A 922,746-nucleotide genomic window follows, 5' to 3' on the forward strand; every position below is an offset into this window, starting at 1 on the left:
TCCGGCCGCCTAGGTCGACGAGTTCGCACCTCGCTGACCTGCGGAAACTCGCACTCTGCATGAATGGAGATCCATGGGAAGGCTACCAGTCCGGGGTAAGTGGCCCGGGGCGCCAGTGAAAGACCGCTTCAAGGCGACGGATGTAGCTGCCTGGCCGCTCTTCAGCGTGGCGCAATGCGGGCGGTATCTCCTCTTGGGTGCGCGCACGCAGGGCGGCCGGTGTGACCGGGGGGTCGGGCGGGGGCGATGCGGGTGACGCAGTCCACGTGTGCATCCAGCTCCCTTGCATCACCGCCATCCCCTGGCACTTCGCCTTCGGCAGGTGGAGGCCAGGTCTCGTTCAGAACGATCTTTTGGACGGTGGTTGGCTTCACCGCAGCGTTCTGGCTGGCGTACGTAGTGCTCGTTGTTACGAGCCCTCACGGCGAACAAGTGAAGACCGCCATCGAGACCATGAAGGGCGCTGGCCTCTCTGGGCTTGGCACGATCTTCGGCCTTGCCGGCAGAGCCTTGACTGGTAGTCCCGGGAACGAGCAGAGCTAGGCATGTTGCACCCGCGACCCACCAGGTGTGGCCGTCCCACCGACAGTCGCCATGGGGAGCTTGTGGGGTCGTCTAGTTGGGCACGCCAAAAACCCCAGCTCAACTGAGCTTTCGTACAGAGACTGTAAATCTGCCGGCTCAGCCTTCCCAGGTTCGAATCCTGGCGCCGCCACACGGAGGGAAACCCCCTCTGATCAGGTTACTTACCTGATCAGAGGGGGTTTTTCGTTGTAGGAGTCCGTTCGATTCGCCGTGGACGAAGTGCGGCCGCGTCTCACCTCGTACCGCCCGTATCCCGACGTCAGTCACTGCGTGTCCCCCAGGTGTCCCCCGGGGGAGGGCATGTTCACTCGGGCTCGTGCCATTCCCGGAGGGCTGCGTCGATCCGGCTGTTCGCCCGCTCTCGGGGGTCTGGTCAAGGACCTTGGCGTACACCTTGTGCAGCACTGCGATGCTGTGGCCGGCGCGGCGGGCGCACTCCATGGCGTCCACTTCGGAGCTGAGCCAGAACGACACCCCAGCGTGCCGCAGGTCGTAGGGACGCCGGGCCAGCAGTGAGGCTGTCTCCGCCTCGCTCAGCACATCCCGGCGGGCCTTAGCCCATACGCGGACCTGAGAGCCCGCCTGCTTGGTGCAGGGCGCTGCTGCTCGCAGAGGCACCCTCTGAGGGGGCGTCTGTGAGCAAGCACCACGCTCAGGCCAAGCCGGTTAAGGGGCGTAGGCCCCTGGAGACGCCGACTTGTCGTCGAATTACGGTTCGATGCGGTTCTCGATCTTGCGGCCCTTGTTCCAGGCGTTCACCACGAGGCGGGTCGCCGTGGCCACCCTGGAGCCCGTGCCGCTGTTGTTGAAGCCGCCGCGTGAGGACTGGCTGAGGATCTCGGAGCGCCACTTGGCCGCCGTGCCCATGTTCAGGATCTTGCGGGCCAACTCCGTGTCGTCGACGAGGTCGCCCCATCGGCCGAGGAAGGCCCCGATGCCGCCCAGAAGCATGCCGTCCCAGGTCTCCGCGGCGCGTCCCCACGCCTCCTCGGCGACGGTGAGCGTGCGGTCGAAGACAGCGGCGCCGTAGCGGTCCACGATCTGCAGCACGCCGGACACGGCGCCGACACCGTTGGTCGATGACGAGCCGAGGGTCAGCCCGTGCTTGTCCAAGATCCTGTCCGTGTCGACGAACAGGGGGACACCGCCCGTGAGTCCGACCTGATACTCGTCGATGGGACGGGGCTTGTGGGACTCCCTGTTCTTGATCAGGAACAGAATCGCCTCCTGCGCCTGCTCCAGCCCGTGATGGACTTCAGCTCTGATCGTGGGGATGCCCGCCAGTGCGCAGGCGCGCCACCGGTGCTGTCCGTCGACGATGTAGAGGTCACCGTCGGAGCGCTCCGACACGATGATGGAGCCGATGGCTTCGCGCACCAAGTTTTTCGCGATGGTCTGCGCGCGCCGCTCGTTGAGAGTCCGCTGTGCCTGCGGGTCGATGTTGAGCTTCGTAATGGGAAGCTCAACCCCATAGTCCACGTCGTGCTCAGGAAGATCGAACGAGTACCGAGCCTTAGGCATGGTTGTGCCCTTCAGCGCTGCGTTAGGGGGAAGTTGTCGGCTATGCCGGGGATTTTGGGAGACAGCGCGTTTAATAATCTAATCACACGTCAGAAGGTGCGTACAAGTCCTCACGGTCCGGGAGACGTTGCCGGTTCAGGAAGGCTCGGGGCCGGAGGTGGGAAGTGGTCACCGAGGGCGGGAGTGATTCATGTAGAGGTCGACAGGCATGGAGTTACCTGACTCAAGGCGCAGGCATCTGGTTGCAGTTCTGGTCTCGCTTCACCTGCACGTTCTGGGCGTCCACCAGTGACCGACTTCGAGAGTCTGTCTGACGAGGGGTTAGGCCGGCCTGGCGAGTCCTCGTCGGCACGGACGACCGCGAGGAAGGCGTGGGCGAGGTGACCTAGCGTGACCAGAAGGTGAAGCGGCGGACCTGGCGCTCGTCCGGAAGATCCTCAGCGTCCGTTACCGCGGATCGCTAACGGTCTTCCCCCGGAGCTTGGAGAATGTCACCCAACTCGAGCTCTACTTTTTGGATAGCCCTCCGGACCACCGGACGGGAACAGGGAGGGACACGTGGATCGACACGAGAAGAGGCGGCTCCGCGACTCCATCGGCGAGCATCTGGACGTGTCCAGCACGCGCCTGACGGACGACGAGGCGACATTCCTGGGCAACTTCATCGACGCGTACGACAAGACCTACAGGGGGCACACGGAGACCCGCACCAGGAGTGGTGCCGGCTGGAGCTCCGACGGGAAATACACATATCGCGAGACGTTCACCGACACCTTCACCGACGACGTCGGCATCCGCCAGGACTATGAGTACCAGGACGACGACGGGGAGAGGAGGACGTCCACGAACGTGATCACGGATGCCCGAGGGGTCCTGAACTGGTTTAGAGACCGTACCTAAGTGGTGGTGGGGCCATGTGGGGTTGGTGCCCCCAGAGTGGGAAAGGCCCAGCTCAAGCTGATTGCGTCGCGCAGACTGTAAACGGGACGGCTCCTAGTCGTTCCGTGGCCATCAGTGCGTAGGTCTACGCTGCGGTGCATGGATGATCTCTTGGGGGGCTAGTGAGTGTGACCAAGCGTACGAGGACGCTTGTCACGCCTGGCGATCTTCACTGGCGACTCTGCTAGGGGATACCTCACTGCTGGCGCGATGGCAGGAGCGCCGGTATCAGTTCGCTCACCGAGTCGGAGCCCTACTGACCGAGATGCACTGCGACAGCTCTGGTACTGCGGGCCCGGTGCTCTACGGAGTGTTTGCATCAGGTGCAGGGCTTTGCTACGTAGGGCAAACGCAGGAGGCCGAACGTCGCCTGCGCGACCTTCCAGTGGGCGAGAGCCATCACCTAGCCAACACGGTGCCACCCGAAGTCTGGGAGAGGGTGGTGGTGATCCGCTGGCCGCTGCTGCTCTGCGAGGCGCCACGGTCCGAATAGTTGGAGGTTGAAGCCATGGGCTCCGCGGTCTGCGGACTTGCGCTGGAGCACGCCCTTCAACTGGCAACGGCCCCTCCCTTGAACAGCCGCCGGCGGCGCACTTCCGGTGATTGGCAGCCTCGCAACCTTTCGCGTAGCCGTTCCCGCGGTGCCCTCCATTCGCAGCGGATACCGGAACTCAGTCGACTGACCCTCGCCGCCTGGAACGCCCTGTCAGAGGCGGAGGTCCCGAGAGGGGCAGCGGTAGTTGCCACTGAGGTCGGCCGAGTGGTGTTCCCGTCGGCACTGTACGAACTGCCTGGCGGTAGGTCAGGACCGGGACGCGGCAGTCCTGACCGGGAGAAAGCGCAGGTGGAAAGGCCCCCCTCGCGCGGACTATAAAGCTGCCTCCTAGCTGCAAGAGTCGCAGACGCCAGTTGCCGGGAGTTGGACGAAGCAGCCCCGGCATATCGCTTCACCGCCGCTCAGTCCTACTTCAGTGCGACCCCGTCGCCCGCCGCAGTCGCCGAGCCGGTCGTTCCCGTTCCCGCGAAGTGCCAGCGCCAGGTGCCGGAGGCGTTCGCCGTGGTCGTCGTCCTCAGCTTGCCGGCGCTGTCGGTGGTCACCGTCTTGACGGTGGTGTAGGTCGAGGAACCGGACTTCCTGAACTGGAGGGCGACCTTCTGGGCGGCGAAGCCGGTGTAGGCGTTCGTGTTCCAGTCGGCCCGGGTCAGGGCGCCGGTCACCGTCAGGGTCCTGCCCTTGACGACCGGTTCGGGCGTCGCCTGGGTCGTCGCCAGCCTGGCGTGGCGCTTGACCTTCACCTTGGCGCTGCTGTCGAGGGTGTAGAAGTCGCCGTCGTAGGCGGCGGCTTCCACGTCGAGGTGCCAGGTGCCGGCCGAACTGTTGCGCAGGTCGGCGTAGTCGGTGCGGTCGGCCTCCAGGCTGTACGACCAGGAGCACTTCATGGTCTTCGACGTGGGACGCGTGCACGTCGGTGACTTCGCGTACTGGATGCGGTCGTCGGAGCTCACCAGCTTGAGGCCGACCATGCTCCTGATGCCCGAGTCGTCCTTGGCGGTGGCCGTCACGGCCAGCTTCTGCGGCGCGCTGACGCCCACGTCGACCGTGGACTTGCTGAAGGTCACCGAGGTGAAGACGATGTCGCCCTTGTGTTCGTCCGCCTGTGCGAGGGGCGCGACGAGGGTGAGCAGCATGAGGCTGCCGACGGTGGCGGCCGCGGCCGTACGGATGTGCATGGCTCTCCTGGAACGGGGGACCGGATTTCCGCTCGTGGAGTCCGGGTGTGCAGGAGACCGTCCACCTGGGGCATTGGTTGTACGTCCACCTGGAGTTTCCGCGGTGCAGGCGTCATGGCCGTGCCAAGTAGGCTGCCGCTTCCTGTGACAACGGCTCTCTGACGAGGTGTGAATGAAGACAGGCAGACGAACCGCGGCGGCGGCCGCGTTCGTGGGGGCACTGGGGCTCTCGGCGCTGAACGCGCCGACGGCTCAGGCGGCGGACACCGGTATCACCGTGTCGGACATCGTCATCAACGACGGCAAGCCGGTCGTCGTCGGTACGACGAAGGAGGTGAAGCCGCCCATCAGTTTCGACATCGCGCTGCCTGCCGGGTACAGCACCGATGACCCTTCCCGCTACGACGCCTTCCCCTTCCTGTACCGCGGCAGCATGGAGACGGCGGCCGACACGGGGGAGAACTTCATCGGGCCCGGTGGCTACACCTGCTTCGAGAGGGACACCAAGCACGCCCACTGCGAGGGCGAACTCCACATCGACCCCGACCCGAGCCGCGACGAGGTCGACTCCAACAGTGACGCCACGACCTGGAAGGTCGGTGTCTCCTTGCGGCTGTTCAAGGCCGACGGCGGCCTCAAGGCGGCCGAACGGGAGCCGCGCTCCCTGACCGTTCGGCTCAAGCGGGCTGCCAGGGCGACCACCGACGCCTCGCCGGAGCCGGTCACCAAGGGCAGGCCGATCACCGTGACGGGCAAGGTGACCCGGGCGAACTGGGGCACGAAGAAGTACGACGCCTACGGCGGCCGTACGGTCAGCCTCCAGTTCCGCGCCAAGGGCGCCGCCGCCTTCAAGACGGTCAAGAAGGCCACCACCGGCAGCGCCGGGACGCTGAAGGCGACGGTCACCGCCTCGCTCGACGGCTCCTACCGCTGGGTGTACTTCGGCAACTCGACCACCGGCGTCGCCACCAGCGCGGCCGACTACGTCGACGTGCGCTGACGCCCTGCGGCGGCCGGAGTCCGGACGGCCCCGGCCCCGTCGGGTGCTGTGCCGCGCTCAGTCGTCCGCCGCAGGCCCCGCCGGGGCGTCCGGAGTGGACTCGGGCTTGGTGTGGAGGATCTCGCGGGCCTGGTCCGCGGCGCGGGCGAGGCTCTCGGAGACGAAGTCGAGGAAGCGGGCGGTGTTCTCCAGGCGGGTGGCGGCCGGGGTGCCCGCGCCGAGGACGCCCACGCCCTGCCGTGCGGTCTCGGCGACCTGGGCGGTGGACCGGGCGCTCGCCATCATCGCCTGGTACATGACCTCGTCGTCGACGACGTAGCGGTCGCGGCGGCGCTCGTCGCGCTCCCGGCGGACGAGGTCCTGGCTCTCGAGGAACGCGACGGCCTTGGAGACGGACGCCGGACTGACCTGGAGGCGCTGGACGAGTTCGGACGCGGTGAGGCTGCCGGTGTCGCTGATGGTCAGGCACGCCATCACCCGCGCCATCATCTGCGGCGTGCCCGACTGCATGAAGACGGTGGTGAGCGTCTCCTCGTACGCGCGCACGGCCTCGGGATCGCGCCCGTGGGCCTGCGCAGGAGCCGCCGGCCCGCGGGACGCGGCCTGCTTGCGGCGGTGGGCGCGGTGTTCGGTGGCGCGGTGGGCGACTTCGGCGCGGTAGGCGGTCGGGCCGCCGTTGCGCATGACCTCGCGGGTGACGGTCGAGGTCGGGCGTTCCAGGCGCCTGGCGATCTCCGCGTAGGCGAGGCCCTCGGCCAGCCCCAGCGCGATCCGCTGACGTTCCTGCTGGGTGAGCCTGCCTCCCGGCATCGCGGCCTCCTCCGTGTTTCTGCGTGTTTCTGCGTGCTGCTCCGTGTTGCTTGCGTCGTGCCGCTGCGCGGCGGTGCCAGCATAGCGTTCACCTTCTGCTCATTGCAACGATCGCACTCAGGTGGCGTTGCGTTAGATCCCATGCCGTTGCAACGATTTCCCTGCACTGGCCTGCAGTTGAGCCACTCAAGCGCCGCAAGTGCGTTGCCAGTACTGTGAATGCAACGTAGCGTTTCTCATATCGGAAACAGCGGGCCGCATCGGCTCGCACCGCATACCAAGGAGAAACACCATGCAGAGGTTCGCCACCACCGCCCCCGTCGTCGCGGTCCTGGACATCCCCGCCGGCCGCGTCCAGCTCATCGCCGCCGACCGCGACGACACCACCGTCGAGGTCCGCCCCGCCGACGCCACCAGGAACCGCGACCTGAAGGCCGCCAAGGAGGTCGAGGTCAGCTACCACGACGGCGTCCTGCGCATCGGCACCCCGGAGGCGAAGCACCGCCTCCTCGGCCACTCCGGCTCCGTCGAGATCACCGTCCAGCTCCCCGCCGGCTCCCGCGTCCAGGCCAAGGCCGCCGACACCGACCTGCGCGGCGTCGGACGCCTCGGCGAAGTCACCCTCGAAGCCGCCCAGGCCACCGTGAAGCTCGACGAGGCCGACAGCGCCGACCTCACCCTCCAGGCCGGACCCGTCACCATCGGCCGCCTCACCGGCTCCGCCGAGATCAGCACCCTCAAGGGCGACCTGCACATCACCGAAGCCGTCCGCGGCACCCTCACCCTGCGCACCGAGTACGGACAGATCACCGTCGGCGCCGCCCGCGGCACCTCCGCCACCCTCGACGCCGGCACCACCTACGGCCGCATCGACAACACCCTGCGGAACACCGAGGGCGCCACCGCCGCGCTCACCGTCCACGCCACCACCGCCTACGGCGACATCACCGCCCGCAGCCTGTGACCGCAGCCGTTCCAAGAGGGGGCACTTCACATGACCGACCTGGCCATCGCGGCGTACGGGCTGCGCAAGTCCTACGGCGACAAGACCGTCCTCGACGGCGTCGACCTGGCCGTACCGCAGGGAACGGTCTTCTCCCTGCTGGGCCCGAACGGCGCCGGCAAGACGACCGTCGTCAAGATCCTCTCCACGCTCGTCGCGCCGGACCCCGGCACCGGCCCGATCCACATCGGCGGCCACGACCTCGCCGCCGATCCGCGGTCCGTGCGGGCCGCGATCGGTGTCACCGGGCAGTTCTCCGCCGTCGACGGCCTGATCACCGGGGAGGAGAACATGCTCCTCATGGCGGACCTGCACCACCTCGGCAAGCGCGAGCGGCGCCGGGTCAGCACCGAACTGCTGGAGCGGTTCGACCTCACCGAGGCCGCGAAGAAGCCCGCCTCCACCTACTCCGGCGGCATGAAGCGCCGCCTCGACATCGCCATGACGCTGGTCGGCAACCCGCGGATCATCTTCCTCGACGAGCCGACCACCGGCCTCGACCCGCGCTCCCGGCACACCATGTGGCGGATCATCCGCGAGCTGGTCGCGGAGGGCGCCACCGTCTTCCTCACCACCCAGTACCTGGAGGAGGCCGACGAACTCGCCGACCGTATCGCCGTGCTCCACGACGGCCGGATCGCCGCCCAGGGCACCGCCGAGGAGCTGAAGCGGATCGTCCCGGGCGGGCACGTCCGGCTCCGCTTCACCGACCCGGCCGCCTACCGGAGCGCCCTGGCCGCCCTGCGCGACGCCGCCCGGGACGACGAGGCCCTCGCGCTCCAGCTCCCGAGCGACGGCAGCCAGCGCGAACTGCGCGCCGTGCTCGACCGGTTGGACTCGGCGGGCATCGAGGCCGACGAGCTGACCGTGCACACCCCCGACCTCGACGACGTCTTCTTCGCCCTGACCGACGCCACGACCGCCACGAGCGCCACCACCGCCACCACCGCCACCCACCAGACCGAGGAGACCGCCCGATGAGCACACCCCCGGCTCCCGCCCGCGCGACCCGGTTCCCGCTCGCCGTGCGCGACTGCTCCACGATGCTGCGCCGCAACCTCCTGCACGCCCGGCGCTACCCGTCCCTCACCCTGAACCTGCTGCTCACGCCGATCATGCTGTTGCTGCTCTTCGTCTACATCTTCGGCGACACCATGAGCGCGGGCATCGGCGGCGGCGGTCCCGACAGATCCGCGTACATCGCCTACGTCGTACCGGGCCTGCTGCTGATGACCATCGGCAGCACCGTGGTCGGCACCGCGGTCTCGGTGTCCAACGACATGACGGAGGGCATCATCGCCCGCTTCCGGACGATGGCGATCCACCGCGGCTCCGTGATCGTCGGGCACGTCGTCGGCAGCGTGCTCCAGTCCGTCGTCAGCGTGATCCTCGTCGGTGCCGTCGCCGTGGCCATCGGCTTCCGTTCCGCCGACGCCACCGTGCTGGAGTGGCTCGCGGCCTTCGGTCTGCTGGTGCTCTTCGCCACGGCGCTCACCTGGATCGCGGTCGGCATGGGTCTGGTCAGCCCGAACGCCGAGGCCGCCGGCAACAACGCGATGCCCCTGATCCTGCTGCCGCTGCTGTCCAGCACCTTCGTCCCCCTCGACGCGATGCCGGGCTGGTTCCGGCCGGTCGCCGAGTACCAGCCGTTCACGCCCGCCATCGAGACCCTGCGGGGCCTGCTGCTCGGCACCCCGATCGGCCACAACGGATGGCTGGCCGTCGCCTGGTGCGTGGGTCTCGCGGTGCTCGGCTACTTCTGGTCGGCCGCCAAGTTCGACCGCGCCGCGGAGTAGCCGCGACCACCGAGCGGGCCTCGGCCCGCGCCTCGCCCCACGGCCCGCGCGCCTCGCCTCCCGTCCTCTGCCTCCGCCCACCGCCCGCGCCTCGCCTCCCGTCCTCTGCCTCCGCCCACGACCCACGACTCGTCCCGCCCGGGGGCGGCGTGCACCGGCGATCCGCCGGAGCGCGCCGCCCCCTTCGGCGTACGCGGACAGCAGGCGCAGGGCAGGGGACGGCGACCTCAGCCGTGGCGGGCGGGCAGGTAGGCGGTCAGGCCGGTGCCCGGCAGCCGGTGGGGGGTCCAGGTGCGGGCGTAGTGGGGCGGTCCCGAGCGGGTCCGGGCGAGGGCGGCGCTGGGCTCACGGGCGGCGCGGCGCAGCAGGGCGGGCACGCTGGTGTCGCGGTTGTTGCCGCTGACGTTGGCCGAGGCGCAGCCGGTGTAGTACCCGATGGGCGGGGCGTGTTCGCCGCTGACCAGGCAGGGCGCGGCGAGGCCGAGGCGGTGCAGGTCGTTCGCGGCGGTGCGGTACTGGCCGGCGGTGGCGCGGGCGTCGGCCACGTTCCGGCCGAGGACCACGGCCTGTGTGCCGAGGTGCAGGACCAGCGCTACGACCGCCAGCGCGACGGCCACGGCCCGCTGCCGGGGCCGGCCGACCGCCCGTACGCCGTCCGCGGCCAGTGTGGCGAGCGGTACGGCGAGCAGGGCGTAGGCGGGGAGCAGGAAGCGCGGGGCGGAGTAGTCGATGAGCAGGAGGTACGGGACGCTCAGCGCGGCGGCGCAGGCCACGGGCAGCACGGTGACCGCGACGCGCCGGGTGCGCCAGGCCACGGCACAGGCGGCGAGGGCGAGGACGGGCAACGCGGGCCACCACAGGGCGAGTCCGGGGTGGTCGAGTCGCGCGTGGCAGGGCCGGCAGAGCAGGGGACCGTCGACGCTGCGCCAGGCCAGGCCGGCCGCCCAGTGCAGGCCCATGCCGCCCTCGGTGGCGCTGGAGACGTGCAGCCGGGCGCCGACGCCGCCCCAGCGGACGTACGCCTCCGCGATCCACTCGGCGCTGCCCGCGACGAGTCCGGCCACCACGCCGAGCGCCGGCGCGAGGCGCCGCCGGGCCGGGACGAGCGCGCAGGCGGCCAGCAGGGGCAGCGCCAGCCAGACGCCGTCGGAGAAGCGGAACGACGTGGCGGTGGCGACCATGACGCCCAGACCGAGCAGGGGCACCCGCCGCCGTTCCCGGAGCCGTACGGCGCGCAGGAACCAGCCGGCCGCCGCCACCGAGGACAGGGCCACCCACAGGTTGGGCATGGCCTGCGGGCCGTACAGCAGGGTGGTCCACAGGCCGGCGAACAGCAGGGAGGCCAGGGCGGTGCGCCGGGTTCCGAGCAGCGGCCGCCAGACGCGGTAGGCCGCGTACAGGGCCCCGGCGGACAGCAGGGCCAGGACGACCCGCAGCACGGTGGTGGAGCCGGTGGCCGCGAGGACGGGGGCGGCCAGGAAGCTGATGCCGCGTGAGCGCGGGGCGCTGAACCAGGCGGCCGGGCGGTGCGGGTCGACCTGGGAGACGTACACCGTCTCGTCCCAGCCCAGCCCCAGGTGCGGGACGACGAGGGCGAGTTGGGCCACCGCGTAGGCGACGGCCACCAGCGCCGCCCACGGGACGGCGCGGGCCGGCCGGTACCGGGTGGCGAGGCGCGGCACGCCGTCCAGGCCCGTGGCGGTGGTCATGCGCTGAGCACTCCGCTCGTGAGCAGGCCGAACAGCAGGACGCCGACGGCGATCCGGTAGGTGACGAAGGCGTTGAAGGAGTGCCGGGCCACGAACTTCAGCAGCCAGGCGATGGAGGCGTAGGCGACCACGAACGAGACCGCGGTTCCGACGACGAGCGGCGCACCGCCGACCCCGGCGCCCATGGCGTCCTTGAGTTCGTACAGCCCCGCGCCGGTGAGCGCCGGGATGCCGAGGAAGAACGACAGACGGGTGGCAGCGACCCGGTCCAGGTCCAGGACGAGCGCGGTGGACATCGTGGCGCCCGAACGGGAGAAGCCCGGGAAGAGCAGCGCGAGGATCTGTGAACAGCCCACCAGCATCGCGTCCTTGAGGCCGGCGTCGTCCTCACCGCGTTTGTGCCGCCCCATCTGGTCGGCCGCCCACATGGCGCCGGACCCGACGACGAGCGATCCGGCCACCACCCAGAGGGAGGCGAGGGGGCCCTCGATGAAGGGCTTGGCGACGAGGCCGACCACGACGACCGGCAGGGTGGCGTAGACGACCCACCAGGCGAACTTGTAGTCGCGGTGGTAGCGCTCCTCGCGGTGGACGAGGCCGCGGCCCCAGGCGGAGACGATCCGCACGATGTCCTTGAAGAAGTACACCAGCACCGCGGCGATCGCCCCGACCTGGATCACGGCGGTGAAACCGACCACCGAGGTGTCGTCGACCGGGATGCCCATCAGCCCCTCGGTGATCTTCAAGTGGCCCGTGGACGACACCGGGAGAAACTCGGTGACCCCTTCCACGACGCCGAGGACGACCGCCTGGCCGACGCTGATCACGCTCATCTGGATCCGTTTCTGTGGTGGACGCGGGCACCGGCGACGCGGACGCCGGACGGGCGTGTGGCCGGGCTGCCGGCGGGGGATGGAGGGCGGGGGCGGGGCGTGTGGCCGGAGCCGGGGCAGAGGCACTGCCGGTGGGGCGGGAGTGGTGACCGGGTCAGGGGCGCACCCGGCGCGGGGGGCGGCCCGCCCGGCCGCGCCGGCGGGGCCTGCGGCGCGTCCGGGCGCGGCCGCGCCGGGTGGCGTCGAGGCGGGCGAACAGGTCCTCGTAGGCGTGGGCGACGTGCGCCGGGTCGAACCGGGTGGCGGCGAAGCGGGCGGGCTCGCCCGTACGGCGGCGGGCGGGTGGACCCCCGCGCCGGTCCCGTGCCGGCCGGGGCGGGCGGACGGTGGCGGGCGTTGCGGGCGACGGGGACAGCCGGCGGGGCGGGGGCAGGGGCACCGCGGGTCCTTTCCGCCCGTGCGCCGTCCGGGCCAGGGGTGTCCTCGGGTACGGGCGCATGACACACTCGGAAGGCAGCAGCTTTTACACCGCTGTAGAAGTTCTACACGACTGTAGAAGATGCGGGAAGGAACGCCAAACCCCATGGGCGCGCACACGCAGGGACAGGGCCCCCGGCGGGCCAACGGCGAACGCGAGGCCGAGATTCTCGGGGTGCTCCAGCGGGCCGACGGCGCGCTGACCCCCGGAGAGGTCGCCGAGCGCCTCGGCGGCGAACTCACCTACAGCAGCGTGGTGACGATCCTGACCCGCATGCACACCAAGCAGCTGCTGACCCGCACCCCGCGCGGCCGCGCCTACGCCTACACCCCGGTGACCGACGACCCCGGCTTCGCGGCCCGCCGCATGCGGTCCGTCCTGGAGGAGCGGTCCGACCGGCAGGCCGTCCTGGCCCGCTTCGCCGACGGCCTGTCCGCCGACGACGCGGAGCTGCTGCGCCAGCTGCTCGGCCCCGACCAGTAGAAGAAGAGGCCGCCGGATGCGCATAGCCGTCTACCTCCCCCTGCTGCTGTCCCTGATCGCCCCCTTCGGAGCGCGCCCGCTGGCGGAGCGGTGCGAGCCCCGCCTGGCCACCTGGCTGCTCACCACGTCGGCGCTCGTGCTGGGCACGGCGAGCACCGTCTCCCTGGGCCTGCTGGCCGTCACCGGACTGATCCGCGTCCCCCTGCTGGCCACTCTCGGCCACTGGTCGGCCCACACCGCGCAACGCTCCGACCCCACCGAACTGTCCGTCTCGCTGGTCGCCGGACTGCTCCTCGGCGGCGCCGTCCTCATGGCCGCCCGCATGCTCTGGAGGCGTGCCCGGACCCTCGCCGCGGCCGCCGTCGAAGCGGCCTGCATGCCCGCGGAGGACGGCCTGGTCGTGGTCGAGGACGAGGCCCCCGACGCCTTCGCGCTCCCCGGCCTGCCCGGCCGCGTCGTCGTCTCCACCGGCATGCTGCGCACCCTGAACGAGAGCGAGCACGCCATCCTGCTCGCCCATGAACGCGCCCACCTGAAGGCCCATCACTACGCCTTCGTCGCCCTCGCCCAACTCGGAGCGGCGGCCAACCCGCTGCTGCGCCCGCTGGCCGCCGGGGTCACCTACACCATCGAGCGCTGGGCCGACGAGAACGCCGCCACCGCCACGGGCGACCGCACCCGCGTGGCCCGCGCCGTCGGCAAGGCCGCCCTCGCCGGCCACCGCGCGCCCGCCCGCACCCGCATGAGCGCGGCCCTGGGCATCCGCGGCGCCAAGGACGCGCTGGCCGGCGCGGGACCCGTACCCCGCCGCGTCGCCGCCCTCCTCGCACCGCCCCTCGGCCGCCACCCGGTCCTCGCCGCGGCGACCGCGGCCGTCGTGGGCGCCGCGGCCATGTCCACCGCCGAAGCCGCCCACGACCTCCACGTCCTGCTGATGACCGTCGGCGCGTGGTAGCCGGACGGCGCGCGGCAGCCGGACGGGCGGCCCGCCACGGCGGAACACCGCCCGGCGGCACCGCCGTCCGGGACGGCGGCGGGCACACTGGCGGCATGTCCTCCCGCCGCAGAACCTGTCCCGTGTGCCGCCGCGAGATCGCCGTCGTGGCCGGGCGCTTCGCACGTCACGACCCGCCCGGAGCACGGGAGAACGGGGAACTCCTCTCCTGCTCCGGGTCACGGACACAGGCTCAGCTCGGAGCGGCCCAGCCGACGTTGGACGGGTACGCCGTGCCGGACTTCCCCGGGCAGCTGCCGCTCTTCTGACGGATGAACGGCCGGCGGTGCCGCCTCAGTTCCCGGCGACCGACTTCACCGCGACCGACACCGGCGTCGACCCGGCGATCAGCTCCAGCGTCAGACCGGCCGTCGCCGAGGTGTCCACCAACTCCGCCAGTACGGCCGCCACGTCGTCCCGGGGGACCGGACCGCGCCCGGTGCGGGCCTCCAGCCGGACCAGCCCGGTGCCCGCGTCGTTCGTCAGCGCACCCGGGCGCAGGATCGTCCAGTCCAGCGCGTCCTGGCGGGCGACGTACGCGTCGGCCTCGCCCTTGGCGCGCAGATACACGTCGAACACCTCGTCGCCCTCGTGCGCGGGGTCCGCGCCCATCGCGGAGACGACCACGAAACGGCGCACGCGCGCGCGGACCGCCGCGTCCGCGAACAGCACGGCCGCGCCCCTGTCCACCGTGTCCTTGCGGGCGGTGCCGCTGCCCGGGCCCGCACCCGCGGCGAAGACCGCCGCGTCCGCGCCCTGCAGATGCGCCGCCACCTCCTCCACCGAGGCGGACTCCAGGTCCAGCAGGACCGGTTCGGCACCGGCCCGCCGCAGATCGTCACCCTGCTCCGCCTTGCGGATGATCCCCGCCACCTCGTCCCCGCGCGCGGAGAGCAGCTGCTCGAGCCGCAGCGCGATCTGACCATGACCCCCAGCGATGACTGTGCGCATGAGACCGACCGTACGCCCCGGGAGGCGCACGTGCCGCACGGGCCGACACGGGGCGGGCGCCGGGTTCCGGCGCCCGCGAGCGGAGCTGACGCCAAGCCGGCACGGGGGCGCCTCTGCCCACGGCCCCTCAGGACAGCTCCTTCCGCCCCTGCCGGGGCAGCCCCGGTTCCGCCGCCGAGGCCGAGCTGCAGTACTCGCGGACCGCACTCGTGCGGGCCACCACGCGGCCGCGGTGGACCACCAGCCGGCTGTAGGCGAGGGACAGGGCGCCGGACAGGCCGTCGCCGCGGACGGCCAGCAGCTCGGCGGGGAAACCCGCCTCCACCCGGACCTCGCGCAGACCCAGGACCGCGCGTGCCGAGCCGCTCACCGCCTCGTAGGCGTCCTCCGGGCGCAGGCCGTGGGCGGAGGCGAGGAGGAACGCGGCCTCCAGCGGGTCGCCGCGGCCGACCGGGTTCGACACGTCCCGCAGGGCGCCGCTGCCCGCCGCCACCCGCACCCCGGCCGCGCGCAGCAGCCGTACCGGAGCCGCGCCCCGCCGCTCCGCGCCGCCGCACCCGCCCTGCGGCAGGCACACCACCGCGACCCCGGCCGCCGCGAGCTGGTCGGCCAGCCGGGCGGCGACCTCGGCCGGCAGGCGCGACAGGCCGGCGCACGGGCCGAGGGTCACGCCGGGGCGCAGGCCGCCCGCCATGGCCGCGAGCCGGGACAGCCGGGCCGGATCGGCGGCGTCCGTGTGCAGGTCCACCGGGCAGCCGTGCTCCGAGGCCACCTCCAGCACGGCCTCCGTGTAGCCCGTGGGGTCCGGGTCGAGGTCGGGGGAGCCGCCCACCACGGAGGCGCCCATCTTCACCGCGTCCCGGAGCATCGCGAGCCCGTCGGCCCCGGCCACCCCGGTCAGCAGGCGCGGCATCGCCACCGTGGTCAGTTCCGCGAGGCCCCGCAGCGAGCGCCGCGCCTGGAGGACGGCGCCGAGCGCGCCCAGCCCCTGGACGTCGCCCACGCGCACGTGCGCGCGCAGCGCCGTCGCCCCGTGGCCGAGCTGGAGCAGCGCGGCCTCCGTGGCCCGGCGCTGGACGTCCTCCGGGGTGTACGAGGCCGGCCCCGGGCGCTCGGCGGACAGCGCGGTGTCGCTGTGGGCGTGCGGTTCGGCCGGGGCCGGCAGCAGGAGGTAGCCGTCGAGGTCCACCCGGGCCACGCCCCTGCGGCCCGGGCCCGGGGTCAGGCTGCCGGCGGTGCCGACCGCCTCGATGCGCCCGCCGCCCAGCCGTACGTCCACGGTCCTGCCGTCGGTGAGCCGCGCCCCGCACAGCAGCAGGGCGGCCGGGTCGGGCTGTCCGGAGGAACCGGACGGGTTCGACGACGAGGGCGGCTGCGGCTGGCTGTCGGGCATCGGACTCCAGGGTTCGGGAGCGGGGGTTCGGGCCGGGGACTCGGACTGGGCCGCGTCAGGAGCACGGGGCCCCGGCGGACCCAAGATCACGCAGAGTGAGTCGAGCCTAGGGTGGGGAACCGGGCAGGGCGCGGAGGAGCGCAATAGTCGTACCGGCGTGGCCGACCCCGTCGGCACGCGCGCGCGGGGGCGCCGTACGTGCTGCTCGGGGCCCACGGGAGGCCCGTGACGAGGGGAGCGAGGGGCGGCCGGATATGGATTTGGGCGAACGGCGGCGGACCGTGTAATGTCTTCATCGCTCGCCCCAATAGCTCAGTCGGCAGAGCGTCTCCATGGTAAGGAGAAGGTCAACGGTTCGATTCCGTTTTGGGGCTCTGGTGTGAGAGGTTCCCGTCGCAAGGCGGGTTCCGATCTCATCAAAGCGGTGTAGCTCAGTCGGTAGAGCAAGCGGCTCATAATCGCTGTGTCACCGGTTCAAGTCCGGTCACCGCTACTGACGGTAGCCGATTGCGGGGTCGGTCCTTCGATCGGCTACTCTTTCTTGCGTTAAACCCATCCGTTCGTCCTAGGAGCACTCACGTGGCTGCCACCGACGTCCGCCCGAAGATCACGCTGGCCTGCGTGGAGTGCAAGGAGCGGAACTACATCACCAAGAAGAACCGGCGTAACAACCCGGACCGTCTTGAGATGAAGAAGCACTGCCCGCGTTGCAACGCGCACACCGCGCACCGCGAAACGCGATAATTCAGGCTCGTACGTGAGGCCGCCCCCGCAGTTCGGGGGGCGGCCTCACGTCGTTTCACACGCTGTCCGAAGCAGACACGCCGCCGAGACCAGGAGGTGCCGGGCCATGGCGCTCGACCAATCCTTCGTGGGACGGACCTATCCGCCCACCGAGCCCTACGAGGTGGGCCGGGAGAAGATCCGCGAGTTCGCCGAGGCGGTCGGGGAGAGCAACCCCGCGTACACGGACCCGGACGCCGCCAAGGCGTTCGGTCACTCCGACGTGATCGCCCCGCCCACCTTCGTGTTCTCCATCACCTTCCGGGCCGCCGGACAGGTCATCGAGGACCCGCAGCTCGGTCTCGACTACAGCCGCGTGGTGCACGGCGACCAGAAGTTCGCGTACGTCCGCCCGGTGCGCGCCGGTGACCGGCTCTCGGTCACCTCCACCATCGAGGGGATCAAGTCGCTCGCGGGCAACGACGTGCTGGACATCCGCGGCGAGGTGCACGACGAGGCGGGCGAGCTCGTGGTGACCGCCTGGACCAAGCTCGTGGCCCGCGCGGCCGAGGAGGCGTGAGGTACCGATGACGGCGAAGATCGCTTACGACGACGTCGAGGTCGGCACCGAACTGCCGGCCCAGAGCTTCCCCGTGACCCGCGCCACGCTGGTGCGGTACGCGGGTGCCTCCGGCGACTTCAACCCGATCCACTGGAACGAGAAGTTCGCCAAGGAGGTGGGCCTGCCGGACGTCATCGCGCACGGCATGTTCACCATGGCCGAGGCGATCCGCGTGGTCACCGACTGGACCGGCGACCCGGGCGCGGTCGTGGACTACGGCGTCCGCTTCACCAAGCCCGTCGTGGTGCCCAACGACGACGAGGGCGCGGTGATCGAGGTCAGCGCCAAGGTCGCGGCCAAGCTCGACGACAGCACCGTGCGGGTGGACCTGACCGCGACCAGCGGCGGCCAGAAGGTCCTGGGCATGTCCCGGGCGGTCGTCCGCCTGGCCTGACGGCACCCGGCACCACGACCAGCCGCACACCCGTTCGTCGAGTGAGGGGCGTCCGCCACCAGCGGACGCCCCTCACCCATGTGCGCCCCTTGTTCACGTGCTTGACGTCCATGTGCCCGACGGGACTGGTTGACGCGGTTAGTGATTGAGTACTAACTTGCGGACATGGTCAGGATGAGTGCGGAGGAGCGGCGCGAGAGCGTCATCCGCGCGGCGGTCACGGAGTTCGCCCGCACGGGTTACTACGGCACCTCCACGGAGGCGATCGCCCGGCGGGTGGGTGTCTCGCAGCCCTACCTCTTCCGCCTCTTCCCGGGCAAGAAGGCGATCTTCGCCGCCGCCTCGCTGCGGTGCGTGGAGGACGTCCGCCGGGTCTTCGCGGACGCGTCCGAGGGGCTGGAGGGCGAGGAGGCCCTGCATGCCATGGCCAACGCCTATGTGCACCTGATCACGGAGCGCCCCGAGACGCTCCAGATGCAGATGCAGACGTACCTCACGGTCTCGGCCGCCGAGGCGGAGGGCGACCACGAGTTCGGCGAGGTCGTGCGGGCCGGCTGGATGGAGCTCTGGGACACCGTGCACCTTCCGCTGGGCGCCGACGACGGCGAGACCACGACCTTCCTGGCCTACGGGATGCTCGTCAACACCCTCGCGGCCATGGGGTTCCCCCCCGAGCACCGGGTCTGGCAGGGGATGTACCCCTCCGCCCGGCTCACCGGGCGACTGGAGAAGTAGCACCGAGCACCGAGCAGGTCCGAACGGCACCGGGAGCGGCGCCCGGAGGGCGGGAACCTCCGCCGCTTCATGGGCGCAGAAGTTAGTCAGTAATAACTAATCAACTGCGGTGGTCACCACCGATCACCTCTGGGGGAGCGATGTCAGAGCAGACCGCACGTCGCGGGGGAGCCGTCTGGGCCCTCGTCATCACCAGCGTCGCCGGATTCATGGCGGCCCTCGACAACCTCGTCGTCACCACCGCCCTGCCCTCCATCCGCGAGGACCTCGGCGGCGCGCTGGACGACCTGGAGTGGACCGTGAGCGCCTACACGCTCACCTTCGCCGTGCTGCTGATGTTCGGCGCCGCCCTCGGCGACCGCTTCGGCCGCCGCCGCCTCTTCATCGCCGGACTCGCGGTCTTCACCGCCGCCTCGGCGGCCGCGGCCATGGCCCCCGGCATCGGCTCCCTCATCGCCGCCCGCGCGGTCCAGGGCGTCGGCGCCGCCGTCATGATGCCGCTCACCCTCACCCTGCTGACCGCCGCCGTGCCCGCCGCCCGGCGCGGTACGGCCTACGGCATCTGGGGTGCCGTCAACGGCCTCGCCGTCGCCTCCGGACCGCTGATCGGCGGCAGCCTCACCGAGCACATCTCCTGGCACTGGATCTTCTGGCTGAACGTGCCGCTGGGCGTGGCCCTGCTGCCGCTGGCCCGGCTGCGCCTCGCCGAATCCCGCGGCACCGGCGCCCGGCTCGACCTCCCCGGCACCCTGCTCGCCAGCGGCGGGCTCTTCGGCATCGTGTACGGGCTGGTCCGCGGGCCCGCCGACGGCTGGACCGACTCCCTGGTGCTGACCGCCCTGTTCGCCGGGGGCGCCCTGCTGGTGGGCTTCGTCCTCTACAGCACCCGCGCCAAGAACCCCATGCTGCCCATGCGCCTGTTCCGCTCCCGGGCCTTCTCCGGGATCAACGCGGCCAGCCTGCTGATGTTCGTGGGCATGTTCGGCTCGATCTTCCTGCTCAGCCAGTACATGCAGGGTGTGCTCGGCTACTCGCCCACCGAGGCCGGCCTGCGCATGCTGCCCTGGACCGGCATGCCCATGCTCGTCGCGCCGGTCGCCGGCATCCTCTCCGACCGCGTCGGCGGCCGCCCGGTCGTCGCCACCGGCCTGTTCCTCCAGGCCGTGGGGCTCGGCTACATGGCCTGGGTGGTGTCGGCCGACGTCTCCTACACCGCCCAGCTGCCCGGCCTGATCGTCAGCGGCATCGGCATGGCCCTGTACTTCGCCCCGGCCGCCAACCTGGTCATGTCCAGCGTCCGCCCGCAGGAGCAGGGCATCGCCTCCGGCGCCAACAACGCCCTGCGCGAGGTCGGCGGCGCGCTCGGCATCGCGGTCATGTCGTCGATCTTCTCCGCCCAGGGTGGCTACGAGAGCGCCCAGTCCTTCGTGGACGGACTGCGGCCCGCCCTCGTCACCGGCTCCGGCGTGGTCGCCCTGGCCGCGGTCGCCGCCCTGCTCATCCCGGCCCGGCGACCCGCCCGGGACGGCGTTCCGGCCGCCGGGCAGACGCCCGGCCCCGCCGTCGAGGCCCTGTCCTCCTGATCACGGCCGGACGGTCCGCGTCCTCCTGATCACGGCCGGACGGTCCGCCCGGCGAGGACGGCCGGGGCGGACGGCACGGCCGGGACGGACCGGCGCCACCGGAGGACCACGCCACCGGAGGACCACGCCACCGGACGACCAGGCCACCGGAGGACCGCACCACCGGAGGACCGCACCACCGGACGCCCGCACCGGCCGGTGCTGCTGCGGGCGCCGTGGTCGGGCCTTCCGCCGGCTGGGCTGAAGCGACCCGCCTCCGGTCCCCGCCGCACCACAGCCTCCACGCGCGCGTGGACCTCTTTCACGGTCCACGCGCGCGTGCCGTGGAACCGCCGCGCGCCGGTGTCAGCGCGCCGTCAGCGGCCGCTGCCACAGTGATGCACGTGAACGGCACGGGAGACCGGGCCGGGAAGGGAGAGGTGCCCGGAGTGGTTGATCGGGGACCGGCGAGTCCGCTCGAGGTCGGGCCCATGCGGCCCACGCAGGTTCGAATCCTGCCCTCTCCGCTCGGGACGGCACCGGGACGGCGGCCGTGGCGGGGACGGCGCCGCCCCGGCCGTCGCGGAGCCGCCGGCGCCGTCTCGTAGTCTTGGGCCCGTGCAGGTACTCCACGACGCCCCCCTGGCCCCGCTGACCACCTTCCGCCTGGGCGGCCCCGCCGCCCGGCTGGTCACCGCCTCCACCGACGCCGAGGTGATCGCCGCAGTCCGCGAGGCCGACGACAGCGGCACCCCGCTGCTGGTCATCGGCGGCGGCTCCAACCTGGTCATCGGCGACAAGGGCTTCGACGGCACCGCCCTGCGCATCGCCACGCGGGGCGTCGAACTGCGCGGCACCACCCTGGAGCTGGCGGCCGGCGAGGTGTGGACGGACGCCGTCGCCCGGACCGTCGAGGCCGGACTGGCCGGCGTCGAGTGCCTGGCCGGCATCCCCGGCTCGGCCGGCGCCACCCCGATCCAGAACGTGGGCGCCTACGGCCAGGAGGTCTCCTCGACGATCACCGAGGTGATCGCCTACGACCGCCGGGCCGGCGAGACCGTCACGCTGACGAACGAGGAGTGCGCCTTCTCGTACCGCCACAGCCGCTTCAAGGCCGACCCCGAGCGCTACGTCGTCCTGCGCGTCCGCTTCGAACTGGAGGCCGCGGACGGTCTGTCCGCGCCGGTCAAGTACGCGGAGGCGGCCCGCGCGCTCGGCGTCGAGCCCGGCGACCGGGTGCCGCTCGCCGACGCCCGCGCGACCGTCCTGAAGCTGCGCGCCGGCAAGGGCATGGTCCTCGACGCAGAGGACCACGACACCTGGTCCGCCGGGTCCTTCTTCACCAACCCGATCCTCACCGAGGAGCAGTTCGCCGCCTTCCGCGCGCGCGTGCGGGAGCGGCTGGGCCAGGACGCCGAGCCGCCCGCCTACCCGGCGGGGGAGGGCCGTACGAAGACGTCGGCGGCCTGGCTGATCGACAAGGCCGGCTTCACCAAGGGCTACGGCACCGGACCCGCCCGCATCTCCACCAAGCACACCCTCGCCCTGACCAACCGGGGCGGCGCCACCACCGAGGACCTGCTCGCCCTGGCCCGCGAGGTCGTCGCCGGGGTCCGCGAGGCGTTCGGCGTCACTCTGGTCAACGAGCCGGTGACGGTGGGCGTCGGCCTCTAGAGGCTCCCCCTCGTACCGGGCCGCGCGCCCCGGGCGGCCGCCGGCACGGAAAACCCCGTTGCCGACCGCCCCGCCCGGCCGCGACCCTGGAGGCATGAGGGCACCCGGATGCGGCTGAGACTGCGCGAGTTCCGTCCCCGGACGGGACCCCACGAACACCGGGTCGTCCAGCCGTGGCAGCCCCTGCGCCACACCTCGCTGCGCGCCCCGGAGCCGATCGGCCTGCTGCTCGGCGACCACGACGGACTGAACCGCCTCGCCGGCCTGTTCTCCTTCGCCGCCTACTCCCGCCGCACCGTCGTCCACGTACCGCTGCGCGGCGGGGTCCCGCCGGACGAGGGTGTCGGGGAACTGGTCGACCTCCTCCTGGTCCACCACACGTACGGACTGCGGCCCAGCGCCTGGCCCGGGCTGCGCCGCTCACTGGGGCCCGGCGCCCCGCTCTCCGTGCGCACCGACGAGGCCCGCACGGCACGGGACGCGGCCGCCTGGCGCGCCCGTCAGCGGTGGAGCGGCCGCCAGGAGCGCCCCGACCGGCGGGACGAACTGCGGCACACCACGCACGCCCGCACCCTGTTCCTCTTCGGCAGCCGGGACGTCTTCGCCGAGACGGCCACCTCCCTCGCCCACGCGGCCGGCTGGGGACCGCGCGAGAAGGGCGTCGGGAAGGGGCACATGCGCCTGATGACCGTCCTGCCGCTGGTCGAGCCGCCCGGCGGGGGCGGCGGGCACCCCGACGAGGTCATGGTGTGCTTCAAGCCCTACCCGCCCTACGCCCACTTCAGGCGGCCGGGCTGACCAGCCAGTCGTCCACGCCGGCCAGCAGCCGCGCCTTGACGTCCTCGGGCGCCGCCGAGCCCCGGACCGACTGCCGGGCCAGCTCGGCGAGCTGCGCGTCCGTGAAGTCGTGGTGGACGCGGGCGATCTCGTACTGGGCGGCCAGCCGGGAACCGAAGAGCAGCGGGTCGTCGGCGCCCAGGGCCATCGGGACACCCGCCTCGAAGAACGTGCGCAGCGGCACGTCCTCGGGCTTCTCGTAGACGCCGAGCGCCACGTTCGAGGCCGGGCACACCTCGCAGGTCACGCCCCGGTCGGCGAGCCGCTTCAGCAGCCGCGGGTCCTCGGCCGCCCGCACCCCGTGCCCGATCCGCGAGGCGCTCAGGTCGTCCAGGCAGTCGCGCACCGACGCCGGTCCGGTCAGCTCGCCGCCGTGCGGGGCCGCGAGCAGCCCGCCGTCGCGGGCGATGGCGAAGGCGCGGTCGAAGTCGCGCGCCATGCCCCGGCGTTCGTCGTTGGACAGCCCGAAGCCCACCACACCGCGGTCGGCGTAGCGCACCGCGAGCCGGGCCAGCGTGCGCGCGTCCAGAGGGTGCTTCATGCGGTTGGCGGCGACCAGCACCCGCATGCCGAGGCCGGTGTCGCGCGCGGTCGTCTCCACCGCGTCCAGGATGATCTCCAGCGCCGGGATGAGACCGCCCAGGCGCGGGGCGTACGAGGTCGGGTCGACCTGGATCTCCAGCCAGCCCGAGCCGTCCCGCAGATCCTCCTCCGCCGCCTCCCGGACCAGCCGCTGGATGTCCTCCGGCTGCCTGAGGCAGGAGCGCGCCGCGTCGTACAGCCGCTGGAAGCGGAACCAGCCCCGCTCGTCGGTGGCCCGCAGCTTCGGCGGTTCGCCGCTGGTCAGCGCCTCCGTCAGGGCATCGGGCAGACGCACGCCGTACTTGTCGGCCAGTTCCAGGACGGTCCCCGGCCGCATCGAGCCGGTGAAGTGCAGGTGCAGATGGGCTTTCGGCAGCTCAGAGACATCACGTACACGCTCCATCCCAGGATCCTGCCGCACGTCACCGCCGCCCCGGTAGCTCTTTCCCCGAACGTGGTCTTGCTCGCACACGCGGACGGGCCGCCTCCCCGCAGGGAGACGGCCCGCACGCGCGCGTGAGGCGCCGAAGCGGCCGGGGGTCTTCCCGGCCGGTCAGTCCCGGGCCTCGGCCAGCAGCTTCTGGATCCGGCTGACGCCCTCGACGAGGTCCTCGTCGCCGAGCGCGTACGACAGCCGCAGGTAGCCCGGCGTGCCGAAAGCCTCGCCCGGGACGACCGCGACCTCGGCCTCCTCCAGGATCAGCGCGGCCAGCTCGACGGTGTCCTGCGGGCGCTTGCCGCGGATCTCCTTGCCGAGCAGGCCCTTGACCGACGGGTAGGCGTAGAAGGCGCCCTCGGGCTCGGGGCAGAGCACGCCGTCGATCTCGTTGAGCATCCGCACGATGGTCCTGCGGCGGCGGTCGAAGGCCTCGCGCATCCTCGCCACGGCGTCCAGGTCGCCGGAGACGGCGGCCAGCGCGGCCACCTGGGCCACGTTCGAGACGTTCGAGGTGGCGTGCGACTGGAGGTTGGTCGCGGCCTTGACGACGTCCTTCGGGCCGATGACCCAGCCCACGCGCCAGCCGGTCATGGCGTACGTCTTCGCGACGCCGTTGACCACGATGCACTTGTCCCGCAGCTCGGGCAGGAGCGCGGGCAGGGACACGGAGACCGCGTCGCCGTAGACGAGGTGCTCGTAGATCTCGTCGGTCAGCACCCACAGGCCGTGCTCGACGGCCCAGCGGCCGATCGCCTCGGTCTCGGCCTCGGAGTAGACCGCGCCGGTCGGGTTGGACGGGGAGACGAAGAGGACGACCTTCGTCTTCTCCGTGCGGGCGGCCTCCAGCTGCTCGACCGAGACCCGGTAGCCGGTCGTCTCGTCGGCGACGACCTCCACCGGGACACCGCCGGCCAGCCGGATCGACTCCGGGTACGTCGTCCAGTACGGGGCCGGGACGATGACCTCGTCGCCCGGGTCGAGGATCGCGGCGAACGCCTCGTAGATGGCCTGCTTGCCGCCGTTGGTCACCAGGATCTGCGAGACGTCGGGCTCCCAGCCGGAGTCGCGCAGCGTCTTCGCGGCGATCGCGGCCTTCAGCTCGGGCAGGCCGCCGGCCGGCGTGTACCGGTGGTACTTCGGGTTCTTGCAGGCCTCGACGGCCGCCTCGACGATGTAGTCCGGGGTCGGGAAGTCGGGCTCGCCGGCGCCGAAGCCGATCACCGGACGCCCGGCGGCCTTCAGGGCCTTGGCCTTGGCGTCCACGGCGAGGGTGGCGGACTCGGAGATCGCGCCGACTCGGGCGGAGACCCGGCGCTCGGTGGGAGGGGTTGCAGCGCTCATGGGGTCCATCGTTCCAGACCGGAAATGCCCCCGGCACACGGGTTTCACGGACTGAACAGCAAGGGGTCGAGGCGTGAACAGGGGTACGAATCGCGCCCGCGGCCAGGACGATCTTCGGCCGGGGCGTCCTGGGCGGGCACTTTCTGTTCGACGCAAGCCCGCCGACCACGTACACTCTCACCTCGTTGGCCTTCAGCGGCCGTTCCGGGGCCGGTGCACACCGAGCACCCGGTCGGATGCGGTACGTTGGGGGACACCAAAGGGTCGTAGCTCAATTGGTAGAGCACCGGTCTCCAAAACCGGCGGTTGGGGGTTCAAGTCCCTCCGGCCCTGCTACACACACCGCCAGGATGTGTGCGCTTGTACGTACAGCAATGCACCGCCGTGCGGCTCAGAAACCGGGCGCGGCACGGCCACGACCCGGGATCAGGTGAGGACGAATGACGGACGCCGTGGGCTCCATCGACACGCCTGACGCCGATGAGGTGCCCGAGTCCAAGAAGAAGGCCCGCAAGGGCGGCAAGCGCGCCAAGAAGGGCCCGCTGAAGCGTCTCGCCATCTTCTACCGCCAGATCGTCGCGGAGCTCCGCAAGGTCGTCTGGCCGACTCGCAACCAGCTGACGTCGTACACCACAGTGGTGATCTTCTTCGTTGCCATCATGATCGCCTTGGTGACCGTGATTGACTATGGGCTCAACCACGCGGCCAAGTACGTCTTCGGCTGAGCCAAGAGCGAAGGGCGCCGTGGTACCGGCGCCCGTTTTCGCATGTTCCACCCCTATGTATCCAGGAAGAAGCAGCCATCGTGTCTGACCCGAACCTGAACGACGCCATCGAGCCTCGCGGGAATGCCGCCGAGTCGGTGGACGACGAGCTCGACATCGTCGAAGGCGCGGACGAGCAGGACGAGTTCGAGGCTGCCGAGGCCGAACTGGGGGAGCCGGCCGAGGAGGCCGCGCTGCACGTCGAGGACGAGGACGCCGAAGAGGCCGAGGACGTCGACGCCGCTGACGAGAGCGACGAGCTCGCCGCCGGCGACGAGACGGCCGAGGCCGTCACGGAGGAGCCCGCGGAGCCCGTCGACCCGATCGAGGCCCTGCGTCAGGAGCTGCGCCTCCTGCCCGGCGAGTGGTACGTCATCCACACCTACGCCGGCTACGAGAACCGCGTGAAGACCAACCTGGAGCAGCGCGCCGTCTCGCTGAACGTCGAGGACTACATCTTCCAGGCCGAGGTGCCGCAGGAAGAGGTCGTCCAGATCAAGAACGGCGACCGCAAGACGATCAAGCAGAACAAGCTGCCGGGTTACGTCCTGGTCCGCATGGACCTGACCAACGAGTCGTGGGGCGTCGTCCGCAACACCCCGGGTGTGACCGGCTTCGTCGGCAACGCCTACGACCCGTACCCGCTGACCCTGGACGAGATCGTCAAGATGCTCGCCCCGGAGGCCGAGGAGAAGGCCGCCCGCGAGGCCGCCGAGGCCGAGGGCAAGCCCGCCCCGCAGCGCAAGGTCGAGGTCCAGGTGCTGGACTTCGAGGTCGGCGACTCGGTCACCGTCACCGACGGCCCGTTCGCCACGCTGCAGGCGACCATCAACGAGATCAACCCCGACTCGAAGAAGGTCAAGGGCCTGGTGGAGATCTTCGGGCGTGAGACGCCGGTCGAGCTCTCCTTCGACCAGATCCAGAAGAACTAGTTCTTTTCTGGACCTCTTGCTTCCGTGCAGGTCAGACAGGCTGCTTCAGCCCGTCTGACCTGCACGGTTTTTGGCCGCGCATCTATACCCGTTATCGTTGTGCGGTATGCCTGCGTCCGGGTGGTCCCCGGATGCCGGCAGGACCCGAATCGAAAGGACCCGGAGAGCTATGCCTCCCAAGAAGAAGAAGGTCACGGGGCTCATCAAGCTCCAGATCAACGCCGGTGCGGCGAACCCCGCCCCGCCGGTCGGCCCCGCGCTCGGTCAGCACGGCGTCAACATCATGGAGTTCTGCAAGGCCTACAACGCCGCGACCGAGTCGCAGCGTGGCTGGGTCATCCCGGTGGAGATCACGGTCTACGAGGACCGCTCCTTCACCTTCGTCACCAAGACGCCGCCGGCCGCGAAGATGATCCTCAAGGCCGCGGGTGTCGAGAAGGGCTCCGGCGAGCCGCACAAGACCAAGGTCGCCAAGATCACCGAGGCCCAGGTCCGCGAGATCGCCGAGACCAAGATGCCCGACCTCAACGCGAACGACCTGGACGCCGCGTCGAAGATCATCGCCGGCACCGCCCGCTCCATGGGCATCACGGTCGAGGGCTGACCCCACCCCCAGTAGTCCATGCGGCCGTAGCCGGTCGCACGTGGCAGGGCCTGCTCGGCCCGGATACCACGACTCCTTTCAGAACACACAGGAGCAAGTTGTGAGCAAGCGCAGCAAGGCTCTCCGCGCTGCGGACGCCAAGATCGACCGGGAGAAGCTGTACGCCCCGCTCGAGGCCGTCCGTCTCGCCAAGGAGACCTCCACGACCAAGTTCGACGGCACCGTCGAGGTCGCCTTCCGCCTGGGTGTCGACCCGCGCAAGGCCGACCAGATGGTCCGTGGCACCGTGAACCTGCCGCACGGCACCGGCAAGACTGCCCGGGTCCTGGTCTTCGCGACCGGTGACCGTGCTGCGGCCGCGGAGGCCGCGGGCGCCGACATCGTCGGCTCCGACGAACTGATCGACGAGGTGGCGAAGGGCCGTCTGGACTTCGACGCCGTCGTCGCCACCCCGGACCTCATGGGCAAGGTCGGCCGCCTCGGCCGCGTCCTCGGCCCGCGTGGTCTGATGCCGAACCCGAAGACCGGCACCGTCACCCCCGACGTGGCCAAGGCCGTCACGGACATCAAGGGCGGCAAGATCGAGTTCCGCGTCGACAAGCACTCGAACCTGCACTTCATCATCGGCAAGGCGTCCTTCGACGACGACAAGCTGGTGGAGAACTACGGCGCCGCGCTGGAGGAGATCCTCCGTCTGAAGCCGTCCGCCGCCAAGGGTCGCTACATCAAGAAGGCCGCCATCACCACCACGATGGGCCCCGGCATTCCGGTCGACCCCAACCGCACCCGCAACCTCCTCGTCGAGGAGGACCCGGCCGCCGTCTGAGCCCCCGGCTCCACCGGCAGCCGCGTCAGCGACGCGTGAGCGAGGGCGGGCCCCGCACCTGGAACCTTCCGGGTGCGGGGCCCGTCCTTTCTGTGTGCGACCTTTCGCACGACTGTCATTGGCCTGGCCCAGCGTGCAGGCACAGGACTCTCGCATAGGGGTGGGACGACATGAACAGCAGGACCGTACGCCGGGTGAGCCTTTCCGTCGCGGTGGTGGCCGCGCTGACGGGACTGGCCGCCTGCGGCTCGGACAAGGGCGACAAGGCCGTCGGCAAGACCGTCACGGACATGAGCCCGCTCGCCGCCCTGCGCTCCGCCGAGCAGTCCACCGACAAGGCCGAGTCCGCCAAGGTCCGCTCCAGCACCTCCCTCGGCGACACCATGTCGATGACCGCCGACGGCGCCCTCGCCTGGGGCGGCGGTCTCAAGGGCAACCTCACCATCACGTACACCGGCGGCAAGATGGCCGACGCCATGCGCCAGGCCGGCTCCACGTCGATGCAGGCCCGCTACCTGCCGGACGCCTACTACGCGAAGATGAGCGACAAGTTCGCCCAGCAGTTCGGCAAGCACTGGATCAGGTACGCCTACGACGACCTCGCCAAGTTCGGCGGCGGCTCCGGCGCGTACATCAAGGACCAGATGCAGAACACCACGCCGAACCAGTCGGTGAAGCTGCTGCTGGCCTCGGGCGACGTGAAGAAGGTCGGCAAGGAGAAGGTCTCCGGCACGGACGCCACGCACTACGCGGGCACGGTCCAGGTCGCCGACCTCGCCGGCAAGAACAGCAACCTCACCGCCGAGCAGCTGGCCGGCCTGAAGAAGCAGCTCAGCCAGGCGGGCGTCACCACCGAGACCGTCGACATCTGGGTCAACGACCAGAGCCTGCTGGTCAAGAAGATCGAGAAGGCGACCACCGCGAACGGCGTCATGACCAGCACGGCCTACTACACCGACTACGGCGTGAAGGTCTCCGCCGAGGCGCCCCCGGCCGGCGACACCAAGGACTTCAAGGACCTCATGAAGTCCGGCGGCGTCACGGGCGGCACCGGCTCCGGCACCGTCTCCTGACCCGCCGCGCGCCGGCCGCGGGCCGGCGCGCGTGCCCGCGGGGCGGCCCGTCCGGGCGCCCCGCGGGACGGCCGCGGCGGCGCCCCCGGAGCCCGATTTGCTCGACGGCGCCCCGGTCCCGTACTCTCCTACCGAAGCCAAAGACCGCTGGTCGTTGCCGTGCGCTCCCCCGAGGGTGCGGTGGCCGAAGGATCCGCTGAAGAGTGGACGACCCGCGCAGGTGACTGTGGAAGAACTCCCGGAGTACACGCCCTGAGTGTGTGCGGCCGGTCGAGTCCGCCCCGAGCGCCTGCGCCGGGGCGTTTCGTTTTCCCCAGTCCTCCTTCGGGTCCGCGCGGTCCGAATCACCCGGAAGGAGGCCGAGGCTCTATGGCGAGGCCCGACAAGGCTGCCGCGGTTGCGGAGCTGACGGACAAGTTCCGCAGCTCCAACGCCGCCGTGCTGACCGAGTACCGCGGTCTCACCGTGGCGCAGCTCAAGACGCTGCGCCGGTCGCTCGGTGAGAACGCCCAGTACGCCGTGGTGAAGAACACGCTGACCAAGATTGCGGCCAACGAGGCCGGGATCACGCTGGACGACCAGCTCTTCGCTGGTCCGACGGCCGTCGCCTTCGTCACCGGTGACCCGGTGGAGTCGGCGAAGGGTCTCCGTGACTTCGCCAAGGACAACCCGAATCTCATCATCAAGGGCGGTGTCCTTGACGGCAAGGCGCTGTCCGCCGATGAGATCAAGAAGCTTGCGGACCTCGAGTCCCGCGAGGTTCTGCTCTCCAAGCTGGCCGGTGCGTTCAAGGGCAAGCAGTCCCAGGCTGCCTCTGTCTTCCAGGCGCTCCCGTCGAAGCTCGTCCGCACCGTGGACGCGCTTCGGGCCAAGCAGGACGAGCAGGGCGGTGCCGAGTAACTCGGCTCGCTTTCTGACTCTGGCCGCCTGACGCGGCGAGGGTCGCAGCGGGCCGACGTACGCCCGCCACACCCAGTACATCCGGCACCCGCCGAATTAGTGGAAGGATCGCCCATCATGGCGAAGCTCAGCCAGGAAGACCTGCTCGCGCAGTTCGAGGAGATGACCCTCATCGAGCTCTCCGAGTTCGTGAAGGCCTTCGAGGAGAAGTTCGACGTCACCGCCGCCGCCGCCGCGCCGGTCGTCGTGGCCGGTGGCGCCGGTGCCGGTGCCGCCGAGGCCGAGGAGGAGAAGGACGAGTTCGACGTCATCCTCACCGGTGCCGGCGACAAGAAGATCCAGGTCATCAAGGTCGTGCGTGAGCTGACCTCCCTGGGTCTGAAGGAGGCCAAGGACCTCGTGGACGGCGCCCCGAAGCCCGTTCTCGAGAAGGTCGCCAAGGACGCCGCCGAGAAGGCCGCCGAGTCCCTCAAGGGCGCCGGCGCCTCCGTCGAGGTCAAGTAAGACCTTCCGGGGTTCCTCGAACCTCAGCACGCTGATTGCGGCCTCCTGAGGCTGTAACGCGAACGCACCGAAGAGCGATCATCCATCCGGGTGGTCGCTCTTCGGCGTATCCGGAGGTCGGCTTCGGTTGCCTTGCACTCGTGACGGCGAGGGGTATGGTGATCTTCGTTGTGTCTCCGGCCAGTCTCGTTTGGGCAGGGGGGCCTTGACGAACCGCACGCAGCGCGCAATTCTCAGGACGCGTCGTCACAAGGATCCGTATCCGAGGCATGGATCGACGGCGAAGAGGGCAGTATGAACGTGCGTTGAGGGCAAGCATGCCGAGGGCGTTGACGAGGGCGTTGAGCACTACGAGGGTCTACAAAAACCCGCGCTGGACATCAGTGTGCCAAGTGGCTACACTGACCCTTTGCGCTGCCTGTTAGTTGTCCCCTGCCCGTCACCAGGGGTCTGCCCTCACTCGAGCACCGTAGACCGAATCTCCTCTGACCTGGGGTTTCCGTCTCCGTGCACGTCGAGGGACCGGCACGCGCGTAGTGAGTCCGAGCCCTCGGAAGGACCCCCTCTTGGCCGCCTCGCGCAACGCCTCGACCGCGAATACGAACAACGGCGCCAGCACCGCCCCGCTGCGCATCTCCTTTGCAAAGATCAAGGAGCCTCTCGAGGTTCCGAACCTGCTCGCGCTGCAGACCGAGAGCTTTGACTGGCTGCTCGGCAACACCGCCTGGCAGAGTCGGGTCGAGGAGGCTCTTGAGAACGGTCAGGACGTCCCCACCAAGTCCGGTCTGGAGGAGATCTTCGAGGAGATCTCCCCGATCGAGGACTTCTCCGGGTCGATGTCCCTGACCTTCCGGGACCACCGCTTCGAGCCGCCGAAGAACTCCATCGACGAGTGCAAGGACCGCGACTTCACGTACGCCGCCCCGCTCTTCGTCACCGCCGAGTTCACCAACAACGAGACCGGTGAGATCAAGTCCCAGACGGTCTTCATGGGCGACTTCCCGCTCATGACGAACAAGGGCACCTTCGTCATCAACGGCACCGAGCGTGTCGTGGTGTCTCAGCTGGTCCGTTCCCCCGGTGTCTACTTCGATTCCTCGATCGACAAGACGTCCGACAAGGACATCTTCTCCGCCAAGATCATCCCGTCCCGGGGTGCCTGGCTGGAGATGGAGATCGACAAGCGTGACATGGTCGGTGTCCGCATCGACCGCAAGCGCAAGCAGTCGGTCACCGTGCTGCTGAAGGCGCTCGGCTGGACGACCGAGCAGATCCTCGAGGAGTTCGGCGACTACGAGTCGATGCGCGCCACCCTGGAGAAGGACCACACCCAGGGCCAGGACGACGCGCTGCTCGACATCTACCGCAAGCTGCGTCCGGGCGAGCCCCCCACGCGCGAGGCCGCGCAGACGCTGCTCGAGAACCTGTACTTCAACCCCAAGCGCTACGACCTGGCCAAGGTCGGCCGTTACAAGGTCAACAAGAAGCTGGGCGCGGACGCTCCGCTCGACGCGGGCATCCTGACCGTCGAGGACATCATCTCGACGATCAAGTACCTGGTGCAGCTGCACGCCGGCGAGACCGAGACCACCGGCGACAACGGCGGCTCCATCGTTGTCGAGACGGACGACATCGACCACTTCGGCAACCGGCGCCTGCGCAGCGTCGGCGAGCTGATCCAGAACCAGGTCCGTACGGGTCTCGCCCGTATGGAGCGTGTCGTGCGCGAGCGCATGACGACCCAGGACGTCGAGGCGATCACGCCGCAGACCCTGATCAACATCCGGCCGGTCGTCGCCTCCATCAAGGAGTTCTTCGGCACCAGCCAGCTGTCGCAGTTCATGGACCAGAACAACCCGCTGTCGGGTCTCACCCACAAGCGCCGCCTGTCGGCCCTTGGCCCGGGTGGTCTCTCCCGTGAGCGGGCCGGCTTCGAGGTCCGTGACGTGCACCCCTCGCACTACGGCCGCATGTGCCCGATCGAGACGCCCGAAGGCCCGAACATCGGTCTGATCGGCTCGCTCGCCTCCTACGGCCGCGTCAACGCGTTCGGTTTCGTCGAGACGCCGTACCGCAAGGTCAACGACGGCCAGGTCACCGACGAGGTCGACTACCTGACCGCCGACGAGGAGGACCGCTTCGTCATCGCGCAGGCCAACGCCACGCTCAACGACGAACTGCGGTTCGCCGAGGCGCGTGTCCTGGTCCGCCGCCGCGGCGGTGAGGTCGACTACGTCAGCCCCGAGGACGTCGACTACATGGACGTCTCGCCGCGCCAGATGGTGTCGGTCGCGACCGCCATGATCCCGTTCCTCGAGCACGACGACGCCAACCGTGCCCTCATGGGCGCGAACATGATGCGCCAGGCCGTGCCGCTCATCAAGTCCGAGGCGCCGCTCGTCGGCACCGGCATGGAGTACCGCTCCGCGGTCGACGCCGGCGACGTGGTCAAGGCCGAGAAGGACGGTGTGGTCCAGGAGGTCTCCGCGGACTACATCACCACGGCCAACGACGACGGCACGTACATCACGTACCGCCTGCACAAGTTCTCCCGGTCCAACCAGGGCACCTCGGTCAACCAGAAGGTCGTCGTCGACGAGGGCGACCGGATCGTCACGGGCCAGGTGCTCGCGGACGGCCCGGCCACCGAGAACGGCGAGATGGCCCTGGGCAAGAACCTGCTCGTGGCGTTCATGCCGTGGGAGGGTCACAACTACGAGGACGCGATCATCCTGTCGCAGCGCCTCGTGCAGGACGACGTCCTCTCCTCGATCCACATCGAGGAGCACGAGGTCGACGCCCGTGACACCAAGCTCGGCCCCGAGGAGATCACCCGGGACATCCCGAACGTCTCCGAGGAGGTCCTCGCCGACCTCGACGAGCGCGGCATCATCCGTATCGGTGCGGAGGTCGTCGCCGGTGACATCCTCGTCGGCAAGGTGACCCCGAAGGGTGAGACCGAGCTGACCCCCGAGGAGCGCCTGCTGCGCGCGATCTTCGGTGAGAAGGCCCGTGAGGTCCGTGACACCTCGCTGAAGGTGCCGCACGGCGAGATCGGCAAGGTCATCGGTGTGCGCGTCTTCGACCGCGAGGAGGGCGACGAGCTGCCGCCGGGCGTGAACCAGCTGGTCCGCGTCTACGTCGCGCAGAAGCGCAAGATCACCGACGGTGACAAGCTCGCCGGCCGTCACGGCAACAAGGGTGTCATCTCCAAGATCCTGCCGATCGAGGACATGCCGTTCCTGGAGGACGGCACCCCGGTCGACATCATCCTCAACCCGCTGGGTGTGCCGTCCCGAATGAACCCGGGACAGGTCCTGGAGATCCACCTCGGCTGGCTCGCCAGCCGCGGCTGGGACGTCTCCGGCCTCGCGGAGGAGTGGGCCCAGCGCCTCCAGGCGATCGGCGCCGACTCCGTCGCTCCCGGCACCAACGTCGCCACCCCGGTGTTCGACGGTGCCCGTGAGGACGAGCTGGCGGGTCTGCTGCAGCACACCATCCCGAACCGCGACGGCGAGCGCATGGTGCTCCCGACCGGTAAGGCGCGGCTGTTCGACGGCCGCAGCGGTGAGCCGTTCCCGGACCCGATCTCGGTCGGCTACATGTACATCCTGAAGCTGCACCACCTGGTCGACGACAAGCTGCACGCCCGCTCGACCGGTCCGTACTCGATGATCACCCAGCAGCCGCTGGGTGGTAAGGCGCAGTTCGGTGGCCAGCGGTTCGGCGAGATGGAGGTGTGGGCCCTCGAGGCCTACGGCGCCGCCTACGCGCTCCAGGAGCTGCTGACGATCAAGTCCGACGACGTGACCGGCCGCGTGAAGGTCTACGAGGCCATCGTCAAGGGCGAGAACATCCCCGAGCCCGGCATCCCCGAGTCCTTCAAGGTGCTCATCAAGGAGATGCAGTCGCTCTGCCTGAACGTGGAGGTGCTGTCCAGCGACGGTATGTCCATCGAGATGCGCGACACCGACGAGGACGTCTTCCGCGCTGCGGAGGAGCTCGGTATCGACCTGTCCCGGCGCGAGCCGAGCAGCGTCGAAGAGGTCTGACGGGAGTCCGGTAGGGGCCTCGCCACCGTGTGAGGCCCCCGCCGACCCCCAGGCCCCCGTTTCAGACCACAGACTTACGACCCTGAGAGGGATTGACGCATAGTGCTCGACGTCAACTTCTTCGACGAGCTCCGGATCGGCCTGGCCACCGCTGACGACATCCGTCAGTGGAGCCACGGCGAGGTCAAGAAGCCCGAGACCATCAACTACCGCACCCTGAAGCCCGAGAAGGACGGACTCTTCTGCGAGAAGATCTTCGGTCCGACCCGGGACTGGGAGTGCTACTGCGGCAAGTACAAGCGTGTCCGCTTCAAGGGCATCATCTGCGAGCGCTGTGGCGTCGAGGTCACGCGCGCCAAGGTGCGCCGTGAGCGGATGGGCCACATCGAGCTGGCGGCTCCCGTCACGCACATCTGGTACTTCAAGGGTGTCCCCTCGCGCCTCGGCTACCTGCTGGACCTGGCGCCGAAGGACCTCGAGAAGGTCATCTACTTCGCGGCGTACATGATCACGTACGTCGACGAGGAGCGCCGGACCCGCGACCTGCCCTCCCTGGAGGCGCACGTCTCCGTGGAGCGCCAGCAGATCGAGAACCGCCGCGACGCCGACCTCGAGGCCCGCGCCAAGAAGCTCGAGACCGACCTGGCCGAGCTGGAGGCCGAGGGCGCCAAGGCCGACGTGCGCCGCAAGGTGCGCGAGGGCGCGGAGCGCGAGATGAAGCAGCTGCGCGACCGCGCGCAGCGCGAGATCGACCGCCTCGACGAGGTGTGGACCCGGTTCAAGAACCTCAAGGTCCAGGACCTCGAGGGCGACGAGCTGCTCTACCGCGAGCTGCGTGACCGCTTCGGCACGTACTTCGACGGCTCGATGGGTGCCGCGGCGCTGCAGAAGCGCCTGGAGTCCTTCGACCTCGACGAGGAGGCCGAGAAGCTCCGCGAGATCATCCGCACCGGCAAGGGCCAGAAGAAGACCCGCGCCCTGAAGCGGCTGAAGGTCGTCTCCGCGTTCCTGCAGACGTCCAACAGCCCCAAGGGCATGGTCCTGGACTGCGTCCCGGTCATCCCGCCGGACCTGCGTCCGATGGTGCAGCTCGACGGTGGCCGCTTCGCGACCTCCGACCTGAACGACCTGTACCGCCGTGTCATCAACCGCAACAACCGCCTGAAGCGGCTTCTCGACCTCGGCGCGCCCGAGATCATCGTGAACAACGAGAAGCGCATGCTCCAGGAGGCCGTGGACGCCCTCTTCGACAACGGTCGTCGCGGCCGGCCGGTCACCGGTCCCGGCAACCGCCCGCTGAAGTCCCTCAGCGACATGCTGAAGGGCAAGCAGGGTCGATTCCGTCAGAACCTGCTCGGCAAGCGTGTGGACTACTCCGCGCGTTCCGTGATCGTCGTCGGTCCGCAGCTGAAGCTGCACCAGTGCGGTCTGCCCAAGGCGATGGCGCTGGAGCTCTTCAAGCCGTTCGTGATGAAGCGCCTGGTCGACCTGAACCACGCGCAGAACATCAAGAGCGCCAAGCGCATGGTGGAGCGCGGCCGCACGGTCGTGTACGACGTCCTCGAAGAGGTCATCGCCGAGCACCCGGTGCTGCTGAACCGTGCTCCCACCCTGCACCGCCTCGGCATCCAGGCCTTCGAGCCGCAGCTGGTCGAGGGCAAGGCCATCCAGATCCACCCGCTCGTCTGCACCGCGTTCAACGCGGACTTCGACGGTGACCAGATGGCCGTGCACCTGCCGCTGTCCGCGGAGGCGCAGGCCGAGGCCCGCATCCTGATGCTGTCCTCGAACAACATCCTCAAGCCGGCCGACGGCCGCCCGGTGACGATGCCGACCCAGGACATGGTCCTCGGTCTGTTCTTCCTCACCACCGACGGCGAGCTGCGTGACACCAAGGGCGAGGGCCGCGCGTTCGGCTCCACGGCCGAGGCGATCATGGCGTTCGACGCCGGCGAGCTGGCGCTGCAGTCGCAGATCGACATCCGCTTCCCGGTGGGCACCATCCCGCCGCGCGGCTGGACCCCGCCGGCCCGCGAGGAGGGCGAGCCCGAGTGGCAGCAGGGTGACTCGTTCCGCCTGCGCACCACGCTGGGCCGCGCGCTCTTCAACGAGCTGCTGCCCGAGGACTACCCGTTCGTCGACTACTCGGTGGGCAAGAAGCAGCTCTCCGAGATCGTCAACGACCTGGCCGAGCGCTACCCCAAGGTCATCGTGGCGGCGACGCTCGACAACCTGAAGGCGGCCGGCTTCTTCTGGGCGACCCGTTCCGGTGTCACCGTGGCCATCTCCGACGTCGTCGTTCCCGAGGCGAAGAAGGAGATCGTCCGCGGGTACGAGGCGCAGGACGAGAAGGTCCAGAAGCAGTACGAGCGCGGTCTGATCACCAAGGAAGAGCGCACGCAGGAGCTCATCGCGATCTGGACCAAGGCGACCAACGAGGTCGCCGAGGCGATGAACGAGAACTTCCCCAAGACGAACCCCATCTTCATGATGGTTGACTCGGGTGCCCGAGGAAACATGATGCAGATGCGGCAGATCGCCGGTATGCGTGGTCTGGTGTCGAACGCGAAGAACGAGACCATCCCGCGTCCGATCAAGGCGTCCTTCCGTGAGGGCCTGTCCGTGCTGGAGTACTTCATCTCCACGCACGGTGCCCGTAAGGGTCTGGCGGACACCGCCCTGCGTACCGCCGACTCGGGTTACCTGACCCGTCGTCTGGTGGACGTCTCGCAGGACGTCATCATCCGCGAGGAGGACTGCGGCACCGAGCGCGGTCTGAAGCTGCGGATCGCCGACCGCGGCGCGGACGGCGTGCTGCGCAAGACGGACGACGTCGAGACGTCCGTGTACGCGCGCTGCCTCGCCGAGGACATCGTGGTCGACGGTCAGGTCCTGGCCCCGGCCGGCACCGACCTGGGCGACGTCCTCATCGAGGAGCTCGTCGGCCGTGGCGTCGAGGAGGTCAAGACCCGCTCGGTCCTGACCTGCGAGTCCGCCGTCGGTACCTGCGCGATGTGCTACGGCCGTTCGCTGGCCACCGGCAAGCTGGTCGACATCGGTGAGGCGGTCGGCATCATCGCCGCCCAGTCCATCGGTGAGCCCGGTACCCAGCTGACGATGCGTACCTTCCACACCGGTGGTGTGGCCGGTGACGACATCACCCAGGGTCTGCCCCGTGTCGTCGAGCTCTTCGAGGCCCGTACCCCGAAGGGTGTCGCCCCGATCTCCGAGGCCTCCGGCCGCGTGCGGATCGAGGAGACCGAGAAGACCAAGAAGCTCGTCGTCACCCCGGACGACGGCAGCGACGAGACGGCGTTCCCGATCTCGAAGCGTGCCAAGGTCCTGGTCCGCGAGGGCGATCACGTCGAGGTGGGCCAGCAGCTCACCGTGGGTGCCACCAACCCGCACGACGTGCTGCGCATCCTGGGTCAGCGTGCCGTCCAGGTCCACCTGGTCGGCGAGGTCCAGAAGGTCTACAACTCGCAGGGTGTGTCGATCCACGACAAGCACATCGAGATCATCATCCGGCAGATGCTGCGCCGTGTGACGATCATCGAGTCCGGCGACGCGGAGCTGCTGCCGGGCGAGCTGGTCGAGCGTTCGAAGTTCGAGACCGAGAACCGTCGTGTGGTCCAGGAGGGCGGTCACCCGGCCTCCGGTCGTCCGCAGCTGATGGGTATCACCAAGGCCTCGCTGGCGACGGAGTCCTGGCTGTCGGCCGCCTCCTTCCAGGAGACGACCCGAGTTCTGACGGACGCGGCGATCAACGCCAAGTCCGACAGCCTCATCGGCCTCAAGGAGAACGTCATCATCGGTAAGCTCATCCCGGCCGGTACGGGTCTGTCCCGCTACCGCAACATCCGGGTCGAGCCGACCGAGGAGGCCAAGGCCGCGATGTACTCGGCCGTCGGCTACGACGACATCGACTACTCGCCGTTCGGCACCGGCTCCGGCCAGGCCGTTCCGCTGGAGGACTACGACTACGGTCCGTACAACCAGTAAGCGGGCAGCTTGAACCGAAGGGCGGTCACCCCGTGGGGTGGCCGCCCTTCGGCGTTGTGGGGCCCCGCGTCCGGGCGTGGGTGGTCCGGGGCGGCGACGGGGTGCGCGGCCGTCTGAGGCTGCTCAGGGGCCCCTGGAGCGGTCGCCGGCCGGTGCGCGGAGCCTGTCCGGAGTCCGCTTCGAAGATCGCGGAGGGTAAGCCCGACCGCCCGGATGCGCACGCCGGGAGCGCCGGAAGGGCGCTGGACTCCATTTGTTTTGACCACAGCGAATGAGGTAGGTACGCTCAGACCTTGTGCCTGGGGTGTGCCCTGGCTCTCGTGCGTGCCTTCAACCGCACAGCGAGCCGTCACCGGCCACCGTAATCTGCGCCCTCTTCGCCTGGCGGCGAAGGTCTGCGGGATTCGACACACCCGACCGCGTGGGTCGGAGTAGTTCCAGGTTAGCTTTACTCGGCACACAGAAACCGGAGAAGTAGTGCCTACGATCCAGCAGCTGGTCCGCAAGGGCCGGCAGGACAAGGTCGAGAAGAACAAGACGCCCGCACTCGAGGGTTCCCCTCAGCGTCGCGGCGTCTGCACGCGCGTGTTCACGACCACCCCGAAGAAGCCGAACTCGGCCCTGCGTAAGGTCGCGCGTGTGCGTCTGACCAGCGGGATCGAGGTCACCGCTTACATTCCGGGTGAGGGACACAACCTGCAGGAGCACTCCATCGTGCTCGTGCGCGGCGGCCGTGTGAAGGACCTGCCCGGTGTTCGTTACAAGATCATCCGCGGTTCGCTCGACACCCAGGGTGTCAAGAACCGCAAGCAGGCCCGCAGCCGCTACGGCGCCAAGAAGGAGAAGTAAGAATGCCTCGTAAGGGCCCCGCCCCGAAGCGCCCGGTCATCATCGACCCGGTCTACGGTTCTCCTCTGGTGACCTCCCTCATCAACAAGGTGCTGCTGAACGGCAAGCGCTCCACCGCCGAGCGCATCGTGTACGGCGCCATGGAGGGCCTGCGCGAGAAGACCAGCAACGACCCGGTCATCACGCTGAAGCGCGCGCTGGAGAACATCAAGCCGACCCTCGAGGTCAAGTCCCGCCGTGTCGGTGGTGCGACGTACCAGGTTCCGATCGAGGTCAAGCCCGGTCGTGCCAACACGCTCGCGCTGCGCTGGCTGGTCGGTTACTCCCGCGCCCGTCGCGAGAAGACCATGACCGAGCGTCTGCTCAACGAGCTTCTCGACGCCTCCAACGGCCTCGGTGCCGCTGTGAAGAAGCGCGAGGACACGCACAAGATGGCCGAGTCCAACAAGGCCTTCGCGCACTACCGCTGGTAGTCGCTACCCACATCGAGACCGAGAGAAGACTGAAGCCTTATGGCTACCACTTCACTTGACCTGGCCAAGGTCCGCAACATTGGGATCATGGCCCACATCGACGCGGGCAAGACGACCACCACCGAGCGGATCCTGTTCTACACCGGTGTGTCTTACAAGATCGGTGAGGTCCACGACGGCGCTGCCACCATGGACTGGATGGAGCAGGAGCAGGAGCGTGGCATCACGATCACCTCTGCTGCCACCACCTGTCACTGGCCGCTCGAAGACGTCGACCACACCATCAACATCATCGACACGCCGGGCCACGTCGACTTCACCGTCGAGGTGGAGCGTTCCCTGCGCGTGCTCGACGGTGCCGTGACGGTGTTCGACGGCGTCGCCGGCGTCGAGCCCCAGTCCGAGACCGTGTGGCGTCAGGCGGACCGCTACGGCGTCCCGCGCATCTGCTTCGTCAACAAGCTCGACCGGACCGGTGCGGAGTTCCACCGCTGCGTCGACATGATCTCTGACCGCCTCGGCGCTCAGCCGATCGTGATGCAGCTCCCGATCGGTGCCGAGGCCGACTTCAAGGGCGTCGTCGACCTCGTGACGATGAAGGCCCTGGTCTGGTCCGCCGAGGCCACCAAGGGCGAGATGTACGACGTCGTCGACATCCCGGACACGCACACCGAGGCTGCCGAGGAGTACCGCGGCAAGCTGCTCGAGGCCGTGGCCGAGAACGACGAAGAGATCATGGAGCTGTACCTGGAGGGCACCGAGCCCTCCGTGGAGCAGCTGTACGCCGCGATCCGTCGCATCACCATCGCGTCCGGCAAGTCCAAGGACACCACGGTCACCCCGGTGTTCTGCGGCACCGCGTTCAAGAACAAGGGCGTCCAGCCCCTGCTCGACGCGGTCGTGCGCTACCTCCCCTCCCCCCTGGACGTCGAGGCCATCGAGGGCCACGACGTGAAGGACCCGGAGACGGTCGTCAAGCGCAAGCCGTCCGACGAGGAGCCCCTGTCGGCTCTGGCCTTCAAGATCATGAGCGACCCGCACCTGGGCAAGCTCACCTTCGTCCGGGTCTACTCGGGCCGCCTGGAGTCCGGCACCTCGGTGCTGAACTCCGTCAAGGGCAAGAAGGAGCGCATCGGCAAGATCTACCGCATGCACGCGAACAAGCGTGAGGAGATCGACTCGGTGGGCGCCGGCGACATCATCGCCGTCATGGGTCTGAAGCAGACCACGACCGGTGAGACGCTGTGTGACGACAAGGCCCCGGTCATCCTGGAGTCCATGGACTTCCCGGCGCCGGTCATCCAGGTCGCCATCGAGCCCAAGTCCAAGGGCGACCAGGAGAAGCTGGGCGTCGCGATCCAGCGCCTGGCCGAGGAGGACCCGTCCTTCCAGGTCCACTCGGACGAGGAGACCGGCCAGACCATCATCGGTGGCATGGGCGAGCTGCACCTCGAGGTGCTGGTCGACCGTATGCGCCGTGAGTTCAAGGTCGAGGCCAACGTCGGCAAGCCGCAGGTCGCGTACCGCGAGACGATCCGCAAGGCCGTCGAGCGCGTCGACTACACGCACAAGAAGCAGACTGGTGGTACCGGCCAGTTCGCCAAGGTGCAGATCGCGATCGAGCCGATCGAGGGCGGCGACGCCTCGTACGAGTTCGTGAACAAGGTCACCGGTGGCCGTATCCCGAAGGAGTACATCCCTTCGGTGGACGCCGGCGCGCAGGAGGCCATGCAGTTCGGCATCCTCGCGGGCTACGAGATGACCGGCGTGCGCGTCACGCTGATCGACGGTGGCTACCACGAGGTCGACTCCTCCGAGCTCGCCTTCAAGATCGCCGGCTCGCAGGCCTTCAAGGAGGCCGCGCGCAAGGCCAGCCCTGTGCTGCTCGAGCCGATGATGGCCGTCGAGGTCACCACGCCCGAGGACTACATGGGTGAGGTCATCGGCGACATCAACTCCCGCCGTGGCCAGATCCAGGCCATGGAGGAGCGGGCCGGTGCCCGCGTCGTGAAGGGTCTCGTGCCCCTCTCGGAGATGTTCGGTTACGTCGGCGACCTGCGCAGCAAGACGTCCGGCCGGGCCAGCTACTCCATGCAGTTCGACTCCTACGCCGAGGTTCCGCGGAACGTCGCCGAGGAGATCATCGCGAAGGCCAAGGGCGAGTAACGCACCGCGTTCACACGCTTTAGGCTTGACTCCGGAGCCTCGTGGGGCAAACAACCGCAAACACGGGTGTTTGCCCCGGGTTCCGGGCTTTCCAGCAAAGATCACCTGGCGCCGATGAAGTAAGGCGTACAGAACCACTCCACAGGAGGACCCCAGTGGCGAAGGCGAAGTTCGAGCGGACTAAGCCGCACGTCAACATCGGCACCATCGGTCACATCGACCACGGTAAGACGACCCTCACGGCCGCCATTACCAAGGTGCTGCACGACGCGTTCCCGGACCTGAACGAGGCCTCGGCGTTCGACCAGATCGACAAGGCTCCTGAGGAGCGCCAGCGCGGTATCACCATCTCGATCGCGCACGTCGAGTACCAGACGGAGACCCGTCACTACGCCCACGTCGACTGCCCCGGTCACGCGGACTACATCAAGAACATGATCACGGGTGCGGCCCAGATGGACGGCGCCATCCTCGTGGTCGCCGCCACCGACGGCCCGATGCCGCAGACCAAGGAGCACGTGCTCCTGGCCCGCCAGGTCGGCGTTCCGTACATCGTCGTCGCCCTGAACAAGGCCGACATGGTGGACGACGAGGAGATCCTGGAGCTCGTCGAGCTCGAGGTCCGTGAGCTCCTCTCCGAGTACGAGTTCCCGGGCGACGACCTGCCGGTCGTCCGCGTCTCCGCGCTCAAGGCCCTCGAGGGCGACAAGGAGTGGGGCCAGTCCGTCCTCAACCTGATGCAGGCTGTGGACGAGAACATCCCCGAGCCCGAGCGTGACGTCGACAAGCCGTTCCTGATGCCGATCGAGGACGTCTTCACGATCACCGGTCGTGGCACCGTCGTCACCGGTCGTATCGAGCGTGGTGTCCTCAAGGTCAACGAGACCGTCGACATCATCGGCATCAAGACCGAGAAGACCACCACCACGGTCACCGGCATCGAGATGTTCCGCAAGCTGCTCGACGAGGGCCAGGCCGGTGAGAACGTCGGTCTGCTGCTCCGCGGCATCAAGCGCGAGGACGTCGAGCGCGGCCAGGTCATCATCAAGCCGGGCTCGGTCACCCCGCACACCGAGTTCGAGGCGCAGGCCTACATCCTGTCCAAGGACGAGGGTGGCCGCCACACGCCGTTCTTCAACAACTACCGTCCGCAGTTCTACTTCCGTACGACGGACGTGACCGGCGTCGTGACCCTCCCCGAGGGCACCGAGATGGTCATGCCGGGTGACAACACCGAGATGAAGGTGGAGCTCATCCAGCCCGTCGCCATGGAGGAGGGCCTGAAGTTCGCCATCCGTGAGGGTGGCCGGACCGTGGGCGCCGGCCAGGTCACCAAGATCAACAAGTGATCTTGAGCTGATCCGGCCCGGGTCTTCGACCTGGTAGCTGTCGGAGGGGCCCGTACGACTTTGGTCGTGCGGGCCCCTTCGCGCGTCCCCGGCGACGCGCGGGACAGCAGGGCCGGACAGCAGGAGGCCCGGGTGCGCCGTGCTGCGCACCCGGGCCGTCCCGCCCCCCGTCAGGTGGTGGTCAGTGGGTCACACGCGTTGCCACAGGGCCGGGACGTTCGGGGGCTCCCACCCGGGCTGGGCCTGGTGGCCCTGGAGGCAGCGGTAGTCGGCGCCGCCGTACGTCACCGTGTCGCCGGCCTGGTAGACGGTGCCCGCCGACCAGGTGCCGCCCGGGTTGCCGGGGTCCCCGGGGTCGCCGGGGCCGCTCGCCGTGGTCTTCAGGGTGAGCCCGTAGGACTGCAGGATCGGGTTGACGGGCTGGAAGAACGTCGTCCCGCCGCTCGTGCAGTCGCCCGAGCCGCCCGACGTGACGCCCTGCGCCTGGCTGCCGGAGATGAAGGAGCCGCCCGAGTCGCCGGGCTCGGCGCACACCGACGTACGGGTGACACCGCTGACCGTGCCCTCCTGGTAGGTCACGCTCGAGTTCAGCTGCTGGACGGTGCCGCAGTGCCAGCCGGTGGTCGATCCCGAGCGGCACACCGACGCGCCCACCGTGGCCTGCGTGGAACCGGTGACCTGGGCGCTGGAGCCGTTGACGTACGGGGTCGCCGTCCAGTTGCCGTTGGCGGCCACCCACGACATGTCGTTGCCGGGGAACACCGACGCCTGGAAGGTGCCCTGCGCCACCCGGTTGGACCCGGTGGTGGTGCTGCCCGCCCGGCCGCAGTGCCCCGCCGAGGCGAACCCCTGCTGGGTGCCCCGGGTGACCGGGAAGCCGATCGAGCACCGGGTGCTGCTGTCGATGTAGTAGGCGTCCCCGCCCCGCAGGTCGTACAGCGGCCGCGGCCGCTCGGCGGACTTCACGCTCCGGACCAGGGCCGGGTCGACGCCCGCCGCGGCGAGCAGCGGCCGTACGGCGGCGGGGCGCACCGCCTGAACCACGAGGGCGTTCGTGCGGACGTCCACGTACCAGACCGGGGTGTCGGTGGTCGCGTGCCGGCCCGCGGCCCGGTCGAGCCGTCCCTTGGCCGCGTCCAGCGACGCCAGGGAGTGCCGCACGACCACCGCACGGGCGCCGCGCGCCCGGATCGCCGCCGCGTCCCGCGCGTCGGTCGTCGCCACGGTGAGGGTGCCCGACTCCGCGCCCCGGACCCAGGCGCCGGCGAAGCGCGCGCCGAGGGCCACGCGCAGCCGGCCCGCGGTGGCGCCCGCCTCGGCCTCGTTCACCAGCCGGTGCCGTGCCTGGGGCGCGGTCAGGCCGAGGTCCCGCCGCATCGCGCGCAGCAGGGCGGGCGGGGCGTCGGCGGTGCGCATCGTCTGCGCGGCGCCGGGAGCGGTGGGCGGGACGGGGCGGACACCGGCGCTCGCGGAGCCGCTGAGCCCGGCCACGAGCAGGGCGCCCGCCGCCGCCACGGCGGCACCGGCGGCCCGGGCATGTCTGTGGAGCATGGGGGATCTCCTCGGTTTCGGTGGGGTGCCGAAACCGTAGGGAGAGCCGATCGGCCCGCATAAGACCCAGCCGACCCCCTGCCCCGGTGTTATGGAACGCGCTTGCGGGCCAGGCCGGTTGAGGCCCGTTCAGGGGGCTGGGGGCCGGTCGTTGCCGGCGAGCCAGTGCGCGTAGCTGTCGCTGCGCGCCGCCGTCCCGGCGTGCGCGCTGCGCGCCTCGGCCAGGACGGTCGCGGCGGTGTCCGGCGCCTGCGTCTCCGGGTGCCAGCCGAGCACGTGCCGCCAGACCAGGGGAGTGCCGGCCAGCGGCCGGGTGGCGATGCCGGGTGTCGTCGGGAACGTGGCCCGGCACAGCCCCACCGCCCGGCCGACCTGGACCAGGTGCACACAGGACGCGGTGTCCGTCTCGTACATCCGGCGCGGGGCGAACCCGGTCCGCGCGCACGCCGCGGTGAAGCAGTCCGCGAAGCAGCCGTCACCGGGCACGCAGGCCCAGTCCTCGCCGGCCAGCGCGGCGAGTCCCACCTCGTCGGCCGCGGCCAGCCGGTGCCCGGCGGGGAGCATCACGAACACCGGGTCCACCGCGATCTCCCGCCACACGAGCTGGGTCGCGTCGGGCGGAGCGGCCGAGCCGCAGGTGCCGGCCAGCGCGAAGTCCAGCCGTCCCTCCGCCAGCAGTCCGGCCAGCTCGCGCTCGGACCAGGAGGCGCGGGTGGTCACGGTGGCGTCGGGCACGGCCTCGGCCAGCCGGTCCACCAGCGCGCCCAGCAGCGGGCCGTGCGTGCCGCCCAGCCGAAGCCGCTCCGGCTCGCGCCGGGCCCGGGCGAACCGGGCCGCCTCCTGCTGGAGTCCGCTCACCGCGGGCAGCACGATCCGGGCGCGCTCCAGTACCAGTTCGCCCAGCGCGGTGGCTCGCACACCGTGCCGCCCCCGCTCGAACAGCGCCCCGCCGAGGGCCCGTTCGATCCGCCGGAGCTGCGCGCTCAAGGCGGGCTGCGCGAGCCCGAGCAGGGTGGCGGCCCGCGTCAGACTCCCCGCCTCCGCGATCGTCCGGATGGTCCTCAGATGCCGCAACTCCAGCTCCATGAAGGGAGCTTGCGACGCGGGGGAGGAGGGGGCAAGGGGTTGGTACGGACCGATGGGGCCCCGGGGCGCACCGCCGCCGGGGCGATTGCCGCCGGTGGACGGCTGTGGGATCGTGACCCCGCCTCGATTGGTCTGTACCTTTTCTGGGGAGGATCATGCGCAGCACCACCGTCCCGCCCGGCACACCCTGCCTCGCCCCGCGCGCCGGGGAGCCGCCCCTGCACCGGCTGGAGACCGCCGGTCCGCACGCGCCCCCGTTCGCGGCGGGCTCCTTCGACGAGGTCGGCCCGCTGTCCCGGGCCGACCGGCCGCACCGCCACACGTTCTACGAGATCGTCCACATCACCGCCGGTTCGGCCACCCATGTCGTCGACCTCGCCCGGTGGCCGGTGCGGCCCGCGCAACTGGTCGTGATCCTGCCGGGGCAGATCCACTGCTGGGAGGACCAGCGGGGGCTCGACGGCACGCTCGCGCTCTTCACCGAGGACTTCCTGGTGGACCACCCCGAGGACCTGCGGCTGCTGCGGCGGCTCGCCGGGGCCTGCGGGCTGGACCTGAGCGCCGAGGACGACCTGCGCACCGGCCGTCTGATGGCCGAGCTGGCGGCGGAGCACCGGCAGCGGACCGCCGGGTACGAGACCGTGCTGCGCGCCCTGCTGCACGTCCTCGTGGTCCGCACGGCCCGGCTGACCGCTCCCGGGTCCGGCCCGGGACCGGTGCCGGACCCGCGCAGGGCCCCTGCGCCGGGGGAGCCCGTCCCGGGGAGGACGCCCGCGCCGGCGAAGGCGCCCGCCTCGGGGGCGGTGGCCGTCCCGGGGGAGGCGTCCGCGCTGGCCGAGGCGTTCGCCCGGCTCACCGCACGGCCGGAGACGGCGGCATGGTCGGTGCGGGAGTGCGCGGAGAGGCTCGGCGTGACGGCGGGCCACCTCACCCAGGCGGTGCGCGCGGCCACCGGCCGCAGTCCCGGCCGGCTGCTGATCGAGGCCCGCGTATACCGGGCCCAGCGCCTGCTGGCCCACACCGACCTGCCCGTACGGCAGGTCGCCGCCCGCGTCGGGATCACCGATCCCGCCTACTTCTGCCGCTTCTTCCGGCGGGAGACCGGCAGCAGCCCCGGTGACTGGCGAAAGCACCACAGTCGCCACCACCAGTCCATCGAAGCCCCGGGGACCCGCGCCTAGGTTCGTTGCCGATCCGACGCCCCCCACAAGGAGCAGGCATGGACAACGCAGGCATGAACGACGCGGGTACGGACGACGCGGGTGTGCGCGACGCGGGCATGGGCCACGCCGGTACGGCGGGCACGCCCGAGCCGAGGCCGAACGGCCGTGTCGCCCGCAAGACCGTCTTACGCGCCGCGCTGGCGGCCACCGCGGCGATACCCGTCGCGCTCGCCGGCGGCCCGGCCCTGGCCCGCACCCTCACCACCACCGGCACGGCCGTGCCCCTCACCCCGCCCTGCGACGACGGCGACCACCCCACGCCCGAGCAGATCGAGGGCCCGTACTTCAAGCCCGACTCGCCCCAGCGCACCAGCCTGCTGGAACCGGGACTGCCCGGCACCCGGCTGACCCTGACCGGCTACGTCTTCGGCCGCGCCTGCCTCCCGGTCACCGGCGCCCTGCTGGACTTCTGGCAGGCCGACACCAACGGCGCCTACGACAACACCGGGTTCCGGCTGCGCGGACACCAGTACACCGACTCGCGCGGCTCCTTCGCGCTGACGACGATCGTCCCCGGCCTCTACCCCGGCCGCACCCGGCACATCCACGTGAAGGTGCAGGCCCCGGGACGGCCCGTCCTGACCACCCAGCTGTACTTCCCGAACGAACCGCGCAACAACACGGACTCGCTCTACGACGCACGGCTGCTGATGACCGTGCGCGACGGCAACGGCGGCCGTGAGGCGGCCTTCGACTTCGTCCTGGACGTCCCCCAGGAACCCGGCCCCGGACCCACCCCGACCGGCACCCCGCCGTCGGACGGCACCTGGGCGGCGGGCACCGCCTACCGGGCCGGCGACCGGGTCACCTACGCGGGCCGCGGCTACGTCTGCCTCCAGGCCCACACGGCCCAGCCCGGCTGGGAACCGCCGTCGGTCCCGGCGCTGTGGCGGGCCGCCTGACACCGGCGCCCCACCTCCCGTGCCACCTCGTACGACGTCAACGCGGACGACGTCAACGCGGACGACGTCAACGCGGCGGCCGGGAAACTCCCCGTGACGAAGATCGGCGCCCACCGGTTGAAGTACCGGCGGTGGACGTCGATACGGCGAGGGGCGAGCGGTGGACGGTCCGGCAGGAAACCACGGCGGGTACGGTCACGGCGGTCACCGCCACGGCGGGTACGGCCAGGGCGCGGGGAGACTGGCGTCCACCCCGGCCGAGAAGCGGGCGGCCGCCAAGGCGCTGCACGACCACATCGAGCCGGACACCCGCCGGGCCGGCGCGTGGGCGGACGACGAGACCGGCGCGGCGGTGAAGGAGTTCGGCGCACGCGACGGACACGGCTGGCTCACCGCCCCGGCGCTGCGCGCGGCCCACGCGGCCTGGGGCGACCAGGTGCGGAACCTGCTGGACCGGCTGGGCGCCGAGAAGGACGCGCTGAACCGGACGAACGTGGTGCTGACCGGCGCGGACCTCGCGGTCGGCGGCGACCTGCGGCGCACCTCCGCGCTCGACCTGTACTGACGGGGACGGCCGGGACATGCCGACGTACCACGAGATCATGAGCACCGACCTGGCCGCGCTGACCGGCGCCGCCGAGCGCTGGGACGGCATGGCGGCGGAGATCGCCAAACAGGAGACGGCGTACCGCCGGGACGTCCACGGCATCACGGCGGGCCCGTCCTGGAGCGGGATGAGCGCGGAGGCGGCCCACGGCCGGTTCGGCGTCACCCTCACGGAACTGCGGTACGCCCAGACGGAGGCCAAGGCGATCGCCTCCCTGCTGCGCGACGCGCACGCACGCTTCACGGAGCTGAAGGGGAGACTCACGGCGGCGCTCGCGGAGGCCCGCGCGGCCGGGCTGCGGGTGTCGGACCGCGGCCTGGTCAGCGCCGACCCCACGCACGCCAAGGAGCCGGACGAGGCGACCGTACGGTCCTGGCAGGACCGCGTCGACGCGGCCGTCCGGGCCGTGACCGACGCGGACGCGGGCGTCGAGACCGCCCTCGCGGCCGTGGTCGTCGACGCGGACCCCCTGGCCGGCAGCCGCGGCTTCAACGGGCGGGCGCTGGGGGACGTCGAGACGTACGAGGCGCTGGCCGCGGAGGACGCGCTGGGCCGGCTCGGCCGGGGCGGCCACCTGTCGCGGCACGACCTCGCCGAACTCGAGCGCACGTTCCGCGACAACTCCGGTGACGAGGCGTTCTCCCGGACCCTGCTGGACGACCTGGGCGCGGCGGGCACGATCACGCTGACCAACGAGCTGAACGACCTGGTCCACGTACGGGGCGGGGCGTCGGCGGGGGCGTACGCGACGATCGAGTCGGGACTCGCGAACACGCTCGCCACGGCGACGAGGGACACCCGCTCGCCCTGGTACCGGCACTGGCGGGCCGCCGTGCGGCGCGCCGGCGTCCGGCACTACGCCACGGACGCGCAGGGGGAGCGGCTGGACAGGGCGGTGGGTTACCAGTCGCTGGTGACCCTGATGTCCCGGGGGCACGGGTACGCGCCGCGCATGCTGGAGGACCTCACCGACGACATGATCGCGGCGGAGCGGCGGGAACCGGGGATCTGGCGGCTGAAGGACACGTACAGCGGCGGGCACGGCGGCTGGTTCGCCAACGACCCGGTGGACGGGGCACTGGCCCTGATGAGCCGGGACCCGCACACGGCCGCGGACTACCTCGGCTCCGACGACCGTATGCGGTACCTGGTGGAAGAGCGGGACTGGAAGGTGGTGCTGCACGAGCACGCGGGCGCGAAGACGGGGACCTATGCGGCCGGGCTGGACGGGGACGACCGGGCGGGGTTCGGGGCGGCGCTGCAGGCGGCGGCGACGGGGATCGACCCGGCGGACCGGCACGCGCACTACGTGCCCCACACGGGGCCGAACGAGGCGGTCTTCAGTTCAGCCCTGAAGCACCTCTCGAACCAGGGCGACGACTTCCCGCCGTCCCTGCGCCGGCCGATGGCGAACGTGCTGGTCAACCACGGCGCGACGGTGCACGCGGCGATGAGCGAGATCGACATCGGCCACTCCCCCCTGCAACAGGACCGACTCTTCGAGGTAACCAAACAGGTGTCCAAGAACGAGCATGCCTACGGGACATTGAACGGGGGGTTGAACCAGGCGATGGTGGCCAGCATCCACTCCGACCAGGCCAGGTCAGCGGAGTCCCTCACCCGGGCCGGCCGGACGGTCGGCTTCCTGGAGGAGGCCCGGATCCAGGCGGCGGGGTCCCCCGAGACCGCCGAGTTCGAGAGCAAGCCGCTGTTCGACAAGGCGATCAGTTACATCCCGGTGGTCAGCGAAGACGTACAGGCCGGGTTCGACTATGTGACGGACCAGTGGCTCGCGGATGAGCAGGAGAGGCTCGACGGACAGCAGGCGCAAGACAACATCAAGACCTACTCCAGGCGGAACGGGCAGCTGATGGCACTCGCGGGCGAGTGGGCGAAGACCCACGACCCGGGCGAGCCGTATTACGACCCCAAAGAGGAGATCACCAGATCTGCTCAGGTGGGCATCTCCCATGCGGCTGGCATGTCCGGGGAGCGGCCCTCGTGAGCGCCGTTCGCACTGTGCTGGTTTCGCTGGCGTTCGCTGCTTGCGCTTCCTGTGCCGTTCCGGCTCCGCAGGAGATGCCCGGAGCCGTCTGCGGGACACAGATCGATCCCGGACTGACACGGCTGCTCGTCAAGTCCACGGACGACCTGCATGAGTACAACCGTGTCGATCGACCCGAGACGATCACGGGCCCCTGCGTGCTCCTGGCCGGGCATGACCCCGTACTCGAGTTCCGCTTTTCGTGGGACCACAGCGCCACTGATCTGATGTACCTGGCCACCGGCAGCGGATCCACCTCGCAGATCACCAATCCGCGCATTAGCGAGGCCACGGCAAAAACCCTCATCGGCACAGACGGAGCCATCTCCCAAGCCCCCTGCAGGACCAAGGGTGGCAACTACTTCACGCTCACCCTCCAGCTCCCCAAGATCAAGCCGGGTGACCGTGCCCACCGGGGGGACATCGAGAGGTTCATGCGGGCCTACTTCCCGGCGACGCTTCGTACCCTGGGGTGTGGGTGACGCGCCGCGTTTGACGTACGTCACTCTCGGGGTAATCTCTTCCGCCCGATTGGCCAGGGACCCGGCCCATATGGCAGACTGTCGGAGTTGCTCGGTCGAGTGTTGATGCTGCGCGCCTCCCGCCGGGAGGACCGGAAGCGAGTCCCACAGTACTCGTCGCCCTAACTGCCTGATGGCAGCACTGGGGCGGACGTACGGGAATCTTCCGGGAAGCGTGGGCGCGGCACCGGCCAGGCGCCCGGTGGGTCTTCGCCCCCGGTCTGCGGTTCCGGAAGGGCCGTGTGCATTCCCGCAGGGATGTTCGAACAAGGGGCATCTGTGTCAGCGGGAGCGCGACACGCCCGACCGCGTGGGTCGGAGACGAGAGAGCGGAACCACCGGGTTCCGGAGCGTAAGAAGAGACAGGACTACTGAGTAGCCATGGCGGGACAGAAGATCCGCATCCGGCTCAAGGCCTACGACCACGAGGTCATCGACTCCTCGGCGAAGAAGATCGTCGAGACGGTGACCCGCACTGGTGCGTCGGTCGCGGGCCCGGTGCCGCTGCCCACTGAGAAGAACGTGTACTGCGTCATCAAGTCGCCGCACAAGTACAAGGACTCGCGCGAGCACTTCGAGATGCGCACGCACAAGCGCCTGATCGACATTCTCGACCCCACCCCCAAGACCGTTGACTCTCTGATGCGACTCGACCTCCCGGCCGGTGTCGACATCGAGATCAAGCTCTGAGGGTCGGTGAGCTGAGAATGGCTAAGCAGATCAAGGGCATCCTGGGCGAGAAGCTCGGCATGACGCAGGTGTGGGACGAGAACAACCGTGTTGTTCCGGTCACCGTCGTCAAGGCCGGCCCCAACGTCGTCACCCAGGTCCGTACGAACGATGTCGACGGCTACGAGTCCGTCCAGATCGCTTTCGGCGAGATCGACCCGCGCAAGGTGAACAAGCCCCTCAAGGGTCACTTCGCCAAGGCCGACGTCACCCCCCGCCGCCACCTCGTCGAGATCCGCACCGCGGACGCCTCCGAGTACACGCTGGGCCAGGAGATCTCCGCTGAGGTCTTCGAGGCCGGCGTCAAGGTGGACGTGACCGGCAAGAGCAAGGGCAAGGGCTTCGCCGGTGTCATGAAGCGTCACAACTTCAAGGGCCTCGGCGCCGGACACGGCACCCAGCGCAAGCACCGCTCTCCCGGTTCCATCGGTGGCTGCGCCACCCCGGGCCGCGTGTTCAAGGGCCTCCGCATGGCGGGTCGCATGGGCAACGAGCGGGTCACCACCCAGAACCTGACCGTCCACGCCGTTGACGCGGAGAAGGGTCTGCTGCTCATCAAGGGCGCGGTTCCCGGTCCGAACGGCGGCCTCGTCCTGGTCCGCACCGCGGCCAAGGGGGCCTGAGGTAACCGATGAGCACTGTTGACATCCTTTCGCCTGCGGGCGACAAGGCCGGTTCCGTCGAGCTCCCCGCGGAGATCTTCGACGTGGAGAAGATCAGCATTCCGCTGATCCACCAGGTCGTCGTCGCGCAGCTGGCCGCTGCCCGCCAGGGCACGCACAAGACCAAGACCCGTGGCGAGGTCCGTGGTGGCGGCAAGAAGCCGTACCGCCAGAAGGGCACCGGCCGCGCCCGTCAGGGCTCGACCCGCGCGCCGCAGTTCGCCGGTGGTGGCGTCGTGCACGGTCCTGTGCCGCGTGACTACTCGCAGCGCACCCCGAAGAAGATGAAGGCCGCGGCCCTGCGCCACGCCCTCACCGACCGGGCGCGTCACAACCGCATCCACGTCGTCTCCGGCGTGGTCGAGGGTGCGAACCCGTCCACCAAGGCCGCGAAGAGCCTGTTCGGCAAGATCTCGGAGCGCAAGAACCTGCTCCTGGTCGTCGAGCGCGCCGACGAGGCCGCGTGGCTGTCCGCCCGCAACCTGCCCCAGGTCCACATCCTGGAGCCGGGCCAGCTGAACACGTACGACGTTCTCGTCTCGGACGACGTGGTCTTCACCCAGGCCGCTTTCGAGTCCTTCGTGTCTGGCCCCAAGGCCGCTGACACCGAAGGGAGCGAAGCCTGATGGCTACGCGTCACCCGAGCATTGCCTCGAAGGCCGCCAAGGCCGCCAAGGCCGCGCGCGTCGCCAAGGCGCGTCGCCACGCCGCCGAGGGCAAGAACACCGTCGAGACCCCGCTGAGCAAGTCCTTCACGGACCCCCGTGACGTGCTGCTCAAGCCGGTCGTCTCGGAGAAGAGCTACGCGCTCCTCGACGAGAACAAGTACACGTTCGTCGTCGCCCCCGGCGCCAACAAGACCCAGATCAAGCAGGCCGTCCAGGCGGTCTTCGAGGTCAAGGTCACCGGGGTCAACACGATCAACCGTCAGGGCAAGCGCAAGCGCACGAAGACCGGCTTCGGTCAGCGTGCCGCCACCAAGCGCGCGATCGTGACCCTCGCCGAGGGCGACCGTATCGACATCTTCGGCGGTCCGACCGCCTAAGGGCGGTCCGGATCGTCCGATATCGGACGAGGACTGAGAAATGGGAATCCGCAAGTACAAGCCGACTACGCCGGGCCGTCGTGGCGCCAGCGTCGCCGACTTCGTCGAGGTCACGCGGTCCACGCCGGAGAAGTCGCTGGTCCGCCCCCTGCACAGCAAGGGCGGCCGTAACAACGCCGGTCGTGTGACCGTTCGCCACCAGGGTGGCGGACACAAGCGCGCCTACCGCGTGATCGACTTCCGTCGTCACGACAAGGACGGCGTGCCGGCGAAGGTCGCGCACATCGAGTACGACCCCAACCGCACCGCGCGCATCGCGCTGCTGCACTACGCGGACGGCGAGAAGCGCTACATCCTCGCCCCGCGCAACCTGCAGCAGGGTGACCGCGTCGAGAACGGTCCCGGGGCCGACATCAAGCCGGGCAACAACCTGGCCCTCCGCAACATCCCGGTCGGTACCACGATCCACGCGATCGAGCTCCGTCCCGGTGGCGGTGCCAAGTTCGCCCGCTCCGCCGGTGCCTCCGTGCAGCTGCTCGCGAAGGAGGGCGCCTACGCCCACCTGCGCATGCCGTCCGGTGAGATCCGCCTGGTCGACGTCCGCTGCCGCGCCACCATCGGCGAGGTCGGCAACGCCGAGCAGAGCAACATCAACTGGGGCAAGGCAGGCCGCAAGCGGTGGCTGGGCGTTCGCCCGACCGTCCGTGGTGTCGTCATGAACCCGGTCGACCACCCGCACGGTGGTGGTGAGGGCCGGACCTCCGGTGGCCGCCACCCCGTGTCCCCGTGGGGCAAGAAGGAAGGCCGTACTCGTTCGCCCAAGAAGGCGTCGAACAAGTACATCGTCCGCCGCCGCAAGACGAACAAGAAGCGCTAAGGACGGGTTGAGATGCCTCGTAGCCTGAAGAAGGGGCCCTTCGTCGACGACCACCTGATCAAGAAGGTGGACGCCCAGAACGAAGCCGGCACCAAGAACGTCATCAAGACCTGGTCCCGTCGCTCCATGATCGTCCCGGCCATGCTCGGCCACACGCTCGCGGTGCACAACGGCAAGACCCACATCCCGGTGTTCGTCACCGAGTCGATGGTCGGTCACAAGCTCGGCGAGTTCTCGCCGACCCGCACCTTCCGGGGCCACGTCAAGGACGACCGGAAGTCGAAGCGCCGCTAGTAGCGGATCGCATTCAGACACGTAAGTAACTGAGAGGGACAACCATGGAAGCCAGGGCCCAGGCGCGGTACATCCGCGTTACGCCCATGAAGGCCCGCCGCGTGGTGGACCTTATCCGTGGCATGGATGCCACGGAGGCTCAGGCTGTTCTGCGATTCGCTCCGCAGGCAGCCTCCGTGCCGGTCGGCAAGGTGCTCGACAGCGCCATCGCCAACGCCGCGCACAACTACGACCACACCGACGCCGACAGCCTCTTCATTTCCGAGGCGTACGTCGACGAGGGCCCGACCCTGAAGCGGTTCCGGCCGCGCGCCCAGGGCCGTGCCTACCGGATCCGCAAGCGGACCAGCCACATCACCGTGGTCGTCAGCAGCAAGGAAGGAACCCGGTAATGGGCCAGAAGGTTAACCCGCATGGGTTCCGGCTCGGTGTCACGACCGACTTCAAGTCGCGTTGGTACGCCGACAAGCTGTACAAGGACTACGTCAAGGAAGACGTCGCCATCCGTCGGATGATGACGTCCGGCATGGAGCGCGCCGGCATCTCGAAGGTTGAGATCGAGCGCACCCGTGACCGCGTGCGGGTGGACATCCACACCGCTCGTCCGGGCATCGTCATCGGCCGCCGTGGCGCCGAGGCCGACCGCATCCGCGGCGACCTCGAGAAGCTCACGGGCAAGCAGGTCCAGCTGAACATCCTCGAGGTCAAGAACCCCGAGACGGACGCTCAGCTCGTGGCCCAGGCCGTTGCCGAGCAGCTCTCCTCCCGCGTCTCCTTCCGCCGCGCCATGCGTAAGAGCATGCAGTCGGCGATGAAGGCCGGCGCCAAGGGCATCAAGATCCAGTGCGGCGGCCGCCTCGGTGGCGCCGAGATGTCCCGCTCGGAGTTCTACCGCGAGGGCCGCGTGCCCCTGCACACGCTCCGTGCGAACGTGGACTACGGCTTCTTCGAGGCCAAGACGACCTTCGGCCGCATCGGCGTGAAGGTCTGGATCTACAAGGGCGACGTGAAGAACATCGCCGAGGTCCGCGCCGAGAACGCTGCGGCCCGTGCGGGTAACCGCCCGGCCCGTGGCGGTGCAGACCGCCCGGCCCGTGGTGGCCGTGGTGGCGAGCGGCGCGGTCGCAAGCCGCAGCAGGCTGCCGGCGCCGAGGCCCCCAAGGCCGAGGCTCCCGCGTCCGCTCCGGCTGAGAGCACCGGAACGGAGGCCTGACCGAAATGCTGATCCCCCGTAGGGTCAAGCACCGCAAGCAGCACCACCCGAAGCGCAACGGTATGTCCAAGGGTGGAACGCAGGTTGCGTTCGGCGAGTACGGCATCCAGGCGCTGACCCCGGCCTACGTGACGAACCGCCAGATCGAGGCGGCCCGTATCGCGATGACCCGCCACATCAAGCGTGGCGGCAAGGTCTGGATCAACATCTACCCGGACCGTCCGCTCACCAAGAAGCCCGCCGAGACCCGCATGGGTTCCGGTAAGGGTTCTCCGGAGTGGTGGATCGCCAACGTCAAGCCCGGACGTGTGATGTTCGAGCTGTCGTACCCCAACGAGAAGATCGCCCGTGAGGCGCTGACCCGTGCGGCCCACAAGCTGCCGATGAAGTGCCGGATCGTCAAGCGCGAGGCAGGTGAAGCGTGATGTCGGCCGGTACCAAGGCGTCCGAGCTGCGCGAGCTGGGCAACGAGGAGCTTCTGGGCAAGCTCCGCGAGGCCAAGGAAGAGCTGTTCAACCTCCGCTTCCAGGCGGCGACGGGTCAGCTCGAGAACCACGGCCGGCTGAAGGCCGTCCGTAAGGACATCGCGCGGATCTACACCCTGATGCGCGAGCGCGAGCTGGGCATCGAAACGGTGGAGAACGCATGAGCGAGAACAACGTGACTGAGCAGAACACCGAGGCGCGCGGCTTCCGCAAGACCCGCGAGGGTCTCGTCGTCAGCGACAAGATGGACAAGACCGTCGTCGTCGCCGTCGAGGACCGCGTCAAGCACGCGCTGTACGGCAAGGTCATCCGCCGTACGAACAAGCTCAAGGCGCACGACGAGCAGAACGCCGCGGGCGTCGGCGACCGTGTCCTCCTCATGGAGACCCGGCCGCTGTCCGCCACGAAGCGCTGGCGCGTCGTCGAGATCCTCGAGAAGGCCAAGTAGGTAGTTCCCGCAAGGGAATTCCCGTAAGTACGCCTGCGGGCAAACCCGCAGGACGGTTCCGCCAGGCTCGGCAGGGGTCCTCGATCTGAGGCCCCTGCCGGGAACCGGCAGACAAACAGGAGATAGACGTGATCCAGCAGGAGTCGCGACTGCGCGTCGCCGACAACACTGGTGCGAAGGAAATCCTTTGCATCCGTGTGCTCGGTGGCTCCGGTCGCCGCTACGCGGGCATCGGTGACGTCATCGTCGCCACCGTCAAGGACGCGATCCCCGGTGGCAACGTGAAGAAGGGTGACGTCGTCAAGGCGGTCATCGTTCGCACCGTCAAGGAGCGCCGTCGTCCGGACGGCTCGTACATCCGCTTCGACGAGAACGCCGCCGTCATTCTGAAGAACGACGGCGACCCTCGCGGCACCCGTATCTTCGGCCCGGTCGGCCGTGAGCTGCGCGAGAAGAAGTTCATGAAGATCATCTCGCTCGCGCCGGAGGTGCTGTAAGCATGAAGATCAAGAAGGGCGACCTGGTCCAGGTCATCACCGGTAAGGACAAGGGCAAGCAGGGCAAGGTCATCGCGGCCTTCCCCCGCGAGGACCGCGTCCTGGTCGAGGGTGTCAACCGGGTCAAGAAGCACACCAAGGCCGGTCCGACCGCCAGCGGTTCGCAGGCCGGCGGCATCGTCACGACCGAGGCGCCGATCCACGTCTCCAACGTCCAGCTGGTCGTTGAGAAGGACGGCCAGAAGGTCGTCACGCGTGTCGGTTACCGCTTCGACGATGAGGGCAACAAGATCCGCGTTGCCAAGCGGACGGGTGAGGACATCTGATGGCTACCACCACCACTCCGCGCCTCAAGCAGAAGTACCGTGAGGAGATCACGGGCAAGCTGCGTGACGAGTTCAAGTACGAGAACGTCATGCAGATCCCCGGTCTCGTCAAGATCGTGGTCAACATGGGTGTGGGCGACGCCGCCCGCGACTCCAAGCTGATCGACGGCGCCATTCGCGACCTCACCACGATCACCGGCCAGAAGCCGCAGGTCACCAAGGCCCGCAAGTCCATCGCGCAGTTCAAGCTGCGTGAGGGTCAGCCGATCGGTGCCCACGTCACGCTTCGTGGCGACCGCATGTGGGAGTTCCTGGACCGCACCCTGTCGCTCGCGCTGCCGCGCATCCGCGACTTCCGTGGTCTGTCCCCCAAGCAGTTCGACGGCCGTGGCAACTACACCTTCGGTCTCACGGAGCAGGTCATGTTCCACGAGATCGACCAGGACAAGATCGACCGTACCCGGGGCATGGACATCACCGTGGTGACCACGGCGACCAACGACGCTGAGGGCCGCGCGCTCCTTCGTCACCTCGGCTTCCCGTTCAAGGAGGCGTGAGCGAGATGGCGAAGAAGGCTCTGATTGCCAAGGCTGCTCGCAAGCCCAAGTTCGGTGTGCGTGGCTACACGCGCTGCCAGCGCTGCGGCCGTCCGCACTCCGTGTACCGCAAGTTCGGCCTCTGCCGCGTGTGCCTTCGTGAGATGGCTCACCGTGGCGAGCTGCCGGGCGTGACCAAGAGCTCCTGGTAATCCCGCTTTTTAGGGATTCCTGAAGCTCTCGGTAAGCATCTGGGTCGGCAGGGGCCCTTCTCCACATGCCGTAGGCTAGTGGGGTTGGGCGTCTGCCGCGCCCGTACGACTTACTACGCCGTAGGTCCACCGCGCCGCACCCGTCCCGTCTCGGATCGGGGAGAGGGATGGCGCACCAGGAAACCCCGGCGAGAGAGGCCGAAGGCCAATTCATGACCATGACTGATCCGATCGCAGACATGCTTACGCGTCTGCGGAACGCGAACTCGGCATACCACGACTCCGTGACGATGCCGGCATCGAAGATCAAGTCGCACATCGCGGAGATCCTCCAGCAGGAGGGCTTCATCACGGGCTGGAAGGTCGAGGACGCCGAGGTCGGTAAGAACCTCGTTCTCGAGCTGAAGTTCGGCCCGAACCGTGAGCGCTCCATCGCGGGCATCAAGCGGATCTCCAAGCCCGGTCTCCGGGTGTACGCGAAGTCCACCAACCTGCCGAAGGTGCTGGGCGGCCTCGGCGTGGCGATCATCTCCACGTCGCACGGGCTCCTCACCGACAAGCAGGCCGGCAAGAAGGGCGTGGGTGGGGAAGTCCTCGCCTACGTCTGGTAACGGAAGGGAACGGAGGAAACAGCTATGTCGCGTATTGGCAAGCTCCCCATCACGGTTCCCGCCGGCGTGGACGTCACCATCGACGGCCGTACGGTCTCGGTCAAGGGCCCCAAGGGCACGCTGACCCACACCGTCGTCGCGCCGATCGACATCGTCAAGGGTGAGGACGGCGTGCTCAACGTCACCCGTCCGAACGACGAGCGTCAGAACAAGGCCCTCCACGGCCTGTCCCGCACGCTGGTGGCGAACATGATCACCGGCGTGACCCAGGGTTACGTGAAGAAGCTCGAGATCAGCGGTGTCGGTTACCGCGTGACGGCCAAGGGCTCGAACCTCGAGTTCGCGCTCGGCTACAGCCACCCGATCACCGTCGAGGCGCCCGAGGGAATCACCTTCAAGGTGGAGACCCCGACCCGCTTCCAGGTCGAGGGCATCGACAAGCAGAAGGTCGGCGAGGTTGCGGCCAACATCCGCAAGCTGCGCAAGCCCGACCCGTACAAGGCCAAGGGCGTCAAGTACGAGGGCGAAGTCATCCGCCGCAAGGTCGGAAAGGCGGGTAAGTAAGCCATGGCATACGGGCAGAAGATCCTCAAGGGCGACGCCTACAAGCGCGCCGCGATCAAGCGCCGTCACATCCGGATCCGTAAGAACATTTCCGGTACGGCGGAGCGCCCCCGTCTGGTCGTGACCCGCTCCAACCGCCACATCGTGGCGCAGGTGATCGACGACCTGAAGGGCCACACCCTGGCTTCCGCGTCCACCCTGGACGCGTCGGTCCGTGGTGGCGAGGGCGACAAGTCCGCGCAGGCCAAGCAGGTCGGCGCCCTGGTCGCCGAGCGTGCCAAGGCCGCCGGTGTCGAGGCTGTCGTGTTCGACCGTGGTGGCAACCAGTACGCCGGGCGCATCGCCGCCCTGGCGGACGCCGCCCGCGAAGCCGGGCTCAAGTTCTGAGCCTGCCGTAGCTAGCGGAAACAGAGAGAGGTAATTCCAATGGCTGGACCCCAGCGCCGCGGTGGCGGTGCCGGTGGCGGCGAGCGGCGGGACCGGAAGGGCCGTGACGGCGGCGCTGCTGCCGCCGAGAAGACCGCGTACGTTGAGCGTGTCGTCGCGATCAACCGTGTCGCCAAGGTTGTGAAGGGTGGTCGTCGCTTCAGCTTCACCGCGCTGGTCGTGGTGGGCGACGGTGACGGCACCGTGGGTGTCGGTTACGGCAAGGCCAAGGAGGTGCCGGCCGCCATCGCCAAGGGCGTTGAGGAGGCCAAGAAGCACTTCTTCAAGGTCCCGCGTATCCAGGGCACCATCCCGCACCCGATCCAGGGTGAGAAGGCTGCCGGCGTCGTGCTGCTCAAGCCCGCGTCCCCGGGTACCGGCGTTATCGCCGGTGGTCCGGTGCGTGCCGTGCTCGAGTGCGCCGGTATCCACGACATCCTGTCGAAGTCGCTCGGCTCCGACAACGCGATCAACATCGTGCACGCGACCGTGGCGGCCCTGAAGGGCCTGCAGCGTCCGGAGGAGGTCGCGGCCCGCCGTGGTCTGCCTCTCGAGGACGTCGCCCCCGCGGCTCTTCTCCGTGCGCGGGCCGGGGCGGGTGCGTGATGGCTCAGCTCAAGATCACGCAGGTCAAGTCCTACATCGGCAGCAAGCAGAACCACCGTGACACCCTGCGCTCCCTTGGTCTCAAGGGCATCAACACGCAGGTCGTCAAGGAGGACCGCCCCGAGTTCCGCGGCATGGTGCACACCGTCCGCCACCTCGTGACGGTCGAGGAGGTCGACTGATCATGGCGGAGAACAACCCGCTCAAGATCCACAACCTCCGTCCCGCCCCGGGCGCCAAGACCGCCAAGACCCGTGTGGGTCGTGGTGAGGCGTCGAAGGGTAAGACGGCCGGTCGTGGTACCAAGGGCACGAAGGCCCGTTACCAGGTTCCGGAGCGCTTCGAGGGTGGGCAGATGCCCCTCCACATGCGCCTCCCGAAGCTGAAGGGCTTCAAGAACCCCTTCAAGGTCGAGTTCCAGGTCGTGAACCTCGACAAGCTGGCCGCGCTGTACCCCGAGGGTGGCGAGGTCACCGTCGAGGGCCTGGTGGCCAAGGGTGCCGTTCGCAAGAACAGCCTCGTCAAGGTCCTCGGCCAGGGCGAGATCACCGTGGCGCTGCAGGTGACGGTGGACGCCGTCTCCGGCTCCGCCAAGGAGAAGATCACCGCCGCCGGCGGTACGGTCACCGAGCTCGTCTGAGTCTCTCGGACGCCTCGATGACGTGAACGATCCCGACCGGGGATACCCCACAAAAGGGGTATCCCCGGTTGGTCGTTCCTAGGGCAGCGGTCCCGCAGGTAAGGTGGCCTGCACTGCCCACTTTCACAGGATGCCCCCATGGGGCACTCTGAGCGGCAGTTGGCCGTTAGTCATTCGTCGAACCTCAAGACCGTCACCCTTGACGCAGTTGCGCGGGGGTCGCAGGAGGCACCGTGCTCACCGCGTTCGCCCGGGCGTTCAGGACGCCCGACCTGCGTAAGAAGCTGCTCTTCACGCTGGCCATCATCGTGGTGTACCGGGTCGGTACCCACGTCCCGATCCCCGGCGTGGACTACAAGGCAGTCCAGCAGTGCATGGACGAGGCGTCCGCCAACCAGGGCCTCTTCGGACTGGTCAACATGTTCAGCGGTGGCGCGCTTCTGCAGATCACGATTTTCGCGCTCGGCATCATGCCGTACATCACGGCCAGCATCATCCTTCAGCTGCTGACCGTGGTCATCCCGCGCCTGGAAGCCCTCAAGAAGGAGGGCCAGGCGGGTACCGCGAAGATCACGCAGTACACCCGTTACCTGACGGTGGCGCTGGCCATCCTCCAGGGAACCGGCCTGGTGGCCACCGCGCGCAGCGGCGCGCTGTTCAGCGGCTGCCCCGTCGCCGGCCAGATCGTCCCCGACCAGGCGATCTTCACCACCATCACCATGGTCATCTGCATGACCGCCGGTACGGCCGTCGTCATGTGGCTCGGTGAGCTGATCACCGACCGCGGCATCGGCAACGGCATGTCGATCCTGATGTTCATCTCGATCGCCGCCACCTTCCCGTCCGCCCTGTGGGCCATCAAGAAGCAGGGCACGCTGGCCGGCGGCTGGATCGAGTTCGGCACCGTGATCCTGGTCGGCCTGGTCATGGTCGCGCTCGTGGTCTTCGTCGAGCAGGCCCAGCGCCGCATCCCGGTGCAGTACGCGAAGCGCATGATCGGCCGCCGTTCCTACGGCGGTACGTCCACGTACATCCCGCTCAAGGTGAACCAGGCGGGTGTGATTCCCGTCATTTTCGCCTCGTCGCTGCTCTACATTCCGGCGCTCGTCGCGCAGTTCGCCGGGGGCAAGTCGGGCTGGAAGACCTGGGTCGAGCAGAACCTGACCAAGGGCGATCACCCGATTTACATCACGATGTACTTCTTGCTCATCGTGTTCTTCGCGTTCTTCTACGTGGCGATCTCCTTCAACCCCGAGGAAGTCGCCGACAACATGAAGAAGTATGGTGGCTTCATCCCGGGCATCCGGGCTGGCCGACCGACCGCTGAGTACCTCAGCTACGTGCTCAACCGGATCACCTGGCCGGGTTCGCTGTATCTGGGTCTGATCGCTCTCGTACCGACAATGGCGTTGGTCGGCTTCGGGGCAAGCCAGAACTTCCCCTTCGGCGGGACCAGCATCCTCATCATCGTGGGTGTCGGCCTGGAGACGGTGAAGCAGATCGAGAGCCAGCTCCAGCAGCGCAATTACGAAGGGTTCCTCCGCTGATGCGTATCGTCCTCGTCGGGCCGCCGGGTGCTGGTAAGGGAACGCAAGCCGTACGGCTCGCAGAGAAGCTGTCGGTCCCGCACATCTCCACGGGCGACCTGTTCCGGGCCAACATCAGCCAGCAGACCGAGCTGGGCAAGCTCGCGAAGTCCTACATGGACGCCGGCAACCTCGTTCCCGACGAGGTGACCATCGCGATGGCCAAGGACCGCATGGAGCAGCCGGACGCCGTGGGCGGCTTCCTGCTCGACGGGTTCCCGCGCAACGTCTCGCAGGCCGAGGCGCTGGACCAGCTGCTGCAGACCGAGGGCATCACGCTGGACGCCGTCCTGGACCTGGAGGTCCCGGAGGCCGAGGTCGTCAAGCGGATCGCCGGCCGGCGCATCTGCCGCAACGACTCCTCCCACGTGTTCCACGTGACGTACAGCCCCCCGAAGCAGGAAGGCGTCTGCGACGTCTGCGGCGGCGAGCTGTACCAGCGCGACGACGACTCCGAGGAGACCGTCCGCAAGCGCCTGGAGGTCTACCACACGCAGACCGAGCCGATCATCGACTACTACAAGTCGCAGGGCCTGGTCCGCACGATCTCCGCGCTCGGCCCGGTCGACGAGGTCACCGAGCGGGCGCTGGACGCCCTCAAGCGCGAGAAGGCCGAGAACAAGTAGATCGCGGTCCCTCCGGCCGCGGCCCCCTTCCCCGGACATCCGTTCTGGGGGACTCCCGGGGTGCCGCGGCCGTAGTGTTGTGTACGTAAACCCAGCCGACGTGTGACGGAGAGCGCAGGACCCCCATGGTGCAGATCAAGACCCCCGAGCAGATCGCCAAGATGCGTGCGGCGGGATTGGTCGTCGCCGCGATCCACGCGGCCACCCGGGAGGCGGCCGTGCCGGGCGCCAGCACCAGGGACCTGGACGAGGTGGCCCGCAAGGTGCTCGCCGAGAACGGCGCCAAGTCGAACTTCCTCGGCTACGGCGGCTTCCCCGCCACCATCTGCACCTCGGTCAACGACGTGGTCGTCCACGGCATCCCCTCGGAGGACGTCGTCCTGAAGGACGGCGACATCATCTCCATCGACTGCGGCGCCATCGTCGACGGCTGGCACGGCGACGCGGCCTACACCGCGTTCGTGGGCTCCGGTCACGCCCCGGAGCTGGTCGAGCTCTCCCGGGTGACGGAGGAGTCGATGTGGGCCGGTATCGCGGCCATGAAGCAGGGCAACCGCCTGGTGGACATCTCCCGGGCGATCGAGACCTACATCCGCCGCCAGCCCAAGCCCGGCGGCGGCAAGTACGGGATCATCGAGGACTACGGCGGCCACGGCATCGGCACCGAGATGCACATGGACCCGCACCTGCTGAACTACGTGGACCGCCGGCGCGGCAAGGGCCCCAAGCTGGTCCCCGGCCTCTGCCTCGCCATCGAGCCGATGGTCTCCCTCGGCACCCCGCGCACCGAGGTCCTCGAGGACGACTGGACGGTCATCACCACCGACGGCACCTGGTCCTCGCACTGGGAGCACTCGGTCGCGCTCACCGAGGCGGGCCCCCTGGTCCTGACGTCCCCCGACGGCGGCAGGGCGAAGCTCGCCGAGTACGGCGTCACGGCCGCTCCGGACCCGCTGGCGTGAGGTCGGGCCCAGGCCGGGTCCGCCGGTCGGAGGCCGGCGCAGCCGCTCGAAGCCTGTGAGGCGCCCCGGCGCCGATCCCGCGAGAGGGGCGTGGAAGATCGGTCGACCGGACGGTCATCACCACCGACGGCACCTGGTCCTCGCACTGGGAGCACTCGGTCGCGCTCACCGAGGCGGGCCCCCTGGTCCTGACGTCCCCCGACGGCGGCAGGGCGAAGCTCGCCGAGTACGGCGTCACGGCCGCTCCCGACCCGCTGGCATGAGGATCTCCCTCACGGGGCAGACTTCCCCGATTCGTTTTTCCGAGTGCCCTGACGTAGACTGACTCGTCGGCTCTCGTGCACCCGCATGTCCGCATGCGCTCGCACCCGCCCCTCGGGGCGGGTCAGAGAGTCGATCAAGGTAGTCGATTCGAAGGGCGAAGCGTGGCCAAGAAGCAAGGTGCCATCGAGATCGAGGGCACTGTCGTCGAGTCTCTGCCGAACGCCATGTTCAAGGTCGAGCTCCAGAACGGCCACCAGGTCCTGGCACACATCAGCGGCAAGATGCGTATGCACTACATCCGCATCCTCCCTGACGACCGGGTCGTGGTGGAGCTGTCTCCTTACGACCTGACGCGTGGCCGGATCGTCTACCGCTACAAGTAGATCTTGCCCGCGCCCCGGGCCTCCCGGAGCGATGGCACTGACCCGGAGAACCTCACCAATGAAGGTCAAGCCGAGCGTCAAGAAGATCTGCGACAAGTGCAGGGTGATCCGCCGTCACGGTCGGGTCATGGTCATCTGCGAGAACCCGCGCCACAAGCAGCGCCAGGGCTGACGCACGACCGATCCCTCTGCACTCCTCGCAGAGTTTCGCGCGACGCAAGCTGAATTTGTTCATACGCAGAACCCGAGCCCCTGGGCTCGACACCCCCGGTTCGGAGGCCGGGGACCCGGTTCGTACCTGGTACGGCGGCCGGGAACCGGTTCTGTGGAAGACCTCCGAAGATTCACCAGGAGCCATTGAATGGCACGCGTTTCCGGTGTTGACATCCCGCGCGAAAAGCGCGTGGAGGTCGCCCTCACCTACGTGTTCGGCATCGGCCGGACGCTCTCCCAGCTGACGCTGGCCGAGACCGGTATCGACCCGAACACCCGCGTCCGTGATCTGACCGAAGAGCAGCTGGTCGCGATCCGCGAGTACGTCGACAACAACATCAAGACCGAGGGTGACCTCCGTCGCGAGATCCAGGCCGACATCCGCCGCAAGGTCGAGATCGGCTGCTACCAGGGTCTCCGTCACCGTCGCGGTCTGCCCGTCCGCGGTCAGCGCACCAGCACGAACGCCCGCACCCGCAAGGGCCCGCGTCGCGCCATCGCCGGCAAGAAGAAGCCGGGCAAGAAGTAGTCCTCAGCGGACAACGCTTCATCAGCGGTCTTCGCTGTAGGACCGACCACCTCCCCGTAGGAGTTTGTAGATGCCCCCCAAGGGTCGTCAGGGCGCTGCCAAGAAGGTGCGCCGCAAGGAAAAGAAGAACGTCGCTCACGGCCACGCGCACATCAAGAGCACGTTCAACAACACGATCGTCTCGATCACGGACCCGTCCGGCAACGTGATCTCCTGGGCCTCCGCCGGCCACGTCGGCTTCAAGGGCTCCCGGAAGTCCACGCCGTTCGCCGCGCAGATGGCCGCCGAGTCGGCTGCCCGCCGCGCCCAGGAGCACGGCATGCGCAAGGTCGACGTGTTCGTGAAGGGCCCGGGTTCCGGTCGTGAGACCGCGATCCGCTCCCTGCAGGCCACGGGTCTCGAGGTCGGCTCCATCCAGGACGTCACCCCGACCCCGCACAACGGCTGCCGCCCGCCGAAGCGCCGTCGCGTCTGACGCGTCGCCTTCGCGGCCTCGGTGTTCGGGCGGTACGGCTCCTTCGGGTCGTGCCGCCCGTACCCTTGCAGTACCCGCACTTCTCATGGGTGCGGATTCCGTCGGGCGTCAAATAGCGGGCGTCCACGAATGAAGGATCTGATCCACACATGCTGATCGCTCAGCGTCCCTCGTTGACCGAAGAGGTCGTCGACGAGTTCCGCTCCCGGTTCGTGATCGAGCCGCTGGAGCCGGGCTTCGGCTACACCCTCGGCAACTCCCTCCGCCGTACCCTCCTCTCCTCGATCCCCGGTGCCGCTGTCACCAGCATCCGGATCGACGGCGTGCTGCACGAGTTCACCACCGTGCCGGGCGTCAAGGAGGACGTCACCGACCTGATCCTCAACATCAAGCAGCTGGTCGTCTCCTCGGAGCACGACGAGCCGGTCGTGATGTACCTGCGCAAGCAGGGCCCGGGTCTGGTCACCGCCGCCGACATCGCGCCCCCGGCCGGTGTCGAGGTCCACAACCCCGACCTGGTCCTCGCCACGCTCAACGGCAAGGGCAAGCTGGAGATGGAGCTGACCGTCGAGCGCGGTCGCGGCTACGTCTCCGCCGTGCAGAACAAGCAGGTGGGCCAGGAGATCGGCCGTATCCCGGTCGACTCCATCTACAGCCCGGTGCTCAAGGTCACGTACAAGGTCGAGGCCACCCGTGTCGAGCAGCGCACCGACTTCGACAAGCTGATCGTCGACGTCGAGACGAAGCAGGCCATGCGTCCCCGTGACGCCATGGCGTCGGCCGGCAAGACCCTGGTCGAGCTGTTCGGTCTCGCCCGCGAGCTGAACATCGACGCCGAGGGCATCGACATGGGCCCGTCCCCGACGGACGCCGCCCTGGCCGCTGACCTGGCGCTGCCGATCGAGGAGCTGGAGCTCACCGTTCGGTCGTACAACTGCCTCAAGCGCGAGGGCATCCACTCCGTGGGTGAGCTCGTCGCCCGCTCCGAGGCCGACCTGCTCGACATCCGCAACTTCGGTGCGAAGTCGATCGACGAGGTCAAGGCGAAGCTGGCCGGCATGGGCCTGGCCCTCAAGGACAGCCCGCCCGGATTCGACCCGACCGCCGCGGCGGACGCCTTCGGCGCCGACGACGACGCGGACGCCGGTTTCGTCGAGACCGAGCAGTACTGAGCGCTCCGCGAGGAGAGGTAGTACTGCGGCTGCGCGCCGGCTGTGGCCGGTCGCGCAGTTCCCCGCGCCCCTTCGGGGGCGCGGACCCTCCGGGATCGAACGTGAACCCCGGATCTCCGACGAGCAACCGCTCGCTCGGATACTGACCTCGGTACCTGACACGGCCGGGGCAGACACACAGGAGAAGAACCATGCCGAAGCCCACCAAGGGTGCCCGTCTGGGCGGCAGCGCCGCGCACGAGAAGCTGCTCCTCGCGAACCTCGCGAAGTCGCTCTTCGAGCACGGCCGCATCACCACCACCGAGGCGAAGGCCCGCCGCCTGCGCCCGTACGCCGAGCGTCTGGTCACCAAGGCGAAGAAGGGCGACCTTCACAACCGCCGTCAGGTGCTCCAGGTCATCACGGACAAGAGCATCGTCCACACGCTCTTCACCGAGATCGGCCCGCGGTACGAGAACCGTCCCGGTGGCTACACCCGCATCACCAAGATCGGTAACCGCCGTGGCGACAACGCGCCCATGGCCGTCATCGAGCTGGTCGAGGCGCTGACGGTGCAGCAGAAGGCCGTGGGTGAGGCCGAGGCCGCCACCAAGCGCGCGGTCAAGGAGGCGGACGAGACCAAGGTCGAGGAGACCAAGGCCGAGGACGCCGCCGAGGCTCCGGCCGAGGAGTCCAAGGACGCCTGAGGCTCTGCCTGACGCTGGAAAGCGGGCTCGCCCTTCGGGGCGGGCCCGCTTTCGCGTACTGAGAGGATCCGATCTGTGAGTGAAGTACAGCCCGGTCATGTCCGCGTCCGCCTCGACCTGTCCTACGACGGCTCGGGCTTCCACGGCTGGGCCAAGCAGGCCGGCGGCAAGCGGACCGTGCAGGGCGACATCGAGGACGCCCTGCGCACGGTGACGCGGTCCAAGGAGACGTACGAGCTGACCGTGGCCGGGCGGACCGACGCCGGTGTGCACGCGCGCGGCCAGGTGGCGCACGTCGACCTGCCCGCCGAGCTGTGGGCCGAGCACCGCGAGAAGCTGCTCAAGCGGCTGGCCGGGCGGCTCGCCAAGGACGTGCGGGTGTGGCGGCTGAGCGAGGCGCCGGACGGCTTCAACGCGCGTTTCTCGGCGATCTGGCGGCGCTACGCCTACCGGGTCACCGACAACCCCGGCGGTGTGGACCCGCTGCTGCGCGGCCATGTGCTGTGGCACGACTGGCCGCTCGACGTGGACGCCATGAACGAGGCCGCGCGGGCGCTGCTGGGGGAGCACGACTTCGCCGCGTACTGCAAGCGGCGCGAGGGCGCGACGACGATCCGCACGCTCCAGGAGCTGAGCCTGGTGCGCGGCGGCGACGGCGTGGTCACCGCCACGGTCCGGGCGGACGCGTTCTGCCACAACATGGTGCGCTCGCTGATCGGCGCGCTGCTGTTCGTGGGGGACGGGCACCGCGGGCCCGAGTGGCCCGGGAAGGTGCTGGCCGCGGGGGTGCGGGACTCCGCCGTGCACGTCGTGCGCCCGCACGGGCTGACCCTGGAGGAGGTCGGCTACCCCGCCGACGACCTGCTGGCCGCCCGGAACAGGGAGGCCAGGAACAAGCGGTCGCTGCCGTCGGCGGGCTGCTGCTGAGCGCTACCGGTTCGCCGCCGTGGAGGCCTGGGCCTGGCCGCGGCGGTAGATCTGGTTCGCGGTGAACTGCTGGAGGTCGTCGCCGGTGCGGAAGACGTCGGTGTCCTTCTTGGTGACGTTCTTGCCGTTGGTGAAGCCGCTGATCGTGAAGTAGGCGTAGCGGCCGTAGGCGTTGCGCGTGGAGCGGCAGATCGCGGCGTTGCAGAAGGGCTTGACGCCCTTGCCGGCCAGCGAGAGCACCATGCTCCGGCCGTCGGTCTGGCCCTTGGCCTTCTCCGCCTGGGCCGCCGTGTCGAAGACCGCGACACCGACGGTGACGGCGATCCCGTCCTTCACGTAGCTGGCCCGGATCAGCCGGGTGCAGCCGTTGGCGGTGAGGATCTTGGGCAGGGTGCCGTCGGCGCCGGTGGAGCAGTTCTTCGCGTCCGACGTGGCGCCCTTCTTGTACACCGTGTCGCCCATGGTGAGCTGGGTGCCCGGGAAGAGCGTCTCGGGGCTCAGCGGCGCGGTGTCCTTCTTGGCGCTGGATATGAAGTCCTTCGGGTCCAGCGGCGGCGGGGCGCTGGTCGGCGCGAAGGACGGCGCCGTGGCGGAGCCGCTGGGCAGCGAGGCGGTGGCCGGCAGGTTGGTGGGCTTGCCGGAGGCGTCGTTGCCCCCGTTCGCGGACACGACGGCCATCGCCACGGCGGTCCCGACGCCGATCGTGGCGAGCGCACCGCCGCCGATGAAGAGCAGCCTGCGGCGCTTGTTCCGCGTCTCCGAAGCCTCGGCGAGCGCGGCCCAGTCCGGAGTCCCGTCGTCGCCACCGCTGCTCCACGGCTGCTGGGAATTAGGTTTCCAGGGATCCCACTGAGACTGGGGTCCCCCCTGCCCGTAACTCATGGGGCGCATCTTAGACGTGGGTTCCCGGGTGCAGGAGCGCGTCGGCCGTCATGCCGCGTTTGTCCGGCGACATGAGGGGGAAGGGCCTCGTTTTGACCCGTCCGGGCCCGTGCAGGTAACCTGCTTCTTCGTTGTGTATTGGCTTGCTCATTCTCACGGGACGGGCCCTTACACCGGTCCACCGGGCCGATGACCAGCGACCAGCACGCGGTTTGCGTCAACCGTGGTGCGGTCAGGGCTGTCGTGATCGTTTCGGTGACCTGTTCAGGACCATTCACTCGAAGCGAAGGCTACGAACCGTGCGTACGTACAGCCCCAAGCCCGGCGATGTGACGCGCCAGTGGCACGTCATCGACGCTCAGGACGTCGTCCTGGGTCGTCTCGCCACGACCGCCGCGTCCCTTCTGCGGGGCAAGCACAAGCCGATCTACGCCCCCCACGTCGACACCGGTGACTTCGTCATCATCATCAACGCCGACAAGGTGCACCTGTCCGGCAACAAGCGGACGCAGAAGATGGCCTACCGCCACTCCGGCTACCCGGGTGGTCTGCGCTCCGTCCGTTACGACGAGCTGCTCGACAAGAACCCCGAGAAGGCCATCGAGAAGGCCGTCAAGGGCATGCTCCCCAAGAACACGCTGGGCCGTCAGATGCTCTCGAAGCTGAAGGTCTACAAGGGTGACGTGCACCCGCACGCTGCGCAGCAGCCGGTGCCGTTCGAGATCACCCAGGTCGCGCAGTAAGTCCGGCCACCCCCTAAGACTGAACAGAATCTGAGGAGAATCGTGGCCGAGACCACTGCCGAGCAGCCGCTCGAAGAGCTTGACATCGACAGCTACACCACGGAGTCGGACGTCCCCGTCGAGGGCGAGTACACCTCCGAGTCCCTCGCGTCCCGCTTCGGTGAGCCCCAGCCGGCCGCCGGCCTGGGCCGCCGCAAGAACGCCATCGCCCGCGTCCGGATCGTCCCGGGCACCGGCAAGTGGAAGATCAACGGTCGCACCCTCGAGGACTACTTCCCGAACAAGGTGCACCAGCAGGAAGTCAACGAGCCCTTCAAGGTGCTCGAGCTCGAGGGCCGTTACGACGTCATCGCCCGCATCGCGGGTGGCGGTGTCTCCGGTCAGGCCGGTGCGCTCCGTCTCGGTGTCGCCCGTGCGCTGAACGAGGCCGACGTCGACAACAACCGCGGCCCGCTGAAGAAGGCCGGCTTCCTCAAGCGCGACGACCGTGCGGTCGAGCGCAAGAAGGCCGGTCTGAAGAAGGCCCGCAAGGCCCCGCAGTACAGCAAGCGCTAAACAGCAGCTGCCTGCTCGTACTCCGAACGCCCCGGCGGCACGCCACGTGTGCCGCCGGGGCGTTCGTTTATCCCAGCCAAGGGCGTATAACGACACAAGACGCTCAAAGGCTTGTGTGATCGGATCGCATGGCGTCTGCCATCATTCCGGCAGCAAGGACGCTTCCTCAGGAGGACAAGTGGGACGACTCTTCGGCACGGACGGCGTGCGCGGTGTAGCCAACGCGGACCTGACCGCCGAGATGGCGCTCGGCCTGTCCGTCGCGGCGGCGCACGTGCTGGCCGAGGCGGGCACCTTCGAGGGCCACCGGCCGAAGGCCGTGGTCGGACGGGACCCGCGCGCGTCCGGGGAGTTCCTGGAGGCCGCCGTGGTGGCCGGCCTGGCGAGCGCCGGGGTGGACGTGCTGACCGTCGGCGTGCTGCCGACGCCCGCGGTCGCGTACCTGACCGGCGCGCTCGGCGCCGACCTCGGTGTGATGCTCTCCGCCAGCCACAACGCCATGCCGGACAACGGCATCAAGTTCTTCGCGCGCGGCGGCCACAAGCTCGCCGACGAGCTCGAGGACCGCATCGAGGGCGTCTACGAGTCCCACCGCCACGGCGAGCCCTGGGAGCGGCCCACCGGCTCCGGCGTGGGGCGCGTGCGGGCCTACGACGAGGGCTTCGAGCAGTACGTCGGCCATCTGCTGTCGGTGCTGCCGAACCGCCTCGACGGTCTGAGGATCGTGCTCGACGAGGCGCACGGCGCGGCCGCCGGGGTCTCGCCGGAGGCGTTCACGCGGGCCGGCGCGCAGATCGTCACCATCGGTGCCGAGCCGGACGGTCTCAACATCAACGACGGCTGCGGCTCCACCCACCTGGGCAAGCTGAAGGCCGCGGTCGTCGAGCACGGCGCGGACTTCGGCATCGCCCACGACGGGGACGCCGACCGCTGCCTGGCCGTGGACCACACCGGCGAGGAGATCGACGGCGACCAGATCCTGGCCGTGCTGGCGCTGGCGCTGCGCGAGCGCTCGGAGCTGCGCTCCGACACCGTCGTCGCCACGGTCATGTCCAACCTGGGCTTCAAGCTGGCCATGGAGCGGGCGGGCATCCGGCTGGTGCAGACGGCCGTGGGCGACCGCTACGTGCTGGAGGAGATGAAGAGCCACGGCTTCGCGCTCGGCGGCGAGCAGTCCGGGCACGTGATCATCCTCGACCACGCGACGACCGGTGACGGCACGCTGACCGGTCTGCTGCTGGCGGCGCGGGTGGCCGAGACCGGCCGCACGCTGCGGGAGCTGGCGTCCGTGATGGAGCGGCTGCCGCAGGTCCTGATCAACGTGCCGGACGTGGACAGGTCCCGGGTGAAGACCTCGGGCGACCTCGCCGCCGCCGTCGCCGACGCGGAGCGCGAGCTGGGGGAGACCGGCCGGGTGCTGCTGCGCCCCTCCGGCACCGAGCCGCTGGTGCGGGTCATGGTGGAGGCCGCCGACATCGACCAGGCCCGGTCGGTCGCGGGGCGGCTGGCGGACGCGGTGAAGTCGGCGCTGGGCTAGTCCTCATCGAGGGGTGCCGCGCGGGGCAGGGGACGACCCGCCCCGCGGTCACCCGGGGAACGGCCCGGTCCTACAGCTTGCGCAGCCGCAGCCGCTGGACCTTGTGGTCCGGGCCCTTGCGCAGGATCAGGGTGGCGCGGCCGCGGGTGGGGGCGATGTTCTCCACCAGGTTGGGCTTGTTGATCGTGCGCCACAGGGTGCGGGCGTAGTCCAGGGCCTCCTCCTCGGAGACCTGGGTGTACTTGCGGAAGTACGAGTCCGACTTCTGGAAGGCCGTCTGGCGCAGCTTCTTGAAGCGGCTGAGGTACCAGTGCTCGATGTCGTCGGCGGCGGCGTCGACGTACACGCTGAAGTCGAAGAAGTCCGCGAGGCCGACCCGGGTGCGGCCGTCCTTGCCGGGCAGTGCGGGCTGGAGCACGTTGAGCCCCTCGACGATCAGGATGTCCGGGCGCCGCACGGTCAGCCGACGGTCCGCCACGATGTCGTAGATCAGGTGCGAGTAGACAGGGGCGGTGACCTCGTCCTTGCCGGCCTTGATGTCGGCGACGAAGCGGGTCAGGGCCCGGCGGTCGTAGGACTCGGGGAAACCTTTCCGCGACATCAGGCCGCGGGCCTCCAGCTCCTTGGTGGGCAGCAGGAAGCCGTCGGTGGTGACCAGCTCCACGCGGGGGTGTTCCGGCCAGCGGGAGAGCAGCGCCTGGAGCAGCCGGGCCACGGTGGACTTGCCCACCGCGACCGACCCGGCGACGCCTATGACGAACGGCGTGCCGGACTGGGAGCCCTTCTCCCCGAGGAACGTGTTCAGCGCGCCCCTCAGCCCGTCGGTGGCGCCGACGTACAGGTTGAGCAGCCGGGAGAGCGGGAGGTAGATGTCCCGCACCTCGTCCAGGTCGATCACGTCCCCCAGACCGCGCAGCTTCTCCACCTCCTCGGCGGTGAGCGGCAGCGGCGTCTTGTCGCGCAGCGCGCTCCACTCCGCCCGCGTGAGGTCGACGTAGGGAGTCGCCTCCGGCCTGGGCCGGTGGGCGCTCCGGGGCATCGAGGAGACCGGTGAGATCACAGTCCATTGTTAACGGAGTTTGAACGGGGCGGTGAGGTGGGGTACGTCACGCAGCCCTCCGGGCGCCCCCCGGAACGAGCTCATCACATCCCTCGGGCTCCCTCGGGAATTTCCGATTTCGGGCACGCTGTGCGTCGTTCGGGAGGTGTGGGGGTCGTAGGCTGCCGCGCATGTGCGGAATCGTGGGATACGTGGGGTCGCAGTCGGCGCTCGATGTCGTGATGGCCGGGCTGAAGCGGCTGGAGTACCGGGGGTACGACTCGGCCGGGGTCGCCGTGCTGGCGGACGGTGGGCTCGCCGCGGCGAAGAAGGCCGGGAAGCTGGTCAACCTGGAGAAGGAGCTCGTCGACCGGCCGCTGCCGGCGGGGTCGACGGGGATCGGCCACACCCGGTGGGCCACCCACGGCGGTCCCACGGACGCGAACGCCCATCCGCACCTGGACAACGCGGGCCGCGTCGCGGTCGTCCACAACGGCATCATCGAGAACTTCGCGCTGCTGCGCGCCGAACTCGCCGAGCGGGGCCATGAGCTGACCTCCGAGACGGACACCGAGGTCGTCGCCCACCTCCTCGCCGAGGAGTTCTCCTCCTGCGCCGACCTGGCGGAGGCCATGCGGCTGGTGTGCCGGCGTCTGGAGGGCGCGTTCACGCTGGTCGCCGTGCACGCGGACGCGCCGGACGTCGTGGTGGGCGCGCGCCGCAACTCCCCGCTCGTGGTGGGGGTCGGAGAGGGCGAGGCGTTCCTCGCCTCCGACGTCGCCGCGTTCATCGAGCACACCCGCTCGGCCGTCGAACTGGGCCAGGACCAGGTGGTGGAGCTGCGCCGGGACGGTGTCACCGTCACCGGCTTCGACGGCCGCGAGGCGGACGTGCGTTCGTACCACGTGGACTGGGACGCCTCGGCCGCCGAGAAGGGCGGCTACGACTACTTCATGCTCAAGGAGATCGCCGAGCAGCCGAAGGCGGTCGCCGACACCCTGCTGGGCCGGATCGACGCGGCCGGTTCGCTGACCCTCGACGAGGTGCGGATCTCCCCCTCCGAGCTGCGCGAGGTGGACAAGGTCGTCATCGTCGCCTGCGGCACGGCCTTCCACGCCGGGATGATCGCCAAGTACGCCATCGAGCACTGGACCCGCATCCCGTGCGAGGTGGAGCTCGCGAGCGAGTTCCGCTACCGGGACCCGATCCTGGACGGCCGCTCGCTGGTCATCGCCATCTCCCAGTCCGGCGAGACCATGGACACCCTGATGGCGCTGCGCCACGCCCGCGAGCAGGGCTCCAAGGTGCTGGCCATCTGCAACACCAACGGCTCGACGATCCCGCGCGAGTCGGACGCCGTGCTGTACACGCACGCCGGTCCCGAGGTGGCCGTCGCCTCCACCAAGGCGTTCCTGACCCAGCTCGTGGCCTGCTACCTGGTGGCGCTGTACCTCGGCCAGGTGCGGGGCACCAAGTGGGGCGACGAGATCCGTGCCGTCATCCGGGACCTGTCCCAGATCTCGGGCGAGGTCGAGCGGGTGCTGGAGACCATGGAGCCGGTGCGGTCGCTCGCGCGCTCCCTGGCCACCAAGAACACGGTGCTGTTCCTGGGCCGGCACGTCGGCTATCCGGTCGCCCTCGAAGGCGCCCTGAAGCTGAAGGAACTCGCCTACATGCACGCCGAGGGCTTCGCGGCGGGCGAGCTGAAGCACGGCCCGATCGCGCTGATCGAGGAGGACCTGCCGGTCGTCGTGGTGGTGCCCTCACCGCGCGGACGGTCCGTGATCCACGACAAGATCGTCTCCAACATCCAGGAGATCCGGGCCCGTGGGGCGCGCACGATCGTCATCGCGGAGGAGGGTGACGAGGCGGTGGTCCCGTACGCCGACCACCTGATCCGGATCCCGGCCACCCCCACCCTGCTCCAGCCGCTGGTGGCCAGCGTTCCCCTCCAGGTCTTCGCCTGCGAACTCGCCACCGCCCGCGGCAACGAGGTGGACCAGCCGCGCAACCTGGCCAAGTCCGTGACGGTCGAGTGAGGGCCGCCGGGCCTACCCTGTCGCCCATGACCGCGACCGAGCCGTACCGAGTGGATCCCGGCGTCGAGGTACCCGTCCCCGCGCCGGGCGAACTGTGGGCCGTGGGTGCCGTCATCCTCGGCCCCGGCGGCGCCTTCGCGCAGAAGCGGAGTGCGCGCCGGAGGCTGTTCCCCGACAGCTGGGACATCGTGGGCGGTCACGTCGAGCCGGGGGAGACGCTCCTGGACGCTCTGGCGCGGGAGGTCGAGGAGGAGACGGGGTGGCGCCTGCGCCGGGTGCGCCGCCACCTCGGCACCACCACCTGGCACGGCGACGACGGCCTCGGACTGCGGCACGAGGCGGACTACCTCGTGGACGTCGAGGGCGACCTGGACCACCCGGCCCTCGAACGGTCCAAGCACTCCGCTCACGACTGGTTCGGTCCCGGCGACCTCGAACGCCTCAAGGAGAACCGCCGCCCCGGGGAGTACCTGATCCACGATCTGGTCGCCCGGGCGCTGGGCCAGGAGACCTAGCCGGCGGACCGGCCGGCAAGGCCGGTGGCACGGCGGTCCGTCGGTCCGTCGATCCGTCAGTCCGTCGGTCCCTGGGCGCCGGCCGCCGTAGGCTGCCCCGCATGAGCATCATCGGGGTCGGAATCGACGTCGCCGAGATCGACCGGTTCCGGGCGTCGCTTGACCGGACGCCTGGGCTGGCCGATCGGCTGTTCGTCAAGAGCGAGTTGCTGCTGCCCAGCGGCGAGCGGCGCGGCATCGCGTCCCTCGCGGCGCGGTTCGCGGCCAAGGAGGCACTGGCCAAGGCGCTGGGTGCCCCGCCGGGGCTGCACTGGACCGACGCCGAGGTGTACGTCGAGGACAGCGGACGGCCGCGGCTGCGGGTCAGCGGGACGGTGGCGGCGCGGGCTGCCGAACTCGGCGTGCGGTCCTGGCACGTGTCGCTCAGTCATGACGCGGGGGTCGCCTCGGCGGTGGTGGTCGCGGAGGGGTAGCGCGCACCGCCCTCCGGGCCGGTCCGGGTGTGGGTGACCGTCTTTCCGGGGCAGACTCGATGCCATGCGTACTGCGTACAGCGTGGAGACGGTAAGGGCGGCCGAACGGGCGCTGATGGCGCGGCTGCCCGAGGGAGCGCTGATGCAGCGGGCCGCCGCCGGGCTGGCCGCCGCCTGCGCCGATCTGCTCGGGCGGGTGTACGGCAGCCGGGTGGTGCTGCTGGCGGGCAGCGGGGACAACGGCGGCGACGCGCTGTACGCGGGCGCGCGGCTGGCCCGGCGGGGCGCGGGGGTCACGGCCGTACTGCTCGCGCCCGGGCGCACCCACTCCGGCGGGCTCGCCGCACTGCGCCGGGCCGGCGGCTCCGTCGCGGCGCCGGGTGACGAGGAACGGCTGATCGAGCGGGCGGACCTCGTCCTGGACGGCATCGTCGGCATCGGGGGCAAGGGCGGCCTGCGCCCGGACGCGGAGGCGCTGGCCGCGGTGGTGGAGCGGTCGCGGGCGGCGGTCGTGGCGGTGGACCTGCCGAGCGGGGTCGAGGCGGACACCGGCGAGGTGCGCGGGGCCGCGATCCGGGCCGATCTCACCGTCACCTTCGGCACGCACAAGCCGGGGCTCCTCGTCGACCCGGCCCGGGAGTACGCCGGTTCGGTCCGGCTGGTCGGCATCGGGCTCGAACTGCCGCCGGGGGCCGAGCTGGAGGCGTTGCAGCACGCCGACGTGGCACGGCTGCTGCCGTCCCCGGCGGCGGAGAGCGACAAGTACCGGCGGGGCGTCGTCGGGATCGCCGCGGGCTCGGCGAGGTACCCGGGGGCCGCCGTGCTCGCCGTGTCCGGGGCGCTGCGCGGTGGCGCCGGGGCCGTGCGGTACGTCGGGCCCGCAGGGGACGCCGTCATCGCCCGGTTCCCGGAGACCCTGGTGTCGGACGGGGGTCCGGCCAAGGCGGGCCGGGTGCAGGCGTGGGTGGTCGGGCCCGGCGCCGGGGACGACGCGGCGACCGTGGCGGAGATGCTGGCAGCCGAGGTGCCGGTGCTGGTCGACGCCGACGGGCTGCGGCTGGCGGAGCGGGACACGGTGCGCGCGCGTACGGCACCGACGTTGATGACCCCGCACGCGGGCGAGGCGGCCGCGCTGCTCGGGGTGCGGCGCGAGGAGGTCGAGGCGGCCCGGCTGGCCTCGGCACGGGAACTGGCGGCCGTCTACCGGGCCACCGTGCTGCTGAAGGGGTCCACGACGCTGGTCGCCGACCCCGGCGGCGGTGCCGTACGGGTGAACCCGACCGGGACCGGCTGGCTGGCCACGGCCGGAAGCGGGGACGTGCTGTCCGGCCTCGCGGGCTCGCTGCTGGCGGCCGGTCTCCCGCCGCTGGACGCGGGCAGTGTGGCGGCGTACCTGCACGGGCTCGCGGGGCGGTTCGCGGCCCGGGGCGCGCCGGTGGGGGCGCACGACGTCGCCGCACGGATCCCGGAGGCGTGGCGGGACGTGCGGGACCAGGGAAGGCGCGGCTGAGGCCGCGCGGGTCCGCTGTGCGGTCCCCGGTGCCGCCCCCGCTGCCCCCTCCGTCTCCGCCGGCCGGACCACCACGCCGCTCCCGCAAGCCGTAGCCGGCCGAGTCCTCGCGCACGGCAGGCGGCTCCGGCCAGGCCGACCGTCCCGGGGGCACGGCGTCATCCCCGGTCCGGGTGGGGGAGGTTGGGCGGCGCGTGGGCGGGGGGGCGGACACCGGGCCGGGGCCCGCGTGGCCCTCTGAGAGACTGGGGGCGCCATGAGTGAGACTTCAGCTGTGCCGACCGCGCCCCTGCGCGCCCGGGCCGAGATCGATCTGGCCGCCCTGCGCGCCAATGTGCGGGCCCTGCGTGCCCGGGCCCAGGGCGCGGCCCTGATGGCCGTCGTCAAGTCCGACGCCTACGGCCACGGGGCGCTGCCCTGCGCCCGCGCGGCCGTCGAGGCGGGCGCCACCTGGCTCGGCACCGCCACGCCGGAGGAGGCCCTCGCGCTGCGCGCCGCGGGTCTGGAGACCCGCGTGCTGTGCTGGCTGTGGGTACCCGGCGGGCCCTGGCGGCGGGCGATCGAGGCGGACATCGACGTCTCGCTCAGCGGCCTGTGGGCCCTGCGCGAGGTGACGGAGGCGGCCCGGGAGGCCGGCCGGCCCGCGCGGGTGCAGCTGAAGGCCGACACCGGGCTCGGCCGCAACGGCTGCCAGCCCGCCGACTGGCCCGAACTCGTCGCCGAGGCACTGCGGGCCGAGCGCGAGGGGCTGGTCCGCGTCACCGGCCTGTGGTCGCACTTCGCGTGCGCCGACGAACCGGGGCACCCGTCCATCGCCGCCCAGCTCGCCCGGTTCCGGGAGATGCTGGCGTACGCGGAGGAGCAGGGCGTGCGTCCGGAGGTCCGGCACATCGCCAACTCCCCGGCCACGCTGACCCTCCCGGAGACCCACTTCGACCTCGTCCGGCCGGGCATCGCCATGTACGGCGTCTCGCCCAGCCCGGAGATCGGCAGCCCGGCCGACTTCGGGCTGCGGCCGGTGATGACGCTGAGCGCGTCGCTCGCGCTGGTCAAGCACGTACCGGGCGGGCACGGCGTCAGCTACGGCCACCACTACGTCACCCCGGGCCCCACCACCCTCGGCCTCGTCCCCGTCGGCTACGCGGACGGTGTGCCCCGGCACGCCTCCGGCAGCGGTCCGGTGCTGGTCGACGGCAAGTGGCGGACGGTCGCCGGACGGGTGGCCATGGACCAGTTCGTGGTCGACCTCGGCGGCGACGAGCCCCCGGTCGGCGCCCGGGCCGTGCTGTTCGGGCCCGGTGACCGCGGTGAGCCGACCGCCGAGGACTGGGCCCAGGCCTGCGGCACGATCGCGTACGAGATCGTCACACGCATCGGAACGCGCGTTCCCCGCGTCTATGTGGACGGGGAGCGAGAGGGGTAGCCCTTTTCCGGGGCGAGCCGCGGCGCACCTCGGTTACTCCGCTGCCCGTCGGCAACACGAACAGCACCGACGACACCAACGGTACGGACGAGCACGGACGAGCACGGGCCGGCACGGGCGGTGCGCACCGCGGCGGCACCGCACCGGCACGGCAGCGGCACCACCTGTTTCATCACCCGGCGAACTGCAGTACGGCGAAGAGGAGCGGTACGTGAGCGAGAGCAGTGCGGAGGCCGTGGCGGACGTCGTCGCCTCGGCGGCCGTCGCCACCGCCGCCGCGGGGGCGGGCGGGAGCTGGCGCAGGGCGACGGGTATCGCCGGTGCCGCGATAGGCGTCCTCGCCGCGGGCGCGGCCGCGGGCGTGGCCGTCGAGCGGATGACGGTGGGGCGCGGGATGCGCCGCAAGGCCCGTCTCGCGCTGGACTCGACGGGCCCCTACGGCACCCTGCGCGGCACCCCCGGCAAGGCGTACGCCGACGACGGCACCGAGCTGTACTACGAGGTCGACGACGTCGAGCCCGACCCCGGCCCCGGCGTCTCCCCGCGCCGCCGCAGGCTGTTCGGACGCAAGGCGCCCGCCCCGGTCACCGTCGTCTTCTGCCACGGCTACTGCCTCAGCCAGGACTCCTGGCACTTCCAGCGCGCGGCCCTGCGCGGCGTCGTACGGACCGTGTACTGGGACCAGCGCAGCCACGGCCGCTCCGGGCGGGGCGTGGCCCAGTCCCGGGAGGACGAGCCGCTCACCATCGACCAGCTCGGCCGGGATCTGAAGGCGGTCATAGACGCGGCCGCGCCCGACGGCCCGCTCGTGCTGGTCGGCCACTCCATGGGCGGGATGACGACGATGGCGCTGGCCGCCCAGTACCCGGAGCTGATCCGGGACCGGGTGGTGGCCACCGCGTTCGTCGGCACCTCGTCCGGGCGGCTCGGCGAGGTCAACTTCGGGCTGCCGGTCGCCGGCGTCAACGCGGTGCGCCGGATCCTCCCCGGGGTGCTCAAGGCGCTCGGGCAGCAGGCGGAACTGGTGGAGAAGGGGCGCCGGGCCACCGCCGACCTCTTCGCCGGGATCATCAAGCGGTACTCGTTCGCGGGGCGGGACGTCGACCCGGCCATCGCGCGCTTCGCGGAGCGGATGATCGAGTCCACACCGATCGACGTGGTCGCCGAGTTCTACCCGGCCTTCACCGACCACGACAAGACCGAGGCCCTCGGCTGCTTCCGGGACGCCCCCGTGCTCGTGCTGGCCGGGGTGCAGGACCTGGTCACGCCCAGCGAGCACAGCGAGGCCATCGCGGACCTGCTGCCGGACGCCGAGCTGGTGCTCGTGCCGGACGCCGGGCACCTGGTCATGCTGGAGCACCCGGAAGTGGTCACCGACCGCCTCGCCGACCTGCTGACCCGCGCGGGCGCCGTGCCCGCAGGGGCTACCGTAAGTGGCTATGGAACAAGCAGCAGCTCCGGCAGCACCGCACGACCCCGTTGAGACCCGGCTGACCGTCACGTCCCCCGAGCAGATGCGGGAACTGGGCCGCCGGCTGGCCAAGCTGCTGCGCGCGGGCGACCTGGTGATGCTCACCGGGGAGCTGGGTGCGGGCAAGACCACGCTGACCCGCGGGCTCGGCGAGGGGATGGGCGTGCGCGGCGCGGTCACCTCGCCCACGTTCGTGATCGCCCGGGTGCACCCCTCGCTCGGCGACGGCCCGCCGCTCGTCCACGTGGACGCCTACCGGCTCTCCGGCGGGCTCGACGAGATGGAGGACCTCGACCTGGACGTCTCCCTGCCCGACTCGGTGATCGTCGTGGAGTGGGGCGAGGGCAAGGTCGAGGAGCTGACCGAGGAGCGGCTGCAGGTCGTCATCCACCGGGCCGTCGGGGACACCACGGACGAGGTACGGCACGTCACCCTGACCGGACTCGGCGACCGGTGGTCGGACGCGGCCCTGGAGACGCTCACGGCCTGAGCGGCCTTGCGGCCGCGGACCCGCCGTGCGCGGGTGCGCCTTGCCGACACCCTTTCCGACAGGCCGTCGGGAAATCATTGCGCAGGACGTACCGGGCGTGGTCACATGGTGTCCAGGCCGTGGTTAGGCGTGCCTAACCACGTACCGCCCCGCACGTCAGGAGGCGTCCATGCCCGCTTCTCGACCCACGGCGCGACCGGCCGGGCCGCCCGTGCTCCCCGGGGTGTCCATGCGCGACCTGCTGGCGTCGTGCGCGGCCGCCGAACTGATCTCCCGGCCGCCGAGCGCCCCCGAGCCGGCCCGGACGGAGCCACCGGCCGGCGAGCACCCCGAAGCCGCGTAGCGGGAACGCTCAGCGGATCACCACGACCGGAACGCCGATGGTGGCGAACCGCCACATCGCGTCACCGTCCTCCCGCCGCTCCCGGATGCCGCCCGTCTTCACGTCCATGGTGGTGTCCGCGCCGGCGCCCACCGCCGCGCTGAACCCGATGGCCACCCCGTCCACGCTGGTGAAGCGGACGACGTGCTCGACCGGGACGCCGTCCGTCCCGGTGGCGGTGTGGGAGCGGGACGTCACCCAGTAGAGGCCGACCGGCGGGTCCACGGAGCCCGGGCGCACGCCGAAGCCGCGCTGCACGCGGTTGTGGTCGTCGACCAGCCAGACGCGGTCGTCGTCCACCGAGTACACGACCCGTTCACCCTTGCCCGACCCGGTCGGCAGGGCCCCCGGATGGCCCCGGTCGCGCGGCGCCCTGCTGACGACCGCCGAGGGCGACGCGCTCGCCCCGGACTTCCCGCCGAGACCCGGCGGCACGTTCGCCGACGCCTGGTAGGCGAGGAATCCGACGGTTCCGACGGCCGCGGCGGTCAGGCCGGCCACGATCCCGGAGCTGGTCCCTGCCACGCGCGCCCACCTCTGCTTCGTGCCATATGTCGTACTTCGTACGAACCGTAGCAGTCGGTGACCGTCAGCCCCGGACGGCCATGCACGAGCGTCGGGCGCCGTAGGCTGTTCGCGTGCTCTTGCTCGCTCTGGATACCGCCACCCCCGCCGTCACCGTCGCGCTGCACGACGGCACGCACGTCATCGCCTCGTCGAGCCAGGTGGACGCGCGCCGGCACGGAGAGCTGCTGCTGCCGGCCGTCGACCGCGTCCTCGCCGAGGCGGGCCTCAAGCTGGAGGCCGTCACCGGGATCGCCGTCGGCGTCGGCCCCGGCCCCTACACCGGCCTGCGCGTCGGCCTGATGACCGCTGAGACCTTCGGCCTCGCGCTCGGCGTCCCCGTGTACGGCCTGTGCACGCTCGACGCCCTCGCCTACGCCGCGGACATCGAGAAGGGCCCCTTCGTCGTGGCGACCGACGCCCGGCGCAAGGAGGTCTACTGGGCCACGTACGCCGACTCGCGCACCCGGCTGACCGAGCCGGCCGTCGACCGTCCCGCCGACATCGCCGAGCGGGTCGCGGGACTCCCCGCGGTCGGCGCGGGCGCGCTGCTCTACCCCGACACGTTCCCGAGCGCCCACGAGCCCGAGCACGTGTCGGCCGCCGCCCTCGCCGCGCTGGCCGCCGAGCGTCTCGCGGCCGGCGACGAGCCGCCCGCCCCCCGCCCGCTGTACCTGCGCCGCCCCGACGCCCAGGTCCCCAAGAACTACAAGGTGGTCACCCCCAAGTGACGGAACCGGCAACCCCGCGCCTGCGCGAGATGCGCTGGTGGGACATCGACCCGGTCCTGGAGCTGGAGAGGGACCTGTTCCCCGAGGACGCCTGGTCCCGGGGCATGTTCTGGTCCGAGCTGGCCCACGCCCGGGGCCCCGAGGCGACCCGGCGGTACGTGGTGGCCGTGGACGACGGCGGCCGGATCGTCGGGTACGCGGGCCTCACCGCCTCCGGCGACCTCGGCGACGTCCAGACCATCGCGGTCGCCCGCGCCCAGCAGGGCACCGGCCTCGGCGGCCGGCTGCTCACCGAGCTGCTGAGGGCGGCCACCGCCTTCGAGTGCGCCGAGGTCATGCTGGAGTGCCGGGTCGACAACGTGCGTGCCCAGAAGCTCTACGAGCGCTTCGGCTTCGTGCCCATCGGCGTCCGGCGCGGCTACTACCAGCCGGGCAACGTGGACGCCCTGGTGATGCGCCTGACCACCGCCCCCGACAGCGGCTCCGCCGCGGACTCCTCCCCAGTGCAAGGAACCGAGATCAATGGCTGACGAACCACTCGTCCTCGGCATCGAGACCTCCTGCGACGAGACCGGCGTCGGCATCGTCCGCGGCACCACCCTGCTGGCGGACGCCATCGCCTCCAGCGTCGACGAGCACGCCCGCTTCGGCGGCGTCGTGCCCGAGGTGGCCTCCCGCGCCCACCTGGAGGCGATGGTCCCGACGATCGACCGCGCGCTGAAGGAGGCCGGCGTCTCCGCCAGGGACCTCGACGGCATCGCGGTCACGGCCGGCCCCGGCCTCGCCGGCGCCCTGCTGGTCGGCGTCTCGGCCGCCAAGGCCTACGCCTACGCGCTCGGCAAGCCGCTGTACGGCGTCAACCACCTCGCCTCGCACATCTGCGTGGACCAGCTGGAGCACGGCCCGCTGCCCGAGCCGACCATGGCCCTGCTGGTCTCCGGCGGCCACTCCTCCCTGCTGCTGTCCGAGGACATCACCTCCGACGTCCGCCCGATGGGCGCCACCATCGACGACGCGGCCGGCGAGGCCTTCGACAAGATCGCCCGCGTGCTGAACCTGGGCTTCCCCGGTGGTCCGGTCATCGACCGGTACGCCAAGGAGGGCGACCCGGAGGCGATCACCTTCCCGCGCGGTCTGACCGGCCCGCGCGACCCCGCGTACGACTTCTCCTTCTCCGGTCTGAAGACGGCCGTGGCCCGTTGGATCGAGGCCAGGCGCGCGGCCGGCGAGGAGGTCCCGGTGCGGGACGTCGCCGCCTCCTTCCAGGAGGCCGTGGTGGACGTGCTCACCCGCAAGGCCGTGCGCGCCTGCAAGGACGAGGGCGTCGACCACCTGATGATCGGCGGCGGTGTCGCTGCCAACTCCCGGCTGCGCGTCCTCGCCCAGGAGCGCTGCGAGGCGGCCGGCATCCGGCTGCGCGTCCCGCGCCCCAAGCTGTGCACGGACAACGGCGCGATGGTCGCGGCCCTCGGCGCCGAGATGGTCGCCCGCAACCGGGCCGCCTCCGGCTGGGACCTGTCGGCGGACTCCTCGCTGCCGGTGACCGACCCGCACGTCCCGGGCCACGACCACGTGCACGAGGTCAGCAAGGAGAACCTGTACTCGTGACCGTCGCCCTGATGTGGGAGGCCCGGGCGGCCGAGGGCAGGGGCGGGGAACTGCTCGACTGGGCCCGCGCGCAGCGGCTCGGCACACCGCCGCTGCGCCGCGAGACCCTCCGCGCGCCGGGGGACCGGGTGCTGGTCATCACCTGGTGGGACGCGCCGTACGACGCCGAACTCCCGGAACTGCCCGAACCCGACGGGGAGTTGGTGACGCGGGCGGTGCACCGGTGGCGGTTCGAGTCGGTGGACGGGGAACAGCCGGACCACTGAGTTGATGCGCGGGCCCGTCACCCGCTATGATCATCACACGCGAACGGCCGGAACACCGGCCCGGACGCAGTGCGTTGGTGGTCCAAGGAAAGACGCCCCGCTTCCTGCGGGGAAATGCAGGTGCAAGGCCTGCCCGGCGCTCCATCGAACACCCCGCCCCCGGTCTCCCGGGGGCGGGGTGTTCTCGTTTCCGTCAGACCCGCCCGGCGTCGTGCGGCCGGACCGCGTCCGCCTCGGGGCCCTCGCCCTCCAGGCCGACGGCGGGAGCCGTCCGCCGCTCCTGCACCTGCGCGTACGCCATCAGGCCGAACAGCACCGCGAGCAGCACCGCCGAGGAACCCGCCGTACCGAGGTCGAGACCGCCCTTGGCGACCGGCTTGGTGAGGAAGTCACCGGCCGTGGCGCCCAGCGGGCGGGTCAGCACGAAGGCGAACCAGAAGAGCAGGACGTTCGGCACCGCCGGGACCCGCATCAGCGCCACCAGGACCAGCAGCACACCGGCCACCAGCGCCGCGCCGCCCAGGTAGCCGAGCCCGGAGCTGTCGGAGAGGAAGTCGCCCATCGAGGTGCCGAGGGTGTTGGAGACGAGGATCGCCGACCAGAACAGGGCCTCGCCGCGGAAGCTGACGATCTCGGTGATCTGGAACGTCATCCCGCTCAGCTTCCAGCCGAGGAAGATCAGCAGCAGCAGCGAGACCAGGATCGCCGCGCCCTCCGGGTAGCCGAGTCCGAGGCCCTGCGGCCCCCAGCCCAGCTTGGTGGCGCCGTTGGAGAGGTACTTGGCGCTGGCGTCCCGGTTCATGAAGTCGGACATGGTGGTGCCGGCCATGGAGGTCGACAGGATCACCAGCCAGTAGCAGAACGGGTTGTAGCGCGACGAGCTCAGCTGGATCACCAGCGTCACCACGAAGACGAGGAACAGGGCGATGGTGGTGAGGAAGTAGCCGAGCTTCAGCGTCTGCGAGAACAGGTCACCGGCCGTCTCGCCCAGGGTGGTGGCGGCGATCTTCATGATCCAGAAGGCCAGAGTCACCTCGGGCAGCTTCTTCATCACGGACTTGGTCGTCGTCAAGGGTGCTCCTGTCGGTCTGGGGGAACCGTGGTCGAAACGAGACCCTGGCAGCGCCAACCTGAACGCATCCTGAACACGTGCGTCCCGGGGTCTTGCGGAAGCGGCCTTTCTGTGGTTCCGCCCGGCTCAGTCGGCGGACCCGTCCACGGCGCCGTTCGTCGCCCCGTCCGGTGCCTCGGCCACGGCCTCGCACACCACCTCGCACCGCAGCATCCGGTCCGCGCCCACGGTGCGTACCGGGCCCGTCAGCCGCAGCCGGGCCGTATGCCTGACCTCGGCGCTCGACGGCCCCAACCGCAGTTCCAGTGCCCCCGGTTCGACCACCCGGGTGCCCGAGCGGTCGGTGAAGGCGGACAGGTCGGCGTGGAAGCGGAAGGTCAGCCGCCGGGACTCGCCGGGGGCCAGCTCCAGCCGCCGGTAGCCGATCAGCCGTACGTCGGGGCGGGTCACCGACGCCACCGGGTCGTGCAGGTAGAGCTGCACGACCTCGGCGCCCGCGCGCTCGCCGGTGTTGCGCACGGTGACGGGCAGGTCGTACGAGCCGTCCGTGCCCAGCTCGGTGACCCCGGTGCCGCCCTCCCCCTCCCAGGCGAACTCGGTGTACGAACGGCCGTGGCCGAAGGGGTACAGCGGGGTCGGGTCCAGGCTGCTGACCTCGCCGGCCAGGCCGAGCGGCGGCTGGAGGTAGGTCCAGGGCTGGCCGCCCGGCCCCCGCGGGACGCTCACCGGGAGCCGGCCGGAGGGGTTCACCCGGCCCGACAGGACCCCGGCGACCGCCGGGCCGCCCTCCTCGCCGGGGAAGAACGCCTGCACGACCGCGCCCAGCCGGCCGGCCCAGCGGCCCAGGGCGTACGGACGGCCGGTCAGCAGGACCAGGACGACCGGCACGCCCGTGGCGACCAGCGCGTCCAGCAGCTCGCCCTGCGCTCCCGGCAGGCGCAGGTCGGCCACGTCGCAGCCCTCGCCCGAGGTGCCCCGGCCGAACAGCCCGGCCCGGTCCCCGAGGACCGCCACGCACACGTCCGCCTCCGCCGCCCGGGCCACCGCCTCGGCGAAGCCCGCGGTGTCCGGGTCCGTGACCTCGCAGCCGGGCGCGAACGTCACCTCGGTGTCCGGCAGTTCGGCGCGCAGGGCCTCAAGGACGGTCGGGATCGTGACGCCCGCCGGGACCCCCGGGTGGTGGGGGAGCACATGGCAGGGGAAGGAGTAGCAGCCGAGCATCGCCAGCGGGTCCGCCGCGCGCGGGCCCACCACCGCGACCCGGGCGCCGGGGGCCAGCGGGAGCAGCCCGCCGGGGTTGTCCAGCAGCACCACCGACTCCTCGGCCAGCCGGCGGGCCAGGGCACGGTTGCCCGCCGAGTCGAGGTCGACGGGCCCCTGCGGTTCGGGCCGCCAGTCCTCGTCCAGCAGGCCCAGTTCGCACTTCTGGCGCAGCACCCGGCGGGCCGCCCGGTCCACCAGCGCCTCCGGGACCCGGCCTTCGCGCACGGCGGTCACCAGCGGTGCGCCGTAGCAGCGCAGGGTCGGCAGCTCGACGTCGACGCCCGCGGCGAGCGCCAGGTGTGCCGCCCCCGCGTCGTCCTCGGCGACCCGGTGCTGGGTGCGCAGGAAGCCGATGCCGTAGTAGTCGGCGACCACCGTGCCGGTGAAGCCCCACTCGTCGCGCAGGAGTTCGGTGAGCAGGCGCGGATCGGCGGAGACCGGCACGCCGTCGGTCTCGGTGTACGAGGCCATCACCGAGCGCGCGCCGCCCTCCCGCAGCGCCATCTCGAACGGCGGCAGCGTCACGTCGGCGAACTCGCGCACGCCCGCCCGCACAGGAGCGAGGTTGCGGGCGCCCGCCGAGGACGCGTACCCGGCGAAGTGCTTGAGCGTGGCGACGACCCCGGCCGACTCCAGGCCCCGTACGTAGGCGGCGCCGACGGTGCCGACCAGGTAGGGGTCCTCGCCGATCGTCTCCTCCACCCGGCCCCAGCGCGGGTCGCGGACCACGTCCAGGAGGGGGGCGAGGCCCTGGTGGACGCCGACCGAGCGCAGGTCGTGGCCGATCCGCCGGCCCAGCTCCGCCACCAGACCGGGATCGAAGGCCGCGCCCCAGGCCAGCGGCACCGGGTACGCCGTCGCGCCCCAGGCCGTGAAGCCCGCCAGGCACTCCTCGTGGGCGACCGCCGGGATGCCGAAGCGGCCCGCGGCGGCGATCCGGCGCTGGGCGGCCGCGAGGGCCCGGACGCCCACGGCCGGGTCGACCGGCGCGGTGCCGAAGGAGCGGGTCAGCTGGCCGAGGCCGAGACCGATCAGCTCGTCCCAGTCCTGCTCGGCCGCCATCTCGCGCTGCAGCGGCGCGACCCCCTCGCCGTCCGTGGCCGCCCCTACCCAGACGCCGTAGAGCTGGGCGGTCTTCTCCTCCAGCGTCATCCGGGAGAGCAGGTCCTCGACCCGGGCGGCGGCGGGCAGGGCGGGGTCGCGCCAAGGAGAGCTGGTCATGGAACTCCCGTCGGAGGGGTCGGGGCGCCGACCGTCGGCCCTGCTGGGTTCGAATGTTTCGCTGATAACTCCGAATGTTCCGGAAAGCTATGGCGCAGGCGCACCGCCGTCAAGAGGGGCCGCAGGGATACGATCGCGCCCATGAAGCCTTCGAAGCCCGCAGAACCGCAGACGGCGACCCTCGCCGAGATCGCCAGGGAAGCCGGGGTCTCCGCTCCGACTGTTTCGAAGGTCCTCAACGGCCGCGCCGACGTCGCCCCGGCGACCCGCGGCCGCGTCGAGGAACTGCTGCGCGCCCACGGCTACCGGCGCCGGCGTGCCGAGGCCACCCGCTCGCCGCTGATCGACCTGGTCTTCCACGAGCTGGAGAGCGCCTGGGCGATGGAGGTCATCCGGGGCGTGGAGAACGTGGCCCGGGACACCGGGCTCAGCGTCGTGCTGTCGGAGTCCGCCGGGCGGCTCACCCCCGGGCGGACCTGGGCCGACCAGGTCGCCGCCCGCCGCCCGCACGGCGTGGTCCTGGTGCTGTCCGGGCTCGACGAGTCCCAGCGGGCGCTGCTGACCAGCCGGTCCATCCCGTTCGTGGTGATGGACCCGGCGGGCGACCCCGGCCCGGACGTCCCCTCCATCGGCGCCACCAACTGGCAGGGCGGCCTCGCCGCCACCCGCCACCTGGTGGAACTCGGCCACACCCGGATCGGCGCCATCAGCGGGCCGTCCCGGATGATGTGCAGCCGCGCCCGGGTGGACGGCTACCGGGCCGCCCTGGAGACCGCGGGCCTCCCGGTCGACCCGTCGCTGATCAGGAACGGCGACTTCCACCACGACTCCGGCTACCGCCTGGGCCTCGACCTGCTGCGCGGCCCCGGCCGGCCCACCGCCGTCTTCGCGGGCAACGACCTCCAGGCGCTCGGGCTGTACGAGGCGGCGCGGGAGCTCGGGCTGCGCATCCCGGAGGACCTGAGCGTGGTCGGCTTCGACGACCTGCCGATCGCCCGCTGGGTGGGGCCGCCGCTGACCACCGTGCGGCAGCCGCTGACCGAGATGGCCGAGGCCGCCGCCCGGCTGGTGCTCGACCTCGGGCGCGCCGAGGGCGAGCGGGCGGCGACCCGGGTGGAACTGGCGACGAGTCTGGTGGTGCGCTCCAGCACGGGAGTGCCTCCGGTCGCGTAGGGGGGCGGATGAGTGGGGTGCGCGGGTTGACGGGTGCCGGGGCCGATCCCACCCTCTCCGAAGCAAGTCGGTTGTCAGACCGAAACTTGCGGCGGCATTCCCCCCGTGCGACCTCTGAGAACAGGCTTATCCCTCGCCGGCTCTCCTCACGCGCGAACGCCTCGTACAACGGGGCCGTGTCGGAGGGCGGTTGTGTGACGTTCGGGTGCAACGCCTCGTGGAGCGGGAGCAATCCGGTGCCCAGGGTGACCCTGGGATGAGAATTTCACGAGAAAACCGTCCTTGACGGCCCTTGCTAACAGTCCGCTAATAATTCGGACTTACGTTCCTGCCCGTGACGCGAAAAGACGAGCGAGGCGAAGCGGGCAGACGGACGGGCCGGCGGTCGCGCGTGCTGAAGGCCGCCGGTCTCGTCCTGGCGGGCGCCCTGGTGCTGGGCACGGCCGCCGCCGGATACGCGTACTGGCACCTGGACCACAACATCACAGGCGTCGACATCGACAGCGCGCTCGGCGGCGACCGCCCGGCCAGGGCGGTGGCCACCCCCTCCGCGAGCGCCTCGGCCCCCGCCGCTCCGCTGCCCACCGGGGCCCTGAACATCCTGGTTCTCGGCTCCGACTCGCGCAGCGGCAAGGCCAACAAGAAACTCGGCGGGGGCGACAGCACCGGCGCCCGCTCCGACACGGCGATGGTCGTGCACATCGACGCCGGGCGGACCTCGGCGACGGTCGTCAGCATCCCGCGCGACACGCTGGTCACCCGCCCCTCCTGCCCGCTGTCCTCCGGCGGCTCCACCGCGATCGCCCACCAGGTCATGTTCAACACCGCCTACGAACTGGGCGGCCCGGTGTGCGCGGTGAAGACCGTCGAGTCGGTCACCGGCGTCCGCATGGACCATTACATGGAGGTCGACTTCTCGGGCTTCGCCAAGCTGGTGGACGCGCTCGGCGGGGTCGACGTCACCACCGCCCAGGACATCGACGACGACAAGAGCCGGCTGCACCTCGAGGCCGGCACCCACCACCTGGACGGCACCCGCGCGCTCGCCCTCGCCCGCACCCGCTACAGCCTGGGCGACGGCAGCGACCTCGGCCGCATAGGACTCCAGCAGAAACTGGTCAAAGCCCTGCTCGCGCAGATGGCGCGGACCAGCCTGCTCACCGATCCCGCCCGGCTCTACAGGGTCGCCGACGCCGCCACCGCCGGCCTCACCACGGACACCGGCCTGGACTCCCTGGGCGAACTGGCCGGCCTCGGGCGGAGCCTGAAGGGCTTGACGGCCGACCGGGTGCGCACGGTGGTGATGCCATGGCTGACGGCACCCTCCGACCCCAACCGGGTGGTGCCGAGGGAACCGGCGGCCGGCCGGTTGTGGGCGTCGTTGCGCTGACGTCTACAACCAAAGTCCCTGCCACGGAGTCTCGTTCCGTGTTCGAGCCACGGCAGTCCGGGGCGGGCTACGTCGCCGTCATGTACGGCGGTCCGCACGGGCTGCCCACGCGCCACCGCACGATCATCAGCAGGGCCACGGCCGGGATTCCCGGCAGCCCGGCCAAGAATCAGAAGTTCGGCCTGCAGATGTCCAAGGGCGACCTCAACGGCGACGGCCGCACCGACCTGGCCCTGACCTCCTACTGCGGCGACGGCAGCCACTGCGTCCAGCTCTACGTCAGCGGCCCCTCCGGGCTCACCCGGGTCACCGACTTCCCCGGTGGCAACGGCCCGGCCGCGATCGGCGACCTCGACGGCGACGGCTACGACGACCTGGTCACCGCCTCCTCGGAGGACGAGCGGATCTCGGTGGCGTACGGCTCGCCCTCCGGGCTGGGTGGCAGGGACACCTGGCGGACGTACACGCAGGACACGCCCGGTGTCCCCGGTGCGACGGAGGAGGACGACAGGTTCGGCGCCTCGGTCGCCGTCGGTGACGTCACCGGTGACGGCATCGCCGACGTGGCGGTCGGCGCGCCGGGCGAGAACACGTCCGAGGGCGTCGTCGACGTGCTGCGCGGCAGCAGTTCCGGGCTGACCGGCACCGGTGCCCAGGCCTTCACCCAGAACACCGCGGGGTTCCCGGCAGCGCCGAGCCGTACGACGGTTTCGGGTCGAAGTAGGCGGCCGGCGGCGCGCGGGACAACGGTGTGCGCGACCCCGGAAAAAACTTCCGGGATTTTCCCGGGGGACGTGTCGATCCGGGTGTCTCCCGTTCGACGCATGGGTGAGCGGCGGGGACAGGACCCCGCCGCCCCGACCGGAGGAGCCACCATGCCCCGCTACCTGTCCCTCGTCCGCATCGACGAGAACTCCACCCCCGCCGAGGGCCCCAGCGAGGAGCTGATGCGCAAGATGGGCGAGCTGATCGAGGAGATCACCAAGGCCGGCGTCATGCTCGACACCGCCGGCCTCACCCCCACGGCGCAGGGCACCCGCGTGCACTGGGAGGGCGGCCGGATCTCGGTCACCGACGGGCCCTTCACCGAGTCCAAGGAGGTCGTCGGCGGCTACGCGCTCATGCAGTGCAAGGACAAGGCCGAGGCCCTGGAGTGGACCAAGCGGTTCCTGCAGGTCCACGAGGAGTTCTGGACCGTCACCTGCGAGGTCCGGGAGATCGCGGAGGGCTGAGGTCTCCCTGGCGCACGGCCGCCCGGGGGTGTTGCATGGTGGGCTGTGGAACCACAGCCCACCGCGGCGCACGCGATCGAGACCGTCTTCCGTCTGGAGTCCCCGCGGATCGTCGCCGGCGTCGCCCGCGTCGTGCGGGACGTCGGCATCGCCGAGGAACTGGCGCAGGACGCGCTCGTCGCGGCGATGGAACAGTGGCCCCGGGACGGCGTGCCCGGCAACCCCGGCGCCTGGCTCATGGCCACCGCCCGGCACCGCGCCGTCGACCTCGTCCGGCGCCGCGAGACGTACGCCCGCAAGCTCGCCGAGATCGGCCGGGACCTGGAGACCACCGCCCCGTTCGAGGAGCCCGCCGACCCCGAGGACATCGACGACGACCTGCTGCGGCTCGTCTTCACCACCTGCCACCCGGTGCTGTCCCCGCAGGCCCGCACCGCGCTCACGCTGCGACTGCTCGGCGGCCTCACCACGGCCGAGATCGCCCGTGCCTTCCTCGTACCGGAGCCCACGGTCGCCCAGCGCGTCGTCCGCGCCAAGCGCACCCTCGCGACCAGGAACGTCGCCTTCGAGGTCCCCTACGGCCCCGACCGCGAGGCCCGCCTCGGGTCCGTCCTCGACGTCATCTACCTGATCTTCAACGAGGGGTACGCGGCCACCGAGGGCGACGACCTGCTGCGGCCCGGGCTGTGCGAGGACGCGCTGCGCCTGGCCCGGGTGCTGTCCGCGCTGATGCCCAAGGAGCCGGAGGTGCACGGGCTGACCGCGCTGCTGGAGTTCCAGGCCTCCCGCGCCGCGGCCCGCACCGGCCCCGACGGCGCACCGGTGCTGCTGAAGGACCAGAACCGGCGCCGCTGGAACCGCATGCTCGTCGCCCGCGGCGTCCAGGCCCTCGCCCGCGCCGACGCCACCGGCACCGGCGCTCCCGGCCCCTACGGCCTCCAGGCCGCCATCGCCGCCTGCCACGCGCACGCGTACACCTACGAGGAGACCGACTGGCGGACCATCGCCACCCTGTACGGGCTGCTCGCGGCCCGCTCCCCGTCCCCGGTCGTCGAGCTGAACCGGGCCGTCGCCGTGTCGATGGCCGACGGTCCCGCCGAGGGCCTGCGGCTGGTGGACGCGCTCGCGGCGGAACCCGCCCTGCGCGACTACCACCTGCTCCCCAGCGTGCGCGGCGACCTGCTGAGTCGGCTGGGCCGCACGGCGGAGGCCCGCGCGGAGTTCGCCCGCGCGGCGTCCCTGACCCGCAACGCACGCGAACGCGCGCTCCTGCTGGGCCGGGCCGCCGGGGACGGCTGAGCGGGCGCGTCGGTCAGCGGGCCGGGTGGCCGAGCAGCATGGTGGGCGCGCCCGCGACACGGGTGAGGAAGACCGTGGCGGAGTGCGGGCCCTGGGGCTTGACCTTCCTGCGCAGTTCCTCCGGCTCGACCGCCGAGCCCCGCTTCTTCACGGTCAGGACGCCCACCTCGCGCTCCCGCAGCAGGGCCTTGAGCCGCTTCACGTTGAACGGGAGCCGGTCCGTGATCTCGTAGGCGGTGGCGTACGGCGTCGGGCGCAGCGCGTCGGCGGTGACGTACGCGATCGTCGCGTCGAGGAGGCCGCCGCCGACCTCCTCGGCCACCTCGGCGACCAGGTGGGCGCGGATGACGGCGCCGTCGGGCTCGTACAGGTACCGCCCCACCGGCCGCACCTCCGGGTCGGGCAGGCCGCGTCCCGGCAGGGTGCGCGGGCCCGGCAGCAGCGTGGCCCGCACGGTGCCCGGCGCGCCGGTCCCGAACCACAGCACGGCCTCCTTCACGTCCCCGCCGTCCGAGATCCACTCGGCCTCCGCCTCGGCCGGGACCGCCTCGTGCGGGATGCCGGGCGCGATCTTCAGCGCGGCCCGGGGTGCGCCGAGCGCCGTCTGAACCGCCCACGACAGGGGCGGTGAGTAGGCCTCGGGGTCGAAGATCCGGCCCCGGCCGCCGCGCCGCGCGGGGTCCACGAACACGGCGTCGTACCCCTGGGTGCTCACCTCCGTGACGTCCGCCTCGCGCACCTCGATGAGTTCCGCGAGCCCCAGCGCCTCCGCGTTCGCCCGCGCCGCGGCCGCCGTCAGCGGGTCCCGGTCCACGGCCAGCACCCGGATGCCGGCCCGGGCCAGCGCGATCGCGTCGCCGCCGATCCCGCAGCACAGGTCGGCGACCGAGGTGACGCCCAGGTCCTTCATCCGGGCCGCCCGGTAGGCCGCCACGCTCGCCCGGGTCGACTGCTCGACCCCGTTCGGCGTGAAGAACATCCGCCCCGCGTCCCCGGCCCCGAACTTCGCGGCCGCCCGCTGCCGCAGCCGGGCCTGTCCGAGCGCCGCCGACACCAGGTCGGCCGGGTGCTCGCGGCGCAGCCGGGTGGCGACGGCCAGTTCCCGCGCGGGGTCGGTGTCGCGCACCTCGTCGAGGAGGGCGCGGCCTTCGGGGGTGAGGAGGAGGGCGAGGTCGTTCACCGGGTCATTGTGGGCCAGTCGGTGGACGGTGCGCTTCCGGGCGGCGGTGTCGGCCCGGGTTCGGTGCCGGGGCCTGCGAGGATCCGGCACCATGCGAGTCGTAGTACAAAATGACAAATTTCGGGCACGACTCCAGCGAGTCGCCCTCCGCAGCGGACTGGCCGCCCTGGCCTGCGCCGCCGTCGTCTCCGGCTGCTCCGCCCCGGGCACGGACCCCGGCTCCGGGGGCGCCCCCGGCCGGCAACCCGGCCGGGGCGGCCCCGACCGCCCCACGGACCCCCGGGCGCGCCTCGCCGCCGAGCACGAGCGCCTGGTCGCCGCCACCCGGCGCTGGGACCTGGACCAGGTACCGCTCACACCCCCGGCCCCGCCGGCCGTCAAGCCGAGGATCACCCCCCGCGACGGCTTCGAGGTGGACGGCCAGCGCGAGGAGAACCTCCCCCCGGTCTTCACCACCGTCCCGACCCGGCAGAAGGTCGTGTTCCTCACCATCGACGACGGTGACAACAAGGACCCGGACTTCCTGCGCATGATGAGCGACCTGAAGGTCCCCTACTCGGCCTTCCTCAGCAACTACCTCGTCAAGAACGACTACGGCTACTTCCGCAGGATGCAGTCCGAGGGCCACACCCTCAACAACCACACCCTCACCCACCCCTACCTGCCCGGTCTCTCCTACGAGGAGCAGAAGGACGAGATCTGCGGCATGCAGGCCGTCATGAAGAAGCAGTTCGGCAAGGCGCCGACGGTCTTCCGGCCGCCGTACGGCGACTACAACGGCGACACCCTGCGCGCCGCGAAGTCCTGCGGGATCAGGTACGCGCCCATCTGGGACGAGGAGGTCTTCGTCGACCACTGGGAGTACCGCGACGACGACCGCAGCCTGCACCCCGGCGACATCGTGCTCACCCACTTCCGCGGCCGCAACGACTGGAACGGCACGATGGTCGACGACATGCGCCGCTTCCTCAACAAGGTCACGCGCGACGGGTACGCCGTGGCACGCCTGGAGGACTACCTGTGAGGCGCGGGGGGCCGACGGGGGGTCACGGACCGACCCCGCGGGCCCCGCGGGGTCGGCGGCACCGGCGTACGGGGACCGGGACGCCGGGGGCGGGGCCGGCGCCTGCGCCCGCCCCTGGGCCTGCGCCCGCCCCCGGGCCGGGGCGGGAGTCCGGCGCTGAGCGCGGCGGTGGGCGTGGTGGTGCGCCGGCCCGGCGCGCTCTCGGACGTGCCGGTGCGCGGGCCCGGCGGTCCAGGACCGGCGCGTCGGCGGCCGGTCCGGCGGCCGTGCTGGGTGCCGTCCTCGCCGCGGTCCTCCTGCTCGCCGGCTGCGCCCAGTCCGTCGACCCCATCGAACGCCTGGGCAAGCGCGCCGCCCAGGGGGTACGGGCGTCGAGCCCCGCCGGTGACCAGGTCTACCGCCGCTGGGGCCTGGCCGCCCCGCTCGCCGCGCCGCCCAGCCACCCGGCCCGGCCGCTCACCGCCCAGCGCCCGGGCACCTCGCCGCTCCGGGTGGTGCGGAGCGTCCCCACCTCCGACAAGGTCGTCTTCCTCACCTACGACGACGGCGCCGAGCGGGACCCGCGCTTCGTCGACATGGTCCGCGACCTGCGGCTGCCGGTCAGCTTCTTCCTCACCGACAGCGTCGTGGGCCCGGGCTACGGCCACTTCGCCCGGCTGCGCGCGGTGGGCGCCGGCATCGAGAACCACACCCTGGACCACCCGGCGATGGCCGGGCTGCCGTACGCCGGACAGCGCGCCGAGATCTGCGGCCAGCAGGAGAAGCTGAGGTCCCGCTTCGGCCTGCGCCCCCGCCTCTTCCGCCCGCCCTACGGCACGTACGACACCACGACCCTGCGCGCCGCCGCCGACTGCGGCGTCTCCGCGCTCGTGCTGTGGCGCGCCGCGATGACCTCCGACGGCATCTCCTACGCCGCGGGCGCCCACCGTCTGGTCCCCGGCGACATCGTCCTCGTCGGCCCCGACGAGGCCACGGGCCCCGACCTCAAGGAGCGCACGCGCCGGCTGCTGCGCGAGGCGCAGGCCCAGGGCCTGACCGTGGGACGCCTCGAGGACTACCTGTAGGAGACCCGGCGATCGCCGTGGAGCACCCGGCGCTCCGGGGCCGGCCGGGGGCCGATGATCCACGACGCGCCGCCGTAATTGGCACTCCGCTTGACCGAGTGCTAACCCCGGTCATAGTCTCGGCTCTGGCACTCCCCCCTGGAGAGTGCCAAATACGCGACGGGCAGGTCCGGCACCCGCGACGACGGATCCACCTGGTCGCCACCTCAGACAGTTAACCCCGTGAGATCTCCGAAGGGGGAGGTCGGATCGTGACGACCACCAGCTCCAAGGTTGCCATCAAGCCGCTCGAGGACCGCATCGTGGTCCAGCCGCTCGACGCCGAGCAGACCACCGCCTCTGGCCTGGTCATCCCGGACACCGCGAAGGAGAAGCCCCAGGAGGGCGCCGTCCTCGCCGTGGGTCCGGGCCGTTTCGAGAACGGCGAGCGCCTGCCGCTCGACGTCAAGGTCGGCGACGTCGTGCTGTACAGCAAGTACGGCGGCACCGAGGTGAAGTACAACGGCGAGGAGTACCTCGTCCTCTCGGCTCGCGACGTCCTCGCGATCATCGAGAAGTAGTCACCTCGAGCACTTTTTGCTCTTGACCTGCGCCCCTGGCCCCCGCGACCGATAACGAAGCCGGGCGCCCGGGGCGCAGTCGTCTTTACACCCACAGATTTCCGAGAGGGCTTCCGCTGTCATGGCGAAGATTCTGAAGTTCGACGAGGACGCCCGTCGCGCCCTTGAGCGCGGCGTCAACAAGCTGGCCGACACGGTGAAGGTGACGATCGGCCCCAAGGGCCGCAACGTCGTCATCGACAAGAAGTTCGGCGCCCCCACCATCACCAACGACGGTGTCACGATCGCCCGCGAGGTCGAGATCGAGGACCCGTACGAGAACCTCGGCGCGCAGCTGGTGAAGGAGGTGGCGACCAAGACCAACGACATCGCTGGTGACGGCACCACCACCGCCACGGTGCTCGCCCAGGCGCTGGTACGCGAGGGCCTGAAGAACGTCGCCGCCGGCGCCTCCCCGGCCGCCCTCAAGAAGGGCATCGACGCCGCGGTCAAGGCCGTCTCCGACGAGCTGCTCGCCTCGGCCCGCCCGATCGACGAGAAGTCCGACATCGCCGCCGTGGCCGCGCTGTCCGCCCAGGACCAGCAGGTCGGCGAGCTGATCGCCGAGGCGATGGACAAGGTCGGCAAGGACGGTGTCATCACCGTCGAGGAGTCCAACACCTTCGGTCTGGAGCTGGACTTCACCGAGGGCATGGCCTTCGACAAGGGCTACCTGTCGCCGTACTTCGTCACGGACCAGGAGCGCATGGAGGCCGTCCTCGACGACCCCTACATCCTCATCAACCAGGGCAAGGTCAGCTCCATCCAGGACCTGCTGCCGCTGCTGGAGAAGGTCATCCAGGCCGGCGCCTCCAAGCCGCTGCTGATCATCGCCGAGGACGTCGAGGGCGAGGCCCTGTCGACCCTGGTCGTCAACAAGATCCGTGGCACCTTCAACGCCGTCGCGGTGAAGGCCCCGGGCTTCGGTGACCGCCGCAAGGCCATGCTGCAGGACATCGCCACCCTCACCGGCGGCACCGTCATCTCCGAGGAGGTCGGCCTCAAGCTCGACCAGGTCGGTCTCGACGTGCTGGGCTCCGCCCGCCGCGTGACCGTCACCAAGGACGACACCACGATCGTCGACGGCGGCGGCGACTCCGCCGACGTCGCGGGCCGCGTCAACCAGATCAAGGCCGAGATCGAGAACACCGACTCCGACTGGGACCGCGAGAAGCTCCAGGAGCGCCTCGCGAAGCTGGCCGGCGGCGTGTGCGTGATCAAGGTCGGCGCCGCCACCGAGGTGGAGCTGAAGGAGAAGAAGCACCGTCTGGAGGACGCCATCTCCGCGACCCGCGCCGCGGTCGAGGAGGGCATCGTCTCCGGTGGTGGCTCCGCGCTGGTCCACGCCGTCAAGGTGCTCGACGGCAACCTCGACAAGACCGGCGACGAGGCCACGGGTGTCGCGGTCGTCCGCCGCGCCGCCGTCGAGCCGCTGCGCTGGATCGCCGAGAACGCCGGCCTCGAGGGCTACGTGATCGTCTCCAAGGTGGCCGAGCTCGACAAGGGCAACGGCTACAACGCCGCCACCGGCGAGTACGGCGACCTGGTCAAGGCCGGCGTCATCGACCCGGTCAAGGTCACCCGCTCCGCCCTGGAGAACGCCGCCTCCATCGCCTCCCTCCTCCTGACGACCGAGACCCTGGTCGTCGAGAAGAAGGAAGAGGAGCCGGCCGAGGCGGGCCACGGCCACGGCCACGGCCACTCCCACTAGTCTCGCGCTGACCTCAGCCGACCAGCCGGTGCCCGGCACCCCCACGGGGGTGCCGGGCACCGGCCGTCGGGTCCCGCCCTACCGCTCCAGCGCGTCCAGTGCACCCAGTTGCTGCATCAGCCCCAGATGGTCGTCCTGCCACCAGATTTCGGTGATCTTGCCGTGGGGACCGAAGCGGAAGAGGGTCATGCCGGTCATGGTGACCTGGCGGCCGGTCGCCGGGATGCCCAGGAAGTCGCCCTTGTGGGTCGCGTGCCAGGTCCAGCGGGCGCAGGCCTGGTCACCCTGGGCCAGCACGTCGTCGACGACGAAGGCGAAGTCGAAGGCGGCGCGCCACATCCGGTACTCCGCGCGTACGCCGTCCAGTCCGATGGTGTCCTGCGGGTTCACCGGGTCGTGGCTGTGGATGTCCTCGTCCAGCAGATCGTTGAGCGGCGGCAGTTCGCCCTCACTCTCCAGGGCCGCGAAGAGCCGCCGTACGGCATCGAGGCCCAGCTGCTCGTCCCTGACGACGTCCAGGTCGGTGAACGTCGGCGTCTCGTCGCACAGCGCGACCATGTCCTGGAAGATCTTGCCGGTCTCCGGCAGGTTCGAGTTCCGCATCGCCTCCTCGTACGACGGGAACTCCACCACCTCGACGATGTGCGACGCGTCCGAGCGGTCCTTGCCGACGACCGCGTGCGTCGCCGTACGCCGTCCCTTGCTCTGCGTGACCCAGTCGTCCAGGAGCCGGTTCATCTCGTCCAGCCGGCTCGTCCTGCACTCGATGAGCTGTACGAAGGTCATGTCCCACCGCCTCCGGCCCCCCTGGTCCGGTACCGACGCGACCATCTTCCCACCGGAGCGGCGGCACCACCCGTCCTACTGGGGCCCGTACTTGCGCCCCGTCCGCGAGCTGATGCCGCCCATGAGCGCGCGCGGGGTGACCTTCACCAGACCCATCAGCGCCTTGTAGCGCGGGTCCGGGATGGACAGCGACTTCCCGCGCGCGAGGTCCGCGAGCGCCGCCGCGACCAGCTTGTCCGCGTCCAGCCACATCCAGCCCGGGATGTTGTCCGTGCCCATCCCGGCCCGCTGGTGGAACTCGGTGCGCACGAAGCCCGGGCACAGCGCCATCAGGCGCACGCCCGAACCGGCCAGGTCCTTGGCCGCGCCCTGGGTGAACTGCACGACCCACGCCTTCGACGCGCCGTAGGTGCCCCGCGGCACGAAGGCCGCCACCGAGGCGACGTTCACCACCCCGCCGCGCCCGCGCTCGCGCATCGCCGCGGACGCCGCCGACGTCAGCCGCAGCACCGCCTCGCAGTGCACCTTGAGCATCCGCAGCTCGTCGGTCATGGAGACGTCCAGGTAGCGGCCCTTGTTGCCGAAGCCGGCGTTGTTGATCAGCAGGTCGACCGGCTTCCTGCGGTCCCCGAGCCGGTCGGCCACCGTCTCGATGCCCTTGTCCTCGGCGAGGTCGGCGGTCAGCACCTCCACCTCGACGCCGTGCCGGTCGTGCAGCTCGGTCGCCTGCTCGCGCAGCCGTGTGGTGTCCCGGGCGACCAGGACGAGGTCATGCCCGTCAGCCGCCAGCCGCCGCGCGAACGCGGCACCGATTCCCGCGGTCGATCCCGTAATCAGAGCCGTTGTCATGGCCCAAGGGTAGTGACCCGGACCGACAGCGTCCGCTGCGTCGTGACGGCTTCTCAGCGGGCCTGGGCGGCCATGTACTTGCGGGCCGCGGCCAGCGTCTCGGTGTGCAGGGCGTCGCCCGCCACGAGCAGCCCCGGCAGCAGGTCCCGCTCGGTGGTGACCGCGCGGAACTGCAGCGCCGCCGTCACCGCGTGGTCCGGCCGGTGCACGATCTCGATCGGATCGCCCGCCCGTATCTCACCCGGTTCGATCACCCGCAGGTAGGCACCGGTCACGCCCTTCCGGGTGAACCTCTTCACCCAGCCCCGCTCGCCCAGATGGCCCTGGAACGTACGGCACGGGATCCGCCCCGAGGTGACCTCGAGAACCAGCCCGGAACCGATCCTCCAGCGCTCGCCGATCAGCGCCCCGGAGACGTCCAGGCCCTCGGTCGTGAGGTTCTCGCCGAAGCAGCCGCTGGGCAGCGGCCGGCCCAGTTCGCGCTCCCACGCGTCGAGGTCCTCGCGCGCGTAGGCGTAGACGGCCTGGTCGTCGCCGCCGTGATGACGTGTGTCGCACACCGCGTCCCCGGCGACCCCGCTCGCGCCCGCGCCCTTGGGGCCGGGCGCCGCCACCCGCACCGGCCGGTCGACCGGCTGCTTGTCGATGCCCGTCACGCCCTCGGGCTGGTCCGTGTACGGCACCGGCCGCGGGCGGCCGACGTTGAGCGAGAGAAGCTTCATGCCCGAACGGTACGGGACCGTGCCCCAAAGCGTCGACGCAATATTGGCTGCCGGACCCAAGCCGGGCTTATGCTTGACGGGTGATCGAGGCCCGTCATCTCCGCGTCCTGCGCGCCGTCGCCGCCACCGGCTCCTTCTCCGCCGCTGGACGGGAACTGGGCTGCACCCAGCCGGCCGTCAGCCAGCAGATGAAGGCCCTGGAGACCTCCGTGGGGACGCCGCTGCTGGTGCGCAGCGGCCGCGAGATGCGCCTCACCCAGGCCGGCGAGGCCCTGGTCAGACACGCCTCCGGAATCCTCGCCGGGCTCACCGCCGCCGAGGAGGAGGTCGCCGCCATCGCCGGTCTGCGGGCCGGCCGGGTCCGTCTGGTCTCCTTCCCGAGCGGCAGCTCCACCCTGGTCCCCACCGCCCTGGCCGCCCTGCGCGCGGCCCACCCCGGCACCCGGGTCTCCCTGGAGGAGGCCGAACCCCCCAAGTCCGTCGCGCTGCTGCGCGAGGGCGACTGCGACCTGGCCCTCGCCTTCCGCTACGAGGGCGCCGCGGTGGCCGAGGACTGGGACGACCTCGTCGTACGGCCCCTGCTGGTGGACCGTCTCGTGGCCCTCGTGCCGGAGCGGCACCGGCTCGCGCGCGCGGAGTCCGTCGCCATCGGCGAGCTGGCCCGGGAGCCGTGGATCGCGGGCTGCCCGCGCTGCCGCGGCCAGCTCGTGGAGGTGTGCGAGGGCGCCGGCTTCACGCCCCGCATCGACTTCGCCACGGACGACTACCCGGCCGTCGTCGGCCTGGTCGGCGCCGGTCTCGGGGTGGCCGTCCTGCCGCAGCTCGCGGTGGACTCGGTGCGGCCGAGGGGAGTGCGCACGGTGGCGCTGGAGCCGGTCGTGCGCCGTCAGATCGTCGCCCTCACCCTGCCCGACCTGGCACAGGTACCGGCCGTGGCGGCGACGCTGGAACAGCTGGCCCGGGCGGCGGGTCGCGCCGCCTGAAGCGCGCCCCGGGGGCGGGGCCGCGGGCAGGGTCTTGGGCACGCGCGTGGCGTGCCCAATGGCGGTAGGGAAGCAGCACCCGGCGGGCCGTGGGTGCAGAAACGTTTCCTTCAGTGATGCGAGGCGGTGCCCCCGCCGGTGGAAGAAGCCGCCACCAGACGGTTGCGCGCCCGCCCCATCAACTCCTCACGCTCGTCCTCGGTCAGGCCGCCCCAGACCCCGTACGGCTCGCGCACCGCCAGGGCATGTGCCGCGCACTCCGCGCGGACCGGGCACCTCATGCAGACCTCCTTGGCCGAGTTCTCGCGAGCGCTCCGAGCCGCCCCGCGCTCGCCCTCAGGGTGAAAGAAGAGCGAGCTGTCCACGCCGCGGCAGGCAGCCAGCAGCTGCCAGTCCCACAGGTCCGCGTTCGGTCCGGGAAGGCGGGAGAAATCTGCCATTACGTGACCCCTTGTAGCCGTTCTGGGCGGATACGGTGCCAACGACCGTACATCTCCGGTCTAAGGAGATGAAAATATGACTCATTGCGAATCTAGCTCCAGACACCGAGAAACGGGACCAAAAACGGCTAAATGGGGCACGGGTTGTGATGAAAAGTTGAGGGTCGGACGGCCATGTCTCCACCGTGTCGGCTCCCTCACGTAGAGTGCCGAAGACGGCAGGTGGCCCCGTAACTCTTTCGAGTGACCGTCGTTGAGAGTGCGGAGGCGGTTGAAAACACAAGTGCTCGGGCAGGCGTCCGAGACGTTCGACCGCACAGGTGACGATTCCGTACCAGCCTGGAGGCTCAAGGTGACGCGCATCAGCTGCGGAGGGCGGTCATGACATCCGTCCTCGTCTGCGACGACTCCCCGCTTGCCCGAGAGGCGCTCCGCCGCGCGGTGGCGACCGTGCCCGGCGTCGAGCGTGTGACGACGGCGGCCAACGGCGAGGAAGTCCTCCGCCGCTGGGGCGCCGACCGCTCCGACCTCATTCTGATGGATGTACGCATGCCCGGCCTGGGCGGCGTCGAGACCGTGCGCCGGCTGCTGTCCGCCGACCCCGGCGCGCGCATCATCATGCTCACGGTGGCCGAGGACCTGGACGGCGTGGCCCTCGCGGTCGCCGCCGGCGCCCGGGGCTACCTGCACAAGGACGCCTCGCGCGCGGAGCTGCGGGCCACCGTGACCCAGGCCCTGGCCGACCCGACCTGGCGGCTGGCCCCGCGCCGTCTCCGCTCGGCCGAGATGGGCGCGGCGCCCACGCTCACCGCGCGTGAGATCCAGGTGCTCGAGGGCATGAGCCACGGCCGCTCCAACGCCGAGATCGGCCGCGAGCTGTTCCTCTCCGAGGACACCGTCAAGACGCACGCGCGCCGCCTGTTCAAGAAGCTCGGCGCCTCGGACCGGGCGCACGCGGTGGCCCTCGGCTTCCGCTGGGGCCTGGTCCGCTAGGAAGGATGCGTCCCGCCGGGCAGGCGGGGCGATCCGGCACCGGCCGCACGGCCGGGAGCCGGAAGCCGGTCCGCCTCCTCCCGCCGGAGCGGGGCGGTCACCCGGCGTCCAGGGCGCTCACGGGGCACGCGCGCGGCAGGCCCCACCCGAGGCGCGGCATGCCTCGGCCGGGGCGTCCGGGTCCGGCCGCCGGGCCGGACACCGCGCGACGCCACAGGGACGGACGGGCCCGCGGGGCCGAGTGGACCACTCGTCCCGGGGCGTCCCTCCCGGTCACCCCGCGTACCGCCGTGCGGCGACGTGTGTGCAGCGCGGACCTCCGGGAGCCGTCCCGGTCGTCCGCGCACGTGGATGTGAGGCGCTTTCGCGGACCGGCCCCGGCCACTCCGCGGATGCCTGAGACGCGCCGCTCGCCGGCCTTCCGGCCCGGGCGGGAACGGAGGGTGCCCCGTGCCGGTGCCACGACCCGCTTCCGGGGCGGGCCCGACCCGTCCCCCGGCGAAGTCCGGACAACTTCCGGGCGCACGCACGCGCCCGAGGCGGTGCGGAGTCGCCGACGCGAGGCGTCGCACGGCGACCCGCGTGACGACCTGTGCGACGAGCCGGCCGCGGCTTCATGGGATGCGTCACCCGGCGACCCGCACGGGCCGGGTGCCCGGGCACGCGACGGCGCGCGGACGGGCCCGACGGCCGCTCCCCGCGGTGCCCGCGCCGGTGCGCGGTGACCGGCCGGAACAGCGCTGTCCGGGGTCGTGGGACGGCGCGGCGACGGGGTGCGCGCGGGCCGGACGCACGGCGACGCCGGACCCGGTGGCGCGGCCCGCGCACGACTGTCCGCCGGACACCCCGTGCTCGTTTCGCCGCGGATGCCGCATCCTTGAGATGTGGAGTCTCTCGGGGACGAGTCGGTCGAGCGGAAGGGGAGGGCGCAGGGAATGAGTGCCGGCGCACCTGCTCATAACGCTTCGGTGCACAACCACGAGCACGATGCGACGGGCCGCACGGCCGCAGGGCACCATGGACCGATGCGCGACGACGAGGCGGGCACGGCCCAGGGGGCGATCGGTGCGCTCGTGCACCGAGCCGTCGACGGGGACGCGCAGGCCACGCACGACCTGCTCGCGCACGTCCACCCGCTCGCGCTGCGCTACTGCCGCACCCGGCTGTCCCGGCTCCCGGGCGACGCGCGCCACTTCGTCGAGGACCTCGCCCAGGAGGTCTGCGTCGCGGTCCTGCTCGCCCTGCCGCGCTACCGCGACACCGGCCGCCCCTTCGAGGCCTTCGTCTTCGCCATCGCCTCGCACAAGGTCGCCGACCTGCAACGCGCCGCGATGCGCCACCCCGGCTCCACGGTCGTCCCCTCGGACGAGATGCCGGAGCGCCCCGACGACTCCCTCGGCCCCGAGGAGCGCGCCCTGCTCAGCAGCGACGCCGAGTGGGCCAAGAAACTGCTGGCCAACCTCCCGGAGAACCAGCGCGAACTGCTCCTGCTGCGCATCGCCGTGGGCTTGACCGCGGAGGAGACGGGGCAGATGTTGGGAATGTCACCCGGCGCCGTACGGGTGGCCCAGCACCGCGCGCTGAGCCGCCTGCGCGCGCTCGCCGAGCAGTGACACCCCGGGGACGAGCCCCCCGGCCCCTCTCCTGAACGGGCGCGCTCCTGCTTCCGTACGAACATACGAAGCCTGAAGCGACCCCGTACCGTGGAATTTGCTGACGACGCTTCCCGTTAGCATGGACATCCGCACCGATCAAGGCCATTTGGGGAAGGTGTCATGACTGCAAACGTCGACGGAGTGCCCGGAAAATTCGCGACACTCGGGCTGACCTACGACGACGTGCTGCTGCTGCCGGGCGCATCCGAGGTGCTCCCCAACGCGGTCGACACCTCGTCCCGCATCTCCCGCAATGTCCGGGTCAACATCCCGCTGCTGTCCGCGGCGATGGACAAGGTGACCGAGTCCCGCATGGCCATCGCCATGGCCCGGCTCGGTGGCGTCGGCGTACTGCACCGCAACCTGTCCGTCGAGGACCAGGTCAACCAGGTCGACCTGGTGAAGCGGTCCGAGTCCGGCATGGTCACCGACCCGATCACGGTGCACCCGGAGGCCACGCTCGCCGAGGCGGACGCGCTCTGCGCCAAGTTCCGCATCAGCGGCGTCCCGGTCACCGACCCGGCCGGCAAGCTGCTGGGCATCGTGACCAACCGCGACATGGCCTTCGAGAGCGACCGCACGCGCCAGGTGCGCGAGGTCATGACCCCCATGCCGCTGGTCACCGGCAAGGTCGGCATCTCCGGGCCCGAGGCCATGGAGCTGCTGCGCAAGCACAAGATCGAGAAGCTTCCGCTGGTCGACGACGCGGGTGTCCTCAAGGGCCTGATCACGGTCAAGGACTTCGTCAAGGCGGAGAAGTACCCGAACGCCGCCAAGGACGCCGAGGGCCGGCTGCTCGTCGGTGCCGCCGTCGGCGCCAGCCCCGAGGCGCTGGAGCGTGCCCAGGCGCTGGCAGCGGCCGGTGTGGACTTCCTGGTCGTCGACACCTCGCACGGCCACAACAGCAACGCGCTCAGCTGGATGGCGAAGATCAAGTCGGCCGTGGACGTCGACGTGATCGGCGGCAACGTCGCCACCCGCGACGGCGCCCAGGCGCTCATCGACGCCGGTGTCGACGGCATCAAGGTCGGCGTCGGCCCCGGCTCGATCTGCACCACCCGCGTGGTCGCCGGCATCGGTGTCCCGCAGGTCACCGCCATCTACGAGGCATCGCTCGCGGCGCGCGCCGCGGGCATCCCGCTGATCGGCGACGGCGGCCTGCAGTACTCCGGCGACATCGGCAAGGCGCTCGCCGCCGGCGCCGACACCGTCATGCTGGGCAGCCTCCTCGCCGGCTGCGAGGAGTCGCCGGGCGAGCTGCTGTTCATCAACGGCAAGCAGTTCAAGTCGTACCGCGGCATGGGCTCGCTGGGCGCCATGCAGTCCCGCGGCCAGGGCCGGTCGTACTCGAAGGACCGCTACTTCCAGGCCGAGGTCGCCTCCGACGACAAGCTCGTGCCCGAGGGCGTCGAGGGCCAGGTGCCCTACCGCGGCCCGCTCTCCAACGTGCTGCACCAGCTCGTCGGCGGTCTGCGCCAGACCATGGGCTACGTGGGCGCCGCCACCATCGAGGAGATGGAGTCCAAGGGCCGCTTCGTGCGGATCACCTCGGCGGGCCTGAAGGAGAGCCACCCGCACGACATCCAGATGACGGTCGAGGCGCCGAACTACAGCCGGAAGTGACACGCGCGGCGACGCACGCGCACGCGTGACGGCGGCATGACGACGGCGCGAGGGCGGTCCCGGGGCATCCGGGGCCGCCCTCGCCGTCCCTGTCGGCGATACTGGAAGGCGCTGCAACGCATAGGGAAAGGCCACCAACGTGACTGAGATCGAGATCGGGCGCGGCAAGCGCGGCCGCCGGGCGTACGCCTTCGACGACATCGCCGTCGTCCCCAGCCGCCGTACGCGGGACCCGAAGGAGGTCTCGATCGCCTGGCAGATCGACGCCTACCGCTTCGAGCTGCCCTTCCTGGCCGCCCCCATGGACTCGGTCGTCTCCCCGGCCACCGCGATCCGCATCGGCGAGCTGGGCGGCCTCGGCGTGCTCAACCTCGAGGGCCTGTGGACGCGGCACGAGGACCCCCAGCCGCTGCTCGACGAGATCGCCGGGCTGGACGCCGAGACGGCCACCCGCCGGCTCCAGGAGATCTACGCGGCGCCGATCAAGGAGGAGCTGATCGGGGCGCGCATCAAGGAGGTGCGCGACTCCGGCGTGGTCACCGCCGCCGCGCTCTCCCCGCAGCGCACCGCCCAGTTCTCCAAGGCGGTCGTGGACGCGGGCGTGGACATCTTCGTCATCCGCGGTACGACGGTCTCGGCGGAGCACGTGTCGTCCTCGCACGAGCCGCTGAACCTGAAGCAGTTCATCTACGAGCTGGACGTCCCGGTGATCGTCGGCGGCTGCGCCACCTACACCGCCGCCCTGCACCTGATGCGCACCGGCGCGGCCGGCGTCCTGGTCGGCTTCGGCGGCGGCGCCGCGCACACCACGCGCAACGTGCTGGGCATCCAGGTCCCGATGGCCACCGCCGTCGCCGACGTGGCCGCGGCCCGCCGCGACTACATGGACGAGTCCGGCGGCCGGTACGTGCACGTGATCGCCGACGGCGGCGTCGGCTGGTCCGGCGACCTCCCGAAGGCGATCGCCTGCGGCGCCGACTCCGTGATGATGGGCTCCCCGCTGGCCCGGGGCACGGACGCGCCCGGCAAGGGCCACCACTGGGGCATGGAGGCGGTCAACGAGGAGCTGCCCCGCGGCAAGAAGGTCGACCTCGGCACGGTCGGCACCATCGAGGAGATCCTCACCGGCCCGTCCCACACCCCGGACGGCTCGATGAACTTCTTCGGCGCCCTGCGCCGCGCCATGGCCACCACCGGCTACAGCGAGCTGAAGGAGTTCCAGCGCGTCGAGGTCACGGTGGCGGACTCCCAGCACCGCCGCTGACCCGCACGACCCCGACGGGGCCGGTCACCTACGGGATGACCGGCCCCTTCCGCATGCCCGGGCGGGCCTGGGGGGAGTGTGGGGCGGGGTGGGGGCGCGCGGTTGCCTTCGGGTGAACTCGGGCCGTTGAGCGCGGTGGGCTCCACCTGTTTCCGTAAGGTATCCGCGCCGATCCCCGTGTGCCACAGGACGTGGGGCGCGCCCCACCTACGCGCCCCCCGCTCACAACCGGTGCGCCGCCCCCGTGGGTGTGGCCCCCCGGGTGTCCAGCAGGAGCTGGGCCTTCACCGACAGGCCCTGGAGGTCGTACGTGCGGTGCTGCTGGAGCAGGATCGTCAGGTCGGCGTCGGCGGCCGCCTCGTACAGGGAGTCGGCGCGCGGGACCGGGCGGTCCAGGACGTTCCACGCGGGCACGTAGGGGTCGTGGTAGCTCACCGAGGCGCCGAACTCCATCAGCCGGACGGCGATCTCCCGGGCGGGCGTGCCCTGCAGGTCGGCGAGGTCGGGCTTGTAGGTGACGCCGAGCAGCAGCACCCGCGCCCCGCGCGCGGACTTGCCGTGCTCGTTGAGGAGGGCCGCGGCGCGCTGGACGACGTACCGGGGCATGCGGTGGTTGACCTGCTGCGCCAGCTCCACCATGCGCAGGGTGCGGGTCGCGTGCCCGGTCAGGTCGTGCGGGACGGCGTGGCCGCCGACGCCCGGACCCGGTCGGAACGCCTGGAAGCCGAAGGGCTTCGTCTCCGCGCAGCGGATGACGTCCCACAGGTCGACGCCCAGTTCGTGGCAGAGCACGGCCATCTCGTTGACGAGCGCGATGTTGACGTGCCGGTAGTTGGTCTCCAGCAGTTGCACGGCCTCCGCCTCGCGCAGCCCGCGCGCGCGGACGACCTTGTCGGTGAGCCGGCCGTAGAACGCGGCGGCCGACTCCGTGCAGGCGGGCGTGAGGCCGCCGATGACCCTGGGCGTGCCGGCCGGGATGCGGTCGCGGTTGCCGGGGTCGACCCGGCTGGGCGAGTAGGCCAGGTGGAAGTCGCGGCCCGCGCGCAGGCCCGAGCCCCGCTCCAGCAGCGACCGCAGGAAGTCGCCCGTCGTCCCGGGCAGCACGGGCGACTCCAGGATGACCGTGGTGTGCGGCCGCAGCCGTTCGGCGAGGGTGCGGGCGGCCGACTCCACCTGGCCGAGGTCGATTCCGCCGTCGGCGCCGCGCGGGGTGGGCGCGCAGATCACCGCGGTGCGCACCCGCCCGAGCTGGGCCGGGTCGGTGACCGGCCGGAAGCCCGCCGCGCGCATCCGGCGCAGCTCGGCGGCGCTGAGTGAGCCCGCCTCGGGCCCGGTGGCGTACCCGATGGTCGGGATGCCGGCGGAGACGGCGGCCTGGGCGAGCGGCAGGCCGTGGGAACCGAGTCCGATCACGGCGAGGTCTGCGGGCATGGCGGGAGCCGTCCTTCCCAATAACCGAAGCGGGACAGATGCGCAACCGCTGTGGACAGGATGCGCGGGAGCACTGTCACACTAGGAGTAAATATGACCGTTATGTGGGATTGTGTTCGTGTGTCTTCCGGGGGTTGTGCGCGCGTTGTCCACAGGGGGGAAGCGCGTGGTGGCCGAAGCCGGGCATCCCCGTCAGAATTTGGGCATGAGGAGGGGGTGAACCGGGCTTCGCCCTCCGGGTGCGGCCGACGCGAGCGAGTTCTTCGACAGCGGGAGGCAGCGGTGAGGACAGCGACTCTGGGCCCGGCACAGCGCGCCGAGGCACTGGCGGCCATGGCGGAGCGCGAACTGGACGTGCTGGTGGTCGGCGGCGGAGTGGTCGGCGCCGGTACCGCGCTGGACGCCGTCACCCGTGGCCTGTCCACCGGGATCGTCGAGGCGCGCGACTGGGCCTCCGGCACCTCCAGCAGGTCCAGCAAGCTCATCCACGGTGGTCTGCGCTATCTGGAGATGCTCGACTTCGCGCTGGTCCGCGAGGCGTTGAAGGAGCGCGGCCTGCTCCTGGAGCGGCTCGCCCCGCACCTGGTGAAACCCGTGCCGTTCCTCTACCCGCTCCAGCACAAGGGCTGGGAGCGGTGGTACGCGGGTTCGGGCGTGGCCCTGTACGACGCCATGTCCATGGCCCGCGGGCACGGCCGTGGCCTGCCCGTGCACCGGCACCTGACCCGGCGTCACGCCCTCAGCGTGGCACCGTGCCTGAAGAAGGACGCCCTGGTCGGCGCCCTGCAGTACTACGACGCGCAGATGGACGACGCCCGGTACGTGGCGACCCTGGTGCGCACCGCGGTGTCGTACGGCGCCCACGCGGCCAACCGCGCCCGGGTGACCGGGTTCCTGCGCGAGGGCGAGCGCGTCGTCGGCGCCCGGGTGCAGGACGTCGAGGGCGGCGGGGAGTACGAGATCCGGGCCAAGCAGATAGTCAACGCCACCGGCGTGTGGACCGACGACACGCAGGCCATGGTGGGGGAGCGCGGCCAGTTCCACGTCCGCGCCTCCAAGGGCATCCACCTGGTCGTGCCCAAGGACCGCATCCACTCCACCACCGGCCTGATCCTGCGCACCGAGAAGTCGGTCCTCTTCGTCATCCCCTGGGGACGGCACTGGATCGTCGGCACCACCGACACCGAATGGGACCTCGACAAGGCCCATCCGGCCGCCTCCAGCGCCGACATCGACTACCTGCTGGAGCACGTGAACTCGGTGCTCGCCGTCCCGCTCAGCCGAGACGACGTACAGGGCGTTTACGCGGGCCTGCGCCCGCTGCTGGCCGGCGAGTCCGACGCCACCAGCAAACTGTCCCGCGAGCACACCGTGGCGCATCCGGTGCCGGGCCTCGTGGTGGTGGCGGGCGGCAAGTACACGACGTACCGGGTGATGGCGAAGGACGCCGTGGACGAGGCGGTGCACGGGCTCGACATGCGCGTCGCCGACTGCGTCACCGAGGACATCCCGCTGCTCGGCGCGGAGGGGTACCAGGCGATGTGGAACGCGCGGGCGCGGACGGCCGCCCGCACCGGACTGCACGTGGTGCGCGTGGAACATCTGCTGAACCGATACGGCTCCATGGCCGAGGAGGTCCTGGACCTCATCACCGCCGACCCGGCCCTCGGCGAACCGCTGCACGCCGCCGACGACTACCTGCGCGCCGAGGTCGTGTACGCGGCCTCGCACGAGGGCGCGCGGCACCTGGACGACGTCCTCACCCGCCGCACCCGCATCTCCATCGAGACCTTCGACCGGGGCACCCGCAGTGCCCGCGAGGCCGCCGAGCTGATGGCGCCCGTCCTCGGCTGGGACAAGGACCAGATCGAGCGCGAGGTGGAGCACTACGAGAAGCGGGTCGAGGCGGAGCGTGAGTCCCAGCGCCAGCCGGACGACCTGACGGCCGACGCGGCCCGGCTGGGCGCGCCGGACATCGTGCCGCTTCAGTGAGGGCTGGGGTAGCGCCGCGGTGAGGGCTTCGGCGACGGCTGTGGCGCCGCTGCGGTGACGGCTGCGGTGACGTTCCCGCCGGCACCGCCGGCACCCCCGGCTTCGTCGACACCGGCCGGCCACGGCGGATATCACTCGAACGGGTGGCGGCGGCCGGGATCTCCGGTCGGGTGCCGTCCGTTCCACCGGGTGCGGGGACAGAACCCGGCAGCGAGCAGGCGCGGTTCGAGGCCGGGGTCGGAGATCTCCGTCGTGTCGACGCGGAAGATGAGGGCAGGACGACGACGATGCCGAGCAGGACGTAGCCGGTGTTGGAGCAGGAGTAGTGGCCCGGTCGGGCCGGAGGGAGGGTGAGGGCGATGCGTACGGCCTGAAACGGGGTCAGCGGCACGGCGCCGCAGGTGGCCCGGGTGAAGTCGGCGAGGCCGCTGGTGTGCGTGAGCAGGGCGCTCAGGGTGATGCGCCGCCCGTCGGTGCCGGGTCCGCGGAGCAGCCCCGGCAGGTACCGCTCGACGGTGTCGGACAGGGACAGCCGGTGTTCGTCGGCCAGTTGCAGCACGACGGTGGCGACGCAGGACTTGGTGACGCTGCCGGCGCGGAAGTGGTCGGCCCGTGCGATGCCCCGGCCGGCGGGCGCGTAGCGCGTGCGGTCACTGTCCCGGGCCAGCAGGGCCGCGGCGGGTGCCCCGCCCTCGACCAGCAGCGGGAGAACCGGATCCGTCACGCCGCTCGCGTGGCCCGTGGCGGTGGCGGGCGTGAGCAGCAGGGCCAGGAGCAGCGAGAGGGACAGGAGTGCCCGAAGCGTCGGCATCCGGGCTCTTTTCCTCTCCGGCTTCTCCGGCTCTCACCGGATCTCACCCGATCTCCGCGTGTCTGCGCGGTTCTGCGCGGTTCTGCGCCGGAATGCTCGGACCCATCATCCCGGTGGGGTGGAGGCCCACTTCAGCGGGTACCCGGGCGCGCGGTGGGCGGGGCGGCCTCAGGGGCACCCTGGGCGTCGGCCACTTGTCGGGTGAGAGACAATGGAGGCTCTGTCAGGGCGGGTTGCATGAGGGGACGCATGTCGGAGGCGGAGCGGGCGGGGACATCTCGTCAGGAGACTCGTCAGGACAAGAGCGAGCGTCGTCTCCTCGCCGGGCGGTACCGGCTGGGAGACGTACTGGGCCGCGGCGGCATGGGCACGGTGTGGCGCGCCGAGGACGAGACCCTGGGCCGGACGGTCGCCGTCAAGGAACTGCGGTTCCCGTCGAACATCGACGACGAGGAGAAGCGGCGTCTGATCACGCGCACCCTGCGTGAGGCCAAGGCGATCGCCCGGATCCGCAACAACAGCGCGGTGACGGTCTTCGACGTGGTCGACGAGGACGACCGGCCCTGGATCGTCATGGAGTTGGTGGAGGGCAAGTCCCTCGCCGAGGTCATCCGCGAGGACGGCCTGTTGAAGCCCAGGCGCGCGGCCGAGGTCGGCCTCGCCGTCCTCGACGTGCTGCGCTCCGCGCACCGCGAGGGCATCCTGCACCGTGACGTGAAGCCGTCCAACGTGCTGATCGCCGAGGACGGCCGGGTCGTGCTCACCGACTTCGGCATCGCGCAGGTGGAGGGTGACCCGTCCATCACCTCCACCGGCATGCTCGTCGGCGCCCCCTCCTACATCTCCCCGGAGCGCGCCCGGGGGCACAAGCCGGGCCCCGCCGCCGACCTGTGGTCGCTGGGCGGCCTGCTGTACGCGTCGGTCGAGGGACTGCCGCCGTACGACAAGGGGTCGGCGATCGCCACGCTGACCGCGGTGATGACCGAGCCCCTGGAGGAGCCCAAGAACGCCGGTCCGCTCCGGGACGTCATCTACGGCCTGCTCAACAAGGACCCGGCGCAGCGGCTCGACGACGCCCGTGCCCGGGTCATGCTCAACCAGGTGATCCACGCGCCCGAGCCCGAGGCCATGGACGCCACGCGGGTGGTGCCGCTGCCGGCACAGCCCGACGGTCCCGACGGCAAGCGCGGCGAAGAGGCCGGGGAGAAGCTGCGCGGGGCGCTGCGCTCGGTCCGCAAGGCGGCCGGCGCGGCCGGTGCGGCGGCGACCGCGCGGACGACGAAGAACGGTGCCGGCAAGGCGGCGACCGGTGCCGCTGCCGGCGGTGCGGCGGTGGAGAGCGGTTCCGGCGCCTCGGGAGTGTCCGGTGCCCCCGGCGCGACCGGTGCCGGCGCGCAGACACCGGGCCAGCCGGCCGGTCCGGCCCAGAGCTCCTCGTCCACGGCCAACTCGTCGTCCACCAAGCCGAGTTCCGGGTGGCCCGTGATGCCGCCGCCGGACCTGGACCTGCCGCCGCGGCCGGTGCCGAGGGCGCCGCTCACCGACGTGGTGCCCAGGCGCACGCTGGTGATCATCGCCGTGGTGGTCGCCCTCGCCGTGGTCGGCACCATCCTGGCCGTCGTCTTCAACGGCGGCGACAAGGGCGGCGACACGAACGGCAGCGGTGCCCGGACCTCGGCGAGCGCGACCGCCTCCACCAAGGAGGACAAGGGCAGGAGCGGCGGGAAGACCACCGGAAGCGGCACCCGGACGGACGGCGACACCTCGGCGTCGGCCTCCAGCGGATCCACCGCCTCCACCAGCGACGACGCGGCGAGCCCCGACCCGTCCGGCGGCGCGGACGACCACGGGTCGGACGGCTCGAAGGGCGGCGGGGCGCCCGTGGAGTCGACCCACAAGGGCGGCCAGGGCTACTCGATCGGTCTGCCGAAGGGCTGGAACTTCCAGGCCACCAGCGCGGCCGGCGACCGCTACACCGGTCCCGACGGGCAGAAGCTGCTCGTCGCCTGGACCAGCACGCCCAAGGGCGACCCGGTGGCGGACTGGCAGAGCCAGTCGCGGTACATGGTGCGTTCCCAGTACCACAAGATCCGTATAGAGAAGGTGGACTACCGCGGCTGGAACACCGCGGACTGGGAGTTCACCTACGTCGACGGCGGCACCCGGTACCGCACGATCGACCGGGGGTTCGTGGTCAACAGCCATCAGGGGTATGCGCTGATGTACACCGCGAAGGCCGCGAAGTGGGACAGCGGGCTGCGCAAGGCCACCTGGAAGACGCTGGCGGGGTCCTTCGAGCCCAAGTCGTGATGTGACCGAGCCCGGTTCGGGGCCGTGAGAATCCGTCAACCCCTCAATGCGGGTTGCCTCTGGCACGTATCGTGAATGGTTGCGGACGGTACGCAGCCGAATGTGGATGCGGAACGGTCCGTCAGGGAACGGATGTGAACGACCAGGCGGCCGGGGGAGGCAACGTGGACGACTATGCGGGCCGGGTGCTCGCCGACCGTTACCGCCTGCCGCTGCCGCCCTCCGACGAGTACGAGCTGACCGAGACCCGGGCCTTCGACACCTACAGCGGTCAGGAGGTGCTGGTCCGTCAGGTGCCGCTGCCGGAGGTCGTCGAGGCCGAGGTGCTCGACGCCGAAGGGCTGCCCGAGGGGTTCACCGCCCGTGAGCGCGGCGCCCGCCGCGCCCCCGCGGCCCGGACCGCCACCCGCCGCCCCTCGGACCCGGCCGTGCGGCGCGCCGTGGAGGCCGCGCAGGCGGCGGCCCGGGTGCCCGACCATCCGCGTCTCGACCAGGTCTTCGACGTGTTCGCCGAGGGCGGCTCGCTGTGGATCGTCAGCGAGTGGGTGGCGGCGCGCCCGCTGTCCGCGCTGCTGGCCGAGGAGCCGCTGACGCCGTACCGGGCGGCCGAGGTCGCCTCCGACGTCCTGATGGCTCTGCGGGTGCTGCACGCCCACGGCTGGGTGCACCGCAACATCACCGCCCGCACGGTCCTCGTCTGCGACGACGGCCGGGTCATGCTCACCGGCCTCGCGGTCGGCGCGGCGGAGGAGGCGCTGTGCGGGTACGACCCGGTGCCGGGGCAGGACGGCGACGACGGAGCAGCGCTGGAAGGCCGGGAGGGCCAGGGCGGGGGGCCGGGACAGGACGACCCGGCCGGGGCCCTGGGGCCAGGGCCTGCGCCCGGTGGCGCCCCCGGCGGACCGGACTTCGGCGCAGGACAGGACTTCGGCGGCCCCGACCTCGGGGGGCCCGGCGGGCGGGGGCCGACGGGCGGGGGCGTACCGGTCCCGCCCGCGGGCACCGGCGCCTCCGGCACGGATCCCGAGGCCGCTCGGCGGGCGGCGATCCAGGCGCGGGCGGCCGGCGGGCTGCCGGTGCCGGGCGCGAACGGCGTCTCCGGCGGTCCCACGGTCCCCGGACCGGCCGGACGGCGGGCCCTGGAGAGCGGTGACGACATCCGCGCCGCGCGGGCCGGTGCCATCGCCGCCTACCGTGCGGGAGCCCGGGCCGCCGCCCGGGTCCAGGAGGCCCAGCAGGGCGGCCGCCCCGCGCTGCCGGGAGCCCGGCCGCCCGCCGAGGTCGAGGCCGGCGGGGACGGAACCGGAGGCGGCCCACCGCCCGGCCGCATCGCCGACCCCTACGGGGTGCGTGGCGCCCCCTGGCACGGCGCCACACCGCGCCCCGGGGCCGGTGACCCCGCGGCGGCGCCGGACACCGACCGCCGGCCCCTCGGACTGCCCGCCGCCGCTCCCGCCCGGCTGCCGCTGCCCGGCCGGACGTCCGCCGGCCATCCCGACGGCCCCGGCCACGACGGAACCGGCCACGACGGAACCGGCCACGGCAGCCCCGGCCACGGCGGCTCAGGGCAGGGCGGCCTCGGGCAGGGCGGCCCCGGCCACGGCGGCTCAGGGCATGGCGTGACCGTCCCCGGTCAGGCACCCGGCCCCGCCGCGGACGCGGGTCCCGCCGGTTCCCGCTGGGACGAACCGGGGACCGCGGCCCGCCGCGGTCCCGGCACCGCGCTCGCCGCCGAACGGGCCCGCCAGGTGCGGATGACCGTGGTGGGACCGGTGACCGAGCGCTGGGCGCCGGAGCAGGCCGGCCCCGTGCACGAGAACTGGCAGCTCGCGGCGCCGATCGGGCCCGCGACCGACCTGTGGGCCCTCGGCGCGCTGCTCTTCCGGGCCGTCCAGGGACACGCGCCCTACCCCGAGGAGTCCACGGCCGAGCTGGTCCAGATGGTGTGCGCGGAACCGCCCGCCTTCGCCGAGGAGTGCGGGCCGCTGCGCCCGGTCGTGGAGTCGCTGCTGCGTCAGGACCCCACCGACCGGCTGGACTTCGAGGAGCTCGGCGGCTGGCTGCGCTCGCTGGTGCGGTCCGCGCCCGAGCCGGACGCCGGGGTCCACGTGGTCCCCGTCCCGCCCCCCGACCCGAGCCGCCTGCCCATCGTCCGGCGCCGCGGCGAGCTGGTGCGGCGCCGGCGTGCCGGGGTGCCGGCCACCCATCCGCACGGACGGCACAAGCGGGCCCGGGAGGAGGCGGGTTCGCCACGCAGCCTCGGCCGGACGCTGCTCCTGCTGATCCTGCTCCTGCTGGCCGGCGCGGTGGCGTACGCGATGCTGTTCATGCCGAAGCAGGGGGACAGCGGGGCGGCGAGCGGCGAGCACACCGGCAGTGCCGGGCAGCCGAGTTCCGCGCCCTCCCACGTCCGGCAGCCGTCCGGCGGCCAGCCGTCGGGCAACACCCCCGACGCGTCCGCGTCCGCGCCCGCCACCGAGACCCAGACCGGCGGGGATCCCTCGGTCGCCGACGGCTTCACCCTGCGCAAGGACCAGGACGGCTTCCAGGTCGCCGTCGCCAAGGGCTGGGACCGCACGCCCAGGAACGGCGCCGGTCAGGTGGTCTACTCGCACGGGAACTTCGAACTGCTCGTCGTACCGGGCCGGGACGGCAGCTCGTCCAACGGCAGCGACCCGATGGTCTACCAGCGGGACAAGGAGCGCGAACTCCAGCCGTACCGCTCCTCGAGCTGGGCCACCGCCACCGGGCTGCGGACCATCGAGGTGGGCGGCCGCACCATGGCCGAGGGCCAGTTCACCTGGACCGACGGGCAGGGGCGCGACCTGTACGTGCGCAACATGGCGATCCTGCTGAACGGCCGCTACCACATCGTCCAGGTCCGCGGCCCGGAGGCGGAGCGGGACGAGGTGACACGGCTGTACGACCAGGCGGTCGCGACGTACCGCTACACGGGATGAGCGCCCCGTATACCGCCTGGGAGAAGGGGACTTCGGCTCCCGGTGGCGGGGCGTGGCGACAACCGTCACAGGACTGTCACCTTGGTACCCCGCTTGTTCCCTGAGGACAGGCCGGTCCTTAGTCTGACCCTGTCAAGAGCATTGCGGGGCAACGTGAATCAGATGCAGGGCCTGCTCATAGCGGGCCGCTACCGGCTCGCCGATTCCATCGGCAGCGGCGGCATGGGCCGGGTGTGGCGCGCCCACGACGAGGTGCTGCACCGGAAGGTCGCCGTCAAGGAGCTGACCGCCGCGCTCTACGTCTCCGAGAGCGAGCAGGCCGTGCTGCTCGCCCGCACCCGGGCCGAGGCCCGTGCCGCGGCGCGCATCAACCACTCCGCCGTCGTCACCGTTCATGACGTGCTCGAACACGACGGCCGCCCGTGGATCGTGATGGAACTGGTCGAGGGCCACTCGCTGGCCGACGCGGTCAAGGAGCGCGGGCGCATCGACCCGCGGGAGACCGCGCGGATCGGCCTGTGGGTGCTGCGGGCGCTGCGCGCCGCGCACACCGCCGGTGTGCTGCACCGGGACGTCAAGCCCGGCAACGTGCTGCTCGGCCGGGACGGCCGGGTCCTGCTCACCGACTTCGGCATCGCGCAGATCGAGGGCGACACCACCATCACCCGTACCGGAGAGGTCGTCGGTTCGGTCGACTACCTCGCCCCCGAGCGGGTGCGCGGCCACGACCCCGGCCCGTCCTCCGACCTGTGGGCGCTGGGCGCCACGCTGTACACGGCGGTGGAGGGCCGCTCGCCGTTCCGCCGTACCTCGCCGCTGACCACCATGCAGGCGGTCGTCGAGGAGGAGGCGTCCGAGCTGCGGTACGCCGGTCCGCTCGGCCCCGTCATCACCGCCCTGCTGCAGAAGGACCCGGCGCGGCGGCCCGGCACGGACGAGACGGAGCAGCTGCTCGCCGAGGCGGCGGAGGGCCGGCGGCCGAGCGCGGCGCAGGTGTACGTGCCCACACGGTCCGGCCTCCGGCCGGAGCCGCCGACGGGCCCGACGCACGCCGGCGCGGAGCGGGCCACGGGGACGCCGTACCCGCCGGCGACCGGGCCGACGCGGGTCGCAGGCCCGTACGGCACGGCGTCCGGGCAGCACACGCCGGTCCCGCAGGGGCAGCCGGTACAGCAGCCACAGCCGGCACGGCAGCCCAGGCGTCGCAGACTGCGCACGCTCGCCCTGGTGGTGGCCCTCGCCGCGATCGTCGGCGGGGGAGTCGCGGTCGCACTGCAGCAGTTCGGCACGAGCCACCACGGCGGCTCCGCCCCCCGGACGTCGAGCCCCGGTCCCAGCGGCAGTGGCAGCGCCAGTCCGAGCGGCGGTGGCGGCGAGGGGACGGTCCCGGCCGGCTGGGAGCGGATCAAGGACCCGGTGGGCTTCAGCATCTCCCTGCCCAAGGGGTGGAGGCGGACCGTCTCCATCGACCAGGACGGCCTGCGGCAGGTCGACTACTCGCCCGACAAGGGCAAGCACCTGGTGCGGGTCGCCGTCGACACCGCGCCGGACTTCGCCTCCTCGTACGAGCACATGACCAAACTGAACCAGAAGGTCTCAGGGCGGCTGGTGGCCTACAAGCAGCTCGTCTTCAAGCAGGAGCTCTTCCGCGACCAGCCGGGCAGCCGCTGGGAGTACACGTGGGACGCGCTGGCCAAGGACCCGCCGCACTACTTCCCCGGGCCCTACCACGCGATCGACGTGGGGTACATGACCGAAGCCGGCACCGAGTACGCCCTCTACTCGGCCTCTCCGGCCGACGACTGGGCCACCACCAGGAAGCAGTTCGACTGGATCCTGCGCAGCTTCCAGGAGGGCTGACCCCGGCGGACGGCACACTTGGCCGATCGCCGTCCCGGAAGGCGCCCGTCCGATGCGGCATGATGGGGCGCATGGGGACCGAGGGGGACGTCTTCCGTGTGATCGCGGGCCGTTACCGCCTGGAGGCGTTGATCGGCCGCGGGGGCATGGGCGTCGTGTGGCGGGCGACCGACCAGTTGCTCGGCCGGCGGGTCGCGGTGAAGGAACTGCCGCTGGAGGAGACGCCTTCCGCCGCGGACGCCCTGCGCCGGCGTGACCGCACGCTGCGCGAGGCCCGCGCGGTCGCCCAGTTGCGCCATCCGCACATCATCGTCGTGCACGACGTCGTCGAGGACGGCGAACGGCCCTACATCGTCATGGAGCTGATCGACGGGGGTTCGCTCGCCGACCGGATCGCGGCGCGCGGCCCGGTCGACGCCGCCGAGGCCGCCCGGATCGGCATCGACCTGCTGAGCGCACTGCGCACCGCCCACGAGGCCGGCATCCTGCACCGCGACATCAAGCCCGCGAACGTGCTCGTCGAGTCCGGCACCGAGCGTGTCGTCCTCACCGACTTCGGGATCGCGCGGATCGCGGGCGCGACGACGCTCACCGAGACCGGCTCCTTCGTGGGCTCGCCCGAGTACACCGCGCCCGAGCGGATGTCCGGGGCGCGCACCGGGTCCGAGTCCGACCTGTGGTCCCTGGGCGCGCTGCTGTGCACCGTGCTCAGCGGCGAGTCGCCGTTCCGCCGCGACTCCCTCGGCGGCATCCTGCACGCCGTCGTCTCCGCCGACATCCACCCGCCCGCGCAGGCCGAGCCGTTGCTGCCGGTCGTACGGGGCCTGCTGGAGCGCGATCCGGACCGGCGGCTGGACGCGGCGGACGCGGAGCGCATGCTGCGGACGTTCCTGGAGACGGGCCGCACCCCGGCGGCGCCGGGCGCCGCCGCCACCGGCGGCACGCCCGGGACGGTCGACCACGGCGGCCGTACCACCGGGGCGCCCTACACGCCGACCCAGCACGACGTGCCGCACCGGCCGGTGTCCGCCGCGGCGTCCACCGCCGAACGGCCGCCGCCCGTACGGCAGTCGCCGCGCGGGGTGCTGGTCGCCGCGCTGCTCGTCGCCGCGGTCGCCGGGGCCGGTGTGTCCGCGGTGGCGCTGCTGTTCAACCAGGGCGGCGACGGACCCGGCGGCACTCCGGGCACCACCGCCACCGGCCCCACCACCGGACCGGCACCGACGAGCGGCCACCCGTCCCGTACCACCGCGAGCGACTCCCCGCCCGGGACCACCACCGGCGCCTCGCCGTCCTCGACGCCGACCTCGAGCAGCGCGCCCGCGGCCTCCCGCGGCCACACCGCCCCCTCCGGCTACCGCACGGCCCGGGACCCGGCCGGCTTCTCCCTCGCCGTACCCCAGGACTTCACCCGCGACCGGCAGGGCGAGCGGATCTTCTACCTGTCGTCCGGGCAGACGTTCCGCCTCGGCATCAGGGTCGCCGCGCCCGAGGCGGGCGGACCCGCCGCGGTGATGAACCGCGCCGCTGCCGACGGGCCGAGCACCAACCCCGGCTACCACGACGGCCGGGTCACCGGGACCTCGCACGCCGGAGGGCCCGCCGCCCTCTGGGAGTTCACCTGGGACGGCTTCAGCGCCGCCGAGGGCTCGCGCCACACCTACGACCTGTGCTGGGAACAGGACGGCCGGATGTACGACGTGTGGGTGTCGGCGCCGGTCGGCAAGGTCCGCGAGGCCCGGGAGTACTTCGACGTGGCCGTGGACACCTTCTCCGTCACGGCTCGGTGACCGGTTCGGCCGCTCTGTGGCTCCGGGCGCGCGTGGCGCGATATGGATGACACATGAGCAGTGACGGGGGAGTCGGCCGCACCGCCGACGACACGACGAGTTTTGTTCTGCAACCGCCGACCCCGCTCCCCGGGGCGCGGCCGCACCCGCAGCCGGACCCACGACCGGCCCCGGCACCGGCGTCACATCCGGCCCCGGCCCCGGCACCGGTACCGGTACCGGCGTCGCATCCTGCCCCGGGCCCGGCGTCACATCCGGCACCGGCACCGGCCCCGGCGTCACGACCGGCACCGGAGCAGGGGGCCGGGCGGCTGGTCGCCGGGCGGTACCGGCTGCTCGCCAGGCTGGGGCACGGCGGGATGGGCACCGTGTGGCGGGCCAAGGACGAGATGGTCGACCGCGAGGTCGCCGTCAAGGAGCCCCGGGTGCCGGACTCGCTTCCCGAGCGGGAACGCGCCAACGCCTACGAGCGGATGCGCCGGGAGGCACGCGCGGCGGCCCGGCTCGACCATCCCTCGGTGGTCGGCGTGCACGACGTCGCGGTCGTCGACGGCCGGCCGGCCGCCGCCAACACCGTCGCCTTCACCACGGACGACAGCCAGGACCCGCGTCCGCGCGAGATCGAGATCTTCTACTACCGCACCGGGTCCGGCGACCTGTACCGGCTCTTCGTCGGCTACCCGGGCAGGGGCGACTTCACCGCCCGCGGCCGCGAGGTGGCGAGGACGGCCATCGCGAACCTGAAGATCGGCACGCCCTGACGGGCCGTGAGGCCGGGTGGCGGGTTCACCCCGCGCCGCGGGGCCGCACGAGCCCGCGGCTTCGACAACGGCGTGGTGCGCACGGTACTCATGTGACATGACTGGAGACGGCGAACTCCCGCCCGGCGTACGTGTGATCGGCGGGCGCTATCGGCTCCTCGCACCCCTCGGCGCCGGGCCGTCCGGCACGGTCTGGCGGGCGCGCGACGAGTCGGCGTCGCGGGACGTCGCCGTCAAGGAGCCCGTGCTGCCCGGCGATCCGGTGGACGACGAGGAGAGCCGGCGCGCGGCGCACCGGCTCTACCGCGAGGCCAGGACCGCCGCCCGGGTGCGGCATCCCTCGGCCGTCACCCTGCACGACGTCGTCACCGAGGACGGGCTCCCGTGGATCGTCATGGAGCTGGTCGAGGGCGAGTCGCTGCGGGAGGCCGTCCGGCGCGGGCCGCTGCGCCCCGCCGAGGCCGCGCGGATCGGGCTCGCGGTCCTCGGCGCGCTCAGGGCCGCGCACGCCGTCGGGATCGTGCACCGGGACATCAAGCCCGCCAACGTCCTGATCGAGGCGGGCACCGGGCGGGTCGTCGTCACCGACTTCGGCATAGGGGACCGCCACGCCCAGGAGGCGCCCGCCGGGTTCGTCGCCCCCGAGCGCGCGTCCGGCCCCGGCGCCGGGCCCGCCTCCGACCTGTGGTCCCTCGGCGCGCTGCTGGCCGCCGCCGTCGAGGGCGGGGACGCGGGAGCGCTGGAGCCGCTGCTGACCCGGCTGCACGCACCGGACCCGGCGGAGCGGCCGGACGCGGCGGAGGTCGCGGCGGCCCTGGAGGCGTGCGCGGGGACGACGCCCGCAGCGGCCCCGACCGGGCCGGCCCCGGCGCACGACCCCGAACCGGCCCCGGCGCACGAACCCGAACCGGCTGCCGTGCACGAACCGGCCGCCGCCCACGACCCCGAACCGGTTGCGAACTCCCAGGCCCCCGCGACCGTGCCCGGCACCGCCCCCGGCACCGACCCCCGTCCCGGCCCGCGCGCCGACCCTCCCGCCGACCCGCCCCGCCGCACGCCCTTCGCCGCCCTCGGTCTGCTGCTGGCGAGAAAACCCGGTGCCGAGTGATCGTCACCCGACAACGCCCTGATCAGCGCATTCGCTGCCAGTGATCGCTGGCGTCGTGTGAGCACTCGGTGAATCCCCGTTACCGACGGGTACCCAAAGCCCCCGCCGCGGCATACCCTGCGGCTCATGACGGACTCGCAGGCCCCGGACCTCACCGGTACCAACCCGCTCGCGCCCGCCCCCGAGGGCGTCCGCACCGCCGCCGACGTGGTCACGCCCGAGCTGGTGGCCCAGCTGACCAAGGGCGTCGTCGGCTCCGGCCGTACCGCCAACCACACCCCGTTCACCGGCGACAAGCTGGCGGACCTGCCCGAGTCCGGCCCCGAGGACGTGCGCAGGGCCTTCGAGGCCGCGCGGGCCGCGCAGGCCGTCTGGGAGCGGACCCCGGTCAGGCAGCGCGCCGCCGTGCTGCTCCGCTTCCACGACCTGCTGCTGGAACGGCAGGGCGAGGTCCTGGACCTGGTGCAGCTGGAGACCGGCAAGGCCCGGCTGCACGCCCACGAGGAGGTGCAGGCCGTCGCCGTGGCGGCCCGCCACTACGGCCGCAAGGCCCCCGGCTACCTGCGCCCCAAGCGCCACACCGGCGCCGTCCCCACCCTCACGAAGGTCTCCGAGCTGCGCCACCCGCGCGGTGTCGTCGGCCAGATCGCCCCCTGGAACTACCCCCTGGAGCTGTCGGTCGGCGACGCGCTGCCCGCCTTCGTCGCCGGCAACGCGGTCGTGATGAAGCCGGACACCGAGACCTGCCTCACCGCTCTGTGGGCGCGGGACCTGCTCATCGAGGCCGGGCTGCCCGCCGACGTGTTCCAGGTCGTGCTCGGCGAGGGCCCGGTCGTCGGCCCCGAGCTGGTGCGGCACGCCGACTACGTCTCCTTCACCGGCTCCACCCGCACCGGCCGCGAGGTCGCCCAGGGCGCCGCGGCCCGTCTGGTCGGCGTCTCCCTCGAACTCGGCGGCAAGAACGCCATGCTGGTGCTGGACGACGCCGACATCGAGAAGGCGGCCGCGGGCGCCGTGCGCGCCTGCTTCTCCTCGGCCGGTCAACTGTGCATCTCCATCGAGCGGTTGTACGTCCACGAGTCCATCGCCGACACCTTCCTGGAGCGCTTCGCGGCGCGTACCCGGGCGATGCGGCTCGGCAACTCCCTCGCCTACGGTGCCGAGATGGGCTCGCTGGCCGGGGAGCGGCAGCTCAAGGCGGTCGAGCGGCACGTGGAGGACGCCGTCGCCAAGGGGGCGAAGGTGGTCGCCGGCGGCGTGGCCCGCCCGGACATCGGCCCGTACTTCTTCGAGCCGACCATCCTCGACGGCGTCGAGGACTCCATGGCCGTCTGCGACGAGGAGACCTTCGGACCGGTCGTCTCCGTCTACCGGTTCGGCACCGACGACGAGGCGGTCGAGCGCGCCAACGCCACGCCGTACGGCCTGAACGCCTCGGTGTGGACGACGAGTGCCCGCCGCGGTCTGGACGTCGCCTCCCGGCTGCGCACCGGCACGGTCAACGTCAACGAGGGCTACGCGCCGGCCTACGGCAGCGTGCAGTCCCCGATGGGCGGCATGAAGGACTCCGGCCTCGGCCGCCGCCACGGCTCCGAGGGCATCCTCAAATACACCGAGGCCCAGACGGTGGCCCGGCAGCGGCTGCTGCCGATGGCGCCGTCGCTGGGCATGGACGACGAGAGGTACGCCCAGTTCATGAGCCGCAGCCTGCGGCTCATGAAGGCGTTCCGGTTCCGGTAACCCGCCCGCGGGCGCGGGGCCGCACCGGTGTGTGCGGCCCCCGCGCGAGCGCGACCGGCCACAGAGCACCCGCACGCGAACCCGACGAGGAGAACCCCGTGCCCCAGGACGCTTACGACTACGACGTCCTAGTCATCGGCTCCGGCTTCGGCGGATCGGTGTCCGCCCTGCGCCTGACGGAGAAGGGCTACTCGGTCGGCGTGCTGGAGGCGGGCCGGCGCTTCACCCGCGACAGCCTCCCCAAGAACTCCTGGGACCTGAAGAACTACCTCTGGGCCCCCAGGCTCGGCATGTACGGCCTCCAGCGCATCCACCTGCTGGGCAACGTCATGGTGCTGGCGGGCGCCGGAGTCGGCGGCGGCTCGCTGAACTACGCCAACACCCTGTACGTGCCGCCGAAGGCGTTCTTCGACGACCCCCAGTGGCGGGACATCACCGACTGGCAGGAGGAGCTGCGGCCGTACTACGACCAGGCGCGGCGCATGCTCGGGGTGCGGCTCAACCCCACCATGACCCCCTCCGACGTGCACCTGAAGGCGGCGGCGCAGCGGATGGGCGTCGGTGACACCTTCCACCTCGCGCCGGTCGGCGTCTTCTTCGGCGACGGCGAGGACGCCGACGGCACGGCGAAGGCGAAGCCGGGCGGGGAGGTCGCGGACCCGTACTTCGGCGGCGCCGGCCCGTCCCGCAGGGCCTGCACCGAGTGCGGCGAGTGCATGACGGGCTGCCGGCACGGCGCGAAGAACACCCTGAACGAGAACTACCTGTACCTCGCCGAGAAGGCGGGCGCGGTGGTCCATCCCATGACGACGGTCGTGTCCGTCACGGACGACTCACGGGGCGGGTACGCGGTGACGACGCTGCCGACGGACCGGAAGAAGAAGGGCAGGGGCCGGGTCTTCACCGCGCGGAAGGTCGTCGTCGCGGCCGGCACCTACGGCACCCAGACCCTGCTGCACCGCATGCGGGCCGGCGGTCAGCTGCCGTACCTGTCCGCCCGGCTCGGCGACCTGACCCGCACCAACTCCGAGGCTCTGGTGGGCGCGCAGACCGATGACCGGCGCTACCGCAAGGCCACCGGTGAGGCGCGGGCCGACTTCACGCGCGGTGTCGCCATCACGTCCTCGGTCCACCCGGACGACAACACCCACATCGAGCCGGTGCGCTACGGCAAGGGGTCCAACTCGATGGGCGGCCTGTCGATCCTCCAGGTGCCCTACGCCGAGGGCTCCTCGCGGGTCCTGGCCTGGCTGGCTAACGCGGCCCGCCACCCGGTGCTGGTCGCCCGCTCGCTGTCCAACCGGCGCTGGTCGGAGCGGACGATCATCGGCCTGGTGATGCAGTCCCTGGACAACTCGCTGACGACCTACCTGAAGCCCGGCGGCGTCGGGAAGGGCCTGCTGACCGCCCGGCAGGGGCACGGCGCCCCCAACCCCAAGCAGATCAGAGCCGCCTCGGAGGCCGCGACCGCGCTCGCGGCCGAGATCAACGGCTTCCCCGGCAGCAACGTCGGCGAGCTGATGGGCACCCCGCTGACCGCGCACTTCCTCGGCGGCTGCCCCGTCGGCGACTCCCCGAAGACCGGGGTGATCGACCCGTACCACCGGCTCTACGGTCACCCCGGCATCTCCGTGGTGGACGGGGCCGCCGTCTCGGCGAACCTCGGCGTCAACCCGTCGCTGACGATCACCGCGCAGGCCGAGCGGGCCATGTCGTACTGGCCGAACAAGGGCGAGGAGGACCCGCGCCCCGCCCAGGGCGCGGTGTACGAGCGGCTGAAGCCGGTGGAGCCGCGGCACGCGGCGGTGCCCGCGGACGCGTTCGGCGCGCTGAAGCTGCCGTTCCTGGGTATGCCCGCGGTGCCGCCGAGGGAGCGGCCCGCGCGGTAGCCGGAGGCCGGCGCAGGCCGCCCGAGGCAGGGACCTGCGTCCCCCTCCGAACGCAGGTCCCTCGCTCTTGCCGTCTTCTTGATCCGGCAGCAGGTTTGATCAGCGGGGACCCCGAACGGTTGCGCCGCCGCGCCGGCTTTCCGAGTGGCGTGCGTCACAGTGTCGTCGGGGGGCATGGCGAAGGGCCCCGCGGGACTTGAGCCGCGGGGCCCTTCCTCGTCAGCACCGACGTCAGGGCAGCGCCGGTGCCTGGCGGCGCCGGGGGGTTGCGCCGCCTGGGGTGTGGTCTCGACCCCGGCGGACGGGTCTGATCGGCCAAGTGCCATGGCCCGCGCGGGGACTTGGGGCTTGTACGCATCGTGCTGGATGAGCGAGGCATCCGCAACCGTTTGGCCCGGCACTGGTGCATATTTGCAGTTTTCCGCCGGTCGGCCCCGGGCGTCCCCGGAGCCGACCGTTCTCTTGGGTGACCGGGCTGCTGTCCCCTGCCGTCCGGCCACTTCCCTGGGGCGAGGTCCCACGGCGCACGGCACGACCCGTACGCCTCATCGCCCCAGCGAGCCACGCGTGGTTCTCTCGGGCCCGCCCCTGGCTGGCACGGACACCGGGATCAACGAAGCGGTGCGCGGGCCGGTCACGCGCCGTACGGGTGAGTCCGCGACCGAACTCAGATGCGACCCCGGCACAGCTCCAGCAGGGTCATCGCGAGGGAGGTGCCGGGCTTGCCCAGAGCCTCGCTGTAACGGCCCAGGATCTCCATCTCGCGGGAGAGGTGCACGCGCCGGCCGCCGGAGGCGATCCGGGTCCGCTGCACGACGGTGGACACGGCCATCCGCTCCTGGATGAGGCCGATGATCCGGTCGTCGAGGGCGTCGATGCGCGCACGCGCGTCGGCGATGGTCTGTTCCGGGGTCTGCTCGGGGGTGACGGTCGTCATGTCGGGGCTCCTCGGTGGCGGTGAGGGCGCCGGAACGGCAGGACCCGGAAACGACAGGTGCCCCGGGCCTTGTCGGCCCGGGGCACCTGGTAAGTCGCTCGATTCGCTCAAGCAGGACGACCATGGCAGCCGGCGGGCCGGGTGCCATAGGTAAACAGGAAGGTCGTCTGCGCGAGCATGAGGTCAGTATGCCACGCTCCGGCGCAGGGGAAGCGTGGCCACCCACCCCCGTTAGACTCGGTAGCACAGACCCCCGCCCGACCACCAGAAGGCACCCCGTGTCATCAGCGACTTCCACTGCCGCCAGTCCCGACACCGTCCTGGTCGTGGACTTCGGTGCGCAGTACGCCCAGCTCATCGCCCGTCGTGTCCGCGAGGCGCGGGTCTACAGCGAGATCGTGCCGAGCACCATGCCGGTCCAGGAGATGCTCGCCAGGAACCCCGCGGCGATCATCCTCTCCGGCGGCCCCTCGTCCGTGTACGAGGAGGGTGCCCCCCGCCTCGACGGCGCGCTGTTCGAGGCGGGTGTCCCCGTCTTCGGCATGTGCTACGGCTTCCAGCTGATGGCACAGGTGCTCGGCGGCACCGTCGACAACACCGGCGCCCGCGAGTACGGCCGCACCGACCTGCACGTCTCCCGGTCCGGTTCCACCCTCTTCGAGGGCACCCCCGACGAGCAGCACGTGTGGATGTCGCACGGCGACGCCTGCTCCGCCGCCCCCGAGGGCTTCTCGGTCACCGCGTCCACGGACGTCGTCCCGGTCGCCGCCTTCGAGAACGACGAGAAGCGGCTCTACGGCGTCCAGTACCACCCCGAGGTCATGCACTCCACGCACGGCCAGCAGGTGCTGGAGCACTTCCTGTACCGCGGCGCGGGCCTGAAGCCCGACTGGACCACCGGCAACGTCATCGACGAGCAGGTGGCCGCCATCCGCGAGCAGGTCGGCGACAAGCGGGCGATCTGCGGTCTGTCCGGCGGCGTGGACTCCGCGGTCGCCGCCGCCCTCGTGGCGCGCGCCATCGGTGACCAGCTCACCTGCGTGTACGTCGACCACGGCCTGATGCGCAAGGGCGAGACCGAGCAGGTCGAGAAGGACTTCGTGGCCGCGACCGGCGTCAAGCTGGTCGTCGTGGACGCCGAGGAGCGGTTCCTCGCCGCGCTCAAGGGCGTCAGCGACCCCGAGGAGAAGCGCAAGATCATCGGCCGTGAGTTCATCCGCGTCTTCGAGCAGGCGCAGGCCGAGATCATCGCCGACCAGGGCCCGGCCGTCGAGTTCCTGGTCCAGGGCACCCTGTACCCGGACGTGGTCGAGTCCGGCGGCGGCACCGGCACCGCCAACATCAAGTCGCACCACAACGTCGGCGGCCTGCCCGAGGACCTGGAGTTCCAGCTCATCGAGCCGCTGCGCAAGCTGTTCAAGGACGAGGTCCGCATGGTCGGCCAGGAGCTCGGCCTGCCGGAGGAGATCGTCCAGCGCCAGCCCTTCCCGGGCCCCGGCCTCGGCATCCGCATCGTCGGCGAGGTCACCAAGGAGCGCCTGGACCTGCTGCGCGACGCGGACGCCATCGCCCGCGAGGAGCTGACCGCGGCCGGCCTCGACCGGGACATCTGGCAGTGCCCGGTGGTGCTGCTCGCGGACGTCCGCTCCGTCGGCGTCCAGGGCGACGGCCGCACCTACGGCCACCCGATCGTGCTGCGCCCGGTCTCCTCCGAGGACGCCATGACGGCCGACTGGTCCCGCCTGCCGTACGACGTCCTCGCCCGCATCTCGACCCGGATCACCAACGAGGTCCGGGACGTCAACCGGGTCGTCCTCGACGTGACCTCGAAGCCGCCGGGCACCATCGAGTGGGAGTAGTCCTCCCGCGGGTGAAGGTCAGGTCCGCCTGAGGGCACGCACCGGCTCTCCGGGCCTCCACACCTGGGTGACCAGGTACGTCTCGTCCTCGACGTAGGTCCGTACGACCTCCGTCAACTCGGTGCGGAAGAGGTGGAACGGCTGCGGCGGTTCCACCTCTTCGACGTACGCCCCCTTCAGCGCCGGGTCGACGACCTCGAACGCCCGGCCGCCGATCCGGACGTCGCCGCCGTCCACGTCGGCGCCCGGGTTGGCCTGGAGCGCGAAGCGAGGGTCGCGGAGCAGGTCGAGCGCCTTGCGGGAGCCCGGCATCATGCCGAGCCACAGGTCGCCGCGCAGGAAGCGGACCTCCAGGCCGCTGGTGCGCGGCGAACCGTCCCTGCGCAGGGTGGCGAGGACGTGGTGCCGGTACGCGCCGAAGCGCTCCTCGGCGAGTGCCGCCAGATCGGGTGCGGCGGTGGTGAGGTCTGCCCAGTTCATACCTGTCAGCCTGGCGGCCAATCCCGACACCTTCTGTCGGGTATCCGTCGCGGATGTCATCGTTACCCCCCAGCACTGCCCTTTTACGCCGACCGGCGGTAACTTCCGGCCCGTACCGCAAACCCCCACGCTGGAGGACCTATGCACGGGCCGACGCCGCCCCTGCCGCTGCCCACCGACCAGCTCCAGTTCGCCATGCCGCCGATGCACGAATCGGTCGAGGACGAACGCCGGCACCGCAAGGAGCGGCTGGCGGGAGCCCTGCGGATCTTCGGCCGCGCCGGCTTCGAGGACGGAGTGTCCGGGCACATCACGGCACGCGACCCCGAGTTCACCGACTGCTTCTGGGTCAACCCGTTCGGGATGCCCTTCCGGCACGTCACCGTCGGCGACCTCGTCCTCGCCAACCGGGACGGGCAGGTGGTCGAGGGCCGCTACCACGTCAACCAGGCCGCGTTCACCGTGCACGCCCAGGTCCACGCCGCCCGCCCGGACGTCGTCGCCGTCGCGCACTGCCACTCCGTGCACGGCCGCGCCGTCGCCGCGCTCGGCGACCTCATCGACCCCATCACCCAGGAGAGCTGCGCCTTCTACGAGGACGTGGCGCTCTACGACGCCTACACCGGCGTCGCCGTCGACGCCGAGGAGGGCCGCCGCATCGCCTCCGCGCTCGGCTCCCGCAAGGCCCTCGTGCTGCGCAACCACGGACTGCTGACCGTCGGGGACTCGGTGGACGCGGCGGCCTGGTGGTTCCTGTCGATGGAGCGGTCCTGCCAGGTGCAGCTGATGGCGAAGGCGGCCGGCCGGCCGGTGCTCATCGACCACCGACTGGCCGTCGCCACCCGTGAACAGCTCGGCGGCGACCTGGTGGCCTGGATCAACTACCAGCCGCTGTGGCGGGACATCAGCCGCCGCGAACCGGACCTGCTCAGCTGAACCCCCGGAGCACCGCCGCCTTGGTCACCGCGAACTCCTCGTCCGTGAGCACCCCGGCGCGGTGCAGCTCGCCCAGCTCCCGCAGCCGGCGCAGCAGGACGTCGTGGTGGTCCGCCGCCCGCCACGGCACCGGGGACGGCCCCTCCCGGCCCGGGTACCCTCCGCCGACACGGGCGGAGGGGTGCGGCAGCCGGGCGGTGACGGCCGCCGCGACCAGCGCGGTCAGCAGGTCGCGGCGCGGGCTGCCCCACAGGTCGAGCGTGTAGGGGTCCCGCTCCGGCGGCAGCTTGGAGAACGCCGTCTCCCGGGTGACGAACCGCAGGAAGCCGTCCTCGAACCCGCGGTTGGGCAGCCACTCCACCTGGACCAGGTCGCCCAGGCCGATGATCCGCGGACCGGTCGCGCGCTTGACCCGGTCGGAGCTGTCGGCCCAGTCGATGCGCACCTCGGTGCCGTCGAAGGAGACCGTGCCGTCCGAGGAGCGCACCGAGACCGGCACCGGCGGCCCCGGCAGCAGATAGGCCGGGGCGGGCTCCCCGGGCAGCTGGTCGAGCAGCAGCGCGTGCCGGATCTCCTCGGCGACGAACTCGGCCACCCCGCCGCGGTCCGCGTCCACCGCCAGCCGGTACGGATCGGCGTTCTCCGGCAGCCGGCCGCCCGTGGCCTGGAGCAGCGGGTCGGCGCCCTCGCGCAGCCGCATCCGCAGCCGGCCCCGTCTGCGCTCGGGTTCGAAGGCGACACCGGACACCGCCGCCAGCGGTACGGCGATCTCCCCGTACGTCTGCCGGAACAGCGGCACGCAACGGTGGAGACGGGGGTGATCCGGATCGTGCTGCCGTCGAACGCCCAGGTGCCGTCCCGCTGGATGATCTCGGCCATACGCCGATTCTCGCAGCCGGGTCAACACGCGGGCCCCGACTTCACCCGCCGTGACCCCGCCCGGCGGCCCCCGGCAGCCTTGCGTAGGGCACAATTCGCTGTCGGCACAGGGGAGTTGCACGGCGGCGGAGCGGCCCGCGTACGGGCCGCCGGCCGTGTCTCGGGCATTGGGGAAGGCAGGCGTCGGACGTGGCGGTGCAGGAGGCGAGACAGGGCGCGGCGACGGCCGCAGACGGAGCCCACGGGGGCGGCTGCACCTGCGGCGACTGCCCGCACGGGGCCCGGGAGGGGCATCGGCGGGCCGTCGCCGCGTTCCTGCGCGCACGGGACGAGTTCGCGGCCGGGCAGGGCCTGCCGACGGCCGTGGCGCACTCGGCGTCCGCCTCCCGCCAGTGGGTCTCCGAGGAACTGACCCAGCGGGCGGAGGCCGTCGCGGAACGGGGCCGGGCCGAGGGCGAGGCGTGGCTGTCCCGGCTGTGGGTGCGCACGGCCTGCACGGTCTGGGGCGCGGTCCTCGCCCTGCTGCTCGCCGAGTCGCTCACCGCGGTCGGCGCCGGCTGGACCGGCGCCCGCACCGCCGCCCTGCTCGCCGCGCTCGTCGTCGCGGGAGCACTGACCGCCGCCTCCTGGTTCCACCGGGCGCGCGGCGGGGCACTGGCCCCGGTGATCGGTGAGGACAACCGGATGTCCACCTCGCGCGCGGTGGCGGCGGCCTGGGTCCTGCTCGTCGCCTACGCGGTCCTGCTGCTGGCCGGCCGGCTGGCCGTCGCCTCCGACCCCGCCGAGCGCGACGCGCTGCTCGCCGGGCTCGACCTTTCGCGCGGGGCGGGCGTGGTGACCGTCCTCGCCGTGGTGTGCGGCATCGCCGTGCTGGTCCGCAGGGTGGTGGGCCTGCGCGTCCTCGGGCTGCGGCTGCAGAAGGTGCCTGCCCACCGGCCGCGCGCCGCCGACCTGCTGACCGACGACTCCGGCCGGGGCGCCTTCGCCGACCTCCAGTACGTCGTCATCAGCGCCGTCGCCGTGCTGTTCGCCGCCGTACGGCTGGCCCGCCGCCCCGACCGGCTGCCCGACCTGCCCTGGGGGCTCGCGGTCGTCGTGCTGATCTCGGCGGCGACCTACCTCGCCGGGAAGTACGCCGAGGGCGGCCGCCCCGTGATCCTTTCCGTGGTCAGGGCCCGTGAGCCCGGCGACCTGGACGGGCCGATCCGCACCGGCGACGACATCGAGATCCGCGGCGCGGGCTTCGTCCCGCCCGGCGCCCGCGGCGCCGACCGGCTCTCCCGGATGGTCGTGCGCATCGGCGCGGTCGACGTGCACGTCCCGCTGGTCCCCGTCGCCGGCGGCTTCCGCAACCCCACGGACACCGTCCTGACCGTGCCGGTACCGGTCGAGGTCGAGCCCGGTTCGGTGGAGGTGCAGGTGGTGACCGCGGCCGGGGTGGCGACCAACCGGTGCGTCGTCGAGGTGACCGACTGAGGGACGGCCGGGCGGCCGGGGGGCCGGGCGGCGGGGCGGCGGGGGAGGCGCGACGGCGGTCTCGCCCTGGGCCCGAGACCGGGAAAAGGACCCGCGGGAGGATTGAACCCGGCGCGCCCGGCGTGCGTATCGTCGAACAAGGGCTCCGCACGGCGGGCGAGAGGCGGCTGCAGCGATGACTCACGGCATTCGGACGGACACGGAGACGGCACGTCTGAACGGCGGCGGCGGTCTGCGGGACACCGCCACCCGATACGCCCTCCTTCCACTCCGTGTCTTCCTCGGGGTCACCTTCGTCTATGCGGGCCTGAACAAGCTCACCGACAGCGCCTTCCTGAAAGCCGGCGGCGCCGGCTCGATCGGCGAGACCATGCGTTCGGCCCGCGCCGCCTCGGCCGTCCCCGCCCTGATCGACCTGGCCCTGAAGAACCCGGTCGGTTTCGGCTACGCCATCGCCCTCGGCGAGCTGGCCGTGGGCCTCGGCACCCTGCTCGGGCTGTTCGGCCGGCTGGCCGCCCTCGGCGGAGCGCTGATCTCCCTCAGCCTGTGGCTCACCGTCAGCTGGGCCACGACGCCCTACTACTACGGCAACGACCTCGCCTTCCTGATGGCCTGGCTGCCCCTCGTCCTCGCCGGGGCGCCCTACCTCTCGGTGGACGCGCTCCTGCGCGCGCGGCGACAACGCGGCCGGCGCTACTGACCCTCGCTCCCGCGCCGGCTGCGCATGCCCCGGGCCACGGCCGACGTGACACCACCCAGGACCAGGCCGCCCGCGACCAGCGGGATCATGACGAACCACGGGGTCCGCCACCACCCCGCCGCGTCACCGGCGAAGACCGCGCCCGCGGCGGTGAGGGAGAGACCGACGACCAGCCTGCCGGGCCGGAACTCATGACGCAGCACGGGTCACCACCACGTTCCCGACGGCGACCTGGAGGTCCAGGTCCAGCGTGCCCGCGTCCTTGCCGTCGCCCTTGACCGGGCTCAGCGTCGTCTCGGTGTGTCTGCCCGGCCGCACGTCCACGTCCTTCCTGTCGTCACCGGGCAGGCGGATGTCGCCCACCCCCACGTCGATGCTCATCCGCACGGCCGTGTCCGCAGGCACGATCACCTTCAGCCGGCCCGCGCCCACGTGGGCGTCCGTGCCGACCCTCTGTCGCTTCGCCAGCTTCAGGCCGGAGAGGTCCAGGGTGCCCTCGCCGGTGCCGAGGTCGTAGGCGGGGCGCACGTCCGCGACCGTGGCCGGCCGCCACGACGTCCGGTGCCAGTGGGTCGTGATGTCCCCGGGCAGGGCCGTCACCCCCGCGAGCAGCGCCGCCGTGACGAGCGCCAGGAACACCGATCCCGCCCCCGTCCGCCCGAGGAAGGCGCTGAGCGCGATGCCCAGGCCGAAGACCGCGAGCGCACACGCCAGGCCGGTCTGCAGACTGGTGCCCAGCGGGTGCGTGTCCCAGGTCAGGCCGGTGCCGAGCCCCCCGGCGAGCAGGGCCAGCAGGAAGACCCAGCCGCCGATCCAGCGCGGTCCGCGCGGTGCCACCGGCGCGGTGCGCGTCGGCTGCACGGAGCCGTGGTGGGTCCAGGGCATGGTGACGCCGACGTCGACCGCCGAGGCGGGGTCGTGGGCACGGGCCTCCGGCGGGCCCCACAGATAGCCGGTGCCGCCGACGTGCGTGCCGTCCTTGACGATCGGGTCCCGCCACCAGGACGGGTAGGCGGTGGCGACCGGCGGCGCCTGGGCCTCCGGCGGGGCGTCGGCGGCGGCCTGGGCGGCGAGCGGGTCGGGGTCGGCCGCGTCGCGCCGCCGCGACCAGTACCCGGCGCCGGCCAGCAGCAGGGAGAGCACCACCGCGAAGGTCAGCACCCCGCCGTTCTTCAGCATGGTCAGGAAGATCCCGCAGCCGACCAGGGCGAACAGCACGGCGGCCAGCGCCTGGCCGTCCACCCGACCGGTCAGCAGCTTGCGGACCTCGTTCTCCTCCTCCTCGTCGAACGGAACGAGGAGCCAGGCGAAGCCGTAGAAGATCAGGCCGATGCCGCCCGTCGCGGCCAGCACGGCCAGGGTGATGCGGAAGATCACCGGGTCCATGTCCGTCTGGCGCCCGAGTCCGGCGCACACGCCCGCGATCGTCTTGTGCCCGCGGTCGCGCCGAAAGCGGTGGGGCGGTCCGTCGGCGCCCTGCTCCGGCCCCGTGCCCTCGGGCCCCTCCGCCCCCTCGGTCCTTTCCCTGCCTCCGGTCCCCTCCGTCCGTCGTCCCCGTCCCGTCGCGGCGGGCTCGGCATCCGTCGGCCCGGTGCCCGGAGCCGGGCGCGGGCCGGTGCCGGGTCCCGGACCCGTCGCGGCGTGCTCGTGATCCGTCATGCGTCCATGGTGACGGGCCGTCCGCCGCGGCGGGAGCCGGGATGACCCTGGGCGAACCCTGAGATCCGCCCCGAGACGGCACGGGGAGGTGTTCGGGGCGCGGCTCAGGGCCGTCGGGTGCCGGTCGCGGGCCGATTCCGGTGCCTCGCCCGAAGATCAGGGGCCTCTAGGGGGCCGACCCTGATGCTCCGTACACCTGCGCGTGTGACCATCGTTGGCATGCCGGAAGCCGCAAGCCTGCCCCTCGACGACCCGCGGCCCCCGCGCAAGCTCTACCGCAGCAGCGACGGCCGCTGGCTCGGCGGAGTGGCGCGGGGACTCGCGGGCCATCTCGGGCTGCCCGTGGTCTGGGTCCGGCTCGCCTTCGTCGGCCTGTTCATGGCCGACGGGCTCGGAGCGCTGCTGTACGCCGCGTTCTGGTTCTTCGTGCCGCTCGGCGTCGGCGGCGTCGGCGACCAGCGGCCGCAGTCCCTGGTCGGCACCGAGACCTCGCCGGACGGCCGCCGCAGACTGGTCGCCCGCAAGCCCGACAAGGGCCAGATCGTCGCGCTGCTCCTCATGGTCATCGTGTCCATGGTGTTCGTGGGCAGCGTCAACCTGACCGGCGGCGCCAAGGCGTACCTGCTGCCCGCCGTCCTCGTCGCGGCGGGTGTCGCCCTCGTCTGGCGCCAGGCGGACAACGCCCGCCGGGCCCGCTGGGTCGAGGTGGGCAGCCGGCGGCGCACCCTCACCCTGCTACGCGCGGGCGTCGGCGTCCTGCTGGTCACCGCCGGTGTCTCGGCCATCTTCGTCATGCAGGGCTCGGCCGCCCACCTCGGCGCGGTCCTCCAGGCCGCGCTCGCCGTCCTGGTCGGCATCACGCTGCTCGCCGGTCCCTACCTCGTCCGCATGACCCAGGACCTGTCCGAGGAACGCCTCATGCGCATCCGCGCCCAGGAGCGTGCCGAGGTCGCCGCCCACGTCCACGACTCCGTGCTGCACACCCTCACCCTGATCCAGCGCAACGCCGACAACGCGGGCGAGGTGCGCCGCCTGGCCCGTGCCCAGGAACGGGACCTGCGCACCTGGCTGTACAAGCCGGAGGGCACCGGCAAGGACGAGGCCGACGAGCCGGACACGGTCGCCGAGGCGGTGCGGCGCAACGCGGCCGAGGTCGAGGACAAGCACGGCGTGCCCATCGAGGTGGTCGTGGTCGGCGACTGCCCGCTCGACGAGAGGACCGCCGCACAGATGCAGGCCGCGCGCGAGGCGATGGTGAACGCCGCCAAGTACGGTGGCGAGGGCGGCGCCGTGCAGGTCTACGCCGAGGTCGAGGGGAAGACGGTCTTCGTGTCCGTCCGCGACCGCGGCCCGGGCTTCGATCTCGACTCGATACCCGCCGACCGCATGGGCGTCAGAGAATCGATCATCGGCCGTATGGAACGCAACGGCGGCACGGCCCGGCTGCGGGCGGTGCCGGACGGCGGCACGGAGGTCGAGCTGGAGATGGAGAGGGCGGAGAGGACGTCATGAGCGACGCGACCGAGGCGAACGGTACGACGGGGGCGGCGGAGCGGGCCGGGGCCGGCGCGGGGGAGCGGCACGTGCGCGTGGTGCTCGTGGACGACCACCGGATGTTCCGCACCGGCGTCCAGGCCGAGATCGGGCAGACCGCCCAGACCGGTGTGGAGGTCGTCGGCGAGGCCGCGGACGTCGACCAGGCGGTCACGGTCATCACGGCGACCCGGCCCGAGGTGGTCCTCCTCGACGTCCACCTGCCGGGCGGCGGCGGGGTCGAAGTGCTGCGCCGGTGCGCGGCGTTGCTGTCGGCCGCCGAGGCGCCCGTCCGCTTCCTCGCGCTGTCCGTGTCGGACGCCGCCGAGGACGTGATCGGGGTGATCCGCGGCGGCGCCCGCGGCTATGTCACCAAGACCATCACGGGCACCGACCTGATCGACTCCATCTTCCGGGTGCAGGAGGGCGACGCGGTCTTCTCGCCGCGCCTGGCCGGGTTCGTCCTGGACGCCTTCGCCTCCACGGACGCCCCGCCGGTCGACGAGGACCTGGACCGCCTCACCCAGCGCGAACGGGAGGTGCTGCGCCTGATCGCCCGCGGCTACGCGTACAAGGAGATCGCCAAGCAGCTGTTCATCTCGGTGAAGACGGTCGAGTCCCACGTCTCCGCGGTCCTGCGCAAGCTCCAGCTGTCCAACCGGCACGAGCTGACCCGCTGGGCCACCGCCCGCCGCCTGGTCTGAACCCCCGGACCGGTCGGCCCGGCCGGCCTCACGCCACCCGGGTCGCCCCGGCGAACGGCATCTGGTCGATGGGGGCCAGACGGACCGGCGCCGAGGGGTTCGGGGCGTGGATCATCTGCCCGTTGCCGACGTAGATGCCGACGTGGCTGATGCCGGAGTAGAAGAACACCAGGTCGCCCGGCCGCAGTTCGGACCGGGAGACGCGCCGGCCGGCGTTGATCTGGGCGTAGGTGGTGCGGGGGAGCGAGACCCCGGCCGAGCGGTAGGCGGCCAGGGCGAGACCGGAGCAGTCGAAGGCGTCCGGGCCGGTCGCGCCCCACACGTACGGGCTGCCGAGCTTCTGGTAGGCGTAGGCGACGGCCGCCGCGGCGCGGGAGTCCGGGGCGGAGGGGGCCGATCCCGGTTCGTCCAGCGGCGGCCGGGTGTCCGGGGCGGACCGGGTGGCGTGCCCCGGCGCACCGTCGTCCCCGGTGACCCGCGCCCGCTCCCGCGGAGTGAGCCGTGCCAGCAGCCGGCGCGCCTGCGCCAGCTTGCCCGTGATGGTCCGCTTCTGCCGCCGCAGTTCCGCCTGCCGCGACCGTAGGTCCGTCAGCTCGGCGCGGGCGGCTCCGTGCAACTGCTCGATCTCCCGCAGCTGCTCGCGAACCCGGGCCACCGCACCGGCCCGCCGCTCGCCGGCCCGCTCGGCGAACGCGGCGCCGTCCAGGTACCGGTCGGGGTCGCTGGACAGGGCGAGCTGCCAGGAGGGGTCGATGCCGCCCTCGCGGTACTGCGCGGCGGCGAAGGTCCCCAGCGCGTCGCGGGCGGAGTTGAGCTTCTGCTGCTTGCGCGCGGTCTCGTCCCGCAGCGCGTTCAGCCGCCGCTGGGCCGCCCCGGCCTTCTCCCTGGCCCCGTCGTAGGTCTCGGTGGCGGTCCCCGCCTGCTGGTACAGCTTGTCCACCTTGGCCTTCACCTGCGCCACGGTCGGCTCCGGGGCCGCGCTGCCGGTGCCGTCGAAGACCGTGGCGGTGGCCGCGCCCGCGAGGGCGAGGGTGACGGCCGTACGGGCGGTGCTGCCGCCGAGCGAGCGCTGTCGGGGCTTGCGGTGCGCTGCCACCTGGACCGTCACGACCTTTCGTGGGACTGCTGCGTCTGGGCGATCGAGGCGACCGGCGATGGTCCGCACAGGGGGAGCGGGCCACCGCCGGGCCTTTCTCGGCGCGGTGACCGGCGGCCGCCCCTGGCCCGGGCGGCGGTGGGGTGCCGGTCACCTGGGGGAGGACGCTAGGCCCGCCTGTGACGGGTTGGTAACGCGGAGTGCGGAACTGGCGTCGGTGGATCGAAACGTGACCGTAAGTGACCGCAATTCCGGGCCAGAGTCGACGCCTTCACGCAGCGTGGTGATCGATGCGCGGATTGCGGGACATCAGGGAGCGCTGTGGTGCTATGGGGCGCATATATGCAAGATCCGTCCGTGGGCACGCACGGGCCCGGTGACGGCGGGTCCAGGGCCCCTCATTAGGCTCCGGGCTCATGGACGTACTCATCCATCTCCTCGTCGGCCTGCACATCATCGGCATCGCCGCGCTGCTCGGCGGTTTCCTCACCCAGATGAAGGCGATGGGCCGCGGCACGGCCCGCTTCGTCCCCGGGATGCTGCACGGCGCCTTCACCATGCTGGTCACCGGTGTGGCCCTGGTCGGGCTCAACGAGGCCGACGGCCACCACGTCAACACCGTCAAGATCGGCGTGAAGCTGGCCCTGCTGATCGTCATCCTCAGTCTGGTCTACGTGCAGCGCGACGAGGAGAAGGTGGACAAGCGCGTCTTCGGCCTGGTCGGCCTGCTGACCACGGCGAACATCTTCATCGCCGTGCTGTGGACGTGAGGCGTCCCCGCCGAGCCGGGGGCGCGGCGCTCAGCGCCGGGCCCTGATCCCGGCCACCGCCACTCACACCAGTCGTCGTTCCACAGGTAAAAAAGAGGACGTCCGTGCGTCCGCGCGTCCGGGGTGTCCGGACGCGCGGCGGCGCGTCAGGCGGGGCGGACCACGCTGTGGACGACCGAGTCGCCGACGTGGCGGACGGACTCCTCGCGGACGTACGCGCCGGGCCCCGGCGCGTGGATCATCGTCCCGTCCCCCGTGCACAGACCCACATGGCTCAGGTCGTCGCGGAAGAAGACCAGGTCACCGGGGCGCGCGTCGGCGAGCGGGACCGTCGTGCCCACGGCGGCCTGGGCACGGGCGGTGCGCGGCAGGGTGACGCCGGCGGCCTTCCAGGCGGCCCGGGTGAGACCGGCGCAGTCGTAGGAGCCGGGCCCGCTGGCCCCGTTCACGTACGGCTTGCCGATCTGGCCGCGGGCGAAGGTGATCGCCAGATCGGCCCGGGTCGCCCGCACGCCGGGCGGACTCGGGACCGCGTCCGGAGCCGCCGGGGCCGGGTCCTGCGGAGCGGTCAGCCGGGACATCAGCTCACGGGAGGCGGCGAGCTTGCGCTGGACGGCGGCCTTGGCGGTCTTCGGGTCGTACGCCGACACGGCGGCCGTGGCGGCCTCATGCCGCTGGACGCCGGCTCGGGCGTGCTCGGGGGCGTGCGCCGGGGCGTCCGGGGCCTCGGCGCCCGTGTCGGTGCTCCTCGCGGTCTCCCGCCGCTTCTTCACCGTCGACGCCAGCCGGTCCATCAGCCGGGTCTGGTCGAAGTAGTCCGGCGGGCGCCGGTCGTGCTCCGGCTCCTGCGGACCGTCGCCGAACGCCACCTTCCCGCGCAGGGAGTCGAGGCGGCCCCGCTGCCGTGCGGTCCGTTCCGGGGTGTCCACGGACGGTTCGGCCGGGGACTCGGCCCGCCGGTAGAACTCGTCGATCTTCTTCTCGATCTCCTCCACGCTCGGCCCGCCGTCGTCGGCGGGGGCCGCCTCGGCCGTCTGGGACAGGACGGCCACGGAGGTGAGCGCTGCGGTGGCGAGAGCGGGGGTGCGCAGACCCGGTCCACTTCCGCCGGGTCGCGGCTTGCGGTGCGACGCCAAGGGTGGCGACTCCTTCCAACGTGCCGCCTACCGGGTTAGCTGTCGGGTTCGGGCGGGTGGTTCGGAAGGGTTGCCCTACGGTGTCGTCCCGGTCGGGAGTCGGCCGATTCACCCCAGGATCGGTGGGTCCCCGGCTCCGGCCGCGCGAAGGCGTACCGGACTCGGCGGAGGCCGCGACGCCCGGCGACGTTCGCCGGAAGGGGTGCGTGCGGCCTGACGGCAACTTAGCCAACTCGTGTGACTCCTGTGAAGGTTGGTGTGCCTTATGTCCGATACATTTCCGTGACCTGGCGCCGGTTTCACACCGGTGTGACAGGGCGCTCTCGCAGCGTGAGGGCCATGTCGGCGTCCTCGGCGCGACGGCCGGGCGCGGTGCGCCGTGTCCGGTTGCGGCCCCCGCGCGGGCCGGGTTTCCGGGGCGGGATCCGGTTGTCGGTGCGGCGCCCTAAACTCGTAGAGCGATGAGCAGCCTCTTTGACGACAGCTTCCTGGCGGACCTCCAGGCCCCTCGCGGGCACGAGGAGGAGCACCCGCCGCCGCCCGAGGACGATCACGCGCCGGAGCCCGTTCCGGACGATCTGTTCGGCGGGAAGTTCGACGTGCCGCCGGACCGTGACGCCCACTACCGCGACGGAGCCCCCCGCCCCGCGCTCGACGCGGCCGCCCTCCTCGACGGGCTGAACGAGAACCAGCGCGCGGCCGTCGTCCACGCCGGCTCACCGCTGCTCATCGTCGCCGGCGCGGGCTCGGGCAAGACCCGGGTGCTCACCCACCGCATCGCCCACCTGCTCGCCGAGCGGCACGTGCACCCCGGCCAGATCCTCGCGATCACCTTCACGAACAAGGCCGCGGGCGAGATGAAGGAGCGCGTGGAGCAGCTCGTCGGCCCGCGCGCGAACGCGATGTGGGTCATGACCTTCCACAGCGCGTGCGTGCGGATCCTGCGGCGCGAGTCGAAGAGGCTGGGCTTCACCTCGTCCTTCTCGATCTACGACGCCGCCGACAGCAAGCGCCTGATGGCCCTGGTCTGCCGGGACCTCGACCTCGACCCCAAGCGGTTCCCGCCCAAGTCCTTCAGCGCCAAGATCAGCAACCTCAAGAACGAGCTGATCGACGAGGAGGACTTCGCCGCCCAGGCCACCGACGGCTTCGAGAAGACCCTCGCGCAGGCCTACGCGCTCTACCAGTCGCGGCTGCGCGAGGCCAACGCGCTCGACTTCGACGACCTGATCATGACGACGGTCAACCTGCTGCGCGCCTTCCCGGACGTCGCCGAGCACTACCGCCGCCGCTTCCGGCACGTCCTGGTCGACGAGTACCAGGACACCAACCACGCCCAGTACGCGCTGGTGCGCGAACTCGTCGGCACCGCCGAGCACCCGGTGGACGTGCCGCCGGGCGAGGCCGACCTGCCGCCCGCCGAACTCTGCGTGGTCGGTGACGCGGACCAGTCGATCTACGCCTTCCGCGGCGCGACCATCCGCAACATCCTCCAGTTCGAGGAGGACTACCCGGACGCCACGACGATCCTGCTGGAGCAGAACTACCGCTCCACCCAGACGATCCTCTCGGCGGCCAACGCGGTCATCGAGCGCAACGAGTCCCGCCGTCCGAAGAACCTGTGGACCAACGCCGGCCAGGGCGCGCGGATCACCGGCTACGTGGCGGACACCGAGCACGACGAGGCCCAGTTCGTCGCCGACGAGATAGACCGCCTCACCGACGCGGGCGAGGCGAAGGCCGGGGACGTCGCCGTCTTCTACCGCACCAACGCCCAGTCCCGTGTCTTCGAAGAGGTCTTCATCCGTGTCGGCCTGCCCTACAAGGTCGTCGGCGGTGTGCGCTTCTACGAGCGCAAGGAGGTCCGCGACGTCCTGGCCTACCTGCGGGTCCTCGCCAACCCCGAGGACTCGGTGCCGCTGCGCCGCATCCTCAACGTCCCCAAGCGGGGCATCGGCGACCGCGCGGAGGCGATGATCGACGCCCTCGCCCAGCGCGAGAAGATCAGCTTCCCGCAGGCGCTGAAGCGGGTGGACGAGGCGTACGGCATGGCCGCGCGGTCGACGAACGCCGTCAGGCGGTTCAACGTGCTGATGGAGGACCTCCGCACGATCGTGGAGTCCGGCGCCGGACCGGCCACGGTCCTGGAGGCGATACTGGAACGCACCGGCTACCTGGCCGAGTTGCAGGCGTCCACCGACCCGCAGGACGAGACCCGCATCGAGAACCTCCAGGAACTCGCGGCCGTGGCCCTGGAGTTCGAGCAGGAGCGCGGCGAGGGCGAGACCGGCACGCTGGCCGACTTCCTGGAGCAGGTCGCGCTGGTCGCCGACTCCGACCAGATCCCGGACGAGGAGGACGGCGCCGGCGTCATCACCCTGATGACCCTCCACACCGCCAAGGGGCTGGAGTTCCCGGTCGTCTTCCTGACCGGCATGGAGGACGGCGTCTTCCCGCACATGCGCGCCCTCGGCCAGACCAAGGAGCTGGAGGAGGAGCGGCGCCTGGCCTACGTCGGCATCACGCGCGCCCGTGAGCGGCTCTACCTCACGCGTTCGGCGATGCGCAGCGCCTGGGGGCAGCCCTCGTACAACCCGCCCTCCCGCTTCCTCGAGGAGATCCCGACCGCCCACCTGGAGTGGAAGCGGACGGGCGCTCCGGCGCCGCGGTCCGCCGCGCCGGTCTCCGGGATCGCGGCCTCGCTCTCCTCGTCCCGGTCCCGCTCCTCGGCGGCCGGCGCGTCCGGGTTCGCCACCCGGCGGGCCGCCGAGAAGCCGGCCGTGTCCCTCGCCGTCGGCGACCGGGTCACCCACGACCAGTTCGGGCTCGGCACAGTCGTCGCGGTCTCGGGCGTGGAGGACAAGGCCCAGGCGACGATCGACTTCGGGGACGGCAAGCCGAAGCGGCTGCTGCTGCGGTACGCGCCGGTGGAGAAGCTGTAGACACCTCGAGCCCCGCCGGACCGGCGGGGCTCGAAGGTCAGGTCGATTCAGGCCGGACCACGTCGGATCGGCCCGGATCAGGTTCGGATCAGGTCGGGTCGAGACCGTGGCTGCGCAGCCACGGCAGGGGGTCTATGGCCGCCCCGCCCGCGGGCCGGACCTCGAAGTGCAGGTGCGGGCCGGTGGAGTTGCCCGAGTTGCCCGAGAAGGCGATCGGCTGGCCGGCCTTGACGCTCGTGCCGGAGGCGACGCGGTAGCTGGAGAGGTGGCAGTACCAGGTCTCCGTGCCGTCCTTCGCCGTCACGATCATCATGTTGCCGTAGGCGCTGTTCCACTTCGTGGAGACGACGCCGTCGACGGCGGACATGACGGTGGTGCCGTACGAGACCGGGAAGTCGATGCCCGTGTGCACGGACATCCAGTTCACACCGGCCTGGCCGAAGTAGGCGCTGAGCCCGCGCTGCGCGACCGGCAGCGCGAACTTGGGGCGCAGCCGCTCCTTGAGCGCGGCCTGGGCGGCCGCCTTCTTCTGCTGGAGTTCCTGCTGCGCCTTAAGGTCGATGCGGTCCTGCGTACGGCTGGCCCGGTCGGCGAAGTCGTCGGCCCCGGCGGAGAGCGTGCGGAGCTGGGCGTCCAGCTTGCTGTTGGCGACGGACGGTTTCACCGCGTGCGCGTCCAGGGCGGTGGTGGTGGTGTTGCTGCCGCCGTCGCCCGTCAGACCGCCGACGGAGGCGGCCGCGATCCCGGCCACCCCCATCACACAGGCCGAGGGCACGGCGATGGTCAGCAGCGCGGAGCGCTTGGGGGGCGTACGGCGCCGGGAGCGCGCGGCGCCGCGCGAGCCCGCGCGGGACGCCGGGGCCGGAGTCGTCTCCTCCTGGTCGTCGAGCAGGTCGGACACGGCGGGCAGTTCGCCCGTGGAGCCCGGCTCGTCGTCCTCGGTGGCCGTGTCGTCCGGTGTGCCGAGGTGGCCGGCTTCGCCGTAGGCGGTGTCCTCGTAGGACGCATGCTCGAAGGCGGTGGTCGCCTGCGCTTCGCCGACCTGCTCGAACGTGGCCGTGGCCTGCTGGTCGAACGGTTCGGCAAGCTGCTCGTGCGCCGCGGCCGTGCCGTCGGAGTTCCACTGCGTGGCGTCGTAGGCACCCGTGTCGAACGCCTGGGCGTTCCAGTCCCACTGCTGGGTGGGCTCGGCGACGGCGGACCGGCCGTCGTGGCCCGGCTGTCCGGCCTGCGCCCAGGCGCCGGCGTCCCACTGGCCGCTGACGTCGTGCCCGGTGGCCTGTGCGGGAACCGTCCAGGCGGTGCTGTCGTAGGTGCCGGAGTCGTAGGCCGTGTGGTGCTGGGCCGGGTACGAGTCGTAGCCCGGGGTGTGGCCGGTGCCGGTGCCCCACTGGGTGGCGGCGTAGGTGTGCTGGTCGCCGTCCGGGAGGCTGCCGAAGAGCGGGTCGCCCGCGAAGGTTCCGGTGCCGGTGGAACCGGCCGTGAAACCGGTGGCGTCGTGTCCGCCGTACGTGGTGAAGTCGCCGTAGTGGGCTTCCTGGGTCCCGTACGGCGCGTAGTGCGTGGCGGAGGCGTCGGAAGCCGGGGCCGGGGTGGTCGTACTCCCCGACGGGTGACGGTCGTTCACCAACTTCTCTTTCGCCTCGACAACAGGGGCTGCCAGAGCAGTGCGGCGACTGTACCCGGCGGTATGCGGGCGCGACAATCTTCGGCTGGTTTCGCGTTGGCCGGAAACGGGCAATCGCCCGTGTTTCGGGGGACGGCGGACGCGAGTTTGGCTTTGTGTTCGAAATGCGTTCGATGATGGGTGACGGTGGGTCACCTGTGGGACGGCTGTGTCGCCTGCCGTGAGGTCCGGCGAACCACCCGTTCGCCCGTCCGGGCGCCCGGCCGGAGCCGCTCCCGGGGTGCCGTCAGGCCACCGTCAGGCCGCCCGCGACCGTCTCCTCGGCCCGCGCGGCCTCCAGGGCCTCGCGTATCCCGGCCGCGACGGCCGGGTGCACCGGCAGGGCCAGGTGCCCGATCCCGGTCACGCGCACGTTCAGCGCGTCCAGGTCGGGATGGTCGACGCAGGCGGCCTCCAGCGGATCCATCACGGAGTCCAGGTCGCTCCAGAAGCTGACGAAGCGGGTGCGGCAGCCGGGCGCGGGCCGGGCCAGCTCCTCGATCACCTCGGAGCCCGGACGCATCTGCCGCACGATCGGATGCGCGCTGGCCAGCGGCACGGCCCGGGTGCCGGAGTGCGGGGTGCCCAGCGTGACCAACGTGCGCACCCTCAGGTCACCGCCCAGACACTGCACGTAATAACGCGCGATCAGACCGCCGAGGCTGTGGCCCACGATGTCCACGCGGTCACTGCCCGTGCGGGCGCAGATCTCCTCGATGTGCCGGCCCAGCAGTTCGGCGGCGGTCCGGATGTCGCAGGTCAGCGGGGAGTAGTTCAGCGACTCGACGCGCTGCCCGCCGTTGCGGACCAGACTGCGGCGCAGCAGGACGAAGACGGAGCGGTTGTCGATGAACCCGTGCAGCAGCACCACCGGCGGGCCCGGGCGGGCGGGCAGTCGCGTCGTGCCCTCCCCGGCGGCCAGCGGGGCGCAGCGGCGTTCCTGGACCAGGCCGGTCGGATACAGCAGCAGGTGGCCGGCCAGGATCGCGGCCTCCAGCGCGGTCGCCTTGAACAGTGTCATGGAGAGGTCGACCAGTCTGCCGGGCCACAGGCGCCGGTAGAACGGGAGGAAGAGCGGAAGTACCCCGGTGACCTTCATTGGCCGACCTCCTGTCGGCACCCGGGGGACGGCTCGGTCCCCCGTGTGCCCTCATGTCCCACCGTGTGATTTCCCCCTCTGTCCGCACCGTAAAACCGCCGGTTGCGCGATGCTGGAGATAACGTTCGTTCACTTGCCCACGGGTGGCGGAACGTGCCAGATATGCGGTACTTGTCGGTACGAGCGGAAGCGGTCGCTTCCGTGGTCGCTTGATGGAGGCAGTGATGGGTGTGGCAGCCGGTCCGATCCGCGTGGTGGTGGCGAAGCCGGGGCTCGACGGCCACGATCGCGGGGCCAAGGTCATCGCGCGGGCGCTGCGCGACGGAGGTATGGAGGTCATCTACACCGGCCTGCACCAGACGCCGGAGCAGATCGTCGACACCGCCATCCAGGAGGACGCCGACGCGATCGGCCTGTCCATCCTCTCCGGTGCCCACAACACCCTCTTCGCCGCCGTCATCGACCTCCTCAAGGAGCGCGACGCCGCGGACATCCTCGTCTTCGGCGGCGGCATCATCCCGGAGGAGGACATCCCGCCGCTGAAGGAGAAGGGTGTCGCGGCGATCTTCACTCCCGGTGCGACCACCACCGAGATCGTGGACTGGGTGCGCGGCAACGTCCGGCAGCCCGCCTAGCCGCCGTACCCCTGAAGCGGCCCGGACGGCAGCGGTGACCCGGGGCGGCTCGGCGTCTCCGGCCGCAGTTCCGCGGCCATCGCCGCCCGCAGCCGCAGCGTGGCGGTGAGCCGCTGGAACGCCTCGGCCCAGTAGCCCCCGGCGCCCGGCGACGCGTCCTCCCGCTCGTCGGGCAGCGTGAGCAGGCCCTCCAGGCGGGTGGCCTCCGCCGGGTCCAGGCAGCGCTCGGCCAGTCCCATCACCCCGCTGAAACTCCAGGGGTAACTGCCCGCGTCCCGTGCGATGTCCAGGGCGTCCACCACGGACCGGCCGAGCGGGGCGGCCCATGGGACCGCGCACACCCCGAGCAGCTGGAACGCCTCCGACAGGCCGTGCGTCGCGATGAACCCGGCCACCCACACGGCCCGCTCCTCCGGCTCCAGCGCGCCCAGCAGCTTCGCCCGCTCCGCCAGCGACACCGCTCCCGGCCCGCCGGCCTCCGGGGCCGACGGCGTGCCGAGCAGTGCCCTCGACCACACGGCGTCGCCCTGGCGCACCGCCGCCCGGCACCAGGCCGCGTGCAGCTCCGCCTGCCAGTCGTCCGCCACCGGCAGCCCCACGATCTGCTCCGGAGTACGTCCGCCGAGCCGGCCCGCCCAGATGCCGAGCGGTGCCGCCTCCACCAGCTGACCCAGCCACCACGACCGTTCTCCTCTGCCCGTGGGAGGCTTCGCCGCCACACCGTCACGCTCCATGCCCGGATCGCACTCGGGTGGCGCCTCCACGACGACCGTCGGCGAGTTCCCCGTCCGGTCCAGGGCCACACATGCCGCCGCCCGGACCGCCATCCGCGCGGCGAGCGCCGACCCCGGCAGCGTGGACAGCAGCTCCGCCGCCGTCGACCTGACGTTGCGGCTGCGGTCACCGAGCGCCTGTTCGAGGAACGGCTCGTCCTCCAGGGACAGGCCCGTGCGCAGCGAGTCGAGGAACATCAGCCGGTCCTCGGCCCGCTCCGTCGGCCAGGTCGACGCCAGCAGCTCCCGGGCGGGCGCGGGCGTACGGGCGCGCAGCGCGGCCAGCAGCGCCACCCGCTCGGCGAACAGGCCCTCCTCCCACAGCCGCCGCACCGCTTCCCCGTCCGCCGGGTCGGGCAGGGTCGCACCGCCGCCCGGCGCCGAGCGCAGCGCGAAGCGCCAGTCCGGGTTCAGCCGGGCCAGCCACAGCGCCCGGGGCCCGGCGAACGCCAGCGCCGCCGGCCGCAGGTCCGTCCGGCCGCGGGCTGCGTCCAGCAGCGCGGGCAGCGCCTGCGGGGGTGCCGCGTACCCGTGGGCGCCGGCCGCGGCGAGCCACTGCGGGAGCAGCTCGATGAGGTCCGGGGAGCTGCCGCGCCGGCCGCCGCCCCCGCCTCCGGGGCGGTCGGCCAGCAGGATCGCGAGCCTGCGCGACGCGGCCGCGGGCAGCGCGGGCCGGGGGTCGCGCGGAGCGGGCTCCGGGCGGGGCGCGGCCCGCCCGGGCCGCAGTCCCGCCCGCCGCCGCACGGTGGCCACGGCGGCGGCGTCCAGCAGCGCCGCCGGGGCCTGCCCGCCGGGCGCCACCGCCGGGGGCCGTCGGTCGGTGCCGAGGAGGGCCGTGGTGACGAGATCCTCCCAGGGGCTCGCGGCTGCCGGGGCGCCCCCGGCGGCCGGGCTGCCGTTCATGCCGTCTTCTTCCGCCACGCCCTCTCCTCCCTCACGCCGTTTGCGTCATGCCGTCGCTCTCCTCGTGCCGCTCCCGTCGCGTCCCTCCGCGCGGCGCGCCCGTCCGCCGCCCTCTCGGGCTGCGGCCGTCCCGTTGCCGTCAGCACAGCGTCACCGGCTCGCCCGGCCCCTGCGGCCAGGCCGTCAGCGGGGTGAAGCCGCGGTGGCCGCACTCGCCGAAGACCTTGACGGGGGCGCCGCCCGAAAGGGCGACCAGCCGCCACAGACCCGCTCGGGACGGTGCGGCGGCGACGACCGGGAGCGCCGAGTCCTCCTCCGCGTCGGCCAGTTGCCAGGAACCCGGTTCGGGGCCCGGTGCCGGGACGACGCGGTCCAGGGTGACCGGGACCGAGTCCAGCCAGGGGTCCGCGCACAGCGCCTCGCCGTAGCGGGCCGCGGCCTCGGCCGTGGTCACACCGGGCGGGCGCAGGCCGGTGGGTGCGGGCGGGGCGTACCGCTCGCCCAGCGCCGCCCGGGCCTGTCCGGCGCCAGGGAACCCGGTCAGGTCGGCCTCCACCGCCAGACCGACCGGCAGCGACAGCTCGGGGGCCCGGCCCGCCGCGCCGTAGGACAGGAGCAGCCGGGTGTGGCCCGACTCGGCGCCGTGCAGCCAGATCCGGCGTGTCGTCAGTTTCGGGTCCACCGTGTCGTACTGCGCGAGGACCAGCCAGCGGTCGCGCACCGGCGGGCCGTCCGCCGGCGCGGGCAGACCGAGCCGGGAGCGGACGGTGGCCGCGAGCTCGTCCGGCAGCCGGTCGCGCCGCAGCCAGCCCCGGTCCAGCAGGTGCAGCAGGGCGCACTCCTCCAGCAGCCGGGCCGGCCAGCCGGGTCCGGAACCGGGTATCGCCCCCAACTCCCTCACTCTGGCGGCCAGTCCGGGCGCCTGCGCGTCGACCATGCGGGCCGCCGTCTCGTCCCACAGGCCGTACCCCGCCTGCTCGGCCGAGGCCAGACCGGCGCGCAACAGGTCGGACAGGCGCTGCTCCAGCTCGGTCGCGCCCGCCGTCACCCGCTCGGCCCGGCGCTCCGCCCGCCGCCGCGCCGCCTCCGGGTCGGCGGACCCGGTGGCGGAACTCCCGCCGCTCTCAGCCCGTTCGCCCTCCGCGCGCCCGCGTCTGCCCGACAGCCACTGCTCGGCCCACTCCGGCGGCTCGGCCACCGGGGCGACCTCGCCCCCCGGTTCCGCCCACAGCAGCAGCAGTCCCAGCGCGTGCTTGCACGGGAACTTCCGGCTCGGGCAACTGCACTTGTAGGCGGGCCCCGCGGTGCCCGCGAGGTCCACCACCGTCTGGTACGGCTTGCTGCCACTGCCCTTGCACAGCCCCCACACCGTCCCCTCTCCGCTGCCGGCCCCGGACCACGGCCCGGCCGTGCCCAGCTTGCTCCCCGCTTTGCGTGACGCGGCGTCAGGCGCCAGTGCCAGCACCTGCTCAGCGGTCCAGCGCACCCCCTGCTCAGTCATGCCACCGACGGTAGGTCCCGCCACTGACAATCGGCCCTGACAGGGCGTTTGCACAGGTCAGGGCGATTGTCAGTGGCGTGGTGCACGGTGGATGCCAGATGACCACCGGCCGAGCTGGAGGGGGCCTCAGCCATGACTGTGTCCATGGAATCCGTGGAACCGGACTCCGTCGAAAACAGCGGGAGCACGGCCGCTCAGGCGCTGCGCCCGCACGCCGAGCACGCCTTCGCGGCCGAACTCGCCGCGCTGGCCGCCCAGGACGACCGCCCGCGCCCGGCCCGCTGGAGACTGTCGCCGTGGGCGGTGGCGACGTACCTGCTCGGCGGCACCCTGCCGGACGGCACCGTGATCACCCCGAAGTACGTGGGCCCGCGCCGCATCGTGGAGGTCGCCGTCACCACCCTCGCCACCGACCGCGCCCTGCTCCTGCTCGGTGTGCCCGGCACGGCCAAGACCTGGGTGTCCGAGCACCTGGCGGCCGCGGTCAGCGGCGACTCGACCCTGCTGGTCCAGGGCACCGCGGGCACCCCGGAGGAGGCGATCCGGTACGGCTGGAACTACGCGCAGCTGCTCGCGCACGGACCCAGCCGCGACGCCCTGGTGCCCAGCCCCGTCATGCGGGCCATGTCCGAGGGCATGACGGCCCGGGTGGAGGAGCTGACCCGCATCCCGGCCGACGTGCAGGACACGCTGATCACCATCCTGTCCGAGAAGACCCTGCCCATCCCGGAACTGGGCCAGGAGGTGCAGGCGGTCCGCGGGTTCAACCTCATCGCCACCGCCAACGACCGCGACCGCGGGGTCAACGACCTCTCCAGCGCGCTGCGCCGCCGCTTCAACACCGTGGTGCTGCCGCTGCCGGAGAGCCCCGACGCCGAGGTGGACATCGTCACCCGGCGCGTCGAGCAGCTCGGCCGGTCCCTGGACCTGCCGGCCGTGCCGGAGGGCATCGACGAGATCCGCCGGGTGGTGACCGTCTTCCGGGAGCTGCGCGACGGCACCACCGCCGACGGCCGGACGAAGGTGAAGTCACCGAGCGGCACGCTGTCCACCGCCGAGGCGATCTCCGTCGTCACCAACGGCCTCGCCCTGGCCGCCCACTTCGGCGACGGCGTCCTGCGCCCGGCGGACGTGGCCGCCGGCATCCTCGGCGCGGTGGTCCGGGACCCGGCGGCCGACCGCGTGATCTGGCAGGAGTACCTGGAGACCGTCGTGCGCGAGCGCGACGGCTGGAAGGACTTCTACCGGGCCTGCCGCGAGGTGAGCCGATGAGCGACGACTCCACCTGGGGAAGGGCGTACGCCCACGGGCCGGCCGAGCCGGCGAGCGACGACTCCACCTGGGGGAAGGCGCACGCACCAGGGCCGGCCGAGCCGGCGAGCGACGACGACTCCACCTGGGGCAAGGTGTACGCCCGCGGGCCGCTGCTGCTCGGGGTACGGCACCACGGGCCGGGCTCCGCGCGCGCCGTACGGGCCGCCCTGGAAGCCGCCCGGCCCGAGGTGGTGCTGATCGAGGGGCCTCCGGAGGCAGACCCGCTGATCCCGCTGGCCGCCGACCCGGAGATGCGGCCTCCGGTGGCGCTGCTCGCCCATGCCGTGGACGAGCCCGGCCGCTCCGCCTTCTGGCCGCTGGCCGAGTTCAGCCCCGAGTGGGTGGCGATCCGCTGGGCCCTCGAACAGGGCGTCCCGGCCCGCTTCGTCGACCTGCCCGCCACCCACACCCTGGCGTGGGACACCGAGTCCGACGCACCGCAGGGCACCGACGCCGGCGGCGACACGCCCGCCGGAACCGGGGACCAGGACGAGCCTGGCGCCGAGGAGGGGTCCGGTCCCGGGGAGGAGGCCGGCCCCGGGCGGGACCTGCGCGTCGACCCGCTCGCCGTGCTCGCCGAGACCGCGGGGCACGACGACCCCGAGCGCTGGTGGGAGGACGTCGTCGAGCACCGCGGCTCGGGCCTGGGGGACCCGTTCGCGCCGTTCACCGCGCTGGAGGAGGCCATGACGGCGCTGCGGGAGCGGTACGGCGCCGCAGGCCGGCCCCGCGACCTGGTGCGCGAGGCCCACATGCGGCTCAAGGTGCGGGCCGCGCGCAAGGAGTTCGGGGACGCGGTGGCCGTGGTGTGCGGGGCGTGGCACGTACCCGCGCTGCGCGAGAGGACCACCGTCACCGCGGACCGGGCGCTGCTGAAGGGCCTGCCCAAGGTCAGGACCGACCTGACCTGGGTGCCGTGGACCCACCGCAGGCTCGCCCGGGCGAGCGGGTACGGCGCGGGGATCGACTCGCCGGGCTGGTACGGGCACCTGTTCCGGGCCAGGGACAGGCCGGTCGAGAGATGGCTGACGAAGGTGGCGGGGCTGCTGCGCGAGGAGGACCGCGTCGTCTCCTCCGCGCACGTCATCGAGGCGGTGCGGCTCGCGGAGACGCTGGCCGCCATGCGCGGCCGGCCGCTGCCCGGTCTGAGCGAGACCACCGAAGCGGTGCGGGCGGTGATGTGCGACGGCTCGGACGTCCCGCTGGCGCTGGTGCACGACCGGCTGGTCGTCGGTGACGTGCTGGGGGAGGTGCCACAGGCGGCGCCCGCGGTGCCGTTGCAGCGCGACCTGGCCCGCGAGCAGCGCCGGCTGCGGCTGCGGCCGGAGGCCCTGGAGCGCGAGCTGGAACTCGACCTGCGGGGCGGGACCGACGCCGGCCGCAGCAGACTGCTGCACCGGCTGCGGCTGCTCGGCGTCGACTGGGGCGAGCCGGCCCGGTCGCGGGGGAGCACCGGCACCTTCCGGGAGACCTGGCGGCTGCGCTGGGAGCCGGAGCTCTCGGTGCGGGTCGCCGAGGCCGGCGTGTGGGGGACGACCGTGCTCGCGGCGGCCACGGCCCGGGCCGAGGCGGAGGCGACGGCGGCCCGGGCCCTCGCCGACGTCACCACGCTCGCCGAGCACTGCCTGCTCGCCGGGCTGCCGGACGCGCTGCCCGTGGTGATGCGGGTACTCGCCGACCGCGCCGCCCTGGACACGGACGTCGGTCACCTGGCCCAGGCGCTGCCCGCCCTGGTCCGCTCCCTGCGCTACGGCGACGTGCGCGGCACCGACACCGGAGCCCTGGCGGGCGTCGCGGCGGGCCTGGCCGAGCGGATCTTCGTCGGCCTCCCGCCCGCCTGCGCCGCCCTGGACACGGACGCGGCGGAGGAGATGCGCAGCCATGTCGACGCCGTGCACGGCGCCGTGGGCCTCCTGGCCGAGACGCCGACCGGTACGCCGGGCACCGGACACGCGGACCTGCGCGCCCGCTGGCGCTCGGTGCTGCGGACGCTGGCCCTGCGGGACACGGTGCCAGGTGTGGTCAGGGGACGGGCCGTACGCCTGCTGCTCGACGACGGCGAGCTGGGGCCGGGGGAGGCGGCCCGGCTGATGGGACTGGTGCTGTCGCCCGGGACCCCGCCGGCCGACGCGGCCGCGTGGATCGAGGGCTTCGTCGGGGGCGGGGGCGGCATGCTGCTGGTCCACGACGACCGGCTGCTCACGCTGGTCGACAGCTGGCTGACGGGGGTGTCCGCCGAGGCGTTCACGGACGTGCTCCCCCTGCTGCGGCGCACGTTCTCCGCTTACGAGCCCGCCGTGCGCAGAACCCTCGGCGAACTCGTGCGGCGCGGCCCGGGCGGGCCCGCCGTCCCGGCCTCCCGTGCGGTCGGCACACCGGGCTTCGCCGCCGAACCTGACGCCGAGCGGGCCGACGCCGTCCTGCCGGTCCTGCGGCTGCTCCTCGGCCCGGACCCGGAGGAGGCGGCGGAACACGGGCGGACGCAGCGGACGGCCGAAGCCGTAGGTCTTGTGGGGGTGGGCGGATGACGACCGGAGCGACGACGCCGGACGCGGCGGCGGGGGTGGCGGCCGGGGCGCCCGACGGCGACCCGGCGGGTGAGCGGCTGCGCCGTTGGCGGCTGGTGCTCGGCGGCGACCAGGCCGACGGCACCGGATGCGCGCTGTCGGGCCGCGACGCGGCGATGGACGGCACCCTCGCCGCGCTCTACGGCAAGGGCGACAAGCCGCAGCCGGGCCGGGAACGCGCGGCGGGCCTGGGCGCCTCGGCGCCGTCCGTGGCGCGCTGGCTCGGGGACATCCGCACCTACTTCCCCTCCTCCGTCGTCCAGGTCATGCAGCGCGACGCCATCGACCGGCTCGGCCTCGCCTCGCTGCTGCTGGAGCCGGAGATGCTGGAGGCGGTCGAGGCCGACGTGCACCTGGTGGGCACGCTGCTCTCGCTGAACAAGGCGATGCCGGAGACGACGAAGGAGACGGCGCGGGCGGTGGTGCGCAAGGTGGTCGAGGACCTGGAGAAGCGGCTGGCCGGCCGCACCCGCGCCACCCTCGACGGCGCCCTGGACCGCAGCGCGCGCGTCAGCAGGCCCCGCCACCACGACATCGACTGGAACCGCACCGTCGCGGCCAACCTCAAGCACTATCTGCCCGAGTACCGCACGGTCGTGCCGGAACGGCTCATCGGGTACGGGCGGGCCGCCCGGTCGGTGAAGAAGGAGGTCGTCCTCTGCATCGACCAGTCCGGGTCGATGGCGGCGTCCGTGGTCCACGCGTCGGTGTTCGGGGCGGTGCTCGCCTCCATGCGGTCGATCAGCACCCGGCTGGTCGTCTTCGACACGGCGGTGGTGGACCTCACCGACCAGCTCGACGACCCGGTCGACGTCCTCTTCGGCACCCAGCTCGGCGGCGGTACGGACATCAACCGCGCCCTCGCCTACTGCCAGTCGCAGATCACCCGGCCCGCCGAGACGGTGGTCGTGCTGATCAGCGACCTGTACGAGGGGGGCATCCGCGACGAGATGCTGAAGCGGGTCGCGGCGATGAAGGCGTCCGGAGTGCAGTTCGTCGCCCTGCTCGCGCTGTCGGACGAGGGCGCGCCCGCCTACGACCGCGACCACGCGGCGGCGCTTGCTGCGCTCGGCGCACCGGCGTTCGCCTGCACCCCCGATCTGTTCCCGGAGGTGATGGCGGCGGCGATCGAGAAGCGGCCCCTGCCGATACCGGACACCGCGTGACGCCCGGCCGTAAAAGGGACATGACTACCCATCGGTAACACAGGGCTTGCGCTACCTCGGGCGGAACGTGCGAGGATCGACGCCGCTTTGCCGTGCCGATCCGAGGAAGCGTCCGCCTCTTGACCCTGCCAGCCGCTCCGTTCGGTACCGCCGTGCGCGTGCTGCGTACGGCGGCCGGCCGCCGCGCGCTGCAACTGGTGCTCGTCGTGGGCGGGTTGTTCGTGCTCGGCTTCCTCTGCGGGGAGCAGGCCCACGCGGCCGAGGGAGCGCCGACGGCGGTCACCGGTCAAGTCACCATCCCGGTGCGGGACGTGGCGCGCACGGCCTCCGGGGCCCTGGAGGGGGCGCAGGCCGAGGTGTCGGCCCTGCCCGCCGTTCCCCCGGTGCACCTGCCGACTCTCCCGCCCGCGCCGACCGTGCATCCGCCGACCGTGCCGCATCTGCCGGGCACGCAGCTGCCGGCGCTGCCGCATCTCCCGGCCCTGCCGGGCCCGCAGTTGCCGGAGCTGCCGGGCACGCCTGAGCCGGCTTCCGGTCCGCCGTCCCCGCCCCTGCCGCAGGACCGCGGGGGTTCCGAGCCTCCGGCGCGACCGGCACGACCGGCGCGACCGGCGCCGGAAGCTCCGACGGCTTCCGCGTCCCGGCCCGTCCGGAACGGCGGCACGGCAGCGGCGGCCGGCCCGGCGCACCGGGTGCGCGGCGAGGCCCGTACCGCCGCCTCGGGCGCGCGCCCGTCGGCCACCGCCTACGGGCCGCACGCGACCAGCGCCGCCGCCCACGTTTCCGCGGCGCCCGCGCGGGCCTCCGCCCGTCCCGGCGCGGCTCCCGTCGCGCTGCCCGCCGGCGCACCGGCGCCGTCGCGTCCCCCCGGGGACCCGGACGGCGTGCTGGCCAAGCAGGTGGCCGACGCCCCCGCGCCCCGCCACGGTGACGGCCGCGCCGTCGCGCCCGACGCCGGGGCGCCGCCGCGGCTCGCGCCGGCCGGCACGGTCGCCCGTGCCGACGCGCCACGGACCCGGGAACGGCACCGCGACGTGCTGGTCACCCCCGGCTAGGTCTCCGGGCCGGACCGCGCCTCGCGGCCCTCCCTCCCGGCTCTCCCTCCCGGCTCTCTCCCCGCGACCCTCGCGCGGACGGTGGGCGCGGGCGGGCGTCTCGTCGACGGGGCCGGGCGGAGCGCCGGTGCCGTCCCTTCTGGCCGTGTTCACGACACGGCTCGCCCACACGGCGTGCAGCGCGTGCGGCAGGGCATCAGCTACCTGGGCTGACGCCCCCATGAACTCCGCGGGGCCGTCGGCACCCGGACGGCCGAACGCCGTCGGACCGTCCGGCCGGCCCCCCGCGAGAAGGAGCGGGTGGTCCCCATTGGGGTGGGGATCACCCGCTCAGGGCCCCTCCGGGCCCGGCCAGGGGCCTCACCGGGTCAACCCCAGCCCGGTGAGGCCTCGCACTTCCCCGCGAGGTCGGCACCGCGTGTCAGGAAACCCGGCATCATGTGACAGGTATCACCGCTCAGGTGTGACCCTCGATTTAGGGCGCTCCGGGTAGCGGCGATAACCTGCGAGACGGACATGCCGCGCGCTCGGACACCGTGTGCGCTCCCCTAGTGACAAGCGGACGTCACGTTGCCCTTCGCGGCACGCCCACGCATCCAACGAACCGCGAGATCACTGATAGGGACGGAAGCGCGTGGACCTGTTCGAGTACCAGGCGAGGGACCTCTTCGCCAAGCACGATGTACCGGTGCTGGCCGGTGAAGTCATCGACACGCCTGAGGCGGCGCGCGCGATCACCGAGCGGCTCGGCGGCAAGTCCGTCGTCAAGGCGCAGGTGAAGGTCGGTGGCCGCGGCAAGGCCGGTGGCGTCAAGCTGGCCGCCTCCGCGGACGAGGCCGTCGCCCGTGCGACGGACATCCTCGGCATGGACATCAAGGGCCACACGGTCCACAAGGTCATGATTGCCGAGACCGCCCCGGAGATCGTCGAGGAGTACTACGTCTCCTACCTCCTCGACCGTGCGAACCGCACCTTCCTCTCCATCGCCTCCGTCGAGGGCGGCATGGAGATCGAGGAGGTGGCGGCCACCCGTCCGGAGGCCGTCGCCAAGACGCCGATCGACCCGATCGACGGTGTGGACGAGGCCAAGGCCCGCGAGATCGTCGAGGCCGCCAAGTTCCCGGCCGAGGTCGCGGACAAGGTCGTGAACGTCCTCGTCAAGCTGTGGGACACCTTCATCAAGTCGGACGCCCTCCTCGTCGAGGTCAACCCGCTCGCGAAGGTCGCCTCCGGTGAGGTCATCGCCCTCGACGGCAAGGTGTCGCTCGACGAGAACGCCGAGTTCCGCCACCCCGAGTACGCGGAGCTCCACGACAAGGACGCCGCCAACCCGCTCGAGGCGGCCGCCAAGGAGAAGAACCTCAACTACGTCAAGCTCGACGGTGAGGTCGGCATCATCGGCAACGGCGCGGGTCTCGTCATGAGCACCCTGGACGTCGTCGCCTACGCCGGTGAGAACCACGGCGGCGTCAAGCCCGCCAACTTCCTGGACATCGGCGGTGGCGCCTCCGCCCAGGTCATGGCGAACGGCCTGGAGATCATCCTGGGCGACCCGGACGTCAAGTCCGTCTTCGTGAACGTCTTCGGTGGCATCACCGCCTGTGACGAGGTCGCCAACGGCATCGTCCAGGCGCTGAAGCTCCTGGAGGACCGCGGCGAGAACGTCTCCAAGCCGCTCGTCGTCCGCCTCGACGGCAACAACGCCGAGCTGGGCCGGCAGATCCTCACGGACGCCAACCACCCGCTGGTGCAGCGCGTCGACACCATGGACGGCGCGGCCGACAAGGCCGCCGAGCTGGCCCACGCCGCCAAGTAAGCACTCAGGACGAGGACACAACACACCATGGCTATCTGGCTCAACAAGGACAGCAAGGTCATCGTCCAGGGCATGACCGGCGCCACCGGCATGAAGCACACCAAGCTCATGCTCGGTGACGGCACCCAGGTCGTGGGCGGCGTGAACCCGCGCAAGGCGGGTCAGACCGTGGACTTCGACGGCACCGAGGTACCCGTCTTCGGGACCGTCAAGGAGGCCATCGACAAGACCGGCGCCAACGTCTCCGTCATCTTCGTGCCGGAGAAGTTCACCAAGGACGCGGTCGTCGAGGCCATCGACGCCGAGATCCCGCTGGCCGTCGTGATCACCGAGGGCATCGCCGTGCACGACACGGCCGCCTTCTGGGCGTACGCCGGCAAGAAGGGCAACAAGACCCGCATCATCGGCCCGAACTGCCCCGGCATCATCACCCCGGGCCAGTCGAACGTCGGCATCATCCCGGGCGACATCACGAAGCCGGGCCGCATCGGCCTGGTCTCGAAGTCCGGCACGCTGACGTACCAGATGATGTACGAGCTGCGTGACATCGGCTTCTCGACCGCCGTCGGCATCGGTGGCGACCCGATCATCGGCACCACGCACATCGACGCCCTGGCCGCGTTCCAGGACGACCCCGAGACCGAGCTCATCGTGATGATCGGTGAGATCGGTGGCGACGCCGAGGAGCGCGCGGCCGCGTTCATCAAGGAGAACGTGACCAAGCCGGTCGTCGGCTACGTCGCGGGCTTCACCGCACCCGAGGGCAAGACGATGGGCCACGCCGGTGCCATCGTCTCCGGTTCGTCCGGCACCGCCCAGGCGAAGAAGGAGGCCCTCGAGGCCGCCGGCGTCAAGGTCGGCAAGACCCCGACCGAGACCGCGAAGCTGGCCCGGGAGATCCTGAGCGCCTGAGTTCGCCGCACGCCCGCAGGCCCGTCCCGTCACCGGGGCGGGCCTGCGGGCGTTCTGGTGCCCGCGGGCGGGTCCGGCCGCCCGCGGGCACGGTCAGCGGGCCGCCGGGGCGATGCGGTCCGGGCCGTTGTCCTCCGCGCGCCGGAGCTTCGCGCGCAGCGCCTGCTGCTCCGGGGAGAGCGGGCCCAGGGCCGGGGGAGGCGGCACGCCCTGGACGGCCTGGGCCGGGGCGATGGGCGGTTCGTAGTGGGTGGGCGCGGAGCGCAGGGTCAGTGCCGTCGCCCCGATGATCGTGACCGTGAAGGCGATCGCCGCCCGGGTCCAGAACACGTTGCGGCGCTCGCCGCAGGTGCGCACCGTGGTGGGACCGGTCGCGAGCAGCCGCTCCGAGGAGGCCAGTTCGGCCAGGCGCCGGTGCAGCACCCCGGGGTCGGCCAGCGCCGGGATCTGCTCGGCGACGACCTCACGGGCCCGGGTCAGCCGGCCGGCGGCGGCCGGGGTGCTCGCCTCCGTCTCCGCCGCCGTCTCCGGCAGGTCGAGGCCGACGCCGTCGTACAGGACGAGCGTGCGCCGGTAGGAGGGCGGGAGCCGCAGCAGGGCGGTGAGCAGGGCGCGGTCGGCCGGGTCGGCGGGCGGGGGCTCGGGGGAGCGGTAGCGGGGGCGGAAGCGGTGCCAGGGGGAGAGGGCGCACTCGTAGGCGATCGCGCGCACCCAGCCCGCCGGGTCCCGGTCGCGGGCCACCTCGGGCCAGCGCTGCCAGGCGAACTGGAAGGCCCGCTCCACGGACTCCCTGGCCAGCTCGCGGCGCCCGCAGAGCAGGTAGGTCTGCCGTACGAGGGCGGGAGCGCAGAACGCGTACAGCGCGTCGAACGCCTGATCGGGCGTCAGGGCCGCGGGCACACCGGCGTTTTCGGGCGGTCGCTCACCCGGGACCGTAGGGCTTTCCGTCACTGGACACCACCCCTTCGTACGAAAAAGTACATAAACATATATTGGGCGACACATCGGAGGTTCTCCTGTTACGACGGGAAAGCGCGTGTCGTTGGGAGCATGGCGGGGTGACCTTGATGACCGCTCGCCGACCGTCGTTGTCGCCCCTGCTCCAGCGGCTGCGGGACCGATCGCCCGGCCTGGGCGCCGGCCTGCTGGGCGGCGCGGTCGCCGCCGGGCTCGGCCTCGGCTCGCTCGCCGTCCTCGTGCTCGCCCTGTGGATCAGCTCGCCGTACCCCGACAGCGGGCCGGGCGGCGCGCTGCACGTCGCCGCCGCCCTCTGGCTGCTCGCGCACGGGGTCGAACTGGTCCGCACCGACACGCTCTCCGGCGCTCCCCTGCCCGTGGGCGTCACCCCGTTGCTGCTGCTCGCGCTGCCCGTGTGGCTGCTGCACCGGGCCGCACGGGACGCGACGGAGGTGCCCGCCGAACCCGACGGCCCCCCGCCCGTCCCGGCGCGCACCGCGTGGACCGGGGTGGTCCTCGGCTACCTCGCCGTCGGCGGGGCGGCCGCGCTGTACTGCTCCGGCAGCGAACTCCGCCCCTCCTGGGTGTGGGTGACGGTGTGTCTGCCGGTGGTCGCGGCGGGGGCGGCGGCGAGCGGGGTCTGGGCGGCCCACGGCTGCCCGCGCGAACCGGTGCTCCGCCTGCTGCTGGTGCTGCCCGACCGGCTGCGGCTGCTGCTGTTCGGGTCCGACGCCGGACCACGCCTCGGCGCCGCCGTACGGGCGGCGGGAGCCGGTACCGCCGTCCTGTCCGGGGGCGGGGCGCTGCTGCTCGCCGGGTCCCTGGTGCTGCACGGACCGGCGGCACGGGCGTCCTTCCTCCAGCTCACGGAGGGCTGGACCGGGCGCTTCGCCGTCCTGCTGCTCGGCGTCGCGCTGATCCCCAACGCGGCGGTGTGGTCGGCGTCCTACTCCCTCGGCCCCGGCTTCGCCCTCGGCGCCGGGCACCTGGTGCACCCGCTCGCCTCCGACCCGGCGCCCCTGCTGCCCCCCTTCCCGCTGCTCGCGGCGGTACCGGACGCTGGCCCCGGCACGCGGCTCACCTGGGCGGTGGGAGTGGTGCCGGTGGTGGCCGGGGTGACGGTCGCCTGGTTCGTGGCGCGGGCCGCCGTGCGGCTCGGGGAGCGGGACGAGCAGGGCAGGCGGGCGCCCGCCCCCGTGTCACCGGCGCCCTGGCCGGCGGCGCGCACGGCCGGGGTCCTCGTGCTGTCCGCGCTGGTCTGCGCCGGCTTCCTCGCCCTCCTCGCCGCGCTGTCCGGCGGCCCCCTGGGTACGGCGGCACTGTCCCGGTTCGGGCCGGTCTGGTGGCAGAGCGGCGGAGCGACCGCCGGCTGGATCACGGTGACCGGACTGCCGGTGGTGCTGACGGTACGAGGGTGGCGGCTGTGGCGCCGCGGGGTGCACGCCAGGGCCGTACCGGGGTCGGGGCAGGGGGCAGGCACGGGCCGGGGAACCGGCGCGGGGAGGACGGCGGCGCGGTCGGTGGCCGGGGTGGCCGGCGGGAACGCGAAGGGGGCCGCGAGGACCGCGGCCCAGGAGTCGCCCATGGGCACGGCGGGGAAGGCGGCGAAGGGCGCGGGCCGTGCCGCGGCGCCGTCCACCGGGCCGGGCGAGGACGAGCTGTACGACTTCGTGCCCGCGCAGGACCCGTTCCCCCCGGCCTGGCAGCACGACGACCTCGCGCGTACCTCGCGCTGGGCGGCCCTCCGCGAGGCCTCGGCGCCGCCGGAGGCCGCCGGCCGGCCCGCGGAGAAGGGGTCCGCCCCCACCGGGGGCCCGGCGGACGGGACCGGCACGCACGGAGTGCCCGGCACGGACGGAGTGCCCGGCACGGACGAGGCGACCGGCACGGTGGGGAAGGGCGGCACGGCGGATCCGGCGGGCGCGGCACACCAGAATCTCCCGGCAGGCCCGGCAGGCCCGGCAGGCCCGGCAGGCCCGGCAGGCCCGGCAGGCCCGGCAGGCCCGGCAGGCCCGGCAGGCCCGGCAGGCCCGGCCGGCCCGGCCGGAGAGGCGGACCATGCGGCCGGCTCGACCGGCCCGGCCGCCGACTCGGCCGCCGCACCCGACGAGTCCGGCCCCGAGGGCCGCGAGGGCGGTGCCCCCTAGGGCGTCAGCTGTTGTCGACCCCGAGCACCCCGCGCAGCTCCTTGGGCAGGAGCTGGTCGCAGGACTGCTTGGCCTCGTGGGTGAGGGCGTCGGTGACGCAGGTGTAGTAGTCGCGGTAGACCAGCTGCACGGTGAACGTCGTGCCCACCAGTGCCAGTGCCAGGCACGCGGTGACCACGCCGCCGATCGCCGCCGTGGTGTGCGGGCGGCCGCCCGGGGCCGGGGCCGGGGGAGCGGCCGGAGCAGGGGTGTCCGGGTTCCGGTCCGGGGTGCGGGGCTTGGCGCGCAGGGCGCTGATGCCCCAGTACAGGGCCAGCGCGCCCAGCAGCAGCGACACGTAGGGCCAGCTGAACAGGGCGAAGAAGACGGACCACATGCCGCACAGCAGCGCGTAGCGCGCGCGGCGCTGGGCCGGGTCCGTCGGGTCCCAGCGCAGGTTGGGCCCGCCCGGGCCGCCGGGGCCCTCGGGGCCGCCGCCGGGCCGCTGGCCGAAGCCGCCGGGGGAGCGGCCGGGCTGGTGGTCGCTCCACTGGCCGCCCCAGCCGGGGCCGTGCCCTGAGCCCTTGGACCCCTCGGGGTGACGGGGCTGCCAGGGCCGGTCCGGGCTGCCCTCGGGCGGCGGCGCGAACGGGTTGTCGTCCTGCTGCTCGCCGCCGCGTCCGTCGCCGTCCCCGCCGTTCTGGGGCGCCTCGGGCGGCGAGGCCGGCCTCTCCCGCAGCAGCACGGCGCCCCGCTCGCCCTCCTGGGCCGGGTGCGGCGGGAACGTGAGGAGTCGCAGGCTGCGGTCGGGCATCAAAAGAGCGTCTTCCCCTAGATGAGTACGGCTGTGCGACATGAGCTTCCACCCCGTCAACGCACCGCACGACGACCGCGTTCCCGGGGCAGCTCCTGGTTGATCCCCCCGAACGCTACCTTCCGGCCACACACCCGTCCCCCGGGGGCCTTCGACGGTGCCGGTATCGTTGCTGACGGTCGGCCGCTTCGTAGACTTCCCCGTATCCCGGGGCGCGAAGCATTCGTACGACTGTACAAACCGCCGGCCGGACACATCGCTCCCCCGAGAAAGGGCCCCACCGTGGCCGCCACCACCGCTGGCCAAGCGGTCAAGCGCCTCGTCGTGCTGGTCTCCGGATCCGGCACCAACCTGCAGGCGCTCCTGGACGAGATCGAGCGCACCGGAGCCGAGTCGTACGGCGCGCGGATCGTCGCCGTCGGGGCCGACCGCGACGGCATCGAGGGCCTCGCCCGCGCCGAGCGGGCCGGGCTGCCCACCTTCGTGTGCCGGGTGAAGGACTTCGCCGGCCGGGAGGAGTGGGACGCGGCCCTCGCCCGTGCCGTGGCCGACCACGAGCCCGACCTCGTGGTCTCCGCCGGGTTCATGAAGATCGTGGGCAAGGAATTCCTCGCGCGGTTCGGCGGCCGGTTCGTCAACACGCACCCCGCCCTGCTGCCCAGTTTTCCCGGGGCCCACGGCGTGCGCGACGCGCTCGCGTACGGCGCCCGGGTCACCGGCTGCACCGTCCACTTCGTCGACGACGGCGTCGACACCGGCCCGATCATCGCCCAGGGCGTGGTCGAGGTCCGGGACGAGGACGACGAGAGCGCGCTGCACGAGCGCATCAAGGAAGTCGAGCGAAGGCTGCTCGTCGAGGTCGTGGGGCGGCTCGCCCGCAACGGCTATCGCATTGAGGGACGAAAGGTAGTTATCCAGTGACCGCCACCGCCGAGAGCACCAAGCGGCCCATCCGCCGGGCGCTCGTCAGCGTCTACGACAAGACCGGCCTCGAAGACCTCGCGCGCGGGCTGCACGAGGCCGGGGTCGAGCTGGTCTCGACCGGGTCCACGGCCGGCCGGATCGCCGCCGCCGGTGTCCCCGTCACCAAGGTCGAGGAGCTCACCGGCTTCCCCGAGTGCCTGGACGGCCGGGTCAAGACCCTGCACCCGCGGGTGCACGCGGGCATCCTCGCCGACCTGCGTCTGGACAGCCACCGCGAGCAGCTCGCCGAGCTGGGCGTCGAGCCGTTCGACCTGGTCGTCGTCAACCTCTACCCGTTCCGGGAGACCGTCGCCTCCGGCGCCTCGCCCGACGAGTGCGTGGAGCAGATCGACATCGGCGGCCCCTCGATGGTCCGCGCCGCCGCCAAGAACCACCCCTCGGTCGCCGTGGTCACCAGCCCCGAGCGGTACGCCGACGTGCTGGCCGCCGCGCAGTCCGGCGGCTTCGACCTCGTCACCCGCAAGCGGCTCGCCGCCGAGGCCTTCCAGCACACGGCCGCCTACGACGTGGCCGTCGCCTCCTGGTTCGCCTCCTCCTACGCGCCCGTGGACGAGTCGCCGTTCCCCGACTTCCTCGGTGCCACCTGGGAGCGGGCGCACACCCTGCGCTACGGCGAGAACCCGCACCAGCCGGCGGCGCTGTACGTCGACGCCGGCGGCGCCGGCCTGGCCCAGGCCGAGCAGCTGCACGGCAAGGAGATGTCGTACAACAACTACACGGACACGGACGCCGCCCGCCGTGCCGCGTACGACCACGACGAGCCGTGCGTCGCGATCATCAAGCACGCCAACCCCTGCGGCATCGCGGTCGGCGCCGACGTGGCCGAGGCGCACCGCAAGGCGCACGCCTGCGACCCGCTGTCCGCGTTCGGCGGGGTCATCGCCGTGAACCGGCCGGTCAGCAAGGAGATGGCCGAACAGGTCGCGGAGATCTTCACCGAGGTCATCGTCGCGCCCGGCTACGAGGACGGGGCCCTGGAGGCCCTGACCAAGAAGAAGAACATCCGGGTTCTGCGGGCCCCGAACGGCCCGGCCAACCCCGTCGAGGTCAAGCCCGTCGACGGCGGTGTGCTGCTGCAGGAGACCGACCGGCTCCAGGCCGACGGCGACGACCCGGCCAACTGGACGCTGGCGACCGGCGAGGCGCTCTCCGCCGAGGAGCTGAAGGAGCTGGCCTTCGCCTGGAAGGCGTGCCGTGCGGTGAAGTCCAACGCGATCCTGCTCGCCAAGGACGGCGCCTCGGTCGGCGTCGGCATGGGCCAGGTCAACCGCGTCGACTCCTGCAAGCTGGCCGTCGAGCGGGCGGGCGAGGAGCGGGCCCGCGGCGCCTACGCGGCCTCGGACGCCTTCTTCCCCTTCCCGGACGGTCCCGAGATCCTCATCGGCGCGGGCGTGCGGGCGATCGTCCAGCCGGGCGGCTCGATCCGCGACGAGCTGGTCGTGGAGGCCGCCAAGAAGGCCGGCGTGACCATGTACTTCACCGGCACGCGCCACTTCTTCCACTGAGCCCGCCGGGCCCACCGGCCCCCGGGTTCGCACGGAAGCGGCCTCCGGCCCCCTGTGAAGGCGGGGGCCGGAGGCCGCTTCCGTGTTCAGGCGCTCAGGGCGCTGAAGGCGCCGGAGGCGCTCAGCTCACTGGGTCTTGATGACGATCGAGCCGCAGACCTTGTCGGCGAACGTCTGGCGCTTGGAGTCCCACGCCGGCCACAGCCAGCCCAGGTAGCAGGCGAGGCTGTCCAGGAAGTGGGCGAGACGGCGGACGAAGGCCATGCCGACGCCGAGCGGCTGGCCGGTCTCCTCCTTCACCAGGCGGATGCCCAGCGCCTTCTTGCCGATCGTCTGGCCGGTGCGGCCCTCCTGGATCAGCTGCCAGATCGCGACCGCGATGATGGCGAGCCCGCCGATCGCCGACAGCGCGGCGTTGTTGCGTCCCACGATCACGAGGATGTACGGCACCAGGAAGACCAGGCCGTCGACGAGGGTGCCCAGAAAGCGCTGTCCCCAGTTCGCGTACGGCGGCTGGACGCCGTAGCCGTAACCGCCCTGCTGCGGGTAGCCCGGGTAACCCGGCTGCTGCGGGTAGCCGTAACCCTGCTGCGGCGGGACGCCCTGCGGTGCCTGCGGGTAGCCGGGCTGCTGCTGCGGGTACCCGTAGGGCTGCTGCGGGTCCTGCGGCTGGCCGTAGGGGTTGTTGGGCGAGCCGAAACTCATGGCGGGTTTCCTCCGTTGACACTGCGGGGACGACGCGGAAGGAACGGAGGATCGTCAAGATCTGAGCGGTTTGCCCCCCAACCGGACCGCGGTACTGCGCCGTTCATCGTCGGGGGAGAGGCCGATTCTTGTCCAGCCGGATTCGCGAGGTGTTGTGCAAGTGCAACATCGTCGATCAAGGACGGCCGACCCGGCGGCGGGTGGGACCCGGCCGGAGGGCACCCGGATTGGAACCAGGGGCCGGTCATCCGCGAGGATGGGGGCATGACCGCCCAGATTCTCGATGGCAAGGCCACCGCAGCCGCGATCAAGTCCGATCTGACCGCCCGCGTGGCGGCGCTGAAGGAGAAGGGCGTCACGCCCGGCCTCGGCACGATCCTGGTCGGGGAGGACCCCGGCAGCCAGAAGTACGTCGCAGGCAAGCACCGCGACTGCGCGCAGGTCGGCCTCGCCTCCATCCAGCGTGAGCTGCCGGCGACGGCCACCCAGGAGGAGATCGAGGCGGTCGTCCGCGAGCTGAACGAGGACCCCGCCTGCACCGGCTACATCGTCCAACTCCCGCTGCCCAAGGGCATCGACGAGAACCGCATCCTGGAACTGATGGACCCGGCCAAGGACGCCGACGGCCTGCACCCGATGAACCTCGGGCGGCTGGTCCTGAACGAGCCGGCCCCGCTGCCCTGCACCCCGAACGGCATCCTCACCCTGCTGCGCCGCCACGGCGTGGAGATCAAGGGCGCCGAGGTCGTGGTCGTCGGCCGTGGCGTGACCATCGGCCGCCCGATGCCGCTGTTGCTCACCCGGCGCAGCGAGAACGCCACCGTGACCCAGTGCCACACCGGCACCCGTGACCTGTCCGCCCACCTCAAGCGGGCCGACATCATCATCGCGGCGGCCGGCGTCCCGCACCTGATCCGTCCCGAGGACGTCAAGCCCGGCGCGGCCGTGCTGGACGTCGGTGTGTCCCGCAACTCCGAGGGTAAGATCGTCGGTGACGTCCACCCGGGCGTGACCGAGGTGGCCGGCTGGATCTCCCCCAACCCCGGCGGTGTGGGCCCGATGACCCGGGCGCAGCTGCTGGTCAACGTGGTCGAGGCGGCGGAGCGCAGTGCCGGCTGAGGACACCCACGGCACGGAGCCGACCGTGCGCGACGCGATCAGCGCTCCCGACGCCGAGGGGCGTCCGCGGCGTGTCACGCGCCGCTTCCCGCTGTTCACCAGGGACACCGCCCGGCCCGAGGGCGGTGGCCGGGCCGCGGCGGGCGACGCCCCGGCGCCCGCCCGGCAGTGGCCGATGCTGCTCGTGCTGTCGACGGTCGCCCTCGGCCTGCTGCTGACCGCGCTCGACCTGTTCCGGCTGGGCACCCTGCTGATCGGCGGGGCCCTGCTGGCGGGCGCGGTCCTGCGGTGGACACTCCCGGGCGTCGGCATGCTCGCCGTCCGCTCCCGCTTCACGGACATCGCCACCTACGGGGTGCTGGGCCTCGCCATCGCCCTGCTGGCGATGACCGCCCAGCCCAAGCCGTGGCTGGAGATCCCGTTCCTGAAGGACACCTTGCACTTCACGCTCACCAAGTAGCGCCGCCCGCGCGGCGCCGAGGTGCCCGGCAGCGGCGGCCCGTCCCCTCCCCCGAGCAAGACGGACCGCCGCCGGGACACAGCCTTCCCTGCCGTGAACGCCCTGTTCAACGGCTGTCCGTCCGCTGTGGCACGGAAGTGACGGTTCCGCTACGGTGTCCGCGCACTGCCACATGTGCCCCGGCCGTGGCGGAACCCCGGCGAATCGGGGATACGTTACGAAGACCGTGTGGTGGTCGGCGCATCCCCATGGGTAGCCAGAACGGGCGCCGCACCAGGGGCAGGACCGGAGCGGACCCGGCCCGGCGGGTGCCCGCGGGGACGGCGCGGGGGGCGGCGCGCGGAACCGGCCGCACCGGCCGGGGGACAGAGGGGGGAACCGATGCCTCGATGGAAGACCTTGCCGGACGAGCTGGATCCGCAGATCAAGGAGTTCACCGGCCAGTTGCGGCGGCTCGTGGACCGCAGTGGTCTGAGCATCGCGGTGCTGGCCGACCGGACCGGCTACAGCAAGACCTCCTGGGAGCGCTACCTGGGCGGGCGGCTGCTCGCGCCCAAGGGCGCGGTCATCGCGCTCGCCGAGGTCACCGGCGCCAGCCCCGTCCATCTCACCACCCTGTGGGAGCTGGCCGAACGTGCCTGGAGCCGGGCGGAGATGCGGCACGACCCCACCATGGAGCAGAGACGTATCAGCCAGGCACGCGCCGCCCTCGGTGAGTTCGGGGCGGCCGAGGCGGGCGGCGGCGCCACGACGGCCCGCGGGGGCACCGGCACCACCGCGGCCCCCGGGTCCGCGGGCCCGGCGGACGCCGTTCCGTCGATCCCGCCGCAGCCGACGCCGTCCGACGCCGACGCACGCCGGCACGCCGACGGGCGGCCGGCCACGGACGGGCACCAGGACGGTGCCGGCGGCTCGGGCGCCGAGGTCAACTCCTGGCGGATCGCGGGCTATCAGGGACCCTCCCCGGCGAGCGGCCGCCCCGGCGGCGCCGCAGGGGCGCGGCCCCAGCCCGCGCCGGACGGCCCGGGCCGTCCGCCGGGCAACCCGAATCCGTACCGCGGTCAGCCGCCGGCGTCACAGGCGCCGGCCGCGTCACAGGCGCCACAGGCACCGCGGCCCGCCGCGGGCGCCACCGGCACGGGCGGCAAGCGGCGGCTGACGATGTTCCTCGCGGGGGTCGTCGGCGTCCTCGTCGTCGTCGCCGCGGTCTTCTTCCTCACCCGGCCGGACGTGGGCCGCAAGGAGGCGAACGCCACCAAGTCGCCCTCCCCGGGCGCCAGCGGCGACCCCACCCCGCCCCCCGGAGTCAAGTGCGGCGGCTCCTCCTGCACCGGCAAGGACGCCGAGTCCATGGGGTGCAGCGGCGACCTGGTGACCACCGCGAAGACGGCCGCCCTCGGCACCGTCACCCTGGAGGTCCGCTACAGCAGGACCTGCGGCACGGCCTGGGGGCGGATCACCGGCGGCAGCAAGGGGGACCGGGTCCAGGTCTCCGTGGGCAAGACCCGGCAGAGCGGTGACATCACCGAGGTCGGCGACACCATCGCCTACACCCCCATGGTCGCCGTGAAGGACGCGGCCGAGGCCAAGGCATGCGCGACCCTCGCCTCCGGGCGTACCGGCTGCACGAAGTAGACGGCCCGGACGACGTGGACGGCACCGCACGCTCGTAGAGCGGTGAGCGGTGAGCGGTGAGCGGTGAGCGGTCGAACGGCGGACGCCGCCGGTGGTCACCGTTCCGGGTGGAATTCGTGAGGCGGACGCATGGCCCGGCGGATCCCGGGAACGCGAACCGTACCCCCATGGGAGTCCGGCAATCCGGTACCCCCCCCGGCGGCCGTCCTCGTCCCTCCTCTCCCGGACGGGCGGCCGCCTTCTGCCGACCGGGCACCCGGCTTGTGGGCTGGGCCACAGGGCCCCGGACGTCTCGCATGCCGGATGCGCGATAGCCTGACCGCTGGATCTCTCTTGACGCCAAGAGATCGATCATCCGCACGGGGCAGCGAAGCCCCACCGCCAGCTGTCATACGGAGAACGCCATGACCCGCACTCCCGTGAACGTCACCGTCACCGGCGCGGCCGGCCAGATCGGTTACGCCCTGCTCTTCCGCATCGCCTCCGGCCAGCTGCTCGGCGCGGACGTGCCGGTCAAGCTGCGCCTCCTGGAGATCACCCCGGCGCTCAAGGCCGCCGAGGGCACCGCCATGGAGCTGGACGACTGCGCGTTCCCGCTGCTCCAGGGCATCGACATCACGGACGACCCGAACGTGGCCTTCGACGGCGCCAACGTGGCCCTCCTCGTCGGCGCCCGCCCCCGCACCAAGGGCATGGAGCGCGGTGACCTGCTGGAGGCCAACGGCGGCATCTTCAAGCCGCAGGGCAAGGCCATCAACGACCACGCCGCCGACGACATCAAGGTCCTCGTGGTCGGCAACCCGGCCAACACCAACGCGCTCATCGCGCAGGCCGCCGCGCCGGACGTGCCGGCCGAGCGCTTCACCGCGATGACCCGTCTGGACCACAACCGCGCGCTGACCCAGCTCGCGAAGAAGACCGGCTCGACGGTCGCGGACATCAAGCGCCTGACCATCTGGGGCAACCACTCCGCCACCCAGTACCCGGACATCTTCCACGCCACGGTCGCCGGCAAGAACGCCGCCGAGGTCGTGAACGACGAGAAGTGGCTGGCCGAGGACTTCATCCCGACCGTCGCCAAGCGCGGTGCCGCGATCATCGAGGCCCGTGGCGCCTCCTCCGCGGCCTCCGCCGCCAACGCCGCCATCGACCACGTGCACACCTGGGTCAACGGCACCGCCGAGGGCGACTGGACCTCCATGGGCATCCCGTCGGACGGCTCCTACGGCGTCCCGGAGGGCCTGATCTCCTCCTTCCCGGTCACCACCAAGGACGGCAAGTACGAGATCGTCCAGGGCCTGGACATCAACGAGTTCTCCCGCGCCCGCATCGACGCCTCCGTCCAGGAGCTCGCCGAGGAGCGCGAGGCGGTCCGTTCCCTGGGCCTCATCTGAGCCCGACTCGGGCGGTTTCGCCACGAGTGTGCGCGGGCCCTGTTCCGGTTTCGTCCGGAGCGGGGCCCGCGCCCCTTTTCGCCGCTACTGTCGACAGCAGTACAGGGCGGGCGTTTCGGGGGGTTCGTGATGAGCGGATGGAACGGTTGGACGGGCGGGGAGGGGCACGACCCGGGTCCCGAGCGTGAGCCGGGTGCCGACAGAGGCCGGCCGGCCTGGTCGTCCGGGCCGGTCACCCCGCCCGCGTGGGCGTCCGAGGAGACCCGCACCGCGCCCCTGACCCCGGCCGCGGCCCCCGCCGACACCCCGGCACCGCCGCCCTGGGCCACCGCCCCCACGCAGGCGGGCGTCCCGTCCGCACCGGTACCGGACGTGCCGCCGTCCCACCCGCAGGCGTACTCGCCGCCGTACCCGTCGTACGGGCCCGCGCCCGCCCCCCGTTCCGCGCGCGGCGGCCGGATGGTCGCCCTGGTCCTGGCGATGGTGCTGGTCGGAGCCGGGGCCGGCTTCGGGGTCTGGTACCTCGGCCGGGACCGCGGCGGCACCGGTACCCCGGCGGCGTCCGCGCCCGCGACCGGCGTCTCCGCCTCCGCCTCGGAGGCATCGGACGCCTCGGACGACTCCGCCGGCGGCGACCCGTCCGCCGGCTCCGGCTCGTCCCCCGATTCCGGTTCCGGCTCCGGCACGAGTTCCGGCACCTCCTCCGACCCGGCGGCCGCCGACCCGGGCCCGACGGCACCGGCGGGCTACCGCCTCGTCCACGACCCCGTCGGCTACGCCGTCTCCGTACCCTCGGGCTGGACCCGGCGCGAGAAGCGGGGCGAGAAGGCGGCCGTGGTGTTCTACGACTCCCCGTCCGACGGCCGCCAGCTGCAGATCTTCGAGCTGTCCGAGGCCACCGTCACCGAGTCGCTGGACCTCGCCGAGAACGACCCGGGCTACGGCTACGCCCGCGAGCCCGGCTACCAGGCCCTCGACCGCGCCACCGGAGACACCTGGGTGGAGCTGTCCTACCGCTACGACGACCCCGCCAAGGGCGCTCGCCGCGTCGTCGATCACCGCTTCCGTGCGGCCGACGGCACCCTGTACGCCATCCGCGCCAGCGGACCGGAGCGGCTGTCCGACGCTCTGGTGCGGGCACCGCTCACCACGGCCCTGGCCTCGTTCTGCCCGACGGGCGCGGCCTGCGCGTAGTGGTTCAGGAGCGGGGCAGTGCCGCTTCCCGGCCTTCCTGGCCTTCCTGGCCTTCCCGGCCGGCTGTGACCGCGCGGTCGGTGGCGCGGCCGCCGTAGCCGGCGGTCACCAGGGCCGTCGCCGCCAGGACCACCACGGCGACCGTGCGCAGGGCCGGGCCCATGCCGTGGGCGAGGTCGGGGTGGGCGGAGAGGACGGTCCCGGTGACCGCGACGCCGAGGGCGGCGCCGGTCTCGCGGGCGGTGGTGCCCAGGCCGGAGCCGAGGCCCGCCTGGTGCGCGGGGAGCGAGGTGACCACCCCGAGGGTCAGGGCGGGCATCGACAGACCGGTGCCGGCCGAGACGACCAGCAGCCAGCCGGCGTAGGCCCCGTAGGAGGTTCCCGCGTCGACCGTGGAGACGCCGAGCAGACCGAGGCCGATGAGGGCGAGCCCGGTGCCGATGACCGCGCGCGGCCGGTCCGCCCAGCGCGCGGCCAGCCGCTGCGCGAGTGCCATGCCCACGGGCAGCGGCAGGATCGCGACGCCGGTGAGAGCCGCTCCGTAGCCCTTCACCTCCTGCAGGTACTGCGAGTTGACGAAGAACAGGGCGAACAGGCCGAAGAACCCGGTGGCGGTGCCGAGGGAGGCGGCGCGCAGCCGGGAGGAGGCGAAGACGCGCGGGTCGAACAGCGGGGCGGCCGAGCGCAGGGCGTGCACGGTGAACACGGTGAGCAGCAGGGCGCCCGCGGCGAAGGCGCCGAGGATGCGGGCGGAGGCCCAGCCGTAGTCCGGGCCCTCGATGATGCCGAACAGGACCGCGACCAGCCCGGCGGTGAGCAGCAGGGTGCCCACCGGGTCCGGGTGGGCGAGGCGGGAGCGCTCGGTGCGTGGGGTCGTGACGGCGACCGCGGCGGCGAGCAGCGCGGCGAGCGGGACCATGACCGCGAACAGGGCCCGCCAGGACAGGAACTGCCCGGCCAGGCCGCCGCCCAGGTTGCCGGCGGCGCCGCCCAGGCCGAGCGACAGGGTCCAGGCGGCCATCGAGCGGGTCCGGTGCTCGGGCGCGGACAGCCGCATGAGGATCGACAGGGTGGCCGGGGTGATCAGGGCCGCTCCGGCGCCGGACAGGCCACGGCCCGCGATCAGCGCGGCCGGGCCGGTGGCCAGCGCGCTGGTGGTGGCACCCGCCGCGAACAGGCCGAGCCCGGTGAGCAGCGCGCCCTTGTGGCCGAACCGGTCGCCGAGCGCGCCCGCCGGGACGAGGAGCCCGGCGAAGACGATGACGTACGCGTCGACCGTCCACATGATCTCGCTGTGCGCGGGGTGCAGCGAGGACGCGGCGAGCTGCGGGATCAGCAGGTTGACGGCGGCGACCATGCTCTGGGCGACCAGGACGCAGGCGCACAGCGCGAGCAGGGTGGGGCGTTTCAGGGCGTGCACGGGCACGGCTCCTCCCGGGAGCTGAGCGGTTGGTGTGGGATGCCCCGTCACCGTAGGCTCGCCGGTGACCTGCTTTCCAGTGCAACCTTTGCAAGGAACAGTTGCGCATGACGCAATCCACCGGCTCACCCCCCGGCGTCGACCTCAATCTGCTGCTCGCGCTGGACGTGCTCCTGGAGGAGCAGAGCGTCCAGGGCGCCGCGCGCCGCCTGCACCTGTCGGAGCCGGCCATGAGCCGCACGCTGGGCCGCATCCGCAAGGCGCTCGGCGACCCGGTGCTGGTGCGCGCCGGACGGCGGATGGTGCCGACCCCGCACGCGCTGGCCGTGCGCGCCGAGGTCGGCGCGGTCGTGGAGCGGGCCCGGGCCCTGTTCGCGCCGGACCGGGACACCGACCTGCGCACCGTCAGCCGCACCTTCACGATCCTCGGCCACGACACGATCGCCGCCACCCACGGCGCCGCCCTGTTCGCGCGGGCCGCCCGCGAGGCGCCCGGCGTCCGTCTGCGCTTCCTGTCCGAGAGCCACGTGGACGGCCCGTTCCTGCGCCAGGGCACCGCCGATCTGGAGGTCGGCGTGATCGACACCGTCGACCCCGAGGTGCACGTGGAGACCGTGCACGAGGAGCGCATGCTGGGCGTCGTACGGGCCGGGCACCCGCTGCTCGCGGGTGAGCTGACGGCCGCACGGTTCGCGGCGGAGGCCGGCCACCTCATCGTCTCGCGGCGGGGCCGGCAGCACGGGCCGGTCGACGACGCGCTGGCGGCTCTCGGTCTGGAGCGGCGGGTGGTGGGCACCGTCGGCACCTATCCGGCGTCACTCTTCGTGTTGCGCGACACCGACCTGATCGGGCTGATCGGCCACTGGGGCCGCCCGCTGGCCACCACCCTGGGCCTGGTCGCCTTCGAGGTGCCGCTCGAACTCCCCGCGCTCAAGGTCGGGTTCGCCTGGCACCCGCGCCACGACGCCGACCCCGCCCACGCCTGGCTGCGCGACTGCGTACGCGAGGTGCTGCGAAGCGAGCCGCCCGGCCCGTGACCCAGCGTGCCCGCCCGGTCGGCGCCGGGTCGGCTATGTCCGGTTTATCCCCGCCGTTCAGTGACCCCGCTTACTTTCCCCGTCGATCGCGCATGCGGACGACGGGCCCTGGGCAGGCGGTGGCGGTCCCCGAGCGTGACACGACTGTGACACAGGGGCGCGGAACAGGAACGGAAGGCAATACCGATCATGGCGGACAGAACGGAACGACAGGCCCGGGCGACGATCCACGCGGGCGGCGAGTGGCTGGAGGCGGTCTCCGGCGCCACGCGCGACATCCTCGACCCCGCGGACGCCCGGCCGTTCGCCGTGGTCGCCGAGGGCGACGAGAAGGACGCGGAGCGGGCGGTGGCCGCCGCCCGCCAGGCGTTCGACCACGGCCCCTGGCCCGGCACCCCCGTCGCCGAGCGCGCCGCCCTGCTGCGCCGGGTCGCCGGCCTGCTCGTGCGCGACCGCGAGCGGCTCGGCCTGCTGGAGAGCCGCGACGCGGGCAAGACCGCCGAGGAGGGCCGCGTCGACATCGACTGCGTCGCCGACGCCTTCCGCTACTTCGCCGACCTCGTCGCGGCCGAGGCCCCCGGCCGGGTCGTCGACGCGGGCTCACCCGACGTCCACAGCGTCGTCGTGCACGAGCCGGTCGGCGTCTGCGCGCTGATCACCCCCTGGAACTACCCGCTGCTCCAGGCCAGTTGGAAGATCGCTCCGGCGCTCGCCGCCGGCAACACCTTCGTGATCAAGCCCAGCGAGATCACCCCCATGACGACGATCGCGCTGCTCGAACTGCTCACCGAGGCCGGCCTGCCCGACGGCGTGGCCAACCTCGTCACCGGACCCGGCCACACCGTCGGCGCCCGGCTCGCCGAGCACCCCGGCGTCGACCTGGTCTCCTTCACCGGCGGCCTGGCCAGCGGCACCAAGGTCGCCCAGGCGGCCGCCCCGACCGTGAAGAAGGTCGCCCTCGAACTCGGCGGAAAGAATCCCAACGTCGTCTTCGCCGACGCCTGCGCCACCGAGGAGGGCTTCGACACCGCCGTCGACCAGGCCCTCAACGCCGCCTTCATCCACAGCGGCCAGGTCTGCTCGGCCGGCGGCCGGCTCATCGTCGAGGAGTCCGTCCGGGACCGCTTCGTCGCCGAACTCGCCCGCCGCGCCCAGCGGATCCGGCTCGGCCGGGGCACCGAGGACGGCGTCGAGTGCGGCCCCCTCGTCTCCGAGCAGCAACGGGCCAAGGTCGAGGCGTACGTCGCCTCCGCACTCGCCGAGGGCGCGGTGCTGCGCTGCGGCGGCCGGCGTCCCGAACCGGCCCCCGAACGCCCGGAGAGCGGCTACTTCTACGAGCCGACCGTCCTCGACGCCTGCCACCGCGAGATGAAGGTCGTGCGCGAGGAGGTCTTCGGCCCGGTGCTCACGGTGGAGACCTTCCGTACCGAGGAGGAGGCCGTGTTCCTGGCCAACGACACCGAGTACGGCCTCGCCGGCGCCGTGTGGACCGCCGACGCCGGCCGGGCCCGCAGGGTCGCGGGCCGGCTGCGCCACGGCACCGTCTGGATCAACGACTTCCACCCCTACCTGCCGCAGGCGGAGTGGGGCGGCTTCGGCCGCAGCGGCACGGGCCGCGAACTGGGCCCCGCCGGGCTCGCCGAGTACCGCGAGACCAAGCACGTCTACCAGAACCTCGCACCGAAGCCGGTGCGCTGGTTCGCCGGCTGACCCACCCCTCCCGGCCGGCGTCGTGAGCCCGCGGCGCACGAGTCCGGGAGCAGGGCCCCACACTTCCCCGCTCCCGGACTCCGCCTGTCCTCCCACCCCCCAGGAGTAACCACCTCATGCCCGATCGCACCCACGAGTTCGACTACGTCGTCATCGGCGGCGGAACCGCCGGTTCCGTCATCGCCTCGCGGCTGACCGAGGACCCCGACGTCACCGTCGCCGTCATCGAGGGCGGCCCCAGCGACGTCGGCCGCGACGACGTGCTGACCCTGCGCCGCTGGATGGGCCTGCTCGGCGGCGACCTCGACTACGACTACCCGACCACCGAGCAGCCGCGCGGCAACTCGCACATCCGGCACAGCCGCGCCCGGGTCCTGGGCGGCTGCTCCTCCCACAACACCCTGATCTCCTTCAAGCCGCTCCCGTCCGACTGGGACGAGTGGGAGGCGGCCGGCGCCAAGGGCTGGGGCGCCGTCCCCATGGAGGCCTACTTCGCCCGGCTGAAGAACAACATCGTCCCGGTCGACGAGAACGACCGGAATGCCATCGCCCGCGACTTCGTCGACGCCGCCCAGGCGGCGCTCGGCGTGCCCCGCGTCGAGGGTTTCAACCGCAAGCCGTTCACCGAGGGCGTCGGCTTCTTCGACCTCGCCTACCACCCGGAGGACAACAAGCGCTCCTCGGCCTCGGTGGCGTACCTGCACCCGGTGATGGACGAGCGCCCCAACCTCACGCTCTTCCTGGAGACCTGGGCGCACCGCCTGGAGCTGAACGGCACCCGCGCCGAGGGCGTCCACGTGCGCACCAAGGACGGCGAGGAACTGCTGGTCCGGGCCCGCAACGAGGTGCTGCTGTGCGCGGGCGCGGTCGACTCGCCCCGGTTGCTGCTGCACTCGGGCATCGGCCCCCGCGCCGATCTGGAGGCGCTCGGCATCCCCGTCGCGCACGACCTGCCGGGCGTCGGCGAGAACCTGCTCGACCACCCCGAGTCGGTCATCGTCTGGGAGACCCACGGGCCGATCCCGGAGAACTCGGCGATGGACTCCGACGCGGGCCTGTTCGTGCGCCGCGACCCCGAACACCCGGGCCCTGACCTGATGTTCCACTTCTACCAGATCCCGTTCACCGACAACCCCGAGCGCCTCGGCTACGAACGGCCGGAGTTCGGCGTCTCGATGACCCCGAACATCCCCAAGCCCCGCAGCCGCGGCCGCCTGTACCTGACCAGCGCCGACCCGTCGGTCAAGCCCGCCCTGGACTTCCGGTACTTCACCGACGACGAGGACTACGACGCCCGCACCCTCGTCGACGGCATCCGCATCGCCCGCGAGATCGCGAGCAGCGAGCCGCTGGCCGGCTGGCTCAAGCGCGAGGTCTGCCCCGGCCCGGACGTCACGGACGACGCCGAGCTGAGCGAGTACGCCCGCAAGGTCGCGCATACCGTCTACCACCCGGCCGGCACCTGCAGGATGGGCGCCGCCGACGACGAACTCGCCGTGGTCGATCCCGACCTGAGGATCCGCGGCCTCGACGGAATTCGCATCGCCGACGCGTCCGTCTTCCCGACCATGACCGCCGTCAACCCGATGATCGGGGTGCTCATGGTCGGGGAGAAGGCCGTCGACCTGATCGGAGGTGACGTCCGATGACGCTCACGGTACCCACCCGCAAGCCCCCCACCGGGGACGCTCCCGTCTTCTCCGTCGAGGGACTCTGGAAGGTCTTCGGGCCGAAGGCCGACCGCGTCCCCGACGACCCGGACCTCAGCGCGCTCGACCCCGCCGAGCTGCGCACCCGCACCGGCTGCACCGCCGCCGTCCGCGACGTCTCCTTCGACGTGCGCAAGGGCGAGGTGTTCGTGGTGATGGGCCTGTCCGGATCCGGCAAGTCCACCCTCGTGCGCTGCCTGACCCGGCTGATCGAGCCGACGGCGGGCACCATCGCCATCGACGGCGAGGACGTCCGCGCCATGGACCGGACCCGGCTGCGCGAACTGCGCCGCCACCGCGCCGCGATGGTCTTCCAGCACTTCGGCCTACTGCCGCACCGCACGGTCCTGGACAACGTGGCCTACGGCCTGGAGATCCAGGGCGTCGGCAAGTCCGAACGGCGCGAGCGGGCCGCCGAGTTCGTCGAGAAGGTCGGCCTCGCGGGCATGGAGAAACGCCGCCCCGCGCAGCTCTCCGGCGGCCAGCGCCAGCGCGTCGGCCTCGCCCGCGCGCTCGCGGTCGACCCCGAGGTCCTGCTCTTCGACGAGCCGTTCAGCGCCCTCGACCCGCTGATCCGGCGCGACATGCAGGACGAGGTGGCCCGCCTGCACCGCGAGGAGGGCCGCACCATGGTCTTCATCACGCACGACCTGTCCGAGGCCCTGAAGCTCGGCGACCGCATCGCCCTGATGCGCGACGGCCGCGTGGTCCAGCTCGGCACCCCGGAGGAGATCGTCGGCTCCCCGGCCGACGACTACGTCCGCGAGTTCGTCCGCGACGTGCCGCGCGAGCAGGTCATGACGGCCCGTACGGCCATGCGCCCGGCCGCCCTGGAGGAGGCGGGCTCCGGCCCCGCCATCGGCCCGGACGCCACGGTCGCCGAGGCCATCGAGGCGGTGGCCCGCGCCGGCAGCCCGGCCCGCGTGATGGACGACGGCAGGTGCCTGGGCGTGGTGGACCAGGACCGCCTGCTCGGGGTCGTGGCCGGCGTCGACACCGACGTCCCGGCCACCGAGGGCGCGGCCGCCGGGACCACGGCCACCGGCACCGAGGGCCCGGACGCCGACGCCGGGGCCCCGGACCCGCTCCCCGGCCCACCGGCCCCCCGCACCAGTCCGGAGGTCGTCTGATGGCCACGATCGCCGCCCCGGCCTCCCGCCCGGCCCTGCCCGGCCCGCTCAGAAACCGCGCCGCGGCCAAGCTGCTCGTGCTGGCCGTCGTCGCCGCCGTCGCCGTACCCCTGCTGCACAGCCGCTGGGGGAGCGGCGCCTGGCCGCACGCGCTCACCGTCGACCTGTCCAAGCCGCTCACCGGCGCCAGCAACTGGGTCATCGACAACCGCGACAGCCACCCGCTGTTCCTCTACTTCTTCGGCTACATCAGCAACGCGGTCGTGCTCTCCGTGCGCGGCGTCTACCTGACCCTGCTCGCCGCCGGCTGGATGGGCGTCACCGCCTTCACCGCCCTGGTCGCCTGGCGGGTCGCCGGGGTCCGCCTGGCCGCCGGCACCGCCGTCGCCTTCCTGGCCTGCGGAGCGCTCGGCATGTGGGTGCCCACCATGCAGACGCTCGCGCTGATGGTCGTCGCCGTGCTCGTCTCCGTGGCCGTCGGCGCCCTGCTCGGCCTGGCCGCCGGCCTCTCCGACCGCCTGGACCGCGCCCTGCGCCCGGTGCTGGACACCATGCAGGTGCTGCCGGCGTTCGCGTACCTCCTCCCCGTCGTCCTGGTCTTCGGCATCGGCGTCCCCGCGGCCGTGCTCGCCACCGTCGTGTACGCCGCCCCGCCGATGGCCCGCCTGACGGCGCTCGGTCTGCGCGGAGCCGACCCCGAAGTCCTGGAGGCGGTGGAGTCGCTCGGCGCCACCGCCCCGCAGCGGCTGCTCACCGCCCGCATCCCGCTGGCCCGCAAGGAACTCCTGCTCGGCCTCAACCAGACCATCATGATGGCGCTGTCCATGGCCGTCATCGCCTCGGTGATCGGCGCCGGCGGCCTCGGTGACCGCGTCTACCAGGCGCTCGCCTCCGTCGACGTGGGCGCGGCCCTCGCGGCCGGCATCCCGATCGTGCTGCTCGCCGTCGTCCTGGACCGCGTCACCGCGGCGGCCGGCGACGGCACCACCCGCTCGCGCACCATCGGCCTGCCCTACGCGCTCGCCGTCACCGTGGCCGTCGCCGTGGGCGGCCGGCTGCTCGGCCGCCTGGACTGGCCGTCCTCCTGGACCCTGGCCATCGCCGAGCCCGTCAACCGTGCCGTCGACTGGATGACCGCCCACCTCTACTCCGGCGTCCCCGTCGTCGGCGGCACCGCGGACTGGGCCGGCCACTTCACCACCTGGATCCTGGACCCGGTCCGGGCCGGCCTGCAGTGGCTGCCCTGGTGGGCGGTGCTGCTGCTGGTCGCCGCCGCGGCCTGGCTGATCGGCACCTGGCGCACCGCCCTGACCGCCGTGCTCGCCATGGCCGCGATCGGTGTCCTGGGCGTGTGGCAGCCCTCCCTCGACACGCTCTCGCAGGTGCTCGCGGCCGTCGCCGTCACGCTCGTCCTCGGCTTCGCGACCGGCATCGCCGCCGCCCGCAGCGACCGCGTCGAACGGGTCCTGCGCCCGGTGCTGGACGTCTTCCAGACCATGCCGCAGTTCGTGTACCTGATCCCGGTCGTCGCCCTGTTCGGCGTCGGCCGCGCCCCCGCCGTCGCCGCGGCCGTCGTCTACGCCCTCCCGGCCGTCGTGCGGATCACCACCCAGGGCCTGCGCCAGGTCGACGCCGCCGCCCTGGAGTCCGCGCGCTCGCTCGGCGCCACCGGCCGCCAGCAGCTCTGGCAGGTGCAACTGCCGCTCGCCCGGCGGTCGCTGCTGCTCGCCCTCAACCAGGGCGTGGTCCTGGTCCTCGCCGTCGTCATCATCGGCGGCCTGGTCGGCGGCGGCGCCCTCGGCTACGACGTGGCCTTCGGCCTCGCCCAGGGCGACCTGGCGACCGGCCTGGTCGCCGGAGCCGCCATCGTCTGCCTCGGCCTGATGCTCGACCGGGTGACCCAGCCGACCGGACGCCGGCCGACGAAGGGAGCCTGACATGCGATTCCGTACGACCCTCACGGTGACTGCGGGCACGTCCGCGCTCGCGCTGCTCACCGGCTGCGGCGCCGCCGACATGACCAAGCAGGCCTCGCCGTTCGCGAACGCCCGGGGCGCGAAGTCCGTGACCCTGTCCGTGCAGTCGTGGGTGGGCGCCCAGTCCAACGTGGCCGTCGCCCAGTACCTGCTCGAACACAAGCTGGGCTACCGCGTCGACACCGTCCAGGTGGACGAGGTGCCCGCCTGGGACGCGCTCAGCCAGGGCCGCGTCGACGCGATCCTGGAGGACTGGGGCCACCCGGACCAGGAGAAGCGGTACGTCACCGACAAGCGGACCATCACGCGCGGCGGCGACCTCGGCGTCACCGGGCACATCGGCTGGTTCGTGCCGACGTACCTCGTCAAGCAGCACCCCGACATCACCGACTGGAAGAACCTCGACAAGTACGCCTCGCTGTTCCGCACCGCGGAGAGCGGCGGCAAGGGCCAGCTCATGGACGGCTCGCCGTCCTACGTCACCAACGACAAGGCGCTGGTGAAGAACCTGAAGCTGGACTACCAGGTCGTCTTCGCCGGCTCCGAGGCGGCGCAGATCACCCAGATGAAGCAGTTCGCCAAGGAGAAGAAGCCCTTCCTGACCTACTGGTACTCGCCCCAGTGGCTGTTCAGGAAGGTGCCCATGACGGAGGTGAAGCTGCCGCCGTACAAGGAGGGCTGCGACGCGGACGCGGCCAAGGTGGCCTGCGCCTACCCGCACACCCCGCTGCAGAAGTACCTCAACGCCGGGTTCGCGAAGTCCGGCGGCAGCGCGGCCGCGTTCCTCAAGAAGTTCAAGTGGACGACGGAGGACCAGAACGAGGTCTCCCTGATGATCGCCGACCAGAAGCTGTCGCCCCAGGAGGCGGCACGCAAGTGGGTGGACGGCCACCCCTCGGTGTGGAAGCGGTGGCTGTCCTGAGCCGGCTCAGCGCAGTGCGGCGGCGATCTCGCGCAGCGCGGCCGCCGACCGCCGCTGGAGTCCCGGCCCGAACGTGACGCGGGTGGCCCCGAGTTCGCCGAGCACGGCGGGCGAGGGGCCCTCGCCGTCCGCCCGGGCCAGCATGTTGAGCGGGCCGGCGATGCCGGACCGCAGCAGGGGCAGCACGTCGGCCGGGGCGAGGATCGGGTACACGCAGTCCGCGCCCGCCGCCACGTAGGCCGCGGCCCGCTCGATGGCCCGTTCGGGATCGCCGTCGCCGTGCACGAAGGTGTCGACGCGGGCGTTGACGAAGAGCCGGTCGGCGGCGGCCGCGCGCACTTCGGCGAGGTAGTCGGCGTGCCGGCGCATGTCCCGCAGGACGCCCCCGGGCCCGGAGTCCTCCAGGTTGCAGCCGACGGCGCCGGCCTCCAGCAGCCGCTCCACCAGTTCCTTCGGCGCGAGCCCGTAGCCGCCCTCGACGTCCGCCGACACCGGTACGTCCACGGCCCGGGCGATCCGGGCGACGGCGGCGAACATCTCGTCGGCGGGGGTCGCGCCGTCCTCGTACCCGAGACAGGCGGCGACCCCGGCGCTGGGCGTGGCCAGCGCCGGGAACCCGGCCTCGGCGAACACCCGGGCGCTCGCCGCGTCCCAGGGGCCGGGCAGCACCAGCGGGTCGCCGTGCGGGCGCCCGCGGTGCAGCGTGCGGAACAGGTCCGTCTTGTCCGTGGCCGGTGCGCTCATGGCCGGTACCCTCCCGGTGGGACGCGGCGGCTGACCATCAGGCGGTTCCAGCCGTTGATGACGGTGATCAGCCCGATGAGGTGGGCCAGTTCACCCTGGTCGAAATGCTCGGCGGCGAAGTCGTACACCTCGTCGGGCACGAACCCGTCCGTCAGCACGGTGACCGCCTCGGTCAGCGCCAGGGCGGCCCGTTCCCGCTCGCTGTAGCGGTCCCCGGCCTCCTCCCAGGCGTCGAGCAGCGCGATCCGCTCCTCGGAGCCGCCGTGCTCCCCGGCCAGCCTGAGGTGCATGTCCAGGCAGAAGGCGCAGTGGTTGAGCTGTGAGGCGCGGATCATGACCAGCTCGGCCAGGGCCGGATCGCCGAAGCCCCGCTTCGCGGCCGCGCTCAGCGCCGACATGGCCCGGCCGACCTCGCGGTCGAGCGTCTGTGTCCGGTGTGTCCGGCTCACTGGTGACCCGGCTCGTAGTGGCCCGGCACCATCCGGGTGGCCACCCCGAACCGGTTCCACGCGTTGATCACCGCGATCGCGGCGATCAGCTGCGCCAGCTCGGCCTCCTCGAAGTGCCCGGCGGCCCGCTCGTACACCTCGTCCGGCACGAAGCCGTCGGTGAGCACGGTGACGGCCTCGGTCAGTTCGAGCGCGGCCAGCTCCTTCTCCGTGTAGAAGTGCCGCGACTCCTCCCACGCGCTGAGCTGCACGATCCGCTCCACGCTCTCGCCGGCCGCGAGCGCGTCCTTGGTGTGCATGTCGAGGCAGAAGGCGCAGTGGTTGAGCTGCGAGGCGCGGATCTTCACCAGCTCGTACAGCGTGGGGTCCAGGCCCCGCCTGGCGGCCGCGTCCAGGCGGATCATCGCCTTGTAGACCTCGGGCGCGTGCTCGGCCCAGGCCAGCCGGGGGGCGTGTTCGGTGGCGTACTCGACGGTTTCCTGTGCGGTGCTCATGACTCGACCCTAGGAGCCGGGAAGCCCAGGAGTATGGTCCATTTCCATGGCGGATTCATGGGCCACTCTGGGGGTCGACCTCCACCTGGAACCGGCCGGCTCCCACGGGCTGCGCAAGGGTCTCACCGACGCGCTGCGGGACGCGGTGCGCACCGGACGCCTCGCCCCCGGCACCCGGCTGCCGTCCTCCCGCGGCCTCGCCGCCGACCTGGGCCTGGCCCGCAACACCGTCGCCGAGGCCTACGCCGACCTGGTCGCCGAGGGCTGGCTCACCGCCCGGCAGGGCTCCGGTACCAGCGTCGCCACAGGGGTGCCCGGCACGCCCTCCGGCCCACGGGACAGGGCGGTCCCGCCGTCGGCGCGGGGTGTGCCGCGCCGGCGCCGCGAGCCCGGCCGGCCCGTCCACAACCTCGTCCCCGGCACCCCCGACCTCGCCGCCTTCCCGCGCGCCGAGTGGCTCAGGGCCGCCCGCCGCGCCCTGGCCACCGCACCCTTCGACGCCCTCGGCTACGGCGATCCGCGCGGCCGGCCCGAACTGCGCACCGCCCTCGCCGGCTACCTCGCCCGCGTCCGGGGCGTGCGCACCGACCCCGGGGCCGTCGTGATCACCGCGGGCTTCTCGCACGCGCTGCGCCTCCTCGGCACCGTGCTGCGGGCGCGCGGGGCGCGGACGGTGGCGGTGGAGTCGTACGGCCTCGACGCCCACTGGGGGCTGCTGCGGGACGCGGGCCTGACGGCCCGCGCACTGCCGTACGACGGACTCGGCACCGACACGGGCGCGTTGGGCGACGAGGGTGCGGTCCTGGTCACGCCCGCCCACCAGTTCCCGATGGGCACCCCGCTGCACCCCGACCGGCGGGCCGCCGTCGTGGAGTGGGCGCGCCGGACCGGCGGGCCGGTCCTGGAGGACGACTACGACGGCGAGTTCCGCTACGACCGCCAGCCCGTCGGGGCCCTCCAGGGCCTCGCCCCCGACCGGGTCGTGTACCTCGGCACCGCCAGCAAGTCCCTCGCCCCCGGCCTGCGCCTCGGCTGGATGGTGCTGCCCCCGTCCCTGCTGGAGGAGGTGACCGCCGCGAAGGGGTCCATCGACACCTGCGGGGTGCTGGACCAGCTGACCCTGGCCGAGTTCATCACCTCCGGCGCCTACGACCGCCATGTGCGCTCCGCCCGGCTGCGCTACCGGCGCCGCCGCGACGCCCTCGCCGCCGCCGTCGCGGACCGCGCGCCCGAGGTCCGGGTCACCGGCATCGCGGCCGGCCTGCACGCCGTGCTGCGCCTGCCGCCCGGCACCGAGCAGTCGGTCGTCCAGGCCGCCACCTGGCAGGGCCTGGCCCTGCACGGCCTGTCCTTCCACCGCCACCCCACGGCGGTGGCCGAGCCGTTGGACGCCCTGGTGGTGGGCTACGCGACCCCACCGGACAGCGCGTGGACGGGAGCACTGGAGGCGCTGTGCCGGGTGCTGCCGTGAGGGGCGCGTCCGCGGTGGGCGCTGCCGTGAGGGGCGTGTCCGCGGTGGGCGCTGGTGTGAGAGGCGGGGCGTCCGCGGCGGGCGCTGGTGTGACGGCCCGGTGGTGGCCGGGGCGGGGCCGGCCGTGCGGGCGGTCCAGTCCGCGCGTCGGGTGCGCCCGCACGGGCCGGTGACGCTTGCGTCGGGTTCGGTCGCGCGGGGCGGGCGGCTCCTGCGGCGGGTTCGGTGGTGAGGGGCGGAGATGCCCATGCGTATGGTCCGGCCGCGCGGGGCGCGTGGCTCGCGCGTCGGGTCCGGAGGCGACGACCGGTGGTGTCCATGCGCCGGGTTCGGTCGCGCCGGGGCGGTGATGGCAGGCGGGTGCTGCCGGCAGCGGCGGCGGCGTCCGCGCTTGCTCGGGTCGTGCGGGCGGTGAAGCCCGCGCGTCCGGTGCGGCCGTGCGGGTTGACGCCTGCTCAGGCCCGGCGGCGAAGGTCGGGGACGGCGGGCGTCAGCGCCGTGGGTGGCGATGCGTCTGCGCATCAGGCCCCGCCGCGCAGAGCCCGTGACCGTTGCGGCGGTTCGGTGCTGAGGGGCGGTGGCGGCGGCCGACGTCCGCGGCAGGCCCCGCCAACGGCGGCCGATGGCTGGTGGCCTTCGCCGTAGCCGTCGGCGGTACGGCCGGTGGTGGTCGCGTGGGTCCGTGGGTGGCGGTGGTCGATCAGTGGGCGGACGCGTTCTCGGGTTCGGTCCGGTCCACCGGGGGTGGTGCCTCGCCGAAGCGGGCCAGGGCCAGGGCGCCTGCCACGGCCACCGCGAAGCCCAGGACCGCCAGCCAGGCCAGGCCCTCGCGGGTGCGGTCGCCGAGCCAGACGACGCCCACCGCGGCCGGGCCGATCGTCTCGCCGATCACCATGCCGGCCGTGGCCGTCGTCACCGAGCCGCGCTGGAGGGCCGAGGTCAGCAGGATGAACGCGGCGGCGCCGCCGGTGAGCAGGGCGTAGACCGCAGGGTCGGCGACCAGGTCGGCCGGCCGCAGCGAGTCGATCAGGCGGACCGACACCTCCACCACCCCGAACCCGAAGCCCGCACCCAGCCCCAGCACCAGGGCCCGCAGCCGCCCGGAGAGCCGCCCGCCCAGCAGCGCGAGCACCAGCATGCCCACGGCCGTCGCGAGCATCGCCCACTCCAGCGCGGCCGACCCCTGCTCCCCGCCCTCCGGCCCGGACGCCAGCCCCAGCATCGCCAGACCGGCGCAGACCACGCCCACCGCGCCCCACTCCGTGCGGCTCAGCCGCACCCGCAGCAGCCGTGCCGCGACCACCGCCGTGACCGCGAGACTCGACGCGAGGGCCGCGCTGACCGCGTAGATCGGCAGGGACCGCAGGGCCGCGATCTGGAACAGGAACCCCAGCCCGTCCAGTGCCAGCCCGGCCAGGTACCGCCACTGCCGCAGCGCCCGCAGCAGCAGGGCCGCCTCGCCGCCCCCACCCGTCCCGGCGTCCCGCGCGGCGATCGCCTGCAGCACGGTCGCCGTGCCGAAACAGAGAGCCGCGGCCAGGGCGCACACCATTCCAAAGAGCACGAAGCGACTCTAGGCGAGGACGCGACCCGTACCCCCGCCCGGGCCCCGGCTCACACCGGTCTCTAGGCTGACCGCCGCACACAGGCAGCGAACGGGGGAGACACCACCATGGCGCACACCCGCCCCGAGATCCGCGGACAGCTCCGCTCGACCACGGTCGTCCTCGGCGGAATGGGCCTGCTCGCCGCCGCCCTGACCGCCTGCTCGTCCGAACCCGACAAGCGCTGCGTCGACCGCGACAGCTACCAGATGGCCAAGGGCTACAAGGTCGTCTCGGACCGGAACTGCAAGACCGCCAAGTCGTCCGTGCACGCAGGCTGGTACTACGGCGGCGAGAAAAAGGGCTCCTGGGTCGGCGACGGCTCCTTCACCAAACCCGGCAAGGGCTCGGGCGGCTCCTCCGGCGGCGGCGGCGTCCACCGCGGCGGCTTCGGCGGCGGCCACGGCGGCTCCGGCGGCTGAGCGGCACCCGCGCCATGGAACGCCGTACCACCACGCCCCGCCCCGGGTGGCAGCAGACCGTCGAGGCACAGGGAGTCGTCTACCCCCTGACCCGCCATCCCGACGGCTCGCTGCGCCCCTACTGGGACGAGAGCGCCTACTACGTCTTCGGCCTGGAGGAGGTCGAGGCGCTGGAGGAGACCGTCGCGGAACTGCACCGCATGTGCCTCGCGGCCGCCGCGCACCTCGTGGCCGAAGACCGCCTGGCCGACCTCGGCATCACCGATCCGCGGGTCGCCGGGGCCGTCACCGAGTCCTGGCGGCGCCGCGCCGAACTCCCCGCCGTCTACGGCCGCTTCGACCTGCGCTACGACGGGACCGGCCCGGCGAAGCTGCTGGAGTACAACGCCGACACGCCCACCTCCCTGGTCGAGGCCGCCTCACCGCAGTGGTTCTGGATGGAGGAGCGCTTCCCCGGCGCCGACCAGTGGAACTCCCTGCACGAACGGCTCGTCGACGCCTGGCGCGAGCAGGCCGCGCTGCTCCCGCCGGGCAGTCCGCTGCACTTCGCGCACTCCAGCGCCGACGAGCTGGGCGAGGACCTGATGACGGTCGCCTACCTCAAGGAGACCGCCGAGCAGGCCGGGCTCGCCACCGACTGGATCTCCATGGAGGAGATCGGCTGGGACACCCTCTCCGGCCGCTTCGTGGACAACGGGCTCCGCTTCATCCGCAGCGTCTTCAAGCTCTACCCCTGGGAGTGGCTCACCACCGACCTCTTCGCCGGCCACGTCCTGGACACCCTGGACAACGGCGGCGGCACGGGCAGCACCCTGTGGATCGAACCCGCCTGGAAGATGCTCCTGAGCAACAAGGCCCTGCTGGCGATCCTCTGGGAGCTGTACCCCGGCCACCCGAACCTGCTCCCGGCCTACCTGGACGGGCCCCGCGAACTGGCCGCGTCGACCGGCTGGGTCGCCAAGCCCCTGCTGGGCCGCGAGGGCGCGGGCGTCACCGTGCACGAGCCGGGCACCGCGGCCGCCGCCCGCGAGGAGGCCTGCTGCTATCAGGGTCTCGCCCCGCTGCCCGCCTTCGACGGCAACCACGTCGTCCTCGGCGCCTGGGTCGTCCGGGACGAGCCGGCCGGCCTCGGCATCCGCGAGTCCTCGGGGCTGATCACCGACGAGTACGCGCGCTTCGTACCCCACGTGATCCTCTAGCCGGAGCCTTCGGCGGGGTACTCCCCGGGAGCCCGGGCCCCGGAGCCCGTCACCGGTGGCACCCTTCCCGTTCGCCGTTCCCGTTCGCCGTTCCCGCCGTCGCTCGCATGGTGGACGCGGGACCTCCCCGTTCCGGCGTGCCCGGTAGGCTGATCAGCGGGCCGTGACTGGCGCGCTGGGATGGGACGGACCATCGGGGAGCGGCCCGAGCGGGAATTCAGTGCCGTGCGCCTGGGCCGAACGTGAACGCCGAAACGCACGCCGTCCGGAGGTCCCCATGCCAGAGCAGCAGCCCCTCTCCACCGAGTCCACCGCCTTCCGCGCGGCCCTCGACGTCATCCGCGCGGTGGAACCGGCGGTCGCCGACGCCATCGGCCAGGAAGTGGCCGACCAGCGCGAGATGCTCAAGCTGATCGCCTCGGAGAACTACGCCTCCCCGGCGACCCTGCTGACCATGGGCAACTGGTTCAGCGACAAGTACGCCGAGGGCACCGTCGGGCGCCGCTTCTACGCCGGCTGCCGCAACGTCGACACGGTCGAGTCGCTGGCCGCCGAGCACGCCAAGGCGCTGTTCGGCGCCCGCCACGCCTACGTCCAGCCGCATTCCGGCATCGACGCCAACCTGGTCGCCTTCTGGGCCGTCCTCGCCGACCGCGTCGAGGTCCCGTTCCTGGAGAAGACCGGCGCCCGCCAGGTCAACGACCTGACCGAGGCCGACTGGGCCGAGCTGCGCCGGGCCTTCGGCAACCAGCGGATGCTCGGCATGTCCCTGGACGCGGGCGGCCACCTCACCCACGGCTTCCGCCCGAACATCTCGGGCAAGATGTTCGACCAGCGCTCCTACGGCACGGACCCGGCCACCGGCCTCATCGACTACGAGGCGCTGCGGGCCCAGGCCCGCGAGTTCAAGCCGCTGATCATCGTCGCCGGCTACTCCGCGTACCCGCGCCTGGTGAACTTCCGGATCATGCGCGAGATCGCCGACGAGGTCGGCGCGACCCTCATGGTCGACATGGCGCACTTCGCGGGCCTGGTCGCGGGCAAGGTGCTCACCGGCGACTTCGACCCGGTCCCGCACGCCCAGATCGTCACCACCACCACCCACAAGTCGCTGCGCGGCCCGCGCGGCGGCATGGTGCTGTGCGACGACTCCCTGAAGGACCAGGTCGACCGCGGCTGCCCGATGGTGCTCGGCGGCCCGCTCCCGCACGTGATGGCCGCCAAGGCCGTCGCCCTCGCCGAGGCCCGCCAGCCCGGCTTCCAGGACTACGCCCGGCGCATCGTGGACAACTCCCGCGCGCTCGCCGAGGGCCTCATGCGCCGCGGCGCCACCCTGGTCACCGGCGGCACGGACAACCACCTCAACCTGATCGACGTGGCGAGCTCCTACGGCCTCACCGGCCGCCAGGCCGAGGCCGCCCTGCTGGACTCGGGCATCGTGACCAACCGCAACGCGATCCCGGCCGACCCGAACGGCGCCTGGTACACCTCCGGCATCCGCGTCGGCACGCCCGCGCTCACCACCCGGGGCCTGGGCACCGCGGAGATGGACGAGGTGGCGGGCCTGATCGACCGCGTCCTGACCACCACGGAGGCGGGCACCACCAAGTCGGGCGCCCCGTCCAAGGCCGCCCACGTGCTGGACGCGAAGGTGTCCGAGGAGATCGCCCAGCGGGCGACCGACCTGGTGGCCGGCTTCCCGCTGTACCCGGAGGTCGACCTGGGCTGAGAGGCCCCGTGAGGGGCGCGGGGAACCGCGCGGCCGTCCACGGACGGTCCGCGGGCCCCGCGCACCGAAACCCCTCCCGCCTCAGGTGCCGATGCCGCCCCCGGCCGATGAGAGAATGGGCGACATGGCCTCTGCAGACCGACCCCGCGTGCTCTCCGGAATCCAGCCCACGGCAGGCTCGTTCCACCTCGGCAACTACCTGGGCGCCGTCCGCCAGTGGGTGGCCCTCCAGGAGTCCCACGACGCGTTCTACATGGTCGTCGACCTGCACGCGATCACGATCCCGCAGGACCCGGCCGACCTGCGGGCCAACACCCGCCTGGCCGCCGCGCAGCTGCTGGCCGCCGGTCTCGACCCCGACCGCTGCACCCTCTTCGTCCAGAGCCATGTGCCCGAGCACGCCCAGCTCGCCTGGATCATGAACTGCCTCACCGGCTTCGGCGAGGCCAGCCGGATGACCCAGTTCAAGGACAAGTCCGCCAAGCAGGGCGCCGACCGCGCCTCCGTCGGCCTCTTCACGTACCCGATCCTCCAGGTCGCCGACATCCTGCTGTACCAGGCCAACGAGGTGCCGGTCGGCGAGGACCAGCGCCAGCACGTCGAGCTGACCCGCGACCTCGCGGTGCGCTTCAACGGCCGCTACGGGGACACCTTCACGATCCCGAAGCCGTACATCCTCAAGGAGACGGCGAAGATCTACGACCTCCAGGACCCGTCGGTCAAGATGAGCAAGTCGGCGTCCACGCCGAAGGGCCTGATCAACCTGCTCGACGAGCCGAAGACCACCGCCAAGAAGGTCAAGAGCGCCGTCACCGACACCGACACCGTGATCCGCTACGACGTGGAGAACAAGCCGGGCGTGTCGAACCTGCTCACCATCTACTCCACGCTCACCGGCCGGTCGGTCGAGGAGCTGGAGGCGGACTACGAGGGCAAGATGTACGGCGCCCTCAAGACCGACCTCGCCGACGTCATGGTCGACTTCGTCTCGCCGTTCCGGGAGCGCACCCAGCAGTACCTGGACGACCCCGAGACGCTCGACTCGGTGCTGGCCAAGGGCGCGGAGAAGGCGCGTGCCGTGGCCGCGGAGACGCTCGCGCAGACCTACGAGCGCGTCGGCTTCCTCCCGGCGAAGCACTGAGGGGCACGGACCGGCGCCGGGGCGCACGACCGTTCGCACGCCCGGCCGGGCAGAGCGCTGCACATCACTTCCGCTGCGCCTGCCGACAGGACACCCGTGGTCGTACAGTCGATATCCGACGGCCCGCACGACGACGGCCGGCAGACAGCACACGACGACAGGAGACGACGTGGGGACCGTAACGATCGGCGTCTCGATCGCGGTCCCGGAGCCTCACGGCAGCCTGCTCCAGGAGCGGCGCGCGGGCTTCGGCGACGCCGCGGCTCACGGCATCCCCACGCACGTCACGCTGCTGCCGCCGACCGAGGTGGACGCGGCTGACCTGCCGGCGGTGGACGCCCACCTCACCGGGGTCGCCGAGGCCGGCCGCCCGTTCCCGATGCGGCTGTCCGGGACCGGGACCTTCCGGCCCCTGTCGCCGGTCGTCTACGTCCGCGTCGTCGAGGGCGCCGAGTCCTGCGCCTGGCTCCAGCAGCGGGTCCGGGACTCCTCCGGGCCCATGGCACGCGAGCTGCTGTTCCCGTACCACCCGCACGTCACGGTCGCCCACGGCATCGACGAGGCGGCGATGGACCGCGCCTTCGCTGAGCTGGCCGGCTTCGAGGCCGAGTGGCCGTGCACCGGGTTCGCGCTCTACGAGCAGGGCCCCGACGCCGTCTGGCGCAAGCTGCGCGAGTACACCTTCGGCGGGCCCGTGGTGCCGCCGCAGGCGCTGCGCGGCGTGGGCCGCAGCCCGGTGAGCTGAGCGCGGGGGCCGGTCGGTCCGGCCTAGAGCGGCAGGCGCCGGAACAGGGCCCGCGGCGCGTGCCGCAGCGCGGACATCACCACCCTCAGCGATCCCGGCACCCACACCACCTCCGAGCCCCTGCGCAGGCCCAGCTCGATCGCCGTGGCCACCGCCCCCGGGGTCGTCGTGAGCGGCCCCCCGGCGCGCAGCGGTCCGGGGCGTACGACCATCACGCGCACGCCGGTGCCGTACAGGGCGTCGCCCAGGCCCTGGGCGAAGGCGTCCAGGCCCGCCTTGCTGGAGCCGTAGATGAAGTCGGCGCGGCGCGCCCGTTCCCCGGCGACCGAGGAGAGCACGACCAGCGAGCCGTGACCCTGGGTCTGCAGGGCGCGGCCGGCGACCAGGCCGGCCGAGACGGCGCCGGTGTAGTTGGTCTGCGCGACCCGGACCGCGCGCAGGTGGTCGCGTTCGTCGTGGGCCTGGTCGCCGAGGACGCCGAAGGCGAGCAGCACCATGTCGATGCGTCCCTCGGCGAACACCTTGTCGAGGACGGGCTCGTGGGACTCGGGGTCGAGGGCGTCGAAGGCCACGGTGCGGACGTCGGCGCCCAGGGCGCGCAGCCGGCCGGCGGACTCCTCCAGGGCGGGCGAGGGGCGGCCGGCCAGCCAGACGGTACGGGTGCGGCGGGCGATCAGACGGCGCGCGGTGGCCAGCGCGATCTCCGACGTGCCGCCGAGGACGAGCAGGGACTGGGGCAGCTCGGTCGCTTCCTTCATGACAGCCGACCGTATCGCCCTCATATGTCCGTCTTGCTGAAGAAACGCGGTGTTCACGCACACGCACAGTGGGCAGAGACCGATCATGGACTGGCTGAAGCGGCTTCCCGGCATCGGGCCGATCGTCACGCGGCTCGCGCTCACGCACGCCTGGCGTTCGTTCGAACGGCTGGACCGGGTGAAGTGGACGCGGCTGGCCGCCGCCATGACCTTCGTCAGCTTCGTGGCCCTGTTCCCGCTGCTGACCCTGGGCGGCGCGATCGCCGCGGCCACCCTCAGCGAGTCGCAGCAGAAGAACGTGCAGACGAGGATCGCCCAGCAGATCCCCGGTCTCGCCGACCAGCTGGACGTCAACTCCCTGGTGCAGAACGCCGGTACGGTCGGTGTCATCGCGGGTGCCGTGCTGCTGTTCACCGGCGTCAACTGGGTCGGCCAGGTGCGCGACTGCCTGCGCGTGGTGTGGGACCTGCCCGACGACGAGCGGAACCCGTTCGTGGCCTGGCTCAAGGACGCGGGCATCCTGCTCGGTCTGGGCGGTGCCGTCGTCGCCACGCTCGCTATCTCCACCGTGGCCTCCGCCCTGGTGGGCTGGATCACCGACCAGCTCGGCATCGACCGGATGAGCTGGGGCAGCGTGCTGCTGCGCGTCGTGGCGTTCGCCGTCGCCGTGCTCGCCGACTTCCTGCTGCTGCTCTACGTCCTGACCCTGCTGCCCGGCGCCGAACCCCCGCGCCGCCGCCTCGTGGTGGCCGCGCTCACCGGCGCGGTCGGCTTCGAACTGCTGAAGCTGCTGCTCAGCGGCTACATCCAGGGAGTCGCCGCGAAGAGCATGTACGGCGCGTTCGGCGTTCCCGTGGCCCTGCTGCTGTGGATCAACTTCACCGCGAAACTGGTCCTGTTCTGCGCCGCCTGGACGGCGACGCAGAGCAAGGAGGTGGAGGTGGAGGGCGTCACGGCCGGGTCCGGCGGCGCATCAGATCCGGCAGTGGCCAACGGCGGTTGACCAGGAACACCGCACCGCCGAGCAGCACCAGCAGCCCGCCCGCGACGGCCAGGGCGGTGCCGACGCCGCCGGAGCGGTTCCCGGCGGTGGCGCTCGCCACCGGCTTCGCGCCGGAGCCGCCGGTGCCCTGCGCCTGCCCGGCCGCGGCGGTCGCGGCCGGCCGGCCGGACGGCTCCGCGCTGGGCTCGGCGGCGCTCTTCGGCGGGACCAGGACGCCCACCGGCCGCACCTTGTCGGCCGCCTGGAAACCCCAGTCGAACAGCTTCGCGGTCTCCTTGTAGACCTCGTTGTGCTCGCGCTTCTGCGGGTTCATCACCGTGACCAGCAGCACCTTGCCGTTCCGCTCGGCGACCCCGGTGAAGGTGGCGCCCGCGTGGGTGGTGTTGCCGTTCTTCACCCCGGCGATGCCCTGGTAGACGGGCACGTCGGTGTCGCCGCTCAGCAGCCGGTTGGTGTTGCGGATCTCGGCCGAGCCGAACGTCGCGCTCACCGTCGAGCAGTAGTCGCGGAAGTCCTTCTTCTGCAGCCCGGAGCGGGCGAACAGCGACAGGTCGTACGCGGAGGACACCTGCGCCGGCTCGTCGTAGCCGTCCGGGCTGACCACGTGCGTGTCCAGGGCCTGGAGCTCGTCGGCGTGGTCCTGCATGTCCCGGACGGTGCGCCGGACACCGCCGTTCATCGCCGCCAGCACGTGCACGGCGTCGTTGCCCGAGCGCAGGAACACCCCGAGCCACAGGTCGTGGACGGTGTAGCTGCGGCCCGCCTTCATCCCGACCACGCTGGAGCCGGCGCCCATGCCCGCCAGGTCGGACGGCACCACCTTGTGCTCGGTCGTCTTCGGGAACCTCGGCAGCACGGTGTCCGCGAACAGCATCTTCAGGGTGCTCGCCGGGGGCAGCCGCCAGTGCGCGTTGTGCGCGGCCAGCACCTCGCCGGACTCGGCGTCGGAGACGATCCAGGAACGGGCGGTGAGGTCCTTGGGCAGCACCGGCGCACCGGCGGCGAGGTCGACCTGGGTCCCGGGCTGTCCCAGCCGGGCGCCGCCGACCTGCGACATCTGCGCCGGGGGTGTGGCCGTCGGGCCGGTCGAGGGGGTCGGGGCGGCGAAGGCGGCCGGGGTGGTGACGGAGAGGGAGAGCAGCGCGGCGGTGGTGACCGGCAGGGCTCGCCTGACGGCCTTCTCGGTTGCGGGCACGGTCGGAAACGTACCGGTCACCGGCCGCGAAGTCCCGCCTCGCACCCCACCCCGGACACGGAACCGGACCGCGGACGGCGATACTGTCCGTATGAAGCTCAGCCGCCCGGTCTCCTGGTTCCTGCTCGCCTTCGGGGTGTGGAGCTGGGTCATCTGGGTCACTTTCGTCAAGAACCTGGTCAAGGACGGCAGCGGACTCGCCTTCCACGACGGTCACCCGACCGCCTACTTCTGGGTGCATCTGCTGCTGGCCGTCGTCTCCTTCGTATGGGGGACGGTCATCGGGGTCATCGGGTTGCGCGGTCTGCGCGCACTGCGCCGCACCTCATAGCGGAGGACACACCGGCGTGATCGTCGTCTTCGTCCTCGCCGCGGCGGCCGCGCTCGCCGTCCTGGTGCTGGGGCACTGGTACGTGTGGCGGCGCCTGGTGCGCGACACCACCCGCGGCCCGGGCCCGGCCCGCCGCGCCGGGACCGCGGTCTTCGTCACGGGACCGCTGCTGATGGTCACGGCGCTGGTGGCCGAGCGCTCCGGCGCACCCTTCTGGCTCCAGCGCACCCTCGCCTGGCCCGGCTTCCTGTGGATGGCGCTGGCGCTGTACCTGCTGCTCGCGGTGGTGGCCGGAGAGGCCCTGCGGCCCCTGCTGCGGCGGTTCCTCGCCCGTCGGCCGGCCCCCGGGGCGACAGCCGTGCCCGCACCGCGGACCGTGCCGGCCCAAGGGCCCCCACCGCCCCCACCGGGCACGCCCGAACCCCCGCGCGAGCCGGGGCGGGCGCGCGAGCCGGAGGGGACCGCCGGTCCCGGGCGGACGGCGCCCGCGCCCTCCCGGCGGCTGTTCGTCTCCCGGGTGGTCGGCGGGGCCGCCGCGGCCGCCGCCGTCGGGACCGTCGGCCAGGGCACCTACGGGGTGCTGCGCGGGCCACGGGTCAAGCGCGTCACCGTACCGCTGGCCAGACTCCCGCGCGCCGCGCACGGCTTCCGCATCGCCGTCGTCAGCGACATCCACCTGGGCCCGGTCCTCGGGCGCTCCTTCGCACAGCGGGTCGTCGACACGGTCAACGCCACCCAGCCGGACCTGATCGCCGTCGTCGGCGACCTGGTGGACGGCAGCGTGAAGGACCTCGGCCCGGCCGCCGCGCCCCTGGCCGGGCTGACCGCCCGGCACGGCGCCTACTTCGTCACCGGCAACCACGAGTACTTCTCCGGCGCCGAGCAGTGGGTGGCCGAGGTGCGCACCCTCGGCCTGCACCCGCTGCAGAACGCCCGCACCGAGCTGCCCCACTTCGACCTGGCCGGGGTCAACGACCTGCAAGGGGAGAGCGAGGGGCAGGGGCCCGACTTCGGCCGGGCGCTGGGCGACCGGGACCGGGCACGCGCGTGCGTGCTCCTCGCGCACCAGCCGGTGCAGATCCACGAGGCCGTCCGGTACGGCGTCGACCTCCAGCTCTCCGGTCACACCCACGGCGGCCAGCTCTGGCCCGGGAACCTCGTCGCGGCCGCCGCCAACCCCACCGTGGCCGGCCTCGCACGCTACGGCGACACCCAGCTCTACGTCAGCAGGGGCGCCGGAGCCTGGGGGCCGCCCACGCGCGTCGGGGCGCCCTCGGACGTGACGGTCGTCGAGCTGGCCTCGACGCACGCCTGAGACCCGTGCGAAGCCTGGGGAACCCGGGGCGAACAACGCCTCGGTAAGTTCTTTCACATACCGCCGGATTGCTCTTCCCCCGCGTGAAACACGTGTGATTAGGTGAGCCGCGCCACTATGGGGAGTGGCCATTTTTGTGCTGTGCCAGGGGTAGGGCCTTGGCGTGGCCTGGGGAGGGCACCACCATGCGATCTGTTCGCATGCGCATTCTCTTGGCAGTGCTGGTCCTGGCCGTCGTGGGAATCGGCGCCTGGCAGCTTCTGCCGTCGCAGGATGACAACAACAAGACCATCACCGTCGGCACGACCGACGCGGTCACGTCACTGGACCCGGCCGGCGCCTACGACGCCGGATCCTGGGCCCTGTTCAGCAATGTCTTCCAGACGCTGCTGACCTTCGAGCCGGGTGGCGTCGAGCCGGTCCCGGACGCGGCGAAGAGCTGTGTCTTCGAGGGCGGCGGGCTCAAGTCGTACCAGTGCCGGCTGCGGGACGACATCACCTTCCCGAGCGGACGCAAGATGACCGCCGAGGACGTGAAGTACTCCTTCGAGCGGGTGAAGAGGATCAACTCGGACGTCGGTCCCGCGTCCCTGTTCTCCACCCTCGCTTCGGTCACCGCCGACGACGCGACCACCGTGACCTTCCACCTGCGCACGCCGGACGCCACGTTCCCGCTGAAGGTGGCCACCGGAGCCGGTTCCATCGTCGACAAGGAGGCGTACCCGGCCCGTTCGCTGCGCACCGGCGACGGCGTGGACGGCACCGGCCCGTACACGCTGACCGCCTACACGGTGAACCGGAAGGCCGACCTCGCGCCGTACAGGAACTACAAGGGCTACCTGAGCGGGACCGGCCGGCCGATCGAGCTGCGCTACTACGGCGACTCCCGGAAGCTCAGCAGCGCCTGGGCGGCCAAGCAGGTCGACGTCGCCACCCGGACGCTGCCCCCGGGCGTGCTCTCCGAGCTGAACCCGAGCGATCCCAAGCAGCGCGTCACGGTCTCGGACAGCTCCGAGACCCGCAACCTCTACCTCAACACCCGCGCGAACTCGCCGCTGAACGACGTGCGCGTGCGCCGGGCGATGGCCTGGCTCGTCAACCGTGAGCAGCTGGCCGTGAAGGTGTACAAGGGCACGGTCGACCCGCTGTACTCGCTGATCCCGACCGGCATCACCGGCCACACCACGTCCTTCTTCGACACGTACCCGACGCAGAGCGCCAAGAAGGCGCGGGAGCTGCTGCTCCAGGCCGGCGTGAGCGTGCCGGTGCGCTTCACCCTCGGCTACGGCCGCAACCGCGGCGCCGGCGCGGAGGAGGCCGCGGAGCTGAAGCAGCAGCTGGAGGCGAGCGGACTGTTCAAGGTGGACGTCCGGGGCTACGAGTGGACCGACTTCCAGAAACGCTGGGCCGCCGGGAAGATGGACGCGTGGGCCGTGGGCTGGGTGGCCGACTACCCCGACGCGGACACCTTCGGCTCCCCGCTGGTCGGGACCGGTTCCACGATGAGCACCGGCTACAGCAGCAAGGCCGTCGACCACCTCATCCGGGACAGCCAGCAGTACCCCGACCGCGCGCGGGCCGCGAGCGACTTCCGCGGCATCCAGGCGGACGTGGCCACCGACGTGCCGCTGATCCCGCTGTGGCAGCGCAAGGAGTACGTGGTCAGCACCGAGGACGTCGGCGGCGGCCAGTACCTCTCGGACGGCACGGGCGTGTTCCGTCTGTGGCGCTTGAACTGGATCTGACGTCCCGCGGGTGGGGGCTCAGCCCTCGCCCGCGCCCCCGCGCCCGGCCCTGGCCGCCGGGTCCGGCAGCGCCCTCGTCATGCCCGGCAGGAAGTCCGTGAACAGCTCGTGGACTTCGAGCACCAGGGGGCGCAGCACCCGGAACCGGGCCAGGGCCACGCCGCGCGCGGTCAGCCGGGCCCCGCGGCGCGCCAGCCGGTAGCTGCGCTCGCGGCCCTCGGTCCGGTCGAAGATCCAGTACAGCACGAGGCCCATCTGGGACAGCCACATCAGTTCCGGCAGCACGTCCCGCAGTTCGGGTGCCACCTTGGACTTCGACCCGGCCAGCAGCTCCCGGTGGACGCTGAGGGCCTGCTCCCGCGCGTGCTCGCTCTCCGGGGAGAACGGGCTGAGCGGGCTGTCGGGGTCGGCGGCGTTCTTGAAGAACTGGACCGCGAACTCGTGGTACGGCTCGGCGATCTCCAGCCACGCGGTCAGCACGCCCGCGAGCCGCGCCTCCAGATCGGTCTCCCGGTCCAGGATCTCCCGGACCGCCACCTGGTGTTCGGCGGCGATCCGGTCGTAGAAGCCCTGGATCAGGTGTTCCTTGCCCTCGAAGTAGTAGTAGGCGTTGCCGACGGAGACGCCGGCCTCCTTGGCGATGGCCCGCATGGTCGTCTTGTCGTAGCCGCGCTCCTGGAAGAGCCGCATCGCGGTCTCCAGGATCAGCGCGCGGGTCTGCTCGGACTTGGTCTGGGGGCCGGCCGCTTCGGGGCCTTCGTTCTTCGCGGGCACGGCACGAGCCTAACCAGTGGGGCAGGAACCGCCGTCACAGGTCGGCGGCTGGTGGGTCCAGCCGGTGTGCCGGTCGAACGACCAGCCGTCGGTCCGGCGGTAGGACCGCCCGCCCCACTGCGCGCCCCGCCACTTCGCCGCCGCCAGCACCGCCCCGCGGGCCAGCCGTGCCCCGGCCGGGGTGCTCAGCCGGTGGGCGAGCGGGCGGTGTTCGCGCAGCGCCCACAGGACGACGATCCAGGCGCGGGAGCCCTGGTAGACCTGCCCGGCGTCGCCGATCACGGTGACCTCGTCGAGGGTGGCCGCCGGGTCGAGCCCCGGGAAGCGCCGGCGGGCCTCGGCCGACCCGGCCGGCACCAGGTCCAGGGGCACGAGCTGCGACTGCCGTACCAGCCAGTCGCGCAGGTGGGCGCAGAGGCCGCACTCGGCGTCGTACAGGACGGTGAGCCCGAGGACCGGGGCGCCCGCGGCGCCCCGGTCCCGCGCTTCGGTCACGGCGCTCACGCGCCGGCCGTCGGCGGGAGCCAGCCCTGCGGGCCGACCGGGGGCCGCTGCTCGCGCTCCAGGACCCCGCGGCGCCGGATCTTGTTCAGCACGTACACGTTGCCCAGGTGCATCGCGCCGAGCACCAGCAGCACCACCCCGAGCTTGGCCGACAGGGCCTCGAAGATGCCGCGGGTGTCGTCGATGTCCCCGCTGCCGTGCAGGTAGAGCGCCACGAAGCCGAGATTGACGAGATAGAAGCCGACCACCAGCAGGTGGTTGACGGCGTCGGCGAGCTTCTCGTCGCCGCGCAGCACGTCGGCCAGGAAGATCCGGCCGTTGCGGCTGAGCGTGCGGGCCACCCAGACGGTCAGCCCGATGCTGACGGCCAGGTAGATCACGTAGGCGATGACGGTGCGGTCCATGCCCCACCCCTTCTTGAACGCGTTCAAAACGCTGACAGGCATGACTGTAGACCTGCTTTTGAACATGTTCAACTCAAGGGCGCGAAGGTCCGCGTGACCCGCGTCTCAGCCCCGGCGGCCCAGCGCCGGACGCTTGCTGTAGTCCGTGAACCCCAGGACGTTGCCCCAGGGATCGGCGATCTCCACCGTCCAGCCGGTGGCCACGGAGAACACCTCGTCCAGCGGCGCGATCCCGGCGGCGGCCAGCTCCCGTGCGGCCGCCCGCGCGTCCGGCACCTCCAGCCACAGGCGCGCGGCGGGCCACGGCGGCGGCCGGTGCCCCAGCCCCTCCTCGACGCGCAGCAGGATGCCGGGCGTCTCGCCGCCCACCTTCAGCTGGGCGATCCCGCCCTCGTCGAACCGGAACCCGACGGTGAACCCGGCCCGCTCGTAGAACCCGACGGCCTCCGCGAGGTCCCCCACGGGCAGCAGGGCGTTGTCGAACCCGAGCAGCTCGTACGACTCTTCGTCTGACATGTCGTCACATTAAGGGGGAAACTCACCCCTATGCGAGGAACCCCACCGGAACGTGTCCGGTGGGGCTCCTGAAGGCGCTCCGCAGAGCTGTGCCGCGAGGGATCAGTAGCGACGCGTGATCAGCGCGCGCTTGACTTCCTGGATCGCCTTGGTGACCTCGATACCGCGCGGGCAGGCGTCCGTGCAGTTGAAGGTCGTGCGGCAGCGCCACACGCCGTCGCGGTCGTTGAGGATCTCCAGGCGCTGCTCGCCCGCCTCGTCACGGCTGTCGAAGATGAAGCGGTGGGCGTTCACGATCGCGGCCGGACCGAAGTACTGGCCGTCGTTCCAGAACACCGGGCAGGACGACGTGCACGCGGCGCACAGGATGCACTTGGTGGTGTCGTCGAAGCGCTCGCGGTCCTCGGCGGACTGCAGCCGCTCGCGGGTCGGCTCGTTCGTCTCCTTGGTGACCAGGAACGGCATGACGTCCCGGTACGCCTGGAAGAACGGCTCCATGTCCACGACCAGGTCCTTCAGGACCGTCAGGCCCTTGATGGGCTCGACCGTGATCGGCTTCTCGGGGTTGATGTCCTTGATCAGCGTCTTGCAGGCAAGACGGTTCTTGCCGTTGATCCGCATCGCGTCCGAGCCGCAGATGCCGTGCGCGCACGACCGGCGGAAGGTGAGGGTGCCGTCGACGTCCCACTTGATCTTGTGGAGGCCGTCGAGGACGCGCTCCTTCGGGTCGATCTCCAGCTGGAAGTCTTCCCAGGTCGCCTCGGCGGAGACCTCGGGGTTGAACCGGCGGACCCGGAAGGTGACGGTGATGTAGGGGGAGTCGGCGAAGCCGGGCTCGGGCTGGCCGGCCGCGTCCGCCTTGTCCAGAACAGGGGTAGCCATCAGTACTTACGCTCCATCGGCTGGTAGCGGGTCTGGACGACCGGCTTGTAGTCGAGACGGACGGATTCCGAGCCGTCGGCGCCGACCTCGCGGTACGCCATGGTGTGGCGCATGAAGTTGACGTCGTCGCGGTTCGGGTAGTCCTCGCGGTAGTGACCGCCGCGGGACTCCTTGCGGGCCAGGGCCGACACCGCCATGACCTCGGCCAGCTCGAGCAGGTTGCCCAGCTCGATCGCCTCCAGGAGGTCCGTGTTGAACCGCTTGCCCTTGTCCTGGATCGCCACGTTCCGGTAGCGCTCGCGCAGCTCGGCGATCTTCTCGACGGCCGTCTTGATCGTCTGCTCGGTGCGGAACACCATGACGTTGGCGTCCATGGTCTCCTGCAGCTCGCGGCGGATCGTGGCGACCCGCTCGTTGCCGGTGGAGTTGCGCAGCCGCTCGATCTGCTCGACGACGAGCGACTCCGGGTTCTCCGGCAGCTCGACGAAGTCGGCCTTCTGGGAGTACTCGGCGGCGGCGATGCCCGCACGGCGGCCGAAGACGTTGATGTCCAGCAGCGAGTTGGTGCCGAGGCGGTTGGCGCCGTGCACGGAGACACAGGCGACCTCGCCGGCCGCGTACAGACCCGGGACGACGGTGGTGTTGTCCGCCAGGACCTCACCCTCGACGTTGGTCGGGATGCCGCCCATCGCGTAGTGCGCGGTCGGCTGGATCGGGATCGGGTCCGTGTAGGGCTCGATGCCGAGGTAGGTGCGCGCGAACTCCGTGATGTCCGGGAGCTTGGCGTCGAGCTGCTCCGGCGGGAGATGCGTGAGGTCCAGGTAGACGTGGTCGCCCTCGGGCCCGCAGCCGCGGCCCTCGCGGATCTCCGTGTAGATGGAGCGGGAGACGACGTCACGGGACGCGAGGTCCTTCATGACCGGCGCGTACTTCTCCATGAAGCGCTCGCCGTCCTTGTTGCGGAGGATGCCGCCCTCACCACGGGCGCCCTCCGTCAGCAGGATGCCCATGCGCCAGATGCCGGTCGGGTGGAACTGGAAGAACTCCATGTCCTCCAGCGGCAGCCCGCGGCGGTAGACGGCGGCCTGGCCGTCACCGGTCAGCGTGTGCGCGTTCGACGTCACCTTGAAGAACTTGCCGGTGCCGCCGGAGGCGTAGATCACGGCCTTCGCCTGGAAGATGTGGATCTCGCCGGTGGCCAGCTCGTACGCCACCACGCCGGCCGACTTCTTGACGCCGTCGACCTCGGTGATCAGCTGGTCCAGGACGTAGAACTCGTTGAAGAACTCCACGCCCTCCTTGACGCAGTTCTGGTACAGCGTCTGGAGGATCATGTGGCCGGTGCGGTCCGCGGCGTAGCAGGACCGGCGGACCGGCGCCTCGCCGTGGTTGCGGGAGTGACCGCCGAAGCGGCGCTGGTCGATCGTCCCGTCGGGCGTCCGGTTGAACGGCAGGCCCATCTTCTCCAGGTCGAGGACGGCGTCGATGGCCTCCTTCGCCAGGATCTCGGCGGCGTCCTGGTCGACCAGGTAGTCACCGCCCTTGACCGTGTCGAAGGTGTGCCACTCCCAGTTGTCCTCCTCCACGTTCGCCAGCGCGGCGGCCATGCCGCCCTGCGCGGCGCCCGTGTGGGAGCGGGTGGGGTAGAGCTTGGTCAGCACGGCGGTGCGGCTGCGCTTCGTCGACTCGATGGCGGCGCGCATACCGGCGCCACCGGCGCCGACGATGACGGTGTCGTACTTGTGGATCTTCATGATTCTCGCAGCCCCGTGCCTAGCGGATGTTCGGGTCGAAGGTGAAGATCACCAGCGTGCCCAGCAGGATGGTCCACACCGTGGCGGTGTACAGCAGGGCCTTCAGCCACATGCGGGAGGCAGGCCGCTCGGCGTAGTCGTTGATGACCGTGCGCAGGCCGTTGGCGCCGTGCAGCATCGCCAGCCACAGCATCAGCAGGTCCCAGACCTGCCACCAGGGCGAGGCCCAGCGGCCGGCCACGAAGGCGAAGCCGATCTTGGAGACACCGCCGTCGAGCACCAGCTGGATCAGCAGGTGGCCGATGACGAGGACGACCAGCACGACGCCGGACAGGCGCATGAACAGCCAGGCGGCCAGCTCGAAGTTGCCCCGCGTGGACTTGGGGGACTTCTTGGTCCGCTTGCGCGGCGCCTCGATCAGCGGGGCCGGGTTGTCCACCGAGTGGACGGGCGCGCCCTCGACGGGGCCGACGCCGGACGCGGGGGTTTCAGTCGTGGACATCGGCGTCAGCTCCCAAAGAGGACACGGGCGGCGTGGCCGAGGACCGGGTAGATCGCGCCGGCCATCAGGACGACCCAGATGCCCATCACGGTCCAGAACATCTGCTTCTGGTAGCGCGGGCCCTTCGACCAGAAGTCGACGGCGATGACGCGCAGACCGTTGAGCGCGTGGAAGAGGATGGCGGCGACGAGGCCGTACTCCAGCAGCGCGACGATCGGCGTCTTGTACGTGGCTACGACCTTGTCGTAGTCCTCGGGGGAGACACGCACGAGAGCGGTGTCCAGCACGTGAACGAACAGGAAGAAGAAGATGAGGACGCCGGTGACTCGGTGAGCCACCCAGGACCACATTCCTTCCCGGCCGCGGTACAGCGTTCCAGCCGGCACGGAAGAACCCTCCGGGAGCGGGGACTAGGGCCGCGCCGGCTTCACTGTCGGTCGGGCCCGGCCGGGTACGGTCCACCGGCCCCCAGCATCGTATCCGTGCGCCGCCGTGCGGCTTACGGGGGGCCTACTTGTGTGATCAAAGTGGCACGCGGTTGGGCTAGCGATGTCGCCTGCTGGGGTGGCGTGTACCGCTATGTGCCGGGTGTGGACGCGTTCGGGCTGCTCACGCCCCGCGCCGGGCCCGCGGGCGCGCAGGCCCCCGCACCCCTGAGGAGGTCCGTCAGCCGGCCCCGCGCGAGGCGGCGCAGTTCCTCCGCCGCCATCACCCGCTCCTCCTCGGGATCGTTCGCCAATCGTGACCGAATCCCCGCGAGAATGTGATCCAGGCTCTCCTCCGGGGGCACGTCGCCCGGAAAGATGACGAACGTGTGCCCGAACCTCGCCTCGTAGGCCGCGTTCGCCGCGCTCAGGGCCATGTGGGCGGCCGAGTAGGTGTCCTCCGGCAGCTCCGGCAGCGACTCTCCCGCCAGCGCCTCGGCCAGATCGGCCGGCGACAGGTCGTACGCCGCCTCGTCCGCCGCCGCCAGGAGGGAACCCAGGTCCGGGTAGGGGCGGTGGTCGGCGATGCGGCGGGCCCAGCGCAGGCTGCGCAGACAGTGCTGGAGCAGGGCGCAGGCCTCGTCGGCATGGGCGGCGTTGAAGGCGTCCAGCGGCTTGGGCAGGTACGGCGGGCGGTGCGCAGGCAGCGTGGGTCCTCGCGTCACAGGTGGTGTGGCAGGGGATGTCGTGAAGACTGTGTCGTCACGTTATCGAGAGTGGTCACTCTGTGTCCGACGGATGCCCGAATTTCACTCGAACGGGAGAGTTTCAGAACGGCTCGATGACGGGTGTCCGGTCGATCGGTCGTACGTTGGCTGAGTGACCCAGCACAGGCGCCGGGCGTCGGCGCAGCAGGTGAGGCGGAGGCGGGCGGTCGTGGCCGCCGCCTTCGCGGGGACCGTCGCGCTCGGCGTGGGCGTCGGCGTGTGGGCCTCGGCGGACGGTGGCGCGAGACCCGGCGCCGACGTCGCGCGGACCTCCCCGGCCTCCAGAGCCACCGGCCGCGCCGCCGCGCCGAGCAGTCCCACGCCCACCCGCACCTATCCGCTCTCCCAGGCGCCGCGGACCATACCCGCGGTGCGCTCGCACACCGCCGCGCGCGGCCCCGGCTGGCAGCCGCGGCACGGCGAGCGGGTGGTGGTGAGCGACCCGCGGCTGGCCGACGAGGGGCGGCTGATAGCCGGCGAGCTGGGCCTGTCGTACGCGGGACGGAAGAACGACGCGAAGGCCGGTGACCTCCGGCTCGCGCTGGGCGGCGGCGGCGACCAGGAGTCGTACTCCATGACCGTCAAGGGCGGCCGGGTCGACATCAGCGGGCCGGGCGACGCGGGCGTCTTCTACGGCACCCGCACCCTCAAGCAGGAGGTCCACGGCGGCGGCACCGCCCCGGAGGGCGTGGTCCGCGACGCACCCGCCAAGCCGGTGCGCGGCTTCATGCTGGACATCGCGCGCAAGCCGTACTCCGCGTCCTGGATAGAGGACCGGGTCCGCGAGCTGGGGGACCTGAAGTTCAACGAACTGGGACTGCACTTCTCCGACGACCAGGCCTTCCGGATCGAGTCCAGCAGCCACCCGGAGATCGTCTCCAAGGACCACCTGACCAAGGCGCAGGTCAAACAGATCGTCGACCTCGCCGCCGCCCGGCACATCACCGTCGTGCCCGAGATCGACTCGCCCGGCCACCTGGGCGCGGTCATCGCCGCCCACCCCGACCTGCAGCTGCGCAACGTGAACGGGGTCGCGACGCGGGGCGCGATCGACATCTCCAAGGCCGGCTCCGCGAAGATCGTCGACGACCTGCTGAACGAGTACGCCGGGGTCTTCCCCGGCGGCAAGTGGCACCTCGGCGGCGACGAGTACCAGGCGCTGACGGTCTCCGACCCGCAGGCGTCCTTCCCGCAGCTCGCCGCGGCCGCCCGGCGGAAGTACGGCTCCGGCGCGACGGTCTCCGACCTCGCCGCCGGCTGGCTGAACGACCGCGCCGCCACCGTGCGCGCCCACCACCGCACCATGCGGGCCTGGAACGACGGCTTCTTCCGGAACACCTCCGTGCAGCCCGCCAGGGACCTCCAGGTCGCCTACTGGACCGGCAAGGAGATCGGCGCCCGGCAGCCGCTCGAGTACCTGAGCGCCGGCCGCAAGGTGATCAACTACAACGACGAGTTCCTGTACTACGTCCTGGGGCAGCCGCAGACCTTCGTCTACCCGACCGGGCAGCGCATCTACGAGCAGTGGACCCCCCGGGTGCTGCGCGGCACGACCCCCGTTCCGGCCCGCTACGACCCGCAGATCCTCGGCGGGGTGTTCGCGGTCTGGTCCGACTTCCCCAACGCCCAGACCGAGGCGCAGGTCGCCGCCGGGATCCGGATGCCGCTCAGGGCCACCGTGCAGAAGCTGTGGGACCCGGGCGCGCCCGCGCTGTCCTGGACGCAGTTCAAGGCGCTGGCGGACCGGCTGGGCTGAGTCCCGCGGCCGGGTCCCGCGGGCCCGTGGTGGACGCGCGGGCGTGACGGGCCGTATCTTCCGCGTGCCGCACACACGGGAACACGGGGGGTCACCATCATGTCCGTCGCACGTCTGCGCTCACCGCTGGGGCTGGGCCAGGCCACGGTCACGCTGCTCGGTCTGGTCGTGCTCGGCGACGCGTGCGCCGTCGGGGCCGGTCTCGAGGTCCGCCGGAGGGCGGACGGCCTCGCGGCGGGTGCCCCGCTCATCGGGACGGGGGCGCCGTCCGGGGCCGCGCACCGCGCGGACACCCTGTACGTGCTGTCCGGGGTCGCGCAGACGCTGCTGTGGCTGGCCTGCGGGGTGGTGTTCCTGTGCTGGCTGTACCGGCTGCGGGTGAACGCCGAGGTGTTCAGCCCCCACGGGCACAGCAAGGCGCGCGCGTGGGTGATAGCGGGCTGGATCGTCCCCCTGGCGAACCTCTGGTACCCGCGCCGGGTCGTCCTGGACATCTGGGACGCCAGCCGGCCGGGCGAGGGGCCGGCCCGGCACGGTCTCGTCAACGCCTGGTGGGCGCTGTGGCTGGTGTCGACCACGGCCCAGGTGCTCATCTCGGACGACTACGACTCCGCGCACACCGCGGCGCAGTTCCGGACCGCCGCGGTCGAGTCGATGGCCGTCGACACCGCCGACCTGGCGGCCGCCGTGCTCGCCCTGCTCCTCGTGCTGCGGCTGACCCGCATGCAGCACCGCAAGGCGCTCTCCCCGCAGATCCTTGTCCCGGCTCTTGGCTGAAAACGCTCTGCTGTGACAGTCTCTCGCCGTCGCACGCAGTAAGGGGAAGTGCGGGCTCCGTAAAGGCGGCGCCCTGGCGAGGGAGGCTTTCATGAGCCTGATTGAACTGATCGCGCAGGCCGACGAGCGCGGCCTGGCCGCGAGCGGGCTGGCTTGTTTGGATCGGTGCGTGCCTTTGCTGGGCGGTGACGACGAAGTGCTGCGCCCGCTCTGGGCGAGCCTCGCCGACGGCTCCGCGTGGGCCGGCGGCCTGGAGAAGGCCCGGGGCGCGCTCGGCCCGGACGGGGCCGGCGAGGACGAGGCGGCGGCGCTCGCCCGCCGCATGCTGGACGCGGCCCCGGCCGAACGCACCGCCGAGGCGGTAAGGGACTGGGCCGACGCCTGCTCCGTCGCCTCCCTGCACATCCACCGGCTCCTTGATCCCGCTCCCGGCGAGACCCCGTCGCCCGAGGCGCTGGAGGCCGGCCGGGCGGGCGGCACCGAGGACACCTCCCCGCTGGTCGCCGCCGAGCTGCGGCGCCAGGTCGCCGTCCTCGAACTGCTCGCCGAACACGGCACGAACGGCCTGCGCGGCGCGCTGGACGTCTCCGTCGAGGGCCGCCGCGTGCTCCGCGCGGTGGTCTCCCGCCGCGCCCGAAGCCGCGGCTGACCCCGGCGGGGCCTCAGCAGCACTCACGCACGTCTCGCTTGCGGATCGGTCGCCGGGTGCCCGGCCCCCTTCGCGGGTGATCGCCGTCCTCCGGGCGGCGGGCCGACCCCGGCCGGCAGCGCTCAGGACGTCCCGGTCGCGGGGCGGTTGCCGGGTGCCGCCGGGTGCCCCGGCCCCCTTCGCGGGTGATCGCCGGCCCCTTGGCGGCGGGCTGTCCCCGGCCTGCACCGCTCGCGGACGTCTGGTCGCGGAGCGGTCGGCGGGTGCCGCCCGGTCCCGGACCGCACCGGTCGCGGGTGCCCCCGGCCCCGTCCCGTTCGTGCCGGGCCCCCGGTCCCGGCCCCTCACCGGTTGGCGGCCGACCCCGCCCTCGGGGCTGTTCGCGGGTGTGCCTCACTCCCGGGCCTGCCCGCTGCTTGTCTGCCGCGCCTGGACCTCGTACGCCGCCGGCCCCGGCTCCGCGCCGTTCGCGGCGGCGGCCCGGCGTCCGACCCGTTCGCGGAAGTGCCCCGGCGACCCCCCCGTTCGCGGGAGTGTCCCGGTCCAAACCCCGCTCGCGGGGGAGTCCTGTGCCTGTCGTGCGGGGGTGGTGGGGCGGTCCTGCGCCGGTTGGCGGGACGGGGCGGATGCGGGTGACGGATGGGCGGTTCCGGCCGCTCTTTCCTATGTGACAGCGCAGTATGTGACAGCACACCAGGAGACCAGGCCGCACGCCGCGGCGAAGCCCGTGCGGTGGGCGGCGGACGCGGTGGCCACCATGCGCGAGGGTGCCCGGCTGCGCCTCGACTACTCGGCGCAGAGTCTGTGGCGGGTGGACCGGCTGATCGAGGAGATAAGCCGCGAGGGACCGCCCTACGCGGCCGTCGAGAGCGTGCTGCGCGGCTTCGCCGCCTACGCCGGCGAGGTCGTGGTCCGCCAGACCGGCGCCGAGTGGTGGGCGAGCGGCGGCGACCACTGGCTGCGCACGCCCGACGGCAGGCTCTGGGACCCCTTCGACGAGGCCCGCCGGTGCTACGCCGGCCAGGGTTCGCTGCGCCTGCTGTGCCGGGACGCGTCCGCCTCCGGCTGACACCCGTCCGGCCGGGCCCCCTCGCGCGAGAACGGGCCCCGGCCGGACGGATCAGCGCGCGGTCACGGTGTCAGGGCCGTGCCCAGCGCCGCGGCGGCCGGTGTCCCGAGCGTCTTCCCGCTCAGCACCGACGTCTGGGCGTAGCCGAGCCCCGTGCTGGTGCTCGGCAGGTACATCAGGATGCCGTCGCCGCCGTCCTCGCCCGCGACACCGAACGTCAGATCGGCGCGCCCGTAGCCGGACAGGTCGGTCAGCGACACCGAGGAACCGAACGTGTCGCCGGACTCGGTGGCGCCGGGCACACCGGAGGTGTCCTGCGAGACGGCGATCGCGCCGGAACCGGTCAGACCGCCGGCGCCGCCCTTGACCAGCAGCGCGGAGCCCGCGTTCGAGCGGTTCGCGCCGGACCGGGTGATGTCCTCGCCGGGCAGGCCCGCGAGCACGTCGGGATACCCGTCGCCGTCGTAGTCGCCGAGCGAGACGGAGGCGCCGAGCGCGTCGCCGGACTCGTCGGCGCCGGGGACGCCCGCGGTGTCCTGGTGGACGGTGGTCATGCCGGTCGTGGTGAAGCCGGTCGCCGAGCCGCGCACCAGGGTGACCTGGCCGCCCGGCCGGCCGCCGGACTCGCTCGCGTACGGCTGCCCGATGACGATGTCGTCGTAGCCGTCGGCGTCCACGTCGCCCGCGGCGACGGCGCGGCCGCCCTTGACCGAGATGACGCCCACCTTGGCCAGACCGCTCGCCGAGCCCGCGAACCTGACCACACGTCCGGTACCGCCCGCGTCCCGGTAGTCGAGCGCCACGTCGGCGTAGCCGTCGCGGTTGAAGTCGCCGGTCGCCGCGTCCAGGTGGGCGACCGCGCCGGTGGCCGTGGTCAGTGTGCCGGCGGCGGTGGCACCGCCGGTGAGCCGGGCGTTCCAGTTGCCGCCCTTGCCGGTGCCGGCCGCGAACACGTCCGCCTTGCCGTCCCCGTCGAAGTCGCCGACCGCGACGGTCGAGCCGAGCCCGGCGCCGGTCGAGGTGACACCCCCGGAGGTGGTGTAGGAGTAGCCGGAGTTCAGCGCCGGCCCGTAGAGCACGGTCACCGCGCCCCGGTCGGCGTGGCCGCTGGTGTCGTCCTCGCCGGGCGCGCCGACCACGAGGTCGGCGTAGCCGTCGCCGTTGACGTCGCCCCAGGCGGTCGCGGCGCCGAAACCGTCACCGGTCTCGGAGGTGCCGGGCACGCCCGGGCTGCTCTGGGTGAGCGTGACCTTCCGGGAGACGGCCGGTCCGGCGGTGCCGCCCGGCACGACCGTCACCGAGTTCGCCTTCGGGGTGCCGGCCACCAGGTCGGGCAGGCCGTCCCGGTCGACGTCCGAGGTGGGCAGCGCGTGCGAGACGCCCGGCGTCCTCGCGAGCGTGGCGATCAGCGGCAGCTTCTTGTAGAGGTTGTCGCCGGGGCAGGCCGTGGCGTTGGTGTCGCGGTGCCCGAAGACCCGGGGCAGGGTGATCTGCCGGCCCTTGTCGACCAGGTTGCCGTCCTGGCCCTGGGGGCTGCCGGAGGTCAGCGTGACCTTGCCGGCCGGGTCGACGCCGTACATCCCGAACTTCCAGGCCACGACCCGGGCGATCGAGTCGAGGGCGGCCCGCGACGGCCGCGCGCTCATGTAGTTGCCGATGTAGGAGATGCCGACCGTGTCGGTGTTGAACCCGATGTCGTGCGCGCCGACCACCGGCAGGTCCATGCCGCCGCTGCGGCCCTCGAAGATCTGCCCGCAGCGGTCGACGACGAAGTTGTAGCCGATGTCGTAGTAGCCGCGGGAGAAGTGCTCCTGCTGGATGGTCCGCATCCGGGCCCGCGAGTCGGCGCACGACAGCGTGTTGTCGCTGTCGACGCCGGTGTGGTGGATGACGGCCGCCTTGATCGTGGTGCCGTAGCTCGGCGTGCCGTCGTAGTCGGTGGAGGCGCCCCATTCGGCCTGCGTGATGATCGGCGGCTTGGCGACCGTGGACGGGACGGGGGCCGGGACCGTGCTGGACGGGGACGGTGAGACGGAGCCGGACACCGAGGGGGAGGCGGACACCGACTCCGGGGCCGACTCCGTGTCGGTGGGCTCGGGCGACCCGGAGGGCGCGGAGTCCGTCGGCGCGGGTGTGTCCGACGCCGGGGAGCCGGCCGGCCCGGGTGTGGTCGTCTCCGCCACGAACGCGGCCGGCCGCGGGCCGCTCGCCGGGTCCGTGCCCGGGTCCAGCAGCTTGACGTCCATGCCGGACGGCTGGCCGCCCGCCTCGGTGCCGTCGGCCTTCACCACGCGCACCTGGACGCCGTCGGAGTCGCCGGTCCACAGCGAGGCCGTACCGCCGCGCACGGCGGTCCCGGCCCGCGCGGCCTCCGCGCCGTCGGCCTGGTACGGGTCGTCCGGCAGCTTCCGCCAGCCGGACCATGTGCCGCTCTCCCGGTCCCGGGTGCGCACCTCCGGCGTGCCCTCGGCCTCGGCGTCGGCGTCGTTCCAGGTCAGCAGGACGGCGCTGAACCGGGCGGTGCCCTTCTGCCCGAGGCCCCGGCGGCCCGAGCCCCGGTTCTCCAGCTTCAGCGTGTGGACCGCCGGCGCCCGGCCCTGTCCGCCGCCGGACCGCGCCCCCGGGTCCGCCATCGCGTACGTGACGATGCCGGCTCCGCTCAGCACGACCGCACCGGCGGTCAGCCACGCCCGTCTCCTCAGACCGATCGGCCTGTACGCACGGGACCTGCGAGGACTCAACTACCCCACCCCTAGACAAGAATCACGACGGCACCAGAAGTCACGGGCGCCACTTGGACAGCGCACGCACCTGACCGAACGTCACCCGGCGGTCCGCCGTCACGGCTCCGGAGCCGTCCGCGGCGGGGAGCGGTTCACGCGCACCGCTAAGGTCGCTCAGCCACAGCCACAGCCAGGGATCGGCGGACGACATGACGAGCATCGAAGCGCTGGAGGCCGCGCTTCCGGCGATGACACGGTGGCGTGTGCCCGGCGGGCGCGACGTGGACTGGGCCGTCCTCGAAGCGGCGCTCGGGACGGCGCTGCCCTCCGACTTCCGCGCTCTGGCGGAGGCCTATCCGGTCCTGGTCGTCGACGACTTCCTCGTGGTGTCCGCCCCGGCGCCGGGTGCCGAGGCGTCGTGGGGAGCCGCGTGCCGGGAGGACGAGATCCTCCAGGACCTGTACGAGATGGGCGACACCGAGGACTACGTGCCCTATCCCCGGCCGGGCGGCCTGATCTCCTGGGCGGAGTCCAACGCGGGGGACGCCTTCTACTGGCGGACCGGCCCCACGGACCCGGACGCGTGGCCGGTGGTCGTCCGCACGGACAACGCCGAATGGTTCGAGTTCCCGGTCGGCGCCGTAGCGTTCCTGGCCGGCGTGTACGGGCGCACCATCGACGTCCCGGGCATGCCCGGGAACTTCCCCGGCGACGACCCGCGGGTGCTGGGCCTGAGCGACTGAGCCGCACGCCGCCCGGCCGCCCTTCGGGCGACGAGGCCACTTTCGCGACAGGCCCTAGTCCGCCGTGACCCCCCAGTACCCGATGTGCGTCGGCTCGCCGTCCGTGTACAGGACCGTGCACCTGCCCCGAGCGCGGCCGGGTGCTCCGTGCTTGTCGGCCGGTGCGGGGCAGCGTAGGAGGCGGCACTGACAGCGGCAGCGGCAGCGGCACGGGCAGCCGTGTGCCCGCGGCTGTGACACATCCGTGCGTCCCGGCGCTGATCAGCGTGGGGCATGCGACACGGACGGCCGTGTCACACCATGCCGAGTCGACGTGGGCACGGGCCCGGGCCCGTGCCGCCGGTACGGACGAGGACGGTTCTTGGGCCAGGGACGAGAGCCCCGTCGCCAGCAGGCGCGCGACGGGGAGCTGGGCGCGGCCGTCGCGCGGGCCCAGGACGGGGACGAGAGCGCTTTCGCGGTGGCCTACCGGATCGTGCAGCCGGGCCTGCTCGGCTATCTGCGCGGGCTCGTCGGCGAGGACGCGGAGGACGTGGCCTCCGACGCCTGGCTGGAGATAGCCCGCGACCTCGGCCGGTTCAAGGGCGACGGCGCCGGCTTCCGCGGCTGGACCGCGACCATCGCCCGCCACCGGGCCCTGGACCACCTGCGCCGGCAGCGGGTACGGCCCCGGGGCACGGCGCTCGAACAGGACGTACTGGAACTGCCCGGCCCGCACAGCACGTACGAGCAGGCGCTGGAGTCCCTGTCGACCGAGCGCGCCCTGGCCCTGCTGCGCGGGCTGCCCCGCGACCAGGCCGAGGCGGTCCTGCTGCGGGTGGTGGTCGGCCTCGACGGCCCCGCCGTCGCCCGGGTCCTCGGCAAGCGTCCCGGCGCGGTGCGCACGGCCGCCTACCGAGGGCTGAAACGGCTCGCCCGGCAGCTGGGCGCGCAGGACGCCGCGGACGCGGGTGTGACGGATGACGGCCCCCGGACGCTGGGGGAGTCGAAATGAACGGCGACGGCCACCGGCCGTATACCTCCACGGGAACCGGTGGAGCGAGGCGCCCGGCGGATCCGGGCGGCCGGGCCGGACGGACCAGGAACGGGAACGGACATGGGTGAACGGCACAGCGGCGACGGGCCGCCCCGGCGCCGGCACGCGCACCCGGCCGGCCTCGTCGACGGACCTCTCCCGCCCGGCGGCGGGGCCGCCGGCGCCGACTTCGAGGCCCGGTTCGCCGCCGCGCTGCGCCCCGACGCCTGCGACGCGGGGGCCGAGGAGCGTGCCGTCGCCGCGTTCCGCACCGCCCGGGACTCCGGCGCGCTCGGCTCCAGGACCCGGCGCCGGGACGACTGGCGGCCCCGGACGCGGTGGTTCGGACGGCTCTCGCCGAAGGCCGCGCTCTCCGTGCTCGTCGCGAGCCTGACGATGGGCGGCGTCGCCTTCGCGGCGATCGGCTCCGCCGGGTCCGGCGAGCAGGGCGGCGACCGGCACCCGGCCCGTCCGTCGGCCGGCGCGCCGCAGCGGCCCGGCGCGGCGCCGCACGCGTCCGCGTCGGGAACCCCGTCGGCACGCCGGGACCACCCGGCCACCGCCAAGGACACCCTGGCGCACTGCCGCGCCTACGAGCACGTGAAGGGCCACGGCAAGGCGCTCGCCTCGACGGCACGGCAGCGGCTGGTCACGGCAGCCGGTGGCGAGGCGAACGTCCCGGCCTACTGCGCCGGACTGCTCGCGCGGGCGGCCACGCCCGGAGCGGGCAAGGGCAACGCCACGCACAGCGGCGGCAACAGCGGAAACAGCGGTCACGCCGGAAACAGCGGCAACGGCAGCACCGGCGACAGCGGCCACGGCAGGAGCTCCGGCGGCGACAACGCCAAGAGCGGCGGGAACGGCAGGGCCGGCGCGAAGAAGTGAACCCGGGCACTCACCCCCGCCGGGGGTCGGCGGATTCCGGGCGAATCGGGGCCGTGGTCCTGGGACCGGGGCAACGGCCGGGGCCGCCACCCCCCACAGGAGAGGCCCCGGCCGTCGCGCTCGCGGACCGCTCGGCGGCCCGTACTTCCTACAGCGCCATGAGTGCGTTTTCTGTCACACCCTGTCCTCCCGCACTGAGTCACGAGTTAGTTGCATCTTCTACAGACATGGACGAAGAGCGGTTTCACGCCGTAACGTGCCTTTCGCGCCGGACCGAACACAGGCGTAAAGGGAGTGCGGTGCTGGGGGACGACGCGGAGCTGACCGCCGCGGTGCGTGCGGCACAGGGCGGGGACGAGACCGCGTTCCGTACGGTGTACCGCGCGGTGCACCCGAGGCTGCTCGGATACGTGCGCACGCTGGTCGGCGACCCGGACGCCGAGGACGTGGCCTCCGAGGCGTGGCTCCAGATAGCCCGGGACCTCGAACGGTTCAGCGGCGACGCGGACCGGTTCCGCGGCTGGGCCGCCCGGATCGCCCGCAACCGGGCCCTCGACCACATACGGATGCGCGGCCGCCGCCCCGCGATAGGCGGCGACGAGACGGAGCTGACCGGCCGGGCCGCCGAGTCCGACACGGCCGGCGAGGCCATCGAGGCCCTGACCACCGACAGCACCCTGTCGCTCATCGCGCGGCTCCCGCAGGACCAGGCCGAGGCGGTCGTGCTCCGCGTGGTCGTGGGCCTCGACGCCAAGTCCGCCGCCGAGACGCTCGGCAAGCGCGCGGGAGCCGTGCGCACCGCGGCACACCGTGGCCTGAAGCGGCTGGCAGAGCTGCTCGGCGACGATCCGGAATCGGGAAGCGGCCTCGACGCCCTCCCGCCCCAGCGAGAACCGCGCCGTCGCGCGGTGACGTCCGCCACTGTGACGCATACACGTGCGCGGACGCAGAAGGACATGTGATGGCCGACGAGCAGGACAAGTGGCTTACCGGTGACATGGCGGAACGTCTGCTGCGCGGTGAGTCGCTGGAAGCCGTCGACAGCTCCGCCCCTGACCAGGCCCGCAAGCTCGCCGAGGCACTGGCCGCGCTCTCCGCCGGCGCGGCCCCCGCGACCGGTGAACTCCCCGGTGAGCAGGGTGCGCTGGCCGCGTTCCGCAAGGTCCGCGAGGAGGCAGAGGCCGAGCGGGCCGCCGCCGCCTTCGGCACCGCGGGCACCGGCGCGGGCTCCGGTGCGGACGCGCGCGACGCGGACAGCGGGCTGGTCCGGATCGGCCGCCCGGCCCGTAGCGGAACCCGCTCCCGGCGCCCGGCCTGGGCCCGTCCGGTGCGCTTCGCGCTCGCCGCCGTGGTGGCCGCGGGCACCCTCGGCGGGGTCGCGATGGCCGCGGGCGGCGGCGTGCTGCCCAATCCGTTCCGCGACGAACACCCGAAACCGGTCACCTCCGTCTCCACCGCGCAGTCCTCGGACCGCCCGACCGACACCTCCTCGCCGCGGCCCCCGCTGGGCCTCGTGCCGGGCACCCCCGACGGCAGCCTCGCCCCGTCCTCCGGCGGCAGCCCCTCGGGCACGGCCGCCGGACCCGGCCGGGACGCCGGCGGGCAGGTGACGCCCGGGTCCGGCGACCCGTCCGCCGCCGGCACCTGGCGGCGGGAGGCCGCCGCGGCCTGCCGCGACCTGCGCGACGGCAAGGAGCTGGGCGGCGACCGCAGGCGGGCCCTGGAGAGCCTGGCGGGCGGCCCCGTACGGGTCACCCGGTACTGCCGGGCCGTCCTCGCCGAGCAGAACGGCTCCGCCGGTCAGGACAAGGGCCAGGGCGGCGACACCGGCAACGGGAACGGGAACGGGAACGGCAAAGGGGGCGGGAACGGCAAAGGGAACGGGAACGGCAAAGGAGACGGCGAGGGGGGAGGCAACGGCGACGGCAACGGACAGGGCGACGACGACGCTCACCCGGGCCGGGGCCACGGCCGCGACCAGGGCGGTCACGGCGGCCGTCACCGCGGGAGCGTCGTCTCTCCCGCCCCCTCCGCCTTCGCGCCCGTGACCCCCGGCCGCCGGCCGGGCACGCCCGCCGCCTCACCGAGCCCGTCCTACAGCGCGCTCTGACCCTTCGTCCGCCGCGCCCGCCCGGACCTCGAATCACGCCGCTGACCTGTGCTTCTGTCCGACCCGGAAACTTTTTTCCCGGAGGGTGTGACGTTTCCGGGGACCGCGACGCAGTAATGAGTGAGCCGACTGGTCATCGGCCGTCGCACTGAGCCGGGGTTCCCCCCGTACCCACGGCTCGTGCACCTGGCGCGGGCGGGACACGTTCCCCCGGTCCCGCCCGCGCCCCAAATCCCTCACCTCTGCGCGTTCCTCGCGTCCCTCACCAGTGGACGACGACCTTGTCGCCCACCCTCACCTGGGCGAACAGCTCCGAGATCGCCGCCTCGTCGCGCACGTTGACGCATCCGTGCGAACCGCCCGCGTACCCGCGTGCCGCGAAGTCGTAGGAGTAGTGCACCGCCTGGCCCCCACTGAAGAACATCGCGTACGGCATGGGGGAGTGGTAGAGCGTCGACACGTGGTGCCGTGACTTCCAGTACACGCGGAACACCCCCTCGCGGGTCGGGCTGTACTGGGCGCCGAAGCGGACGGACATCGTCTCGACCGTGCGCCCGTCGACCATCCAGCGCAGCGTCCGGCTGGTCTTGCTGATGCACAGCACCCGCCCGGTCAGGCAGCGCGGGTCGGGCGGGTCGGCCGGCTGACCGCCCATCAGGTACAGCTCCCACCGGCCCGGCCGGTGCGTCATGGCCAGCAGCCGCCGCCAGGTGGCCGTGTCCAGCTCGCCCGTACGGGGCAGCCCGCGCTTGCCCTGGAAGCCGGCGACGGCCCGCTCGGTCAGGTCGTCGTAACTGCCCGTCGGACCGTCGAACAGCCAGTCGACCTGGCGCAGCCGGGCCTGCAGCTCGCGCACCCCCATGCCGCTGTCCCCGCGCGACCACAGGACCGGGCCCGAGGGCCGGGCGGGCTGTGCGGCCGGCCGGTGCGCCCGCGTCCCGGCGGGGGCCGGGGCCGTGCCGGAGGGCAGCAGGACGCGCACCGGCGAGCGCTGCTTGCCGTCCCCGTCCGGGGGCTGCACGGTGCAGCCGCTGAGCGCGGCGAGGGCGGCGACCGAGACGAGTACGGCGGCGGGTCTGACCGGGAGCCTCATGCCGGGGATGCTTCCCCGCGTGACCGCCGCCGAACTACGGGGCATGGTGAGGAGGTGACAAACCGTACTTCCGGAGGCATCCATGACGCGTGAGTCGGAGTCGGGGCTGCCGGTCGAGCCGGTCTACGGGCCGGGCGACCTGACCGGCTGGGACCCGGAAGGCAAGCTCGGCGAGCCGGGCGCGTACCCGTACACCCGCGGGGTGTACCCGACGATGTACACCGGCCGCCCCTGGACCATGCGCCAGTACGCCGGCTTCGGCACCGCCGCGGAGTCCAACGCCCGCTACCGGCAGCTCATCGCGCACGGCACCACCGGCCTGTCCGTCGCCTTCGACCTGCCCACCCAGATGGGCCACGACTCCGACGCGCCCCTCGCGCACGGCGAGGTCGGCAAGGTGGGTGTGGCGATCGACTCGATCGAGGACATGCGGGTGCTGTTCGACGGCATCCCGCTCGACCGGGTCTCCACCTCGATGACGATCAACGCCCCGGCCGCGCTGCTGCTCCTGCTCTACCAGCTCGTGGCGGAGGAACAGGGCGTACCGGCGGACCGGCTGACCGGAACCGTCCAGAACGACGTCCTCAAGGAGTACATCGCGCGGGGCACGTACATCTTCCCGCCGGGGCCCTCCCTGCGGCTCACCGCCGACATCTTCAAGTACTGCACCGCCGAGATCCCGAAGTGGAACACCATCTCGATCTCCGGGTACCACATGGCGGAGGCGGGCGCGTCCCCCGTGCAGGAGATCGCCTTCACGCTCGCCGACGGCATCGAGTACGTCCGTACGGCGGTGGCGGCGGGCATGGACGTGGACGCCTTCGCCCCCCGCCTGTCCTTCTTCTTCGTGGCGCGCACCACGCTGCTGGAGGAGGTCGCCAAGTTCCGCGCGGCGCGCAGGATCTGGGCGCGCGTGATGCGGGAGGAGTTCGGCGCGAAGAACCCCAAGTCGTGGATGCTGCGGTTCCACACCCAGACGGCGGGCGTGCAGCTGACCGCCCAGCAGCCGGAGGTGAACCTCGTCCGGGTCGCCGTCCAGGCGCTCGCCGCCGTGCTCGGCGGCACTCAGTCCCTGCACACCAACTCCTTCGACGAGGCCATCGCGCTGCCGACGGACAAGAGCGCGCGGCTCGCGCTGCGCACCCAGCAGGTGCTGGCGTACGAGACGGACGTGCCGGCGACGGTGGACCCGTTCGCGGGTTCCTACGCGGTGGAGCGGATGACGGACGACGTCGAGGCGGCCGCCCTGGAGCTGATGGGCAAGGTCGAGGACCTCGGCGGCGCGGAGGCGGCGATCGAGCGCGGTTTCCAGAAGGCGGAGATCGAGCGGAACGCGTACCGCATCGCGCTGGAGACGGACGCGGCCGAGCGGGTGGTCGTCGGCGTCAACCGGTTCGAACTGGCGGAGGAGGAGCCCTACGAGCCGCTGCGGGTCGACCCCGCGATCGAGGCCCGGCAGGCGGAGCGGCTCGCCCGGCTGCGGGCCGAACGGGACCAGGGGGCGGTGGACACCGCGCTGGACGCCCTGAAGAAGGCGGCCGAGGGGGAGGACAACGTCCTCTATCCGATGAAGGAGGCGCTGCGGGCGCGCGCGACCGTGGGGGAGGTGTGCGGGGCGCTGCGCGAGGTGTGGGGGGCGTACGTACCGTCCGACGCGTTCTGAGCACCTGCGCCGTAGGCGCTGTCGGCCCCCCGTGCGACACTCCTTGCCATGTTCGGCGTCATCGATCTCCCCACCTATCTGGCCGGTCTCGTCCTGATCGTCCTGCTGCCCGGTCCCAACTCCCTCTACGTGCTGTCGGTGGCCGCCCGGCGCGGGGTCCGGGCCGGCTACACGGCCGCTGCCGGCGTCTGGTGCGGCGACACCGTGCTGATGACGCTGTCCGCCGCCGGGGTCGCCTCGCTGCTCCAGGCCAACGCCGTGCTGTTCGGCATCGTGAAGTACGCCGGTGCCGGCTATCTGACCTGGCTGGCGATCGGGATGCTGCGGGCCGCCCGGGAGATGTGGCGGACGCGGCGGGAGCGGGTGCTGGAGAACGCGGCGAGCGAGGAGGACACGGCGGCCGCCGTCGAGCGGCCGCTGCGCCGGGCCTTCGTCGTCAGCCTCTTCAACCCCAAGGCCATCCTGTTCTTCGTGGCCTTCTTCGTGCAGTTCGTGGACCCGGGCTACGCCTATCCGGCGCTGTCCTTCGTCGTCCTCGGCGCCTTCGCGCAGCTCGCCAGCGTCCTGTACCTGAGCGCCCTGATATTCGGCGGCACCCGCCTCGCCGCCGCCTTCCGCCGCCGCAAGCGCCTGTCGGCGACGGCCACCTCGGCGGCGGGCGCCCTGTTCCTCGGCTTCGCGGTGAAGCTCTCGCTGGCCAGTACGTGACACCCGGTCCGCTGCCCGGCCGCCGGCTGACCGCCGCTGCGGCGCCCGTCGTTCGACGCCTCAGCGGAGCCCGACCCGGGTGAGGTACGCGTCCAGGCCCGTCTCCGTGTCGCCCGCCCAGCCGACGTAGCCGTCCGGGCGGATCAGGAACAGCCCGGGGCCGTACGAGGCGGGGGCGGCCGGGAGTGAGCGCACCCCCGGGGCGGTCGTCGTCGCGCCCAGCAGCGTCCAGTGCGGACCACGGAAGGCGTCGAACAGCCGGACGCCGGCCACCACGCCGTCCGGCGCCCGGCCGCCGGCCCGTACCCCGGCCGGAGCGGCGCGCCGCTCCTCGCTCAGCGACGACTCCGGATACCCCAGTGCGAGCTGCACCGTCGCCGCGCCCCGCCGCACCTGCCCGCGGTGCACGCCCGTCGACAGGCCCAGCACGGCCGCCGCGTTCGGGCGGCGCTCCTCCTCGTAGGTGTCCAGCAGCGCGCCGGACGCCCCGTCGCGCAGCACCGCGCCCAGCTTCCAGCCCAGGTTGTAGGCGTCCTGGACGCTGGTGTTCAGCCCCTGGCCGCCCGCCGGCGAGTGCACGTGCGCCGCGTCGCCCGCGAGGAGGACCCGGCCCACCCGGAAGCGGTCGGCTAGCGCGGCGCGCGGCCGGAAGTCCGACGCCCAGCGCAGCTCGGTGACGTCGTCCGCGTCGAGGTGCGTGTACGCCGCGACCAGCCTGCGCACGCCGTCGAGGGTCGGTTCGGGCTCGGTGCCCTCCGGCAGCTTCCCGGCGAGCTGGAACTCCTCGGTGCCGGCGAGCGGGCAGAGCATGAGGCCGGTGCCGTCGGCCCCCGGGAAGGCGTGCCAGTGCTCCCGGTCCAGGCCCCGCACCCGGACGTCCGCCACCACGAACGGGCTGGGGTCGACGCTCTCCCCGGTCATGCCGACGCCCACCGCACGCCGCACCACCGAGCGGCCGCCGTCCGCCGCCACCACGTACCGCGCCCGGACCGCCGTGCCGTCGGCGAACCGCACCTCGACGCCCTCGGGGTCCTGCTCCAGAGCGGTCACCTCGCGTCCGAAGGCGACCCGTCCGCCCAGTTCCACGAGTCGCGCGTGCAGGATCTCCTGGGTCCGCCACTGCGGCACCAGCAGCGGCTCGGTGTACGGCGCGCCCTCGTCGGCCGGCACGGGGTCGAACATCGGCTGCTCCCCGACGCGTTCGCCGTCCTTCCAGACCATCCGCACCGGGTAGGGGCCGCCGGCCGCGCGGAGCGCGTCCAGCACGCCCAGGTCGTCGAAGACCTCCTGGGTGCGCGGCTGGATCCCCTTGCCGCGTGAGCCCGGGAACAGCTCCGCCGCCCGCTCCACGACCAGGGCGTCCACCCCGCGCCTGGCCAGGTCGACGCCGAGGGCCAGGCCGGTGGGACCGGCTCCCACGATCAGGACATCACGCATGATTTCCCCTTAACGTTGTTAAGTGCCGTCGCCCGCAAGGCTGCCCTTAACGCTGTTAAGCTGTCAAGCGTGAGTACGGAACGACGCACCCCGCTGGACCGCGGACGGGTCGCGGACACGGCCCTGCGGCTGCTGAACGAGGTCGGCCTGGACGGCCTGACCCTGCGCGCCATCGCCAGGGAGCTGGACGTCAAGGCGCCCGCGCTGTACTGGCACTTCAAGGACAAGCAGGCGCTGCTCGACGAGATGGCGACGCTGATGTACCGGCGGATGGTCGCGGGGACGGCGCTCGATCCCGCGGACACCTGGGAGGAGCGGCTGCTCGCGGTCAACCGCGGGCTGCGCGCCGCCCTGCTCGGCTACCGCGACGGCGCCAGGGTCTTCAGCGGCTCACGCTTCACGGGCACGGACCACGGGCGCGAGATGGAGGCGCACCTGCGCGTCCTGACGGCGGCCGGGCTCACCCTGCCCCAGGCGGTCAACGCCGCCCGCACCGCCACCCTGTTCACCCTCGGGTTCGTCACCGAGGAGCAGGGCGTGCGGCCCCTCCCGGGGGAGCGCCGGGAGGGGTACGGCATCGAGGAGCGCGCCCGGCGGTTCGCGGAGTTCCCGCTCGCGGCCGAAGCGGGAAAGGTGCTTTTCGACGACTACGACGGGCAGTTCGAGGAGGGCCTCGCGCTGGTGGTCGCCGGTGTCCGGGCGCGCTACGGAATCACCTGACTCAGTCGTTCCGCTTTCCGTCTTTCGTCAGGGTGATTTCGCCTGTACGCCCGGTGTGCGGGGATTCTTCAGTGCCTTCCTCAGGCGCGGGCCGAATGGTTTCTCCACGAACCGGTGCATCAGATACGCGAGCAGCAGCATGCCCAGCACCGTCGCCCCGAGCGTCGGCCACGCGGGCAGGCCCAGGCCCCGGTGCAGCACCCTGATGGCGAACCAGCCCAGGTGCTCGTGGACCAGGTAGAACGGGTAGGTCAGCGCGCCGGCCGTGGCCAGCCAGGGCCAGTTCATCCGGCCGGTCCAGCCCAGCGCCACGGCCGCCACGGCGGCGAAGGCCAGCGTGACGACCAGCAGGATGACCAGCGGGTCGCGGACGAGGTCCCCGTGCGCGCCCGGGTGCCACAGCCCGCGCGTGGCGGTGCTCTGGCCGAGCAGCCAGGAAGCGGCCACGATGCCCCACAGCAGCAGGTCGCCGCCGAAGCGGTGGATCAGGTAGAGGGCGAGCCCGCCGACGAAGAACGGGGCGTACTCCGGCATCACGAGCTGGTCCGTCAGCTCGTTGCCCGAGGTGCGGCACACCGCCGCGGCCAGCGTCCACGCGCAGGCGAACAGCACCACCCGGCGGTAGGTGACCCCACGTGCGACGACGAACACGGCGAACAGCGCGTAGAAGCGGACCTCCGCCCACAGCGTCCAGCACACGCCCAGCACGCGCGGCGCGCCCATGGGCTGCTGGAGCATCGTCAGGTTGACCAGGAACTCGTCGGGGCGGACCGCGTGCACGACGGCGGGCAGGGCGAGCGCGGCGCCGGTGACCAGCACCAGCGCGACCCAGTAGGCGGGATAGAGGCGGGCGACCCGGGAGCGGGCGAAGTCGCCGAGCGTACGGCCCCAGCCGCTCATGCAGATCACGAAACCGCTGATGACGAAGAAGAACTGGACGCCCAGACAGCCGTACACGGCCACCTGGGACAGGCCCGGGAAGAGGTGCGCGGGCGACTGGTGCCAGGACGCCGACACCGTGCCGCCGCGCCCGGCGTAGTGGTAGAGGCAGACCATCAGGGCGGCCAGGAGTCGCAGGCCGTCCAGGGCGAGCAGCCGGCCCCGGGCCGGGCCGGGAGCGGCCGGGCCGGGCTCGCAGGCGTGGGCGGCGGGAGCGGCGGCCGTGTCCGGCGCGGCGGACGCCGGACCGGTGGCGAGGGCGGGAGAGGAAGCAGACATGGTGCCCGGCCCCTACCCGGGAAAAAGACGTACGGGTGAACGAAATCGGACGGCGTGGCGAAGGGTTGGACCGTCGACCAGTCCGCTTCCCGAAGACGGCGTACTTCCTCCGGGGCACCGAGCGTCGTGGCAGGTCACCCAGGAGGACGCCGCCCGGATCCGGACGGTGCTGTGCCGGTGCACGCCGCGGAGAGCGGGCCCCTGCCGGGGCCGCCCTCCGCAGCGGTGAGGAAGAGGTGACATCAGCGGCGCACGACCCGGCGCAGACCGCGCGCCTTGCGGGCCATCCGGCGGACCGTGGCGTTGCGCGGGATGAAGGAGAGCTGCGCGGGGATCCCGCCCGGCAGCGCGAGCGAGGTCAGGCGCTTGCGCTTGAAGTAGCGCAGGGTCCGCTGGTCGTGGTTGCCCGCGAGGTACCGCTCGGTCTCCGCGCGCAGCCCGGGCAGGATCTTGGGCTGCATCGCGAAGCCGACGGCACGCACCAGCGCGCCGAGCGCCTCGACGTCCGTGCCCCGGCGCTGCGCGGTGACCGCGGCCTCGTCGCCCAGCTCCGGCAGCAGCGCGTCCACCACGGTGACCGGGATCCGGTTGCTGTTCTCGAACGGCGTCAGCCGCTCGAGAAGCAGGTCGGTGCCGACCCGGGCGACGGGCAGGCCGTACAGGGCGGAGGCGGTGAGCAGGGCGGTGGAGAAGCAGCCGACGACCAGCGCCGGACGCATCCGCTGGTACAGCACCTCGGCGAGGACCGGGGTGTCCAGCACGGTCAGGTCCACCCCGAGCTTCTCGGCCTCCTGCTCCAGGGTGCGGGTGAAGCGGGCCGGCGCGGTGGGATGCGGCTTGAACACGACCGTACGGTGCCCGAGCCGGACGGCCCCCTCGAGCATCCGGACGTGCAGGTCCTCCTCCTGCTCGGCGGTGAGGATGTCCAGCGCGGACAGGTACTGGCCGAGCAGCAGCGCCGGCTCCTCCGCCTCGGGCAGGCCGTCGCCGAGGGGGGCGAGTTCGGCCAGCACCTTGGTGAAGGCCGCGGTGGGCACGATCTCCCCCGGGACGCCGAACTCGGTGAGCAGCAGCGGTTCGAGGCCCGGCACCAGGTCGAGGTGGAGCACCCGGTCCACCCGGGTGCCGACCAGCGGGTCGATCTTGTTCCGGGTGGGCCCGTAGCTCATCAGGCCGTCGGCGTAGACGGTGACCGGGGCGCCGGTGAAGATCTGGGCGAGCGCGAGCGAGGGGTTGACCTGGATCGATTCGACGGCCATCTCGACGTCGTCGTCGCCGAGGCGCCACTCGTGCCGCAAGTACCGCTCCCACAGCGGCAGGTCGTCCGGCCGGGGCGCCCAGCCGCCGGGGTGGAAGGGGAAGATCGCCTCGTTGTACGACAGCACGTCGTCGAACCGGTCGCGCAGCCGCTCGAAGCCGGGCATCACCTCCAGGCCCGGCGTGGTCTCCGGGGTGGCCGCGTTGTTGCAGACCAGCAGGATCCGGCGGTCGGCGGGACGGAAGCAGCCGGAGTCCAGGGCGGCGGCGAGCGTGGCCGTGCCGTACAGCGTCGACGCCTGGAAGATCTGGGTGGTCACGCGGCGACCCCCGCGGGGGCGGGCCGGCGGCGCAGCCGGCGCAGCCGGGTGGCGCGCTGGAGGTCCATGGAGTCCAGCGCCTCGTCCAGCACGTCCTGCGGCATGCGCCGCAGGGCCGCGGCGCTCAGGGATTTCAGCTTCTTCGCCACCGCCGGCTCGAACCTTTCGATGGATCCCAGGTGATGGGAAATGATGGCGCAATACGTGCGCACGGCCTTCGGCAGAAGAGCCCCGGCTTCCGGGTCCCCGGCGGTTTCCGCGACCACCTGGTCGAACGCGCGAATGAAATCGAGTTGCCGGACATCGCCGATCTGGGTGAGGGAGGAGGCGACTCCGCGCCGGTAGAACACACCGAGCAGGCTCACCGCGGCGAAGGATTCCGCCTCCCGGTGCAGTTTCCAGATCCACGGCCGGTCCTCGGCCGTGCGCAGCCCGTCCGTGAAGTGCAGCAGGCCCCGGTCCACCAGGCGGCGGTGGTAGATCCCCGCCCAGGCGTAGGCGTAGTCCACGGAGGTCGACCGGTCGGCGGGCAGGATCGCCGCGCGCGGGTCCAGCACCGTCTCGCGCCGGCCGACCGGCACCCGGTGCACGGTCCTGGCCCGTGCCGTGCACTGCACGTGGTCCGTGCGCAGGAAGTCGCAGCCCAGCTCGTCCATGGCCGCGACCAGCCGCGGGTAGTAGCCGGCGGCGAGCCAGTCGTCGCCGTCCAGGAACGTCAGGTACTGGCCCCGTGCCCGGTCGATACCGGTGTTCCGGGCCGTCGCCAGCCCCCCGTTCCGCTCGTGGCGGACGAGGACGGCGCCCGGCAGCTCGCGCTCCGCGCGCGCGAGGATCTCTGGTGTCCCGTCGCGCGAACAGTCGTCGACGAGAATGAATTCGAAGTCCTCACGCGCGTTCGCAGCGAGGCTCCTCAGGGTGTCGGGCGCGTATTGCCGCACGTTGTAGAACGGCACGATGACGGAGAGCTTGACCACGTCAGGGACGTTAGGGGGAAGCCCGTCATGTGTCTTGACGCTCTCCTTGATGCAAAGTGAACGACGCATGGCGAAGCTGTGAACCAGGTCTTTTTCCGGCGCGTTCCCGAGCCGATTCGCCATTCGGCGGTGTGCTGTTAACCGTTTGTTGCATTCGGGTTGGGCGGAACCTCGGAATGCCTTCCTAGCGTCTTCGGCGTGCCAGTCAGTGCAACGAAGTCCCTGCGGGTCGCCGTCCTCGCGGATTCCGACACCCGGTGGAAGTGGGGCGCGCTCACCGCGCAGCGCGTCACTCCCACGGGCGACGGTCTCCGGCTCGACGGCTACCTCCTGCGGGGCCGAGCCACCCCCACCGCCCGCCAGCTGACCGAAGTCGGCGTCCAGCCGGACTCGCTCCGCGAGGTCACCGGCGCCGAGTTCCTGCGCGTCATGGCCGAGGAGTCCTACGACGTCCTCGTCCTCGCCCTGGTCGGCGGCGGGGTGCAGGCGATGCTGCACGGGCTGCGGAACGCGTGGGGCGGCTCCGGCCGGCGTCCCGTCGTCGTCACCGGCTACGTCGGCGTCGTCTACGAGAAGCTCGCCGACGGACTGCTGCTGCGGCACGGCGCCGACCTCGTCCTCGCCAACTCCCGGGCCGACGCGGAGCGTTTCCGCGCCGTGTACGAGGGAGTGGGCGCCGACGCCACGGCCGTCACCGAGGTCGCGCTGCCCTTCCTCGGCGGACAGCCGTACACCGGCGAACACGACCCCTACACCGTGGTGTTCGCCGCCCAGCCCTCCGTCCCGGACAGCCGCAAGGACCGCACCTACCTGCTGGACCGGCTGATCCAGCACGCCCGCAGGCACCCCGAGCGCGAGGTGCTGCTGAAACTGCGCTCCCGGCCCGGCGAGCACACCACGCACATCGAGGAACTGCCCTACCAGAAGCTGGTCCAGGGCAAGGACCTGCCCGCCAACCTCCGCCTGGTGTACGGCCACATGGGCGAGGTGCTGGACCGCACCGACCTGCTGGTCACGGTCAGCTCCACGGCCGCCCTCGAAGCCCTGCACCGCCGCATCCCGACGGTCGTCCTGACCGACCTGGGGGTGCGCGAGGTGCTCGGCAACCACCACTTCACCGGCTCCGGGTGCCTCGCCTCCTGGGACCAGCTCGACGCCGGGCACCGCCCCGCGCCGGACGCGACCTGGGTGGCCCGGCAGGGCGTCGCGCCCGGCGGGGAGGGCTCGTACGCCACCGCCTTCGACGCGGCCCGCGAGCGCATCGCCCGGCTGCTGGACCGGCCGGGCGGCCTGCCGCCCCTGAACCCCTACTACACACCCGAGACCGCGCCCGGCTATCTGCCCGGCATCCTCGCCCGCCACCACCTCGGCCCCGACGGCGCCCCGCTGCCCGGCGCACCCGCCGCCGACAAGCAGCCAGGACCCGTCCGCCAGATCGTGCGCCGGGCCGCGCGCGGCGCCTACCGCCACGGCGTGCAGCGCGTGGCCCCCGTGATCCGACGAATGGGAGAGCTGTGAGCGACCGGATCCCCCGGCAAGGAGTGGACCACATGACCGACGCCGACCACGACGCCCCCGCGGTGCGCCGCGTGCTCGCGGTGATCCCGGCACGCGGCGGCTCCAAGGGCGTCCCCGCCAAGAACCTCGCCCCCGTCGGCGGTGTCCCGCTGGTGGCCCGCGCGGTCCGCGAGTGCCGCGCCGCCCGGCTGGTGACCGACGTGGTCGTCTCCACCGACGACCCGGCCATCGCCGCCGCCGCCCGGCAGGCCGGCGCCGAGGTCGTGCTGCGCCCCGCCGCCATCGCCGGCGACACCGCCACCTCCGAGGCCGCCGTCCTGCACGCCATGGACGTCCACGAGGCCCTGCACGGCACGGCCGTCCACGCGGTGCTGCTGGTGCAGTGCACCAGCCCGTTCCTCCTGGGCGAGGACATAGACGGGGTCGCCTCCGCGGTGGTCGAGCACGGCGCGGACACCGCGCTCACGGTCGCGCCGTTCCACGGCTTCGTCTGGCGGGACGCGGCCGACGAGCTCCCGACGCGTCCCGCGGCGGACGCGGCCCGCCCGGTGAGCGCCTCCGGCACCCGAGCGGTGGTCGCGGCGGCGGACGGCCCCGCGGCCGCGCCCGCCGGCGGCGGCTACGGCGTCAACCACGACAAGTCCTTCCGCCCCCGCCGCCAGGACCGCCCGCAGGACCTGCTGGAGACCGGTGCCGCCTACGCGATGGACGCGGCCGGCTTCCGCGAGCACCGGCACCGCTTCTTCGGCCGCACCGAGCCGGTCCGCACCGACCCGGCCCGGGTGCTGGAGATCGACGACCCGCACGACCTGGCACGGGCGCGGGCCCTCGCGCCCCTCTTCGACGCGGACCGGCCCGGTTCGCTTCTCCCCGCCCACGACGACATCGACGCCGTGGTCCTCGACTTCGACGGCACCCAGACCGACGACCGGGTGCTGATCGACTCCGACGGACGGGAGTTCGTCTCCGTGCACCGCGGGGACGGACTCGGCATCGCGGCCCTCCGCCGGAGCGGCCTGAAGATGCTGATCCTGTCCACGGAACAGAACCCGGTGGTCGCCGCCCGCGCCCGGAAGCTGAAGCTCCCGGTGCTGCACGGCATCGACCGCAAGGACCTCGCCCTCAAGCAGTGGTGCGAGGAGCAGGGCATCGCGCCGGAGCGCGTGCTCTACGTCGGCAACGACGTCAACGACCTCCCGTGCTTCGCCCTCGTCGGCTGGCCCGTGGCGGTCGCGAGCGCCCACGACGTCGTACGCGGCGCCGCACGCGCGGTCACCACCCTCCCCGGCGGTGACGGCGCGATCCGAGAGATCGCCAGCTGGATCCTCGGCCCCTCTCTCGATTCCCTCCCCAAGTAAGGACATCCCCTGATGAGCACCAACTCCCGTCTGCGTACGTTCGGTTCGCGCGAGGTCGGCCCCGGCCGCCCCGTCTACATCTGCGGCGAGATCGGCATCAACCACAACGGTGAGCTGGAGAACGCGTTCAAGCTGATCGACGTGGCCGCCGACGCCGGCTGCGACGCCGTGAAGTTCCAGAAGCGCACCCCGGAGATCTGCACCCCGCGCGACCAGTGGGACATCGAGCGCGACACCCCCTGGGGCCGGATGACCTACATCGACTACCGCCACCGGGTGGAGTTCGGCGAGGACGAGTACCGCCAGATCGACGCGTACTGCAAGGAGAAGGGGATCGACTGGTTCGCCTCCCCGTGGGACACCGAGGCCGTCGCCTTCCTGGAGAAGTTCGACGTCCCCGCCCACAAGGTGGCCTCCGCCTCCCTGACCGACGACGAGCTGCTGCGCGCCCTGCGTGCCACCGGCCGCTCGGTCATCCTCTCCACCGGCATGTCCACCCCGAAGCAGATCCGCCACGCGGTCGAGGTCCTCGGCTCGGACAACATCCTCATGTGCCACGCCACCTCGACCTACCCGGCCAAGGCCGAGGAGCTGAACCTCCGCGTGATCAACACGCTGGAGAAGGAGTTCCCGAACGTCCCGATCGGCTACTCCGGCCACGAGACCGGCCTGCAGACCACGCTCGCCGCGGTCGCCCTCGGCGCCACCTTCGTCGAGCGCCACATCACCCTCGACCGCGCCATGTGGGGCTCCGACCAGGCCGCCTCCGTGGAGCCGCAGGGCCTCACCCGCCTGGTGCGCGACATCCGCACGATCGAGGCCTCCCTCGGCGACGGCGTCAAGAAGGTCTACGACTCCGAGCTCGGCCCGATGAAGAAGCTGCGCCGCGTCAGCGGTGTCGTCGCCGAGGCGGAGATCGCCGCGGCCGCGGGCGAGCCGGTCGCGGTCTGAGCGCCCTGATCGCCTGACGGATGCCCTTACGACGGGACGGTCGCACGCCGATGAGCCCCCGCGCCGGTCACGCCGGCCACCCCGCCCGCACGCTCGCCTTCGTGGAGAGCCCGGTACAGCTGCTGAACGTACTGGAGTGGGCCCACCTGCACGGCCTGCGCGGCGCGGACCCGGCCGGGCCGCCCGCTCACGCGGTTCCCTCCGGGGCCTGGGGTGCGGCTCCGGCTGTCCGGCCCGACGCGGCTCCGGCTGTCCGGCCCGACGCGGCTCCGGCTGTCCGGCCCGACGCGGCTCCGGCTGTCCGGCCCGACGCGGCTCCGGCCGTCCGGCCCGACGCGGCGGAGTCGTCCCGTGTCGGGGGTGCGGTTCCGGAGGTCTCGTCCGATGCCGCGGGCGCGGTTCCGGCCGCCTCGTCCGGGTCCCGGGGTGAGGGGCCGGCGGAGGTGTCCGGTGGCGGGGATGCGGTTCCGGAGGTCTCGTCCGATGCCGCGGGCGCGGTTCCGGCCGCCTCGTCCGGGTCCCGGGGTGAGGGGCCGGCGGAGGTGTCCGGTGGCGGGGGTGCGGCCTCGGCTGTCGCGTCCGTGCCGCCGCAGGTCCGGCGCGCGGTGGTCGGGGCCGGGCTGCCGGGGGACGACGCGGAGCTGACCGTCGTCGTGCTGGCGCCGACCGATCCCATGACCCGGGGTCAGCTGCGCCGGATGGCCGACCTGGCCCGGGACGAGGGGTACCGGGTGCGCTGGGAGGAGGCGCGGGGCGGCACGACCGCGCCCTTCCACACCATCGGCGGCCTGGCCGGCCCGCTGCGCCGCGCCGACCGGATCGTCATGGGCGACCCCTTCTCCCGCTACGTGCAGCTCCTGCTCACCATCACCCGCGCCCGCGACCTGGTGGTCGTGGACGACGGCACCGCGACCATGGAGTTCGTCGCCCAGCTCGCCCGCGGCGAGCGGCTGGTGCGCTGGCACCGCAAGGGCGGCCGCCCCGGCCCCCGCGACCTGCTCTTCGCCCCCGTCTCCTCCTCGGCCCGCCGCCGCCTCACCCCGAGCGGCCGCCGCCGGGTCGAGGTCTTCTCCTCCATGCCGGTGACGGAGACCCCCGAAGGGGTCACGGTCACCGTCAACGACTTCGCCTGGACCCGGGCCCGCTTCGGCCCGCCCCGCATCACCCGGGGCGCCGACATGGTCGGCACCTCCCTGGTGGAGACCGGGGTGGTGGACGGCGACCGCTATCTGGAGGCCGTCCGCGACCTGGCCAAGGCGCACGGCGCCACCCGCTACTTCGCGCACCGCCGGGAGAACACCGCCAAACTGCACCGGCTGGCCGCCGAGACCGGCCTGGAGATCGTCCGCCCGGACCTCCCGCTGGAGCTGATCGCCCGCCGCGGCCCCATCGGCCGCACGATCCTCAGCTTCCCCTCCACCGTCGTGCACACCCTGCCCCTCGCCCTGGCCGGCACCGGCGTCCGCGTCGCGGTCTGCGACATCGACCCGGGCTGGCTGACCCAGAACGCCTCTCCACGCGCCCAGGGCTTCCTGTCGGGCGTCACGGACACGGCACGGGACGTCCACCGCCTGGCGGCGGTGGCACTGGCCTGACCTCACCCGGCCTGACCTCACCCGGCCGGGCCTCAGGAAGCCGGGTCCGGACGGTGGACACGCCGAGCGGGAACCTGGGTAGGCATGGTATGCGTGGAAGAGGAAACAGTGGTTTTACCCATCGAAGTTCGCCGCCATGCGCCCAACGGTCAGATTTTCTTCCCCTAACAGATTGAACTTTTGTTGATCGAGGGTCAGTTGACCGCCCGGGCGTCCTACCCTTCAGAGGGTGAACCAAGTGATGTCCCGAGAGTCCGAGGCCGATGTCCCCGGGGACGTGCTCCCCGGCGTGCTCAGCGAGTCCCTGCACGCCGAACTGGTCGCCTTCCGGCGCGACTTGCACATGCACCCCGAGCTGGGAAACCAGGAGTTCCGCACCACCGCCGCGATCAAGGAGCGGCTGGAGCAGGCCGGGCTGCGCCCCCGCGTCCTGGCCACCGGAACCGGCCTCCTCTGTGACATCGGGGTCCCGGAGGGCACCCGGCCCTCCGTGCCGATGCTCGCCCTGCGGGCCGACATCGACGCCCTGCCCATCCCGGACACCAAGGCGGACTGCCCGTACCGGTCCACCGTGCCCGACCGCGCCCACGCCTGCGGCCACGACGTGCACACCACGGTGGTGCTCGGCGCCGGGCTCGTCCTCGCCGACCTGCACGCCAAGGGCCTGCTGCCGCGCCCGGTGCGGCTGGTCTTCCAGCCCGCCGAGGAGGTGCTGCCCGGCGGCGCGCTCGGCGCCATCGGGGACGGCGCGCTCGACGACGTGGGCCGGATCCTCGCCGTGCACTGCGACCCCAAGGTCGACGCCGGCCGGATCGGTCTGCGGCACGGGCCGATCACCAGTGCCTGCGACCGCCTGGAGGTCGCGCTCGACGGCCCCGGCGGCCACACCGCGCGTCCGCACCTCACCACCGACCTGGTCACCGCGGCCGCCCGGGTCGCCGTGGACGTGCCCGCGATCGTCGCCCGGCGCGTCGACACGCGGGCCGGCCTCGCCCTGACCTGGGGGCGGATCGAGTCCGGCCACGCCCCGAACGTGGTCCCGCAGCACGCCGAGCTGTCCGGCACCGTCCGCTGCCTGGACCTCGACGCGTGGCGCGAGGCCCCCGACATCGTGCACGCGGCCATCGACGAGGTCGCCACCCTGCACCGGGCCAAGTCGGAGATCAACTACGTCCGTGGTGTGCCGCCGGTGGTCAACGACCGGGAGTCCACCGAGGTGCTGCGCCGGGCCATGGTCGCCCGGCGTGGTGTGCGCTCGGTGGAGAGCACCGCGCAGAGCCTGGGCGGCGAGGACTTCTCCTGGTACCTGGAGAACGTGCCCGGCGCCATGGCCCGCCTCGGCGTCCGCACCCCCGGCGACCGCGTGGGACGCGATCTGCACCAGGGCGACTTCGACGCCGACGAGCACGCGATCACGGTCGGGGTGGAGATGTTCACCGCGGCGGCCCTGCTCGACGCTCTCTAGGCCGGACGGGGCCTGCGGGTGCCTGCGGCGCCTGTGCGGGTGGGTGGGGGTTGCGGTAGCGCCCGGTGTGGTTTTCGTGTCGGGGGTGGGGCGGGGGGTGTCCGTCCTCGGAACGGCGCGGAATCGGTCGGTTGAGAGGGCTCCCGACGTTGACGCGCCAACCGCTGCGGGCGGACACCCCCCGCCCCACCCCCTTCCCGCCGTGGGCGACTGCGGCATCCGTCCGGCTCACCGTCGATACGGGGGTGGCGGGTGACTGCCGCGGCCCGGCCTCGAATCTGGCGCCCCGGCAGCCCACCCAGGGGCGCGGCCTCGGCTCTGATTGGGCGGCCCCGGCAGCTGTCCCAGGGGCGCGGGGAACTGCGCGACCGGCCACGACGGCGGGACGGATGCCTACGGTCTCGGCCCTCGGGGCGCTGTCGTGCCTCGGCGTTGGTCGGGCGGCCCCGGCAGCTGTCCCAGGGGCGCGGGGAACTGCGCGACCGGCCACGACGGCGGGACGGATGCCCACGGTCTCGGCCCCCGGGGCGCTGTCGTGCCTCGACTTCGGTCGGACGCTACGGCAGCTGTCCCAGGGGCACGGGGAACTGCGCGACCGGCCACGACGGCGGGACGCATGCCCACGGCCCCGGCCGCCCCGGGCGCCATAGGGGCTGGACCTGGCCCCGGCGGCACGGCAGCCCACCCAGGGGCGCGGGGAACTGCGCGATCGGCCACGACGGCGGGACGCATGACCGCGGAGTCCGATCCATACCCCTTCGTCCATCTGTGTCACCCCGGTGTAACCGGAGACGCCCGGAGGCGGCACGAAACGATAACGGCCATGAGAAACCCCGTTCCCCTCCCCTTCTACGCGCGTTACTGTGCGCCGAATCGCCACCACTGGCGGCACATTGGGGACAGCGGCCCGTGACGGCGCCGTGGGGATGAAGGAGTGCTTGCTGTGCGTCTGCTCTCTCGGAAGATGTCCCGGAGAACGAGGTTCTCCCAAGCTGCGGTGGCCGTCACGGTCGTCGCCCTCGCGGCCGCAGGGTGCGGCAAGTCCAGCACCGACTCCGCCACCTCGTCCTCCAAGGACGGCAAGTACTCCGGCAAGGGCATCGGCCTCGCCTACGACATCGGCGGCAAGGGCGACCAGTCCTTCAACGACGCCGCGTACGCCGGCTTCAAGAAGGCCCAGGACGAGTTCAAGATCGGCGGCCGGGACATCGAGCCGCAGGCCAACGAATCCGACGCGGACAAGATCCAGCGTCTGGAGACCCTGGCCAAGGCCGGCTACAACCCCGTCATCGGCGTCGGCTTCGCCTACGCGCCGGCCGTCAAGCAGGTCGCCTCGAAGTACCCGAAGGTCACCTTCGGCATCATCGACGACAACACCATCCAGGCGAAGAACGTCGCCGACATGGTCTTCCACGAGGAGCAGGCCTCGTACCTCGCGGGCGTGGCCGCGGCCAAGGCCACGAAGAAGCACCACATCGGCTTCATCGGCGGCGTGGACATCCCGCTGATCCACAAGTTCGAGGCCGGCTTCGACCAGGGCGCCAAGTCGGTCGACCCGAAGATCAAGATCGAGTCGCAGTACCTGACCCAGACCCCGGCCGAGGGCGGCTTCTCCAGCCCGGACAAGGGCGAGAACGCGGCCAACGGCCAGATCGACGCGGGCGCCGACGTGATCTACCACGCGGCCGGCCTCTCCGGCCAGGGCGTGATCAAGTCCGCCGCAGAGCACAAGGTGTGGGCCGTCGGCGTCGACTCCGACCAGTACCAGCAGAGCGCGCTGGCCAAGTACAAGGACTACATCCTCGGCTCGGCCCTGAAGAACGTCGGCGGCGCGGTCTACGACCTGGCCAAGTCGGTCTACGACGGCAAGCCGCTCAGCGGCGAGGTCCGCGGCGACCTGAAGTCCGGCGGGGTGGGCTTCGCCGACTCCAACCCGAAGTACAAGGCGCTGCCCGGTGTGGCCGCGGCCGTGGACAAGGCCAAGCAGGACATCATCAGCGGCAAGATCACCGTCAACACCAAGTGATCTGACCCCGCCCGGCACCGTTCCTCGGTTACGCCCCTTGCCTGCCGCAAGGGGCGTACTGCTGTCCGTAACCTTGGGCAGTGACTGTGGCCACAGCTCGATAACGGACCGGACATTGGGGGTTTTCCGCCAGGTCTACGCGCGTTACGCTGCGGCGGAACCAGCGCCTGGTTTGGGCGCTTGCACAAAGGAGTCTCGTTCCATGCGCCGGGTGTCCCGTATCACGATTGCAGGCGTTGCGACCGCAGCGCTGGCCGTCACCGTCTCTGCCTGTGGCAGCAGCTCTTCCTCCTCGTCCTCCGCCGAAGGCAAGTCCAAGGGCATCGGCCTGGCGTACGACGTCGGCGGCAAGGGTGACCAGTCCTTCAACGACGCCGCCTACGCGGGCCTGCAGAAGGCCGAGAAGGACTTCGGTGTCGGCGCCCGGGACGTCGAGCCCCAGGACAACGAGACCGACGCGGACAAGACCCAGCGTCTGGAGACCCTGGCCAAGGCCGGCTACAACCCGGTCATCGGTGTCGGCTTCGCCTACGCGGGCGCCGTGAAGGAGGCCGCGACGAAGTTCCCGAAGGTCACCTTCGGCATCATCGACGACAACCAGACCCAGGCGAAGAACGTCGCCGACATGGTCTTCCACGAGGAGCAGTCCTCGTACCTCGCGGGTGTCGCGGCCGCCAAGGCCACCAAGAAGAACCACATCGGCTTCATCGGCGGCGTGGACGTCCCGCTGATCCACAAGTTCGAGGCCGGCTACGTCCAGGGTGCCAAGTCGGTCAACCCGAAGATCAAGGTCGAGTCGCAGTACCTGACCCAGACCGCCCAGGAGGGTGGCTTCTCCAGCCCGGACAAGGGTGAGAACGCCGCCAACGGCCAGATCGACGCGGGCGCCGACGTGCTGTACGCCGCCGCCGGCCTCTCCGGCCAGGGCGTCATCAAGTCCGCCGCCGAGCACAAGGTGTGGGCGATCGGCGTCGACTCCGACCAGTACAACCAGCAGGCGCTGGGCAAGTACAAGGACTACATCCTGACCTCGGCCCTGAAGAACGTCGAGGGCGCGGTCTACGACCTGTCCAAGTCCGTCATCAAGGACAAGAAGCCGCTCGCCGGCGAGATCCGCGGCTCCCTGGACAACGGCGGTGTCGGCCTGGCCGACTCCAACCCGACCTTCAAGAACAACGCCGCCATGCAGGCCGCGATCAAGAAGGCCGAGGCCGGCATCAAGGACGGCAGCATCAAGGTGAAGACCTCCTGACGATCTAGGTCAGAAGCCTTGGCCAACAGAGCGCTGTAATGACAGCGTTACGGCCACGGAACGGGGTGCGGAGAGGATGACCTGCCCGCACCCCGTTCGCGCGGCAGAATGCTCGGAACGGATCGGGTACTTGCGCGGGACGACTGTCCCTGATCAAGGCCGATCAGATCCGGGCACTATTTAAAGCAGGGGCGCTACGCGCGTAGAGCGGCCCCTTTCCCGAGGAGAGTGCGCCATCGACGCGTCCAGCAGCCCTCCGCTCACCGCTCAGTCGACAGTCGCGGTAGAGCTCGCGGGCATCACCAAGCGATTCCCCGGTGTGGTGGCCAACCACGACATCCACCTGACGGTCCGCAAGGGCACCGTGCACGCCCTCGTCGGCGAGAACGGCGCCGGCAAGTCGACCCTGATGAAGATCCTCTACGGCATGCAGAAGCCGGACGAGGGCACCATCGCCATCGACGGCGAGCAGGTGAGCTTCTCCAGCCCGGCCGACGCCATCGCCCGCGGCATCGGCATGGTCCACCAGCACTTCATGCTGGCCGACAACCTGACCGTGCTGGAGAACGTGGTGCTCGGCAGCGAGAAGCTGTTCGGCATCGGCGGCGGCGCCCGCAAGAAGATCAAGGAGATCTCCGACCGCTACGGCCTCGGCATCCGTCCGGACGCCCTGGTCGAGGACCTCGGCGTGGCCGACCGCCAGCGCGTGGAGATCCTCAAGGTCCTCTTCCGCGGTGCGCGCACCCTGATCCTCGACGAGCCGACCGCCGTGCTCGTCCCGCAGGAGGTCGACGCGCTCTTCGACAACCTGCGCGAGCTGAAGGCCGAGGGCCTCTCGGTCATCTTCATCTCCCACAAGCTGGGCGAGGTGCTGTCCGTCGCCGACGACATCACCGTCATCCGGCGCGGCACGACCGTCGGGACCGCCGTCCCGGCCGAGACCACCCCGCGCCAGCTCGCCGAGCTGATGGTCGGCAGCGAGCTGCCCACCCCGGAGACCGCCGAGTCCACGGTCACCGACCGCGCGGTGCTGGAGGTCAGGAACCTCACCGTGCACGCCCGCGGCGCCGTCTCCATGGGCACGGAGGAGGAGCCCGCGGCCGGGGGCCTCACCGAGTTCGCGCCCGCAGGCGCGGTCAAGAAGGTCCTCGACGACGTCACCTTCACCATCCACGCCGGCGAGGTCATGGGCATCGCCGGTGTCGAGGGCAACGGCCAGACCGAGCTGATCGACGCGCTGATCGGCACCAAGCACGCCGACTCCGGGCAGATCGTCTTCCTCGGCGAGGACATCACCCCCTGGGCCACCCGCAAGCGCCGCGAGTCCGGCGTCGGCTACATCCCCGAGGACCGCCACCGCCAGGGCCTGCTGCTGGAGTCCCCGCTGTGGGAGAACCGCATCCTCGGCCACGTCACCGAGAAGCCCAACGCCAAGGGCTTCTGGCTGAACCCCAAGGGCGCCCAGGCCGACACCCGCCGGATCGTCGAGGAGTACGACGTCCGCACCCCCGGCATCGACGTCACCGCCGCCTCCCTGTCCGGCGGCAACCAGCAGAAGCTGATCGTCGGCCGCGAGATGAGCCACGACCCCAAGTTCCTGATCGCCGCCCACCCCACCCGCGGTGTGGACGTCGGCGCCCAGGCGCAGATCTGGGACCGCATCCGCGAGGCCCGCCGCGAGGGCCTGGCCGTGCTGCTGATCTCCGCCGACCTCGACGAGCTGATCGGCCTGTCGGACACCCTGCGCGTCATCTACGACGGCAGGCTGGTCGCCGACGCCGACCCGGCCACCATCACGCCGGAGGAGCTCGGCACGGCCATGACGGGTGCCGCGTCCGGTCACCTGGAGCACGAAGAGACCGCCCCCGAGGGCGCCGACAACGCCGGTCCGGAGGACGAGACCCGATGAAGAAGTTCGACAAGGAGCGGGCGCTCGTCGCGGTGGCCGGACCGGTCATCGCGATCGTCCTGGCGATCGTGCTGACCTCGGTGGTCCTGCTCGCCTCGGGCAAGAACCCGATCGAGCCCTACGTCCTGATGCTGCAGCAGTTGCCGTACTCGGACATCCAGGTGCTGATCATCAATCAGGCGTCGCTGTACTACATCGCCGCCATCGCGGTCGCCCTCGGCTTCCGCATGAACCTGTTCAACATCGGTGTCGACGGCCAGTACCGCCTCGCCGCGGTGATGACCGCCGTCGTCGGCGCGCACGTGGCCCTGCCCGGCGTCCTGCAGATCCCGTTGCTGCTGATCGTCGCCATGGCCACCGGCGCCTTCTGGGCCGGCATCGCCGGTGTCCTGAAGGTCACCCGGGGCGTCAGCGAGGTCGTCGCGACGATCATGCTGAACTCGATCGCCACCGCCGTCATCGGCTACGTCACCCTCACCGACGTGTGGGGCGTGCAGATCGGCGACAACGTGACGACCGGCGTGATGAAGAAGTCCGGCTGGTTCCCGGGCATCAACCTCGGCTCGGACGTCGGCGAGATCTACGGCCTGGTCTTCCTCGCCGTCGTCCTCGGCATCGGCTACTGGGTGGTGCTCAACCGCACCCGCTTCGGCTTCGACCTGCGCGCCACCGGCGCCTCGGAGACCGCCGCCGCGGCCTCCGGTGTCGACGCCAAGCGCATGGTGCTGGTCTCCATGCTGATCTCCGGCGCCATCGCGGGCCTGGCCGGTCTGCCGCTGCTGCTCGGCGACACCCACACCTACAGCCTGAGCTTCCCCGCCGGCCTCGGCTTCACCGCCATCGGCATCGCCCTGCTCGGCCGCAACAACCCCGGCGGCATCGCGCTCGCCGCCCTGCTGTGGGCCTTCCTCGACAAGGCCTCGCCCGCCCTGGACTACGCGACCCCGGTGGCGTACGACAAGGAGATCGCCACGATCATGCAGGGCCTGATCGTCTTCGCGGTCGTCATCTCGTACGAGGCCGTACGGCAGTGGGGCCTGCGCCGCCAGCAGAAGCGGGTCGGCGCGGAGCTGGCCGCGGCCGCCGCTCAGAACACCAAGAAGGAGGTGGCGGCCTGATGTCCACCGCGACCATCGCCAAGCCGCAGGCGAAGCAGCCCGGCAAGGGCGGCCGCCGAATGTCGCTCCCGGTACTCCTGCTGGTCATCGCGGGCGTGCTGGTGCTGACCTCGATCGTCCGCCTGATCACCGGTGCGGACGGCATCACCTCGGTCGGGCAGATGTCCACCGCGCTGCAGCTCGCCGTGCCGATCGGCCTCGCCGGCCTCGGCGGCCTGTGGGCCGAGCGCGCGGGCGTCGTCAACATCGGCCTCGAGGGCATGATGATCCTCGGCACCTGGTTCGGCGCCTGGGCCGGCTACCAGTGGGGCCCGTGGGCCGGCATCGCCTTCGGCATCATCGGCGGCGCGCTCGGCGCCGTCCTGCACGCCGTCGCCACCGTCACGTTCAACGTCAACCACATCGTCTCCGGTGTGGCGCTGAACATCCTGGCCCTCGGCGTCACCCGCTACCTGTCGAAGTTCACCTTCGCCGACGCCCCGCAGGGCTCCACCAAGCAGTCCCCGCCGATCGACTCGCTCGGCGAGTTCAGCATCCCGGGGCTGTCGGACTGGCTGAACACGCTGAACGGCAAGCACTGGTTCCTGGTCTCCGACATCGCCGGCCTGCTCGGCGGCCTGGTCACCGACCTGTCGCCGCTGACCGTCATCGCCGTCGCGCTCGTCCCGCTGACCTGGTGGGTGCTGTGGCGCACCGCGTTCGGCCTGCGCCTGCGCTCCTGCGGCGAGAACCCGGTGGCGGCCGAGTCCCTCGGCGTCAACGTGTACAAGTACAAGTACATCGCGGTGATCATCTCCGGCGGCTTCGCCGGCCTCGGCGGCGCCTTCCTGTCGATCGTGGCGTCCAACGTGTACCTCGACGGCCAGACGGCCGGCCGCGGCTACATCGGTCTCGCCGCGATGATCTTCGGCAACTGGATGCCGGGCGGCCTCGCCCTCGGCGCCGGCCTGTTCGGCTACACCGACAGCCTCAACCTGCGCGGCGGCACCACCAACGTGCACGCGCTGATCCTGCTGGTGGCGATCCTGCTGGTGATCGGCGCCGCCTACCTGGCCTGGCGCAAGAAGTACGTCCCGGCCGTCGTCACGGTCGTCGTCGCGGCCCTGATGTTCCTCTGGTACACCTCCACCAACGAGGTCCCGCGGCAGCTCGTGACGGCCACCCCGTACATCGTCACGCTGCTCGTCCTGTCGCTGTCCGCGCAGAAGCTGCGCATGCCGAAGGCGGACGGCCTGCCGTACCGCAAGGGGCAGGGCAAGTGACCGCCCCGGCCGACGTCGACTGGGAGGCGCTGCGGGCCGAGGCGCGGGAGGCCATGTCCCACGCCTACGCCCCCTACTCGGGCTACCCGGTCGGCGTGGCCGCCCTGGTCGACGACGGGCGCACGGTCACCGGCTGCAACGTGGAGAACGCCTCCTACGGGCTGGGCCTGTGCGCCGAGTGCGGGCTGGTCTCGCAGCTCCAGCGCACGGGCGGCGGCCGCCTCACGCACTTCACCTGCGTGGACGGCGAGGGCGCGCTGCTCGTCCCGTGCGGCCGCTGCCGCCAGCTCCTGTACGAGTTCGGCGGGCCCGAGCTGCTGCTCGACACCCCGGCGGGCGTCCTCGCGCTCTCCGAGATGCTGCCCCAGGCCTTCGGCCCGGGCCATCTCACCAAGTAACTCCCGTACGGCCCCCCTGACCTGTTCAGGGGGGCCGTGCACTTCGCACCTCCCGGAAGGAAAGTCATGGCCATGGACGCCATCTCCGTCATCCGCAGCAAGCGGGACCGCGGTGAGCTGACCGACGAGCAGATCGACTGGGTCATCGACGCGTACACCCGCGGCGAGGTCGCCGACTACCAGATGGCCGCGCTCAACATGGCGATCCTGCTCAACGGCATGAACCGCCGCGAGATCTCCCGCTGGACCGCGGCCATGATCGCCTCCGGCGAGCGCATGGACTTCTCCTCGCTCTCCCGCCCCACGGCGGACAAGCACTCCACCGGCGGCGTCGGCGACAAGATCACCCTCCCGCTCGCCCCGCTCGTCGCGGCCTGCGGCGCGGCCGTCCCGCAGCTCTCGGGCCGCGGCCTCGGCCACACCGGCGGCACCCTGGACAAGCTGGAGTCCATCCCCGGCTGGCGGGCCCTGCTCTCCAACGAGGAGATGCTGCACGTCCTGGACACCACGGGCGCGGTGATCTGCGCCGCGGGCGACGGCCTCGCCCCGGCCGACAAGAAGCTGTACGCCCTGCGCGACGTCACCGGCACGGTCGAGGCGATCCCGCTGATCGCCTCCTCGATCATGTCGAAGAAGATCGCCGAGGGCACCGGCTCGCTGGTCCTGGACGTGAAGGTCGGCAGCGGCGCCTTCATGAAGACGATCGAGGACGCGCGGGAGCTCGCCGCGACGATGGTCGGCCTCGGCACCGACCACGGCGTGAAGACGGTCGCGCTCCTCACGGACATGGCCACCCCCCTCGGCCTGACCGCGGGCAACGCCCTCGAGGTCCGCGAGTCGGTCGAGGTCCTGGCCGGCGGCGGTCCCGCGGACGTCGTGGAGCTGACGGTCGCGCTGGCCCGCGAGATGCTGGACGCGGCCGGGGTCAAGGACGCCGACCCGGCGAAGGCGCTGGCCGACGGCTCCGCGATGGACGTCTGGCGGCGGATGATCGCCGCCCAGGGCGGCGACCCGGACGCCGAGCTGCCCACGTCGAAGGAGCAGCACGTCGTCAAGGCGCCGTCCTCCGGTGTGCTGACCCGCCTGGACGCCTACGACATCGGCGTCGCCGCCTGGCGCCTCGGCGCGGGCCGGGCCCGCAAGGAGGACCCGGTGCAGGCCGGCGCGGGCGTCGAGATGCACGCCAAGCCGGGCGACACGGTGACCGCGGGCCAGCCCCTGCTGACCCTGCACACCGACACCCCGGAGCGCTTCGACTACGCCCTCCAGGCGGTCGAGGGCTCCTACGACATCGCGGCCCCGGGCACCGACTTCACGGCGTCGCCGGTCGTGCTGGAACGTATCGCCTGATCAGGGGTTTTCCCGTTCGGGTGAAGGGGATCGGTGGACCTGCACCGGTCCCCTTCGGCATGCTGGGATCGGTGACGCACCGATTGGAGACCGCCGTGAGCGCACTCACCGTCAGCCAGGACCCCGACCAGAACTGGGACGACCTCGTCCGGTACTGGGAGGAGATGGAGTGGCCCGAGGGCAGCAAGGTGGAGATCATCGAGGGGATCATCACCGTGTCACCTGCTCCCGCGTTCCGCCACAACGTGATCGCGGCACGCATTCAGCGTCGCCTCTACTCAGTGATCCCCGAGGACTGGGAGATCTTCCAGACTTTGGCGATCGCCGTGCCCTCCCGCCTCGGCATGCTCATCCCGGACTTGGTGGTGACTCCGGTGCCGGAGCGCCTCGGGGCGGAGTCGCACATTCCGGCCGCCCTCGCCGAACTCGTCGTCGAGGTGACATCCAGGTCCAACGCTGGGCACGACCGCGTCAGCAAGCCCGCCGCCTACGCGACCGCGGGCATTCCGCTCTACCTCCTCGTCGACCCCTGGGCGCCCGGCGGTCCCACGGCGACGCTGTACGGGGAGCCCAAGGGCGAGGTCTACCGGACTCTGAGCGCCGTGAAGTTCGGCGATCCCGTCAAGTTGCCGGAGCCGTTCGACCTCACGATCGACACGGGCGAGTTCCCCGTCGACTGACCCTCACCCCAGCACCGCCGCCACCCCCACCAGCACCGGTACCGACACCACCGTCGACAGCAGGATCGACTCCCGCGCCAGGGACTCGGCCACCCGGTAGCGGCTGGCGTAGGTGAACAGGTTCTGGGCGGCCGGGAGGGCCGAGGTGACCACCACGTCCAGCAGGGTGGCGCCGTGCAGGGCGAAGACGCCCTCCGCCAGCAGCCACGCCACCAGCGGCTGGCCCACCGACTTCAGCGCCACGGACAGCAGGACCGGGCGGCGGTCCCGGCCCCGGCCGGGGAGCGCGTTGCCGTGCAGGGACATGCCGAAGGCCAGCAGGGCCGCCGGGACGGACATGTTGCCGATCAGTGTCAGCGGGCTCATCAGGGGGCCCGGCAGCCGCCACCCCGCCGCCGAGACCAGGACCCCGGACAGCGAGCCCACCGCGATCGGATTGCGCAGCGGGGTCAGCAGGCGCCGCCACACCGTGCCCTTGCGGCCCGTGCCGGACAGGTCGAGGACGGTGAGGGCGACCGGGGTGACCAGGACGACCTGGAAGAGCAGGACCGGGGCCACCAGCGACGCGTCGCCCAGGACGTACGCCGCGATCGGGATGCCCAGGTTGCCGGAGTTCACGTAGCCCGAGCACAGGGCGCCGACGGTGGTGCGGCCCACGCCCCAGCGCCCGAGCGCGCCGACCGCCGCGAACAGCCCGCAGACCACCGCCGTGCTCAGGGCCGTGACGAGCAGCCGCGCCGAGAAGAGGACCGACAGATCGGCCTTCGCCAGCGTGGTGAACAGCAGTGCCGGACCCGCCACCGTGAACGCCAGCCCGGTCAGCACCGCGGCGCCCTGGTCGCCGAGCGTCCCGCGCCGCCCGAGCACATAGCCCACCCCGATGACGACCGCGATCACCGCGAACCCGCTCAGCACCCCCTGCACGGGGCACCACCCTCGGGCGCGGGGGACCACCGGGTCAATGTGATCTTCGTCGGCCGCCCGTGACCCACGGCTCGCGATGAGTTACGGCCCGCCCGCCGGTCTACCGCACGTGGATGCCAAGACACCCCCCGTGCTCATGCTCGCCGGCCCGGTCACCCGCGTGGAGGTGCCGGGCTGGTGCGACGAGGTGCGGTCGCTGCTGTGCGGGACCGGCGCGCGGGTCGTCGTGTGCGACACCGGCGGGCTCGGGCCGCCGGGCCTCGGCGCCGTCGACCTGCTGGCCCGGCTGGAGCTGGCCGCCCGCCGGGCCGGCGGGCGGATACGACTGCGCGATCCCGACCCGGCGCTACTCGGCCTGCTGGACCTCGTCGGGCTCCGCTTCCAGGTGGAGGGGGAGTCCGAACAGGGGGAACCACCGCTGGGTGTCGAGGAAGCAGTGGAACCCCGTGATCCGGCCGTCTGAGATCTCCAGCACCTGCACCGCCCAGGGGGTGAAACCGCCCTTCTCCTCGTCCGGCTTGTAGTGCGCGAAGCCGGGCAGCCCGTTGGCCTGGACCGGCAGCAGCCGGGAGCCGGCGCAGGAGGCGCCCAGGGTGGTCATGAAGCCGGTGATGTCGGCGGGGCCGCGCAGCCACAGGTCGAACGGCGGCATCGTCATGACGGCGTCCTCGTGGAGCAGCGCCGTGAGCGCCGTCATGTCGTAGCCCTCGAAGGCCTTCACGTAGCGCTCGAGGAGTTTTCGCTGCTCCTCGTCCAGCGGGTCGGAGACCGAGCCCTCGGCGCCCGTCTCCGCGCGCTCGGCGAGCGTGGCCCGGGCCCGCTGCAGCGCGCTGTTGACCGAGGCGACCGAGGTGTCCAGCAGTTCGGCGACCTCGCTCGCCCGCCAGGCCAGCACCTCGCGCAGGATCAGCACCGCCCGCTGCTTGGGCGGCAGTTGCTGCAGCGCCGCCATGAACGCCAGCCGGATCGACTCCTTGGCGACGGCCGCCTCCGCCGGGTCGTCCTCCGTGGGCAGCACGCGCGCGTCGGGCATCGGCTCCAGCCAGGTGTGGTCGGGGCGCGGGGCGAGGGCGGCCCGGGCGAGCGGGGTCGCCTCGGTCAGGTCCATCGGACGGGCCCGCTTGTTCCCGGCCGTCAGCATGTCCAGGCAGACGTTGGTCGCGATCCGGTAGAGCCACGAGCGCAGACTGGAACGCCCCTCGAACTTGTCGTGACTCCGCCAGGCGCGCACCAGGGTGTCCTGCACCGCGTCCTCGGCCTCGAAGGAGGAGCCGAGCATGCGGTAGCAGTACCCGGTCAGTTCGGTCCGGTGCTTCTCCAGCGCGACCTCGAGGTCCGCCGTCGCCGTGCCGTCGCCCATCGTCCACCCACCCCTGTGGCCGTCCTGTCGGCGCGCCTTCGCGCCCCAGCACTCCGGAAGCTACCGCAGCCCACTGACAACGGCCCCCCGAGTACGGAAATGCCCAGCTCGGACCGGTTGCTTCCGGGGCTGACCGGCGTGGGTCAGTGCGCCGCCACCGGCTCCCGGCGGGTCGCGAACCGGGCCGCCCGGGACCCCAGCACGGTGATCGTCACCACGCCCAGGACGGCGCACAGGCCCACCGTGACCGTGCCGCCCCAGCCGCCCGCGTGGAAGGCCATGGCGCCCACCGTGCTGCCGACGCTGGAGCCGATGTAGTACGCCGACTGGTAGAGGGCCGAGGCCTGGGCGCGGCCGTGGGAGGCCGTCCGGCTCACCGCCGAGGAGGCGACCGCGTGCCCGGCGAAGAAGCCCGCCGTGACGAGGACCAGGCCCAGCAGCACCAGGGGCAGCGAGGGCGCCAGCGACACCAGCAGGCCCGCCGCCGTCGTACCGCCCGCCAGGTAGAGCGCGCCCCGGCGGCCGAGGCGGCCCACCAGCCGGCCCGCCGTCGACGCCGACACCGTGCCCACCAGGTAGACCAGGAAGATCGAGCCGACGATGCCCTGCGGCAGCGAGAAGGGCGCCTCCGTCAGGCGGTAGCCGATCACCGTGTAGACGCCGCCGAACACCGTCATGAACAACGCGCCGATCGCGTACAGGCGCCGCAGCAGCGGGTCGGAGAGATGGTCGCGGACCGTGCCGAGCAGCACCCGGGGCCGCAGCGAGCCGGGCGTGAAGTGGCGCGGGGCCGGCAGCAGCAGCCGGAACGCCACCGCGCAGACCACCGCGACCCCGCCGATCACACCGACGGCCGCGCGCCAGCCGCACTCCTGCGCCACCCAGCCGGTGATCACCCGGCCGCTCATCCCGCCGACGCTGTTGCCCGCGACGAACAGGCCGATCGCCGTGACCAGGGCCTTGGGCCTGACCTCCTCCGCCAGATAGGCCGTAGCGGAGGCGGGCAGGCCGGCCAGCGCCGCGCCCTGCACCGCCCGCAGCACCACGAGGGCGCCGAGGGAGGGGGCGAAGGGCACCAGCAGACCGACGCCCACCGCGACCGCCAGCGAGGCCGTCATCACCGTACGGCGGCCGAAGCGCTCCGACAGCGCGCTCATCGGCAGCACGAACAGCGCCAGCCCGCCGGTCGCGGCCGCGACCGTCCAGCTCGCCTCGCTCGCGGGGACCCCGAACTCACCGGAGATCAGCGGCAGCAGGGCCTGGGTGGAGTAGAGGAGGGCGAAGGTCGCGACCCCGGCGAGGAAGAGGGCGAAGCTCATCCGGCGGTAGCCGGGGCCACCCGGGGCCAGGCGGGAATCGGCGGAACGGACGGACACGGCGGCGCCCACGACGGTGGACGCCCCGGTACTGGCGGGAGACATGCCTCGAAACTACGGACGGCCTCACTCATCCGTCCAATGCATGGATTCGCCATAATCGTTCCCATGGCGCATCAGCAGAGCTCACAGGCTCGGCTGTCACCGTCCGGTGACACAGAAGACATCACGGCGACGGCGCTGCTGCTCGCGCCCCGGCTCGCGTACTTCGCCGGTGTCGCCCGCACGGAGCACGTGACCAGGGCCGCCCTGGAGATGAACGTCCCGCAGTCGACCCTCTCCCGCGCGATGGCCCGGCTCGAACAGGACCTCGGCGTCGACCTGTTCGCCCGGCACGGCCGCACGGTCTCCCTCACCCCGGCCGGCCGCACCTTCCTCGCCTCCGTCGAGCGCGCCCTCGCCGAGGTGGAGCGCGCCGCCGAGGAGGTACGCGCCGACGCCGACCCGGCCACCGGCAAGGTCGCCTTCGGCTTCCTGCACACCATGGGCGCCGAGACCGTCCCCGGCCTGCTGCACGCCTTCCGCGCCGACCACCCGCGCATCCGGTTCAGCCTGGTCCAGAACTACGGCGAGGCCATGCTGGAGCGGCTGCGGGCGGGCGAGCTCGACCTGTGCCTGACCTCGCCGGTGCCCGACGCCCCCGACCTGGTGGCGCGCCGCCTGGACGAGCAGAAGCTGCGGCTCGTCGTCCCCGCCGACCACCGGCTCGCCGGGCGCCGCCGGATCCGCCTGGCCGAGGCGTCCGACGAGACGTTCGTGACCCTGGAGCCGGGCTACGGCCTGCGGCGGATCACCGACGACCTCTGCCGCGAGGCCGGCTTCAAACCCCGCATCGCCTTCGAGGGCGAGGAGGCGGAGACCCTGCGGGGCCTGGTGGCGGCGGGTCTCGGGGTGGCCCTGCTGCCGCCGCCCACCGTGCCCAGGCCGGGGGTCGTGGAGCTGACGGTCACCGCGCCCCGGGCGGCCCGGGAGATCGGCGTCGCCTGGCTGGCGGACCGCCCGGACACCCCGCCGGTGGCCGCCTTCAAGAAGTTCCTGCTGTCCCGGAGGGGGAGCCTGCTTCCCTGAGGGGGACCCTGGGCCGTGTCCGTGAAGTCCCGCCTGCCCCACGACGCCCGGCACGCACTCTCGCCGCACCGGGCGAAGCCCCGAGTACATCCGGTACAAGGGACTCCGCCCGGCACCCCGAGAGCACGCACCGGACGCCGCGAGGCCCGCCCTCCGGGCGGACGACGGGACTTCACGGACACGACCTAGTGCGTCCGGCCCAGCATCTCCCGCAGCCGCCGTACGTCCCGCAGCCGCCGCTCGTACGTCGCGCCGACGGCGAGCAGCAGCAGTCCGGCGGAGGCGAAGGGCACCCAGCGGGGGAGGGCGTCGGCGACCTGGACCAGGTAGGGCGCCAGCTCGTGCACCGTGTCCAGCACGAGCACCCCGCCGCCCAGCAGCAGCGGCGCCCGCAGCCGGTGCCGGGCGCCCAGCAGGGTGACCACCAGCGCCGCCGCGCCCACCAGCCACGGCCGGGTGGGGTGGGCGTCGGTCCAGGCGGCCGCCAGGCTCGGCACGAGCGTGGCGGCGAGCCCCGGACCGTACGCCGCCCAGGAGGACGCCTGCGGATCCCGGCGCCGGCGCAGGGCGCCGATCACGAGCGCCGGGACGGACACCGGCACCGTGTACGCCTCCGGTGCCGTGACGTCCCAGGCCGCGAGGCGCACCCAGGCGGCCAGGGCGAACAGCGCGGTGGCCGCGTAGGCGGCGGGGCGGCGGTCGGCGCGCACGGCCGTCGCGGCGACGATCACCGCGGACAGGGACAGCGCCAGGGAGAGCATCGCGGGATCGGTGCCCGTCAGCCCGACGGCCAGGAGCCCGGCGGCCGCACCCGTCGCCTCCACCGCCACGGTCGTGCGCACGTCCGTGGCCCGGGCGGCGAGCAGCGCCGCCACGGCCGGCACCACGAGCACGAGCAGCGCGGCGTGCTGCGGCGCCCAGCCCGCCGCCGCGCCCACCGCACAGGCCAGCGCGGTGCCGAACACCAGCGCGGCCGGGACCGTGACCGCGGCGAGGCGCCGCCCGGCCGACGCCGCCGCGAAGAGCGCCGTCAGGGCGGCGAGCACCCCCAGGGTCGCGGAGCGCGTCGGCAGCGCGAGGAACGCGAGCGAGACGGACGTGACGAGGGCGAGCGCCGGCGCCGGGACCGCGTGGCCGCTCTTGACCGTACGGGACCGCGTCGCCACCGCGAGCAGGACCGCCGCCTCGACTCCCTCGACCACGAGGGCCGCCGGATAGGGCAGGTCCAGCACCACCGGTACGACCGTCAGCGCCGCCCAGCCGAGCAGCAGTGCGCCCTGCAGCGCCCGGGACCGCCATGCCGTGGCGCGGACCACGAGCACGAGGACACCGGCCACGGCGGCCAGGACCAGCGGCGCCGTCCGGAGCTGCGGCAGCCACGGCGCGCCGACCGACACGGCCTGCCGGGCACCGTCCGGTGCGCCCGACCAGACCCGCTCCGCCGCGCCGGCCGGCCCCAGCACCGTCAGCAGGAGCAGGGGAAGCGCCCACAGCACCGCCAGACCCTGCACGGCGGCGGAGGCGAGGGCGAGGCCCCGCCGCACCGGCTCCGGCAGCCGGTGCGCCCGCACCGCCCCCGACAGGGCGATGCCCACGGCGAGATGCGCGGGCACCGTCCAGGCGGCCGGCAGCACGGGGCGGACGATGCCGCCGAGCGCGGTGACGACGAGCAGACCGGCCGCGACGCACAGGCCGACGGCATGCCCCTCGGCGCGGTCCCGCACAGCCGCCGCCAGCGCCACACCGGCCGCGAACAGCAGCAGCGTGGCCGCCTCGGCCGCGGCGCCCGGACCGACGGCCGTCCACGACAGCCAGGCCGCGCCCAGTACGCCCCACGCCCCCGTGGCGTACGCGCCGACCGTGGCGACGATCCGGACCGGCCCGGCCGGCGCACGCGACGCCACCACCGTGTCGCACGCGGCCGTCACGAGCAGCGCGGCCGTGATGCCGTACCGCCCCGCTCCGGACGCCACCGCCCAGAGCAGCAGCGGCAGTTGTGCCGTGGCCAGCGCGACCGGGAGCGGCAGCCGCAGCCCCGCCGGGCCCGGCAGCAGCCCGTACCCCGCCCACACGGCGGCCAGCACCGCCGACGCCCCGGCCGTGTACGCCGTGCCGTCCACGCCGGTGAGGGCGACCGCGTGCAGCGCATAGGCGTCGAGCGCCGTGAGCGCGCACGCGAGTCCCGCCACCGCTTCGGCCGTCGAGCGCAGTCCGCGTCCCACCAGTGGCACGGGAGCGGCCAGGGCGGCCACCGTGACCGCGCCCAGCACCGACGCGCGTCCGGTGATCCCCAGGTGGCCCCAGCTGACCAGCGTGAACGCGATCGCGGCGATCGTCAGGAGCAGGCCGCCCAGGAGCAGCAGCAGGTTCTGCACGCGCGGCGCGGTGGCCTCAGGGCGGGGCGCCGCGGTCGGCAGTGGCCGGTGCTGTGCAGTCGCGGACAGATGCGCGACCAGCCAGGCGCGGCGCGCGAGCAACTGCGAGCTGCGGGCGTGCAGGTGCCACAGCTCGGCGTCGATGAGCCGCAGCTCCTCGGCCGGTGGCGGAACAGGTGTCATGGCACGGAGTGTGGGCCGCGCCACGGCGTACGGCATGAGCGCGCGTACTCACCGGGTACTCAGGTCCCGGGAAGGCGTCGGCCGACGGCTCACCGGACCCGCGATCCGGTGAGCCGAACGAATCGTCCTAGCGCCGCAGCGACCTGCCGAACCCGGCGGCCAGCGGCATCCGCAGCCCTATGGGCGGCGGGGCCGCCAGCGCGTCCTCCACCGGCCGGGACACCTGCGACCCGAACAGCGCGCCCATCGCGAAGTCCACGGCCAGGCTGAGCACCTCGTCCCGGTGCTGGTGCAACGCGTGGCCGTCGGAGTGCACTTCGAACCGGCACACGTCCCGGTTCGCCTTCTTCGCCCGCTCCGCCAGCCGGAACGACAGCTCCGGATCGGTCCGCTCGTCGTTCGTGCCGTGCACGATCAGCACGCGCCGCCCCACCAGCTGCTTGACCGGCTCGGCGGGCGCGGCCACGTCCGCGTCGGGCAGCCAGGGGGCCAGCGCCACCACGGAGTTCACGGCCTCGTGGCGGCCGGCCCGCAGCGCGGCCCGGCCGCCCATGTCGAGTCCCGCCAGGCACACCGGCACGTCCCCGTAGCGCCGGACCACCTCGTCGGCGGCCCACTCGGCGTCGGCGGCCAGGTGCGCCTGGCTGCCGTTCCAGCCCCGGTAGCGGTAGTGGACGGTGTGGACGGCCAGGCCCTCCGCCCGGCCCGCGCGGGCGAACCTGCGGCCCAGCGAGCGGACCAGCGCCGGTGACCGGACCAGGGACGGCCGACGGCCGGACACCTCCTCGCCGCCGGGGAGCAGCAGCACCGCCCCGCTCACCGACCTCGGCTCCGGACCGACTGCCCTGCCCAGCCCGGCCGTTCGGACCGGCGACGCTTGCTGTCCCATGACAGAACAGTGTCAGAAGCCGCGGTGTACGAAACCCGTCCGTGCGGTCACCGTTACATATCGACGGAAAAGTAAAGGCGTCCCGGGCGCCCTCTACGCGCGTAGGCGTTAGAGTGCGGAAATGACGAGCCAGACTCCACCGACTGGGACCGTCCCGACGCACGTGCCGACACCGGACCAGATCCGCCGGGCGCCCAAGGTTCTGCTGCACGATCACCTCGACGGCGGGCTCCGGCCCGGGACCGTCGTCGAACTGGCCCGGGCGACCGGGTACTCCCAGCTCCCGGAGACCGATTCCGACAAACTCGGGATCTGGTTCCGCGAGGCCGCCGACTCCGGCTCGCTGGAGCGCTATCTGGAGACCTTCTCCCACACCGTCGGCGTGATGCAGACCCGCGAGGCGCTGGTCCGGGTGGCCCGGGAGTGCGCCCAGGACCTCGCCGAGGACGGGGTCGTCTACGCGGAGGTGCGGTACGCGCCCGAGCAGCACCTGGCGGGCGGGCTGAGCCTCGAAGAGGTCGTCGAGGCGGTCGACGAGGGGTTCCGGGAGGGCGAGCGGCTCGCCCGGGAGAACGGCCGGCGCATCCGGATCGGCGCCCTGCTCACCGCGATGCGGCACGCGGCCCGCGCCCTGGAGATCGCCGAACTCGCCAACGGCTACCGGGACCGCGGCGTGGTCGGCTTCGACATCGCCGGCGCCGAGGCCGGCTACCCGCCCACCCGGCACCTGGACGCCTTCGAGTACCTGAAGCGGGAGAACAACCACTTCACCATCCATGCCGGCGAGGCGTTCGGGCTGCCGTCCATCTGGCAGGCGCTGCAGTGGTGCGGTGCCGACCGGCTCGGGCACGGGGTGCGGATCATCGACGACATCGAGGTCCGCGACGACGGTTCGGTGCGGCTCGGGCGGCTGGCGTCCTACGTCCGGGACAAGCGCGTCCCGCTGGAGCTGTGCCCCAGCTCCAACCTCCAGACCGGCGCCGCAGCCTCCTACGCCGAGCACCCGATCGGGCTGCTGCGGCGCCTGCACTTCCGGGCGACCGTCAACACCGACAACAGGCTGATGTCGAACACCAGCATGAGCCGGGAATTCGAGCATCTCGTCGACGCCTTCGCCTATACGCTCGACGACCTTCAATGGTTCTCCGTCAATGCGATGAAATCAGCGTTCATTCCTTTCGATGAACGCCTCGCGATGATCAATGACGTGATCAAGCCCGGATACGCGGAACTCAAGTCCGAATGGCTGTTCCAGCAGACCGCCTCCACCAGCGGTTCTTCCGGTCCGGTCGGTTAGCCCGGGTCCAGTGGGCGGCACGGAATGCGGACGGTCTTTCATCAGCCGTCCGCATTCCGGTGTTTGCGGCGGGCGGCTCGGCATGTTTACGGTCGTGGACCGCTCAGATCGTTTGTGATCACCCGTCTCCGCATTCAAGGACGCATTCACCATGAAGCAGTCTGCCGCCAAGACCCTCGGTGTCGCCGCCCTCGGTGCCGCTTTCGCCGCCGTAGGCGCGGGCGCGGCCTCCGCGGCCCCGGCCGTTCCGGACGCGACGCAGGCCACCCACGCCCTGGACTCCGTGACCGGGGCGCTGCCGGCCGGGAACGTCGGCAAGGCGCTGCCGGGTGCCGGCCAGGCGCTCACCCAGGGGCAGGGTGCCGTCGGCACCGGGGTCGCCGCCGCGCAGCCGGCCGTCCAGAAGGTCCTCACCGGGGGACCGACCGCGCCGGTCGCCGGACTGCTCGGCGGGCTGCCGCTGAAGGGCCTGCCCACGCACGGCGCCCCGGTGAACGGCCTGCCGCTCGGCTGACCGCTCCCCGTACGCACGACGCCGCCGGTGCGCCCCGGACCTGTCCGTGGTGCACCGGCGGCGTTCGCCTGCGGTGCGCCCCGGACCTGTCCGTGGTGCACCGGCGGCGTTCGCCTGCGCGTGACTCACCAGGCGGTGGTCCCGGCCCGGTCCTCGGAGGGCAGCAGGATCCAGAGCGCTATGTAGAGCAGGAACTGCGGTCCCGGCAGCAGGCAGGACAGCACGAAGACGATCCGCATCGTCGTGGCGGAGGTGCCGAAGCGCCGTGCCAGCGCGGCGCACACTCCGCCGATCATGCGGCCGTGGGTGGGGCGGGCGAGGCTGGACATCCGCGGCTCCTTCGTGAGCGTGGACGAGGCATCCCGGTCGGTTGCCTCAACTGCCCTCCACGGTACGGAACCGATGGGGACGAAGCGTCGCTCTACGGGGCGATCCCGACCCTGGGAATCGTCGGGGTCCGCCCCTGAGACAGCTCCTCCTGGACGGTGACCGTGCCGGCCGCGCGGTGGCCGTGCCCGTCCCGGCGCCGCAGCCGGGCCCGGGCCGCCGGCACCACGGCCAGGTGCGCCAGGGCCACCCCCGCGGTGTTCAGCAGCAGCGAGTCGACGTCGACGACCCGGCCGGGCACACCGGTCTGGAGCAGGGCGATCCCCAGCGAGAGCAGGGCACCCGCGGCCGCCGTGCGCACCAGGGAGGAGAGCGGGGAGACGATGAGCCTGCCGTGGGCCATCGGCAGCAGCACACCCATCGGCGCGAGCAGCGCGAGCCCCTCGCCGAGGCGTCTGGCGGCCTCGGGCCAGCCCAGCGCCAGGTCGGCGCGGATGCCGGCCAGCGGACGCAGATTGGCGGGCATCACCCACGGGACGTCCAGGGGCCGCAGCATCAGCCAGGCGACGAGGCCGAGATGGGCGACGAGGAGGACACCTCCCGTCACCCGGATGCGGATCGCGGCGCTGCCGCCGATGGAGCCTTGACGCTGCACGACCCCCTAGACGCGCCCCCGTGCACGATCGGTTCCGCATCCCGCACGCCGATGCGCGTGCCGCGCGGGCCGCGCAGGGCGCTCAGCCCGCGTCGACCGCGCCCGTCGGCGGCTGGACCGAGCCGGGGCGGCCGCGGACGTCGTCGGTGCACTCGTAGCGGCGCAGCGGGCCGGGGCGCGGACCGCCCAGGATCACCGAGCCGTCGCCCTCGGTCGCCGCCGAGTCGGACAGCGTGCACACGAGCTGGCCCAGGGCGTAGGAGGTGAGCCGGTCCGGCGCGGTGCTCAGCCGCAGCGCGTCCTCCGGGTCCTTCGGGCCCGGCCCGGCCACGCTCACCCCGCCCGGCACGTACGTCGTGTAGCCGGCCGACTTCTCCGCGGCCGACGGGGACGAGGCGAGCTGGTCCAGCAGGGCCTGTGCCACGATCACCCGGCGCCGCGCGTCCGGCGTGCCGTCCGGGACCCGCACCGACCGGTCGACGGCGACCAGGGACGAGCCGCAGAGCAGGAACACCTGGACGGGCACCCCGTGTGCGGACTGGGTGGCGGCGTCGGGCCCGGCCAGCGAGCACGGCACCCGGGAGGGCGCGGCGCCGAAGTCGGTGGGCACCTCGGTGGGTTGGATCCCGCACCCCGCGAGCAGCGCGGCCAGCAGGGGGGCGGCCAGCAGGAGTCGTGTCGTCCCCGCTCTCATGCCCCCTCCTTCCCGAGGTCCGCCGGGCCGTGGGCGCCGCCGTTCGCGACCGCGTCGCCGTTCTCGCCGTTCTCCTCCGTCAGCCGCGACGCGTCCCGCGGCAGCCGCAGGGTGAACACCGCGCCGCCGTCGGGGGAGTTCGCGGCGGTGATCTCACCGCCGTGGATGTGGGCGTTCTCCAGGGCGATGGACAGGCCGAGACCGCTGCCCTCCGAACGCGGCCGGGAGGCGCTGGCCTTGTAGAAGCGGTCGAAGACGTGCGGCAGGACGTCCTCGGGGATGCCGGGCCCGTGGTCGCGCACCGCGATGACCAGGTCCTCCCCGTCGATCCGCACCGACACCCGCACCGGCGAACCGCCGTGCTTGAGCGCGTTGCCGATCAGGTTCGCGAGTATGACGTCCAGACGGCGCGGGTCGAGCCGGGCGTGGGCGCCGCGCTCGGCGTCCAGTTCGACGGCGTCCAGCCAGGCACGCGCGTCGATGCAGGCGGTGATCTGGTCGGCGATGTCGACGTCGTCCAGGACCAGCCGGGCGGTGCCCGCGTCGAAGCGGGTCACCTCCATCAGGTTCTCCACCAGGTCGTTCAGCCGCCGTGTCTCGCTGACCACCAGCCGCACGGCGGGCTCGACCATCGGGTCGATGCCGCCGGCCTCGGACTCCAGCTCCTCCTCCAGCACCTCCGTGACGGCGGTGATGGCGGTCAGCGGGGTGCGCAGCTCGTGCGACATGTCGGCGACGAACCGGCGCGACGCCTCGTCCCGGGCGGCCATGTCCGCCACCCGTTTCTCCAGCGCCTCGGCCGCGTTGTTGAACGTGCGTGACAGGTCCGCGAGTTCGTCCGTCCCCGACACCCTCAGACGGGTGTCGAGCCGTCCCTCGCCGAGCCGCCGGGCGGCCACCCCGAGCCGGTGCACCGGCTTCAGCACGGTCGTGGCGGCGGCCTGCGCGAGCAGGGCCGAACCGATCAGCGCCAGACCGGTGGCGATCCCCAGTGACCAGGCCAGCGAGTTGAGGTCCTTCGCCTCCGGCTCCAGCGACTTCGCCATGTAGCCCGTCGGCCCGCCGCCGACCAGCTTCGTTCCGGCCACCAGGTACGGCGTGCCGTGCTGGTCCACCCGCTGCCAGTACAGGTGGTACGGCGACTTGTTGCCGTCCGCCACCTTCTGCCGCTTGTTCACCGCGGCCCGCAGCGACTTGGGCACGTCCTCCAGCGAGAACCCGTTGATGCCGCCCGAGTTGCCGTAGACCGTCTTGCCGTCGGTGTCCTGGGCGACCAGCAGCACACTGAACCGCTGGCTGCTGCCGGCCATCTGGCCCGCCGCCCGCTGCAGTTCGTCCTGCGTGGGGTGCACCGGCAGCGCGCCGGTGCGGTTCTGCATCTCCTGCTGGAAGTCGCGCAGCACCGCGTCCTGCGCCCGGGTGAGCACGGCCTCCCGGTTCAGCCAGTAGGCGATGCCCGACGCCGACACCGCGGCGGTGAGCGCGACCAGGCCGAACACCACGACCAGCCGCAGCCGCAGGCTGGTGAACCGCAGGCGCGACAGACTTCCCCCACGCCGCGCGGCCCAGCCGCGCAGCCCCCCTTGCGTGTCGGTCACTGAGGGACGTCCAGGCGGTAGCCGACACCACGGACGGTACGGATCAGGGTCGGGGACGAGGGCACGTCCTCCACCTTGGCGCGCAGCCGCTGCACACACGCGTCCACCAGGCGGGAGTCGCCCAGGTAGTCGTGCTCCCACACCAGGCGCAGCAACTGCTGCCGGGACAGGGCCTGGCCGGGCCGCCGGCTCAGCTCCAGCAGCAGCCGCAGCTCGGTCGGGGTGAGCTGCAGGTCCTCGCCGTTCTTGGTCACGGTCATCGCCGACCGGTCGATCACGACGCTGCCGAACGTGGCGGAGTCGCTCGACTCGCGCTCCCCGCGCCGCAGCACGGCCCGGATGCGGGCGTCCAGCACCCGGCCCTGCACGGGCTTGACCACGTAGTCGTCGGCGCCGGACTCCAGCCCGACGACCACGTCGATGTCGTCACTCCGCGCGGTCAGCAGGATGATCGGCAGCTGGTCGGTGCGCCGGATGCGCCGGCACACCTCGAACCCGTCGATGCCGGGCAGCATCACGTCCAGCACGATCAGGTCCGGCCGCTGCTCGCGCAGCAGTTTCAGACCGTCCTCACCGCTGGCAGCGGTGGCCACCCGGTGTCCCTGGCGCGTCAGGGAGAGCTCCAGGGCCGTGCGGATGGCGTCGTCGTCCTCGATCAGCAACAGGGAAGGCACGGGCTCATTCTGGCCCATGGACGGGCTCTCGTACGACCTGCCGGCACCATGACGTCTCCAGCGCCACCGGCTGTGCGCGCTCTGTGACGGTTCTGTGAGGGACCCCTGTGACAGGTCTGTGACAGTCGGCTGACACGTCCATGAAGGTCGCTCGGCAAGCTTCTCGGCACAGGCAAGGAAGCAACACCAGCAAGCCGGACACCGGAAGTCCACGACGGGGGAGCGCGAGATGAACACGCTGCACGGGATGAGCACCAGCGCAGTGGTCACGCGTCTGCACGACGTGCACCGGGGTTCGGAGAAGTCCGGTGTTGTGAGCGGGCGGGGGTGCGCTCGCGGCACCGGGCGTCAGCACACCGGTTACATGACGGTGGTTGACGCCCACACGGGGGAGACGCACGGGGGATCCGCGTACGGGGAGGACTCGGGGGAGCGTCGTTCGCTGACGGAGGCGGAGTTCACCGCCTACGTCCAGGAGCGCCGCGCCTCCCTGTACGCCACCGCCTACCACCTGACCGGCGACCGCTTCGAGGCCGAGGACCTGCTGCAGAGCGCGCTGTTCTCGACCTACCGGGCGTGGGAGCGGATCAGCGACAAGGCGGCGGTCGGCGGCTACCTGCGCCGCACCATGACCAACCTGCACATCAGCGCCTGGCGGCGCCGCAAGCTCAACGAGTACCCGACCGAGGAACTGCCGGAGACGCCCGGCGACACGGACGCGATGCGCGGCACCGAGCTGCGCGCGGTCCTGTGGCAGGCGCTGGCCCGGCTGCCCGAACTCCAGCGCACCATGCTGGTCCTGCGCTACTACGAGGGCCGCACGGACCCGGAGATCGCGGAGATCCTCGACATCAGTGTCGGCACGGTCAAGTCCAGCATCTGGCGGTCGCTCCGCCGGCTGCGCGACGACGAGGTCCTCAGCTTCGGCCGTGACGAGGAGGACGCCTTCGGCGAGTTGGTCGCCTGAAGGTTCGGGGGAAACAACGGGGGACCACCGGGGGGTGGGTCCCGCGGGACCACTGGGGGGTGGGCCCGCGGGGCGGGCACGGGGGAAGCAAGGGGAACACGGGGGAAAAAGGGGGAGCACGAGGAGCGGGACTGGTGGACCGGGGGGTCCGTCCAGTCCCGTTTCGCGTTACCCGGCCGGTCCGCCCCGGCCGGCTCCCGCACGCCGGGTCAGGCCACGGTCCGCTGCGGGGTCTGCCGGCCCGCGGCTGCCGCCGCCAGCCGGCCCAGGGCCTCGTCGCGGTCGCAGGGATGGGCGCCCAGGGAGACCTGGCGCGCCACGATCGTGCGCTCGGCGCGCATCAGCCGCCAGCCGCGCCGCAGCAGGAACGGCACCGACTTGCGGCCCTCCCGCAGATCGCGCAGGAAACGCCGGCGGAAGGTGGTGAACGGGCCGCGGCTCAGGCACAGCGCGTCGGCCAGCAGGCCCCGTTCACGGCAGCGCTCCACGATCTCCGCGGCGAAGATGCCCTCCGCGATGAACAGCGGGGTGCGCCCGATGCGCAGCGTGTCCTCGCCGGTGCGGGCGCTGCGCGAGATGTCGTACACCGGGACCGGTGTCGCACCCGTGGCGCACAGCCGGGCGATGGCCTCGACGGCGACCTCGGCGTCCCACGACTGCGGGTGGTCCCAGTCGATGTCCGAACTCCCCTGCACCAGGGGCAGAGTCGGGTCGCCGGCTTCCTTGTAGAAGTCGTCCAGGCGCAGCACGGGGAGCCCGGAACGGGCGGCGACGAGGGACTTGCCCGAACCCGAGGGGCCGCACAGCAGCACGACACGGGCGGGGGCCGGGAGATGAATGCTCACGGAACACCAGTTTGAGGCATGGTGAGCGCCCTGCCGACCCCGCGGGTCGGCTTTTGAGCGTGAGTCTCACCTCAACTACCCTTCGTGTCGACAGCCTTACCCTGCGCACCCAGAAGGTGGCACCAGAGATGGCCCGACACTCTTCCTCCCCGCACCCCGTGGCGCAGCGCGCCCTGATCGCCCTGGCCACCGCCACGGCGGCCCTGGGGGCGGGCGCGGCCACGGCGCACGCGGACGCGTCCGGTCAGCCCCTTCAGGTGCCCTGGCGGCCCACCTCGCTCGGCCACATCGACCCGCAGGCGGGGCTGTCGGCGCTCACCGGCACGGTCGGCTACGTCACCGGGCCGGTCACGGGGCTCAAGCCCAACCCGCTCGCCGGGACCGGAGTCGACCCGCTGGACAACGGGGTCGGCACCCGGATCGCCGACTTCAAGCCGCTCTCCTCACAGGCCCTGACCCGGCCGGTGGCCGAGGCCGAGTCGCTCGGCGCGCTGCCGGTGGTGGGACAGGTGACCGGGCTGCTCGGCGGTGGCGCGGGCGCGCCGCTCGGCTGACGGGCGACGTACGAGAGAGCCGCGCCGCCCCCGGACGGAGGGGTGGCGCGGCTCTCGTCCGTGGAGACCGCGGCTCAGTAGGAGGAACCGGAGGCGCCCAGCGACCCCGTGGGGTGCCAGACCGTCTTGGTCTCCAGGAACGCCGTGAGGCGCTCGGTGCCGGGCGTCTCGAAGTAGTCCACAGGCTGTGGACGCAGGACGCGCTTGAGGTTGTCCGCCGCCGCGATCTCCAGCTCCTTCGCCAGCACCTCGTCGGCGCCCGCGAGGTCGATCGCGTTGACGTCCTGGTGCGCGGCCAGCGGGGCCGCGATCTCCGCCGTACGGCCGGACAGGACGTTGACGACACCGCCGGGGACGTCCGAGGTGGCCAGCACCTCGCCCAGCGACAGGGCGGGCAGCGCGGCCTTCTCGGAGGCGACGACGACCGCCGTGTTGCCGGTGGCGATCACCGGGGCGAGCACCGAGACCAGGCCCAGGAAGGACGACTCCTGCGGGGCCACCACGGCGACCACGCCGGTCGGCTCCGGGGAGGACAGGTTGAAGTACGGGCCCGCGACCGGGTTGGCGCCGCCGACCACCTGGGCGATCTTGTCCGTCCAGCCCGCGTACCAGACCCAGCGGTCGACCGTGGCGTCCACGACCGCGGCCGCCTTCGACTTCGACAGGCCCTCGGCGTCCGCGACCTCCCGGACGAACTGGTCCCGGCGGCCCTCCAGCATCTCCGCGACGCGGTACAGGACCTGGCCGCGGTTGTAGGCGGTCGCGCCGGACCAGCCGCCGAACGCCTTGCGCGCGGCCACGACCGCGTCACGGGCGTCCTTGCGGGAGGACTGGGGGGCGTTGGCCAGCCACTTGCCCTTCGAGTCCGTCACCTCGTACACCCGGCCGCTCTCGGAACGCGGGAACTTCCCGCCGACGTACAGCTTGTAGGTCTTGAAGACAGAAAGTCGCTCAGACATCGAGGTACGCCTCCAGGCCGTGGCGGCCGCCCTCGCGGCCGAAGCCCGACTCCTTGTAACCGCCGAACGGCGAGGTCGGGTCGAACTTGTTGAACGTGTTGGACCAGACGACACCGGCGCGCAGCTTGTTCGCGACGGCCAGGATCCGGGAGCCCTTCTCGGTCCAGATGCCCGCCGACAGGCCGTACTGCGTGTTGTTCGCCTTGGCGACGGCCTCGTCCGGGGTGCGGAAGGTGAGGACCGAGAGCACCGGGCCGAAGATCTCGTCGCGGGCGATGGTGTGCGCCTGGGTGACGTTGGTGAACAGCGTCGGGGCGAACCAGTAGCCGGCCGAGGGGAGTTCGCACGCCGGGGACCAGCGCTCGGCGCCCTCGGCCTCGCCGCGCTCGGCGAGCGTGGTGATCCGGGCCAGCTGCTCGGCGGAGTTGATCGCGCCGATGTCGGTGTTCTTGTCCAGCGGGTCGCCGAGGCGCAGCGTGGACAGCCGGCGCTTGAGGGCGTCCAGCAGCTCGTCCTGGACCGACTCCTGGACCAGCAGGCGGCTGCCCGCGCAGCAGACCTGGCCCTGGTTGAAGAAGATGCCGGTCACGATGCCCTCGACGGCCTGGTCGATGGGCGCGTCGTCGAAGACGATGTTGGCGCCCTTGCCGCCCAGCTCCAGGGTGAGCTTCTTGCTCGTGCCCGCGACCGTGCGGGCGATCTCCTTGCCGACGGCCGTGGAGCCGGTGAAGGCCACCTTGTTCACGTCCGGGTGCGCGGTGAGCGCGGCACCGGCGTCGCCATAGCCCGGAAGGATGTTGACGACACCCTTGGGGAGGCCGGCCTGGCGGCAGATGTCCGCGAAGAACAGCGCGGACAGCGGGGTGGTCTCGGCGGGCTTGAGGACGACCGTGTTGCCGGTCGCGAGGGCCGGGGCGATCTTCCACGCCAGCATGAGCAGCGGGAAGTTCCACGGGATGACCTGGCCGGCCACACCGAGCGGCCGCGGGTCCGCGCCGAAGCCGGCGTGGTCCAGCTTGTCGGCCCAGCCCGCGTAGTAGAAGAAGTGCGCGGCGACCAGCGGGAGGTCCGCGTCGCGGGTCTCCCTGATCGGCTTGCCGTTGTCCAGCGTCTCCAGGACCGCCAGCTCACGGCTGCGCTCCTGGACGATGCGGGCGATGCGGAACAGGTACTTCGCGCGCTCGGAGCCCGGCAGCGCCGACCACTTCTCGAACGCCTTGCGGGCGGCCCGGACGGCACGGTCCACGTCCTCGGCGCCGGCCTGCGCGACCTCCGACAGCACCTCCTCGGTGCTCGGCGAGACGGTCTTGAAGACCTTGCCTTCGGCCGCCTCCACGAACTCGCCGTCGATGAACAGGCCGTAGGAGGGGGCGATGTCGACGACCGAGCGGGACTCGGGTGCCGGTGCGTACTCGAATGCGGATGCCATGTTGATCAGTCCACCGTCACGTAGTCGGGGCCGGAGTAGCGGCCGGTGGCCAGCTTCTGACGCTGCATGAGCAGGTCGTTCAGCAGCGAGGAGGCGCCGAAGCGGAACCAGTGGTTGTCCAGCCAGTCCTCGCCCGCGGTCTCGTTGACCAGGACCAGGAACTTGATGGCGTCCTTGGTGGTGCGGATGCCGCCGGCGGGCTTGACGCCGACCTGGACGCCGGTCTGCGCGCGGTAGTCGCGCACCGCCTCCAGCATCAGCAGGGTGTTGGCGGGGGTGGCGTTGACCGCGACCTTGCCGGTGGAGGTCTTGATGAAGTCCGCGCCCGCCAGCATGCCCAGCCAGCTCGCCCGGCGGATGTTGTCGTACGTCGACAGCTCGCCGGTCTCGAAGATGACCTTCAGCCGGGCGGCCGTCCCGCAGGCCTCCTTCACGGCGACGATCTCGTCGTACACCTTCAGGTACTTGCCCGCGAGGAACGCGCCGCGGTCGATGACCATGTCGATCTCGTCGGCGCCCGCGGCGACGGCGTCGCGCACGTCGGCCAGCTTCACGTCGAGCGCGGCACGGCCGGCCGGGAAGGCGGTGGCGACCGAGGCGACCTTCACGCCCGAGCCGGCGACGGCCTCCTTGGCGGTGGCCACCATGTCGGGGTACACGCAGACGGCCGCCGTGGCCGGGGTCGTCCGGTCCGTCGGGTCGGGGTGGACCGCCTTGGCGCCGAGCGCCCGGACCTTGCCCGGGGTGTCCGCGCCTTCCAGCGTCGTCAGGTCGACCATCGAGATGGCGAGGTCGATGGCGTACGCCTTCGCGGTGGTCTTGATGGAACGGGTGCCGAGAGACGCGGCGCGCGCCTCCAGGCCGACCGCGTCGACGCCGGGCAGCCCGTGGAGGAAGCGGCGCAGCGTGCCGTCGGACGCGGTGACGTCAGCGAGAGCATGAGCTGTGGGTGCAGAGGTGGGCATGGTCACCAGACGAGCATATCTACGCGCGTAGCGGATGTATACCCCGGGGAACCGGAAAGAAGGTTCCGGGCGGCGCGCGGGGCGCTCCGGCCCCCACGCCCGGGCGGGTCGGCCGCGGTCCGGGGGCGTGGGGCAGAATCGGGAGCATGACGACCCCGGACCACCAGTCACCCGCGCCGCGGCCCCCGGCGTCCACCGCCGCCAGCCTGGTCTACCGCTCACCCCTGGGGCTGGTGGCCGGTGTGCTGCTGCTCGCGCTCATCGGCTGGCTGGGCATCGACGCGCTGATCGCCGGACACGGGCGCACCCCCTGGTTCGCGCTCGCGTGGCTGATCCTCCTCGTCCCGCTCGTGACCGCCTTCACGCTGCGCCCCGCCGTCTTCTCCGGCGAGGACCGGCTGCGGGTGCGCAACCCGTTCCGGTCGGTCAGCCTGCCCTGGGGTGAGATCGCCTCCGTGCGCTCCGGCTACACCAACGAGGTCGTCACCGACTCCGGCGCCAAGTACCAGCTCTGGGCCATCCCCGTCTCGATGCGCGACCGCAAGAAGGCGGCGCGCCGGCAGAGCGGGGCGGGCCGCCCCGGCCGGTCCGGCGGCTTCGGGATGTTCGGCGGCGCCGGCGCCGCTGCCGCCGACCACGACGGCCCGGCCCGCGCCGAGTCCGACCGGATCGTCGCGGACCTCCGCACCACCCTGGACCGACGCGGCACGGCCGAGACCGCCCAGGGCGAGGTCAGTGCCCGCTGGGCGTACGAGGTGATCGCCCCCGCGATCGCCGGAGCGGTCCTGCTGCTGATCCTCCTGGCGACGGGCTGACCCCCCGCCGGGGCCGCGGCTCCGGTCCGGCCCTGCGGCGGGCTGCCCCCGACCGAGGCCCGGGACGACCGGGCCGGTGGCGCGGTGGCGCGGAGGGGCGGAGGGGCGGAGGGGCGTGCGGGGCCGCGCGGCGTGCGTCGTGGCTGGTCGCGCAGTTCCCCGCGCCCCTGGGTGGGCTGCCGTGCCGTCGGGGTCTGGTTCGGCCCCTGTGGGGTCTGGGGTGGCCAAGGCTGTGGGTGTCTGTCCGGCGGTCGTGGCCGGTCGCGCAGTTCCCCGCGCCCCTGGGTGGGCTGCCGTGCCGTCGGGGTCCGGTTCGGCCCCTGTGGGGTCTGGGGTGGCCTGTCCGGCGGTCGTGGCTGGGCGCGCAGTTGCCCGCGTCCCTGGGTGGGCTGCCGTGCCGTCGGGGTCCGGTTCGGCCCCTGAGCGTGAAGGGGGCGTCCCGGAGAGCCGGGGCGCCCCCTTCGGGCGGGTGCCTCAGATGCCGGCCGCTGCCGACAGGTCGCGCTTGACCGCCGTGAGGAGCTCGGTCGCTCGGGTGTGCGCGGACGGGAGGCCGGCGTGGCCGGCCACCGGGACGACCACCTCCAGGTAGCACTTCAGCTTGGGCTCGGTGCCGCTGGGGCGGACGATGATCCGGGCGCCGTCCAGGGTGTAGCGCAGGCCGTCGGTGGGCGGCAGGCTCTCCGTGCCCTGGGTGAGGTCCTCGGCCCGGGTGATCGCCAGGCCCGCCAGCTCGGTCGGCGGCTGCTCGCGCAGGCGGCGCATCGCGTCCGAGATGACGGAGAGGTCCTCGACGCGCACCGAGAGCTGGTCGGTGGCGTGCAGGCCGTGCTCCACCGCCAGGTCGTCGAGCAGGTCGAGCAGCGTGCGGCCCTGCTCCTTGAGCACCGACGCCAGCTCGGTGATCAGCAGCGCCGCGGTGATGCCGTCCTTGTCCCGGACGCCCTCGGGGTCCACGCAGTAGCCGAGGGCCTCCTCGTAGCCGTAGCGCAGACCGTCCACGCGGGCGATCCACTTGAAGCCGGTCAGGGTCTCCTCGTACGGCAGCCCCGCCTTGCCGGCGATCCGGCCGAGCAGCGAGGAGGACACGATCGACTCCGCGAAGGTGCCGGTGGCGCCGCGCCGGACCAGGTGGGCGGCGAGGAGCGCGCCGACCTCGTCGCCGCGCAGCATGCGCCAGTCGCCGCCGTCCCTGACGGCCACCGCGCAGCGGTCGGCGTCGGGGTCGTTGGCGATGACGAGGTCCGGGTCGGTGGCGCGGGCCCGCGCGAACGCCAGGTCCATCGCGCCCGGCTCCTCGGGGTTCGGGAAGGCGACCGTCGGGAAGTCCGGGTCCGGCTCGGCCTGCTCGGCGACCAGCACCGGCTCGGGGAAGCCGGCCCGGGCGAAGGCCGCCACCAGGACGTCCCGGCCGACGCCGTGCATCGCCGTGTAGACCGTGCGGGCGGTGCGCGGGGAACCGGCCGCCAGTACGGCGTCGGTACGGGCCAGATAGGCGTCGAGGACCGCGTCGTCCAGGGTCTCCCAGCCGGACTCCGGGCGGGGCACGTCGTGCAGCGAGGCGATCGCGTCGATCTCGGCCGCGATCCCCGCGTCCGCCGGCGGGACGATCTGGGAGCCGTCGCCGAGGTACACCTTGTAGCCGTTGTCCCGGGGCGGGTTGTGGCTGGCGGTGACCTCGACGCCGGCCACCGCGCCCAGGTGCCGGATGGCGAAGGCCAGTACGGGGGTGGGGAGCGGGCGGGGGAGCACGGCGGCGCGCAGGCCGGCGCCGGTCATGACGGCGGCGGTGTCCCGGGCGAAGTCCGCGGACTTGTGCCGGGCGTCGTAGCCGATGACGACGAGCCCGGCGTCCGCGCCCCCGTGCGGGGTGCCGTTCTTCTTCAGGTACGCGGCCAGACCGGCGGCGGCGCGGATGACGACGCCCCGGTTCATGCGCATCGGGCCCGCGCCCAGCTCGCCCCGCAGACCGGCGGTGCCGAACTGGAGCGTGTCCGCGAACCGGGCGGCCAGCTCCGCCGTGTCACCGGCGGAGATCAGCTTGGCCAGTTCCTCGCGGGTCTCCGGGTCGGGGTCCTCGGCGAGCCAGGTCTCGGCCCTGCTGATGAGATCGTCGTGCACCTTGGGATCAACCTCTCCTAGTCTCCGCTGAGGGCTCCGCCCCCAGACCGCCGTCGTTCGCCCGCCGGTCCACGAGCCGGGCGGGCGGACACAGCCGCCTACAGCTTGCCCAGCACCTGGCCCAGCAGCTCGCCCATGCGCGCCGCCGAGTCGCGGCCCGCCTGGAGGACCTCCTCGTGGTTGAGGGGCTCGCCGGTCATGCCCGCCGCGAGGTTGGTCACCAGGGAGATGCCCAGCACCTCGGCGCCGGCCTCGCGGGCGGCGATCGCCTCCAGCACCGTGGACATGCCGACCAGGTCGGCGCCGATGACACGGGCCATGCGGATCTCGGCCGGGGTCTCGTAGTGCGGGCCGGGGAACTGCGCGTAGACGCCCTCCTCCAGGGAGGGGTCGATCTCCTTGCACAGCGCGCGCAGGCGCGGCGAGTACAGGTCCGTCAGGTCGACGAAGTTGGCGCCGACGATCGGCGAGGTCGCCGTCAGGTTGATGTGGTCGCTGATCAGCACCGGCTGGCCGGGGCGCATGCCCTGGCGCAGACCGCCGCAGCCGTTGGTCAGCACGATCGTCTTGCAGCCGGCCGCCACGGCGGTGCGGACGCCGTGCGCGACGGCGGCGACGCCCCGGCCCTCGTAGTAGTGCGTGCGGCCCAGGAAGACCAGGGCGCGCTTGTCACCGAAGGAGTACGAGCGGACCTTGCCGCCGTGCCCCTCGACCACCGGCGGCGGGAAGCCGGGCAGCTCGGTGACCTGGAACTCGGCGTCGGGTGCGCCCAGGGCGTCGACGGCCGGAGCCCAGCCGGAGCCCATCACGAGGGCGACGTCGTGGGTCTCGGCGCCGGTCAGTTCGCGCAGGCGCGCGGCGGCGGCGTCGGCGGCGGCGTACGGGTCGCCCTGGATGTCGTCCGGAAGAAGAGATGCGTTCACGCCGACGAGGGTAGCCGGTCTTCGCCTACGCGCGTAGACCCCAGAGCGCACGGGTTGGCGATCGTTGTCTTGTCGTTTCCGACGAGCGACCCGGGCGGCGCTCCTCAGCAGGGCCGCTTGCGCAGCTCCATCACGTAGTCGTGGGGCGCCCCGGCGGACTCGGCGGCGTCCGCGACCTCGCCCAGGTAACGGGCCGAGGGCAGGCCGCCCTCGTAGGCGTTGAGGACGTACGTCCAGGCCGGCTCCTCGCCGTCCAGGGTGTGCACCCGCACCCGAGCGCGCCGGTAGATGCCGAGGCCGACGCCCTCCCACCGGTCCAGGGACTCCTCGTCCATGGGCGCGATGTCGTACAGGCCGACGAAGACCTGCTCGCCGGGCGCCTCGACGATCGTCGCCAGCGCGCCCTCCCAGCCGAGCTGCTCGCCGCCGAAGGTCAGCCGCCAGCCGTTCAGCCAGCCGATGGCGCGCAGCGGCGAGTGCGGGGCGCGGCGGGACATCAGGCGCGCGTCGAGGTTGCCGGCGTACGCGGCATAGAGCGACATGGGGAGAGGGTACGGCAGCGGCGGCGGGCGTCCCCCGGGCGCCGGCGCCCGCCCGCCGCCGCCCCCGGGCAGTGGCACCTTGAAGCGTGCGGGACAATGGGGTACGTGACTCGGATCGTGATCATCGGTGGCGGACCCGGCGGATACGAGGCGGCCCTGGTGGCCGCCCAGCTCGGCGCGGAGGTGACCGTCGTCGACTGCGACGGTCTGGGCGGAGCGTCGGTGCTGACCGACTGCGTGCCGTCGAAGACCCTTATCGCTACGGCCGAGGTGATGACCACCTTCGACTCCTCGTACGAGGAGCTGGGGATCATCGTCGCGGACGACACCCCGCCGCTGGAGCAGGCGGCCCGGGTGGTCGGCGTGGACCTGGGCAAGGTCAACCGACGGGTGAAGCGGCTCGCGCTCGCGCAGTCGCACGACATCACCGCCTCGGTCACCCGCGCGGGCGCCCGCGTCATGCGCGGCCGCGGCCGGCTCGACGGCATGCAGGCCCTCGACGGCTCCCGCAAGGTCGTCGTCACCGCGGCCGACGGCAGCGAGGAGACCCTCACCGCCGACGCCGTCCTCCTCGCCACCGGCGGCCACCCGCGTGAGCTGCCCGACGCCCAGCCCGACGGCGAGCGCATCCTCAACTGGACCCAGGTCTACGACCTCACCGAGCTGCCGGAGGAGCTGATCGTGGTCGGCTCCGGCGTCACCGGTGCCGAGTTCGCCGGCGCCTACCAGGCGCTGGGCTCCAAGGTCACCCTCGTCTCCTCCCGCGACCGGGTGCTGCCGGGCGAGGACCCGGACGCCGCCGCCGTGCTGGAGGACGTCTTCCGGCGCCGCGGCATGAACGTCATGGCCCGCTCCCGCGCGCAGTCCGCCAAGCGCGTCGGCGACCGGGTCGAGGTGACGCTGGCCGACGGGCGCGTCATCACCGGCTCGCACTGCCTCATGGCCGTCGGCGCCATCCCGAACAGCGCCGGGCTCGGCCTGGAGGAGGCCGGCGTCAAGGTGCGCGAGTCCGGGCACATCTGGACCGACAAGGTGTCCCGGACCACCGCTCCGGGCGTGTACGCGGCCGGCGACGTCACCGGCGTCTTCGCCCTGGCCTCGGTGGCGGCGATGCAGGGACGTATCGCCATGTACCACTTCCTCGGCGACGCGGTGGCCCCGCTGAACCTGAAGACCGTCTCCTCCAACGTCTTCACCGACCCCGAGATCGCCACCGTCGGCTACAGCCAGGCGGACGTCGACGCGGGCAAGATCGACGCCCGGGTGGTGAAGCTGCCCCTGCTCCGCAACCCGCGCGCCAAGATGCAGGGCATCCGGGACGGCTTCGTGAAGATCTTCTGCCGGCCGGGTACGGGCATCGTCGTGGGCGGTGTGGTGGTCGCGCCGCGCGCCTCGGAACTCATCCACCCGATCTCGATCGCCGTCGACAACAATCTGACGGTCGAGCAGATCGCGAACGCCTTCACGGTGTACCCGTCCCTGTCGGGGTCGATCGCCGAGGTGGCACGGCAGTTGCACACGCGCAAGGCCGGCGCCGAGGCCTGATCCCCGAAAGCCCGACTTCCCGCTGGTCACAGGGAGTTGTCGAGCATGCGTGCGGCATAGGCGGGGAGACTAGGCCCTATACCACTCCCCGCCCTGCCCTGCGAACAACTTCTGTTATTCGGCGCAAACTGCTGAAACCAGACGGTCGTTGGGGTTACTGTCAGTTTCGTGTTCGCTGCAGAACGTCGCCAATTGATCCTCGAAATGGTGCGAGCGAACGGGGCCGTGTCGCTCCGTGAACTCGCCCGCGTCGTCCAGACCTCCGAAGTGACCGTACGGCGGGACGTGCGCGCACTGGAGGCAGAAGGACTCCTCGACCGCCGGCACGGCGGTGCGGTACTGCCGGGCGGGTTCACGCGGGAGTCCGGCTTTCCGCAGAAATCCCATCTCGCGACCGCCGAGAAGACGGCCATCGCCGACCTCGCCGCGAGCCTCGTCGAAGAGGGCGAGGCCATCGTGGTCGGGGCGGGCACCACCACGCAGGAGCTGGCCCGCCGGCTCGCGCGGGTGCCCGGGCTGACCGTCGTCACCAACTCCCTGCTGGTGGCCCAGGCGCTGGCCCACGCCAACCGGGTGGAGGTCGTGATGACCGGCGGCACCCTGCGCGGCTCCAACTACGCCCTGGTCGGCTCCGGCGCCGAACAGTCCCTGCAGGGGCTGAGAGTGTCCAAGGCCTTCCTGTCGGGCAGCGGCCTGACCGCGGAGCGGGGCCTGTCCACGTCCAACATGCTCTCGGCGTCCGTCGACCGCGCCCTGGTGCAGGCCGCCGCCGAGGTGGTGGTCCTCGCCGACCACACCAAGCTGGGCACGGACACGATGTTCCAGACGGTGCCGACCGACGTCATCACCCGACTGGTCACCGACGAGCCGCCCCCGCACGACGACCGCGCCGGCACCGAGCTCCAGGCGCTCGCGGACCAGGGGGTGCAGATCGTCGTGGCCGGGGCGAGCAGCGCTCCGGGGGGTGAGCAGGTCCCGGCACGGCGTCCGCTGCCGGGGCCGCGACGGGGCCAGGGCGGACTGCGCGGGATGCTGGGCGAGCAGCCGGCCGGGGTCGAGCGGGGACGCGTCGCCGATCTGCGACGGCGCTAGCCGGACGCCCGACGGGCTTCTGCGGGCTGTCGGCGGGCTCCCGGGGCGCCTGACGCCGTACGGGCCGGATGCCCCGGCGGCAGCGGGCTCCCGGTGATGGCCCGCGCGGTTCCCCGCTTCCGCTTCCGCTACGACGGCTGCCGTACCGGGCCGCGCAAGGCGAACGCCCGGCAGACGATGGTCCACCGGGCGTCGCGGGAGTGTCTCGCGGTCAGTCCTTGATCTCGCAGATCGCCGCGCCCGACGTGACCGACGCGCCGACCTCGAAGTTGAGGCCCTTGATGGTGCCCGCCTTGTGGGCGTTGAGGGGCTGCTCCATCTTCATGGCCTCCAGGACGACGACCAGGTCGCCCTCCTTGACCTCCTGGCCCTCCTCCACGGCGACCTTCACGATGGTGCCCTGCATCGGGGACGCCAGGGTGTCACCGGAGGCCACCGGGCCGGACTTCTTGGCCGCGCGCCGCTTCGGCTTGGCGCCGGCGGCCAGGCCGGTACGGGCCAGGGACATGCCGAGCGAGGACGGGAGGGAGACCTCCAGGCGCTTGCCGCCGACCTCGACGACGACCGTCTCGCGGCCCGTCTCCTCCTCCGCCTCGGCGTCGGCCGGGGCGGTGAAGGGCTTGATCTCGTTGACGAACTCGGTCTCGATCCACCGGGTGTGGACCTTGAACGGCTCGGCGGAGCCGGTCAGCTCCGGGGCGAACGCCGGGTCCCTGACCACCACGCGGTGGAACGGGATCGCGGTGGCCATGCCCTCGACCTGGAACTCCTCCAGGGCGCGGGAGGCCCGCTCCAGGGCCTCCTTGCGGGTGCGGCCGGTGACGACGAGCTTGGCGAGCAGCGAGTCCCAGGCGGGGCCGATGACGCTGCCGGACTCCACGCCCGCGTCCAGGCGGACGCCCGGACCCGACGGCGGCTCGAAGGTGGTGACCGTGCCGGGAGCCGGGAGGAAGTTGCGCCCCGGGTCCTCGCCGTTGATCCGGAACTCGAACGAGTGTCCGCGCAGCTCCGGGTCGCCGTACCCCAGCTCCTCGCCGTCGGCGATGCGGAACATCTCGCGGACCAGGTCGATGCCGGCGACCTCCTCGGTCACCGGGTGCTCCACCTGGAGGCGGGTGTTCACCTCCAGGAAGGAGATCGTGCCGTCCTGGCCGACCAGGAACTCACAGGTGCCGGCGCCCTCGTAGCGGGCCTCCTTGAGGATGGCCTTGGAGGCGCGGTACAGCTCGGCGACCTGCTCGTCGGAGAGGAACGGCGCGGGGGCCTCCTCGACCAGCTTCTGGTGGCGGCGCTGCAGCGAGCAGTCACGGGTGGAGACCACGACCACGTTGCCGTGCTTGTCGGCGAGGCACTGGGTCTCCACGTGACGCGGACGGTCCAGGTAGCGCTCGACGAAGCACTCGCCGCGACCGAAGGCGGCGACCGCCTCGCGCACCGCGGAGTCGTACAGCTCCGGAACCTCTTCGAGGGTCCGGGCGACCTTCAGGCCGCGGCCACCACCACCGAAGGCGGCCTTGATGGCGATCGGCAGGCCGTGCTCCTCGGCGAAGGCGACGACCTCCTCGGCACCGCTCACCGGGTCGGGCGTACCCGCCACCAGCGGGGCGCCGGCCCGCTGCGCGATGTGCCGGGCGGCGACCTTGTCACCCAGGTCGCGGATGGCCTGCGGCGGCGGGCCGATCCAGTTCAGGCCCGCGTCCAGGACCGCCTGGGCGAACTCGGCGTTCTCCGAGAGGAAGCCGTAGCCCGGGTGGATGGCGTCCGCGCCCGACTCACGGGCGGCGTTCAGCACCTTCTCGATGTCCAGATAGCTGGTCGCCGGAGTGTCACCGCCCAGGGCGAACGCCTCATCCGCGGCGCGGACATGCAGAGCGTCCCGGTCCGGGTCGGCGTATACGGCCACGCTCGCGATCCCGGCGTCCCGGCAGGCCCGGGCCACGCGGACAGCGATTTCGCCACGGTTGGCGATGAGCACCTTGCGCACGATTGAGGCTCCCTCCTTGAAACAAGCCGAGTTTAGGGACTGCCGACACGGCACTACGACCCGTCCCCAATGGTGAGCTTCCCCACACGGAGCGTGATGCGGGGCTCGCCAGACCCGCGAAATCCCTTGTGCCGGCTCGGTACGCAGGACTCCTGCGGAAAACCCTATCCCCGTCGTGTGGTCAAGGTCTCTGTGAGAGCGTGCCGCGGGCCACTCCGTTTCTTTGTCGAGTCCCTACGAATGGCCCAATGATTCTTTGCCGCGGCCCGAACCCTTGTCCCCAGGTTTACCCGTTAGTAGCGTTCGCGATGACTCGAACGTACTTCAGGTAACAGCAGCTCGGTCGAGCTGCGGTCGAAGGTGGGTGGGGGCCGGTGGTGCGCAGACCGGTGGCATGGGTCGTGGCGGTCGTGCTCCTGACGGAGGCGTTCGTGATCGCCGCGCTGAACTGGTTCCTCGGAGTGGTCGTGGACCGCCAGAAGATGTCCCTGGCCGGTCTCGACCCGGACGTCATGTCGACGTCGTCGAAGATCGGCGGCCTCGTCTTCGGCCTGTACTTCGCGCTGTGCGCCCTCGTGGCCCTGCTCGTCGCGATACGCAACCGGCCCCCCGCCGGCTTCGGCCGCATCCTGCTGATCAGCGTCGCGGTCGTGCACGGCCTGCTGGGCGCCTTCGCCTGGGGCCTGGTGGGCTGGACCGCCTTCGTGTTCATGGTGGTCGTGCTCGGCCTCGTCGTGCTGCTCCTGATGACGTACGACCGCGACGGCGGCCGGGAGTCGCAGGCCCCCGGCGGCGGGGCCGGGGACCAGGGCGGAGAGCCGCGGGCCGAGGCCGGGCCGGCCGCGGAGCCGGCCGGCCCGGCGCGGTCGCACGGCGGTGCGGACGAACCGCGGGACGGGGACGAGGGGCCGCAGGACTCCGTCCCCGCCCAGGTCACTCGGCCGGCGCCCACAACTCCGTGATGCCCACGCCCAGTTGGGCCAGCAGCCGGCGCACCAGGGGCAGGCTGATGCCGATCACGTTGCCGTGGTCGCCGTCGATGCCCTCGATGAACGGCGCCGAACGGCCGTCCAGGGTGAACGCTCCCGCCACGTAGAGGGGTTCGCCGGAGGCCACGTACGCGGCGATCTCCTCGTCGCTGGGCTCGCCGAACCGGACGACGGTGGAGGCGGTCGCGGAGACGTACCGCTCGGCGACCGTGTCCCAGACGCAGTGCCCCGTCTGGAGCACTCCGGTGCGCCCGCGCATCGCCTTCCAGCGGGCGGTGGCCTCCTCGGCATCGGCGGGCTTGCCCAGCGCCCGCCCGTCCAGCTCCAGCACCGAGTCGCAGCCGATCACCAGGGCGCCCTGCACCTCCGGCTTCGCCGCCACCACGGAGGCCTTGGCCTCGGCGAGGGCGAGCGCCAGTTCGGCCGGGGTGGGCGCGCTCACGGCGTCCTCGTCGACCCCGCTGACGATCACCTCGGGGGCGAGGCCCGCCTGGCGGAGCAGGCCGAGACGGGCGGGGGACTGGGAGGCGAGCACGAGGCGCCTGCGGGGCTTGGCAGTCATGCGGCCAGGTTAGTCACGCGGCGCCGCCCCACTCACCTCAGACCGATCACGATCATCCCCAGCACCATCGCGAGGGCCAGGACGAGACCGAGCCGCCGCAGCATCTCCTGCATGTCGCGCAGTTCGTCGGGCGGCTCGTTCTCGGGGTCTGACCACAGCATGTCACCAGCGTGCGGCCTCGGCCGGGCGGGGCGCCTGAGTACCGGTACTCAGAAACTCGCGCCCCGCGCGGCGCGCCGCCGTGCGTCAGCTCGGCCAGTAGGTGCGGGTCCACGACGCCGGGCCGGGGCGCGGGACACGGTGCCCCGCGATCCGGGACGGGTCCGACCAGGAGTCCCGGGGGCCGGGCGCGCCGGGCGGCGTCATGGCCGCCGCCGCGGCGCGGGCGCGGACCACCGCCAGAGCGGCGGCCAGCTCCTCCGGGGTCGGGTTGCCACGTACGACCTTGATGTTCATGAGCGCTCCAGGGTCCGCGGGCCTACAGGGGGATGTTGCCGTGCTTCTTCGGAGGCAGGGATTCCCGCTTGGTGCGCAGCTGACGCAGGCCGCGGACGATGTGGGCCCGGGTGTCGGACGGCATGATCACCGCGTCGACGTACCCGCGCTCGGCCGCCACGTAGGGGTTGAGCAGGGCGTCCTCGTACTCCTGGATCAGCCGAGCGCGCACGGCCTCCAGGTCCTCGCCGTTCGCCTCGGCCTCCGCCAGGGTGCGGCGGTGCAGGATGTTGACCGCGCCCTGGGCGCCCATCACGGCGATCTGGGCGGTCGGCCAGGCCAGGTTCAGGTCGGCGCCCAGGTGCTTGGAGCCCATGACGTCGTAGGCACCGCCGAAGGCCTTGCGGGTGATCACCGTGATCAGCGGGACCGTGGCCTCCGCGTACGCGAAGATCAGCTTGGCGCCGCGGCGGATGATGCCGGTGTGCTCCTGGTCGACGCCCGGCAGGAAGCCCGGCACGTCCACGAAGGTGAGCACCGGGACGTTGAAGGCGTCGCAGGTGCGCACGAAGCGGGCCGCCTTCTCCGACGCGTCGATGTCCAGGCAGCCGGCGAACTGCATCGGCTGATTGGCGACAATGCCCACCGGGTGGCCCTCGACCCGGCCGAAACCGGTCACGATGTTCGGCGCGAAAAGAGCCTGTGTCTCGAAGAACTCGGCGTCATCCAGGACGTGTTCGACCACCGTGCGGATGTCGTACGGCTGGTTCGCGCTGTCCGGCACGAGCGTGTCCAGCTCGCGGTCCTCGTCGGTGAGGGCGAGGTCCGCCTCCTCCGCGAAGACCGGGGGCTCGGAGAGGTTGTTCGACGGCAGGTACGACAGCAGCTGCTTGACGTACTCGATCGCGTCCTTCTCGTCGCCCGACATGTGGTGGGCCACGCCGGAGGTCGCGTTGTGCGTGCGGGCGCCGCCCAGCTCCTCGAAGCCGACGTCCTCGCCGGTGACGGTCTTGATGACGTCCGGGCCGGTGATGAACATGTGCGAGGTCTGGTCCACCATCACCGTGAAGTCGGTGATGGCCGGCGAGTAGACCGCGCCGCCCGCGCAGGGGCCGACGACCAGGCTGATCTGCGGGATGACGCCCGAGGCGTGCGTGTTGCGGCGGAAGATCTCGCCGTAGGCGCCCAGGGAGGCCACGCCTTCCTGGATGCGGGCGCCGCCGGAGTCGTTGATGCCGATGACCGGGCAGCCGGTCTTCAGCGCGAAGTCCATGACCTTGACGATCTTCTGGCCGTAGACCTCGCCGAGGGCACCGCCGAAGACGGTGAAGTCCTGCGAGAAGACCGCGACCGGACGGCCGTCGACCGTGCCGTAGCCGGTCACCACGCCGTCGCCGTACGGGCGGTTCTTCTCCAGGCCGAAGTTGGTGGAGCGGTGCTGGGCGAACTCGTCCAGCTCGACGAAGGAGTCCTCGTCGAGGAGGAGCTCGATCCGCTCACGGGCCGTCAGTTTGCCCTTGGCGTGCTGCTTCTCGACGGCGCGCTCCGAGCCGGCATGCGTCGCCTCATGGATGCGGCGCTGCAGATCCGCGAGTTTGCCCGCGGTCGTGTGAATGTCGATCTCGTGGCGCTCTTCCGGCTCGGACATCGGGATCGCGGCTCCCTGCCTGCTCAAAAGGGGGGACGGTTACTCATCCGTAGCGTAGTGGTGCGCCTCCGTGTCGGCAGTGCGGCGTTTCCCACACCTAGGGTGACTTGCATGACGCCGCACAATGCATCAGACGACAGCCGCTGGTCCGACCTCGACCGTCCGCCCCTGAACGCCACGGCGCTGCGGCGCGGGCTGGTCCGGGAGGGGGGACTGTGGTCCGGGGTCGAGCTGGTCCAGCGCACCGGGTCCACCAACTCCGACCTGGTCGCCCAGGCCGTGGCCGGCACGGTGGGCGAGGGGGCGGTGCTGGTCGCCGAGGAGCAGACGGCCGGGCGGGGGCGGCTGGACCGGCAGTGGACCGCGCCGGCGCGCTCCGGTCTGTTCTTCTCCGTGCTGCTGCGGCCCGTGGAGGTGCCGGTGGACCGGTGGGGGTGGCTGCCGCTGCTCACCGGTGTGGCGGTGGCGACCGGGCTGTCCCGGGCCGCGGGCGTGGACACGGCCCTCAAATGGCCCAACGACCTGCTGGTGAAGGTCGGGGGTGAGGAGCGCAAGGCCGGGGGGATCCTCGCGGAGCGAGCCGGGGAGGGTGGGGTGGTCGTCGGGGTGGGGCTCAACGTGTCGCTGCGGGCGTCGGAGCTGCCGGTGCCGACGGCGGGGTCGCTGGCGCTGGCCGGGGCGGTGACCACGGACCGGGATCCGCTGCTGCGGGCCGTGCTGCGGTCGCTGGAGGAGTGGTACGGGCGGTGGCGGGACGCGGGGGGTGATCCCGCGCGCAGCGGGCTGCAGGAGACGTACGCGGCCGGGTGCGCGACGCTGGGGCGTTCTGTGCGGGCGGAGCTGCCGGGGGAGCGGTCGATCGTCGGCGAGGCGGTGGCGGTGGACGGGGACGGGCGGTTGGTCATCGCGACGGGGGAGGGCGTGCAGGAGCCCGTGGGGGCGGGAGACATCGTGCACCTGCGACCTGCTTGAGCGCCTGCTTGCGGGGCGTAGGTGGCTTGTGTGTGAGGGGGTGTGCCTGCGGCGCCTGTGCGGGTGGTGGGGGCGGGCGTCGCGCCCGGTGTGGTTTTCGGGTCGGGGGTGGGGCGGGGGGTGTCCGTCCTCGGAACGGCGCGGAATCGGCCGGCTGAGAGGGCACCCGACGTTGACGCGCCAACCGCTGCGGGCGGACACCCCCCGCCCCACCCCCTTCCGGCCGTGGGCGACTGCGGCATCCGTCCGGCTCACCGTCGATGCGGGGGGTGGCGGGTGACTGCCGGGGCCCGGCCTCGGCTCTGAGTGGGCGGCCCCGGCAGCCCACCCAGGGCGCGGCCTCGGCTCTGATTGGGCGGCCTCGGCAGCTGTCCCAGGGGCGCGGGGAACTGCGCGATCGGCCACGACGGCGGGGCGGATGCCTACGGTCTCGGCGCCCGGGGTCGCTGTCGTGCCTCGGCGTTGGTCGGGCGGTCCCGGCAGTTGTCCCAGGGGCGCGGGGAACTGCGCGACCGGCCACGACGGCGGGACGGATGCCCACGGTCGTGGCCCCTGGGGTCGCTGCCTTGGCTCTGATTGGGCGGCACCGGCAGCTGTCCCAGGGGCGCGGGGAACTGCGCGACCGGCCACGACGGCGGGACGCACACCCACGGCCTCGGCCCCCGGGGGGGCCGGGGGTGGGGCGTAGTCCCACGGGCGGGTGGGGGGAGGGTGGGGCAAGGTGGGGCTTGAGGGAAGTGGGACGGGTAAGCCCACGGAGTGAGCTGGCGCACACCTGCCGTAGAGTTGAGGCCGGTCGGTACCTGACCGTGGCAGATCGGAAGGGCAGCACGCGTGACCGTCGACGACACGGGCTCCGGCGCGGACGCGGACGGCCGGGAGGACCCCTACGCCGCCGACTCCGGCGAGGATCCGCTTGCCCTGCGTCTCGAGCAGCTCATCCTGGGCGCCGAGCGGCGCTACACGCCTTTCCAGGCGGCCCGTAGCGCGGGTGTCTCCATGGAGCTGGCGTCACGGTTCTGGCGGGCCATGGGCTTCGCCGACATCGGGCAGGCCAGGGCGCTCACCGAGGCCGACGTGCTGGCGCTGCGCCGACTGGCCGGTCTGGTCGAGGCCGGGCTGCTGAGCGAGGCCATGGCGGTGCAGGTGGCCCGGTCCACCGGGCAGACCACCGCCCGGTTGGCGGAGTGGCAGATCGATTCCTTCCTGGAGGGCCTGACCGAGCCGCCCGAGCCGGGCATGACGCGCACCGAGGTCACGTACCCGATCGTCGAACTGCTGCTGCCCGAGCTGGAGGAGTTCCTGGTCTACGTCTGGCGCCGGCAGCTCGCCGCCTCGGCGGGACGGGTGGTGCAGACCGCCGACGACGAGGAGATGGTCGACCGGCGGCTCGCGGTCGGCTTCGCCGATCTGGTGGGGTTCACCCGGCTGACCCGCCGGATGGAGGAGGAGGAGCTCGGCGAGCTGGTCGAGGCCTTCGAGACCACCGCCGCCGACCTGGTCGCGGCGCGCGGCGGCCGGCTCATCAAGACCCTCGGCGACGAGGTGCTGTACGCCGCCGACGACGCGGGCACGGCCGCGGACATCGCGCTGCGGCTCGTCGAGACGATGTCCAACGACGAGACCATGCCGGAGCTGCGGGTGGGCATGGCCTTCGGCACCGTGACCACCCGGATGGGCGATGTCTTCGGCACCACGGTCAACCTCGCCTCCCGGCTGACCTCCATAGCCCCGCGCGACGCCGTGCTGGTGGACAGCGCCTTCGCCGAGGAGCTGATCCGCACCGGTGAGGCTCCCGCCTCGGAGGCGGAGGCCGCCGAGGCCGCCGCCGCGGCGGAGAAGGAGGGCGAGGAGCCGCCGGTGTACCGCTTCGCGCTCCAGCCGATGTGGCAGCGGCCGGTCCGTGGGCTCGGTGTCGTCGAGCCCTGGCTGCTCAGCCGCCGCGACAGCCGGCCCTGACTCATCGCCGGGGCAGATCCGGCAGGTCCACGCACAGGCCGATCACCGGCACGCACGCCTCGCCGCCGCCCGGCGAGGAGGAGCGGGTCGCGGTGGGGCTCGGGGTCGGGAGCGGGGCGGGCGGTGCCGGGGTGTGGGTCGGCGCCGGGGTGTGGGCCGGTGGCGCCGCGGTGGCCGTGGGGCGCGGGGCGAACGTGCGGGCCGGGGTCGGCGCGCCGGTGCCGCCGGGCAGCGTGGTGGGGGTCGCGGCGGGCGTGGCGGGCGTGGGGGTGAGTGCGCCGGAGGGCGTCGGGCCCGCGCGCAGGACCGACGGGTCCGAGGACGGTGTCGTGGGGCGCGCGTGGTGGTCGGCCGGTGTCGCGAGCGCCGTCGTGGCGGCGGTCGGGTCCAGGCGGGGCTCCGCCTCCGCGGTGCCCGGGGCCCCGACCCCGGAGTCCGGGGCGGCGCGGACCAGGCTGAGGACGCCCGCGGCGATCGCCAGGCCGCCGGCGGCCAGCAGCACCTTGCGCGGGTGGGGCTTGCGGTGCCGGCCCCGGGCGGGGGCGTGCGGTCCCTGGTGCCGGTCCGACTGTGCGCGTATCGGTCTCATGACGTTTCCTCCCCGCCGTGGCGGAGCGCACGCTATGCGCTCCTGTGGGCGGTGTGAGGTGAGACGGCCGGGATGTCACTCGAACGGGTGTAGGACCGTGAGCGGGGCCGGCTCTTTCCCGAGGCGGGGTACGGCTGCGATGATCGGGCCGTCAGTGAGTTAACCCGCGTTAACCGGAGGGTGTCATGAGCGAGGAGCGGTTCGGGGAGTTCGTGCTGGTGCGGCGGCACGGGCACGTGGCGGAGCTGGTGCTGGACCGGCCCAAGGCCATGAACGCCGTCTCCACGGAGATGGCCCGCTCCGTCGCGGCCGCCTGTGCGGCGCTCGGCGCCGACCGGGACGCGCGCGTGGTCGTCCTGACCTCCTCCCACGAGCGGGCGTTCTGCGTGGGCGCCGACCTGAAGGAGCGGAACTCGTTCAGCGACGCGGACCTGGTGCGGCAGCGGCCGGTGGCCCGCGGGGCGTACACCGGGGTGCTGGAGCTGCCCATGCCGACGATCGCGGCCGTGCACGGCTTCGCCCTGGGCGGCGGCTTCGAGCTGGCCCTGTCCTGCGACCTGATCGTGGCGGACCGTACGGCGGTGGTCGGGCTGCCTGAGGTGTCCGTCGGCGTGATCCCCGGCGGCGGCGGCACCCAGCTGCTGCCGCGGCGGGTCGGGGCGGCCCGCGCGGCCGAGCTGATCTTCTCGGCGCGGCGCCTGGAGGCGGCCGAGGCCGCTGAGCTCGGCCTGGTGGACCAGCTGGTCGAGGAGGGCCGGGACCGCGAGGAGGCGCTGGCGCTCGCGGCACGGATCGCCGGGAACTCGCCGGTCGGCCTGCGGGCCGCGAAGCGGGCGCTGCGGCTCGGGCACGGGCTCGATCTGCGGGCCGGTCTCGAGGTCGAGGACGCGGCGTGGCGCTCGGTGGCGTTCTCCGGGGACCGGGCGGAGGGCGTGGCGGCGTTCAACGAGAAGCGCCGGCCCGAGTGGCCCGGTGAGTGACCCTCGGTCACCGCGGACGAAACTCCGGCCGGGCGACTCCACCTGATCGCCCCATTGACATACCGAATGTCCTCGTTTCTTCCTAACCTGGGGTGATGGGTGAGGACAAGCGGCTCGCCGCCGTGGTGGCGCTGGCTCAGGGGATGGCGGCTGCGCACACTCCGCACGAGTCGTGGCGGGCCGCCGCCCTCGGCGCGTGCCGGGCGCTGGACGGCAGCTTCGCCGCGCTGTCGGTGTGGGAGCGGGAGCTGGGCCGGCTGCGGGTGCTCGTGAACGTCGGGGAGCGCCGCCCGGACGAGGAGGAGTTCCCGGAGGCCGAGTCCTATCCGGTGCACCAGTTCCCGGAGATCACCGAGTTCCTGCACGAGCGGTGGGCGGGTGGCGGCGGGCCGAACGCGTGGGTGGAGACCGCCGAGGGCACGGCGGCCGGCACCCCCGGCTACTTCCACCGGCGGGTCGCCGCACTGCGCCGCAGGGGCCGCGGCTGCTGTGTCGTCGCCCCGGTCGTGCTGCACGGCCGGGCGTGGGGCGAGCTGTACGTGGCCCGCGCGGTCGCGGTGCCGGTGTTCGGGCGGCCGGACGCCGACTTCGCCACCGTCCTGGCCGCCGTCGTCGCGGCCGGGCTCGCGCAGACCGAGCGGCTGGAGGAGGCCCACCGGCTCGCCTTCACGGACGCCCTCACCGGACTGGCCAACCGCCGCGCGGTGGACGTGCGCCTGGAGGAGGCCGTCGAGCGGCACCGCACGGACGGCGTGGTCGTCAGTCTCGTCGTCTGCGACCTCAACGGTCTCAAGCGGGTCAACGACACCCTCGGGCACGCGGTCGGCGACCGGCTGCTGGAGCGGTTCGGCTCCGTGCTGTCGCTGTGCGGGGCGATGGTGCCGGGCGCGCTGGTGGCCCGGCTCGGCGGTGACGAGTTCTGCCTGCTGGCCGTGGGGCCGCCCGCCGACGACGTGGTCAAGGCGGCCGACGAGCTGTGCCGGCGGGCGGCGGAGCTGGAACTGGGCGAGGGAGTGGCCTGCGGGCTGGCCTCGACCGAGGACGCGGTCGGGACCGTGCGCTCCGCGCGCCGGCTGTTCCGGCTGGCCGACGCCGCGCAGTACCGGGCCAAGGCGATGCGCGCCGACCGGCCGGTGGTGGCCGGCCGCGAGGGACCGGACGACCCCGTCGTACGCCTCGCCGACGAACCGCCGGGCGGCCGGGACGAGCCGGGCGAGCGGCGGCGCTTCCGCGGGCGCCGGCCATGAGCGCGCCCCGGGCGCGGCCGTGACGTGAAGCACAGGGATCGGTAAGGGTCACTCCGGTTCCCCACTAGTGACATCAACGCATTCAATGCGTACGCTCCTGAATATGGATATGCACACTGTGGTGGTGGGGACGTCCGGGGTCACGGCGTCCGACGTTCTCGCCGTGGCGCGCGGCGGTGCCCGCATCGAGCTGTCGGCACAGGCGGTGGAGGCCCTGGCGGCGGCGCGGGAGATCGTGGACGCCCTGGCGGCCAAGCCGGACCCGGTCTACGGCGTCTCCACCGGCTTCGGCGCCCTCGCGACCCGGCACATCAGCCAGGAACTGCGCGCCCAGCTGCAGCGCAACATCGTCCGCTCGCACGCCGCCGGCATGGGCCCGCGGGTCGAGCGGGAGGTCGTACGGGCCCTGATGTTCCTGCGCCTGAAGACCGTCTGCTCCGGCCACACCGGCGTCCGGCCCGAGGTCGCGCAGACCATGGCCGACGTCCTCAACGCCGGGATCACCCCGGTCGTGCACGAGTACGGCTCCCTCGGCTGCTCCGGCGACCTGGCCCCGCTCTCCCACTGCGCCCTCACGCTCATGGGCGAGGGGGACGCCGAAGGCCCCGACGGCGTCGTGCGGCCCGCCGGCGAACTGCTCGCCGAGCACGGCATCCAGCCCGTCGAGCTGCGCGAGAAGGAGGGCCTGGCCCTGCTGAACGGCACCGACGGCATGCTCGGCATGCTCGTCATGGCCCTCGCCGACCTCGACACCCTCTACAAGTCCGCCGACGTGACCGCCGCCCTCAGCATGGAGGCGCTGCTCGGCACGGACAAGGTGCTCGCGCCCGAGCTGCACGCCATCCGGCCGCACCCGGGCCAGGGCGCCTCCGCCGCCAACATGCTGGCCGTGCTGGAGGGTTCGCAGCTCACCGGCCACCACCAGGACGACGCCCCGCGCGTGCAGGACGCCTACTCGGTGCGCTGCGCCCCGCAGGTCGCCGGCGCCGGGCGCGACACCATGGCGCACGCCCGTCTGGTCGCCGAGCGCGAGCTGGCCTCCGCGGTCGACAACCCCGTCGTGCTGCCCGACGGCCGGGTCGAGTCCAACGGCAACTTCCACGGCGCTCCCGTCGCCTACGTGCTGGACTTCCTCGCCATCGCCGCCGCCGACCTCGGCTCCATCGCCGAGCGCCGCACCGACCGGCTGCTGGACAAGAACCGCAGCCACGGCCTGCCGCCGTTCCTCGCCGACGACGCCGGCGTGGACTCCGGCCTGATGATCGCCCAGTACACGCAGGCCGCCCTGGTCGGCGAGATGAAGCGGCTCGCCGTGCCGGCCTCCGCCGACTCCATCCCGTCCTCCGCGATGCAGGAGGACCACGTGTCCATGGGCTGGTCGGCCGCGCGCAAGCTGCGCACCGCGATCGACAACCTCACCCGGATCGTCGCCGTCGAGCTGTACGCCGCCACCCGCGGCATCGAGCTGCGCGAGGGCCTGACCCCGGCGCCCGCCTCGCGGGCCGTGATCGAGGCCGTGCGCGCCGCGGGTGTGCAGGGCCCGGGCCCGGACCGGTTCCTGGCGCCCGACCTGGCCGCCGCCGACGCCTTCGTGCGCGGGGGCCACCTGGTCACCGCCGTGGAGGCGGTCACCGGACCGCTGCGCTGACCGCGGGACGCGACGCACGACGCACACGAAGGGCCCCGCCGGCTTCCCGGCGGGGCCCTTCGCCGCGTCACTTCAGCTTGGCCGCCTGCGCCTTGACGACCGGAGCCGGCACCGTGTAGGCCTTCTTGCTCATCATCGCGCCGATGTTGATCGTGGTGTACGTGGCGAGGGTGCTCCCGTGCCGCACGACCTCGGCGTGCAGCGGCATGGCGCCTTCCTTGCCCGAGTCGTTGGTCGCGGTGAACGCCACCGACTCCTCACCCGTGCCGGAGGACTTCTCCTCGGTCACCTTGGTGAACTCGCCCTTCTCGCCGTCCTGCACGCCGGAGAAGCCGCCCGCGCAGGCCTTGACGGCGTCGGAGACCGACTTCAGGGCCGCCGCGGCCCCGCCACCGTCGTACGAGGCCAGGGTGACCACGGTGACGTCCAGGTCCATGGACTTGCCGATCGCGTCCTCGAACTTGCCGTCGGCCAGGTCGTCCAGGGACGTGGCGTCGTCGGTGGGGTCCTTCTTCTTCTCCGTCGCCATGCGGCTGGTGTGCGCCGCCGGCTCACCGGGGGCGACGCCGGTCAGCGCCCGGAGCACCGGCTCGCACCGGGAGTCCCCGGCCGTGACCTTGTCCTTGGAGGGGATGCCGCCCTGGACGGAGCCCACCTCGTAGCCGGGCACCTCGCCCTTGGCGATGATGCGCTGCTTCAGTTCCGCGGCGCTCAGCGCCTTCGCGGCCGGTTTCCCGTCCTTGCCGCCCGTGCCGTCCCCGGAGTCCTTGCCACCTCCGTCGGAACAACCGGTGATGAGGGCGAGCGACAGCGCTCCCACAGCAGCGGTGGCGCACAGCCGCACACCCGATGATCTCTTCATGGGCGGACTATGCGTTCTCTGTCAACAGATCGTCAAGCGAGATTAAAAACCGAGACGTTCGCGCCGCACCGAATACACCACGAACCCGGCGCCGACGGCGAGGAAGGCGCTCCCGCCGATGACGTACGGGGTGGTGTCGAAGCTGCCGGTGTCCGCGAGCCGGGTGCCGTCGCCGGCGGCGTCCGTGCCGTCGGCACTGTCCGTGCCGCTGACCGACGCCGCCTCGGATATCGCCTTCGCCTGCTGTGTGACCTGCGACGTCGTGCTCGTGACCGTCGTCGCTCTCACCGTGCCGTCCTGGGACGCCTTGGCGGACGGGACGAACCACAGGGCGCACAGCAGGGTCCCCGCGGCGGTGGCGGTCAGCAACGGACGGCGAGCGGATGACACGGAATATCGATCCCCTTGTGACGCTGGCGAATTGGCCGTGTGGGGCGATGTTAGTGAAAGGCGCGGGTCACGGGAAAGTCACGGGAGGTTTCAGCCGTACGCTCCCGTCATGAACACGGAAGAGACATCACGGTTTGTACGGCTTCGCGTCGAACTCGTCCTGGAGGTGCAGGCCGAGGACGAGCTGACCAAGGCCGCGCTGCGCCGGCTGGCCGCCGACCCGGAACTGCCCCAGGAGGAGCGGACGCACGCCGAGAGCGCTGTGACGGAAGACACCGCCGAGGCCCTCGCCTATCTCGTGGACCCGTTCGACCTGGTCAGCGAGGTGCCCGGAGTCGAGCTCCAGCAGGCCTCGTGGTCCAGCGAGCGGGTCGAGTACGACCCCGACTCGCCCGACTGGGACATGGACGAGGATGATGGGGAGGACGACGAAGAAGAGGACGGCATCGGCTGAGCGTCCCGGGGCACCCAAGACCCCGGACGGCGACCGCCGTCCGGGGTTTCGTCGTCCCAGGGGGACGCACGGACGACTTCCGTACCACCCGCCGCCGGCGGACGTGGTAGGGCGCACACCTGCCCGCCATGTGGCAAGGGACGGAGCGCTCGTAGCGTTGGGGTTCGGAACGGGGACTCGGGTTTTCCGCGATTTCAGCGACGATGGAGAAGCGTGTGATGACGGACAGTAAGCGGCGCAAGGGCCTGACGGTCGCGTCCGCACTGCTCGGCGGTGTGCTGGCACTCACCGGATGTTCGGGCGGCGGCGACGCCAAGGCCACGGACGGCGGTGACACCTCACAGGCCAAGGCCGACGAGGCGGCGGCCGAGAAGTCCTCCGAGGCCCAGATCACGATCACGCCCAAGGACGGCTCCGACAACGCCTCCATCAACAACTCGGCCGCCGTCCGCGTCGCCAAGGGCACGCTCACCGGTGTGACGATGACCACGGCCGACGGCAAGGCCGTCCCGGGGGCGCTCTCCGCCGACCGCAAGAGCTGGAAGCCGACCGGGCAGCTGGAGCGCTCGACCACCTACAAGGTCGCCGCGGAGGCCAAGGACTCCGCCGGCCGGGTCGCGCACGAGAACGGCTCCTTCACGACCGTCTCCCCGGCCAACAGCTTCATAGGCAACTTCACGCCGGAGAACGGTTCCACCGTCGGCGTGGGCATGCCCGTGTCGATCAACTTCGACAAGGCGATCACCAACAAGGCCGCCGTCCAGAAGGGCATCACGGTCACCTCCAGCAGCGGCCAGGAGGTCGTCGGCCACTGGTTCAACGCCAACCGGATCGACTTCCGCCCGCAGGCGTACTGGAAGGAGAACTCCACCGTCACGCTGAAGCTGGACCTCGACGGCGTCCAGGGCGCCGCCGGTGTCTACGGCGTGCAGCAGAAGACGGTCACCTTCCACATCGGCCGCAACCAGGTCTCCTACGTCGACGCCAAGACCAAGCAGATGAAGGTCACGCAGGACGGCAAGGTCGTCAAGACCATACCGATCTCCGCGGGCTCGCCGGAGAACAAGACGTACCAGGGCGTCATGGTGATGTCCGAGAAGTTCAAGGAGACGCGCATGAACGGCGCGACCGTGGGCTTCACCGACGACGACGGCAAGGGCGAGTACGACATCAAGGACGTGCCGCACGCCATCCGCCTGACCAACTCCGGCACGTTCCTGCACGGCAACTACTGGGGCGCGAAGTCCATCTTCGGCAGTGTCAACACCAGCCACGGCTGCGTGGGCCTGTCCGACGCCAAGGGCGCGAAGGACCCCAGCACGCCCGGCGCGTGGATGTACGACCACTCCCTGGTGGGTGACGTGGTGGTCATCAAGAACACCGGTGACAAGACCGTCGCCCCCGACAACGGCCTGAACGGCTGGAACCTGGACTGGGCGCAGTGGAAGGCCGGTTCGGCCGTCTGACGACCCGTCCGCGAACGCTCGCGGACGAGCCGACCGGCAACCTCGACGAGGGGACGCGGGACGAGATCATGGACGTGCTCGAACGCCTGGGGAAGGAGCACGGCCTGACGTTCGTCATGGTCACCCACGACTCGGCGATCGCGAAGAAGGCCCCGCGCGTGGCCATCATCCGCAAGGGGAAGATCACCGTGCGCGAGAACGCGGGCGCCTGACGTCGTATAACACCGTTCGGGCGGGCGGGACTTCGCGATTCTGTAACGGTGTCTGCCCCGACGCGTAACAGTTGTGGGCAGCGCTTTCACACCCTCCTCTCAACCCTTGAGCCGTCTGATCACCCCCCGGCATACTTCGTCGTCCGGGGGGTTGGCGTACAGGTGTACGAGATCTCCCTCGGTCGGGTGAACGGGGAATTCGCCCGATACCTCGTCTCCAGGGGGAGATCTTGCGCAGACAAGTGAAAAGAGCAGCTGCGGCCACCGTGGCCACCGCCGCAGCCGTCGCCCTCGCAGCGGGTATGACCAGCCCGGCGTCGGCGAAGCCCGCGCAGCCCGTTCAGGCCGCCGGCTCCTCACTCACCGCCAAGCACCACGTCACCCTGATCACCGGGGACCGGGTCGACCTCGACGCCAAGGGCCGCGTCGTCGGCCTGCGGCGCGCCAAGGGCCGGGAGAACATTCCCGTCCAGGTCCGCAAGACCCACGGCCACACGCTGGTCGTCCCGGCCGACGCGGCCCGCCTCGTCGCCTCCGGCAAGCTGGACCAGCGCCTGTTCGACATCACCGAGCTGAACAGGGCCGCCACCCGCAAGGCCCAGAAGAACGGCCTGAAGGTCATCGTCGGCTACAGCGGCGCCGCCGCGGCCACCAGGACCGACGTCCGGGACGCGGGCACCCTGCGCCGCAGCCTCAAGGCGCTGAACGCGGACGCCGTGCAGACCCCGGTCAAGGACACCGCCGAGCTGTGGCACGCCGTCACCGACGGGGACAGGGCCGCCTCCGGCATCGCCCACGTCTGGCTCGACGGCGTCCGCAAGGCCGCCCTCGACACGTCCGTGCCCCAGATCGGCGCCCCCGTCGCATGGGCCGCCGGCTACACGGGCAAGGGCGTCAAGGTCGCCGTCCTGGACACCGGTGTGGACACCACCCACCCGGACCTCAAGAGCCAGGTGGTCGCGTCCAAGAACTTCACGTCGGCCGCCGACGCCACCGACCACTTCGGGCACGGCACGCACGTGGCCTCCATCGTGGCGGGCACCGGCGCCAAGTCGGGCGGCAAGTACAAGGGTGTCGCCCCCGACGCCCAGCTCCTCAACGGCAAGGTCCTGGACGACACCGGCTCCGGTGACGACTCCGGCATCCTCGCCGGCATGGAGTGGGCGGCCGCGCAGGGCGCCTCCGTCATCAACCTCAGCCTCGGCGGCTACGACACACCCGAGATCGACCCGCTCGAGGCCGAGGTCAACAAGCTCTCCGCCGAGAAGGGCGTCCTGTTCGCGATCGCCGCGGGCAACGAGGGCCCCCAGTCGATCGGTTCGCCGGGCAGCGCGGACGCCGCGCTCACCGTCGGCGCCGTCGACAAGAAGGACAAGCTGGCGGACTTCTCCTCCACCGGCCCGCGGGTCGGCGACGGCGCCATCAAGCCGGACGTCACCGCGCCCGGCGTGGACATCACCGCCGCCGCGGCCAAGGGCAGCGTCATCGACAAGGAGGTCGGCGAGAAGCCCGAGGGCTACCTGACCATCTCCGGCACCTCGATGGCCACCCCGCACGTCGCGGGCGCCGCCGCCATCCTCAAGCAGGAGCACCCCGACTGGGGCTACGCCGAGCTGAAGGGCGCGCTCACCGGCTCCGCCAAGGGCGGCGACTACACGCCGTTCCAGCAGGGCTCGGGCCGGATCGCGGTCGACAAGGCCATCAAGCAGTCCGTGATCGCCGAGCCGGTCTCGGTCAGCTTCGGTGTGCAGCAGTGGCCGCACACCGACGACAAGCCGGTCACCAAGCAGCTGACGTACCGCAACCTCGGCGACAAGGACGTCACGCTCAAGCTGACGAGCACCGCCACCGACCCCAAGGGCCACGCGGCCCCGGCCGGCTTCTTCAAGCTGGCCGCGACCTCGGTGACCGTCCCGGCGCACGGCAAGGCGGCGGTCGGCTTCACGGTCGACACCAAGCTGGGCGGCACGGTCGACGGCGCCTACTCGTCGTACGTGACCGCGACCGGCGGCGGGCAGACCGTCCGCACGGCCGCCGCGGTGCAGCGCGAGGTGGAGTCCTACGACGTCACGCTGAAGTTCATCGGCCGTGACGGCAAGCCGGCGCCGGACTACAGCGCCGACCTGGCCGGTGTGGCCGGTCTGGCCAACGGCCAGTGGCTGAACCCGTACGACAAGTCGGGCACGGTGAAGGTGCGCGCGCCCAAGGGCACGTACATCCTCAACACCGCCGTCTTCGGGGACCCGCAGGACGCGAGCAAGGGCATCGACTCGATCGCCCAGCCGAAGCTGACGGTCGCCAAGAAGCAGACGATCACGATCGACGCGCGCAAGGCCAAGCCGGTGGACATCACCGTCCCGGCCCCGGGTGCCAAGTCCGTGTTCGCCTCACCCGAGTGGGACGTCACGGTCGGCGACGGCCAGTACGGCTTCGGCTGGTTCCTCGACACGTACAAGAACTTCCGCACCGCCCACCTGGGCCCGCAGCTGCCGGCCGGCACGCTGACCCAGCAGTGGGACGGCCACTGGACCAAGGGTGCCACCGAGCAGTACGACGTCACCTCCGGCGGCCCGGTCAGGCAGCTCGCCACCGGCTACACCAAGCACTACAAGGCGAGCGACCTGGCCACGGTGAAGGCGCGGCTCGGCGCCTCCGTGAGCGGCAAGAAGGGCTCCGTCGCCGCCCTCGGCTGGCTGCCCGGCAGCTCCGGTGCCTCCTCCGTCTCCATCCCGCAGAAGCTGCCCGGCACCCGCACCCTGCACCTGGCCGCCAAGGGCGGCGTGAAGTGGCAGCTGGAGTTCGAGCAGGACGGCGGCCTCGACCAGGACGGCTTCCCCATCGGCGAGGCCCACTACAGCCTGGGCGCCCAGTCCTTCACGGCCGGCAAGTCGTACACGAAGACCTTCAACACCGCGGTCTTCGGCCCGCACCTGAACGCCGACTTCGGTGTCTACCGCGACGGCAACCAGATCTACGGCATGCTGCCGCTGTTCGCCGACGGGGCCGAGCACGCCGGCTCCTCGCTCTTCACCTCGGTGAACACCAGCCTGTACCGCAACGGCAGCAAGGTCGGCTCCAACCACGACCCGCTGTTCGGCGAGCCCTTCCAGGTCCCGTCCGCCGACGCCGCGTACAAGCTGACCACCTCGGTCAAGCGCGCGTCGAAGGTCGCCGCGGTCTCCTCGCGGATCGACGCGACCTGGACGTTCCGCTCCAGGAAGCCCTCGGGCGGCTCCGCCAAGCTCCCCGTCTCCGCCCTGCACTTCGGCGCCACGACCGGCCTGGACAGCCGCGTCGACGCCGGCAAGAAGGTCACCTTCCCGGTGACCGTCGAGGGCGCGGCCGCGAGCGGCAACCTGAAGTCCCTGTCGGTGTACGTCTCCTACGACGGCAAGACCTTCACGAAGGTCACCGTCCGCGGCGGCAAGATCACCGTGAAGAACCCGGCGAAGAACAAGGGCATCTCGTTCCGCGCCAAGATCACCGACAAGAAGGGCAACACGTCGGCGATCACCATCTACAACGCCTACCTCGGCAAGTGACACGCCGGTAGGCCGATGCCGGACGGCCCGCGGGAAGCACCGCTTCCCGCGGGCCGTTCGCGTACGCCGTCCCGGACGGCCGCCACCCGCGCGCCGGCCGGGCGCGCCTCAGACCGCGGGCACCGCCCGGGTCGCGTCCGTGCCCCAGCTGGCCAGCAGGCGCAGGGACTGGGCCGAGACCGACTCCGGCTCGGCGTGGTAGGTGATCAGCGCCTGATCGGTGTCGCCCGCCACCCGGAACGTCTCGAAGCGCAGCGAGAGGTCACCGACCAGCGGGTGGTGCAGCCGCTTCACGCCGTGGCTCTTCTCCTTGACGTCGTGCGTCGCCCACAGCCGCCGGAACTCCTCGCTCTTCACCGACAGCTCACCGACCAGCGTGGACAGCCGGGGATCGTCGGGGAAGCAGCCCGCGTCCATGCGCAGCGCGCAGACGATGTCGATCGCCTTCTGCTCCCAGTCGACGAACAGCTCCCGGTACTCGGGCCGCAGGAACACCAGCCGGGCCCAGTTGCGGTCACCCGCCGGCAACCGCCCCCAGTCACCGAACAGCGCGGCCGCCATCCGGTTCCAGGCCAGGATCTCCGCGCGCCGCCCGACGACGTACGCGGGCACGCCGTCCATGGTGTCCAGCAGCTGGCACAGGGCAGCCCGCACCTGCTGCTGGCGCGCCGCGGGCCGCTTCTTGTGCGCCTTCGGCTTGGCCAGGTGGGTGAGGTGCGCGTGCTCGGCGTCGGACAGGCGCAGGGCCCGGGCGATCGAGTCCAGCACCTCGGCCGAGACGTTGCGTCCGTTGCCCTGTTCCAGCCGCGTGTAGTAGGCCACCGAGACGCCGGCCAGCTGGGCCAGCTCCTCCCGGCGCAGCCCTGGCACCCGGCGGTGCCGGCCGAAGTCCGGCAGCCCCACGTCCTCCGGCTTCAGCCGGGCCCGCCGGCTGCGCAGGAACTCGCTCAGCTCGGCCCGCCGGTCCAGGGCCCGGCCGGCGCCGGCTTCCGGCTGTTCGTCCATGCGCCCAGTATTCACGGTCGTACGCACACGAGCCTGACCCCGCCAGTGGTAGGCACAGCGGTCGTACGAAGAGGCGTGGACTGGGTGGTCCGCCGGACCCGGGGCACGCTGGAAGACGTACCCGGCCGGAGGGCGGCCGGGCACGGACCACTGCTAGGAGAACCCCGGCATGACCACTGTTGCTGCTTACGCCGCACCCGCCCCGAAGGCCCCGCTGGAGCGGACCACCATCGAGCGGCGCGCGGTCGGTGAGTTCGACGTCCTGATCGACATCGAGTTCGCCGGTATCTGCCACTCGGACATCCACCAGGCCCAGGACGGCTGGCGCCCCGGCATCTTCCCGATGGTCCCCGGCCACGAGATAGCCGGCGTCGTCTCCGAGGTGGGCTCCGGCGTCACCAGGTTCGCCGTCGGCGACCGGGTCGGCGTCGGCTGCATGGTCGACTCCTGCCGCGAGTGCGACAACTGCCGGGCCGGCCTGGAGCAGTACTGCACCAAGGGCGGCCCCACCTGGACCTACAACGACACCGGCAAGGACGGCGAGCCCACCTACGGCGGCTACGCGCAGAAGATCGTCGTCGACGAGAACTTCGTCGTCCGCGTCCCCGAGGGCCTGTCGCTGGACGTGGCCGCGCCGCTGCTGTGCGCGGGCATCACCACGTACTCCCCGCTGCGGCACTGGAACGCCGGCCCCGGCAAGAAGGTCGCGGTGGTCGGCCTCGGCGGCCTCGGCCACATGGGCGTCAAGATCGCGCACGCGATGGGCGCCGAGGTCACCGTGCTGTCGCAGTCCCTGCGCAAGAAGGACGACGGCCTCCGGCTCGGTGCCGACCACTACTACGCCACCGGCGACCCGGACACCTTCGAGGAGCTCGCGGGCACCTTCGACATCATCCTGAACACCGTCTCGGCGCCGCTCGACTTCGCCGCCTACCTGTCCCTGCTGCGCACGGACGGCACGATGGTGAACGTCGGCCTCCCCGAGGAGCCGGTGCAGATCGTCCTGCAGTCGCTGTTCGGCAACCGCCGCAGCATCAGCAGCTCCGGCATCGGCGGCATCGCCGAGACCCAGGAGATGCTGGACTTCTGCGCGCAGCACGGCCTCGGCGCCGAGATCGAGCTGATCAGCGCCGCCGAGATCAACGAGGCGTACGAACGGGTCCAGGCGAGCGACGTCCGCTACCGCTTCGTCATCGACACGGCCACGATCTGACGCGACCCGGCCTGCCCGGCACCCCTCGGGGCGCCGGGCGGGACGTCGCGGACACGGCCTAGGACAGCCCGAAGACCTGGCCGGTGCCGTACGAGCGGACCAGGGTGCCGCCGTCCGCCGCGGGGTGTACGACGTGGGCGCGGCCGAGGCCCGCCACCCGGGCGGTGCCGTCGGCCACCTCCACCACGGTGTTCTCGTCCACGGCGACGCCGTACGGCACCGCCCCCCGGCCCACCGCCGCGACCAGCCGGGCCAGCGTCCCCCACTGGGCCGCGTGCACGTCGACCGCGCACGGCACCAGGCCCAGACCGTCCCGCACGGCCACCTCTTCGAGGTCCTCCGCGGTGTCCTCGTGGCACACCGGGACCCCGTCCAGGAGCCATCCGCCGACCACCGCCCGCCGCGCGGCGAGGGCCGCGCCCGCGGAGAACCCGGCGTACGGCGTCCCGCGCTCCGCGAGCAGCCGGGGCAGCCGCTCCAGACAGCCGGCGAAGGCCTCCTGGTAGGCGGGCGTCAGTCCACCGCACACCAGTAGCCCGTCGAGCCCGTCCAGCGTGCCCGCCGGCTCGAACCGCCCGCCGAGCGGCACGAGCAGCGGCACGGGCACACAGGTGGTGCCGGCCCTGCCCAGCGCCTGCGCGTACCGCTCGAACTGCTGCTCGCCGTCCCCCTCGTCGACGATCACGCACCCGATCCGCGGCACCTCCGCCCCACGCGCCGCCGCCCGCAGGAACGGCTCGTACACCTGCGCGGTATCCCATCCGCCACCGATCAGAAACGTCCGAGCACCCATCCGGCCCCCTCACCTTGCACGACTGTCGCGAGGCGCGAGAGTACGGGGCGACGGCGGATCCGTCTCGCGAATTCGGGCAGCGCCGGCCGCTCGGCGGGGACCGCCGAGCGACGAGCTACGGGAGCCGACCGCCCGACGGCCTCGCGTCAGGCCGGTTCACAGGCGGCTGTACGTGTCGATGTCCTCGGTGAACTCCTCCAGCGCGCGGGCGGTGAGCGTCGGGCGGGTGTCGGCGATGGCCGTCATGAAGTCCTCCGTGCCGGGCGGCCGGTCGCCACGCTCGGTGAGCTCGCGCTCGAACGCCGCCTGCGCCCCCTTGCGCGCGGCGAACTCGATGTCGGCCGGGGTGAACAGTTCGCTCGCCGCGACCAGGCGCGCGATGTCCACCGCGTCGCCGGCCGCCCTGAGGTAACGGGCCCAGATCGCCGCGCGGGCCGTCGGGTCCGGCGGGCCGATGGGGATGACGTAGTCGAACCGGCCGGGCCTGAGGAACGCCGCGTCGAGGGAGCGCACCGAGTTCGTGGCGCACACCAGCATCCGGGCGTCGTGCTCACGGAACCCAGGAATGATCTTGAGCAGCTCGTTGGTCACCCCGTGCCCGGGATCGACCGCCTTGCCGGACCGCGCCCCGGCGATCTCCTCCACCTCGTCGATGAACAGCAGCACCGAGTCCAGCTCGGCCAGCTCCGTGAACGCCTCCCGCAACGCCGCCGCCAGGCCCTCGCGGGTGTCGGCGGCGAGCCTGGACGGGAACAGCTCCACGAACGGCCAGCCGAGCCGGGAGGCCACCGCCTTGGCGAAGCTGGTCTTCCCGGTGCCGGGCGGCCCGAAGAGGATGACCGCCTTGGGCGGGGCCACCCCGTAGCGGTCGGCCAGCGCCGGCTCGGTCAGCGGCAGCACGACACGGCGCTCGACTACCTGCTTCTCCCGCTCCATGCCGGCCATGGCGTCCCAGAGCCCGCCGGGCAGCACGCGCCCGCCGAGCGCCGCGAGCACGTCGGCGTTGTCGGCGCCGGGTGGTTCGAGCTTCTCGTAGTAGGTCAGTCCCTCGCGGAGCCGGTAGCCGGAGTTCTCCAGGGCCTTGGTGCCGGCCGCGCCCGCGGGCAGCAGCGCGCTGACGTGCCGCACCCCCAGGGCACGCAGCCGGCGCTCCAGCTCGGCCAGGAGCGCGCTGCCGATCCCGCGCTCACGCCAGCGGGAGGCCAGCGCCAGCAGGACGACCCACGCCCGTCTGCCGTCCGCCTGGGCCACGGCCATGCCCACCAGTTCGTCGCCGACCAGGGCGACCACCGCCGGCTGACCGGCCTTGGCCGCGGCCATCACCTCCGAGACCGGGAACACCGACTCCGCCTCGGCCTGGCGGCTCTGGTCCCAGATCTGGATGGCCTGGTCGAGATCGTCGTCGTGATAGTCGCGCAGATGCCAGGGGGGCATCGCCACCACCTCACCTGGACCGGGAGTCCCATTCTCCTCCGGAGCCCCGCGGGCGTGCTCGGCGGACGCCGCGCCACCAATCCCGATCGGTTCCGCCGACGTACAGAGACTAGGGCGCGAGCCCTCAAGACACGCGCGAGACGACGGATAGGGAGGTGCATCCACCATGCGAGCACAACGCGCGGTGCGTCTCGCCGCGGCGTCGGCGGCGAGCATCCTGATGGCCGGCGGGGCCGCGATCGGCGCAGCGGGCACGGCCACGGCGGCCGCCCCCGCCGTGCACACCGGCACGGTCACGGACAACTGCTCCTACAGCGGTGACTGGCGCTGCCTCGCCCGTGGCGGGTCCTGCTTCGACGGGCGCGGGTTCTGCTTCGGCAACGGCTTCGACAACCGATTCGGCAACCGATTCGGCGACCGGTTCGACAACGGCTTCGACAACGGATTCGGCAACGGCTTCCACAGCCGGTTCGACCACCGCTTCGACCACCGCTTCGACCACCGGTTCGACCACGGTTTCGGCAACGGGACCGTGGTGATCGTCATCGGCTGACGCGGTACGGCGCTCCCGGTGCGCGGGTGGCATCGGAGCGCGGCGGCGGGCCGGACTCCCGCCCGGCCCGCCGCACCTCGCTCAACTCACCCCGGGGGGCGCCTCACTCGTCCCGTCACTGCGTGGGCGCGCCGGGCCGGGCGGGCGGGGTGCCGGCCACGGCCGCGTCGTACAGCCGCTGGACGTCGGAACCGAAGTTCGGGCTGTAGGAGACGTCGGCGGTGGGCCCGCCGGTCTTCCAGCCGCCGATGCTGCCGACCACGTCACCCCTGCCGGTGCGCGCGTCGAAGTTCGCCAGGAAGGGGCTGCCGCTGGTGCCCGACCGGTAGTCGTTGCACGCGATCTTGAGGTAGGAGCCGGGCGCACCGTCGGTCGGCGTGAAGCGGGTCGTGGAGTTGTTGCAGGTCAGCGGCTGGTGGTCGGTGTTCGGGTAGCCGACCAGCCGGATCCGGGGGAAGGCGTAACCGCGCCCGGTGGCCAGCGTGTTGCCGCCCACGACGTCCTGGGCCTGCTTGCCGTCGGAGCGCGCCCCGAGCTGGGCGAACGCCACGTCCCACGACGCGCCCTTGGTGTGCCCGCGGTCGTAGTAGCGCTGGTCGATCCAGACCTGGCTGAGCCCCCGGGAGTCGGTGGCGACCGGGAAGATCCCGTGCGGTCGCGGCGTGGCCGCGGTCCACTGCGGCACGAACGCCAGCGACCCGGAACCGGCCCGGGCGTCCAGGCAGTGACCCGCGGTCAGCACGACGTTGCGGTGCCGGCTGTTGATCACGCTCGCGGTGCAGAAGTAGGAGCCGCTGCCCCGCTGCACGTACATCCGTCCGATCATCGGCAGTCCGCCGAAGTGCGAGCTGCCGGGGCCCGTCCTGGCCCGCCGGACCGGGGACCCGGCCGGGTCCGTGGCCGGGGTGCGGATGCCGGTCCGGGCGGAGGGCCGGTCCTCGGGCAGCGGCTTCGCCGCGGCCATGCGCCGGTCGGTCCAGAAGTGGCGTGCGGCCGCCGCGGTCCAGCGCGGCCCGGCCTTCTCGGAGGCGTCGGCGGCGGTCGCCGGTCCGGCCCCGCCCGACACCGTGACCAGACCGGCCACCATTCCTGCGGCCATGAGAAAGGCACCACGCCCGCGTGCGCGATGCCTTTGTGATCCGGGTCTCTCTATATGGCTTTTCACCGGGTCGAGAATAAGTGGCTGCCGCAGGGAAGTCCAATCATTTACTTTTGCCTTTTCTTTGCGCCGGTGAGGCAACCTTTCCCGCGGGATTTAATCGTCAACCTGCACGTCCGGCGAGGTGGGTGCTCGTCCGCACCAGCCCCTGGAGCGCGCCCGGTTGAGGTGCGCGCCCGGGTGTCCGGACGGAATTCGAAGAATCTCCGATTCCGCTTTTTTTGCTCCCCGAATAACTCCTCCGACCCGCATTCGACCCCAGGTCTCGATGGCCACCGACCATTCGGGCACACGGGAAAAACGCATCTTTCCGGGGGATTTCCATGCCTGGATTGCGCACCAGGTTCCCGAGGAGCCCGCGGCTACTCCGTCGGCCGGCGCCCCTACCGGGGGACCCTCGCTATCGACAGCCTCTGCCCCGGCACCGCTGGACCGACCTGGACCGGCTCACGGGAACGCCCGCCGCCGGTCCCCGGTCCCCGGCCCGGGTCAGCCCGGCAGGTTCGCCGGGCTGCCTCCGTTCGCCTCGAATCCCGCCACCGCCAGCGCGCGGTAGACGGCGAAGTCGGCCGCGGGATCGGCGGAGAGGGTCCAGGGCAGCGCGCCGACGTGGCCGTCGACGTGCAGCAGCTGGTCGAGCGCCTCGGCCCAGCGCTCGGCCCGTACCAGGAAGAACACCAGCAGATGGCGGACGTGCGCGAGCACCGGGTCGTCGGGGTCGGCCGCGCGCACCGCGTGCAGCGCCCCCTGCATCGCCTTGGTGACGACCTCGCTCTGGTAGAAGCTCGCCACCAGGTTCACCTCCGGGAGGTGCTCGAAGACGGCGAACAGCGGCAGCCCGGCGAGCAGCGAGCCTTCGGGGGCGCGGGCCGCCGCGGCCTCGGCGAACGCGTACGCCTGTTCGCGCGAGCCGTGCCACTTCTCGCACCAGTAGTGCAGCGCGGCCAGGTGCGCGCCCATGTGGTGGGGCGCGCGGTCCAGGATGTTCATCCAGAGCTTCTCGTACTCCGGCTGCGGATAGGCGAGCCCCCGGCCGATCGACAGCTCGGTGATGTACGGCACCGGGTCGCCGGGGGCCAGCAGGGCCGCCTGGCCGCAGGCGTTCCTGGCCTCCTCCATGATGATCCGGAACTCGTCCGTGCCCGGCGTCGACGTCCGCCACGCCTGCTGCACCAGGAACTCGGCGTGCACCGCCGCGCCGCCCGCGTCCTTGGGCAGCTCGGCCCGCCACACCCGCAGCCACTGACCGCCCGGCGTCTCGTGCACCCCGCCCGGCCGCTGCTGCAGCTCCAGCGACGCCGCGCCCGCGAAGGCCTGCACCCGCTGCCAGCGCAGCTCGCCCTCGGCCTCCGTACCGGCCAGGAGCTGCTGCGCCGCCCGGTAGTCCCCGGTGCGCTCCACCAGGTCGAGGACGTTCAGCAGATCCTCGTCCGGACCGGGCATCCGCACGTCCAGCTCCTCCTGGCGCACGAAGCCGTAGGCCGCCGGGTCGGCGCCGTCGGGGTGGCCCGCGGGGACCAGCCCGACCGGTCCGCGCTTGCGACGCAGGTACGGGAGAACCACGAAGCTCATCAGCAGCAGCGCCGCGAGCAGCCAGAGAATCGCCATGCGTCAAGCGAACCAGACGCCGCCGACAAATGGCGAACCCTGCCGGCCGGCCTGTGGAAAACTCCGCCGGACCCGTCCCGGCCCCGTGCCGGACCCCGGTGAGGCGCCACCACCGCGCCGGGCGCACTACGCTCGGTGCACATGAGCGACAGGCACATCAGTCAGCACTTCGAGACCCTCGCGATCCACGCGGGCAACACCGCGGATCCCCTCACCGGCGCGGTCGTCCCGCCGATCTACCAGGTCTCGACCTACAAGCAGGACGGCGTCGGCGGCCTGCGCGGCGGCTACGAGTACAGCCGCAGCGCCAACCCGACCAGGACCGCCCTCGAGGAGAACCTCGCGGCGCTGGAGGGCGGCCGCCGCGGTCTCGCGTTCGCGTCCGGCCTCGCGGCCGAGGACACCCTGCTGCGTACGCTGCTCACCCCCGGCGACCACGTGGTGATCCCGAACGACGCCTACGGCGGCACGTTCCGCCTCTTCGCCAAGGTCGCCACCCGGTGGGGCGTGGAGTGGTCCGTCGCCGACACCAGCGACCCGGCCGCCGTCCGCGCGGCGATCACCCCGAACACCAAGGCCGTCTGGGTGGAGACCCCCTCCAACCCGCTGCTCGGCATCACCGACATCGCCGCCGTCGCCCAGGTCGCCCACGACGCGGGCGCGCGGCTCGTCGTCGACAACACCTTCGCCACGCCCTACCTCCAGCAGCCGCTGTCGCTCGGCGCCGACGTCGTCGTGCACTCCCTCACCAAGTACATGGGCGGCCACTCGGACGTCGTCGGCGGTGCGCTGATCGTCTCCGACCAGACCCTCGGCGAGGAGCTGGCCTACCACCAGAACGCGATGGGCGCCGTCGCCGGCCCCTTCGACTCCTGGCTGGTGCTGCGCGGCACCAAGACCCTCGCGGTCCGCATGGACCGGCACAGCGAGAACGCCACCAGGATCGCCGACATGCTGACCCGCCACGCGCGCGTGAGCAGCGTCCTGTACCCGGGCCTGCCCGAGCACCCCGGGCACGAGGTGGCCGCCAAGCAGATGCGGGCGTTCGGCGGCATGGTGTCCTTCCGCGTCGAGGGCGGCGAGGAGGCCGCCGTCGAGGTGTGCAACCGCGCCAAGGTGTTCACGCTCGGCGAGTCCCTCGGCGGTGTCGAGTCGCTCATCGAGCACCCCGGCCGGATGACGCACGCGTCCGCGGCCGGCTCCGCCCTGGAGGTCCCCGCCGACCTGGTGCGCCTGTCCGTGGGCATCGAGAACGTCGACGACCTGCTGGAGGACCTGCAGCAGGCCCTGGGCTGACCGCCCCCGTCACCAGCCGGTGACCGGTGGAGTCGTCTGCGACGGCGGCTCCACCCAGGGGTGGGCCCCGGCCGCCCACACGCCGAACGCCACCGCGGCCGTGCACAGCAGCAGCCACAGCACCCGGCGGACGAGCCGGCGCCGCCGCAGCAGGCGCTCGCCCCGGCGGACGGCGTCGCCGTGCAGGTCCGGGGGCACGGGCGCCGGGGTGTGCTCCAGGATCCGCCGCACGGCGGCCTCTCTCTGGGGACGGTTCACCGCGGCCTCCCCCGCGACCGCCGCCTCATGACGGCGCCACCTCGGCGCCCACCGCGCGCGGGGCCGCGGAGCGCGGTGGATGCAGCACGGTGGCCGCCGCCCGGTCGCAGATCGCGTGGACGCGCTCGACGGGCAGCCCCAGCAGGGCCGCCGTCTGCTCCTCGGCGACCCCCTCGTACATCCGCAGCACCAGGATCAGCCGCTCCTGCGCCGTCAGGACGGCGAGCGGGCTGCCCGGATGCGGGCGGGTGCGGCCGAGCAGCACGCGCTCGTGCCAGGTGCCGTGCGCGAAGCGCGTGGCGAGGTACTGGCGGGCGCACTCGTAGGGGTCCTCGCCGCGCAGCCGGTCCCAGCAGGCGTAGGTGTGGGCGAGCGCCAGGGTCAGCAGGCGCCGCGCGCGCGGGTTGGCACCCGGCGCCTCCGCCGTGAACAGCGTGGCGGTGTGCTGCAGCCGCCCTGCCGCACCCGCGACGAACGCCTCGAACTCCCGGGCCCGGCGGGCATCGCGGGACACCTGCCGATCACGCACCGCGCCTCCCCCCTGAGGGGGCCCCGTCCGGTACGGGACGGTCACCCCGTACGCCGCAGGGCCCGATCTCATATGAGGCCAGCCGCGGCCCCGGGGTCAAGACTCGGGACCGTCCCGGTGCCCGTGCCGGTCAGGAGGCGGGCGGCTGCTCCGTGGCCGGCACGCCCTGCACCGTCGTCCGGGCGGAGAGCGCGGTGTTGAAGCGCGTGAGGAGCGTGCAGAACTGCTCGCGCTCCTCCGGCGCCCAGTCGTGCGTCAGTTCCGCCATCAACTGACGCCGGGAAAGACGCACTTCGTCGAGCCGGGCGACCCCGCGCGGGGACAGCTGGAGCACCACCGCACGCCCGTCCTCGGGGTGCGAGGTGCGCTTGACGAGTCCGGTGTCGACCAGGGGGGCGACCTGCCGGGTGACCGTGGAGGAGTCGATCCCCATGCTCGCGGCGAGCGCCTTGACGCCCATGGGGCCCTCCTTGTCCAGGCGGTTGAGCAGCAGGTACGCGGCTCGGTCCATGGTGTTGCGCACCTGCCCGACGCCACCGAGCCGGGTCTGTTCGGCACGGCGGGCGAACACCGCCACCTCGTGCTGGAGGGTGTCGAGGAGACCGGGGTCACCGACGGTCGTCATGTCCATCGACATTTCAGGTGTTGTGGGCATGGCCGGAGGCTCGCTTCATGAAGGGCTGCTGGGTTGGGGGACAGGGTACGCGGCCGGGGCGCAGACCGTACCGGCGCTGCGCAATCCGGTCTCGGAGGTTGGTCACACCCGTCGTGCCCGACCGTGAACTGCGAGACTCGGAGGCATGAGCTACGGCACGGCCGGCTCCTTGCGCTCCGTCACCCTCGACGACGTGCGCGGAGCCCAGAAGATGCTCTCGGGCGTGGCCCGCACGACCGCCATGGAAGGCAGCCGGCACCTGTCCCAGCTGGTCGGCACGCCGGTCCACCTCAAGTGCGAGAACCTGCAGCGGACCGGGTCCTTCAAGCTGCGCGGCGCCTACGTCCGGATCGCCGGGCTGCTGCCGGAGGAGCGGGCCGCCGGTGTCGTGGCCGCCAGCGCCGGCAACCACGCGCAGGGCGTGGCGCTCGCCTCCTCGCTGCTCGGTGTCCACGCCACCGTGTTCATGCCCCGGGGCGCCCCGCTGCCGAAGATCAGCGCGACCCGGGAGTACGGCGCCGAGGTGCGCCTGCACGGCCAGGTGGTCGACGAGACGCTGGCCGCGGCCGAGGAGTACGCGGCCGAGACCGGGGCGGTCCTCATCCACCCCTTCGACCACCCCGACGTCATCGCCGGACAGGGCACGGTCGGTCTGGAGATCCTGGAGCAGTGCCCCGAGGTGGGCACGATCGTCGTCGGGATGGGCGGCGGCGGCCTCGCGGCGGGCATCGCGGTCGCCGTGAAGGCGCTCCGCCCCGACGTGCGGATCGTCGGGGTCCAGGCGGAGGGCGCCGCCTGCTACCCGCCCTCGCTCGCCGCCGGCCGCCCGGTGTCGGTGGAGCACCCGGCCACGATGGCCGACGGCATCAGGGTGGGGCGGCCGGGCGTGGTGCCGTTCGGCATCGTCGACGAGCTGGTGGACGAGGTGCGCACGGTCGGCGAGGACCAGCTGTCGGCCGCGCTGCTGCTGTGCCTGGAGCGGGCCAAGCTGGTCGTGGAACCGGCCGGGGCGAGCCCGGTCGCGGCGCTGCTCGGCGGGCCCGGCGCGTTCCCCGGTCCGGTCGTCGCCGTGCTGTCCGGCGGCAACGTGGATCCGGTGCTGATGCAGCGGGTGCTGCGGCACGGCATGGCCGCGCAGGGGCGATACCTGGCCGTACGGCTGCGGCTGACGGACCGGCCGGGTGCCCTCGCCACGCTCCTCGGGGTGTTGTCGGTGGTCGACGCCAACGTCCTCGACGTGAGCCACGTACGCACCGACCCCCGGCTCGGGCTCACGGAGGCGGAGGTGGAGCTGCACCTCGAGACGAAGGGGCCGGCGCACTGCGCCGAGGTCGGCCACGCCCTGCGCGAGGCGGGCTACACGGTCATCGGCTGAGGCCGGGCCGGGGCGCGGGACGGCGGTGTCCCACGTTCGGGTAAATCTATTGAGAGACGCGATACATCGCGTTAGTGTGTGCGTCGTCGCGCGGAAGCCGCAGGTGGAAAAACACCGGCGCCGCCGGACGCGCGAAACCTGGCCTTCCTCTCCGAAGGACCCGGAAGAACCCGACGAATCCCCGACGACGTGGAGACCACATGCCAGGCGCCATCTATGCCGAAGGTCTGGTGAAGACCTTCGGCGACGTGAGAGCACTGGACGGCGTCGACCTCGATGTCCCCGAGGGCACCGTCCTCGGCCTGCTCGGCCCGAACGGCGCCGGCAAGACGACGACGGTCCGCTGCCTGACCACCCTGCTCCGCCCCGACAGCGGCCGGGCCGTCGTCGCCGGGGTGGACGTGCTCGAGCACCCCGACGCGGTGCGCCGCTCCATCGGCCTGTCCGGCCAGTTCGCGGCGGTCGACGAATACCTCACCGGCCGGGAGAACCTCCAGATGGTCGGGCAGCTCTACCAGATGCGGGCCAGGGCGGCCAAGCAGCGGGCGGCCGAACTGCTGGAGCAGTTCCACCTCGCGGACGCCGCCGACCGCCCCGCCAAGACCTACTCCGGGGGCATGCGCCGCCGGCTCGACCTCGCCGCCGCGCTCGTGGTCTCACCGCCCGTGATGTTCATGGACGAACCCACCACCGGGCTCGACCCCCGCAACCGCCAGCAGCTCTGGGAGGTCATCAAGCAGCTCGTCTCCGGCGGCACGACCCTGCTGCTCACCACCCAGTACCTGGAGGAGGCCGACCACCTCGCGCACGACATCGCGGTCGTCGACCACGGCCGGGTGATCGCCCAGGGCACCTCCGACCAGCTCAAGGCCCGCACCGGCGGCGAGCGCGTCGAGGTCGTGGTGCACGAGCGCGAGCACATCGCCTCCGCCGCCGAGGTGCTGCGCGGCTTCGGCAAGGGGGACACCAAGGTCGAGGAGCACACCCGCAAGCTCACCGTCCCCGTCACCGGCGGCGCCAAGCTGCTCGCCGAGGTCATCCGCGAGCTGGACAGCCGGGGCATCGAGATAGACGACGTCGGACTGCGCCGCCCCACCCTCGACGACGTCTTCCTGTCCCTGACGGGCCACGTGGCCGAGACCGCCGCGAGCGACGAGAGCAACGGCAAGGAGGCCGTCAAATGAGTGCCGCCAGCGAAGCCACGCCCCTCGCGGCCCCCGGCAACCCGGTCGGCCGGTCCGTCCGCGACTCCCTGATCGTCGCCAAGCGGAACCTGATCCGCATGGGCCGGATCCCCGAGATGCTGATCTTCGGACTGATCCAGCCCATCATGTTCGTCGTCCTGTTCACCTATGTGTTCGGCGGATCCATCCAGGTCGGAGGGTCCGACTCCACGCAGGCCTACCGCGAGTTCCTGATGGCCGGCATCTTCGCCCAGACCGTCACGTTCGCCACCGCGGGCGCCGGCGCGGGCATCGCCGACGACATGCACAAGGGGCTCATCGACCGCTTCCGCTCCCTGCCCATGGCGCGTGGCGCGGTCCTGACCGGCCGCACCCTCGCCGACCTGGTCCAGACGGCACTGACCCTGCTGGTCCTGGCGATCGTCGCCCTGATCGTCGGCTGGCGCACGCACGAGAACCTCGGCAAGGTGCTCGTCGGCTTCGGTCTGCTCCTCCTGCTGGGCTACGCCTTCTCCTGGATCGGCGCGCTCATCGGCCTGTCCGTGCGCACTCCGGAAGCGGCGACCTCGGGCGGCCTGATCTGGCTCTTTCCGCTGACGTTCATCTCGAACGCGTTCGTCGACGCGAACCAGATGCCGACCTTCCTGCGCCACATCGCGGAGTGGAACCCGTTCAGCGCCACCGTCCAGGCGTGCCGTGAGCTGTTCGGCAACCTGCCCCCGGGCTTCCACACGCCCGACGCCTGGCCCATGCAGCACCCGGTCTGGGCCTCGCTGATCTGGTCGGTCGCGATCACCCTGTTCTTCCGCACCCTGGCGGTCCGCAAGTACCGCTCGGCCACCGCCTGACCGAACGGCGACGCCCCCGGCGTCACACGGACGCCGGGGGCGCGGTGCCGGCCCGGGGCCGGGGCGTGCCGGGGGTCAGCCCGAGTACGGCTCGGCCTTCAGGATGCGCACCGAGGCCTTCTTCCCGTTCGGGAGCTCGTACTCCGCGTCCTCGCCGACCTTGTGGCCGGTGACGCCGGAGCCGAGCGGGGACTGCGGCGAGTACGTCTCGATGTCGGAGCTCGCGTACTCACGGGACGCGAGCAGGAACGTCAGCGTGTCGTCCTCGTCACCGTCGAAGGCGATCGTGACGACCATGCCGGGCGCGACGGTGCCGTCCGCCGAGACCGGAGCCTCGCCCACCTGGGCGTTCTCCAGAAGCTGGGTCAGCTGGCGCACACGCAGCTCCTGCTTGCCCTGCTCCTCCTTGGCGGCGTGGTACCCGCCGTTCTCGCGCAGGTCGCCCTCCTCGCGCGCGGCCGCGATCTTGGCGGCGATCTCCGTGCGCGCAGGACCAGTAAGGTACGCAAGCTCGTCCTTGAGCTTGTTGTACGCCTCCTGGGTCAGCCAGGTGACGTTCTCGCTGGTCTGGGTCACAGGGTGCTCCTCGTCGGTACAGGGAATACAAAGCATCGCCCTACCCAGAAGAATGTTCCCTCATGGATGGGCGAAACCACGAGCCTAACAATTCAATGGCGAAAGGGGGAGGACATAAGCCACCAGATTTACATCAACGCAGGTCAGTGCCTACGCATTCCGGGTGACGCGGCTGCCGGGTCGGCCGGATCAGCCTGTGTGGCAGCCCAGCAGCTCGGCGGTCGTGCCCTTGGCCGTCGTACGCAGTGTGACGACCCTGTCGATCCGGGTCGCCGCACCGGAGAACCGGAAGTCCGCCCGGCCCACCTCGGCCCCGTCGGCGGACTGGGAGCGCAGGGTGCAGTAGCCGTTCGCGCCGGCGTCCTTGTGGACCTCCAGATGCACCTTGACCGCGTCCCGCGAGGCGTCGAAGGTGATCACCTGGGCGCTGATCCCGTTCTGCGCGATGTAGTGGTAGGCGAAGTATCCGACCAGGGCCAGCAGGAGCGCGCCCAGCACCGTGCCGGCGACCTTGAGCCTGCGGTCGGCGCGCTCGTCCGAGGAGCGGCCGTAGCGGCCCTCGGGCAGCCGCGCGTGCGCCGTGCTCATGATCGTCCTCTCCGCGGAATTATTCGCCCCCCGATTCGGTCACTATAGAAGCCGCGATCGCACCCCAAGACGCGGGGGCGCCGACTTACGAGGATTGAGTCTTGACTGACCAGCTGCGACTGATGGCCGTTCACGCGCACCCCGACGACGAGTCGAGCAAGGGCGCGGCCACCATGGCGAAGTACGTGTCCGAGGGGGTGGACGTGCTGGTGGTGACGTGCACCGGCGGGGAGCGCGGGTCCATCCTCAATCCGAAGCTCCAGGGCGACACGTACATCGAGGAGCACATCCACGAGGTGCGCAAGAAGGAGATGGACGAGGCCCGGGAGATCCTCGGCGTCCGGCAGGAGTGGCTGGGCTTCGTCGACTCCGGCCTGCCCGAGGGCGACCCGCTGCCCCCGCTGCCCGAGGGCTGCTTCGCCCTGGAGGACGTCGACAAGGCGGCCGGTGAGCTGGTCAAGCAGATCCGCTCCTTCCGCCCGCAGGTGATCACCACCTACGACGAGAACGGCGGCTACCCCCACCCCGACCACATCATGACCCACAAGATCACGATGGTGGCGTTCGAGGGCGCGGCGGACACCGAGAAGTACCCCGAGAGCGAGTACGGCACCGCCCACCAGCCGGCGAAGCTCTACTACAACCAGGGCTTCAACCGCCCCCGCACCGAGGCCCTGCACCAGGCCATGCTCGACCGCGGCCTGGAGTCCCCCTACGGCGAGTGGCTCAAGCGCTGGAAGGAGTTCGAGCGCAAGGAGCGGACGCTGACCACGCACGTGCCGTGCGCGGACTTCTTCGAGATCCGCGACAAGGCGCTGATCGCGCACGCCACCCAGATCGACCCCGACGGCGGCTGGTTCCGGGTGCCCATGGAGCTCCAGAAGGAGGTCTGGCCGACGGAGGAGTACGAGCTCGCCAAGTCCCTCGTCGACACCTCCCTCCCCGAGGACGACCTCTTCGCGGGCATCCGCGACAATGCATGACATGAGCGCAAGCGTGAGCCTGGCAGTGACGCACCTCGTCCCCCTCGCCAAGGAGGTCGACGAGAACAAGGTCACCCCCGGCGTCCTCGGCTTCATCGTGTTCGCGGTGCTGGCCCTGGCCGTGTGGGGCCTGATGAAGTCGATGAACAAGCACATGCAGAGGGTCGCCTTCAAGGAGGCCCCGGACCACGAGGACCGGGCCGGCACGGACGTCACGGCCGGACGGGACTGACCCCGGCGTCAGCGACCCGCCGGAACCGCCACCCCCATCACCTCACGGGCGTGGCGGTCCGGCGTCATGCGCAGACGCCACGCCTGCCACCCCGCCTCCAGACTCACCCCCCGCTCCAGCAGCAGGGCATAGGCCGCCACCCACTCGTCCAGCTTCTCGTCCCGCAGCGGATGGGCGGACCGGCCGAGCTGGGCCAGCTCCTCCTGGGCCACCGCGGTGCCCACCTCGACGCCGCCCGGAGCCGCGTACGGCAGCAGGGTGCAGCGCAGGAAGCGGGCCCAGTCCTCGCCCCGCCGGTCGCCGTAGGACGTGAACAGGGTCAGCGCCTCGTCGCACAGGCCCAGCGCCTGCTGGATCCGGGCGTTGCCCGCGTCCACCACCGCCAGCTCCAGGCAGGTCCACGCCTCCCCGTGCGCCACGCCGATGCGCTGGAAGTCGGCGCGCGCGTCCACCAGGAGCTGGCGGGCGAAGCCCGAGTTGCGCAGCGAGCCGGTCTGCGCCGCCCGCTGGTCCCGGGTGACCCGCGCCGAATGGTGCCGGGCGCAGGCCAGGCCGTAGACGTCCCGCATCCGCGAGAACATCTGCCGCGAGCGCTCCAGGTCGCGCACCGACCGGTCCAGCTCTCCCGTCTCCTCCAGCGCCTGACCGAGGTAGTACAGCGACCACGCCTCACCGCGCGCGTCCTCGTTCTCCCGGTGCCGGGCCGCCGCCCGGCGCAGCTCCTCCACCGCCGGCGAGGGGTCGCCGCCGACCAGCCGGGCCCGGGCCAGCTGGGTCAGCGCCCACGCCTCGCCCCGGGCGTCGTGCGTACGGCCGTAGCGCTCCAGGGCCGCCCGCAGCTCCGTCCCGGCACGCGGGACGTCACCCATGCGCAGGGCCACCTGCCCGAGCTGGAAGTGCGCCCACGCCTCCCCGTGCACCGAGCCGCCCTCGCGGTGCAGCACCAGCGAGCGGGTGAGCAGGTCCAGGGCCTCCGCGAGCCGGCCCCGGTCGCGCTGCACCGCGGCCAGCGCGTGCATGGTCCAGGCGCGGTCGGTCGCCAGCTCCGGGGCGGCCTGGAGGTCCAGTGACTCCTGGAGCCGCTCGGCGGCCTCCGTGAGCTGGCCCTGGTGGTGCAGGGTGATGCCGAGGGACGTCAGGGCGCGGGCGGCGCCCGCGTCGTGGTGGGCCTCCCGGTAGAGGTCGACCACCGAGGCGAGGGTGGCACGCGCCTTGTCCAGCTCACCGAGCTGCCGGGCCGCGATACCGGTGCGCCACTGCACCGAGCGCATCAGCAGCCCCTCGTCCACCGCCTGGGCCAGCTCGCTGATCTCGCCGAGCCGGTAGAGGTCGCCGCGCAGCAGGCAGTAGTCGCACAGCGCGCCCAGCAGGTTCAGCACCGCCGCCTGGTCCACGCCCTCCGCGTGCCGCAGCGTCGCCGTGATGAAGCTGGACTCGTCGTCCAGCCAGCGCAGCGCCTCGTCCAGCGAGGTGAAGCCGTGCGAGCCGAACCGGTCCGAACGCGTCGACATGTTGCCGTCGACCAGCCGCAGCACCGAGTCCGCCAGCTCCGCGTAGTTCACGATCAGCCGTTCCTGCGCCGCCGTGCGCTCGGCCGGATCCTCCTCGTCCAGCAGCCGGGCCTGCGCGAAGGCGCGCACCAGGTCGTGCAGCCGGTAGCGGCTGCCGCGCACATGGTCGATCAGGCCGGCCCCGGCCAGCTCCTCCAGCCGGCGCGCGGCCTCCGGCTCGTCCGTGCCCAGCAGCGCCGCTGCCGCCGCCGCGCCGAGCGAGGCCCGGCCGGCCAGCGCCAGCCTCCGCAGCAGCCGGCGGCCCTCGTCCCGCTGGTCGGTGTAGCGCAGCCACAGCACCCGCTCCACCGGCTCCACCGGCCCGTAGGCGCCGAGATCGGAGGCCAGCTGCCGGGGCGAGCGCGGACCCAGCGACGAGCCCGCGACCCGCAGCGCCAGCGGCAGCCCGCCGCACAGCCGGTGGATCAGGTCGGTGGACTCCGCGTCGTACGGACCCGACGCGTCCTGCGCCGCCGCGCCCAGCAGCTCCTCGGCGCCCGCCGCGTCCAGCGCCTCGACCGGCAGGTGGTGCACCCACGCCGGAAGGTCGGCGGGCAGGTCGAGCGGGGTCCGGGCGGTGACCAGGACCAGGCTGTCGGAGCGCTCGGGCACCAGGGCCCGCACCTGCTCCGCGTCCGGGGCGTCGTCCAGCACGATCGTCACCGGCAGGCCGGTCAGATGCCGGTGGTACAGCTCGCCGAGCCGCTTGACCTGCTGGTCGGGGGAGGACCGCTCACGGAACAGCAGCTGCTCCCGGGGCGCGCCGAGCCGGTTGAGGAGGTGCAGCAGCGCGTCCCGGGTGGTCAGCGGCGGCTCCTCGCGGCTCTCGCCGCGCAGGTCCACCACCACCGCGCCGCGGAAGTGGTCCCTCAGGTCGTGCGCCGCGCGCACGGCCAGCGTCGTGCGGCCCGAGCCGGGCTCGCCGTGCAGCACCACCAGCGTCGGCCGGGTCTCGGTGGCCGCCCGGGCCGCCTGCGCCCACTGCCTGATCCGCGCCAGCTCCTGGCGGCGTCCCGCGAACGGCCCGTCGGGCTCCGGGAGCTGACCGAACGACTGCTCCAGCACCGTGCGCCGGCGGGCCGCCGCGCTCTTGTCCGCCCCGCGCAGCGCCGGGCCGCTCGCCTTCTTCTTCGGACCGGTGGAGGCGGCCAGCACCCGCTGCTGGTCCAGGAAGGGGCGGATGCCGCGCACCTCCAGCGCCGTCAGCCACTGGAGCCTCAACTGCTCGGCTCCTCCGGGCTGTCCGGCCGCGCCCGCCCGGTGATGGGCGGCGGGCAGATGGGAGCCGGCCACCTTCAGCACGGTGGCGGCGGCTCCCGCCACCCCCGCGGCGGCGCCCGCTCCGACGGCCGTGCCCGCGCCGGTGCCGAGGGACAGGTCGGCGACGGCGGCGGCCACCGCCGCGACGGCGGCCACGAGCAACGCGGTGCCGGCGCCCTCGCGCGCGTAGCGCTGGCCGAAGGTGAGACGGTCGGCCTCGGACGCGTCGAGCGCGGCCGTGTACGCCTCGTACTCCTCGGCGGCCGTCCGTGCCAGTGAGTCCAGCGCGCCGCGCGCCCGCGTCAGCAGCGCCTGCCCGTCGGTGCGCCCGCCCGAGCGGCGCACCTCCTCCTCCACGGCCCGCACCAGCAACCGCTCGGCCTCCGCCCGATGGCCGTCCCGCATGTCCGTCCCCCTCCGGCCGCAACTCCCTTTCCCCCGAGTGTCCTTCGGGGACGGCGGGAGCGCGAGGGGGCGAGGATCAAGGGGTGGGTGAGGATGTGGTGGTGGCCTCCTCGCGCGCGACCGCCGTCCGCGCGCCCCGGAGGGTGCGCCCCTCGGACAGGGCGAGGAACGCGCAGACCGCCGCCAGCGAGGCCTCCGCCACCGCGCACGCGGCCGCCTCGGCGAGCTGGGCACCGGCCGACGCCGTGGTGAGGTCGAACCACGCGTCGAGCACCGCCACCGCCGCCGTGGCGGAGGCGGTGAGACGGGCTCGGGGGTCCTCGCGCAGTCCGAGCGTCGCGGTGGCGGCGCACCCGGCGGCCAGCAGCACGTCGAGGCCGATCCAGGCCAGCGACCAGTGCCGCACCTGGGTGCTGCCCGGCAGGGTCAGGGCGAGCACCACCATCCACGGCACGAGCAGGACGGCCCCCGTCCCGAGCAGGAGCAACGCCCACCTCAACTCCGCTTTCATCACAGCCCCTTCGGTCGTCTTCCCGTCCCGTGCGCTCCACAGTAGACCGCAGAGAAAATTCTGCAAAGAAAAATCGGCACACATCGGGGACGACTCAGGGGTCCCCAGGGTTACGGTGACCCACATGAGCGACGGCATGCCCGAGATGACCAGCCTTGAGCGCACGGCGCTGTACAAGTCCCTCGGCAACCCCCTGCGCCGCCGGATCCTCGACTACCTCGGCCGGCACGGCGAGGCGAACTCCACCGTGCTCGCCCGCGAACTCGGCGAGAGCTCCGGCACCACCAGCTACCACCTGCGCAAACTCGCCGAGCAGCGGCTCATCGAGGAGATCCCGGAGAAGTCCGGCGGCCGCGAACGCTGGTGGCGCGCCCTCCCCTTCCGCCACACCACCCCGGACCCGGCGGCGATGACCCCCGAGGAGTACGCCGCCGCCGAACAGCTCGCCCACCTCAAGATCGAGGTCGACACCGCCCTCTTCCGCCGCGCCCACCAGGAGTACCGCGGCCCCGACGGCTGGGCCCAGGTCCAGCGCAACGGCACCTGGATGACCAGGGAGGACCTGCTCGCCTTCCTGCGTGACTACCACGCGCTGGTCGAGCGCCACGGCCACACCCGGGAGGAGGCCCCGGAGGGGGCGCGCCCGGTGTCGATGCGTTTCTACGCGGTGCCGGAGCGCGTGGGAGAGTGGAACGGTGAACCGACTGGCCCATGAGACGTCCCCGTACCTGCTCCAGCACGCCGACAACCCCGTCGCCTGGTGGCCGTGGTCGGCCGCCGCGTTCGACGAGGCCCGCAAGGCGAACAAGCCGGTTCTGCTGAGCGTCGGCTACTCGAGCTGCCACTGGTGCCATGTCATGGCCGGCGAATCCTTCGAGGACGAAGCCACCGCCGCCTACCTGAACGAGCACTTCGTCAGCGTCAAGGTCGACCGCGAGGAGCGGCCCGACGTCGACGCCGTCTACATGGAGGCCGTGCAGGCGGCCACCGGGCAGGGCGGCTGGCCCATGACCGTGTTCCTCACGCCGGACGCGGAGCCGTTCTACTTCGGAACGTACTTCCCGCCCGAGCCCCGGCACGGCATGCCCTCGTTCCGGCAGGTGCTCGAAGGGGTCCGGCACGCCTGGGACGAGCGGCGGGACGAGGTCGGCGAGGTGGCCGGGAAGATCGTGCGCGACCTCGCCCAGCGGGAGATCGCCTACCAGACCGCCCGGGTGCCGGGCGAGCAGGAGACCGCGCAGGCGCTCCTCGGGCTCACCCGCGAGTACGACCAGCAGCGCGGCGGATTCGGCGGCGCGCCGAAGTTCCCGCCGTCCATGGTGCTGGAGTTCCTGCTGCGCCACCACGCGCGGACCGGCGCCGAGGGCGCGCTGCAGATGGCCGCGGACACCTGTGAGCGGATGGCCCGGGGCGGCATCTACGACCAGCTCGGCGGCGGGTTCGCCCGGTACTCCGTCGACCGCGACTGGGTCGTGCCGCACTTCGAGAAGATGCTGTACGACAACGCCCTGCTGTGCCGGGTGTACGCGCACCTGTGGCGGGCCACCGGGTCCGACCTGGCCCGGCGGGTCGCGCTGGAGACCGCCGACTTCATGGTGCGCGAACTGCGCACCGGCGAGGGCGGGTTCGCCTCGGCGCTCGACGCCGACAGCGACGACGGCGAGGGGCGGCACGTCGAGGGCGCGTACTACGTGTGGACCCCCGAGGAGCTGCGCCGGGCCCTCGGAGAGGAGGACGCCGAACTCGCCGTGCGGTACTTCGGGGTGACGGAGGAGGGCACGTTCGAGCACGGCCGGTCGGTGCTCCAGCTCCCGCAGGGGGAAACCCTGTTCGACGCCGGCCGGGTCGCGTCGGTCAGGGAGCGGCTGCTGGCGGCGCGGGCGGAGCGGCCCGCGCCCGGCCGGGACGACAAGGTCGTGGCCGCCTGGAACGGGCTCGCGGTCGCCGCGCTCGCCGAGACCGGCGCGTACTTCGGCCGGCCCGACCTGGTCGACGCCGCGGTGGCCGCCGCCGACCTCCTCGTGCGGGTGCACCTCGACGAGCACGCGCGGCTCGCGCGGACCAGCCGGGACGGCCGGGTGGGACCCAACGCCGGTGTGCTGGAGGACTACGCCGACGTCGCCGAGGGCTTCCTCGCGCTCGCGTCCGTGACCGGCGAGGGTGTCTGGCTGGACTTCGCGGGGCTGCTCCTGGACCAGGTGACGACCCGGTTCACCGATCCGGAGAGCGGCGCCCTGTACGACACGGCCGCCGACGCCGAGCGGCTCATCCGCCGGCCCCAGGACCCGACCGACAACGCCACCCCCTCGGGCTGGACCGCGGCGGCCGGCGCGCTGCTGGGCTACGCGGCCCACACCGGTTCCGAGGCCCACCGGACCGCCGCGGAGCGGGCGCTGGGCGTCGTCAAGGCGCTCGGGCCGCGCGTGCCGCGGTTCATCGGGTGGGGGCTGGCCGTCGCCGAGGCGCTGCTGGACGGGCCGAAGGAGGTCGCCGTCGTCGGGCCGTCGGTCGACGAGCGGACGGCCGCCCTGCACCGCACGGCGCTCCTGGGCACCGCCCCGGGGGCGGTGGTGGCCGTAGGGACTGCGGAGAGTGACGAGTTCCCCCTGCTCGCCGGCCGTCCGCTGGTGGGCGGTGAGCCGACGGCGTACGTCTGCCGCAACTTCACCTGTGACGCCCCTACGACGGACCCGGAACGGCTGGGCGGGGCGCTGGGCCGGTCCTGACCGGCGAAGACGCGTGCGGACAGGAAAGCGAACTGTCCGTATGTGAGCAGGTGTTCGGATAGATCCCGCTACCCGACCGCCGTTCCGAAACACACTATTTATCGGAACGGCTGCCCTGTTTCACATTCCCCCCTTAGTCTCTGCACAGCGACGTCACGAGTGTGACGCACCGTCGCGTCGCTGGGGGTATCAAAGATCTGGGGGGATCTTGCTGACGTCTGTCTTCATCGCTGCTGTTTCGCTTGCCCTGTTCTGGATGGCCGCCTTCACCCTGTGGTGGCAGATGCACGCGTGGCGTACGCCCGAGGTGCTGGCCTCCACCCGGTTCAGCGCTCCGGACGGGGGCGAGCACCTGTCGTTCTCGCTGCTCCTGCCCGCGCGGCACGAGCAAGCCGTACTGGACCACACCATCCAGCGCCTGCTGGAGTCCTCACACACCGACTTCGAGATCATCGTGATCGTCGGACACGACGATCCCGGGACCACGGCGGTGGCCGAACGGGCCGCCGAGCGCGACCCGCGCGTCCGTGTCGTCGTCGACACCCACGAGAAGAAGAACAAGCCGAAGGCCATGAACACGGCGCTGCCGCACTGCCGCGGCGACGTCGTCGGGGTCTTCGACGCGGAGGACCAGGTCCATCCGGAGCTGCTGGCCCACGTCGACCACGCGTTCCGGACCACCGGCGCCGACGTGGTCCAGGGCGGGGTCCAGCTCATCAACTTCCATTCGAGCTGGTACAGCCTGCGCAACTGCCTGGAGTACTTCTTCTGGTTCCGTTCGCGGCTGCACCTGCACGCGCAGAAGGGATTCATCCCGCTCGGCGGGAACACCGTCTTCGTCCGCACGGACGTCCTCAGGGAGGCGGACGGCTGGGACCCCGACTGCCTGGCCGAGGACTGCGACCTGGGCGTGCGCCTGTCCAGCGTCGGCAAGAAGGTCGTCGTCGCCTACGACTCCGACATGGTCACCCGTGAGGAGACCCCGGGCTCGCTGATGTCGCTGCTGAAGCAGCGCACCCGCTGGAACCAGGGCTTCCTCCAGGTGTACCGGAAGAAGGACTGGAAGCAGCTGCCGGGCTTCGGGCAGCGGCTGCTCGCCCGGTACACGCTGATGACGCCGTTCCTGCAGGCGTTCTCCGGCGTGGTCATCCCGCTGAACACGGCCGTCGCGCTCTTCCTCGACGTGCCCGTCGGGATCGCCTTCCTGACCTTCCTGCCGCTGGTGACGGCCGCCGTCACCTTCGTCTTCGAGGTGGTCGGGCTGCACGACTTCGGCCGGCAGTACGGGCTCAGGGTCCGCTTCGTCCACTACGCCAAGCTCATCATGGGCGGCCCGTTCTACCAGGTCCTCCTGGCCGGGGCCGCGATCCGCGCCGTCTGGCGCGAGCAGCGCGGCCGCAACGACTGGGAGCTGACCACGCACGTCGGCGCGCACCTCGCCGCGGCCGAACCGATTCGAGAGGACGTTCCCGCGTGACCTCGATCCTTCCCGCGGTGACCGCTCCCGAGGTCCCCGCGCAGCGCACGGCCGTGCCCGCGGACCGTCCGGGCGGGCTGCCGCGGCCGCCGGAGCGGCTCCGCTCCTCCCGTTCCGACCTCCTGCTGTGCGGTCTGCTGCTCGTGGCGATCCTGGTGGTGCAGGCCTGGAACATCGCCGACTACCCGACCCTCAGCGACGACGAGGGCACCTACCTCGCCCAGGCCTGGGCCGTCCAGCAGGGCAGGGGCCTGGCCCACTACACCTACTGGTACGACCATCCCCCGCTGGGCTGGGTGCAGATCGCCCTGCTGAGCTGGATCCCGTCGGCGGTGAGCCCCGGTTCGATGAACGTGGGCAGCATGCGGGCCGTCATGCTCGTGGTCAGCGGCGTCAGCGCGGTGCTGGTGTACGTGCTGGGGCGCCGGCTCTCGCTGCCCCGCTGGGCGGCCGGGCTCGGCATGGTCCTGTTCGGGCTGTCCCCGCTGGCGGTCGTCCTCCAGCGGGAGATCTTCCTCGACAACATCGCGGTGATGTGGCTGCTGCTGGCGTTCTGCCTGGCGGCCTCGCCCAGCCGGCACCTGTGGCACCACTTCGGCGCGGGTCTCGCCGCCGCCGCGGCCGTGCTCACCAAGGAGACGATGCTCGTCGTCCTGCCCGCGCTGTTCGTCACGATGTGGCGGCACAGCCACCGCGACACCCGGAAGTTCGCCCTCACCGGGGCGGTCACCGCGTGCGTCCTGATCGGCTTCTCGTACCCGCTGTTCGCCCTGCTGAAGGGCGAGCTGCTGCCGGGCGCCGGGCACGTGTCGCTGTGGGACGGCATCAAGTACCAGATGTCCCGGCCCGGTTCGGGCTTCATCCTGAACACCTCCTCCGGTTCGTACGGGGTGCTGCACTCCTGGCTCTACTACGACCGGGTGCTGCCGCTGGGCGGCCTGGCCGGGGCCCTGCTGCTGATCGTCACCTGGCGCTGGTCGGTCACCGCGCGCGCCCTGGCCGGGCCGGCGCTGGCCGTGGCGATCCTCGCCGCGGTGGCGCTGCGCCCCAACGGCTACCTGCCCGCCATGTACGTCATCGGCGCCCTGCCGTTCCTGGCCCTGGTGCTGGCCGGCGGCACCGCCTCGGTCGCGCACGCGGTGCTGCGCCGCCGCCGGGCCACGGGCGAGAGGCGCCACGTCACCGGTCTCCGGTACGCCCTGGCGGCCGCGCTGGCCCTGGTGGCGGGCGCCTACGTCGTGCCGCACTGGTACGACGGCGACCGCACGGCCCTGACCGCCGACGCCAACCGGCCCTACCGGCAGGCGTCCGCCTGGCTCGGCACCCGGGTCGAGGACCCGGCGCACACCCGGGTCCTCGTCGACGACGCCCTCTGGCTGGACCTGGTGCACGCCGGGTACCGGCCCGGGCTCGGCGCCATCTGGTTCTACAAGGCCGACCTCGACCCGGCCGTCACCAAGACCATGCCGCACGGCTGGCGGGACATCGACTACGTCGTCGCCTCGCCCACCGTCCGCCGCGACGCCCGGGACCTGCCCAACGTCAAGGCGGCCATCCGGCACTCCGAACCGGTCGCCGTCTTCGGCACCGGAGCGGACCGCATCGAGATCCGGCAGGTCCGGACGGCAGCCGCGGGAGGCGCGCGATGAGCGGCCACGAGTACACCGTCCCGGCCCCCGGCCTGGACGCCGCCGAGGTCGCCGAGCCCGGCGCCGTCACCATCGTCGTCCCGACGTTCAACGAGTCCGCGAACGTCGGGCAGTTGCTGCGGCAGATCACCGAGTCGGTGCCCGCGCGGCTGCCCTGCGAGGTCGTCTTCGTCGACGACTCCACCGACGACACCCCCGAGGTGATCCGGCGGGCCGCGCAGGACTGCCCGTTCCCGGTGGCCGTGCTGCACCGGGAGGAACCGGTCGGCGGGCTCGGCGGGGCGGTGGTCGAGGGGCTGCGGGCGGCGGCCTCGGAGTGGATCGTGGTGATGGACGGCGACTGCCAGCACCCGCCGTCCCTGGTGCCCGAGCTGGTGGCCACCGGCGAGCGGGCCAACGCCGGTCTCGTCGTCGCCTCCCGGTACATCGAGGGCGGCAGCCGGGCCGGTCTCGCCGGCAGCTACCGGGTGGCCGTCTCACGCGGCGCGACCTGGCTGACCAAGGCCCTCTTCCCGCGCCGGCTGCACGGCATCAGCGACCCCATGAGCGGCTTCTTCGCCATCCGGCGCAGCGCCGTCACGGCGGACGTGCTCAAGCCGCTCGGCTACAAGATCCTGCTGGAGCTGGCTGTGCGCAGCCGGCCCCGGCAGGTCGCCGAGGTGCCGTTCGTCTTCCAGGACCGGTTCGCGGGGGAGTCCAAGTCGACCGCGAAGGAGGGCCTGCGCTTCCTGCACCACCTGGCCGGGCTGCGCACCGCCTCGCCGCTCGCGCGCATGGTCGGCTTCGGGCTGATCGGCGCGAGCGGGTTCGTGCCGAACCTCGTCGGCCTGTGGGCGCTGACCGTCCTCGGAATGCACTACGTGCCCGCCGAGATCGTCGCCAACCAGTTCGGTGTCGCCTGGAACTTCCTGCTCATCGAGCAGCTGCTGTTCCGCGACCGGCGCGCGCACCGCCGCTGGTGGGACCGGCTGGGCCGGTTCGCGCTGCTCGCCAACGCCGATCTGGTGCTGCGCATCCCCCTGATCGCGCTGCTGGTGGACCGGTTCCGTATGGGCGCGCTCCCCGCCACCGCGCTCGCGCTGGTGCTGACGTTCGTCCTGCGCTTCGTGGGGACCGAAGCGCTGGTGTACCTCCCGCGCCGCCGCCGCGGGGCTCGTACGACCGCTAGGAGAGCCGTGTGAACAAACGCCGCAGACGGACCGCGCTGGTCGGGGTGGGTGCCCTGACCGCGGGTCTGCTTCTGAGCTCGCCGGAGCACGCCGTTGCCGCCAACCTCGTGCAGAATCCCGGCTTCGAGACCGCCGGTACGGACGACATGCCGTACTGCTGGGAGAAGTCGGGGTGGGGCGACAACGACTTCAGCTTCCAGACCGTCGCCGACGCGCACTCCGGCGCCAAGGCGATGAAGGTGACGCTGACCCGGCGCACCGCGGGCGACCGCAAGGCGCTGATCACCGAGTCCGCCGCGTGCGCCCCGGCGGTCAGCGTCGGCAAGCAGTACGATCTCGGGCTCTGGTACAAGACGACCACCCCGGACGCCAACATCACCGTCTTCCGGCACGACGCGACGGCCGGCTGGCAGTACTGGACCGACCTCAAGACGCTGGACATGGCGTCGGCCTGGACGAAGGCCACCGTGCGCACGCCCGAGGTGCCGGCCGGCACCGACCGGATCACCTGGGGCGTCTCCGTCTACGGCACCGGGTCGGCGACCACCGACGACTACACCATGGACCAGGTGCCGGACGTGGTGCCGCCCGCCTCGTGCACCGGCACCAGCACCCAGTGCGCCGACGGCAGCTGGTCGGTGCTGCCGACGCAGAACCCGGTGCGCTCCATGCACTCCGTCGTGCTCAACAACGGCAAGGTGCTGCTGATCGCCGGTTCCGGCAACAGCGAGGAGAACTTCAACGCGGGGACGTTCACCTCCGCGGTGTACGACCCGGCGAACGGCACGTACAAGGTCATCCCGACCCCGAAGGACATGTTCTGCGCCGGGCACGTGCAGCTCCAGGACGGGCGGGTCCTCGTCATGAGCGGCAACAAGGCCTATCCGGTGCCGGGCGGCCACGGCTACGAGGGCTTCAAGGACTCGTACGTCTTCGACCCGAAGACGGAGACCTACAGCAAGACGAACGACCTCAACGACGGGCACTGGTACCCCTCGGCCACCGAGCTGGGCAACGGTGACGTCATCTCCTTCGGCGGGCTGCGCGAGGACTCCACCGGGTCGGTGACCGCCGAGCTGTGGTCCGACAAGGACAAGCAGTGGCAGCCGCTGTGGAAGGTCAACCAGACCTGGTCGTACTGGGGTCTGTACCCGGCGATGGTCCTGATGCAGGACGGCCGCCTCTTCTACACGGGCAGCCACGTCTTCGGCAACAACATCCCCGGCACCGGTTCGGCGATCTACGACTACGGCGCCAACACCGTCACGCAGATCCCGGGGCTGCAGAACAAGGACCAGCGGGACCAGTCGGCGAGCGTGCTGCTGCCCCCGGCGCAGGACCAGAAGGTCCTCACCATCGGCGGCGGCAACATCGACTCCAACCCGGACGCGAACCGCCTGACCGACGTGATCGACCTCAAGCAGGCGAACCCGTCGTACATCGCCGGGCCGCAGATCCCGCAGGGCAAGGTGGACCTCGGCAACGGCAAGATCGCCGAGACCGGCGCCCAGGGCAAGATGTACGTCTCCGCGGTGCTGCTGCCCGACGGCAAGGTGCTGGAGACGGGGGGCGGGCTGCACAACCGCGCCGACCCGGTGTACGAGTCCTCGATCTACGACCCGGGCAGCAACACCTTCGACCCGGTGGCCGCCGACCCCGAGTCGCGCGGTTACCACTCCTCGGCGTTCCTGCTGCCCGACGGCCGGGTGATGGCCACCGGCGACAACCCGGGCAACGGCACCTGGAACCACAACGTGTCGATCTACACCCCGCCCTACCTGTACAAGGGCACCCGGCCCGCGATCACCTCGGTGATCAACCAGGAGTGGAAGTACGGCGACACCCAGCGGATCACCGTCGACCGGCCGATCGCCAAGGCGGAGCTGATCCGTCCGGCCGCGGTCACCCACTCCTCCGACCCCAACCAGCGTTTCGTCGACCTGCCGCTGTCGGTGAGCGGCAACAACGTCGACCTGAACGTGACGAACAACCCCAACCTGGCGCCTCCCGGCTGGTACATGCTGTTCGCGGTGGACGCGGGCGGGGTGCCGTCGGTGGCCAAGTGGGTGCACCTGACGGGGCCGGCGGCGCTGAGCGCCACGGCGGCCGCGCCGCACGTCCACTCCTTCGCCGACTCCCTGTCCGGGAAGGTCTCCGGACCCGGCGAGAAGCGGACGTCGCAGCCGGTGAGCCCGACCATCTCCGGCTGCGACCGGCACTACGGCACGGTCAACGTGTGCGTGCCGACGGCCTTCCCGCGCCAGGTGGGGAAGACGGCCGCGGCCCGCTGCGCCTGGCTGGCGCGGAACCACTACGGCCGGCTGAAGGTCAACGGCGGTGACGACCCGCTCGGCCTCGACCGGAACCGGGACGGTGTGGCCTGTGGAAAGGCGGACGTGCGCAGGGGCTAGTCCCGCCCGCTGAACTCCGCGAGGGCGCGCTCCACGACGGCTTCCAGCTGGTCGTGGTGCGCGCCCTTCCAGTAGGCGCGGCCGCAGTCGGCGCACTGGGCGAACACGTCGTACGACCGCCGGGTGCCGCCCTTGAGCTGTGCGGCGACCTCCTCCTTGGTGGCCTGCCGCAGCAGGCCGTTGCAGGCGGTGCAGCGGGTCCAGGGGCGCAGCTCGGGCGCGAAGCGGTCGAGGACGTCGCGCAGTTGGTCCTCGGGGCTGGTGCTGTACACGTACGCCCCGGCCCACAGCTCGCGGCGGCGCAGCAGCCCCCGGTCGCGGCTGAGCAGGACCCGCTGCTCCGCCGCGGAGCGGGCGGCCAGGGCCGGGTCGCCGATGTCGGTCGACTCGTACGCGGCGTCCACGCCGAGCAGGCGCAGCCGGCGGGCGAGCGTGCCGAGGTGGACGTCGAGGAGGAAGCGCAGCGGGGCGCCGGGGACCTGCTGGGGGCGGCGGACCGGGCGCACCTCGACCGTCTCGCCGGCCTCGGGGACGTGCGAGACGGGCATCTCCCGGCCGTCGACGACCAGGGTGCCGACCTCGGTGAGCGGCACGCCCAGGGACTCGATGACGTGCCCGAGCGTCGAGACGCCGTCGGTGCCGAGCGGTGTGGCGCCGGCCCGCCGGGCGGCCGGTACGAACAGGTGCAGTTCGGGGGCGACTTCGACGTGGATCTCGGGTCCGTTCACGGTGTCAGGATCGCACGCGGGGCGGGAGCGTGGCCTCAGGGTTTCCGGCTGGGCAGCCCGTGTTCCAGGACGTCGAGGGTGCGGTCGATCAGCGCCGTCAGGTCGTCCCGGCAGCCGTTCTCCGCCCAGTACATGGACGTCTCCATCAGGCCGCCGATCAGCGACATGGCGTAGACCCGGACCTCCAGGCCGTCCGGGTCGCGGCCGGTGCGCTCGGCGACGGCCGCGCAGAGCATGCGGCCGGTGGCGGACATGCTCTCCCTCATCCGGGAGCGCACCGCGGGGACCTGGACCGTGAGGCGGGCGCGCAGCCGGGCGACCTCCGGGTCCTCGCATGCGCCGAGCCGGACGGCCCGGCGCATGACGTACCGGAGGGTGTCCGGCCAGGGCTCCTCGGCGGGCCGCTGCCTGATCTCCTCCAGGACGACCGGGTCGAACTCGTCCGTGAGGACGATGTCCTCCTTGGTGGGGAAGTACCGGAAGACGGTCGACGGTGACACCTCGGCGCGCTCGGCGATCTGGTCGATCGTCGTGGCGTCGTAGCCGTGTTCCCTGACCAGCGCGTAGGTGGCGGTGCGGATCGCCTCGCGGGTCCTGATCTTCTTGCGTTCGCGCAGCCCCGGCTGCGGCCGGTCGGCGGAGGGGAGGGGGGAACGTGCGGCCGTCATGCGGTCATTGTCCGGCATCCGCCGCGGCGCTGGTCATCTCCGGATCGACCCGCGCCTCGCTTCGCACGGCCATGAAACGGCAGTAGCTGTCAAAAGCGTGTAACTGTCGATACACCGAGCTCGCGCACGAAGAACGGCCACGGCGGGGGCCGTGGCCGGGAGGGAAGGGGCGGGTGCTCACGCGTGCCGGTAGGCCACCAGTGAGATGCCGACGTAGTGGACGACGAACGCGGCGAGCGTGAGGGAGTGGAAGACCTCGTGGAAGCCGAACCAGCGCGGTGAGGGGTTCGGGCGCTTGATGCCGTAGACGACGCCCCCGGCGCTGTAGAGCAGACCGCCGACGATCACCAGGACCAGGACGGCGATGCCCCCGGCGCGCAGGAAGTCGGGCAGGAAGAAGACGGCCGCCCAGCCCATCGCGAGGTAGCAGGGGGTGTAGAGCCAGCGGGGGGCGCCGACCCAGAACACGCGGAAGACGATGCCCGCGGCGGCCGCGGCCCAGATGCCCCACAGCAGCCACTGCCCCTTGGCGTGCGGCAGCAGCAGCATCGTCAGCGGGGTGTAGGTGCCCGCGATGATCAGGAAGATGTTGGCGTGGTCGAGGCGGCGCAGCACCCCGTCCATCCGCGGGCTCCAGTTGCCCCGGTGGTACAGCGCGCTGACGCCGAAGAGCAGGCACGCCGTGAGGACGTAGATACCGCAGGCGATTCGGCCGCGGGGGGAGTCCGCGAGGGCGGTGAGCACCAGCCCCGCGATGAGCACGGCCGGGAACATCCCGAGGTGCAGCCAGCCGCGGAGCCTGGGCTTCACCGGATGCGGCAGGGAGAGCGCGACGGGACCGCGGCCGTCGGCCGGCGTGTCCCTGGGCGCGTCGGATGCGGACGCAGTCATGGGGGGCATGGTATCTACGCCCCCGTAAGTCGCGCGACAGCGCGCCCTGGTGAGCGGCCGTAACGCAAAAAGTCCTTCTGTTGAACTCCACGCGTACGCAAAGAATCACGGAAACCGTGGGATTCCTCACGTCGCTCACCTGTGATGCCCTCTGGACATATGGGCACTAGAATCGGATGATCAAATGAGTGCGGTCGGCACCGGATGAGCGCCCAAGGTCAACACCCTGAAGCATCCGGGTCGCGGCCCCCACGGGGCGACAAGACAAAAAATCCCTCTTTTAGGAGCAATCGTGGCGCGCGACATCGCGGCTCCCACCGGCATCCCCACCCAGCACCAGGAACTGATCTCGTGGGTCAACGAGATCGCCGAACTGACCCAGCCGGACAGCGTGGTCTGGTGTGACGGATCCGAGGCCGAGTACGAGCGACTGTGCGAAGAGCTCGTGGCCAAGGGGACCTTCAAGAAGCTGGACCCGATCAAGCGCCCGCACTCCTACTACGCCGCCTCCGACCCGACCGACGTCGCCCGCGTCGAGGACCGGACCTTCATCTGCTCCGAGAAGGAGGCGGACGCCGGCCCGACCAACCACTGGAAGGCCCCCGCCGAGATGCGGGAGATCTTCTCCGGTGACAAGGGCCTGTTCCGCGGCTCGATGCGGGGCCGCACGATGTACGTCGTGCCCTTCTGCATGGGCCCGCTCGGCTCCCCGCTGTCCGCGATCGGCGTGGAGATCACCGACTCCGCCTACGTCGCCGTCTCCATGCGCACGATGACGCGCATGGGCCAGGCCGTCCTGGACGAGCTGGGCGACGAGGGCTTCTTCGTCAAGGCCGTGCACACCCTCGGCGCCCCGCTGGAGCAGGGCGAGCAGGACGTCCCGTGGCCGTGCAACTCCACCAAGTACATCTCGCACTTCCCCGAGGACCGCGAGATCTGGTCCTTCGGCTCCGGCTACGGCGGCAACGCCCTGCTCGGCAAGAAGTGCTACGCGCTGCGCATCGCCTCCGTGATGGCCCGCGACGAGGGCTGGCTCGCCGAGCACATGCTCATCCTCAAGCTCACCCCGCCGCACGGCGAGTCCAAGTACGTCGCCGCGGCCTTCCCGAGCGCCTGCGGCAAGACCAACCTCGCCATGCTGGAGCCCACGATCTCCGGCTGGACCGTGGAGACCATCGGCGACGACATCGCCTGGATGCGGTTCGGCGAGGACGGCCGCCTGTACGCGATCAACCCCGAGGCCGGCTTCTTCGGCGTCGCGCCCGGCACCGGTGAGCACACCAACGCCAACGCGATGAAGACCCTGTGGGGCAACTCCGTCTTCACCAACGTCGCCCTCACCGACGACGGCGACGTGTGGTGGGAGGGCATGACGGAGGAGACCCCGGCCCATCTGACGGACTGGAAGGGCCGCGACTGGACCCCGGACTCCGCCGAGCCCGCCGCGCACCCCAACGCCCGCTTCACCACCCCCGCCTCGCAGTGCCCGATCATCGCGCCGGAGTGGGAGGACCCCAAGGGCGTGCCGATCTCGGCGATCCTCTTCGGCGGCCGCCGCGCCAGCGCCGTGCCGCTGGTGACCGAGTCCTTCGACTGGAACCACGGCGTCTTCCTCGGCGCCAACGTGGCCTCCGAGAAGACCGCCGCCGCCGAGGGCAAGGTCGGCGAGCTGCGCCGCGACCCGTTCGCGATGCTGCCCTTCTGCGGCTACAACATGGGCGACTACATGGCCCACTGGGTCGACGTCGCCAAGGACAAGGACCAGTCCAAGCTGCCGCGGATCTACTACGTCAACTGGTTCCGCAAGAACGACGAGGGCAAGTTCGTCTGGCCTGGCTTCGGCGAGAACAGCCGCGTCCTGAAGTGGATCGTGGAGCGCCTCGACGGCAAGGCCGAGGGCGTCGAGACCCCCATCGGCGTCCTGCCGACCAAGGAGTCCCTGGACACCGACGGTCTCGAACTGTCCGCGTCCGACCTGGACTTCCTGCTCACGGTCGACAAGGAGGTCTGGCGCGAGGAGGCCGCCCTGGTCCCCGAGCACCTCGACACCTTCGGCGACCACACCCCGAAGGAGCTGTGGGACCAGTACCGCGCGCTCGTGGAGCGCCTCGGCTGATCCCGCCGCACGGACTCCACGGCCGGTTGGGATGCCCTGACCAGCGATCGTCACGGCCGGCCGTGGTGACACCCCGAAGGCCCCGCACAACGGCGTGCGGGGCCTTCGACATGTGCCGCGTGGTGTGTGGCGCCCGGTCCGCGCGTCGCTGCGGATGCGCGCGGACCGGGGCCGTTCAGGGGGACCCGGGCGGGTCAGTGAGCCGTGCTCAGCTCCTTCGGGCCGGTCAGCGCGGCCGTGTGCGCGTCCATCCGCTCGGCCGCGAGGATCGCCGCCGCGGTGTCGGCCCGGGAGGCCGCCACCACGAGCGCGCGGCCGGCCAGGGCGTGCGCGCGCCGGTGGAGGACGGCGGGGTCGCCGGACGCGCCGGGCGCCGCGCGCAACGGCGTCCGCCCGCCCCGCAGGCGGCAGATTTCGCGGGCGAGCCGCTCGGCGGCGGTGTCCAGCTCCGCGGACGCGGTCAGGGCGCGCAGGTCGTCGGTGACGGCGAGCAGCGCGCCGAGGTGCCCGGCGAGCTGGATGTCCAGCTCCTCCTCGCGCGAGCGGTGCGGGAAGTCGGACGGCGGGCCGGCCGGCGTGCTGTGGACCGACTTGGTGCGGATCGGTTCGTACATGGGCGGCCTCCTGTGCGCTGACAGGAAACCATCCTAGCTTGGAATTCGTCTAAAGTTGAGTCGTGTCACGGAACGCGGTCCGGCGGCCCCGGTGCGCTACGGCTGGCCGTAACCGTCCAGGAAGTTCGCGATCCGGCCGACCGCGTCCCGGAGGTCGCCGGCGTTGGGCAGGGTCACCACACGGAAGTGGTCGGGCTCGGGCCAGTTGAAACCGGTGCCCTGGACGACCATGATCTTCTCCTGGCGCAGCAGGTCGAGGACCATCTGCCGGTCGTCCCGGATCTTGAAGACCTTGGGGTCCAGGCGCGGGAACAGGTACAGCGCGCCCTTGGGGCGAACGCAGCTCACGCCCGGGATCTGGGTGAGCAGGTCGTAGGCGACGTCCCGCTGCTCCAGCAGCCGGCCGCCCGGCAGCACCAGGTCGTCGATCGTCTGGCGGCCGCTGAGCGCGGCGACCACGCCGTGCTGCCCCGGCATGTTGGCGCACAGGCGCATGTTCGCCAGGATCGTCAGGCCCTCGATGTAGGAGTCGGCGTGCGCGCGCGGGCCGGAGATCGACATCCAGCCCACGCGGTAGCCGGCCACCCGGTAGGCCTTGGACATGCCGTTGAAGGTGAGGGTCAGCAGGTCGGGGGCGATCCTGGCGGTCGGGGTGTGCGTGGCACCGTCGTAGAGGATCTTGTCGTAGATCTCGTCGGAGCAGACCAGCAGGTTGTGGCGGCGGGCGATGTCGGTCAGGCCCTTGAGCACCGCCTCGTCGTAGACCGCGCCCGTGGGGTTGTTCGGGTTGATGATCACGATCGCCTTGGTGCGGTCGGTGACCTTGCGCTCCACGTCGGCGAGGTCGGGCATCCAGTCGGACTGCTCGTCGCAGCGGTAGTGGACGGCGGTGCCTCCGGAGAGGGAGACGGCGGCGGTCCACAGCGGGTAGTCCGGAGCCGGTACGAGCACCTCGTCGCCGTCGTCCAGCAGGCCCTGCATCGCCATCACGATCAGCTCGGAGACGCCGTTGCCGATGAAGACGTGCTCGACGTCCGTCTCGACGCCGAGGGTCTGGTTGTGCATGACGACCGCGCGGCGGGCGGCCAGCAGGCCCTTGGCGTCGCCGTAGCCGTGCGCCGTGGAGACGTTGCGGAGGATGTCCTCCAGGATCTCCGGCGGGCACTCGAAGCCGAAGGCGGCGGGGTTGCCGGTGTTCAGCTTCAGGATGCGGTGACCGGCCGCCTCCAGCCGCATCGCCTCCTCGAGGACCGGCCCCCGGATCTCGTAACAGACGTTGGCGAGCTTCGTCGACTGGATCACCTGCATGACCGTGAGCTTACGGCCCGGTAACGCCTCATGGGCCGTGTTATCCGCCACGTGAGACAAGGAGTTTTGCGCCGTTATCGCCGGTAGCTGTCACAGGCGTCCCTCACGTCTCTAGAATTCGCGCCCATGTCCACCGAACGCGACCAAGGGGCGGGGGCGTCCGGAGCGCACGGAGCGGGTGGCGAACCGGGGGGCGCACCGAACGTGTACCACCCGCGCAACGCGCCGGCCCCGTCGTACGACGAGTACGCCGACCCGGCCACCGCCCATGGCTGGCAGAACGCCTACGACGAGACCCGCGAGCTGCCGCCGGTCCGGATACCCGTGGCGGAGCCCGGGCCCGGGCCCGCGCCGGTGTCCCCGGCGCCGGCGCCGCACGAGCCCGCCGGCGGGCCGGGCCGCGCCGATCTGCGGCGGCGGCGCCGGCGGGGCGGGCGCCGCCGGGTCGCCGTCGTCGCCGGGGTGCTCGGCACGGCCGGCGCCGTCGCGGTGATCGCCGCGCTGACCGGTTCCGGCTCCCCGGGCGGCCGGCAGCACCCGGCGAGCGAGGGCCGGGTCTCGCCCGACGCCGCGTCCGCGCGGCCGAAGAGCGGCTCGCCGGCCGCCACCGCCACCAGCGGCGCGCCCGGCGCCGTCTCCGCGCCGCCCGCCGCGCCCACGCGCACGGCCGACTCGGCGCCCGCTTCCACCACCGCGCCGGCCGGCGGGCCGACGCACGCGCCCACGACACCGCCCGGCACGCCCTCCGGATCGCCGTCCGCCTCGCCCGAACCGACCCTCACCAGCACGCCGACGGCCTCCTGGACCTCCGGGCACCCGGGCCACGGCCACGGCCACGGCGGCGGCAAAAGGCCCGGGAGCGGACTGAACTGACGGGCCGTCGGGCAAACCGATCGCCTACGCCTCCTTGCCCAGGCATGCCCCTCTCGTGAGAATGCTCATGACAAGACAGCGGGCGGCCGGAAGATCTCCGGTCGCTCACGTCTGCAGAGGGGACCCCCACATGAACAAGCCTCTCCTGGCCGCACTCTCCTCCCTGGCGATCGCCGGGGTCGGTGCGGCTCCCGCGGTCGCCGCTCCCCAGGCCAAGGCGGCAGCGGCGGTGACCGTCAACTTCGCCGGGACCGTCTCGCTCAGCAACTGCTCCGGCTCGGTCATCCGCTTCCCGAACTCCGCGGACACCGACCCGGCGCTGGTGCTGACCAACGGCCACTGCCTGGAGACCGGTTTCCCGGCACCCGGCCAGGTCATCACCGGCCAGTCCTCCAGCCGCAGCTTCGGCCTGCTGAACGCCTCCGGCAGCCGGGTCGGCACGCTCCGCGCCAACCAGGTCGTCTACTCGACCATGACGGACACGGACGTCACGATCTACCGCACCACCACCACCTACGCGGCGATCAGGAGCACCTACGGGATCAGCCCGCTCACCGTGCAGGACACGCACCCGACCGCCGGCACCGCCATCAAGGTCGTCTCCGGCTACTGGAAGCGCACCTACAGCTGCAACATCGACGGGTTCGTGTACCGGCTGAAGGAGGGCGACTGGACCTGGAAGGACTCCGTCCGCTACACCTCCGCCTGCAACACCATCGGCGGCACCTCGGGCTCGCCCGTGATCGACACGAACACCGGCAAGGTGGTCGCCGTCAACAACACGGGCAACGAGGACGGCCAGCGCTGCACCGAGAACAACCCCTGCGAGGTCGACGCCAGCGGCAACGTGACCGTCCGTCAGGGCATCAACTACGCCGAGGAGACCTACCTCATCCCGGCGTGCTTCACCACGGGCAACAGGCTCGACCTGAGCGCGGCCGGCTGCGTCCTGCCCAAGCCGTAGGCCGGACACGACCTGGCGCCGGGCCGGGCGGTCACACCGGTGTCCGGCGGACCGCCCGGCCCGTGAGCACGTCCGTGCGGCGGCCGTCCTCGATGACGAAGCGGCCGTCGACCAGGACGTGCGGGATCCCGGTCGGGAGCGTCCGGGGCTCGGCGAAGGTCGCGCCGGGCCCCACCGTCGCGGGATCGAAGAGCACCAGGTCGGCCCGGTGGCCCTCGCGCACCAGCCCGCGGTCCGGCAGCCGCAGCCGGGCCGCCGGGCGCCCGGTGAGGTGCGCGACGCACTCCTCCAGCGTCAGCACCCCGAGCTCCCGCACGTAGTGCCCGAGATAGCGCGGGAAGGTGCCGTAGGCCCGCGGGTGGGGCTTGGCGCCCCGCAGGATGCCGTCCGAGCCGCCGGTGTGGGCGCGGTGCCGCATGATGGCGCGGACGTTCTCCTCGTGCCCGACGTGCTGGAGGACCGTCGTGCCGAGCCGGTCCTCGACGAGCAGCCGGCGCGCGGTCGCCCAGGGGCTCTCGCCGCGCCGCTCCGCCGACTCCCGCACGGTGCGCCCGACATGGTCCGCGAGCGCCGGGTCGGCCACTCCGGAGATCTCGATCGTCTCCCACTCCACGGGCACGCCGTGGCAGCCGTCCGAGCCGGTCGTCTCCAGGTCGTGCCGGATCCGCTCGGCCGCCGCCGGGTCGGTGAGCCGGGCCAGGACCTCCTCCGGGCCGCCCTCGCTCGCCCAGCTGGGCAGCAATGCGGCCAGCGTGGTGCAGCCGGGGGTGTAGGGATAGGTGTCCAGGGTGATGTCGGCGCCCGCGTCCAGCGCCTCGTCGAGCAGGGCCAGCAGCTCGGGCGCCCGGCCCCGGTTCACGCCGAAGTTCATCGTCGCGTGGGCCAGATGCAGCGGGCAGCCCGCCTCCCGGGTCAGCGCCACCATCTCGGCGTACGCCTCCAGCGCGCCGGCGCCGTAGGAGCGGTGGTGCGGGCAGTAGTAGCCGCCGTAGCGCGCCACCACCCGGCACAGCTCGGTCAGTTCGGCGTCCCCGGCGTACATGCCGGGCGTGTACGTGAGCCCGGAGGACAGGCCGACCGCGCCCTGCTCCAGGCCCTCCGCCACCAGCCGCCGCATCCGGTCCAGCTCCGCCGGGGTGGCCGCGCGGTCCTCCCAGCCGACCACGAGGGCGCGGACCGTGCCCTGCGGGACCAGGTAGGCGGCGTTCACGGCGATCCCGCGGTCGAGCCGGTCCAGGTACTCGCCCACCGAGCGCCAGTCGGGATCGACGTCCTCGCCGTAGCCGTTCCAGCCGGTGATCGCCCGGCGGACCTCCTCCAGCGTGCGGTCGTCCACCGGGGCGTACGACAGCCCGTCCTGGCCGAGCACCTCCAGCGTGACCCCCTGCGCGGCCTTGGCGCTGTGGTCGGGGTCGCGCAGCAGGGCGAGGTCGGAGTGCGCGTGCATGTCGATGAAGCCGGGGGAGAGGACCAGCCCCTCCGCGTCCAGCTCCCGCCGGGCGTGGGGCCGCTGGCAGCCGGCCGCCGCCGCTTCCTTGACGATGGCCACGATCCGGCCGTCGTCGACCACCACGTCGGCGCGGTAGGAGCCGGCGCCGCTGCCGTCGACGACGTCGGCGTCCCGGATGACCAGGTCCTCCATGACACTCCCTCGAAGGACGTACGGGCTAGAAGAACGTGCGGATGTAGTCCACGACCGTGCCGTCCGCCTCGGCCACCGGGATGAGCTGCCACTTGTCGAAGGACGTGCAGGGGTGCGAGAGGCCGAAGCCGACCCAGTCGCCCACCTCCAGGTCCGCCTCCGCCTCCGTGCGCAGCCAGGCGTGCTGGTCGGACAGGCCGGTCACGCTCACCCCGGAGGCCGGCCGCTCGGTGCCGTCCCGGCGGACCACCTGGGCCTCGGGCAGGTCCAGGTCGTGGGCCGCGTCCCGCTTGCCCGCGTTGGCGAAGGCCTGCTCGGGAGAGGGGCGGGAGACGACCTGCGCCCACAGCCGGAAGGCCGGCTCCAGGGCGCCCTCCCCGGGGACCCGGGCGAACGGGGTGAGCCTGCGGTAGTGCCCGTCGTCGTGCGAGACGTACGCGCCCGACCGCAGCAGCCTCAGGACCGGCAGGGACAGCGCGGGCAGCTCGGCGAAGACCTCGGCGACGGCGTCGAACCAGGCGCTGCCGCCCGCGCTCACCACGATCTCCTCCGCGCCGGCGAAGCGTCCGTCCTTGTCCAGGCCGGCGGCGAGCGCCGTCAGCCGCCGCAGATAGGCCGTCACCCGCTCGTGGTCGGCGCGCGGCACCTCGCCCTCGTACCCCGCGACCCCGACCAGCCGCAGCGTCGCCGTGGCGGCCACGGCGTCGGCGACGGCGGCGCACTCCGCCTCGGTGCGCACGCCGGTACGGGCGCCCTCGCCCGCGGCCAGCTCCACCACGACGTCCACCGGGCGGGCGGCGCCGCACAGCGCCGCGTCCATCAGCTCCACCCCGCGCACGGAGTCGACGTAGCAGACGAAGCGGAAGTCCGGGTCGGCCGCCAGGTCGTCGGCGATCCGGCGCAGGGCGGCCGGGTCGACCAGCTCGTTGGCCAGGAAGATCCGCTCGATCCCGAACGCCCGGGCCACCCACACCTGGTGCGGCACCGCCAGCGTGATGCCCCAGGCGCCGTGCTCGATCTGCCGGTGGAAGAGCTGCGGGGCCATCGAGGTCTTGCCGTGCGGGGCGAAGGCCAGGCCGTGCCGGGCCGCGTACGTCTCCATGAGCGCGAGGTTGTGTGCGAGGCGCTCGGCGGACAGGGCGAGCACGGGGGTGGTGAAGCCGTCGGTGAAGAGGTTGCGGCGCTGGCCGGCCAGCTCGGCGACGGTCAGGCCCACGGCGTCCGGCGGGAGGCCCTTGAAGCGGTGGTCGACCCGGTCCTCGGCGAGGTGGGTGAGCGCTTCGGTGCCGGTGTCGCGGGCCATCCAAGCCTCCTGATCTGGTGCGTTGCGTTATATGCAACGTCCGTTGCGTATGTCGCTCAGTGCTGTCTAACATCTCGGCCGACACGGGGTCAACGAATCCGCCGCCACCCGGCGACCGGCGACCACCGCCCCACGACCGACGAGGAGCCTCTCCCATCGTGACCGCCGACGGCCACCTCAGCGCCACACCCGACGTCACGGACGTCGTCGACGTCGTCGACGTCGTCGACGTCGTCGCGCTCGGCGAGTCCATGGTCACCTTCCTGCCCACCCGCCCCGGCCGCCTCGCCGACGTGCCCTCCTTCGACCGGGGCATCGGCGGAGCGGAGTCCAACGTGGCCTGCGCGCTCGGCGCGTTCGGCCACTCGGCCCGGTGGGTGAGCCGGGTGGGCGCCGACGGGTTCGGGCAGCACCTGGTGGAGACGGTCGGGCGGTACGGGGTCGACGTCTCCCACGTGGGACGGGACACCGCCCGGCCGACCGGCGTGTACTTCCGCACCGCCGGGGACCGCGGGACGGACGGCCACGAGGTGGCGTACTACCGGGCGGGCTCGGCGGCCTCCGCGATGAGCCCCGGCACCGTGGACCTGGCCGCGGTCCGCGCCGGGCGCGTGCTGCACCTGTCCGGCATCACGGCAGCGCTGTCCGGGGACTGCCTCGACCTGCTGCGCGTCCTCACCGCGCCCGCCGCAGGCCGCCCCCTGGTCTCCTTCGACGTCAACCACCGCCCCGGCCTGTGGCCCGACCCCGCCGCGGCCCGGGTGCTGCTCGGCCTCGCCCGCCGCGCCGACCTGGTGTTCGTCGGCGAGGACGAGGCCGAGCAGGCGTGGGGGACCGGCGGCGGACCCGGGGCGGTCCGGGCGGCACTGCCCGAGCCGCGCCTGCTGGTGGTGAAACAGGGGAGCGGCGGCGCGACCGTGTTCGCGCGCGGGGACGGCGACCTCGACGGCACCCGGCCCGTCTTCCAGCCCGCCCCGGCCGTGGACGTCGTGGCCACCGTCGGCGCGGGGGACGCCTTCGCCGCCGGTTTCCTCTCCGGCACCCTGCGCGGGCTGCCGCTGCGCGACCGGCTCCGGCACGGCCACCTCATGGCGGCCGCCACCCTCACCGTCCCCGGCGACCTCGCCGCCCCGCCCACCCGGAGCCACGCCGACCGGCTGGCCGCCCTGGACGACGGGGCATGGGGGAGACTTCGACTCGGCCCCGGCTGGACCGACGCCGCACGGGCCCCGGAGGAGGCGAACACCCCATGAGTCAGACCGTCGACCGCGCCCTGAGCATCCTGCCGCTGCTCGCCGAGGGCCCCGCGGACCTCGGCCAGGTCGCCGACCGGCTCGGCGTCCACAAGTCCACGGCCCTGCGCCTCCTGCGGACGCTGCACGAACACGGCCTGGTCTACCGCCAGTCCGACCAGCGCTACCGCCTCGGCGCCCGCCTCTTCGGGCTCGCCCAGGAGGCGATGGAGAACCTCGACATCCGCGAGATCGCCCACCCCCACCTGGTCCGCCTCAACGAGCAGGTCGGCCACACCGTGCACCTCGCGGTGCACGAGGAGAACGAGGTCCTCTACATCGACAAGGTCGACAGCCGCTACCCGGTCCGCATGTACTCGCGGATCGGCAAGCCCGTCGCCATCACCGTCGCCGCGGTCGCCAAGCTGCTCCTGGCCGACCTGCCCGAGGCCGAGCGCCGCGCCCTCGCGGAGAAGCTCGACTATCCCCTGTACACGGCCCGTTCCACCCCCGACGCCACCGCGTTCCTGCGGGAGTTGGAGCAGGTGCGCGAACAGGGCTGGGCCACCGACCTCGGTGGTCACGAGGAGTCCATCAACTGCGTCGCGGCCCCCGTCCGGGGCGCCGACGGCCGGGTGGTCGCCGCGATGTCGGTCTCCGCGCCGAACGTCGTCGTCACCGCCGAGGAACTCCTCTCCCTCCTCCCGCAGGTGCGCCGTACGGCGGACGCGATCAGCGGCGAGTACTCCGGAAGAACCCCAGTGAAGGACCGCACCGTATGACCGACAAGATCGCGCTCACCCCGAAGACCCACACCACTCCGCCCGCGAAGTTCTCCCACGGGGTGCGCAAGGGCAACATCCTCCAGGTCGCCGGCCAGGTCGGCTTCCTGCCCGCCGAGGAGGGCAAGCCCCCCACGCCGGCCGGCCCCACCCTGCGCGAGCAGACCCTGCAGACCCTCGCCAACGTCAAGGCGATCCTGGAAGAGGGCGGCGCGAGCTGGGACGACGTCATGATGATCCGCGTCTACCTGACGGACGTGGCCCACTTCCCGGAGATGAACGAGATCTACAACGCGTACTTCGGGGAGCAGAACCTCACCCAGCCGCCCGCGGCCCGCACCACGGTCTACGTCGGTCTCCCGGCCGGTCTCCTCGTCGAGATCGACGCCCTCGCCGTCCTGAGCTGACGGCCCCCTCCGGCGCGCGTCCGGCCGAGTCCGCCGACCCCCGCCGATCCCGCACCTCCCGCACCTCCCGCACGGCACGGCACCCCCTCCGGGTGCCGTGCCGCGCCGCCCCCTGCCCGAAAGCACGATGCACTTACCCAGAGGACCCCCGTATGCCCGTTCCGCTCGCCGCCCCCGCCCCCGCCCCCGCCGCTCCACCCCACACCGGAGGACTGCTCCTCCTCGTCGACGGCACCGCCGGACTCCTCACGGTCGCCGCCGTCGGCATAGCCCTGCTGCTCTTTTTGATCATCAAGGTCCGGCTGCAGCCGTTCGTCGCCCTGCTCGCCGTCTCCATAGCCGTCGGCCTGCTGGCCGGCCTCTCGGTCACGGAACTCTTCGGCACCGTCCAGCGCTCCGACGCCGTCTCCACCATCGAGTCCGGCATGGGCGGCATCCTCGGCCACGTCGCCGTCATCATCGGCCTGGGCACCATGCTCGGCGCGATCCTGGAGGTCAGCGGCGGCGCCGAGGTGCTGGCCTCCCGGCTGCTGGGCCTCTTCGGCGAGCGGCGCGCTCCCCTCGCCATGGGCCTGACCGGCCTGATCTTCGGCATCCCGGTCTTCTTCGACGTCGGCATCTTCGTGCTCGCGCCGCTCGTCTACGCGGCCGCCCAGCGCGGCGGCAAGTCGATCCTGCTCTACTGCCTGCCGCTCCTCGCGGGCCTGTCCATGACCCACGCCTTCCTGCCGCCGCACCCCGGCCCGGTCGCCGCCGCCGGACTGCTGCACGTCCAGCTCGGCTGGGTCATCCTCATGGGCGCCGTCTGCGGCGTCCCGGCCGTCCTGGCGGCCTGGGCCTACTCCGCCTGGATCGGCAGGCGGATCTTCGTCGCCGTACCGCAGGACATGGTCGAGGCGGCTCAGGAGGCCAGGCGGGCCGTCCTCGCCGAGCAGCGGGCCCAGGGCGTGGAGCCGCGGGAGACGCCCGTGCCGCTCGGCACGGTCCTCGCCATCATCGGCACGCCCCTGGTCCTGATCCTCGCCGCCACCTTCTCCTCCATCGCCCTGGACCCGTCACCGGGCCGTTCGGTGCTGGAGTTCTTCGGCCACCCCTTCGTGGCGCTCACCATCGCGCTGCTGCTCGCCTACTACCTGCTCGGCATCCGGCGCGGCTGGTCCCGTAAGTCCCTGGAGTCCGTGTCGACCTCGTCCCTCAAGCCGGTCGGCAACATCCTGCTGGTGGTCGGCGCGGGCGGCGTCTTCGGCGCCGTGCTGAAGGCGAGCGGGGTCGCGCAGGCCCTGTCCGACACCTTCGACGGCGTCGGCCTGCCGGTGATCGTGCTGGCGTACCTGATCTCGCTCGTGCTGCGGGTCGCCCAGGGCTCGGCGACGGTCGCCATCGTCACGACGGCCGGCATCGTCGCGCCGCTGCTGGCCGAGGGTCACCACTCCCAGGCCTTCGTCGCCCTCGTCATCATGGCCATCTCCGCGGGCTCCATCTTCGCCTCGCACGTCAACGACGGCGGCTTCTGGATGGTCGCCAAGTACTTCGGCATCAGCGAACGCGACACCCTGCGCACCTGGACCGTCCTGGAGTCGGTGCTCTCCGTGGCGGGGTTCGCGGTGGCGGCGGCGGTGAGCGTGTTCGTGTAGGCAGTATGGGCGGGTGACCTCCCTTCCGGACCACTCCGCCGCGCAGGCCGACCCGTTCGGCGACCTCACCGCCGAACGGGACGCCGTCTACGACCGGTTGGCGGGACTGTCCGCCGACGACCCGGAGGCACCCGGCCTGTGCGGGTACGCCGGCGAGCTGAGCCACCGGCTGTACCTGCTCCGCGACGCCGGCCGCGACGAGGAACTCGACCTGGCCGCCGAGGCGTTCGAGCACGCCTTCCGCACCCCCGGCGACGGCCCGCGGTGGGCGTCCTGGCGGATCAGGTTCGGGCACCTGCGGGGCGTGCAGTACGAGAACGGCGGCGCCGCCGACGGCGGCGACCGGCACCTGATCGAGGAATCCTGGCGGTTGCTGTCCGAGGGGGTGGCCGCCCTGCCCACCGGCGACCCCGGCTCCGCCTGGGAGCGGACCTGGGGGCGGTACATGCTCGCCCTGTGCGCCAAGCTCCGCGTCCTCGCCGAACCCGACTCCGCGCCGCTGCTGGACGAGGCCCTGCACCGGCACACCGACGCCCTCGCCCACGCCGAACCCGGCGGTGAGGAGGAGACGGTGCTGCGGACCGGGGCGGCCCACCTGCACCTGCACCGCGCCCTGCACCTCGGCGACGCCGACGCCGCCGGCGAGGCGGCACGCCTCTTCCGCGCCCTGCTCACCACCGCCCCGCCCGACGACATCCCCCCGCTGCGCCACGACCTGGGCCTCGCCGAGCTCGTGCACGGCCGCGCCCGGGCCGACCGCGCCCGCCTCGAGTCCGCCCTCGACTCCTTCGACACCGCCCTGACCGAGATCCGCCGGGCGGGCGGCCCCGAGCCCGACTGGGCCTTCGACGCGGAGGTCAACGCCCTCTTCGTCCGCGCCATGATCTGGTCCACCTGGAAGGACCTCGGCCAGAGCCTCGCCGCCGAGATCGAGCTGCGCCGGCTGCTGGAACGGCCCGGCGCCGAGGACCGGATGCTGCCGCAGTACCTCGACCTGTTCGGCCGGCTGCTCTACGAGCGCGCGGCGGCCCGCGACGACGCCCCGGGCCGCGACCGCGGCATCGCCCTGGTACGCCGGGCCGTCGACCGGTGGGAGCCCGCCCGCGACGGCGACGTCACCGCCGCCGCGCTCTTCCTCGCCCTCTTCCAGCAGGCCCGCCACCACGACGACCCCGACCCCGCCCGCGCCCAGGACGTGCTGCGCGCCGCCACCCTGGTCCTGGAGGCCGAACACGACGTCCACGACCTCGCCCAGACCGCCCGCATGCTGGAGGGCTGGGCCCGCTTCACCCTCGCCGACCACGGCGTCCTGCCCGAGACCGACGGACGCCCGGAGGGACTCGACACCGACCAGCTGCGCCGGTCCGTCGCCACCCTCCTGGACGACTTCCGCGAGGGCCGGGCCTTCGTCGACTTCGGCGAGGAGGAGTTCATGCGCGGCATGAGCCGGGACGTGGCCGGACAGCAGCGCCGCGTCCAGGGCTTCGAACAGGCCCTCGCCCAGCTGCGCTCCCTCGACCCGGACACACCGGGCCGGGCCGAACTCGCCGCCCTGATGCTGTGCAACCTCACCGTCGTCGACCCCGAGGGCACCTACATCACCGCCGCGCACCGCCGGGAACTGACCGAGGCGGTGCTCCGGCGCGCGGAGCACGACCCGGCCTGGCGGGGCAGAGCGCACGCCGTCACCGGCGTCGCCCGCCTGCACGAGGAGATGAGCGCCGGCTCCGGCGCCGGCCTCGACCGGGTGCTGGCCGACTTCGACCTCGCGGAGGCCGGCGGCGGCCTCGGCGGCGACGAACACGCCTACGGCCTCACCCTCGCCCGGTTCGTGGCCCAGACCCAGCGCGGCCAGACCGGCGGCGCCGACGACGACATGGAGGCCGGCGCCGCGACCTGGCGGCGGCTGCGCTCCGACCCCGCCCTGCCCGGCCACGTGCGCCGCCTGATGGACCTCCAGCAGGCCGGCTTCGAGGCGCACGCCGCCGTCCGGCGCGGCGACCTCGCCGCCGCCGACCGGCACATCGCCCTGCTCACCGACGGCCACGCCACGCTCGGCGACGAGGACCCCACCCGCATCGAGATCCTCACCCTCCTGGAGAACGCCCGGGCCGGCCGCGACAACCTCGCCCGGCACCTCGGCGTCCCCCCGCTGCCCCCGCTCGCGGCCCGCCCCACCCCTGCCGAACTGCGCCGCCAGGCACGCCGGCTGCCCCGCGACCACCGGGCCTGGGTGCTCGGCGACACCGGCATGACCCGCTTCGTGCGCGCCCTCTCCCAGCAGGACGGGCCGGGCCTCGTCGCCGCCATCGGCCTGCTCCGCGAGGCCCACGAGCTGTGCGAGCCGGGCAGCGACAGCCGCCTGCGCTACGCCAACGGCCTCGGCATCGCCCACTGCGCGCTGTCCGAGCTGGAGATCGACCGGGTGCGCCGACGGGAGCGGCTGGCCAAGGGCATCGCCCTGCTGGAGGGCGCCTTCGAGGAGACCGGCGGCCCCGAGCACCGGCTGTACGCCGACACCGGCCTCGCGCTCGCCCGTGCCCACCGCACCCGCGACGACCTGCACCGCCGCGACCGCTCCAGCGCCCGCTCCCTCGGCCTGAAGTCGCTGCGCGGCCACGCCTGGGCGGCACTGCTGCAGTCCGGCACCGACCACGCGACGGTCGCCGCCGCCCAGGCCACCGGCGCCGCGCTGGAGGTGGCCGGCTGGTGCCTGAAGGACGACCGCCCCGAGGAGGCCCTCCAGGCCCTGGACGCCTGCCGGGGCCTGGTCCTGCACGCGGCCCTCACCTCGGCGACCGTCCCCGACCTGCTGACCGCCACCGGGCACGCCGACCTGGCCCGGGAGTGGGGCGCCGCGGGGGCGGAGGAACCCGCCGACCCGGTCACCGCCGTCAAGGCACCGCAGGCCGTCCCCAGCGCCCTGCGCCGCCGCGTCCTGGCCGCCCTCACCGGCACCGACGCCCCCCACCAGGCCCGCCTCCTCGACCCGCCCGCCCCCGAGGAGGTCGCCGAGGCCCTGCGCGCCCTCACCAAGGACGCCCTGGTCTACCTGGTGCCGGCCACCGAGGACACCCCCGGCACCGCCCTGGTCGTCACCTCCCGGGGCACGGCGCACGCGGTGCCCCTGCCCACCCTGAGCGAGGAAGCGGCCCCCCTGAAGGAGTACCGGCCGGGGGAGGAGGCGGCCCGCGACGCCGGCCCGGTGCCCGACCGGAACTCCCGCGTCCTCGGCCCGGTCCCCGGCTACCGGCCCACCGCCCCGCCCACCCTGCGCGCCCAGCTCGACCGGCTCTGCGGCTGGGCCTGGTACGCGGCGATGCGGCCCCTGCTGGAAGCGTTCGAGATGCCCGCCGGACGGCAGCCCCGGCTGGTCCTCGTCCCCATGGGCCGGCTCGGACTCGTGCCCTGGCACGCGGCCTGGGAACCGGGCGGCCCGCGCGGCCGGCAGTACGCGCTCCAGGCCGCCGAGATCTCCTACGCCGCCTCCGCCCGCCTGCTGTGCCAGGTGGCCGCCCGCCCCGCCGCCGAGCACACCGGAGCCGCCCTGATCGTCGGCGACCCCACCGGCGACCTGCGCCACGCCGGCGAGGAGGCCGACGCCGTGCAGCGCGCCTTCTACCCGGACGCCCGCTTCCTCGGCCGCCGGACCACCGGCGCCTCGGACGGTCCCGGCACCCCCGGCGAGGTGCTGGGCTGGCTGCGCGAGACACCCGGCGACGGCGCGGTGCTGCATCTCGCCTGCCACGCGTCCGTCGCCGAGAACGCCCGCCGCAGCGCCTACCTCGCCCTGCACGACGGGCAGCTCGCGGCGGAGGACATCACCGGTGCCGGCGGCGACCGGCTCGCCCTCGTCCTGCTGGCCGCCTGCCGCAGCCATGTCTCGGGACGCGGCCACAACGAGGCCTACAGCCTCGCCACCGCCTTCCTCGCGGCGGGCGCCCGCTCGGTCGTCGGCTCGCTGTGGCCGGTCCCGGACGAGGCGACCTCGGTGCTGATGTTCCTCACCCACCACTTCCTGCGCACCCACGGCGAACCCCCCGGCCGGGCGCTGCGCCGGGCCCAGCTGTGGATGCTCAACCCCGGCCGTGAACTGCCCGCCGGGCTGCCCGCCTTCCTCGCCGAGCGGGCCGCCCGCATCGACCCGCACGACCTGAGCGCCTGGGCCGGCTTCACACACCTCGGCCGGTGACGGGTCCCGGCACCAGCGTGCGCAGCGGCACGGTCACCGCCGTCCAGCGGCCCGACGTGCCCAGCACCGGGCCGAGAACGCGGCCCACGCCGGCCGCGCCCAGGGCGGGCAGCTGGAACGGCAGCGTGCTCAACTCCCGGTCCGCGACCACCAGTTTCAGCCAGTCACGGGCCTCCGCCCCCGGTACCACCGGCCGGGAGACGGGCAGCGACAGATGCACCGGATCGCCGTCCAGCGCGTGGCCCGTGTGCCCCGGGCCGATGAAGTGCCCCGGATAGAGAACCGTGTTGGCAGAGTAGTCGTCGGCCAGATCGAGCAGGACGCACCACAGGGTGCGGTCCCGGGAGCGGTTGTGCAGCCGGATCGACACCCAGGGCGCGCGCAGGTCGTCGCCGTACGCGCAGACGATGTCACCGGAGGCGTCCGGCCGCAGCGGCTCCTCCGAGCCCCACCGGGTGATCTCCAGCTCCACCAGACCGTCCAGCAGCGAGCGCCGCGGGGCGAGGTCGCGCAGCCGGTGCCAGCGGGTGAGGTGGGCCAGGCAGTCCGCGACCCGCGGCGCGTCCGCCGGTCCCGCGTACGGCAGCGGGCCGGTGAACTCCGTGCCGTCCCGGCGCAGGACGCGCGCAGCACCGCCACCCACCCGCACCCGGAAGTGCAGCCCGCGCGCCGCCTCGGGCCCGTCCACCGCCCGCACCAGCGGCCCGAGCGCCCCGCGCACGTCGCGCACCGCGTCCACCGGGCCGTCCACCGTCACGCTGGCCGGGGGCAGCGCCACCGACGACAGCGCCACCGGGTACACCCGCTGCGGGTCCGGCTCCCAGTCCACCGGCGCGACCAGCGTCCGCGCCGCCGACACCTCCAGCGCCCGTACGACACCCCGGCCGGGCCCCTCGTCGAGCGCGGCGAACGTGGTGCCGCCCGCCTCGGCGCCGTCCTCCCGCAGCCCGTGCGCGGCACCGCAGTCCACCTCCCAGCCGTCCGCCCCGCACCGCAGGAGCAGGTGCGCGCCGGACACGTCCCCGCCGAGCAGCGGGCGGTCCGCCGCACCGCCCGGCAGGTCGGGCCAGAGCACCGGGTGCTGGGTGCTGCCCGCCCGCTGCACCCGCGCGGCGGCCGCCGACAGCAGCTCACGGCAGGTCGCGGCCGGACCGGCCGCCCGTACCGCGCCCACCAGGGCATGCGTGAACGCCCCGTGCGGGCGCCCGTCGAACCAGCCCTCGTACGACGGCTCGTTCAGCCGGCTCGCCGCCAGCAGCACGTGCCGGGCCGGGCCGCGGGCCGCCTCCGCGCCCAGGTCCCAGCCGGGCCGCGGCGGCGCGTACCGCACGCCGAGTTCCGTCTCCCGGGTCGCGCCCCCCGAGTGGCAGCAGTCCAGGACGGCCACCACCCGGGCCCCGCCCGCCGCGGCCCGGTCCAGCAGCGCGCCGAGGCGCTTGTCGGGCAGCGGTCCGTCCACGCACACCAGCGCCTGGTTCCGGCCCGTGGCCTCGATCAGCAGATCGTCCCCGGTGGCCGTCTCCTGGGTGCCGTGCCCGGAGAACCACAGCAGCGCGGTGTCCCCGGGACCGGCCGAGCCCAGGTGCTCCAGCACCGCGTCCGACACCGCCGCCACCGTCGCCCCGGCGTCGGCCAGGACCCGCACGTCGGCCCGCCCCCCGGCGAGGTCCGCCAGCAGCCGGCCGGCCTCGGCGATGTCGTTGGCACAGCCGCCCAGCGGCCTCGCCACGTCGGCGGGATAGTCGTCGATGCCCACCAGCAGGGCCTTGATCGTCGCCATGACCGGCAGTCTGCCAGCGTCGTGCCGGTGCCGATCGGTCAGTAACGGATGCGGTCTTGACGCAACGTCACTAATCTTCTATCTCCGTGCATCGCACAACCGCTCACCACCCATGACTCTCGGGGGACACATGGGGTACACCGAACGGCCACGCCGTCTCGTGCGGCCGGCGGTACCGGGCCCGGGCGCCCGGCCGGCCACCGCACCCGCGCGCCCGGCACCCGGCACGGTCCGCGGCGAGCTGTACCGGCCGCGGCCCGGACAGTTGCTGGAGGCGGTCGCCCGGCTCGACGCCGGCCTCGACGAACAGGCCTGCCGGTCGCTGGCCGAGTGGATCCGCGAGCGGTACACGACGGAGTACGGCTCGGTCCCGCTCGGCCTCGTCGCCCGCTGCCACCTGGGGCCGCCCTACGTGGACCACCGGCTCGACCTGTTCCACGTCATCCTGCGGCACTTCGCCCCCGCCGAGCCGATGCCCGAGCCGTTCTCCGGCGCCCGCATGCTCGCCCGCTCCGGCGGCTACGCCCACGTCGAGGTCTACGAGGACGGCACGGTCCTGCCCGTCCTGGACGACGGCACCGTCGTCCGCCCCTGACCCCCGCCCGCTCACCCCGCAGCACCCGAACGGAGCACCGCATGCCCGAGGTCGACTACACGCTGCGCCGCCAGGTGCAGGAGGTCAGCAACCTCGTCGTCAGACTCAGCGAGAGGGTCGGCTCCGTGTCCGGCCAGGTCTCCGCCGTCGAGGCCAACCAGCAGCAGACCCGCAGCGAACTCCAGCAGCTGCGCGACGAGTTCCTCGCCTTCGCCCAGCGGGCGCAGGCCATCGCGAACGTGCAGCGGGCCGAGACCCGGATCGGCGCCATCGAGGACCGGATCGACCACGAGTTCGGCCACCACAAGACGGTCCGCCGCACCGCGGTCGGCATGCTCCAGGCCTTCGACGTCGGCCTGGTGGCGGAGGAGAACGTCCGCCTGGTCGGCGACCAGCTGATGCTCCAGACCCCCCGCTACTGGCTCGCCCCCGCCCTGGTCGCCCTCGCCTCCTGGTCCGCCGACGACCGCACCCTGTGCGACCGGGCGGTCGACGAGGCGTTCCGCCGCTCGCCCGACCGCACCTCGCTCTTCTTCGCGCTCGTCCTGCGCCGCCAGGGCCGCTCCGAGGCCGCCGTGCGCTGGCTGCGGCACTACCTCCTGGCCCAGGACCCGGCCGCGCTCGGCCGCGAGTTCGCCATCATCCTGGAGGCCATCGCCCAGGGCGCCTTCGGGCCCGTCGGCCGGGAGCTGCTGGACCGCACCCTCGCCGAGTGGCGCTCCCAGCTCATGGACAACGCCGACGCGCAGGCCCGGCAGGTCCGGCGCTGGCGCGATGAGCTGGAGTCCCTGCGGGGACCGTCCCAGGCGGCGGAGTTCCCGCGCCTTGCCGCCGTCTCCCCGCAGTGGGTCACCCTCGACGGCGTCCTGTCCTCCGCGCGCGGCCAGCAGCCGGTGCTGGACAAGTACACGGCCGTCATGGACCGCGAGTTCCGGCCGTCGGAGCGCATCGAGGACGCCGTCGACGACATCCTCGACCGGCTGGTCTCCGAGTACGACAACGAGGAGCTGCCGCTCCGCCGCGACCTCGCCTTCAACCAGGCGGTGGTCGACCACGACGGCGACCTGAACACCGCCCGCAGGACCGCCGACGCGGACGCCGCCTCGTACGAGGAGACCCTCGACTACCTCACCGTGCAGACCACCGCGGCGCTCAACCCCGGTGCCATCGGCACCTCGCCGGCCACCCAGCGGCTCTCCGTCGCGGCCTGCCACGAGTGGTTCCAGCAGGCGCACGCCGCCCACACCCGCGACTACCGGGCCGCCGTGCCGCAGGACGTCCAGGCCCAGTTCGCCACCAGCCACTCCGTGGGCTCGCGCCTCTTCCAGCTGCCCGCCTGGGTCGGGTCCTTCACCCAGCCGCTGGCCGCCCTGGAGAAGTCGCTCGGCGACCACTGGGACCACCACACCGGCCCGTTCGTGGACGCGCTCGCCTTCCCGTGGGTGAAGAAGGTGGCCCCGGCGGCTGCCGTGGTCGCGGTGATCCTCCTCGTCCTGGCCGGCAACTGGCCCCTCTTCGCGGTCACCGCCGCCGCGGTCGTCGGCCTCGTCTGGGGCCTGGTCCTGCGCGGCCAGGCCCAGACCGCGGCCCGCGCCCAGGCGGCGGCCCGCGACCTGCTGGAGCGGGCCAAGACGGAGTCCCTGCACCAGCTCCGCGCCGCATCCGCCGAACTGACGGACTGGTACGACAAGTTCACGACCGCCGACAAGACCGAGGCGAAGGTGCGGTCCCTGATCGCCACCCTGCCCACGGCGGGCGGCGCCCCCTCCCCGTTCGAGGGCCGCACGGTCCCCAAGGCCCCTGCTCCGGCACCGGACGCCGGGTCCCCGCGGGGCGGTGAAACGGCGTCGGCGTCGTCCGGCGAGCCCGCGCCCACGCCGGACGACGACCAGGCCGGCCGGGCCACTTCGGCCGGGTCCAGGCGGGGCGGGGATCCCGTGTCGGCGGAGCCGGGGTCGGGCACCGGGGCGGGGTCGTCGTCGGGTGACCCGGAGTCGCCTTGGGCTGCTTCGTCCGGGTCGCGGCGGGGCGGGGATTCCGTGTCGGAGGCGTCGGGCGAGGCGGAGCCGGGGTCGGGCACCGGGGCGGGGTCGTCGTCGGGTGATCCGGAGTCGCCTTGGGCTGCTTCGTCCGGGTCGCGGCGGGGCGGGGATTCCGTGTCGGAGGCGTCGGGCGAGGCGGAGCCGGGGTCGGGCACCGGGGCGGGGTCGTCGTCGGGTGATCCGGAGTCGCCTTGGGCCGCTTCGGCCGGGTCGCGGCGGGGCGGCGAGCCCGCGTCGGAGCCGTCGGACGCCAAGCCGACGCCGGGCGCCGAGTCGCCCCGGGCCGCTTCCGCCAAGCCCCGCCCGGGCGGCGAGCCGGCGTCCGGGGCGTCCGGTGGCGACGCCGGGCCCGCGGCGGACGCCGAGGCCCACGAGAAGGCATTCCCCGAACCCCGGACCGGCGAGGAGGCCTCGGCCGACGAGGAGTCCGTGCCCGAGCACAAGGAGGACAGCGTCCGATGAGCACGCCCCCGCAGCCCGGCCCGCAGGGCCAGGACCTGGCCGCCCCGCAGTCCCCGTGGGCGTCCGCGCCCCAGCCCGCCGCCCAGCAGCCCCTCGGTCCCGCCGACACCGGGCAGCAGCCCGCCGCGCCCGGGACCGCCCAGCAGCCAACCGCCTCCCCGTGGGCCGCCGCGCCCGGCACCGCCCAGCAACCCGCCCCGTCCCCCTGGGCCGCCGCCCCCGGCACGCCCGCCCCGGGCCCCGGGCAGCAGTCCGCCCCCTGGGCCGCCGCCCCCAGCCCCACCCCCGCTCCAGGCACCGCCCAGCCGTTCGCCTCGGCCCCCGGCCAGCCGACCGCCTCCGACCCAGGTCAGCCGTTCGCCTCGGCCCCCGGCCAGCCGTTCGCCCCCGCCCCCGGCCAGCCAACCGCCTCCGCCCCCGGCCAGCCGTTCGCCCCCGCCCAACCCCCCGCCCCCGAAGCCGCGCAGCGCCCCTCCTCGCCGTGGGCCGCTTCCGCCGACGCCGGGCGGGTGCAGGCGTCGCCCTGGGCCGCGCAGCGCGGGCCGCAGCGGGAGCGGGTGACCAGCAGGCTGCGGCGGGTCGTGGAGGGGCTGCCGGACTGGGAGCCGCTGCCGCCCGGCGAGACCCTCGTGCGCCGGCCGGGCAGCGGCGCGTGAGCGGCCTGTGGGGCGACGGCGGCCCCTACCAGGCGTGGGTCGGCTTCCTGGGCCGCTGGGCCGCCCTGGAGCCGGCCGACCCCGCCGGGCTGCCCGCGCTCGCCGAGGAGCAGTACGACAGCGACACCTGGGCGCGGCTGACCCAGCACCTCACCAGCGCCCTGAACACCCGTCTGGTCACCTGGGCGGAGCACCTCGTGCGGGCCCTCGGCGAGGCCCGGGACGAGTTCAGCTTCGGCCGCGAACTCGCCCAGGCCCGCACCGGACTGCACACCATCCGCGCGCTGGCCGCCCACCCCGGCCTCCCGGAGTCCCTGCGCACCCGGCTGACCGAACTGGTCGACAACGAGATCACCGAGGTGCAGGCCCAACTGGAGCGGAACCTCGACGCCGAGACCCGACGCGGTACCGACCCGCGCCTGGTCGAGCGCCGCCGCCGCACCCTGCGGGACAACGCGCTGACCGCCACCTTCACGGTGAGCCGGGGCCCGGACGCCTGGTCGTACGACCCCGCGGCCCCGCCCAGGCGCCGCATCCTGCCCGGCTGACGCCCGCCCGGCTGAGGAACCCGCACCGCCGCCCCCGTCCCTTCCGAGAAGGCCCGAATGTCGAACTACGCCGAGAGCCTCAGCCATCTCGACAGCTACATCTCCGCCCGCGTCCCGGTCATCGCGATGCGCACCATCGAGCAGCAGCGCGCCCTGCGCCTGCTGCGCGAGGCGGCCACCCAGTCCCGGCGCAGCAGCATGCCGTTCTGGATCTACACCCGGGCCACCGGCCTGCGGGACCTGCGCACCAACGCCTCCGTGCAGGACGACCGCTCGCTGGCCGGCGCGATGGACTTCGCGGCCGCCCAGTTCGGCAGCCGCGCCAACGCCACCGTCGTCTTCGTCGACCCCGACGAACTCGAGTCGGACACCCCGGTCACCCGCCACTTCGCGGAACTGGCCCGCCTGGCCGACAGCAACATGGGCAGCATCGTGCTGATCACCGACACCCCCATCTGGAGCGGTCTGCAGCGCCTCGGCATGAGCCTGCGCCTGGACCTGCCCGACGCCGAGGAGATGTACGGCATCCTCAGCGGCTTCCTCGGCGACCACCACGGCCACATCCCCATCGAGTGGACGGAGGAGGACGCCCGCCGCGCCGCCGAGTTCCTCAACGGTGTCACCGAGGCGGAGTGCGTCAACCTGATGGCGACGATCGCCGCGAAGGGCTCCATCCGCCAGGCCGACGTCCTCGGCCTCGCCCAGGCCAAGGACCGCATCTTCAGCGACCTCACCGGCCTGGAGCGCGTCCACCTCAAGCAGGGCGACTACGCCATCGGCGGCCTGAGCGGCCTGCGTACCTGGCTGGAGCGCAAGCACGACATGATCTCCCGGGACCTGCGCCACACCGCCCTGCGCCCGCCGCGCGGGGTCCTCCTGGTCGGCGTCCCCGGCTGCGGCAAGTCACTGTCGGCCAAGGCCATCGCCCACGACTGGCAACTGCCGCTCTACCGGCTCGACATGGCGTCGATCCACGGCAAGTACCTCGGTGAGTCGGAGGGCCGCTTCCGGGAGGCCCTCGCGATGGCCGACCGGGTGGCCCCCTGCGTCCTGTGGATCGACGAGATCGAGAAGGGCCTCGCGGGCCGGGACGACATGTCCGGCGTCCCGCAGCGCATCATCGGCCAGTTCCTGTACTGGCTCCAGGAGTCCCAGTCCCGCGCCTTCGTCGTCGCGACGGCGAACGACATCCGCAGCCTGCCCCCGGAACTGCTGCGCAAGGGCCGCTTCGACGAGCTCTTCTTCGTCGACCTGCCCGACGCCCAGGACCGCAAGGACATCATCCGCATCTACCACCACCGCTACCTCCAGGCCCACCCCGAGCCCGAGCAGCTCGACCGCCTGGTCGACCTCTCCGAGGGCTTCGCGGGCTCCGACATCGAGGCGGCCCTGCACGACGTCGGCGAGGAGGCCGTCCGCCGCGGCGGCATCGGCCAGTTGAAGGACTCCTACGTCATGGACACCTTCGCCCAGGTGCGCCCGCTCAGCGTCAGCAACCCCGAGCAGATCGAGGAGATCCGGGCCTGGGGCCGCGAGCGCGCGGTGCCGGCGGGCCGGGCGGCGGTGACACCCGTGCCCGGGGACGGCGGGCGGACACGCCGGATCGTCTTCATGGACGAGTGACCAGTGCGAACGCAAGTGAAGGGCGGGCTGACTGGTTCCGGCACGGGTATGTCGTCCATACTGCCGCCGTGGACCAGCGCATAGGATCGAGCAGCCAGCCCCTGAAGGGCGAGCCCGTCAAGGGCGCCGGTTTCGACCCGGCCTTCATCCCCGGCATCACCGCGCAGGCGGCGGGACCGGAGGCGGAGCACGCGAAGCCGACGGAGGAGGCGGGGCGCCCGGTGCCGGAGCCCGCCGGGGAGCCGGAACCCGGCGCGGCGGCGCGCACGGCCGAGGCGCCGGCGGAGCCGGAGGACGCGTCGGGCGAGGCCGCGGAGCCGGAGTCCGGGCCGGAGGAGGAGTCCGGGGCCGTCGAGGACGGCCCGGTCTTCGAAGTCTCCGACCGCAGAGCCCGGTTCGCCGCGGACCACCGCGGGGTCAGGCTCGCCCTGGACGAGGAGAACTGCGAGTTCCGCTGGGACGAGATCGCGGCGGTCGAGACGGAGTCCCCCCGCTTCGGCAAGCGGTTCACCATCACGGTGCACACGCCCGACCGCCGCTGGTACCCGATCGAGATCGAGGCGGCGGCCCGGGCGCGCTTCAAGGAGTGGGAGTCGGAACTGGACGCGGTCCTTGACGCCTACTTCGAGGAGGCCTGACCGCAGTACTGGGCGGCCTTGCCGATCGCCCGGTACATGCAGTCGGCGTTCTCGAGCAGTTGCAGCACCGCGTCCCTGTTACGGGAGGTCTCCCGCTCGATCACCTCGTCGGGCGGGTAGAACCCCCCGTCCGCGCTGGACGTCGGGTACATCTCGAAGGTGTAGTCGAAGATCTTCTGCGTGCCCCACAGGTAGTCGTCGATCGACCCGTCCGTGATGTAGAGGTCGCTCGACTGCTCGGGCGTGTACCCGTTGCTGGCCGCCATCTTGCGGCCGACGGCCTGGAAAGCGGCGGCGTCGTCGGCCGTCATCCCGGTGGCCGTGTCCGCGTAGGTGTATCCGAACGGCCACAGCACCAGTTCGCTGTAGGTGTGGAAGTCGATGCCGGCCTTGATCTGCTGCCTGCCCCCGACGACCCGGCTGCGCACGAAGTCGGCGACGACCTTCACCTCGGGCGCGGACTCGGCGGCGGAGCCGCGGTAGGTCTCGGAGGACCTGGACCCGGACGAGCCGCCGCAGCAGCCCCACTTGTAGTCCCAGTTCCGGTTGAGGTCCGTCCCGACGTAGGAGGAGCCGGAGTTGGGCTGCCGGTTCTTGCGCCAGGACCGGTAGGACCCGGTGGCGATGTCGTACTCGCCGCCGTCGGGGTTGAGGTCCGGCACGATCCAGATCTCCCGGCTGTTCACGAGGTTCGTGATCCGGGAGTCGGACCCGTACCCGTCGCCCAGTTCGCGCAGCAGGTACAGCGCCATCTCCACGGTCAGGTGCTCACGCGCGTGCTGGTGGAAGGTGAACAGCACCTCGGGCTCGTCCTCGTCCGTCGCCACGTTGTCGCTGACCTTGATGGCGACGATGTCCCGGCCCTCGTACGACTTGCCGATCACCCGCCTGCTCATGATGTCCGGGTGGGCGGCGAGCCGCTGGGCGATCTCGGCGTTCGCCTCGGCGTAGTTGTGGTACCGCGAGTCGGCGGTGGGGAAGTCGTACAGCCGCGTCCCGGACCGCCGGGGCGCGGCGCCCACCGGGGTCACCTCGTACCCGAGCCGGCGCAGCGCGCGGATCTGGTCCGCCCGGCCGGAGACGACGACGGTCTCCTCGCCGGCCTCGTCGACCGTGACGCCGGCCGACTGGATGGCCGTACGGGTCACGGGGTTCGTGCGCTGCTGGATCTCGTACTGCCGGACGTCGTCGCCGGCGGCCGGGGCCTTCCGGGCGCCGTCGGCGGCGGCGTGCGGGGCGGTGGCCGAGACGGGTGCGGCCAGGGCGATGACGAGCAGTGCGCCCAGGGCGGCGGTACGTCTGCCGCCGCGCGCGCCGGAGCCGCGAACACGGAGTCGCATGAAATCTCCTTGGTTCTCCAGGAATTCCGGGGTCACCGGACATGGGGAGTGGAGCTGGGGGGTGCTTCAGTGCGACGTGCGGGTGTGGCGCTCATGGTGAAGCTTTGGCATGGTCAGGTCAATAGCGTGTCAAAGGTGAACCACCGGACCACGACGGGCGCAGCGCGCCACTCCCCGGGGGAGTGACGCGCTGCGCGAGGTGCGGTGCGGGTCAGTGGTGACGGCCGCCCCAGCCGCCGCCGTCGCGGTGACCGCGGTGGTCGTAACCCCACGAGACGGAGTCGACGAAGCGGCCGTCGTCGTTGCGCAGGGTCGCGGTGTCGCTGCGGGTGTCCCACACCGACCGGCGGCGGTCCTGGAAGAGGTCCGTCCGGCTGTCCCGCCCGAAGCCGGTGTGGACGCGGACGGTCGCGCGGCCGTCCAGCCGGTAGTGGTGGAAGGTGTAGGTGTGGCCGTCCTCGTCCGACAGCGTCCACCCGTCCAGGTTCACGCTCCGCCGGCTCGCGTTGGTGACCTCGACCCACTCCTGGTTCAGGTTGCGGTCGTAGCGGCTCGACGCGGGGTGCTGCACGCCGCCGATGGCCACCCGGGTGTGGTGGTGCCAGCCGTCGTGGCCGTGGTCGGCGGCCGAGGCGGGCAGGGCCACGGCACCTACGACGGCGGCCGCGGCGACGGCCGTTGCGGCGATACGGCGGGCGGTAACAGAAACGGACACGGGGTCCCCCTTTGAAGGGTCGTGCACACCTCGCCGCCCGCGGCCGGAGCCGCGGACAGGAGGTGCGGTGTGCTGGTGGCGACCGGTCGGCCGCACACCCACACCTTGCAGCCGGCCGCGGAGCCGGCCGGGCGAAACCTGGCTGCTGTTACGGTTCGCGCATATTCCTGTGACTCACGGCTGCAATGTCCATTTACGGACTGAATGAAGGTTTTCCCGCCAACTGAAGCGCCTCTGCCCGGCTACGTCCGAGGCCGCCTCCACGAAAGGGTGTAACAGCCAACCACGGCTCTGGCCAGGGCTTTCGTCAACGGCGGACGCCCGGTCCCTCGTAAGGGGCCGGGCGTCCGCGGGGGTGGGGCTCAGATCACGGCATGCTGTGGACGTGTGCCCCCACCGCGCTGGACCACGCGTTGCCGGAGCTCGCGTCCCAGTTGGTCGACCAGGTCATCGCGCCCCGCAGGTCGGGGTAGGTCCTGGCGGGCTTGAAGGAGCCGCAGCCGGTGCCCTGGGCGAGGCAGTCCAGGGCGTTGTTCACCACCGTGGGGGAGACGTAGCCGCTGCCCGCCCCGCTGGTGGACGCCGGGACGCCGAGGCCCACCTGGGACGGCGACAGGCCGCCCTGCAGCTGGATGCAGGCGAGCGCGGTGAGGAAGTCGACCGAGCCCTGCGCGTACACCTTGCCGTCGCAGCCCAGCATGGAACCGCTGTTGTAGTACTGCATGTTGACGACCGTGAGGATGTCCTTGATGTTCAGGGCCGTCTGGAAGTAGGAGTTCGAGGTCGACTGCATGTCGATCGTCTGCGGGGCCATCGTGATGATCAGCGAGGAGCCCGCCTTCGAGGACAGGGAGCGCAGCGCCTGCGTCATGTACGTCGCGTTCAGGCCGTTCTCCAGGTCGATGTCGACGCCGTCGAAGCCGTACGTCTGCATCAGGGAGTAGACGGAGTTCGCGAAGTTCGCCGCCGAGGTCGCGTCGTTGATCGACACCGTGCCGTTCTGGCCGCCGATGGAGACGACGACCTTCTTGCCGGCCGCCTGCTTGGCCTTGATGTCGGCCTTGAACTGGTCGACCGTGTAGCCGCCGAGGCCGGCCGAGTCCAGGTTGAAGGAGACCGCGCCCGGCGTGCCGGCCGCGTCCGCGAAGGCGACGGCGATGATGTCGTAGGCGGCCGGGACGTCCGACAGCTTCTGGACCTTCGCGCCGTTGTTGAAGTTCTGCCAGTAGCCGGTCACCGCGTGCTTGGGCAGCGTGCCGCCGCCTCCGCCCCCGCCCCCGGTGGCGGCCGTCGTCCCGCTCACGGCCGCCGACTTCGCGGACTCGCCCGCCGAGTTGGTCGCCGTGACCTGGAAGGAGTACGAGGTCGAGGCCGACAGCCCGGTCACGGTCGCCGAGGTCCCCGTCACCGCTGTCACCTTCGTGCCGTCGCGGTAGACGTTGTAGCCCGTCGCGCCCGGCACCGCGGACCAGGACAGGGACACCGACGACGAGGTCGTGCCGGAGACCGAGAGGCCGCCCGGCGCGGCCGGGACCGTGGGGGCCGGGTCGCCGCCACCGCCGCCGTCGGGGCCGTAGACCGAGACGTCGTCGGCGTAGTAGGCCGCCTGGCCGTACCAGCCGTGGGTGTAGACGGTGACGGAGGACGTGGAGGCGCCCGTCGTGAACGTCGTCGACAGCTGCTTCCAGGACGAGGAGTCCGGCGTCCAGGTCGAGACGTCCGTCGTGCCCGTGCCCGTCACGCCCAGGTAGGAGTAGCCGCCCTGCACCCAGGCGCTCAGCGTGTACGTCGAGTTCGGCTTGACCGCGACGGACTGGGTGCACTGGGCGTTGTCCTGCCCGGCCGGGGTCGCCTTCAGCGCGGCGGAGCCGGAGTGGACGGGCGAGGAGACGGTCGTGCCGCTGCCCGCCGTACAGGTCCAGTTGCCGAGGCCCGACTCGAAGCCGGCGTTCCTGACGTTGTTGACGTCCGCGGCCGACGCGGGGGCGGCGGCGAGGCCCGCGACCGAGAGGGCGAGGGCGGTGGCGGCGGACCACGTGGCGATCCGTCGTCTGCGGGGTCCGGGTATGCCTGATGCGCGGTCCACTGGTGCCTCCGGTGGGGGAGTCGGCGGGGAAGGGGAGGTGCTGGGGAGTCACGGGCGGTGGCCACCGCTGGCGTACAAGTTGGTCCAGACCAATTCGGCTGTCAAGAGGTCCAGACCAAAACCGCCCTCACTGTTCCGCTCAACCTGTCCGGATTTGGCGGTAGTTGTGACCGATGAGTTGCACACGAGCTACACAAACGCTGTTCTCCGGTCATTGGGCCGTGGTTACAGTGCTCAGGTAGTCACGCAACGAAGTCGTCCTGGCGCATTGGAGTCACACCGGTGGGCCGAAGGGTGTGAGGAGCGGGGAGCGGAGCGTGCCAACTGCCATTGCCGTGACCAGTGCCGACATGGCGCTGCCGGTGCAGGACGAACGGACCATGCCCGCCGTCGTGCTGCGCGACCTCGACCAGCGCCCCCTGGAGCACACCCTCACCGAACTGCACACGCTCGTCGAGCAGTACGGCTACGTCATCGTGCTGTGCTCACAGGCGACGCCGGAGCCGGTCGTGCGGCGGCTGTACACCCTGCGGTCCCTGCTGGAGAGCGACCGCGTCGCCCTCTTCCGGCCCGCACTGCCGCCGCTCGGCGTCGCCGTCCTCGCCCGGCAGCTGCGCCAGCTCGCCTCCTGCGACCTGAGCCCCGGCGTGCTCGCCTCCGCCGGACGCCTGCTCACCCACTACGTCCACGCCGGCGCCGTCCTCGGCTCGGTCGCCCGGCTCGACCGGGTCCCGGTGGGGCTCAAGGCACACGCCAAGTCCTGGGTGCCCGGCAGCCAGTTCGCCGTCGTCGCCCACCCCGAACCCCAGCTCGTCAAGGTGGCGCCCGGCGCCACCCTCAAGGGGCCCGAGTTCAGCACCTGGATGCTCGTCGCCAAGGGCCAGCTCCAGACCGACTGGCTCACCGGCCTCGCCAAGGAGTGGACCTCCCACGGGCTGCGCGAGACCCCGCTGCCCGCGGAGTCCGCCCGCTGGTGGGGAACCGGCCGCGTCGTCGAGTTCTGCAGCTACCTCGCCGACCTCTCGGTGCTGTACCAACTGGTCGCCTCCGTGCGGCAGTCCACCTGCCACTGGTGCGGCCTCGACGTCATCGGCGACCTCTGCGTCTTCTGCTCCGCCACGCCGCCCGCGCACGAGCCCGCCGCCCCCCGCGCGCTGGAACAGCGCACGCCCGCCTGACCCGCACCAAGGTGACCCACTTCCCGATCGACCGATTCCCCCAATGAGGTTGCACGGTTCATGAACTCCCGTCAGCGCCGCGGCGTGATACTCCTGATCCTGTCGGTCCTGTGCGCTCTCGGCGCGTTCGCCGGCGTGCTCTCCGTCGTCCACGACGTGCAGTCCAAGGTCGGACCCGAGGTCAGCGCCTACCGGGTCAGGTCCGACGTGAAGCCGTACACCGCGCTGAGCACCGGCCAGTTCGAGAAGATCAAGATGCCCGAACGCTGGCTGTCCGGGAACGCCGTCACCGACCTGAGGCAGATCCAGGGCAAGATCGCCGTGACCACCCTGCGCGCCGGATCACTGCTCCAGACCGACATGATCGTCGACCAGCCCGCCCTCCAGCCGGGCCAGCAGGAGGTCGCCATCATGATCGACGCGGCCACGGGCGTCGCGGGCAAGATCACGCCGGGCTCCCGCGTCAACGTCTACGCCACCTTCGAGGGGAAGAAGGACGGCGACCCCGACCAGTCGAAGATCATCGTCACCAACGCGCGCGTCCTCGACGTCGGCCACATCACCGCCCTCGACCCCGACCGCAGCAAGGACCAGCAGCAGCCCACCGAGGCCGTCCCCATCACCTTCGCGCTCTCCACCCTCGACGCCCAGCGCATCACCTACGCCGAGTCCTTCGCCCAGCGCGTCCGGCTCGCGCTGGTGGCACCCGGCGGCCAGACCAGCGTCCCGGACAAGGACCGCACCTACGAACTCGTGACGGACAAGTGAGAGGCGGCCATGCCCACCAGGATCCTCCCGGCCGGCGCGGACCCGGACGCCGTCCGCTCCCTCACCACCCTGCTCAGCCAGCTGCCCGACGCCGAACCGCAGCCGCCCGTAGGTGACTCCACCCAGCTCGTCGACACCCTCGCCCGGTCCGCCGCCGAGTCGGTGGACGAACTGCCCGAGGTGGTCGTCGTGCACGAGCGGATCGGCCCGGTCCCGGCGCTGGAGCTGATCCGCGAGGTCGCGCTGCGCTTCCCGGCCGTCGGCGTCATCCTCGTCACCACCGACGCGAGCCCCGGCCTGTTCGCCGCCGCCATGGACTCCGGCGCCCGCGGCCTGGTCTCGCTCCCGCTGTCGTACGAGGAACTCGCCAGCCGGGTCCAGGCGGTCGCCCAGTGGTCCACCGGCGTACGGCGCCACCTCGGGCACGGCGCCGACGTGCTCGGCGGGGCCGGCGGCACGGTCGTCACGGTCAGCGGCGCCAAGGGCGGCGTCGGCGCCACCGTCACGGCCGTCCAGCTCGCGCTCGCCGCCCAGGCCTCCGGCCGCGCCACCGCCCTGGTCGACCTCGACCTCCAGACCGGCGACGTCGCCTCCTACCTGGACGTCCAGTTCCGCCGCTCGGTCGTCGACCTCGCCACCATCACCGACATCTCGCACCGGGTCCTCGCCGACGCCGTCTTCCGGCACGACACCGGCCTCACCCTGCTCCTCGCCCCCGCCGAGGGCGAGCGCGGCGAGGAGGTCACCGACCGCGCCGCCCGCCAGGTCGTCAGCGCCCTGCGCTCGCGGTACGAGGTGGTCGTGGTCGACTGCGGCGCCCAGCTCGGCGGTGCGAGCGCGGCGGCCGTCGAGATGGCCGACACCGCCCTGCTGGTGACCACCCCGGACGTGGTCGCCGTACGCGCCGCCAAACGGACCGTGCGCATGTGGGACCGGCTGCAGATCCGCAAGGCCGAGGAGACGACGGTGATCGTCAACCGCCACTCCCGCGCCACCGAGATCCAGCCGGCGCTGGTGCAGCGGATCACCGGCACCGCGGTGGCCCGCACCGCCGTGCCCGCCAACTTCAAGGAACTCCAGGGCGTCGTCGACGCGGGACGGCTGCACGAACTGGACAGCCGGAGCACGGTGAAACAGGCCCTGTGGGCGCTGGCCGGCGAGCTGGGGCTGGTCAAGGCGGCCGAGGGCGCGCACCGGAGCGGGGGCCGCGGCGCGGTCGGCTTCCGGCGGCGGAAGGAGTAGCGGCCGATGAGACGCCCGCGCGGGGACGACCGGGGGCAGGTCAGCATCGAACTCCTCGGGATGACACCCCTGATCGTGCTGACCCTGGTGCTCATGTGGCAGTGCGTGCTGGTGGGGTACGCCTACACGCTCGCGGGGAATGCTGCGGACGAGGGCGCACGGGCGGGGACGGCCGCGCCCCGCGGCGGCGCACGGCAGGCCGCGTGCGAGGCGGCCGCGCTCAAGCACCTGTCGGGGGCGTGGAAGGGGGGAGCGAAGGTGAAGTGCAGCCCTAGCGGCTATGTGACGGCCGACGTCGGCCTCAAGGTACCCGTCCTGTTCCCCGGCTCGATCGACTTCCCCGTCACGGTGCACGGCCACGCCGGCACCGTGGAGGAGGTGAAGGAGTGAGGCCGCGCGAGACACCGGCCGGGACACCGATCGGAACCCCGGCCGGGAAGTCGGCCGAGAGGCCGACCGGCGAGGTGCCCGCGACGCCGGCCGGGAAGCCGTACCGGCGCGCGCGACGCGACGCGGGCCAGGTCGCCATCGAGTACCTCGGGTTCATCCCGGTCCTGCTGATCGTCGGACTGGCCGGCTTCCAGATCGGGGCCGTCGCCTACGCGGCCGAGCAGGCCGGCACGGCGGCCCGGGCCGGAGCGCGCGCGGCCTCCCTGGGGCAGTCCCCCCAGGGGGCGTGCGCGCAGGCCGTCAGCGGGGGGCTCCACGTGACGTGCGGCCCGAGCGGGGGAGGGGACGACTCGGTCACCGTCACCGCCACCGTCTCCGTGCCCCAGATCGTCCCCGGCTGGTCCTTCGACCCGGTCCGGAAACAAGCCACCATGCCCCGTGACCACGGAGGAGCAGCGAACCCATGAGCCTGCGGGCACGCATCAGCACCCCCGAGGACCACGGCAGCCGGGGCGAGGACGGGCATCTGGTCGCCTCCTACCGGGCCAAGCTGCTGGAGGAGATCGACCTCGCCGAGATGAGCTCCCTGGCCGCCGCCGAGCGCCGCGCGCGCCTGGAGCGGGTCCTCGGGCACATCATCAGCCGCGAGGGCCCGGTGCTCTCCACCGTCGAACGCTCCCAGCTCATCCGCCGCGTGGTGGACGAGGCCCTGGGCCTCGGCATCCTGGAACCGCTGCTCGAGGACGCCTCGATCACCGAGATCATGGTCAACGGACCCGACGCGATCTTCGTCGAACGCGGTGGCCGCGTCGAGCAGTTGCCGCTGCGTTTCGTCTCCGCCGACCAGCTCATGCAGACCATCGAGCGGATCGTGTCGACCGTCAACCGGCGCGTCGACGAGTCGAACCCGATGGTCGACGCCCGCCTGCCCTCCGGCGAGCGCGTCAACGTCATCATCCCGCCGCTGTCACTGACCGGCCCCACCCTCACCATCCGCCGCTTCCCGCGCTCCTTCACCCTCCAGGAGCTGATCGGCTTCGGCTCGCTCGACGAGCGGATGGTGTTCCTGCTGGCCGGTCTCGTGCAGGCCAAGTTCAACATCATCGTCTCGGGGGCCACCGGCACCGGCAAGACGACCCTGCTCAACGCGCTCTCCGGGCTCATCCCCGCGCACGAGCGCATCATCACCATCGAGGACTCCGCCGAACTCCAGCTCCAGCAGACCCACGTGGTCCGGCTGGAGTCACGGCCGCCCAACGTGGAGGGCAAGGGCCAGGTCACCATCCGCGACCTGGTGCGCAACTCGCTGCGCATGCGGCCCGACCGCATCGTGGTCGGCGAGGTCCGCGGCGGCGAGTCCCTCGACATGCTGCAGGCCATGTCCACGGGCCACGACGGCTCGCTCGCCACCGTCCACGCCAACAGCGCCGAGGACGCCCTCACCCGGCTCCAGACCCTGGCCTCCATGTCCGACGTCGAGGTGCCCTTCGTCGCCCTGCACGACCAGATCAACAGCGCCGTCGACGTCCTCGTGCAGCTCACCCGGTTCGCCGACGGCGCCCGCCGGATCACCGAGATCGCCGTGCTCGACAGCCACGGCGGGGAGCCGTACCGGCTGGTGACGGTGGCCCGCTTCCTCGCCCAGCCGCTGACCCACGACGGCCGGGTGTACGGCACCTTCGAGTACTTCCCGCTCCCACGCCGGACCGCCGACCGCCTGTACATGGCGGGGCAGCCCGTCCCGCAGGCGTTCGGTGTCGCCCGCACCGCGGACCAGCTCGCCACCCGAGAAGCCAGGTAGGCCACCCCATGGAACTCCACGACCTCGTCCGGCTGACCACCGGTGTCGCGCTGCTGACCTGCGTCCTGGCGGTCGTCGGTGTGCACGTCTACGCCTCGGGCCGGGCCCAGCGGGCCGCGCTGATCGACCGCCTCTCGCACACCGGCACCGTCCCGGGCGGCGGCCGCCGGCGCCGCTTCAGCGACCTGGACCGCCGGCTGCGCCGTACGGCGCTCGGCCGGAAGCTGGAACTGCGACTGGCGGCCACCGGCCTTGACGTCACCCCGGGCGAGTTCTTCGTCTACATGCTCGCCGCGGTGGCCGCGCTGTGGCTGATCGGCCAGGCCACCCTGGCCCCCTTCTTCGGCCCGCTCGCCGGCCTGCTCGGCATCTGGGCGTCCGTCCAGTTCCTCAACTGGCAGCGGCAGAAACGCATCGAGCGCTTCATCAACCAACTCCCCGAACTGGCCCGCATCCTGGCCAACGCCACCCAGGCCGGCCTGGCCCTGCGCACCGCGATCGGCATGGCGGCCGAGGAGCTGGAGGCACCCGCCGGCGAGGAACTGGCCAAGGTCGCCGACCAGCTCGCCATCGGCCACTCCATGGACGACGCGCTCGGCGAACTCGCGGAACGGCTGCCGTCCCGCGAACTCGTCGTGCTCGTCACCACCCTGGTCCTCTCCAACCGGGCCGGCGGCCAGGTGGTCGGCGCGCTCCGCAACCTCACCGAGACCCTGGAGGAGCGCAAGGAGACCCGGCGTGAGGTCCGCACCCAGCTGTCCCAGGTGACCATGACGTCGTACGCCGTGCCCGTCCTCGGCATCGGCGCCCTGTTCCTCATGAACGGGGTCAAGGACGGCGCCCTGGAACGCATGACCGGCTCACCCGTCGGCCAGGCCTGCGTGGTCATCGCGTTCGCCCTGTACGCCGTCGGCTTCGTGCTCATCCGCCGGATGAGCCGGATCGACGTGTGAGGAGGCTGCACCGATGGCATTCCTGCTCGCCCTGCTGACGGGCCTCGGCGTCTGGGGCGCCTTCGCCGGCGTCCGGATGTACCGCGCGGACGCGAAACTCCCCGGCGACCTGGCGATCGCCCTCGAGGTCGGCGCCACCCGCACCGGCGCCGTGGACTCGGTGATCGACCGCATGGGCATGCGGTACGCCCCCGCCGTGCTGCGGCTGATGGGCCCGCGCCTCGTGGCCAGGTACCGGCGCCGGATCGACCTCGCGGGCAACCCCGGCGGCCTGACCATCGACCGGTACGCGGCCCGGCGCGCGGTGTACGGGGCGCTCGGCGGCGTCGGCTTCCTCGTCTTCCTGCTGCGCGGCCAGTGGTTCGTGGCCCTGCTGCTGCTCCTGTTCGGGGCGTTCTGGACGGAGGTCGGCATCTGGTCGGCGATCCGCGTCCGCAAGGACGTGATCGAACGGACCCTGCCCGACTTCCTCGACGTGCTCGCGGTGGTGGTCAGCGCGGGACTCGGCTTCCGCCAGGCCCTGGACCGGGTCGCCACGCGCTACGAGGGCCCCTGGGCCGACGAACTGCGCATCACCCTGCGCCAGATGGACCTCGGCATGAGCCGCCGCCAGGCCTTCGCGGAACTGCGCCGGCGCAACGACTCCGAGCAGGTGGCGATGTTCGTGACGGCGCTGCAGCAGGGGGAGGAGCTCGGCGCCCCCATCGTGGACACCCTGGTCGCGCTGGCCAAGGACATGCGCCGCACGGACGCCCAGAACGCCCGCCGCAAGGCCGCCCGCGCGGTCCCCAAGGCCACCTTGATGATCACCACGTTCATGGTCCCCGGCACGATGCTCCTGCTGGGCGCCGGTCTGCTGCTGGGCTCCGGCGTGGACTTCGGCTCGCTCACGGGGAAGTGAGCGCCCGATGACGACGATGGGAGCGACCGGACCGGGCCGGCGGCTGTCCCTCCGGGTCCCCCTGCGGGACGCGGCGCGGGCCGCGTGGCGCGCGTCGGCCGCCCACCTGCGCGGGTCACGGGCGGCCTTACCGGGACGGGGCCGCGGACAGGCGGAACGGCCGGGGGAGCGGCCGGGGCGGGGGGAGCGGCGGGCACCGGGGCCGGACGGGACGGCCGGGTCCGTCCCGCCGGTGACGGAGGCGGCCGCCGGAGTGCTCCCCGAGCCCTCCGAGAAGCTCCAGCTCCGCGCCCTGCAGGCGATGTGCCGTCAGGTCTTCGGCTTCCGGCTCGCGATGATCGTCCTCGCGGCCCCCGCCGCGCTGCTCAACGCCGCCCCCGGACTGGGCGTCCGTCTGGTCGGCGGCGCGGTCGTCGTCACCTTCATGGTGTCCTACGTCCTGTTCCGCGACTGGGAACGCTTCGGGCCCCTCCTCCTGCGCCACCCCACCCTGCTCGCGGCCGACACCCTCGTCGCCTCGCTGCTGCTGGTCTCGGCGGGCCCGGACACCACCCTCGCCTACGTCAGCGTCTGCACCCCGCTGCTGGCGGGCCTGGTCTACAGCTGGCGGGGCGCGGCCTGCTTCGCCTCGCTGCAGTCCCTGATCCTGCTCCTGGTGCACACCACCCTGAAGCCGGACGGCCGGCCCGGCGTGGCGGAGTCCCTGCTCCTGCCCGGCCTGTGCGTCATCGCCGGAGCCATGGGCTCGACCCTGCGCGGCCTGATGCTCCGCTTCGGTGCGGCCACCCAGGCGCTGACGGCCGTCCAGGCCCGGCTGGCGGCGACCGAGGCGGTGCACGCCGAACGGGCTCGCCTGGCCCGGGAGATGCACGACTCGGTGGCCAAGACCCTGTACGGGGTCGCCCTCGCCGCCGACGGCCTGGCCACGACCGCGTCCGCCGAGGCCCCCGACCCGGCCCGGGTCCGGCAGCAGGCCGACCTGGTGTCCCGCTCGGCCCGCAGGGCCGCGGCCGAGTCCCGCGCCCTGCTGGAGGACCTGCGGCGGGAGGAGGACCCGGCCCGCCCGGTGGACGTCTGGACCGAACTGACCGCACGGGCGGACGACTTCTCCGCGCGCACCGGACTGCCGGCCGTCTGCCGCCGCACCGGCGACGCACACCTGCCGCTCGTCGCCCCCGCCCCGGCCCGCCATCTGCTGGCCATCGCCGCCGAGGCACTGGAGAACGTCTCCCGGCACGCCCGGGCGACCCGTGTCGAGCTGACCGCCGGGGTCCACGGCGACCAGCTCTGCCTGACCGTCCACGACGACGGCGACGGCCTGCCCCCGGACACCACCCTGGAACGGCTGCGCCACGGGGGTCACTTCGGCCTGCTGGGCATGGTCGAGCGGGCCGCCTCGGCCGGGGCGCGCATCCGCGTCGGCCGGGGGGAGCACGAGCGGGGCACGGAGGTCCGCGTGGACCTGCCCCTGCGGGTGGCGGCACCCGGCACCCCGGCCGGCCCGGCCGGCCCGACCGTCCTGTCCAGGTCCGCGGACTCCCGAGAGGAGAACCCTGATGCGGCAACCCCGTGAGACGGACCCCGGCTTCCCGGGCGGTCCGGACAGCCCGGACCGCCCGGACTCCGACGGCTACGGCTTCCCGCCACCGGCCGCCACGGCCCCGCTGCGCCTGGTGGTGGCCGACGACAACCCCGTCGTCCGCGCGGGCCTGACGGCCCTGCTGTCCGGCCGTGCCGACACCACGGTGGTCGCCGAGGCGGCGGACGGCCGGGAGGCGTACGAGGCCGCGCTGCTCCACCGGCCCGACGTCGTCCTGCTCGACGTCCGCATGCCCGGCGTCGACGGAATCTCGGCATTGCCGCACCTGGTCCGGCTGGCCCCGGTCATGATGCTCACCTACAGCCACGAGACGGAGACGGTGCGGGAGGCGCTGCGACGGGGGGCGGGGGGCTATCTGGTGCACGGCGAGTTCACGGCGGAGCAGCTGGTGAGGGCGGTGCACGACGTCCGGGAGGGCCGGCCGCACGTGACGCCGGGTGCGGCGAAGGCGTTGATCCCGCAGATCCAGGCGAGTGCATCTGCACATGGCAGTGGTGAACTCTCCGGTAGTTTAGGCGGAATTCCACCCCAAAACCTTTCGCAACTGCAATCCGATGTGGGACAGTCGTTCCGGTCACGGTTCCAACTGAGCAGCAGAGAGGCGGAGATCATGGACCTCATCGCGTCCGGCATGACCAACCAGCAGATCGCCGCCACCTGCTTCATCAGCGAGAAGACGGTCAAGAACCACATCAACCGCATCTTCGCCAAGCTCCAGAGCACCACCAGGTCCCAGGCGGCCGCGAAATGGCTGGGGGTGGCCTGAGATGCCGGACAGGGGGAGGCGTTGGGTCCGGGAATGGGTCCTGGGGCCCTCTGGGGGGTGGGGGACCGGGTCCTACGGTTCCGGGGTCGGAAGCGAAGTCGGAGGGGAGCACCGTGAGCGATCTGTGGCTGAGGATGCTGGTTGCCATGCAGCGTCGGGTCAACGACAAGGGCCAGACGGCCGTCGAGTATCTGGGCATCATCGCTGTGGTGGTGGCGATCGTGCTGGCGATCACGGGTACGGACATCGGTCAGACGATCCTCGACAAGATCCAGGCGAAGATCCAAGAGATCACCTGATTCCTAGCCGTCGGTTCGGCGACGCAGGGCAGGCCTTCCCCATCTACATCACGGTGGTGGCGGGTCTGCTCTTTCTTGCGTTCGCCTACCTGGCTGTCGGGCAGGCCGCGGTGAATCGGAGTGGAGCGCAGACGGCAGCGGACGCGGCGGCGCTCGCGGCGGCCCAGAAAACGCGGGACCGGCTCGCTGACCAGTGGCTCGCCGACCTGCTCGACCCCACCAAGTGGCAGGACATCTTCGAGGGCAAGGACAGCGGCGACGACTGTGCCCGGGCGGCGCAACTGGCCACGGAGAACGACGCGGATCTGCGGTCCTGCAAGCCTGGTCCACTGCAGTACGAGGTGACAGTCCGGACCAACAAGTCAGTCGGTGACTCAGTCGTGCCGGGGACGGAAAGCATCCAGTCCACCGAGTCCGCAAAAGCCGTGATCGAGCCGCTGTGCGAGCCCCCGAGCGAAGACGCCGGGAAAGGCGCGCTGCCCCAACTCATCTGCAAGGACAGGAACTGGGACCTGAACCCGGACGACAGAGCCAGTCTGCCGGGCCCGGATGACCTTTTCGACGTCCACTTGGCCACGAACGACGAAGGATGAAGGAAGCGGAGCGATGAGCATTCAGTTCACTGCGAAGGCCCGCAGGGGGATGGTCGCATTGACCGCTGCGGCCTGCCTGGCCGTCGGAGTAGCTGGCTGTGGCGGTGGCGGCGACGACGGGAAGAAGCCGGAGGGGTCAGCCTCCGCGACGAAAAGCCACGGGTCCAAGCCCAGCGCTCAAGAAGGTCAGTCCGACGAGCCGTTGGCCGAGCTGAAGGGACCCAGCGGCCTACTTCTCTCGATCACTTCGGCTCAGCGAGACGCGGGCGGGTTCGTCACCGTGAACGGCGCGCTGAAGAACGACAGCGGGAGCGCCGCGATCATCCCGTCGAGCGTGCGGGGAAACGAGACCGAGATCATCAGGAACGGCAGTTCTCTGGGCGGCGCCACTCTCGTCGACTCCAAGGGGAAGAAGCGCTACTACGTCCTGCGTGACACAGATGGACGACCACTCACAACAACCGGACTGACGTCGCTGAAGCCCGGTGAGGAGACCCAGGTCTTCATGCAGTTCCCCGCCCCGCCCGCCGCCACGACCGAAGTCGACTTCCAGCTGCCCGGCTTCCCCACTGCCTCCATCCAGATCTCCGGGTGAGGCCGAAGTGACCACCACTCCCCGTCTCACCCTCACCCTCGCCACCGCGACCCTCCTCGTCCTCACCAACCTCTCGCTCGCCCGGGCCGACGGCGGACCCAGTGAGCCCCCGGGCACGGAGCCCTCCGCCACCGCGCCCGTGAAGATCGACCCCACCGACCCCGACCTCAAGCTGCCCGAGGGCGCCACCCTCGCGCAGCCCAAGGTGCTGGACATCAAGTCGGTCGTGGAGGACCAGAGCGGGGACGAGCGCCGGGAGGACACCAACGCGGACGTGACCTTCGCCCTCCAGGCCGAGGTGCTGTTCGGCAAGGACAGCGCCAAGCTCGGCGCCGAGGCGAAGGCGCGCATCGCGACGATCGCCGAGGAGATCAAGAAGCAGAACGCGACCCAGGTCCGCGTCTTCGGCTTCACCGACAACCTCGGCTCCTCCGCCCACGGCGACGTCCTGTCCAGGCAGCGCGCCAACGCCGTCCAGGCCGTCCTCGACCAGGACCTGAACGACCCCGACGTCACCTTCGAGGTACGGGGCTACGGCGAGCAGTACCCGATCGCCGACAACTCGACGGAAGAGGGCCGGAAGAAGAACCGACGGGTGGAGGTCAGCTTCCCGCGCACCGGTCAGTGAGCCGCGGGATCGCAGCGCCGGTCAGCCCGGCTCCACCGTCACCCGGACCCCCGCCCGCATCCCCCATCCCGCCATCGCCCCGGCGGTCGCCTCCAGCACGTGGCGGGAGCGGAGCCGGGGCAGGCCCAGGCGGCCGGGCGGCATCGTGCGCACGGCGATGACGGTCAGCCGGCGGTCGAGGTAGGCCACGTCGACGGGGATGCGCATGCCGAAGGTGTGCACGCTGCCCGCGGGGGAGAGCAGCAGCGCCCCCTCGACCTCGTCGCGGCCCAACAGGCCCCGGGTGCGCGCCCGGTAGGAGGCCGCGATCTCCAGGGGCACGGTGAGCGGGGCCCCGCCGTCGTCCGGATGGATCAGCAGACTCCCGTGACCGTCCCGCCATCGCGCCATGATTCCGGCACCTCCGCGAGGACCGTACCCACGGCACGCCGGGTGTAAAGGAGCGGGCGCCCGGGGGCCGTTGTCAGTGGCCGCTGCCACACTGCACGGCATGAGCGACGAGCGCCCCGACGTCGGCCTGCGGGTCGTCACGGAAGACGACCTGCCCGTCTTCCTCGGCCAGGAGCACGACCCCGAGGCGGTCCGGCGGTCGCGGTTCGCGCCCCGGCCGCGGGAGGCGTTCCTGCGGCACTGGCGGGAGCGGGTGCTCGGCGATCCCGACTGCCTGGTGCGGACCGTCGTCGCGGACGGGCGGACGGCCGGGCACGTCGTCTCGTGGACGCAGGGCGAGCGGCGGTTCGTCGGCTACTGGCTGGGGCGGCCGTACTGGGGCCGGGGCGTCGGCGGCCGGGCGCTCGGCCTCTTCCTGGAGCTGGACCGGGTACGGCCGCTGTACGCCGACCCGTTCGCCGGCAACACGGCCTCCGTGCGCCTGCTGGAGAAGCACGGCTTCGAGCGGGCGGGCACGGTCGGGCACGGCGCGGACGAGCACGTCCTGCTCGTCCTCGCGGGCTCCGAGGCCGGACCGGTCAGTCCGTAGCCCGGTCCGTGACCTGGTCCACGGCCGGACGGTGGTCGCCGGTCGCGCCGTCGATCAGCTCGCGCAGGATGTCCATGTGGCCGGTGTGCCGCGCGGTCTCCTCGATCATGTGGACCAGCGTCCAGCGCAGCGACACGGAACGGTCCTGCCAGGCCGGCCGGCCCCGCGCGTCCAGGGGCAGTTCGGTGATCGTGCGGTCGGCGGCGGCGCGGGCGCGGCCGTAGAAGGCGAGGATCCGCTCCGTGCTCTCGCCGGGGGCGATCCGCGTGTCCTCGCCCTGGTACGGGTCGAACCACAGGGGTTCCGCCTCGCGTCCGAAGGTCTCCACGAACCAGCCGTACTCGACCGAGCCCAGGTGCTTGACCAGGCCGAGCAGGGTGGTGCCGCTCGGCGTCATCGGCCGGCGCAGCTGCTCGTCGTCGAGTCCCTCCAGCTTCCAGAGCACGGCGTCCCGGTGCCGGTCCAGACTCGTGTGCAGGATGTGCTTCTCGTCAGGGGTGTCACCAGCGGCGCCGTCGGCGGCAGGGGTCGTCATGCGGCGGAAATTAGCAGGACCCGGTGACAGCGGGCTGCGACCATGGGGGACATGGCAGAGCAGCGTTCCTTCACGGACCTCGTCGCCGAGGGGGCCGCGGTGCCCACCGAGGGATGGGACTTCTCCTGGTTCGAGGGGCGGGCCACCGAGGCGCGGCCGTCGTGGGGGTACGCCCGGTCGGCGGGGGAGCGGCTGGCCCGCGCCGAGGCCGCGCTCGACGTCCAGACCGGGGGCGGCGAGGTGCTGGACTTCGCCCTGGGCCGGGCCGAGCCGGACCGGCCGGCGCTGGTCGCGGCCACGGAGGGCTGGCCGCCGAACGTGGCGAAGGCCACCGCCCTGCTGCGGCCGCGCGGTGTGGTGGTCGTCGCCGCGACCGACGACGAACCGCTGCCGTTCGCCGACGCGGCCTTCGACCTGGTCCTCAGCCGGCACCCGGTGCGCCCCCACTGGGACGAGATCGCCCGGGTGCTGCGGCCCGGCGGCACCTACTTCGCCCAGCACGTCGGGCCCGCCAGTGTGTTCGAGCTGGTCGAGTTCTTCCTGGGACCCCAGCCCGCGCAGGTGCGTGGCGCCCGCGACCCGGAGGACGAGCGGGCCGCGGCTCAGGCGGCCGGTCTGCGGGTGGTGGACCTGAGGGCGGAGCGGCTGCGGATGGAGTTCCGCGACATCGCCGCCGTCGTGCACTTCCTGCGCAAGGTGGTCTGGATGGTCCCCGGATTCACGGTTGAGGCGTACGCGCCGCGGCTGCGCGCGCTGCACGAGCGGATCGAGCGGGAGGGCCCCTTCGTGGCGCACAGCGCCCGGCATCTCCTCGACGTCCGGAAACCGACCCGCTGACGGGCCGCCAGGACGCCGGGACGGGCGCCGCCCGGTTCACCCGGGGTTCACCCGAAGTCTCCTCAGGGTATCCACATCGTTATCGGCGACGATGCACAGGCGCCTCACCTGTCACGTAGGTTCAGGCCAAGGTAATTCGCGCCAGCAAAACCGCGCGGGCGGCACCGCGCAGTGGAGGGGGCTGCGCGGTGCCGCGACGTCCCCGGAGCCGGTGGCGGAACCGTCAAGTCACCGTTCGCTCACCGGGTAGCCCGTCGGAGGGACCCCGGGACAACTCGCCGAGGCGTCCCCAAGACGGACCAAACCCTCTTGATCGTTCGCTATGGGGCCGGATCGCCTGGGAATCCGCTGTGAATCAGCCATGAGACACCCCTGAATGCACCATTCCGTGCACATCCCGGCGTCGCCGACCGATTCCGGAGAGTAGTTGTGGCACGCCGATGCACGCGCCGGCCCTCACGAAGGGTTATGGTGGAAACCCCCCCTCGGGCCGGTCCGTCTCCCCCCCACGGACCGGCCCGTTTTTTCTTCCTGGTCGCACCCTGCGAAGGCCCCGGAGCCTCGCCGGAGTAACCTCAAGCCCTGCGGGGACCACAACCGCGCCGTCTGGAGGGGCTCACCGTGAACCTGCGCGACAAGCTGCGCGGCCTGCTCGTCAGGCTCTACGCACGCCGGGTGGAAGGTCACCTGGACCACGCTCAGGTGCCCAAGCACATCGGCGTGATCATGGACGGCAACCGCCGCTGGGCCAAGGCCGCCGGCTCCACCACGGTCCACGGCCACCGGGCCGGCGCCGAGAAGATCGAGGAGTTCCTCGGCTGGTGCAGCGAGACCGACGTCGAGGTCGTCACCCTGTGGCTGCTGTCCACCGACAACTTCGACCGCCCGCAGGAGGAACTGGGCCCCCTGCTCGGCATCATCGAGGACGTCGTACGCACCCTCGCCGCCGACGGCCGCTGGCGGGTGCACCACGTCGGCACCCCCGACCTGCTGCCCGCGGGGATGCAGCGCACCCTCAAGGAGGCCGAGGAGGCCACCGCCCACGTCGACGGAATAATGGTCAACGTGGCCATCGGCTACGGCGGCCGCCAGGAGATCGCCGACGCCGTGCGCTCCATGCTCCTGGACGCCCGGGACAAGGGCGTCTCCCTGGACGACCTCGCCGACTCCGTCGACGTCGACATGATCGGCCGTCACCTCTACACCGGCGCCCAGCCCGACCCGGACCTGGTCATCCGCACCAGCGGCGAGCAGCGGCTGTCCGGATTCATGCTCTGGCAGACGGCCCACTCCGAGTACTACTTCTGCGAGGTCTTCTGGCCGGCCTTCCGCAAGGTGGACTTCCTGCGCGCGCTGCGCGACTACGCCGCCCGCCACCGCCGTTACGGCGGCTGAGCCGCACCCGGACACACCGGACGCCCCGTCGCCGACCGTGCGGCGGGGCGTGCCGTATACCCCGGTTGGGGCGGAAGTAACGACGAGTTCACCGTCGCGCTGTTGGCTGCTTCTGCATGGTGGCGCATGTTCGAGGGCATAAGCCAAGCAGGTCGACACCCGAACCACGGGTGTCGGATCTCAGCGGGCGGCACGGGGCCGTCCCGCCCGGGAGGCCCTTTGCACCAGCCCGACCGTGCGCTCACCGCACGGAAGCAGCCGCGGAGGCCCGGTGTCCGGCCCGCCTCGCGCGGGAGCCGGGTACCGGTCGCGATGCTCCCGCTCTCCCGGCCCGGCTTCCGTCTCGTCGCTCCCCGACCTCATCCGAGGGGGTACGTCCTTCCGTGGTGACCAGCGCAAAGCGCCGCATGCCAGACCGGCGCACCTATGTTCTCGACACCAGCGTCCTGCTGGCCGACCCGAACGCCCTGACCCGCTTCGACGAGCACGAGGTCGTGCTCCCCATCGTCGTGGTCACGGAACTGGAGGCCAAGCGGCACCATCCCGAACTCGGCTACTTCGCCCGCCAGGCCCTGCGCCTGCTGGACGACTACCGGGTGCGGAACGGCCGCCTCGACGCCCCCATCCCGATCGGGGAGCTGGGCGGGACCGTCCGGGTCGAGCTCAACCACTCGGACCCCAGCGTGCTGCCCAGCGGCTACCGCCTGGGGGACAACGACTCCCGCATCCTCGCGGTGGCCCGCAACCTGCAGGCGGAGGGGTTCGACGTCACCGTCGTCTCGAAGGACCTGCCCCTGCGGATCAAGGCGTCCTCCGTCGGCCTGCTGGCCGAGGAGTACCGCGCCGAACTCGCCATCACGGAGAACTCCGGCTGGACCGGAATGTCCGAACTGACGCTCCCCGGCGAGCAGGTGGACATCCTCTTCGAAGAGGGGCGCGTGCACGTCCCGGAGGCCTCGGACCTCCCCGTGCACACCGGCCTGACCATCCAGTCCGAACGCGGCAAGGCGCTCGGCCGGGTCACCGCCGACGGCAGCGTCCGCCTGGTGCGCGGCGACCGGGAGGCGTTCGGCATCAAGGGCCGCAGCGCCGAGCAGCGCATCGCGCTCGACCTGCTGCTCGACCCGGACGTCGGCATCGTCTCGATGGGCGGCCGGGCCGGCACCGGCAAGTCGGCGCTCGCGCTCTGCGCGGGCCTGGAGGCGGTCCTGGAGCGCCGCCAGCACCAGAAGGTGATGGTCTTCCGGCCGCTGTACGCGGTGGGCGGGCAGGAACTGGGCTATCTGCCGGGTTCCGAGGCGGAGAAGATGAGCCCCTGGGCGCAGGCCGTCTTCGACACGCTGTCCGCGGTCACCAGCCGCGAGGTCATCGAGGAGGTCACCGCGCGCGGCATGCTGGAGGTCCTGCCGCTGACCCACATCCGGGGCCGCTCCCTGCACGACGCGTTCGTCATCGTCGACGAGGCCCAGTCGCTGGAACGCAACGTCCTGCTGACCGTTCTGTCCCGGATCGGGGCGAACTCCCGTGTCGTCCTCACCCATGACGTGGCACAGCGGGACAATCTGCGGGTGGGGCGCTACGACGGGGTGGTCGCGGTCGTGGAGAAGCTGAAGGGGCACCCCCTCTTCGCGCACGTCACGCTGACGCGTTCCGAGAGGTCCCAGATTGCGGCGCTTGTGACCGAAATGCTGGAGGACGGACACATCTGACACGCCGGTGACACCCATCTGACCTACGGGTGACGTCCGTTGGCGCCGTCCGGCAAAGGCCAAGAGCCTAGCCGGGCGGCGCCTTCGCGTGTGGTGGTTTCCAGAAATCCCTGGCGGCAAACGAGGTGTGAGCTTTCACACGCAACACAGAATTGCCACCCGGCGTCGGATTACGGCAGAGTCTCATTCCTGTCAGGCCCCGCATACGACACACCTGTACCCCCAGCGGTACGGCACCACCGAGGCACCGCCTTCAACTCCATAGCGTCGTCGTATGCCGCCCGAGCACCATGCGGCGCTCCCCACTGGGGAGTTGCCCACCGGGCCCGCGCCTCCCGTGACCCCGCAGTTGGGAGGCCAGTGTCAGGGGGCACGATTGCGTCCGCCAGGGTCACCGAAGCGGGCGATGCTGGAAGGAAACCGTGTGAGCCGGATTTCGGTCCGGGGACTGGCAGTGGCCTCGGCCACCGCGGTCACCGCTGTCGGAAGCGTCGTCGGTGTTGCCTCGGGCAGCACCGCGCAGCCCAACGACGCCGAGGCGACGGCAGCCGACACCACGCTCCTCGCGGACATACCCGTAGGTGAGCAGGCGCAGGTCCAGACCGCGTCCCTGACGCAGCAGGCCGACGCGCAGGCCATCGCCGCGGACGCGAGCGCCAAGAAGGATGCCGAGGCCGCCGCCCGCAAGGCAGCCGCCGAAACCGCCATCGCCAAGAAGGAGGCCGCACAGAAGGCCGCCAAGGAGGCGAAGGAGCGCGCCGCGGCGAAGGCCACGGCAACCACCCGCTCCACCCGTGACACCTCCAGCTTCCCCGTGCAGGGCAGCTACACCGTCGCGCAGATCCAGGCGATGGCCAGCCAGATGGTGGGCGCCGGCCAGTTCCAGTGCTTCAGCAACATCGTGGACCACGAGTCCAGCTGGAACTACCGTGCCGTCAACGCCTCCTCCGGCGCCTACGGACTCTTCCAGGCCCTGCCGGGCTCCAAGATGTCCTCCGTCGGTGCCGACTGGCAGACCAACCCGGCCACGCAGATCAAGTGGGGCCTCAACTACATGAACAGCCGGTACGGCAGCCCTTGCCAGGCCTGGTCGTTCTGGCAGGCCAACCACTGGTACTAGGCCGCCCGGTCGCAACCCGACCTCGCGAAGCCCCTCCCCGTCCCAAGGGGAGGGGCTTTCGCGTTGTACGGTCGTATGCGAACGACTCCCGGGGCAGGAGTGGCGTACACCCGGGACGCGGGGGAAGAGGACGAAGCATGTCGCGAGTGCCAGGGTGGCTCGGCCGGCTCGGTGCCGGTCTGACGGAGATGAGCGAGCGCCTTGACGAGCGCCGCGCCGAGGTGGACCAGGACGAGGGGCCGGCACCGGCCCCCGCCCGCCGGACCGCCGATCCGGTGGTGCCCGCACCCCGGCCGGCCGCGCCGGCCGGCCCCCGCCCCGACCCCGCCCAGGCGGTGCCCTGGGGTGTGCGGGTCGCCGCCGAGGCCGGCTGGCGGCTGCTGGTCCTGGCCGGCACCGTGTGGGTCCTCATGCGGGTCATCAGCGCCGTGCAGCTGGTGGTCTTCGCCTTCGTCATCGCCCTGCTGGTCACCGCGCTGCTCCAGCCGACGGTCGCCCGGCTCACCCGGCGCGGGGTGCCGCGCGGTCCGGCCACCGCGCTGACCGCCATCCTCGGCTTCGTCGTCATCGGCCTGATGGGCTGGTTCGTGACCTGGCAGGTCATGGAGAACATCGACACGCTCTCCAACCAGATCCAGAACGGCATCGACGACCTGCGCAACTGGCTGCTGAAGAGCCCCTTCCACGTCACCGACAAGCAGATCAACCAGATCGCCAAGAACCTGCGCGAGGCCATCGGCGCCAACACCGACCAGATAACGTCGGCGGGTCTCGAGGGAGTCCAGGTCGTCGTCGAGGCGCTGACCGGCATCCTGCTGGTGTTCTTCTCGACGCTGTTCCTGCTCTACGACGGCGAGCGCATCTGGCAGTGGTTCCTGAAGCTGGTGCCCTCGGCGGCCCGGCCGGGCGTGGCCGGGGCGGGCCCGCGCGCCTGGCGGACCCTGACGGCCTACGTCCGGGGCACGGTCCTGGTCGCCCTGATCGACGCCGTCTTCATCGGCATCGGCATCTACTTCCTCGACGTGCCGATGGCCGTCCCGCTGGCCGTCTTCATCTTCCTGTTCTCCTTCATCCCCCTGGTCGGCGCGGTCGCCTCCGGTGCGCTGGCGGTGATCGTGGCGCTGGTGACCCAGGGTGTCTTCACGGCCGTGATGACGCTCGTCGTGGTCCTCGCCGTCCAGCAGATCGAGGGCCATGTGCTGCAGCCGTTCATCCTCGGCCGCGCGGTCCGCGTCCACCCGCTGGCCGTGGTCCTCACGGTGGCGGCCGGCGGCATGGTGGCCGGCATCGGCGGCGCGGTGGTGGCGGTACCGCTGGTGGCGGTGACGAACACGGTGGTGGGCTATCTGCGGCAGTACTCGCTGGAGGCCCAGCAGCCGCAGTCACCGCCCGAGCCGGCCGACGAGGTGGTCCCCGTCGCCGTCGCGGAGGAGAACGCGCAGGACCCCGCCCACGAGGTGTGAGCGGGGTCCCGGGGAACCACGGCCGTAGTACTACTCGGCGAGGACGGCCTCGGCGTCCAGGGTGACGCCGACCGCCTGGACCACGGAAGCGATCTTGAACGCCTCCTGGACCACCTCGCGCTCGACGCCGGCCTTGCGCAGCACCTGCTCGTGCGAGTCGAGGCACATGCCGCAGCCGTTGATCGCGGAGACCGCGAAGGACCACAGCTCGAAGTCGACCTTCTCGACACCGGGGTTGCCGATGACGTTCATCCGCAGGCCCGCGCGCAGGGTGCCGTACTCATGGTCCGACAGCAGGTGGCGGGTGCGGTAGAAGACGTTGTTCATCGCCATGACGGCGGCCGCGGCCTTGGCGGCGGTGTAGGCCTCGGGCGACAGGTTCGCCTTGGCCTCCGGCTCCAGCTCACGCAGCACGATCGGGGAGCGGGAGGCGATGGCGGTCGCCAGCACCGTGCCCCACAGCTGCTGCGCCGGCAGGTCGGAGTTGCCGATGACCGAGCCCAGGTTGAGCTTCAGGTCCTTGGCGTAGTCCGGGACGAGGGACTTCAGCGAGTCGAGCGACATGGGTCACTCACCGGCCAGCAGCGCGACCGGGTCGAGGGTCTCGTCGCCCTTGCTCCAGTTGCACGGGCAGAGCTCGTCGGTCTGCAGGGCGTCCAGGACCCGCAGGACCTCCTTGGGGTTACGGCCGACGGAGCCGGCGGTCACCATGGTGAACTGGATCTCGTTGTTCTGGTCGACGATGAAGACGGCGCGCTTGGCGAAGCCGTCCTCGCCCTCGATGCCCAGGTCGCGCATCAGCTCGTGCTTGGAGTCGGCCATCATCGGGAAGGGCAGGTCACGCAGGTCGTCGTGGTCCTTGCGCCAGGCGTGGTGGACGAACTCGGAGTCACCGGAGAAGCCGAGGACCTGGGCGTCGCGGTCGGCGAACTCGTCGTTCAGCTTGCCGAACGCGGCGATCTCGGTCGGGCACACGAAGGTGAAGTCCTTGGGCCAGGCGAACACGATCTTCCACTTGCCCTCGTAGGTCTTGTGGTTGATCGTCTCGAACTCCTTGCCCTTCTCCAGCGAGACGCAGGCGGTCAGTTCGAACTCGGGGAACTTGTCACCGACAGTGAGCACTTGCTCTCCTTGCAGCGAGGAAACGCCCTTTTTGGGGGATTTTTCCATTGGGTTGGACGCTGTCGATGTTGGCACAGGGTGCATTGATTAGTGAAATAGCTACACTCGGTCGAGTTGATCGGAGGTACCTATCAGTGACCATCAGTAGCGCAAAGCGGAGGCAGCCGAGCCTCGCGCAGCTGCGCGCCTTCGCCGCCGTGGCCGAGCACCTGCACTTCCGGGACGCGGCCGCCGCGATCGGCATGAGCCAGCCCGCGCTCTCCGGCGCGGTCTCCGCGCTGGAGGAGACCCTGGGTGTGACCCTCCTCGAGCGTACGACGCGCAAGGTACTGCTCTCGCCCGCCGGCGAGCGGCTCGCGGTGCGGGCCAAGGCCGTGCTGGACGAGGTCGGGGCGCTGCTGGAGGAGGCCGAGGCGGTCCGCGCGCCGTTCACCGGTGCGCTGCGGCTCGGGGTGATCCCGACCGTCGCGCCCTACCTGCTGCCCACCGTGCTGCGGCTGGTGCACGAACGCTATCCGCACCTCGACCTCCAGGTGCACGAGGAGCAGACCGCGAGCCTCGTCGAGGGCCTGAACTCCGGCCGCCTCGACCTGCTGCTGCTCGCCGTCCCGCTCGGTGTCCCCGGTGTCACCGAACTCCCGCTTTTTGACGAGGACTTCGTGCTCGTCACCCCGCTGGACCACTGGCTCGGCGGCCGTGAGGGCATCCCGCGCGAAGCCCTGAAGGAGCTGAACCTGCTGCTCCTGGACGAGGGTCACTGCCTGCGCGACCAGGCGCTGGACATCTGCCGCGAGGCCGGGCGGGAGGACGCCCCGGTCACCACCACCGCCGCCGGGCTCTCCACCCTGGTGCAGCTGGTGGCGGGCGGCCTCGGCTGCACCCTGCTCCCGCGCACCGCCGTCAAGGTGGAGACCACCCGCAGCAGCCAGCTGCTCACCGGGTACTTCGCCGAACCCGCCCCGAGCCGCCGGATCGCCCTCGCCATGCGCACCGGCGCCGCCCGCGGCGCGGAGTACGGGCAGCTCGCCGAGGCGCTGCGCGAGGCCATGCGCCCGCTGCCGGTCCGGCTCCTCGGCACCGGCGCCTGAGAACCGGGTTCACGGCGGCGGCCGCAGCGACGACGGCCGGACGGGCCCCTCCCGCCGGGAGGGGCCCGTCCGGCTGTTCGGCGGGGGCGGGGCTACTCGGTGCGCAGGCCCTCCGGGCGCATCAGGCGCAGCAACGGAGGCATGCTGAGCAGGGTGACCGCGAGGACGACCGCCGCGCCGATGCCGGTCATCGTCAGCACCCCCGGCCAGTCGACGCTCACCGTCGCGCCCACCATCTTCAGCAGCACCGCGCCGAGCGTCAGTCCCACGACCCCCGCGAGCAGCAGGCCGAGCGCGATCGGGATGGCGGTCTGCCACAGCACCGACAGGCTCAGCGTGCGCCGGCGGGTGCCGAAGGCGACCAGCGCCGACAGCAGCTTCCTGCGCTCGCGCAACTGCTCCAGCTGGGAGACCAGCAGGCTCGCGCCGATCAGCGCCAGCACACAGGTGGCACCCACGAGCAGACCGGTGCGGATGGAGGTGAACTTGTCCGACTGCTCGGTGGCCGACCAGTCCATCGCGTCCGCCAGCGGGTCCACCCGGGCCGCCGTGTTGCGGACGTACTCGTGCGCGTCGGTCACCGACTCGTCGAGTGTCAGGTACGCCCGGGTGCTCATCGCACCGGTCAGCCGTCCGGGCATGGCGGCCGGGGTCAGCAGCAGGCCACTCGCGATGTTTCCGATCGGGCCGTCGACCGCGCGTGCCTGCTTCAGGCCGCCCGGCACCGTCCACAGCAGGTCCCGTCCCGGGGTCAGGCCGTTGCCCGTCTCGACGTGGAGCCTGCGGCCCGTCACCGCGAGCTTCTTGGTGTCGGCGTCCATCTGCCTGTCGCCGCCCGTGGCCACGAAGACGTCGCCGTCGTGGCAGGAGGGCAGCTTCGCCACCTCGCGCAGCGCGGCGCAGTCGCCGACGGTCGCGCTCGACGAGGTGTGCGGCCCGGCCCCGGTGGTCCAGGTGCTGTCGGCGATCTGGAGGTTGCCCAGCGCGGTGGCCTTGCGCACGCCCCGGGTAGCGGTGAAGTCCCGGCCGACCGGGGCGAGTGCGGTGCCCCGGGGGAGCTGGACCTCCATCTGGATGCGGTCGACGTCCTGTCCGGTGACCTTGGTGTAGTCGCCCTCGACGCCCGCGAACAGCATCTGCAGGGCGATCGCGCCGGCCACCGCCACCGCGATGCCGTTCACCAGGCGGGCCGCCGTGCCACTGCTCAACTGGAGCCTGCGCACCGCGAGCTGCCAGGCGACTCCGCCCTTGCCGAGCCGGCCCACCACGGCCTCGACGACCCACGGCAGCAGCGCGGTGACGCCGACGAGCAGCAGCAGCACGCCGCCGATCACCAGGTACTGGTTGAAGTCGCCGTTCGACCGGCCCTGGCCGATCATCGGGGCGAGCATGGCCAGTCCGCCGACCGGCAGCAGCAGCCGCCACCACAGCCGGCGCTTCGCGGGCTTGGCCGTACGGACCACGCCGAGCGGTTCGATGACCACTCCGCGCAGGGCGAGCAGGGTGACCAGCACCGCGGCCGCCGGGACCGTGACCGCGACCAGCGCGGCCAGCGCGGGTGTCGGGTTGAGGTAGCTCGGGAAGACGCTGACGCCGAGGATCTCCGCCGAGCCGGCGAGCTGCCGGCCGATCAGGAAGAAGACGGTGCCGAAGACCAGTCCGACCAGCGATCCGGCGAGGGCCTCGCCCGCCGCGATCCGACGGGTCATCCGGCTGTCGGAGCCGACCAGCCGCAGCGCCGCCAGCCTGCGGTCGCGCCGCTCGCCGCCGAACCGTACGGCCGCGGCGATGAACACGGCGACCGGCATCAGCAGCACCACGAACACGACGAGCACCAGCAGGATCAGCACCGGGTCGGTCTGCGAGGGCACCGCGTTCGGGTTGCCGAACTCGGTGATCCGGGCGGTCTGCCAGCCGTTGATGCGCGACGCCAGGTTCTTCGCGCCGGCGTAGTAGGCCAGTTCGTGCGAGCCGATGAGCCCGGGCTCGGCGATGGTGCCGACCACCCGGTAGGGCAGCCGGTCGCGCAGCAGTTTGCCGTCGGACGAGTCGAGCAGCCGCTTCAGGGCGGGGGAGACGACCATGTCGCCCGGCGCCGGGTAGCGGGTCAGGCCCGGGGCGAGCGGCGCGCGCGGTCCCTCGGGTTCCACCAGGCGGCCGCGGACGTCGGCGCCGCGGTAGGTCGAGTTGGCGTCCGCGATCACCAGGGTGTCGTCGCCCTTGGCCGTGTGCTCCCGGCTGTAGGTGTAGTCCAGGCGGGCCTGGTCGCGGTCGTGCCGGACGGCGAGGGCGCTGGGCAGGGCGGTCGTCAGCAGCAGCAGTGCGACGCCGAGTCCGACGCCGATCGCCGTGAGCAGCACCCGGGCCCAGCCCTCGCGGCCGCCGGTGAAGGCGAACCGGGCCCCCAGGGCCAGGTCCCTGGACCACTGGCGGACCTTCATATGGCCCGCTCCATGTCCCGGGACCTGCCGTCGCGTACGACGATCTCGCGGTCGGAGTAGGCCGCGACCCGTGCCTCGTGCGTGACGAGGACGACGGCGGCGTCGGTGGAGCGGGCCGCGTCGGTGAGCAGTTCCATGACCCGCTCGCCGTTGAGGGAGTCCAGCGCGCCGGTGGGCTCGTCGGCGAACAGCACCCGGGGCCCGGTGACCAGGCTGCGGGCCACCGCGACCCGCTGTCCCTGGCCGCCGGAGACCTCGCCGGGCCGCTTGCCCTTCAGGTCGTCGACCTCCAGGCGCTCCATCCAGCCCAGCGCCGCCTTCTCGGCGGCCTTGCGGGAGGTGCCGTTCAGCCGCAGCGGGAGCGCCACGTTCTCCACGCAGGTCAGCTCGGGGACGAGCTGGCCGAACTGGAAGACGAAGCCGAAGTCGCTGCGCCGCAGGGCGCTGCGCTCGGCGTCGCTCATGGTGGCCAGCTCGCGGCCGGCGTAGGTGATCGAGCCCGAGTCGGGCTGGACGATCCCGGCGAGGCAGTGCAGCAGCGTCGACTTGCCGGACCCGGAGGGGCCCATGACCGCGACGACCTCGCCGGGGTGGATGGAGAACCCGGCGCCGTCCAGGGCGAGCGTGGGGCCGTAGGCCTTGCGCAGGTCCTCGGCGACGAGCAGGGAACCGGGGGGAGGGGTCATCGGGCCACCTCCGCACGGAGCCTGTCCAGCCGGGCGGCGGTCAGTTCCAGCCAGCGCAGGTCGGCCTCCAGGTGGAACAGGGCGTGGTCGCAGACGAGCTGGTCCGCGAGGTCGCCCTTGCGCTTGCGGTCCGTCAGGATGCGCATGCTGCGCAGGTGCTCGGCGCGCTGGGTGTCGAGGATGTCGGCCGCGTCCCGGTGGGTGAGCAGCGCGAGGACGACCTTGGTGTACAGGGTCGACTGGAGGTACTCCTCCGGCTTCTCCGGGGTCGCGAGCCAGCGCGCCACGTCGGTGACGCCGGCGTCCGTGATGGCGTACCGCTTGCGGTCGGGGCCGCCACCGGCCTCGATCCCGTCGACCTCGACGAGCCCGTTCTTCAGCAGCCGGGACATCGTCGAGTAGACCTGGCCGTAGTGCAGGGGCCGGTCGTGACCGAACTTCTCGTCAAAGGCGCGCTTCAGGTCGTAACCGTGTCGCGGGCCGGACTCAAGGAGTCCCAGGAGGGTGTGACCGATGGACATGGCAGCACTCTACACACGGTGTATACGCACCATGTATACGCGGAGTGTGTAGCCCGTCGCGGCTGGTACGCGCCGCGGGTGCGGCCGGTACGACGGTGCAGGTGGGGGGCGATTGTCACGGTTCTGCGACAGGCGGCCGGCCCCGCCGCGGCAGCGGGCCGGTGTCCTTCGGCAGCCGCCCCGCGTCGGCCAGCGCCTTGCGCAGCAGGAACTCGATCTGGGCGTTGGCCGACCGCAGCTCGTCCCCGGCCCAGCGCGCCAGGGCCTCGTACACCTGCGGGTCGAGCCTCAGCAGCACCTGCTTGCGCTGCTGGGGCCGGCGCCGCCGGGCCGGGTCCGCGGGCGTGCCCTCGGCCGGGCCCTCGGGGGGAGTCGTCACTGGTAGAGCGTTCCGGTGTTCAGCACGGGCTGCGGGGCCCGGTCGCCGCACAGCACCACCATCAGGTTGGACACCATCGCCGCCTTCCGTTCGTCGTCCAGCTCCACGATGTCGCGCTCCGCGATCCGGGTGAGCGCGGCCTCCACCATGCCGACCGCGCCGTCCACGATCTGCCGCCGGGCCGCGACGACGGCGCCGGCCTGCTGGCGCTGGAGCATCGCCGAGGCGATCTCGGGAGCGTACGCGAGATGGGTGAACCGCGACTCGATGACACTCACCCCGGCCGCCTCCACGCGCGCCTGGAGCTCCACGGCCAGCTTCTCGGTGATCTCCTCGGCGTTGCCGCGCAGCGAGAGGCCGTCCTCCTCGTGGGCGTCGTAGGGGTACTCGATGGCGATGTGCCGGACCGCCGTCTCGGTCTGGGTGGCGACGAACTCGGCGAAGTCGTCCACCTCGAAGGTGGCCTGCGCGGTGTCCTGGACCTTCCACACCACGACCGCGGCCAGCTCGATCGGGTTGCCGTAGGCGTCGTTGACCTTCAGTACCGCGGTCTCGTGGTTGCGCACGCGGGTGGAGACGCGGGTGCGCGAGGTGAAGGGGTTCACCCAGCGCAGGCCGTCCTGCCGGATCGTGCCCCGGTAGCGGCCGAACAGCTGGACCACCCGGGCCTCGCCGGGGGCGACCGTGTTCAGGCCGCGCATCGCGATCACCGCGGCGAGGAAGACCAGGAAGCCGCCCGCGACGAACCCGCCCTCGGCACCCCCGGAGCCGGCCGCGGCGCCGGCGGCGAACAGGGCGGCGGCGACGCCGAGCCCCAGCAGGCCGAGCAGCAGGGCGAGCCCGCCGCCGATGCTGTGCGCCGGGAACTCCCGCACGCGGGGTGCGGGCATCTCGGGTACGTCGGCGGTCGCGGACGCGTCGTGTGCGGACATGGTGGGTCCCCCCGTTCTCGGAACATCTATCGTGCTTCTAGCTAAGTGATATCACTTTCGCTTGTCAAGCAACCCCGAACCCTCCCCAGCCGTCGGTTCCCTTGGGGTCGGGTGCTGATTGTCACGTCCGTAAAAGAGCGGATCGGACGCCCTTTGTCATATAGACGGGTGTTAGCTTTCGGAGCTGACCTCACGACGGAAGCGGAGCGTAGGGACCCATGGGACGAGCGGAAGAGAGACGAGCGCGGCAGCGCGGAGGCCACCGCGCGGCACCCAGGCGTTCCCCGTCCGCAGCCGCGGCGCCCGCGGCCGGCGCCAAGCCCGCCAAGGGCCGCATACGCAGGCTGTTCACCTGGAAGAAGATGCTCGGCACGTTCCTCGGACTGTGCCTGCTCGGCATCGGCGGCTTCGTCGTCCTGTACATGCTCGTCGACGTGCCCAAGGGCAACGCCGCCGCCCGCCAGCAGAGCAACATCTACAAGTACAGCGACGGCTCCGTCCTGGCCCGCGTCGGCACGGTCAACCGCGAGAGCGTCGACCTCGCCAAGGTGCCCAAGCCCGTCCAGCACACCTTCGTCGCGGCGGAGAACAAGACCTTCTACCACGACTCCGGGATCGACGTGAGGGGCCTGGCCCGCGGCCTGTTCAACACGGTCAGCGGCCACGGCACCCAGGGCGGCTCGACCATCACCCAGCAGTACGTGAAGAACTACTACCTGAACCAGGACCAGACGGTCACCCGCAAGCTCAAGGAGATGGTCATCTCCCTGAAGGTGGACCGCCGCCTGACCAAGGAGCAGATCCTCGCGGGCTACATCAACACCAGCTACTACGGCCGCAACGCCTACGGCATCCAGGCCGCCGCGCAGGCCTACTACCGCACCGACGCGAGCAAGCTCAGCGTCCAGCAGGGCGCCTACCTCGCCGCCCTGCTCCAGGCACCCAGCCAGTACGACTGGGCCGTCGCCGGACCCGTGGGCAAACGCCTGGTGCAGGAACGCTGGAACTACGTCCTGGACAACATGGTCAAGCAGAAGTGGCTGGACCCCACCGAGCGCCAGAACATGCAGTTCAAGGACGCCATCCCCGAGGACCCCAAGGGGACGCCCGGTGAGGAGGGCCAGAAGGGCTACCTGGTCCAGCTCGCCAACCAGCAGCTCGAACAGCAGCTGATGAGCGACGAGGGCATGTCCCGCTCCCAGGCGGAGTCCGCCGTGGTGGACCGCGGCTGGACCATCACCCTGAACATCGACAAGAAGCGGCAGAAGGCGCTGGAGCAGGCGGTCAAGTCACAGCTCACCAGCAAGCTGAACCCGAAGAAGCGCAAGGTCGACGGCAACGTCCAGGCCGGCGCCGTGTCCGTCGACCCCAAGACGGGCCGTGTCGTCGCCCTCTACGGCGGCCAGGACTACTTCAAGCACTACTTCAACAACGCCACCCGCCGCGACTACCAGCCCGCCTCCACGTTCAAGCCGGTCATCCTCGCCGCCGCGCTGGAGCACAACGCCACCACGCAGACCGGCAAGCCGATCAACGCCGGCACCCTCTACGACGGCACCAGCGGCCGCCAGGTCCTCGACCACGGCAGCAAGGTCGGCTTCGCCCCGCCCAACGAGGACCACGTCGACTACGGCCCCATCACCGTCCAGCGGGCCATGGACGAGTCCGTCAACTCCGTCTTCGCGCAGATGGGCGTCGACGTCGGCATGACCAAGGTCATGGACACCGCCAAGCAGCTCGGCATGGACACCGAGGGCATGCAGGCGGTGCCCGCCCAGACACTCGGCTCGATGGGCGCCAGCCCGCTGGAGATGGCCGGGATCTACGCCACGTTCGACAACCACGGCCACAAGGTCACCCCGTCCATCGTGAAGACGGCCGAGCAGAAGGACCGCTCGGTCCACATGCCCGACCCGATCGGCGACCAGGTGATCAGCCGGACCGCCGCCGACACGGTGACCTCCGTACTGACCGGCGTGGTCGACGACGGCACGGCCAAGACCTCCGTCGCGGCCAACCCGCTGCGCAACGGCCAGCAGGTGGCCGGCAAGACCGGCACCTCCGACGAGAACAAGTCCGCCTGGTTCACCGGCTACACCCCCGACCTGGTCACCTCCGTCGGCCTGTTCGGCGAGGACGGCAAGACCAGGTCCCACGTGAGCATGATGGGCGCCACCGGCCTGCTGCCCTACCCCGGCCGCGTCAACGGCGGCAGCTACCCGGCCCGGATCTGGGCCGAGTACACCTTCGGCGTCACCGAGCGGGCCAGGTTCGACCTGGACACCACCCAGGGCGCCGCGGTCGAGCCGACCGACACCCCGACGCTCAGCCGGACACCGTCCCAGAGCCCCTCGGACACCCCGAGCAGCAAGCCGCCGACGTCCACGTCCGCGTCCCCGTCCGGCACACCGTCCCGGACGCCGACCCGGACCCCGACGCAGACACCCAGCCAGACCCCGACCTCGCCATCCCCGACCACCGGGCAGCCGACGGACGGCGTCACCCAGGACCCGCTCAATCCCGGCAACACGGACAACCTCGGCCGCCAGTAGGCCACACACGAGAGGGGCCGCCCGAGGGAAACCCCCGGGCGGCCCCTCCCGCGCGCTCAGCCCCGGTTCAGCTCGAACCAGACCACCTTGCCGGTGCTCAGCCGGGTCGCACCCCAGCGCCGCGCCAGCCGGTTGACCAGGTACAGCCCGCGGCCGCCCTCGTCCGTGGCCCGCGCCTGCCGCAGCCGCGGCAGCTGCGGCACGTCGTCACCGACCTCGCAGCGCAACACATCGGTCCGCAGCAGCCGGAGCGTGACCGGCCGCGACGTGTACCGCACGGCGTTCGTCACCACCTCACTGACCAGCAACTCCACCGAGTCCGTCAGCTCCTCCATGCCCCAGCGGGCCAGCGCGCGCCGCGCCAGCCGACGGGCCTGCCCCGGAGCCGACACCTCCGGCTCCAGGGTCCAGTACGCCACATCGCTCGGCGCGATCCCGTGGAAACGGGCCGCGAGCAGCGCGATGTCGTCGTCCCGGTCACCCGGGCCGAGCATGTCCAGCACCTCGTCGCACAGCGCCTCCAGCGGCGGCGGGTGATCCGGGCCGGTCAACTGCGCCGTGGCCGCCAGCCGTTCGCGCAGCTGCTCTATCCCGGTCCACACGTCCCGCAGCCGGGACTCCACCAGACCGTCGGTGTACAGCAGCAGCGTCGCCCCGGCCGGCGCGTCCAGCTCCACCGCCTCGAAGTCGACCCCGCCCACCCCGATCGGCGCACCCGGCGGCACCCGCAGCACCTCGGCCCGGCCGCCCAGATGCAGCAGGACCGGCGGCGGATGACCCGCGTTGGCGATCGTGATGCGGTGCGTGACCGGGTCGTACACCGCGTACAGACAGGTCGCCATACGGTCGGTGCCCAGCCGCTGCGCCTGCTCGTCGAGGTGGTGCAGCACCTCCTGCGGCGGCAGGTCGAGGCCGGCGAGCGTCTGGGCCGTCGTACGCAACTGGCCCATGATCGCCGCCGACGTCATGGAGTGCCCCATGACGTCACCGACCACCAGCGCGACCCGGCTGCCGGGCAGCGGGATCGCGTCGTACCAGTCGCCGCCCACCCGCGCGGTCTCCGCCGCCGGCAGATAACGCGAGGCCAGCCGTACACCGGTCGGCCGGGGCAGGGTCTCGGGCAGCATCGTGCGCTGCAGCTCGTCGGCGATGTAGGCCTCCCGGCCGTACAGCACCGCCTTGTCGATGCCGAGCGCGCTGTGCGTGGCGAGCTGGGCGGCCACCAGCAGGTCGTCCGCCTCGAACGCGAGCCGCTCCGGACGGCGCAGGAACAGCGCCGCGCCGATCACCCGGCGCCGGCCGCGCAGCGGCGCGAGGATCGCGTGCTGCCCGCCCGGCACCACCGCCTCGCCGCCCTCACCGAGCAGCTCGGGCAGCGCGGCCCGCGCCGCGGGCGCGTCGGCGAACACCGGCCGCACCCCGCGCAGCACCTCGTTCAGCGCACCGCCCGGCCGCACCTCGCACAGCTCCGTCGTCAGCGACGACAGCTCCGACAGCCCCGAGGAGTCCGGCTCCGGCTCCGGGAACGGGGGCAGCGACAGGCCCTCGGTGTCCCGCTCGTCCGGTATCCGGTCGGTCCGGCGCAGCCGCAGCACCACCGGACCGGTGGGCCGCTCGTCACCCACCGGCAGCGGGTCGCGCAGATAGACCAGGATCGCGTCCGAGAACGTCGGCACCGTGGCCCGGCACAGACCCATCACGATCTCGTCCAGGTCTATGCCGCGGGCGATCCGCCGGGTGGCCGCGCCCACGAACCTGAGCCGGTCCCCGTCGCGCCGCATCGGCATCGGCCGCCCGGGCGGCAGACCCCGCCCGGTACGGCGTTCCTGACCGCCCGGCGTCCGCTCCTGCTCGGAGGCGGGCTGCGCCGGGATGGCCTCCGGCACGGGACGAGGACGGTGTTCCCCCACGCTCGAACTCGCGCGCGCGGGAGCCGTGCCCATCGTCTCGGCGGTGGCGGGCTGGGAGTGCTCCGGGCCGTTGACTGGGGGCTCCTTCCCCTTGTTCCCCTTGCCGCAGGGGGCGCTCGTCCCCGGACCGGCGGGTGTGCCGTCCGCGCGGGCCGCCTGGGCGGGTAAGGCCGGGTTGCCGAGCGATGCCGGGGCACGCAGCAGCGCCCCGCGGGCTTCCGCGGGGTCCGCGCCCGGCTGAGGGCGCTCGTAGGAGGAGGTGGGCTGCTCCGTCACGCGTGTCGAATCCGTCCGTCCGGGGCTGCGCGCCGGGCGCGCAGATGGTCCCGCCGAAATGCCGATACCCGGAATACGTGCCCCAGGAACGGAATTCCCGCGCGGTCAGAGGTCGTGCCTGTGCCACCGGCGGTCCCGTGCGGTCCCGCGGTGGTGTTGCCCTCGTACCCCTCGCTCACGTCCTGCCGCCCCTCGGTGACGTACGGTCAGACCCGGCAGATGCTCCGGGAGTTGCTTGGAAGCGCCCTTGCGGAGGACGATCCTACGGTTGTGGACCGGGGGCGCATCAAGGGTCTCATGAGGACACCTGCGCGGGTGTACGGTCCCAGTCCTCGGGGAGTGACGGTACTCCCCAGGAGGGGTCCGGGCGCCAGTCCTCCCAGCCGTCCGCGAACGGTGCGCCCCACGCCTCGATCACCTCCACCGCGTCCCGGCCCGCCGCCCGCACCCGCCCGGCGGTCCGCTCGTCCATCAGCCCGTCCCGCCGGGCCTGCGCGAACTCGTCCTCGTCCAGCCAGCGCCAACCGCGGTCCGGCTCGACCGCGATGTCCAGGAAGTAGTCCTCGGAGTCCACACCACCCTCCCAACGGGACAACGGCTGCTCAAGGTTGACGTACCAGTTCCTGAACCGCCAGCCCGGGTCCCAGAACAACCACACCGACCAGGGCCGGCCCGGTCTGGCCAGTTTCAGCACCCCCGTGCCGAACCACCGGTCCCGCTGCACCGTGCGCGGCGCGGTGTAGCGGGTCTCCAGCGGCTCCAGGTGCACGGCCCTGCCGTCGGCCAGCACCGGCTTCACGCACTCGGTGCCCGGCGCCATCCACACCGCGAGCAGTTCCGCGTCGTCCCGTACGACGGTGACGGGACGGGCGATGTGGAAGCGCGCCGAGGCGTTCTCCCGGTACCGCCACAGGATCCGCGTCCCGGGGGCCCAGTACGCCGGGGGTCCCGGTTCCGGTGCCGGGGCCGGCACCGCTCGTCTCGTCGCTCCGTCGTCCGCCATGGACAGATATTAGGTGCCGTACGCACACGACGCTGCGGCACCCGTCACGAACCGCGCCCGGGCCGCCGTCACGGGCGGGTCATCCGCAGGACGTCCAGCGCCTCGTCGAGCTGCTCCAGGGTGAGGTCGCCGCGCTCCACGTACCCGCCCTCCAGAACCACGTCACGGATCGTCCTGCGCTCGGCCAGCGACTTCTTGGCGACCTTCGCGGCCTCCTCGTAGCCGATGTACTTGTTCAGCGGCGTCACCACCGAGGGCGACGACTCGGCGTACTCACGGGCCCGTTCGCGGTCGGCGGTGATGCCGTCGACGGTCCGGTCCGCCAGCAGCCGGGAGACGGACGCGAGCAGCCGGACGGACTCCAGCACGTTCTTGGCGATGACCGGGAGCATGACGTTCAGCTCGAAGTTCCCGGAGGCGCCGGCGGTGGCGATGGTGGCGTCGTTGCCGATCACCTGGGCGGCCACCATGAGCACCGCCTCGGGGATCACCGGGTTGACCTTGCCCGGCATGATGGACGAGCCCGGCTGCAGATCGGGCAGCCGGATCTCGGCCAGCCCGGTGCGCGGCCCGGACGCCATCCACCGCAGGTCGTTGGCGATCTTCGTCAGGCCCACCGCGATGGTCCTGAGCTGCCCGCTGGTCTCCACGATGCCGTCCCGGGCACCCTGGGCCTCGAAGTGGTCCCTGGCCTCGGTGAGCGGCAGCCCGGTCGTCCGCGCGACCTCCCGGATCACCGCGGCCGAGAACCCGGGCGGCGTGTTGATCCCGGTTCCCACGGCCGTCCCGCCCAGCGGCAGCTCGGCCAGCCGGGGCAGCGAGGCGCGCAGCCGCTCCACGCCGTGCCGCACCTGGGCCGCGTACCCGCCGAACTCCTGCCCCAGCGTCACCGGGGTGGCGTCCATCAGGTGCGTCCGCCCGGACTTCACCACGTCCGCGAACTCCTCCGCCTTGCGGCCGAGGGCGGCGGCGAGGTGCTCCAGCGCCGGGATCAGGTCGTGGGTGACGGCGGCGGTCGCGGCGATGTGGATGGACGAGGGGAAGACGTCGTTGGACGACTGGGAGGCGTTGACGTGGTCGTTGGGGTGCACGTCACGGCCGAGCCGCTCACCGGCGAGGGTCGCGACGACCTCGTTGGTGTTCATGTTGGACGAGGTCCCGGACCCGGTCTGGAACACGTCCACCGGGAAGTGCTCGTCCCACCTGCCCTCGGCGACCTCCCCGGCCGCCTCCTGGATCGCCTCGGCGACGTCCTTGTCCAGCACGCCCAGCTCGGCGTTCACCTTCGCGGCGGCCGCCTTGATCCGGGCCAGGGCCTCGATGTGGGCCCGCTCCAGCCGCTGCCCGGACACCGGGAAGTTCTCGACGGCACGCTGCGTCTGCGCCCGCCACTTGGCATGGGCGGGCACCCGCACCTCACCCATGGAGTCGTGCTCGATCCGGTACCCGGCGCCGGTCTGGTCGTCTGTCATCTGCGACACCTCCCTGAAGGACAGCATCGCCGAGGCCCCGGCTGTTCCCACGACAGGCGGACGCGCGAGTCGGACGGTGGGAAGTCCTGACGTGCAGTCACCTCGACGGCGCTTCGGGGCGGTTCGACGGCCCCTGGGGTGGCGCGGCGGTGCCTCCGGGCCGCTCGACGGCCGCTCAGGGTGGCTCGGCGGTGCCTTACGACGGCTCGACGGCCGTTCAGGACGCTTCGGGGCGGTGGGCGAGGAAGAACGCCTGCCGGCCCTGCCGCGGCCGCTCGTGCGCGTCGGGCTCGCGGACCAGCCGCGCGTCCGCGACGAGGGTGGCCTCGCCCATCAGTCCCGCGACCAGCTCGGGGGGGGGCGTCCAGTAGACGTCGAGCGAGCCCCTCGTGACCGTACGCCCGCTCCAGGTGCCGGTGCCGTTCCCCGGCCTTGAAGGCGAGGAGCAGGTGACCGCCCGCGGCCAGCACCCGGCGGCACTCGGCGAATACGGTCGGCAACGACTCCGGCGGGGTGTGCACGGTCGAGTACCAGGCGACGATCCCGCCGAGCGTCCCGCTCTCCAGGCCGAGGGCGGTCATCGACCCCACGCCGAACCGGAGACCCGGGTGCGTCCGGCGGGCCACCGCGATTATCTCGGGGGAGAGGTCGACGCCGAACACGTCCACCCCGAGCGCGTGCAGGTGTGACGCGCCCAGGACCGCACCCGAGGTCGGCGACCGGGCCGCCACCCGGTGCCCGCACGAGCTTCTCGTAGGCGACGGCGACGGTGTCGTAGGCGGCACGGACCGCACGCAGACGGTCGGCTTCGGTCATGGACGAGGGCCCTGGTCCCGGTCTGTTCCATTCGGGGCGCGGACCGGGATCGACGTGAAGGTCGTTCGAGAAGTGAGGTTTCGAAAAGATTCAATCGACTTATTCAGCGCGCGGGAATCATTCGTACCCTGCAGGCATGATCAAGCACCCGAGGGTTCTGGGCACCGTCCGGCTCTCGATCCTCAAGGACGACACCACCAGTCCCGAGAAACAGAGGCACGCTGTCGAGCACTGGGCCTCAGGGCCGGCTGTCGACGGACGTATGGTCGGCTTCGCGGAGGACCTGGACGTGTCCGGTGCCCTGCACCCCTTCAAGCGGCCCGGTCTCGGGCCGTGGTTCTTGGAGCGGGCGGACGACTGGGATGTGCTGGCGGTATGGAAGCTGGACCGGCTCAGCCGAAAGGCCGGCCACTTCGCCGAGGTCCTCGAGTGGTGCCAGAAGCGCGGAAAGACCATCGTGTCCGTGACCGAGGGGATCGACATGGGCACCCCCATGGGCAAGATGTTCGCGCAGATCATCGCTGCCTTCGCCGAGGGCGAGCTGGACACCATCCGGGCGCGTGCGCTCTCGGGCTCTCGGGCTCGCAAGGCAAAGGGAGTGTGGATCGGAGGAGTCGAGCCGTTCGGGTACCGCTTCGAGCGGCAGGAGTGCGGCGGGAAGAAGCTCGCCCAAGACCCCGACTACGGGGCTCTGTTCCAGGAGATCGTCGAACGTCTGAAGGGCGACTGGTCGAGCTACAAGATCGCGGTCGATCTGAACAAGCGGGGTGTGCCGACCTGGAGGGACCACCTGCGCATCGTGAAGGGCGAGAAGCCGCGGGGTATCGAGTGGACGAGCAACGCCGTGCGAGTCGTCGTCATGAACCCGACGGTGGCCGGGATCTACACGTACAAGGGTGAGAACGTCGTCGACGAGAACGGCGAGCATGTCAGCATCACGGACCAGCCACTCATGGATTATGCCGAGTGGGCGGGTTTGGTCGCATCGCTCAAGAGCGACCGACCTGTTCGGCGGGCCACACCGTCGCGCTCGATGCTCGGGGGTGTCGCCGTGTGCCTGGAATGCGGCTCTCGCATGTCGTCCAACAAGAAAACGAAGCCGGACGGCCGAGTGCACCATTACTACGGGTGCAACGCGGTCAACACGGGAACATGCGACAAGCCTGGACGCATCCGCAGGGACGACCTGGACCAAGCAGTGGGCGTCTTCGTGGAGACCGTACTCGGCCCGTTGCCCGTCATGGAACGCGTGGGGAACGCGATCTCCCAGACCAAGGTAGAACTCGCTGAGGCCGAAGAGGTCCTCGACCGCTTGGAAGCCGACTACCTGGCCGGCCGCTTCAAGACGGATGTCCAGGTCGAGCGGTACTGGGGGCAGCACGAGTTCCAGTCCGCGAAGGTCGAGAGACTGCGGGCAGAGATCAAGGCCGCCGAGGACGCCCCCGGGTGGATCACCACGGGGCGCACCAACGCCGAGGAATGGGCCGCGAAGGATGACGAGCAGAAGCGAGTCTTCCTGCGGCGTCACGGGATCACGGTCCACGTCGGCCCGACGGAGGACGGTAACCGCAGGGTGGTTGTGAAGATGCCCGAAGTGGCAGAGATCCCCGAAGCGGTCGGTCTGCACGCTCCCGAGGGGTACCGGCGGGTGGAGCGGGAAGCGGAATACATTCTCCCTCGTCAGAGGGCTTACAAGCGGAAGTAGCCACCGTCGAAAACGGAGCTCGCCCCTGTCGGTCGGACCGGCAGGGGCGAGGGAAGCGCTCAGAGGCTCAGGTCACGCCTGGCGCACCGGGATGCTCGTGAACGTCGGCTGAGAGAGCCCCTCAGGGCTGAAGAAGTCGTTTCCCTTGTCGTCCACGACGATGAACGCCGGGAAGTCCTCGACCTCGATCTTCCAGACCGCCTCCATGCCGAGCTCCTCGTACTCGACGACCTCGACCTTCTTGATGCAGTCCTGGGCGAGGCGGGCGGCCGGGCCGCCGATGGAGCCGAGGTAGAAGCCGCCGTGCGCGTCGCACGCGTCGGTGACCTGCTTGGAGCGGTTGCCCTTGGCGAGCATCACCTTGGAGCCGCCCGCCGCCTGGAACTGCTCCACGTAGGAGTCCATGCGGCCGGCCGTCGTCGGGCCGAAGGAGCCGGAGGCGTAGCCCTCGGGGGTCTTCGCCGGGCCCGCGTAGTACACCGGGTGGTCCTTCAGGTACTGCGGCATCTCCTCGCCCGCGTCCAGCCGCTCCTTGATCTTGGCGTGCGCGATGTCGCGGGCCACGACCAGCGGGCCGGTCAGCGACAGGCGGGTCTTGACCGGGTACTTCGTCAGCTCGGCCAGGATCGTGTCCATCGGCTGGTTCAGGTCGATCCTCACCACGTCGGACGACTCGTCCAGGTGCTCGTCCGTGGTCTCCGGCAGGAACCGCGCCGGGTCCTTCTCCAGCTGCTCCAGGAAGACGCCCTCGGCCGTGATCTTCGCGACGGCCTGGCGGTCGGCCGAGCAGGAGACGGCGATGGCGACCGGGCAGGAGGCGCCGTGCCGGGGCAGGCGGACCACGCGCACGTCGTGGCAGAAGTACTTGCCGCCGAACTGGGCGCCGATGCCGATCTTCTGGGTCAGCTCGAAGACCTTCTCCTCCAGCTCCTTGTCCCGGAAGCCGTGGCCGAGCTCCGAGCCCTCGGCCGGGATCTCGTCCAGGTAGTGGGCGGAGGCGTACTTCGCGGTCTTCAGCGCGAACTCGGCGCTCGTGCCGCCGACGACGATCGCCAGGTGGTACGGCGGGCAGGCGGCCGTGCCGAGCGAACGGATCTTCTCCTCCAGGAACTTCATCATGGAGGCCTCGTTCAGGACGGCCTTCGTCTCCTGGTACAGGAAGGACTTGTTGGCCGAGCCGCCGCCCTTGGCCATGAACAGGAACTTGTAGGCGCCGCCGTCGGTGGCGTACAGCTCGATCTGGGCCGGCAGGTTGGAGCCGGTGTTCTTCTCCTCCCACATGGTGAGCGGAGCCATCTGCGAGTAGCGCAGGTTGAGGTTCAGGTACGCGTCGTAGATGCCGCGGCTCAGCGCCGCCTCGTCGCCGCCCTCGGTCAGCACGTTCTGGCCGCGCTTGCCCATGACGATGGCGGTGCCGGTGTCCTGGCACATGGGGAGCACGCCGGCGGCCGCGATGTTCGCGTTCTTCAGCAGGTCGAGCGCGACGAACTTGTCGTTGGGCGACGCCTCCGGGTCGTCGATGATCCGGCGGAGCTGGGCGAGGTGGGCGGGCCGCAGGTAGTGCTGGATGTCGTGGATCGCCTCTTCGGCCAGCTTGCGCAGCGCCTCCGGCTCCACCTTGAGGAACGTCCGGCCGTCCGGTCCCTCGACGGTGGACACGCCCTCCGAGGTCACCAGCCGGTACGGGGTGGTGTCCTCGCCCTGGGGAAGCAGATCGGTGTACGCGAACTCAGGCATCTCAGCCCATTCCTCACTCTGACGGACGGCTGCCCGTCGACGTCGGCGGGCCTCACCAGCCTAGAACCTGCCGTCGGCGCGGAACCTGTGAGGTAAGGCTCAGTTCCGGACGCATCGGGAACCGGGGGCGGGAAGGGGTGGGCCGGGGCGCGGGCCGGGGCGGCGGTGCGTGGCGGAAACGCGTGGTGGGGACACGCGGGTCGGCCGGACCCCTAGTCGCGATCTATCGCGTTTCGGTAAGCTGCCGTCGTGGACCTTCACAAGCACGCCCCAGCCCAGGACACGGCACCGCGTCTCGCCGAGCTGCGCGCCTCCGACGCCGACCGCGACCGCGTCGCCGACATCCTCCGCGAGGCCCTGGCCGAGGGCCGGCTGACCGCCGACGAGCACGCCGAGCGGATCGAGGCGGTGCTGCACGCCAAGACGGTCGGCGAGCTGGAGGTCTTCATCCGCGACCTGCCCGCGGCCCACCAGCGGGCCGCCGCCCCCGCGTACACCCCGGTGCCGCCCCGGCCCACGCCCGGCGCCGTCCCGGCCGAGGCCGACGCGAACGTGGTGGCCGTGCTCAGCGCGGCCTCGCGCCGGGGCCGCTGGCGCGCGGGGCGCCGGCTGCACGCCTACGCGGTGTTCGGCAGCGTCGAGATCGACCTCAGCGAGGCGATCTTCGAGTACCAGCAGGTGGTGATCAAGGCGGTCTCGGTCTTCGGGGACGTGCAGATCCGGGTCCCGGAGAACGTGTCGCTGCGCGGCACCGGCGGCGGGGTGCTGGGCAACTTCGAGGTGGACACGCTGGACTCGGTCGAGTCCGACGCGCCGGTGGTCTACGTCGACGGGTGGGCCGTGCTGGGCAACGTCGAGGCGCGTCCCCGGCGCGGCACGCGGGTGGCGGACATCCTCGACCGGGTCCAGGACAAGGTCGACCGGAAGCTGCGCAAACACCTGGGACGTTGACGGTCGCGAATCGGCCGGTGGCCGTGCGGGCCGCGCCCGGCGGTCGCGAGCGAGCGGGGGCGTGAACAAGCCGCCGCGCGCCTGCGGTTGGGAACGCAGTGCATAGGCGCGCGCACAGCGGGTAGGCCTTGCTGCATCGTCGCTCACTCGCGAAGCCGTCGTCAGGAGTAGACCGTGCTGCAACCGCCGCATTCGTCCCTGCAGGTCGCTGCCGTTCCGGCCCAGCGGGTGCCAGCGCGCGGCCGTGACCAAGACGCGCCCTGGCACACCGAGGCGGTGTGCCGGCGTGACGAGGCCGGCCTGTTCTTCGCTCCGTCGAAGGAACCGACGGCGGCCCGGCTGTCGCGCGAGGAGGCGGCCAAGCGCGTGTGCGCGCGCTGCCCCGTGATGGTGGAGTGCCGCGAGCACGCCCTGCTGCAGCCCGAGCCCTACGGGGTCTGGGGCGGTCTGACGGCGGCGGAGCGCCGGGTGGTCCTGGCGCGGCGGCGCAGGCGCGAGGTGGAGCTGAAGAAGGCGGCGCGGGCGACGGCGAACCGCATAGCCGGCTGAACACGACGAGGGGCGCCCTCCCCGCACGGAGGGCGCCCCTCGGTCCTGCCGGGCCCGGCCCGGGGTCGGGTCCGGGTCCGGGGCGCTACTTGGCCCGGTCGAAGTCGATCGCGCTGTAGGCCCGCAGCTTGCTCAGGCGGTGCTCGGAGTCGATCCGCCGTACCGTGCCGGACTTCGAGCGCATCACGATCGAGTCGGTGGTGGCGGTCTCGGACCGGTAGCGGACCCCGCGCATCAGCTCGCCGTCCGTGATGCCGGTGGCGACGAAGAACACGTTCTCGCCGGTGACCAGGTCCTCCGTGGTCAGGACCTTGTCCAGGTCGTGACCGGCGTCGACGGCGCGGGCGCGCTCCTCCTCGTCCTTCGGCCAGAGCTTGCCCTGGATGGTGCCGCCGAGGCACTTGACCGCGCAGGCCGAGATGATGCCCTCGGGGGTGCCGCCGACGCCGAGCAGCAGGTCGATGCCGGTGCCCTCGCGCAGCGCCAGGATGGAGCCGGCGACGTCGCCGTCGGAGATCAGTTTGATGCGGGCGCCGGTCTCCCGGATCTCCTTGATGATGCCCTCGTGGCGGGGGCGGTCGAGGATGACGACCGTGACGTCCTCGGGCGTGCGGCGCTTGGCCTTGGCGACCCGGCGGATGTTGACCGACACCGGGGCGTTGATGTCGACGAAGTCCGCGGCCTCGGGGCCGGTGACCAGCTTGTCCATGTAGAACACGGCGGACGGGTCGAACATGGCGCCGCGCTCGGCGGCGGCCAGGACGGCGATGGCGTTGGGCATGCCCTTGGCGGTCAGGGTGGTGCCGTCGATCGGGTCGACGGCGATGTCCACCTCGGGACCGGTGCCGTCGCCCACCTGCTCTCCGTTGAAGAGCATCGGGGCCTCGTCCTTCTCGCCCTCGCCGATGACGACGACGCCGTTCATCGAGACGGTGGAGACGAGGGTCCGCATGGCGCGCACGGCGGCGCCGTCGGCGCCGTTCTTGTCGCCGCGGCCGACCCAGCGGCCCGCGGCCATCGCCGCGGCTTCGGTCACCCGGACGAGTTCCAGAGCGAGGTTGCGATCGGGGGCCTCGGAGGGGACGTCAAGCTCGGACGGCAAGTGATGATGCTCGGTCATCGGAGCGCACCTTTCTGATACGACGACGGCCGGATGAGGGTGTTGAGGCCGACTCTATCGCTGGGCAGGCAAAATGAGCAGGGGACCCCACGGATGAGCGCTCCGTGCACCTGCGACCATAGAGGGCGTGGCAGGTTCGAACGGCAGGCAGAAGACGGTCCGGGACATGATCCTTTCCCTGGCCCTCATCGGGTTGGCGGCGGGGTTCATCTATCTCCTCGTCCCGCACGACGATCACGCTCCCGACATCAAGCGGGTCGACTACCGGGTCGAGCTGCTCACGGCACGGCGTGCCGCGAGTTATCCGGTGGTGGCACCGGAAGGTCTGCCGAGTACCTGGAAGGCGACCTCCGTACGCTTCCAGGGCGAGGAGTCCGACCGCTGGCACCTGGGCTTCCAGGATCCCGAGGGGCAGTACGTGCAGGTCGAGCAGTCCGCTCAGAAGCGGTCCGACTTCATCGACCAGGCCAGCCAGGGCGGCTCGGGCACCGGGCGGACCGAGCGGATCGGCGGCCGCACCTGGACGCGCTACACCGGCGGCCGGTACGACGCGCTGGTGCTGGAGGGCACCAAGGGTTCCACGACGGTGGTGGCGGGGACCGCCTCCTTCGACCGGCTGACGCAGATGGCGGCCGCGCTGAAGACGGGCTGACGCCCGCGGACGACGTGAAGAGGCCCCCGGCGATGCCGGGGGCCTCTTCACGTGCGTGGGGCGGCTCAGACGGTCGTGACGACGTCGTCGTAGGCCAGGCGCGGGGAGCGCGGGTGCCAGGCGTCCGGGCCCGGGCGGCCGATGTTGACGACCATCAGCGGGGTGTGGTCGTCGTCCAGGAACTCCTTCTGGACGCCGGCGAAGTCGAGACCGGTCATGGGGCCCGCGGCGAGGCCGGCGGCGCGGACGCCGATGATGAAGTACGCGGCCTGGAGGGCGGCGTTCATGCCGGCGGCGCTCTCCCGGACCGGGCGCTCGGAGAAGAAGAGGTCCTTGGCGGCCGGGAAGTGCGGGAGCAGGGTGGGCAGCTCCTCGTGGAACTCGTTGTCCGCGGAGAGGATCGCGACCAGCGGGGCGGTGGCGGTCTTGGGCCGGTTGCCCTCGGCCATGTGCCGCACCAGGCGCTCGCGGGCCTCGGGGGAGCGGACCAGGGTGATGCGCAGCGGCGACTGGTTGAAGGCGGTCGGGCCGTACTTGACCAGGTCGTAGATCGCCTGGACCTGCTCGTCGGTCACCGGCTCGTCGGTGAAGGTGTTCGCGGTGCGGGCCTCGCGGAACAGCAGGTCCTGGGCGGTGGGGTCAAGAACGAGAGACATGCGGGGACTTCCTCGTACGCACGGTGGGTCCGGGCAGCGCCGGACCGGCTTACGGCGACGACCTTACGGGAAAGATGTTCAACCTTCAACAAATGCCCTTCCGTGGCGGCGCACTCCCCGCTCCCGCTCCCGTGCTCACTCCCCCTTCTCGCCGGACTCCTCCTCGGCGAGAGCCGCGTCGAGGCGGGCCCGGGCACCCTCCAGCCACCGCCGGCACACCTTGGCGAGCTCCTCGCCGCGCTCCCACAGCGCCAGGGACTCCTCCAGCGTCGTACCGCCGGCCTCGAGGCGCCGCACGACCTCGATCAGCTCGTCCCGCGCCTGCTCGTACGAGAGCGCCTCATCCACCTTGCTGGTCATTCGTCCCACCCTAGACATCGACGTCGTCGACGGTATCGACACGGACAGTGAACTCGCCCTCGGCGACCCGCGCGCGCAGCGTCTCGCCGGCCGCCACCCCGGCCGGGTCGCGCACCACGTGCCCGTCCGCCCGCTGGAGCACCGCGTAGCCGCGCCGCAGCGTGGCGGCGGGCGACAGGGCCACCACGCGCGCGTGCGTGTGCGTCAGCTCCGAGTCGGCGCGGTCCAGCAGGTGCCCCAGGGTGCGCCGGCCACGGTCCAGCAGGGACGCCACGTGGTCCGCGCGCTCGTCGAGCATCCGGTGCGGGTCCTCCATGGACGGCCGCGCCAGCGCGTGCGCCAGACCCCGCTCCTCCCGCTCCACGGCCGCGTGCACACACCGCCGGGCCCGGTCCCGGAGCATCCGCACCCGCTCGAGCTCCTCGCCGACGTCCGGCACCACCTTCTTGGCCGCGTCGGTCGGCGTGGAGGCGCGCAGGTCGGCGACATGATCGAGCAGCGGGTTGTCCGGCTCGTGCCCGATGGCCGAGACCACCGGCGTACGGCACTCGGCCACGGCCCGCACGAGCTGCTCGTCGGAGAAGGGCAGCAGGTCCTCCACGCTGCCGCCGCCCCGGGCGACGACGATGACGTCCACGTCCTCCCGTGCGTCCAGCTCCTTGACGGCCTGGACCACCTGCGGGACGGCGTGCACGCCCTGCACGGCCACGTTGCGCACCTCGAAGCGGACGGCGGGCCAGCGGTGCCGGGCGTTCTCCAGCACGTCACGCTCGGCCGCGGAGGCACGGCCGCACACCAGCCCGATGAGCTGCGGCAGGAACGGCAGCGGCTTCTTGCGCTCCGGCGCGAACAGCCCCTCGGCCGCCAGCGCCTTCTTGAGCTGCTCCAGGCGGGCCAGCAGCTCACCGACACCCACCGGCCGTATCTCCGCGGCCCGCAGGGAGAGCTGCCCGCGCGGCGCGTACCACTCCGGTTTCGCCAGCACCACGACCCGGGCACCCTCGCCGACGACGTCGGCGACGGCGTCGAACACCTGGCGGTAGCAGGTCACGCCGACGGAGATGTCGTGCGACGGGTCCCGCAGGGTCAGGAACACCACCCCCGCGCCCGGCCGCCGCGACAACTGCGTGATCTGCCCCTCGACCCACACCGCGCCGAGCCGGTCGATCCAGCCCCCGATCATCCGGGAGACCTCACCGACGGGCAGCGGTGTGTCGGGCGACGTGTTCACAGCCATGCCGCGAGCGTAGTGGGCGGTACCGACAAACGCCGCCGTCCTCAGCCGTCGGACGGGGCCGGGCGCCCGCGCCGTCCCACCGGCACCAGCGGCCCGGCGGCCGGCCACCGCCCGCGCCGGCCGCGCGGCCCGGACGCCGCCACCACCACCGCCGCCGTGACCACCGCGCCCGCCACCGGCATCAGCAGTTCCGCCGCCAGCCGACCGGCCCCCGCACGCCCCACAGGTCCAGCGCGGTCGTGACGGCCACGGACGGTGTACGCCGTCCACCCCCGGTCCACCCCCACCGCGGCCCCGCGAGGACCCGGGGGCGACGGCGTACACCGGGGCCACCGTGCCGTGCGACCGGGCGTCCAGGGCGCCGTACACGCCCACCGGCGCCACGGGCGCGATGCACGGCAGCGCGTGGACCACCCGGTCCCGGAAGCGGGGCCGCGGCGCAGCCGGTGCCGCTCGTCGGCCCGGAGCGCCCGCGTGCCGGTGCCGGACCCGCGCACCGGTCGCCCCACCCGCGCGGGGGGCACGCGATCCGGAGGCCGCGCACGCACCCTTACGATGGGTGGCATGACCGCTTCGTCTGGCCGCCGTGTCCTGCTCGCCGCCCCCCGGGGCTACTGCGCCGGTGTGGACCGCGCCGTGATCGCCGTCGAGAAGGCCCTGGAGCAGTACGGGGCCCCGATCTACGTCCGGCACGAGATCGTCCACAACAAGTACGTCGTGCAGACCCTGGAGAAGAAGGGCGCCGTCTTCGTCGAGCGGACGGAGGAGGTGCCGCCGGGGAACATCGTGATGTTCTCCGCGCACGGCGTCGCGCCCGTGGTGCACGAGGAGGCCCGCCAGGGCCGGCTCGCCACCATCGACGCCACCTGCCCGCTGGTCACCAAGGTCCACAAGGAAGCCGTCCGGTACGCCAACGACGACTACGACATCCTGCTGATCGGGCACGAGGGCCACGAGGAGGTCATCGGCACCTCCGGCGAGGCCCCCGACCACATCCAGCTCGTGGACGGCCCCGAGGACGTCGCCAAGGTCGAGGTGCGCGACCCCTCGAAGGTCGTCTGGCTGTCCCAGACCACCCTCTCCGTGGACGAGACCATGGAGACCGTCGACGCCCTGAAGACGAAGTTCCCCGGTCTCGTCTCGCCGCCCAGCGACGACATCTGCTACGCCACCCAGAACCGCCAGCTCGCCGTGAAGCAGATGGGCGCCGAGGCCGAGCTGGTCATCGTGGTCGGCTCGCGCAACTCCTCCAACTCCAAGCGGCTGGTCGAGGTCGCCAAGCTCGCCGGTGCCCGCGCGGCCTACCTGGTGGACTTCGCCGACGAGATCGACGAGGCATGGCTGGAGGGCGTCACCACGGTCGGTGTCACCTCCGGCGCCTCCGTCCCCGAGGTCCTGGTCGAGCAGGTCCTGGAGTGGCTCACCGAGCGCGGCTACGGCGACGTCGAGATCGTCAAGGCGGCCGCGGAGTCCATCACCTTCTCGCTGCCCAAGGAGCTCCGCCGCGACCTGCGCGACGAGGCCACCGCCCTGGTCGCCGAGCGCGGCGGTTCGGGCGCCCGGGACACCGCCGCCGGGTGACCCGCGGGCGCCCGGGCTCCGCCGGGCCGTAGTGACCGTCAGTCGTCCGTCGTAACGTGGGGCCATGCAGATCTTCGGCGTGGACATCGGTGGATCCGGGATCAAGGGCGCCCCTGTGGACCTGGACAAGGGCGACCTGGCCCAGGAGCGGTGCAAGGTGCTCACCCCGCACCCGGCGACGCCCGACGGCGTGGCCGACGGCGTGAAGCAGGTCGTGGACCATTTCGGCTGGTCGGGCCCGGTGGGCCTGACCTTCCCCGGCGTGGTCACCGGCGGCTCCACGGTCCGTACGGCGGCCAACGTCGACAAGAGCTGGATCGACACCGACGCGGGGGCCCTGTTCAGCGGCCGGCTGGGCGGCCTGCCGGTGACCGTGGTCAACGACGCGGACGCGGCGGGCGTCGCCGAGATGGAGTTCGGCGCCGGGCGCGGCCGCCGGGGCACGGTCGTCCTGCTCACCTTCGGCACCGGCATCGGCAGCGCCGTCTTCGTGGACGGCGTCCTGGTGCCCAACACGGAGCTGGGCCACCTGGAGCTGGAGGGGCACGACGCCGAGAAGCGCGCCTCCAGCAAGGCCAAGGAGGACCACGACCTGAGCTGGGAGCGCTGGGCCCGCCGGGTCCAGAAGTACCTCGCCCACGTCGAGATGCTCTTCTCGCCCGAGCTGTTCATCGTCGGCGGCGGGGTCAGCCGCAAGGCGGACAAGTTCCTCCACCTCGTCGACGGCGTCCGGGCCGAGATCGTCCCGGCCCAGCTCCAGAACAACGCCGGGATCGTCGGAGCGGCGATGCGGGCGGCACAGACCCGCCACGGCTAGCGGCCCCCCGGTTCAGGTGCGGCGCCGGGCGCGGACCCACCGCACCCGGCGCCCGAGCACGATCACCCCCGCGACCAGCGTCCCCCCGTAGAGCCAGCCCGCCTGGGTGGCGAGCCCGGTCACCAGCCCCATCATCCGTCCGCTCAGGCCGCCCCGGCCGTCGGCGACGGGGAAGAGGCCCGCCAGGAAGGCGATCGGCACGACGACGGGTGCGGTGAGCAGGTCGCCGCCGCGCACCCACAGGGCGGTCAGCACGCACACCGGCAGGAACAGCACGCCGTACAGCGTCAGGGACGCGCCGAACAGGAGCTGGTCCACGAAGCCGAGCAGCAGCATCGCGGCCGCGCAGAACAGCCCGCCGCCGAGCCCGGTCAGCCGGGGCCCCGGCACTCCGTCCCCGGGGGCGGGCCGGGTGCCGGGCACCGGCCGCGCGCTGCCGCCGGCGTCTCTGGTGTACCTGCCCTCGCCCGCCCGCCACCGGGCCTGCGCCGGCAGCGACGCCGACCGGTCGCGGCGTCGCCGTGCGTCGTGCGGGGGTCGCCTCCTGTGTTGCTCCATTGGGCCAACTTAGGTCTGTTTATGTGTCGAATCGGCCCTCAGACACGCCGGTGAACGCGGCTCGGCCGGCCGTTCGACGCTCCCGGGAGCCGGTCGCCGCGGACGCCGTAGACTGGTGGATCGGCCAGTGTCTCTGGCCCCTGGCAGCCCCTGGCCCACTCATCTACGGGAAGTCGCAACGTGTCGCTCACGATCGGAATCGTCGGCCTGCCGAATGTCGGCAAGTCGACCCTGTTCAACGCCCTGACCAAGAACGACGTGCTGGCGGCCAACTACCCGTTCGCCACGATCGAGCCGAACGTCGGCGTGGTCGGCGTCCCCGACGGCCGGCTGGCCAAGCTGGCGTCGATCTTCAGCTCCGAGCGCATCCTCCCGGCCACGGTGGACTTCGTGGACATCGCCGGCATCGTGCGCGGCGCGTCCGAGGGCGAGGGCCTGGGCAACAAGTTCCTCGCGAACATCCGTGAGTCCGACGCGATCTGCCAGGTCATCCGGGCCTTCAAGGACGAGAACGTCGTCCACGTCGACGGCAAGGTCTCGCCGAAGGACGACATCGAGACGATCAACACCGAGCTGATCCTCGCCGACCTCCAGACCATCGAGAAGGTCCTGCCGCGCCTCCAGAAGGAGTCGCGCATCAAGAAGGACATCGCGCCCAAGGTCAAGGCCGTCGAGGAGGCCAAGGAGATCCTGGAGAAGGGCGACACGCTCTTCGCGCACGGCATCGTCCAGGGCACCGAGCGCAACGAGCTGCTGCACGACCTGCACCTGCTCACCACCAAGCCCTTCCTCTACGTCTTCAACGTCGACGAGGACGAGCTGGTCGACGAGGACTTCAAGAACGAGCAGCGCGCCCTGGTCGCCCCGGCCGAGGCGATCTTCCTCAACGCCAAGCTGGAGCAGGACCTCGCCGAGCTGGACGAGGAGGAGGCCCTGGAGCTGCTGGAGTCCGTCGGGCAGCACGAGCCGGGCCTCGCCACGCTGGCCCGCGTCGGCTTCGACACCCTGGGCCTGCAGACCTACCTGACGGCGGGCCCCAAGGAGTCCCGCGCCTGGACGATCAAGAAGGGCGCCACGGCCCCCGAGGCGGCCGGTGTGATCCACACCGACTTCCAGAAGGGCTTCATCAAGGCCGAGGTCATCTCCTTCGGCGACCTCGTCGAGACCGGCTCGGTCACCGAGGCCCGCGCCAAGGGCAAGGCCCGCATGGAGGGCAAGGACTACGTGATGCAGGACGGCGACGTGGTGGAGTTCCGCTTCAACGTGTAATCACACTCTTACTGCACGTGATGTGATTCGTCAAGTGTGCAGCTCAGAAGGGGTCGGACTCTGACGAGTCCGACCCCTTCGTCGTCACCGTGCGACCCAGACCACCAGCTCGCCGTTGTCGATCGTGTAGACGACGCGGTAGTCGCCGACGCGAAGACGGCGTCGTTCGGGCTGTGACACGAGTGCGGTGGTGTTGAAGCCGAGAGGGTCGGTCTCCAACACGGTCAGCTTGGCCAGGATGCGCAGCGCCATGTCGCGGGGGATCTTCCGAAGCTCGGCCTGCGCCTCGGGGCGGAAGACGGTTCGGTACTCACTCACCGCGCGCCAGCGTCTCCCTCATGATGTCCTCGATCGGGATGCCGGGTGCGGGGTTGGCCATGCGCTCGTCGATGATCCGATTGATCTCGCGCTCTTCCCACTCCTGATACTTGCGCAGAACCTCAATGGAGACGACGGCCGCGACTTCCTTGCCTCGGCGTGTGATCACCGTGGGTACATCGTCGCGGTCTGCGCGCTCCACGACCTCCGCCAGGTGTGCTCGCACGTCGCGAATGGACTCTATGGGCAGTGGCTGCGTCACGTGCTCAAGCGTACCGAGTGTTCCATGTGTACACAATGTCTTCGGTGGGCGGCCTGCCTTCGCGGCGGACGCGCATGCTGGATGTGCTGGATGAGTGGGCGGGGTTAAGCCGCTGCTGCGCGGCGGGACGAGCCTGCCGAGGTCGAGGTCGATCTCGAAGGGCACCGGCCGTCGCAGGGCGCCCCGGAAGATGCCGGCGGGGGCGTAGGCGCCAGTCGGTTCGCGGGATGCCGGCTTCCGCGTACTTGCGGAGCTTGACCGTGCGGTCCCGGTGTGCGGACTCGGGTGAGGCGACCTCGACGACGAGCCGGACCTCTTCCGGCCTGAAGCAGGTGCGGTCGGGGTCGTAGGGGGCCGTCGTGACGAGCAGAGCCGGCTCCGGGCGGTTGCGGTCGTCCAAACGGATCGTCATCTCCCGCTCGACCTCGAGACCGGCGGGCGCGACGGCCATGAGTTCGGTGGTGAGGGCGGTGACCAGGCGGCCGTGCCAGGCCCGCTGGGGCGACATCATGAAGACGAGAGCTCCGTCGATCAGCTCGGTATGGCGGGGCGCCTCGGGAAGGCGGTCCAGGTCCTCCGCGAACCAGCCTTCCTCGCGCGGAGGGCGCATCCAGTCGGGTAGCGCGGTCATGGCGCCACCGTAGCGACCGGGCCCGTCCGACGGGACGGCCCAGGCACTCCGTGCCGAACTGCTGTGCGGCCGTGAACGTCTGTGCGACATCCCGCGGTCGGCCGGGTGGTGACTCGGGGGAACTTGTGAGCGGGGTACGCACGTTCTGACAATGCGAGCCGAGTGGGGCGGGCGGAATCGAAACCGGGGGAGGCAAGGACATGCGAATTCGCATCCCAGAAATCGCTGCTCAGTGCACATAAAAGGGGAATCGCGGATTTCGCAATGGGTGCCCTCACGTAAAGGCGCGCCCGTCGGAAATCCGTGGGGGGCAAGTTGGCTTTCTCGGGTATTGTCATCCGTTGAGCCACCTGGCGGGACGTAGGGATGGAAGTTCTGGGGGAACATCCGTGGGCGAGCGGCTCAGGTTCGAGGTACTCGGGCCCGTGACGGTGACGTCGCAGGGCCGAAGTCTTCCGGTCGGCGGTGCGCGTCAGCGAACGGTGCTCGCTCTGCTGCTGCTCAACTCGGCCCGGATCGTCCCGGTCGACACCCTCGTCGACGCCGTGTGGAACGACCGGCCGCCGGCCACCGCGCGCACCCAGATCGCCATCGTGATCGCCGCGCTGCGCAAGACGTTCAAGAGCCAGGGCGCGGCCGAGGACATCATCCTCACCGCCCACCCCGGCTATGTGCTGAGACCCGACGGCCACTCGGTGGACGTGCTGGAGTTCACCCGCCTGGTGAAGACCGCCGAGACCGCCGTGCAGCAGGCCCGGCTCCCCGAGGCGGCCGCGGCCTACACCCAGGCCCTCGCGCTGTGGCGGGGTCCTGCCTTCGCCGGGATCTCCAGCGCCCTGGTCGAGGACGAGGCCGCCCGTCTCGAGGGCCACCGGCTCAACGCCTACGACGACGCCACCGCCGTCCAGCTGGAACTGGGCAACCACCACGACCTGGTGCCCGAACTCGTCTCCGTGGTCCGCGAGCACCCGCTGCGGGAGCGCACCCGGCACCATCTGATGCTCGCCCAGTACCGGTCGGGCCGGCGGGCCGAGGCGATGGCCACCTTCCGCGAGGCCCGCACCCAGTTCATCGAGGAACTGGGCATGGAGCCGGGCCCGGACCTGCAAGGGCTGCACGACGCGATCCTGCGCGACGACCCCTCGCTGGCCCCCGCCCCGGCGGTGCCGGCCACCGACGCCTCGCGCGCGGACACCCTCGTCGTCCCCTCCGAACTCCCGCCGGACGTACCCGGGTTCACCGGCCGCGCGCCGGAGTTCGCGTTACTGGACACGCTGGTCGCGAGCCGCGACCGGCAGCACGGGCCCGCCATCGGGCTGATCACCGGGATCGCCGGGGTCGGCAAGACCGGTCTCGCGGTGCGCTGGTCGCACCGGGCCGCCCAGCACTTCCCGGACGGCCGCCTCTTCGCCGACCTGCGCGGCTACGACGAGCACCACGAGCCCACCCCGGCCTGGGAGGCGATGAGCAGGTTCCTGCGCTCGCTCGGGGTCTCCAGCGACCAGATCCCCACCCAGACCGAGGACCTGGTCGCGCTCTACCGCAGCGTGCTCGCGGAACGGCGGGTGCTGCTGGTCCTCGACAACGTTCGCTCCTTCGCCCAGATCCACCCCCTGCTGCCCGGCAGCGGCGGCTGCGCCGTGCTGGTCACCAGCCGGGAGCAGCTGGAGGAGCTGGTCACCTGGCCGCAGGACGCCCGGGTGCACCTCGGGGTGCTGCCCGGCGCCGACGCCGTGGAGCTGCTCGGGCGGATCGTCGGCGAGGAGCGCGTCGACTCCGCCCGCGCCGACACCCGCCGGCTCGCCGACCTGTGCGACCGGCTGCCGCTGGCGCTGCGGATCGCCGCCGCCCGGCTCGCCTCCAAGCCGCACTGGACGGTGCGGCACCTGGTGACCCGGCTGGGCGACGAGCGGCGCCGGCTGGACGAGCTGAGCCAGGGCGCCGCCCAGGTGCGGGCCAGCTTCGAGCTGTCGTACCGCTATCTGCCGGACGACGCGGCCCGGCTCTACCGGCGCCTGGGTCTGCTGGACGCGCCGGACTTCGCCGCCTGGGTGGGCGGCGCGCTGCTCGACGTCGACGTGCTGGACGCCGAGCGGCTCATGGAGGACCTCGTCGACGCGCAGTTCCTCGAGGTCGTCGGCGTCGACGCGACCGGCCGGCTGCGCTACCGGCTGCAGAACCTCATGCGGCTCTACGCCCGTGAGCGCGCCCAGGCCGAGGAGCCCGAGCCGGACCAGCGGGCCGCCCGGGAGCGGGCCCTGCGGACCTGGCTGTCCCTCGCCGAGGAGGCGCACCGGCGGGAGTACGGCGGTCACTTCAGCGTGGTGCACAGCCCCGCCCCCCGCCGCCCCCTGGACCGCATCCACACCGACGAGCTGCTCTCCTCGCCGCTGGAGTGGCTGGAGGCGGAGCGGCTGTCGCTGGTGGCGGCCGTGGGACAGGCGGCCGGACTGGGCCTGGACGACCTCGCGTGGGACCTGACGGTGTCCGCGGCCGTGCTCTTCGAGACCCGGCACTACCTGGAGGACTGGCGCGAGTGCGCCGAGGTCGCCCTCGAATCGGCCCGGACCAGCGGCAACCTGCGCGGCCAGGCGGCCATGCTGCACCAGCTCGGCGGGATCGCCCAGGCCTACCAGCGGCTGCCGGAGGCGCACGCCCGCTACAGCGAGGCGATGGAGCTGTTCGAGCGGGCCGGTGAGCCGCACGGACTGGCCCTGAACCTGCGCAACCTGTCCATCCTGGAGCGGTTCAGCGGCGACCTGGACCTCGCCATGACCCGGCTGGAGCGGGCGGGCGAGATCTTCCGCACCGTGGGCGACGTCTCCTCCGAGGCGCACGCGCTGGACAACATGGCCCAGATCGAGCTGGAGCGGGGCAACACCGAGCTGGCGATGAAGCTGGGCGTCGAGGCCGTGCAGGTCATGGAGTCGATCGACCGCGGGAGCAAGCGGGGCGTCGCGCAGACCATCCACCGGCTGGGCCGGGTGCACCTGGCCCGGTCCGACTTCCCGAAGGCGGAGGAAGCGTTTCTGCAGGTGATCGACCTGGTCCAGGCCAAGTCCGATCTGGTCGGGCTCGCCTACGCGCTGCTGGGCCTGGGGGAGGCCCGGCTCGGCGCCGGTGACGTGGACGCCGCCGAGGCCACCCTGTCGGAGGCCCTGGACGTCGTCGAGCGCATCGACAGCCCCCTGGTCGACGGCCAGATCAACCTCGTCCTCGGCGAGGCCCGCAGCCGCCAGGGCCGGCTCGACTCCGCCCGCGAACGGGCGAACGCGGCCCACGCGGTCTTCCTGCGGACCGGCTCGCCCCGGTGGCGCGCGCAGGCCGAGGGCCTGCTGTCCCGGCTCGACGAGCGGCCGGCCCCGGGCACCGACGCCTCCGGCTGACCGCCGCCCCCACCCGGCACCTCCCGCACGCCCTGCACCGCGCACGCCCCGCACCGCGCACGGCCCCGCACCGCGCACGCCCGCATGTCGCACGACTCGCTCCGCGCACGGCTCGCTCAACGGCTCGTTCCGCGCACGGCTCGCACACCGCACGCCCGTACGCCGCACCGCTTGCACCACGCACGCCGCACGGCTCGTTCCGCGCACGCCCGCACACTGCACGCCCGCACCGCGCACGGCTCGCACAACGCATGCCCGCACAATGCATGCCCGCACGATGCACGACTCGCTCCGCGCACGGCTCGCACGGCCCGCACCGCGCACGGCCCGTACCGCAGCACGCGATGTAGACGCCCAATACCCGGCCGATAAGGCAGCTGCCTACTTTCGGCTGGGACAAACGTCAGCCCGAAGTGTGGAGTACAAGATGCCGCCCGTTCCCAAGGCGCCTTCCTTTGCGGTGATTTCCGGGGCTCAGGTCCACCGGGTGCTCGACGGCCGGCACCGGGAGGTGGTGGACCTCATCGAGCGGGCGTACCGCGTCCACGGCGCCGGCGACACGGTCAACCCGCCGTCCTACTTCCTGCGCTTCCCCGACCGTCCCTCCTCCCGCATCATCGCGCTGCCCGCGTCCGCCGGCGGCGACATCCGGGTCGACGGCCTGAAGTGGATCTCCAGCTTCCCCGAGAACGTGGCCGCCGGACTGCCGCGCGCCTCCGCCGTGCTGATCCTCAACGACCACGACACCGGCTATCCGCTGGCCTGCCTGGAGAGCTCCATCATCAGCGCGGCCCGCACGGCGGCCTCGGCGGCGCTGGCCGCGGACACGCTGAGCCGGCGACGGGGTGAACGGCCCCGCCGGATCGGGTTCGTCGGCACCGGGCTCATCGCCCGCTACGTCCACCAGTACCTGGCCGGGACCGGTTGGGAGTTCGACGAGACCGGCGTGCACGACCTGTCCGCCGAGCACGCGGCCGGGTTCGCCGGCTACCTGGAGCGGGCGGGCGGCGGCGGGCGCGTCACCGTGCACGAGAAGGCCGAGGACCTGGTCCGCGGCAGCGACCTGGTCGTCTTCGCCACCATCGCCGGCACCCCGCACGTCACCGACCCCGGCTGGTTCGCGCACCACCCGCTGGTGCTGCACGTCTCGCTGCGCGACCTGGCGCCCGAGGTGATCCTCACCGGCGCCAACTTCGTCGACGACGTCGAGCACTGCCTGAAGGCCGACACCTCCCCGCACCTGGCCGAACAGCTCACCGGCGGCCGGGACTTCATCGACGGCACGCTGTACGACGTGCTCACCGGCGCCCGCGCGGTGCCCGCCGACCGGCCCGTGTTCTTCTCCCCGTTCGGCCTCGGCGTCCTGGACCTCGCGCTCGGCAAGCACGTGTACGACGCCCTCGGCGCCTCCGGTGAACTCGCCGTCCAGCCCGACTTCTTCCACGAGCTGCGCCGCTACGGCTGAGCGCACACCCGACCGGTCCACCCCGAGGAAGGGGCCCCACCCGTGACCACCCTGCTCGACCCACCGCCCCCAGCGGCCGGCGCCCCGCGCCGGCCCGTTTCCGTCCGCGTCGACGAGACCCCGCTGCCCCCGCACGACCCGCTCGCCCTCTACGACGCCCTGCGCCGGCGCCTCGGCGACGCGGAGGTGTTCCTCCTGGAGAGCCTGGAGGCGCCCGAGCACGAGGGCGGCGACTCCCTCGTCGGCCACGGCCGGCTCGCCGAACTCCAGGTGCACGCCGACCGGGTCACCGTCGAGGGCATCGCGCCGGTGGCGGCCGCGCTGCACACCGCCGCCGACGCCCTGGGCCTGGCGGCGCTGCCGGACGGGGCGCGCGCGCTCACCTCCGGCGACCAGGTGTGGGAGCTGCTGCGCGCCGCGCAGCGGGCGTTCTCCGTGGAGACCGAGGTGCCCGCGGACACCTACGCCTTCGGGTTCCTGGCGACCGTCGGCTACGGCGCCGCCTGGCACATGGAGCGGCTGCCGCGGCGCACCGCCGACGGCGGCCCCGACCTGGTGCTCGGACTGTTCCGGGAGGTCGTCCACTACGACGGCGCCGGCGGCACGGTCCGGCTGCGCACCGCGCGCAGCGCGGACTTCCCGCCCGCCGACTTCGGGACCGTCCCGGCGGCCGTGGCCCGGTTGCGCCCGTCGTCCGGCGCCGTGCCCGAGGCGCCGGTGCCGCGCGCGGTGCACGACAACACCGACGAGGAAACGTTTCTGGGACACGTCGGGCGCTGCCTCGGGCACATCGGGGTCGGCGACATCTACCAGATCCAGATCGGCCACCGCATCGACGTCACGACGGACCTCGCCCCGCTCGACGTCTACCGCCGGCTGCGGCACCGCAACCCCTCGCCGCACATGTACCTCGTGCCGCGCGCCGGGACCACGCTGATCGGCGCCAGCCCCGAGGTGCTGTTCGCCGCCCACGGGGACCGGATCGTGATGCGGCCCATCGCCGGCACCACCCCGAGGAGCGGGGACGCGGCCGTCGACGGCCCCCGGATCGCGGCACTGCGCGCCAGCGAGAAGGAGCGCGCCGAGCACGTGATGCTGGTCGACCTGTGCCGCAACGACATCGGCCGGGTGTGCCGCCCCGGCACGCTGGCCGTCGAGCGGCTGATGACCGTGGAGACGTACTCGCACGTCTTCCACCTGGTCTCGGCTGTCGAGGGGCGGCTCGCGGCCGGCGAGGACACCTGGTCCGCGCTGCGCGCCACCTTCCCGGCGGGCACCGTCACCGGCGCGCCGAAGATCCGCGCCATGGAGATCATCGAGGAGCTGGAGAGCGAACCGCGCCGGATGTACGCCGGTGCCGTCGGCCTGGTGGACGTGCGCGGCTGGTCCCGGCTCGCGTTGTGCATCCGCACCGTCTCCCACGACGGGACGACGTACTCCACCCAGGCGTGCGCGGGCATCGTCGCCGACTCCGACCCGCGCGCCGAGTGGCGCGAGACGCTGCACAAGATGGGCGCCGCCTACTGGGCGCTGACCGGTGAGGAGCTGCTGCCGTGAACGTCCTGCTCGTCGACGCCTACGACAGTTTCACCCACATCATCGACCAGTACCTGCGCACCCTCGGGGCGCGCACCGAGGTGGTGCGCTCGGGCACCCGGACCGCCGGGCAGCTGCTGGCCGGGAAGCCGGACGCGGTGGTGCTCGGCCCCGGACCCGGGCACCCGGCCGACTCCGGGCACGTGGAGCTGGTACACGCCTTCGCCGGGCGCGTGCCGCTGCTCGGCATCTGCCTGGGCCACCAGGCCATCGGGCTCGCCTACGGGGCCGAGGTGGCCGTCGCCGGGCGGCTCAAGCACGGCAAGACCAGCCCGGTCTCGCACGACGGGACCGGGGTGTTCGCCGGGCTCGGCACCGAGGTGGTGGCCACCCGCTACCACTCGCTGATCGTCGCCGAACCGCTGCCCGCGGAGCTGGCGGTGACCGCGCGCGCGGTGGACGACGGCTACGTCATGGGACTCAGGCACCGCGAACTGGCGGTGGAGGGCGTCCAGTTCCATCCGGAGTCGGTGACCACGGCCGGCGGCATGCGGCTGCTGGAGAACTTTCTGACGGGCGCGGCGGCGATGGAGCGGGTCGCTTGAGGAGCGGAATTGGTGGCACCGGGTGCGGAATTAACCGTACCGGTGCCGATTCGCCTCCCGGGGATATCGGAATTCATTGGTCCATATCCTCGAAAACACCCTCTGACCTGCAAGTATATCGTCGTTATCGTGACTGGGTGCAGGGCGAAGCTGGAGCGATAATAAAGCGAAGCGGCACTTCCATAGATTTCTTGCTGTCGGAACGGAACGCAGCAACGAAAAGCCAACGGGAGACGAAAATGCAGCTCGTCAGCTCCGCTCGCCGCACCAAGGTCCAGGCCCTCGTCCTCGCCGCCCTGACCGCGGGCGCCGTGTTCACCGCCGTGGCCGGTGCCGACCACGCCGAGGCGCAGCCGCGGCCGGCCGCGGTGGCCGACGGGCCCGTCCAGGCCGGTGCCGTGGTCTCCGGCGACGGAGTGACCGTGACGCTGGGCACCGACGGTGTCGACCCCTGGAGCTAGGCCGCGCCGCGGCCGGCCACGGACCGAAGGAGAGCACCTGTGAAGACAGGCACCGAACGGGAGCGTACGGAGCGCTCCTGGCCCGTACTGCTCGGCTCCGTACTGAACGGCCGTGACCTCTCCGGTGCGGACACCGCGTGGGTCATGGACCAGGTGATGCGGGGCAACGCCCCGGACGCCCTGATCGCCGGCTTCCTGGTCGCCCTGCGCGCCAAGGGGGAGACCGTCGGCGAACTGGAGGGGCTGGTCAGGGGAATGATGGCGCACGCCGTGCGCATCGACGTGCCGGGGAGGACCGTCGATGTGGTGGGCACCGGAGGAGACGGGGCCGACACGGTCAACATCTCCACCATGGCCGCCGTCGTGGCGGCGGGCGCCGGAGCGCGGGTCGTCAAGCACGGCAACCGCGCGGCGAGTTCGGCCTCGGGCTCGGCCGACGTGCTGGAGCGGCTCGGGGTGAACCTCAGGATCCCGCCGGCACAGGTCGCCGCGGTGGCCGAGGAGGCCGGCATCACCTTCTGCTTCGCCCCTGACTTCCACCCGGCGATGCGGCACGCGGCGGGGGCGCGCCGAGCACTGGGTATCCCGACCGTCTTCAACGCCCTGGGGCCGCTGACCAATCCGGCGGCGCCCTCGGCGCACGCGGTCGGTGTCTCCGACCCGCGGCTGCTGCCGCTGGTCGCCGGGGTACTGGCGCGGCGGGGGGCCACCGCGCTGGTGTTCCGGGGCGACGACGGGCTGGACGAGCTGACCGTGACGACCACGTCCACCGTCTTCGCGGTGGCCGGGGGCCAGCTCCGCCAGGAGACCTTCGACCCGCGGGACGTCGGGGTCGCCCTCGCGCCCGTCGAGGCGCTGCGCGGCGGCGACGCCGGGCACAACGCGGACGTCGCGCGCCGGGTGTTCGACGGCGAGCGGGGCCCGGTGCGCGACGCGGTGCTGCTGTCGGCGGCGGCGGCCCTGGCCGCCGAGGGCGCCGGCGGCCGCACGGTCACCGAGCGCATCGGCGCCGCGCTGGGCCGGGCCGCCGAGGCCGTCGACTCGGGAGCGGCCCGGGCGACGCTGGAGCGGTGGGTGGAGGTGACCACGGAGCGGGCACTGGCACCGGCCGCGTGACCGAGCGGGCCCCCGGGGTGGAGGTGATCCGCCCCGGGGGCCGCGCCCCGTACTCGCCGCCGGCCCCGCGCGGGCCCCGGCCTCACACGCCGGACGGGCTGGGTTCGGTGGACCGCCGGACGGCGTCCGCCGTCTCCTGCGGGGGTTCGGCAAGGGCCGGGGACGCGGGCAGCGGCTCCCGGCGGAACCAGGTGAGGGCGGGGGAGGTGACGGCGGTCGTGACGAGGGCCATGAGGACCAGGATGGTGAACAGCGACGGGCCGATCACCCCGAGCTGGAGGCCGAGGTTGAGGACGACCAGCTCGGTCAGGCCGCGGCAGTTCATCAGCGCGCCGATGGACATCGCCTCCCGCCAGGGCTCGCCGGCCAGGCGGGCCACCGCCGTGCTGCCGCCCCACTTGCCGAAGGCGGCCACCACCAGCACCGCGCCCGCCCACAGCCACTGCGTCGGGTCGCCGCCCAGCAGCCCGATGTCGGTCTTCAGGCCCGTGCTGACGAAGAACAGGGGCAGCAGCACCGGCAGGGTGAACGCCCGCAGGCGGGCCGCGGAGATCTCGACCGCGCGGGAGCCGCGCGGGGTCATCACGCCGAACAGGAACGCGCCGAACAGCGCGTGGATGCCGATCCGGTCGGTCACGAAGGCCGACAGGCACAGACCGCAGAAGAGGGCCACCAGGATGGTGGACTCCACCGCTCGCCCCGCCCGTTGGGCGGCCCGGGCGAGCAGCGGCCGCACCACCCACAGCATCACCGCGAGGAACACCGCCGACCACAGCGCCGTGAACGCCGCGTCCTGCAGCGAGCCGCTCGCGCCGACCGCCGCGACCACCGCGAGCAGGCACCAGGCGGTCACGTCGTCGACGGCCGCGCAGGCCATCGCCAGCGAGCCGAGACGGGTGGTGTACATGCCGCGGTCGGTGAGGATGCGGGCCAGCACCGGGAACGCGGTGATGCTCATGGACACCGCGATGAACAGGACGAACGGCAGCCGGCCCACGCCCTCGGGGGCGAACGTGCCGTACATGCCGACCGCCAGCAGCGAGCCGAGCACCAGCGGCAGGGCGATGCTCACCTGAGAGACGGCCACCGCGGTGCGGCTGTGCCCGCGCAGCGCCGACAGGTCCAGTTCGAGGCCGACCAGGAACATGAACGCCAGCAGCCCCAGGTTGCCCAGCGCGCCGATGTACGGCAGCACCTCGGGCGGGAAGAGCCAGTGCTGGAGCGAGGGCGAGACCCAGCCGAGCAGGGACGGGCCGAGCAGGATGCCCAGGGTCATCTCGCCGATCACGGGCGGCTGGCCCATCCGCCGGAACAGGCCGGCGCCCGCGCGGCAGGCGGCGATCACCACCGGCACCGCGATCAGCAGGTCGGGCAGCGGGTCAAAGGCGGGAGCCGACACGCGTGTCTCCTTCGAGTGCGGTGGACAGGGGCACCTCGGCGGCGGCCTCGGCCGGCGGGCTGGTCGCCACCGACCAGCGGGCGTAGCGCCTGCGGCCGTACAGCAGGGGCTCCCCCGCGTCGGCCAGCGTGACGCCGGTGACCCGGCCGAAGACGGCCGTGTGGTCGCCGACCTCGACCGCCTGAGTGACCTCGCAGTCCGCCACGGCCAGCGCCGCCCCGGTGAGGTGGGGGCCGCCGGCGCCCAGCGGGAGCCGCCACTCGGCGCGCTCGAAGCGGTCGGTGGCGCCGGAGGCGAACAGGTCGGAGACGGCGCGGGCCCGCTCGTCCAGCAGGTTGACGGCGAACCGGCCACTGTCCAGGGCCGCCCGCAGGGTGGGTCCCGCGGTGCGCAGGCAGACCACCAGGGTGGCCGGGTCGAGGGCCACGCTCGCCAGGGAGCTGCAGGTCATCCCGCGCGGCGCGGAGTCGGCGCCGAGTGCGGTCACGACGGAGACCCCGGACGGGAAGCAGGACATCAGCGGGCGTATGTCGGTGTTGTCGGACGACGTGCTCAGGGATGTGCTCATGCAGGAGGACTCCTGTCGGTGAGAGGCCGGCGGTGCCGCGCCGCGGAAAGCGGCGGGCACCGCCGTGCGGTGCTGTGCCGAGGGCCTACTTGCCGTGCAGCCGGCGCAGGTAGTCGTGGGCGCTGGGCAGCGTCTGCAGCAGGTGCTCCTGCTGCTGGCGCACCTGCTCGAAGAGCGGCTGGGCACCCGCCACGGACTCCGGCTTGTGGGCGAGCGCGGGCAGCGGGGCGTCCGGTTCCAGCCCGAGGCCGGCGAAGATGCAGTAGTAGCTGCCGTTGGTCCAGAAGTTGCGGAACTCCGCCTCGAAGTTGCCGTAGTACGTCGACTCGTCGGCGATCGGCGAATTGATCGGCAGGCCCGCCTTGTAGGCCTCGATCTTCTTCTGGATGTTCTCCGGGAGAACCAGTTCCTTCTGGGCCCGCCAGAACGGGCTGTCGTTCCGCGGCGCGTAGTAGAAGTGGGCCTGGATGAAGTCGCGGGTGTCGTCGAACATCTCCTCGATCTCGTGGTTGAAGCTGTCGACGAGCGCCGGGTTGAAAGAGCGGTCCGGGAAATGCTTCGCGAGCTGGTAGATGGCGGCCGTGATGAAGTAGATGCCGGTCGACTCCAGCGGTTCGAGGAAGCAGGAGGCGAGGCCGATGCTCACCACGTTGTTGACCCAGGCGCGGCGGTTGCGGCCGACCCGGAAACGCACGTGGTTGAACTGGGTCTCGTTCGGGTCGAGGCCCCACATCTCGCAGAATTCCGCGGTGGCCTCCTCCTGCGTGGTGAATTTGCTGGAGTAGACGTATCCGGAGCCGAAGCGGCCCAGCATCGGGATCTTCCAGCTCCAGCCGGACGACATCGCGATCGCCGAGGTGTACGGCTCCACGCCGTTCGCCTCGTCGTCGTGCGGGACGGCGGTGGCGACCGCGCGGTCGCACATGAGGTGGTCGCTCATGTCCAGGAACGGCTCACCCAGCGCCTGGTTGATGAGCAGCCCGCGGAAGCCCGAGCAGTCCACGAACAGGTCGGCGTCCATGACCCGGCCGGACTTGCAGTGCAGCGCGGTCACGTGGCCGCGCTCGTCCTGCTCGACCCGCACCATCTCGTCCTGGACGTGCTCCACACCCTGCTTCTCGACGGCGAACCGGCGCAGGAAGTCGGCGACCAGCGCGGCGTCGAAGTGCCAGGCGTAGCGGGTCGAGGGGGTGCCGTCGAGCCACTTCGGGGAGAGCTTGGCGTCCATCACCGGCGGCTCGCGGAAGACCGCGTAGTCGAACGGCTGGTCGGTGCTGCCCTCGTACTTGTTCTTGAACCAGTAGTGCGACAGCGGGGTGTTGTCGTGGTCGGGCAGGATGCCGAACGGGTGGTAGAAGTGGTCCGGCCGGCCGTCCTCCAGCGTGCGGGCCCCGGCCTCGCCGCGGCCGGGCGTGCGCCAGTTGACGAACCGCACCGCCATCTTGAAACTGGCGTTGCACTCGCGCATCCACTCCTCCTCGGGTATCCCGAGGTAGTCGAAGAGCACGCGGTGCAGGTTCGGCACGGTCGCCTCGCCGACGCCGATTCTCGGAATGGCGGGGGCCTCCAGCACCTGGATGTCCACGGTGCCCTGAAGAGCCTTGCCGAGGTAGGCGGCGGTCATCCAGCCGGCCGTACCGCCGCCGAGAATGACTACCTTGCGGATACGCGAGTCGTTGTCGGTCATGTGCGGGGCTCTCTCTTCTGGTCGGGTGGTCGGGAGCACATTCGCCCCGATGCTGTCGAGCGATTCCACGCCAGATTCGGAGGGCCGGCTATGCCGTTTCTATAGATGGCTGGAATCTCGGCTTGAGCAGCCTTGTATGGGTGAGGTATAGGCGGCCCGGCGATTGTCGGGGCGCATGGAAAACCGCCCCGCAACTCCCAGCAGAGGATGGCTGCATCAGATGCCGTACGAAGACGGGAATGCCGTTGTCCAGGGGCCGGGCGGACTCCCCGGAACTCCGCCGGCCGGACTCAAGGGAATCCTTTCCACGGTGGGGGGAACCCCGCTGATCGAGCTGGAACGGCTCGTGCCGGGATTCCCCGGCAGGCTGCTGGCCAAGGCCGAACGGTTCAACCCCGGCGGCAGTGTCAAGGACCGCTCCGCGCTCGGCATGGTGCTGGGCCGGATCCGTTCCGGTGAGCTCGTGCCCGGCCGCTCCACGGTGATCGAGTCCAGCTCCGGCAACCTCGCCATCGGACTCGCCCAGATCTGCGGGTACTTCGGACTGCGTCTCGTCTGCGTGGTCGACGCCCGCACCACCCAGCAGAACATCGCGATCCTGCGCGCCTACGGCGCCGAGGTCGAGGTGGTCCGCGAACCGGACCCGGTCACCGGCGAACTGCTGCCCGCGCGGCTGCGCCGGGTGGCCGAGCTGCTGGCCGCGACACCCGACTCGTACTGGCCCGACCAGTACGCCAACCCGCTCAACCGGCAGGCCCATCTGACCACCATGCGGGAGATCGCCGAGGAGCTCGACGGCCGGGTGGACCACCTGGTGCTGGCCGCCGGCACCGGCGGCACCCTCGGGGGCTGCGCCGAGTACATCCGGCAGGCCGGCCTGAACACCACCGTGCACGCCGTCGACGCCGTCGGCAGCGTGCTGTTCGGCCCGACCGCGAGCTGCAAGCGGCTGGTGCCCGGGCACGGCGCCTCGGTACGGCCGAAACTGCTGCGCCCCGCGGACGCCGCGCACGTCGTCCACGTCACCGACCTGGACTGCGTGGTGGGCTGCCGGCGGCTGGTGCGGCGCGAGGCGATCCTCGCGGGCGGCTCCTCCGGAGCGGTCGTGTCCGCGCTGGACCGCGTCCTGCCGCGGGTCGAGCCCGGCGCCACCGTCGTGCTGATCCTGCCCGACGGCGGCGACCGCTACCTCGACACCGTCTACGACGACGCCTGGGTCCGCCGGCACTTCGGTGCCGTCGCCCACCTGTGGTCGGAGACCGACGACGCCGTCTTCCCCCAACAGATCGCGAAGAGCGGTGAGTTGGCGGATATAGGCCATCGATAGCACGTCCGCCCAGCATGGTCGGCATCGACCACGGAACCCCATCCGACCCTTTTCACGGAGGCACCCCATGACCACGCAGATCCCCGCCCTGGACGACGCGGCGCGCACCCAGATCAAGGACATCGTCTGCGACATCCTGGAGCTGGAGCTCGACGAGGTCTCCGACACCAGCCTGTTCAAGGAGGAGCACGACGCCGACTCGCTGCGCACCATCGAGATCCTCGCCTCCCTGGAGCGCACCTTCGGCATCACCCTGAAGCAGTCCGAGCTGAGCCGCATGGTCAACCTCGCCGGCGTCCACGCCGTGGTCGCCGAGGCCAAGGCCCAGTGACCGGCGCCCGGCACCGGGTGGTCGTCACCGGCCTCGGGGTGGTGACCAGCATCGGCACCGGAGTGGACGCGTTCGCCGCGGGCCTGCGGGCCGGGCGCAGCGGGGCGAAGCCGATCACCGCCTTCGACACCACCGGCTTCGCCTACTCCAACGCCTGCGAGATCACCGACTTCGACCCCGAGGCCTGGATCACCGGGCAGTCCCCGGACGACCTCGGCCGCGCCGCCCAGTTCGCGGTGGCCGCGAGCCGGATGGCGGTGGCCGACGCCGGCCTCACCGAGGAGCAGGTGCGCGCGGTCCGGTCGCTGGTCTCCGTCGGCACCACCGACGGGGAGTCCCGCGACCTGGACCACCTCACCGGCCTCCAGGTCTCCGGCGGCGACGACGTGCTCGACGCCGTGGTGGCCCGCCGGGTCTGGCCGGGCCGGCTGTCCGCGGGGATCGTGCGTGAACTCGCCCTGGAGGACGTGGAGACGGTCACCGTGCCGACCGCGTGCGCGGCCGGCAACTACGCGGTCGGCTACGGCTACGACGCGATCAGCTCCGGTGACGTCGAGATGGCGCTGTGCGGCGGCGCGGACGCGCTGTGCCGCAAGACCTTCACCGGCTTCTACCGGCTCGGCACCATCGCACCCGACGTGTGCCGTCCCTTCGACGCCGACCGGCAGGGCATCCTGACCGGCGAGGGCGCCGGCATCCTGCTCATGGAGTCGCTGGAGTCGGCCCTGGCCCGCGGCGCCCGCATCTACGCCGAGGTGCTCGGCTACGGGCTGTCCTGCGACGCGAGCCACCCGGTCGCCCCGGACCGCGACTCGATCGCCCGCTGCATCACCGCGGCCCACCGCAACGCCGGGATCGAGGCGGCCGACGTCGACTTCATCTCGGCCCACGGCACCGGCACCAGGGCCAACGACGTCACCGAGGTCGGCGCGATCCGGCAGGTGTTCGGCGAGGAACTGCCGCGCACCGTGTCGATCAAGTCGATGATCGGGCACACCATGGGCGCCGCCAGCGCCCTCGCCTCGGCGGCCTGCGCGCTCGCCCTGCGCGACGGCTTCATCCCGCCGACCGTCAACCACCGCACCACCGACCCCGAGTGCGCCGTCGACTGCGTGCCCAACGAGGCGGTCGAGGCCGAGCTGAAGGTCGTGCAGAACAACGGCCTCGCCTTCGGCGGCAACAACGCGGTGCTGGTGCTCGGCCGGTGGGACACCGCGGCCTGAGCCTCGCCGCGCCCGCGACGAAGACAACGCAGGAGTCACAGAGGGGAGTGGGACGCCATGGCAGCCGAAACGGGCGCGCCGCCGGCGGAGCTGGTGATATCGGGCTGGGCCGTGTCCTCGCCGTACGGACTGGGCAGGACCGCCTTCGCCGGGGGCCTCGCGTCCGGACGGCGCGCGATCGCCCCGCTGGACGGCGCCGACTGGCCGGTGCCGTACGAGGAGGCCGGGCTGATCCCCGGCTTCGACATCAAGGCGGTGCTCGGCCGCAAGGGCACCCGTTCCATGGACCGGGTCACCGGCATCGCGGCCGCCACGGTCGGGATGCTCCTGGAGCAGTACGGGGCCGGACTGGCCGCCGACGCGGAGTCGACCGGGCTGGTGCTCGGCACCTCCGGCAGCGTGCAGTCGATCATGGACTTCACCCGGGACGCGCTCACCGGCGACAAGCCCTACCTCGTCGACCCGGCGCGCTTCCCCAACACCGTCATGAACTGCCCCACCGGGCAGAGCGCCATCCGGCACACCCTCAAGGGCCCCAACGTCACCGTCTCCGGCGGCGCGGCGACCGCGCTGCTCTCCCTGCAGTACGCCTCCCGGCTGCTGCGCGGCGGACACGGCAGGGCGCTGCTGGCCGGCGCGGCCGAGGAGTTCTCCGTGCAGCGCGCCCGCCTGGAGCGGGTCGCCGACCACGGTGGGGCGGCGCCGCAGCCGCTCGGCGAGGGCGCCGCGCTGTTCCTGCTGGAGGGCGCCACCGACGCCCGCGAGTCCGGCCGTCCGGTGCTCGCCACCGTCCTCGGCTCCCGGTTCCGCGCCTTCCAGGACACCGCACGGGCCGGTACGGCGCTGGAGGCCTGCGTCGCCGACGTGCTGGCCGCCGCCGGCGCCGCGCCGGACGACGTGGAGCTGATCGCCCCCGGCACCCCGCCCGGACTGCTCGGCAAGCAGGAGGAGTCCGCCCTGGACGGACTCACCGGCAACCGGCTGCCGGTGCGCTCCCTGGTCGGCGACGCCGGGGCGGCCTCCGCCGCCTTCCAGCTCGCCGCCGTCCTCGCCGAGGCGGAGGCCGACCCGCGCCTGGTGGACCGGCTGACCCTGGTCACCGCCGTCGACCGGGACGGCACGGCGGGCGCGCTGCTGCTGCGGCCGGCCTGACCGCCGCAACCCGTCCGCACCACGTACCCCGTACCCAGCCCTAGGAGAGAGGCAAGTCCATGTCCGACACACCGAGGCCGGTGGCGCTCGTCACCGGTGGATCGCGCGGGATCGGGCGGGCCGTCGTGGAGACGCTGGCCCGGGACGGTCACGACGTGGCGCTGTGTTTCCAGTCCAACGAGCAGGCCGGCGAGATCGCCGCCAAGGCGGCCGCCGCGCACGGCGCGCGCACCCTCGCCCGGCGCGTCGACGTCACCGACCGCGCCGCCGTGGCGGGCTTCGTACGGGAGACCGAGGACACGCTCGGCCCGGTGGACGTCCTGGTCACCGCGGCCGGCATCGTCCGCGACGGCCACCTGGCGATGATGGCCGACGAGGACTGGGACGCCGTGCTGCGCACCAACCTCGACGGCACGTACAACTTCGTCAAGGCGCTGGCCTTCCCCATGATGAAGCAGCGCCGCGGCACCGTGATCACCCTCTCCTCGGTCGCGGCCGAGGGCCACGCCACCCAGACCAACTACTCCGCGTCCAAGGCCGGGATCATCGGCCTGACCAAGGCATTCGCCAAGGAGGCGGGCCGGGCCAGCATCCGCGCCAACGTGGTCGCCCCCGGCTTCATCGGCACCGACATGACCGGCGGGCTCTCCGAGAAGCACGTCAGGGAGATGACCCGGCGCATCCCGCTGGGCCGCTTCGGCGAGCCGCACGAGGTCGCCGAACTGGTGTCCTTCCTCGCGGGCCCGCGTGCCTCGTACATCACCGGACAGGTCTTCGCCATCGACGGCGGACTGGTCGTCTGACCAGGGCACCACGGAAGGAATCAGCCATGCCACGCGCCGCCCGGCCGCCGCGGTTCTACTTCAACCTGCGCAGCCCCTACAACTTCTTCGCCCTGCGCGCGCTGCGCGCCCACCGCCCCGAACTGCTCGACCGGCTTGAGTGGCGGCCCTTCTGGGAGCCCGACGAGACCAGCGGCAAGCTGCTCGCCGAGGCCGGGGCCGAGTTCCCGTACACGCCCATGTCCCGGGCCAAGCAGTTCTACATCCTGCGCGACGTGCGCCGGCTGGCCACCGCCCGCGGCCTCGACCTGACCTGGCCGGTGGACGCCACGCCCTGGTGGGAGCCGGCGCACCTGACCTGGTTCGTCGCCGAGCGGCACGGGCTCGGCCAGGCGTGGGTGGAGCGGGCCGGCCGTGCCCGCTGGCTGGAGGGCCGCGACCTGTGCGACCCGGCCACCGTCACCGAACTCGCCGCCGAACTGGGCTTCGAGGCCGCCGACACCGACGACCCCGGCCTGCGCGCCCAGGGCGCCCGGGCCCTGCTGGACGTCGTGCGCGACGGCGTGTTCGGGGTGCCGTACTTCATCAACGGCTCGGAGCCCTACTGGGGCCTGGACCGGGTGGCCGACTTCGTCGCCTCCTTCGACGACCCGGGCGACGGCACGGACGACCGCCCTGGCCCCGAGTCCGCCGACCTGTCGGTCGTCGCGGGCCGCGCCTCCGACCTGAGCCACGCGGGAGGCTGCGGATGAGCACCGCCGTACGAGCGCTGCCGCTCACCGCGATCCAGGAGTCGATGTGGACGGCGTACCGCATCGCGCCGGACAGCGCCGCCTACAACATCGTCATGCCGCTCAGGCTGCGCGGCCGGGTCGACCCCGCCGCCATGGACGCGGCCGTCGCCTCGGTCGGCGAGCGCCAGGAGCTGCTGCGCTCCGTGTTCACCGAACAGGACGGCCGTCCGGTCCGGGTGGTCCGCGAACAGCCGCTGGTGCGCCTGGAGTTCCGCGACCTCGACGGCGCGGACGAGAGCCGGCTGTTCGAGGCAGCCGAGGAGGCGGGGGCGCGGCCGTTCCGCCTGGAGGCGGGCACCTTCCGGGTCGTCCTGCTGCGGCGCGCCGACGACGACTGGGCGCTGGTCACCTCCGCCCACCACATCGTCAGCGACTTCACCTCGCGCTGGCTGCTGGTCCGCGACGTCCTGGACGCCTACGCCGGGCACGCCGCCGGCACCGCGCCCACCTGGCGGCCGCTGACCTCCTCGTACAGCGAGTACGCGGCCGAGGAACTGCGCTACACCGCCTCCGACGAGGGCCTGCGGGCCGCCGAGGAGTGGCGGGCCGCCATGAGCGGCTCCGCCCCCGCCGAACTGCCGCTGGACCGGCCCAGGCCGCGGGTGCGCTCGCTGCGCGGCGCCACCGTCGTGCGGCGGCTCGCGGCGGAGTCGGCCGACGGGCTCGGCCCGGCCGCGCACACCGCGGGCGTGACCCCGTTCGCCTACCTGCTGTCCGTGTTCCAGGCCCTCACCCACCGGTGGAGCGGCCAGGACGACTTCCTGCTCGGCGTGCCCGCCTCCGCGCGCTCCGGGCGCGGGCAGCGGGACCTGATCGGCTGCTTCCTCAACACCATGCCGGTGCGCGCCGAGTTCGGCCCCGACACCACGTTCCGGTCGGCGGCCGCGCAGGCCGGCGAGCGGGTCATGCGGGGCATGCTCGGGGTGCGTCACCCCTGCGGGCTCGCCTTCCCCGACACCGTGCTGTTCCGGGCCGCGCTGTTCCTGGTCCAGATGGACCGCATGCAGCCGCCCGTGCCCAACGTCCCGCCGGGCGAGGCCGTCGGCCCGTCCATCCCCTACGCCGGGCTCGACATCGCCCTGATCGACGTGCCCCAGCAGGAGGGGCAGCTGGACCTGCTGCTGCGCATCGAGCAGACCCCGGACGGCGTCACCGCCGTCTTCTCCTACGACACCGACGTGCTGGACCGCGCGAGCGTGGAGCGGTTCGCGGACGGCTACGAGCGGCTGCTCGCGGCCGCCGTGCGGGACCCGGACACGCGTGTCGCGGACGTCGAACTGGCCGGCGCCGCCGACCTGGACGCGCTCCTCGCGCTCGGCGACTCCGGCACCTACGGCGACTTCGCCTTCGACGAGTCGTACGACGCCTTCGAATCCTTCGAGAACGCCTGGGACCACCGATGATGACGACCAACACGATCGCGGTGACCGGCGCCGGCATCGGCGGCCTCGCCGCTGCCGCGGCCCTGCACCGGCGCGGCATCGACGTACACGTCTACGAGCGCGGCGACAGCCTGCGCGAACAGGGCGTCGGCATGCACCTGGGGCCCAACGGCACCCGGCTGCTGCACCGGCTCGGCCTGGCCGACGAGCTGGAGCGGGTCGCGGTGCGCCCCGAGGCGCTGGAGGTGCGGGCCTTCCACGACGGCTCGCTGGTCACACGGCAGGACATGGGCGCGGCCTGGGAGCGGGCGTTCGGCGCCCCCTACCTCACCGTGCACCGCGGCGACCTGCACCGGATGCTCGCCGCCCTGCTGCCCGCCGCCCGGGTGCACACCGGGCGCGAACTGGTGGCGTACGAGGAGAGCCGCAAGGGCGTCACCCTGCGCTTCGCCGACGGCACCGCGACCCGGGCCTCGGCGCTGGTGGGCGCGGACGGCGTGCACTCGGTGGTGCGGCGCTCGCACACCGGGGACGAACGGCCGGTCTACTCGGGCAACAGCGCGCTGCGCGGCCTCGTGGACGCCGCCGACGTGCCCGGACTGGACCCGGCCGTGATGTACATGTTCGCCGGACCGGCGGCCCGGGTACTGGTGTACCCGGTCAGCGGGGGACGGCAGTTCACCTACGTCGTGGTCGCGCCGGCGCCCGAGGGGATCGCCGAGTCCTGGACCAGCACGGCCGGCCGCGCCGACCTCGACGCCGCGCTCGGCGGCTGGGCGCCGCAGGTGCGCGCGCTGGTCGGGGCGGCCCGAGAGGTACGGCGCTGGGCGCTGTACGACCGGGCCCCGCTGCGGCGCTGGAGCACCGCCCGCACCACGCTGCTGGGCGACGCGGCCCACCCGATGCTGCCGCACCACGGCCAGGGCGCCAACCAGGCCGTCGAGGACGGCGTCGCGCTCGCCGTCTGCCTCGCCGAGGCCGGACCCGGCGGCGACGGGATCGCCGCCGCGCTGGGCCGGTACGAGGCGGTGCGCCGGCCGCACACCACCCGGGTGCAGCTCGGTTCACGGGACGGGAAGGCCCCCGGCAAGGGCGTGCGGGAGCAGGCGGCCGACGTGTCCTGGATCCTCGCGCACGACGTCGAACGGAGCCTGTACGAGGACCCGTACGAGGAGGTGTCCGCGGACACCGCGGCCTGACCGCGTTCCTGCCCGACCGCGTTCCCCCCGGGGCCCCCGACGCCGCACCGGCGTCGGGGGCCTCGTCGTGCCGTTCGCCGTGCCGTTCGCCGAGCCCTCGCTGCGCCCGGTTCCGAGGCGCGCGAGGGGGCGTACGCGCGGGCGTATAGAGGCCCGATACGTCACTGATAGCGCCGAGTTCAACCATGGGCCACACCTGACCGCACAGAAGGGACGTCCCATGGCCGAACAGAAGACCGACGAGGCCGTGTACCGCGTGGTGCTCAACGACGAGGAGCAGTACTCGATCTGGTGGGCCGACCGTCCGCTGCCGGCCGGCTGGCACGCCGAGGGCACCGAGGGCTCCCGCGAGGACTGCCTGGCGCGGATCGACTCCGTGTGGACCGACATGCGCCCGCTGAGCCTGCGCCTGCGGATGGCGGAGACCGGCCCCACGGCGGCCTGATCCGGCCGCACTCCCCGCACACCGCACCCCCGCACACCGCCCCCCCCGCACACCGCACCACCCCGCACAGCCCCCGCACCCCGCCCCCGATGCCACCCCGGGTGCCCGGCCCCCCAACCGACCGCCGATCCGGAAGATCCCGATGGAGGAGAGATCGTGAACGAGCCTGCGAAGTCGGGACGCGTCCCCGGCCGTCTGCTGCTCCCCGCGCTGTTCACGGCCCAGGCCGGGCGCACCCCCGACGCGCCCGCCCTGGTGCGCGCCGACGGCAGCGCCGTCCGTTACGCCGAGCTGGCCGAGCTGGCCGGGCGCATCGCCGCCCGGCTGCGCGCGGCTGGGGTGCGGCCCGGCGACTTCGTCGGGGTGTGCCTGCGGCGCGGGCCCGAGCTGGTCGCCGCGTTCCTCGGGGTGTGGCAGGCGGGCGGCGCCTATGTGCCGCTGGACCCGCAGCACCCGGCGGCCCGGCTCGAAGCCGTGCTGGAGGACACCGCGCACCCCGTGGTGCTCACCGAGCGGGCCACCGAGGACCGGCTGCCCGGCACCGCCCGGCACCGCATCACCGTGGAGTCCGTGGACCGCGAAGGGCCGTACGAGGAGGTCGGGTTCGCCGCCGACGGCGACCGCCTCGCCTACGTCCTGCACACCTCCGGCTCCACCGGCCGCCCCAAGGGCGTCCTGGTGCCGCACGGCGGCATCGCCAACCGGGTGCGCTGGCTGGCCCACCGCCACGGTCTGGACGCCGGCGACCGCATGCTGCTCAAGACCACGGTCGGCTTCGACGCGGCCGGACTCGAACTGTTCGCCCCGCTGATCTCGGGCGGCGCGGTCGTGCTGGCCCCCGAGGGCGCCGAGCGCGACCCGGCGGCCCTGCTGCGCACCGCGGCCGACCGGGGAGTGACGGTTCTGCAGGGCGTGCCCTCGCTGTACCGGCGGCTCGTCGAGGAACCGGGCTGGGAGCGGGCCGGCGGCCTGCGCCTGCTGTTCAGCGCGGGCGAGCCGCTGCACGCCGAACTGTGCCGGGCGCTCGCCGAGCGCGCCCCCGGCGCCGAGATCTGGAACACCTACGGGCCCACCGAGGCGTCCGTCGACATCACCGAGCACCGCTGGAACCCCGCCCAGGACACCGGCGCGGTGCCGATCGGGCGCCCCATCGGCAACATGCGGGTGGTCGTGCTGGACGCGGCGGGCCGCCCCGCCCCGGTCGGCGTCCCCGGCGAACTGCACGCCGGCGGTGTCGGGCTCGCCCTCGGCTACCTGGGCCGCCCCGGCCAGAGCGCCGAGCGCTTCGTGCCCGACCCGCACCGCCCCGGCGAACGCCTCTACCGCACCGGCGACCGGGTGCGCTGGCGGGCCGACGGCACCCTGGAGTACCTCGGCCGCCTCGACCACCAGGTCAAGGTCAACGGCGTGCGCATCGAGCCCGGCGAGGTCGAGGCCGCGCTCGCCGCCCACCCCTGGGTACGGGCCGCCGTCGCCGCCGCCGTACCGGACGGCAGCGGCGGGTACCGCCTCGTCGCCTGGGTGCAGTCCCGCGGCGAGGCGCTGCGCCCGCAGGAACTGCGCGCCTTCCTGCGCGGCGCGCTGCCCGACCCGCTGGTGCCGACCGCCTACGTCCCGGTCACCGAGTTCCCGCTGACCCCCAACGGCAAGATCGACCGGTCCGCGCTGCCCGACCCCGCCGACGCCTGCGCCGACACCGCGCACGTGCCCGTGCGCACCCCCGCCGAGCGCGCGGTGGCCGAGGAGTGGGCGCGGCTGACCGGCACCCCGGCCGACGAGATCGGCGCCCTGCACGACTTCTTCCAGCTCGGTGGCTCCTCGCTGATGCTCAACAAGCTCGCCGCCGGCCTGTCCCAGGCCGCGGGCCGCACCATCCCGGCGACCGCCCTGCTCACCGCCACCACCGTGGAGCAGCAGGCCGACCTGCTCGGCGCACGCGCCGCGGCCACCGCACCGCCCGCCGACGAGCCCGTGGGCCCGGTGCCGCGGGACCCGCGCGGACTGCCCCTGTCCCCGGGCCAGCAGGGCATGTGGCTGCTGGACCGGCTGCGCCCGGGCAGCGCCGAGTGGAACGCGCCGGTCTTCCTCACGCTGCCCGCCGTCTACACCGACGCCACCCTGCGCGGCGCCCTGACCGCGCTCGCCGAGCGGCACGAGATCCTGCGCACCCGCTACGCCCTGCGGGGCGCCGAGCCGGTGCAGATCACCGACCTGCCCGCCGAGTGGGAGCTGCGCACCGCGCGCGCCGACACCGCCGCGGAGCTGAACGCCCTGGTCGCCGAGGAGTTCGCGCTCCCCTTCGACCTGGCGTACGGGCCGGTGCGCCGGGCCCTCGCGGTCCGTGGGCGCGGCACCCTCACCCTCGTCCTGAGCATCCACCACATCGCCTGCGACGGCTGGACCTCCGTCGTCCTCGAACGCGACCTCGGAGCGCTCGCCGAGGCCGTCCACACCGGCACCGACGCCCGGCTGCCCGAGCTGCCCGTGCAGTACGCCGACCACGCCGCGCACCGGCGCCGCCGGCTCACCGACGCGTTCGTGGCGACCGAACTGGAGTACTGGAAGCGCAAGCTGGCCGGCCTCGTGCCGGTCGAGCTGCCCGCCGACCGGCCCCGCCCCGCCACCCGCGACGCGGCCGGTGCCGCCCACGTGTTCACGGTGCCCGCCCCGCTCGCCGAGCGGGCCGCCGCCCTCGGCCGCAGCTGCGGGGCCACCCTGCAGCAGACGCTGCTCACCGCCTTCGCCGCGCTGGTCGCCCGGTTCACCGGAAGCTGGGACGTCCCGGTCGGGGTGCCCGTCGCCGGCCGCTCCGGCGCCGAGGTCACGGACGTGGCGGGCTACTTCCTCAACACGCTGGTGCTGCGCTGCGACGCGGGCCCCGGCACGCCGTTCCGGGACGCGCTGGTCCGGGTCCGGGACACCGCCCGCGAGGCGTTCGCCCACCAGGAACTGCCCTTCGACCGGCTCGTGGAGGAGCTGGACGACACCCGCGACCCGGCCCGCACCCCGCTGTACCAGGTGATGTTCGACGTGCACGAGGAGGGCCGCACCGGCACCGCGGTCGGCGCCGCCGACGCGGACGCCTTCCGCGGCGCCTGGCGCACCGCCCGCACCGACCTCACCCTGGTGCTCCAGCGCCAGGCCGACGGCTCCCTGCTCGGCCTCGCCGAGTACGCCACCTCGCTGTTCGACACGGCCACCGTCGAGCGCCTGACCGCCTGCTGGGTCCGGCTGCTGGAGTCGGTCACCGACGACCCGGCCCGGCGCCTGGAAGAGGCCGACATCCTGCCCGCGGCGCTGCGCGCCGACCTGGTGGCCAGCGGCCTGGGCAGGCCGGAACCCGGCACCGGCACGGGCGCCGGCGCCCCCGAGGACACGACCGTGCACGCCGCGATCGCGGCCGTCGCCCGCCGCGCACCCGACGACACCGCCCTGGTCTGCGGCGACGAGACCTGGAGCTACGCCCGCCTGGAGCGCCGCGCCGGGCAGTTCGCCGCCCGGCTGCGCGGCCTCGGCGCCGGCCCCGGCGCGGTCGTCGCCGTCCAGCTCGGCCGCGGCCCCGACCTGCTCGCCGCGTTCCTGGGCGTCTGGAAGGCGGGCGCCGCCTACGTGCCCCTGGACCCGGCCGCGCCCGTCGAGCGCAGCACCCATGTGCTGGCCGACTCCGGCGCGCTGGCCCTGGTCACCGACGACGCGGGCGCCGAGCGCCTCTCCGGCCGGTTCTCCGGCGCCGTGCTCACCACCGGCTTCGCCGAGGACCCGGCCGGGACCGCGCCCGCGCCGCAGGCGCACGACGACCCCGACCGCCTCGCCTACGTGATGTACACCTCGGGCTCCACCGGCCGCCCCAAGGGCGTCGCGGTCGCCCACCGCTCGCTGCTCGCCATGCTGCGCGCCTCCCAGGCCCACCTCGACTTCGGGCAGGGGCCGGACGACGCCTGGCTGGCGCTCGCGCAGGTCACCTTCGACATCTCCTGCACCGAGCTGTTCATGCCGCTGGTGGCCGGCGGCCGGGTCGTGCTGGCCCGGGAGAGCGAGCAGCGGGACCACGCCGCGCAGCTGCGGCTGATGGACCTGCACGAGGTCAGCCACCTCCAGGTGGCCCCGCCGCACTGGCAGATGCTCATCGACGCGGGCCTCGGCCACCGCCCGGTGGTCGGCCAGACCGGCGGCGAGCCCTGCCCGCCGGTGCTCGCCCGCGACCTGTCCCGCCGCCTGATGCGGTTCATCAACGAGTACGGGCTCACCGAGACCACCATCGCCGCGACCCGCTGGGACGCCGACGACACGGCCGGCGCGGTACCGGTCGGCCACCCCTACCCGCACGTCACCGCACGCGTCCTCGACGAGCGGCTGCGGCCCGTGCCGTACGGCGTCACCGGCGAGCTGTGCGTCGGCGGCAGCGGGCTCGCCGTCGGCTACCACGGCAGGCCCGGCCAGACCGCCGCCGCGTTCGTGCCCGACCCGTACGGCGCCCCGGGCGCCCGGCTCTACCGCACCGGCGACCGGGCCCGGATGCGGCCCGACGGCACCCTGGAGTTCGCCGGCCGAGCCGACGGCCAGGTCAAGATCCGCGGCCGCCGGGTGGAGACCGGCGAGGTGCAGGCGGTGCTCACCGAGCACCCCGCGGTCGGCCAGGCCTTCGTCACCGTCCACACCGGCGGCTCCGAGGCAGCGCTGGTCGGCTACTTCACCCCCGCCGAGGGCACCGGCGGCCCCGCCGAGAGCGAGCTGCTCGACCACTGCGCCGTACGGCTGCCCGACTACATGCTGCCCGCGCTGCTGGTCCGCCTCGAACGGCTGCCGCTCACCCGCCACAACAAGGTCGACACCGCCGCGCTGCCCGTGCCGGACCTGGCCGCCGCCCTCGCCGACGAGCCCTACACCGCGCCCGAGGGCCCGGTGGAGGAGGCGCTGGCCGAGATCTGGGCCGAGGAGCTGTACGGGCCCGGCGCCACCCGCCGGGTCGGCGCCCGCCAGGGCTTCTTCCGGATCGGCGGCAACTCCGTGAAGGCGGCCCGGGTGATCGCCCGGATCCTGGAGGAGTTCGACGTGGAGCTGCCGCTGCGGGCCGTGTTCGAGCGGCCCACCGTGCAGGGCCTCGCCACCGCCGTCGAGGACGCCGTACGTGCCGAGATCGAATCGCTCACCGAGGCCGAACTGGCCCACGCCCACCGGGAGTACCAGCCGTGACCGCACCCACCGCGCCGACCGAGGACGAGCTGCGGGCCGATCTGCTGCGCCGCCGGCTCGCCGCCCGCAGGGGCACCACCCGGCCGCAGCCGGCCGCGATCCCGCCCGCCGACCGCACCCGGCCGCTCGTCCTGTCGTCCGGCCAGCGCCAGCTGTGGTTCCTGCACCAGCTCGACCCGGACAGCCCCGAGTACCTGCTGCCCATGGCGTACCGGCTGCGCGGCGCCGTCGACCCGGACGCCCTGCGCCGGGCCGTCGACGCCCTCGCCGCCCGCCACGAGATCCTGCGCACCCGCTACGTCCTCGACGGCACCGAGCCCCGCCAGGTCGTCGACCCGGCCGGACCCGCCGACTTCGCCGTGGTGGACGCCCGGGACCACGCCCCCGCCGACCGGGACGCCGAGGCCGTCGCCCGCACCGAGTCGGAGGCCGGCCGGCCCCTCGACCTCGCCACCGAACACCCACTGCGCGTACGGCTGTTCCAGCTCGCACCGGACGACCACGTACTGGTCGCGGTGGTCCACCACATCGCCTGCGACGCGATGACCCGGCCGCTGCTCCTGGACGACCTGTCCGCCTACTACACGGCCGCGACCGAGGGCCGGGACCTCGACGGACTGCTGCCCGAACTCCCCGTCCAATACGCCGACTACGCGGCCTGGGCCACCGCACGGCACGAGGCGCCCGCCGGGCGCGCGGGCCTCGACTGGTGGCGGGAGCGGCTGGCCGGGACCGGCCCGCTGGGGCTGCCCACCGACCGGCCGCGGCCCGCCGTCCGCGACTGGGGCGGCGCCGTCGCCGGCTTCGACGTGAGCGCGGACGTCGCCGGGCGGATCCGCTCCCTGGCCCAGGAGACCGGCGCCACCCCGTTCATGGCGCTGCTCGGCGCCTGGCAGCTGCTCCTCGGCCGGTACACCGGGAAGACCGACGTGTGCGTCGGCACCGCCGCCAGCGGCCGCACCCGGCCCGAGCTGCGCCGCATGGCCGGCTACGCCTACAACACGCTCGCCATGCGGGCGAGCTGGCGGCCCGGGACACCGTTCCGGGACTTCCTCGCCGACAGCCGGGGCGCCGTCCTGGACGCCTTCGACCACCAGGACACCCCGTTCGACCGGATCGCCGACGAACTGGAGCCCCAGCGCGACCTGTCCACCACACCGGTCTTCCAGGTGATGTTCGACCTGGTCGCCGGCGAGGGCACCGGCGGCCCCGCCCTGCCCGGCGGCCCCGCCCTGCCCGGCGTCACCGCCGCGCCGGTGCCCGCCGCCGGCCGCATCGCCCGCTTCGACCTCACCCTGCACCTCACCGAGCGCGCCGACGGCTCCCTGCACGGCAGCCTGGAGTACGCCACCGCCCTCTTCGACGACGCGACCGCCGAGCGCGTCACCGCCCACTACACCGCGCTGCTCGCCGCCGTAGCCGCCGCCCCGGACACCCCGGTCGCCGACCTGGACCTGCTGTCCGCCGCCGAGCGCGCCCTGCTGCTGGACGGCCCGGCCGAGCCCGTCGGCACCGACCGGCCGCTCGACCTCGCCGCCCTGCGCCCGGTGCCCGACACCATCGCCGCGCAGATGGCCGCCACCCCGGACGCCGTGGCCCTGCGGCAGGCGGACACCACCGTCAGCTACGCCGGACTCGACGCCCTGGCCGACCGGTTCGCGCGCCGCCTGGCCCAGCTCGGCGCCGGACCCGAGACCACCGTCGGCGTCCTGCTCGACCGCGGCCCCGACCTGGTCGCCGTGCTCCTCGGCATCTGGCGCGCCGGAGCGGCCTACGTGCCCATCGACCCGGTCTACCCGGACGACCGCATCGCCTACATGCTCGACCAGACGGCCACCACGCTCGTGGTCACCGAGTCCCGGCACGCCGAACGCTTCCAGGGGGTACGCCGGATCGTCGTCGACGACGCGTCCGAGCGGGCCGCGATCGAGGCCGCCGACGCCCCGCTGCCGCCGGCCCACGACCTCGACCGGCTCGCCTACGTCATCTACACCTCCGGCTCCACCGGCAGGCCGAAGGGCGTGCAGATCACCCACCGCGGTCTCGCCAACTACCTGGGCTGGACCGTGCGGGCCTACGCGAGCGCCGGCACCGGGGGAGCGCCGCTGTTCTCGTCGGTCGCCTTCGACCTCGGCGTCCCCGACCTCTACGCGCCCCTGATGACCGGGCAGGCCGTGCACCTGCTGCCGCAGGACCTCGACACCGCCGACCTCGGCGCGCTGCTCGCCGCGGGCGGCCCGTACGCCTTCGTCAAGCTCACCCCGGGCCATCTGCACCTGCTCACCCAGCAGTTGACCAACCAACAGATCGCGGCCCTGGCCGGACTCGTCATCGCCGCCGGGGACTCCTTCACCGCCCGGCTCGCCGAACGCTGGGCCGCCGCGGCCGGACCGCAGGGCACCCGGCTCGCCGCCGAGTACGGGCCCACCGAGATCACCGTCGGCAACTCCGCCTACTTCCTCGACGGGCCCGTGGCCACCGAACTCGTCTCCATCGGGCGCGCCATCCCGCACACCAGCATGTACGTCCTCGACGAGCGGCTGCGCCCGCTCCCCGTCGGCGTGCCCGGCGAGGTGTGGGTCGGCGGCGTCGGCCTCGCCCGTGGCTACGCGGGCCGCCCCGGCCTCACCGCCGAGCGCTTCCTGCCCGACCCCTACGGCCCGCCCGGCGCCCGCCTCTACCGCACCGGCGACGTGGCCCGCGTCCTGCCCGACGGCAACCTCGACTTCCTGGCCCGCGTCGACCACCAGGTCAAACTGCGCGGCTACCGCATCGAGCCCGGCGAGATCGAGACCGCCCTCGCCGCCCACCCCGCCGTCGCCGAGGCCGTCGCCCTGGTCCGCGAGGACACCCCGGGCGACCAGCAGCTCGTCGCCTACCTGGTGCCCGCCGAGGGCGCCGACGAGGAGGCGCTCACCCCGGCCGCGCTGCGCGACCGGCTCGGCGAGACCCTGCCGCCGTACATGGTCCCCACCGCCTACCTGCGCCTGGAGGCGCTGCCGCTGACCGGCAACGGCAAGCTCGACCGGCGCGCACTGCCCGCCCCGGGCCGGGCCGCGACCGCCGTCGGTGAGCACGTCGAGGCCCGGGACGACGACGAGCGGGCCATGGCCGCCGTGTGGGCCGAGGTGCTCGGCCTCGACACGGTCGGCGTGCACGACAACTTCTTCGACCTGGGCGGCGACTCGCTGCGCGCGGTCGCCCTGGTCGGCGCGCTGCGCGCGGCCGGCTGGGAGACCACCGTGCGGGACGTCTTCGAGCACCGCACCGTGGCCCGGCTGCGCGCCGCCGTGCCCCGCGACGGCGCCCCGGGCACCGGCGCCTTCGTGCCCGTCGAGCCGTTCGCGCTGATCGGCGCCGCCGACCGGGCCGCGCTGCCCGGCGACGTCACCGACGCCTACCCCCTCTCCCGCATCCAGGCCGGGATGCTCGTCGAGATGCACGGCGGCAGCGGCGAGAACCGCTACCACAACATCACCTCCTTCCGGATCCGCGACGACCTGCCCTTCGACCCGGACGCCTTCCGCCGCGCCACCGACCTGATCACCGAGCGGCACGAGGTGATGCGCACCTCCTTCGCGCTGGCCGGCTACTCCGAGCCGCTCCAGCTCGTGCACGCCGTCGCGACCATGCCCGTCGTCCACGAGGACCTGCGGCACCTGCCCGCCGGGCGCCGGCAGAGCGCCCTGTGGGAGTTCGCCGACCGCGACCGGGCCGAGCTGTTCGACCTCGCCCGCGGGCCGCTGATGCGGATGGCGGTGCACGTGCTGGACGACGAGAGCTGGTGGCTGTCCATCACCGAGTGCCACCCCGTCATCGAGGGCTGGAGCTACCACTCCCAGCTCATGGAACTCCTGCGCGCCTACCACGAGCTGAGCCGCGGCCGCGAGCCCGCGCCCGCCCCGCCCCGGCCCGCCGTCCGCTACGCCGACTTCATCGCCGCCGAGCTGCGCTCCCTGGCCGACCCGGCCGACCAGGAGTACTGGCGCGGGGTCGTCGAGGGCCACGAGAAGTTCACCGTGCCCGCGGGCTGGGCCGGCGATCCCGACGGGCCCGACGAGCGCTACCGCCTCGACCTCCCGCTCGACGCACTGGAGCCGGGCCTGCGGGCGCTGGCCACGGCCGCCGAGGTGCCGTACAAGAGCGTGCTGCACGCCGCGCACAGCAAGGTGCTGTCGCTGCTCACCCCGGCGCGCGCCTTCCGCGGCGGCATGGTCGCCGACGCCCGGCCCGAGCAGGCCGGCGCCGAGACGGTCTCCGGCATGTACCTGAACTCGGTCCCGTTCCCCTACGAGCGGGGCGCCCGCACCTGGGGCGAGCTGGCCCGGCAGGTGTTCGGCCGCGAGGTCGAGCTGTGGCCGCACCGCCGCTTCCCGATGCCCGCGATGCGGGTGCCCGGCGGCGAACGGCACCTGATCGACATCCTCTTCCACTACCTCGACTTCCACCAGGTCGACACCGAGCTGATCGACATCATGGCCAGCCGGGACGACAGCCCCAACGAGTTCCCGGTGGTCGTCGGCACCCCCGTGCGCGGCCACCTCTCGCTGGCCTCCCGCACCGGCACCCTCTCCCGCGCCGCCGCCGACCGGCTGCTGCGGCTGTACGCGGCCGTGCTCACGGAGATGGCCCGCGCGGGCGCCGACGGCGACTGCACCGGCGCCTTCCCGGACGCCCACGAACGCGCCCGGCTCAAGGCCCCCGCGCTGCCGCACCCCGACACCCCGGTGGACACCCTCGCCGCCTTCGAGGCACAGGCCGCCCGCACCCCGTGGGCGACCGCCCTGAACGGCACCGGCTTCACCGTGACCTACGGCGACCTCGACGCCCGCGCCAACCGCATCGCCCGCCGGCTGCGCGCCCTCGGCGCCCGCGCCGAGACCCGGGTCGCGGTCCTCCTCGACCGCGGCCCCGACCTGGTCGCCGCCCTCCTCGGAGTGTGGAAGGCGGGCGCCGTCCAGGTGCCGGTCGACCCGTGCACCCCCGACGCGCGGATCGCCACGGCGCGGATCGAACTCGCCGTCACGCAGGCGTCGTACGCCGACCGGCTGACCGCCGCCGCCCTGGTGCTCGCCGAGGAGGCGGCCCACGACGGCGACGGCTCGCCGCTCGGCCTGCGGCACGACCCGGACCGGCTCGCCTACGTCCTGCACACCTCCGGCTCGACCGGCACCCCCAAGGGCGTGGAGGTCTCCCACCGGGCGCTCGCCCACTACCTCGACTGGGCCGTGCGCGAGTACGCGGCCGCGGGCGGCGGCGGAGCGCCCTGGTTCACCCCGGTCGGCTTCGACCTCGGGATGCCCGCGCTGTACGCGCCGCTGATGACCGGGCAGCCCGTGCACGTGCTGCCGCAGCTCCACGAGACCGGCGACTTCGGCCCGCTGCTGCTGAGCCGGGCACCCTACGCCTTCGTCGGCCTCACCCCCGGCCACCTCGCCCTGCTGGAACACCAGTTGAGCGACCGCGAACTGGCCGGTCTGGCCGCGCTCGCGGTGTGCGCGGGCGACGCCTACCCGACCGCCCAGGCCGAGCGGGTGGCCGCCCGGATCGCCGCGGCCGGCGGCGGCCTGCAACTGGCCGCCGAGTACGGGCCCACCGAGGCCACCGTCGCCGCCACCTTCACCCGGGTGCGGCCCAGGACCGGGCGCAGCCTGGTGCCGCTCGGCTCCGCACTGCCCGGCGTCCTGGTCCGCGTCCTCGACGCCGCACTGCGGCCCGTGCCCGACGGCGTCACCGGCGAGGTCTGGCTCGGCGGCGAGGGACTCGCCCGCGGCTACACCGGCCGCCCCGGCCTCACCGCCCTCTCCTTCGTCCCCGACCCCTACGGCCTGCCCGGCACCCGGCTGTACCGCACCGGCGACCTGGCACGCCGGCTCGCCGACGGCACCCTGGAGTTCGCCGGACGCGCCGACCAGCAGGTCAAGATCCGCGGCCACCGCGTCGAGCCCGGCGAGGCGGAGGCGGCGCTCGCCGCCGACCCCGCCGTACACGACGCGCTGGTCAGCGCGGTCCCCGCGGCCGACGGCGGCCGGCGCCTGGCCGCCTGGGTCGTCCCGGCGGACGGGCGGCCCGTTGAGGTCGCCGCGCTCCGCGACCGGCTGCGCGCGGTGCTGCCCGCCGCCCTCGTCCCGGCCACCGTCACCGTCGTCACCGAACTGCCCCTCACCACCCACGGCAAGCGCGACCGCGACGCCCTCGCGCAGCGCGCGGCGACCACGGCCGCCGTCCACCCCTACGCCCCGCCGCGCACCCCGACCGAACACCGGCTCGCCGCCGTGTGGGCCGAGGTGCTCGGCCTCGAACAGGTCGGCGTCCAGGACGACTTCAGCGACCTGGGCGGCGACTCGCTGCTCGTACCGCCGCTGCTGGTGGCCGCCCGGCGGGCCGGACTCGCGCTGGACCTGCACCTGGCACTGCGCCACCACACCATCGCCGACACGGCCGCAGCCCTGGACGAGCGCGCCGACGACCCGCACACGGAAGGCTGACCACCATGGACGTCCGCACGGACGGGCGCCGCGTGCGCCACCTCGTCTCCATCGACGACCTCACCGACCCGGAACTGCACGACGTCGTACGGCGCGGCGCCGAGTTCTCCGCCGGGATCGCCGGCCCGGCCCGCCCCCTGGACGGCCTGGTCGCCGGCGTCTACTTCGCCAAGACCTCCACCCGCACCCGCACCGCGTTCTCCTCGGGCGCGCTGCGGCTCGGCGCCTCCCTCATCGCCTACGGCCCCGGCGACCTCCAGCTCAACACCGGGGAGACCACCGAGGACACCGGCCGGGTGCTCTCCGGCATGCTCGACGTCCTCGTCGCCCGCACCGCCGGACCGGAGGCCGAGCTGCGCGGCTGGGCGAGCCAGCACCGCATGGCGGTGGTCAACGCCATGAGCGCCCAGGAGCACCCCACCCAGGCGCTCACCGACCTGACCACGCTGCTGCGGCACTTCGGCCGCATCGAGGGCCTGCGCGTGCTGTACGTCGGCGAGGGCAACAACACCGCCGCCGCGCTCGCCCTCGCCCTCGCCCGGTACCCGGCGGCCGACCTGGAACTGCGCACCCCGCCCGGCTACGGCCTCGACCCCGGCGTCCTGGAGCGGGCCCGCGCCCACGCCGCCCGCACCGGCGCGCGGATCACCGAACGACACGACATGGCGGCGCTCGACGGGTCGTACGACGTCGTCTACACCACCCGCTGGCAGACCACCGGCACCAGCAAGCCGGACCCCGACTGGCGGGAGATCTTCGCCCCGTTCCAGGTCACCCGCGACCTGTGGCGCACCAGCCCGCGCGCCGTCTTCATGCACGACCTGCCCGCGCACCGCGGCGAGGAGGTCACCGCCGAGATCCTGGACGGCCCGATGAGCATCGCCTTCGCCCAGGCCACCAACAAGATGCACAGCGCCATGGCCGTCCTGGAGCACGTCCACACCCCGGCACTGGTGCCGCTGGCCGTCCGATGAGCGGCACGGCACGGCGGACCGCCGCCGACCCGGCGGAGGTGCCGTGGCTCATGGCCGAGGAGGAACGGGCGACGGAAGGGCGGGACACCGTGACGGTTCTCGACGACAGGCCGGCCGCACCCGAGGTCCCGCCGCTGCGCCGCAACCGGGACTTCCGGCTGCTGTGGGGCGGCGCCGGGCTCTCCCTGCTGGCCGGCCGGGCCACGGCCGTGGCCTACCCGCTGACCGTGCTGTGGGCCACCGGCTCACCGGGCGACGCCGGTCTCGTCGGCACCGCCCTGCTGCTGCCCCAGCTCGTGATGCAGCTCCCGGGCGGCGCCCTCGTGGACCGCTGGGACCGGCGGCGGGTCATGGTGGCCGCCGGGCTGGGCCAGACGCTCGTCGCGGGACTGGTGGTGGCGCTGCTGGTCAGCGGACACACCTGGCTGTGGGCGCTGCTGATCGCCGCGTTCGCCGAGGGCGCGCTCGGGGTGCTGCACCAGCTCGCCGAGCGGGCCGCCGTACCCAGCGTGGTCCCCGCCGAGCAGCTGCCGGCCGCGCTCACCGGCAACGAGGCCCGCACCCGCGGCGCCGCCATCGCCGGGCAGCCGCTGGGCAGCGGACTGGTGGGACTGGCCGCGGCCCTGCCGTACGCGGCCGCCGCCGTCGCCCAACTGGCCTCCGTGCTCTGTCTCTTCGGCATCAAGGGGAAGCTCCAGCAGCAGCGGGCCGCACCGCCCGCCCGGCTCGGCACCGAGATCCGCGAGGGCCTGGTCTGGATGTGGCGGCAGCCCTTCCTGCGGGCCGTGATGACAGCGGTCGCCGTCACCAACGTGCTCTTCCAGGGCCTCAACCTGGCCGTCATGTCCGGCATCCAGGACAACCACGGCACCCAGTTCGAGGTCGGCCTGGTGCTCTCGCTGAGCGGCGCCGGGGGACTGGTCGGCGCCCTCACCGGCGGCTGGTGGCAGCGCCGGCTGCGACTGCGCACCCTGGTCCTCGGCGGCCTGCTCGCCTGGACGGCGCTGATGGCCCCGGTCGCCGCCGCCCTGCACACCCCCGTCCTGCTCGGCGCGCTCTTCGCGGCCAGCGGCTACGTCGGCGGCGTCTTCAACGTGGCGGGCGGTGTGCTGCTGGTGCGGGCCGCCCCCGACCGGATGCGCGGCCGCGCCAACTCCCTCGCCAACCTGGTCGGTTCGGGCGCCATGGCGGCCGGACCGGTCGCCGCCGGCTTCCTGCTGGAGGCCACCGGGGCGGTCCGCTCGGTGCTGGCGCTCAGCGCCGTCATGGCCCTCACGGCCCTGTGCGCCCTGCTCTCGCCCGGCCTGCGCAAGGCCCCCTACCCCGAGTCCGAAAGCCCGGCCTGACCTGCCGCTTCCCGGTATAGGCCGCCCATAGGGCGGCACCGGAGAGTCGTAACCAGGAAAGGCTGCGCCCCTCCCGGAACGCACCGTTCCCCCCGATTCCCGTTCGTCCGTGACCCCCCGATCCACAGCAGATCGTAAGGAGAACCCATGTCGCTCAACACGATGGACCGGAGGGGTGCGCTGCGGGCCGCCCTCGGCGTGGCCGGCGCGGCCGCCGCGGCGACCCTGATCGGCGCGGCCCCGGCCGCGGCCCGGCCCGGTCGCTGCCACCCCACCCTGCCGGACGTGCCGGGCATGGTCGGCGACCGCTGGGCCAACGAGTTCTGGTACCAGTACGACGAGATGTCCTACTACACCCCCTCGCAGGAGATGAAGGACGCCGTCGCCGCCATCACCACCCCGTTCGGCGGTTTCACCAAGACCTACGACGCCTGGTCCGCCACCCGACAGGGCGGCCGCTACCCGCGCAGCTTCCTCGAACTCATCCAGCCCAACAAGGACGCCTTCGAGGTCCTCTCGCGCAACCAGCGCGCCGTCTACGACACGTACTACGGCCGCGACCCGCACGGACTCGTCTTCGCCTTCCAGGAGTTCGGCCAAGGCGTCCTGTTCGACCCGCGCCGCCCGGACGGCCAGAAGGTCCACATGATGAACTACACGCCGCCGGAGCCCACGCACGCCTACCACCGCTGGCACCCCTTCCTCGCCGGGTTCGTGCTGCTCGGCATCGAGCCCCGCTGGTGGACCCACGTCAACCGGCTCGCGGGCGTCGCCTGGGAGCTGCAGTCGCTGGCCCAGCCGATCACGGACCTCGACCACAACCCGCACCTGCCCCGGCACACCGTCCGGCACATCACCGCCAAGTGGCTGCGCCGCGACCGTGCCGAGCTGGACGCGGCGTTCGACGTCTCCCCGTTCCCGGCCGACCTCGGCAAGTAGCCCCCGACCCCGTACGGCACCACCAGCTGGAGGCTGGATCACCATGCAGGACACTGACCGCACCACCGGAACCTCCCCCCGCGTCGGCGTCTGGCTGGTCGGCGCCCGTGGCTCCGTCGCGACCACCGTGGTCGCCGGCACGGCCGCGATCGCCGCTGATCTGGCCCCCGCGACCGGATGCGTCACCGAATCCCCCGTCTTCCGTGACGCGTCCCTGCCGGCCCTCGCCGACCTCGTGTTCGGCGGCCACGACATCGTCGGTGTGCCGCTGCCGGCGAGGGCCGGCCACCTTGCCGACGCGGGCGTGCTGCCCGCCCGCGTCGTCGCCGCCGTACGGCCCGCACTGGAGGCGGCCGACCGCGAGATCCGCGACGGCTCCCCGCGCCAGGGCGAACCGCAGTACACCACCGCCCGCCGGCTCGCCGCCGACATCGCGGACTTCCGCGCCCGGCACGGCCTGGAGCAGGTCGTCGTCGTCAACGTCTCCTCCACCGAGGCGCTGCCCGAGCCCGATCCCGCCTTCCTCGGCCTCGCCGACCTCGACAAGGCGCTGGCGACCAGCACCACCCTGCTGCCGCCCAGCTCCCTGTACGCGTACGCCGCCTTCCACGCCGGCTGCGCCTACGTCAACTTCACCCCGTCCGCAGGCGCCGCGCTGCCCGCGCTGGAGGAGCTGGCCCGGCTGCGCGGGGTGCCGCACGCGGGACGCGACGGCAAGACCGGCGAGACGCTGGTCAAGAGCGCCCTCGCGCCGATGTTCGCGCAGCGCGCGCTGCGCGTCCGCTCCTGGTCCGGCACCAACCTGCTCGGCGGCGGCGACGGGGCGACCCTCGCCGACCCGGCGGCCGCACGCAGCAAGACCGAGTCCAAGCAGCGCGCCCTGGAGGAGACCGTCGGGCACGCCGTCGAGGGCCAGGTGCACATCGACAACGTGCCCGAGATGGGCGAGTGGAAGACCGCCTGGGACCACATCTCCTTCGAGGGCTTCCTCGGGGTGCGCATGTCCCTGCAGTTCACCTGGCAGGGCTGCGACTCGGCGCTCGCCGCGCCCCTGGTCCTCGACCTGGTCCGGTTCGCCGCCCTGGCCCGGCGCCGCGGCGAGAGCGGCGCGCTGCCCGCCCTCGGCTTCTTCTTCAAGGACCCGGTGGCCTCCACCGAGCACAACCTGACCCTGCAGCACGCCCACCTCACCGCGTGGGCCGCGACCCCCGCCCGCGCGCCGTTGCCCGAGGGGGCGCGATGAGCGGCCCGAGCACGACCGTGGGGCGGACGCCGGCGGGCGCACCGGCCGCGGCCGCCGTGGGGCGGCCCCGGGCCGGCGCGGTGACGGCGCCCGGCGCGGCCGGGGCCACCGCCGGCGCCACGGGACGGCCGCTGCCGTCCACCGCCGACGGTTCCGCCAGCGCCGCGTCGCACGCCTCCACGACGTCCGTGGCGGCCGCCGACGTCATCGTCACCTCCGCTCCGGACGCCTCCGCCGCGTCCACCACGTCCGTCCCGGCTGCCGACGCCTCCGTCACCTCAGCCCCGGCCGCCTCCGCCACCTCCTTGGACGCCTCCGCCGCCACATCCGCTTCCGCGTCCGTGACGGCCGACGCTTCCCCCGCGTCCGCCCCGGTCTCCTCGGCCGCCGCATCCTCGCCCCGCGAGCCGGGCCGCCGCCTGAGCTCCCTGGCCCGGGCGGCCCGGGAGACGGCCTTCGCCTGCCGGGAGGCGGCGCGTGCGGCCGGCAGCGCGTTCCGCGCGGCCCGCGGCGGCGCGCGGCCCCCGGCCGGCGACCCCGTCCGTGCGCCCGGCGCCGGTCCGGCGCGGCCCACGGCCGCCCCCGCCGGGGGCGCGCGGCCCCCGGCCGGCGACCCCGTCCGTGCGCCCGGCGCCGGTTCGGCGCGGCCCACGGCCGCCCCCGCCGGGAACGGCGGGGTGGCCGCCTCCGCGCTCGGCGCCGACGGTCGCGCCGGTAGCGGCACGGCCGTCCTCGGGTCCGCCGCCGAGGGTTCGGCCGGCACCGACGCTCCCGCCGCCGGCGCCTCCGCCGGCGCCCGCGCCTCCGAGTCCCGCGCCGACAGCTCCGCCGGGACCGGCACCCGCCGGAACCGCCCCTACGACACCGGATACCGTCCCCGCTCCCTGGTCCTGCGCCGCCGGGCCCGGGACGTCGCCGAGCTGGTGCGGGCGCCCGCCGCGCTCACCGTGCCCGGTGACGTGCTCGCCGGCGCGCTGGCCGCGGGGCGCCCCGCCGGCGGGCGGACGCTGCTGCTCGTCGCCTCCTCCGTCAGCCTGTACTGGGCGGGCATGGCGCTCAACGACTGGGCGGACCGCGAGGAGGACGCCGAGGAACGCCCGGAGCGGCCGGTGCCGTCGGGCCGGATCCCCGCCGCCGCCGCGTTCGGCATCGCCGCCGGGCTCACCGCCGCGGGCCTCGGCCTGGGCGCGCTGGCCGGCGGACGGCGGGTCCTGCTGCGCCGCACACTGCCGCTGGCGGCCGCCGTCTGGGCGTACGACCTCGGTCTGAAACGGACTCCCCTCGGCCCCGCGGCCATGGCGGCGGCCCGCGCCCTCGACGTGCTGCACGGCACGGGCACCGGCCCGGCCGCGCCCGCGCTCGGCGCGGCGGCCACCGCCGGCCTGCACACCTGGGGAGTCACCCGACTCAGCCGGCACGAGGTGACCGGTGAGGCCGGCCGCGAGCCCCTGCTCGCCCTCGCCGTCACCGCGGCGACCGCGCTCGCCGCGAGCGGCGCGGTGACCGCGGCCCGTACCGGCCGGCTCACCGCGCCGGGCGCCCTGGCGGACCCCCGCCTCGCCGTGCCCGTCCTCGCCGCCGTCCTCTACGCGACGTCCTGCGCCCGCCCCCAGTGGGCCGCCCTGCGCCACCCGGGTGACCCGGCCCGGGTCCGGACCGCCGTCGGCGCCGGCATCCACGCGCTGCTGCCCCTCCAGGCGGCCCTCGTGGCCCGCGCCGGAGCCCCGCGGCTCGCCGTGGCGCTCGCCGCCGGGCTCCCGCAGGCGGCCCGGCTCGCCAGGAAGGTGTCCCCGACATGAGCGCCGCGGGTCTCCGCTTCGGCTACGGCACCAACGGCTTCGCCGACCACCGCCTCACCGACGCCCTCTCCGTCCTCACCCACCTCGGCTACGACGGGGTGGCCCTGACCCTGGACCACCAGCACCTCGACCCCTACGCCCGCGGCCTCGCGCCCCGCGTCCGCCGCGTCGCCCGCGACCTGCGCCGCACCGGCCTCGCCGTGGTCGTGGAGACCGGCGCGCGCTACCTCCTCGACCCGCTGCGCAAGCACCGGCCCACCCTGGTCTGCGCCGAGCCGGAAGGCCGCGCCGCACGCGTCGACCTGCTGCGCCGCGCCATCCGTATCGGCGCCGAACTCGAGGCGGAGGCCGTCCACTTCTGGAGCGGCACGCCGGACCCCGGCACCACCCCGGAGCAGGCGTGGCAGCGCCTGGAGGAGGGCTGCGCGCAGGCGCTCGACGAGGCCGACCGGGCCGGCGTCGACCTGGCCTTCGAACCCGAGCCCGGCATGCTCGTCGAGGACCTCGCCGGATACCGCAGGCTGCTGCGTTCCCTCGGCGGCCACGACCGGTTCCGGCTCACCCTCGACATCGGGCACTGCCGCTGCCTGGAGCCGTGGCCGGAGGCGCGGTGCGTGGAGTTGGCCGCCGACCGGCTGGCCCACGTGCAGATCGAGGACATGCGGCGCGGGGTGCACGAGCACCTGCCGTTCGGCGCGGGCGAGATCGACTTCCCGCCGGTCCTTGAGGCCCTGCGCGACGCCCGCTACACCGGCCTGGTCTCGGTGGAACTGCCCCGGCACAGCCACGCCGCCACGGCGACGGCCCGCGACAGCATCGAGTTCCTGCACCGCACCGCCACCGCGCTCCCGGCCCCGCCCACCGCGGGCGCAGACGCACGACCGGCCCGAGCCCGGGTGTCCGCGCACCGCTCCGCAACCGTCCCGATGGAGGTGGCCCCCGTATGACCGCGCCCACGCTCACCCACGCCCCGGCGACCGTCCACGACGCCCTGACCGCCCGCACCCTCAGGGAGTCCCTCGTCTCCGTCCTGGGGGAAGCCCAGCGCACCCGGCTGGCCCAGGACCTCGCCGCGGTCGCGACACAGGGCCCCGCCGCCCTCGACGCCCGCTTCCCCGCCGCCGGCCGCCACTACGGCCGCGGCCCCCTGCCCGGCTGGGCCGACTGGCACGTGGAGGACGGCGTCCGCACCCTGCTGCTCACCCGGCTCCCGCTCCAGGGCGAGGAACTGGCGGCCGAGGCCGCGGCCCGCTACGGGGACGGCGACGCCGCCGAGCGCCGCGGCGTCCTGCGCGCCCTGCCGTTCCTCGCGATCGGCGCCGCCGGCCTGCCCCTCACCGACGACGCCCTGCGCACCAACGACACCCGGCTCATCGCGGCCGCCCTCGGCCCCTACGCCCGTACCCACCTGGACCAGTACCGCTGGCGCCAGGCCGTCCTGAAGTGCCTGTTCACCGGCATCCCGCTGCGTACGGTCGCCGGCCTGCGCGACCGCGCCGACGCCGAACTGGCCCGCATGGCCCTGGGGTTCGCCGCCGAGCGGCGCGCCGCCTCCCGCACCGTGCCCGCCGACCTCTGGCTGGTCGCCACCCCCGAGCACTGACCGAACCCGAACCCACCCCCGAGCGGAAAGCCCCCGGCCATGCGCATCTTCGACCCTCACATCCACATGACGTCCCGGACGACGGACGACTACAAGGCGATGCACGCCGCGGGCGTCCGTGCCCTGGTTGAGCCCGCGTTCTGGCTCGGCCAGCCGCGCACCTCCCCGGCCAGCTTCACCGACTACTTCGACTCCCTGCTGGGCTGGGAGCCGTACCGCGCCGCCCAGTTCGGCATCCACCACTACTGCACCATCGGGCTCAACCCGAAGGAGGCCAACGACCCGCGCTGCACGCCCGTCCTCGACCGGCTGCCCCGCTACCTCGCCAAGGACGGCGTGGTCGCCGTCGGCGAGATCGGCTACGACACCGTCACCGAGGCCGAGGACCACGCCTTCGCGGCCCAGCTCGCCCTCGCCGTCGAGTTCGGCCTGCCCGCGCTCGTGCACACCCCGCACCGCGACAAGGCCGGCGGCACCCGCCGCTCCCTGGACGTCGTGCGCGAGTCCGGCATCGACCCCGCGCACGTGGTCCTGGACCACCTCAACGAGGTCACCGTCGACGAGGTGGCCGGCAGCGGCTGCTGGATGGGCTTCTCCATCTACCCCGACACCAAGATGACCCCCGAGCGCATGGTCGCCATCCTGAAGCGGCACGGCACCGAGCGCATGCTGGTCAACTCGGCCGCCGACTGGGGGCACAGCGACCCGCTGCTCACCCGGGCCACCGCCGAGGCCATGCTCGCCGCCGGGTTCGACGAGGACGACGTGGACCGCGTGCTGTGGCGCAACCCGGTCGCGTTCTACGGCCAGTCCGGCCGGCTCGGCCTCGACGGCTACAACGACACCCAGGCGGCGGGCCTGTTCGCGGGCAACTCCATCGCCCGCGGCGGGAGCTGAGGAGCGGTCATGCGTGTGCGACACCCCGACGGCAGCACCGTCCACCTGGCGTACTGCACCAACGTGCACCCCGCCGAGACGCTCGACGGCATCATCGGCCAGCTCGCCGCCTACGCCGAACCGGTGCGGGTCGCGGCCGGCGCCGAGCGGATCGGCGTCGGCCTGTGGCTGCCCGCCGAGACCGCGGGCCGGCTCGCCGCCGACCCGGCGGCCGTGGCCCGGCTGCGCCGCGAACTGACCGCGCGCGGCCTGGAGACGGTCACCCTCAACGGCTTCCCGTACCGCGGCTTCCACGCCCGGGTCGTCAAGCGTGCCGTGTACTACCCGGACTGGTCGGAACCGGCCCGCCTGGAGTACACCCTCGACCTCGCCCGGGTGCTGGCCGGGCTGCTGCCGGAGGGGGCCCGCGGCTCCATCTCCACCCTGCCGCTGGCCTGGCGCACCGTGTGGACGTCTGCCCAGCGCGCCATGGCCGCCCGCCAGCTCGACGCGCTCGCCGAGGGGCTGAAGCAGATCGCCGCCGACACCGGCCGCACCATCCGGGTCGGTGTCGAGCCGGAGCCCGGCTGCGTCGTGGAGCGCACCGACCAGGCCGTCGACGCGCTGGCCGGCACCGACTCCGAGTGGATCGGCCTGTGCCTGGACGCCTGCCACCTCGCCGTCGCCCACGAGGACCCGGTCGAGGTGCTGGGCCGGCTGCGCGAGGCCGGCATCCCGGTGGTCAAGCTCCAGGCGGCCACCGCGCTGGAGGTCGCCGACCCCGCCGACCCGGCCGTACGGGAACTGCTCGCGGACTTCGCCGAACCCCGCTTCCTGCACCAGACCCGCGAGCCGTCCCCGGGCGGCCGGCTGCTCGGCACCGACGACCTGGGGCCCGCGCTCTCCGGCGCGCTGCCCGGCGACCGGCCCTGGCGCATCCACTACCACGTGCCCCTGCACGAGGACCCGAGCCCGCCGCTGGCGAGCACCCGGCCGCTGCTCCGCGAGACCCTCGCCGCCCTGCTGGGCGGGGAGCGGGCGGTCACCGACCACATCGAGGTCGAGACCTACACCTGGTCCGTGCTGCCCGGCCACCGCGAGGACACCCTCGCCCACGGCCTGGCCGCGGAACTGACCTGGCTGCGCGACGAGTTGCTGGGCCTCGGACTGCGGCAGGAGACGTCATGAGCGGCGGTCGCACGACGACGAGCACGGCGGTGCTGTGCACGGTCGGCCTCACCCCGCGGCTGCTGGAGCACATGCCGCACGTGCGGGCGGTCGGCGAACAGGGCTTCAGCGCCCCGCTGGACACGGTGTTCCCCGCCGTCACCGCCACCGTGCAGGCCACCCTGACCACCGGGCTGCGGCCGAGCGAGCACGGGGCGGTGGCCAACGGCTGGTACCACCGCGACCACGGCGAGGTCATGATGTGGCGCCAGCACAACGCGCTGGTGCGGGGCGAGAAGGTCTGGCAGGCGGCCCGCCGCCGCGACCCCGGCCACTCCACCGCCTACCTGTGCTGGTGGTGGGCGATGGGCGCGGACGTGGACACGGTCCTCACCCCGCGGCCGGTCTACCACCACGACGGCCGCAAGGCCCCGGACTGCTACACCGTGCCCGCCGGCCTGCGCGACGAACTCACGGCGGCACAGGGCGAGTTCCCGCTGTTCCAGTACTGGGGCCCCACGGCCTCGATCGCCTCCACCCGGTGGATCGCGGGCGCGGCGCGCTACGTCGTCGACCGCCGGCGCCCCGACCTGACCTTCGTCTACGTGCCGCACCTGGACTACGACCTCCAGCGCTACGGCCCCGACAGCCCGCAGGCGGTCCGCGCCGCCCGCGAGACGGACGCCGCGCTCGCCCCGCTGCTCGCGGACCTGCGCGAGCGGGGCACCACGGTGGTGGCGCTCAGCGAGTACGGCATCAGCCCGGTGAGCCGGCCCGTGGACGTCAACCGCGCGCTGCGCCGCGCGGGACTGCTGGAGGTGTACACCCAGCGCGGCATGGAGTACCTCGACCCGCACACCTCCCGGGCGTTCGCCGTCGCCGACCACCAGGCCGCGCACGTGTACGTCGCCGACCCCGCCGACGTCCCGCGGGTGCGGGACGTGCTGAAGGCGGTGGAGGGCGTCGACGAGATCTGGGACCGCACCGAGCAGGCGGCCTACGGCATCGACCACCCCAACGCGGGCGAACTGGTCCTCGTGTCGGAGCCGGACGCCTGGTTCACCTACTACTACTGGCTCGACGACGACCGCGCACCGGACTTCGCGCGGGGCGTCGAGATCCACCGCAAGCCGGGCTACGACCCCGCCGAGCTGTTCTTCGACCCGTCGATCCCGGCGGTGAAGGCCAAGGCGGCGTGGACCGTGCTGCGCAAGAAGGCCGGGATGCGCGCACCGCTGACCGTGGTGCCGCTCGACCCCGGCCTGGTCAGGGGCAGCCACGGACGGCTGCCCTCCGACGACCGGGACGGGCCGCTGCTGCTGTGCTCGGACCCGGCCCAGGAACGGGACCGCTACCACGCCACCGAGGTCAAGGATCTGATCCTGCGCCTCAACGGACTGGCCTGAGACCGGCCGTGACGAGGAGAGAGGAGGACGGATGGCTACGCGACCGGCCCAGGCCGACGCGCACATCGACCACGCGGCGGACGTCGGTGAGGTGTACGTACCCGACACGGCACGCGCGGTGGTGGAGCGGCTGCGGCGCAGCGGCGAGACCCACGTGTGGTGGTGGCCGCTCGGCGAGGCGACGGATCCGGCGGACTTCGTGCTGCTGGACGAACAGGAACGGGCGCGCATGCGGCGCTTCCACGCGCCACGGGACGCGGCCGCGTTCACGACCACCCGCGCGGGCGCGCGGCGCGCGGTGGCCGGGCTGCTGGGCGTGCCGGCCCACACCGTGCGCTTCGGCCGGCGCATCTGCCCCGGCTGCGGCGACGCGGACCACGGGCCGCCCGCCGTGGTCCGGCCCCCGGTCCCGCTGGCCATCAGCCTCTCGCGCACCGACGGGTGCGGGGTGCTGGCGGTCCGGGCGGGCGACTGGGTGGGGGTGGACGTGGAGGCGTACCGCCCGATGGAGTCGGAGGCGCTGGCCCAGCTCGTGCTGACGCCGGACGAGGCCGAGCGGATCCTGTCGCTGCCCGACGGGCCGTCCCGCACGGCCCTCTTCCACCGGGCGTGGACCCGCAAGGAGGCGGTGGTGAAGGCGGTGGGCCTCGGTCTGCTGGGCATGCCGCTGAACACCCTGGACGTCGGTCCCGGGCAGGAGGGCCCGCTGACCGTGACCCACGTCCACGAAGGCCGTACGACGACCTGGCACGTGGAGGACCTGGACCTGAACGGCCCGTGGTCGGCGTCCCTGGCCCGCCCGTCGACGGCGGTGCCGCTGGGCCCGGTCCGCCTGAACGCCCCGGCCTGACCGACCAGGGCTCCGCGCACCCCCTCCGGCGCGGAGCCCGCCAGACCCCCGGTACCGATCCCCCCTCGGTCACCGGGAGACGCGGTCCCCGGCCCCCGGCCCTCCCCGGCGGGGGCCGGGGACCGCCTCACATCCGGCCCATCCAGCCAGGGAGCCCCCATGCCCCGACCCACCCACGGCACCCTCACCCCCGCCCCCACGACCCCGACCACCACCCGCACCGGACCGGCCGAGCCCACGACGGCCAAAACGCCCGGCGCAGGACCACAACGGCGACCGGCGACGGCACCCGCGTCCGTCCCGGCCCCCGCGACACCGACCACCACCCGCACCGGACCGGCCGAGCCGACGACGGCCAAAACGCCCGGCGCAGGACCACAACGGCGGCCGGCAACGGTGACCGCGTCCGGCCCGGCCCCTACGACGCCGACCACCGCCCGCACCGGAACGGCCACGCCGACGATGGCCAGGGCGCCCGGCGCGGAAGCCCAACGGCGGCCGGCGACGGCGCCCGCGTCCGTCCCGACCCCCACGACGCCGACCGCCACCCGCGCCGGAACGGCCACGCCGACGACGGCGAGGGTGCCCGGCGCGGAAGCCCAACGGCGTCCGGCGACGGTGACCGCGTCCGGCCCGGCCCCTACGACGCCGACCACCGCCCGCGCCGGAACGGCCACGCCGACGACGGCGAGGGTGCCCGGGACCGGGCCGGCCGGCGAGGGGCCGGAGGGGCGTGCGGCGACCGTGACCGAGCCGGGACCGACGGCGGCCGGCGTCCGCACCCGGACGGGGGCCCCGGCCGGGGCAGCGCCTGCGGCGGGTGGGGCGTCCCGCACCGGTGCGGCCGTGCGGCCGGCGGTGGCCGTGATCACGCCCGCCGACTGCCCCGGCACCGGCGCCGGCCCAAACGCGCCGACGGCGGTCGGTGGGGGAGCGGTCGTGGTGCCGCCGCCGGTCAGGAGGGGGCCGCCGCACACGCCTCCGCCGCGGCCCGGTGCGGTGGTGGCCGGAGTGGTCGTCGCCGCGGGGGTGCTCGTGGGCGGTGGTCTCGTGGGCGGGGCGCTGCGCGGGTTCCTCGACCGGATGGCCGGGGTGGTGGCGCTCGTCGCGCTGTCGCTGGCCGTGATGGTGGGGCTCGCGACGGCGCTGCGCGGGCTGCTGCCGCCCAGGGCCCGGACCGCGGCCCAGCACCTGCACCGGGCCCTGGGCGTGCTCGGCGTCGGGTTCCTGCTCCTGCACATCGGCGTCAAGGTCGCCGGCGGCCGGGTCGCCGCGGGGGCCGCGGCGCTCGGCTGGGGGAGCGGCGACGCGCTGGTCGGCCTCGGCACCCTGGCCTGCTACCTCTTCCTCCTCGCGGTCGCCACCGGCGTCTGGCGCGGCGTCTTCGCCACCCGCCGCTGGATCCGCCCCTTCCGCGTCCTGCACGGCGCCTCGTACGCCGGCTGGCTCGCCGCCGTGGTCCACGGCCTCACCGCCGGCCGCGCCCCCGCCCCCTGGGTCGTCGCCTCCTACGCCCTCTGCCTCACGGCGACCGCGGCCACCCTCGCCGTTCGCCACCTCCGCAACCGCTCCGCGTAGTTCGCCGGTGCCCACCCTCGGTCCGCCCAGCCCGGCGCGTCCGTCCGGTGGGCGGATCCGTCTCCCGGAAACAGGGTGCCTGCCCTCCCACTCCCGTCCGGCGGAACCCGTCAGGGAGCCGAGCGGCGTCAACCAGGCTCGACAGATGGGCAGGTGACAGGCGGCCCGGTACAGGCGAAACGTTCATCCCGAGCGCTGCCCGCCCGCGCCCCGGCCGAAAATCGTCCGCCGACTCCCGCTCGCCTCCGGGACCATAGCCCCGATATAGATCGCCCGGCCACGTTCGTCCCGATGCTCCTCCGCAGCCGGCGGAGGTCGCTGACGACCCCCACGACGATGGATGGAGAGGACTGGTCACACATGAGGACCGAGAGGACCAACACCCAGCCGCGCGGCGGCACGGGAGCCCGGAACCAAGCCGCGCTGCGACTGGAGGAGGTCACCAAGGTCTACGGCCGCGGCGGCCGCGGTGTCCGGGCCCTCGACGGGGTCACCGTGGACATCGCCCGCGGCTCCTTCACCGCCGTCATGGGGCCGTCCGGCTCCGGCAAGTCGACCTTCCTGCACTGCGCGGCCGGCCTGGACAAGCCGTCGTCCGGCCGTGCCTACATCGGCGAGACCGAACTCGGCGGGATGAACGAGACCCAGCTGACCAAGCTGCGCCGCGAGCGCATCGGCTTCGTCTTCCAGGCGTTCAACCTCGTACCCGCCCTGTCCGTCCGGCAGAACGTGGAGCTTCCGCTGCGCCTGTCCGGCTCCCGCCTGGACGCGCAGTGGCTCGAGGAGATCCTGGTGCGCGTCGGCCTCGGTGGACGCGCGTCGCACCGCCCCGCCGAACTCTCCGGCGGCCAGCAGCAGCGCGTGGCGATCGCCCGCGCCCTGATCACCCGTCCCGACGTCATCTTCGGCGACGAGCCCACCGGCGCCCTCGACACCGTCACCGCCAAGGAGATCCTCTCCCTGCTGCGCAACTGCGTCGACGAGACCGGCCAGACCGTCGTCATGGTCACCCACGACCCGGTCGCCGCGTCCTACGCCGACACCGTGCTGTTCCTGGCCGACGGACGCATCGCCGACCGCATGCACGCCCCGACCGCCGAGCGCGTCGCCGACCGGATGACACACCTGGGAGCGTGGGCCTGATGCTGCGCTACGCCTTCCAGACCCTCAAGGCCCGCAAGGGCGGCTTCATCGGCGCGTTCCTCGCGCTGATGTGCGCCGCCGCGCTGGTCACCGCGTGCGGCATCCTGCTGGAGACCGGCCTGCGCGGCACCATCGGCACCGAGCGGTACTCCGGCGCCCCGGTCGTCGTCGGCGGCGACCAGAACGTCCACCAGACCACGGTCAAGCACAAGAAGGGCAAGACCAAGGTCAAGCACAAGGCCAAGCCGCTCGCCGAACGCGTGTGGCTGCCCGCCGACACGGTCGACAAGCTCCGCTCCGTGCCCGGCGCCCGGTCCGTCGTGCCCGAACTGACCTTTCCCGCCTACGCGGTGAGCCCGCAGGGGCAGGTCGTCCCCGGCGTCGACGGCAAGCCCTCCTACGGGCACGCCTGGACCTCGGCCGCCCTCACCCCGTTCAAGCTCGTCGCCGGACACGCGCCCAGCGCCGCCGGCGACGTCGTCGTGGACCGCGAACTCGCCTCCCGCACCGGCCTGAAGCCCGGCGCCAAGCTCACCGTGCAGTCCACCGACGCCCCGCGCGCCTACACCGTGTCCGGCATCGCGGCCCCGGCCGACGGCGACCTGACGCAGCAGACCTCGCTGTTCTTCTCCGCCGACGAGGCCACCCGGCTCTCCGGCCACGACGGACAGGTCTCCGCGATCGGCGTGCTGCCCAAGCAGGGCGTCTCGGACGGACAGCTCGCCGACCAGGTGCGCAAGGCGCTCAGCGGCACCACCGCCCAGGTGGCCACCGGCGGCGACCGCGGCCCGGTCGAGTTCCTGGACGCCGCCAAGGCCCGGATCAAGCTCGTGTCCATGGGCGGAGCCATCGGCGGCACCTCGCTGCTCGTGGCCATCCTCGTCGTCGTCGGCACCTTCGCGCTCTCCATCCAGCAGCGCTACCGGGAGCTGGCGCTGCTGCGCGCCATCGCCGCCACCCCCAAGCAGATCCGCCAGCTGATCGGCCGGGAGGCACTCATCGTCGGCCTGCTCGCCGGCGTCACCGGCTCCGTGCTGGGCCTGCCCATCGCGTACTGGCTGCACGCCAAGTTCGTCGACTTCAAGGCGATCCCGGACACCCTCCAGGTGACCTTCAGCGTCTTCCCCTTCTTCGCCGCCGTGGGAGCCGCCCTGCTCGGCGCGTGGGCCGCGGCCCGCATCTCCGCCCGGCGCACCGCCCGCATCCGGCCCGCCGAGGCGCTCGCCGAGTCCGCGGTCGAGCGGCCCGGCTTCGCCTGGGGCCGCACCCTGTCCGGCATCCTCACGCTGGCCGGCGGCATCGTGCTGCTCGTGGTGCTCAGCGTGCTCGACACCGAACCCGCCTCCACCCCCGTGACCTTCCTGACGGTCGTGGTGCTCGCGGTCGCGGTGTCGCTGCTCGGCCCGCTCATCGCCCGTGTCGCCGTCGCCCTGCTCGGGGTGCCGCTGCGCGCCTCACGGGTGGCCGGCCACCTCGCCACCGCCAACGTCCGCGCCAACACCAAGCGGATGGCCTCCGCCATCACCCCGCTGGCGCTGCTGATCGGCATGGCCTGCACGGTGTTCTTCGTCCAGACCACGATGGGCGACGCCGCGACCGCCCAGGCCCGCGACGGCAACAAGGCGGACTGGGTGGTGGCCTCGGCCGGACCCGGTGTGCCGGAACAGGCGACCGCCGCGCTGCGGCAGACCCCCGGCGTCACCGCCGTCACCGAGGTCGTCCGGACCTCCGTGCGCATCGGGCTCGACAAGTACCCGGCGCAGGGACTCTCCGCCCAGGGGCTACGCGAGACCTGGGACCCGGACGTCACCAAGGGCACACTGAACGGCTTCGGCGACGGCAGCGTGGCGGTCAGCGAGGTCGCCGCCGACCACCTCGGCAAGAAGCCCGGCGACACCATGAAGGTGACCCTCGGCGACGGGACCGTCGTCAACCTGAAGGTCGCCGCCGTCTACGCCCGCGGCCTCGGCTTCGGCGACCTGACCATGAGCCACGCGCTGGTCGCCCGGCACGTCGACAACCCGCTCGCCTCCTCCGTCCTGGTGCGCACCAGCGGTGACGGCAAGGCCGGACGCGAGCAGCTGCAGAAGGCCGTCGGGCACTTCCCCGGCGTGGGCGTGCTCGACCGCGCCCAGGTCGAGGACCTCCAGGCCGAGGTGCAGCAGAACAACGCCGAGGTCAACTACGTCGCCATGGGCCTGATCATCGCGTTCACCGCGATCGCCGTCGTCAACACGCTCGCCATGTCGGTCTCCGACCGGCTGCGCGAGTTCGCCCTGCTGCGGCTGGTCGGCACCACCCGGCGCCAGGTCATGGGCATGCTGCGAATCGAGGCCGGGATCGTCGTCCTCGTCGCCGCCGCCCTCGGCACCGGCATCGCCTACGCCGTGCTCACCGCGTTCAGCATCGGCATGACCGGCGCGGCGGCACCCTCCGTGGCCCCGCTGACCTACCTCGCCGTCCTCGGCTTCGGCGGTGTGCTGGCCCTGCTGGCCACCGTGATCCCGGGCCGGCTGGCGCTGACCGGGCGGCCGGCGGACGTCATCGGCGCCCGGCAGTGACCGGTGGGAACGCCTGAAGGGCCGGCCCCTCGTGGGGGCCGGCCCTTCAACCGGTCAGGATCCGTATCTCAGTTGAGCACGGCGCCGCCGTGCAGCCGGTCCACCCGGCTGCGCCGGTTGTCCAGGTGGGCGTAGACCCGCTCCAGCCAGCGGTCCTCACCGTCGTAGCGCGGGGTGAAGGAGGTACGGCCGTGCACCGCCACCCGGTTGTCGACCACGGCGAGGTCACCGACCCGCAGCCGGTGCGCGGCCATCGTCGCCACGAACGCCTCGCGCAGCTCCGCCATCGCCTCCTCGGCCTGCTCGTCCAGCGGGTGCGTGGCGGCGAAGTCCACCAGCACGTTGGGGTCGTCCAGGTCGCCCAGCAGCACCGGGTGCGCCGACCGCACCCCGCCCAGGGCCCCGAACGAGGGCGGCGGCTCGGTCAGGAACCGCGGCTCGCCCAGCACGCGCCGCGTCGGCCCGGTCAGCAGCGGCAGCGCCCGGCGGATCGACGACGTGCACAGCTTGGCGTCGCCCGTCGGGTCCTCGCGCATGCACAGAAGGCCCACGTAATCGGGACGGTTGTCGTGGAAGGCGTTCTCCACATGCAGTTCGAGCAGCACCGAACCGGCATTGCTCTGTGAATCCTCCTTTCCGGGAACGGGCACCACGTTCTGCACCAGGGCACCGCTCTTCTCGTTCCGGAACGCGACGACCTCGCCGAGTTGCAGCATCACCGAGACGATGGCGGCGGCCGCCGCGGTCGGCACATGCTCGACGGAATTCGGCACGCCCGGTGTCGGCCGCAGCGGTTCGCCGGCCGTCACCGGCACGCCGCGCAGCAGCAACACCCCGTCCGGACCCGGGTCGTGGCGGAACGCGCGCAGCGTCCCGAGCAGCCGCCGGGGCAGCAGCGAGGTCGCCTCGCGGGCCGCGGCCAGCCAGTCCGGTGAGTCGATGAGCGGGTGCCGCGGGCCGGTCAGCCGGCCGGCCAGCGCGATCAGTCCGGTCTGCTCCGCCGCGGTGAGTTCATGTGCGGTCACCGTGCTTTCCGCGGCCGGAGCCAGAATCTCTATCTGCGTCACAGCGTTGTCCTCAGGTCGACTGCATTGCTCGGAAAAGTTTCCGCGCAGCGCCTATCGCGACCCTATGGAAAAGGGCCGTCAACGCCGTATAGGGGGGAAATAGCGGGCGGGCGGAACCTGGCCCCGCAGAAGTCCGGCGAAAAGTCCGGACGGTTCCGTCCGGCGTCTCCAGGAAACGCGAGAGTGGTGGCCGATGCGTCAAAGAGGCGAGGAAACAGTGTTCCCCGAGGTGGACCGGCTCATCGCCCGCGGGGAGGCGCACGTGTGGTGGTGGCGCTCACCCGGCCGGGTCGACCCGGCCGACCTGCGGCTGCTGGCCACCGGGGAGTTCCGGCGTGCGCTCGGCATGCTCTCCGAGCGGGACGCGGCCGAGTTCGTGCACACCCGGGCCGGTGCCCGGCGCGCACTCGGCCGGCTCCTCGGCACCACCGCCGCCGACGTCGACCTGGGCCGCCGGCGCTGCCCGGGCTGCGGCTCGGACGGCCACGGTCCGCCGCAGGTGCTGCGCCCGGCCGTGCCGCTCGCGATCAGCCTGAGCCGGACGGCCGGCTGGGGCGTCTTCGCCGTCGGCGCCGGCACCGCCATAGGTGTCGACGCGGAGGCGCTGCGGCCGGTGCGGGAGGCACTGCTGTCCGACACCGTGCTCACCACCGCCGAACGCGGCCATCTGCGCGCGCTCGGGACCGACACGGAACGGCAACGTGCGTTCCACAAGGTGTGGACGCGCAAGGAGGCCGTGGTCAAGGCCGTCGGGGTGGGCCTGGCCGGCACCGAACTCGGCCGCCTGGAGACCCTTCCGGAGCGGACCGGCCCGGTCCGCGTCACCCACGTCGCCGACGGCCGTGCCACCGCCTGGACCGTGCAGGACCTGCGGCTGTCCGACCGCCTCGCGGTCGCCCTGGCCCGCCCGGCGGGGCCGGCCGCCCGCGGCGCGGTGCACCTGCACCCGCCGGTCTGAGCACCCGCACCCGGCATCCGCGCCGACCCACCGACCAGGAAAGGAAGCGGCCCACCATGACCGCCATGACCACCCGCACCGTCCCCGCTCCCGCGGCGCCGCTGACGGCGCGCGAGCTGACCGCCTACTTCGAGACCCTCGCCGAGGCCGTCGACGGCATCGACCCCGGTCCCTCCGCGCCCGGCGGCTGGGAGGCCCGCGAGCGGCTGCGGATCGGCACCTGGGTCCGTCAGGTCTACGAACACCCGCTGTCGCCCGAGGTGTTCGCCCACCCCGACGACCGGGTCGCCCGCGGTGTGCGCGAGGCCACGGCGGCCGCGCTCGGCCTGCGCCTCGAGGTCTGCGGCAACGGCATCCGCCCCGCCCGGCCCACCACGGACGTCCGCGCGACCGCCGCCGTCGCCGCCGTCTGGGCGGTCGCCGCGCAGGCCGTCGCCCGATCCCCGCGACCCCCGCGCGAACGCGTGGTCTCCGACGCCTGGGCGGTGGCCCAGGAGATCATCGCCCCCGCCCGTCAGGACTACACCCGCGCCCGCGGTTCCTGGTGACACCGGCGCCACCGGCTCCGCCGCAGTCACCGGCACAGACCCTGCCTCAGTCACCGCCGCCGACCTGGCCCCCGGCACCGCCCCCGGCACCGATCCCGCTACCGTCCTCGCCCCCGTCACCGACGGCGTCACCCTCGCCGAACCCGAACCCGAACCCGAACCCGAACCCGACCCCGGACCCGACCCCGGCACCGCCTTCGCGCCCGTGCCCCGCCCGGCCCGTCGCCCGTCCGTCCCGGACGGCCGGCGGGCCGGCTCCGTCCGGGGCGGGGGGCAAGGGGTACGGGCGGGCACGGCCGGCTCACCGGCCCGCGCCGACGGACGGCAGGTCCGAGGAGTCGAGCGTGGCCGCCAGCAGGCGCACCAGCTCGTGGCACCGGTACAGCGGACGCCCCAGGTCGTCCAGTCCCGACAGGTCGAGCAGCGCGGTGTCGACCAGCGCCTCCAGGGCGTTCTCCGCCGCGTCCTCGGTCAGGCCCAGCCGCTCTCCCGCCCGCCTGGCGCAGAACGGCTCGTCGCCCAGGTACGGGTCCGCGAGCCCGGCCAGCACGTCGTGCACGGCGGGCGGCAGCGGCTCGACCGAGGAACGCAGCACCCGGCTCAGGTCCAGGTCGCCGAAGGAGAGTTCGGCGAGGCGCGCGGCCGGGTCGGCCAGCCGGGCCGCCAGCCGGGCCGCCGTCCAGTGCGGGCGGGCGGCCAGCCGGGCACCGGCGATGGACAGCGCGAGCGGCAGGCCCCCGCAGTACGCCACCAGGTCGTCGGCCGCGTCCGGGTCGTCGACCAGGCGCTGCCGGCCCGCCCGGGCGGCGAGCAGCTCCAGCGCCGCACCGTCGTCCAGCAGCGGCAGCGCCAGCGTGTCCCCGCCGGGCACCCGCGCCAGCCGGCTCCGGCTGGTGATCAGCACGGCCGAGTCGCCGGCCGGCAACAGCGGGGTGAGCTGCCGGTCGCCGCTGACGTTGTCGAGCACCAGCAGCAGCCGCCGTTCGGCCGTACGGGCCCGGTACAGCCGTACCAGCTCGTCGAGGTCGCCGGCGGGCAGCGCGTGGTCGCTCTCGCCGAGGGCCCGCAGCAACTGGGCGAGCACCGCGCGCGGGGCCCGTGGAGCGCCGTCCAGGCCGCACAGCTCGGCGAAGAGCAGCCCGTCGGGGAAGAGCCCGCCGCTCTCGGCCGCGGCCCGTACCGCCAGCGCCGTCTTGCCGAGACCGGCCATGCCGGTCACCAGGATCCGCCGCGGCGCGCCGCCGCCGTGGCCGAGACGCCCCCGCAGCGCCTCGAGCTCGCGCTCCCGGCCGACCAGTTCGCCGTCCGTGGCGGGCAGCATCGACGGCACCGGCCGTACCCCGGGCTGCGCGCCGCGCCGCGGCCCGAGCCCCAGCTCGCCGCCCAGCACGGCCTGGTACGTCGAGCCCAGCGCCTCGCCGGGGTCGATGCCGAGCTGGTCGGCCAGCACCTTGCGGCCCTCGTAGTAGGTGTGCAGCGCGTCGGCCTGCCGCCCGCAGCGGTACAGCGCCGTCATCAGCTGGGCGCGCAGCCGCTCGCGCACCGGGAACTCGGCGACCAGCGCCGTCAGTTCGGCCATGACCTGCTCGTGCCGGCCGAGCTCCAGGTCGGCCTCGATACGGGACTCCAGGGCCAGCATCCGCTCCTCGTCGAGCGGTGCCGGCTCGGCGTCCAGCATGTGCTCGGTGACGTTCGCCAGCGCGGCCCCCCGCCACTGCCCGAGCGCCTCGCGCAGCAGGTCGGCGGCCTCCTCGAAGCGGCGCTCGGCGAGCGCACGCCGTCCGTCGCGCTCCAGCCTGCGGAACTCCACCAGGTCGGTGACGGAACCGGGCGCGCGCAGCACGTACCCCGGCGGCCGCCGGACGATCTCGACCTCCGCGCCGAGCTGCTTGCGCAGCCGCGACATGTAGGTGTAGATCTGCGCGCTCGCCGTCGCCGGCGGCTCCCACCCCCACAGCAGCGCGCTCAGCCTGCTGTCCGACACCACCCGCTCCTGGGCGAGCAGCATGGTCGCCAGCACCGTGTGCATCTTCGAACCGGAGAGGGCGACCCGCTCACCCCCTCGCCACGCCTCCACTGGCCCAAGGACCCGGAACTCCATGGGACACCACCCCCTTCTGGTGCGGCCAGCCATCTCTACGGTTTCCGAAGGTAGAGAGGCGCGTTATTGGCGGGTTATCGCCCACGGGACGGTGTCGTGCGGCGCGGGGGCGTACGGGGGGCGCAGCGGAGAAATATAGGCAGCCCGGTCACGGTGTGAGCGCCGCCCGCCCTTCACAGAGAGGCCTCACCGTGTCGCGCGACCTCGACCTGCAACCGGACACCTCCCAACGCCTGTTGTCGCTGCTGGACGACGCCCGAGCCCCGTACCGTCTGATCCGGCACGCGCCCGAGGGCCGTACCGACCTCGCATCCGGACTGCGCGGCCACCCCCTCGACCAGGCGGCCAAGTGCCTGGTGGTGCGGGTGGGTACCGGCCGCCGCAGCCGCCGTTACGTCCTGGCCGTCGTACCCGGTGACCGCCGCCTGGACATGTCCCGGGTGCGGGAGCTGTACGGCGGCACGGACGCCGCCTTCGCCGCGCGCGAGGTGGCCGAAAGCCTGTCGGGCTGCGTGAGCGGCTGCGTCGTGCCGTTCACGTTCCGCCCGGACCTCGACCTGGTCGTGGACCCCGCTCTGCTGGTCCATGACCGCATCTACTTCAACGCGGCCCGCCTCGACCTGTCGGTCGCCCTGCCCGTGTCCGCCTACCTGTCCCTGGCCCGCCCGCGCACGGCCCCCCTGACCGTGCCGCCCACCGGAACCCGTCCCCTGGCAGGCGCCCTCGGCACGGCCGGCGCGGCAGCGGGGAGCGGGCGGGCCTGACACTCCGCCCTACGACCGGTGTCCCGTCGCGGTGACGCGGGACACCGGCGCCACCCCCTGCCGGCCCGCCGTTCCTGCCGCCACCCGCCACCCGCCACCCGCCACCCGCCACCCGCCACCCGGCGTCCGGTGAGCCGCTTACCGCCCTCGGGAACCGCGCCCCCACCGCCCCTCACCGTCAGCCCGGCAGCGAGCCCGCGCCGGCCCGCGGGGCGGTGCTCCGCGCCGGGTCCGCTGCCCCGCTCCCGCTCAGGCCCAGCGCCCGCCCTCGTTCCGTTCCCATTCCGTCCCCGTACGTGCCCCGCTTACCATGCGCGCAGTCGTACGTCAGTCCGGTCGGCGGTGGCCGCCGGTTCCGTGCTGGCGCCGCCCCACCCAGGAGCACGTTCACCGGTGTCCATACCCCCGCCTCCAGGCCCCGAGCACCAGCCGCCCCCGCCGTACCCGCAGGGCGCGTACGGCCCGCAGGCGCCCTACGGGCAGCCGTACCGGCCGTGGACGCAGGGGTACAGCCCGTACAACCGGCCGGCCCCGGTCAACGGCCTCGCCATCGCCTCCCTGGTGTTCGGCGTGCTGTGCTGCGTGCCGGGCGTGGGGCTGGTGCTCGGGCCGCTCGCGCTGCGGCAGATCCGGCGGCGGGGCGAGCGCGGCACGGGGCTCGCGGTCGGCGGGACGGTGCTGTCCGCGATCGGGCTCGTGCTGTGCGGGCTGCTGCTCGCCACGGGCGGCGCCTCCGCCTTCTGGCAGGGTGTCAAGGAGGGCGCCCGCGGCGGCGCGAGCGTCACCCTGGAGAAGGGCGAGTGCTTCGACGCGCCCGGCGGGCGGCTGGCCGGGGAGACGCGTGACGTGGACGTGGTGCCGTGCTCGGGCGGGCACGACGGCGAGGTGTTCGCCTCGTTCCGGCTGCGGGCCGGGGACTACCCGGGCGACGAGTCGGTCGGCGACACCGCCGGCGCACGCTGCTACGGCCTGCGGGACGGCTACGCGATGGACGGCTGGGCGCTGCCCGACGACGTCGACGTGTACTACCTGACGCCCACCGAGGAGAGCTGGTCGGCCGGGGACCGGGAGGTCACCTGCCTGTTCGGCAACGTCACCGAGGGCGCCGACCTCACCGGCTCGCTGCGCAACGACGAGACCGTCCTCGACGCCGACCAGGTCGCCTATCTGAAGGCCGTCCACCTCCCCGACACGGCCCTGGCCACGGCCCCGGACGCCGTGCACGTCGAGGACGACCTGCCGGGCCACAGGGCGTGGGCGGGCCGGATGTCGGCCGCGCTCGACCGGCAGGCCCGGCTGCTGCGCAGCCGTACCTGGCCGGACGGCGCCCGCGGTCCGGTCCGGTCCCTCGCGGCCGCCACGGACCGGGCGCGCGCCGAGTGGACGAAGGCCGCGCGGGCGAAGGACGCGGACGCCTTCCACGAGCACTACGACGCCGGCCTCGGACTGCTCGATCCGAAGGCGGCCGTCCCCGCGCGCACGGCCCTGGGCCTGGCGGCCACCCCGCCCTCGGCGGAACGCGGCGAGGGCGGCGCCGCCCCGGAGGCCCCCGACGGCCCGGGCGGCACGGACGCCCCGGGCGTCGCGGCCACGGAGGTGTGATCGCCGCCATAGCGGGGAGAAAGTGCCTGGGTAAAGCCCTCCCCGGCACGATGTCATCACATCGAGTGATTCTCTGGCCTTTGCTTGCACGGATCAACCCACGGTTGCCACGCTGTTGCTGTCTGTACAACCTGATGGGAGCGGCCAGTGACTTTCGGTGAGCAGCCGGCGTATCTGCGTGTCGCGGGTGATCTCCGCAAGAAGATCGTCGACGGTTCGCTTCCGCCCCACACCCGGCTCCCCTCACAGGCCCGCATCCGCGAGGAGTACGGCGTCTCGGACACCGTCGCGCTGGAGGCCCGCAAGGTGCTCATGGCCGAGGGGCTGGTCGAGGGCCGCTCCGGCTCGGGGACCTATGTGCGCGAGCGGCCGGTGCCCCGGCGCGTGGCCCGCTCCGGTTTCCGCCCCTCCGGCGGTGCCACGCCGTTCCGGCAGGAGCAGGCGGACGCCTCGGTGCGCGGCAGCTGGGAGTCGAGCAGCGAGCAGGCCGAGGCCGGCGCCGCCATCGCCGACCGGCTCGCCATCGAGCCGGGCCAGCGGGTCATGCGCACCAAGTACCTCTTCCGGGAGGCGGGGGAGCCGATGATGCTCTCCACCTCCTGGGAACCCCTCACCGTCACCGGCCGCACCCCCGTGATGCTGCCCGAGGAAGGCCCGCTCGGGGGCATGGGCGTCGTCGAGCGCATGCGCGCCATCGACGTCATCGTGGACAACGTCACCGAGGAGGTCGGCGCCCGCCCCGGCTTGGCCGAGGAGCTGAACGTCCTGGGCGGTGTCCCCGGGCACGTGGTGATCGTCGTCCAGCGCACCTACTACGCCTCCGGCCGCCCCGTGGAGACCGCCGACGTCGTGATCCCGGCCGACCGCTACCGGGTGGCGTACCACCTGCCCGTGAAGTAGCGCACACCCCGGCACGCCCTGGGGCGCGCGTGCCCGTAGTGCGACCGGGCCGCGCCCGCCGGACGCCCGCTGCAATCCGGCCGTTCTCCCAGGTGGCCCGGGCTCTGCCCGCAACGTGTCCGGCGCACGACACCGGCGGGGCGGACGGCGCGTTCGGCATCGTGCGCCCCCTGGGTTCTGGCTGGTTGCGTACCTCTTTGTGAAAAGGCGTGTTCGCTGAGTGAAGGTAGGGCGTACGCTCGGGCATATGCGGACTGCGGTTTCCTTGGGCGGGGCACGGCGGGTGCCCGGGACGGAGCGCTCGTCCCCTCGCGGTGGGTTCTCGACCCGCGCGAGTGCCGCCGAGTGTGGGGGAGGGCGGGGCGGTGCGAGAAGGAACGGTGGGGGCGATGAGTGAGGGCACGGTCTCCCTGCCCTGGATCGTGATACGGCAGGACGACAACGGCAATCGCTACCGCGTGGGACGGTACGCGACCCGGGCCGAGGCCCAGAAGATCGCCGACAGCCTCGACGACCGTGGCCACAAGCAGCTCTACTGGGTCGAGCGCATCGGCCAGAACGGGGACGGCGCCCACAACTGACCACCGGCGCCCTCACGTAGGCTCCGCCCCATGACCGAACGGATCCTGGTGGTGGGTGCCGCCCTGCTCGACGACGGCCGGCTGCTGGCCGCCCGCCGCAGCGCGCCCGCCGAGCTGGCCGGGCGCTGGGAACTTCCCGGCGGCAAGGTCGAGACCGGCGAGCGGCCCGAGGACGCCCTGGTGCGCGAACTGCGCGAGGAACTCGGCGTGGACGCCGAACCGGTCGCGCGGGTCCCGGGGGAGTGGCCCCTGAGACCGCCCTACGTCCTGCGGGTGTGGACCGCCCGGCTGCGCCCCGGCTCCGCCGCCCCCCGCCCCCTCCAGGACCACGACCGGCTGCGCTGGCTGACCCCCGCCGAGCTCTGGGACGTGCCGTGGCTGGACCAGGACGTGGACGCGGTGCGCGAGGCCGGCGCACTGGCCGGCTTCCCGGCGGCATCCGGCGACGGCAGGCTCTAGCTGCCGACTGCCGACTGCCGACTGCCGACTGCCGACTGCCGATGGCTGACGGCCGACCACCGGTGGCCGGCCCCGACGGCCCGGGTGCGCGCCGGTCACCCGGGGCGCTTGGTACGCCGTTCGTGCCACAGTGCGCCCGCACACGCGGTAAGGCCCGCCGGATACCGGGTATGTCCCCATTAACCCCACGAAACCGGACATGGGTGGGCTTGCTGGCCTGGGAAGTGATCGGCGTGATCGACACCGAAGGCGACTGCGCCGAGTGGACCTTTCCCGCGGAACCGGGCGCCGTGCGCACCGCCCGTGCCGCGGTCCGCGGCCAGTTGCAGGGCTGGCACCTGGACTGCCTCGCCGACCTCGCCGCCCTGCTGGTCAGCGAGTTGGTGACGAACTCCCTGCGGCACGCCACGGGGCCCATCGGCGTACGGCTGGTCCGCGAGGCCGGGCGCGAGGGCGCCCTGCTGGTCGAGGTCTCCGACCCGCTCCCCGACCCGCCGCGCGAGCGCGTCGCCCAGGCCGAGGACGAGAACGGGCGCGGCCTGCAACTGGTCGCGGGCTCCTCGCTGCGCTGGGGCACCCGGCCCGGCGGCACCGGAAAGACCGTCTGGTTCGAACTGGCGCTGCCCGGGTGAACCCGGTGTACAGCCCACCGCGCGCCGTCCACCCCGCGGCCCGGCCGCGGGACCGGGACGAGAGCGCGTGGTTCGAGGGCGTGTTCCCTGGTTAGAAGACTGGAAGTGTTGTCGCGGTCCGGTCCGGAAAACGCCTGGACCGACCTGTGATCGTGAACACCGTGTCGCGCGGCACCGTAGTGCTGGATACTGCGGGCAGCCGCCCCCGGTGACCGGTGCCGGACGCGGTGAGCTGGAGGGGACGGTTCGCGTGAGCGAGATACCAGCGAAGGCCACGGAGTCCGAGGACCCGTCGGGCGGCGCGAGGAGCCAGGCCGCGGAAGCGGGCCTGGCACCCGGCGACGCCATGTGGCAGAGCAGTCCGCCCGGCTCGATCTACGACTACATCCGGGTCGCCTCCTTCTCCATCAACCCCGGCGGCCTGGTCGACCAGTGGAGCCTGCGCGCCGAGCAGCTCTTCGGCATCCCCGCCGAACGCGCCGTCGGGATGGACCCGATCGAGGCCTTCGTCGACTCCGACCTGCGCGAGCGCGGCCAGCGCAAGATGGCCGAGATCCTCGACGGGCGGGAGTGGACCGGGGTCGTCCCCTTCCGGATGCCGGACGAGCCGGACGGCAGCCGCGGCGAGGAGGGGCTCGCCGAGGTCTACGTCATGCCGACCCGGACCGCCGAGGGCGAGAAGGCCGCCGTCTGCATCGTCGTGGACGTCCGCACCCTGCGCAGCATCGAGACCGACCTCGCCGCCTCACAGGCGATATTCGGCCAATCCCCGTTCGGCTTCCTGCTGATCGACGCCGACCTTCGGGTGCGCCGCGCCAACATGCGTTTCGCCTCCATCTTCGGCGGATCGCCGGACGACCACCGGGGCAAGGGGGTTCACGACTACCTGGCCCGCGGCGAGGCGGATCGGGTTTCGGCCACCCTGCGCCGGGTGCTGGAGAGCGGCGACTCCATCACCGACATGCACGTCACGGGTTACGTCCCGGGCTCCGACGAACGCCGCCACTGGTCCGTCAACCTCTACCGCGTGCACAGCGGCACCGGGCGGCCCATCGGCATCGCCTGGCTCGGCACCGACATCACCGCCCGCCGCGCCGCCGCCCGCGAGGCCGCGGCCGCCCGGCGCAACCTCGCCCTGCTCAACGAGGCCGGCGCCCGCATAGGGAACTCGCTCGACCTGGAGACCACGGCACGCGAACTCCTCGACGTGGTGGTCCCCGGCTTCTGCGACCTCGCCACCGTCGACCTCTACCAGGGCCTGCTCGCCGGCGACGAGGCCCCGCCCGGGCTCGCCGACGGCAGCGCCGAACTGCGCCGGGTCGCCTTCGCGAGCGCCGTCTCCGACGCCCCCTTCACCGGCACCGGGGACGGCGCCGAGGTCGGCGCGGTCCACCACTTCCCGTTCAACTCGCCGTACGCGGACGCGCTGCGCACCGCCCGGCCGCAGCACGTGCCCGCCGAGGACGGCGGCCTCGTGCAGTCCACGCTGGCCGTGCCGATGGTCGCCCACGACACCGTCGTGGGACTCGCGCGGTTCTCCCGCACCAAGGGCAGCGAGCCGTTCGGCGACCGCGACCGCGACCTCGCGGTCGAACTCGCCGCGCGCGCCGCCGTCTGCATCGACAACGCCCGCCTCTACCGCCGCGAGCACGAACGCGCGCTGATACTGCAGCGGTCCCTGCTCCCGCCCGGCGACCCCGAGGCGTCCGGCCTCGACATCGCCTGCCGCTACCTGCCCGGCAACGCGGCCACCGAGGTCGGCGGCGACTGGTTCGACGTCATCGAACTCCCCGGCCACCGCACCGCTCTGGTGGTGGGCGACGTCATGGGCCGGGGACTGCGCGCCGCCGTCGCCATGGGCGAACTGCGCACCGCCGTACGCACGCTGGCCCTGCTCGACCTCGAACCCGCCGAGGTGCTCTCCGCGCTGGACGAGATCGCCCGCGGCCTCGGCACACCCGGCGGGGTCCAGCAGGCCACCCGCGCGGCCCGCCAGCCCCGCGACGCCGACCTCTCCGAGGTCTACCTGGCGACCTGCGTGTACGCCGTCTACGACTCCGTCACCCGGCGATGTACGTTCGCCAACGCCGGCCACCTGCCCCCGGTCCTGGTGGAACCCGGTGAGGCGGCCCTCATGCTCGACGTCCCGCCGGGGATGCCGCTGGGCGTGGGCGGCGAGCCCTTCGAGGAGGTCGAGGTCGAACTCCCGGAGGGCGCCCTGCTCGCCCTCTACACCGACGGCCTGGTCGAGTCCCGCGACCACCCGCTGGACGAGGGCCTCCAGGCGTTCGTGGGGGCGCTCACCGACCCCTCCCGCCCCCTGGAGGACGTCTGCGACCACGTCCTCAGCACCCTCGACACCCACCACGGCGAGGACGACATCGCCCTGCTGATGGCCCGGGTCCAGGGCCTGCCCGCCGAGTCCGTCGGCGACTGGACGCTGCCGCGCGAGCCGCGCAGCGTGGGCCGGGCGCGCGAGTACGCCCGCGCCCAGCTCGTCGCCTGGGACCTGGAACCCCTCGTCGACACCACGGAGTTGCTGGTCAGCGAGTTGGTGACCAACGCGCTGCGGTACGGGGAGGGGGAGATACGGCTGCGGCTGCTGCTGGACCGCACCCTGGTCTGCGAGGTCTGGGACTCCGGCCTGGTGCAGCCCCGCCGGCGGCGCGCCCGGGACACGGACGAGGGCGGCCGGGGCCTGCAACTGGTCGGCCTGCTCAGCGCGGCCTGGGGCTCGCGCCGCACCCCGCGCGGCAAGACCGTCTGGTTCGAACTCCCGCTGCCCGGCGGCGAGCACGGCCTCACGGACCCGGCGGAGGCACTGCTCAGCCTCTTCTGATCAGTCCGTCCCGCCCGCGTGCCCCCGGGCGGCGCCCCCGCGGGCCCGGTCGGCCCGGCCGGTTGCGGAAGATGGCGGCGAACTCGGCCTCACCCATCGCGGAGGCACTGCTCAGCCCCTTCTGATCAGTCCGTCCCGGCCCGCGGGCCCCCGGGCGCCGGTTCCGTCGGCCCGGCCGGTTCAGGAAGACGGCGGCGGCCCCGTGTCCCCGGGCCGCCGAAGCTCACCGGCGGGCCCGCCTCGGCCTCCTCGGTCAGCAGGATCCCGCCGAGGACGGCCCCCGGCAGCCCGACCGCCTGCCCGGCCGCCTCGGCCCAGGGGCTGCCGTGCGCCCGCACGTCCCGCTCGGCCAGGTCACGCGCCTGCCCGGCGAGGCGGTCGGCCTCGTCGGCGCGGCCCCCGCCCTCCGGCTCCAGCACCCGTACCGCCTCCGCCAGCACGGCCCGCGCCTCGGCACCCACCGCGCCGCGGTGCACGGCGACGAAGTCCTCCGCCACGCCCACCTGACCGCGCGCCACCAGCAGCGCGGCCGCCGTCACCGCCCCGGACCGCCCCACCTCCAGCCGCTCCACGGCCCGTGCGACGCGGCGCAGGGCGTCCAGCGGGTCGTACGGCCCGCGGGTCAGCTCCGCGCGCACGGCGGCCAGCACCCCGTCGGCGTGCGCGAGGCGGCCGTGCAGTTCACCGGTGGCCAGGGAGGTGCGCCCGCCGTTCTTCCGCGCCTCGGCGATCTCCGCCTCCCCGCCGGTCAGCGCGGCCGGCACCAGCGCGGCCGCCTCCGCCAGCTCCGCCGCGAGCCGCTCCACCCCGCCCACCAGGACACCGGCCTGGAACACCCCGCCCTCGGCCGCGCGCAGCTGCCGGACCGCACGCGCCGGATCACCCGCATCGGCCGCCTGGCGGGCCTCGTTGAGCCGCGAGGTGGCGAACAACAGGCGGTCCTTGGCCTGTTCGACGTGACCGGCGACGGCGGCACCGGCCGAGAGCGCGTACCACTCACGCAGCCCCGCCGCGGTGTGCTGGGCCGCCGCCGTGCGCGCGGTCAGCTCCCGGAAGCGGCGCTCGGCGACCTCCAGCGCCTCACCCGTGTCCTGCTCCAGCCCCCGCAGCCGGTCCAGCTCCGCCGCCTCGGCGTCCAGCCGTCGGCCCGCCTCCGCACACCGCCCGATCACCCCCACCAGCGCCTGCCGCCCGGCCCCCGCGTCCCCCGGTACGCCCGCCTCGTACCGCCGCCATATCGCGAACGCGGCAGACAGTTCGGTGCGCGCGGCCAGCAGAGCCCGGTTGAACGGCTCGGTCCGCTTCTCCCCGAACAGCTCCCGGACGAAGGAGAGCTCCTCCTCGCTGCCGCGTACGCAGTCGTCGGCCAGCACCAGCGCGGCCCTGGCCTGCCGCTCGGCCTCCAGCGGGGTGGCCGCGGGCGGCGCCGCCGGCACCACGCCGGGCGTCGTCCGGGTCCGGGCCCGCCGGGTGCGCCGCACATATCCGTACCCGGCCAGCACCCCGGCCGCGCCGACGGCGACGAGGGGCAGCACGAGGTCCGGGGTGGACGTCCCGTCCTGGTGCGGCGCGGCGGCGCTCGCCACGGGCCCGGCCGGGGAGGCGGGAACCGGGGCGTCGCCACCGGCCGTCGTCACCGGCAACAGCAGCCACCCGGCCCCCGCGAACGCGCCCACGACGGCATGCGCCACCCGCACCCGTATGTGCGCCGTGGCACACCGGGGCCGGCCCCGGAACAGGGAGGACGTCACATTTCGGAGCGTATGGGCAGGTAGTCGCCCACGCGAGTGGGCGGACACAACTGGGCGAACAAAGCCGCAAGGGGGCGGGATGCGGACGGAACGGAACGGCACGGACGACGGCACGGGCGTGACGGACGGGGTGGACGGGGTGGACGGGGTGGACGGGGCGGAGGAACCGGCGGAAGCGGCGGCCCCGCCGCACAGCGCCCCCGCGACGCCGGGCGACGCCACCCCGGCAGGCGACGCCACCCCGGAGCCGCCCCGCCGCTCCCGGTGGCGGCGCCGGCGCACCTGGGTCGCGGTGGGGCTGTCCCTGCTGCTGTTCCTCCCGCCGGCCGTCGCGGAGGCGGCCCTGCGGGTCAACTACGCGGGCGATCCCGCCCCGGGCACCCGCACCCGGCACCGGGACGCCCTCTGGCTGGGGCACGCCTGGGTCGACGGACGCAGGACCGACGCGGACGTGACCCGCCTCGCGGACCGCCTCAAGGACACCGGCATCCGCGACCTGTACGTGCACGCCGGCCCGCTGGAGCACGACGGCACCCTCCCGCCGACGGCACACCCGCGGGCGCGCCGGCTGGTCTCGGCCCTGCACCGGGCGGCGCCCGGGATCCGCGTCCAGGCCTGGCTCGGCGACAAGCTGGCCACCGAGAGCCCGGACGGACTGCGCCTGGAGCGCGCCGCGACCCGCGCGGCCGTCCTCGCCTCCACCCGGCAGATCCTCGCCGCCGGCTTCGACGGCGCCCACTTCGACCTGGAGCCCCTGCACTCCGGCGACCGCGACTACCTCGCGCTCCTCGACGACCTGCGCGCCCTCACCCACGCCCACCACGCCGTGCTCTCCGTCGCCGCCCACCAGATCGACCCGCTGCCCGCGTTCCACTCCTTCTGGGGCACGACCACCGGCCACCCCAAGTGGTGGTCGCAGTCCTACTTCGGACAGGTGGCCCGCCGCGTGGACCAGATCGCCGTGATGTCGTACGACACCATGCAGCCGCTGCGGAGCCTGTACGGCGGCTACGTGGCCCAGCAGACCAGCCTCGCCCTGGAGGTCACCCCGGCCACCACCGACCTGCTGATGGGCCTGCCCTTCTACCACGAGAACCGCTTCGGCCACTGGGCGCACGCGGAGACCGTGCCGGCCGCCGTGCGCGGCGTCCGCCTGGGCCTGTCCCGCACCGACGCCGACCGCTCCCGCTTCGGCGTCGCCCTGTACGTGGACTTCGCGGCGACGGAGGCGGACTGGCGGGCGTACCGGGACGGCTGGGTGAAATGACTTCCCGCGCACCCCGTCCGGTGGGACGATGATCGTCATGCACCTGTTGCTCGTGGTGGGCGCCTGGCTGGCCGTCGCCCTGTTCGTGGCCGCCGGCGCCGCGTCGGTCGTGACGGGCTGGGTGCCGTGGCCCGCCCGCCGCCGGGTGGTCCGGCCGCGGCTGTGGGGCTACGGCACCCTGCTCACGTCGCTCGGTCTGAGCCTGCTCCTGCTGCTGGGCCCGCTGGAGGACGCCGGGGCCGGCATCGTCGCCTTCGGCGGGTACTGCGTGCTGTTCCTGGCCGGCTTCGTCGTGCAGGCCCTCGCCCAGCGCCCCGGCCGGGACACTACGAAGACCGCCTCCTGATCTTCGAGCCCAGCCACACCAGCGGGTCGTACTTGCGGTCGACGGCCCGCTCCTTCAGCGGGATCAGCGCGTTGTCGGTGATCCTGATGCCCTCGGGACACACCTCCGTGCAGCACTTGGTGATGTTGCAGTAGCCGAGGCCGTGCTCCTCCTGGGCGGTGCGCTTGCGGTCCAGACCCGTCTCGGCGGCCGCGTCCAGCGGGTGCATGTCCAGCTCCGCCACCCGCATCAGGAACCGCGGACCGGCGAACGCCGGCTTGTTCTCCTCGTGGTCGCGCACGACGTGGCAGGTGTCCTGGCACAGGAAGCACTCGATGCACTTGCGGAACTCCTGCGAGCGGTCCACGTCCTCCTGCATCATCCGGTACTCGCCGGGACCGACCCCGGCCGGCGGCACGAACGCCGGGACCTCCCTGGCCTTCTGGTAGTTGAAGCCGACGTCGGTCACCAGGTCCCGGATCACCGGGAAGGCGCGCAGCGGGGTGACGGTGACGGTCTCGCCGGGGTCGAAGACCGACATGCGGGTCATGCACATCAGCCGCGGCCGCCCGTTGATCTCCGCCGAGCACGAACCGCACTTGCCCGCCTTGCAGTTCCAGCGCACGGCGAGGTCGGGTGCCTGGGTGGCCTGGAGCCGGTGGACGATGTCCAGCACCACCTCGCCGTCGTTGACCTCGACCGTGAAGTCCTCGAGGCCACCACCCTGCACATCGCCCCGCCACACCTTGAAGCGGGCCTCGTAGCTGCTCACTCGTACAGCTCCTCTTCGGCGAGGTACTTGACCAGCTCCTCCTTCTCGAAGAGGGCGAGCAGGTCCGGGCGGATGGGTTCGGTGGTCTCGCGGGTGAGCCGGATCTGGCCGCGCCCGGGGTCGGCCGCCGCGAGGTGGCCGGTGGGGTCGGCGAGCGTGCACAGCAGGTTCACGTTGCGCCAGGCGCGGTCCATCGCCGGACAGTCCTCGCGGGTGTGCCCGCCGCGCGACTCGGTGCGCTCCAGCGCGGCCCGCGCCACGCACTCGCTGACCAGCAGCATGTTCCGGAGATCCAGGGCGAGGTGCCAGCCGGGGTTGAACTGGCGGTGCCCCTCCACCCCGGCCCGGCGGGCCCGGGCCCGCAGCCCGGCCAGCCGCTGCAGGGCCTGCTCCATCTCGCCCTCGCGGCGGATGATGCCGACCAGGTCGTTCATGGTCTGCTGGAGTTCCTGGTGCAGGGTGTACGGGTTCTCCGGCGGTCCGGCCTCGCCCTCCGTCTCGGCGGAGAAGGGCCGCAGCGCCTCCGCCGACGCCGTGTTGACCTGGGCGTCGTCGACCCGGGGGCGCCCTCCGGCCGCCCGCTGCGCGTAGTCGGCGGCGTGCCGGCCGGCCCGCCGCCCGAACACGAGCAGGTCGGACAGCGAGTTGCCGCCGAGCCGGTTGGAGCCGTGCATGCCCCCGGCGACCTCACCGGCCGCGTACAGCCCCGGCACCCCGCGCGCGGCCGCGGTGTCGGAGTCGACCGCGACCCCGCCCATCACGTAGTGGCAGGTGGGCCCGACCTCCATGGCCTCCGCCGTGATGTCGACATCGGCCAGTTCCTTGAACTGGTGGTACATGGAGGGCAGCCGGCGCCGGATCACCTCCGCCGGCATCCGGGTCGACACGTCCAGGAAGACCCCGCCGTGCGGGGAGCCGCGGCCCGCCTTCACCTCGGCGTTGATCGCCCGGGCCACCTCGTCGCGCGGGAGCAGCTCGGGGGGCCGCCGGTTGCTGTCGGGGGCGTCGTACCAGCGGTCGGCCTCGTCCTCGGACTCGGCGTACTTCTCCTTGAAGACGTCCGGGACGTAGTCGAACATGAACCGCTTGCCCTCGGAGTTCCTGAGCACCCCGCCGTCGCCGCGGACCGACTCGGTGACGAGGATGCCCTTGACCGACGGCGGCCAGACCATGCCCGTCGGGTGGAACTGCACGAACTCCATGTTGAGCAGGGGAGCGCCGGCCAGCAGGGCCAGCGCGTGACCGTCGCCGGTGTACTCCCAGGAGTTGGAGGTGACCTTGAAGGACTTGCCGATCCCGCCGGTCGCCACGACCACCGCCGGGGCCTCCAGCACGAAGAAGCGGCCGGTCTCACGGTCGTAGGCGAAGACGCCCGAGACGCGCTCGCCGTCCTTCAGGACGCGGGTGACCGTGCACTCCTGGAAGACCTTCAGCCGGGACTCGTAGTCCCCCGTCTCCTTCTCGTCCTCCTGCTGGAGCGCGACGATCCGCTGCTGGAGGGTGCGGATCAGCTCCAGGCCGGTGCGGTCGCCGACGTGCGCCAGGCGCGGGTACTCGTGGCCGCCGAAGTTGCGCTGGGAGATCCGGCCGTCCTTGGTCCGGTCGAACAGCGCGCCCCAGGTCTCCAGTTCCCACACCCGGTCCGGCGCCTCCCGGGCGTGCAGTTCGGCCATCCGCCACTGGTTGAGGAACTTGCCGCCGCGCAGGGTGTCGCGGAAGTGGACCTGCCAGCTGTCGTGCTCGTTGGCGTTGGCCATGGCGGCCGCGATGCCGCCCTCCGCCATCACCGTGTGCGCCTTGCCGAACAGCGACTTGCAGATCACGGCCGTACGGGCGCCGCGCTCGCGCGCCTCGATCGCGGCCCGCAGCCCCGCGCCGCCCGCGCCGACCACGACGACGTCCCACTCCTGCCGGTCCACCACGGACATCAGAAAGCCCCACTCATCTAGAAGAACCGCGGATCGTCGAAGACGCCGGACGCGACCAGGTACACGTAGAAGTCGGCGAGCGCCACGCTGAGCAGGGACGCCCAGGCGAGCTGCATGTGCCGGGCGTTCAGCCGCCCGACGAACTGCCACGCCCGGTAGCGCACGGGATGCCGGGAGAAGTGCTTGAGCTTGCCGCCGACGATGTGTCTGCAGGAGTGGCAGGAGACGGTGTAGGCCCAGATCAGCACGATGTTGACCAGGAACACGAGGGTGCCGAGGCCCATGTGACCCCAGCGGTAGTGCGTGTCGCGGAAGGACAGCACCGTGTCGTAGGTCAGCACGCCGGCCACCAGCAGGGCGGCGTAGAAGAAGTACCGGTGGACGTTCTGCAGGATGAGCGGGAACCGGGTCTCGCCGGTGTACCGGCGGTGCGGTTCGGCCACCGCGCAGGCGGGCGGCGAGGCCCAGAAGCTGCGGTAGTACGCCTTGCGGTAGTAGTAGCAGGTCAGCCGGAAGCCGAGCGGGAAGATCAGGATGATGATCGCGGGGGAGATGCCCCACCAGCTGCCGAACAGGTCGGCGTTGGGACCCGCGTGCATGGTCCGGCAGTTCTCCGCCAGGCACGGCGAGTAGAACGGGGAGACGTACGGCGCCGCGTAGTAGTGCGCGTTCGCGAACGCCCGCCAGGTCGAGTAGACGACGAAGGCGAACAGACCGGCCGCGGTGACGGCGGGGGCCAGCCACCAGCGGTCGGTCCGCAGATGCGGTGCGTCGATCGCGGCGCGCGTACCGGCGCGTACGCCGCCGCTGTTCGGTTGGGGTTCCGTACCAGTGGCCAAGACAGCACTCCGGTCGGCTCAGGGATGGGGGGTGCGGGCCGGTCGCGGCTTCAGGGCGCGTGCCGGTCGCGGGCGCCCAGCCCCTCGTCGTCCGAGTCCGTCCACAGGGTGATGTCGTACGGCGTGTCGGAGATGGTGACGAGGTCGGGCCGGTGCGGGGCGGCCGGGGTGCTGGCGGCTTCCCGCAGCAGGCCCAGGCTCTCGCGCAGATGGTCGGCGTCCATACGGACCCGGCGCATCTCCAGGCCCCCGCCGCCGACCTGCTTCTCCAGCCGTCCGAGCGACCGGTACAGGTCGTCGAGGCAGCGCTGGACGGACGTCAGTTCGTCGTGCACGGACATGACTTGCCCTCACTTCCACGGGTCCTGCGGGCCCTGGGCGGCAACGTTCAGGCGCCTTGGAGTGTTGCGCCTCACACCTGGTGCTGTGAAGAGATGTGCACCGATTGGCCGAGGCGTACGGATGCACATTCGGTGTGTTGCGCCGCACGGGTGGGCTTACCGTCCGTCGTCGCCGTGTCGCCCGCTGTTGCCGGATCCTTTCCTCTTCAGTGGGCGTATAGATCTGATCAGCTCCATATACCGCCAAAAGTGATCAGCTCCACATACCGCCCCATGTGAGCATAAAGCCCGCGGCTTCCCGGAGGTAGCAGAGATGTCCCACGACGGCGTCGGCCTGCGCGCGGTGCTGCGCTCGGCCGCCTTCCTCACCGCGGGCGCCCTCGCGGTGCCCCTGCTCGCCGGCTGCGGCTCCGACGAGAAGCCCAGCCGTCCGCTGGCCGCGCAGGACATCGCCCTGGTCGCCCGCGACAAGGTCGCCGAGGGCGGCACGCTGAAGTGGGCCGTGGACGCCGTACCGGAGACCCTGAACACCTTCCAGGCCGACGCCGACGCGGGCACCACCCGCGTCGCCCAGGCCGTGCTGCCCTCGATGTTCCGGCTGGACGCCGCCGGCCGCCCGGTGGCCAACCCCGCCTACCTGGAATCCGCCAAGGTCATCGAGACCGAGCCGCGGCAGGTCGTGCTGTACAAGCTGAACCAGCAGGCGGTCTGGAGCGACGGGCGGGAGATCGGCGCCGCCGACTTCGTCGCCCAGTGGCGCGCGCTGTCCGGAAAGAACAGCGCCTTCTGGACCGCCCGCAACGCCGGCTACGACCGCATCGCCAAGATCGAGCGCGGCGCCAGCGACCTCCAGGTCCGGGTCACCTTCTCGCGCCCCTACGCCGACTGGAAGTCGCTGTTCTCCCCGCTGTACCCCAAGGACGTCATGGGCACCCCGGACGCCTTCAACGACGGCGCCCGGCGCAAGCTGACCGTCACCGCGGGCCCCTTCAAGGTCGAGAAGGTCGACACCGCCAAGAAGGACGTCGTCCTCACCCGCAACCCGCGCTGGTGGGGCAAGCCCGCCAAGCTGAACGAGATCGTGCTGCACGCCGTCGACCGCGACAAGCGGGCCGCCGCGCTCGCCGACGGCAGCGCGGACCTCGCCGACGTCGACCCGGCCGAGGCCGACCGGATCGTCCTCGCCTCCCGCGGGCAGGGCACCGGCACCCCGCTGCAGGGCTCCGGGAAGACCTCGGCGAAGAAGCTGCGCTCCTGGGCGCTGGCCCACGGCTTCGACTCCGACGAGGTCATGGTTGGGCAGAAGAAGCTGCGCAAGGCGATCACCCGGTACCTGAAGCAGCAGGACGAACTGCGCGCCTTCGCCGTCCGCAAGTCGCTGGAGCCCGCCTACACCCAGCTCGCCCTCAACGGCGCCGGTGGTCCCCTCGCCGACCAGCGGGTCCGCCAGGCCGTCGCCCGCGCGCTCGACCGCCGGGAGCTGGCCAAGCTCGTGCTGACCCCGCTCGGCCTGCCCGCCGACCCGGTCGGCAGCCACCTCGCGCTGTCCGGGCAGGACGCCTACACCGACAGCAGCGGCGTGCTCGGCAGCCAGGACACCGAGGAGGCCCAGGCCCTGCTCGCGGACGCCGGCTGGGTTGCCGGGGGACCGGTGAAGGAGCCGAAGAAGGGCGAGAAGGCGGCCGGCGCCGAGAACGACCGCGGCGACCAGGAGAAGAAGTCCGACGGCGGCAAGGAGGGCGAGTACATCGTCGGCGAGGACGACAAGGGCACCCGCCACGAGACGGGCGACGAGGGCGGCAAGCACCTCGCCCAGGACGGCCGGCAGTACACCGGCAACGGCGGCGCGCCGGGCGCCTACGCCCCGCAGGGCACCGCGGCCCCGGCGGGCGCCGTCGCCGGCCCGCTAGCCAAGGACGGCAAGGCGCTCGCCCTGCGCTTCGTGCTGCCCTCCGGCCCCGGCTCGGACACCCTGAACACCGTCGCGCTGCGGATCTCGGCGATGCTGGAGAAGGTCGGCATCCGCACGACGATCACCAAGGTCTCGGACGAGAGCTACTTCAAGGACCACATCGCCTCCGGCGACTACGACCTCGCCCTCTACTCCTGGCCCTCCTCCGCCTTCCCGGCGACCGACGCCCGGCCCATCTACGCCAAGCCCGTCGCGGCCGCCGACGGCTCGGTGAACGTCGAGCAGAACTTCACCCGGGTCGGCACCGACCAGGTCGACCAGCTGTTCGACGAGGCCGCGGCGGCGCTGGACCAGGACGAGGAGCGCGACCTCATCCGCAAGGCGGACTCCCGCATCTGGGCCATGGCCGGCTCCATCCCCCTCTACCAGCGGCCCCAGCTCGTCGGCGTCCGGAAATCCCTGGTCAACGCGGGCGCGTTCGGATTCCAGACGCCCGTCTACGAGGACATGGGCTTCCTGAAGAAGGGCGTCACGGCCGGGGCGAGCCCGGCCGGACACTGAGGGCCGCGAGGCCCCGAGGAGGCCGACCCCCTCGGGGCCACGTACCATGGGGTGAGGCCGTGGCGTGTCAAGCCCGGCAGGCCCGCGTCACACGGACGTACGCAGCAGCAGGGCCTTCTCACCACTCTGGGAGTTCGCCGCACTATGGCTGTGACTGCTACACGTCACGACATCCGCAACGTCGCCATCGTCGCCCACGTCGACCACGGCAAGACGACCATCGTCGACGGCATGCTGAAGCAGGCCGGCGCCTTCGCCGCCCACCAGCTCGACTCGGTCGACGACCGCATGATGGACTCGAACGACCTGGAGCGTGAGAAGGGCATCACGATCCTCGCCAAGAACACGGCGGTCAAGTACCACCCGAAGGACGGCGGCGAGCCGATCACGATCAACATCATCGACACCCCCGGCCACGCCGACTTCGGTGGCGAGGTCGAGCGCGGTCTGTCGATGGTCGACGGTGTCGTCCTCCTGGTCGACGCGTCCGAGGGTCCGCTCCCGCAGACCCGCTTCGTGCTGCGCAAGGCCCTCCAGCAGCGCCTGCCCGTCATCCTGTGCATCAACAAGACGGACCGCCCGGACTCCCGGATCGACGAGGTCGTCAACGAGACCTACGACCTCTTCCTCGACCTGGACGCGGACGAGGACCAGATCGAGTTCCCGATCGTCTACGCCTGCGGCCGTGACGGCGTCGCCTCGCTGACCAAGCCGGCCGACGGCACGGTCCCGGCCGACAGCGACAGCCTGGAGCCGTTCTTCTCCACCATCCTGGAGCACATCCCGGCCCCGACCTACGACGAGGAGGCCCCGCTCCAGGCCCACGTCACCAACCTGGACGCCGACAACTTCCTCGGCCGCATCGCGCTGCTCCGCGTCGAGCAGGGCGAGCTGCGCAAGGGCCAGACGGTCGCCTGGATCAAGCGCGACGGGTCGATCAGCAACGTCCGCATCACCGAGCTGATGATGACCGAGGCGCTCACCCGCAAGCCGGCCGAGAAGGCCGGCCCCGGTGACATCTGCGCCGTCGCCGGTATCCCGGACATCATGATCGGCGAGACCCTGGCCGACACCGAGAACCCGATCGCCCTCCCGCTGATCACGGTCGACGAGCCCGCGATCTCCATGGTCATCGGCACCAACACCTCCCCGCTGGTCGGCCGCGGCGGCACCGGCAAGGGCGCGGACGCCAAGGCGGTGGTGAAGGACCGCAAGGTCACCGCCCGCCAGGTGAAGGACCGCCTGGAGCGCGAGCTGATCGGTAACGTCTCGCTGCGCGTGCTGGACACCGAGCGCCCCGACGCCTGGGAGGTCCAGGGCCGTGGTGAGCTCGCGCTCGCCATCCTGGTCGAGCAGATGCGCCGTGAGGGCTTCGAGCTGACCATCGGCAAGCCCCAGGTCGTCACCAAGCAGGTCGACGGCAAGACCTACGAGCCCGTCGAGCGCATGACGATCGACGTGCCCGAGGAGCACATGGGTGCCGTCACCCAGCTCATGGGCGTCCGCAAGGGCCGTATGGACAACATGTCCAACCACGGCTCGGGCTGGGTCCGCATGGAGTTCGTCGTGCCCTCCCGCGGCCTCATCGGCTTCCGTACCGAGTTCCTGACGCAGACCCGCGGCACGGGTATCGGCCACTCCATCCACGAGGGCTTCGAGCCGTGGTTCGGCACCCTGCAGACCCGCAACAACGGCTCGCTGGTCGCCGACCGCTCCGGTGCCGTCACCGCGTTCGCGATGACGAACCTCCAGGAGCGTGGCGTGCTGTTCACCGAGCCGGGCACCGAGGTCTACGAGGGCATGATCGTCGGTGAGAACTCGCGCGCCGACGACATGGACGTGAACATCACCAAGGAGAAGAAGCTCACGAACATGCGGTCGTCCTCGGCCGACTCGTTCGAGGCGATCGTGCCGCCGCGCAAGCTGTCGCTGGAGCAGTCGCTGGAGTTCTGCCGCGACGACGAGTGCGTGGAGGTCACCCCGGAGGCCGTCCGCATCCGCAAGGTGAACCTGGACGCCCGCGAGCGCGCCCGCGCCGCGAGCCGCGCCAAGCACGGCTGATCCGCGCGGCCGAGGTCCGCAACACCTCATCCCAGTCCGGGCGTTCCCTCCATCGCGGGGGACGCCCGGACTTTTTTGCAACCTGTTTTTCAGCGGCCGGTGTCCGTAGTGCGGAGACCGCGGACCGATACCTATGTAACACGTCCGTTTCGTGGCCTTCTCCGCCGAACAGTTTGTCCATTTTTTGGAAGATCTAGCCGCCAGCTGTGACTGAATTGAGATTTACAGACAGTGGTCGCGACCTTGCCCATGGCAGATAGTTAGCCGCGTAGCGCTCGGGTCAACGGGTCTCGCGCTGTGGGGACAGCGCCGACTCACGAGCATGCGGGGGTGCCTGACCCTCCGTCAGGGGTGTCGGAGGAAAGGCGGGAACCCCCTCCTGCCGGTGAACATGTGAAGTCATGAGGAGGAACCCCATGTGCGGTGTCACGCGCGTCAGGTGGATGGGCCCCCCGCTTCCAGCGGTGTGATTCGGCCATAGGACTACGCGCGTCAGCCTGCGGCTCGGCGTGCGTGTTCGGAGTACCCGAATCTCTCTCACACCGACACTGTGAAACGGACGAACTGTGACAAGTCCTATCGACATGGAGAGTGGCGGGACATCGGTCGTCGACGGCACTTCGCAGCCGACGGCGAAAGAGGAACCCGTCAAACTCGAAGGCCGGTCCCCCGGCCAGCTCATGTGGACGCGCTTCAAGCGCGATCGCACGGGCGTCATATCGGCCTACGTCGTGGGCTTCTTCTTCCTGGCCGCGCTGCTCGCCCCGCTGATCTCGAAGCTCTACGGCAAGGACCCGTACACGGTCTACGCCGACGAGCGTCCCGAACTCTTCGACAGCGCGGGTGTACCCGTGCAGCCCAACGGCGGCATCAGCAGCGAGTTCTGGTTCGGCCTCGAACCGGGCAACGGCTACGACGTCTTCACCAAACTGATCTACGGCATCCGCACCTCACTGATGATCTCGGTCGCCGTCACGCTCGCCGTCGTCGTGACCGGCATCCTGCTCGGCGTCGCGGCCGGCTATCTCGGAGGCAGGGCCGACTTCCTCATAGGCCGGTTCATCGACTTCCTGCTCGCCTTCCCGGCCCAGTTGTTCTTCATCGCGAGCATGCCGGTCGTCGTGTCCCTGTTCGTCAGCCCGCGCGACGAGACGCCGACGTACGTCCGTGTGGTGGCCCTCATCCTCGTCCAGTGGTTCCTCGGCTGGATGAGTCTCGCCCGCATCCTGCGCGGCACCTCCCTGGCCCTGCGTGAACGGGAGTTCATCGAGGCGGCGAGGGTGAGCGGGGCCTCGCCGTGGCGGATCATCCGCAGGGAGATCCTGCCCAACGTCGTCACGCCCCTGCTCGTCCAGTCGACGTACATGCTGCCCAATTTCGTGACGGCCGAGGCCGGTCTGTCCTACCTGGGCGTGGGCATCGTCGAACCGACGCCGGACTGGGGCCAGATGTTCGCCAAGGCGTCCACCGAACTGGTGATGCAGAACGACATCACCTACATGTTCTTCCCCGGCATCTCGATGATCATCTTCATCGTGGCCTTCAACCTGCTCGGGGACTCGGTCAGGGACGCCTTCGATCCCAAGACGGCCCGCTGACCGGCCACTTCACCACACCGCACGGCAACTCCACGGCACCTCGACGCACTTCCAGCAGTCGTTTTGCACTGGTGACACACAGAACGCACCGGTGACACACAGATGGGTGGGTATCTTCGTGATGAGTAGGGGCGGACGCCACGCATACGGCGCACTCTCCGTGCTCGCGGCCGGGGCTCTTGTGCTCACCGGTTGCAGCAAGGGCGGCAGCGACAGCGGAGGCAACGACAAGCAGGACCGGCAGAACGCCAAGCGCCAGCAGGCCTCCATCAAGTTCGGCGACGCGTCGGACTCGACGGGGCCGGCGGCCGACGTGCCCGGCGCGAAGGCCGGCGGGACGATGGAAGTCCTCCAGCGCGACAGCTACGCCCACTTCGACCCGGCCCAGATCTACGTCTCCGACGAGATGTCCCTGGGCCAGCTGATCCACCGGGGCCTCACCGGCTACAAGTCCACCAGCGACGACGGCAGCAAGCACGAGGTGGTCGGCGACCTCGCCACCGACTCCGGCACCACGACCGACGGCGGCAAGACCTGGAAGTACACGCTCAAGGACGGCATCAAGTTCCAGGACGGGACTCCGATCACGTCCAAGGACGTCAGGCACTCCGTCGAGCGGCTCTTCGCGCCCTTCATCAACCAGGGGCCCACCTACCTGCAGCAGTGGCTCGCCGACACCCCGGGTACCGCCTACCGCAAGCTCCTCAAGGACGGTCCGTACAAGGGCAAGCACCTGCCCAACTCCGTGCTGGAGACCCCGGACGACAAGACGATCGTGTTCCACTTCAAGAACCCGCACCCCGATCTGCCGTACGCGCTGGCGATGGTGGGCTACGCGGTCGTCTCGGACAAGGGCGACACCAAGCAGAAGTACGACCGGGCCCCGCTCGCGACCGGACCGTACAAGATCCAGTCGTTCAAGTCGGGCAAGTCGATGGTGCTCGTGAAGAACACCGACTGGGACCCGAAGACGGACCCGATCCGCCACCAGTACGTGGACCGGTTCAACTTCACGTTCAACCAGCAGTTCGAGACCTCCACCAAGGCGCTGCTGGCCGACAGCGGTGCCGACCAGGCCGGCCTCAGCCTCAACAACCAGGTCGACGCGGGCAACCTGTCCCAGGTGCTGCGCGACCCGAAGATGAAGTCGCGCACGGTCTCCGGCTACCAGCCGTACGTGGGCCAGATGAACATCAACATGAGCCACCCGGCCATGAAGGACAAGGCGGTCCGCGAGGCCATCGCCTACGCGCTGCCGGTCACCCCGTTCGTGCGCGCCTACGGAGGCACCGACGCGATGGAGGTCGCCGGTGGCCTGATCTCCCCGACCGTCTCGGGCTACGACCCCTCCTTCGACCCGTGGGGCAAGAAGAAGAAGCCCGCCGGTGACCCGGCCAAGGCCAAGGCGCTGCTGAAGCAGGCCGGCAAGCTCAACATGAAGCTGACCTTCGGCTACATCAACACGCCGGAGGGCCAGCAGTACTCCACCGCCATGGCCGCGGGCCTGAAGAAGGCCGGCTTCAACGTCCAGCGCCAGGAGATCCCGGCGGAGACCTTCTACGACCAGGTCTCCAAGCTGAACAACAACTACGACATCTTCCACACCGCGTGGGGTGCCGACTGGCCGTCCCCCTCGACCGTGATCCCGCCGCTGTACGACGGCCGCGTGATCGCCGACGGCGCGCAGAACTACTCGCAGATCAACGACCCGAAGATCAACAGCGAGATCGACCGGATCAACAAGATCACCGACCCGGTCAAGTCCGCCGCCGAGTGGGAGAAGCTCGACCAGTACATCGTGAAGGACAGCGTCAACGTCGTCCCGACCGCCTACTACAAGCAGACCCAGATCGCCGGCTCCAAGGTCGGTGGCCTCGTCTACGACGACGTGATCGGCGGCATCGACCCGCGTCGCCTCTACATCAAGTAACCGTCCCCGTCCGGTACCCGGCGCACTCCCCGATCCGCGGGGGAGCGCCGGGTACCCCCCGGACCGCCGACGTCAGAGAGCTGCCCCTGTCATGCTGCGCTTCCTCGTCCGCCGGACACTCGGTGCCGTCGTCATTCTCTTCCTGCTGAGTATCGTCACGTTCCTGCTGTTCTTCGGTGTGCCCCGGGACCCGGCGCTGCTGATGTGCGGCAAGACCTGCAATCCGGACAGCATCGCGAACATCCACCACGTGCTCGGCCTGGACAAGTCGATCGCCGAGCAGTACTGGATCTTCCTGCACAACGTCGTCCTGGGCAGCGACCAGTTCGCCCAGGGGCCCTGCCCCGCTCCCTGCTTCGGGTACTCGTACCACACCAACGAGCCGGTCTGGGGCACCCTGCTGGACCGCCTGCCCACCACCTTCTCGCTGACGCTCGGCGGTGCGGTCTGCTTCCTGATCGTGGGTCTCGGCACCGGTCTGCTCGCGGCCTGGCGGCGCGGCACGCTGATCGACAAGACGGCCACCGCCGGCGCCATGGTGCTCAGTTCGATGCAGATCTACTTCCTCGGCCCGCTGGCGCTCGCGGTCCTCGTCTACCAGACCCACTGGTTCGACAAGCCCGCCTACAACGACTTCAGCGGCGATCCGCTCACCTGGTTCACGGGCCTGATCATCCCGTGGGTCGTCCTGTCGACGATCTTCGCGGCGCAGTACACCCGTATGTCCCGCTCCTCGATGATCGAGCAGCTGCAGGAGGAGCACGTCCGTACCGCGCGCGCCAAGGGCATGTCCCGGCGGTACGTCTTCTTCCGCTACGCCTGGCGCGGTTCGCTGATCCCCATCGTCACCATCTTCGGCATCGACCTCGGATCCCTGCTGGGCGGCGCGATCATCACCGAGACCACCTTCAGTCTGCCGGGGCTCGGTCAGCTCGCGGTGCAGTCCGTCTTCTTCAGCGACCTGCCGCTGCTGCTCGGCGTGATGCTGTTCTCCGCGACCATGATCCTGCTGTTCAACATCATCGTCGACGCCGCCTACGCCTCCATCGACCCGCGCGTCCGGCTCGCCTAGGAGCACTGTCGTGACCACATTGACCAAACAGGCCGGAGCTCCGATCCCGGCGGGCACAGGTCCCCTGCTGTCGGTGCGCGACCTGCACGTCAGCTTCAGGACGGAAGACGGCGTCGTGCGGGCCGTGGACGGTCTCTCCTTCGACGTCGAACGCGGCAGGACGCTGGGCATCGTGGGGGAGTCCGGCTCGGGGAAGTCGGTGACGAACCTGACCATCCTGGGCCTGCACAACCCCATGTTCACCACGGTCGAGGGTGAGATCCTCCTGGACGGCCGGGAGCTCACCACCGCCCGCGAATCCGAGCTGGAGAAGGTGCGCGGCAACAAGGCCGCCATGATCTTCCAGGATCCGCTGACCGCGCTCTCTCCCTACTACACCGTCGGCCGGCAGATCGCCGAGCCGTACATGAAGCACAACGGCGCCTCCAAGAAGGCGGCCTGGGAGCGGGCGGTGGAGATGCTGGCGAAGGTCGGCATACCGAACCCCCGGGAACGGGCGAAGGACTATCCGCACCAGTTCTCCGGAGGCATGCGCCAGCGCGCGATGATCGCCATGGCGCTCGTGTGCGACCCGGACCTGCTGGTCGCGGACGAACCGACCACCGCGCTTGACGTCACCGTGCAGGCGCAGATCCTGGACCTTCTGAAGGACCTGCAACAGGAGTTCGGATCGGGCATCATCTTCATCACCCACGACCTGGGGGTGATCGCCGACATGGCCGACGACATCATGGTGATGTACGCGGGCGGTGCCGTGGAGCGGGGCACGGTCGACGAGGTGCTGCGCGCGCCCCAGCACCCCTACACCTGGGGCCTGCTGAACTCGATGCCGCGCCTGGATTCCGACCTAGGTGCCCCGCTGGCTCCCATTCCCGGAACCCCGCCCTCGCTGCTCACCCCGCCGTCCGGCTGCCGCTTCCATCCCCGCTGCACCTTCCAGGACCGGGTGGAGGGGGCGGGCCGCTGCGGCACCGAGCGCCCGCTTCTCGCATCCGGCCGGGCCTCGGCATGCCATCTCACCGCGGACCAGAAGCGGACCATCTTCACCGAAGAGATCAAGCCCCGGCTGGGCTAGGTCGGAGGAGGACACCCGTCATGACAGAGGAATCGGTCCTCCCGGCCCAGCGGGAGAAGGCAGGCGCGACGGACGGCGAGCCGTTGCTGGAGGTGTCGGGGCTGGCCAAGCACTTCCCGGTCAAGGGCGGCTTCCCGATCCGCCGCACGGTGGGGCATGTGCAGGCCGTCGACGGCATCGACCTGACCGTGCACGCGGGCGAGAGTTTCGGACTGGTCGGCGAGTCGGGCTGCGGCAAGTCGACGACCGGCCGGCTGATCACACGGCTGATGGAGCCGACCACCGGCACGATCTCCTACCGCGGCCGGGACATCAGCCACGCCACCCGCAAACAGCTGGCGCCGATCCGCTCCGAGATCCAGATGATCTTCCAGGACCCGTACTCGTCACTGAACCCCCGGCAGACGGTCGGCAAGATCATTTCGGGGCCGATGGAGATCAACGGCATCAACCCGACGGGCGGCCGCGAGAAGCGCGTGCGTGAGCTGCTGGAGATCGTCGGTCTCAACCCCGAGCACTACAACCGCTTCCCGCACGAGTTCTCCGGCGGTCAGCGCCAGCGCATCGGCGTGGCCCGTGCCCTCGCGCTGGAACCGAAGCTGATCGTCGCCGACGAACCCGTCTCCGCCCTGGACGTCTCGATCCAGGCCCAGGTGGTCAACCTGCTGCAGAAGGTGCAGCGGGAACTCGGCATCACGTTCCTCTTCATCGCCCACGACCTTGCCGTCGTGCGGCACTTCTCGCAGCGCGTGGCGGTCATGTACCTCGGCAAGATCATCGAGGTGGGTGACCGCGAGTCCATCTACGCGCGCCCGCGCCACCCCTACACGCACGCTCTGCTGTCCGCCGTACCCGAGGTGAACCTCGGCTCCGGCGACGCGGCCGGACGCGAGCGCATCCGCCTGGCCGGCGACGTGCCCTCGCCCATCTCCCCGCCCTCCGGCTGCCGGTTCCGCACCCGCTGCTGGAAGGCGCAGGACAAGTGCGCGGCCGAGGAGCCACCCCTGGTGCGGATCGCCGGCAACCACGCCGGGCACCTGACGGCGTGCCACTTCCCCGAGGAGCCCTCCACGGACGCGCGGGGTGAGGACATCGTGCTGGATCCGGCTCTGGCGGCGCTGGAGGAGGAGAGCGAGGACACTCCGAAGGACCACTGAAAGACCCCGGAAAGCCCACCCGTGCACGCTGAGGAGCCGCAGTCCGGGATCCGTGCTCTCGAGCCGGTCCCGGGCGCGGCATCAGAGGGAAATCGGGGAGGAGAAACCGGGAATGCAGACCAGGTTCAGAACGACCGCCAGCTTCTTGATGACGCTCATGCTGGCCGTGCTGGCCGCCGTCATCCCTACCTCGGCCGCACACGCCGAGGCGGGAGGCCGCTGGTACTTCGTCAACCAGTACAACCACCAGTGCCTCAAGGGCAACGGCGAGCACAAGAAGCTGACACTGGCGAAGTGCAAGAAGAAGGACGCCTACCAGTGGATCAACTACGGGAACTTCGGCTTCGTCAACTTCAGCCTCGACGTGTACCCCTACGGCGGCATCTGCATCAACGAGAAGGGGCGGGGCAAGACCCCGACGCTGGAGGGCTGCGACACCGGTAGCGGTGTCTCGGGATGGCGGATCAACGACGCCCGGAACAACCACAAGACCGGACTGGTCCACATCGCCTGCGGGTACCTCCAGGCCGTGAGCACGACCAAGACCGTGTGCACCAAGAGGCCGCACAACATCAAGAAGATGACCTGGATCGTGAAGTACTCCCTGCACTAGCAGGACCGTCGGGCCACGGTGACGATCTCCGGGCCGGCGGGAGCCAACGGACCCCGCTGCCAGTCCCCGTACTGCTCGACGACCGTCAGGCCGGCCTCCTCGAGGAAGCCACGCACCGTCTTCGCGTCCACGAAGCGGATGACGTGGTGGGTGACTCGGGGAGCCGGCCACGTCTCGCTCTCGTAGGTCTCGGTGAAGTGGACCCGCCCCCGGGACGGACCCTCGCGCACCTGGTGCCGGACACGCACCCGTGAGCCGTCGGCGGCGGTGATCTCCCGTACCCGGTCCGGTGTCCACTTCTCCCAGGCCCGGGCGGCCGGGTTGCGGGTCTCGAAGACGAAGCGGCCCCCGTCGGCGAGCGCCGCGTGGACCCCGCGCAGACAGACACGGATGTCCTCGTCGCCCACCAGCGCCTGGAACGCGTGCCCGGTCATGACGACCAGCTCGAACTCCCGCTGCCACAGCCGCGTCCGCATGTCGCCCAGCACCCACTCGACGTCCTGTGCCGCCCGCCGCGCCTGCACCAGCATGGCGGCGGCGGGGTCGAGCCCCATCAGCCGGCCCGTGTGCCCCTCCGCACGAGCCCGCCGCACCAACTGCCCCGTGCCACAGCCGACGTCGAGCACGGACCCCGCTTTCATCACCAGGTCCAGGTAGAAGTCGTCGGCGGGCCCCCACGGGTTGAGGCTGTCATAGAGGGCGGCGAGTGCGAGGTCACCGAACGCGTCGTCTGCCACCACGGCAGTCTGTCACACGCTGCTGAACGCCGAGTCAGGAACGATCTTTCCGCGCAGGCCGGCGCCGAAGGGGCCGAAAGGAAGCTGAAAGGTGAGGGAAATGTGGCGGCGGGAGGCTGGGGAACCGATCGCCCCGGCCGAGCGTACTGAGAGGATCACAGCATGACCGGCCCACGCCCCAGCCGAGCCGCTGACCCTCGCCCGCCCTTCTCCCGGCCGTCCCGGCTCGACCTGTCCGACACCGCCACACTGCGTCAGCTGTGGCACCTTCAGCGGGCCGCGTACGCCGTCGAAGCCCGGCTCATCGGCTTCGACGGCATTCCGCAACTGCACGAGTCGCTCGAACGGCTGCGTGCGTGCGACGAGTCCTTCCTCGGGGTCCGCGACGACAGCGGACTGGTCGGAGCGGTCTCCTGGACCCGCTCGCGAAGCGGTGTTCTGGACATCTGCCGACTCGTGGTCCACCCGGACGCACATCGCCGCGGCGTCGCGACGGCACTGCTCGACGCGCTGGATTCGATCGAGCCGGCGGAACTGACCCTCGTCTCCACCGGAACCGCCAACCTGCCCGCGGTCGCGCTGTACCGCAGGCGCGGCTTCGTCGCCACCGGTGAGTGCCGGATCGCGCCCGGCGTGACACTCACGCTGCTGGAACGCAGGAACGCGTGAGGCATCCACGGCTGAAGGTGTGCCATGCATGACGGGACGCCGGCCGAGAAGCCGGCCACGGGCGACGGGGAGCTGAAGGTCTCCTTCCACGCCCTGGAGTGCCGCCCGGACCGGAACGAGTGGATCGTGGGGACGCAGGGCGGCGCACAGGTCCTCGCCCTGCCGGAGATCGGCATGACCGCCGTCCGGCTGCTGGCCGCGGGGAGCACGGTGGAGGAGACGAGACGCACCCTGCGGGACCGGACCGGCCGTGACATCGACGTCCTGGCCTTCGCGGAGCGGCTGGCGGCGGCCGGACTGGTGTCCCTCATCGGTGAGCGGCGCTTCCCGGCCACGGTGTCGGCCGTCTCCTTTCCCCGGTTGCGTCCGGGGCACGTCCGCTGGGTCATGAACCCGGTTCTGCAGGGCTTCGTTCTGCTCGTCCCGGTCGTCGGCCTGCTCGCCGCACTGTCCCGGCCGGCGGTTCTGCCGTCCTACGGCGATCTGCTGTGGACCGAGTACGGGACCTTCACCGTGCTGGTGCAGTGTGCGGTCGCCTCGTCCCTCATCGCCCTGCACGAAATGGCCCACCTCCTGACGGCCCGTGCGGCGGGCGTGCCCGGGCGGATCCGGCTCGGGACCCGGCTGCAGTTCCTCGTGGCGCAGACCGAGGTGTCGGGTGTCTGGCTCAAGAGCCGCAGGGAACGGCTCACGGTCTACCTGTCGGGACTCGCTCTGGACGGCGTGATCTGGGGCGGCTGTCTCCTCGCCCGTCGCCTCGGCGTGGAGTGGACGCTGCTCCCCGTGATCACGATGACTCTGGTGACGTCGCTGGCCGGCCAGTGCCTGGTGTTCATGCGCACGGACCTGTACTTCGTGATCCAGGACCTGACCGGCTGCCGGGACCTGTACCGCGACACCGGCCGCTACCTGCGCCATGTCGTGGAGCGCACATGCGGTCGCCCGTCCCGGAACCCGCTTCGTTCCCTGCCGGCCGGGGAGCGGCGGTTCCTGCGGGCGTACGCGCTGGGAACGGTGGTGGGCACCGCGATCTGCGTGTTCGTCGGCCTGAGGATTCTCGTCGAGGTGACCTGGCCGCTGATGCACCGCTCCCTCGCCCACCTGCTGGGGCCGGCCGGTCCATGGGTCCGGCTGGACGCACTGACCAGCATGCTCGTCGTCGCCGGGCTCCAGGTCGTGTGGGCGCGTCTGTGGTGGAATCGGCACGCCGGTCGCGTGGGTCGGGCTGTCCGTACCGTGCTCGAACGACTCTCCGGAGGCTGAGAGGGCTTTCGTTGCCTGCCCGATGCCGCTGGTCTATTTTCTGCGAATGGTCACCCCCCACCCCCGGTTCCGCCTGCTCGGCCCTCTCGAGGTCCGGCTCGACGCGGGTTCCGTCGCCCTCACCGGGCGCCAACGGGCCCTGTGCTCCATGCTGTTGCTGAACGCCGACCGTGTCGTCTCGATCGACCGGCTGGCCCAGGGGCTCTGGGGCGATCACCGGCCCAGTGCGTCGGCGGCCAGGGTCCGGGCGCTGGTCGCCGAAGTGCGCCGGGCCCTCGGTCCCGCGGCCGGCGGCCTGCTGTCCACGCGGACGCCGGGCTATGCGATGCGCGTGGACCGCACCGACATCGATGTGTTCGTCTTCGAGGACCTGGTGCGGGAGGGTTCGAAAGCCGCGGCGCGGGGCGGTTGGGCGGAGGCGTACCGCTGCCACGACGAGGCGGCCTCGCTGTGGCAGGGCGACCCCCTTGCGGATCTGCCGACGATGGAGGCGGAACGCCGGCGTCTCACCGAACTGCACATCGCGGCTCTGGAGGGCAGGGCGGAGGCCGATCTGGAACTGGGACGGCACGGAGCCGCCGTCGCCGAGCTGGTCCGTCTCACGTCCGAGCACCCGCTGCGGGAACACCCGCACGGCCTACTGATGCGCGCGCTTCAGCGGGACGGCCGTACCCCGGAAGCCCTGGCGGTCTACACCGGGTTGCGCCGGCGGATGGTCGACGAGCTCGGGGTCGACCCTTCCGACGAACTGGACGCCCTCCACCGGCGTCTGCTGTCGGGAGACGGCGCCGCAGCCGCGCCGGCCGCTCCTCCTCCCGTTCCCGCGAGGCGGGTGCCACGCCAGCTGCCCCGCGCCCCCCGCCGTTTCGTGGGACGCAGCGCGCAGCTGCGCCGGCTCGACGCGGCACGGTCGAGCGGGGAGCAACTCACCCTGATCGTGGGGCCCGCAGGGGCCGGGAAGACCGCGCTCGCGCTGCACTGGGCGCACCGCACCGCGGGTGACTTCCCCGACGGGCAGCTGTTCCTGGACATGCGAGGCTTCGACTCGGCGGAGTCGATGACGGTGGAGGAGGCGCTCCCGCTGCTGCTCCAAGGGCTGGGCAGCGCACCGCGGGACATCCCCCTGGGTCTTGAGGCGCAGGCCGCCCTGTACCGCACCCTCCTGGCGGAGCGCCAGGTGCTCATCGTCCTGGACGACGTGGCCGACGCGTCCGTCGTACGGCGCCTCCTTCCTGCCTCCAGTGCGTCGCTCACGCTGGTGACGAGCCGGCACAAGCTGAGCGGACTGGTGACCCTGGACGGCGCCCACCGGGTGTTCTGCGATGTTCTCGACCGCGCCGAGGCCCTGGAACTGCTCACCAGCTCGGTGGGCCGGGAGGCCGTCGCCACCGATACCGAGGCAGCCGACCGGCTGGTCGAACTCTGCGACCGTCTGCCGCTGGCGCTGTGCGTGGCCGGCTCCTGGGTCGGTGACCGTCCCGGCGGCATCGCCACCTACGTCGATGATCTCGCGGAGCGGGGACGTCTGGCACGCCTGCACGTGGAAGGCGAGGAGAGCGTCGCCGTCAGGGGCGCGTTGGATTTGTCGTACGGGACTCTGCCCGACGAGGCCAAGTGGGTGTTCCGCTCCCTCGGTCTGGTGCCGGGTACCGGGCGTTCCGTCGCCGCCGCGGCCGCCGGCGCGGGCCTGGACGGGAACCGGACAGCCGACCTCCTCGGCCTGGCCCAGCGGGTCCACCTCCTGCGCGACGGCGAGGACGGCCGTCCGGCCTGGCACGACCTCGTGCACGAGTACGCCAGGGAGCGAGCGTTCGCCGAGGACGGCGAAGCGGAGCGGGACCAGGCCGTCGACCGTCTCCTCGACCACTACCTGCAGAGCGTCGTCAACGCGGCCGCCGCGTGCGGCATGTACGTCCCGCACAGCCGTCCGGCCGCCGTCGGCGGGTCGACGCCGCGCGCCTTCGAGGCACAGGAGGAGGCCGTCGACTGGTTCGACGGCGAGTGGGACGACATCACGGCGGTGATCGGGCACGCGGCCGAGCACGGTCCCGCCCGCTATGCGTGGCAGCTCGTGGACGCCCTGCAGGATCTGCTCCACCACCGGCGCCCGCTCTCCGAATGGATACGGCTGGCAGGTCTCGCCCGCAGAGCCGCCGAACGAGAAGGCGACGCCGTCGGTCAGGCCGCCGCGTGCATCTCGATGGGGGGTGCCCGGTGGAGAGCCGGTGACCTGAGAGAGGCCCTCGCGGAGTACGAAGCGGGTGAACTCCTGGCCCGCCGGGCCGGTTGGCTGTACGGGGAGGCCAAGTGCCTCCAGGGCAAGGGAGTGACCCTCAAGCTCCTGGGCGAGCCGCACAAGGCACCGCCCTGCTACACCCGCACCCTCTCCATCTACCGCACCCTCGGCATGACCAGGGCCGAGAAGATGATGCTGATCAACACGGCTTCCCTCTACGGCACTCTCGGACGGCTCGCCGAAGCCGAGGAGGCGATCGTGCGGGCACTGGCCCTCACCGACGACGCGGGCGACCATGTCCACGCGATGGCCCTGGTGAATCTGGCGCTGGTCCTGCATGAGCAGGCGAGGTTCGCCGAGGCGAAGGACGCGTTGCGCAGCTCCCTCCGCGTGTCGCGGGACTCGGGCTCGGTCTACGCGGAAGCGGTGACGCTGGAGACGCTGGCGAGGGTCCGCGGCGACGCCGGACAGGACGCCCGGGCGATCCGGGCGTACGAGGACGCCCTTCACCTCGCGCGGCAGGTCGGCAACCGCAACTGCCAGGTGGACTCCCTCGTCGGCCTCGCCTCCGTGGAACTGCGGAGCGGACATGTGGGGGCGGCGGCCGAGTGTCTCGACAGAGCCAGGGACATCACCGAGGCGACGGGCCACCTCACCGGGCTCGTCGAGAACCTGTTCGTACGGGGCGCCCTGAGCTGTGCGACGGAGCGGTACGACGATGCGCTGACTCACCTGGAAAGGGCCGCGGGCATGGCGGCGGAGGGCAACCTCCTCACCCTGCCGCGCATCCACACCGTCGCAGCCGTGGCCCTGTTGCAGAAGGGAGAGCCCGACGCGGCTTCCTGCACCGTGGACCAGGCGGTGGAGTTCGCCACGCGATCGAACCAACGGCTGGTGCTCGCAAGGGCGTTGATGGCCCGGGCCGCCGTCCGCGAGTCCAGCGGTGACTCCCCTGGTGCGCGGGCGGCGCAGGAGGAGGCCCAGGCTCTGTTCGCCGGTATCGGCACCCCGGCGCACCTCCGCACGGCCGCGTTCTGGCGTACCGTGCCGGGCGACGCGCCTACGGGCGGAGTGCGGCGACGCCCTCGGCCGGAGCTGCCCACCGACGCCCGGTCGCGTTTCCGGGCGCACCTGAGCCGCCACTTCGACGACGCCGCCGCCGAGCCGTCCCACGGCTCATGACCACGCCAGGGCGTCCAGGAGCGGGCGGCCGGTGACGAGGCGTTCGTCTCTGCGCAGGATCCGCTCGTGCAGGGCTCGCAGCTCCGGACCGGGTTCGTCGCCGAGGCCGCGGACCAGTTCGAAGCGGAGCCGGTGGAAGCACTGCAGCGCCTCGTTCTGGCGGCCGCTGCGGTGCAGGGCCAGCATGAGCAGGCCGGAGACTCTCTCGTCCAGGGGGTGCAGGGCGGCCAGCCGATGAAGCTGCGGCAGGTAGTCGTCGTGACGGTTCAGGCGCAGTGCCACCTCCACGCCGTTCAGCAGGGCGCTGCGCCACTCGTGGCTCAGTGCCACCCGTACCGCGTCGGCCCAGGCCGTCCGGAGGCCGGAGAGCGGATCGCCGCGCCACTGGGCGAGCGCCCCTTCGTAGAGACGCAGTGCCTCTTCGTCGGTCCCCCGACAGGCGGCGTCGCGCGCCCTGCGGACCCGCGCCCGGAACCGGCGGACGTCGATGGCCTCCTCGTCGATCGACAGGAGGTATCCGCCCCGCCTGCGGACCACGGCGCACGCGGCGCCACCGGTGCCGGCCGGGTTCAGGGCCTTCCGCAGCCGGGTCGCCAGGGTGTACAGCGCGTTGCGGGGGTGGGCCGGCGATCCGTCCTCCCACAGCCGGTCGACGAGTTCGTCGTCGGCCACGAACGCGTTGGGCGACCAGGCGAGTGCGGCGAGCAGGAGCCCGACCGCCGGTGAGGCCGGGATCCTGTCCCCGCCGGCGGTGCGCAGCTCGATGCAGCCGAGGAGTTGGACGTTCATGCGGGTCCCCCGGTGGTCTTCGGTGGTCATGCGCCCACTGTGCGGAACCGCTGCTCGGGTGCCGCATGGTTTGCGCATGGACGCCCCCGCGGGGGTGCGGCAGCGAGGAGTCACGCCGCGCCACGCGTCCGGACCAGCCTGGTGGGACCGCCTTTCCGGCGCCTTTCAGGCCGCCGCACGAGAGAAGGCCCGAGCCTGGGGAGGCGCGGGCCTTCTTTCCCTGGAACGGGACGTTCATGGGCTCGGGTCAATGGGCCGGTGAAGTCCGTTCCGCGAGGAGCGGCTGACGGAAAGGGGTGTGTCAGACCGCTGCCTCGGGGTCCTTGGAGAGACGGGGAGCCGGAACGGTGTCCGCCACCTCCGGGTAGTGGCAGGCCGTCAGGTGACCGGGCTTGTTCCCTTCCACCTGCACCAGCGGCGGTGCGTCCGTCGCGCACTTCTCCGTCGCCTTCCAGCAGCGGGTGCGGAAGCGGCAGCCCGAGGGCGGGTTGATCGGGGACGGCACGTCACCGACCAGACGGATGCGCTCACGCGGCTCCTCGTCCACCGTGGCCTCGGGCACGGCGGACAGCAGGGCCCGCGTGTACGGGTGGCGCGGGTTCTCGTACAGGTCCTCGCGGTCCGCGATCTCGACGATCTTGCCGAGGTACATGACCGCGACGCGCTGGGAGAAGTGCCGCACGATGGCGAGGTCGTGGGCGATGAAGACGAACGCGATGCCGAGTTCGTCCTGCACCTTCTGCAGCAGGTTGACGACCTGGGCCTGGATGGAGACGTCCAGGGCCGAGACCGGCTCGTCCGCGACGATCAGCTTCGGCTCCAGGGCCAGGGCGCGGGCCACGCCGATGCGCTGGCGCTGACCGCCGGAGAACTCGTGCGGGAAGCGGTTGTAGTGCTCCGGGTTCAGGCCCACGATCTCCAGGAGTTCGCGTACGCGCTTCTCCCGGCCGCCGGCCGGATTGATGTCGTTGATCTCCATCGGGCCGGCGATGATCTTGCCGACCGTCTGCCTCGGGTTCAGCGAGGCGTACGGGTCCTGGAAGATCATCTGGATCTCGGAGCGGATCGGCGCCAGCTGCCTGCGGCCCGCGTGCGTGATGTCCTGACCGCGGTAGGTGATCTTGCCGCCGGTCGGCTCCAGCAGGCGCGTGATCAGCCGGCCCGTGGTCGACTTCCCGCAGCCCGACTCGCCGACGAGGCCCAGGCTCTCGCCCTCGGCGACCTGGAAGTCCAGGCCGTCCACGGCCTGCACCGCGCCGACCGTACGGCGGATCGGGAAGCCGCCCTTGATCGGGAAGTGCTTCGTCAGCCCGGAGACGTCCAGGAGGGGGTTGTTGCTCATGGTCGTGAAGTCCCGTCTGTGTCCGTCAGTGGTGCCGGGTTGCGGCGAAGTCGGCGAAGAGTTCCTGCTTCTGCGTCTCGGTGAGGTGGCAGGCGGAGCCCCGTCCCTCGACCACCTCCAGCAGCGGACGCTCGCTGGAGCACAGGTTGCCCGCGACCTTGTCGGCGAAGGCACAGCGCGGGTGGAAGCGGCAGCCGGACGGCGGGTTGAGCAGCGAGGGCGGCGAGCCGGGGATGGGCGTCAGCGGCACGTCCACCGAGCCCTTCAGGCTCGGCATGGAGTTCAGCAGGCCCAGCGTGTAGGGGTGCTGCGGGTCACCCAGCACCTGCTTCTTCGTACCGCGCTCCACGCACCGGCCGCCGTACATCACCAGCACGTCGTCCGCGATGTCGGCGATGACGCCGAGGTCATGGGTGATGAAGATGATGGCGGTGCCGAACTCCTGCTGGAGGTCCTTGAGCAGGTCCATGATCTGGGCCTGCACGGTCACGTCCAGCGCGGTGGTCGGCTCGTCCGCGATCAGCAGCTCGGGGTCGCACACCAGCGCCATCGCGATCATGGCGCGCTGGCGCATACCGCCGGAGAACTGGTGCGGGTAGTCGTCCACCCGCATGTCCGGCTGCGGGATGCCCACCCGGCGCAGCATCTCGACCGCCCGCTTGCGGGCCTCGGCCTTGGAGCAGCCCGTGTGCTTGCGGTACGTCTCACCGATCTGCGTACCGATGGTGTGGTACGGCGACAGCGAGGCCAGCGCGTCCTGGAAGATCATGGACATCTTGTTGCCGCGCAGGCGCTCCAGCTCCCTCTCGGAAGCGGTGAGCAGGTCCTTGCCGTCGAGGAGGATCTCGCCCTCGATGGCCGTGCGGTCGCGGTCGTGGAGACCCAGGATCGTCAGGTTCGTCACGGACTTGCCCGAGCCCGACTCACCGACGATACCGAGGGTCTGGCCTTTGACCAGGTCGAAGCTGAGCCCGTCGACGGCCTTGACGATGCCGTCCTCGGTGGAGAAGTGGACCTTCAGGTCCTTGACGGAGAGGAACGGCTGCTGATCGGTGCTCGTCACGGGGACGCTCCTGGGGGGTGATGCGAGGGTCGCCGGGTGGGGCGGGTGGGAAAGGACGGCGGGGCGGAGGTCAGGCGAGCCGGATCCGCGGGTCGATGAGGGCGTAGACGGCATCGACGATGATGTTGAAGATGACGATCGCGCCGGCGGACAGCACGGTGACGCCGAGCACCATGGGCAGGTCGCTCTTGTTCACGGCGTCGAGCGCCAGCCGGCCCACGCCCTGGAGGCTGAAGACGGACTCGGTGATGATCGCGCCACCGATGAGCGTACCGAGGTCGACACCGAAGATGGTGACGATCGGGCCCATCGCGCCGCGCCAGGCGAAGCGCAGGAAGACGTTGCGGCGGGAGAGCCCCTTGGCGCGAGCCGTGCGGACGTAGTCCTCGCTGAGCTGCTCCACGAGCTGCGAGCGGGACATGCGCGTGTAGTTCGCGGTGAAGATGATGGCGAGGACGAGCCAGGGCAGCAGCAGACCGGAGAACCACTTGGCCGGGTTGTCGGTGAGCGGCGTGTACGACGGGTTGTCGAGGAAGCCCAGCTTGAAGACGAGGAAGTACATCGCGATGTACCCGACGAAGTAGATCTGCAGCGAGGAGCCGAGCAGCGAGGCCGAACTGGCGGCCTTGTCCTGCCACTTGCCCTGCTTGAGGGCGGCGATCATGCCCGCGCCGACACCGAAGACGAGGAAGACGACGGCCGCGCCGAAGGCGAGCGAGAGGGTCAGCGGGAGCCGGTCCAGGATGGTGCCGAGGACGGGCTCGCGGTTGGCGAAGGAGTAGCCGAGGCAAGGCGCGCTGCAGTCGCCGAAGTCGCCGTAGCTGCGCCCGACGAAGATGCCCTTCAGCCAGTACCAGTACTGGACCGGGATCGGGTGGTCGATACCCAGGTTGTGCCGCACCTGCTTGAGCATGTCGGGCGTGCAGTTCTTGCCGCAGGACATCATGGCGGGGTCACGCGGGATGGCGTAGAACAACCAGAAGGTCACCGCGCTGATGATCACGAGAATGACCAGCGCGCCGAGGAGTCTGCGGACGAGGAAGCGGAACATGGGGCGTGACTTTCCGGACGGGGCGCCGTCGCCGGGGTGAGGGGTGGGCCGGAGGGGGCGGCCAGGTCATGGCCGCCCCCGAGGGGTCGTGCGCGCTTACTTCTTGGCGAACAGCTTGCTCAGCGCGATGCAGGTGTTGCCGGGATCGAAGATGACGTTGCCGACCTTCGACCCGTACATCCAGTTGCGGATGGAGTGGTAGTCCGGGACCACCGCCGCCAGCTCCATGATCTGGCGGTCGACGTTGCCCCAGGCCTTGTTGGCCGCCTTCGGGTCGGCGATCGCCGCCGCGGCGTCGATGGCCTTGTTGACGCCCGTGTCGTTCAGCTGCGCGTAGTTGCTGCGGCCGTCGCCGATGTTCTTGCCGCTCCAGCAGGGGTAGAAGACCGAGTAGCCGTTCGGCCAGTCCGGGCTCCAGCCGGCCGCGAACAGGTCGAACTCGTTGTCGACCTTGCCGATCTGCGTGTAGAAGGTCGACTTGTCGACCTGCTTGTTGACGACCTGGAAGCCGGCCGCCTCGAGCGCGTTCTTGATCGCGACGGCGGACTTCACCGCGTTGTCGGAGTGCTGGTAGGCGATGACCAGCTTCTGGCCGAGCTTGCCGGCCTCCTTCAGCAGGGCCTTGGCCTTGGCCGGGTCGCCACCGGGCTTCTTGTCCGTGCCGTAGAGGTCGAACTTCTCGTAGCCGGGGGTCACCGGGCTGAGGATGGTGGTGGCCAGCTCGCTGGTGGCCTTGCCGCCGCGGATGGTCTGCAGCTGCTGGTGCGGCCACGCCCAGTTGATGGCCTGGCGGACCTTGACGTCCTTGATGCGGGTCGTGTTGATCGGCCAGTAGTACGTGACCGTGTCGACCTGGGTGAGGACGCGCTGCTTGAGCTTCGCGTTGGTGAGGACCTGGGCGATGCGCTCCGGGGCGACCTCGTTGAAGATCGACATCGTGTACTGGTCGTTGCCCTTGTCCGCGATGTAGCGGTCGGTGGACGCGATCAGCTCGAAGCCGAACTGGAAGACGTACTTGTCCGGGTAGGCGTTGCGGATCGGGTCCGTCTTGGCGTCCCAGTGCTCGTTGCGCACGTAGGTCAGCGACTTGCCGATCTGCCGGTCACCGATCTTGTAGGGACCGCAGGAGACCGGGCGCTTGTCGTACTTCTCCTTGGTGTCGTGCTTCTTGGGCACCAGGGAGTAGCCGCGCATGGCGAGCGTGTAGTTGAAGTCCGTGCGGGCTTCGGTGAGGTGGAAGGTGACGGTCTTGCCGGAGATCTCGATCGAGCCGAGCTTCTTGCCGCTGTAGGGGCCCTTGTACTTGTCGCCGCCGACCAGCCACTGCTGCACGTAGCGCGGGCCCTCGGTGACGAAGCCCGCGAAGAGGCGCTCGAAGGTGTGGCGGACGTCGTCCATGGAGAGGTCGGCGCCGTCCTCCCACTTGATGCCGTCCTTGAGGGTGAACGACCAGGTCTTGCCGCCGTTCTTCATGGTGCCGGCGTCCGTGGCCGCGTCGCCGACGAGGGTGCAGCCGCCCTTGTCGTCGAGCTTGTAGCCGGTCAGGCCACGCATGATCGGGACGGTGATGGCGCCCTCGGTCGAGACGTAGATCTGGGCCGGGTCCATGTGGTCCATGTCGAACTGGTCGAGCGAGTAGATCGTCCCGCCCTTGACGGCGCCGGCGACCTCGGGGGCCGGGCCGGCCGAGTCGGCCTTGGTGCCGACCGGGATGTTCACGGTCTTGGCCTTGCTCACCGACGGCACGTTGTCGTTGCCGGAGCCCTTGCCGTCACCGCTGCTGCAGGCGCTCAGCACCGAGGTGGAGGCTGCCGCCACACCGGTGGCGATCAGGAAGTTTCTGCGGGAAAAAGACATGCTGAGCCTGCCTAGAGAGTTGATCGGAACAGACGGGACCAGCCGGGTGTCACCGCCCCGGGCCGGGTGGAACAGCGTTGCTAGCGCTTCGACTTCGGGTCGAGCGCGTCGCGCACGGAGTCGCCGAGCAGGTTGAAGGCGAGGACGAAGATCACCATGGCGAGGCCCGGGAAGAGCATGAAGGTGATGTCCTCGGTGTAGAAGGTGGCGCCGCGGCCGATCATCACGCCCCAGTCGGGCGTGGGGTCGGTGACGCCGACGCCGAGGAAGGCCAGCCCCGCTTCGGCGGTGACGTACGCCGGCAGCATCAGCGTGGACTGGATGATGATCGGAGTCCACAGGTTGGGCAGCAGTTCCTTGAACACGATGCGCATCGGAGACGCGCCCGTGACCTTCGCCGCCTCGACGAACTCCCGCTCACGCAGACCGAGCACCTGGCCGCGCAGCAGGCGGGCGATGGATGCCCAGCCGAAGGCCGACAGCACGACGATCAGGGAGAAGACGACCAGAGAGGTCGGGATGTTGTCGTCCGGCTTGACGAAGATGCCGTAGACGACGGGCATGAAGGCGATGAAGAACAGCGTCGAGGGGAACGACAGCAGGATGTCGATGATGCGGCCGACGAAGTAGTCCGTCTTGCCGCCCAGGTAGCCCGCCGTGACGCCGATCACGACGCCGACCACCGTGGTGAGGACCGTGGCGGCGGCGGCGATGCCCAGCGAGTTGCGGATCGCGTACAGCAGGAACGTGAAGACGTCCCGGCCGAGCTGGGGCTCGATGCCGAACCAGAACTGGGAACTCATGCCGCCGTTGGGCCCCGCGGGGTACGCGAACGCGTCCAGCAGGCTCGGGTCCTGGCTCGCATAGGTGGTGTACGGGTCCTTGCCGTACAGCTTCGATATGAGCGGCGCCGCGATCCCGATCACGAAGAAGAAGATCACGATGCATGCCGATATGACGCCTGTCCGGTCGCGCTTGAAGCGCTTCCAGGCCAGTCGTCCCGGGGAACGCCCCTCGCTGCCCTTCGGTACGCCGGAAGTGGTCGACTTCGCGACGGACTCGTCGGTCACCTCGAGGGGGACAGCCGCAGATGGAGTTGGGAGGGTCATGGTGCTCCTGGCCCGAGGAGGGTCTGATGACTCCGCAGGGCACTCCCCTACGGGCTACGCCGGACTTTTTCAACGCAATTCATTCAAGGTCAATAAATTCTGGGTCGGCTTGGTTTTCTCTTTACTTACTTTACTCTTGCTTGATCATACTGTAGCTACGCGGGTAGCACGCCGTAATCAATCCGTGCTTCACATCGGACATATCGGATTAGTCAGGCAAGAAGTTCGATATACGGACGCTAGGGTCCCGACATGTGTACACCGGTGATCCCAATCCAACGTTTCGATATCTCTCCGCGAAGATCCGTTGCGTCCGATGCCGTGATCGTCCGGATCGTCTGCACCCGAAGGCCGCGCGCGTTCGGGTGGCGTGCGCGGGAAGGTGCCTGTCGGTCGGGCGCGCGAGGGCCGTATGTCCTATAAGCAGGTATTGGCAGTGGTTTGTCGGTGACCGAGGAGATGGCCCATGCACGCAGCCCCGCACGCCCGGTGGGCCGCTGCCGCCGCGGCGCTGGCGCTCGCCGCCACGGCCTGCGGGGGCGGCGCCAGTGCGGGCGGCGCCGGGGTGCTGACCTCCTCCTGGGGCGATCCGCAGAACCCGCTGGAGCCGTCGAACACCAATGAGGTGCAGGGCGGCAAGGTGCTCGACATGATCTTCCGCGGACTGAAGCGGTACAACCCGCGGACGGCCAAGGCCGAGAACATGCTCGCCGAGCGGATCGACACCACCGACTCGCGGAACTACACCATCACCGTCAAGGACGGCTGGCGGTTCAGCAACGGGGAGCCGGTCACCGCGAAGTCCTTCGTCGACGCGTGGAACTACGGCGCCGGCCTCAGGAACAACCAGAAGAACGCCTACTTCTTCGGCTACATCGAGGGCTACGACAAGGTCCACCCCGACAGCGGCCCCCAGACCGCCGACACCCTCTCGGGCCTGAAGGTCACCGGCCCCCGGACCTTCACCGTCCGCCTGAACCAGAAGTTCTCCAGCTTCCCCGACACCCTCGGCTACGTGGCCTTCGCCCCCCTGCCGCGGACGTTCTTCACCGACCACGCGGCCTGGGTGAGCCGGCCGGTCGGCAACGGGCCGTACCTGATCGACTCGTACACCAAGGGCTCCGCGATGTCCCTGAAGAAGTGGGACGCCTACCCCGGCCCCGACCGCGCCCGCAACGAGGGCGTCACGCTGCTGGTCTACACCGACAGCAACACCGCCTACACCGACGTGCTGGCCGGCAACCTGGACCTGGTCGACGACGTGCCCGCCACCCAGCTCAAGAACGTGGGCACGGACCTGGACGGCCGCTACATCAACACCCCGGCCGGCATCCTGCAGACGCTCGCCTTCCCGTACTACGACCCCCGGTGGAACACCGCCGGCGCGCGCAAGGTCCGCACCGGGCTGTCCATGGCCATCGACCGCGCGCAGATCACCAAGACCCTCTTCCGCGGCACCCGCACCCCCGCCACCGACTGGACCAGCCCGGTCCTCGGCAAGGAGGGCGGCTTCCAGGCCGGCCTGTGCGGCCACGCCTGCGAGCACGACCCCGCGCAGGCCAAGAAGCTCATCCAGGAGGGCGGCGGGCTCCCGGGCGGCGGGCTGAAGATCACCTACAACGCCGACACGGGCTCGCACAAACAGTGGGTGGACGCGGTGTGCAACTCCATCAACAACGCGCTCGGCGACGACAAGGCGTGCGTCGGCAACCCGGTCGGCACCTTCGCCGACTTCCGCAACCAGATCTCCCAGCACCGGATGTCCGGCCCCTTCCGGGCCGGCTGGCAGATGGACTACCCCCTGATCCAGAACTTCCTGCAGCCGCTGTACTACACCAACGCCTCCTCCAACGACGGCAAGTGGTCCGACAAGCGGTTCGACGGGCTCATCGACCGGGCCAACGCCGAGACCGACAGTGCCACGGCGATCGGGCTCTTCCAGCAGGCCGAGGGCGTGGTGCGGGACAACATGGCCGCGATCCCGCTCTGGTACCAGAACGGCAGCGCCGGCTACTCCGCCCGGCTCTCCCACGTGGCGCTCAACCCGTTCAGCGTGCCGGTCTACAACGAGATCAAGGTCGGCTGACCGCCATGGGGCGCTACGTCCTCAGACGGCTGCTGCAGATGATCCCCGTGTTCGTCGGGGCCACCCTGCTGATCTTCCTGATGGTGAACGTGATGGGCGACCCCGTCGCGGGGCTGTGCGGCGAGCGGGCCTGCGACCCGGCCACCACCGCCCAGCTGGAGAAGGAGTTCGGCTTGGACAAGCCGGTCTGGCAGCAGTACCTCACCTACATGGGGAACGTCTTCACCGGGAACTTCGGTACGGCGTTCAACGGCCAGCCGGTCACCGAGCTGATGGCGTCGGCGTTCCCCGTCACCGTCCGGCTCACCGTCGTCGCCGTCCTCTTCGAGATCGTCATCGGCATCACCCTCGGCGTGCTGACCGGGATGCGGCGCGGCCGGCCCGTCGACACCTCCATCCTCGTCCTCACCCTCGTCGTCATCTCCGTCCCCACCTTCGTCACCGGCCTGCTGCTCCAGCTCCTGCTGGGCGTCCAGTGGGGCTGGATCAAACCGTCCGTCTCCCCGCAGGCCGCCTTCGGCGAGCTGATCGTGCCCGGCCTGGTCCTCGCCTCCGTCTCGCTCGCCTACGTCACCCGGCTCACCCGGACCTCCCTGGCGGAGAACAGGCGGGCCGACTACGTGCGCACGGCCGTCGCCAAGGGGCTGCCCCGCCACCGGGTCGTCACCCGGCACCTGCTGCGCAACTCCCTCATCCCCGTGGTCACCTTCATCGGCGCCGACATCGGCGCGCTGATGGGCGGCGCGATCGTCACCGAGCGGATCTTCAACATCCACGGCGTCGGCTACCAGCTCTACCAGGGCATCCTGCGCCAGAACACCCAGACGGTGGTCGGCTTCGTGACCGTGCTCGTCCTGGTCTTCCTCGTCGCCAACCTGCTCGTGGACCTGCTGTACGCCGTGCTCGACCCGAGGATCCGCTATGCCTGAACAGTCGTACGAGCCGCAGGGGGCGATCGCCGGGACCGGGGCCGGCGGGGCGATGGACCTCGCGGCGAGCGAGGCGACCACCCTGGAGCGCACGCCCGGCGGACCCGAGGGCACCGGGCCCCGGGGCAGGCCGCGGTCGCTGTGGTCCGACGCCTGGCGGGACCTGCGCCGCAACCCCGTCTTCATCGGCTCCGCCGTCGTCATCCTGTTCCTGGTCTTCATCTCCCTGTGGCCCTCGGCGATCGCCCCCGGCAGCCCCCTGAGCTGCGACCTCGCCAAGGCCCAGGACGGCCCCGGACCGGGCGCCCCGTTCGGCTACGACGGTCAGGGCTGCAACGTCTACACCCGCACCGTGTACGGCGCCCGCGCCTCCGTCACGGTGGGCGTGTGCGCCACCCTCGGCGTCGCGCTCCTCGGCTCCGTGCTCGGCGGCCTCGCGGGCTTCTTCGGCGGCCCCTGGGACTCGCTGCTGTCCCGGACGACCGACATCTTCTTCGCCATCCCCGTCGTCCTCGGCGGTCTCGTCCTGCTCTCCGTCGTGACCAGCAACACCGTCTGGCCGGTCATCGGGTTCATGGTGCTGCTCGGCTGGCCGCAGATCTCCCGCATCGCGCGCGGCTCGGTCATCACCGCCCGGCAGAACGACTACGTCCAGGCCGCCCGCGCCCTCGGCGCCTCCCACTCCCGCATCCTGCTCAGGCACATCGCGCCCAACGCGGTGGCCCCTGTGATCGTCGTCGCCACCATCGCGCTCGGCACCTACATCGCGCTGGAGGCGACCCTGTCCTACCTGGGCGTCGGTCTGAAGCCGCCGAGCGTCTCCTGGGGCATCGACATCTCCGCCGCCTCCCCGTACGTCCGCAACGCCCCGCACGCCCTGCTGTGGCCCTCGGGCGCCCTCGCCGTCACGGTCCTGGCGTTCATCATGCTCGGCGACGCGGTGCGCGACGCCCTCGACCCCAAGCTGAGGTGACGGCGACATGCTGCTGGAAGTGCGCGACCTGCACGTGGAGTTCCGCACCCGGGACGGGGTCGCCCACGCGGTCAACGGGGTGTCGTACGCCGTCGACGCGGGGGAGACCCTGGCGGTGCTCGGCGAGTCGGGCTCGGGGAAGTCGGTGACCGCGCAGGCCGTGATGGGCATCCTCGACACCCCGCCGGCCCGCGTCACCGGCGGCGAGATCCTCTTCCAGGGCCAAGACCTGCTGAAGCTGAAGGAGGACGAGCGGCGGGGCGTCCGCGGCGCCCGGATGGCGATGATCTTCCAGGACGCGCTCTCCGCGCTCAACCCCGTGCTCTCCGTGGGCGACCAGCTCGGCGAGATGTTCACGGTCCACCGCGGCATGTCGCGCAAGGAGGCACGGACCCGGGCGGTCGAGCTGATGGACCGCGTGCGCATCCCGGGGGCGGCCCAGCGGGTCCGGGACTACCCGCACCAGTTCTCCGGCGGCATGCGCCAGCGCATCATGATCGCCATGGCGATGGCGCTGGAGCCCGCGCTCATCATCGCGGACGAGCCCACCACCGCCCTGGACGTCACCGTCCAGGCCCAGGTCATGGACCTGCTCGCGGAGTTGCAGCGCGAGTACCGGATGGGCCTCATCCTCATCACGCACGACCTGGGGGTGGTCGCGGACGTCGCCGACCGGATCGCCGTGATGTACGCGGGCCGGATCGTCGAGTCCGCCCCCGTCCACGACATCTACAAGGCGCCCGCCCACCCCTACACCCGCGGCCTGCTGGACTCCATCCCGCGCCTGGACCAGAAGGGCCGCGAGCTGTACGCGATCAAGGGCCTGCCGCCGAACCTCATGCACATCCCGCCCGGCTGCGCCTTCCACCCGCGCTGCCCGATGGCCCGGGACGTCTGCCGCACGGACGAGCCCCCGCTGCACGCGGTCTCCGAGGCCCGGGGCAGCGCCTGCCACTTCTGGAGGGAGTGCCTGCATGGCCCCGCCCACTGAGCCGCTCCTGGAGGCCCGCGGCCTCGTCAAGCACTACCCCCTGACGCGGGGCATCGTCTTCAAGAAGCAGGTCGGCGCGGTACGGGCGGTCGACGGCGTCGACTTCACCCTCGGCCGGGGCGAGACCCTGGGCATCGTCGGCGAGTCCGGCTGCGGCAAGTCGACGGTGGCCAAGCTGCTGTGTCATCTGGAGCGCCCGACGGCGGGCTCCATCAGGTTCAAGGGCGAGGACATCACCCGGTTGTCCGGCCGGGCGCTGAAGGCCGTCCGCCGCAACATCCAGATGGTCTTCCAGGACCCGTACACCTCCCTCAACCCGCGCATGACGGTGGGCGACATCGTCGGCGAGCCGTACGACATCCACCCCGAGGCCGCGCCCAAGGGCGACCGCCGCCGCCGGGTGCGCGAACTCCTGGACGTGGTCGGCCTCGACCCCGACTTCGTCAACCGCTACCCGCACCAGTTCTCCGGCGGCCAGCGCCAGCGCATCGGCATCGCCCGGGGGCTGGCCCTGCGCCCCGAGGTGATCGTCGCCGACGAGCCGGTCTCCGCCCTGGACGTCTCCGTGCAGGCCCAGGTGATCAACCTGATGGACCGGCTCCAGGCGGAGTTCGAGCTGTCCTACGTCTTCATCGCCCACGACCTCTCGATCGTCCGGCACATCTCGGACCGGGTCGCGGTCATGTACCTCGGCCGGATCGTGGAGACCGGCACCCAGGCCGAGATCTACGACCACCCCACGCACCCCTACACCCAGGCGCTGCTCTCGGCGGTCCCCGTCCCGGATCCCGAGGCCCGCGACCGCCGTGAGCGGATCATCCTCGCCGGCGACGTCCCCTCCCCGACGGCCGTCCCCTCCGGCTGCCGCTTCCGCACCCGCTGCTGGAAGGCCCGGGAGCGCTGCGCCGTGGAGGTCCCGGCGCTGGCGGTGCCCGAGGAGTTCCGCGGCACCACCGGCCCGGCGGCCCACGACTCCGCCTGCCACTTCGCCCAGGAGCGGCAGGTCGTGCCGCCGGAGGAGCCGCGGCAGGCCGCCCGGAACGGCAACGGGCCGGGGTGACAGTGCACCCCGGCCCGCTTCACGGCACCCGCACGGCCGTACGCCCACCAGGCTGGCGCGTCCGTATATCGGAACCGCTTCCGTCAAGTTGCCCTCGTGTTAACGCCGTTCAGGCCGTCCGTGCCGCCTCTGCCGACGTGCCCGGCAGGCCGAGCGAGCGCCGGAGGAAGTCGAGCTGCAACCGCAGCAGGTTCTCCGCCACGGTCTCCTGCGGCGTCATGTGGGTGACCCCGGACAGCGGCAGCACCTCGTGCGGGCGGCCCGCCGCCAGCAGGGCCGAGGACAGCCGCAGCGAGTGCGCGACGACCACGTTGTCGTCCGCCAGCCCGTGGATGACCATCATCGGGCGGTGCGGCTCGGCCGGGTCGACCAGGCCCGCGTCGTCGACCAGCGAGTTGCGCCGGTAGACCTCCGGCCGCTCGTCCGGGTGGCCCAGGTAGCGCTCCTGGTAGTGGGTGTCGTACAGCCGCAGATCGGTGACGGGCGCGCCGACCACCGCCGCGTGGAAGACGTCAGGGCGGCGCAGCACGGCGAGAGCGGCCAGATAGCCGCCGAAGGACCAGCCGCGGATCGCCACCCGGCCCAGGTCGAGCGGGAAGTCCCCGGCCAGGGCCTGCAGCGCGTCGACCTGGTCCTGGAGCACCACGTCCGCCAGGTCGTCCCGGACGGCCTTCTCCCAGGCCGGCGATCGGCCCGGGGTGCCCCGACCGTCCGCGACGACCACCGCGAAGCCCTGGTCGGCGAACCACTGCGAGGTCAGGTGCGCGTTGTGCGCGGCCACCACCCGCTGGCCGTGCGGGCCGCCGTAGGGGTCCAGGAGCACGGGCAGGGGAGTGTCACCGGGGTAGTCCGTAGGCATAAGCACGGCGCACGGAATTCGGCGTGCGCCCCCATGGGTGAGCGTCACGCGGGGGGACAAACCGGGGTCTTCGGCGTAAGAGGTGACAGTCGCCGTTCGTTTTCCGTCACGCAGCACCTGGACACGGGTGCCGGGACTGTCCAGCGTCGCGGACACCAGCACCGTCACGCCCCCGGCGCGCACGGCCGAGTGCACCCCGGGCTCCTGCGACACGCGCTCCATGCCGAGTTCGTTGACCCGGTAGACGTGCACCTCGCCGGTCTCGGGGGACTCCGCGTCCTCACCCGCCGAGGCCGAGACCAGCACGTCGTCGGCCGTCACGTCGAGAACCGCACGGATGTGCAACTGCGCCCCGGTCAGGGGGCGTTCACCCACCGCGAGCACCCGTGCGCCCCCCTCGTCCGCGATCCGCACCAGGCGTCCGGAGGGGCTCCAGCAGGGCACGCCGGGGAAAACTTCCAGCCATGTTGGATCTTCGTCGGCGTGCACCATCCGGGTCGCCCCGGAGTCCGGGTCCACCGCCAGGAACACCTGGCCGCGCTGGTCCCGCGACTGCACGAGGAGCAGCGGCGCACCCGCCTGTGACCAGTGCACACGTGCCAGGTACGGGTAGCGCGCCCGGTCCCAGACGACCTCCGTGCGCGTCCCGTCCAGCCCGAGCACGAACAGCCGTACGTCCGCGTTCGGGGTACCCGCCGCCGGGTAGGCGACGTGGTGTGGCTCACGCTCGGGGTGGGCCGGATCGGCGATCCACCACCGCCGCACCGGTGTGTCGTCCACCCGCGCCACCAGCAGCCGGTCCGACTCCGGCGCCCACCAGAAACCCCGCGAGCGCCCCATCTCCTCGGCCGCGACGAACTCGGCGAGCCCGTAGGTGACCTGGTCCGACTCGGGCTTCGCCAGTGGCCTGTCGTCCCCGCCCCCGGCGGCCACCACCCGCAGCGCGCCCCGGGCGACGTAGGCGACGTGCCGCCCGTCGGGGGCCGGGCGCGGGTCGATGACCGGTCCGGGGACCGCGAGTTCACGGGTCGTGCCGGCCCGCAGCTCCGCCGCGAAAAGCCGCCCCGACAAGGCGAAAGAGGCAAACTCCACGGCCGCGTCGGTGGCGTAGCCGACGATGCCGGCACCGCCCTCACGACTGCGTTCCCGGCGCGCCCGCTCCTCGGCGGACAGCTCTTCCGAGGCTCCCCGCAACAGGGCTGCGGGGTCGGCCGCCAGGCGCTCGGCGCCGTCCGCGGGGTCGAGGATCCAGAGGGAGTTGGCCCGGTCGGTGCCGGAGCGCGAGCGCAGGAACACGACACGCGAACCGTCGGGCGCCACGGTGAACGCGCGCGGCGCACCGAGCGTGAACCGCTGCGTGCGCGCGTGCCGACGGGGGAAGGAGTCAGCCTCGGTCGTCATACCCCGACCATATTGGCCATGCGCCCCCTTGTGCGGCCGTGCGCCGAGCGATGCGCGAGCACGGATAGTTATGATCACTACCGCTGAGTGGGTATGAACCTGCCGGTGTTCGCATGGATGTGCGCCGACGATCAACAAAACCGGGTCACGACCCCCACAGTCCGAACCCCCCTCGTCCCTGGGATCTTTGGAGGTGAGCCGCCGTGGCACTCTCGATTTCGGCGGTGGTGCTGCTGGCGATCATCGTCTTCTTGTTGATCAAGAAGTCCGGTCTGAAGGGCGGTCACGCGGTCATCTGCATGCTGCTCGGCTTCTATCTCGCCTCGTCCACCGTCGCGCCCACGATCAGCGAGCTGACGACGAACGTCGCCAGCATGATCGGCAGCATCAAGTTCTGACGGGCCGGCCCGGGCGGACCTCGTAGGGTGGTCCCATGACGGATCTGCCCGACCGGCGTCTGCTGCTGGTGCACGCGCACCCGGACGACGAGTCGATCAACAACGGCGCGACCATGGCCAGGTACGCGGCCGAGGGTGCCCACGTGGCCCTGGTCACCTGCACCCTGGGGGAGCGGGGCGAGGTCATCCCGCCCGGGCTGCGGCACCTGGCCGGCCCCGCGCTGGGCGCGCACCGGCGCGGCGAGCTGGTCGCGGCGCTGCGCGAGCTGGGCGTCGAGGACGTCCGGCTGCTCGGCGGCGCCGGCCGCTACGGCGACTCGGGCATGATGGGCATCCCGGACAACGAGGATCCCGACTGCTTCTGGCAGGCCGACCTCGACGAGGCGGCCGGCTCGCTGGCCGAGGTGATCCTGGAACTGCGCCCGCAGGTCCTCGTCACCTACGACGACAACGGCGGGTACGGCCACCCGGACCACATCCAGGCCCACCGCGTCGCCATGCGCGCCGTCGAACTCGCGGACGCACGCGGCCACCGGGTCCAGAAGGTCTACTGGAACCGGATGCCCCGCTCCGTCGCCGAGGCGGCCTTCGTCCGCCTCCAGGACGAGCTGCCCGGCCTGCCGTTCGCCAAGACCGCCACCGTGGCCGACCTGCCGGGCGTGGTCGACGACGAGCGGATCACCACCACGCTCGACGGCGGCGCGTACGGCGCCGCGAAGGCCGCCGCGATGCGCGCCCACGTCACCCAGATCGACGTGGCCGGCTCCTGCTTCGCGCTCTCCAACGAGCTGGCGCAGCCGCTGTTCACCACCGAGTACTACGAGCTGGTGCGCGGCGAGGCGCGGCCCGGGGAGACCGACCTGTTCGCCGGCGTCACCCCGGAGGCGTCATGAGCTCCACCGGCCGCGGCCCGATGCTCGCCCAGCCGCTGCGCCGCCCGTCGGCCGGGCGGATCGCCGCTTTCGCCGGACTGTTCCTGCTCGGCGCGATCGTCGGGCTCGCCGGAACGCTCGTCCAGGCCGCCTGGTTCCCCGGGGGACTGCTGCTGGCCCTCGCGGGTGCCGCCGGGCTCTTCCTCGGCGGGGCCTACGCGCTCGGCGGCCGGTCCGGAGCGGTGGCCCCGGTGGCGGGCTGGATGATCGCCGTCGTGCTGCTCACCGCCGGCCGTCCCGAGGGGGACTTCCTGTTCGGCGCCGGCGGCGGTTCCTACCTCTTCCTGTTCGGCGGCATGGCGCTCGCTGTGATCTGCGCCACCCTCGGCCCCGGGCGGCAACCCCACGGCGGCCCCGCCCGACTTGGCAAGTGACGTACCACTTCGCCATACGACACGCGTGGGAGTCCGGTGTGGGTTTCCCGGGCGGTCATGGGATACACGCCAGACGTGGCCAGTATGGTGGTGCGCGCCGCCGAGCTGCCCGCTGAGGTCGTAACGGGCGGCGGAGCCAACCGGGAGAACCTGCCTTGAGTCGTGAAACTGACACTCCGTCCTCCGGGCCCAACGGGACCGGCGGAGCCGCATACCCCTCGGGGACGCCGCCGTACGGAACCCCCCTGGCCTCCGACGCCGCCGCGGACGCGGGCCGTTCGGCCGCGCAGCCCGAGGAACGCAAGACCGAGACCACGCTGACGACCCGGATCCGGATCAACATCCCCGGATCCCGGCCGATCCCGCCGGTCGTCGTGCGCAAGCCCGTCGCGGAGTCCGAGGCCGCCGTGGACGCCCCGGCCGCCGAGCCGCCGCGGCCGTCGGCCCCCGCCGCCGCGCCGCCGGCCGCCCCCGAACCGGCCGCCGAACCCGCCGCGCAGGCCGAGGAGAAGACCAGCGACTGGTTCGCGCCCCGCAAGTCCGGCACCCCCAAGGGCGGTCAGGGCGGCGGCGGCACGAACGGCGCCGGTACGCCCGGCGGTTCCGCCGCGGCTTCCGCGCCTTCCGGTCCTTCCCCCGCTTCGGGCCCGTCCGCGGCCTCCGCGCCGGGCGCGCGTCCGGGCGCTCCGGGTGCCTCCGGCACGTCCGGCGGCCCCGGCGCCAAGTCGGGGGCCGGGCGCCCCGGCGGTGTGGTCGGCTCCATGGGCGCACCGGGCGGACCCCGTCCCGGCGGCCCGAAGGGCTCGGGCCTGCCCAGCGCCACCGGCGGCCCGGTCGCCCCGGGACACGGCGGCGGCACCGGCTCGTTCGACGTGACCGAGGCGCTGGCCGCGGGCCCGCTGGGCGGCTCCCGCCCGGGCACCCCCGGCGGCGGTGAAGCCGGCCGCGACGACCTGCCGTACTTCTCGGAGAGCGGCCAGAACGGCTTCGCCGGCACCTCCGGCGCGAACGGTGCGAACGGCACCGGCGGCTCCGGCGGCCCGAACGGCTTCAACGGGCCGACCGGCCAGGGCGGCCGCGGCCCGCAGGGCCCCGCGGGCCCGACCGGCGGCCCGGTCACCGGTGACGGCCCGTTCGTCCCGCCGGCCGCCCCGAGGAGCGCGCTCAGCGACCTCGACCTCGGCCCGGGGGAGTCCTTCACCGGCCCCGGCGGCTACGGCGACACCGGCAGCCACCAGCTCCCGGGCGACACCGGCAGCCACCAGCTCCCCGGTGACACCGGCAGCCACCGGATGCCCGGTGGCTACGGCGACACGGGCAGCCGGCAGATGCCGGGCGGCTACGGCGACACGGGCAGCCACCAGCTCCCCGGCGACACCGGCAGCCACCGGATGCCCGGCGGCGGCCTCAGCGACGACACCGCGATCCTGACCCCGCAGAAGCCGGCCCCCGAACCCGGCACGCCCGGCTACCGCGCCCCGGACAACGTCTCCGGACACACCGTCACCAGCGGCATCCCGGTCGTCCCCGGCGCCGGGAACGCCCCGTTCGGTCCCGGCGGCGCGCTCGCCGACGGGCCCGCGCCGCGCACCGCGCCCAAGCGGCCGGAGCCGGCCGCCCCGCCCAAGGCCGCGGCCAAGCCGAAGAAGAAGGGCCGCAGCAAGCTCGTGCTGCTCGCGGTCGGCGTGGTCGTCCTCGCGGGCGGCGCCTACGGCGCCGGGCTGCTGATGAACCACACCGACGTGCCCAAGGGCACCACCGTGCTCGGCGTCGACATCGGCGGCGGCACCCGCGACGACGCCGTCAAGAAGCTCGACGACGCCTTCGGCAAGCGGGTCAACCAGCCGCTGAAGCTGTCCGTCGGCGGCAAGACGGTGTCCATCGCCCCCGACAACGCGGGCCTCCAGTTCGACTTCCAGAGCACGGTCGCGGCGGCCGCGAAGAGCGACTACAACCCGGTCACCGTGGTCGGCTCCCTCTTCGGGCAGAAGCGCGAGATCGAGCCGGTCATGCCGGTGGACGAGGAGAAGCTCCAGGCCGCGCTCCAGCAGACCGGCGGCGGCTCGGGCTCCGGCACCGTCACCGACGGCGGCGTCGAGTTCAAGGCCGGCAAGGCCGTCGCCGTCTACGGCAAGGCGGGCAAGGCCGTCGACGCCGCCCGGTCCGGCCAGGCGGTCGCCCAGGCCTACCGCACCATGGTGGAGACCGGCACGGCCGTCCCCGTGACCGTCCCGAGCACCACCCGGCAGCCGACGGTCTCCAACGCCGAGGTCGACCGGGAGATGAAGGACTTCGCCGGCCCGGCGATGTCGGCGAACGTCACGGTGCGGACGGACGCGCTGCACTCGATCCAGATGAGCCCGCAGAAGTCGCTGTGGAAGTTCCTCCGGGTGACCGCCGTCGACGGCAAGCTCGTCGACAAGCCCGACCTGGCCGCCCTGAAGCAGCTCTACGGCCAGACCTTCGACGGTGTGCTGATCACCCGGGCCAACGGGAAGAAGACCGCCGTCACGCCCCAGGACGTCTACCTGGCCCTGCGCGGCGCCCTGACGAGCCGGACCAACCGGGTCGCGGTCATCGCCACCAACCCGAGCTGACACGGCGGTACGGGGGCGCCCACCGGGCGCCCCCTCGCCGTGTCACCCGGACCGCATGACATCTGTCATCCGGCATCGAGGACCGCCGACACTGCCCCGGACCGGCCCCCCACGGCCAGCATGGTGGGCATGACAACGACAGCGGCACCGGCCACCACCACCCCGGTGGTCGGGTTCGACCAGGTGACCAAGACGTACGGGGACGTGCGGGCCGTCGACGGGCTCTCGCTCCGCCTGTACCCGGGGGAGACCGTCGCCCTTCTCGGCCCGAACGGCGCCGGCAAGTCCACCACCCTCGACCTCCTGCTGGGCCTCAAGCACCCCGACAGCGGCAGCGTCGGCGTGTTCGGCACCAGCCCGCGCGAGGCGATCGTCGCCGGGCGGGTGGGAGCCATGCTGCAGAGCGGCGGGCTCATGGACGACGTCACCGTCACCGAACTGGTGAGGCTGGCCTGCTCGCTGCACCCGAAGCCGTACAAGGCCGAGGACGTGATGGCACGCGCGAGCATCACCCAGATCGCCGACCGCAAGGTCAACAAGCTCTCCGGCGGCCAGATGCAGCGCGTCCGCTTCGCCCTGGCCACCGCGGGCGACAGCGACCTGATCATCCTGGACGAACCGACCACCGGCATGGACGTCTCCGCCCGCCAGGCCTTCTGGGCCACCATGCGCGAGCAGGCCGACCAGGGCCGCACGGTCCTCTTCGCCACCCACTACCTCGAAGAGGCCGACGCCATCGCCGACCGCGTGCTGGTGCTGCACCGGGGCCGGCTGCTCGCCGACGGCACGGCCGCCGAGATCAAGGCCAGGGCCGGCGCCCGCCGGGTCTCCTTCGACCTCGAGGGCGAGATCGACGAGAGTGCCCTGCGCGACCTGCCCTTCCTCACCTCGCTCGACGTCTCCGGCCAGACCGTCCGCATCCAGTCCGCCGACGCCGACGCGACCGTCCACGCCGTCTACGGCCTCGGCCTCTACCCCCGCAACCTCGAAGTCGCCGGACTCGGTCTCGAGCAGGCCTTCGTCGCCATCACGGAGGCCGAGGAGGCCAAGCAGTCATGAACTCCCTGATCAAGCTCGAACTGAGCCGCGCCCTGCGCAACAAGAAGTTCCTGTTCTTCTCGGTGCTCTACCCCTCGTTCATCTACCTGATCTTCGCCAGCAGTTCCGGCTCCGGCGAGCGGGTCGGCGACAGCGGCCTGACCGTCGCCACCTACCTGATGGTCTCCATGGCCTCCTTCGGCGCCCTGACCGCCGTCCTGATGGGCAACAGCGAGCGCATCGCCAAGGAGCGCGAGAACGGCTGGGTACGGCAGCTGCGGCTGACCACGCTGCCCGGGCACGGCTACGTGCTGGCCAAGACCGCCGGCGCCGCCGTGGTCAGCCTGCCGTCGATCATCGTGGTCTTCCTCGTCGCCGCGGCCGTGAAGGACGTCCGCCTCGACGCCTGGCAGTGGCTCGCCCTCACCGGCGTGATCTGGGCGGGCAGCCTCGTCTTCGCCGCGCTCGGCGTCGCCATCGGCTACCTGGCCTCCGGCGACGCGGTCCGCCCCGTCACGATGATCATCTACTTCGGCATGTCGATCCTGGGCGGCCTGTGGATGCCCTCCACGAGCTTCCCGCAGTGGCTCCAGGACATCGCCGAGTGGCTGCCCACGCACGCGTACGCTGCTCTGGGGCGGGCCGTCGAGCAGAGCGAGGCCCCCCACACCCAGGACATCGCCATCCTCGTCGTCTCCTTCGTCCTCTTCGCGGGCGGCGCGGCCTGGCTGTACCGGAAGGACACGCTGAAGGCGTGAGCACGATGACGGAAGACAGCAAGGCGCCCACCACGAAGCACGTACCCGTGGGCTGGCCGCCCCGCAACCGGCGCGAGATGACGGTCAAGGTGCTGTGGATAGGCGTCTGGCTGGTCTTCCTCAAGTCGCCGATCGAGGACCTCGTCGGCGGCGCCCACGGCACCCTGGCCACCGCCGCGGGGACGGCCGGCCTCGCCGCCTTCGTCGGCAGCTACCTGGCGCTGGTCTTCCGCAACATGGGCCGGCCCTTCACGCCGAGGTTCGTGATCAGCCTGCTCACGGTCCTCGGCGTCCTGGCACCCCTGCTGTCCTACACCCTCGGCGGCGCCTGGCTCGGCCTGTTCGTCTATCTCTCGGTGGCCTGCGGGGCGACGCTGCCGCCCCGGGCGGCCTACTGGGCCATCCCGGGCTGCGCTCTCGTGCTGTACCTGGTCGGGTTGCACTCCGACATCCGCACGGCGCGTGACCTCCTCCTGCTCAACCTGCTCATCGGCTTCGCGATGACCGGCGTGGGCCACCTGGTGCGCACCACGATCGAGCTGCGCCGGGCCCGGGCCACCGTCGCCCAGCTCGCCGCCAACGAGGAGCGGCTGCGGCTCGCCCGTGACCTGCACGACCTGCTCGGCCACTCGCTGTCCCTGATCACGCTCAAGAGCGAGCTGGCCGGCCGGATGCTGCCCGACCACCCCGACAAGGCGGCCCGGCAGGTCGCCGACATCGAACAGGTCAGCCGGCAGGCCCTGGTCGACGTCCGGGAGGCCGTCACCGGCTACCGCCGCCCCCGCCTCGCCGCCGAGCTCGCCGGCGCCCAGGTCGCGCTGACCGCCGCCGGGGTGCTGGCCGAGGTCCCCGCCGACCCCGACCTCACCGGCATCGCCGAGGAGGCCGAGTCCACCCTCGCCTGGACGCTGCGCGAGGCGGTCACGAACGTGGTCCGGCACAGCGGCGCCGACCGCTGCCTGGTACAGCTCCTGCGCCGCCAGACCCTGGACGGCCCGGTCCTCGAACTCACCGTCGAGGACAACGGATCCGGCGGTTCCGGCAAGGGCCCGGGCAACGGCCTGACCGGCCTGACCGAACGGCTGGAGAAGGTGGGCGGCGCCCTGGAGGCGGGCCGGATCAGGCACGGCTTCCGGTTGCTCGCCCGGGTCCCCGCGCCCCCCGTGGTGGCCGTAGTATCCGGGGCATGACGAGCGTGATCAAGGTCCTCCTGGCCGAGGACCAGTCGATGGTGCGCGAGGCACTGGCCGCGCTGCTCGGCCTGGAGGACGACATCGAGGTCGTCGCCCAGGTCGCCCGCGGCGACGAGGTGCTGGCGGCCGTCGGCGCGCACGGCGTCGACGTGGCGCTGCTCGACATCGAGATGCCCGGCTGCACCGGCATCGAGGCCGCCGCCCAGGTGCACCGCAGGTACCCGGCGGTCAAGCTCGTCGTCCTCACCACCTTCGGCCGTCCCGGCTACCTGCGCAGCGCCATGGAGGCGGGCGCCGACGCCTTCCTGGTCAAGGACGCGCCGGCCGCCCAACTCGCCGCCGCCGTGCGCAAGGTGCTGGCCGGGGAGCGGGTCATCGACCCCACGCTGGCCGCCGCCGCGCTGGCCGAGGGCGCCAACCCGCTCACCGACCGCGAGCGCGAGGTGCTGCGCGCCGCGGCCGACGGCTCCACCAACGCCGAACTCGCCGCCGCCCTGCACCTGTCCCAGGGCACGGTCCGCAACTACCTCTCCACGGCCATACAGAAGCTGGCCGTGCGCAACCGGGCCGAGGCGGTGCGCACGGCCCGCGAGAAGGGCTGGCTGTAGGCCGGACACGCCCCAGGGCCCTGGCGCGCAGACGGCCCCCTGCCGTGCCGCACCGGGCCCCAGGGCTCAGTTGAGCATCGCCCGGGCCGTCTCGGCCTGCTGCCGCACCCGCAGGGCGGCCGGTTCGTCGACCACCTCGATCAGGTGCGCGTAGGCGTCAAGCTCCGCCGCACCCGCCACGAACTCACCGCGTTGCACCAGCAGTTGCCCACGCTCGTAGCGCAGCCGGGCCGGGTGCGAGGGCAGCAGCAGGCTCAGCTCGACCGCCCGCAGCGCGACGTCCGAGCGCTCGGGCCGGGCCGCGGCCCACGCCCGGATGTTGTTCAGGATCCGCTGGACGACCTCCAGCGGCTCCGCGGGCACCAGCATGGACGGCTCGAGCGGCGCCCCGGTGGCGCCCGCCACCAGCAGCTCGGCGTCCGTTCCGGCCAGCACCCGGCCGCCGTCGAACGGATCGACCAGCACCTGGTCGCGCTCCGGCCCGAACCCGACCACGAAGTGCCCGGGCAGCGCCACCCCGTACACCGGCGCCCCGGCCCGCCGGGCGGCCTCCAGCCACACCACCGACAGCAGGATCGGCAGCCCGCGCCGCCGCCGCAGCACCTCGTGCAGCAGCGAGGACTCCAGCCGCTGGTAGTCGGCCGGGGTCCCGTGGAACCCCAGGCGCTCGCCCAGCAGCCCGCACACCGCCTCCGCCCACGCCCGCGGGCCGCCGGGCCGGAACGGCAGCCGCCCGGCGAGCCCGTCGAGCTCGACCTGGGCCGCGTCGATGCCGGCCTCGTCCAGCGAGCCGTCCGCCTCGGCGCCGATCAGCAGGCACAGCGCCGACAGGTCGGGCCGCTCCGACCGGGCCTCCTCCCCGAACCGCCGCCGCAGCTCGGCGGACCGCTCCGGCGGGGGCGGGTAGGGAGGTGGGAGACGAGGGTGCCGCATGTCTGGCCTATGCCCTTCCACGGGGGTTCCTACGACCGCGCGGGACCGGACGCGTCCGGTTCCCGGTAGTGGTGGTAGGCGTGGTGCGGGGCCATGCCGAGGGACGCGTACAGGGAGCGCGCGCCCTCGTTGTCGTCCTCCACCTGCAGCCAGGCCGCCGAGGCGCCCTCCTCGAGGGCCCGGCCGGCCAGCGCGGCCATCACCTCGGTGGCCAGGCCCCGCCGGCGCCGGGCGGGATCGACCTCGACGGCCGCGAACCCGGCCCACCGCCCGTCCACGACGCACCGCCCGATGGCCGCCACCGGCGCGTCCGGGCCGTCCCCGGGCACGGTCGCGAACCACACCGAGGGCCCGCTGCCGAGCACGCGCAGGGCCACCTCGCCCACGGGCCTGCGCTGATACCGGGCGAGCCACGCCTCGTCGGCCGTCCGGGACAGCACCACCCCGGTGCCCTCCGCCCGGTCCGCGAGCGGCGCCAGCGCCCCGATCCACAGCTCGGCGCTCACCTCCCGGACCCAGCCGCGCCGCTCCAGTTCGGCGCACAGCAGCTCCTGGGTGCCCTCGGCGCCCGTCGCCGTCTGGACGTAGGCGGGCAGGCCGCGTTCGCCGTACCAGCGCCGTACGGCCGCCAGCGCCTCGTCCAGCGGCAGCCCGGGGTCACCGAGCGGCAGCACGCTGTTGGCCCGCCGGGTGAAGCCCGTACGGCGCCCGGCGGCCCCGGCCGGGCGCGGCTCGGCCGCCGCCCGCAGCTCCCACTCGCCGAGCCGCTCGCTCTCCACCGGCCGCCAGGCGCGCGCGGCGGCGCGCGCGAGTTCCGGATAGGTGGCCGCCGGGCCCCTGCGGCGCGCCGGGGCGGCCGGTACGACCTTGCCCGCTACCAGCGCCGTCTCCGGAATCCGGACACTTCTGCCGTCCCGCTGTGTGATCATGAGCACGCCTGCGTCCCATGATGTGAGAACACCCACCGTGTCGGTGAACTTCTCCTGCGTCGCCCCAGGTTCGCTCAAGCGCCGCACGGAGACCCGTTTGCCCACGTCAGCAGCGGTGATACGGACCTCGAGGCGTCCTTGCGCCGAGATTTCCACTGGTCAGTTCACCCCTCCTGTTCGGATCATGCCCCGGAACGGAGATACTAGGGGCGGGCATCGACGACGCCGCGCTCCCGCGCGCCAGGCGGCGGAGCCTACGGAGGCCCGCCAGCGCCCTATCGAGGAGGAACGACAGCGTGACCTACGTCATCGCGCAGCCTTGTGTCGACGTGAAGGACAAGGCGTGCATCGAGGAGTGCCCGGTCGACTGCATCTACGAGGGCCAGCGGTCCTTGTACATCCACCCGGACGAATGCGTCGACTGTGGTGCCTGTGAGCCGGTCTGCCCGGTCGAGGCGATCTTCTACGAGGACGACACTCCGGAGGAGTGGAAGGACTACTACAAGGCGAACGTCGAGTTCTTCGACGAGCTGGGCTCGCCCGGCGGCGCCAGCAAGCTGGGCCTGATCGAGCGCGACCACCCCGTCATCGCCGCGCTCCCGCCGCAGGGCGAGTGACCTTCCGGACGCCCTAGCGGCCCGCACCAGCGCCGCCCCGGTCCCGTACGGCCGATCGCCCCGATCAGCGCCGTACGGGACCGAGGCGTTTGCCGTACCGACGAAAGAGAGCCAGATTCCGTGTCCGCAGTCTCCGACCGTCTCCCCACCTTCCCCTGGGACAAGCTGGAGCCGTACAAGAAGACGGCCGCGGCCCACCCGGACGGAATCGTCGACCTGTCCGTCGGCACCCCGGTCGACCCGGTCCCCGAACTGATCCAGAAGGCCCTGGTCGACGCGGCCGACTCGCCGGGCTACCCCACGGTCTGGGGCACCCCCGCGCTGCGCGACGCGATCACCGGCTGGCTGGAGCGCCGCCTCGGCGCCCGCGGGGTCACCCACCGCCACGTCCTGCCGGTCGTCGGCTCCAAGGAACTGGTCGCCTGGCTGCCGACCCAGCTCGGTCTCGGCCCCGGCGACCGGGTGGCCTACCCGCGCCTGGCCTACCCGACCTACGAGGTCGGCGCCCGCCTGGCCCGCGCGGAGTACGAGGCGTACGACGACCCGCGCGAGCTGGACCCGGCGGGTCTGAAGCTCCTGTGGCTGAACTCCCCGTCCAACCCGACCGGGCGGGTCCTGTCCCAGGCGGAGCTGACCGGGATCGTCGCCTGGGCCCGCGCCCACGGCGTGCTGCTCGTCTCCGACGAGTGCTACATCGAGCTGGGCTGGGAGGCCGAGCCGGTCTCGGTCCTGCACCCCGAGGTCAACGGCGGCTCCTACGACGGCATCGTCGCCGTCCACTCCCTGTCCAAGCGGTCCAACCTGGCCGGCTACCGTGCCGCCTTCCTGGCCGGCGACCCGGCCGTCCTCGGTCCGCTGCTGGAGATCCGCAAGCACGGCGGCATGATGACCTCGGCGCCGACCCAGGCGGCCGTGGTGGCGGCCCTCGGTGACGACGAGCACGTGCACGTCCAGCGCGCGCGTTACGCGGCCCGCCGCACGGCCCTGCGGGAGGCGCTCCTCGGGCACGGCTTCCGTATCGAGCACAGCGAGGCCAGCCTCTACCTCTGGGCCACCCGCGGCGAGTCCTGCTGGGAGACCGTGGCCCACCTGGCCGGCCTCGGCATCCTGGTGGCGCCGGGCGACTTCTACGGGGAGGCCGGGGAGACGTTCGTGCGCGTGGCGCTGACCGCGACGGACGAGCGCGTCGCCGCGGCGGTGGCCCGCCTGACGGCCTGACGGCCTGACCGCGCCGCCCCGTGGGGCGCCCGCGCACGCGAAAGGGGTCCAGGGAGCTCCCTGGACCCCTTTCGCGTGTCCGGACGTCAGCCGCCCAGCGGCAGGCCCTTCGTCGGCAGCGAGGAGGTCGGCAGTGACGAGGTGGGCAGCCCGCCCTTGGTCAGGGAGTCCGTCGGCAGCCCGCCCTTGGTCGCGCCGGCCGCGGTGTCCCCGAGGACGCCTCCGGCGGCCCCGGCCGCGTCCCCCGCGGCCTTCTGCGCCACGGGCGTCGCCTTCTTCACGGCACCGCCGCCGGTCTTCCCGGCGGCCGGCACCGCCTGCGCGACCGCCTTGCCGCCCGCGTTGCCCGCGAGGCCGGTGACGTGCTGCGCCGCACCGTCGACGGTGGTGCCGACCTGCGCCCCGTCCAGGGCGGTCAGACCGCCCAGGTTCGGGGTGGCCGCCGGCAGGTTGGTGGCCGCGCCGGCAGAGCCGGCCGCACCGACCCCGGCGGCCGCTCCCGCTGCGACGAGCAGCGCGGCACGGGCGATCCGGCGGGTCAGGGGGAGGGACATGATGCTCCATTCGACGGGGGAGAACGCTGTGGTCGTCCGAGCTCGGACGCCGTGACTACCGCTCGAGACCGACGAAGGTTGCGGACACGGAAGGTAAAGAATGGATAACGCATCGCATTATCGTTTGTGGATAAAAACGGGCAAAGGGCGTCCGTGTGTGCCCGTGCAGAATCCTTCCCGCCCTGAAATCCCAAGGGCCGGTGGAAAACCGGCGTGGTTCCCCCGGGCGCGGCCGCTCCCCGGCGCCGCGCAACCCGGCCGGGTGAGGCGCCGTACTACTGTCCGGTGACGATCCGGACCGCCCCCGAGGACTGCTCCGCGCCCCCGGTGCCCTGCGCGCGTGGGGTGTGCCACTGGCCGCCGCCGCTGCCCGCGGTCCACTCCCGGCCCGCGTACGACACCCGCTCGATGTGCAGCGCCGAGGAGTTCGCGACGGCCCAGTGCGCCAGCTGCCAGCCCCGCTGCCGCTCACCGCGCCCGGTCGCGTCCGTCCGCGCCCCGTCGGGCACCGGCACCGTCACCGTCCGCCCGTGCGCGGTCGCGGTGACGCTCGGCGAAGGCGACGGCGACGGCACCGCCGTACCGCCCACCTCCGCGCCGGTCTCCTGCAGCGCGTCCCGCCCGAAGTCCCGGACCAGCGCCGCGCGCACGGCGTCGGGACCGGTCGCCTCGACGCCGGTTCCCGGACGCCCGTCGCAGGTCAGCGTGGCCGCCGCGGTTCCGGTCAGGGCCGCGGCCAGCAGCTCGGCGTCCGGCTCGTGCTTGGCGTACGCCTCCGGGTAGCCGCTGCGCTGCACCCGCTGCGCCGCGACCGTCAGCGGCAGACTGCCGTAGTCCGGCACCCGGGCCAGGTGCGCGTAGAAGATGCCCGCCGCGTACGCCGGGTCCATGATCTGCCGCTCGGTGCCCCAGCCCTGCGAGGGCCGCTGCTGGAACAGACCGAGGGAATCCCGGTCGCCGTGGTCGATGTTGCGCAGCCCCGACTCCTGGATGGCGGTCGCCAGCGCGATGGCCACGGCCCGCTGCGGCATGTTCCGCCCGGTGCCGACGGCGGCGATCGTCGCCGCGTTCACCGCCTGCTCCGGCGTGAACTCGTAGGACGCGCCGCCCTCACCGGCGGACACCACCTTGCAGCCGCGGGCTCCGCCGCCCCCGGTGACGTACTGCACCACGAGGTAGGCGGCGACACCGCACAGGACCAGCAGGGCCGCGCCGAGACGCAGGAGGCGGCCGCGACGCTTGGGGCGAATGGGGGACGGCTCTGACACGCGTACAAGGTAGCGGAGCCCCTCCCTCCCCAGGAGCCGGGGCGGGCGAACCGCGGCGCACCGGGGCCCCCGCACGGGCACGTTAGGGTCGGCGGCATGGCCGACACCTTGCTCGATCTCTCGCTGGACGCCGCGGCACTCACCGCGCGACTCGTGGACTTCCCCTCGGAGAGCGGTACCGAGAAGCCTCTCGCGGACGCGATCGAGGCCGCCCTGCGCGCCCTGCCGCACCTGACGGTGGACCGCCACGGCAACAACGTGATCGCCCGGACCGACCTCGGCCGGGCCGAGCGGGTGATCCTGGCCGGCCACATCGACACCGTCCCGATCGCGGACAACGTGCCGTCCCGGCTCGACGAGGACGGCGTGCTGTGGGGCTGCGGCACCTGCGACATGAAGTCCGGGGTGGCGGTCCAGCTGCGCATCGCGGCCACCGTCCCCGCCCCCAACCGCGACCTGACCTTCGTGTTCTACGACAACGAGGAGGTCGCCGCCGAGCTGAACGGCCTCAGGCACGTGGCCGAGGCCCACCCGGAGTGGCTGCGCGGCGACTTCGCCGTCCTGCTGGAGCCGTCCGACGGCCAGGTCGAGGGCGGCTGCCAGGGCACCCTGCGGATGCTGCTGAGGACCGAGGGCGAGCGGGCCCACTCGGCGCGCGGCTGGATGGGCTCCAACGCCATCCACGCGGCCGCCCCGATCCTGGCCCGGCTCGCCTCCTACGAGCCCCGGTGGCCGGTCATCGACGGCCTGGAGTACCGCGAGGGCCTGAACGCCGTGCGCGTCTCCGGCGGAGTGGCGGGCAACGTCATCCCGGACGAGTGCGTGGTGACGGTGAACTTCCGCTACGCCCCCGACCGCACCGAGGAGGAGGCGATCGCCCACGTCCGCGAGGTGTTCGCGGACTGCGGGGTGGCGGAGTTCGTGATCGACGACCACAGCCCCGGCGCGCTGCCCGGCCTCTCGCACCCGGCCGCCGCGGCCTTCATCGAGGCGGTGGGCGGCACCCCGCAGCCCAAGTACGGCTGGACGGACGTCTCCCGCTTCTCCGCGCTCGGCGTGCCCGCCGTCAACTACGGCCCCGGCAACCCGCACCTGGCGCACAAGCGGGACGAGCGGGTGGAGGTGGCGAAGATCCTCGCGGGCGAGGAGCGGCTGCGCCGGTGGCTCACCGCGTAACGGGCCGCCGGACGCCGCTGCGCGCCGGACATGCTCACGTCCCCCCTCCGTAACCCGCGTGGATCTAGTCTGAGATCGAACTACCCGCAAGCGGAGGGAGCGCACATGGCGACCGGTAACCCCGAGGGGAAGAAGCAGCCGCCGGACGAGCAGCGGCTCGGACCGGTCCTCCGACGGCGTGGACAGGTCACGGCCAGCACGACGGACCAGCGGCTGCTCGACGAGCGCGCCCCCACGGACTGGGTGCACACCGACCCCTGGCGGGTGCTGCGGATCCAGTCGGAGTTCATCGAGGGCTTCGGCACGCTGGCCGAACTCCCGCCCGCCATCAGCGTGTTCGGTTCCGCCCGCACCCCGGTGGACTCGCCGGAGTACGACGCCGGTGTACGCCTGGGCCGCGGTCTGGTGGAGGCCGGCTGGGCCGTGATCACCGGCGGCGGCCCCGGCGCCATGGAGGCGGCCAACAAGGGCGCCTGCGAGGCGGGCGGCACCTCGGTGGGCCTCGGCATCGAACTGCCCTTCGAGCAGGGGCTGAACCCGTACGTCGACATCGGGCTGAACTTCCGCTACTTCTTCGTCCGCAAGATGATGTTCGTGAAGTACGCGCAGGGCTTCGTGGTGCTGCCGGGCGGCCTCGGCACCCTGGACGAGCTCTTCGAGGCCCTCACCCTGGTCCAGACCCAGAAGGTCACCCGCTTCCCCATCGTCCTCTTCGGCAGCGAGTACTGGGGCGGCCTGGTGGACTGGCTGAAGCGGACCGTGGTGGCCCAGGGCAAGGCCGCCGAGAAGGACCTGCTGCTCTTCCACGTCACCGACGACGTGCAGGAAGCGGTCGCCCTGGTGTCGAAGGAGGCGGGCCGCTAGCGGCCCCGGCGGGCTAGGCCACGCCGCGCCGGGCCACCGCCGGAGGGCGGTGCCCGGCGATCGACGCCACCATCTCCAGCACCTGCCGGGTCTCGGCGACCTCGTGCACCCGGTAGACCTGGGCGCCGAGCCACGCCGACACCGCCGTCGTGGCCAGCGTCCCGATCAGCCGCTCCTTGACCGGCCGGTCCAGCGTCTCGCCCACGAAGTCCTTGTTCGACAGCGACACCAGCACCGGCCACCCGGTGGCCACCATCTCCTCCAGCCGCCGCGTCGCCTCCAGACTGTGCCGGGTGTTCTTGCCGAAGTCGTGCCCCGGGTCGATCAGCACCGACTCCCGGGGCACGCCCAGCGCCACCGCGCGCTCCGCCAGGCCCACGGTCACCTCCAGGATGTCCGCCATGACGTCGTCGTAGGTCACCCGGTGCGGCCGGGTCCGCGGCTCGGCACCGCCCGCGTGCGTGCACACCAGCCCCACCCCGTGGCGCGCCGCGACCTCCGCCAGCCCCGGATCCACCCCGCCCCACGCGTCGTTGAGCAGGTCCGCGCCCGCCTCGCAGACCGCCTCGCCGACCTCGGCCCGCCAGGTGTCCACGCTGATGATCACGTCCGGGAAGCGGCGCCGTACCTCCGCGACGAAGCCGACGGTGCGTCGTACCTCCTCCTCGGCCGTGACCTCCTCGCCCGGCCCGGCCTTCACCCCGCCGATGTCGACGATCGCGGCGCCCTCGGTCACCGCCCGTTCCACCCGTGCCAGCGCCGGCTCGTCGCGGAACGTGGCCCCCTGGTCGTAGAAGGAGTCCGGGGTCCGGTTCACGATCGCCATGATCACCGGCTCGTGCGGCCCGAATTCCCGCTTGCCCAGCCTGAGCATCCCCTGTGACCTCTCCCGTGACTTGCCGCAGTACCGCCGCCTGCGACCCTAACCGTCGGACTCGCATGGCACGATCGGACCCAGACGGAATCGGCGCCCGGCACGGCGTCCGGCACATCGAGCGTGGGGACTCCAACGATGGTCATGTTCTTGTTCCTGGTCGTCGCCCTCGCCGTGGTGGTGGCCGCGGTGACACTCGCCGTGGTGGGCGGCGGCGAGAGCGCGCCGCTGCCCGAAGCGGCCCCCGAGCGGCTCCAGGACCCGCTGCCCCCCGACCGCCCCGTCAGCGGGGCCGACGTGGAGACCCTGCGCTTCCCGGTCGCCCCGCGCGGCTACCGCATGGCCGACGTCGACGACGCCCTCGGCCGCCTCGCCGCCGAACTCACCGAGCGGGACGCCCGGATCTCCGACCTGGAGTCCGCACTGGCCGGCGCCCGCGCGGCCGCGCACCCCCGGCTGGACAAGCCGGGCCCGGAGGCCGGGCGATGAGCGCCGCGCTCGCCGGGCCGGACGGCGCGCTGCGCTGCCCCTGGGCCCTGTCCACCGAGGACTACGTGTCCTACCACGACGAGGAGTGGGGCCGCCCGGTCCACGGCGACGACGCCCTCTTCGAACGGCTCAGCCTGGAGGCGTTCCAGTCGGGCCTGTCCTGGATCACGATCCTGCGCCGCCGCCCGGGCTTCCGCACCGCCTTCGCCGGCTTCCACATCGAGAAGGTCGCCGCCTTCACGGACGAGGACCGTGAGCGGCTGCTGGCCGACGCCGGCATCATCCGCAACCGCGCCAAGATCGACGCCACGCTCGCCAACGCGCGCGTGCTCGCCGACTGGGCCGAGGGCGACCTGGACGACCTCGTCTGGTCGCACGCCCCCGACCCGGCGGCCCGGCCGGCACCGAAGACCCTCGCCGACGTCCCCGCGGTCACCCCGGAGTCCACCGCCCTGTCCAAGGCGCTCAAGAAGCGGGGCCTGAGGTTCGTCGGCCCGACGACGGCCTACGCGCTGATGCAGGCGTGCGGCCTGGTCGACGACCACCTGGAGACCTGCGTGAGCCGGGGCCGCCCGTCCGCCGGCTAGGCCGGACACGACCTGGGCCGTGTCCGGCCCGGCCGGGGCTCAGCGGCCGAGGTACTTCGGCTTCTCCTTGTTCACGAACGCCTGCACCGCGATCGCGTGGTCCTCGGACTGCCCGGCCCGGGTCTGGAGCTCGTCCTCCTTCTCCAGGGTCTCGGCCAGGGAGTGCGTCAGGCCGTAGGCCATCGCCTCCTTGATCGCCGCGTAGGCCACCGTCGGGCCCTCGGCCAGTGCCCGCGCCACCTTCTCGGCCTCGGCGCGCAGGTCGGCGGAGGGCACCAGCCTGTTGGCGATGCCCAGCTCCAAGGCGTCCTGGGCGCTGATGCTGCGCGGGAAGAGCAGCAGGTCGGCGGCGCGGCCCGGGCCGATCACCCGGGGCAGCGTCCAGGAGATCCCGGAGTCGGCCGTCAGCGCGACGCCCGCGAAGGAGGTGTTGAAGGCCGCCGTCTGAGCCACCACCCGGTAGTCCGCGGCGAGCGCGAAGCCGAAGCCCGCACCGGCCGCCACCCCGTTCACCGCGGCGACGACCGGCTTGGGCGCCCCGGCCAGCGCCTTCACGATCGGGTTGTAGTGCTCCTTGACCGTGCTCATCGTCTGCCGGGACCCCGTCTCACGGTCCGACACCAGAAGCCCGATGTGCTCCTTGAGGTCCTGGCCCACGCAGAACGCCCGGTCCCCGGCCGCGGTCAGCAGGATCGCCCGTACGGCCGTGTCCGCCGCCGCGGATTCCGCCGCCTCCCGCAGGGCGACCTTGGTCGCGATGTTCAGCGCGTTCATCGCCTCGGGGCGGTTCAGCGTGATCGTCGCGAGCCCGTCGCTCACCTCGTAGAGCACGGTGTCGGCCATGGCGCATCCCCTCGTGTCGCAACTGGTGACGTACCGCCCGGTACGCCGCTGTCCGAAGGACAGCATGGCGGACAACCCCGGCCGGTGACCGGACCGGACGTGTGACCTGCGTCAAAGAAATCCGGAGCGGATCCGGGCCGCTGGGGTTCGCGAGGGGGCGCAGTATCGCAGTCACATCCCCGAATTGGGTGGTTTTGCTCGCGCGCGTTGCCCAAGCGATGCCGACCGATGTTGGTCATCGGGTCCTGAGATGCGGGATAATGGCTTGGAAGCAATGTGTTCGATGCCGGTGACGCGTGTCCGCCACGGACTGCGGGTGCCCTCCCGGGGCCGTCGGCAGACGATGAGCCTGGTTTCAGGAAGGGGAACGAGCATGGCGGCCATGAAGCCGCGGACGGGTGATGGCCCGCTCGAGGTGACCAAGGAGGGGCGGGGCATTGTCATGCGCGTTCCGCTCGAAGGCGGCGGTCGACTCGTCGTCGAGCTGACCCCTGACGAGGCCGAGGCGCTCGGCGACGCCCTCAAGAAGGTCGTCGTCTGACGAGCCGGCGCTCCTGACTTTCCGGCTGCCCCGGCATCGTGAACGGTGCCGGGGCGGTTGCGTACCGGGGCCCCGGCGCCTGCGCCCGGACGCTCACCGCTTGACGGCGCACAGCAGGCCGTCGCCCACCGGCAGCAGCGAGGTCACCAGCTCCTGGCTCTCCCGCACCGTGCGCAGCAGCTCGCGCAGCCGCAGCACCTCCGTGGGCTGCGGTCCCGAGTCGACCGTACGGCCGCTGGCGAAGATCCCCTCGAACACCACAAGCCCGCCCGGCCGCAGCAGGCGCAACGATTCAGCGAGATAGTCCGAGTACTCCAGCCGGTCCGCGTCGCAGAAGACGAGGTCGTAGCCGGCGTCCGCGAGCCGGGGCAGCACGTCGAGGGCGCCGCCGGGGATGAAACGGGCCCGGTTGCTGGCGAAGCCGCAGGCACGGAACGCCTGCCGGGCGAACTGCTGGTGCTCCGGCTCCTGGTCGACCGTGGTGAGCACCCCGTCCGGGCGCATGCCGTGCAGCAGATGGATCCCGGACACCCCGCAGCCCGTGCCGATCTCCGCGACCGCCTTGGCGTCCACGGAGGCGGCGAGCAGACGCAGCGCGGCGCCCGTGCCGGGCGACACCGAGCGCAGCCCTGCCTCGCGGGCCCGCTCACGGGCCCAGCGCAGTGCCTCGTCCTCGGCGACAAAGGCGTCGGCGAACGCCCAGCTCGTCTGCCGGTTGGCGGTAATGACCCTCTCCTGTCCCCGTGGTTGCCTCGGCGTGACTGTATCCGTTGCCGTCGGGAACCCGCAGATGGGACCGGGCGTTTAAAGGGTGGGGGCGTGAGCCCGGAACGCGACGGGGGGCAAGAGGTGGACGATGGCGCCGAGCACATGCTGACGCAGCCGTATCAGCGCGTATCAAATTCTCGTAAAACCGCTTATCCGGAGCTAACGGGCGAGGTGGCTATGGTAGGGGCTCCACTGGACACCACCAGAGCCGACAGGGGAGGTGCGGCTACGCCTGGGGACCGGGGTGGAGTGCTGCGGCGCTTCCTCGGGTCGGCGGGCAGGCCGAAATCCGTGACCGACACCGCTGCTGACCACAGCCACGCCGCCGGCGCCGCCGCGGCCGACGCCCAGACCGCGACCTTCTCCACCGACGCGGACGGGCAGGCTTGGACTCCGCCCACGTGGGAGGAGATCGTCAGCACGCACAGCGGCCGGGTGTACCGGCTGGCCTACCGCCTCACCGGCAACCAGCACGACGCCGAGGACCTCACCCAGGAGGTCTTCGTCCGCGTCTTCCGTTCCCTGTCGACGTACTCGCCGGGCACGTTCGAGGGCTGGCTGCACCGCATCACCACCAACCTCTTCCTCGACATGGTCCGGCGCAAGCAGCGCATCCGCTTCGACGCCCTCGGCGAGGACGCGGCCGAGCGCCTGCCCAGTCGCGAGCCCACCCCGCAGCAGGTGTTCAACGACGCCCACTTCGACGCCGACGTCCAGCAGGCCCTCGACACCCTGGCGCCCGAGTTCCGCGCCGCCGTCGTCCTGTGCGACATCGAAGGACTGTCGTACGAGGAGATCGCCGCCACGCTCGGCGTGAAGCTCGGCACGGTCCGCTCCCGCATCCACCGCGGCCGCTCGCAGCTCCGCAAGGCCCTCGCCCACCGTTCCCCGGACGCGCGCAAGACCGAGCGGCGGTCGTTCGTGGCCCGTGTCCCCGCTCTGGGGGGAGGGGGCGCGAGCGCGTGAACGGATCCCGACCCAAACCCTCGCATCTCGCGGAGCAGCACCTGGGAGACCGGCTCTCCGCCCTGGTGGACGGGGAACTCGGCCACGAGTCGCGCGACCGGGTCCTGGCCCACCTCGCCACCTGCGCCCGCTGCAAGGCGGAGGCGGACGCCCAGCGCCGCCTGAAGAACGTGTTCGCCGAGGCGGCCCCACCGTCGCCCTCCGAGAGCTTCCTGGCCCGGCTCCAGGGCCTTCCCGGGGGAGGTGACCTGGACGGCGGCGGCACGCCGGCGCCCGGGGGCGGACTCCTCGGACGGGAACCCGACGCGGGGGTCTTCGGCCTGAGCCGTGGCGAGCGCTTCGCGTTCGGCTACGTGCCCGCCGTGCCCGCGCATCCCCGCGCCCCCGAGGAGCGCGGCTTCCGCGTCCACCCCGTCGGCCGCCCCGACGCCGACCGCTCCGCCTCGCGCGGACTGCGGTTCGCGTTCGCCGCCGCCGGCGCGGTGTCCCTGGCCGCCCTCGCCCTCGGCGGTGTCACCACCGCCTTCCCCGGCGACACGGCCGTCGACGCCCGCGGCGGCGCGGGCACGGGCAACGTGATCCCCGCGCGTTCGGCGGGCACCGGAGCGGGCGCGGCGACGCCCGAGTCCCAGCGCCGCCGCTCGGTGGGGCCGCTGCTCCAGGGCAGCAGCCTGCTCGGCCAGACCCCCGTGGCGCCGACCTCCATGTCGGCGCCGCTGCTCCCCGGAGTGCCGACCCCGGCCGCCGGGCAGCTCCAGGACACCGTGCGCGGCCTGACCACCCCGGTGATGGCCGGCGCGGCCGCGGTCTCCCCGCTGATACGCCCGCTGAGCGAGATCGCCCCGTTCTCCCTGGCGCTGCCCGCACCGCCCCGGGTGTCCGGACCCGGCCTGCTGTCCGCCCCCGTCCCCGACACCGACCCCGCCCCCTCCTCCCCGCCCCCGTCGCCCGAGACGCCCTGACCTGCCACTGCGCCCGGGCCCACGGACCTGGTTGAATCCTGCGAGACCGTGCCCCGGCGCCGACCGGGCACGGAATCGACGTTCCGCGGCCCCCGCCGACACGGCCGGCCGCGGCCGGCCGTGGGGAGAGCATGAACCAGGGGAACCCGACGCCCGGGGAGCACACCGCACCCGAGGGCGACTTCGAGCTGGCCAAGCCCGCGCCCCCCACGCCCGCCCGGGCCACGGCCGCGACCCCACCTGACGAGCCCGCGGCGACCCCGCCCCCGGAACGCCCCACGCCCCTGCACGACCCCGACCCCTACAACACCCCGCCCTACGGCGAACCGGGCCCTTGGGCCCCGGCCCCACCGGTCCAGCACCCGACGGCGCCCACGCCCCCGCCTGCCCCGGGCCAGGGGGCACAACTGATCCCGGGCCGACCGGTCCCGCCGACTGTTCCGCCGCAGGGGGCTTCGCCGGTGACGGCGGGGGTGCCTCAGCCTGCACCGGGGCAGGGTCCACCCGTGGTCCCGGGCCGGCCAGCCGCGCCGACTGTTCCGGGGCAGGGGGCTTCGACGGTGACGGCGGGGGCGAGCCGGTCGGCGGTCGGACCCGCGGCCGCGCCTGCCCCCGGCCAGGGGGCGCAGCCCACGCCGGGCGGCGGGCCGACCGCACCCGCGCCGGTTCCGGCGGCTGCCCGGGTCGCCGAGCAGGCGGCGCCGCCCGCGCCAGGGCACACCGCGGCGCCCGCGCTACCGCCGGCCACCCCTCCCAGCCCCGCGCAGGCCGCTCGGCCCCTCCCGGGTTCCGAGGGGCAAGGAGCTGCCGGGAGCCCCGGCGAAGCGGTTGCCGGAGGGCCCTGGGGGCTTGGTGCCGGTGGTGTGGAGGGCGCGGGCGGGGGCGATCCCTGGCAGGGGTACGACCCGTGGGCCGTGGGTGCGGAAGGACGCGAGCCCTTGGCCCGCGGTCCGCTGCAGCAGACCGGCGCCGGGGTGCTCACACGCCGGCAGCGGGAGAGGCGGGGCAGGCGGCTGCTGCTGGTGTGGACCGCCGTGGTCGCGCTCGTCTCCAGCGGCATCGGCGGGCTCGCCGGCGCCTACGTCGAGCGCGAGGGCGTGGGGGACGTGACGCTGCCGCAGGCCGGGAGCGTGCCCGCCGGACGGGCGCCGGACAGTGTCGCCGGGATCGCGGCCCGGGCCCTGCCCAGCGTCGTCACGCTGCACGTCAGCGGCGCCGACGAGGCGGGCACCGGCACCGGCTTCGTACTCGACGCCCGAGGCCACATCCTCACCAACAACCACGTCGTCCAGCCCGCCTCCTCGGGCGGCGAGATATCCGTGACGTTCAGCGGCGGGGACACCGCAAAGGCGAGGATCGTCGGCCGCGACAGCGGGTACGACCTGGCCGTCGTCCAGGTCAGCGGCGTCCGCGGGCTCACCCCCCTGCCCCTCGGTGACTCCGACGGCGTCCGGGTCGGCGACCCCGTCGTCGCCATCGGCGCGCCCTTCGACCTGGCCAACACGGTCACCTCCGGCATCATCAGCGCCACGGAGCGGCCCATCACGGCAGGCGGCGAGAAGAGCGACGGGAGCGACGTGTCGTACGTCGACGCGCTCCAGACCGACGCCCCCATCAACCCGGGCAACTCCGGCGGCCCCCTGCTCGACTCCCGGGCCCGGGTCATCGGGATCAACTCCGCCATCCGCTCCGCCGGGACCGGCTCCGACTCCGGCAGCGGCCAGGCGGGTTCCATAGGGCTCGGCTTCGCGATACCCGTCAACCAGGCCAGGCGGGTCGCCGAGGAGCTGATCAACAAGGGTCACGCCACCCACCCCGTCATCGGCGTCACCCTCGACATGGGCTGGACCGGTGACGGCGCCCGTGTCGACAGCAGGGCCAGGGACGGCGGCCCGGCCGTCGCCGCCGGCGGCCCCGCCGCCCGGGCCGGCCTCAAGGCAGGCGACGTCATCACCGAGGTGGACGGAGAGCGCGTCCACTCGGGTGAGGAACTGATCGTCAGGATCCGTGCCCACGAACCGGGCGACCGGCTGCGCCTGACGGTCGAACGCGGCGGCGAGCGGGAGGTTTCACTCGTGCTGGGCGCTTCGGAGCAGAACTGACCGAAGTCCGGAAGAGAACTGACAGAAGTCTCACCACGGGACGGTATCGGTCCGACTGTCGAGCCGGGTACCGTTGAGCGACCGAGGACATCGCAATGGGAGCGTCAGGTGTTCAATGACATAGGGCCACTGGAACTGGTGACCATCATCGTGATCGCCGTCCTCGTCTTCGGCCCGGACAAGCTCCCCAAGGTCATCCAGGACGTGACGCGCACGATCCGGAAGATCCGCGAGTTCTCGGAGAGCGCCAAGCACGACATCCGCAGTGAGCTCGGTCCCGAGTTCAAGGACTTCGAGTTCGAGGACCTCAACCCCAAGGCGTTCCTGCGCAAGCAGCTGGACAGCGACGAGCTGGGGCTGAAGGAGATCCGCAACGGCTTCGACCTGAAGAAGGAGATGGCCGAGGTCACGGACGCGGTCAACGGCCGCGACGGCGACGGCCCGTCCTCGTCCTCCCCCTCCTCCGGCGGACGCATCGACATGACCAAGAAGCCCGAGGACCCCGGCCCGGACGACCGGCCGCCCTTCGACGCGGACGCCACCTGACCCACCCGGTACCCGCGCGCGCGACGCGCCCGGCGCCCGGACCGCTTGCGTGACGCGTTTCACATCGCCGGTACGTGACACCCGCCGAGCCTCCCGCGCACCGCGCGTGGGGGCCGCTCTCGCGACCCACGCGCCGGGCGGTTTCCCGCCTGTCGTCAGCGGTGTGGATATGCTGCCGAGTTGTTGTGCGGACCGGACGAGTACGCCCGAAGGGGGGCGGGCCGCCCCGGTCCGACGAGAGCGAGGAGGCGTCCGGGCATATGGAGACGACAAGTCGGGTGGGCGCGCAGTCGCCGGCCGCGGAGGGCGGACACCAGTCCCTCTCCGCCCGGCGTACGGTCGACGCCTACCTGGAGGCGCCCTTCCCCTGGTACGGCCTCGACGAGGCCTTCACGGGGCCGCGCTGGCTGATGCAGGTCGGCACCGCGGCCGACGGGGCCGTGGAGCACGGTTCGATCGGGCACGGTGACGAGCCCTCCGTACGCAACGAGCACGTGGCCGCGTCGGCGGCGGACGAGCCCCGGGAGAAGTTCGCGGTCGTGGTGACCGTCGCCGCGAACCCGTCCCGCAGGAGCGCCGACGGCACGGGCCTGCTGGAGGCGACGTCGGTGTCCTCGGCGGCCTGGCTGGCCGGCGTGGGGCTGCTGTCCTTCACCTGGCCCGGCCAGATGGACCACAGCCTCCGCGACGACTGGCTGGACCAGCAGACGGAGACGGCGTGGGCCCTGGCCGACGACCTGGACGGCCCGGAGTGGTCCAGACTCTCCCTCCCGGTGGACGGCGTGCCCGCCGAGTTCCACTACCGGGAGTCGGAGTTCGGCTGGGTCCTGGCCGGCACCACCGGGGCCGGGGCCCATGTGGGGGCGTACGGGCGGGGGATGAGCGCGTACGGCCTCGGCTTCTCGATGATCAAGGACATCGCCGAGTACGCCTGAGAGAAGGGGGCGCCGTCACCACCGGCGCCCCCCCCGAACCCGCCTTCACGCGGTCACGGCCACCGGGTGGATCACGTCGGAACGACCGCTACCGCGACCGCGGCGGCGACCGTGCGGCGTAGGTTGAGAAGATCAGGACATGGTGGACTCACCCATGCACATCAACGCCCTCATCGTCGACGCCGTGGACCCCGAACGACTGGCCGTGTTCTGGTCCGAGCTGCTCGGCAGGCCGGTGGTGGGCCGAACCGGGCCGTACGTGTGGCTACGGCGCGAGAACGGTCTGGGCCTGGGCTTCCAGCGCTCCGCCGAGCCCAAGTCGGGCAAGAACCGGATGCACTTCGACATCACCTCACCCGATCCGGCCGCCGAGCAGCAGCGGGTCGAGGCGCTCGGCGGCCGCAGGCTCGAGCGGTACGCGGACGGAGGATTCCTGGTGATGGCCGACCCCGAGGGCAACGAGTTCTGCATCATCCCCGAGGGCCCCTTCGAACTCGACGACGAGGGACGCGCGCACTACCTCAGCTGACCGACGTCGCCCGGGACTCCCACGAATCCGAACTGCAGTCGCATGCGTTCGAGATTCTTCCAGGGCGTCCCCCGTCGCGTCCTGTAGCGCCCCCCTGCCTCATGACCAGCGTCACTGTCGCGGCATTGTCGCAGGAGGCGCCGAAGCCGCCCCAGTTCGAACGATGCATCAACCGAAGACGAAGCGACGGCCTTTCAGTCGTAGAAGAAGAGCTCAAGGTCCTCGACGGATCCCGGCCCGGTGAGGAAGCCCTCAGCCTTCGCGATCTCGTCCTCCAGCGGCAGCCCGCCCTTCAGAAGCTGCCGCATCCAGATTTCTCCTTGCTCGCCGACCGCGTAGATGCCGGACAGCAGTTCGGTCATGCCCGCAGGGTGCGGTGGACGGCGCCCGACGACTGGCTGGAGCACCCATCCGCCTGATCGGGCCGCGAGCCGCAGCACCCCGGCCCAGTTCGCGATCCTCCCGATGCGTACGTGCCACGAGTCCTCGGTGAACGGGGCCATCCGTCCGCCGTGGAGAGGGTTCGTGGCGGCGCCGATGTCCTTGATCACTTGCCGTTCCACGGCGTCACGGACCCAGCGCCCTTCCTGCGCCTCTTCGATGGCGGCCTCCCACCACGTCCACCCGCCGTCGAGCCGGTCCGCGAATGCACCCATGCGGACAGGCTTCCATGCGCGATGCCGCAGGCATTCAGGGGGCGCCGATCGGCGGATCGACTCATCAAAGAGACTCGCTCCAGCGGACGTCGGATCTCAGCGAGGGAACTCGCTTGCGGTTCCTCCCGGGCCTGCGGTGATACTCGGCAATGAGCAGAATCGCCGAGGTCATCGTGTTGGCCAGCAACGCACAAGAGATCATGGAACCGCTGACCCGGCGAGACCCCAACCGTAAGTGGTCTGGACAATTCGCTGCTGCCGGGCACGGCTGGGTCGCCGAGTTCGTGCGACGGAGTGGCTGGGTCGGACTGCTGGAAGACCTGGAGTCGCAGCCGTGGCCCTCCCCGCACTCCGTGCAGGTACTGATCCACGACGAGGAGGACGACTGCTTCGGCTTGTGGATGATGCACGACGGCCGACTGGTGGAAGTGCCGCTGCCGCGCACCAGTCGCTACTTCTGGCGAAACCACTACACGGGCGAAGTCGATGCGGACTGCCCCGGAATTCTCATGCGCACGGACAAGTCCGATGCCTCGCCCGAAGGAGACTGAGTGCCGGCCGTCGAACTGTCCTGCCCGAGCAGGCCGCTTTCTCGAAGCCGTGTCCCGACAGGCGGTCCTGCCCGAACGACACCGACCAACGTCAACGGCTCCGCCGCTGGCCAGGGAGCTGACCGGTGACGGAGCCGCAGATCGCAGGCGCGTGGCGTCAGAACTTGTTCTTCGGGGTGATGCCCAGGGACAGGCCCGACAGGCCGCGCTGGCGGCCGCCCAGCTTTCCGGCGATCGCGCGCAGGGCGGAGCCCGCCGGGGAGTCGGGGTCCGTCAGGACCACCGGCTTGCCCTCGTCGCCGCCCTCGCGCAGGCGGACGTCGATCGGGATGTTGCCGAGGACCGGGACCGTCGCGCCCGTGGTGCGGGTGAGCCCGTCGGCGACGAGCTGGCCGCCGCCGGTGCCGAAGACGTCGACCATCTCACCGCAGTGCGGGCAGGGCAGGCCGGACATGTTCTCGACCACGCCGACGATCTTCTGGTGGGTCTGCACGGCGATGGAGCCGGCCCGCTCCGCCACCTCGGCGGCGGCCTGCTGAGGCGTCGTCACGACCAGGATCTCGGCGTTCGGGATCAGCTGGGCGACGGAGATCGCGATGTCACCGGTGCCGGGCGGGAGGTCCAGCAGCAGGACGTCGAGGTCGCCCCAGTAGACGTCGGCGAGGAACTGCTGCAGCGCGCGGTGGAGCATCGGGCCGCGCCAGACCACCGGGGCGTTGCCCGGGGTGAACATGCCGATGGAGATGACCTTCACGCCGTTGGCCGACGGCGGCATGATCATGTTCTCGACCTGGGTGGGGCGGCCGTCCGCGCCCAGCATCCGCGGCACCGAGTGGCCGTAGATGTCGGCGTCGACGACGCCCACCTTCAGACCGTCGGCCGCCATCGCCGCCGCCAGGTTCACCGTCACCGAGGACTTGCCGACGCCGCCCTTGCCGGAGGCGACCGCGTAGACCCGGGTCAGGTTGCCCGGCCTGGCGAAGGGGACCTCGCGCTCGGTCTGGCCGCCGCGCAGGGCGTTCGCCAGCTCCTTGCGCTGCTCGTCGCTCATCACGTCCAGCGTGACGTCCACGCGGGAGACGCCCTCGACCCGGGAGACCGCCTCGGTCACCCGCTGGGTGATCGTCTCGCGCATCGGGCACCCGGAGACGGTCAGGTACACGGTCACCGCGACCGCTCCGTCCGCGCCGATCTCCACCGATTTGACCATCCCCAGTTCGGTGATGGGGCGGTTGATCTCGGGGTCGTTCACCGTCGCCAGTGCCTCGCGCACCGCGTCTTCCGTAGCCATAAGGACGATGGTACGGCGCCGCGAGGGGCCTCCGGGTAGCCCCTCAGCGGTCGTCTGCGTCACGTCCCGGCGACCGTTCCGCCCGCTCTGCCGGGAATACGACGTGACCGTCGTGCCGCCTGCGTTCCTCCAGCTCCTTGACCAGGTCCTGGAGCTCCGAGCGGATCCAGTCGCGGGTGGCCACCTCGCCCAGACCCATGCGCAGCGCGGCGACCTCCCGGGTCAGGTACTCGGTGTCGGCGATGGAGCGTTCGTTCTGCTTGCGGTCCTGCTCCAGGTTGACCCGGTCGCGGTCGTCCTGCCTGTTCTGCGCCAGCAGGATCAGCGGCGCCGCGTAGGACGCCTGGAGCGACAGCATCAGGGTCAGGAAGATGAACGGGTACTGGTCGAAGCGCAGCGCGGCCGGGGCGGAGATGTTCCATACCACCCACAGGATGATCACCACCGTCATCCAGACGATGAAGCGTCCCGTGCCCAGGAAGCGGGCGATCTTCTCCGACAGCCGACCGAAGGCCTCCGGGTCCCACTCGGGCAGGAACCGGTGCCGCGGCGGGCGCGGCTGGTCCAGGCGTGCCCGGGGCCGCGGGGCGGCCGTGGCGCCGGCCGGGTTGCGTTCCCGGGTCCCGGTGTCTCGCTCAGGAGCCATGGGTGGTCGCCCCCTCTCCCTCGTCGAGGTGGAACTCGGTCTCCCGCCAGTCGTCGGGGAGCATGTGGTCGAGCACGTCGTCTACGGTGACCGCGCCGAGCAGCGACCCGGACTCGTCCACCACGGGCGCCGCCACCATGTCGTAGGTGGCGAAGAACCCGGCGATGACGGGCAGCGTGGCGCCGGGGGCCAGGGGCTGCAGGTCGTCGTCCACCAGGGAGCTGACCAGGGTGTAGGGGGGGTCGCGCAGCAGGCGCTGGAAGTGGACGGTGCCCAGGTACTTGCCGGTCGGCGTCTCGTCGGGCGGCCGGCACACGTAGACCTGGGCGGCGAGCGCGGGGGAGAGGTCCTGGTTGCGGACCCGGGCGAGCGCGTCGGCGACGGTGGAGTCCGGGCGCAGCACGATCGGCTCGGTGGTCATCAGACCGCCCGCCGTGTGCTCCTCGTACGACATCAGGCGCCGCATGTCGGCCGCGTCGGCGGGCTGCATCAGGCTCAGCAGCCGCTCCTTGTCCGCCTCGGGCAGTTCGGCGAGCAGGTCGGCCGCGTCGTCCGGGTCCATCGCCTCCAGGACGTCCGCCGCGCGCTCCTCGGCCAGCTTGCCGAGGATCTCGATCTGGTCGTCCTCCGGCAGCTCCTCCAGGACGTCGGCGAGCCGGTCGTCGTCCAGGGCGGCGGCGACCTCGGCGCGCCGCTTGGCGGACAGGTGGTGCAGCACGTTGGCGAGGTCGGCGGGGCGCAGCTGCTCGAAGGTGGCGAGCAGGCTCTCGGCGCCCTGTCCGTGCTCCTCCAGGGAGAAGCCGGTGACCGCCGACCACTCGACGGTCAGCGTCTCGCCCTTGGCCCGCCGGAAGGCGCTGCCCTTCCTGCCCTTGCGGACGAAGACCCGGTCGACCTCCCAGTCGCGGCGGGCCGGAAGCTGCTGCACCGATACGTCGAGGACGGTGACCTCCTCGCCGGTCTCCACCAGTTTCACCCGCCGGTCCAGCAGCTCGCCGAAGGCCAGCCGCTCGGTGGGCCGCTGCTCGAAGCGGCGCACGTTGACCACACCGGTGGTGATGACCTGCCCGGACTCCACGCCGGTGATCCGGGTCATGGGCAGGAAGATGCGGCGCCGGGTGGACAGTTCGACGACCAGCCCGAGGACGCGCGGCGGACGTCGCCCGACGCGCAGCATGACGACCAGGTCGCGTACCCGGCCCACCTGGTCGCCGGCCGGATCGAAGACGGGGACCCCGGCGAGGTGCGAGACGAAGATCCGGGGGGCGCCGGCTGCCATGGCTGTGCTTCCTTTGCTCGCATTGCGTGGGGATTGCTGTTGTGTGCCCGCTCGCGTGCGCTTCAGGCTAGCCCGTACCGATCGGATACGCCCTGGTGGGCGGTCCGGACGGACTGGCTCCGTCGGGCGCGCGGGGCCCCGGTACGCTGCCGTACACCGCTCAGGACCCGTCAGAGAGGCAGCCCCACCTGTGACTGCGATTCCCCAGGGCCGTACCCGCCGGGCCGTGCTGGTCACCGCGACATGCGCGCTGGCCGTCACCGGAGCGATGGTGCTGTCGGGGTGTGGTGGCGACGATCCGGACGCGGGGACCAACGGGGTGGGCAAGCTGCCCGCCGCGCAGATCCAGGCGAAGACCCGCGCGGCGGCGAAGTCGGCGACCGCGGTGCGGCTGTCCGGGACGGTGGTCTCCAGCGGCCGCACGTACAAGCTGGACATGCGGCTGAAGCCCGACGGCGGCACCGGCTCGGTCACGTCACAGGGCTCGACGTTCGGACTGCTGCGGATCGGCGGCAAGCTGTACCTGAAGGCCGACGCGGGCTTCTGGAACCACGCGGACGGCAGCGACGGCGCGGCCGGCAAGCTCGACGGCAAGTACGTCAAGGTGCCGCAGGGGGATCCCGCGTACAAGAAGTTCAGCGGCTTCACGGACAAGGACCTCCTCCTCGACGGTCTGCTCACCCTGCACGGCAAGCTGGCGACGGACGGGCACCACGAGCAGGCGGGTACCAGCACCATTCGCATCACCGGCGACGCCGGTTCGGGCGGCACCCTCGACGTCTCCCTGCACGGCCGGCCCTACCCGCTGCGCCTGGAGCGGGCCGGTTCCGCGGGCACGCTCAGCTTCTTCGACTGGGGCAAGGACTTCGCCGTGACCGAGCCCGCGAAGGGCGAGACGGTGGACTACGGCAAGCAGCTGCCGACGTCGTAGCGGTCCGGCGGTCCCGGCGGCCGGACCATCCCCGGCCGACCGGTCCGCCTTGCGGTGCCCTACTCGGCGCCGGGGCCCCGCTTGGCCTTTCGGCGCCGGGCCAGCAGCCGTGGCAGGGCCGCCGGGACCGGCCGTCGCGTGGTCGCGGGCGAGGGCACCGGCCGCCGCGCCAGATCCCCGGAGGGCAGCGGCTCCGGCGAGCCCGCGGGGGTCAGCCGGAGCACTCTGCACTCCCGGGCCCAGCGCGCGGGCATCTCCTCGCCGTCGGGGGCGTTCAGCCGCTTCCCCTTCAGCTCGGCCACCGCCGCCTCCCATTCCGGCGAGCCGGCGGCCGGCTCGGACACGGTCGCCGGCCAGCTCACCAGCCGGCCGCCCTTGTCCTTGCTGCGCACGGTCACCTCGGCGCGGCCGCCGTCCTCCAGCGCGGGCAGCGGCTGCTCGCCCGGGCCGTCGCCGACCAGGCACACCGCGCCCTCGTGCCACACGTGCCACAGGGCACGCGCCGCCGGGGCCCCGGCGCCCTTGACCCAGATGAGGCCGGACTTCTTGGTGGCCTCCTCGATCAGGGCCCGGTCGAGCAGCTCGCTTGTCATGGGCTCAGCCTATCCAGGCCGCTCACAGCCAGCCGTTGCGCTTCAGCGTGCGGTGGATGCCGAGACACAGCACCACCGTGACGCCCATGATCACCGGGTAGCCGTACTTCCAGTGCAGCTCGGGCATGTACTTGAAGTTCATGCCGTAGACCCCGCACACCATCGTCGGCACGGCGATGATGGCCGCCCAGGCGGTGATCTTGCGCATGTCCTCGTTCTGCGCGACGGACGCCTGCGCGAGGTTGGCCTGGAGGATGGAGTTCAGCAGTTCGTCGAAGCCGAGGACCTGCTCCTGGACGCGGGCGAGGTGGTCGGCCACGTCCCGGAAGTACTTCTGGATGTCCGGGTCGATCAGCCGCATCGGCCGCTCGCTCAGCAGCTGCATGGGCCGCAGCAACGGTGCGACCGCCCGCTTGAACTCCAGTACCTCGCGCTTGAGTTGGTAGATCCGCGCCGAGTCCACACCGCGCGAGACACCGCCCCGGCGGCCCGGCGAGAAGACCTCGGTCTCCACGTCGTCGATGTCGTCCTGGACGGCGTCGGCGACCGCGATGTAGCCGTCCACGACGTGGTCGGCGATGGCGTGCAGCACGGCCGAGGGGCCCTTGGCGAGCAGCTCCGGGTCGTCCTGGAGCCGGTGCCTGAGCGCCCGCAGCGAGCCCTGGCCGCCGTGCCGGACGGTGATGAAGAAGTCCCGCCCGGTGAAGCACATGACCTCACCGGTCTCGACGACCTCGCTGTTGGCGGTGAGCCGGTCGTGCTCGACGTAGTGGATCGTCTTGAAGACGGTGAAGAGGGAGTCGTCGTAGCGCTCCAGCTTGGGGCGCTGGTGGGCCTGGACGGCGTCCTCGACGGCCAGCGGGTGCAGCCCGAACTCGCCCGCGATACCGGCGAATTCCGCCTCGGTCGGCTCGTGCAGGCCGATCCACACGAACCCGCCGTCGCGGCGCACGAGCCGCATCGCCTCCTGCGGGCTCAGCGGCTTGGCGCTCTGTACCCGGGCGCCGTCGCGGTAGACGGCGCAGTCGACGACGGCCGAGGGCGTGGACGGGTCGCGCGTGGTGTCGTACGACGTGCTCGGTTCCTTGCGCAGCGAGACACGGGACGACGGGCGGACCACGGCGCGCAGGTCACGGATCATCGACATGGGCAGGCTCCTTCGCGGGCGGGCAGCGACTGCGCGCGGCGATCGGGTGGAACTACCCGGAATGGGGACGTCCTGCGGGGGGCTCCGGCCCTTCGTACGGGGCAGGATGTTTGGCACGTCCACAAAGCGGGGAGCACCGCACCGTCGCGGTGGCGTGTTTCGCTGCTGATGCAGAACTGATTCAGGTCAGACAGATCAGGCAAAGCGAGACGAAGTGCTCTTCCGAACGACGAAGCGAGCGTGAAGGCGGCAACCTGCCAGGAACTACATCAGCAGCCGGAAGAGCGAGTGGTACTACCAGGTCGACTTCGATCCATGACAGCCCCACCTCCTCCGGCCGGTCCCTCGTAAGGGAGTCTCGTCGGCGTCGGGACTCGATAGCGACGCTTCTGCGTGCTGCCCCGAACCACCGGCTCAGCGTAGCAGCAGCCCCTGGTGTCAAGGCGCCGCTTTGCCCGTAGCTGACGAGTTCTATGCTCACCGCATGGTTGATGTTCTTCCTCTGGTCGAGGCCCGGTTGGTCACCGCGCTGGGCGAGCCGGACGCGCGCGCCGCGGTCACCTTCCTCGGCACGGACCGCATCGAGGTGCTCCGTTTCCACGAGGAGGACCTGGTCCGCTACGCCACCCTCGGCATGTCGGCACAGCCCATGGCGGACCCCACCGCGGTGCTCGCCGACCCGGTGAAGGGCCCCCGCGCCGAGCTGGTGCTGTCGGTCCGCGCGGGCCGGGCGGACACCGACAAGGTGCTGCGCCCGCTCGCGGTGCTCGCCGCCTCCCCGCAGGTGGAGGGTGTGGTGGTGGCCCCCGGCGCGTCCCTGGACGTGGGCGGGCCGCTGTGGCCCGGCGCCCCCTTCACCTCGGTGCTGGTGGGCGAGCCCGGCGGTCTGGTGGCGGACCTGGAGCTCGACGACCCGATGGATCCCGTACGGTTCCTGCCGCTGCTGCCGATGACCCCGAACGAGGCCGCCTGGAAGCGGGTGCACGGTGCCCAGGCGCTCCAGGAGCGCTGGCTCGCAGGCGGCACGGACCTGCGGGATCCCGCCCGCAGGTCCGTGCCGCTGGACACCGCACCCGAGTGAGCAAGGTCACCAAGGCCCGGGAACGAAGGGTCAGTTGGCGAAGACGGTGACGCCGTCCTCGGTGGCGTGGGCCGGCTCGAGCCGCTCGGCCTCGTGGGTGAGCGCCCTGCGCCGTACGACGACCACCAGCGCGCCCAGCACCGCCGTGACGGCCGCGACCACGAACGGGACGTGGATGTCGGTCCACTCCTCGATCTTGGGCGCGAAGTACGGCGCCGCCGCGGCCGCGAACCAGCGGACGAAGTTGTAACCGGCGCTGGCCACCGGGCGCGGCGCGTCCGACACGCCGAGGGCCAGCTCGGTGTAGACGGTGTTGTTCACGCCGATGAAGGCGCCGGACAGGATGGTGCACACGACGGCCGTGGTGTGGTCGCCGTAGCCGAGCACGAGTACGTCGGCCGCGAGCAGTACCAGGGAGCCGCCGAGTACCTTCAGCGAGCCGAACCGTGCCTGCAGCCGCGGGGCCACGATCACCGAGAAGACGGCGAGCAGCACGCCCCAGGCGAAGAACACCGCGCCCGAGCGGTAGGGGGTCATGTTCAGCACGAACGGCGTGAAGGCCAGCACCGTGAAGAACGTGTAGTTGTAGAAGAACGCCGAGACCGCGGCCGAGGCCAGGCCGCCGTGGCCGAGCGCCTTGAGCGGGTCGAGGATCGAGGTCTTCCGCGCGGGCCTCGGCTGCTCCTTCAGGAACGCCGTGATGCACAGGAAGCCCACCGCCATCAGGGTGGCGGTGCCGAAGAACGGGTAGCGCCAGCTGATGTTGCCGAGGACGGCGCCCAGCAGCGGGCCGCAGGCCATGCCGAGGCCGAGCGCGGACTCGTAGAGCAGGATCGCCGCCGCGCTGCCGCCGGCCGCCGCGCCCACGATGACCGCGAGGGCGGTCGAGACGAACAGCGCGTTGCCCAGTCCCCAGCCCGCCCGGAAGCCGACGAGCTGGCCGACGGTGTCCGACGTGCCGGCGAGGGCGGCGAAGACGATGACGAAGGCGAGGCCGGCCAGCAGGGTCCTGCGGCCACCGATGCGGCTGGAGACGAAGCCGGTCAGCAGCATCGCCACCGCCGTGATCAGGAAGTACGAGGTGAAGAGCAGGGACACCTGGCCGGGGGTGGCGTTCAGGCCCTGCGCGATCGACGGCAGGATCGGGTCCACCAGGCCGATGCCCATGAAGGCGACGACGGACGCGCCTGCCGTGGCCCAGACCGCCTTGGGCTGCCGCAGGATGCCGCCGGCTCCCGCGTCGAAGGAGTCCATGTGCTTCTCCCGTCCCGAGTAGATAGTTGGTTTATACACATACTAGGTTAGGGAGGCTAATTAATGCAAGATGCATCTAGTCTTCCCGGGTGGGCCGGGCCACGGGCGTTCCGGCCGGACGGGTGATCGTCCTTGACGCGGGCGTGCCGGGGTAGGACCGTGGGGCCCTATGAGGGGCGAACCCAGTTGCCCGAAGTGTGGTGGCCGGGTCCGGGCTCCCGGCCTATTCGCCGACGCCTGGCAGTGCGACGAGCACGGGGCGGTGTACCCGCTGCAGCCCGTGATCCCGCCCAGTGTCGAGGCGCTCACCGTCGTGGTGCGCCGTACGCAGGTGCCGGTGTGGATGCCCTGGCCGCTGCCGGTCGGATGGCTGTTCACGGGCGTGACCTACGCGGGCGACGACCGCAGCGGCGGCCGCGCCACCGCCGTGGCCTGCTCGGGCCCCGGCCCGCTCGGCGGAGTGGGTGAGCTGATCCTGGTCGCCGAGGAGCTCGGCGTCGGCCTCGGGGCGCACTTCGCGGGCATCGACGCCCCCGACCCCGGCCCGTACCTGAACGTCGAGAAGCCGCCCCAGGCCAAGGTGCTGGCCGCCGGCCGCCCCACCCCGCTCTGGCACGTCTCCGGCGCCCCGGGCGACCGCGCCGTCTTCGCCGGCGAGGCTCTCGGACTGTGGCTGTGGGCGGTGGTCTGGCCGGAGCAGTCCAGCATGCTCATGTACGACGAGCTGGTCCTGACCGACCTGCGGGACGCGGGCGCGGAGATAGACCTCGTCCCCTGCGGGGCGCTGTCGCCGCGGCTGCTGCGCCCCTGAGCGCCCCTGTAGGGGGTGCCCCCGGGGTGCGGGTGTGACAGGGCATGCCGTTCCTGCGGCTATCCTTAGGTGTCCCCCTCCGTCCCGTCCCGCCCTGGAGTCGCTGTGCGCATCGATCTGCACTGCCACTCCACGGCCTCCGACGGCACGGACACCCCGGCCGAGCTGGTGCGCAACGCGGCCGCGGCCGGTCTGGACGTCGTCGCGCTGACCGACCACGACACCACCCGTGGGTACGCCGAGGCGACCGCCGCGCTGCCCGAGGGGCTCACCCTGGTCACCGGCGCCGAGCTGTCCTGCCGCGTCGACGGGGTCTCCCTGCACATGCTGGCCTACCTCTTCGACCCCGAGGAGCCCGCCCTGCTCGCCGAGCGCGAGCTGGTCCGGGACGACCGGGTGCCGCGGGCCCAGGGCATGGTCGCCCGGCTGAACGCGCTCGGCGTGCCGGTCACCTGGGAACAGGTCGAGCGGATCGCCGCCGGCGGTTCGGTGGGCCGGCCGCACGTCGCCACCGCGCTCGTCGAACTGGGCGTCGTGGCCACGGTGAGCGACGCGTTCACCGAGGAGTGGCTCGCCGACGGCGGCCGGGCCTACGTGGAGAAGCACGAGACCGACCCCTTCGAGGCGATCCGGCTGGTCAAGGGCGCGGGCGGCGTGACCGTCTTCGCGCACCCGGCCGCCGCCAAGCGCGGCCGTACGGTACCGGAGTCCGTGATCGCGGAGCTGGCCGCGGCCGGCCTGGACGGCATCGAGGTCGACCACATCGACCACGACGCCGACACCCGGACCCGTCTGCGGGGCCTCGCGAAGGACCTGGGGCTGCTGGTCACGGGGTCCTCGGACTACCACGGCAGCCGCAAGACCGTCGCGCTCGGCGCTCACACGACGGACCCCGAGGTGTACGGGGAGATCACCCGGCGGGCGACCGGGGCCTTCCCGGTGCCCGGCACCGGCGGAGCCTGAGACCGGGCCCGGTCACCTCACCGGACCCGCAGACGTCCGTCCCCACGCACACTTCTCCGCAAGGCCAGTACTTCCCGCATGTTCGACATCGCCGTCTTCGGCTCCCTGTTCCTGACCCTTTTCGTGATCATGGATCCCCCCGGGATCACCCCGATCTTCCTCGCCCTGACCGCCGGCCGTCCGGCCAAGGTGCAGAAGCGGATGGCCCTCCAGGCCGTCTGCGTGGCGGGCGGGGTCATCGCCGTCTTCGGCGTCCTGGGCCACCAGATCCTCGACTACCTGCACGTCTCGGTCCCCGCGCTGATGATCGCGGGCGGACTGCTGCTCCTGCTGATCGCGCTCGACCTGCTCACCGGCAAGACCGACGAGCCGAAGCAGACCAAGGACGTCAACGTCGCCCTCGTGCCGCTGGGCATGCCGCTGCTGGCGGGGCCCGGCGCCATCGTGTCGGTGATCCTCGCCGTGCAGAAGGCCGGCAGTGTGTCCACGCAGATCTCGGTGTGGGCCGCGATCCTCGCGATCCACGTCGTGCTGTGGCTGGTGATGCGTTACTCGCTGCTGATCATCAGGGTCATCAAGGACGGCGGTGTGGTCCTCGTGACGCGGCTCGCGGGCATGATGCTCTCCGCGATCGCCGTGCAGCAGATCATCAACGGGATCACTCAGGTGATCCGGGGGAGCTGAGAACCGGGCCTCGGCTCCCCCGGAAGGCTTGAGTGGCGGTCCCCGTTACGAGGCCGGGGTCTCGGCCGGGCGGATCCACAGGCGCTGCCCCACGGCGGCGGCCTGCTGAACGATCCGGTTGACGGAGGCGGCGTCCACGACGGTGGTGTCCACGGTGGTGCCGTTGACCTCGTCGAGTCGCATGATTTCGAAGCGCATGGGCTTCTCCCTTCGTCTGGTCATCCTCCTGCGGAGAACTACTGGGTGAGGTGTGCTGTCGTAGAGAGTCAACGAGCTGCGTGTTACAAACATTCCCTACGCTAAATAAATTTTTCGAACGACTAATTACTGAACGGTAAGCGGTGTGCGTGAGACCGCCCGGGATCGGTTGTGTTCGCAGCGTGACCGCCGGGACAATGGAGGCGATGAACGACGACCTGGCGGCCCTCGCCGCCCGCATCGACCACACCAACGAGCTGCTGCAGCGCATGCTCGCCGAGGTGGCGAAGACGCCCTCCACCCACGCGATCTTCGTCGACGCGGGCTACCTCTACGCGGCCGCCGGCCGGCTGGTCGCCGGCACGGAGGACCGGCGGGCCTTCGACCTCGACGCCGAGGGCCTGATCGACGCGCTCATCGACAGGGCCCGCACCATCTTCGCGGACAGCCGGCTGCTGCGCGTCTACTGGTACGACGGCGCCCGGCGGCGCATCCACACCGCCGAGCAGCAGTCCATCGCCGAACTGCCCGACGTCAAGGTCCGCCTGGGCAACCTCAACGCCAACAACCAGCAGAAGGGCGTCGACTCGCTCATCCGCTCGGACCTGGAGTCCCTGGCCCGCCACCGCGCGATCAGCGACGCGGCCCTGCTCGGCGGCGACGAGGACCTGGTGTCGGCGGTCGAGGCGGCCCAGGGCTACGGCGCCCGTGTCCACCTGTGGGGCATCGAGGCGCCCGAGGGGCGCAACCAGGCCGAGCCGCTGCTCTGGGAGGTCGACAGCCAGCGCACCTTCGACCTGGAGTTCTTCAAGCCGTACGTCTCCCGCCGCACCGCCGCCGCCTACGAGGCCACCGCCGGGGCCCGGCCCACCCGGGAGGACGTCCGCTTCGTCGGCGCGCAGATCGCCGCCAAGTGGCTGTCCGCGCGGGGCCGTGAGGCCCTGGTCGAGCTGCTGCCCGGCCACCCGTACCTGCCCGGCTCCGTCGACCAGGACCTGCTGGTCGAGGCCGAGGGCCTGCTCCAGTACTCCCTGCGCGGCCAGGCGGACCTGCGCCGCTCCCTCCGGGACGGCTTCTGGGAGCACCTGCAGACGCAGTACTGAGGGCTAGACCGCCCGGCCCGGGTGCGCCTGCCAGAAGTCGGCGATCGCGCGGGCCGTGGCGAGCGGCCGGTCGGTGTTGGGGGAGTGCTCGGCGCCCTCGACCACCGTCCGCCGGGCGTTCAGCCGGTCCGCCATCCCGTCGAGCAGCGCCAGCGGCCAGGTGTCGTCCAGCGCGCCCGACAGCACGTGGAACGGCAGCGGCACGGCGGCCAGTTCGGCGACACGATCCGGTTCGGTGCACAACTGCCGCCCGGTGGCGAGCAGTTGGGCCGGCTTGGTACGGAGCCAGCGCCGCCGCAGGTCGTCCCGGTCGTCCAGGCCGCCGTCCAGCGCGCCCGTGTCGGTCTCCTCGGGGGCCTCCATCGCCTGCATCGTGTCCCACACCTCCGCCATCGTCATCACGGCGAGCGCGTCCCGCAGCAGCTTCACCCGCTCCCGCTGGGAGGCCGAGATCTCCGCCGGGCCCGAGGCCATCAGGGTGAGCGAGCGAAAGGGGGAGTGGTCCAGCAGCACCGCCGCACGCGAGATCTGCCCGCCGAGCGAGTGCCCGAGCAGATGCACGGGCGCCCCGACCGCCTCGGCCTGCGCGAGCACGTCCCGCGCCAACTCCTCCTGCGCGTAGGCCGACTGGTCGTCCTCGGGCCCGTCCGACTCGTACTGCCCGCGCCCGTCCACGGCCACCGTCCGGTAACCGCGCTCGGCCAGCGGCACATGCAGCGGGTTGAAGTCCTCCTTGCTGCCGGTGAACCCCGGCAGGAGCAGCGCCACCCCCCTGGGCTCCACCCCGTCCGCCACGGGCGCGTCGACTACGGCGAACTCACCGCGCGCGGTCCGCAGCGCGTACGCGCGGGCACCGGGGGGCGGGACGAAGGTGGCAGGCCGGCTCATGGAGGCAGGCTATCGGGGCGGGAGCGCGGCCATGAGGCAGGGACCGGACACGTTCGTCGGTGCGCGAGGGCCGGAACCCGGTCGCCACGGACGCGGATGGCCCGGTCCACTTCGAAGTGGACCGGGCCATTGCCGACAGGGTGCCGGATCAGCCTTCGGTGGCCTCCGCGGCCGCCGTGGCCTTGCGCGTACGGCGACGCGGCTTGACCTCGGGCTCGTCGGTGGCCTGCGCCGGGATCTCCGGAGCGGCCGCCTCGGCCACGGCCTTGCGGGTCCGCCGCGCCTTGGGCGCGGGCGCCTCGGCGCCCTCCTCCACCGCGACGGCGGCCGTCTTGCGGGCCCGGCGCGGCTTGGCCTCGACGGCCTCGGCCGTGTCGAGGGCGGCTTCGGCGGCGGCGGCCGTCCTGCGGGTGCGGCGCGGCTTGGCCTCGGTGGCCGTGTCGGCCGCCTCCACCGGTGCGGCGGCGGTCTTGCGGGTGCGGCGGGGCTTGGTCGCCGGGGCGGCCTCGTCGGTGCCTTCTGCGGTGGCGAGGGCGGCTTCGGCGGCGGGCTCGGCTGCCTTGCGGGTGCGGCGGCGCGGCTTGGCCTCGACGGCCTCCGTCGTGTCGGCGGCGGCCTCGGCCGCCTCGACGGGCGCGGCGGCGGCGGTCTTGCGGGTGCGGCGGGGCTTGGTCGCCGGGGCGGCCTCGTCCGTGCCTTCCGCGGTGGCGACGGCGGCTTCGGCGGCCGGTTCGGCTGCCTTGCGGGTGCGGCGGCGCGGCTTGGCCTCGACGGCCTCCGTCGTGTCGGCGGCGGCCTCGGCCACCTCGACGGGCGCGGCGGCGGCGGTCTTGCGGGTGCGGCGGGGCTTGGTCGCCGGGGCGGCCTCGTCGGTGCCTTCGGCCGTCGCGACGGCGGCTTCGGCTGCCTTGCGGGTGCGGCGGCGCGGCTTGGCCTCGACGGCCTCGGCCGTGTCGGCGGCGGCCTCGGCCACCTCGACGGGCGCGGCGGCGGCGGTCTTGCGGGTGCGGCGGGGCTTGGTCGCCGGGGCGGCCTCGTCCGTGCCTTCCGCGGTGGCGACGGCGGCTTCGGCGGCCGGTTCGGCTGCCTTGCGGGTGCGGCGGCGCGGCTTGGCCTCGACGGCCTCCGCCGTGTCCGCCACGGCCTCGGCGGCCTGCGGAGCGACGGCCACGGGAGCGGCCTCCGCCACCTGCGTCTCGACCGCCAGGGCCTCGACCGGCTCCGCCGACCTGCGGGTGCGGCGACGGCGCGGCTTCTCCGGGGTCGTCGGCGCGGCCGGGCTCTCCACCGCCGTGACGGCGGCCTCGGCCGCGTCCGTGGCAGGGGAGACCGCGGCGGGCGTCACGGGCGCCGGCGCGGCACCGCCACGCGTGCGGCGACGGCGGCGCGGGGTCCGGGCGGCCGTGGGCTCCGCCACGGAGCCGGACTCGACGGCCGGTGCCTCGGCGGTCGTCGCGGACGCGTCCAGCGGCGCACCGCCACGCGTACGGCGGCGGCTGCGCGGGGCGCGTGCCGAGCGCTCACGCTCGGGCGCGGCGGCCTCGGCGCGGCCACCACGGCCACCGCGACCGCGCGCACCGCGGCCACCGGTCTCGCCGAGGTCCTCCAGCACCTCCGCGTCCAGACCGGCGCGGGTGCGCTCCGAGCGCGGCAGGACGCCCTTGGTGCCGGCGGGGATGCCGAGGTCCGAGAACAGGTGCGGGGAGCTGGAGTACGTCTCCACCGGGTCGTTGAAGTCCAGCTCCAGCGCCTTGTTGATCAGCTGCCAGCGCGGGATGTCGTCCCAGTCCACGAACGTGATCGCCGTGCCCTTGGCGCCCGCGCGGCCGGTGCGGCCCACGCGGTGCAGGAAGGTCTTCTCGTCCTCGGGGGACTGGTAGTTGATGACGTGGGTGACGCCCTCGACGTCGATGCCGCGCGCGGCGACGTCGGTGCAGACGAGCACGTCGACCTTGCCGTTGCGGAAGGCGCGCAGGGCCTGCTCACGGGCGCCCTGGCCGAGGTCGCCGTGGACCGCGCCGGAGGCGAAGCCGCGGCGCTCGAGCTGCTCGGCGATGTCGGCCGCCGTGCGCTTGGTCCGGCAGAAGATCATCGCGAGCCCGCGGCCCTCGGCCTGCAGGATCCGCGCGACCATCTCCGGCTTGTCCATGTTGTGCGCGCGGTAGACGAACTGCTTGATGTTCGCGACCGTCGCGCCCTCGTCGTCCGGCGCGGTGGCGCGGATGTGCGTGGGCCGCGACATGTAGCGGCGCGCGAGGCCGATGACCGCGCCCGGCATGGTCGCCGAGAACAGCATGGTCTGCCGCTTGACCGGCAGCATGTTGATGATCTTCTCGACGTCGGGCAGGAAGCCCAGGTCGAGCATCTCGTCGGCCTCGTCGAGGACCAGGCTCTTGACGTGCTTCAGGTTGAGCTTCTTCTGGCCCGCGAGGTCCAGGAGCCGGCCCGGGGTGCCGACGACCACGTCGACGCCCTTCTTCAGGGCCTCGACCTGGGGCTCGTAGGCCCGGCCGCCGTAGATGGCGATGACGCGCACGTTGCGCACCTTGCCCGCGGTCAGGAGGTCGTTGGTGACCTGCTGGCACAGCTCGCGCGTGGGGACGACGACGAGCGCCTGCGGGGCGTCGGTGAGGTCCTCGGGGGCGGCGCGTCCGGCCTCCACGTCGGCGGGGACGGTCACGCGCTCCAGGAGCGGCAGACCGAAGCCGAGGGTCTTGCCGGTGCCGGTCTTGGCCTGGCCGATGACGTCGGTGCCGGACAGGGCGACCGGGAGCGTCATCTCCTGGATGGGGAAGGGACTGATGATGCCGACGGCCTCCAGGGCCTCGGCGGTCTCAGGAAGGATTCCGAGTTCACGAAACGTCGTAGTCAGGGTGCTGCCTCTTCTGTGTGCGCGGCGCGAGGCGAGCGCGGGGGTCATGTCTGACCGTGCCGGGGACGTCGGCCGCCGTACGGGCGAACCACTCGGGCACTCCGTAAGACACGGGACCACTGCCGACGCTCTAGCGCTCGTACCGCTGAGGGTGTCCCTCCGGTCGTCGTACGTGCAGTGACGTACGGCCGGGGAGGGCTGTCGGGTCGGAGCCGATCGGGCCACCGACCGGGCATCCTCATGCGTGCGGCCTGTCGCGACACGTCGAACATCGTCGACGCACTCAGCAGGCGCATTACCACCATACCCCGGAATCGCGCACATGCGATGGCCGAATTCGTCACGTCGTCGTAGTCACAGTGGATGACCAGGGACTTGAGCGGCGCGGCGAGCGGGCTATTGTGCGCCTCATGACTAGCTCCGACAAGCCTGAGAACGGGTCCGCAGCCTCCGCCGGTCCCACCGGTGTCGCCGCCCAGGACTGGGCGCAGGCCGCCGCCGACCCCCAGTACCGCGCCGCGGTCGTGGACCTGCTGGGCGCGCTCGCGTACGGGGAGCTCGCCGCGTTCGAGCGGCTCGCGGAGGACGCCAAGCTGGCGCCCACCCTCGCGGACAAGGCCGAGCTGGCGAAGATGGCCTCGGCGGAGTTCCACCACTTCGAGCGGCTGCGCAACCGGCTGACCGAGATCGGCGAGGAGCCGACCGGGGCGATGGAGCCGTTCGTGGCGGCCCTGGACGGCTTCCACCGGCAGACGGCCCCCTCGGACTGGCTGGAGGGCCTGGTCAAGGCGTACGTCGGTGACTCCATCGCGAGCGACTTCTACCGGGAGGTCGCCGCCCGTCTGGACACCGACACGCGTGAGCTGGTCCTCGCGGTGCTCGACGACACCGGGCACGCCGAGTTCGCCGTCGAGAAGGTGCGCGCGGCGATCGACGCCGACCCGCGCGTGGGCGGCCGGCTCGCGCTGTGGGCACGGCGGTTGATGGGCGAGGCCCTGTCGCAGTCGCAGCGGGTCGTCGCCGACCGGGACGCGCTCTCCACGATGCTGGTGGGCGGGGTCGCCGACGGGTTCGACCTCGCCGAGGTCGGCCGGATGTTCTCGCGCATCACGGAGGCGCACACCAAGCGGATGGCGGCACTCGGCCTCGCGGCCTGAGACGCGCATGCCCCGTCGCCGCGCTCCGGGCACGGCGCGCGGCGGGGCGTCCCGCGCCCTGCCGGGAGCGGTTCCGGCAGGACGAGTGGCGAAGCGTCCCGCGCCCGGTCCGGGGGGCGGGTAGGACGGGCGGGGTAAGACAGGCGGCGGGCATCCCGCGTCCCGTCGGGAGCGGTTCGGGCAGGACGGGCGGCGAAGCGTCCCGCGCCCCGTCCAGAGCGGTTCGGGCACGTCGGGCTGCGGATCGTTCCCTGCCCGTCCGGGGCGGTTCGGGTACGGCGTCCGCCGGGTCGGTCCCGTCGCGCCGGGAGGGGTTCGGGTACGGCGGGTGGCGGGGCGTCGTGCCCCGCGGCTGGGCGTCCCGGCGTCGTTACGCCGGGGCTGATCGTCGGCGCAGGCGGCGGGCCGGGCGCAGCAGGAGCGACAGGGACGCGGCCGAGACCACCGCGGCTCCCAGGAGGCTCAGCAGGACACCCCCGGTGCCCAGGGCGCTGTGCGTGACGAAGTCCCCGAAGAGGGCCCCCGCGACGCCCGTGGAGAGCACCAGCGGGCGGGCGGGCAGCCGGTGCGGCAGCCGGCGGGTCGCGGCCCAGGCGAGGAGCAGACCGAGCAAGGCGGATCCGAGTGCTTCCAGGATCATGTCGGGGGTCCCTCCCACGGCCGGCCTCTGCTTGACGGTCGTAGCCCGTCATACCCGTGACCTGCGGATTGCAATCCTCCGCTGTGCAGGAGTTGTGAGCCGTCCGTGAGTGTGCCGCACGGGAGAGGGGCCCCGCGGCACAGTGCCGCCGGGCCCCTCTCCCGATCTGCTCACAGGGCGGTGACGCAGCGTCCTACAGGGCGCCGAAGCCCACCTTGCGGACGGTCGGCTCGCCGATCTCCACGTACGCCAGGCGGTCCGTCGGGACCAGAACCTTGCGGCCCTTCTCGTCTTGGAGGCTCAGCAGCTGCGTCTTACCGGCCAGCGCCTCCGACACCAGGCGCTCGACCTCCTCGACGCTCTGACCGCTCTCCAGAACGATCTCGCGGGGCGCGTGCTGCACGCCGATCTTGACCTCCACGGCTATGTCCCTCCGACGGTCAGTGATGTGCGCGATCTTCCGCGCCGTACGCTGCACACATTAGCCCGGTGAGGGGACGTACACGCTGCGGGCCGGAACGCCAACAGCGAACACCGGACGGGAACACCTGGCCGCCGGCGTCCACGGAGGCCGCCGGCGGGCGCCGGTGTCCGCCGACGGAGCTCGCCGACGGCACGCGTCGGGGACGCCCGTCGGGGACGCCCGTCAGTGGTTCTCGGTGCCGTGCATCGGGAAGCCGGCGATGCCCCGCCAGGCCAGCGAGGTCAGCAGCTGCACCGCCTGGTCGCGGGGCACGCTGCGGTCGCTGTGCAGCCAGGAACGCGCGACCACCTGGGCGAGTCCGCCGAGGCCCGAGGCGAGCAGCATCGACTCCGCGCGCGACAGACCGGTGTCCTCCGCGATGACGTCGCAGATCGCCTCGGCGCACTCGTTGGTCACCTTGTCCACGCGCTCGCGCACCGCGGGCTCGTTCGTCAGGTCCGACTCGAAGACCAGCCGGAAGGCGCCGCCGTCGTCCTCCACGTACGCGAAGTAGGCGTCCATGGTCGCCCGCACGCGCTGCTTGTTGTCGGTCGTCGAGGCGAGCGCGCTGCGCACCGCCTGGATGAGCGACTCGCAGTGCTGGTCCAGCAGGGCGAGGTACAGGTCGAGCTTGCCGGGGAAGTGCTGGTAGAGCACCGGCTTGCTGACGCCGGCCCGCTCGGCGATGTCGTCCATCGCCGCGGCGTGGTACCCCTGCGCGACGAAGACCTCCTGGGCGGCGCCCAGCAGTTGGTTCCGCCGGGCACGGCGCGGCAGACGGGTGCCCCGTGGGCGTGCCGCCTCAGTTTGCTCGATGGCTGTCACGCCGCCTCCCAAAGTCGTCCACATGCGGTGTCGGCCGCGCGGCCATCGTACTTTTCGGTAACCGTGGTGTGCGCGGTGCGAGCGCAGAATTTCACGTACCGGACAGCGAGGAAAGCCGCGAAGCCCGCCTGGTGCGGGTGGTCCGGCCCCGCCGGGTCGGCCGAGGTCAGCGGTAGTCGTCCTCGTCGAGGGCGACCACGCGCGCCTGTTCGACGAGATCGGCCTCGTTGCCGCGGTCCGGATCGACGCCGGTCAGGGGGTCGTCGCGGTCCGGCGCGAGGTCCGCGTGCTGCTCGGCGGCGTCCACCTCGGGGGCCTCGACGTCGATCTCCGAGGGGTCGTCGGCATCCAGATCCTCGATCCCGTCGGGCTCGATCGGGTCCTCGATGGATTCATGGACCATGGTGGGCTCCCTTCCTACGAACGTCCCTGGAAGAAGCAGGGGCCACATGCGGGTGCCCTCTGTACGAGACTAGGAGACACCCGATCCGGACGCCATGCCGTCGGCCCCTGTGGGTGCGGGGTTCTGCGGGGCGGAGTGTCCGGCGCGGCGTGGTCCAACCTGTGACGGCGAACACATGAGCCATAGCGTGATCGTCTCGTAACATTGCCGCATGTCTTCGACCGAGTCGCCGTCCGTACCGGCCGCCAGCGTCCTTCCGAGGGTGGCACCCGTCCGGGTCGGTGAGGGAGAGCGGCTGAGGTCGGTGGGACTGCCGGGGGTCACTCTTACGGTCCGTTCGCGGCGCCCCGCGCGCGAGGGGCTGCCGCCCGCGCTGTTCGTCCACGGGCTCGGAGGTTCCTCGCAGAACTGGTCCGTGCTGATGAAGGAGCTGGACGACGTCGTCGACAGCGACGCGGTCGACCTGCCCGGCTTCGGCGACTCCCCGCCACCGGACGACGGCGACTACTCCGTCACCGGGCACGCGCGCGCGGTCATCCGCCTGCTCGACACCTCGGGGCGCGGCCCGGTCCACCTGTTCGGCAACTCCCTCGGCGGTGCCGTCGCCACGCGCGTCGCCGCCGTGCGCCCGGACCTCGTGCGCACCCTCACGCTGATCTCGCCCGCCCTGCCGGAGCTGCGCGTGCAGCGCTCCGCGGTGCCGACGGCGCTGCTCGGCGTCCCCGGTGTGGCCCTGCTGTTCACCCGCCTGACCAGGGAGTGGACGGCCGAGCAGCGGGTGCGGGGTGTCCTCGGGCTGTGTTACGGCGACCCGGGCAAGGTGTCGCCCGAGGCGTTCGGGCACGCCGTGGAGGAGCTGGAGCGGCGGCTGCGGCTGCCGTACTTCTGGGACGCGATGGCGCGCTCCGCGCGCGGGATCGTCAACGCCTACACCCTGGGCGGCCAGCACGGGCTGTGGCGCCAGGCCGAGCGTGTGCTCGCCCCGACCCTCCTGGTCTACGGTGGCCGCGACCAGCTCGTCGGCTACCGCATGGCCCCGAAGGCCGCCCGCTCCTTCCGCGACTCCCGCCTGGTGTCCCTGCCGGAGGCCGGGCACGTGGCGATGATGGAGTACCCGGAGGTGGTGGCGGGAGCGTTCCGGGAGATGCTCGCGGAAGCCGGGCAAGAGCCGGTCGGCGGAGAGGCCGCCGGCGAAGAGACGGTCGGCGAAGAGGCCTCCGGTGCCGGAGCGGCCGGCGAGGAGACCGGCGCCGTCGAGCCGGGCGCCGGTTCGGGCGCCGGTACCGGCACGGGCGCGGGGAGCTGAGGGCAGAAGTGGGACGCCACAGCAGGCGCGGACCGGCCCCGCAGGACGAGGCCGGGGACATAGGAGCACAGCGGGACCAGCGGCCCCCGGCCCCGGAAGCGGCCCCGCTCGAAGCACGGCAGCCCGGCCCCCGTCCGGCCGCGCCGGGCCAGGGGGCCCCACGGCTCCCCGACGGCACCCCGGCCCGCGGTGTGCCCCGGCTGCCCGCACAGGCGGCCCGGCGCGCCCCGGAGGGCACCCCGGCGCACGGGATCCCGCGACTGCCGGACGGCACGCCCGCGCGGGGCGTCCCGCGCGTCGGCGGCGGTCCCGCGACCCGTGGCGGCCACCCCCAGCAGCGTGAACCCGGCGGCGGCTGGGGCGAGTTCACCGGGTCGGCCGGTGCCGACACCGCCCCCGGACCCCGGAAGGGCCCGGCCGGCACCGGTCCCGTCCTCCCGCGGCAGCGGCAGGGCGGCAGACGGCGGTCCGACGGCGGGCCACGGCAGGAGTATCTCGACGCCTTCGAGGAGGACGGCGACGTCCTCGCGCCCCGGCCCGGCGCCGGCGGGTCCCGCCGCCCGGGTGTCCCCGGGGCGCGGCCCCCGCACGACGCCGGTGAGCGACCGCAGGGCGGAGGCGGCGACGGCGCGCCGCCCGCGTCCGTGCCCGCGCAGCGCGGCGGGAACAAGGGGCGGGCCTTCACCGGCATCGCGGCCGCGGCCGTGACCACCGTGCTCGCGGTCGTCGTCGCCGGACAGGTCGCCGACAGCCACGGCGGCGGGACGCGGGCGCAGTCCGCGACCGGCCAGGCGCGCGACGCCCGCGCGCCCGGGCAGGGCGCGCCCTCCGCCGCGCAGGACGCGGCACCCCTGACGTACGAGCAGAAGATGGACCGGACGTACCCGCTCGCGGCCACGCTGAAGGCCTCCGGCAAGTTCGAGGCCGTACCCGGCGCCGACAAGGCGCCCGGCAAGGGGCAGAAGTACACCTACCGGGTGGACGTCGAGCAGGGACTCGGCCTGGACGGCGCGCTGTTCGCCGAGGCCGTGCAGAAGACCCTCAACGACGACCGGAGCTGGGGGCACGGCGGCACCCGCACCTTCGAGCGCGTCTCCTCGGGCAAACCCGACTTCGTCGTCACCCTCGCCAGCCCCGGCACCACCGCCAAGTGGTGCGCCAAGTCCGGTCTCGACACCACCGAGGACAACGTCTCCTGCGACTCGGCGTCCACCGAGCGCGTGATGATCAACGCCTACCGGTGGGCGCAGGGCAGCAAGACATACGGGGACAAAATTCACGCGTACCGGCAGATGCTCATCAATCACGAGGTCGGCCACCGGCTCGGCCACGGCCATGTGACGTGCCAGAAGAACGGCGAGCTGGCCCCGGTGATGCAGCAGCAGACCAAGTTCCTCGACCACGACGGGATCCACTGTCTGCCCAACCCCTGGCCCTATCCCAGGAGTTGATCGGAAGCGCTTGCGTCAGATTGACATAAGTCGCAAGGTCGTTCATATTTTGGCGCATGTGGTCCCGTCCTGCCGTCTCCAACAGCGCCGCCATCGAGCTGGCGCTGATCGGCGTGACCGCCCTCTGCGTGGCCGACGTCCACTGTCGCTGACGCCTCCTGGCGTCAGTGTCGCGAACACCCTCTCCTTTTCACGTCCGTGATGTCTTCACGGCGTTCTTCGACGACCCGACGCCGGGGCCGACGTCTGTCCGCAGCCGTCTCACTCCTCGTCCATGCGTCTCATTTTCCGGGACGCACTCGTTCAGTCTCCGAGAGGTCGTCATTCCGATGCGTCAACCGTCCGTCATAGCGCGCCGCGTGGCAGCGGCATCCGTCAGCCTGGTCGTGGCAGCGGGCGCCGCCGCCTGCGGTCCGAAGGACAACGATGCCAAGGGCTCCGGCGGCGACTCCGCCCCGCACCGGGGCGGCACCCTCACGGTGCTGAACTCCAACCCGCAGCAGGACTTCGACCCCGCCCGCCTCTACACCTCCGGCGGCGGGAACGTCCCGTCCCTGGTCTTCCGCACCCTCACCACCCGCAACCGGGAGAACGGCGCGGCCGGCGCCAAGGTCGTCCCGGACCTCGCCACCGACACCGGGCGCCCCAGCAAGGACGCGACCGTGTGGACGTACACGCTGAAGAAGGGCCTCACCTACGAGGACGGCACCCCGATCACCTCGGCCGACGTCAAGTACGGCATCGAGCGCTCCTTCGCCCCCGAACTCTCCGGCGGTGCCCCCTACCTGCGGGACTGGCTGGTCGGCGCCGCCGACTACCAGGGCCCCTACAAGGACAAGAAGGGCCTTTCGGCCATCGAGACGCCGGACGAGCGGACCATCGTCTTCCACCTGAACAAGCCCGAGGGCGAGTTCCCCTACCTGGCCACGCAGACCCAGTTCACCCCGGTCCCCAAGGCCAAGGACACCGGCACCAAGTACGAGGAGCACCCGGTCTCGTCCGGCCCGTACAAGGTCGTCCGCAACGAGAACGACGGCGAGCACCTCGTCCTGAAGCGCAACACCCACTGGTCCGCCGCCACGGACGCCGAGCGCAAGGCCTACCCGGACACCATCGACGTCCGCTCCGGCCTCGACTCCTCCGTGATCAACCAGCGGCTGTCCGCGTCCCAGGGGGCGGACGCGGCCGCGGTCACCACGGACACCAACCTCGGCCCCGCCGAGCTCGCCAAGGTCACGGGCGACCAGGACCTGGCCTCGCGCGTGGGCACCGGCCACTTCGGCTACACCGACTACATCGCCTTCAACCCGAAGGTGAAGCCGTTCGACGACCCCAGGGTGCGCCAGGCCATCGCGTACGCCATCGACCGCTCGTCGGTCGTCAACGCGGCCGGCGGTTCGGCGCTCGCCGAGCCCGCCACCACCTTCCTGCCGAACCAGAAGTCCTTCGGCTACACCCCCTACGACCTCTTCCCGGCGGGCAAGGCCGGCAACGCCGCCAAGGCCAGGGAACTGCTCGCCCGGGCCGGCCACAAGAACGGGCTCACCGTCACCCTGACCCACTCCAACAGCAAGGACTTCGAGACCAGCCCCGAGATCGCGACCGCGATCCAGGACGCGCTCAAGAAGGCCGGCATCACCGTCAAGCTGCAGGGCCTGGAGAGCAACGACTACGGGGACAAGATCCACAACGTCAGGACGGAGCCCGGCTTCTTCCTCGCCCACTGGGGTGCCGACTGGCCCTCCGGCGGCCCCTTCCTCGCCCCGATCTTCGACGGCCGGCAGATCGTCAAGGACGGCGCGAACTTCAACACCGGCCTGCTGAACGACAAGTCGGTCAACGACGAGATCGACTCGATCAACAAGCTGACCGACCTCCACGCCGCCGCCGAGCGGTGGGGCGCCCTGGACGAGAAGATCGGCGCACAGGCCCTCGTCGTGCCGCTGTTCCACCCCGTCTACAAGCGCCTGTACGGCAAGGACGTACGCAACATCGTCATCAGCGACTGGACCGGCGTGCTGGACATCTCCCAGGTCGCGGTGAAGTAGCACCGTGAGCGAGGCACTCGTCGCCTCCCACACCCCCGGGGCGGACACACCCGCCCCGGGGGGCTCGGGGGCCCGTCAGTTCTGGCGGCGGCTGCGGGCGCAGCGCGCCGCCCTGGTCGCCGCGGCCGTCGTCGCGCTGCTCGTCCTGGTCGCGCTCGCCGCGCCGCTCCTCACCGCCCTGGAGGGCCAGGACCCCACCACCTACCACCCCTCCCTGATCGACTCCGCGCGCGGGGGCGTGCCGGTCGGCTCCCTCGGCGGCCTCGGCGCCGACCACTGGCTCGGCGTCGAACCGCAGACCGGACGCGACCTGTTCGCGCGGCTCGTGTACGGGGCGCGGGTCTCCCTCGGAGTGGCGCTCGGCGCCACCGCGATCCAGGTGACCCTCGGCGTCCTGTTCGGCGTCGCCTCGGCGCTCGGCAGCCGGCTGGTCGACCAGCTGCTCAGCCGGATCACCGACATCATCGTCGCCCTGCCGCTGATGATCATGGCGCTCGCGCTCCTCGCGATCGTGCCGTCGAGCTTCCCGCGGCCCGTCCTGGTCACCCTCGTGATCGGCCTGATCGCCTGGGGCAACATCGCCAAGATCGCCCGCGCCCAGACCCTCACCCTCAAGGGACTCGACCACGTCGCCGCCGCCCGGCTCAGCGGCTGGGGCACCTGGCGCATCGCCCGCCGCGAGCTGCTGCCCGGCCTCGCGGCACCCGTCATCACCTACGCGGCGCTGCTCGTGCCCATCAACATCTCCGTCGAGGCGGCCCTGTCCTTCCTCGGCGTCGGCGTGAAGCCGCCCACCCCGTCCTGGGGACAGATGCTCACCGCCGCCGACGTCTGGTACCAGGCCGCGCCGCAGTACCTGCTGCTGCCCGCCGGCGCCCTCTTCGTCACCGTGGTCGCGCTGACCGTCCTCGGCGACGGCGTCCGCACCGCCCTCGACCCGCGCGCGGCCTCCCGCCTGCGCGTCGGCACCGGCGGCCGGCGCGCGGACCGGGCGGCCAAGGAGGCCGCGGCATGAGCGGATTCGGCGGCTTCGTGCTGCGCCGCGGCGCCGGCGCCCTGGTCACCCTCCTTGCCATCTCGGTGATCATCTACGTCGTCTTCTACGTCACCCCCGGCAACGTCGCCCAGATCACCTGCGGCCCGCGCTGCTCCCCGGAACAGGTCCACCAGGTCGCCCAGCAGCTCCGCCTGGACGACCCCCTGTACCTGCGCTACTGGCACTTCCTCGAAGGGCTGTTCGCCGGCCAGGACTACTCCACCGGCACCTCGGTCGAGCACTGCCCCGCCCCCTGCCTCGGACTCTCCTACCAGAGCGACCGGCAGGTCACGGACATCATCCTGACCAAGCTCCCGGTCAGCCTGTCGCTCGTGGTCGGCGCCATGGTGATCTGGCTCGTCCTCGGGGTCGGCACCGGTGTGCTCTCCGCCTGGCGGCGCGGCCGGTTCACCGAGCGCGCGCTGACCGCGCTCACCCTCGCGGGCACGGCCACGCCCGTCTTCGTCATCGGCCTGGTCCTGATGATCGTCGTCTGCGGCGAGCTGCGGCTGCTGCCCTTCCCTCAGTACGTGAAGTTCACCGACGATCCCGAGCAGTGGGCGTGGAACCTGCTGCTGCCGTGGCTCTCCCTCGCGCTCGTCGAGGCCGCGGCCTTCGCCCGCCTGACCCGCGCGGCCATGCTGGAGACCCTCGCCGAGGACCACATCCGGACCTTCCGCGCCTACGGCGTCAGCGAACGCTCGGTCGTCGGGCGGCACGCCCTGCGCGGGGCCTTCGCCCCGGTCATCGCGCTGAACGCCAACAACTTCGGCGGGGCCGTCGGCGGCGCCGTCCTCACCGAGACCCTGTTCGGGCTGCCCGGCATCGGCCAGGAACTGGTGCACGCGGTGAACGTCGTCGACCTCCCGGTGGTCGTCGGCATGGTCCTGGTCATCGGATTCTTCGTGGTCGTGGCCAACGCCGCCGCGGACGTGCTCTACGCGGTGGCCGACCGACGGGTGGTACTCGCATGAGCCTCGTGGAAGTCAAGGACCTCACGGTCGGGTTCGGCTCCCTGCGGGCCGTGGACGGCCTCTCCTTCCGGCTCGCGGAGGGCGGCGCCCTCGCGCTCGTCGGCGAGTCCGGCTCCGGCAAGTCCACGGTCGCCGGCGCCCTGCTGGGCCTGCACCGGGGCACCGGGGCACGGGTCGGCGGCACCGTCCACGTCGCCGGCACCGACGTCGGGCGCGCCCCGGAGCAGGAACTGCGCCGGCTGCGCGGCGCGAAGGCCGCCATGGTCTTCCAGGACCCGCTGTCCTCGCTCGACCCCTACTACTCCATCGGCGACCAGATCGCCGAGGTCCACCGCGTCCACGCGCGCGCCTCCCGCCGCGCCGCACGCGCGCGTGCCGTCGAGGTGCTGGACCGGGTCGGCATCCCGGACGCCCGGCGCCGCGCCCGCCACCGCCCGCACGAGTTCAGCGGTGGCATGCGCCAGCGCGCCCTCATCGCCATGGCGCTCGCCTGCTCACCCCGGCTGCTGATCGCCGACGAGCCCACGACCGCCCTCGACGTCACCGTCCAGGCCCAGATCCTCGACCTGCTGCACACGCTGCGCGAGGAGACCGGCATGGGCCTGCTGCTCGTCACCCACGACGTGGGCGTCGCCGCCGAGAGCGTGGACGAGGTACTGGTCATGCGGCACGGCCGGGCCGTCGAACAGGGCCCCGTCGGCACCGTCCTGGGGTCGCCGCGCCAGGCGTACACCCGTGAACTCCTCGACGCCGTACCGCGCGTCGACGCGCCGCGCACCGGCTCCCGGGAGCCCGGCGAGGTGGTGCTGGAGGCCACCGGGCTCCGGCGCGAGTTCGGGCACGGCAAGGGGGCGTTCGCGGCCGTGGACGGCATCTCGCTCACCGTCCGCCGGGGCGAGACCCTCGGCGTCGTGGGGGAGAGCGGCAGCGGCAAGACCACCCTGGGCCGCATGCTGGTCGGGCTGCTGGAACCGACCGCCGGGGAGATCCGCCACGACGGGCGCCCGCACACCGGCGTGGACCCGTCCGTGCAGATGGTCTTCCAGGACCCCGTCTCCTCCCTCAACCCCCGCCGCAGCGTGGGCGAGTCCATCGCCGACCCGCTCCGCGCGCGCGGCGAACGCGACGAGCGGGGCATCCGGGAACGGGTGACGGAACTGCTGGAGCGCGTGGGCCTCGAAGCGGCCCACTACGACCGCTACCCGCACGAGTTCAGCGGCGGGCAGCGCCAGCGCGTGGGCATCGCCCGCGCGCTCGCCGCCGACCCGCGGGTCATCGTCTGCGACGAGCCCGTCTCCGCGCTCGACGTCACCACCCAGGCCCAGGTGGTCGAACTCCTCGGCGAACTCCAGCGGGAACTCGGCCTCGCGCTCGTGTTCATCGCGCACGACCTCGCCGTGGTCCGCCAGGTCAGCGACCGGGTCGCGGTGATGCGCCGGGGCCGGGTCGTCGAGACCGGACCCGTGGACGAGGTGTACGGCGCCCCGCGCGAGGCGTACACCAGGCAGCTCCTGGCCGCCGTACCCGCCCTCGACCCGGAGCAGGCGGCCCGGCGGCGCGCGGCCCGGCGGGAGCCGGCCGTGGCGTAACGTTTCGCGTCCGGGCGATCACCGTCCGGCCTCTTAGCGCGCCGGAACGCGTACCGCACGCGAAAGTTACGACCGTTCACCCCTTTTGGTGGCGCGATGGACAACCGTCCGTCGCGCCACCGCCTTGTCCGCATACGTTCGTCCCGCTGCGAGCCGCCGCGACGAGGCGGCTCCCGTCCAGCGGGAGATCGGGGGTGCACACGTGCGCATCGGACTGCTTACAGAGGGTGGCTATCCGTATGTGAGCGGTGACGCCGGACTCTGGTGCGACCGGCTCGTGCGCGGGCTCGCACAGCACGAGTTCGACATCCACGCGCTCAGCCGCAGCCGCGCCCAGGAGGACGCGGGCCTGGTCCCGCTGCCCGACCAGGTCAGCCGGGTCCGCACGGCCCCCCTGTGGCGTGCCGAGGACGACGGCGTCTCCTACGGGCGGCGCACGCGCCGGCGCTTCACCGAGTGCTACGCGGAACTGGCCGAAGCGGTCTGCACCGCGCCCGGCGCCCCCACCGACGCCGGCTCCACCCTTCTGGCGGACCGTTTCGGCAGCGCGCTGTACGGACTCGCCGAACTCGCCCGCGACGAGGGCGGACTGACCGGCGCACTCCGTTCCGACACCGCCGTACGCACCCTGGAGCGCGCCTGCCGCGCCCCCGGAGCGTCGCGCACGGCGCGTGAGGCGCGCGTCCCCGACCTCCTCGCCGTCGCCGCGCACCTGGAACGCGCCCTGCGCCCCCTCTCCCTCGACTGGTACGGCGACGACGGCCTCGCCGCCGCCGACCTCTGCCACGCCACCGCCGGCGGCCCCGCCGCCCTGCCCGGCCTCCTCGCCCGCCACTTCTCCGGCGTGCCCCTGCTGGTCACCGAGTACGGCGTGCAACTGCGCTCGCACTACCTGACCCTCGGCCCCGACGCCGCCGCCCCGGCCGTACGCGCCCTGCTCGCCGCCTTCCACGGCCGGCTGGCCACCGAGGTCTACCGGCGCGCCGCGATCCTCACCCCCGGCAACGCGCACGCCCGCCGCTGGCAGGAACGGTGCGGCGCCGACCGCACACGGATCCGCACCGTCCACCCGGGCCTGGAGGCCGCCCGCTTCGCCGAGGTCGGCGAGGCCCCGGCCGCCGACCGGTCCGAGCCGGACACCCTCGTGTGGGTCGGGCCCGTCGAACCCACCAAGGACCTGGTCTCCCTGCTGCACGCCTTCGCCGAGGTCCGCAGGGAGCGGCCGACGGCCCGCCTGCGCGTCGTCGGCTCGCCCGCCGGCCCCGAGGGCGAGGTCTACCTGGGCCACTGCCGGGTGCTCGCCGCCCAGCTCTTCCCCGACGAGGCCGAGGGCGTGCACGCCGTCGGCGACAACCCGGTCTCCTTCGAGGAGATCGGCGGCCCCGAGGTGCCGACCCTGCCCGACGCGTACGCCTCCGGCGCCGTCGTCGTCCTCTCCAGCGTCGTCGAAGGCTTCCCGATCACCCTGGTCGAGGCCATGCTCTGCGCCCGGGCCACCGTGTCCACCGACGTCGGCGCGGTGGTGGAGGCCATCGGCGGCACCGGGCTCGTCGTACCCCCGCGCAATCCGCGGGCGCTCGCCGAGGCGTGCGTGGCACTGCTGCGCGACCCCGAGCGCCGGGAGCGCCTGGGCGCCGCCGCGCGCGCCCGCGCGCTCGAACTGTTCACCGTCGAGCAGAACATCGCGGCATTTCACGGCATTTACCTGGAGATCGTCTCGCGCTGCCCGGTGCGCCGGGTCGTCCTCGACGCGGCCGGCGCTCCGCTGCCCTTCGCCGCTCCCGCGGAGGCCCACGTCCCCGTCCACTGGACCGGACCCACCGCTCCCGTGCTGCCCCGGGGCGTGCCCGCCTGGGCGGCGGGCGGCCCGGTCCGCGCGACCCCGCCGAACCCCCGGCCGACGGCTCCCCTCACCGCCCCGGAGACGGCCCGATGAGCGGCTCCGGAGCGGCGGACGGCCGCCACGGCGACCGGGACGTCCTGAGCGAGCCGGGCCCCCCGCACCGGCCCGCCACGCCCACCGGGGCCGCTGCCTGGGACGCGCGCTCGCGCGCATGGCTGCCCGGCACCGAGAGCCACCACGACGGCAGCGCCGAGGGCCCCACCTGGGGTGAGGCCGAGGGCCCCACCTGGGGTGAGGCCGCGACCGCACCGCCGGGCGGGCTCCCGTGCGGCCCACGAACCGGGGGCGACCTGTCCGGCGAGGTGGACGGGGACGGCGCCGGAGGCGTCCCTGGTGCTGTGTGCGGGGCCGGCGGGGCGCCCGGGGCCGGTGATGTGCCCGGGACCGGTGACGTGCGCGGGCGCGTGGGCATCCCCGGTGCTGTGCGCGAGGCGCGAACCGTACCCGCATCCCTACCCGCACCCTTACCCGCGGCCCGGGACGGCGCCTTACCGGAGGCCGCGTCCGCGACCGGCTCCGTACCCGGCGCCGAGACCCGGTCCGGAGCCGGTCCCGAGCCACGGAAGGGGCGCAGGAAGCCCCTGCGGCGCGGCGCGGGCGACCCCGTCAAGACCCTGCTGCACCACCACCGGGAGCTGTGCGAACGGGCCGTCGACCCGCTGGAGATCGCCGCCGGCCTCGAGGCGCAGGGCGTCACCGACCGCACCGCCGCCCGCTTCCGCCACCGCGACGTCTTCTCGCTCGCCGAGGAGCTGTACGCGCGCGTGCCCCGCGACGGCGCCCCCGGGCCCCGGCCCGAGCCGCCACGCCTGCCACCCGTCCGGATCGGCTGGGTCCTGCTCACCCTCCTGCCCGGAGCGCTCGCCACGGCCCTCGTGACCGGGCTGCGCCTCACCCAGGGCCGGACCCGCACGACGGTCGCCCTCGGCGGACTCCTCGCCGTCGCCCTCGCCGTCCGCGCGGCCCTGCGCCGGGGGCCCCTCGCCGCCGCGTCCGGCCCACCCTCCTGGCGCACCGCGCCCGGCACCCGGCTGTGCACGCTCTGGCTGCTCGGCTACGCCCTGCTCGGCGACGGCCTCCTGCGCGCCGCCCTCACGGGCGGCCCCGGCCCCCTGCCCGCCGGCCTGCCCGACCGCCCCTGGCCGGTGGCCGCTGTCCCCGCCCTGGCGCTCGCCCTGGCCTGCGCCCCGGCCGCCTGGTGCGCCCACCTGCTCACCGTCGGCGCCCGCCGCAAACTCGCCAGGAGCCGGGGCCTCGAGGACTTCACGGCCGCCGCCCGGCCCCTGCTGACCGGCGTCCTCACCCTGTTCCTCGGTGCCCTCACCGGCCTGCTCGCCCTGTGCGGCACCGTCCTGCACCGGAGTGCCGCCTACCCGCAGGGCCTCACCCTGGGCGCCCTCCTCCTGCTCGCCCGCCTGCTCGTCGTGCACCAGCACCGGCACGCGCCCGCCCTCGCCCTGGGCGCCGCCGCGGTCGCCGAGGTCGTGCCCCTGGGCCTGGTCCTGGCCGCCCGGCTGCCCGGCTGCGCCGCCCTGGCGGCCCCCGTCCGCGCGCTGGACGACACCTGGGGCCCGGCCGCCGTCCCCACGCTCGCCTGCGCCGCGGCGGCCCTGGCCCTGCTGGTGCACGCCCTGCGCACGCTCACCCGGGCCTCGGCCCACGCGCCCGCGGGAGCACCCGAATGACCCTTCCCGCCACCGGACGGACCGAGCCCGCCGCCACCCGCCCCGGGCGCGTGGCAGCGCCCGGGAGCCCGGCCCACCGCCGGAGGCAACCGCCTCACCCCTTCGAAGGAGAAGACGAGATGACCACCTCCCGACCTGGAGCGCCCGGCGCGCCCGGAGCGCCCGGAACGTCCGGAGCCTTGGGAGCAGCCGCAGCGCACACCCCGGGAGCCGCCCGATGAGGGTCCTGCTGATCGGAGCCAACGGATACATCGGCCGCTTCGTCGCCGACCGCCTGCTCGCCGACCCCGCCGTCCAGCTCACCGCGCTCGGCCGCGGCGACGACGCCGACGTCCGGTTCGACCTCGCCACCGGCAGCCCCGGAGCGCTCACCCGCTTCCTGGACGCGGTGCACCCCGGGGTCGTCGTCAACTGCGCGGGCGCCACCCGCGGCGGCGCCCGCGAACTCACCCGGCACAACACCGTCGCCGTCGCCACCGTCTGCGAGGCCCTGCGCCGCAGCGGCTGCGGCGCGCGCCTGGTGCAGATCGGGTGCGGCTCGGAGTACGGCCCCAGCCAGCCCGGCTCCTCCACGGCCGAGGACGCCGTACCGCGTCCCGGCGGGCCCTACGGCGTCAGCAAACTCGCGGCCACCGAACTGGTCCTCGGCTCCGGCCTCGACGCCGTCGTCCTGCGCGTCTTCTCACCCGCCGGGCCCGGCACCCCGGCCGGCTCCCCGCTCGGCCGGCTCGCCGAGGCCATGCGCCGCGCCATGCAGTCCGGCGACGGCGAACTGAAGCTCGGCGGCCTCGGCGTCCAGCGCGACTTCGTGGACGTCCGCGACGTCGCCCGCGCCGTGCACGCCGCCTCCCTCTCCGCCGCCCAGGGCGTCATCAACATCGGCTCCGGCCGCGCCGTCCGCCTCCGCGACGCAGCCGCCGTCCTGGCCAGGGTCGCCGGCTACGGCGGCGCCCTGCACGAACTCGACACCCCGCCCGGGCCGCTGCGCGGCGCCATCGGCCACCCGCGCACGGACCCCGACCACGCGTCCCCGGTCGCCTTCCCCTACCCGGACGGCTGCGGCAGCTGGCAGCAGGCCGACGTGCGCACCGCACGCGACCGGCTCGGCTGGCGGCCCCGGATCAACCTCGAAGAATCCCTGGCCGACATCTGGATGGAGGCGGCATGCCGCATCTGACCAGCACCACAGCATCGGACGCCACCGGCACCGGCGTCCGCACCGCCCTCGGCGTCCCCGGCTACGCGCACCCGCTCGTGGCCCCGGCCCAGTGGGCCGAACTCGCCCGGCCCGGCACCCCGCTCGACTGGGTCGTGCTCAACGTCGCCGCCGGGCCCGGCACCCGCCCCGACCCGCACTGCCTGGAGGCCGCCGGCCGGCTGCGCAACGCGGGCGTCCGCGTCCTCGGTCACCTGGACCTCACCCACGGCGCCCGCGCCCGCGGCGACCTGCTCGCCGACGCACAGCGCCACCTGGACTGGTACCGGGTCGACGGCTTCTTCCTGGACCGCTGCCCCGGCGGGCGGGAGGCGCTGCCGGAGGTCCGCCGCGCGCTCAGGCTGGTGCGGGCCACCGGTGACGCCCCGCACCTCGTCCTCGGCCACGACAGCCACCCGTACCCGGGCTACGCCGAGAACGCCGACCAGCTGGTCACCTTCCGCGGATCCTGGTCCCGGTACCGCTTCTCCCAGGTCGCGGAGTGGACCGCCGACTACCCGCCCGACCGGTTCTGCCACTTCGTGCACGGCGTGCCGCGCGGCCACCTGGAGGAGGCGCTGCGCATCGCGCGCTGGCAGGGAGCGGGGACGATCTACTTCACGGACCGCACCGACGGGGGCCGCCGGGTGGACCCCTGGGAGACGATGCCCGGCTACTGGGACGAGATCGTCTCGCGTGTCGGGACGGGTGTCTCGGAATGAAAAAGGCCGTGGCAGTGTTACGGGGAGAACAACCGTACTGTTTGACCGACCAACGGAGTCCCCGTGTCGCTGCCACCCCTGGTCGAGCCAGCTTCTGAGCTCACCGTAGACGAGGTCCGCCGGTACTCCCGCCACCTGATCATCCCCGACGTGGGGATGGACGGGCAGAAGCGGCTGAAGAACGCCAAGGTGCTCTGTGTGGGCGCCGGCGGCCTGGGCTCGCCGGCGCTGATGTACCTGGCCGCCGCGGGCGTGGGCACGCTCGGCATCGTGGAGTTCGACGAGGTCGACGAGTCGAACCTGCAGCGCCAGATCATCCACAGCCAGTCCGACATCGGCCGCTCCAAGGCCGAGTCGGCGCGCGACACCGTCAAGGGCATCAACCCGTACGTGAACGTGGTCCTGCACGAGGAGCGGCTGGAAGCCGACAACGTGATGGACATCTTCAGCCAGTACGACCTGATCGTCGACGGCACGGACAACTTCGCGACCCGCTACCTGGTCAACGACGCCTGCGTGCTGCTGAACAAGCCGTACGTCTGGGGTTCGATCTACCGCTTCGACGGCCAGGCGTCGGTCTTCTGGTCCGAGCACGGCCCCTGCTACCGCTGCCTCTACCCGGAGCCCCCGCCCCCGGGCATGGTCCCCTCCTGCGCCGAGGGCGGCGTCCTGGGCGTGCTGTGCGCGTCCATCGGCTCCATCCAGGTCAACGAGGCCATCAAGCTCCTCGCGGGCATCGGCGAGCCGCTGGTCGGCCGCCTGATGATCTACGACGCCCTGGAGATGACCTACCGCCAGGTCAAGGTCCGCAAGGACCCCGACTGCGCGGTGTGCGGCGAGAACCCGACCGTCACCGAGCTCATCGACTACGAGGCCTTCTGCGGCGTCGTGTCCGAGGAGGCCCAGGCGGCGGCCGCCGACTCCACGATCACTCCCAAGCAGCTCAAGGAGTGGATCGACGAGGGCGAGAACATCGAGATCATCGACGTCCGCGAGCCGAACGAGTACGAGATCGTCTCCATCCCGGGCGCCCGTCTGATCCCGAAGAACGAGTTCCTCATGGGCACCGCCCTCGAGGGTCTTCCGCAGGACAAGAAGATCGTCCTGCACTGCAAGACGGGTGTCCGCAGTGCGGAAGTCCTCGCGGTCCTGAAGTCCGCGGGCTTCTCCGACGCCGTCCACGTCGGCGGCGGTGTCATCGGCTGGGTCAACCAGATCGAGCCGAGCAAGCCGGTCTACTGACCTCTCGCCGCCGCCCGGTGGTGCTGACGAAGCCCACGGCTCCGACCTCCTCGGACGCCGTGGGCTTCGGCCGTCGAGGGGCCGCCGTCATGAGCAGACGGTGCCGTCCCTGGGTGCCCTGCCCTCCAGCAGGTAGGTGTTCACGGCGTTGTCCACGCAGTCGCTGCCGCTGCCGTAGGCGCCGTGGCCCTCGCCCTTCCAGGTGAGTTCGATCCCGACGCCCTTGCCGAGTTCGTCGGCCATCCTGCGGGTGCCCTCGTACGGGGTCGCCGGGTCGCCGGTGTTGCCGACCAGCAGGACGGGCGCCGCGCCCGGCGCGCTCACCTCGGGGGTGTCGTACTGGCCGGGGACCGGCCAGTCGTGGCACCAGCCTGCGGTGTCCCAGCCGAGGAAGTCCCCGAAGACCGGCGATATCCGCTCGAACCCGGGCAGCAGCCTCTTCGTCTCCGCGAGGGTGGGCCGCTGCCGGTCGTCCAGGCACGAGATGACCCGCTGGGCATGGCTCGTCGTGCCGTAGTGGCCCGAGGAGTCACGCTCGTCGTACTGGTCCGCGAGCGCCAGCAGCGGGGAACCGTCGCCCTTCTCCGCCGCGGCGAGCGCGCTGGTCAGCCGCGGCCAGGCGGCCTCGGTGTACAGCGGCACGACGATGCCGGTGACCGCGAGCGTCTGGGTCAGCCGGCGTCCGGACGACGTGCGCAGCGGCTCGCTGTCGAGGCGCCGGAGCAGGTCCGCGATCTTCCGTGAGCCCTGCCGCGGGTCCTGTCCGGTGGACTTCAGGTAGTCGTCCAGGGCCCGCTGGAAGCCGCGGGTCTGGTTCTCGGCGTGGCCCACCGCGTCGGCGGTCGGGTCGACCACCGCGTCGAGGATCAGCCGGCCGACCCGCTGGGGGAACAAGTGGGCGTACACGCCCCCGAGTTCGGTGCCGTAGGAGATGCCGAAGTAGTGCGTCGTCCGGTCGCCGAGCACCTGGCGCATCAGGTCCATGTCGCGTGCGGTGTCGGTGGTGGAGACGTGCGCCAGCAGGGCGCCGGCGGCCCTGCGGCAGCCCTGTCCGAAGTCGGCCGCGTCCCGCAGATAGGCCCGCTCCTCGGCCGGGGTGTCCGGGGTGGCGTCCACCTGCTCGGCCTTCTCGATGGCCCGGTCGCCGCGGCAGCGCACGCCCTCGCTGGCGCCGACCCCGCGGGGGTCCCAGCTCACCAGGTCGTAGCGTTCGTGCAGCTTCGGGACGGTCGCCGCGTAGTACGGCATCATCGACAGGCCCGAGCCGCCCGGGCCGCCGAAGTTGAACAGCAGCGAGCCGATCCGCCCGCTCCCGGTCGCCCGGGAGCGCATGAGGGCGAGGCCGATCGTCGTGCCACCCGGTTTCGACCAGTCCAGCGGCACTCTCAGCGTGGCGCACCGCCACGCGTCGCCGGGTGCCGCCGAGCCTTCGGTGGCCTTGCAGGTGTGCCAGTCGGGCCGCTGCGAGGTGAGGGAGGAGGGGAGCGCCGGCGGAGGGGACGCCGGTGGGCTGCTCCCCGTGCCCTTCCTCGCCGGACCCGGCCCGCCGGCCGCCCCCTTGCCCTCCTCCTGGCCGCCGCCCGACGAACCTCCGCACCCGGCCACCAGCAGCGCAGCGGCGACGGCTGCCGTCCACCGCAGGAATCGCGACATGCGCACGCACCCCCCTCGCAGGCCCTCCGCGTCGTGCCGCAGCGGGCGTCCACGCCATGGTAGGCGGAGCGGGCCCGCCCCGTGACGTCCTGTGGATAACCCTCTGACCTGCGGATTCGGGTTAGGAGCAGACCGTGCCGGGCTTCGGCACCTTCCCGTCCAGCAGGTAGTCGTTCACCGCGCTCTGCACGCACTTGTTCTTGCTGTCGTACGACCCGTGCCCCTGTCCCTTGTACGTCAGTTCGACGGCGACGCCCTTGCCGAGCGCGTCCACCATCTTCTTCGCGCCCTCGTACGGGGTGGCGGGGTCACCGGTGTTGCCGACCACGAGGATCGGCGCCGAGCCGGGGGCGCTGACCTCGGGATGGTCGGCGGCGCCGGGCACCGCCCAGTCGGTGCAGCCGAGCATGCCCCAGGCCATGTAGGTGCCGAACACCGGGGAGGCGGCACGGAACTCGGGCAGCTTCCGCCGGACGTCGTCGGTGGTGTACCGCGGCTTCTCGTCGGAGCAGTTGATGGCGACGTTGGCGGCGGTGATGTTGCTGTACTCCCCGTCCTCGCTGCGTCCGTTCATCGAGTCGGACAGCAGCATGAGGATCTTGCCGTCACCCTCGTACGCCTGCTGGAGCCCCTCGGTCAGGTACTCCCAGAAGTCCTTGGAGTACAGGGACTGCGCGATGCCGTTCGTGGCGGCGGTCTGGGTCAGCTGGCGCGGGAAGACGCCCGGGATCGGCTTCTTCTCCAGGTCGTCGAGGAGCTTGGCGATGCGGTCCTTGACCTCCTGCGGGGTGTCGCCGATCGGGCAGTCGCCCTTCGACGCGCAGTCCTTCGCGAAGTTGTCGAGCGCGAGCTGGAAGCCCTTGGTCTGTCCGAGCGCGCTCTGCTCCGGGTCCTCGGTGGGGTCGACGACGGCGTCGAAGACGGCCCGGCCGACGTGCTTGGGGAACAGGTGGGCGTAGACACCGCCGAGTTCGGTGCCGTACGAGATGCCGAAGTAGTGCAGCTTGTCGTCCCCGAGCACCTGACGCATCAGGTCCATGTCACGGGCTGCGTCGGTGGTGCGCACGTGCGGCAGGATCGTCCGCGAGTTCTTCTCGCAGGCGTCGTTGAACTGCTTGGTCCGGTCGACCAACTGCTTCTGCTCGGCGCTGTCGTCCGGTGTCGCGTCCTGCTGGAAGTACGAGTCGAGCTGGGCGTCGCTCTCGCACTCCACGGGCGCGCTGCGGCCGACCCCGCGCGGGTCGAAGCTGACCAGGTCGTAGCGGGTGTTCAGGGTGGCGTAGTCCGCGCCGAAGGCGGGCAGCGTGCTGACTCCGCTGCCGCCGGGGCCGCCGAAGTTGAAGACGAGCGAGCCGATCCGCCGGCTGGGGTCCCCGGTCGCCTTCGCGCGGATCAGGGCGATGTCGATGGTGTCGCCCTTGGGCCTGCTCCAGTCCAGGGGCGCCTTCATGGTGGCGCACTGCCACTTGGCGCCGCTGGACAGCGGTGAGGGCGAGGTGCCGCCGCCCTCCGCCCGGGAGGGGGCCGGGCAGTCCTTCCAGTCCAGCTTCTGAGTCGTCAGATCCCCGGTCCCGGCGTGACCGCCGCAGCCGGCCGACAGCGCGGCCAGCAGGACGGCGCTGGTGGTGAGAGCGGCGGCACTCAGCCGGGATCGGTAGGCCATGCACCCATCCTCACGCCGCCCGCGCCGGGGCGCGCGGGACGCGGGCCGTTGGAGGTACGGCCCGTGACCGGGCTACGAGGGCCCGGTCACAGGGCGCCCCTGCGGGTGAGCTGGTTGAAGGCGAGCCAGCCCGGCAGCACCGGCAGCCACAGGGTCAGCAGCCGGAACAGCAGGACGGCCGGTGCGGCCACCTCCTTGGGGAGGCCGACGGCGATCAGACCCAGCGTGAGGCTCGCCTCGACCGCGCCGACACCGCCCGGGGTGGGGGCCGCGGAGCCGAGCGCGTTGCCGGCGAGGAAGACGACGGCGACGCTGGCGATGCTCAGCGAGGTCGAGCCGTCGCCGAACGCGCGGATCGAGGCGTCCAGGCACATCACGAAGCAGGCGGTCAGCAGCAGCATGCCGCCGATGCCCGTGACCAGCTTCTGCGGCCGCTGGAGCACGTCGAGCATGCGCGGCACGACACCGGCGAACAGCGACCTCACGCGCGTGGCGACGAACTTCCGCAGGAACGGCACGGAGGTCACCACGAGCACCAGCACCGCCACCGTCAGCAGACCGGCGATGACCGTCCGGGACGGCGACAGCGACGGCGTCTTCTCCGTGCCGGTCAGATAGCCGAAGGACAGCAGCATCAGGATGTGGCAGCCCAGACCGAACAGCTGCGACGCGCCGACGCTCGCCACCGCGAGCCCCGGGCGTACCCCCTGGCGCTGCAGGAAGCGCGTGTTGAGGGCGACACCGCCGACCGCCGCCGGTGCCACGATCTTCACGAAGGACCCGGCGACCTGGGCCCCCACGGTCCGCGGGAACGGCACCCGTTCGGGCACGAACCCCAGCAGCGCCATGGCCGCGGCCACGTAGCTGAGCGCGGAGAACAGCACGGCGGCGGCCACCCAGCCCCACTGGGCCTGCGAGAAGAGCGTGCCGAACTGGATGTGCGTGAGCTGCGTCAGCAGGTAGTACGCGCCGATCGCGCCGGCGATGAAGCTGATGAGCGTGCGCGGACGCACCCGCTCCAGACGCGCCGGCTCCACCGGCGCCTGGGGCCTGATCCGCAGCACCTGGTGCCGGATCTGGGTGAGCAGATCCTCCTCGCGGGCCTCGTCCAGCGCCTCGTCGAGGGCTCGCTTCTCCGCCCGTTGCTCGGCTCGGACCGCCTTCTTGTCGGGCTTCTCCAGCACCGGGCCCGTCTCGGACGCCTCGTCGAGACGCGCCTGCTTGGCCTGCCGGGATGCCTCCAGCACCGCGTCGCGCTCGCGCTGCGCCCGCTCCCGGCCGAGCCGGCGCAGCGTCGCGCGCGTGGAGCGCGTCAGCGCGATGGGCTGCAGCATCGGCAGGCAGTCGGCGACGGCGTCCGGGCCGAGCACACCGACGGCGGAGGCCACGGCGCGCTCGGCGCCGACCCGCAGGCCGAGCGTGGTGACCAGCTGGGCGACGTCCATGCGCAGCAGCAGATCACCGGCCGCGATCTCGCCGCCGCGCAGCTCGGTGAGGATCACCCTGCCGGAACGATCCACCAGGATCGCGTCACCGGCCAGCCTGCGGTGCGCGATCCGCCGCGACTGCAGCGCCCGCGCCTGGTGCCAGGTGCTGCGCAGCAGCTCGTCGGTGATCTCCTCGTCCGCCAGCGAGTCCAGCGTGCGGCCGCCGGTGTGCTCGTAGACGAGCATGACCGCGTCGGGGCCCAGTTCGGAGGTGGCGATCAGCTTGGGCGCGTTGGCTCCCGCCGCGATCGCCGCGTACGCCAGCAGCGCCTCCTGCTCCAGCGCCTGGCGCAGCGACTGGAGGCTGGAACGGGTCGCGAAGCCGCGCAGGGTCAGGTTGCGCCAGGCCCGGTAGAAGAAGCCCTGGGCCTGCTGTTCCCGGTCGACGACCGTGACGTCCAGCGGGGGGCCGTCCTCCAGGGTGACGAAGTAGCGCCGCCCCCGGTCCCCGTTCTCCGTCTCCACGGTCTCCTCGCGAGCGGCGGAGACGGGGTGGAACCCGACGTGCCTGAGGCCCGCCATGAGGGTCTGCCCGGTGGGGCGCACGTTGGGCGAGCCGACCGCGTACAGGGTGCCGTAGGCGACGGTCCAGCCGATCAGGACGGTCAGGATGATCGAGAAGGGTGTCGTGTAGCCCGTGACCAGCATCGAGAACGCGTCGAGCATCAGCACGATCCACAGCACCGCGCGCCACCGGGGTCTGCGGGACATGCCGACGGCCGTCATGTACGCGATGACCGGCGCAAGATAGCCGTGGACCGGGTCGGTGAGGGCGTGGATGTCACCGGGTGAGGGCTGGGTGAGTGCCTCCTGGATGGAGTTTGGGGCGGCCCGGGCGACCCACAGGTCGGTGGCGAGGGTCACCCCGTGCGCGAGGACGGCCGCCAGGACGCCGTCGGCGATCCGTAGCCCGTCGCGTTTGATCAGCCGTTCGATCGCGAAGGCGACCGGCACCAGGAGGATCGCGATGCTGGACGCCAGCCCCGCGATCTTGATCAGCAGGTCGGGTGCCTGTCCGGTGCCCTTGTTGATGTCCTGTTCGAGACCGGAGGTGGTGCCGTGCGCGAACGCGGCGATCGCGAGCAGCACGACGACGGCGAGGACGCCGACGAGCAGCCGCATGAGGTCGGAGGGGCGGTGCACGCGCGCGGGGAGCAGCGGTTCGTCGCCCTCCACCGCGTCCGCGTGCTGATCGTCGCCGCGGTCCCCAGGGGCTTTGCCGTCCTGCGACGCGCCCCCGTCCCCGGAGGCGCCGTCGTCCCCGGGCGCACCGCCGTCCTGGTGCGCGTCGGCGTCCTCGCCCGCGGGCCTGGTGCCGCCCCGCCCCGTGTCGCCGGAGCCGTCCGTGTCCGTGCCGGCGGAACCGGTGCCGTCCGCGCCCTCGGCGTCCTCCGCGCGTGTGCCGTTCTCCTGCGGCGCGCGCGTGCCGTTCCCGTCCGCCGCGCCGGTGTCGTCCCGGCCCGAGCGGGCGGCGTCGGGACGCGCGGGAACGTCAGGGGTGCCCTCCGCGCCTTCGGGGTGCACGCCCTGCTGCTTCATGGTCTCTTCTTGGTCTCGTATCACCGGTCACCGCCCGCACGATGGTGGCATGCCCCACCGGCCCGCGGGGGCATCAGGGTGCGGATGCGCGGGCGGACAGTCTGCCGGAAGCACCGCCCGAGGGCGAGTGGACCGGTCGCGGCTTCGCCGTCCCGTTGTCGGTGGGGTGCGGCAGGATGGGGCGAATGAGCGAGCAGAGCCCTGCCGAGGACACCCGCGAGGGGTACGCCGACGCGCTGCCGGAGTACGCCGAGCGGGTCCTGGAGGTCGCCGAGCGGATCCCGCCCGGGCACGTGATGACGTACGGCGACGTCGCCGAGTGGCTCGACGGCGAGACCGACGAGACCGGCGAGACCGACGAGACCGCCGGGGCAGGCGGGAGACGGCGCGTGGGGCCGCGCCAGGTCGGCCGGGTGATGTCCCTCTACGGGAGCGCCGTCCCCTGGTGGCGCGTGGTGCGCTCCGACGGGGTGCTGCTGCCCGGCCACGAGCTGCGTGCCCTCGCCCACTACCGCGCGGAGGGCACGCCCCTGAAGGAGGCGGCCAGGAGCGCCGAGGGCCATGTGCCGCGCCTCGACATGAGACGGGCCCGCTGGGACGGCGAGGCGGGTGTGGAGGGTCACACCTGACAGCTTCCGCCATCGACTGCCGGGGAGGGGAGCCTGTGGCCCGTACGAGGGACACCGGGGACCCCCGCGGCATGACGTACGTTCGTGAGGTGAGGGACTCACGTGACGCGGGGGCCACGAGGGCCGCGAGGGAGGAATCGGAAGCCCTGCTTCCGTCCGGCGCGGCGGCGTAGCGTCGGCTGCACGTGCCCCCCTCACCCCGCGGCCACCGCCTCGCACGTGTGACCGCCTGCCCACCAGCACAACCACCAGGACCGGCGAACCACGTGAGCTCCTCTTTCTCCACCAGGCGCCTGCCGCACCCCCCGGTGCGGCAGGGCAGCCGTGGCGCTTACCGACTCGTCCGTACCCCGCCGCCCGAGGTGGACCCCCCTCCACTGGACGCGGCACAGCGTGCCGTGGTTGACCACGAGAGCGGACCACTTCTGGTCCTCGCGGGTCCCGGCACCGGCAAGACCACCACGCTGGTGGAGTCCGTCGCCGCGCGCATCGCCGCCGGCGGGGACCCGCAGCGCATCCTCGTGCTGACGTTCAGCCGCAAGGCCGCCGTCGACCTGCGCGACCGCATGGCCCTGCGCATCGGCGCCGCCCGCGCGCCGCGGGCGACCACCTTCCACTCGTACTGCTACGCCCTGGTCCGCGCCCACCAGGACAGCGGCCTGTTCACGGAGCCGCTGCGCCTGCTGTCCGGCCCCGAGCAGGACGTCGCGGTCCGGGAGCTGCTGGCCGGGCAGCCCGACCTGGAGCGGCTCGGCCTCACCTCCGTGCGCTGGCCGGACGAGCTGCGCGCCTGCCTGACCACGCGCGGCTTCGCCGACGAGGTCCGCGCCGTCCTCGCCCGCAGCCGGGAGCTCGGCCTCGGCCCCGGCGCGCTGGACGCCTTCGCCCACCGCATCGGCCGCCCCGACTGGCGCGCCGCCGCCGCCTTCCTCGCCGAGTACCTCGACGTCCTCGACCTCCAGGGCGTCATCGACTACGCCGAACTGGTCCACCGCGCGGTGCTGCTCGCCCAGCGCCCCGAGGTCGCGGCCCGGCTCGCCGGCCAGTACGACGCGGTGTACGTCGACGAGTACCAGGACACCGACCCCGCCCAGGTACGGCTGCTGCGCGCCCTGGCCGGCGGCGGTCGCACCCTGGTCTCCTTCGGTGACCCCGACCAGTCGATCTACACCTTCCGGGGCGCCGACGTGAACGGCATCCTCGAGTTCCCTGCCGTCTTCCCGCGCGTGGACGGCCGCCCGGCCCCCGTCGAGGTGCTGCGCACCTCCCGCCGTTCCGGCGCCGCGCTGCTGGCCGCCACCCGCCTGATCACCCAGCGCATGCCGCTGTCCCGGCTGCCCGCCGACAAGGTCCGCGCCCACCGCGAGCCCGCGCCCGTACGCGAAGGCGGCCGCGTCGAGGTCTACACGTACCCGACGTCCGGCACGGAGCTGGACAACGTCGCCGACATCCTGCGCCGCGCCCACCTGGAGGACGGCGTCCCGTGGAACGACATGGCCGTCCTCGTGCGCGCCGGCTCCCGCAGCATCCCGACGCTGCGCCGCGCGCTCACCGCGGCGGGCGTCCCCCTGGACATCGACGGCGACGACCTGCCCCTGCGCCACGAGCCGGCGGTCGCGCCCCTGCTGACGGCCCTCAGGGTGGTCGCCACGGCCGAGGCCGCCCAGCGGCCGGCCGCCGCGGCCGCGGGGCCCACGACGGACGCCCACCGACAGCCGGACGACGCCGCACCCGGTCCCGCGAACCCCGTGCCGGACACCCTGGGGGTGCCCGGCGACCCTGCCGAGCCGCATGCGACCGGCGACTCCGGCGACTCCCACGACTACTCCGGCTCCGGTGCCCCGGACGACTCCGGCGACGCGGGGGGAGCGACGGAGCCCGGCGTCCCCGAGCGGACATCGACCGGCGGAACCGTGCCAGGCGACGGTGACGGCGACGGCGACGGCACCACCACTGGCACCGCCCCCGACCCGCGCCCCTCCGCCGACGAGCCGACCGGTGCCCGTACCCCCTGGCTCGACGCCGAGACCGCCCTCACCCTGCTCGCCTCCCCCCTCGCCGGCATGGACACCGCCGACCTGCGCCGCCTCGGCCGCGCCCTGCGCGAGGAGGAGCGGGCCGCCGGGAACCCGCTGCCGCCGCCCTCCGACGAGCTCCTCGCCCAGGCCCTCGCCGAACCCGAGCGCCTGGTGACGCACGACCCGGCGTACGCGCGCGGGGCGCAGCGCCTCGGCGCGCTGCTCCGCAAGGCCCGCGAGCGCCTCGCCGGCGGCGGTACGGCGGAGGAGGCGTTGTGGGACCTGTGGGAGGGCACGCCCTGGCCCACCCGTCTGGAGCGGGCGGCCCGGCGCGGCGGCGCGGCAGGCCGCAACGCGGACCGCGACCTGGACGCGATGTGCGCGCTGTTCGCCACGGCCGCACGCGCGGAGGAGCGCACCGGTGGCCGCGGCGCCCTGAACTTCCTGGAGGAGATCGAGGCCCAGGACATCGCCGCCGACACCCTCACCCGCCGTGCCGTGCGCCCCGACGCCGTCCGCCTGATGACCGCGCACCGCTCCAAGGGCCTGGAGTGGCGGCTGGTCGTCGTCGCCGGCGTCCAGGAGGGCCTGTGGCCCGACCTGCGCCGCCGCGGCTCCCTGCTGGAGGCCGACCGCATCGGCCGGGACGGCCTGGCCGAGCCCCTGACCCCCGGCGCGCTGCTCGCCGAGGAGCGCCGCCTGTTCTACGTGGCCGCCACGCGCGCGCGTGAGCGCCTCGTCGTCACCGCCGTGAAGGCACCGGCCGACGACGGCGACCAGCCCTCCCGTTTCCTGACCGAGCTGGGCGTGGAGCCCCGCGACGTCACCGGACGGCCCCGCCGGCCGCTGTCCGTGGCCGCGCTCGTCGCCGAACTGCGCGCCACCACCGTCGACCCGAACGCCTCGGACCGGCTGCGCGAGGCCGCCGCCCGGCGCCTGGCGCGACTCGCCGCGCTCGCCGACGAGGAAGGACGCCCCCTGGTGCCGTCCGCACACCCCTACCGCTGGTGGGGCATGTTCGAGCCGACCGAGAGCAAGGTGCCGCTGCGCCACCGCGACCAGCCCGTCGTGCTCTCCGGCAGCGCCCTCGACCAGCTCGCCAACACCTGCTCCCTGCAGTGGTTCCTCGGCCGGGAGGTGAAGGCCGACGCGCCCGCCACCACCGCCCAGGGCTTCGGCAACGTCGTCCACGTCCTCGCCGACGAGGTCGCCTCCGGCCGTACCCCGGCCGACCTCGACGTCCTGATGGAACGCCTGGACTCGGTGTGGAACGCGCTGGCCTTCGACGCGCCCTGGAAGTCGGCGCAGGAGAAGGACAACGCGCGCGTGGCGCTCGAACGCTTCCTCAACTGGCACGTCCTGAACCGCACCGGCCGCACCCCGGTGGCCAGCGAACAGGACTTCGACGTCACCCTCGAAGCGGGCGACTACCAGGTCCGCATCCGCGGCCAGATGGACCGCGTCGAGGCCGACGCCGAGGGCCGCGCCTACGTCGTCGACTTCAAGACCGGCAAGCAGGCACCCAGCGCCGCCGAGGTGGCCCGTCACCCGCAGCTCGCCGTCTACCAGCTCGCCGTGAGCGAGGGCGCCGTCGACAGCGCCTTCGACGGCGCGCGCCCCGAGCCCGGTGGCGCCGAACTCGTCCACCTCAGACAGGGCGCGGCCAAGCGGGACGGCGGCGAGAGCCTGCCCAAGGTGCAGACGCAGGAGCCGCCGGCGGGGGAGTGGGTCGGCGAGCTGCTGGCCACCGCCGCAGGAAAGGTCCTCGACGAACGGTTCACCCCCACCACCGGCCAGCACTGCACCCACTGCGCCTTCCGCGCCTCCTGCAGCGCGCGCCCCGAGGGCCGGCACGTGGTCGAATGACCCGCCCACCGGCCGGGTGACGTACGGCACCACCCGCGCTGACCTGCGCATCCGCCGCCCGGCCGGTCGAGCCGTGCCCGACTGTCAGTGCCCGCCACTAGCCTGTGACGACATGCCCGCCCGTATCAGCGACCCCGAGCAGCTCAAAGAGCTCCTCGGCATCCCCTTCACCCCGGAGCAGACGGCCTGCATCATCGCGCCGCCCGCCCCGCAGGTCATCGTGGCCGGAGCCGGGTCGGGCAAGACCACCGTCATGGCCGCCCGGGTCGTCTGGCTGGTCGGCACCGGCCAGGTCGCCCCCGAACAGGTCCTCGGCCTGACCTTCACGAACAAGGCGGCCGGTGAGCTCGCCGAACGCGTCCGCAAGGCCCTGATCAAGGCCGGCGTCACCGACCCCGACGTCATCGACCCGGACGACCCGCCCGGCGAGCCGGTCATCTCGACCTACCACGCCTTCGCCGGCCGCCTGCTGACCGACCACGGCCTGCGCATCGGCCTCGAACCCAGCTCCCGGCTCCTCGCCGACGCCACCCGCTATCAGCTCGCCGCACGCGTCCTGCGCGAGGCCCCCGGCCCCTACCCGGCCCTGACCCGCTCCTTCGCCGACCTGGTCAGCGACCTGCTCGCCCTCGACTCCGAACTCGCCGAACACCTCGTGGACCCCGCGCGGCTGCGCGCCTGGGACGCGGACCTGCTGCAGGAGCTGGAGAGCACCAAGCTCACCAACGCCGACCTGCGCAAGGTCCCCGACACCGCCGCCGCCCGCCGCGAACTCACCGACCTCGTCGAGCGCTACCGGACCGCCAAACGCCAGCGCGACCTCCTCGACTTCGGCGACCAGATCGCCCTGTCCGCCCGCCTCGCCGGCGTCCCCGAAGTGGGCCGGCAGCTGCGCGAGGAGTTCCGCGTGGTGCTCCTGGACGAGTACCAGGACACCTCCGTCGCCCAGCGCGTCCTGCTCTCCGGCCTCTTCGGCGGCGGCACCGGCCACCCCGTCACCGCCGTCGGCGACCCCTGCCAGGCCATCTACGGATGGCGCGGCGCCTCCGTCGCCAACCTGGACGACTTCCCCGACCACTTCGCCCGCACCGACGGCCGGCCCGCCACCCGGCAGTCGCTCAGCGAGAACCGCCGCAGCGGCGGCCGCCTCCTCGACCTCGCCAACGGCCTCGCCGAGCCGCTGCGCGCCATGCACGCGGGCGTGGAAGCCCTGCGCCCCGCCCCCGGGGCCGAACGCGACGGCACGGTCCGCTGCGCCCTGCTGCCCACCCACGCCGAGGAGATCGACTGGATCGCCGACTCCCTCGCCCATCTCGTGCGCACCGGCACCGCCCCCGCCGAGATCGCCGTCCTGTGCCGCACGGCCGGCGACTTCGCCGAGATCCAGGGCGCACTCGTCGCCCGCGACGTCCCCGTGGAGGTCGTCGGCCTCTCCGGGCTGCTGCACCTGCCCGAGATCGCCGACCTCGTCGCCGTCTGCGAAGTCCTCCAGGACCCCGCGGCCAACGCCTCCCTGGTCCGCCTGCTGACCGGCCCGCGCTGGCGCATCGGCCCCCGCGACCTCGCCCTCCTGGGCCGCCGCGCCCGCCTGCTGGTCGCCCACGCACGCGTGGACGACACCGAGGACCCCGACCGCCGGCTCGCCGAGGCCGTCGAGGGAGTCGACCCGTCCGAGGTGATATCGCTCGCGGACGCCCTCGACACCTTCCTCGAATCGCCCCTGAACGACGACGAGGGCGACGCCGACGGACTGCCGTTCTCCCCGGACGCGCGCGTACGCTTCGCCCGCCTCGCCGCCGAACTGCGCGACCTGCGGCGCTCCCTGGCCGACCCGCTGATGGACGTCCTGCACCGCGTCCTCGCCGTCACCGGCCTCGAGGTCGAGCTGTCGGCGTCCCCGCACGCGCTCGCCGCCCGCCGCCGCGAGACCCTGTCCAACTTCCTCGACATCGCCGCATCCTTCGCCGCCGGCGACGGCGAGGCCACCCTGCTCGCCTTCCTCGGGTTCCTGCGCACCGCCGCCCAGTACGAGAAGGGCCTCGACAACGCCCTGCCCGGCGGCGAGAACACCGTCAAGGTGCTCACCGCGCACAAGTCCAAGGGCCTGGAGTGGGACGTCGTCGCCGTCCCCGGCCTGGTGACCGGCACCTTCCCCAGCGCCCAGGGCCGGGAGAAGTGGACCGCGCAGGCCAAGGTGCTGCCGCACGCCCTGCGCGGCGACACCGCCACCCTGCCCGACATCGACTCCTGGGACTCCCGCGGCATGAAGGCCTTCCACGAGGCCATGAAGGAGCACCAGCACACCGAGGAGCTGCGCCTCGGCTACGTCACCTTCACCCGCCCCCGCTCCCTCCTGCTCGGCTCCGGCCACTGGTGGGGACCCAGCCAGAAGAAGCCGCGCGGCCCCTCCGACTTCCTCCAGGCCCTGTACGACCACTGCGCCGCCGGGTACGGCGAGATCGAGGCGTGGGCCGACGAGCCCGCCGAGGACGAGGAGAACCCGGCCCTGCACACGGCCACCGCCGACCAGGTGTGGCCGCTCCCCCTGGACGACGCGGCCCTCGCCCGCCGCCGCGCGGCGGCCGAGACCGTCCTCACCCACCTCGACGCCCTCGCCGCCCACCAGGACGCCCCGGCGCCCGCCACGCACGACCCGGCCGCCTTCGACGACCCGGACTGGCCGGCCCCGACGGACGAGGACCAGCCCTACGGCGAGGAGTTCCCCTACGACGACGAGCCGTACTCCGACGACCCGTACGACGACCCGTTCGCCGACGGTGGCCCGTTCGGAGACGACCACGACAGCGCCCCGGTCGGTGACTCGTCCGGCGACCCCCGCGGAAGCGACCTGTACGAAGGCGGCGTCCCGACCGTCCCGCACCAGGCGCCCTCCCCGGCCGGGCACCCCGGCGGCGGACACGCCCCCCGCCCGGCGCCCCGGCTCCCCTCGCCCCTCACCCCCGAGGAGGCGCGCGCCATCGCCTCCTGGGACCGCGACCTCGACGCCCTCACCGGCGAACTGCTGCGCGCCCGGCGCAGCACCACCGACGTACCCCTGCCGGCCTCGCTCACCGCGTCCCAGCTGATGCGCCTGGCCGAGGACCCGGACGGGCTCGCGCAGGAACTCGCACGCCCCATGCCGCGCCCCCCGCAGCCCGCCGCGCGTCGGGGCACCCGCTTCCACGCCTGGGTGGAGACACGCTTCGAGGAACTGACGCTCCCCATGCTGGAGCCCGACGAGCTGCCCGGCACCGACGCCGAGATCGCCGACGAACGTGACCTCGAAGCCCTCAAGGAAGCCTTCGAACGCACCGAGTACGCCCGCCGCACCCCGTACCGGATCGAGACGCCCTTCCAGCTCACGCTCGCCGGCCGGGTCGTGCGGGGGCGGATCGACGCCGTCTACCGCAACGGCGACGGACCGACGGCGACCTACGAGATCGTCGACTGGAAGACCAGCCGCACCCGCGCCGCCGACCCCCTCCAGCTCGCCGTCTACCGCCTGGCCTGGGCCGAGCAGCAGGGCGTCCCGCTCCACGCGGTCACCGCCGCGTTCCTCTACGTGCGCGGCGGCGAGGTCGTCCGTCCCACGGGCCTGCCCGACCGGCCCGCTCTGGAGCGGCTGCTCACCGGTGACGCCCCCGACGACACCGACACGGCACACCAGGCCTCACAAGTGTGACGAATCACCCTCCCAAGTGTGACGAACCGCCCGCCGAGGATGCCGGTGCGGGCCGATAGGCTCGTGAGTATGAGCCAGACCCCGGACAGCGCCGTCCGCACGTACATCGACCGGCACCGCGCCGCCTTCCTCGACGACCTCACCGCCTGGCTCCGCATCCCCTCCGTGTCGGCCCAGCCCGACCACGGGCCCGACGTACGCGACAGCGCCGACTGGCTCGCCGCCAAGCTCAGGGAGACCGGCTTCCCGACGGCCGAGGTCTGGCCGACCGCGGGCGCCCCCGCCGTCTTCGCCGAGTGGCCCTCGGGCGACCCCGAGGCGCCCACGGTCCTCGTCTACGGCCACCACGACGTCCAGCCCGCCGCCCGTGAGGACGGCTGGGACAGCGACCCCTTCGAGCCCGTCGTACGCGGCAACCGCCTCTACGCGCGCGGGGCGGCCGACGACAAGGGCCAGGTGTTCTTCCACACCCTGGGCGTCCGCGCCCACCTCGCCGCCACCGGGCGCACCGCCCCCGCGGTCAACCTGAAGCTGCTGATCGAGGGCGAGGAGGAGTCCGGCTCCCCGCACTTCCGGGCCCTCGTCGAGGAGCACGCCGGCCGGCTCACCGCCGACGCCGTGATCGTCTCCGACACCGGCATGTGGTCCGAGGACACCCCGACCGTCTGCACCGGCATGCGCGGCCTCGCCGAGTGCGAGATCCGCCTCCACGGCCCCGACCAGGACATCCACTCCGGCTCCTTCGGCGGCGCCGTCCCCAACCCCGCCACCGCGGCCGCCCGCCTGGTGGCCGCCCTGCACGACGAGCACGCACGCGTGGCCGTCCCCGGCTTCTACGACGGCATCGTCGAGCTGACCGACCGCGAGCGCGAGCTGTTCGCCGAGCTGCCGTTCGACGAGCCCCAGTGGCTGCGCACCGCCAAGTCGCGCGCCACCCACGGCGAGGCAGGGCACACCACCCTGGAGCGCATCTGGGCCCGCCCGACCGCCGAGGTCAACGGCATCGGCGGCGGCTACCAGGGCCCCGGCAGCAAGACGATCATCCCCTCCTCGGCCATGGTCAAGCTGTCCTTCCGGCTGGTCGCCGGCCAGGACCCGGACCACATCGAGAAGGCCGTCCGCGCCTGGGCCGCCGACCGGCTGCCTGCCGGCATCACGCACGAGATCAGCTTCGGCTCCGCCACCCGCCCCTGTCTGACCCCGCTCGACCACCCCGCGCTGCAGTCCGTGGCCCGTGCCATGGGCCGCGCCTTCCAGAGCCCGGTCCGCTTCACCCGCGAGGGCGGCTCCGGCCCCGCCGCCGACCTCCAGGAGGTCCTGGGAGCCCCCGTCCTCTTCCTCGGCATCTCCGTCCCGTCCGACGGCTGGCACGCCCCGAACGAGAAGGTCGAGCTCGACCTCCTCCTCAAGGGCGTCGAGACCAGCGCCTACCTGTGGGGCGACCTCGCCGAGAACTGGCGTCACGCCCCCTGACCCGAGGGCGCCGTACGGGACGGCACCACGCGCGGGGCACACCGGGACAACCGCCCGCCCCGCACGGCCCCCTCCCGCCCGGCTGCCCCACCGCCCCACCGCCCGCCGCACCGCCCGACCAGACGAACCGTTCCACTGGGGGAGTTGGAAGCACCCGTGACCATCCGGACCGACCACACCGCCGACCGACCCATCTCGCTGACCGCCCCGAGCGGCATCGACCGCGCCGCCCACCACCGGCTCGACGAGGCCTGGCTCGCCGCGGCGTGGAGCCACCCCACGACCCGCTGCTTCGTGGTCTCCGGCGGCCAGGTACTCATCGACGAGACGCCCGACGGCCGCACCGAACTCGTCATGACCCCCTCCTTCGAGGCGCCGCTCACCGAGGCCCACCGGTACTTCCTCGGCACCGACGACGACGGCGTCAGCTACTTCGCGCTGCAGAAGGACGCCCTGCCCGGCCGCATCGACCAGTCCGCGCGCCCCGCCGGCCTGCGCGAGGCCGGACTGCTGCTGTCACCCCGTGACGCGGGCCTCATGGTGCACGCCGTGGGCCTGGAGAACTGGCAGCGCACCCACCGCTTCTGCTCCCGCTGCGGCGAGCGCACCGTCATCGCCGCGGCCGGCCACATCCGCCGCTGCCCCGCGTGCGGCGCCGAGCACTACCCGCGCACCGACCCCGCCGTGATCATGGCCATCACCGACGTGGACGACCGCATCCTGCTCGGCCGCCAGGTCCACTGGCCCGAAGGCCGCTTCTCCACCCTCGCCGGCTTCGTCGAGCCCGGCGAGTCCATCGAGCAGGCCGTGCGCCGCGAGGCCTTCGAGGAGGCCGGTGTCACCGTCGGTCCGGTCGAGTACGTGGCCAGCCAGCCCTGGCCCTTCCCCTCCAGCCTCATGCTGGGCTTCATGGCCCACGCCACCACCACCGACATCACCGTCGACGGCGACGAGATCCACGAGGCCCGCTGGTTCTCCCGCGAGGAGCTGCACGCGGCCTTCGAGTCCGGCGAGGTCCAGCCGCCCTACGGCATCTCCATCGCCGCCCGCCTGATCGAGAAGTGGTACGGCAGGCCCCTGCCGACGAGAAGCGTCATCTGAGCCCGGGCCGGCGGGAGAGCCGCGGAAGAGGACACGACGAAGCGGCCGCCGGGGCACCCAGCCCCGGCGGCCGCTTCTCCCGCAAGCTCCGGCCGACCCGCCTACGCGGCGACCTTCTGCTTCACCTGGGCCAGCGACGGGTTCGTCAGCGTCGAACCGTCGGCGAACAGCACGGTCGGGACCGTCTGGTTTCCGCCGTTGGCCTTCTCGACGAAGGCGGCGGACTCCGGGTCCTGCTCGATGTTGATCTCGGTGTACGCGATGCCCTCGCGGTCCATCTGGCTCTTCAGCCGACGGCAGTAGCCACACCAAGTCGTGCTGTACATCGTCACAGTGCCCTGCATGTCTCTCGCGCTCCTCAGGCTGCTCGGGGAAGTCCTCCGAGCAGCACAACACGGACCGGACCCACGACATTCCCTCCTGGGGTATCGGAGGCGCCGCAGGAGCCCCGCCGGCCTTCCGGGCGCGGCCGTGACGCGCGCCCCACAACAATCCTCGGGTCATACGACCGCAGGCCCCCGCCTGTGGACAACCGGCGCAGCAGTCCCGGACGACCTGGCAGCATGGCCATGTGACACCAGCAACGCACTCCCCCCTCTTCCCGCAGGCCCCCGACTCGGCCGACGCGGTGCTCGAAGGGCTCGACCCCGAGCAGCGCGAGGTCGCCACCGCGCTGCACGGCCCGGTGTGCGTGCTGGCCGGAGCGGGAACCGGCAAGACCCGCGCCATCACCCACCGCATCGCCTACGGAGTGCGCGCCGGGATCCTCCAGCCGTCGACCGTCCTCGCCGTCACCTTCACCAACCGCGCCGCCGGCGAGATGCGCGGCCGCCTGCGCCAGCTCGGCGCCCAGGGCGTCCAGGCCCGCACCTTCCACTCCGCCGCGCTCCGCCAGCTCCAGTACTTCTGGCCGAAAGCGGTCGGTGGCTCCATGCCCCGGCTCGTCGACCGCAAGATCCAGCTCGTCGCCGAGGCCGCCGCCACGCGCAACCTCCGCCTCGACCGCGGCGAGCTGCGCGACACCACCGCCGAGATCGAATGGGCCAAGGTCACCCAGACCGTCCCCGCCGACTACCCGTACGCGGCCGCGAAGGCCGGCCGGGAAACCCCCCGGGACCCCGCCGAGATCGCCCACCTCTACGCCGCCTACGAGAACCTCAAGCGCGACCGCGCCGTCATCGACTTCGAGGACGTCCTGCTGCTCACCGTGGCCGTCCTCCAGGACCGCCACGACATCGCCGACCAGGTACGTGCCCAGTACCAGCACTTCGTCGTCGACGAGTACCAGGACGTCAGCCCGCTCCAGCAGCGGCTCCTCGAACTGTGGCTCGGCGAGCGCGACAGCCTGTGCGTCGTCGGCGACGCCAGCCAGACGATCTACTCGTTCACCGGAGCAACGCCCGACCACCTCCTCGACTTCCGCGTCCGCCACCCGGGCGCCACCGTCGTCAAACTGGTCCGCGACTACCGCTCCACCCCCCAGGTCGTCCGCCTCGCCAACGGCCTGCTCACCCAGGCCAGCGGCCGCGCCGCCGACCACCGGCTGGAACTCGTCTCCCAGCGCCCGCCCGGCCCCGACCCCGTCTTCACCGAGTACACGGACGAACCCGCCGAGGCCGAAGGCGCCGCCCGCCGCATCCGCGAACTCGTCGACGCCGGGACCCCCGCCGCCGAGATCGCGATCCTCTTCCGCACCAACTCCCAGTCCGAGACCTACGAGCAGGCCCTCGCCGACGCCGGGGTGCCCTACCAGCTCCGCGGCGCCGAACGCTTCTTCGACCGCCCGGAGGTCCGCAAGGCGGGCATCGCCCTGCGCGGCGCGGCCCGCTTCGGCGGTAACGACTCCCTCCTCGACGACGTCGTCGACCTGCCCTCACAGGTACGCGCCGTGCTCTCCGGAGAGGGCTGGACCACCGAGCCGCCCGCCGGTTCCGGCGCCGCCCGGGAACGCTGGGAATCCCTGGCCGCGCTCGTCAACCTCGCCCACGACTTCGCCGCCGCCCACCCGGGAGCCACCCTCGGCGACCTCGTGGCGGAACTCGACGAGCGGGCCAACGCCCAGCACGCCCCCACCGTCCAGGGCGTCACCCTCGCCTCCCTGCACGCCGCCAAGGGCCTCGAGTGGGACGTCGTCTTCCTCGTCGGCGTCGCCGACGGCATGATGCCCATCACCTACGCCAAGACGGACGAACAGATCGAGGAGGAACGCCGGCTCCTCTACGTCGGCGTCACCCGCGCCAGGGAACGGCTCCACCTCTCCTGGTCCCTGTCCCGCGCACCGGGCGGCCGCCCCAACCGCAGGCCGAGCCCCTTCCTCGACGGCCTGCGCCCCGGCTCCGCCACCACCGCGGGCCGCACCGGACCTGCGGCCGCCGGAGGCATCGAACGCGGCACCCTCGCACCGGCCGCCGCCGCCCCCCGCCGCAGACAGCGCACCCCCGCCCGCTGCCGCGTCTGCGGCCGCAGCCTCACCGACGCCGGCGAGATGAAGCTGATGCGCTGTGCGGACTGCCCCTCCGACATGGACGAAGGCCTCTACGAACGGCTCCGCGCCTGGCGCGCCGTCCAGGCGCGGCGGAGCGGGCAGCCGGACTTCTGCGTCTTCACCGACCGCACCCTGATGGCCATCGCCGAAGCCCAGCCCGACACCACCGCCGAACTCTCCCGCATCCCGGGCGTCCTCAGCCGCAAGCTGCAACGCCACGGAGCCGACATTCTGGCCATCTGCGCAGGCCAGGACATCGCGCGGGACGACGAAGAAGACTGACGCCAACTCGTCGAAAAAATAGTTTGCGCATGCCCCAGCGATCCCCATAGGTTCTAGACACGGAAACGGCGGCCTTCTCGAAGGCGCCGATTCCGTGTTGTACTTGCATATCCGAACGGACCGGCTCACCCCGGTCCCCAAGACGCCGAGAGGAGGCGAGTCCAGTGATCAGCATCAACACCAGCTTCATCAGCGCGGCCAAAATGACCGATCGCCCGACCGTCTCCACGTGCATGCTCGGCGCCTCGAACCAGGGCACCGGTCTGTCCGGCATTCGTGCCGTCCGTCCGGCGTCCTCCGTGTCTCTGGCGGGTCTTCCCGTCCGTGAGCGCAATGAGCGACCGACCAAGGCACTGGAAGCGGTAGAGGCACAGGCACATGCCTATGCCTTCGCGGCCGGTGCCGGATTCCGGAAGCAGACGACGCAGCACCACCTGATGTGGGCCTTCCGTGGGCCAGAACCCTGGAGTGATCCAGCCTGATCGTCGATCAGGCCGGCGCCTTCAGGGCCGCGGAACCCCATCCGGGATCCGCGGCCCTTCTGTTTGCCCCAACGGGCACGACAGACCGAAGGGGCCTCGGGACAAGAAAAGAACCCGGTACCAAGCCGCACCCGGTCAACCGGCCGGAACGACCAGACGAGGAAGACCGACCGTGCAACTCGAAGCGCACGCCCCGTCCGTACCGCCTTCACGAACGATCCCCCCGCCCGGCCTCACGGAGGACTCCACCTTGACCCCCCTCACCGCGCTCACCGCGCTCGACGACGCCATCGAGAACCTCGGCGTACCCGTCCCCTGCCGCTCCTACGACCCGGAGGTCTTCTTCGCCGAGTCGCCGGCCGACGTCGAGTACGCCAAGTCCCTCTGCCGCACCTGCCCGTTGATGGAGGCCTGCCTCGCCGGCGCCAAGGAGCGGCGTGAGCCCTGGGGCGTCTGGGGTGGCGAACTGTTCGTCCAGGGCGTCGTCGTCGCCCGGAAGCGGCCCCGTGGCCGCCCGCGGAAGAACCCGGTCACGGCATGAACACCGCAGGAACGATCGACCGTCCCCTCACGCACGACCCCAAGAAGCAGGCCTCGATGAAGCCGTCCACCAGCGAGCCCGCAGGCTCCGCGACCACAGACTCCCGCACCACCAGCGGCGCGACCGGCTCGCGTCAGAACAGGACCCGAGAGATGCAACTCATTCAAGAAGCCCTGGCCCGTGCGCATATGCACGAGCGCCTGCACGAGGCCGAGCGGGAACACCGGGCGATCCGCCTGGCGACCGCCCGCCGCATGCAGCGCCGGGCGGAGCGCGCCTCGATGCGTGCCCGCCGGGCGCTCGCCATGGCCGTCATGCAGTAACGATCACACCTGAGAAGCGGTGGCCTCCCGGCCCAGGGAGGCGAAGACTCCACGCGGGGGCCGGTCCGGCCGAACGGACCGGCCCCCGCGGTGCGTTGTGCGGCGGCTCCCCGGCCGGGGAGCCGCCGGCGGGGTGACGCGTCGGGGGATCACGCCTCCGCGGCCTGCTCCTCCTCGCCCGGCTCGCCGTCCTCCGACCCGAGGCCCGGCTCGTCCTCGGCGGCGAAGCCGGGCAGCCAGTCCTCGAGCTCGTCGCGCAGCCGCACCGTGGCCCCGAGCTGGCACAGCACGCCGATGGTGCTGAGCGTCACCCGGTGTATCAGCAGGTAGGCCGGCGGCAGGTTGAGCCGCTTGCCCAGCTGGTACGCGGGGGAGCGGGGGTCGGCGACACGGGCGGCCTGGCCGCGCATCCACGAGCGGGTGAAGGTGAACGACTCGACCCGGGCCGGCTCGATGATCGGCAGCAGGTAGTCGAGGACGGCGTCCGGGTCCAGCTCTATGGACTCCTTGACGAAGCCCTCCTCGCACAACAGCTCGTAGACCGTCTCCGCCTCGCCGTCCAGGGTCATCCGCAGGGAGATGCCGATCGGTGCGGGCAGCCCGCCCGGGAGCCGGTCGACCGTGCCGAAGTCCAGGACGCCCAGCCGCCAGTCGCCCTCGTCCTCCGGGTCGCCCGGCAGCAGCCGGAAGTTGCCCGGGTGCGGGTCGGCGTGCAGCAGGCCGGTGCGCGCCGGCCCCGAGAAGAGGAAGCGGGCCAGCAGCTGTCCGGCGCGGTCGCGCTGCTCCTGGGTGCCGTCGGTGATGATCTCGGAGAGCGGGATGCCGTCGATCCACTCCGTGACCAGGACCTGCTCGCACTGGTGCACCACGGCCGGGACCACGACGTCCGGGTCGTCGGCGAACTCCGCCGCGTGAGCGGCCTGGGCCTCGGCCTCCAGGGCGTAGTCCAGCTCCTCGGAGACGCGGTCCCGCATCTCCGCGATCAGCGGCTTGATGTCCATGCCCGGAATGAGCGGGCCCAGCAGCCGGGCGAAGCGGCTGAGCTGGCTCAGGTCGGACAGCAGCGCCTCGCCGGCGCCCGGGTACTGGACCTTGACGGCGACCTCGCGGCCGTCGTGCCACACGGCCCGGTGGACCTGGCCGATGGAGGCCGCGGCCGCCGGCTTGTCCTCGAACTCCTCGAAGAGGTCGCGCCAGTCCGCTCCCAGCCGTTCCTCCAGCACCGCGTGGACCGTGCGGGTCGGCATGGGGGGAGCCGCTTCCTGGAGCTTGGTCAGCGCCGCGCGGTAGGGACCGGCGACCTCCTCGGGCAGCGCCGACTCGAAGACGGACAGGGCCTGCCCGAACTTCATGGCGCCGCCCTTGAGCTCACCGAGCACCTTGAAGAGCTGCTCCGCCGTGCGCTGTTGCAGCTCCCGGCCGACGATCTCCGCGGACTCGCCCACGATCCGCTTGCCCAGCCCCCAGGTGGCCCGGCCGGCGAAGCCGAGCGGGAGCGCGGCGAGCTTGGCGGTCCGGGTGACCGCCTTCCGGGGAAGATCAGACATGCGCCCTCCAAGTCCCTGTCGGCCGCGCCGCGCCTGTCTCGCGTGGTCGCTGGGTCCGCGGCCCTTGCACCGCCATTGTCGCGCGCGGTTCCCCGTTGCCGGAGGAGTGCTCCCCCCTGGCTGCCTCCGCCGCCCCGCACGCACATGCCGGATGGGGCCACACGGGACGGGAATGCCAGGTCAGGCCGGGCAGGGAGGCCTCCCAGCGGGTGCCCGTGCCGGACGGCGACTCGCCGTCCAGGAAGGCGAGGGCGTGCGCGGCGGCCAGTCCCGCGACGGTGGTGGCGAGCGCCACGTCGCAGGCGCCGGTCCGGCGGGCCCTGCCGGACCGCCACTGGGCGACCAGGCGGGGCCAGACCGGGTCCCGGTCCGTGCGGCCCTGGTCGAGGCAGCCGGCGCAGGCCGTCTCGCCGGGCAGGACGAGGGGCCCGACGACGCCGGTCGCCTCCACGACGCCCGCGTACAGATGGGGGGTGCCGGAGGCCACGAGCGGTCCGGCGGAGAAGGGGTCCGGCGCGTGCACCGCGACGTCGTCCCGGGGAGCGAGGATCACGAGGGAGAGCCCGGGAGCCTCCGCGGAGGAGCGGGAGGAGCCGGGGGAGACCGGGGCGCCGGGGGACGGGGCGGTGCGGCTGCGGCGGGCGCGGCGGTCGGGGGCCGCGCGGCGGACCGCCGCCCGGGCCGCCTCGTCCCGGCGCTCGTGGAGCGCCTCGGCGGGCAGGCCGCCCGGGGTCACGTCCCACGGTTCGACGCGTCCCGTGTCGCGCACGTCGACCTCGCCGACGCCCGCGGCGGAGAGCACCGAGGCCAGCAGGGCGCCGACCCGTCCCGCGCCCCGGACCTGGACGCGCTGGGCGCGGCGGGCGGCGAGCCGGGCGAGCGCGTCGCCGGGGCCGGCGGTCGTCAGGGACAGCGTGGCGAGGTCGGGCCGCAGCCGGTCCAGGACGTCCGTCCGCTCCCGCAGCGCGTCCGCCGCCGGGCCGCCGCCGCGCGTGTCGTCGAGGAGACCGGCGTCGGCCAGCCGGTCGATCAGGGTGTCGACGTGGCCGTCCGGCAGGTCCATGCGCCGGCCCTCCTCGCGCAGCAGCGGAAGGCCGCGGGTGCCGTTGAGCAGGTCGAGGAAGCCGCCCGTGGCGGTGTCCACCGGGCCCAGGGTCAGCGCGTGCGCCGGAGTCATGCCGAACTGCACGGTGTCGAGATCACGCCAGCCGCGCCGCAGCGCGGGCTTCACCATCGGATGCATGTCGGGGTCCCCGTTTGCCATGAATTGCACCAGTCGTGTCAAACGTCGGTCGAGTGGGAGATTGTTCCCTTGCCGGTGGAGTCGGTCGGGCTCCGCCGGTGGATGCCAGGATGCCGGGCCGCGGCGGGCGGTGCGGTGCGTTGTCCACAGGCAGGGGATGATCGTCGTACAAGCCGGCCGGGCCAGTCCGACATATCGGTCGTACTAATCAGACGTACGGTGGGGTCTCGGTATCGAACCGCCCCGGAGCCGGGACTTCTGCGCTGTGCAGCGGGTAACGTCGGGGCGTGCCCGCCGACCCCCTGCACCGCGCCGGAAAGCCACAGCGCAGCACGACGAGCCAGCCGCCGAGCGGCTCGGGGGCGAGCGCGATCGAGGTCCGCAGGAGTACCCGGCGCCGCCGTACCGTCTCCGCGTACCGCGAGGGCGATCGCACCGTCGTGCTGATCCCCGCCCGGATGTCCGAGGCGGAGGAGCAGCGCTGGGTGACCCTTATGCTCGACAAGCTCGCCGCCCAGGAGAGCAGACGGAAGCTGGGCGACGCCGAGCTGACCGAGCGGGCCGCGCGCCTGTCGGAGCAGTACTTCGGGGGCCGGGCCCGCCCCGCCTCGGTGCGCTGGGTCACCAACCAGAACACCCGCTGGGGCTCGTGCACGCCGGCCGAGGGCAGCATCCGGCTCTCGCACCGGCTGCAGGGCATGCCGGAGTACGTCGTCGACTACGTGCTCTGCCACGAGCTGGCGCACCTGCTGGTGCCCGGTCACGGACCCGGCTTCTGGCGGCTGCTGGAGTCCTACCCGCGCACCGAGCGGGCCCGCGGCTATCTGGAGGGAGTGGTGGCCGCCGACCGGCTGCCGCAGGTGCCCGGAGCCCGCGAGGAGTGAGTCGGGCGCCGTACGTCCGTCCCGGGACGCGGTTGTGTACCGGCTCTGTACCGGCCGCGTCCGATGTCGGGGTTTGCCGTTAGCCTGGCGCGACGCACTCGCATTCGGGATGGGGGACGGTCGTAACGCATGGCCAGGGAATTCCAACGCGGCCACAAGGCCAGGATCAGTGACCTCACGGCGGGCACCGATCTGTACGTAGGCGTGCAGATCACCGCCCCCGGACTGACCTTCGACATCAGCTGCTTCGGTCTGGACGCCGACGAGCGTCTCTCCGACGACCGGTACTTCGTCTTCTTCAACCAGCCGAAGTCCCCGGAGGAATCCATCCAGCTGCTGGGCAGCCAGTCGGGCGACACGGAGTCGTTCCGGGTGACCCTGGACCGGATTCCCTCCCGGATCCGCAAGCTGTCCTTCACGGCGACCGTCGACGGCGCCGGGCAGATGTCCCAGGTGAACCCCGGTTACCTGCGCATCGTGGCCGGTGGTGAGGAGGTCGCGCGCTACTCGTTCAACGGCTCGGAGTTCTCCACCGAGCGGGCCGTGATGCTCGGTGACCTGTACTTCAAGGACGTATGGCGGTTCGCCGCCGTCGGGCAGGGCTTCGACGGCGGTCTGGAGGCGCTGCTGAAGAACTTCGGCGGCGAGGTGCTGGAGGAGGAGGCGCCCGCCGTCCCGCAGCAGCCGCAGCCGCAGTCCGGCGCCGCACCCGGCTTCGCCCCGCCCGTCCAGACCGGCCGGCCGCCCGCGTTCGCCGCCCCGGCCGCCCCCGCGCCCGCCCCGGTTCCGCCGCCGGCCCCGGCCCCGGCCCCGCAGGGCTTCGCGCCGCCCGGCAGCACGCCGCCGCCGGCGCCCGCGCCGAACATGCACGGGGCGCCGACGGTCATCGCCCCGCTGACCCCGCCGCCCGGCGGCACGGTTCCGCCGCCGGCCCCCGCCCCCGCGCCCTACGGCCAGCCGCCGCAGCAGCCGCCCTACGGCGGCCAGCCCGGCGCGCCGATGCCCCCGGGCTACGGACAGCAGCCGCCCTCGTATGGTGGCCAGCCGGGCGCGCCCATGCCGCCGGGCTACGGACAGCAGCCGCCCTACGGCCAAGTGCCCGGCCAGCAGACCACCCCCTACGGAGTGCCGCAGGGCGCCCCGCAGGGCGGCGCCGGGGTGTCGGCCGCGCTCCAGAAGTTCAAGGAGACGCCCACCGGGCAGCGCTGGACCCAGCAGAACAGCAAGCTGATCCGCGTCGACCTCGGCATCGGCGGACAGCCCGTACTGGCCCGGCAGGGCAGCATGGTGCTCTACCAGGGCAAGGTCGACTTCAGCTACAAGGGCGCCGGTTTCGCCGGCCGGATCGTCGGCAACGCCACCGGCCAGGAGATGCAGCTCATGCGCTGCACCGGCCACGGCCAGGTGTTCCTCGCCGAGAACTCCACCCACCTCCACCCCGTCGAACTCCAGGGCGACGCGATCTGCGTCTCCGCGGAGAACGTCCTCGCCTTCGACGAGAGCCTGCAGTACGAGGTCCGCCGCATCGAGGGCCACGGCATCCCCGGTGGCGCGCTGTTCACCATGCAGTTCCAGGGCACCGGCACCATCGTCGTCAAGACGCACGGCACGCCCGTCGTGCTGCCGGTGACGCCCACGACGTTCGCCGACTGCAACGCCGTGGTCGCCTGGTCGGCCGCCTCCCAGGTGATCGTCTCCAGCCAGGTGCGGATGCGCCGCAACGCCTACCCGGGCGACACCGGGGAGAGCGTCAACCTCCAGTTCCGGGGCGCGCCCGGCAACTTCATCGTCGTCCAGCCGTACGAGGTCTAGGGGAGCCCGTCATGAACCAGCCGCTCGCGGGCTACGCCCCCGCACCCGTCACGGCCCGCATGGACAACCACGGCAACCACATGCTGAAGGTCGCCATGCAGACCGGGAACGACCTCCTCGCGCGCGTGGGGTCGATGGTCGCCTACGAAGGCTTCATCCAGTACGAGCCCAACCCGCCCGCCGTCCGCCAGATCGCCCGCGACTGGATCACCGGCGAGGGTGCCCCGCTGATGAAGTGCAGCGGCGACGGACTGCTCTACCTCGCCGACTACGGCGCCGACGTCGTGGTGATCAACCTCAACGGCGACGGCATCTCCGTCAACGCCACCAACCTGCTCGCCTTCGACGCCCACCTCACCTGGGGGGTGGAACGCGTCAAGGGGCTCGCCAAGTTCGCCGGGCAGGGCCTGTGGAACACGAAGATCTCCGGGCAGGGCTGGGTCGCGCTGACCTCCCGGGGCAAGCCGATCGTCGTCGACTGCGGCGGCGGCGAGGACGAGACGTACGTCGACCCCGACGCGCTCGTCGCCTGGTCCCCGAACCTGAAGGTGAAGGGCAAGCGCAGCTTCAAGGCGCAGTCGCTGATCGGCCGGGGCAGCGGTGAGGCCTACCAGATGGCCTTCTCCGGCCAGGGCATCGTCGTCGTCCAGCCCAGCGAGGACAGCACCGACCGCCTTCGGTTCCGGGGCTGAGGGGGAGTCAGAACACCATGCAGAGCCCGCTTTTCGCCCACAACGACTCGCAGAACCAGGACCGCTGGAGCCTGCAGAACAAGCAGATGCTCCGCGTCACCCTGGAGGGTCACGACGACGTCCTCGCCCGCAAGGGCACCATGGTCGCCTACCAGGGACTCGTCGAGTTCGACGCCGAGTACCGCTCGAACGGCCAGGCACGCGCGCGTGCGCGCACCGGCGAGGGCCTGGACCTGATGCGCTGCCATGGGCAGGGCACCGTCCTCCTCGCCAACCTCGCCCAGTACGTGCACGTCATGGACGTCGAGCAGGACGGCCTGACGGTGGACAGCAGCTACGTCCTCGCCATGGACTCCTCGCTGCACCACGAGGTCATCGCCGTCGACAGCCTCTACGGCATCTCGGGGTCCGGGAAGTACCAGCTCAACATCACCGGCCGCGGCAAGGTGGCCCTGATGACCTCGGGCGCACCGCTGCTGATGCAGGTCACGCCCGACAAGTACGTCAACTGCGACGCGGACGCGATCGTCGCCTGGTCCACCGGCCTGCGGGTGCAGATGCAGGCCCAGACGCACTCCTCGGGTGTGTGGCGGCGGCGCGGCAGCACCGGTGAGGGCTGGGAGCTGAGCTTCATGGGCTCCGGGTTCGCGCTGGTGCAGCCCAGCGAGCTGCTGCCGCCGCAGAACGCCGAGATCGGCCAGGGCATCGCCGCGCAGTTCGGCATGGGCCAGCACGGCGCGCGTGGCCAGAACCAGGGCAACGTCTGGAGCTGACCCGGCACCGGTCCGTCACCGGAGCGGCACGAGGGGCGGCCGCCGTGGCGGCCGCCCCTCGTCGCCGAGCACCTCGGGCACCGCACGGTGCCCGGCCGCCGGTCAGAGCCTGGCGCGGGCCGCCTCCACCAGGCGCACGACGGACGCGTCGGCCACGCCGGCCACCTCGTCGTAGGCGAACCAGCGCAGGTCCAGCGACTCGTCGCTGATCGCCTCCACGGCACCGGACGGGGCGAGCGCCGCGTACTGGACGTCGAGATGCCAGGCGCAGGGCGTGTGGTGCCGGTCCAGGCGCACCGGGCCGCCGGGCAGCAGGGTCAGCCCCGCGACACCGGACTCCTCGGTCCCCTCGCGCAGCGCCGCGTCCGCGAGCGTGGCGTCGGACGGCTCGCAGTGGCCGCCCATCTGGAGCCACATCCGCAGCTTGCGGTGCAGGGTGAGCAGCACCCGGCCGCGCTCCGGGTCGATCACCAGTGCGCTCGCCGTGACGTGCCCGTCCCCGCACGCCTTCCACATGCCGTCCGGATGCGCGTCGAGGTGGTCCAGGTAGACCTGCCGCAGCTCCTCCTGGTCCCCGTACCCCTTGAGCACGAGGACCGCGTCGTCATGCAGGCTCACTCGGTGCCGTCGCCCTTCGCCTCGCCGCCGTTCTCGGCCTCGCCCGCGGCCTCGTCGTCGGTCTTCTTCCGCAGGTCGGGCTTGCCGGCCGCCTCGCCGAGCATCTTGTCGAGCTCGGAGAAGTCCATCTGCTCGCGGTGCACGAAGCCGTCCGGGTCGTCCAGGTCGGTGGCCGTCGGCAGCATGTCCGGGTGGTGCCACAGGGCGTCGCGGCCGTCGACCCCGCGCGCGTCCGTGAGCGAGGCCCACAGCCGGGAGGCGTCACGCAGCCGGCGCGGGCGCAGCTCGAGACCGATCAGGGTGGCGAACGTCTGCTCCGCCGGACCGCCGGTGGCGCGGCGCCTGCGCAGCGTCTCGCGCAGGGCGTCGGCGGACGACAGACGCGGCTTCGCGGCCGCGTGGACCACCGCGTCCACCCAGCCCTCGACGAGCGCCAGAGCGGTCTCCAGCCGGGCCAGGGCCGCCTTCTGCTCGGGCGTGTCCTCCGGCTGGAACATGCCCTGCTGAAGGGCGTCCTGCAGTTGCTCCGGGTTCTGCGGGTCGAACTGGCCGACCACGTCCTCCAGCTTGGCCGTGTCGACCTTGATCCCGCGCGCGTACCCGTCGACCGCGCCGAACAGGTGCGAGCGCAGCCACGGCACGTGCGTGAACAGACGCTGGTGGGCGGCCTCGCGCAGCGCCAGGTAGAGCCGCACCTCGTCCTGCGCGACGCTCAGGTCCCTGCCGAACGCCTCCACGTTGGCCGGCAGCAGCGCGGCCTTGCCGGACGGTCCCAGCGGCAGGCCGATGTCGGTGGAGCCGACGACCTCGCCCGCGAGCACGCCGACGGCCTGCCCGATCTGGGTGCCGAACATGGCGCCGCCCATGGAGCGCATCATGCCGATCAGCGGGCCCGCCATGGCCTGCATCTCCTCCGGCAGGACGTCGCCCATGGCCGCGCCGACCCGCTCGGCGACCGGGTCGACCAGCTCCTGCCAGGCGGGCAGGGTGGCCTCGACCCACTCCGCGCGGGACCAGGCCACGGCCGTGCCGGCGCCCGACGGCAGGGACGTAGCGTCGTCCAGCCACAGGTCGGCCAGGCGGACGGCCTCCTGGACGGCGGAGCGCTCGGAGGCGCCGACGCTCGCGTCCTTCACGCCGTCCGGCGTGCCCTGGGCGACGGTCTGGCGGGCGATCTGCTTGGCCATGTCCCAGTTCACCGGGCCGCCCTCGTAGGAGAGCATCTGGCCCAGCTGCTGGAACGCGGCACCCAGGTCGGTGGGGTTCAGGGAGCCGAACATCGCTGCGAGCGGATTGTCGGCGCCGGGACCGCCAAAGCCTCCGGCTCCGGGGAGCCCGAAACCGAACGGGTTGGCCGGTCCCTGCCCACCACCGCTCTCCTGGTCCTTCTTCTTGCCCTCGTCGCCGTCTTCCGGCTCCTCCGGCGGAAGGCCGAATCCGAATGGGGTGTCACTCACGGGGTTCCTCGGCTGGTAAGGCCACCGGTCTCTCTCCGGCGGCGCGGCTGCCCGACAACACCACCCAGCGTAGACACCCGGACCCGATCGGGCCTCGGTGCTTCGTCCTGTGAAGGCCTGCGGCAGGATGGATGCACCTGGTACGTGCGCGTCACTCGGCGCCCGTACTGAAGACAACCGCTGGAGACGCCCGGTGAGTTCCCCAGATCCGCAGGTTCGCGCAGCGCGAAACCCGTCAACCACTCCCGCCGTGCGCGGACCCGTCGTCGCGGTCACCGGCGCCGCCCGCGGGGTGGGCGCGCTGCTCACCGAGCGGCTCGCGGCCTCGGAGGACATCAAGCAGGTCATCGCCATCGACGAGCGGCGCGGGGAGTGCGAGTCCGCCCAGTGGCACATCCTCGACGTGCGGGACCCGGCGATCGCGGACAAGCTGCGCGGCGCCGACGTCGTGGTGCACCTGGCGCTCGACCTGGATCTCGGCAGCGACACGGCAGCGCGCACCGCGTACAACGTCCGGGGGACGCAGACCGTGCTGACCGCGGCGGCGGCCGCCGGGGTGCACCGGGTGGTGCTGTGCACGTCCGCGATGGTCTACGGGGCGCTGCCGGACAACGAGCTGCCGCTGTCGGAGGACGCGGAGCTGCGGGCCACGGCCGAGGCCACCGGGGTCGGGGACCTGCTGGAGATCGAGCGGCTCGCCCGCCGCGCGCCGCGCGCGCACCCGGGGCTCAACGTCACCGTGGTGCGGCCCGCCGTGCTGGTGGGCGGCACGGACACCGCGCTCACCCGCTACTTCGAGTCGCCCCGGCTGCTCGTGGTGGCCGGGTCGCGGCCCGCCTGGCAGTTCTGCCACGTCGAGGACCTGTGCGGGGCCCTGGAGTACGCCGTCGTCGAGAAGGTGGAAGGCGAGCTGGCCGTCGGCTGTGACGGATGGCTGGAGCAGGAGGAGGTCGAGGAGCTGAGCGGGATCCGGCGGATGGAGCTGCCGTCCGCGGTCGCGCTCGGCGCCGCCGCCCGGCTGCACCGCATCGGCCTCACCCCCTCCCCGGCCGGGGACCTCGCCTACACGATGTACCCGTGGGTGGTCAGCGGGAGCCGGCTGCACGACGCCGGGTGGCGGCCGCGGTGGACCAACGAGGAGGTCCTCGCGGAACTGCTGGAGGAGGTCGCCGGGCGGCACACGGTGGCCGGGCGCCGGCTGGGCCGCAAGGACGCGACGGCGGCCGGTGCCGCGGGCGCCACGGTGGCCCTGCTGGGCGCGGCCGCCGTGGTCCGGAGGGCCCGCAAGGCCCGTCGTCGCTGAGCCGGCCACCGGGGCCGGCGGGGCCGGCCCCACGCGGCCCCGGCCGGCCCTCGTAGGAGCGTCCAAACGCCACCGCGCGCGTGCCTGGTGAAAGTCGTATTCCGGCGTGTCGAGGGGATGCGGCACGATGGGGGCATGGCATCCACGCACGATCACCCCGGTGAGCAGGTCGCCCCGGACCCCGTCAAGCTGATCGCCGTCCGGGAGACCGCGCTGTCCGTGGACGAGGTGTTCCGGGCCGTCGGCGACGACGCCGCCGGCGGCATCGCGCTGTTCGTGGGCACCGTCCGCAACCACGACGGCGGCGCCGACGTCGACGCGCTCGGGTACTCCTGCCACCCCAGCGCCGAGGACGAGATGCGGCGGGTCGCCGAGAAGGTCGTCGCCGAGTACCCGGTGCGCGCCCTGGCCGCGGTCCACCGGGTGGGAGACCTCAAGGTGGGGGACCTCGCCGTCGTCGTGGCCGTCTCCTGCCCGCACCGCGCGGAGGCCTTCGAGGCCTGCCGCCGGCTGATCGACGACGTCAAGCACGAGGTGCCCATCTGGAAGCACCAGACGTTCTCCGACGGCACGGAGGAGTGGGTGGGCGCCTGCTGACCCCGGCCGCGCCCGCCGGTCCCGGGCGCACCCCTGTTCACGTTGGGCCCTCCGGGTACTGCGGTTGCGTAACCGCACCCCTCACGTGAGCGTTGTCAGAGCGGGTGGTTAATCTGCTGATCACTCAGTTGCGGACGCTCATGGGGTAGGGAGGTCGGCATGGCGGCACTCGCCTGGTTGCTGATTCCGTTTGTCGCCGCGGTCTGTGCCGGACTGTGGGGCAGTTGGGCCAACCGCACACGCAAGGCACGCAGCGACGGCCCCGAACTCGACGGGTACGCGCGGTTCCGCGAGGCCATGGAGAAGTCCCACACGGGTGCGCGCGGCGCCTGACAGGGGTGCCCTGACGGTGCGCTGACAGGGCCGTCCCGTAGTGTCGTTGCATGCCACGCCGCACCGCGACGATGCTCGCCTCCACCCTGATGCTGATCGCGCTCCTGTGCGCGGGAGTGCTCATCCCCGTGCCGTACTCGGAGATGTCCCCGGGGCCGACCGTGAACACGCTCGGGGACCACCAGGGCGAGCCGGTGCTGCAGATCACCGGGCACAGGACGTACCCGACCGACGGCCACCTCAACATGACGACCGTCCGGGTCACCAGCGCCGACTTCCGGATGAACCTGGTGGAGGCCGTCTACGGCTGGCTGGCGCACGACAGCAAGATCGTCCCGCACGACACGCTCTACCCGGACGGCAAGACGGAGGAGCAGTCCAGCCAGGAGAACGCCGAGGAGTTCAGCCAGTCCCAGGAGAGCGCCAAGGTCGCCGCGCTGAAGGAACTGGGCGTCCCGGTGAAGTCCTGGGTGATCGTCTCCACCGTCGTCAAGGGCTCCCCGGCCGAGGGCCGGCTGCACGCCGGTGACGTGATCAAGGCCGTGGACGGCACCGCGGTCAAGCAGCCCTCCGACGTCGCCAAGCTCGTCACCCGGCACAAGCCCGGGCAGAAGGTCGTCTTCACCGTCGTCCCCGCCAAGGACCAGGCCGCCGCCGAGAAGGCCCACCGGACGGCGACCCGCACCCAGGACGTCACCATCACCACGGCGACCTCCGACGACAGCGGCGCCAAGCGGGCCATCGTCGGGATCTCCGCCGGGACCGACCACACCTTCCCGTTCACCATCGACATCAAGCTCGCCGACGTCGGCGGGCCCAGCGCCGGCCTGATGTTCGCGCTCGGCGTCTACGACAAGCTCACCCCCGGCAGTCTCACCGGCGGCAAGTTCGTCGCCGGCACCGGCACCATCGACGACAGCGGCAACGTCGGTCCGATCGGCGGCATCGAGATGAAGACCGTCGGCGCGCGCGACAAGGGGGCCCAGTACTTCCTGACCCCCGCCGACAACTGCGCGGCCGCCGCCAAGGACACCCCGGGCGGGCTCACCCTGGTCAAGGTCAGGACCATCCGGGACGCCCTCGGCGCCCTGAAGGACATCCGCGACGGCGACACCGCCGCACTGCCGAAGTGCACCACCGGCGGCTGACCCCGCGGTCCCGGTACACGGCTGGGGGCGCCCCTGACGAACGGGGCGCCCCCAGTGCCGTACGGGCGGAGCGGATCAGTCCTCGAACGTGACGGACAGCGCCTGGGCCAGACCCGGCACCAGGTCGGGGCCGGTCAGGACCTCCGTCGGGGAGTCCTTCTCGCGCAGCCGCAGCGCCGAGTCACGGGTGCCGTCGCGCAGCACCGCGACCGTCATGCGGACCTCCTGGCGCTCGGGGTGCTCGGCGACCCACCTGGCCAGCTTGGCCTCGCTCAGCCCCTGCGGGACCTGGGCCTCGGCCGACGGGGGCAGCATCAGCCGCTCCACCGTGAGGGCGCACCCGACCACCGCGTCCGGCCAGGCGATGGTGCCGAGGAACTCGTCGAGCGGCCTGTCCGTTGGAACCTCGTCCTGCTCGATCGGGGTGAGACCGGTGGTCTCGGGCTCGTCCTGCAGGCCGAGCTGGGCCGCGAGGGCAGGTTCCTGGGCCCGCAGCCGTGCGGTGTCTACGAGGGCGAAAAGGCGAGCGGGCTGGTCCCAGCCGAGGCCGGAGGCGTACTCGTCGATCTCGAGTACGGCCCGGGTGAGCGGGCTCGCCGCCATGGGAGTGTTGGACATGGTCACAATCCTGCCTCGTTCCCGGCCGGAATCGGGAACCGGCTAAACCGTGAGTAAGTTGCATAGGTGTGGGCCCGCGATCACCGGGCTACACGGGGGGCCCGCGAACACGGGGGCCTGACGTATCGACAGCGAACTTCGAGGTGCGCACCTTGGCTTTCCAGATGCCGGACCGCGGCGGAGGCCCGACGGGGCCGCGGATCAGAGCGGGACGCCCGTCCCGGCGGGCCCGGACCCTGCTCATGACACTGGGCGTCCTCGCCGTCCTCGGCATGGCGTTCACCATGTTCGCGGGCTTCTGGACGGACTGGCTGTGGTACCGGTCGGTGCACTACTCGTCGGTGTTCACCACCACGCTGTGGACGAAGATCGGGCTTTTCTTCGTCTTCGGCCTGCTCATGGCCGTCGCGGTGGGCTTCAACATCTGGCTCGCGCACCGGCTGCGGCCCCCGCTGAGCGCCATGTCCCTGGAACAGCAGAGCCTGGACCGCTACCGGATGGGCATCGCGCCCTACAAGACGTGGCTGCTGCTCGCCGTCACCGCCCTCGTCGGGCTGATCGCGGGCGCCTCGGCGGCCGGCCAGTGGCGCACCTGGCTGCTGTGGGTCAACGGCGTGCCCTTCCACCAGAAGGACCCGCAGTTCCACCTCGACGTCGCCTTCTACGCGTTCGACCTGCCCTGGTACCGGTTCCTGCTGGGCTTCGGCTTCGCCGCCGCGATCCTCTGCCTGATCGCCGCCGCGCTCACCCACTACCTGTACGGCGGGCTGCGCGTCACCAGCCCGGGCGCGCGGGCCACGGCCGCCGCGACCGGGCACCTGTCGGTGCTCCTCGGCGTCTTCGTGGCGCTGAAGGCGGTCGCCTACTGGCTCGACCGCTACGGACTCGCCGTCAAGTCCAGCGACTTCAAGGCCACCGACAACTGGACCGGCCTGCGCTACGTCGACGCCAACGCCTATCTGCCCGCCAAGACCATCCTGTTCTGCATCGCCGTCATCTGCGCGCTGCTGTTCTTCGCCACCCTGTGGCGGCGCACCTGGCAGCTCCCGGTCATCGGCTTCGGCCTGATGGTCCTCTCGGCGATCCTGATCGGCGGCCTGTACCCGGCCATCGTGCAGAAGTTCCAGGTGCAGCCGAACGAGCAGGCCAAGGAAGCCCCGTACGTCCAGAAGAACCTCAAGGCGACGCGTGACGCGTACGGCATCGACGACACCAAGGTCAACGAGTACGCGGGCAAGTCCACCACGCCGGACAAGACCGTGCTGCGCGACCAGGTCGACGACACCGCCAGCCTGCGCATCCTCGACCCGAACATCGTCTCCCCGACGTTCCAGCAGCTCCAGCAGATCCGGAACTACTACGGGTTCCCGACCAACCTCGACGTCGACCGGTACCCCAAGAACGGCAAGGACCAGGACACCGTCATCGGTCTGCGCGAGCTGAACCTGGACGGCATCCCGAAGAACAACTGGATCAACGACCACTTCCGCTACACCCACGGCTACGGCGTGGTGGCCGCCAAGGGCACCGAGGCCGACTCCGAGGGCAGGCCGGTCTTCACCGAGAAGAACCTGCCGTCCACCGGCGACCTCGGCTCCTACCAGCAGCAGATCTACTACGGCGAGAAGACCACCACGTACTCGATCGTCGGCGGCCCCCAGAAGGAGGTCGACTACTCCGACGACGAGGGTGAGAAGACCACCAGCTACACCGGCAACAGCGGCGTCAACCTCGACAACCCGGTCAACCGGGCCGCGTACGCGGTGGCGTTCAACGAGCCGCAGATCCTCTACTCCGGTGCCATCGGCAAGGGGTCGCGGATCCTGTACAACCGCACGCCCAAGGACCGGGTCGAGGCGGTCGCCCCCTGGCTGACCATCGACGGCGACGCCTACCCGGCCGTCGTCGACCACCGCATCCAGTGGATCGTCGACGCGTACACGACCAGCAACGGATACCCGTACGCCTCCCGCACCACCCTCGGTGACACCACGGCCGACTCGCTGACCGCCACCAACAACTCCCGTGCGGTGGTGGCCCAGCAGAACCAGGTCAACTACATCCGCAACTCGGTCAAGGCGACCGTCGACGCGTACACCGGCGAGGTCAAGCTCTACCAGTGGGACACCAGGGACCCGGTGCTGAAGACCTGGATGAAGGCCTTCCCCGGCACGGTGAAGCCCCGCGCGGACATCTCCGGCGACCTGATGGCCCACCTGCGGTACCCGCAGGACCTGTTCAAGGTCCAGCGCGAACTGCTCACCCGGTACCACGTGACCGACGCGCAGACCTTCCTCAGCGGCAGCGAGGTGTGGGAGGTGCCCGACGATCCCACCAACGACTCCGGCAGTGCGGTGCCGCCGTACTACCTGAGTATGAAGATGCCGGACCAGAGCGCCCAGGCGTTCTCACTGACGACGACGTTCACACCGAACGGGCGGGACAACCTCAGCGCGTTCATGGCCGTCGACTCCGACCCGCGCGCCGCCGACTACGGCAAGATCAGAATACTGAAGCTGCCGACCAGCACGACGGTCGACGGACCCAAACAGGTGCAGAGCCAGTTCAACTCCGAGTCGGACATCGCCGAGACCATCAGCCTGCTCAGCCGCGGGCACTCGAAGGTCGAGTACGGCAATCTGCTGACCGTGCCCCTCGACGGGGGACTGCTGTACGCGGAGCCCGTCTACGTCCGCGGCGGCTCCCTCAAGTACCCGTTGCTGCGCAAGGTCCTGGTCACCTACGAGGGCCGGACCGCGTTCAAGGACACCCTGGGCGAGGCGCTCGACGAGGTGTTCGGGGTGAAGACCTCGACACCGCCGGACACCGGCACCACCAACCCGCCGGACACGGCCAACCCGACCGTCCGGCAGGCGCTGCAGGACGCCCAGAAGGCCATCGACGCCGGCAAGGAGGCGCTGAAACAGCCGCAGGGACCCGACTGGGACGCCTGGGCCAAGGCCCAGAAGGACCTGGAGGCCGCGCTGAAGCGGGCCGAGGACGCGCAGACCAAGGCGGACAAGGCGGACAAGGCGGACAAGACGAACGGCGGCCACAAGAGCTGATCAATCCCCGTCCCGCGCCGTGATACGGTTGAGTCACAACGGCGCGGGGTGGAGCAGCTCGGTAGCTCGCTGGGCTCATAACCCAGAGGTCGCAGGTTCAAATCCTGTCCCCGCTACTGAAAACGAAGGCCCGGATTCCTTACAGGGATCCGGGCCTTCGTGATGTGCGAACTCATGTGCAGGGAGGGCGTGCCGTCGCGCCGCGGTGGGGAGTTGGGCGGTCTGTGTTTGACTTGTCTCTCTGTGGGCATGTCGACAAAACGCTGAAGTGACCTCACGGGCTGCGGTATACCGGGTGTACCCAGGTTGCAGGTGGTGCGACGATGGACGTTATGGGGGACAAGGCAACTCTGTTCGAGACAGGGCGATTTGTGCAGCCCCCGGGTGAGGAGCCGGCCCGGGACGAGACGAACGACATGGGGGAGGACGCCGAGGAGGTCCGCCTGCGGCTGGCCGCGGAGTCCGGCGAGAACGAGGCGATGAGCGTCCTCGGCGCCATGCTGCTGCGCCGCGGCGACCTCGACGGCGCCGAACCCCTGCTGCGTGCCGCCACCGCGGCCGGGGACCGGGCCGCCGCCAACAACCTGGGCGTCCTGCTGCACCAGCGCGGCTACGCCGAGGAGGCCGCCGGCTGGTGGCGGATCGCGGCCGTCGCCGGCTCCGCCGCCGCCGCGCACGCGCTGGGCCGGCACCACCGCGAACGCGGCGACGAGCCCGCCGCCGAGTACTGGCTGCGCCAGTCCGCCGAGCAGGGCCACGCGCTGGGCGCCTACGCGCTCGCCGACCTGCTGGAGCACCGCGGCGACGCCGGAGCCGGGCACTGGATGCGGGCCGCCGCCGAACGCGGGCACCGCGAGGCCGCCTACCGGATGGCGCGCGCACTCGACCGCAGGGCCGGTCACGAGGACGGGGCCACGGGTGACAACGCTGTCGAGGAGGTCGAGCAGTGGTACCGGCAGGCCGCCGCGCGCGGCCACCGGCGGGCCGCGCTGCACCTCGGCGCGATCCTGGAGAAGCGCGGGGAGCTGAAGGAGGCCGGCCGCTGGTACCTGACCTCCGCCAAGGACGGCGAGCCGCGGGCCGCCTGCGCGCTCGGCTTCCTGCTGCGCGACGCCGGGGACACCGACAGCGCGGCCGTGTGGTGGCTCAGGGCCGCCCAGGACGGCGACGGCAACGCGGCCAACGCGCTCGGCGCGCTGCACGCCGAACGCGGGGAGACGCAGACCGCCGAGCGCTGGTACCGGGCCGCGCTCGACGCCGGTGACGACAACGGGGCGTACAACCTGGGGCTGCTCTGCGCCGAGCAGGGGCGGACCGCCCAGGCCGAGCAGTGGTACCGGCGGGCCGCCTACGCCGGTCACCGGGAGGCGGCCAACGCGCTCGCCATCCTGCTGCTCCAGGGCGGCGACACCGCGGGGGCCGAACCGTGGTTCTCCAAGGCGGCCGAGGCCGGCAGCGTGGACGCGGCGTTCAACCTCGGCATCCTGCACGCCGGCCGGGGAGAGGACCGGGCCGCTCTGCGGTGGTACGAGCAGGCGGCCGCGGCCGGGCACACCGAGGCCGCGCTGCAGGTCGGGATCGCCCGGCTGCGCGAGGGCGACGAACAGCAGGCCGAACGGCATCTGCGGTGCGCGGCCGGAGGCGGCAGCGCCGAGGGCGCGTACCGTCTCGCCACCGTGCTGGACGCGCGGCGGCCGCCGGAGCCCGCGCACGAGCTGGGCGAGACCGTGCACGAGAAGACCGAGTGCGAGGAGTGGTACGAGCGGGCGGCCACCCAGGGGCACCGCCGGGCTCAGGTGCGGGTCGGCATGCTGGCCGCGGCCCGGGGTGACGTGGTCGAGGCGGCCCGCTGGTACAAGACGGCGGCCGAGGCAGGCTCCCGAAACGGGGCGTTCAACCTGGGGCTGCTGCTGGCGCGCGAGGGCAGCGAGCCGGAAGCGGCCGTGTGGTGGGCGCGGGCGGCCGACGCGGGCCACGGGCGGGCGGCGCTGCGGCTGGCCCTCGTCTACGCGCGTCGGGGCGAGCTGGCCGAGGGGCAGAAGTGGGCCGCCCGGGCGGTGGAGCTGGGGCCGGCCGAGGTCGCCGAGCGCGCGGGGCGGCTGCGCGACGCCCTGCGGGAGGAGCTGTCGGCGTGACCGCGGGTGACCTGGGACACGCGCCGCCGAATGGATTTGCCTCCCCGCACCTCCCTCACGTAATGTCGTGTTCACCGACGCGGGGTGGAGCAGCTCGGTAGCTCGCTGGGCTCATAACCCAGAGGTCGCAGGTTCAAATCCTGTCCCCGCTACTGAAGGCCGAGGGCCGGAATCCAGAAATGGATTCCGGCCCTCGGTGCGTTCCGGGCGTGGCCGGCCGAAGCGCGGCGGGCAGGGACGCAAAAAAGAGGGGGGCTCTCGCCCCCCTCGGCCTCTGAGAAGGCGGTCAGGCGCCCGCGCAGGACGGGCACAGCCCGCGGTACGTCACCTCGACGTCCGACACCCTGAAGCCGAAGCGCTCCGTGTCGGGGAGGTCGGCGAGCGGATTGCCGTTCGGGTGCACGTCGCGGATCGCGCCGCATCCGGCGCAGACCAGGTGGTGGTGCGGCCGGTGCGCGTTCGGGTCGTACCGCTTGGCGCGCTTGTCGGTGCTGACCTCGAGCACCTCGCCGAGGGTGACCAGCTCGCCCAGCGTGTTGTAGACGGTCGCCCGGGAGATCTCCGGCAGCTTCGCGACGGCACGGGCGTGCACCTCGTCGGCCGTCAGATGGACGTGCTCGCCGTCGAGAACCTCGGCCACCACGCGCCGCTGTGCGGTCATCCGCCATCCGCGTCCGCGCAGCCGTTCCAGAAGGTCGCTCATGCTCACAGCGTAACAGCAGGAAGACCAGAACCCGAATAGGTGTGACTTTGGAACATTATTTGATTTGGACTTAGTCCAATGTAGGATCGAGCCTGACTTTGAACGACCCACAGGACAGGTCGGCGATGACGCAGGAGGCGCACGTGACGCAGGGACCCCTCACCACGGAGGCCGGTGCCCCGGTGGCGGACAACCAGAACAGCGAGACCGCGGGGGTCGGCGGCCCGGTGCTCGTGCAGGACCAGCTGCTCCTGGAGAAGCTGGCCCACTTCAACCGTGAGCGCATCCCGGAGCGGGTCGTGCACGCGCGCGGCGCCGGGGCCTACGGCACCTTCACCGTGACCGCCGACGTCACCCCGTACACCCGCGCCGCGTTCCTCTCCGAGGTCGGCAAGGAGACCGAGGTCTTCCTGCGCTTCTCGACCGTCGCCGGCAACCTGGGCGCGGCGGACGCCGTCCGCGACCCGCGCGGCTTCTCGCTGAAGTTCTACACCGAGGAGGGCAACTACGACCTCGTCGGCAACAACACCCCGGTCTTCTTCATCCGCGACGCGATCAAGTTCCCGGACTTCATCCACACCCAGAAGCGCGACCCCTACACCGGCTCCACGGAGGCCGACAACGTGTGGGACTTCTGGTCCCTGTCGCCGGAGTCGACCCACCAGGTGACCTGGCTGTTCGGCGACCGCGGCATCCCCGCGTCCTACCGGCACATGGACGGCTTCGGCTCGCACACCTTCCAGTGGAACAACGCGGCGGGCGAGGCGTTCTGGGTCAAGTACCACTTCAAGACCGACCAGGGGATCCGGAACCTCACCGCCGAGGAGGCGGACGTCCTCGCGGGCAAGGACCCCGACTCGCACCAGCGCGACCTGCGCGAGGCGATCGAGCGGGGCGAGTTCCCGAGCTGGACCGTGGGCGTGCAGATCATGCCGGTGGCGGACGCGGCGACGTACCGCTTCAACCCGTTCGACCTGACCAAGGTGTGGCCGCACGCGGACTACCCGGTCGTCGAGATCGGCCGGCTGGAGCTGAACCGCAACCCGCGCAACATCTTCGCCGAGGTCGAGCAGTCGGTCTTCAGCCCCGCGCACTTCGTGCCCGGCATCGGGCCGTCGCCCGACAAGATGCTCCAGGGCCGCCTCTTCGCCTACGGCGACGCGCACCGCTACCGCGTCGGCATCAACGCCGACCATCTGCCGGTGAACCGCCCGCACGCCACCGAGGCGCGCACCAACTCCCGTGACGGCTTCCTCTACGACGGCCGGCACGGCGGCGCGAAGAACTACGAGCCGAACAGCTTCGGCGGGCCCGCCCAGACGGACCGCGCGCTGTGGCAGCCCACGGCCGTCACCGGTGCCACGGGCACCCACCCGACCCCGGCGCACGCCGAGGACGACGACTTCGTGCAGGCGGGCGACCTCTACCGCCTGATGCGCGAGGACGAGAAGGAGCGGCTGGTCGCCAACCTGGCCGGCGCGATCGCGGGCGTGAGCCGCGACGACATCGCCGAGCGCGCGATCGGGAACTTCGCCCGCGCCGACGCGGACTTCGGCAAGCGGCTCGATGCGGCCGTGCGCGAGCTGCGCGGCTGAGGCGGTGCCGCCGGGGCGGGGCCGGACCCACGGGGTCCGGCCCCGCCCCTGGTGCGTGCGCGTGCGCTCAGAGGGCGGGTGCCGGCTCCCGGGCCGGGACCCAGCAGCGGATGATGTCGCGGACCGAGACGATGCCCGCCACCTCGCCGCGGTCCAGGACGACCAGGTGCCGGAAGCCGCCGTGGGTCATGGCGCGGGCCGCCTCCTCCAGCGTCCAGGTCGGGGCGGCGAAGACGACCTCGGTGGTGGTGTGGGCGTGGGTGCGCTCGGTGTCCGGGTTCTGGCCGAGACCCACGGAGTTGAGGACGTCGCGTTCGGTGAGGATGCCGATGCCGCCGGCGTCGGGGTCCAGGACCACGGCGGCGCCGACGCGGCGGGCGGACATCAGGGCCGCGGCCTGGCGGAGTGAGTGGGCGGGGCCGACGGTGAGGATCACCGTGCTCATGGCGTCACGGACGAGCATGGGAAGGGCCACCTCCTAGGGAATCCCGGGAAAGTTCAGGGATTCACAAGTTCACAAGTGGGGGTGGCTTCAGAGTGGCAGGTAAAAGGCGAGTCAACAAGGGGGCGTGCGAGGCCTGTTGAGGGCGTGCGTGGGTTTCCCCTGGGGCTGGCGAGCGCTGATCGCCCAGGAGTTGCATCACACTTTCGGCCTACTAGAGTGGAAACATCCCCGATCAGCGTATTTGGGAGACCTCATGCTGCAGCGAAGGACTGTCAGGAGGGCCGCCGCCCTCAGCTCCGCTCTGGTGGCGGCCGGTGTCGCCCTCATGCCGTTGAGCGCTCAGCCGGCGTTCGCGTCGACTCCCGCAACGCACGTGAGCACGGCAGCGGTTGCGCCGACGCAGAACCATTACCGGGAAGGGTTCCGGCAAGGGTTCCGCGACGGCTTCTCCGACGCGCGTTCCGACTGCGACCGCGACGGTTACGGCTCCAACTACTCCAGCGGCCACGACTCCTCGTGGGCGCGCGGGTACGTGGAGGGCTACAACCAGGGCTACAGCTCGGCGTACCACCGGTACTGCAGCTGAGCCGGGTCCGGCCCCGCGACCGAGGCCGCGTCGGCACGGCCTGCGGGCACCGTCAGTGACGCTGGGCGAGGTACCCCAGCAGCTCGTCGTGCAGCAGGCCGTTGGACGCGGCCGCGTCGCCGCTGTGGGGGCCCGGTCGGCCGTCGAGGCCGGTGAAGGTGCCGCCCGCCTCGGTCACGATGATCGCGTTGGCGGCCATGTCCCACAGGGACAGCTCGGGTTCGGCGCACAGGTCCACCGATCCCTCGGCGACCATCATGTACGGCCAGAAGTCGCCGTACGCGCGCGTGCGCCACACCTCACGGGTGAGCTCGAGGAACCCGTCCAGCCGGCCCTGCTCCTCCCAGCCGGAGAGCGAGGAGTACGCGAAGGAGGCGTCCGCCAGCCTGCCGACGCGGGAGACGTGGATGCGCCCCGCCGAGGTCAGACTCCGGCCGCTGTACGCGCCGTGGCCCTTGGCGGCCCACCAGCGCCGGCCGAGCGCGGGCGCGGACACCAGGCCGACGACGGGCTGGTATCCGTCCTCGCCCGCCTCCATCAGCGAGATGAGCGTCGCCCACACGGGCACACCGCGTACGTAGTTCTTGGTGCCGTCGATCGGGTCGACCACCCAGCGGCGGGGGCCGGTGCCCTCGATGCCGTACTCCTCGCCGAGGACCGCGTCCCGGGGGCGGGCGCGCTGGAGCTGGCCGCGGATGAGTTCCTCCGCCGCCTTGTCCGCCTCGCTCACCGGCGTCATGTCCGGCTTCGTCTCCACCTTCAGGTCGAGGGCCTTGAAACGGGCCATGGTGGCGGCGTCGGCGGCATCCGCGAGGACATGGGCGAGGCGAAGATCGTCAAGGTAGTCCTGCATGTGACGAACGGTATCCGCCGGGACGAGCGCGGGGCTACAGGGGGCCCGCCCGCCCGGAGGCCCGCCCCGCCGAACGTCCCTGCGGAGCGTGGGTGACGGCGGGGCCGGGCCCCGCCGGCGCGCCGGGCGTGTTCCGTGGCGCGCGAGCGGGCGGACCGCGCCCGCGCGAGCGCGGCACCGCCGGGCAGGGGGTGCGAACGCCCGTTCGTACCCCCGCGGACCCTTGACAGTGCATGGAGGCGCGTCAAATCTGGGCGCAGTGTCGCTCGCCCCAGGGAGGCGAAGATGCCTGCAGCCCGGGAATCGCTGTTGGACGCCGCTTACACGGCGCTCGCCCGGCGGCCGTGGTCGGCGGTGCGGATGGTCGACGTCGCGGCGGCGGCGGGGGTGTCCCGGCAGACGCTGTACAACGAGTTCGGGAGCAAGGAAGGGCTGGCCAGAGCGCTGGTGCGGCGCGAGGCCGACGGCTATCTCGCCGGGGTGGAGCGGGCGCTGGCCGCGCACACCGACCCGCGGGACCGGCTGACCGCGACCGCCGAGTGGATGGCGTCGGCCGCCCGGGACAACGCACTGGTGCGGGCCATGCTCACCGGCTGCTGGAGCGAGCGGCTGCCCGCGCCGCCCCTCTCCGCCGTGCCGTCCGCTTCCGCCGTGCCCGCGCAGCGCCGGGCGGACGGGCCGCTGCCCACGCCCGGCGACTTCGTGCGGCTCGTGCGGGACCGGGCGGTGACCGTCCTGGGCGGCGCGGCGGGCGGGCACGCCGACGGCTCCGAGCTGAACCGCTCCTGCGAACTGGTCGTACGGCTCGCGCTGTCCTGCGTGGCGGCGCCGCCGGGCGAGGGCGGGATGGCCGCGCTGGTGCGCGGCGCGCTCCCCGGGCAGCCGGTCTGACACCCGACTCGGCCCGCACGGAACGAAGTTGGCGGACCCTCAGTGGGCGGAGCCCGACAACTGCAGGCCGATCACGCCGATGATGACGAGCGAGATCGACACGATCTTCAGGGTGGACACCAGGTCACCGAGGAAGACCATGCCGTAGATCGCGGTGCCCGCCGCGCCGATCCCGGTCCACACGGCGTACGCGGGGCCGACGTCCAGTTTCTTCAACGAGAGCGTCAGCAGACCGAAGCTGCCCAGTGCGAAGGAGGCGAAGGCGATCGTCGGCCACAGCCGGGTGAACCCGTGGGAGAGCTTGAGGCACACGGCGAAGCCCGTCTCCAGAAAGCCGGCGACGATGACCAGCAGCCACGGCATGTACGGTCCTCCCGTAGGTCCTGATCTCCGGCTCGGTGCGATTATGCACTTACCGGCGGCGGGCCCCGGCAAACAACGCGAAGCTCAGTCGCCCTCCCTGCGCTCCCGCGTGGCCAGCAGCCGGCGCAGGGAGTACAGCCGCGCCGGGTCCGCGTGCCCCTCCTCGACCCAGGCGTCCAGCGCGCAGTCCGGCTCGTCGTGACTGCACGCGCGCGGGCAGCCCTCCGTGCCCGGCTCCAGGTCCGGGAAGGCGTGGATCACGCGGGAGGGGTCGATGTGCGCCAGGCCGAAGGAGCGCACGCCCGGGGTGTCGACGACCCAGCCCTCCGCCGCGCCGAGCGGCAGCGCGAGCGCCGACGTCGTGGTGTGGCGGCCGCGTCCGGTCACCGCGTTCACATGCCCCGTGACCCGGCGGCGCTCCTTGGGGACCAGCGCGTTGACCAGGGTCGTCTTGCCCACGCCCGAGTGCCCCACGAAGGCGGTGATCTTGCCGTCCAGGTGTGCGCGCACCCGGTCCGCCGCGTCGCCGTTCTCCAGCTCCTCGCGGCTGGTGACGACGTACGGGATGTCGAGGGCGCCGTACAGCTCCAGCAGCTTGTCCGGCGGGGCCAGGTCGGACTTGGTCATCACCAGCAGCGGCTCCAGGCCGCCGTCGAAGGCGGCGACCAGACAGCGGTCGATCAGACGCGGGCGCGGCTCGGGGTCGGCGAGCGCGGTGACGATCGCCAACTGGTCGGCGTTGGCGACGACGACCCGCTCGTAGGGGTCGTCGTCATCGGCGGTACGGCGCAGCAGCGACGCGCGCTCCTCGATGCGCACGATCCGCGCGAGGGTGTCCTTCTTGCCGGACAGGTCACCGACCAGGGCCACCCGGTCGCCCACGACGGCCGCCTTGCGGCCCAGTTCGCGGGCCTTCATCGCCATGACCGTACGGTCGCCGACCAGGCAGGTCAGCCGGCCGCGGTCGACGGTGAGGACCATGCCCTCGGCCGCGTCCTCGTGTTTGGGCCGGATGTGGGTGCGCGGCCGGTTGCCCTTGCGGTTGGGCCGGGTGCGGATGTCGTCCTCGTCGGTGTGCTTGCCGTAGCGGCGCATGATCCCAGTCCGCCCGTCAGTTCCCCAGCATCCCGGTCCACAGTTCGGGGAAGTCGGGCAAGGTCTTCGCCGTCGTCGCCACGTTCTCGATCCGCACACCCTCGACCGCCAGGCCGATGATCGCACCGGCGGTCGCCATGCGGTGGTCCTCGTAGGTGTGGAACACCCCGCCGTGCAGCGGGCGCGGGCGGATGTGCAGGCCGTCGGCCGTCTCGGTGACGTCACCGCCCAGCTCGTTGATCTCCTTGGTCAGCGCGGCCAGCCGGTCCGTCTCGTGCAGCCGCAGGTGCGCCACGCCCCGCAGCGTCGAGGGGGAGTCCGCGAGCGCGGCGACCGCCGCGACACCCGGCGTCAGCTCACCGACGTCACCGAGGTCGACGTCGATGCCGTGGACCGCGCCCGAGCCGGTGAACACGAGCCCGAACTCGGTCAGTTCGCAGGAACCGCCCATCTCGGTGAAGATCTCCCGCAGCCGGTCACCCGGCTGGGTGGTGCGCTCCGGCCAGTCCGGGATCAGCACCTTGCCGCCGGTGACCAGGGCCGCGGCCAGGAACGGCTGGGCGTTCGACAGGTCGGGCTCGATCGTCAGGTCCCGGCCCAGCAGGGCGCCCGGGGTCACCCGCCACACGTTCGGCTCGCCGCCCGACTCCGGGGTGTCCACCTGGGCACCGACCGCGCGCAGCATGTCCACGGTCATCCGGATGTGCGGCATCGAGGGCAGGGTCGCGCCGGTGTGGCGGACCTCCACGCCCTGGTTGAAGCGGGGGCCCGACAGCAGCAGCGCCGAGACGAACTGGGAGGACGAGGAGGCGTCGATCGAGACCGGCCCGCCGTCCAGCGCCCCGACGCCGTGCACGGTCAGCGGCAGCGCGCCCCGGCCGTCGTCGTCGATCCGGGCGCCGAGCACGCGCAGCGCGTCGATCACCCCGTGCAGCGGCCGCTCGTAGGACCGCGGGTCCCCGTCGAACCGGATGGGGCCGTCGGCCAGCGCGGCCACCGGAGGCAGGAAGCGCATCACCGTGCCGGCGTTGCCGACGTCCACGGTGGCCGGGCCGTGCAGGCCGGTGGGCAGCACCCGCCAGGCCTCGCCGGAACCGTCCGGGCCCACCCCCTCCTCGATCTCCACGCCCATGGCCCGCAGGGCGCCGGCCATCAGCAGCGTGTCGCGGGAGCGCAGCGGGCGGCGCAGCCAGCCGGGCTCGGAGGCGAGGGCGGCCAGCACGAGGGCGCGGTTGGTGACCGACTTGGACCCCGGCACGTGGACCGTGGCGTCGACGGCTCCGCTCGCGTGCGGGGCGGGCCAGAGGGCGGGGTGGGCGGTGTTCGGGGCCATGAGGCCACTTTATAAGCAGGGCCCGGTCTCAACCTTCCAGCAGCCAGCGGCCGCCACCGATCAGTGAGCACAGGGACACCGCGTGGAACAGGAACAGCCACAGCCCCGCCGGGACGTGCGTCAGCCGGGAGAGCTGGTCCGCGTCCGAGTCCCCGGCGCCGCCCCGCGACCGCTTGGACTGGAGCTCGAACGGCGGCCGCACGCCCCCGAGGAGGAGGAACCACACCACCGCGTAGGCGAAGGCGGCCTGCACCTGCGGGCCGGTCAGCCAGGACACCAGCAGGAAGGCGCCTCCGGCCAGGACCACGGTCAGCACCCCGTACGCGTTGCGGATCATCACCAGCATCGCGACCAGCAGCGCGGTGGCCGCCCACAGCAGCAGCGTGACGCGGCCCGCGGCCAGCAGCGCGGCCCCGCCGAGGCCCAGCAGCGAGGGGGCGGTGTAGCCCGCGGCCGCCGTGAGGATCATGCCCAGCCCGTACGGCTTGCCCCTGCTGACCGTCAGACCGCTGGTGTCGGAGTGCAGGCGTATGCCCGTGAGCTGCCGGCCGGTGAGCAGCGCGACCAGGCCGTGGCCGCCCTCGTGGGCGATGGTCACGGCGTTGCGCGCGAGCCGCCACACCGGGTGCCAGACCACCACGGCGAGCGCGGCGACCAGTGTGGCGAGCACCACCCACAGGTCGGGGTCGGGCTGGGTGCCGGTCAGCCGGTCCCAGAGGTCGGGCAGCGCGGTGGCGGCGAGGCTGTCCATAGGTCCGAGTGGCTCCCTGTGCTCGGTTCGGTGCGCGTCTTGAGAAGGGCGGCGCGCGAGGTCGTCGCCTGAAGGTGGTGGTCGGGGGACGGGTGGGCCTGGCAGTGTGGCACGTATGTGCGGACGGTATGCATCCAGTCGTAGGCCGGAGGATCTCGCGGGCGTCTTCGGGATCGAGAAGTGGGAGCCCGAGGAGGCCCTGGAAGCGGACTTCAACGTGGCCCCGACCAAGGAGGTCTACGCCGTTCTCGACCGTCCGGTGAAAGACGCGGACAGCCCGCGTCCGGTTCGCCAGCTGCGCCGGCTCAAGTGGGGCCTGGTGCCCTCCTGGGCCAAGACGCCCGAGGGCGGCGCCCGGATGATCAACGCGCGCGCGGAGACCGTGCACGAGAAGCCCTCCTACCGCCGCGCCTTCGCCGCCCGGCGCTGCATCGTGCCCGCCGACGGCTACTACGAGTGGGTCACCGGCAGGCAGGAGCGGGAGCTTGAGGAGGAGGGCCGCAGGAAGCGGCCCCGCAAGCAGCCCTACTTCGTGCTGCCCGCCGACGGCTCGGTGTTCGCGATGGCCGGTCTCTACGAGTTCTGGCGGGACCGCACCCTGCCCGACGACCACCCGGGCGCCTGGTGGGTCACCTGCTCGGTGATCACCACCGAGGCGGAGAAGACCCCGCTGGCGGTGGCCCCCGCCGAGGGCCCGCACACCCTCGCCGAGATCCACCCCCGGATGCCGCTGATGCTCACCCCGGACCGCTGGGACGCCTGGCTCGACCCCGCCCGCACCGACCCGGACGACCTGCGCGGACTGCTGTCCCCGCCCCCGCCCGGCCTGATGCGCGCCTACCCGGTCGGCACCGCCGTCAGCAACGTCCGCAACAACGGACCGGAGCTGCTGAAGGAGCTGGAGGCACCGGAGGAGGGCACACTCTTCTGACGTGACCACCACCGAGATCATCGCCACGGACGCCGGAGACGCCCGCATCACCTGGCACCCGGCGCAGCGGCCACGGCTGGTGCTGGCCCTCGGCCACGGCGCCGGCGGCGGCGTCGAGGCACGGGACCTCCAGGCACTCGCCCGGGTGCTGCCCGGGCACGGAGTGAGCGTGGCCCTCGCCGAACAGCCCTGGCGGGTGGCCGGGAAGAAGCTCGCGCCCGCACCGAAGACCCTGGACACCGGCTGGCGCGGGATCTGGCCCGCGCTCACCCGGCCCGGCCTGCCGGTGGTCTCCGGCGGGCGCAGCGCCGGCGCCCGGGTCGCCTGCCGCACCGCCGCCGAACTCGGCGCGCACGCCGTGCTGGCGCTGAGCTTCCCGCTGCACCCGCCGGGCCGGCCGGAGAAGTCGCGGGCCGACGAGCTGCTGGGCGCCGGGGTGCCCACGCTGGTCGTCCAGGGCGGCGCCGACCCCTTCGGCAGGCCGGCGGAGTTCCCCGAGGGCGACCACGAACTGGTCGAGGTGCCCCACGGCGATCACGGGTTCGCCGTGCCCAGACGCGCCGCCGTCACCCAGGAGGAGGCGCTCGACGTCCTCACCGCCGCCGTCCTGACGTGGACCCGTTCACTCGGCTGAACCCCGGGAATGCGGGGCGGCGGAGCACTGTTGTGGCGGACAGAAGTGCTGGGGAACCGGCACCGAAGTCCTAGGAGAGGAAGTCCGCCGCATGGGTTCGACCATCTGCCCGAGCCGCAGCAGCCGCACTGACCTGGACTGGACGGTGCTGCACGCGGCCAAGACCACCCCTATTCGAGGGGCGGCAGGCACGGGTGGTGTTCTATCCTCCGAAACGAGTGGGATCGGTTTCGGTCCTGCCCGGGATCTTGAGGAGGTGGGTCCGGTCACCGGTACCGACGCAGGGACCGACAACGGCCAGGCGGAGCAGCCCGAGGGCCGGGGCGACAGCGCTGAGTCGACCGCGGAGCGCAGTGCGCGCTTCGAGCGGGACGCGCTCGAATTCCTCGACCAGATGTACTCGGCCGCGCTGCGTATGACGCGCAACCCGGCCGACGCCGAGGACCTGGTGCAGGAGACCTACGCGAAGGCGTACGCGTCCTTCCACCAGTTCCGCGAGGGCACCAACCTGAAGGCCTGGCTGTACCGGATCCTCACCAACACCTTCATCAACTCGTACCGCAAGAAGCAGCGCGAGCCGCAGCGCAGCGCGGCCGAGGAGATCGAGGACTGGCAGCTCGCCCGTGCCGAGTCGCACATGTCGACCGGTTTGCGCTCCGCCGAGTCGCAGGCGCTCGACCACCTGCCGGACTCCGACGTGAAGGAAGCGCTGCAGGCGATCCCCGAGGAGTTCCGCATCGCCGTCTATCTCGCGGACGTAGAGGGCTTTGCGTACAAGGAGATCGCGGACATCATGGGGACACCCATCGGTACGGTGATGTCCCGGCTGCACCGGGGCCGCCGTCAACTGCGCGGCATGCTCGAGGACTACGCCCGTGAGCGTGGGCTGGTCCCGGCCGGCGCCGGAGAGTCGAACGAAGCGAAAGGCTCGGGCTCATGAGCTGCGGAGAGCCGCACGAGACGGACTGCAGTGAGGTCCTCGACCACCTGTACGAGTTCCTCGACAGCGAGATGCCGGACGTCGATCGCGACAAGTTCCAGCACCACTTCGAGGAATGCTCCCCGTGCCTGGAGAAGTACGGCCTGGAGCAGGCCGTGAAGAAGCTGGTCAAGCGGTGCTGCGGACATGACGACGTGCCCGCGGACCTGCGCGCCAAGGTCATGGGGCGGATCGACCTGATCCGCTCCGGGCACACCGTGCCCGAGCACGACGTGACCGCCGCTCCGCAGGAGCGCTGAGCGCCGCGGCGGAGCCGCCGCCCCGCCGCGACCCCTCATCACTCGAACGTGCTAATCCTCGGGGCATGGTCCCCCGCACCCCCCGACGCCCGTCCTAGGCTCCGAGCCTGGGCAGGCACGGTCGGGGAGGGGCGTGATGGAGGCGGTTCCGGCGAGGGCACGGGCCTGGGTCGCCTGCGTCGCCCTGTCGGTCGTCCTGTGCGCCCTGCCGTTCCCGGACACCCGCACCCCCTGGTGGGCGCTGACCCTGCTCGCCGGCCTGTACGCCGCCTGCGACCACGTCGTACGGCGTCGTCTGGGCGGCACGTTCTACCCCGTCCTGCTCGCCGGGGCCTTCCTGCTGCCCCCGCCCGCCGCCGCGCTCGTGCCGCTGCCGGCCGCCCTGCTCGCCCGCGACGAGGAGCGGCCCGTCCGGCTCCGCCGGGTGTGGCGGGCCGCGCGGCCCGCGCTCGCCGTGTGGGGCGCGGCGCGGGTCCACTGGTCGCTCGGCGGCCGTGACGCCGTCGTCGCCTGCCACTTCCCCTACGTGCTCGTGCCCGCGGGCGCGGCCGTCCTCGCCTTCTGCCTGGTGCTCGCCGTGCTCGACGGCGGGATCCTGGCGGCGGGCGTGGGGGTGCCGCCCACCCCGCTGAGACCGTGGGGGCGGATGTCGCCGCGCCCGTCCTGGGGCGGGTTGCTGTTCCGCTCCCTCGCGCCGGTCGCGGTGCACGGACTGGCCGGGCTGATGATGGCCGTCCTGTGGCGCAGCCGCTACGGGCCCGTCGCCGCGCTGCTCGTGCTGCTGCCCATGTGCGTCTCCTGCTGGGTCTTCGCCCAGTACCACCGGGAGCGGGCCGCCCACCAGGCCACCATCCGCGCGCTGGTGCAGGCCGTCGACATCAAGGACGGCTACACCCGCGGCCACAGCGAACGGGTCGGCCAGGCGTCCGTGCTGATCGCCCGCGAACTCGGCATGGACGACGCGCGCGTCGAGGTGCTGCGCTTCGCGGGCATCCTGCACGACGTCGGCAAGCTCGGCGTGCCCACCCGGCTGCTGCGCAAGGACGGCCCGCTGACGCCCGAGGAGCGGCGGGTCATCGAGCTGCACCCCGAGTACGGCCACGAGATGGTCCGCGGGATCTCCTTCCTCGGCGAGGCCCGCGCGGCCATCCTCCACCACCACGAACGGCTCGACGGCAGCGGCTACCCGTACGGACTCGCGGGCGGGCAGATCCCCGAGTGCGCCCGCGTGGTGGCCGTCGCCGACGCCTTCGACGCCATGACCTCCACCCGCTCCTACAGCCGGGCCCGGCCCGTCGAGGCCGCGGTCGCCGAGCTGCGGCGGTGCGCCGGGACCCACTTCGACCCGCGGATGGTCACCGCGCTCGCCGACGCGCTGGGCCGCGACGGCTGGCACCCGGCCGTCACCGCCGACGAGACCTCGCCCGTGGTCCCGGCCCAGCAGCCGGCCGCCGGCAGCCCGAGCGGAGCGGGCCGGTGACCGCCCTGCGGATCGTGCACACGGGCGCCGGCCTCACCGCCGGCGCCTGCCTCGCCGTCAGCCTGTGGACCGGGATCGAGGACCGGGGCGTGGCGCTCGCCTTCGGGGTGCTCATAGCCGTCGGCGAGCTGACCCGGTGGAGCGGGCCCCAGGTCCGGCAGGCCGCCCCGCTGGGCACCGCCGGATCACTGTCGTACGCACTGCTCGGAGCGGACGCCGGACACCCCACCCAGCACGGCGCCGCACAGGTCGTCACCGTCGTCCTCGCCGCTTCCCTGCTCGGCGGCGTCCCGCACCTGTGGTCCGGCCGCACCCCGACCCTCGACCACCTGGCCCGCCGCGTCCTGACCGTCGGCTTCGCCGCCGTCTGCTTCCAGCCCCTGTACCTGGGGGGCGCCCTGGCGGGCTGGGACGGCCCCGGCTACGCCCTGCTCGTCGTGGCCCTGCTCGTCCTGACCGCCCTGTGCGACGCCGTCCTCGCCGCCGCGCTCGCCCACTCCCGCACCGGCTGGCCCTTCGGCCCGCAGCTGCGCGAGGAACTGCGCGGACTGCTCGGCATCGGGTCCGCCGTGTGCGCGACCGGCGCGGTGATGGCGCTCGCCGTCGCCGTCGCCGGGCTGTGGGCACTGCCGGTGTTCTGCCTGCCCCTGCTGCTCACCCAGCTCTCCGTGCGCCGCTACGCCGCCGTGCGCGCCACCTACCGGCAGACCATCGCCTCCCTGGCCCGCGCCACCGAGATCGCCGGCTACACCCCCGCCGGGCACGCCCGCCGGGTCGCCGCGCTCAGCCTGGCCGTCGGCCGCGACCTGGGCCTGCCCGGGCCCGCGCTGACCGTCCTGGAGTACGCCGCCCTCATGCACGACATCGGCCAGCTCAGCCTGGTCGACCCGGTCCCGGCCGGCGCCACCGCCGCCCTGCCCCGCGAGGAGCAGCGGCGCATCGCGCTGCTCGGCGGGGCCGTCGTCCGGCAGACCGGGGTGGACGCGGCGGTCGCCGTCGTCGTCGAGCGGCAGGCCGACCCCTGCGCGGACCAGCCGCCGGCCGCGCGGATCATCCGGGTCGTCAACGCCTACGAGGAGAAGGCGCGCGACGCGGGGCCCGACGGACCGCTGCGTGCCCTGGAGGAGCTGCGCCTGGCCACCGCGGGGGACTACGCTCCGGAAGTCGTGGAGTCGCTCGCCCGGGTGCTGTCGGGGGCCGGGGGTGGCGCGGCAGCACGGCAGGCGACGGCGCCGGAGCGCGGCCCGACTGTCTGACCCAGCGCGTGACGGGGTAACCCATGGGTAATGAGCGCCCCTCCCGCCGTACGTGGTTGGATGCGAGGGAGAGGGTGTTCGGGGGCACAAGCCAGCCCACGTGCGGAACTGGAACTGGCAGGCGGGAATCGTGAGGATCTTCGGCAAGGGACGGCACCGGCCCTCCGCCTCCTGGCGGCAGGCCACCGACAGGGCGTTCACGCTCATCGGCGACGGCCGGTACGAGGACGCGGGCGAGCTGCTGACACGCGCCGCCGACCTGGAACCCTGGCTGTCGGAGTCCTGGTTCAACCTCGCGCTGCTGCACAAGTTCCGGCACGACTGGGAGCAGGCCCGCGCCGCCGGACTGCGCGCCGTGGCCCTCCTGGACCGCGAGACCGGCGCTCCGGACTGGTGGAACGTGGGCATCGCCGCGACCGCCCTGCAGGACTGGCCGCTGGCCCGCCGCGCCTGGCAGGCGTACGGGCTGCGGGTGCCCGGCGGCACCTCCCGGCCGAAGGCCGGGGCAGGGGCCGCCGCCTCCGGCGAGCCGCTGGGCATGGAGCTGGGCAGCGCGGCCGTACGGCTCTCCCCGGAGGGCGAGGCCGAGGTGGTCTGGGGCCGCCGGCTGGACCCGGCGCGGATCGAGGTGCTGTCCATCCCGCTCCCGTCGTCCGGACGGCGCTGGGGTGAGGTCGTGCTGCACGACGGCGTCCCGCACGGCGAGCGCACCACGTCCGCGGGGCACTCCTACCCGGTCTTCGACGAGATCGAGCTGTGGGCGCCCTCGCCGGTCCCCACCTGGGTGGTGCTGCTGGAGGCGGCCACCGAGGCCGACCGGGACGCCCTGGAGCAGCTCGCCGCCGACGCCGGGTTCGCCGCCGAGGACTGGTCCTCCTCGGTGCGGCTGCTGTGCCGCATGTGCTCGGAGTCGCGGATGCCCTCGGACGAGGGCGACGGCGTGCACCTGGACCCGCACGACCACAGCGAGCCGGGGCACCCCGGGCCGCTCGGGCACCGCACGGACGGGCAGCTGTGGGTGCCGGAGCGGGAGTGCGGGGTGGCCGCGCCCGCCGCGCTGGTCCGTGGGCTGCTGGACGGCTGGGTCGCCGACAGCCCGGACTCGCGCGACTGGCGGGATCTCGAAGAGGTGTGCTGACGGCATCGCGCGCCGCGGACCCGCAGCGGGCCGGTCGCACGGTTCCCCGCGCCCGTGACAGGGCGTTGCACGTACCCTGTATCAGCATCACTCCCAGTATTTGTGCAGGAAGGCTTACGTCGGTCATGGCGCAGCAGGACACCGATCAGCAGCACGCGGGCGTGCTCCCCGTCGACGACGAGGGGTACGTCGTCGACACGGAGGGCTGCGAGGAGCGCGAGAACGCCTGGCGCGAGCGCGGCACCTCGCGGCCGATCACCGTCGTCGGCAACCCCGTGCTGCACACCGAGTGCAAGGACGTCACCGAGTTCGGCGCGGAGCTCGATCAGCTGGTCGCGGACATGTTCGCCAGCCAGCGCACCGCCGAGGGCGTGGGCCTGGCCGCCAACCAGATCGGCGTGGACCTGAAGGTCTTCGTCTACGACTGCCAGGACGACGAGGGTGTCCGGCACGTGGGCGTGGTGTGCAACCCGAAGCTGGTGGAGCTGCCAGCCGACCGGCGCCGGCTGGACGACAGCAACGAGGGCTGCCTGTCCGTGCCCACGGCGTACGCGCCGCTCGCGCGCCCCGACTACGCCGAGGTCACCGGCCAGGACGAGAAGGGCAACCCGATCAAGGTCCGGGGCGGCGGCTACTTCGCGCGGTGTTTGCAGCACGAGACGGACCACCTGTACGGCTACCTCTACATCGACCGGCTGTCCAAGCGGGACCGCAAGGACGCGCTGCGGCAGATGGCCGAGAACGAACCACGCTACCCCGTGGTCGCCAACGGCTGAGAGACGCGGCCGAGACGTACGGCGACCCTGCGGGAGCAGCCACGACGTCATCGACGACGCCCGGTCGGGAGCTTTCCCGACCGGGCGTCGTTCGTTTGTTCGTCGCATGATTCCCGGCATGTTGGGGTGGTGAGTGAAGCAAATCCGTTCCCATAACGGTCAGTTGTAGTGCTGAATGTAAGAGCGGGGATACGCAACGGCGCACGCCCGGCACGGCACGGAGGGGTGTTGCGCTCCTGGCGGCTGAGAGGGGACTGTTCGTGCACGCTTTCTCACACGGCACCACATCGTCGACAGCGGTCGCGGTACCGCCGTCTCTCGCCCTCCCGGTGATCGAGGACGTGTTTCCCCGGCAGCTCCACCCGTATTGGCCGAAGCTCCAGGAGAAGACCCGGCTGTGGCTGCTCGAAAAACGGCTCATGCCGGCGGACAAGGTGCGGGAATATGCCGACGGTCTTTGCTACACGGACCTGATGGCGGGGTACTACACGGACGCCTCCGAGGAGGTGCTCCAGGCCATCGCCGACTACAGCGCCTGGTTCTTCGTCTGGGACGACCGCCACGACCGGGACATCGTGCACGGCCGCCCGGACGACTGGCGGCGCCTCAGGCACCGCCTGCACGCGGCCCTCGACTCCCCCCGGCACCATCTGCACCACCCGGACGCCCTGGTTGCGGGGTTCGCGGACAGTCTGCTGCGGTTGTACTCGTTCCTGCCGCGCACCTGGAACCGGCGTTTCGCCCGCCACTTCCACGAGGTGATCGAGGCCTACGACCGCGAGTTCCGCAACCGGACCGCGGGATACGTCCCGAAGGTCGAGGAGTACCTCGCCCTGCGCCGGCTCACCTTCGCGCACTGGATATGGACGGACCTGCTGGAGCAGGGCGCCGGCTGTGAACTCCCGGACCCGGTGAGGAAACACGCGGCATATCGCAGGCCGGCCCTGCTGAGCCAGGAATTCGCCGCCTGGTACAACGACCTCTGCTCGCTGCCCAAGGAAATAGCGGGCGACGAGGTGCACAATCTCGGAATCAGTCTCGTCACACATGAGGGGTTCACCCTCGAAGAGGCCGTGGACGAGGTGAGGCGACGCGTCGAGGAATGTGTCAGCGAATTCCTGGAGGCCGAGCGCGAGGCCCTGCGGTTCGCCGACGGGCTCGCCGACGGAACCACGCGCGGAAAGGAATTGAGCGCCGCCGTGCGCGTCTGCGTCGGAAACATGCGGAACTGGTTCAGCTCCGTCTACTGGTTCCACCACGAGTCAGGCCGGTACATGGTCGACAGCTGGGACGACCGGTCCACGCCCCCGTACGTCAACAACGAAGCGGCAGGTGAGAAATGACCGTCGAGTCTGTGAAGCCCGTGACCCCGCGGACACCGGAACTGCGTGAGCCGCCGCTGGCCGGCGGCGCCGTCCCGGGCCTCGGCCACGGCCTGAAACTGGTCCGCGACCCGCTGGCCTTCATGTCCGGCCTGCGCGAGCACGGTGACGTCGTGCGCCTGAAGCTCGGCCCGAAGACGGTCTACGCCGTCACCACCCCGGCGCTCACCGGCGCCCTCGCGCTCAGCCCCGACTACCGCATCGACGGACCGCTGTGGGAGTCCCTGGAGGGCCTGCTGGGCGAGGAGGGCGTGGCGACCGCCAACGGCCCCCGGCACCGCCGCCAGCGGCGCACCATCCAGCCCGCGTTCCGGCTCGACGCGATCCCCGCCTACGGCCCGGTGATGGAGGAGGAGGCGCACGGGCTGACCGAGCGCTGGAAGCCGGGCGCGACCGTCGACTGCACCGCGGAGTCGTTCCGTGTCGCCGTGCGCATCGCCGCCCGCTGCCTGTTGCGCGGCGAGTACATGGACGAGCGCGCCGAGCGGCTGAGCGCCGATCTCGCCACCGTCTTCCGTGGTATGTACCGCAGGATGGTCATCCCGCTCGGACCGCTCTACCGGCTGCCGTTCCCGGCCAACCGCGAATTCAACCGGGCACTGGCCGATTTGCATCTGCTGGTCGACGAGATCGTCGCCGAGCGGAGGGCATCTGGTCAAAAGCCGGACGATTTGCTGACGGCATTGCTGGAGGCGAAGGACGACAATGGCGACCCCATCGGGGAACAGGAGATCCACGACCAGGTGGTCGCGATACTCACCCCCGGAAGCGAAACAGTCGCCTCCACGATCATGTGGTTGCTCCAGGTGCTCGCGGAACACCCGGAACACGCGGAGAAGGTGCGCGCGGAGGTTGAATCCGTGACCGGTGGCCGGCCCGTCGGATTCGCCGACGTCCGGGAGCTCAGGCACACCAACAATGTGGTCGTGGAAGCCATGCGGCTCAGGCCCGCCGTTTGGATATTGACCCGGCGCGCGGTGACCGACACCGAGCTGGGCGGCTATCGCATTCCGGCCGGGGCGGACATCGTCTACAGCCCCTACGCCGTCCAGCGCGACGCCCGCTCCTACGACCGCCACCTCGACTTCGACCCGGACCGCTGGCTGCCCGAGCGGGCCAAGGAGGTGCCGAAGTACGCCATGAGCCCGTTCAGCGTGGGCAACCGCAAGTGCCCCAGCGACCACTTCTCCATGGCCCAGCTCAGCCTGATCACCGCGGCGATCTCGGCGAAGTACCGCTTCGAGCAGGTCGGCGGGTCGGACGACAGCACCCGCGTGGGCATCACGCTGCGGCCGCACCGGCTGCTGCTGAGGCCCCTGCCCTGGTAGCCCGCGGCCGGGCGGCGCCGGCGCGCGTTCAGGCGGCCTGCGGGCCGCGGAACGTGCGCCGGTAGGCCACCGGGGTGGTGCCCAGCGCGCGGACGAACTGGTGGCGCAGCGCGGCCGCCGTGCCGAAGCCCGTGCGCGAGGCGATCGCCTCCATGGTCTCGTCCGTGCCCTCCAGCAACTCCTGGGCCAGCAGCACGCGCTGGCGCAGGATCCAGCGGTAGGGGGTGGTCCCCGTCTCCTGCTGGAAGCGGCGGGCGAAGGTGCGCGGGGCCATGTGGGCGCGGGCGGCGAGCTGTTCGACGGTCACCTCCCGGTCGAGGTGCCGCTCCATCCACGCGAGGACCTCGCCGACGGTGTCGCACGGGGCCTTGGGCAGCGGCCGCTCGATGTACTGCGCCTGGCCGCCGTCGCGGTGCGGCGGCACCACCATGCGCCGGGCGATCCGGTTGGCGACCTCCGGGCCCTGTTCCCTGCGGACGAGGTGCAGACAGGCGTCGATGCCGGCCGCGGTGCCGGCGGAGGTGATCACCGGGTCCTCGTCCACGTAGAGCACGTCCGGCTCGACGGTCAGCCGCGGGTACTGGCGGGCCAGCTCGTCCGCGTGGTGCCAGTGCACGGCGCACCGCCGGCCGTCCAGCAGTCCGGCCGCGGCGAGCACGAAGACGCCCGAGCAGACGCTGAGCACCCGGGCGCCGCGGTCCACACCACGGCGCAGGGCGTCCAGCAGCTCGGGCGGGAAGGGCCGGGAGGCGTAGTGGGAGCCGGCCGGCACGGCGATCAGATCGGCCGAATCCAGTCGCTCCAGGCCGTGCTCCACGTGCAGCGAGAAACCCGCGTTCGAACGCAGGGTGCGGCCTTCGGCCGAGGCGACGGCGAAGTCGTACACGGGCAGGCCCTCGTCGCTGCGGTCGGTGCCGAAGACCTCGCACACGACGGCCAGCTCGAAGGGGTTCACGCCGTCGAGGAGGACGGCGACCACGTTGCGCAGCATGCCGTCAGTGTGCCTCGCCGCTGGCAGTAAATCGAGGGTGCGCGGCAGTCCTGCCACTCCCGGTAAGGAGTGTCAGGCGAGACAGTGGTGTCTATGACTACGGCACAGACAGAAGGACTGCTCGGCATGGTCGCCGTGATCGGGATCCTGGGCCTCCTGGTCCTCCCGGCGGTGATCGGCATCGTGCGGGACCGGATCATCGACCGTCAGATCAGGAGGGCCCAGGAGGCCCCCGAAGCCCGGGAGACCCGGGCCGGAAGGAGGGATCAGAAGTCCTCGTCCAGGTCGACCGTGCCTTCCACCGCGACCTGGTACGCCGACGGGCGGCGCTCGAAGAAGTTCGTCAGCTCCTGAACACCCTGCAGCTCCATGAAGGAGAACGGGTTCTCCGAGCCGTACACCGGCGCGAAGCCGAGACGCGTCAGACGCTGGTCGGCGACGCACTCCAGGTACTGGCGCATCGACTCGGTGTTCATCCCCGGGAGGCCGTCACCGCACAGGTCGCGCGCGAACTGCAGCTCGGCCTCGACGGCCTCCCGCAGCATGTCGGTGACCTGCTGCCGCAGCTCGTCGTCGAAGAGGTCCGGCTCCTCCTTGCGGACGGTGTCGACCACGTCGAAGGCGAAGGACATGTGCATCGTCTCGTCGCGGAACACCCAGTTGGTGCCGGTGGCGAGGCCGTGCAGCAGGCCCCGGCTGCGGAACCAGTAGACGTACGCGAAGGCGCCGTAGAAGAACAGGCCCTCGATGCACGCGGCGAAGCAGATCAGGTTCAGCAGGAACCGCCGGCGGTCCGCCCGGGACTCCAGGCGGTCCAGCTTCTCCACCTCGTTGATCCACTTGAAGCAGAACCCCGCCTTCTCGCGGATGGAGGGGATGTTCTCCACGGCCGCGAAGGCCGCCGCCCGGTCGTCCGGGTCGGGCAGGTAGGTGTCCAGCAGCGTCAGGTAGAACTGGACGTGCACGGCCTCCTCGAAGAGCTGCCGGCTCAGGTAGAGCCGCGCCTCGGGGGAGTTGATGTGCTTGTACAGCGTCAGCACCAGGTTGTTCGCGACGATCGAGTCGCCCGTCGCGAAGAACGCCACCAGGCGGCCGATGAGGTGCTGCTCCTCCGGGGACAGCTTCGCGAGGTCGGCCACGTCCGAGTGGAGGTCGACCTCCTCCACGGTCCAGGTGTTCTTGATGGCGTCGCGGTAGCGCTCGTAGAAGTCCGGGTAGCGCATCGGACGCAGGGTCAGTTCGAAGCCCGGGTCGAGCAGGTTCTGGTGACGGGTGGTCATTACTGGCAGGCCTCGCAGGACTCGGGGTTCTCAAGGGAGCAGGCGACCGCGTCGGGGTCGGCGGCCTGCTGGACGGGGATGGCGGCCTCGGCCCGCGCCTGGCCCTGGGCGGCCCGGGCGATCCGGGTCGCCGGACGGGAGCGCAGGTAGTACGTCGTCTTCAGGCCCGACTTCCAGGCGTAGGCGTACATCGAGGAGAGCTTGCCGATGGTCGGCGTCTCCAGGAACAGGTTCAGCGACTGCGCCTGGTCCAGGAACGGGGTGCGGGCGGCGGCCATGTCGATCAGACCGCGCTGCGGGATCTCCCACGCCGTGCGGTACAGCGCCCGCACCTCGGCCGGGATCCAGGCGAAGTCCTGCACCGAGCCGTTCGAGTCGCGCAGCGCCTCCCGGGTCCGGGCGTCCCACACGCCCAGCTCCTTCAGGTCCTGCACCAGGTAGGAGTTCACCTGGAGGAACTCACCGGACAGCGTCTCGCGCTTGAACAGGTTGGACACCTGCGGCTCGATGCACTCGTACACGCCCGCGATGGAGGCGATGGTCGCGGTCGGCGCGATCGCCAGGAGCAGCGAGTTGCGCATGCCCACGGAGGCGATCCGCTCGCGCAGCGCCGCCCAGCGTTCCGGCCAGGTCAGCTCCACGTCGTAGTGGTCCGGGTGCAGGACGCCGCGGGCGGTGCGGGTCTTCTCCCAGGCCGGCAGCGGGCCGTTGCGCTCGGCGAGGTCGGCGGAGGCCTCGTAGGCGGCCAGCATGATCCGCTCGGCGATCCGCGTGGACAGGGCCCTGGCCTCGGCGGAGTCGAAGGGCAGGCGCAGCTTGAAGAAGACGTCCTGCAGGCCCATCGCGCCCAGGCCCACCGGACGCCACTTGGCGTTGGAACGGCCCGCCTGCTCGGTGGGGTAGAAGTTGATGTCCACGACGCGGTCGAGGAAGGTGACGGCGGTGCGGACCGTGGCGTCCAGGCGCTCCCAGTCGAGGTCGCCGTCGGTCACGAAGGCGCCGAGGTTGACCGAACCCAGGTTGCAGACGGCCGTCTCCCCGTCGTCCGTGACCTCCAGGATCTCGGTGCAGAGGTTGGAGGAGTGCACCACGTGGCCCGCGGTCGCCGTCTGGTTGGCGGTGCGGTTGGCGGCGTCCTTGAAGGTCATCCAGCCGTTGCCGGTCTGCGCGAGGGTGCGCATCATGCGGCCGTACAGGTCGCGGGCCGGGATGGTCCGGCGGGCGAGCCCGTCCGCCTCCGCCCTGCGGTAGGCCGCGTCGAACTCCGCGCCCCACAGGTCCACCAGTTCCGGCACGTCCGCCGGGGAGAACAGCGACCACTGCTCGTCGGCGTTGACCCGGCGCATGAACTCGTCCGGGACCCAGTGCGCCAGGTTCAGGTTGTGCGTACGGCGGGCGTCCTCACCGGTGTTGTCGCGCAGCTCCAGGAACTCCTCGATGTCGGAGTGCCAGGTCTCCAGGTACACCGCGGCCGCGCCCTTGCGCCGCCCGCCCTGGTTCACGGCGGCCACGGAGGCGTCCAGGGTCTTCAGGAACGGCACGATGCCGTTGGAGTGCCCGTTGGTGCCGCGGATCAGCGAACCGCGGCTGCGGATGCGGGAGTACGACAGGCCGATGCCGCCGGCGTGCTTCGAGAGGCGGGCCACCTGGTGGTAGCGGTCGTAGATGGAGTCCAGCTCGTCCAGCGGCGAGTCGAGCAGGTAGCAGGACGACATCTGCGGGTGCCGCGTGCCGGAGTTGAACAGCGTGGGGGAGGAGGGCAGGTAGTCGAGGCGGCTCATCAGCCGGTAGAGGGCGGCGACCTCGTCCAGGGAGCGGACCGTGTCGTCCTCGGCGAGGCCCGACGCCACCCGCAGCATGAAGTGCTGGGGCGTCTCGATCACCTTGCGGGTGATGGGGTGCCTCAGCAGGTAGCGGCTGTGCAGGGTGCGCAGGCCGAAGTAGCCGAAGCGGTCGTCGGCCGCGGTGTCGACCAGCGCGTCGAGGCGGTCGGCGTGCAGCCGGACGAACTCCGCGGTGCGGTCGGCGATCAGGCCCTCGCGGTGGCCCACGGCGACGGACCCGGTGAAGGAGGTGACGCCCTGCGAGGCGGCCTCGGCGCGCACCGAGACGGTCAGCAGCCGGGCGGCCAGCCGGGAGTAGGCCGGGTCCTCGGAGATGAGTCCGGCGGCCGCCTCGGTGGCCAGCTCGCGCAGCTCCGCCTCGTCCGCCCGCGCGGACCGGCCGCGCAGCGCGGCCGCGGCCACCCGGCCGGGGTCGGCGTCGGGGAGGTCGGCGGTCAGCTCGGTCAGGGTCCGCAGCAGCGCGGCACCGGGACCGTCGGCGTTCGGGTCGCTGACCGGAGCCGGATCGGCGGGCGCGATGGTCACGTGGGGCTCTCCCTCGCTCGGCACGGGGGCCCGGCGGAGGGCAGCGGGCGGCGACGGCACGAGGGCGCACGACGTCGCGTCCACCGGCCCACTCCACGAGGCCCGGACGTCTGGGGGCACCCGGACCGGACGGCCGGGCGCGCGCTGACGGCAGGTCCTCGGACTGGACAGGCGCGCGGATGCACGCAAGTACACCGTTGCGGGACAGTTCCGGATTCGCACCGGATTCCCCTGCGGCGACAGCGAGCATGAGCATACATCTAGTGCCGGGCTGTGGTGTCACCCCCAGATGTTGTGTCTGTCGCGAGGTGCGGTGGCTCCAGAGGGTCAGCTCGCGGACCGCCAGAGTGACGAGCGGCGGCCCCCGCCTGGCGGCCGGGGGACGGCCCGGGGACGACACGGAGCGGGCCGCCGACATGGCGTCGGCGGCCCGCTCCCGGTGTGCCGTCCGGTCAGTGGCCGGCGCCCGCCGTGGCCGGCGGGAGCTCCACCTGGACCCCCGCGTCGCCCGCGTCCGCCGTGTAGTCCTCCGGCCGGGTCTCGTCGAGGCCCTCGGGGGCCTTCACGGCCTTCAGGACGAACGTGAGGACCACCGTGACCACCACGTTGAGGACGAACGCCGTGAGACCGATGTAGCCGATCTCACCGATGCCCGGGATCTCCTTCGCGGAGCCGCCGAAGTGCTTCTGCGTCGGGGAGGCGACGCCGTAGGCGGCGAACGTGCCGTAGACCATACCGACCGCCCAGCCGGCCAGCAGCGCCCAGCGGTGGAACCAGCGCGTGAACAGACCGCCGACCAGGGCCGGGAAGGTCTGCAGGATCCAGATGCCGCCCAGCAGCTGGAAGTTGATGGCCACCGTCTTGTCCATCGTCAGGACGAAGACCAGCGCGCCCACCTTCACCAGCAGCGACACGACCTTGGAGACCTGCGCCTCCTGCTTCGGCGTGGCGTCCGGCTTGATGAAGTCCTTGTAGATGTTGCGCGTGAACAGGTTCGCCGCGGCGATGGACATGATGGCCGCCGGCACCAGGGCACCGATGCCGATCGCCGCGAAGGCCACGCCCGCGAACCAGTCCGGGAACATGTCCTCGAACAGCTGCGGGATCGCCAGCTGCCCGTTGGTGACCTTGACCCCGGCCGCGATCGCCATGAAGCCGAGCAGCGCGAGCAGGCCCAGCATCAGCGAGTACAGCGGCAGGATCGTGGTGTTGCGGCGGATCACCTCACGGCTCCTGGAGGACAGGGTCGCGGTGATCGAGTGCGGGTACATGAACAGCGCCAGGGCCGAGCCGAGCGCCAGCGTGGCGTAGGTCCACTGACCGGCCTCCGGCGGGACGAGCGCGCCGCGCGGCTTGCCGGTGGCCGGGTTGACCTGGCTGAACGCGGCGCTCGCCTTGGCGAAGACGTCGTCGAAACCGCCCAGCTTGATCGGGATGTAGATGATCGCCACCGCGATGACGATGTAGATCAGCGCGTCCTTCACGAACGCGATCAGGGCGGGGGCGCGCAGACCCGACGAGTAGGTGTACGCGGCCAGCACGCCGAAGGCGATGAGCAGCGGCAGGTCCTTGACGAACCAGTTGGTGTTCTCGCCGCCGCCGACGCCCATCACGTCCAGCACCGCCTGGATGCCGACGAGCTGGAGCGCGATGTACGGCATCGTCGCGAGGATGCCGGTGAGCGCCACGGCCAGCGACAGGCCCTTGGAGCCGAAGCGGCCGCGCACGAAGTCCGACGTCGTCACATAGCCGTGGCGGTGCGAGACCGACCACAGGCGGGGCAGGAACGTGAAGATCAGCGGGTAGACCAGGATCGTGTACGGCACCGCGAAGAACCCGGCCGCGCCCGCCGCGTAGATCGCGGCCGGTACGGCGACGAAGGTGTACGCCGTGTACAGGTCGCCGCCGAGCAGGAACCAGGTGACCCAGGTGCCGAACGACCTGCCGCCCAGGCCCCATTCGTCCAGCGAGTGCTCGTTGTCGGCCTTGCGCCAGCGCGCGGCCAGGAAGCCCATGACCGTGACGGCCAGGAAGAAGAAGATGAAGACGCCGAGCGCGACGCCGTTGACGCCGTCCTTCACTTCGCCGCACCCCCGTCCGGAGTCCGGCGGCCGCGCTGGTCGCGCAGCCACAGCCGGTGGGCGAGCACGGTGAGCGCGGTGGAGATCAGCACCCACAGCATCTGGTACCAGTAGAAGAACGGGATCCCGATGAACGCGGGGTCCGTCTTGGCGTACGAGCCGACCCACAGCATCGCCACGAAGGGCGCGACGAGGCACAGAGCGATGATCACGCGGACCGGTGTCACCACCGGTGGTCTCACTTCAGGCGTTTCGGACATGCCACGGCTCCGTCCCCTCGCTGATCAACCTGTGTAATGCGCAGGCAATCTAGGTGACGGTGTCGCCGAAGCGGAAGACCCCGTCCGCATATCGGCATGCCGATTTCGCGGTTGACGTGTGAAGACGCCGGACCGGCCGCGGGACGGGCCGGTTCACCGGGTTGACCGGGTCACTCCACCGGGCGCTTGAGACGGGCCACGAACTTGTACCGGTCGCCGCGGTACACCGAACGCACCCACTCCACCGGCTTGCCCTCGCGGTCCAGGGAGTGGCGCGAGAGCATCAGCATCGGCAGACCCACGTCGGTGCCCAGCAGGCCGGCCTCGCGCGGGGTGGCCAGCGAGGTCTCGATGGTCTCCTCGGCCTCGGCGAGATGGACGTCGTAGACCTCGGCCAGGGCCGTGTACAGCGAGGTGTACTTGACCAGCGAGCGCCTGAGCGCCGGGAAGCGCTTGGCCGAGAGGTGGGTGGTCTCGATGGCCATCGGCTCGGCGTTGGCCATGCGCAGGCGCTCGATGCGCAGCACGCGGCCGCCCGCCGTGATGTCGAGCAGCTCGGCGAGCCGGTCGTCGGCCGTGATGTACCCGATGTCCAGCAGCTGGGAGGTGGGCTCCAGTCCCTGGGCGCGCATGTCCTCGGTGTACGAGGTGAGCTGGAGCGCCTGCGAGACCTTCGGCTTGGCGACGAAGGTGCCCTTGCCCTGGATGCGTTCGAGCCTGCCCTCGACGACGAGTTCCTGCAGGGCCTGGCGGACGGTGGTGCGGGAGGTGTCGAACTCGGCCGCGAGCGTGCGCTCGGGCGGTACCGGCGTGCCGGGCGCCTGCGTCTCCGTCATGTCGAGCAGGTGCTTCTTCAAGCGGTAGTACTTGGGCACGCGCGCGGTACGGACCGTCGTCCCGGCCTCGTTCTCCGCACTGCCGACGTCGGTGCTCATGCTCTGCCTTCCCGGCTCCTGATGCCGAAAGCGACCGACATCCCATCGGCCACGGCTCACATCGTGGCACGGCTTCGTGTGTCAGGGATCCATCCGCACGGTCCGTGACCTCCTCTATATACCCGGGGACCCGGTGTTGGTCTAGTCCAAAGCCCCGGCCGTCCCCGTGGCCGTTCCCGCCCGGTGCCCGGCTAGATCCCCTGCCAGTCGGGCTTTGCGGCGTAGGTGTGCCGGAAGTAGTCGGCCAGCTTGAGCTTGGAGGCGGCTGCCTCGTCGACGACCACCGTGGCGTGCGGGTGCAGCTGGAGCGCGGAGGCCGGGCAGACGGCCGCCACCGGCCCCTCGACGGTCGCGGCGACCGCGTCCGCCTTGCCCTCGCCCGTCGCGAGCAGCACCAGGTGCCGGGCCTCCAGGATGGTGCCGATGCCCTGCGTGATCACGTGGTGCGGCACCTGCTCGATGTCGCCGTCGAAGAAGCGGGCGTTGTCGACCCGGGTCTGCTCGGTCAGGGTCTTGATCCGGGTGCGCGAGGCGAGCGAGGAGCACGGCTCGTTGAAGCCGATGTGCCCGTCGGTGCCGATCCCGAGCAGCTGGAGGTCGACGCCGCCGGCCCCGGCGAGCGCCCGGTCGTACGCCTCGCAGGCCGCCTGGACGTCCGCGGCGGTGCCGTCCGGGCCCATGAACGCGTCCATGCCGATCCCGAGCGGCTCCAGCACCTCCCGGCGCAGCACCGAGCGGTAGGACTCGGGGTGCTCGGCGGGCAGGCCCACGTACTCGTCGAGCTGGGCGATGCGGGCCCGCGAGGTGTCCACGGCACCGGAGCGCACCTTGGCGGTCAGCGCCTGGTAGACGGGCAGCGGGGTGGAGCCGGTGGCCACCCCGAGGAGCGCGTCGGGCTTGCGCCGCAGGAGCTGGGCCATGGCCTCGGCGATCAGCTCGCCGCCCGCCGCGGCGTCCGGAACGATGACAACTTCCACGCTGGGCCTGCCGTTCTGAAGGAGCCATGAGGAGCTATGTGGTTTAGACCAATCTAACAGGATCGGGAGGGCCGCACCATGCCGTTCCCGGGCCCTCGCGCCGGGCCGGTCCGGAGCCGATCGCCGAAAATTGCCCCCGCCATCCGGCCCCGCTGCCGACCCGGGCGGGCTAGGCTTCGTGGCATCGCGTGCCAGTGGCTGTGCCACGACCCCTGCCCCCGCGCGCATGGACACGCCCTCGTGGTCTAGTCCACAATGCACGGGGGGCTTCGCAGGGAAAACTGAAAAGCTTCCGTCTTCCCCGCACAGGAGGACGGACCGAGGAACCGGTGCTCTCTGCCCTGACTGCCCCGGCTCCTCGACCTTCGGCCGACCGGGACCGCACACCCCACGGCCGATGATGCTCCGGGCTGCGGTGCCGGGAGGGCTGAGGGTCCCTCTCAGGCGCCGCGGCCCGCGGGTGTTTTTTCGGCCACTCACGGCCCGGGTACGCTCACAAGGTGCCCTCCATGAACGAACTCGTACGCCAGCACACGGCCCTCGACGACTCCGACCTCGAGTGGCTCCACCTGCTGGTCTCGGAGTGGCAGCTGCTCTCCGACCTCTCCTTCGCCGACCTGGTGCTGTGGGTCCCGACGCTGGACGGCGCCCGGTACGTCTCCATCGCCCAGATGCGGCCCAACACCGGCCCGACCTCCTACCAGGACGACATGGTCGGGCATCTGGTGCCGCGCGGCCGGCGGCCCATGCTGGACGCGGCGCTGGACGAGGGCCGGATCGTGCGCGAGGGGGACCCGGAGTGGCGCGAAGAGGTCCCCGTGCGGGTCGAGTCGATCCCGGTGCGCCGTGAGGGCCGCGTCCTCGGTGTCATCGCCCGCAACACCAACCTGCTGACCGTCCGCACCCCGAGCCGCCTGGAGCTGACCTATCTCCAGAGCGCCTCGGACCTCGCGCAGATGATCGCCGCCGGCTCCTTCCCGTTCCCCGACCAGCAGGTCGACATGGACGCCTCGCCGCGCGTCGGCGACGGACTGATCCGGCTGGACGCGGACGGCGTCGTCCAGTACGCCTCCCCGAACGCCCTGTCCGCCTACCACCGCCTCGGCCTCGCCACCGACCTGGTCGGCCAGCACCTCGGGCAGACCACCGCCGAACTGGCCCCGACCCGGGGCCCGGTGGACGAGGCGCTCGCCAAGGTGGCCAGCGGCTGGGCGCCGCGCGAGTTCGAGATCGAGACCAACGAGGGGGTCATCCAGTTCCGGGCCATCCCGCTCAAGCCCAAGGGAACCCGCATCGGCTCACTGGTGCTGTGCCGGGACGTCACCGAACTCCGGCGCCGTGAACGTGAGTTGATCACCAAGGATGCGACCATCCGGGAGATCCACCACCGGGTGAAGAACAACCTCCAGACGGTCGCCGCCCTGCTGCGGCTGCAGGCCCGCCGCATCGGTTCCGAGCGCGGCCGGGAGGCGCTGGAGGAGGCGGTGCGACGGGTCGGCTCGATCGCCATCGTCCATGAGACGCTTTCTCAGAACCTGGACGAGCGGGTGGAGTTCGACGACATCGCCGACCGGGTGCTCGCGATGGTCGCCGAGATCTCGCCGGGCAAGGTGACCGGCCGGCGCAGCGGACGCTTCGGGATACTCGACGCGGAGGTCGCCACACCGCTGTCCATGGTGCTGACGGAGATCCTGCAGAACGCCCTGGAACACGGCTTCCGCGAGGGCGACACCGGCACGGTCGAGGTGTCCGCGGTCCGCGGCGGCACCACCAAGGAGGCCCGGCTGCTGGTCACCGTCCAGGACGACGGGGTCGGGCTGCCCGAGGGCTTCGACCCGCACCGCTCGGGCAACCTCGGCCTGCAGATCGTGCGGACGCTGGTCGAGGGCGAGTTGGGCGGCACGTTCGACATGGTCCCGGCGCCCGAGCGCGGGACCCGGGTGATCCTCGACATCCCGGTGCGCGCCCAGAAGTGACGGCGGGGGCACACCGGTCGTGCGGTCGTGCCCGCCGTGGTGCGCGGGCCGAGGTGCGCGGGCCGTGGCGCGGCGGGCAAGCAGAAAGCCCCGGACCACTGTGGGTCCGAGGCTCGTGCTCGTTGCTGCTCTGCTCTCGCTAAGCGCATCGGGGGTACTGCGCGCTGCGGCTCGGGGGCGGGAGATGCGTGCTCGCTGCACGCGCCGCCAAGCTCAGGCTGTCAGCAGGGGTGGGAGTGTCAGGCGGAGGCCTGACGGGCCCGGTTGCGAGCGGCGCGGCGCTTCATGGCGCGGCGCTCGTCCTCGCTGAGACCACCCCAGACGCCGGAGTCCTGGCCGGACTCGAGCGCCCACTGCAGGCACTGCTCCATGACGGGGCAGCGACGGCAGACGGCCTTGGCTTCCTCGATCTGCAGCAGCGCAGGACCGGTGTTGCCGATGGGGAAGAAGAGCTCGGGGTCTTCCTCGCGGCAAACGGCGTTGTGACGCCAGTCCATGGCTGCTACCTCTCCTTGGTATTACGTGCAAGTTGCTTGTGAATGTGAACGCTTTCACGAATCCCTCAACAAGTGAAGGGCCGACCGCCGAGTCTTCCCCGGCGTGGTCCTTGGTTTGAAGAGGGGTTCCGGTGATCAGTGGAGGCCGGTCTTGCGGGCCGTCCCGATCGCCACGTAGAGACTCGCAAACCTCAGCGGCGGATACAACCCCTTCAGAAAAGTTTTTTTTGATTCCTCGGTGTCGACTGGGTCACAGCCGTACTTCCATGGGGTGGATCCTGGCCTAAACGTTCGAGTGAAAGGACTTTGGCCTCTTCCGCTCACACAATCACACGCAGTGCGCGGCGTACGCCTGTGAACGTCACGCTCGTACGCAGTCCCAGGTGGTCGCCGTCCATCTGAAGGGGGAGGGGGACCTTCGAATGCAAGGTGAACCGGTCCAGGTCGTGCAGGGAGAGGGCGTGCTTGCCGTGGGGCCCGCGCTCGGGGGACGAAGTGAGCAACTGGGTGCCATACCGGGCAACCGCGGCCGTCGACAGGCGGCTGAGACCGAGCACGTCGATGCCGGTATCGAACGAGGCCTTAGGTGACGTGTACATCGGGCGATTGCCGAGATACGTCCACGGGGACGTGTTCGAGACTATGGCGACGACCAGGTCGGTGATCGCGTCCGCGCCGTCCCGCTCCAGCGTGATCGGGCCGTGCCGGCGGTGCTGCTCGCCGAGGAACTGCCGGACCACCTGACGCACGTACAGCGCGTGGGTGGACTTCTTGCCCCGCTCGCGCTGCTGCTCGACCCGGCCGACCACGCCCGCGTCGAAGCCGAGACCGGCGTTGAAGGTGAACCAGCGGTCCGGCACCGCCTCGTCCTCGGTGCCGGGTGTGCCCGAGGTCAGCCCGAGGCCGACGACCCGCTCGCTGCCCAGGCGCAGGGCGTCCAGGAGGGCGCCGGTGGCCTCGACGGGGTCGTTGGGCAGACCCAGGGCGCGGGCGAAGACGTTGGTGGAACCCCCGGGGACCACGGCGAGGCCGGGCAGCCGGTCCGGGTCGGGGCCGGCGTGCAGCAGGCCGTTGACCACCTCGTTGACGGTGCCGTCGCCGCCGAGGGCCACGACGAGGTCGATGTCGTCGCTCTCCGCGGCCTGCCGGCCGAGGTCGCGGGCGTGGCCGCGGTACTCGGTGGTGACCGCCTCCAGCTTCATCTCGCTCGCCAGCGCGTGGATCAGCACATCACGCCTGCGTGCGCTTGTGGTGGTTGCCGCCGGATTGACCACGAGGAGTGCACGCATGGATGGCAGCGTACCTACTGGGGGGTACCCGGCCCAGACCGAGGTAGGGATCGGGTAAGAGGCGGGCGCGTGAGTCTGGACACTCCGGACGCCGGGCCGGGGCCGCTCCGCCCCGGGCCGCGGCGCGGGGCACGGCTACCCTTCAAGGGTGAGCAGCGAGCAGAACCCCACCCAGAACGACGGCGCCACCGACGTGACCGAGGCCGGCGGCGGCAGCGGCGACACCGCCGGAGCGCGCCCGCGCCGGCTGACGTACGCGGCGGCGCTCTCGGCGCTGGAGGGGATCGCCCTCCTCGTCGGCGGCGTCTGGATCCTCGTCCTCGGGCTCACCGGCGACCCGGACGACCGGCAGCAGGCCGTGACCGGCGGGGTCACGCTGGTGGTGCTCGCGCTGCTGCCGCTGCTGGCCGCGCGCGGCCTGCTGCTCAGGCGCGGCTGGAGCCGGGGGCCCGCCGTCATCACGCAGATCATGGCGCTTCCGGTGGCCTACAACCTGCTCAAGGCCGACAGCATGGCCATCCCGGGCGGTATCGCCCTGGCCGTCGCGGCCGTGGCGTCCCTGGTGCTGCTGGTGAATCCGGCGACGACCCGGGCCCTCGGGATCAAGGGGCCGGGCCGGGCGGAGTAGGCGCCGCCCGCTCCGGTACCGCTCCTACTCCTCGACCAGCAGCTTCTCCCGCAGCTGGGCGAGGGTCCGGGCGAGCAGCCGGGACACGTGCATCTGCGAGATGCCGACCTCCTGCGCGATCTGCGACTGGGTCATGTTCCCGAAGAAGCGCAGCAGCAGGATGCGCTTCTCCCGCGGCGGCAGGTCCTCCAGCAGCGGCTTGAGGGACTCGCGGTACTCCACGCCCTCCAGCGCCTCGTCCTCGGCGCCGAGGGTGTCGGCGACCGCCGGGGACTCGTCGTCGGTGTCGGGGACGTCCAGGGACAGCGTCGAGTACGCGTTCGCGGACTCCAGGCCCTCCAGGACCTCCTCCTCGGAGATGGCGAGCTTCTCGGCCAGCTCGTGCACCGTGGGGGAGCGGCCGTGCAGCTGGGACAGCTCCGCCGTCGCAGTGGTCAGCGACAGGCGCAGCTCCTGGAGCCGGCGCGGCACGCGGACCGCCCAGCCCTTGTCGCGGAAGTGCCGCTTGATCTCGCCGACGACCGTCGGCGTGGCGTACGTAGAGAACTCCACCCCGCGCTCGGGATCGAAGCGGTCCACCGACTTGATCAGCCCGATGGTGGCGACCTGGGTCAGGTCGTCCAGCGGCTCACCGCGGTTGCGGAAGCGGCGCGCCAGGTGCTCGACGAGCGGCAGGTGCATACGGACCAGCCGGTTGCGCAGCTCCGCGTACTCCGCGCTGCCCGCGTTCAGCTTGCGCAGCTCGACGAACATCACGCGCGCCCCGCTGCGGTCCTGGGGGTCGTGCTGAGGGGTCGGCGCGGCCTCCGCGCCCGGCGCGCCGTCCTCCGCGTATCGCTCGTGCTCGCTCATCGTCCCGCCCGTAGCCCTTCCCCGAGCCCTCGCCTGCGCGCGGGCGGCGGAGCCGGCCGTCCCACGTCCCTCGGCAGGCGTGCTCTGCGCGGCACCGTCGCCGGCGGCCTCCGCGGAGTCCTCCTCCGGGTGTGGCCTGGCCTGCTCGGGGATGCCGTCGATGCCGTCCGCCATGCGTCGGGATGCAGCCGTGGACTCTCGGTCCCCCGTCGGCAGCTCCCTTGTGCCGCGCTCTTCGTCCCGCACCGGCCCGTCCCCGTTCCTCACGCCGGCCCGGGGCCCGCGCCGCGCTGTTTGTAGAGGCTGATCGACACGGTCCTGTCCTCGTCCACGGCGGACGAGACCTTGCCCGCCAGGGCCGAGAGCACGGTCCACGCGAAGGTGTCCCGCGAGGGGGCGTGGCCGTCGGTGGTCGGCGCCGACACCGTCACTTCCAGCGAGTCGTCGACGAGCCGGAAGACACAGCTCAGCACCGAGCCGGGCACGGCTTGTTGCAGCAGGATCGCGCAGGCCTCGTCGACGGCGATGCGCAGGTCCTCGATCTCGTCCAGGGTGAAGTCCAAACGGGCCGCCAGGCCGGCCGTGGCCGTCCGCAGCACCGACAGGTAGGCACCCGCAGCCGGCAGCCGGACTTCCACGAAGTCCTGGGTCGCGGGCTCGCCTGCGATCTGGGACACCCTCACCTCCATGGTGGTACAAGCTATACGGGGCCGAGGGTCGCCCCCCGGGGTAACGCACACGTGGTTCCGCGGTGACGCTATCGCGCTCCGAACGTATCTGTCCCCGGGACCCCAACCCCCTGGCGTCACTCACAGTAAAGCTGTGGATACGCTCCGTGTCTAGAGGGTCAGCGGCCCCAAAAGGGAAGAGCGTGCGCCGGGTTGACGTACCCCGGCGTCAGACGCCCGAACCGTCGGCGGTCACGGCCGCGTGCCGTCCCTGTGAAGTGTCACACGAGAACGTGGTCGACGAAGCACCACCGCCAGTCCTCGCCGGGCTCGAAGGTCCGCATCACGGGATGACCGGTCGTCGCGTGGTGCTCCGTGGCGTGCCTCCCGGGCGAGGAGTCGCAGCAGCCGACGTGGCCGCAGGTGAGGCACAGGCGCAACTGCACCGGGTGCGTACCGTCCCGCAGGCACTCGGGACAGGTCGCGTCGAGCGGCTCGGGCTCGTCGAGCGGCAGCGCGTCGGTGTGCGTGCACTGTTTCATGATTGCCACAGTACGACGGGCGTGCGGGGGACCGCGCGGAAAACGAGGGTGGGCGAGAACCATGGACGTGATGCCGCTGCTGTTGCTGGTGGCGGGCAGTGCGGTGGTCGCCGCGGCGGCCCGCCGCGGACCGGTGCCGGCGCCGCTGCTGCTGGTCGCCGTCGGCCTCGCGGTCTCCTACGTGCCCGGGGTGCCGGACTACGAACTCGACCCGGAAGTGGTACTCCCGCTGCTGCTGCCCCCGCTGCTGTACACCTCGGCCACCGACAGCTCCTACCTCGACCTGCGGGCGCAGCTCAGACCGGTGGCCCTGCTCTCGGTCGGCTACGTGCTCTTCGCGACCGTGGTCGTCGGATGGGCCGCCTATGTGATCATCCCGGGAATGCCGCTGACCGCCGCGCTGGTGCTCGGCGCCGTGGTGGCCCCGCCGGACGCGGTGGCCGCCACGGCGGTCGCCCGCCGGGTCGGTCTGCCGTCCCGGATCACGACGATCCTCCAGGGCGAGTCCCTGCTGAACGACGCCACCGCGATCACCGCCTACAAGGTCGCCCTCGCCGCCGCCGTCGGCGCGGCCGCCACCTGGGCCGGCGGCATCCGCGAGTTCCTGTTCGCCGCCGTAGGCGGCGTCGGCATCGGGCTCGTCCTCATGGCGCCCCTGCACTGGCTGCGCACCCACCTCAGGGAACCGCTCATCCAGAACACCCTCTCGCTGCTGATCCCGTTCGTCGCCTACGGCGTCGCCGAGCAGCTGCACGCCTCCGGGGTCCTCGCGGTCGTGGTCGTCGCCCTGTACCTCGGCCACCGCGCGTGGGAGGTCGACTTCGCCACCCGGCTCCAGGAGGAGGCGGTGTGGAAGATGGTCGCCTTCATCCTGGAGTCGGCCGTCTTCGCCCTGATCGGCCTCCAGCTCCCGGTCGTCCTCAAGGGCCTCGGGCACTACGCGGGTGCCGAGGCGACCTGGTACGCGGTCGTCCTCTTCCTCGTCGTCGTCCTCGCCCGGTTCGCGTGGGTGTACCCGGCGACCTTCCTGCCGCGCCTGTCGGCGCGCGTCAGGGAGCGCGAGGAGGACCCCACCTGGCGGGGAGCGATGGTCATCTCGTGGGCCGGGATGCGCGGCGTGGTCTCGCTGGCCATCGCCTTCTCCATCCCGGCGGCCGTGAAGGGCGGCGGTGCCTTTCCGCAGCGCAACCTGATCCTCTTCCTGACCTTCACCACCGTCATCGGCACCCTGGTCCTGCAGGGGCTGACCCTGCCCCCGCTGATCCGCCTGCTGAAGTTCCCCGGCCGCGACCGGCAGGCCGAGACGCTGGCCGAGGCCAACGCCCAGGCCCAGGCGTCCCGGGCCGCCGAGAGCCGCCTGGAGGAGCTGCTCTCCGACGAGCGCAACGCCCTGCCCCCGCCGCTCGCCGATCGCCTGCGCACGGTCCTGGAGCGCCGGCGCAACGCCGTCTGGGAACGGCTCGGCCAGGTGAACCCCGTCACCGGCGAGTCCGTGGACGACACCTACCGCCGGCTGTCCCGCGAGATGATCAGCTCCGAGCGCGAGGTCTTCGTCCGGCTCCGCGACCACCGCTACATCGACGACGAGATGCTGCGCGCGCTGCTGCGCCGGCTCGACCTGGAGGAGGCGGCGGCCTACCGCGAAGCCGCGTAGCGCAGGCCGGCGGTCCCCTGGGGTCGTCCGGGCCGGCTGTCAGGCGGCGGGGAAGGGCCGGCCGGTGACGACCGCGGCGACGGCCGTACCGCGCGGGAAGGCGCCCTCCTCGGCCAGGGCGACAAGTCCCCAGAGCAACTTGGCGACATAGAGACGTTCCACCGGCAGCCGGTGCCGCTGTTCGAAGTCCTCGGCGAAGGAGTCGAGTTCGGGGCCGGTACGGGCGTAGCCGCCGAAGTGGAAGCGGTCGTCCAGGGACCAGGCGCCGGTGCGGGAGCCGAAGGCGCGCTCCTGGAGGGCCGTCACCTCGCCCTCCAGGAAGCCGCCCCTGAGCACCGGGACGCCGAGCGCGCGCTGCCCCGCGTCCAGTCCGGCGGCGAGTCCGGCGAGCGTGCCGCCGGTGCCGCAGGCCACCGCCACGACGTCGGCACGGCCGCGCAGCTCCGCGCCGAGGTCACGGCAGCCGCGCACCGCCGCGGTGTTGCTGCCGCCCTCCGGGACGACGTACGCCTCCTCCGCGCCGGCCGCCCGCAGCAGCGCGGCCAGGGTCTCCGGCTCGTCCTTGCGCCGGTACGCCGACCGGTCGACGAAGTGCAGCCGCATGCCGTCGGCCGCGCACCGGGACAGCGACGGGTTGAGCGGGCGGTCCGCCAGTTCGTGGCCGCGCACCACGCCGGTGGTCGGCAGCCCGAGCAGCCGGCCCGCCGCCGCGGTCGCCCGCAGGTGGTTGGACCAGGCACCGCCGAAGGTGACCAGCGGCCGGCCTCCCGCCGCCGCCAGGTTCGGCGCCAGCTTGCGCCACTTGTTGCCGATCAGCTCGGGGTGGATGAGGTCGTCCCGCTTGAGCAGGAGACGCAGGCCGCGCCGGTCGAACCGGTCGTCCCGTATCTCCTCCAGGGGCGACGGCAGACGCGGGGCGAGCTGGCCGGGGCTGGTCACGCACCCATTGTCGCCCGGGCCCCGGCTACCCCTTCAGCCGCTCCCCGACCCGCTCGCGCAGCCAGGCCATCGAGAAGCCACGCGGGTCGACCTTGCCCGGCTGCCACTCCCGGTGGCCGATGACCGACCGCTCCGTCCAGCCGTGGGCACGGCACACGGCCGCGGCGACCCGCTCGATCGCGTCCAGCTGCTCCTCGGGCCAGGGGTCCTCGCCGTCCCCCAGGTTCTCGCACTCGAAGCCGTAGAAGTGGCGGTTGCCGTCGGTGTTGGCCTCGTTGTCCGGCGGCAGCCGCTTCTCGGCGATCACGGCGCGCAGCACGTCGTCGTCGCCGAGGCCCGCGTGGTTGGCGCGCCCGTAGCCGACCAGGTGGACCGTGCCGTCCTTGGTGATCACGCCGTGGCACAGCGGGCCCGGCAGCTCGGGGAACCCGTCCCGGCAGATCTCCACGGTGCGCGCGCTGCCGTGGGTCGCGGTGTGGTGGATCATCACGCCGTGCACGGGGCCCCAGGGCCCCTTGTGGTTGCGGTTGTGGTGCCGCCAGTCGCCGACCTCGACGACGGTGACGCCTTCCGCGCGAAGCGCGTCCAGAAATCCGCTCGCGGACAGGGGAGGGGCCATGGCCGGCTCCTTCGTGCTGTGCCCGGTGACCGCCGGTCGCGGCCCCGTCGTACCGGAGCTTCTACCGAAAACGGACGTCCCGGCCTACATCGTTCGCACGCTGAGCGAGCCGATCCGGACAGGTCACGCACCGTGGCCGGTACTGGACAAGGTCCCTCTTTCTGCCCACTAATGCGATGATCCATTCCCCCTCTTTCGGGTAATGGCGTGGTCGCTCTCCGTACTGGAAGGCTCGACCGCGAGACCGGTGTGCGATGCGGCGCCGGGCATACAGGAGAGGGCATTTTCTTATGTCGGTAGGCGAAGAGGTCCGCACGGAGCAGGGCAAGCCCCAGCAGTCTCTCGGCACGGCGGCTGCGCGGAACCTGGCCACCACGACCAAGTCCGTCCCGCAGATGCAGGAGATCACCTCCCGCTGGCTGCTGCGGACCCTGCCCTGGGTCGACGTGCAGGGCGGCACGTACCGGGTGAACCGGCGTCTGACGTTCGCCGTCGGCGACGGCCGTATCACCTTCGTCAAGACCGGGGACCAGGTGGAGGTCATCCCGGCCGAACTCGGCGAGCTGCCGGCCCTGCGGTCGTACGAGGACGACGAGGTGCTCACCGAGCTGGCCCGGCGCTGCCGGCAGCGGGAGTTCGCGCCCGGCGAGCTGATCGCCTCCTTCGGCAGCCGGACCGACGAGGTCCACCTGCTGGCGCACGGCAGGGTCGAGAAGATCGGCACCGGCCCGTACGGCGACGACGCGGTCCTCGGTGTCCTCGCCGACGGCGCCTACTTCGGCGAGGCGGCGCTGCTGGACCCGGACGCGATCTGGGAGTACACGGCCCGCGCGGACACCGCGTGCACGGTGCTGACCCTCAGCCGCCAGGACTTCGAGCAGGTCGCCGAGCGCTCCGACTCGCTGCGCGACCACGTCCACGAACTGCGCTCGATCCCCGAGCAGCGGACCAACAAGTACGGCGAGAAGGAGGTCGAGCTGGCGGCCGGCCACAGCGGTGAGCCGGACATCCCGCACACCTTCGTCGACTACGAGGGCCGCCCCCGCGAGTACGAACTGAGCATCGCCCAGACGGTGCTGCGCATCCACTCGCGCGTCGCCGACCTCTACAACCAGCCGATGAATCAGACCGAGCAACAGCTGCGGCTCACCGTCGAGGCGCTGAAGGAGCGTCAGGAGCACGAGCTGGTCAACAACCGGGACTTCGGGCTGCTGCACAACTGCGAGTACGACCAGCGGCTCCAGCCGCACGACGGTGTGCCCAGCCCGGACGACATGGACGAGCTGCTCAGCCGCCGCCGCGGCACCAAGCTGTTCCTGGCCCACCCGCGCGCGATCGCCGCGTTCGGGCGCGAGCTGAACAAGCGCGGACTCGTCCCGGAGACCGTCGAGATCGGCGGCAACCGCATCCCGACCTGGCGCGGTGTGCCGATCTACCCGTGCAACAAGATCCCCGTCACCCCGGAGCGCACGACCTCGATCATCGCCATGCGTACCGGCGAGGCCGAGCAGGGCGTCGTCGGGCTCCGGCAGTCCGGCATCCCGGACGAGATCGAGCCGAGCCTGTCCGTCCGGTTCATGGGCATCAACGAGCAGGCCGTCATCAACTACCTGGTCACGGCGTACTACTCGGCGGCCGTCCTGGTGCCCGACGCCCTCGGTGTGCTGGAGAACGTCGAGATCGGCCGGTGGAGGTGACCTTTCCGCACGTCACGGCCGTGTCCCCGCCCTCCGGGGCGGGTGCACCCCCGGGGTGTGCGGCCGGCCGCAGCGGAAGCGGCGCCGTCCGCGCACTGTACGAGGGGGGCCCATGACCGACTTCATGACGGGGACCAGACAGCGTGCGCCCGCCGCGCGCGAGCGGCGGGGGGCCGTGGGGGACGCCGGACCCGCCCCGCTCGACGGACAGGAGGCGGCGGCGCTGCTGGAGCGGACCCGGGCCCTGGTCGACCCGGCGCTGCGGGCGGCCCTCGACTCTCTGCCCGGCGCCATGCGGCGGATCGCGCTCTACCACTTCGGCTGGGAGCAGGCCGACGGCACACCGGCGGCGGGCAACGCGGGCAAGGCCATCAGACCGGCGCTCGTCCTGGCCGCGGCCGGCGCGCTCGGCGGGTCCCGGGCGAGGACGGCGGCGGTCCGGGCGGCCGCCGCCGTCGAACTGGTCCACAACTTCTCGCTGTTGCACGACGACGTGATGGACCGGGACACCTCCCGCAGGCACCGGCCCACCGCCTGGACCGTGTTCGGTGAGGCGGACGCGATCCTCGCCGGTGACGCCCTGCAGGCGCTGGCCCTGCGCCTGCTCGCCGAGGACCCGCACCCGGCCGCCGGGCCGGCCGCCGTGCGGCTCGCCGACTGCGTCGTCGAGCTGTGCGAGGGCCAGCACACGGACACGGCAATGGAGCGCCGCGCCCCGGACGAGGTCACGCTCGACGAGGTGCTCGCCATGGCCGAGGCGAAGACCGGCGCGCTGCTGGGCTGTGCCTGTGCCCTGGGCGCCCTGTACGCCGGCGCCGATGAGGAGGATGTGGCGGCGCTCGACGGATTCGGCCGCCAGGCCGGGCTCGCGTTCCAGCTGATCGACGACGTCATCGGCATATGGGGCGATCCGCGGCGCACCGGCAAGCCGGCCGGCGCCGATCTCGTGGTCCGCAAGAAGTCGCTTCCGGTGGCGGCGGCCCTGGCCTCCGGCACCCCGGCGGCGGCCGAACTCGCCGCGCTCTACGGCACCCCGTACGCCGCGGGAAGCGCCGGGGACGGCGGTGAGATCACGCGGACGGCCCTGGCCGTCGAGCGGGCCGGCGGCCGGGACTGGGCGCAGACGGAGGCGGCCGACCGGATGGCCCGGGCGATGCAGGAGCTGGCCCGCGCCGTCCCCGCGCCGGAGGCGGCGGGCGGCCTGCTGGCCCTGGCCGAGTTCGTGACCCGGCGCAGCACTTAGGTCCCCTGCTGCGCTTCCCACGGCCCGGCGCCGGTCCCTGACGCCCGGTTCCGGCGCCGGGTCCTGACGCCTGGTTCCGGCGCCGGGTCCTGACGCCTGGTTCCGGCGCCGGGTCCTGACGCCTGGTTCCGGCGCCGGGTCCTGACGGTTCCCAACCGATCCGTTCCTGCCCGGCCTGGTCCGTTTTCTGGCCCGGCCTTGCCTGGCCTGCATTGGACCTAGCTCGGCCTGGCCCTGGCCTTGCCTGGCCCCGGCCTAGCTCGGCCTGGGCCGGCCTGGCCTGGATCGGGCCCCCTGCCCGGCCTGGCCCCCGCCTTGCCCGGCCTGGCCCCCGCCTTGCCCGGCCTGGCTCGGGCCTGGACCGGCCTACGCCGACCGGGATCGGGCCCAGCCCGGCCCGGCCTGGCCGGAACTAGCAGGACCCTGGACCGCCGTCGGCCGGCGGCGCGGTGACTGGGGCCGCCGCGACTGTGACGCGGTGGCCGCGGCCCCCGCCGGCGGCCGGCGGACGAGGACCCCGGAGCCACCGGGGGTGTGCGGCTCCTGACCCCGCGCACCCACCGGTGGTTCCGGCCCGACCGGCCCCGCGCGTCCCTACAGCACGCGGGGCCCGCCGCACGTTCCGGCCCGACGGGTCCTGCGCGTCCCCACGGCACGCGGGGCCCGCCGCACGTTCCGGCCCGACGGGTCCTGCGCGTCCCCGCAGTGCGCGAAGCCCGCCGCACGTTCCGGCCCGAGCGGCCCCGCAGTGCGCGAAGCCCGCCGCACGTTCCGGCCCGAGCGGCCCCGCGGGTCCCCGCAGTGCGCGGGCCCCCTACGTCCGGGCCGGGGGCGGCTACCCGGCGGGGACGATCGTCCTGACGATCGCCTCGACCAGGCCCTCCGGGACCCGCATGCCCGGCAGGGCGTCGTCCAGGACCCCGGGCAGGGTGAGGTGCTCCACGATGAGCCCGAGCATGGCCAGGTAGAGCACGGTGACGGTCTCGTCCCCGCCGGGCAGGCCGGTCTGCCGGTGGAACTCCATGCCCCCTTCCAGGTCCCCGCGCACCGACCTGGTGAGGGAGGCCCGCAGCTCGGGCCGGCGGGTGGCCTCCAGGCGCATCTCCAGCAGGGCCAGATGGCCGGACCGGTCGCGCGTGGCGCGGTCCATGAGGTCACGCATGAGGGCCATGACCAGCGAGCGGTCACGGGGGCCCGCCAGCAGCCGCCCCAGCACCTCGGGGTCGGGCGCGAGCCGCACATGCAGCCGGGCGTCGATCTGGCGCAGCAGGTCGTCGCGGCCGGTGAAGTAGTTGGAGGCGGTGCCGGTGGGCACCCGCGCCTCGGTGTCCACCGCGCGGAACGTCAGACCGCGCGCGCCCTCCCGCGCCAGTACCGCGATCCCCGCGTCCACCAGAGCGGCCCGCCGTTCCGGATTGCCCGCCATGCGGAACCCCTTCTCCCACTTCTCCCCGATGCCGACGACATCGCGAGAACAGCTTGCCACCACTACGGCTGTAGTACTACAACAGAACCACTACAACCGGAGTGGTCAATCGGCCGTCCGGCGGTCGACGAAAGAGACCCTGGCTTGCGAAAGCTCACGTACTTCATCGCCTGCTCGCTCGACGGCTTCATCGGCGACGAGCACGGCGACGCCTCCGCGATGCTCCGCTTCCTCGACGAGGAGTACCTCGACTTCCTGAAGACGGAGTTCCCGGAGACCCTGCCCACCCACAGCAGAGTGCCGCTGGGCGCGGGCGACCTGGAGAACAAGCGGTTCGACACCGTCCTCCAGGGCCGGGGCAGTTACGAACTGGCCCTCAAGGAGGGCATCACCAGCCCCTACGCCCACCTGCGCGAGTACGTCGCCTCGCGCACCCTGGGCGCCTCGCGCGATCCGAACGTCGAGATCATCGACGACGACCTGGTCGGCCGGGTGCGCCGGCTCAAGGCGGAGGACGGCGGCCTCGGCATCTTCCTGTGCGGCGGCTCGCAGGTCGCGGGCGCCCTGCTCGACGAGATCGACGAACTCGTCATCAAGACCTACCCGATCGTCTACGGCAAGGGGATGCCGATGTTCGCCACCGGCCTCGACATCCAGGAGTTCGGCCTGGACGCGGTGCGCCGGTTCGGCAACGGGGCGCTCGTGCGGACGTACCACAGGAAGCGCTGAGCCCCCGGCCGCCCTACCCTGAGGACATGGACAGGGAGGACCACGTCTGTCCCGTCTGCGGACAGTCCGTCGACACGGTCGTCGGGCGGCACAAGACGCTGGGTGCCTGGGTCCCCGTGTGGCGGCCCGGCCCGTGCCGCAACCCCGACTGCGCGGCCCACGGGGGTCCGGCCGAGCGGGCCGTGCGGAGCGAGCCCGGTGTCCCGGCCCCCGGCGCCGGGGCGGCACCTCCCGGCGAGTGAGCCGCGGACGGCTCCCGACCGGGCGGTCCTGGCCGGCCGGGACCGCGGTGTGCCGCGTGGCCCGGCCGAGGCTCTAGCGTGGCCGCATGCCGAAACTGCCGCACATCGTCCACATCACCGAGCGCTCCCTGTGGGAGGCCGCGCGCGAGGCCGGTACCTACGAGGTGTCCACCCGCGGCCGCACCCTCCAGGAGGAGGGCTTCATCCACTTCTCCACCCGCGAGCAACTCCCGCGCATCGCCGCCCTCCTGTACGGCGACTACGAGGGGCCGGACGAACTCGTCGTGCTGGTCGTGGACCCCGCGCTGCTCGGCGTGCCGGTGCGGTACGACGCCATGCCGCCGCACGGCGAGGAGTTCCCGCACGTGTACGGTCCGGTGCGGGTCGACGCCGTCGTGGACGTCGAGCCCTGGGGCTGACCGGGCCGGCCGGGCGGCGTGTTCACGCCGTGGGCAGCCCGCCGGTCCCCGGATCCCGGCCGGTCAGGCAGTAGACGCCGCCGGCCGGGTCGCGCATCACCGTCCAGTGCGGGCCCCGGCCGACGACCGTGGCGCCCAGCCGCTCGTGCCGGGCCCGGGTCGCCCCGATGTCGGCGCAGGCGAGGTCAGGATGGGCGGAGGGCGCACGCTCGTCGTCGAGCCGCTGCAGCAGGATCCGGACCGGCAGGCCCGCCGGCGGCCTCAGCACACGGAACTCGGGCCGGGAGGCGGCCGGCGACTCCCAGCCGGTCAGCGCCGCCCAGAAGGCGGTCTCCGCGTCGTACACGGAGGGCGGGACGTCCAGGCACACCTGGTCCAGGCGGCTGCCCTCGACCACGGGCGGCCGGACCGCCTCGCCCCGCCAGGCCCCCACGCAGAACGGCTGCCCGCCCGGCGAGCGGAGCACGGCCCAGTCGCCGTGGTCGGCGGCCGTCGCCGCGCCGAGTCCGGTGGCCATGGCCAGGAACGCCCGTACGTCCTCGACGGAGAAGTCGAGATGGGCCCCGCCCGCGCCGTCGAGGACCCCCTGAAGCTTCAGGCAGGGGTCGGCGCCGTCCGACAGCAGTGTCACGAACTCCTGGTGCTCGCCCCGGAATCCGGAGAGCCGGGCGCCCGTGACGGCCGTCCAGAAAGCGTGGGCCTCGGCGAACCGGCCGAGCGGCCGGTCGACGAAGGCGTAGGTCCAGCGGATCGTGTTCATGACCGGATGGTAGGCAGCCGCCCACGCCCCCGGGCGGGCAAATGATCAGCGGTAGGTCAGGCCGCCGGTCGCTCCGCGGGGCGCTGGAGGAAGCGCAGCATGTTGCCGGCCGGGTCCCGGAAGGCGCAGTCACGCACCCCGTACGGCTGGTCCGTCGGCGCCTGGAGCACATCACCGCCGGCCTCACGGACCCGTTCGTACAGCGCGTCGCAGTCGGTGGTGGTGAAGATGACCCCGCGCAGCAGGCCCTTGGCGAGCAGCTCGGCGATCGCCTGCTTGTCGGCGGCGGAGATGTCCGGGCTCGCGCCCGGCGGCTCCAGCACGATCTCCACGTCCGGCTGCAGCGGCGAGCCCACGGTGACCCACCGCATGCCCTCGAAGCCCACGTCGTTGCGGACCTCCATGCCGAGCACCTCGCAGTAGAAGTGGAGCGCCTTGTCGTGGTCGTCCACGGCGATGAAGCACTGCTTCAGTTTCAGATCCATGGCCTCACGCTAGGCCGGGCCGGGCCGGCGTGCCCTCCCGATGCCCGGTCCGGTCAGTACGGGCGGCGGCGGGGGCGGGTGAGGGAACGGGCCACGCAGGACGGGATCACCGCGCTCTCCTCGTGCGAGCCGGCCCGGTAGGCGCTCGGAGTCTGGCCGACCAGCTCGGTGAACCGGGAGCTGAACGAGCCGAGCGAGGTGCAGCCGACGGCGAAGCACACCTCGGTGACGGAGAGCTCGCCGCCGCGCAGCAGCGCCTTGGCGCGCTCGACCCGGCGGGTCATCAGATAGCTGTACGGCGTCTCGCCGTACGCCTTGCGGAAGCTGCGCTGGAAGTGGCCCGGTGACATGTGGGCGCCGCGGGCCAGCTCGGCCATGTCGAGCGGCTCGGCGTACTCGCGGTCCATGCGGTCGCGCACCCGGCGCAGCCGTACCAGGTCCTCCAGGGTCATGCCCCTCAGCCTGTCACGTCCGGCGGCCGGACGGAGGGGGTCCGCTCACGCCAAGGGCCGCGCACGTCAAGGGGCCCGCGCACGTCAAGGGGCCCGCGCACGCCACGGGGGCCCGGCCGGATGTCCGGCCGGGCCCCCGTCGGGGAGAAGCGCCGTCAGGCCTTCTTCGTCTCCCAGAAGATCTTGTCGATCTGGGCGATGTAGTCCAGAGCCTTCTGGCCCGTCGCCGGGTCCGTGGACGCCTTGGCGGCCGAGAGGGCCTTCAGGGTGTCGTTGACCAGCTGGTGCAGCTCCGGGTACTTCTCGAAGTGCGGGGGCTTGAAGTAGTCGCTCCAGAGCACGGAGACGTGGTGCTTCGCCAGCTCGGCGCGCTGCTCCTTGATGACGGTGGCACGCGCCTGGAAGTGCGGGTCGTCGTTGCCGGCCATCTTCTCCTGGACAGCCTTGACCGACTCCGCCTCGATGCGGGCCTGGGCCGGGTCGTACACACCGCAGGGCAGGTCGCAGTGCGCGCTGACCTTGACCGTGGGGGCAAACAGGCGGGAAAGCATGGAGCATTCCTTCCTCGTGATCGTCTTCTCAGGTGCGACATTACTCCCTGGGAGACATGTTTTCCTGAGTGCCCCCTAGGGCTTAGGACAAAAGTCCAGGGTCAGACTGAGACTGGTGGAGGAACGGACCGGGGAGGTGCCGGTGATGCCGGAGCTGTCGCAGGAGACCGAGCGGGGGAGGGCCGGGGCGCCGTTCGGGCTGGCCGAGGTGACCGGACCGTCCATGGTGCCCACGCTGCACCACGGGGACCGGCTGCTGCTGCAGTACGGGGCGGCGATCAGGCCGGGGGACGTGGTCGTCCTGCGTCATCCCTTCCAGCAGGACCTGCTGGTCGTCAAACGCGCCGTGGAGCGGCGCGAGGGCGGCTGGTGGGTGCTCGGGGACAATCCGTACGCGGGCGGGGACAGCACGGACTACGGGGTGGTGCCCGAGGAACTGATCCTCGGCCGGGCGTGGCTGCGCTACCGGCCGCTCAAGGACGGTCAGCGCTCGCCGCTCGCGCTGGCCCGCTGGGTGCTCGGCGCTGCCAGGCCGCTGCTGCCCGACCGGTCGGCCTCCAGGCGCTTGCGGGCCCGGTAGGCGGCCACGTTGGCGCGGGTCGCACAGCGGTCCGAGCAGTAGCGCCGGGAGCGGTTGGTGGACGTGTCGAGGTAGGCGTTGCGGCAGGGCGCGGCCTGGCACAGGCCGAGCCGGTCTACGCCGTACTCGGTCAGGTGGAACGCGAGGCCCATCGCCGCGATGGCCGCGTAGCCGGCGGTGGCGTTGGACGGGTGGTCGGCCAGGTGCATGTGCCACAGCGGGCGGCCGTCCTCGTCCCGGTGGTCGTGGCCGGAGATCTGCGGGCTCACCGGGAACTCCAGCAGCAGGGAGTTCAGCAGGTCCACGGCGAGGGTTTCGTCGCCCTGGTCGGCCGCCTCGAAGACGCCCCGCAGGCGGCCGCGCACCGAGCGGAAGCGGGTGACGTCGGCGTCGGTGGCGCGGCGGGCCGCCGACGCGTTGCCGCCGAACAGGTCGCGGACGGCCTCGACCGAGGTCAGGGAATCCTTGCCGCGGACCGGTTCCTCGCTGTTGACGAGCCGTACGGCGTAATCCGAGTAATAGGCCAGTTCCACTTGTAGTCCTTACGAGGGCGCTCTATGGTCGTGTCTGCGGTCGGGTAACAGCCGGTCGTGCTTCCAGGGTATTACGCGGACGTGAGGAGACGGGGCTTCCATGACGACCGGTACCGGGACGGACTGGGCCGCCTGGCAGGAGAGCTGGGACCGGCAGCAGGAGTGGTACATGCCGGACCGCGAGGAGCGGTTCCGGATCATGCTCGACATGGTCGAGGCGCTCGTGGGCACCGCCCCGCGCGTGCTCGACCTGGCCTGCGGCACCGGCAGCATCACCGCCCGGCTGCTGGCCCGGTTCCCCGCGGCCACCAGCACCGGGGTGGACCTCGACCCCGCGCTGCTCGCCATCGCGCGCGGCACCTTCGAGGGCGACGACCGGGTCTCCTTCGTCACCGCCGACCTCAAGGACCCCGACTGGCCGGCGCTGCTGCCGTACGACTCCTACGACGCGGTCCTGACCGCCACGGCCCTGCACTGGCTGCACAGCGAACCCCTCGCGGCCCTCTACGGTCGGGTCGCGGGGCTGGTCCGCGACGGCGGTGTCTTCATGAACGCGGACCACATGATCGACGAGAGCACGCCGCGGATCAACGCGGCGGAGCGGGCGCTGCGACATGCCCGTATGGATCAGGCCAAACGGGACGGGGCCCTGGACTGGGCCGAGTGGTGGCAGCTCGCGCAGGCGGACCCCGTCCTGGCCGGGCCCACCGCCCGCCGCTTCGAGATCTACGGCGAGCACGCCGACGGGGACATGCCCTCCGCGAGGTGGCACGCCCGGGTGCTGCGCGAGCGGGGGTTCGCCGAGGCCCGGCCGGTGTGGTGCTCACCGTCGGACACGTTGCTGCTCGCGCTCAAGTAGCACGCGAGAGGGGCGGTACGAGGATCCTCGTACCGCCCCTCTCGCAGGGGTCCTACAGCACCTTGGACAGGAACGACTGCGTCCGCTCGTGCTGCGGGTCCGTCAGCACGTCGCGCGGATGGCCGGATTCGACCACGACGCCGCCGTCCATGAACACCAGGCTGTCGCCCACCTCGCGGGCGAAGCCCATCTCGTGGGTGACGACGACCATCGTCATGCCCGACTCGGCGAGGTCGCGCATGACGTCGAGGACGTCACCGACCAGCTCCGGGTCGAGGGCCGAGGTCGGCTCGTCGAACAGCATCAGCTTCGGGTCCATCGCGAGCGCCCGGGCGATGGCCACGCGCTGCTGCTGGCCGCCGGAGAGCTGGGAGGGGTAGTTCCCGGCCTTGTCGGCCAGGCCCACCCGCTCCAGCAGCTGCATGGCGCGCTCCCTGGCCTGGCTCCTGCTGACGCCCTTGACCTGGACCGGCGCCTCGACGACGTTCTCGGCCGCGGTCATGTGCGGGAACAGGTTGAAGCGCTGGAAGACCATGCCGATGTCCCGGCGCTTGAGCGCGACCTCGCTGTCCTTGAGCTCGTACAGCTTGTCGCCCTTCTGGCGGTAGCCGACCAGCTCGCCGTCCACGTACAGCCGGCCGGCGTTGACCTTCTCCAGGTGGTTGATGCACCTCAGGAAGGTGGACTTGCCGGAGCCGGAGGGGCCGATGAGGCAGAACACCTCACCCGCCTTGACCTCCAGGTCGATGCCCTTGAGGACCTCGACGGGCCCGAAGGACTTGTGCACGCCCTCGGCCTTGACCATCGGGACGGTGGAGTGCCGCGCCACGGAGTCCGTGATCGTCTTGTCGGTCATGCCGTGACCTTCCTGCTCGAGAAGGTCGTGAGGTGCGCCCTGACCTTCTGCCACGGGGTGGGCGGCAGGCTGCGGCTGGAGCCACGTGCGTAGTACCGCTCGATGTAGTACTGGCCGACGCTGAGGATCGACGTCATGATCAGGTACCAGGCCGCGGCCAGGAAGTACATCTCCACCGGGGCGCCCGAGTTCTGCCCGATGTCCTGGGCGTAACGGAACAGCTCCGGGTACTGGACGGCCGCCACGAGCGAGGTCGTCTTCAGCATGTTGATCACTTCGTTGCCGGTCGGCGGCACGATCACCCGCATGGCCTGCGGGATGACGATGCGGCGCAGCGTCTTGCCGTGGCTCATGCCCAGCGCGTGGGCCGCCTCGGTCTGGCCCTCGTCCACCGCGAGCAGACCGGCCCGGCAGATCTCGGCCATGTACGCGGCCTCGTTCAGGCCCAGGCCGAGCAGTGCCGTCAGCAGCGGCGTCATGAAGTCGGACCAGTAGTCCTTGTAGATCGGACCCAGGTTGATGTACTCGAAGACGAGGCCCAGGTTGAACCACAGGAACAGCTGCACCAGGACCGGGGTGCCGCGGAAGAACCAGATGTAGAACCACGCGATCGACGAGGTCACCGGGTTCTTCGACAGGCGCATCACGGCGAGGCCGACGCCGCCGAGGATGCCGATCACCATCGACAGGACCGTCAACAGGAGGGTCTTGCCGACACCGGTCAGGATCCGGTCGTCGAAGAAGTAGTCCGGGACCGCGTGCCAGTTGATCTTGCCCTGGCCGAACGCGTAGACGATCGCCACGAGGATCGCGATCGCGATGACGGCGGTGACGTACCGCCCGTAGTGGCGGACCGGGATGGCCTTGATGGCCTCCGGGCCGGCCGGCGGGGCGGCCGCCGGTTCCGCCGTCTTCTTCATGTCAGTCACGGGTGTTGCCTTCCAGTGGCCGCTCGGGATCCGCGGGTCACTTGCCGCCGTTGACGGCGGACTCCTTGACGGCGCCGTCCTCGGCGCCCCACTTCTCGAGGATCTTCTGGTAGTCGCCGTTCTTGATGATGGCGTTCATGGCCGCCTGGAGGGCGTCGCGCAGCTGCGTGTCGTTCTTGGCCACGGCGATGCCGTACGGAGCCGCCTCGACCTGGTCGCCGACGACCTGGAAGTCCTTGCCGCCACCGGAGGTCTTCACCGCGTACGCGGCGACCGGGAAGTCGGAGGAGGCCGCGTCCACGCCGCCCGAGCGCAGACGGGTCTGGGACTGCTGGTCGTCGTCGAACGGCTCGATGGTGAGCTTCTTGCCCCCGGGACACTTCTTGGCCTCCTGCTTGGCCAGGTCCTCGGAGACGGTGCCGCGCTCGACGGCGAGCTTCTTGCCGCACAGGTCCGACCAGGACGTGATGCCCTTGGTGTCGCCCTTGCGCGTGTAGATGGAGACACCGGCGGTCAGGTAGTCGACGAAGTCGACGCCCTCGCCGACCTTCTTGCCGGTGTCCGGGTCGACGCCCTCCTGGCGGTTCTTGTTGTCCGTCATCGCCGACATCGCGATGTCGTAGCGGCCGGAGCGCAGACCGGTGAGCAGGGCGTCGAAGGTGCCGTTCTCGAACGTGAGCTTCACGCCGAGCTGCTTGCCCATCGCGGCGGCCAGGTCGGGGTCGAGACCGACGACCTTGCCGGAGGAGTCCTTGAACTCCACCGGGGCGTACGCGATGTCCGAGCCGACCTTGATCTCGCCCTTGTCGCGGATCTCCTTGGGGAGCTTGCCGGCCAGCGGTGCGGTGCCGGTGGACGCACTGCCGGAGTCGTTGTTCTTGTTCTTGGTCTGGTCACCGCAACCGGTGAGCAGCAGGGCTCCGGCGACCGCGATCGCACCGACCGCGGCCAGACGGGAGTGCGCGGTCCTACGACGGGTGGAGCTTGCGGTCATCGTGGTTCCTCCGGCGAATGGGAGAGGTGCCGATGGGTCGACGGAAACACACACCATCGGGTGTCGCGACCTCGTGGGTTTACGGCATCTTGCCATTCGGACTACGCCATTCGAGGGCGTCGCTATGTCAAAATCGGATAACGGGTGACCCCCGAACCCGATCAGGTCCTGTTACGACGGGCCATCAGACCCGCAGATCTGCGGAAATCCATCAGCGAAGCCGGAAAACCTTCGGGCCATCTCACGATGTGGTCCCTGGTGTGGCGTTGTCGACCGCCCTCGTAGTTACCGACCGGTCACGACGGCGGTGTGCCCGCGTCAGCCGCGTGTCACCGGGGTGTGGCGTTCTGGTCAGTGATGTGACCTTGCACCTAATGGACTCGTCGTGACCGCCGTCCGTCCGGTAAGAAGGTTCTTTACACCCCTCATCCGGGGCTCAGGGCGCGTGTGCGGCGCGCCCGTCGCTTCGGTCCGTACGTATCAGCTACCGGGACCGACGCGGTGCCCGCCCACCCCTCACCAGGAGTGGTCGACCCTCAAACCATGCATACCTAAGGGGTACAACAAAGTGGCAGCGGAGATCGTCAATCCTCGCAGCGACAGCGGCACGGATCAGGACGGGGCCGAGCCCCTCGATTCCTTCGATCCGGCGTTCGCGCTGCACCGTGGCGGCAAGATGGCTGTGCAGGCCACCGTGCCGATCCGCGACAAGGACGACCTTTCCCTCGCGTACACGCCCGGCGTCGCTCGCGTGTGCACCGCGATCGCGGAACAGCCGGAGCTTGTCAACGACTACACATGGAAGTCCTCCGTGGTCGCCGTCGTGACCGACGGCACGGCCGTGCTCGGACTCGGGGACATCGGTCCCCAGGCCTCCCTCCCCGTGATGGAGGGCAAGGCGATCCTCTTCAAGCAGTTCGGCGGCGTGGACGCGGTGCCGATCGCGCTCGACTGCACGGACGTCGACGACATCGTCGAGACCGTGGTCCGGCTCGCTCCCTCGTTCGGCGGAGTGAACCTGGAGGACATCTCGGCGCCCCGGTGCTTCGAGATCGAGCGCCGGCTGCAGGAGCGCCTCGACATCCCGGTCTTCCACGACGACCAGCACGGGACGGCGGTCGTGACGCTGGCGGCGCTGCGCAACGCGGCGCGGCTGAGCGGACGGGAGATCGGCCAGCTCCGGGCCGTCATCTCGGGCGCCGGCGCGGCCGGTGTGGCCATCGCCAAGATGCTGGTCGAGGCCGGCATCGGCGACGTGGCCGTGGCGGACCGCAAGGGCGTCGTCTCGGCCGACCGCCAGGACCTGACGCCGGTCAAGCGCGAGCTCGCCGGCTTCACCAACAAGGCGGGCGTCACCGGTTCGCTGGAGGACGCCCTCGCGGGCGCCGACGTCTTCATCGGCGTCTCCGGCGGTACGGTCGCCGAGTCCGCGGTCGCCTCCATGGCGAAGGGCGCCTTCGTGTTCGCGATGGCCAACCCGAACCCGGAGGTGCACCCGGAGGTGGCGCACCGGTACGCGGCGGTCGTCGCGACCGGGCGTTCGGACTTCCCGAACCAGATCAACAACGTCCTCGCCTTCCCCGGCATCTTCGCCGGCGCGCTGCAGGTGCGGGCCACCCGCATCACCGAGGGCATGAAGATCGCCGCCGCCGAGGCGCTGGCGTCCGTCGTGGGCGACGACCTCGCCGCCGACTACGTCATCCCCTCGCCGTTCGACGAGCGGGTCGCTCCCGCGGTGACCGCGGCCGTGGCGGCTGCCGCCCGCGCCGAGGGGGTCGCCCGCCGCTGACGCGGCGCGTCGCCGGTATCGCGCGAACGGCCCCGTCCCCCCGCGGACGGGGCCGTTCGCGTGTCCCGCCCCGTGTCCGCTTCCCGGTTCGCGTCCCTCCGTCGGGTGCACTGCGCCGCACGGGTGCCGTCACGCAAGAGGGCATGTGTCACAGCCCCCTGCGGTTTCGTCCGCTGCACGGCGCACCTATCGTCGAGCCCATGTTCGCTGCCTACGCCGCCCGAATCGACCGCGACCAGCCGCTGACCGGACTTGAGTTGGGGGAGCGCCCGGCTCCCGAGGCCAGGCCCGGCTGGAGTACCGTCACCGTGCGGGCCGCCTCCCTCAACCACCACGACCTGTGGTCCCTGCGCGGCGTGGGCCTCGCAGAGGACAAGCTGCCGATGATCCTCGGCTGCGACGCCGCCGGCGTCGACGAGGACGGCAACGAGGTCGTCCTGCACTCCGTCATCGGCCAGACCGGCCACGGAGTCGGCCCGAACGAGCCGCGCTCCATCCTCACCGAGCGCTACCAGGGCACCTTCGCCGAGCAGGTCGCCGTGCCGACCTGGAACATCCTGCCCAAGCCCAAGGAGCTGTCCTTCGCGGAGGCCGCCTGTCTGCCGACGGCCTGGCTGACCGCGTACCGGATGCTCTTCACCAACGCCGGTGTGCGGCCCGGTGACTCGGTCCTCGTGCAGGGCGCGGGCGGCGGTGTCGCCACGGCCGCGATCGTGCTCGGCAAGGCGGCCGGCCTCAGGGTCTTCGCCACCAGCCGGGACGAGGCCAAGCGCAAGCGGGCCGTGGAGCTGGGCGCGGTCGAGGCGGTGGAGCCGGGGGCCCGGCTGCCGCAGCGGGTGGACGCCGTCATCGAGACCGTCGGCGCTGCCACCTGGTCCCACTCGGTGAAGTCGCTGCGTCCCGGCGGCACGGTCGTCATCTCCGGCGCCACCAGCGGTGACCGGCCCTCGCACGCCGAGCTGACCCGCATCTTCTTCCTGGAGCTGAAGGTCGTCGGCTCCACCATGGGCACCAAGGAGGAGCTGGAGGACCTGCTGTCCTTCTGCGCCGCCACCGGGGTGCGGCCCGTCATCGACGAGGAGCTGCCGCTCGACCGGGCCCGCGAGGGCTTCGAACGGCTGGCGTCGGGTGAGCAGTTCGGCAAGATCGTGCTGACCAACGGCTGACCGACGGCTGACCGACGACTGACCGGCCGAGCCGGGACGGACCACCGGTCCGGCCCGGCCGTGCGCGGCGGGTCAGACCTTCGGGCCGCGCAGTATCGCCCCGATGTGGGCGGCCGCCGCCGACAGGTGGCGGCGGGCGTCGCGGACCTGGTCGTCGCTGACGCCGTGGTCCCGGGCGGCGTCCCGGATGCCGTCGCGGAAGCGGTCGAGCAGCCGGTCGAGGTCGCGGGCCGGGTCGCCGGTGGTCTCCTCGTGGGCCCAGGCCGGCTCGTACTCGGCGGGGAAGTCCTCCGGGGCGGAGAGGTAGTCGGGTCCCGTCGCGGGGGCGGACTTGCGGGGGCCGCCGGCCGGCTCCCCGGAGGCGCGGCCGAAGCCCCGGTCCCTGCCGAACTCCTTGCCGTAGTCCTTGCCGAACTCGCCGAACTCCTTGGCGAGCTCGGTCAGGCCCTCGCGCACGCCGGTCGGCCAGTCGCCGCGGGTGAAGTGGTCCTGTACGCGTTCCTGGACCCGGCGGGCGATGCGCTGCACCTCCTCCTGGGCCTGCGCCCGTGCCCGTGCCTGGGCCTCCTGTGCCTGGTGGCGGGCCCGCTGGGCCTCCTCGCGGGCCCGGCGGCTCTCGTCCTTGGCGCGGCGGGCCTGCTCCTTCCACTCCTGCTTGGCCCGGCGCATCTCCTCCTTGGCCGCGCGCCACGCCTCCTTGTCGCCGAGGTCGCCGAACTCCCCGAAGGGGCCTGTCCGGTCGCCGCCGGCCGTGGCACCCCGGCGGGCCTCGGAGGCGGCCGCCCGCACCTCGCGCCGCAGGTCGCCGGCGGCACCGCGCACGTCCGCCCTTATCTCCGCGGCCAGTTCGGCCACCGACTCGCGGATCTCCAGCTCCAGGTCGGCCAGCTCACCGCTGCGGTCGGCCAGCTCGGCGCGGCCGGCGTCGGTGATCGCGTACACCTTGCGGCCGCCCTCGGTGGTGTGCGTGACCAGGCCCTCGGCCTCCAGCTTGGCCAGCCGGGGGTAGACCGTGCCCGCCGAGGGGGCGTACAGGCCCTGGAAACGCTCCTCCAGCAGCCTGATCACCTCGTAGCCGTGGCGCGGGGCCTCGTCGAGCAGCTTGAGCAGGTAGAGGCGGAGGCGGCCGTGGGCGAAGACGGGGGGCATGTCAGAGCACCTTCTTGTCGGTCGTGCCGTCGGCCGGGTCGCGGGTGGCGTCGGCGCCCTGGCCGGTGACGGAATTGTCCCCCGAAGAGGTCCCGGGCCCGGTCGCCGGGTCGGGTGCCGGCGCCGGTGCGGCGTCCGTGGTGGGACCGGACTCCCAGGCGGCGGCCGGTTCGTCCTCCCCCGGCGGGCGGCGCAGTAGGGCGATCGAGCCGGAGACCGTGGTGGCCCGCAGCTTGCCGTTGCCGTCGCCGAGGCGGCCGGTGATCTTGTGGGCGCCCCACTGGCCGTGCACCCGCAGTCCGTCGAAGGCGTTGGAGATGGTGCCGCTCGCGGTGTTGGCCTCCACCTCCGCGTCGGCCGGGTGCGGCAGCCGGATGGCGATCTCGCCGGAGACGCTGGTCAGCCGGACGTCCGTGGGGCCGTCCGGGTCCAGATCGATGATCATGGAGCCGCTCACGGAGTCGGCGCGGACGGCTGAGCCCGAGCCCTCGACCACGGTCAGGTCGCCCGAGACCGAGTTGAACCGCAGGTCGCCGGTGACGGCCTGGGCCTCCAGATTCCCCGAGACGGTGTCGGCGCGGACCGGCCCCGACAGCCCCACCAGGGTCGTGTCGCCCGTGACCCCCTTGACCACGGCCGGGCCGCTGATGCCGGAGACGACCGCACCGGCGCCGACCACGCCCACCTCCACGCGCGTGTCGGCGGGGACCGCGAGCGAGACCACGGCGCTGCGCCGCCAGCCCTTGCGGTCGAGCCACTTGAGGAAGCCCTTCCAGGGCAGGTCGTCGTAGGCCACCGTCAGGGTGCCGCCCTGCTGGGTGACCACCAGGGGTGGCCCCTCGATGTCCGTGACCTCCATGCGGGCGGAACCTTCGTCGGTGCCCACGACGTTCACCGTTCCGTTGACGATGCGCACGTGCAGGTCGCTCACCGGAGTGTCGAAGGTGAGCTTCCTGGGCTCGGCGACGGACCACTCGGACATGGGGAGCCTCCTCGGCCGGACACGGTCGCGACCATCGCGACACGCCATATCGCGTCTTCCGTGAAACACGATATATCGTGGTCACGGAAAGTCAAGGCACCTGTTCGTGCGACGGGCGGCCGTCCGTACCACCCGCGCCGTTGCATACGCTGGTGCCGGACCATCCACCGCGCCGCCCGTCGCACGACCGGGGCGCGGACGGCACGCAGGCGGACACGCAGGAGAGGCAGCCATGTACTTCACCGACCGCGGGATCGAGGAGCTGGAGAAGCGGCGCGGCGAGGAAGAGGTCACCTTCGAGTGGCTTGCCGAGCAGCTGCGCACGTTCGTGGACCTCAACCCCGACTTCGAGGTGCCCGTCGAGCGGCTCGCGACCTGGCTCGCCCGGCTCGACGACGAGGACGACGAGTAGTCCCGGCGGCCCGGGCGGCCCCGCCCGCAACGGCGATCATCAGCCGTATCGTCCGTCGGCCCTCCCTCTCCGCTTTCTCCGGCGTTAGCCTTCTCCTCCCATTCCAGCGAACGGGGGCGTCATGGGTGGAGGGCTCGAACGCGTACGGCTGGACGACGGGACCGTCGTCTGGGCGAGGATCGGCGGGACCGGCGAGGAGGCCCCGGACGAGGGCGGGTACTGGGACACCGGCCTCGGCGACCGGGTCATCGGCATGGCGGGCGGCCTGGCCGGCACGGTCGGGGGCGTCGTGCGCTCCCTGCGCGCCGGTCTGGACACACCCACCCCGGTCGAGGTGTCCGTCAGCTTCGGGATCGAACTGACGGCGCAGTCCGGCACGGTCGTGAGCGCCATCGCCGGGGGTGGCGGCACGTCCTCCCTGACGGTGTCCCTGACCTGGACCGAGCCGGCCGCGGCCGGGGGCGGCACGGACCCCGCCGCACCCGGGGGTTCCGTCGTACCGCCCAGGTCCCCGGCCCCCGGCACCACATGAGCGCCTTCGACGAGTTGGTGCGCCCCTCGCTCGCACGCATCGGCGCACCGGGTGACGGGTATGCAACGGACCGTGACGCCTACTGGGGGTCGGGGTTCTTCGTCGCCCCGGGCTGGCTGTTGACCTGCGCCCACGTCGTGGGGAAGGGGGGAGCCGCGGTGTGCCGAGGGGAGAACGCCCTGCGGGTGACCTGGGAGGAGCGCACCACCACCGGTGACCTGCGAGAGCGGACCGGCACCGGGACCGCCGTCCTCCTCGCGCCCCGGCCCGGGCCCGGCGAGCCGCCGCGCGACCCCTGGCCCTTCCCCGACCTCGCGCTCGTCCGGGTCGCCGGCGCCGACGACGTGCGCTGCCTGTGGCTGAGCGACCGGGAACCCGCCGCCCGCACCCCCGTCGGGCTGTACGGCTGGTCCGTACAGACCGGTGAGCTGGGCGTCCGGCACGGCACCGGAGAGCTCACGGGCTCCGACGCACGGGCGCTGCTGCTGGGCGGAAGCCTGCCGATCGGCGGACTGTCCGGCGGGCCCGTGCTCGACCTGCGGTACGGCGCGGTCGTCGGCGTGATCAAGGGCCGCCGGCGCGAGGAGGGCGTCGCCGTCCCGGTCACCGCGCTGCACGGACTGCCCGACCCGCGCGCGGGCCGCGCCGGGACGGACGTCCTGCGCGAGGTGCTGCGCGCCCACGACCTGCACCACGTCCGCCTCCTCGACGACCCCTCGCCGTACGGCCACTGGACCGCCCTGCAGGCCGGACTGCCCGCGCTCGCGCCCCCGGTCACCGGCGTCGGCGCCGAACCGCGCGCCCGGCTCTACGCCCACCTCGCCGAACTGCCGCCGCCCGCCGGGGCGGGCGAGGTCGTCCACCTCGTGGAGGAGGTCAAGGAACAGGTGCGCGGCGAGCGGCTGCCCTCGCTGGTGCTGCGGGACGTGCGGACCTGGCGCGAGGGCGCCGCGCTGCTGCACGGGCTGCGCACCCTGGAACCGGGCGGCGGCGGCACACTGGTGGACCTCGACGCCGTCCTGCTGTACGCGGCCAAGGCGGTCCGCAGGGCCGTGCGCGACCACCCCGGGGCCGTGGCCCCCGCGCGGCTGAGCGCGTTCGTCCACTGGCTCGCCGGCCAGGCCGACGGCCACCGGCACTGGGCGGTCGGCGAGGCCGTCCGGGCCCTGCTCGAAGGGATCGACGCCCCCGCGGGCGACGGCCTCCGCCTCGCCGCACCACCGGCCGCACCGCCGGCCGCGGCACCGCCCGGCACCCGCACGGACGTCCTCGTCACGGTCGGCGCGCCCATGTACGACGGGCGCCACCCCTGGACCGTGCAGCTCATCCACGACGGCCTCGACGTCACCCCGGTCGACGCCGACGACCGCGGGGCGCGGCCCGAGGACCTGGCGGGGGCGCTGCGCGCACCGCTCGCGCGGGCGCTGGGCCAGGGCGACCACGACGAGCACCTGGCGGCGATCGAGGTGTTCCTGCCCCGCGCCCTGTTCGACCTGCCGGTGGACGAGTGGCAGCTGCTCCCCGACACCCCCGCCCCGCCGGACCCCGCGCACGGCTCGGGCGGGTGGACCGCCGCCGGCGGCGGAGGCGAGGCGGCCTTCGGCGCCGACGGCGGCGGTGACGCGGGCTTCGGCGCCGACGGCACCGGTCTCGGCCTCGGCATCGACGACGACGACTTCGTCGACGAGCGGTCCATGCCGCTCGGGATGCGCAGGAGCGTCGTCATACGGGACGTGCGGCGCAACGCGCGGCCGCCCGCCCCCGAGTGGCGCAAACGATGGCGCGGCGCGGTCCGCGGACCGCTCGCGCACGAACCGCTGCACGGCCGCTCCCCGGCCGAGGGCCACCTCGCCCAGGTCCGCCCCTCGGGCCGCTACCCGTACTACGGCGCCCTGTCGGCGATGGACGACACCTCCGTCCCGGTCTACTGCGGTCCCGTCGGCAGCGGGGAGGGGCAGGCGGCGATGAAGGACGCCCTCATGGCCGGCCACTCGGTGGTGCTGTGGCGGCGCGACCGGCACGACCACGACGAGTGCCGGGACTTCCACCGGCAGGTCGCCCGTGTGCTGGGGACGGCCCGCACGGCCGAGGGGCTGCACGAACAGGTGCGCGACCTGCGGATCAGCCTCTACGACCCGGACAGCGCCCGGGAGCGGGGCCTGCGCGGGAAGCTGGGGGTCCTCGTCGACCCGCCCGACCGTCCGCCGTACGCCGCCGAGACGATGCGACCACCACCGCTGTCCGCGCCCGGAGGCTGACCGGCCCGACGGTCGGCCCCGCCCGCCGCCGTCGGCCGGACACCCCGTCAACCCGCTTGCCTCGCAAGGCTGTTCGGAGGTCCGGAAGTGAACGCCGGGCGCTTCGAACCTCGGCAGACACGGTCGCCTGACGGTAGCCTCGTACGTCGGACGGCCGGGTCCGCTGCATGATCACCAGAGCCGGGAGGAGCCCAAGGTGAACGACTGGCGGATCTACCGCGGAGTGGGCCAGCCGCACGACGGCATGCTGCGGTTGCCGGCGCCGCCGCCCTGGCGCGACTTCGCCGCCGCACGGGACGGCGAGGAGGCCGGCCCCGAGGACCCCAGCAGCGCCCGCCGGCTCGGCGTCCGCCGCCGCATGGTCGAGAACTACGCGCCCCGGCCGGCCGAGGTGGACGCGGTCAACGCGGCCCTCTATCTGCGCCGCCCCCTGCTGGTGACCGGCAACCCGGGCACGGGCAAGTCGACGCTGGCGTACGCCATCGCCCACGAACTCGGCCTCGGCAAGGTGCTGCGCTGGCCCATCGTCAGCCGCACCGGCCTCCAGGACGGCCTGTACCGGTACGACGCCATAGGCAGGCTCCAGGACGTCCAGCTGGAGCGGGCCCGTGGCGCCGAGGGGGCGACGGCCGCCCCCGGCATCGGCTCCTACATCCGGCTCGGCCCGCTCGGCACCGCGCTGCTGCCCGCCGCGCGGCCCCGCGTGCTGCTCATCGACGAACTCGACAAGAGCGACCTCGACCTGCCCAACGACCTGCTCAACACCCTGGAGGAGGGCGAGTTCTCGATCCCCGAGCTGGAACGGCTCGCGGACCGCGAACCCGTCGTCGAGGTGCTCACGCACGACGGCGACCGGGTCCCCGTGCACGGCGGCCGGATCGCCTGCACCGCCTTCCCGGTGATCGTCCTGACCTCCAACGGCGAACGCGACTTCCCCGCACCGCTGCTCAGGCGCTGCATCCAGCTCGAACTGGACCCGCCCGGCGAGGAACAGCTCACCGCCATGGTCGAGGCGCACCTCGGCGCGGACGGCGTCAGCGCCGGATCGGACCTCATCCGCAGGTTCCTGGAGCGCGAACCCGGCGAGGTGCTCGCCGCCGACCAGCTCCTCAACGCCCTGTTCCTCACCCGGCACGACCCACGGGCGCAGAGCCTCACCAGGGAACGGATCGCCGAGATGCTCATGCAGCCGCTCGACCGCACGAGGTGATGGCCGGATGCCCGGGATGCGCCTGGACGAGCTGATCGGCAAGCTGCGCCAGGGCGGGCTCGACCCCACCGCCGAGGACGTGGCGGACGCGGTCTGGCTGGCCCGGCGGCTCGGCGCGGCACCCCCGAGCGAGGCGCGCGGACAGCCCGACGGGACCCTCGACGGCGCACCGGCGGCGGACACGGAGCGCACCGGGGACGCGCCCGACGCGCCCCACACGCACGGCGGGGGCGACGCCGACTCCGCGCGGGGTGCCACGGGCCGAGGCGCCGCACGCTCCGCCGACGGCGCGTCGCCCGACTCCGGCCCGGCCGGGCCCCCGGCCGACGCCCCCGCCGCTCCGGTGCCGCTGCTCACCCCCGGCCTCGGCGCGCGCCCGCCGGCCGCCGCCCCGGCCGCCTTCCCGGTCCGCGCGCCCGCCGCCGCGGCTCTGCCCGGACTGCTCGGCCTGGAGAAGGCGCTGCGCGCCCTCGGCCGCTACCGGGTCGCCTCCGCCCGCTCCGGGGACGAGCGCATCGACGAGGAGGCCACCGCCGACCGCGCCGCCGCCAGCGGCATCCTGCTCCCGGTCACCCGTCCCGGCCGCCGCCGGCGCTGCGACGTCCAGCTCCTGATGGACACCGGGCCCGCCATGGCCGTCTGGGGGCGGCTGGTCGAGGAACTGCGCCAGGCCTGCCAGCAGTCCGGCGCGTTCGCCTCCGTCCGCGTCCACCACCTGTACGCCGACGACTCCGGCGTCCCCCTGATCGGGACGACGGCGGGCCCGGGCCGGCACACCCGGCTGCGCCCGGCCGACGAGCTGCACGATCCCACCGGGCGCCGGATCACCTTCGTCATCAGCGACTGCGTCGGCCCGCTGTGGCAGAACGGCAGCGCCCAGCGCCTGCTGCACCACTGGCCCCGCACCGCCCCGCTGGCCGTCGTCCAGCCGCTGCCGCCCCGGCTGTGGGGGCGCACCGCGCTGCCCGCCGAGCCGGGTCTGCTCGTGCGCCCCGCCGAGGTCGGCGGCCGGCTCGGCTTCCGGCCCGACGACGAGCCCTGGGAGGAACCGGCGCCCGGGGCCCGGCCCGTGCCGGTGCTCCAGCCCACCCCGGAGGCGTTCGAGGCCTTCGCCCGGCTGCTGGGCGGCGCCGGCCCCACCAGCGAGCGGGCCTGGGCGGCCCTCACCGACCCGGCCACGCCCCCGCCGGCGGCCCCGGCCCCCGCCGCACCGGCCGCGCGCAGCGACCACGACCTGCTGCGCGCCTTCCGCGCCGGAGCCTCGCCCGGCGCGCTGCGGCTGGCCGTCTACCTCGCCGCGGCCCCGCTCACGCTGCCCGTGATGCAACTGGTCCAGCGGGCCATGCTGCCCGACACGGGCCCGATGGAACTGGCGGAGGTGCTGCTCGGCGGGCTGCTCAGGCAGCTCCCCGGCACCGAGGACCACCCGTGCTTCGCCTACCCGGGCCGGGTGCAGGACCTGCTGCTGTCCTCCCTCGACCAGGACACCGCCGGACTCGTGCTCAAGCACTGCTCCGCCTACGTGGAACGGCACTTCGGCAGGGGCACCCGCAACTTCGCCGCCCTCGCCGCCGCCCGGCTCGCCGACCACGATCCGGGGGCCGGCGCCGGGCCGCTGCCCGAGGGCAGCGGATCACCGGGGGACGGCGGCAGCGTCGAGGCCGAGCTGTTCGCCAGCATCCCGGCCCGGGTGCTGCGCTTCTACCTGCCCGACCTGGTCACGCCCGACCCGCTGACCGAGGCGGAGCGGCTGCTCGGCCAGTGGCGCCGGCTGGCCGACCCGGAGGTGCTGCGCCGGGCCCGTGAGCAGGCCCTGGCGGCGGTCGCGCCGGGCACCGCGCCCGGCGGCCCCCGGCCCCACCTGGTGCTCGGCCGGATCCTGCGCGCCGAGGCGGGCACGGCCGCCGCGCGGACCACGGGCGGCCGCGCGGACCTCCTGCGCGAGGCCGCGACCGCGCTCGCCGCGGCCCACGCGGCGGCCTCCGGCGACAGCCGGGAGCGGGCGGAGGCGGCCCTGGAACTGGCCGGCTGCCGCCGCGAGCTGTGGCAGCTCACGGCGGAGAGCGACCCGCTCGCGCGGGCCCTGGACGTCCTCGACCCCGGCCTCGCACCCTGGCCCATGCTGACCGAACGGGCACGAGAGTGGTTCTCGGCCCGGCCCACCGACGACCGGGAACCCGCGGGCGACGACCAGGTGTTCCGTGGCGACACCCAGCGCGAGGACGGTGCGCTCCGCGACGGCGAGGCGCTCCGCGACGGCGAGGCGCTCCGCGACGGCGAGGCGCTTCGCGACGGTGACGCGCGCCCTGGCGATGACGCGGGCCCCGGCGACGACGCGCTTCGCGACGGCGGTGCGCGCCCCGGCGGTGAGGCGCCTCGCGACGGCGACGACGGACTCCGCGACGGTGAGGCAGTTCGCGACGGTGACGCGCGCCCCGGCGGTGAGGCGCTCCCTGGCGGTGACGCGCGCCCCGGCGACGACGCGCTTCGCGACGGCGGTGCGCTTCGCGACGGCGGTGCGCTTCGCGACGGTGACGCGCGCCCCGGCGGTGACGCGCACCCCGAGCCCGGCACCGACCCGGCCGCGCCCGACGCCCACCCGGCCGCCCCGGTCACCGGGGCGCCCGCCTCCCAGCCGCAGCTTGACGCCCTGGTCACCGGAGTGCCCGCCCCCGGGCCGCAGGATGACGCCCTGGTCACCGGAGTGCCCGCCCCCGGGCCGCAGGATGACGCTTCCGTCACCGGGGCGCCCGCCCCCGGGCCGCAGGATGACGCTTCCGTCACCGGGGCGCCCGCCCCCCGGCCCCAGGACGACGTCACCGCCACCGCCGCGCGCACACCCCGGCCCCAGGACGACGCCACCGGCACCGAGGTGCCCGTGCCCCGGGGCAGGGGCCGGGGTGGCGTCCCCTGGGCCGTCACCGCGCACCGGTCCCGGCTGCTGTTGCGCGGCAGGATCCTGCTCGATCTGCGGCATCCCGGTGCCGCCGCCGGCGAACTGCGCGAAGCCTGCGCGCTGCTGGACGCCGAGGCGGCCGGCGACGCCGTACGCGCGCCCGCGCTGCTCGAACTGGCCCGGGCGCTGCGGGAGTCCGGCGCCGAGGACGGCGAGACCCGGCGGGCCCTGCTGCGCGCCCGGCGGTCCGCCGGGGACGACCCTGGTCTGCTGCTGCCCTGCCTGGCCGCGCTGGCCGCCTTCCACGACGCGGCGGGCGAGGCCCGGGAGGCCGACGCCGCGTACGAGCGGGCCGCCCTGCTCGCCCCCGCGGAGGGCGCCCTGCGCTGCCGGCTGCTCACCTCCTGGGGCGAGTCGCTGCTGCGGCGGGCCTCCGCGCGCGACGGCGCGGGAACCGTGGACCGGGCCGAGCAGGTCCTGCGCGAGGCGCTGAAGTCGCTGCCCGCCCGGTCCACGCAGCGCGGCCGCCTGCAGGGCCTGGTCGGCAGCGCGCTGGCCCAGCGGTTCCGCCACCTGGGCTTCCTGCCCGACCTGTTCGAGAGCCGGCACCTGCTCGGCCAGGCGTTGCGCGCGGCGGCCGACGCCGCCGTACGGGCCGAGGTGTGGCTGCAGCTGGGCCGGGTGCGGCTGGAGGGCTGGTACCACGCCGGAGCGCCGGTGCTGATGGACGCGCTCCAGGCGTACGAGAACGCCGAACGGGAGGCGCAGTCGGCGTACGGGGCCGACCCCGGTTCGGTGACGGCGGCCCGGGCCAGGTACGGCAGCGGGACGGTGCTCGCGCTGATGGGCCGGCCCGGCGCGGCACGCGGCGCGTACCGGGCGGCACGCGACCAGTGGCAGCGGCTGGTGGCCGCGCTGCGGGAGGTGGACTGGGCGGACGTCGAGCTGTCCCGCGCCGCGCCCGCGGACCCGCTCGCGAGCGCGGGCCGGCTGATGCCGGAGGAACAGTGGCGCGAAGCGGCTCCGCCGTGGTGGCCTTGGACTCAGGAGTGGAACAACTCGGCCGAGCTTGACCGGAGTTGATCCCGGCCGGGTTTCTGCTTCCGGCCTGTCGGGAAGAACTGGGCAGCCGTCATGGCCGTGCGGGGCGGGCGTGGGGCAGGGAGGAGCCGAGGTGGGGGAGCCAAGGACACGGGGGGCCGGCCTCGGCCCGGGCGCCGCAGGGGGCCGCATCCCGCCCGACCTCACCGGCGTCGACCTGCGCACCTTGCGTGCCGCGGACGACCGGCAGCTCGTCGTGGCCGCGCTCCGGGTGCTGACCTCCGCCCACCGGCTGCACGAGGTCTGGTACTCCGGCAGCGATCCCGACGGCGTGGCGGGGCAGGCCGCCGGGCATCCGTTTTCGGCCGCCTGCGTCCAGCCGTACACCGGCGAGGAACCCCGCGGATGACCTCGGTGACCGTGCCCGGGCTCCTCACGGAACTCGCCGGCACCCGGCCGTCACCCGACGGCACCGCGGCACTGCGTGCCGTGCTGCACGCCCGCAGGCTCCTGACACTGAAGGCCCTCCTGCTGCGCTACGAGCGGCAGCGCGCCGAACTGCCGCCCGAGGCGTGCGCGCGCTTCGAACGGGACTGGGCCCTGCTGGAGACGGCCGAACGCACGGACGCCGACGCCGTCCGCGAGGTGGTCGACTACCCCATGACCGGAGCCTGGCTGACCGAGGCGCTCGCCGCGCCGCCCGGCCCGCCCTTCGAGCGGCACTTGGCCCACCTCGGCGGACTGGCCGCCGCCGCGGCCGTCCGGGCCGGCTGCCGCCGCGATGTGACGCGCGTCGATCCCCCTGACCCGCTGCACCTGCCCGGCCTCGGCACCCTGCGCGGGCCCGCCGCCGGGCCGCCCGGCACCACCGCTGTCGCCGGCAGCGACCCCGCCTGGACGCCGCTGGCCCCGCTGACGGCCGGCGCCGTCCTCGACGACCTCGACCCGTACCGGGTGCCGGCCGCCGGGATCGGCCCCGGCGCGCTGCGGGCGGCCGAGCGCGGCCGCGTCGACCACGAGCGCTGGAGCCGGCTCTGGCGCGCGGCGCACGCGCTGCTCGCCGCGGCCCACCCCGAGCGCGCCGCCGAGACCCGGGCGACGGTGCGCGCCCTCGTCCCGCTGGAACGCCCCGGCCCGACCGCCGGCCCCCCGATCAGCGCGACACGCCGGGCCGCCCCCGGCGCGGTCCTCGCCGAACCGCCCCGGGACGCGGGCGCCCTCGCCGACCTCCTGGTGCACGAGACGCACCACACCAAGCTGGCCGCGATCGGGGAGGCCGTGCCGCTGCTGCGGCCGGGCGCGGACACCCTGCACCGGGTCGCCTGGCGGCCGGACCCGCGGCCGGTGTCCGGCGTGCTGCAGGGCGCCTACGCGCATCTGGCGCTGCTCGACCTGTGGTGGCGGGCCCGGGCGGGACCGGCCGTGCCCCCGGGGTGGCGGCTGCACGCGCACAGCCGGTTCGAAGCCCACCGGGACGAGGTCGCCGAGGCCTTGTCGATCCTGCGCGATTCAAGTGAACTGACCTCTGCGGGAAGGGAGTTCGTTCGTGGCATGGACCGGCACCTGGCCCGGCTCGGCACACTGACCCGGCACCCGGCATGACGCGGTGTAGAGGTCCGGTTGCGTTACGTTATGCATGCGGTCGCCCAGCGTGGGACGGCGGCGGGAACAGGGAGCGGTCATGGCGGAGCAGCGGCGGTCGGGCGGAGACGGTCCTGGGGCACCGGAGCACTTTCTGGTGGTCTTCCCCGGATACCACCGCTCCTGGGCGGCATGGATCGCGTACTGCCTGGAGCGCCAGGGCCACCGCACCACCCTGCAGCGCTGGGACCCGCCGCGCGAGGCGTCCCTGGAGGACTCCCTCGGCGACCTGCTGCTGTCCAGCGGACGCATCCTGCTCGTGCTCAACGACTGGTTCTTCGAACTGGGCCCCCGCCCCGCCGGCGAGTGGAACGACGTCCTGCGCGGCTTCGTCGCCGCGCACGCCGAACGCTTCGCCGCCGTCAACCTGACCAACCGGCCGCTGCTGCCGGCCACGGCGGTGCTGGAGCCGGCCAGCCTGTGGGGGCTGAGCGAGGAGGCCGCCGAGGAGCGGCTGCTGGGCCGGCTCGCCCTGGAGCGCCGCCGGGTCCCGAAGGCGCTGCCCGGCCGGGTCCGCTACCCCGACAACCGGTGCGACATCTGGGGCGAGGTGCCGCGCCGCAACTCGCGCTTCACCGGGCGCGACGACCTGCTCAACGACATCCACCAGCGCCTCGCGGACGCCGAGCAGGGCGCCGCCGCCTGCACCCTGCTCGGCATGTCCGGCATCGGCAAGACCCAGCTGGCGGCCGAGTACGCGCACCGCTTCAGCACCGACTACGACCTGGTGTGGTGGGTCAACTCCGACGACCGCAACATCCAGCGCGACCGTCTCGGCGAACTCGCCGTGGAGCTCGGACTGCCCATCGGCGGCGAGCCCGGCGAGCGCATCCGGGCCGTGCGGGACGCCCTGCGACGCGGCGAGCCGTACAACAACTGGCTGCTGGTCTTCGACGGCTGGGACGACACCGAGGGGGTCAGCGCCCTGCTCCCGCAGGGCAGCGGCCACGTCCTCGTCACCTCCCGCAACCGCGCCTGGAGCGAACACGGCGAAGTGGTGCAGGTGCCCACCTTCCTGCGCAGCGAGTCCACCGCCTACCTGATGCGCCGCGCGCCGCACATCACCGCGACCGAGGCCAACGAGGTCGCCGAGGAGTTCGGTGACGTGCCGCTGCCGCTGGTGCAGGCCGCCTCCTGGCTCGGCGAGTCCGGCATGGACGTGCCCGAGTACCTGCGCATGGTGCGCGAGGGCAGCCTGTCCACCGTGGACGAACCGGCCTCCGGGGAGGACTTCCCGCAGTCCTCGCTGACCTCCTGGTCGATACTGCTCAACCGGTTGCGCGGCGCCCAGCCGCAGGCCATCGACGTCCTCAGCCTCTGCACCTCGTTCGCGCCCGGCCGGATCCCGCTCGGCCTGATCCGGGCCTACCCGCGCGCCGACCTCCCCGAGGAACTGCGCTGGATGGCCACCGACCTGCCGGCCTGGACCCGGGCGCTGGACACCCTGGTCAACTACTCGGTGCTGACCCGGGAGACGCGCGGGCCGGTGGGCGCCGAGATGGGCCCGCACCAGGAGTCGGTCCACATGCACCGGCTCGTCCACGACATCGTCTCCAAGCTGACCAGCGAGGACAGCCGCACCCGGCACCGCCGGGCGGTGCGCACCCTGCTCGCCGAGGCCGACCCCGGCAACCCGGCGGACAGCCGGACCTGGCCCCGCTACGCCGAACTGCTGCCGCACCTCGAACCGTCCGGCGCCCTGGCCAGCAACCAGCCCCGGGTGCAGGAGCTGCTGCTGAACTGCCTGCGCTACTGCGTGCGCAGCGGCGAGTACAACAGCGGTCTCGACCTGGTCCGCAAGATCCGCGAGGCGTGGTCGCAGTTCATGGACCCGCTGGCCCAGCCGGTGCTGGACCTCACCACCCAGCAGAGCAACATGCTGCGGGCCAGCGGCAGGTTCCGCGACGCCTACGACCTCGACCACGCCGCCCTGGACAAGCTCCGGGCGGCCCCGCAGCCCAACGTGCTCGGTGAACTCGTCACCCGCAGCGCCATGGCGGCCAGCCTGCGCCACCTGGGCCGCTACCGGGAGGCCCACGACCTCCAGCGCGAGGTCCTGGCCGGCAACGAGCGCCTCCTCGGCCAGGACGAGCCCCCCACCCTGGTGGCCCGGCACAACCTGGGCGTCGGACTGCGCCTGCTCGGCCGCTACGCGGAGGCGTACGAACTCGACCTGGAGACGCTGGCCCGCCGCGAGAGCGTACTGCGCGCCCGGCACATCACCACCCTGAACTCGGGCAACGCCGTCACCCACGGCCTGCGCCTGCTGGGCCGCTACCGCGACGCGCTGGTCCGGCAGGAGCCCGTGGTCCGGCTCCATGTGCAGGTGCTCGGCCCGCAGCACCCGCAGACCCTGGAGGCCCGCGCCCAGCTCGCCATGTGCCGCCGCCGCGAGGGCAGCCTCTCGCAGGAGGTGGGGCCGTCCATGGCGACCCTGCTGGAGCAGCTCGAGCAGCTGCACGGCCGCGAGCACTACCGCACCCTGGCGTTCCTCACCAACTACGGCAACTTCCTGCGGGAGCACGGCGACCTCAGCCAGGCCCGGGACCTCATCGACGAGGCCGAGGCCGGCTACCGCTCCCTGCTCGGGCCGGCCCACCCGGTGGCCACCGGCATGCTCTCCAACACCGGCCTGGTCATGCAGGCCGCGGGCGAACGCGCCGAGGCGATGGCCATGTTCGAGGCGGCCCTCGCCGGGCTCAGCGCCACGCTGGGCACCGAGCACCCCTGGGTCCTGGGCTGCGCGCTCAACGCGGCATCCGCCCGCAACTTCAACGGGCGGATCCCCGACGCCGTGGAGCTGAGCCGGGAGACCCTGCGCAGAGCCCAGCGGACCCTCGGCCCCCAGCACCCGCTCACGCTGTCCTGCCAGGTGGCGCTCGCCGCCGACCTGCGGGCCGCACGCGAACAGGAGGAGGCCGGGAAGCTGGAGGAGGACGGCCTCCTGGGCCTCACCCGCACCCTGGGCGCCCAGCACCCCCACACCATCTCGGCCCGCCAACGAACCCGCCCCTACTGGGACTTCGAAGCCTACCTGGGCTGAAGCGCCCCCGAAGGGGCGCGGGGAACGGCGCGAACAACCCCCACGAACCAGCACCCGCGCACGCCCCGAACACCCCCTCCGAGCAGGCGAAGGGCCCGGTACCGAGCGGAAACTCGGCACCGGGCCCCAGGAGATCAGCGGCCGAACCGCCGGAGGCCTACGCCTCGAACACCTCACGCACCAGCTGTTCCTGCTCCGCCTGGTGGCGCTTGGCGGAGCCCACCGCCGGGGACGAGCCGTGCGGGCGCGAGATACGCCGCAGCCGCTCGCCGGCCGGGATGTCGGCGCCGACCGCCAGGTCCAGGTGGTCGATCAGGTTGAGCGCGATGAACGGCCAGGCACCCTGGTTCGCCGGCTCCTCCTGCGCCCACAGGTACTTCTCGGCGTTCGGGTACTTGTTGACCTCGGCCTGGATCTCGGTACCCGGCAGCGGGTACAGGCGCTCGATGCGGATGATCGCCGTGTCCGTGACACCGCGCTTGACCCGCTCGGCCTCCAGGTCGTAGTACAGCTTGCCCGCCACGAAGACGACCTTGCGGACCGCGGCCGGGTCCACGCTGGCGTCGCCGATGACCGGGCGGAACTGACCCGAGGTGAACTCCTCCGTCTTCGACGCGGCGGCCTTCAGGCGCAGCATCGACTTCGGCGTGAAGACCACCAGCGGCTTGTGGTGCGGGTTGTGCACCTGCCACCGCAGGAGGTGGAAGTAGTTCGACGGCAGGGTCGGCATGGCGACCGTCATGTTGTTCTGGGCGCAGAGCTGCAGGAAGCGCTCGACACGGGCCGAGGAGTGGTCCGGGCCCTGGCCCTCGTAGCCGTGCGGCAGCAGGAGGGTGACGCCGGACGTCTGGCCCCACTTCTGCTCGGCCGCCGAGATGTACTCGTCGACCACGGTCTGCGCGCCGTTGACGAAGTCGCCGAACTGCGCCTCCCACATGACCAGCGCGTCCGGGCGGGCCAGCGAGTAGCCGTACTCGAAGCCCATGACGGCGTACTCGGAGAGCAGCGAGTTGTAGACGTTGTAACGCGCCTGCTCCTCGGCGAGGTACATCAGCGGCGTGAACTCCTCGCCCGACTCGCGGTCGATGAGGACCGCGTGACGCTGGCCGAAGGTGCCGCGCTGGGAGTCCTGGCCGGACAGGCGGACCGGGGTGCCCTCCAGCAGGAGGGAGCCGACCGCGAGCGTCTCGCCCATGCCCCAGTCGATCGTGCCGTCCTCGACCATCGCCGCGCGGCGCTGCAGCTGCGGCAGCAGACGCGGGTGGACGTGGAAGGAGTCCGGGATGTTGACCTGGGACTCGGCGATCCGCTTGACGACCTCGGAGGAGATCGCGGTGTTCACGGCGACCGGGAAGTCCGCCTGCGGGTCCGAGACCGGGCCGGAGGCCGGCTGGGAGGCGGCCTCGCGGACCTCCGTGAAGACCTTCTCCAGCTGGCCCTGGTAGTCCTGCAGCGCCTGCTCGGCCTCTTCCAGGGTGATGTCGCCGCGACCGATCAGGGACTCGGTGTAGAGCTTGCGCACCGAGCGCTTCTTGTCGATCAGGTCGTACATCAGCGGCTGGGTGAAGGCCGGGTTGTCCGACTCGTTGTGACCGCGGCGGCGGTAGCAGATGAGGTCGATCACCACGTCCTTGTTGAACGCCTGGCGGAACTCGAAGGCCAGACGCGCGACGCGCACCACGGCCTCCGGGTCGTCGCCGTTCACGTGGAAGATCGGGGCCTCGATCATGCGGGCCACGTCGGTGGCGTACATCGACGAGCGCGAGGACTCCGGCGCCGCGGTGAAGCCGACCTGGTTGTTGATGACGATGTGGACCGTGCCGCCGGTGCGGTAGCCGCGCAGCTGCGACATGTTCAGGGTCTCGGCCACCACGCCCTGGCCCGCGAAGGCCGCGTCGCCGTGCAGCGCGACGGGCAGGACCGTGAAGTCCGTGCCGCCCTTGTTGATGATGTCCTGCTTGGCGCGGGCGATGCCCTCGATGACCGGGTCGACCGTCTCCAGGTGGGACGGGTTGGCGGCCAGCGAGACCTTGATCTGCTCGCCGTCCAGGCCGGTGAAGGTGCCCTCGGCGCCCAGGTGGTACTTCACGTCGCCGGAGCCGTGCATCGACTTCGGGTCGAGGTTGCCCTCGAACTCGCGGAAGATCTGCGCGTAGGACTTGCCGACGATGTTGGCGAGGACGTTCAGGCGGCCGCGGTGGGCCATGCCGATGACGACCTCGTCCAGGCGGGACTCCGCGGCGGAGTCGATCACCGCGTCGAGCAGCGGGATGACGGACTCGCCGCCCTCCAGCGAGAAGCGCTTCTGGCCGACGTACTTCGTCTGCAGGAAGGTCTCGAAGGCCTCGGCGGCGTTCAGGCGGCGCAGGATGCGCAGCTGCTCCTCGCGCTCCACCTTCGAGTGCGGGCGCTCCACGCGGTCCTGGATCCACTTGCGCTGCTTGGGGTCCTGGATGTGCATGAACTCGATGCCGGTGGTGCGGCAGTACGAGTCGCGCAGCACGCCGAGGATGTCGCGCAGCTTCATCAGCGACTTGCCGGCGAAGCCGCCGACCGCGAAGTCGCGCTCCAGGTCCCACAGGGTGAGGCCGTGCTCGGTGATGTCCAGGTCGGGGTGCTTGCGCTGCTTGTACTCCAGCGGGTCGGTGTCGGCCATCACGTGGCCGCGGACCCGGTAGGAGTGGATCAGCTCGAAGACGCGGGCGGCCTTGGTGACGTCGTCGTCGTGGGAGGCGTCGATGTCCTTGAGCCAGCGGACCGGCTCGTAGGGGATGCGCAGCGCCTCGAAGATCGCGTCGTAGAAGCCGTTCTCGCCGAGCAGCAGGTTCGCGACCTGGCGCAGGAACTCGCCGGAGGCGGCACCCTGGATCACCCGGTGGTCGTAGGTCGACGTGAGCGTCATGACCTTCGAGATGCCGAGCTTGTTCAGGGTGTCCTGGGAGGTGCCCTGGAACTCCGCCGGGTAGTCCATGGAGCCGACGCCCATGATCACGGACTGGCCGGGCATCAGACGCGGCACGGAGTGCACGGTGCCGAGGCCGCCGGGGTTGGTCAGGGAGACCGTGACACCGGTGAAGTCGTCCATCGTCAGCTTGCCGTCGCGGGCGCGGCGGACGATGTCCTCGTAGGCCTGCCAGAACTCGAAGAAGTTCAGCGTCTCGGCCTTCTTGATGGCGGCCACGACGAGCTGGCGGTCACCGTTCGGCTTGACCAGGTCGATGGCCAGGCCGAGGTTGACGTGCGGCGGCTTGACCAGGGTCGGCTTGCCGTCCTTCTCGCCGAACGACCAGTTCATCGCCGGCATGGCCTTGATGGCCTGCACCATCGCGAAGCCGATCAGGTGCGTGAAGGAGATCTTCCCGCCCCGGGCGCGCTTCAGGTGGTTGTTGATGACGATCCGGTTGTCGAACAGCAGCTTCACCGGGACCGCGCGGACCGAGGTGGCGGTCGGCAGTTCCAGCGAGGCGTTCATGTTCTTCGCGACCGCGGCGGCGGGGCCGCGCAGCGTGATCAGCTCCGGGCCCTCGGGCGCGGCGGCGGGGGCGGCCTTGGCCTTCGGCTGAGCGGGCGCCTGTGCGGGCGTCGCCGGCTTGGCCGGGGCGGGGGCCGCGGCATGCGCCGCGGGAGCAGGGGCCGGGGCGGCCGCGGGCTTCGGAGCGGCCGCAGGGGCCGGCGCGGGCGCGGCCGCCGGGGCCGGAGCCGCGGGCTGGGCCGGGGGAGCCGAGGAGGTGGTCTCTGCGGCCCCCGCGGCCGCAGTACCCGCCGGGGCCGGGGCGGCAGGCGCGCCCGGCTTGTAGTCGGCGAAGAAGTCCCACCAGGCACGGTCTACCGAGTTCGGGTCCTGGAGGTACTGCTGATAGATCTCGTCGACGAGCCACTCATTGGGACCGAACGCAGCAGCGGGGTTCTTCCCGGCTTGGTCGTCGGTCGAGATGCTCGAGTTACTGGGGGACTGTGGCGACACGGCGGCAACCGCCCTCTTCCGCTTCACAAGGTGATGGACAGCGGGAATAAAGGCTACGCCCCCAAGACGGTGAAGGTCAGGTCGGGCCCGTTCATCGTCGCGTAAGTCACATCGAAAATCTTGTTTCAGGGCTTGAAATGGCGGGAAACAAGCGTGGTTCCGGATGTGCCGGGGTGCGCGTGGGACAGCCGGGGGCGGCCCTGCGTCGGCGCGTCCGGGGCCCGGCCCTGATCACACGTGTCCGGCTGTGCGGACACCCGTGGATCTTGTGGCTCCGGTTCGGACTTTACGTCAACTTGGGACGGAAGTCAGTCCCGGAAGAGTGACGATGATCCGGCACCCCCGCTCGGATTCGGCCACACCGATCCGGCCGCCGTGCAGATCCACCGCCCACCGGGCGATCGCCAGGCCGAGGCCCGTACCGCCGTCGCTGCCCGGCCCGTGCGGCCGGTTCACGGCGCCCCGGTTGAAGCGCTCGAACACGCGGTGCCACTCCGAGCGGGGGATGCCGGGACCCTCGTCCAGCACCTCCAGCTCCAGCGAGTCCGGCTGCGCGCCGCGCCGGGCCCGCACGGTCACCCGGCCGTGCGGCGGGCTGTGCTTGACCGCGTTGTCGATGAGGTTCGCGACGACCTGGTGGATGCGCTCGGGGTCGGCGTGCGCGGTCAGCTCCGGCGGGGACACGTCCAGGTGCAGATGCACGTCTGTGCGGGTGTGGCTGCCGGATCCCGACGCCATGCCCGCGCGCGCCGAGGCCACCATGTTGGCCTCCTTGAGCACGCCCGAGAGGTACGGCCACACCTCGAAGCGGCGCGTCTTCAGCGGCACCACGCCGTTGTCCAGCCGGGAGAGGTCCAGCAGGGTCTCCACCAGCCGGCCGAGGCGCTCCGTCTGCTTCAGGGCCGTCCGCATGGTCTCCGGGTCGGCCTCGGTGACGCCGTCGACGATGTTCTCCAGCACCGCGCGCAGGCCCGCGATGGGCGTGCGCAGCTCGTGCGAGACGTTCGCGACCAGCTCCTTGCGCTGCTGGTCCTGTGCCTCCAGCTCGTCGGCCATGACGTTGATCGTCTCGGCCAGGTCGCCCAGCTCGTCGCGGCGGTTCTCGCGCACCCGGCGGGTGTAGTCGCCGCGCGAGATGGACCGGGCCACCGCGTTCATCTCGTCCAGCGGCGCGGTGAGCGAATGCGCCACGAACTGCGTGATCAGCAGTGTGGCGATCATCGAGAAGACCGTGATGAAGCGGAGCTCCGTCTTGGTGTGCACGGCGATCATCGACAGACCGGTGGTGATCAGCACCGAGATGACGACCAGAGCGCCCAGCTTGGTCTTGATCGAGAACGGGCGTACGCCGCCCCAGGGCTCCTCTCCCAGGGGCCCGGGGCTCCTCCGTGCGGCCTCCCGCCCGCCGCTCATGGCGTCGGTGTCTCCAGGGCGTAGCCGACACCGTGCACGGTGCGGATCCGCTCGGCGCCGATCTTCCGGCGCAGCGCCTTGATGTGGCTGTCGACGGTCCGGGTGCCGGAGGCGTCGGCCCAGTCCCACACCTCGGCCAGCAGCTGCTCCCGGGAGAGCACCGCGCGCGGGGTGTTCGCCAGGCACACCAGCAGGTCGAACTCGGTGGGCGTGAGGTGGACGTCCTCGGAGCGCACCCGCACCCGGCGCTGCGCGTGGTCGATCTCCAGCTCGCCGAGCCGCAGGATGCCCGAGCGGGGCGTGGAGGCGGCGACGGCCGCCCGCTCCACCCGGCGCAGCAGGACGTGCACCCGCGCGGCCAGCTCCCGCATCGAGAACGGCTTGGTCATGTAGTCGTCGGCGCCGACGCCGAGGCCGACCAGCATGTCGGTCTCGTCGTCCCGCGCGGTGAGCATCAGCACCGGCACCGGGCGCTGGGCCTGCACACGGCGGCAGACCTCCAGGCCGTCGAAGCCGGGCAGCATGATGTCGAGGATCAGCAGGTCGGGCTGCCAGGCCTCGGCCGTGTCGACCGCGGCCGGACCGTCACCCGCGGTCTGCACGAGAAATCCCTCGGCACGGAGCCGGGCCGCGATGGCGTCGACGATCGTGGGGTCGTCCTCGACGACCAGCACCCGGCGCTGTGCGCCCGGAGTGGTCGTCGCCGCGCCGGTCTGGGAGGTGTGTGTCTGCTCCATCGCCCGCCCCTGTTGCTTTCCGGAATCCGTGGGGTGATCCCATGACTGCGTTTGACGCTTGAATGATCGGCGTCAGGGCAGCACATTACGGGGACACCCCGTACCGTCGCTATCCAGGGCGGACAGCGAGGTGGACAGCGTCCGGAACGCCCCGGGCAACGGGCACCTCTTCGGTACGCACGTGGCGGAACCCGGCATTCCGCAAGGTTCCTTCAAATTCCGCAGAGGGCTCGGCCGACCATACCGCCAGCACGCCTCCGGGCCTCAACACCCTTGCGCAGGCGGCGAGTCCAGCGGGTGTGTAGAGACCGCCGTTGTCCTCGGTCACCGTCCACCCGGGGCCGTTGTCGATGTCGAGGCAGAGCGCGTCGAACGTGTCGAACGTCTCATTGACGTAGGTCACGAGGTCGGCTTCGACGATCTCGGCACGCGGATCGGCCAGCGCGGCCCGCGAGAGCGCGGACAGCGGGCCCCCGTCGCGGTGCCAGGCGACGACGGCGGGTTCGCGCTCGACCACGCTGATCCGGCCCCAGGCCGGGTTCGCCGCCGCGTGTGCGAGCGAGAAGCCCACGCCCAGGCCGCCGATCAGCACGGCGGGCTCGGGACGGCCGTCCAGGGCGCCGTACGCGGCGTCGACCAGCAGGCGCTCCGAGCGCCCGTCGGAGGTGTCCATCAGGAAGCAGCCGTTGGCGATGATCTGCAGCAGGTCACCCTGTCTGCGCAGGACCACTTCGCCGTACGGGCCTTCGCGGCGGTCCAGGACCACGGGAGCGTCGTACATGGCAGTCATGCGTCCATCCTGCTCGAACGGGACGCGCGGTTCACGGGAATTGAACGGGAGGCCGCCTGTGGGTGACGTCCGGAGCCGTCCGGGGACGGACGCCCCCTTGCGGTAGGACGCGGCTGTGAATCGGCTCCCGTGTGGCGCGGGTCATGGACAGCCGCCCCCGGAACGCCAAGGGTGGGGCGCGTCGGAAGGAGCGCCTCACCGTGGAACGGACCGTGCCGGGACCCGCGACGGCCCCGTCCCCGCCCCCGGGCGCGCCGCATCCCGCCGGCCGTGCCCGCCCGCGGCCCGCCCCGGACGGCACCGGCCTCCTCGGCGGCCTCCTCGGCGACGACCTCCTCGACGGCGTCCCGCGGCCGCGCGAGACGCGGGCCACGGCCCCCACCGCGATCGCCGCCCCCGTCCCGGCCGCGCTCTCCCGGCTGCGCCGCGTCCGGCCCCGGCACTTCCTGCCCACGCCCACCGGCACTCCGTTCACCTTCGCCTACGCGGCCGTCCTCGCCGTCACCTCGCTGGTGGCGGCGTTCGCCGACCCCGCGCTCGTGCACACGCTCCAGCAGGGCTCCAGCACCGACGTCGCCCACCTGGCGCGCACACCGGTCCTGGTGCTCCTGGCCAGCGCGCTGTGGATCGCGGGCGGGGTCGTCTCGCCGTACGCGGCCGCCTTCGTGCTCGTGCTCAGCGCCCTGGAGCGGCGGATCGGGGCCGCCCGGGCCGCCGGGGTGTTCCTGGCCGGACACGTCCTGGCGACCCTCGCCACGGAGGTCCCGGTGGGCCTCGCGGTGCTGGCAGGCCACCTGCCGGACAGCTCCCTGCACCGCCTCGACTACGGCATCAGCTTCGGCGTCGCCGCAGCCGTCGGCGCGCTGGCCGGGCTGCTCGCCCCCTGGCCGCGCCGGCTCCTGCTCGTCCCGGTCGCGGGTGCGCTCCTCGTCGACCTGGCCGCCTTCCGGGACCCGATGACCGACTGGGGCCACCTGATCGCCCTCGCGATCGGCGTCGCGACCTGGCCGTGGGTACGGCGGGCCCGGACCCGCGCCTGACCTCCCCTTCCGGACGCGCACTCCCCTCCCCGGGCGCGGGGCTGTGCCGCCGACGATCCGTCACCCGGCCTCCGGCCTGCCGGAACACCACCCTCGACCGGTGATCGCTCACGGCGAACAGCCCCGGGGGAACATTCGGGCCGCGTCGTGCATTGAGTCGGCATAGCTCAAGTTGACTGCCTAAGGGGAGATCATGGCTGCTGAGTCCACGGCGTTCACGCTCGTGTTGCCCGTGCTGCCGCTCGACGACGAGGTCGTGCTGCCCGGGATGGTGGTTCCGCTGGACCTGAGCGACGCCGAGGTGCGCGCCGCGGTGGAGGCCGCCCAGGCCGCCGCCCGGTCCGGATCCGGCAAGCCCCGGGTGCTGCTGGTACCGCGCGTCGACGGCACGTACGCCGCCACGGGTGTGCTGGGCACGGTCGAACAGGTCGGCCGGCTGGCCGACGGCGACCCGGGTGCCCTGATCCGCGGCCGCGCCCGGGTGCGGATCGGCGCCGGTACGACCGGTCCGGGCGCCGCGCTGTGGGTCGAGGGCACACGCCTCGACGACAGCGTGCCCGACCCGCTGCCCGGCCAGGTCGCGGACCTCGTCAAGGAGTACAAGGCCCTCGCCGCGAGCTGGCTGAAGAAGCGCGGCGCCTGGCAGGTCGTGGACCGCGTCCAGGCCATCGACGACGTCTCCGCGCTCGCCGACAACGCCGGGTACTCGCCCTTCCTGACCACCGAACAGAAGGTGGAGCTGCTGGAGACCGCCGACCCGGTGGACCGGCTCAAGCTCGCCACCCGGCAACTGCGCGACCACCTCGCCGAGCAGGACGTCGCCGAGACCATCGCCAAGGACGTCCAGGAGGGCGTCGACAAGCAGCAGCGCGAGTTCCTGCTGCGGCGTCAGCTGGAGGCCGTGCGCAAGGAACTGCGCGAGCTGAACGGCGAGCAGGACGGCGAGGAGTCCGACGACTACCGCGCCCGCGTCGAGGCCGCCGACCTGCCGGAGAAGGTCCGTGAGGCCGCCCTCAAGGAGGTCGACAAGCTGGAGCGCGCCTCCGACCAGTCGCCCGAGGGCTCCTGGATCCGCACCTGGCTCGACACCGTCCTGGAGATGCCGTGGAACACACGGACCGAGGACGCCTACGACATCCAGGGCGCCAAGGCGGTCCTGGACGCCGAGCACGCGGGCCTGGAGGACGTCAAGGAGCGCATCACCGAGTACCTGGCCGTGCGCAAGCGGCGCGGTGAGCGCGGCCTGGGCGTCATCGGCGGACGGCGCGGCGGCGCGGTGCTCGCGCTCGTCGGCCCGCCCGGCGTCGGCAAGACCAGCCTCGGCGAGTCCGTCGCGCACGCCATGGGACGCAAGTTCGTCCGGGTCGCCCTCGGCGGCGTCCGCGACGAGGCCGAGGTGCGCGGTCACCGCCGTACCTACGTCGGCGCGCTGCCCGGCCGGATCGTCCGCGCCGTCAAGGAGGCCGGGTCGATGAACCCGGTGGTCCTGCTCGACGAGATCGACAAGGTGGGCTCCGACTTCCGCGGCGACCCGGCGGCGGCGCTCCTCGAGGTGCTGGACCCGGCGCAGAACCACACCTTCCGGGACCACTACCTGGAGGTGGAGCTGGACCTGTCCGACGTCGTCTTCCTCGCCACCGCCAACGTCCTGGAAGCGATCCCGGAGGCCCTCGCCGACCGTATGGAGATCGTGCGACTGGACGGATACACCGAGGACGAGAAGGTCGTCATCGCCCGCGACCACCTGCTCCCGCGCCAGCTGGAGCGGGCGGGCCTCGCCGTGGACGAGGTCTCCCTCGACGAGGGCGCCCTGCGCAAGCTGGCCGGGGAGTACACCCGCGAGGCGGGCGTGCGCACCCTGGAGCGGTCCATCGCGCGGCTGCTGCGCAAGGTCGCGGCCCAGCACGAACTCGGCGCGCGCGAGCTGCCGTTCACCGTGCGGGACGAGGACCTGCGCGCGCTGATCGGCCGTCCGCACCACGTGCCCGAGTCCGCGCAGGACCCGGCCGAGCGCCGGACGGCCGTGCCGGGCGTGGCGACCGGCCTCGCGGTCACCGGGGCCGGCGGTGACGTCCTCTTCGTCGAGGCGTCCCTGGCCGACCCGGAGACGGGCGCGGCCGGACTGACCCTGACCGGCCAGCTCGGCGACGTGATGAAGGAGTCGGCGCAGATCGCGCTGAGCTTCCTGCGCAGCCACGGCGCCGAACTGGAGCTGCCGGTGGCCGACCTGAAGGACCGGGGCGTGCACATCCACTTCCCGGCGGGCGCGGTCCCCAAGGACGGGCCAAGCGCGGGCATCACCATGACCACCGCCCTCGCGTCCCTGCTCTCCGGCCGGCTGGTGCGCACGGACGTGGCGATGACCGGCGAGGTCTCGCTGACCGGCCGGGTGCTGCCCATCGGCGGGGTGAAGCAGAAGCTGCTCGCCGCCCACCGCGCCGGGGTAACCACCGTGATCATCCCCAAGCGCAACGAACCCGACCTGGACGACGTCCCGGCCGAGGTGCTGGACAGGCTCGACGTCCACGCCGTGACCGACGTCCGCCAGGTCCTGGAACTGGCGCTCGCGCCCGCGACGAACGACGCGGCGCCGGAGGTTCCGGTGGCGGCGTGACGGACGCCGCCGGACGAGCGAGGCCCGGGTCCCGTGAGGGAGGCCCGGGCCTTCGCCCTGTCCTGCCCCGACCCGTCCGACCCGATACGACCCGTGCGGTGGCGGTCCCAGCACGCGTCAACGCGCGCTCGTCCGGCCCCGATCGATAGAATTCGGGCGTGAGTGGGCAGGCGGTCCAACCCTCCGGCCCGATCGGGACGGAGATCGCCGGCTACCGCGTGGTGCGCGAGCTGGGCCGCGGCGGCATGGCCGTCGTCTACTGCGCCGAGGACCTGCGCCTCGGCCGTACGGTCGCCCTCAAGCTGCTCGCCCCCGAGTACACCCGCAACGAGGCCTTCCGCCGCCGCTTCACCCAGGAGTCCCGGGCCGCGGCCGCCATCGAGCACCCCCACATCGTCCCCGTCTTCGAGGCCGGCGAGACGGACGGGGTCCTGTACATCGCGATGTGCTACGTCCACGGGCTCGACCTGCGGGCCGTGCTCGACCGCGACGGCCCGCTCCCCGTGCCCGCCGCGCTGCGCATCGCCGCCCAGCTCGCGTCCGCGCTCGACGCGGCCCACGAACGGGACCTGGTGCACCGGGACGTCAAACCCGGCAACGTGCTGGTCGCCAAGGGCGTCGACAGCGACCACCCCGAGCACGTCTACCTGACCGACTTCGGGCTGGCGAAGAAGTCGCTGTCGCTCACCGGGTTCACCACGGCCGGCGAGTTCGTCGGCACCCTCGACTACGTGGCGCCCGAACGGGTCGCAGGCCGCCCCGTGGACGGCCAGTCGGATCTGTACAGCCTGGCCTGCGTCGTCCACGAGATGCTCGCGGGCGCCCCGCCCTTCCGGCGCGAGGCCGACCTCGAACTGCTGTGGGCGCACCAGTACGACCCGCCGCCCAAGCTCAGCGAGGACCGGCCCGGGCTCCCGCCGGCCGTCGACGACGTCCTCGGCCGGGCGCTGGCCAAGGCCCCGGACGACCGGTACGGCTCCTGTCTGGAGTTCGTCGCCGCCCTGCGCGCCGCCGTGGCCGGCCCCGACCACCGGGAACGCACGCCGACGCTGGTGGACGTACGCGTGAAGCAGGCCGGGCAAGCCGGGCAGGCGGGGCCGGTGCGCCCCGCCGCCCCCGCGGTGCCCGAGCCGCCCGCCTGGGCCGCCCCGGTCCTCGGAGGACCGGCGTAGTTCCGGCCTACTCGAAGCACGGGCCGCACCGGAGACACCGGAAAACGAAAAGGCCCCCGGCACAAGTAGGAGAAGGACCACGAAGCGCAACAACGAGAACCGCCAGGACCTCCGCACCCCCACCACGACCGACCGCCCGGAAGACCGACCGGCAGCCCGCCCTCGCCGCTCGGGGCGGGGGCCGCCGTCGTGACGGGCGTCGTGTCGTGCCGCCGCCTCAGCGCCCGGGCAGCGACTGCTCCGCCCACACGGTCTTGCCGACCCGGTCGTGCCGGGTGCCCCAGCGCTCGGCGAGCTGCGCGACCAGCAGCAGGCCGCGGCCGCCCTCGTCGAAGATCCGGGCGCGCCGCATGTGCGGGGTGGTGCCGCTGGAGTCGTAGACCTCGCAGATCAGCTTGGAGTCCTGGTGGATGAGGCGGAGCTGGATGGGCGGGCGGCCGTAGCGGATGGCGTTGGTGACCAGTTCGCTGACCATCAGCTCGGTGGTGAAGGCGGCCTCCTCCAGTCCCCAGGCGCCGAGCTGGTCGCTCGTGTACTTGCGGGCCCGGGCCACCACGGTGAACTCGCTCTCCAGCTCCCAGGCGGCGACCCGGTCGGCGTGCAGCGCCCGGGTGCGGGCGACGAGCAGGGCGATGTCGTCCTCGGGTCGGTGGCTCAGCAGCTCGGTGAGCACCCGGTCGCAGACCGAGTCCAGGTTCGGGGCCGGGCGCACGAGCGCGGCGAACATCTTGTCCAGCGCCTCGTCGATGTCGTGGTCGCGCGCTTCGAGCAGCCCGTCGGTGTACAGCGCGAGCAGACTGCCCTCGGGCAGCTCGGTCTCGAACGCCTCGAACGGCAGTCCGCCCAGCCCGAGCGGCGGCCCGGCGGGCACGTCCAGGAAGCGGACGGTGCCGTCCGGGGTGACCACGGCCGGTGGCGGGTGCCCGGCCCGGGCGAGCGTGCAGTGCCGCGAGACCGGGTCGTAGACCGCGTACAGACAGGTGGTGCCGATGCCCCCGGCGGTCTCCGCGGCCGGGTCGGCGCTGCCCTCGTCGGCCGCCAGCCGCAGCACGAGGTCGTCGAGGTGGGTGAGCAGCTCGTCGGCGGGCAGGTCGACGTCGGCCAGGGTGCGTACGGCGGTGCGCAGCCGGCCCATGGTGGCCGAGGCCCGGATGCCGTGGCCGACGACGTCGCCGACGACCAGCGCGACCCGCGCCCCGGACAGCGGGATCACGTCGAACCAGTCGCCGCCCACCCCGGCCCGGGTGGCCGCGGGCAGGTAGCGGGTGGCGATCTCCAGGGCCGCCTGGTCGGGCAGGGTGTGCGGGAGCAGGCTGCGCTGCAGGGACATGGTGGTGGTGCGGGCCCGGGCGGCGCCGCGGCCGGTGCGCATCCCGGTGGCCGCTTTCGCGGTGAGTTCCTCGGCCAGCCGCAGGTCCTCCGGGCCGAACGGCTCGCGCCGCCGGTGGCGGCCGAACAGCGCCACCCCGAGCGTGCTGCCCTCGGCCCGCACCGGCACCACCATCAGCGAGTGGGCGTCGTAGGCGTGCAGCCAGGCGGCGGCCGGGTCCACCGCCGCCCATCCCGACACCACCGGGTCCGAGGTGGCGTACAGGACGGACTGGCCGGAGATCAGGCAGTCCGCGGGAGGCGAGCCCGGTTCGTAGGCGGTGGCCTCGCCCACCCGGGCCCCCGGGGCGGGCCCGTCGCCGTCCGGGACGGCCCGTACCGCGGCGCGGCGCAGGACGAGCGGGCTGGCCGTGGAGTCGCCGGGTTCGGCCCGGCCGCGCGGGGCGTCGAGCAGGTCCACGGCCATGAAGTCCGCGAGCCGGGGGACCGTGGCGTCGGCCAGCTCCTGCGCGGTGTGCCGCAGGTCGGGGGAGGTGCCGGCCCGGGTGCCTGCGGTGCCGGCGTCCCCGTCGTCCGGCCCGGCGGCGGGGTCCGCCGCCCGCCGCTGCGCCGCGAGGCAGACGGCGCGCACCCGGCCGGTGCCGTCCTTGAGCGGGGTGAGGACGGTGGGCGGGCCGAGTCCCGCGCCGACGCCGGTCCGCAGCTCCCGCGGCTCTCCGCTCTCCACCACCTCGCGCATCGTGCGGTCGGCGTCGTCGCTGGCCCGGCCGGGCGCGATGTGCGACAGGTGCAGTCCGCGCATCGCGGCCTCGGGCAGCGACAGCGCGCGTTCGAGGCGGCGGTTGGCGCGCATGAGGCGCAGCTCGGTGTCGAAGATGGCCAGCGGGAACGGCGACTGGATGAAGGTCCACTCCTCCAGGGGCTCACCTCGGGGCGGCTGCGGGCGGTCGCCCACGGCGGACACCAGGAGCCAGTCGGTGGTGCCCGTGTCGGAGGAGGTGCGGCGGTGGGCGAGCAGGCCCTGTTCCAGGCGGTGGCCGTCCCGGTGCCGCAGCGGCACGGTGCCGTTCCACCGGTCGCGCCCGGCCAGGGCCCGCCGGGCGGCCGCGCCCTCGGCGGCGAGCAGGGCGGCGGCGGGCCGTCCGACCACGGCCGAGGACTCGTAGCCGAGCAGTCGCCGGGCACCCTCGCTCCAGCTGGTCAGGATGCCCTGTTCATCGATGGTGGCCGTGGCCGTGTACGTCGACTGTCGCTCCATCGCCGCTCATCTCGCCCTTGCTCGGCAGGCTCTCCTGACCAGCATGATCCCGGCCGGCGCGGAGCACCAACGCAGCACCGCGCGGCACCGGCGCGGCGGCGGGCCGCACGGCACCCGGCACCGGCACCGCCGCGGGCGGCACCGGTGCGGGAGAGCGGCGGCCGTCCTCCGGGGAGGACGGCCGCCGCTCGGGCACGCCGAGGGGGAGGGTCAGCCGTTGGCCAGGGCCTGCACCCGGTCGAGGGCGCCGTTGAACTTGTCGTGGTCGCCGACCGTCGGGCCCGACGAGGTGTACTGCCACATCGTGTAGTACCCCCAGCCCGCCGGCAGGGTGCCGGGGTCCGTGGCGTAGCGGGCGATCCACAGCGGGTTGTTCACGGCGAAGCCGCCGTAGTCGCCGGTGCACTGGGTCCACCAGTTGGTCGCCGTGTAGATGACGGCGTCGCGGCCCGTGCGCGCCTTGTAGGTGTTCAGGAAGTCCGCGATCCAGTTCACCATCCCGCTCGCCGTCTTGCCGTAGCAGGCGGCGCCGTACGGGTTCCACTCGATGTCCAGCACGCCCGGCAGCGTCCTGCCGTCCCGGGACCAGCCGCCGCCGTGGTCCACGAAGTAGTTGGCCTGGGTGGCGCCGCTCGTGGTGTCGGGGGTCGCGAAGTGGTAGGCCCCGCGGATCATGCCGACGTTGTACGAGCCGTTGTACTGCTGGGCGAAGTAGGGGTTTGTGTAGTACGTCCCCTCGGTGGCCTTGGTGTAGGCCCAGCGGACGCCGCTGCCCCACAGGGTGCTCCAGGCGACGTTGCCCTGGTAGCCGGCGACGTCGACGCCCTCGGTCTGGGTGGCGTCACCGGTGGTGGGGGTGCCGGCGCGGCCGTCGTGGGCGAGGACTCCCATGCCCATGTACGCCGTGCCCCGGCCGGGCGCGGTGGCGGCACGGGCGCTGGTGAGGGGGACGGAGAGGGCGAGCGCCGACAGCAGGGCCGTGAGGAGGACGGCGAGCGGGCGTGGCCGGAGGAAACCGGGTCTGGGCACGGGCATGACGTGTCTCCGGGGGAGTGAGGTGTGGGGGCCGCGTGGGGTGACCGAAGTGACCGTTGCTTCACTGGCGTGGTCATGTCATTACTTGCCTGCTGAAGAAGCTACGCACGTAGATGACGGCGTGGGAAGAGGGTCCGGAGGCTGCCGTTGGTCTACGCCTGCGAAATACTTACGGAGCTGCGGCAATGACGACTTTTGACAGAAACTTTCAGGACCGCGAAACCGAGCAGGGGTGCTGACGTGCACGAGGACGGAAACGGCGGTGCGTCCGGCACCGTCGGCCAGGCGACGCCCAGTGGTGCAGACCAGGAGTTCCTGGCGCTGGAGCGCGAGTTGACGGTGCTGCTCCGGCGCGCCCGGGCGAGCCAGGGCGAGATGGCCCGCGAGGTCCACCCCGACCTGGAATCGTCCGCCTACGGCCTGCTCATCCGCCTCGACGAGCTGGGCGGCCAGCGCGCCACCGAACTGGCCGCCTACATCGGCGTCGGCAAGGCCACCATGTCCCGTCAGCTGCGCGCCCTGGAGGAGCTCGGCCTGATCGCCCGCGAGCCGGACCCGGCGGACGGGCGGGCCTGGCTGGTGACCCTGACCGACGAGGGCCGGGGCCGGGTCGGCAAGGTCCGCGAGGCCCGCCGCGCCCGCTACGTCCGCCAGCTCGCCCACTGGGACCGCCACGAGGTGGCGGAACTGGCCCGGCTGATCCACCAGTTGAACAACGTCATGGAACGCTAGACGGACAAGTCCCCACGCATCCGGGGCCTCACAGCTCCACGAACACCGCCGTCGCGTCGTCGTGCGTCTTGGCGCGGCCGAGGAACGCCCGCGCCTCGCGGTCCGCGGCCTCCAGTGCGCGCACCCGGCCGACGAGGCCGTGGGCGCCCTCCTCGGCGAGCACCCCGAACAGGGCCGTCCAGTCGCCCTCCCCGAACCGCTCCGTCCAGCGGGCCGCGCCGTCCGACAGCGCGGCCAGGGCACCCACCTCGGCGCGGGGCAGCGTGCCGGCGACCGCGCGGGCGGAGACCGAGGGGTCGGCCGCCGCCGTGAAGAACCCGCCCTCCTTGTTGCGCAGGTTCGTGTCCACCAGCGCGTCGGTGGCCAGCGCCGCACGCGGCAGCCGCGCGAGCCGGTCGTCCAGTACCGGGGTCACCGCACCGCCGGGCGAGCGCAGCAGCAGGACGGAGTCCGACAGCACCAGGTACTCCACGGCCGCGTCCGACCAGCGGGACAGCACCACGGTTGCCTGCGGCGTGCGCGGGTGAGAAAGGTCACAGGTGCCCGCGTGGGCCCGGGCGGTCCGGGCGATCGCCTCCGCGAGAACCTCCGGGAGCGTCAGATCCCGCCGCGAAACGGTCAGTTCGGTCAGCGCGCCGCCGAGCCGCCCGACGAACCAGGGGACCGTGTGCACACAGCCCGCGCACTCCCGGGGCGGCGTCACTCCGTCCAGCAAGATCACACAACCACCCTGACCGCAGGCGGGTAGTCCGACACCGGCGAAGTCCTCGTTGGGGCGGTTCGGGTCACCGGGTTCCGAAACGAGATCAGTTCGCATCCCGCCAGTCTGCACGAGCCCTTCACAGGCTCCGCCGAACGCCGGCGAGCGCCGCCGCATCGGCACCCCCGCCCAGGTCAGCCGCCTGGTTTGCGGGTAATGCGCGGTAATGGGAGTACTCCGGGAAGACGTGGCGGCGAATACTGCCAAAGCCTGCCGCGCGCGTCCAACCGGCCCGCCGCGCACCGGCCCCGCACAGGCCGCTGGAACTTGCCCGCCAACTTCCCTTCGATGTTCACTCCTTCGGGTGGCGGGTCAGGTGATGCGCGACCACTGCTCACCGGCGCTGGGAGGGTCGGGAACCGTACGAACCGGGTGTACGCACCACTTGGCACCAGGACCCAGACGACGGGGCGCCACCCGGGCCCATGGGTAGACGAGTTCAGGATTGCGAGCACCGGTGCAGATGAAGCGGCCTCGGCGCACAGGCAGGCAGACGACCCCCGAGGGGGCCGCCCCGCAGAACCCGGTGGGCGCCGGCCGCCCCACCCATGTGCGCACCCGGCTGATCGTCGCCGTGGCCGTGGTGGCCGCGGCCGTCGCCGGAGCGGGAGCACCCTCGCTGCTCGCCGCCTCCCAGGACCTCAGCGACTCCCAGGACCTGGTGACGCTGGCCGGCCGCACCGAGGACGCGCTCGCGCTCGCCCACTCGCTCGCCGACGAACGCGACGAGGTCACCTCCTACGTCGCGGCCGGCCGCCCCAAGTCCAAGGCGCCCTCCGAGGACCGCAGCGCCCGCGTCGACCGCCAGGTCGAGGAGCTGCGCGCCGACACCGACACCCCGTCCGGGCTGCGCGCCGACCTCGACGGCATCGCCGCCGTCCGCCGGTCCGCGCTCACCGGCAAGACCGACGCGCTGCGCACCCACCAGGCGTACTCGGCCACCATCACCGCGCTGCACCGGCTCGCCGACGAACTCGCCGAACGGCTGCCCCCGCGGGCCGGCACCGGCGTCCACTCCCTCGCCGAACTGGACTCCGCCGTCCAGGACTCCGCGGCCGCCCGCGGCCTGCTGCTCGCCGCGCTCAGCATCCCGTCCACCCGGCAGACGGTCATCGACCCCGCCACCGGCCTGCCGACGACGACCACCAGCACGACCGACGCCGACCGCAAGCAGCGCGACGCGCTCACCGCCGCCGCCCAGATCGCCCGGCTGCGCTCCGACGCGGCCCTCGCCGACTTCCGCGAGACGGCCCCCAAGGCGTCCGTGACCTCCTACGACTCCACGGTCACCGGGCCCGAGGTCAACTCCGCAGACAAGTACCTGGCCGCCCTCACCGACCAGCCCTCCCTGACCGACGGCGAACTGTCCACCAGCACCAAGAAGCTGGACGCGGCCCTGTCCGCCCGGGTCGACCTCATGCGCGGCGCCGAGTCGGCCCTCTACGACCACCGCACCAAGGACCTCGCCCGGCTGCGGGACGACGACGTCACCGCCCTGGAGATCCGCGTCGCCGTCCTCGGCGCCCTCATGCTGGTCGCCGTCGGCATCGCCACCGCCATGGCCCGCACCCTCACCCGGCCGCTCTCCGTGCTGCGCCGCGGCTCGGCCCGCCTGGCCGGCGCCGAGGACCCGGCGGCCCAGGAGCCGATCGCCTTCACCGGCCGCAACGACGAGTTCGCCCAGGTCGTCCGCTCGGTCAACGCCCTGCACGCGCACGCCGCCGCCCTGCACGAGCGCGTGGCCACGCTGGAGGCCGACCGCAAGCACCTGGTCGGCCAGCGGCAGAAGATGGCCGACGCCCGCGAGGAACTGCGCGCCGAACTCGCCGACTCCGCCGCCCAGCTGGAGCGACTGCGCACCAGCATCGGCGGCACCTTCGTCAACCTCGCCCTGCGCACCCTCGGCCTGGTCGAGCGGCAACTGGCCGTCATCGAGAGCCTGGAGGACCGCGAGCAGGACCCCGACCGGCTCGCCACCCTCTTCAAGCTCGACCACTTCGCCACGGTCATGCGCCGCCACAGCGAGAACCTGCTGGTCCTCGCCGGCACCGAGCACGTCCAGCAGCACCACGGCCCGGTCCCGCTGGTCGACGTGGTCCGCGCGGCGGTCAGCGAGATCGAGCGCTACGAGCGCGTCCGCATCGCCGCCCTGCCCCCGCACGCGCATCTGGCGGGCTTCGTCGCGGACGACCTCTCCCACCTGCTCGCCGAACTGATGGAGAACGCCACCTCGTTCTCCCCGCCGGACCTGCCCGTCGAGGTCTCCGGCTGGCTGCTGGAATCGGGCGAGGTCATGCTGTCCGTCCAGGACGAGGGCATCGGCATGGCCGGCGACCGCCTGGACCGCCTCAACGCGCGCCTCGCCGACTTCGACCCCGAGTCGCCCTACGACCACGAGGGCGAGGCCGGTCTCGGCCTCGGCCTGTACGTCGTGGCCCGCCTCGCCCACCGGCACGGCATCCGCGTCCAGCTGCGCGAGCAGAAGCAGGGCGGGGTGGCGGCGGTCGTCGTCCTGCCCCACTCCCTGCTGGCCGAGGCCCCCGCGGCGGCGGTGCCGCCCCCGGTCAGCCGCCCGGACAGCACCCAGACCTTCTCCCTGCCCGGTGCCGACGCCGAGGCCAACTCCAACGTCCTGCACACCCGCCCGAAGGACACCGACCCGCTGGTGGCCCTGGCGGAGCGCGCGGCGCGCGCGACGCGGCAGACCGCCCCGGAGTCCACGGAGCCGGAGCCGCTGGCCCGGCCCGCCGAGGAGCCCGAGCCGCACGCCCGGGCCACGGACGAGCAGGAGCCGCCGGCCGAGACCGCGGGCACGCCCGCGCCGCACGCCCGCGCCGTCCGGACCCCCGAGCCGCGCACGGCGGCCCCGGAGGCGTCCCAGCCGCACGCCCGGGCCGCCGAGCCGCGCACCGGAGCCGTCGCGGCACCGGAACCGGACACGGCCCGGGCGCCGGTCCGGCCGAAGGCACCGCGGGAGACACCGGCCGAGACGACCATGGAACTTCTCCTCCCCGAGCTCGCGGACCCCGCGTCCGCCGAGGGCGGAGACACCCCGGGGGGACCGCTCGCGGCCGGGGACGCACAGCGCACGACGGCCGTCGGCGGGGACGACGAGGCCGCGTCCGAGGCGGAGCCGGTCACCAGCAAGGGCCTGCCCAAGCGCACACCCAGGATCACCGCCCCGGCGGCACCGCCCCGCCAGCGCGCCACGGGCGTCGACGCCGAGGCCCTGCGCCGCCGGCTCGGCGGCTTCCGCCAGGGAGCGCAGGCCGGCTACCGCGAGGTGGCGGCGGAGACCGCAGAACGTACCGAAGAAGCCACGGGGGGCACAGTCGAGGAGGCAAGCAGTTGACCGCGCCCAGTACCTTCGGACTGAGCAGTGAGGCCCGCAACCTGCACTGGCTGCTGACCAACCTGGTCGAGGAGGTCCCCGGCATCCAGTCCGTCGCCGTGGTCTCCTCGGACGGTCTGCTGCTCCTGTCTTCCGACCCGGGACACACCGAACAGTCCCGGCGCGCCCGTCCGGCCAAGGGCCCCCGCGGCTCCTCCGCGGACCTCGCCACCATCGTCTCCGGCATCGGCAGCCTCACCGTGGGCGCCGCCCGGCTGATGGAGTTCGGCGGGGTCAAGCACACGATGGTCGCGATGGACGAGGGCAGCCTGTTCGTGATGTCGATCAGCGACGGCTCGCTGCTCGGGGTGCACGGCTCGGCGGAGTGCGACATGAGCGTGGTGGCCTATCACATGGCGCTCTTCGTCGGCCGCGCCGGCCATGTGCTGACCCCCGAACTCCGCAGCGAGCTGCGCAAGTCCCTGGAGGCCGAGTCGACCGGGAGCACCCGATGAGCGGCACAGTGAGCAAACTGCCCGTGCGCGGCGGCGACCGCAAACCCGCCCGGGTGCGCCCCTATTCGCTCACCGGCGGCCGCACCCGCTTCGGCCACGTCCTCCTCGTGGAGACGTTCGTGGGCACCACGGCCGCCCTCGAAGCCGCCGAGGAGCGCAGGGAACTGACGAACAGCCCGCTCTCCAGCCGGGTGATGCCGGAGATGCGGGCCATCGTCGAACTGTGCCGCCGGATGCGCACAGTGGCCGAGATCGCCGCGCTGCTGAAGATGCCGCTCGGCGTGGTCCGCGTCCTCATCAGTGACCTCGCGGACCAGGGAAAGATCCGTGTGTACGGCACCGGGACCGGTCACGGCACCGGCCGTCCGGACCGCGTTCTGCTGGAAAGGGTGCTGAGTGGACTCCGCCGTCTCTGACGCCACCGGCGTCGCCCCCCTCGTCGCCGGCTTCGCCGAGCCCGACGAGGACCTGAAAGCCTGGCAGCAGGACCGCACCCGGGCCCCCATAGCCACCAAGATAGTGGTGGCCGGGGGCTTCGGGGTCGGCAAGACCACGCTGGTCACGGCCGTTTCGGAGATCACGCCGCTGCAGACCGAGGCGCTGATGACCGAGGCCAGCGAGGGCACCGACGACCTGTCCGCCACCCCCGGCAAGCTGAGCACCACCGTGGCCATGGACTTCGGCCGCATCACGCTCGACGACGACCTCGTGCTGTACCTGTTCGGCACCCCGGGCCAGCAGCGGTTCTGGTTCATGTGGGACGACCTGGTGCGGGGCGCGATCGGGGCCGTCGTGCTGGCCGACACCCGCCGGCTGAAGGACTGCTTCCCGGCCCTGGACTACTTCGAGAGCTGCGGACTGCCGTACGTCGTCGCGGTCAACCACTTCGACGACAGCGAGCTGTTCGAGCCGGAGGACGTGCGCGAGGCACTGACCGTCCCCGCCCACATCCCTGTCATGATCATGGATGCGCGGCGCCGGATCTCGGCCATCGAGACCCTCCTGGCCCTCGTCGGCCACGCGCTCGACGAAACCCCCGAGTAAGTCCCTGTTAGGAGCCCCACCCGCATGCGGAAGATACTCGTCGTCGGAGCCGGCCAGTCCGGTCTCCAGCTCGCCCTCGGCCTTCAGTCGAACGGCTACGAGGTCACCCTGATGTCGAACCGGACCGCGGACGAGATCCGCTCCGGCCGGGTCATGTCGACGCAGTGCATGTTCGACACGGCGCTCCAGCACGAGCGCGATCTCCAGCTGAACTTCTGGGAGTCCCAGGCCCCCAGGATCGAGGGGCTCGGCGTCTCGGTCGCGGCCCCCGGCTCGCACGACCCGGGGCCCACCCAGCGGGCCATCGACTGGGTGGGCCGGCTGAACGGCTACGCGCAGTCGGTGGACCAGCGGGTGAAGATGGCCGGCTGGATGGAGACCTTCGCCCAGCGCGGCGGCCAGCTCGTCATCCACGGTGCCGCGGTCGGCGACCTGGACTACTTCTCCCGCGCCTACGACCTCGTCCTGGTCGCGGCCGGCAAGGGCGAGCTGGTGTCGATGTTCGCCCGGGACCCGGAGCGCTCCCCGTACAGCGAGCCGCAGCGCGCGCTGGCGGTGTCCTACGTCCACGGACTCGGCCCGCGCCCCGAGCACCCCGACTTCGACGCGGTGCGCTGCAACGTGGTCCCCGGGGTCGGCGAGCTGTTCGTCATGCCGACGCTGACCACGTCCGGCCGGGCCGACATCCTGTTCTGGGAAGGCATACCCGGCGGCCCGCTCGACGCCTTCGGCGGCGTCAAGGACCCGGCGGAGCACCTCTCCCTGACGCTGGAGCTCATGGAGAAGTTCACGCCCTGGGAGTACGCGCGGGCCACGAAGGTCGAACTGACCGACGCCGGCGGCACGCTGGCGGGCCGGTACGCGCCGACCGTCCGCACCCCCGTCGGCCGGCTGCCCGGCGGCGGACTCGTGCTCGGCGTGGCCGACGTGGTCGTCGCCAACGACCCGATCACCGGCCAGGGCTCGAACTCCGCGGCCAAGTGCGCGGCCGCGTACCTCGGCTCCATCCTGGAACGGGAGGACAAGCCGTTCGACGAGGAGTGGATGCGGGCCACCTTCGACCGCTACTGGGCCACCGCCCAGCACGTGACCAAGTGGACGAACGCCATGCTGGCGCCGCCGCCGGAGCACGTCCTGAACCTGCTGGGCGCCGCGGGCGGACTCCAGCCGGTGGCCGACCGCTTCGCCAACGGCTTCGACGACCCGGCCGACTTCGAGAACTTCTTCTACGAGCCGGAGCGCACGCAGGCCTACCTGGCCTCGGTCGCCGGGGCCTGAGCGGCTGGGCCGTCCGGACGTACGGCGCCGAGCACCGGATAGGACGCCAGCGGGGAGACCTCCACCTTCTCGCCGGGCCTCGGCGCCTGGACGACCTCGCCGTCGCCCACGTACATCGCCACGTGGGTCGCCTCCGGGAAGTACACGACGAGGTCGCCCGGGCGCAGCTCGCGCAGCGGGACCCGCTTCAGCCGGGCCCACTGCTCCTGGCTGGTGCGGGGGATCGGGGTGCCCGCCTGCTGCCACGCCCGCGACGTCAGGCCCGAGCAGTCGAAGGACTCCGGGCCCTGGGCGCCCCACCGGTAGGGCTTGCCGACCTGGCCGAGGGCGTAGCGCACGGCCCGGTCGCCGCCGCGGGTCGGGGGGCGGTCGTCGTTGCCTAGCGCGCCCGAGGCGGTGAGGCCGCGCTGGGCCTCGGCGACCGAGTTCCGCTCCAGCCCGGCCACCGCCCCGAGCTGCTCGGGCGTGAGGGTGGCGAGGAGCCGTTCGACGTCGGCCAGCCGGGCCCGTACGTCGTCGCGCTGCTTGCGCTGCCGACCGGCGAGGGTGAGCCGGGCGTCCAGCGCCCGGCGGGCCGCCCGGGCCAGGTCGTCCCGCTTCCGCTCGGCCCCGGTGAGCCGGGTCATGGTCTCGGCCCGTTCACGGGCCAGCCGGCCGATGACGTGGCCCTCGTCCAGGGCGTGCTGCGGGTCGCGGGCCAGCAGCAGCCGCAGGTAGGCGGAGAAGTCGCTGCTGCCCTGGTACTGCTGCCGGGCCAGGCGCCCGGCGTCGGTGCGGCTGCCCTGCAGGGCGAGCCGGGCGCGGGCGAGTTCGCCGTCGAGCCGGGCCACCTCCGCCTGCTGTCGCGTCAGCCGCTCCGCGGTGGCGTTGTAGGTCTCGGTCGCCTGCTCGGCCTGCCGGTAGAGCCGCTGAAGGTCCGTCAGCAGTTGGGAGACGGACCGCGGCGCGGGTTCGGCCACCGCGGGCACGGGCGCGAGGACCGCCTGGGCCGCCACCGCGGCCGTACAGGCCAGGCGCACCAGCACTCCTGACACGACATCACCTCCGGTGCGGTTCGGGCGGACCCTCCGCCCGCTTGCGCACCGTGATAATCAGACGTGTCGGTGTGCCGTGGGGAGCATGCCTACGCCGTCCGGCGCAGCCTTCTCACCCGGTCGGGCCGCCCGGCTTGCCGGACGGCGTGCCGTCCCCCTTGATCCACGGCCATCTGAGCCGGCCGCCGCCGCGGCCCTCGGGGTCGTAGCGGTACTTCCAGCCCCGCACCACGCCGGTCCGCCTTCCGTACGCGCGGGGCACGCGGCGGTAGACGAGCACGGTGGGCGGGCCGCCGGCCGCGTCCGGGACGGGGATGCGGTACGTCTTCGGGGGGTGGCCGGTCATGCCCAGCAGGACGGGCAGCACGCGCCCGTCCATGGGGCCGCCCTCGAAGGGAGTGTCCTGACTCTTCACACCCTCAGTCTCGGCCATCCCCGGCGAGCGTGCCGACGAGGGCAGCGGTCTGCGGGTCACGGGCGGCGGTCACGCTGAGGACCGCCACGAACTGCTCGACCAGCCAGTCGCGCAGCTCGCCGGCCTCGGGCTGCTTGTCCTCGTCCAGCCAGATCAGCGAGGCCGCCTCGACGGCCGTGATCCACATCCGGACGGTCATGCGCAGCCGCGGACCGGGGTCGCGGACGCCGAGGTGGCCGAGGATGTGCTCGGCGGCGGCCCGGCGCACCCCGTCCACGATGGCGGTCGTCCGGGACGTCTCCACCACGCTGCCGCCCTGGAGCAGCGCGCTGAATCCGGTGTCGTGCCCGTCCACGAAGGCCAGGTAGCGGTCGAGGGCCCGGGACAGGCGGGGCAGCAGCGGGCCCTGGCGCGGCTCGTCGAAGCACTGGCGCAGCTCCTCGGCGGCCGACCGCAGCGCGGCCTCGTAGAGCTGCTGTTTGCCGCCGGGGAAGTAGCGGTACACGAGCGGGCGCGAGACCCCGGCCGCCTCGGCCACGTCGTCCAGCGAGACGTCCTCCGGCGCGCGGTGCGCGAAGAGGGAGAGCGCGGCGTCGAGGAGCTGGCTCCGCCGCTCCTCGACGCTCAGCCTGCGGTAGGCCGGGACGGTGGGGGTCATGGGGTTCAGCGTAGTCGGCCCCGGTGCCGGCCGGTCGTGGCCGATCACGCCGTTCCCCGTGGCCGCCGGCTTCCCCGGCGGCCGGAATCCGCCTTGACGGCGGGTCTCAGGCCAGGAGCCCCGAGGAGCGCCACAGCCGCCGGCCGGCGCCGCGCAGGACCCCGATGTCGTCCAGGAAGTCGGTGAGCCGCTTCGCCCCGCTCTGCATGACCTCCCGCCGGTGCCCGCTGGCCTTCACCTGGGCCATCGCCTCCCGCCGGTCCAGGCCGACGTTGGTGTAGACGTCGGGGTTGACGAAGGCCACCGAGAACACCCGGGCGAACTCGCCCGAGGTGATCCGGGTGAACTCCTGCGACCACCTGGGCGCGGTCAGCATCTGGCGGCGCAGCTCCTCGCGGGCGTAGCGCACGTGCCGGGCCTCCTCGACCACGTGGATGCGCGTGACCCCGCGGATCAGCGGCTGCACCCGCTCGTCGGGGAAGGTCAGCCGCTGCATCCAGTCGAGCACCTCCTCGCCGAGCAGTGTGGCCGTGAAGGAACCGGGGGTCGTGGAGATGGTCTTGAACAGGCGCCCGAGGTTCTGGTGCGCCCGGCTCACCGGGTACCAGGGCGCGTCACCGCGCTCGATCAGCCGCGCGAACATCTTGGAGTGCCGGCACTCGTCCTCGATCTCGGTGAGGGCGTAGCGCACGTGCGCGCTCGTCGCCGCCTTGTCGTAGATGTGCCGGCACAGCAGCTGCATCAGGATGATCTCGAACCAGATGCCGAGCGAGGCCAGCGCGGCCGCCTCGTGCTGGGAGAGCAGGATCCGCTGCTCCTCGCTCATCCGCCGCCACATCGGCGTGCCGTACAGCGAGACCAGCTCCGGCGGCCAGAACCACTTGCCCTCCTCGAAGGGCGCGTCCCAGTCCAGCTCCTTGTCGGGGTCGAAGGAGTGCTTGGCGGAAGAGACGAGCAGCCTTTCGGCCACCTGTTCGCGGTCCTTGAGCAGGCCGAGCGCGTCGCGCAGTCCGTCGAGCGCGTCCGCTTCCGTCAGGGTCGTCATGGCTCCCTCACCTCGTTACCCGGGGTACGTCGTCCGCCTCTTATGAGACTGCCTGTCAGTAACGCCGTCAATCCCCCGCGCAGGACTTGTTGACCCACCGTCTACGTGTGACTCTGCGAGGTATGCCGAGCCACGACCTGTACACAGACGACCCCGGCAGCTCCCCGTGGCAGGTGCCCGCGTCCGGCGCGGCCCGCTTCAGCTGGGAGTACGACGAGGGCCGCGACCGCCTGCTCGCCCTGTACCAGAAGGGCAAGGACAAGCAGTGGGACGGGCAGCGGCGCATCGACTGGGAGCTGGAGGTGGACCCCTACGACCCGCTGGGCACCCCGGACGAGGCGATGTCCCTCTACGGCACCCGGTATTGGGACCGGCTCACCGACCGGGACAAGGGCGAACTGCGCAGGCACTACGCCTCCTGGCAGTTCAGCCAGTTCCTGCACGGCGAACAGGGCGCGATGATCTGCGCCGCCCGGATCGTGGAGTCGGTGCCCGACATGGACGCCAAGTTCTACTCGGCGACCCAGACCATGGACGAGGCCCGGCACGCCGAGATCTACGGCCGCTTCCTGCACGAGAAGATCGGCATGCTCTATCCGATCAACGACAACCTGCAGTCCCTGCTCGCCGACACCCTGCGCGACAGCCGCTGGGACATGCCCTACCTGGGCATGCAGGTGCTGATCGAGGGGCTCGCCCTCGCCGCGTTCGGCATGATCCGGGACACCACCGACAAGCCCCTGCCCCAGCAGATCCTCGCCTACGTCATGCAGGACGAGGCCCGGCACGTCGCCTTCGGGCGCATGGCGCTGCGCGACCACTACCGGCAGCTCACCGAAGCCGAACTGCGCGAGCGCGAGGAGTTCGTCATCGAGGGCTGCTACCTGATGCGCGACCGGCTGCGCGGGGTCGAGGTGCTGGAGAACTTCGGCATCCCGCGCGCGGAGGCCGAACGGTTCAGCGAGGACTCGGAGTTCCTGCAGCTCTTCCGCAAGCTCCTCTTCAGCCGCATCGTGCCCTGCGTCAAGGACATCGGCCTGTGGGGCAAGCGGCTCCAGCAGGCCTACCTCGACCTGGGCGTGTTCGAGATGGGCGACTCCAGCCTCGACCTGCTGATGACCCAGGACGAGGAGATCGCCGAGCGGCTGGACGCGGAGCGCTTCGCCGCCGAGGAGCGGGAACGGGTGGCCGAGGTGCGGGAGACCATCGAAGCCGCCGCGGAGCCGTCCTGAACGTCACTCAGGTGCAGTAACGTGCTGGCGTGTCCATGCCTCCGCCGCCCCAGCCGCCGCAGTACCCCTACGGTCAGCAGCCCCCGCAGACCCCGCCGCCGGGCCCGTACGGCTCCCCGTACCCCCAGCAGCAGCCCTACCCCCCGGCCCCCGGGCCCTATCCGCAGCAGCCGTACCCCGCCTGGGGCATGCCCCCGATGGGCCCGCCCCCGAAGAAGAGCCGGGTCGGCCTGGTGCTCGGCATCGTGGGCGGCGTCGTCGGACTGCTGGTGCTCGGCTTCGTCGGACTCGTCCTCCTCGGGCTGAAGGTCGAGCACGACTTCCCGGCGGCCAAGAACAAGCTCACCGCGCCCAAGACCCTGGTGGACGGCAAGTACGAACTCACCCAGGACCTCTCCGGCACCGAGGGCCAGAAGATCGAGGACGAGGTCGACGGCGCCTGGGACGCCAAGGTCACCGACTCCGTGGTGGCCCGCTACGGCGTGGGCGGCAACGACGGCCGGGGCAGCCTGGTGATCTCCGGCCTGTACGGCCGCTTCCAGAACACGGCCGACGGCCGCGCCAACATGCTCAAGGGCGCCGGCAAGGCCGAGGGCGTGACCGTCGTGGAGCCCGCCAAGGACGTCACCCCGCCCGGCACGGACACCACCGTCAGCTGCGAGGTCGTCACCGAGAACCACTCCGGCCTGAAGGCCACCTACCCGGTCTGCGCCTGGGCCGACGGCAACACGGCCGCCATGGTCGGCGAGATCGCCCCCAGCGCCCTGACCGCCGACCCCGCCGACGTGGACCTCGACGCGGCGGCCCGGCTCACCGCCAAGGTCCGCTCCGAAACGGTCCGCCCGATCGACTGACCTCCGCCCGCCGGGGTCCGGCCGGGCATTGACCTCCGCTCAGCGGGGCCTGGTTGGACGCCGACTTCCGCCCAGCGGGGCCCGGGTGAACGTCGACCTCCGCCCGCCGGAGCCTGGTTGGACGTTGACCTTGCCCGCTGGGGCCCGGCCGGGCAGCTGATCTCCGCCCGCCGGCGCCCGGCAGGACGCCGCCTCCGCCCGCCGGCGCCAGGGCGGGCCGTCGGCTCACAGTCCGAGCACCGCCCGCATGACGTCCTTGGCGATCGGCGCCGCGTCCCCGCCGCCGCTGATCTCACCCCGGTCCGCCGAGGCGTCCTCGACCACCACCGCGACGGCGACCTTCGGCTCCGGGTCGTCGTCGCCCTGCGCCCAGGACACGAACCAGGCGTACGGCACCCCGGCGTTGCCCAGACCGTGCTGCGCCGTGCCCGTCTTGCCGCCCACCGTGGCACCGCGGATGGCCGCGTTGGTCCCGGTGCCCTCCCGGACCACGTCCGTCATCAGCTCCCTGAGCCGCACGGCCGTCGACGGACGCATCACCTGCCGCTCGGGCCGCAACCCGCCGCCCGCCACCGTCTCACCGCCCCGGCGGGTGGTGCGCTCCACCAGGTACGGCGTCCGCAGCCGCCCGTCGTCCGCGACCGCCGCCGCGACCATCGCCATCTGCAACGGCGTCGCCCGGGTGTTGTACTGCCCGATCGACGACAGCGCCAGCTGCGCCTTGTCCACGTGCGTGTCGAAGGTGCTCGGCGCCACGGCGAACGGCACCCGCAGCCGGGTGTCGTTGAAGCCGAACGCCTGGGCCGTGGCCGTCATGTCCGCCACCCCCACGTCCACGCCCAGCTTCGCGAACACCGTGTTGCACGACCACGCGAAGGCGTCCCGCAACGTGGTGTCCCGGCAGCCGTCGCCCTCGTTGGTCAGCCGCGTGTCGGTCCCCGGCAGCCGGTAGGGATCGGGGGAGCGGGTGCGCCCGTCCAGATCCGTGACCACCCCCGCGTCCAGCGCCGCCGCGGCGGTGACCACCTTGAACGTCGAACCCGGCGGATACGTCTGCCGCACCGCCCGGTTCAGCATCGGCTTCTCCGGATCGTGGTTCAGCCGCGCCCACGCCGAGGCCGCCGCCTCACTGTTGCCCGACAGCTCGGCGGGGTCGTACGACGGCGTCGACACCAGCGCCAGGATGCGGCCCGTGGCCGGCTCGATCGCCGCCACCGCGCCCTTGCGCCCGTGCAGCCCCCGGTACGCCGCCTGCTGCGCCTTGCGGTTCAGCGTCGTCACCACGTTCCCGCCGGGGCTCGCCCGGCGCGTCACGTCGTTCCACAGCGGCAGCGGCGCGAGCATCGGATCGGTGCCGGAGAGCACCCCGTCCTCGGCGTGCTCCAGGAACGTGGTGCCGTACAGCTGCGAGGCGAACCCGGTGACCGGCGCGTACAACGGGCCGTCCCGGTAGGTGCGTTCGTAGCGCAGCTGCTCCCCGGTGTCCGTGGAGCCGGTGACCGGCTCGCCGCCCACCAGGATGTCGCCCCGCGGCTGCTGCCAACGGGCGATCGTCGGGCGGCGGTTGGCCGGGTTGGCGTCGTAGGAGGACGACTGCACGAGCTGCACCCGGGCCGCGTTGACCAGCAGCGCCACCAGCAGCAGCACGCAGGACGCGCAGGCGTGCCGGATGTACCGCGCCATCGGCCGGCCGTTGCCGTACTCCGTCACGGGGCCTCCTGCCCGTCGTACTGGCTGCGCGCCGAGTCGCTCACCCGGATCAGCAGCGCCACGATCGCCCAGTTGGTGACGACCGAGGAGCCGCCCTGGGCGAGGAACGGCATCGCCATGCCGGTCAGCGGGATCAGGCCGGTGACCCCGCCCGCGATCACGAACACCTGCAGCGCCAGGATCGAGGACAGCCCCACCGCGAGCAGCCGCCCGAACGGCTCCCGCAGCGCCAGCCCCGCCCGGTAGCCGCGCTCCACCAGCAGCGCGTACAGCAGGATGATCGCCGCCAGGCCCGCGAGCCCCAGCTCCTCCCCGGCCGTCGCCAGGATGAAGTCCGACTTGGTCGCGAAGCCGATCAGGATGGAGTGCCCGAGCCCCAGCCCGGTGCCGAGCAGCCCGCCCGCCGCGAACGCGAACAGGGACTGGGCGAGCTGGTTGGGCCCGAGACCGGCCTCGATGGTCGCGAAGGGGTGCAGCCAGTCCTCGATCCGGCCGTTCACATGCGGCTCCAGACGGCCCACGGCCACCGCGCCGAGCACCGCGAGCACCAGCCCCACCGCGATCCAGCCGGTCCGGCCGGTGGCGACGTACAGCAGCACGACGAACTGCCCGAAGAACAGCAGCGAGGTGCCCAGGTCCCGCTCCAGCACCAGCACCCCGACGCTCAGCAGCCAGATCGTCACGATCGGGCCGAGCACCCGGCCGGTGGGGAACTGGATCCGCCACAGCCTGCGGCCCGTGTACGCCAGCGCGTTGCGGTTGGCGGCCAGGTAGGCGGCGAAGAACACCGCCAGCAGCACCTTCGCGAACTCGCCCGGCTGGATGGAGAATCCGGCGATCCGGATCCAGATCCGGGCCCCGTTGACCGCCGGGAACAGGATCGGCAGCAGCAGCAGCGCGAGGGCCGCGACCACGCACACGTACGCGTACCGCTGGAGCACCCGGTGGTCGCGCAGCACCAGGACCACGGCGATGAACAGGGCCACCCCCAGCGTCGACCACACCAGCTGGGTGGGCGCCGCCCGGTCGCCCGGCGTCTCCAGGTCCAGCCGGTAGATCAGCACCAGGCCGAGCCCGTTGAGCAGCACCCCGATCGGCAGCGGCAGCGGATCCGCGTACGGCGCCCGGATACGCACCACGACATGGGCGAACAGGGCGAGCACCCCGAGCCCGGCCCCGTAGCCGGCGGCCCCGGGCGGCACGGTGCCGCTGCGCGCCAGTCCCACCGCGCAGTAGCCGTACACCGACAGCAGCACGGCCAGCACGATCAGCGCGAGCTCGACGCCACGTCGCCGGGGCAGGCGCACGGCGCGGGCACGTTCCCGAGGTGCCGCCACGGCGGTTCCGGCCTTGGTCATGTCCGGAACCTACCGAAACGACCCACTCCGGCCGGACAGGCGCCCCGGAGGCGTGGGGCAGCGGCGGAGCGGGGGCGGTGGTGCGGGGCACCGGCGGGGCGGGGTGCGAGGCGGCTGCGAGGCGGATACGGCTCGGCTCCGGACGAGGCGCTGCGGCCGGGTGCCGGGGAGCCGGGCCGGCCAGGGACCGGCCCGCTAGCCGTCCTCCGCCTCCGGCAGGGTCAGGACGGCGACGGCCCCGCCGTCCACCGCGTTGGCGAACGTCAGCCGTGCGCCCAGCACCTCCGCCTGGCCGGCCGCGATGGTCAGGCCCAGCCCGTGCCCCTTCGCCCCGCCCTCGGTGCGGAACCGCTGGGGTCCGTGCGCCACCAGGTACCGCGGAAACCCGCCGCCGTGGTCCCGCACCGTCACCACGGGCCCGTCCACGGTCAGCACCACCGGAGCCGCCCCGTGCTTGTGCGCGTTGGCCACCAGGTTCCCCAGCACCCGCTCCAGCCGCCGCCGGTCGGTCTCCACCCGGACGTCCCGCACCACCCGCACCTCGGTGTCCGTCCCCGAGGCCCGCACCACCCGCCCCGCCAGCGCGCCCAGCTCCTCGGTGTCCGCCTCCAGCCGTTCCCGCCCGGTGTCCAGGCGGGAGATCTCCAGCAGGTCCTCGGTGAGCGTCCGCAGCGCCGCCACCCGGTCCCTGACCAGCTCGGTCGGCCGCCCCGGCGGCAGCAGCTCGGCCGCCGCGTGCAGCCCGGTCAGCGGGGTGCGCAGCTCGTGCGCCACGTCCGCGGTGAACCGCTGCTCGCTCAGCAGCTTGCCCTGCAACGACGCCGCCATCGAGTCCAGCGCGGCCGCCACCACCGCCACCTCGTCCTGCGGACGCGTCGGGTCCTTCGCCCGCGGATCGTTCACCCGCGCGTCCAGATCGCCCGCGCTGATCAGCCGGGCCACCCGCGCGGTACCGTGCAGCCTCCGCGTCACCCGGGTCACCGCGAACGCGCCGACCAGCACCGTCGCCCCGATCGCCGGCGCCGACGACCACAGGATCGACCGGTCGAGCCCGGCGATCGTGCGGGACTGCTGCGCGTAGTCGACCTCCACCGCCAGCGCCCGCCGCCCGTCGGCCGGGCCCGCCGCCCACATGATCGGCCGCCCCTGGTCCGAGGTCACCATCGTGCCCCGCGCCCCGGTCAGCGCCAGCGCCCGCAGCCGCGCCGGCAGCCCCCGGGAGTCCACCCCGGCACCCGGCGGCAGCGCGTCCCCGGCCTCGTACGCCTGCGTGGCGTCCTGCAGCCGGGACAGCGCCAGGTCCCGGGCCTGCCCGACGGTCTGGTCGGTCACCGACACGTGCACCAGCACCCCGAGCAGCGCGGCCAGCGCACAGCACATCACCGTGATGAACGCGGCCGTCTTCACCGCGAGCGTCCCCGCCCACCGCGGCAGCGCGAGCCTCACCGGGCGCTCGCCGAGGGAGAGGCGCCGGGAGTGTCCGACGCGGAGGGGGACGCGCCGGCCGTGTCCGACGGGGCCGGGGAGGGGGACGGCGCGTGGCTGTGCCGGCCCCGCCCGGTGCGCAGGAACTCGTCCCGCGAGAACACCATCGCCCGCCGCTCCGGGTCCCAGGTCCAGGTGGTGCGGTACTCGTACCCGGTGATCCCCGCCGGGGAGCGGACGATCACCGCCCGGCCGGCCAGCTCGACCCCGAGGATCGCGTCGTTGTCGGCGAGCACCTGCACCAGCCGGTGCCCGTCCACCGCGTACACCCGCACCGCCGTCTGGTTCGTCGGGTACAGCCGGAAGCCCAGCGTCATGTCGGCCCGGCCGTCCCCGGTCAGATCCCGGTAGTACGCCTTCAGCAGCGGGCACCGCGCCCGGCTCCCGCCCGGCGCGCACTCCTTCATCCGGTCCACCGTCGCGTGGTACGCGCCCTTCGAACCGTAGTCGGACGGACGGGCGGCGAACTCGGCCCGCACCACGTCCACCGGGTCGACCTTCCGGATGTCGTCGTCCGGCACCGTGACGCCCTTGACGGTCTCCGCGCTGCCCTCGTCGTACGCGTACGCCGGACTGGACGCCGGCCGCAGGTCGGGCCACAGCCGCGCCGGGCTCACCGCGGTCGGGGTGACCCCCGCGCCCTTCAGGCCGCCCGCGTCCCCGCACGCCGCCGTCAGCGACAGCAGGGCGACGGCGGCCGCGACTAGGGCGGTGCGCACGGGACGACGGGCTGGCACGGTGCTCCTGGGACTGGCGGGATCACGGACCCCGTACACCTTATTCGTACGGAAGTCCTTTTTGCGCACTCGGGGCGGCGCTGGGGAGAGGCTACTCGGCCAGTTCCTCCAGCAGCCGGGCGGTGGCCAGTCCCGCCGTCAGGTACTCCACGAACAGCTCGTTGTGCAGCGCCCACGGGGAGCGCCGGACACGGATCAGCGTGATCGCCTCCTCGGCCGTCAGGCCCCGCCGCACCAGCGTGTGCGCGACCACGAGGCCCGACCGGTTGTAGCCGTGGTGGCAGCGCACCAGCACCGAACGCCCCGCGTCCAGCGCCTCCTGCGCCGCCCGGGCCAGCCGCATCACCCCCGCCAGCTGGGTCCCGTCCAGCGGCCCGTCCGGTATCGGCCACACATGGTGCTCGGTCCCGGACCCCGGCCCGTGCCCCGGCAGCCGCAGCAGGCTCAGCACCACGTCGAACTGATCGCGCACGACGGCGAACTCCAGCCCGCCCGAACGCCCACGGAACTCGTGCCCGCCCATCCACAGGCCGGGTTCGATCTCGTTCCACGGGCTGTCCGGAGCCGGCACGCCTGGCTGCTCTCCGCGGGTCCGCAAGGGTGCCTCCCCAAGTCCCACCGACCGGGCTGCCTCCAAGGTAGCCGGGTTCTTGCCCACGGAGCACCCCGCCTGTTCCCATGGTCGAGGGGTGATGGCTCATGAGCCGACTGCGCGTGGTGCCGACCTGGCGGCACGGCCGGGAGAGGCTGTACGTCTGCGGCCCGGACGGGGAGAACGTCGCCTGGTACGACCGGGAGAGCAGCCGCGTGAACCTGATCGCCGAGGACCGCAGGGACGCCGTGCTCGAAGCCCTCCAACCCTTCCTGGCCGGCCCGGTGACCGTGGGCCCGCCCCCGGCGCCCACACCGGTGGAACTGGCCCGGCTGTCCCTGCACCCGGACGACGACCTCGCCCCCAACCGCCCCGGCGAGGCCCTGCTCGTCGAACTCGAACGCGACCCCCGACCCGGCCACCGGCTCCGCCCCGACCCGCGCCGGCGCGCCCTCACCGCCGAGCAGACGGCGGGCGAGGCCCTGGACCGCCTGGAGGAAGCCGGCTCGCACACCCTGCATTCCGTCCCGCTGCCCGGCGGCGACCGCCTGCACCACCTGCTCATCGGCCCCGGCGGCCTGTTCGCCGTACACGCCCTGTACGCCCGCAGGCAGCGGGTCAGGGTCGCCGATCCCATGGTCACCGTGGGCCGCCGCGAGGCCCTGCCGCTGTTGCGCCGCCTGCGCGCCGAAGCGGACCGCGCCACCTACGCCCTGACCGCCGAGGTCCACCCGGTGCTGGCCCTCGTCGGCCCGCCGGCCGACGTGCGGCTCACCCTCCCGCCCCGGGGCGTACGCGTCCTCCAGGACGGCGAACTGGCCGCCCTGGGCCGCCAGGGCGGAGTCCTGAAACCGGCGGACGTGGAGGCCCTGCACGCGATGGCGCGGGACCGGAGGACGTGGGAGAGGGTGTGAGCGACCGCGGGCCGCGGGGGCCGAGGGCCGAGGGGGCCGAGGGCTGAGGGCCGAGGGGGGACGAGGGGTCTGCGCGGCGGGGGAGTGTTCCCTCAGGGCAGCGGCACCGACCGCCCGGCGTCCAGCAGCGGAGCCAGCAGATCCCCGTGCTGTTGCACCCGGGACGCGACGTCCCCGGCCAGGAACTCCAGCGTCCCCGGCTCCCGGCACTCCTCGACCTCCGCCCACCGCACCGGAGCCGACACCAGCGGGGCCGGCCGGGCCCGCAGCGTGTACGGCGCCGCCGTCGTCTTGCGCGCCGCGTTCTGGCTCCAGTCGACGAACACCTTCCCCGGCCTGAGGCTCTTCGTCATCCGGTGCACCACGAGCCGGGGCATCGCCCGCTCGGCCTCCACCGCGAGCTGCTTCGCGTACTCGCTCGTCCGCTCGGACGACGCCCCGCGCACGGCCGCCAGCAGGTGCAGCCCCTTGGACCCGGCCGTCTTGGCGTACGCCTCGATCCCGTCCGCGGCCAGCCGCTCCCGCAGCCACAGGGCGACCTCGCAGCAGTCGACGATCGTCGCGGGCGCCCCCGGGTCCAGGTCGAACACCAGCCGGTCGGCCTCCTCGGGCGACTGCACCAGCCACTGGTGCGTGTGGAACTCGGTCACCAGGTTCGCCGCCCAGACCAGGCTCGCCAGATCCTGTACGACCACCATCCGGGCCGGGCCCTCGGACCGGGGGACCTCGGCGGTCGTGACCCACTCGGGCGTACCCGGCGGCACGTTCTTGGCGAAGAACCGCTGCCCGTCCGGCCCGTCGGGGAAGCGCAGGAAGGACATCGCGCGGTCGCGCAGGTGCGGCAGCAGCACGGCGGCGGTGGTCGCGTAGTAGTGCACCAGCTCGCCCTTGGTGAAGCCCGTCTCCGGATACAGCACCTTGTCCAGGTTGCTGAGCACGACCCGTCGCCCGTCCACCTCTGTGATAGGCGTCATACGATGACAATCCCAGACATTCCACTCAGAGACCGGAAGGAAGGCTGCTGCCCGTGCGATCCATCTGGAACGGCGCCATCTCCTTCGGTCTCGTCAGCATCCCGGTGAAGCTGGTGAACGCCACCGAGAGCCACTCGATCTCCTTCCGCCAGATCCACGCCGAGGACAACGGCCGCATCCGCTACCGCAAGGTGTGCGAGCTGGACGACCGCGAGGTGAGCACGGCGGAGATCGGCAAGGGGTACGAGGACGCGGACGGCACCGTCATCCCGATCACCGACGAGGACCTGGCCCACCTCCCGATCCCGACCACCCGGACGATCGAGATCATCGCCTTCGTACCGGCCGACCGGATCGACCCGCTCCAGATGGGCACGGCCTACTACCTGGCCGTCGGCGCGGCCCCCGCCGCCAAGCCGTACACGCTGCTGCGCGAGGCCCTCAAGCGCGGCGACAAGGTCGCCGTCGCCAAGTACGCGCTGCGCGGCCGGGAGCGCCTGGGCATGCTGCGTGTGGTCGGCGACGCGCTCACCCTGCACGGGCTGCTGTGGCCGGACGAGGTGCGCGCGCCCGAGGGCGTGGCCCCGGACGAGAAGGTCACCGTACGCGCCAAGGAACTCGACCTCGCGGACGCCCTCATGGACACCCTCGGCGACGTCGACCTGGACGACCTGCACGACGACTACCGCGCGGCGCTCGAAGAGGTCATCGCGGCCAAGGCGGCCGGCGAGGCCCTGCCCGAGGCCCCCGAGCCCGACAGCGGCGGCAAGGTGCTGGACCTGATGGCTGCCCTGGAGAACAGCGTGCGCGCGGCCCGGGCGTCCCGGGACGGGGGCAAGGCTCCGGAACCGAAGGCCGCGGCGAAGAAGACCACGGAGACGAAGGCCCCGGCGAAGAAGGCCACGGAGACGAAGGCCACCGCGAAGAAGACCACGGAGACGAAGGCCACGGAGACGAAGGCCACCGCCAAGAAGGCCGCGGAGACGGAGGCAGGGGGGAAGAAGGCAGGGGAGAAGAAGGCCGCGGAGCGGAAGCCCCCGGCCAGGAAGACGGCGCAGAGGTCCGCGCAGGGGTCCGCGCGGAAGACCGCCGCCGCCCAGGAAGAGCGGAAGAGCGGACGCAAACCCCCGGCGAAGAAGGCGGCGCCCCGCAAGACCCCGGCCTGAAACCGCCATCCCTCCCCCCGAAGGGGAGGACTCGGGCACGATGAAGGCGTGACTTACGTGGTGACCGTGGCCATGGCCCGCCCCGAGGGGGCCCCGGAACTCGACGCGCTCCAGCGCGAGGGCGTCATCTTCTTGCTCCGGAAGGGGTTCGACTCACTCGAAGCGATCGAGGGACCCGACGGCATGGAGATCGAACTGCTGGACGACCTCATCGCCGCCGGCCCCTCGGGAGCCCTGCTCAGGATCTTCGTGGACGCGCCGGCGCTGGAGTTCGCCGAGGACGCCGCCCGCGAGGTCGTCTCGGAACTCCTGGAGCGGACCGAAGCGCTCGCCGCCTGGCGGATCACCCGCTGCGGAGTGGAACTGAACTCCGAACTCCTCCAGGAGAGCCTCGACGCGGCCGACGGCCCGGACGCGCCCCCGGCCGACCCGGCGGAACGCGCGCGGCGCCACGCCGCCGCCGACGGCACGACCGATTCCGACCGGCTCCACCCCGCCGAGGTCGAGGCCATGCGCGCCCGGCTCCGCGCCCTGGCACCCACCCTGGCGGCCGTCCCCCTGGAGGCGTTCGGGCACGGCGACGACCCCGAGGAGAGCACGGTCGGCCGGGAGGCCGCGGAGATCGCGGCCGGCGCCCTGGTGTTCGCCGTGGACCTGCTGGTCGACGAACTCTTCACCGACCTGGCCGCCCTGGAGGAGGACGGCCCCACGGTGGCGGAGAGCGACGCGGCCTTCATGCTCCTGGACGACCTGCCCCCGCAGTTCGCCGACGAGTACACCGTCCTGTTCGCCCGCCGTCTCACGGTCACCGCCGTGACCCTGACCGGCCGCCTCGCCCAGCCCCGCCCGGTCCGCCCGTCCTGCGTGGCCGAGGAGATCCTGCTGCGCCTGCTGATCACCCAGGCCGAGGTGACGGCCGACCTCTACGACCTCCTCTCCGACGAGGTCGCCACCGCACTGGAGACGTTCGCGGAGGGCATCGGCGCGGACCCCGACGCCGACGCCACGGACCTGGCACCGCTCGGGGCCGCGGACTGGTTCACCCCCTTCGACGACGACGGGGACGCCGGATTCGTCCACCCGTACGCGGCACACGACGACGAGGAGTCCCTGCAGGGCCCGGCCCGCTGACCGGCGACGTGCGTTTCGGAGACGCGGGGCCGGGGGCCGGAGTCCCCCCGGACCGGGCGACCGGAGGTCCCCCCCGACCGGGCGACCGCAGGCTCCCCGACCGGGCGTATGTGGCCTGCGTGCCGGAGGAGACTTCCGTAGCCTGATGGTGCTCGGGGCGACAGCGGAGGTCTGCCATGCCCCGGACCATCTGGTCAGGAGCCATCTCGTTCGGCCTGGTCACCGTGCCGATCCACGTGGTCGGCGCGACCGAGGACCACAGCATCCACTTCCACCAGTACCACCTGGAGGACATGGGCCGGGTCCGCTACCGCAAGGTGTGCGAGCTGGAGGGCCGCGAGGTCGCGCAGGACGAGATCGGCAAGGGGTACGAGCTGACGAAGACGCAGGTCATCCCCATCACGGACGAGGACCTGAGCAACCTGCCGCTGCCGACGGCGAAGGCGATCGAGATCGACGCGTTCGTACCGCTGGCGTCGATCGACCCGATCAGGATCGCCGAGGGCTACTACCTCCAGCCGGCCGGCCAGGTCGCCGCCAAGCCGTACAAGCTGCTGGTCCAGGCGCTCGGCCGCTCCAGCAAGGTGGCCGTGGCGAAGTACGCGTGGAGCGGCCGGGAACGCCTCGGCCTGCTGCGCGTCCGGGACGACGTCCTGGTGCTGCACGCGATGCGCTGGCCGGACGAGGTCCGCGACCCCGCCGAGCTGCTCCCGCCCCCGGTCGAGGTGACCGACGAGGAGATCGAGGGCGCGCTGGCCCTCATGGACACGATGACCACGGACTCCCTGGAGGGCCCCGAGTTCCAGGACCAGTACACGGAGGCACTCGCCCAGATCATCGAGGCGAAGCGCGAGGAGAAGCCGCTGCCGGAGGCGCCCGAGCCGGAGCAGCCGGCCCAGGTGCTCGACCTCATGGCCGCGCTGAACGCCTCCGTACAGCAGGCGAGGGCGTCCAGAGGCGAGCGGCGCGAACCGGCCGAGGTGCACGAGCTGCCGAGCCCGAAACGGAAGACGACGGCGAAGAAGCAGACGGCGGCGAAGCGGACGCCGACGGGGAAGACGACGACGGCGAAGAAGACGACGGCGACGACGGGGAAGACGACGGCGGCGGGGAAGCAGCCGACGACGGCGAAGAAGACGACGCCCCGGAAGCCGAGAAGTGCCTGAAGGCCCGGGAGGGGCGGACGGGCCGGACGCGAACGGACGGCACAGCCCCGGCGAAGACGGGAGAACACCACGGCCGCCGCACCGGATCGATGCGGCGGCCGTGGGCCGGAATGCCGGGGCCGGAATGCCGGGGCCGGAACGCTTGGGCGGGCCGGAAGCCGACGCTCAGCCCTTGACGGGATCGGGATCGCTGTTGTCGAGCGCGGCCTCGTTGTCCCGCTGCGACGGAATGACCGGAAGCGTGCGCACGGCCATGGCGGCCCGGTGCTCCTCGGCCTTGGCGCACAGCGCGCGGGAGGCGTTGTTGAAGCGGACGACGGAGGGCGGGTCGGACGGACCGAGCAGGTGTAGCTTGAGCTCGGTGCGGTCCGCGGCGTAGACGTCCTTCTCGGGGTGGCGCACGGACTCCAGCAGGGCCGGCACACCGGAGGCGTCCGGGGTGAGGACGGCACCGGCGCGGACGGTCGGGAAGGTCTCCCGGAACTCGCGCTCGGGAAGACCGCTGGTGTTGGCGACGGCGTACGGCTTCTCGCTCGCGAGGTAGTCCGAGATCACGCTGGAGACGTCGCTGATCAGCAGGTCGGCCACGTTGAAGCAGGCGTAGACGGTGGGCCCGGCGCCGACGACGATCTGGTGCTGCCAGACGGGGAACGAGGCCCAGTAGGCGGCCTCCCAGGCGGCGGTCGCGGCGGCGACGGCGTCGGCCCGGCCCGGCTCGGGGGCGGACTGGAGCAGCATCCGCTCCGCGTCGTCGGCGCCGGTCCGGTAGGAGGACGAGGTCAGCCGGCCGAGTTCGGCGGTGCGGGCGGCGAGGTCCGCGGCGGCGGTGGGCGCGGGCCGCTCCTGGGCGTGCTGCGCGGCACGGGCGGTGCTGGCGGCACGGATCATGTCCTGGATGCGGGTGTTCGCGGCGCCGGCGCGGGGGTCGACCGAGCCGGTCAGCGGGTGCGGCTTGTACAGCAGCCGGACCTTGGGGTCGGCGAGGAGGGCGCGGACGATGTTCTCGCCGGCCTCGACGACGGAGGTGTTGCCGGGGTTGCCGTCCCAGCCCTCCCAGGTGGGGGCGTAGAGGACGGTGGTGTACTCGCCCTTGGGCGCACCGGCGTAGGGCTCGATGGCGTGGAGCTGGGGGCGCCCGATCTCGACGACGTCGCGGTCGTCGACGCCGACGTTGGCGAGGGCGTACCGCTCGCGGGCCGCTGGTCCGGCCACCCAGACCTCGTCGTAGGCCTTGGCGTACGGGTTGCAGCTGGACAGCTTGTCGCTCTCGCCGTGGTTGACGAAGGCGTGCTTGATGGTGGGGATGCGCAGGACCTGGGAGGTCTTGCCCGAGTTGGAGGGGTGGATCAGCATCTTGAGCGTGGACTGCTCGAGCCGCATGAGGTCGGCGACCTTGGGGAGGCAGACGATCGGGATGTCGGTGGAGGCGATCCGCTTCACCATGAACCGCTCGCGCAGCACGATCAGCGGGCGGCCGTCGAGACGGGCCAGCGGCTCGAGCCACATGTTGGCCTGGTAGGCGGAGCTGGTGCCGCCGGAGAAGTACATGCCGACCGTCGGCTGGTAGTCGGCGAGCCAGGACTCGAACCACTCCAGCGTCTCTTCGCTCGTCGCGGGCCGGCGGGAGGGCAGCAGCCGCACCAGCAGCATGACGACGGCCACGGCCGCGAGGACGGTGGACAGGGCGATGCCGACGGCGGCGATCCGGGCCATGCCGGTCGCGGCGGCGGCGAGCAGGCCGGCCGCCGAGGGCACGGCGAACAGGAGGAGCCGCTGCCCGGCACGCTGCATGACCAGCGCCGGGGGAGCGGCGCTCAGCCGCAAGGCGGAGGCGTCGACGTTGCGGGTGAGCACGGGAAGGGTGCGCGTACGGCGCACGACTATCGCCAGTGCCTGGCAGGCGAAGTGCAGACCGTAGAAGACGAGCAGGCCGCAGACGAGGGCGAGGTACCGCGTCTCGTAGTCCTGCTCCTCGAGCCGGAGCAGGCCGGCCACCATGAGCAGGTCACGGACGACCTGACGCACGGTCACGGTGGCGTGCAGCTTGCCGAGGCTGCTCGCGACGCTGCGCTGCCAGCGGTGCAGGGCGATGTCGGCCGTGAGCCCGACGGCGAAGGACGCCATGAGCAGCGGGACGCTCGGGAGGAAGGCCCCGGCAGCCAGACCGGCGAACGACAGGGCGAGCACCGTGGGCAGAAGGAGGCGTGCCGCAGCGGTGCGCAACCGAGCGGACAAGGGCGATGCTGACAACTTCGCGGGCTCCAGGCAACTCGACATCCCCGGGCACGGACTTGCTGACTGGCCCGATCGAGGCCGAGCCCGGAAGCCGATACGTATGGATGTTCTTTACTTAAGTGAGTGGTGGGACTTTACCCGCGTGAAGCCGTCTCCGGCAGGGGGAAGGGCGCGAGCGGGACATCACACCGCCCTCTGTCAGCCGCACCGGGAACGACTGTACCGACCGGGACATGACACGTCGATGGTGAGGTTGGGGGAATTGAGGGGTTATCTATCGTTCCGCGGCTTCTGTAGAGGGCTGGATCGTGACAACAACATGAAGGGGGAGCGAACCTGTGGAGGGGGAGAGGTGACGCCGTCCGGGACGACCAGAGGACGACGGCCGCGGCGCCGGACGACAGACCGCCACCATCCACCGCGCTTCTTCGATGCCGGGACCGGCGAGGAGGGTGACCGCAGCGGACTGACGACACCCCCCTGATCCTCGGCCTGCGCCACAGGGTGTGTAGCCTCCCGGGCCGTACGGCCGGAGAACGATCCGGCCAGGTCCGACCGAGGAGACACGTTGACCCCCAAGTCCGCGAGCACGCCTGAAGAGACCCGGATCGCCCTGGAGGGCGGTACCTATGCGGTGCTCACGGTCGCGGACGTAGCCGTCGCTGCGCTGCGGACGGCAGAGGACGAGAAGTACGATGTGCTCGCCGCGGTCGGAGGCAAGAACCTCCCCGCACTCGTACTGATGCGAAACGCACTGCAGGGCAAGGAGCCGGCGAACACCAACGCTGCCGAGAAGGCTCTGCGCGAGCTCGGCTTCAGCATCCTGGTGCGGCGCCGCTTCGACAACGTCACGGGTGAGCCGGTGCGCCTGACCCGCGAGCAGATCAACAACTCCTCGATCTGAGCACTGCCGCGCCCTGCCTGACCAGACGGAAGGTCCAGGCGCCCACTCGGTCGGCGTAGCGACTTTGGGGCCATGATCTGCGAGGCTCGCGCCAAAGCGGCTGGCTGAAGTCGCGGAGCTGACCGCCCCAGCCACAGAGGGGTTCTCCCCCTCACCATGCCCATGGCCGCGCCCGCCGTCCGGCCGGTGCAGGGGTCAGCGGGCCACACGAACGCCGGCGCATCTGACAGCGTCGGTCCGCATGCCGCCGCCACGATCCGGCCTCTTTCGGCGACAGTGTCTTTGACCTGCACCGTCGGGATTCACCGTTCGTCCCCGTGCGTGTGTTGGACTGTGGCCGCTGTGTGCGGCGACGGACGGTCGGCGACGTGCGGCCGGTGGCGAAGGCAGGTGAGGCGGCGCGGCGGCGACTGGCCGGCGCCGCCGCGCTTGGCGCGGCCCTTCATCGGCTGCTGCAGAGCTGATCTCGATCGTGGCCCACGCCTCAGATATGAAGGACGCTGGGGCCTCAGTTGCAGGTGCCGCTGCCGGAGTCGCTGTACTGCAGTGCTGTGGAGTCGAAGCCGGGGCCGGGCAGGACAGGCTTGTAGTCCCAGCTGTAGCTGTTGGACTTGAGGGTCAGCTTCATGACACCGAAGGCGCCGGCCTGGGCGGTGACCACGTTGGGGTTGTCGTAGTTGCCGGGCGCGCCGGCGAGGGTGTCGAGGGCCTCGCCGCCGGAGCCGACGATGAACTCCGGGATCCCGTGGGTCGGGTCGTACTGGCCGTCCGGGTTCATCGGGCGCAGCCGGGCGTACGCGTGCTCGTGGCCGTTGAGGATGAGCGTGGCGTGGTGTTGGTAGAGGAGCTTCCACCACGCGTCGGTCGCTGCACCCTCGACACCGCCGGCGCCCGGCGCGGAAGCGGGCACCGTGGCGGTCGAGGCCGTTGTGGCGCTGAAGGTCGCCTGGTGCCAGTACGCGATCGTGCACTGACGCTTGTTGGCGGCCAAGTCGTTCGAGAGCCACTGGGTCTCCTGGCCGAGGAGGCCGCTGTCCGTCGTGGAGCAGTCGTGCTTGAACGCGTCGGAGTTGCACTCGGCGTTGAGCGAGATGATGTGCCATCTGCCGAGGTTGTAGGAGTACCACCCCTGCTTGTCGGCGGTGTCGTCGCCGGCCTGGCCCTGGGTCTCCGGCGTGCCGGCCTGGTCGTGGCCGTTGAAGTAGCCGAAGTATCCGGCACCGTTCTGCCCGGCCTCGTTGTCGCCCTTCTTGGTGTACGGGTAGTACTCGTGGTTGCCCGGCGCCGGACGTTCGAGCATCCTCAGGCCGCCCCATGCCTGCTCGAAGGACTGCTCGAAGTCCGTCAGCTTGCCGACCTGGTACTGCTCGTCGCCCAGCAGTGCCACGGCATCGGGGTGCATGTCAGTGGCCTGCTTCGCGGTGGCGAACTCGGCGCTCATGCCGCCCAGGGTGGGGCTGCCGCACTTGAGCGATGCCGGGGTGGTGGCGTTCTCGGCGTCGTCGGGCTCGCAGGCGATGTCGCCGACAGCCGCCAGGGTGTAGGAGGCCGCGCCGTGGTGGGCGTAGGGCCAGTCGTTGTCACTCTGGTTCGCGGCGGCGACGGCGGTGCCGGTGACCGCGAGGACGGCCAGGCCGACAGCTGCGGAGGAGATCTTGGTGACGCGTCTCATGTGCGGTGTCCTTCCACGGCGGGAGTAGCCAACGCACGGTAGGCAGCCGATCTATCAGTTGACACAAACACGGTCCAACGGCTCGGTGAACTCCGTTCGTTGCAGGGCGACGTTTCCTTCACTGCGCCCCAATGGTGCTGCTGGTCACCCTGCTAGCAGGGTGCGCTGCGGGGCGGGCGGGTACCCCTGTGGCGACAAGCCCCAAGACCAAGCCGACTGCGGTGGCAACTACGCGGGCTCCCTCCGTGAAGCCGTCCCCGGCAAAGAAGCCGCACTCCACGAAAAGGCCGCGCTCTCGCTGCGCCAAGGGCCCCGTCGCCGCTCGCCTCAAGTGCCTGAACCCCGCCGTCAAGAGCGTCCAGGTGCTGGGCAAGGGGGAGAATCTGGACGTGACGATCTTCGTGAATTCGGGCGCCTCGCAAGCTTTGTTCGGAGTCGAAGCCACGGTCCATGGCGAGAATTAGGATGTCGTCCGGGCGGCAGCGAGAGTCTTTGGGCAATCCTCTGTTGAAGGGCTGTCAGTCATTGGGGTGGGGCCCGTCGAGGACAAGTACGGCAACACAAGTGCCCAGCCGCTGTGGGTCTGGGGCGCGTATCAGGGTCATTTTTCCCATTTCAACCTGGGCGTCCTGGGGATGAAGACCCTTTGGGATGCCGGCGACAAGTCGGGGTTCATGCCGGGGCTCACCTGATGGCACAGCCGGCCTGGGGCCACACCCCTTCCATGTCTGCCGGGCCGCCTGCCGCGCGTGCGAGATCGGCGCCGCCCGAGGCGGCCATCGGCATCGGCATCACCTAACGCGACGCCCGCTCGATCTGCGGCACGGATGGCGGGCGGCCGACCTCGAGACCCCGCCCGCGCAACGCGAACCCATCGCCAACTACCCTTGCATGTCACGGAACCTGACCGAGCAGAACACGAGTCAAGCTGTCGAAGAGCTGTCGAAGGATCGTCGACGGCCTGACGAAAATCGGCCTGCTCACGGGGGATTTACTAGGCAGTCGCGTCTGTCCACGCGGACGACCGGACACGGTCGGCTTCCCTTGCTGTGGACAGCCGAGGTCGATAGTCGATAAGGAGCACGGCAATGCTGAAGAGGTCACTGGTGGCCGTTCTGAGCGCTTCCGCCCTCGCGGTAGGGGCGCTGGGGCTGAGTACCGGGTCTGCCTCGGCAGCTTCCACCTGGAAGCTGAAGGCCACGTGCAGCTCAGTCAACGTACGAGCGAAGGCCACCACCAGTGCGAAGGTCAATGGCGTCGCTTACAAGGGCGATCTCATGAACGGCACGAAGGTGGACTACAAGGGCTACAAGGACATCAAGGTGGACAAGGCCTGGATCTACGGCAAGGTGGTCCGCAAGGACCGCAACGTCGTCTACGGCTGGGCCGCGCTCAAGTGCTTCAACCCTTACGAGCAGTAGGGGAAACCTGCTCGGACACCCACGGCCTCTGACCGTTTCACCCGGTCAGAGGCCGGCCGCCTGGTGGTGGGCGTGTGAACGCACAGTGACTCGCGCCACGACGGCCTTTAAGCCCGCTGATCATTCAGGAGACCGCGTTCGAACCCCGTCGCCGTCATCGGGTCGATATCGTCTAGCTCGGGCTCCGTCTCGTGCCTCAAAATTCTCGGCGTGGCAGACATGGGACCCACTGAAATAGAGACGCCGGACGGGCTGTTGGGCTGGTGTCTGGTGGCCAACGTGGCGCGAGAGACTGCGCACGGCGAGAGTGGCCTCGACATCCAGCACGGCACGAAGCACTTCAGGGCAGGCGCCCTGCTGTGGCTCCCGCGCGTCCGCTGGGACCCGGGCCACGGTCGCTGGCCTGCGGTGGGCCGGCACCGGGGCAACGGCCGTCGGTATGTCAACATGGTCGTACGCGCACATGACCTGGAGAACTTCCGGGTCAAGGGCGTCTACAGCGAAGCCCTGGTGCGCAGTCTCAACGGCTACGAGCACGACCCGGCCGCCCCGCGGACCCTGCAGAACCCGTGGACCCGCGAGCGGGCCCAGGAAACGGCGGACAGCTGGAACCAACCCCGGGAGCCCGTCCGCATCGACGGCCACTCCCACCCTTGGATCTCCGTTCCCAACCCGCCGCCGGCAGAGCTCCAGATCGACGGTGAAACCCTGCACCTCGCCCACTACGGCACCAGGGGAGCCCACTACAGCCGCACACCCCCTCTCGTGGAATGGACACCGGAGCCCTGAGAGGGTCCTTCGAAGGCGCGAGCAGGCAACGGACGCCGCTGGTTGAGGGAGCAAGTGACGTACCACGGTGGCCTCGTCTCGCTTGTCGCCGGCATGTCGGCAACGTTCATGTGAGAGCGCAGGGGGCCTTGTGGAGCTGCACGTCACGCGCTGGAAGCGGTACGGGCATGACCGTCTGTACGCCAACCTGCCTGATGGCACCGCGGTCGGTTGGGCGGACGTCACGACGGGGGACATCACGGTCTTGCGGGCCGAGCATCGCGACGACGTGGTCGCCGTACTCACGAAGCACTTACAGAACCTCACCGAGCCTGTCTCACCAGACAGGGCCCCGGAGAGTCAGGTGCGTCCGATGCTGCCGCCTCTGACGCCGGCCGACGACCTGGCCGTCAACCCTCCCGGGAAGTCCATACGTGATCTGCTCGATGAATCCGGCCCGGGGCTGATGGAGCGAGTCGTCTCACGGCTTCTGCGGCGGCCCTCGGAATGGGACCGCTGGAGAAAGGGATTGGCGGGGGAGCGGCGAGTGGGAGCGGAGTTGAACCGCTTAGGGCGCCACGGTTGGCGCGCCCTGCACTCCATCCCCTTGGCCAACAAAGTGAATATCGATCACTTACTGATCGGGCCCGGTCGAGTGTTCAGCATCAATACGAAGCACCACGACAAGAAGGCTGTATGGGTCGGGGATGACTCCGTCAAAGTGGATCACGGGAAGCCGGCGCCCTACGCGCGGAAGAGCCGGGCAGAGGCCAAGCGGGTTGCCCGAGTGCTGGAGCGCTATTGCGACTTCCCGGTACCGGTGGAGCCGGTGCTCGTCTTCGTCGGTGTGACCGAGCTGAAGGTGGTCGCCACACAACTCGATGTCCGGGTGTACCAGGAGCGTCAGGTGTCGGCCCTCGCTCCGCTCTCAGGCGTTCTCACGGCCGACCAGGTGGAGCAGGTGTACAGCGTTGCTCGCCATCGGCAGGCTTGGAGCCACGCCTGATTTGGTGGAGAGCGGCTGGCGGGCGATGTCTTAGGGCCGAGGGGTGACCAACGAATGAAGAGCGCGAAGTTGATGGCGCTGACTGGGCTAGCAGGTGCGGCGGCTGTGGTCTCGGGACTGGCTGTACTGATGAAAAACGACGTGGTGAAGAGCCCGCTGTTCAAGGATGCAGCGGAGAAGCAGCAGAACGAGACAAGGAAGCGGCAGGAAGAGGAGGCGCGGCGTCGGCGTGCCATCAAGCGGCAGGACGACTACTTCAGGAAGCAGCGCGAGGAGGCGGCACGCCAGGCCCGCAGCAACAACCACGACTAGGTGTCGGCAGTCCTCGTGGGAGTCCGCTGGTAGCCCTGGTGGTGTGATGATGTGTACCAAGGCGGCGGCACCTGGCGGCGGTGCCGGCTTCGCCCGTTCATGGACTTCACCTGACGCGATGCTCCAAGATCCCGTCGTCGACGGACCCCGACACACATCCGCTCCGGGCGGCACACGCCTGCGCATACGCGAAGACCCCGGCCTCAGCGTTTCCGCTGAGGCCGGGGTCTTTGGGCACCTCATGCTGGGTGCCCCCGGCAGGATTCGAACCTGCGCACACGGCTCCGGAGGCCGTCTTCCTTCCACGCAACCGCGCTGGTCAGACCCGTGCCTGCGAGTAGGTGGATGAGACGTGTCCACGGATAGTCCACGCTGTCCCGACCCACTGCCTTAAACCGTGCTAACTAATAGCCCCGCGTCAGCAGCGTCGCAGGGTGACACCCTGCGACCTGGCAGTTAGATGACGAGTAGTGCCTGGGGGGCTCGCGCCCAGACTGCAAGGGCGCAAGATCGCCCCCAACCTTGAGGTCTACGGGAGACCGACCTGAGGTTTCCGTCGAAGATTAGGCAGTCTAAAGAAGGTGTAGCGCAGGCCACGCAGCAGCCGCAGGCCGATCGAGGCCGCAAGCGCCGTTCGTGCGACGCTCGTGGTGCCTGCGCCAGAGCGATCCGTGTAACTGCGTCAGTTTCAGAGGCCTTCGGCATCTGATAGCTTCCGAACTCTTGGACTGCAGGGGGTTGAGTGGCAGGCGAGCAACCGAGGGCAACCGGTCCGTCGAACGGGGACGAGTACGACCAAACCCTCGCCGCTGTGGTCACCACGGTGGCCGAGACGTATTACTCGCAGCAGGTGCAGGCCGTCAGCGTCGCCCGCGGACGGGCCCAAGCTGCGCAGTCAACGGTCACCTTGTTTGCGGGGGGGCTGATGGCGGCGCTCAGCGTGACCACACTTGCCGACCGTACTTGGTGGACGCAGGTATTGGCCATTGCCGCGGTGGCACTGTGGCTGATGGCAGCCTGGCTCTATCTGTGGGCCGTCGCCTCCCCTATTCCGGAGGATCCCAATGAGCGGGCGACTAACCGGCAGGAACTCGTCAACAAGGTCTTCCAAAAGGTCAGGGCTGAAGCCAAAAAGATCGATGAGCGTCAGCGCTGTGCAAATTGGATGGCTTTGGGGGCCGTGATTCTGAGCCTGTCCACATTCGCGGCGAGTATCGTGACGGACCCCGTGCAAAAGACCTTGCCCGGTACCGTCGTGGTTGACGCCGGTTACCGGTCAGCCCTGCATGCCTTGTGTTCGAAGAAGGCTGCCGACACAGGGCTTGTGAGTGGGCAAATCGTTGAGGAGTCACTCAAGGCGCAGTTCGTCGAGATCAGGCCAGGCGCCGGCGTCTGCGGGAGGCCGGGAACGATCTTGCAGGTGCCACGTGGCGAGGTGCAGGCGGTGAGGTGGCAGGATGCCTGACAGCAACATGGAGGCTCACTTCCTCTGCCTGGTGCCGCTGCCTTTGGAAGAGTCGGCGAGGCAGGCCGCATGTGGAGCGGTGCTAGACGACGTAACCCGTCTGCATGCGTCCGACGGTCGGTTGACCGGCGTCCTAGTGCTCGGCACCTCCGGTGACCGGATGCCAGCCGAGGAACTTGTCTTTCATCTGCAACTGGCGTGTGCGGACCTCGGGTACGAACCGTTTGTCATACCCGTTCCCGGACCGGCCGACCTGCGACTCCCAGCCACACGGTTGTTGACACGCAGCCTGACAGAAGACTGGGGGAGAAACGCTGCCGATCTGTGGGGCGGAGAACTGACGGAGGACATCGTCGCGCCGCTGGAGACCAAGGTGTTTTCAGACCTCACGGCCTGGCAGGACGAAACGATACGGGCCGTCGAGGGATGGCAGCGCGGTCTGCTGCCTGGTGACGGATCTCTGCGTGTCGAGGTCGGTGGGCGAACGCTGGGCCTGGTCAGCGTTAACACGGTGTTCCGCATGGTCACCGAGGGGGCCGATCCACGCCTCTCGGGATGTTGCAAGGAGCAGTTGGACCTCGCCGTGGGGGGTGACTTCGACACCTGGGCCGAGGGCAACGCCCTCACCTTGGTAGCCGCTGGACGGGTGGGCACCTGGCCCGAACTCGCACTGGAGACGGCCCCTCTGCTCAAGCTCGCTGGCACTGGTGAGTCACACGCCGGCTGGATGCTCCCGCCGCCTGACGCCGGACACCGGTTGCTGCGTATTGAACTCGGTGGCAGCCGGGTCGCGGTCAAGGATGCTGCCCATGGCCAGACGATCAGTACCGCTGTCCGCCCGAGGGCCGCTGCACGGGGGCCGCAGGTGCGCGTTGCCCAACGCGCGGAGGAAGCGTACGACGAAAAGCCCCTCCTCGAGGCCTTCCATCAGAATCTTTCCACCGGCCGGATGGCCCTCGTCCTCGTCTCGGGTCCTGAGACCGGACCTCCCATCGACCTCGACGAACTGAACCGCCGTCTCGCCGGGGCAGTGTTCGGAGCCGTGCCGTCACCCATTGAGCCGCCGCTCCGCGAGACGTGGGTCGCAGCCCAGTCGCAGCTGACTGAGGAACAACTAGAGCACTACTTGGACCAGTTGCATGCCTCGAACGGGGAGGCACCCGCCGCCGTGCACCGCTTGCTGCGTGCTCCGTGGTTCCGGATTTACGACTTCACCGGAGCTGACATGCTCGCGCTCGGCAGGAAAGCGGGCGGGGGAGACCGAATTTCACTCGTCAATGCATGCGATGGGCCGCCTGCCGACAAGCACGAAGCCTTCGAAGTTGTCGCGATGCATGGTCTGCCCAAGCAGGAAGGGATTCCTCAGGACTTCGGCGATCCCGAAGACGATCCACCGCGGCATCCGCGCCAGCAATGGTTCCGGCGCCTGCGTGCCGAACTGCTTGAACGTCCGGTGCTTTTCATGTCTCTCTCGCCGAACAGCCCCATCCTGTGGGACACCTTGCGGATGGTGGGCTGGCGAGCCGGAGAGCACGAGTTCCCCGGCTTCCTGGTCGCTCCGGAGGGGACGGCGGTCGACCGGGCACGGCTCCGTCAGGTGGGGCTGCAGCACATTCGTAACTCTCCGTCAGATTTCGTCACCAGGCAGCTAGCGCCCGGCAGCCAGTCCCTAGTGCTGGGCAAGCGTTTGCTAAAGCAGGAGCACGCCGGGGCCCTGCGTGATGTCGGGGTGCAGCGGGTAGCCCAGTTGGTGCAGGACGCGCCTGCTGGCCATGCGTCGTTCCTCGTTGGCCGGGACCCCACATGGGGTGACATAACGAATAGAAGGATCACCGGCCAGCTCTCGCTCATCGATGTAGTCGCCGAAAGCACCCAGCCCTCCGCCGAAGGGAGGATGCCGGTCGTCCTTGTTAAGGGCAGCGCAGGTTCGGGGAAGACGACCGTGCTGATGCAGGTCGCCTATCGCCTGCACAAGAAGGGTTCCCACGTTGGTTGGGTTGACCGTGCGGCTAACCTAACCTCTGTTACCGTGGCAGCGCAGACGCGACAGCAGAACCTCGACGCGGTTTTCGTAGACGACGTCAATATGTTTACGCGGAATGCATCGGACCTCATGCATAACCTGAATGAGGACGGCAAGCGCCTAGTGGTTGCGTCAATTCGCGTGACCCGACAGTCGGAGATCCCTGCAGGTTTCCCGGCGAAAGTTGTAGACGTCGACCGCCAGCTCACGGACAGCGATCTGAAAAAACTCGTCAAGGCCTTGGAAAAAAACGCGCTCATTGGCGACCTGAAGAAGTATCGGTCCACGCAGGCAAAGGTGGAACGGCTGCGGACCCTGTCCGAGAAGGGTCTGCTCGCGGCTATGATCCAGGCCGTTACCGGCTCCACACTACGAGAAAAGGTGGTGAGTGAGTACCAAGACCTTAGTAAGTATGGACTGGCTTACCAGTGGGCGTATGCGGCGGTATGTATCGTTAATTCTGACGAGATTTTCCAGCAGATCGGCATAAGTTCGACTGGCCTTCTGGAGGTGGTCTCCTATCCAGACCCGCCAGACCGGTCCCACCGGGAGGCCATCAGGGGACTTCTGGAAATGGGGCTGCTTGTAGCCGCTCCGGGAGGACTCCTCAGGTGCCGGCAGCGCACCATCGCCGATGCCGTCGTTGATACGGTCATCAAGAAGCGGCCAGTCGAGTTGGAAACCGTGATGACTAAGCTGTTGGTCTCTTACGCCGAACGTGCCTGCCACATCGAGGACGACCTGCATCCCGACCGGCGGGCCATGATCCGGTTGCTAAACCACAATGTCATGCGTGAATTGTGCCTGCGGACGGAAGGAGCACGCCGTACGTACCAGGCAGCCCACGACCTACTGGAGGACGATCGGCACTACTGGCTACAGCGGGCCGAATTTGAGATCGACCAGGGCAGATTTGACCTGGCTCGGAGCTATCTGGCAGCCGGCAAAGGATGCCGCTACGGCGAGGACGACCGTCTTCTGCGCACTGCCAGCGCCCGAGTCCAGTTGCGGGACTCCGTTGCCTACTCAACCGATGCAAGGCGCCTACAGGACGCCGTGGCCGCCGTGCACGAGCTACATGAGGTTGTGAGGGGCCCCGAAGGTAGAAAAGCCCCGCACGCCTTCGTGGCCCTGGCGCGAGACGGCGCCAACTGGCTTCTGCAATGTGGTCAAGCACTCGGATATCAGCTGTACGTAGACCTTCTCGACCAAATCACCGACGACGTGAAGTATGGAACGGTCTGTTGTGCCGGAAGAAATGAGGTCGTGGCCGCGGCGGCCTGGTTCGACCGACAGCGGAGCAGACTGCAGGACCGGACGCCAGGACTGCCGATTTAGCCGTTCGCCCCGGTACGCTTCGGTGGGGATGTTTCTGCCACGTAACTCAACGAGGTGCTGGTTGCAGCCGGCGTGCTGTGCGTGTGGAACATGCGGCAACCTTGACCGCGTTGTCCGACGACAGGACGGAGGTTCCGGAGGCCGTCTGGCCTGAGCGCATCACCGCAGGCCGGGGCGCCTGAGGCTTCTGCGCCGCCCCTTTCCGTCCACGGGTGGTCCGCTACGGACGTCGCCCTGAGCGAGTTCGATCAGGTGAAGGGTTCCCTGACCCAAAACGCAATGCGCTTGGTTTTTGCAGGCTCAGCGAGCGTCAAGGCAAATCCGTTACTGAAAGTGAATCTCCCCGTGGGATTCTTACTGACAGAATCACTGTCGATAGCATGCCAGGTCACGGAGCCCGTCCGCTGCAAGTCGATATCAATCGAATGACGTGTAAAGTTCAGACGCAGGATGTTTTCGACTGTTTCCGCAGACTCAAGGATTTGATCCATGAGTACATCAAGGTCCAAGTAGGTTTTTAGACTATTGATTCCGAACACTCGAAACGAACTCAGGGTCGCTCCGACTGCATGATCGGAGATCAACTTTGCGGCGGTGTATACATCGGTGGCCTTGTTGGGCGAGCCGGTCATCCTGATTCCCTAAGGGGCGAGACGGTCATGTAAGGGGTTTGGTTTGTGATGAATCCTACCAACGCGGTCCGGGCGGCCGAGCCTGCTTGCTCAGTGTCGTGAGAGTGGGAGAGGTCGCCTGCACGTCACTGCCGCGGCTTCTTGACACGCAGTCGTCGTCTCGGCGACCTGACGCACCCACCCGTCACGCCAGCGCAAGATCCCCTACCCTGCGGCGCACAGCCACCTGCGCGAGTCAACCCATGGACTTAGAGGTGGCGGAGCGACGCGAGGGCTGCGTCCGGGCCGTGGCGACCCTTGGCGCCGCTGGCGACTACGGCCCACTTGGCGGCTGCATATGATCTTGGTCTTGGCCCAGCGACGGGGACTAAGTCGCCTGCATAGCCGCCTGATGCTGAAGAACCGCGGTGAGCCGGTAGCCTTCACGGTGCGCAGCCAGCGGCAAGGTCATGATCGGAGGAGTCCACTGAACGCGGATGACAGGGGAACGCCGGCAGATGGGCGACCGGTGCAGGTCCAGTGGCACGAGGCCGATGGATCTCTGTCCCTAACGTTCCCTCACGATGACTCGAGCAGCTACCCTGTGCTTATGGATGACCGCACCACTTTGCTTGTTCCCGTGGATAAGCTAGTTGACTTCCAGCCGCAGGAACTTGGCGCTCTTGGACCCAAGTTCAAGGAGATCGTCAAATCGCTAGACGGAGCACTCCCCAGTCAGATCCGCGAAGTGCTGAAGCGGGAGGCTGATAGCTGCGGACAAGACACTCCAACTGCTAAGTCATTCCGTGTAACCCTCCTCATCCTTCGGGATTACGTTGACTCGGGCTACTACCCCTTGATGCAGGGTGACGCCCTCGTTCTGGCGCCTCTACTCGAGGCAGGGAACGCTGACGAAGCGCAACGTCGTGAAGCGCTCCGAAAGTTGTATCGGCAAGCACGAACGAACGCTTTGAGGATTCCGGGACAGCGTAAGTCGCTTGAGCGCCTCTTGGGGACACTCACCAAGAGTCAGTATCGCTCGGAGGAATGCATCGCTTCGCTTGCGGACGGTCCACCAGAGTTGCAGCTCACTGTGGCAGGACAGGGCGCTGGCAGGGCGGTGTGGCGAGCCGTAAGGGCCACATGGTCCATGACTCCGGACGCTAGCGCACCAGGCCGCGAGGTCTCGGTGGTACTGGAGGACAGAAAGTTCCCGGGAACTCCTCTGGGAGTTGCGCAATTCCGCAACGTGGTCCCTGAGATCCGATGCAGGGACTCATGGCTTGGTCTCACTTCGCGAAACTCAGAAGGCGGCCCCGGAGGTTTTGTCGACCGGTTGGATGGAGTTCCTGACGCCAAGGATAAAATTTCTGCCACGGTAAAGGTGCTGACATCTCTGCTTGACGCAGTCAATCCAGATGGACTTCCGCCTATCGATCTTTCTGGCGGCACGCAGCAAGCGGAAAGCTTGCAAAAACTGGCTGCCCGATTGCGCATCGCCTACAACAATGCCCGCAAGTTGGGTCAGCGGGAGTTTTCCCGTCAACTCCTGGCACAGACCAAGCGCGCTGAAACTGCTGCCGAGCTCAGCCTTGGCCTTGCCGGTCTCCGGGCCTGCCTCGAATCTCCGAATGCCGCTCAATTCCTTCGCGAGAATGTTCTGATGCGGCGTTTGGTGGATTCAGGTCTGCGAAAGATCTGGCACTATCATATGGGTTTTGTCGCTCTCGAAATGAGTGTCTGCGGAGCTGCTCCACCGTTCGGTCCGATGAGGGCGGGCAAACTGGCGGCTTCGGTAGCTGGCAGCGAGACGGTACTCGAAGCCTGGGGTCGGAATCGCCCCCTGGGGCAGATCGCCGCCACCGTCTATAAGCCCGAGGTGCGAGAGAAAATTCCAAATCCGGGCCCACTCGTAGTATTCACCAGCGGTCTATACCCAGGTCACAGTTCCCAGTACAACCGAGCCACTAGCGGCGGGCGTAGATGGGTCCGGATCGGTGAAACGCGCGGTTTTGGATCGTTCCATGTTGCAGCCGATACCATTGATGCGATCGATGAATACAACGTGGCAGCCGATGGGTACTCGCACATCACAAGAACGTTTGGCGAAGGAGCTAGTGCGCGCTTTAGGGCAATTGGAAAGGCTTTGTCCGGATTGGGGCTTCCTGATCTGAGGAGACACGACACCCGTCGCCCTATGTATGCCCTGCCTCTGGTCCACGACCCAGGAGGTGTGCTGCTGGGGTGGGAGGCTGCCGGGGACGTGTCTGGGGCAACAGCGATCGATCTCGCGAAGCAGTGGTGGGATCGGTGGGTCAGCGCGCGAGGCGCCCTCCTGGCCGAACAGGCCCGATGCACCCCAGACCTCATTGATGAACTTGCCGGGATGATGCGAGAGGTCGGGCCAGTTCCTGATGAACCGAAGCGCCCCGACGAGCCGGAGCAACTAACGCTCGCTCTCTGATCGTTTTGCTGGAAGTTGCAGGTGATTGTCAGTCGCCTTCTGTAACGTGACCCGTGGGGAAACGTGGGCAGAGCACAGGGGAGACGGCCATCATCCGCGACTCATCGATGACAGACCTAGCGACGCTGTTCCGGCGCGGCGAAGTGTACGCAGACTCCTGGTCTGTTGAGGTCAGACGGCAACTCAACGTCGAGGACTCCCTAGTTGGGCTTGTGACACAGGCTCTCAACGACGGCCGACACGTAGTGATCACTGGCAACGCAGGAGACGGAAAGAGCCATCTCCTGTCGATGGCCCTCGACGCGAGTGCGCCGAAGCCAGCCATTGAGGCGGACGATCGCTCTCCCTCGGCCCTGGCTCCAGGGGATCGCCTGTTCATCCGTGACGCGGCAACGCTGGACGATGAAGCGATCCTTGCCTGGACCCATGCGGCTACTGCGAACGGCAGCCAACTCGTCATCACCCTCAACGAGGGCCCGCTGTCGTCGCTGGCGCGGCTCCAAGGCGAAGGGCTCTACGAGCAGGTGCGTGAGGTCACGCACGCCCGCGCTCGGGGCGAGAAGATGGACGATCCGAGCGGTGTCCTCCTGGTCAACCTTGCGGGCCGGCAACTGGTTCACGCGGGTTTCGTCACGCGTGCCCTCGACCGTCTACTGCCTGCAGTGGATCCTTGCCGCACATGTGGTGATGACACTACGTGCCCGCGTACCGCTGGCCGAGACCTGTTGGCTCGATCGCCCCAGGCGGCTGACCGCCTCACAAAGCTCCTATCACTGCTGGGGCAGTCCGGACTCCGACTCACGGCCCGAGAATTGTGGGTATTCCTTGCGGAACTGTTCTTCGGCTGGCAATGCCCGCCTCGTGGGCGTGACGTCCAGAAGCTGGCTGGATGGTGGTGGTCCAGAGTCTTCGACCCTGCCACATCTCTGGGTCGAATGATTAGCCGAGAATTCGACCCAATCCACACCGCGAATTCGTCCGTTGACAGTCATCTATGGCTAGGCAACAACGAACGAGTTGGCGTCGCACCCGAAGTGCCGCTGTTCAATCCTGCTGTCATCCACAGAAGAGATCGAAGCGGGGCACTCAAGGCCTTCGCGGCGGCCAAGCGTGCCAGATTCTTTCTTGCATCCGACTTGCGTGTTGAGGAAATCATCGACAGGCAGTCGCACATCCCAGACTATGTGGATCTCCTTCAGGAAGCTCGAGATGAGCCGCACCGCGCAGTCCAGCGGGTAGTGGCTGAAATAAATCGATACCGCCTCACGGTAGGCACAGGTAAGCAACTACATCTCAGTCGACACCATCGGCTGACGGCTGTGACTCGGCCTTCCGTACTTGCTGCTAGCGCATCCATTAGTTCGGATGAACTTACAGTGCGGTTGCCGTATCTCCACGAAGATCACGGTGTCGAATCCGCCGGATTCAAACCGTCAAAACTTGAGCTTTCATGGAAGCAAGGTTGCGGCGCCGTCCTCTCGCTGGACTATGCAACATGGCGTCAGCTGCATCAGCCCCGAACAGTTCATTCGGATAGGATTCAGGAGGCGCTCGACATGGCGCTTGATCTCTTCATTGGTCAGGCGCCGGCCAGGCCCGAAACTGATCCCGAGATCGTCGCAGTTGATCACGCTACTGGTGTGGTTACGAAAGTTACCGTGCGAGGCGGGCGCCGCCCCGAAATCGAGGTGAATCCATGACGTTCGTAGCTGGCATCGAGCTAACCCCATGGTTCAGAGAGAACGTCACGGATACTCTTGTTTTCAGCACGGCCACCACGAATGCGGAGCCTGTCCATGTGCTGAATGGCTTCCTCGCGCAGTGTCTGGTAGGCCCTCGAGCGCCGAAACTGGCGAGCGCTCTGATTGCCAGAAACAGCAGTTCGTGGGCGACAGCTGAACAACCTCTTCGGCAAGTACTTGCGCGGGCGCCAATTCCCTTCAAGGTCCCGGCAAGTTCGGCCGAGCTAGACTCAGTTCGCCATTTGCTGAGGGCGCTGCTAGCAGGCGATAAAGCAGTATTCGCTTCTATGCAGTCATACCAAGTTGCGCATCCGGCCTTTATCACAAACGACCGTACGGGTGCGGCAATGGGGCTTCTCTGCGCCTCCCTCCTGCTTAATCACGCTTCTGGGTCTGGTGCGCTCACGTCTTTGGTGGAGCGCCTTTGTGAGACGCAGCCAAACCCGTACTGGGTGTTGCAGTCAGCCCTTGCGGGTCCGATTGATCCGAGCGATTTCAGCATCTCGGAGGTCCGCTCAGTTCCGTGGGTAACGAACCATGTCACCGAAGAGTTCGCGAATAACCTCGGCAGTTTGCTACGCCGAGCGGTGCAACTAGGCAGCGTGGCGGCTGATAGCCTCGACGCGCTGAAAGTGCTCGCCAATGCCATAGAGTTCGTATGTGTTCTCGCATACGCCCAGGTTCCGAACTTGTCGGTTACTGGCAGCCTGACACCGCTTCTGGCAGTAGTTTCCCCAGATGCAGATACTGTTCTCGACTCATCCGCTCGAGGCTCACTCCCTCTGATGCACAGTGCTATGGACAACTGGATCGCATCAAAATTGCAGCGGACCGTTCGCGAGCGACTTGGGGATGCGGTACAAGACAAGAATGCTGCGGAAGCCTTTCTCCTGCAGACGGTACCGTTCTCGGCAGGAGCAAAGGAGAAGCGCCTCGAGCGTAGCCGACTGTTGGTCGAGAAGACCCCCGAGGCCCTCGAACACTTGACCCCCAAAGCGAGTACGACACATGCTCCGCAGGATCTCAGCGGACCAGTCGCGCTGGTGCTGCTTGACCTCCTCAAGACAACAATGGCGCAGAGCTATTCGCAGTGGTTTGACCATCATGCTCGACGTTGCGGCTTTTTGGCGCCGCGCAGGGGGAACACGAGTAAGCGCTTCTGCATTGAAGCGAACCTAATAACGACGCTCGTCCTGGCTGTGCTCGAAGAGCAGGAATCAGAAGTCTCCTATGACGAGTTCCTAAAGAGACTTGAAACTCGATTCGGCATCGCAGTGGGCCCAACGGCACAGACGCGCTCCATGGCTCCGCGAGCATCGGAATCGGAGTTGGAGTCGAACAGGGATGCATTGGCAGACCTTCTGACGCGCCTTGGCCTAGCTCGCGCCTACAGCGATAACACAACAGAGGTGCTAAATCCGCTCAAGATTTGGAACGTCCGGTGAACCGTGCGGAGGGGTCGGCAATGGATGCTCAGGATGTCCTTACCGAGGCAATTTGCGTAACCGTCAGAAGTAAGTTTGAGACGGGCTTCGGATACCTACGGCTTCCCTACCTGTCACCTGAAATGCCTCTGGAGCGGATCATCAGCCGGCTCTCTGGAGAGGTGGCTGGGCTTAATGTTGCAAATTTCGCCTCTACTCCGATCGAGCGCGACAATGTGACTGATCGGGTCACGGTAGCCATCCGCTGGCGAAACGAGGGGAGGCGTCCAATCCTCGTAGTTGGCGACCTTCATCGGAATAGGGCCCATGGGCTGATGAATGTGCCACAAGTAACTGCCGATGAAGTAAGGCGCGCAGCTTTTGCCACCCTGGGAGCCGAGCACGCGCAGGGAGTTAGCGATAACGTTGTGCCGCTTTTGGCTGCCTTGCAAGAGCGCAACCTTCCACTGGACTACGTGGCTGATTATTGCGCTGCCCTGAACCCGCTGAAGCCGGGGAGTGGTGACCTCTCGCGCAAGTTCCTTTGGCGGCTGGGTTTGCTGCCCGATCACCGAACTGCCCAATCAATCGATCCGAATCGTCTGCAGTTGAATGAGCAGACGGTGGATTCGGTCAGGATGGCAGATCCGGGAACTCTCCAGCGGTTCATCGCAAACTCCACTGCCGAGTACGCCAAGCTCCGAGAATTCGGCAGGTCTGGCAGGAGAGAACTGCTTGCAGGGTTGAACCTGGACGACGTAATTGATGCTATGCGAGCTGCCGCCATCCGCTCACGTACGCGATTCAGAGATGACACCCACGGGCCGGACGACCGAGTTGACATCTTGGAGTTGGTCGATTCAGGAGAGGTCTCAGAAGCGGATCTACTTGAAGCTGTTCGAGATCATGACGGCGGTAATCAACTCGACCTCAATAGCGGCGGCGTGACATGGGATGCTCCGAGCTTGGAGCAGGTGCTCAACGACCCGTCTCTGGTCGCCGCTGAGCCGGGCACTTCGGTTCAGGCAGCAGATGAGTCCAGCACGCTATTTGACAGTCCGGATGACGAGGAGCCGGCCGCCGAGGATAGCCTAGCGACGTTTTACGGCTCTATGGCTGGCGGAACTACCTCAAAGTTCGGCACAGCCACACAGTGGCAGTCACTGGGGGACCTTCGCCAGGATCTCGAGGATCTGGCTGACGATGCGCCCGTTGCTGGACGGCTGGCTCTGAATGCTTTCGACCGGTTGGGCGATAGCAGAATGGCTCTGGCTCACTTCGCACCGTCCATCGCAACCGAAGGCCTCAGGCTCTTCGTGAGTTCACAGACTCTGCGTAGCCAAGGTGATGAGCTCGTATCCTCGTGGGAAGACCTTTGGTCAGCTCTCAGGCAGATGCGCCAGGAGATCCCCAACGAACAAGCCACTTTCGTGAAGCGCTTGGCTGACTCCCTCACGCTGGTGGACGTAGTTGCAGAGCGCGACTCCGAGGGAACTCGCGCCCGCCTTCTGCCGCTGCATCCTGTCGTCCTCGAGCCGCGGGTTCGGGCGGCGACGATGCTCCGCGAAATGCAATCGGTTGGTGAACTGGACAGCGAGTTCATCGATACTGTGTCAGCCAACATCGATCCGGCTGCACCCTCTTTGGGGATCGTAATAGGGAAAGATCCGGAAGCCTTGGCCTTCTCCGGTATTTCTGAGACTGGAGAACCAGTCTATGGCAAGAGGCGACTCGCGTCGGGTACGCCTGAGACGACGCATGCTGTCCAGCAAGTCATCGATCGGTTCCTTGTAGCGTATCCGTTCGCGCAGCTTAGTCTGTGCGTTGCCTTGATCCGTCCCACTCCGACGGTAGTGCGACGTCTTTTCGAGCGGCTGCAAGATCCTAAGTTTTGTTCTGCGACGCGCATTGTCTTGCGCGTTTTTAGCCGGGAGAACGCTACCGAGATCAGAAACTTGGTTGCGGCAGCTGCAGCGGAACACGATGATCGCAGCCGTGTAGATGTGCAGATCTTCGAAACGGATCCTAACCTGACTGCGCTTCAGGACGGCGGAGCGCCGCACGTGACCTTCCTGTTTGACGTCTCCGATAGTGGGACCGCTGGATTCGGAAGCCTCCTGCAGTCGGAGCAGCAGGGGAGCGTTGTCACAGAGTGGACATTTGTTACGCACAAACGCACGACCGTTATTAAACCCGCGGCGTCTGGTCGTCTGGCTGCGCTCCTGAATCAGCAGAGTGAACTGTCCAGTGCCGATCCAGCCGAACTGGATCGCAGTCCGCTGCTTTCACCCGGGGAAACCACTCACCTTTCAGAGCTCGGGCAGGCAACCAGTTGGCTAGTACTAGTTGAGTCAACGAGCGCCCTCGCTGCGCCAGAGACCATTGAGCCGCCGGAGTCTGTTGACGAGCAACTCTCCGAGGGCGGATATGACGGACGACTCCACCTTCTTGGGCGGGTAGGAACAGGTTCTCACACGGCCTACGTTTACTGTCGGGACCTGACGTTGTTGGTCGACCCGCCTTTGCGCATGATGCAAGGAAACAGTTGGCTTGACCCCGAACCTAACAGCCTGATGACTTTCCTTACCAACACGGTTCGCCGTGCTCTCCCGGAAGGGCTTCTAGGGTTCTTCGGGACTAAGGGACCGCTCAGTGATGATGCGATCCTCGGAAGGATCGGGGTTGCTGCAGTCCTAGCTGAGCTACAGGAGGACGAAGGCAGTCTGGTTATGAGCCTGGACACTGATGCTGCGCGAAAATGGCTGCAACGTCGTCGCAGCAACAGGCGTGCTGATCTTCTGCAAATCAAATGGACCGAAAGCGGTCCATGCGTCAAGGTAATTGAGGTTAAGTCAACTCGCGATGCCCTGGACGGCGGAACCATTCCTCCGCACGTGCACGAGGCCTCTGATCAAGTACTCGAGATGATGGATGTCCTGCGCGGCGTCTTTGCTCAGTCCAGCACGGACCTCTTCGCCGCGAGTCGTCGTGAAATTCTTAAGCGTCAGGTTTTCCTGGAAGCGTTGCAACAGTGGGAAGAGACTCGCGTTCAGGACTGGCCTGAGTACAGGAAACGTCTGCGTAGTCTGAACGACCTTTTCAAGCTGGATCCTTCTTCGGCGCCGGTCCATCTGGATGGCGAGGTCGTGGTGGTGGGTATTGATGCCCCACAGACCAACCTCCCTGACCGAATCGGAGAGGCCGGCCTGCCATTGAAGGTTCTGGGCGGCGATTGGTTGCGACGGGCACTGCGTCATGGGAGAGACCAAGTGGCCGTCCCTAGCTATCTCGGCGAACTCATTTCCAGTCTCGGCGAAGAATCGCCTCAGGACGCCATGACGGCGACAGCAGTCGAACCTCAGACTTCTAAGACACCGACCACTAATGTCGAGCAAGATACACAGACGCGGTCCGAGTCTGAGAAGGTGGCGGATAGGTGGGATGACGAAGCACAGCGCGCCGGACTAGCTCAGCAAGTGGTCAATGCTCTGCGAGCCCGCAATGTTCCCCTACGTAGTCTGAACGAGAAGGACATTGTTACCGGCCCATCAGTTTTGCGGGTCCCGTTTGAGCTTGAGCCGGGAGCCAGGCTTTCAACACTGGCAAATCAAGAAATGGATATCGCTCGCGATCTTGGAGTTTCCGGGATCCGGGTAGATAACCTTCCCGGACGGGCGCGCTATGCAGTCCTCGAAATCCCGCGGCAGCATCGGAGCATCGCAGATGTATCAGAATTGGAGGCTCCGGCTGGGCATGCCATCTCGGTAGCTCTCGGTACAGACTATGAGTTCAACCCATTCTGGGTCCCGCTGCATGAGCTTCCCCATCTCCTGATCGCTGGCACCACTGGGAGCGGAAAGAGCACTTTGCTCCGCTCCATCCTGTGGCAACTTACGCGAATGTACTCTTTCGATGCTCTCGACCTAGTGCTCCTAGATGCTAAGGGTATGGGAGACTTCAGGGATCTCGCCAGAGCGCCTCAGATTCGGCAGAGCAGTGACTATCATCTCGGGGCCGACGGAGCTCTGGATCTACTCGGTGACATTGTGGAGAGGCGCGTTCCGGAGCGCATCGAAACCTTCAATCAATATGCTGAAGCGGCGATGTATCGTCCAGACCCGAAGAACATCACCGATGTGGTTTCACTCTGCGAGGATGCAGCGGCACGCGGTGTGGATGCTCCGCTGAGGCCGCTAGTTGTTGTGATTGACGAGTTCTCCGAAATTGCACTTTCCTCTTCGGATCGTCGACGCTTCGAAACTCTGGTTACCCGTTTCGTTCAGCGAGCTCGAGCCGTTGGGGGGCATCTGATCACCGCGACGCAGCGTCCTAGCGTAGAGATCGTGCCTGGGGTAATGAAGGCCAACTTCGCGCGCCTCTCTCTCATGGTGAGGAGTGCGACGGATAGCAGAGTCATCCTTGATGCGTCAGGCGCAGAAAGGCTGCTACCGATGGGCGACATGCTTTTTGCGTCTCCGCACCAAGGTCTGGTTCGTCTACAGGGTTTCTCTGCACAAGGGCCATATCTTCCTGTCTCTGGCGGTACAGCGGTTTAGATCCAGCAGACGCTTGTAACTCTTAGGTTGGCGGAGCGGCACTGGAGCTGCTTTGGCGCGAGTGATCATGGCCCCGTAAGCTTCCGGCGCGTCGGGCAGTCTGTGGACCTGCCCGGTAAAGCACGACGTTGGGGCCATGATCTTCGAGGCTCGCGCCAAAGTGGCTGCCTAAAGCCGTGGAGCCGACCGCCCCAGCCACGACGAATCCCTTCTCTGGCATCAGTTGGCTGATTGCTCTGCGCGCGGCACGGGCGCTGGCCGGGCTGGAGCGGGGCGGAGACAGGAGCGCAGGCCCGGCCGGGGGCCGGGCCGCGCGCGGTGAGCGGAGCGAGCCGCCTTGAACCAGTAGAGAAAGTTTGAATCACACTCGGGACCAGTGCTGTGTCTTGTCTCGCGCACCCGACCCGGCGTCTCCTGCTCCGTGGTGTAGAACCCTGGCTATGGGGAGTGAGCGACAGGAGCGGATGAAGGCGCTTGGCGTGCGTCTTCGAGGGCTGCGTGCTGAAGCTGGCCTGACTGGTGCCGTGTTGGCGCAACGGGCCGGCGTAGGACAGCCGACCGTGTCCAAGGTGGAGAACGGACGCATGGTCCCGAGCTTCGATGTCCTTGACCGGCTCTCTCGTGCTCTGGGCCTTGAAGACTCGTCGGCTCGTGAGGTGCGTGACCTCCTGGTCGCCGTCGAGGCTGCTGCTGACGCCGGGCAGGCCCCCGATGAGGATGGCATTGCCGGGGCGGTCCTCGATAGCGCAGTGCGCTCGGCTCGGCTGGTGCGGTCGTTCCAGTGTGTGGTTCTGCCGGCGATGCTTCAGAGCGCGGAGTACGCCCGCCACGTCTTCCAGAGCGCGCCGAACTCGACGCCTGAGGCGGTCGGCCGGGCTGTCGCTGCCCGCGTCGAACGGCAGAGTGGGCTGTATGAGCCGGGGCGCGAGTCTGTGTTCGTGCTGACGGAAGCGGTGCTGCGAACCTGGCCCGGTAGCCCGGCGCTGATGCTCGCTCAGCTCGACCGGCTGTTGGCTGTCGAGAGTCTGAGTTCCGTCCGGCTCGGGCTCATCCCGTGGCGTCGGGCAGTGCCAGTGTTGCCGCGGCACGGGTTCACGGTGTGCGATCAACAGGCGGTCGTCGTTGAGGGGTTCGCCGGCGAACAGTTGGTGGCTGACCCAGTTGAGGTGGCCGCGTACGAGGAGACGTTCGATCGCTTCGAGCGGGCTGCCATCTTCGGTGGTGAGGTGCGCGAGCTGCTGTTGCGGGTGATGAGGGAGTTCCGCGACTTGGGAGACAACGCCGCTCCTTAGAGGAATAATTCCTCTAGATGCCTGGCCTGCCGGCCTCGATTGGGAATACGCTGCGGTGTGCCCAGGGCGGGGTCGTCCTCCAGGTGCCGCCGACCGCAGCGGCACCGACCGCCGGCAGGCCGGTTGTGGACGGGGCCGAAGGAGGGGGGCGGTGAAGGTGGCGAAGACGCGGGGGTGTTGCGCGACGGCCGGGCCGATGCCCTTGCCGCCGCTCAGGCCGGAACACCAAGAATCCGTCCTATGACGTCCGGTGGATGGTCGCCGGAAAGGTCTTCTCCGAGCAGTTTCGCACCAAAGGACTGGCGGACCACTACCGGTCCAAGCTGCTCCGCGCTACCCATGCGGGCGAAGAGTTCGACACGGTGACGGGGCTACCAGAATCGATGGTCGAGAAGCCGGCCTCGATGACCTGGTACGCCTTCGCTCTGAAGTACCTCGCCATGAAGTGGCCACACGCGGCGCCTAACACGCGTAACGGGATCAACGAAGCGCTGACTGCAGTGACAGTGGCCCTTCTCGACGAGCGTCCGGGGGCGCCGTCCGAGGAACTGCTCAGGAAGACGCTTCGCAACTGGGCCTTCGTCCTTCCCGGCCCGAACGAGCGTGAATTGCCAACCGAGGTCGCAAACGCCTTGCACTGGGTGGCCAAGGCGTCGCGCCCCCTCTCGGCCCTCGGGGACGCTGCGGTTGGCAGGGCCGTCCTGGACTCGCTCAGGTTGAAGCTCGACGGGACGGCGGCAGCCGCAGAGACCGTCCGGCGCAAGCGCCGGACCCTCGTCAACGCGCTGCACTACGCGGTAGACCTCGGGGAGTTCAAGGAGAACCCGATCACGGGCATCCGCTGGAAGAAGCCGAAGGTAGCCGGGGAGGTCGATCCTCGTGTGGTCGCCAATCCCGAGCAGGCTCGTTCCCTGCTGACCGCGGTTTCGTACGTCGGGGGGTTCAGCCGTGCACGTGGCCGTCGGCTCGTCGGCCTGTTCGCGCTCATGTACTACGGCGCCCTGCGTCCGGCTGAGGCCGTCGGCCTCACTGACGCGGACGTGAAGCTCCCCAAGACCGGCTGGGGGACAGTCCTGCTGAATCGGACGCGTCCCAGTGTCGGCAAGCAGTGGACGGATTCCGGCGAGACCCATGACGACCGGGGCCTGAAGAACCGGCCGGCAGAGGAGGTCCGCATCGTGCCGATCCCGCCCCAGCCCGTCGCCATCCTCCGGCAGCACCTCGACACCTTCGGCACCGCCGAGGACGGGCGGCTGTTCACCAACGAGCGCGGGGGAGTGGTCGGCTCGTCCACGTACTACCGCGTCTGGCAGGAGGCCCGTGCGCTGGCGCTCCCGCCGGCTGTGGTCGCCTCACCGCTCGCCGCCCGACCGTACGACCTCCGGCACTCGGCCCTGTCGACCTGGCTCAACTCCGGGGTGGACCCGACCGAGGTCGCCGAGCGCGCCGGCAATAGCGTCGAGGTCCTGCTGAGCCGCTACGCCAAGTGCCTTGATGGACGGCAGGGCATCGCCAACCGCAAGATCGAAGAGCTGTTGCGCGAATACGAGTGAAGTCGGCCGCAGCCAATAACAGGGGTCGTGCACTGTCCAGTGCACGGCCCCTCGATTGCGGGCGGTCTGAACCCGCCCGAGATAGGTTGCCCGCTGTGGTCTCCGCCGAGTGCCGTTAGGACGTAGATCTCACCTCGATACATGTCGTCGGCCAGCCCGACGTGTTCGCTGCATGGCACCTGCGCGTCACCGATGCTTCGGCCGCCCCATCTCCCCGCGGCGTGGGCCATGCGGCCCAGGTCTCTACTCCTCCTGGAAATCAGTTCCATGACGCAGCGACGGGTACTATTCTGGTTCGTAGACGCCGTTGATGCAGCGGCCGGACGCCTGCGTACAGGACTGCGGTCCGCGTACGCACGACCTGAGTCCCCCACCCGCAACCCCCGGGATGGGCAACCGGATTGCAGACGGCTTACCCACCGACGCTGAGTATGCCCCGGTCGGACCGCGGTCCTCCGACGGCAACGAGGGTGCGTAGTTCCTCCGAATGGTGCTGCCTCGCGTGATTCCGCAGGCCGCGCCGTTTTTTTGTGTGCGGCCATACCCAGAAGGGCGGTCGCATGAGCGACACCTCCACGCTGGAGTTCGAGCCGGCCGACAACGAGATCCACGTCATCCCCGTCACCGACTTCCGTAACACCGATGGCGACTTCGAGCACCGGCTCGCTCCGCTGAGCGCGACGACGCGCGCGGAGGAGTACCTGCAGAAGCACGACGACGTCCACCTCTCCGATGAGGGGATCCGCCGCCTCGTCCAGGGTGCCGTCGAGCCCCAGCAGTTCGAGGGCATCCGCGTCGAGCGGCATCGGGTGGAGACCGGCTGGCTGATGGTCATCTCCTACCGGGCCTACTCACCTATGGTCTCGCTGGCGATCGAGAACGACCGTCTGCTGGCCGAGGCTTCCTACGCGGCCGACCCGCGCGCCACCGGCGTACGCAAGGCGCTGGCCATGCCCGAGCCCCACATCAAGCACGCTGTCCTGGTCCACGCCGACGACTACGAGGACATTCTGGAGTCCGTCGACCGGTCAGCCCAGCGTGTCCTGGCCGACAACCGCCAGGAAGTGGGGGAGCGGCTCGTTGAGCGCCCTCTGATGCTGGTGCCGGCGACCTTCAAGTCCGGGACCGGCGAGCCCGACGAGGACCTCACCGCTGTGGACGGTAACTGTCGCCTCGCCTTCTGCTACCACCGCATCCCGGTACCGCGCGGATGGGTTGACGACTCCCTGATCGGTGCCGCCAGCAAGGAGCTTGTGGAACTCCGGCCCTCGCACCTGATGCGGATGTCCCTCCAGCATCGCCGGGAGCTGGTACGCAAGGTGATCAAGGCCGCACACAAGCGTCTCAAGGAGCCGCGCACCGGTTCCCCGGCCGACATCAGGAGCCGCAACAAGGCGGCGATGACCCTCAACGCCCTGACCATCCCGGTCACGGTCATCGTCGGCTACCGCGACGACAACGATCAGCGTGGGATGCAGCGCTTCCCTGCCGGCGTCCGCTCTCTGCTGCTGCGGATGAACACCGGTGGCAAGGTGTTCGTCGAAGGCGCGAAGAACGCCGTGAAGGCGGAGGAGATCATCAATGGGCTGTACGACGAAGGGCTGCTGGGCCCCGAGGCCCAGGCCCGCCCGACGCGTGACGCTCTGATCGGCCGTGGGGAGGTCGCCGCTTCGATGGAGGGCCTCGGCTTCAATCCTGGGCTCCCCGACCTGCGGTTCGCTCTCATCATGCAGCAGCTGACCCTCAAGAGCCCGAAGTTCAACGCCCTGGTGCGCAGCAAGCTGCAGACCGAGGGAAACCTCGTGCTCAGCCGCCGCAACGGGCCGATCGTCGAGCTCGGACTGCGCTCTTACTCCGTGAGCATGCCCACGAACTCGCCGCGGACTGCCTTGGAGACGATCTGCCTTTGGCAGGACCTCGTAGATAACTCCTGGTCAGTCGAGAACATCGACACGGATACGAAGGTCGATAAACTCCTCGCCCGCGCGAACACGGGGGAGACCCAGGCTGCCCTGCTGCTCGGCGCACTCGGGATGATCTCCTTGGTGATGAGCGGCCACCTCCTCGCGGCCGCAGGTTCGGCGGAGGCGGATGCCGGGACCACCATCGCCCGTACGGGCGTCGGTCTCATCGTCAAGGGACTGCTCGCCGAGGAGGAGGGGCGGCAGATCCTCGCCGACGCGATCAAGCGCGTGCGCGCGGGCAAGGCACCTCGCTGGTGGGACGCGGAGAAGCAGGGACTCGTCGAGCAGCCGAGCGACTGGCGGGGCTCCACCTACAACGCGATGCTGCGCAGCGCCGTCCGGCACGGTTGGAAGGCGAAGGGCCCGGGCAAGGAGAAGACCGCGGCGGAGCAGGAGGCGGACAAGCTGACGGTGTTCCAGGAGCAACTCGGTACCGCCGTCGACCGCCTGCGTGACCTGCTCGACTTGCGCGAGAAGAATGGCACCAAGGACCGACTGGCGTGGGTGGAGGTTGAGGCGTCCTTCGCGCGGATTGAGGACATCGCTGAAGATCTGCGTCTCATCTCCGAGCCCAAGCCGCGTAACCGGTGAATGCTCCTGTGTGGCCCGGCGTCGTCACCATGACGCCGGACCGGTACGCCGCATTCGCCCGCCTGGCTCGTCCCTGGCTCGAGGAGCGCAGGTGTTGTCCCTTCGACATCGGGGAGGACAGCGGCCGGGAGGAGAGGGCCGTGTACATCGTCGTCAATGCTGATGGCTTGGCTTGCTACTGCGGCCGAACCCGACCGACCCGCCCCCTGCATCGGGGAGCAGCGGTTGCCCGGCTTCGCCGGCATACAACCGATGCCCGCTCGAAGCGCGAGGAGTGGGCAAGGTATTGGGTGCTGCCTCTCCAGCCGGACACCCCTGATGAGTTTGTCGACTGGCTCGAGCGCACCATCCAGGCAAGGCTCGGCCTGCCTCGGCGTAACCACCGTTGGCGTAGGTTGTAACGCCATCCACGCGTCGGTTCTCGGTTCACGTCAGGAGCCGGGAACCGGCCAAGCGGCAATGTGAGACCTGGCCCTTTCCTAGGCTGACCTGCTGCGATGCCTAAAGAGTGTGTCCACGAATAGTCCACAGACCCCGACATACGCCCGCTCCAGGCGGCACATGCCTGCACATACGCGAAGACCCCGTCCTCAGCGTTCTAGCTGATGGCGGGGTCTTTGGGCACCTAATCCAAGGTGCCCCCGGCAGGATTCGAACCTGCGCACACGGCTCCGGAGGCCGTTGCTCTATCCCCTGAGCTACGGGGGCGTGTCGGGCGTTGAGCTGCTCGCTCTCGGCGACGTGTAGAACACTATCAGGTCTTCCGGGGTGATCAGGAACAGGTTTCCCGGGGTCGGGTCGGGGGGTGTCCCCCGCAGGGGTTGGAAGTGGGGAAAAGCCGGACGCGGTGGCCGGTCCGGACCTACTCTCGAGTTGTGCCAGGCGCGTCGGGTCGGGTGCTTGTTGTCGACGACAACAAGGTCATCCGGCAGCTGATCAGGGTCAACCTCGAGCTGGAGGGGCTTGAGGTCGTGACCGCGATCGACGGTGCCGAGTGTCTGGATGTCGTGCACCAAGTGCGGCCCGATGTCGTCACCCTCGACGTCGTCATGCCTCGTCTCGACGGGCTCCGGACCGCCGCTCGGCTTCGTGCCGATCCTCGCACCCATCATCTTCCTCTTGCCATCATCAGCGCCTGTACTCAGTACGAAGTGGAGACAGGGCTTGATGTCGGCGTTGACGCCTTCCTCGCCAAGCCCTTCGAACCCGCCGAGCTCGTCCGGCTCGTCAAGCAGCTCATCGAGCGCCGGCCCAGCAGCGGCAGGGGAGTCGGGGGCAGCGGGGGCGTAGAGGGGCCGGGCGACCGTGGTGACGGTGATGGGGGTGGTGATACCGAGGGGCATGGGGATGGTGACGACGACCGGCCCGGCGGGGAGGTGCCCTCCCATGGTGTCTCCGGTGGCGTTTCCTGACGGCTACTGCGTCTGGTGCGTCCGGCGCCCGGCTGCCGGTCCTCGGTAGGTCTCGGCACTCGTGTCGTGCGTTCGGCCGCCGATCCTGGCTCTCGTCCGCCCTCGCAGCAGCATGCGCTGTCCCGCCGTTCGCTCGGCCCGGGATCCGGCGGCCGGCAGGGCCGTCCGTCTCATCCCGTAAAACCGCTTCGCATACCCACCCCCCACCTCCCCTACGCTTGTCCCGTGACCCCCGTCGAGCTCTCCCGCACCGTGTTGTCCGCGGTGCGTCGTGCTGTGGAGGCCGGCGAGCTGGTCGTCCCGGTGCCCGAGCGCGTTGTCGTGGGGGAGCCGGGAGCCGGCGGGTGCGGGGACTTCGCCACCAACGTCGCTCTGCGGCTCGCTCGGCCGGCCGGGCTGCCGCCGCTCAAGGTCGCCGAGGTGCTGCGGGCCCATCTCCTTGGGTTCCCCGGGATACGGGACGTCGTCGTCACCGGGCCTGGCTTCCTCAACATCAGTCTGGGCGAGGAAGCCGACCCCGTCGTGGCGCTCGTGCGGGAGATCCGGGAGCGCGGTTCCGCCTACGGGCACAGTGAGCTGCTCGCCGGGCAGGTCGTCGTCCTCCGCGTGCCTTACGAGGTGCGGGCCGAGGTCGTCGCCGACGCCGTCGTACGCATCGTCGCCAGCCAGGGAGGGCGCGCCGAGGTCGAGCACGGGGAGCCGGTCAATCTCCGGCCCGTGCCGGCGCCCGAGGACCCCGCGCCCCTCGGTGCCGACGCCGCCCAGTGGGCGCTGCTCCATCCCGCGCCGCACGACCGGCCCCGCATCACCGCCGACCATCTGGCGCAGCGGGAGAGCAATCCCTTGTTCCGGGTGCGGTACGCCCACGCCCGCGTCCGGTCCGTCATGCGCAACGCCGGCCGGCTGGGCTTCGACGCCGAGCCCGGCCCCCTCGAGGTTCGTGAGGTGGACTCCCCGGCGGTCCGTGGGCCGAAGCCACCCGCCCGGTCCGTCGTGGCTCACGCGTCCAGGCCCTCGGTGGTCCCTGAGCCAGGGGCCGCCCGGTCCGTCGTGGTTCACGAGTCCAAGCCCTCGGCGGTCCCTGAGCCGGGGCACGCCGGGGCCGTCGTCACTCATGAGCCCGGGCCCTCGGCGGTGCGTGAGCCAGGCTCCGTCGCGGTTCCTGAAGTTTCTGAGCCGGTGCCCGCCGACGTCGTTCCTGAGCCGGTGGCTGCCGTGCCTGCCGTGCCTGCCGGTCCTGCTTACGCTCCTGAGCCGGTGCCCGCCGACGTTCCTCAGCCCGTGCCCGCCGACGTTCGTGAGTTCGGGTCCCTTCCGGCCCGTGAACCGGGCTCCCTTCCGGCCCGTGAGCCGGGCTCCGTGGCGGCCCCTGTACCGGCGGCCGCCGGAGCTGCCGGAGCGGCGTCCGCCGAGGTCCGCGAGTCCGCGTCCGCGCAGTTCCCCGGCTTCACCGCCGCCCACCAGCACGCCCCCCTCCTCACCGCCCTCTCCGCCCATCCCCGCATCCTCGCCGCGGCGGCGACACACCGTGCGCCCGACCGGCTCGCCCGGCATCTCGTCACGCTCGCTGATGCCGTGCTGCCGTTCCTGTACACCGTGCTGCCGTGCGGCGAGGAGAAACCCTCGGCCGCCCACCGTGCCCGGCTGGCCCTCGCCGAAGCCGCCGGGACGGTGCTGGCCGGTGGCCTGTCCCTGCTCGGCATCGACGCACCCGAACACCTCTGAGGGCCCCTACGCCGATGAGCCCCCGGAGAGAGACAGAGAGTCTGAGAGTCACGTCATGAGCCGTTCCGCCCACCCCGCCGGGCCCCGTTACGCCGACGTCCTGCCCGAGGGGCACTACTCGGCCCCGCCCGCCGACCTCAACGCCCTCGACCCCAAGGTGTGGGCCCAGACCGTCAGCCGGGACGACGACGGTGTGCTGACCGTCGGCGGGATTCCCGCGACCCGGCTCGCGGAGGAGTTCGGCACCCCCGCCTACATCCTCGACGAGACCGACTTCCGGGCCCGGGCGCGGGCCTGGCGGACCGCGTTCGGGGCCGACGCCGACGTCTTCTACGCCGGCAAGGCGTTCCTGTCCCGGGCCGTCGTGCGCTGGCTGAAGGAGGAGGGGCTCAACCTGGACGTCTGTTCCGGCGGGGAACTGGCCACCGCGCTCTCCGCCGGCATGCCCGCCGAGCGCATCGCCTTCCACGGCAACAACAAGTCGGTCGAGGAGATCACCCGGGCCGTCGAGGCGGGCGTCGGGCGGATCGTGCTCGACTCCTTCCAGGAGATCGTGCGGGTCGCGCACATCGCGCAGTCCCTCGGCAGGCGCCAGAAGGTGCAGATCCGCATCACCGTCGGGGTCGAGGCCCACACCCACGAGTTCATCGCCACCGCGCACGAGGACCAGAAGTTCGGCATCCCGCTCGCGGGCGGCCAGGCCGCCGAGGCCGTGCGGCGGGCGCTGCAGCTCGACGGGCTCGAGCTGATCGGGATCCACAGCCACATCGGGTCGCAGATCTTCGACATGTCCGGCTTCGAGGTCGCCGCCCACCGGGTCGTCGGACTGCTGCGCGACATCCGCGACGAGCACGGCGTCGAGCTGCCCGAGATCGACCTCGGCGGCGGCCTCGGCATCGCCTACACCAGCGACGACGACCCCCGCGAGCCGCACGAGATCGCCAAGGCGCTCTCCGAGATCGTCACGCGCGAGTGCGAGTCCGCCCGGCTGCGGACCCCGCGCATCTCCGTGGAGCCGGGGCGCGCCATCGTCGGGCCGACGGCGTTCACGCTGTACGAGGTCGGCACCGTCAAGCCGCTGGAGGGGCTGCGGACGTACGTCTCCGTCGACGGCGGGATGTCCGACAACATCCGCACGGCGCTGTACGACGCCGAGTACAGCGTCTCCCTCGTCTCGCGCTCCAGTGACGCCGAGCCGATGCGGGCCCGGGTGGTCGGCAAGCACTGCGAGAGCGGGGACATCGTGGTCAAGGACGCGTTCCTGCCCGCCGACCTGGCACCGGGTGACCTCATCGCCGTACCGGCCACCGGCGCCTACTGCCGCTCCATGGCCAGCAACTACAACCACGTGCTGCGGCCGCCGGTGGTCGCCGTCAAGGACGGCGAGGCGCGGGTCGTCGTCCGGCGCGAGACCGAGGACGACCTGCTGCGTCTCGACGTCGGATGAGGCGCCGCCGGGCACCCGCGAAGCCCCGGGAACGCCGGCCGGAAGATCTCCGGTTCGGCAGGTCCGGAAAAATGAAATAGATGTCTCACGATCCGGACGAAGGGTAGAAACTCCCGTCCGGTGAGTGAGACTGGGTCAACCTAGACGGTAAGAGGAAACGAGGTCGGATGATGCGTACGCGTCCGCTGAAGGTGGCGCTGCTGGGCTGTGGAGTGGTCGGCTCAGAGGTGGCGCGCATCATGACGACGCACGCCGACGACCTCGCCGCCAGGATCGGCGCCCCGGTCGAGCTCGCCGGGGTCGCCGTGCGGCGCCCGAGCAAGGTGCGCGAGGGCATCGACCCGGCCCTCGTCACCACCGACGCCACCGCCCTCGTCAAACGCGGCGACATCGACGTCGTGGTCGAGGTCATCGGGGGGATCGAGCCCGCCCGCGGCCTCATCACCACGGCCTTCCAGCACGGCGCCTCCGTGGTCTCCGCGAACAAGGCCCTGCTCGCCCAGGACGGGGCCGCGCTGCACGCCGTCGCCGAGGAGCACGGCAGGGACCTCTACTACGAGGCCGCCGTCGCCGGCGCCATCCCGCTGATCCGGCCGCTGCGCGAGTCCCTGGCCGGCGACAAGGTCAACCGCGTGCTGGGCATCGTCAACGGCACGACCAACTTCATCCTCGACAAAATGGACTCCACGGGCGCCGGCTACCAGGAGGCCCTGGACGAGGCCACCGCGCTCGGCTACGCGGAGGCCGACCCGACCGCCGACGTCGAGGGCTTCGACGCGGCCGCGAAGGCCGCCATCCTGGCCGGCATCGCCTTCCACACCCGGGTGCGCTTCGACGACGTCTACCGTGAGGGCATGGCCGAGGTGACCGCCGCCGACTTCCGCTCGGCGAAGGAGATGGGCTGCACGATCAAGCTGCTCGCCATCTGCGAGCGGGCCGCGGACGGCGGTTCGGTGACCGCCCGCGTGCATCCCGCGATGATTCCGCTGAGCCACCCGCTGGCCTCCGTGCGCGGCGCGTACAACGCCGTCTTCGTGGAGTCCGACGCGGCCGGGCAGCTCATGTTCTACGGCCCCGGCGCCGGCGGTTCGCCGACCGCCTCGGCCGTGCTCGGCGACCTGGTCGCCGTCTGCCGCAACCGACTCAACGGCGCAACGGGGCCCGGTGAGTCGGCGTACGCCGCCCTGACCGTCTCGTCCATGGGCGAGGTCGTCACCCGCTACCACATCAGCCTCGACGTCGCCGACAAGCCCGGCGTCCTGGCGCAGGTGGCTACCGTGTTCGCGGAGCACGGGGTGTCGATCGACACGGTCCGGCAGCAGGGCAAGGACGGCGAGGCCTCCCTCGTCGTCGTCACCCACCGCGCGTCCGACGCCTCCCTGAGCGGGACCGTCGAGGCGCTGCGCAAGCTCGACACCGTGCGGGGTGTCGCCAGCATCATGCGGGTTGAAGGAGAGTAACCAGCAATGACCCACCAGTGGCGCGGAATCATCGAGGAGTACCGGGACAGGCTGCCGGTATCCGACACCACGCCGGTCGTGACGCTCCGCGAGGGCGGCACGCCCCTCGTGCCCGCGCAGGTGCTCTCCGAGCGCACGGGCTGTGAGGTCCACCTCAAGGTGGAAGGGGCCAACCCCACGGGCTCCTTCAAGGACCGCGGCATGACCATGGCGATCTCCAAGGCCAAGGAGGAGGGGGCGAAGGCGGTCATCTGCGCCTCCACCGGCAACACGTCCGCCTCCGCCGCCGCCTACGCCGTCCGCGCGGGCATGGTCTCGGCCGTGCTCGTGCCGCAGGGCAAGATCGCGCTCGGCAAGATGGGCCAGGCCCTGGTGCACGGCGCGAAGATCCTCCAGGTCGACGGCAACTTCGACGACTGCCTCACGCTCGCCCGCTCGCTCAGCGAGAACTACCCGGTGGCGCTGGTGAATTCGGTGAACCCGGTGCGCATCGAGGGTCAGAAGACGGCCGCCTTCGAGATCGTGGACATGCTCGGGGACGCCCCCGACATCCACGTCCTGCCGGTCGGCAACGCGGGCAACATCACGGCCTACTGGAAGGGTTACAAGGAGTACGCCGCCGACGGCAACTCCACCCGGACACCGCGCATGTGGGGCTTCCAGGCCTCCGGCAGCGCCCCGATCGTGCGCGGCGAGGTCGTCAAGGACCCCTCGACGATCGCCACCGCGATCCGCATCGGCAACCCGGCGTCCTGGCAGTACGCGCTGGCCGCGCGGGACGAGTCCGGCGGCGCCATCGACGAGGTGACGGACCGTGAGATCCTGCGCGCCTACCGGCTGTTGGCCGCGCAGGAGGGCGTCTTCGTGGAGCCCGCCTCCGCCGCCTCGGTCGCCGGTCTGCTGAAGGCCGCCGAGGAGGGCAAGGTCGACCCGGGCCAGCGCATCGTGTGCACCGTCACGGGCAATGGTCTGAAGGACCCCGACTGGGCCGTCGCCGGCGCTCCGCAGCCGGTCACCGTCCCGGTCGACGCGGCCACCGCGGCCGAACGCCTCGGCCTGGCCTGACGGCCTGCCCTACGGCCGGGTTGGGCTGTCGGATTCGGCTCTCGGGGTCGGAGGGCGGGTTCGACGGCCGGGTTCGACTGTCGGGTCGGACGGTCGGACCGAGGGCCTGGCCCGGCAGGTGCCGTACGGCCCGGCCGGCCTGACGGCCCGGGCTGTCGGGCGGCCCGCCGGCCCGGTCTGCGGTCGCCCTGACGGCCCGGCCTGACGGCCCGCCCTGCGGTCGCCCCGACGGCCCGGTCCGACAACCAGGTCCGACGGCCCGGTCCGACAACCAGGTCCGACACCCCGCCCTGCGGTCGGCCGCCCAGGTCGGAACGGCTTCGGGGCAGGGTGCACGGGGGGCTTGCGACACGCATCGTGCGCCTCCCGTGCGCCCTGTGTCGCCACGGAACCTTCCTTCGATAGGCTGTACTGAACCCGCCTACCGCATATGCCCCCGCGTGTGCGCACGGGCCGCGCCGTCTCCGCGGCCCGACGGGTCCTCGTACGCCTCGTACGCCATCGAATGTCCATCGAAATCGGTCGAGCGGCATGCGAGTCCCTCGGATGTCCTCGACAGTCACGCAGCTCAAGGAGAGTCTTCGAGCGATGGCCGGTCCCGCCTTCCGCGCCGCCGCCGTCCGGGTGCGCGTCCCCGCCACCAGCGCCAACATCGGTCCGGGCTTCGACGCCCTGGGCCTCGCGCTGGGGCTCTACGACGACGTCGTCGTCCGGGTGGCCGACTCCGGGCTGCACATCGACATCGCGGGCGAGGGCAGCGAGACCCTCCCGCGCGACGAGAGCCACCTCCTCGTGCGTTCCCTGCGCACCGCCTTCGACCTGCTGGGCGGGCAGCCCCGCGGCCTGGAGATCGTCTGCGCCAACCGCATCCCGCACGGCCGCGGCCTCGGCTCCTCCTCCGCCGCCATCTGCGCCGGCATCGTCGCCGCCCGCGCCGTGACGATAGGCGGCGAGGCCCGGCTCGACGACGCCGCGCTGCTGGAACTGGCCACGGAGATCGAGGGCCACCCGGACAACGTGGCGGCCTGTCTGCTCGGCGGGTTCACGCTGTCCTGGATGGAGGCCGGCGCCGCGCGTGCGATCAGGATGGAGCCCAACGATTCCATCGTTCCGGTGGTTTTCGTGCCCGGGAAGCCGGTCCTGACCGAGACCGCCCGCGGCCTGCTGCCGCGCACCGTGCCGCACGTCGACGCCGCCACCAACGCCGGCCGTGCCGCCCTGCTCGTCGAGGCCCTCACCCGGCGCCCCGAGCTGCTGCTGCCCGCCACCGAGGACCGTCTGCACCAGGAGTACCGCGCCCCGGCCATGCCGGAGAGCGCCGCGCTGGTGGAGCGGCTGCGGGCCGACGGGATCCCGGCCGTCATCTCCGGCGCCGGACCCACCGTCATGGCCCTCGCCGACGTGGGCACCGCCGACAAGGTGGAGGCCCTGGCCGGCACCGACTGGGCCGCCAACCGGCTGAGCCTGGACGCTCAGGGAGCGAGCGTGCTGCCGCTTGCGCCCTGACACGCGGTTGCCGGATTTGGAGAGGGGGAATGTTTGTTGGATCCGGTAGTGTTAATCTCAAGTCTGCACCCGACCCCACCATGGCGAGGTGCTTCGTGTCCCCGTCCGGGACAGACATTCTTCCGGGAGCCTCCCACACCACTCCGTGTTCCGTGCGCCGTACCTGGGCAGTACGTCGCACGCGGGCACTGAGCCCCCTGGGGGAGCTCCGGAATCGGTGCTACCACGCCACGTGACACTGCGTGCCACTGTTCGCGGCAGCGCCATCACCAGCAAATTCTCTTCCGCCGCTGTGGCGGACCACCGCCCCGGCACGGTTCACAGAGACAGGACCGTAGCCGGACAGCACAACCGGTCGCCGAGCCAGACAGGCCGACGTCCGCTCCAGGGAAGGACCCTTCGTGAGCGACACCACCGATCTGATGGGCGCACGTGTCGAGGAGACCGCTGCCGCGCCCGCCACGGACGCCTCCGCGCCTGCCACCGGTGCCGGCTCCCGGCGGCGCCGTGGTACCGGCCTCGAGGGCATGGTGCTGGCCGAGCTGCAGCAGGTCGCCTCGGGCCTCGGTATCAGGGGCACCGCGCGGATGCGCAAGAGCCAGCTGATCGAGGTCATCAAGGAGGCTCAGGCCGCGGGCGGAGGTGCCCCCGCCGGGGGAGCCGCTCCCAAGGCCGAGGCCGCCGCCGAGACCAAGCCCAAGCGGCGGGCCACCTCGAAGGCCCGCACGGGCGAGGACGCCGCCGAGAAGAAGGCCGACAAGGCCGCCGAGGCTCCCGCCGAGAAGGCCGTGGCCCAGCAGCAGATCGAGATCCCCGGCCAGCCGGCCTCGGACGACGCGCCGACCGAGCGCCGTCGCCGCCGTGCCACCGCCGAGGCGGGCAGCCCGGCCGCGGGCAGCGCCGAGACCGTCGCCGCCGAGGCCCGGGGCGAGACCAAGGCCGAGACGCCCGCGCAGCAGCAGGGTGACGCCGGTGACGGCGAGGGCCGTGGCCGCCGCGACCGCCGTGAGCGCGGCCGCGACCGTGACCGCGGTGACCGTGAGCGTGGCGACCGCGGCGAGCGTGGCGACCGTGACCGCCGCGGCAAGGGCGACGACCAGCAGGGCGGCCAGCGTCAGCAGGGCCAGCAGCAGGGCGGCGGCCGGCAGGACCGCCAGCAGCAGCAGGACGACGACGACTTCGAGGGCGGCCGCCGTGGCCGTCGCGGCCGCTACCGCGACCGCCGTGGCCGCCGTGGCCGTGACGACGTCGCCGAGCCGCAGGTGGCCGAGGACGACGTCCTGATCCCCGTCGCGGGCATCCTGGACATCCTCGACAACTACGCCTTCATCCGGACCTCCGGCTACCTGCCGGGCCCGAACGACGTGTACGTCTCCCTCGCCCAGGTCCGCAAGAACGGCCTGCGCAAGGGCGACCACATCACCGGTGCGGTGCGTCAGCCGAAGGAGGGCGAGCGCCGCGAGAAGTTCAACGCGCTGGTCCGCCTCGACTCCGTCAACGGCATGGCGCCCGAACACGGCCGTGGGCGACCGGAGTTCAACAAGCTGACCCCGCTCTACCCGCAGGACCGCCTCCGCCTGGAGACGGACCCGGGCGTGCTCACCACCCGCATCATCGACCTGGTGTCGCCGATCGGTAAGGGTCAGCGCGGTCTGATCGTGGCCCCGCCGAAGACCGGCAAGACCATGATCATGCAGGCGATCGCCAACGCGATCACGCACAACAACCCCGAGTGCCACCTGATGGTCGTCCTCGTCGACGAGCGTCCGGAAGAGGTCACCGACATGCAGCGGTCGGTCAAGGGCGAGGTCATCTCCTCGACCTTCGACCGTCCGGCCGAGGACCACACCACGGTCGCCGAGCTCGCCATCGAGCGCGCCAAGCGCCTGGTGGAGCTGGGTCACGACGTCGTCGTGCTGCTCGACTCGATCACCCGTCTGGGCCGTGCGTACAACCTCGCCGCCCCCGCCTCCGGCCGCATCCTGTCCGGTGGTGTCGACTCGACCGCGCTCTACCCGCCGAAGCGGTTCTTCGGTGCGGCGCGCAACATCGAGGACGGCGGTTCGCTGACCATCCTGGCCACGGCTCTCGTCGACACCGGCTCCCGCATGGACGAGGTGATCTTCGAGGAGTTCAAGGGCACCGGCAACATGGAGCTCAAGCTCGACCGGAAGCTCGCCGACAAGCGCATCTTCCCGGCGGTGGACGTCGACGCGTCCGGCACCCGCAAGGAAGAGATCCTGCTCGGCAACGAGGAGCTGGCCGTCGTCTGGAAGCTGCGCCGTGTGCTGCACGCGCTCGACCAGCAGCAGGCCATCGAGCTGCTCCTCGACAAGATGAAGCAGACCAAGTCGAACGGCGAGTTCCTGATGCAGATCCAGAAGACGACGCCGACGCCGGGCAACGGCGACTAGTCGCCGCGCGTCCGGGGTCCGCGAGGACCCGGTGAGCATCCAGGGCCGCCCCCCGTCACCCAGTGACGGGGGGCGGCCTTTTCGGCGGGACCGCGTTCGTGGGCGAGACCTTTGCCACAGGGGTGCCGATCCGCACCGGATTCCGGGTGTACGGCGCCCGGCGGCGAATCCCCAGGTGAGCACGGTTCGCGCGATGCGCGACGGTCACCCAGCGTGCCCGGAGCGAGACGCGGTCGGCACTCTGTGTCATGCAACGCTGTCCCGAGTTTCTCCGTCCTGCCGGACGGGGCGACGATGGAGCGGTGACGACCGCGCCTGACCCTGAAAGCAGGGGGTATCCGACCGACGAGACCTAGGAGCGATGTGTCCGCCGAGAGCACGCCGGAGCCCGGCATACCCGAATCCGTGGTGACCGGCCCCCGCAGAGGCAGGGGCAGCCGCCGCACGGCGCGCGGCAAGGGCCGCAGGGCCCTGCGCGTCACGGCCTGGACGGCCGCGGGCGTGGTCGCGCTGGGCGGCGTCGGCGCGGGGTACGTCTACTTCAAGCTCAACGGCAACATCAGGAGCGTCGACATCGACCAGGCCCTCGGCGCCGACCGGCCGGGCAAGGCCGGCAACGGCTCGGAGAACATCCTGGTCCTCGGCTCGGACACCCGCTCTGGCAGCAACCGGGCGCTGGGCGGGGGCGCCGACGACGGCAGTGCCCGCTCCGACACGGCGATGATCGTCCACGTCTACCAGGGGCACCGCAGGGCGTCCGTGGTCTCCGTGCCCCGCGACACCCTCATCGACCGGCCCGCCTGCACCGACACCAAGGGCGGCAGCCACCCGGCCGCCTCCGGTGTCATGTTCAACTCCGCGTACTCCACCGGCGGCGCCGCCTGCGCCGTGAAGACGGTCGAGTCGCTGACCGGCCTGCGGATGGACCACTACCTGGAGGTCGACTTCGCCGGCTTCCAGCGGCTCATCGACGACCTCGGCGGGGTCCCGGTCACCACGACCCGGGCCATCGCCGACCCGCAGAGCCACCTCGACCTCAAGGCCGGCACGCACACCCTGGACGGCCGGCAGGCCCTCGGCCTGGTGCGCACCCGGCACGGCGTCGGCGACGGCTCCGACCTCGGCCGCATCCAGCTCCAGCAGGCCTTCGTCAAGGCCCTGCTCGGCCAGGTCAGGGAGGTCGGCGTCCTCACCAGCCCCAAGAAGCTGTACGACCTCGCCGACACCGCGACCAAGACCGTCACCACCGACTCCGAACTCGGCTCGGTCAACGCCCTGGTCGACTTCGCGGACGGCCTCAAGGGCATCAGCTCCTCCCGGATGACGATGGTCACCATGCCGGTCCGGTACGACCCGGCCGATCCCAACCGGGTGCTCATGCAGAAGGACAAGGCCCAGCTCGTCTGGGACGCGCTGAAGAACGACCGGCGCATCCCGCGGGCCGCCACCCGGGGCACGGCCACCGGAGAGGCCAAGGGCGTCGTCAGCCCCTGAGGACGCGCGTGGCCGCTTTCGCGCGGAGCCCTCTGGAATAGAACAAGCGCACCCCCGGTTTGGGTGGATGGCCCCAGTCCTGGCAGACTGGTACGTCGGCTCCGGTTCACGCCTCCGCACCCCGCGAATGCGACCCGGCGCCCTCCCGAAACTAGGAGAACCCCTTGAAGCGCGACATCCACCCCGAGTACGTCGAGACGCAGGTCAGCTGCACCTGTGGCGCGTCGTTCACCACCCGTAGCACGATCTCCAGCGGCACCATCCGCGCCGAGGTCTGCTCCGAGTGCCACCCGTTCTACACGGGCAAGCAGAAGATCCTCGACACCGGTGGCCGTGTGGCCCGCTTCGAGGCCCGCTTCGGCAAGGCTGCCGCCGGCTCCAAGAAGTAGCGAGCCCCATTTCGCCGGTCCACGGTCGCGCCCCCAGCGGGGGTGTGCCCGGGACCGGCGTTTTTGGTCGCCCGCCAGCCGTTCACCCGCAGTACAGGAGCCGAAAGATGTTCGAGGCCGTCGAGGAGCTCGTCGCCGAGCACGCCGACCTGGAGAAGAAGCTCGCCGATCCGTCGGTCCACGCCGACCAGGCGAACGCGCGCAAGCTGAACAAGCGCTACGCCGAGCTGACCCCGATCGTCGCCACGTACCGCTCCTGGAAGCAGACCGGCGACGACATCGAGACCGCGCGCGAACTCGCCGCCGACGACCCCGACTTCGTCGCCGAGGTCAAGGAGCTGGAGAAGCAGCGCGAGGAGCAGACCGAGAAGCTGCGCCTGCTGCTCGTCCCGCGTGACCCGAGTGACGACAAGGACGTCATTCTGGAGATCAAGGCGGGCGCCGGTGGTGACGAGTCCGCGCTGTTCGCCGGTGACCTGCTGCGCATGTACCTGCGCTACGCCGAGCGCGTCGGCTGGAAGACCGAGATCATCGACGCCACCGAGTCCGAGCTGGGCGGCTACAAGGACGTCCAGGTCGCGGTGAAGGCACGCGGCCAGCTCGAACCGGGACAGGGCGTGTGGGCCCGGCTGAAGTACGAGGGCGGGGTGCACCGCGTGCAGCGGGTGCCCGCCACCGAGTCGCAGGGCCGCATCCACACCTCCGCCGCCGGTGTGCTCGTCACGCCCGAGGCGGAGGAGGTCGACGTCGAGATCAACCCGAACGACCTGCGCATCGACGTCTACCGGTCCTCGGGCCCGGGCGGCCAGTCCGTCAACACCACCGACTCCGCCGTGCGCATCACGCACCTGCCGACCGGTGTCGTCGCCTCCTGCCAGAACGAGAAGAGCCAGCTCCAGAACAAGGAGCAGGCCCTGCGCATCCTGCGCTCCAGGCTGCTCGCGGCGGCGCAGGAGGAGGCCGAGCGCGAGGCGGCGGACGCCCGCCGCAGCCAGGTCCGCACCGTCGACCGCTCCGAGAAGATCCGCACGTACAACTTCCCGGAGAACCGCATCTCGGACCACCGCGTCGGCTTCAAGGCGTACAACCTGGACCAGGTGCTGGACGGCGACCTCGCCGCCGTGATCCAGGCCTGTGTCGACGCCGACTCGGCGGCGAAGCTGGCGGCCGCGTAACCGGCACGTACGAGTTACCACGGAGGACTTGCGTGCAGCCAACACCCCGGGGACGCACCCCGAACACCCGCAGTCTGCTGCTCGCCGAGGTGGCCCAGGCCACCCAGCGGCTGGCCGACGCCGGCGTGCCCTCGCCGCGCACCGACGCGGAGGAGCTCGCCGCGTTCGTGCACGGCGTGAAGCGGGGCCAGCTGCACCTGGTGAAGGACTCCGACTTCGACGCCCGCTACTGGGAGGTCATCGCCCGGCGCGAGCAGCGTGAGCCGCTGCAGCACATCACCGGGCGGGCCTACTTCCGCTACCTGGAGCTCCAGGTGGGCCCGGGCGTCTTCGTGCCCCGGCCGGAGACCGAGTCGGTGGTCGGCTGGGCGATAGACGCGGTGCGCGCCATGGACGTCGTCGAGCCGTGCATCGTCGACCTGTGCACCGGCTCCGGAGCCATCGCTCTCGCCCTCGCCCAGGAGGTGCCGCGCTCGCGCGTGCACGCCGTGGAGCTGTCCGAGGACGCCCTGGTGTGGACCCGCAAGAACATGGCCGGGTCCCGGGTCGACCTGCGCCAGGGTGACGCCCTGGCCGCCTTCCCGGACCTCGACGGACAGGTCGACCTGGTCGTCTCCAACCCGCCGTACATCCCGCTCACCGAGTGGGAGTACGTCGCGCCCGAGGCCCGCGACTACGACCCGGAGCTCGCGCTGTTCTCCGGCGAGGACGGCCTCGACCTCATCCGCGGCATCGAGCGCACCGCGCACCGGCTGCTGCGCCCCGGCGGCGTCGTCGTCATCGAGCACGCCGACACCCAGGGCGGCCAGGTGCCGTGGATCTTCACCGAGGAGCGGGGCTGGGCCGACGCGGCCGACCACCCGGACCTCAACAACCGCCCCCGGTTCGCGACCGCGCGCAAGGCGCTGCCGTGACCGTCCCCACCACTTCCAGCCCGCAGTACGTGTACGAGGAGGCCCGCTAGACATGGCACGGCGATACGACACCAACGACGCGACCGACCGCGTGACGGGTCTGCGCGAGGCCGCGTCCGCCGTCCGCCGGGGCGAGCTGGTGGTGCTGCCGACCGACACCGTGTACGGCATCGGCGCCGACGCGTTCTCCTCCGAGGCGGTCGCCGACCTGCTCGCCGCCAAGGGCCGGGGCCGCAACATGCCCACCCCCGTCCTCATCGGCTCCCCGAACACGCTGCACGGCCTGGTCACCGACTTCTCCGAGATGGCCTGGGAACTCGTCGACGCGTTCTGGCCGGGCGCGCTGACGCTGGTCGCCCGCCACCAGCCGTCCCTGCAGTGGGACCTCGGGGACACCCGCGGCACGGTCGCCGTGCGCATGCCGCTGCACCCGGTCGCCATCGAGCTGCTCAACGAGGTCGGCCCGATGGCCGTGTCGTCCGCGAACCTCACCGGCCACCCCTCGCCGGAGACCTGCGACGCGGCCCAGGAGATGCTCGCCGACTCCGTCTCCGTCTACCTCGACGGCGGCCCCACCCCCGGCAACGTGCCGTCGTCCATCGTGGACGTCTCCGGCCGCGTCCCGGTGCTGCTGCGCGAGGGCGCGCTCTCCCCGGACGAGCTGCGCAAGGTCGTACCCGACCTCGAGGTGGCGAATTGACGGCCCCTGAGGCGGGGCGTGGCATAGGCAACGGGGAACATGCCGCGGAGATCACCACGACGTTCGTGGGGCTCCCGCGGGACTGCTTCCGCATCCTCCACGTCAGCACCGGCAACGTGTGCCGTTCGCCCATCACCGAGCGGCTGACCCGCCACTTCGTGGCGGAGCGGCTCGGTGTGCTCGGCGGCGGCCTGATCGTGGAGAGCGCGGGCACCTGGGGCCACGAGGGCGCGCCGATGGAGACCAACGCGGAGGCCGTGCTGGCCGAGTTCGGCGCGGACGCCGCCGGCTTCGTCGGCCGGGAACTGCTGGACGAGCACGTCATCATGGCCGACCTCGTGCTGACGGCCACCCGCGACCACCGCGCCCAGGTCATCTCCATGGGCCACTCGGCGGGCCTGCGCACCTTCACCCTCAAGGAGTTCACCCGGCTGGTGCGCGCCATAGACCCGGCCACGCTGCCGCCGCTGGAGGACGGTGTGGTCCAGCGCGCCCGCGCCCTCGTCCGCGCGGCCGCGGCCCTGCGCGGCTGGCTGCTGGCCCCGACCGCGGAGGCCGACGAGGTGTACGACCCGTACGGCGCGCCGCTGCCCTTCTTCCGCTCCATCGGGGACGAGATACGGGACGCGCTGGATCCCGTCGTCACCGCGCTGACGGGCGTGCCGGCCCGGATGTGAGGCCGTACCGGCGCGGCCGTCCGGCCGTACCGGAACCGCCCCGGAACGGGCGAAACGGTCGCGCGTCCCGCCGACCCGGGGCCTACATTGGACTCACGTCACCGTCGACCGCCCGGAGCCCGTCATGTCGGTCACACCCCTCCTCGAGACGGACGTCCTGCGGCGCCAGGACCCGGAGCTGGCCGAGATCCTGCGGGCGGAGCGGGAACGGCAGTCGACGACGCTGCAGCTGATCGCCGCGGAGAACTTCACGTCCCCGGCCGTGCTCGCCGCGCTGGGCTCGCCGCTCGCCAACAAGTACGCCGAGGGCTATCCCGGCGCCCGCCACCACGGCGGCTGCGAGCTGGTCGACGTCGCCGAACGCCTCGCCGTGGAGCGGGCCAAGGCGCTCTTCGGCGCCGAGCACGCCAATGTCCAGTCCCACTCGGGCTCCTCGGCCGTCCTGGCCGCCTACGCGGCCCTGCTGCGCCCCGGGGACACCGTCCTCGCCCTCGGGCTGCCCCACGGCGGCCACCTCACCCACGGCTCGCCCGCGAACTTCTCCGGCCGCTGGTTCGACTTCGTGGGGTACGGCGTCGACGCCGAGTCCGGTCTCGTCGACCACGACCAGGTGCGCCACCTCGCCCGCAACCACCGGCCCAAGGCCATCGTGTGCGGTTCGATCGCCTACCCCCGCCACATCGACCACGCCTTCTTCCGCGAGGTCGCCGACGAGGTGGGCGCCTACCTCATCGCCGACGCCGCGCACCCGATCGGACTGGTCGCCGGGGGAGCGGCGCCCAGCCCGGTGCCGTACGCCGACATCGTGTGCGCCACCACCCACAAGGTGCTGCGCGGGCCGCGGGGCGGGATGATCCTGTGCGGCGCCGAGCTGGCCGAACGGGTCGACCGGGCGGTGTTCCCGTTCACCCAGGGCGGCGCGCAGATGAACGCCGTCGCCGCGAAGGCCGTCGCGTTCGGCGAGGCGGCGACCCCGGCGTTCGCCGCGTACGCGCACCAGGTGGTCGCCAACGCCCGGGTGCTCGCCGGCCACCTGGCCGCCGAGGGGTTCACCGTCACCACCGGCGGCACCGACACCCACCTGATCACCACCGACCCGGCGCCGCTCGGCGTCGACGGGCGCACCGCGCGCGGCCGGCTGGCGGCCGCCGGGATCGTCCTGGACTGCTGCGCCCTGCCGCACGACGACGGCCGCGGGCTGCGCCTGGGGACGGCCGCGGTGACCACCCAGGGCATGGGGGAGCCGGAGATGGTGCGGATCGCCGCGCTGATGGCGGCCGTGCTGCGCGGCGACAGCGAACCGGCCGGGGCGCGGGCGGAGGTCCGCGAGCTGGCCGGTAGATTTCCCCCGTATCCCGGCTGAGCGAGGGTAGGCGCACGGGCGTACGCCCCGGCCGTGCACACCGGTGTGCCCAGCGGTGCGACCGACGAGCACAGCCACCCGTGCAACCATCGTCCGTACCCGGAAGTCCTCATCCATATGCATCCGTCGCTAGGGTGTGGGGCTGTGATGGCCAGCGAGACCTGTGGGGAAGCCCGTGCGTGAATACCTGCTGACGCTCTGCATCACGGCCGCGGTGACGTATCTGCTGACAGGGCCGGTACGCAAGTTCGCGATCGTGGCCGGAGCCATGCCGGAGATCCGGGCACGTGACGTGCACCGGGAGCCCACTCCGCGCCTCGGCGGTATCGCGATGTTCTTCGGACTGTGCGCGGGCCTGCTGGTCGCGGACCACCTCACGAACCTCAACGAGGTCTTCGCCAAGTCCAACGAGCCGCGCGCGCTGCTCTCCGGGGCGGCCCTGATCTGGCTGATCGGCGTCCTGGACGACAAGTTCGAGATCGACGCGCTGATCAAGCTGGGCGGCCAGATGATCGCCGCCGGCGTGATGGTCATGCAGGGTCTGACGATCCTGTGGCTGCCCATCCCGGGCGTCGGCAACGTGGCGCTGACCCAGTGGCAGGGCACCCTGCTGACGGTGGCGCTGGTCGTCATCACGATCAACGCCGTGAACTTCGTGGACGGTCTGGACGGCCTGGCGGCGGGCATGGTGTGCATCGCCGCGGCGGCGTTCTTCCTGTACTCGTACCGGATCTGGTACTCGTACGGCATCGAGGCCGCGGCCCCGGCGACGCTCTTCGCGGCGATCCTGATGGGCATGTGCCTGGGCTTCCTGCCGCACAACATGCACCCGGCGCGGATCTTCATGGGCGACTCGGGATCGATGCTCATCGGGCTGGTGCTGGCGGCGGGCGCGATCTCCATCACCGGTCAGGTGGACCCCGACGCGCTCGCCCTGTTCACGGGTTCGGAGAAGGCGGCCGTGCACCAGACGGTGCCGGTGTACATCCCGCTGCTGCTGCCGCTGACCATCATCGCCGTGCCGGCCGCCGACCTGGTGCTGGCGATCGTCAGGCGCACCTGGCGCGGCCAGTCGCCGTTCGCCGCGGACCGCGGCCACCTGCACCACCGCCTGCTGGAGATCGGCCACTCGCACAGCCGGGCCGTGCTGATCATGTACTTCTGGTCGGCCCTGATCGGTTTCGGTGCCCTCGCCTACTCGGTGAACTCGGCGTCGATGTGGATCGTGCTGGGCGTGGTCTTCCTGAGCGCGATCGGCCTGGTCCTGCTGCTCCTGCCCCGCTTCACCCCCCGGGTCCCCGTCTGGGCCCAGCACCTCGTGCCGCCGCGCTACCGCAGGCGTGGCGTGGTGGCGTCGCTCTCACCCGATGCCTCCACACCGGCGTCCATGACGGACCAGGCCGCGTCCGCCGACCCGGAGGAACGCTCCCCCGTGACTTCCGGACTCTCGAGCGTCAGCGGGGCCACTGCCATCGGATCCCGTTCACGTCTGACCGATCGGGGCAACGCCGGGACATCGAACTGAGCCACGATGTCCAGCCGTTTGGCCTTCGGTGACGCTCAGTGCCCCCACGTGGGGGCTGAGTGAGCAAGGTCACCACGCTGGGTGCTGGCGCGGTCACTCTCGATAAGTAAGATCATCCCCGATCATGCCGACATGGTTCTGACCAGACCTTTGTCGCGGTAAACGAAAATGGGGGTTGAAATGCGCAAGTCGCGTGGAATTTGGCGTGCCGCCGCTGTGGGCGGGGCGACTCTAGGTGTCGCTCTTCTCGCTTCCGCACCCGCCCAGGCAAGTGCACACAACTGCACCGAGGGCGGCAGCAACTGCATCATCGTCACCGGCTCAGGCCTCAAGGTCACCAGCATCGTGGGCAACTATTCCCCGGTGCCTGAGACGATGTCCGGGAAGATCGCCAAGCTGAGGATCACTCTCCCGGGGAAGCGCCCCAAGGTGTACTGGGAGAACGACAGCGTCCGTCAGGGCCATTCCGAGGACCACAACTGGGACTCGTACGCGAAGCGGTATCCCGACGGCACCAAGATCTGCACGGGTTGGAAGTGGACCGACGCGCTGGCCTGTGCCACCGTGCACGACTGATCCGCACCACTCACCGGACCGTATGCGGGGCGCTCGGATCGATTCGAGCGCCCCGTAGTCATGCCGCATGATGGCCGGGTCCGGATGTGCTCGTGGGGGCAGGGCCGGGGCCCTCCGTAGGTAAGAATCTGACTAGAGCATTGCCATCTCGTGGGGGAGCAAAGTCCCCCAATACCAGACAGATGGGCGCTGTTTTTGCACAGACGCGCACCGTCACTCTCATGTGTGACAGCAAGCACACCTGCCAGGTAAAGACCTCATCAAATAGTTTGTGATACGGTTCACGAGAACCCGGGGTAGAACCGAAGGACCGTAGTGCGACGGTCCCTTGGTGAGAGGTCTCGACTACTCGGCCCGGGACTACGCTCGTCCATGACGACACCTGCCCCCCTGTGAAAGCGGAGTTGCCGCCATGCCGTCCAATGACGCCCGGAATCTTCTGCAGATCGCTGTGCCCTCAGCGGCCGCCGGCGTGATCGCCGTCGCCGTGAGCGCCGCGGTCGCGGGGGGCAAGGGTGCGATCGGAGCGGCCGTCGGCGCGGTGATCGCCATCCTGTTCATGGGAATCGGCCTGTACGTGCTGCAGCGGACGGCGAAAACGCTCCCGCAGCTCTTCCAGGCCATGGGGCTGATGCTCTACATGGCACAGCTGCTGCTGCTCTTCATCTTCGTCGCCGTCTTCAAGGGCACCTCACTCTTCAACCCCAAGGCGTTCGCCTTGTCGCTGGTCGTCACGACCGTCGTGTGGATGGCCGCGCAGGCGCGCGCCCACATGAAGGCCAAGATCTTCTACGTCGACCCGGACTCCGAGAAGAGCGAGAAGCACGAGAAGACCGGACCGTCGTCGTGAGGGGTAGGGGCGGGATAAAGGCCTGTGAGATCTCCTGCTATCGTCCGGTGCCAACTGCGGCATCGCGGGCGCGGGCACCTGAGCTGACGCCTGCTCGATCGCGAGGCTCGATGCCCCCCAGCCGCGCCCACATCCGTAACACCAGTCCGGTGCCGATCCGCGGCCGTGCGCCGCGCCGACACAACGAGGTTGCCGTACCTATGCGTCACGCCGAAGGAGCCCGTGGTGAGTGCTGACCAGACCCAGCTCGCCTTTGACTGGAGTTGTCGGATCATGTCCGACAACGGGTGTGGCTTCCCGGCTCCGGGCCTGCACTCGTTCCTGTTCAAGCCGATGGCCACGGTCGGCGGCTTCGAGTTCAACAAGGTGATGCTGCTCGCGCTCGTCACCTCCGTGCTCGTCGTCGCGTTCTTCTGGGCGGCCTTCGGCAAGGCGAAGGTCATTCCCGGCAAGCTCCAGATGGTCGGCGAGGCCGGCTACGACTTCGTGCGCCGCGGCATCGTCTACGAGACGCTCGGCAAGCGCGAGGGCGAGAAGTGGGTGCCGTTCATGGTCTCCCTCTTCTTCTTCATCTGGCTGATGAACATCTGGTCGGTGATCCCGCTGGCCCAGTTCCCGGTCGCCTCGGTCATCGCCTTCCCGATGGTGCTGGCCCTGATCGTCTGGGTCCTGTGGGTCGGACTGACCTTCAAGCGCCACGGCTTCGTCGGGTTCTTCAAGAACATCACCGGCTACGACAAGTCGCTGGGCGCGGTGCTCCCGCTCGTCATGGTCATCGAGTTCTTCTCGAACCTGTTCGTCCGCCCGTTCACGCACGCGGTGCGACTCTTCGCCAACATGTTCGCCGGTCACCTGATGCTGGTGATGTTCACCGTCGCCTCCTGGTACCTGCTGAACAGCTGGATGATCCCGGCCGCCGGTGTCTCCTTCGTGATGACCATGGTCATGATCTGCTTCGAACTTTTCGTGCAGGCCGTCCAGGCGTACGTCTTCGTACTGCTGGCCTGCTCCTACATTCAGGGCGCTCTCGCCGAGCACCACTGAGCCTCGTCACACCCCCCAGCCGTCCGGTGGCCAATCCCCACCGGTCCGTAAAGAGAAGGAAGATTCAGCATGGCTGCCACTGAGACCCTCGCCGCTGTCTCCGGTTCCATCGGCTCCGTCGGTTACGGCCTCTCGGCCATCGGCCCCGGCATCGGCGTCGGCATCATCTTCGGCAACGGCACCCAGGCCCTCGCCCGTCAGCCCGAGGCGGCCGGCCTGATCCGCGCCAACCAGATCCTGGGCTTCGCCTTCTGTGAGGCGCTCGCCCTCATCGGCATCGTCATGCCGTTCGTGTTCGGTGTGAAGTAAGACCTCCATACCGACACGCATCGACGAAAGGCACTGATGTGATCGCCAACCTGGTACAGCTGGCGGCCGAGAAGGAGCAGAACCCGCTCATCCCGGCCGGCCCCGAGCTGCTCGTCGGCACCATCGCCTTCGCCATCGTGTTCTTCTTCTTCTGGAAGAAGCTGCTTCCGAACATCAACAAGGTTCTGGAGGAGCGTCGCGCGGCGATCGAAGGCGGTATCGAAGAGGCCGACGCCATGAAGGTCGAGGCCCAGAGCGTCCTTGAGCAGTACAAGGCACAGCTCGCCGAGGCCCGGCACGAGGCCGCGCGTCTGCGCCAGGAGGCGCAGGAGCAGGGTGCCACCCTCATCGCCGAGATGCGGGCCGAGGGCCAGCGGCAGCGCGAGGAGATCGTCGCCGCCGGTCACGCCCAGATCGAGGCCGACCGCAAGGCCGCCGCGGGCGCGCTCCGCCAGGACGTCGGCAAGCTCGCCACCGACCTGGCCGGCAAGCTCGTCGGCGAGTCCCTCGAGGACCACGCCCGCCAGAGCCGTGTGATCGACCGCTTCCTCGACGAGCTCGAGGAGAAGGCCGAGGCCGCCCGATGAACGGAGCGAGCCGCGAGGCCCTGGCAGCCGCGCGCGAGCGTCTCGACGCGCTGACGGACTCCACGTCCGTCGACGCGAGCACGCTCGCCGACGAGCTGGCGGCCGTCACCGCGCTGCTCGACCGCGAGGCCGGCCTGCGCCGGGTCCTCACCGACCCGGCGCAGTCCGGAGAGGCCAAGGCCCAGCTGGTGCAGCGCCTGATCGGCGGCCAGGTGAGCGGCGCCGCCGCCGACCTGGTGTCCGGCCTGGCCCGCTCCCGCTGGTCGCAGCCCCGCGACCTGGTGGACGCGCTGGAGGAGCTGGCGAACATCGCCGACCTCACCGTCGCGGAGAAGACCGGCACGCTCGACGACGTCGAGGACGAGCTGTTCCGGTTCGGCCGGATCGTCTCCTCCAACACCGGGCTGCGGGCCGCGCTGACCGACCGCGCGGCGAGCAGCTCCGCCAAGGTCGAGCTGCTGCACCGCCTCCTCGGCGGCCGGGCCAAGCCCGTCACCGAGCGCCTGGTGGTCCGCCTCGTCACCGCGCCGCGTGGACGTAGCCTGGAAGCGGGACTGGAGTCCCTGTCCAAGCTCGCCGCCGAGCGCCGGGACCGCCTGGTGGCGACCGTCACCTCCGCGGTGCCGCTGAGCGACCCGCAGAAGCGTCGTCTGGGCGATGCCCTGGCGAAGCTCTACGGCCGCCGGATGCACCTCAACCTGGACGTGGACCCCGACGTCATCGGCGGGATCCGGGTGCAGGTCGGCGACGAGGTCATCAACGGCTCCCTCGCGGACCGGCTGGACGACGCCGCCCGCCGCATGGCGAGCTAGCAGCAACACAAAAGAACGTACATACGGCCCTGGTTGGGCCGTGCAGAGGATTCACCTCGTTCAGGGGGGAGTCCCCATCCCCCCAAAGTGAAACTTCGGGCCCAACAAGGAGAGCAGGGAACCCAGATGGCGGAGCTCACGATCCGGCCGGAGGAGATCCGGGACGCGCTGGAGAACTTTGTCCAGTCGTACAAGCCGGACGCGGCCTCGCGCGAGGAGGTCGGTACGGTCACCGTCGCCGGCGACGGTATCGCCAAGATCGAGGGTCTGCCCTCGGCCATGGCGAACGAGCTGCTGAAGTTCGAGGACGGCTCCCTCGGTCTCGCGCTGAACCTGGAAGAGCGCGAGATCGGTGCCGTCGTCCTCGGTGAGTTCAGCGGCATCGAGGAGGGTCAGCCGGTCACCCGTACCGGTGAGGTCCTCTCCGTCGCGGTCGGCGAGGGCTACCTCGGCCGCGTCGTCGACCCGCTCGGCAACCCGATCGACGGCCTCGGCGAGATCGAGACGTCCGGCCGCCGCGCGCTCGAGCTGCAGGCCCCCACGGTCATGCAGCGCAAGTCGGTGCACGAGCCGATGGAGACGGGCTACAAGGCCGTCGACGCGATGACCCCGATCGGCCGTGGTCAGCGTCAGCTGATCATCGGTGACCGCCAGACCGGCAAGACCGCCCTGGCCGTCGACACGATCATCAACCAGCGCGACAACTGGCGCACCGGCGACCCGAAGAAGCAGGTCCGCTGCATCTACGTCGCCATCGGCCAGAAGGGCTCCACCATCGCCGGCGTGCGCCGCGCGCTGGAGGAGAACGGCGCCCTGGAGTACACGACCATCGTCGCCGCTCCGGCGTCCGACCCGGCCGGCTTCAAGTACCTGGCGCCGTACACCGGTTCGGCCATCGGTCAGCAGTGGATGTACGAGGGCAAGCACGTCCTCATCATCTTCGACGACCTGTCGAAGCAGGCCGACGCCTACCGTGCCGTGTCGCTGCTGCTGCGCCGCCCGCCGGGCCGTGAGGCCTACCCGGGTGACGTCTTCTACCTGCACTCCCGTCTGCTGGAGCGCTGCGCCAAGCTCTCCGACGACATGGGCGCCGGCTCGATGACCGGTCTGCCGATCGTCGAGACCAAGGCCAACGACGTCTCGGCGTTCATCCCGACCAACGTCATCTCCATCACCGACGGCCAGTGCTTCCTGGAGTCGGACCTGTTCAACGCCGGTCAGCGTCCCGCGCTGAACGTCGGTATCTCCGTCTCCCGAGTCGGTGGTTCCGCGCAGCACAAGGCGATGCGCCAGGTCTCCGGCCGGCTGCGCGTCGACCTCGCCCAGTTCCGCGAGCTGGAGGCGTTCGCCGCCTTCGGTTCCGACCTGGACGCGGCCTCGAAGCAGCAGCTGGAGCGCGGCCAGCGCATGGTCGAGCTGCTGAAGCAGGACCAGTACCAGCCGATGTCCACCGAGGACCAGGTCGTCTCCGTGTGGGCCGGCACCAACGGCCGCATGGACGACGTCCCGGTCGCCGACATCCGCCGCTTCGAGCGCGAGCTGCTGGATTACCTCCACCGCAAGGAGGCCGGTCTGCTCACCTCCATCCGCGAGGGCGCCAAGATGTCGAACGACACTATCCAGGCGATCGACGACGCGGTGGCGGAGTTCAAGAAGCAGTTCGAGACCTCGGACGGCAAGCTGCTCGGCGAGGACACTCCTGCCGCTGCCTCCAAGTGACGTAAGGAAGGGACCTGACTCATGGGAGCCCAGCTCCGGGTCTACAAGCGTCGCATCCGATCCGTCAGCGCGACCAAGAAGATCACCAAGGCGATGGAGATGATCGCCGCCTCGCGTGTCGTCAAGGCACAGCGCAAGGTGGCGGCCTCCACGCCGTACGCGCAGGAACTGACCCGCGCGGTCACGGCGGTCGGTACGGGTTCGAACACCAAGCACCCGCTCACCACGGAGGCGGAGAACCCGGCCCGTGCCGCGGTCCTGCTCCTCACGAGCGACCGCGGTCTGGCCGGTGCCTTCAACTCCAACGCCATCAAGGCGGCGGAGCAGCTGACCGAGCGCCTGGAGCGCGAGGGCAAGCAGGTGGACACGTACATCGTCGGCCGCCGTGGTGTCGCCCACTACAACTTCCGTGAGCGCAAGATCGCGGAGACGTTCACGGGCTTCACCGACGAACCCACGTACGCGGACGCCAAGAAGGTCGCGGCGCCCCTGATCGAGGCCATCGAGAAGGACACGGACGAGGGCGGCGTGGACGAGCTCCACATCGTCTACACCGAGTTCGTCTCGATGATGACGCAGACGGCGCTCGACGCCCGGCTGCTTCCGCTGCGCCTCGACGAGGTCGCGAAGGAGGCGAAGCCGCAGGGCGAGATCCTTCCGCTCTACGACTTCGAGCCGTCGGCGGAGGACGTCCTCGACGCCCTGCTGCCCCGCTACGTGGAGAGCCGGATCTACAACGCGCTGCTCCAGTCGGCCGCTTCGAAGCACGCCGCCACGCGGCGCGCGATGAAGTCGGCCACCGACAACGCGGGCGAGCTGATCAACACGCTCTCCCGTCTTGCCAACGCGGCCCGCCAGGCCGAAATCACCCAGGAAATCAGCGAGATCGTCGGTGGCGCCAGCGCCCTGGCCGACGCGACCGCGGGGAGTGACCGATAATGACCACCACTGTTGAGACCGCGACGGCTACGGGCCGCGTCGCCCGGGTCATCGGCCCGGTCGTCGACGTGGAGTTCCCCGTCGACGCGATGCCGGACATCTACAACGCCCTTCACGTCGAGGTGGCCGACCCGGCCAACGCCGGCGAGAAGAAGACGCTGACCCTCGAGGTCGCGCAGCACCTGGGTGACGGCCTGGTCCGCACCATCTCCATGCAGCCCACCGACGGTCTGGTCCGCCAGGCCGCCGTGACCGACACCGGCGACGGCATCACCGTCCCGGTCGGCGACTTCACCAAGGGCAAGGTGTTCAACACCCTCGGTGAGGTGCTGAACGTCGACGAGCAGTACGAGGGCGAGCGCTGGTCCATCCACCGCAAGGCGCCGAACTTCGACGAGCTCGAGTCGAAGACCGAGATGTTCGAGACCGGCGTCAAGGTCATCGACCTGCTGACCCCGTACGTCAAGGGCGGCAAGATCGGTCTGTTCGGCGGTGCCGGCGTCGGCAAGACGGTGCTCATCCAGGAGATGATCTACCGTGTCGCCAACAACCACGACGGTGTCTCCGTGTTCGCCGGTGTCGGTGAGCGCACCCGTGAGGGCAACGACCTGATCGAGGAGATGGCCGACTCGGGCGTCATCGACAAGACCGCCCTGGTCTTCGGTCAGATGGACGAGCCCCCGGGCACCCGTCTGCGCGTCGCGCTGGCCGGCCTCACCATGGCCGAGTACTTCCGCGACGTCCAGAAGCAGGACGTGCTGTTCTTCATCGACAACATCTTCCGCTTCACGCAGGCCGGTTCCGAGGTCTCCACGCTGCTCGGCCGTATGCCGTCCGCGGTGGGCTACCAGCCGAACCTGGCCGACGAGATGGGTCTCCTCCAGGAGCGCATCACGTCGACCCGCGGTCACTCGATCACCTCGATGCAGGCGATCTACGTCCCCGCCGACGACCTGACCGACCCGGCCCCGGCCACCACCTTCGCCCACCTCGACGCGACGACGGTGCTCTCCCGTCCGATCTCGGAGAAGGGCATCTACCCGGCCGTGGACCCGCTGGACTCGACGTCCCGGATCCTGGACCCGCGGTACATCGCCGCGGACCACTACAACGCGGCCATGCGCGTGAAGAACATCCTGCAGAAGTACAAGGACCTGCAGGACATCATCGCGATCCTCGGTATCGACGAGCTCGGCGAGGAGGACAAGCTCGTCGTCCACCGTGCCCGTCGCGTGGAGCGCTTCCTGTCCCAGAACACCCACGTCGCCAAGCAGTTCACCGGCGTGGACGGCTCGGACGTGCCGCTCGAGGAGTCGATCGCCGCGTTCAACGCGATCTGCGACGGTGAGTACGACCACTTCCCCGAGCAGGCGTTCTTCATGTGCGGTGGCATCGAGGACCTGAAGGCCAACGCCAAGGAGCTGGGCGTCTCCTGAGCCCCGTGCTCTCGGTGAGGGGGCGGGCGCGTCCCGCCCCCTCTGCCACGCCTACTAGAATTGACCCCAACACCCGGCACCCCCGCCGGGTGGTGACCCGAGGAGCCAACCTTGGCTGCTGAGCTGCACGTCGAGCTGGTCGCCGCCGACCGCCAGGTCTGGTCCGGAGAGGCCACCCTGGTCGTCGCGCGCACCACGTCCGGCGACATCGGCGTCATGCCCGGTCACCAGCCGCTGCTCGGTGTGCTGGAGTCGGGCCCGGTGACCATCCGTACGAGTGAAGGTGGAACGGTCGTCGCCGCGGTGCACGGCGGTTTCATCTCGTTCGCGGACAACAAGCTGTCCCTGCTGGCCGAGGTCGCCGAGCTGTCGGACGAGATCGATGTCCAGCGCACCGAGCGCGAGCTGGAACGCGCGAAGGCGGAGGACGACGCGGAGGCCCAGCGCCGGGCCGATGTCCGCCTGCGGGCGGCGACGGCGGCGCGTTGATCCACCGCGCCGTGTGATGATGTCACTCAGCCGCGGTCGGCCCGGAGCAATCCGGTGCCGACCGCGGCTGTGGCGAATGTGGGTGTCTTTTCCGTTCCATTACCTAGTTCGAGGCTAGTTCGAACGTGGTTCCACTACCTGGGAGACGAGGAGGTCGGTGCCGATGGTCCTCGCTCTGACTGTGTGCGGGATCGTGATCGCGCTCGTGGTGGTGGGGCTGTTCCTGTTCGGGCTGCGGCGCAGGCTGATCCAGCGGTCCGGCGGCACCTTCGACTGCTCCCTGCGCTGGGACGTGGCCGAGAAGCCGGACTCGGGCGGCAAGGGCTGGAGCTACGGCGTCGCCCGCTACAACGGCGACCGCATCGAGTGGTACCGCGTCTTCTCCTACGCGCTGCGCCCGCGCCGCACCCTGGAGCGCGCGGCGATCGAGGTGGCCGGCCGCCGGCTCCCCGAGGGCGAGGAGGAGCTGGCGCTGCTCTCCGACGCGGTGGTCCTCGCCTGCACCCACCGGGGCACGCGGCTGGAGCTCGCGATGAGCGAGGACGCGCTGACCGGTTTCCTCGCGTGGCTGGAGGCGGCTCCGCCCGGCCAGCGGGTGAACGTGGCGTAGCGGCGTCGGAACGACGGAAAGCGGCGTCAGGACGACGGAAACGAACCGCGGGCGGGCCCTTGGGGCCCGCCCGCGGCGGTCGTACTGCGGGACCGGCTAGCTCAGTCCGCTGTTGATGGCGCTCACCAGCTCACCGTTGCTGGTGTCACCGCTGAACTCCCAGAAGAACGCGCCGCCCAGGCCCTGGTTCTTGGCCCAGGTCATCTTGGAGGCGATGGTGGCGGGGGTGTCGTACGACCACCAGTTGCTGCCGCAGTGCGCGTAGGCCGTGCCCGCGACGGTGCCGTTGGCCGGGCAGGACGTCTTGAGCACCTTGTAGTCCTCGATGCCCTGCTCGTAGGTGCCCGCGGCCGGTCCGGTGGCGGTGCCGCCGGGGGCGTCCTGGGTGACGCCGGTCCAGCCGCGGCCGTAGAAGCCGATGCCGATGAGCAGCTTGCTCGCGGGAACGCCGGCCGCCTTGTACTTGGCCATCGCGTCGGCGGTGGTGAAGCCGTCCTTCGGGATGCCGGAGTACGAGGTGAGCGGGGAGTGCGGGGCCGTCGGGCCCTTGGCGTCCCAGGCGCCGAAGAAGTCGTACGTCATCACGTTGTACCAGTCGACGGACTGGGCGGCGCCCGCGTAGTCCGCGGCCTCGATCTTGCCGCCGGCCGAGCCATCGGCGGTGACCGCGGCGGTGACCAGGGCCTTGGAGCCGAACTTGGCGCGCAGCGCCGACATCACGTTCTTGAACGCGGCCGCACCGCTGGTGTCACAGGACAGACCGCAGGCGTTCGGGTACTCCCAGTCGATGTCGATGCCGTCGAACACGTCGGCCCAGCGCGGGTCCTCGACCAGGTTGTAGCAGGACTGGGCGAAGGCGGTCGGGTTGGCCGCCGCCTGCGCGAAGCCGCCGGACCAGGTCCAGCCGCCGAAGGACCAGATGACCTTGAGGTTGGGGTACTTGGCCTTCAGCTCGCGCAGCTGGTTGAAGTTGCCGCGCAGCGGCTGGTCCCAGGTGTCGGCCACGCCGCTGACCGACTGGTCCGCGGTGAACGCCTTGTCGTAGTCGGCGTAGGAGTCGCCGATGGCGCACTGGCCGTTGGTGACGTTGCCGAAGGCGTAGTTGATGTGGGTGATCTTCGCGGCGGAGCCGGACGTCACCAGGTTCTTGACGTTGTAGTTCCGGCCGTAGATGCCCCACTCGGTGAAGTAGCCGAGCTTGACCTTGTCACCGCCGGTGGGCGGGGGAGTGGTGCCGCCACCGGTGGTGTGCACCTTGACCGCGCCACTGACCGGACCGGTCTGGTCGGCGGTGTCGCGGGCCTGCACCGTGTAGGAGTAGTCGGTGCCGGCGGTCAGCCCCGAGTCCGTGTAGGACGTGCCGGTGACCGTGGCGACCTTGCTGCCGTCGCGCAGCACGTCGTAGTTCTTGACGCCCTTGTCGTCGGTGGCCGCGCTCCAGTTCAGCTTCACCGAGGTGTCGGTGATGCCGGAGGCGGTCGGGGTGCCGGGCGCGGAGGGTGCCGCGTCGCCCGGGACCGTCGTCCCGTCGCAGCTGTCGCCGTTCAGCTTGCAGTTGGACGGCGAGCCGGGGCCCGCGCCGTTGAAGCCGAAGGAGACGGAGGCGCCGGGGGCGAGGGTGCCGTTGTAGGACTTGTTCTTGGCGGTCCAGTGGGTGCCGGAGTTCGTGACGTCCGCGTCCCACGCGGAGGTCACGGAGGTGCCGGACGGGAAGTCCCACTCGACGGTCCAGGAACCGATGCTGCTGGTACCGGTGTTCTTGATGGTCCACTGACCGCCGAAGCCGGTTCCCCAGTCGCTGGTCTTGGCGAAGCTCGCGGTGGCGTTGGTCGCGGCCTGGGCGGGGCTCGCGAGACCGACCAGGCCGGCCAGGGGGAGCAACAGGGTCGCGAACCCTGCCGCGGCTCTGTGTCTGAAGCGCATGCTGCGCCTCCCTCTTCATCGGGGGTGTCAGGGGCATGACTGAGCCTTCACGCCCACGGTGCCGCGAGAATAGAAAGGTCTGGACCACAGGTCAATAGGTCTGGACCACTTGCCTGTTCGGCCGTCTTGATCGCCAACTCCCGCGTCGGGGCACCTTTTTGGACGCCGTCCCAGGCCGCGGCCGTACCCTGGCCGGGCGACGAGCCAGGGAGGACACATGAGCGAGGCGACACGCCCCGGGGCCGTTCTGGTCGTGGACGACGACGAGGCCATCCGGCGCTCACTGGACCGAGGGCTCAGGCTCAGCGGCTTCGAGGTCCGCACCGCCGACAGCGGCTCCGGGGCCCTGGCCGCCGTCCGGGACGCGGCCCCCGACGTCCTCGTGCTCGACGTGTCGATGCCCGGCATGAGCGGCATCGAGGTGTGCACCCGGCTCCGGGACGAGGGCCGGGACCTGCCCGTGCTGATGCTCTCCGCGCTCGACGAGACCGCCGACCGCATCGCGGGACTCCAGGCGGGCGGCGACGACTACCTGGTCAAGCCGTTCGCCCTGCAGGAACTGGTGCTGCGCCTGCGGGCCCTGCTGCGCCGCCGCCCGCCCACCGGCCGGGAGGTGCTGCGCGTCGCCGCCCTCGTGATCGACCCCGCCGCCCGCACCGCCGAGCGCGCCGGACGGCCGCTGGAGCTGACCCGCCGCGAGTTCGAACTGCTGGAGGTGCTCGCCCGCAATGCCGGACTCGTCCTAACCCGCGACCAGCTCCTGGAACGCGTGTGGGGCTACGACTTCGACGTGCGCACCGACGCCGTCGACACCTTCGTCAGCTATTTGCGGCGCAAACTGGAGGCCGGCGGACACCCCCGCCTGATCCACACGGTGCGGGGCGTCGGCTTCGTCCTGCGGGAGACCCCGTGAGGCTCTCCACCCGGATCGGCCTCGCCGTCGGCTGCACCGTCCCGCTCCTGGTCCTGGCCTCCGGCTGGCTGCTGCTCCACCTCGTCGCCCGGGACCTGCGCGGCGCCGAGGACCAGCAGCTGCGCCGGCGGGCGGCGGCCGTCGCACCCGACGCCCGGGCCCTGCTGCGGGCCGCCGCGAACAACCGGCCCAAGGCGGCCGACACCCGCGAACGGCAGCTCTACAGCGCCGCCCTCGACGTCGGCGTACGCGTCGTCACCCCCGGGGCGACCTTCAGCGGCGGCCCCCAACCCGGCCCCGCCGTACCCCTGCCGACGCGCACCGCCGGGCCGGTGACCGTGCACGCGGCCGGCCGCGACTGGCGCGCCCTGGCCCGGCCCGTGCGGACCGCCCGCGCCACCGGCACCCTGTGGGTGTTCGCACCCGACACCGCCGACCGCACCCGGCTCCAGCTCGTCCGGCGCCGGGTCCTGCTGACCGCGCTGCTCGCCGCCCCGCTGTCCGGACTGCTCGCCTGGGGCCTGGCCAGCGGCGCGAGCGCGCCCCTGCGCCGCCTGACCCGGCGCACCGCCGGACTCGACCCGCGCACCAGCACGGCCCGGCCGCCCGGGGAACACACCGGGGTGCGCGAGGTCGACGAACTGGCCGCCACCGTACGCACCGTCCTCGCCCGCTACGACGAACAGGCCGCGCGCACCGCCCAGGCCCTGGACACCGCCCGCTCCTTCTCCTCGGCCGCCGCGCACGAACTGCGCACCCCGCTCATGAGCATCGGCACCAACCTCGACATCCTCGCCACTCACCCCGGCCTGCCCGCCGCCGACCGCGGCGAGATCGTCACCGACCTGCGCCGCGAACACGCCCGGCTGCTCGGCCTGCTGGTGATGCTGCGCGAACTGGGCCGCGGCGACCTGGTCGACGCGGACGCCTTCGACGACGTCGACCTCGCGGACCTCGCCGACACCGCCGTCGCCGAGGCCAGGCGCCGCGCCCCGGACGCCGTGATCACCCTGGACGCGCCGCCCGGCCCCGCCGTGCACGGCTGGGAGGCCGGGCTGCGGCTGCTGCTCGACAACCTGCTCGCCAACGCCCTGGCCCACGGCCGGGACCCGGACGGCCGGGCCACCGTTGCGGTCCGCGTGCGCGCCGAGGCCGGGCAGGTGCTGATCACCGTGACCGACCGGGGCCCCGGGGTGCCGCCCGACGCCCGCGAGCGGATCTTCGAACGGTTCCGGCGGGGCCCGCACAGCCCCGGCTCCGGCCTCGGCCTCACCCTCGTCGCCCAGCAGGCGGCACTGCACCGGGGGAGCGCCCTGGTGACCGACGCGCCGGACGGCACCGGCGCCTGCTTCGAGATACGGCTCCCCTCGGGCGACGGCACCCCGCCCGACCGGCGGGACTGGCTGATCGGGACAGCCCGGGCCAACCGGTCACAGAGTTTCCCCAAAGACCGTTCCTAGCCTGCGTACCGGCGGACGGACGACAGGGCCGTCCAGGAACGGAACGGAGAGACGGATGAACGCACGACGAGGCACCCGCACGCTGCTCGCAGGGTTCGCCGCGGCGGCCGTGCTCGCGGGCACCACGGCCGCGGCCGCCGCCGACACGACCCCCGCGCCCGGCCCCACCGGGGACGGGGCCAAGGGCCTGTGCAAGCGGGTGCCGAAGCTCGACCGCCGGATCGGGCGCGCCCTGAAGCGGCTGGACGCGGGAGCCGGCCGGCGCGGCTCCGTGGCCCGGCTGCAGCGGCGCGTGGACAACGCGAAGCAGGCGGGCCACACCGAGATCGCCACCTTCCTCAAGGACCGGCTGGACTTCCGCAAGTCCCTGGTGACGAACCTGAAGCAGCGGCAGAAGGACCTGAACGACGTCCGGACCTGGTGCCGGGACAACGGCGCCGGCAAGGCGGCCGGATGATGCGGGCGCGCGCCGGGTGGGCGGCCCTGCCGGCGACGGCGCTGCTGGTCGCGCTCGTCGCGGGCTGCGCGCAGCACGACGGGGCCGCGCCGCGGGCGCCGTCCTCCGCCGCGCCCCCGGCCTCCGCCTCCACGTCCCGCGCGGGCACGTCCGCGGGCTACGCGGAGATGCGGAGGAAGGTCGAGGCGGCCGAGTCCGCGGCCGCGGCGGCCGACCGGGACGCGGCCGACGACGCGACCGGTGACCCGGCGGGCGCGGCGGGTACCGCGGCCGGCGGCACGGACCGCTGAGCGGGGCGTGACCGGCGGGAGGGGGCCGGGCGGGGGTGCCTCAGCGCTCGCCGCCCGGCACCCACAGCACGTCCCCGGTCTGCTTGTTGGCGATCCTGGCCAGGATGAACAGCAGGTCGGAGAGCCGGTTGAGGTAGGTCGCGGTGAGCGGGTTCATGTGGTCGCCGTGCACCTCGAGGGCCGCCCACGTGGAGCGCTCGGCGCGGCGCACGACCGTGCACGCCTGGTGCAGCAGGGCCGCGCCGGGCGTGCCACCGGGCAGGATGAAGGAGCGCAGCTTCTCCAGCCGCTCGTTGAAGCGGTCGCAGTCCGCCTCCAGCCGGTCGACGTAGAACTGCTCCACCCGCAGCGGCGGGAACTCCGGGTTCTCCACCACCGGCGTGGAGAGGTCCGCGCCCACGTCGAACAGGTCGTTCTGGACGCGGGTGAGGACCTCGACGACCTCCGCCTCCAGACCGCCCAGCGCGATCGCCGTGCCGAGGACCGCGTTGGCCTCGTTGGCGTCGGCGTACGCCGAGATCCGCAGATCGGTCTTGGCGACCCGGCTCATGTCCCCGAGGGCGGTGGTGCCCCGGTCGCCGGTCCTGGTGTAGATGCGCGTCAGATTGACCATGCGACCAGCGTAGTTACCCCCGCCCCGGCTGCACACGCCCGCCGGCCTGCGGGAGCTCCCGCAGGCCGGCGGGCGTGTGCGCGAGGAGGCCGCCCGCAGGAGCAACCCGGTTGACATCGCGGGGGTTTGACGCCCCGGCCGGCAGGGCCGCGGACGCGCCGGGAAGGCCGTCGGGACGAGCGCCGGGACCGGCGCACAGGACGTGACGGGTGTCTCACGCGCTGAGACAGTGACACGCATTACTTACCGTCCTCAAGACGCCACGCGAGCGCTAATGTCCGCCGAAGAGGCAGACGTCGAACGCGTAGCAGGGAGTCGGAGTGGCAGGGAAGCTCGCCGTCATCGGGGCCGGTCTCATGGGGTCCGGCATCGCCCAGGTCGCCGCGCAGGCCGGCTGGGACGTCGTCCTGCGGGACGTCACCGACGAGGCTCTCAAGCGTGGCACCGACGGCATCAAGGCCTCGTACGACAAGTTCGTCGGCAAGGGCAGGCTCGCGGCGGACGACGCCGAGGCCGCCCTCGCCCGCATCACCGCGACCACCGACCTGGACGCCGCCGCCGACGCCGACCTCGTCGTCGAGGCCGTCTTCGAGAAGCTGGAGGTCAAGCACGAGATCTTCCGCGCGCTCGACAAGATCGTGCGCGAGGACACCGTGCTCGCCTCCAACACCTCCGCCATCCCGATCACCAAGATCGCGGCGGCCACCGAGCACCCCGAGCGGGTGGTCGGCGTGCACTTCTTCTCGCCGGTGCCGATGATGCAGCTCGTCGAGCTGGTCCGCGGCTACAAGACGAGCGACGAAACCCTCGCCACGGCCCGCCGGTTCGCCGAGTCGGTCGGCAAGACCTGCATCGTCGTCAACCGCGACGTCGCCGGCTTCGTCACCACCCGGCTGATCTCCGCCCTCGTCGTGGAGGCCACCAAGCTCTACGAGTCCGGCGTCGCCACGGCCGAGGACATCGACCTCGCCTGCAAGCTGGGCTTCGGCCACGCCATGGGCCCGCTGGCCACGGCGGACCTGACCGGTGTCGACATCCTGCTGCACGCCACCGGCAACATCTACACCGAGTCCCAGGACGAGAAGTTCGCCCCGCCGGAGCTGATGCGCCGGATGGTGGACGCCGGTGACATCGGGCGCAAGAGCGGGCAGGGCTTCTACAGGTACTGACCCGTACACGACCGGACGCACGCCCCGGGAGCATCACTCCCGGGGGTGAATTCGGTATCGGTTCGCTTACAAACAGCAACCGCTCTGCCACTCAAGCAGTCAGACGTTGCACAACATGAGCACCGACACGGAGTACGCACACCGCACTCAACGGGAGCGCATATGTACATCAGGGGCGACCACGCCGAGCTGGTCGTCGGGGGCCGCCTCGACGTCCGCAGCGCGGCGGACGCCCGTACGGCCCTGCACTCGGCCGTCGACGACGGAGTCGGTGACCTGGTGCTCGACCTGTCCGAACTGGACTCCTGGGACGCCACCGGACTCGGCGTGATCATGGGTGCCCACCGGCGGGCCGGCCGCTGCGGGCGCCGTCTGGTGCTGCGCCGCGTCCCGCCGCAGATGCAGCGCCTGCTGGTGGCCACCCGGCTGCACCGCATCCTCGCCATCGAGGGCGGCATCGGCGTGGAGTCGCTGCCCCGGGTGTAAGGCCGCGATCGGGGGTGAACCGGGCGTCGGGCGTCGGTCAGGAGCCGGACGCAGCCGCCGAACCGCACGTCGAGGGCAATCCTCACCGGACCGTGACGTCTCGGGCCGCGCGGCACCCCGCCCTGTCGTGGATACTGTGCGAAGGTTTAGGGTTCGGTCGCCCGCAGCCTCATGAACCCTCGAGCGGGCCCGGACCAGAAGCGACAGCACGGTGTGCAACAGGCCGGGAGGGGCCGCCTGATGAGGGCACACGACGCTTTTGGGGGGCTTGAACCCATGGACCCGATCACTCCGGGACCCGAGGAGCAGGGCCAGGCTCCAGGCCGCCGCCCACCCCGGGAATCCCTCACCTCCGACTTCGGCCAGAGCATGCCCGCGGTCGTCCGCACGGCGCAGCTCGTCTCCGGCGACTTCCTGCTGACCGTCAACCCCGTGGACGGCAGCGAGATCGAGCCCTGCCCGCCGCACGAACGGCCGGGCCGGCCCCGCAAGCGCGCCGCCGCCGAGCGCGCCGACACCGAGCGCGCCGCCCGGCCTCCCGTCCCCGCGGGCCCGGTGCTGCCCACGCTCGCCCTCCTGGAACGCCAGGACGAACGCGAGCGCCTGGTCCGCCTGCTGGCCCGCGGCCGCTCGGTGCGCCTCACCGGCCCGGGCGGCTCCGGCCGCACCGCGCTGCTCGACCTCGTCGCCGACGACTGCCTGGACCTCGCCCCCGACGGCGTCGTCCGGCTCACCGGTTTCCGGCGCACGGCCACCGATCTGCTCCACGACCTCTTCCACGCCGTCCACGACGCCCCGCGCCACCGGCCGGACCCGGACGAACTGCTCGCACTGGTCGGTGAGATCGGTGCGGTGGTCGTCGTGGACGACCTGGAGTTCGGCGGCGCCGCCCTGGAGGAGCTGCTCGACGCCACCCCCGAGTGCGCCTTCCTGCTGAGTGCCACCCCGGACGTCCCCGCGCCCACCACGGACTCCGAGGTCGAGGAGGTCTTCCTCGGCGGACTCGACCGCGCGGCCGGCGTGGAGATACTGGAGCGCGCCGTCGGCCGGGTGCTCTCCGAGGAGGAGGCCAACTGGGCGGGCGACCTCTGGTTCGAGTCGGAGGGGCTGCCGCTGCGGTTCGTCCAGGCCGGCGCCCTGCTGCGGCAGCGCGAACAGCTGCGGGCCAGCACCGGCGCGGTGGACGAGTACGGCGTCTTCCAGGACGTACTGCCCCCGGTCGAGGACGTGTTCGGCGACGCGGTGCCGGGCGAGGCGGAGGCCGAGCAGGTGCCGCTGCCCTCGCTCGCCGAGGCGGCCGCGCCCGCGCCCCTGCTCGCCTCCCGGCTCAGCGCCAGTGCCCGTGCCACGCTCCGCTTCGCCGTCGCCCTCGGCGGCGAGGTGCCGCACCAGGCCCATCTGCCCGCGCTGGTGGGCGACACCCACGCGGACGCCGCCCTCGGCGAACTGGCGGGCTGCGGACTGGTCTCGCCGGTGGGCGCCCGGTACCGTCTCGCGGCCGGTGTGCAGGCGCAGCTGGAGGCGGCCGGGTACGACGCCGACGCCCCGGCCCGGGCGCTCACCGCGGCCGAGCACTACGCCTGGTGGGCCGGACACCCCTCGGTCACCCCGGAGCGGGTCGGCGCCGAGGCCGACGCGGTGCTCGCCGCGCTCACCGTCGTGGTGCCCGCCACGGTGCCGCCCGCCGACGACGAGGAGAGTGTCGCCGTCCGGCTCGCCCGCACGGCCGCCCCCGCCTTCGCCACGGGGCTGCAGTGGAGCGCCTGGGAGCGGGCGCTGCGGCTCGGCGCCGAAGCCTGTCTGGCGTCCGGTGAGGCGGCGGACGAGGCGTACTTCCACCACGAGTTGGGGGTCCTCGCGCTCTGCGAGGGGCGCCTGGACCGGGCCCGGGCCGAGCTGGAGACGGCGGGCGGCCTGCGCGGGGCGCTCGCCGACAAGCGGGGCGCGGTCGCCGGGCGGCGCGCGCTGGCGCTGGTCGCCGACCTCTCGGGCGAGGCGCCCGGCATGCCGTCGACGGCGGGCGAGGAGGTGCCGGACGCGCGGCACGAGGAGTCGGCGTCGCCGCCGGGCGGGGTGCCCACGCTCTTCGGCGCCCACGAGCTCACGGGCGCCACCCTGGTGACCCGCCGGCCGGTCGTCGCGGGGTCCGGTGGCGGGTCCGGTGGCGGGTCGCGCCGGCCGGCCCGGCGCAACCTGGTGGCGGCCGGCTCGGGCGCGCTGCTCGCGGTGGTGCTCGGCACGGTCGTGACGCTCGGCATGACGTCGGGTCAGGACTCCGGCAAGGACCCGGCGGGCAAGGTGGAGGTCAACCCGTCGGTGACCCAGGACCCGGACGACGGCAGCCTGGGCGCGGACCCGGCGAAGGACACCGGCGGCGGCGGTCGTACGGCCGCTCCGAGCGGCAGCCCGACGAACCCGGGTCCGGACGGCACCTACGGCACCGCGGACGACCCGGCGCCGACCGCCGCCACCACCGGCCCGACGGCCCACCCGAGCGGTTCGCGGACGCCGGGGGGCGGGGGCACGACCCCGAAGCCGTCGAGGACCACGCGCAAGCCGGGTTCCCCGACGCCGACGCCGACGCCGACCAGGTCGACCCGGCCGCCGTCCTCCCCGCCGGCTTCGCCCTCGCCGTCGCCCTCGGTCTCGCCGTCGGCGACGTCGTCCGCCGGCACCCCGTCGACCAGCGACTCGGCGAGCGGCCCTGCGTCCCCGGACGGCACGGCCGGCGGCTCCGCCCCGGTGATGTAGGAACGGCCGGGGGCCGTCGCCACGTGGCGACGGCCCCCGGCCGGTCGCCGGTGCCGCCCGGTGCTGCTCGGTGCTGCCCGGTCAGAACAGCCGGAGCTTGTCGTCCTCGATACCGCGCAGGGCGTCGTAGTCCAGGATCTGGCAGTTGATGCCCCGGTCCGTGGCGAGCACCCGGGCCTGCGGCTTGATCTCCTGGGCGGCGAAGACCCCGCGGACCGGGGCGAGGTGCGGGTCGCGGTTCAGCAGTTCCAGGTAGCGGGTGAGCTGTTCGACGCCGTCGATCTCGCCGCGCCGCTTGATCTCCACGGCGACCGTCCCGCCGTCCGCGTCCCGGCACAGGATGTCCACCGGTCCGATCGCGGTCATGTACTCGCGGCGGATCAGGGTGTAGCCGTCGCCGAGCGTCTCGATGCGGTCGGCGAGCAGTTCCTGGAGGTGCGCTTCCACGCCGTCCTTGATCAGGCCGGGGTCCACGCCGAGTTCGTGCGAGGAGTCGTGGAGGATCTCCTCCATCGTGATGATCAGTTTCTCGCCCGCTTTGTTGACGACGGTCCAGACGCCCTCGTCGTCACCCGTGCCCTCCTTCAGCGTGCAGGGCGGCGACATCCAGTTGAGGGGCTTGTAGGCCCGGTCGTCCGCGTGGATGGAGACGCTGCCGTCCGCCTTGACCAGGATCAGGCGGGGCGCCGAGGGCAGGTGGGCGGTGAGCCGGCCGGCGTAGTCGACCGAGCATCGGGCAATGACGAGACGCATGGTCGGCAACGCTACTCGACGCCCGCGGGTGCACGCGATTCGCCCTGCTCCCGTCCGTCCCCGCCGTCCGCCGCGTCCCGCTGGGCCACCCCATTCATCCTGGAAACTCTTGTTCATCCTTGGCCGATTGTGGGCCCAAAGGGACCGTTCCATATACGCAATCTGCTGGTGTGGTCACCGACCGTTGCCTACCGTAGAGAACGGGAGGTCGCGACATGTGTACTGAGCGTGTTCGAAATCGCGAACTTCCGCATCTGTCCGGCAACCCCTGCTCGTCGGGGGTGCGAGAGGAGAACCCATGTCGCTCGACGTCTCACCGGCCCTACTCGAACAGGCCGAGCGAGGCGAGGTCGACGAAGCAGCATTCGTCGACTGCGTCCGGACCTCCCTGCCCTATGCGTGGGAGATGATCAGCTCCCTGGTGGCCCAGCTGAAGGTGGACGGCGGTTCCTTCGCCGACAACCAGACGCCCCCGCCGGACGAGCAGGCACGGGGTCAGCTGCTGCGCGCGCTCGCCAGTGACGCCATACGCGGCGCCCTGCAGCGGCACTTCGGGGTGCGGCTGGCCTTCCAGAACTGCCACCGGGTGGCGGTGTTCCCGCTGGACGCCTCGGTCGACGAGACGTTGGCCCGCTTCACCTCGGTGCGCAGCCAGTTGCTGAACCAGTCGCCGGAGTTCCGGGACTGCTGACGCGCGATCGACGGGCCACGTCCGCAGGGGCCCGGTGCTTGCCGCTCCACCCGGGGGAGGTGCGTGTGTACTGGGGCGGCAAGCCCCCTTGGTGCCGTGACGCGCCCGTGCCCCGAGGGAGCCGGCGTCCGCTCAGCGCAGTTGCGGCAGGACCTCGGCGCCGATCCGCCGCAGGTTCTCCTCCGTGGCCGCGAGGTCGCCGGAGCCCTCGACGAGCAGGGCGAAGCGGGAGACGCCGGTGCGCTCCGAGGTGGCCGCGAGCCGGTCGGCGGCGAGCCGCGGGGTGCCCACCGGGTGCAGTCCGCAGAGCAGTTCGGTGTAGGCGAACGGATCGCGCATCGCGCGCGCCCGGCCGTCGACCGTGACATGCGCGTCGAGGCCCTGCTTGAGCCAGCCCGGCATGGCCTTCAGCAGCGTCTCCGCCGCGTCGCTGCGCCGGTCCGCGATCTGGCAGACGCCGGCCGAGACATGGGCCGCGCCCGCGATCTCCTCGGCCGGCCGCCCCGCGGCCCGCGCGAACTGCCGCCACAGGGCGACCATCTCGGCCTTTTCCTCGTCGCCGATGTGCATGCCCAGCAGCATCGGCAGTCCGCGCTCGGCGGCCAGCCGTACGGTCGACGGCGAGGTGCAGGCGACGACCACCTCCGGCCCCGGCGTGTCCGTCAGCGCCTCCGACGGACGGGGCACGACGGGCACCTCACGGAAGGAGAACCGCTCTCCCGAGGCCGACACCGACGGTTCGCTCAGCCAGCGCACCAGCAGATCGAGTGATTCCGGGAACCCGTGCTCGTACGCGCCGAGGCCCGAGCCGAACACCTCCAGATCCACCCACGGACCGCCGCGCCCCACGCCGAGCGTGAACCGACCGCCGCTCGTCAGGTGCAGCAGCGCGGCCTGCTCGCCGAGTGCGACCGGGTGCGCGGTGGGCAGTACGCTGACCGCCGTGCCGACGCGGATGCGGCGGGTGCGGCCGAGCAGCAGCGCGGCCAGGGTGACGGCGGACGGGCAGGTGCCGTACGGGACGAAGTGGTGCTCCGCCAGCCACACCGCGTCCAGCCCGGCCTCCTCGCTGACCTCCGCCGCGCGGACCGCCCGGTGCAGGGCCTCGCCCTGGCCCTGCCCCGGGAACTGTGCCGCCAGCACAAAACTACCTACGTGCATCGCATTTCCTGCTTCCTTGGCTCCGACCGGAGCTCCCCCACCCGGCATAACCGTCTGACACGTGCCGAGGACACGGCCTGGCGGGGAGATTTGCGGATTGTCTGCAGAATGGGCCGTCCAGGAGGGGGACTTGTACGGGTTGGAGCGCTTCGGGTACCCGTCCGGAAGCCGCGTAGGCTGGATGCAGTCCGTGCTTCCTGTATAGCCCCGAGAGGTGTCCCGTGTCCCCGCGTCGCAACCGACCGAAGGCCGCCGGAGAGTCCGGCCGGAGCGCCGAGGACGACTCCGCAGGCCGGTACGGCGGCTGGCAGTCCACGGAGAGCTGGCAGGGCGAGGAGTGGAGCGTGCGCCATGTCGCCGGGGCGAGCGCGCAGGGCAAGACCTATCGCTGCCCCGGCTGCGACCAGCTGATCCCCTCCGGCGTCCCGCACGTGGTGGCCTGGCCGGAGCACGCGGGCGTGGACGACCGCCGCCACTGGCACAAGGCGTGCTGGAACGCGAAGGACCGCCGCACCACGAGGGTGCAGCGGTCCCGTAACGCGCCGAGGTTCTGAGCTACACGTCCCGGCTCTGCAGCAGCGCGACGGCGCCGGCGAACGCGGCCGCCGTCACGCCGATCATGATCCACAGCGGGTCCCAGCCCGTCGGGCCGGACGAGCTGAGGGTGTTGTCGTAGAAGACGCCCATCTGGCTCGGGATCGAGTACTCCAGCAGCGCCTTCTGCACCTTCTCCAGCGACGAGGCGTTCATGAACAGGGCGATCACCAGCGGGGCGAGCACGGCGCCGATCATGATGGTGATCGCGCCCGCCGAGTGCCGGATGATCGAGCCCACGAGCAGCGAGAGCAGGCCGAGCAGCGCGATGTAGAGGCTGATGCCGACCGTGGCCTTCAGCCATTCCCCGCCGGAGGGGGTGCGGCCGCCGTTGCCCTCCAGCATGGACGTCTGCACCATCGCCACGAACGACACGGTGGTCAGCGTCACCACGAAGGCGATGACGAAGAACACGATCGCCTTGGCGGTCAGCACCCGGGCCCGGCTCGGGCACGCGGTCATCGTCGTGCGGATCATGCCCGTGCCGTACTCGGACGCCGTGGTCAGCACGCCGAGCGTGATGATGCACATCATGCCGATCAGCAGGCCGAAGAAGCCGAGGGTCAGCGGGCTGGTGCCGCCGAGGTCGCCCGAGCCGCGGACGGCGACACCGGCGAGCAGGCCGATGCCGACCACGAGCAGGACGAAGACGCCGAGCGTCCACATCGTCGAGCGCACCGACTTGATCTTCGTCCACTCGGAGGCGAGGGCGTGCCCGAGGTGGGTGCGCACCACCGGGATCGGCGAGCTGTAGCCGTGGTACGACCCGCCGGGCGCCGCCTGCCGGTCGGGCGCTGCGGGGGATCCCTGCGGCATCGGGGGCTGGTGGGTGCTCATCGGGCGTCCTCGGGCTGGGTCTGGGCGGGGGCGGCGGGAGCGGACTGCGCGGGGGCGGGCTCGGCCGGTGCGGGGGCGGCCGCGGGCGGCTGGGCCGGTGCGGCCTGCGCGGCCGGTGCGCCGGGCGGGGCCTGCGGGACCGGCTGCGCCTGGGTGCCCGGCGCGGCGTACGGGTTGGGGGCGCCCGGAGCGCCGTAGCCGGGCGCCGGCGCGCCGCCGTACGGGCCCGAGGGCGGCGTCGGCATCGCGAACGGCTGACCGCCCTGCTGGGGCGGCGGCGGGGCGTACCAGCCGGGCTGGCCCTGGCCGGGGACCGGCATGGGCGGCTGGGCGCCCGGCGGCAGCGGCTGCTGCAGGCCCGCCTTCTGGTCGACGGTCGAGCGGTAGTCGACGGCGCCCTGCGTCATCCGCATGTACGCCTCCTCCAGCGACGCCTGGTGCGGCGACAGCTCCCAGAGCCGGACGCCCGCGTCGTACGCGAGGTCGCTGATGCGGGGCAGCGGCAGGCCGGTCACCCGCAGCGCGCCGTCCTGCTCGGGCAGGACGTGGCCGCCGGCCCCGGTGAGCGCGGAGGACAGCTTCTCGCGCAGCTGGGGCTCGGAGTCGGGGGTGCGGACCCGTGCGAAGTCCGCCGAGTTCGCGGAGATGAAGTCCTTGACGCTCATGTCGGCGAGCAGCTGGCCGCGCCCGATCACGATGAGGTGGTCGGCGGTCAGCGCCATCTCGCTCATCAGGTGCGAGGAGACGAAGACGGTACGGCCCTCGGCCGCCAGCGCCTTCATCAGGTTGCGCACCCAGAGGATGCCCTCGGGGTCGAGGCCGTTGACCGGCTCGTCGAAGAGCAGCACCTGGGGGTCGCCGAGCAGCGCGGCGGCGATGCCGAGGCGCTGGCCCATGCCGAGCGAGAAGCCCTTGGAGCGCTTCCGCGCCACCTCCTGCAGGCCGACCACGCCGAGCACCTCGTCCACCCGGCGGGCCGGGATGCCGGAGAGCTGGGCGAGGCTGAGCAGGTGGTTGCGGGCGGACCGGCCGCCGTGCACCGCCTTGGCGTCCAGCAGCGCGCCGACCTGGCGGGGGGCGTTGGGCAGCTTGCGGTACGGGTAGCCGCCGATGGTCACCGAGCCGGACGTCGGGTTGTCGAGCCCGAGGATCATCCGCATGGTGGTCGACTTGCCCGACCCGTTCGGCCCGAGGAAGCCGGTCACGGCCCCGGGCCGCACCTGGAAGGAAAGGTTGTACACGGCGGTCTTGTCGCCGTAGCGCTTCGTCAGGCCTACAGCCTCGATCATGCTCCGCACCCATCGAAAGGTTCAGGACAGCGGGGCACACGCCCCCCGTAAGGGTTAGGAGGATATCCGGGCGCTGACGGTTCCGCTCAAGAGCGGGTAAAGCCCGGCCATGTTCGAACAGGCGGGCGTCGCTCACTGGGCGTCCCGGCGCCTGAGCACCAGGTAGCCGCCCACGAGCGCGGCGACCACCCACAGCGCCATGATCCCGAGCCCGCCCCAGGGCCCGTAGGGGGTGTCGTCGCCGATCCGGGGGACCACCCGCATGATCCGGCTGCCGGCCTGGTCGGGCAGGAACCGGCCGACCTTCCGGGTGGCGCTCACGTTGCCGAGGATCGTCGAGATCAGGAAGAAGAACGGCATCAGGATGCCGAGCGAGAGCATCGGTGAGCGCAGCATCACGGCCACGCCCATGGAGAACACCGCGATCAGGGTCATGTAGAGGCCGCCGCCGACGACCGCGCGCAGCACGCCCGGGTCGCCGAGCCGGGTGCCCAGGGGGCCGAGCATGGCCTGCCCGAGGAAGAAGGCGGCGAAGCTGGTGACCATGCCGACGAGCAGGGCGAGCGCGGTGGCCACGGCGATCTTGCTGAACAGGAAGGTGCCGCGCCGGGGCACCGCGGCCAGCGAGACGCGGATCATGCCGGTGCTGTACTCGTTGGACACCACCAGCACCCCGAACACGATCATGGCGAGCTGGCCGAGGGTCATACCGGCGAAGCTGACGACCGTGGGGTCGAAGGAGAGCCGGTCCGTCACGGGCATGTTGTCGAACTGACTCCTCGACAGCGCGGAGATGAGCATCCCGAGCGCCAGGGTGACCACGACGGCCAGCGACAGCGTCCACACCGTCGACGCGACCGACCGGATCTTGGTCCATTCCGACCGGATGACCTGCACGGCCGCCATGGTCAGGCCCCCTTCCAGGCGGCGCCCCGGTCACCCGCGGCGGGGCCGGGCCCGGCGGCGCGCGCGTGGTACTCCACCGACTCCGCCGTCAGCCGCATGAACGCCTCCTCCAGTGACGCCTGCCGCGGGCTCAGTTCGTGCAGCACGACCCCGGACCGCGCGGCCAGCTCCCCGATCCGCTCGGCCTTGCCGCCCTCCACCTCCAGCGCGCCGCCGCCCGTCTCCACCACGGTGATGCCGTCCGCCCGCAGCACGTCGAGGAGCCGTTCGCGCTGCGGGGACCGGATCCGGACGTAGCTGCGCGAGTGCTGCCGGATGAAGTCGGCCATGGAGGTGTCGGCCAGCAGCCGCCCCTGTCCGATGACCACCAGGTGATCGGCGGTCAGTGCCATCTCGCTCATCAGATGGCTCGACACGAACACGGTCCGCCCCTGCGCCGCCAGCGACTTCATCAGGTTCCGGATCCAGTGGATGCCCTCCGGGTCGAGCCCGTTGACCGGCTCGTCGAACATCAGGATGCGCGGGTCCCCGAGCAGCGCGGCCGCGATCCCGAGCCGCTGCCCCATCCCGTACGAGAACCCCTTCGCCTTCTTCCGGGCCACCGCGGTCAGCCCGACGGTGTCGAGCACCTCGGCCACCCGCCGCGAGGGGATGCCGTTGCTCTGCGCGAGACAGAGCAGGTGGTTGTAGGCGCTCCGGCCGCCGTGCACGGCCTTGGCGTCCAGCAGCGCCCCGATGTACGTCAGCGGGTCCGTCAGCTCGGCGTAGTGCCGGCCGTCGATCCGGACGTCGCCCGCGGTGGGCCGGTCGAGCCCGAGGATCATCCGCATGGTCGTGGACTTCCCGGCGCCGTTCGGGCCGAGGAACCCCGTCACGACGCCGGGGCGCACGGCGAAGGTGAGACGGTCCACGGCGACCTTCCCGCCGTACCGCTTCGTCAGCCCCTCCAGCTCGATCATGCGGCCACGCTATGACCGCTGTTGGGCGGCTGCCACTCGGACGGGCGGAGGCGATCACCGGGCCCGGCGTCCGGGACGTGCTCCAGCTCCCCGGCCCACCGGGGGCGTGCCGGGGGGCGCCGGAGAACGGAACACACGGCCGGCTGCCGCGGGCGGGCGGCACCTGGGCGGTCGTCAACGGCGACGGCACCGACGACCCGTCCCTCCACGGCCTGCGCCAGGCCGCGCCCGCGAAGTCCCGGCTGCCCCACGAGGCCAGGCACGCACCCGGGAGGGGCGGCGGGCGAAGCCCCGAGTACGTCCCGTCACGAGGGCTGCGCCCGGCATCCCCCCGAGCTCTGCGAGCAGGGGGCGCCCCCAGAGCACGCACCGGACGCCGCGGGGCCCACCCACCGGGCGGACGACGGGACTTCGCGGACTCGCCCCAGGCCGCGCCCGCGAAGTCCCGTCGGCCCCAGCACGCCCGTCGCGCACGCGGAAGGGGCGGCGGGACCTGGTCCCGCCGCCCCTTCCGGAGCCCTGCGACTGCCCGGACCTACCGGGACTGCTGCGCCGGAACGCCCCGGGAGATCGGCTCGTCCTCGGCGGGGGAGCCGGCCGCGGCCACCGCGGCGCCGGTCAGCGTGGCGAGCATCTCGCGGACGTTCGTCAGCTGGGCGTTGATCGAGTCGCGGCGGTTGGTGAGAGCGGCCAGCTCGCGCTCGGATTCCGACCGGATGCGGTCGGCCTTGGCGTTCGCGTCGGCCACGATGTCCTCGGCCTGGCGCTGGGCCGTCTCCACCGTCTGACGGGCGCGGCGCTCGGCGTCGGTGCGCAGCTTCTCCGCCTCCAGACGGAGCTGCTCGGCGCGGTGCTCGATCTCGGCGAGGCGCTTCTCGGCCTTCTGCTGACGCGAGGCCAGGTCGCGCTCGGACTGCTCGCGGCGCTTGGCCAGGTTCGTCTCGAAGTCCGCCGCGGCCTGCGCGGCCTTGGCGCGGGTCTCCTCGAAGAGGGCGTCCGCCTCCTCGCGCTTGGACTGCGCGTCCTTCTGCGCGTCGGCACGCAGCTGGGAGGCGTCGCTCTTGGCCTTCTCGACGATCCGGACGCCCTCGTCCTCGGCCTTGGCCTTGCGCTCGGCGGCGAAGGACTCGGCGTCGTTGCGGACCTGCTGGGCGGCCGACTCGGCCAGCTCGCGGTGCTGCTCGGCCGCGCGCCGCGCCTCCTCACGCAGGTCCTTCGCCTCTTCCTCGGCGAGGCGCAGGATCTTCTCGACCCGCGCGCCGAGACCCGCGTACGACGGCTCGGCGTCGGTGATCTGGGCCTGGGCGTTCTGCGTCTCGAGGTGGAGCTCCTCGATGCGCTTCTCCAGAGCGGTGATGCGGGCGAGAGCGCTGTCACGGTCGGAGACGAGCTTGGAGATACGTTCGTCCACCTGAGCGCGGTCGTACCCACGCCGCACAAGCTCGAAGCCGTAGGGGGAAGTGTCGCTCATGGGGTTCCTGTCAATGAGACCGGTGAGGTGATAAGGGGAATCCTAGGGGCCGAAGCGGTGTGTCATCGAGCGGATACGGTTTTGATCTGGAGAATGGCACCTCTTTCGGGTGGCTGACCTCGGGACGGCTTGCCAAGGAGCCGGACAAAGTCCCTCAGAGCACCCCGGAAGCGGCCTCACCCGTCAGCTGTCCGACGCCTTGCCACCCGATCGAGGGGGACCGACGGTGGCACCCGCCTTGACCCCGCCCTCCTTGCCGGACGACGGCGCCTCGAAGGATTCCAGCGCCTCCAGGACGTCCTGCACCCGGGAGATCTCGGTGTTGATGTCCTCGCGCCGGCGCACCAGGATCTCCAGCTCGCGCTTGCCCTCGTCGACCGTGCGCCGGGCCTCGCGGATGGCCTCGGCCTTCAGCTCCTCGGCCTCCTTGACCAGCGTGGCCTTCTTCTGCTCGGCCTCCTTGAGCAGGCCCTCGGCCTTCTTGACGGCGGCGATCCGGACCTTGCCGGCCTCGGAACTGGCCTCCGAGACCATCTCCTTGGCCTTCGCCTGCGCCTTGGACAGCTGCTCCTCGGCCGCCTTGATGAGCGCGTCGCACCGGTCGCCGGTGGACTTCATCGTCTCGGCGGCCTCGCGGCGGGCCCGCTCGTGCAGCTCCTCGATCTCGGCGGTGACCCGCTCGCGCAGCTCCTCCGCCCGCTCCCTTATGGCGGTCGCGTCCCGGCGGGCACCGACCAGCAGCTCGTCCGCGTCCGTGCGGGCCTTCTCCACCCGCGAGTTGCCCTCGACGGTCGCCTCGGACACGATCCGGTCGGCCTCGCTGCGGGCCGCGCCCACCATGGTGTCGGCCTGCGACTCGGCGTCCGCGGTGGTCTGCAGCGCCTGCTGCTGGGCCTCGGTGAGGAGCTTGTCCGCCTCCGCCGTGGTCTCGGTGATGAGCGTGTCGACCTGCTCGGCCGCCTCCGACCGCCGCTTGTTGGCCTCCTGACGCGCCTCGTCCAGCGTCCGCTCGGCCTCCTCGCGCGCGGAGCCCACCAGCCGCTCGGCCGCCGCCTCCGCGTCCGCCGCGAGCCGCTCGGCGTCGGCGCGCAGCCGGTCGGCGTGCCGCTGGGCCGAACCGACCTTCTCGGCGGCCTCGGCACGCAGCCGCTCGGCTTCGCCGGTGGCGTCCGCGACGAGCTGCTCGGCGTTCGCGACGGCCTCGGCACGCACCCGCTCGGCCTCGGCGACCGTCTCGGTGCGCAGCCGCTCCGCCTCGTTGCCCGCCTCGGTGATGAGGGTGTCGGCCTGGGTGGCCGCGTCCGACCGGATGCGGTTGGCGTCCTCCCGGGCGTCCGCCCGGGTGCGGGACGCGGCCTGGTCGGCCTCGGCGAGCTTGTCCGACGCCTCCGTGCGCACCCGCTGGGCGTAGTCGCCCGCGTCGGAGCGCAGCCGCTCGGACTCCGCGATCGCCTCGGCGACCGTGCGCTCGGCGAGCGCCTTGGCGGCCTCCGTCTCCTCGTGCGCCTCGCGCCGCAGACGCGTGGCGTCCTCGCCGGCCCGCTCCCGCTCCGCGTAGGCGTCGGCGCGGACCCGGTCCGCCTCCTCCTCGGCCTCCCGGCGGGTACGGTCGGCCGCGTGCTCGGCGGCCGAGCGCAGCCCGGTGATCTCCTCCTGCGCCTGCTCGTGCAGCCCCGCGACGGAGTCCCGCACCTGCTGCGCGTGCTGCTCGGCGGCGGACACCATCTCGGTGGCGCGCCGGTCCGCCTCCTCGACCAGCCGGGTCGCCTCGGTCTGCGCGTCCTCCACGCGCCTGCGCGCCGAGGCCAGCAGCTCCTCGCTCTGCTCGCGGGCCCGCTCACGCTCCTGGTCGGCCTCGGACCGCGCGGCGCCGAGCAGTTCCTCGGCCTCGCGGCGGCGCCGGGCCGCCTCCTCCTGGGCGGCGGCGAGCGTCTCGGACGCCTCGGTGCCCAGCCGCTCGGCGGCGGCCTGCGCCTCGGCGCGCATCCGGTCGGCGCTCTCCTGGGCCTCGACCTTGAGCCGCTCCGCCTCGGCGGCCGCCTCCGACCGCAGGCGTACCGCGACGGACTCGCCCTCGGCACGCGAGGCGGACGCGTCGGCCGCGGCCTCGTCGCGCAGCCGTTCGGCCTCGGCCTCGGCCTGCTGCTGGAGCGCGCGGATCCGCTCGGCGGACTCCGAACGCAGCCGCTCGGCCTCCTCGCCGGCCTCCCGGCGGATCCGGGCCGCCTCCTCGCGGGCGTCGGCGAGCGCCTGCTCGGCCGCCGCCAGCCGCTCCTGGGTCTCCGTCTGGAGCCGGGTCAGCTCGCCCGCGGCCTCGACACGGCGGGCCTCGACGGCCCGCTCGGTCTCCTCGCGCAGCTCGCGCGCGGCCTGCTCGGCGGCGGACCGGACCGTCTCGACCTCTTCGGCGGCCTCGGCGCGCAGCCGCTCGGCCTCCTTGCGGGCGCGCTCCAGGGTCTCCTCGGCCTGCCGGCGCAGCGAGGTGGCGCGCTCGATGGCCTCGGTGCGGACCTTCTCGCTGTCCCCGGTCGCCTTCTGCCGCAGCTCGTCGGCGTCCGCCTTGGCCTTGGCCAGCAGTTCCTCGGCGGACTTGGCCGCCTCCTCGATCTGCGCCACGGCCTCGCGGCGGGCCTCGGCGCGGATCGACTCGCCCTCGGCGACCGCGTCGGCGCGCAGCTGCTCGGCCTCGCCGCGCAGCCGGCGGGCCTCCTCCTGCAGCTCGACCGTCTTGGCGCGGTACTCCTTGGTGTCGTCCTTCGCCGCGCCCTTGAGCTCCTCGGCGATGTCGTGCGCCTCGGCACGCAGCCGGTCCGCCTCGGCCTCGGCCTCGGTGCGGATCCGCTCGGCCTCCTCGGCCGCGGCCCTGGTCGTCTTCTTGGCGTCCTCCGACGCCTTGTTCAGGACGTCCTCGGCGGTCCTGGCCGCCTTGGAGAGCTGGCTCGCGCTCTCCTCGGCGGTGACCGCCCGGGCCTTCTCGGACGCCTCGGCGACGATCTTCTCGGCCTCGGCCCGCGCGTCGGCGACCAGCTGCTCGGCCTCGGACCGGGTGCTCTCGGCCTCCTTGGTGGCCTCCTCGACCAGCCGGGCGACCTGCTCCTTGGCCGTGCGCGTGCGGGTCTCGTTGGCGGCCTCGGCGCTGGAGAGCGTCTTCGAGGCGGCCTGCTCGGCCTCCTTGACCAGCTTCTCCGCCTCGGCCTGCGCCTTGCGCAGCGCCTCCTCGGCCTCCGTCATGCGCTGTTCGGCGGCGCGGCTCAGCTCGGCGGCCTGCCGGCGGGCGGCGTCCGACTCGCTGACGGTGGAGGTGCGCAGCTGCTCGGCGTGGTCGGTGGCCTCCTGGGCCTGCGTGGAGGCGGCGTTCAGCAGCCGTTCGGCGTCCGTGCGGGCGCGGCGCAGGATCTGCTCGGCCTCGGCGCGGGCGGCCTCGGCGTCGCCCTGCAGGCGCTCGCGGGCCTCCCGGGTGACCCGCTCGGCCTCGGCGCGTGCGGTGGCCATGGCCTGCTCGGCCTCGGCGCGGGACTCGTCGAGCAGCCGGCGGGCCTGCTGCTCGGTGCGGGCACGCAGCTGCTCGGCCCACGCCACGTTCTCGTTGACGTGCGACTCGACGGTCTGGCGCCGCTCGGCCAGCTCCTGGTCGAGCTGCTGGCGACGGGTGACCGCCTCCTGGTGCAGCTCGGCCTGCAGACGGGCGGCCTGCTCGGCGTGCTCCTGCAGGATGCGCTGCGTCTGCGCACGGACCTGGCTCAGCTCCCGCTCGGCGTCCTGACGCAGCTGGTCGGCCTGCATCTGGGCATTGCGGAGCAACTGTTCGGCCTGATAGCCGATGTCACCGCCGTCGTAGGCGGGCCGGGTCATCAGAGTGCGGCGCGCCTCGTGCAGCTTGGCGCGCAGCACCTCGACCTGGTAGCCGAGGTCCTCGGCGTGCTGGATCGCCTTTTCCCGCTCGGTCCTCAGCCGCTTCATCTCGGCCTCGAACCGAGAGAGGTGGTCGACGTCAGCCGCCGGCTCTCGCTCCTGGCTCTCGTAGCCCCGCACTGCGCGGTCCCATCCGTCCCCTGGTCAGCTTCTCCAACGAGCTCCGTCCATCCGCCGGACGGGGCCCCCGGGGAATGGTGTCAGATCAACGGCGGAGCACGGGCTGCTGCCCCGACGCTCTTCCCCCGAAACCCGGACCCCGGCATGCGGCCGCCCCCCGCCTTCGGGGACGACCGCCCCCAACCCTACCGGCCCATATGTACGGCGGTCAGTGCTCGGGCGACTCAACAGGGGCCGAAGTGACCAGTTCTGTCAGGACGCCGTGGCAATCCTTGGGGTGCAGGAAGGTGATCCGCGACCCCATGGAGCCGCGTCGTGGCTCGTCGTACAGAACGCGTACGCCCTTGCCGCGGATCTCGTCGGCGTCCCCGTCCACATCCGCCGTACCGAAGGCGATGTGGTGGACGCCCTCCCCGTTCTTGGCCAGCCACTTGCCGACCGCGGAGTCCTCCCGGGTCGGTTCCAGCAGCTGGAGGTAGGAGGCGCCGCCGTCGGACGTCTCGTTGATCTTGAGCATGGCCTCCCGCACGCCCTGCTCCTCGTTGACCTCGGTGTGGAACACCTCGAAGCCGTACGTGGCCCGGTAGAACTCGACGGTCGTGTCGAGGTCGTGGCAGGCGATCCCGATGTGGTCGATTCGCGTCAGCATGGAATCAGTGCAGCGCCAAGGCGGTGGTTACGCAACGTGCGCGCGATCACACCGGCGGGCCGATGACGGCACGGAGTGCCACTCAGTACATTCGAAGTAAACCCTCGTTCACTCCTCGGCTGTGCAGGCCGGTAAGGGGATCGCAGCTCATGTCTTCTGGAACGAACACCTCGGTGATCGTCGCGGGCGCGCGTACGCCCATGGGACGGTTGCTCGGCTCGCTGAAGTCCTTCTCCGGGGCCGACCTCGGCGGCTTCGCGATCAAGGCCGCCCTCGACCGTGCGGGTATCGGTGGCGACCAGGTGCAGTACGTGATCATGGGGCAGGTGCTGCAGGCCGGCGCCGGGCAGATCCCCGCCCGCCAGGCCGCCGTCAAGGCCGGCATCCCGATGAGCGTCCCCGCGCTGACCATCAACAAGGTGTGTCTGTCCGGCCTGGACGCGATCGCGCTGGCCGACCAGCTCATCCGCGCCGGCGAGTTCGACATCGTCGTCGCCGGCGGCCAGGAGTCCATGACCAACGCCCCGCACCTGCTGCCCAAGTCCCGTGAGGGCTTCAAGTACGGCGCGGTGCAGATGCTCGACGCGATGGCCCACGACGGCCTGACCGACTCCTTCGAGAACATCGCCATGGGCGAGTCCACGGAGAAGCACAACACGCGCCTCGGCATCCGGCGCCCCGAGCAGGACGAGATCGCCGCCCTGTCCCACCAGCGGGCCGCCGCCGCGCAGAAGAACGGCGTCTTCGAGGCCGAGATCACCCCGGTCGAGATCCCGCAGCGCAAGGGCGAGCCGGTCGTCTTCAGCAAGGACGAGGGCATCCGCGGCGACACCACCGCCGAGTCGCTCGGCAAGCTGCGCCCGGCCTTCGCCAAGGACGGCACGATCACGGCCGGCTCCTCCTCGCAGATCTCGGACGGCGCGGCCGCCGTGGTCGTGATGAGCAAGGCCAAGGCCGAGGAACTGGGCCTGGAGTGGCTCGCGGAGATCGGCGCGCACGGCAACGTGGCGGGGCCGGACAACTCGCTGCAGTCGCAGCCGTCCAACGCCATCCGGCACGCCCTGAAGAAGGAGGCCCTGGAGGTCTCCGACCTCGACCTCATCGAGATCAACGAGGCGTTCGCCGCGGTGGCCGTGCAGTCAATGAAGGACCTCGGCGTGTCCACGGAAAAGGTGAACGTCAACGGCGGCGCGATCGCCCTCGGTCACCCGATCGGCATGTCCGGCGCCCGGCTCGTGCTCCACTTGGCCCTGGAGCTCAAGCGGCGCGGCGGCGGCGTCGGCGCGGCCGCGCTGTGCGGCGGCGGCGGTCAGGGCGACGCCCTGATCGTGCGGGTCCCGAAGGCCTGAGTTCCAGTTACGTCTGTGAAGTGAACGGAGCTGTTTGATGCAGGACGTCTCCTCTCTGGTGGCCCAGGCCAGGGACGGCCGGCCGCGGGCCGTGGCCCGGCTGATCTCGCTGGTGGAGGGGGCGTCCCCGCAGCTCAGGGAGGTCATGGCGGCCCTGGCGCCGCTGACCGGCAACGCCTACGTGGTGGGTCTGACCGGTTCGCCGGGCGTCGGCAAGTCGACCTCGACCTCCGCCCTCGTCACCGCGTACCGCAAACAGGGCAAACGCGTGGGCGTGCTGGCCGTCGACCCCTCGTCGCCGTTCTCCGGCGGCGCGCTGCTCGGCGACCGGGTCCGGATGTCGGATCACGCCTCCGACCCCGGGGTCTACATCCGCTCCATGGCCACCCGTGGTCACCTGGGCGGCCTTGCCTGGGCGGCGCCGCAGGCGATCCGGGTCCTGGACGCCGCGGGCTGCGACGTGATCCTGGTCGAGACCGTCGGCGTCGGCCAGTCGGAGGTGGAGATCGCCTCGCAGGCCGACACCAGCGTGGTGCTGCTGGCCCCGGGCATGGGCGACGGCATCCAGGCGGCCAAGGCCGGAATCCTGGAGATCGGTGACGTCTACGTCGTCAACAAGGCCGACCGCGACGGCGCCGACGCCACCGCCCGCGAGCTGAACCACATGCTGGGCCTCGGCGAGTCCCGTGGCCCGGGCGACTGGCGGCCGCCCATCGTCAAGACGGTCGCCGCCCGTGGGCAGGGCGTCGACGAGGTGGTCGAGGCGCTGGAGAAGCACCGCGCGTGGATGGAGGAGCGCGGGGTGCTCACCGAGCGCCGCACGGCGCGCGCGTCCCGCGAGGTGGAGACCATCGCGGTCACCGCGCTGCGCGAGCGGATCGCCGACCTGCACGGCGACCGCCGCCTCGGCGCGCTGGCGGAGCGGATCGTCGCCGGCGAGCTCGACCCGTACCGCGCGGCGGACGAACTGGTGGCGGGCCTCACCGCGGGCTGACCCCTGGCGCCCGCCGGACCGTGTCGCTACATTGATCCACATGTTCCTCCTCCTGGCGTAGAGCGCGCACCGGACCGCGAGGCCGATCACCGGCCCTCGCGTCCCTCGGTGTCCCCTCTCCCGCCTCCCGCAGAGGAACTTCCGCGTGTCCACGCACCCTTCGCGGCCCTCGTACGCCGCCGTCCTGCGCGTCCCGCACGCGCGCCGCACCTTCGCCGCGGCCCTCGCCGCGCGCCTGTCCTACGGCACGGTCTCCCTCGCCGTCCTGCTGTCCGTCACCCGCGCCACCGGGTCCTACGCCGTCTCCGGCGCGGTGATGTCCCTGTTCGGGGCGATGACGGTCTTCCTGATGCCCTTGCGGGCCTCGCTGGTCGACCGGCACGGCCCGCGCCGGGCCCTGCCGGTCATGGCCACGGTGTACGGCGTCCTGCTGTGTGCCCTTGCGGCCCTGACCTGGCGCCCCGGGGCGCCCGCCGCGGCCGTGGCCGGGGCGGCCGCCCTCGCCGGGGCGTGCGCGCCCCCGCTCGGCCCGACCATGCGCGCCCTGTGGGCCGATCTCGTCCCCGACCGGGCCCTGCTGCAGCGTGCGTACAGCCTGGACGGGGTCGCCGAGGAACTGCTCTACGTCTCCGGTCCGGTCCTGGTCGGCGCGCTGGTCGGGTTCGCGCCGCCGGCCTGCGGGATCCTGCTGAGCGCGCTGCTGATCGTGGGCGGCACCTGCGCCTTCGTCATGTCCCCGGTGATGCCGGGGCCGCGCGCCGCGGCGGCGAAGGGCCGTCGCGCCGGCGCCCGGGGCCTGCTGCCTCCGGTCGCCGTGGCCCTCGGGGTCGGGCTGGCGCTCAGCGGGGTGGACCTGCTGGCGGCGGCCTTCGCCGCCGAACGGTCCTACGACCCGGCGCTCGTGTCCTGGGTGCTGGGCGCGCTCTCCGCGGGCAGCGCGGTGGGCGGGCTGGTCAACGGGGCGGTGGCGTGGCGGGCTCCCGCCCGGACCCGGCTGTGCTGGTTCGCGGTGGGTCTCGGGGCGGTGGTCGCGGCGGCGGGCCTGGCACCCGGGCTGTGGACGCTCACGGGCGCCATGGCGCTCGCCGGGGCGTTCATCGCCCCGGCGCTGACGACGGCGTACCTCCTGGCCGACGAGAGCGCGGCCGAGGGGTCCCGGACCCAGGCCGGGGCGTGGGTGAACACGGCGGTCAACGCCGGGAGTGCGGGGGGAGCGCTGGTGACCGGGCTGCTGATCGGCCGGCTCCCCCTGGCCGTGTGCTTCACGGCGGCCGGTGCCACCGCCCTCGCGGCGGCCGTGGCCGCCGCGCTCGGCGGGCGGTCACCCGTGCCCGCGTCCCGGCGCTCCGGGGGGACCACCGTGGCCGCGGGCGGCGAGGGTGCCGGTGCCCGGACGGGGGCGGGGGAGGCTGCCGCCGGGGGCCGCTAGGTCATGTCCGCGAAGTCCCGTCGTCCGGCCGGACGACGGGACTTCGCGGACACGGCCTGGACGCCGGCCGGGGCGCCGCCTCCGCTCAGGGGCGCCCCCGCTGTCCCCTCAGGTGCTCGGCGATCGGCTTGAGCGCCTTGTCCAGCTCTATCAGGGCCTCCGGCGGCAGGAGGTCGATGAAGTGCCGCCGCACCGAGGACACGTGGTGCGGCGCGACCTTGCGCATCGTCTCCATGCCGTGCTCGGTAAGCACGGCGAACAGTCCCCGGCGGTCGGACTCGCAGTTCTCCCGCCGTACCAGGTTCGCGTTCTCCATCCGCGTGATCTGGTGCGAGAGCCGGCTCTTGGACTGCAGGGTGGCGGAGGCCAGGTCGCTCATCCGCATCCGCACGTCCTCCGACTCCGAGAGGTTCACGAGGATCTCGTAGTCGTTCATTGTCAGGCCGAACGGCTGCAGGTCCTTTTCGAGCTGGTACGTCAACAGCCTGTTGACCTCCAGGTGGGTACGCCAGGCGCACTGCTCCGCATCGGTCAGCCAGCGCGTGGCCGTCTCGGTCTCCATGAATGAAGTCTACCTAAGAAGTTGAATGACGAACTACTTCGGGTGGTGTGACTGTGCGCACGCGTTCGATGTCACACTCCGCAGACTACCGCTCACAGCCCGAAGCGACGCTGGAGGTCTCCCAGCTGTCCGGGAAGGCGCGGTACGGCCGCCGATTGCGGACCGTGTCCACCCGGTCCCGCTCCGCCACCGCCGGGAACCCCCGGTTCGGGCGGAACCGCCCCGGTCGCCTGCTCGGCCATCAGGGCCTCGCTGGACTGCAGCAGGACCGTCCCGGCTCCCACGAACTCGAACTGGTGCTCCTCGCCGGAAGCCCCGCCCAGGCCCGTCATCGCACGTAGACCGCCCAGGACGCCCGTGAGGTACCCGTGGTCGTAGTGGTGACACGGTGACGGACAGTCGGCCCACCCGACCAGTGCCTGGGGGTCCACCCGGATCGGAGGTTCCATGAACACCACCGGACCGTTAGATGCGGCCACGAACTTTCCGGTTCCGATCAGGGTCAGAAAACCGGGCACGATCGATTGCTTGAGCGCGAGACTTGGCTGAAAAGCGAGCAGATTGCCCGCGCGAATGGTCAAGTTCCCGTCGTCGAGGTCGAAGGAGTTGACGTCGAAGGCCCGGTCGGCCAGCAGCATCTTGCCGGAGCCCGCCGCCACGACCCAGTCGCTCGCGTGCAGTGGCGAATGGAACGAGGTACGGACAAGTCGGTCGAGTCGCCCGTGCCCGACGCCGTTGAACTCGATCGCCCCGTAGTAGGCGATCATCTTCCCCTTCTGCAGGAACCACTGCCCGCTCTTGAGCTCCACGCAGAAGGTGTACTTGTTCACGTTGTCGTCGGCGGGCAGGGTCACGGGGTCGAACACCACGGGGCCGCCGGGGGTTCCGTACGCGCTCACAGCTTCTCCTCCGAGGCCTGGACGTAGACCGTGCCGCTGCCGCTCAGCTCCAGCTGGAAGGCCTCGCCGGAGCCGCGGCCCACCATGTCGCGCCAGCCGAGCGCGCTGGACAGCTTGTTGCGGACGTCGCCGTGGTGGGCGACGTACGCCTGCGGGTCCACGTGGACCGGGCGCTGCGGGGTGATCGGGATCTCGAAGACGCCGCCGTGCGCCATCACGGCCACCGCTCCCTGTCCCTGCAGTGTGGTGGTGAACAGGCCCTGCCCCGTGACCTGCCCGCGGACCATGCCCATGACCCCGCCCTGCGAGCCCATGAACATCGTGCCCTGGCGCAGGGTGCCCTCGAAGGCGAGCAGCCGGTCGGCCTCGACGTACAGGGTGTCGCCGGTCAGGCGGATGACGTGCACGTGGTGGCCGCCGTGCCCGAAGAAGACGGTGCCGCTGCCCTCGACGGTCATCAGCGGGGTGGCCTCGCCGGCCACCCGCCGTCCGATCATGGACATCAGGCCGCCCTGGCCGCCCTGGAGGCTGGGCGTGAAGGCCACGTCCCCCTTGTAGGCGAGCATCGCGCCGCGCTGGTTGAACAGCCGCTGCCCGGGCAGCACGGTCGCCTCGACCATCTTGGAGTTGATCTCCCGGAAGCTCATCTCACAGGTCCCCCGCGATCGTGTTCCGCTCGCTCGGCTGCACGTACACCAGTCCGTCGCCCTCGAAGCGGATCTGGAAGGCCTCGCCGCCGCCCTCCCCGAAGAAGGTGCGGAACGTCACACCGGACTGGAAGGACTGCCGCACGTCGCCCTGGTGGGCGATGTAGGCGCCCGGGTCGACGATCAGCGGGTACTGCGGACTGACCCGGAGCACCACGGCGGGCCCGTCGGACATGATCGCCGCCTGTCCGTGCCCCTCGACGGTCGTCGTGAACAGCCCGTTGCCCTGGGAGGCGCCGCGCAGCCCGGTGAACGTCGTGCCCGTCCTGAGGCCCGCGTCGGTCGCCAGCAGGTTGCTGGACTCGACGTAGAGCTTGTCCCCCCGCAGGGCGACCAGGTTGATCTCCGACGCCCGGTCCGCGAACCAGCACGTCCCCTGGCCCCTCACCTCCATCACCGTCATCTGCTCACCGGTGAGCCGCCGGGTCACCATCCCCCGCAGCCCCTCGCCGCCACCGCTCATCTTCTTGAAGGTCATCTGCCCGTCGTACGCGACCATCGAGCCGTTCTTCGCCTTCACGGCATCCCCGGTCATGTCGACGGCGAGCACCTTGCTCCCTTGGAGCCGGAACATCGCCACGCTGGGAAAGTAGCGGCCGAGCGGGTGGGCCGAACAGGGCCCCCGGGTGGACGACGACCCTGAGCGCACCCCTACGGGCCGGGTTTGCCACAATGGGGTGACGCTTGTGCGTGCGTTCACAAACCGGCAGTCCGTAACCGGCAGACCGTCGTCGCAACTCCCACCGAAGGTGATCCGTGGACATCAAGACCGCCACCGCCCTCCGCCGCCTCCGCCTGGTCTCCGCCCCGGAGGCCGTGTCCTTCCTGGTCCTGCTGGTCTGCTCGGTGCTCAAGCGCACCACGGACTTCAACGCGGTGCCGGTGATGGGCGCGGTGCACGGTGTCCTCTTCCTGCTGTACCTGGTCTTCTGGGCGGACGCCTGGAACCGCGCCCGGTGGAGCCTCGGGACGGCCGCCCTCTACTTCGTCCTCTCCGTGCTGCCCACGGGTGGCTTCTTCGCCGAGCGCAGGCTGCGCCGCGAGGCCGAGGACGCCGTCATCGCCGCCCGCGCCCGCAAGGAAGGCGTGGTGGAGGCATGATCGTCGCCTTCTCCGTGACGCCCCTCGGGGTCGGCGAGGACGTGGGGGAGTACGTCGCCGACGCCGTGCGGGTGGTCCGCGAGTCCGGCCTGCCGCACCGCACCGACGCGATGTTCACCTCCGTCGAGGGCGAGTGGGACGAGGTCATGGACGTCGTCCGCCGTGCCGTCGCCGCCGTCGAGGCACGTGCGCCCCGGGTGTCCCTGGTGCTCAAGGCCGACATCCGGCCCGGCGTGACCGACGGGCTCACCTCCAAGGTCGAGACCGTCGAGCGGTACCTGGCACGCTAGCGCCGCCGCGACGCGCTGACCCCGGTCCGTCCGTACGGGCCGGGGTTTTCTCTCCCCCGCTCTTTGAGCGATCGCTCAAAGCGTGTAGTTTGCCTCCCGGACAGTTTTGAGCGGACGCTCAAACCATGCTCTGAGGCGGGGGAACACCATGGGTCTCTACATAGAGACACGGATCGACGCCGACCTGGACGAACTCTGGGCACACACCCAGGACCCCGCCCAGCACCAGCGCTGGGACCTGCGGTTCACCGAGATCGCGCCCCTCCCGTGCGCGGAGGGCGAACCGCGGCGCTTCCGGTACGCCACCCGGGTGCTGCCCTTCCTCACGGTGTCCGGCACCGGCGTCTCGGCGGGCGAGAAGGAGCGGCCCGACGGCACCCGCACCTCCGCCCTGCGCTTCGCCTCGCCGCACCCCCTCTCCCTGCTCGCCGAGGGCAGCGGCTACTGGCGTTACGTGCCCGAGACGCACGGCGTCCGCTTCCTCACCGGCTACGACTACCGCCCCCGCTGGGGCGCCCTCGGCGCGCTCGCCGACCGGCTGCTGTTCCGCAGGCTGATGGGCTGGGCGACCGCCTGGTCCTTCGACCGGCTGCGGCTGTGGCTCGAGCGGGGCATCACCCCCGAGCGGGCCCTGGTCAACTGGCTGGCCGAGCTGGCGGTGCGCGCGCTGGTGCTCACCGCGTGCCTGAGCGGTCTGCGGCTGGAGCCCGCCGTCCGCGTCTTCGGCCCGTTCGGGGCGGCCGTGGCCTACCTGTGCCCGCTGCTGCTGCTCGTCGCGGTGTCGCTCGCCCTCCTCAAGGCGCCCCTCGCCTGCACCCCGGCGGCCCGCCGCTGCCTGCGCGCCCCGGTCACCGCCGTCCGCGCGCCCCGCGTCCTGCGCACCCTGGAGGAGCACGGATGACCACCGCGGCACCGGCCCGCTCGATGTTCCACCACGTGATGGGCGACGACTTCGACCGGCTCCACCCACGGCTCAGGCGCCGCTTCTCGGTGGGCCTGGCGAGCGGCGAGGCCTGCACCGGCCGGGGCGTCATGCACCGGATCTGGCACGGCCCGGCGTTCGTGCGGCCGTTCCTGGCCCTCGGCGGCACCCGCAACATCCTCGTCCCGCGCGCCGGCCGCGACGTCCCCTTCGTGATCGAGAACGTGCCGTACACCGACTCCTTCGGGCGTGAGACGGTGAGTTTCGTGCGCACCTTCGACCTGCCCGGCGGGGCCCGCCGCTTCGACGCCCAGATGGTGCTCAGCCCCAAGGGCGACCGCGTCCTCGACTACCTCGGCACCCACCAGCACCTGGCCAGCGAACTGCACTTCGCCGCCGAACCCGACGGCTCGCTGCTCATCCGCTCCGGCGAACACCGCTTCCGGGAGGGCCCGGTGGACGTCCGGGTCCCGGAACTCGTCGGCGCGACCGCCGAGGTGCGCGAGTCCTACGACGACGCGGCGGGCCGCTTCCGCATCCGGGTGAGCGTGGTGAACCGCTACGTCGGACCGCTCTTCGGCTACGAGGGCTCGTTCACCGCGTCGTACACGGACGTCCGGTCGTGCGGGGTGCGGCCCGGACTGCGCCCGGTGCGGGAGGAGGCACGCGCATGAGCCCCGAGACGGCCAAGTCCCAGGAGACGAAGACCAAGCTGCTGGAGGGCGCGCTGCGCACGCTCACCGAGCAGGGCATCGCCAAGACCTCGGCCCGTACGGTCGCCTCGGCGGCCGGAGTCAACCAGGCGCTGGTGTTCTACCACTTCGGATCGGTCGACGAACTGCTCGCCGCCGCCTGCCGCTACGGCGCGGAGAAGTCCGTGGCGAACTACCGCGACCGGCTCGCCGCCGTCTCCTCCCTCTCCGAGCTGCTCGCCGTCGGACGGGAGATCCACGAGCGGGAACGGGCCGACGGCCATGTCGCCCTCCTCGGCCAGCTGCTGGCCGGCGCGCCCACCCACGCGGCCCTCGGCCCGGCCGCGGCCGGCGGTCTCGACCTGTGGATCGCCGAGATCGAGCAGGTGCTGCGCCGGGTCCTCGCCGCGACCCCGTTCGGCGAGTTCACCGACCCGGGGGGCCTGGCCCGCGCGATCGCCGCGTCCTTCGTCGGCATCGAGCTGTACGAGGGCGCGGACGAGGCGGGAGCGCACGCGGCTCTGGAAGCCCTCGAACAGCTCGGCGCCCTGGTCGGGGCCCTGGAGGAACTGGGCCCGGTCGCCCAGCGCGCGGTCCGCCACCACCTGCGCCGCAGAGGCCGCTGAACGCTCCGCGGGTTCGCGGGCTCCGGGGCGCGTCCCTGCCCGGGCGGGTCAGGCAGGGGCACCGTGACACCGGTGAGGCGGTGCCCGGCGGGCGGCTGGTCCGGTGGGTCGGCCTGCCCGGTCGGGCGCGGTGCGCTTGGGGGCGGCGGCTGGTTCGGTGGGGTGGCCTGCCCGGTCGGGCGCGGTGCGCTTGGGGGCGGCGGCTGGTTCGGTGGGGTGGCCTGCCCGGTCGGGCGCGGTGCGCTTGGGGGCGGCGGCTGGTTCGGTGGGGTGTGCTGGGGGCGTCGGCTGGTCCAGTGGGGTGTGCGCGGGGCGTCGGCCGTTCGGTGAGGCGAGCCCGGTTCGGCGGTCGGCTGAGGTGCCGGGTGTCCCTGTCCGAGCGGAGGGCGGCGCCGAGGGGGCGTTGGTCCATGGGGGTGGCGGGCCGTCGATGAAGGTGCGTCCGGTTCGACGCCCGGCCCGGGGGCGCGCCGCCCCGAACCGGTCAGGGGGCGGCGCCTGGCATGGTCCGGCCGGGCGCCGCCGATCCGGTGGGCGGGTAGCGCGGTCGCGTTGGACGGTGGGCGGGTGGCGGCCGCCGGGCACGTTGCCGGTCGGGCCCGTTGGACGGGGCTGAATGCGAGGCGTCGGGTGCGTTGCCGGTCGGCGTCGGATTCCGCAGGACGGCTGCCGGGTGGCGGCCGCCAGCCGCGCTGCGGGTCCGAGGTCGGCTCCCGCGGGGCTGGTGTCGGGTGCGTTGGTGGTCCGGGGGTGGCTGCCGTGGGGGGAGGCCGGGGGGTGGGGCTCCGGATGGGCGGGCGGGGACGAGCGGGGTCTCGGGTGCCGCGTGTCGCCGAGGGGGGCCGGTGGCCTCCGGGACGGCTGAGCGGGGGCGAGTGGTCGGGTGGGCGACCGAAAGGCGAGACGGGGCTGACCGGCATATGACCGGCGGGTAGGGTCTGATGACGTGCCGAAGCCTCTCAGCCTTCCCTTCGACCCCATCGCCCGCGCCGACGAGCTCTGGAAGCAGCGATGGGGAAACGTGCCCTCCATGGCCGCGATCACCTCCATCATGCGGGCGCAGCAGATCCTGCTGTCCGAGGTCGACGCGGTGGTCAAGCCGTACGGACTGACCTTCGCGCGGTACGAGGCGCTGGTGCTGCTCACCTTCTCCAAGGCCGGCGAGCTGCCCATGTCCAAGATCGGCGAGCGGCTGATGGTGCACCCCACGTCCGTGACGAACACCGTGGACCGGCTGGTCCGCTCCGGCCTGGTGGCCAAGCGTCCCAACCCCAACGACGGCCGCGGCACCCTCGCCGTCATCACCGACAAGGGCCGCGAGGTGGTCGACGCGGCCACCCGGGACCTGATGGCGATGGACTTCGGCCTCGGGGTGTACGACTCCGAGGAGTGCGGGGAGATCTTCGCCATGCTGCGCCCGCTGCGGATCGCGGCACACGACTTCGCGGAGGAGTGACCCGGGACAAGATCTCCCGGAACGGGCGGTTACGCTCGTTGCCATGAAGAAGAGCGTGCTGACCCGCTACCGCGTCATGGCCTACGTCACCGGCGTGCTGCTGGTCCTGCTGACCCTCGGTGTGATCGCCAAGTACGGGCTGCACATCGACGGTGCGGAGAAGTTCACCACGGTCGTCGGTATCGCGCACGGCTGGCTGTACGTCGTCTACCTGGTCTTCGCCTTCGACCTGGGCGCCAAGGCGAAGTGGCCCGTCGGCAAGCAGCTCTGGGTGCTGCTCGCGGGGACGATCCCCACCGCCGCCTTCTTCGTGGAGCGCAAGGTCAGCCGCGAGCTGGAGACCCGGGTCGCGGGCCGGGCCCCGGCCGTCGCCAAGGCGTAGCCGGCCGGCGACACACCGCCACACGGCACCCGTGTGGCGGACCCCCATCGACATTTACTAGGACGTCCAAGTAAATTCGATGGTATGGACGCTCACGCGATCGAGGAAGGCCGCCGGCGCTGGCAGGCCCGCTACGACGCCGCGCGCAAGCGCGACGCAGACTTCAGCACGCTCTCCGGCGATCCCGTGGAGCCGGTGTACGGGCCCCGGCCGGGGGACACGTACGAGGGGTTCGAGCGGATCGGCTGGCCCGGGGAGTACCCCTACACGCGCGGGCTCCACCCGACCGGCTACCGCGGCCGCACCTGGACGATCCGCCAGTTCGCCGGGTTCGGCAACGCCGAGCAGACCAACGAGCGGTACAAGATGATCCTCGCCGCCGGCGGCGGGGGCCTGTCCGTCGCCTTCGACATGCCGACCCTCATGGGCCGCGACTCCGACGACGCCCGTTCGCTGGGCGAGGTCGGGCACTGTGGCGTGGCGATCGACTCGGCCGCCGACATGGAGGTCCTGTTCAAGGACATCCCGCTGGGTGACGTCACCACGTCGATGACGATCAGCGGCCCGGCCGTCCCCGTCTTCTGCATGTACCTGGTCGCCGCCGAACGGCAGGGCGTGGACCCCGCGGTCCTGAACGGCACCCTGCAGACCGACATCTTCAAGGAGTACATCGCCCAGAAGGAGTGGCTGTTCCAGCCGGAGCCGCACCTCCGCCTCATCGGCGACCTCATGGAGTACTGCGCGGCCGGCATCCCCGCCTACAAGCCGCTCTCCGTCTCCGGCTACCACATCCGCGAGGCCGGCTCGACGGCCGCGCAGGAGCTGGCGTACACCCTCGCCGACGGCTTCGGCTACGTGGAGCTGGGCCTCTCGCGCGGCCTCGACGTGGACGTCTTCGCCCCGGGCCTCTCCTTCTTCTTCGACGCGCACGTCGACTTCTTCGAGGAGATCGCGAAGTTCCGGGCGGCCCGGCGCATCTGGGCCCGCTGGATGCGCGACGTGTACGGCGCCCGGAGCGACAAGGCGCAGTGGCTGCGCTTCCACACCCAGACCGCCGGTGTCTCGCTGACCGCGCAGCAGCCGTACAACAACGTGGTGCGCACCGCGGTCGAGGCGCTCGCCGCCGTCCTGGGCGGGACCAACTCGCTGCACACCAACGCCCTGGACGAGACGCTGGCGCTGCCCAGCGAGCAGGCCGCGGAGATCGCGCTGCGCACGCAGCAGGTGCTGATGGAGGAGACCGGTGTCGCCAACGTGGCCGATCCGCTGGGCGGTTCCTGGTACATCGAGCAGCTGACGGACCGGATCGAGGCGGACGCCGAGAAGATCTTCGAGCAGATCAAGGAGCGGGGCCTGAGGGCCCACCCGGACGGGAACCACCCGATCGGCCCGATCACCTCCGGCATCCTGCGCGGGATCGAGGACGGCTGGTTCACCGGAGAGATCGCGGAGTCCGCGTTCCGCTACCAGCAGGCCCTGGAGAAGGGCGAGAAGCGGGTCGTCGGCGTCAACGTGCACACCGGCTCCGTCACCGGCGACCTGGAGATCCTGCGGGTCAGCCACGAGGTGGAGCGGGAGCAGGTGCGGGTCCTCGCCGCGCGCAAGGACGCGCGCGACGAGACGGCCGTGCGCACCGCGCTGGACGCGATGCTGGCCGCCGCCCGCTCCGGCGCCAACATGATCGAGCCGATGCTGGACGCCGTGCGCGCCGAGGCGACGCTCGGCGAGATCTGCGGGGTGCTGCGCGACGAGTGGGGGGTCTACACCGAGCCTCCGGGCTTCTAGACACCGAGCGCGTGCCGCGGGCGCACCGGGGGCTCCGGCCCCCGGTGCGCCCCTTGCTACACCCGCCCGGCCGCTTTGTCGGGTCCGCCCGCCCCGTCTGGCTCTCCGGGCCGGGCGGTCAGGCCCAGCAGCAGCACCCGGGTGAAGCCGTGCACCCACTCCTGGTCGGCCGGCTTGCCGCTCACCAGGGTGCGGTGCACCACCGCGCCCGCGACCATGTCGAAGATCAGGTCCACCGTGCGGGCGGACTCCGCCGGGTCCGGCTCCGGGGGGAGTTCGCCGCGGCGCTGGGCCCGGGCCCGCCCCTCCAGCACCAGCCGCAGCTGGCGGTCGACGATCGAGGCGCGGATGCGCTCGCGCAGGGCGTCGTCCCGGGTGGCCTCCGCGACCACCGCCATCAGGCCACTTCTGGCCTCCGGACGGGCCAGGATCGCCGCGAACTGCAGCACCACGCCCTCGATGTCGGCGGCCAGGCTGCCGCTATCGGGCAGTTCCAGCTCGTCGAAGAGCTCGGCGACCGCGTCCACCACCAGTTCGTGCTTGCCCGCCCAGCGCCGGTAGAGGGTCGTCTTGGCGACCCCGGCCCGGGTGGCCACGTCCCCCAACGTCAGCCGTGACCAGCCCAGTTCGACCAGCGCCTCCCGGGTGGCGGCCAGGATCGCGGTGTCCGCGGCGGCGTTGCGCGGGCGTCCGGTCCGGCCGGCGGGGGTGCGGTTCTGCATGCCCTGACCATAAACCGACGGTTCCTGTGCGGTCGTGAGGGAGATCACCGGGGTGTGGTGTCGCGCCGGCCCCTCCAGCCATTACGCTACGACTCGTAGCGAAAGCTCGTGACGGACGTACACGGGCGACGACCACGGGCGTGGGGTGGGGACCCGGCGCCGACCACATCGCTTTTTTTCGTTCACGCGCGAGTACGGGGGAGGATAGACGCATGCAGCCACGGAACATGTCCATGAGCGGCGTCGTCGACCTCGCCGCGGTGAAGGCGGCCCAGGAGGCGAAGGCCAAGGCCGAGCAGACGCGCGCCGAGACCGCCCGGCAGGGCGGGGCGGGGGCCGTCTCACCGGCCGACCTCGTCATCGACGTCGACGAAGCCGGTTTCGAGCGCGATGTCCTGCAGCGCTCCGCCGAAGTACCCGTCGTCATCGACTTCTGGGCCGAGTGGTGTCAGCCCTGCAAGCAGCTGAGCCCGGTCCTGGAGCGGCTGGCCGTCGAGTACGACGGCCGCTTCCTCCTCGCCAAGATCGACGTCGACGCCAACCAGATGCTGATGCAGCAGTTCGGCATCCAGGGGATCCCGGCCGTCTTCGCCGTCGTGGCGGGCCAGGCCCTGCCGCTCTTCCAGGGCGCCACCGGCGAGGAGCAGATCCGGCAGACCCTCGACCAGCTCGTACAGGTCGCCGAGCAGCGCTTCGGGCTGACCGGCCTGACCGTCGACCCGGACGCCGAGCCGGGCGCCGCGCCCGCGCACGAGGTGCCGGCCGGCCCGTACGACGCCCTGCTGGAGGCCGCCGTGCAGGCCCTGGACGCGGGTGACCTCGCCGGCGCCGTCCAGGCCTACAAGAACGTACTGAACGACGACCCGGGCAACACGGAGGCCAAACTCGGTCTCGCGCAGGCCGAGTTGCTCCAGCGGGTGCAGGACATGGACCCGCAGCGGGTGCGCAAGGACGCCGCCGAGAAGCCGGGTGACGCGGACGCCCAGATCGCCGCCGCCGACCTGGATCTGGTGGGCGGTCACGTCGAGGACGCCTTCGCGCGGCTCATCGACACCGTGCGCCGCACGGCGGGTGACGACCGGGACGCGGTGCGGCGCCGGCTGCTGGAGCTGTTCGAGGTCGTGGGCCCCGAGGACCCGCGGGTCGTGGGGGCGCGCCGGGCGCTGGCGCGGGCGCTGTTCTGACCAGTCACTAAACGCCACGGCATGTGATGCCGGGGTGAAACATTTGCCGACGAGGCGTCAGGGTGGCCGCGCTTTACCAAAACTTGGTAATCGCGGCCACTGTTACTCGTAGTAAACCAGAGCCGTTGATCTGTCTGGATTCATCCAAGGATCAACGGTTTTCGTCTGCCCTCCAGGGCCACCGAGGGTGGCTTTCCGAGACCGGCGGGTCGTTGTTCGGTTATCCGGCCGTTACTAGCGAGTAACGAACCCCCTTGTGTCGGGGCCGAGAATGCACCACGATCGGCGACGCTCGGTCCATTCCCGTACCCCGGCATCCGGTCGGGTCGCGGGAGACTCTGGGTCCCCACCGGGCAGAGCCGGCGGCAGTGGCGCCGGTTCTTGGACAGGGGGGTCTTCGCCACCGGCGAAGCCTGTCCAGAAGGTTGTGCGTGATGTGTGTCAGGCGCGACCAGTGGTTGTCGCTCGGGGGTGATCGCCGGTGAGGCGGGCGCGTGTTCGCGCCTTGGCCGCGGGCGCTCTCCTTCCCGAGGACGTAGCACTTCTCCCATCCCTGCCTGGCTGAGCCGCCGACTGGGGCGATCCGGGCCAGGAGATGTACGTCCGAGAAGGAGGAAATATGGAGTCCCAGGTGCGTGGCGGGACCAGATGGAAGCGGTTCGCTGTGGTCATGGTGCCCAGCGTCGCCGCTACGGCCGCGATAGGTGTCGCCCTGGCGCAGGGTGCTCTCGCCGCTTCGTTCAGCGTGTCCGGCCAGGAGTTCAAGGTCACGGCCGACACCCTCCACGGTGAGGGTTTCGCGCAGTACGGCGCGGTCGACGCCGGTTACACGCTCGACGGGAAGAAGACGGCCCACGCCGTCGCCGTCTCGTCGTTCAACGACGCCACCATCACGAACATGTGCCAGTCCGTGGTCACCCCGGACGTGCCGTTCCTCGGCAACATCACCCTCCGTCTGGAGGCCGGTGGCGCCGGGCACGACAAGGTCCAGGCCCACAACCTGTACATCGACGTCGACGACCTGAACGCCGACGCGGTGTTCAACAACATCGACATCGGTGTGGCGGCCAAGGACGCCAGCAAGGGTCCGGGCATGAAGGGGAACGGCGAGCAGGCCAACCCCTTTGGCTTCGCCCAGCAGGCCGACTCGGCCGACCTGAGCAACGTGAGGCAGACGGCGTGGGCGACCACCGCCGGCACCTTCAAGCTCAGCGGTCTCCACATGTCGCTGCACAAGGGCGACGGCAAGGGAATCGAGTGCTACTGAGCACTCGGTGACGGGCGGGGGACCTACGGTGCCCCCGCCCGTTCCACCTTTCGGCCGCGTCTTCACGCGCGGCACACATCACCACCACAGCAACGCCGCACCAGGGAGCTGTTTCATGAGCGCCGAGACCCCTGCCGTCGAATCCGGCCGGTTCGACCACCGGAGGACGCAGTTCCGCGCCTGGCGGGGCACCCGTCCGTTCTGGGCCGGGCTCTACGTCCTGCTCAGCGGTCTTCCCATCATGTACTTCCCGTACTTCCACCTCCAGCTCGGTCATCTGACGCTGGCGATGGCCACCACGGCGGGGGCCGGCTCCCTGATCATCGGTGTGCTGCTCGTCGTACTGGGCGTCAGCCTCTGGTTCCAGAAGCACGTGCGGACGTTCGCGGGTGTCGCCGCGATCCTGCTGGCGCTGGTGTCCCTCCCCGTGTCCAACTTCGGCGGCTTCATCATCGGCTTCCTGCTGGCCCTCGTCGGCGGAGCGATGGCCATCTCCTGGGCGCCGGGCCCCGCGACGCAGCCCGAGCCGCCCGCCGGGGCCGCTCCGGGCGAGGGCGCCGCCCCCGCGACGGTGCCGCTCACGAAGGCCGCCGAGGGTACGGGCGAGTCGTACGACCTGTCAGGAACGAGCCCGGCCAACGAGGCGAACGGGAGGCACAGTGCCGGCTGACGAGGTGATCCACGGGACCGATGTGGACGGGTCCCGTGCGAGATCCGGGCCCCGCCACGCGGCACCCAAGAAGCCGCTGTTCACCAGGTTCCACATGCCGGCCGGCAAGGCGATAGCCACCGTCGCGATGCCGACGGCCGTCCTCATGGGCATGGGCTTCACGTCCAGCCTGGCGCTCGCCGACAACGGCGGCACGTCCACGTCGACGTCCAACAGCCAGAAGGCGGCGGACTACAAGGACTGCGTCAAGGCGCTGGACGGCTCCAAGGACGCCTCGGCCTCGCCGACGCCCTCGCCCTCCGCGAGCGAGAGCACCGACAAGGCGACGCCGACCCCCACGGCGACCGACGGGGCCAAGGACACGCAGGACTCGGGCAAGAAGACGTCGCCGGATTCAGGTTCCGACGACAAGGCCACGCCCGAGCCGACGGCCACGTCCGGTTCCTCAGGCTCGGGTTCCGGCTCCGGGTCCGGGTCCGGGTCCGGTTCGGGCTCCGGGTCCGGTTCGGGCTCCGGCGGGGACACGGCCACGCCGGCCCCGTCCGCGTCCCAGAGCAGCGGTGGCGGCCTGCTGGACACCGTGGGCGACACCATCGGTGAGATCCTCACCGGCGGCAAGGGCTCCGGCTCGTCCGCGAGCCCCACTCCGTCGGCGTCCGCGACCCCCTCGGCGTCCGCGTCCTCCGGGCCCACGGACACGACCGGGTCCGCCGGCAAGGGCGGCGCCACCGACACCGTCAAGGACACCCCGTCCAAGGCCGCCGAGACGGTCAAGGACACGGTGAAGGACGCGACCGGCAAGGTCTCCAAGACGGCCGGGGACGCCACCAAGGCGGCGGAGGACACCGCCAAGGCGGCCGAGTCGGCGACGCCGAGCCCGTCCGCGAGCGCCACGACGTCCCCGGCCGACTGCCCGGCGGCCACCGACGACGAGAGCGGCGTCGACAACAAGGTGCCGGTGGCGGACGACCCCTGGTACCTCAACGCCAGCTCGCTGCTGCTGAAGGGCGCCGACTACAAGGGCGTCGTCGAGGTGAAGACGGCCAACGGCACCAAGAAGAAGGTGCTCAAGTACGTCATCTCCGGCGGGACCGACATCGGTGACCTGCACCAGACGGTGAACGACAAGCAGGCGAACAAGACGTACCACGTGCAGGCGTCCAAGGGCTCGACGTCCACCATCACCGGTGGCGACACCGTGATGTACACCGAGAGCATCTCCGGCAACCTGTTCGGCCTGATCCCGGTGACGTTCAGCCCGGACAGCCCGCCGCCGCTGAACATCCCGCTGATCTACTTCACCAACGCCAAGGTCGTCCAGGCGGCCCAGTTCGGCGGCAACCTGCACGTTCCCGGCATGCACGTCTACACCACCGGCTGACCGGTCTCTCAGGCCCGTTCGGGAGCCGCACAGCACTGAGGGCGCCCCCCTTCGCGGGGGCGCCCTCAGTGTCGTCCAAGGCCCGTGCGGCGGGCGTCAGGCGCCCTGGCCGCCCACGTGGTGGACCCGGACCATGTTGGTCGTGCCGGGGACACCGGGGGGCGAGCCGGCGGTGATGATCACCGTGTCGCCGGGGTTGAAGCGGCCCAGGTTGGCCAGCTCCTGGTCCACCATGTCGACCATCTCGTCGGTGCTGTTGACGAACGGCACGACGTGCGGCTCCACGCCCCAGCTCAGGGTGAGCTGGTTGCGGGTGCCCTCGTCGGTGGTGAAGGCGAGGATCGGCTGGGCCGCCCGGTAGCGGGACAGCCGGCGGGCGGTGTCACCGGACTGGGTGAAGGCGATCAGGCCGCGGCCGCCGAGGAAGTCGGCGATCTCGCAGGCCGCGCGGGCCACCGAACCGCCCTGCGTGCGCGGCTTCTTGCCGGGCACCAGGGGCTGCAGGCCCTTGGAGAGCAGTTCCTGCTCGGCCGCGGTGACGATCTTCGACATCGTCTTGACCGTCTCGACCGGGTAGGCGCCGACCGAGGACTCGGCGGACAGCATGACCGCGTCCGCGCCGTCCAGGATCGCGTTGGCCACGTCGGAGGCCTCGGCGCGGGTCGGACGGGAGTTGGTGATCATCGACTCCATCATCTGGGTCGCCACGATCACCGGCTTGGCGTTGCGCCGGCACAGCTCGATCAGGCGCTTCTGCACCATGGGGACCTTCTCGAGCGGGTACTCGACGGCGAGGTCACCGCGGGCGACCATCACGGCGTCGAACGCCGCGACGACGTCCTCCATGTTCTCCACCGCCTGCGGCTTCTCCACCTTGGCGATGACCGGGACCCGGCGACCCTCCTCGTCCATCACGCGGTGGACGTCGGCGACGTCCTTGGCGTCCCGGACGAAGGACAGCGCGACCATGTCGCAGCCCATGCGGAGGGCGAAGCGCAGGTCCTCGACGTCCTTGTCGGACAGCGCGGGCACGTTGACGGCCGCGCCGGGCAGGTTGATCCCCTTGTGGTCGGAGACGACACCGCCCTCGATCACGATCGTCTTCACCCGCGGGCCCTCGACGTCCACGACCTTGAGCTCGACGTTGCCGTCGTTGATCAGGATCTGGTCGCCGCGCGAGACGTCGCCCGGCAGCCCCTTGTACGTCGTACCGCAGATGTGCTTGTCGCCCGGTACGTCCTCGGTCGTGATGACGAACTCGTCACCGCGCTCCAGCTCGACGGGACCTTCGGCGAAGGTCTCCAGGCGGATCTTCGGGCCCTGGAGGTCGGCGAGGACACCGATGGCCCGACCGGTCTCCTTGGCGGCGGCCCGGACGCGGTCGTACCGCGCCTGGTGCTCGGCGTGGGAGCCGTGGCTGAAGTTGAAACGGGCCACGTTCATGCCCGCCTCGATCATGGCGACGAGCTTTTCGTGGGAGTCGACCGCGGGGCCGAGAGTACAGACGATTTTCGAACGGCGCATGGGGCGATCCTATCGGTTTGTTTCGCTGCGGAATATTCCGTCTGGCGGAAGATACAAATGGGCGGACATGCGCTCAGCCGTGTTACCGCTGTGTATTGCCGGCCGTCTTTCCGACCAGCGCGTAGGTCTGCGTGGCGATCTCCAGTTCCTCGTCGGTCGGCACCACGGCGACCGCGACCCGCGCGCCCTCCGGCGAGATCAGCCGCGGCGCGTCCCCGCGCACCGCGTTCCGCTCGCCGTCGACCGCGAGGCCCAGGCCGTCCAGGCCGCTCAGGGCCGCCTCGCGCACCGCCGCCGCGTTCTCCCCGACCCCGGCCGTGAACGCCACGGCGTCCACCCGCCCGAGCACCGCGTAATAGGCGCCGATGTACTTCCTGAGGCGGTGAATGTAAATGTCGAAGGCCAGCGCGGCCTCTTCGTCGCCCTCGTCGATCCGGCGGCGGATCTCCCGCATGTCATTGTCCCCGCACAGACCGAACAGGCCGCTCCTCTTGTTCAGAAGAGTGTCGATCTCATCCATGGACATTTTGCCAACACGCGCCAAATGGAAGATGACCGCCGGGTCCAGATCACCGGAGCGCGTCCCCATCACCAGCCCCTCCAGCGGCGTCAGCCCCATGGAGGTGTCCACGCAGCGGCCCTTCTGGACCGCGGACGCCGAGGCGCCGTTGCCCAGGTGCAGCACGATCACGTTGACCTCGGACGGGTCCTTGCCCAGCAGCCGCGCCGTCTCCCGCGACACGTACGCGTGCGAGGTGCCGTGGAAGCCGTAGCGGCGGATGCGGTGCCGGTCGGCGATCCTCGGGTCGATCGCGTAGCGCGCCGCCGCCTCCGGCATGGTCGTGTGGAACGCCGTGTCGAACACGGCCACCTGCGGCAGGTCGGGGCGGAGCGCCCGCGCGGTGCGGATGCCGGTGAGGTTGGCCGGGTTGTGCAGCGGCGCGACCGGGATCAGCCGCTCGATCTCGGTGAGCACCGCCTCGTCGATCACGGTCGGCTCGGTGAAGAACAGGCCGCCGTGCACCACGCGGTGCCCGATCGCGGCCAGTTCCGGCGAGTCCAGGCCGACACCGTCCCGGGCCAGCTCCTCGGCGACGGCCTTGAGGGCGGCCTCGTGGTCGGCGATCGGCCCGTCCTGCTCGCGGGTCCCGCCGCCGTCGGCGCCGGTGTGCCGGAACCGGGAGGTCTGCTCGCCGATGCGCTCGACCAGGCCCGTCGCCAGGCGGCTGCCGTCCCGCATGTCCAGCAGCTGGTACTTCACCGACGAGGAACCGGAGTTGAGGACGAGGACACGGGTGGGGTCGGTCACAGCTCGGACACCTTCTCGCTGAGGTTCTGGGCCTGGATCGCCGTGATGGCGACGGTGGTGACGATGTCCTGGACGAGCGCGCCCCGGGACAGGTCGTTGACGGGCTTGCGCAGACCCTGCAGCACCGGTCCGACGGCGATCGCGCCGGCCGAGCGCTGCACGGCCTTGTAGGTGTTGTTGCCGGTGTTCAGGTCGGGGAAGACCAGCACGCTGGCCTGCCCGGCGACCTCGGACCCGGGCAGCTTGGTGGCGGCCACGGACGGCTCCACGGCCGCGTCGTACTGGATCGGCCCCTCGGTCTTCAGGTCGGGCCGCCGCGCGCGCACCAGCTCGGTCGCCGCGCGCACCTTCTCGACGTCGGCGCCGGAGCCGGACGTGCCGGTGGAGTACGACAGCATCGCGATCCGCGGCTCCACGCCGAACTGGGCCGCCGTGGCCGCCGACTGGACCGCGATGTCCGCGAGCTGCTCGGCGTCCGGGTCCGGGTTGACCGCGCAGTCGCCGTAGACCAGCACCTTGTCGGCCAGGCACATGAAGAACACCGACGAGACGATCGACGAGTCCGGCCGGGTCCTGATGATCTCGAAGGCGGGCCGGATAGTGGCCGCCGTGGAGTGCACCGAGCCGGACACCATGCCGTCCGCCAGCCCCTCCTGGACCATCAGCGTGCCGAAGTAGTTGACGTCCGAGACGACGTCGTGGGCCAGCTCGACCGTGACGCCCTTGTGGGCGCGCAGCTGGGCGTACTTCTCCGCGAAGGCGTCGCGCAGTTCGGAGGTGGCCGGGTCGATGAGCTGGGTGTCGCCGAGGTCGATGCCGAGGTCGGCGGCCTGCTTGCGGATGCGGTCCTGCGGGCCGAGCAGCGTCAGGTCGCACACCCCGCGGCGCAGCAGCACCTCGGCCGCGTGCAGCACCCGTTCCTCGGTGCCCTCCGGCAGCACCACCCGCCGCCGGTCGGAGCGCGCCTGCTCCAGCAGCTTGTGCTCGAACATCATCGGCGTGATCCGGTCGCCGGTCGGCGCGGACACCCGGCGGGCCAGGTCCGCGGTGTCGGTGTACCCCTCGAACAGGCCGAGCGCGGTCTCCGCCTTGCGCGGGGTGGCCGCGGTCATCTTGCCCTCCATGGAGAACAGGTGCTCCGCCGTGGGGAAGCTGTTGCCGGCCACCGAGAGCACCGGGGTGCCCGGGGCCAGCCGGGCGGCCAGCGTGAGGATCTCCTCGCTCGGCACCTCGTTCAGGGTCAGCAGCACACCGGCGATCGGCGGGGTGCCCGCGCTGTGCGCCGCGAGCGAGCCGACGACCAGGTCCGCGCGGTCGCCCGGGGTCACCACCAGGCAGCCCGGGGTCAGCGCGGGCAGAAAGCTGGGCAGCATCGCCCCGCCGAACACGAAGCCCAGCGCGTCGCGGGCGAGCCCGGAGTCGTCGCCGAGCAGCACGCGGGCGCCGAGGGCCTGGGAGATCTGCGCGACCGTCGGGGCGGACAGCGCGGGCTCGTCGGGCAGCACGTAGGTCGGCACCGGCAGCCGGTCGGTGAGCCGCCGGGCGAGCTCGTCGCGGTCCTCGCGGTCCACCCGGTTGGCGACCATGGCGAGCACGTCGCAGCCGAGCCCGTCGTAGGCCCGGTAGGCGTTGCGCACCTCGGCGAGCACCGATCCGGCGGTCTGAGCGCGGCCGCCCACCACCGGGATCACCGAGGCGCCGAACTCGTTGGCGAGCCGGGCGTTCAGGGACAGCTCGTCCGGCAGCTGGGTGGCGGCGAAGTCGGTGCCGAGGACGAGGACGACGTCGTAGTCCCGGGCCACCAGGTGGAAGCGGTCCACCAGCGTGGAGACCAGCTCGTCCGTTCCCTGTTCGGCCTGGAGCGCGGACGCCTCGTGGTAGTCCATGCCGTAGACCGTGGCGGGGTCCTGGGAGAGGCGGTAACGGGACCGCAGCAGCTCGAACATCCGGTCGGGCCGGTCGTGCACCAGGGGTCGGAACACCCCCACCCGGTCGACCTGCCGGGTCAGGAGTTCCATGACTCCCAGCTCGACGACCTGGCGGCCGTCACCGCGGTCGATCCCGGTCACGTACACGCTGCGCGTCACGTGTGCACTCCGATCCTCTGTCTCGTCCGGCGCGTCTGGTTCGTTCGGGGGCACAAAAATCGCCCACCAAGGTGAGCAGACCCCTCTTGACATTACCCCCGCTGCCGGTTAAGGCGCCCGTCAGGAATCCGTCGCCCTCACGGACGTGAAACAATCGACAGCGGCTCACCAGCACCGACAGCGAGCAGGAGACACAGCACGATGCGCATCGGAGTTCTCACCGCAGGCGGCGACTGCCCCGGCCTGAACGCCGTGATCCGGTCGGTCGTGCACCGGGCGGTGGCGCAGTACGGCGACGAGGTCATCGGCTTCGAGGACGGCTACCGGGGTCTGCTGGACCGGCACTACCGCTCCCTCGACCTGGACGCGGTCAGCGGCATCCTGGCCCGCGGCGGCACCATCCTCGGCTCCTCCCGCCTGGAGCGCGACCGGCTGCGCGAAGCCTGCGAGCGGGCCACCGACATGGTCGAGGAGTTCGGCATCGACGCGCTGATCCCGATCGGCGGCGAGGGCACCCTGACGGCGGCCCGCATGCTCTCCGACGCGGGTCTGCCGGTCGTCGGCGTCCCCAAGACCATCGACAACGACATCTCCTCCACCGACCGCACCTTCGGCTTCGACACCGCCGTCGGCGTCGCCACCGAGGCCATGGACCGCCTGAAGACCACGGCCGAGTCCCACCAGCGGGTGATGGTCGTCGAGGTCATGGGCCGGCACGCCGGCTGGATCGCCCTGGAGTCCGGCATGGCCGCCGGCGCCCACGGCATCTGCCTGCCCGAGCGCCCCTTCGACCCCGCCGACCTCGTCAAGATGGTCGAGGAGCGCTTCTCGCGCGGCAAGAAGTTCGCCGTCGTCTGCGTCGCCGAGGGCGCCCACCCCATCGACGGCACCATGGACTACGGCAAGGGCGAGATCGACCAGTACGGCCACGAGCGCTTCCAGGGCATCGGCACGGCGCTGGCGTACGAGCTGGAGCGGCGCCTGGGCAAGGAGGCCAAGCCGGTCATCCTCGGCCACATCCAGCGCGGCGGTGTCCCGACCGCGTACGACCGCGTCCTCGCCACCCGCTTCGGCTGGCACGCCGTCGAGGCCGCGCACCGGGGCGACTTCGGCCGGATGACCGCGCTGCGCGGCACCGACGTCGTGATGGTCCCGCTCGCCGAGGCGGTCACCGAGCTGAAGACGGTGCCCAGGAACCGGATGGACGAGGCCGAGTCGGTCTTCTAGCCGGCGGACGCCCACCGGGCCTCATGGGCCCTGGGTGTCCCGGTCCTCGACCGCGGTCCAGAAGTTCTCCACGATCCGGTCGAGGAAGTCACGGCCGGACGCGCTGGCGCCGCTGCTGCCGCCACCCCAGCTGAGGGTGGCGGCCATGTGCCCCTGGTAGTCCTGGTGCAGCGCCTGCAGCACCGCCTCCAGCACCTCCCGGTCCACGGGGGCGACCTTCAGCACCGGCCGCACGTACGCCTGCCAGCGGGTGGTCACCGCGCTGCGCAGCAGCTCGGCCAGGCGTGCCTCGCGGCCGGTCACCGCCACGAAGTCGGGCAGGTCCAGCCGGAGCACCCGGGCGAGCGCGGCCGACTGGCGCTCGGTGCCCCGCCACTCGTCGCTCTCCTCCGTGCGCAGGTATCCGCGCAGGTCCATGCCCACGGCACGGGCCACGTCCTCGGGTGCGACGCCCCGGGCGATCCGGTGCTCGCGCAGCGTCCGGGGCCGGCCGAGGAGTTCGCCCGGGGAACACCACAACACGCCGGCGAGCGCGGTGAGTTCGGGGTTGCCGGGGGCGGCGACGCCGCGTTCCCAGGCGACGACGAGATCCGGTGTGACGTACGGCAGCCCGTACGAGGTCCGCATGCCGTGGGCGACGTGCTCGGGGCCCATGCCGAGCGCGGCGCGCAGCCTGCGGGCGGCGGGGGCGTTGAACGGGGGTGGGGCGGAGGGTTGGCGCACCCGGCACAAGGTAGGGGCGCCGGCACGCCGTGGCTACGGTCCGTTCGGACAGGATCACCGGTTGTAGGAACGTACGGTTCCGGCCGTTCGGTACGTACCGGCCGTTCGGTGCGTACCGGCCGTCCCCTCGCCGAGTGGCGCCGGTCAGGTCAATGCGCCGGCGGCGGATCGGGCGGGCCGGGCCGCCTCGGGGCCGACGGCACCCTCACCGGCCCTGAGGCACCCACCGGTACACCAGCTCGGGCCGTCCCACCTGGCCGTACAGCGGGCTCCGGGCCGCCCGGGCCGCGTCCACCAGGTGCTCCAGGTAGCGCCGGGCGGTGATGCGGGAGATGCCCACCGCCTCGGCCACGCCCGCCGCGGTGAGGCCGTCGGGGGCCTCGCGGAGCGTGGTGGTGACCCGCTCCAGCGTGGGGCCGCTCAGGCCCTTGGGCAGGGCGGCGGGGGAGGGGGCCCGGAGCACCGCCAGGGCCCGGTCCACCTCGTCCTGACCGCTCGCCTCGCCCACCGCGGCCTGGAACTCGGCGTACCGCACCAGACGGTCCCGCAGGGTCGCGAAGGTGAACGGCTTCAGCACGTACTGGACGACACCCAGCGAGACGCCCTCGCGCACCACCGCCAGGTCGCGCGCCGACGTCACCGCTATCACGTCCGCGTGGTGCCCCGCCGCCCGCAGCGACCGCGCCAGCTGCAGCCCGTGCACGTCCGGCAGGTGGAGGTCGAGCAGCAGCAGGTCCACCGGTGTGCGGTCGAGGATCCGGCGCGCCTCCGCGCCGCTGTGCGCCTTGCCGACCGCGACGAACCCGGGCACCCGTCCGACGTACATCACGTGCGCGTCGGCGGCCACCGGGTCGTCCTCGACCACCAGGACCCTGATCGCCTGCCGTTCGCCGCTCATCCGCCGTTCACCGCTGCCGCGGGCAGCGGCAACCGCACCTCGAACACCGCTCCGCCCTCTCCGTCCGCCGCGGACTCCGCCACCGTCAGGGTCCCGTCGAGCCGGGTGACCGCCTGCCGGACCAGGGCCAGGCCCAGGCCCCGCCCGCCCGGTCCGGCCGGCTTCGTCGAGAACCCCCGCTGGAATACCAGGTCGGCGTGGGCGGGGTCGACCCCGGGTCCGGTGTCCGAGACGCGCAGCACCAGCTCGGAGCCCGAGGCGTACGCCGTCACCGTCACCCGCGCGCCCACGCTGCCCTGCGCCGCGTCCACCGCGTTGTCGATCAGGTTGCCGAGGACCGTCACCAGGTCGCGGGCGGAGAGCTCGGCCGGCAGCAGGCCGTCGTCGAGCCGGCTGTCCGGGGACACCACCAGCTCCACGCCCCGCTCGTTGGCCTGTGCCGTCTTGCCCAGCAGCAGGGCGGCCAGCACCGGCTCGCTCACCGCCGCCACCACCTGGTCGGTGAGCGCCTGCGCCAGCTCCAGCTCCGCCGTGGCGAACTCCACCGCCTCGTCCGCGCGGCCCAGTTCGATCAGCGAGACCACCGTGTGCAGCCGGTTGGCCGCCTCGTGCGCCTGCGAGCGCAGGGCCTGCGTGAAGCCGCGCTCCGAGTCCAGCTCGCCCATCAGCGACTGGAGTTCGGTCACGTCGCGCAGGGTGACGACCGTGCCCCTGCGCTCGCCGCCGGACACCGGTGAGGTGTTCACCGCCAGCACGCGCGACGCCGTCAGGTGCACCTCGTCGACCCGGGGCTCGGAGGACAGCAGCGCGCCGGTCAGCGGGGCCGGCAGGCCGAGTTCGGCCACCGACCTGCCGATCACGTCCACCTCGTCGCCCACCCCGAGCAGCACCCGGCCGCCGTCGTTGATCAGCGCCACCCGGAACTGCCCGTCCAGCATCAGCAGCCCCTCGCGCACCGCGTGCAGGGCCGCCTGGTGGTAGTCGTGCATCCGGCTCAGCTCGGCGGCGTTCATGCCGTGGGTGTGGCGGCGCAGCCGGGCGTTGATCACGTAGGTGCCGACCGCGCCCAGCAGCAGCGCCCCGCCGGCCACCCCCAGCAGCGCGGTGACCTGGCCCCGGACCCGGGCGCTGATCGCCTCGACCCTGATGCCGGCGCTGACCATGCCGATGACCCGCCCGTTCTCCTCCACCGGGGTCACCGCGCGGACGGACGCGCCGAGGGTGCCGGTGTACGTCTCGGTGAAGGTGCGGCCGTGCCGGGCCGGGTCGATCCGGCCGATGAAGTGCCTGCCGATCTGCCGCTCGTCGGGGTGGGTCCAGCGGATGCCGACGGGGTTCATGATCGTCACGAAGTCGACGTCGGTGTCCCGCATGACCCGCATCGCGTACGGCTGGAGCTCCCGGCTCGGGTCGGGGGTGTGGATCGCCGCGCCGACCGTGGGGGAGTCCGCGACCGAGCGGGCCACGGCCGTCGCGTGCAGGGCCGCCGCGTCCACGGCCTGCCGTTCGTCGCTGACGTAGGTGAACAGCGCGTACCCGGCCACGACCACCGCTATGAGCACCGCCTGCATGGCGAAGAGCTGGCCCGCCAGGCTGCGGGGGCGGGGGAGGGGCGGAAAGCGCATGTCACGAGTGTGCCTCGCCGTTCGTACGTGAACTAAATGAACGGAAGGGTGACCGCCCTCACAGGCCGGGAGATAGTCAGGCATCCCCATCCGCCCGGACGTGAGCCGCACGCCGGTGATGCCGACGAAGACGTCAAGGAGGGCAGCCGTGGCCGCCAGCACCCCCGAAACGGCACCTGCCGCACCCCGCGTGAAGCGGGACCGGACCCATTACCTGTACATAGCCGTCATCGTGGCGGTCGCGCTCGGCATCGCCGTGGGGCTCATCTGGCCCGATGCCGCGGTCGAGCTGAAGCCGCTGGGCACCGGCTTCGTGAACCTGATCAAGATGATGATCTCGCCGATCATCTTCTGCACGATCGTGCTCGGCATCGGGTCCGTGCGGAAGGCCGCGAAGGTCGGTGCCGTCGGCGGCATCGCGCTCGGCTACTTCCTCGTGATGTCGCTCGTGGCGCTCGCCATCGGGCTGGTCGTCGGCAACGTGCTGCACCCGGGCGACGGGCTGCACCTGACGAACGCGCTCAAGCAGACCGGGCACGCCCAGGTCTCCAGCGACGCGCTGCCGCCGGTGGACTTCGTGCTGTCGATCATCCCGGTCACGTTCGTCTCCGCCTTCACCGAGGGCCAGGTCCTCCAGACGCTGCTGGTGGCGCTGCTCGCCGGCTTCGCGCTCCAGGCCATGGGCTCGGCCGGGCAGCCGGTGCTGCGCGGCATCGAGCACATCCAGCGGCTCGTCTTCCGCATCCTCGCCATGGTCATGTGGGCCGCGCCGATCGGTGCCTTCGGTGCCATCGCCGCGGTGGTCGGCTCGGCCGGTCTCGACGCCCTGAAGAGCCTCGCCGTGCTGATGCTCGGCTTCTACGTCACCTGCTTCCTGTTCGTCTTCATCGTGCTCGGCGCGCTGCTGCGGGTCGTCGCCGGACTGAACGTCTTCTCCCTGTTCAAGTACCTGGCCCGGGAGTTCCTGCTGATCCTGTCGACCTCCTCCTCGGAGTCCGCGCTGCCGCGGCTGATCGCGAAGATGGAGCACCTCGGGGTCAGCAAGCCGGTCGTCGGCATCACCGTGCCGACCGGCTACTCGTTCAACCTCGACGGCACGATGATCTACATGACCATGGCCTCGCTGTACATCGCGGACGCCCTGGGCACGCCGATGTCCGTCGGCGAGCAGATCCCGCTGCTCCTCTTCCTGCTGCTGGCCTCCAAGGGCGCGGCGGGCGTCAGCGGCGCGGGGCTCGCCACGCTGGCGGGCGGCCTGCAGTCGCACAAGCCCGCGCTGGTGGACGGCGTCGGCCTCATCGTCGGCATCGACCGCTTCATGAGCGAGGCCCGCGCGCTGACCAACTTCGCCGGCAACGCGGTCGCCACCGTGCTCATCGGCACCTGGACCAAGGAGATCGACACGGTCCGGGTCCGGCAGGTGCTCGCCGGGGAGCTGCCGTTCGATGAGACGACGCTGCTGGACGAGAACCACGGCACCGTCACCGCGCTGCCCGAGCCCCGCGAGGACGGCGAGAAGGAGCTGGCCAAGGCGTAGCGCTCCGCTCGGGGCCCGGCCGCGCGAGGCGCCCGGCCCCCAGGAAACTCCGGACGTCCGGCTCCGCCTGAACCCGGGCCGGGCGTCCGGTGACCGCCACCGGACGACCGGGCCCACCCTCCGTCGCCCCGCCGCCCGGCCCCGGCTTCCCGGGGCCGGGCGGCGGGTTTTCACCGCAGGGGCGCTACGACTCCCCGTCCAGCTCCGCGACCAGCCGCGTGGCCGTCGCCGCCGGTACGCCCGCCGAGGTCAGTACCGTGACCGTGGCCGAGCGGCCCGCCTCCTCCGCGGTGACCAGGCCGTCGTTCACCGCCTCCATGACCGCGAACAGCAGCTGCTCGTGGACGTAGGCGAGGGCCGGTGCCGGCAGCGGGGAGGTGAAGACGCCTTCGTCCAGGCCGCGCCGGAGGACCTGGATCTTGTTCTCGCGCAGCGGCGCGAGGCGGTCGCGGATGCCCTGCACGGTGACCGTGCGCTGCGCCAGGGCGACCAGCAGCCGGTAGCGGTCGGCGATCGCCCAGATCGCCAGCACCGACCGGGCCACCGCCTCCGCGGGGTCCGCCACCCCGGCCCGTGACCCCGCGTCCGCCTCCGTCAGCGCCTCCACCGCTCCGTCGACGAGCGTGCTGATCAGCGTCTCGCGGCTGGGGAAATGGCCGTACACGGTCCGTCGTACGACCCCCGCGGCGCGGGCGATCTGGTCCATGGAGGCGTCGGGATCGCGCAGCAGCTCGGCGAGGGCGACGTCGAGGATGCGGCGCCGGTTGGCGTCGGCGCGGCTGGTGTTACCCGTGGTCATGACCGCCATTCTGCCCTCCCCGCCCCGACTTGCACAGCGCTGTGCAACGACGTACATTGCACATGTCTGTGCAATTGCACGACGCTGTGCAATTCTGTCGCGTACCGAGGAAGGCGATCCCTGCCATGCGACTCGTCATGAAGGAACCGGTCGAGAGCACGGGGCGGCCCTACGCCCGGCGCTGGTGGGCGCTGCTCGTGCTCTGCCTGAGCCTGCTGATCATCGTGATGGCCAACACCGCCCTCACCGTCGCCGCCCCGGACATGACCCGCGACCTCGGGCTGTCCAGCGCCGACCTGCAGTGGGTCATCGACGGCTACACCGTCCCCTACGCGGCGCTGATGCTGCTGCTCGGCGCGATCGGCGACAAGTACAGCCGGCGCGGGGCGCTCGTGCTCGGCCTCGTCGTCTTCGGCGGCGGCGCCGTCCTCGGGTACCTGGCCGGCAGCGCGGCCACCGTCATCGCGGCCCGCGCCGTGATGGGCGTCGGCGCCGCGCTGATCATGCCCGCCACGCTCTCGCTGCTCGCGGCGACCTTCCCGCGCGCCGAGCGCGCCAAGGCGATCACCCTGTGGACCGCCACCGCCGGCCTCGCCATCGCCGCGGGACCGGTGGTCGCGGGCGCCCTGCTGCGCGACCACGGCTGGTCCTCGACCTTCCTGATCAACGTGCCGATCGCCGCCCTCGCGATCGTCGGCGCCCTCGTCCTCGTGCCGCCCTCCAAGGCCGGGCACCACGACCGCATCGACTACGTCGGCGGCCTGCTCTCCGTGCTCTGGACCGGCTCGCTCGTCTACATGATCATCCAGGGGCCGCACTTCGGCTGGGGCGCCCAGGCCGTCACCGCGGCGGTCGTCGCGGCCGCGGGCCTGGTCGCCTTCGTCCTGTGGGAGCTGCGCCACCCCCGCCCGATCCTCGACGTCCGCCGCTTCACCGACCGCCGCTTCGCCGGCTCCAACCTCGCCGTCGCCCTGTTCTTCCTCGCCGTCTTCGGCGCCTTCTACTACCTCACCCAGCACCTGCAGTTCGTGCTCGGCTACGACGCCCTGGAGACCGGCGTCCGCATGCTGCCGCTGGCCGGCGCGGTCTTCGTGGGCTCGGCCCTCACCGGCTGGCTCACCCCGCGCGTCGGCATGAGGTGGACGGTCGGCGCGGGCATGGTCGGCGGCACGACGGCACTGGCGCTGCTGACCCGGGTGGACGCGGGCTCGGGCTACGGCGACTTCGTGGCGCCCCTCGTCATCCTGGGCCTCGCCATCGGTCTCGCCCTCTCGCCCTGCACCGACGCCATCATGGGCGCCTTCCCGGAGTCCGAGCTGGGCGTCGGCGGCGCGGTCAACGACACCTCGCTGGAGCTGGGCGGCTCGCTCGGCATCGCCATCCTCGGCTCGCTGCTCGGCACCTCCTACGGCGACCGCCTCACCGACACCACCGCCGGCAGCGGACTCCCGGCGAGCGCCCTGGCCACCGCCCGGGACTCGGTCGGCGCCGGCTACGCGGTCGCCCAGGGCATCGGGGACAAGGCGCACCGGGCGGCGGCCCGCGCCGCGGCCGCGAAGGACCCGCAGCAGGCCGCGCAGCTCAAGCAGCAGGCCGCCGAACTCGCCTCCGGCGCCCGGCAGATGGCCGACGCGGTGGGCTCCTCCTTCGCCCACGCGGTCGCCCACACCAGCCTGGTCGGCGCGGTGATCCTGGGCGTCGGCACCGTCCTGGTCGCCGTGCTGCTCCCGCGCCGTGAGAGCGCCGCCCCACAGGTGCGGGAAGAGGAGAAGGAGACGGTGGACAGCGCGGCCGGGTGACCGCCCCGCGCCCCCGTCGGATAACGTGCCGCTCCGGATCGACCGGAACGGCACGTCGGCGTACGACGTCCGTACGCGTAGGGAGGCACGGGGGATGAAGATCGACTGGGACCGGCGGACGTGTGCGCGCAAGGGGCACGTGACCTATGCGCCGGACGACCCGCGGCTGCGGGTACGGCTGCACGCCCGGACCGCGCTCGGCGACGTGTGGCGCTGCCTGCGCTGCGGCGACTTCGTGCTCGGCGAGCCGCACGGCTCGGGACCGGCCGACGAGGCGCCGCTGGTGCCGCGCGGCAAGGTGCTGCGGGACCTGTTCATCCTGCGCTTCCTGGCGGTCGAGCGGGCCGTGCGCGGGGTGTTCATCGTGCTGGTCGCCTTCGCGGTGTGGAGGTTCAGCAACAGCCAGGACGCGGTGCGCCGGCTGTTCCAGGAGAACCTGAACGTCTTCCGCCCGGTGTTCCGGCACTTCCACTACGACCTCGACCACTCACCGGTCGTCGGCTCCATCCAGAAGGCGTTCGGCTACCGGCACTCCACGCTGCTGCTGGTCGCCGCCCTGCTGCTGGCCTACGCGCTCATCGAGCTGGTCGAGGCGGTCGGCCTCTGGTACGCCAAGCGCTGGGCCGAGTACCTGACGGTGGTCGCCACCGCCGCCTTCCTGCCGCTGGAGATCTACGAACTCACCGAGAAGGTCAGCTACCTGAAGATCGCCACCCTCGTCCTCAACATCCTGGCGGTCCTCTACATCGCCCTGGCCAAGCGGCTGTTCGGGCTCCGGGGCGGGCGCAGGGCCTTCGACGAGGAGCGGCACAGCGCGTCCCTGCTGGAGGTGGAGGAGTCGGCCGGAGTCGAGGCCGGCCACCCCGAAGGAGCCGGCGCCGGCTGACCCGCGGAGCCGCCGGACAGCCGCCGGCCCGGGGGGCTTGCCTTGACGCCGACGTCAACGCCTACCGTCGGGGACATGCGAATCGGCGAGCTGGCCGCACGGGCCGGGACCACCACCCGCACCCTGCGCTACTACGAGGCGCGGGGGCTGCTGCCCGCCCGGCGCGACGACAAGGGACACCGCACCTACGACGAGGGCCACCTCAGACTGCTGCGCCAGATCCGGACGCTGCAGGACTTCGGCTTCGGCCTGGAGGAGACCCGCCCGTTCGTGGAATGCCTGCGGGCCGGGCACCCCGAGGGCGACTCCTGCCCGGCCTCGCTCCTGGTCTACCGGCGCAAGCTGGACGAGCTGGACGCGCTCATCGGGCAGCTCACGCGGGTGCGGCGGACGGTCGCGGGGGAGCTGGAGCGGGCCGAGCGGGCACGGGACGCGCTGGCCGCCGAGTCGCTGGTTCCGGGCGGTCCGGAACCCGGGTGCGAACTGGGAGGGCTGACGCGATGAGCTTGGTGAGCGGACTGGCCGAGGTGACGGACGCGGACTTCGGGACGGAGGTGATCGGGGCCGGTCTGCCGGTGCTGGTGCAGTTCACGGCCGACTGGTGCGGGCCGTGCAGGCAGCTCGCGCCGGTGCTGAGGGACATCGCGGCCGAGAAGGCCGACCGGCTGAAGGTCGTCCAGCTCGACGTGGACCGGAACCCGGAGACGACCGTCGCCTACGGCGTGCTGTCCACCCCGACCCTCATGGTCTTCCACGACGGCGAGCCGGTGCGGTCCATGGTCGGGGCGCGGCCCAAGCGACGGCTGCTGGAGGAGCTGGACGACCTGCTGTAAAGCGGGCCCCGAACGCGGAAAATCCCCTGAGCAATTGCGCTCGGGGGATTTCTGTGCGTATATTCAGGGGTTCGCGACTTCAATTCGGAATAGGTCGCGGAGAAGTTCAGTGACCACATTCTATCCGGGCGGGAGCGGAATTGTCAAACAGCGATTTTCCAGACGATGAATTGCGTCACGAGCAGGAATTCATCGACGGACTGTACGCACGGGTGGACGTGCTGCGCGGCGAGACCGAGACCTCGGTCGCGGACGCGCTGGCCCAGGGCGACAAGCCCATGCAGGCCCGGCTGGAGCGGGACATCCTGGTCGCCGAGCGCTCCGGGCTGCTCGCCGCGCTGAACGCCGTGGACGGCTCGCTCTGCTTCGGCCGGATCGACCTCGCCGACGGCGCGGTCCACCACATCGGCCGGATCGGGCTGCGCGAGGACGACGCCCGGCGCACCCCGGTCCTCATCGACTGGCGCGCGGACGTCGCCCGCCCCTTCTACCTGGCCACCGGCCACACCCCGATGGGCCTGCGCCGCCGCCGGCACATCGCCACCGAGGACCGCACGGTCACCGCCCTGCACGACGAGATCCTCGACCTCGGCGACGCCACCCGCACCGGCCACGAGGACCCCACCGGGGACGCCGTGCTGCTGGCCGCGCTCGACTCCGCGCGCACCGGCCGGATGAGCGACATCGTGCGGACCATCCAGGCCGAGCAGGACGAGATCATCCGGGCACCGCACCGCGGGGTGCTGGTCGTCGAGGGCGGCCCCGGCACCGGCAAGACCGCGGTCGCCCTGCACCGCGCGGCCTACCTGCTCTACGAGCACCGGGAACTGCTGGCCCGCCGCGCCGTGCTCATCGTCGGCCCCAACCCGGCCTTCCTCGGCTACATCGGCGAGGTGCTGCCCTCCCTGGGCGAGACCGGGGTGCTGCTCGCCACGGTCGGGGAGCTGTTCCCCGGGGTGCGGGCCACGGCGGCCGACAGCCGGGAGGCGGCCGCGGTCAAGGGCCGCGCCGACATGGCGGACGTCCTCGCCGAAGTCGTGCGCGACTGGCAGTCGCTGCCCGATCCGGTGATCGCGATCGAACACGACCGCGACATACTGATGCTCGACGACGGCCTGGTCAGGGTCGCCCGCGAACGCGCCCGCGCCGCCCGGCTGCCGCACAACGAGGCCAGGGAGCACTTCGAGGGCCACATCCTCAACACCCTCACCGACATGGTCGCCGAGCGCATCGGCACCGACCCGTACGACGGGACGAACCTGCTCGACCCGAGCGACATCACCCAGATCCGCGACGAGCTCGCCGAGAACCCCGAGGTCTGGGCCGCCGTCGACCAGCTCTGGCCGCGCCTGACCCCGCAGCGCCTGGTCGCGGACTTCCTCGCCGACCCGGTGGGCTACCTCCCCGACGAGGACGCGGCCGCCATCCGCCGCCCGGTCACCCGGGAGTGGACCGTATCGGACGTGCCGCTGCTCGACGAGGCGGCCGAACTGCTCGGGGTGGACGAGCGGGTGGCGCGGGCCCGGGCGGAGCGCGAACGCGAGACGCAGGTGGCCTACGCGCAGGGCGTGCTCGACGTCTCCTACGCCTCGCGCACCTACGAGTTCGAGGACAAGGAGGACGGCGACCCGGACGGTTCGGAGGTCCTGTCCGCCCACGACATCATCGACGCCGAGCGGTTCGCCGAGCGGCAGGAGGAGGCCGACCACCGCAGCGCCGCCGAGCGGGCCGCGGCCGACCGCACCTGGGCGTTCGGGCACATCATCGTCGACGAGGCGCAGGAGCTGTCGCCGATGGCCTGGCGGCTGCTGATGCGGCGCAGCCCGACCCGCTCGCTGACCCTGGTCGGCGACCCGGCGCAGACGGCCGAGGCCGCGGGCGTCGGCTCCTGGGCGAAGATCCTGGAGCCGTACGTCGGGGACCGCTGGGAGCACACCCGGCTCGGCGTCAACTACCGCACCCCGGCCGAGATCATGGAGCTGGCGGCGGCCGTCGTACGCGCCCGGCACCCCGGCTTCGAACCGCCCAGCTCGGTCCGCTCGACCGGGGTACGGCCCTGGGTCCGCGCCACCGACGACCTGCCCCGCGCCGTCGCCGAGGCGGTCGCGGAGCTGACCCCCGCCGAGGGCCGGCTCGCGGTCATCGCCCCGCGCCACCTGCACCGCAGGCTGGCCGCGCGGCTCGACGGCGTCACGGCCGGCGCCGAGCCGGACCTCACGCGCACGGTCGTGCTGCTCGACCCGCGCCAGGCCAAGGGGCTGGAGTTCGACTCGGTCCTGGTGGTGGAGCCGGCCCGGTACGGCACGAGCGACCTGTACGTGGCGCTGACCCGGGCCACCCAGCGGCTGGGTGTGCTGCACACGGGCACGCTGCCGGCGGGCCTGGCTCCGGCCGGGTGACGGCGAGCGGGCCCGGGGCGACCGCCCCGGGCCCGCTCGCCCTCACACCGGCCGCCGGGCCCGGCTAGGCCGGCCGCAGCCAGACGGTGGCCAGGGGCGGCAGCGTCAGCCTGATGCTCGCAGGGCGGCCGTGCCAGCCCTGGGGTTCCGGTTTGACCGCGTCCGGGTTGGCGACGCTGCCGCCGCCGTAGAGGCCCGCGTCGGTGTTCAGCACCTCCACCCAGGCCGGGACGTCCTCGGGGACCCCGAGGCGGTAGTCGTGCCGGACCACCGGGGCCAGGTGCGAGACCGCCAGCAGCGGGTTGCCGTCGGCGTCCAGCCGCAGGAACGCGAAGACGTTGTCGTCGGCCGCGTCACCCGTGATCCACTGGAAACCGGCCGGGTCGGTGTCGCGCTGCCACAGGGCCGGGGTGGTCCGGTAGAGCCCGTTCAGGTCCCGCACGAGGTCCCGCACACCACGGTGGTCGGCCGCGGCGCCGTAGGACGGGTCGAGCAGCCACCAGTCGGGGCCGTGCGCCTCGGACCACTCGGCGCCCTGCGCGAACTCCTGGCCCATGAACAGCAGTTGCTTGCCGGGGTGGGCCCACATGAAGCCGAGGTAGGCCCGCAGGTTCGCCCGCTGCTGCCACCAGTCGCCCGGCATCTTGGACACCAGCGACCCCTTGCCGTGCACGACCTCGTCGTGCGAGATCGGCAGCACGTAGTTCTCGCTGTACGCGTACACCATCGAGAAGGTCATCCGGTGATGGTGGTAAGCGCGGTGCACGGGGTCGTGGCTCATGTACTCCAGCGAGTCGTGCATCCAGCCCATGTTCCACTTCAGGCCGAACCCGAGCCCGCCGAAGCCGCTCGGGCCCTCGTGGTGGGTGGGCCGGGTGACGCCGTCCCACGCGGTGGACTCCTCGGCGACGGTCACCACCCCGGGGCAGCGCCGGTAGACGGTGGCGTTCATCTCCTGCAGGAAGGCCACCGCGTCCAGGTTCTCCCGGCCGCCGTGCTCGTTCGGCGTCCACTGGCCGGGCTCGCGCGAGTAGTCGAGGTAGAGCATGGAGGCGACGGCGTCCACCCGCAGGCCGTCGATGTGGAACTGCTCGCACCAGTACACGGCGTTCGCCACCAGGAAGTTGCGCACCTCGCGGCGGCCGAAGTCGAACTCCAGCGTGCCCCAGTCGGGGTGGGCGGCCCGCAGCGGGTCGTGGTGCTCGTACAGCGGACGCCCGTCGAACTCGGCCAGCGCCCACGCGTCGCGCGGGAAGTGCGCGGGCACCCAGTCCATGATCACGCCAATCCCGGCCTGGTGCAGCCGGTCCACCAGGTACCTGAAGTCGTCCGGGGTGCCGAGCCGGGCCGTCGGCGCGTAGAACCCGGTCACCTGGTAGCCCCAGGAACCGCCGAAGGGGTGCTCGGCCACCGGCATCAGCTCCACGTGGGTGAAGCCCATCTCCGTCACGTACGCGGGAAGCTGCTCGGCGAGCTGCCGGTAGGTGAGTCCGGGCCGCCAGGACGGCAGGTGGACCTCGTACACCGAGAACGGCGCCTCGTGCACCGGGGTGTCGGCGCGGCGGGCCATCCACTCCCCGTCGCCCCACTCGTGGTGCGAGGCGTCCACGATCGAGGAGGTGGCCGGCGGCACCTCGGTGCGGCGGGCCATCGGGTCCGCGCGCAGCGTGCGCGAGCCGTCCGGGCGGGTGATCTCGAACTTGTACAGCTCGCCCTCGCCGACGCCCGGCACGAACAGCTCCCACACCCCGGTGCCGCCGAGCGAGCGCATCGGGAATCCGGTGGCGTCCCAGAAGTCGAAGCCGCCCGCGACCCGCACGCCCCGCGCGTTGGGCGCCCAGACCGCGAACCGGGTGCCCGGCACGCCCTGGTGGGTCGTCACATGGGCGCCGAGCGCCTGCCACAGCTCCTCGTGCCGGCCCTCGCCGATCAGGTGCAGGTCGAGATCGCCGAGTGTGGGCAGGAAGCGGTAGGGGTCCTCGGCCTCGTGGACGGTTCCCTCGTACGTCACCAGCAGCCGGTAGGCGGGGACCTCGGCGAGCGGGAGCAGCCCGGAGAAGAACCCGTCGCCGTCGTCGTGCAGTTCGGCCCGCAGGTCGCCGGAGACCACGGCGACCGCCTGCGCGTAGGGGCGGAAGACGCGGAACGCGACCCCGCCGGGCACCGGGTGGGCGCCGAGCACGCCGTGCGGGTCGTGATGGGTGCCGTGCAGCAGCCGCTCGCGGTCACCGGCGTCGATCGCGGGGGAGACGGCTGCCATCTCCGGTGCCGGTGCCGGTGCCGGTGCCGGTGCCTGGGCCTCCGCCCGTGCTGGTTCCGGCGTGGGTGCGGTCGTCCGCGCGGGGCGTGGCTGGGGCACCGGAGCGGGGGCCGGGGAGGGCGCGGGCGCGCTCGCCGCCGCGGTGGGCTCCGGTGCGCGGGCGCCCGGGATCGCGGCCGGTCCGCCCGGCCGGGCGGCCTCCGGTCCCGCGCCGTCCCGCGCGGCCCTCTGCGCGGCCCGCTGCTCGGCCTCCTGCTGAGCCTTCCGCTCGGCCTTCTCCGCCGTGTCGGCCGTCTCGACCTTCGCGGTCTTCTCGGGCGCGTTCTTCCCGGCCTTGCTCTTGCCGGACTTGTTCTTCGAGGTGGCTGACTTCTTCGTCACGGACTGGTCTCCCGGGCGAGGGTCGGGTCGGACGTGGCGAGGCGGCGTACCGCCGAGAGGGGCACCCCCAGCCAGTCGGGGCGGTGCCGGGCCTCGTAGACGACCTCGTAGACGGCCTTGTCGGTCTCGTAGGCCCGCAGCAGCACCGGGTCGGTGCGCGGGTCGCGGCCGGCGACCTCCGCGTACCCGGCGCAGAACGCCGACCGGCACCGGTGGGCCCACTCCGGGGCCGGCGGACTCGCCGAGTGGGCCGCGTAGTCGAAGGAGCGCAGCATCCCGGCGACGTCCCGCAGCACCGGCTGTGGCATGCGCCGCTCGGCCAGCGGCCGGGCCGGCTCGCCCTCGAAGTCGATGAGCGACCACGCGCCGGACGGTGAGCGCAGGCACTGGCCGAGGTGCAGGTCGCCGTGGACGCGCTGGGCGGTCCAGGTGCGCCCCTCCTCCGCGAGGTCGGCCAGCGCCCGGAAGGCGGAGCGCAGCCCCGGCTCGTACGGCCGCAGCGCCGGCACCGCCTGGACGGCCGCCTCGAGACGCTCGGTCATGCCGTCGACCAGCAGCCCGAGCTGGGCCTGGCCGAGGGTGACCGTCGGCAGGGCGCGGGCGAGGGCGGTGTGCACCTCGGCGGTGGCCCGGCCCAGTGAGCGTGCCTCGGCGACGAAGTCCTCGCCCTTGGCCAGCTCGCGCAGCGCCAGCTCCCAGCCGTCGCTCGCACCGCTCACGAACGGCTGGAGCACGGCCAGCACGTACGAGTCGTCGTCCAGCTCGGCATGGAGCCAGCCCGTCGGGGCGGGCACCCGGGCACAGCCCTCACGGGCCAGCGCCAGCGGTATCTCCAGATCGGGGTTGACGCCGGGTACGACCCGGCGCAGCAGCTTCAGGATGAACGTATCGCCATAGACGATCGAGGAGTTGGACTGCTCGGCGGTCATGACCCGCGCCACGAGTCCGTCCCGGATCTCCTGACCCGGGTCCCGGTCGAACCGCAGCCCGCCGATGCGCGCCTGGGTGCGCAGGGCCTCCAGGAGCACGTCGGCGGGCCGGGGGTCGTACAGGGCCTCGTACACGGTGCGGCCGGCCAGCGGCCCCTCCGTGACATGTCCGATGAGCGCGGGCGCCAGCCGGGGCGGCAGCGCCTCGCGCACGCCTATGAGGAGCTGGTAGCAGTCGCCGGGGTGTGCCGGCGCGCCCAGCGCGGGCGGCTGGTGGACGCGCACGAGCAGGTGGTAGAGCCCGATCCGGCCGTCGGGGGGCAGCAGTTCGGTGACGGCCACCGGGGTGATGCCGGTGACCGGGCGTCCCTTGCCGGCGAACCAGCGCTGCCGGGGCAGCCATTCGCGCAGCAGGGGTTCGAGCGAGGCGAGGGGGTGGCCGGATGAGGGGGTGGTGTTGAAGGGGGTGACCGTTTCCGCCACGGGCGTCACGTCCTTTCCCCGGGTCGTCGGGGTGTCACTGTTGCGTGCCCCGGGTGGGGCGGGGGAAACCGCCCCACCCGGGTATGGCCTACGCGGCTTCCCGGCGCAGCCGGAACCAGTAGAAGCCGTGGCCCGCCAGGGTCAGCAGGTACGGCAGCTCGCCGATGGCGGGGAAGCGCACCCCGCCGAACAGCTCGACGGGGTGCCGCCCGCCGAACCGGCTCAGGTCCAGCTCCGTGGGCTGCGCGAAGCGCGAGAAGTTGTGCACGCACAGCACCAGGTCGTCCTCGTACTCGCGCAGGAACGCGATCACCGCGGGGTTCGACGACTGCAGTTCGTCGTAGGACCCCAGTCCGAAGGCAGGATTCTGCTTGCGGATCTCGATCATGCGCCGGGTCCAGTGCAGCAGGGACGAGGGCGAGGACATGGACGCCTCGACGTTCGTGACCTGGTAGCCGTAGACGGGGTCCATGATCGTGGGCAGGAAGAGCCGTCCGGGGTCGCTGGAGGAGAAGCCGGCGTTGCGGTCGGGGGTCCACTGCATCGGGGTGCGGACCGCGTCGCGGTCGCCGAGCCAGATGTTGTCGCCCATGCCGATCTCGTCGCCGTAGTAGAGGATCGGCGAGCCGGGCAGGGACAGCAGCAGGGCGGTGAACAGCTCGATCTGGTTGCGGTCGTTGTCGAGCAGCGGGGCGAGGCGGCGGCGGATGCCGATGTTGGCGCGCATACGCGGGTCCTTCGCGTACTCGGCCCACATGTAGTCGCGTTCCTCGTCGGTGACCATTTCGAGGGTCAGCTCGTCGTGGTTGCGCAGGAAGATGCCCCACTGGCAGTTGGAGGGGATCGCCGGGGTCTTGGCGAGGATCTCCGAGACGGGGTAGCGGGACTCGCGGCGCACGGCCATGAAGATGCGCGGCATGACCGGGAAGTGGAACGCCATGTGGCATTCGTCCCCGCCGGAGGAGTAGTCGCCGAAGTAGTCGACGACGTCCTCGGGCCACTGGTTGGCCTCGGCCAGCAGCACGGTGTCCGGGTACTGGGCGTCGATCTCCTTGCGCACCCGCTTGAGGAACTCGTGCGTCGCGGGCAGGTTCTCGCAGTTGGTGCCCTCCTGCTGGTACAGGTACGGCACCGCGTCGAGGCGGAACCCGTCGATGCCCAGGTCCAGCCAGAACTTCAGCGCGGAGATCATCTCCTCCTGCACGGCCGGGTTCTCGTAGTTGAGGTCCGGCTGGTGCGAGAAGAAGCGATGCCAGTAGTACTGCTTGCGTACGGGGTCGTACGTCCAGTTGGAGGCTTCGGTGTCGACGAAGATGATCCGTGCGTCCTGGTACTGCTTGTCGTCGTCGGCCCAGACGTAGTAGTCCCCGTACGGACCCTCCGGATCGCGCCTCGACTCCTGGAACCACGGGTGCTGGTCGCTGGTGTGGTTCATGACGAAGTCGATGATCACGCGCATGCCGCGCTGGTGCGCGGCGTCCACGAACTCCACGAAGTCGGCGAGGTCGCCGAACTCGGGCAGTACCGCGGTGTAGTCGGAGACGTCGTAACCGCCGTCACGCAGCGGCGACTTGAAGAACGGCGGCAGCCAGAGGCAGTCGACGCCGAGCCACTGCAGGTAGTCGAGTTTGGCGGTCAGGCCCTTGAGGTCGCCGACGCCGTCGCCGTTGCTGTCCTGGAAGGAGCGGACCAGGACCTCGTAGAAGACGGCACTCTTGAACCAATCCGGATTCCGGTCCTTGGCGGGAGTGTCCTCGAAGGTGTCCGGGACGGGCTCGTTGACGATCATATTGTGGGTGACCCTCCGATCTGCGGGGTGGACGGTCGCAGCACCGAGAAGATATGCGCGGGTCGACGACCCGGGTCGAGTCGCACATAGTTGGCCCTGCCCCAGTGATAGGTCTCGCCGGTGAGCAGGTCGCGCACCGGCACCGACTCGTGCCAGTCCAGGCCGAGTTGCGGCATGTCCAACGAGACCGTGGCTTCCTGGGTGTGGTGCGGGTCGAGGTTGGCGACCACCAGAACCGTGTTCGATCCGCTCCGCTTGCTGTAGGCGATCACCTCGTCCTTGTCGGCGTGGTGGAAGTGGAGGTCGCGCAGCTGGTGGAGGGCCGGATTCGCGCGGCGGACGGTGTTGAGCCGGGTGATGAGGGGGGCGAGGGTGCGGCCCTCGCGGGCTGCGGCTTCCCAGTCGCGGTGTTTGAGCTGGTACTTCTCCGAGTCGAGGTACTCCTCGCTGCCCTCGCGCAGCGGGGTGTTCTCACAGAGTTCGTAGCCGCTGTAGATGCCCCAGGTGGGGGAGAGGGTGGCGGCGAGGACGGCGCGGACCTCGAAGGCGGGCCGGCCGCCGTGCTGGAGGTAGGCGTGCAGGATGTCGGGGGTGTTGACGAAGAAGTTCGGCCGCATCCACGCCGCCGCCTCACCCGACAGCTCGGTCAGGTACTCCGTCAGCTCCCGCTTGTCGTTGCGCCAGGTGAAGTACGTGTACGACTGCTGGAAGCCGACCTCGGCCAGCGCGCGCATCATCGCCGGCCGGGTGAACGCCTCCGCCAGGAAGATCACGTCCGGGTCCCTGCGGTTGACCTCGCCGATCACCCGCTCCCAGAACACCACCGGCTTGGTGTGCGGGTTGTCCACCCGGAAGATCCGCACCCCGTGGTCCATCCAGTGCCGCAGCACCCGCACCGTCTCCGCGACCAGGCCGTCCATGTCCGCGTCGAAGGCGATGGGGTAGATGTCCTGGTACTTCTTCGGCGGGTTCTCCGCGTAGGCGATCGTGCCGTCGGGCCGGTGGTGGAACCACTCCGGGTACTTGTGCACCCAGGGATGGTCCGGCGAGCACTGCAGCGCGAAGTCCAGCGCGACCTCCAGTCCGAGCCGGGCGGCCTCGCCCACGAAGTGGTCGAAGTCCTCCAGCGTGCCCAGCGCCGGGTGCACGCTGTCGTGGCCGCCCTCGGGCGAACCGATCGCCCACGGCACCCCCACGTCGTCCGGGCCCGCGGTCAGCGAGTTGTTCGGGCCCTTGCGGAACGTGGTGCCGATCGGATGGATCGGTGGCAGGTAGACGACGTCGAACCCCATCTCCGCGATGGCCCGAAGCCGCTTCGCCGCCGTGCGGAACGTGCCGTGCGGCTCCTCGGCCGTACCCTCCGAACGCGGGAAGAACTCGTACCAGGAACCGAACAGCGCACGCTCACGCTCCACCAGCAACGGCATCGCGTCCGAGGCGGTCACCAACTCCCGCAGCGGATACCGCGCCAGCACCGCCTCCACCTCGGGCGACAACGCCGCCGCGAGCCGCCAGGCGGCCGGGCGGTCCGCGTCCCGCAGGGCAGCGGCGGCCGACGCCACGACGGCCCGCTGTCCCTCGGGGACACCGGCGGCCGCTCGCTCGAACAGCAGGGCGCCCTCGGTCAGGACCAGTTCGGTGTCGATGCCCGCGGGGATCTTGATCCGCGCGTGGTGCCGCCAGGTGCCGACGGGGTCCGACCACGCCTCGACCGTGAAGGTCCAGTGGCCGGGCCGGTCCGCCGCGACGGTGGCCCCCCAGCGGTCGGTGCCCGGGGCGAGTTCGCGCATCGGGGTCCAGGGCCCGGGGCGTCCCCCCGGATCGCGGAGCACGACGTTCGCGGCGACGGCGTCGTGCCCCTCGCGGAACACGGTGGCCGAGACCTCGAACTCCTCCCCGACCACGGACTTGGCGGGCCTGCGCCCGTGCTGGACCACGGGGCGCACGTCGAGGACCGGGATGCGTCCGACGGCGGTGGCCCCGGCCGGACCGGGGTGCTGCCGGGGTGGCGCCGGTTCGAGGACGTCCTCCACCGGCTTGCCTGACTTGTTGCCCGATGTCTTCTTTCCGGCCGTCCTACTGGTAGTCGGGGGTGCTGACGAGTGGTGCGTGGCGGGCATGACCGCTCCTGTCCGCGTCAACGAGGGTGTGGGCGGATGGATGTGGGGAGGTGGGTCCTGCGGTGGTGCTCTGGTGCTGCCGTGGGGTCACCGGAGGAGCCTTCCCACCCCGTTCGGGTGGGCAATCCGGCACTTTGTTAACTACTCACGCGTACGTCCACACGCAAGACCAGCCCCTCTGTGCGGGTGCCCCACGCCCCGGCGTCCACGCCCCCCGTGCCCCGACACCCCTGTCCGGTACGTCCCCACCGACCCCCCGGTAACCACTACCGTCGTCCCTGACGACGAGACGTACAGCGCCGTGCGTCTCACCCCGCGACGTGTCGAGGTGGAATGTGAAGGCGATCCGTCGGTTCACCGTCCGTCCCGTTCTCCCCGAACCCCTCCGGCCACTCAGTGACCTGGCGCGCAATCTGCGCTGGTCCTGGCATGCGGAGACGCGCGACCTGTTCCAGTCCGTCGATCCCGAACGCTGGGCCGCCGCCGGGGCCGACCCGGTGCGGCTGCTCGGCGGGGTCCGCCCGAGCCGGCTGGCCGAGCTGGCCGGCGACCGGCGGTTCCTGCGCCGGCTGACCGCCGCCGCCGACGACCTCCACGACTACGTGACCGGCGACCGCTGGTACCAGCACCAGGACGCGGACCTGCCCGCCGCGGTCGCCTACTTCTCGCCGGAGTTCGGCATCACGGCCGCGCTGCCCCAGTACTCCGGTGGCCTCGGCATCCTCGCCGGGGACCACCTGAAGGCGGCCAGCGACCTCGGGGTACCCCTGATCGGCGTCGGACTGCTCTACCGGCACGGGTACTTCCGGCAGAGCCTGTCCCGGGACGGCTGGCAGCAGGAGCACTACCCGGTGCTCGACCCGCACGAACTGCCCGTCAGCCTACTGAAGGAGGCCGACGGCACCCCGGCCCGGATCTCCCTGGCCCTGCCCGGCGGCAAGGCGCTGCACGCCCGCATCTGGCTGGCCCAGGTGGGCCGGGTGCCGCTGCTGATGCTCGACTCGGACGTCGAGGAGAACGACCTCGGCGAACGCGGGGTGACCGACCGGCTGTACGGCGGCGGCAGCGAGCACCGGCTGCTCCAGGAGATGCTGCTCGGCATAGGGGGTGTGCGGGCCGTGCGGACGTACTGCCGGCTCACCGGGCACCCGGACCCCGAGGTGTTCCACACCAACGAGGGCCACGCGGGCTTCCTCGGGCTGGAGCGGATCGCCGAGCTGTGCGAGCGCGGGCTGGACTTCGACCCGGCGCTGGAGGCCGTGCGGAGCGGGACCGTGTTCACCACGCACACGCCCGTGCCGGCCGGGATCGACCGGTTCGACCGGGAACTGGTCGGCCGGCACTTCGGGCCGGACGCCGAGCTCCCGGGCATCGACGTGCAGCGGATCCTCGCGCTCGGCATGGAGACGTACCCGGGCGGTGAGCCGAACCTGTTCAACATGGCCGTGATGGGACTCCGGCTCGCGCAGCGGGCCAACGGGGTGTCCCTGCTGCACGGTCAGGTGAGCCGGGAGATGTTCGCCGGACTCTGGCCGGGATTCGACGCCGAGGAGGTGCCGATCACCTCCGTCACCAACGGGGTGCACGCCCCGACCTGGGTGGCCCCGGAGGTGCTCCGCCTGGGCGCCCGGCAGATCGGCACCCAGCGGGCCGAGGACGCGCTGACCGTCGGCGGCTCCGAGCGCTGGGACTCGGTGGCGGAGATCCCCGACCAGGAGGTCTGGGAGCTGCGCCGCACCCTGCGCGAGCAACTGGTGTCCGAGGTGCGGGAGCGGCTGCGCGCGTCCTGGCGGCAGCGGGGCGCGGGCGACGCGGAGCTGGGCTGGATCGAGGGGGTGCTCGACCCCGACGTGCTGACCATCGGGTTCGCACGGCGCGTGCCCTCGTACAAGCGGCTCACCCTGATGCTGCGGGACCGGGACCGGCTGATGGAGCTGCTGCTGCACCCCGAGCGGCCGGTCCAGATCGTCGTGGCGGGCAAGGCGCACCCGGCGGACGACGGCGGCAAGCGGCTGGTGCAGGAACTGGTGCGGTTCGCCGACGACCCGCGGGTGCGGCACCGGATCGTCTTCCTGCCCGACTACGGCATGGCGATGGCGCAGAAGCTCTACCCGGGCTGTGACGTCTGGCTGAACAACCCGCTGCGCCCGCTGGAGGCCTGCGGTACCTCCGGGATGAAGGCCGCACTGAACGGGTGCCTCAACCTCTCCGTGCTGGACGGCTGGTGGGACGAGTGGTTCCAGCCGGACTTCGGCTGGGCCGTGCCGACCGCGGACGGCGCCGGCACCGACCCGGACCGCCGCGACGACATCGAGGCCGGTGCCCTGTACGACCTGCTGGAGCAGCGGGTCGCGCCCCGGTTCTACGAGCGGGGGCGGGGCGGGCTGCCCGACCGCTGGATCGAGATGGTCCGCCAGACCCTCACCCTGCTCGGGCCGAAGGTGCTGGCGGGCCGCATGGTCCGCGAGTACGTCGACCGCCTGTACGCGCCCGCCGCGCAGGCCCAGCGGGCGCTCACCCCGGACACGGCCCGCGAACTGGCCGGCTGGAAGGCCCGGGTGCGTGCCGCGTGGCCCGGGGTGAGCGTCGACCACGTGGAGACGACGGCCACGACGGCCACCGCGGAGCTGGGCACCAGCGTGGGGCTGCGGGTCCGGGTGGGCCTCGGCGAGCTGGGCCCGGACGACGTCGAGGTGCAGGCCGTGTCCGGCCGGGTCGACTCCGAGGACCGCATCACGGACGCGACGACGGTGCCCCTCAAGCCGGTGGGCACTCCCGACCTGGAGGGCCGCCTGCTCTACGAGGGTCCCCTCTCCCTGGACCGCGCCGGACCCTACGGCTACACGGTCCGCATCCTGCCGGCCCACCGCCACCTCGCGTCGAGCGCGGAACTGGGACTGGTCGCGGTGCCGTCAGAGGACGCGGCGGAGGCGGCCGGGGTGCTGCTGCGCTAGGCCGGACACGGCCCAGGGGCCGGGGCGGGCCCCCGTGGCGGGTGCCGCGGGGGTCAGTCCTCCTCCAGGCCGGCGCACAGCCGGCGCAGAACCGTCCCGCACCGGCGGGCGTAGGCGTGCTGCAGGCCCCGGGTCGCGGGACCGCCGGCCCGGGCGTACCACTTGGCGGCCCGGCTGAAGGCGGCCACCGTCAGCCAGACGGTGCCGTCGCCCGTGCGGTCGACCACGAAGGCCTCCTCGCCGCACTCGGGGTGGCCTTCGAGGGTGCCGTAGGCCCATCCGGCGCGCCGGGGCTCCTCGACGGTCCACACGATGCGGCAGGGTGCCCTGACCAGGCCGGCCAGGGTGACCGTGACGTCGGTGCCGGGGACCGCGCGGTCGGCGGTGGCGTCGATGCCCACGCCGAGCGCGCGGTGCATCTCCCAGGTCAGGACCGCCTCGGCGGCCCGGCGGAAGACCTCGGGACCCTCGCCGAGGCGGGTGCGCACGAGCATCGGGCGGAATCCGGGCGGGCAGAAGCTCAGGTCGTCGCGCGTCGCGCCGACCGGCTCGTAGGTGAAGGGCGCCGGGGACATGGGTCACAAGACTAAGGCGGTACCCGGGTCGCTCTCAGCCCGGGTACCGCCGACAGTCAACTTACCTGGTGCTAGCCGACGTTGACCGCGGACCAGGCGGCCGCGACCGTCTTGTACTCGGTGCTGGTGGAGCCGTACAGGGCCGACGCCGCGTTCAGGGTCGCCGTGCGGGCGGCCTTGTAGTTGGTCGTCGACGTCATGTACGTCGTCAGCGCCTTGTACCAGATCTGCAGCGCCTTGGCGCGGCCGATGCCGGTGACCGCGGCGCCGTTGTAGGTCGGGGAGTTGTACGAGACCCCGTTGACCGTCTTCGCACCGCTGCCCTCGGACAGCAGGTAGAAGAAGTGGTTTGCGACGCCGGACGAGTAGTGCACGTCCAGGTTGCCGACGGAGGAGGACCAGTAGTCGGCGGAGCCGCCGTCCTTGCTGGGCTTGTCCATGTAGCGCAGCGGGGTGCCGTCGCCGTTGATGTCGATCTTCTCGCCGATGAGGTAGTCACCGGGGTCCGAGGCGTTGTTCGCGTAGAACTCCACGCCCGTGCCGAAGATGTCCGAGGTGGCCTCGTTCAGGCCACCGGACTCGCCCGAGTAGTTCAGGCCGGCGGTGTTGGCGGTGACACCGTGGCTCATCTCGTGGCCCGCGACGTCCAGCGAGGTCAGCGGGTCGACGTTGCCGGAGCCGTCGCCGTAGGTCATGCAGAAGCAGCTGTCGTCCCAGAACGCGTTCACGTAGGCGTTGCCGTAGTGGACGCGGGAGTAGGCGCCGACGCCGTTGTTCTTGATGCCGCTGCGGCCGAAGGTGTTCTTGTAGAAGTCCCAGGTCTCCGCCGCGCCGTAGGCGGCGTCGGCGGCCGCGGTCTGGTCGGAGGAGGAGCTGGAGGCGGTGCCGGTGCCGAAGACGTTGGTGGTGCTGGACACCAGCGTGCCCGTGCCGGAGGTCTTTCGGGCCAGGTTGTAGGTCTTGTGGTTGCCCCGGGCGCTGTCGGTGAGCTGGTACGTCGAGCCCGACTGCACGGAGTTGAGGGTGACCGTGCCGGAGTACAGCGTCTTGCCGGTGGCGTTCTCGATGCCCTGGTACTCGAAGAGCTTCTTGCCGGTGGCCGCGTCGGTGACGACGTGCAGCTGGTTCGGGGTGCCGTCGTCCTGGAGGCCGCCGACGACCGTCTCGTAGGCGAGCACGGGCTTGCCGGAGCCGGCCCAGATCACCTTGCGCGCGCCGTCCGCGGAGGACTTGGCGGAGCCGAGGGTTCTCGCGGCGCTCAGGGCCTGCTTCTCGGCCTTGGCGGCGGAGATCTGCGGTTTGAGCGAGGCGACCTTGACGGCCCACTTGGTGGCCTTGGTGACGCTCTCGGTCGCACCCGACTTGGCGGTGTGGACGATGAGGTCGCCGCCGAGCACCGGAAGGCCGGCGTAGGTGCGCTCGTAGCGGGTGTGGACGGTGCCGTCGGCGTCCTTGACGACGTCCTTGACGACGAGCTTCTCCTTGGCACCGAGACCTATGTGCTGCGCGGTCTGCGCGGCACCGGCCTGTGCCTTCTGCAGCAGCGTGGTGCGGGCGGCCGAGGACAGCGCGGTCGGGGCGGCGGCCAGGGGCTTGGCGGCGGCCTCGGCCGGCGTCTGGGCGCTGGCACTGGTGGTCAGCCCGGTGGAGAGCAGGGCTCCGGCGGCCACAGCGGTGGCGATGGCCAGAGTGGTGCGCTTGTGACGCGCGTAGAGGGGGCTCACAGAAGCTCCTTCTCGTGGGGGAGTCCGGGCAGTGTGGGGTTACTGTCCGGAGGCTGTGGCGGTGCGAAGTTGCTGTGCTGCTGCGGCGGGTGAAGGAAGAGTGGCACCAGGGGCGCGTACATGTCATGACCCTGAAGTGATGTTGGCGCAAAACCGACTGTCTGCCGAACGTTTCAAAGATGTAAACGGACGCCACCGGAGAGTGACGAACCCTCCGGTGGCGCTCCGTTAGCGGGCCTGTGGCGTGCGGTTTACGGGAAGGTCAGCTTCCAGCTGTTGATGGTCCCGACGTCCTGTGCGGCCTGGTCCTGGACCCTCAGCCGCCAGGTGCCGTTGGCCGATTCGGACGAGGCGTTGACGGTGTACGTCTCCCGCACGTCGTCCGCCGAGTCGGACCCGGAGAAGTTCTTCAGGCGGTACGCGGTCCCCGACGGGCCGATCAGGTCGATCACCAGGTCACCGCGCCAGGTGTGCGTGATGTCCACCGCCACCTGGAGGTTGGCCGGCGCGTTCCCGCTCCTGCCGGAGACGGCGATGTCCGAGGTGACGGCCGGCCCGTTGTCCGGGATCGACACCGGTGTGGTGTTCTCGTACGAGGTGCCGCCGCCCCCGCCGCCGCCCGAGCGCGCGCCGACCGCGACGGCCGCCCAGGCGTCCTGCACGGCCTTGTACTCGGCGCTCGTGGTGCCGTACAGCTCGCCGGCCGCCGCGAGGGTGCCGGTGCGGGCGCCCGCGTAGTTGGTGGTGGAGGTCCACTTCGTGGTCAGCGCCCGGTACCAGATCTGCAGCGCCTTGTCCCGGCCGATGCCGGTGACCGGGAGCCCGTCCGCGGTGGGCGAGTTGTAGCTGACCCCGTTGATGACCTTGGCGCCGCTGCCCTCGCTCAGCAGATAGAAGAAGTGGTTGGCGGGGCCCGACGAGTAGTGCACGTCGACGCCGCCGATCCCGGAGTACCAGCTGTCCTTGGACGCGCCGTCCTTGCTCGGCTTGTCCATGTAGCGCAGCGGGGTGCCGTTGCCGTTGATGTCGATCTTCTCGCCGATGAGGTAGTCACCGGGGTCTGTGGAGTTGTTGGCGTAGAACTCCACGCCGGTGCCGAAGATGTCGGACGTGGCCTCGTTCAGGCCACCGGACTCGCCGCTGTAGTTGAGGCCCGCGGTATTGGACGTGACGCCGTGGCTCATCTCGTGGCCCGCGACGTCGATGGCGGTCAGCGGCTTGGCGTTGCCGGAGCCGTCGCCGTAGGTCATGCAGAAGCAGCCGTCGTCCCAGAAGGCGTTCACGTACGAGTTGCCGTAGTGGACCCGGGAGTACGCGCCGACGCCGTTGTTCTTGATGCCGCTGCGGCCGAACGTGTTCTTGTAGAAGTCCCAGGTGACCGCGGCGCCGTAGTGGGCGTCCGCGCCCGCGGTGGCCGCGCTGGAGTTGGTGCCGTTGCCCCAGGTGTCGCTGCTCTGCGAGAACAGGGTCCCGGTGCCCGAGGAGCCGTGGTTCAGGTTGTACGTCTTGTGGCCGCCGCGGGCGCCGTCGGTCAGCGTGTACGTCGAGCCCGACTGGGTCGTGGTCAGCGTGACCTGGCCGCTGTACTGGGTGTTGCCGACGCCCGTCTCGATGCCCTGGTACGTGAACAGCCGCTTGCCGGTGGCCGCGTCGGTGATGACGTGCAGCCGGTTCGGGGTGCCGTCGTCCTGGAGGCCGCCGACGACCGTCTCCAGGGCGAGCACGGGCTTGCCGGAGCCGGCCCAGATCACCCTGCGCACGCCGTCCGCCGCGGACCGGGTGCCGCCGAGGGACCTGGCCAGCCGCACGGCCTGCGTCTCGGCCGACTTCGTCGACGCCGCCGGGGTCAGTCCGCGGACCTTGAGCGGGGCGGTGTTCGCCTCGACGACCCGCTCGACCGCGCCGGAGGCGGCGGTGTCGACGACGAGGTCGCCGCCGAGCACGGGCAGGCCCGCGTAGGTGCGCTCGTACCGGGTGTGCAGAGTGCCGTCCGCGTCCTTGACGACGTCGCGGACGACCAGTTCCTCCTTGGCCCCGAGACCGAGGGACCGCGCCGTCGCGGCCCTCCCGGCGTCGGCGTGCCGGATCAGTTCGGTGCGCTGCGAGGGTGAGAGCCGGACGGCCGCATGGGCCGGGCCCGCCTTGCCGGGGGCCGGCGCGGCGGCCGGGGTGGCGCCGGCCACGCCGGACTGCGCGGCGGCGGCGATCAGGGCGGCGACGCCCACGAGGGCGACGGTGGCGGTGCGGCGGGGTGCCGCCGGGCGAAGCGCTGTGTGGGGGGCGCGTCTGCGAGAGCTGCTACTCAACACTGACTCCTTCTGCGTGGCCGCGGGTCGCGCGGCCAGGGGAGACCGGACGGTGGGATCGGACGTCCGGGCAGAGCAGGGTGTTGCGCAAAGCCGTGTGCGGGGTGCCGAGCCGGCTCACGCGTGGAGGCGGAAGCTGTGGGGTCGCTGTGAGTCGGCCGTGGGAAGAGTGACAGGAATGGGTGCAATCTGTCAGGACCACGTCACAAAATGGCCGGAACTGGTTCGTTGAACGGGTGACCGTGTTCGTTATGCGGACGTGCGCCGGCTCATGGCCGGTCCTGTTCGGCCGCGTCCCCGTGCCAGGTGCGCCACAGGCCCGCGTACGCTCCGCCCGCCGCCACCAGTTCGTCGTGCGTGCCCAGTTCCGTCAGCCGGCCGTCCTCCATCACCGCCACGCGGTCCGCGTCGTGCGCCGTGTGCAGACGGTGGGCGATGGCGATCACCGTGCGGCCCTTCAGGACCGCCGCGAGGGCGCGCTCGGTGTGCCGGGCGGTGGCGGGGTCCAGCAGGGCGGTGGCCTCGTCCAGGACGAGGGTGTGCGGATCGGCCAGCACCACGCGGGCCAGGGCCAGTTGCTGGGCCTGGGAGCCGTCGGTGGGGTGGCCGCCGGGGCCGAGCGCGGTGTCGAGCGCGGACGGCAGGGCGCGGACCCAGTCGTCCGCGCCGACCGCGGCCAGCGCCGCCCACAGCGCCTCGTCGGTCGCGGCGGGCTCGGCGATCAGCAGGTTGTCGCGCACCGTGCCGAGGAAGACGTGGTGTTCCTGGGTGACCAGGACGACCTGGCGGCGCAGCAGTTCGGGCTCCAGCGCGGCGACCGGCACGCCGCCGACCGTCACCGTGCCCGCCCCGGGGGAGTCGATGCCCGCCAGCAGCCGGCTCAGGGTCGTCTTCCCGGCACCCGACGGACCGACCACGGCGAGGCGTTCGCCCGGCCGTACGGTCAGGTCCACCCCGCGCAGCACCTCGCCGCCGCGCTCGTAGGCGTAGCGCACCCCGCGCACGTCGATCCGGTCGCCGGCCGGCTTCGGACCGCCCCCGGCCCGCGCCCTGGGCGCCCGGGCCAGCCCCTCGACCCGGGCGAACGAGGCACCGCTGCTCTGCAGTTGCTCCACCCGCATCAGGATCTGGTCCAGCGGCTCGGTGAACTGCCGCAGGTACAGCGCCGCGGCCACCACCGCGCCGAGACCCACCGCGCCCCGCGCGTGCAGCCACCCGCCGACCAGCAGCACACCCGCCACCGGCACCGTGTAGGTGATCTCCACGGCGGGGAAGAACACGGTCCGCAGCCACAGGGTGTGCAAGCGGGCCCGGCGGGACTTCTCCAGCGCGTCCCGGCTCGCCGCGATCCGCCGCCCGCGCAGCCGGAACGTCTCGACCGTGCGCGCCCCGGCCGCCGTCGCCGCCACGATCTCGGCGACCTCCGAGGTGGCCGCGCCCTCGGCGAGATAGCCGTCCCGGGCCCGGCGCAGGTACCAGCGCAGCGCCAGCAAGACCGGCGTGAGTCCCACCACCCCGAACAGGCCGAGCAGCGGATCGAGCGCGAAGACCGCGCCGAGCACGAACAGCGCCTGCACCGCGCAGACCAGCAGCTCCGGGCCGACGTCGCGCAACGTGGTGCCCACGGTGGCGACATCGGCCGTGCCGCGCGCGGTCAGGTCGCCGGTGCCGGCCCGCTCCACCGCCGACGCGGGCAGTGCCAGCACCCGGTCGACGTACTCCTCGCGCACCCGGGCCAGCGTCCGCTCCCCGAACCGGTGCCCGACGTACCTGGCCCAGCGGGCCAGCAGCAACTGGGCCAGGGCGCAGAGCAGGATCCACAGCGCCAGCCGGTCCACCGCCCCGACCCCGTGCCCCGCCCGCACCTCGTCGATGATCCGGCCGACCAGCCACGGGCCGACCAGACCCGCCCCGGCCGCCAGCGCGTTGAGCCCGAGCGCCGCGGCGAACGCCCGCCCGTCGGCCCGTACCAGCCGCGCGGTCGCGCGCCGTACCCCGGCCCGGTCCGCCACCGGCAGCAGCGATGCCTCCGTCGTCACCGTACGGCCTCCTCGGCGCCCGCACCGCTCCCGCGGTTCCCGACGTCCGCACATCCGGCGGGTCCGGCGGGTCCGGCGGGTCCGGCGGGTCCGGCGGGTCCGGCGGGCTCGACGGGGCCGGTGGGCTCGGCGGCCCGGCCGGCTTCGTCGGCTGCGGCGGTTTCGGCCGCCCCGGTGGCCTGGGTGGCTGCGGCGGCTGCGGTGGCTTCGTCGGGTTCGGTGGTTCCGGTGGCTGCGGTGGCCTGGGCGGTTGCGGCGGCTTCGGTGGGTTTGGTGGTTCCGGTGGCTGCGGCGGCCCGGGCGGGCTCGGTGGCTCCGGTGGCTGCAATGGTCCGGGCGGCCTCGGCGGGCTCGGTGGCTCCGGTGCCTGCGGTGGCCTGGGTGGCTTCGTCGGCTGCGGCGGGCTCGGTGGCTCCGGTGGCTGCAACGGCCCGGGCGGCCTCGGCGGGCTCGGTGAGGCCGGGGGTCCCGGCTCCGGCGTCGTCGGGAGCTGCGGTGTCCTCGGGGTGGCCAGGGGTCTGATCGTCCCGGGTGTCCCCGACGACGTTCTCGGTGTCGTTCGTGTCCTCCGTGTCCCGTGCCACCAGGTCCCGGTAGGCCGGTTCGCGGGCCAGCAGCCGCCGGTGCGGGCCGCTCGCCGCCACCCTGCCGTCGGCCAGGAACAGCACGGTGTCCGCGTGGTCCAGTACCAGCGGCGAGGTGCTCACCACGAGCGTCGTCCGCCCCTGCCGCGCCGCCCGCAGCCGCTCCGCGACCGTCGCCTCGGTGTGCGCGTCCAGCGCCGAGGTCGGCTCCACAGCGAGCAGCACCTCCGGGTCGGCGAGCAGCGCCCGCACCAGCCGGACGCGCTGCCGCTGCCCGCCGGAGAGGCTGCGGCCCTGCCCGGCCACCACCGAGTCGAGACCGTCCGGCAGCCCGCGGACGACGTCCTCGGCGGCGGCCGCGTGCACCGCCCGGCGCAGCGCCGCCTCGCCGGGCGGAAGGTCCACGGCCACGACCTCCCGCAACGGCCCCGCGAACAGGTCGGCCTCGTTGTCCGCGACCAGGATCCGGGCCCGCACCTCGGCCAGCGGGACCGCGTCGAGCCGGACCCCGCCCCAGACGGCCCCGGTGGCCCCGTACCGCCCAGCCGGTCGACCACGGCGGCGGCCTCGGCGGGCCGGGCGGCGGCCAGCGCGACCAGCCGGCCCGGCGGCAACCGGACCCCGGAGGCCGGGTCGCTCAGCTCGGCCGGCCCGTCCGGCGCGGCCAGCGTGCCCTCGTCCGGCTCCGGTTCGAGGCGCAGCAGACCCACCACCCGGCGGGCGGCCACCACACCCCGGTTCAGCTCGTAGGCGAGCTGCACGACGAACGCCACCGGCCCGATCAGCACCGCCACATAGCCGTACACCGACACCAGCTCACCGACGCTGATGTCACCCCGCGCCGCCAGCCGGGCCGCCAGCCAGGTCACCACGGCCAGGAAGAGGGTGGGCAGCCCCACCCCGAGCGCCTGCACCCAGCTCGCCACCGCGCCCACCCGGTAGCCCTGCGCCCGCAGTCGCTGCGAGTCCCCGCGGAAGGCGTCGGCGAACAGGCCCTTGCCGCCGAGCCCGTTGAGCACGCGCAGGCCGCCCGCCAGATCGCCGATACGGGCCGCCAGCACGCCCTGCCGCTCCCGGTACTCGCTCTCGGCGCCCTGCAGGCGCAGCGTCAGCGGCCCGGTCAGCAGCGCGATCACCGGCACCCCGAGCAGCACCACGGCGGCGAGCCCCGCGGAGACGTCCAGCAGCAGCCCGGCCACCACCAGGTACACCGCGACCGCGCCGACCCCCGGCCCGACCACGGTCAGCGCCTGTGCGAGGGTCGCCACGTCGCCGACGCCGATCGTGACGACCTCCCCGGCCCCGGCCCGCCGGGGCAGCGCGGCGCCCAGCCGGGCCGCGTGCGCCACGACCAGCTTCACCGTGCGGAAGTTGGCGTCCATACGCACCCGGGTCATCGTGCGGTGCCGCAGGATGCTCAGCCACGCGGTGACGGCCCCGACCACGAACATCGTCGCCGTCCACCCGGCCAGCACGCCCGTCCGCCCGGGCACCAGCCCGTCGTCCACCGCGCGGGCCATCAGATACGGCTGGGTGGCCATCAGCACCAGCCACACGCTGCCCAGCAGCGCGCCGGCCAGCGACCGCAGCGGCTGGCGCAGCACCAGCCACCACAGGTAGTGCCAGCCTCCCCGGATGTCCGGTGTGCCCGGGTCCTCGTACGCGTCGATCACCGTCGTCCCCCCGTCCGATCGGGCCCCGGGGCGTGTCCGCGAAGTCCCGCCCTTCCCGCGACCCAGGCCGTGTCCGTGAAGTCCCGCCTGCCCGGCGGGACGTTGCGGACACGGCCTAGGCCAGGCTGTCCCGCCACGCCCGGTGCAGGTCGGCGAACCGCCCGGTGCCCGCGATCAGTTCCGCCGGGTGCCCGTCCTCGACGATCCGGCCGTGCTCCATGACCAGCACCCGGTCGGCGATCTCCACGGTGGACAGCCGGTGCGCGATCACCACGGCGGTACGGCCCCGCAGCACCGTCGACATCGCCCGCTGCACGGCCCGCTCGCCGGGGATGTCCAGGGAACTGGTCGCCTCGTCCAGGATCAGCACCGCCGGGTCCGCGAGCAACGCGCGTGCGAACGACACCAGTTGGCGTTGGCCTGCGGAGATGCGCCCGCCGCGCTTGCGTACGTCGGTGTCGTAGCCGTCGGGCAGCGCGCTGATGAACTCGTGCGCGCCGATGGCCTTCGCGGCCCGCTCGATCTCCTCGCGGGTGGCGTCGGGGCGGCCGATCGCGATGTTGTCGGCGACCGTGCCCGAGAACAGGAACGCCTCCTGGGTCACCATGACCACCCCGCGCCGCAGTTCGGGCAGCGCCAGCTCGCGCAGGTCCACGCCGTCCAGCAGCACCCGCCCGTCGGAGGGGTCGTAGAACCTCGCCAGCAGCTTGGCCAGGGTCGACTTGCCCGCGCCCGTGGAACCGACCACGGCGACGGTCTGCCCGGCCGGGAGCGTCAGGTCGAAGCGGGGCAGCACCTCGCCGCCGGTGCGGTAGGCGAAGCGGACCCCGTCGAAGACGACCTCACGGCCCGGAAACTCGCCTGCGGACGGCGGGAGTTCGCGGGGCGCCGCCGGTTCCGGCACGGACGGCGTCTGCGCCAGCAGGCCGGCGATCTTCTCCAGGGAGGCGGCCGCCGACTGGTAGGAGTTCAGGAACATGCCCAGCCGGTCGATCGGGTCGTACAGACGGCGCAGGTACAGCACCGCGGCCGCCAGCACACCGAGCGCGAGCGAGCCGGACGCCACCCGGTAGGCGCCCCACAGCACGATCCCCGCGACCGCCGTGTTGGCCACCAGACGGGACCCGACCACGTAGCGCGCCATCTCCAGCAGCGCGTCCCCGTTGATCCGCTCGTGCCGCTGGTTGAGCACGGCGAACTCGGCGTCGTTGGCCGCCTCCCGGCGGAACGCGCGCACCGGCCGGATGCCGTTCATCGTCTCGACGAACTTCACGATCACCGCGGCGATCGCCGTGGACCGCGCGGTGTACACCCGGCCCGCGCGCCGCCGGTACACCCGCACCAGCTGGTACAGCGGCACGAAGGAGGCCACCGCCACCGCGCCCAGGCCGAGATCCAGCCACAGCAGCATGGCCGAGATGTAGACGAAGGCCAGCACGACGGTCACCAGCTCCTGCAGCCCCTCCTCCAGCAGTTCGCGCAGCGACTCGACGTCGGTGGTGGAGCGGGAGATCAGCCGGCCGGACGTGTAGCGCTCATGGAAGTCGACGCTCAGCGCCTGCGCGTGCCGGAAGATCCGGCCGCGCAGGTCGAGCAGCACGTCCTGGCTCACCCGGGCGGACGCCTCGACGAACCAGAACTGCAGCACACCGGAGAGCAGCGCGCAGACCAGGTAGCCGACGGCGACCGCGATCAGCGGCCCGTGGTCGTGGTGGCGCAGCGCGGGTACGGCGCTGTCGAGGGCGTAGGCCACCAGCAGCGGGCCCGCCTGCACCGCCGCCTGCTGGAACAGCAGCAGGAGGGTGGTGAGGACGACCCGGGCCTTCATGGGCGCGAGCAGCGAGCGCAGCAGGGCCGCGGTGGCGCCGGGCGGGGTGGGCAGGACGTCGTGGTCGAAGGGGTCGCCGGCCTTCTGGGGGCGGGGGACCTCGTCGTCGTCCGTGGCCGGGGCGGCGGTCGTGGTGGTGGTCATCGCTCGTCCTCGGGGTCGCCGTGGTCGTCGTCGAAGGGGTCGCCGGGGGTGCCCGGTTCGCCGTCGTCGCCGGACATCAGGTGCGCGTACTCGGCGTTGGTGCGCAGCAGTTCGTGGTGGGTGCCGACGGCGGCGATCCGGCCGCCGGAGAGCAGGGCGACCCGGTCGGCGAGCAGCACCGTGGACGGGCGGTGGGCGACGATCAGCGCGGTGGTGTCCGTGAGGACCCGGCGCAGCGCGGCCTCCACGGCGGCCTCCGTGTGCACGTCCAGGGCGGAGAGCGGGTCGTCCAGGACGAGGAACTCCGGCCGGCCGACGACCGCGCGGGCCAGTGCGAGGCGCTGGCGCTGGCCACCGGACAGGCTCAGGCCCTGCTCGCCGACCTGGGTGCCGGTGCCCTGCGGCAGCGCGTGCGCGAAGTCGGCCTGGGCGACGGCGAGCGCCCGGTCCAGGTCCGCCTCCCCGGCGCCGTCCGCCGCTCCCATGAGCACGTTCTCGCCGACGCTGGCCGAGAACAGGGTGGGTTCCTCGAAGGCGACGGCGACCTTGGCGCGAAGCCGTTCCCGGCTCATCGCGGTGATGTCCACCCCGTCCAGGGTGATGCGCCCCGAGGTGACCTCGTGCAGCCGGGGGACCAGCGCGGTGAGGGTCGTCTTGCCGCTGCCGGTGGCGCCGACGAGGGCCATGGACTCGCCGGGGCGGATGTGCAGGTCGACGTGGTCGAGGAGGGGCTGCGAGCCGGCCGGTGCGTCGGGGTAGCGGAACCGGACGTCCTCGAAGCGCAGTCCGCGCGCCCCCTCGGCGCCGGTGGCCGGCGCGGTGCCGCCGGCGTCCTCCGGCTCCTCGTCCACCACCTCGAAGTACCGTTCGGTGGCCGTGGCCGCCTCCTGGCTCATCGCGAGCAGGAAGCCGATCGAGTCGACGGGCCAGCGCAGGGCGAGCGCCGTGCTCAGGAAGGCGACCAGGGTGCCCGCCGACAGGTCGCCGTCGGCCACCCGCAGCGCGCCCAGGACCAGCGCCGCGCCGATCGCCACCTCGGGCAGCGTCACGATGACGCCGAGGATGGTCGCCAGCAGCCGGGCCTTGCGCAGTTCCGTGCCGCGCAGCGCGCCGGACAGCTTCCGGAACGCGCGGGCCTGGGCGCGGTGCCGGCCGAAGCCCTTGACGATGCGGATGCCGAGCACGCTCTCCTCGACCACCGTCGTCAGGTCCCCGACCTGGTCCTGCGCGCGCCGCGCCACCTCGGCGTAGCGCCGCTCGAAGACCACGCAGGTCCACAGCACCGGCACGGCGGGCCCGAGGATCACCAGGCCGAGCACCCAGTCCTGCATCAGCATGATCACCACGCCGACGAGGATCGTCACCGCGTTGACCAGCAGGAAGGTCAGCGGGAAGGCGAGGAACATGCGCACCAGCATCAGGTCGGTGGTGCCCCGGGAGAGCAACTGTCCTGACGCCCACCGGTCGTGGAAGGCCACCGGGAGCCGCTGCAGCCTGCGGTAGAGCCCCGCCCGCATCTCCGCCTCGACGTGCGACAGGGGCCGGGCCACCAGCCACCGCCGTAGGCCGAACAGCACCGCCTCCGCGACACCGAGCAGCAGCAGGTACAGCGCCCCGAGCCAGACCCCGGCCGGGTCCCGGTCGGCGACCGGCCCGTCCACCATCCACTTCAGGACGAGCGGGATCACCAGCCCCGTGCAGGAGGCGACGACCGCGACGAACGCGGCCGTGAACAGGCGGCCCCGCACGGGGCGGACGTACGGCCACAGCCGCAGCAGGGCGCGTACGGCGGAGCGGTCCTCGGTGGTTGCACGTGTCGTGGGCATCATCGCGAGCCTACGGATCCGCACCGACATCGCCCACTGAGTTTTGGCCGGACCGGGGTCGGTCGCCGGTCCTACGACCAGCGCGTTCGGTGCGCCGTACGGGTGACTCGCGGGGGCGGTGATTGCCCGGGCCGCCGGCGGTCGCCAGCATGAGCGCGTGGTTCTGGTCCCGGGATGGGTGTGGTGGCAGGGCCCGGTGCGCAGGGGGCTGTGCGTCGGCCTGGCCGCCGGTGTCCTCTTCGCCGCCTTCGTCGCCGTCGAGTCCGGCGCGTGGCCGGCCGCCGCCGTCGTCCTGCTGGTGCTCGGGCCGCTGTACGGCGTCCGGGGGGCACGCCGGATGGGCCGGGCGTGGCCCGGCGGCGCCGCTCTCGCGCCGGCCGACCGGGCACGGGTGGTGCGGGCCACGCGCCGGGGCGAGTCCGTCGGCGACGCCCGGCTGGCGCCGGCGGTCCTGGAGTACGCCGGCGCGCTGCGCGTCCTGCGGGAGGAGGACCGGGCGCGGTGGTGGCTGATGCCGCTCGTGGCCGTCGTGTCGCTGGCCCTGGCGGTGTACGACACCGTCGCCGGGCCGGCCCGCCAGGCCCTGGTGTCCTGGCTCGTGGTCGCCCTGGTGGCGCTGGAGCTGACCTGGTCACCCGTCAGGAGGAACCGCCTGCTGGCCCGGGTGGCACGCGCGGAGGACGCGGCCCGTGCGCTGCCGCGCGAAGAGGGGCCGCACGGGAGCGGTCCGCGCGGGGACGGTCCGCAGGCGCAGGCCGGGTGAGCGTGGCCCGGGTGCCGTCCGCCCGGCGCGGCCGCTACGGCACCCCGAGTTCGAACAGCGCGTACCCCGCGTACGAGCCGGAGGCCAGGGCGGCGATGCCGAGCACCGGGTACAGCGTGCGCGGACCGAGCCGGCGCAGGGCGACGGCCAGCGGCAGGAACAGCGGGAAGCAGGGGAGCAGATAGCGCGAGACGTTGGCGAAGATCTGCTGGCTGCCGAGGACCAGGGCGAGCGTCAGCACCGTGTGGACGAGCAGCACCGGCGGCGGGCGCAGCCGCAGCAGCGGGGGGAGGAGGGCGAACGCCAGCAGGACCACGCCGACGCCGATGACGTCCGCGAAGGGGAACGCCGACAGGTAGGTGAAGTGGCCCACGGGCACCGAGGACAGCACGTCGAGGGTCTGGCTGCCGTAGTCGAAGCGGTGCGCCCAGGCACCCGACTGGAGCTTGAAGTACCCGCCCGGGTCGCCCATCCGGTTCCCCACCCAGCCCAGGTAGCCGAGCAGGCCCAGCGGGGCCAGGCCCAGGGCGAGCAGCGGGCGCAGGACGCCGTCGCGCCGGTCGCGCACCGCGCACAGCGCGGCCACGCCGAGCGCGGCGATCAGGGCGGCGGCCGTCGGGCGGTTGAGACCGGCGGTGAAGGTGAGCACCCCGGCGGTGAGCCAGTGGCGGGTCATGACGGCGTGGCAGGCCCAGGCGGCCAGGGCGACGTAGAGGGAGTCGGAGTAGACCGCCCACTCCACCCCGGAGCCGGGCCACACCGCCCACAGCCCGGCCGCGGCGAGCCCGGCGCGCCGGCCGCCGAGCCGCTCGGCGACAAGGGCGATCCCGAGGGCGGCGGCGAAGGAGGCGACGACGGAGACCAGCATCCCGGCCCCGTACGGTCCCAGGCCGGTGACCACGGACGTCATCCGCATCAGCGCCGGGTAGAGCGGGAAGAAGGCCGCGGAGTTGCCCTCCAGCGTGATCAGGCCGGTGGCGCCGGGCAGGTGGACGAGTTTCGGGTCGTAGCCGTGCAGCGCGATCTGCTGGTACCACCAGCCGTCCCAGGTGGCGAGCACGTCCCAGGCGTGCGCCCCGCCGCCGAAGCGGGGGTGCCTGGTGCGGAAGTCCCCGGCCGAGTCCAGCAGGTACATGAAGGAGCAGAAGCCGACGAGCTTCAGGACGCCGAAGAGGGCGAGGACCGGCCCGTGTTCGCGGGCGGCGGCGCGCAGCCGCTCCTTGCTGCGCAGGGCGTGGTCACGGGCACGGGCACGGGCGCGGGCCGCCGCCGGCGGACGGTCGAGGACGGCGCTCACCGGACGACCCGGCCGCCGCGGCGGTGGGCGTCCCGGCACATCCGGGCGATCCCGCGCAGGTCGGCCAGCGCGGTGGCGACCAGGTCGACCCGGCTGTCGGGGTCGTCCACCCAGTCCACGGGCACCTCGTGGATACGAAGGCCCGCCCGCTCGGCGCGGACCAGCAACTCGGTGTCGAAGAACCACTCCCCGTCCCGCACCAGCGGCAGCAGCCGCTCGGCGACGTCGCGCCGCACCGCCTTGAACCCGCACTGGGCGTCGGAGAAGCCGACGGCGAGCGTGCAGCGCAGCAGGGTGTTGTAGCAGCGGGAGATGATCTCCCGCTTCGGGCCGCGCACCACCCGGGAGCCGGGCGCGAGGCGGGTGCCGATGGCCAGGTCGGAGTGGCCCGATATGAGCGGCGCGACCAGTGGCAGCAGCGCCGCGAGCCCGGTGGACAGGTCCACGTCGGTGTACGCCAGCACGGGCGCCCGCGAGCCCGACCAGGCGGCGCGCAGGGCCCGGCCGCGCCCCTTCTCGGGCAGCCGGATCCAGGCCACCTCGGCCAGTTCGTCCGCGAGGCGGGCGGCGATGTGCGGGGTGCGGTCGGTGCTGGCGTTGTCGGCGACGGTGATCCGGAAGGGGTAGGGGAAGGTGTCCCGCAGGTGCGTGTGCAGCCGCCGGACGTTCGGCTCCAGGTCCGTCTCCTCGTTGAACACCGGCACGGCCAGGTCCAGGACGGGCTCGTCCTGCCGGTTGGTCAGAGGGGCCCGCCGCGGCAGGTGCGGCCGGACGGGCATCGCGCGCCCAGGGAGGAGATTCATCACGTAAGTCCCTTGTGTTCTGGTTTTCGGGGCGCGCTCGGGGAACGCGTGGCGTAGGTGAGGCGGGAAGAGGGCCGGTGCGCTAGTGGTTCGGCTCGGTCGTGCCGGACGCGGCGTACGACGGGTCGGCGGAGGAGGTCTCCGGCTCGGTGGCGGGTGGCGGCGCGGTGAGTGTGTTCCGCGCGGTGGCGGTCGCGGTGGCGGTCGCCGTGGCGGTGCCCGTGGGCGGGGCGCCGGTGGTCGGGCCGGAACCGCCCTGCGTGGCCGGGGGCCGGGAGGTCTCCGTGGCCCCGCCCGGGTCCGGCGACCGGGTCGGGGACGAACTGGGCGGCGCACTCGGCGAGTCCTGCGGCGAGGGTGTCCCGGTCGGGCCCGGCACGGGGCTGACGGCGGGCCGCGGGCGGGGCGCGCTCGGCTGGTCCGTGCCCGGCGCGTGCGGCCACAGGAGCAGCCCGAGGCCGAGTCCGGCGACCGCGAGGACCGACCCGGCCGCCCGGCGCGCGGTCCGCACCCGGCGCCGGGTGCGGACGCCCGCCCGCAACCGGTCCCGGTGGGCCGTCTCGAACGCCTGGTGCTCCCGGGTGTCGTGCATCAGCCGCGTCAGCTGCCGCTCGAAGTGGTCCATGGCTTCTTCCCTCACCCCACCGGCTCGATGACGTCGGCCAGCAGCCGGCGCAGCCGGGCCACGCCGCGCGCGGCGTGGGACCGGGCCGTGCCCACCGGGCAGCCCAGGGTCTCCGCGACCTGCCGGTCCGGCAGGTCCTGGTAGTAGCGCAGCACGACGGCGGCCCGCTGCCGGGGGCTCAGCTGCGCGAGCGCCGCCTCCAGACGGGAGCGTTCGGCGACGGTCGCGGACACGTCGCCGGCCGCGGCCACCTCGGGCAGCTCCTCGACGGGCCGCTCGCCCCACCAGCGCCGGCGGGCCGAGCGGGCCGCGGCCCGCGCCAGCACCTTGCGCACGTACGCCTCCGGCGCCTCGTCGGCGACCCTCGGCCAGACGAACCACAGCTTGACCAAGGACTCCTGCAACAGGTCCTCGGCCCGATGCCGGTCCCCTCCGGTGAGCAGACGGGCCAGATGGAACAACACCGACCAGCGGGCCGCCACGAACGCGTCGTACTCACCGGCCCGAGCCTGCTCCATTCCACGGTCCCCTCGCCGGCTGTCTACACAAGGGGAAAGGCCCTGGACCCACGCGCGCGCTGCACCTCGTGGACGTGATCCCCGTCACGCGACCCGCGCGACGTGTGCCCGGTCAGGGCCGGTCGACCCGCAGCAGCAGGACGGACCGGGCCGGGACCAGGACCTCCGCACCGGCCTGGTGCACCGTGCCCGGCGCGCCGGTCTGGTCCTCGCGGGCGGTGTCGACCACGACCTCGTACGCCTCGGCCCAGGGCGCGCCCGGCAGGACGAAGCGCACCGGGCGGTCGCCCGCGTGCAGCACCGCGAGGAAGCTGTCGTCCAGGACCGGCGCGCCCCGCTCGTCCCGGCCCGGGATGTCCCGGCCCGACAGGTACATGCCGAGCGTGGCGGCGGGCGCGTACCAGTCGCCCTCGGTCATCTCCTCGCCCCGGGAGGTGAACCAGGCCAGGTCGCGCAGTCCGTCCGCCGAGGCGGCGCGGCCGGAGAAGAAGGCGCGGCGGCGCAGCACCGGGTGCCGGTGGCGCAGGGCGATCAGCCGCGAGGTGAGGTCGAACAGCGGGCGCCAGCCGGGGTCGTCCAGCAGGGACCAGTCCAGCCAGCCGATCTCGTTGTCCTGGCAGTAGGCGTTGTTGTTGCCGCGCTGGGTGCGGCCGAGTTCGTCGCCGGCCACCAGCATCGGCACACCGGTGGACAGCAGCAGGGTGGTCAGCAGGTTCCTGAGCTGCCTGCGCCGGGTGGCCCGCACCCGCTCGTCGTCGCTCTCGCCCTCGGTGCCGCAGTTCCAGGAGCGGTTGTCGTCCGTGCCGTCCCGGTTGCTCTCGCCGTTGGCCTCGTTGTGCTTGCGCTCGTACGACACCAGGTCGCGCAGGGTGAAACCGTCGTGCGCGGTGACGAAGTTGACCGAGGCGTAGGGGCGGCGGCCGCCCCAGGCGTACAGGTCGCTGGAGCCGGACAGGCGGTAGCCCATCTCCCGCACGTCGGGCAGCGCGTGGCGCCAGAAGTCCCGCACGGTGTCGCGGTAGCGGTCGTTCCACTCCGTCCACAGCGGCGGGAAGGCGCCCACCTGGTAGCCGCCGGAGCCGATGTCCCACGGCTCGGCGATCAGCTTCACCCGGCGCAGCACCGGGTCCTGGGCGATGACCGCGAGGAAGGGGGAGAGCATGTCGACGTCGTGCATCGAGCGGGCCAGCGCCGCCGCCAGGTCGAAGCGGAAGCCGTCCACCCCCATCTCGGTCACCCAGTAGCGCAGCGAGTCCGTGATCAGCCGCAGCACCTGGGGCTGGACGACGTGCAGGGTGTTGCCGCAGCCGGTGTAGTCCGCGTACCGCCGGGCGTCGCCCTGGAGGCGGTAGTAGCCGCGGTTGTCGATGCCCTTGAGGGAGAGCGTGGGCCCCAGCTCGCCCGCTTCGGCGGTGTGGTTGTAGACCACGTCCAGGATGACCTCGACGCCGGCCGCGTGCAGCGCGCGGACCATCCGCTTGAACTCGCCGACCTGGCCGCCCGTCGTCCCCGAGGCGGCGTAGGCCGCGTGCGGCGCGAAGTAGCCGATGGAGTTGTAGCCCCAGTAGTTCCTCAGGCCCCGGCGCAGCAGGTGGTCCTCGTGCGCGAACTGGTGCACGGGCAGCAGCTCCACGGCCGTGACACCCAGCTTCACCAGGTGCTCGACGGCGGCCGGGTGCGCCAGCCCCGCGTACGTGCCGCGCAGCTCCGGCGGGATGCCGGGGTGCAGCTTGGTGAAACCCCGCACGTGCAGCTCGTAGATCACCGAGTCGGCCCACGGCGTCTTGGGGCGGCGGTCGTCCTCCCAGTCGTCGTCATCGTCGACGACGACGCCCTTGGGGACGTGGGGTGCCGAGTCCCGGTCGTCGCGCACAGTGTCGGCGACGTGCTGCTCCGGCCAGTCCCGGACGTGCCCGTACACCTCGGGCGGCAGCCGGAACTCGCCGTCCACCGCGCGGGCGTACGGGTCGAGCAGCAGCTTGGCCGGGTTCCAGCGGGCGCCGGTCCACGGGTCCCAGCGGCCGTCCACCCGGTAGCCGTAGCGCTGCCCCGGCATCACGCCCGGCACGAAGCCGTGCCAGATCTCGTGCGTCAGTTCGGTCAGCGGAGCCTGGGTCTCCCGGCCCCGCTCGTCGAACAGGCACAGCCGGACCCCCTCCGCACCGGCCGCCCACAGTGCGAAGTTGGTGCCCGCGACCCCGTCCGGGCCCACCCGGAAGCGGGCCCCCAGCGGTGTCGGCGTCCCCGGCCACACGGGCGGGGACGGCGGCGTGGCACGGCGGGCGCCGCTCACCACGGCGGCCTGCTGCCCGTTCCCGGCGGCCCGCCCCTCGGCCAGTGCCCGCTGCTCGGCTGCGCTCGTCACCTGTGGCCCCTCTTCTCAGTGGCTCGCCCCGGCGGCTGCGACGCGGGCTTCGGGTGGGTCACCACGGGTGGGGAGGCTCCCCTCCGTGTCGTTCTCCCCACTGTTCTGCCCAGCGCGGGCGTCGCACTCACGTTTCCCCGGGGCGGGCACCGTCGTTGAGCCCCACGTGAGGCACGTACAAGGACGCGCACGGCGCGCGTGCGCCGCGCTGGCAGCGGCACTGACATGGGCGGGACTGCTGGCCGGGTGCACCCCGGGCGGTTCCGGTGGACTGGGCCTGGACGGGGCCCTCGGCAAGCGCCCGTCCCCCGAGGACGTCATCCGGGTCACCCCGGACGACGGGGGCAAGGACGTCCGTCCGGGTGAGCGGCTGCGGGTGCGAGTGCCCGACGGACGCCTGGAGAAGGTGAGCGTCGTCAGATCCCAGGACGCCCAGGACACCCCCGTGCCCGGGCGCATCAGCGCCGACGGGCTGACCTGGCAGCCGGACGACGGCCGGCTGGCGCTGGCCGCCAAGTACACCGTCGACGCGGTCGCGCTGGACCCCCACGGCCGCCGCTCGGCCCGGCACACCACCTTCACCACCTACGTCCCCGAGGAGCGGTTCATCGGCTACGTCACCCCGGAGAACCGGTCCACCGTCGGCACCGGGATGATCGTCTCCCTGGCCTTCAGCCGGGACATCGTGAACCGTGCCGCCGTCGAACGCGCGGTGCGGGTCACCGCGAACCCGCCGGTGGAGATCCGCCCGCACTGGTTCGGCAAGAACCGCCTGGACTTCCGCCCCGAGCGCTACTGGAAGCCCGGCACCGAGGTCACCGTCGGCCTCGGTCTGCGGGACGTCGAGGGCGCGCCCGGCGTCTACGGCCTCCAGGCCAAGACGTTCTCCTTCACCGTCGGCCGCAGCCAGACCTCGCTGGTCGACGCGGCCCAGCACATGATGGAGGTGCGGCGCGACGGCCGGCTGCTGGCCACCGTGCCGATCACCGCCGGTGCCCCCAAGAGCCCCACCTACAACGGCAAGATGGTGGTGATGGAGATGCTCGAGGTGACCCGCATGAACAGCCGCACGGTCGGCTTCGGCGGCGAGTACGACATCCCCGACGTCCCGCACGCCATGAAGCTCACCGACTCCGGCACCTTCCTGCACGGCAACTACTGGTCGCCCGACTCCCCGGGGCACGTCAACGTCAGCCACGGCTGTGTGGGTCTCATGGACGTGAAGGGCGGCGGTTCGGACACCCCGGCGGGCTGGTTCTTCGACCGCAGCCTGATCGGGGACGTCGTCGAGGTCGTCAACAGCAAGGACAAACAGGTCTCTCCCGACAATGGCCTCGGAGGCTGGAACATGGCATGGAACGAGTGGAAAGCGGGCAGTGCCGTCAAGTGACCCGGTGTGCGCCGTGGTTGCGGCCGCCGATGACGGTTGAAGTTGCGACGCAACGGTGACATTCACCTGACACCTCGCTCAAATCCCTGCGGTTAACATGCGCACACCAAATGTGGTGGGGACGGGCCTGACCTGGCCCGGCGAGGGGAGAACGAGTTGAACGTGCGGCCTATATCGGGGGCGGTGCCGGCGGGGCGCCGGGGGACGGGCCGCAAGGGGGCGGCGCTCATAGCCGGCGCCCTGCTGCTGTCGCTCACCGCCTGCGGCGGGGGCGGCGACTCCGGGGCCGGGTCCGGTTCCGGGGGCGGGAAGGACAAGGGCACCGGCACGCAGCAGGGCAAGCAGTCCACGGCCGCCGTCAGCATCCTGCCCAAGTCCGGCGCCACGGGCGTCGACACCAGCGGCGCCCTGAAGGTGAGCGTCGCCCAGGGCAGGCTGACCCAGGTCACCGTCAAGAACGCCAAGGGTGCCGAGGTCGGCGGCAGCATCACCGGCGGCGGCGCCTCCTGGACGCCGTCGACCCACCTGGCCGGCGGCACCAAGTACACGGTGCACGCGGTCGCCAAGGACTCCGAGGGCCGCGAGGCCGCCGAGGACTCCACCTTCACGACCCTCACCCCGAAGAACACCTTCGTCGGTTACTTCACCCCCGAGGACGGCTCCACCGTCGGGGTGGGCATGCCGTTCTCCGTCCGCTTCACCCGGGGCATCACCAGCCCGGCGGCCGTCGAGAAGGCCATCCGCGTCCGGACCGAGCCGGCCGTCGACGTCGAGGGCCACTGGTTCGGCAACGACCGCCTGGACTTCCGTCCCGAGAAGTACTGGAAGGCGGGCACGAAGGTCACCGTCGACCTCGACCTGGACGGGGTCGAGGGCCGCGACGGCGTCTACGGCAAGCAGCACAAGACCATCAGGTTCACCATCGGCCGCGACCAGGTCTCCGTCGTGGACGCCAAGAAGCACACGATGAAGGTCACCCAGGACGGCAAGGTCATCAAGACCATCCCGGTCACCACCGGCAAGCCCGGCTACGACACCTGGAACGGCCAGATGGTCATGAGCGAGAAGCTCGCCGTGACCCGCATGAACGGCGAGACCGTCGGCTACGGCGGCGAGTACGACATCAAGGACGTGCCGCACGCCATCCGCCTGACCGACTCCGGCACCTTCATCCACGGCAACTACTGGGGCGGCGGCGCCTTCGGCAACTACAACGCCAGCCACGGCTGCGTGGGCCTGCGCGACGTGCGCGGCGGCTACGACAAGAGCGTCCCGGCGGCCTGGTTCTTCAACCACTCCATGGTCGGTGACGTGGTGGTCGTCAAGCACTCCCACGACCGCACCGTGGACCCGGCCAACGGCCTCAACGGCTGGAACATGTCCTGGGCCGACTGGAAGAAGTGAGTCCCGAGGAGTGGGCGGGCCCGGTGCTGTGAGGAACGGCACCGGGCCCGCCCGCGTTAGTCCCCGTTAACCTGCTCCCCATGACCGTCTCTCTCGAAGTCGCCGCAGGTGTCGGAACGCTGCGCCTGGACCGTCCGCCGATGAACGCGCTGGACGTGGCCACGCAGGACCGGCTGAAGGAACTCGCCGAGGAGGCCACGCGCCGCGAGGACGTGCGCGCCGTGGTGATCTACGGCGGGGAGCGGGTGTTCGCGGCGGGTGCGGACATCAAGGAGATGCAGGCCATGGACCACACCGCGATGGTCCTGCGCGCCCGCGCCCTGCAGGACTCCTTCACCGCCGTCGCCCGCATCCCCAAGCCCGTCGTCGCCGCCGTCACCGGCTACGCGCTCGGCGGCGGCTGCGAGCTGGCCCTGTGCGCCGACTTCCGCATCGCCGCGGAGAACGCCAAGCTGGGCCAGCCGGAGATCCTGCTCGGGCTGATCCCGGGCGCCGGCGGCACCCAGCGGCTGTCCCGGCTGGTCGGCCCCTCCAAGGCCAAGGACCTCATCTTCACCGGCCGTCAGGTCAAGGCCGACGAGGCGCTCGCGATCGGCCTGGTGGACCGGGTCGTCCCGGCCGCCGAGGTGTACGAGCAGGCGTACGCCTGGGCCGCGAAGCTCGCCCAGGGGCCGGCGATCGCGCTGCGCGCGGCGAAGGAGTCCATCGACACCGGTCTGGAGACCGACATCGACACCGGTCTCGCCGTCGAGCGGAACTGGTTCGCGGGCCTGTTCGCCACCGAGGACCGTGAGCGGGGCATGCGCAGCTTCGTCGAGGAGGGCCCGGGCAAGGCCAAGTTCCTCTGAACTCGCCGGGAAATCCTCCCCGTATCCCTTGCAATTGACGAGTCGTCTCATCCGGGGTCCCTCGATGGGGCGGTTTATGGGAGCCTTAACGCACCCTTAAGCCTGCCTCGTCGAGGGAGCCTGTCGATTGCCCGAAAGTGAGCCGTCGCCGCAGGTCAGCCGGGCTCTCGTCGACCCCGGTATGCCGTCGGCATATGCCGATCGACCCGATACCGACACAGGCGCACAGGGGGCGTATTCCTCCGGAACGGCCACGGAGGCGGCTCAGGGCGGCCATCATGGGGGCATGGCGGGGCTGGAGGGCATCGAACAGCCGCGGGGACACAGCCGTGCGGCCGCGGCGCGCTGGTCGCCCGCGGTCGAGGACGAACGAGCGCTCAAGGCACTCGAACTGTTCGGCAACCCGACGGAGGCCGAGGTCCCGCTGCCGTCCCGCCCCGAATCCGCGGCGACCGCGCGCCGGCTGGCCCAGGTCGTCGTCCTGCGCCAGTGGGGGCTGACCCCCAAGATGACCGAGGACGCGGTCCTGCTCGTCTCCGAACTCGTCGGCAACGCCGTACGGCACACCGGGGCCCGGGTGTTCGGCCTCCGCATGCGCCGCCGCCGCGGCTGGATCCGCGTCGAGGTCCGCGACCCCTCCCGCGGGCTGCCGTGCCTGATGCCGGTTCAGGAGATGGACGTGAGCGGCCGCGGCCTGTTCCTGGTGGACAAGCTGTCCGACCGCTGGGGCGTCGACCTCTTACCGCGCGGCAAGACCACCTGGTTCGAGATGCGGGTGGGCGACCGCTAGCACCCCCCGTCCCACCGGCCCCGGCGCGCACCTCGGGGCCCGTTCCGTCACCGCGACCCGCAAATATCCCCAGAATGGGGCAATCGGCGGTTTTCTTACCTGACGCCCCTTAAATGGTGCGGGTGACCACGACCAACCGACGCGGAGTGCTGCGCGCGGGTGCCGGGCTCGTCGCCGGGGGCGCGCTCGCCGCCGGATGCGGAAGCGGCCCGGACACCCCGCCCGCCGCCGAGACGTCCGCGTCCGCCCCGACCGCCGACACGTCCGGCCGGCCCACGGCCACCGCCCGGACCGCGCGCACCGCCCGCACCGCCCCCGCACCCCGCGCCTACGCCGGGCAGCCCGCCCAGATCACCCACGGCCCACGCACCCGTCCCCAGGTCGCCCTCACCTTCCACGGCCAGGGCGACCCCCATTTCGCCGAGTCCCTGCTCAGTACGGCCGAACAGCGCGGCGCCCGGCTCACCGTGCTCGCCGTCGGCACCTGGCTGGACGAACACCCCACCCTCGCCCGCCGCATCCTCGACGGCGGCCACGACCTCGGCAACCACACCCAGCGGCACGTCGCCGTCAACGCCATGGCCGAGGCCGAGGCCCGCCGGGAGATCACCGACTGCGCCGAACGCCTGAAGCGGCTCACCGGTTCCATCGGCACCTGGTTCCGGCCCTCCCGCTCCCCGACCGCCTCCCCGCTGGTCGCCGGGCTCGCCCGGGCCGCGGGCTACCCGCACGTGCTCTCCTACGACGTCGACTCGCTCGACTACACCCGTCCCGGCGCCGACGCCGTCACCCGCAAGGTCATGGCCGAGGTGCGCGCGGGATCGGTGGTGAGCCTGCACTTCGGCTACCCGGACACGGTCGCCGCCCTCCCCGCCGTACTCCACGAACTCGACCGGCGCCGGCTGCGCGCGGTCACCACCACGGAGCTGCTGAGCTGATGCAACCCACACGAGCCGCCCGCCTCCTGGCCGCCGGAGCCGCCCTGACCGCCCTGACGCTGCTCTCCGCGTGCGGGAGCGGCACCCAGCACCGCGAGGACGAGGCCCTCGCCAGCAAGCCGCCCATCCAGCCGCAGCTGAGGAAGCAGCAGGTGGACGTGTTGCCCGGGATGCCCCCGGTGCAGGACGCGACCGACCTCTACGCCGCGGACCGCCCGGGCCGGCTCTCACCCGTCGTCAAGGACTTCCCCTCCCGGGTCTACGTTCCGAACACCAACTCGAACACCGTCACCGTCATCGACCCGGCGACCTACCGGGTGCTGGAGACCATCCCGGTCGGCCATCAGCCACAGCACGTGGTGCCGTCCTGGGACCTGAAGACCCTCTGGGTCAACAACGACCTCGGCAACAGCCTCACCCCCATCGACCCGAGCACCGGGAAGGCCGGCAAACCGGTCGACGTGCACGACCCGTACAACCTGTACTTCACCCCCGACGGCCGGTACGCCGTCGTCATGGCGTCCAAGGACCGCCAGCTCGTCTTCCGCGACGCGCACACCATGAAGATCGCCAAGACCGTGCCCGTGAGCTGCTCCGGCGTCAACCACGCCGACTTCTCCATCGACGGCAAGTACTTCATCGTCTCCTGCGAGTTCAGCGGCGAACTGCTCAAGGTCGACACGGCGCGGATGGAGGTCGTCGCCCAGCAGAAGCTGCCGTACAAGGGCGCCATGCCCCAGGACGTCAAGATCTCCCCGGACGGCAAGCTGTTCTACATCGCCGACATGATGGCCGACGGCGTGTGGATCCTGAACGGGGACACCTTCGACCAGCCGAAGCTGCTCCGGACCGGCAAGGGCGCCCACGGGCTGTACGTCAGCCGGGACTCCCGGGAGATGTACATCTCCAACCGGGGCGAGGGCACCATCTCCCTGTTCGACTTCCCCCGGAACCGGCTCACCAAGAAGTGGCGGCTGCCCGGCGGCGGCAGCCCAGACATGGGCGGCGTCTCGGCGGACGGCAAGGTGCTGTGGCTCTCCGGCCGCTACAACTCCGAGGTGTACGCCATCGACACCCGCACCGGCACCGAACTGGCCCGCATCAAGGTCGGCAGCGGCCCGCACGGCCTCGCCGTCTACCCGCAGCCGGGCCGCTACTCACTCGGCCACACCGGCGTCTTCCGCTGAACCTGCCGCCGGACCCCCGCCGGCCGGCACCCGGCCGAGCAGCAGCGCCTCCGCGCCCACCGCGCGGTAACCCGCCGCCTGGAACGCCCGCATGCTGCGGGCGTTCCCCGGCGAGACCTGCGCCCACACCGGCTCCGCCGCGAGCTGCCGGGCCGCCGTCACCAGCGCCCGGCCCAGCCCCCGGTGCCGGGCGCCGTCGTCCACCTCGACGGACACCTCCAGCCGGCCGCCGACCCCGCGGCCCATGACCAGCACCCCGCCGTCCGCCGTCCACACCCGCACCGCGTCGCGCCGCCGGCGGGCGTAGCGGACCCGGGGGTGGCCGGCGTCCTCGATCTCCCGCAGCGCGAGCGGCGGCCGGCCCGGCAGGGGCGCGCCGACCAGCAGCGCGTCGACGGTCTCGGCCCCGCGCCCGGTACGGGCCATGAGGGAGGCGAGGAAGAGCGGGTTCAGCGGCGCGGCGAGCGGGTCGCAGTCCACGGCGGCCAGGGCGCCGCGCACCCAGCCCGGGTCCTCGTCCGTGAAGACCACGGAGTGCGCGGTGAAGGCGAGCACCCCCGCGTCCCGCGGGCAGTGCTGCGGTACGACCGTCGTCCGGCCGTCCGCCGGCGGGAAGACGCCCCGCGCCGCCGCGTCGAGTACGTCCCGCAAGGTCTCCACCACCGCGCCCCTCCGCTCGCATCGGCCGCCGCCGGCCGGCGGCCCCAGACTCGCAGACGTGATCGACGACGGCACCCGACTTCTCCCCGTCCGGGTGGCCGCGGTACGGGACGTGCGCGGGGGCCGTTAATCTGACCAGCGTCAGTACGCCAGCACGGCATGAGCAACACGAACAAAAAGGGGCGGATCGGTGGCGGACATCGAGGAAGCACGCAAGCAGTTCCAGCGGATCGACGCGGACGGTGACGGGTTCATCACCGCCGCCGAGTTCAAGTCCGCGCTGGCCCAGCAGGGTGACTGGAACGTCACCGACACGGTGGCCGAGGCCATCATCAGGACCCGCGACCTCAACGGCGACAAGGTGCTGTCGTTCGACGAGTTCTGGGCCTACCTGGACAAGTGACCGTCAGGCAGGGGTGCCGTCCCGTACGGAGGGCACCCCTGACCCGGCCGTCCCCTAGGACGCGGCCCAGGCGCGCAGCGCGGCCTTGGAGGAGAACGCGGCCACGTCCTTGTCGTGCGGCTCGCTGCTGTACTGGTGGAAGCGCCACGCGGCCTTGATCCGGGGCTTGCCCGCGGTCACGTAGTCCGCGATCCACAGGCCGTCCCCGGCGTACGAGGTGACGTCCTTGTTCAGCCAGTAGTCCCGGTTGGTGTACAGCAGGACCTTGTTGTGCGGCCGCAGCGCCCGCACCTTGTGGATGAACAGGTCCTTCTCCGCGTTGCTCGCGTGCGTGCCGTCGCCGGTGGTCTCCCAGTCGACGGCGAGCAGGTCGCCCCCCTTCTCCGGGGCGTGCGAGACGAAGTACTCGGCCTGGGCGCCGATGTCACCCGGCCACAGGAAGTGGTAGAAGCCGACGACCAGTCCCGCGTCGCGGCCCCTCTTGGCCTGCGCGGCAAGTCTCGGGTTGACGTACGAACGCCCCTCCGTCGCCTTGATGAAGACGAAGGAGAGGCCGTCCGTGTCGTACGACGAGGACTGGAACGCGCTGACGTCGATGCCGTGGAGCATGGGGGGACTCCCTGAGTGCCGGTGGGGAGACAGGAGTTGACTGATATATGCCCACCCTGGCACGGGCGATCCGTCCGCGTGGCCGGAATCCTCAGCCCCGGTCCGTCACCGCGCCCAGCACCGACGCCGGCTTGGCCGACCAGTCCGAGGTGATGAGGCTGGCGTGGTCCCCGGCCAGCAGTGCCAGCCGGGCGGCGACCTCGGCGTCCGTGGGGTTCGTGGCGGAGATCGCCGGGGAGACGCCGTCGGCGCCGGTGGCGATCAGGATGTAGTGGTTCGCCGAATAGAACGACGTGTCGTACCCGTTGTTCACGTACGCGGCCGCGTCACCGTCGAAGAAGACGAACCAGGGGCGGATCGAGGCGTCGTAGCGGCTGGTGCGCGGGTCCCCGTTCGCGGCCCCCAGCACCGCCGGGAAGGCCTGCGCCCGGCCGATGTTCCCGGCCGCGTACAGGTCGCGCAGGTGCTCGCCGTACTCCTTGTCCGTCCAGTAGTGGTCGAACGGGTTGGACTGCTCGACCGTGCCCGGGATCAGCTCGAAGAGGAACTTGCCGCGCAGGGAGTCGCGGGCGGGCCAGGCGTCGGCCCGGGCCGCCGCGTCCAGGGAGGAGTAGGTGCCGCCGAGCAGGTCGGCCGGCTTGAAGACGCTGTCGCCGAGCTTCTGCGAGACCAGCGTGTCGAACTCGGCCGGGCCCAGACCGGCGTTGTTGTTGAACCCCACCTTCATCTCGACCTTGAACACGATCGGCGGGTGGTCGGGGTGGAGCTGGTTCCAGGCCGCGATGTTGTCCAGGCAGCCGCCGAGGTCCTGGTTGCGGCTCTTGCTGTACAGGTCGCCGGGCGTCTTGGCGGCCTCGCAGTTGTTGTCGTTGCCGAGCGGGTTGCTGTGGCTCACCCGCCACCGGTGGGTGAGGCTGTCGACGTACACGTCCAGTTCGAGCAGCGAGGCGCCGGAGTCCAGCGCCTGGGCGAAGTACGTGTACTTCGCCTTGTCGTACGCGTTGTGCGTCCCGATCGCCGTCGTCCGGGAGAACTTCGGCGACGCCGCCCGGGCGTGCCCCGGCACCGCCACCACCATCACGGCCACACCCACCAGCGCCGCCAGCCGTCTCACCACGCGCATGACTCAACTCCCCTATGCCGTCACGGACTTGGCCGCAGACTAGGGGTAGTTGATTACTGCTCGGTAGCCCTTGGAAGGACAGAGGGGGACGAGAGCGGCCGTCCCCAGGCGCCGGGCGTCAGCACTCGATGATGTTCACCGCGAGCCCGCCGCGGGCCGTCTCCTTGTACTTGACGGACATGTCGGCGCCGGTGTCCTTCATGGTCTTGATGACCTTGTCCAGGGACACCTTGTGCGAGCCGTCGCCGCGCATCGCCATCTTCGCCGCGGTGACCGCCTTGACCGCGGCCATGCCGTTGCGCTCGATGCAGGGGATCTGGACCAGGCCGCCGACCGGGTCGCAGGTCAGGCCGAGGTTGTGCTCCATGCCGATCTCGGCCGCGTTCTCCACCTGCTCGGGGGAGCCACCGAGCACCTCGGCCAGCGCGCCGGCGGCCATGGAGCAGGCCGAGCCGACCTCGCCCTGGCAGCCGACCTCGGCACCGGAGATGGAGGCGTTCTCCTTGAAGAGCATGCCGATGGCGCCGGCCGCGAGGAGGAAGCGGACCACGCCGTCCTCGTCGGCGCCGGGCACGAAGTTGATGTAGTAGTGCAGGACGGCGGGGATGATGCCCGCGGCGCCGTTCGTCGGGGCGGTCACCACCCGGCCGCCGGCCGCGTTCTCCTCGTTCACCGCCATCGCGTAGAGCGTGATCCACTCCATGGCGTGGGCCAGCGCGTCGCCCTCGGCGCGCAGCTGGCGGGCCGAGACGGCCGCCCGGCGGCGCACCTTCAGGCCGCCGGGCAGGATGCCCTCGCGGGACATGCCCCGCTGGACGCACTCGCGCATGACCCGCCAGATCTCCAGCAGACCCGCGCGTATCTCGTCCTCCGTGCGCCAGGCCCGCTCGTTCTCCAGCATCAGCGAGGAGATGGACAGGCCCGTCTCCTTGGTCAGGCGCAGCAGCTCGTCACCGGTACGGAAGGGGTACTTCAGCACCGTGTCGTCCAGTACGATGCGGTCCGCGCCGACCGCGTCCTCGTCCACGACGAAGCCGCCGCCGACCGAGTAGTACGTCTTGGTGAGCAGCTCGGCGCCCGAGGCGTCGTGCGCCCAGATCGTCATGCCGTTGGCGTGGTACGGGAGCGCCTTGCGGCGGTGCAGCACCAGGTCGTCGTCGAAGGAGAACGCGATCTCGTGCTCGCCGAGGACCGACAGCCGGCCCGACGCCTTGATGGCCGCCACCCGTTCGTCGGCGCCCTCCACGTCGACCGTGCGCGGCGAGGCGCCCTCAAGGCCGAGCAGCACCGCCTTCGGGGTGCCGTGGCCGTGGCCGGTCGCGCCGAGCGAGCCGTACAGCTCGCAGCGCACGGAGGCGACGGAACCGAGCAGGTCCTCGTTGCGCAGGCGGCGGGCGAACATACGGGCCGCGCGCATCGGGCCGACCGTGTGCGAACTCGACGGGCCGATGCCGATCGAGAACAGGTCGAAGACCGAGATGGCCACGGGGACTCCTCTGGAACGGGGGTGGTGCGAAAAAGGGGCGGTGCGGGGGTGGGCACCTGCCCGGTACCGCGCACACCTTCCCTTTCCAGTGTGCGGGGTACCGGGCGTTACGGACCTACTTGTTCAGACCCGGGTACAGCGGGTGCTTGCCGGCGAGCGCCTCGACGCGCGCCTTGAGCGCCTCGACCTCGGCGCCCTCGAAGGGGGACGGCGCCTTCAGCGTCTCCGCGATCACGTCCGCGACCTCGGCGAAGTCCTCGGCCGAGAAGCCGCGGGTGGCCAGGGCGGGCGTACCGATCCGCAGGCCCGAGGTGACCATCGGGGGGCGCGGGTCGTTCGGGACCGCGTTGCGGTTGACCGTGATGCCGACCTCGTGCAGCCGGTCCTCGGCCTGCTGGCCGTCCAGCTCCGACTCGCGCAGGTCCACCAGGATCAGGTGCACGTCGGTGCCGCCGGACAGCACGTTCACACCGGCCTCGCGCGCGTCGGCCGCCGTCAGCCGTTCGGCGAGGATGCGCGCACCCTCTACCGTACGGCGCTGGCGCTCCTTGAAGTCCTCCGAGGCGGCGACCTTGAAGGAGACGGCCTTCGCCGCGATCACGTGCTCCAGCGGACCGCCCTGGAAGCCCGGGAAGACCGAGGAGTTCAGCTTCTTCGCGAAGGCCTTCTTCGCCAGGATGACGCCGCCGCGCGGCCCGCCCAGGGTCTTGTGCGTCGTGGAGGTGACCACGTCGGCGTACGGCACCGGGTTCGGGTGCAGACCGGCGGCGACCAGGCCGGCGAAGTGGGCCATGTCGACCCACAGGAACGCCTCGACCTCGTCGGCGATCCGGCGGAACTCGGCGAAGTCGAGCTGCCGGGGGTACGCCGACCAGCCCGCGATGATCACCTTGGGGCGGTGCTCCTTGGCGAGCCGCTCGACCTCGGCCATGTCGACCAGGCCGGCGTCGTCCACGTGGTAGGCGACCACGTCGAACTGCTTGCCGGAGAAGTTCAGGCGCATGCCGTGGGTCAGGTGACCGCCGTGCGCCAGGTCCAGGCCGAGGATGGTGTCCCCGGGCTGGGCCAGCGCGAACAGGGCCGCCTGGTTGGCGGAGGCGCCGGAGTGGGGCTGCACGTTGGCGTACTCGGCGCCGAACAGCTCCTTGATCCGGTCGATGGCGATCTGCTCGGCGACGTCGACGTGCTCGCAGCCGCCGTAGTAGCGGCGGCCCGGGTAGCCCTCGGCGTACTTGTTGGTGAGGACCGAACCCTGGGCCTCCATCACCGCGAGCGGCGCGAAGTTCTCGGAGGCGATCATCTCCAGGGTCGACTGCTGGCGGTGCAGCTCGGCGTCGACCGCGGCGGCGATCTCCGGGTCCAGCTCGTGCAGGGACGTGTTCAGGACGGTCATACGGCTACGACTCCTCAGCCGGCGTTCTGGGCGGTGTACTCGTCGGCGGAGAGCAGGTCGGCCGGCTCGTCCGTGACGCGCACCTTGAACAGCCAGCCGCCCTCGAAGGGAGCCGAGTTCACCAGGGACGGGTCGTTGACGACGTCCTCGTTGATCTCGGTGATCTCGCCGCTGACCGGCGAGTACAGGTCCGAGACCGACTTGGTCGACTCCAGCTCACCGCAGGTCTCGCCCGCCTCGACGGTGGAGCCGACCTCGGGGAGCTGGGCGTAGACCACATCGCCGAGCGCGTTGGCCGCGAACTCGGTGATGCCGACCGTCGACACGCCGTTCTCGGCGGCCGACAGCCACTCGTGCTCCTTGCTGTAGCGCAGCTGCTGGGGGTTGCTCATGGCCTGAATTCTCCTGTACGCGCGGGAGTGCTGATGAAGGGGGGACTGCCGGACCTGCCGGGAGGCAGGCGGATGTGCGCAGGGTCACGCCGTGCTGACGGACCGCGCCCAGTGTCTACTTCTGGCGCTTGTAGAACGGCAGTGCCACGACCTCGAAGGGCTCGTGGCTGCCGCGGATGTCCACGCCGACGCCCTCGGTGCCCGGCGCGGCGTGCGCCGCGTCGACGTACGCCATGGCGATCGGCTTGCCCAGGGTGGGGGAGGGGGCGCCGGAGGTGACCTCGCCGATCACCGCGCCGCCGGAGACGACGGCGAACCCGGCCCGCGGGATGCGGCGGCCCTCGGCGACGAGGCCGACCAGGACGCGCGGCGGGTTCTGCTCGGCCCGGGCGGCGGCCTCGGCCAGCGCCTCGCGGCCGACGAAGTCGCCCTCCTTCTCGAACTTCACCACCCGGCCGAGACCGGCGTCGAACGGCGTCAGCGCGGTGGTCAGCTCGTGCCCGTACAGCGGCATGCCCGCCTCCAGGCGCAGCGTGTCCCGGCAGGACAGACCGCACGGCACCAGGCCGACGCCCTCGCCGGCCTTGGTCAGCGCCTGCCAGAGCTCGACCGCGTGCTCGGGCTTCACGAACAGCTCGAAGCCGTCCTCGCCGGTGTAGCCGGTGCGGGCGATCAGCGCGGGGACGCCGGCGACGGTGCCCGGCAGACCCGCGTAGTACTTCAGGCCGTCCAGGTCGGCGTCCGTGAGCGACTTCAGGATGCCGGGGGACTCCGGGCCCTGGACCGCGATCAGCGCGTAGGCGTCGCGGTCGTCGCGCACCTCGGCGTCAAAGCCCCCGGCGCGCTCGGTCAGCGCGTCCAGCACCACCTGGGCGTTGGAGGCGTTGGCCACGACCATGTACTCGGTCTCGGCGAGCCGGTAGACGATCAGGTCGTCCAGGATGCCGCCGTCGGCCTGGCAGATCATGGTGTAGCGGGCCCGCCCGACACCGACGGAGGCGATGTTGCCGACCAGGGCGTGGTTCAGCAGGGCCGCGGCGCCGGCGCCCGTCACGGTGATCTCGCCCATGTGGGAGAGGTCGAAGAGGCCGGCCCTGGTGCGTACCGCGACGTGCTCGTCGCGCTCGGAGCCGTAGCGCAGGGGCATGTCCCAGCCGGCGAAGTCGGTCATCGTCGCACCGAGCGAGCGGTGGAGGGCGTCCAGCGCGGTGTGACGGAGTTCGGAACTGCTCATCGGTCGGTCGTCTCCCAGGGCGATGGGGTCCCCCCGTGCGAGCGCAGCCGAGCAGGGGGAAGGCGAGGTCGTTCCTCCCCATCTGTCATCGGAACCTGAGAGGTTCGCCATGATCCCCGCGAGGGGTGGTCACGGCTTGCACCTTGGGTGGGGCCGCTGTCGCAGCGACCCGCTTTTCAGATGTGCCTCGCCCGCGCGGTAACGGTGCCTGAGAGATTCAAGGGAGGGACTTGCTCCTTCGGCGTCCCAGCGAACAGGGCTGGGAACTCTCCCGCGCGGATTCAAACGGCCGGTATGCAGTTGGCGGGCACATCATTGCACGCCAGGCCCCCGCCCGTCAGGGCCCGCATCTGTAACCGACCTGTGGCAGTACGCGTACCGAACCGCGGGAGCCGACGCATTACCTTCTCTTTAACGTCGCAGGGCAGGGGATCCGCCGAGCCCCAGGGGGAGGACGATGACGGTGAACAGGACCACGGTCCATCTCACCACCGCGGGCGTCGCGGTGCCGGGACAGCCCTCCGCGCCGGCCCTCGAGCACCGCGCCGGGCGCCCCGTGGCCGCCGTGCGCGACCTGCGCGAGCGCGCCGGTCACGGCCCGCGCGCCCTGCTCTTCGGGCCGCGCGACGTGGTGGTGGTCACCGGCCTGCCCGGCAGCGGCAAGTCCACCCTGATGCGCCGCGCGGTCCCCGGGCCGCGCGTCGACTCCCAGGACACCCGTGACCGCTGGGACGCCCGGATGCCCCGCGCGCTGCCCTACGCGCTCTACCGCCCCTTGGTCCGCCTCGCGCACTACGCGGGGCTGCGCCGCGCCCTGCGCTCCGGCGGGGGCCTCGTGGTGCACGACTGCGGCACCCAGTCCTGGGTGCGCGCCTGGCTCGCCCGCGAGGCCCGCCGCCGGGGCGGCACCCTGCACCTGGTCCTGCTCGACGTGCCGGCCGGGACGGCCGAGGAGGGGCAGCGCGAGCGCGGCCGCGCGGTCTCCCGGTACGCCTTCCGCCGGCACCGGCGCACCACCTCCCGGCTGCTGCGCGCCGTGGAGCGCGGCGAGCCGCCCGCGGGCTGCGGCTCGGCGGTGCTGCTCGACCGCGCCGCGGTGGACGTCCTGCGGCGCATCGACTTCACCGGCTGATCGGGCCCTGGCCCGTCACAGGCACCCGCTAGCCTTCTGATCCACAGGCACGGTTCCCAGCAGGCGGTAGGCAGATGGACTTCCCGGCGGACATTCCCGCGGACTTCCCGGCACAGGCGCACCCCCACCCGCACGGCGGTTGGCCCGGCAACGAGCTGGAGGAGGTGCTCTCGGCCTCCCTCGGCATACCCACGGCCGGCGGGCGGATCATCGAGGTGCTGGGCCGCAGCTTCGTCTGGATCCCGCTGCCCAACGGCGGCGGCCCGCACAGCGGCCCGCTCGACCTGCCCACCATGGAGATCGACGGCCAGGTGTTCGTCCCGGTCTTCAGCTCCGAGGAGCAGCTGCGCCAGGCGGCCGGCCCCCACATGTCGTACACCGTCGCCCCCGCGGTGGAGTTCGCCCGCGGCCTGCCTCCGCAGGCCGGGATCGCGCTGAACCCCGGCGGCGTGGTGGGCGTGCCGCTGCCGCCCGAGGCGGTCGCCGAGGTGTGCCGCTCCGGCCGCACCCCGCTCGACGGTCCCGCCACGGGCGGCCGGGTCCGCCTCTTCGAGCCCGACTGGCAGGACGACCCGGTCGACTTCCTCGCCGCGGCCGCCGCCGAGTTCGCCGGGACCGGCGTCGTCGTCACCGCCCGCCGCTGCCTCGCGGCGATCGAGACGGCCGACCCGGTCATGTTCGTCGGGGTGGAACTCTCCCAGTGGGAGGGCGACCTGCGCGCGCTGCCCCTGGAGGCCCTCGGCCGGGCCCTCGGCAAAGTCCCGGTCAAGTGGCCGGTCAACCTGGTCCTCCTGGACGTCGCCCAGGACCCGGTCGGCGACTGGCTGAAGACCCACGTCCGGCCCTTCTACCAGTACGGCCACTAGAAGCCGGCGCGGCCGCGGCGGACCCGGAGGGGCGCGGGGAACCGCGCGAGACCCCACCACACGCCCGCACGCGCGCAGGAGCACGGGGCCTCGAGCCGCCGGGCGCTTAAGCTGTCTCCACACGCGGGCCACTCCACGAAGAAGGGCATGACAGGTGAGCGCGAGCCCAAGCGGCAGCGTCGAGCACATGCTGCGCCAGGTCACCCCCGGGCGGTACGACGCCTACGAGGCACTGCTGCGCGCCCTCGCCACCCCTTCCTCCGGGCAGATCTGGATGCTCCTGTGGCACGGCCAGGGCGGGTCGCCCGACGCCCAGTACGGGAACATGGAGGTCGACGGGGTCAGCTACGCCCCCTGTGTGACCTCCGCGCAGGAACTCTCGGCGAGCGGCTGGAACCGCTCCTACGAGGTGGTCGACGGGCTGGACGTCGCCCGCACCCTCTACCCGGACCACTACGGCCTGTGGCTCAACCCGCACGCCCCGGGCGGCGGCGTCGGCGTCCCCTGGCCTGACCTGCGCCGTATCGCCACCGGCCTGGACCGCCAGCCCGCCGGACCCCTGAGCCTGTCGGAACCGGGCATCGAGGTCGCCCAGTTCTACGCGCTGCTCGCGCAGAACGCCCACCGCACCCCCGCCCTGCGCGCGCTGCGCCGCGCCTGGGTGCAGCCCGCGCTCGGCGCCCCGTACCTCGCCATCGGCCTGGACGTGTACGACACCTCGCCGGCCGCGGTGGACTCGGTGCGCGCGATGATGCAGCAGTCCGTCGGAGCGGTGCCCGAGGGGCTGCCGGTGTCCACGGTCGCGATGACCGACGACTACGATCCGGTCGTGCTGTGGATGCGGGCCAACGCCCGGCCCTTCTACGACCGCGAGGCGCACGCGGCCGCGCCCCAGCTCCAGGCCCAGCCCCAGGGACCGGCCGCCGGGTACGGTTATCCGCCGGTCCACGGGGGCTACTGACCGACGGGTCCGCGCGGTCCGCCCCTTGGACCGCACGGCGGCGTCCCCGGCGAACTGCGGACTTCTTCGCGCGTAGATCAGCGCCGATTGGTCCGTATTGGCGTGAATGGTCACCCGTTGACCCAAGTGCCCCGCGTTCGCTGGCCGTTACCCGCTGATCGGATAACGGAATCCCTCGGACTGCATCACGTTTGCGCATACTTTCCCCGCCAGCTCTGGCGGGTGATCGCAACGACGCTGAAGACTCCCGACTCAGACCACAGGTGGAGAACCTGTGGTCGAGCAAGTCGACAAAGCCGCAAACCGCGGCAGGCGCAGGCCGGTCACCACCGGCGAGAGGGGTCGGGTTCACAGTGACCGCACCGATCGAGACCACCGGAGCCGAGGCCGAGACCCCGCCCGAGGCTGTGCTCGCCGGGGTCAAGAAAGCCGATATCGAGGGGCGTTCGCTCTCACGGATCGCCTGGACCCGCTTCAAGCGGGACAAGCTGGCTGTCGCGGGTGGCGTCGTCGTCATCCTGCTCGTGCTGATGGCGGTGCTCGCCAAGCCGATCGAGTGGGCGTTCGGACTGGACCCCAACCAGTTCCACCAGGACCTCATCGACCCGGCTCTGCTGGCTCCCAAGGGCAGCTGGGGCGGCATGAGTTGGAGCCACCCGCTGGGCGTGGAGCCGCAGTACGGCCGTGACATGCTCGCCCGCATCATCGAGGGTTCCTGGGTCTCGCTGCTGGTCGCCGGCGGAGCCACCCTGCTGTCCGTGATCATCGGTACCGTGCTCGGCGTGGTCGCCGGTTACTACGGCGGCTGGGTCGACAGCGCCATCAGCCGGCTGATGGACACCTTCCTGGCGTTCCCGCTGCTGCTGTTCGCCATCGCCATCTCGGCCTCGGTGCAGGACGGTTTCTTCGGGTTCAACGGCCTGTCGCTGCGCATCGGCGTGCTGATCTTCGTGATCGGCTTCTTCAGCTGGCCGTACATCGGCCGTATCGTGCGCGCCCAGACGATGAGCCTCGCGCGGCGGGAGTTCGTCGAGGCCGCCACCAGCCTGGGCGCCCGCGGCCCGTACATCCTGTTCCGCGAGCTGCTCCCCAACCTCGTCGCGCCGATCCTCGTCTACTCGACGCTGATCATCCCGACCAACATCCTCTTCGAGGCCGCGCTGAGCTTCCTCGGAGTCGGTATCGCGCCGCCGCAGGCTTCTTGGGGCGGAATGCTCAGCAATGCAGTGGATCTGTACACCGCAGATCCGCAGTTCATGTTCGTGCCCGGACTGGCGATCTTCATCACCGTCCTGGCATTCAACCTGCTGGGTGACGGGCTGCGTGACGCGCTCGACCCTCGCAGCAAGTGATCCAACGATCGAGGGGGCATTCCTCACGTGAAGACGAGAAGGGTTACCGCCGCCGTGGCGACGGTCCTGGCGGTCTCGCTCGGCGCTGCCGCGTGCGGCGGCGGTAAAGACAGCAACGACAACAGTGGTGGCGGCGCCGGCAAGAAGGACGCGGCGCTGGACTCCATAGTCAACGCGTCGAGCAAGAAGGGGGGGACGGTCAACCTCGAGGACTCCGACGTTCCCGACTCGCTGGACCCGGGCAACACGTACTACGGCTTCGTGCAGAACTTCTCGCGTCTGTACGCCCGTACGCTGGTCACGTTCAAGCCGGCCGCCGGCAAGGACGGCCTGACCGTCGTCCCCGACCTGGCCGACTCCCTCGGCAAGGCCAGCGCCGACGCCAAGACTTGGACGTACCACCTGCGTTCGGGCCTGAAGTTCGACGACGGCACGCCGATCACGTCCAAGGACGTCAAGTACGCGGTCGAGCGCTCCAACTTCGCGCCCGAGGCCCTGTCCAACGGCCCCACGTACTTCAAGGCGTACCTGAAGGGCGGCGACAAGTACAAGGGTCCCTACAAGGACAAGAAGGGGATCGACTCGATCGAGACCCCGGACGACCAGACGATCGTCTTCCACCTGGCCAAGCCGTTCGCCGACTTCGACTACCTGGCGACCTTCTCCCAGACGGCCCCCGTGCCGCAGGCGAAGGACGACGGCGCGAAGTACGTCCAGCACATCGTGTCCTCCGGCCCCTACAAGTTCGCCTCGTACGAGGAGGGCGCCAGCGCCTCCCTCGTCCGCAACCCGAACTGGGACCCGAAGACGGACCCGATCCGCAAGGCGCTGCCGGACAAGATCAACGTCAAGTTCAAGGTCAACCCGGTCACGGTCGACAACGACCTGCTCGCCGACAAGATCACGGCGGACATCACGGGTGCCGGCGTGCAGCCGCAGACCCAGCCGAAGATCCTGAGCGGCAAGTACGCCAAGCAGACGGACAACTCGTACGCGGGTGCCACGGGCTACATGGCCCTGAACCAGCACGTCGCCCCGTTCGACAACGTCCACTGCCGCAAGGCCGTCCAGTGGGCCCTCGACAAGCAGTCGGTCATCGACGCCATGGGCGGCTCGCCCAAGGGTGACGTGGCCACCACGCTGCTGCCGCCGTCGGTCAACGGCTACACCAAGTTCGACTCCTACGCCACGCCGGGCCACAAGGGTGACGCGGCCAAGGCCAAGGACGAGCTGAAGCAGTGCGGCAAGCCGAACGGCTTCTCCACCACGCTGACGGCCCGCGCCGACCGCCCCGCCGAGGTCGCGGCCGCCACGGCCATCCAGAACTCGCTCAAGGGCGTCGGCATCAAGGCCGACATCAAGCAGTTCCCCTCCGGCAAGTACTTCTCCAACTTCGCCGGTGTCCCGAGCTACGTCCACTCGCACAAGCTCGGCATGATGATGATGGCGTGGGGCGCCGACTGGCCGACCGGCTACGGCTTCCTGGACCAGATCATCGACGGTTCGGCCATCAAGCCGTCGGGTGGCAACAACCTGATGGAGCTGAACGACCCGAAGATCAACAAGGCGCTCTCCGACGCCATCTCCAACACCAACTCGGCGGAGCGCACCAAGGCGTGGGGCGACATCGACAAGATGGTCCTGGACAACGCCTCGGTCGTCCCGCTGATCTACCGCAAGAACCTGCTGATCAGGCCTACGTCCGCGACCAACGTCACGGTCACGCAGGCGTACCTCGGCATGTACGACTACACGCTGCTGGGCTCCTCGAAGTAACAGCAGGCCGGATACCCCTGAAAGGCAGGTGAAGGCTCCGGGCGGCCGGGACGGACACACTCCGTCCCGGCCCCCCGGAGCCGGACAGCTGTGGCTGCGTACATCATCCGACGCGTCTTCGGCGCTTTGGTGCTGCTGCTGGTGGTCAGCGCAGTCACCTTCGCAATCTTCTTCCTGGTCCCCCGCCTGGGCGGCCAGACGGCCACCCAGCTGGCCACCCAGTACGTCGGCAAGGACGCCAACCCCGAGTCCATCGCCGCGATCAAGAGGAACCTGGGCTTCGACCAGCCCATCTACATCCAGTACTGGGACTACCTCAAGGGCCTGTTCGTGGGCGCGGACTACAAGTTCGGTCCCGACGCCACGCACTGCAGCGCCCCCTGCTTCGGGTACTCCTTCAAGAGTCACGTCGAGGTGTGGCCGCAGCTCACGCAGCGCATCCCGGTCTCCTTCTCGCTGGCCGTCGGCGCGGCCGTGATCTGGCTGATCTTCGGTGTGACCACCGGTGTCATCTCCGCGCTGCGCAAGGGCAAGCCCGTCGACCGCATCTCGATGTTCATCGCGCTCGCCGGCGTCTCGCTCCCGATCTTCTTCACCGGACAGGTCATCAACGTCCTGTTCATCTACCAGTGGCCCATCTGGGACAGCACCGACTACGTGCCCTTCACCCAGAACCCCGGTGAGTGGGCCTGGCACCTGTTCCTGCCCTGGGTCAGCCTCGCGTTCCTCTTCTCCGCCACCTACGCCCGGCTCACCCGGGCGGGCATGCTCGAGACGATGAGCGAGGACTACATCCGGACCGCCCGGGCCAAGGGTCTGCGGGAGAGCACGGTCGTCACCAAGCACGGCCTGCGCGCGACCCTCACCCCGATCGTCACCATCTTCGGCATCGACTTCGGCACCCTCATCGGTACCGCGGTGCTCACCGAGACGGTCTTCTCCCTGCAGGGCATCGGCGCGTACTCGATCCAGGCCATCAAGGACAACGACCTGCCCATCGTGATGGCCGTGACCCTGGTCGCCGCCTTCTTCATCGTCGTCTCCAATCTGGTCGTGGACCTGGTGTACGCAGCCATCGACCCCCGCGTGAGGTACTCGTGAGCAAGCTCGAAAAGGCGGCACTGGGCGAACCGGCCGCGGGCGTCGCCGCCCCTTCCGACGCCCAGGACGCGTTCCTCTCCGTTCGCGATCTGCGCATCCACTTCAGCACCGACGACGGCCTGGTCAAGTCGGTGGACGGCGTCAGCTTCGACGTACAGCGCGGCCAGACGCTGGGCATCGTGGGTGAGTCGGGCTCCGGCAAGTCCGTGACGTCCCTCGGCCTCATGGGTCTGCACCGCGCGGCGAACGCCAAGGTCTCCGGCGAGGTGTGGCTGGACGGGCAGGAGCTGATCGGCGCCGACCCGGACGAGGTGCGCCGGCTGCGCGGCCGCAAGATGGCGATGATCTTCCAGGACCCGCTGTCCGCGATGCACCCGTACTACAAGGTCGGGACGCAGATCGTCGAGGCCTACCGGGTCCACCACAAGGTCAGCAAGAAGGTGGCCCGCACGCGCGCCATCGAGATGCTCGACCGGGTCGGCATCCCCGAGCCCGCCAAGCGCATCGACGGCTACCCGCACGAGTTCTCCGGCGGTATGCGCCAGCGCGCCATGATCGCCATGGCGCTGGTGAACAACCCCGAGCTGCTCATCGCGGACGAGCCGACCACCGCCCTCGACGTCACCGTCCAGGCGCAGATCCTCGACCTGATCCGGGACCTGCAGAAGGAGTTCGGCTCCGCGGTCATCATGATCACGCACGATCTCGGCGTGGTCGCCGAGATCGCGGACGACGTCCTGGTGATGTACGGCGGCCGGTGCGTGGAGCGCGGACCGGTCGGGGAGATCTTCGACCAGCCGCAGCACCCCTACACCTGGGGCCTGCTCGGCTCGATGCCCCGCATCGACCGCGAGACCTCCGACCGGCTCATCCCGGTCAAGGGCCAGCCGCCGAGCCTCATCAACGTCCCGTCGGGCTGCGCCTTCCACCCGCGCTGCCCGTACGCGGACCTGCCCAAGGGGAACGTCACCCGCACGGTGCGTCCCGAGCTGGAGCAGGTGGAGGGCGGCCACTGGTCCGCCTGTCACCTCTCGGCGGAGGACCGTACGCGGATCTGGACCGAAGAGATTGCGCCGAAGCTGTGAGTGAGACGAACAAGACAGACGCCGTCGAGGACGCCGCCGGGAAGGCCGCGATCCCGCAGCAGGCGTCGGCCCCCGAGGGCGGCTCCGCCGAGCGTGAGGTGCTGCTCAGGGTCAAGGGCCTGACGAAGCACTTCCCGATCAAGAAGGGCCTCCTGCAGCGCCAGGTCGGCGCCGTGAAGGCCGTCGACGGCATCGACTTCGAGGTGCGCAAGGGCGAGACCCTGGGCGTCGTCGGCGAGTCGGGCTGCGGCAAGTCGACCATGGGCCGGGTCATCACCCGGCTCCAGGACCCGACGAGCGGCACGATCGAGTTCGAGGGCCGGGACATCACGCGGCTGAGCACCGGGCAGATGCGCCCGATGCGCCGTGACGTCCAGATGATCTTCCAGGACCCGTACGGCTCCCTGAACCCCCGCCACACCATCGGCTCGATCGTCTCGGCGCCCTTCCGGCTCCAGGGCGTCGAGCCCGAGGGCGGGGTGAAGAAGGAGGTCCAGCGCCTCCTCGACCTGGTCGGTCTGAGCCCCGAGCACTACAACCGCTACCCGCACGAGTTCTCCGGCGGTCAGCGCCAGCGCATCGGCATCGCCCGCGCGCTCGCGCTGAAGCCGAAGCTGGTGGTGGCGGACGAGCCGGTGTCCGCGCTGGACGTGTCGATCCAGGCGCAGGTCGTGAACCTGATGGACGACCTCCAGCAGGAACTCGGCCTCACCTACGTGATCATCGCCCACGACCTCTCCGTGGTGCGGCACGTCTCGGACCGCATCGCGGTGATGTACCTCGGCAAGATCGTCGAGATCGCCGACCGCACCTCGCTGTACGAGGCGCCGATGCACCCGTACACCAAGGCGCTGATGTCGGCGGTGCCGGTGCCGGACCCGAAGCGCCGTGGCCAGAAGAGCGAGCGCATCCTGCTGCACGGCGACGTGCCGTCGCCGATCGCCCCGCCGTCGGGCTGCCGCTTCCACACCCGGTGCTGGAAGGCGACGGAGATCTGCAAGACGACCGAGCCGCAGCTGGTGGAGCTGAGGACCGGTCAGCAGGTCGCCTGCCACCACCCGGAGAACTTCGCCGACCAGGCCCCGCAGGACACGGTCCTGCTCTCGGCGGCGAAGAAGGCCGCGGAGCTGGTCCCGGACGCGGTCGTCTCCGACGACCCGGCGGAGCCGGAGCCGGCGGCCGAGCCGGCTCCCGCCGAGGAGACCGTCGCCGCGCCGGCTCAGGCTGAGGAGACCGCCGCCGAGTCGGCCGCCTCCGAGGAGACCGTCGCCGAGGAGTCGGCTCCCGCCAAGGAGACCACCGCCAAGGAGACCACCGCCGAGGAGACCACCACCGAGGAGCCGGCTCCCGCCGAGGAGACCGCCGCCGAGTCGGCTGCCTCCGAGAAGGCGACCGTTTCCGAGAAGCCCGCCTCCGAGAAGCCCGCCTCCGAGAAGCCGGCCGCCGACTCCCAGGAGTCAACCGACAAGTAGCGCATGACAACTGGGCAAAGTCATGAACATGCCTGAACGGGAGAGTGCAGAGTCGTCCGTGTCCGACCACTGATCGGCACACGCTCGAAAGGGACGATTCATGGCACTCTCCCGTTCGGCACGTTCAGCGGCCGTCGCCACCGCGGCGGCCGCCCTCTTCGTCATCGCCGCCGCACCCGCCCCCACCGCGGGCGCCCCCGGCGCGGGTGACCCCTACTTCCCCCGGCTCGGCAACGGCGGCTTCGACGCCCGCCACTACGCCCTGGACATCGCCTACGCCCCGGACACCGGCCGTCTGGACGGCAGGGCGACCCTCACCGCGCGCGCCACCCAGCACCTCTCCTCCTTCGACCTCGACCTCCAGCAGCTCCAGATCACCGCGGTCGAGGTCGACGGCAGACACGCCACGTTCACCCGCGACGGCGACGAGGTCACGGTGACCCCGCGCACCACCCTGGCCAAGGGCCGCGACTTCACCGTCACCGTCACCTACGGCGGTGTCCCCGAGCCGCTGAGCGGCCCCATCGTGTTCGGCTCCGCGTACGGCTGGATGAAGACGGCCGACGGCGTCTTCGTCGCCTGCGAGCCCAACGCCGCCTCCACCTGGTTCCCCTCCAGCGACCACCCCTCCGACAAGGCCACCTACGACATCCGGATCAAGGCCCCCCGGGGCCTGACCGGCGTCTCCAACGGCCGGCTGGTGTCGACGTACGACCGGGGCGACTCGACGTACACGCACTGGCGGGAGAGCCGGCCCATGGCCACCTACCTCGCGACGGCCACCATCGGGAAGTTCGACGTGCGCACCGGCCGCACCCCGGGCGGCACCCCGATCTACGTCGCCGTCGACCCCGTGCTCAAGAACAGCAACAGCGTCGACGTGTACGCCGTCACCGCCGCCGCCACCGACTACTGGTCGCAGGTGTTCGGCCCCTACCCGTTCGAGGAGACCGGGGCCATCGTCGACGACATGCCCGAGGCCGGTTTCTCGCTGGAGGTGCAGAGCAAGCCCGCCTACTCGGCCGTGCGCAACGAGACGACCATCGTGCACGAACTGGCCCACCAGTGGTTCGGCGACTCGGTGAGCGTGGACCGGTGGAAGGACATCTGGCTCAACGAGGGCTTCGCCACCTACGCCCAGTGGCTGTGGGCGGAGCACCAGGGCACCCGCCCGGCCCACGACACCTTCCGCGCCGTCTACGACGCCCGCCCCGCCGACTCCTCCTTCTGGCAGATCCAGGTGGCCGACCCGCAGCGCGACACGATGTTCGCCTCCGCCGTCTACCAGCGCGGCGCGATGACGCTCCAGGCGCTCCGGGAGAAGATCGGCGACAAGGCGTTCTTCCGGCTGCTGCCCGCCTGGACCCGGCTGCACCGGTACGGCAACGCGGACACGGCCGACTTCGTCCGCCTCGCGGAGCGGGTCAGCGGCCGCAAACTGGACGACTTCTTCCGCACCTGGCTCTTCACGACAGGGAAACCCACCCTGTGAGCCTGGCTTTGTAAGGTTCATGTGCCCTGTTGGGTGAGAACGGCAGGGTGCAGCTCCAGCAACTCTTCAGTCCCTCCGTCCAGCACACGCTCGATGTCATCGGCATCTTCGTGTTCGCGATCTCCGGCGCGCTGCTGGCCGTCCGCAAGAACTTCGACGTGTTCGGCATCGCGGTGCTCGCCGAGGTCACGGCGCTGGGCGGGGGGCTGTTCCGGGACGTGGTGATCGGAGCCGTGCCCCCGGCCGCCTTCACCGACCTGGGGTACTTCCTCACCCCCCTGATCGCCACCCTCGTGGTCTTCTTCCTGCACCCGCACGTGGAGCGGATCCAGACCGGCGTCCTGGTCTTCGACGCGGCCGGCCTCGGCCTGTTCTGCGTCAGCGGTACGACGAAGGCGTACAGCTACGGCCTCAACCTGACCGCGTCCGCGACCCTGGGCCTGGCCACCGCGGTCGGCGGCGGCGTGCTCCGGGACGTGCTCGCCAACGAGGTGCCCTCACTGCTGCGCTGGGACCGCGACCTGTACGCGGTCCCGGCGATCGTCGGCGCCACCATGGTGGCGCTGTGCATCCGCTACGACGCCCTGACCCCGCTCACCAGCGGGCTCGCCGTCGTCACCGCTTTCGCCCTGCGGCTGCTGGCGATGAGGTTCCACTGGCGAGCGCCGCGCGCCTGGAACCGGCGGTCGACGGTGACCGAGGAGTAGTCCCGGCGGTCGCCGTGGTCAGGGACCGGTCCTCGCCCCTGGCGCGGTTCTGGCCCATCTGCAGGGTCAGCCAGCGGAACACCGCCGGGACCTGCGGGCGCCACAGCGCCATGGTGTGGCCGCCCGCGCTGCGCGGCAGGAAGACCACGTGCACGGTCGTCGGCGCCTTCGCGACGGACTCCAGCGCCGTACCCGCCTGGTAGCCGTCACCGGACTCGCCGGACACGTACAGCGCGACGCGGGGCGGCACGGCCGCCTTGCGCAGCAGCAGGTAGGGGTTGTTCTCGGCGCGCAGCGCGGGGTTCTGCGAGGCCAGCGAGTTGCGCTCGCCGATCGGGTCGTTGTACCCGGACATGCTCACCGCGGCCCGGTACCGGTCCGGGTGCGCCACCGCGAGCTTGACCGCGCAGTGCGCGCCGGCCGAGTACCCGGCCACCGCCCAGCCCTGGGGGGCCGGCTGCGCGCGGAAGTTGTCCGTGACCATCCTGGGCACGTCGATGCTGAGCCAGGTGTCGGCGTTGACCTGGCCGGGGATGTTGGCGCAGCCGGTGTCGACGCCGGCCAGCAGGTTGGTGCGCGGGGCGACCAGGATGAAGGGCGCCACCTGGCCGCTGCGCATGAGCGGCAGCAGCTGCTCGTGCGCCTTCAGCGACCCGAACCAGGCCTTCGCCGAACCGGGGTAGCCGGGCAGCAGTTCCACCACCGGGAACTTCTTGCCGCGGTAGGCCGGCTCGTTGTACTGCGGCGGCAGCCAGACGTAGACCTCGGCGTTCACCCCGGAGACGCGGCCCTTGAGCTGGGTGACGCGGACGCCGCCGGCCGAGCGCATGCCGGGGCCGTCGGCGGGCTTGAAGACCTGCCTGACCTTGGGCAATTGCTTCAGCGCCAGACCGCCGGTGCCGTCCCGGCCGAGGTCGGCGGCCTGCTGGACGTGGTTGCCGGTGCCGAGCAGGTCGGCCCAGTTGTCGTACAGGTTGTTCTGGTTGTTGACCAGCACGAAGACCAGTGCGACGGCCGTGCCCTGGGTGAACAGCAGCATGAGGACCCGGGCCGCGGTGCGCAGCGGCCTGGGCCCGCGCACCCGCGACCAGAGCGTGAGCGGCAGTATCAGGGCGACGACCGACAATACGATCGTCGTGTAGAGGAACGGAGTCCCGGTGAGGCTCATGTCCCCATAGAGGGGAACAGCGGGGCGTGGGTTGTGGACGTGTCCGGACACTTACCGAGAAATTGCCGGGATCTCACCCGGAGGCCGGATCGGTCCGTTCCGGGTGGCCGGTTCACGTCGTACGGGCCCCCTACGGAAAAGCTACCGCTTAGTAATTTCCTGTTGTACCGTTCATCCATGCCAGAAGCAGCCACCGCGCCCACCGGGCGAGCCGTGATCGGCGACAGCGAGTTCGACCGCGACACCGCGGTCACCCGGCGTGAGCCCGGGGTCTACGACATCGACCTCTGTGCCGGCTGGACCATCATCAACGCCGTCAACGGCGGCTATCTGCTGGCCGTCCTCGGCCGGGCCCTCGCGGACACCCTCCCGCACCCGGACCCCTTCACCGTCTCGGCGCACTACCTGACCGCGTCCCAGCCGGGCCCGGCGGTCGTCCGCACCGAGACGGTCCGCACCGGCCGCACCCTCTCCACCGGCCAGGCCTCGCTCCTGCAGTACGACGAGGAGGGCAACGAGGTCGAGCGCATCCGCGTCCTCGCCTCCTACGGCGACCTCTCCGCCCTCCCCGACGACGTCCGCACGACGGCTGTCCCGCCGGCCGTCCCGCCGATCGAGCAGTGCTTCGGCCCCGACGACTCGCCCGCCCCGGTGCCGGGCAGCTCGGCCATCACCGACCGGCTGATGCTCAAGCTGGACCCCGCCACCCTCGGCTGGGCCCTCGGCGCGCCCTCGGGCAAGGGGGAGATGCGCGCCTGGTTCGGTCTCGCCGACGGCCGCGACGCCGACCCGCTGTCGCTGCTCCTGGCGGTGGACGCGCTGCCGCCCACGGCCTTCGAGATCGGCCTCAAGGGCTGGGTCCCCACCGTGGAGCTCACCGTCCACGTCCGCCACCGCCCGGCCCCCGGTCCGCTGCGGGTGTCCATCACCACCCGCAACCTGGCCGGGGGGTTCCTGGAGGAGGACGCCGAGGTCTGGGACAGCGAGGACCGGCTGGTCGCCCAGTCCCGCCAGCTCGCCCGCGTCAGGCTCGGCTGAGCGGGGCGCGTCCCAGCCAGGCCGCGAGCCGCTCGTACACCCCGGCCCCCTCGGGGGCCGCACGGCGGGTGTCGAACGGGGTCTCGTCCCGGGGCCGCGAGTCGGGCAGCACCCGCTGGGCCGTGGCCAGGGCGAACTCCGCCGGCTCCGGGTCGAGTGCGAAGGGGTGGCCGACGGCCTCGGCGAGGTCCCAGGTGTGCGTCACGATCTCCATCACGTACCCGGACAGCGCCGCGTGGCCCGGCACCTCGCCCCAGGGCACCCGCACCGGTGCCGTCATCCGCTCGTCGGCCTCCCACGCCTTCAGGACCCGGACACGCGCCTCGTCGTAGGCCGCCGCCCAGCCGTCGTCCTCGACGCCCTCGGCGACCGGCTCCATGGCGAGCCCGTCACCGCCCTCGCCGACCACGGCGATCCGGCGGGTGACACCGACGACATGGCTCAGCAGCGCCCGTACGTCGAACTCGGTACAACAAGTCGGTCCGTCGAGCTGCTCGGGGCGCACCGTCCTGATCAGCGCGGCGGCCTGCTCGGTGGCGCGGGTGTAGACGGGGCGTGGGTCGGTGTAACCGGTGGTGCTCATCGTGTGCCTCTCCTCTGGTGGGTACGGAGAGGAGCTTGCGCCGAAAACCTGACAGATTCCGTCAACATTTGCGCGAGATCCGCGACGGCGCGATCCTGGGCCCGTGAAGTCCGACCGGCTGCTGTCGATCCTGCTCCTCCTGCAGACCCGGGGCCGGGTCCCCGCGCACGAACTCGCCGACCGGCTCGAGGTGTCGGTGCGCACCATCTACCGGGACGTCGAGGCGCTGTCCGCCTCCGGCGTGCCCGTGTACGCCGAGCGCGGCCGCCACGGCGGCATCGAACTCCTCGCCGGATTCCGCACGGACGTCACCGGCCTGACCGCCGACGAGTCCCGCGCCCTCTTCATCCTGGCCGCGCAGGGCGCGCACGCCGCGCTCGGTCTCGACGCGGCTCTCGGCTCGGCCCTGCGCAAGGTGATGGCGGCCCTGCCCGCGCCGCACCGGCCCGCCGCCGAGGTGACCAGCCGCCGCATCCTGGTCGACGCCACCCGCTGGCGCAGCGGCCCCGGGCGGTCCGTCGACCTCCAGGTGCTCCAGGACGCGGTCTTCGCCGACCGCCGGCTGAGGGTGAGCTACCGGCACAGCGGGCAGCGCGAGCCCCGCACGTACACCCTGGACCCCTACGGCCTGGTCGCCAAGGCCGGGGTCTGGTACCTGGTCGCCGACCGGCGCGCGGCCCCGCGGCTGTTCCGCGCCGACCGGGTGCGCTCGGCGCGGCTGCTCGACGAGCCGGTCCGGCGCCGGGCCGGTGTCGAACTCGCCGACGTCTGGGAGGTGCTGCGCCGCCAGGTGGAGGAGCGGCCCGAGGGCGCGATCGACGTCACGGTGCGGGTCCGCCGCGAACGCCTCGACATGTTCCAGCGGATGGTGGGGGCCCTGCTGACCGAACTCCCCGCGGACGACGGGGAGGGCGACTGGGCCGTCGTCCGGCTGTCCTACCCGGCGCTGCGCGCGGTGCGCCAACTCCTGGGCTTCTCCGACCAGGTGGAGATCCTCGACCCGCCCGAGGCCCGCGCCGAACTGCTGCGCGCGGTCGGCTCCGTCACGGCCCTGTACCAGGAGGCGGGCCGCGGGGAGTGAACCCGCGGGTGCGCGGGGGTGGTTGGGTCGCGCTGAAGCGTGCCCGACCGCGACCGCGGACGTGGCGCGAAAGCGCGTCCGGAGCGCGTCAGTCCAGCCAGTGCCGGCGGCCGATGGTGATGAGCCGCAGCTGCCGGGTGGCCAGCTGGGCGACGCGCTCGCGCTCGCCGTCCTCGGGCGAGTCCAGCGTCTCCAGGAACAGGGAGGCGGTGATGAGCATCTGGTCGACGTAGAGATGCGCGAGCATCAGCAGGTCCTCGTCGTTCCACCCCTCCGCCTGCGGGTCCTTGGCCAGCTCGGCCTTGACCTCCTCGGCGAAGCGCGCCAGTTGGGCGCGAATGGCCTCACGGACCGGCTGGACTCCGCCATGCCGTTCACGGGCGATGAAGCGGACGTGTGCGGGGTACGCGTCCACGTGACGGGCGATCAGTTCCACGGCGCGTGTGATGCGCTCCTCGCTGTCGCCCGCGGTGGACACCGTCGTCCGCACCATCGGGTGAAGGCTGCCCAGCGCCTCGTCGACCAGGGCCACTCCGAGGTCGGCGGTGGAGCGGAAGTGCCGGTAGAAGGCCGTCGGGGCGACGCCCACGGCACGGGTGACCTCGCGCAGTCCGAGGCTGCTCAGGCTCTGTTCCTCCAGCAGCGCGAGCGCCGCGTCCAGGAACGCCTGCCGGGTCTTCTGCTTCTGGGCCTGCCGGACGCCGAGGGTGTGACTCATCTCTCCAGTTAACAACTGTTCTCTGAAATTGCAAAGCCGTGGAAAGGGGTAGACTCGAAGTCAGTGAACAACTGTTACTACAACTGTTCACCCAAGCTTCACACAGGCCATACACGAGGCATCTCTGAGGGGGGATCCCATCCCATGCTGTTCCTCGTCGCCGCACTCATGCTGCTCGGTGTGGTGCTGGGCACCGTCGCCCACGCACCCCTGACCTTCACCGCCGTCGCGGCCGCCGTCATCGCCGTCTGGCTCGGCGTCTTCGCGATCCGCGAGCGTCACGGCCGCCGCCGGCACCCGTCGGCCCACTGACCGTCCGTCACGACCTCAAGGAGCTGAGCACCATGCAACTCACCGCACCGGCCGCGGGCCGCAGCACCGAAAGCCGCCCGCGCGACCCCGACGGCATGGCCGTCGCGTCCTTCATCCTGGGCCTCCTCGGCCTGCTCGTCCTCAACCTCTTCCTCGGCCCGATCGCCATCGCCCTGGCCGCCGTCGCCCTCTGGCGCGGCACGTCCCGGCGCGGCCGCGCCTGGCTCGGCCTGACCCTCGGCGTGGCCGACCTGGTCGTCCTGCTGGTCTCCATGGACCTGTCCCACACGGTCTCCTGGAGCCTGTGACGCCCCGCCGGCGCCCCGAGGACGACGGGGCGAAGCCGCCCGGCACCGCTCCCGCCGCGGGCAGGCCCGTAGAATCGGCCGCACCATGGCTTACCTCGACCACGCCGCGACGACCCCGATGCTCCCGGAGGCGGCGGAGGCGCTGACCGCCCAGCTGAGCATCACCGGCAACGCGTCCTCCCTGCACGCCTCCGGCCGCCGGGCCCGCCGCACGGTCGAGGAGTCCCGCGAAACCCTGGCCGAGGCGCTGGGCGCCCGCCCCAGCGAGGTCGTGCTCACCTCGGGCGGCACCGAGGCCGACAACCTCGCGGTGAAGGGCCTGTACTGGGCCCGCCGCGACGCCGACCCGGCCCGCACCCGCATCCTGGCCAGCCCCGTCGAGCACCACGCCGTCCTCGACGCCGTGCACTGGCTCGGCGAGCACGAGGGCGCCACCGTCGAGTACCTCCCGGTCGACTCCTACGGCCGCGTCCACCCCGAGGCGCTGCGCGAGGCCGTCGCCCGCGACCCCGACGACGTCGCCCTGGCCACCGTGATGTGGGCCAACAACGAGATCGGCACCATCCTGCCGGTCCGCGAACTGGCCGCCGTGGCCGCGGAGTTCGGTATCCCGCTGCACGCCGACGCGGTCCAGGCCTTCGGCCAGGTGCCCGTCGACTTCGGCGCCTCCGGCCTCGCCGCGATGACCGTCTCGGGGCACAAGATCGGCGGCCCGTACGGCATCGGCGCGCTGATCCTCGGCCGTGAGTACACCCCCGTACCCGTGCTGCACGGCGGCGGCCAGGAGCGCCACGTCCGCTCCGGCACCCTCGACGTCCCCGCCGTCGCCTCGTTCGCCGTGGCCGCCCGCCTCGCCGCCGAACAGCGCGAGTGGTTCGACCGCGAGATCGGCGCCCTGCGGGACCGGCTGGTCGACGCCGTGCGCGAGGCCGTCCCGGACGCGATCCTCGGCGGCGACCCGGCCCCCGGCGGCCGCCTCCCCGCCAACGCGCACTTCACCTTCCCCGGCTGCGAGGGCGACTCCCTGCTGCTCCTGCTGGACGCCCAGGGCATCGAGTGCTCCACCGGCTCGGCCTGCACCGCGGGCGTCGCCCAGCCCAGCCACGTCCTGCTCGCCACCGGCACCGACCCGGACCTGGCCCGCGGCACCCTGCGCTTCTCCCTCGGCCACACCTCCACGGAGGCCGACGTCGAGGCCGTCGCCAAGGCCATCGGACCGGCCGTCGAGCGGGCCCGCGCCGCCGGCCTCACCTGACCACGCTCGCTCCGGCGCCCGGGAAGACGCCGGGTGACGCGGCGGGGAGGCGGGTCCAGGCGGGTTCAGGCCGCCGAGGGCCCACGTACGGCGCGGACCAGCCGCAGGTACCGGTCCCAGTCCCAGAACCGCCCCGGGTCCGTGTGGTCCGTCCCCGGCACCTCCACGTGCCCGACGATGTGCTCCCGGTCCACCGGCATGCCGTAGCGCGCGCATATCGCCGCCGTCAGCCGGGCCGAGGAGGCGTACATCGCGTCCGTGAAGGAGGAGGCGTCCTCCACGAACCCCTCGTGCTCGATGCCGACACTGCGCTCGTTGTACGCCCGGTTCCCCGCGTGGAACGCCACGTCCAGCTCGCGGACGAGCTGGGTGATCCGCCCGTCCCGGCGCACGACGTAGTGCGCCGCCGCCCGGTGCGCCGGGTCCTGGAAGACCTTCACCGCCGACGCGTAACCGCCCTGGGTGACATGGACGACCACCCGGTCCACCGGGTAGTCGTCCGGCCGGTCCGCCCGCCGGTAGTTCGCCGCCGACGCCGGCACCCAGCGCGCGCCGCGGAAGTCGACCGCCCCCGCCACCCGGGGCTTGTCCACGCCGGGCAGCCGCCACCACAGCCGGGACAGCTCGTCGCGGGCCAGCGCGGCGCTGCCCACGGCGGCCGCGGCCCCGCCGATCAGCAGGGCCCGCCGCCCCAGCCGGCTGTCCCCGTCCTTCGCCGCCACGTCCTTCGAAGCCCCCATGTGATCGCCAACGGATATCCGGCGGACCCGGTTCCCACGCCCCCGTACCCTGGAAGGGCTATGACTGACACCCCGCAGCGCACCCGTCCCCTCCGCGTCCTCGCCGCCATGTCCGGCGGCGTCGACTCCGCCGTCGCCGCCGCGCGCGCCGCGGAAGCCGGTCACGACGTCACCGGCGTCCATCTCGCGCTCTCCGCGAACCCCCAGTCCTTCCGCACCGGCGCGCGGGGCTGCTGCACCATCGAGGACTCGCGGGACGCCCGGCGCGCCGCCGACGTCATCGGCATCCCGTTCTACGTCTGGGACCTCGCCGACCGCTTCCGCGAGGACGTCGTCGAGGACTTCGTCGCCGAGTACGAGGCCGGCCGCACCCCCAACCCGTGCCTGCGCTGCAACGAGAAGATCAAGTTCGCCGCGCTGCTGGACAAGGCGCTGGCCCTCGGCTTCGACGCCGTGTGCACCGGTCACTACGCGCAGGTCGTCCTCGCGCAGGACGGCACCCGCGAGCTGCACCGCGCCTCCGACATGGCCAAGGACCAGTCGTACGTGCTCGGCGTGCTGGACGAGCGGCAGCTCGCCCACGCGATGTTCCCGCTCGGCGACACCGTCACCACGAAGGACGAGATCCGCGCGGAGGCCGAGCGCAGGGGCCTCGCCGTCGCCAAGAAGCCCGACTCGCACGACATCTGCTTCATCGCCGACGGCGACACCCAGGGCTTCCTCGCCCGGCGCCTCGGCAAGGCGGAGGGCGACATCGTCGACGAGTCCGGCACCAAGCTGGGCACGCACGAGGGCGCCTACGGCTTCACCATCGGCCAGCGCAAGGGCCTGCGGATCGGCACCCCGGCCGCCGACGGCAAGCCCCGCTACGTCCTCGACATCTCCCCGGTGGACAACACGGTGACGGTGGGCCCCGCCGCCGCCCTGGACGTCACCGCGCTGACCGCCGTCAAGCCCCGCTGGTGCGGCACCGCGCCGACCGCCCCCGCCACCTACACCGCCCAGCTCCGCGCCCACGGCGGCGAGACCGAGGTCACCGCGGCACCGGTCGACGGCGAGCTGCGGGTGACCTTCACCGAGCCGGTGCGCGGCGTCGCCCCGGGCCAGGCGATCGTGCTCTACGACGGCACGCGCGTGGTCGGCTCGGCGACGATCGCCTCGACCACCCGGGCGCCCGCGGCGGCCGTCTGAGGTCTTCCGCCGGGCCGCCGGCCCGGGCACTCACCCCGCGAAGAACTCCGCCAGCGCGGGCCCCAGGACGTCCGGCTCCACCATGTGGGTCTGTCCCTCCAGGACGCGGTACGTCCCCCGGGGCACCGCCTCGGCGACCGCCCGGCCCGCCTCGCGCATCCACTCCGGGCTCGCCCCGCCCACCACGGACAGGACGGGCACGGAGACGGCCGCGAGCCGCTGCCGGGGCAGCAGCCCGTCGCCCATCACCGCGTCGTCGTACGCCAGGCTCGGTGCCGCGGCCTCCAGGCCGGGCCACATCGGGGACTGCCGGGCGCCCCGGATCATCTCCTCGCCGAGGCCCGTCAGCCGCAGGAACAGCTCGACGGCGTCCCCGCGCCGGTCCTCGGCGAGCGCCTTGCCCAGGTTCTCCTTGTACACGGCCTCGCGCGCGGCGCCGCCCTCCAGCAGGTCGGCGAACGGCGCCTCGTACACGGCCACCCGACGGACCGGCAGCCCGCTCGCCGCCGCCTCCAGCACCAGCGCGCCGCCCGAGGAGACGCCGAACAGCGCCGCGTCGCCGCCCACCGCCTCGATCACTGCCGCCAGGTCCTCCACCTCGCGCTCCACCGCGTACGGCGCCGTGTCCCCGCTCTCGCCGCGGCCGCGGCGGTCGTAGACGACCGCCGTGCAGTGGTCGGCGAGCCGGGACGCCAGGGGCGCGAGGGTGCCGCCGGTGGACATCGCGCCGCTCGCGAGGATCACCGTCGGCCCCTGGCCGGTCACTTGATACGCGAGGGAGGTGCCGTCGCGGGAAGTCGTCTTCTTGTCCATGCCGTTGCAGACTGCCGTACGCCGCGGAAATCAGCGGTCACGACACGTCGGCCTCGTAGAAGCAGAGGTGGTCCTTGATCTCCGCCACCTCCGGCTTCGGATCCGGGTAGGCCCACGCGAGGTCGGGCGCACCGGGCAGCGACCAGTAGGAGGCGGTGCCCTTGAAGGGGCAGACGGTGTGCGTGTCCGACGGGGTGAGCAGCTCCAGGCGGACGTCCTCGGCGGGGAGGTAGTACCGCGGCGGGCAGCCCGTCTCGCGCAGCACGAGGGCGCGGTCGGTCTCCGCGAGCACCTGGCCGTCGCGCACCACGCGCACGTGCCGCTCGCTCTTCTCGATGGTGATCGTGTGTCCTTGGGCCATACAGGGACAGCGTCCGCGGGCCCCGACTTCTTCCCACGTACGGTGGAGGACATGAACATCTGCGTCTTCCTGTCCGCCGCCGACCTCGACGAGCGCTACACCCGCCCCGCGCGCGAGTTCGGGGAACTGCTCGGCAAGGCCGGCCACACCCTCGTCTGGGGCGGCTCCGACACCGGTCTGATGAAGGTCGTCGCCGACGGTGCGCACGGGGCGGGCGGCAGGCTGCTGGGCGTCTCGGTGGAGTTCCTGGCGAACAAGGCGCGGCCCGGCACGGACGAGATGATCGTCGCCGCCGACCTCGCCGAGCGGAAGAAGCTGCTGCTGGAGAAGGCCGACGCCGTGGTGATCATGGTGGGCGGCACCGGGACGCTGGACGAGGCCACCGAGATCCTGGAGCTGAAGAAGCACGGCCGGACCGAGAAGCCGGTGGTGCTGCTGAACACGGCCGGCTTCTACGACGGCCTCGCCGAGCAGTTCCGGCGCATGGAGGAGGAGGGCTTCCTGCCCCGGCCGCTGGCGGAGCTGGTCTTCGTCGCCGAGGAGCCGGCGGGCGCGCTGGCGTACCTGGAGGAGCGGCTCGCCGCCCGGTGATGCGAGCATGGCGGGCATGGCTACTCATGTGATCACCGGGGCCGGTTCCGGCATCGGCGCGGCCGTCGCCCGCCGGCTGCACGCGCGCGGGGACGAACTCGTCCTCCACGCGCGCGACGCGGGACGGGCGAAGGAACTGGCCGCCGAGTTCCCCGGCGCGCGCACCCTGGTCGGCGACCTCGCCGACCCGGACAAGCTGTCCTGGGCCTTCTCGCACCAGACGCTTCCGGACCGGGTGGACTCGCTCCTGCACATCGCCGGTGTCGTGGACCTCGGCGAGGTCGGCGAGCTGACCCCCAGAGCCTGGCACCACCAGCTCAACGTCAACCTGGTCGCGCCCGCCGAACTGACCCGGCACTTCCTGCCCCAGCTGCGCACCACGCGCGGCCATGTGATCTTCGTCAACTCCGGCTCCGGACTGAACGCCCACGCCGGCTGGTCCGCCTACGCCGCCTCCAAGCACGGCCTGAAGGCGCTGGCCGACTCCCTGCGGGAGGAGGAGCACGGCAACGGCGTCCGCGTCACCTCCGTCTACCCCGGCCGCACCGCAAGCCCCATGCAGGCCAAGGTGCACCAGCAGGAGGGCAAGGAGTACGACCCGGGCCGGTGGATCGACCCCGAGTCGGTGGCGACGGCCCTCCTGATGGCCCTGGACCTGCCCGGGGACGCGGAGGTCAACGACCTGACGGTGCGTCCCGGCCGCTGACCGCGGGGCACCCGGGGGCCGAAGCCTACGTAGGCTTCACCCCGTGGACGAGAACATTCGCTTCGGCCCCGCGACAGGCGTCGGTTCGCTGCCCGGCGGGGACGCCCGGGAAGCCGCCAAGACCGTCACCGGCAGCCTCGAGGACTTCCCCTTCCTGGCCGAACTGCCCGCCCGGGGGCCCGGCGCCGACATGATCGGCCGGACCGCCGGGATGCTGGTCGAGCTCTACGCGCGCGTGGAGCCCAGCGGCTGGCGGCTCGGCGACCGGCCGGGCCGGGACACCAGGCGGGCCCGGTCCTGGCTGGGGGAGGACCTCGACGCCCTGGAGGAGTTCACCCAGGGGTACGAGGGCGACCTCAAGGTGCAGGCGGTCGGGCCGTGGACCCTGGCCGCCGCCCTGGAGCTGCGCAACGGGGAGGCAGCCCTGTCCGACGCCGGCGCCTGCCGCGACCTCGCCGGCTCGCTCGGCGAGGGCCTGCGCCTGCACCTCGACGAGGTGCGCCGCCGGGTGCCGGGCGCCCGGCTCGTGCTCCAGCTCGACGAGCCCTCGCTCACCGCCGTGCTGCGCGGGCAGGTGCGCACCGCCAGCGGCTACCGCACCCACCGGGCCGTGGACCGGCAGGTGGTCGAGGCCACCCTCCGCGACGTCGTCGGAGCGCACGCGGGCGGACCCGTCGTGGTGCACTCCTGCGCGCCCGGCGTGCCGTTCGCCCTGCTGCGCCGGGCGGGCGCCGCCGCCGTCTCCTTCGACTTCTCGCTGCTCACCGAACGTGACGACGACGCCATCGGCGAGGCGGTGGAAGCCGGCACCCGGCTGTTCGCCGGTGTCGTGCCGGGCACCGACGGCCCATTGTCGGACCCTGCCGGTAGCGTCATGGGTGTCAGGACGCTGTGGCGCAGGCTGGGGCTGCGTCCGGGGCTGCTCGCGGAGGCGGTCACGGTGACCCCGGCGTGCGGGCTCGCGGGCGCTTCCCCCGCCTACGCGCGCCAGGTGCTCGCCCACTGCGTCCGGGCGGCGAGATCCCTCGCGGACAACCCAGAGTAACGGGAGGACAACACGGTGGCCGGCGACAAGCAAGCCCGGACGACGGCGGTGCCCGCCGAGGCCCGCGAGAAGCACACGCGGCTCGCGGAGCAGGTCGAGGAGCACCGCTTCCGGTACTACGTGAAGGACGCTCCCGTCGTCAGCGACGCGGAGTTCGACAAGCTCCTGAAGACGCTGGAGGCGCTGGAGGCGGAGTACCCCGAGCTGCGCACCCCGGACTCGCCCACCCAGAAGGTCGCCGGGTCGTACGCCACGGAGTTCACCGCCGTCGAGCACCGCCAGCGGATGCTCTCCCTGGACAACACCTTCAACGACGACGACCTGGCCGCCTGGGCCGACCGCATCGCGCGGGAACTGGGCGAGCAGGAGTACCACTTCCTGTGCGAGCTGAAGGTCGACGGCCTCGCGGTCAACCTCACCTACGAGCACGGCCGTCTCACCCGCGCGGCCACCCGCGGCGACGGCCGCACCGGCGAGGACATCACCCCGAACGTCCGCACGATCGCGGAGATCCCGGACCGCCTCAAGGGCGACGACGTCCCGGACCTGGTCGAGATCCGCGGCGAGGTCTACTTCCCGATGGAGAAGTTCCTCGAGCTGAACGCACGCCTGGTCGCAGCGGGAGACAAGCCCTTCGCCAACCCCCGCAACGCGGCGGCCGGTTCGCTGCGGCAGAAGGACCCGCGGGTCACCGCCACCCGGCCGCTGCACATGGTCGTCCACGGCATCGGCGCCCTGGAGGGCTTCTCGGGCATGACCCGCCTCTCCCAGGCCTACGACCTGCTGAAGACCTGGGGACTGCCGACCTCCCCGCACAACCGCGTGGTCGACGACCTCGACGGCGTCCGCGCGTTCATCGCCTACTACGGCGAGAACCGCCACTCCGTGGCGCACGAGATCGACGGCGCCGTCATCAAGCTCGACGAGATCCGCCTCCAGGGCCGCCTGGGCTCCACCGCGCGCGCCCCGCGCTGGGCGATCGCCTACAAGTACGCGCCGGAGGAGGTCAACACCAAGCTCATCGACATCAAGGTGGGGGTCGGCCGCACCGGCCGGGTCACGCCGTACGCCCAGGTCGAGCCGGTCACCGTCGCGGGCAGCGAGGTCGAGTTCGCCACCCTGCACAACCAGGAGGTCGTCAAGGCCAAGGGCGTGCTCATCGGCGACACCGTCGTGCTGCGCAAGGCCGGTGACGTCATCCCGGAGATCCTCGGCCCCGTGGCCGACCTGCGGGACGGCAGCGAGCGGGAGTTCGTGATGCCGGGCGAGTGCCCCGAGTGCGGCACGGCGCTGCGGCCCATGAAGGAGGGCGACATCGACCTCCGCTGCCCCAACGCCCGTGCCTGCCCTGCCCAGTTGCGCGGACGCCTGTCCTACCTCGCGGGCCGCGAGTGCCTGGACATCGAGCACTTCGGCGACGTGGCCGCGGCCGCGCTCACCCAGCCGCTGGAGCCGGCCGACCCGCCGCTGGTCGACGAGGGCGACCTGTTCGACCTGACGGTGGAGAAGCTGCTGCCCATCAAGGCCTACGTCCTCGACCCGGACAGCGGGCTGCCCAAGCGGGACCCGAAGACGGGCGAGGAGAAGGTCGTCACGGTCTTCGCCAACCAGAAGGGCGAGCCGAAGAAGAACACCCTCGCCCTCCTGGAGAACATCGAGGCGGCCAAGTCCCGCCCGCTCGCCCGCTTCCTGAACGGGCTGTCCATCCGGCACGTCGGCCCGGTCGCCGCGCAGGCCCTCGCCCGCGAGTTCCGCTCGCTCGACCGCATCGAGCAGGCCACCGAGGTGGAGCTGGCCGGCACGGACGGCGTCGGCCCCATCATCGCCGCCGCCCTCAAGGAGTGGTTCGCCGAGGAGTGGCACCGCGAGATCGTCCGCAAGTGGAAGGCGGCCGGAGTCCCGCTGGAGGACCAGGCCTCGGGCGAGGACGAGGGGCCGCGTCCGCTGGAGGGGCTCACCGTCGTCGTCACCGGCACCCTGGAGAACTTCACGCGGGACGGCGCCAAGGACGCGCTGCAGAGCCGCGGCGCGAAGGTGACCGGATCGGTGTCGAAGAAGACCTCGTTCGTGGTGGTCGGCGACAACCCGGGGTCGAAGTACGACAAGGCGATGCAGCTCAAGGTCCCGGTCCTGAACGAGGACGGTTTCGCCGTCCTGTTGGAGCGGGGACCCGAGGCCGCGGCCGAAGTCGCGCTTCCCTCCGCCGAGTAGCGGTTGAAGGCCACCCGTTCGGTGCATATCAGTTGCATACGGGTGGCCCGGGCGCATTCGGGCAACCGTCGACGACCGCTGCCCGAGGGAGCCTTCAGCGTCCTACTGTTGAGGTGTGCGCCTGCCGTGCCCAGCTGCGGCTGGGGCATCTCCCTGCCCGCGAAGGGCACGGGGAGGCCTTCTTCGACGCGGAGCCGCTGATGGTTGTCGGGCATCGGGCCGCGTGGCGTGGGCACCGCCGGCTGTGAGAGGGACGGGAATGGAACCGACCGAGAGCGCCGCTCCGGACGCATGGCTGCGCCTGCGCCGCCGTGCGGTCGCGTGGCGGGAGAGCCGGTGGACCGGACGGGGCGCCGAGCGCACGCACGTCCGGCCGCGCCCGGCCGGACCGGGTACCCCCGCCGAGACGCACACCGCGATCCCCCTGGTCGTCGAAGCCGTCCCGGCGCTGCCCGGCGGCGACGCCGAACGGCACCTGCCCCGGCCGCCGCTGCCCGCCGCCGTGGTGGCCGCCGCCGGCTGCGTCCTGGGCGCCGGCTTCGTCCGCGCGTTCACGCAGCACCACGCCCTCTTCCCGTGCGACACGCTCGGCTGGTCGCTGGCCGTGCTCACCGGCATCATCGTCGGCCACCTCGTGATGCTCGGCCGCGCCCGCTGGTGGGGCGGCACCGGCTCCGGCGCCGCCCTCACCCTCGCCGTCCTGCTGCTGTACGGCTGGGTGCCCGCCGGCATGGTCAGCCTGACCGTCGTCGTCCTGGTCGGCACAGCGAGGCGGCACCGCTGGCGCCAGGGCGTGCTGCAGGGCGCCGCGGACATCCTCGGGATCGGCGCCGGCGCCCTGGTGCTCGGCTGCTTCGGACGGGTGCCGAGCGTCGAGGAGCCGTGGCGGCCCGAGAGCTGGGGCATCACCACCGTGCCCGAGGTGATGGTCGTCGCGGCCGCGTACCTCGCGGTCAGCCGCGGCCTGCTCTGGTACCTGCACGCGCCGCGCGGTGGCGGACTGCCCACCGTCGCCCGCACCGCCCTGGTCAGGCAGGGCCTGGTCGCCGTCGCGCTGCTCGGCATCGCGCCCCTGGTGTGCGTGGTCGCCGACGCCCAGCCGATCCTGCTCCCGCTGTTCGCGATCCCGCTCATCGCCCTCGACTCCACGCTGTGGATGGCCCGCGCCCGCGCCGAGGAGCAGTTGCGCGACCCGCTGACCGGACTGCCCAACCGGCAGTGGCTGCTGGAGCGGATCTGGACCGCGCTGGACGACGCCGAGCGGATCGGCGCCCGCGCGGCCCTCATGCTGATCGACCTCGACCGTTTCCGGTCGGTGAACGACACCCTCGGTCATCTCGCCGGTGACCGGCTGCTGCTCCAGATCGCCGACCGGCTGCGGGTCGCCCTGCCGCGCGGCGCGGAGGCGGCCCGGCTCGGCGGTGACGAGTTCGCCGTGTTACTGCCGGTCGCCGACTCCACCACCTCGGCCACCCGGGTCGCCCGCGGCCTCGTCGCCGCCCTCAGCTCCCCGCTCGACCTCGACGGCCTCACCCTGGTCCTGGAGGCCAGCGCGGGCGTCGCCGTCTTCCCCGACCACGCGCTGGACGCGGAGGGGCTGCTCAGGCGGGCCGACGTGGCGATGTACCAGGCCAAGCGCGACCGCACGGGCGTCGAGGTCTACGAGTCCAAGCGGGACTCCAACACCCCGGACCGCCTCGGCCTGCTGGGTGATCTGCGCCGGGCGCTCGACGCGCACGAGGTGCAGCTGCACTACCAGCCCAAGGTCCGCTTCGACGGACAGGTCGCCGGTCTCGAGGCGCTGGTGCGGTGGGTGCACCCCGAGCGCGGGAAGGTTCCGCCGGACGAGTTCATCGCCATCGCCGAGTCCTCGGGGCTGATGCCCCACCTGACGGAGTACGTGCTGGAGACCGCCCTCGCGCAGGTCGCCCGGTGGCGGGCGCAGGGGCTCAGGGTCCCGGTGGCCGTGAACGTCTCCCCGCGCGACGTCCACACGCCCGGCTTCGCCGGCTCCGTCGCGGCCCGGCTGGCCCGGCACGGCGTCCCGGCGGGAGCGCTCCAGCTGGAGATCACCGAGCACGTCCTCCTGGAGGACCCGCAGCGGGCCGCCGACACCCTCGCCGGGCTCACCGGGCACGGCGTGAAGATGTCCCTCGACGACTTCGGCACCGGCTACTCCTCGCTGGTGCACCTGCGCCGGCTGCCGGTCAGCGAGCTGAAGATCGACCGGTCCTTCGTGGCCCGGCTCGCGGTGGACAACGAGGACGCGGAGATCGTGCGCTGCACGGTCGACCTGGCGCACTCGCTCGGCCTGCTGGTCGTCGCCGAGGGGGTGGAGGACGACGAGACCTGGGAGCGGCTGCGCGACCTCGGCTGCGACGCGGTGCAGGGCTGGCTGGTCGCCGCCGCGATGCCGCCGGACGAGACGACGGCGTGGCTGCGCGCCCGCGGCTCCCGGGGCTGGCAGCGCCCCCGCGCGGCCCTGCCGGCGGCCGAGTAGCACGTCCGCACCAGCATCGGGGGTTCCAGCACATGTCGCTGTTCGTTCCCAGGTTCGACGAGACCGTGATCGTCCGTGAGGCGGAGGCCGAGGTCGTCGGCCGCGCGCCCTCCACCGTGCGCCTGCTGGCCGACAGCAGCCGGACCGGCGGAGCCCTGTCCACCCAGCGCGTCACCCTCACGGCCGGCGCCGACGGCGCCAGGCCGCACTGGCACGACCACTCCGCCGAGATGTTCTTCCTGCTCGACGGCGCCGCCGAGATCCTGTCCGGCGACGACGTCGTCACCGCCGGCCCCGGCGACCTGGTCGTCGTCCCGCCCGGCAGGCCGCACGCCTTCGCCGCCGTGCCCGGAGCCGACGCCGACCTGCTCATCGTCCTCACCCCGGGCGTCGAGCGCTTCGAGTACTTCCGCCACCTGCGGCGCGTGGCCCTCGGGGAGGTCACCCCGGAGAGCCTCCTGGAGGTCCAGGAGCTGTACGACAACCACTTCCTGCGCAGCGCCGCCTGGGACGCACGACGCGCCTGAGCGGCGCCACGGCCCGGGGCCGGGCCAACCGTTTCACAGGCACCCGGCCCCGCCCCATAGGATTGGGGCCAAACCGCAAACTCTCACCCCCAGAGGATCGCTGCATGCCTGGCATCACGCGCGAGGAGGTCGCCCACCTCGCCCGGCTGGCGCGTCTGGAGCTGAAGCCCGAAGAACTCGACCACTTCGCGGGACAGCTCGACGACATCATCGGCGCGGTCGCCCGCGTCAGCGAGGTCGCCGACCAAGACGTACCGCCGACCTCGCACCCGCTCCCGCTGACCAACGTCATGCGGCCGGACGAGGTCCGTCCCTCGCTCACCCCCGAGCAGGCGCTCTCCGGCGCCCCGGCCCAGGAGCAGCAGCGTTTCAAGGTGCCGCAGATCCTGGGTGAGGAGTGACCACCATGACGGACAGCAACATCATCAAGCTCACGGCCGCGCAGATCGCCGAGAGGATCGCCGCCGGCGAGCTCACGGCCGTCGAGGTCACCGAGGCCCACCTCGCCCGCATCGAGGCCGTGGACGAGAAGGTCCACGCCTTCCTGCACGTCGACCGCGAGGGCGCCCTCGCCCAGGCGCGCGCCGTGGACGAGAAGCGGGCCCGCGGCGAGAAGCTCGGCCCGCTGGCCGGCGTCCCGCTCGCGCTCAAGGACATCTTCACCACCGAGGGCGTGCCGACCACCGTCGGCTCGAAGATCCTCGAGGGCTGGATCCCGCCGTACGACGCCACGCTCACCAAGCGGCTGAAGGCCGCCGACGTGATCATCCTCGGCAAGACCAACATGGACGAGTTCGCCATGGGGTCCTCCACCGAGAACAGCGCCTACGGCCCGACCGGCAACCCCTGGGACCTGACCAAGATCCCCGGCGGCTCCGGCGGCGGTTCCTCCGCCGCGCTCGCCTCCTACCAGGCCCCGCTCGCCATCGGCACCGACACCGGCGGCTCCATCCGCCAGCCGGCCGCCGTCACCGGCACCGTCGGCGTGAAGCCGACGTACGGCGCGGTCTCCCGCTTCGGCATGGTGGCGTTCTCCTCCTCCCTCGACCAGGGCGGCCCCTGCGCCCGTACGGTCCTGGACGCGGCCCTGCTGCACGAGGTCATCGCCGGGCACGACCCGCTCGACTCCACCTCCATCGACGCCCCCGTGCCGCCGGTGGTCGAGGCCGCGCGCAACGGCAGCGTCGCGGGCATGCGGGTCGGCGTGGTCAAGCAGTTCCGCGGCGAGGGCTACCAGGCCGGCGTCGTCCAGCGGTTCGACGAGTCCGTCGCGCTGCTCAAGGAGCTGGGCGCCGAGATCGTCGAGCTGGACTGCCCGTCCTTCGACCTCGCGCTGTCCGCGTACTACCTGATCGCCCCCTCCGAGTGCTCCTCCAACCTCGCCCGCTTCGACGGCCTGCGCTACGGCCTGCGGGTCGGCGACGACGGCAGCCACTCGGCCGAGGAGGTCACCTCCCTCACCCGTGAGGCGGGCTTCGGCCCGGAGGTCAAGCGGCGCGTCATGCTCGGCACCTACGCCCTGTCGAGCGGCTACTACGACGCCTACTACGGCTCCGCGCAGAAGGTCCGCACGCTCATCACGCGTGACTTCGAGAAGGCGTTCGAGCAGGTCGACGTGATCGTCTCCCCGACGACCCCGACCACCGCCTTCGCGATCGGCGAGCGCGCGGACGACCCGATGGCCATGTACCTGGCCGACCTGTGCACCATCCCCACCAACCTGGCGGGCAACGCGGCCATGTCGCTGCCGTGCGGCCTCGCCCCGGAGGACAACCTCCCGGTGGGCCTGCAGATCATCGCCCCGGCCCTGAAGGACGACCGCCTGTACAAGGTGGGTGCCGCCGTCGAGGCCGCCTTCGTGGAAAAGTGGGGGCACCCGCTGCTCGAGGAGGCTCCGTCGCTGTGAGTGCACTGAACAAGGCCAAGGGCTTCAAGAAGTCGAAGTCCGGCACGTACCTGTCGATGGCCGGGACCGCGTTCGGCGCGTTCGGTGTGGCCAAGCAGATCAAGAAGGCGCGCGCCGAGCACGACACGCTGCGGCTCATCGACGCCACCGTGTCCGCCGTCGCGATCGTCACCGGCCTCGCCATCCTCTACCGCGAGCTGAAGCGGCTGGGCGACGACGACGTCCTGCTGGGCTGAGAGGGAAGTTTTCACCGTGACCACCACGACCGACCTGGTGTCGTACGAGGACGCGCTGGCGTCGTACGACCCCGTCATGGGCCTCGAGGTCCATGTCGAACTCGGCACCAAGACCAAGATGTTCTGCGGCTGTTCGACGGCGCTCGGCGCCGACCCGAACACCCAGACCTGCCCCGTCTGCCTCGGCCTGCCGGGCGCGCTGCCGGTCGTCAACGCGACCGGCGTGGAGTCCGCGATCAAGATCGGTCTCGCGCTGAACTGCGAGATCGCCGAGTGGTGCCGCTTCGCCCGGAAGAACTACTTCTATCCGGACATGCCGAAGAACTTCCAGACCTCCCAGTACGACGAGCCGATCGCCTTCGACGGCTACCTCGACGTGCAGCTGGAGGACGGGGAGACCTTCCGCGTGCAGATCGAGCGCGCCCACATGGAGGAGGACACCGGCAAGTCGACGCACGTCGGCGGCGCCACCGGCCGTATCCACGGCGCGTCCCACTCCCTGCTGGACTACAACCGCGCCGGCATCCCGCTCATCGAGATCGTCACCAAGCCGATCGAGGGCGCGGGCGAGCGCGCCCCCGAGGTCGCCCGCGCCTACGTGCGCGAGCTGCGCGAGCTCATCAGGGCGCTCGGCGTCTCCGAGGCCCGCATGGAGATGGGCCAGATGCGCTGCGACGTGAACCTCTCGCTGCGCCCGAACGGCACCGAGAAGTTCGGCACGCGCTCCGAGACGAAGAACGTCAACTCGCTGCGCTCGGTGGAGCGTGCGGCCCGCTTCGAGATCCAGCGGCACGCCGCCGTGCTGTCCTCGGGCGGCACGATCATCCAGGAGACCCGCCACTTCCACGAGGACACCGGGTCCACGACCTCGGGCCGCGTGAAGGAGGAGGCCGAGGACTACCGGTACTTCCCGGAGCCCGACCTCGTCCCGGTGGCTCCCTCCCGCGAGTGGGTCGAGGAGATCCGCGCGGCGCTCCCCGAGCTGCCGCTGGCCCGCCGCACCCGGCTGCTCGCCGAGTGGGGCATCTCCGCCACCGACATGCAGTCCATCACCAACGCCGGCGCGCTGGACCTGATCGTCGCGACGATCGACGCCGGTGCCGACGCGGCCTCCGCCCGCAAGTGGTGGATGGGTGAACTGGCGCGCAGCGCCAACGAGTCCGGCAAGGCGCTGGACGAGCTGGCGATCACCCCGGCGCAGGTGGCCCGGGTGACCGAGCTGGTCACCAAGGGCGACCTGAACGACAAGCTGGCCCGCCAGGTCATCGAGGGCGTCCTCGCGGGCGAGGGCACCCCGGACGAGGTCGTCGACAAGCGCGGCCTCAAGGTGGTCTCCGACGACTCGGCGCTCGGCACGGCCGTCGACGAGGCCATCGCCGGCAACCCGGGCGTCGCGGACAAGATCCGCGGTGGCAAGGTGGCCGCGGCCGGCGCCCTGGTCGGCGCGGTCATGAAGGCCACCCGCGGCCAGGCCGACGCGGCCCGCGTCAAGGAGCTGATCCTGGAGAAGCTCGGGGTGAGCGAGGGCTGAGTCCCCGCTCCCGTACGGCCCCGCAGGCATGTCCTCCGGGGCCGTACCCGTGCCCGGTCCCGGAGGCGCTACGCTCGCCCGCCATGAGTGGAAGCACCGCCTCCGGCAGCGGTTCCGGCACCGAATCCGCCATAGCCGGAACCGAGGAGACCGGCGAGGCCGACGTGACCGACGAGAGCGACGACCCGGCGGACTGCGTGCGGGGTGCCCGCCGGGCCCGCTGGGCCGCCCTCGGCACCGGAGCGCTGCTGTCCCTGGCCGGTCTCGCGGCCGCGCTGCTGCGTCTCACCGGCTCCGCCCCCGCGCTCGTGCCCGCCGCCTACGCCCTGGGCGCCGGCCTGTGCGCCCTCGCCGCGGTCCTCGGCCTCCGGGGCCGTACCCGCCGGGCGCTGTGGCTGCTGGTCGCCGGGACGACCGTCATGGCCGTCGGGGACCAGTTCGACTGACGGGCCGCCCATGAGAGGCTCGGCCGGGTCCCGGTGGTGGCTGCGCTTGTCCGCGTAGGAGCGGATCCAGGCACGGGCACCGTCCAGGTCGCCCACCACGTCCGCGAGGCCGATGCGGCGGCCGATGAACTCGCGTCCCCGGTCGATGCCGGCGAGCAAACCGGCCGCGTGCCAGACCTCCAGGGGCCGCAGTTCGGCGCCGTCGTTCCCCCAGGGACACCGCGTACATCGCGCTCCCGCTCCTCTCGCACGTTCCCCGGTGCCGCCGAGGCGGGCTCACTGCACGGCATCTGGCTCGACGGGCGACTGCTCGCGACGAGCGTTAAGGGAGCTCTCAGAGAGCGTCCGTACGGTGCCGGGCATGGCAACGAAGACAGCGGACGTGAGCAGGACCGACGACGAGCGGGCGCGGCAGGAGGCCGCGGCGGGCACCGAGGACGACGCGCGGACGGCGGGCACGGGGGAGGCCGCCGCCGGGGCCGAGGGCACCGAAACCGCCGAGCACGGCGCGGAGTCCGGGGAGGTCCGGGAGAAGACGCCCGGCGCCGGCCAGGGAGCGGGCGCCGTCGTCTCCGCCGCGCTGGGCGTGGTGTCGCTCAGCGGCGGCTGGATCGGCACCGTCGCGGCCGCCCGCGAGACCCTGGTCGGGCAGCTGCGGACCTCGTCCGGGGCGAGCGTCGGCAAGCAGATCAAGGAGGTCTACGGCGACGCCTGGCACACCACGGCGCTGTGGGCCGGCCTGTTCGCCCTGGCCGCGCTGGCCGTCGGCGTGGTCGTCCTGATCCGGCCCGCGTTCGGCACCCCGGGACGCCCGCAGGCCGCCTGGATCAGGTCGGTCGCCTGGGCGGGTGTCTCGCTCGGCGCCGTCGGCCTGCTGCTGGCCGTCCTGAAGTACTCGGACGCGCTGCTGGCCCTGCCCTCCACCGGCTGAGGAACCGCAGGCCCCCGGGGCCTTAGGGAATCCGTACCCGCCTTACGGAGCCCCTGAGGCCCCTTACGCGCGTCCGGGGCCCCCGGACCCGGCCCAGGATGCGGAACTCTCCCGATGTGGCGCACCCCCCTGGGAGACGAAGGTGGAGGCATCGCGGAAAGCGAAGCACGACACCCACCTCGACCGAAGGACACGCCATGTACGAGCTCGACCTGGTCCGGATGCGCTCCGCCGAACTGCGCCGCGAGGCCGCGCGGGAGCGCCTGGCCCGCGAGGTCGCCCGCGACCGCCGCGCCGCCCGGCGCGCGGCGGCCGCCCTGCGCTACGCCCCCGAGGCGGAGCCCCATACCGACCGCCCGCGCGGACACCGGCTCCCGCGCAGCGCGTGAGGGGCCGGGTGGTGGCGGGCGGCCGTACGGGGGTCGGCCGTCCGCGGGAGCAGGGCCGGGCACCTCGCACCGACGAGGGCCCGGCCCTGCGGCCCGTCGGTACGACGATCACACCTGACCTGTGGAAAACGGCTCCCGCGCTCTGCGGACCTCGTGCGATGCTCGGGCCTGTGGAGACCAGGTCCGTGAGTCCCGTGTTCGTCGGCCGCACCGGCGAGTTGGACATCCTGAACGACGCGCTCGCCCGTGCCGCCACGGGCGAGCCCCAGGCGCTGCTGCTCGGCGGTGAGGCCGGCGTGGGCAAGACCCGCCTCGTCGAGGAGTTCGGCGCGGCCGTCTGCCGTCGCGCCGCCACCGTCGCCGTGGGCGGCTGCGTGGAGATCGGCGCCGACGGGCTGCCCTTCGCGCCCTTCTCCACCGCGCTGCGCGTCCTGCGGGACGCCCTGCCCGAGGAGTTCGCCGCCGCCGTGGCCGGCCAGGAGGAGGAACTGGCCCGGCTGCTGCCCGAACTCGGCGAGACCGGCCCCGGCCGCCCCGACGAACGCGGCACGGCCCGTCTGTTCGAACTCACCGCCCGGCTGCTGGAGCGGATCGCCGCCCGGCACACCGTGGTGCTCGTCCTGGAGGACCTGCACTGGGCCGACGCCTCCACCCGGCACCTCCTCGCCTACCTCTTCCGCACCCTGCGCACCGGCCGCCTCCTCGTCCTGGCCACCTACCGCGCCGACGACGTCCACCGCCGCCACCCGCTGCGCCCCCTGCTCGCCGAACTCGACCGGCTGCGCACCGTCCGCCGCCTGGAACTGGCCCGCTTCACCCGCGCGGAGGTCGCCCGCCAGATCGCCGGCATCCTCGCCGCCGAACCCGACCCCGCCCAGGTCGACGAGATCTTCGAACGCTCCGACGGCAACGCCTTCTTCGTCGAGGAACTCGCCGTCGCCGCCGGCGAGGGCTGCTGCACCGGACTCACCGACTCCCTGCGCGACCTGCTCCTGGTCCGGGTCGAGGCGCTGCCCGAGCGGAGCCAGCGGGTCGCCCGGATCGCCGCCGAGGGCGGCTCCACCGTGGAGTACGGGCTCATCGCCGCCGTCGCCGGGCTCAGCGAGGACGACCTCATCGAGGCGCTGCGGGCCGCCGTGGGCGCCAACATCCTCACCGCGACCCCGGACGGCGACGGCTACCGCTTCCGGCACGCCCTGGTACGCGAGGCCGTCGCCGACGACCTGCTGCCCGGCGAACGCTCCCGTCTCAACCGCCGCTACGCCGAGGCCCTGGAGGCCGACCCCACGCTCGTCCCCGCCGCCGAACGGGTGGTCCGCCTGGCCGGCTACTGGTACCACGCGCACGACCCCGCCCGGGCCCTGCCCGCGGTCCTCGACGCCTCCGTGGTGGCCCGCCGCAGACACGCCTACACCGAGCAACTGCGCTTCCTGGAGCGCGCGATGGAGCTGTGGGACACCGCTCCGGCGGAGGTTCGCGACGCCCTGCGCCCGGTGGACTACACCGACGTCTATCCTCCCCCACTGCCCGAAAGGCGCGGGGGGACCCCCAGCGGCTGCGACCCGGCGACCACCCCGCTGCGCTACCTCGACCTGATGGCGGAGGCGGCGGCCGCGGGCCGCTTCGCCGGGGAACGCGAACGCGCACTCAAGATCATCAAGCGTGCCCTGCGCCTGCTGGAGGAGGAGCCGGACCCGCTGCGCGCCGCCTGGTTCTGGGTGCAGCGCTCCCGGGTCGTCCAGGCCCTGGCCCGCGGTGACGGATGGCCGGAACTGTCCACCGCGCAGGACCTGGTCCGCGGCCTGCCGCCCTCGGAGGTGCACGCCGAGGTACTGGCGGAGGCCGCCGGCTGGTCCATGCTGCACCGGCCCGGACCCGAGGCGTTCGCCGCCGCCGAGCGGGCCGTCGAGTACGCGCGCATGGTCGGCGCCCGGGAGATCGAGCTCAACGCCCGCCTCACCCTCGGCGGCCTCATGGTCGACGCCGGCGACACCGAGGCGGGACTGGCGGAGATGGCCCGGGTGAAGGAGGACGCGCTCCGCGAAGGCGTGCGCAGTGTGGCGGGCCGGGCCTTCGTGAACCTGCCGTCCGCGCTGCAGGCGGTCGGCCGTTCCCGCGAGGCCGTCCCCCTGCTGCGCGAGGGGACCGCCTTCGCCCGCGAGTTCGGACTGCTGGACACCGAGGCCTGGGTGTGGGGCAACCTCTCCGACTCGCTGTACACGCTCGGTCGGTGGACCGAGGCCGCCGACGCGGCGGAGCACGCGCTCCGCGTCGGCCACAGCGCCAAGCCCCAGGGCGCGGGCGCCCTGCGCCTGGCCCAGCTCGCGCTCGCCCGGGGCGACCTCGCCGAGGCGGCCCGGCACCTGGCCACCGCCGGCGCCCGCTACGGCTGCCACGATCCCGTGCCCCAGCAGTCCCTGCGGGTGGTCCGCGTCGCCATCGGGGTCGCCGCGGCGCAGGGCCGCGTCCTCGACGCCCGCGCCGAGCTGCGCGCCGCCCTGGAAGCGGGCTTCCCGCCCGGCACCCAGCGCTACGCCTGGCTCCTGCTGCTGGCCGCCGCCGTCGCCGAGGCCGACGCCCGCGCCCTGCCCGCCGCGGCGGACGGCCGCGCCGAGATCCTCGACCGACTGCGCGAGACCGCCCGGGGACTCACCACCGGCGCACCGGTCTGGCTGGCCCACCAGCAGTGGGTCCAGGCCGAACTGCACCGCGCCGAGGGCCGGGACACCGCCGAGGTCTGGTCCCCGGTGGTGGCCGCGTTCGAGTGCCTCGACCGCCCCTACGACCTCGCCCGCGTCCGGTACCGGCTGGCCCAGACCCTGCTCGCCGAGGGCGGCGAGGACGGGCGCGAGCGCGCCGTGGAGCTGCTGCGGCTGGCCGGCGCCGTCGCCGGCCACCTCGGGGCCCGCCCGCTCGGCGACGCGGTCGCCCGGCTGGCCCAGCGCGCCCGCCTCACCCTGGCCGGCACCCCGCGGCGGGCCCCCGACCCGGCCGACCCGGCCGAGGCCCTCGGTCTCACCGGCCGGGAGCGGGACGTCCTGCGCCTGGTGTCGGCCGGCCGCACGAACCGCCAGATAGCCGAGGAGCTGTTCATCTCGCCGAAGACGGCGAGCGTCCACGTCTCCAACATCCTCGGCAAGCTCGGCGTCTCGGGCAGGGGGGAGGCGGCGGCGCTGGCGCACCGGCTGGGGCTGTTCCCGGACGGCACGCTCGCCGCCCCCGCGGCCGGGTGACCGTACGCTGGAGGAGTCCGGCAGGGGGGAGACGCCGTGTTCAACGCCTTCGAGGAACTGTTCGCGCCCGGCCGCAAGCACACCCATGACGAACAGAAACGCCTGGAGCTGACCCGCGAGGACGTCGGCGACGCCGATCCCGCCCGCGGTCCCATAGACCTGGCCTCGGGAAAGGTCGTCGTCCGCCGCCCCGGGCAGCCCGCCGCCGACGACGAGCGGGAGGCGCCGGATCCGGGGTGAGCCGCGGTGCTACCTGACCCGCACCTCCAGCACCCGGTCGTCCCCCTTCTTCGGCCTGCCGCGGCCGTCGGTGTTGCTCGTCACCAGCCACACCTTGCCGCCGCCCGCCGCGACCACGGTGCGCAGCCGCCCGTACTCGCCGGTGAGGAAGGCCTGCGGGGCCGCCGAGGCCCTGGTGCCGTTCAGCGGGATGCGCCACAGGCGCTGCCCCTTCAGCGCGGCCATCCAGATCACCCCGTCGACGTAGGCGATCCCGCTGGGGGAGGCGTCGTCGGTGTGCCACTCGGCGACGGGGTTGACGAAGCGGGGGTCGGAGGACCTGCCCTCGGCGTCGGGCCAGCCGTAGTTCCCACCCGGCTTGATCGCGTTCAGCTCGTCCCAGGTGTCCTGCCCGAACTCCGAGGCGAACAGCCGCTGCCGGCCGTCCCAGGCCAGGCCCTGGACGTTGCGATGGCCGTAGGAGTACACGGGGGAGTGCGGGAACGGGTTGCCGGGGGCCGGCTCGCCCTCCGGGGTCAGCCGCAGGATCTTGCCGCCCAGCGACTTCCGGTCCTGGGCCAGGCCGCGGTCGCCGCTCTCGCCGGTGCCCGCGTAGAGCATCCCGTCGGCGCCGAAGGCGATCCGCCCGCCGTTGTGGATGATGCCCTTCGGAATGCCCTTGAACACCGTGTCCGGCGCGCCCAGTTGTTCACCCGCCGGCTTGTGCTCGTCGTACAGCACGCGGACGATGCGGTTGTCCGAGGCCGAGGTGAAGTAGGCGTAGATCATGTGGTCGGAGGCGAAGCCGGGTGACAGGGCGATGCCCAGCAGACCGCCCTCGCCGGCCGCGGACACCCCGGACACCGTGCCCAGCGGGGTCTTGTGGCCCGTCTTCTCGTCGACACGGACGATGGTGCCGTCGTCGCGGGAGGAGACCAGCAGGCCGCCGCCCGGCAGCGGGGCCAGGCCCCACGGGGACTTCAGGCCCTCGGCCACCGTGCGCAGCACCTGTACCGACCCCTTGGCCGGCGGTGTCGGCCCGGCGGCCGGGGAGGACGCCGCGCCGCCCGGGGCCGTGGTCGCCGGCCCCATGCCGCTGCCGCCCGGCGGGCTTCCGCCGCCGGAGCAGCCCGCCGTCAGCAGGAGCGCGGTCGCGGCCAGCACGGCCGTCACATGTCGACGTGGCACGGTCTTGGTCCCTTCGAGGCGTCGGCTACTCCCTCTCATACACCGCTCACCCCGCCAGGGTTCCCGTTCCCCGCCAAGTCGCTCAGTCCCAGGACCCCTGGGCGGCCGGCAGCCGGGACACTTCCAGCAGGTCCTCGGCGGACAGCCGCAGCCCGGCGGCGGCCGCGTTCTCCGCGGCCCAGCGCTCCTGCTTGGTCCCGGGCAGCGCGATGACATGGCGGCCCTGGGCGAGCACCCAGGCCAGGGCCACCTGAGCAGCGGTCACCTCCTCGCCGTACCGGCGCGCGACCCGGCGCAGACCGGCGACGATCGGCTGGTTGGACGCCATCATCTCGGCCGTGAAACGAGGATGACGGGCCCGGACGTCGTCCGGTTCGAACCCCTCGCCCGGCGTGAGCGTGCCGGTCAGGAACCCGTTGCCCAGGGGCATCGCCGCCAGGAACCCCACGCCCCGCGACGCGCACCAGGGCAGCAGCGCGTCCAGCGCCTCCTGCGACCACACCGACAGCTCCGCCTGCACCGCGCTCACCGGGAAGACCTGCTGCACCCGCTGCAACTGGCGCAGCGTGGTGTCGTGCATCCGGGACCCGTGACGGCGGCCGCCGCGCGCGCCCACCGCGCACAGCCCGAGCGCCCGCACCTTCCCGGCCCGCACCAGATCGGCCATCGCGCCCCAGGTCTCCTCGACCGGGACCTCGGGGTCCGCGCGGTGCAGCTGGTAGAGGTCGATCACGTCCGTCTGCAGCCGCCGCAGCGACGCGTCGCAGGCCCGCCGGACATAGCCCGGACGGCCGTTGGCCACGATGTGCTGCTCACCCACGAGCAGCCCCACCTTGGTCGACACGAACGCCTCCGGGCGCCGCTCCTTGAGCACCCGCCCCAGCAGCAGCTCGTTGGTGAACGGGCCGTACATGTCGGCCGTGTCCAGCAGGGTCGTGCCGAGGTCCAGTGCCCGGTGCACGGTTCTGAGCGATGCGTCGCCCCGCTGCCGCGAACCGCTGTAAGCCCAGCTCATCGGCATGCACCCGAGTCCGACGGCCCCCACCGCGAGCGCCCCCGCGCCGATCGTCCTGCGCTCCACGTGCCCGTGAACCTCCCTCGTCCGGGTCACCAACCTAACCCTTGGTCATCCGCGCACCTGACATAGCCTCCTGTCATGAGTGCTGACGTGTGGCTCCCCATCGCGCCGGAGGAGATCGAGGGGCTCCCGGAAGGCCCCCGCTACCTGTTCTGGGACGGCGGTGCGGACGGCGACCAGGAGTTCCCCGGCGACCCGGCGGACTGCGTGCTGTACGTGGTGCCGTACATGAAGAAGTGGCCGGTCAAGGTGCGCCCGCTGGAGCACCTGACGGGGGTGCGGGTCATCCAGACGCTCACGGCCGGCGTCGACGACATCACCGCCCGGATGTCCTCCATCGTGCCGGGCGTCCAGCTCTGCAACGCCCGGGGCGTGCACGAGGCGAGCACGGCCGAGCTCGCCCTGACCCTGACCCTCGCCTCCCTGCGCGGCGTCCCCGAGTTCGTCCACGCGCAGCGGGCGGAGCGCTGGCAGAGCCGGTTCCACCCCTCCCTGGCCGACAGGAACGTCCTCATCGTCGGCTACGGCGCCATCGGTGCCGCCATCGAGGACCGGCTCGTGCCCTTCGAAGTGGCGCGCGTGGCGCGCGTCGCGCGCTCCCGGCGCACCACAGCGCGCGGTGTCGTGCATCCGCTCACCGAATTGCCCTCTCTGCTTCCGGACGCCGATGTCGTGATCCTCTCCACGCCCTTGACGGAGGAGACGCACGGGCTGGCCGACGCGGAGTTCCTCGCCCGGATGAAGGACGGCGCCCTGCTCGTGAACGTGGCCCGGGGGCCCGTCGTCGACACGGAGGCGCTGCTCAAGGAGCTGGGAACCGGGCGCCTCACCGCGGCCCTGGACGTGACCGACCCCGAGCCGCTGCCGCCCGGTCACCCCCTGTGGCAGGCGCCCGGCGTACTCATCAGCCCCCACGTCGGCGGCCCCAGTTCCGCGTTCCTGCCCCGCGCCAAGCGGCTGCTCGTGGACCAGTTGCACCGATTCGTGAACCACGAGCCCCTGCGAAACGTGATCCTGACGACAGGGGAGTAATCAGCTTCCGGCACGCTCCGCGATCTCGCGGACGCGGGGCGTGTCCGCCTTGACGGTGATCGTCACGGAGCGTAGAGAAGCTATGTCCCTGAGTGACGATCCTGGTGTATCGTCCCGACAGGGGCTGCGCCGCTCACCGTTCGGCGCCGGGGATGGACATTTCAGATTTGTGAGGGGGGCGACGGGCGATGCACGGCCTATGGACGAACGATCCGACGCGGCGGAGCCGCCGGCGGCGACCCTGGCGCACGGCCACGCGCAGACGCGGCCACCACACGAACCATCACGGCCACCCGCGCAGGCCGGGCGGCCGCAGGAGGCACCCGGCGCAGCGGTCACGGCGGGACACGGGTACGGCGCGGAGCGGGAGGCCCCGGTGAACGCGCCGCCCTCCCTCTCGACCGCCCTCGACGGCGGGCTGCGCGCACCGCATCTGCCGGGGGCACCGCTGCCGCCTCGCCCGCCGGCCACCGGCGACGGGGCGCGCCTGGTCCAGCAACTCGTCCTCGCCCTGGTCTGCGGCGCGTACGCCGTCGGCTCCACCTTCGACTGGGGCTCACAGGCCGTCGCGCTGTTCATGGGCGACTTCGGACTGAGCGCCGCGGCGGGCGCCGCCGCCGTCTCCTGCTTCCTCTACGCCCGCGGTCCCCGGGTCCGGTTCCGGCCCGCCTGGCTGCTGTTCTCGCTCTCCTCGGCGATGGCGGCCCTGGGCAACGCGGTCTGGGGGTGGTACGAGGTCGTCCTCGACCGGCCGGTGCCCAGCCCCAGCTACGCCGACCTGTTCTTCCTCTGCTTCGCGCCCCCGGCCATCGTCGGCCTGCTGGTCCTCGCCAAGCGCCCGGTGACCCGGGCGGGCTGGATCTGCCTCGGCCTCGACGCCTGGCTGATCGGCGGCTCGCTGCTCACCCTGTCCTGGAGCCTCGCGCTCGCCCAGGCGGCCCGGTTCGACGGGCCGAGCGTCGCGCACACCGCGCTGTCCCTGGCGTACCCGCTGCTGGACATCGTGCTCGTGAGCATGGTGCTCGCGCTGCACTTCCGCCGCTCCCCGGGCAACCGCACGGCGGTCAACACCGCGATCGGCGCACTCGCGCTGACCGTGATGTGCGACGCGCTGTTCACCTCACCGCTGCTGCACAGCAGCTACCGCTCCGGACAACTGCTGGACGCGGGCTGGTTCGCCGGTTCGCTGCTGCTCGCCTACGCCCCCTGGGCCGCCCCGCGGCGCACCGGCGGGCCGGAGCCCGAACGGCACGTGCCGGACGGACACACGCGCGTGATCCACGAGCACGTGCCGGGACAGCGCGCCACGGGCCACCCGGCGCCGCCCGCCCCCGCACCGGGCGGCGACCACGTCCGGTACCCGGCCGGACGGCCGCTCACCGGCTCGCTCGCCGCGCTCACCCCGTACCTGGCCGCCGCCGTGTGCACCCTGGGCATCCTCTACAACGTGCTCAACGGCCGCCGGCCCGACCACGTGGTGCTGATCACCGCGGGCGCCGTGGTGCTGGCGCTCGTCATGCGCCAGGGCATCATGCTGCTGGACAACATCACCCTCACGCAGGAACTGGCGCAGAAGGAGAACCACTTCCGCTCCCTGGTGCAGGGCTCCAGCGACGTCATCATGATCGCCGCGCCCAACGGCATCCTGCGCTACGTCTCCCCGGCCGCCGCCGGGGTCTACGGACGGCCCGCCGAGGACCTGGTGGGCACCGAGCTGGCCGCCCTCATCCACCCGGAGGACCTGGGCTGCGTGGTGCACGAGGTGCGCCGCTTCCTCGCCGCCAGCCCGCTCGAGGAGCCGACCACGCGCATCGAGTGCCGGTTCCGGTCCGGCGGCGGGGGCACCTCCCGGCCGGGCGAGTCCGTGAGCGGGGGAGGCTGGCTCAACGTCGAGTCCACCGTCAACCGCCACCACGGCGGCCTGATCTTCAACAGCCGGGACGTGACCGAAAGGGTGCGCCTGCAGGCCCAGTTGCAGCACAACGCCGAGCACGACCCGCTCACCGACCTGCCCAACCGCGCGCTGTTCACCCGGCGCGTGCAGCAGGCCCTGTCCGGCCGCCGGGCCACCGACCGCGGCGCCGCCCTGCGTGGTACGGCCGTGCTCTTCATCGACCTGGACGGCTTCAAGGCCGTCAACGACACGATCGGGCACCAGGCGGGGGACGAACTGCTCGTCCAGGCCGCCCGCAGACTGCACGACGCCGTCCGGCACGGGGACACCGCCTCCCGGCTCGGCGGCGACGAGTTCGCGGCCCTGATCGTCGGGGACGGCACCCGCGACCGTGCCGCCCGGGAGCGGAACATCCTGGAGCTCGCCGACCGCCTCAGGGCCACCCTCTCCCAGCCGTACTCCATCGACGGCAACGATGTCCGGGTCAACGCCTCGATCGGCGTCGCCTTCGCGGAACCGGGCCTCGGCGCGGGCGAACTGCTGCGCAACGCCGACCTCGCCATGTACCGCGCGAAGTCGGCGGGCAAGGGCCGCGTCGAGCTGTACAAGCCGCAGATGCAGCAGGACGTCGTCCGCAAGGCGGAGCTGGCCACCCGGCTGCGCGCCGCGCTGCACGACGGCGAGTTCGCGCTGCTGCACCAGCCGGTGGTCTGTCTGGAGAACGGCCGGATCACGTCGGTCTCCGCACAGGCGCGCTGGCGCTCCTCCCAGGGGGTGCTGTTCACCCCGGCGGAGTTCCTGCGCGTGGCCGAGGACGGCGACAAGACCGCCGAACTGGACCGCTGGATCCTCCAGGAGGCCGTGGAGCAGGCCGCCGAGCGGGCCGCCGCCGGGGCCGCGGTGCCGGTGACCGTACGGATGAGCGCCCGGCGACTGCTGGACCGCTCGACGCCGCTCGGGTCCGTGGAGGCGGTGCTGACCCGGCACGGGCTGCCGCCCGGCGCGCTGGTCGTCGAGCTGGCCGACACCGATCCCCGGGCCGCCTCGCTGGAGGAGCTGGAGCGGCGGCTGACCGCCCTCAGCCGGCTCGGCGTGCGGATCGCGCTGGACGGATTCGGCAGCGGCTACGCGGCGATCACGGCCCTGCGCAGGCTGCCGGTGGACATCCTCAAGCTGGACCGCGGGCTGGTCGAGGGCGTCGTGGAGTCCGCGCGGCTGCACAAGATCACCAGCGGGCTGCTGCGCATCGCGGGCGACCTCGGGCTGCAGTCCGTCGCCGAGGGCGTGGACCTGCCGGAGCAGGTGGTCGCGCTGCGCGCCATGGGCTGCACCCACGGGCAGGGCATGGCGTTCGCGGGTCCGCTGGACGAGTACCGGCTGCGCCGGGCGCTCGGATCAGGCCATTATCCGGTGCCGCACGCTCCGGCCGAGCCGGCGTTCGCGGGCGGGGGCGGCGGGGTGTGCACCAAGGGGGTGTCCGCCGTCATCGGAGGTGGCAGCGGCCTCCGCTCACATAATGAGACTCCCGTCCCACCCACTTGACACGTGGTGCGTGCCGGGGAGAGGGTCAGTTCCATGCGCACCCGAATTCTCGTACTTGGACAGCGCGTCGGCTGAGCTGGGACCCACCGGAGGAGATCCGGAATCCCCAGCGACCTCACCGGCGCGCTCCCCTCGCTTGCCTTTCGGCACGAGGGGTTTTTTGTTGCACGAGTGCCGTTCGTGCAGCGCTCGAACTCCGCCCAAACCTCGCAAAAACCCTCAGCATCGAGAAGAGAATGCCGATGACCGAGCAGGCCACCGGGGCCCATCCGCAGCCGCGGCCCCGATCCGGAGGACAGCACTCCGTCACCGTCGAGCACGTGACGGGTGCGCAGTCCCTCATCCGCTCCCTCGAGGAGGTCGGCGCTGAGACGGTATTCGGTATCCCCGGCGGCGCGATCCTGCCGGCATACGACCCGCTGATGGACTCCACCCGGGTCCGGCACGTGCTGGTCCGCCACGAGCAGGGCGCCGGCCACGCGGCCACCGGCTACGCGCAGGCCACCGGCAAGGTCGGCGTCTGCATGGCCACCTCGGGGCCGGGCGCCACCAACCTGGTCACGCCCATCGCCGACGCGCACATGGACTCGGTGCCGCTCGTGGCGATCACCGGCCAGGTCGCGTCCAAGGCCATCGGCACCGACGCCTTCCAGGAAGCGGACATCGTCGGCATCACCATGCCGGTCACCAAGCACAACTTCCTGGTCACCAAGGCCGAGGACATCCCGCGGGTGATCGCCCAGGCGTTCCACATCGCCTCCACCGGCCGCCCCGGCCCGGTCCTGGTCGACATCGCCAAGGACGCCCTCCAGGCGAAGACCACCTTCTCCTGGCCGCCCACCATGGACCTGCCCGGCTACCGCCCGGTGACCAAGCCGCACGCCAAGCAGATCCGCGAGGCGGCCAAGCTGATCACCTCGGCCAAGCGGCCCGTGCTGTACGTCGGCGGCGGCGTCCTCAAGGCGCAGGCCACCGCCGAGCTGAAGGTCCTCGCCGAACTCACCGGAGCGCCCGTCACCACCACCCTGATGGCGCTCGGCGCATTCCCCGACAGCCACCCGCTGCACGTGGGGATGCCGGGCATGCACGGTGCGGTCACCGCCGTCACCGCGCTGCAGAAGGCCGACCTGATCGTCGCCCTCGGAGCCCGCTTCGACGACCGCGTCACCGGCAAGCTGGACAGCTTCGCCCCGTACGCCAAGATCGTCCACGCCGACATCGACCCGGCCGAGATCGGCAAGAACCGCGCCGCCGACGTGCCGATCGTCGGTGACGCCCGCGAGGTCATCGCCGACCTGGTCCAGGCGGTGCAGAAGGAGCACAGCGAGGGCCAGACGGGCGACTACACCGCCTGGTGGAGCGACCTGAACCGCTGGCGCGAGACCTACCCGCTCGGCTACGACCAGCCCGACGACGGCTCGCTCTCCCCGCAGCAGGTCATCGAGCGCATCGGGCAGCTCGCCCCGGAGGGCACGATCTTCGCGGCGGGCGTCGGCCAGCACCAGATGTGGTCCGCGCACTTCATCCAGTACGAGCAGCCGGCCACCTGGCTGAACTCCGGCGGCGCCGGGACCATGGGCTACGCGGTCCCGGCCGCCATGGGCGCCAAGGCCGGCCGGCCGGAGCGCACCGTCTGGGCGGTCGACGGCGACGGCTGCTTCCAGATGACCAACCAGGAACTGACCACCTGCGCGCTGAACAACATCCCGATCAAGGTCGCCATCATCAACAACGGCGCCCTCGGGATGGTCCGCCAGTGGCAGACCCTCTTCTACAACCAGCGCTACTCCAACACCGTGCTGCACAGCGGCCCGGAGGCCGACGGCAGGCAGCCGAGCGCCGGCACCCGCGTCCCCGACTTCGTGAAGCTGTCGGAGGCCATGGGCTGCTACGCGATCCGCTGTGAGCGCCCGGAGGACCTGGACAAGGTCATCGAGGAGGCGAACTCGATCAACGACCGCCCGGTCGTCGTCGACTTCATCGTCCACGAGGACGCGATGGTGTGGCCGATGGTCGCCGCCGGCACCTCCAACGACGAGATCATGGCCGCCCGGGACGTCCGCCCCGACTTCGGCGACAACGAAGACGACTGAGCGAGAGAGACGAACGAGAAAATGTCCAAGCACACGCTCTCCGTCCTGGTGGAGAACACGCCGGGCATCCTGGCCCGGATCGCCGCCCTCTTCTCCCGCCGCGGCTTCAACATCGACTCGCTCGCGGTGGGTGTCACCGAGCACCCCGACATCTCCCGCATCACCATCGTGGTGGGCGTCGAGGACCTGCCGCTGGAGCAGGTCACCAAGCAGCTCAACAAGCTGGTCAACGTGCTGAAGATCGTCGAGCTGGAACCCGGCCACGCCGTGCAGCGCGAACTCGTCCTGGTGAAGGTGCGCGCCGACAACGAGACGCGCTCCCAGATCGTGGAGATCGTCCAGCTGTTCCGCGCCAAGACCGTCGACGTCTCCCCGGAGGCCGTGACCATCGAGGCCACCGGGTCCAGCGAGAAGCTGTCCGCCATGCTCAAGATGCTGGAGCCGTTCGGCATCAAGGAGCTGGTCCAGTCCGGCACCATCGCGATCGGCCGGGGCGCCCGCTCCATCACGGACCGCTCGCTGCGCGCCCTGGACCGATCCGCGTAAGGCTTGGACACGGGCGGTCCCGCGCCGCCCGTATGCCGAGACCCCGGAACTTCCCGTCACCCCACCGGCATACGGTGGGACGCACCATCTGCACACCAAGGAGAGAACCCAAAGTGGCCGAGCTGTTCTACGACGCTGACGCCGACCTGTCCATCATCCAGGGCCGCAAGGTCGCGGTCATCGGCTACGGCAGCCAGGGCCACGCCCACGCGCTGTCGCTGCGTGACTCCGGTGTCGACGTCCGCGTCGGTCTGCACGAGGGCTCCAACTCCAAGGCCAAGGCCGAGGAGCAGGGCCTGCGCGTGGTGAGCCCCGCCGAGGCCGCCGCCGAGGCCGACGTCATCATGATCCTCATCCCGGACCCGATCCAGGCCCAGGTCTACGAGGAGTCGATCGCCCCGAACCTGAACGACGGCGACGCGCTGTTCTTCGCGCACGGCTTCAACATCCGCTTCGGCTTCATCAAGGCCCCGGCCGGCGTCGACGTCGCCCTGGTCGCCCCCAAGGGCCCGGGCCACCTGGTCCGCCGCCAGTACGAGGAGGGCCGCGGCGTCCCCGCGATCGCCGCCGTCGAGCAGGACGCGACCGGCAACGCCTTCGCGCTGGCCCTGTCGTACGCCAAGGCCATCGGCGGCACCCGCGCCGGCGTCATCAAGACGACCTTCACCGAGGAGACCGAGACCGACCTGTTCGGTGAGCAGGCCGTGCTGTGCGGCGGCACCTCCGCCCTGGTCAAGGCCGGCTTCGAGACCCTGGTCGAGGCGGGCTACCAGCCGGAGATCGCCTACTTCGAGTGCCTGCACGAGCTGAAGCTGATCGTCGACCTCATGTACGAGGGCGGCCTGGAGAAGATGCGCTGGTCCGTCTCGGAGACCGCCGAGTGGGGCGACTACGTCACCGGCCCGCGCATCATCACCGACGCCACCAAGGCCGAGATGAAGCAGGTCCTCGCCGAGATCCAGGACGGCACCTTCGCCCGGACCTGGATGGACGAGTACCACGGCGGTCTGAAGAAGTACAACGAGTACAAGCAGCAGGACTCCGAGCACCTGCTGGAGACCACCGGC

At 72.1% G+C, this 922,746-nt stretch carries 802 protein-coding genes, 6 tRNA genes, 13 pseudogenes and 4 riboswitches (1 of these 825 only partly in view); of the genes and pseudogenes, 531 read left to right on the forward strand and 290 right to left on the reverse strand.

The annotated features are described in order from the left end of the window. Positions 1-889: 889 nt before the first annotated feature. Together B446_RS40360 and B446_RS21930 are read right to left on the reverse strand one after the other, a co-directional pair. Positions 890-1,149 (reverse strand): annotated as a pseudogene (locus tag B446_RS40360) (site-specific integrase); the annotation flags it as partial. 144 nt (positions 1,150-1,293) lie between these two features. Further along, positions 1,294-2,106 carry a ParB/RepB/Spo0J family partition protein gene (locus tag B446_RS21930; protein WP_043476211.1) on the reverse strand — a complete coding sequence of 271 codons (813 nt, stop codon included), beginning with the start codon at positions 2,104-2,106 and terminating at the stop codon, positions 1,294-1,296. Positions 2,107-2,664: 558 nt separating this feature from the next. Here B446_RS21930 and B446_RS21935 point away from each other — a divergent pair. Then, positions 2,665-3,006, forward strand: a complete 342-nt coding sequence (locus B446_RS21935) for a hypothetical protein (protein WP_020941631.1) — start codon at positions 2,665-2,667, stop codon at positions 3,004-3,006. A 1,002-nt stretch (positions 3,007-4,008) separates the two neighbouring features. Here the strand turns inward: B446_RS21935 and B446_RS21940 are convergent. After that, entirely contained in the window at positions 4,009-4,776 is a 768-nt protein-coding gene (locus B446_RS21940) for a hypothetical protein (protein ID WP_020941632.1), read from the reverse strand. Between the two features lie 172 nt (positions 4,777-4,948). Here B446_RS21940 and B446_RS21945 point away from each other — a divergent pair, with 172 nt between their 5' ends. Beyond that, on the forward strand, positions 4,949-5,776 hold the full coding sequence (locus B446_RS21945) for a hypothetical protein (protein ID WP_020941633.1): 828 nt from the start codon (positions 4,949-4,951) through the stop codon (positions 5,774-5,776). Between the two features lie 57 nt (positions 5,777-5,833). Here B446_RS21945 and B446_RS41170 read toward each other — a convergent pair whose 3' ends face one another. Continuing rightward, the gene (locus tag B446_RS41170) at positions 5,834-6,586 is read right to left on the reverse strand and encodes a helix-turn-helix domain-containing protein (protein WP_020941634.1); all 753 of its coding nucleotides are present in this window, start codon (positions 6,584-6,586) and stop codon (positions 5,834-5,836) included. 292 nt (positions 6,587-6,878) lie between these two features. Here B446_RS41170 and B446_RS21955 point away from each other — a divergent pair, with 292 nt between their 5' ends. Genes B446_RS21955 through B446_RS21965 form a run of 3 tightly spaced genes read left to right on the forward strand, consistent with a single transcriptional unit; the run spans position 6,879 to position 9,385 of the window. Next, complete coding sequence (locus tag B446_RS21955; RefSeq protein ID WP_020941635.1) at positions 6,879-7,550, forward strand: DUF4097 family beta strand repeat-containing protein; 672 nt, start codon at positions 6,879-6,881, stop codon at positions 7,548-7,550. 30 nt (positions 7,551-7,580) lie between these two features. Beyond that, complete coding sequence (locus B446_RS21960) at positions 7,581-8,570, forward strand: ATP-binding cassette domain-containing protein (RefSeq protein ID WP_020941636.1); 990 nt, start codon at positions 7,581-7,583, stop codon at positions 8,568-8,570. Next, on the forward strand, positions 8,567-9,385 hold the full coding sequence (locus B446_RS21965; protein ID WP_020941637.1) for an ABC transporter permease: 819 nt from the start codon (positions 8,567-8,569) through the stop codon (positions 9,383-9,385). The genes B446_RS21960 and B446_RS21965 overlap by 4 nt, the downstream gene beginning before the upstream one ends. Positions 9,386-9,612: 227 nt before the next feature. Here B446_RS21965 and B446_RS21970 read toward each other — a convergent pair whose 3' ends face one another. The 3 genes from B446_RS21970 to B446_RS40790 all read right to left on the reverse strand — a co-directional run bounded on the left by B446_RS21970 (position 9,613) and on the right by B446_RS40790 (position 12,366). Then, entirely contained in the window at positions 9,613-11,094 is a 1,482-nt protein-coding gene (locus tag B446_RS21970) for a hypothetical protein (protein ID WP_020941638.1), read from the reverse strand. Continuing rightward, complete coding sequence (locus B446_RS21975) at positions 11,091-11,927, reverse strand: undecaprenyl-diphosphate phosphatase (RefSeq protein ID WP_020941639.1); 837 nt, start codon at positions 11,925-11,927, stop codon at positions 11,091-11,093. Before B446_RS21975 ends, B446_RS21970 begins: the two co-directional genes overlap by 4 nt. A gap of 154 nt (positions 11,928-12,081) precedes the next feature. Continuing rightward, the gene (locus B446_RS40790; RefSeq protein WP_020941640.1) at positions 12,082-12,366 is read right to left on the reverse strand and encodes a hypothetical protein; all 285 of its coding nucleotides are present in this window, start codon (positions 12,364-12,366) and stop codon (positions 12,082-12,084) included. Between the two features lie 144 nt (positions 12,367-12,510). Between B446_RS40790 and B446_RS21985 the strand changes: the two genes are divergently transcribed. From B446_RS21985 to B446_RS37270, 3 genes are all read left to right on the forward strand, one after another. After that, complete coding sequence (locus B446_RS21985; RefSeq protein ID WP_020941641.1) at positions 12,511-12,888, forward strand: BlaI/MecI/CopY family transcriptional regulator; 378 nt, start codon at positions 12,511-12,513, stop codon at positions 12,886-12,888. Positions 12,889-12,904: 16 nt separating this feature from the next. Further along, entirely contained in the window at positions 12,905-13,843 is a 939-nt protein-coding gene (locus tag B446_RS21990) for a M56 family metallopeptidase (protein ID WP_020941642.1), read from the forward strand. Between the two features lie 95 nt (positions 13,844-13,938). Beyond that, positions 13,939-14,151 (forward strand): hypothetical protein, encoded by a 213-nt coding sequence (locus tag B446_RS37270; protein ID WP_078614773.1) that lies wholly within the window; start codon positions 13,939-13,941, stop codon positions 14,149-14,151. A 25-nt stretch (positions 14,152-14,176) separates the two neighbouring features. Here B446_RS37270 and B446_RS21995 read toward each other — a convergent pair whose 3' ends face one another. Together B446_RS21995 and B446_RS22000 are read right to left on the reverse strand one after the other, a co-directional pair. Then, positions 14,177-14,833: an NAD(P)H-binding protein gene (locus B446_RS21995; RefSeq protein ID WP_020941644.1), complete on the reverse strand. Its 657-nt coding sequence runs from the start codon at positions 14,831-14,833 to the stop codon at positions 14,177-14,179. 127 nt (positions 14,834-14,960) lie between these two features. Beyond that, complete coding sequence (locus tag B446_RS22000) at positions 14,961-16,226, reverse strand: amidohydrolase family protein (protein ID WP_020941645.1); 1,266 nt, start codon at positions 16,224-16,226, stop codon at positions 14,961-14,963. 301 nt (positions 16,227-16,527) lie between these two features. Between B446_RS22000 and B446_RS22005 the strand changes: the two genes are divergently transcribed. The 10 genes and pseudogenes from B446_RS22005 (at position 16,528) to B446_RS22045 (ending at position 22,734) form a co-directional block, all read left to right on the forward strand. Continuing rightward, positions 16,528-16,600, forward strand: a tRNA-Thr gene (locus B446_RS22005). A gap of 46 nt (positions 16,601-16,646) precedes the next feature. Further along, a tRNA-Met gene (locus B446_RS22010) sits at positions 16,647-16,719 on the forward strand. Positions 16,720-16,805: 86 nt separating this feature from the next. Further along, a complete protein-coding gene (rpmG, locus tag B446_RS22015; protein ID WP_003948671.1) occupies positions 16,806-16,970 on the forward strand; it encodes a 50S ribosomal protein L33 in 165 nt (54 codons plus the stop codon). A gap of 106 nt (positions 16,971-17,076) precedes the next feature. Next, complete coding sequence (locus B446_RS22020; protein ID WP_020941646.1) at positions 17,077-17,529, forward strand: MaoC family dehydratase N-terminal domain-containing protein; 453 nt, start codon at positions 17,077-17,079, stop codon at positions 17,527-17,529. Between the two features lie 7 nt (positions 17,530-17,536). Further along, positions 17,537-17,965 (forward strand): MaoC family dehydratase, encoded by a 429-nt coding sequence (locus tag B446_RS22025; RefSeq protein ID WP_020941647.1) that lies wholly within the window; start codon positions 17,537-17,539, stop codon positions 17,963-17,965. 165 nt (positions 17,966-18,130) lie between these two features. Beyond that, entirely contained in the window at positions 18,131-18,700 is a 570-nt protein-coding gene (locus B446_RS22030) for a TetR/AcrR family transcriptional regulator (protein WP_020941648.1), read from the forward strand. A gap of 140 nt (positions 18,701-18,840) precedes the next feature. Continuing rightward, on the forward strand, positions 18,841-20,283 hold the full coding sequence (locus tag B446_RS22035; RefSeq protein ID WP_020941649.1) for a DHA2 family efflux MFS transporter permease subunit: 1,443 nt from the start codon (positions 18,841-18,843) through the stop codon (positions 20,281-20,283). A 413-nt stretch (positions 20,284-20,696) separates the two neighbouring features. Further along, positions 20,697-20,789: pseudogene (locus B446_RS39000) on the forward strand. Between the two features lie 91 nt (positions 20,790-20,880). Continuing rightward, entirely contained in the window at positions 20,881-21,936 is a 1,056-nt protein-coding gene (locus B446_RS22040; protein ID WP_020941650.1) for a UDP-N-acetylmuramate dehydrogenase, read from the forward strand. Positions 21,937-22,044: 108 nt separating this feature from the next. Beyond that, complete coding sequence (locus tag B446_RS22045; RefSeq protein ID WP_020941651.1) at positions 22,045-22,734, forward strand: hypothetical protein; 690 nt, start codon at positions 22,045-22,047, stop codon at positions 22,732-22,734. Here B446_RS22045 and B446_RS22050 read toward each other — a convergent pair. Both B446_RS22050 and B446_RS22055 read right to left on the reverse strand, forming a co-directional pair. Next, complete coding sequence (locus B446_RS22050; protein ID WP_020941652.1) at positions 22,718-23,758, reverse strand: adenosine deaminase; 1,041 nt, start codon at positions 23,756-23,758, stop codon at positions 22,718-22,720. The two genes, B446_RS22045 and B446_RS22050, sit on opposite strands and share 17 nt — an antisense overlap. A 150-nt stretch (positions 23,759-23,908) precedes the next feature. Next, positions 23,909-25,135, reverse strand: a complete 1,227-nt coding sequence (locus B446_RS22055) for a pyridoxal phosphate-dependent aminotransferase (protein ID WP_020941653.1) — start codon at positions 25,133-25,135, stop codon at positions 23,909-23,911. Positions 25,136-25,395: 260 nt separating this feature from the next. Between B446_RS22055 and B446_RS22060 the strand changes: the two genes are divergently transcribed. The 14 genes from B446_RS22060 to tuf all read left to right on the forward strand — a co-directional run bounded on the left by B446_RS22060 (position 25,396) and on the right by tuf (position 43,629). Further along, positions 25,396-25,468 (forward strand) — tRNA-Trp (locus B446_RS22060). 107 nt (positions 25,469-25,575) lie between these two features. Next, the gene (secE, locus tag B446_RS22065; protein ID WP_020941654.1) at positions 25,576-25,860 is read left to right on the forward strand and encodes a preprotein translocase subunit SecE; all 285 of its coding nucleotides are present in this window, start codon (positions 25,576-25,578) and stop codon (positions 25,858-25,860) included. 80 nt (positions 25,861-25,940) lie between these two features. Further along, positions 25,941-26,831 (forward strand): transcription termination/antitermination protein NusG, encoded by an 891-nt coding sequence (gene nusG, locus B446_RS22070; protein ID WP_020941655.1) that lies wholly within the window; start codon positions 25,941-25,943, stop codon positions 26,829-26,831. Between the two features lie 169 nt (positions 26,832-27,000). Next, entirely contained in the window at positions 27,001-27,435 is a 435-nt protein-coding gene (rplK, locus tag B446_RS22075) for a 50S ribosomal protein L11 (protein WP_020941656.1), read from the forward strand. Positions 27,436-27,535: 100 nt separating this feature from the next. Next, positions 27,536-28,261: a 50S ribosomal protein L1 gene (gene rplA / locus B446_RS22080; RefSeq protein WP_020941657.1), complete on the forward strand. Its 726-nt coding sequence runs from the start codon at positions 27,536-27,538 to the stop codon at positions 28,259-28,261. A gap of 170 nt (positions 28,262-28,431) precedes the next feature. Continuing rightward, positions 28,432-29,334 carry a hypothetical protein gene (locus B446_RS22085; protein ID WP_043476214.1) on the forward strand — a complete coding sequence of 301 codons (903 nt, stop codon included), beginning with the start codon at positions 28,432-28,434 and terminating at the stop codon, positions 29,332-29,334. A gap of 369 nt (positions 29,335-29,703) precedes the next feature. Beyond that, positions 29,704-30,234, forward strand: a complete 531-nt coding sequence (gene rplJ / locus B446_RS22090; protein WP_020941659.1) for a 50S ribosomal protein L10 — start codon at positions 29,704-29,706, stop codon at positions 30,232-30,234. Between the two features lie 117 nt (positions 30,235-30,351). Then, entirely contained in the window at positions 30,352-30,738 is a 387-nt protein-coding gene (gene rplL / locus B446_RS22095) for a 50S ribosomal protein L7/L12 (protein ID WP_020941660.1), read from the forward strand. Between the two features lie 566 nt (positions 30,739-31,304). Continuing rightward, positions 31,305-34,790, forward strand: a complete 3,486-nt coding sequence (rpoB, locus tag B446_RS22100; RefSeq protein WP_020941661.1) for a DNA-directed RNA polymerase subunit beta — start codon at positions 31,305-31,307, stop codon at positions 34,788-34,790. A 102-nt stretch (positions 34,791-34,892) separates the two neighbouring features. Continuing rightward, the gene (locus B446_RS22105; protein WP_020941662.1) at positions 34,893-38,792 is read left to right on the forward strand and encodes a DNA-directed RNA polymerase subunit beta'; all 3,900 of its coding nucleotides are present in this window, start codon (positions 34,893-34,895) and stop codon (positions 38,790-38,792) included. Between the two features lie 477 nt (positions 38,793-39,269). Continuing rightward, complete coding sequence (gene rpsL / locus B446_RS22110; RefSeq protein WP_003948652.1) at positions 39,270-39,641, forward strand: 30S ribosomal protein S12; 372 nt, start codon at positions 39,270-39,272, stop codon at positions 39,639-39,641. A gap of 2 nt (positions 39,642-39,643) precedes the next feature. Further along, entirely contained in the window at positions 39,644-40,114 is a 471-nt protein-coding gene (gene rpsG, locus B446_RS22115; protein ID WP_005481264.1) for a 30S ribosomal protein S7, read from the forward strand. A 39-nt stretch (positions 40,115-40,153) separates the two neighbouring features. Then, positions 40,154-42,280, forward strand: coding sequence for an elongation factor G (gene fusA, locus B446_RS22120; protein ID WP_020941663.1), 2,127 nt, complete (start codon positions 40,154-40,156; stop codon positions 42,278-42,280). Positions 42,281-42,435: 155 nt separating this feature from the next. Next, complete coding sequence (gene tuf, locus B446_RS22125) at positions 42,436-43,629, forward strand: elongation factor Tu (protein WP_020941664.1); 1,194 nt, start codon at positions 42,436-42,438, stop codon at positions 43,627-43,629. Positions 43,630-43,818: 189 nt separating this feature from the next. Here tuf and B446_RS22130 read toward each other — a convergent pair whose 3' ends face one another. Both B446_RS22130 and B446_RS22135 read right to left on the reverse strand, forming a co-directional pair. Continuing rightward, a complete protein-coding gene (locus B446_RS22130) occupies positions 43,819-45,180 on the reverse strand; it encodes a carbohydrate-binding protein (protein WP_020941665.1) in 1,362 nt (453 codons plus the stop codon). Between the two features lie 129 nt (positions 45,181-45,309). Continuing rightward, entirely contained in the window at positions 45,310-46,266 is a 957-nt protein-coding gene (locus tag B446_RS22135) for a LysR family transcriptional regulator (RefSeq protein WP_020941666.1), read from the reverse strand. Between the two features lie 155 nt (positions 46,267-46,421). Here B446_RS22135 and B446_RS22140 point away from each other — a divergent pair, with 155 nt between their 5' ends. The 36 genes from B446_RS22140 (at position 46,422) to truA (ending at position 69,557) form a co-directional block, all read left to right on the forward strand. Next, complete coding sequence (locus B446_RS22140; protein ID WP_020941667.1) at positions 46,422-47,447, forward strand: AraC family transcriptional regulator; 1,026 nt, start codon at positions 46,422-46,424, stop codon at positions 47,445-47,447. Between the two features lie 98 nt (positions 47,448-47,545). After that, the gene (locus B446_RS22145) at positions 47,546-48,391 is read left to right on the forward strand and encodes a carbohydrate-binding protein (protein ID WP_052352341.1); all 846 of its coding nucleotides are present in this window, start codon (positions 47,546-47,548) and stop codon (positions 48,389-48,391) included. Between the two features lie 160 nt (positions 48,392-48,551). Further along, positions 48,552-48,956, forward strand: coding sequence for a hypothetical protein (locus B446_RS22150; protein WP_020941669.1), 405 nt, complete (start codon positions 48,552-48,554; stop codon positions 48,954-48,956). Positions 48,957-48,972: 16 nt separating this feature from the next. Then, the gene (locus tag B446_RS22155; protein WP_020941670.1) at positions 48,973-51,003 is read left to right on the forward strand and encodes a hypothetical protein; all 2,031 of its coding nucleotides are present in this window, start codon (positions 48,973-48,975) and stop codon (positions 51,001-51,003) included. Next, positions 51,000-51,524 carry a hypothetical protein gene (locus B446_RS22160; RefSeq protein WP_020941671.1) on the forward strand — a complete coding sequence of 175 codons (525 nt, stop codon included), beginning with the start codon at positions 51,000-51,002 and terminating at the stop codon, positions 51,522-51,524. Before B446_RS22155 ends, B446_RS22160 begins: the two co-directional genes overlap by 4 nt. Before the next feature lie 420 nt (positions 51,525-51,944). Continuing rightward, entirely contained in the window at positions 51,945-52,253 is a 309-nt protein-coding gene (rpsJ, locus tag B446_RS22165) for a 30S ribosomal protein S10 (RefSeq protein ID WP_003948644.1), read from the forward strand. 17 nt (positions 52,254-52,270) lie between these two features. After that, positions 52,271-52,915 (forward strand): 50S ribosomal protein L3, encoded by a 645-nt coding sequence (rplC, locus tag B446_RS22170; protein WP_005481233.1) that lies wholly within the window; start codon positions 52,271-52,273, stop codon positions 52,913-52,915. Between the two features lie 8 nt (positions 52,916-52,923). Further along, positions 52,924-53,580 carry a 50S ribosomal protein L4 gene (gene rplD, locus B446_RS22175; RefSeq protein WP_020941672.1) on the forward strand — a complete coding sequence of 219 codons (657 nt, stop codon included), beginning with the start codon at positions 52,924-52,926 and terminating at the stop codon, positions 53,578-53,580. After that, positions 53,580-53,999 (forward strand): 50S ribosomal protein L23, encoded by a 420-nt coding sequence (gene rplW / locus B446_RS22180; RefSeq protein WP_020941673.1) that lies wholly within the window; start codon positions 53,580-53,582, stop codon positions 53,997-53,999. Before rplD ends, rplW begins: the two co-directional genes overlap by 1 nt. A 40-nt stretch (positions 54,000-54,039) precedes the next feature. Next, positions 54,040-54,876: a 50S ribosomal protein L2 gene (rplB, locus tag B446_RS22185; RefSeq protein ID WP_020941674.1), complete on the forward strand. Its 837-nt coding sequence runs from the start codon at positions 54,040-54,042 to the stop codon at positions 54,874-54,876. Between the two features lie 12 nt (positions 54,877-54,888). Continuing rightward, positions 54,889-55,170 (forward strand): 30S ribosomal protein S19, encoded by a 282-nt coding sequence (gene rpsS / locus B446_RS22190; RefSeq protein WP_003992359.1) that lies wholly within the window; start codon positions 54,889-54,891, stop codon positions 55,168-55,170. Positions 55,171-55,214: 44 nt separating this feature from the next. Further along, a complete protein-coding gene (gene rplV / locus B446_RS22195) occupies positions 55,215-55,562 on the forward strand; it encodes a 50S ribosomal protein L22 (RefSeq protein ID WP_003974262.1) in 348 nt (115 codons plus the stop codon). After that, a complete protein-coding gene (rpsC, locus tag B446_RS22200; RefSeq protein ID WP_003998826.1) occupies positions 55,562-56,383 on the forward strand; it encodes a 30S ribosomal protein S3 in 822 nt (273 codons plus the stop codon). Before rplV ends, rpsC begins: the two co-directional genes overlap by 1 nt. Before the next feature lie 5 nt (positions 56,384-56,388). Beyond that, positions 56,389-56,808 (forward strand): 50S ribosomal protein L16, encoded by a 420-nt coding sequence (gene rplP / locus B446_RS22205; protein ID WP_009190136.1) that lies wholly within the window; start codon positions 56,389-56,391, stop codon positions 56,806-56,808. After that, positions 56,808-57,032, forward strand: a complete 225-nt coding sequence (rpmC, locus tag B446_RS22210; protein WP_018564811.1) for a 50S ribosomal protein L29 — start codon at positions 56,808-56,810, stop codon at positions 57,030-57,032. The genes rplP and rpmC overlap by 1 nt, the downstream gene beginning before the upstream one ends. After that, positions 57,029-57,316, forward strand: a complete 288-nt coding sequence (rpsQ, locus tag B446_RS22215; protein ID WP_020941675.1) for a 30S ribosomal protein S17 — start codon at positions 57,029-57,031, stop codon at positions 57,314-57,316. The genes rpmC and rpsQ overlap by 4 nt, the downstream gene beginning before the upstream one ends. Positions 57,317-57,444: 128 nt before the next feature. Further along, positions 57,445-57,813, forward strand: coding sequence for a 50S ribosomal protein L14 (gene rplN / locus B446_RS22220; protein ID WP_003998823.1), 369 nt, complete (start codon positions 57,445-57,447; stop codon positions 57,811-57,813). A 2-nt stretch (positions 57,814-57,815) separates the two neighbouring features. Next, positions 57,816-58,139, forward strand: coding sequence for a 50S ribosomal protein L24 (rplX, locus tag B446_RS22225; RefSeq protein ID WP_020941676.1), 324 nt, complete (start codon positions 57,816-57,818; stop codon positions 58,137-58,139). Beyond that, positions 58,139-58,696 carry a 50S ribosomal protein L5 gene (gene rplE / locus B446_RS22230; protein ID WP_020941677.1) on the forward strand — a complete coding sequence of 186 codons (558 nt, stop codon included), beginning with the start codon at positions 58,139-58,141 and terminating at the stop codon, positions 58,694-58,696. The genes rplX and rplE overlap by 1 nt, the downstream gene beginning before the upstream one ends. Before the next feature lie 5 nt (positions 58,697-58,701). Further along, positions 58,702-58,887, forward strand: a complete 186-nt coding sequence (locus tag B446_RS22235) for a type Z 30S ribosomal protein S14 (protein WP_003948630.1) — start codon at positions 58,702-58,704, stop codon at positions 58,885-58,887. 212 nt (positions 58,888-59,099) lie between these two features. Beyond that, positions 59,100-59,498, forward strand: a complete 399-nt coding sequence (rpsH, locus tag B446_RS22240; protein ID WP_007384075.1) for a 30S ribosomal protein S8 — start codon at positions 59,100-59,102, stop codon at positions 59,496-59,498. Between the two features lie 24 nt (positions 59,499-59,522). Continuing rightward, on the forward strand, positions 59,523-60,062 hold the full coding sequence (gene rplF, locus B446_RS22245) for a 50S ribosomal protein L6 (RefSeq protein ID WP_020941678.1): 540 nt from the start codon (positions 59,523-59,525) through the stop codon (positions 60,060-60,062). 3 nt (positions 60,063-60,065) lie between these two features. Beyond that, positions 60,066-60,449, forward strand: a complete 384-nt coding sequence (gene rplR / locus B446_RS22250; protein ID WP_020941679.1) for a 50S ribosomal protein L18 — start codon at positions 60,066-60,068, stop codon at positions 60,447-60,449. A 39-nt stretch (positions 60,450-60,488) separates the two neighbouring features. After that, complete coding sequence (gene rpsE, locus B446_RS22255) at positions 60,489-61,094, forward strand: 30S ribosomal protein S5 (RefSeq protein WP_007494753.1); 606 nt, start codon at positions 60,489-60,491, stop codon at positions 61,092-61,094. Then, the gene (gene rpmD, locus B446_RS22260; RefSeq protein ID WP_003974250.1) at positions 61,094-61,276 is read left to right on the forward strand and encodes a 50S ribosomal protein L30; all 183 of its coding nucleotides are present in this window, start codon (positions 61,094-61,096) and stop codon (positions 61,274-61,276) included. Before rpsE ends, rpmD begins: the two co-directional genes overlap by 1 nt. A 2-nt stretch (positions 61,277-61,278) precedes the next feature. Beyond that, positions 61,279-61,734 (forward strand): 50S ribosomal protein L15, encoded by a 456-nt coding sequence (rplO, locus tag B446_RS22265; RefSeq protein WP_020941680.1) that lies wholly within the window; start codon positions 61,279-61,281, stop codon positions 61,732-61,734. 233 nt (positions 61,735-61,967) lie between these two features. After that, a complete protein-coding gene (gene secY, locus B446_RS22270) occupies positions 61,968-63,281 on the forward strand; it encodes a preprotein translocase subunit SecY (protein WP_020941681.1) in 1,314 nt (437 codons plus the stop codon). Then, complete coding sequence (locus B446_RS22275) at positions 63,281-63,946, forward strand: adenylate kinase (RefSeq protein ID WP_020941682.1); 666 nt, start codon at positions 63,281-63,283, stop codon at positions 63,944-63,946. The genes secY and B446_RS22275 overlap by 1 nt, the downstream gene beginning before the upstream one ends. A gap of 125 nt (positions 63,947-64,071) precedes the next feature. Further along, complete coding sequence (gene map, locus B446_RS22280) at positions 64,072-64,908, forward strand: type I methionyl aminopeptidase (RefSeq protein WP_020941683.1); 837 nt, start codon at positions 64,072-64,074, stop codon at positions 64,906-64,908. A 425-nt stretch (positions 64,909-65,333) separates the two neighbouring features. Then, positions 65,334-65,555 (forward strand): translation initiation factor IF-1, encoded by a 222-nt coding sequence (infA, locus tag B446_RS22285; RefSeq protein ID WP_003948620.1) that lies wholly within the window; start codon positions 65,334-65,336, stop codon positions 65,553-65,555. Positions 65,556-65,613: 58 nt separating this feature from the next. Then, the gene (gene rpmJ, locus B446_RS22290) at positions 65,614-65,727 is read left to right on the forward strand and encodes a 50S ribosomal protein L36 (RefSeq protein ID WP_003998809.1); all 114 of its coding nucleotides are present in this window, start codon (positions 65,614-65,616) and stop codon (positions 65,725-65,727) included. Positions 65,728-65,916: 189 nt separating this feature from the next. Beyond that, positions 65,917-66,297: a 30S ribosomal protein S13 gene (gene rpsM, locus B446_RS22295; protein ID WP_020941684.1), complete on the forward strand. Its 381-nt coding sequence runs from the start codon at positions 65,917-65,919 to the stop codon at positions 66,295-66,297. Positions 66,298-66,367: 70 nt separating this feature from the next. Beyond that, positions 66,368-66,772 carry a 30S ribosomal protein S11 gene (rpsK, locus tag B446_RS22300; protein ID WP_003956432.1) on the forward strand — a complete coding sequence of 135 codons (405 nt, stop codon included), beginning with the start codon at positions 66,368-66,370 and terminating at the stop codon, positions 66,770-66,772. A 149-nt stretch (positions 66,773-66,921) separates the two neighbouring features. Beyond that, a complete protein-coding gene (locus B446_RS22305) occupies positions 66,922-67,944 on the forward strand; it encodes a DNA-directed RNA polymerase subunit alpha (protein ID WP_003966937.1) in 1,023 nt (340 codons plus the stop codon). 191 nt (positions 67,945-68,135) lie between these two features. Continuing rightward, the gene (gene rplQ, locus B446_RS22310; RefSeq protein ID WP_020941685.1) at positions 68,136-68,630 is read left to right on the forward strand and encodes a 50S ribosomal protein L17; all 495 of its coding nucleotides are present in this window, start codon (positions 68,136-68,138) and stop codon (positions 68,628-68,630) included. Between the two features lie 75 nt (positions 68,631-68,705). Next, the gene (gene truA / locus B446_RS22315) at positions 68,706-69,557 is read left to right on the forward strand and encodes a tRNA pseudouridine(38-40) synthase TruA (RefSeq protein ID WP_020941686.1); all 852 of its coding nucleotides are present in this window, start codon (positions 68,706-68,708) and stop codon (positions 69,555-69,557) included. Positions 69,558-69,560: 3 nt separating this feature from the next. On the opposite strand, the gene B446_RS22320 is transcribed toward truA, so the two are convergent. Then, positions 69,561-70,439, reverse strand: a complete 879-nt coding sequence (locus B446_RS22320) for a hypothetical protein (protein WP_043476225.1) — start codon at positions 70,437-70,439, stop codon at positions 69,561-69,563. Between the two features lie 299 nt (positions 70,440-70,738). Between B446_RS22320 and rplM the strand changes: the two genes are divergently transcribed. The 3 genes from rplM (at position 70,739) to glmM (ending at position 73,274) form a co-directional block, all read left to right on the forward strand. Then, a complete protein-coding gene (gene rplM, locus B446_RS22325; RefSeq protein WP_020941688.1) occupies positions 70,739-71,182 on the forward strand; it encodes a 50S ribosomal protein L13 in 444 nt (147 codons plus the stop codon). A gap of 42 nt (positions 71,183-71,224) precedes the next feature. After that, the gene (rpsI, locus tag B446_RS22330; RefSeq protein WP_020941689.1) at positions 71,225-71,737 is read left to right on the forward strand and encodes a 30S ribosomal protein S9; all 513 of its coding nucleotides are present in this window, start codon (positions 71,225-71,227) and stop codon (positions 71,735-71,737) included. Between the two features lie 178 nt (positions 71,738-71,915). Then, complete coding sequence (gene glmM, locus B446_RS22335; RefSeq protein WP_020941690.1) at positions 71,916-73,274, forward strand: phosphoglucosamine mutase; 1,359 nt, start codon at positions 71,916-71,918, stop codon at positions 73,272-73,274. A gap of 70 nt (positions 73,275-73,344) precedes the next feature. Here glmM and coaA read toward each other — a convergent pair whose 3' ends face one another. Further along, on the reverse strand, positions 73,345-74,313 hold the full coding sequence (coaA, locus tag B446_RS22340) for a type I pantothenate kinase (RefSeq protein ID WP_052352173.1): 969 nt from the start codon (positions 74,311-74,313) through the stop codon (positions 73,345-73,347). Between the two features lie 191 nt (positions 74,314-74,504). Here coaA and glmS point away from each other — a divergent pair, with 191 nt between their 5' ends. The 8 genes from glmS (at position 74,505) to B446_RS39725 (ending at position 82,577) form a co-directional block, all read left to right on the forward strand. Further along, on the forward strand, positions 74,505-76,352 hold the full coding sequence (gene glmS, locus B446_RS22345) for a glutamine--fructose-6-phosphate transaminase (isomerizing) (RefSeq protein ID WP_020941692.1): 1,848 nt from the start codon (positions 74,505-74,507) through the stop codon (positions 76,350-76,352). Positions 76,353-76,378: 26 nt separating this feature from the next. Beyond that, positions 76,379-76,867, forward strand: a complete 489-nt coding sequence (locus B446_RS22350; protein ID WP_043476228.1) for an NUDIX hydrolase — start codon at positions 76,379-76,381, stop codon at positions 76,865-76,867. 101 nt (positions 76,868-76,968) lie between these two features. Further along, positions 76,969-77,340: a holo-ACP synthase gene (locus B446_RS22355; protein ID WP_020941694.1), complete on the forward strand. Its 372-nt coding sequence runs from the start codon at positions 76,969-76,971 to the stop codon at positions 77,338-77,340. A gap of 64 nt (positions 77,341-77,404) precedes the next feature. Continuing rightward, complete coding sequence (locus B446_RS22360; RefSeq protein ID WP_193384484.1) at positions 77,405-78,850, forward strand: NAD(P)H-hydrate dehydratase; 1,446 nt, start codon at positions 77,405-77,407, stop codon at positions 78,848-78,850. Positions 78,851-79,106: 256 nt separating this feature from the next. Beyond that, positions 79,107-80,273, forward strand: a complete 1,167-nt coding sequence (gene alr, locus B446_RS22365; protein WP_043476234.1) for an alanine racemase — start codon at positions 79,107-79,109, stop codon at positions 80,271-80,273. Positions 80,274-80,484: 211 nt separating this feature from the next. After that, positions 80,485-81,756, forward strand: a complete 1,272-nt coding sequence (locus tag B446_RS22370) for an alpha/beta fold hydrolase (RefSeq protein ID WP_020941697.1) — start codon at positions 80,485-80,487, stop codon at positions 81,754-81,756. After that, on the forward strand, positions 81,713-82,234 hold the full coding sequence (gene tsaE / locus B446_RS22375; RefSeq protein WP_043476237.1) for a tRNA (adenosine(37)-N6)-threonylcarbamoyltransferase complex ATPase subunit type 1 TsaE: 522 nt from the start codon (positions 81,713-81,715) through the stop codon (positions 82,232-82,234). The genes B446_RS22370 and tsaE overlap by 44 nt, the downstream gene beginning before the upstream one ends. A gap of 169 nt (positions 82,235-82,403) precedes the next feature. Further along, complete coding sequence (locus B446_RS39725; protein ID WP_167543346.1) at positions 82,404-82,577, forward strand: hypothetical protein; 174 nt, start codon at positions 82,404-82,406, stop codon at positions 82,575-82,577. Positions 82,578-82,586: 9 nt separating this feature from the next. Here the strand turns inward: B446_RS39725 and B446_RS22380 are convergent, their stop codons facing one another. Beyond that, entirely contained in the window at positions 82,587-83,141 is a 555-nt protein-coding gene (locus B446_RS22380) for a hypothetical protein (RefSeq protein WP_020941699.1), read from the reverse strand. Between the two features lie 113 nt (positions 83,142-83,254). On the opposite strand from B446_RS22380, the gene tsaB reads away from it, so the two are divergent. Genes tsaB through B446_RS22400 form a run of 4 tightly spaced genes read left to right on the forward strand, consistent with a single transcriptional unit; the run spans position 83,255 to position 85,785 of the window. Beyond that, positions 83,255-83,911 (forward strand): tRNA (adenosine(37)-N6)-threonylcarbamoyltransferase complex dimerization subunit type 1 TsaB, encoded by a 657-nt coding sequence (gene tsaB, locus B446_RS22385; protein WP_020941700.1) that lies wholly within the window; start codon positions 83,255-83,257, stop codon positions 83,909-83,911. A 29-nt stretch (positions 83,912-83,940) separates the two neighbouring features. Then, positions 83,941-84,441 carry a ribosomal protein S18-alanine N-acetyltransferase gene (gene rimI / locus B446_RS22390; protein WP_043478875.1) on the forward strand — a complete coding sequence of 167 codons (501 nt, stop codon included), beginning with the start codon at positions 83,941-83,943 and terminating at the stop codon, positions 84,439-84,441. Then, positions 84,434-85,519, forward strand: coding sequence for a tRNA (adenosine(37)-N6)-threonylcarbamoyltransferase complex transferase subunit TsaD (tsaD, locus tag B446_RS22395; protein WP_020941702.1), 1,086 nt, complete (start codon positions 84,434-84,436; stop codon positions 85,517-85,519). The genes rimI and tsaD overlap by 8 nt, the downstream gene beginning before the upstream one ends. Then, the gene (locus B446_RS22400; protein WP_020941703.1) at positions 85,516-85,785 is read left to right on the forward strand and encodes a hypothetical protein; all 270 of its coding nucleotides are present in this window, start codon (positions 85,516-85,518) and stop codon (positions 85,783-85,785) included. The genes tsaD and B446_RS22400 overlap by 4 nt, the downstream gene beginning before the upstream one ends. Before the next feature lie 193 nt (positions 85,786-85,978). On the opposite strand, the gene B446_RS22405 is transcribed toward B446_RS22400, so the two are convergent. Both B446_RS22405 and B446_RS22410 read right to left on the reverse strand, forming a co-directional pair. Next, positions 85,979-86,857, reverse strand: a complete 879-nt coding sequence (locus B446_RS22405; protein ID WP_020941704.1) for an integral membrane protein — start codon at positions 86,855-86,857, stop codon at positions 85,979-85,981. Positions 86,858-86,983: 126 nt separating this feature from the next. Further along, a complete protein-coding gene (locus tag B446_RS22410; protein ID WP_020941705.1) occupies positions 86,984-89,341 on the reverse strand; it encodes a glycoside hydrolase family 3 N-terminal domain-containing protein in 2,358 nt (785 codons plus the stop codon). Positions 89,342-89,482: 141 nt separating this feature from the next. Between B446_RS22410 and B446_RS22415 the strand changes: the two genes are divergently transcribed. The 5 genes and pseudogenes from B446_RS22415 to B446_RS22430 all read left to right on the forward strand — a co-directional run bounded on the left by B446_RS22415 (position 89,483) and on the right by B446_RS22430 (position 94,435). After that, entirely contained in the window at positions 89,483-90,514 is a 1,032-nt protein-coding gene (locus B446_RS22415; RefSeq protein ID WP_020941706.1) for a LacI family DNA-binding transcriptional regulator, read from the forward strand. A gap of 334 nt (positions 90,515-90,848) precedes the next feature. Beyond that, complete coding sequence (locus tag B446_RS22420) at positions 90,849-91,904, forward strand: LCP family protein (protein WP_193384485.1); 1,056 nt, start codon at positions 90,849-90,851, stop codon at positions 91,902-91,904. Positions 91,905-92,092: 188 nt separating this feature from the next. Next, positions 92,093-92,473, forward strand: a pseudogene (locus B446_RS40380) (FG-GAP-like repeat-containing protein); the annotation flags it as partial. A 306-nt stretch (positions 92,474-92,779) separates the two neighbouring features. Then, positions 92,780-93,136, forward strand: a complete 357-nt coding sequence (locus tag B446_RS40385) for a YciI family protein (protein WP_020941708.1) — start codon at positions 92,780-92,782, stop codon at positions 93,134-93,136. Between the two features lie 45 nt (positions 93,137-93,181). Further along, entirely contained in the window at positions 93,182-94,435 is a 1,254-nt protein-coding gene (locus B446_RS22430) for an RNA polymerase sigma factor (protein WP_020941709.1), read from the forward strand. A gap of 13 nt (positions 94,436-94,448) precedes the next feature. Here the strand turns inward: B446_RS22430 and B446_RS22435 are convergent, their stop codons facing one another. Further along, the gene (locus tag B446_RS22435) at positions 94,449-95,615 is read right to left on the reverse strand and encodes a THUMP-like domain-containing protein (protein WP_043476241.1); all 1,167 of its coding nucleotides are present in this window, start codon (positions 95,613-95,615) and stop codon (positions 94,449-94,451) included. A 91-nt stretch (positions 95,616-95,706) separates the two neighbouring features. On the opposite strand from B446_RS22435, the gene B446_RS22440 reads away from it, so the two are divergent. The 4 genes from B446_RS22440 to groL all read left to right on the forward strand — a co-directional run bounded on the left by B446_RS22440 (position 95,707) and on the right by groL (position 100,013). Then, a complete protein-coding gene (locus B446_RS22440; protein WP_020941711.1) occupies positions 95,707-96,639 on the forward strand; it encodes a polysaccharide deacetylase family protein in 933 nt (310 codons plus the stop codon). Between the two features lie 266 nt (positions 96,640-96,905). Beyond that, positions 96,906-97,703: a polysaccharide deacetylase family protein gene (locus B446_RS22445; RefSeq protein WP_020941712.1), complete on the forward strand. Its 798-nt coding sequence runs from the start codon at positions 96,906-96,908 to the stop codon at positions 97,701-97,703. Positions 97,704-97,954: 251 nt separating this feature from the next. Beyond that, positions 97,955-98,263, forward strand: a complete 309-nt coding sequence (gene groES / locus B446_RS22450; RefSeq protein WP_020132158.1) for a co-chaperone GroES — start codon at positions 97,955-97,957, stop codon at positions 98,261-98,263. Between the two features lie 121 nt (positions 98,264-98,384). Then, positions 98,385-100,013: a chaperonin GroEL gene (groL, locus tag B446_RS22455; protein WP_020941713.1), complete on the forward strand. Its 1,629-nt coding sequence runs from the start codon at positions 98,385-98,387 to the stop codon at positions 100,011-100,013. 78 nt (positions 100,014-100,091) lie between these two features. Here groL and B446_RS22460 read toward each other — a convergent pair whose 3' ends face one another. The 3 genes from B446_RS22460 to B446_RS22470 all read right to left on the reverse strand — a co-directional run bounded on the left by B446_RS22460 (position 100,092) and on the right by B446_RS22470 (position 102,370). Then, complete coding sequence (locus tag B446_RS22460; RefSeq protein WP_020941714.1) at positions 100,092-100,799, reverse strand: ester cyclase; 708 nt, start codon at positions 100,797-100,799, stop codon at positions 100,092-100,094. A 75-nt stretch (positions 100,800-100,874) separates the two neighbouring features. Beyond that, on the reverse strand, positions 100,875-101,648 hold the full coding sequence (locus B446_RS22465) for an SDR family NAD(P)-dependent oxidoreductase (RefSeq protein WP_020941715.1): 774 nt from the start codon (positions 101,646-101,648) through the stop codon (positions 100,875-100,877). A 53-nt stretch (positions 101,649-101,701) separates the two neighbouring features. Then, positions 101,702-102,370: an MOSC domain-containing protein gene (locus tag B446_RS22470; protein ID WP_020941716.1), complete on the reverse strand. Its 669-nt coding sequence runs from the start codon at positions 102,368-102,370 to the stop codon at positions 101,702-101,704. Positions 102,371-102,450: 80 nt separating this feature from the next. Here B446_RS22470 and B446_RS22475 point away from each other — a divergent pair, with 80 nt between their 5' ends. Beyond that, positions 102,451-103,353: a LysR family transcriptional regulator gene (locus B446_RS22475; RefSeq protein ID WP_020941717.1), complete on the forward strand. Its 903-nt coding sequence runs from the start codon at positions 102,451-102,453 to the stop codon at positions 103,351-103,353. A gap of 110 nt (positions 103,354-103,463) precedes the next feature. Here the strand turns inward: B446_RS22475 and B446_RS22480 are convergent, their stop codons facing one another. Continuing rightward, complete coding sequence (locus tag B446_RS22480; protein WP_020941718.1) at positions 103,464-103,793, reverse strand: WhiB family transcriptional regulator; 330 nt, start codon at positions 103,791-103,793, stop codon at positions 103,464-103,466. 381 nt (positions 103,794-104,174) lie between these two features. Between B446_RS22480 and B446_RS22485 the strand changes: the two genes are divergently transcribed. From B446_RS22485 to B446_RS22505, 4 genes are all read left to right on the forward strand, one after another. Beyond that, entirely contained in the window at positions 104,175-104,786 is a 612-nt protein-coding gene (locus B446_RS22485) for a response regulator transcription factor (RefSeq protein ID WP_003948568.1), read from the forward strand. Positions 104,787-105,811: 1,025 nt separating this feature from the next. After that, complete coding sequence (locus B446_RS22495) at positions 105,812-106,399, forward strand: sigma-70 family RNA polymerase sigma factor (RefSeq protein ID WP_020941720.1); 588 nt, start codon at positions 105,812-105,814, stop codon at positions 106,397-106,399. A 162-nt stretch (positions 106,400-106,561) separates the two neighbouring features. After that, a complete protein-coding gene (gene guaB, locus B446_RS22500) occupies positions 106,562-108,064 on the forward strand; it encodes an IMP dehydrogenase (protein WP_020941721.1) in 1,503 nt (500 codons plus the stop codon). Positions 108,065-108,203: 139 nt separating this feature from the next. Continuing rightward, entirely contained in the window at positions 108,204-109,328 is a 1,125-nt protein-coding gene (locus B446_RS22505) for a GuaB3 family IMP dehydrogenase-related protein (protein ID WP_020941722.1), read from the forward strand. A 222-nt stretch (positions 109,329-109,550) separates the two neighbouring features. On the opposite strand, the gene B446_RS22510 is transcribed toward B446_RS22505, so the two are convergent. Next, the gene (locus tag B446_RS22510; RefSeq protein WP_020941723.1) at positions 109,551-110,759 is read right to left on the reverse strand and encodes a nucleotide sugar dehydrogenase; all 1,209 of its coding nucleotides are present in this window, start codon (positions 110,757-110,759) and stop codon (positions 109,551-109,553) included. Positions 110,760-111,041: 282 nt separating this feature from the next. On the opposite strand from B446_RS22510, the gene B446_RS22515 reads away from it, so the two are divergent. Beyond that, on the forward strand, positions 111,042-112,751 hold the full coding sequence (locus B446_RS22515) for a glycerol-3-phosphate dehydrogenase/oxidase (RefSeq protein WP_020941724.1): 1,710 nt from the start codon (positions 111,042-111,044) through the stop codon (positions 112,749-112,751). A gap of 283 nt (positions 112,752-113,034) precedes the next feature. Here B446_RS22515 and B446_RS37290 read toward each other — a convergent pair. Next, a pseudogene (locus B446_RS37290) lies at positions 113,035-113,562 on the reverse strand (serine hydrolase domain-containing protein); the annotation flags it as partial. A 249-nt stretch (positions 113,563-113,811) separates the two neighbouring features. On the opposite strand from B446_RS37290, the gene B446_RS22525 reads away from it, so the two are divergent. The 8 genes and pseudogenes from B446_RS22525 to B446_RS22565 all read left to right on the forward strand — a co-directional run bounded on the left by B446_RS22525 (position 113,812) and on the right by B446_RS22565 (position 127,980). Continuing rightward, positions 113,812-115,872, forward strand: a complete 2,061-nt coding sequence (locus B446_RS22525; RefSeq protein WP_078614777.1) for a serine/threonine-protein kinase — start codon at positions 113,812-113,814, stop codon at positions 115,870-115,872. Between the two features lie 164 nt (positions 115,873-116,036). After that, on the forward strand, positions 116,037-118,832 hold the full coding sequence (locus B446_RS22530; protein WP_043478887.1) for a protein kinase: 2,796 nt from the start codon (positions 116,037-116,039) through the stop codon (positions 118,830-118,832). Positions 118,833-118,994: 162 nt separating this feature from the next. Continuing rightward, positions 118,995-120,692 (forward strand): serine/threonine-protein kinase, encoded by a 1,698-nt coding sequence (locus B446_RS22535; protein WP_020941728.1) that lies wholly within the window; start codon positions 118,995-118,997, stop codon positions 120,690-120,692. Between the two features lie 71 nt (positions 120,693-120,763). After that, positions 120,764-122,482 (forward strand): serine/threonine-protein kinase, encoded by a 1,719-nt coding sequence (locus tag B446_RS22540; RefSeq protein WP_020941729.1) that lies wholly within the window; start codon positions 120,764-120,766, stop codon positions 122,480-122,482. 53 nt (positions 122,483-122,535) lie between these two features. Further along, positions 122,536-123,042 (forward strand): annotated as a pseudogene (locus tag B446_RS37295) (serine/threonine protein kinase); the annotation flags it as partial. 298 nt (positions 123,043-123,340) lie between these two features. Then, entirely contained in the window at positions 123,341-124,351 is a 1,011-nt protein-coding gene (locus B446_RS22555; protein ID WP_043476255.1) for a serine/threonine-protein kinase, read from the forward strand. A gap of 126 nt (positions 124,352-124,477) precedes the next feature. After that, positions 124,478-126,091 carry a succinic semialdehyde dehydrogenase gene (locus B446_RS22560; RefSeq protein ID WP_020941732.1) on the forward strand — a complete coding sequence of 538 codons (1,614 nt, stop codon included), beginning with the start codon at positions 124,478-124,480 and terminating at the stop codon, positions 126,089-126,091. A 98-nt stretch (positions 126,092-126,189) separates the two neighbouring features. Further along, positions 126,190-127,980 carry a GMC family oxidoreductase N-terminal domain-containing protein gene (locus B446_RS22565; RefSeq protein WP_020941733.1) on the forward strand — a complete coding sequence of 597 codons (1,791 nt, stop codon included), beginning with the start codon at positions 126,190-126,192 and terminating at the stop codon, positions 127,978-127,980. 667 nt (positions 127,981-128,647) lie between these two features. On the opposite strand, the gene B446_RS22570 is transcribed toward B446_RS22565, so the two are convergent. Further along, positions 128,648-128,917 (reverse strand): chorismate mutase, encoded by a 270-nt coding sequence (locus B446_RS22570; protein WP_020941734.1) that lies wholly within the window; start codon positions 128,915-128,917, stop codon positions 128,648-128,650. Positions 128,918-129,195: 278 nt separating this feature from the next. Between B446_RS22570 and guaA the strand changes: the two genes are divergently transcribed. After that, on the forward strand, positions 129,196-130,776 hold the full coding sequence (gene guaA / locus B446_RS22575; protein ID WP_020941735.1) for a glutamine-hydrolyzing GMP synthase: 1,581 nt from the start codon (positions 129,196-129,198) through the stop codon (positions 130,774-130,776). An 18-nt stretch (positions 130,777-130,794) separates the two neighbouring features. Here the strand turns inward: guaA and B446_RS22580 are convergent, their stop codons facing one another. Next, positions 130,795-131,256, reverse strand: a complete 462-nt coding sequence (locus B446_RS22580; protein ID WP_020941736.1) for a pyridoxamine 5'-phosphate oxidase family protein — start codon at positions 131,254-131,256, stop codon at positions 130,795-130,797. A 141-nt stretch (positions 131,257-131,397) separates the two neighbouring features. Between B446_RS22580 and B446_RS22585 the strand changes: the two genes are divergently transcribed. Continuing rightward, positions 131,398-132,192, forward strand: coding sequence for a class II aldolase/adducin family protein (locus B446_RS22585; RefSeq protein ID WP_020941737.1), 795 nt, complete (start codon positions 131,398-131,400; stop codon positions 132,190-132,192). Here the strand turns inward: B446_RS22585 and B446_RS22590 are convergent. After that, a pseudogene (locus B446_RS22590) lies at positions 132,185-133,071 on the reverse strand (DUF4429 domain-containing protein). The gene B446_RS22585 and the pseudogene B446_RS22590 sit on opposite strands and share 8 nt — an antisense overlap. A 189-nt stretch (positions 133,072-133,260) precedes the next feature. Here B446_RS22590 and B446_RS22595 point away from each other — a divergent pair. Then, complete coding sequence (locus B446_RS22595) at positions 133,261-134,547, forward strand: hypothetical protein (RefSeq protein ID WP_020941739.1); 1,287 nt, start codon at positions 133,261-133,263, stop codon at positions 134,545-134,547. 175 nt (positions 134,548-134,722) lie between these two features. Continuing rightward, a complete protein-coding gene (locus B446_RS22600; RefSeq protein WP_020941740.1) occupies positions 134,723-135,247 on the forward strand; it encodes a TQO small subunit DoxD in 525 nt (174 codons plus the stop codon). Here the strand turns inward: B446_RS22600 and B446_RS22605 are convergent. After that, the gene (locus B446_RS22605) at positions 135,241-135,450 is read right to left on the reverse strand and encodes a hypothetical protein (RefSeq protein ID WP_020941741.1); all 210 of its coding nucleotides are present in this window, start codon (positions 135,448-135,450) and stop codon (positions 135,241-135,243) included. The two genes, B446_RS22600 and B446_RS22605, sit on opposite strands and share 7 nt — an antisense overlap. Further along, the gene (locus B446_RS22610) at positions 135,437-136,906 is read right to left on the reverse strand and encodes a PspC domain-containing protein (protein WP_043476258.1); all 1,470 of its coding nucleotides are present in this window, start codon (positions 136,904-136,906) and stop codon (positions 135,437-135,439) included. Before B446_RS22610 ends, B446_RS22605 begins: the two co-directional genes overlap by 14 nt. 219 nt (positions 136,907-137,125) lie before the next feature. Between B446_RS22610 and B446_RS22615 the strand changes: the two genes are divergently transcribed. After that, the gene (locus tag B446_RS22615) at positions 137,126-138,418 is read left to right on the forward strand and encodes an ATP-binding protein (protein WP_020941743.1); all 1,293 of its coding nucleotides are present in this window, start codon (positions 137,126-137,128) and stop codon (positions 138,416-138,418) included. After that, entirely contained in the window at positions 138,415-139,143 is a 729-nt protein-coding gene (locus tag B446_RS22620) for a LuxR C-terminal-related transcriptional regulator (RefSeq protein WP_020941744.1), read from the forward strand. The genes B446_RS22615 and B446_RS22620 overlap by 4 nt, the downstream gene beginning before the upstream one ends. A 28-nt stretch (positions 139,144-139,171) precedes the next feature. Here the strand turns inward: B446_RS22620 and B446_RS22625 are convergent, their stop codons facing one another. Further along, positions 139,172-140,239, reverse strand: a complete 1,068-nt coding sequence (locus tag B446_RS22625) for a C40 family peptidase (RefSeq protein WP_193384486.1) — start codon at positions 140,237-140,239, stop codon at positions 139,172-139,174. A 416-nt stretch (positions 140,240-140,655) separates the two neighbouring features. Here B446_RS22625 and B446_RS22630 point away from each other — a divergent pair, with 416 nt between their 5' ends. Further along, the gene (locus B446_RS22630; protein WP_020941746.1) at positions 140,656-141,009 is read left to right on the forward strand and encodes a hypothetical protein; all 354 of its coding nucleotides are present in this window, start codon (positions 140,656-140,658) and stop codon (positions 141,007-141,009) included. 146 nt (positions 141,010-141,155) lie between these two features. Here B446_RS22630 and B446_RS22635 read toward each other — a convergent pair whose 3' ends face one another. Continuing rightward, entirely contained in the window at positions 141,156-142,145 is a 990-nt protein-coding gene (locus B446_RS22635) for a C40 family peptidase (RefSeq protein ID WP_020941747.1), read from the reverse strand. Positions 142,146-142,152: 7 nt separating this feature from the next. Next, a riboswitch (cyclic di-AMP (ydaO/yuaA leader) is annotated at positions 142,153-142,322 on the reverse strand. A gap of 284 nt (positions 142,323-142,606) precedes the next feature. Here B446_RS22635 and pcrA point away from each other — a divergent pair. After that, positions 142,607-145,087: a DNA helicase PcrA gene (gene pcrA / locus B446_RS22640; RefSeq protein ID WP_020941748.1), complete on the forward strand. Its 2,481-nt coding sequence runs from the start codon at positions 142,607-142,609 to the stop codon at positions 145,085-145,087. A gap of 88 nt (positions 145,088-145,175) precedes the next feature. Here pcrA and B446_RS22645 read toward each other — a convergent pair whose 3' ends face one another. Together B446_RS22645 and B446_RS22650 are read right to left on the reverse strand one after the other, a co-directional pair. Further along, a complete protein-coding gene (locus B446_RS22645; RefSeq protein WP_020941749.1) occupies positions 145,176-146,714 on the reverse strand; it encodes a M23 family metallopeptidase in 1,539 nt (512 codons plus the stop codon). A 286-nt stretch (positions 146,715-147,000) separates the two neighbouring features. Then, entirely contained in the window at positions 147,001-147,852 is an 852-nt protein-coding gene (locus B446_RS22650) for an esterase/lipase family protein (RefSeq protein ID WP_020941750.1), read from the reverse strand. 224 nt (positions 147,853-148,076) lie between these two features. Between B446_RS22650 and B446_RS22655 the strand changes: the two genes are divergently transcribed. Next, complete coding sequence (locus B446_RS22655; RefSeq protein WP_020941751.1) at positions 148,077-148,487, forward strand: cobalamin B12-binding domain-containing protein; 411 nt, start codon at positions 148,077-148,079, stop codon at positions 148,485-148,487. Here B446_RS22655 and B446_RS22660 read toward each other — a convergent pair. Continuing rightward, positions 148,484-150,163: a DUF5691 domain-containing protein gene (locus tag B446_RS22660; RefSeq protein ID WP_052352345.1), complete on the reverse strand. Its 1,680-nt coding sequence runs from the start codon at positions 150,161-150,163 to the stop codon at positions 148,484-148,486. The two genes, B446_RS22655 and B446_RS22660, sit on opposite strands and share 4 nt — an antisense overlap. A gap of 139 nt (positions 150,164-150,302) precedes the next feature. Further along, positions 150,303-151,664: an SWIM zinc finger family protein gene (locus B446_RS22665; protein ID WP_043476264.1), complete on the reverse strand. Its 1,362-nt coding sequence runs from the start codon at positions 151,662-151,664 to the stop codon at positions 150,303-150,305. A 144-nt stretch (positions 151,665-151,808) separates the two neighbouring features. Here B446_RS22665 and B446_RS22670 point away from each other — a divergent pair, with 144 nt between their 5' ends. From B446_RS22670 to sucD, 6 genes are all read left to right on the forward strand, one after another. After that, positions 151,809-152,936: an ATP-binding protein gene (locus B446_RS22670; RefSeq protein WP_020941754.1), complete on the forward strand. Its 1,128-nt coding sequence runs from the start codon at positions 151,809-151,811 to the stop codon at positions 152,934-152,936. After that, positions 152,933-155,506 (forward strand): DUF5682 family protein, encoded by a 2,574-nt coding sequence (locus tag B446_RS22675; RefSeq protein WP_020941755.1) that lies wholly within the window; start codon positions 152,933-152,935, stop codon positions 155,504-155,506. The genes B446_RS22670 and B446_RS22675 overlap by 4 nt, the downstream gene beginning before the upstream one ends. Continuing rightward, positions 155,503-156,711, forward strand: a complete 1,209-nt coding sequence (locus tag B446_RS22680) for a VWA domain-containing protein (RefSeq protein WP_020941756.1) — start codon at positions 155,503-155,505, stop codon at positions 156,709-156,711. Before B446_RS22675 ends, B446_RS22680 begins: the two co-directional genes overlap by 4 nt. A gap of 119 nt (positions 156,712-156,830) precedes the next feature. Next, positions 156,831-157,766 (forward strand): hypothetical protein, encoded by a 936-nt coding sequence (locus B446_RS36180; protein WP_020941757.1) that lies wholly within the window; start codon positions 156,831-156,833, stop codon positions 157,764-157,766. 634 nt (positions 157,767-158,400) lie between these two features. Further along, on the forward strand, positions 158,401-159,582 hold the full coding sequence (sucC, locus tag B446_RS22690) for an ADP-forming succinate--CoA ligase subunit beta (protein ID WP_020941759.1): 1,182 nt from the start codon (positions 158,401-158,403) through the stop codon (positions 159,580-159,582). A gap of 27 nt (positions 159,583-159,609) precedes the next feature. Continuing rightward, a complete protein-coding gene (sucD, locus tag B446_RS22695) occupies positions 159,610-160,494 on the forward strand; it encodes a succinate--CoA ligase subunit alpha (protein ID WP_020941760.1) in 885 nt (294 codons plus the stop codon). Positions 160,495-160,587: 93 nt separating this feature from the next. Here sucD and B446_RS22700 read toward each other — a convergent pair whose 3' ends face one another. Then, a complete protein-coding gene (locus B446_RS22700; protein ID WP_419184177.1) occupies positions 160,588-161,616 on the reverse strand; it encodes an RNA polymerase sigma factor in 1,029 nt (342 codons plus the stop codon). Here B446_RS22700 and B446_RS40390 point away from each other — a divergent pair. Then, entirely contained in the window at positions 161,562-163,598 is a 2,037-nt protein-coding gene (locus tag B446_RS40390; protein ID WP_078614927.1) for a DUF6350 family protein, read from the forward strand. The two genes, B446_RS22700 and B446_RS40390, sit on opposite strands and share 55 nt — an antisense overlap. 4 nt (positions 163,599-163,602) lie before the next feature. On the opposite strand, the gene B446_RS22710 is transcribed toward B446_RS40390, so the two are convergent. Continuing rightward, positions 163,603-164,391: a hypothetical protein gene (locus B446_RS22710; protein WP_020941763.1), complete on the reverse strand. Its 789-nt coding sequence runs from the start codon at positions 164,389-164,391 to the stop codon at positions 163,603-163,605. 282 nt (positions 164,392-164,673) lie between these two features. Between B446_RS22710 and purN the strand changes: the two genes are divergently transcribed. Together purN and purH are read left to right on the forward strand one after the other, a co-directional pair. Continuing rightward, on the forward strand, positions 164,674-165,312 hold the full coding sequence (gene purN / locus B446_RS22715; protein WP_020941764.1) for a phosphoribosylglycinamide formyltransferase: 639 nt from the start codon (positions 164,674-164,676) through the stop codon (positions 165,310-165,312). Further along, positions 165,309-166,880, forward strand: a complete 1,572-nt coding sequence (gene purH, locus B446_RS22720; RefSeq protein WP_020941765.1) for a bifunctional phosphoribosylaminoimidazolecarboxamide formyltransferase/IMP cyclohydrolase — start codon at positions 165,309-165,311, stop codon at positions 166,878-166,880. The genes purN and purH overlap by 4 nt, the downstream gene beginning before the upstream one ends. Positions 166,881-167,006: 126 nt before the next feature. Here purH and B446_RS22725 read toward each other — a convergent pair whose 3' ends face one another. Beyond that, entirely contained in the window at positions 167,007-167,585 is a 579-nt protein-coding gene (locus B446_RS22725) for an RDD family protein (RefSeq protein ID WP_020941766.1), read from the reverse strand. 264 nt (positions 167,586-167,849) lie between these two features. Here B446_RS22725 and B446_RS22730 point away from each other — a divergent pair, with 264 nt between their 5' ends. The 5 genes from B446_RS22730 (at position 167,850) to B446_RS22750 (ending at position 173,387) form a co-directional block, all read left to right on the forward strand. Then, on the forward strand, positions 167,850-168,704 hold the full coding sequence (locus B446_RS22730; protein WP_020941767.1) for a bifunctional methylenetetrahydrofolate dehydrogenase/methenyltetrahydrofolate cyclohydrolase: 855 nt from the start codon (positions 167,850-167,852) through the stop codon (positions 168,702-168,704). After that, positions 168,694-169,164, forward strand: coding sequence for a DUF3017 domain-containing protein (locus tag B446_RS22735; RefSeq protein WP_020941768.1), 471 nt, complete (start codon positions 168,694-168,696; stop codon positions 169,162-169,164). The genes B446_RS22730 and B446_RS22735 overlap by 11 nt, the downstream gene beginning before the upstream one ends. 381 nt (positions 169,165-169,545) lie before the next feature. Further along, positions 169,546-170,799 carry a helix-turn-helix domain-containing protein gene (locus B446_RS22740; protein WP_043476270.1) on the forward strand — a complete coding sequence of 418 codons (1,254 nt, stop codon included), beginning with the start codon at positions 169,546-169,548 and terminating at the stop codon, positions 170,797-170,799. Between the two features lie 404 nt (positions 170,800-171,203). Further along, positions 171,204-172,193 (forward strand): malate dehydrogenase, encoded by a 990-nt coding sequence (locus tag B446_RS22745; RefSeq protein WP_020941770.1) that lies wholly within the window; start codon positions 171,204-171,206, stop codon positions 172,191-172,193. A gap of 129 nt (positions 172,194-172,322) precedes the next feature. Beyond that, positions 172,323-173,387, forward strand: coding sequence for a hypothetical protein (locus B446_RS22750; RefSeq protein ID WP_020941771.1), 1,065 nt, complete (start codon positions 172,323-172,325; stop codon positions 173,385-173,387). A gap of 4 nt (positions 173,388-173,391) precedes the next feature. On the opposite strand, the gene B446_RS22755 is transcribed toward B446_RS22750, so the two are convergent. Continuing rightward, a complete protein-coding gene (locus B446_RS22755; RefSeq protein WP_052352176.1) occupies positions 173,392-174,813 on the reverse strand; it encodes an MFS transporter in 1,422 nt (473 codons plus the stop codon). Positions 174,814-174,914: 101 nt separating this feature from the next. Here B446_RS22755 and B446_RS22760 point away from each other — a divergent pair, with 101 nt between their 5' ends. From B446_RS22760 to B446_RS22785, 6 genes are all read left to right on the forward strand, one after another. Further along, positions 174,915-175,844 (forward strand): LysR family transcriptional regulator, encoded by a 930-nt coding sequence (locus tag B446_RS22760; protein WP_020941773.1) that lies wholly within the window; start codon positions 174,915-174,917, stop codon positions 175,842-175,844. Between the two features lie 189 nt (positions 175,845-176,033). Continuing rightward, positions 176,034-177,554, forward strand: coding sequence for an aldehyde dehydrogenase family protein (locus B446_RS22765; protein WP_020941774.1), 1,521 nt, complete (start codon positions 176,034-176,036; stop codon positions 177,552-177,554). A 116-nt stretch (positions 177,555-177,670) separates the two neighbouring features. Then, positions 177,671-179,203 (forward strand): GMC family oxidoreductase, encoded by a 1,533-nt coding sequence (locus B446_RS22770; protein ID WP_020941775.1) that lies wholly within the window; start codon positions 177,671-177,673, stop codon positions 179,201-179,203. Further along, positions 179,200-180,393, forward strand: coding sequence for a quaternary amine ABC transporter ATP-binding protein (locus B446_RS22775; RefSeq protein WP_020941776.1), 1,194 nt, complete (start codon positions 179,200-179,202; stop codon positions 180,391-180,393). The genes B446_RS22770 and B446_RS22775 overlap by 4 nt, the downstream gene beginning before the upstream one ends. Then, positions 180,393-182,330 carry an ABC transporter permease gene (locus B446_RS22780; RefSeq protein WP_020941777.1) on the forward strand — a complete coding sequence of 646 codons (1,938 nt, stop codon included), beginning with the start codon at positions 180,393-180,395 and terminating at the stop codon, positions 182,328-182,330. The genes B446_RS22775 and B446_RS22780 overlap by 1 nt, the downstream gene beginning before the upstream one ends. Position 182,331: 1 nt before the next feature. Further along, positions 182,332-183,291, forward strand: a complete 960-nt coding sequence (locus B446_RS22785; RefSeq protein WP_020941778.1) for an ABC transporter substrate-binding protein — start codon at positions 182,332-182,334, stop codon at positions 183,289-183,291. Positions 183,292-183,297: 6 nt separating this feature from the next. On the opposite strand, the gene B446_RS22790 is transcribed toward B446_RS22785, so the two are convergent. The 3 genes from B446_RS22790 to B446_RS22800 are packed head-to-tail and all read right to left on the reverse strand — an operon-like array spanning position 183,298 to position 184,978. Continuing rightward, a complete protein-coding gene (locus B446_RS22790) occupies positions 183,298-184,035 on the reverse strand; it encodes an isocitrate lyase/PEP mutase family protein (RefSeq protein WP_020941779.1) in 738 nt (245 codons plus the stop codon). Continuing rightward, complete coding sequence (locus B446_RS22795) at positions 184,032-184,484, reverse strand: carboxymuconolactone decarboxylase family protein (RefSeq protein ID WP_020941780.1); 453 nt, start codon at positions 184,482-184,484, stop codon at positions 184,032-184,034. The genes B446_RS22790 and B446_RS22795 overlap by 4 nt, the downstream gene beginning before the upstream one ends. Continuing rightward, complete coding sequence (locus tag B446_RS22800) at positions 184,481-184,978, reverse strand: carboxymuconolactone decarboxylase family protein (protein WP_020941781.1); 498 nt, start codon at positions 184,976-184,978, stop codon at positions 184,481-184,483. Before B446_RS22800 ends, B446_RS22795 begins: the two co-directional genes overlap by 4 nt. Positions 184,979-185,024: 46 nt before the next feature. On the opposite strand from B446_RS22800, the gene B446_RS22805 reads away from it, so the two are divergent. Further along, positions 185,025-186,449 (forward strand): PLP-dependent aminotransferase family protein, encoded by a 1,425-nt coding sequence (locus B446_RS22805; RefSeq protein ID WP_020941782.1) that lies wholly within the window; start codon positions 185,025-185,027, stop codon positions 186,447-186,449. 700 nt (positions 186,450-187,149) lie between these two features. Here B446_RS22805 and B446_RS22810 read toward each other — a convergent pair. Continuing rightward, positions 187,150-188,001 carry a DMT family transporter gene (locus B446_RS22810; RefSeq protein ID WP_020941783.1) on the reverse strand — a complete coding sequence of 284 codons (852 nt, stop codon included), beginning with the start codon at positions 187,999-188,001 and terminating at the stop codon, positions 187,150-187,152. A gap of 120 nt (positions 188,002-188,121) precedes the next feature. On the opposite strand from B446_RS22810, the gene B446_RS22815 reads away from it, so the two are divergent. The 5 genes from B446_RS22815 (at position 188,122) to B446_RS22835 (ending at position 193,289) form a co-directional block, all read left to right on the forward strand. Beyond that, on the forward strand, positions 188,122-188,475 hold the full coding sequence (locus B446_RS22815) for a hypothetical protein (RefSeq protein ID WP_020941784.1): 354 nt from the start codon (positions 188,122-188,124) through the stop codon (positions 188,473-188,475). A 14-nt stretch (positions 188,476-188,489) separates the two neighbouring features. Beyond that, positions 188,490-189,674 carry a glutathionylspermidine synthase family protein gene (locus B446_RS22820; protein WP_020941785.1) on the forward strand — a complete coding sequence of 395 codons (1,185 nt, stop codon included), beginning with the start codon at positions 188,490-188,492 and terminating at the stop codon, positions 189,672-189,674. A gap of 153 nt (positions 189,675-189,827) precedes the next feature. After that, a riboswitch (ZMP/ZTP riboswitch) is annotated at positions 189,828-189,918 on the forward strand. 33 nt (positions 189,919-189,951) lie between these two features. After that, entirely contained in the window at positions 189,952-191,403 is a 1,452-nt protein-coding gene (locus B446_RS22825) for a glycine hydroxymethyltransferase (RefSeq protein WP_020941786.1), read from the forward strand. A gap of 115 nt (positions 191,404-191,518) precedes the next feature. After that, positions 191,519-192,544, forward strand: a complete 1,026-nt coding sequence (trpS, locus tag B446_RS22830; RefSeq protein ID WP_419184162.1) for a tryptophan--tRNA ligase — start codon at positions 191,519-191,521, stop codon at positions 192,542-192,544. Positions 192,545-192,713: 169 nt separating this feature from the next. Next, entirely contained in the window at positions 192,714-193,289 is a 576-nt protein-coding gene (locus tag B446_RS22835) for a 2'-5' RNA ligase family protein (RefSeq protein WP_020941788.1), read from the forward strand. Between the two features lie 23 nt (positions 193,290-193,312). Here B446_RS22835 and B446_RS22840 read toward each other — a convergent pair whose 3' ends face one another. Further along, entirely contained in the window at positions 193,313-194,047 is a 735-nt protein-coding gene (locus B446_RS22840) for an SDR family NAD(P)-dependent oxidoreductase (RefSeq protein ID WP_020941789.1), read from the reverse strand. 85 nt (positions 194,048-194,132) lie between these two features. Between B446_RS22840 and B446_RS22845 the strand changes: the two genes are divergently transcribed. Next, a complete protein-coding gene (locus B446_RS22845; RefSeq protein ID WP_043478916.1) occupies positions 194,133-195,050 on the forward strand; it encodes a YihY/virulence factor BrkB family protein in 918 nt (305 codons plus the stop codon). Here the strand turns inward: B446_RS22845 and B446_RS22850 are convergent. Next, the gene (locus B446_RS22850; protein ID WP_043478919.1) at positions 194,998-196,245 is read right to left on the reverse strand and encodes a D-alanyl-D-alanine carboxypeptidase family protein; all 1,248 of its coding nucleotides are present in this window, start codon (positions 196,243-196,245) and stop codon (positions 194,998-195,000) included. The genes B446_RS22845 and B446_RS22850 overlap by 53 nt on opposite strands. Positions 196,246-196,336: 91 nt before the next feature. Between B446_RS22850 and B446_RS22855 the strand changes: the two genes are divergently transcribed. The 3 genes from B446_RS22855 (at position 196,337) to B446_RS22865 (ending at position 199,636) form a co-directional block, all read left to right on the forward strand. Then, on the forward strand, positions 196,337-196,576 hold the full coding sequence (locus B446_RS22855; RefSeq protein WP_020941792.1) for an SCO4848 family membrane protein: 240 nt from the start codon (positions 196,337-196,339) through the stop codon (positions 196,574-196,576). A gap of 16 nt (positions 196,577-196,592) precedes the next feature. After that, positions 196,593-197,891, forward strand: a complete 1,299-nt coding sequence (locus tag B446_RS22860; protein WP_020941793.1) for a metallophosphoesterase — start codon at positions 196,593-196,595, stop codon at positions 197,889-197,891. Positions 197,892-198,091: 200 nt separating this feature from the next. After that, complete coding sequence (locus B446_RS22865; RefSeq protein ID WP_078614778.1) at positions 198,092-199,636, forward strand: ABC transporter substrate-binding protein; 1,545 nt, start codon at positions 198,092-198,094, stop codon at positions 199,634-199,636. An 18-nt stretch (positions 199,637-199,654) separates the two neighbouring features. Here B446_RS22865 and B446_RS22870 read toward each other — a convergent pair whose 3' ends face one another. From B446_RS22870 to B446_RS22910, 9 genes are all read right to left on the reverse strand, one after another. Next, positions 199,655-200,410 carry a TetR/AcrR family transcriptional regulator gene (locus B446_RS22870; RefSeq protein WP_020941795.1) on the reverse strand — a complete coding sequence of 252 codons (756 nt, stop codon included), beginning with the start codon at positions 200,408-200,410 and terminating at the stop codon, positions 199,655-199,657. Between the two features lie 9 nt (positions 200,411-200,419). Next, positions 200,420-200,914, reverse strand: a complete 495-nt coding sequence (locus B446_RS22875; protein ID WP_020941796.1) for a thiol-disulfide oxidoreductase DCC family protein — start codon at positions 200,912-200,914, stop codon at positions 200,420-200,422. Beyond that, the gene (locus B446_RS22880) at positions 200,911-201,318 is read right to left on the reverse strand and encodes a hypothetical protein (protein WP_020941797.1); all 408 of its coding nucleotides are present in this window, start codon (positions 201,316-201,318) and stop codon (positions 200,911-200,913) included. The genes B446_RS22875 and B446_RS22880 overlap by 4 nt, the downstream gene beginning before the upstream one ends. A 105-nt stretch (positions 201,319-201,423) precedes the next feature. Continuing rightward, positions 201,424-201,834: a VOC family protein gene (locus tag B446_RS22885; protein ID WP_020941798.1), complete on the reverse strand. Its 411-nt coding sequence runs from the start codon at positions 201,832-201,834 to the stop codon at positions 201,424-201,426. Positions 201,835-201,936: 102 nt separating this feature from the next. Beyond that, complete coding sequence (locus tag B446_RS22890) at positions 201,937-202,716, reverse strand: succinate dehydrogenase iron-sulfur subunit (protein WP_020941799.1); 780 nt, start codon at positions 202,714-202,716, stop codon at positions 201,937-201,939. Further along, positions 202,716-204,470 carry a succinate dehydrogenase flavoprotein subunit gene (gene sdhA, locus B446_RS22895; RefSeq protein ID WP_020941800.1) on the reverse strand — a complete coding sequence of 585 codons (1,755 nt, stop codon included), beginning with the start codon at positions 204,468-204,470 and terminating at the stop codon, positions 202,716-202,718. Before sdhA ends, B446_RS22890 begins: the two co-directional genes overlap by 1 nt. 19 nt (positions 204,471-204,489) lie before the next feature. Continuing rightward, positions 204,490-204,972 carry a succinate dehydrogenase hydrophobic membrane anchor subunit gene (locus B446_RS22900; protein WP_020941801.1) on the reverse strand — a complete coding sequence of 161 codons (483 nt, stop codon included), beginning with the start codon at positions 204,970-204,972 and terminating at the stop codon, positions 204,490-204,492. A gap of 5 nt (positions 204,973-204,977) precedes the next feature. Then, a complete protein-coding gene (gene sdhC, locus B446_RS22905; RefSeq protein ID WP_020941802.1) occupies positions 204,978-205,358 on the reverse strand; it encodes a succinate dehydrogenase, cytochrome b556 subunit in 381 nt (126 codons plus the stop codon). A gap of 191 nt (positions 205,359-205,549) precedes the next feature. Further along, positions 205,550-206,122 carry a 2-oxo-4-hydroxy-4-carboxy-5-ureidoimidazoline decarboxylase gene (locus B446_RS22910; RefSeq protein ID WP_020941803.1) on the reverse strand — a complete coding sequence of 191 codons (573 nt, stop codon included), beginning with the start codon at positions 206,120-206,122 and terminating at the stop codon, positions 205,550-205,552. A gap of 154 nt (positions 206,123-206,276) precedes the next feature. Between B446_RS22910 and B446_RS22915 the strand changes: the two genes are divergently transcribed. The 4 genes from B446_RS22915 to B446_RS22930 all read left to right on the forward strand — a co-directional run bounded on the left by B446_RS22915 (position 206,277) and on the right by B446_RS22930 (position 210,415). Then, positions 206,277-207,920: a beta-N-acetylhexosaminidase gene (locus B446_RS22915; RefSeq protein WP_078614779.1), complete on the forward strand. Its 1,644-nt coding sequence runs from the start codon at positions 206,277-206,279 to the stop codon at positions 207,918-207,920. Between the two features lie 99 nt (positions 207,921-208,019). Next, positions 208,020-208,697, forward strand: a complete 678-nt coding sequence (locus B446_RS22920; protein ID WP_020941805.1) for a DUF4328 domain-containing protein — start codon at positions 208,020-208,022, stop codon at positions 208,695-208,697. Between the two features lie 91 nt (positions 208,698-208,788). After that, on the forward strand, positions 208,789-209,346 hold the full coding sequence (locus B446_RS22925; RefSeq protein WP_043476279.1) for a hypothetical protein: 558 nt from the start codon (positions 208,789-208,791) through the stop codon (positions 209,344-209,346). A gap of 682 nt (positions 209,347-210,028) precedes the next feature. Beyond that, positions 210,029-210,415 (forward strand): hypothetical protein, encoded by a 387-nt coding sequence (locus B446_RS22930; RefSeq protein WP_078614780.1) that lies wholly within the window; start codon positions 210,029-210,031, stop codon positions 210,413-210,415. Between the two features lie 62 nt (positions 210,416-210,477). Here B446_RS22930 and B446_RS22935 read toward each other — a convergent pair whose 3' ends face one another. Further along, positions 210,478-213,081: an FG-GAP-like repeat-containing protein gene (locus B446_RS22935; protein WP_020941808.1), complete on the reverse strand. Its 2,604-nt coding sequence runs from the start codon at positions 213,079-213,081 to the stop codon at positions 210,478-210,480. Between the two features lie 115 nt (positions 213,082-213,196). Beyond that, positions 213,197-213,349 carry a hypothetical protein gene (locus tag B446_RS39260; protein ID WP_158506770.1) on the reverse strand — a complete coding sequence of 51 codons (153 nt, stop codon included), beginning with the start codon at positions 213,347-213,349 and terminating at the stop codon, positions 213,197-213,199. On the opposite strand from B446_RS39260, the gene B446_RS40395 reads away from it, so the two are divergent. From B446_RS40395 to B446_RS22960, 5 genes are all read left to right on the forward strand, one after another. Next, complete coding sequence (locus tag B446_RS40395; protein ID WP_020941809.1) at positions 213,348-213,881, forward strand: hypothetical protein; 534 nt, start codon at positions 213,348-213,350, stop codon at positions 213,879-213,881. The genes B446_RS39260 and B446_RS40395 overlap by 2 nt on opposite strands. 361 nt (positions 213,882-214,242) lie before the next feature. Continuing rightward, a complete protein-coding gene (locus B446_RS22945; protein WP_020941810.1) occupies positions 214,243-214,875 on the forward strand; it encodes an RNA polymerase sigma factor in 633 nt (210 codons plus the stop codon). Positions 214,876-214,977: 102 nt separating this feature from the next. Continuing rightward, a complete protein-coding gene (locus B446_RS22950) occupies positions 214,978-215,781 on the forward strand; it encodes a hypothetical protein (RefSeq protein ID WP_020941811.1) in 804 nt (267 codons plus the stop codon). A gap of 299 nt (positions 215,782-216,080) precedes the next feature. Then, the gene (locus tag B446_RS22955; protein ID WP_020941812.1) at positions 216,081-216,743 is read left to right on the forward strand and encodes an RNA polymerase sigma factor; all 663 of its coding nucleotides are present in this window, start codon (positions 216,081-216,083) and stop codon (positions 216,741-216,743) included. Then, positions 216,743-217,891 (forward strand): hypothetical protein, encoded by a 1,149-nt coding sequence (locus B446_RS22960; RefSeq protein WP_020941813.1) that lies wholly within the window; start codon positions 216,743-216,745, stop codon positions 217,889-217,891. Before B446_RS22955 ends, B446_RS22960 begins: the two co-directional genes overlap by 1 nt. 262 nt (positions 217,892-218,153) lie before the next feature. On the opposite strand, the gene B446_RS22965 is transcribed toward B446_RS22960, so the two are convergent. Then, positions 218,154-218,984: a L,D-transpeptidase family protein gene (locus tag B446_RS22965; protein ID WP_020941814.1), complete on the reverse strand. Its 831-nt coding sequence runs from the start codon at positions 218,982-218,984 to the stop codon at positions 218,154-218,156. A gap of 82 nt (positions 218,985-219,066) precedes the next feature. Here B446_RS22965 and B446_RS22970 point away from each other — a divergent pair, with 82 nt between their 5' ends. After that, the gene (locus B446_RS22970; protein WP_020941815.1) at positions 219,067-220,647 is read left to right on the forward strand and encodes an acyl-CoA mutase large subunit family protein; all 1,581 of its coding nucleotides are present in this window, start codon (positions 219,067-219,069) and stop codon (positions 220,645-220,647) included. Between the two features lie 48 nt (positions 220,648-220,695). Beyond that, positions 220,696-221,355, forward strand: a complete 660-nt coding sequence (gene leuE, locus B446_RS22975) for a leucine efflux protein LeuE (RefSeq protein WP_020941816.1) — start codon at positions 220,696-220,698, stop codon at positions 221,353-221,355. A 60-nt stretch (positions 221,356-221,415) separates the two neighbouring features. On the opposite strand, the gene B446_RS22980 is transcribed toward leuE, so the two are convergent. Beyond that, a complete protein-coding gene (locus B446_RS22980) occupies positions 221,416-222,792 on the reverse strand; it encodes an FAD-dependent monooxygenase (protein WP_020941817.1) in 1,377 nt (458 codons plus the stop codon). 69 nt (positions 222,793-222,861) lie between these two features. Here B446_RS22980 and B446_RS22985 point away from each other — a divergent pair, with 69 nt between their 5' ends. After that, entirely contained in the window at positions 222,862-223,512 is a 651-nt protein-coding gene (locus tag B446_RS22985; protein WP_020941818.1) for a TetR/AcrR family transcriptional regulator C-terminal domain-containing protein, read from the forward strand. A gap of 27 nt (positions 223,513-223,539) precedes the next feature. On the opposite strand, the gene B446_RS22990 is transcribed toward B446_RS22985, so the two are convergent. From B446_RS22990 to B446_RS23000, 3 genes are all read right to left on the reverse strand, one after another. Beyond that, positions 223,540-224,730: an acyltransferase family protein gene (locus B446_RS22990; protein ID WP_020941819.1), complete on the reverse strand. Its 1,191-nt coding sequence runs from the start codon at positions 224,728-224,730 to the stop codon at positions 223,540-223,542. A gap of 242 nt (positions 224,731-224,972) precedes the next feature. Further along, a complete protein-coding gene (locus B446_RS22995; protein ID WP_020941820.1) occupies positions 224,973-226,307 on the reverse strand; it encodes an alpha-2,8-polysialyltransferase family protein in 1,335 nt (444 codons plus the stop codon). Further along, positions 226,304-227,281 (reverse strand): glycosyltransferase family 2 protein, encoded by a 978-nt coding sequence (locus B446_RS23000; RefSeq protein ID WP_020941821.1) that lies wholly within the window; start codon positions 227,279-227,281, stop codon positions 226,304-226,306. The genes B446_RS22995 and B446_RS23000 overlap by 4 nt, the downstream gene beginning before the upstream one ends. A gap of 198 nt (positions 227,282-227,479) precedes the next feature. Here B446_RS23000 and B446_RS23005 point away from each other — a divergent pair, with 198 nt between their 5' ends. From B446_RS23005 to B446_RS23065, 13 genes are all read left to right on the forward strand, one after another. Beyond that, positions 227,480-228,799 (forward strand): DUF6716 putative glycosyltransferase, encoded by a 1,320-nt coding sequence (locus tag B446_RS23005; protein WP_020941822.1) that lies wholly within the window; start codon positions 227,480-227,482, stop codon positions 228,797-228,799. A gap of 32 nt (positions 228,800-228,831) precedes the next feature. Continuing rightward, positions 228,832-230,157: an N-acylneuraminate cytidylyltransferase gene (locus tag B446_RS23010; RefSeq protein WP_020941823.1), complete on the forward strand. Its 1,326-nt coding sequence runs from the start codon at positions 228,832-228,834 to the stop codon at positions 230,155-230,157. Positions 230,158-230,169: 12 nt separating this feature from the next. Next, positions 230,170-231,108, forward strand: coding sequence for an N-acetylneuraminate synthase family protein (locus tag B446_RS23015; protein WP_020941824.1), 939 nt, complete (start codon positions 230,170-230,172; stop codon positions 231,106-231,108). Between the two features lie 581 nt (positions 231,109-231,689). Next, a complete protein-coding gene (locus B446_RS36485; RefSeq protein WP_078614928.1) occupies positions 231,690-232,703 on the forward strand; it encodes a hypothetical protein in 1,014 nt (337 codons plus the stop codon). A 241-nt stretch (positions 232,704-232,944) separates the two neighbouring features. Next, positions 232,945-234,168, forward strand: coding sequence for an amidohydrolase (locus B446_RS23025; RefSeq protein ID WP_020941826.1), 1,224 nt, complete (start codon positions 232,945-232,947; stop codon positions 234,166-234,168). A 964-nt stretch (positions 234,169-235,132) separates the two neighbouring features. Next, entirely contained in the window at positions 235,133-236,194 is a 1,062-nt protein-coding gene (locus tag B446_RS23030) for a BMP family lipoprotein (RefSeq protein WP_043476287.1), read from the forward strand. Between the two features lie 202 nt (positions 236,195-236,396). After that, a complete protein-coding gene (locus B446_RS23035; protein ID WP_020941828.1) occupies positions 236,397-237,446 on the forward strand; it encodes a BMP family lipoprotein in 1,050 nt (349 codons plus the stop codon). A gap of 235 nt (positions 237,447-237,681) precedes the next feature. Next, a complete protein-coding gene (locus tag B446_RS23040; RefSeq protein WP_043476289.1) occupies positions 237,682-239,355 on the forward strand; it encodes an ABC transporter ATP-binding protein in 1,674 nt (557 codons plus the stop codon). After that, positions 239,352-240,473 carry an ABC transporter permease gene (locus tag B446_RS23045; protein ID WP_020941830.1) on the forward strand — a complete coding sequence of 374 codons (1,122 nt, stop codon included), beginning with the start codon at positions 239,352-239,354 and terminating at the stop codon, positions 240,471-240,473. Before B446_RS23040 ends, B446_RS23045 begins: the two co-directional genes overlap by 4 nt. Continuing rightward, on the forward strand, positions 240,473-241,735 hold the full coding sequence (locus tag B446_RS23050; protein WP_020941831.1) for an ABC transporter permease: 1,263 nt from the start codon (positions 240,473-240,475) through the stop codon (positions 241,733-241,735). The genes B446_RS23045 and B446_RS23050 overlap by 1 nt, the downstream gene beginning before the upstream one ends. Next, positions 241,732-242,133, forward strand: coding sequence for a cytidine deaminase (locus tag B446_RS23055; RefSeq protein ID WP_020941832.1), 402 nt, complete (start codon positions 241,732-241,734; stop codon positions 242,131-242,133). Before B446_RS23050 ends, B446_RS23055 begins: the two co-directional genes overlap by 4 nt. 66 nt (positions 242,134-242,199) lie before the next feature. Continuing rightward, the gene (locus B446_RS23060; protein ID WP_043476291.1) at positions 242,200-243,483 is read left to right on the forward strand and encodes a thymidine phosphorylase; all 1,284 of its coding nucleotides are present in this window, start codon (positions 242,200-242,202) and stop codon (positions 243,481-243,483) included. Positions 243,484-243,578: 95 nt separating this feature from the next. Then, positions 243,579-244,163 (forward strand): Uma2 family endonuclease, encoded by a 585-nt coding sequence (locus tag B446_RS23065; RefSeq protein WP_043478931.1) that lies wholly within the window; start codon positions 243,579-243,581, stop codon positions 244,161-244,163. A gap of 3 nt (positions 244,164-244,166) precedes the next feature. Here B446_RS23065 and B446_RS23070 read toward each other — a convergent pair whose 3' ends face one another. After that, the gene (locus B446_RS23070; protein ID WP_020941835.1) at positions 244,167-245,087 is read right to left on the reverse strand and encodes an AEC family transporter; all 921 of its coding nucleotides are present in this window, start codon (positions 245,085-245,087) and stop codon (positions 244,167-244,169) included. Positions 245,088-245,163: 76 nt separating this feature from the next. On the opposite strand from B446_RS23070, the gene B446_RS37305 reads away from it, so the two are divergent. Continuing rightward, a complete protein-coding gene (locus B446_RS37305) occupies positions 245,164-245,550 on the forward strand; it encodes an STAS domain-containing protein (RefSeq protein ID WP_123060270.1) in 387 nt (128 codons plus the stop codon). Here the strand turns inward: B446_RS37305 and B446_RS23075 are convergent. Together B446_RS23075 and B446_RS23080 are read right to left on the reverse strand one after the other, a co-directional pair. After that, positions 245,434-246,447: a sigma-70 family RNA polymerase sigma factor gene (locus tag B446_RS23075; RefSeq protein ID WP_020941837.1), complete on the reverse strand. Its 1,014-nt coding sequence runs from the start codon at positions 246,445-246,447 to the stop codon at positions 245,434-245,436. The genes B446_RS37305 and B446_RS23075 overlap by 117 nt on opposite strands. A gap of 143 nt (positions 246,448-246,590) precedes the next feature. Then, on the reverse strand, positions 246,591-247,868 hold the full coding sequence (locus B446_RS23080; protein WP_020941838.1) for an MFS transporter: 1,278 nt from the start codon (positions 247,866-247,868) through the stop codon (positions 246,591-246,593). Between the two features lie 63 nt (positions 247,869-247,931). Between B446_RS23080 and B446_RS23085 the strand changes: the two genes are divergently transcribed. After that, the gene (locus B446_RS23085) at positions 247,932-248,891 is read left to right on the forward strand and encodes a LysR family transcriptional regulator (protein ID WP_020941839.1); all 960 of its coding nucleotides are present in this window, start codon (positions 247,932-247,934) and stop codon (positions 248,889-248,891) included. A 185-nt stretch (positions 248,892-249,076) separates the two neighbouring features. Here the strand turns inward: B446_RS23085 and B446_RS23090 are convergent, their stop codons facing one another. Both B446_RS23090 and B446_RS23095 read right to left on the reverse strand, forming a co-directional pair. Beyond that, entirely contained in the window at positions 249,077-251,449 is a 2,373-nt protein-coding gene (locus B446_RS23090; protein ID WP_234967539.1) for an SCO7613 C-terminal domain-containing membrane protein, read from the reverse strand. A 127-nt stretch (positions 251,450-251,576) separates the two neighbouring features. Continuing rightward, positions 251,577-252,338, reverse strand: coding sequence for an alpha/beta fold hydrolase (locus B446_RS23095; protein ID WP_078614781.1), 762 nt, complete (start codon positions 252,336-252,338; stop codon positions 251,577-251,579). A gap of 121 nt (positions 252,339-252,459) precedes the next feature. Between B446_RS23095 and B446_RS23100 the strand changes: the two genes are divergently transcribed. Beyond that, on the forward strand, positions 252,460-253,635 hold the full coding sequence (locus tag B446_RS23100; RefSeq protein WP_043476294.1) for an adenosine deaminase: 1,176 nt from the start codon (positions 252,460-252,462) through the stop codon (positions 253,633-253,635). Positions 253,636-253,786: 151 nt separating this feature from the next. Continuing rightward, complete coding sequence (locus tag B446_RS23105; RefSeq protein ID WP_020941843.1) at positions 253,787-254,149, forward strand: hypothetical protein; 363 nt, start codon at positions 253,787-253,789, stop codon at positions 254,147-254,149. A gap of 125 nt (positions 254,150-254,274) precedes the next feature. Here B446_RS23105 and B446_RS23110 read toward each other — a convergent pair whose 3' ends face one another. From B446_RS23110 to afsQ1, 5 genes are all read right to left on the reverse strand, one after another. Then, positions 254,275-254,478 carry a PspC domain-containing protein gene (locus tag B446_RS23110; RefSeq protein ID WP_020941844.1) on the reverse strand — a complete coding sequence of 68 codons (204 nt, stop codon included), beginning with the start codon at positions 254,476-254,478 and terminating at the stop codon, positions 254,275-254,277. A 92-nt stretch (positions 254,479-254,570) separates the two neighbouring features. Beyond that, a complete protein-coding gene (locus B446_RS23115; RefSeq protein WP_020941845.1) occupies positions 254,571-255,131 on the reverse strand; it encodes a VanZ family protein in 561 nt (186 codons plus the stop codon). Between the two features lie 82 nt (positions 255,132-255,213). Beyond that, positions 255,214-255,825 (reverse strand): hypothetical protein, encoded by a 612-nt coding sequence (locus B446_RS23120; protein WP_020941846.1) that lies wholly within the window; start codon positions 255,823-255,825, stop codon positions 255,214-255,216. Continuing rightward, entirely contained in the window at positions 255,822-257,423 is a 1,602-nt protein-coding gene (locus B446_RS23125; RefSeq protein ID WP_020941847.1) for a sensor histidine kinase, read from the reverse strand. The genes B446_RS23120 and B446_RS23125 overlap by 4 nt, the downstream gene beginning before the upstream one ends. After that, positions 257,420-258,097 (reverse strand): two-component system response regulator AfsQ1, encoded by a 678-nt coding sequence (afsQ1, locus tag B446_RS23130; RefSeq protein ID WP_020941848.1) that lies wholly within the window; start codon positions 258,095-258,097, stop codon positions 257,420-257,422. The genes B446_RS23125 and afsQ1 overlap by 4 nt, the downstream gene beginning before the upstream one ends. A 229-nt stretch (positions 258,098-258,326) precedes the next feature. Between afsQ1 and B446_RS23135 the strand changes: the two genes are divergently transcribed. Further along, complete coding sequence (locus B446_RS23135; RefSeq protein ID WP_020941849.1) at positions 258,327-259,064, forward strand: SigE family RNA polymerase sigma factor; 738 nt, start codon at positions 258,327-258,329, stop codon at positions 259,062-259,064. Between the two features lie 209 nt (positions 259,065-259,273). Here the strand turns inward: B446_RS23135 and B446_RS23140 are convergent, their stop codons facing one another. Beyond that, positions 259,274-259,876, reverse strand: a complete 603-nt coding sequence (locus B446_RS23140) for a uridine kinase family protein (RefSeq protein ID WP_043476298.1) — start codon at positions 259,874-259,876, stop codon at positions 259,274-259,276. Positions 259,877-260,037: 161 nt separating this feature from the next. Here B446_RS23140 and B446_RS23145 point away from each other — a divergent pair, with 161 nt between their 5' ends. Beyond that, positions 260,038-260,463 carry a hypothetical protein gene (locus B446_RS23145; protein ID WP_020941851.1) on the forward strand — a complete coding sequence of 142 codons (426 nt, stop codon included), beginning with the start codon at positions 260,038-260,040 and terminating at the stop codon, positions 260,461-260,463. 74 nt (positions 260,464-260,537) lie between these two features. Here B446_RS23145 and B446_RS23150 read toward each other — a convergent pair whose 3' ends face one another. From B446_RS23150 to deoC, 3 genes are read right to left on the reverse strand one after another with little or no spacing between them, the layout of a single operon-like run. Continuing rightward, a complete protein-coding gene (locus tag B446_RS23150) occupies positions 260,538-261,422 on the reverse strand; it encodes an aldehyde dehydrogenase family protein (protein ID WP_020941852.1) in 885 nt (294 codons plus the stop codon). Further along, on the reverse strand, positions 261,415-262,851 hold the full coding sequence (locus tag B446_RS23155; protein ID WP_020941853.1) for an aldehyde dehydrogenase family protein: 1,437 nt from the start codon (positions 262,849-262,851) through the stop codon (positions 261,415-261,417). The genes B446_RS23150 and B446_RS23155 overlap by 8 nt, the downstream gene beginning before the upstream one ends. Positions 262,852-262,856: 5 nt before the next feature. Continuing rightward, positions 262,857-263,816, reverse strand: a complete 960-nt coding sequence (gene deoC / locus B446_RS23160) for a deoxyribose-phosphate aldolase (RefSeq protein ID WP_020941854.1) — start codon at positions 263,814-263,816, stop codon at positions 262,857-262,859. A gap of 146 nt (positions 263,817-263,962) precedes the next feature. Between deoC and B446_RS23165 the strand changes: the two genes are divergently transcribed. Continuing rightward, positions 263,963-264,631 (forward strand): PH domain-containing protein, encoded by a 669-nt coding sequence (locus B446_RS23165; protein WP_020941855.1) that lies wholly within the window; start codon positions 263,963-263,965, stop codon positions 264,629-264,631. Positions 264,632-265,105: 474 nt separating this feature from the next. On the opposite strand, the gene B446_RS23170 is transcribed toward B446_RS23165, so the two are convergent. The 3 genes from B446_RS23170 to B446_RS23180 form a co-directional block, all read right to left on the reverse strand. Continuing rightward, entirely contained in the window at positions 265,106-266,752 is a 1,647-nt protein-coding gene (locus B446_RS23170) for a phospho-sugar mutase (protein WP_020941856.1), read from the reverse strand. Positions 266,753-266,850: 98 nt separating this feature from the next. Then, positions 266,851-267,675, reverse strand: coding sequence for a purine-nucleoside phosphorylase (locus B446_RS23175; protein WP_020941857.1), 825 nt, complete (start codon positions 267,673-267,675; stop codon positions 266,851-266,853). Positions 267,676-267,779: 104 nt separating this feature from the next. Continuing rightward, a complete protein-coding gene (locus B446_RS23180) occupies positions 267,780-268,217 on the reverse strand; it encodes a gamma-glutamylcyclotransferase (protein WP_020941858.1) in 438 nt (145 codons plus the stop codon). A 96-nt stretch (positions 268,218-268,313) separates the two neighbouring features. On the opposite strand from B446_RS23180, the gene B446_RS23185 reads away from it, so the two are divergent. Together B446_RS23185 and B446_RS23190 are read left to right on the forward strand one after the other, a co-directional pair. Then, positions 268,314-269,762: an NAD(P)H-quinone dehydrogenase gene (locus tag B446_RS23185; protein ID WP_020941859.1), complete on the forward strand. Its 1,449-nt coding sequence runs from the start codon at positions 268,314-268,316 to the stop codon at positions 269,760-269,762. Between the two features lie 168 nt (positions 269,763-269,930). After that, on the forward strand, positions 269,931-270,854 hold the full coding sequence (locus B446_RS23190) for a DeoR/GlpR family DNA-binding transcription regulator (RefSeq protein ID WP_078614782.1): 924 nt from the start codon (positions 269,931-269,933) through the stop codon (positions 270,852-270,854). A 211-nt stretch (positions 270,855-271,065) separates the two neighbouring features. Here the strand turns inward: B446_RS23190 and B446_RS23195 are convergent, their stop codons facing one another. Further along, positions 271,066-272,838 carry an acetyl/propionyl/methylcrotonyl-CoA carboxylase subunit alpha gene (locus B446_RS23195; RefSeq protein WP_020941861.1) on the reverse strand — a complete coding sequence of 591 codons (1,773 nt, stop codon included), beginning with the start codon at positions 272,836-272,838 and terminating at the stop codon, positions 271,066-271,068. A gap of 374 nt (positions 272,839-273,212) precedes the next feature. Between B446_RS23195 and B446_RS23200 the strand changes: the two genes are divergently transcribed. Then, complete coding sequence (locus B446_RS23200; protein WP_020941862.1) at positions 273,213-273,800, forward strand: hypothetical protein; 588 nt, start codon at positions 273,213-273,215, stop codon at positions 273,798-273,800. On the opposite strand, the gene B446_RS23205 is transcribed toward B446_RS23200, so the two are convergent. The 4 genes from B446_RS23205 to B446_RS23215 all read right to left on the reverse strand — a co-directional run bounded on the left by B446_RS23205 (position 273,772) and on the right by B446_RS23215 (position 276,472). Next, the gene (locus tag B446_RS23205) at positions 273,772-274,389 is read right to left on the reverse strand and encodes a Maf family protein (RefSeq protein WP_078614783.1); all 618 of its coding nucleotides are present in this window, start codon (positions 274,387-274,389) and stop codon (positions 273,772-273,774) included. The two genes, B446_RS23200 and B446_RS23205, sit on opposite strands and share 29 nt — an antisense overlap. Positions 274,390-274,421: 32 nt before the next feature. Further along, positions 274,422-274,550, reverse strand: coding sequence for a morphogenic membrane protein MmpB (gene mmpB / locus B446_RS40795; protein WP_020941864.1), 129 nt, complete (start codon positions 274,548-274,550; stop codon positions 274,422-274,424). Positions 274,551-274,635: 85 nt separating this feature from the next. Further along, complete coding sequence (locus tag B446_RS23210; protein WP_020941865.1) at positions 274,636-274,845, reverse strand: acyl-CoA carboxylase epsilon subunit; 210 nt, start codon at positions 274,843-274,845, stop codon at positions 274,636-274,638. A gap of 22 nt (positions 274,846-274,867) precedes the next feature. Beyond that, positions 274,868-276,472 carry an acyl-CoA carboxylase subunit beta gene (locus B446_RS23215; RefSeq protein WP_020941866.1) on the reverse strand — a complete coding sequence of 535 codons (1,605 nt, stop codon included), beginning with the start codon at positions 276,470-276,472 and terminating at the stop codon, positions 274,868-274,870. Between the two features lie 111 nt (positions 276,473-276,583). On the opposite strand from B446_RS23215, the gene B446_RS23220 reads away from it, so the two are divergent. Then, positions 276,584-277,444 carry a biotin--[acetyl-CoA-carboxylase] ligase gene (locus tag B446_RS23220; protein WP_020941867.1) on the forward strand — a complete coding sequence of 287 codons (861 nt, stop codon included), beginning with the start codon at positions 276,584-276,586 and terminating at the stop codon, positions 277,442-277,444. Positions 277,445-278,278: 834 nt separating this feature from the next. Next, positions 278,279-279,403: an adenylate/guanylate cyclase domain-containing protein gene (locus B446_RS23225; protein WP_020941868.1), complete on the forward strand. Its 1,125-nt coding sequence runs from the start codon at positions 278,279-278,281 to the stop codon at positions 279,401-279,403. A 1-nt stretch (position 279,404) separates the two neighbouring features. Here the strand turns inward: B446_RS23225 and B446_RS23230 are convergent, their stop codons facing one another. Then, complete coding sequence (locus tag B446_RS23230; RefSeq protein ID WP_020941869.1) at positions 279,405-279,992, reverse strand: hypothetical protein; 588 nt, start codon at positions 279,990-279,992, stop codon at positions 279,405-279,407. A 185-nt stretch (positions 279,993-280,177) separates the two neighbouring features. Here B446_RS23230 and B446_RS23235 point away from each other — a divergent pair, with 185 nt between their 5' ends. The 3 genes from B446_RS23235 (at position 280,178) to hutH (ending at position 283,867) form a co-directional block, all read left to right on the forward strand. Continuing rightward, the gene (locus B446_RS23235; RefSeq protein WP_020941870.1) at positions 280,178-280,972 is read left to right on the forward strand and encodes an enoyl-CoA hydratase/isomerase family protein; all 795 of its coding nucleotides are present in this window, start codon (positions 280,178-280,180) and stop codon (positions 280,970-280,972) included. A 95-nt stretch (positions 280,973-281,067) separates the two neighbouring features. Further along, a complete protein-coding gene (locus B446_RS23240) occupies positions 281,068-282,219 on the forward strand; it encodes a GGDEF domain-containing protein (protein ID WP_020941871.1) in 1,152 nt (383 codons plus the stop codon). Positions 282,220-282,328: 109 nt separating this feature from the next. After that, positions 282,329-283,867, forward strand: coding sequence for a histidine ammonia-lyase (hutH, locus tag B446_RS23245; protein ID WP_043476300.1), 1,539 nt, complete (start codon positions 282,329-282,331; stop codon positions 283,865-283,867). A gap of 67 nt (positions 283,868-283,934) precedes the next feature. On the opposite strand, the gene B446_RS23250 is transcribed toward hutH, so the two are convergent. Then, the gene (locus B446_RS23250) at positions 283,935-284,729 is read right to left on the reverse strand and encodes a hypothetical protein (protein WP_234967540.1); all 795 of its coding nucleotides are present in this window, start codon (positions 284,727-284,729) and stop codon (positions 283,935-283,937) included. Positions 284,730-284,771: 42 nt separating this feature from the next. Continuing rightward, positions 284,772-285,119, reverse strand: coding sequence for a hypothetical protein (locus tag B446_RS23255; RefSeq protein ID WP_043476302.1), 348 nt, complete (start codon positions 285,117-285,119; stop codon positions 284,772-284,774). A gap of 109 nt (positions 285,120-285,228) precedes the next feature. On the opposite strand from B446_RS23255, the gene B446_RS23260 reads away from it, so the two are divergent. The 4 genes and pseudogenes from B446_RS23260 to B446_RS23275 all read left to right on the forward strand — a co-directional run bounded on the left by B446_RS23260 (position 285,229) and on the right by B446_RS23275 (position 290,793). Continuing rightward, complete coding sequence (locus B446_RS23260) at positions 285,229-285,573, forward strand: hypothetical protein (RefSeq protein ID WP_020941875.1); 345 nt, start codon at positions 285,229-285,231, stop codon at positions 285,571-285,573. Positions 285,574-285,791: 218 nt separating this feature from the next. Next, positions 285,792-287,039, forward strand: coding sequence for a L,D-transpeptidase (locus B446_RS23265; RefSeq protein WP_020941876.1), 1,248 nt, complete (start codon positions 285,792-285,794; stop codon positions 287,037-287,039). Between the two features lie 14 nt (positions 287,040-287,053). Further along, positions 287,054-287,251 (forward strand): annotated as a pseudogene (locus tag B446_RS23270) (ABC transporter ATP-binding protein); the annotation flags it as partial. Between the two features lie 242 nt (positions 287,252-287,493). Continuing rightward, positions 287,494-290,793, forward strand: a complete 3,300-nt coding sequence (locus B446_RS23275) for a S8 family peptidase (RefSeq protein WP_043476306.1) — start codon at positions 287,494-287,496, stop codon at positions 290,791-290,793. A gap of 108 nt (positions 290,794-290,901) precedes the next feature. Here B446_RS23275 and B446_RS23280 read toward each other — a convergent pair whose 3' ends face one another. Next, on the reverse strand, positions 290,902-291,798 hold the full coding sequence (locus B446_RS23280) for a helix-turn-helix transcriptional regulator (RefSeq protein WP_020941879.1): 897 nt from the start codon (positions 291,796-291,798) through the stop codon (positions 290,902-290,904). Positions 291,799-291,967: 169 nt separating this feature from the next. On the opposite strand from B446_RS23280, the gene B446_RS23285 reads away from it, so the two are divergent. Beyond that, entirely contained in the window at positions 291,968-293,011 is a 1,044-nt protein-coding gene (locus tag B446_RS23285; RefSeq protein ID WP_020941880.1) for an NAD(P)-dependent alcohol dehydrogenase, read from the forward strand. 58 nt (positions 293,012-293,069) lie between these two features. On the opposite strand, the gene B446_RS23290 is transcribed toward B446_RS23285, so the two are convergent. Both B446_RS23290 and B446_RS23295 read right to left on the reverse strand, forming a co-directional pair. Continuing rightward, positions 293,070-293,804: a hypothetical protein gene (locus tag B446_RS23290; RefSeq protein WP_043476308.1), complete on the reverse strand. Its 735-nt coding sequence runs from the start codon at positions 293,802-293,804 to the stop codon at positions 293,070-293,072. Between the two features lie 156 nt (positions 293,805-293,960). Continuing rightward, entirely contained in the window at positions 293,961-295,238 is a 1,278-nt protein-coding gene (locus tag B446_RS23295) for an ATP-binding protein (RefSeq protein ID WP_020941882.1), read from the reverse strand. 166 nt (positions 295,239-295,404) lie between these two features. Here B446_RS23295 and B446_RS23300 point away from each other — a divergent pair, with 166 nt between their 5' ends. Further along, positions 295,405-295,791: a hypothetical protein gene (locus B446_RS23300; protein ID WP_063632806.1), complete on the forward strand. Its 387-nt coding sequence runs from the start codon at positions 295,405-295,407 to the stop codon at positions 295,789-295,791. A 115-nt stretch (positions 295,792-295,906) separates the two neighbouring features. Here B446_RS23300 and B446_RS23305 read toward each other — a convergent pair whose 3' ends face one another. Continuing rightward, complete coding sequence (locus B446_RS23305; RefSeq protein ID WP_043476310.1) at positions 295,907-296,890, reverse strand: trypsin-like serine peptidase; 984 nt, start codon at positions 296,888-296,890, stop codon at positions 295,907-295,909. A 549-nt stretch (positions 296,891-297,439) separates the two neighbouring features. Beyond that, positions 297,440-298,558: a hypothetical protein gene (locus tag B446_RS23310; protein ID WP_020941885.1), complete on the reverse strand. Its 1,119-nt coding sequence runs from the start codon at positions 298,556-298,558 to the stop codon at positions 297,440-297,442. Positions 298,559-298,699: 141 nt separating this feature from the next. Here B446_RS23310 and B446_RS23315 point away from each other — a divergent pair, with 141 nt between their 5' ends. Further along, the gene (locus tag B446_RS23315; protein ID WP_020941886.1) at positions 298,700-299,854 is read left to right on the forward strand and encodes a cystathionine gamma-synthase; all 1,155 of its coding nucleotides are present in this window, start codon (positions 298,700-298,702) and stop codon (positions 299,852-299,854) included. Positions 299,855-299,863: 9 nt separating this feature from the next. Here the strand turns inward: B446_RS23315 and B446_RS23320 are convergent, their stop codons facing one another. The 3 genes from B446_RS23320 to B446_RS23330 form a co-directional block, all read right to left on the reverse strand. Beyond that, positions 299,864-300,112, reverse strand: coding sequence for a hypothetical protein (locus B446_RS23320; RefSeq protein ID WP_020941887.1), 249 nt, complete (start codon positions 300,110-300,112; stop codon positions 299,864-299,866). Between the two features lie 25 nt (positions 300,113-300,137). Then, a complete protein-coding gene (locus B446_RS23325; protein ID WP_043476312.1) occupies positions 300,138-300,641 on the reverse strand; it encodes a sigma factor-like helix-turn-helix DNA-binding protein in 504 nt (167 codons plus the stop codon). A gap of 130 nt (positions 300,642-300,771) precedes the next feature. Beyond that, a complete protein-coding gene (locus B446_RS23330; protein WP_193384548.1) occupies positions 300,772-301,278 on the reverse strand; it encodes a MarR family winged helix-turn-helix transcriptional regulator in 507 nt (168 codons plus the stop codon). Between the two features lie 163 nt (positions 301,279-301,441). Between B446_RS23330 and ilvA the strand changes: the two genes are divergently transcribed. From ilvA to B446_RS23345, 3 genes are all read left to right on the forward strand, one after another. Next, positions 301,442-302,671, forward strand: a complete 1,230-nt coding sequence (gene ilvA / locus B446_RS23335; RefSeq protein WP_020941890.1) for a threonine ammonia-lyase — start codon at positions 301,442-301,444, stop codon at positions 302,669-302,671. Positions 302,672-302,871: 200 nt separating this feature from the next. Further along, positions 302,872-303,855: a daunorubicin resistance protein DrrA family ABC transporter ATP-binding protein gene (locus B446_RS23340; protein WP_020941891.1), complete on the forward strand. Its 984-nt coding sequence runs from the start codon at positions 302,872-302,874 to the stop codon at positions 303,853-303,855. Continuing rightward, positions 303,852-304,703 carry an ABC transporter permease gene (locus tag B446_RS23345; protein ID WP_020941892.1) on the forward strand — a complete coding sequence of 284 codons (852 nt, stop codon included), beginning with the start codon at positions 303,852-303,854 and terminating at the stop codon, positions 304,701-304,703. Before B446_RS23340 ends, B446_RS23345 begins: the two co-directional genes overlap by 4 nt. Before the next feature lie 75 nt (positions 304,704-304,778). Here B446_RS23345 and greA read toward each other — a convergent pair whose 3' ends face one another. Then, positions 304,779-305,279 (reverse strand): transcription elongation factor GreA, encoded by a 501-nt coding sequence (gene greA, locus B446_RS23350; protein WP_020941893.1) that lies wholly within the window; start codon positions 305,277-305,279, stop codon positions 304,779-304,781. Between the two features lie 189 nt (positions 305,280-305,468). Continuing rightward, the gene (locus B446_RS23355) at positions 305,469-305,867 is read right to left on the reverse strand and encodes a DUF4307 domain-containing protein (RefSeq protein WP_020941894.1); all 399 of its coding nucleotides are present in this window, start codon (positions 305,865-305,867) and stop codon (positions 305,469-305,471) included. A 122-nt stretch (positions 305,868-305,989) separates the two neighbouring features. Between B446_RS23355 and mca the strand changes: the two genes are divergently transcribed. Both mca and B446_RS23365 read left to right on the forward strand, forming a co-directional pair. Further along, positions 305,990-306,850, forward strand: a complete 861-nt coding sequence (mca, locus tag B446_RS23360; RefSeq protein WP_043476314.1) for a mycothiol conjugate amidase Mca — start codon at positions 305,990-305,992, stop codon at positions 306,848-306,850. After that, positions 306,843-307,082, forward strand: coding sequence for a hypothetical protein (locus B446_RS23365; RefSeq protein WP_078614784.1), 240 nt, complete (start codon positions 306,843-306,845; stop codon positions 307,080-307,082). Before mca ends, B446_RS23365 begins: the two co-directional genes overlap by 8 nt. 8 nt (positions 307,083-307,090) lie before the next feature. On the opposite strand, the gene B446_RS23370 is transcribed toward B446_RS23365, so the two are convergent. Beyond that, positions 307,091-310,297 (reverse strand): tetratricopeptide repeat protein, encoded by a 3,207-nt coding sequence (locus B446_RS23370; protein ID WP_020941897.1) that lies wholly within the window; start codon positions 310,295-310,297, stop codon positions 307,091-307,093. Positions 310,298-310,373: 76 nt separating this feature from the next. Then, positions 310,374-310,808 (reverse strand): hypothetical protein, encoded by a 435-nt coding sequence (locus B446_RS23375; protein WP_148305741.1) that lies wholly within the window; start codon positions 310,806-310,808, stop codon positions 310,374-310,376. A gap of 124 nt (positions 310,809-310,932) precedes the next feature. On the opposite strand from B446_RS23375, the gene B446_RS23380 reads away from it, so the two are divergent. The 6 genes from B446_RS23380 (at position 310,933) to B446_RS23405 (ending at position 320,240) form a co-directional block, all read left to right on the forward strand. Further along, entirely contained in the window at positions 310,933-311,523 is a 591-nt protein-coding gene (locus B446_RS23380; protein WP_043476316.1) for an ArsR/SmtB family transcription factor, read from the forward strand. Continuing rightward, positions 311,504-313,534 carry a thioredoxin domain-containing protein gene (locus B446_RS23385; protein WP_020941900.1) on the forward strand — a complete coding sequence of 677 codons (2,031 nt, stop codon included), beginning with the start codon at positions 311,504-311,506 and terminating at the stop codon, positions 313,532-313,534. Before B446_RS23380 ends, B446_RS23385 begins: the two co-directional genes overlap by 20 nt. A gap of 208 nt (positions 313,535-313,742) precedes the next feature. After that, complete coding sequence (locus tag B446_RS23390; RefSeq protein WP_043476319.1) at positions 313,743-315,011, forward strand: glycosyltransferase; 1,269 nt, start codon at positions 313,743-313,745, stop codon at positions 315,009-315,011. After that, positions 315,008-316,660 carry an ArnT family glycosyltransferase gene (locus B446_RS23395; protein WP_020941902.1) on the forward strand — a complete coding sequence of 551 codons (1,653 nt, stop codon included), beginning with the start codon at positions 315,008-315,010 and terminating at the stop codon, positions 316,658-316,660. Before B446_RS23390 ends, B446_RS23395 begins: the two co-directional genes overlap by 4 nt. Further along, positions 316,657-317,841, forward strand: a complete 1,185-nt coding sequence (locus B446_RS23400; protein WP_020941903.1) for a glycosyltransferase — start codon at positions 316,657-316,659, stop codon at positions 317,839-317,841. Before B446_RS23395 ends, B446_RS23400 begins: the two co-directional genes overlap by 4 nt. Further along, positions 317,838-320,240: a galactose oxidase early set domain-containing protein gene (locus B446_RS23405; protein ID WP_020941904.1), complete on the forward strand. Its 2,403-nt coding sequence runs from the start codon at positions 317,838-317,840 to the stop codon at positions 320,238-320,240. Before B446_RS23400 ends, B446_RS23405 begins: the two co-directional genes overlap by 4 nt. On the opposite strand, the gene B446_RS23410 is transcribed toward B446_RS23405, so the two are convergent. The 3 genes from B446_RS23410 to trhA all read right to left on the reverse strand — a co-directional run bounded on the left by B446_RS23410 (position 320,237) and on the right by trhA (position 322,527). After that, positions 320,237-320,968: a Mut7-C RNAse domain-containing protein gene (locus tag B446_RS23410; protein WP_020941905.1), complete on the reverse strand. Its 732-nt coding sequence runs from the start codon at positions 320,966-320,968 to the stop codon at positions 320,237-320,239. The genes B446_RS23405 and B446_RS23410 overlap by 4 nt on opposite strands. A 35-nt stretch (positions 320,969-321,003) precedes the next feature. Continuing rightward, positions 321,004-321,636, reverse strand: coding sequence for a TetR/AcrR family transcriptional regulator (locus tag B446_RS23415; protein WP_043476321.1), 633 nt, complete (start codon positions 321,634-321,636; stop codon positions 321,004-321,006). Between the two features lie 177 nt (positions 321,637-321,813). Next, positions 321,814-322,527 (reverse strand): PAQR family membrane homeostasis protein TrhA, encoded by a 714-nt coding sequence (trhA, locus tag B446_RS23420; RefSeq protein ID WP_020941907.1) that lies wholly within the window; start codon positions 322,525-322,527, stop codon positions 321,814-321,816. A gap of 292 nt (positions 322,528-322,819) precedes the next feature. Here trhA and B446_RS23425 point away from each other — a divergent pair, with 292 nt between their 5' ends. Then, positions 322,820-324,643, forward strand: coding sequence for a phosphoenolpyruvate carboxykinase (GTP) (locus B446_RS23425; RefSeq protein WP_020941908.1), 1,824 nt, complete (start codon positions 322,820-322,822; stop codon positions 324,641-324,643). A gap of 194 nt (positions 324,644-324,837) precedes the next feature. On the opposite strand, the gene B446_RS23430 is transcribed toward B446_RS23425, so the two are convergent. Both B446_RS23430 and B446_RS23435 read right to left on the reverse strand, forming a co-directional pair. After that, complete coding sequence (locus tag B446_RS23430) at positions 324,838-325,257, reverse strand: hypothetical protein (protein WP_020941909.1); 420 nt, start codon at positions 325,255-325,257, stop codon at positions 324,838-324,840. A 96-nt stretch (positions 325,258-325,353) separates the two neighbouring features. Next, positions 325,354-326,565, reverse strand: coding sequence for a pyridoxal phosphate-dependent aminotransferase (locus tag B446_RS23435; protein ID WP_020941910.1), 1,212 nt, complete (start codon positions 326,563-326,565; stop codon positions 325,354-325,356). Between the two features lie 126 nt (positions 326,566-326,691). Between B446_RS23435 and B446_RS23440 the strand changes: the two genes are divergently transcribed. Together B446_RS23440 and B446_RS23445 are read left to right on the forward strand one after the other, a co-directional pair. Beyond that, positions 326,692-327,438, forward strand: coding sequence for a hypothetical protein (locus tag B446_RS23440; RefSeq protein WP_234967541.1), 747 nt, complete (start codon positions 326,692-326,694; stop codon positions 327,436-327,438). A 130-nt stretch (positions 327,439-327,568) separates the two neighbouring features. Continuing rightward, entirely contained in the window at positions 327,569-328,402 is an 834-nt protein-coding gene (locus tag B446_RS23445; protein WP_020941912.1) for a trypsin-like serine peptidase, read from the forward strand. Positions 328,403-328,433: 31 nt separating this feature from the next. Here the strand turns inward: B446_RS23445 and B446_RS23450 are convergent, their stop codons facing one another. Both B446_RS23450 and B446_RS23455 read right to left on the reverse strand, forming a co-directional pair. After that, entirely contained in the window at positions 328,434-330,044 is a 1,611-nt protein-coding gene (locus tag B446_RS23450; protein WP_020941913.1) for an N-acyl-D-amino-acid deacylase family protein, read from the reverse strand. 25 nt (positions 330,045-330,069) lie between these two features. Next, positions 330,070-331,347, reverse strand: coding sequence for an amino acid deaminase (locus B446_RS23455; RefSeq protein ID WP_020941914.1), 1,278 nt, complete (start codon positions 331,345-331,347; stop codon positions 330,070-330,072). A gap of 158 nt (positions 331,348-331,505) precedes the next feature. Between B446_RS23455 and B446_RS23460 the strand changes: the two genes are divergently transcribed. The 5 genes from B446_RS23460 (at position 331,506) to B446_RS23480 (ending at position 339,594) form a co-directional block, all read left to right on the forward strand. Further along, positions 331,506-332,600: a sugar kinase gene (locus B446_RS23460; protein WP_020941915.1), complete on the forward strand. Its 1,095-nt coding sequence runs from the start codon at positions 331,506-331,508 to the stop codon at positions 332,598-332,600. Further along, entirely contained in the window at positions 332,597-333,361 is a 765-nt protein-coding gene (locus tag B446_RS23465) for an IclR family transcriptional regulator (protein WP_020941916.1), read from the forward strand. Before B446_RS23460 ends, B446_RS23465 begins: the two co-directional genes overlap by 4 nt. Next, positions 333,358-333,768: a RidA family protein gene (locus B446_RS23470; protein WP_020941917.1), complete on the forward strand. Its 411-nt coding sequence runs from the start codon at positions 333,358-333,360 to the stop codon at positions 333,766-333,768. Before B446_RS23465 ends, B446_RS23470 begins: the two co-directional genes overlap by 4 nt. 152 nt (positions 333,769-333,920) lie before the next feature. Further along, entirely contained in the window at positions 333,921-335,402 is a 1,482-nt protein-coding gene (locus tag B446_RS23475) for a GntP family permease (RefSeq protein ID WP_020941918.1), read from the forward strand. 13 nt (positions 335,403-335,415) lie between these two features. After that, positions 335,416-339,594, forward strand: coding sequence for a CHAT domain-containing protein (locus tag B446_RS23480; protein ID WP_020941919.1), 4,179 nt, complete (start codon positions 335,416-335,418; stop codon positions 339,592-339,594). Here the strand turns inward: B446_RS23480 and B446_RS23485 are convergent. Further along, positions 339,575-341,374, reverse strand: coding sequence for a caspase family protein (locus B446_RS23485; RefSeq protein ID WP_020941920.1), 1,800 nt, complete (start codon positions 341,372-341,374; stop codon positions 339,575-339,577). The two genes, B446_RS23480 and B446_RS23485, sit on opposite strands and share 20 nt — an antisense overlap. Before the next feature lie 130 nt (positions 341,375-341,504). Between B446_RS23485 and B446_RS23490 the strand changes: the two genes are divergently transcribed. The 6 genes from B446_RS23490 to B446_RS23515 all read left to right on the forward strand — a co-directional run bounded on the left by B446_RS23490 (position 341,505) and on the right by B446_RS23515 (position 347,938). Next, positions 341,505-341,969, forward strand: coding sequence for a hypothetical protein (locus tag B446_RS23490; protein ID WP_020941921.1), 465 nt, complete (start codon positions 341,505-341,507; stop codon positions 341,967-341,969). 41 nt (positions 341,970-342,010) lie between these two features. Continuing rightward, complete coding sequence (locus tag B446_RS23495) at positions 342,011-344,473, forward strand: hypothetical protein (protein ID WP_020941922.1); 2,463 nt, start codon at positions 342,011-342,013, stop codon at positions 344,471-344,473. Next, entirely contained in the window at positions 344,470-345,129 is a 660-nt protein-coding gene (locus B446_RS23500) for a hypothetical protein (protein ID WP_020941923.1), read from the forward strand. Before B446_RS23495 ends, B446_RS23500 begins: the two co-directional genes overlap by 4 nt. Continuing rightward, entirely contained in the window at positions 345,126-345,677 is a 552-nt protein-coding gene (locus tag B446_RS23505) for a hypothetical protein (RefSeq protein WP_020941924.1), read from the forward strand. Before B446_RS23500 ends, B446_RS23505 begins: the two co-directional genes overlap by 4 nt. Positions 345,678-345,734: 57 nt before the next feature. Further along, on the forward strand, positions 345,735-347,300 hold the full coding sequence (locus B446_RS23510; RefSeq protein ID WP_020941925.1) for an AAA family ATPase: 1,566 nt from the start codon (positions 345,735-345,737) through the stop codon (positions 347,298-347,300). Between the two features lie 68 nt (positions 347,301-347,368). Further along, positions 347,369-347,938, forward strand: a complete 570-nt coding sequence (locus B446_RS23515) for a hypothetical protein (RefSeq protein WP_020941926.1) — start codon at positions 347,369-347,371, stop codon at positions 347,936-347,938. On the opposite strand, the gene B446_RS23520 is transcribed toward B446_RS23515, so the two are convergent. The 3 genes from B446_RS23520 to B446_RS23530 all read right to left on the reverse strand — a co-directional run bounded on the left by B446_RS23520 (position 347,920) and on the right by B446_RS23530 (position 352,079). Beyond that, complete coding sequence (locus B446_RS23520; RefSeq protein WP_020941927.1) at positions 347,920-349,278, reverse strand: M14 family metallopeptidase; 1,359 nt, start codon at positions 349,276-349,278, stop codon at positions 347,920-347,922. The genes B446_RS23515 and B446_RS23520 overlap by 19 nt on opposite strands. A 211-nt stretch (positions 349,279-349,489) precedes the next feature. Then, positions 349,490-349,993 carry a lamin tail domain-containing protein gene (locus tag B446_RS23525; RefSeq protein WP_052352177.1) on the reverse strand — a complete coding sequence of 168 codons (504 nt, stop codon included), beginning with the start codon at positions 349,991-349,993 and terminating at the stop codon, positions 349,490-349,492. Positions 349,994-350,360: 367 nt separating this feature from the next. Continuing rightward, positions 350,361-352,079, reverse strand: coding sequence for a chitinase (locus B446_RS23530; RefSeq protein WP_020941929.1), 1,719 nt, complete (start codon positions 352,077-352,079; stop codon positions 350,361-350,363). Positions 352,080-352,429: 350 nt separating this feature from the next. On the opposite strand from B446_RS23530, the gene B446_RS23535 reads away from it, so the two are divergent. From B446_RS23535 to B446_RS23600, 14 genes are all read left to right on the forward strand, one after another. After that, entirely contained in the window at positions 352,430-353,257 is an 828-nt protein-coding gene (locus B446_RS23535) for a hypothetical protein (protein WP_234967643.1), read from the forward strand. A 60-nt stretch (positions 353,258-353,317) separates the two neighbouring features. Continuing rightward, a complete protein-coding gene (cpaB, locus tag B446_RS23540; protein WP_020941931.1) occupies positions 353,318-354,025 on the forward strand; it encodes a Flp pilus assembly protein CpaB in 708 nt (235 codons plus the stop codon). Between the two features lie 9 nt (positions 354,026-354,034). Then, positions 354,035-355,267 (forward strand): AAA family ATPase, encoded by a 1,233-nt coding sequence (locus tag B446_RS23545; protein WP_020941932.1) that lies wholly within the window; start codon positions 354,035-354,037, stop codon positions 355,265-355,267. Between the two features lie 6 nt (positions 355,268-355,273). After that, positions 355,274-355,657 carry a TadE/TadG family type IV pilus assembly protein gene (locus B446_RS23550; protein WP_020941933.1) on the forward strand — a complete coding sequence of 128 codons (384 nt, stop codon included), beginning with the start codon at positions 355,274-355,276 and terminating at the stop codon, positions 355,655-355,657. 74 nt (positions 355,658-355,731) lie between these two features. Then, positions 355,732-356,124: a TadE/TadG family type IV pilus assembly protein gene (locus B446_RS23555; protein ID WP_043478959.1), complete on the forward strand. Its 393-nt coding sequence runs from the start codon at positions 355,732-355,734 to the stop codon at positions 356,122-356,124. Next, positions 356,121-357,458 (forward strand): CpaF family protein, encoded by a 1,338-nt coding sequence (locus B446_RS23560; protein ID WP_020941935.1) that lies wholly within the window; start codon positions 356,121-356,123, stop codon positions 357,456-357,458. The genes B446_RS23555 and B446_RS23560 overlap by 4 nt, the downstream gene beginning before the upstream one ends. 8 nt (positions 357,459-357,466) lie before the next feature. Continuing rightward, positions 357,467-358,411: a type II secretion system F family protein gene (locus B446_RS23565; protein ID WP_020941936.1), complete on the forward strand. Its 945-nt coding sequence runs from the start codon at positions 357,467-357,469 to the stop codon at positions 358,409-358,411. 13 nt (positions 358,412-358,424) lie between these two features. After that, complete coding sequence (locus tag B446_RS23570; protein WP_020941937.1) at positions 358,425-359,312, forward strand: DUF5936 domain-containing protein; 888 nt, start codon at positions 358,425-358,427, stop codon at positions 359,310-359,312. A 7-nt stretch (positions 359,313-359,319) separates the two neighbouring features. Beyond that, positions 359,320-360,885 carry a sensor histidine kinase gene (locus tag B446_RS23575; RefSeq protein ID WP_419184163.1) on the forward strand — a complete coding sequence of 522 codons (1,566 nt, stop codon included), beginning with the start codon at positions 359,320-359,322 and terminating at the stop codon, positions 360,883-360,885. After that, positions 360,869-361,678: a response regulator gene (locus tag B446_RS23580; RefSeq protein WP_020941939.1), complete on the forward strand. Its 810-nt coding sequence runs from the start codon at positions 360,869-360,871 to the stop codon at positions 361,676-361,678. The genes B446_RS23575 and B446_RS23580 overlap by 17 nt, the downstream gene beginning before the upstream one ends. Before the next feature lie 113 nt (positions 361,679-361,791). Next, positions 361,792-361,977, forward strand: coding sequence for a Flp family type IVb pilin (locus B446_RS23585; protein ID WP_043476326.1), 186 nt, complete (start codon positions 361,792-361,794; stop codon positions 361,975-361,977). Beyond that, the gene (locus B446_RS23590; protein WP_162473335.1) at positions 361,974-362,570 is read left to right on the forward strand and encodes a pilus assembly protein TadG-related protein; all 597 of its coding nucleotides are present in this window, start codon (positions 361,974-361,976) and stop codon (positions 362,568-362,570) included. The genes B446_RS23585 and B446_RS23590 overlap by 4 nt, the downstream gene beginning before the upstream one ends. Positions 362,571-362,583: 13 nt before the next feature. Continuing rightward, the gene (locus tag B446_RS23595; RefSeq protein ID WP_020941942.1) at positions 362,584-363,165 is read left to right on the forward strand and encodes a hypothetical protein; all 582 of its coding nucleotides are present in this window, start codon (positions 362,584-362,586) and stop codon (positions 363,163-363,165) included. A 7-nt stretch (positions 363,166-363,172) separates the two neighbouring features. Beyond that, positions 363,173-363,793 carry an OmpA family protein gene (locus B446_RS23600; protein WP_020941943.1) on the forward strand — a complete coding sequence of 207 codons (621 nt, stop codon included), beginning with the start codon at positions 363,173-363,175 and terminating at the stop codon, positions 363,791-363,793. 21 nt (positions 363,794-363,814) lie between these two features. On the opposite strand, the gene B446_RS23605 is transcribed toward B446_RS23600, so the two are convergent. Beyond that, complete coding sequence (locus B446_RS23605; RefSeq protein WP_020941944.1) at positions 363,815-364,183, reverse strand: DUF192 domain-containing protein; 369 nt, start codon at positions 364,181-364,183, stop codon at positions 363,815-363,817. 100 nt (positions 364,184-364,283) lie between these two features. Here B446_RS23605 and B446_RS23610 point away from each other — a divergent pair, with 100 nt between their 5' ends. Further along, entirely contained in the window at positions 364,284-364,772 is a 489-nt protein-coding gene (locus tag B446_RS23610; RefSeq protein ID WP_052352359.1) for a GNAT family N-acetyltransferase, read from the forward strand. On the opposite strand, the gene B446_RS23615 is transcribed toward B446_RS23610, so the two are convergent. Next, a complete protein-coding gene (locus B446_RS23615; protein ID WP_020941946.1) occupies positions 364,762-365,307 on the reverse strand; it encodes a DinB family protein in 546 nt (181 codons plus the stop codon). The two genes, B446_RS23610 and B446_RS23615, sit on opposite strands and share 11 nt — an antisense overlap. Before the next feature lie 51 nt (positions 365,308-365,358). Here B446_RS23615 and B446_RS23620 point away from each other — a divergent pair, with 51 nt between their 5' ends. From B446_RS23620 to B446_RS23640, 5 genes are all read left to right on the forward strand, one after another. Then, positions 365,359-366,144, forward strand: coding sequence for a class I SAM-dependent methyltransferase (locus B446_RS23620; RefSeq protein WP_020941947.1), 786 nt, complete (start codon positions 365,359-365,361; stop codon positions 366,142-366,144). Positions 366,145-366,765: 621 nt separating this feature from the next. Next, entirely contained in the window at positions 366,766-367,539 is a 774-nt protein-coding gene (locus B446_RS23625) for an isoprenyl transferase (RefSeq protein WP_020941948.1), read from the forward strand. 383 nt (positions 367,540-367,922) lie between these two features. After that, positions 367,923-369,248 carry a PhoH family protein gene (locus B446_RS23630; RefSeq protein ID WP_043476333.1) on the forward strand — a complete coding sequence of 442 codons (1,326 nt, stop codon included), beginning with the start codon at positions 367,923-367,925 and terminating at the stop codon, positions 369,246-369,248. 424 nt (positions 369,249-369,672) lie between these two features. Then, a complete protein-coding gene (locus tag B446_RS23635; RefSeq protein WP_234967542.1) occupies positions 369,673-370,368 on the forward strand; it encodes a transglycosylase SLT domain-containing protein in 696 nt (231 codons plus the stop codon). A 137-nt stretch (positions 370,369-370,505) separates the two neighbouring features. Further along, complete coding sequence (locus B446_RS23640) at positions 370,506-371,831, forward strand: AI-2E family transporter (protein WP_043476335.1); 1,326 nt, start codon at positions 370,506-370,508, stop codon at positions 371,829-371,831. Positions 371,832-371,861: 30 nt separating this feature from the next. Here the strand turns inward: B446_RS23640 and B446_RS23645 are convergent, their stop codons facing one another. Together B446_RS23645 and B446_RS23650 are read right to left on the reverse strand one after the other, a co-directional pair. Further along, entirely contained in the window at positions 371,862-372,395 is a 534-nt protein-coding gene (locus tag B446_RS23645) for an alkyl hydroperoxide reductase (protein WP_020941952.1), read from the reverse strand. Positions 372,396-372,398: 3 nt separating this feature from the next. Beyond that, positions 372,399-372,953, reverse strand: coding sequence for a peroxiredoxin (locus tag B446_RS23650; RefSeq protein WP_020941953.1), 555 nt, complete (start codon positions 372,951-372,953; stop codon positions 372,399-372,401). Between the two features lie 140 nt (positions 372,954-373,093). Here B446_RS23650 and B446_RS23655 point away from each other — a divergent pair, with 140 nt between their 5' ends. Further along, positions 373,094-374,041, forward strand: a complete 948-nt coding sequence (locus B446_RS23655) for a LysR substrate-binding domain-containing protein (RefSeq protein WP_043478973.1) — start codon at positions 373,094-373,096, stop codon at positions 374,039-374,041. A 92-nt stretch (positions 374,042-374,133) separates the two neighbouring features. Here the strand turns inward: B446_RS23655 and B446_RS23660 are convergent, their stop codons facing one another. From B446_RS23660 to B446_RS23680, 5 genes are all read right to left on the reverse strand, one after another. Next, entirely contained in the window at positions 374,134-376,482 is a 2,349-nt protein-coding gene (locus B446_RS23660) for an ABC transporter permease (RefSeq protein WP_020941955.1), read from the reverse strand. Further along, a complete protein-coding gene (locus tag B446_RS23665) occupies positions 376,479-377,168 on the reverse strand; it encodes an ABC transporter ATP-binding protein (RefSeq protein ID WP_020941956.1) in 690 nt (229 codons plus the stop codon). Before B446_RS23665 ends, B446_RS23660 begins: the two co-directional genes overlap by 4 nt. Next, positions 377,165-377,689: a PadR family transcriptional regulator gene (locus tag B446_RS23670; protein WP_020941957.1), complete on the reverse strand. Its 525-nt coding sequence runs from the start codon at positions 377,687-377,689 to the stop codon at positions 377,165-377,167. The genes B446_RS23665 and B446_RS23670 overlap by 4 nt, the downstream gene beginning before the upstream one ends. A gap of 115 nt (positions 377,690-377,804) precedes the next feature. Beyond that, positions 377,805-378,068, reverse strand: coding sequence for a hypothetical protein (locus B446_RS23675; RefSeq protein ID WP_020941958.1), 264 nt, complete (start codon positions 378,066-378,068; stop codon positions 377,805-377,807). Continuing rightward, a complete protein-coding gene (locus B446_RS23680) occupies positions 378,065-379,000 on the reverse strand; it encodes an SPFH domain-containing protein (protein ID WP_020941959.1) in 936 nt (311 codons plus the stop codon). Before B446_RS23680 ends, B446_RS23675 begins: the two co-directional genes overlap by 4 nt. Before the next feature lie 362 nt (positions 379,001-379,362). Here B446_RS23680 and B446_RS23685 point away from each other — a divergent pair, with 362 nt between their 5' ends. Beyond that, complete coding sequence (locus B446_RS23685; RefSeq protein ID WP_020941960.1) at positions 379,363-381,552, forward strand: transglycosylase domain-containing protein; 2,190 nt, start codon at positions 379,363-379,365, stop codon at positions 381,550-381,552. A 56-nt stretch (positions 381,553-381,608) separates the two neighbouring features. Here B446_RS23685 and B446_RS23690 read toward each other — a convergent pair whose 3' ends face one another. The 4 genes and pseudogenes from B446_RS23690 to B446_RS23705 form a co-directional block, all read right to left on the reverse strand. Further along, positions 381,609-383,738 (reverse strand): ATP-binding SpoIIE family protein phosphatase, encoded by a 2,130-nt coding sequence (locus B446_RS23690; RefSeq protein ID WP_043476339.1) that lies wholly within the window; start codon positions 383,736-383,738, stop codon positions 381,609-381,611. 295 nt (positions 383,739-384,033) lie between these two features. Further along, positions 384,034-384,741, reverse strand: coding sequence for a DUF402 domain-containing protein (locus B446_RS23695; protein WP_052352178.1), 708 nt, complete (start codon positions 384,739-384,741; stop codon positions 384,034-384,036). 68 nt (positions 384,742-384,809) lie between these two features. After that, on the reverse strand, positions 384,810-386,213 hold the full coding sequence (locus B446_RS23700; RefSeq protein WP_020941963.1) for a class II fumarate hydratase: 1,404 nt from the start codon (positions 386,211-386,213) through the stop codon (positions 384,810-384,812). Positions 386,214-386,430: 217 nt separating this feature from the next. Further along, positions 386,431-387,029 (reverse strand): annotated as a pseudogene (locus B446_RS23705) (class I SAM-dependent methyltransferase). 136 nt (positions 387,030-387,165) lie between these two features. Here B446_RS23705 and B446_RS23710 point away from each other — a divergent pair. Further along, positions 387,166-388,734, forward strand: coding sequence for a recombinase family protein (locus tag B446_RS23710; protein WP_020941965.1), 1,569 nt, complete (start codon positions 387,166-387,168; stop codon positions 388,732-388,734). A gap of 72 nt (positions 388,735-388,806) precedes the next feature. On the opposite strand, the gene B446_RS23715 is transcribed toward B446_RS23710, so the two are convergent. Then, positions 388,807-390,471, reverse strand: coding sequence for a fumarate hydratase (locus tag B446_RS23715; protein ID WP_020941966.1), 1,665 nt, complete (start codon positions 390,469-390,471; stop codon positions 388,807-388,809). 249 nt (positions 390,472-390,720) lie between these two features. Between B446_RS23715 and B446_RS23720 the strand changes: the two genes are divergently transcribed. Both B446_RS23720 and B446_RS23725 read left to right on the forward strand, forming a co-directional pair. Beyond that, on the forward strand, positions 390,721-391,422 hold the full coding sequence (locus B446_RS23720; RefSeq protein WP_020941967.1) for a DUF1707 SHOCT-like domain-containing protein: 702 nt from the start codon (positions 390,721-390,723) through the stop codon (positions 391,420-391,422). Positions 391,423-391,596: 174 nt separating this feature from the next. Then, on the forward strand, positions 391,597-391,971 hold the full coding sequence (locus tag B446_RS23725) for a WhiB family transcriptional regulator (protein ID WP_020941968.1): 375 nt from the start codon (positions 391,597-391,599) through the stop codon (positions 391,969-391,971). An 85-nt stretch (positions 391,972-392,056) separates the two neighbouring features. Here the strand turns inward: B446_RS23725 and glpX are convergent, their stop codons facing one another. Beyond that, positions 392,057-393,091, reverse strand: coding sequence for a class II fructose-bisphosphatase (glpX, locus tag B446_RS23730; protein ID WP_020941969.1), 1,035 nt, complete (start codon positions 393,089-393,091; stop codon positions 392,057-392,059). A gap of 127 nt (positions 393,092-393,218) precedes the next feature. On the opposite strand from glpX, the gene B446_RS23735 reads away from it, so the two are divergent. Further along, entirely contained in the window at positions 393,219-393,743 is a 525-nt protein-coding gene (locus tag B446_RS23735; protein WP_043476341.1) for a DUF4245 domain-containing protein, read from the forward strand. Between the two features lie 65 nt (positions 393,744-393,808). On the opposite strand, the gene B446_RS23740 is transcribed toward B446_RS23735, so the two are convergent. The 4 genes from B446_RS23740 to B446_RS23755 form a co-directional block, all read right to left on the reverse strand. After that, positions 393,809-394,399: a malonic semialdehyde reductase gene (locus B446_RS23740; protein ID WP_020941971.1), complete on the reverse strand. Its 591-nt coding sequence runs from the start codon at positions 394,397-394,399 to the stop codon at positions 393,809-393,811. Between the two features lie 135 nt (positions 394,400-394,534). Next, positions 394,535-394,759, reverse strand: a complete 225-nt coding sequence (locus B446_RS23745; RefSeq protein WP_020941972.1) for an exodeoxyribonuclease VII small subunit — start codon at positions 394,757-394,759, stop codon at positions 394,535-394,537. A gap of 10 nt (positions 394,760-394,769) precedes the next feature. Then, on the reverse strand, positions 394,770-395,996 hold the full coding sequence (gene xseA / locus B446_RS23750) for an exodeoxyribonuclease VII large subunit (protein WP_043476344.1): 1,227 nt from the start codon (positions 395,994-395,996) through the stop codon (positions 394,770-394,772). A 41-nt stretch (positions 395,997-396,037) separates the two neighbouring features. Beyond that, positions 396,038-396,220 (reverse strand): hypothetical protein, encoded by a 183-nt coding sequence (locus B446_RS23755; protein ID WP_020941974.1) that lies wholly within the window; start codon positions 396,218-396,220, stop codon positions 396,038-396,040. Between the two features lie 331 nt (positions 396,221-396,551). Between B446_RS23755 and B446_RS23760 the strand changes: the two genes are divergently transcribed. Further along, the gene (locus B446_RS23760; protein ID WP_106960598.1) at positions 396,552-397,577 is read left to right on the forward strand and encodes a 4-hydroxy-3-methylbut-2-enyl diphosphate reductase; all 1,026 of its coding nucleotides are present in this window, start codon (positions 396,552-396,554) and stop codon (positions 397,575-397,577) included. A gap of 64 nt (positions 397,578-397,641) precedes the next feature. Continuing rightward, on the forward strand, positions 397,642-398,394 hold the full coding sequence (gene ppgK, locus B446_RS23765; protein ID WP_020941976.1) for a polyphosphate--glucose phosphotransferase: 753 nt from the start codon (positions 397,642-397,644) through the stop codon (positions 398,392-398,394). Positions 398,395-398,406: 12 nt separating this feature from the next. Here ppgK and B446_RS23770 read toward each other — a convergent pair whose 3' ends face one another. Beyond that, positions 398,407-398,952 (reverse strand): DUF6542 domain-containing protein, encoded by a 546-nt coding sequence (locus B446_RS23770; RefSeq protein WP_193384489.1) that lies wholly within the window; start codon positions 398,950-398,952, stop codon positions 398,407-398,409. A gap of 180 nt (positions 398,953-399,132) precedes the next feature. Between B446_RS23770 and ychF the strand changes: the two genes are divergently transcribed. Then, positions 399,133-400,221 carry a redox-regulated ATPase YchF gene (ychF, locus tag B446_RS23775; RefSeq protein WP_020941978.1) on the forward strand — a complete coding sequence of 363 codons (1,089 nt, stop codon included), beginning with the start codon at positions 399,133-399,135 and terminating at the stop codon, positions 400,219-400,221. Positions 400,222-400,305: 84 nt separating this feature from the next. On the opposite strand, the gene B446_RS23780 is transcribed toward ychF, so the two are convergent. The 3 genes and pseudogenes from B446_RS23780 to B446_RS23790 form a co-directional block, all read right to left on the reverse strand. Beyond that, on the reverse strand, positions 400,306-400,539 hold the full coding sequence (locus B446_RS23780) for a type II toxin-antitoxin system RelE family toxin (RefSeq protein WP_020941979.1): 234 nt from the start codon (positions 400,537-400,539) through the stop codon (positions 400,306-400,308). After that, positions 400,532-400,801: a type II toxin-antitoxin system Phd/YefM family antitoxin gene (locus tag B446_RS23785; RefSeq protein WP_019434848.1), complete on the reverse strand. Its 270-nt coding sequence runs from the start codon at positions 400,799-400,801 to the stop codon at positions 400,532-400,534. Before B446_RS23785 ends, B446_RS23780 begins: the two co-directional genes overlap by 8 nt. Before the next feature lie 117 nt (positions 400,802-400,918). Further along, positions 400,919-401,432, reverse strand: a pseudogene (locus B446_RS23790) (Uma2 family endonuclease); the annotation flags it as partial. 389 nt (positions 401,433-401,821) lie between these two features. On the opposite strand from B446_RS23790, the gene B446_RS23795 reads away from it, so the two are divergent. The 6 genes from B446_RS23795 (at position 401,822) to trpD (ending at position 410,001) form a co-directional block, all read left to right on the forward strand. Next, positions 401,822-404,818 carry an AfsR/SARP family transcriptional regulator gene (locus B446_RS23795; RefSeq protein WP_020941981.1) on the forward strand — a complete coding sequence of 999 codons (2,997 nt, stop codon included), beginning with the start codon at positions 401,822-401,824 and terminating at the stop codon, positions 404,816-404,818. A gap of 427 nt (positions 404,819-405,245) precedes the next feature. After that, entirely contained in the window at positions 405,246-406,283 is a 1,038-nt protein-coding gene (sbnB, locus tag B446_RS23800; protein WP_043478979.1) for a 2,3-diaminopropionate biosynthesis protein SbnB, read from the forward strand. 42 nt (positions 406,284-406,325) lie between these two features. Next, on the forward strand, positions 406,326-407,840 hold the full coding sequence (locus B446_RS23805; RefSeq protein ID WP_020941983.1) for an anthranilate synthase component I family protein: 1,515 nt from the start codon (positions 406,326-406,328) through the stop codon (positions 407,838-407,840). Then, a complete protein-coding gene (locus B446_RS23810) occupies positions 407,837-408,424 on the forward strand; it encodes an anthranilate synthase component II (RefSeq protein ID WP_020941984.1) in 588 nt (195 codons plus the stop codon). The genes B446_RS23805 and B446_RS23810 overlap by 4 nt, the downstream gene beginning before the upstream one ends. A gap of 239 nt (positions 408,425-408,663) precedes the next feature. Next, positions 408,664-408,885: a hypothetical protein gene (locus tag B446_RS39265; protein WP_020941985.1), complete on the forward strand. Its 222-nt coding sequence runs from the start codon at positions 408,664-408,666 to the stop codon at positions 408,883-408,885. A 39-nt stretch (positions 408,886-408,924) separates the two neighbouring features. Further along, on the forward strand, positions 408,925-410,001 hold the full coding sequence (gene trpD, locus B446_RS23820) for an anthranilate phosphoribosyltransferase (protein ID WP_020941986.1): 1,077 nt from the start codon (positions 408,925-408,927) through the stop codon (positions 409,999-410,001). 82 nt (positions 410,002-410,083) lie between these two features. On the opposite strand, the gene B446_RS23825 is transcribed toward trpD, so the two are convergent. The 3 genes from B446_RS23825 to B446_RS23835 all read right to left on the reverse strand — a co-directional run bounded on the left by B446_RS23825 (position 410,084) and on the right by B446_RS23835 (position 413,655). After that, positions 410,084-411,400, reverse strand: a complete 1,317-nt coding sequence (locus B446_RS23825) for a cation:proton antiporter (protein ID WP_020941987.1) — start codon at positions 411,398-411,400, stop codon at positions 410,084-410,086. After that, the gene (locus B446_RS23830; RefSeq protein WP_052352179.1) at positions 411,381-411,968 is read right to left on the reverse strand and encodes a flavin reductase family protein; all 588 of its coding nucleotides are present in this window, start codon (positions 411,966-411,968) and stop codon (positions 411,381-411,383) included. Before B446_RS23830 ends, B446_RS23825 begins: the two co-directional genes overlap by 20 nt. A gap of 85 nt (positions 411,969-412,053) precedes the next feature. Next, positions 412,054-413,655 (reverse strand): tryptophan halogenase family protein, encoded by a 1,602-nt coding sequence (locus B446_RS23835; protein ID WP_020941990.1) that lies wholly within the window; start codon positions 413,653-413,655, stop codon positions 412,054-412,056. A gap of 310 nt (positions 413,656-413,965) precedes the next feature. Here B446_RS23835 and sbnA point away from each other — a divergent pair, with 310 nt between their 5' ends. The 25 genes from sbnA (at position 413,966) to B446_RS23965 (ending at position 451,456) form a co-directional block, all read left to right on the forward strand. Continuing rightward, positions 413,966-414,982 (forward strand): 2,3-diaminopropionate biosynthesis protein SbnA, encoded by a 1,017-nt coding sequence (gene sbnA / locus B446_RS23840; RefSeq protein ID WP_020941991.1) that lies wholly within the window; start codon positions 413,966-413,968, stop codon positions 414,980-414,982. A gap of 67 nt (positions 414,983-415,049) precedes the next feature. Next, entirely contained in the window at positions 415,050-415,313 is a 264-nt protein-coding gene (locus B446_RS23845) for an acyl carrier protein (RefSeq protein ID WP_020941992.1), read from the forward strand. Next, entirely contained in the window at positions 415,310-416,536 is a 1,227-nt protein-coding gene (locus tag B446_RS23850) for a beta-ketoacyl-[acyl-carrier-protein] synthase family protein (protein WP_020941993.1), read from the forward strand. Before B446_RS23845 ends, B446_RS23850 begins: the two co-directional genes overlap by 4 nt. Before the next feature lie 57 nt (positions 416,537-416,593). Then, positions 416,594-417,688, forward strand: coding sequence for a beta-ketoacyl synthase N-terminal-like domain-containing protein (locus B446_RS23855; RefSeq protein ID WP_020941994.1), 1,095 nt, complete (start codon positions 416,594-416,596; stop codon positions 417,686-417,688). A gap of 59 nt (positions 417,689-417,747) precedes the next feature. Continuing rightward, positions 417,748-418,491, forward strand: coding sequence for a 3-oxoacyl-ACP reductase FabG (fabG, locus tag B446_RS23860; protein ID WP_020941995.1), 744 nt, complete (start codon positions 417,748-417,750; stop codon positions 418,489-418,491). A gap of 26 nt (positions 418,492-418,517) precedes the next feature. Then, entirely contained in the window at positions 418,518-419,222 is a 705-nt protein-coding gene (locus B446_RS23865; RefSeq protein WP_020941996.1) for a 2-hydroxychromene-2-carboxylate isomerase, read from the forward strand. Further along, positions 419,219-420,667, forward strand: coding sequence for a condensation domain-containing protein (locus B446_RS23870; protein ID WP_020941997.1), 1,449 nt, complete (start codon positions 419,219-419,221; stop codon positions 420,665-420,667). The genes B446_RS23865 and B446_RS23870 overlap by 4 nt, the downstream gene beginning before the upstream one ends. After that, positions 420,664-421,845 carry an FAD-dependent monooxygenase gene (locus tag B446_RS23875; protein ID WP_043476350.1) on the forward strand — a complete coding sequence of 394 codons (1,182 nt, stop codon included), beginning with the start codon at positions 420,664-420,666 and terminating at the stop codon, positions 421,843-421,845. The genes B446_RS23870 and B446_RS23875 overlap by 4 nt, the downstream gene beginning before the upstream one ends. A gap of 220 nt (positions 421,846-422,065) precedes the next feature. Then, the gene (locus B446_RS23880; protein ID WP_020941999.1) at positions 422,066-422,290 is read left to right on the forward strand and encodes an MbtH family protein; all 225 of its coding nucleotides are present in this window, start codon (positions 422,066-422,068) and stop codon (positions 422,288-422,290) included. Positions 422,291-422,446: 156 nt separating this feature from the next. Beyond that, positions 422,447-427,483, forward strand: a complete 5,037-nt coding sequence (locus tag B446_RS23885; RefSeq protein ID WP_020942000.1) for a non-ribosomal peptide synthetase — start codon at positions 422,447-422,449, stop codon at positions 427,481-427,483. Further along, on the forward strand, positions 427,480-433,971 hold the full coding sequence (locus B446_RS23890) for a non-ribosomal peptide synthetase (RefSeq protein WP_020942001.1): 6,492 nt from the start codon (positions 427,480-427,482) through the stop codon (positions 433,969-433,971). Before B446_RS23885 ends, B446_RS23890 begins: the two co-directional genes overlap by 4 nt. A gap of 5 nt (positions 433,972-433,976) precedes the next feature. After that, positions 433,977-434,945, forward strand: a complete 969-nt coding sequence (locus B446_RS23895) for an ornithine carbamoyltransferase (RefSeq protein ID WP_020942002.1) — start codon at positions 433,977-433,979, stop codon at positions 434,943-434,945. Then, positions 434,942-436,291: an MFS transporter gene (locus B446_RS23900; RefSeq protein ID WP_020942003.1), complete on the forward strand. Its 1,350-nt coding sequence runs from the start codon at positions 434,942-434,944 to the stop codon at positions 436,289-436,291. The genes B446_RS23895 and B446_RS23900 overlap by 4 nt, the downstream gene beginning before the upstream one ends. Before the next feature lie 147 nt (positions 436,292-436,438). Then, the gene (locus B446_RS23905) at positions 436,439-437,230 is read left to right on the forward strand and encodes a hypothetical protein (RefSeq protein WP_020942004.1); all 792 of its coding nucleotides are present in this window, start codon (positions 436,439-436,441) and stop codon (positions 437,228-437,230) included. Between the two features lie 43 nt (positions 437,231-437,273). Further along, the gene (locus B446_RS23910) at positions 437,274-438,473 is read left to right on the forward strand and encodes an inositol-3-phosphate synthase (RefSeq protein WP_020942005.1); all 1,200 of its coding nucleotides are present in this window, start codon (positions 437,274-437,276) and stop codon (positions 438,471-438,473) included. Further along, complete coding sequence (locus tag B446_RS40800; protein WP_268825392.1) at positions 438,470-440,272, forward strand: SCO3242 family prenyltransferase; 1,803 nt, start codon at positions 438,470-438,472, stop codon at positions 440,270-440,272. Before B446_RS23910 ends, B446_RS40800 begins: the two co-directional genes overlap by 4 nt. Beyond that, positions 440,269-441,219, forward strand: coding sequence for a sugar phosphate isomerase/epimerase family protein (locus tag B446_RS23925; RefSeq protein ID WP_020942007.1), 951 nt, complete (start codon positions 440,269-440,271; stop codon positions 441,217-441,219). The genes B446_RS40800 and B446_RS23925 overlap by 4 nt, the downstream gene beginning before the upstream one ends. Continuing rightward, positions 441,216-441,875 (forward strand): EboA domain-containing protein, encoded by a 660-nt coding sequence (locus tag B446_RS23930; RefSeq protein ID WP_020942008.1) that lies wholly within the window; start codon positions 441,216-441,218, stop codon positions 441,873-441,875. Before B446_RS23925 ends, B446_RS23930 begins: the two co-directional genes overlap by 4 nt. Before the next feature lie 39 nt (positions 441,876-441,914). Beyond that, entirely contained in the window at positions 441,915-442,772 is an 858-nt protein-coding gene (locus tag B446_RS23935; protein ID WP_020942009.1) for a TatD family hydrolase, read from the forward strand. 9 nt (positions 442,773-442,781) lie between these two features. Continuing rightward, on the forward strand, positions 442,782-443,939 hold the full coding sequence (gene eboE, locus B446_RS23940; RefSeq protein WP_020942010.1) for a metabolite traffic protein EboE: 1,158 nt from the start codon (positions 442,782-442,784) through the stop codon (positions 443,937-443,939). After that, a complete protein-coding gene (locus B446_RS23945) occupies positions 443,936-445,324 on the forward strand; it encodes an alkaline phosphatase family protein (protein ID WP_020942011.1) in 1,389 nt (462 codons plus the stop codon). Before eboE ends, B446_RS23945 begins: the two co-directional genes overlap by 4 nt. Positions 445,325-445,355: 31 nt before the next feature. Further along, positions 445,356-446,174, forward strand: coding sequence for a 4'-phosphopantetheinyl transferase family protein (locus B446_RS23950; protein WP_020942012.1), 819 nt, complete (start codon positions 445,356-445,358; stop codon positions 446,172-446,174). A 1,002-nt stretch (positions 446,175-447,176) separates the two neighbouring features. Beyond that, on the forward strand, positions 447,177-447,752 hold the full coding sequence (locus B446_RS23955; protein ID WP_148305742.1) for a hypothetical protein: 576 nt from the start codon (positions 447,177-447,179) through the stop codon (positions 447,750-447,752). Between the two features lie 360 nt (positions 447,753-448,112). Then, positions 448,113-448,895 carry an ABC transporter ATP-binding protein gene (locus B446_RS23960; protein WP_020942014.1) on the forward strand — a complete coding sequence of 261 codons (783 nt, stop codon included), beginning with the start codon at positions 448,113-448,115 and terminating at the stop codon, positions 448,893-448,895. Continuing rightward, the gene (locus B446_RS23965) at positions 448,895-451,456 is read left to right on the forward strand and encodes an FtsX-like permease family protein (RefSeq protein ID WP_234967961.1); all 2,562 of its coding nucleotides are present in this window, start codon (positions 448,895-448,897) and stop codon (positions 451,454-451,456) included. The genes B446_RS23960 and B446_RS23965 overlap by 1 nt, the downstream gene beginning before the upstream one ends. A gap of 68 nt (positions 451,457-451,524) precedes the next feature. Here the strand turns inward: B446_RS23965 and B446_RS23970 are convergent, their stop codons facing one another. Beyond that, positions 451,525-452,523 (reverse strand): TauD/TfdA family dioxygenase, encoded by a 999-nt coding sequence (locus tag B446_RS23970; RefSeq protein WP_020942016.1) that lies wholly within the window; start codon positions 452,521-452,523, stop codon positions 451,525-451,527. Between the two features lie 193 nt (positions 452,524-452,716). Between B446_RS23970 and B446_RS23975 the strand changes: the two genes are divergently transcribed. Both B446_RS23975 and B446_RS23980 read left to right on the forward strand, forming a co-directional pair. Next, the gene (locus B446_RS23975) at positions 452,717-453,481 is read left to right on the forward strand and encodes a 4'-phosphopantetheinyl transferase family protein (protein WP_052352181.1); all 765 of its coding nucleotides are present in this window, start codon (positions 452,717-452,719) and stop codon (positions 453,479-453,481) included. A gap of 56 nt (positions 453,482-453,537) precedes the next feature. Continuing rightward, entirely contained in the window at positions 453,538-454,029 is a 492-nt protein-coding gene (locus B446_RS23980) for a hypothetical protein (protein WP_020942018.1), read from the forward strand. Between the two features lie 301 nt (positions 454,030-454,330). Here B446_RS23980 and B446_RS23990 read toward each other — a convergent pair whose 3' ends face one another. Further along, complete coding sequence (locus B446_RS23990; protein WP_043476357.1) at positions 454,331-456,130, reverse strand: AfsR/SARP family transcriptional regulator; 1,800 nt, start codon at positions 456,128-456,130, stop codon at positions 454,331-454,333. Between the two features lie 191 nt (positions 456,131-456,321). Here B446_RS23990 and B446_RS23995 point away from each other — a divergent pair, with 191 nt between their 5' ends. From B446_RS23995 to B446_RS24025, 7 genes are all read left to right on the forward strand, one after another. Further along, positions 456,322-456,894 carry a YbaK/EbsC family protein gene (locus tag B446_RS23995; RefSeq protein WP_020942021.1) on the forward strand — a complete coding sequence of 191 codons (573 nt, stop codon included), beginning with the start codon at positions 456,322-456,324 and terminating at the stop codon, positions 456,892-456,894. Between the two features lie 393 nt (positions 456,895-457,287). After that, a complete protein-coding gene (locus B446_RS24000) occupies positions 457,288-458,496 on the forward strand; it encodes a DUF4190 domain-containing protein (RefSeq protein WP_020942022.1) in 1,209 nt (402 codons plus the stop codon). A gap of 147 nt (positions 458,497-458,643) precedes the next feature. Then, positions 458,644-459,396 carry a GntR family transcriptional regulator gene (locus B446_RS24005; protein ID WP_020942023.1) on the forward strand — a complete coding sequence of 251 codons (753 nt, stop codon included), beginning with the start codon at positions 458,644-458,646 and terminating at the stop codon, positions 459,394-459,396. A 389-nt stretch (positions 459,397-459,785) separates the two neighbouring features. Beyond that, positions 459,786-459,977, forward strand: a complete 192-nt coding sequence (locus tag B446_RS24010) for an SPOR domain-containing protein (RefSeq protein WP_020942024.1) — start codon at positions 459,786-459,788, stop codon at positions 459,975-459,977. Positions 459,978-460,007: 30 nt separating this feature from the next. Beyond that, positions 460,008-460,436 (forward strand): (deoxy)nucleoside triphosphate pyrophosphohydrolase, encoded by a 429-nt coding sequence (locus B446_RS24015; protein ID WP_020942025.1) that lies wholly within the window; start codon positions 460,008-460,010, stop codon positions 460,434-460,436. 203 nt (positions 460,437-460,639) lie between these two features. Beyond that, a complete protein-coding gene (locus tag B446_RS24020; protein WP_020942026.1) occupies positions 460,640-461,068 on the forward strand; it encodes an ATP-binding protein in 429 nt (142 codons plus the stop codon). A gap of 250 nt (positions 461,069-461,318) precedes the next feature. After that, complete coding sequence (locus tag B446_RS24025) at positions 461,319-463,907, forward strand: SpoIIE family protein phosphatase (RefSeq protein ID WP_020942027.1); 2,589 nt, start codon at positions 461,319-461,321, stop codon at positions 463,905-463,907. A gap of 125 nt (positions 463,908-464,032) precedes the next feature. Here the strand turns inward: B446_RS24025 and B446_RS24030 are convergent, their stop codons facing one another. Further along, on the reverse strand, positions 464,033-465,658 hold the full coding sequence (locus B446_RS24030; RefSeq protein WP_234967546.1) for a hypothetical protein: 1,626 nt from the start codon (positions 465,656-465,658) through the stop codon (positions 464,033-464,035). A 79-nt stretch (positions 465,659-465,737) separates the two neighbouring features. On the opposite strand from B446_RS24030, the gene B446_RS24035 reads away from it, so the two are divergent. Together B446_RS24035 and B446_RS24040 are read left to right on the forward strand one after the other, a co-directional pair. Beyond that, a complete protein-coding gene (locus B446_RS24035; protein WP_020942029.1) occupies positions 465,738-466,925 on the forward strand; it encodes a hypothetical protein in 1,188 nt (395 codons plus the stop codon). Positions 466,926-466,962: 37 nt separating this feature from the next. Then, entirely contained in the window at positions 466,963-467,271 is a 309-nt protein-coding gene (locus tag B446_RS24040) for a hypothetical protein (protein WP_020942030.1), read from the forward strand. On the opposite strand, the gene B446_RS24045 is transcribed toward B446_RS24040, so the two are convergent. The 4 genes from B446_RS24045 to B446_RS24060 are packed head-to-tail and all read right to left on the reverse strand — an operon-like array spanning position 467,252 to position 471,130. Further along, positions 467,252-468,022 carry a succinate dehydrogenase/fumarate reductase iron-sulfur subunit gene (locus B446_RS24045; RefSeq protein ID WP_020942031.1) on the reverse strand — a complete coding sequence of 257 codons (771 nt, stop codon included), beginning with the start codon at positions 468,020-468,022 and terminating at the stop codon, positions 467,252-467,254. The two genes, B446_RS24040 and B446_RS24045, sit on opposite strands and share 20 nt — an antisense overlap. After that, positions 468,019-469,950, reverse strand: a complete 1,932-nt coding sequence (locus tag B446_RS24050) for a fumarate reductase/succinate dehydrogenase flavoprotein subunit (protein ID WP_020942032.1) — start codon at positions 469,948-469,950, stop codon at positions 468,019-468,021. The genes B446_RS24045 and B446_RS24050 overlap by 4 nt, the downstream gene beginning before the upstream one ends. 17 nt (positions 469,951-469,967) lie before the next feature. Further along, entirely contained in the window at positions 469,968-470,789 is an 822-nt protein-coding gene (locus B446_RS24055; protein WP_020942033.1) for a hypothetical protein, read from the reverse strand. A 50-nt stretch (positions 470,790-470,839) separates the two neighbouring features. After that, positions 470,840-471,130 (reverse strand): hypothetical protein, encoded by a 291-nt coding sequence (locus B446_RS24060; protein ID WP_020942034.1) that lies wholly within the window; start codon positions 471,128-471,130, stop codon positions 470,840-470,842. A gap of 313 nt (positions 471,131-471,443) precedes the next feature. Here B446_RS24060 and B446_RS24065 point away from each other — a divergent pair, with 313 nt between their 5' ends. From B446_RS24065 to B446_RS24100, 8 genes are all read left to right on the forward strand, one after another. Then, the gene (locus B446_RS24065) at positions 471,444-473,603 is read left to right on the forward strand and encodes an ABC transporter family substrate-binding protein (RefSeq protein ID WP_020942035.1); all 2,160 of its coding nucleotides are present in this window, start codon (positions 471,444-471,446) and stop codon (positions 473,601-473,603) included. 144 nt (positions 473,604-473,747) lie between these two features. Then, entirely contained in the window at positions 473,748-475,664 is a 1,917-nt protein-coding gene (gene typA, locus B446_RS24070; protein ID WP_043476361.1) for a translational GTPase TypA, read from the forward strand. A gap of 566 nt (positions 475,665-476,230) precedes the next feature. Next, complete coding sequence (locus B446_RS24075) at positions 476,231-477,262, forward strand: ABC transporter permease (protein ID WP_043476363.1); 1,032 nt, start codon at positions 476,231-476,233, stop codon at positions 477,260-477,262. 121 nt (positions 477,263-477,383) lie between these two features. Further along, a complete protein-coding gene (locus B446_RS24080) occupies positions 477,384-479,192 on the forward strand; it encodes an ABC transporter substrate-binding protein (RefSeq protein ID WP_043479015.1) in 1,809 nt (602 codons plus the stop codon). A gap of 91 nt (positions 479,193-479,283) precedes the next feature. Next, complete coding sequence (locus B446_RS24085) at positions 479,284-480,264, forward strand: ABC transporter permease (RefSeq protein WP_020942039.1); 981 nt, start codon at positions 479,284-479,286, stop codon at positions 480,262-480,264. A gap of 10 nt (positions 480,265-480,274) precedes the next feature. Then, positions 480,275-481,339, forward strand: coding sequence for an ABC transporter ATP-binding protein (locus B446_RS24090; RefSeq protein WP_043476365.1), 1,065 nt, complete (start codon positions 480,275-480,277; stop codon positions 481,337-481,339). 20 nt (positions 481,340-481,359) lie between these two features. Beyond that, complete coding sequence (locus tag B446_RS24095; RefSeq protein WP_020942041.1) at positions 481,360-482,496, forward strand: ABC transporter ATP-binding protein; 1,137 nt, start codon at positions 481,360-481,362, stop codon at positions 482,494-482,496. Between the two features lie 112 nt (positions 482,497-482,608). Next, on the forward strand, positions 482,609-483,109 hold the full coding sequence (locus B446_RS24100) for a hypothetical protein (protein ID WP_020942042.1): 501 nt from the start codon (positions 482,609-482,611) through the stop codon (positions 483,107-483,109). Here B446_RS24100 and B446_RS24105 read toward each other — a convergent pair. Beyond that, the gene (locus B446_RS24105) at positions 483,106-483,846 is read right to left on the reverse strand and encodes a class I SAM-dependent methyltransferase (protein ID WP_043479018.1); all 741 of its coding nucleotides are present in this window, start codon (positions 483,844-483,846) and stop codon (positions 483,106-483,108) included. The two genes, B446_RS24100 and B446_RS24105, sit on opposite strands and share 4 nt — an antisense overlap. A 162-nt stretch (positions 483,847-484,008) precedes the next feature. Between B446_RS24105 and B446_RS24110 the strand changes: the two genes are divergently transcribed. The 3 genes from B446_RS24110 to B446_RS24120 are packed head-to-tail and all read left to right on the forward strand — an operon-like array spanning position 484,009 to position 489,196. After that, the gene (locus tag B446_RS24110) at positions 484,009-484,515 is read left to right on the forward strand and encodes a GNAT family N-acetyltransferase (protein WP_020942044.1); all 507 of its coding nucleotides are present in this window, start codon (positions 484,009-484,011) and stop codon (positions 484,513-484,515) included. Between the two features lie 24 nt (positions 484,516-484,539). After that, entirely contained in the window at positions 484,540-485,778 is a 1,239-nt protein-coding gene (locus B446_RS24115; protein WP_020942045.1) for a hypothetical protein, read from the forward strand. A gap of 46 nt (positions 485,779-485,824) precedes the next feature. Then, the gene (locus B446_RS24120; RefSeq protein WP_020942046.1) at positions 485,825-489,196 is read left to right on the forward strand and encodes an AfsR/SARP family transcriptional regulator; all 3,372 of its coding nucleotides are present in this window, start codon (positions 485,825-485,827) and stop codon (positions 489,194-489,196) included. Here the strand turns inward: B446_RS24120 and B446_RS24125 are convergent. The 6 genes from B446_RS24125 to B446_RS24150 all read right to left on the reverse strand — a co-directional run bounded on the left by B446_RS24125 (position 489,191) and on the right by B446_RS24150 (position 496,407). Continuing rightward, positions 489,191-490,015 carry an AfsR/SARP family transcriptional regulator gene (locus tag B446_RS24125; protein ID WP_020942047.1) on the reverse strand — a complete coding sequence of 275 codons (825 nt, stop codon included), beginning with the start codon at positions 490,013-490,015 and terminating at the stop codon, positions 489,191-489,193. The two genes, B446_RS24120 and B446_RS24125, sit on opposite strands and share 6 nt — an antisense overlap. 271 nt (positions 490,016-490,286) lie before the next feature. Then, positions 490,287-491,327 carry an ABC transporter ATP-binding protein gene (locus B446_RS24130; protein WP_020942048.1) on the reverse strand — a complete coding sequence of 347 codons (1,041 nt, stop codon included), beginning with the start codon at positions 491,325-491,327 and terminating at the stop codon, positions 490,287-490,289. A 25-nt stretch (positions 491,328-491,352) separates the two neighbouring features. After that, a complete protein-coding gene (locus B446_RS24135; RefSeq protein WP_020942049.1) occupies positions 491,353-492,390 on the reverse strand; it encodes an ABC transporter ATP-binding protein in 1,038 nt (345 codons plus the stop codon). Between the two features lie 70 nt (positions 492,391-492,460). Further along, positions 492,461-493,441 carry an ABC transporter permease gene (locus B446_RS24140; RefSeq protein ID WP_020942050.1) on the reverse strand — a complete coding sequence of 327 codons (981 nt, stop codon included), beginning with the start codon at positions 493,439-493,441 and terminating at the stop codon, positions 492,461-492,463. A 96-nt stretch (positions 493,442-493,537) separates the two neighbouring features. Further along, positions 493,538-495,298: an ABC transporter substrate-binding protein gene (locus B446_RS24145; RefSeq protein ID WP_043476367.1), complete on the reverse strand. Its 1,761-nt coding sequence runs from the start codon at positions 495,296-495,298 to the stop codon at positions 493,538-493,540. An 80-nt stretch (positions 495,299-495,378) separates the two neighbouring features. Next, complete coding sequence (locus B446_RS24150) at positions 495,379-496,407, reverse strand: ABC transporter permease (RefSeq protein ID WP_193384491.1); 1,029 nt, start codon at positions 496,405-496,407, stop codon at positions 495,379-495,381. A 466-nt stretch (positions 496,408-496,873) separates the two neighbouring features. Here B446_RS24150 and B446_RS24155 point away from each other — a divergent pair, with 466 nt between their 5' ends. Genes B446_RS24155 through B446_RS24175 form a run of 5 tightly spaced genes read left to right on the forward strand, consistent with a single transcriptional unit; the run spans position 496,874 to position 502,446 of the window. Beyond that, entirely contained in the window at positions 496,874-498,493 is a 1,620-nt protein-coding gene (locus B446_RS24155; RefSeq protein WP_020942053.1) for a peptide ABC transporter substrate-binding protein, read from the forward strand. A 5-nt stretch (positions 498,494-498,498) separates the two neighbouring features. Continuing rightward, the gene (locus tag B446_RS24160; protein WP_020942054.1) at positions 498,499-499,422 is read left to right on the forward strand and encodes an ABC transporter permease; all 924 of its coding nucleotides are present in this window, start codon (positions 498,499-498,501) and stop codon (positions 499,420-499,422) included. Further along, entirely contained in the window at positions 499,415-500,395 is a 981-nt protein-coding gene (locus tag B446_RS24165) for an ABC transporter permease (protein ID WP_020942055.1), read from the forward strand. The genes B446_RS24160 and B446_RS24165 overlap by 8 nt, the downstream gene beginning before the upstream one ends. A gap of 7 nt (positions 500,396-500,402) precedes the next feature. Continuing rightward, positions 500,403-501,386 carry an ABC transporter ATP-binding protein gene (locus B446_RS24170; RefSeq protein ID WP_020942056.1) on the forward strand — a complete coding sequence of 328 codons (984 nt, stop codon included), beginning with the start codon at positions 500,403-500,405 and terminating at the stop codon, positions 501,384-501,386. Continuing rightward, entirely contained in the window at positions 501,370-502,446 is a 1,077-nt protein-coding gene (locus tag B446_RS24175; RefSeq protein ID WP_020942057.1) for an ABC transporter ATP-binding protein, read from the forward strand. Before B446_RS24170 ends, B446_RS24175 begins: the two co-directional genes overlap by 17 nt. A gap of 109 nt (positions 502,447-502,555) precedes the next feature. Here B446_RS24175 and B446_RS24180 read toward each other — a convergent pair whose 3' ends face one another. Continuing rightward, positions 502,556-504,706: a S9 family peptidase gene (locus B446_RS24180; RefSeq protein WP_020942058.1), complete on the reverse strand. Its 2,151-nt coding sequence runs from the start codon at positions 504,704-504,706 to the stop codon at positions 502,556-502,558. Between the two features lie 203 nt (positions 504,707-504,909). Here B446_RS24180 and B446_RS24185 point away from each other — a divergent pair, with 203 nt between their 5' ends. From B446_RS24185 to B446_RS24220, 8 genes are all read left to right on the forward strand, one after another. After that, positions 504,910-505,104: a hypothetical protein gene (locus B446_RS24185; RefSeq protein WP_020942059.1), complete on the forward strand. Its 195-nt coding sequence runs from the start codon at positions 504,910-504,912 to the stop codon at positions 505,102-505,104. A 35-nt stretch (positions 505,105-505,139) separates the two neighbouring features. Beyond that, the gene (gene mshB, locus B446_RS24190; RefSeq protein ID WP_020942060.1) at positions 505,140-505,997 is read left to right on the forward strand and encodes an N-acetyl-1-D-myo-inositol-2-amino-2-deoxy-alpha-D-glucopyranoside deacetylase; all 858 of its coding nucleotides are present in this window, start codon (positions 505,140-505,142) and stop codon (positions 505,995-505,997) included. Continuing rightward, positions 505,994-506,410 carry a DUF6113 family protein gene (locus B446_RS24195; protein WP_020942061.1) on the forward strand — a complete coding sequence of 139 codons (417 nt, stop codon included), beginning with the start codon at positions 505,994-505,996 and terminating at the stop codon, positions 506,408-506,410. Before mshB ends, B446_RS24195 begins: the two co-directional genes overlap by 4 nt. A gap of 155 nt (positions 506,411-506,565) precedes the next feature. Continuing rightward, entirely contained in the window at positions 506,566-509,007 is a 2,442-nt protein-coding gene (locus B446_RS39005) for a hypothetical protein (protein WP_020942062.1), read from the forward strand. A gap of 129 nt (positions 509,008-509,136) precedes the next feature. Continuing rightward, complete coding sequence (locus tag B446_RS24205; protein ID WP_020942063.1) at positions 509,137-510,066, forward strand: ABC transporter ATP-binding protein; 930 nt, start codon at positions 509,137-509,139, stop codon at positions 510,064-510,066. Then, positions 510,063-510,803, forward strand: coding sequence for an ABC transporter permease (locus B446_RS24210; RefSeq protein ID WP_020942064.1), 741 nt, complete (start codon positions 510,063-510,065; stop codon positions 510,801-510,803). Before B446_RS24205 ends, B446_RS24210 begins: the two co-directional genes overlap by 4 nt. A gap of 5 nt (positions 510,804-510,808) precedes the next feature. After that, complete coding sequence (locus B446_RS24215; RefSeq protein ID WP_043479029.1) at positions 510,809-511,993, forward strand: sensor histidine kinase; 1,185 nt, start codon at positions 510,809-510,811, stop codon at positions 511,991-511,993. Then, entirely contained in the window at positions 511,990-512,604 is a 615-nt protein-coding gene (locus tag B446_RS24220) for a response regulator transcription factor (protein ID WP_043476371.1), read from the forward strand. Before B446_RS24215 ends, B446_RS24220 begins: the two co-directional genes overlap by 4 nt. 66 nt (positions 512,605-512,670) lie before the next feature. On the opposite strand, the gene B446_RS24225 is transcribed toward B446_RS24220, so the two are convergent. Both B446_RS24225 and B446_RS24230 read right to left on the reverse strand, forming a co-directional pair. Further along, positions 512,671-513,537: a transglutaminase-like domain-containing protein gene (locus B446_RS24225; RefSeq protein WP_020942067.1), complete on the reverse strand. Its 867-nt coding sequence runs from the start codon at positions 513,535-513,537 to the stop codon at positions 512,671-512,673. A gap of 29 nt (positions 513,538-513,566) precedes the next feature. Continuing rightward, on the reverse strand, positions 513,567-514,622 hold the full coding sequence (locus B446_RS24230; protein ID WP_052352182.1) for a GNAT family N-acetyltransferase: 1,056 nt from the start codon (positions 514,620-514,622) through the stop codon (positions 513,567-513,569). A gap of 140 nt (positions 514,623-514,762) precedes the next feature. On the opposite strand from B446_RS24230, the gene fdxA reads away from it, so the two are divergent. Next, a complete protein-coding gene (gene fdxA / locus B446_RS24235) occupies positions 514,763-515,083 on the forward strand; it encodes a ferredoxin (RefSeq protein ID WP_020942069.1) in 321 nt (106 codons plus the stop codon). Positions 515,084-515,203: 120 nt separating this feature from the next. Then, on the forward strand, positions 515,204-516,301 hold the full coding sequence (locus tag B446_RS24240) for a bifunctional succinyldiaminopimelate transaminase/glutamate-prephenate aminotransferase (protein WP_020942070.1): 1,098 nt from the start codon (positions 515,204-515,206) through the stop codon (positions 516,299-516,301). A gap of 86 nt (positions 516,302-516,387) precedes the next feature. On the opposite strand, the gene B446_RS24245 is transcribed toward B446_RS24240, so the two are convergent. Both B446_RS24245 and B446_RS24250 read right to left on the reverse strand, forming a co-directional pair. Then, on the reverse strand, positions 516,388-516,855 hold the full coding sequence (locus B446_RS24245; protein WP_020942071.1) for a hypothetical protein: 468 nt from the start codon (positions 516,853-516,855) through the stop codon (positions 516,388-516,390). A 275-nt stretch (positions 516,856-517,130) separates the two neighbouring features. Continuing rightward, positions 517,131-518,123: a hypothetical protein gene (locus tag B446_RS24250; RefSeq protein ID WP_020942072.1), complete on the reverse strand. Its 993-nt coding sequence runs from the start codon at positions 518,121-518,123 to the stop codon at positions 517,131-517,133. Positions 518,124-518,219: 96 nt separating this feature from the next. Between B446_RS24250 and dapE the strand changes: the two genes are divergently transcribed. Next, complete coding sequence (gene dapE, locus B446_RS24255) at positions 518,220-519,299, forward strand: succinyl-diaminopimelate desuccinylase (protein WP_020942073.1); 1,080 nt, start codon at positions 518,220-518,222, stop codon at positions 519,297-519,299. A 105-nt stretch (positions 519,300-519,404) separates the two neighbouring features. Then, complete coding sequence (locus B446_RS24260) at positions 519,405-520,163, forward strand: TIGR00730 family Rossman fold protein (protein WP_020942074.1); 759 nt, start codon at positions 519,405-519,407, stop codon at positions 520,161-520,163. A 13-nt stretch (positions 520,164-520,176) separates the two neighbouring features. On the opposite strand, the gene folP is transcribed toward B446_RS24260, so the two are convergent. Beyond that, positions 520,177-521,037 (reverse strand): dihydropteroate synthase, encoded by an 861-nt coding sequence (folP, locus tag B446_RS24265; RefSeq protein ID WP_020942075.1) that lies wholly within the window; start codon positions 521,035-521,037, stop codon positions 520,177-520,179. A 138-nt stretch (positions 521,038-521,175) separates the two neighbouring features. Between folP and B446_RS24270 the strand changes: the two genes are divergently transcribed. Together B446_RS24270 and B446_RS24275 are read left to right on the forward strand one after the other, a co-directional pair. Beyond that, positions 521,176-521,526, forward strand: a complete 351-nt coding sequence (locus tag B446_RS24270) for a DivIVA domain-containing protein (protein ID WP_020942076.1) — start codon at positions 521,176-521,178, stop codon at positions 521,524-521,526. Next, on the forward strand, positions 521,523-522,113 hold the full coding sequence (locus B446_RS24275) for a DNA-3-methyladenine glycosylase I (protein ID WP_020942077.1): 591 nt from the start codon (positions 521,523-521,525) through the stop codon (positions 522,111-522,113). The genes B446_RS24270 and B446_RS24275 overlap by 4 nt, the downstream gene beginning before the upstream one ends. 39 nt (positions 522,114-522,152) lie before the next feature. Here the strand turns inward: B446_RS24275 and B446_RS24280 are convergent, their stop codons facing one another. Continuing rightward, entirely contained in the window at positions 522,153-522,956 is an 804-nt protein-coding gene (locus B446_RS24280; protein WP_020942078.1) for an enoyl-CoA hydratase/isomerase family protein, read from the reverse strand. 373 nt (positions 522,957-523,329) lie between these two features. Between B446_RS24280 and B446_RS37325 the strand changes: the two genes are divergently transcribed. Continuing rightward, on the forward strand, positions 523,330-523,497 hold the full coding sequence (locus tag B446_RS37325; protein WP_018544333.1) for a DUF3117 domain-containing protein: 168 nt from the start codon (positions 523,330-523,332) through the stop codon (positions 523,495-523,497). A 93-nt stretch (positions 523,498-523,590) separates the two neighbouring features. On the opposite strand, the gene B446_RS24285 is transcribed toward B446_RS37325, so the two are convergent. Continuing rightward, positions 523,591-524,289, reverse strand: coding sequence for an O-methyltransferase (locus tag B446_RS24285; RefSeq protein ID WP_078614788.1), 699 nt, complete (start codon positions 524,287-524,289; stop codon positions 523,591-523,593). 225 nt (positions 524,290-524,514) lie between these two features. Between B446_RS24285 and sigE the strand changes: the two genes are divergently transcribed. The 6 genes from sigE (at position 524,515) to B446_RS24315 (ending at position 530,305) form a co-directional block, all read left to right on the forward strand. After that, positions 524,515-525,231, forward strand: coding sequence for an RNA polymerase sigma factor SigE (gene sigE / locus B446_RS24290; RefSeq protein ID WP_020942080.1), 717 nt, complete (start codon positions 524,515-524,517; stop codon positions 525,229-525,231). After that, on the forward strand, positions 525,228-526,193 hold the full coding sequence (locus tag B446_RS24295; protein WP_020942081.1) for an anti-sigma factor family protein: 966 nt from the start codon (positions 525,228-525,230) through the stop codon (positions 526,191-526,193). Before sigE ends, B446_RS24295 begins: the two co-directional genes overlap by 4 nt. Positions 526,194-526,267: 74 nt before the next feature. Next, a complete protein-coding gene (locus B446_RS37330; RefSeq protein ID WP_419184178.1) occupies positions 526,268-528,295 on the forward strand; it encodes a trypsin-like peptidase domain-containing protein in 2,028 nt (675 codons plus the stop codon). Positions 528,296-528,403: 108 nt separating this feature from the next. Further along, positions 528,404-528,841 (forward strand): sec-independent translocase, encoded by a 438-nt coding sequence (locus tag B446_RS24305; RefSeq protein WP_043476375.1) that lies wholly within the window; start codon positions 528,404-528,406, stop codon positions 528,839-528,841. 260 nt (positions 528,842-529,101) lie between these two features. Beyond that, complete coding sequence (locus B446_RS24310; RefSeq protein ID WP_043476377.1) at positions 529,102-529,776, forward strand: hypothetical protein; 675 nt, start codon at positions 529,102-529,104, stop codon at positions 529,774-529,776. 139 nt (positions 529,777-529,915) lie between these two features. Then, the gene (locus B446_RS24315; protein ID WP_020942085.1) at positions 529,916-530,305 is read left to right on the forward strand and encodes a VOC family protein; all 390 of its coding nucleotides are present in this window, start codon (positions 529,916-529,918) and stop codon (positions 530,303-530,305) included. 194 nt (positions 530,306-530,499) lie between these two features. Here the strand turns inward: B446_RS24315 and B446_RS24320 are convergent, their stop codons facing one another. Further along, positions 530,500-530,961 (reverse strand): hypothetical protein, encoded by a 462-nt coding sequence (locus tag B446_RS24320; RefSeq protein WP_020942086.1) that lies wholly within the window; start codon positions 530,959-530,961, stop codon positions 530,500-530,502. 149 nt (positions 530,962-531,110) lie between these two features. Between B446_RS24320 and B446_RS24325 the strand changes: the two genes are divergently transcribed. Continuing rightward, positions 531,111-531,512 carry a hypothetical protein gene (locus B446_RS24325; RefSeq protein WP_020942087.1) on the forward strand — a complete coding sequence of 134 codons (402 nt, stop codon included), beginning with the start codon at positions 531,111-531,113 and terminating at the stop codon, positions 531,510-531,512. A 157-nt stretch (positions 531,513-531,669) separates the two neighbouring features. On the opposite strand, the gene B446_RS24330 is transcribed toward B446_RS24325, so the two are convergent. The 3 genes from B446_RS24330 to B446_RS24340 are packed head-to-tail and all read right to left on the reverse strand — an operon-like array spanning position 531,670 to position 534,728. Continuing rightward, a complete protein-coding gene (locus B446_RS24330) occupies positions 531,670-532,803 on the reverse strand; it encodes an Mrp/NBP35 family ATP-binding protein (protein WP_020942088.1) in 1,134 nt (377 codons plus the stop codon). A gap of 43 nt (positions 532,804-532,846) precedes the next feature. Further along, a complete protein-coding gene (locus B446_RS24335) occupies positions 532,847-533,449 on the reverse strand; it encodes a DUF1003 domain-containing protein (RefSeq protein ID WP_020942089.1) in 603 nt (200 codons plus the stop codon). Next, positions 533,439-534,728, reverse strand: coding sequence for a magnesium transporter MgtE N-terminal domain-containing protein (locus B446_RS24340; RefSeq protein WP_020942090.1), 1,290 nt, complete (start codon positions 534,726-534,728; stop codon positions 533,439-533,441). Before B446_RS24340 ends, B446_RS24335 begins: the two co-directional genes overlap by 11 nt. A 190-nt stretch (positions 534,729-534,918) precedes the next feature. Between B446_RS24340 and B446_RS24345 the strand changes: the two genes are divergently transcribed. After that, a complete protein-coding gene (locus B446_RS24345) occupies positions 534,919-535,659 on the forward strand; it encodes a hypothetical protein (protein WP_167543347.1) in 741 nt (246 codons plus the stop codon). 59 nt (positions 535,660-535,718) lie between these two features. Here B446_RS24345 and B446_RS24350 read toward each other — a convergent pair whose 3' ends face one another. Continuing rightward, the gene (locus B446_RS24350) at positions 535,719-536,252 is read right to left on the reverse strand and encodes a hypothetical protein (RefSeq protein ID WP_020942092.1); all 534 of its coding nucleotides are present in this window, start codon (positions 536,250-536,252) and stop codon (positions 535,719-535,721) included. Positions 536,253-536,274: 22 nt separating this feature from the next. Then, positions 536,275-537,399, reverse strand: coding sequence for a magnesium and cobalt transport protein CorA (locus B446_RS24355; RefSeq protein ID WP_020942093.1), 1,125 nt, complete (start codon positions 537,397-537,399; stop codon positions 536,275-536,277). A 484-nt stretch (positions 537,400-537,883) separates the two neighbouring features. Here B446_RS24355 and B446_RS24360 point away from each other — a divergent pair, with 484 nt between their 5' ends. Beyond that, the gene (locus B446_RS24360) at positions 537,884-538,480 is read left to right on the forward strand and encodes a suppressor of fused domain protein (protein WP_020942094.1); all 597 of its coding nucleotides are present in this window, start codon (positions 537,884-537,886) and stop codon (positions 538,478-538,480) included. Positions 538,481-538,510: 30 nt separating this feature from the next. Here the strand turns inward: B446_RS24360 and B446_RS24365 are convergent, their stop codons facing one another. Beyond that, a complete protein-coding gene (locus B446_RS24365) occupies positions 538,511-539,734 on the reverse strand; it encodes an MFS transporter (RefSeq protein WP_020942095.1) in 1,224 nt (407 codons plus the stop codon). A gap of 169 nt (positions 539,735-539,903) precedes the next feature. Here B446_RS24365 and B446_RS24370 point away from each other — a divergent pair, with 169 nt between their 5' ends. The 3 genes from B446_RS24370 to B446_RS24380 all read left to right on the forward strand — a co-directional run bounded on the left by B446_RS24370 (position 539,904) and on the right by B446_RS24380 (position 542,192). Continuing rightward, the gene (locus B446_RS24370) at positions 539,904-540,545 is read left to right on the forward strand and encodes a DUF6758 family protein (RefSeq protein WP_020942096.1); all 642 of its coding nucleotides are present in this window, start codon (positions 539,904-539,906) and stop codon (positions 540,543-540,545) included. A 105-nt stretch (positions 540,546-540,650) separates the two neighbouring features. Continuing rightward, positions 540,651-541,508: a PHP domain-containing protein gene (locus B446_RS24375; RefSeq protein WP_020942097.1), complete on the forward strand. Its 858-nt coding sequence runs from the start codon at positions 540,651-540,653 to the stop codon at positions 541,506-541,508. Between the two features lie 78 nt (positions 541,509-541,586). Further along, entirely contained in the window at positions 541,587-542,192 is a 606-nt protein-coding gene (locus B446_RS24380) for a MarC family protein (RefSeq protein WP_020942098.1), read from the forward strand. A gap of 45 nt (positions 542,193-542,237) precedes the next feature. Here the strand turns inward: B446_RS24380 and B446_RS39740 are convergent, their stop codons facing one another. Beyond that, complete coding sequence (locus B446_RS39740) at positions 542,238-542,390, reverse strand: hypothetical protein (protein ID WP_020942099.1); 153 nt, start codon at positions 542,388-542,390, stop codon at positions 542,238-542,240. Positions 542,391-542,596: 206 nt separating this feature from the next. On the opposite strand from B446_RS39740, the gene B446_RS24385 reads away from it, so the two are divergent. Continuing rightward, the gene (locus B446_RS24385; protein WP_020942100.1) at positions 542,597-543,493 is read left to right on the forward strand and encodes an NYN domain-containing protein; all 897 of its coding nucleotides are present in this window, start codon (positions 542,597-542,599) and stop codon (positions 543,491-543,493) included. Positions 543,494-543,496: 3 nt separating this feature from the next. Here the strand turns inward: B446_RS24385 and B446_RS24390 are convergent, their stop codons facing one another. Together B446_RS24390 and B446_RS24395 are read right to left on the reverse strand one after the other, a co-directional pair. Continuing rightward, the gene (locus B446_RS24390; protein ID WP_020942101.1) at positions 543,497-544,381 is read right to left on the reverse strand and encodes an alpha/beta fold hydrolase; all 885 of its coding nucleotides are present in this window, start codon (positions 544,379-544,381) and stop codon (positions 543,497-543,499) included. Positions 544,382-544,529: 148 nt separating this feature from the next. Beyond that, the gene (locus tag B446_RS24395) at positions 544,530-547,160 is read right to left on the reverse strand and encodes a DEAD/DEAH box helicase (protein ID WP_020942102.1); all 2,631 of its coding nucleotides are present in this window, start codon (positions 547,158-547,160) and stop codon (positions 544,530-544,532) included. A 503-nt stretch (positions 547,161-547,663) separates the two neighbouring features. On the opposite strand from B446_RS24395, the gene B446_RS24400 reads away from it, so the two are divergent. Next, on the forward strand, positions 547,664-548,410 hold the full coding sequence (locus B446_RS24400) for a ferritin-like domain-containing protein (protein WP_020942103.1): 747 nt from the start codon (positions 547,664-547,666) through the stop codon (positions 548,408-548,410). A gap of 370 nt (positions 548,411-548,780) precedes the next feature. Here B446_RS24400 and B446_RS24405 read toward each other — a convergent pair whose 3' ends face one another. From B446_RS24405 to B446_RS24420, 4 genes are all read right to left on the reverse strand, one after another. After that, the gene (locus B446_RS24405) at positions 548,781-549,050 is read right to left on the reverse strand and encodes a hypothetical protein (protein WP_020942104.1); all 270 of its coding nucleotides are present in this window, start codon (positions 549,048-549,050) and stop codon (positions 548,781-548,783) included. A 193-nt stretch (positions 549,051-549,243) separates the two neighbouring features. Then, complete coding sequence (locus B446_RS24410; RefSeq protein ID WP_020942105.1) at positions 549,244-549,471, reverse strand: DUF3107 domain-containing protein; 228 nt, start codon at positions 549,469-549,471, stop codon at positions 549,244-549,246. 225 nt (positions 549,472-549,696) lie between these two features. Next, positions 549,697-550,338, reverse strand: coding sequence for a TetR/AcrR family transcriptional regulator (locus tag B446_RS24415; RefSeq protein WP_020942106.1), 642 nt, complete (start codon positions 550,336-550,338; stop codon positions 549,697-549,699). 166 nt (positions 550,339-550,504) lie between these two features. Further along, the gene (locus tag B446_RS24420) at positions 550,505-550,741 is read right to left on the reverse strand and encodes a hypothetical protein (protein ID WP_020942107.1); all 237 of its coding nucleotides are present in this window, start codon (positions 550,739-550,741) and stop codon (positions 550,505-550,507) included. Between the two features lie 211 nt (positions 550,742-550,952). Here B446_RS24420 and B446_RS24425 point away from each other — a divergent pair, with 211 nt between their 5' ends. From B446_RS24425 to moeZ, 12 genes are all read left to right on the forward strand, one after another. Next, entirely contained in the window at positions 550,953-552,047 is a 1,095-nt protein-coding gene (locus B446_RS24425; RefSeq protein ID WP_043476379.1) for an alpha/beta fold hydrolase, read from the forward strand. A gap of 8 nt (positions 552,048-552,055) precedes the next feature. Further along, on the forward strand, positions 552,056-553,498 hold the full coding sequence (locus B446_RS24430; RefSeq protein WP_043476381.1) for a DUF3152 domain-containing protein: 1,443 nt from the start codon (positions 552,056-552,058) through the stop codon (positions 553,496-553,498). 56 nt (positions 553,499-553,554) lie between these two features. Next, on the forward strand, positions 553,555-553,650 hold the full coding sequence (locus B446_RS40975; RefSeq protein WP_328285331.1) for an Ms4533A family Cys-rich leader peptide: 96 nt from the start codon (positions 553,555-553,557) through the stop codon (positions 553,648-553,650). 177 nt (positions 553,651-553,827) lie between these two features. Beyond that, the gene (locus B446_RS24435; protein ID WP_043476383.1) at positions 553,828-555,546 is read left to right on the forward strand and encodes an ABC transporter substrate-binding protein; all 1,719 of its coding nucleotides are present in this window, start codon (positions 553,828-553,830) and stop codon (positions 555,544-555,546) included. A 4-nt stretch (positions 555,547-555,550) separates the two neighbouring features. After that, the gene (locus tag B446_RS24440) at positions 555,551-556,561 is read left to right on the forward strand and encodes an ABC transporter permease (RefSeq protein ID WP_020942111.1); all 1,011 of its coding nucleotides are present in this window, start codon (positions 555,551-555,553) and stop codon (positions 556,559-556,561) included. After that, a complete protein-coding gene (locus B446_RS24445) occupies positions 556,558-557,556 on the forward strand; it encodes an ABC transporter permease (protein WP_020942112.1) in 999 nt (332 codons plus the stop codon). Before B446_RS24440 ends, B446_RS24445 begins: the two co-directional genes overlap by 4 nt. Beyond that, positions 557,553-559,145 (forward strand): dipeptide ABC transporter ATP-binding protein, encoded by a 1,593-nt coding sequence (locus tag B446_RS24450; protein ID WP_020942113.1) that lies wholly within the window; start codon positions 557,553-557,555, stop codon positions 559,143-559,145. The genes B446_RS24445 and B446_RS24450 overlap by 4 nt, the downstream gene beginning before the upstream one ends. Positions 559,146-559,347: 202 nt before the next feature. Beyond that, the gene (locus B446_RS24455) at positions 559,348-561,081 is read left to right on the forward strand and encodes a DUF3492 domain-containing protein (protein WP_078614790.1); all 1,734 of its coding nucleotides are present in this window, start codon (positions 559,348-559,350) and stop codon (positions 561,079-561,081) included. Further along, complete coding sequence (locus tag B446_RS24460; RefSeq protein ID WP_020942115.1) at positions 561,078-562,733, forward strand: hypothetical protein; 1,656 nt, start codon at positions 561,078-561,080, stop codon at positions 562,731-562,733. The genes B446_RS24455 and B446_RS24460 overlap by 4 nt, the downstream gene beginning before the upstream one ends. 217 nt (positions 562,734-562,950) lie before the next feature. Continuing rightward, entirely contained in the window at positions 562,951-563,910 is a 960-nt protein-coding gene (locus B446_RS24465) for an NAD-dependent epimerase/dehydratase family protein (protein ID WP_020942116.1), read from the forward strand. After that, on the forward strand, positions 563,898-564,650 hold the full coding sequence (locus B446_RS24470; RefSeq protein ID WP_020942117.1) for a spherulation-specific family 4 protein: 753 nt from the start codon (positions 563,898-563,900) through the stop codon (positions 564,648-564,650). Before B446_RS24465 ends, B446_RS24470 begins: the two co-directional genes overlap by 13 nt. 63 nt (positions 564,651-564,713) lie before the next feature. Beyond that, positions 564,714-565,892 (forward strand): adenylyltransferase/sulfurtransferase MoeZ, encoded by a 1,179-nt coding sequence (moeZ, locus tag B446_RS24475; RefSeq protein ID WP_020942118.1) that lies wholly within the window; start codon positions 564,714-564,716, stop codon positions 565,890-565,892. An 87-nt stretch (positions 565,893-565,979) separates the two neighbouring features. Here the strand turns inward: moeZ and B446_RS24480 are convergent, their stop codons facing one another. The 3 genes from B446_RS24480 to B446_RS24490 all read right to left on the reverse strand — a co-directional run bounded on the left by B446_RS24480 (position 565,980) and on the right by B446_RS24490 (position 572,234). Beyond that, complete coding sequence (locus tag B446_RS24480) at positions 565,980-567,545, reverse strand: alpha/beta hydrolase (protein ID WP_020942119.1); 1,566 nt, start codon at positions 567,543-567,545, stop codon at positions 565,980-565,982. Positions 567,546-567,666: 121 nt separating this feature from the next. Further along, complete coding sequence (locus B446_RS24485) at positions 567,667-569,208, reverse strand: alpha/beta hydrolase (RefSeq protein WP_020942120.1); 1,542 nt, start codon at positions 569,206-569,208, stop codon at positions 567,667-567,669. 86 nt (positions 569,209-569,294) lie between these two features. Further along, positions 569,295-572,234: a lysylphosphatidylglycerol synthase domain-containing protein gene (locus tag B446_RS24490; protein ID WP_020942121.1), complete on the reverse strand. Its 2,940-nt coding sequence runs from the start codon at positions 572,232-572,234 to the stop codon at positions 569,295-569,297. A 185-nt stretch (positions 572,235-572,419) separates the two neighbouring features. On the opposite strand from B446_RS24490, the gene B446_RS24495 reads away from it, so the two are divergent. The 5 genes from B446_RS24495 to nudC all read left to right on the forward strand — a co-directional run bounded on the left by B446_RS24495 (position 572,420) and on the right by nudC (position 583,003). Then, positions 572,420-572,863, forward strand: coding sequence for an MGMT family protein (locus B446_RS24495; RefSeq protein ID WP_020942122.1), 444 nt, complete (start codon positions 572,420-572,422; stop codon positions 572,861-572,863). Between the two features lie 266 nt (positions 572,864-573,129). After that, positions 573,130-576,747: an ATP-dependent helicase gene (locus tag B446_RS24500; RefSeq protein WP_106960604.1), complete on the forward strand. Its 3,618-nt coding sequence runs from the start codon at positions 573,130-573,132 to the stop codon at positions 576,745-576,747. Between the two features lie 112 nt (positions 576,748-576,859). Continuing rightward, positions 576,860-580,429 carry an ATP-dependent DNA helicase gene (locus B446_RS24505; RefSeq protein ID WP_020942124.1) on the forward strand — a complete coding sequence of 1,190 codons (3,570 nt, stop codon included), beginning with the start codon at positions 576,860-576,862 and terminating at the stop codon, positions 580,427-580,429. Positions 580,430-580,498: 69 nt separating this feature from the next. Beyond that, positions 580,499-581,902 carry a dipeptidase gene (locus tag B446_RS24510; protein ID WP_020942125.1) on the forward strand — a complete coding sequence of 468 codons (1,404 nt, stop codon included), beginning with the start codon at positions 580,499-580,501 and terminating at the stop codon, positions 581,900-581,902. A gap of 156 nt (positions 581,903-582,058) precedes the next feature. Continuing rightward, positions 582,059-583,003 (forward strand): NAD(+) diphosphatase, encoded by a 945-nt coding sequence (gene nudC / locus B446_RS24515; RefSeq protein ID WP_020942126.1) that lies wholly within the window; start codon positions 582,059-582,061, stop codon positions 583,001-583,003. A gap of 101 nt (positions 583,004-583,104) precedes the next feature. On the opposite strand, the gene B446_RS24520 is transcribed toward nudC, so the two are convergent. After that, complete coding sequence (locus B446_RS24520) at positions 583,105-583,347, reverse strand: mycoredoxin (protein WP_020942127.1); 243 nt, start codon at positions 583,345-583,347, stop codon at positions 583,105-583,107. Between the two features lie 227 nt (positions 583,348-583,574). Here B446_RS24520 and B446_RS24525 point away from each other — a divergent pair, with 227 nt between their 5' ends. From B446_RS24525 to B446_RS24535, 4 genes are all read left to right on the forward strand, one after another. Next, positions 583,575-585,770: an ATP-dependent DNA helicase UvrD2 gene (locus tag B446_RS24525; protein ID WP_020942128.1), complete on the forward strand. Its 2,196-nt coding sequence runs from the start codon at positions 583,575-583,577 to the stop codon at positions 585,768-585,770. Positions 585,771-585,934: 164 nt separating this feature from the next. Further along, positions 585,935-586,252 (forward strand): hypothetical protein, encoded by a 318-nt coding sequence (locus tag B446_RS37340; RefSeq protein WP_078614792.1) that lies wholly within the window; start codon positions 585,935-585,937, stop codon positions 586,250-586,252. Positions 586,253-586,424: 172 nt separating this feature from the next. After that, a complete protein-coding gene (locus B446_RS24530) occupies positions 586,425-586,793 on the forward strand; it encodes a WhiB family transcriptional regulator (protein ID WP_043476390.1) in 369 nt (122 codons plus the stop codon). Then, positions 586,790-587,116 carry a hypothetical protein gene (locus B446_RS24535; protein WP_020942129.1) on the forward strand — a complete coding sequence of 109 codons (327 nt, stop codon included), beginning with the start codon at positions 586,790-586,792 and terminating at the stop codon, positions 587,114-587,116. Before B446_RS24530 ends, B446_RS24535 begins: the two co-directional genes overlap by 4 nt. Before the next feature lie 149 nt (positions 587,117-587,265). On the opposite strand, the gene B446_RS24540 is transcribed toward B446_RS24535, so the two are convergent. Together B446_RS24540 and B446_RS24545 are read right to left on the reverse strand one after the other, a co-directional pair. Further along, positions 587,266-588,663, reverse strand: a complete 1,398-nt coding sequence (locus tag B446_RS24540; protein ID WP_020942130.1) for an ABC1 kinase family protein — start codon at positions 588,661-588,663, stop codon at positions 587,266-587,268. Beyond that, entirely contained in the window at positions 588,656-589,906 is a 1,251-nt protein-coding gene (locus B446_RS24545; protein WP_020942131.1) for a TOMM precursor leader peptide-binding protein, read from the reverse strand. The genes B446_RS24540 and B446_RS24545 overlap by 8 nt, the downstream gene beginning before the upstream one ends. A gap of 287 nt (positions 589,907-590,193) precedes the next feature. On the opposite strand from B446_RS24545, the gene B446_RS24550 reads away from it, so the two are divergent. From B446_RS24550 to B446_RS24565, 4 genes are all read left to right on the forward strand, one after another. Beyond that, positions 590,194-590,790, forward strand: coding sequence for a M48 family metallopeptidase (locus tag B446_RS24550; RefSeq protein WP_020942132.1), 597 nt, complete (start codon positions 590,194-590,196; stop codon positions 590,788-590,790). 129 nt (positions 590,791-590,919) lie between these two features. After that, positions 590,920-592,602, forward strand: coding sequence for a TerD family protein (locus tag B446_RS24555; protein WP_020942133.1), 1,683 nt, complete (start codon positions 590,920-590,922; stop codon positions 592,600-592,602). Between the two features lie 11 nt (positions 592,603-592,613). Further along, positions 592,614-593,294 carry an AIM24 family protein gene (locus B446_RS24560; protein WP_020942134.1) on the forward strand — a complete coding sequence of 227 codons (681 nt, stop codon included), beginning with the start codon at positions 592,614-592,616 and terminating at the stop codon, positions 593,292-593,294. A gap of 17 nt (positions 593,295-593,311) precedes the next feature. Continuing rightward, positions 593,312-594,067, forward strand: coding sequence for an AIM24 family protein (locus B446_RS24565; RefSeq protein ID WP_020942135.1), 756 nt, complete (start codon positions 593,312-593,314; stop codon positions 594,065-594,067). 102 nt (positions 594,068-594,169) lie between these two features. Here B446_RS24565 and B446_RS24570 read toward each other — a convergent pair whose 3' ends face one another. Together B446_RS24570 and B446_RS24575 are read right to left on the reverse strand one after the other, a co-directional pair. Further along, a complete protein-coding gene (locus B446_RS24570; protein ID WP_020942136.1) occupies positions 594,170-594,685 on the reverse strand; it encodes an NUDIX hydrolase in 516 nt (171 codons plus the stop codon). Then, complete coding sequence (locus tag B446_RS24575) at positions 594,682-596,142, reverse strand: zinc-dependent metalloprotease (protein WP_020942137.1); 1,461 nt, start codon at positions 596,140-596,142, stop codon at positions 594,682-594,684. Before B446_RS24575 ends, B446_RS24570 begins: the two co-directional genes overlap by 4 nt. A 193-nt stretch (positions 596,143-596,335) precedes the next feature. Here B446_RS24575 and B446_RS24580 point away from each other — a divergent pair, with 193 nt between their 5' ends. From B446_RS24580 to B446_RS24590, 4 genes are all read left to right on the forward strand, one after another. Beyond that, complete coding sequence (locus B446_RS24580; RefSeq protein ID WP_043476393.1) at positions 596,336-597,445, forward strand: SDR family oxidoreductase; 1,110 nt, start codon at positions 596,336-596,338, stop codon at positions 597,443-597,445. A gap of 135 nt (positions 597,446-597,580) precedes the next feature. After that, a complete protein-coding gene (locus B446_RS24585; protein ID WP_020942139.1) occupies positions 597,581-598,042 on the forward strand; it encodes a molybdenum cofactor biosynthesis protein MoaE in 462 nt (153 codons plus the stop codon). 159 nt (positions 598,043-598,201) lie between these two features. After that, positions 598,202-598,375 carry a hypothetical protein gene (locus B446_RS39745; protein ID WP_020942140.1) on the forward strand — a complete coding sequence of 58 codons (174 nt, stop codon included), beginning with the start codon at positions 598,202-598,204 and terminating at the stop codon, positions 598,373-598,375. Between the two features lie 50 nt (positions 598,376-598,425). Further along, positions 598,426-599,523, forward strand: coding sequence for a PDZ domain-containing protein (locus tag B446_RS24590; RefSeq protein WP_020942141.1), 1,098 nt, complete (start codon positions 598,426-598,428; stop codon positions 599,521-599,523). 75 nt (positions 599,524-599,598) lie between these two features. On the opposite strand, the gene B446_RS24595 is transcribed toward B446_RS24590, so the two are convergent. Continuing rightward, positions 599,599-600,141, reverse strand: a complete 543-nt coding sequence (locus B446_RS24595; protein ID WP_043476395.1) for a PPA1309 family protein — start codon at positions 600,139-600,141, stop codon at positions 599,599-599,601. 164 nt (positions 600,142-600,305) lie between these two features. Here B446_RS24595 and B446_RS24600 point away from each other — a divergent pair, with 164 nt between their 5' ends. The 4 genes from B446_RS24600 to B446_RS24615 all read left to right on the forward strand — a co-directional run bounded on the left by B446_RS24600 (position 600,306) and on the right by B446_RS24615 (position 605,493). Further along, positions 600,306-603,206, forward strand: coding sequence for a UPF0182 family protein (locus tag B446_RS24600; RefSeq protein ID WP_234967645.1), 2,901 nt, complete (start codon positions 600,306-600,308; stop codon positions 603,204-603,206). 42 nt (positions 603,207-603,248) lie between these two features. Beyond that, positions 603,249-603,322 (forward strand) — tRNA-Met (locus B446_RS24605). Positions 603,323-603,529: 207 nt separating this feature from the next. Beyond that, the gene (locus B446_RS24610) at positions 603,530-605,341 is read left to right on the forward strand and encodes a tetratricopeptide repeat protein (protein ID WP_193384493.1); all 1,812 of its coding nucleotides are present in this window, start codon (positions 603,530-603,532) and stop codon (positions 605,339-605,341) included. 78 nt (positions 605,342-605,419) lie between these two features. Then, positions 605,420-605,493, forward strand: a tRNA-Met gene (locus B446_RS24615). A gap of 134 nt (positions 605,494-605,627) precedes the next feature. Here the strand turns inward: B446_RS24615 and B446_RS24620 are convergent. Then, entirely contained in the window at positions 605,628-606,044 is a 417-nt protein-coding gene (locus B446_RS24620; RefSeq protein ID WP_020942144.1) for a Fur family transcriptional regulator, read from the reverse strand. 143 nt (positions 606,045-606,187) lie between these two features. Here B446_RS24620 and B446_RS24625 point away from each other — a divergent pair, with 143 nt between their 5' ends. Further along, on the forward strand, positions 606,188-607,639 hold the full coding sequence (locus B446_RS24625; RefSeq protein WP_020942145.1) for a catalase: 1,452 nt from the start codon (positions 606,188-606,190) through the stop codon (positions 607,637-607,639). A gap of 67 nt (positions 607,640-607,706) precedes the next feature. On the opposite strand, the gene B446_RS24630 is transcribed toward B446_RS24625, so the two are convergent. Beyond that, positions 607,707-608,102, reverse strand: a complete 396-nt coding sequence (locus B446_RS24630; RefSeq protein WP_020942146.1) for a cyclic nucleotide-binding/CBS domain-containing protein — start codon at positions 608,100-608,102, stop codon at positions 607,707-607,709. Between the two features lie 355 nt (positions 608,103-608,457). Between B446_RS24630 and B446_RS39010 the strand changes: the two genes are divergently transcribed. Continuing rightward, positions 608,458-608,670, forward strand: coding sequence for a hypothetical protein (locus B446_RS39010; RefSeq protein WP_148305745.1), 213 nt, complete (start codon positions 608,458-608,460; stop codon positions 608,668-608,670). A 52-nt stretch (positions 608,671-608,722) separates the two neighbouring features. On the opposite strand, the gene hisN is transcribed toward B446_RS39010, so the two are convergent. Further along, complete coding sequence (hisN, locus tag B446_RS24640) at positions 608,723-609,523, reverse strand: histidinol-phosphatase (RefSeq protein ID WP_020942148.1); 801 nt, start codon at positions 609,521-609,523, stop codon at positions 608,723-608,725. Positions 609,524-609,808: 285 nt separating this feature from the next. On the opposite strand from hisN, the gene B446_RS24645 reads away from it, so the two are divergent. Next, positions 609,809-610,414 carry a TetR/AcrR family transcriptional regulator gene (locus B446_RS24645; RefSeq protein WP_043476405.1) on the forward strand — a complete coding sequence of 202 codons (606 nt, stop codon included), beginning with the start codon at positions 609,809-609,811 and terminating at the stop codon, positions 610,412-610,414. Between the two features lie 39 nt (positions 610,415-610,453). Here B446_RS24645 and B446_RS24650 read toward each other — a convergent pair whose 3' ends face one another. The 4 genes from B446_RS24650 to B446_RS24665 form a co-directional block, all read right to left on the reverse strand. Next, positions 610,454-610,777, reverse strand: coding sequence for a DMT family transporter (locus B446_RS24650; protein ID WP_020942150.1), 324 nt, complete (start codon positions 610,775-610,777; stop codon positions 610,454-610,456). An 84-nt stretch (positions 610,778-610,861) separates the two neighbouring features. Next, positions 610,862-611,872, reverse strand: coding sequence for a ribosome small subunit-dependent GTPase A (rsgA, locus tag B446_RS24655; protein ID WP_020942151.1), 1,011 nt, complete (start codon positions 611,870-611,872; stop codon positions 610,862-610,864). Positions 611,873-611,888: 16 nt separating this feature from the next. Then, a complete protein-coding gene (gene aroA / locus B446_RS24660) occupies positions 611,889-613,205 on the reverse strand; it encodes a 3-phosphoshikimate 1-carboxyvinyltransferase (RefSeq protein ID WP_020942152.1) in 1,317 nt (438 codons plus the stop codon). Between the two features lie 28 nt (positions 613,206-613,233). Beyond that, positions 613,234-613,956, reverse strand: a complete 723-nt coding sequence (locus B446_RS24665; protein WP_020942153.1) for a M50 family metallopeptidase — start codon at positions 613,954-613,956, stop codon at positions 613,234-613,236. A gap of 115 nt (positions 613,957-614,071) precedes the next feature. On the opposite strand from B446_RS24665, the gene B446_RS24670 reads away from it, so the two are divergent. From B446_RS24670 to B446_RS24715, 10 genes are all read left to right on the forward strand, one after another. Continuing rightward, complete coding sequence (locus tag B446_RS24670) at positions 614,072-614,887, forward strand: SOS response-associated peptidase (RefSeq protein WP_020942154.1); 816 nt, start codon at positions 614,072-614,074, stop codon at positions 614,885-614,887. A gap of 1 nt (position 614,888) precedes the next feature. Further along, entirely contained in the window at positions 614,889-615,521 is a 633-nt protein-coding gene (locus tag B446_RS24675; RefSeq protein WP_020942155.1) for an alpha/beta family hydrolase, read from the forward strand. 256 nt (positions 615,522-615,777) lie between these two features. Beyond that, positions 615,778-616,461: an RNA polymerase sigma factor SigR gene (sigR, locus tag B446_RS24680; RefSeq protein WP_020942156.1), complete on the forward strand. Its 684-nt coding sequence runs from the start codon at positions 615,778-615,780 to the stop codon at positions 616,459-616,461. Continuing rightward, on the forward strand, positions 616,458-616,760 hold the full coding sequence (gene rsrA / locus B446_RS24685) for a mycothiol system anti-sigma-R factor (protein ID WP_020942157.1): 303 nt from the start codon (positions 616,458-616,460) through the stop codon (positions 616,758-616,760). The genes sigR and rsrA overlap by 4 nt, the downstream gene beginning before the upstream one ends. Positions 616,761-616,896: 136 nt before the next feature. Beyond that, the gene (locus B446_RS24690) at positions 616,897-618,240 is read left to right on the forward strand and encodes an HD-GYP domain-containing protein (protein WP_020942158.1); all 1,344 of its coding nucleotides are present in this window, start codon (positions 616,897-616,899) and stop codon (positions 618,238-618,240) included. Further along, positions 618,237-619,496 (forward strand): HD-GYP domain-containing protein, encoded by a 1,260-nt coding sequence (locus B446_RS24695; protein WP_020942159.1) that lies wholly within the window; start codon positions 618,237-618,239, stop codon positions 619,494-619,496. The genes B446_RS24690 and B446_RS24695 overlap by 4 nt, the downstream gene beginning before the upstream one ends. Positions 619,497-619,626: 130 nt before the next feature. Further along, positions 619,627-620,634: a tetratricopeptide repeat protein gene (locus tag B446_RS24700; RefSeq protein WP_020942160.1), complete on the forward strand. Its 1,008-nt coding sequence runs from the start codon at positions 619,627-619,629 to the stop codon at positions 620,632-620,634. Positions 620,635-620,759: 125 nt separating this feature from the next. Further along, positions 620,760-621,410 (forward strand): peptide deformylase, encoded by a 651-nt coding sequence (def, locus tag B446_RS24705; RefSeq protein ID WP_020942161.1) that lies wholly within the window; start codon positions 620,760-620,762, stop codon positions 621,408-621,410. A 260-nt stretch (positions 621,411-621,670) separates the two neighbouring features. Then, positions 621,671-622,753: an epi-isozizaene synthase gene (gene cyc1 / locus B446_RS24710; RefSeq protein WP_106960606.1), complete on the forward strand. Its 1,083-nt coding sequence runs from the start codon at positions 621,671-621,673 to the stop codon at positions 622,751-622,753. Beyond that, entirely contained in the window at positions 622,750-624,120 is a 1,371-nt protein-coding gene (locus B446_RS24715) for a cytochrome P450 (RefSeq protein WP_020942163.1), read from the forward strand. The genes cyc1 and B446_RS24715 overlap by 4 nt, the downstream gene beginning before the upstream one ends. Before the next feature lie 28 nt (positions 624,121-624,148). Here the strand turns inward: B446_RS24715 and B446_RS24720 are convergent, their stop codons facing one another. From B446_RS24720 to nagB, 7 genes are all read right to left on the reverse strand, one after another. Beyond that, on the reverse strand, positions 624,149-625,111 hold the full coding sequence (locus B446_RS24720; RefSeq protein WP_020942164.1) for a GlxA family transcriptional regulator: 963 nt from the start codon (positions 625,109-625,111) through the stop codon (positions 624,149-624,151). Positions 625,112-625,377: 266 nt separating this feature from the next. After that, the gene (locus B446_RS24725) at positions 625,378-626,391 is read right to left on the reverse strand and encodes a ribonucleotide-diphosphate reductase subunit beta (protein WP_020942165.1); all 1,014 of its coding nucleotides are present in this window, start codon (positions 626,389-626,391) and stop codon (positions 625,378-625,380) included. Then, positions 626,391-628,760 (reverse strand): ribonucleoside-diphosphate reductase subunit alpha, encoded by a 2,370-nt coding sequence (locus B446_RS24730; RefSeq protein WP_020942166.1) that lies wholly within the window; start codon positions 628,758-628,760, stop codon positions 626,391-626,393. Before B446_RS24730 ends, B446_RS24725 begins: the two co-directional genes overlap by 1 nt. 131 nt (positions 628,761-628,891) lie before the next feature. Beyond that, a riboswitch (cobalamin riboswitch) is annotated at positions 628,892-629,026 on the reverse strand. Positions 629,027-629,212: 186 nt separating this feature from the next. Continuing rightward, a complete protein-coding gene (gene mctP, locus B446_RS24735; RefSeq protein ID WP_020942167.1) occupies positions 629,213-630,841 on the reverse strand; it encodes a monocarboxylate uptake permease MctP in 1,629 nt (542 codons plus the stop codon). After that, positions 630,838-631,101: a DUF3311 domain-containing protein gene (locus tag B446_RS24740; RefSeq protein ID WP_106960607.1), complete on the reverse strand. Its 264-nt coding sequence runs from the start codon at positions 631,099-631,101 to the stop codon at positions 630,838-630,840. The genes mctP and B446_RS24740 overlap by 4 nt, the downstream gene beginning before the upstream one ends. Before the next feature lie 170 nt (positions 631,102-631,271). Next, complete coding sequence (locus B446_RS24745) at positions 631,272-632,036, reverse strand: GntR family transcriptional regulator (RefSeq protein ID WP_020942169.1); 765 nt, start codon at positions 632,034-632,036, stop codon at positions 631,272-631,274. Between the two features lie 191 nt (positions 632,037-632,227). After that, complete coding sequence (gene nagB / locus B446_RS24750; RefSeq protein WP_020942170.1) at positions 632,228-633,013, reverse strand: glucosamine-6-phosphate deaminase; 786 nt, start codon at positions 633,011-633,013, stop codon at positions 632,228-632,230. A gap of 509 nt (positions 633,014-633,522) precedes the next feature. On the opposite strand from nagB, the gene B446_RS24755 reads away from it, so the two are divergent. Next, the gene (locus B446_RS24755; protein ID WP_020942171.1) at positions 633,523-634,989 is read left to right on the forward strand and encodes a sensor histidine kinase; all 1,467 of its coding nucleotides are present in this window, start codon (positions 633,523-633,525) and stop codon (positions 634,987-634,989) included. 239 nt (positions 634,990-635,228) lie between these two features. Here the strand turns inward: B446_RS24755 and B446_RS24760 are convergent, their stop codons facing one another. Together B446_RS24760 and B446_RS24765 are read right to left on the reverse strand one after the other, a co-directional pair. Further along, positions 635,229-635,486: a WhiB family transcriptional regulator gene (locus B446_RS24760; RefSeq protein ID WP_016639615.1), complete on the reverse strand. Its 258-nt coding sequence runs from the start codon at positions 635,484-635,486 to the stop codon at positions 635,229-635,231. Between the two features lie 320 nt (positions 635,487-635,806). Continuing rightward, the gene (locus B446_RS24765; protein ID WP_020942172.1) at positions 635,807-636,775 is read right to left on the reverse strand and encodes a diacylglycerol/lipid kinase family protein; all 969 of its coding nucleotides are present in this window, start codon (positions 636,773-636,775) and stop codon (positions 635,807-635,809) included. Between the two features lie 148 nt (positions 636,776-636,923). Here B446_RS24765 and B446_RS24770 point away from each other — a divergent pair, with 148 nt between their 5' ends. Then, positions 636,924-637,403 (forward strand): hypothetical protein, encoded by a 480-nt coding sequence (locus B446_RS24770; RefSeq protein WP_020942173.1) that lies wholly within the window; start codon positions 636,924-636,926, stop codon positions 637,401-637,403. Between the two features lie 24 nt (positions 637,404-637,427). Here B446_RS24770 and B446_RS24775 read toward each other — a convergent pair whose 3' ends face one another. The 3 genes from B446_RS24775 to B446_RS24785 form a co-directional block, all read right to left on the reverse strand. Beyond that, positions 637,428-638,501, reverse strand: a complete 1,074-nt coding sequence (locus tag B446_RS24775) for an RNA polymerase sigma factor SigF (protein WP_234967548.1) — start codon at positions 638,499-638,501, stop codon at positions 637,428-637,430. A gap of 17 nt (positions 638,502-638,518) precedes the next feature. Beyond that, positions 638,519-638,932 carry an anti-sigma factor gene (locus B446_RS24780; protein ID WP_006136266.1) on the reverse strand — a complete coding sequence of 138 codons (414 nt, stop codon included), beginning with the start codon at positions 638,930-638,932 and terminating at the stop codon, positions 638,519-638,521. A 272-nt stretch (positions 638,933-639,204) separates the two neighbouring features. Then, entirely contained in the window at positions 639,205-639,465 is a 261-nt protein-coding gene (locus B446_RS24785) for a UBP-type zinc finger domain-containing protein (protein WP_020942175.1), read from the reverse strand. A 61-nt stretch (positions 639,466-639,526) separates the two neighbouring features. Here B446_RS24785 and B446_RS24790 point away from each other — a divergent pair, with 61 nt between their 5' ends. Then, entirely contained in the window at positions 639,527-641,119 is a 1,593-nt protein-coding gene (locus tag B446_RS24790) for a Na+/H+ antiporter (RefSeq protein ID WP_020942176.1), read from the forward strand. Positions 641,120-641,158: 39 nt separating this feature from the next. On the opposite strand, the gene B446_RS24795 is transcribed toward B446_RS24790, so the two are convergent. Beyond that, positions 641,159-642,058 (reverse strand): 1-aminocyclopropane-1-carboxylate deaminase/D-cysteine desulfhydrase, encoded by a 900-nt coding sequence (locus tag B446_RS24795; protein ID WP_020942177.1) that lies wholly within the window; start codon positions 642,056-642,058, stop codon positions 641,159-641,161. Between the two features lie 25 nt (positions 642,059-642,083). Next, entirely contained in the window at positions 642,084-642,677 is a 594-nt protein-coding gene (locus tag B446_RS24800) for an N-acetylmuramoyl-L-alanine amidase (protein ID WP_020942178.1), read from the reverse strand. Positions 642,678-642,967: 290 nt separating this feature from the next. On the opposite strand from B446_RS24800, the gene B446_RS24805 reads away from it, so the two are divergent. Both B446_RS24805 and B446_RS24810 read left to right on the forward strand, forming a co-directional pair. Continuing rightward, positions 642,968-644,374: a family 2B encapsulin nanocompartment shell protein gene (locus tag B446_RS24805; RefSeq protein ID WP_020942179.1), complete on the forward strand. Its 1,407-nt coding sequence runs from the start codon at positions 642,968-642,970 to the stop codon at positions 644,372-644,374. Positions 644,375-644,486: 112 nt separating this feature from the next. Next, positions 644,487-645,617, forward strand: coding sequence for a family 2 encapsulin nanocompartment cargo protein polyprenyl transferase (locus B446_RS24810; protein ID WP_020942180.1), 1,131 nt, complete (start codon positions 644,487-644,489; stop codon positions 645,615-645,617). Between the two features lie 835 nt (positions 645,618-646,452). Here B446_RS24810 and B446_RS24815 read toward each other — a convergent pair. Then, entirely contained in the window at positions 646,453-647,043 is a 591-nt protein-coding gene (locus tag B446_RS24815) for a TetR/AcrR family transcriptional regulator (RefSeq protein ID WP_020942181.1), read from the reverse strand. A 144-nt stretch (positions 647,044-647,187) separates the two neighbouring features. Between B446_RS24815 and B446_RS24820 the strand changes: the two genes are divergently transcribed. From B446_RS24820 to B446_RS24830, 3 genes are all read left to right on the forward strand, one after another. Further along, entirely contained in the window at positions 647,188-647,772 is a 585-nt protein-coding gene (locus B446_RS24820) for a dihydrofolate reductase family protein (protein ID WP_020942182.1), read from the forward strand. A 26-nt stretch (positions 647,773-647,798) separates the two neighbouring features. Then, complete coding sequence (locus tag B446_RS24825) at positions 647,799-648,014, forward strand: hypothetical protein (protein ID WP_020942183.1); 216 nt, start codon at positions 647,799-647,801, stop codon at positions 648,012-648,014. Positions 648,015-648,100: 86 nt separating this feature from the next. Beyond that, positions 648,101-648,433 (forward strand): DUF952 domain-containing protein, encoded by a 333-nt coding sequence (locus B446_RS24830; protein ID WP_020942184.1) that lies wholly within the window; start codon positions 648,101-648,103, stop codon positions 648,431-648,433. Between the two features lie 22 nt (positions 648,434-648,455). Here B446_RS24830 and B446_RS24835 read toward each other — a convergent pair whose 3' ends face one another. The 4 genes from B446_RS24835 to sodN all read right to left on the reverse strand — a co-directional run bounded on the left by B446_RS24835 (position 648,456) and on the right by sodN (position 650,681). Next, a complete protein-coding gene (locus B446_RS24835) occupies positions 648,456-649,193 on the reverse strand; it encodes a VOC family protein (RefSeq protein WP_020942185.1) in 738 nt (245 codons plus the stop codon). 56 nt (positions 649,194-649,249) lie between these two features. Continuing rightward, complete coding sequence (locus B446_RS24840) at positions 649,250-649,678, reverse strand: VOC family protein (RefSeq protein WP_020942186.1); 429 nt, start codon at positions 649,676-649,678, stop codon at positions 649,250-649,252. Between the two features lie 53 nt (positions 649,679-649,731). Further along, on the reverse strand, positions 649,732-650,130 hold the full coding sequence (locus tag B446_RS24845; protein ID WP_020942187.1) for a helix-turn-helix transcriptional regulator: 399 nt from the start codon (positions 650,128-650,130) through the stop codon (positions 649,732-649,734). Between the two features lie 155 nt (positions 650,131-650,285). Next, positions 650,286-650,681, reverse strand: a complete 396-nt coding sequence (sodN, locus tag B446_RS24850) for a superoxide dismutase, Ni (RefSeq protein WP_020942188.1) — start codon at positions 650,679-650,681, stop codon at positions 650,286-650,288. 145 nt (positions 650,682-650,826) lie between these two features. Here sodN and sodX point away from each other — a divergent pair, with 145 nt between their 5' ends. Beyond that, a complete protein-coding gene (sodX, locus tag B446_RS24855; protein ID WP_043479053.1) occupies positions 650,827-651,261 on the forward strand; it encodes a nickel-type superoxide dismutase maturation protease in 435 nt (144 codons plus the stop codon). On the opposite strand, the gene B446_RS24860 is transcribed toward sodX, so the two are convergent. Continuing rightward, positions 651,165-651,794, reverse strand: a complete 630-nt coding sequence (locus tag B446_RS24860) for a CGNR zinc finger domain-containing protein (protein ID WP_020942190.1) — start codon at positions 651,792-651,794, stop codon at positions 651,165-651,167. The two genes, sodX and B446_RS24860, sit on opposite strands and share 97 nt — an antisense overlap. Before the next feature lie 100 nt (positions 651,795-651,894). Here B446_RS24860 and B446_RS24865 point away from each other — a divergent pair, with 100 nt between their 5' ends. Next, positions 651,895-652,653: a class I SAM-dependent methyltransferase gene (locus B446_RS24865; protein WP_020942191.1), complete on the forward strand. Its 759-nt coding sequence runs from the start codon at positions 651,895-651,897 to the stop codon at positions 652,651-652,653. 52 nt (positions 652,654-652,705) lie between these two features. Here B446_RS24865 and B446_RS24870 read toward each other — a convergent pair whose 3' ends face one another. The 3 genes from B446_RS24870 to B446_RS24880 are packed head-to-tail and all read right to left on the reverse strand — an operon-like array spanning position 652,706 to position 655,432. Then, the gene (locus B446_RS24870; protein WP_052352183.1) at positions 652,706-653,509 is read right to left on the reverse strand and encodes an amino acid ABC transporter ATP-binding protein; all 804 of its coding nucleotides are present in this window, start codon (positions 653,507-653,509) and stop codon (positions 652,706-652,708) included. After that, positions 653,506-654,429 carry an amino acid ABC transporter permease gene (locus tag B446_RS24875; protein ID WP_020942193.1) on the reverse strand — a complete coding sequence of 308 codons (924 nt, stop codon included), beginning with the start codon at positions 654,427-654,429 and terminating at the stop codon, positions 653,506-653,508. The genes B446_RS24870 and B446_RS24875 overlap by 4 nt, the downstream gene beginning before the upstream one ends. Positions 654,430-654,475: 46 nt before the next feature. Then, entirely contained in the window at positions 654,476-655,432 is a 957-nt protein-coding gene (locus B446_RS24880) for an ABC transporter substrate-binding protein (RefSeq protein ID WP_020942194.1), read from the reverse strand. Positions 655,433-656,000: 568 nt separating this feature from the next. Here B446_RS24880 and B446_RS24885 point away from each other — a divergent pair. Next, entirely contained in the window at positions 656,001-657,221 is a 1,221-nt protein-coding gene (locus B446_RS24885; protein ID WP_020942195.1) for an NAD(P)-dependent malic enzyme, read from the forward strand. 200 nt (positions 657,222-657,421) lie between these two features. Beyond that, positions 657,422-658,387 (forward strand): zinc-binding dehydrogenase, encoded by a 966-nt coding sequence (locus tag B446_RS24890; RefSeq protein ID WP_020942196.1) that lies wholly within the window; start codon positions 657,422-657,424, stop codon positions 658,385-658,387. Between the two features lie 72 nt (positions 658,388-658,459). On the opposite strand, the gene B446_RS24895 is transcribed toward B446_RS24890, so the two are convergent. Beyond that, complete coding sequence (locus tag B446_RS24895; RefSeq protein ID WP_020942197.1) at positions 658,460-659,536, reverse strand: PadR family transcriptional regulator; 1,077 nt, start codon at positions 659,534-659,536, stop codon at positions 658,460-658,462. 1 nt (position 659,537) lies between these two features. Continuing rightward, positions 659,538-660,518: a DUF4097 family beta strand repeat-containing protein gene (locus tag B446_RS24900; protein WP_020942198.1), complete on the reverse strand. Its 981-nt coding sequence runs from the start codon at positions 660,516-660,518 to the stop codon at positions 659,538-659,540. A gap of 232 nt (positions 660,519-660,750) precedes the next feature. Here B446_RS24900 and B446_RS24905 point away from each other — a divergent pair, with 232 nt between their 5' ends. The 8 genes from B446_RS24905 (at position 660,751) to fxsT (ending at position 673,551) form a co-directional block, all read left to right on the forward strand. After that, complete coding sequence (locus tag B446_RS24905; RefSeq protein ID WP_003992906.1) at positions 660,751-660,930, forward strand: DUF6104 family protein; 180 nt, start codon at positions 660,751-660,753, stop codon at positions 660,928-660,930. 121 nt (positions 660,931-661,051) lie between these two features. Beyond that, on the forward strand, positions 661,052-661,462 hold the full coding sequence (locus tag B446_RS24910; RefSeq protein WP_020942199.1) for a CU044_2847 family protein: 411 nt from the start codon (positions 661,052-661,054) through the stop codon (positions 661,460-661,462). Then, on the forward strand, positions 661,459-663,720 hold the full coding sequence (locus B446_RS24915; protein WP_020942200.1) for a trypsin-like peptidase domain-containing protein: 2,262 nt from the start codon (positions 661,459-661,461) through the stop codon (positions 663,718-663,720). The genes B446_RS24910 and B446_RS24915 overlap by 4 nt, the downstream gene beginning before the upstream one ends. A 196-nt stretch (positions 663,721-663,916) precedes the next feature. Continuing rightward, the gene (locus tag B446_RS24920; RefSeq protein ID WP_020942201.1) at positions 663,917-664,930 is read left to right on the forward strand and encodes an AAA family ATPase; all 1,014 of its coding nucleotides are present in this window, start codon (positions 663,917-663,919) and stop codon (positions 664,928-664,930) included. A gap of 7 nt (positions 664,931-664,937) precedes the next feature. Then, complete coding sequence (locus B446_RS24925; protein ID WP_020942202.1) at positions 664,938-668,909, forward strand: SAV_2336 N-terminal domain-related protein; 3,972 nt, start codon at positions 664,938-664,940, stop codon at positions 668,907-668,909. Between the two features lie 91 nt (positions 668,910-669,000). Continuing rightward, a complete protein-coding gene (locus tag B446_RS24930; protein WP_020942203.1) occupies positions 669,001-669,276 on the forward strand; it encodes a hypothetical protein in 276 nt (91 codons plus the stop codon). Beyond that, a complete protein-coding gene (locus B446_RS24935; protein ID WP_020942204.1) occupies positions 669,273-670,469 on the forward strand; it encodes an aKG-HExxH-type peptide beta-hydroxylase in 1,197 nt (398 codons plus the stop codon). Before B446_RS24930 ends, B446_RS24935 begins: the two co-directional genes overlap by 4 nt. Before the next feature lie 79 nt (positions 670,470-670,548). Continuing rightward, positions 670,549-673,551: an FxSxx-COOH system tetratricopeptide repeat protein gene (gene fxsT / locus B446_RS24940; RefSeq protein WP_043476413.1), complete on the forward strand. Its 3,003-nt coding sequence runs from the start codon at positions 670,549-670,551 to the stop codon at positions 673,549-673,551. Between the two features lie 157 nt (positions 673,552-673,708). On the opposite strand, the gene B446_RS24945 is transcribed toward fxsT, so the two are convergent. From B446_RS24945 to B446_RS24960, 4 genes are all read right to left on the reverse strand, one after another. Then, positions 673,709-677,515: a multifunctional oxoglutarate decarboxylase/oxoglutarate dehydrogenase thiamine pyrophosphate-binding subunit/dihydrolipoyllysine-residue succinyltransferase subunit gene (locus B446_RS24945; RefSeq protein ID WP_020942206.1), complete on the reverse strand. Its 3,807-nt coding sequence runs from the start codon at positions 677,513-677,515 to the stop codon at positions 673,709-673,711. 291 nt (positions 677,516-677,806) lie between these two features. Then, positions 677,807-678,928, reverse strand: a complete 1,122-nt coding sequence (locus B446_RS24950; protein ID WP_020942207.1) for a sensor histidine kinase — start codon at positions 678,926-678,928, stop codon at positions 677,807-677,809. Then, complete coding sequence (locus B446_RS24955) at positions 678,925-679,665, reverse strand: response regulator transcription factor (RefSeq protein WP_020942208.1); 741 nt, start codon at positions 679,663-679,665, stop codon at positions 678,925-678,927. The genes B446_RS24950 and B446_RS24955 overlap by 4 nt, the downstream gene beginning before the upstream one ends. A 109-nt stretch (positions 679,666-679,774) precedes the next feature. Then, positions 679,775-680,455, reverse strand: coding sequence for a hypothetical protein (locus B446_RS24960; RefSeq protein ID WP_043476415.1), 681 nt, complete (start codon positions 680,453-680,455; stop codon positions 679,775-679,777). Between the two features lie 200 nt (positions 680,456-680,655). On the opposite strand from B446_RS24960, the gene B446_RS24965 reads away from it, so the two are divergent. The 3 genes from B446_RS24965 (at position 680,656) to B446_RS24975 (ending at position 685,281) form a co-directional block, all read left to right on the forward strand. After that, positions 680,656-681,495 (forward strand): rhomboid-like protein, encoded by an 840-nt coding sequence (locus B446_RS24965; protein WP_020942210.1) that lies wholly within the window; start codon positions 680,656-680,658, stop codon positions 681,493-681,495. 193 nt (positions 681,496-681,688) lie between these two features. Then, positions 681,689-684,109 (forward strand): endopeptidase La, encoded by a 2,421-nt coding sequence (lon, locus tag B446_RS24970; RefSeq protein ID WP_020942211.1) that lies wholly within the window; start codon positions 681,689-681,691, stop codon positions 684,107-684,109. Between the two features lie 158 nt (positions 684,110-684,267). After that, positions 684,268-685,281, forward strand: a complete 1,014-nt coding sequence (locus B446_RS24975; RefSeq protein ID WP_020942212.1) for a serine/threonine-protein kinase — start codon at positions 684,268-684,270, stop codon at positions 685,279-685,281. Positions 685,282-685,498: 217 nt separating this feature from the next. Here B446_RS24975 and B446_RS24980 read toward each other — a convergent pair whose 3' ends face one another. Both B446_RS24980 and B446_RS24985 read right to left on the reverse strand, forming a co-directional pair. Then, the gene (locus tag B446_RS24980) at positions 685,499-687,868 is read right to left on the reverse strand and encodes a SpoIIE family protein phosphatase (RefSeq protein ID WP_020942213.1); all 2,370 of its coding nucleotides are present in this window, start codon (positions 687,866-687,868) and stop codon (positions 685,499-685,501) included. A 210-nt stretch (positions 687,869-688,078) separates the two neighbouring features. Beyond that, on the reverse strand, positions 688,079-688,903 hold the full coding sequence (locus B446_RS24985) for a lysozyme (protein WP_020942214.1): 825 nt from the start codon (positions 688,901-688,903) through the stop codon (positions 688,079-688,081). A 240-nt stretch (positions 688,904-689,143) separates the two neighbouring features. On the opposite strand from B446_RS24985, the gene B446_RS24990 reads away from it, so the two are divergent. Further along, the gene (locus B446_RS24990; RefSeq protein ID WP_020942215.1) at positions 689,144-689,635 is read left to right on the forward strand and encodes a MarR family winged helix-turn-helix transcriptional regulator; all 492 of its coding nucleotides are present in this window, start codon (positions 689,144-689,146) and stop codon (positions 689,633-689,635) included. 28 nt (positions 689,636-689,663) lie between these two features. Here B446_RS24990 and B446_RS24995 read toward each other — a convergent pair whose 3' ends face one another. Further along, the gene (locus tag B446_RS24995) at positions 689,664-690,452 is read right to left on the reverse strand and encodes a hypothetical protein (RefSeq protein ID WP_020942216.1); all 789 of its coding nucleotides are present in this window, start codon (positions 690,450-690,452) and stop codon (positions 689,664-689,666) included. Between the two features lie 400 nt (positions 690,453-690,852). Here B446_RS24995 and B446_RS25000 point away from each other — a divergent pair, with 400 nt between their 5' ends. Genes B446_RS25000 through B446_RS25020 form a run of 5 tightly spaced genes read left to right on the forward strand, consistent with a single transcriptional unit; the run spans position 690,853 to position 696,563 of the window. Beyond that, complete coding sequence (locus tag B446_RS25000; RefSeq protein ID WP_020942217.1) at positions 690,853-693,747, forward strand: nitrate- and nitrite sensing domain-containing protein; 2,895 nt, start codon at positions 690,853-690,855, stop codon at positions 693,745-693,747. Continuing rightward, positions 693,744-694,241 carry a roadblock/LC7 domain-containing protein gene (locus B446_RS25005; RefSeq protein WP_020942218.1) on the forward strand — a complete coding sequence of 166 codons (498 nt, stop codon included), beginning with the start codon at positions 693,744-693,746 and terminating at the stop codon, positions 694,239-694,241. The genes B446_RS25000 and B446_RS25005 overlap by 4 nt, the downstream gene beginning before the upstream one ends. Further along, a complete protein-coding gene (locus tag B446_RS25010; RefSeq protein WP_043476417.1) occupies positions 694,238-694,657 on the forward strand; it encodes a DUF742 domain-containing protein in 420 nt (139 codons plus the stop codon). The genes B446_RS25005 and B446_RS25010 overlap by 4 nt, the downstream gene beginning before the upstream one ends. Beyond that, on the forward strand, positions 694,638-695,285 hold the full coding sequence (locus B446_RS25015) for a GTP-binding protein (protein ID WP_020942220.1): 648 nt from the start codon (positions 694,638-694,640) through the stop codon (positions 695,283-695,285). Before B446_RS25010 ends, B446_RS25015 begins: the two co-directional genes overlap by 20 nt. 24 nt (positions 695,286-695,309) lie before the next feature. Beyond that, entirely contained in the window at positions 695,310-696,563 is a 1,254-nt protein-coding gene (locus tag B446_RS25020; protein ID WP_020942221.1) for a styrene monooxygenase/indole monooxygenase family protein, read from the forward strand. Here B446_RS25020 and B446_RS25025 read toward each other — a convergent pair. From B446_RS25025 to B446_RS25040, 4 genes are all read right to left on the reverse strand, one after another. Next, positions 696,536-697,597: a C40 family peptidase gene (locus B446_RS25025; protein WP_043476419.1), complete on the reverse strand. Its 1,062-nt coding sequence runs from the start codon at positions 697,595-697,597 to the stop codon at positions 696,536-696,538. The genes B446_RS25020 and B446_RS25025 overlap by 28 nt on opposite strands. Positions 697,598-697,709: 112 nt before the next feature. Further along, on the reverse strand, positions 697,710-698,030 hold the full coding sequence (locus tag B446_RS25030; RefSeq protein ID WP_193384495.1) for a hypothetical protein: 321 nt from the start codon (positions 698,028-698,030) through the stop codon (positions 697,710-697,712). Next, positions 698,017-698,670: a TetR/AcrR family transcriptional regulator gene (locus B446_RS25035; protein ID WP_020942224.1), complete on the reverse strand. Its 654-nt coding sequence runs from the start codon at positions 698,668-698,670 to the stop codon at positions 698,017-698,019. The genes B446_RS25030 and B446_RS25035 overlap by 14 nt, the downstream gene beginning before the upstream one ends. Positions 698,671-698,776: 106 nt before the next feature. Continuing rightward, positions 698,777-699,715 (reverse strand): AurF N-oxygenase family protein, encoded by a 939-nt coding sequence (locus tag B446_RS25040; RefSeq protein ID WP_020942225.1) that lies wholly within the window; start codon positions 699,713-699,715, stop codon positions 698,777-698,779. A gap of 122 nt (positions 699,716-699,837) precedes the next feature. On the opposite strand from B446_RS25040, the gene B446_RS25045 reads away from it, so the two are divergent. Both B446_RS25045 and B446_RS25050 read left to right on the forward strand, forming a co-directional pair. Next, positions 699,838-700,947, forward strand: a complete 1,110-nt coding sequence (locus B446_RS25045) for a ferritin-like domain-containing protein (protein ID WP_020942226.1) — start codon at positions 699,838-699,840, stop codon at positions 700,945-700,947. Positions 700,948-700,982: 35 nt separating this feature from the next. Continuing rightward, positions 700,983-701,801, forward strand: a complete 819-nt coding sequence (locus B446_RS25050) for a hypothetical protein (RefSeq protein ID WP_328285356.1) — start codon at positions 700,983-700,985, stop codon at positions 701,799-701,801. Between the two features lie 225 nt (positions 701,802-702,026). Here the strand turns inward: B446_RS25050 and B446_RS25055 are convergent, their stop codons facing one another. The 5 genes from B446_RS25055 to B446_RS25075 form a co-directional block, all read right to left on the reverse strand. Next, the gene (locus B446_RS25055) at positions 702,027-703,484 is read right to left on the reverse strand and encodes a penicillin-binding transpeptidase domain-containing protein (protein WP_193384550.1); all 1,458 of its coding nucleotides are present in this window, start codon (positions 703,482-703,484) and stop codon (positions 702,027-702,029) included. A gap of 23 nt (positions 703,485-703,507) precedes the next feature. Beyond that, entirely contained in the window at positions 703,508-704,869 is a 1,362-nt protein-coding gene (locus B446_RS25060; protein ID WP_020942229.1) for an FtsW/RodA/SpoVE family cell cycle protein, read from the reverse strand. A gap of 195 nt (positions 704,870-705,064) precedes the next feature. After that, entirely contained in the window at positions 705,065-706,315 is a 1,251-nt protein-coding gene (locus B446_RS25065) for an ATP-binding protein (protein WP_020942230.1), read from the reverse strand. Continuing rightward, positions 706,312-707,091 carry a hypothetical protein gene (locus B446_RS25070; protein WP_043476423.1) on the reverse strand — a complete coding sequence of 260 codons (780 nt, stop codon included), beginning with the start codon at positions 707,089-707,091 and terminating at the stop codon, positions 706,312-706,314. Before B446_RS25070 ends, B446_RS25065 begins: the two co-directional genes overlap by 4 nt. Before the next feature lie 91 nt (positions 707,092-707,182). Beyond that, entirely contained in the window at positions 707,183-707,689 is a 507-nt protein-coding gene (locus B446_RS25075; RefSeq protein ID WP_043476425.1) for a protein-tyrosine phosphatase family protein, read from the reverse strand. A 101-nt stretch (positions 707,690-707,790) separates the two neighbouring features. Here B446_RS25075 and B446_RS25080 point away from each other — a divergent pair, with 101 nt between their 5' ends. Then, positions 707,791-708,597 carry an NERD domain-containing protein gene (locus B446_RS25080; protein ID WP_043476427.1) on the forward strand — a complete coding sequence of 269 codons (807 nt, stop codon included), beginning with the start codon at positions 707,791-707,793 and terminating at the stop codon, positions 708,595-708,597. Between the two features lie 92 nt (positions 708,598-708,689). Here B446_RS25080 and ligD read toward each other — a convergent pair whose 3' ends face one another. After that, positions 708,690-709,571 carry a non-homologous end-joining DNA ligase gene (ligD, locus tag B446_RS25085; protein ID WP_043476429.1) on the reverse strand — a complete coding sequence of 294 codons (882 nt, stop codon included), beginning with the start codon at positions 709,569-709,571 and terminating at the stop codon, positions 708,690-708,692. A 53-nt stretch (positions 709,572-709,624) separates the two neighbouring features. Here ligD and B446_RS25090 point away from each other — a divergent pair, with 53 nt between their 5' ends. The 3 genes from B446_RS25090 (at position 709,625) to B446_RS25100 (ending at position 713,034) form a co-directional block, all read left to right on the forward strand. Then, positions 709,625-710,737: a Ku protein gene (locus tag B446_RS25090; protein ID WP_020942235.1), complete on the forward strand. Its 1,113-nt coding sequence runs from the start codon at positions 709,625-709,627 to the stop codon at positions 710,735-710,737. Between the two features lie 48 nt (positions 710,738-710,785). Next, positions 710,786-711,868 (forward strand): hypothetical protein, encoded by a 1,083-nt coding sequence (locus B446_RS25095; protein ID WP_020942236.1) that lies wholly within the window; start codon positions 710,786-710,788, stop codon positions 711,866-711,868. 176 nt (positions 711,869-712,044) lie between these two features. Next, positions 712,045-713,034 carry a Ku protein gene (locus B446_RS25100; RefSeq protein ID WP_020942237.1) on the forward strand — a complete coding sequence of 330 codons (990 nt, stop codon included), beginning with the start codon at positions 712,045-712,047 and terminating at the stop codon, positions 713,032-713,034. Positions 713,035-713,199: 165 nt separating this feature from the next. On the opposite strand, the gene B446_RS25105 is transcribed toward B446_RS25100, so the two are convergent. Beyond that, positions 713,200-715,311 carry a hypothetical protein gene (locus tag B446_RS25105; protein WP_043476431.1) on the reverse strand — a complete coding sequence of 704 codons (2,112 nt, stop codon included), beginning with the start codon at positions 715,309-715,311 and terminating at the stop codon, positions 713,200-713,202. Between the two features lie 526 nt (positions 715,312-715,837). On the opposite strand from B446_RS25105, the gene B446_RS25110 reads away from it, so the two are divergent. Then, on the forward strand, positions 715,838-716,173 hold the full coding sequence (locus B446_RS25110; RefSeq protein WP_020942239.1) for a hypothetical protein: 336 nt from the start codon (positions 715,838-715,840) through the stop codon (positions 716,171-716,173). Between the two features lie 508 nt (positions 716,174-716,681). Here the strand turns inward: B446_RS25110 and B446_RS25115 are convergent. Next, on the reverse strand, positions 716,682-717,845 hold the full coding sequence (locus B446_RS25115; RefSeq protein WP_020942240.1) for a metallophosphoesterase family protein: 1,164 nt from the start codon (positions 717,843-717,845) through the stop codon (positions 716,682-716,684). A gap of 530 nt (positions 717,846-718,375) precedes the next feature. Here B446_RS25115 and B446_RS39270 point away from each other — a divergent pair. The 7 genes from B446_RS39270 (at position 718,376) to B446_RS25150 (ending at position 726,178) form a co-directional block, all read left to right on the forward strand. Then, positions 718,376-718,537, forward strand: a complete 162-nt coding sequence (locus B446_RS39270; protein WP_158506772.1) for a hypothetical protein — start codon at positions 718,376-718,378, stop codon at positions 718,535-718,537. Positions 718,538-719,122: 585 nt separating this feature from the next. Beyond that, positions 719,123-719,266, forward strand: a complete 144-nt coding sequence (locus B446_RS39275) for a hypothetical protein (protein WP_158506774.1) — start codon at positions 719,123-719,125, stop codon at positions 719,264-719,266. A 219-nt stretch (positions 719,267-719,485) separates the two neighbouring features. Continuing rightward, the gene (locus tag B446_RS25130; RefSeq protein WP_234967646.1) at positions 719,486-720,055 is read left to right on the forward strand and encodes a hypothetical protein; all 570 of its coding nucleotides are present in this window, start codon (positions 719,486-719,488) and stop codon (positions 720,053-720,055) included. Between the two features lie 130 nt (positions 720,056-720,185). Beyond that, complete coding sequence (locus tag B446_RS25135) at positions 720,186-721,040, forward strand: nuclease-related domain-containing protein (protein ID WP_020942243.1); 855 nt, start codon at positions 720,186-720,188, stop codon at positions 721,038-721,040. A 54-nt stretch (positions 721,041-721,094) separates the two neighbouring features. Beyond that, on the forward strand, positions 721,095-721,352 hold the full coding sequence (locus B446_RS25140) for a hypothetical protein (protein WP_020942244.1): 258 nt from the start codon (positions 721,095-721,097) through the stop codon (positions 721,350-721,352). An 811-nt stretch (positions 721,353-722,163) separates the two neighbouring features. Further along, positions 722,164-722,817, forward strand: coding sequence for a hypothetical protein (locus tag B446_RS25145; RefSeq protein ID WP_020942245.1), 654 nt, complete (start codon positions 722,164-722,166; stop codon positions 722,815-722,817). Then, entirely contained in the window at positions 722,810-726,178 is a 3,369-nt protein-coding gene (locus B446_RS25150; RefSeq protein WP_020942246.1) for a hypothetical protein, read from the forward strand. The genes B446_RS25145 and B446_RS25150 overlap by 8 nt, the downstream gene beginning before the upstream one ends. Before the next feature lie 248 nt (positions 726,179-726,426). Here B446_RS25150 and B446_RS39015 read toward each other — a convergent pair whose 3' ends face one another. Then, positions 726,427-726,810 (reverse strand): hypothetical protein, encoded by a 384-nt coding sequence (locus B446_RS39015; protein ID WP_148305746.1) that lies wholly within the window; start codon positions 726,808-726,810, stop codon positions 726,427-726,429. 589 nt (positions 726,811-727,399) lie between these two features. Between B446_RS39015 and B446_RS39020 the strand changes: the two genes are divergently transcribed. The 5 genes from B446_RS39020 to B446_RS25165 all read left to right on the forward strand — a co-directional run bounded on the left by B446_RS39020 (position 727,400) and on the right by B446_RS25165 (position 738,267). Next, on the forward strand, positions 727,400-729,253 hold the full coding sequence (locus B446_RS39020; RefSeq protein WP_148305747.1) for a Druantia anti-phage system protein DruA: 1,854 nt from the start codon (positions 727,400-727,402) through the stop codon (positions 729,251-729,253). Positions 729,254-729,360: 107 nt separating this feature from the next. Next, positions 729,361-730,953 (forward strand): hypothetical protein, encoded by a 1,593-nt coding sequence (locus B446_RS39025; protein WP_148305748.1) that lies wholly within the window; start codon positions 729,361-729,363, stop codon positions 730,951-730,953. Next, positions 730,950-732,440 (forward strand): hypothetical protein, encoded by a 1,491-nt coding sequence (locus B446_RS39030; protein ID WP_148305749.1) that lies wholly within the window; start codon positions 730,950-730,952, stop codon positions 732,438-732,440. Before B446_RS39025 ends, B446_RS39030 begins: the two co-directional genes overlap by 4 nt. A 20-nt stretch (positions 732,441-732,460) precedes the next feature. Then, on the forward strand, positions 732,461-736,975 hold the full coding sequence (locus tag B446_RS37350) for a DNA translocase FtsK (RefSeq protein WP_078614941.1): 4,515 nt from the start codon (positions 732,461-732,463) through the stop codon (positions 736,973-736,975). A 440-nt stretch (positions 736,976-737,415) separates the two neighbouring features. Continuing rightward, complete coding sequence (locus B446_RS25165) at positions 737,416-738,267, forward strand: helix-turn-helix domain-containing protein (protein WP_078614795.1); 852 nt, start codon at positions 737,416-737,418, stop codon at positions 738,265-738,267. A gap of 53 nt (positions 738,268-738,320) precedes the next feature. On the opposite strand, the pseudogene B446_RS39955 reads toward B446_RS25165, so the two are convergent. Continuing rightward, positions 738,321-738,489 (reverse strand): annotated as a pseudogene (locus B446_RS39955) (replication initiator); the annotation flags it as partial. Positions 738,490-738,521: 32 nt separating this feature from the next. On the opposite strand from B446_RS39955, the gene B446_RS25170 reads away from it, so the two are divergent. Both B446_RS25170 and B446_RS25175 read left to right on the forward strand, forming a co-directional pair. Next, entirely contained in the window at positions 738,522-739,820 is a 1,299-nt protein-coding gene (locus tag B446_RS25170; RefSeq protein WP_020942251.1) for a tyrosine-type recombinase/integrase, read from the forward strand. A gap of 560 nt (positions 739,821-740,380) precedes the next feature. Continuing rightward, the gene (locus tag B446_RS25175) at positions 740,381-742,375 is read left to right on the forward strand and encodes a hypothetical protein (RefSeq protein WP_020942252.1); all 1,995 of its coding nucleotides are present in this window, start codon (positions 740,381-740,383) and stop codon (positions 742,373-742,375) included. A 636-nt stretch (positions 742,376-743,011) separates the two neighbouring features. Here B446_RS25175 and B446_RS25180 read toward each other — a convergent pair. Further along, positions 743,012-743,083, reverse strand: a tRNA-Arg gene (locus B446_RS25180). Positions 743,084-743,196: 113 nt separating this feature from the next. On the opposite strand from B446_RS25180, the gene B446_RS37360 reads away from it, so the two are divergent. From B446_RS37360 to B446_RS25310, 26 genes are all read left to right on the forward strand, one after another. Next, on the forward strand, positions 743,197-743,787 hold the full coding sequence (locus B446_RS37360; RefSeq protein WP_078614796.1) for a response regulator: 591 nt from the start codon (positions 743,197-743,199) through the stop codon (positions 743,785-743,787). Between the two features lie 225 nt (positions 743,788-744,012). Then, positions 744,013-745,512 (forward strand): ArgS-related anticodon-binding protein NrtL, encoded by a 1,500-nt coding sequence (nrtL, locus tag B446_RS25190; protein ID WP_063632810.1) that lies wholly within the window; start codon positions 744,013-744,015, stop codon positions 745,510-745,512. Positions 745,513-745,567: 55 nt separating this feature from the next. Further along, positions 745,568-746,959 carry a diaminopimelate decarboxylase gene (lysA, locus tag B446_RS25195; protein ID WP_020942255.1) on the forward strand — a complete coding sequence of 464 codons (1,392 nt, stop codon included), beginning with the start codon at positions 745,568-745,570 and terminating at the stop codon, positions 746,957-746,959. 170 nt (positions 746,960-747,129) lie between these two features. Beyond that, positions 747,130-748,419, forward strand: a complete 1,290-nt coding sequence (locus tag B446_RS25200; protein ID WP_020942256.1) for a homoserine dehydrogenase — start codon at positions 747,130-747,132, stop codon at positions 748,417-748,419. A gap of 6 nt (positions 748,420-748,425) precedes the next feature. Continuing rightward, positions 748,426-749,484, forward strand: coding sequence for a threonine synthase (thrC, locus tag B446_RS25205; RefSeq protein ID WP_020942257.1), 1,059 nt, complete (start codon positions 748,426-748,428; stop codon positions 749,482-749,484). Positions 749,485-750,072: 588 nt separating this feature from the next. Next, a complete protein-coding gene (thrB, locus tag B446_RS25210) occupies positions 750,073-750,990 on the forward strand; it encodes a homoserine kinase (RefSeq protein ID WP_020942258.1) in 918 nt (305 codons plus the stop codon). Between the two features lie 401 nt (positions 750,991-751,391). Continuing rightward, positions 751,392-753,404: a transcription termination factor Rho gene (gene rho / locus B446_RS25215; protein WP_020942259.1), complete on the forward strand. Its 2,013-nt coding sequence runs from the start codon at positions 751,392-751,394 to the stop codon at positions 753,402-753,404. A 363-nt stretch (positions 753,405-753,767) separates the two neighbouring features. Then, the gene (locus B446_RS25220; RefSeq protein WP_020942260.1) at positions 753,768-754,898 is read left to right on the forward strand and encodes an LCP family protein; all 1,131 of its coding nucleotides are present in this window, start codon (positions 753,768-753,770) and stop codon (positions 754,896-754,898) included. A 164-nt stretch (positions 754,899-755,062) separates the two neighbouring features. Next, on the forward strand, positions 755,063-755,287 hold the full coding sequence (gene rpmE, locus B446_RS25225; RefSeq protein ID WP_019753312.1) for a 50S ribosomal protein L31: 225 nt from the start codon (positions 755,063-755,065) through the stop codon (positions 755,285-755,287). Between the two features lie 107 nt (positions 755,288-755,394). Beyond that, positions 755,395-756,462, forward strand: a complete 1,068-nt coding sequence (gene prfA / locus B446_RS25230) for a peptide chain release factor 1 (protein WP_020942261.1) — start codon at positions 755,395-755,397, stop codon at positions 756,460-756,462. Positions 756,463-756,536: 74 nt separating this feature from the next. After that, positions 756,537-757,376, forward strand: a complete 840-nt coding sequence (gene prmC / locus B446_RS25235; protein ID WP_043479079.1) for a peptide chain release factor N(5)-glutamine methyltransferase — start codon at positions 756,537-756,539, stop codon at positions 757,374-757,376. A gap of 52 nt (positions 757,377-757,428) precedes the next feature. Continuing rightward, complete coding sequence (locus B446_RS25240) at positions 757,429-758,076, forward strand: L-threonylcarbamoyladenylate synthase (RefSeq protein ID WP_020942263.1); 648 nt, start codon at positions 757,429-757,431, stop codon at positions 758,074-758,076. After that, complete coding sequence (locus B446_RS25245) at positions 758,073-758,753, forward strand: low molecular weight phosphatase family protein (RefSeq protein WP_043476438.1); 681 nt, start codon at positions 758,073-758,075, stop codon at positions 758,751-758,753. Before B446_RS25240 ends, B446_RS25245 begins: the two co-directional genes overlap by 4 nt. Before the next feature lie 124 nt (positions 758,754-758,877). Continuing rightward, complete coding sequence (glyA, locus tag B446_RS25250) at positions 758,878-760,116, forward strand: serine hydroxymethyltransferase (RefSeq protein ID WP_020942265.1); 1,239 nt, start codon at positions 758,878-758,880, stop codon at positions 760,114-760,116. A gap of 175 nt (positions 760,117-760,291) precedes the next feature. Then, entirely contained in the window at positions 760,292-761,641 is a 1,350-nt protein-coding gene (locus B446_RS25255; protein WP_020942266.1) for an MraY family glycosyltransferase, read from the forward strand. 363 nt (positions 761,642-762,004) lie between these two features. Then, positions 762,005-762,217: a hypothetical protein gene (locus tag B446_RS25260; RefSeq protein WP_148305750.1), complete on the forward strand. Its 213-nt coding sequence runs from the start codon at positions 762,005-762,007 to the stop codon at positions 762,215-762,217. A 412-nt stretch (positions 762,218-762,629) separates the two neighbouring features. Then, the gene (locus B446_RS25265; RefSeq protein WP_020942268.1) at positions 762,630-763,067 is read left to right on the forward strand and encodes a hypothetical protein; all 438 of its coding nucleotides are present in this window, start codon (positions 762,630-762,632) and stop codon (positions 763,065-763,067) included. 273 nt (positions 763,068-763,340) lie between these two features. Continuing rightward, entirely contained in the window at positions 763,341-764,111 is a 771-nt protein-coding gene (gene atpB / locus B446_RS25270) for a F0F1 ATP synthase subunit A (protein ID WP_020942269.1), read from the forward strand. Positions 764,112-764,180: 69 nt separating this feature from the next. Beyond that, on the forward strand, positions 764,181-764,420 hold the full coding sequence (locus B446_RS25275) for an ATP synthase subunit C (RefSeq protein WP_003992984.1): 240 nt from the start codon (positions 764,181-764,183) through the stop codon (positions 764,418-764,420). Between the two features lie 38 nt (positions 764,421-764,458). Further along, complete coding sequence (locus B446_RS25280) at positions 764,459-765,007, forward strand: F0F1 ATP synthase subunit B (RefSeq protein ID WP_020942270.1); 549 nt, start codon at positions 764,459-764,461, stop codon at positions 765,005-765,007. Next, positions 765,004-765,819 carry a F0F1 ATP synthase subunit delta gene (locus B446_RS25285; RefSeq protein WP_020942271.1) on the forward strand — a complete coding sequence of 272 codons (816 nt, stop codon included), beginning with the start codon at positions 765,004-765,006 and terminating at the stop codon, positions 765,817-765,819. The genes B446_RS25280 and B446_RS25285 overlap by 4 nt, the downstream gene beginning before the upstream one ends. Before the next feature lie 126 nt (positions 765,820-765,945). Continuing rightward, on the forward strand, positions 765,946-767,538 hold the full coding sequence (gene atpA, locus B446_RS25290; protein ID WP_020942272.1) for a F0F1 ATP synthase subunit alpha: 1,593 nt from the start codon (positions 765,946-765,948) through the stop codon (positions 767,536-767,538). 21 nt (positions 767,539-767,559) lie between these two features. Then, positions 767,560-768,477 (forward strand): F0F1 ATP synthase subunit gamma, encoded by a 918-nt coding sequence (locus B446_RS25295; protein WP_020942273.1) that lies wholly within the window; start codon positions 767,560-767,562, stop codon positions 768,475-768,477. Next, positions 768,477-769,913: a F0F1 ATP synthase subunit beta gene (gene atpD, locus B446_RS25300; protein WP_020942274.1), complete on the forward strand. Its 1,437-nt coding sequence runs from the start codon at positions 768,477-768,479 to the stop codon at positions 769,911-769,913. The genes B446_RS25295 and atpD overlap by 1 nt, the downstream gene beginning before the upstream one ends. A gap of 111 nt (positions 769,914-770,024) precedes the next feature. Next, positions 770,025-770,402 (forward strand): F0F1 ATP synthase subunit epsilon, encoded by a 378-nt coding sequence (locus B446_RS25305; protein WP_020942275.1) that lies wholly within the window; start codon positions 770,025-770,027, stop codon positions 770,400-770,402. A 163-nt stretch (positions 770,403-770,565) separates the two neighbouring features. Then, positions 770,566-771,012, forward strand: a complete 447-nt coding sequence (locus tag B446_RS25310) for a DUF2550 domain-containing protein (protein WP_043476442.1) — start codon at positions 770,566-770,568, stop codon at positions 771,010-771,012. Between the two features lie 96 nt (positions 771,013-771,108). On the opposite strand, the gene B446_RS25315 is transcribed toward B446_RS25310, so the two are convergent. Beyond that, the gene (locus B446_RS25315; protein WP_020942277.1) at positions 771,109-772,935 is read right to left on the reverse strand and encodes a glycoside hydrolase family 18 chitinase; all 1,827 of its coding nucleotides are present in this window, start codon (positions 772,933-772,935) and stop codon (positions 771,109-771,111) included. Between the two features lie 217 nt (positions 772,936-773,152). On the opposite strand from B446_RS25315, the gene B446_RS25320 reads away from it, so the two are divergent. From B446_RS25320 to B446_RS25335, 4 genes are read left to right on the forward strand one after another with little or no spacing between them, the layout of a single operon-like run. After that, complete coding sequence (locus B446_RS25320; protein ID WP_020942278.1) at positions 773,153-773,848, forward strand: response regulator transcription factor; 696 nt, start codon at positions 773,153-773,155, stop codon at positions 773,846-773,848. Next, entirely contained in the window at positions 773,845-775,308 is a 1,464-nt protein-coding gene (locus B446_RS25325; RefSeq protein WP_020942279.1) for a sensor histidine kinase, read from the forward strand. The genes B446_RS25320 and B446_RS25325 overlap by 4 nt, the downstream gene beginning before the upstream one ends. Positions 775,309-775,363: 55 nt before the next feature. After that, a complete protein-coding gene (locus tag B446_RS25330) occupies positions 775,364-775,765 on the forward strand; it encodes a hypothetical protein (RefSeq protein WP_020942280.1) in 402 nt (133 codons plus the stop codon). Next, a complete protein-coding gene (locus B446_RS25335) occupies positions 775,762-776,055 on the forward strand; it encodes a hypothetical protein (RefSeq protein ID WP_148305751.1) in 294 nt (97 codons plus the stop codon). Before B446_RS25330 ends, B446_RS25335 begins: the two co-directional genes overlap by 4 nt. Positions 776,056-776,095: 40 nt before the next feature. Here B446_RS25335 and B446_RS25340 read toward each other — a convergent pair whose 3' ends face one another. Further along, positions 776,096-776,668: a cob(I)yrinic acid a,c-diamide adenosyltransferase gene (locus B446_RS25340; RefSeq protein ID WP_020942282.1), complete on the reverse strand. Its 573-nt coding sequence runs from the start codon at positions 776,666-776,668 to the stop codon at positions 776,096-776,098. Between the two features lie 320 nt (positions 776,669-776,988). On the opposite strand from B446_RS25340, the gene B446_RS25345 reads away from it, so the two are divergent. The 3 genes from B446_RS25345 to B446_RS25355 all read left to right on the forward strand — a co-directional run bounded on the left by B446_RS25345 (position 776,989) and on the right by B446_RS25355 (position 781,074). After that, positions 776,989-777,837 carry a 3-hydroxyacyl-CoA dehydrogenase family protein gene (locus tag B446_RS25345; RefSeq protein WP_020942283.1) on the forward strand — a complete coding sequence of 283 codons (849 nt, stop codon included), beginning with the start codon at positions 776,989-776,991 and terminating at the stop codon, positions 777,835-777,837. A gap of 162 nt (positions 777,838-777,999) precedes the next feature. Continuing rightward, the gene (locus B446_RS25350; protein WP_020942284.1) at positions 778,000-778,323 is read left to right on the forward strand and encodes an STAS domain-containing protein; all 324 of its coding nucleotides are present in this window, start codon (positions 778,000-778,002) and stop codon (positions 778,321-778,323) included. A 276-nt stretch (positions 778,324-778,599) separates the two neighbouring features. Further along, positions 778,600-781,074 (forward strand): ATP-binding protein, encoded by a 2,475-nt coding sequence (locus tag B446_RS25355; RefSeq protein WP_020942285.1) that lies wholly within the window; start codon positions 778,600-778,602, stop codon positions 781,072-781,074. An 81-nt stretch (positions 781,075-781,155) separates the two neighbouring features. On the opposite strand, the gene nucS is transcribed toward B446_RS25355, so the two are convergent. After that, positions 781,156-781,827, reverse strand: a complete 672-nt coding sequence (nucS, locus tag B446_RS25360) for an endonuclease NucS (RefSeq protein WP_020942286.1) — start codon at positions 781,825-781,827, stop codon at positions 781,156-781,158. Between the two features lie 298 nt (positions 781,828-782,125). Between nucS and B446_RS25365 the strand changes: the two genes are divergently transcribed. Beyond that, positions 782,126-782,518: an SCO5389 family protein gene (locus B446_RS25365; protein ID WP_020942287.1), complete on the forward strand. Its 393-nt coding sequence runs from the start codon at positions 782,126-782,128 to the stop codon at positions 782,516-782,518. 132 nt (positions 782,519-782,650) lie between these two features. Here the strand turns inward: B446_RS25365 and B446_RS25370 are convergent, their stop codons facing one another. Continuing rightward, a complete protein-coding gene (locus B446_RS25370; RefSeq protein ID WP_020942288.1) occupies positions 782,651-783,679 on the reverse strand; it encodes an LLM class flavin-dependent oxidoreductase in 1,029 nt (342 codons plus the stop codon). Positions 783,680-783,900: 221 nt separating this feature from the next. Between B446_RS25370 and B446_RS25375 the strand changes: the two genes are divergently transcribed. After that, the gene (locus tag B446_RS25375; RefSeq protein WP_020942289.1) at positions 783,901-784,233 is read left to right on the forward strand and encodes a hypothetical protein; all 333 of its coding nucleotides are present in this window, start codon (positions 783,901-783,903) and stop codon (positions 784,231-784,233) included. A gap of 1 nt (position 784,234) precedes the next feature. On the opposite strand, the gene B446_RS25380 is transcribed toward B446_RS25375, so the two are convergent. The 7 genes from B446_RS25380 to mce all read right to left on the reverse strand — a co-directional run bounded on the left by B446_RS25380 (position 784,235) and on the right by mce (position 794,416). After that, positions 784,235-785,110, reverse strand: a complete 876-nt coding sequence (locus B446_RS25380) for an ABC transporter permease (protein WP_020942290.1) — start codon at positions 785,108-785,110, stop codon at positions 784,235-784,237. Next, entirely contained in the window at positions 785,107-786,399 is a 1,293-nt protein-coding gene (locus tag B446_RS25385) for an ABC transporter ATP-binding protein (protein WP_020942291.1), read from the reverse strand. Before B446_RS25385 ends, B446_RS25380 begins: the two co-directional genes overlap by 4 nt. 132 nt (positions 786,400-786,531) lie before the next feature. Beyond that, the gene (locus B446_RS25390) at positions 786,532-787,305 is read right to left on the reverse strand and encodes an ABC transporter permease (protein WP_020942292.1); all 774 of its coding nucleotides are present in this window, start codon (positions 787,303-787,305) and stop codon (positions 786,532-786,534) included. A gap of 2 nt (positions 787,306-787,307) precedes the next feature. Further along, complete coding sequence (locus tag B446_RS25395) at positions 787,308-788,264, reverse strand: ABC transporter ATP-binding protein (RefSeq protein ID WP_020942293.1); 957 nt, start codon at positions 788,262-788,264, stop codon at positions 787,308-787,310. A 535-nt stretch (positions 788,265-788,799) separates the two neighbouring features. Continuing rightward, the gene (locus B446_RS25400; RefSeq protein ID WP_020942294.1) at positions 788,800-789,735 is read right to left on the reverse strand and encodes a cellulose-binding protein; all 936 of its coding nucleotides are present in this window, start codon (positions 789,733-789,735) and stop codon (positions 788,800-788,802) included. A gap of 183 nt (positions 789,736-789,918) precedes the next feature. After that, entirely contained in the window at positions 789,919-793,767 is a 3,849-nt protein-coding gene (gene scy, locus B446_RS25405; protein WP_020942295.1) for a polarized growth protein Scy, read from the reverse strand. Between the two features lie 208 nt (positions 793,768-793,975). Then, positions 793,976-794,416, reverse strand: a complete 441-nt coding sequence (gene mce / locus B446_RS25410) for a methylmalonyl-CoA epimerase (RefSeq protein WP_020942296.1) — start codon at positions 794,414-794,416, stop codon at positions 793,976-793,978. Between the two features lie 149 nt (positions 794,417-794,565). Between mce and B446_RS25415 the strand changes: the two genes are divergently transcribed. The 3 genes from B446_RS25415 (at position 794,566) to B446_RS25425 (ending at position 798,188) form a co-directional block, all read left to right on the forward strand. Continuing rightward, entirely contained in the window at positions 794,566-795,765 is a 1,200-nt protein-coding gene (locus tag B446_RS25415; RefSeq protein ID WP_078614797.1) for an acetyl-CoA C-acetyltransferase, read from the forward strand. 37 nt (positions 795,766-795,802) lie between these two features. Further along, positions 795,803-796,759 (forward strand): methylmalonyl Co-A mutase-associated GTPase MeaB, encoded by a 957-nt coding sequence (gene meaB / locus B446_RS25420; protein ID WP_020942298.1) that lies wholly within the window; start codon positions 795,803-795,805, stop codon positions 796,757-796,759. Positions 796,760-796,904: 145 nt separating this feature from the next. Beyond that, complete coding sequence (locus B446_RS25425; protein ID WP_020942299.1) at positions 796,905-798,188, forward strand: MFS transporter; 1,284 nt, start codon at positions 796,905-796,907, stop codon at positions 798,186-798,188. An 85-nt stretch (positions 798,189-798,273) separates the two neighbouring features. Here the strand turns inward: B446_RS25425 and B446_RS25430 are convergent, their stop codons facing one another. The 4 genes from B446_RS25430 to B446_RS25445 form a co-directional block, all read right to left on the reverse strand. Further along, entirely contained in the window at positions 798,274-798,750 is a 477-nt protein-coding gene (locus B446_RS25430; RefSeq protein ID WP_020942300.1) for a MarR family winged helix-turn-helix transcriptional regulator, read from the reverse strand. A gap of 92 nt (positions 798,751-798,842) precedes the next feature. Continuing rightward, positions 798,843-799,649 (reverse strand): AIM24 family protein, encoded by an 807-nt coding sequence (locus B446_RS25435; protein ID WP_020942301.1) that lies wholly within the window; start codon positions 799,647-799,649, stop codon positions 798,843-798,845. After that, positions 799,646-800,296 carry an AIM24 family protein gene (locus tag B446_RS25440; RefSeq protein ID WP_020942302.1) on the reverse strand — a complete coding sequence of 217 codons (651 nt, stop codon included), beginning with the start codon at positions 800,294-800,296 and terminating at the stop codon, positions 799,646-799,648. Before B446_RS25440 ends, B446_RS25435 begins: the two co-directional genes overlap by 4 nt. Before the next feature lies 1 nt (position 800,297). Then, on the reverse strand, positions 800,298-800,930 hold the full coding sequence (locus B446_RS25445; RefSeq protein WP_043476445.1) for an AIM24 family protein: 633 nt from the start codon (positions 800,928-800,930) through the stop codon (positions 800,298-800,300). A 182-nt stretch (positions 800,931-801,112) separates the two neighbouring features. On the opposite strand from B446_RS25445, the gene B446_RS25450 reads away from it, so the two are divergent. The 8 genes from B446_RS25450 to B446_RS25485 all read left to right on the forward strand — a co-directional run bounded on the left by B446_RS25450 (position 801,113) and on the right by B446_RS25485 (position 807,610). After that, complete coding sequence (locus B446_RS25450) at positions 801,113-801,457, forward strand: DUF3817 domain-containing protein (protein ID WP_020942304.1); 345 nt, start codon at positions 801,113-801,115, stop codon at positions 801,455-801,457. After that, entirely contained in the window at positions 801,454-801,747 is a 294-nt protein-coding gene (locus B446_RS25455; RefSeq protein ID WP_020942305.1) for an MTH1187 family thiamine-binding protein, read from the forward strand. Before B446_RS25450 ends, B446_RS25455 begins: the two co-directional genes overlap by 4 nt. A 148-nt stretch (positions 801,748-801,895) precedes the next feature. Next, on the forward strand, positions 801,896-802,648 hold the full coding sequence (locus B446_RS25460) for a hypothetical protein (protein ID WP_020942306.1): 753 nt from the start codon (positions 801,896-801,898) through the stop codon (positions 802,646-802,648). Beyond that, the gene (locus B446_RS25465; protein ID WP_020942307.1) at positions 802,645-803,343 is read left to right on the forward strand and encodes a DUF4166 domain-containing protein; all 699 of its coding nucleotides are present in this window, start codon (positions 802,645-802,647) and stop codon (positions 803,341-803,343) included. Before B446_RS25460 ends, B446_RS25465 begins: the two co-directional genes overlap by 4 nt. Continuing rightward, positions 803,340-803,987 (forward strand): TetR/AcrR family transcriptional regulator, encoded by a 648-nt coding sequence (locus B446_RS25470; protein ID WP_020942308.1) that lies wholly within the window; start codon positions 803,340-803,342, stop codon positions 803,985-803,987. The genes B446_RS25465 and B446_RS25470 overlap by 4 nt, the downstream gene beginning before the upstream one ends. Before the next feature lie 946 nt (positions 803,988-804,933). Further along, on the forward strand, positions 804,934-805,443 hold the full coding sequence (locus B446_RS25475; protein WP_020942309.1) for a MarR family winged helix-turn-helix transcriptional regulator: 510 nt from the start codon (positions 804,934-804,936) through the stop codon (positions 805,441-805,443). 43 nt (positions 805,444-805,486) lie between these two features. Then, positions 805,487-805,825: a DUF3817 domain-containing protein gene (locus B446_RS25480; RefSeq protein WP_020942310.1), complete on the forward strand. Its 339-nt coding sequence runs from the start codon at positions 805,487-805,489 to the stop codon at positions 805,823-805,825. Positions 805,826-805,909: 84 nt separating this feature from the next. Further along, positions 805,910-807,610, forward strand: coding sequence for an acyl-CoA mutase large subunit family protein (locus B446_RS25485; RefSeq protein WP_020942311.1), 1,701 nt, complete (start codon positions 805,910-805,912; stop codon positions 807,608-807,610). Positions 807,611-807,666: 56 nt separating this feature from the next. On the opposite strand, the gene B446_RS25490 is transcribed toward B446_RS25485, so the two are convergent. After that, positions 807,667-808,332, reverse strand: a complete 666-nt coding sequence (locus B446_RS25490) for a TetR/AcrR family transcriptional regulator (protein ID WP_020942312.1) — start codon at positions 808,330-808,332, stop codon at positions 807,667-807,669. Positions 808,333-808,544: 212 nt separating this feature from the next. Here B446_RS25490 and B446_RS25495 point away from each other — a divergent pair, with 212 nt between their 5' ends. The 4 genes from B446_RS25495 (at position 808,545) to B446_RS25510 (ending at position 812,834) form a co-directional block, all read left to right on the forward strand. After that, positions 808,545-809,516 (forward strand): tetratricopeptide repeat protein, encoded by a 972-nt coding sequence (locus B446_RS25495; protein ID WP_020942313.1) that lies wholly within the window; start codon positions 808,545-808,547, stop codon positions 809,514-809,516. 619 nt (positions 809,517-810,135) lie between these two features. Further along, positions 810,136-810,783 carry a DUF6230 family protein gene (locus tag B446_RS25500; RefSeq protein WP_043476447.1) on the forward strand — a complete coding sequence of 216 codons (648 nt, stop codon included), beginning with the start codon at positions 810,136-810,138 and terminating at the stop codon, positions 810,781-810,783. Positions 810,784-810,898: 115 nt separating this feature from the next. After that, on the forward strand, positions 810,899-811,453 hold the full coding sequence (locus tag B446_RS25505; protein ID WP_020942315.1) for a DUF6114 domain-containing protein: 555 nt from the start codon (positions 810,899-810,901) through the stop codon (positions 811,451-811,453). Next, the gene (locus B446_RS25510) at positions 811,443-812,834 is read left to right on the forward strand and encodes a hypothetical protein (protein WP_020942316.1); all 1,392 of its coding nucleotides are present in this window, start codon (positions 811,443-811,445) and stop codon (positions 812,832-812,834) included. Before B446_RS25505 ends, B446_RS25510 begins: the two co-directional genes overlap by 11 nt. Positions 812,835-812,930: 96 nt before the next feature. On the opposite strand, the gene pyk is transcribed toward B446_RS25510, so the two are convergent. From pyk to pta, 3 genes are all read right to left on the reverse strand, one after another. Further along, entirely contained in the window at positions 812,931-814,358 is a 1,428-nt protein-coding gene (pyk, locus tag B446_RS25515; RefSeq protein WP_020942317.1) for a pyruvate kinase, read from the reverse strand. An 82-nt stretch (positions 814,359-814,440) separates the two neighbouring features. Continuing rightward, positions 814,441-815,667, reverse strand: coding sequence for an acetate kinase (locus tag B446_RS25520; protein ID WP_020942318.1), 1,227 nt, complete (start codon positions 815,665-815,667; stop codon positions 814,441-814,443). After that, positions 815,664-817,754, reverse strand: a complete 2,091-nt coding sequence (gene pta, locus B446_RS25525; RefSeq protein ID WP_020942319.1) for a phosphate acetyltransferase — start codon at positions 817,752-817,754, stop codon at positions 815,664-815,666. The genes B446_RS25520 and pta overlap by 4 nt, the downstream gene beginning before the upstream one ends. Before the next feature lie 201 nt (positions 817,755-817,955). Between pta and B446_RS25530 the strand changes: the two genes are divergently transcribed. Next, complete coding sequence (locus tag B446_RS25530) at positions 817,956-818,981, forward strand: ATP-dependent 6-phosphofructokinase (protein ID WP_020942320.1); 1,026 nt, start codon at positions 817,956-817,958, stop codon at positions 818,979-818,981. A 21-nt stretch (positions 818,982-819,002) separates the two neighbouring features. Here the strand turns inward: B446_RS25530 and B446_RS25535 are convergent, their stop codons facing one another. The 3 genes from B446_RS25535 to B446_RS25545 form a co-directional block, all read right to left on the reverse strand. Further along, the gene (locus tag B446_RS25535; RefSeq protein WP_043476450.1) at positions 819,003-819,713 is read right to left on the reverse strand and encodes a helix-turn-helix domain-containing protein; all 711 of its coding nucleotides are present in this window, start codon (positions 819,711-819,713) and stop codon (positions 819,003-819,005) included. A gap of 196 nt (positions 819,714-819,909) precedes the next feature. Next, entirely contained in the window at positions 819,910-820,602 is a 693-nt protein-coding gene (locus B446_RS25540; RefSeq protein WP_020942322.1) for a response regulator, read from the reverse strand. Further along, entirely contained in the window at positions 820,599-822,227 is a 1,629-nt protein-coding gene (locus B446_RS25545) for a sensor histidine kinase (RefSeq protein ID WP_020942323.1), read from the reverse strand. Before B446_RS25545 ends, B446_RS25540 begins: the two co-directional genes overlap by 4 nt. Before the next feature lie 118 nt (positions 822,228-822,345). Between B446_RS25545 and B446_RS25550 the strand changes: the two genes are divergently transcribed. After that, positions 822,346-823,764, forward strand: a complete 1,419-nt coding sequence (locus tag B446_RS25550; RefSeq protein WP_052352370.1) for a cation:dicarboxylate symporter family transporter — start codon at positions 822,346-822,348, stop codon at positions 823,762-823,764. Between the two features lie 184 nt (positions 823,765-823,948). On the opposite strand, the gene B446_RS25555 is transcribed toward B446_RS25550, so the two are convergent. Then, positions 823,949-824,572, reverse strand: coding sequence for a TetR/AcrR family transcriptional regulator (locus B446_RS25555; protein ID WP_020942325.1), 624 nt, complete (start codon positions 824,570-824,572; stop codon positions 823,949-823,951). A 116-nt stretch (positions 824,573-824,688) separates the two neighbouring features. Between B446_RS25555 and B446_RS25560 the strand changes: the two genes are divergently transcribed. From B446_RS25560 to B446_RS25580, 5 genes are all read left to right on the forward strand, one after another. After that, positions 824,689-826,362, forward strand: a complete 1,674-nt coding sequence (locus tag B446_RS25560) for an MFS transporter (RefSeq protein ID WP_020942326.1) — start codon at positions 824,689-824,691, stop codon at positions 826,360-826,362. Between the two features lie 94 nt (positions 826,363-826,456). Beyond that, the gene (locus B446_RS25565) at positions 826,457-827,248 is read left to right on the forward strand and encodes a DUF2127 domain-containing protein (RefSeq protein WP_020942327.1); all 792 of its coding nucleotides are present in this window, start codon (positions 826,457-826,459) and stop codon (positions 827,246-827,248) included. A 75-nt stretch (positions 827,249-827,323) separates the two neighbouring features. Beyond that, on the forward strand, positions 827,324-827,752 hold the full coding sequence (locus tag B446_RS25570; protein WP_020942328.1) for a MerR family transcriptional regulator: 429 nt from the start codon (positions 827,324-827,326) through the stop codon (positions 827,750-827,752). Beyond that, positions 827,749-828,081, forward strand: a complete 333-nt coding sequence (gene trxA / locus B446_RS25575; protein ID WP_043476452.1) for a thioredoxin — start codon at positions 827,749-827,751, stop codon at positions 828,079-828,081. Before B446_RS25570 ends, trxA begins: the two co-directional genes overlap by 4 nt. Before the next feature lie 170 nt (positions 828,082-828,251). Next, positions 828,252-830,480, forward strand: coding sequence for a HelD family protein (locus B446_RS25580; RefSeq protein ID WP_020942330.1), 2,229 nt, complete (start codon positions 828,252-828,254; stop codon positions 830,478-830,480). Between the two features lie 64 nt (positions 830,481-830,544). Here the strand turns inward: B446_RS25580 and glgB are convergent, their stop codons facing one another. From glgB to B446_RS25600, 4 genes are all read right to left on the reverse strand, one after another. After that, the gene (gene glgB / locus B446_RS25585; protein WP_020942331.1) at positions 830,545-833,121 is read right to left on the reverse strand and encodes a 1,4-alpha-glucan branching enzyme; all 2,577 of its coding nucleotides are present in this window, start codon (positions 833,119-833,121) and stop codon (positions 830,545-830,547) included. Next, a complete protein-coding gene (locus tag B446_RS25590) occupies positions 833,118-834,533 on the reverse strand; it encodes a maltokinase N-terminal cap-like domain-containing protein (RefSeq protein ID WP_020942332.1) in 1,416 nt (471 codons plus the stop codon). The genes glgB and B446_RS25590 overlap by 4 nt, the downstream gene beginning before the upstream one ends. An 88-nt stretch (positions 834,534-834,621) precedes the next feature. Then, a complete protein-coding gene (gene treS, locus B446_RS25595; protein WP_020942333.1) occupies positions 834,622-836,322 on the reverse strand; it encodes a maltose alpha-D-glucosyltransferase in 1,701 nt (566 codons plus the stop codon). After that, positions 836,319-838,442 carry an alpha-1,4-glucan--maltose-1-phosphate maltosyltransferase gene (locus tag B446_RS25600; RefSeq protein ID WP_043476456.1) on the reverse strand — a complete coding sequence of 708 codons (2,124 nt, stop codon included), beginning with the start codon at positions 838,440-838,442 and terminating at the stop codon, positions 836,319-836,321. The genes treS and B446_RS25600 overlap by 4 nt, the downstream gene beginning before the upstream one ends. A gap of 335 nt (positions 838,443-838,777) precedes the next feature. On the opposite strand from B446_RS25600, the gene B446_RS25605 reads away from it, so the two are divergent. Beyond that, entirely contained in the window at positions 838,778-841,396 is a 2,619-nt protein-coding gene (locus tag B446_RS25605) for a glycosyltransferase family 1 protein (RefSeq protein ID WP_020942335.1), read from the forward strand. 53 nt (positions 841,397-841,449) lie between these two features. Here B446_RS25605 and B446_RS25610 read toward each other — a convergent pair whose 3' ends face one another. The 7 genes and pseudogenes from B446_RS25610 to B446_RS25640 form a co-directional block, all read right to left on the reverse strand. After that, positions 841,450-841,971 carry a DUF1990 domain-containing protein gene (locus B446_RS25610; RefSeq protein ID WP_020942336.1) on the reverse strand — a complete coding sequence of 174 codons (522 nt, stop codon included), beginning with the start codon at positions 841,969-841,971 and terminating at the stop codon, positions 841,450-841,452. 71 nt (positions 841,972-842,042) lie between these two features. Beyond that, positions 842,043-843,695: a M4 family metallopeptidase gene (locus tag B446_RS25615; RefSeq protein WP_020942337.1), complete on the reverse strand. Its 1,653-nt coding sequence runs from the start codon at positions 843,693-843,695 to the stop codon at positions 842,043-842,045. A gap of 251 nt (positions 843,696-843,946) precedes the next feature. Continuing rightward, on the reverse strand, positions 843,947-846,004 hold the full coding sequence (locus tag B446_RS25620) for a M4 family metallopeptidase (RefSeq protein ID WP_043476458.1): 2,058 nt from the start codon (positions 846,002-846,004) through the stop codon (positions 843,947-843,949). 266 nt (positions 846,005-846,270) lie between these two features. Further along, positions 846,271-848,094: an ABC transporter ATP-binding protein gene (locus tag B446_RS25625; RefSeq protein WP_193384496.1), complete on the reverse strand. Its 1,824-nt coding sequence runs from the start codon at positions 848,092-848,094 to the stop codon at positions 846,271-846,273. Between the two features lie 494 nt (positions 848,095-848,588). Further along, positions 848,589-850,297, reverse strand: a pseudogene (locus B446_RS25630) (ABC transporter ATP-binding protein); the annotation flags it as partial. Positions 850,298-850,412: 115 nt separating this feature from the next. Beyond that, complete coding sequence (locus tag B446_RS25635) at positions 850,413-852,269, reverse strand: ABC transporter ATP-binding protein (RefSeq protein WP_020942340.1); 1,857 nt, start codon at positions 852,267-852,269, stop codon at positions 850,413-850,415. After that, positions 852,266-854,095 (reverse strand): ABC transporter ATP-binding protein, encoded by a 1,830-nt coding sequence (locus B446_RS25640; RefSeq protein ID WP_043479092.1) that lies wholly within the window; start codon positions 854,093-854,095, stop codon positions 852,266-852,268. The genes B446_RS25635 and B446_RS25640 overlap by 4 nt, the downstream gene beginning before the upstream one ends. A gap of 157 nt (positions 854,096-854,252) precedes the next feature. On the opposite strand from B446_RS25640, the gene B446_RS25645 reads away from it, so the two are divergent. Next, positions 854,253-854,858, forward strand: a complete 606-nt coding sequence (locus B446_RS25645) for a hypothetical protein (RefSeq protein ID WP_020942342.1) — start codon at positions 854,253-854,255, stop codon at positions 854,856-854,858. A 34-nt stretch (positions 854,859-854,892) separates the two neighbouring features. On the opposite strand, the gene B446_RS25650 is transcribed toward B446_RS25645, so the two are convergent. The 5 genes and pseudogenes from B446_RS25650 to glgX all read right to left on the reverse strand — a co-directional run bounded on the left by B446_RS25650 (position 854,893) and on the right by glgX (position 860,466). Beyond that, entirely contained in the window at positions 854,893-856,155 is a 1,263-nt protein-coding gene (locus B446_RS25650) for an integral membrane protein (RefSeq protein WP_020942343.1), read from the reverse strand. A 32-nt stretch (positions 856,156-856,187) separates the two neighbouring features. Further along, positions 856,188-856,934: pseudogene (locus B446_RS25655) on the reverse strand (dolichyl-phosphate beta-glucosyltransferase); the annotation flags it as partial. A gap of 106 nt (positions 856,935-857,040) precedes the next feature. Beyond that, on the reverse strand, positions 857,041-857,583 hold the full coding sequence (locus B446_RS39280) for a hypothetical protein (protein WP_020942345.1): 543 nt from the start codon (positions 857,581-857,583) through the stop codon (positions 857,041-857,043). Between the two features lie 11 nt (positions 857,584-857,594). Further along, positions 857,595-858,101, reverse strand: a complete 507-nt coding sequence (locus tag B446_RS25665; RefSeq protein WP_020942346.1) for a SigE family RNA polymerase sigma factor — start codon at positions 858,099-858,101, stop codon at positions 857,595-857,597. A 112-nt stretch (positions 858,102-858,213) separates the two neighbouring features. Then, on the reverse strand, positions 858,214-860,466 hold the full coding sequence (gene glgX / locus B446_RS25670) for a glycogen debranching protein GlgX (RefSeq protein WP_020942347.1): 2,253 nt from the start codon (positions 860,464-860,466) through the stop codon (positions 858,214-858,216). A gap of 166 nt (positions 860,467-860,632) precedes the next feature. On the opposite strand from glgX, the gene B446_RS25675 reads away from it, so the two are divergent. The 6 genes from B446_RS25675 to B446_RS25700 all read left to right on the forward strand — a co-directional run bounded on the left by B446_RS25675 (position 860,633) and on the right by B446_RS25700 (position 867,023). Beyond that, complete coding sequence (locus tag B446_RS25675; protein WP_020942348.1) at positions 860,633-861,856, forward strand: L,D-transpeptidase; 1,224 nt, start codon at positions 860,633-860,635, stop codon at positions 861,854-861,856. Positions 861,857-862,012: 156 nt separating this feature from the next. Then, a complete protein-coding gene (locus B446_RS25680; protein ID WP_193384497.1) occupies positions 862,013-863,260 on the forward strand; it encodes a L,D-transpeptidase in 1,248 nt (415 codons plus the stop codon). A gap of 80 nt (positions 863,261-863,340) precedes the next feature. Beyond that, complete coding sequence (locus B446_RS25685) at positions 863,341-864,108, forward strand: enoyl-CoA hydratase/isomerase family protein (RefSeq protein ID WP_020942350.1); 768 nt, start codon at positions 863,341-863,343, stop codon at positions 864,106-864,108. Positions 864,109-864,394: 286 nt separating this feature from the next. Then, positions 864,395-864,898 (forward strand): ATP-binding protein, encoded by a 504-nt coding sequence (locus B446_RS25690; protein ID WP_020942351.1) that lies wholly within the window; start codon positions 864,395-864,397, stop codon positions 864,896-864,898. Positions 864,899-865,011: 113 nt separating this feature from the next. Continuing rightward, complete coding sequence (locus B446_RS25695; RefSeq protein ID WP_043476461.1) at positions 865,012-865,836, forward strand: polysaccharide deacetylase family protein; 825 nt, start codon at positions 865,012-865,014, stop codon at positions 865,834-865,836. Further along, positions 865,836-867,023, forward strand: coding sequence for a YncE family protein (locus B446_RS25700; protein WP_020942353.1), 1,188 nt, complete (start codon positions 865,836-865,838; stop codon positions 867,021-867,023). The genes B446_RS25695 and B446_RS25700 overlap by 1 nt, the downstream gene beginning before the upstream one ends. Here the strand turns inward: B446_RS25700 and B446_RS25705 are convergent. Then, positions 866,994-867,683, reverse strand: a complete 690-nt coding sequence (locus B446_RS25705) for a GNAT family N-acetyltransferase (protein ID WP_043479111.1) — start codon at positions 867,681-867,683, stop codon at positions 866,994-866,996. The genes B446_RS25700 and B446_RS25705 overlap by 30 nt on opposite strands. A 190-nt stretch (positions 867,684-867,873) precedes the next feature. Here B446_RS25705 and B446_RS25710 point away from each other — a divergent pair, with 190 nt between their 5' ends. Continuing rightward, positions 867,874-868,086, forward strand: coding sequence for an EF-hand domain-containing protein (locus B446_RS25710; RefSeq protein ID WP_020942355.1), 213 nt, complete (start codon positions 867,874-867,876; stop codon positions 868,084-868,086). A gap of 54 nt (positions 868,087-868,140) precedes the next feature. On the opposite strand, the gene B446_RS25715 is transcribed toward B446_RS25710, so the two are convergent. The 6 genes from B446_RS25715 to gcvT form a co-directional block, all read right to left on the reverse strand. Continuing rightward, a complete protein-coding gene (locus B446_RS25715; protein WP_020942356.1) occupies positions 868,141-868,695 on the reverse strand; it encodes a GH25 family lysozyme in 555 nt (184 codons plus the stop codon). 91 nt (positions 868,696-868,786) lie between these two features. Then, positions 868,787-869,818, reverse strand: a complete 1,032-nt coding sequence (locus B446_RS25720) for a Ca2+-dependent phosphoinositide-specific phospholipase C (protein ID WP_020942357.1) — start codon at positions 869,816-869,818, stop codon at positions 868,787-868,789. Positions 869,819-869,936: 118 nt separating this feature from the next. Then, the gene (locus tag B446_RS25725) at positions 869,937-871,304 is read right to left on the reverse strand and encodes an L-serine ammonia-lyase (RefSeq protein ID WP_020942358.1); all 1,368 of its coding nucleotides are present in this window, start codon (positions 871,302-871,304) and stop codon (positions 869,937-869,939) included. 115 nt (positions 871,305-871,419) lie between these two features. After that, on the reverse strand, positions 871,420-872,697 hold the full coding sequence (gene glyA, locus B446_RS25730; protein WP_020942359.1) for a serine hydroxymethyltransferase: 1,278 nt from the start codon (positions 872,695-872,697) through the stop codon (positions 871,420-871,422). A gap of 14 nt (positions 872,698-872,711) precedes the next feature. Continuing rightward, positions 872,712-873,089 (reverse strand): glycine cleavage system protein GcvH, encoded by a 378-nt coding sequence (gene gcvH, locus B446_RS25735; protein ID WP_020942360.1) that lies wholly within the window; start codon positions 873,087-873,089, stop codon positions 872,712-872,714. A 115-nt stretch (positions 873,090-873,204) separates the two neighbouring features. After that, the gene (gene gcvT, locus B446_RS25740; protein ID WP_020942361.1) at positions 873,205-874,323 is read right to left on the reverse strand and encodes a glycine cleavage system aminomethyltransferase GcvT; all 1,119 of its coding nucleotides are present in this window, start codon (positions 874,321-874,323) and stop codon (positions 873,205-873,207) included. A gap of 186 nt (positions 874,324-874,509) precedes the next feature. Continuing rightward, positions 874,510-874,607: riboswitch (glycine riboswitch) on the reverse strand. 173 nt (positions 874,608-874,780) lie between these two features. On the opposite strand from gcvT, the gene B446_RS25745 reads away from it, so the two are divergent. The 10 genes from B446_RS25745 to B446_RS25790 all read left to right on the forward strand — a co-directional run bounded on the left by B446_RS25745 (position 874,781) and on the right by B446_RS25790 (position 886,267). Beyond that, entirely contained in the window at positions 874,781-875,455 is a 675-nt protein-coding gene (locus B446_RS25745; protein ID WP_020942362.1) for an AAA family ATPase, read from the forward strand. Between the two features lie 74 nt (positions 875,456-875,529). Continuing rightward, a complete protein-coding gene (locus B446_RS25750) occupies positions 875,530-876,321 on the forward strand; it encodes an enhanced serine sensitivity protein SseB (protein WP_020942363.1) in 792 nt (263 codons plus the stop codon). 187 nt (positions 876,322-876,508) lie between these two features. Then, positions 876,509-877,282 (forward strand): enhanced serine sensitivity protein SseB C-terminal domain-containing protein, encoded by a 774-nt coding sequence (locus tag B446_RS25755; RefSeq protein ID WP_020942364.1) that lies wholly within the window; start codon positions 876,509-876,511, stop codon positions 877,280-877,282. Between the two features lie 353 nt (positions 877,283-877,635). Continuing rightward, entirely contained in the window at positions 877,636-878,634 is a 999-nt protein-coding gene (locus B446_RS25760; RefSeq protein WP_020942365.1) for an ABC transporter permease, read from the forward strand. Between the two features lie 27 nt (positions 878,635-878,661). Next, complete coding sequence (locus tag B446_RS25765) at positions 878,662-880,410, forward strand: ABC transporter substrate-binding protein (RefSeq protein WP_043476465.1); 1,749 nt, start codon at positions 878,662-878,664, stop codon at positions 880,408-880,410. A 90-nt stretch (positions 880,411-880,500) separates the two neighbouring features. Beyond that, entirely contained in the window at positions 880,501-881,511 is a 1,011-nt protein-coding gene (locus B446_RS25770) for an ABC transporter permease (RefSeq protein WP_020942367.1), read from the forward strand. Beyond that, positions 881,508-882,596, forward strand: coding sequence for an ABC transporter ATP-binding protein (locus B446_RS25775; protein WP_020942368.1), 1,089 nt, complete (start codon positions 881,508-881,510; stop codon positions 882,594-882,596). Before B446_RS25770 ends, B446_RS25775 begins: the two co-directional genes overlap by 4 nt. Further along, on the forward strand, positions 882,593-884,068 hold the full coding sequence (locus B446_RS25780; protein ID WP_020942369.1) for an ABC transporter ATP-binding protein: 1,476 nt from the start codon (positions 882,593-882,595) through the stop codon (positions 884,066-884,068). The genes B446_RS25775 and B446_RS25780 overlap by 4 nt, the downstream gene beginning before the upstream one ends. Positions 884,069-884,168: 100 nt before the next feature. Then, complete coding sequence (locus tag B446_RS25785; protein ID WP_020942370.1) at positions 884,169-885,560, forward strand: M1 family metallopeptidase; 1,392 nt, start codon at positions 884,169-884,171, stop codon at positions 885,558-885,560. A 47-nt stretch (positions 885,561-885,607) separates the two neighbouring features. Further along, entirely contained in the window at positions 885,608-886,267 is a 660-nt protein-coding gene (locus B446_RS25790) for a trimeric intracellular cation channel family protein (protein WP_043479113.1), read from the forward strand. Here the strand turns inward: B446_RS25790 and B446_RS25795 are convergent. Beyond that, positions 886,176-887,435, reverse strand: a complete 1,260-nt coding sequence (locus B446_RS25795; RefSeq protein WP_043476467.1) for an alpha/beta hydrolase — start codon at positions 887,433-887,435, stop codon at positions 886,176-886,178. The two genes, B446_RS25790 and B446_RS25795, sit on opposite strands and share 92 nt — an antisense overlap. 177 nt (positions 887,436-887,612) lie before the next feature. On the opposite strand from B446_RS25795, the gene B446_RS25800 reads away from it, so the two are divergent. Then, the gene (locus B446_RS25800) at positions 887,613-888,473 is read left to right on the forward strand and encodes a thioesterase family protein (RefSeq protein ID WP_043476469.1); all 861 of its coding nucleotides are present in this window, start codon (positions 887,613-887,615) and stop codon (positions 888,471-888,473) included. On the opposite strand, the gene B446_RS25805 is transcribed toward B446_RS25800, so the two are convergent. Then, positions 888,460-889,056 (reverse strand): TIGR03086 family metal-binding protein, encoded by a 597-nt coding sequence (locus B446_RS25805; RefSeq protein WP_020942374.1) that lies wholly within the window; start codon positions 889,054-889,056, stop codon positions 888,460-888,462. The genes B446_RS25800 and B446_RS25805 overlap by 14 nt on opposite strands. A 103-nt stretch (positions 889,057-889,159) precedes the next feature. Here B446_RS25805 and B446_RS25810 point away from each other — a divergent pair, with 103 nt between their 5' ends. Continuing rightward, entirely contained in the window at positions 889,160-890,137 is a 978-nt protein-coding gene (locus B446_RS25810; protein WP_020942375.1) for a helix-turn-helix transcriptional regulator, read from the forward strand. A gap of 88 nt (positions 890,138-890,225) precedes the next feature. On the opposite strand, the gene B446_RS25815 is transcribed toward B446_RS25810, so the two are convergent. Next, the gene (locus B446_RS25815) at positions 890,226-890,855 is read right to left on the reverse strand and encodes a TetR family transcriptional regulator (RefSeq protein ID WP_020942376.1); all 630 of its coding nucleotides are present in this window, start codon (positions 890,853-890,855) and stop codon (positions 890,226-890,228) included. A 144-nt stretch (positions 890,856-890,999) separates the two neighbouring features. Here B446_RS25815 and B446_RS39755 point away from each other — a divergent pair, with 144 nt between their 5' ends. The 3 genes from B446_RS39755 to B446_RS25830 all read left to right on the forward strand — a co-directional run bounded on the left by B446_RS39755 (position 891,000) and on the right by B446_RS25830 (position 892,730). Then, a complete protein-coding gene (locus B446_RS39755) occupies positions 891,000-891,167 on the forward strand; it encodes a hypothetical protein (RefSeq protein WP_020942377.1) in 168 nt (55 codons plus the stop codon). 32 nt (positions 891,168-891,199) lie between these two features. Next, entirely contained in the window at positions 891,200-891,475 is a 276-nt protein-coding gene (locus tag B446_RS25825) for a hypothetical protein (RefSeq protein ID WP_020942378.1), read from the forward strand. An 85-nt stretch (positions 891,476-891,560) separates the two neighbouring features. After that, on the forward strand, positions 891,561-892,730 hold the full coding sequence (locus B446_RS25830; RefSeq protein ID WP_020942379.1) for a cysteine desulfurase family protein: 1,170 nt from the start codon (positions 891,561-891,563) through the stop codon (positions 892,728-892,730). Positions 892,731-892,795: 65 nt separating this feature from the next. On the opposite strand, the gene B446_RS25835 is transcribed toward B446_RS25830, so the two are convergent. Further along, the gene (locus tag B446_RS25835) at positions 892,796-893,470 is read right to left on the reverse strand and encodes an N-acetylmuramoyl-L-alanine amidase (RefSeq protein ID WP_020942380.1); all 675 of its coding nucleotides are present in this window, start codon (positions 893,468-893,470) and stop codon (positions 892,796-892,798) included. Between the two features lie 60 nt (positions 893,471-893,530). On the opposite strand from B446_RS25835, the gene mnmA reads away from it, so the two are divergent. Then, positions 893,531-894,661, forward strand: a complete 1,131-nt coding sequence (mnmA, locus tag B446_RS25840; RefSeq protein WP_020942381.1) for a tRNA 2-thiouridine(34) synthase MnmA — start codon at positions 893,531-893,533, stop codon at positions 894,659-894,661. A 30-nt stretch (positions 894,662-894,691) separates the two neighbouring features. Here mnmA and B446_RS25845 read toward each other — a convergent pair whose 3' ends face one another. Beyond that, positions 894,692-895,474, reverse strand: a complete 783-nt coding sequence (locus tag B446_RS25845) for an alpha/beta fold hydrolase (protein WP_020942382.1) — start codon at positions 895,472-895,474, stop codon at positions 894,692-894,694. Between the two features lie 37 nt (positions 895,475-895,511). Next, positions 895,512-895,835: a DUF427 domain-containing protein gene (locus B446_RS25850; RefSeq protein WP_020942383.1), complete on the reverse strand. Its 324-nt coding sequence runs from the start codon at positions 895,833-895,835 to the stop codon at positions 895,512-895,514. A gap of 51 nt (positions 895,836-895,886) precedes the next feature. Between B446_RS25850 and B446_RS25855 the strand changes: the two genes are divergently transcribed. The 11 genes from B446_RS25855 to B446_RS25905 all read left to right on the forward strand — a co-directional run bounded on the left by B446_RS25855 (position 895,887) and on the right by B446_RS25905 (position 907,534). After that, positions 895,887-896,426 (forward strand): TIGR00730 family Rossman fold protein, encoded by a 540-nt coding sequence (locus tag B446_RS25855; protein ID WP_020942384.1) that lies wholly within the window; start codon positions 895,887-895,889, stop codon positions 896,424-896,426. A gap of 7 nt (positions 896,427-896,433) precedes the next feature. Continuing rightward, complete coding sequence (locus B446_RS25860; protein ID WP_078614798.1) at positions 896,434-897,132, forward strand: SDR family oxidoreductase; 699 nt, start codon at positions 896,434-896,436, stop codon at positions 897,130-897,132. Between the two features lie 43 nt (positions 897,133-897,175). Next, entirely contained in the window at positions 897,176-898,177 is a 1,002-nt protein-coding gene (locus tag B446_RS25865) for a methionine synthase (protein ID WP_020942386.1), read from the forward strand. 15 nt (positions 898,178-898,192) lie between these two features. Next, complete coding sequence (gene ligA, locus B446_RS25870) at positions 898,193-900,388, forward strand: NAD-dependent DNA ligase LigA (protein WP_020942387.1); 2,196 nt, start codon at positions 898,193-898,195, stop codon at positions 900,386-900,388. Between the two features lie 259 nt (positions 900,389-900,647). After that, positions 900,648-902,888, forward strand: coding sequence for a putative bifunctional diguanylate cyclase/phosphodiesterase (locus B446_RS25875; RefSeq protein ID WP_020942388.1), 2,241 nt, complete (start codon positions 900,648-900,650; stop codon positions 902,886-902,888). A 32-nt stretch (positions 902,889-902,920) separates the two neighbouring features. Beyond that, the gene (locus tag B446_RS25880) at positions 902,921-903,415 is read left to right on the forward strand and encodes a cupin domain-containing protein (protein ID WP_020942389.1); all 495 of its coding nucleotides are present in this window, start codon (positions 902,921-902,923) and stop codon (positions 903,413-903,415) included. Between the two features lie 104 nt (positions 903,416-903,519). Further along, positions 903,520-903,816 carry an Asp-tRNA(Asn)/Glu-tRNA(Gln) amidotransferase subunit GatC gene (gene gatC, locus B446_RS25885; protein ID WP_004925108.1) on the forward strand — a complete coding sequence of 99 codons (297 nt, stop codon included), beginning with the start codon at positions 903,520-903,522 and terminating at the stop codon, positions 903,814-903,816. A gap of 5 nt (positions 903,817-903,821) precedes the next feature. Next, a complete protein-coding gene (gatA, locus tag B446_RS25890) occupies positions 903,822-905,321 on the forward strand; it encodes an Asp-tRNA(Asn)/Glu-tRNA(Gln) amidotransferase subunit GatA (protein WP_020942390.1) in 1,500 nt (499 codons plus the stop codon). Then, complete coding sequence (locus B446_RS25895; protein ID WP_020942391.1) at positions 905,318-905,557, forward strand: hypothetical protein; 240 nt, start codon at positions 905,318-905,320, stop codon at positions 905,555-905,557. The genes gatA and B446_RS25895 overlap by 4 nt, the downstream gene beginning before the upstream one ends. Before the next feature lie 16 nt (positions 905,558-905,573). Next, positions 905,574-907,088 (forward strand): Asp-tRNA(Asn)/Glu-tRNA(Gln) amidotransferase subunit GatB, encoded by a 1,515-nt coding sequence (gene gatB, locus B446_RS25900; protein WP_020942392.1) that lies wholly within the window; start codon positions 905,574-905,576, stop codon positions 907,086-907,088. A gap of 83 nt (positions 907,089-907,171) precedes the next feature. Continuing rightward, positions 907,172-907,534 (forward strand): hypothetical protein, encoded by a 363-nt coding sequence (locus B446_RS25905; RefSeq protein ID WP_020942393.1) that lies wholly within the window; start codon positions 907,172-907,174, stop codon positions 907,532-907,534. A 45-nt stretch (positions 907,535-907,579) separates the two neighbouring features. Here B446_RS25905 and B446_RS40405 read toward each other — a convergent pair. Further along, a pseudogene (locus B446_RS40405) lies at positions 907,580-907,763 on the reverse strand (RimJ/RimL family protein N-acetyltransferase); the annotation flags it as partial. 132 nt (positions 907,764-907,895) lie between these two features. Between B446_RS40405 and B446_RS25910 the strand changes: the two are divergent. The 4 genes from B446_RS25910 (at position 907,896) to B446_RS25925 (ending at position 912,327) form a co-directional block, all read left to right on the forward strand. Next, the gene (locus B446_RS25910; protein ID WP_043476470.1) at positions 907,896-908,465 is read left to right on the forward strand and encodes a hypothetical protein; all 570 of its coding nucleotides are present in this window, start codon (positions 907,896-907,898) and stop codon (positions 908,463-908,465) included. A 197-nt stretch (positions 908,466-908,662) separates the two neighbouring features. After that, positions 908,663-908,854, forward strand: a complete 192-nt coding sequence (locus tag B446_RS25915; RefSeq protein WP_020942395.1) for a hypothetical protein — start codon at positions 908,663-908,665, stop codon at positions 908,852-908,854. 158 nt (positions 908,855-909,012) lie between these two features. Further along, positions 909,013-912,087, forward strand: coding sequence for a helix-turn-helix transcriptional regulator (locus tag B446_RS25920; RefSeq protein WP_106960612.1), 3,075 nt, complete (start codon positions 909,013-909,015; stop codon positions 912,085-912,087). 36 nt (positions 912,088-912,123) lie between these two features. Next, entirely contained in the window at positions 912,124-912,327 is a 204-nt protein-coding gene (locus B446_RS25925) for a DUF6191 domain-containing protein (protein ID WP_020942397.1), read from the forward strand. 9 nt (positions 912,328-912,336) lie between these two features. Here B446_RS25925 and B446_RS25930 read toward each other — a convergent pair whose 3' ends face one another. Together B446_RS25930 and B446_RS25935 are read right to left on the reverse strand one after the other, a co-directional pair. After that, complete coding sequence (locus B446_RS25930; RefSeq protein WP_106960613.1) at positions 912,337-913,533, reverse strand: PQQ-dependent sugar dehydrogenase; 1,197 nt, start codon at positions 913,531-913,533, stop codon at positions 912,337-912,339. 43 nt (positions 913,534-913,576) lie between these two features. Further along, positions 913,577-914,575 (reverse strand): aldo/keto reductase, encoded by a 999-nt coding sequence (locus B446_RS25935; protein ID WP_020942399.1) that lies wholly within the window; start codon positions 914,573-914,575, stop codon positions 913,577-913,579. 75 nt (positions 914,576-914,650) lie between these two features. Here B446_RS25935 and B446_RS25940 point away from each other — a divergent pair, with 75 nt between their 5' ends. The 5 genes from B446_RS25940 to ilvC form a co-directional block, all read left to right on the forward strand. Further along, positions 914,651-915,604, forward strand: coding sequence for a 2-hydroxyacid dehydrogenase (locus B446_RS25940; RefSeq protein WP_193384498.1), 954 nt, complete (start codon positions 914,651-914,653; stop codon positions 915,602-915,604). A gap of 376 nt (positions 915,605-915,980) precedes the next feature. Further along, positions 915,981-919,040 (forward strand): putative bifunctional diguanylate cyclase/phosphodiesterase, encoded by a 3,060-nt coding sequence (locus tag B446_RS25945; RefSeq protein WP_020942401.1) that lies wholly within the window; start codon positions 915,981-915,983, stop codon positions 919,038-919,040. 236 nt (positions 919,041-919,276) lie between these two features. Next, positions 919,277-921,133 (forward strand): acetolactate synthase large subunit, encoded by a 1,857-nt coding sequence (locus B446_RS25950; protein ID WP_043476471.1) that lies wholly within the window; start codon positions 919,277-919,279, stop codon positions 921,131-921,133. A 21-nt stretch (positions 921,134-921,154) separates the two neighbouring features. Continuing rightward, positions 921,155-921,679 carry an acetolactate synthase small subunit gene (ilvN, locus tag B446_RS25955; RefSeq protein ID WP_020942403.1) on the forward strand — a complete coding sequence of 175 codons (525 nt, stop codon included), beginning with the start codon at positions 921,155-921,157 and terminating at the stop codon, positions 921,677-921,679. A 113-nt stretch (positions 921,680-921,792) separates the two neighbouring features. Continuing rightward, a protein-coding gene (gene ilvC, locus B446_RS25960) for a ketol-acid reductoisomerase (RefSeq protein WP_020942404.1) crosses the window boundary here: on the forward strand, positions 921,793-922,746 show its 5' portion. 45 nt of this gene lie beyond the right edge of the window; only the first 954 of its 999 coding nucleotides appear in the window; it begins with the start codon at positions 921,793-921,795; the stop codon falls past the right edge of the window.

It is taken from the genome of Streptomyces collinus Tu 365 (genome assembly GCF_000444875.1).
GTDB classification, from domain to species: Bacteria; Actinomycetota; Actinomycetes; order Streptomycetales; family Streptomycetaceae; genus Streptomyces; species Streptomyces collinus_A.

Bases quoted from the DNA above. Each gene is read 5' to 3' on its own strand.
- B446_RS23550 (WP_020941933.1), top strand. From the start codon at position 355,274: ATGAGACGCCCGCGCGGGGACGACCGGGGGCAGGTCAGCATCGAACTC.
- lysA (WP_020942255.1), top strand. From the start codon at position 745,568: ATGAGCCGTTCCGCCCACCCCGCCGGGCCCCGTTACGCCGACGTCCTG.
- pcrA (WP_020941748.1), top strand. From the start codon at position 142,607: ATGAGCAGCCTCTTTGACGACAGCTTCCTGGCGGACCTCCAGGCCCCT.
- ligD (WP_043476429.1), bottom strand. From the start codon at position 709,571: ATGACGCCTATCACAGAGGTGGACGGGCGACGGGTCGTGCTCAGCAAC.
- B446_RS25640 (WP_043479092.1), bottom strand. From the start codon at position 854,095: ATGCCCACGACACGTGCAACCACCGAGGACCGCTCCGCCGTACGCGCC.
- trpS (WP_419184162.1), top strand. From the start codon at position 191,519: ATGGGCGACATGGCCTCTGCAGACCGACCCCGCGTGCTCTCCGGAATC.
- B446_RS21940 (WP_020941632.1), bottom strand. From the start codon at position 4,776: ATGCACATCCGTACGGCCGCGGCCGCCACCGTCGGCAGCCTCATGCTG.
- B446_RS22560 (WP_020941732.1), top strand. From the start codon at position 124,478: ATGACGGACTCGCAGGCCCCGGACCTCACCGGTACCAACCCGCTCGCG.
- B446_RS24905 (WP_003992906.1), top strand. From the start codon at position 660,751: ATGTACTTCACCGACCGCGGGATCGAGGAGCTGGAGAAGCGGCGCGGC.
- B446_RS23155 (WP_020941853.1), bottom strand. From the start codon at position 262,851: ATGGCATCCGCATTCGAGTACGCACCGGCACCCGAGTCCCGCTCGGTC.
- B446_RS22085 (WP_043476214.1), top strand. From the start codon at position 28,432: ATGAACAGCAGGACCGTACGCCGGGTGAGCCTTTCCGTCGCGGTGGTG.
- B446_RS21970 (WP_020941638.1), bottom strand. From the start codon at position 11,094: ATGACCACCGCCACGGGCCTGGACGGCGTGCCGCGCCTCGCCACCCGG.
- B446_RS22140 (WP_020941667.1), top strand. From the start codon at position 46,422: ATGCGCAGCACCACCGTCCCGCCCGGCACACCCTGCCTCGCCCCGCGC.
- B446_RS24385 (WP_020942100.1), top strand. From the start codon at position 542,597: ATGAACGACGACCTGGCGGCCCTCGCCGCCCGCATCGACCACACCAAC.
- B446_RS22525 (WP_078614777.1), top strand. From the start codon at position 113,812: ATGTCGGAGGCGGAGCGGGCGGGGACATCTCGTCAGGAGACTCGTCAG.
- B446_RS22790 (WP_020941779.1), bottom strand. From the start codon at position 184,035: ATGAGCGCACCGGCCACGGACAAGACGGACCTGTTCCGCACGCTGCAC.
- B446_RS21955 (WP_020941635.1), top strand. From the start codon at position 6,879: ATGCAGAGGTTCGCCACCACCGCCCCCGTCGTCGCGGTCCTGGACATC.
- rpmD (WP_003974250.1), top strand. From the start codon at position 61,094: ATGGCTCAGCTCAAGATCACGCAGGTCAAGTCCTACATCGGCAGCAAG.
- nucS (WP_020942286.1), bottom strand. From the start codon at position 781,827: ATGCGTCTCGTCATTGCCCGATGCTCGGTCGACTACGCCGGCCGGCTC.
- tsaE (WP_043476237.1), top strand. From the start codon at position 81,713: ATGGAACAAGCAGCAGCTCCGGCAGCACCGCACGACCCCGTTGAGACC.
- B446_RS23990 (WP_043476357.1), bottom strand. From the start codon at position 456,130: ATGGAGTTCCGGGTCCTTGGGCCAGTGGAGGCGTGGCGAGGGGGTGAG.
- B446_RS24145 (WP_043476367.1), bottom strand. From the start codon at position 495,298: ATGTCTTTTTCCCGCAGAAACTTCCTGATCGCCACCGGTGTGGCGGCA.
- B446_RS24870 (WP_052352183.1), bottom strand. From the start codon at position 653,509: ATGACCGACAAGACGATCACGGACTCCGTGGCGCGGCACTCCACCGTC.
- B446_RS23015 (WP_020941824.1), top strand. From the start codon at position 230,170: ATGAGCACCAACTCCCGTCTGCGTACGTTCGGTTCGCGCGAGGTCGGC.
- B446_RS23935 (WP_020942009.1), top strand. From the start codon at position 441,915: ATGCGCATCTTCGACCCTCACATCCACATGACGTCCCGGACGACGGAC.
- B446_RS24130 (WP_020942048.1), bottom strand. From the start codon at position 491,327: ATGAGCAACAACCCCCTCCTGGACGTCTCCGGGCTGACGAAGCACTTC.
- B446_RS37350 (WP_078614941.1), top strand. From the start codon at position 732,461: ATGGATGCTCAGGATGTCCTTACCGAGGCAATTTGCGTAACCGTCAGA.
- B446_RS23830 (WP_052352179.1), bottom strand. From the start codon at position 411,968: ATGAGCACATCCCTGAGCACGTCGTCCGACAACACCGACATACGCCCG.
- B446_RS25320 (WP_020942278.1), top strand. From the start codon at position 773,153: ATGAGCGAGGCGACACGCCCCGGGGCCGTTCTGGTCGTGGACGACGAC.
- B446_RS23220 (WP_020941867.1), top strand. From the start codon at position 276,584: ATGACGCCGCACAATGCATCAGACGACAGCCGCTGGTCCGACCTCGAC.
- B446_RS24170 (WP_020942056.1), top strand. From the start codon at position 500,403: ATGCTGCTGGAAGTGCGCGACCTGCACGTGGAGTTCCGCACCCGGGAC.
- B446_RS25860 (WP_078614798.1), top strand. From the start codon at position 896,434: ATGGCGGGCATGGCTACTCATGTGATCACCGGGGCCGGTTCCGGCATC.
- pyk (WP_020942317.1), bottom strand. From the start codon at position 814,358: ATGCGCCGTTCGAAAATCGTCTGTACTCTCGGCCCCGCGGTCGACTCC.
- B446_RS22785 (WP_020941778.1), top strand. From the start codon at position 182,332: ATGCGATTCCGTACGACCCTCACGGTGACTGCGGGCACGTCCGCGCTC.
- B446_RS22355 (WP_020941694.1), top strand. From the start codon at position 76,969: ATGAGCATCATCGGGGTCGGAATCGACGTCGCCGAGATCGACCGGTTC.
- B446_RS23745 (WP_020941972.1), bottom strand. From the start codon at position 394,759: ATGACCAGCAAGGTGGATGAGGCGCTCTCGTACGAGCAGGCGCGGGAC.
- B446_RS25370 (WP_020942288.1), bottom strand. From the start codon at position 783,679: ATGCACGTAGGTAGTTTTGTGCTGGCGGCACAGTTCCCGGGGCAGGGC.
- mce (WP_020942296.1), bottom strand. From the start codon at position 794,416: ATGCTGACGCGAATCGACCACATCGGGATCGCCTGCCACGACCTCGAC.
- eboE (WP_020942010.1), top strand. From the start codon at position 442,782: ATGCGTGTGCGACACCCCGACGGCAGCACCGTCCACCTGGCGTACTGC.
- B446_RS25040 (WP_020942225.1), bottom strand. From the start codon at position 699,715: ATGACGACCCTGACGGAAGCGGACGCGCTCGACGGACTGCGCGACGCG.
- def (WP_020942161.1), top strand. From the start codon at position 620,760: ATGGCGCAGCAGGACACCGATCAGCAGCACGCGGGCGTGCTCCCCGTC.
- B446_RS24060 (WP_020942034.1), bottom strand. From the start codon at position 471,130: ATGTCCGTGCACGACGAACTGACGTCCGTCCAGCGCTGCCTCGACGAC.
- gcvH (WP_020942360.1), bottom strand. From the start codon at position 873,089: ATGAGCAACCCCCAGCAGCTGCGCTACAGCAAGGAGCACGAGTGGCTG.
- B446_RS25170 (WP_020942251.1), top strand. From the start codon at position 738,522: ATGGTCGCCGGAAAGGTCTTCTCCGAGCAGTTTCGCACCAAAGGACTG.
- B446_RS23700 (WP_020941963.1), bottom strand. From the start codon at position 386,213: ATGACAGACGACCAGACCGGCGCCGGGTACCGGATCGAGCACGACTCC.
- B446_RS25565 (WP_020942327.1), top strand. From the start codon at position 826,457: ATGAAGATCGACTGGGACCGGCGGACGTGTGCGCGCAAGGGGCACGTG.
- B446_RS24315 (WP_020942085.1), top strand. From the start codon at position 529,916: ATGGTGGACTCACCCATGCACATCAACGCCCTCATCGTCGACGCCGTG.
- B446_RS24260 (WP_020942074.1), top strand. From the start codon at position 519,405: ATGGCGACCGGTAACCCCGAGGGGAAGAAGCAGCCGCCGGACGAGCAG.
- B446_RS24915 (WP_020942200.1), top strand. From the start codon at position 661,459: ATGAGCGCCTTCGACGAGTTGGTGCGCCCCTCGCTCGCACGCATCGGC.
- B446_RS22825 (WP_020941786.1), top strand. From the start codon at position 189,952: ATGCCAGAGCAGCAGCCCCTCTCCACCGAGTCCACCGCCTTCCGCGCG.
- B446_RS22890 (WP_020941799.1), bottom strand. From the start codon at position 202,716: ATGGCTACCCCTGTTCTGGACAAGGCGGACGCGGCCGGCCAGCCCGAG.
- B446_RS23450 (WP_020941913.1), bottom strand. From the start codon at position 330,044: ATGGAGGACCTGGTCATCCGGGACGCCGACGTCGTCGACGGCAGCGGC.
- B446_RS22820 (WP_020941785.1), top strand. From the start codon at position 188,490: ATGGAACGCCGTACCACCACGCCCCGCCCCGGGTGGCAGCAGACCGTC.
- B446_RS25365 (WP_020942287.1), top strand. From the start codon at position 782,126: ATGTCGCTCGACGTCTCACCGGCCCTACTCGAACAGGCCGAGCGAGGC.
- B446_RS23900 (WP_020942003.1), top strand. From the start codon at position 434,942: ATGAGCGGCACGGCACGGCGGACCGCCGCCGACCCGGCGGAGGTGCCG.
- B446_RS22765 (WP_020941774.1), top strand. From the start codon at position 176,034: ATGGCGGACAGAACGGAACGACAGGCCCGGGCGACGATCCACGCGGGC.
- B446_RS23770 (WP_193384489.1), bottom strand. From the start codon at position 398,952: ATGGAGCAACACAGGAGGCGACCCCCGCACGACGCACGGCGACGCCGC.
- B446_RS24610 (WP_193384493.1), top strand. From the start codon at position 603,530: ATGGACGTTATGGGGGACAAGGCAACTCTGTTCGAGACAGGGCGATTT.
- B446_RS22900 (WP_020941801.1), bottom strand. From the start codon at position 204,972: ATGTCCACGACTGAAACCCCCGCGTCCGGCGTCGGCCCCGTCGAGGGC.
- leuE (WP_020941816.1), top strand. From the start codon at position 220,696: ATGTTCGGCGTCATCGATCTCCCCACCTATCTGGCCGGTCTCGTCCTG.
- B446_RS22775 (WP_020941776.1), top strand. From the start codon at position 179,200: ATGACGCTCACGGTACCCACCCGCAAGCCCCCCACCGGGGACGCTCCC.
- B446_RS23910 (WP_020942005.1), top strand. From the start codon at position 437,274: ATGCAGGACACTGACCGCACCACCGGAACCTCCCCCCGCGTCGGCGTC.
- B446_RS22660 (WP_052352345.1), bottom strand. From the start codon at position 150,163: ATGAACGGCAGCCCGGCCGCCGGGGGCGCCCCGGCAGCCGCGAGCCCC.
- mnmA (WP_020942381.1), top strand. From the start codon at position 893,531: ATGACTGACACCCCGCAGCGCACCCGTCCCCTCCGCGTCCTCGCCGCC.
- B446_RS40975 (WP_328285331.1), top strand. From the start codon at position 553,555: ATGTGGTCCCGTCCTGCCGTCTCCAACAGCGCCGCCATCGAGCTGGCG.
- B446_RS25550 (WP_052352370.1), top strand. From the start codon at position 822,346: ATGCCGACGAAGACGTCAAGGAGGGCAGCCGTGGCCGCCAGCACCCCC.
- B446_RS23280 (WP_020941879.1), bottom strand. From the start codon at position 291,798: ATGGACGAACAGCCGGAAGCCGGCGCCGGCCGGGCCCTGGACCGGCGG.
- B446_RS25930 (WP_106960613.1), bottom strand. From the start codon at position 913,533: ATGAGAGGGAGTAGCCGACGCCTCGAAGGGACCAAGACCGTGCCACGT.
- B446_RS23030 (WP_043476287.1), top strand. From the start codon at position 235,133: ATGTCCCGGAGAACGAGGTTCTCCCAAGCTGCGGTGGCCGTCACGGTC.
- B446_RS25150 (WP_020942246.1), top strand. From the start codon at position 722,810: ATGCCTGACAGCAACATGGAGGCTCACTTCCTCTGCCTGGTGCCGCTG.
- B446_RS23845 (WP_020941992.1), top strand. From the start codon at position 415,050: ATGACCACGCAGATCCCCGCCCTGGACGACGCGGCGCGCACCCAGATC.
- B446_RS22000 (WP_020941645.1), bottom strand. From the start codon at position 16,226: ATGCCCGACAGCCAGCCGCAGCCGCCCTCGTCGTCGAACCCGTCCGGT.
- B446_RS25950 (WP_043476471.1), top strand. From the start codon at position 919,277: ATGCCGATGACCGAGCAGGCCACCGGGGCCCATCCGCAGCCGCGGCCC.
- B446_RS40395 (WP_020941809.1), top strand. From the start codon at position 213,348: ATGACGAGCATCGAAGCGCTGGAGGCCGCGCTTCCGGCGATGACACGG.
- B446_RS24180 (WP_020942058.1), bottom strand. From the start codon at position 504,706: ATGACGACCGAGGCTGACTCCTTCCCCCGTCGGCACGCGCGCACGCAG.
- B446_RS23535 (WP_234967643.1), top strand. From the start codon at position 352,430: ATGGCGCTGCCGGTGCAGGACGAACGGACCATGCCCGCCGTCGTGCTG.
- B446_RS25445 (WP_043476445.1), bottom strand. From the start codon at position 800,930: ATGTTCCGGCTCCAAGGGAGCAAGGTGCTCGCCGTCGACATGACCGGG.
- sodN (WP_020942188.1), bottom strand. From the start codon at position 650,681: ATGCTTTCCCGCCTGTTTGCCCCCACGGTCAAGGTCAGCGCGCACTGC.
- B446_RS23185 (WP_020941859.1), top strand. From the start codon at position 268,314: ATGGGGTACGTGACTCGGATCGTGATCATCGGTGGCGGACCCGGCGGA.
- B446_RS21960 (WP_020941636.1), top strand. From the start codon at position 7,581: ATGACCGACCTGGCCATCGCGGCGTACGGGCTGCGCAAGTCCTACGGC.
- B446_RS25845 (WP_020942382.1), bottom strand. From the start codon at position 895,474: ATGGACAAGAAGACGACTTCCCGCGACGGCACCTCCCTCGCGTATCAA.
- B446_RS25275 (WP_003992984.1), top strand. From the start codon at position 764,181: ATGGCTGCCACTGAGACCCTCGCCGCTGTCTCCGGTTCCATCGGCTCC.
- B446_RS23875 (WP_043476350.1), top strand. From the start codon at position 420,664: ATGATGACGACCAACACGATCGCGGTGACCGGCGCCGGCATCGGCGGC.
- B446_RS24800 (WP_020942178.1), bottom strand. From the start codon at position 642,677: ATGGCCCCTCCCCTGTCCGCGAGCGGATTTCTGGACGCGCTTCGCGCG.
- B446_RS23380 (WP_043476316.1), top strand. From the start codon at position 310,933: ATGAGCGACGGCATGCCCGAGATGACCAGCCTTGAGCGCACGGCGCTG.
- B446_RS22680 (WP_020941756.1), top strand. From the start codon at position 155,503: ATGACGACCGGAGCGACGACGCCGGACGCGGCGGCGGGGGTGGCGGCC.
- B446_RS25400 (WP_020942294.1), bottom strand. From the start codon at position 789,735: ATGAGCGACACTTCCCCCTACGGCTTCGAGCTTGTGCGGCGTGGGTAC.
- B446_RS22960 (WP_020941813.1), top strand. From the start codon at position 216,743: ATGGCCGACGAGCAGGACAAGTGGCTTACCGGTGACATGGCGGAACGT.
- rpsK (WP_003956432.1), top strand. From the start codon at position 66,368: ATGCCCCCCAAGGGTCGTCAGGGCGCTGCCAAGAAGGTGCGCCGCAAG.
- B446_RS23640 (WP_043476335.1), top strand. From the start codon at position 370,506: ATGTCGCGAGTGCCAGGGTGGCTCGGCCGGCTCGGTGCCGGTCTGACG.
- B446_RS23205 (WP_078614783.1), bottom strand. From the start codon at position 274,389: ATGACTGCCAAGCCCCGCAGGCGCCTCGTGCTCGCCTCCCAGTCCCCC.
- B446_RS21995 (WP_020941644.1), bottom strand. From the start codon at position 14,833: ATGCGCACAGTCATCGCTGGGGGTCATGGTCAGATCGCGCTGCGGCTC.
- B446_RS39275 (WP_158506774.1), top strand. From the start codon at position 719,123: ATGAACGGCACGAAGGTGGACTACAAGGGCTACAAGGACATCAAGGTG.
- B446_RS24535 (WP_020942129.1), top strand. From the start codon at position 586,790: ATGAACACCGCAGGAACGATCGACCGTCCCCTCACGCACGACCCCAAG.
- B446_RS22555 (WP_043476255.1), top strand. From the start codon at position 123,341: ATGACTGGAGACGGCGAACTCCCGCCCGGCGTACGTGTGATCGGCGGG.
- B446_RS24900 (WP_020942198.1), bottom strand. From the start codon at position 660,518: ATGTCCGAGTGGTCCGTCGCCGAGCCCAGGAAGCTCACCTTCGACACT.
- B446_RS22990 (WP_020941819.1), bottom strand. From the start codon at position 224,730: ATGTCTGCTTCCTCTCCCGCCCTCGCCACCGGTCCGGCGTCCGCCGCG.
- B446_RS24805 (WP_020942179.1), top strand. From the start codon at position 642,968: ATGTCGGTAGGCGAAGAGGTCCGCACGGAGCAGGGCAAGCCCCAGCAG.
- B446_RS23310 (WP_020941885.1), bottom strand. From the start codon at position 298,558: ATGGCGATTCTCTGGCTGCTCGCGGCGCTGCTGCTGATGAGCTTCGTG.
- B446_RS24895 (WP_020942197.1), bottom strand. From the start codon at position 659,536: ATGCCCCCCGTCTTCGCCCACGGCCGCCTCCGCCTCTACCTGCTCAAG.
- B446_RS24540 (WP_020942130.1), bottom strand. From the start codon at position 588,663: ATGTCTGATCTTCCCCGGAAGGCGGTCACCCGGACCGCCAAGCTCGCC.
- B446_RS22950 (WP_020941811.1), top strand. From the start codon at position 214,978: ATGGGTGAACGGCACAGCGGCGACGGGCCGCCCCGGCGCCGGCACGCG.
- B446_RS23435 (WP_020941910.1), bottom strand. From the start codon at position 326,565: ATGCAGGTGATCCAGTCGACGAAGCTCGCCAACGTCTGTTACGAGATC.
- B446_RS22855 (WP_020941792.1), top strand. From the start codon at position 196,337: ATGAAGCTCAGCCGCCCGGTCTCCTGGTTCCTGCTCGCCTTCGGGGTG.
- B446_RS25315 (WP_020942277.1), bottom strand. From the start codon at position 772,935: ATGCGCTTCAGACACAGAGCCGCGGCAGGGTTCGCGACCCTGTTGCTC.
- B446_RS22730 (WP_020941767.1), top strand. From the start codon at position 167,850: ATGACCGCCCAGATTCTCGATGGCAAGGCCACCGCAGCCGCGATCAAG.
- rplF (WP_020941678.1), top strand. From the start codon at position 59,523: ATGTCGCGTATTGGCAAGCTCCCCATCACGGTTCCCGCCGGCGTGGAC.
- rsgA (WP_020942151.1), bottom strand. From the start codon at position 611,872: ATGCGCCGCTACGGCAAGCACACCGACGAGGACGACATCCGCACCCGG.
- B446_RS22155 (WP_020941670.1), top strand. From the start codon at position 48,973: ATGCCGACGTACCACGAGATCATGAGCACCGACCTGGCCGCGCTGACC.
- rpsJ (WP_003948644.1), top strand. From the start codon at position 51,945: ATGGCGGGACAGAAGATCCGCATCCGGCTCAAGGCCTACGACCACGAG.
- B446_RS24365 (WP_020942095.1), bottom strand. From the start codon at position 539,734: ATGGACTCCTTCGACGCGGGAGCCGGCGGCATCCTGCGGCAGCCCAAG.
- B446_RS24980 (WP_020942213.1), bottom strand. From the start codon at position 687,868: ATGGAGCGACAGTCGACGTACACGGCCACGGCCACCATCGATGAACAG.
- B446_RS23045 (WP_020941830.1), top strand. From the start codon at position 239,352: ATGAAGAAGTTCGACAAGGAGCGGGCGCTCGTCGCGGTGGCCGGACCG.
- B446_RS23960 (WP_020942014.1), top strand. From the start codon at position 448,113: ATGAGGACCGAGAGGACCAACACCCAGCCGCGCGGCGGCACGGGAGCC.
- glmS (WP_020941692.1), top strand. From the start codon at position 74,505: ATGTGCGGAATCGTGGGATACGTGGGGTCGCAGTCGGCGCTCGATGTC.
- B446_RS23580 (WP_020941939.1), top strand. From the start codon at position 360,869: ATGCGGCAACCCCGTGAGACGGACCCCGGCTTCCCGGGCGGTCCGGAC.
- B446_RS23945 (WP_020942011.1), top strand. From the start codon at position 443,936: ATGAGCGGCGGTCGCACGACGACGAGCACGGCGGTGCTGTGCACGGTC.
- B446_RS24175 (WP_020942057.1), top strand. From the start codon at position 501,370: ATGGCCCCGCCCACTGAGCCGCTCCTGGAGGCCCGCGGCCTCGTCAAG.
- B446_RS25920 (WP_106960612.1), top strand. From the start codon at position 909,013: ATGCTCGGGCCTGTGGAGACCAGGTCCGTGAGTCCCGTGTTCGTCGGC.
- B446_RS25835 (WP_020942380.1), bottom strand. From the start codon at position 893,470: ATGGGGGCTTCGAAGGACGTGGCGGCGAAGGACGGGGACAGCCGGCTG.
- B446_RS22320 (WP_043476225.1), bottom strand. From the start codon at position 70,439: ATGAGTTACGGGCAGGGGGGACCCCAGTCTCAGTGGGATCCCTGGAAA.
- B446_RS23105 (WP_020941843.1), top strand. From the start codon at position 253,787: ATGAAGCAGTCTGCCGCCAAGACCCTCGGTGTCGCCGCCCTCGGTGCC.
- B446_RS23670 (WP_020941957.1), bottom strand. From the start codon at position 377,689: ATGTCCATCGGTCACACCCTCCTGGGACTCCTTGAGTCCGGCCCGCGA.
- sbnB (WP_043478979.1), top strand. From the start codon at position 405,246: ATGCCGCCCGTTCCCAAGGCGCCTTCCTTTGCGGTGATTTCCGGGGCT.
- B446_RS23090 (WP_234967539.1), bottom strand. From the start codon at position 251,449: ATGACACCTGTTCCGCCACCGGCCGAGGAGCTGCGGCTCATCGACGCC.
- B446_RS25555 (WP_020942325.1), bottom strand. From the start codon at position 824,572: ATGGCGGTCATGACCACGGGTAACACCAGCCGCGCCGACGCCAACCGG.
- B446_RS23265 (WP_020941876.1), top strand. From the start codon at position 285,792: ATGACGGACAGTAAGCGGCGCAAGGGCCTGACGGTCGCGTCCGCACTG.
- B446_RS24815 (WP_020942181.1), bottom strand. From the start codon at position 647,043: ATGGCGGGCAATCCGGAACGGCGGGCCGCTCTGGTGGACGCGGGGATC.
- fusA (WP_020941663.1), top strand. From the start codon at position 40,154: ATGGCTACCACTTCACTTGACCTGGCCAAGGTCCGCAACATTGGGATC.
- rimI (WP_043478875.1), top strand. From the start codon at position 83,941: ATGCGCTGGTGGGACATCGACCCGGTCCTGGAGCTGGAGAGGGACCTG.
- B446_RS22055 (WP_020941653.1), bottom strand. From the start codon at position 25,135: ATGAGCGCTGCAACCCCTCCCACCGAGCGCCGGGTCTCCGCCCGAGTC.
- B446_RS24280 (WP_020942078.1), bottom strand. From the start codon at position 522,956: ATGGCCGACACCGTGCTCTACGAGGTGAGCGACGGGCTCGCGACGATC.
- B446_RS24245 (WP_020942071.1), bottom strand. From the start codon at position 516,855: ATGTCCCTCCCCCTGACCCGCCGGATCGCCCGTGCCGCGCTGCTCGTC.
- B446_RS25140 (WP_020942244.1), top strand. From the start codon at position 721,095: ATGAAGAGCGCGAAGTTGATGGCGCTGACTGGGCTAGCAGGTGCGGCG.
- B446_RS22840 (WP_020941789.1), bottom strand. From the start codon at position 194,047: ATGAAGGAAGCGACCGAGCTGCCCCAGTCCCTGCTCGTCCTCGGCGGC.
- B446_RS22135 (WP_020941666.1), bottom strand. From the start codon at position 46,266: ATGGAGCTGGAGTTGCGGCATCTGAGGACCATCCGGACGATCGCGGAG.
- B446_RS25715 (WP_020942356.1), bottom strand. From the start codon at position 868,695: ATGCTCCACGGCATCGACGTCAGCGCGTTCCAGTCCTCGTCGTACGAC.
- B446_RS23440 (WP_234967541.1), top strand. From the start codon at position 326,692: ATGTCCACCGAACGCGACCAAGGGGCGGGGGCGTCCGGAGCGCACGGA.
- B446_RS22885 (WP_020941798.1), bottom strand. From the start codon at position 201,834: ATGTCAGACGAAGAGTCGTACGAGCTGCTCGGGTTCGACAACGCCCTG.
- B446_RS23925 (WP_020942007.1), top strand. From the start codon at position 440,269: ATGAGCGCCGCGGGTCTCCGCTTCGGCTACGGCACCAACGGCTTCGCC.
- B446_RS22510 (WP_020941723.1), bottom strand. From the start codon at position 110,759: ATGCCCGCAGACCTCGCCGTGATCGGACTCGGTTCCCACGGCCTGCCG.
- B446_RS24760 (WP_016639615.1), bottom strand. From the start codon at position 635,486: ATGGACTGGCGTCACAACGCCGTTTGCCGCGAGGAAGACCCCGAGCTC.
- B446_RS25755 (WP_020942364.1), top strand. From the start codon at position 876,509: ATGCTGCGCCAGGTCACCCCCGGGCGGTACGACGCCTACGAGGCACTG.
- B446_RS22585 (WP_020941737.1), top strand. From the start codon at position 131,398: ATGCACGGGCCGACGCCGCCCCTGCCGCTGCCCACCGACCAGCTCCAG.
- B446_RS25240 (WP_020942263.1), top strand. From the start codon at position 757,429: ATGGCACGGCGATACGACACCAACGACGCGACCGACCGCGTGACGGGT.
- B446_RS24210 (WP_020942064.1), top strand. From the start codon at position 510,063: ATGAACTCCCTGATCAAGCTCGAACTGAGCCGCGCCCTGCGCAACAAG.
- B446_RS23355 (WP_020941894.1), bottom strand. From the start codon at position 305,867: ATGAGCACGGCGCACGCGCGGCTGCCCGAGGGCCGCTACGGCCGCTCC.
- B446_RS24460 (WP_020942115.1), top strand. From the start codon at position 561,078: ATGAGCGGCTCCGGAGCGGCGGACGGCCGCCACGGCGACCGGGACGTC.
- B446_RS25060 (WP_020942229.1), bottom strand. From the start codon at position 704,869: ATGACCAAGGCCGGAACCGCCGTGGCGGCACCTCGGGAACGTGCCCGC.
- B446_RS23500 (WP_020941923.1), top strand. From the start codon at position 344,470: ATGAGCACGCCCCCGCAGCCCGGCCCGCAGGGCCAGGACCTGGCCGCC.
- B446_RS24350 (WP_020942092.1), bottom strand. From the start codon at position 536,252: ATGACAAGCGAGCTGCTCGACCGGGCCCTGATCGAGGAGGCCACCAAG.
- coaA (WP_052352173.1), bottom strand. From the start codon at position 74,313: ATGCCCCGGAGCGCCCACCGGCCCAGGCCGGAGGCGACTCCCTACGTC.
- B446_RS23080 (WP_020941838.1), bottom strand. From the start codon at position 247,868: ATGTCTCCCGCCAGTACCGGGGCGTCCACCGTCGTGGGCGCCGCCGTG.
- B446_RS39025 (WP_148305748.1), top strand. From the start codon at position 729,361: ATGACAGACCTAGCGACGCTGTTCCGGCGCGGCGAAGTGTACGCAGAC.
- B446_RS24985 (WP_020942214.1), bottom strand. From the start codon at position 688,903: ATGCCCGTGCCCAGACCCGGTTTCCTCCGGCCACGCCCGCTCGCCGTC.
- B446_RS24560 (WP_020942134.1), top strand. From the start codon at position 592,614: ATGAACCAGCCGCTCGCGGGCTACGCCCCCGCACCCGTCACGGCCCGC.
- B446_RS24360 (WP_020942094.1), top strand. From the start codon at position 537,884: ATGGTTGATGTTCTTCCTCTGGTCGAGGCCCGGTTGGTCACCGCGCTG.
- rpsH (WP_007384075.1), top strand. From the start codon at position 59,100: ATGACCATGACTGATCCGATCGCAGACATGCTTACGCGTCTGCGGAAC.
- B446_RS24220 (WP_043476371.1), top strand. From the start codon at position 511,990: ATGACGAGCGTGATCAAGGTCCTCCTGGCCGAGGACCAGTCGATGGTG.
- atpA (WP_020942272.1), top strand. From the start codon at position 765,946: ATGGCGGAGCTCACGATCCGGCCGGAGGAGATCCGGGACGCGCTGGAG.
- B446_RS37305 (WP_123060270.1), top strand. From the start codon at position 245,164: ATGAGTTACGGCCCGCCCGCCGGTCTACCGCACGTGGATGCCAAGACA.
- B446_RS25485 (WP_020942311.1), top strand. From the start codon at position 805,910: ATGGACGCTCACGCGATCGAGGAAGGCCGCCGGCGCTGGCAGGCCCGC.
- B446_RS25850 (WP_020942383.1), bottom strand. From the start codon at position 895,835: ATGGCCCAAGGACACACGATCACCATCGAGAAGAGCGAGCGGCACGTG.
- mmpB (WP_020941864.1), bottom strand. From the start codon at position 274,550: ATGCTGTGGTCAGACCCCGAGAACGAGCCGCCCGACGAACTGCGCGAC.
- B446_RS22745 (WP_020941770.1), top strand. From the start codon at position 171,204: ATGACCCGCACTCCCGTGAACGTCACCGTCACCGGCGCGGCCGGCCAG.
- B446_RS22440 (WP_020941711.1), top strand. From the start codon at position 95,707: ATGCGAGTCGTAGTACAAAATGACAAATTTCGGGCACGACTCCAGCGA.
- B446_RS23010 (WP_020941823.1), top strand. From the start codon at position 228,832: ATGACCGACGCCGACCACGACGCCCCCGCGGTGCGCCGCGTGCTCGCG.
- B446_RS22750 (WP_020941771.1), top strand. From the start codon at position 172,323: ATGAGCGGATGGAACGGTTGGACGGGCGGGGAGGGGCACGACCCGGGT.
- B446_RS24370 (WP_020942096.1), top strand. From the start codon at position 539,904: ATGAGGGGCGAACCCAGTTGCCCGAAGTGTGGTGGCCGGGTCCGGGCT.
- B446_RS22540 (WP_020941729.1), top strand. From the start codon at position 120,764: ATGGGGACCGAGGGGGACGTCTTCCGTGTGATCGCGGGCCGTTACCGC.
- B446_RS22805 (WP_020941782.1), top strand. From the start codon at position 185,025: ATGGCGGATTCATGGGCCACTCTGGGGGTCGACCTCCACCTGGAACCG.
- B446_RS24845 (WP_020942187.1), bottom strand. From the start codon at position 650,130: ATGACCCTGGAGGACCTGGTACGGCTGCGCCGGGTGCGCGACCGCATG.
- B446_RS25540 (WP_020942322.1), bottom strand. From the start codon at position 820,602: ATGAGCGGCGAACGGCAGGCGATCAGGGTCCTGGTGGTCGAGGACGAC.
- B446_RS25505 (WP_020942315.1), top strand. From the start codon at position 810,899: ATGAGCGCCGAGACCCCTGCCGTCGAATCCGGCCGGTTCGACCACCGG.
- B446_RS23305 (WP_043476310.1), bottom strand. From the start codon at position 296,890: ATGGCCGCAGGAATGGTGGCCGGTCTGGTCACGGTGTCGGGCGGGGCC.
- B446_RS23980 (WP_020942018.1), top strand. From the start codon at position 453,538: ATGACCGCCATGACCACCCGCACCGTCCCCGCTCCCGCGGCGCCGCTG.
- B446_RS23400 (WP_020941903.1), top strand. From the start codon at position 316,657: ATGAGCGGCCACGAGTACACCGTCCCGGCCCCCGGCCTGGACGCCGCC.
- B446_RS24505 (WP_020942124.1), top strand. From the start codon at position 576,860: ATGCCCGCCCGTATCAGCGACCCCGAGCAGCTCAAAGAGCTCCTCGGC.
- B446_RS23490 (WP_020941921.1), top strand. From the start codon at position 341,505: ATGGGGTACACCGAACGGCCACGCCGTCTCGTGCGGCCGGCGGTACCG.
- B446_RS25815 (WP_020942376.1), bottom strand. From the start codon at position 890,855: ATGAGTCACACCCTCGGCGTCCGGCAGGCCCAGAAGCAGAAGACCCGG.
- B446_RS24955 (WP_020942208.1), bottom strand. From the start codon at position 679,665: ATGGAGCAGACACACACCTCCCAGACCGGCGCGGCGACGACCACTCCG.
- B446_RS24110 (WP_020942044.1), top strand. From the start codon at position 484,009: ATGACCGGCCCACGCCCCAGCCGAGCCGCTGACCCTCGCCCGCCCTTC.
- B446_RS25685 (WP_020942350.1), top strand. From the start codon at position 863,341: ATGACCGTCTCTCTCGAAGTCGCCGCAGGTGTCGGAACGCTGCGCCTG.
- B446_RS24225 (WP_020942067.1), bottom strand. From the start codon at position 513,537: ATGCGGCACCCTCGTCTCCCACCTCCCTACCCGCCCCCGCCGGAGCGG.
- B446_RS41170 (WP_020941634.1), bottom strand. From the start codon at position 6,586: ATGCCGGGAGGCAGGCTCACCCAGCAGGAACGTCAGCGGATCGCGCTG.
- B446_RS25460 (WP_020942306.1), top strand. From the start codon at position 801,896: ATGGGTCTCTACATAGAGACACGGATCGACGCCGACCTGGACGAACTC.
- B446_RS22845 (WP_043478916.1), top strand. From the start codon at position 194,133: ATGGACTGGCTGAAGCGGCTTCCCGGCATCGGGCCGATCGTCACGCGG.
- rpsC (WP_003998826.1), top strand. From the start codon at position 55,562: ATGGGCCAGAAGGTTAACCCGCATGGGTTCCGGCTCGGTGTCACGACC.
- B446_RS23075 (WP_020941837.1), bottom strand. From the start codon at position 246,447: ATGGGCGACGGCACGGCGACGGCGGACCTCGAGGTCGCGCTGGAGAAG.
- B446_RS22665 (WP_043476264.1), bottom strand. From the start codon at position 151,664: ATGACTGAGCAGGGGGTGCGCTGGACCGCTGAGCAGGTGCTGGCACTG.
- B446_RS23760 (WP_106960598.1), top strand. From the start codon at position 396,552: ATGGGTGGCATGACCGCTTCGTCTGGCCGCCGTGTCCTGCTCGCCGCC.
- B446_RS24445 (WP_020942112.1), top strand. From the start codon at position 556,558: ATGAGCGGATTCGGCGGCTTCGTGCTGCGCCGCGGCGCCGGCGCCCTG.
- B446_RS23715 (WP_020941966.1), bottom strand. From the start codon at position 390,471: ATGCCTGAGTTCGCGTACACCGATCTGCTTCCCCAGGGCGAGGACACC.
- B446_RS24630 (WP_020942146.1), bottom strand. From the start codon at position 608,102: ATGCTCGTCCGTGACGCCATGAGCACGGTGATCCTCACCGTCGGCCCC.
- B446_RS23855 (WP_020941994.1), top strand. From the start codon at position 416,594: ATGGCAGCCGAAACGGGCGCGCCGCCGGCGGAGCTGGTGATATCGGGC.
- B446_RS24470 (WP_020942117.1), top strand. From the start codon at position 563,898: ATGCCGCATCTGACCAGCACCACAGCATCGGACGCCACCGGCACCGGC.
- B446_RS23570 (WP_020941937.1), top strand. From the start codon at position 358,425: ATGGCATTCCTGCTCGCCCTGCTGACGGGCCTCGGCGTCTGGGGCGCC.
- B446_RS22760 (WP_020941773.1), top strand. From the start codon at position 174,915: ATGACGCAATCCACCGGCTCACCCCCCGGCGTCGACCTCAATCTGCTG.
- B446_RS21985 (WP_020941641.1), top strand. From the start codon at position 12,511: ATGGGCGCGCACACGCAGGGACAGGGCCCCCGGCGGGCCAACGGCGAA.
- B446_RS24545 (WP_020942131.1), bottom strand. From the start codon at position 589,906: ATGCATCCGATGGTGAAGCCCGCGCTGCGGCGCGGCTGGCGTGATCTC.
- B446_RS24555 (WP_020942133.1), top strand. From the start codon at position 590,920: ATGGCCAGGGAATTCCAACGCGGCCACAAGGCCAGGATCAGTGACCTC.
- B446_RS22655 (WP_020941751.1), top strand. From the start codon at position 148,077: ATGGGTGTGGCAGCCGGTCCGATCCGCGTGGTGGTGGCGAAGCCGGGG.
- B446_RS23615 (WP_020941946.1), bottom strand. From the start codon at position 365,307: ATGACGACCCCTGCCGCCGACGGCGCCGCTGGTGACACCCCTGACGAG.
- B446_RS24745 (WP_020942169.1), bottom strand. From the start codon at position 632,036: ATGAGCACCGACGTCGGCAGTGCGGAGAACGAGGCCGGGACGACGGTC.
- B446_RS24165 (WP_020942055.1), top strand. From the start codon at position 499,415: ATGCCTGAACAGTCGTACGAGCCGCAGGGGGCGATCGCCGGGACCGGG.
- B446_RS24650 (WP_020942150.1), bottom strand. From the start codon at position 610,777: ATGCCGTGGCTGCTGGTCATCGTCGCCGGCTTTCTGGAGACGGGCTTC.
- B446_RS23950 (WP_020942012.1), top strand. From the start codon at position 445,356: ATGGCTACGCGACCGGCCCAGGCCGACGCGCACATCGACCACGCGGCG.
- B446_RS22130 (WP_020941665.1), bottom strand. From the start codon at position 45,180: ATGCTCCACAGACATGCCCGGGCCGCCGGTGCCGCCGTGGCGGCGGCG.
- deoC (WP_020941854.1), bottom strand. From the start codon at position 263,816: ATGCCCACCTCTGCACCCACAGCTCATGCTCTCGCTGACGTCACCGCG.
- typA (WP_043476361.1), top strand. From the start codon at position 473,748: ATGGCTGTGACTGCTACACGTCACGACATCCGCAACGTCGCCATCGTC.
- B446_RS25785 (WP_020942370.1), top strand. From the start codon at position 884,169: ATGGCACTCTCCCGTTCGGCACGTTCAGCGGCCGTCGCCACCGCGGCG.
- B446_RS24035 (WP_020942029.1), top strand. From the start codon at position 465,738: ATGCGGACGGAACGGAACGGCACGGACGACGGCACGGGCGTGACGGAC.
- B446_RS25700 (WP_020942353.1), top strand. From the start codon at position 865,836: ATGCAACCCACACGAGCCGCCCGCCTCCTGGCCGCCGGAGCCGCCCTG.
- gcvT (WP_020942361.1), bottom strand. From the start codon at position 874,323: ATGAGCAGTTCCGAACTCCGTCACACCGCGCTGGACGCCCTCCACCGC.
- dapE (WP_020942073.1), top strand. From the start codon at position 518,220: ATGGCCGACACCTTGCTCGATCTCTCGCTGGACGCCGCGGCACTCACC.
- B446_RS24785 (WP_020942175.1), bottom strand. From the start codon at position 639,465: ATGAAACAGTGCACGCACACCGACGCGCTGCCGCTCGACGAGCCCGAG.
- B446_RS40800 (WP_268825392.1), top strand. From the start codon at position 438,470: ATGAGCGGCCCGAGCACGACCGTGGGGCGGACGCCGGCGGGCGCACCG.
- B446_RS25825 (WP_020942378.1), top strand. From the start codon at position 891,200: ATGCAACTCACCGCACCGGCCGCGGGCCGCAGCACCGAAAGCCGCCCG.
- B446_RS24715 (WP_020942163.1), top strand. From the start codon at position 622,750: ATGACCGTCGAGTCTGTGAAGCCCGTGACCCCGCGGACACCGGAACTG.
- B446_RS24950 (WP_020942207.1), bottom strand. From the start codon at position 678,928: ATGAGCGGCGGGCGGGAGGCCGCACGGAGGAGCCCCGGGCCCCTGGGA.
- B446_RS22710 (WP_020941763.1), bottom strand. From the start codon at position 164,391: ATGCCCGACCGCAGCCTGCGACTCCTCACGTTCCCGCCGCACCCGGCC.
- B446_RS24195 (WP_020942061.1), top strand. From the start codon at position 505,994: ATGAGCTCCACCGGCCGCGGCCCGATGCTCGCCCAGCCGCTGCGCCGC.
- B446_RS40390 (WP_078614927.1), top strand. From the start codon at position 161,562: ATGACCGCTCGCCGACCGTCGTTGTCGCCCCTGCTCCAGCGGCTGCGG.
- B446_RS25385 (WP_020942291.1), bottom strand. From the start codon at position 786,399: ATGATCGAGGCTGTAGGCCTGACGAAGCGCTACGGCGACAAGACCGCC.
- B446_RS24935 (WP_020942204.1), top strand. From the start codon at position 669,273: ATGACCTCGGTGACCGTGCCCGGGCTCCTCACGGAACTCGCCGGCACC.
- B446_RS22815 (WP_020941784.1), top strand. From the start codon at position 188,122: ATGGCGCACACCCGCCCCGAGATCCGCGGACAGCTCCGCTCGACCACG.
- B446_RS25530 (WP_020942320.1), top strand. From the start codon at position 817,956: ATGCGCATCGGAGTTCTCACCGCAGGCGGCGACTGCCCCGGCCTGAAC.
- B446_RS25795 (WP_043476467.1), bottom strand. From the start codon at position 887,435: ATGAGCCTCACCGGGACTCCGTTCCTCTACACGACGATCGTATTGTCG.
- B446_RS23050 (WP_020941831.1), top strand. From the start codon at position 240,473: ATGTCCACCGCGACCATCGCCAAGCCGCAGGCGAAGCAGCCCGGCAAG.
- B446_RS23345 (WP_020941892.1), top strand. From the start codon at position 303,852: ATGAGTGCCGCCAGCGAAGCCACGCCCCTCGCGGCCCCCGGCAACCCG.
- B446_RS23340 (WP_020941891.1), top strand. From the start codon at position 302,872: ATGCCAGGCGCCATCTATGCCGAAGGTCTGGTGAAGACCTTCGGCGAC.
- mshB (WP_020942060.1), top strand. From the start codon at position 505,140: ATGACGGATCTGCCCGACCGGCGTCTGCTGCTGGTGCACGCGCACCCG.
- B446_RS23120 (WP_020941846.1), bottom strand. From the start codon at position 255,825: ATGAGAGCGGGGACGACACGACTCCTGCTGGCCGCCCCCCTGCTGGCC.
- B446_RS25490 (WP_020942312.1), bottom strand. From the start codon at position 808,332: ATGCAGAACCGCACCCCCGCCGGCCGGACCGGACGCCCGCGCAACGCC.
- rplB (WP_020941674.1), top strand. From the start codon at position 54,040: ATGGGAATCCGCAAGTACAAGCCGACTACGCCGGGCCGTCGTGGCGCC.
- secE (WP_020941654.1), top strand. From the start codon at position 25,576: ATGACGGACGCCGTGGGCTCCATCGACACGCCTGACGCCGATGAGGTG.
- B446_RS25130 (WP_234967646.1), top strand. From the start codon at position 719,486: ATGGGACCCACTGAAATAGAGACGCCGGACGGGCTGTTGGGCTGGTGT.
- B446_RS22980 (WP_020941817.1), bottom strand. From the start codon at position 222,792: ATGCGTGATGTCCTGATCGTGGGAGCCGGTCCCACCGGCCTGGCCCTC.
- B446_RS23110 (WP_020941844.1), bottom strand. From the start codon at position 254,478: ATGTCCAGCCTCGCCCGCCCCACCCACGGCCGCATGATCGGCGGAGTG.
- B446_RS24485 (WP_020942120.1), bottom strand. From the start codon at position 569,208: ATGGCCTACCGATCCCGGCTGAGTGCCGCCGCTCTCACCACCAGCGCC.
- atpB (WP_020942269.1), top strand. From the start codon at position 763,341: ATGTCCGACAACGGGTGTGGCTTCCCGGCTCCGGGCCTGCACTCGTTC.
- folP (WP_020942075.1), bottom strand. From the start codon at position 521,037: ATGCTCAGGCTGGGCAAGCGGGAATTCGGGCCGCACGAGCCGGTGATC.
- B446_RS25570 (WP_020942328.1), top strand. From the start codon at position 827,324: ATGCGAATCGGCGAGCTGGCCGCACGGGCCGGGACCACCACCCGCACC.
- B446_RS22480 (WP_020941718.1), bottom strand. From the start codon at position 103,793: ATGGCAGATTTCTCCCGCCTTCCCGGACCGAACGCGGACCTGTGGGAC.
- rplL (WP_020941660.1), top strand. From the start codon at position 30,352: ATGGCGAAGCTCAGCCAGGAAGACCTGCTCGCGCAGTTCGAGGAGATG.
- B446_RS25910 (WP_043476470.1), top strand. From the start codon at position 907,896: ATGGCAACGAAGACAGCGGACGTGAGCAGGACCGACGACGAGCGGGCG.
- B446_RS23835 (WP_020941990.1), bottom strand. From the start codon at position 413,655: ATGACCGACAACGACTCGCGTATCCGCAAGGTAGTCATTCTCGGCGGC.
- B446_RS24840 (WP_020942186.1), bottom strand. From the start codon at position 649,678: ATGGATCTGAAACTGAAGCAGTGCTTCATCGCCGTGGACGACCACGAC.
- B446_RS25335 (WP_148305751.1), top strand. From the start codon at position 775,762: ATGATGCGGGCGCGCGCCGGGTGGGCGGCCCTGCCGGCGACGGCGCTG.
- rplW (WP_020941673.1), top strand. From the start codon at position 53,580: ATGGCTACGCGTCACCCGAGCATTGCCTCGAAGGCCGCCAAGGCCGCC.
- B446_RS25695 (WP_043476461.1), top strand. From the start codon at position 865,012: ATGGTGCGGGTGACCACGACCAACCGACGCGGAGTGCTGCGCGCGGGT.
- B446_RS24205 (WP_020942063.1), top strand. From the start codon at position 509,137: ATGACAACGACAGCGGCACCGGCCACCACCACCCCGGTGGTCGGGTTC.
- glyA (WP_020942359.1), bottom strand. From the start codon at position 872,697: ATGACCGTCCTGAACACGTCCCTGCACGAGCTGGACCCGGAGATCGCC.
- rplE (WP_020941677.1), top strand. From the start codon at position 58,139: ATGGCTACCACCACCACTCCGCGCCTCAAGCAGAAGTACCGTGAGGAG.
- B446_RS22030 (WP_020941648.1), top strand. From the start codon at position 18,131: ATGGTCAGGATGAGTGCGGAGGAGCGGCGCGAGAGCGTCATCCGCGCG.
- B446_RS21965 (WP_020941637.1), top strand. From the start codon at position 8,567: ATGAGCACACCCCCGGCTCCCGCCCGCGCGACCCGGTTCCCGCTCGCC.
- B446_RS24495 (WP_020942122.1), top strand. From the start codon at position 572,420: ATGAGCGAGCAGAGCCCTGCCGAGGACACCCGCGAGGGGTACGCCGAC.
- B446_RS24125 (WP_020942047.1), bottom strand. From the start codon at position 490,015: ATGACCACCGAAGACCACCGGGGGACCCGCATGAACGTCCAACTCCTC.
- B446_RS22925 (WP_043476279.1), top strand. From the start codon at position 208,789: ATGAGCCTGATTGAACTGATCGCGCAGGCCGACGAGCGCGGCCTGGCC.
- B446_RS22145 (WP_052352341.1), top strand. From the start codon at position 47,546: ATGGGCCACGCCGGTACGGCGGGCACGCCCGAGCCGAGGCCGAACGGC.
- B446_RS25010 (WP_043476417.1), top strand. From the start codon at position 694,238: ATGAGCGGCACAGTGAGCAAACTGCCCGTGCGCGGCGGCGACCGCAAA.
- alr (WP_043476234.1), top strand. From the start codon at position 79,107: ATGAGTGAGACTTCAGCTGTGCCGACCGCGCCCCTGCGCGCCCGGGCC.
- B446_RS24275 (WP_020942077.1), top strand. From the start codon at position 521,523: ATGAGCGCCGCGCTCGCCGGGCCGGACGGCGCGCTGCGCTGCCCCTGG.
- B446_RS24085 (WP_020942039.1), top strand. From the start codon at position 479,284: ATGCTGCGCTTCCTCGTCCGCCGGACACTCGGTGCCGTCGTCATTCTC.
- B446_RS23180 (WP_020941858.1), bottom strand. From the start codon at position 268,217: ATGTCGCTCTATGCCGCGTACGCCGGCAACCTCGACGCGCGCCTGATG.
- B446_RS23445 (WP_020941912.1), top strand. From the start codon at position 327,569: ATGAACAAGCCTCTCCTGGCCGCACTCTCCTCCCTGGCGATCGCCGGG.
- B446_RS39020 (WP_148305747.1), top strand. From the start codon at position 727,400: ATGGATGACCGCACCACTTTGCTTGTTCCCGTGGATAAGCTAGTTGAC.
- B446_RS22275 (WP_020941682.1), top strand. From the start codon at position 63,281: ATGCGTATCGTCCTCGTCGGGCCGCCGGGTGCTGGTAAGGGAACGCAA.
- sdhA (WP_020941800.1), bottom strand. From the start codon at position 204,470: ATGAAGATCCACAAGTACGACACCGTCATCGTCGGCGCCGGTGGCGCC.
- hutH (WP_043476300.1), top strand. From the start codon at position 282,329: ATGCACACTGTGGTGGTGGGGACGTCCGGGGTCACGGCGTCCGACGTT.
- B446_RS22415 (WP_020941706.1), top strand. From the start codon at position 89,483: ATGAAGCCTTCGAAGCCCGCAGAACCGCAGACGGCGACCCTCGCCGAG.
- map (WP_020941683.1), top strand. From the start codon at position 64,072: ATGGTGCAGATCAAGACCCCCGAGCAGATCGCCAAGATGCGTGCGGCG.
- B446_RS23145 (WP_020941851.1), top strand. From the start codon at position 260,038: ATGGCCCGACACTCTTCCTCCCCGCACCCCGTGGCGCAGCGCGCCCTG.
- B446_RS25100 (WP_020942237.1), top strand. From the start codon at position 712,045: ATGCCCCGGACCATCTGGTCAGGAGCCATCTCGTTCGGCCTGGTCACC.
- B446_RS25480 (WP_020942310.1), top strand. From the start codon at position 805,487: ATGAAGAAGAGCGTGCTGACCCGCTACCGCGTCATGGCCTACGTCACC.
- B446_RS23895 (WP_020942002.1), top strand. From the start codon at position 433,977: ATGGACGTCCGCACGGACGGGCGCCGCGTGCGCCACCTCGTCTCCATC.
- atpD (WP_020942274.1), top strand. From the start codon at position 768,477: ATGACCACCACTGTTGAGACCGCGACGGCTACGGGCCGCGTCGCCCGG.
- tsaD (WP_020941702.1), top strand. From the start codon at position 84,434: ATGGCTGACGAACCACTCGTCCTCGGCATCGAGACCTCCTGCGACGAG.
- B446_RS24215 (WP_043479029.1), top strand. From the start codon at position 510,809: ATGACGGAAGACAGCAAGGCGCCCACCACGAAGCACGTACCCGTGGGC.
- B446_RS23575 (WP_419184163.1), top strand. From the start codon at position 359,320: ATGACGACGATGGGAGCGACCGGACCGGGCCGGCGGCTGTCCCTCCGG.
- B446_RS23135 (WP_020941849.1), top strand. From the start codon at position 258,327: ATGAACACGCTGCACGGGATGAGCACCAGCGCAGTGGTCACGCGTCTG.
- B446_RS23165 (WP_020941855.1), top strand. From the start codon at position 263,963: ATGACGACCCCGGACCACCAGTCACCCGCGCCGCGGCCCCCGGCGTCC.
- B446_RS39745 (WP_020942140.1), top strand. From the start codon at position 598,202: ATGGCGGCACTCGCCTGGTTGCTGATTCCGTTTGTCGCCGCGGTCTGT.
- B446_RS23230 (WP_020941869.1), bottom strand. From the start codon at position 279,992: ATGAGACCGATACGCGCACAGTCGGACCGGCACCAGGGACCGCACGCC.
- B446_RS23285 (WP_020941880.1), top strand. From the start codon at position 291,968: ATGACCACTGTTGCTGCTTACGCCGCACCCGCCCCGAAGGCCCCGCTG.
- rplV (WP_003974262.1), top strand. From the start codon at position 55,215: ATGGAAGCCAGGGCCCAGGCGCGGTACATCCGCGTTACGCCCATGAAG.
- rplO (WP_020941680.1), top strand. From the start codon at position 61,279: ATGGCGGAGAACAACCCGCTCAAGATCCACAACCTCCGTCCCGCCCCG.
- B446_RS25545 (WP_020942323.1), bottom strand. From the start codon at position 822,227: ATGCGCTTTCCGCCCCTCCCCCGCCCCCGCAGCCTGGCGGGCCAGCTC.
- B446_RS22045 (WP_020941651.1), top strand. From the start codon at position 22,045: ATGCGGCTGAGACTGCGCGAGTTCCGTCCCCGGACGGGACCCCACGAA.
- B446_RS22570 (WP_020941734.1), bottom strand. From the start codon at position 128,917: ATGACGACCGTCACCCCCGAGCAGACCCCGGAACAGACCATCGCCGAC.
- B446_RS23330 (WP_193384548.1), bottom strand. From the start codon at position 301,278: ATGTCGATGGACATGACGACCGTCGGTGACCCCGGTCTCCTCGACACC.
- B446_RS23660 (WP_020941955.1), bottom strand. From the start codon at position 376,482: ATGAAGGTCCGCCAGTGGTCCAGGGACCTGGCCCTGGGGGCCCGGTTC.
- rplC (WP_005481233.1), top strand. From the start codon at position 52,271: ATGGCTAAGCAGATCAAGGGCATCCTGGGCGAGAAGCTCGGCATGACG.
- B446_RS22865 (WP_078614778.1), top strand. From the start codon at position 198,092: ATGCGCATTCTCTTGGCAGTGCTGGTCCTGGCCGTCGTGGGAATCGGC.
- B446_RS22410 (WP_020941705.1), bottom strand. From the start codon at position 89,341: ATGACCAGCTCTCCTTGGCGCGACCCCGCCCTGCCCGCCGCCGCCCGG.
- B446_RS25855 (WP_020942384.1), top strand. From the start codon at position 895,887: ATGAACATCTGCGTCTTCCTGTCCGCCGCCGACCTCGACGAGCGCTAC.
- B446_RS22675 (WP_020941755.1), top strand. From the start codon at position 152,933: ATGAGCGACGACTCCACCTGGGGAAGGGCGTACGCCCACGGGCCGGCC.
- B446_RS39265 (WP_020941985.1), top strand. From the start codon at position 408,664: ATGCAGCTCGTCAGCTCCGCTCGCCGCACCAAGGTCCAGGCCCTCGTC.
- B446_RS24325 (WP_020942087.1), top strand. From the start codon at position 531,111: ATGAGCAGAATCGCCGAGGTCATCGTGTTGGCCAGCAACGCACAAGAG.
- glyA (WP_020942265.1), top strand. From the start codon at position 758,878: ATGTCGGTCACACCCCTCCTCGAGACGGACGTCCTGCGGCGCCAGGAC.
- B446_RS24380 (WP_020942098.1), top strand. From the start codon at position 541,587: ATGTTCGACATCGCCGTCTTCGGCTCCCTGTTCCTGACCCTTTTCGTG.
- B446_RS25020 (WP_020942221.1), top strand. From the start codon at position 695,310: ATGCGGAAGATACTCGTCGTCGGAGCCGGCCAGTCCGGTCTCCAGCTC.
- B446_RS22880 (WP_020941797.1), bottom strand. From the start codon at position 201,318: ATGGACCGCACCGTCATCGCCTACGTGATCTACCTGGCCGTCAGCATC.
- B446_RS25380 (WP_020942290.1), bottom strand. From the start codon at position 785,110: ATGAGCACCCACCAGCCCCCGATGCCGCAGGGATCCCCCGCAGCGCCC.
- B446_RS24120 (WP_020942046.1), top strand. From the start codon at position 485,825: ATGGTCACCCCCCACCCCCGGTTCCGCCTGCTCGGCCCTCTCGAGGTC.
- B446_RS23560 (WP_020941935.1), top strand. From the start codon at position 356,121: ATGAGCCTGCGGGCACGCATCAGCACCCCCGAGGACCACGGCAGCCGG.
- B446_RS25175 (WP_020942252.1), top strand. From the start codon at position 740,381: ATGAGCGACACCTCCACGCTGGAGTTCGAGCCGGCCGACAACGAGATC.
- B446_RS25165 (WP_078614795.1), top strand. From the start codon at position 737,416: ATGGGGAGTGAGCGACAGGAGCGGATGAAGGCGCTTGGCGTGCGTCTT.
- B446_RS24890 (WP_020942196.1), top strand. From the start codon at position 657,422: ATGTTCGCTGCCTACGCCGCCCGAATCGACCGCGACCAGCCGCTGACC.
- B446_RS22740 (WP_043476270.1), top strand. From the start codon at position 169,546: ATGCCTCGATGGAAGACCTTGCCGGACGAGCTGGATCCGCAGATCAAG.
- B446_RS23095 (WP_078614781.1), bottom strand. From the start codon at position 252,338: ATGGGACAGCAAGCGTCGCCGGTCCGAACGGCCGGGCTGGGCAGGGCA.
- B446_RS23295 (WP_020941882.1), bottom strand. From the start codon at position 295,238: ATGCCCCCCTGGCATCTGCGCGACTATCACGACGACGATCTCGACCAG.
- B446_RS24115 (WP_020942045.1), top strand. From the start codon at position 484,540: ATGCATGACGGGACGCCGGCCGAGAAGCCGGCCACGGGCGACGGGGAG.
- B446_RS22620 (WP_020941744.1), top strand. From the start codon at position 138,415: ATGAGCGACGCGACCGAGGCGAACGGTACGACGGGGGCGGCGGAGCGG.
- B446_RS25055 (WP_193384550.1), bottom strand. From the start codon at position 703,484: ATGGCGCGGTACATCCGGCACGCCTGCGCGTCCTGCGTGCTGCTGCTG.
- B446_RS23485 (WP_020941920.1), bottom strand. From the start codon at position 341,374: ATGGCGACGATCAAGGCCCTGCTGGTGGGCATCGACGACTATCCCGCC.
- B446_RS23370 (WP_020941897.1), bottom strand. From the start codon at position 310,297: ATGCGGGACGGCCATCGGGCGGAGGCCGAGCGGTTGCTGGTGCGGGCC.
- B446_RS24140 (WP_020942050.1), bottom strand. From the start codon at position 493,441: ATGTTCCGCTTCCTCGTCCGCAGACTCCTCGGCGCGCTGGTCATTCTC.
- B446_RS25880 (WP_020942389.1), top strand. From the start codon at position 902,921: ATGTCGCTGTTCGTTCCCAGGTTCGACGAGACCGTGATCGTCCGTGAG.
- B446_RS25105 (WP_043476431.1), bottom strand. From the start codon at position 715,311: ATGTCGAGTTGCCTGGAGCCCGCGAAGTTGTCAGCATCGCCCTTGTCC.
- B446_RS23695 (WP_052352178.1), bottom strand. From the start codon at position 384,741: ATGGCGGACGACGGAGCGACGAGACGAGCGGTGCCGGCCCCGGCACCG.
- B446_RS24050 (WP_020942032.1), bottom strand. From the start codon at position 469,950: ATGTCCGTGGTGGACCGGCAGGAGTGGGACGTCGTCGTGGTCGGCGCG.
- treS (WP_020942333.1), bottom strand. From the start codon at position 836,322: ATGATCGTCAACGAGCCCGTCCCGGACACCTTCGAGGACACTCCCGCC.
- B446_RS22770 (WP_020941775.1), top strand. From the start codon at position 177,671: ATGCCCGATCGCACCCACGAGTTCGACTACGTCGTCATCGGCGGCGGA.
- B446_RS37270 (WP_078614773.1), top strand. From the start codon at position 13,939: ATGTCCTCCCGCCGCAGAACCTGTCCCGTGTGCCGCCGCGAGATCGCC.
- B446_RS23470 (WP_020941917.1), top strand. From the start codon at position 333,358: ATGACCGACAAGATCGCGCTCACCCCGAAGACCCACACCACTCCGCCC.
- fabG (WP_020941995.1), top strand. From the start codon at position 417,748: ATGTCCGACACACCGAGGCCGGTGGCGCTCGTCACCGGTGGATCGCGC.
- B446_RS23365 (WP_078614784.1), top strand. From the start codon at position 306,843: ATGCATGACATGAGCGCAAGCGTGAGCCTGGCAGTGACGCACCTCGTC.
- B446_RS23475 (WP_020941918.1), top strand. From the start codon at position 333,921: ATGCCCGTTCCGCTCGCCGCCCCCGCCCCCGCCCCCGCCGCTCCACCC.
- B446_RS25800 (WP_043476469.1), top strand. From the start codon at position 887,613: ATGCCAGAAGCAGCCACCGCGCCCACCGGGCGAGCCGTGATCGGCGAC.
- B446_RS25500 (WP_043476447.1), top strand. From the start codon at position 810,136: ATGGAGTCCCAGGTGCGTGGCGGGACCAGATGGAAGCGGTTCGCTGTG.
- B446_RS24510 (WP_020942125.1), top strand. From the start codon at position 580,499: ATGAGCCAGACCCCGGACAGCGCCGTCCGCACGTACATCGACCGGCAC.
- B446_RS24790 (WP_020942176.1), top strand. From the start codon at position 639,527: ATGGACGTGATGCCGCTGCTGTTGCTGGTGGCGGGCAGTGCGGTGGTC.
- B446_RS23680 (WP_020941959.1), bottom strand. From the start codon at position 379,000: ATGTCCGCACACGACGCGTCCGCGACCGCCGACGTACCCGAGATGCCC.
- B446_RS24310 (WP_043476377.1), top strand. From the start codon at position 529,102: ATGGAGACGACAAGTCGGGTGGGCGCGCAGTCGCCGGCCGCGGAGGGC.
- B446_RS23290 (WP_043476308.1), bottom strand. From the start codon at position 293,804: ATGGGTGCTCGGACGTTTCTGATCGGTGGCGGATGGGATACCGCGCAG.
- rpsM (WP_020941684.1), top strand. From the start codon at position 65,917: ATGGCACGCGTTTCCGGTGTTGACATCCCGCGCGAAAAGCGCGTGGAG.
- B446_RS25295 (WP_020942273.1), top strand. From the start codon at position 767,560: ATGGGAGCCCAGCTCCGGGTCTACAAGCGTCGCATCCGATCCGTCAGC.
- B446_RS23300 (WP_063632806.1), top strand. From the start codon at position 295,405: ATGCGAGCACAACGCGCGGTGCGTCTCGCCGCGGCGTCGGCGGCGAGC.
- B446_RS23645 (WP_020941952.1), bottom strand. From the start codon at position 372,395: ATGTCGCTCGACTCGCTGAAGTCCCTCGTCCCGGACTACGCCAAGGAC.
- B446_RS22470 (WP_020941716.1), bottom strand. From the start codon at position 102,370: ATGAAGCTTCTCTCGCTCAACGTCGGCCGCCCGCGGCCGGTGCCGTAC.
- B446_RS25940 (WP_193384498.1), top strand. From the start codon at position 914,651: ATGAGTGCTGACGTGTGGCTCCCCATCGCGCCGGAGGAGATCGAGGGG.
- B446_RS23215 (WP_020941866.1), bottom strand. From the start codon at position 276,472: ATGTCCGAGCCGGAAGAGCGCCACGAGATCGACATTCACACGACCGCG.
- gatA (WP_020942390.1), top strand. From the start codon at position 903,822: ATGACGGACAGCAACATCATCAAGCTCACGGCCGCGCAGATCGCCGAG.
- B446_RS24160 (WP_020942054.1), top strand. From the start codon at position 498,499: ATGGGGCGCTACGTCCTCAGACGGCTGCTGCAGATGATCCCCGTGTTC.
- B446_RS22535 (WP_020941728.1), top strand. From the start codon at position 118,995: ATGCAGGGCCTGCTCATAGCGGGCCGCTACCGGCTCGCCGATTCCATC.
- B446_RS23315 (WP_020941886.1), top strand. From the start codon at position 298,700: ATGAGCGACAGGCACATCAGTCAGCACTTCGAGACCCTCGCGATCCAC.
- thrC (WP_020942257.1), top strand. From the start codon at position 748,426: ATGACCCACCAGTGGCGCGGAATCATCGAGGAGTACCGGGACAGGCTG.
- mca (WP_043476314.1), top strand. From the start codon at position 305,990: ATGGCCGTTCACGCGCACCCCGACGACGAGTCGAGCAAGGGCGCGGCC.
- B446_RS24810 (WP_020942180.1), top strand. From the start codon at position 644,487: ATGACCGACTTCATGACGGGGACCAGACAGCGTGCGCCCGCCGCGCGC.
- B446_RS23905 (WP_020942004.1), top strand. From the start codon at position 436,439: ATGTCGCTCAACACGATGGACCGGAGGGGTGCGCTGCGGGCCGCCCTC.
- rplK (WP_020941656.1), top strand. From the start codon at position 27,001: ATGCCTCCCAAGAAGAAGAAGGTCACGGGGCTCATCAAGCTCCAGATC.
- B446_RS24585 (WP_020942139.1), top strand. From the start codon at position 597,581: ATGGCATCCACGCACGATCACCCCGGTGAGCAGGTCGCCCCGGACCCC.
- B446_RS23060 (WP_043476291.1), top strand. From the start codon at position 242,200: ATGGCCATGGACGCCATCTCCGTCATCCGCAGCAAGCGGGACCGCGGT.
- B446_RS25310 (WP_043476442.1), top strand. From the start codon at position 770,566: ATGGTCCTCGCTCTGACTGTGTGCGGGATCGTGATCGCGCTCGTGGTG.
- fxsT (WP_043476413.1), top strand. From the start codon at position 670,549: ATGGCGGAGCAGCGGCGGTCGGGCGGAGACGGTCCTGGGGCACCGGAG.
- hisN (WP_020942148.1), bottom strand. From the start codon at position 609,523: ATGCAGGACTACCTTGACGATCTTCGCCTCGCCCATGTCCTCGCGGAT.
- B446_RS25720 (WP_020942357.1), bottom strand. From the start codon at position 869,818: ATGCGCGTGGTGAGACGGCTGGCGGCGCTGGTGGGTGTGGCCGTGATG.
- B446_RS24720 (WP_020942164.1), bottom strand. From the start codon at position 625,111: ATGCTGCGCAACGTGGTCGCCGTCCTCCTCGACGGCGTGAACCCCTTC.
- B446_RS24830 (WP_020942184.1), top strand. From the start codon at position 648,101: ATGCCGAAACTGCCGCACATCGTCCACATCACCGAGCGCTCCCTGTGG.
- B446_RS40385 (WP_020941708.1), top strand. From the start codon at position 92,780: ATGCCCCGCTACCTGTCCCTCGTCCGCATCGACGAGAACTCCACCCCC.
- B446_RS23975 (WP_052352181.1), top strand. From the start codon at position 452,717: ATGCGTCAAAGAGGCGAGGAAACAGTGTTCCCCGAGGTGGACCGGCTC.
- B446_RS39015 (WP_148305746.1), bottom strand. From the start codon at position 726,810: ATGACCGGCTCGCCCAACAAGGCCACCGATGTATACACCGCCGCAAAG.
- B446_RS24825 (WP_020942183.1), top strand. From the start codon at position 647,799: ATGGACAGGGAGGACCACGTCTGTCCCGTCTGCGGACAGTCCGTCGAC.
- rplP (WP_009190136.1), top strand. From the start codon at position 56,389: ATGCTGATCCCCCGTAGGGTCAAGCACCGCAAGCAGCACCACCCGAAG.
- B446_RS25330 (WP_020942280.1), top strand. From the start codon at position 775,364: ATGAACGCACGACGAGGCACCCGCACGCTGCTCGCAGGGTTCGCCGCG.
- B446_RS25455 (WP_020942305.1), top strand. From the start codon at position 801,454: ATGATCGTCGCCTTCTCCGTGACGCCCCTCGGGGTCGGCGAGGACGTG.
- B446_RS25915 (WP_020942395.1), top strand. From the start codon at position 908,663: ATGTACGAGCTCGACCTGGTCCGGATGCGCTCCGCCGAACTGCGCCGC.
- B446_RS22610 (WP_043476258.1), bottom strand. From the start codon at position 136,906: ATGACGGATCACGAGCACGCCGCGACGGGTCCGGGACCCGGCACCGGC.
- B446_RS24590 (WP_020942141.1), top strand. From the start codon at position 598,426: ATGCCACGCCGCACCGCGACGATGCTCGCCTCCACCCTGATGCTGATC.
- ppgK (WP_020941976.1), top strand. From the start codon at position 397,642: ATGCAGATCTTCGGCGTGGACATCGGTGGATCCGGGATCAAGGGCGCC.
- B446_RS24065 (WP_020942035.1), top strand. From the start codon at position 471,444: ATGTCCCACGACGGCGTCGGCCTGCGCGCGGTGCTGCGCTCGGCCGCC.
- B446_RS24395 (WP_020942102.1), bottom strand. From the start codon at position 547,160: ATGACGCTCCCGGTCGCCCTGTCCGGCACCGACGTCATCGGCCAGGCC.
- B446_RS37325 (WP_018544333.1), top strand. From the start codon at position 523,330: ATGGCGGCCATGAAGCCGCGGACGGGTGATGGCCCGCTCGAGGTGACC.
- B446_RS24960 (WP_043476415.1), bottom strand. From the start codon at position 680,455: ATGACTGCCATGTACGACGCTCCCGTGGTCCTGGACCGCCGCGAAGGC.
- B446_RS23465 (WP_020941916.1), top strand. From the start codon at position 332,597: ATGAGTCAGACCGTCGACCGCGCCCTGAGCATCCTGCCGCTGCTCGCC.
- B446_RS24690 (WP_020942158.1), top strand. From the start codon at position 616,897: ATGGAGGCGGTTCCGGCGAGGGCACGGGCCTGGGTCGCCTGCGTCGCC.
- B446_RS25080 (WP_043476427.1), top strand. From the start codon at position 707,791: ATGAGCCGACTGCGCGTGGTGCCGACCTGGCGGCACGGCCGGGAGAGG.
- B446_RS23520 (WP_020941927.1), bottom strand. From the start codon at position 349,278: ATGCGACTCCGTGTTCGCGGCTCCGGCGCGCGCGGCGGCAGACGTACC.
- glpX (WP_020941969.1), bottom strand. From the start codon at position 393,091: ATGACCGAGCATCATCACTTGCCGTCCGAGCTTGACGTCCCCTCCGAG.
- B446_RS21945 (WP_020941633.1), top strand. From the start codon at position 4,949: ATGAAGACAGGCAGACGAACCGCGGCGGCGGCCGCGTTCGTGGGGGCA.
- B446_RS23415 (WP_043476321.1), bottom strand. From the start codon at position 321,636: ATGACGGCCGCACGTTCCCCCCTCCCCTCCGCCGACCGGCCGCAGCCG.
- B446_RS21930 (WP_043476211.1), bottom strand. From the start codon at position 2,106: ATGCCTAAGGCTCGGTACTCGTTCGATCTTCCTGAGCACGACGTGGAC.
- B446_RS24865 (WP_020942191.1), top strand. From the start codon at position 651,895: ATGACGACCGGTACCGGGACGGACTGGGCCGCCTGGCAGGAGAGCTGG.
- B446_RS23035 (WP_020941828.1), top strand. From the start codon at position 236,397: ATGCGCCGGGTGTCCCGTATCACGATTGCAGGCGTTGCGACCGCAGCG.
- B446_RS22460 (WP_020941714.1), bottom strand. From the start codon at position 100,799: ATGACCTTCGTACAGCTCATCGAGTGCAGGACGAGCCGGCTGGACGAG.
- B446_RS39740 (WP_020942099.1), bottom strand. From the start codon at position 542,390: ATGCGCTTCGAAATCATGCGACTCGACGAGGTCAACGGCACCACCGTG.
- B446_RS23865 (WP_020941996.1), top strand. From the start codon at position 418,518: ATGCCACGCGCCGCCCGGCCGCCGCGGTTCTACTTCAACCTGCGCAGC.
- B446_RS21990 (WP_020941642.1), top strand. From the start codon at position 12,905: ATGCGCATAGCCGTCTACCTCCCCCTGCTGCTGTCCCTGATCGCCCCC.
- B446_RS22235 (WP_003948630.1), top strand. From the start codon at position 58,702: ATGGCGAAGAAGGCTCTGATTGCCAAGGCTGCTCGCAAGCCCAAGTTC.
- rplD (WP_020941672.1), top strand. From the start codon at position 52,924: ATGAGCACTGTTGACATCCTTTCGCCTGCGGGCGACAAGGCCGGTTCC.
- B446_RS25050 (WP_328285356.1), top strand. From the start codon at position 700,983: ATGCCTCCGCCGCCCCAGCCGCCGCAGTACCCCTACGGTCAGCAGCCC.
- B446_RS23545 (WP_020941932.1), top strand. From the start codon at position 354,035: ATGCCCACCAGGATCCTCCCGGCCGGCGCGGACCCGGACGCCGTCCGC.
- B446_RS24480 (WP_020942119.1), bottom strand. From the start codon at position 567,545: ATGTCGCGATTCCTGCGGTGGACGGCAGCCGTCGCCGCTGCGCTGCTG.
- B446_RS23260 (WP_020941875.1), top strand. From the start codon at position 285,229: ATGAACACGGAAGAGACATCACGGTTTGTACGGCTTCGCGTCGAACTC.
- B446_RS24565 (WP_020942135.1), top strand. From the start codon at position 593,312: ATGCAGAGCCCGCTTTTCGCCCACAACGACTCGCAGAACCAGGACCGC.
- B446_RS25340 (WP_020942282.1), bottom strand. From the start codon at position 776,668: ATGGTCAATCTGACGCGCATCTACACCAGGACCGGCGACCGGGGCACC.
- rpsE (WP_007494753.1), top strand. From the start codon at position 60,489: ATGGCTGGACCCCAGCGCCGCGGTGGCGGTGCCGGTGGCGGCGAGCGG.
- B446_RS39755 (WP_020942377.1), top strand. From the start codon at position 891,000: ATGCTGTTCCTCGTCGCCGCACTCATGCTGCTCGGTGTGGTGCTGGGC.
- B446_RS24400 (WP_020942103.1), top strand. From the start codon at position 547,664: ATGACTAGCTCCGACAAGCCTGAGAACGGGTCCGCAGCCTCCGCCGGT.
- B446_RS22360 (WP_193384484.1), top strand. From the start codon at position 77,405: ATGCGTACTGCGTACAGCGTGGAGACGGTAAGGGCGGCCGAACGGGCG.
- B446_RS39260 (WP_158506770.1), bottom strand. From the start codon at position 213,349: ATGTCGTCCGCCGATCCCTGGCTGTGGCTGTGGCTGAGCGACCTTAGC.
- B446_RS23375 (WP_148305741.1), bottom strand. From the start codon at position 310,808: ATGAAAGCGGAGTTGAGGTGGGCGTTGCTCCTGCTCGGGACGGGGGCC.
- B446_RS23565 (WP_020941936.1), top strand. From the start codon at position 357,467: ATGGAACTCCACGACCTCGTCCGGCTGACCACCGGTGTCGCGCTGCTG.
- B446_RS24725 (WP_020942165.1), bottom strand. From the start codon at position 626,391: ATGACCACCCGTCACCAGAACCTGCTCGACCCGGGCTTCGAACTGACC.
- B446_RS39725 (WP_167543346.1), top strand. From the start codon at position 82,404: ATGCCCGCTTCTCGACCCACGGCGCGACCGGCCGGGCCGCCCGTGCTC.
- B446_RS21975 (WP_020941639.1), bottom strand. From the start codon at position 11,927: ATGAGCGTGATCAGCGTCGGCCAGGCGGTCGTCCTCGGCGTCGTGGAA.
- B446_RS24340 (WP_020942090.1), bottom strand. From the start codon at position 534,728: ATGGCAGCCGGCGCCCCCCGGATCTTCGTCTCGCACCTCGCCGGGGTC.
- B446_RS25265 (WP_020942268.1), top strand. From the start codon at position 762,630: ATGCCGTCCAATGACGCCCGGAATCTTCTGCAGATCGCTGTGCCCTCA.
- B446_RS22800 (WP_020941781.1), bottom strand. From the start codon at position 184,978: ATGAGCACCGCACAGGAAACCGTCGAGTACGCCACCGAACACGCCCCC.
- B446_RS22465 (WP_020941715.1), bottom strand. From the start codon at position 101,648: ATGACAACGGCTCTGATTACGGGATCGACCGCGGGAATCGGTGCCGCG.
- B446_RS24010 (WP_020942024.1), top strand. From the start codon at position 459,786: ATGAGTGAGGGCACGGTCTCCCTGCCCTGGATCGTGATACGGCAGGAC.
- B446_RS23150 (WP_020941852.1), bottom strand. From the start codon at position 261,422: ATGTCTGAGCGACTTTCTGTCTTCAAGACCTACAAGCTGTACGTCGGC.
- B446_RS24270 (WP_020942076.1), top strand. From the start codon at position 521,176: ATGGTCATGTTCTTGTTCCTGGTCGTCGCCCTCGCCGTGGTGGTGGCC.
- B446_RS25415 (WP_078614797.1), top strand. From the start codon at position 794,566: ATGTCTTCTGGAACGAACACCTCGGTGATCGTCGCGGGCGCGCGTACG.
- rpmC (WP_018564811.1), top strand. From the start codon at position 56,808: ATGTCGGCCGGTACCAAGGCGTCCGAGCTGCGCGAGCTGGGCAACGAG.
- B446_RS24765 (WP_020942172.1), bottom strand. From the start codon at position 636,775: ATGCGTGCACTCCTCGTGGTCAATCCGGCGGCAACCACCACAAGCGCA.
- B446_RS22600 (WP_020941740.1), top strand. From the start codon at position 134,723: ATGACTCACGGCATTCGGACGGACACGGAGACGGCACGTCTGAACGGC.
- B446_RS22670 (WP_020941754.1), top strand. From the start codon at position 151,809: ATGGAATCCGTGGAACCGGACTCCGTCGAAAACAGCGGGAGCACGGCC.
- B446_RS24740 (WP_106960607.1), bottom strand. From the start codon at position 631,101: ATGTCCGAAACGCCTGAAGTGAGACCACCGGTGGTGACACCGGTCCGC.
- B446_RS22630 (WP_020941746.1), top strand. From the start codon at position 140,656: ATGGACGTACTCATCCATCTCCTCGTCGGCCTGCACATCATCGGCATC.
- rpsS (WP_003992359.1), top strand. From the start codon at position 54,889: ATGCCTCGTAGCCTGAAGAAGGGGCCCTTCGTCGACGACCACCTGATC.
- lon (WP_020942211.1), top strand. From the start codon at position 681,689: ATGGCTGCTGAGTCCACGGCGTTCACGCTCGTGTTGCCCGTGCTGCCG.
- B446_RS25030 (WP_193384495.1), bottom strand. From the start codon at position 698,030: ATGGCCGAGACTGAGGGTGTGAAGAGTCAGGACACTCCCTTCGAGGGC.
- B446_RS23250 (WP_234967540.1), bottom strand. From the start codon at position 284,729: ATGAAGAGATCATCGGGTGTGCGGCTGTGCGCCACCGCTGCTGTGGGA.
- B446_RS25690 (WP_020942351.1), top strand. From the start codon at position 864,395: ATGGCGGGGCTGGAGGGCATCGAACAGCCGCGGGGACACAGCCGTGCG.
- B446_RS23870 (WP_020941997.1), top strand. From the start codon at position 419,219: ATGAGCACCGCCGTACGAGCGCTGCCGCTCACCGCGATCCAGGAGTCG.
- B446_RS24835 (WP_020942185.1), bottom strand. From the start codon at position 649,193: ATGAACACGATCCGCTGGACCTACGCCTTCGTCGACCGGCCGCTCGGC.
- B446_RS22495 (WP_020941720.1), top strand. From the start codon at position 105,812: ATGCGCGACGACGAGGCGGGCACGGCCCAGGGGGCGATCGGTGCGCTC.
- B446_RS39030 (WP_148305749.1), top strand. From the start codon at position 730,950: ATGACGTTCGTAGCTGGCATCGAGCTAACCCCATGGTTCAGAGAGAAC.
- B446_RS23210 (WP_020941865.1), bottom strand. From the start codon at position 274,845: ATGAACATCAAGGTCGTACGTGGCAACCCGACCCCGGAGGAGCTGGCC.
- sodX (WP_043479053.1), top strand. From the start codon at position 650,827: ATGCCGGAGCTGTCGCAGGAGACCGAGCGGGGGAGGGCCGGGGCGCCG.
- B446_RS25430 (WP_020942300.1), bottom strand. From the start codon at position 798,750: ATGGAGACCGAGACGGCCACGCGCTGGCTGACCGATGCGGAGCAGTGC.
- B446_RS24645 (WP_043476405.1), top strand. From the start codon at position 609,809: ATGCCTGCAGCCCGGGAATCGCTGTTGGACGCCGCTTACACGGCGCTC.
- B446_RS23025 (WP_020941826.1), top strand. From the start codon at position 232,945: ATGTCCCGAGAGTCCGAGGCCGATGTCCCCGGGGACGTGCTCCCCGGC.
- rpsQ (WP_020941675.1), top strand. From the start codon at position 57,029: ATGAGCGAGAACAACGTGACTGAGCAGAACACCGAGGCGCGCGGCTTC.
- B446_RS22485 (WP_003948568.1), top strand. From the start codon at position 104,175: ATGACATCCGTCCTCGTCTGCGACGACTCCCCGCTTGCCCGAGAGGCG.
- B446_RS22780 (WP_020941777.1), top strand. From the start codon at position 180,393: ATGGCCACGATCGCCGCCCCGGCCTCCCGCCCGGCCCTGCCCGGCCCG.
- B446_RS22035 (WP_020941649.1), top strand. From the start codon at position 18,841: ATGTCAGAGCAGACCGCACGTCGCGGGGGAGCCGTCTGGGCCCTCGTC.
- B446_RS24015 (WP_020942025.1), top strand. From the start codon at position 460,008: ATGACCGAACGGATCCTGGTGGTGGGTGCCGCCCTGCTCGACGACGGC.
- B446_RS23710 (WP_020941965.1), top strand. From the start codon at position 387,166: ATGATCAAGCACCCGAGGGTTCTGGGCACCGTCCGGCTCTCGATCCTC.
- B446_RS25905 (WP_020942393.1), top strand. From the start codon at position 907,172: ATGAGTGGAAGCACCGCCTCCGGCAGCGGTTCCGGCACCGAATCCGCC.
- B446_RS23240 (WP_020941871.1), top strand. From the start codon at position 281,068: ATGGGTGAGGACAAGCGGCTCGCCGCCGTGGTGGCGCTGGCTCAGGGG.
- B446_RS24465 (WP_020942116.1), top strand. From the start codon at position 562,951: ATGAGGGTCCTGCTGATCGGAGCCAACGGATACATCGGCCGCTTCGTC.
- B446_RS25635 (WP_020942340.1), bottom strand. From the start codon at position 852,269: ATGACCACCACCACGACCGCCGCCCCGGCCACGGACGACGACGAGGTC.
- B446_RS25665 (WP_020942346.1), bottom strand. From the start codon at position 858,101: ATGGAGCAGGCTCGGGCCGGTGAGTACGACGCGTTCGTGGCGGCCCGC.
- rplR (WP_020941679.1), top strand. From the start codon at position 60,066: ATGGCATACGGGCAGAAGATCCTCAAGGGCGACGCCTACAAGCGCGCC.
- B446_RS24040 (WP_020942030.1), top strand. From the start codon at position 466,963: ATGCACCTGTTGCTCGTGGTGGGCGCCTGGCTGGCCGTCGCCCTGTTC.
- B446_RS24620 (WP_020942144.1), bottom strand. From the start codon at position 606,044: ATGAGCGACCTTCTGGAACGGCTGCGCGGACGCGGATGGCGGATGACC.
- B446_RS24875 (WP_020942193.1), bottom strand. From the start codon at position 654,429: ATGAAGAAGACGGCGGAACCGGCGGCCGCCCCGCCGGCCGGCCCGGAG.
- trhA (WP_020941907.1), bottom strand. From the start codon at position 322,527: ATGACTGCGTCCGCATCCGACGCGCCCAGGGACACGCCGGCCGACGGC.
- B446_RS22305 (WP_003966937.1), top strand. From the start codon at position 66,922: ATGCTGATCGCTCAGCGTCCCTCGTTGACCGAAGAGGTCGTCGACGAG.
- B446_RS25830 (WP_020942379.1), top strand. From the start codon at position 891,561: ATGGCTTACCTCGACCACGCCGCGACGACCCCGATGCTCCCGGAGGCG.
- B446_RS23455 (WP_020941914.1), bottom strand. From the start codon at position 331,347: ATGGCCCGCGACACCGGCACCGAAGCGCTCACCCACCTCGCCGAGGAC.
- sucD (WP_020941760.1), top strand. From the start codon at position 159,610: ATGGCTATCTGGCTCAACAAGGACAGCAAGGTCATCGTCCAGGGCATG.
- B446_RS24150 (WP_193384491.1), bottom strand. From the start codon at position 496,407: ATGACCCTCCCAACTCCATCTGCGGCTGTCCCCCTCGAGGTGACCGAC.
- B446_RS23510 (WP_020941925.1), top strand. From the start codon at position 345,735: ATGTCGAACTACGCCGAGAGCCTCAGCCATCTCGACAGCTACATCTCC.
- B446_RS22965 (WP_020941814.1), bottom strand. From the start codon at position 218,984: ATGAGGCTCCCGGTCAGACCCGCCGCCGTACTCGTCTCGGTCGCCGCC.
- B446_RS23965 (WP_234967961.1), top strand. From the start codon at position 448,895: ATGCTGCGCTACGCCTTCCAGACCCTCAAGGCCCGCAAGGGCGGCTTC.
- B446_RS25805 (WP_020942374.1), bottom strand. From the start codon at position 889,056: ATGAGCACCACCGGTTACACCGACCCACGCCCCGTCTACACCCGCGCC.
- B446_RS22050 (WP_020941652.1), bottom strand. From the start codon at position 23,758: ATGGAGCGTGTACGTGATGTCTCTGAGCTGCCGAAAGCCCATCTGCAC.
- B446_RS23495 (WP_020941922.1), top strand. From the start codon at position 342,011: ATGCCCGAGGTCGACTACACGCTGCGCCGCCAGGTGCAGGAGGTCAGC.
- B446_RS24435 (WP_043476383.1), top strand. From the start codon at position 553,828: ATGCGTCAACCGTCCGTCATAGCGCGCCGCGTGGCAGCGGCATCCGTC.
- B446_RS24600 (WP_234967645.1), top strand. From the start codon at position 600,306: ATGCCGGACCGCGGCGGAGGCCCGACGGGGCCGCGGATCAGAGCGGGA.
- B446_RS25625 (WP_193384496.1), bottom strand. From the start codon at position 848,094: ATGTGCGGACGTCGGGAACCGCGGGAGCGGTGCGGGCGCCGAGGAGGC.
- B446_RS24355 (WP_020942093.1), bottom strand. From the start codon at position 537,399: ATGTCGATGATCCGTGACCTGCGCGCCGTGGTCCGCCCGTCGTCCCGT.
- B446_RS25600 (WP_043476456.1), bottom strand. From the start codon at position 838,442: ATGCCCGCCACGCACCACTCGTCAGCACCCCCGACTACCAGTAGGACG.
- guaB (WP_020941721.1), top strand. From the start codon at position 106,562: ATGACTGCAAACGTCGACGGAGTGCCCGGAAAATTCGCGACACTCGGG.
- B446_RS24995 (WP_020942216.1), bottom strand. From the start codon at position 690,452: ATGCGAACTGATCTCGTTTCGGAACCCGGTGACCCGAACCGCCCCAAC.
- aroA (WP_020942152.1), bottom strand. From the start codon at position 613,205: ATGGCCCCGAACACCGCCCACCCCGCCCTCTGGCCCGCCCCGCACGCG.
- rplQ (WP_020941685.1), top strand. From the start codon at position 68,136: ATGCCGAAGCCCACCAAGGGTGCCCGTCTGGGCGGCAGCGCCGCGCAC.
- B446_RS23740 (WP_020941971.1), bottom strand. From the start codon at position 394,399: ATGTCTCTCGTTCTTGACCCCACCGCCCAGGACCTGCTGTTCCGCGAG.
- B446_RS23610 (WP_052352359.1), top strand. From the start codon at position 364,284: ATGAGCGACGAGCGCCCCGACGTCGGCCTGCGGGTCGTCACGGAAGAC.
- B446_RS25045 (WP_020942226.1), top strand. From the start codon at position 699,838: ATGCCGAGCCACGACCTGTACACAGACGACCCCGGCAGCTCCCCGTGG.
- B446_RS23685 (WP_020941960.1), top strand. From the start codon at position 379,363: ATGCTCGGCACGTTCCTCGGACTGTGCCTGCTCGGCATCGGCGGCTTC.
- B446_RS24490 (WP_020942121.1), bottom strand. From the start codon at position 572,234: ATGAAGCAGCAGGGCGTGCACCCCGAAGGCGCGGAGGGCACCCCTGAC.
- B446_RS24405 (WP_020942104.1), bottom strand. From the start codon at position 549,050: ATGATCCTGGAAGCACTCGGATCCGCCTTGCTCGGTCTGCTCCTCGCC.
- gatC (WP_004925108.1), top strand. From the start codon at position 903,520: ATGCCTGGCATCACGCGCGAGGAGGTCGCCCACCTCGCCCGGCTGGCG.
- B446_RS24670 (WP_020942154.1), top strand. From the start codon at position 614,072: ATGTGCGGACGGTATGCATCCAGTCGTAGGCCGGAGGATCTCGCGGGC.
- B446_RS22350 (WP_043476228.1), top strand. From the start codon at position 76,379: ATGACCGCGACCGAGCCGTACCGAGTGGATCCCGGCGTCGAGGTACCC.
- B446_RS25470 (WP_020942308.1), top strand. From the start codon at position 803,340: ATGAGCCCCGAGACGGCCAAGTCCCAGGAGACGAAGACCAAGCTGCTG.
- B446_RS25355 (WP_020942285.1), top strand. From the start codon at position 778,600: ATGGACCCGATCACTCCGGGACCCGAGGAGCAGGGCCAGGCTCCAGGC.
- meaB (WP_020942298.1), top strand. From the start codon at position 795,803: ATGCAGGACGTCTCCTCTCTGGTGGCCCAGGCCAGGGACGGCCGGCCG.
- B446_RS24335 (WP_020942089.1), bottom strand. From the start codon at position 533,449: ATGGCTCCTGAGCGAGACACCGGGACCCGGGAACGCAACCCGGCCGGC.
- B446_RS24080 (WP_043479015.1), top strand. From the start codon at position 477,384: ATGAGTAGGGGCGGACGCCACGCATACGGCGCACTCTCCGTGCTCGCG.
- B446_RS24155 (WP_020942053.1), top strand. From the start codon at position 496,874: ATGCACGCAGCCCCGCACGCCCGGTGGGCCGCTGCCGCCGCGGCGCTG.
- rplX (WP_020941676.1), top strand. From the start codon at position 57,816: ATGAAGATCAAGAAGGGCGACCTGGTCCAGGTCATCACCGGTAAGGAC.
- B446_RS23930 (WP_020942008.1), top strand. From the start codon at position 441,216: ATGACCGCGCCCACGCTCACCCACGCCCCGGCGACCGTCCACGACGCC.
- B446_RS24910 (WP_020942199.1), top strand. From the start codon at position 661,052: ATGGGTGGAGGGCTCGAACGCGTACGGCTGGACGACGGGACCGTCGTC.
- B446_RS22020 (WP_020941646.1), top strand. From the start codon at position 17,077: ATGGCGCTCGACCAATCCTTCGTGGGACGGACCTATCCGCCCACCGAG.
- B446_RS23595 (WP_020941942.1), top strand. From the start codon at position 362,584: ATGAGCATTCAGTTCACTGCGAAGGCCCGCAGGGGGATGGTCGCATTG.
- B446_RS22615 (WP_020941743.1), top strand. From the start codon at position 137,126: ATGCCGGAAGCCGCAAGCCTGCCCCTCGACGACCCGCGGCCCCCGCGC.
- B446_RS25350 (WP_020942284.1), top strand. From the start codon at position 778,000: ATGTACATCAGGGGCGACCACGCCGAGCTGGTCGTCGGGGGCCGCCTC.
- B446_RS24595 (WP_043476395.1), bottom strand. From the start codon at position 600,141: ATGTCCAACACTCCCATGGCGGCGAGCCCGCTCACCCGGGCCGTACTC.
- B446_RS39280 (WP_020942345.1), bottom strand. From the start codon at position 857,583: ATGGACCACTTCGAGCGGCAGCTGACGCGGCTGATGCACGACACCCGG.
- B446_RS24520 (WP_020942127.1), bottom strand. From the start codon at position 583,347: ATGCAGGGCACTGTGACGATGTACAGCACGACTTGGTGTGGCTACTGC.
- B446_RS24450 (WP_020942113.1), top strand. From the start codon at position 557,553: ATGAGCCTCGTGGAAGTCAAGGACCTCACGGTCGGGTTCGGCTCCCTG.
- B446_RS25465 (WP_020942307.1), top strand. From the start codon at position 802,645: ATGACCACCGCGGCACCGGCCCGCTCGATGTTCCACCACGTGATGGGC.
- prfA (WP_020942261.1), top strand. From the start codon at position 755,395: ATGTTCGAGGCCGTCGAGGAGCTCGTCGCCGAGCACGCCGACCTGGAG.
- B446_RS23880 (WP_020941999.1), top strand. From the start codon at position 422,066: ATGGCCGAACAGAAGACCGACGAGGCCGTGTACCGCGTGGTGCTCAAC.
- rpmJ (WP_003998809.1), top strand. From the start codon at position 65,614: ATGAAGGTCAAGCCGAGCGTCAAGAAGATCTGCGACAAGTGCAGGGTG.
- B446_RS22025 (WP_020941647.1), top strand. From the start codon at position 17,537: ATGACGGCGAAGATCGCTTACGACGACGTCGAGGTCGGCACCGAACTG.
- rplJ (WP_020941659.1), top strand. From the start codon at position 29,704: ATGGCGAGGCCCGACAAGGCTGCCGCGGTTGCGGAGCTGACGGACAAG.
- B446_RS23665 (WP_020941956.1), bottom strand. From the start codon at position 377,168: ATGACCCCTCCCCCCGGTTCCCTGCTCGTCGCCGAGGACCTGCGCAAG.
- xseA (WP_043476344.1), bottom strand. From the start codon at position 395,996: ATGGCTGTGAACACGTCGCCCGACACACCGCTGCCCGTCGGTGAGGTC.
- B446_RS25875 (WP_020942388.1), top strand. From the start codon at position 900,648: ATGGAACCGACCGAGAGCGCCGCTCCGGACGCATGGCTGCGCCTGCGC.
- B446_RS24925 (WP_020942202.1), top strand. From the start codon at position 664,938: ATGCCCGGGATGCGCCTGGACGAGCTGATCGGCAAGCTGCGCCAGGGC.
- ilvA (WP_020941890.1), top strand. From the start codon at position 301,442: ATGAGCTACGGCACGGCCGGCTCCTTGCGCTCCGTCACCCTCGACGAC.
- B446_RS25200 (WP_020942256.1), top strand. From the start codon at position 747,130: ATGCGTACGCGTCCGCTGAAGGTGGCGCTGCTGGGCTGTGGAGTGGTC.
- rpsG (WP_005481264.1), top strand. From the start codon at position 39,644: ATGCCTCGTAAGGGCCCCGCCCCGAAGCGCCCGGTCATCATCGACCCG.
- B446_RS22920 (WP_020941805.1), top strand. From the start codon at position 208,020: ATGTCCGTCGCACGTCTGCGCTCACCGCTGGGGCTGGGCCAGGCCACG.
- B446_RS25610 (WP_020942336.1), bottom strand. From the start codon at position 841,971: ATGTCCCCGGCGCCCTTCACCTACGAGCCGGTCGGCGCGACGCGCGAC.
- B446_RS23235 (WP_020941870.1), top strand. From the start codon at position 280,178: ATGAGCGAGGAGCGGTTCGGGGAGTTCGTGCTGGTGCGGCGGCACGGG.
- B446_RS23605 (WP_020941944.1), bottom strand. From the start codon at position 364,183: ATGGCGCGATGGCGGGACGGTCACGGGAGTCTGCTGATCCATCCGGAC.
- thrB (WP_020942258.1), top strand. From the start codon at position 750,073: ATGGCCGGTCCCGCCTTCCGCGCCGCCGCCGTCCGGGTGCGCGTCCCC.
- B446_RS25440 (WP_020942302.1), bottom strand. From the start codon at position 800,296: ATGAGCTTCCGGGAGATCAACTCCAAGATGGTCGAGGCGACCGTGCTG.
- B446_RS23100 (WP_043476294.1), top strand. From the start codon at position 252,460: ATGACGAGCCAGACTCCACCGACTGGGACCGTCCCGACGCACGTGCCG.
- B446_RS25495 (WP_020942313.1), top strand. From the start codon at position 808,545: ATGCAGCCACGGAACATGTCCATGAGCGGCGTCGTCGACCTCGCCGCG.
- B446_RS22580 (WP_020941736.1), bottom strand. From the start codon at position 131,256: ATGAACTGGGCAGACCTCACCACCGCCGCACCCGATCTGGCGGCACTC.
- B446_RS23085 (WP_020941839.1), top strand. From the start codon at position 247,932: ATGGCGCATCAGCAGAGCTCACAGGCTCGGCTGTCACCGTCCGGTGAC.
- cpaB (WP_020941931.1), top strand. From the start codon at position 353,318: ATGAACTCCCGTCAGCGCCGCGGCGTGATACTCCTGATCCTGTCGGTC.
- B446_RS24880 (WP_020942194.1), bottom strand. From the start codon at position 655,432: ATGACCGCAAGCTCCACCCGTCGTAGGACCGCGCACTCCCGTCTGGCC.
- B446_RS23430 (WP_020941909.1), bottom strand. From the start codon at position 325,257: ATGTACGAACCGATCCGCACCAAGTCGGTCCACAGCACGCCGGCCGGC.
- B446_RS25395 (WP_020942293.1), bottom strand. From the start codon at position 788,264: ATGATCGAGCTGGAGGGGCTGACGAAGCGGTACGGCGGGAAGGTCGCC.
- B446_RS24320 (WP_020942086.1), bottom strand. From the start codon at position 530,961: ATGGGTGCATTCGCGGACCGGCTCGACGGCGGGTGGACGTGGTGGGAG.
- B446_RS25390 (WP_020942292.1), bottom strand. From the start codon at position 787,305: ATGGCGGCCGTGCAGGTCATCCGGTCGGAATGGACCAAGATCCGGTCG.
- B446_RS25750 (WP_020942363.1), top strand. From the start codon at position 875,530: ATGGACTTCCCGGCGGACATTCCCGCGGACTTCCCGGCACAGGCGCAC.
- B446_RS25285 (WP_020942271.1), top strand. From the start codon at position 765,004: ATGAACGGAGCGAGCCGCGAGGCCCTGGCAGCCGCGCGCGAGCGTCTC.
- B446_RS25115 (WP_020942240.1), bottom strand. From the start codon at position 717,845: ATGAGACGCGTCACCAAGATCTCCTCCGCAGCTGTCGGCCTGGCCGTC.
- B446_RS24425 (WP_043476379.1), top strand. From the start codon at position 550,953: ATGTCTTCGACCGAGTCGCCGTCCGTACCGGCCGCCAGCGTCCTTCCG.
- B446_RS25035 (WP_020942224.1), bottom strand. From the start codon at position 698,670: ATGACCCCCACCGTCCCGGCCTACCGCAGGCTGAGCGTCGAGGAGCGG.
- trxA (WP_043476452.1), top strand. From the start codon at position 827,749: ATGAGCTTGGTGAGCGGACTGGCCGAGGTGACGGACGCGGACTTCGGG.
- B446_RS25560 (WP_020942326.1), top strand. From the start codon at position 824,689: ATGCGACTCGTCATGAAGGAACCGGTCGAGAGCACGGGGCGGCCCTAC.
- B446_RS24095 (WP_020942041.1), top strand. From the start codon at position 481,360: ATGACAGAGGAATCGGTCCTCCCGGCCCAGCGGGAGAAGGCAGGCGCG.
- B446_RS22970 (WP_020941815.1), top strand. From the start codon at position 219,067: ATGACGCGTGAGTCGGAGTCGGGGCTGCCGGTCGAGCCGGTCTACGGG.
- groL (WP_020941713.1), top strand. From the start codon at position 98,385: ATGGCGAAGATTCTGAAGTTCGACGAGGACGCCCGTCGCGCCCTTGAG.
- rsrA (WP_020942157.1), top strand. From the start codon at position 616,458: ATGAGCTGCGGAGAGCCGCACGAGACGGACTGCAGTGAGGTCCTCGAC.
- B446_RS23620 (WP_020941947.1), top strand. From the start codon at position 365,359: ATGGCAGAGCAGCGTTCCTTCACGGACCTCGTCGCCGAGGGGGCCGCG.
- B446_RS24100 (WP_020942042.1), top strand. From the start codon at position 482,609: ATGCAGACCAGGTTCAGAACGACCGCCAGCTTCTTGATGACGCTCATG.
- B446_RS22725 (WP_020941766.1), bottom strand. From the start codon at position 167,585: ATGAGTTTCGGCTCGCCCAACAACCCCTACGGCCAGCCGCAGGACCCG.
- B446_RS22650 (WP_020941750.1), bottom strand. From the start codon at position 147,852: ATGAAGGTCACCGGGGTACTTCCGCTCTTCCTCCCGTTCTACCGGCGC.
- B446_RS24420 (WP_020942107.1), bottom strand. From the start codon at position 550,741: ATGGTCCATGAATCCATCGAGGACCCGATCGAGCCCGACGGGATCGAG.
- B446_RS24390 (WP_020942101.1), bottom strand. From the start codon at position 544,381: ATGAGCCGGCCTGCCACCTTCGTCCCGCCCCCCGGTGCCCGCGCGTAC.
- B446_RS24330 (WP_020942088.1), bottom strand. From the start codon at position 532,803: ATGGCTACGGAAGACGCGGTGCGCGAGGCACTGGCGACGGTGAACGAC.
- B446_RS24665 (WP_020942153.1), bottom strand. From the start codon at position 613,956: ATGGACAGCCTCGCCGCCACCGCGCTGCCCGACCTCTGGGACCGGCTG.
- B446_RS25745 (WP_020942362.1), top strand. From the start codon at position 874,781: ATGACGGTGAACAGGACCACGGTCCATCTCACCACCGCGGGCGTCGCG.
- B446_RS22810 (WP_020941783.1), bottom strand. From the start codon at position 188,001: ATGGTGTGCGCCCTGGCCGCGGCTCTCTGTTTCGGCACGGCGACCGTG.
- B446_RS24755 (WP_020942171.1), top strand. From the start codon at position 633,523: ATGAACGAACTCGTACGCCAGCACACGGCCCTCGACGACTCCGACCTC.
- ilvN (WP_020942403.1), top strand. From the start codon at position 921,155: ATGTCCAAGCACACGCTCTCCGTCCTGGTGGAGAACACGCCGGGCATC.